This window comes from Paracoccus sp. pheM1, from assembly GCF_018499825.1.
Lineage (GTDB): Bacteria > Pseudomonadota > Alphaproteobacteria > Rhodobacterales > Rhodobacteraceae > Paracoccus > Paracoccus versutus.
In genome coordinates this window covers 52,604-938,214 of the sequence record NZ_JAGXCX010000002.1, presented here as the reverse complement: position 1 = coordinate 938,214, position 885,611 = coordinate 52,604, and the positions used below count along the sequence as shown (strand labels likewise).

The window sequence follows — 885,611 nt, the reverse complement described above, 5'->3', positions numbered from 1 at the left end:
CGCTGCAGCGGCGGATAGCCTCGTCCCCAGCAAACCGATGGAGGACGGATCCGATGACCGACGACATGCTTCATGTCATGGAATGGCACAATGGCGAGAAGGATTATTCCCCCTTCTCGGATGCCGAGATGCAGCGGCGCCAGGACGACATGCGCCGCTGGATGGCCGAGAACGGCGTCGATGCGACGCTGTTCACCTCGTATCATTGCATCAACTATTACTCGGGCTGGCTCTACTGCTATTTCGGCCGCAAATACGGCATGGTCATTACCCAGGATGCGGCGACGACGATCAGCGCCGGCATCGACGGCGGCCAGCCCTGGCGGCGCAGCTTCGGCAACAACGTCACCTATACAGACTGGCGGCGCGACAATTTCTATCGCGCGGTGCGGCAGCTGACCCCCGGCGTCAAGCGGCTGGGGATCGAGTTCGACCACGTCAACCTGGACTTCCGCCGCCAGCTGGAAGCGGCGCTGCCGGGGGTGGAGTTCGTCGATGTCGGCCAGCCCTCGATGTGGATGCGCTCGATCAAGTCGGCAGAGGAACACAAGCTGATCCGCGAGGGCGCCCGCATCTGCGACGTGGGCGGCGCGGCGGTGGCCGCGGCGGTCAAGGCGGGCGTGCCCGAGCACGAGGTCGCCATCGCCTCGACCAATGCCATGATCCGCGAGATCGCCGCCTCCTTTCCCTTCGTCGAGCTGATGGATACCTGGACCTGGTTCCAGTCGGGCCTCAACACCGACGGCGCGCATAACCCGGTGACGAACAAGAAGATCAAGTCCGGCGAGATCCTGTCGCTGAACTGCTTCCCGATGATCTTCGGCTATTACACCGCGCTGGAACGCACGCTGTTTTGCGACAGCGTGGACGATGCGAGCCTGGACATCTGGGAAAAGAACGTGGCCGTGCATCGCCGCGGGCTGGAGCTGATCAAGCCCGGCGCGAAATGCAACGAGATCGCGCTGGAGCTGAACGACATGTATCGGCAATGGGATCTGCTGAAATACCGCAGCTTCGGCTATGGCCACAGCTTCGGCGTGCTTTGCCATTATTACGGCCGCGAGGCAGGGGTCGAGCTGCGCGAGGACATCGAGACCGAGCTGAAGCCGGGCATGGTGGTCAGCATGGAGCCGATGGTCATGCTGCCCGAGGGCACGCCCGGCGCCGGCGGCTATCGCGAGCATGACATCCTGATCGTGACCGAGGACGGGGCCGAGAACATCACCGGATTCCCCTTTGGTCCCGAGCATAACATCATCCGCAATTGACCCGGCTGCGGGCAGGAAAGGGGCGGGCCCGCGATTGCGGGCCCCTTCCGCCTTGGTCAGGTGCCGAACTCGGCCCGCAGCGCGGCGACGATGCCTTTGGTGCAGACCTCGAGCAGCAACTCGCCCTTTTCGGCCGAGGCGTCCTTGGGCGAGGAAAGCGTGCCCGGCGCGGGCGTCCATTCCGGCTTGACCGGGTAGACGTCATAGGGCGGGAAGCTGGCCGGCGCGACATCCACCGCCCGCGACAGGTCCACGAATTGCGGGTAGAGCGCCAGCATCAGCGATGTCTCCAGCACGCCGCCATGCTCCAGATCCCAGCCGGGAAAGCCTTCGGGGTAAAGCCGGGCGATGTCCGCTTCGCCGACGAAATCCCAATAGGACAGCACCACGATCTTCATGTCGCGGATACCGTCCCAGCGCAATTCGCGCAGGGCCAGGTCGATGCCCTCGATGATGAACCAGGAATTCTCGAAATGCCCGTTCACCATGCAGATCCGGCGCACGCCATGGCGGGCGAATTCCTTGATCACGTCGCGCAAGGCCGCGACCAGCGTGGCGCCGTCCAGGCTGGTGGTGCCGGGCAGGTGGTTGCCGCCGCCGGATTTCTGATGCGACTTGTAGCCATAGGTAAAGGGGGGCGCCACCAGCCCGCCGATGTCCAGCGCGGCGCGGCGGGCGAATTCCGTCGGCAACAGCACATCGACATGCAAGGGCATGTGATGACCGTGCTGCTCCATCGAGCCGATGGGGATCAGGATGGGCGTGGCGCCGTCCCTTACCGCGGCGTGGTAGTCGGGCCAGGCAAGCTCGGACGCGAATGCTGTCTTCTTCGGCATGATGCACCTTCTTGGGAAAGGGGGGATGCCGGAATTAGAGTTTCGCCTTGAATATAAATGAAATATATAGTCGCAATCCTTGCATTGCGGGGGCAAATCCATGGCTGGGATCACCAATCTTCCGACCGATCTGTTGCGCAGCTTCATTGCTGTGGTGGAACTGGGCGGCCATTCGCGGGCAGGCGCGGCGCTGGGGCGCAGCCAGCCGGCGATCTCGCTGCAGATCCGCCGGCTGGAGGAACTGGTGCGCGCTCCGCTCTTGACGCAGGAGGGCCGCAACATCCTGCCCACCCCGGCGGGCGAGGCGCTGCTGAGCTATGCCCGCGAGATGCTGCGCATCAACGACGAGGCGGTCAGCTATTTCCACCGCTCGGACAAGACCGGCGTGTTGCGCATCGGCCTGCCGACCGATTATGCGGTGGCGTTCCTGCAAGGCACGCTGACCCGCTATATCCGCGACCATGCCGAGGTCGAGCTGGAGGTGCATTGCGACCTGTCCCGCGAATTGCACCAGCACCTGCGCTCGGACGACCTGGACATCATCGTGGCGGTGATGCCGACGGCGCGCATGCCCTATCTTTCGCGCATGTGGACCGAGCAGCCGATCTGGGCCGCGGCCGAGGACTTCCATCCGGCCGCCCATGCGCCGGTGCCGCTGGGCGCCCATCCAGAGGGCTGCGACTATCGCGCCCGCATGATCCAGGCGCTGGACGCCGTCGAGCGGCGCTGGCGCATCGTCTATACCGGGCCGGGCATCTCGGGCTTGCAGAACGCGGTCAGGAACGGGCTTTGCGTGACCGCCCTGACCCGCGCCACCATGCTGCCCGGCATGCGCATCCTGACCGAGGCCGAGGGATTCCCGGCGCTGGAACCCTTGCGGGTCGGGCTGTTCTACAAGCATCCGCGCCTGTCGGCGGCGGGGTTGCAGCTGGTCAGCGATCTGGTGGCCGACCTGGACAGCGTGGGATCGGGCATCCATGCGGTTTCCGTGTGAAACCGGGGCCATAACGCCTGCAAATGTCAGGATTGGAAGAACCGATTTTGCATGGATGCCGCCTTCTCCTAGCCTGTCCATAGCAAACAATCAGAACAATCAGACAGGGTGATGAGATGACACAGGATGATCGGGGCGCGCGCCCCGCGCTGTCGCGCCGAGGGGTGCTGGCGATGGGTGCGGCGGCGCTGGCCACGCCGATGCTGTCGCGCCGGGCATTCGCCGCGCCGACGCAGCTGACCATGCTGGCCTGGTACGGCCATGCCGAGCCCGACATCGTGGCCGAGTTCGAGGCCGAGAACAACGTCAAGTTCGTGCCGAAATACTATACCGGCGGCGACAACATGCTGGGGCTGATCTCGCAAAGCCCGCCCGGCACCTTCGACGTGATCCTGTCCGATGCGGAATATGTCCAGCAGCTGAACGCGGCCGGCTATATCGAGGCGCTGGACCCGGCCGACTATCCCTTCGACGAGTTCTTCCCGGAATTCCAGAAGTTCCCCGGCCATTGGGACGGCGACACGCTGTATTCCGTCATCACCCGCTTCGGCTTCCTGGGCGTGGCCTACAACACCGACGCACTGACCGAGGCGCAGGCTTCGACCTATGACGTGTTCTGGGATCCGGCGCTGAAGGGCAAGGTCGGGCATTTCGACTGGCACCTGCCGAACCTTGGCCAGGTGAGCCTGCTCAACGGCAATGCCAGCCCCTATGACATCGACGGGGCGGCCTGGGATGCGGTCAAGGAAAAAACCATGACCCTGCGCCCGCAGATCGGCGGTTTCTTCGACTATGGCGGCACCTTCTCGTCACTGAACAACGGCCAGATGCTGGCCTTCGCCGGGATCGGCGACTGGATCACCGGCACGCTGGAGCGAAACGGCGCCAAGGTTCGCTCGATCATCCCCGAGCAGGGCGGCTTGCAGTTCACCGAAAGCTTCTCGATCGGCAAGGGCTCGTCCAAGGCTGAGCTGGCGAAGAAATGGATCCAATACATCACCTCGGCCAAGGGGCAGTCGAAATCGGCGCAGATGGCGGCCTATCCCTGCCTGATTCCCAGCCAGAAGGGCTGGGAGGTGCTGAACGCGGAAAATCCCGACGAGGCCCGGCGCCAGGGCATGGTGCTGGGGGAAAGCAACGTCATGGACCTGATCCGCTCGGGGCGCATCAAGTATCGCCAGCTTCCGGTGCAGCAATCGCTGGAAGAGTGGAACGACTTCTGGTCGGACTACAAGAGCGCCTGAGCCCGAGGTGGCCGGTGCAGCGCGCCGGCCGCGCCGCCCGTCCCCCGCCGGAGCTTGCTAGATGCGACGTCCCGTCTCGCTTTACGGACTGACTTTCTCTCTGCCGCTGCTGATCTGGCAGCTTCTGTTCTTCGTCTTCCCGCTGGTCTTCCTGGTCGCGCTCAGCTTCTGGACCGTGCGCAATTTCCGCCTGGAGGCGGGGTTCGACACGGTGAACTGGGTGACGATGTTCGGCCGCCCCGTCTTCTGGCAGGCTTACGCCACCACGCTGGCCATGGCGGCCGGCGCCGCGGCGCTGACCAGCGCGCTGGCCTTTCCCTGCGCCTATGCCATCACCTTCAAGCTGTCGCCCGCCGCGCGCCGCTGGGCGGTGTTCCTGATGGTGATCCCCTTCTTCACCAGCTATCTGGTGCGGGTCTATTCCTGGCAGGTCTTCCTGTCGGATGTCGGCATCATCAACGTCATGCTGGGCTGGATCGGGCTGGGCCCCTTCCGGCTGCTGAACACCATCGGCGCGACCATGCTGGGCTACATGACGCTTGGCTTTCCGCTGGTCGTGCTGCTGCAGCTGTTCAGCCTGGTCTTTGTCGACCGCACGCTGATCGAGGCGGCGCATAACATGCGCTGCGGCAGGCTGCGCACGGTGTTTGCGGTGGTCATCCCCTCGGCGCGGGTCGGGCTGGTGATCGCGGCGCTGTTCAGCTTCATCCTGTGCTTTGGCGATTTCGTCAGCCCGATCTATCTGGGTGGGGGCGATCCGACCACGCTGTCCATCCTGATCACCGACACCACCAAGTCCGGCCAGCAATGGCCCCGCGCGGCGGTGATCGCGCTGACCATGATCGCGACGCTGATGGTCGTGGCCTTCCTGGCCGTCCGCTTCGCCTACAAGGGGCGCACGAAATGAGGGGTTGCACGAAATGAACGAACAGAACGAACTGAACCGCAATCCGCTGATCGACGCGGCGCTGAAGCTCTACGTGATCCTGGCCTATCTGTTCGTCTTCGCGCCGATCCTTGCCAGCTTCGTGTTTTCCTTCAACTCGGACCGTTTTCCGTCGATCCCGCTGGGGCATTTCTCGACGGAATGGTATCGCGCCGTCGCCGCGGACCCGCTGGTCTGGGAGGGGCTGCGCAACACGCTGGGGGTCGGCGCGGCGGTGGGGGTGATCTCGACCGCGCTGGGGTTCGGGGCGGCCTATACGGATTACCGCTATCGCTTCTTTGGTAAGCAGGTCTACCTGGCGCTCGCGCTGCTGCCGCCCACGATCCCGGTGGTGATCATGGGGCTGGCGATGCTGGCTTACCTGTCGCGCATCGACCTGTCGGGCAATGCGCTGTCGGTCATCATCGCCCATGTGGTGATCTGCGCGCCCTTCGCCATGGCGGTGATCCGGTTGCGGCTGTCGCAGATGGACCCCTCGCTGGAGCCGGCGGCCTGGAACCTCGGCGCCTCGGAATGGGCGACGATGCGCCATGTCATCATCCCCTTCACCCGGCCGGCGATCCTGGGGGCGCTGTTCATCACCATGGCAGTCTCCTTCGACGAATTCGCCATCGCCTGGTTCGTGTCCGGCCTGAACGAGACGCTGCCGGTCAAGGTGCTGGGTTTCCTGCAGGGCCAGGTCAGCCCGCGCATCAACGCCATCGGCACCTTCGTCTTCGTGACTTCGATGACCCTCGTGATCCTGGCGCAGCTGCTGCTGTCGGGGCGCGGCCCCGCAACCGACAAGGAATGAATCCGATGCAAGAACCCCTGGTTTCCTTCGAGGGCGTCGCCAAGCGTTTCGGCAGCTATGTCGCCGTGCAAAAGATGGACCTGCAGATCCACAAGGGCGAATTCCTGGCCATCATGGGCTCGTCGGGCTGCGGCAAGACCACGACGCTGCGCATGCTGGCCGGGCTGGAGGCGCCTAGCGAGGGCGTGATCCGCCTGGCGGGCCAAGCCATCAACGACCTGCCGAGCTGGAGCCGCGACACGCCGATGGTCTGGCAGAGCCTGGCGCTGTTTCCGTTCCTGAACGTGATCGAGAATGTCGAGTTTGCGCTGAAGATGCGCGGCATAGGCCGTGCTGAGCGCCGGCGGCGGGCCGAGCAATGGCTGGAGCGCATGCAGATCGCCGAATTCGCCGACCGCAACATCGCCCAGTTGTCCGGCGGCCAGCGCCAGCGTGTCGCCCTGGCGCGCTCGCTGGTGGTCGAGCCCGAGATCCTGCTGCTGGACGAGCCCTTGTCGGCGCTGGACGCGGCGCTGAAGGTCAGGATGCAATCGGTGCTGAAGAACCTGCAGCGCGAGACCGGCATCACCTTCGTCTATGTCACGCACAGCCAGTCCGAGGCCTTTTCGATGGCCGACCGCGTTGTCATCATGAGCCGCGGCAAGATCGAGCAGATCGGCTCCCCGCAAGAGATCTATCGTACGCCGCGCACGCGCTTCGTCGCCGATTTCCTGGGCTCGTCCAACATCTTCCCCGGCCAGCTGACACGCGACGCGGGCGGCCGCGCAGCCATCGCCACCCCCAGCGGCGATTTCGTCCTTGCCGGGGGCGGGCGGGCGGCAACGCCGGGGCAGGCGGCCAGCCTGATCGTGCTGGATACCAAGATGCAGATCCATTTCCAGCCGCCGCCGGACGCCGTGAACACGATCGAGGCGCGCATGATCGGCGAGGAATTCATCGGCGCCACCGCCACCATCTATTTCGAAACCGGCGCGGGACAGGAAATACGGGTGCAGAAATCGCATGAAGAACTGGCTGATCTTCCGCTGGCCGTGGGCCGCTCCTTCCATCTGTCCTGGTCGCCCGCCGACGGCCATCTCGTGCCGGAATAGCCCGGGACGTGACGCGCCGCCGCCCCTGGCCGGCAGTCCTGACCGCCTTTCCCATGCCGGGGCCTATGGGCTGTTCTATGCCGGGCGGCTTTGTCCCCTTGCGCTTGCGGGAATTTCGGGCACGTCCCATCTGTCGTGTCGCGGGGACGGAAGTCTTCTCGCTGCTTGCCGGTCAGGGCCGGCATCAGGCAGGTGGCCTTGTGGGTGAGACGGGTCCGGCGTTTCCTGCTTCCGCGATCCGAAACCGCGTAGCAGGGCGGCTGGGCCTGCCTGGCGGCAACTCCTCCCTTATTGAGAGATCAGCGCCCTATGCCTCGCGGATCTCTCGTGGCCGTCTGCGAGGATTGCCTTTCTGGGGGGTCAGTTTCCCGACATGCGCTGTTCCGGCTTGCAGCTTGAGCTTCGGGAAGTTTCTACGGCTGGCAACGGAGTGGTTGTCTTCAAGGTCGATGATGACGCGGGAGGTTCTCATCTATGCGGTCGCTTATGGTAGAGCCGACTGGATCAAGCGTATGCATCCGGCGTAGGCCGTTGTTACGCAGCTTTTGCAGCAGGGCCGCCCTTTCAGTTCCAGGGCAGTAATTCTGGCAGGCGGGACAGGGGTGTGTCGGGCAGTCGCGCGAGCACATCGGCGAGCCAGGCCTGGGGATCGACGTCGCTTATTTGGCGGTGCCGATCAGGGAATACATGAAGGCGGCGCGGTCGCTACCGCGGGGCGAACCGGCGAAGAGCCAGGCTTTCCTGCCGAGGGCGATACCGCGCAGGGCCCGTTCGGCAGCATCGTTGGTAAGGCAGATGCGACCATCGTCGAGGAAGCATGTGAAGGCGCCCCAGCGGCCGTCTTCCTCGAGCATGTAGTGATGGCCTTGGCGATGGGGTTGTGCTTCGACATCCGGGCGCGTTTGGATCGCAGCCAGTCATGCAGATCGCCGAACCCAGCGCGACGGCCTGTCCCTCGAAGGCATGACCGGGATTGGTGGGTTGGGAACATATGGCATGCGTCCAATTGTGAAGTATTGACCTAAGTGAAGAAAACGTTTTCTATCGCAACATTGCGATTCAGAATCATCTGTGGTGGTCGCGATCAAGAGGGAGTGTGGAATGATTAAAATAATGAAAAATAAAGAGAAATTTTTTCAGTTTCGTCAAGTTTGCACAGTGCTTGGCATCGCGGCGCTTCCGCTTTTCCTAGTGGGGACCCCGACATTGGCGGACAAGCTGGATGATATCGTTTCCAGCGGCGCGCTGCGCTGTGGTGTGATGCTTGATTTCCCGCCTTTAGGCTATCGTGACGCCTCGGGCAACCCGGCCGGCTTCGATGTCGAGACCTGCAATGACATTGCCGCGCAGCTGGGCGTCAAGCCCGAAATTGTCGAGACCCAGGCGCCGCAGCGGGTGCCGGCCTTGGTTTCGGGAACGGTGGACATCGTCGTTGGTGGCACTACCCCCACCCTGGAGCGCGCCAAGACCGTGACTTTCACCGACCCCTATAACGTCGGCAAGCTGGTTGTCGTGACAGGCAGCGCCAACAGGATCTCTGGCTTTGACGAACTCAAGGGCAAATCCGTCGCATTGGTTCGCGGAACTCTGCCTGAAACCGCCTATCTGGCGGCCTGTAACGGTTGGTCCGAAGGCTGCAAGAACCTGTCGCTGGCGAACAATGCCGAACAGATCACCGCTGTGCGGCAGGGCCGCGCAAATGCAATGATCGAGACAAACTCGTTCATGTCTGCGCTGACGGCTTCGCCCCAAGGCGCGGACCTGGAGATCTGCTGCAACGTGCCCGGCTTTACCGACTGGACCTCGATCGCGGTGCCGAAAGGCGAATATGGTCTGCGCGACTGGTTGAACCTGTTCATCTTCTGGCAAGTAGACAGCGGTCGTTATGCCGAACTCTACCAGAAATACTATGGCACCGAAGCCCCCAGCCTGCAGCCGGGAAACTGAGATCGGGCAATGAGCTACAACTTTCAGTTCGGCATCGTCCTGGACGCTCTGCCCGATCTGATGCAAGGGGCCGCCTTGAGCCTGTCGATTGCCATCGTCACGATGGCGGTAGGCATCGTCTTGGCAATGCCCCTTGCCGTCGGATCATGGGATGGCAAGGGGCTAGTCACCTTCTTGTCGCGATCCTGGATCGAGCTTGCGCGGAATACGCCGTGCCTCGCCCAGATCTATTTTTTCTTCTACGGGCTTGGTGCCTTCGGCATCTTCCTCTCGCCTTGGCTCGCTGTCGGCATCGCGCTGTGCTTCAACAACGCGGGTTATCTGGCCGAGATCTTTCGCGGCGGCCTGAAAGGCGTGAACGCGAACCAGATGAAGGGCGCTCGCTCGCTAGGTTTCGGTCCTGTCGGCGCCTATCGTTATGTCGTCTTTCCGCAGGTTTTCACCAATACGTTCAGTTCGATCGGCAACCAGTTCATCTGGGCGCTTCTGAATACCTCGCTGGGCGCGCTGATCGGACTTTACGATCTCAGCGGCGTTGCTATGGATTACCAGTCCCGGACCTTCAAGACTTTCGAGTTCTTCCTGGCCATTGCGGTGATCTATTTCATCCTGGCCAAATTGGTGCTGTTCCTGGCGAACCGTTTCAAGCCTGGAGGCGCACGCCATGCCGCCTGACATGTTTGCATCGGGGATCGCCCCGCAGGACTATTGGCTGATGGCCGAAGGCGCATGGCGCACGATTCTGATGACGCTATCGGCCGGAGCGCTGGCAACGTTTCTGGGTGTGGCGCTGGGGCTGCTGAAACTCATGCCTTGGCGCGGGCTGCGACATTTGCTTGATACGGTGACCGACAGCCTGCGCTGTGTGCCCCTGCTGGTGCAGGTGACGCTGATCTATTCCGGGCTGGCGGTGCTGGGATTTCGCATCGGTGCGTTTACCGCCGGGACGGTCGCGCTTGGTCTTTTTGCCGCGGGCTATATTTCCGAGGTGGTGCGCGAGGCCGCGCAAGCCGTGCCCGGCAATCTGCGGCGCGCTGCGCGTGGCCTGGGCATGACGCGTTTCCAGGAATATTGGTATGTGGTCCTGCCCTTGGGCATCCGGCAGGGCTTTCCGTCCTGGTTGGGGATCATCCTGGGCATCGTCAAGGACACATCGGTCGTGGCGGTGATCGGCTATGTCGAGCTTCTGCGTGCAACGCAGAACATCATTACCCGGACGCAGGACCCGCTGCCGCTGCTGTCGCTGGCCGCCGTGTTCTATTTCCTGATCTGCTTTCCGCTCTCGATGCTGGGGCGGCGGCTTGAGCACATGATGAACGGAGGTGCCGTGCGATGATCGAGATCAAGCAGGTGCGCAAGAGCTATGGCTCGCTGGAGGTTCTGAAAGAGATCGACCTGACCATCGACAAAGGCGAGGTCGTCGTCATGATCGGGCCTTCGGGGTCAGGCAAGTCCACGCTGCTGCAATGCATCAACGGACTGGAAACCATTTCCTCGGGCGAGATCATCGTGGATGGCGTCAGCGTCTTTGACAAGGCGACGAACCTGAACCATCTGCGCCGTAAGCTGGGCATCGTCTTCCAAAGCTACAATGCCTTCCCGCACATGACCGTGCGCCGGAACGTAACGCTGGCTCTGACCAAGGTGTTGGGCGTGTCTCGCGACCAGGCCAATGCCATCGCCGAGACACAATTGCAGCGGGTCGGTCTTCTGGCCAAGGCCGATGTCTATCCGACCGCGCTGTCGGGCGGACAGCAGCAGCGCCTGGGTATTGCCCGCGCGCTTGCCATGGGCCCGTCATACATGTTGTTCGACGAGGTAACTTCGGCGCTTGATCCCGAACTGGTGGCCGAGGTTTTGGCAACTCTCCGCCAGCTTTCCGCTGAGGGGATGACGATGATCCTCGTGACCCATGAGATGCAGTTCGCCCGCGAGGTCGCAGATCGGGTGGTCTTTTTTCATGAAGGGGTGATCGCAGAATCCGGCCCGCCCGAGCAGATATTCGGCAACCCCAAGTCCGAAAGGCTGCGGGCCTTTGTTTCTCGCGCGGGCTGAGCGCTGCGACATTTACCAGGCGGCCCGATCATGTGCCCGAACGTGGTTCAGGAGGGCCATGCGTTTGCCAGGTATTATCGCCTGCAACTGCGCAGTCTTTGCCAAGCTCTTTGCCCGTGGGATTTCCGGCGGGCGCCCTTTTCAGCGTATAAATATATCTTTATTACATAAGTAACAAATGTTATTTATGTATCAAATATAGCTACCGCGGCAGAAATCATCGGGAAAGGAGACAGTCTGGATATCGATCGTCAGATGGAGCAGCACTTTGGCCCCAAGGCCATAATCTTGCCGGATGATGGGCCGCGCTTCCGTATGAATGGCAAGGGTGTCATCGGGCAGATCAAGCTCGGTCCCGGAGAATACCCACATTACAAGTTTACCGCAGTTCGCTTCGATTTGCAGCCGGGTGCAAAGCTCGATCTTCATGCCTCCCGCTTTGCCGGGCGCATGATTTATTGTCTAGACGGCGCGGGCACCATCATCCTGAACGGCGAACGCAAGCCCTTCGCCGAGGAGCATTTCGCCCATATCGGCGAGGGTCATCACGTCGCGCTTGAAAACACCGGTGACAGTGTGCAGCAAGTGTTCAGCATCGTCTTCGGCAGCAGCCCCGAGGCGCGTATCGATCTAATGCCCATCCAAGACGGCGAGCCGACGCTGGAATTCACCACCGATCTGCGTGCTGCCTTCGGTCTGTTGACGCTGACCGAAACCAAGGATCTGTCGGAAAGACAGAAGGGCGAGCTGGTCTATCAACTGCCGGACACTGGTCCGTCCTTCTGGCAGGCGAAGCCCAGTGTTGGTTGGGTAGAGGTGAAGCTCGCGCCTTTCACCCACAATGTCCATCATTACGGTTTGTTGATGCAGACGCTCTATCCTGGGGCGGCCGTGCGCGAACATGCTCATAACCAGTTGAACGAATTCTTCATCATCACCAAGGGGACCGCCAGAGCCGCGTTGGACGGCGTCGAAGCGATCCGTCCCAAGGGGTCGGTCATCGTCATCGGCCGCAACGTCTGGCACTGGTGGGGCAATGCGGGGGAGGGAGATGCGCAGAACTTTGCCGTCATTGATCCGCCGGGCGTCGAGGGGGCGCTGGCTCTTGCCGGGCGTCTACGTACCAAGGGCGAGAGTTGGCCTGACGATATCGTACGCAGTCCGGAGGCCGGCAAAATCCTGCATGACCGCTATGGCTTCGTGATCAAGGCCGGCGCGGCGGATGCGCAGCGGTAAGTATGGGCCGGATCTGTGGGGTCGGACGCTTGCACGGCCCTTCTAGCCTTGTGGATTGTGGCTGGTGTGCGGGGGAAGCTATAGCTGGGCAAGGCGCCGCGCACGATCCGAAATCATGAAGAGAAATCATCCGATGGCAGAGGCCCAGCCTGACCCCGAACTGCGCTATCGCCCGGTGATTTATCAGCTCCTGCATGTTTCGAGCTTGATGCTGAAGACACGCGAGCATTACGCCGCTACCGTAGGGGTGACCGCGCCGCAGTTCAGTGTGCTGACCGCAATCCGCGAATCCCCTGGCACCAGCGTGGGCGAGGTAGCCAACCCGCTGCTGGTTTCGGGTCTCTTCGTCACCACCGAGGTCGGCAAACTTGTCCGGGCGAGACTGGTGCATGAGCAGGCCTCCGGTCGTGATCGGCGCGTGGCCGGGCTGTTCTTGACCGATGAAGGGGTTGTGCGGCTGGATGCGGTGGAGGCGCTGTGTCGCGCGGCCAATGCATGATTTTTGATGGCATGTCCGACGCAGGGCTGCAGAAGCTTTACGCAAAACTGTGGGGCCTGACTCGTGGGTTGAGCCAGGCGCTGCACATGATGGGGGATCCGGCCAAGCGCGTCGCGGACTGATCTGTTGCTGATGCACGGAGTTCCTGTAATCGTTTAGGCGATTTATCAACCAGATAACCGCGAAATTTCATGGGGTAAGCTCGATACTGCTAATTTATTAAGAAAACGTTTACAAACTTCCGATTTATCCCTACATAGCCCTATCGGCCAGTTGGCAGGAGGGGACTAACATGATTGACAGATTTCCGGTTGCGCCGGCGATGCGTCGGGCGCGGATAGCGACGACCGCCGTCTTCTTCATCAATGGCATGGCGCTGGCGTTGTTCTTTTCCAACATCGCATTGCTCAAGGAGCTGATCGCGCTCAGCGATGCACGTTTGGGCACTGCGCTTGGGTTGCAGGGACTCGGGACCGTGATCTTCGTGGTCATTGGTAGCCTTGTCGCAACCAAGTTTGGCACCCGCGCCACCATGCTGTTTGGCGCGGTGTTGCTGGCACTAGCGCTCCAGGCCGTGGGCTTTGCCTCGCAGTATACCGGGTTCCTACTGGCGATCCTGGCGCTTGGCGCTTCGAACAGCTTCATCGACGTGTCAATGAATGCTCACGCCTCGCTGGTCGAGCGTGAGTACCGGACAGAAATCATGCCCTCCTTCCATGCCGCCTACAACTTCGGTGGTTTCGCGGGCGCCTCGCTTGCGGCACAATTGATTCGCGCCACCGGCGGCGCCTATTCCTCACTGACGTTTGCCGGCATCGCCATGGTTGCCGTGATTGTTGTCGGCTGGATCATCTTGGGCAATCTCAAGCCCATGATCGCGGAGAAATCAGAGGATCGTCGTCACACCGCTGCCGTAGTCCTGCGCTCGCCAGCTGTCCTGATCCTCGGCATTTTTGTCGCTATGGCGCTGTTCGTTGAGAACGCGATGAACGGCTGGAGCGGCGTTTATCTTAAGGATGTGGTCATGGCCGATCCGGCTACCGCCGCCACCGCCTTCGCCGCCTTCCAGTTCGCACTGGCGATCGGCAGGCTGCTCGGTAGCCCCGCCATCCGCCGCTTCGGCGCCGAACGTGTCGTGATTGGCGGCGGACTAATCGCTGCGGCCGGCGTGCTGCTGGCAGTCACTGTGGTTTCGCAGCCTACGGCACTGATCGGCTTTGCAGCCATCGGCCTGGGCTTGGCAAACTGCACGCCGATGTTCTTCACCCGTGCAGCTGCTGCCTTCCCTTCATCGCCGGCGCTTGGCATCGCGTTGGTCAACACCATCGGCTACCTGGGTTATATCGGTGGGCCGCTGGCGCTGGGTCTCGTGTCGGAAAGCTGGGGATTGAAGTCCGCCTTCTTGCTGGTTCTGGTCGCTATGATGGTCATCGCCTTCGGCTGCCGCCTTGTGACGGCGCTGAAATCTTCAGCCGAGATTGCTGCTGGATGATCCTGCTATCCAAGCAGTATAGACGCCCCGGGCCAGCGGACCGGGGCATTTCTTTTCGTCAGGCTGCCGAAACGCGGCGTAGCACGTCGTCAAGCAGCGCGGGATCGCCAAGCGCTACCACCTCGATGCCGGAATCCAGCGTCAGCGGCATGCCTTGCCAGTCGGTAACGCGCCCCCCAGCACCTTCGATGATCGGGACGATGGGCATGAAGTCCCAAGGCTTCATGCCCGAATCCACGATTACATCGGCAAAGCCCGACGACAGCAGGCCATAACTGTAGGAATCCCCGTCCAATAGCCGGTTCACCCCATGCATGCCATTCCAGACTGCCATCGGGTCGTTGCGCCACATGATGCCGCTACAAAAGAAAACCGTCGCATCCTTGACGGCGGTGCAGGATCGGGTGCGGACCTCGCTTCGGCGACCCTGCCGAATATGCGCGGTGGGCCAGCCATGGGCGCCGGACCAGCGCTCGTCCATGGCGGGGATGTCGATCACGCCAAGTATCGGCTTGCGGTGCCGGGCCAGCGCGATCAGGGTGCCGAACTGCGGATGGCCCGCAGCAAAACGATAGGTTCCGTCGATCGGGTCGAGGACCCATTGGTATTCCGCATCCGGGTTGTGAACCGGGAACTCCTCACCCACGATGCCATGGTCCGGGAACCATTCACGGATTGCATCGCGCATCATTGTTTCGACCGAGCGGTCGGCGATGGTCACCAGGGAGGTGTCGGCCTTGACTTCGGCGCCAATCTCGCCGCGGAAGAACTCCAGCGAGCGCGAGCGCGCCATATCGGCCAGATAGTTCGCCGCGAAGACGAACTCTTGGGGGCATTTCATCAGTCTTGTCCTTTATTTGCGGGGTCAGTGCCTACGCCAGGCTTGGCTGCGCGAAAAATATCGGCGCATGAACAGAGTTTTGGCGCCCATCACCAGTGCCGAGGTGGCGAAGATAGACACCGACATGGCGGCGGCCTCGGTCATCCGGCCGCTGTCGTTCCACTGCACGATGGCGATCGAAGCCAGCAGAGTATTAGCGGAGTAAAGAAAGATCACAGCCGAGACGGTCGTCATGGTGTTGACAAAGAGGTAGCCCCAGATGTCGACGATCGCGGGCATGCAGAAGGGTAGGGTGACGCGGCGCAGCATGACGTGGAAAGGCACCTTCAGCGAGGTCGCCACAACGTCCAAATCGCGGTCCAACTGCTTGAGCGCGGCGGTCGCGATGATATGCGGCACGGTGTAGAAGTGAATGATGCTCGACAGCACCAGGATGGCCATGGTGCCATAAGCGAAGTGCAGCGGATTGGCTGGGCTGTTGAAAAAGAAGATATAGGACAGGCCCAGCACCAATCCCGGCACCGCGACAGGCAGGGTCGCCATCAGTTGCAACAATGCCTTCGCTCCGTCCCACCCGCGTGTCCGTTCGATCAACCAAGCCCCGCCGAAGGTCAGTGCCGTCCCGAAGGTCGCGGTCAGAAATGCGAGGGTCAGCGAGTTGACGTAAAGGCTCCAGCCTGCCGTGCTTGCCTCGCCGAAGCGATAATTCTTCAGCGTCAGGCCAAGGTTGTAGGGCCAATAAGTCACCAGAGAGCCGAAGACGGCGAAGCCGATGATGACCAGCAGGCAGGCCGCGATCAGCAGGCAAAAGGCTAGGCAGGCCAAGTCACGGGTTTTCTGCGGCCGGATGTCCAGCGGCACCGATTGCGCGGTCACCGTGGCGACTTCGAACCTTTGCAGGAAGCGCTGGAGAGCAAAGGCTAGCACGGCCGGGATCAACAGGAAGATACCCACCACCGCACCCATGCCGAAATCGAACTGTGCCACGACCTGCTTGTAGATCTCGGTCGCGAGCACAGGATAGCTGCCGCCGATCACTGCCGGAACGCCGAAATCAGTAAAGACCTTGACGAAGATCGCCAATGCGGTCGAGATCAGCCCGTAGCGGATCCCCGGCAGCGTGACCGTGGTGAAGGTCTTGAAGGGCCCGGCGCGCAGGGTCAGGGCCGCATCGTACAGCCTTTGGTCTGCCATGGCGAGCGAAGTAGAGAGGATCAGTACAGCCTGTGGAAAGGAAAAGATCACCTCGCCGATGACGATGCCGATGGGACCATAGACGCTGTTACCCATCAGGATGCCACGTGCCAGTCCCTTTTCCCCAAGCAGAAAGACAAGCGCGATGGCCGGCAGCAGCGAGGGGGCCAGCAGCGGGATCATGGCAAAGCTGCGAAACAGGGGCCGACCCGGCATTCGACTGCGGGTCAGGCCATAGGCAAAACCCAGCGCAAGCAGAATGGTGATCGCGGTTGAGAGGAGGGCGATGAAGAAGCTGTTCCAAGCCGCCAGCGCCAAAGTCGAATCCCCAAGGAAACGCTGGAAATTGGTTAGGCCGATGAAGACGCCGTCGCTGTCGCGGGTGCTGCGGGACAAGAGCGCGTAAAGCGGTGCGATCAGCGCGATGAACAACACCGCCGCGACACACAGCAGCATGGTGCGCATGGCGCGGTCGTCCCCGGTTGCGGGGATGCGGATCGCTTGTGGTGTCTTTCCGCTCATCCCGCGCCTCCGTGAACCGGAAAGACATGCAGCGCGTCGGGTGGCAGATGTGCGCCGATGCTGATGCCTTCTGCAAGTTGTAGTTGTGCGAGCGTGGCAAGCGACAGCCTTGCACGCAGCGGTATGTCGCATAGCGTTGGCGCATGCAGGCGAACGACGGCCGAGGCTCCCGAGAATTCGACGGCATCCACCGTCGCCGTCACGGTGTTCGGGCCGGTTCCACTCTGGGTCAGCACCAGATCCTCCGGGCGGATGCCGATGGCGGTTGCACCTGTCGGCGCTCCTTTCCGCAGTTGGCCAAGCTCCAGCCGCTGCTGGCGGATGCGCACGGCGTCCTGCCCGTCCGACTGCCCGTCGATCAACGTCATGTCGCCGACGAACTCGGCGACGAAGCGGTTCGCGGGGTGGCTGTAGATGCGCTGCGGCGTATCGAATTGCTCGACACGGCCGGCGTTCATCACCACGATGCGGTCGGCCAGGGAAAGCGCTTCCTCTTGGTCATGGGTAACCATGATCGAGGTGACGCCCACGCGACGTTGCAGATCGTGCAATTCTTCGCGCAGGCGGACGCGGACGCGGGCATCCAGCGCCGACAACGGCTCATCCAGCAACAACAGACCGGGGGACATGGCCAGCGCTCGGGCTATGGCGACGCGCTGTTGCTGGCCACCGGACAGTTGTGAAGGATATTTCTGCGCGTGCTCCGCGATGCCGACCATCGCGAGCAATTCCTGAGCCCGTGTGCGGGCGTCCTTGGCCGAAACACCTGTATTGCGTAATCCAAAGGCCACGTTGTCGATCACCGAAAGGTTTGGAAACAAGGCGTAGGACTGAAACACGATGCCGAAGTCGCGCCGCGCGGGTGGCAGGAGCGAGATGTCTCGCCCGTCCTGCCAGATTTGGCCGGAGCTTTGCGGGTCGAGTCCCGCAATCGCGCGCAGGAGCGTGGTCTTGCCGCAGCCCGAGGGGCCGAGAAAGCAGACGAACTCTCCGCGCCGCACGGACAGCGATACGTTACGCAGCGCGTGATAGGGGCCATAGTATTTTTCGAGATTTGAGATCGTCAGATAGCCCTCGTCGGGCGCGGTGCCTGTCTTCTTGATCATGGGAAGGTCCGTGTGATGCGGGTAGCCGGCCTCTTGAGCGGCCACCCGAACTGGAGAAGAGGATCAGTTTTTCGGTGCGCTCTTGCTGCCGAAACGGTTCTTCCACTCGTCCAGCAAGGCCTGTTTGTGATCGGCCAGCCAGGTGTAGTCGATCAGCCGCATCCGGGCCTCTTCCTCGGCCGGATAGTTCGGAATGTCGGCATGCACACCCTTCCGCGCCACCACGGGCAGATATTTCGCGGTGATCTGCTGGGCCTCCTCGCTCATCATGAAGTCGATCAGCTTCTGCGCGTCAGCCACATTCTTGGAGCCTTTGACGATGGCATTGCCTTCGACCTCGGCGCCATTGCCTTCGGGCGGCAGGATGACTTGCAACGGCGCGCCCTGATTGATCTCCTTGACGCCGGGATAGGGATAGGAAAGGCCGATCAGCGTCTCCCCTCGCGCTGCCATCCGGCAGGGCGCAGAGCCGGAATGGACGTATTGCGTGACGTTGTGGTCCAGGGCCGTCATGAACCTCCAACCCTCCTCTTCGCCCATGACTTGCAACCAGTTGGCCACCATGGTCAGCGCCGTGCCCGAAGAGCCGGGGTCCGGCATGACGATCTTGCCGCGATATTTCGGATCGGCGAGATCCTTCCAGCTTTGGGGCGGCGGCAGGTCGCCGGCCTCAGCGGTGTTGAAGCAGATGGCGTTGGTCCATGCGTCCTGCGCCACCCAGGTCGGAACAGGGTTGACCTCGTCCCGCATACCCGGTTTCAGCTCGTCGAAGTCGGCGGGCCTATAGGGCTCCAGCATGCCCTGCTGGTCCAAAAGCACGAGTGCGTTGGCGGGAAGGGTGAAGATTGCATCGGCCCTTGGACTGTCCTTCTCGGCAAGAAGCCGGGCAACGATAGCACCACCGGAATCGCGGATCATCTGCAGGTCGATGTCTGGGTGTTTCGCCCGAAAGACGGGGATCAATTCCGTCACAAGCGCCTCGTCTGCGCCGGAATAGACGGTCAGTGTGCCCGCTTGAGCGCCCGCAGCAGAAAGATAGGCGGCCAGTGCGACAACGGTCGCGGAAAGCCCGCGACGGATTGCGGTGTTCATGATGGTTTCCCTGTCGTTGCAGCCGGTCAGGACGACCCGGCGATAGGTTTTTGCTGATCCCGGTGTCCGGTTTGGCCGGGCATCCCATTATGTTCTAAATCGAACATTTTGGATGATGCGTAGCCCTCTGCCGCTTGTCAATCGGTTTGTTCGTTTTCGATCAAAATGAGTGCAGGTTGATGCCGGCGGCAGAGACGCGGTTCATCAACCCGCGCGAGAGTCGTGCATTGGTAACGAAATCGTTGATTTTACTTATATCCATCAGCCGTTCAGGTGCCATGAATTCCAGCTTGGTGGCATCGACGGCAAGGATCACCCGACTGCTTGCTGCGACGGCGGCGGTGAGGATCGGCACTTCGATCGGGGTATCGATCGAGATGCCCCCGTCTTCGGATACGCCACCTGCGGTCATCACGAGTATGTCGAATCGCTGCTCTTGCAGCCATGGCGCCACCGACTCGCCGACGATGCTGTTGTCGCCGCCGCGCACCGTGCCGGTCGGGACATGCACGATGAAATCCTCGCGCTCGCTCAACTCGACGGCAATACGGGCGCTAGTCGTGGTAACTGTCAACCCGCGCCGCTTGCTGGCAAGTGCCTCGGCGATGATTTCCATGGTTGAGCCAGAGGCCAGGTAAACCGAGGATTCGTCATGCAGCAAATCTGCCACGATGTCGGCGATACGGCGCTTGGCGGCGGTATTCTGGCTGCGCCGCACTCGCCGCGTCATCGCGTCGAAGGGCACGGCGGGGGTCATGCCGCCATGACAACGTCGCACCCGACCAGTGGCCAAAAGATCGGCTAGGTCACGCCGAGCTGTCTGGGGCGTCACGTTGAAACGGCGCGAGATTTCTTCAACCGAGACATAGCCGGTCCTGAGCACCTGTTCGAGCAGCAACTCCTGCCGGCGCAGCTTCTTGTCGGCCCCGGTAAAAAGAATGCTGTCGCCCATCCGCTCGCTCTATGCTGCTATCCGTCGCGGAAATGATGGCCTCCCCTGACAGAATGTGCAAATGCGAAAAATTGTCCCCTGCACGAGGCTCCATCATGACTCATAGTCATGGGTCTACGCGCAGCTCAATCTTGCCGAAGCCCCGCGATTGGGACAACCATCCCGATGAATGATCCCGATCGGAGAATTGGCGTGAGCAGGGTAGGCGCAACGGAATACGATTTCATCGTGGTGGGCGGCGGTTCTGCTGGCTCGATCCTCGGCGCTCGGTTGAGCGAGCGGGGCGCGCGCGTCCTGCTGCTGGAAGCGGGTGCGGACAGGCATGTGCTGCCCTACGACCTGCCTTTCCTTGCGGCCAAGCTGTTTTCGTTCAAGGCCAACAACTGGGCCTTCGAATGCGTGCCGCAGAAGGGCATGAACGGGCGCACTCAGTTCTTTCCGCGCGGAAAGATGCTGGGCGGCTCCTTCATCTTCAATGGCGCGCAGTATATTCGGGGCAACCCCTCGGACTTCAACCACTGGGCGCAGCTGGGTAATCCGGGCTGGAGCTACGAGGACGTGCTGCCCTATTTTTGCAAGTCCGAGGATTACCGCGGCTCTCCAGGCTCTTATCACGGCACCGGCGGACGGCTAGCCGTGGCCAAGCCCCGGATGTGCAACCCGCTGACCGACATCTATCTGAAGGCTTGCGTTGAAGCCGGCCATCCGCTGAACGAGGATTTCAACGGCGCGTCCCAGGAGGGTTTCGGCCTCTATGATTTCAACATCATAGACGGTCGTCGCATGACAACGGCGCGCGCCTTCCTGCGCCCCGCAATGTCGCGCGAGAACCTGAATGTCGTGACCGAAGCATTGGTTCGCCGCGTGATCCTGCACGATGGACAAGCGGTCGGGGTCGAATACGAGCGCGGTGACAGGATCGACACCGCCATGGTCCGGCACGAGATCGTGCTGGCGGCGGGTTCGTTCAATTCGCCCAAGATCCTGATGCTGTCGGGGATCGGTGATCCGCAGGACCTGGCACCGCATGGTATCCCCATTGCCCATGCACTGCGGGGTGTCGGCAAGAACATGCAGGACCATGTGAACGTGTCGGTGGCGCACGCAGCCACACAGCCGATATCGTTCGCGCGTACGCTGCGGGTGCATCGACTGGCGGCGGCGATGCTGCAGGGCGTGCTGCTGAAACGCGGCCAGATTACACAAAGCCCGCTGGAGGCAGGGGGCTTCTTTTCCTCGCGAGATGGCGTGGACGCGCCCGAGTTTCAGGCGGTGTTCATTCCCTGGTATCCGGGCAGCGGGCTGCGCTTGTGGATGCCTTGGGCCGACAGGATGGAGGGGCACAGTTTCGTTGCCCATGTCTGGCCGAACCGGCCCGAGAGCCGAGGGCGAATGTGGCTGGCCTCGAATGATCCCAAGGCGCCGCCGGTATTCGATCCCAACTTCCTGTCGGAGGAATCCGACCTGGCACTGACCCGCGCGGCGATCCGCGAGACGCGCCGCATCTTTGCCCAGCCTGCTTTCGATGCGGTGCGCGGCGAAGAACTGGCACCGGGCGCGGATGTACGCTCGGATGACGAGCTGGACCAGTATATCCGCCAGAGCTCGGGCATCGGGCACCACACCTGCGGCACCGCCAGGATGGGACAGGACGCCATGGCCGTGGTCGATCACCAGCTGCGGGTCCGCGGCATCGGCGGGCTGCGGGTCGCCGATGCCTCGATCATGCCGACCATGGTCAGCGGCAATACCAATGCCGCCACCATCATGATCGCCGAGAAGGCGGCCGACATGATGCTGGCCGCGTCATGAGCCTGGCTCATGCAGCAATGACGGCGCGCCGCTTGAGCGCGCGCCGGGCCCGGCGCTAGCCTTTCCGGGCAACAGGACAAGCGGACGCCGGCACGGCCGGAAAAGACCCGCAACAATGGCCGGAGCCTGCCGCGCCGATCACTCAGCATGCCACATCGACAGGGAACGAAGATGAAGAAACTCCTCACCGCATCGCTCATGCTCGGCGCAAGCTGGCTGGGCGCCATGCCGGCCGCGGCGGCGGACGCGCTGGCCGGCACGATCTACTTGCTGGTGCCGAACGTCACCACCAGCCGGATCGCCAAGTTCGACATTCCGAACATCACCGCCGCGGTCGCCCGGCACGCGCCGGGGGTCGAGCTGAAGGTGCTGAACGCCAATGACGACATGCAGGCGCAGATGGCGCAGGCCGATGCGGCGCTGGCCAGCGGCACCCGCGGCATCATCCTGATCTCGGTCGATCCGCCGCGCTCGGCCAGCATCCTCGCCAAGGCCGAGGCCGACGGCGTGCCGGTCGTCACCTATGCCCATGATCCCGGTCCCGGTCCGGTCAGCTATCACGTCTCGGTGCCCTTCGCCGATATCGGCGAGGCGCAGGGCAAGTATCTGGCCGAGAACCTGCCCGAGAAGCGCCCGGTCAAGCTGGCGCTGATGCTGGGCGATCCGAAATTCGCCTTTTATGCCGAGCAGATGAAGGGTTTCGACAAATATCTCGAGCCGCTGATCGCCTCGGGCGAAGTCGAGATCGTCTGCCGGGCCGATGCGCTGCTTTACCTTGCCGCCAATGCGCAGAAGAACATGGAGCAATGCCTGACCCGGACCAATAACGAGGTCGATGGGGTCGTGGTCATGAACGACGATACCGGCGGCGGGGTGATCGCGGCGCTGGCGGCGCAGGATCTGGTCGGCGAGGTGCCGATCTATGGCGGCTACGATGCCACGCTGGAGGGGATCCAGCGCGTATTGCTGGGCTGGCAAAGGGCCGATATGGCGCCGCCCTATCAAGCGATGGCCGATGCGGCGGTGCAACTCGTGGTGGCCGCCGCCCAGGGTGAAGCTGCGCCGGAGGGGCTGGTCAACGGCACTTGGGAAAACGGCTATGCCGAGGGCGGCGTGCCGGCCCGGATCGAGCCGAATATCTTCATCACCCCCGAGAACGTGCAGGAAACCGTGATCGACGCCGGGCTCTATACCCGCGACGAGCTTTGCCGCGGGATCGGAAAACAGGCCGCGTTTTGCCAATGACGGCCAGGCGCCACAATCGACAGGGAATGGCAATGGCAACCCACACTCCTCCCCCCGTGCTTGAAGTGCGCAATGTCTCGGTTCGTTTCGGCGGGGTCGCGGCGCTGACCGATGTCTCCATGGCCGTCTGGCCCGGCGAGGTCGTGGCGCTGGTCGGCGACAACGGCGCCGGCAAGTCCACGCTGGTCAAGACCATCTCGGGTATCCAGCAGCCGGACTCGGGCGAGATCCTCGTTGCCGGTCGGGCCCATGCTATGAAGGGGCCGCAGGATGCGGCCGCTGCGGGCATCCAGACCGTCTATCAGGATCTTGCGCTCTGCGACAATCTCGACACCGTGCAGAACCTGTTCCTGGGGCGCGAGATCTGCCTGCCCTGGTGGAAGGGTCGCCGCATGGACCGCGCGCGGATGGAAAAGCGCGCCCGAGAGGTGCTGTCCGACCTGGACGTCAAGATCCGCGATACGCGAGTGCCATCCAGCTCGCTTTCGGGCGGGCAGCGGCAATCGGTGGCGATCTGCCGCTCGATCCTGGCCAACCCGCAGGTGGTTCTGCTGGACGAGCCTACCGCCGCGCTTGGCGTGGCGCAGCGCAAGCAGGTGCTGGCGCTGATCGAGCGGCTCAAGGCGCAGGGCAGGGCGGTCGTCATCATCTCGCATGACATCGGCGACGTGCAGCAGATCGCCGACCGCGTCGTCGTGTTGCGCCTTGGCCGCAAGGTGGCAGAGGTGACGCGCGGCGGCTACAGCCGCGACGAATTGATCGCCGCGATGACTGGTGCCCTCGACGCGGCCGAACTTGCCGCCCTGCGCAAGGAGCTGGCCCATGGCTGACCTGAGTTCGGACCCCAAGGCCCTCTCGGGCAGGACAGGATTTCCCCCCATGAACCGCCACGACCTGATGACGGCGCTGGCCACGCGCTGGCGCATGGTGCCGGTGCTGATCGCGCTGGCGCTGATCTGGACCTATTTCAGCTGGGCGAACCCGCTGTTCATCAGCCCCCGCAACCTTTCGAACCTGTCGCTGCAGATCGTGGTGACCGCCATCGTGGCGCTGGGGCTGATGTTCGTGCTGGTCATCGGCGAGATCGACCTGTCGGTCGCTGCCTCGGGGGCGGTCTCGGCCGCGATCTCGGCCGGGCTTGCGGTCAATGCCGGCGTGGATATCGGCATCGCCCTCCTGGTCGGCCTGGGCGTCGGTGCGGGGATCGGCGCCTTGCAGGGGGTGATCGTCACCTGGTTCCGGGCGCCTGCCTTCATCGTGACCCTGGGCATGTCGCTGATCCTGCAAGGCATCCTGCTTGACCTGCTGCCCGAGGGCACCAACCTGATCTCGCTGGTCGGCACGCCCTTGGGCAAGATCGCGACGCTGTATCTGTCGCCCGGCATGGGCATCGCGCTGCTTGGGGCGATGACGGCGCTTTATGGGTTCCTGTCCTGGCAGTCCTGGCGGGCGAGCCACCAGCAGGCGCTTGGCGGTTCGCTGCTGCGCGAGGTCTTGCTGCCCACCGCCGCCATCGCCATCGCGGGGGCAGCCGCCGTCGCGGTCTTCAATGCCTATCGCGGCGTGCCGGGTCTGGTCGCCTTCCTGCTGGTGCTGCTGGCCGCGTTTTCCTATGTCACCACGCAGACGCGTTTCGGCCTTTACCTTTACGCCGTCGGCGCCAATGCCGAGGCGGCGCGACGGGCCGGGATCTCGGTGCCCTTCGTGCGCATCGCCGCCTTCACCCTGACCGGGCTGTTCGCAGCGCTGGGCGGCATGATCGCGGCGGGGCGGGTGCTGGGGGTCTCGCCGGACTCGGCCGATACCACCTTGCTGCTGGAAGCCATCGCGGCGGCGGTGATCGGCGGGGTCAGCCTGTTCGGCGGGCGCGGCTCGGTCTGGGCGGCGCTGATCGGTGCCTTGGTCATCGGCTCGGTCTCGAACGGCATGCTGCTGATCAACGCCTCGACCCAGACCCGGCTCGAGGTGCAGGGCGCGATCCTGACCCTGGCGGTGGTGCTGGATGCGCTGCTGTCCCGCCGCGGCGGCGCGAGATAGCGCCGGAGGGCAGGGCGCGGTCAGCCGATCATCTGCGCGGTCTGTTGCAGGCTGCGCCGCGCCTCGGCCCGGATCCAGCTGCGGAACTTCTGCACGGCCGGCTTGGACCGCTTGGCCTTGGGATAGACCAGGTAATAGCGCCAGGGCGAGGCGACGGGCAGGTTGTGCAGGGCCACGAGCTGCCCGTTCCGGATTTCCTCGGATACCATGAAGGGCGGCATCAGGATCGCGCCAAGGCCGGTCTTGGCCGCCTCGATCCCCATCTGATACTGTTCGAACCGCATGCCGCGCGTCGGGTTGGGATGTTCGATGCCGACCTCGCGGAACCACTCGCGCCAGGCGGTGGGACGATGCAGGTGCTGGATCAGCGGCAGGTCCAGCAGCAGCCGGGCTTGCGGCACCGTGCCCCGCAGCAGCGCCGGCGCGCAGAACGGGACCAGCACCTCGTCCATCAGCATCTCGCTGAGGCAACCCGCCCAGACCTCGTTGCCGTAATGGATCGCGGCGTCGATGGAGCTGCCCTCGAAATCGAAATGCCCGATCTGCGCGGTGATCGAGACCTCGATGGCGGGGTTCTGGGCGATGAACCGGCCGATGCGCGGCGCCAGCCAGCGCCCGCCGAGGCTGGGCAGGGTGGCGATGGTCAATTGGTCCGCCACCTCGGCATAGGTGGACAGCCGCAGCGTTGCGGCGCCCAACTCGCTGAGGATCGAGGTGATCTCGTCGTAATAGATGCTGCCCGGCTCGGTCAGCACCAGCCCGTGGCCGGTGCGCTCGAAAAGCTGGGTGCCGGCCATGTCCTCGATGCTGCGCACGGCGCGGCTGATGCCGCTCTGCGTGATGTCCAGCTCATCCGCCGCGCGCGAGAAGCTGCGGAACTGTGCCGCCATGACGAAGGCGCGCAACGCGCTGACCGAGGGCAGGTCGCCCTCGCGCTCGACCGCGTCGCGGGGGGCGGGATTCGGGGTCTTCATGCCGGCCTCATGATTTTCAGTCATGGGATTACAACTGCCGCCCGATTGTCAATCCATCCCGTCGCGCCGCAGTCTGGCCGCAGAGAAGGAACCATGAAAAGCCCATGAATCCCGCAGAAACTCCGCCAATCATCGATGCGCATCACCATCTTTGGGATATCGATGCGCATGACTATCCCTGGCTGCGGCCGGGCAGGCCCAGCATCGTGGGCGACACCAGCGCGATCCGCCGCAACTATCTGGCCGGGGATTTCCTGGCCGACAGCGTTGGGCTGAACCTGGTCGGCACGGTGCATCTGGATGGCGGATTCGATCCGCGCGACCCGGTGGGCGAGACCCGCTTCGCCGATGCCGCGCATCGGGCGCATGGCTTTCCGAACGCCATCGTCGGCGCGGTCGATCTGGCCGCGCCCGAGGCGCCGGCGCTGATCGAGGCGCATCAGGCGGCCTCGTCCCTGTTCCGCGGCGTGCGGCAGATCCTGGCCTGGCACCAGAACCCGCGTCTCAGCTACGGCGTGCGCCGCGACCTGATGGACGATCCCGCCTGGCGGCGCGGTTTCGCTCGACTGGGGCCGGCGGGCCTGTCCTTCGACCTGCAGGTCTTCCCTGGCCAGATGCACGATGCCGCCCGACTGGCGCACGACTTCCCAGACACGCAGATCATCCTGAACCAGGCGGGCATGCCCGACGGGCTGATCGACGGCGACCTGCGGGCATGGCGCGCGGGCATGACGCGGCTGGCGGAACTGCCCAATGTCAGTGCCAAGGTCTCGGGTCTGGCGATGCTGAAGCCGGACTGGACGCTGGCCGAGTTGCGGCACGTCATGGAGGTGACGGTCGAAGCCTTCGGCGCGGACCGGGTCATGCTGGGTTCTAACTTCCCGGTTGACCGGCTGTTTCGCGGCTATCGCGAGATCTTCGACGGCTACCTGACCGTGACGGGCGGCTATTCGGCCGCCGAGCGCATGGCGATTCTTTCGGGCACGGCGGCGCGGATCTATCGCCCCGCGGCCCTGTCCCCCCTGCATGAACGGAACCTCACGGCATGACCACCACCCTTCTGAAAAACGCCAGCATCCTTGATGTCGATGCCGGCAGCCTGTCCGCGACCTGCGACGTGCTGATCGCCGAGGGGCGCATCGCCGAGATCGGCAGCCGAGCCAGGACGGCCGAGCGGGTGATAGACCTCAAGGGCCGCACGCTGATGCCCGGGCTGTGCGACGCGCATGTCCATGTCATCGTGCCGATGAACAGCTTCGCGCTGCTGACGAAATGGTCGCCCTTCTACACCGCGATCCGGGCCATGCCGATCCTGCGGGACATGCTGATGCGCGGCTTTACCACCGTGCGCGACGCGGGCGGTGCCGATTTCGGCCTGGCCCGCGCGGTCGAGGAAGACCTGATCCCCAGCCCGCGCATCCTGTATTCCGGCAAGGCGCTGTCGCAATCTGGCGGTCATGGCGACATGCGTGGCCCGGGCGAGACCGCCCATGACGACCATTACTATGTCCCCAGCCTCGGCCGCATCTGCAACGGCGTGGCCGAGGTCCGGGCGGCGGTGCGGGACGAGATCCGGCGCGGCGCGCATCAGGTCAAGCTCATGGTCGGCGGCGGCATCGCCTCCTATACCGATCCGATCCATTACGTGCAGTTCTCGCGCGAGGAGATCCGCGCGGCGGTTGAGGAGGCCGGGAACGCCTCGACCTATGTCATGGCGCATGCCTATACCAACCGCTGCATCCGGCATGCGGTGGAATGCGGTGTGCGCTCTATCGAGCACGGCAATTTCCTGGACGACGAGACCGCGGCGCTGATGCGCGAGTCCGGGGCCTATCTGGTGCCGACGCTCTCGGCCTATACCACCATGTGGGAGGAAGGCCTGCAGGTCGGCATGCCGGCCGAGCTTCACGCCAAGATCAGGCCGGTCCTGGACGCCGGGCCGCGGCAGCTGGAAATCGCCGCCCGGCACGGCGTGCCCATGGTCTACGGCACCGACCTGATCGGGCCGCTGCACCGCCACCAGTCGCTGGAGTTCCGCATTCGCGGCGAGGTGCTGCCCGCCGCCGAGGTGATCCGGCAGGCGACCTGCAACGCCGCGGCGCTGTTCAACATGCAGGACCAGATCGGCCGGGTGAAAGAGGGACTGCGCGCCGACCTGATCGCGCTGCGGGGCAATCCGCTGGAGGATCTGGGCCTGCTGCAGGCGCCCGAGAACCTGTCGCTGATCATGAAGGACGGCCGCATCTATCGCGAGGCGGCGTGAATGGCCGCTAGGGCCGCGGCCGGCTGCTGGGCAGCGCCACGGTGACGCCGCCCAGCAGGATCAGCCCGATCCCCAGCAGTGCCGGCGCATCGGGATATTGCCCCAGCACCACCATGCCCAGGAAAGTCGCATAGACCAGGATGCTGTAGCGGAAGGGCGAGACGAAGCCGCTTCCCCCCGTCGCGGTGGCCAGCGCCAGAAAGACATAGCCCACGGCGATGGCCGTCGCCGCCAGCGCCAGCAGGCCGACCTGCGCCGGTTCCGGCGCGGCTGTCCCGCCGGTCGTCAATGCACCCAGCCCGAAAAGACTGGTGCAGGCCGCGCTCAGCAGCGCCAGGCAGATGGGCGAGGGCATCAGGCTGTCCCGCATCAGCAGGTCGCGCGCGACCGAACACAGGACTGCGACGACGACCGCCAGCGCATGCGGGTCGAGCATGGCGCCGTCGGGCCGGATCACCAGCAGCACGCCGGCAAAGCCCAGGGCGGTGCCGATCCAGCCGCTACGCGGGATCGCTTCGCGCAGCAGGGCGGCGCTGGCCAGCATGAATACGATGGGGGTCATTTGGTAGATCGCGGCCGCATTGGCCAGCGACAGGCCGGTGAGCGCGTGGACATAGCCGATGGTGGCGCCGGTATCCAGCAAGGCGCGCAGCAACGCCCGGCCCGTAAGGCTGGCACGGATCTGCCAGATCTCGCGCCGCAGGGCCAATAGCCCCAACAAAAGCAGCACGGCCATGGCCGACCTGATGGCCAGGATCATCGCGGCGGGGAGGTGCGCGGCGACAAGCTTGACCATCAGGTCGTTCAGCCCGTAACCGGCCATTGCCAGCAGCATGAAGCCGGCGCCGCGCCAGTCATCGGACCTTGCAGTCGGCATCAGCGCAGCGGTGAAAATGGCGCCGGTGCCAGGATGCGGACGGTCTGGACCTCGATCATGCCCTTGATCGCGTCCAGATAGGCCGGCCAGTCTGGATCGGCCAGCATGGCTGCCCGCCGCGCGCTACGCTGCGCGTAGTCGTCATGTCGCCACATCGAGACCACATGGTTCAGCTCGCCGATATCGGTGGTGAAGAAGCCCACGGGCTCACCCAGATGCTTGCGCTGCACCGGCAGGCCGAGCGTTTCATAGGCCTTCAGGAAAGGCCCTGTCATGCCTTGCACAAGGCGATAGTCGCGTTCCTCGAGGATCATCGCATCACCAGATCGAGGCGCCGCCGTCCACGGTCAGCATGGTGCCGACAGCGAAGCGGGCGCGGTCAGAGGCCAGCCAGACGATGGCCGAGGCGATGTCGTCGGGCTCCCCCCAGCTGTTCGAGGGGGCGCGAGCGCGCAGCCCAGCCTTGAAAGCCTCGGGGTCGGGAACCTGCGTCAGCATCTTGTTGTAATAGTTCGACCAGATCACGCCCGGCGCCACCGAGTTCACGCGGATGTTGTCCGCCGCGAAGTCCAGCGCCATGGCGCGGGTCAGCGAGGCGACGCCGCCTTTGGCCGCGACATAGGCGGCGCGGTCCTTGATCGCCATCGCCATGGCGATGTTCGAGGCGGTGTTGACGATGGCGCCGCCGCCGCGCTTGCGCAGCGCCGGCACGGCATATTTGCTGCACAGGTAGACGCCTGTCAGGTTGACGTCGATGATGCTGCGCCAGTCGTCCTCGTCCTGGGTCTCGACGGTGCCCAGCGAGCCGCACCCGGCATTGTTCACCAGCACGTCCAGCCCGCCGAACTCGGCCACGGCGAAATCGACCATTGCCTTGCAATCCTCGGCCTTCGAAACGTCTACGGTGAAGGCACGGGCGTTTTCGCCCAGCTCGGCCGCGACCTGTCCGGCGGCATCGCCCAGATAGTCGGCGACCACGACCCTGGCGCCTTCCTCGACGAACAGCTTCGCCGTGGCGGCGCCGATGCCGGCGCCCGCGCCGGTGACGAGGACAACCTTGTCCTTGAGATGCATATCCATGGTTCAAACCTCCAGAGAGCTGAAATGACGCAACACCGCCTGTTCGACGCTGAGCGCGGCAAGCCAGGAGGTTTTCGGGTTTTCGGGCAGCGGCTTGTTGTTCAGCAGGATGTGGAAGCTGCCGAACGCGCCTTTGGCTTCCAGTTCATGCGTGTTGCCGGATGCGGCGGGATCGGCGATCAGTCGCACCCTGGTGTCCTTGAAGCCAAGCCCCGCCAGAGCCACGGCGGCGGTGACGTTGGTATTCTTGGGATAGTCGCGGGCGGCCTCGACGGCATCGCCCTCGTAGAAGACGGTCGCCTCCTTGAGGTTTGGCAGGTCCAGAAGCTGTTCTGCCGGCGTGCCCTTCCATGCTGTTGGAGGTTTTCTGCCGATATAGGCGACGCTGTCGAGCCCGGCGAGCTTGGCCGAGCGCAACACGTCGAGCCCACCAATGGCGCCCGAGACCGCGATGGCGCGCGCACGGCCCGTCTTGGCCGCCGCTTCGATCCGCGCCACGGTTCCGGCATCGCCAAGCGCGCCGATCGAGACGATCACCACGTCGATACCCGCTTCCAGAAGTTGCGGCACGGTTTCGCGCACCGCCTCATGCGTGGCGCATTCGATGACCAGATCGGGCTTGGCAGCGATCAGTTCATCGACGCTGTTCCAGCGCTGCATCCCCGCGGGAGCGTCGTTCGGCAAGTGTTCGGGCACCAGGAAGCCACCCAGGTGCAGGCCGCTGTCGCCCTTTTCCAGCGATGCAGCAAGGCTGCGCGCCATGGCGCCGAATCCGATCGAGACGATGAGCGGAGAGGTCATATGTCGATCTCCTTGAGAAAATCGGCCAGCAGCGCCGCATAGGGCGCCGGATAGGCCTTGGGAAAGAAATGCCCGCCCGGCAGCGAGGCAAGCCGCGCGCCGGAGATCGCCGCCGCCAGCCGCTCGGACGAGGCGAAGGGGATCAGCGCATCGTCGCTGCCGCCGATCACCAGCGTCGGCGCGGTGATCCGGCCCAGCCGGTCGAAGACGTCGTGTTCCATCAGCATGCGGATGCGGGCGGCCTGCACCGCGATGGGTTGCAGGCGCGCCTCGGCCTGCTCCAACTCGGCGTCCAGCGCGGCGCGATTGGCCTCGATCCAGCCGACGTCATAGCCGAGTGCCTGGGTCAGCTTGTGATAGGCCACCGGCCCGGCCTGTTCCAGCAGCGCCAACCGGGCCTGGAACAGCCGGGTGAAACGGGTATCCACCCGTTCCCATGTGCCGCTGAGCACGAGGCCGGCGACGCGCTCCGGCGCCTCGACCGCCAGGGTCTGCGCGATCATGCCGCCGGTCGAATGTCCGACGACATGCGCGCGCCGGATATGCAGGTCGTCCAGCACGCCCAGCACGTCCCGCATGATGCGGGGGATGGAATAACCGCCCGTGGGGCGATCACTGCCGCCGGCGCCGCGATGGTCGATGCGGATCAGGTGGTAATCGTTTTCAATCGTGGATGCGACCCCTTGCCAGAATCCGGCCTCGCCGCCCAGGCCCGGAATCAGCAGGCAAGGCGGGCCGTTGCCGTCCAGCTGGTAATGGATGCGGCAGCCGTCATCGGCGACGTGGACCGGCATCGGCCTTACTCCGGCCGGCGCTGGTCGGCGGGCTGCGGTGCGAAGGCGGTGCGGCGCTCGATCTCCAGTACGTTGTCGGGGCGGGGGAAGGGCGTCGGATCGGGCTCTCCGGGGATCACCGGCCGGCCGACCTCTTCGAAGAACACCTCCAGCCCGTTGGGTTGGATGAACCACAGCCAATGCAACTCGGCATCGGAGTCGTTGATGAACATGTGCCGGCGGTTCCTGCCGACAAAGATCGTCACGCCCGGCTCGATCGGATATTCGACGCCATCCACCACGGCCTTGCCGGTGCCGCGGATGAAATGCAGCGCCTCGTCATGTTCGGGGTGCGAATGCTCGCGCACATAGCCGCCGGGCGGCAGGGTCTGGGTGCCGATGCTGAACGGGCTTTGGATATCCACGAATTCCGGCGCGATACGGACCGAGATATTGCCGTTGGCGGGCACGGGCTGATAGAAATTCTTGCCCTCCTGCGGGCCAAGAACCAGAATCTGGCCCAGGTCGTTTTCAGGATCGGCGGCCCATTCGGGTTTCTTCGGCGGGATCATGCTGCATCTCCTTCGGGGCGGTAATAGGGGGCGTCCGAGCGCGGCAGGGGCTGCTTGTCCAACACGATATCGGACAGTTTCTCGGCCATCATGATGACGGGGGCATTCAGGTTGCCGCTGACAATTTCCGGCATGATCGAGGCATCGACCACGCGCAGGTTGTCAAACCCATGCACCCGTGCCTGGGCATCGACCACGGAATTGTCGTCATTGCCCATGCGGGCCGAGCAGCAGGGGTGATAGTTCGTCCCCGCCTCCTTGCGCAGGAACTCCATGATCTGCTCGTCGGTCTGGAACAGCTTGCCGGGCGTGACCTCTTCGCCGCGATAGGGGCCCCAGGCCGGCTGCGAGACGACATGCCGGATGGCGCGCACGGCGTCGATGGCGTCGCGGCGGTCCTCCTCATGCGCGAAATAGTTGAACACGAAGCGCGGCGCGGACAGCGGGTGGGCGTCGCGCAGCCACACCCTGCCCTCGCTTTTCGGCCGCATCAGGCTGAAGAAATACTGGAACCCGTTCTCCAACTTGACGCTGCCGTGCTGCATCTCGCCCAGCATGGGGACGAATTCGAACTGGACGTTCGGCACGGCGATTTCCGGCCGGGTGCGCATGAAGACGCCGACCTCGAAGAAATTCGTGGCGCCGAGGCCCTTCTTGGCCAGCAGCCATTGCAGGCCCAGCTTGAGCTTGCCGAAATTGTTCAGATGCCGGGCGGCCGAGACGTTCTGCGTGGCGCGATACTGCACCGGCGCGGCGACATGGTCCTTGAGCCCTGCGCCCACGCCCGGCATGTCCGCCAGCACGTCGATGCCGACGCTGCGCAACATGTCCGCCGGGCCGATGCCGGAAAGCTGCAAGAGTTGCGGCGAGTTCAGCGCGCCGGCGCAGAGGATGATCTCGCCGTCGATCTCGACCGCCTGCCGCTCGCCATTGACGAGGATGTCGGCGCGGGTCGCCCGCCTGTTCGAGAAATTGATCTTCAGCAGTCGGCCGCCCACCACCACGTCCAGGTTGGGCCGGTCGCCGCGGGCGTGGATATAGCCTTGCGAACTGCTCCAGCGGATGCCCTTGCCGACATTGCGCTGGGTGATATGCACGCCCTCCTGACGATAGGCGTTGTGATCCTCGACATGCCGCATGCCGGCCTGCTTGGCGGATTGGATGAAGGCGTCGTAGAGCGGGCCTTCGGCCTTGCAGGTCTCGACCAGCATCGGGCCCTTGTCGCCGCGATAGTCGTTGGCGCCCTTGTCGAAGCTTTCGGCGCGGCGGAAATAGGGCAGGATTTCGGCATAGGACCAGCCCTCCAGCCCCATCGCGGCCCAGTTGTCGTAATCCCAGGGATTGCCGCGCACCCAGTTCATGCCGTTGATCGAGGACGAGCCGCCCAAGACCTTGCCGCGCGCTTCAAGGATGGTGCGGCCGTTCAGGCCCGGCTCGGGCTCGGATTCGAAGCGCCAGTTGAAACGATCGCTGCCCAGGGGCAGCCCCAGGGCGGCGGGCATGCGGATGTGGATATGCTGGTCCGAGGGGCCGGCCTCGAGCAGCAGGACGCTGTTCTGGCCGTCCTCGGCCAGGCGCGAGGCCATGACGCTGCCCGCAGAGCCGGAACCGATGACGACGTAATCGTATTTCTTGCGCTTCGGGGCGCGCAGAAGCGTGGCCATGAGGCGGTCCTTTTACCAGGTGTCGTTCAGGCGGTAGCCGGTGGGGAAGGGATCGCCGGGATCCAGCACATGCTGGTGAAATCCGGTGATCCAGGCCGTGCCCGTGATGGCGGGGCGGATCGCGGGCAACGCGCCGACCTTGGTGGTGCCGATGACGGTGCCGGTGAACTCGGTGCCGATGATGCTTTGATGGATGAAGGTCTCGCCCTCGGCGATCTGGCCGCGGGCATGCAGGACCGCCAGTCGGGCGCTGGTTCCGGTGCCGCAGGGCGAGCGGTCCAGCCGCCCAGGCGAGACGATCACACCGTTCTTCGAGACCTTGCCGCGTTCGGTTTCCAGCAGCGGGCCGGCGAAGAGCGTCTGGTTGATGGTGTGGATACCGGGGTTTTCCGGATGGATGGCGGGAAGCTGTTCGGCGGCGGCCGCCTTGATGCGCTCGCCGATCTCGACCATGTGCCGGGCCTCTTCGGGCTTGATCTCGAAGCCGACCGCCGCGGCATCGACCAGCACGTAGATCATGCCGCCATAGGCGACATCCACCGTCAGCCTGCCGAGGTTCGGCACCTCGACGGTCTGGTCGAGGCCGAAGACGAAAGAGGGCACGTTGTCGAAGGTGACGCTTTCGACCTTGCCGTCGCGGCATTTCGCGGTGACGGGGACCAGCCCGGCGGGCGCTTCCAGGACGATGCGGGTCTCGGGCTCGGTCATCGGCACCATGCCGGTTTCGAGCGCGACGGTCACGGTGCAGATCGTGTTCGTGCCCGACATCGGCACATAGTAGTCCGATTCCATGATGACGAAGCCGAAATCCGCCTCGGGATTATTCGAGGGCAGGATCAGGTTCATGCATAGGCTGACCTTGCCGCGCGGATCATTGAGCAGGAACAGGCGCAGGTCGTCGCCCTTGTCCCGCAGCCAGGTCATCTTGTCGAACATGGTCTGGCCGGGCACGTTCAGCACGCCGCCGGTGATGACGTCGTTGGGTTCTCCGGCGGCATGGGCGCTGACGACATTGACCATTCGCCTGAAGCGCATGGCGAACCTCCCGTTCAGATGATTTGTAAACGTTTTCTTTATTTGACGGAGCAACCCCCTTCTGTCAAGCAGAATTATGCCGGGGCGCGGGGGCGGGCGACGGATCGGCGCAAGATCACCTCGGTCTCAAAGCGCCGGCTGTCCAATGGAGCGCCGGTTTCCAGATGCGCAATCATGGCCTTGGCGGCGGCGCGGCCGATCTTTTCCGAAGGAACCGCGACCGTGGTCAGGGACGGGTCGAACAGCGCCGCATAGTCGATATCGTCGAAACCCGTCAGCGACAGATGCTCGGGGACGGCGATACCCAGGCGGCGGGCCTCGACCATGACGCTGAAGGCGATCACGCAACGATTGCAGACCAGCGCCGTGGTCTCGGGGTGGTTTTCCATGATTCGCCGCAGGGCGGCGCCGCCATCCGCCATGTCGAAATCCATGTGGGTGAATTCGATCACCGGTTCCTGCCCCAGCTCGGCATTGATGTCGCGAAAGGCGCGGATGCGGGATTGCTGCCGGTCGTTGCCCTTGTCCGAGCCGGAGATCATGGCGATCCGGCTGTGGCCCAAGGTGTGCAGCATTTCGACCAGCTGCCGGGTGGCAAGGTAGTTGTCGAAGCCGATCGTCGGCACTTCGGACTTTTCGAAATAGGAATAGGCAGACAGCAAGGGCAGTTGATGGGCGCGGCAATAGTCCAGCAGGCGCTGATCGTCGATTCGACCGAAGATGATCAACCCCTCGGTGCCGTGCTCGATCAGCCGTTTCGCGCGGTCGAACAGGTTCGTGTTGTCGAAGCCCGAGGTTTGCACGAATCCCAGGTAACCGTTTTCTTCCAGCGTTTCCTGAATGGCGCTGGCCACGGCCGAGAACAGCGGGTCTGCCAGTCGGGGCAGCATGGTGCTGATGATCTGGGTGCGCTGGCGGCGCAGCGCCTTGCCTACCGAATCGGCCATGTAATCCATTGAATCAGCAGCAGCCACCACACGCTCGCGCAACTCCTTTCGCACCGAATCGGGAGAATTGAGCGCGCGCGACACCGTGGCGATGGAAACCCCTGCCGCCTTGGCGACGTCATGGATCGTCGGGCGGATCCGGCGCGCCTGGATTGCCTGGGATTTGGGCTTAGCCACGGGGTTTTCTCCTGTTTGCTGCAAGTTTTCTGAATCACCTGCCCCTATCTCGGACCCGAAATGACACGGATTGGCAAGTTTTTCTTGACACGGGATGCATGCTGAGGACAGTAAACGTTTACAAATCATGATAAGAAACGCCCACGGCCACGCCCACAGGAGGTTGCACCATGACCCGATTTCAGTCCCGTTCCGACTTTACCCGCCGGCACATGCTCAAGACGCTGACGGCCTTGACGGCTGCCTTTGCCGCCGCGCCGCGCGGCGTCTTTGCGCAATCCGGGGCGGCGCTCAACATTCTCAACAGCAATACCGCATGGGCGGAGGCACTGACCGCATCGGTCGCCGATGCCTATGACGGCGCCCGGATCACCGGCGAGGCCAATCCCTATGAGGCGCATTACGAAAAGCTGCTGATCGAGCTTAGCCAGGGCTCCTCCACCTTCGACCTGTTCACTACCGACAATCTCTGGATCCGCCAGCCCATGCGCAACGGCTGGGCCGCGCCGCTGGACGAGATCCGGGCGGGCAATGCCGAGCTGCCAGAGCTGCAACTGCAGAACTTCGCCCCCGCCTCGCTGACCTATACCGAATACGAGGGGAAACGCTGGGGCCTGCCGCTGGTGATGACTACCCCGGTCTTCGTCTATCGCAAGGATCTGCTGGAAGCGGCCGGCATCGAGGTGCCGAAGAATTGGGACGATTATCGAGAGGCTGCGGCGAAGCTGCATTCCTCGGATGTCGCGGGCAACGTGTTGCTGCTGGGAGGCCAGGACGCGCATATGAGCGGCGACTGGGGGTCACGCCTGATGGGCATGACCCAGATCGCTCCCCATGACGACGGCGTGCTGGATGAGGCCAACAAACCGGTGTTCAACAGCGAAGGGCAGGGCGCCCGTGCCATCGAGCGGCTGCGCGAGGTGCTGCCCTATACCCCGAACGGGGTCGAGGGGCTGGACTATGCCGAGGGCTCGTCGCTGATGCAGCAGGGCCGCGCTGCCATGATGATCACCTGGTCGGACGTGATCGTCGGCATCGAGGACGGACCGATGAAGGGCCGCTTCGGGTATACCGTTGCCCCGACCGAACGATATGAACAGCAGATGGTTGGTGGCTGGTCGATCATGGCCAATGCCGCTTCCGAACAGCTCGAGGATGCCTATCGCTTCCTCGCCTGGATGAGCGAGGGCAGGGCCTATGAACTGTTCCGCGAGGCCGGCGAATCCTCGCTTTGCCTGCAGCGCGACATCGACAACCCCCAGACGGTCGAGGCGATCCCGATGTTGCAGGCCTTCCACGATTTCGAGACCCGCGGCACCGCGCCGATCTCGATCCCGCCCTATCGGTTGCAGAACGCCGTCGAGGTGCAGCGCGTGCTTTACGAAGAGATCCTGGCGGGCGTGAACGGCCGCAAGACCCCCGAACAGGCGATGGCGGATGCCGAATCGCGCCTGGCGCGAGTCATTCGCTGATCTGCCTGGGCGGGGCGCGTCCACCACGGCGCCCCGCCGCTTTTCGCGAAGGGACCAACCATGGCTCGTTCAGACACCAAGACCGCCGACAAGGCGCAGCGCGCGGGAGAGGGTCGGATCGCGATGCTCCTGCTGGCGCCGACGATGATCGTCATGACCGTCGTCGGGCTCTATCCGCTTCTGCATTCGCTCTATATCTCGCTGACGAACTACAACCCGACCTTCGGCGGCGGTTCCAGCTTCGTCTGGTTCGAGAATTACGCCCGCGCCTTTTCGGACCCACAGTTCTGGAACGCGGTCGGGTTGACGCTGATCTTCACCGCCATCAGCGTGGCGGCCTCGCTGGTGCTGGCGGTGGCGCTGTCGGTGCTGTTCAACCAGCGCCATCCGGGCTTCGTCGTGCTGCGCACCATCATCCTGGTGCCGATGCTGATCACCCCCATCGCGGTCGGCATCACGTGGCGCGTGATGATGATGCCGGACCTGGGCGTGCTGAACTATCTGCTGGGGCTGATCGGCATTCCGCCGCAGCTCTGGGCCAGCAATGCCTCGACGGCGCTGCTGTCGGTGATCCTCGTCGATATCTGGCAATGGACGCCCTTCATGTTCCTGATCGTCTTTGCCGGTATCTCCTCGCTGCCGAAAAGCCCGTTCGAGGCGGCGGCCATCGACGGCGCCTCGCCGCTGCGCAGTTTCTTCTCGATCACTCTGCCGATGCTGAAGCCGGTGATCGTGATCGCGACGCTGCTGCGCATCGTCGATGCGTTCCGCACCTATGACACGGTCTACATCATCACCCGCGGCGGCCCGGATTTCTCGACCGACCTGGTCAGCGTCTATCTGCAACGGGTGAACTTCCGCTTCTTCGATCTCGGCTACGGCTCGGCGCTGTCCTGGCTGGTGCTGATCATCGTGTTGCTTGTCGTCCTGATCTTCGTCCGCCTGACCGGCTTCATGAAGCTGGTGGCCGACAAGGAAAACCGCTGAGGAGGGCGGACATGGCATCGCAAAAACCCCTGCTGTCCCGTGCGGTCAAGCTGGCCGCTGCCTATGCGCTGGCGCTGGTCGCCACGGCCTTCTTCGCCTTCCCGGTGTTCTGGATGGCAGGCTCCTCCGTCAAGAGCGAACTCGACATCTCGCAATACCCGCCGGTCTGGAGCTTCACCCCGACATTCGAGAACTATGCCAAGCTGGCCAGCGAGCTCGACGCCTTCGACGCTTTCGTCAACAGCGCCGTGATCGTCGGGCTGGCCACCACGCTCGCCATGGTCTGCGGCACCATGGCCGCCTATGCGCTGGCGCGCTTCGACGTGAAGGGCAAGGAGATCATCGCCTTCGAGGTGCTCTCGATCCGCATGCTCCCGCCTATTGTCAGCGTCATCCCGATGTTCATCATCGCCCGCGCACTGGGAATCTTCGACACCTATTGGCTGCTTGCCGCCGCCTATGGCCTCGCGGGCCTGCCCTTCGTGGTCTGGGTGATGCGCGTCTTCATCCAGGACATCCCGCAATCCATCGAGGAGGCCGCGATGATCGACGGCTGCTCGCGGTTCCAGACCTTCTGGCGGGTCACCCTGCCGTTGCTGCTGCCGGGGCTCGCCGCCACGATGGTCATCGTCTTCATGTTCGCCTGGAACGAGTTCCTGCTGGCCTCGATGCTGACCTCGCAGAACGCCAAGACCCTGCCGGTGATCGCCGCCAATGCGATCAAGCCCAAGGCCATCGCCTGGGGCCTGGCCTCGGCGGCGGGGGTGGTGATGTCGCTGCCGGTCGTCGTGCTGGTCCTGATGATGCAACGCTATCTTGTCCGCGGCCTGACGCTTGGCGCGGTGAAAGGCTGATCCCATGGGTATCGAGATCAAGAACATCTACAAGCGCTTCGGCAGCCTGACCGTCGTCAACGGCGTGTCGGTGGATATCGCGGACGGCGAGTTCTTCGTCATGCTCGGCCCCTCGGGCTGCGGCAAGACCACCACCCTGCGCATGGTCGCGGGGCTTGAGACCGCCAGCGAGGGCCGGATCTTCATCAACGGCCGCGACATGACCCATGCCGAGCCGCGCCACCGCGACATCGCCATGGCCTTTCAGGATTATGGCCTCTATCCCAACATGACGGTGTTCCAGAACATCGAGTTTCCCTTGAAGATCCGCAAGCTTGCCCCCGCCGAGCGGCGCAGGAAGGTCGAGGAGACGGCGGGCCGCCTGGGCATTTCCGACTATCTTGGCCGCAAGCCGGCGCAGATGTCGGGTGGCCAGCGCCAGCGGGTGTCGCTGGCCCGCGCGCTGGTGCGCAATCCCAAGGTGTTCCTGATGGACGAGCCGCTGTCGAACCTCGACGCCAAGCTGCGCGCCGTGATGCGAACCGAGATCAAGAAGCTGGTCACCGACCTGGGCATTACCACCATCTATGTCACCCATGACCAGATCGAGGCCATGTCGATGGCCGACCGCATCGCCGTCATGCGCAAGGGCGACATGGTACAGGTGGCGCCGCCGCTTCAGGTCTATGACCGCCCGGCGACCTGTTTCGTCGCGGATTTCATCGGCTCGCCGCCGATGAACCTGTTCAAGGCCGAGCTGGCCAACAACGGCCGCGTCGTCTGCCAGGTCCAGGGCTTCGGCGACGCGCTGGACGATGCCGAGCGTGAACGCGCCCGCGCCATGGCCGACCGTCACGGCCATTTCGCCGTCGGCATCCGCCCCGAACATCTGCAATGCGTCGCCGCTGGCACGCCCGGCTCGGTCGAGGGCATCGTCGAGCTGGTCGAGCCGCTGGGCCAGACCACCAACATCTACCTGCTGTCGGGCGATACGAAATATGTCGTGGTGACCGACCGCACCACCCTCCGCGCCGGAGACACGATCGGGGTCATCGCCCCGGGCGACAAGGTCCGCGCGGTGGGTCTTGATCGCTGAACGCATAAGGAAGGATTCACGATGACCGTTCGCAGCTATGTCCATTTCATCGACGGGGCCGAGCGTCCCGGCGCCTCTGGCGAGACGATCCGCCGCCATTCGCCCGCCCATGGCGCGGCGCTGGCCGATTTCGCCGCCGGCACTGCCGAGGATCTGGACGCCGCCGTCCGCGCTGCGCGCGAGGCTTTCGAGCATGGTCCCTGGCGACAGATGGCCGCCACGCAGAAATCGGCCATCCTGAACGCCTGGGGCGACCTGATCGCCGCCGACCTGGAGCGGCTGGCGGTCATCGAGGCCGAGGAATCCGGCAAGCCGATCCGTTTCGCCCGCGGTGAGATCGAGCACTCCGTATCCATGCTGCGCTATGCCGCCGCGCTGGGTCTGCAGCTGCATGGCGAGGCGTTCGAGAATGTCGGCCCGCAGGCGCTGGGCCTGGTCAGCCGCGAGCCGCGCGGTGTGGTTGGCATGATCGTGCCCTGGAACTTCCCCATGGTCACGCTGTTCCAGAAGCTGCCCTATGCGCTGGCGGCAGGCTGCTCGGTGGTAGTCAAGCCCTCGGAACTGACCTCGGGCACCGCGCTCGAAGTGGCGAAACTGGCCATCCGCGCCGGGTTGCCGAAGGGTGTCTACAACGTCGTGACGGGAACGGGCGGCGTGGTGGGCGAGGCGATGACCCGCCACCCCGAGGTGGACATGATCTCCTTCACCGGTTCGACGAAGGTGGGCAAGGCCATTGCCCGCACCTGTGCCGACAGCGTCAAGCGCGTCGCGCTGGAACTGGGCGGCAAGGCTGCGAACGTCGTCTTTGCCGATGCCGATCTGGATGCGGCTGTCGATGGCGTGCTGTTCGGCTATGTCCTGAACCAGGGCGAGGAATGCGTCTGCGGTGCCCGCCTGCTGATCGAGGAATCCGTGGCCGATGCGTTCGTCTCGCGCCTTGTCGAGCGCACCCGCAAGATCCGCACCGGCCTGCCGCTGGACGAGGATGCCGACCAGGCCGCGATGATCCATCAGGCGCAGTTCGACCAGGTGATGAACTACCTGGAAATTGGCAAGGCCGAGGGGGCGACCGTTGCCGTCGGCGGCAGCCGTGCAGATCAGGGCGCGCTCGCTAAGGGCTATTTCGTCATGCCGACGATCTTCACCAATGTGACCCCGGACATGCGTATCTTCCGCGAGGAAATCTTTGGACCCGTGTTGACCGTGACCACTTTCAGGACGGTGGACGAGGCGGTGGCGCTGGCCAACGACACGGTCTATGGTCTCGGCAACGGGCTTTGGACCAAGGATCTGGACAAGGCGATCCTGGTCTCGCGCCGGCTGCGCTCGGGCACGGTCTTCGTGAATACCTTCCTGGAAACCTCGGTGCAGATGCCCTTCGGCGGCTTCAAGCAATCGGGCATCGGTCGCGAGAATGGCATCGACGGCCTTCTGGAATATACCGAGGTCAAGTCGACCTTCATCAAGCTGGGCGAGCGCAATGCGGTCTTGCCCCATACGGTATGACCGGGTGAGGGGATGCATCTGGGCCGATTGGCCAAGCGTCCTCGCAGCACCGTTGCGGGGGCACCTTCTACAACATGAGAGGCGGCATAGCCATCGCCATTCCTGATTCCACTTCCATACGTGTCAAGCACGATTCGATCGGGAGCGGGGAAGTTCCCGCACCCGCATACTCGGGTGTCCATACCCTGCGCGCGGTCGAGAACTTGCCGATTGCCGGTAAGACGCCCTCGATCACGTCCGACCTGATCGTCGCGATGGCCGCGATCAAGGAGGCAGCGGCCCATGCGAACTGCGACTTCGGCTTGCCGGACTCGATTTGGCCGATACAATTCTTGCTGCCTGCCGAGCGGCCCCATCTCGGCTACCGCAACATGGGCCGCGGACCCGTCGAAACCGTCATGTCGTTCGGTAGCCAAGAAGGTCAAGAGGACAGCTGAAGAAATGGCCCTGCAAGCCCGCGGCCTTGCGCAATGGCGCGCCACACTATTCATCCGCACAGGCGGAGCGCGTTCGCCAATGCTTATGCTTCCTGTCGGCGGCGCAACGCAGACAGCACTTGATCGGCCCCATCGTCGATCGCCCGCATGATGGCAGCGCTGGCCGCGAGGGAATCGCGTGCGCGAAGGGCCTGGACAAGATGGGTGTAATTCTGGTGATCCTCGCCGGCGGCGCCGATACTGCGGGGCAGATAGGCAAAGCCAGGCCCGGCTCGTAGCCAGAGTGTCTCGATGAGTTGAAGCAGCACTGGCATCCCGGCAGCCGCGTAAAGGGTGAAGCGCAACTCCTTGTTGGCTTTCAGGGCCAGATGCAGATCCGGTGCGTGACGCAAGTCGGTATAGGCGGCGATCTGTGCTTCGAGCCGGGCGATGCCCTCATCGGCGATTCGCTGCGTTGCCATTTCGGCTGCCAGCCCCTCGACACGCTTGCGGATCAGCCTGATTTCCTCGTGCCGCTCCTCGGTCAGTTCTGGAACCCGGAAGGAGGACGCCGGCTCGGCCGCAAGAATGCCCGAAGCCGCGAAACGCACAAGCGCTTCGCGCGCCGGGGTGATCGACGTTCCCAGCCTGTCGGCCAGTTCCTTCGTCACAAGCCGCGTGCCGGGTGCGAGCCTGCCTTCGACCAATGCGTCGCGGATCTGCGCCTCGACATGCGAAACCAGGCTGCGGCGGGGCACCTGTTCAAATGCTTCAAAATCCAATGCCATTCCTCGCGTGACACAATGCACATCCTATCAGCACAAGCGCAGAAGTCGCATGCCGAATGACAATATATGATATATTTTCACTTGCGCAAAGGCGATTCCGCCGGAATGATGGTCAGGCAAGGGGTGGCCCACCAACAGGAGAAAACTGATGCGTCTTCTTTCCGCTCTGACACTCGGGGTCGCGCTCGCGATCCCTGCGATCCCCGCTCTTGCACAGGACACGGAACTGGTCATCGGCCGCGCCGTCTCGACCAATGCGATGGACCCGGGCTTCATGCGCGAGGCCGCGACCATCGTGGACAACATCTTCGACACGCTGGTCATGCGCGACAAGCAGATGAACCTTGTCCCCGGCCTGGCCACCGAATGGCGCGCTGTCGATGATCTGACCTGGGAATTCAAGCTGCGGGAAGGCGTCACCTTCCACAATGGCGAGCCCTTCGATGCCGAGGCGGTCAAGTTCACCCTCGACCGCGTGCTGGACCCTGCGGCGAACTCGCCGGCGATATCCTATATCCGCACCGTCGCGTCGGTCGAGGTGGTGGACCCGCTGACCGTGCGCATCACGACGTCGGCGCCCGATCCCCTGCTGCCGACCCGGATGAGCCGCTATCCCGCCTACATCGTGCCGCCGAAATACGTAGCGGAGATGGGCGATGCCAAGTTCGCCTCGCAGCCGGTGGGAACCGGCGCCTACCGGTTCGTGGAATTCGTGCCCGATGAGCGGGTGGTGCTGGCGGCCAACGAGAACTACTGGCGCGGCAAGCCGGCGCTGGACGAAGTGACCTGGCGCCCGATTCCCGATAGCACCGCCCGCATCACCGCGCTCGTCACCGGCGAGGTGGACCTGATCGAGGACGTGCCGGTGGATCTGGCGCCGATGCTGACCGCTTCTCCCGATGTGGAGCTTGTCCAGGTCAAGGATGGCGGCCTGACGATCTATCTTGGCTTGCGCATGGACAAGGAGCCACTGGATGACGTGAAGGTGCGTCAGGCGCTGAATCACGCGATCGACCGCCAGGGGATCACCGACAACCTGCTGCAAGGCATGGCAACTCCGGTCGGAGGTCAGGTCGGCAAGAGCGATTTCGGCTATCTTGACCTGCCGGTCCCCGCCTACGACCCCGAGCTTTCGCGCAAGCTGCTGGCCGAAGCGGGCCTTCCCGACGGTTTCGAGATCACCATGCAATCCTCAACCCGTTATATGAAGAACAACGAGGTGGCGCAGGCCATTGCCCAGCAGCTTGGCGATGTCGGCGTCAAGGTGAACCAGCAGGTGCTGGAATGGTCGGTCTATACGCAGAAGCAGCCCTTCGACGGCCCGATCTACATGCTGGGCTGGGGCTCGACGCAGACGCTGGATGCCGATGCAGCGATCTATGCCATCATGCGCTCGGGCGAGCCTTATTCCGGCGCGACCTTGCCTGAGCTGGACCGGCTCTTGGACGAAAGCCGGCAGGTCGTCGATCCTGCCGCGCGCGAAAAAGTGCTGCATGAGGTGCAGGAACTTGCCGCGAGGGAAGTGCCGCTGATCTCGCTTTACCGCGAGGACGCACTGCTGGGCCGTGCGTCGGACGTGCATTTCGAGGGCCGCCCGGATGCCCGCATCGTCCTGTTCGACATCACGAAGGACTGACGGGATGTGGACCGGGGCAAGGCTGCGGGGAAACGAGGATGCCGTGTTTGCGGTGCTTTTGATCGTCGCGGTCGTGACGGTCAGCATCCTTGTGCCGCTGTTCTGGCCCCTGGACCCGCTGCGCGGCACCCTGACCGCCACGTTCAAGCCTCCGATGACGATGACCGAGGCGGGGCTGCATCCGCTTGGCTCCGACCAGCTTGGCCGGGATCTGTTGGCCCGGCTGGGCTTGGGCACGCTGATCTCGCTGGGGATCGTGCTGGCCTCGGCCGCGATCTCGGTCGTTCTGGGCACGATCCTGGGCATGGTTGCGGGTTATTTCGGCGGCTGGGTGGACGTGCTGATCATGCGGCTGGTGGACATCCAGCTGGCGATTCCCTTCATCCTTCTGATCCTGCTGTTCGTGGCGATCCTTGGGCCAAGCATCGCCAACCTGGTGGCGATCCTGGGGCTGACGGGTTGGGCGGTGTTCGCGCGCGTCGCGCGGGGGCAGACCCTGGCGGTGCGCGAACTGGAATATGTCGAGGCCGCCCGTGCCATCGGCCAGAGCGACGGCACGATCATCCTCCGCCATGTCCTGCCCAATATCGTTGCCCCGCTGACCGTGCTGCTGACGCTGGACCTGCCACGCCTCATCATCCTTGAGGCCTCGGTCGGCTTTCTGGGCCTCGGCGTGCAGCCGCCCTGGCCGACGCTTGGCAACCTGATCGGCGAGGGGCGATCCTTCATCCTGATTGCCGACTGGCTGGTGCTGTATCCTGGCCTGATGATCGGGGCGGTAGTGGTCGGCTGCAACCTGCTTGGCGACTGGCTGGTCCGCCGGGCCGATATGAAGATGTCGTAACTGCCATGAAGGGTCTGCGCTTTCTGCTTTCGCGTGCGCTTCAGGGGTTGGTGGTGATGCTGGGCGTGTCGGCGCTGGTCTTTTTCGCGCTGTTCCTGACCGGCGATCCCGCCGCGCTGATGATGTCGCCCGACGCCAGCCAAGCCGAGATCGAAGCGTTTCGCCGGGCCATGGGCTTCGACGATCCGATCTGGCTGCAGTATCTGCGTTTTCTCGGCAACCTGCTTCAAGGCGAACTGGGCCTGTCGCTGCGCTATCAGCGGCCGGCGACCGATCTCTTGTGGGAGCGCCTGCCGGCGACCGCGCTTTTGGCCCTTTCGGCGCTCATCTGGTCCTCGGCCATCGGCATGGTGCTGGGGGTCGTCTCGGCCGTGCGCAAGAATTCGGGGCTGGATTTCGTCATTCGCGTCATCGCCCTGCTGGGGCAGGCGGTGCCGGTCTTCTGGCTTGCGCTGCTGATGATCCTGCTCTTCTCGCTGCGCCTGCGGTGGCTGCCCTCGTCGGGGATGGGGGGCTGGCAGCATCTGGTCATGCCGTCCATCGCGCTGGGAGCCTATTATGTGTCGGCCATGACCCGGCTGGTCCGCGCCTCGCTGATCGAGGTGCTGGGCCAGAACTATATCCGAACCGCCCGCGCCAAGGGGCTTGGCCAGTGGCGGATCGTCGTGCGGCACGGGTTGCGCAATGCCATGATCCCGGTGATCACCGTGCAGGGCATGTATTTCGCGGCGCTTCTGGGCGGGGCGCTGGTGACCGAGATCGTCTTTGCCTGGCCGGGCATCGGAAGGCTGGCGGTCGAGGCGATCCAGAACCGCGATTTCCCCGTCGTGCAGGCGGTGGTGCTGTTCACCGCCGCCGTTTTCGTCATAGCCAATTTCCTGGTCGATATTGCCTATACCTGGCTCAACCCCCGGATCCGGCTGTGAGCGCGCTGGATGATGCCCTTGCCCTGACGGCGCGCTGGTGCGCGATCCCATCGCACGCCGGCGATCCCGCCAGCCAGATGCGGCAGGCCCGCGAGTTGCGATCCTGGCTGTCCGGCGAACTGGGCGCGGCGCTGCTGTCCTCTTCTCCGTCCGAAACCGAGCCGGCACCGGTGATCCATGCGCGGATCGACAGCGGCTCGGCCCGCACGGTGCTGCTTTACAACATGTACGACGTCATGCCCGCCACGCCCGAGGGCTGGCTGCACGACCCCTGGGCGGGCGGCATCGCGGATATGCCCGGTATCGGCCGTGCCTTCGTCGCGCGTGGGGCCGAGAACAACAAGGGGCCGCTGGCCGGCATGCTGATCGCGCTGCGCGACCTGAAGCGCTCCGGCCGGCTGCGCGTCAATGTCGAAATCCTGCTGGACGGGCAGGAAGAGCGCGCCTCGCCCGCGTTGCGCCGCTGGCTGGCGGCGCCGGACTGCCCGCTGCGACCTTCGGCAGGGGCGTTGTTCCCGTCCTTCTGCGAATATGGCGGCGGGCCGCCCCGGCTGTACCTGGGGTTTTCCGGCATGGCCAAGGGCAGGCTGGAGGTGGCTGCGGGGGGCTGGGGCGGCCCTGCGCGGGCCATCCATTCCTCGAATGCGCCATGGATCGCCAATCCCGCACGGGTTCTGGTCGATGTGCTGGCAAGGATCGGCGGACCCGAGACCGGAGAGCTTGCGCAGATAGATCTGGATGCCGATGCGGCGCGCGTGGTCGCGGCGCTGGCGCGGGATTTCGATCCTGCGGCCGAACTGCGCTTCCGGCATGCAGCCTGTTTCGCCCGGCCCCGATACGGCTGCCTCGATCCCGAGGCTTTGTTGCGCCATGTCCTGACCACGGCTTCCTTCAACATCGCCACCTTGGCGACCGATCCCGTAGCCGGCGACGCGGTCATCCCCGCGGCGGCCACGGCCGCGTTCGATCTGCGCGCCCCGCCCAGCCTTGCACCGGATGCACTTGTCGCCGGCATCCGCGACCTGCTGGCCGCCGAGCCTGCCTTTGCCGGGGCTGCGCTGTGCGTCGATGACAGCTATCCGGGCGCGCGGGTTCTCGAGTCCGCTGCCGGCGTCCGCGCCCTGCACGATGCCTATGCCGGTGGTCCGGCGCCGCAGGTCTGGCCCTGGGCGATCGGCGCCGCGCCGGCCTATGCCTTCGGCCGCCATACCGAAAGCTTCCTGATCGGTGGCTCGGGGCGGGGCGGCAATGCGCATGGCGTCAACGAGTTCCTGCATATCGAGGGGTTTGGCCGTTTCATCGCCTCGGTCTCGGCATGGATCCAAGGGATGGCGGCATGATCTGGCTGGGACGCAAGGATCTGCTTCGCGTCGGCGCGCTGGACTGGCAGGCCGCGCTGGACGATGTGGCCGAGGCCGTGCGGCTGTTGCGTCGGGGCGATGCGGAGATGGTTGCCGAATCCGTGCTGCCGCTTGGCGATGATCCGCGCGCCAAGGCATACGGGCTTCCGGCCCGGCTTGGGGGCCGCTTTGCCGCCGCCGGGATCAAATGGACCGTGCATCGGCCCGCGGCACCCGAGGACGGCGAGGCCATCACGTCGACCACGCTGATCGAGGATCTGGCCACCGCCCGGCCCTTGGGCATGGTGGAAGCGGCGCTGCTGACGCGGGTGCGGACGGCCGCCGTTTCGGCCCATGTGCTGCGCGCATTGCGGCCCGGTCTGCGGCGGATCGCCTTGCTGGGCGCGGGTGCGCAGGCGCGGGCGCATCTCGCCATGCTGCGCGCCCTGTTCCCGGACCTTGAGCGGATCGCTGTCTGGAGCCGCTCGGGTCGCGAGGTCGAGCGGCTGGGGCCGGGGATCACCGTCCATCCAGATCCCGAGCAGGCCATCGCGAATGCCGAGGCGGTGCTGATGTGCAGTTCCGCGCCTCAGCCCTTCCTTGGTCCCGAAGCGGCGACCGGCGGCCGGCTGGTCCTTCAGATAGGCTTTCACGAGATGAGCTTCGCGGGCATCGCCGCCTTTGACCGGGTGACTTGCGACCTGTGGGGCGAGTTCGCCCGGACCAGTGCCAAGAGCCTGTTCCAGATGTATCGGGCGGGGCTTTTCGATCCCGCACAGGTCGCGGCCGACCTGCCGGCCATCCTTTGCGACGGCTGGCGGCCCGCGCCGGGCGAGTCGGTCTATTTTTCGAGCTTCGGGCTGAACATCTTCGACATCGCGCTGGCGGCGCGGCTGCTGCGCGCCGCGTCGGGGCAGGGGATCGGCACGCGCCTGCCCGGCTGATCCCGCTCAGGCGGCCTGCCATTCCGGGCCGGCAACCTGCACCTGATGGCCGGGCGAGACCTCGCGCCATTCGCGGGCCGGGGGCTGATAACCCACCGGATGCAAGGGGCTTTTCAACTCGCGCAACTCACCGGCGGGTCGGTTGCCGCGAAGGGCGGGGTCGGGTACCGGGATCGCCTGGAGCAGTCGCTGGGTATAGGGATGCGCGGGGGCCCCAAAGATCGCCTCGCGAGGGCCGATCTCGACGATCTCGCCCAGATACATCACGCCGACGCGGTGGCTGATCCGTTCGACCACCGCCATGTCATGGCTGATGAACAGATAGGACAGGCCAAGCTCGGCCTGAAGATCCAGCATCAGGTTCACCACCTGCGCCTTGACGGTCACGTCCAGCGCGGACACCGCCTCGTCCGCGACGATCAGCTTCGGCGCGATGCCAAGGGCGCGGGCGATGCAGATGCGCTGTCGTTGCCCGCCCGAGAACTCGTTCGGGAAACGCCGCGCCATGTCGGGGGAAAGCCCGACCTGCGCCAGCAGGTCCGCGACCCTGTCCTTCAGTTCCGATCCCCGCGCCAGGCCATGCGTCACCATCGGCTCGGCAATGGCATCGCCGACCCGGCGACGGGGATCGAGGCTGGCGAAGGGATCCTGGAAGATCATCTGCATCTGCCGCCGCATTCGGCGCAGGGCCGGGCGGCCAAGCTCCAGCAGCTCGGTCCCGTCCAGTCTTACCGAGCCCGAGAAGGGCTGCGTCAGCCGCAGGATCGAGCGCCCGGTCGAGGATTTGCCGCAACCGGATTCGCCCACCAGGGCCAGCGTCTCTCCCTGTCGGATGTCGAAAGAGACGTTCTCGACCGCATGAACGCGCGCCTGCGTCCGGCCCAGGAGGTCCGTGCCGGCATCATAGCGGGTGGTCAGCCCGCGCACCTCGAGCAGCGGCGCCGTGCCGCGCAGGGTGTCGGGCAGTTCGGTTCCGGGACTGGCCGCGCCGGTTGCAGCATCGACCAGCGGGAATCGCGCGGGCCGGCCGGTTCCGGCCATCGAGCCGAGCCGGGGCACGGCCGCCAGGAGCGCGCGGGTATAAGGCTGCTGCGGATGGGCAAAGATTGCGGCGGTCAGCCCCTGTTCGACCGCATCGCCGCGCAGCATGACCAGCGTGCGATCCGCCACCTCGGCCACGACGCCCATGTCATGGGTGATGAACAGCACCGCCATCTGCTCCTCGGCCTGCAATTCGCGGATCAGCTCCAGGATCTGCGCCTGCACCGTCACGTCCAGCGCGGTGGTCGGCTCGTCCGCGATCAGCAGGCGCGGCCGGCAGGCCAGGGCCATGGCGATCATGAAGCGCTGCCGCATCCCGCCCGAGGACTGGTGCGGATATTCCAGCATTCGCCGCTTGGCCGCCGGGATGCGCACCCGCTCCAGCAGTCGAACGGTTTCCGCCATGGCCTTCTGCCGGTCCATGCTGCGATGGGTCGTCAGAACCTCGGCGATCTGCTCGCCGATCTTCATCGACGGATTCAGCGAGGTCATCGGTTCCTGGAAGATCATCGCGACCCGGTCGCCCCGGATGCGGCGCATCGCGCCTTCGGAAAGGGACAGCAGGTCGCGCCCCTCCAGCCGGACCGAGCCGGTGATCCTGCTGGCGGCCGGGTCCAGCAACCGCATCACCGCCAGCGAGGTCACGCTTTTGCCCGAGCCGCTTTCGCCGACCAGCGCCACCGTTTCGCCGGGGGCGATGTCGAAATCCAGGCCATGCACGACCTCTGTCCAGCCGCGACGGCCGCGAAACGCCACACGCAGGTCGGCGACGGAAAGCACGGGGTCTGTCATCGGCACTCCTCGCGTCTTCTGGCTGTGCTCCGCGGCGATGCGCGCCGAGATGCACGCGATGGCCGGAGCGGCTTGCCAATATCAATATATGATATATCTTCATTCATAACCGAGGCAATGCAAGGTTTTTCCCATCCAGGGCGCATTGCCTTGCCCATGTCCCCGCAAGAGGACGCAATCTGCACAGGAAGATGGCACGATGAAACTTGGAGATGTCCCGAAGATCCCGCTTGCATTCGCACCGACGCCTGTGGAGCGGCTGATGCGGCTGGGCGCGGATCTGGGGATCGAGCTGTTCGTCAAGCGCGACGATTACACCGGCTTCGGCGGCGGCGGGAACAAGGTGCGCAAGCTGGAATACCTGATGGCCGATGCCGTGGCGCGGGGGGTGAAGGTGCTGATCACCACGGGCGGGCACCAGTCGAACCACGCCCGCATGACGGCGGCGGCGGCGCGGCATTTCGGCATGCACCCGGTCCTGGTGCTGCGCGGCAATGAACCGTCCGGCTTTCAGGGGAACCTGTTGCTCGACCGGCTGTTCGGGGCCGAGATCGAGTTTCTGGACCCCGACGCCTATTTCGACCTGATCGGGCCGCGGATGCAGGCCCATGCCGACCGTGCGCGCGAACGGGGGCAGGAACCCTATATCATGCCGGTCGGCGGGGCGACGCCGCTTGGCGCGCTGGGTTATGCCAGCGCGGTGCGCGAGTTGGCCGAGCAATTCGCCGCCCTTGCCCTGCCTGCGCCGGATGTCATCGTCACTGCCGTCGGGTCCGGCGGCACGCTGGCCGGGATCGAGATCGGCCTGACGCAATACTGGCCCGGCACCAAGGCAATCGGCATCGCTGTTTCGGGCTCGGCCGTCCCCTTTCCCGACCGCATCGCGCCGATGGCGACCGAGGGGGCCAGGCTGGTTGGGCTGGACCGGGTGTGGCGGCCCGAGGAGATCCATGTCGAGACCGGCTATTTCGGCGAAGCCTATGCCGTGCCCTCCGAGGCGGGCAATGCCGCGATCAAGCGGCTGGCTATGCAAGAAGGGCTGCTGCTGGACCCGGTCTATACCGGCAAGGGCATGGCGGGCCTTCTGGGGCTGGTCGAGGACGGCACGATTCCGAAGGGGGCGCGGGTGCTGTTCCTGCACACGGGCGGCTCGCCGGCGCTTTATCCCCATGCCGAGCAGCTTGCGAAGCTGTGACCCGGTCATCGTGACCGGGAGGGGGCGCCGCATTTCCGGCGCCCCTCGTGTTTCCACGCCTCAGCGGTGGACGAAGGCGCCGGTTCCTTCGACGGCGGGCAGGTCGGGCTCGCCCGCCCATTCGTGCCAACTGCCGGGATGGATGGCGACATTGTCGAAGCCGGCCGAGCGCAGCCCGTAAAGCGTGGTCGCCGCCCGTGCGCCCCGGTGGCAATAGGTGACGATGCGCTGGCCCGGCCCAAAGCCCGCCGCCGCGGCGATGCGGCGGATCTCGTCGGGGCTGCGATAGCGGCCGTCCTGCAACAGGTCTTCATAGAACAGCAGGTCCGCGCCGGGGATGCGGCCCGCGCGGGCGCAGCAGGCGTGGACATAGCTTCCGTCCCATTCGGCTGGGCGGCGTGCGTCCAGGACATGCAACTCCGGCGCTCCCGGCTCCAGCAATTCCGCGGTGGCTGCGACCAGTTCGCTGCGAAAGGCGCCTGCCTGAGCTGGATCGCCGTCGCCGATCCTGCCGGTCGCACCGGCTCCGGCGGCGGTCCCACCGCCCGCCGCGCGCCAGGCAGCCAGCCCGCCGTCGAGAATGCGGCCGCCGTCGAAGCCGCAAAGCTCATGGAACCATAGCCCGCGCGGCGACCGCATCCCCGTCTGCTCTTCGAAGAAAACGACCAGCGGCGCCCGGTCGAGGCCAAGCTGCCGGAACGCCGCGCGGGCGCCGGCCACCATCGCGGCAATGCCCCTCTCGTCGCTGTGGGCGATGAAATAGTCGTAGACGTTCAGGCAGGTGGCGCCGGGAATCGTCGCCTTTGCCCAATCCTCCCTGGGGCGGGTGTCGACGAAGACGGTTCCTTCCGGCGCCGCCAGCGCCTCGGCGGCAAAGATCAGCGGTGATGATCGCATGGCCATGTTCCTCAATAGCAATCCTCGACCGACCAGTGGACGGGAATGTCGGCGACCGAGGCGGTGGGAGGCAGGCCCAGGACGGTTTCCACGATGGCGGCTATGTCTTCGGGCCGGGTCAGTTCGGACATGTCCTGGACGACGCCTGCCGCCATGTCCGTCGCGACAAAGCTGGGACAGATCGCGGTGGTGCGCACGCGATTGTCGCGCCCGCATTGTCGCAGGCCCTGCGCCAGCCCCATCAGCGCGAATTTGGAAATGCCGTAAAGGCCCGAACCTGCCGATTTCACCCGCTTGCCCGACAGCGAGGACATCAGCACGATCCGGCCAGGATGCGGCTTGCCGTCCGGCAGGGCTTCAAGATGCGGCCATGCAAGCCGGGCCAGCCGCATCGGCGATTTCACGTTCACTGCGATCAACTGATCGAATTCCTCGTCGGCGGCCTCCAGCACGGTGGCGCGGCTGTGGATGCCTGCGCTCAGCACCAGCCCATCCAGCCGGCCGAACCGGGCGATGGTTGCGCGGATCCAGGCGCGCTCCGAATCCGGCTCCAGCGCGTCATAGCGGCAGGTAAGGCGCTGCGGCGTGTCAGGGTCTGCCGTCTCGGGACGGCGCAGGCCGAGGCTGACATTCCAGCCCGCCGCCTGCATCCGTTGCGCAATCGCTGCGCCAATCCCGCGCGAGGCGCCGGAAATCATCACGGTTCGCGTCATGCTTTCTTCCATTCGGGTCATCTGCCAGACATATCGTCGCTGCGGGTCGGGGAACTGGCGTGCCGCTCGGCCGTCGAGATGGCGTCGCGCATGACGGCGATCGCCGCCCGCTCGCCACCGGCGTCAAGGACGTTCAGCGGTGCCAGAAGCGAAATCGCGGTCTCCATCCCGCGCAGGTGGTCATTGTTGATCGGCACGGTCAGCGTCAGGCTTTCGATGCCCGCGCTGCGGCGGATGCCCCGCATGAAGCCCAGGCGCTGAAACTCGGCTATTTCCGCTTCGATTTGCGGCCGGGTCAGATCCCATTGGGCCAGGCGATCCTCCAGCAGGTCCAGGCAGCGGTCGCGGCTGCGTGCGTCCATCATGCCGAGAATGCAGACACCCGAGATGCCGACCCCCATCGGGATCCGCCCGCCGATGCCCGAGACATAGGGTTGCGCGACGATCTGACCCATCTGGTAATCCAGGCAGATCGTATCCAGCCCTGAACGCACCATGAGATAGGTCGAGAATTGGGTGCGCCCGGTGATGTCGATGAGGGCCGGGCGATATGTGGCGACGATCTCGTTCACGCCAAGGCTGCGATGAGCCAGCGCATAGGTGGCCGGACCCAGCATGTAATTGCCGCGATTGCCGTTTTGCACGACCAGCCCGTATTCGGCCAATGCCACCAGTGTCCGGTGGACCGAGGATTTCGCCTCGCCCGTGGCGGCTGCCAGGGCCGCCAGCGCCATGCCCTTGCGGTCGGCCTGTCCCAGCAGGATCAGGATTTCCGCCGCCCGCCCGGCATTCGAAGAGGATTGTCTGGCCAAATGTCGCTCCAGCTGAGGTCTGCCCGCCATCCGGGTTTGGCCGGAACGGCGGGCAAGTCAAGCATTGCGCCTCTATGCAAAGCGTTTTTCCCGCAAGTCCCGCACGCGGGATGTCGCATCACGCAGGGCCGGGTCGCCATAGCCGCCCGCGCCGGGGGTCACGATCTCGAGGATGTCGCCCGGCGCCAGGTCCACGGACGCGCGCTCGAACCCGCTGCGCGCGCCGTTCAGGGTGAAATAGCCGCTGGCGCCTGGCTTGCCCCCGTCCAGCCCCCAGGGCTGCGAGGTCAGGCGTGCGCCCATCACCTGCACGCGGCAGGGCTTTTCGGCGCGATAGACGCGGCGCAGGCCCATGCCGCCGACGAATCGCCCGTTCCCGCCCGAGCCGTCCACCAGTTCATAGCGCCGGAGCGTGATGGGATATTCGTTCTCGAGCGCCTCGACCGGCAGGTTCGAGGTGTTGGTCATGTGCACATGCACGCCGTCCAGTCCGTCCTTGTTGTGGCGCGCGCCGAACCCGCCGCCGATCGTTTCCAGATAGACCCACAGCGAGCCATCCTCGCGCCGCCCGTCGAAGCTGGCGACCGCGACCGAGCCGTTCGAGGCCGCGGTGACACGGTGGGGCACGACCGGGGCCAGTGCGCCGTGGATCAGGTCCACGACCCGCTGGCAGGCGGTGATGCGGCCATCGACAGCCGCCGGATGGGCGCAGCGCAGCAGCGTGCCTTCGCCGGCCGTGACGGTGATCGGCCGGGCCAGGCCCGCATTCGGCAGGACCGTCGGGTCCACGACGGTCTTGACCGCGTAATAGACCGTCGCCAGCAGTGCGGTATAGACGACGTTCAGGCCGGCGCGGACCTGCGGCGGGCTGGTGAAATCCAGTGCGATCTCGTCGCCCCTGACCTCGATGGTCACAGACATTTCCAATGGCGTCTCCAGCGATTCGCTGTCGAAGACGTCCGAGAAGGCATAGCGCCCGTCGGGGATCGCGCTGATGCCGGCGCGCATCTTGCGCTCGGCGTAGTCCATCAATTCGGAACCTGCGGCCAGCACGGTGTCCAGCCCGTATTTGCCGCAAAGCTCGGTCATGCGAATATTGCCCAGCCGGTTTGCGGCCAACTGTGCCCGCAGGTCCGAGATGCGCTCTGCCGGAACCTGGCAGTTCAGCAGGAACAGGCGCTGTATGTCCTCTTGCAGCTCGCCCCGCCGGTACAGTTTCACGGGCGGAATGCGTAGCCCTTCCTGATAGATATGTGCATGGCCGCGATCCGCGAAATCCGAATGATGCGCGGTGTTGATCGCCCAGGCGACCAGCTTGCCCTCGACGAAGACCGGCTCGGCCAGGACGATGTCGGGCAGGTGGGTGCCTCCCCCTTCATAGGCGTCGTTGCCCATGAACACGTCGCCCGGCTGGATCCCGTCTTGCCCGAAATGGCGCAGGACATAGGGGACGAAGCCGATGAAGCTGCCCAGATGCATGGGGATATGCTCGGCCTGGCACAGCATCCGACCCTCGGCGTCGAACAGCGCTGTCGAACAGTCGCGACGCTCCTTGATATTGGTGGAATAAGAGGCGCGCACCAGCGCCTCGCCCATTTCCTCGACCGTCGAGGCGAAGGCCGAACCGATGACCTCGACGGTGATCGGGTTCAGTTTCACTTGGGGGATCATGTTCACTTGGCTGCCTCCAGGATGAGGTTCAGATAGGGATCGACCGTCGCGGCCATGCCGGGGGGAACGACGCTGGTGGAATCCATCTGGTCGATGATCGCCGGGCCGCGGACGACATTGCCCGGCTTCAGCAATGCGCGGTCGTAAAGAGTGGTCTCGACGAAATCGCGCGCCTCGAGCATCCAGACGGGCCGCGAGCCGGTGACGGCCGCGCTGGCATCGTCGCCTTCCAGCGGCTGGGGCACGAAATCGGCCTTTTGCACCAGCCCGCTGGCGGCGGCGCGGAAAGTGACAAGCTGCATCGGCTCGCCCTCGGCCACGAAACCGTAGAGCTGGCGATGCGCGGCCAGGAAACCCTCGCGGATGGTGTCGAAGGTTGCGGCGTCGACGGGGCCGTCGGGAAGAGCCACGGCGATTTCATAGTTCTGTCCGGCATAGCGCACGTCGACGGCAAGATTCAGGACACGGGCGGGATGCGCGATGCCTTCGGCCTCGAACCAGGCGCCGGCGCGGGCGCGCAGGTCGTCGAAGATCGCCTGGACCTGTTCGGGTGTCGCCTGGTCCAGTCGCATCAGGCTGGTTGCCGAGAAGTCGCTGCGCAGGTCGGTCATCAGCAGCCCCAGCGCGCATAGCACGCCCGGCGTGCGCGGGATCAGCACCCGGCTCATGCCCAGTTCGCGCGCCAGGCGCGCGGCCTGGACCGGCCCCGCCCCGCCGAAAGCGACCAGCGTATAGTCGCGCGGATCATGTCCCCGCTGGACCGAGATCACCCGGATCGCCTTGGCCATGTTGGCGACGACGATGTCGAGGATGCCGTTTGCGGTCTCCAGCATCTCCATGCCCAGCCTGTCGGCCAGCTTCTGGATCGCGGCCACGGACAGGGTGCGGTCGATCTTCATCCGCCCGTTCAGCAGATATTCGGGGTTCTGCGTCTGCAAGACCACATTGGCGTCGGTGACGGTGGGTTCGTCATTGCCTAGCCCATAGCAGGCCGGGCCGGGATTGGCGCCCGCGCTTCTCGGCCCGACCTTCAGCAGCCCGCCGTTGTCGACATAGGCGATCGAGCCGCCGCCTGCGCCCACCGTATGGATGTCCAGCATCGGCACCTTCAGGGGATAGCCATGGACCACGGCCTCGTTGACCACGCGGCATTCTCCGCCCGACAGCAGTGCGACGTCGGAACTGGTGCCGCCCATGTCGAAGGTGATCAGGTTGTCGATGCCGGTCATCCGCCCGATGGCCTGCGCGGCGACCACGCCGGTCGAGGGACCGGAAAGCACTGTGCGCACCGGCATTTCCGCCGCCGTGTCGAAGGCGATCACGCCGCCGTTCGACTGCGTCAGTTGCGGCGCGACCTTCAGGCCCAGATCGGTCAGCTTCTTCTTCAGCGCGCGGACATAGCCCTGCATCACCGGGCCCAGATAGGCGTTGACGACCGTGGTGGACAGGCGCTCGTATTCGCGGAACTCGGGCGCGATATCGGAGGAGATCGCGGTGAAGGCGTCAGGGAACTCCTCGGCGATGATCTTGGCCGCACGGCGCTCATGCGCGTCGTTGAGAAAGCTGTAGAGGAAACTGACCGCGACCGATTTGACCCCCTGTGCCTTCAGTTCCCGCACCGCTTCGCGGAAGGCGCCTTCGTCCAGCGCCTCTTCGACCGAGCCGTCGGCGCGCACGCGCTCGGCCACCCCCAGCCTCAGGTCGCGCGTGACCAGGGTTTCGGGCTTGTCGGCTTGCAGGTCATAAAGGTCGGGCCGTTTCTGGCGGCCGATTTCCAGCAAGTCGCGGAAGCCGTCGGTGGTGATGAGGCCGGTCTTGACCCCGCGGCCCTGGATCAGCGCATTGGTGGCAACGGTCGTGCCATGTCCCAGGAAGCTGATGGTCTCGGCGCTGGCAGAAACCTGTTCCAGCCCTTCGGCTACCCCTTGCGTAATGCCGCGCGACGGATCGTCGGGGGTCGATGAGACTTTCCAGATCGTTACCTCGCCGGAGGTGTCATCGAAGAGGCAGACATCCGTGAAGGTGCCGCCCGAATCCACGCCGATACGCCAAGTCATGGGTTTTTTTCCTGCATTCGTTGCTAGGCGTTCAGGCGCGGCAGCCCCTCGGCGCCGGCCCGTCTGCCCTGGTTTGACATGGAGCCATATCAGGACAGAGCGCTCCCATGGTCAATCATATTCTTGAATCAGGTATAAAAACTATAATATATTCTGATTACAAGAATTAAATGGATATGAAGTCCAGGAATCTGCCCAAAAGATGAGCAGTACCATGCATTATATTCTGTTAATAAGAATTTATTACAAATTGTCATCTGATAAATGGAATATACTTGACCGAGGAAAAAATGAATCGCTACCCTTCCATCAGTGAAAGCCCGGCGGCACCTCCCATGCGGACCTGTCGAAGGGGCCTTGGAAAACCGCCCTGGCACAGGGGCGACAGCAGGGAAGCAAGGTCATGCAATTGAACAGACGGAACTTGTTGAAGATCGCCACGATGTCGGGCGCGGTGCTGGCGCTTGGCGGGCGTTTCGCCCAGGCGCAAGGGGGGCAGACCCTGCGGGTCGGGCTTTCGACCTATCCGCCACATCTGCGTCCCTGGGTGAATGTCGGCTATTCGGGGCATCTGCTGTGTTCGCTGATCAATCGCACCCTGATCAACTACGACGAGCAGGGGCAGCTGGTGGGCGAACTGGCCGAAAGCTGGGACAACGAGACGCCCGAGACATGGCGCTTTACCCTGCGCGAATCGCATTTCCACGACGGCAGCCCGGTCACGGCGCAGGATGTGGAATGGACCTTCCAGCAGATCCAGGCAGACGGTTCGGGCGCCTATATGTTCGACGCCCTGCGCCCCGTCACCGGCTTCGAGGTCATAGACGAGCGCAACTTCCGCCTGACCACGGATGAACCGCTGGCCACGCTGCCGGCGCTGATGACGTTTCCGTTCCTCTCGATCCTCAAGGCCGGTTCGACCGATGCCGAGGATCAGGGGATCGGCGCCGGTCCCTATCGCATCGCCTATGCGGAAAAGGGCGTCTCGATCGAGTTGGAGCCGAACGAGCATTACTTCAAGCCCGGCCTGCCCACCCTGGCCGGCATCACCATCACGCCCTATGTCGATGAAAGCGCCCGGGTAGCGGCGCTGAACGCGGGCGATGTGGACATGATCGACTATGTGCCCTGGTCGGCCATGGCCGCGATCGAGGCCGATCCGGCGTTGGCTTTGCACAAGGTCGATGCGGGCGCCTTCATGTATCTTAGCTTCAACGGCGGCGGCGTCTTTGCCGATCCGCGCCTGCGGCAGGCGGTGGCCTTCGGCCTGCGCCGCGACGAGTTCGTCAAGTCGATCTTCTTCGGCTTCGGCGCCGAGATGACGGGCCTGCCGCGCGCCGCCGGCAGCCCCTACCGCCATGACGACCAGGCCGCCTTCTGGGGCTATGACCCCGAACGCGCCAAGGCGTTGCTGAAAGAGGCCGGCCACGAGAACGGCTTGACCGTCTCGCTTCTTTCGACGTCGCAATATTCGATGCATCGCGACACGGCGGTGCTGGTGCAGGCGCAACTGGCCGAGATCGGCATCACCGTCAACCTGACAATGCCCGATTGGGCGACGCGGGTGAACCTTGGCAACCAGGGCGCGGGCGATTTCGCGGTGCAGGGCATCGGGCTGGACAACCTCGACCCCGATGCGGTCACAACGCTGGTCGATCCCTCGCTGTCGCCCACTTACCTGCGCAGCCGCAATTTCGAGGTCGAGGGCCTCGGCGAGGCATTGGCGCAGGGGCGCAGCGAGATGGATGAAGCCAAGCGCGTGGATATCTATCGCCGGGCCGACCAGATGGTGCTGGAGGCGACCACCTTCTGCGGCCTGTGCTATCGCGCGACGGGTTTCGCCGCCAAGGCGAGCGTGCAGGATCTCGCCATGTTGCCCGACCAACTGTCTCCGTTCTCCTCGGTGCTGTTCGACAAGCTGAAGCTGGGCTGAACGGTCCAGCGTCCGATAACCAGACGAAAGGCGACCTGATGGGGTGGTTTGTCCGACGATTGGCCCAAAGCCTCGTCATGCTTTGGGTGGTTGTTTCCTTGGTCTTCCTGTCCATCCATTTCGTGCCGGGCGATCCGGCCGAACTGCTGCTGGCGCAGGACGGCGGTTCGCCCGATCCCCTGATGGTGCAGATGCTGCGCGAGCAACTCGGCCTCGATCGCCCGCTGCCCGAGCAGTATTCCCACAACGTCATGGGGATTCTGAGAGGCGATCTGGGCGCCTCGATGGTCGATGGCAGCTCGGTCGGCCAGGAGGTGATGCGCCGCCTGCCGCGCACGCTGGAACTGATCGCGGCGGCGGGCATCCTCAGCCTCCTGATCGGCATTCCGGCGGGGGTGCTGTCGGCGCTGCGCCCCAGGGGCCGCTTCTCGCGGGGTGCGGCGGTGGTGGCAGGGACGGCGCAGTCGGTGCCGGTCTTCGTGCTGGGCACGCTGCTTGTGGTGCTGTTCGCGCAGGTCCTGGGTTGGCTGCCGGCGGGAGGCTTCGTGCCGTTTTCGCGCGATCCGGGCAAGCATCTGCAATTGCTGGTCCTGCCGGCCGCGACCATCGCCATCGGCCTGTCCGCCATCGTCTTTCGCATCACCAGGGCGTCGATGCTGGACGTGCTGCCGCTGGATTTCATCCGCACGGCGCGGGCCAAGGGGGTTCCCGCCCGCCGGGTGATCATCCGCCATGCCCTGCGCAATGCGCTGATGCCGGTCATCACCGTATTCGCGCTGCAACTGGGCGGCCTCCTGGCCGGCACGGTGCTGGTCGAGACCGTGTTCAACTGGCCCGGCCTGTCGGGAATGCTGGTCGCGGGCGTGAACGCGCGCGACTACCCGGTGGTCACTGGCGTGCTGGTCGTCGTCTCGGCCTTCTATATCGGGCTGAACCTGCTGGTCGACATCATTTACGGCATCACCGACCCGAGGGTGCGCAAATGAAACAGGCTTTCCAAAGTCCATCGGGCATCCTGCTGGCGCTGATCCTGGCCATAGCCTTTATCGGGCCGCTGCTGCCTCTGGCCGATCCTCTGGCCATGGACGTGGCGGCGCGGTTTGGCGGACCCTCGGCAGCGCATCCGCTGGGACAGGACGAGTACGGGCGCGACCTGCTGTCGCGGCTGGTCCACGCGCTGCGCTCGGCCATCCTGATCTCGGGAGGCGCGGCGATGATCTCGGCGGTGATCGGTGTCTCGGTCGGCGTGGTCGCGGGGTATGTCCGCGGCTTTTCCGAGGCGCTGTCGATGCGCGTGATGGATGTGATCCTGTGCTTTCCGCCGCTGCTGCTGGCGATGCTGGCCGCGACGCTTTACGGTGCCGGCCCGTCCACGCTGGTGCCGGTGCTGGCCCTGGTCTTCGTGCCCAGCTTCACCCGCGTGGCCCATGCCAGCGTGATGACCGTGCGCGGGCAGGATTACGTCGACGCCACGCGCCTGATGGGTGCATCGGCGACCCGCATCATCTTTCGCACGATCCTGCCCAATATCGTCGGACCGCTGTTCGTGCAGTTCAGTTTCGTCGTGGTGATGTCGGTGATCCTGGAATCCGGCCTGTCGTTCCTGGGCCTGGGCGTGCTGCCGCCACAGCCGTCCCTGGGCATGATGATCGGCACCGCACGCTCGACCTTCGCGCAGGAACCATGGCTGCTGCTGGCGCCCTGCCTGTCGCTGATCGTGCTGGTGCTGGTCCTGAACGCCTTTTGCGACCACCTGCGGCAGCTCTTCGATCCCAGACGGGAATCGGGCGCATGAGCCGCGATCGGGAGAACATGACGGTGACGCAATCCGCAGAACATCCGCTGCTGCAGGTCCAGGGCCTGACCGTGGGCTTTCGCCGCGGCGGCCAATGGAACGATGTTGTCCGCGATGTCGGCTTCTCGGTCAGCGGGGGCGAGACGCTGGCCATCGTCGGTGAATCCGGCTCGGGCAAAAGCGTGACCTCGATGGCGCTGATGCAGCTGCTGCCGCGCGACAATTCGCGCATCTCGGGGCAGGCGCTGTTCCGGGGCATCGACCTGCTGCAATTGGACGAACGCCAGATGGAGCGCATCCGGGGCGACCGGATCTCGATGATCTTCCAGGAGCCGATGACCTCGTTGAACCCGGTGATGACCATCGGCGCGCAGATCGCGGAATCGATCCTGACGCATCGTCGTATCGGCAAGGCCGAGGCCCGCGCCGAGGCGCTGGCGATGATGGATCGCGTGCGCATTCCCTCGGCCAAAAGCCGCTACGACGATTTCCCGCACCAGTTTTCCGGCGGCATGAGGCAGCGGGTCATGATCGCGGCCGCCCTGGCTTGCCAGCCCGATCTGCTGATCGCCGATGAACCGACGACGGCACTGGACGTGACGATCCAGGCGCAGGTCCTGGACCTGATCAAGGAGTTGCAGGCCGAAAGCGGCATGGGAGTGATCTTCATCACCCATGACATGGGCGTCGTGGCCGAGGTCTCGGACCGCACGTTGGTCATGTATCACGGCGACGTAATCGAATCCGGCACGACCGAGCAGATTTTCCGCCACCCTGCCAAGGCTTATACCAGTGCGCTGCTTTCTGCCGTGCCCCGTCTGGGCTCGATGACCGGCAATGCGGTGCCGACGCCCTATCCGGTCTTCGACATCGCCAGCGGCAAGCTGCGTGAGCCCGAGCGTCGTCCCAACACGCTGCGCGAGGGCCCGCCCTATCTGTTGCAGGTCAGCGACCTTTCCAAGCGCTTTGCCATCCAGAGCAAGCTTCTGAAGCGCACCATCGCCCGCGTTCATGCGGTCGAAGGCGTCAGCTTTACCCTGCGACAGGGAGAGACGCTGTCCATCGTCGGCGAATCCGGTTGCGGGAAATCGACCACCGGCAAGCTGATCACCGGGCTGCACGACCGCGACGAAGGCCGGGTCGTGCTGGCCGGGCGCGAGCTGGGCGCCATCCCGGCGGTCGAACGCGCCCATGACATCCAGATGATCTTCCAGGATCCTTATGCCAGCCTGAACCCCCGCCTGCGCATCGGAGAGGCGATAACCGAGCCGTTGCGCATCCACGGCAAGGCGAGCGCGACCGAGCAACGCGAGATTGCCGCATCGCTGCTGATCCGCGTCGGGTTGCAGCCGGAAATGGCCGGGCGCTATCCGCATGAGTTCTCGGGAGGCCAGCGTCAGCGCATCTGCGTCGCGCGGGCCCTGGTGATGAAGCCCAAGGTCATCGTGGCCGATGAGGCGGTTTCGGCGCTGGATGTGACGATGAAGACGCAGGTCGTCAACCTGATGATGGACCTGCAACAGGAAATGGGCTTGGGCTTCGTGTTCATCAGCCATGACATGGCGGTGGTCGAACGCATCAGCCACCGGATCGCGGTGATGTATCTGGGCGAGATCGTCGAGATCGGCCCGCGCGCGGCCATTTTCGAGAATCCGCGCCATCCCTATACGCGGCGGTTGCTGGGTGCGGTTCCGGTGCCCGATCCGGCCCGGCGTCACCAGCGCGGTGCAGCTGTAGTCACCGAACTGCGCAGCCCCGTCCGCCCGCCGGACTATCGTCGCCCCGTCCGGCGCTATCTTGAAATCTCGGACGATCATTTTGTCCTGGACTCCGGGGAAGACTGGCAATGACGCCAGTCCCCATTCTGACGATGCGAGCCAACATCCATGTCCACGCTTTCCATTCCCGTCGCCCCCTTTCCAGGTGACGATACCCTTCCCGCTGCGGTCGATGTGGTGATCGTCGGCGGGGGCATCATCGGAGTCACCACCGCGTTGGAACTGGCCGAACGCGGGATCTCGGTCGCGCTTTGCGAAAAGGGGGTGATCGCGGGTGAACAGTCCAGCCGCAACTGGGGCTGGACGCGGCAGATGGGCCGGGATGAACGCGAATTGCCCCTGTGTATGCATTCGGTCGAGATGTGGTCGCAGATGAACGAACGCATCGGCCGCGACACCGGCTGGCGCCGCACCGGCATCAGCTACCTGTCCTATAATCGTCGCGACCTGAAAGGCTGGCTGGCCTGGGAAGAGATCGGCCGCCGCCACGGGCTGGACGCGCGGATGCTGTCGCAGGCCGAGATCGCCGAAAAGCTGCCGGGCAACAATGGCGGTATCCTGGGCGTGCTGCACACTGCCTCGGACGGGCGGGCCGAACCGTGGATCGCAGTTCCCGCCATCGCCGAGGCCGCGCGCGAAAAGGGCGCCCATATCCTGACCGGCTGCGCGGTGCGGACGGTCGAGACCTCGGGCGGGCGGGTCAGCGCCGTGGTGACCGAACGCGGCACGATCCGTTGCCAGGCGGCGGTCGTCGCCGGGGGGATCTGGTCGCGGCTGTTCCTTGGCAACATGGGGCTGGATTTTCCGCAACTGAAGGTGATCGGCCCGGTGGCCTGCGTAGACGGGGTCGAAGGGCTGACGGACATGCCGGTCGGGGCAGGGGACTTTGCCTATCGCAAGCGGCTGGATGGCGGGTTCACCGTGGCGGTCAGGAACAAGAACCTTGCCCCCCTGACGCCGGATCATTTCCGGCTGCTGACCGAGTTCTTCCCGACCTTCCTGACCACCTGGCGCGAGTTGAGCCTGCGCCTGAACGGGATCTTCCTGCAGGAAGCGGTGATCCGGCGATCCTGGCGAGCGGATGAGGCTACCCCGTTCGAGGCTTGCCGGGTCATGGATCCGCCTGCCGTGCCCGGCTTTACCCGCAAGGCGCTGAAGAATCTCGGCCGTGCCTTTCCGCGCTTCGCGAGTGCCCGCGTCCGCCGCGAATGGGCGGGCGTCATGGACGCGACGCCGGACGCGATCCCGGTCATCAGCCCCGTCCATACCGTCCCCGGCCTGCACGTCGCCTCGGGCTTTTCGGGACACGGCTTCGGCATCGGCCCCGGTGCGGGCCAGTTGATGGCCGACCTGATCACCGGCGAACCTACCCGCGTCGATGCCAAGGTTTTCGACATCAGCCGTCTGCGCCCGCGCTATGGCGCGACGGCTACCTGACCCGTTTCATGACTTCGGAGGAGGAACCCGATATGACCCGCATTCCCGCCAAGGCTTTCCAGGGTGAGCCGCAGGACTACCGCAACTATATCGACGGCGCGTTCGTGGAGAGCGGCACCGGAGTAATCGAGGTGCTGAACCCCGCCAACGGCAGGCTTCTGGGCCGAATCCCCGACACGGGGCCGGACCAGGTCGATGCTGCCGTGAAGGCCGCCCGCCATGCGCAGGCCGGCTGGGAAAGGCTGCCCGCCATCGAGCGCGCGGGGTATCTGCGCCAGGTCTCGGCCAAGCTGCGCGAGCATCGCCTGGAGTTGGCCGACGTCATCGTCAAGGAGCAGGGCAAAGTGCGCGGCCTGGCCCAGGTCGAGGTCGATTTCACCGCCGATTACATCGACTACATGGCCGAATGGGCCCGCCGGATCGAGGGCGAGGTGCTGACCAGCGATCGCCCGAATGAAACCATGTTGCTGTTGCGCAAGCCCATCGGCGTGGTCGCGGGCATACTGCCGTGGAACTTCCCGTTCTTCCTGATCGCCCGCAAGATGGCGCCGGCACTGGTGACCGGCAATACCATCGTCATCAAACCCAGCGAGGAAACTCCTCTGAACGCTTATCTATTCGCCGAGCTGCTGGCGGAAACGGACTTGCCGAAGGGGGTTTTCAACCTGATCGGCGGCCGTGGCGCGACAACCGGCGAGGCATTGGTGACCCATCCCGGCATCGACCTGATCACCTTTACCGGCAGCGTCGGCACGGGTGCGCATATCATGCAGGCAGCAGGCCGAAACCTGACCAAGGTCAACCTGGAACTGGGCGGCAAGGCTCCGGCCATCGTGCTGAAGGACGCCGATCTCGACCTGGCCGCGCAGGCGATTCATGCCTCGCGCGTGATCAACACCGGGCAAGTCTGCAATTGTGCCGAGCGGGTCTATGTCGAACGGTCCGTCCACGATGCGCTGGTCGAGAAGCTCGCGGCCTTGTTTCAGGAAACGCGCTATGGCGATCCTTCGGTCACGGATGATCTGGACATGGGTCCTCTGATCAATCGGGCCGGTCTGGACAAGGTGGCGGGCGCCGTCGACCGGGCATGCGAGCAGGGGGCGACCGTGGTAACAGGCGGCAAGCTCGCCGACCTGCCCGAGGGGTTCCATTACGAGCCGACGTTGATTACCGGGGTGAATGCCGAAATGGACATCATGCGCCGCGAGACCTTTGGTCCGGTTCTGCCGGTTCAACCGGTCGACAGTCTCGACGAAGCCATCGCATTGGCCAATGACAGCGAATATGGCCTGACCTCGTCCATCTATACCCGCGATCTGAATGCCGCGATGAAAGCGGCGCGCGAGTTGAAGTTTGGCGAGACTTATATCAATCGTGAGAATTTCGAGGCAATGCAGGGCTTCCACGCCGGCCGTCGGAAATCCGGCATCGGCGGGGCGGACGGCAAGCATGGATTGTATGAGTTTACCGTGACCCATACCGTCTATATCAAAGGATAAGCCGGCTCGCTTGCTGCCGTGGCCGAGACGCTCGCCGATGTGCCGGATGTTCATCCGAATATCGGCGGGCAACTGCAGTCATGATATCGTGCGCTTCGCCAAGGCGCTATGCACCCCCATCGGTGGGGTGGACGTAGCGTCCGGCGAGAAATGCGGGGAGGTTTATGCGGAGCTAAGCGGCGAGTTGATCGGCATCCTCGGTGTTGCGATGGAACAGGGGAGAACAGATCTTATGACAGCAGGTGCTGCCAGCCCCCGCAGCCAACACACAACCGAACCCATCCAGCCCGGGGACTATGTGCGGGCCTCGAGGTTACGGCATGGCTTCGGGGAGCAATCGCGTGGGTATTGTCGCCGACTGTCCATGCGACACCGGCGGGCTCCCGCTTTCGCAGTTCAGCAAGGACGCGAGTCCGTCCGCTTCCTGCGCTGTCCGGGGCTCTGCCCAATAGTCGCGGGTGGCGGCGAAGACATAGAGCAGGATGAAGCCAAGGATCGGCAGCACGTCCATCAACCCGGTCAGCCGGCTCGCATGGGTGTGGAACAGCCGCGATCCGACGCCGATCACGAACAGCACCGCCGCCAGCGCCCGACCCATCGCCATCTCTGGCCCGCGCAGCCGCGGCCAGAGAACAAGGGCGGCGATCAGGAAGGCGAGGTTCGTCATCGCGTTGATCGGCTCGGACCAGTCGTCCGGGCCGGTCCGTTCGCAATAAGCCTCCACAGGGCAAGCCAGGTCATCGGAATCCTTCTGGACACAGGTCAGGATCCAGCTGTGCGGGGCGCAGCGCCCAACTGTCCGGCCGAAATGGAGGCCAGTTCACCCTAAAACGGCCCGTGCTTGCCAGAGGCTGACTTGCTTTATTGCGCGGCCAAGGGTTCAATTTCCAGCGCGGCGTAGAAGTTGGCCTCGGCTTCGGCGGGCGGGATGTTCCCGATCGGCTCCAGCAGAAGGCGGTTGTTGAACCAGTCAACCCATTCGAGCGTGGCGTATTCCGCCGCTTCGAAGCCGCGCCATGGTTCGCGCCAATGGATGACCTCGGCCTTGAACAGGCCGTTGATCGTCTCGGCCAGGGCCGCGAGCGGTGCACGCGGCGAGTCGAGGTCCATGCCGGAACTGACAGTCGGATCAACCACCCACGCGGTTACGAACGAGAAGATCCCGGAGAGACCCTCGACATGGACGAACTGTCCGGATTTGCATCGGTCGGCACGCTCAACCTGCAAGCGTCGGCCGAAAAGTGCGCGCCAGCAGCAATGTCCCGTGACAATCTGCCCGACATGGGCAGAATAAACGGGAGATGCCGTCCAAGCCGTGTTCGAGCCGTATCGGCGGGCTGCCCAAAATCTGAAAAGATCCGGCGACATTCATTAAAAGAACCAGCGCGGGGCGTGTCCGCGATGTTGCGGTGCCACGCGGTTTCTTCGTAGGATCGACCCGGAACGAGGGACAGCGCGGGCTGATCAGGGGGCGTCACGCATCGACCCATGCAGCAGGATAGCGACTCATGACCACCGATTTTTCCCTCACACGGGCGATGTTCGACCTGCCCGAAGGGGTGATCTATCTGGACGGCAACTCTTTGGGGCCGCTGCCGCTTGCGGTGAAGGAACGGATGGGCCGCGTCGTCGGCGAGGAATGGGGCGGAATGCTGATCCGGGGTTGGAACGAGGCCGGCTGGATGGAGCAGTCCCGTCGCGTGGGCGACCGCATCGCCGGGCTGATTGGGGCTGAACCCGGCAGCGTGGTGATGGGCGACACGCTGTGGATCAAGGTCTATCAGGCGCTGGCTTCGGCCTTCGAGATGGACCCCTGCCGCCGCGTGGTTCTCTCGGACAACGGCAACTTCCCCTCTGACCTCTATATCGCGCAGGGGCTGGTCAGGACGCTGGGCCAGGGCTACGAGCTGCGCATCGCCGATCCCGAGGCCGTACTGGACGCCCTCGGTGAAACCGTCGCCGCGATCCTGATCACCGAGGTCGATTGCCGCACCGGGCGGCGCCACGACATGAAGGCGCTGACGGCGCGCGCGCATGAAAAGGGCGCGCTGGCGATCTGGAACCTGTCCCATTCGGCGGGCGCACTGCCGCTTCACGTCGCGGCCGAAGGCGCAGATTTCGCCGTCGGCTTCACGCCGCTGTATCTGAGCCATGACGATGTCACCCGCGCGGTCGATATCCTGGCGCGGATCATGGAGGAACGCCGCTGGGACCGGCCCGAATTCGAGGCGCGGGCGCGGGTGACATGATCCGCGCGCGCATCCTTCCCTGCGTCTGCCGCCCCTCGGGGTGGATCGCGCTGTGGCGGCGGATCGGGCAATGTGCCATTCTGGACCAGCGAGTCACTTTTCCCTGAGCATCCATTTCAGCGAAAAGAGAGAGCGAACATGAGTTACGATCCTTCCAGGGACGGCGCGCAGATGGATTTCCGCCAGCGCATGTCCTATGGCGACTATCTGCAAATCGACCAGATCCTGACCGCGCAGAAGCCGCTTTCGACCGCCCATGACGAGATGCTGTTCATCATCCAGCACCAGACCTCCGAATTGTGGATGAAACTGGCGCTGTATGAGGTGAACGGCGCGCGGGACATGATCGCCGCCGACCGCACGCCCGAGGCGCTGAAGATGCTGTCGCGCGTCTCGCGCATCTTCGAGCAGTTGAACAACGCATGGGACGTACTGCGCACCATGACCCCCTCGGAATATACCGAGTTCCGCGACGATCTGGGGCAGTCCTCGGGCTTCCAGTCGTGGCAATACCGGCTGATCGAATATGCTGTCGGCAACCGCAACCTCGCGATGCTGAAACCGCATGAACATCGACCGGACTTGCTGGAAAAGCTTAAGGCCGAACTGGCCCGCCCCTCGCTTTATGACGAGGTGCTGCGGCGTCTGGCGCGTGCCGGGCTACCGATCCCCGAAGAGGTTCTAAACCGGGACCTGCGGCAGGCATGGACATTCAACGAAGGTGTCATGGCGGTCTGGGCTGCCATCTATCGCAATCCGTCAAAATACTGGGAAGCCTATGAAGTCGCCGAAAAATTGGTCGATTTCGAGGATTACTTCCGCCGCTGGCGCTTCAACCACGTCACTACGGTCGAGCGCGTGATCGGCTTCAAGCGCGGCACCGGGGGCACGTCGGGAATCTCTTATCTCAAGCGGATGCTGGAGGTGGAACTGTTTCCCGAACTGTGGCGCGTGCGCACCGAGCTGTGAACCCGGCCCCCGGCCTGCTTTCGCGCCGGGGCCAGCCCCTATCTCAAGCCTGCGTATCGGCGCCGATGCCGGAAGGCGCGGCCAGCTTGCGCACCTCTTTGGGGGGCAGGCCGAAATGGGTCTTGAAGGCGGTGGTGAAGCTGGCCTGGTGGTCGTAGCCCACCATATGCGCGATGGGGGCGATGGGGATGTCGGGATCGGCCAGCATCTTGGTCGAGTTGGTGCCAAGCTCGCCCGCCAGGTCGGCGATGGTTAGCCGCCCGCCGGCATCGTCGGACAGGATCTCTTGCGCGCGGGCGAACATGGCCAGTCCGCGCTCGGTGAAGGCGATCCCGCTGTTGCTGTCCACGAGATCGGCCTCCAGCGCCGCCGTGGTCAGCGACAGCAGTTCGAAGATGCGCGCCACCACCATCATCAGGTCGCGCCGGCTGTTGAATTCCAGCGCGAAGACGTCGCGCAGGGCGGTGACGATCTTGACCGTCGTCGCGGCCTCGACCAGTGCCATCGCGCTCGCCGCCGGGCGCATCAGCCGCTCGGCCCGGCTGCCGGGCTGCCGGGCTGCGCGCCGAAGCCGAAGCTGTCGGCCAACAGTTCGGGCCGGACATAGAGGCTGATCATGCGGAAGCGCCCCGGCAGGCAGCAGACGTCGTAGCTGACCCCCGGCGCCTGGTGGCAGGCCATGATGGTCGAGGCGGTCAGGCTGGGTTCCTCGGGGCGGGGCATGGCCAGTTCGACCGGGCCTTCCAGCAGGAAATGGAACTCGACCAGCCCTTCCGAGGGGACCTTCTCGAAGCGGGTCGAGACATAATCGCAATCGGTGACGATCATGTAGATCTCGTCGCTGATCGAGATCAGCTTCCAGCAGCCGGTGCCCTCGTCGGGGGGCAGATCGACACGGGTGAAGGCGATGTTCCAGCGACTGTCGATCCGGCGCAGATGGTTGCCGGGGCTTTGGGCGATGATCTCGAAGGCCGTGCGTATCGTGCTGCCCGGCCCGACAAGGGCGGCGCGGAACAGCCCCTTGGTATCGGGATGAATCACGATGCTGATCCCCGGAGGGCGGGATGACATGGCGGGGGGTCTCTAGACTGGCGGTGCTTCCAGGCCGCCAGTCTAGGGGATGGGCCGATGGCTGGCGAGTGCGGCCAGAAGCGCCCCTTTCCGTTACACCGCCGCGCCGCGCAACGATGGCCTTCTTGCACAGGAAGCGCAGGAAGCCGCCATGGCCGTAACGGCTGCCGCCAAGGCCCGACGAGCCGAAGGCGGTCTTTTCGGCACGCGCGCCGACGCCGCCCATCGTGTCGAAATCGTTGATCCACATGCCGCCGGCATTGATGCGCTGGCCGACCGCGATGGCGGCATCCTCGTCGCCGATGATCGCCGCCGGCAGGCCGAATTCGGTGTCGTTGGCCAGTTGCACGGCCTCGTCCACGGTATCGAAGCTCATGATCGGCACGATGGGGCCGAAGGTCTCGTCGTGCATCACCGCCATGTCCTGCGTGACGTCGGCCAGCACGGTCGGTTCGCACCACAACCCGCTTTCGTGGTCGATGATGCGGCCCCCGGTCGGGATGCGCGCGCCCTTGGCGACGGCGTTGTCAAGCTGGGCGCGCGGGATCTCGGCCTGGCGGGCGAAGATCACCGGGCCAAGTCTCCCTGCTTGATGTCCTGCATGCTCATGCCAAGCGCCTGCATCCGCGCGACCGTGCGTTTGGTCACCTGGTCGAGGATGCCGTGGTAGCCTCGCTCGATCGCGCAGCAAAGCCGGCCCGAGTTTTCCGTCGCGCCGCGGGTGATGATTTCCGCCGCCATGTCGGGATCGGCGCTGTCCAGCACAACCACCGGGTCGCTGCCGCCCAGTTCCAGGAAGGCGGTCTTGAACTGGCTGGCGGCGCGGGCCTGCACCTTACCTTGCGCCCGGTGGGGGCCGAGCCGGTGAAGACCAGCGTGTCGGTCAGGTCCACGAGCCAGCCGCCGGTCTCGGCCCCGCCCTCGAACACGTCCAGCACGTCGCGCAGGTGTTCGACCTCGGCGATGGCCTTGCGGAAGGGGGCGATGAAGCGCGGCGTCCCCTCGCTGGGCTTGATCGCGACGGCGGAGCCCGCCAGCAGCGCGCAGATCGCGTCGATCATCGCCAGGATCAGCGGATAGTTCCAGGGCGAGATGATGCCGACCAGCTGATAGGGCACATATTGCTGCTGGAAGCGTAGGGCCGGGTCCGAGGAGTTGCCGGTCGCCTCGGCCATTGCCTCGGCGGCGGTGGCGCAACGCATGCGGGTGATGCCCTTCAGCCCCTCGATTTCGTTCACGGACCATTCATGCCGCCCGGTATCGGCGCAAAGCGGGTCCAGGATCGGCTGGTAATGGCGGTCCACCGCGTCGCACAGCGCCTCCATCGCGCGGATGCGGCCGTCAAGGCCGATCTCCAGCCATTTGGCCTGTCCGGCGTGCAGGGCTTCGGTGCGGGTGGTCAGGGCGGGCGGGTCCAGCGGCGTGATCTGGTAATCCATCTTGCCGCTGCGGGGATTGCGGAGTCGATGCTGTGGGTCATGGGAACTCCGGGGTCTCGTCAAGGCTGGTTTTGCCTGAACATGCCCGGGGCGGAGCTTTCGGGGAATGGCCCGGCGGCGCTTGGGGCGGATATCCAAAGGAAAAGGCCGGGCGGGCAAAATCGCCGCGCTGTATCCCGGCCCGGCGGCCGGGTTTACTGGCCGCAACCCTGTAACCCGCGAGGCCCATATGCAGAATGTCCTTCGTGATCTCGAATCCCGTGGCGAGTTGGCACGCGTCTCGCGGCAGGTCGATCCGCGCCACCAGTTCGCCGCCGTGACCCCCGCCGTGCAGCGCGCGGGCGAACATGCGGTGCTGTTCCAGGACGTGGCGGGGTTGGCGATGCCAGTGGTCTCGAACCTCTACGGCAACCATGGCCGGCTATGCCGGATGATCGGCGCCGGCGGCCACCTTCTGCAAGCGCTGGATCGAACTGACCGATGCCCGCCTTGCCGCGCGCGACACCGATGTGATGGTCCCGGCCACGGCCGAACAGGCCGGCGGCTTCGTCTCCGGCCAGCTGTCGGACCTGCCGGCGGTGACCTATCACGGTCGCGATGCCGGGCCTCACTTCACCTCGGCGATCTGCCTGGCGAAGGAGCCCGACAGCGGCGTGCCGAACCTGTCCTTTCGCCGCTCGATGCAGGTCAGCGATACCGAGTTGCGGGTGCGTCTTGGCGGCACCCACGACCTGACGCGCTATCAGAAGAAGGCCGAGGAACGCGGCGAGGCGCTGGAGGCCGCGCTGCTGCTGTGCTGCCCGCCGGAAATCTTCCTGTCGGCCTGCGCCTCCTTGCCCTATGAGGCGTCCGAACTGGTGATGGCGGCGCAGATCAAGGGCGAGAAGATCCCCATGCGGCGCTGCGAGACCATCGACCTCGAAGTGCCCGCCAGCGCCGATATCGTGGACGAGGGCCGCTGCCTGCCCCATATCAAGCGCCCCGAGGGACCCTTCGGCGAGTTCATGGGCAATTACGTCGAGGTCGGTGACAATCACGTCCTTGAGATCACCCATGTCAGCTATCGCCCCGATGCGGTGCTGCATGGGTTGGTCTGCGGCAGCCCCGAGGACCTGCGCCAGCTGGAGGCCGTGACCGCCGCCCGCGTCTATCGCCATGTCGCGGCGCAGGTGCCCGGCGTCATCGACGTGTGCTGCTGCCCGAACAGGATGATTTCCATCGTGAAGATCAGGAAGGCCTATGAGGGCCATGTCCAGCATGTGTTCCTGTCGGCGCTGGAATCCTATCTGGACTACAACAAGGTGGTGATCGTGGTCGATGAGAACGTGCACATCTACGATCTGGACGACGTGATGTGGGTTTACCTGACGCTCGGGCGGGCGGATACGCGGGCGATGATCCTGAACGATATTCCGGGCTTCTACCGCGATCCGAAGAAGGACCATTGGGGCAGGCTCTGCATCGACGCGACGATGCCCTGGAGGCGCGAGGCGGAGTTCGCCCGCAAGTCCATCCCCGGTCAGGACGATATCAACCTGGCCGACTGGTTGACCCAGGAGGGCTGAAACCCAGAAAAGGAGGCGATCGATGCCCCAGCAGCTTTCAGTTATCGTGGTGGGCGCCGGGATTGCCGGACTGATCGCCGCCTGGCACCTGCGCCGTGCGGGATGGGAAGCTACGGTGATCGAGGCCTCGGATCGGCCGGGCGGCCGCGTCGGCGCGCGCGAGACGCGGGGCATCCGCTACAATACCGGGGCGCGGCTTCTCTATGTCTTCAGCAAGGATTTCAACCGCCTGCTGGATATCGGGCTGACCCCGGATCTGGTGCCGGTCCGCCACCTTGCCGCCGAATGCCACGGGCCGGACGAGGCATGGACGGTCGAGTTGATGCCCGGCCCGCGCTCGCTGAGGACGCCGGGGCTGACGATGGGGGACCGGCTACGCTTCATGGCTGCGGGACCCGGATGCCGGCAGCGCGCTTCGCCACCAATCTGGACGACGCGACCTCGGCCCCCGCAGCGGATGGCGAGACGCTGGCTGCCCATGTCACCCGCCACCTCAGCCGCGGCGTGCTGGAGCGGATGGTGAACCCAGTCTTTCGCGGCACGCGGAGTTGGGATGCCGGCGCCACTTCGGCCGCCTTCTTCGCCACCACCAAGCCCCATATGATCGGGCGCAGCACGGTGCATGTGCTGAAGGGCGGCATGAACAGCCTGGCTGCGGCGCTTTCGCGCGACCTGGTGCTGATGCTGAACACCCGCGCCCTACGGATCGAGGCCCCGGCCAGCGGCCCGTGCCGGGTGGAGGTTGAGCGGGACGGCCAGGGCGAGACACTGGAAGCCGACCGGGTCGTCTGCGCGGTCGAGGATGGGCATGTGAATGCGCCGGTTTCCGGTCTCGCCCCTGAGGACCGTGATTTCATGGCGAGGGTGCGCGACAACCTGCCGGGGATGGTGCATGTCCGTCTGAACCGGCAGGTAGCGGCCCGGATGGATTTCTTCACGGATCGGGCAGGCGGCGCCATTGCCACCTACCAGAAAATCCCCGGCAACGAGGCGCAGGGCAGCCATCCGCAGCTTTACGCGCAGCTGATACCCAAGGCCAACCGCCGCGCCCGCGACGAAGGCATGACGGACCGCATCCACGAGATCGTGGCGAAGGATCTTCGTGGGTCGCCCGCATGCTGCCCGAGTTCTATCCCGGCTGCGCGGCCGAGGTCCGCCGCTTCCTGGATCGTCAGGCAGCGAGCCGAGGGCGGCTGCATTTCTGCTGCGACTATCTGGCGCAGGCGCTGGTCACCGGGGCGGCAGCCAGCGGCAAGGCAGCGGCCGGGTGGCTTGTGGCGCAGGGTGCATAGACCATCGTCGAAACCCTTGCGTCCGATCGCGCAAGGATTGCCCAGTGGCGTGCCCCGCGCCCGTGGATAGCTTTCGGGCAGAATATGTCATCATGCCCGGATCGGGCATCAGAAACGGCGCCCCTTCCGAGGATTTCGCAGGCTATGCCAAGGCGGTAATCGACGGGATGACGATCCATGTCTCAGGGACGCTGGGCCAGGGTGAGGACGGGCAACCGCCCGATGACGCAGGCCAGAAGGCCCGCAACGCGCTGGCCAGCATCGACAAGGCGCTGAAACAGGCCGAATCGGGACTAACCGATGCCGTGGCCTGCCGGGTCTATATCACCGATGCCGCCTGGCTGGGCAAGGTGTTCCGCGACATACGCCCGACCAACACGATGCTGATCTGCCAGATCCCCACCCAGGGCGCCAAGGTTGAGATCGAGATCACCGCCTCGCGCGCGGGCTGAGGCGGTGGCCGTCCCCAAGCGTCTGGTTGTCGGCATTTCGGGTGCCTCAGCGTAATCTACGGTATTCGCCTGCTGGAGATCCTGCAAGGCAGCGGGATCGAGACGCATCTGGTCATGACCCGCGCCGCCGAGATCACGCTGGCGCATGAGACCCGCCGCAAGCTGGCCGAGGTCCATGCGTCGGCCGATCACGTCCATTCCGCGACCGACATTGCCGCCCCGGTGTCCAGTGGGTCGTTTCGCACCATGGGGATGGTGGTCGCGCCGTGTTCCATTCGCTCGATGGCGGAAATCGCAGGGGGCGTGACCTCGGGGCTGCTCAGCCGGGCGGCGGATGTCGTGTTGAAGGAACGCCGCCGCCTTTTGCTGATGGTCCGCGAGACGCCGCTGCATACCGGCCATCTGCGGACCATGACCGCCTTGTCCGAGATGGGCCGATCATCGTCCCGCCGGTCCCGGCCTTCTACGCCCGGCCCCGAACGCTGGAGGGCATGATCGACCACACGCTTGGCAGGGTGCTGGACCTGTTCGATATCGAGACCGAAGGCCTGGTCAGGCGCTGGAAGGAATAGCTTTTCGCATAGCCTGTCAATGGCAGGCCACTGAGACACACCCCTGAGCGAACCGGCCCGCACCGGAAAGCCAGTCAGGCAGTCGCGGCCCGATGCAGTAGGGCGATATCCGCGTCCGGGAGCGCGGCGGTCCCGGCGAGGATGCGCAATCCCTGCGCGAAATCGCCGCCCCCTGCCGGAATCCGTGCGGCGAACCATTCCGCGATCATCCCGGCTTGCACTTTTTCCGCCGCCAGTTCGACCTGCTTCAGCCGGCCGCGGAGGGCTTCGCGTTCGGCTTCCGGCAGATGGGCGACGGGCTCGCGCAGATCGACCCGCAGCGCCCGCAGCGGCAGGACGGTGCGGCCGCGCCACTCGGCCATATGGTCGCGCAGGGCGTCCAGTTCGGTCGCGGTCAGCGGCGCGTCCTGCCGGGCAAGGGCATGGCAATGCGCGATCAGTAGCATCACATCCGTCCCGCCCTCGGCCTGCCGGCGCAGACACAGCGGCGCGATGCCAGGTTGCGCGTAGAAGGCCAGCGCGGAGGACCAGAGGTCCGGCCTTCCGGTTTTCTTGGTTTTCCTGTCGTCCATGCCTGTTCAGCCTTCATGGTATTGGCCACATTCTGGCTCGGAACGGAGACTGCGATGACCCTTCCTCTCAACGACCGGCTTGCGGTCCTGTGCGTCGATAAGGCTGTTGTCCGGCATCGTTTTTCCCGGCTGGGCGCGGGAATGCGCCATGCCCATCATGATGGGGCGGATCGGCGTGCACGTCAGCGGCAGGGGGGATATTGTGGACAGAGGCGCGCCCCATGCGAATCTTGGGGATAACCCGCACGGCCAAACAAGGAGGGGCTCCGGGTTGAGGCGATGAGCAAGGTTCACAAAAGGAGAAAATCTGCACACCTCCCTCCTGGAAAGCCGTTGGACCGTTGGACTAGGCTGAGCAACGCAGGGCCGTGCAGGTGAGAGCTGCAGCAGCAACCCGCCGGTCCAATGGTCAACAGGTTCGACGGACCAAGCCCATGGTCGACTTATAAGCCCAAGAGGTTGCAGGTAGGTCGCAAGCGGTGAAGGGCCGTTCACAATCGGCATTGATGCGTCAAGATTGCGTGTGATGGGAGCTCGATCCGATTACGGGCGGAGTCTATACGGCAACGATGACGAGGGCTTTTAACCATTTCGCAGCTGCCGTATCAACGTCGCAAGAACTTCTTGCGGATGGCTTCGCCCGGATCGAACCCAATTCGTTCGGAGGCGATCAGGCAGGGATGATGCGATGAACGACTCTTGGCGGATCGGTTTGCTCTTCTCTCGAAGTGGCCCGACCGGACTGCCCGAAAGCGAACATGCATTGGGCGTTCGACTGGCCGTGAACGAACTCAACCGCGATGGAGGGATCCTCGGCCGCTTGGTCGAGATTGCGGAACATGATCCCGCAGGTGATCCCAATGCCTTCAGGCAGCATGCCGAAAGGATGATGACAGCCGAGGGCATCTCGGTCATCTTCGGCTGCCACACCTCGGATACGCGCAAGATCGTCTCGCGCTCGGTCGAGCGCCGCAACGGATTGTTGTGGTATCCGGCAAGCTATGAGGGCTTCGAATATTCGCCGAACATTCTCTATACAGGCCCCGTTGCCAATCAATGCATCTTTCCTCTGGCCGACTACCTGGTCGCCGAGCATGGCGGAAAGGGTTTCCTGGTCGGATGCGACTATATTTTCCCGCGTGAAACCAATCGCGTCATGCGGGATCTGATCGAGGCGCGGCGGGGACAGGTCGTCGGGGAAAGCTATCTGCCGACAGTGGCCTCGCGCAATGAGATCCAGAAGGTTCTGATCGAGATCCGCAGACTTCAACCGGAATTCGTCTTTTCGACCCTGGTGGGCGAAACCGGCCAGGAATTCGCGCGGCTGTATCAGGATGCCGGGCTGGATCTTGGCGGAACACGCCCGATTGGCGGTATTTCCCTGACCGAGTGCGAGCTTGCGCGCATCGGAGCCGAGCGAGCCGAGGGGATCGTCACGGCCTCGTCCTATTTCTCTTCTCTGAAGAGCGATCAGAATGACCGTTTCCTGGCGAGTCTGCGCAAGAGTTTTGGCGATGATCGTCCTGTCAGCGGCTGGGCGGCTGCCTCATACAGCCAGGCGCGGATGTTTGGTCATGCGCTGGAACTGACCCAATCGATCGACACGGATCACTTGCTTCAGGTTCTGCACGGGATGGCGTTTGACGCACCGGATGGGCCCGTATTGATCGACCCGGACAACAACCATGCCTGGATGACGCCGAGGATCGGGCGGGCCAATGCAAATGGCGCGTTCGATATCGTCTGGTCGGCAAGTGAGCTTGTCCGGCCGGATCCCTATCTTGCCAATTCTCCGGTTGCCCCGGTTCGGACCGATGAAGGTGTTGCGTGAGCCGGGGCGGAAACCATGTGGTCGAGATGCTGCGCGACCTGCGGGTGGCTGTCATTCACGCACCCGATCAGGATCGCGATGCCCTGGTCGGCCAGTTGCGCCGCATCGGCTGTCAGGTTCTGCCGGTCTGGCCCCTGCCCGACATGCCGCCGCGGGGGGTGGACCTGATCTTTCTCAGCCTGGATCATCGCTTTCAGCCCACGAAAAGCTGGGCCGTGGATGAAGATGCCCCCGCTGTCATCGCGATCCTGGAATACGAGAACCCGGTGATCCTGAAAGCCCTTGTGGACACCGGCGTCCATGGCGTGCTGGTCAAGCCCCTGCGGCCCGCGGGCGTCCTGTCCACGCTGACGCTGGGGCGCTGGCTTCATGGATACCATCGGCGGCTGGAGGCAAAGGTCCGCAAGCTGGAAGAGACCATAAAGGCGCAACGCGACATATCGAAGGCCGCCCGTATTCTTGCGGAGGTGAAAGGCGTGCCGGAATCGGATGCATTCGAAACCATTCGCGCGCAAGCGACGCGGCGGCGTATCTCGATGGCCGATGTCGCTGCAAGCATCATCAATGCGCAGGATGTGCTGAAAGACATGTCAAAGGATATCTAGCCTGCTCGCATTCGCGGCAGTTTCCGTCTCGGGCAGGATTATCCGAAGCACCAAATTGACTTTGAGCCGCATGGGGGCGTGATTTGGATCACGGCGCCCGGCAGGCCGCCTTCTCGACATATCTGGCTGGCAAGCCTCTGTTCCATTGCGCACCCCACCGGGGGCGATGGCAGAGGCTTTTTGCGTATTGGATGCCGCTGGGCGGCAGTGGAAGAATGGCTGCAAAACACGAAGAAAAGCTCATGATCGCCTGCCTGCAATTCGAGCCGCGCTTTGGCGAGGTCGCGGACAACCGGGCGCGCAGTATCGCGATGATCGAGCAGGCCGCGGATGCGGGGGCAAGGATCGTGATCCTGCCCGAGCTGGTGATCTCGGGCTATATGTTTCAAAGCAGGGCCGAGGCCTTTGCCCTTGCCGAACCGATCCCCGACGGTCCCAGCACGATCGCCTGGGCCGAGGTCGCCGCCCGCAGAAAGCTGTTCCTGGTGGCAGGAATTGCCGAGCGCGAGGGGGATCGGCTCTATAACAGCGCGGTCGTCATTGGGCCGGACGGGGTGCTGGGGGTCTATCGCAAGCTGCATCTCTGGGCGGACGAGAACCTCTGGTTCGAGGCGGGCAATCTGGGCCTGCCGGTTTTCTCTACTCCCCATGGCCGCATCGGCGTGGCGATCTGCTATGACGGATGGTTCCCCGAGGTGTTCCGGCTGGCCGCCGTCGAAGGAGCGGATCTGGTCTGCGTGCCGACCAACTGGGTGCCGATTCCGGGGCAGGCCGAGGGCCGGGGGCCCATGGCCAACATCCTTCACATGGCCGCCGCGCACAGCAACTCCATGGTGATCGCCTGTGCCGACCGGGTCGGGACCGAACGTGGTCAGCCCTTTGTCGGCCACAGCCTGATCGTCGGCCATACCGGCTGGCCCGTCGCGGGTCCGGCCAGCGGTGACAGCGAGGAAATCGTTCTGGCCGAGGTCGACCTTTCGGCCGCGCGGCGCGCGCGCAACTGGAACAGCTTCAACCACCCGCTCCGCGACAGGCGAACGGACATCTATGCCGAACGACTGGGAGCAAAGCCATCGGACCGGCGCCCGTAATGCGCTGCAACAGGGGAAAACGACATGAAAATCCGTGAACTTCTTCTTGGACTCGGGATGGGCCTTGCCTGTGCCGTTTCCGCACAGGCCGAGGAAACCATCAGGATCGGTATTCCGGTCGGGCTCAGCGGCGCGAACAGCGTTGTCGCGCCATCGGTGGTGCAGGCGTCGGAACTGGCCGTGGACCAGATCAACGCGAAGGGCGGCGTGCTTGGACGTCGGCTGGAACTGGTGATCGCGGATGACGGTTCGGGTGCGCAGGGTGCGCAACGCGCCTATGACAGCCTGGTCTTCCAGCAGAAGGTCGATGCCATCGTCGCAATGGAGACCAGCGCCGCGCGCAATGCCGGCCTGCCCATCGTGAACCGCGGCAAGGTCCCTCTCATCTATACCTCGTTCTACGAGGGCCGGTCCTGCTCGCCCTGGATGCATATCAACGCGTGGGTTCCCGAACAGCAGGTCGCCCCCATCGTCGATCAGTTCATGGACGAGATGGGCGCCAAAAAGTTCTTCCTGATCGGCAGCGACTACGCCTTTGGCCGGGGGATGCTGGAATTCACCCGCGAATATGTCGAATCCAAGGGCGGCACGGTCGTCGGAGAGGAATATCTGCCGATGGACGGCTCGGACTGGACGGCCATCATCTCGCAGATGCGGTCCGCCAGTCCCGATGCGCTGATCACCTCGACCGCGGGCGGTGCGCCCAATGTCACCCTGACCAAGCAGCTTCGCGCCACCGGCGTGGACATTCCCTATGGCAACTACGCCATCGACGAAGGCACCGCCGCCACGATGGGGACGGATGCCGAGGGCATCTATATCGCTGCCTCCTACATCACCGGCATCGATTCCGCCGCGAACAAGGCGTTCCTGGAGGCACTGAACGCCAAGTTCGGAGCCAAGGCCGAAACTCCGAGCGAATTGTCCGTCCCGCAATATGAAGGCATCCTCGCCTATGCCGCCGCGGTCGAGAAAGCCGGCTCGACCGATGCCGAAAAGGTGGTCGAAGCGTTGGGCGAAGTGACCGTGGACGGCCCGCGCGGCTCGATCACCATGAACAAGCAGCGCCACTCGCCGCTGACCATGTATCTGGGTCGTGTCGCGGCCGACGGATCGGTCGAGGTGATCAAGTCCTTCCCCGACGTGGATCCGGGCGAGCAGTGCCCGCAGCTCGCCGGTTGACCCCTGAATGATGCGGGGCGTGCCCCGCATCCCTTTCCGACAAGAGCGCAAGATGGCTATTCTCGTCCTCGACATACTGACGACCGCCGCGATCCTGTTTGCGGTATCGGCTGGCCTGCTGATCATCCTCGGGGTGATGAAGCTGATCAACTTCGCCCATGGCGCCTTTCTGACCGTTGGCGGATACATGGCCTATCTCAACGGTGCTGCCGGTCTTTCGCCGTGGCTTTCGATCCCCCTGGCCGCTGGCGTCGGCTTTCTCGGCGGGCTGGTGATCGAGCGCGTGATCGTGCGCCCGCTCTATGATCGTCCTCTGGACGCGATCCTTGCCACCTGGGGACTTGGCATCGTGATTGGGCAACTGATCACGCTGGGCTTCGGCCGCGGCGTGCAGTTTGCACCGAACCCGATCAGCGGCACGACGGAACTGTTCGGCGTGGACTATTCGGCTTATCGCCTTGCGGTCGCGGTCATCGCCGTGCTTCTGGTCGTGGCATTGAGCGCGCTGCTGAAGTTGACCCGCTTCGGCCTGAACGCCCGCGCGGTCATCATGAACGAAAGACTGGCGCGCGGGCTTGGCATCGACAGCACCCGCGTGCGTGCGCTGACCTTTGGGCTGGGCGCAGCCCTTGCCTGCGCCGCCGGCGCGCTGATCACGCCGCTGATATCGGTCGATCCAAACATGGGGCTGCCCTGGCTGGTCAACAGCTTCATGCTGGTGATGGTCGCGGGCGTATCCTTTCCCAGTCTCCTCGTCGCCTCGCTGATCCTGGGCGGGGCGCAGGTCGTCGTCAGCACTTATGCGAACCCGATTCTGGGCGGCATGACCATCGTGGTCGCAGCCGCGCTGGTTCTGCGCATCAGTCCCAAAGGATTCAGTCGTGCGTGACATTTCCGCCGCCATCACAACCCGGTTCCGCGTGGCGGCGACCGGCTGCATCATCGGCCTGCTGGTCGTGGCCGTCGCGCCCTGGCTGCTGGACACCTACCTGACCAATATCCTCATCCGAACGCTGTTTCTGGCCACGGTCGTCATGACTGTGGACATTCTCTGGGGTTCGGTCGGAATCCTGACCTTCGGCCAGTCCGCCTTCTTCGGCATCGGGGCCTATGCCTGCGGATTGATCTTTACCCATTACGGCTTCGGTCCGGGCTGGGCGCTGGCCGGACTTGCCCTGGGGATCGGCGTTGGGGCGGTCGTCGCCGCCGCGACCGGCTGGCTGGCCTTCTTTCACGGTTCGTCGCCGCTTTACGCCTCGATCATCACGCTGGCCTTGCCGATCGTCCTGACGCAGGTGATCTTTTCTGGCGGCAACTTTACCGGCTCTTCCAGCGGATTGTCGGGCTTTCCCACCTATTATTGGGATCTGAGGATCTGGTTCTGGACCGCGGGGACATTCCTTGTGCTGACGACCACCGCCGCCTGGCTGTTGGTCCGCAGCGACTTTGGACGCGTGATGGTCGCCATCCGCGAGAACGAGGAACGCTGTGCCTATCTTGGTATCCCGGTGTCGCGCATAAAGATCATGCTGATGATCGCTTCGGCGGTGATCGCCTCGGCTGCGGGCTTCGGCTATGCCGCGTTCTCGAACGTCGTTGCGCCCGAACTGGCAAGTTTCCAGCTTGGGACCGAATTCCTGATCTGGACGGCACTGGGCGGGCGCGGAACGCTGCTGGGTCCGATATTCGCGGCGCTTGGCATCGACACCATGTCTTCGTGGCTGTCGGGAACGATGCCCTTTCTGTGGAAGCTGCTGATCGGCGTCGTCTTCGTGGCGGTCATCGTCCTTTTGCCGCGTGGCTTCGCGCCTCTTGTCGGCGGCCTGTTTCGCCGGATCCTGCCGGTCCGCACGGCCGGCGCGCCGGCCCGTGTCCTTGTCCCCGACACGCGCAGCCGCCTGGGGCAGGGGGCGGACGACCAGAAACCTCCGCTGAGGATCGAGCATCTGTCGCGCCGCTATGGCAGCCTCAGCGTGCTGACTGACGTGACCATGACCGGACGGGCCAGTCACCTGCTGGGCATCATCGGGCCGAACGGGGCGGGCAAGACGACGCTGATGCGCTGCATCAGCGACGGCAGCGAACGTAGCGGCGGAAAGGTCGAGATCAACGGTGCCGAGATCGGACGCGGCGCGCCGCAGGACATCGTGGCGTTGGGCGTCGGCCGCAGCTTTCAGAACACCAATCTTTTCGACACGCTGACCGTCGCCGATTGCCTGCTGCTTGCCCGCTACCGGATCGACGGCGCCCGGCTGTTTCGCAGCAGCGTCGGCATCGCCCTGCCGGAACCCGCGCTGGACATCCTGCGCGCCACCGGGCTGGATCAGCGGCTGGCGGATGAGACGGGCAACCTGTCCCACGGCATGAAGCGCGGGCTGGAGCTTGCGATGGTGCTGGCGACCGAGCCGTCGGTGCTTTTGCTGGACGAGCCGACCGCCGGGCTGACCAGGCCCGAGCGCATGGTGATCGGCAAGGTGCTGGGCCGCCTGACGCGCGACTACGGCCTGTGCATCGTCCTGATCGAACATGACCTGGATTTCGTGCGCGAGATCAGCGACCGCGTGGTCGTGCTGCATCAGGGCTCGATCCTGATGGAGGGCACCGTGGACGAGGTCGTTTCCTCGGAGCTGGTCAGGTCCGTCTATGCCGGGCATCATGTGGAGGCCGTGCAATGAGCACGCCCCTTCTGACTGTCGATGCGCTGACCAGCGGCTACGGTTCCGCAGCGGTGTTGCACGATGTTTCCTTGCAGGTGGACAGGGCCCGGATCGTGGCGATCCTCGGCAAGAACGGCATGGGCAAATCGACGCTGCTGAAAACCATCATGGGTTTCGTGCGTCCCATCAGCGGCCGCATCACCCTTGACGGCAGGGACGTGACCGGTGCCGCACCGAACTTCATGGCTCGTGCCGGGATGGCGCACGCACCGCAGGAACATACGCTGTTCCAGGATCTGACGGTCGGGGACAACCTGCGCCTAGGGGTGGCGACGGATCGGCTGTTCCGGCAATGCCTGCCCGAGGTCGAGGCGGTCTTTCCGCGGATGATCGAACGGCTGGGCCAGCGTGCGGGCACCCTGTCGGGCGGCGAACAGAAGATGCTGCTGATGTCGCGGGCGCTGATTGCCCGGCCGAAAATCATGCTGGTCGATGAGATCAGCGAGGGTTTGCAGCCCACGATGGTCGACCGCATCGCCCAGGCGCTGCTTCGCGCCCGCGACGAGCTGGGCATCGCCGTCCTGCTGGTCGAGCAGCATCTGGATTTCGCGCTGTCGGTTGCCGATCGGGTGGCGATGATGAAGCTGGGCGAGATCGTCGAGGAGGGCACGCGGCAGGAACTTGCCGCCAGTGACGGGCTTGCCGCCCATCTTGCGGTGTGACGCCATGCGCCTGACCCCGCGTGAGACCGACCGGCTGCTTTTGTTCCAGGCGGCCCAGCTTGCCCGCCTGCGCCGAGCGAACGGCCTGTCCCTGACCGAACCCGAGGCGCGCGCCCTGATCGCGGATACGATCTGCGAAGGCGCGCGTGCGGGGGGCACGGTCGCGGATATGGTTGCGCTCGGCTCCTCGGCCCTGACCGAGGACGACGTGATGCCCGGCGTGGCCGAGATGGTCCCGGTCGTCATGGTCGAGGCCCTGTTTCCCGACGGCCAGAAGCTTGTCTGCGTGCATGACCCCATCGCGCCGGGCAAGCGGTCCTCGGATGCCCTGCCGCCGCGCTGGCGAACGGGGACCGAGCCGGTAGAGGTCAATAGCGGCCGCGCCACCCTGCGGCTGCGCGTGGTCAGCACCGCCGACCGGCCGATCCAGATCGGGTCGCATTATCACTTTTTCGAAGTCAATCCCGCGCTGCATTTCGACCGGCAGGCGGCCTATGGCTTTCGGCTGGACATCCCCTCGGCGACGACGCTGCGCTTCGAGCCCGGCGACAGCCGCGACGTGGATCTGGTGGCCATCGGCGGCGCGCGCATCGTGCATGGGCTTGCGGGGTTGGTCGATGGTCCGCTGGACGATCCCGGCATCCGCAGCGCCGCCATGGCGCGTCTCGCCACGTTTCTGGAGGGCTGAGCGTGGCTTGCAGCATCGAAAGAAGCCGCTACCTGCAACTCTACGGACCGACGACCGGCGATTGCGTGCGGCTGGGCGACACGGGCCTGTGGGCGAAGGTCGAACGGGATCTGTGCGTGGGTGGCGATGAGCTGGTGTTCGGCGCCGGCAAGACCCTGCGCGCCGGAACCGGCTGCGACGGGGCGCTGACCGCTGCCGAGGGCATGCCCGACCTGATCGTGACGAATGCCCTGGTCATCGACGCCGTGACCGGGATCTTCAAGGCGGATATCGGCATCCGCAAGGGTCGCATCATCGGGATCGGCAAGGCCGGCGATCCCAACATCATGGACGGCGTGACGCCGGGCCTGACCGTGGGCGTGAACACGGACGTTCGCGCGGCCGAGGGGTTGATCGTCACCGCGGGCGGCATCGACTGCCATGTGCATTTCATCGACCCCGGCCAGGTGGACGAGGCGCTTTGCGCGGGCGTCACCACAATGATGGGCGGTGGGTTGGGCCCGACGACGGTGCCCATCGCCTCGACCGGGACCACCAACCTTGGGCTGATGCTGCAGGCGGCCGAGGCGTTCCCGATGAATTTCGGCTTCATCGCCAAGGCCGCCTCGCATCGGGTCGAGCCGCTGCTGGAACAGCTTGCCGCCGGGGCGGCGGGGCTGAAGATCCATGAGGACTGGGGTGCAAGTCCGGCGGTGATCGACGCGGCGCTGAAGGCGGCCGGGATCGGGGGCGGCCAGATCCAGCTGCACAGCGACACGTTGAACGAAGCGGGTTTCGTGGAACACACGATCCGCGCCATCGGCGACCGCGGCATCCACGCCTATCATGTCGAGGGTGCGGGCGGCGGTCATGCGCCCGACATCATCCGCATCTGCGGGCGCGACAATGTCCTGCCTTCCTCGACCAACCCGACGAACCCGTTCACGATCAATACGTTCGACGAACACTTCGACATGGCAATGACCAGCCATCACCTCAATTCCCGCCTGCCCGAGGATGTGGCCTTCGCCGAAAGCCGCATCCGGCGCGAGACGATAGGGGCCGAGGACGTCCTGCACGATCTGGGCGCGATCAGCGCCATCGGCTCGGACAGCCAGGGCATGGGCCGGATCGGCGAGACCATCGCGCGCACCTGGCAACTGGCGGAACATATGCGCGACCTGCGCGGCAGCCTGGACGAGGATCGCGGCACCGGCGCCGACAACTTCCGTATCCGCCGCTATGTGGCGAAATACACGGTCAATCCGGCGCTGATGTTCGGCATCGGCCACGAGGTCGGCTCGATTGCGGTCGGCATGCTGGCCGACCTGGTTTTCTGGCGCCCGGACAGCTTCGGGGTCAAGCCGGAGCTGGTCTTGAAGGCGGGCTTCCCGGTTTGGGCGCCGCTGGGCGAGGCCAACGCCTCGTTGATGGCATGCGAGCCGGTCCGCTATCGCCCGATGTGGGGCTGTTTCGGGCGCGCTCCGCAAAGCCTTGGCCTGCGTTTCGTTGCGCCGGCGGCGGTCGGGAACGGCCTTGCCGAGCGGCTGGACCTGCGCGCAAGGCTTTCAGCCGTCTCGGACACGCGGGCGCTGCGCAAGCGCGACATGGTGCTGAACGACGCGCTGCCCGACATCGCCGTCGATCCCGAAAGCTTCCAGGTCCGCATCAATGGCGAGGTGGCGGACAGCCCCCCGGCAGAACGTGTTTCGCTGGGCCAAGGATACATGCTGAAATGAGACGGAGGATGACATGGCGGCGGTGAGGATCGGAATCGGCGGCCCGGTCGGATGCGGCAAGACCCGGTTGGTCGAACGCTTGCTGCCGATCTGCCAGGACGAGGGCGTATCGGTCGCCGTGATCACGAACGATCTGGTGACTGCCGAGGATGCCGAACGGGTCCGCCGTTCCGGCCTGATCGACCCCGACCGGGTGCTGGGCGTCGAAAGCGGGGCCTGCCCGCACACGGCGATCCGCGAGGATCCTTCGGTGAACATCGAGGCGGCGGAATATCTGGAAAGCCGCTTTTCCCCCGACCTGATCCTGATCGAAAGCGGTGGAGACAACCTGGCCGCGACCTTTTCCAGCGAGTTGGTGGATTGGTGGGCGTTCGTCATCGACGTCTCGGCTGGCGACGACATTCCGCGCAAGCGGGGCCTGGGTGTCCTGCGTGCCGACCTGCTGATCGTGAACAAGATCGACCTGGCCCCGCATGTCGATGCCGATCTGGACCGGATCCGGCAGGACGTTGCCGCCGCGCGGCCGGGTCGCCCCTCGCTCTTCACCGATCTGCGCCGGGATCGGGGCGTGCGCCCGGTTTTCGACGAGATCGCCCGATCCGCGCTGTTCCACAGGGTCGCCGAATGAACGAGGGGCATCTGTTGCTGCATCTGGTCCGGGATGGCGGGGGCCGGACCCGGCTTGCCCGCCGGCGGCAATGCTATCCCCTGACGACGACGGCGGTCCTGCCCCTTGCTGAAGAGGACACGGCGCTGATCTATGTCCAGAATGCCGCGGGATCGGTCTTCGGCGGCGACAGGCTGTCGGTCGATATCCGGCTGGATGAGGGGGCCGAACTCTGCCTCTCGACACCCGCCGCGACGCGGTTGCAGGGGGACGTCCTCTCGGTGCAGACGACCCGTATTTCCGTGGCGCGGAACGGTTTTCTGGAATCCGTGCCGGACATGGTCATCCCCCATGCAGGGGCCTGCCATCACCAGATTACCCGGTTGGCGATGGAAAGGGATGCGAGTGCGATCCTTCTGGACAGCATGGCGCCGGGCCGTGTGGCGCGGGGCGAGCGGCACGACTATGCCCTTGTCCTGCTGCGGCTGGTCGTGATGTGCGAGGGCCGCGACATCCTGATCGACGGTGCGCGCTTCTGCCCCGCAGAGGCCGATCCCGCCCTGGCAGGCGCCTTGGGCGAAGAGGGCTATGTCGGAGCGCTTTTTGCCCTGAGCGCGCAGGTGGATTCCGTGGCTCTGGCCGCCGACATCGCCGCTTCGCTTGACGGCACGCAGGGGGCCTTCGGCGGCGCGGCCCCGCTGGCATCGGGTTACGGCGTCGTCGCGCGCTTTCTTGCCGCGGATGCTCCAGCATTGCGCGCGGCCAGCCACCGGGCCTGGGACGCGGCAAGGCGCCGGATGAGGAACCGTCCGGCGCCTGTCCTTAGAAAATGAAGGAAAGATCATGCTGATCGTTGGTGAAATCCTGGGTCATGCCGATGAAACGCGTTTTCGCCACCGGCGGCGGGACAGGATATGGATCGCCGCCGCCGATGCGGGCCGGCGCCGGCTTCGCAGGACCAGCGAAGCGGGCGCCGATGTCGGCATCGACCTGCAAAAGCCAGGCTGGCTGTCGGATGGCGCGGTTCTGGACGATGACGGAACCCGTATCCTGACCGTGGCCCGCCTGCCGGAAGAGGTGATGATCGTCACCCTGTCCGAAACCGATATTCTGGCGGCGTTCCGGGTCGGGCATGCCCTTGGAAATCGCCACGCCCCCTGTGAGTTGCGGGGCCGCGAAGTCATCGTTCCCGTGACCGAGACCCCCGAACTGACCGCACGCCCGCTGCTGGCGCACAATATCGACCCCGCGCATATCCGTTTCGCGCGCATACCCTTTGCGGCGGATGCCCCGCCTGTCTGCGCGGGGGCCGGGCACGATCATCCGGCGGACCGGCCGCGTCATCATCACCACCACCATCACGCAGAATGACCCATGACACGACGTCTGGCGCGCTGGCGGATGGCCCGGCGCTGCTGGCCCTGATGCAGCTGTCGGACACCGCCCTGCCCATCGGGCGGCACGCCCATGCCCTGGGACTGGAGCGCCTGCTGCGCGACGGCCGGGTGCCCGACGAAAGGCGCCTCCGGCAGATCGTTGTCTCGGCACTGATGCAGGGGGGCGCCCGCTGCGACGGGGCGGCGGCATCCCTTGCGCATCAGGCCCTGACATCCGGGGATGAGGCCCGGTTGTTGGCCATCGACGCCCGGCTCGATTGCCTGAAGCTGACCGATGCAGCACAGGCGGCCTCTCGCCGATGCGGTCGCAGGCTGGCGGTGCTCGCACCCTCGTTGTCGCGCGACGCGGTGCTGGCGGATTATGCGGGTGCCATCGCCACGGGCCGCAGTCCCGGCCATCTGGCGGTGATCTCGGCGGCAACCTCGGCGGCCTGCGGCGTTTCCCGCCCGGCTGCGGTTCTGATGGAACTGCGTGGCATCGCCACGATGATCCTGTCGGCGGCGGTGCGCCTGGACATCGTGCCTGCGGCGGCGTCGCAGGCGGTGCTCGCCGGTTTCGCGCCCGAGATCCTGGCGGCCAGCCGGATCGCGCTGGCGACCGCGCTGGACGAGATGGAATGCAGCGCGGCCGCCGTGATCGAGACGGCCGCCATGCGCCATGCGCGGGACCACGGCCGCTTGTTCGCCACATGAATACCGCAACGAAGCAAGGGCCGGCACGGAGTGATGGGAATGGATGAGAGAGATGTTCTGCGCGTGGCGCTGGACTGGGAGGTGGACGGGATCGACCCGCCCCGGTCCTTTGGCGGCTGGAATACTGGTCGCGTGGTCCAGCAGACCCATGAAAGCCTGATGGAGGACGATTTCGACGCTGCTCCGGCAAGTGCGGGCCAGCCGACCGCAATCGTCCCGCGCCTGGCCCAAAGCTGCGACGTCTCGGACGACGCCCGCCGGTTCCTGTTCCGTCTGCGCCCCGGCATCCGCTTTCACGATGGCGCGCTGCTCGATGCCGAAGCCGTGGTTCTGAACTACGCCCGGTTCTGCGATCCGGAATCGCCCATGTTTTCGCATGAAGCGGCCGATCTGAACCGCGCGGCGGCAGAGCTGATCGCGAAGGTCCGGGCAGTCGATTCCCTGACGGTCGAAATCACGCTCAGAGAGCCGTCGCCGGAATTCCTGCGCTACATGACGCAAGAGGATGCGCCTGGCGCGCAGTCGCTGGTCAGCCCGCTGGCGCTGAAGCGTTTCGGTCCTGACGGATGCGCCGAGCGCGCGCCCGGAACCGGCGCGTTCCGCTTTCATCGGCGCTTTGACACGCCCCATGGTTCGGGGGTCGAACTGGTGCGGAACGACGATTACTGGGGCGGTCGGCCACGGCTCTCGGGGATACGCTTTCTGCCCTTTCCCGATCTGGGCGACCGGCTGCGGGCTCTGGCCGAGGGGCGGGTGGATATGGCCTATAGCCTCGAGGGCGCCGATCTCGAAGAACTGGCTGCGCAGGGCTTCACCATTCCGGAATACCATCCGCCATACATCTGGTATCTGGTCTTCAATCTGCGCGATCCGCAGATGGCCGACATCAGGGTCCGCCGCGCGATTGCCCATGCGATTGACCGTGAAGCCTTGTGCGCAAAACTGTTTCCGGGGGCCGCGGTTCCGGCATTCGGCATGCTGCCTCCCGGCTCGCCGTCCCATGATCCGCAGGCCGGGGATCTGTATCCCTACGATCCGGATCGTGCCCGCGCTCTGCTTGCCGAGGCGGGCGCGGCAGAAAGGCTGACGCTTCATGCCCTGGGGGCGCGCGCAGGCTCGGCCCAGCTCGATCCCGGCGCGATCTACCGGCAGATGGAACAGAGCCTCGCCGCGGTCGGCATCCGGCTGAAGGTTACGCTTCGTCCCGACTGGGTCGGCTATTGCAACGAGTGGCGGCAGGGCGCGGCATCCGGCATCTCTTTCAGCGAGATGAGCTGGGCGATGTCCAGCGATCTTTGGCTGCGGCAGGTATTGCACAGCCGCAACGCCTCGCCTGTCGGATTCAATGCGGGTTATGCGTCCGATCCGCTTCTCGATGAATTGCTTGATCGCGCAGCAGGAACGCTCGCGGGGGCCGAACGCCTGCGGCTTTATCGGGAAGCCGGCCGGCGGGTTATGGAAGAACTGCCGGTTTTGCCGCTTCTGAACACGCGGCGGGGCATGGTCGCGCTTTCGGCCCGGGTGAAGGGATTGGTTTCCATAAACCAATGCTGGCACGATCTGCGTGGAGTCGATCTCGATTAGCAGCTGATTTGTCCAAACCCGACAAACTGTCGTAGGTAATTATTGCACGGAACCGCATGGACGACAAAAGATACATCCGCCATATCGGATGGACGAGACGGCGGTTCGAAGGACGAGGGAAACAGTATTCGGGATGTAGGCGGGGGATGTACAACCCTAGCTGCAGGCCCAAGGACTGCCAGTCCGAGTCATGAGAGTTGTTGCCGCTCAGTGGGCTTCTCATCGTAGTCGGCAGCGGTCTTGGCGCCCGCCTCCTTACCCATCAACTGCTCGGCAGCAAGATTGATTATTTAACAGGCTGCTGAAAAAGGATTTTGAGAGGGCGACGCAGCGGAAATCGTTCTGGATCCAGCTAATATCGGCCCGAAAATGGGGTGTTTTCGGCAAATTTGAGGCGGATTTCCCGGTTCCCCGCCCGCGCTGTCCTGTCGCAAGGACTTTTTCACCAGCCTGCTAATGCAGCAGGTCGGGCCTTGAGCCTTCCATACCCGGTTCAGACCTGATCAGCAGCTCTTCACGGCACGATCCGGTTGCATCTCGCGATCAGCCCCCAGCCGATATCGCGCATCCTCAGCCTCACGTCGCGGCCTTCAGGTTCACCCGCTCTTCCAGCTTTGCGGTCGCTTCCTTGCGCTCGCTGTAGCGGTCGGTCAGGAAGGCCGACAGGTCGCGGGTCAGCAGGGTGAACTGCACCAGTTCCTCCATCACGTCGACGATGCGGTCGTAATAGCTCGACGGCCGCATGCGCCCGGCCTCGTCGAATTCCTGCCATGCCCTGGCGACCGAGGACTGGTTCGGGATCGTCAGCATCCGCATCCAGCGGCCGAGCACGCGCATCTGGTTCACCGCGTTGAAGCTCTGCGAGCCGCCCGAGACCTGCATCACCGCCAGCGTCCGGCCCTGCGTCGGCCGGATCGCCCCCATCGACAGCGGAATCCAGTCGATCTGCGCCTTCATCACCCCGGTCATGGCGCCGTGGCGTTCCGGGCTGGTCCAGACCTGGCCCTCGGACCACAGACAGGCGTCGCGCAGCTCCTGCACCTTGGGATGCGACGGTTCGGCATCCTCGGGCAGCGGCAGGCCGTTGGCGTGGAACACCCGCGTCTCGCAGCCGAAATGCCGCAGCAGGCGTTCGGCCTCCAGCGTGGCGAAGCGGCTGCAGGAGTGTTCGCGCAGCGAGCCGTAGAGCAGCAGGATGCGCGGCGGATGCGTCGCGCGGGGGATGTCCGGGATCGCGGGCGCGCGCAGGCAGTCGGGCGACAGGTTCGGCAGGTCGGGGATCATGCGCGGGCCTCTTGCGGGGTTGCTTCGGGAAACCAACGGCGGCCCAGCCACAGGGCGGCGTTGACCAGAAGGATCAGCACCGGCACCTCGACCAGCGGGCCGATCACGGTGGCGAAGGCCACGGGCGAGGCGAGGCCGTAGGCGGCGATGGCGACGGCAATGGCCAGCTCGAAGTTATTGCCGGCGGCGGTGAAGGCGATGGCGGTGCTGCGCGGATAATCCCTGGCGATCAGCCGGCCCATGGCAAAGCTGACCAGGAACTGGATGGCGAAATACAGCACCAGCGGCACGGCGATCCTGACGGTGTCGAGCGGTAGGCGCACGACATCGCCGCCCTTCAGGCTGAACATCGCGACGATGGTGAACAGCAGCGCGGCCAGCGTGATCGGGCTGATCCTCGGCAGGAAGACGTTTTGATACCACTCCTCGCCCCGGCGCCGGATCAGCACACGCCGGGTCAGGAAACCGGCGGCGAAGGGGATGCCCAGGTAGATCAGCACCGCCTCCGTCACCGTCCAGAAGCCCACGTCGATCACGCTGCCCTCCAGCCCGAACAAGGGCGGCAGCACGGTCAGGAACAGCCAGGCATAGGTCGAGAAGAACAGGATCTGGAAGATCGCGTTGAAGGCCACCAGCCCGGCGACATATTGCCCGTCGCCGCGCGCCAGCTGGTTCCAGACCAGCACCATGGCGATGCAGCGCGCCAGGCCGATCAGGATCAGCCCGGTCATGTATTCGGGGCTGTCGCGCAGGAAGATCACCGCTAAGGCGAACATCAGCACCGGCCCGATCAGCCAGTTCTGCACCAGCGACAGCACCAGCACGCGCCTGTCGGCAAAGACCTGGGGCAGTTCCTCGTAACGCACCTTGGCCAGCGGCGGATACATCATCAGGATCAGCCCGATGGCGATGGGGATGTTGGTCGAGCCGACCGCCATGGCGTTCAGCGCATCCGGCAGGCCGGTGAACACGGTGCCCAGCAGGATGCCGAACGCCATGGCCGCGAAGATCCACACGGTCAGGTAGCGGTCGAGAAAGGAAAGCCGGCGGGCCGGGCGGTCGGGTGTCATCACCTGTTCCTTTCAGGCCGAGCGGATGCGGTTGCCCTGGGCATCCACTACCGGCGCGCCGTCCTCCTTGCTGAAGGCGGCGCGCTGCGGCGGCAGCAGGTCCAGCACCTGCTCCGAGGGCCGGCAGAGCCGCACCCCCCTGGGGCTGACCACGATGGGCCGGTTGATCAGGATCGGATGCACCATCATCGCCTCGATCAGCGCCGCGTCGGGCAGTGCCGGGTCGTCCAAGCCCAACTCCGCATAGGGCGTGCCCTTTTCCCGCAGCAGCGCGCGAGGTGCGATGCCCATGCGGGCGATCAGCCGTTCCAGCATCGCGCGCGAGGGCGGCGTCTTGAGGTATTCCACCACATGCGGCTCGATCCCGGCATTGCGGATCATGGCCAGGACGTTGCGCGAGGTGCCGCAGTCGGGGTTGTGGTAAATGACGACATCCATGCTCAGGTCTCTCGGGTCAAAGTGGGGTCACAGGCACAATCCAGCGCGGCCGCGACCGGCGCGCAGATGTCCGGGTGGCCGTCGCAGCAATCGCGCATCAGGAATTCGATCAGCCCGGCTAATGTGGCAAAGACGGCGCTGTAGATGATGAAGCGCCCTTCGCGCCGGGACCGGATCAGCCCGGCATGTTCGAGGTGGGTCAGGTGAAACGACAGCCGCGAGGTGCTGGCGCCGCCCAGGGCCTCGCCGATGGCCCCGGCCGCCATGCCCTCCGGCCCGGCCTTGACCAGCAGCCGGACGATGCGTAGCCGGGTTTCCTGCGACAGCGCCGCAAAGCCGGCAAGGGCGCGTTGCTCTTCCATCGAATCAACCTCTCAAGATGTGTTGAGACAATGAAGGTGAGACCTGATGCTGTCAAGCCAGCAGGTGTGTCTCGACGATGGCTGCTCGGGGAATCCGCGGGGGTCAGGCGCCGGATCCTGACGAACCCGGCCTGGACCGAATACCTGATCGACCAGGCGACCAACGAGGGCATGCCCGAGAACGGCCGGCCCTCGTATCTGGCCGAGGCCCGGCAGGCGCTGCTGGCGCAGGAGCGCAAGGCGGCGGGGCGGGCCGCTTCCGGCGCGCGGAAGGCGGCATGAGGTGCGGCCATGGACCCGCTCGTCGTGCTTGATTGCCAGAAGGTGCTGCCGGACAGGTTCGCCCTGACGCTGGCCGCAGCAGGGCGCTGCTTCAGGGCGCCGGGGCGATGCTCGACATGCCGGGCGCCAGCCCTGCAGAACTGGCGCTGCACGAGATGGCGGCGGGGCTGCTGACGCGGGATGAGATCGCAGCGATCCCGCCCGAAGCAGGCCGGGCAGCCCTGCCGCCGCCCGGGCCCGCCGCCGCATCCAGCCTTCCCCCGCAAGGGAAGGTCCATTGACGGGATCACCAAGCAACCGACAAGGAGGAGTGAACGATGCTGAAATCCCTGTCTCTCGATCGCCGGACGGCATTCGACATCGCCAATGTCGTTGCCGGTCTCGGTCTTCTGCTGTCGCCCTGGTATCTCGGCTTCGCGGCCGAGACCGCCGCGGCGGGGAACGCCTGGATCATCGGGGCAGCGATGACGCTGATCGCCTTGGCCGCGCACAGGCTTGAGGAATGGGCCAATGCCGCCCTTGGCCTCTGGGCGGCGATCGCGCCCTGGGTTCTGGGCTTCGCGACCCTCGCGGCGGCGATGTGGGTGCATGTGATCGCCGGTCTGATCGTCGCGATCCTGGCAGGCTTCAGCCTGTGGTCGGGCGACGACCGGCCCTATTCGACAGCGTGACGTTCCGAACGGCCCGGCAACCCGCCGGGCCGTTTTCACGTTCCCCGTCTGGTCTCGGGCGAGAAAGGAAATCCACCACCGATCAAACGGAAATTGCCGATGTCGATGAAAATCCTCCGACTGCGCGCGGCTGCCATCACGCTGTGCACGATCCTGGCGCTGGTCGCGCCGTCCCCGGCGGCTGTCGGCCAACCCATGCCCGAGGCGGCGGGCGGTATTCCCACCATTGCCCCGATGCTGTCGCGCGTCACCCCGGCGGTGGTCAATATCGCGGTCGTCTCGGAAACGCCGGCGGTATCGAACCCGCTTTACAACGATCCCTATTTCCGCCGTTTCTTCGATCTTCCCGACCCGCCGATGCGGCGGCAGATGAGCGCCGGCTCCGGCGTGATCGTCGACGCCCAGAACGGCTATGCGCTGACCAATCACCACGTCGTCGCCGAGGCCAGCGCGATCAGCGTCACGCTGAAGGACGGGCGCCAGTTCCGGGCCGAACTCGTCGGCGCCGACCAGGCCACGGAAATCGCCCTGCTGCGAATCGAGGCCGAGGATCTGGTCGCGCTGGAGATCGGCGATTCCGACCGCCTTCAGGTCGGCGATTTCGTCGCCGCCATCGGCAACCCCTTCGGCCTGGGCCAGACGGTGACCTCGGGCATCGTCGGCGCGCTGGGACGCAGCGGCATCAGCCGCGAGGGCTATGAGGATTTCATCCAGACCGACGCCTCGATCAACCCGGGTAATTCGGGCGGCGCGATGGTGACGCTGGACGGCAGGCTGGTCGGTATCAACACCGCCATCCTGACCCCGGCGGGGGGCAATATCGGTATCGGTTTCGCGGTGCCCAGCAACATGGCCGTCGCCGTGATGCAGCAGCTGATCGAGCACGGCGAGGTGCGGCGCGGCAGGCTGGGGATCGGCATGCACGACCTGACGCCCGATCTGGCCGAGGCGCTGGAGCTGGGCGGCATCCACGGCGCGGTCATCGCGAATGTCGAGCCCGGCTCGCCTGCCGAGAAGGCGGGGCTGAAGGCGGGGGACGTGGTGGCCGCTGTCGACGGCGCCCCGGTGCAGGGCGCCACGCATCTGCGCAACCGATTGGGCCTGACGCCCGTCGGCAGCACCATCCGCCTGACGGTCAGGCGCGAGGGGGACGAGCGGGAAGTCGACCTGTCCATCACCGCCGAAGCCACCTCCTCCGGTGATTTCGCTGGCACGCCGCTGGATGGCGCCCGGTTGCGCAACGCCTCGGCGGAGGAGGCGCGCCGGGCGGGCAGTGCCGGGATCACGGTCGACAGCGTCGAGCCGGACAGCCTTGCGGCATGGGTCGGTCTGCGCCGCGGCGACATGATCGTCGCCGTCAACCGGACGCCGGTTTCATCGGTCGCGGATTTGCGTGACATGCTTGCCGGCCGCCGTGCCATCGTGGCGCTGGAACTGATCCGCGACGGCAACCGTCTTTTCATGGTCGCAAGGTGAACGACGGCCGTGGCATGGAGAGGACCGGGAAGACGCAGGGTGTCGTCACCGATGCCTGGGCGTCGCTCATCTGACGGAGCCCCGGACCTTGCCGGCTTCAGAACGCCGGCCCGCAAGCCCTGCGGATGGCGAGTTGGACCGGCGAGGGCGGCAAGGCCAGGTCGAACTCGGCTCTTGGCAGCAAGGGCGGCTGCGCCATGAAGCGGGGTCTTGTCCCCCGGTGCGGTTGCGCCGCATGGACCAGAAACGGATCGCACAGATAGACCGTGCCCGCCGCGCCCGTCGCCAGTGCCTCGGGGCAGGTCTCGGTCGAGGCATAGCCGTTCGCCGACAATTGCCGCAGCGTCGCGCCTGCCGTGCCATAGGGCAGTAACTCGCGCGCAATGGCCATATGCGAGCCCTGCCTGATCCGGGTCGGTGCATCGCCGGGCCCGACATCCGAGAACAGGAACAGCATCAGCAACGCGCGGCCACTGCTTTTGACATTGACCCGCCACTCCATGAAATCCGGGCTGTCGCCGAAGCTCATGTCCACATGCCAGCCATCGTCGCCGGGGGCGATGGGCAAGGGGAAGCGGATCGGGAAGCTGCCGAGGCCCTGCGGCGCAAGCCAGCGCCCCGGCCCGGCAAGCTGGTCATAGGCCCGATGCAGCAGCGGGGTGTTGGCGGCCTGGACGAAGGCGGGCGTGAACATCGATGCGATCCGGATGACGGGTCGCGTCCAGCCCTCGGGCCGGTCGGGCGAGAGGCCCGCAGCTGCCCACAACTCGTCCCGGCATTGCCGGGCGAGGTCGGTGGGGAAGGCGCCGTCGATCCTGACGAAGCCGTCCTCGATGAAGCTCTGGACCTGACGCTCGGCCAGGCCGGTGGGTTCGGGATGGGTCATCACGCATTCTCCGCTTGGCGCCCCAATCGCGGGCGCCGTGTCGATCTGATGGCGCGAAAGCGCCGGCGGCAGGGCCGGTCAGATCAGCGGGAAGAATGTGGACATGAACATCATGGTCGCAATTTAGGGCGGGCAGCCGGGGGCTGCAAGCCGTGTCCCCTGGCCGCTTGCGACCTGTTCCCCTTGCTCGCGGTTATCGAGGGGCATTCTTGCCCGGCCAGCAGGCACCCCAGCCATCGTCAGGACAGATGCCCTGATATCGTCCAGAGCGCCGGATGCTCAGCGCCCGCCCTGATCCTCTGCGCCCGGCTCAGTATTCGTCATGCAGCCTGAGCCAGCTCATGGCGCCGTTTTCATTGCGGCCCTTTGGGGTCAGGTCCAGCCAGTTGAACGCGCCCATCAGCAGTTCCACGCCGCGGTGATAGGTGGAATAGCTGTGGAAGAGGACGCCGTCCTGCCGCACGAAGATGCTGACCCCGAACATGTCCGGGCTCTTCTCGATCACCGTCCCGTAGTTGTAGATCGCCCGGCCGGCCGCGCGATCCTCCTCGGTGAACGAGACGCCGAAATCGTAGTTGAAATCGCCGTCGTCCGACGACAGCCAGGGAAAGCGCCAGCCCATGCGCCGCCGGACCTCCTCGATCCGCTGGACCGGGGCGCGCGAGACGGCGGCGAAGGCCAGGTCGGCCTGCTCGAAATGCTGCCGGGCGGCATCGACATGGTCGACGACGAAGGAACAGCCCGAGCAGAGATGATCGGAACCGGGCGTCAGCATGAAGTGATAGATGGCAAGCTGGCTGCGGGTCCCGAACAGGTCGCCCAGCGTCACCTCGCCGTCGGGCCCCATGAAGCGATAGGGCTTGTCGATGCGGACCCAGGGCATCCGCCGCCGCTCGGCGCGCAGGGCGTCGAGCTGGTGGGTCATGTCGCGTTCGCGGGCCAGCAGCGCCTTGCGGGCTTCCAGCCATTCCTCGCGGGAAACGATGGCTTGGGTCATGGTCAGTCTCCTTTCCGGGTTGGGTCTTGGCCTGCCATCAGCCGCAACCAGGGCGGCAGGTGGAACAGGCTCATCAGCAGATACATCATGGTCATGCCGTACAGCGGCAGCGGACCGGGCCCGGACAGGCAGAGCGCGGGCGAGGCCGCCGTGATCCAGGCCATGACGGCGAAGCAGGGCGCCGCCGCAAGGGCCAGCCAGCCTGCCGCGCCGGGCTTTCCCGTGGGCGTTGTCATTCCGGGCCTCCCGTCCGATGCTTTGCAGCAACGACTCTAGGACGGGGCGGCATCCGGGCGTGAGTAACAAGGATGACGGGATTGCGGCGGCTGCGCAGGCGCTGGCGGCGGGGGATGCGCTGACGGCGCTGAAGCGGGTCGCCCTGCGCGACGATCCGCCCGCGCTGGCGCTGCGCGGCATCGCCATGGCGCAACTCGGCGATCTCGACCGGGCGCGCGATCTGCTGCGCCGCGCCGCGCGAGGGTTGGGTGCCGATCCCCTGGCCCGTGCCCGCTGCCGGCTGGCCGCGGCGGAAATCGCGCTGGTCACGCGCGACCTGGGCGGTCTGGAGCAGGCGCTTGGCACGGCGCGAGGCGCGCTTGCGGCGCAAGGCGACTGGGCGAACGCCGCCCATGCCGGCTACCTGCAGGCCCGGCTGCTGCTGCTGACCGGGCGTCTCGATCAGGCCGAGGCGGTGCTTGAGACGCTGGATGCCGCCGCGCTGCCCCCGGCCTCGCGTCCCGGCTGCTGGCTGGTCGCCGCCGGCATCGCCATGCGGCGCATCCGGGCCGGCGATGCGCGGGCCGCGCTGGACCGGGCCGCCCTTGCCGCGCATCAGACAGGCATCGCCGCATTGGCGGCCGAGGTCGCACAGGCGCGCGCCGCCTTCGACGTCCCGGCCGCGCGGCTGATCGAAAACGGGCGCGAGACCCTGCTGGACCTGGCCGGGGTCGAGGCGCTGATCGGCTCGGACCTGCTGCTGGTCGATGCCTGCCGCAACCTTCTGCGCGGCGGCGCGATGCTGGTGCCACTGGCCGGGCGGCCGGTGCTGATGGCGCTGCTGCGCGCGCTGGCCGAAGCATGGCCCGGCGACGTGCCGCGCGAAACCCTGCTCGCGCGTGCCTTTCGCGCCCGCCATGCCGACGAGTCGCATCGGGCAAGATTGCGGGTGGAGATCGGGCGGCTGCGCGAACACCTCTCCCTGCTGGCCGGGATCAGCGCGACGGGCCGGGGCTTTGTGCTGGAGCCGTGCGTCGTGCGTAGGGTCGCCGTGCTGGCCCCGCCGGTCGAGGGTGATCATGCCGGGCTGCTGGCCCTGCTGGCCGATGGCGAGGCCTGGTCGAGTTCGGCGCTGGCCCTGGCTTTGGATGTCAGCCCGCGCAGCGTGCAGCGCGGGCTCAAGGCGCTGGAGCGGGCCGGCTGGGTCGAATGGCTGGGCCACGGCCGCGCCCGGCGTTGGATCGCGCGGAGCGTGCCGGGCTTCCCGACAAGCTTGTTACTCCCGGCGCCCGTGCCGATGCGCTAGGATGGCCCCATGAAACGCATGGCCGAAATCATCCGCGAATACGGCCCCTTTCCGGGGATCGAGGAGGTGCATGGCGTCAGTTTCGACGGAAGGCAGGTCTGGTTCGCCAGCGGCGAGCGGCTGAACGCGCTGGACCCCGACAGCGGCGAGCTGCTGGGCGCGCTGGAGATTCCCGCCGATGCCGGCACGGCCTTCGACGGCCGGCATCTGTTCCAGATCGCCGGGCCGGTCATCCGCAAGATCGACCCGGAGAGCGGCGAGGTCCTGGCGACCATTCCCGCGCCGGAGGGCGGCAATTCCGGGCTGGCCTGGGCCGAGGGCTCGCTTTGGGTCGGCCAGCATCGCGGGCGGCGCATCCACCAGGTCGATCCCGAGACCGGCAAGGTGCTGCGCAGCATCGACTGCGACCGCTTCGTCACTGGCGTCACCTGGATCGAGGGCGCGCTCTGGCACGGCACCTGGCAGGGCGAGGAAAGCGACATCCGGCGCATCGACCCCGCCACCGGCGCAGTGCTGGAACGGCTGGAGATGCCGCCGGGCACCGGGGTCTCGGGGTTGGAATCGGATGGCGGCGCCCGGTTCTTCTGCGGCGGCGGCAGCAGCGGCAAGTTGAGGGTCGTTCTGCGCAAGGCGGATCAGGACGCGACATAGGGCCTTCGGTTCTTGCTGCGCAAACCGGCCCCTCGCTCGGAACCTGACAGCGGGGCCTCGGCGGGCTATGCTGTCGGGGTCCTTTCCATCAGCCAGCGGGAGGCAGCGATGAGCGACGAACACGCGGACAAGGGCGTTCTGCACCTGCCGCCGGGCGAGGGACGGCGCTACGTCCTCGGCCGGATGACGGCGGTGTTCAAGGCCGATGAGGATGAGACGGCTGCGCGCTACAGCGTCTCGGAATGGTGGCTGGAGCCCGGCGCCGACGGCCCGGGCGCGCATGCGCATGAAGTGAATGACGAGATCTTCTACGTGATCGCCGGCACGGTCGGCTTCCTTGCCGGGGAGGACTGGCTGGACGCGCCGCAAGGGACGTTCCTGCGCATCCCGGCCGGCGTGACGCATGACTTCAGGAACCGCACCGCCGAGCGTGTCGGTGTCCTGAACGTCTTCATCCCTGGCGGGTTCGAGCGCGACATGCCCGCCATCGTCGACTGGTTCAGGGACAATCCGTAGGCCCATGCGCGGCAAGGCCACGATCACGGCGGATCTTCGGCGGCTTGGCTTGCAGCCGGGCGATCTGGTGATGGTCCACGCCTCGCTGAAGGCGCTCGGCCCGGTCGAGGGTGGCGCAGCCGGGGTCGCCCAGGCGCTCATGGATGCCGTGGGGCCGGGCGGCACGGTGATGGGATATGCCTCCTGGGACCGCTCGCCCTATGAGGAAACCCTGAACGGCGCCCGGATGGACGAGGCCCTGCGCCGCGACTGGCCCGCCTTCGATCCCCGGACCGCCGGGACATATCGCGGCTTCGGCTTGTTGAACCAATTCCTTGCGGACTTGCCGGAGGCCCGGCGCAGCGCCCACCCGGATGCCTCGATGGTCGCGGTCGGCCCGCTGGCCGGGACCCTGGACGAGCCGCACCGGCTGGGCCAGGCCCTGCGCGAGGGCTCGCCGCTGGAACGCTTCGTCCGCCTTGGCGGCAAGACCCTGCTGCTGGGGGCGCCGCTCGATGCGGTGACCGTGCTGCATTATGCCGAGGCCGTCGCCGACATCCCCGGCAAGCGCCGCGTCAGCTATGAGATGCCGATGCCGGGCCCGGATGGCCGGACCATCTGGGAGGCTGCCACGGATTTCGACTCGAACGGCATCCTCGATTGCTTCGCGGTCGAGGGCCAGCCGGATGCGGTCGAGACCATCGCCCGCGCTTATGTCGCGACGGGCCGGTACCGGGAGGGCATGGTCGGCGCCGCGCGCTGCCATTTGTTCGACGCGCAGGATATCGTCGCCTTCGGGGTCGACTGGCTTGAGCGGCAGTTCGGATCGGTGCTGCATCCACGGTCACGCCGAGACGGCCGAGACATTTGACCGGGCATGGCCCCAATCTGACAGGAGGAACGCATGATGGAAGCTCCGCGCATCTACCCGACCTTCCGCTTCCGCGACGCGGCGGCGATGATCGACTGGCTGGAAAGGGCCTTCGGCTTCACCACCCATGCGAAATACATGGATGGCGAGAAGGTCGCCCATGCCGAACTGGCCTTCGGCTCGTCCATGATCATGTGCGGCGACGACAGGGACGACGCCTATGGCGGGATGGTGGGCCAGCCGTCGGGGCAGGGCGGCAAGTCGCTCTATATCGCCGTGGATGACGCTGACGCGATGTTCGCCCGTGCCAAGGCCGCCGGCGCGGTGATCGAGGAGGGGCTGACCGACCGCGACTACGGCAGCCGCGAATTCATCTGCCGCGATCCCGAGGGCAATTTGTGGTGCTTCGGCACCTGGTGGCCGAAGGTCACCGACAAGACCTGAGCATCATGGCCCCGCGGATATCGAACCGCATCGCGTGTTTCGTGGACGCCCCGCCGCTGGCGCCGGGCCATCGGGTGCTGGAGATCGGCTGCGGCCCCGGCGTAGCGGCCCGCGAGGTCTGCCGCCGCATCGGCAACGGCTTCGTCCTCGCCATCGACCGCTCGGCCAGGGCGATCGACAGCGCGGTGGCCGGATCGAAACCCGAGATCGCCTCGGGCAGCCTCCGGTTCCGGCAGGTGGCGGTCGAGGATTTCGAACTGCTGGCCGATGAAGCGCCCTTCGACATCGCTTTCGCGATGCGTGTCGGGGCATTGGACGGCCGCCATCCGGAGATCGGGCAACGCGCCCTTGAACGATTGCGGGCCGCATTGAAACCGGCGGGACGGCTGTTCATCGACACGGGGCATCCGGTTCGGGAGATCAGGCTGGACAGGTGACGGGCTATGGATTGAGCGCGGGAATCGCCGCTGAACCCCTGCTGAATTAAACGGATGGCATAACAACAGGGGACGCTTATGGCCGATATCGACCTGCATGCCTTGTCGCTGGCCGAACTGAAGCAGCTGGAAAAGAACGTGGCCAAGGCGATCGCCTCCTTCGAGGATCGCCGCAAGGCCGAGGCCCGCGCGGCGGAAGCGGTGGCAAAGCAGCACGGCTTTTCTTTGAGCGATCTCGCACGATATCGGTTGGTCGCTCTGGGATCCCATCGGCTTGCTGGACCCGGAAAGCCGGCCGGGCAGCTGGGGCGACGAGGCCAACCTGTCCTTCGCGGACGAATACGACAGCTATCTGATCGCGGCGGCATCCCAACTGCGCCGGGGAACGCCGCGTGACGATGTCGTCGCTTTCCTGGTCGACATCGAGACCCAATACAGGGGGATGGGCCACAACCCGAGTGCCCGGCCAAGGGCGGAAGCGGTCGTGGATGCGGTCCTCGCCGACGAGGGTCTCTGGACATGGCCCGATGCGCCGGGGCGGTTCGGTCAGGAGGCGAGATGACCAGGCACAGGATCTTTACCACCAGCTTCGCCAGCGTTTATCCGCACTACCTGGCAAAGGCGGAGAAGAAGGGCCGAACCAGGGCCGAGGTCGACGAGATCATCTGCTGGCTGACCGGCTATAGCCCGGAGGAACTGGCGGCCCGGCTGGACGACCAAACGGATTTCGAGACCTTCTTTGCCGAGGCCCCGCGCATGAACCCGGCGCGCTTCCTGATCAAGGGCACGGTCTGCGGCATCCGGGTGGAGGAGATCGAGGACCCGCTCATGCGGGAGATCCGCTATCTGGACAGGCTGATCGACGAACTGGCCAAGGGCAAGCCGATGGAGAAGATCCTGCGGAAAGGGTGAGCCGCCCACTGGCACGGCTGTTAACATCTTGTCCGGCGACATGCCGCCGGCTGGCGGCCTTTTCCGGTATCTGTCCGCGTCATTCTCTGAGCGTTCCGTCTGTTGGCTTGACCAGCCGCCGGGTCATGAGGATGCTGCCGGCGTAGCGAGCTGCAGTCGCAGGTGGCGTGTATCATCCTCTGGCAGCCTGTCGTGATCGATCTCCGCGCAACGGTTCAGTGTGGCCTTGTGTACTCGCGCCACGGAGCACATCTTAAGTTCTCCGACAGCCCCATCGAGGAACACAAGATGAAATGCCCGATAGACGACGAGACGCTGGTGATTGCCGAGCGCGGGGGCGTAGAAATCGACTATTGTCCCAAATGCCGTGGGGTCTGGCTGGATCGCGGGGAACTCGACAAGATCATCGAGCGCGCGGCACAGGCAACCGCGCCCATGGATTCGGAACGCGACCGTCGGCCGCTTCAGGATCGCGACAGAAGAGATGACCGGCGCGACCTTTCTCGCCATCCCTCTGCGGACGATGACCGTGGGTATGGCAGGAAGCCCAAACGGCGTGAGAGCTTTCTCGGGGATCTCTTCGATTTCTGACGCCTGGCTTCCCCGGCCGCGTCCGCACCTCGGGTTTCATCCACAAAGAATATATCCCGCCATGCGGCTATCTGGGGCGGGGGCCGGGTTGGCGAGCATTTGCCACCTATCCTGAATGTCGGGGGCCTGAATATCGTGGGCAGAACCCGCGGGCCCCGACCCGCGCGGCGTGGGAATGCGGCGCGGATATTCCGCGCCACGTCAGCGTAGCCGGGTCAAGCTCGTCGTAAACGCAAAGTCCGCCGCTCCTGCGAACGGTGGAATTTGGCATGCAGATTGCGTTTCAGGATGCGGCCGGGCCAGCGGCTCGTCTCAGCCCTCGGCCAGCCGATACCCCACGCCCGGTTCGGTGAAGATCCAGCGGGGGTCGGCGGCATCGTCGCCGAGCTTGGCGCGGAGCTGGCGGATATAGACGCGCAGATACTGGCTGTCGCCGGCATGGGCCGGGCCCCAGATGGCGCGCAGGATCATGTCCTGCGTGACCAGCCGGCCGGCATGGGTGGCCAGAAGCCAAAGAAGGTCGAATTCCTTGCGGGTCAGGTGCAGGTCCTCGCCCGCCAGGCTTGCCCGGTGGTCGGCCGCGTCAATCGACAGCGGACCAAGGGTCAGCACCGCTGTCGCCGCCTCGGCCGCGCGGTCGCGCAGAAGGCCGCGCAGGCGGGCGAGCAGCTCGCCCGTCGAGAAGGGCTTGGTGACGTAGTCCTGCGCGCCTGCGTCGAGGGCGGCGATCTTGCCGGCCTCGTCGCTGCGCACGGACAGGACCAGCACCGGCACCGCGGACCATTCGCGCACCCGCTTCAGCACCGTGATCCCGTCGGCATCCGGCAGGCCCAGGTCCAGGATGATCGCCGCCGGCGCCTCCTTGGCGGCAAGGGCCACCCCCTCATGCGCCGTCGCGGCCTCCGAGACCAGATGCCCCTCGGCCTCCAGCGCCACGCGCAGGAAGCGGCGGATCGGGGTTTCGTCCTCGACGATGAGGATGCGGGCGGCGCTCAATGGGTCAGCTCCGGGTTTGTCAGCGGCAGGTCGATCGCGATCCGGGTGCCGCGGCCGTCGGCATGCACCGGCTCGGCCCGGATCGTGCCGCCATGGGCTTCGACGATTCCCTTGCAGATGGCAAGGCCGAGGCCGGTGCCGCCCTGTCCGCCGTCGCCCTGGCCCACGCGCCAGAACATGTCGAAGACATGGCCCGACGCGCCGGGGGGAAGGCCGGGGCCCTCGTCCTCGATCGCCAGGGTGGCACGGGCGCCATGGGTGCTTGCGGAAATGCGGATCGGCGTGCCGGGACCGGCATATTTGCGCGCATTGTCCAGGATATTGACCACGACCTGCTCGATCAGGATCGGATCGACATGGGCGGGCGCCATGTCCTCGGGGATGGTCACCATGACCGGGTTGTCGCGCAGCGGCCCGCGCAGCCGGTGCCGCGCCGTGCCCACCAGCTCGCGCAGGTCGGTCGGCACCGCGTTCGGGCGCAGCGCGCCATGGCCCAGCCGGGTCATGTCGAGCAGGTTCTGGATATAGCGGTCCAGCCGCTCGCCCTCTTCGCGGATGGTCTCGACCAGGATGTCGCGCCCCTGGGGCCCAAGGCCGGGCTGGTCCAGCCCCTCGGCGGCGCCCAGGATCGAGACCAGCGGCGTGCGCAGGTCGTGGCTGACCGAGGACAGCAGCGCGCTGCGCAGCCGCTCGGTTTCGCTGGTGACGCGGCTTTGCGCCAGATCCTCGGACAGGCGGATGCGCTCCAGCGCCAGCGCCACCTGATCGGCCAGCGCCTCGAGCAGGCGGCGGTCGCCGGGGCCGGGCTCGCGCCCGTCCTCATAGGCGATGCCCAGCGTGCCGAGGCGCCGCTCCGCCCCGGACAGCGGCAGAAACAGCCAGCGCGAGGCCGGCAGCGTTCCCGACCCGCGCCCGGCCGGCTCGCCATGGTCGAAGGCGTATTGCGCGGCCGATCGCTCTCGCGGTTCCAGCCGGTCCTCGGGCGGAAAGGCGCCGGCTATGGCAAGCGCGCCGCCTTCGTCGGGGACCAGCAGGATCGATTCGCATTCCAGCACCGTCGCCACATGGCTGACCGCCGCCCAGACCACATCGTCGAAAGAGGCCGCCCCGGCCGCCTTGCGCGAGAAATCGTAAAGCTTGCGGGTCCGGTCCGCGATGGCCCGCTGCGCGATGACGCGGCTGCGCAGCCGCGCGGCCAGGTTGCCGGTCAGGATCGAGGCGGCCAGGAACAGCACCAGCGTCAGGAATTCGCCCCGGCTCCAGATGTGAAGCGTCAGGCGCGGTTCGGTAAAGAGAAGGTTGTAGGTCAGAAAGCTCAAGACCGCCGTCGCGACCGAGGGCCAGAGGCCGAAATATGCGGCAACGGAAACCACCGCCGTCATATAGATCAGCGACAGGCTGAGGACCGGAAACAGCCGGTCGGCAGAGATCGCGACCAGACTGGCGCCGGCCACGACCGCGATGACGATGCCCGCAAGACGCAGGCCGTGCGGCAGGTCGGGCGGGGTCGGAGCGTGCCGTTTCCGGCCGGCGCGGGCCTCGTCGCCGACCAGGGTCAGCTCGAAATCGGTGGCGCGCCTTGTCAGGCCGGCAAGGAAACGTTCCCGCGCATCGGGCAGCAGCCGTGCCAGCCATGGCCGCGCGGGCGGGCGCGGCAGGATGATCCGGCGAATGTTCTGGCGCCGGGCGAAATCCAGCACCTCGGAGACCGCATCCCCCTCGACCTGCAAGGTCGAGATATCGGCGCCCAGCCTTTCCGCCAGCCGCAGCGCAGGCCCGGTCTCGTCCTGGCCATCGGCACGGCGGTTCTGTTCGTCGCGCAGGCTGGTCAGCGCCAGCACGAACCATTCCACCCGCGCCCGGTCGGCCGAACGCTTGCCGATGCGGATGGCGTCGCGGCCGACCGCGCCCTCGGGCAAGAGCACCAGGATGCGCTCCTGCGTCGGCCATGGCCCGGCGATGGCATTGGTGGCCATGTGCTCTTGCAACTGGGCGTCGACCCTGTCGGCGGCCGTGCGCATGGCCAGTTCGCGCAGCGCGGTCAGGTTGCCCTTGGCAAAGAAATTCGCCACCGCGCGCGCGGCCTGGTCCTGGACATAGACCTTGCCCGCGCGCAGCCGGGCGATCAGCTCGTCCGGCGGCAGGTCGATCAGCTCGATCTCATCGGCCATTTCCAGCACGCGGTCGGGGACCGTCTCGCGCACGCGGACGCCGGTGATGCGGGCGACGGTGTCGTTCAGCGTCTCGACATGCTGGACGTTCAGCGTGGTATAGACGTCGATCCCCGCCGCCAGCACGTCCTCGACATCCTGCCAGCGTTTTTCGTGCCGACCGCCGGAAAGGTTGGAATGCGCAAGCTCGTCGATCAGCGCCAGGTCGGGGCGGTAGGCGATCAGGGCATCGGTGTCCATCTCGTGCAGGATGCGGCCGCTGTGGATGACGCGGCGGCGCGGCAGCACCTCCAGCCCGCGCAGCAGCGCCTCGGTCTCGGCGCGGCCATGGGTTTCGACCACGCCGACCAGCACCTTGACGCCTTCGGCCGCACGCAGCCGCGCGGCCTCGAGCATGGCATAGGTCTTGCCCACCCCCGGCGCCGCGCCCAGAAAGACCTTGAGCCGCCCGCGGCCCTCGCGGCGGGCCTCGGACAGCAGGGCCTCGGGTTCGGGGCGGCGGGGCTCAGACATCGGTCTCCTCAGTCCGCCCCAGCAGGCGGCATGGGCGCGGCAAGGTCAAGCGCCAGGTTGGTCCGCAGGACATTCACCCGCGACTGGCCGTAAAGCCCCCAAAGCGGGCGCGTGACATGCTGCCGGATGATCTGCTGCACGATGGCGGCGTCGATCCCGCGCGCCCCGGCGATGCGCGCGGCCTGGGCCAGCGCATTCTCGGGCGAGATGTCGGGGTCGAGGCCCGAGGCGGAAGCCGTCACCGCGTCCGCCGGCGCGCTGGCACCGTTCTGGGCCTCATAGGTGGCGCGGCGCCCCGCGACCTGCTCTTTCAGTTGGGCCGAGATGGGGCCGAGGTTCGAGGCGCCGCCGGGCATGGTCGCATAATCCACCGCCGAGGGGCGCGGGTGCAGATAGCCCGGCCCGGCGAATTGTTGGCCGACCAGCGCCGAACCGACGATCCGGCCGTCGCGCTCGACCAGGCTGCCTTGCGACAGGCCGGGCGCCACGGCGCGGGCCAGCCCGGTCATCGCCAGCGGATAGGCCAGCCCGGTCAGCAGGATCATCGCCACCAGCATGGCCAGAGCCGGGCGGATATGCGTCATCATGGCATGCTCTCCCTATGCCAGCCCCAGCGCGGTCACGCCCATGTTGATCAGCTTGATGCCGACGAAGGGCGCGACGAGGCCGCCGAGGCCATAGATGGTCAGGTTGCGCCGCAGCAGGGCCGCCGCGCTGGCGGGCTGGTATCCGACGCCGCGCAGCGCCAGCGGGATCAGCGCGACGATGATCAGCGCGTTGAAGATCACCGCCGACAGGATGGCGCTTTGCGGGCTTTCCAGCCCCATCACGTTCAGCACGCCCAAGCCCGGATAGGCGGCGACGAAGACCGCCGGCAGGATGGCGAAATACTTGGCCACGTCGTTGGCCAGGCTGAAGGTGGTCAGCGCCCCGCGCGAGATCAGCAGCTGCTTGCCCACCATCACCACCTCGATCAGCTTGGTCGGGTCGCTGTCGAGGTCGATCAGGTTTGCGGCCTCCTTGGCGGCGGGCGTGCCCGAGTTCATCGCCACGCCCACATCGGCCTGCGCCAGCGCCGGCGCGTCGTTCGAGCCGTCGCCGCACATCGCCACCAGCCGGCCGCCGGCCTGTTCGCGGCGGATGTAGTCCAGCTTCATCTCGGGCGTGGCCTCGGCCAGGAAATCGTCCACCCCGGCCTCGGCGGCGATGGCGGCGGCGGTCAGTGGGTTGTCGCCGGTGATCATCACCGTGCGGATGCCCATGGCGCGCAGTTCCGCAAAGCGTTCGCGCACGCCGGGCTTGATCACGTCCTTGAGGTGGATCGCGCCCAGAATGCGCTCGTTCTCGGCCACCAGCAGCGGGGTGCCGCCCGAGCGCGCAATCTCCTCGATCCGGGCGTGCAGGGCGGCGTCGGCCTTCTGCCCGGTGAAACGCTCGATCGCATCGACGGCGCCCTTGCGCAGCCGCGTGCCGGTGAAATCGACGCCGGACAGCCGGGTCTGGGCCGAGAACGGCACCGGCTCGGACCCCGGTTCGGGGATGCGGGTCACGTCCTTCAGCAGCTTCTCGGCCAGTTCGACGATGGACTTGCCCTCGGGCGTTTCGTCTGAAAGCGAGGCCAGGAAAGCCGCCATTGCCAGCTCGCGCTCATCGGTGCCGCGCGCCGGGACGAAGGCGTCGGCCATGCGGTTGCCGAAGGTGATGGTGCCGGTCTTGTCCAGAAGCAGCGTATCCACGTCGCCCGCCGCCTCGACCGCGCGACCCGACTTGGCGATGACGTTGGCGCGCACCAGCCGGTCCATGCCGGCGATGCCGATGGCCGACAACAGCCCGCCGATGGTCGTGGGGATCAGCGTGACGAACAGCGCGGCCAGGGTGATGACGGGAATGACGACGCCCGAATAGCGCGCAAAGGGCTCCAGCGTGACGGTCACGAACAGGAAGATCAGCGTCAGCCCGGCCAGCAGGATGTTCAGCGCGATCTCGTTCGGGGTCTTCTGGCGCTCGGCCCCCTCGACCAGCGAGATCATGCGGTCGAGAAAGCTCTTGCCCGGCTCGGCGGTGATGCGGATGACCAGATGGTCCGAGACGATCCGCGTGCCGCCCGTGACCGAGGAACGGTCGCCGCCGGATTCGCGGATCACCGGGGCGCTTTCGCCGGTGATGGCGCTTTCATCGACCGAGGCGACGCCGCGGATCACCTCGGCATCGGTCGGGATCAGGTCGCCCGCCTCGACCAGCACGATCTGCCCGGCGCGCAGGCCCGAGGAAGGAACCTGGCGCGGTGCCGGATCGTCCGCATGCGCCATCAGCTTGACGACGGTTTCCGCCTTGGTGGCGCGCAGGCTGTCGGCGCGCGCCTTGCCCCGGCCTTCGGCCAGCGCCTCGGCGAAATTGGCGAAGAGCACGCAGAGCCATAGCCAGAAGGCGATCTGCAGGCCGATGCCTGCGCCCTCGGCCCCGAGGGCAAGGTCGCGCAGCGACAGGACGGTGGTCAGCGCGGCGGTGACGGCAGTGACGAAGATCACCGGGTTGCCCATCAGCGCGCGGGGCTGAAGCTTGCGGAAGGATGCCCTGAACGCCGTGCCGTAAAGCCCGGATCGGGCGGTGATGTCGGGGGACATGTCTGTTGTCCTTGCTTGGGAGAGGGCGCGGCCCCGTGCGGGCGAGGCTGCGCTGTCAGAAGGTCTGGCCGGCGCTCAGCGCCGTCTGCTCGGCGACCGGGCCAAGTGCCAGGACCGGGAAGAAGGTCAGCGCACCCAGGATCACCACGGTCAGCACCAGCAGCGTGACGAACAGCGGCCCATGCGTCGGAAAGGTGCCCGCCGTGACCGGGCTTTGCTGCTTGCCGATCATCGAGCCCGCGATGGCCAGCATCGGCACGATGATCGCGAAACGGCCCAGGATCATCAGCAGCCCCAGCGCGGTGGTCTGCCAGGGCAGCGCCGCGCCCCAGCCTGCGAAGGCCGAGCCGTTGTTGCCGACCGCCGAGGCGTAGGCATAAAGCGTCTCGGACAGGCCATGCGGCCCCGCCTCCTGGATGGCCGCGGCCGCCGTCGGGACGGTGACCGAGATCGCGCCGCCGACCAGGATGCCCAGCGGCATCGACAGGAAGGCCAGCATGGCCAGGGTGACCTCGCACCCCTCGATCTTGCGTCCCAGGTATTCCGGCGTGCGGCCGACCATCAGCCCGGCCAGGAACACCGCCAGCACGACATAGAGCAGCATGCCGTAAAGCCCCGAGCCCACGCCGCCGAAGATCACCTCGCCGATGGCCATGTTGATGATCGGCACCATGCCGGCCAGCGGCATGAAGCTGTCATGCATGGCGTTGACCGAACCGTTCGAGGCGGCCGTGGTCGCCTCGGCCCAAAGCGCCGAGAGGCCGGTGCCGAAGCGCATCTCCTTGCCCTCCAGGTTGCTGGCAAGGCCAAGCGCCGGGTTGCCGCCGCTTTCGCCCAGCCAGATCGCCAGCAGCCCGGCGAGGAACAGCACGCCCATGGCGGCATAGATCGCCCAGCCCTGGCGCCGGTCCCGCGCCATGCGCCCGAAAAGGAAGCAGAAGCCGACCGGGATCAGCAGGATCGACAGGCATTGCGCCATGTTCGACAGCACCGTCGGGTTCTCCAGCGGGTGGGCCGAGTTCGCGCCGAAGAAGCCGCCGCCATTGGTGCCGAGTTGCTTGATCGCGATCTGGCTGGCGACGGGGCCGCGCGGGATCACCTGCTGCGCGCCCTCCAGCGTAGTCGCATGCGCCCCGCCCAGAAGCGTTTGCGGCACGCCTTGCAGGATCAGAAGGATCGCCAGGATCACTGACAGCGGCAGCAGCACATAAAGCACCGAACGGGTCATGTCGGCCCAGAAGTTCCCCAAGCCCACCCCCTTGGGTGCGGTGAAGCCGCGGATCACCGCGACGCCGACCGCCATGCCGGTCGCGGCCGAGACGAAGTTCTGCACCGTCAGCCCGGCCATCTGCGACAGATGGCTGAGCTGCGCCTCGCCCGAATAGGCCTGCCAGTTCGTGTTGGTCACGAAGCTGGCGGCGGTATTGAAGGCAAGGTCCGGGCTGATCGCGCCGATGCCCTGGGGGTTCAGGGGCAGGAACTGTTGCAGCCGCAGGATCAGGTAAAGCGCGACGAAGCCCAGAAGGTTGAAGGCGAGCAGCGCCAGCGCATAGCCGCGCCAGCTTTGCCGGACGCCGGGGTCGATGCCGCAAAGGCGATAGAGCCCGCGCTCGACGGGGCCGAGCACGGGGGAAAGAAAGCTACGCTCGCCCGCATAGACGCGGGCCATGAACGGCGCCAGCACCCAGCCGCCCACCGTCAATACGGCGCAGAACAGGACATATCCGATCAGGTCTTGCATCTGCGCGTCTCAGAACCGATCCGGGCGCAAGAGCGCGAGGATGAGGAAGACGAAGATCCCCGCCGAGACGGCGAGGCCCAGGATAAGGTCGACCATATGCGCCCTCACGACCTGTCGATCAGGCGCAGCGCCGCGGCGAAACCGCCGATGCCGATCACGCCGAGCGCAAGATAGACGATGTCTGCCATGGCAGGATTCCCGCAGTTTCGATACGGGCCAATATCTGTCCGCGGCGCGTCAAGGGGCTATGCGGATTTCAGGGCGCAGGCGTAAATCCGGCGTAAAGATCATGTCGCGTGGGACTGCGCTTGGGCGGAACCAGGAAGCGGTAGCCCCAAAGGTGCCTTGTAACTTCCTGCTGGTTGATCTGAGTCAAAGTGACATCGCCGGATTTCCGAAACACTTGGTACAGTTCGCAAGGTCATCGATCGCCGGCCCTGCAGTTTTCGGATGAGTTCGACAGCGGCGATGTCGCGCCGCCCCAGTGGCCAGCACCGGCAGGACGCTGCGCCAGCTGCCATTCCAGCCACCGGAGGCAATCATGGACAAGACGCCCGAAACGCCCGCGAAACGACAGTTCCGTTTCCCAACCGCATTCACCATCCTGTTCGGCCTGATCATCCTGGTCGCCGCGCTGACATGGATCGTGCCCGCCGGACAGTATCAGCGCGAGATGAACGAGGCGCTGGACCGCGAGGTTCCCGTAGCCGGCACCTATGCCGAGACCGAGCCGAACCCGCAGGGCATCACCGATGTGCTGATGGCGCCCATCGCCGGGCTCTACGATCCCGACAGCTATCAGGCCAATGCCATCGACGTGGCCGTATTCGTGCTGGTGATCGGCGGCTTCATCGGCGTGGTCGCCGCCAGCGGCGCGATCAATGCCGGGATCGGCCATGCCATGACCGCGCTGGCGGGACGCGAGAAATGGATGATCCCGGTGCTGATGGGGCTCTTCGCGCTGGGCGGCACCACCTACGGCATGGCCGAGGAGACGCTGGCCTTCTACATGCTGCTGATCCCGATCATGATCGCCGCGCGCTATGATGCGGTGACGGCGGTGGCGATCATCCTGCTGGGGGCGGGCGTGGGCGTCCTGGGCTCGACCGTGAACGCCTTTGCGACGGTGATCGCGTCGGATGCGGCCGGGATCCCCTTCACGCGCGGGCTGGTGCTGCGGCTGGCGATCCTGGTCCTGTGCTGGCTGGCCTGCGTGATCTATGTCATGCGCTACGCCGAGAAGGTCCGCCGCGATCCGTCGAAATCGCTGGTCTACGACATGAAGGCCCGGAACGAGGCGCATTTCCTCAGCGGGCATCAGGGCGACAAGACCGAATTCACCACCATCCACAAGATCGTCCTGTCGATCTTCGGGCTGACCTTCCTGGTCATGGTCTGGGGCGTGCTGATGGGCGGCTGGTGGATGGGCGAGATGAGCGCGCTGTTCCTGGGCTCGGCCATCCTTGTCGGGCTGGTCGTGCGACCGGGCGAGAAGGCCTTCGTCGATTCCTTCGTCGATGGCGCGCGCGACCTGCTGGGCGTGGCCCTGATCATCGGGCTGGCGCGCGGCATCGTCGTCATCATGGATGCCGGGCGCATCACCGACACCATCCTGCACTGGGCCGAGATGTCGGTCGCAGGCCTGGGCGAGGTGGCCTTCATCAACGTGATGTATTGGCTGCAGGTGCTGATGTCCTTCTTCGTGCCGTCCTCGTCGGGGCTGGCGGTGCTGTCGATGCCGATCATGGCGCCGGTCGCGGATTTCGCCGGGGTAGGGCGCGACCTGGTGGTGACGGCCTATCAGTCGGCGAACGGGCTGGTGAACCTGATCAACCCGACCTTCGCCGTGGTCATGGGCGCGCTGGCCATCGGACGCGTGCCCTATGAGCGCTGGCTGCGCTTCATGTGGCCGCTGCTGGTGATCCTGACGGTCATCATCATGGCCTGCCTCAGCATCGGCGCCCTGATCGCCTGAAACCGGAGAGCGAACATGTCCATCCCCTATGGCGTCCATTCGGAAATCGGCAAGCTGCGCCGGGTTCTCGTCCACCGCCCCGGCTCGGCGCTGGCGCGGCTGACGCCCTCGAATTGCCACGAACTGCTGTTCGACGACGTGATCTGGGTCAAGCAGGCGCGGACCGATCACATGGAATTCGTCGATGCCATGCGCTATCGCGGGGCCGAGGTCGTCTTCCTGCGCGAATTGCTGGCCGAGACGATGCGCATCCCCGAGGCCCGCGACTGGCTGCTGGCGCGGCGCGTCAATGAAAACACCGTGGGCGTGGGCCTGGCCGACGAGTTGCGCGCCCATCTGATGGAGATCGACGCCGATCCGCTGTCGCTGATCCTGCTGGGCGGGATGAGCCGGGCCGAACTGCCGCTGGAGGGCGGCGGGCTGTTTCCCGCCACCCTGCGGCCGGGGGATTTCGTGTTGCCGCCGCTGCCGAACCATCTGTTCACCCGCGACACGACCTGCTGGATCTATGGCGGCGTGACGCTGAACCCGATGCGCTGGAACGCGCGCAAGCTGGAGACGGTGAACATCGCCGCGATCTATCGCTTCCATCCCGATTTCCGCGACGCGGGCTTTCCGGTCTGGTGGGGCGACCCGGATCGCGACCACGGCCTGGCCACGCTGGAGGGCGGCGACGTGATGCCCATCGGCAACGGCACCGTGCTGGTCGGCATGGGCGAGCGCACCACCCCGCAGGCGGTGGACCAGCTTGCCCGCGCCCTGTTCGCGCAGGGCGGGGCCGAGCGCGTGATCGCCTGCAAGCTGCCGGCCGAGCGCGCCTCGATGCATCTCGACACGGTGTTCAGCTTCTGCGACCACGACCTGGTCACGGTCTTTGCCGATGTGGCCGAACGGATCGTGCCCTATTCCATCCGGCCCGGCGACAAGGATTGGACGCTGGACATTCGCGAGGAAAACCGCCCGCTGGTCGAGGTCGCGGCCGAGGCGCTCGGCCTGCCGAAGCTGCGGGTGGTCGAGACCGGCGGCGACGCCTATGTGGCCGAGCGCGAGCAATGGGACGACGGCAACAACGTCATCGCGCTGGAGCCGGGCGTGGTCATCGCCTATGACCGCAACACCTTCACCAACACCCAGCTGCGCAAGGCCGGGGTCGAGGTCATCACCATTCCCGGCGGCGAACTGGGCCGCGGCCGCGGCGGCGGCCATTGCATGACCTGCCCGCTGATCCGCGATCCGGCGTAGGGGAGGTCTGAGATGTCCGTCAATCTCCTGGGGCGCAGCGTCCTCAAGCTCATGGATTTCACCCCCGACGAGATCCGCTTCCTGCTGCGGCTGTCGGCCTCGCTCAAGCAGGCCAAATACGGCGGTTATGAGCAGCAGCGGCTGAAGGGCCGCAACATCGCGCTGATCTTCGAAAAGGATTCGACCCGCACCCGCACCGGCTTCGAGGTCGCGGCCTATGACCAGGGCGCGCATGTCACCTATCTGGGCCCGACCGGCACCCAGATCGGCAAGAAGGAATCGATGAAGGACACCGCCCGCGTGCTGGGCCGCGTCTACGACGCCATCGAATATCGCGGCTTCGGCCAGCAGCAGGCCGAGTTGCTGGCGGAATGGTCGGGCGTGCCGGTCTATAACGGGCTGACGGACGAATTCCACCCGACGCAGATCCTCGCCGATTTTCTGACCATGCGCGAATTCACCCGCAAGCACCTGTCGCAGCTTGCCTTCTGCTTCCTGGGCGATGCCGGCAACAACATGGGCAATTCGCTCTTGGAGGGTGCCGCGCTGATCGGCATGGACGTGCGGCTTGGCGCGCCCCGCGACTGCTGGCCCGAGGAGACGCTGGTCGCCCGCTGCCGCGAGATCGCCGCGACCACCGGCGCCAGGATCACCCTGACCGAGGACCCGGCCGAGGCCGCGCGGGGCTGCGATTTCGTCTATACCGATGTCTGGGTCTCGATGGGCGAGCCCGAGGAGGTCTGGGCCGAGCGGATCGAAAGGCTGACCCCCTATCGCGTCACCCGCCAGGTCATGGAGGCGACCGGCAACCCGCATGCCAAGTTCATGCATTGCCTGCCCGCCTTTCACAACCGCGAGACCGGGATCGGCGAAAAGATCTTCCACGAATACGGCATCGATTGCATGGAAGTGACCGAGGAGGTCTTCGAATCCGCCGCCTCGATCGTCTTCGACCAGGCCGAGAACCGCATGCACACGATCAAGGCGGTGCTGGTCGCCACCCTGGCGGGCTAGGGCGATGCGTGTCGTGGTGGCCCTGGGCGGCAATGCGCTGCTGCGCCGGGGAGAGCCGATGACGGCCGAGGCGCAGCGCGCCAATGTGCGCAAGGCGGCGCGGGCGCTGGCCGATCTGGCGCGCGACCACCAGATCGTGGTCGCGCATGGCAACGGCCCGCAGGTGGGCCTGCTGGCGCTGCAGGCGGCGGCCTATGGCAGCGAGACGGTCTGGCCGCTGGACATCCTGGGTGCCGAAAGCGTCGGCATGATCGGCTATCTGGTCGAGCAGGAACTGGCCAACGCCCTACCGCGCGATGCGGTGCTGGCCACGCTGCTGACCCAGATCGAGGTGGCGCCGGACGATACCGCCTTCGCCCGGCCCGAAAAGCCCATCGGGCCGCTCTATGACGCCGGGGAGGCCGGGAAGATGCGCGCCGCCCATGGCTGGCCGATGACCGAGGAGGCTGCCGGAAAGTGGCGCCGCGTGGTGCCCTCGCCCCGCCCCCGGCACATCACCCAGATCCGCGCGGTGCGCCTGCTGGTCGAAGCGGGCGTCACGGTGATCTGCGCGGGCGGCGGCGGCATCCCGGTGATCCGGCTGGCCGACGGTAGCCTGCAGGGGGTCGAGGCCGTGATCGACAAGGACCACGCTGCCGGCCTGCTGGCCACGCAGCTGGAGGCCGACGCCTTCCTGATGCTGACCGATGTGGATGCGGTCTATGACGGCTGGGGCACCCCCGAGCAGCGCGCCATCCGCAGGGCGCGGCCCGACCAGCTGGACCCGGCCCGCTTTGCCGCGGGCTCGATGGCGCCCAAGGTCGAGGCCGCCCGCACCTTCGCGGCATCGCCGGGCAGGATGGCCGGAATCGGGCGACTGGAGGATGCCCGCGCGATCCTGGAAGGACGCGCAGGCACGTTGGTGCGCTCGGGGTCGGGTGAGTGAGGGCATATCGACAGTTCCTCATCTCGGCGATGAACCCATGTCACGAAGACCCTAACTAACCGATCAGACAGCTGTATCCGGTCCCGGAGCGCTCGGTCGGCACCTGCAAATGCTGCGGCGCAACCTCCCGAAAGCTGACGCTCGACTGGCACTGCAGCGAACTCCTCACCATCATGGCAAGGATGCGGGACAAGGCTGCGGGTCGTGGTATGTGACCCGGTGAAGCAAGAGGGGCTAAGGCTGGTCAATTCACATAGGGGGGCGGCGGAGGTCCGTATCGGCGTCACGCAGTCCCCGGAATCTACAGGGACGTTCACAACGCGGAACGTGCGAACCGATGGCGCGAAGCAGGTCTCTGGTTGGCATCTTCCGACGTTACGGGCGAGCGTGGCGACATGGTGTCGTGGGGGCCGGGTGCAGTCATTACGCCTGCCGGTGAAGTCGTCGCCCAACTCGCCCTGAATGGACTTGGGCTGCTTCCGGCCCCGGACGCCATGAGGTGCTGCGCTTCGGGCTGATGGTAGAACGTGGTCTGTGTGAAGCAGCCACAAGCATCAGGGAAGGACGCGCAGCATGAAGCATTATGCCGGATTGGATGCATCGGTAAAAGAGACCTCGATCTGCATCGTTGATGAGGATGGGAGGTTCTGTCGGCTGGGATAGTGGAGGAAATAGCCGTCGAAAATGGGCGGCCAGTCGTCCAGCACCAGCCCGCCGCTTGCCAATGGGCCGGTATGGTGGAGGAACTTTTGCTCAGCTTACATGGAGGTGTTACCGGCTGAAGGGACCGCGCGGCCGAAAACGAACCGCGCGACACCGTCAGCAAACACTTGACCCGGAAAACCAGGAATCATCCATCGCCTTATATGCGCGATCCGCCTGCGGGCCGCTGCAGGGCAGAGCGCGACACGCGGTCGAACAGCAGGGCGATGGCGACGATGGCCAGGCCAGCACGCAGGCCCAAGCCCATCTCCATCCGCGTCAACCCGCGTGTAACCTCGGCGCCAAGGCCGCCCGCGCCGACCAGCCCGGCCAGGACAACCATCGCCAAGGACAGCAGGATGCACTGGTTCAGGCCGACGACGAGCGTCGGCAAGGCGGCGGGGAATTCGATCCGCGTCAGGATGATGCGGGGCGGTGCGCCTATGGCCTGGCCCAGCTCCAGCAGATCCTTTGGCACCTGGCGAAAGGCCAGCGTGGTCAGTCGCAGCATCGGCGGGATGCCGTAGACGACGGTCGCCAGCAGCGCCGGCACCTGACCCAGGCTGAACAGGATCACCGCCGGTATCAGATAGACCCATGGCGGCACGGTCTGCATGATGTCGAGGATCGGGCGCAGCGCCGCCTCAAGACGCGGCCGGCGCGACGCCATGATCCCAAGGGGAACGGCGATCGCCACAGCCGCCACGACCGCGGTGAAGACCAGCGCGATCGTCTGCATCGATTGCGGCCAGAGGTTCATCAGCCAGCAGAAGCCCAGGCACAGGAAGGCCAGCAGCGCCACCCGCAGGCCGGTCAGCAAGGCCACCGTGATCGTGACCAGCAGGATCACCACGATGGCCGGCGGATAGAGCAGCAGCGACTGGAAGGCGCCGAGAACGGCCTCGACCACGCGTCCGATGACATCGAACAGCCCGTGCAGGTTGGCGTTCAACCAGTCCACGAAGGGCGCGAGCCAGGTGCCGATGGAAAACTGGAAGGTCATGCGCCGCTCCCTTTCCGTTGCGCCATGCCTTGGGTCAGGCGGTCGATGACCATGGTCAGGATCACGATGGCGATGGCGGCGTCGATGGACTTGGCGATATCCAGCGTGCGGATCGCGTCATAGATCGTCTGGCCCAGCCCGCCCGAGCCGACGATGCCGGCGATGACCACCATGCCGAATGCCATCATCAGGGTCTGGTTGATCCCCGCCATGATGCTGGGAACGGCGAAAGGCAGGCGGATCTTCAGGAACATCTGGCCGCGCCTCATGCCGAGGGACTTGCCCAGTTCCAAGAACTCGGCCGGGGTGCGGGAGATACCCAGCGCCGTCAGCCGGATTGCCGGCGGCATGGCGACGATCAGCGTCGCGGCCAGCGCCGTCGCCGGGCCGAAGCCCAGAAGCGCGATGGCGGGCAGCAGATAGATATAGGGCGGCATGGTCTGGATCAGGTCCAGCACCGGCTCGACAGCTCGATTGAGCAGCGGATTGAAACCGGCCAGGATGCCGATGGGCAACGCGACCAGCAGGGCGAGGAAGGTCGCGCTGAGCACCAGGGCAAATGTGCTCATGGTTTCGGACCAAAGCCCCATGAATGCGCAGACCGCAAGGCCCGCGGCGATGGCAAGCCCGGCACCGGCGCCGATCAGGCGCCAACCGGCGAGCCCCAGGAGAATCATGGTGACATACCAGGGCGAGCCCCCGAGTGCCCAGAATGCCGCGCCATAGAAACCCTCGAAACCAAGGCGCAGGCCATCGAACAGGAACGCGGCATGGTCAGTGACCCAGAACAGCGCATCATCGACAATGCGGTCGAAATTGCTGGCAATCGTTGCGGGATCCATGCCGGTCAATGCCCCCCGGTCTCGGAGGCTTGCGATCCCTTGACCCCCAGCAGCAGGCTGGTCGGCGTCACCACGCCGGCGATCTGGCCCGCCTCGACCACGGCAAGCCCGGCGCTGCGATGGCCGACCATCAGTTCGATCAGCCCGTCTATGTCGGTATCGGGCGAAGTGAGGGGCAGGCTCTCCAACCCGACGCCCGGATACTCGCGCTGGAACTCGGCGGGCGGGATCATGACCGAATGCGCCTTGATCAGATGCAGTTTCGAAATGCCGGCGACAAATTCGGCGACATAGTCGTCGGCCGGGTTCAGGATCAGTTCTTCGGCGGTTCCGGTCTGGATGATGACGCCGTCCTTCATGATGGCGATGCGGTCGCCGATGCGGATCGCCTCGTCCAGGTCATGGGTAATGAAGATCGCGGACTTGCCGAGTTCCTTGGTCAGCTGCCGGAACTCGTCTTGCAACTGCCGACGGATCAGCGGGTCGAGCGCCGAGAACGGTTCGTCCATCAGGATGATCTCGGGGTCCGAAGTCAACGCGCGGGCCAAGCCCACCCGCTGCTGCATGCCCCCCGAAAGCTCGCCCGGATAACGCTCCATCCAATCGGCCAGCCCGACCTTGGCCAGCGCGGCCTTGGCCGTCTGGTTGCGCTCGGCCTTGGGGAGGCCCCGCACCTCCAGCCCGAAGGCGGCATTTTCCAGCACCGTGCGGTTGGGCAGCAATGCCACGCTCTGGAACACCATGGCCATATGCTTGGCCCGCAACTCGCGCAGGTCAGGCTCGCTCATGGCACCGATGTCGCGGCCCTTGACCTTGATCTGACCGCTGGTCGGCTCGATCAGCCGGTTCAGCATGCGGATCAACGTCGATTTGCCGCTGCCCGACAGGCCCATGATGCAGAAGATCTCGCCGCGCCCGACCTGAAAGCTGGCGTCGGACACGCCGACGACGCAGTCGAATTCCTGCAGGACTTCGCGCTTGCCGAGGTTGCGGCGCTGGACCGCATCCATCGCGGCCGGCGCCCGGGTGCCGAAGATCTTCCATGCCGACTGGCAGTCGAGCAGGATTTCCCCGGCATTCATGCTTCCTGTGGTCACTATCCGTTTCTCCGAGATGACAGATGGTTGGGCCGCCGGAGATCAATCGGCGGCCCGGACGTGGCTCAGTAGCTCTTGGTGTTCGACCAGCGTTCGAGCAGCAGGCCGTGGCTGTCGATCCAGGACTGGATAGCGGCATCCATGGTTTGTCCGCCCGCGACAGCCGAGTTGATGGCCGCAATGTCGGCGATCGGCAGGAAGACACCGGCCAGGATTTCCCGTGCCTCGGGGTTTGCTTCCGAGAAGCCCTTTTGCGCGATCAGGTTATAGGACTGGGGCGGCGCGAATACGCCCTTGGGATCGGCCAGGAACTTCATCTCGAATTGCTCGGCCATCCAGGTCGGCGTCCACAGCGTCACGACGATCGGCTCCTGCCGGTCCACGGCCGATTTCAGCGCGGCCGTCATGCCTGCGGTCGAGCCCTCGACCAACTGCAGCTTCAGGCCGTATTTCTCGACCGCATCGGTCGTCTCGCGCATCAACCCCGAACCGGGCTCGATGCCGACGATCTTGCCGCCCAGCTTGTCGGCACTGTCGTTCAGCTCTTCGATGGAGTTGATCTCGACATAGCTGGGAACCGCCAGGCCCTGGTAAAGGCCATGCGAGGCGATGGAGACCTTCTCAAGCCGGTTCTTGTTCTTTTCCCAATAGTCGTAGGCGACAAAGTCGACCTGCGAGGCCATGACCTGCACATCGCCGCGGGTCAGCGCGGCATAGGCGATGCCCCATTCGGAAAACTCGGTCAGCTCCACCGTATAGCCTTTGTTCTCAAGGACTTTCTTGGCCACGGCCGCGATCGGCACCATGTCTTCCCAGGCCATGGTGCCCAGCTTGATCACCTTGTCCTGGGCGTTTGCGGCAAACGCGCTCACCCCCAGCACGGCTGCCGCGGCAAGAGCTTTCATCAGTCGTTTCATGTGCACTCCCTTGATTGTCCGATCGGGCTTCATTGCCGGCCCAACCTGTGACGGAACACCGCCTGGACGGATCGGCGGTCGGATCAAACCTTCGCTTTGTCTGCGAAGATTATATTGACACGCTATCTTTCGATAGACATTCTGTCTACAAATAATTTGCGCAGGACGGAATCCGACGAATGGCCTACAGATTGTCTACACATGATCATGGAGGTCTTTTCATGGCGATGCAGAAGTCGGATGCAGCCCAACCGCGCTTGGTAAATATTGATAAGAAACAGGTTCTTGCCTTGGAGTTGCGTCGGCGGATCCTGTTGATGGAGATTGCCCCCGGCGCGGTGATCGACGAACAGGAACTGGCCGAGGAATTCGGCCTCTCCCGCCCCCCGGTGCGCGAGCTGATGCGGCAGATGGCGGGCGAAGGCTATATCGAACTGGAGGCGAATCGCCCCGCCCGCGCCACCTCGATGAGCTATCACGCGCTGCGCGACTTCTATCTTGTCGCGCCGATGATCTACATCGCCTCGACCAGGCTGGCGGCCGAAAACGCCCGGCCCGCCGACATCGCCAAGCTGCGCCGGATCCAGGACGAATTCCGCGCGGCGGTCGAAGGGGGCGATGTGGATGCCCGGATCTTCGCCAATGACGCCTTCCACCTGGAAATCGGCAACATCGCCCGGAACGCCTATCTGCTGCCCAGCCTGCGGCGGCTGCTGATCGACCATGCCCGGATCGGGCGGACCTATTACCGCGACGACGTCTCGGACAAGGCCGAACTCGCCACCGCCGCCGCGCAGCACGACCAGATCATCGACGCCATCGAGCGCCGCGACCCCGAGACCGCCGGCCGCATCGTGCAGGCGCATCTCGAGCTCTCGCGGCGCAACATGGCCGCCTACGCCGTCCCGGAGGGGATGGAGATACCTTCAACAAGCTGACTTCGCCACCTGAGAGAAACCATGACCGATCTGCTGAGCACCGAGGATTACAGGGCCATCGCCGCCGGGCTGTCTTTCCCGACGCAGGCCTTCATCGACGGCGCCTTCCGCCCGGCGCTGTCGGGCAGGACCTTCGCCACCACCAACCCGGCGACGGGCGAGGCGCTGGCCGAGATCGCCGCCTGCGACGCGCAGGACGTGGACCTGGCCGTGGCCGCCGCCCGCGCCGCCTTCGAGGACGGGCGCTGGTCGCGCCTGCATCCCGGCGAGCGCAAGGAGGTGCTGTTGCGCCTGGCCGCGCTGATGCAGGAACACGCCCGCGAGCTGGCGGTGCTGGAAAGCCTGGATGCCGGCAAGACCATCTTCGACTGCGAAACCGTCGACGTGCCCGAGATGATCCATGTCATCAAGTGGCACGCGGAACTGATCGACAAGATCTACGACCAGGTCTCGCCGGCCTCGGACAACCATATCGCCATGGTGGTGCGCGAGCCGGTCGGCGTGGTCGGGCTGGTGCTGCCCTGGAACTTCCCGCTGCTGATGCTGGCCTGGAAGATCGGCCCGGCGCTGGCCGCCGGCTGCTCGGTGGTGATGAAGCCCGCGGGCGAGACGACGCTGACCGCGCTGCGGGTGGCGGAACTGGCGGCCGAGGCCGGGCTGCCGGCGGGGGTTTTGAACATCGTCACCGGCTCGGGCCGCGAGGTGGGCGAGCCCTTGGGCCGGCACGCGGACGTGGACATGGTCAGCTTCACCGGCTCGACCGCGACGGGTCGGCGGTTCCTGAACTATTCGGCCGACAGCAACCTCAAGGAGGTGGTGCTGGAGCTGGGCGGCAAGAACCCCTGCATCGTGCTGGACGATGCCGAGGATCTGGACGCGGTGGCGGCGCATGTGGTGAACGGCGCGTTCTGGAACATGGGGCAGAACTGCTCGGCCGCCTCGCGGCTGATCGTGCAGCGCGGCATCAGGGACCGGCTGCTGGAGAAGGTCCGGGCCGAGGCGGCCGGCTGGCTGGTCGGCGATCCGCTGGATCCGGCGAACCGCGTGGGTCCGCTTGTCTCGAAGGCGCATTTCGACAAGGTCAGCAGCTATCTGGATGCGGCGAAATCGGAAACCGTGCTTGTCGGCGGCAATGTCGTCAGCCCCGGCTTCATCGAGCCGACCATCGTGGAAGCCGCGCGCGATTCCCGGCTGGCGGTGGAGGAGATCTTCGGCCCGATCCTGACGGTGATCGTGGTGGACAGTTTCGAGGAGGCGATCGCGGTCGCCAACGACACCGACTACGGGCTTGCGGCCTCGATCTTCTCGGCCAACGGCAAGCGGGCCTTGCGCGGGGCGCGGGCCTTGCGGGCGGGCACGGTGACCGTCAACAGCTTCGGCGAGGGCGACGTGACCACCCCCTTCGGCGGCTACAAGCAATCGGGCTTCGGCGGCCGCGACAACAGCGTCCACGCCCATGACCAGTACACCCAGCTCAAGACAATCTGGATCGACCTGAACTAAGGATCACCCGACATGACCGACTTTGCCTTCCCCGGCCTCAACCTGGCCGTGACCACCCCTTTTGACCCGGACGGCCGCGTCGCCTTCGACCGGCTGGAGGAGCATCTGGAGCGCTATATCGCCGCCGGCATCCCCGGCTTCGTGTTGAGCTCGGGCACCGGGTTGCATGCCTATCTGTCGCGCGAGGAATCCGACGAGCTGGTGGCGCGTGGTGCCAGGATCATCGACGGCCGCGCCAAGGTCATCGTGCAGACCTCGGCCCTGCTGGTCGAGGATGTCGTGGCCCGCACCCGCCACGCCGCCGATTGCGGCGCCGACGGGGTGATGCTGCTGCCGCCGTTCTTCGAGGGTCCGACCAGCGACGACGATGTGGTCGCCTTCTACGAAACCGCGTCGCAGGGCGGGCTGCGCATCATCGGTTACAACGTGCCGCATGTCGTGGGGGTCGCCATCACGCCCGACCTGTTCCGCCGGCTGGCCGAGATTCCGCACTTCGTCACCGTCAAGGACAGCAGCGGCGACCTGGTGCAGCAGACCGACCTGATCCGCACCGGCCTGCCGGTGATGAATGGCGCCGATTCGCTGGTGCCCTATGCGCTTTATGCCGGCGCCGCGGGCCTGATCTGGGGCGGGGCGAATTTCGCGCCGAAGGCCTGCGTCGCCGTGGTCAAGGCCGCCGAGGCGGGCGACTGGAGCAAGGTGCGCGAGTTCTGGCGGGCGCTGGAGCCGGCGATGAACCTGATCTGGCAGGGCGATTACGGACAGTCGGTCTATGCCGCCGCCGAGATGACCGGCTATGGCGCGGGCCAACCCCGCCGCCCGTTCAGCCCGCTTTCGGCTGACAAGCGCGAGGTGCTGCGGGCCGCCCTTGGCGGGCTGATCGAATCCGAGGCGCAATCGTGATCAGCCACCGGATCAAGCCATCCGATCTGCCCCGGCATCCGGGTCTCTCGGGCTGGGTGGCGATGCTGCCGCCCCGCAAGCCCACCCCGGCGCTGAAAGCCGCGATCACCGCCGACATCGCGGTGATCGGCGCCGGTTTCGCCGGGCTTTCGGCGGCAAGGCGGCTGGCACAGATCGACCCCGGCCTGCGCATCGCCGTGCTCGAGGCCGGCGTGGTCGGCGACGGCCCGGCGGGGCGCAATTCTGGTTTCATCATCGACCTGCCGCATGAGGTCTCGTCCGAGGACTATGGCGGCACCGCGCTGCAGAAAAGCCGCGACCACATCACCCTGCAGCGCCGGGCGGTCGATTTCGCCGTGGAACTGGCGCAGGAAAAGGGCTGGCCGCGCGAGGTGCTGGACATGTGCGGGCGCTACAACGTCGCCATGTCGCCCGAGGGCGATCACCACATCCTCGACTACGCCAGGCAGCTCGACCAGCTGGGCGAGGACTACCGCCTGCTGGATCGCGCGGGAATTGCGGATGTGACCGGCTCGCAGGCGTTCAGCTCGGCGATCTTCATGCCGGGCACCGCCATGGTGCAGCCCGCCGCTTATATCCGCGGGCTGGCCGATGCGCTTGCCGGCAAGGTGACGCTTTACGAGCAGTCGCCGGCGATGTCCTTCGAGCCCAAGGGCAACGGCTGGCGGGTCGAGACGCCCGGCGGCTCGGTCCAGGCCGGACGGATCGTCCTGGCCAACAACGGCTATGCCGAGCGCTTCGGCTTCTTCCGGGGTCGGCTGCTGCATGTCTATACCTATGCCTCGATGACCGAGCCTTTCTCGCCGAACCGCCTCGGCGGGCTCAGGGACTGGGCGGCGACGCCGTCCTCGCCCATGGGCACGACGCTGCGCCGGGTCTCGGGCGCGGATGGCGACCGGCTGCTGGTGCGTTCGCGCTATACCTGCAACCCCAGCATGACTGTCGGCGAAGGCACGCTGCGAAGGGCCGGCCATGTGCATGACGGGAAGTTCGCCCACCGCTTCCCCAGGCTGTCCGACGTGAAGATGCAATATCGCTGGGGCGGCGCCATGGCGGTGACGCTCAACAGCGTCCCGGCCTGGGGCGAGGTCGAAAAGGGCGTCTTTGCGGCCTGCGGCTGCAACGGGCTGGGGGCGTCGAACGCCACCGCCTCGGGCCTTGCCGCGGCAGAGGAAATGATGGGCATCCCGACCGACCTGACCCGCATCTATCGCGACTTTCCGGCTCCGAAGAAACTGCCACCGCAGCCCTTCCTGACGATCGGCGCCAAGGCCACCTTGGCGATCCGCGAACGCAGGGCCGGAATCGAATGAACCGGAAAAGAGCTGGACAGCCTTCATCCTTGGACGTCCCGGCCCTTTGACATGACGAACCCCAATCCGCTGACAAGGAATGATCCATGCGCCACCGCTTCTTCTGCATCGACAGCCATACCTGCGGCAACCCGGTCCGGGTCGTAGCCGGGGGCGCGCCGCTCTTGCCGCACCTGCCGATCTTCGAGCGCCGCGACCTGTTCCTGCGCGACCACGACTGGGTGCGCACCGCGCTGATGTTCGAGCCGCGCGGCCATGACATCATGTCGGGCGTCATTATCTACCCGGCCCATCGCGAGGATTGCGACCTCGCGGCGCTGTTCATCGAGGTTTCGGGCTGCCTGCCGATGTGCGGCGCCGGCACCATCGGCCTGGCCACCGTCGCCATCGAGGAAGGGCTGGTCACGCCCAAGATCTCCGGCAGGCTGGCCATCGAGACCCCCGCCGGCCGGGTCGACGTGGAATACACCATGGACGGCGAGCGCGTCGCCTCGGTGCGGCTGTTCAACGTGCCGAGCTTCCTGCACAGCGCCGATGTCCGCGTCGACGTGCCCGGCCTTGGCCCGCTGGTGGTGGACATCGCCTATGGCGGCAATTTCTACGCGGTGATCGAGCCGCAGGAAAACTGGCCCGGCCTGACCGGCATGACCGCGGCGGAGATCGTGACCCACAGCCGGGCGCTGCGCGAGGCGCTGGCCGGGATCGGCGACAAGGTCGTCCACCCCGAGGACGCGCGCATCCGCGGCGTCCATCACGCGGTCTGGTGCGACGGCCCGGACGCGCCGGATTGCGACGGTCGCGACGCGGTCTTCTATGGCGACAAGGCCATCGACCGCTCGCCCGGCGGCACCGGCACCTCGGCGCGCATGGCGCAGCTTCATGGCAAGGGCCGGCTGGCGGTCGGCGAAAGCTTCCGCAACAAGAGCCTGATCGGCACCGTCTTCGAAGGCCGGGCCGAGCAGGCGGTCATGGTCGGCGACCATGCCGGCATCCTGCCCAGCATCGGCGGCTGGGCCCGGATCACCGGCCACAACACCATCCTGGTCGATGACGACGACCCGCTGAAACACGGCTTCCAGATCGCCTAGGCAGAAAAGAGGTAACCGGCCGGTTGGCACCGCCTGCCTGAGTTTGGGCGGATCGGCTATGGGAGGTGCATAACGACGTCGTTAACGACGTCTCTTATGCGGGGTTGAGGATGCGTGGCGATGTCCTTGGGTTGGAACGGCGGCGGCGGCGGTGGGATGACGAGGAGAAGCTCGCGATCGTGCTGTCGGTTGGCGCCGATGGTGCGACGGTCACGCAGGTCGCGCAGAGCCATGAGGTGACGCGTCAGCAGATCTACGCCTGGCGGCACGAGCTGAAGAAGAAAGGGCTGCTGTTCCCGACCGCCGATGCGCTGTTTCTGCCGATCTCGGCGCCTGAGCCGATGGAACCGGCTTTGCCGGAGGCGGCGCTGGCCAGTCCGACCGCACCCGATCCGCAGATTGAGTTGGTTCTGGCCAATGGCCGCTGCCTGCGCTTCGCGCCAGATCTGGAGCCTGCTGTTCTGGTGCGGCTGATCCGGGTGGTCGAGGCGGCATGATCGGCCCCGGAACCGGTGTCAGGGTCTATCTGGCCTGCGGCGTGACCGACATGCGCAAGGGGATCGAGGGGCTGGCGGCTTTGGCCCGGGACGTGCTGCGCCAGAACCCGACCTGCGGCGCGGTCTTCGCCTTCCGCGGCCGTCGCGGCGACAGGCTGAAGCTGCTCTATTGGGACGGCCAGGGCTTCTGCCTCTACTACAAGATCCTGGAGCGGGGCCGCTTCCCTTGGCCCGGCAGTAGCGAAGGATCGATGCGCCTGACTTCGGCGCAGCTTGCCATGCTCTGGGAAGGAATTGATTGGCGCAGGCCGGATTGGGGCGCGCCGCCTGCGCGGGTCGGGTAATTATCTTTCTGAAACCCCTTGTTTTATTGGCCATATCGACCTGCGCGTGGTATCGGTCGGCATGTCTGATGATGCCAACATTCTCTCGGATAATCCCACTGTCCTGAAGGCAATGATTGCCGCGCTTCAGGCGGAGAATGCACGCATGCCGGCCACGCTCCAGGCCCATGAGCAGCTTGTTCAGGCCCTGTGCCTGCGGATCGCAAAACTGCAGAAACAGGCCTTCGGCAAGTCCTCGGAAAAGATCGAGCGCGAGATCGCCCAGTTGGAACTGACGCTGGAAGACCTGCTTGTCGCGGTTGCCGAGCAGAGTGGCGGGCCGATCAAGGAAGACGAGCCTGCCGAGACCGACAACCCTGTCGCGGAGCCCAGGCCTCGCCGCCGTCCGCGCGTCTCGGACGCAACACCCCGCGAACGCCGCGAGCTCGATCCCGGTCCGTGTTGCCCTGATTGCGGCGGCGATCTGCGTGTGGTGGCCGAGGATGTCAGCGAGTTGCTCGACCTGGTCGCAGCCCAGATGAAGGTGATCCAGATCGCGCGGGTGAAGAAGTCCTGCCGCCGCTGCGAGAGAATGGTGCAGCCTGCCGCGCCGAGCCGTCCCATTCCCGGCAGCATGGCCGGGCCGGGGCTGCTGGCCCAGATCCTCGTCTCCAAGTTCGACGACCACCTCCCGCTCTATCGCCAGCACGAGATATTCGCCCGCATGGGGGCCGACATTCCGGACAGCACGCTCTTGGGCTGGTGTGGTCGGGCCATGAAAGTGCTCATCCCAGTGATCGAGCGGATCGAGGCCGAAGTCATGGCGGCACCGATCCTGCATGCGGACGACACGCCCATCCGCGTCCTTGAGCGGTCACGCCGGGATCGTGGCTTCGGCAAAGGCGTCAAGCAGGGTCGGGTCTGGGCCTATGTCTCGGATCAGAGGCCTTGGGCCGGCACTGCGCCGCCCGGCGTCGTCTACCGCTTCTCCCCGGACCGGAAAGGGGAGCATCCCCAGCACCACCCGCAAGACAGCGGTGGCATCCTGCAAGCGGACGCCTATGCCGGCTTCAACCCGCTCTACGCCCCGCGCGCGGATGGCAGCCGCCAATTCCGCGAGGCGGCCTGCTGGGCGCATCTGCGCCGCGACTTCCACGATGTGTGGGAAGGCACGAAATCCGAGATCGCCCGGGGGGCCCTGGAGCGGATCGGCAAGCTCTACGATCAAGCTCTACGATGTCGAACGCGAAATCGCCGGCCAGTCCGCCGAACTGCGAAAGGCCGCGCGCCAGACGCACTCCCGACCTATGGTTGATGCCTTTAACAGGCTGCTGAAAAAGGATTTTGAGAGGGTGACGCAGCGGAAATCGTTCTGGATCCAGCTAATATCGGCCCGAAAATGGGGTGTTTTCGGCAAATTTGAGGCGGATTTCCCGGTTCCCCGCCCGCGCTGTCCTGCCGCAAGGACTTTTTCAGCAGCCTGTTAAGGCATGGACCGAGGCCCAGCTGCTGCGCATTCCCGGCAAGGGCGATCTCGCCAGGGCTTTCCGATATGGTTTCAGCCGCTGGCCATCTTTCGAACTGTTCCTCGAAGATGGCCGCGTCGAGATCGAATCCAATAGGGTCGAAAATCTCTTCCGCCCGATCGCGATTGGTGAGTCATTACGCCCCTCTTCTTCAAGCATCTGGAAACATTGGAAGCTGGTCTCGATTGATGGGCCGACGCTGATGGGCCGACGCGGGCGTCCTTTTTGCCGGAGGGCCTTGATGACGTCATCATTCTCAAGATTCTCGGCCTGGATTTGCCAGGGTGCGCCCGGAACGACCTGCTCGGCGGGCAGGATCCCGTCCTGGATCATGCGTCGCACGACATGGCTGGTCACCCCGAGTTTTGCCGCGGCCTCGCGCATTGTGAGCCATGCTCCGTCCTTCTCGGCCGAGCGAAAGGCGTGGATCCTGCGGACCCTGCGGATGGAGGCCACCCGGTGCGCCGTCCAGGTCTTGTCCTGGCCGGTTCGCACGCCCATCCGGTTCAAGGTGGCCGCGATATCGGCATCGGAAAAGCGCGTCGCCATGCTTTCCATCACGACAAGAGCCTGTTCCGGTGTCTGGCAACCGTGCTCCCCCGTCCGTGGCTTGCGCACCCGCAATTGCGAATGCTGACCGCCTTGCCAGTGAATCGTCAGCACGACCTCCCGTGTCGCGTCATCGACGTCGGCGATGATGTCCGAGAACAGCGCCCGGATCAGTTGCTGGCGGCTTCGGGTCGTGACACCCTGTGCCGACCAGGCTGCGGAAAGATCCGCCGCCAAGCCCTCGAAGTCGGGCATCGGCGTGGTCGGGTCCAAGGTATCCGTCGCGGCAAGGCGCGCCCGGCAAGCCTCGACACGGCGCAGTGCGGCTTCCCAATGCTTCTCGAGCTGGGCTGCGATAAGCCGGTTCTCCGGGTCGCAGGCGGCATAGCGCCGTTCCGCCAGCGAAGCATCGTATTCTGACTGCTGCAGGTCGAGTTCGGCCACCCGCCGGCGCTCGGCCTCTCCTTCCCTGTGCATTCGCTCCGCCTCCAGTGCGGCCTCGATCGCCATCGGCTCGACCACCCGCAGTATCTCCGATGCGATCGCGGCGTCCACACGGGATCCGCCGAAGCTGAGACAGCGCGGCAGGCCGAGCATGAGATTGGGCCGGTCGCAGCGATAGGTCGGACGCCCCGGCGGGGCGCCGGCATAGGCGACGGCCAGGCCGCGGCCACAGCGCCCGCAGGTCAGCATGCCGGCAAGAAGGGCACGACCGCCCCGCCCCGACTTCTGTCCTCCCGCACGTCCATAGGCGTTGGCTGCGAGCAGCATCTGGTTCCGCTCGTATTCCGCCCAATCGATATAGGCGGCATGATGATCGCGGATCAACACGTCCCACGCCTCAGGCGGCTTGCCATGGCCGTAGGTCTTGCGCGCGCGACCGTCGACCAGTTCGATGCGCTTCTCGCTCTTTCCATAGACATAGGCCCCGGCGTAGAAGGGGTTCTTCAGCAGCCCGATGACGTTGCGATAGCGGATCGCCGTCCAGTCGAAGGAGGTCAGGCGCTTGCCGTCCGAGGGGCGCGGAAAGAACACCCCCTCCGCCGCCAGCGACAGATGCGCCTGCCGTGCGCTGCCGAGCTGGCGGAATCGCTCGAAGACCAGCCGGATGACCTGCTGGAGCCGGAAGTCGGGATCGAGGCCGAGGCCGGCCTCGCGATGCCAGATATAGCCATCGGCACGCTGATCCGAAGTTCGCCACGGCGCGCCTTCGCCCGGGCGGCGTCAAGCATGCGCGCCCGGATCACCCCAAGCTCGAACTCGAAGCTCGAACTCGCTGATGCTGTCCTTCATGCCGAGCAGCAGGCGGTCGTTCGGCAGGCAGGGATCGTGAGAGCCCATCGAGGTCGATGGCACGCGCCTCGACAAGCCCGCACAGTTCGAGCAGGTGGTGCCAGTCCCTGCCGTTGCGTGCCAGCCGCGAAGCGTCAAAGCAGAGCACGGCGCCGACTTCCCCGGCGCACAAGGCGGCGACAAGCTTCTCGAAGCCGGGCCGGGCCACCATGCCGCTGGCGGAGCGGCCGAGATCGTCACAGGTCACATCCACGGTCCGGAAACCACGACGACGCGCGATCTCGACCAGTTCACATTGCCGTCGCCGGCTCTCGGTGTTGAGCTCTACCTGGGCCGGGGTCGATTGGCGCACATAGACCACCGCCTTGCGCTGCAGGATGGCCGGCGGAAGGAAATCACCGTCCATCATCGTCTTGCTCCAACTCGCGCGTTCCCGCCGCTTCGGCCAGGAGGATGGCCAGGCATGGCCGCCGTGGCCACGTCGCTGATGATCTGCGAGACGGTGATGCCGGGGTGGATCTTCCAGAAGGCGGTGATCTTGGGGGTCAGCCACAAGGCGCTGACCGCCGTGGTGGTGCGGATGGTCACGTCCACGGCATCGGGCCGGTCGCGCAGCCGGCTGACGGCGTCCGAGATCGTCTCGAAGCCGCGTTGCAGCGCAACCAGCAGGAAGGCGCCCTTCTCGGTCAGCTCGACCCCGCGGTGCCGGCGGATGAACAGCGCGCAGCCCAGGTTCCGCTCCAGCGCCTTGATCTGGTGGCTGATCGCGGCGGGGGTGACGTTCATCTCCTGCGCGGCGGCCTTGAAGCTCATGTTGCGGGCCGCCGCCTCGAAACAGATCAGCGCGGTCATCGAGGCGAAGTCATGGGGATTGGGCATGCCGGGCCGTATTCAGGTTACTTCACCTAATCCAGGATGAATTTTTATGCCGTTGTCAACGGGAAACGAGTCGGCGGAATATTAGGCCAGTTCAACCTCAGCGTGGAAGCCGACAATGACAGCCACCCAACCGAACATCCATGACCTGCTTGCGCGCCGCCGGCCCGGACATGCGCTGGAACAGCCCTTCTACACCTCGGCCGAGATCTATCAGCTCGACCTGGAGAATATCTGGTATCGCGAATGGCTCTATGCCATCCCGGCCTGCCAGCTGGCCAGGGCGGGCAGCTACGTCACCCTGAAGATCGGCGATTACAACGTCATCATCGTCAAGGGCCGAGACGGCGAGATCCGCGCCTTCCACAACTCCTGCCGGCACCGCGGCTCGATCGTCTGCAAGGCCCGCGAGGGCCAGGTGGCCAAGCTGGTCTGCCCCTATCACTCCTGGACCTACGACCTCGACGGCCGGCTGGTCTGGGCCGACAAGATGAATGCCGATTTCGACCCCTCGCAGCACGGGCTGCGCAGCGTCCATCTGCGCGAGGTCGGTGGCCTGGTCTATATCTGCCTGGCCGGGAACCCGCCGAACTTCGAAACATTCGCGCAAAAGGCGGCGCCTTATCTGGACGTGCACGACCTCGGCGACGCCAAGGTGGCCCATACCTCCTCGATCATCGAGAAGGGCAACTGGAAGCTGGTGTGGGAAAACAACCGCGAATGCTATCATTGCAGCGCGAACCATCCGTCGCTGTGCCGATCCTTCCCGCTGGACCCGGAAATGTCCGGCATCATGCCCGACGGCAGCGTCTCGGAAAAACTGCAGGCGCATTTCGACCGCTGCACCGCGGCGGGCGCACCCGCGCAGTTCTACCTGGGCGAGCACGGCCAGTTCCGGCTGACCCGCGCCCCGCTGGAAGGCGATGCGGTCAGCTATACCATGGATGGCAAGGTCGCGGTGCAAAAGAACCTGGGCCGGGTGCCCTTTGCCGACGCCGGCCCGCTGATGGTGTTCCACTACCCGACCACCTGGAACCATTTCCTGCCCGATCACTCGCTGACCTTCCGGGTGATGCCGATCAGCCCGACCGAGACCGAAGTGACCACCACCTGGCTGGTGCACAAGGATGCCGTCGAGGGGGTGGACTACGACCTCAAGCGCCTGACCGAGGTCTGGATCGCCACCAATGACGAGGATCGCGAAGTGGTCGAGACCAACCAGCTTGGCGTCAGCACGCCCGCCTTCGTCCCCGGTCCCTATTCGGACTATTGGGAAAGCGGCGTCATCCAGTTCGTGGACTGGTATGCGGATGCCATGGAGCGTGCGCTCGGCCCCAGCCGCATGGCGGCCGAGTGACGATGAACGCTGCGCTGAAACCGACGCTGGCCTTCTGGACCGACGCCGAGGAGCTGGAATGCGTCTCGTTCCTGCCCGAGGCGCCGGATGTCATGACCTTCTGCTTCCGCAGCCCCTCGGGCGCGCTCTTCAGCCATGAGCCGGGGCAGTTCCTGACGCTGGAGCTGCCCCTGCCCGACGGGGTGCTGCATCGCACCTATACCATCTCGTCCTCGCCCTCGCGGCCGACCTCGCTGACGGTGACGGTCAAGGCGCAAAGGGATTCCATCGGCACGCGCTGGATGTTCGACCACCTGCGGCCGGGGATGCGCATCCGCGCCAGGGGTCCGGCGGGCAAGTTCTCGATGATGCGGGATCCGGCTGCGAAATACCTGTTCATCTCGGCAGGATCGGGCATCACGCCGATGATGTCGATGACGACCTTCCTTTACGATTCCGGGCGGGCGCCGGACATCGTCTTCGTCAACTGCGCCCGCCGCCCCTCCGAGATCATCTTCCGCGAGCGGCTGGAGCACATGGCGACGCGCGTCGCCGGCATCGACCTGAAATGGATCGTCGAGGAACCCGACCCCTATCGGCCCTGGACCGGCTATCGCGGCATGGTCAACCAGCTGGTGCTGGGCCTGGTCGCGCCCGACTACCTGGAGCGCGACGTCTATTGCTGCGGCCCCGAGCCCTTCATGCAGGCGGTGCGCGACATCCTGCACGGGCTGGGCTACGACATGGCCCGCTATCACCAGGAAAGCTTCGGCGCCCCGCCGGCCGAGGCCGAGGCGGTGCCCGAGGACGTGGTGCCGCAAGAGGACGCGCTGGCCGAGGTCAGCTTCGCCGCATCCGGCAAGACCGCCCGCTGCGCGCAAACCGAGACCATCCTGGCCACGGCGCGGGCGGCGGGCATCCCGATCCCCTCGGGCTGCGGCATGGGCATCTGCGGCACCTGCCAGGTGCTCAGGCTCTCGGGCCAGGTCCACATGGTCCACAACGGCGGCATCACCGACGAGGATGTCGAGGCGGGCTATATCCTCGCCTGCTGCTCAAGGCCCATCGGAAACGTTACCATCGATCTGTGAACAACAGCGGAAAGCCTGCCGTTCGCCAACAGACGAAAACAGCTTTCACACGAAGGATGAGGAGGAGAGATCGCATGAGCAGCAACAGAGGCGTGGTCTACATCGGCCCCGGCAAGGTCGAGGTGCAAAACATCGCCGACCCGAAACTGCAATCCCCCGACGGGCGCAAGATCGAGCATGGCGTGATCCTGAAGGTGGTCTCGACCAATATCTGCGGCTCGGACCAGCACATGGTGCGCGGCCGCACCACCGCCGAACCGGGCCTGGTGCTGGGCCATGAGATCACCGGCGAGGTGATCGAGAAGGGCGCCGATGTCGAGATGCTGGAGATCGGCGACATCGTCTCGGTGCCGTTCAACGTCGCCTGCGGCCGCTGCCGCTGCTGCCGCGAAGGCGACACCGGCGTCTGCCTGACGGTGAACCCGGCCCGCGCCGGCGGCGCCTATGGTTATGTCGACATGGGCGGCTGGATCGGCGGCCAGGCGCGCTATGTCATGGTGCCCTATGCCGATTTCAACCTGCTGAAATTCCCGGATCGCGACCGCGCCCTGTCGAAGATCCGCGACCTGACCATGCTGTCGGACATCCTGCCCACCGGCTTCCACGGTGCGGTCAAGGCCGGCGTCGGCGTCGGCTCGGTGGTCTATGTCGCGGGCGCCGGCCCGGTGGGTCTGGCGGCTGCCGCCTCGGCCCGCATCCTGGGCGCGGCCGTGGTGATGATCGGCGACTTCAACAAGGAGCGGCTCGAGCATGCCCGCAAGGTCGGCTTCGAGCCGGTGGACCTGTCGAAATCCGACCGGCTGGGCGACATGATCGCCGAGATCACCGGCACGCCCGAGGTCGATTCGGCCATCGACGCGGTGGGTTTCGAGGCGCGCGGCCATTCCGGCGGCGAGCAGCCGGCCATCGTGCTGAACCAGATGATGGAGATCACCCGCGCCGCCGGCCAGATCGGCATCCCCGGGCTTTACGTCACCGAGGATCCGGGCGCGGTCGACAATGCCGCCAAGCAGGGCAGCCTGTCGATGCGCTTCGGCCTGGGCTGGGCCAAGGCGCAGTCGCTGCACACCGGCCAGACCCCGGTGCTGAAATACAACCGCCAGCTCATGCAGGCGATCCTGCACGATCGGCTGCCCATCGCCGATATCGTCAATGCGACGATCATCCCGCTGGACCAGGCGGTGGCGGGCTATGAAAGCTTCGACGCCGGCGTGGCCAAGAAATACGTGCTGGACCCGCATGGCGGCCTGGCGGCCTGAGACTGCCGACATTTGCATAAAAGAGGCCGGCCACGATCCGTGGCCGGCCTTTCATTTGGTTAAAGCTGAAGTCTCATAGTCAGGCGCCTGATGAAAAGCGCATAAACAGCGTAGCGCCTGTCGATCACCGCATGGATGCTGCCCGAAAGCCGCAAGGACAAGGCCGTGCATGCCGTCCTTGACGCGATCCGGCGGAGCTGAAGCGGCAGGCCGGCCTTCATTCCGCCGCGGTGGCACTCCGGGGCAGTCCGGCGGATGCAAGGCGTTCCAGCGCCTCGACGACCTGGATCCGGCGATAGGTCTCGGTCGCAAGCCCCTCGGCCGAGCGCAGGTTCTGCCGCGCCTCGAACGCCGCCTGCGGTTTTCGGCGGTGACCTCTTCATCTCAGGCGACCAGCCAGCGCGCATAATCGTCGTCATTTTCCTTTGATCGGGATGCCACTGCTGGACAAGGCGCCGGGCGCGCGGCGCAGCGCCACGATTTCCGAAACCGGGCGAAGCGCCTGCGTCGGGTTGAACTCGGTGCGCTTGTCGGTGCCCGCGATCTCGACATCGCCACCCGCCCCGAGGCATCATAGACAAAGGCCGAGGCGATCCGGTCCAACGCTGCCTCGACCTTCTTCGGACGATGCACGACCTGGCGCGGCGGCCGGTCGGGCACCGCAAGCCGGGTGATGCCGCGATCATTGATGGTGTCCAGCACCTTCCGGTGATCGTCGGTGCGCAGGATCACCTCGCGCCGGGCCGGCCAGAAGTCATAGGGCCCATGGGCGCCGTCGCACTTGCCGATATGGAAGGCATAGATCTCGGGATAGACAGCGCGGCTGGTCCGGCGCGGCGGCTTTGCATCGCAATAGGCCATCATCGCGGCTTGCAGCAGGTGGGTGGCCCCCACACCGCCCGGGGGCTCGTCGATGACCAGTCCGAAACGGTCGAGCTCGGTCCAGTCGGGGAACAGGTCGTCCAGCCCTGAGGCGACACCGCCGATGCAGATCGAGAACATATCGGTGCGAAGCAGCGAAACCACATGCATGATTCATTCTTCAGCGGCAGGCATGACCGCTATAAAGGGCGTTGGCGAATTGTCACGGATATGCAGCGGTGACGCGGATTGAACCCAGTCGGTTTTCATGGGTCATCGTTCTTGCCACACCGACCGGTAGCCTTCAACGTAACATGTGTCACGCACTCGTCACGCTTACTGTTACGCGCCAAGGCTATGAATATAAAGTAGAAATATGTTTATGCAACCATGTAACGTATTATATAGTATGAATAAATATTCACACGCACATGACATTCAGTCATACCTATTCCCATAATCATATGTGTTCATTTGCGTCGCAGCATCATCGCTTCTCAGATGATTTATATTAAACAATTTATTTTGATCTTACTGTAACGGCGACGTTTATGCGTCACGGTTTTCACGGTCACCCACCTGCCAGGCGGCGAATTCGCGGATCGAGGATGGGACAATCCTGGATGCTACACAGGTTTTCATGCCGCAGGAGGCGAAAATTCTCCGTTGGTCGCCCGACGGAGCATGCATGCCACCTCGGACGACCGTACTCCGGTCGGATTAGGCTCCAGGAAGCCCCGCAGCAGATGGGTCGATGCCTTTTGGGGTCAGAGTTAATCGAACACCGAACCCATCCGCAGAGAGAACAGGCGCTCGCAGGTTTTCAGCAGGCATGCGACGGCACGCGGCGTAACCGGCCGATTGTTCCCGCGGCGACAGTGCCTTGATGCGGGCGACGAGTTCCGCGTCATCGACAAAGTCGTCGAGGAACGCGTGCCAGGTTTCGGTGGTGATGCGCGCGGCCGTGAGCATGTCTTTCGGTTCATCGATGCCGTCATCGGTCAGGGCGGTGATGGTGTCGTCTGGGCCGGTATGGACGCTGATGCTCGCGCCGTAGCTCAGGTTGTCGTCATTGGAGACGATGGCTTCGAGCAGCTCGGGGTCTTCGCCCAGCATCTTTGCGACGTAGTCGAGGGTGCGGACATGGGTGACGGTTGCCATCAGGCGGTCTCGGACAAGGTTTCGGTCGTCGGCGCCCAATTCCACGGCAGGAGTTCGTCGAGCCGGTTGATCTTGTGGTCGTGGATACGGGTCAGGATGTCGGCCAGATAGGCCTGCGGAGCGAGGCCGTTCATCTTGACGGTCTCGATGATGGTCATGGCGGGAGCCAGCGTCTCGGCACCAGTATCAGCGCCAGCGAAGAGCCAGTTGCGGCGCCCGGCACCGATCGGGCGCAGGGCGCGTTCTGCGGGATTGTTGTCGATCGCCACCCGGCCGTCCTCAAGGAAGAGGCTGAATGAGGCACGACGGCTGAGCCCGTAACGAAAGGCCTAGGCGAGATTCACCCGTGGCTCCGGTCGATGGGGTCGAGCCTCGCCCGGATCGAAGACCAGCGGCACACAGGCGGCGGCCGAAGCTTCCTGTTCTTCCCTGGACCACGAGGCCGCGTAACGCCGGACAGCATCGTAACCACTGTCATAGCCGAAGGACCGGAGTGCCTCGAATATCCTGATCAGGATCAGGCGTTCGTGCTTCGGCTTCCGGGCGCTTGCCGCCAGCATCTCGTCGAGCTTGATTCTCCAAGGGCCGATCTTCGGCAGCGGCTGGATTGTCCGTTCATGGGTCAGTTCCGTCGCGCCGGACCGGATCACCTTCCGCACCGTTCGGCGTGGCCTCGAAGCAATGGCGGCTCACGTCTCACTCCGCGAGACCCGAAACTCCCGGCAGATCTGCTTGATCGTCCTCTACTCCTGGAAATACGCCCGACGGATCTTCGCAATCGTCTCCACAACCAGCATCCCGTACTGTGCCCCCGATGACCACGGGGGCATCATGACCATCAGTGAAAGGGGGGCCGTTTGGGAAGCCGATCACCCCGTTACGGGGGCAGTTGGCCATGCCGGCTTACATTTGACATGCCGACATGCAAATAAGGCCGGTCTCGGCCGGGAGGTTGGATTCCGGCCGTGCCACATGAAATTTCGAACACCGGCTCAAAATCGTCCTTCACGCAGGCGTGATGTGGGAATATGCACTATGCTGACCATGACGAATGATGGATTCTCTGGATAAAGGCCAAGATCTTTGCTGCCGTAGACATCCTTACCAGCGAGGAGACGCTTTCCGAGCGCACGACCAAGCTGCTGGCAATCATTTTCCTGCTTGTTGCCACTGCTTTATGCTTCAAGAACTATTCGATCAAGCCCACCCTGATCTCCGGTGCCGCCGCCTTGGCGATGCTGACGCCTCTTTATGCCCGTGGTATCCTCAGGTGGAGCAAATCGATCTATGGGCTGATCGTTTTTGTTCTGCTCTGGACCGTGTATTCGGGCGATCATATCCATCGCCCTGAATGCCAGTTCGGATATCCCCGAATATCTTGTTGCGGCGGCGACGCTCTTGTCCTGGCTCGGGATTCGTGGTGTGGCGGGTTTTGCTTGGATCCTTGCCTTCGCGGCCTGCATATTTCCGATCGTGAACACGAGTGCAGCGATGAGCGCTTATGGCTATCTCTTTGACGTTTGCGCCTTCCTGGAGTGCATCCTTCACGCAGGGCTGAGTCCGGCGGATTTCGTCAGGGATGTCAGCGACGAATTCCACGCCAGAACAAAACCAGCAAGAGAGCGGATCGGCGAAGATGTCAGCGCCGCCGGTGAGCTGGGGAAACGCTTCCTGTAAGCGGTTGCGTTACGGGCTTGCCAGCCGCGCACCCAGATCCCGCACCATCTGCTGCAGCCGATGGGGGGGCCAGCACCTCGACCTCTCCACCCCAGCGGGCAAGATGCCAGGCTATTTCCTGCAGGCCGTCGGCGCGGAAACGCACGATCAGGCTGCCGTCGTCCTGCGGCTCGTGCCTCTCGGCAGGGTGGAAGCGATAGCTGGCGGCATCGCGGGCAACGCGCGGGGAAAAGCGCCGGACGATGCCCTCGGGTTCCTCCTGCCAGATCCCAGTTGTGGGCATAACTTTTCAGGCTGAAGCCTGGGGCGCCACGAAAGGCGCGTTCGACAGCACCACCTTCGACGCCGACCCAGATGGCCGACGAAGATCGTCTTGCGCAATTGTGCCATGATCGGCGGGTCAAGGTTTTTGTGCGAACCGGGACGCAGGGCAATCGTTGCCCGCCGAGCTCAAGGAACGGGGTGCCCGCCCTTTGCTTTGCTGCTCTCAGTCCAAAGCCTTGCATGCCTGGGCGATTGCGGCGCAGGCCGCTTCGATGATCTCCATCGAGGTTGCGGTCGAGATGCGGAAATAGGGTTCTAGCCCGTAGGCCCCGCCATGCACCGAGGCGACGCCCGCCGCTTCCAGAAGATACAGGCTGAAATCCAGGTCGTTCCTGATCGTCTTTCCGTCCGGCGTCCTCTTGCCGATCATGCCCGCGCAGCTGGGATAGAGATAGAAGGCGCCGTCCGGCAGGCTGCAGCTGAGGCCGGGAATCGCGTTGATCAGCGCATGGGCGCGGTCGCGCCGCTGGCGATAGACCGCCACGGCCTCGTCGACCGAGCGCTGGTCCGAGGTCAGGGCGGCGGCCGCCGCCGCCTGGCTGATCGACGAGGGGCAGGACGACATTTGCGATTGCAGCTTGTTGATCGCATCGATCAGCGCCAGCGGCCCGACGCCGTAGCCGATCCGCCAGCCGGTCATGGCATAGGACTTGGACACGCCGTTGACGACCAGAGCCTGCGGCTTCAGCTCGGGCAGGACGGTCAGGATGCTGCAGGGCTCGAAACCGGCGAACCAGATCCGGTCGTAGATCTCGTCGCAGAGGACCATCACATGCGGATGCCGCAGCAGCACCTGTCCCAGCGCCCGCAGCTCGTCCGCGCTGTAGGCGGCGCCGGTCGGGTTGGAGGGTGAGTTCAGGATCACCCAGCGGGTGTTCGCGGTGATCGCGGCCTCCAGCGCGTCGGGGGTCAGCTTGAAGCCGACCTCCTCGCCGCAGGGAACGATGACCGGCGTGCCGCCGTTGGCGATGACCATGTCGGGATAGGACACCCAATAGGGCGCCGGGACGATGACCTCGTCGCCGGGTTCGACGGTGGCCATCAGCGCCACGAACAGCACCTGCTTGGCGCCGCCGCCGACGCAGATCTCGTTGAGCCCGCAGTCGATGCCCAGCCGCGTCCTGAAGTCGTGCTGGATGGCCTTGCGAAGCTCGACCGTGCCGTTGACCGAAGTGTATTTCGTCTCGCCATTCTCCATCGCCCTGATGGCGGCGGCCTTGATGTGGTCGGGCGTGTCGAAATCGGGCTCGCCCACGGTGAGGTTGAAGATCCTGCGTCCCTCGGCCTGCAGGTCGCGGACCTTCTGCGCGGCGGCGGTGCTGGGCGAGACGCGGATGCTGGTGACGCGCGAGGCGAGTTTGATGTTGCTCAAGGCAATCTCCATCGGTGCGGATTGTTCGGATGCCGGCGGGGCGGCGCGTTACTTGTTGCCGGTCAGGATCACGTCGTCGCCCACGCGCTTGGCGGTGCGCAGGCCGCCGGGGACTTGCAGCGTCGGCAGCAGCTCGATCAGGTTGATGTTGACGTATTGCGGCGTCCCGACCGCATATTCCACGGCATCGGCGATGTCCGAGACCTGCGGCATCTCGAAGCCTTCGTAATATTTGCGCTTCGCCTCGGCAGGGTCGATCTTCTCGACCTTGGCGAAGATGTCGGTCTCGACCCGGCCGGGGCTGATCTCGGTCACCCGGACCCGGCGGCCGAAGGCATCGACGCGCAATTGGCGCGAGACAGTATGCATCGCCGCCTTGGTGGCGTGATAGGCGATATGGCCGCCGAACTCGTAATGCCCGGCCATCGAGGTGATGTTGACGATATGGCCGCGGTCGCGCTCCATCATGCCCGGCAACAGCAGGCGGGCCAGGTGCAGGGCGGCGCGTAGGTTGACGTCGATCTGCTCGTCGATGTCGAAGGCGCTGGAGGTGAGGATGCTGCCCGGCCGCGATACGCCGGCATTGTTCACCAGCACGTCGATTTCCAGATCCTTCACCAGCGCGGACACGGCCTCGGTGTCGGAAACGTCGATCACATGCGGGATCGCGCCGCAATGCGCCGCCAGTTCCTGCAGCTTTTCGGCGTTGCGGGCCAGGGCGTGAACGGCCAGGCCCTTCGCGCGCAACCGCTCGGCGATCGCCCAGCCCATTCCGCCCGAGGCGCCCGTTACCAATGCCGTCTTGTAATCCGCGAATGCCATGGTTCTGTCTTTCTTCTCGTGAATGCGCCGGGGGTCAGATGTGACGGGTCAGCGGGGCGATGGTCGCGCCGCCGGCCGTGATGCCTTTGCGCAGGCGCTGCGCCAGATCGACGGCGCCCGCGGTGTCGGAATGGACCAGGATGGACTGCACCGGCATCGGGATGACCTGGCCGTCCACCGTGTCGACCTGCCGGTCGCGGATGACCCGCATGACGCGGGCCACCACCTGCTCGGCGTCGTGAATGACCGCCCCTGGCTGGCTGCGGGGGGCAAGCTGGCCGCTGGCCAGATAGCCGCGGTCGGCCAGGAACAGGCGGACCACGTTGCCGCCCATCTCCAGCGCGGCCTGTTCCAGGGCGCTGCCCGGCAGGACCAGGAACGCGATCTCGGGGTCGAAGGCCATGGTCGCGCGCGCCACTGCCGCCGCAATGGCGGGATCGGAGCTTGCGAGATTGCCAAGCGCACCATGCGGGTTCATGTGGGTGATGCGATGCCCGGCGCGGCCCGCCAGCCCGGCCAGCGCGCCCAGCTGATAAAGCACATGGCATTCCAGTTCCGGCAGGTCCATGTCCATCCGGCGGCGCCCGAAACCCATGCGGTCGGGAAAGCTGACATGCGCGCCCAGGTCGACGCCATGCTCCCTGGCCAGCCGGATCGTGCGGTCCATGATGACCGGATCGCCGGCATGGTAGCCGCAGGCCACGTTGGCCGAGCTGATCTGCGCCATCAGCGCCTCGTCGTCGGCGATGCGGTAGGGGCCGAAGCCCTCTCCCATGTCCGAGTTGATGTCGATGATCATGGCCTGGTCTCCAATGTCAGGACGGGGTCGCCGTGGCCGAACAGGGTGCCCGGCGCCGGGATCCCGGACGCTATGATGCCATCCGCCGGGGCGGTGACGGCGGCGCGGACGGCGCCCTGCGCGACATAGCCCAGAAGCTCGGCGGCGCGGACGGCGTCGCCGGGTGCGATCGCGGGCAGCCCGTCGTCGCTGCCGCGCGGCAGGAAGGTGCCGATGTCGGGGCTGCACGCGGCGGCGGTGGCGGTCGCGGGCTTGGCCTCGGCCGCGGTGGCCGGTGCGGGCCCGGCCGGCAGGGCCAGGCGCAGGAACATGTCCCCGCCCTCTATTTCCAGCGTGCCGACGCCATGCGCGCGCATCGCGTCCAGAAGCCGGGCGAGGTCTTGCTTGTCGAACATCAGAGCCATCCCCTCTGCCGGGTCAGAAATCCTTCCAACTGCGTGCGAATCCCGGCCAGCCATTCCTGTTGCGTCCTTGCGGCCAGGGCCGCCTCGGCCAGCGTCACCTGGCGAAAGCGCAGGCGGTCGCCCGGCCGGGCCTGCGCGATGCGCCACAGGTCGGGCTCGATGACCGCCGCGATCTTGGGATAGCCGCCCATGGTCGCGGAATCGGCCAGCTGGATGATCGGCTGCCCGCCGCCCGGAACCTGCACGATCCCCGGCGCGATCCCGTGCGAGCGCAATTCGCCGGACGCCTCATAGGCCAGGGTCTCGCCTTCCAGCCGATAGCCCTGGCGGTTGCTTTGCTGGCTGACCGTGTAGGGCGTGGTCCAGAACGCCTCGCGCGAGGCCGGGGCGAAATCCCCATGCTCGGCCGAGGGCAGGGCGCGCAGTTCGATCTCCGCGGCACCCGCGGCGCGCAGCGCGGGCATGGTCAGGCTAAGCCCCACAGGCGGCAGCGGCAGCGTCTCCGACGCGGCACGCAGCACGTCGCCGGCGGCAAGGACGCGGCCTTCGAGCCCGCCGAAGCCTTCGCGCAGTTGCGTGCTGCGCGAGCCCAGCACCGCCGGCACGTCGATTCCGCCGGGCAGCGCCAGATAGCTGCGGGCGCCGGATGTCATCGGGCCAAGCTCCAGCACATCGCCCGCATCGGCCATGCCCGCCCAGACGCGGGGCAGGGGGCGCCCGGCCAGCGTCGCGCCGCAGGCCGCGCCCGCCAGCGCAAAGGCCCCGGCCTGCCGGAACCGGAACCGCGCCGGGGTCAAGGGGATCTCCAGCGTCGCGGCATCGACGTCATTGCCCAGCAGCATGTTCGCGACGCTGTGCGACAGGGCATCCATGACGCCGGCGCGGCCAAGGCCCTGCGACCAGTAGCCGTCGCGCCCCAGGTCCTGCACCGTCGCGGCGGGCGGAATGAACAGAACCTCGATCATGCCTTGACCTCGACGGGGTTGAAGCGGATCCGGTCGCCGGGCCGCAGCAGCGCGGCGGGCGTGCGCTCGGGGTCGAAGAAGGACAGGTCGGTGCTGCCGATGGTGTTCCAGCCGCTGGGGCCCGCCGAGGCCGAGACCCCGGTCTGCAACCCCGCCAGCGACAGCGACCCGCCCGGCAGCCGGGGCAGCGGCACCTTGCGCCGCGGCGTTTCCAGCCGGGGATCGAGACCGCCCAGATAGCAATAGCCGGCATGGCTGCCGACCGCATAGACGGTGTATTCCGGCGCGGCATGCAGGCGCACCACCTGATCCACGGGCAGGCCGGTCATCCCGGCCACCTCGGCCAGATGCGGGCCGTCATAGGCCATGTCGATCGCCAGAAGCCGGCCCTCGACCTGCTTGCGGATGCCGCTTTCCCACAGCGCGGCCAGATCCCTCTCGATCCGGTCCAGCCCGGTCGGGACATGGTCCAGAAGCAGGGTGACATTGGTCATGCCGGGCACGGCCTCGCGGACACCCTTCCAGGTGGCGGCCTCGTCGGCGATGGCCCAGATGCGCTGCTGGTTGGCGAGATCGAACGGGCAGGAGGGCTGGAACAGCACCGCCCGGCTGCCGATCATGGAGAGCTTCGCGTCAGGCATGGCGGGACTTCCGTGCTTCGAGCCAGTGTTCGAGATGGTGGATGCTGACCCCCCCGGCCGAAAAGCCGGGGTCCGCCAGCATCTGCCGGTGCAGCGGGATATTGGTCGAGACGCCTTCCACCCGCGCCTCGTCCAGCGCGGTGCGGGCGCGGGCCAGCGCTTCGTCGCGGTCGGCGCCATGGGCGATGATCTTGCCGATCATCGAATCGTAGCTCGCCGGGATCACCGAGCCGGCGCCGACATGGGTATCCACGCGGATGCCCGGCCCGCCCGGCACATGCATCGCCGTGATCCGGCCGGGGCTGGGGGCGAAGCTGTCCGGGTCTTCGGCATTGATCCGGCATTCGACGGCATGGCCCAGGGTGCGCACCTGTTCCTGGGTGATCGGCAGCGGGTTGCCGCGCGCCACGTCGATCTGCATGGCCAGGATGTCCAGCCCCGTGACCATTTCCGTCACCGGGTGTTCGACCTGGATACGGGTGTTCATCTCGATGAAATAGAACTGCCCGTCCTCGAAGAGGAACTCGAAGGTGCCCGCGCCGACATAGCCGATCCGGCGGCAGGAGGCGGCGCAGCGTTCGCCGATTTCCGCGATCAGCGCGCGGTCGATCCCCGGCGCGGGGGCCTCCTCGATCAGCTTCTGGTGGCGGCGCTGCATCGAGCAGTCGCGGTCGCCCAGCCAGAGCGCATGGCCATGCGCATCGGCAAGCACCTGGATTTCCACATGGCGCGGCTTTTCGAGGAATTTCTCGATATAGATGTCCGCATTGCCGAAAAAGCGGCCCGCCTCCTGCCGCGTGACCATGAAGGCGCCGGCCAGTTCGGCTTCGGCCCGCACGACGCGCATGCCGCGCCCGCCGCCGCCGCCGGCCGCCTTCAGGATGACGGGATAGCCGATCCCGGCGGCGATCCGGCGGATTTCCTCGGGATCGTCCGGCAGCACGCTGTCGGGGCCGGGCACGCAGGGCACGCCGGCGGCGATCATGGCGCGCTTGGCCTCGACCTTGTCGCCCATCATCCGCATGACCGAGGCGCTGGGTCCGACCAGCCGCCGGCCGGCCGCCTCGACGGCCTCGGCGAATTCCGGGCGTTCCGAGAGGAAGCCATAGCCGGGATGGATCAGGCCCGCGCCGCTGGCCTCGGCGGCCGCCAGAAGGGCGGGGATGTTCAGATAGCTCTTGGCGGCGGGCGCGGGACCGATGCAGATCGCCTGGTCGGCCAGCGGCAGCCAGGCCGCGTCGCGATCCGCCTCGGAATGCGCGCAGACGACGCGCAGGCCCAGCCGGCGGCAGGCGCGGATGATGCGCAGGGCGATCTCGCCCCGATTGGCGACCAGCAGGCAGTCCATGTCGATTGCGGCCATCAGCGGATCCTCATCAGCGGCGCGCCGGCCTCGACCGTCGCGCCGTCGCCGACCAGGATGGCCTCGACGGTGCCTGCTTGGGGTGCGGGTATGGGGGTCATCATCTTCATCGCCTCGATGATGCAGATCGTCTGCCCGGCCTCGACGCGGGCGCCCGGCTCGACAAAGGCCGCCCCGCCGGATTCGGGGCGCAGGTGGCACAGGCCGGCCAGCGGGGCGGTGACGGCATCCGCCTCGGGTGCCGGGACCGGCGGCGCTGCCGCCGCGGCGGCGGGTGGCGCGGGCTGGGCGCCGCCGGCCGCGCCGCGGCGGATGGTGATCCGGTGCCCCTCGGCCGAAAAGGCGAACTCGGCGAGATGGTTGTCTGCGGCCCATTCCATCCCCGCGATGATGGAGTCGATGGTGATCGGCATGCGAAGGGCGTCGTCCCTGTGCGAAGTTGCGTTCTTTTGCGATTGGTAGCACCGCCGCTTTGCAATGATGTCAGAGCGGTTTCGCATGACCCGGTGCGGGGCATCGCGAAACCCGATCACATCAGATGCAGACGCTCTTATGCCTGGGGGCTGCGTCCTTCCTATGCTGCCGGCCGATCACCCCCGGCCCCGGCCGCGATATTCCAGCAAGGAGAAGCACGACGTGCCCCATATCATCACCAGGATCGAACGTGCCGCCGCGGCGGATGTGGCCGCGCTGTCGAAATTCGGCAGCGCCACGATTCACGAGGCGCAGGGTCGGCTGGGCGCGCTGAGCTCGCGCCTGAAGCCCGTCGACCGCGCCATGTCGGTCTGCGGCCCCGCCTTCACCGTGCAAAGCGCGCCGCGCGACAACATCATGCTGCAACTGGCGATCCATTATGCCCAGCCCGGCGACGTCGTCATCGTCTCGGCCGGGGAATACGAGGAGGCGGGCTGCTTCGGCGACGTCCTGGCCAATGCCTGCCTGGCCAAGGGCATTGCCGGCGTCGTCACCGATACCGGGGTGCGCGACACGCAGGAGCTGATCCGGCTGGGCCTGCCGGTGTTTTCGCTGAGCGTCTGCATCAAGGGCACGGTCAAGGAAACGCTGGGCCAGATCAACGGCGACATCGTCATCGGCGGCCAGGTCGTGCGGCCGGGCGACGTGATCCGGGGCGATGCGGACGGCCTGGTCGTCGTGCGCCGCGAGGATGCCGCCGAGGTGGCGCGCAAATCCGTCGCCCGCGAAGCGGACGAGGCCGGCTATATCGAGGCCTACAAATCCGGCCGGACGGTGATCGACGTCTGCAATCTCGAGGCGGTGCTGAAGGCCAAGGGCCTGACCACCGATCTTTGACGAGCCCCTTAAGACATGTCCTGCGCCTCGCCGGGGCGCAGGGTCAGGCCGAGGATTCCCGCACGATCAGGTCCGTCTGGATCTCGATCCGGGCGGGCGGCGCGTCGGAATCCTGTCGCAGCAGGGCGACGATCAGATCCGCGGCCTTGCCGCCGATGGTGCCGGCATGGACATCGATCGTGGTCAGGCGTGGCACGCTGATCTTGCCGATCTCGTAGTTGCCGAAGCCGGCCACCGCCAGATCGCGGGGGATGCCGATGCCCCGCCTCTGGCATTCCGAGATCACCCCGAAAGCCACTAGGTCCGAGACGCAGACGACCGCCCGTGTCGTCGGATGGTTGTCCAGCAACGTCCCGAGCGCCTGCGCCCCTTCGGCCATTCCGACCGGAGCGGTGCCCGCGGGAACCAGCCGCGTGTCGTCCAGCCCATGGCGGCGCATCGCCTGGACAAAGCCGCGTCGGCGCTGGCCGCCGCGCGGATCGCGCGGCGATTCACCGCCGATGAAGGCGATGTCGCGATAGCCCGAGGCGACCAGGTGATCCACCAGCCGGCCAATGCAAGCGGTGTTGGAAAAGCCCACCACATGCCGGATCGGCTCGGCGGGCAGGTCCCAGATCTCGATCACGGGAATCCGCGTCGCCCGCAGCATTTGCCGCGTCCTGCGGGTATAGTCGCCCACTGTCAGGACGATCGCCTCGGGCTTGCGGCGCAGCAGCTGGCCGATCAGCCTTTCCTCTTCGTGCGGGTCGTATTCGGTATTGGCCAGCAGGATCTGCAAGCCGTTCCGGGACAGCCCGCGCGAGAGCTGCCGCACGGTTTCCGCGAAGTTTGCATTGTTGATCGAGGGCACGGTGACCGCCACGAAGCCGGTCCGGTTTTGCCTGAGGCTGGCGGCGGTTGCGTCGAAGACATAGCCAAGCTCCTCGGCCTTGGCCAGAATCCGTGCCCGTGTCTGCGAGTTGACGCCCTCGTCGCCGCGAAAGGCCCGCGAGACGGTCATCGCGGAAACCCCGACCGCCTTGGCGATATCCGCCATCTTCACGGTTGCGCTGTGAAATCCGTCCCTGCTCATGCCGCCACATGCCCCTGCCGAAAGGGCAGGCTAGACGCTGCGGGATGCGGTCACAACACCCCGCGGCACGGGCTGGCCTGCCGCGGGAATCGCAGCGGGCCTCGCGCCGGCCGCCCGGCACGAGGGGATGATGCGCGCCTAGAGCGAAACACTGATCGCCCCGTCCACATAGAGCGTGTGCCCGTTCACGAAGCTCGAGGCGTCCGAGGACAGGAAGATGCAGGCCCCCACCAGTTCCTCGACCAGGCCCCAGCGCCCGGCGGGCGTGCGCTTTTCCAGCCAGGCCGAGAAGTCGGGGTCCGCGACCAGCGCGGCGTTCAGCGGTGTGTCGAAATATCCCGGCGCGATGGCATTGCATTGCAGCCCGTGGCGGGCCCAGTCCGTGGCCATGCCCTTGGTCAGGTTGCCGACGGCGCCCTTGGTGGCGGTATAGGGGGCGATGCCCGGCCGTGCCAATGCGGTCTGGACCGAGCAGATATTGACGATCTTGCCGCGGCCGCGCCGGATCATGTGCCGCGCCACCGCTTGGCCGACGTGAAAGACCGAGGCGATGTTGGTCTGCAGCAGGGCCTCGAACCTGTCAGCCGGGAAATCTTCGAGCGGCGTGCGATACTGCATGCCGGCATTGTTGACCAGGATGTCGATGGGCCCGGTCGTGGCCTCGAAACCGTCGATCGCGGCGCGGACTTCGTCATGGCGCGTCACGTCGAAGGGCAGGGCCCGGATCTCGGCCTCGGGCAGTTCCGCCTGCAGCGCGGCGCGCGCCTCCTCCAGCCGTTCCGGGTTCCGGGCGTTCAGCACGACCGCGGCGCCGCTTTTCGCCAGCCCCCGCGCCAGCGCATGACCGATGCCCTGCGACGACCCCGTCACCAGCGCACGGCGGCCCGCCAACCCGAACATGCTTTCCACAAATCCATTCGTTCCGGCCATCCCAGATCCTCCGTTTGGGGCTCGACAAATCCGTCCGACTCGTGTTTGTTATCGATAACAATCCGAGTCAAGGGCCCGCTGAAGGGGCGATCGGAAAATCCCGCACCATGATGGAGAAGACGATGAGCAAGCCGGTAGTCCTGCAGATGGGGGCCTATCCAGAATGGGATGAAGTTCCGCTGAACGCGGATTACGACCTGCGTCGTTATTTCGAGGCCGCGGACAAGGATGCCTTCCTTGCCGAATGCGGGGCGCATGTGCGGGCCATCGCCACCAGGGGCGAGCTGGGGGCCAGCCGCAAGGTCATCGAGGCCTGCCCGAATCTCGAGCTGATCTCGGTCTATGGCGTGGGTTTCGACGCGGTCGATCTGCAGGCCTGCCGCGAGCGGGGGATCCGGGTGACGAACACGCCCGACGTGCTGACCGGGGATGTGGCCGATCTGGGCGTGGCGATGATGCTGGCCGTCGCGCGCGGCATCGTCGGCGCCGAAGCCTGGGTGCGGGGCGGCCACTGGGCGGCCAAGGGCAATTATCCGCTGCAGCGCCGCATCTGGGGCAAGAAGGCCGGCATCCTGGGATTGGGCCGGATCGGCTTCGAGATCGCCCAGCGTCTGCGCGGCTTTGGCATGGACATCGCCTATTCCGATGTCGCGGCCAAGGATTATGCCACCGACCTGACCTTCATCGCCGATCCGGTCGAGCTGGCGCGGCATTCCGAGTTCCTGTTCGTCGCGCTGGCGGCTTCGGCGCAGACCCGGCACATCGTCAATCGCGAGGTGATCGAGGCGCTGGGCCCCGAGGGCGTGCTGGTCAATGTCTCGCGCGCCTCCAATATCGACGAGCAGGCGCTCATCGTTGCCCTGCAAGACGGCCGGCTGGGCGCGGCGGCGCTGGATGTTTTCGATAACGAACCCCGGATCGACCCGCGCTTCCTGGACCTGCCGAACGTGCTTTTGCAGCCGCACCAGGCCTCGGGCACCATCGAGACGCGCAAGGCGATGGGCGAGCTGGTCCGCAACAACCTGGCGGCGCATTTCGCCGGCCAGCCCCTGCTTACCCCGGTTATCTGAGGCCACCATGAAAGCGATCGTCATCCACGCCGCCAGGGATCTGCGCATCGAGGAACGCGAGCCCGAGGCGCTTGGCCCCGGACAGGTGCGCATCCGCCTTGCGGCCGGCGGGGTCTGCGGATCGGACCTGCATTACTACAACCACGGCGGCTTCGGGACGGTGCGGCTGCGCGAGCCGATGATCCTTGGCCATGAGGTTTCCGGCCATGTCGTCGAATGCGCGCCGGACGTGGCGGGGCTCGTTCCCGGCGATCTGGTCGCCGTGTCGCCCTCGCGTCCCTGCGGGGATTGCGGCTATTGCCGCGAGGGGCTGCCCAACCATTGCGAGAACATGCGCTTCTACGGCTCGGCCATGCCGTTCCCGCATATCCAGGGCGCGTTCCGGCAGGAACTGGTGGCGGATGCCACGCAATGCGTGCTGGCCAATGGCCTGACGCCGGGCGAGGCGGCGATGGCCGAGCCCCTGGCGGTCACGCTGCACGCCGCGCGCCGGGCCGGGGAATTGCTGGGCAAGCGCGTGCTCGTCACCGGCTGCGGTCCTATCGGCCTGTTGTCGATCCTGTCGGCGCGGCTGGCGGGCGCGGGCGAGATCGTTGCGACGGACCTGTCGGATTTCACGTTGGCGATGGCGCGCCAATGCGGCGCGGATCTGACGGTCAACACCGGCACGGCGCCGGATGGCCTGTCGCCCTTTGCCGTGGGCAAGGGAAGCTTCGATGTCCTGTTCGAATGCACGGGTGTCGCCGCGGCCATCGCGCCGGCCATCGCGGCCATGCGGCCGCGCGGCGTGGTCGTGCAGTTGGGATTGGGCGGCGACATGCCGCTGCCGATGACGGCGCTTACCGCCAAGGAGTTGGACCTGCGCGGCTCCTTCCGGTTCCACCAGGAGTTCGCGACCGGCGTCCAGGCCATGCTGGCGGGCCGGATCGACGTCAAGCCGCTGATCACCCACGAGGTCGCCCTGGACGAGGCCGAGCAGGCGTTCCGGCTGGCCTCGGACCGCGCGACGGCGGTCAAGGCACAGATCCTTTTCGCCTGAGCGGCGCGCTATCCTTGGGCTGAACCGAAGGCCGCCGGGGATTGCGCCATCTCTGTTGCCAGCCGCACCAGATGATCGCGCACCACGGCGGCCGCTTCCGAAAGGGGCAGCTGCGCCGAGACGCAGATCGCCATGGCGACCTTCATGTTGGGGCGCCTGATGCGATAGCTCCGGGCATCCGGGACGCGACGCAGCACGGCCTGCGCCGCCGATGCGGGCAGGATGGTGCAGCCCAGCCCCTCGGCCAGCGCGTTCGACAGATACGAGATCGACTCGGTCTGGGCGACGACCTGCGCGCTGGTCCCGACGCGCGACAGCGTGGTTTCGATCACCTGGCGGACGGTATGGATCGGGCTCGGCAGGATCAGCGGCTGGGACACGGCCTCGGCGAACGAGATCTCGCCATCCTCCGGCTCGGCGATCTGCGTTCCCACGAAATACAGCTCTTCCGTCGAGATCGGCTCGAAGCTGAGGCTGGGGATCTTGCCGGGATCGAAGATCAGCGCGATGTCCATCTTGCCGGTCATGATCTGTTCGCTGATCACGCCGCCGCCGACCGCCTCATTGGCATAGAGCAGGATCCCCGGATGCTTTTCGCGGATGGTCCGCATCAGCTGCGTCGCCACAAGAGAACCAAGGCCCAGCGGCGCGAAGCCGACGCTGACCGCGCCGGTAATTTCTTCCGATGAGGTGGCGATGTCCTGCTCGGCCTGGTTCATCTGCCGGATGATCATCTGGCAATGGCGATACAGGACCTTGCCCGCCTCGGTCGGGATGACGCCGCGTTTCGAGCGCAGCAGCAGCGGCTTGCCGAAATGGGTTTCCAGTGCGGCGATCTGCTGGCTCAGCGCCGGCTGGGCGATGTGCAGGATCGCGGACGCCCGCGTGATGCTGCCGATGTCCACGATCTTCATGAAGGCGTAAAGCCTGCGTATGTCCATGATAATACACCCCTGAAGCGCGATTCTGCCCGGCCGCGCGGCCATTCTATTGGGTCGGCGCGTGGGGCGCACCGATGTATAAGCATTCGCGATCATGTCAGACCGAACTGTTCTTTTCGCAGCGATGGGCCTGTCGCTAGGGTGACAGGTGCAACGGTCACAAAACTGCAAAACTGTCGCGCCGCAGCCGCGAGATCTTGGTCCCGTTCGTCTGCGGTAAGCGCCAACATTGGGAGAGTTCGATGATCCTGAAGTCAATCGCCTGCGGGGCAGCGACCGCGCTGGTCATGGCAAGCGCCGCCATGGGGCAGACCCGGCTCAGCCTGTCCGAAGTGCTGCCGGACGGCAATTTCATGGCGGAAAACACCAAGAGCTTCGCTGAAGCCGTGAAAGAGGCCACCGATGGCGAGGTCGTCATCACCGTCGCCACCTCGGGGTCGCTGGGCTTCAAGGGGCCCGACCAACTCGGTGCGGTTCGCGACGGGCTGGCCGACATGGCGGACATCAACATCAGCCAGCAGGTCGGGATGAATCCGCTGTTCGGCGCCGAAGGCGTGCCCTTCCTGGTGGAGTCGATGGAGGAGTTGAAAGAATACCACGCCTTCCTTCGCCCCGAATTCGAGAAGCTGGCCGAGCAATACAACCAGAAGATCCTCTACATGGTGCCGTCGCCGGCCCAGTATGTCTATCTGAAGACCGAGATCGACGACATCGGCGATTTCCGCGGCATCACGGTGCGCGGCGCCGACAAGAATACCGTCGATATCGTCAGCAGCCTTGGCATGGACGGCATCGCCATGCCCTGGGGCGAGTTGCTGCCGGCGCTGGCCTCGGGCCGTGTCAGTGGCGTCGCGACCTCTGCCACCTCGGGCGTGGACGGCAAGTTCTGGGAATTCCTGAGCCACATCTATCCGACCAACCACACCTGGGGGTCGAACGCGGTGACGATCAACCTGGATTCCTGGGGCAAGCTTTCGCCGGAACAGCAGGCTGCGATCGAGAAGGTCGCCGCCGAGCTTGAGCCGCAATTCTGGGAAAGCTCGCGCGAGAGCGACCAGAAGAGCCTTGAGATCATGACCGGCCACGGCATGCAGGTGGTCGAGCTGTCGGACGAACTGAAGGCCCAGATCGCCGAAAAGGCCAAGCAGGTTCAGGCAGAGTTCTTTGACAGGGTTCCTGCGGCCAAGCCGATTGCCGATGCCTATCTCGCGTCGAAAGGCGGCAACTGAGATGGCCGGAGAGCAGCACCTCGCCCCCGAAGCCGTCGCTGAACGCGGCGCTGTGGCTGCCCTGCAAAGGGCGGCAGACTTCGCCTCACTTGTCGCGGCCTGGCTTGCCGGTCTTTGCGTCGTGGGCCTGACATTGCTCGTGCTGATCGACACCGCGATGGCGCTGATCAGCCGCTATGTCCCGTCCTTTCCGACGGGCACCGGAATCGGCTGGGAGTACAGTGCCTATCTGATGGGCGCGGCCTTCCTGCTCGGCTCGGGCATGACGCTGCGCGCGGGCCTGCAATTGCGGGTGGAGTTGCTGCTCTCGATGGGCAAGGGTCGCTATGCCAGGATGTTCGAGATCTTCGCCGCCATCCTGGGGACCGCCGTCACGCTGCCGCTGGCGATCTGGCTTGCGCAGTTCACGCATCGCACCTGGAGCTATGGCGAGGTTTCCCAGGACAGCTTCACGCCCTTGTGGATTCCGCAACTGGTGCTGACCATCGGCGCGGCCGTCCTGGCCTTCCAGATGGTCGCCCGTCTCGTCACCGCCATCAGCGGAAACGCCGTCGACAAACCCAGCCTCGGTGCCGCGAGCGCCATCGAGTAAGCCACAGCGCCCCTGCGCGCGAAACAAGGAATATCGGGGAGAAACATGGGCGCTATCGTCGCAAGCCTGTTCGGGCTTCTTTTCGGCACATTGGCCATCGGAGCCTGGATCGGAATCGCCTTGCTGGCCACGGCCATCGGCCTGGCAATGCTGTTCACCGGCCTGCCCGTCGACAGGCTGTTTCCGCAATACCTGTTCAACATCCTGACGACGCCCGACCTGGTCGCGTTGCCGCTGTTCATCCTGATGGGTGAGTTCCTGTTCAGGACGCGCCTGTCGGAAACGCTGTTCAGTGGCCTGGCGCCCTGGGCGGGCCTGCTTCCGGGCCGGTTGCTGCATGTCAATGTCGTCGGCTGCTCGATCTTTGCGGCGATTTCGGGATCCTCGGCCGCGACGACGCAGGTCGTCGGCCGCATGACCCTGAAGGAGCTGCTGGCCAGGGGCTATTCGCCCGACCTGGCCATCGGCAGCCTTGCCGGTGCCGGGACGCTGGGCTTCCTGATCCCGCCGTCGACGGTGATGATCATGTATGGCGTGCTGGCCAATGAATCGATCCTGCGGCTTTTCACCGCCGGCTTCATCCCCGGCGTCCTGCTTGCCCTGGTCTTTGCCGTCTACATCATGATCCGCGCCAGCGCCAAGCCTGACCTGGTGCCCGAAAACGAACGGGCGTTGCGCCACATGCCGTTCCGCCAGCGCCTTGCCGCCCTTCGGGATCTCGGGCCGGTCATGTTCCTGATCCTCTGCGTGCTGGGCTCGATGTATGGCGGCCTGGCGACCCCTTCCGAGGCCGCGGCCCTGGGCGTGGTCGGGGCCTTCCTCGTGTCGCTGTCGCAGGGTGCGCTGAGCCTGCGGGCGCTGCGCGACATTCTGCTGGGGACGGTGCAGACCTGTTCGGTCATGGGCATCATCATCCTTGGGGCATCGGTGCTGGGCAACATCACCTCGACCCTTGGCATTCCTGGCGCGGTCGCAAATGTGGTGACGGACTGGAACCTCTCGCCGATGCTGCTGATCGTTGCGCTGATCGTGCTGTATCTGGTGCTGGGGACGGCGCTTGAAGGCTTCTCCATGATCGCGACCACCCTGCCGGTGGTGCTGCCCTTGGTCGAGGCCGCGGGCTTCGACAAGATCTGGTTCGGCATCTTCATGGTCCTGGTGGTCGAGATGGCGCAGATCACGCCGCCGGTGGCGTTCAACTTTGCCGTCATCCAGAACATCACCGCCCGAAGCACGGCCTATATCGCACGCGTCACCTTCCCCTTCCTGCTGATCATGATCGGCTTTGCGATCATGCTGGCCGTGTTCCCTGGGATCGTCACCTTCCTGCCCAACCTGCTGCTGGGCTGAACCCGCTAAGGCGTGGCGCCCAGGTCTTCTTGCCGGGGGCGCCATGCAGGTCGGCTTTGACTGCCTGTTCCGTTGGCGCTATCAGAGGCTCCATGCCACGGCCTAACGCGCAGCTGCATTTCGATCATCAATCGGCGTCCCTCGGGGATGCGCTGTCCAGAGCAAAGAAGAATAATGAAAACTGAAACTTCGATCGGCCTTATCGGCCTTGGGACGATGGGGGCGGCGCTGGCGCTGAACATCGCCGAGAAGGGCTTTCCCATCGCGGTCTGGAACCGCACTACCGAAGTGACCCGCCGCTTCCACGCCGAGGCCGGCGCGCTGGCGGATCGCGTGATCCCGACCGAGAGCCTGGCCGACCTGGTCGCCGCCATTGCCCCGCCGCGCGCCATCATCCTGATGGTCCCCGCCGGTCCGGCCGTCGACGACCAGATCGCGGCGCTGGCGCCGCTGCTCGGCCCCGATGACCTGGTCATCGACGCCGGCAACGCCAATTTCCACGACACCAACCGCCGCGCGGCGTCCGGCCTGCCGATGCGCTTCCTGGGCATGGGCGTCTCGGGCGGCGAAGAGGGCGCGCGCCACGGCCCCGCCATCATGGGCGGCGGCGCGCGGGCCGACTGGGACCGCGTCGCAGGGGTCATGCAGGCCATCGCCGCCCAGGCCGAGGACGGCACCCCCTGCGCCACCTGGATGGGCGAGGCCGGTGCCGGGCATTTCGTCAAGACCGTACATAACGGCATCGAATATGCCGACATGCAGATGATCGCCGAGGTTTATGGCGTGATGCGCGACGGGCTCGGCCTGTCCGCCGCCGCCATCGGCGAGACCTTCGCCGGCTGGAACGAAGGCGTGCTGAAATCCTATCTGGTCGAGATCTCGGCCGCGGTGGCCCATGCCGCCGATCCGCTGACCGGCCAGCCGATGCTGGACGTGATCCTGGACGCCGCCGGGCAGAAGGGCACCGGCCGCTGGACCGCGATCGAGGCGCAGCACCTGGCGGCGCCGATCCCGGTGATCGAGGCGGCAGTGATGGCGCGCAACGTCTCGGCCCGCATCGACGAGCGCAAGGCGGGCGAGGCGCGTTTCGCTGCCGCCCCGCAGGCGCTGGACCTGGCGCGCGACCAGCTGGAACAGGCGCTGATCGCCGGCAAGATCCTGTGCTATGCGCAGGGTTTCGCGATGATCGAGGCCGCCGGCCGCGCCTTCGGCTGGCAGCTCGACCTGCCGGGGATCGCGCGGGTCTGGCGTGCGGGCTGCATCATCCGCTCGGCGATGCTGAACGACATGGCGACGGCGCTGGCCGAGGATCCGTCGCGCAACCTGGTGCTGGCGCCGTTCTTCGCCGGGAAGCTCGAGACCGCGATGCCGGCGCTGCGCGCGGTGGTGGCGCAGGGCGTGCTGCACGGCCATGCCTTGCCGGCGCTGGCCTCGGGGCTTGGCTGGTTCGACATGATGCGCACCGGCCGCGGCACGGCGAACATGATCCAGGCGCAGCGCGACATTTTCGGCGCGCATGGCTTCGACCGGCTGGACGGGCAGGACAGCCATCACGGACCCTGGGGCGGGAAGAGCTGAGGGGCAAAATATCCCTGGCAGTTCGATGTCCGGCCTTTGTCGGTCTTGTTCGACATCGCGAACCTCAGCGCCTCGGTCCTCGGCCCCGCCTCGTCGACCGGGGTGGAAATCGGCATCGCCCCCGTGTCGCTCAGCACTTGGCGCGCCGTCGCATGCCAGGGGCTCTCGATCGCGAAGGCATCGCCCGGATCGAGGATCAGCCGTGCGCAAAGATCCAGTCCCTGCTGCGGGCCGTGGGCGATGACGATCTGGCCGGGCTCACAGACCAGTGCGCCCGCCAGAGATGGCCCTGCAGCGCGGTGCGCAGCCGCGGCGTGCCGCGGGCCGGCATGGCTCAGGCGCTCGGGCTGCCGGGGCAGGGGAGTGGACATGGCGCGCTTCCAGGGGGAGCGTGGGAAAACCGTCGGCGGCCATGTCGCCATAGCGGACATCGGCCAGCAGCCTGCTTCCGGCATGGCGGGCGGAACCGGCGGATGCGCTCGCTCCAGGCCGACAGCCGGACCGGCGGGGCCTTTGCGCATCGGCGCCAGGTGACGGCGACGGCGCAATGCGCCGGCGAATGCCTGCGCCTGGTCATCTCCACTCCTATGGCAACGGGCAGGATTGCCCTGGGCGCCCTGGTGATGGAGGCCGGGACCGTCCTGTCGATGGTCTGGGCGGCGGGCAATCACGACCCGCTGGCGTTTCCGGCGCCGGAACGGTTCGACCCCGACCGCCAGGGCGCGCGCGCTGATGTTCGGCCTGGGGCAGCCTGCCTGCCTGGGCCATGCGATCATCCGGGCGACCTTGGTGCAGCTGCTCGATGTCCTGGAGGCATTCGCCCCCGAGGCCGGCACCCCGCCAGCACGCTGGTCGCCGTTTACGCAGGACTCTCTGCTCGCCCTCGGCATCCGTTTCGAGGGCTGATCGCCGCGGGCGGATCGGTCCATGAATGCCGCAGCCCACTCATGGCCCTTTCCTGGGGCGATGCAGATCGCGCATCGTTTGCACCGGGTTGCACCTTGCCCGAGTTCACGACTTTCGCTGCGGGGGCTGCGGCCGATGCTGCGATTGGCAGCCCGCATCGGCCGTGCCTCTGCTCGCGAGGAATAGCCTACGAATTTTGGAGGTCGACTTGGATCTAGAGGCCCTGGATTAGGGGCAACTTTGCTTGGCGGCGGCGAAATTCCGGGATTTGGGGGGGTGGATTGGCGCGTGGAGAGCGGGGTTTTCCGAGTGGACCGTAAAGTTGTGGCCGATGCAATCGGTCATTCGTCTCTCGTGAGCGGAATACCTGTTATGCCGGCGTTTGGCGCCGCCACTCTGGAAAACCCGGCAGACGCCCCTGCCAAGATATCTCGAGCCATCATCGGTATAGTGAACCGCACGGTGCTTTCTGGAGGCCGATTTTGGTGAGTTACGCGGCTATGGGATCAGTGTCCAGAACCGCGTAGAAGTTGGCCTCGGCTTCGGCGGACGGGATGTTCCTGATCGGTTCGAGCAGGTGAACGCCATGGGTTCGCGAGAACCTGCGAGGGGGTGTTGAACCAGTCGACCCATTCCAGCGTGGCGCACTCGACGGCCTCGAAGCTGCGTCCCAGCCCGCGGCGGCGGATGACCTCGGCTTTGAGCAGACCATTGATCGTCTCGGCCAAGGGGTCGTCGCAGCTGTCTCCGACGTTCCCCACCGAAGGCTCTATACCCGCTTCTGCCAGCTGCTCGCTGTAGCGAACGGACAGATATTGCGAGCCGTTGTCGCTATGGTGAACCCGCCGATGCCCTTGGGCGGGCGCCGATCATGCACGGTCTGTTCCAGGGCATCGAGCACGAAACCCGCATGAGCTGAAGTGCTGGCGCGCCAGCCGACGAGCGTCCGGGCGGAGGCAGCGATCACGAAGGGTGAGGGCCAGCCCTCGAACCGATCGCGAGGCCCTCACCCTTACGAAAGACCTCCTTCGCCTGGCGCAACTCGCGGTTCTCTCGCTCCAGCGCCTGCATCCTCTGGGCCATCTCGGTCGGGATCCCTGCGCGCTTGCCGCTGTCGACCTCGGCCTTCTGGACCCAACCCTTCGGCATCTGCGCTCCGCAGCCGATCTTCGCCGAGATCGACAGGACCCACGGCAAACGAAAGACGTGCTGATCCCCATTGTCGAGAACCAATCGCACCGCCTGCGCACGCATTTCGCGGGAAAACCTGATCGTCATCTGGCTCATGATGCTCCATCCTATGCAAAAGATGGAGCTGCCGGAAAAACCAGAGAGGGGTCAGTTCATCTCCCTCCTGAAATCGGCACAGAACGCGCGAAACAGCTCGGGCTCCACAGGTGCTTTCCTAGCTCGTTCTGGGCTGAGGCCTCCAGCGCGTCGCGGCGGATGTTCAACTGCCGCTTCCATCTGGCGCTTCGAGGCCGAGGACGAGGCGGTGGCCAATGCCAGAAAATGCAGGTTGGCGGGCTATTTCTATGCCCGCCACCCCTCCCACGTCTGGCGGGTGGTCGGGATGCTGGAGATCGGCATGGTCAGGGTGAACGCCAGCTTGATCTCGTCTGAGGTGATGCCCTTTGGCGGCGTCAAACAGTCCTGCCTTGGCCGCGAGGGCAGCACCATGGCATCGAGAATTGCCTGAATATCAGTATATGCGCATCCTGGTCTAGATGCGGCCGTCACCTCAGCGGAAGCCGGCGCGGGTCCGACAAGCGCCGGGTCCAACCGCACGATATCAGCCTGGCGGGGACAGCGCCGGTCTGCCGGTTTTGCGTTGGGCCTCAGAATAGAAGATCCTTCTTGTGACCGGGATTGCGGACGGCGAAACCGTCGGTGCCGATCTCGGCAAGGTATTTCCTGAAGGTCGCGATGAAGGATTGCAGGAAATAGGGTTTCTCGGCCCCATAGGTATCGGCGACAACGAGCTTGGCAAAAGGCAGGTCGTCGACGATGGGCTTCCTGACGATGGCGCCCTGCTCGGCATAAATCGGGGTCAAGGGCCGCAAGTTCAGGATCGAAAGGCCGAACCCCTCTGATATTGCCGCCAGCGCGGCACCATAGGTCCGGGCGCGAAAGCTGATCTGCGGCGCCTCGGCAATCAGGCGGAAGATGGCCAGCAATTGCGGTGCGATCTCGGGCTGGTCCAGCAACACGAAGGGACGCCGGGCGATGTCCTCGATCCGGATTGCCTCTTGCCGGGCAAGCGGATCGTCGGGGTGCATGGCGACATGCGGCGGCACCAGGCAGATCGGCGTCCGGTCGAAGGGGGCGATGATGTCGCCCTCGTAGAGCACGGCGAACTCGATCTCGCCGGCGGAAAGCCAGTCGCGCAATTCGCTCTGGTCGCTCTCTCTCACCACGATCTCGACATCCGCTTCGTTCGCCGTGAAGCGGCGCAGCACGCTGGGCAGAAGCAGCGTCCCCAGCGGCTCGAAACAGCCGATCCGCAGCGGATCAGGAATGCGCGCCGAGATGTCGCTGGTGGCGCGCGCGAATTCGGTCTCCGCTGCCAGCAGCCGTGCGGCGGCAGTGACGAACCGGCTGCCGGCCGGGGTGATGCGGATGCCCTTGGCTGGGAAGCGGTTGAAGATGCGGGTGCCCGCCTCGTGCTCGGCCGCGTCGATGGCCGCCAGGATGGATGAGGTCGAGATCCCCAACGCCCGCGAGGCCGCAAGGACATTCTGCAACCGCGCCACTTCGCAGACATAGCGCAACTGCCTGAGCGTCAGCCGGGACCGCATGCATCCTCCTTGTTTCATGAAATGAAAGAATAGAACGAAATTAATGTATTTTCCAGATTATCCGGCGACGCCTATTCCGTTGCTCAGACCCCGCGCCGTTCCCGACGAGATCCAGCACGCGGCGCAGACGATGCAGATCACGGGAGGAGAAGGAATGCTCACGTCGTCAGAACTCGACCAGGCCATCGCGGCCAGTTGGGACCGACAGCTCGACTGGCTGAAGACCTTGGTCGGCTTTCCCAGCCAGCGCGGCCTGGAAGGCCCCTGCCAGGACTGGATCGCCGCCGCGTTCCGCACCCGTGGCTGGAGTGTCGACCGCTATGTGCTTTCCGATGTGGACATGGAGCACCTGCCGGGCCATTCGCCGGTGCGCGACACCGATTATGGCCAGGCGGTGCAGGTGGTCGCCGCGATCCGGGCGCCACAGCCGGTTGGCCGCAGCCTGATCCTGCAGGGCCATGTGGACGTGGTGCCGACCGGACCGGAGGCCATGTGGTCCGCGCCGCCCTATGACGCGACGGTCGTCGAGGGCAAGCTGTTCGGGCGCGGGGCTTGCGACATGAAGGCCGGGGTTTGCGCCATGGTCTTCGCGCTCGATGCCCTGCGGCATGCCGGCTATCTGCCGGGCAGCGACGTCTATGTGCAAAGTGTGACCGAAGAGGAATCCACCGGCAACGGCGCGCTTTCGACGCTGGCGCGCGGTTATCGTGCCGATGCCTGCCTGATCCCGGAACCCACCGGGCATTGCATCGGGCGTGGGCAGATCGGCGTGATGTGGTTCCGCCTTTCGGTGCGGGGCAAGCCGGCGCATGTCGCCGAAAGCGAACAGGGCACCAACGCCATTCTCTCGACCTATCGACTGATAGAGGCGCTGCAGGCCTTCACCCGCGACCTGAACGAACGGGTCAAGACGCACCCCCGGTTCTCCGGGCTGACCGCGCCGATCAAGTTCAACGCAGGCAAGATCCGCGGCGGCGACTGGGCGAGCTCGACCCCGGCCTGGTGCGAGCTGGACTGCCGCATCGCGGTCCTGCCGGGCATGTCGCTGGAGGCATTCCGCCAGGAGCTTGCCGATGTGGTCATGCGGGCGGCAGGGGCCGATCCGTTCCTCGCGCCGAACCCGCCCGAGATCATCTGGCACGGTTTTCAGGCGGAGGATTACGTGTTGGAACCCGGCAGCGCCTTCGAGGCGACGATGCGCGAGGCCCACAGGACGGCGACCGGCGCCGAGGCGCGGGAATGGCTGTTCACCGGGGTCACCGACAGCCGCTTCTATGGTCGTTATTACGACATCCCCAGCCTCTGCTACGGCCCCGCCGGCGGGCAGATGCATGGTTTCGACGAATATGTCGAGCTGGAGAGCGTCAGGCACACCACCCGGGTGATCGCCGACTTCATCCAGCGCTGGTGTGGTCTGCGCAGGGCCTGAGGAGGAGACGACAATGCAAGACAGGAAATCCCAATCCCGGCGGGCCGCCTTGGGCTCTTTCGTCGGCACCACTATCGAGTGGTATGACTTCTACATCTACGGCTTCGCCGCCGCGCTGGTGTTCGGGCCGTTGTTCTTTACCGGATCGTCGCCCTATATCGGCACGCTCGCGGCCTTCGGCACCTTTGCGGTCGGCTTCTTTGCCCGTCCGCTGGGCGGGCTGATCTTTGGCCATCTGGGTGACCGGATGGGGCGCAAGAACATCCTTGTGGTGACGCTGGTCATGATGGGCATCGCCACCGCCCTGATCGGCATGCTGCCGACCCATGCGACGATCGGCGTCTGGGCGCCGATCCTGCTGGTGGTGCTTCGCATCTTCCAGGGCATTGCGGTCGGCGGCGAATGGGGCGGCGCGGTGCTGCTGGCGGCGGAACATGCGCCCAAGGGACGGCAGACCTTTTTCGCCTCATTCGCGCAGTTGGGCAGTCCGGCCGGTCTGGTGCTGGCGCTGCTGGCCTTTCGCATCGCCGGGCTGGTCGATCAGGAGGTGTTCCTGAACTGGGGCTGGCGCGTGCCGTTCCTGGTCAGCATCGTGTTGCTGGGCGTCGGCCTGGTCATCCGCCTCAACATCGAGGAGACCCCGGAATTCGAGAAGGTCCGGCAGACCGGGAAACCGGCCAAATTGCCGGCGGTCGAGGTGTTCCGCGACTGGCGCGGTGCCATCTTCCTGGCGATGGGTGCGAATACTTTCGGCATCGCGGCGGTCTATTTCTACAATACCTTCCTGGTCGCCTATGCCACGCAATATGCCGGCCTTCCGCGCGCCACGATCCTGAACGCGCTGTTCTGGACTGCGGTGGCGCAGCTTCTGTGCCAGCCGATCGGCGCCCGCATCGCCGAGAGGATGGGCAATGAGCGCCTGTTCTTGCAAGTCTGCCTGGGCATCTCGGTCCTGACGCCCTATCCGGTGTTCATGGTGGTTGAAACCGGCAATTACGCGCTGATCCAGGTCGGGCTGATCGTCAACATCATCTTCGGCGCCTTCGCTTATGCGGTGATCGCCGGCTATATCTCGCAGATATTCCCGGCTCGCGTTCGCTACAGCGCGATTTCCATCGGCTACCAGTTCTGCGGTGCCATCGCCGGAGGGCTGACGCCGGTGCTGGGAACCATCCTGGCCGAGAAGTTCAGCGGAGAATGGTGGCCGCTCGCCGTCTTTGCCAGCACCCTGGCGGGCATTTCGCTGGTCAGCGTATCGCTGCTGGGCCGCTATCGCCAGGCCAATGCAGAGGCCGTGCCGGCCTAGAAGGGCGGCTGGGGCCGGCGCCGTCGACAGCCGCTCACGGCGATTGCCTTCTTTTCCGCGAGCGGGTGCGCCGGAAGCGCCGCCTGCTCGCCTTTCTCTGCGCCTCCGCCCGAAAAGCGCCGATCCGACAAAAAATAGCTTTACAGCTTAGCATTCTCAATTAATCATCTTCTGAAATATCACAGGATGATCTGATGATTCGCAGGGATGCAGAACTGCAGGAGCAGGGGTTGACCGTCAGCCGCGACGAATTGCTGGACCATGGCTCGGACGACGGTTTCCGCGACATGCTGCATGACATGCTGTCGGTCTTTGCCGGGCTGGAGCATATGCGCGACCGCTTCGGCACCTTTCTGGGCCTGTCGGGGCCGCAATACACGATCCTGGCGGCGATCCGGCAGTTCCAGGGCGAGAAGGGCGTCGGCGTGAAGGAACTGGCCGACCATCTTGGCCTGTCCGGCGCCTTCATCACCATCGAGACCAAGCGGCTGGCGAAGCTCGGGGTGATCCACAAGAAGACCAATCCCGCGGACCAGCGCCGGGTGAACCTGACCCTGACCCCGCGCGGTGTCGCGCTGCTGCTGCAGCTTGCCCCGTTGCAGCGCGAGGTGAACGACACGCTCTTCGAACCGCTCTCGGCCCAGGATTTCCGCCTGCTCTGCAAGATCATGCGCCGGATGCGGGCAAGCGCCGGGCGCGCGGCCACGCTGGCCGATTACCTGCTGGACGATGGAAAGGACGAGAAATGACCGTCACCGACCCGCTCGCCTTGCGCCGGACCCTCGGCCAGTTCCCGACCGGCGTCTGCATCATGACCGCCCGTCTCGGCGACGAGTTGCTGGGCATGACGATGAGCTCGTTCAATTCGCTGTCGCTTGATCCGCCGCTGGTGCTGTTTTCCATCGACCGCAAGGCCCGCGGCCTGCCGGCATGGGAGGCGGTAGAAAGCTATGCCGTCCATGTTCTGGCCGAGAACCAGCAGGCGCTGTCCAACCGCTTTGCCCGGCCGGGCGCGAAATGGCAGGGGGTGGATTACCGGCCCGGCCATGGCGGGGCGCCTCTGCTGCCCGGCGCCGCGGCTGTCTTCGAATGCGATGCCCATGCCCGCTGCGACGGCGGCGACCATGTGCTGTTCCTTGGCCGGGTCCGCCGCTTTGCATCCCATCCCGAGCGGCCGCCGCTGGTGTTTGCGCAGGGCCGCTATGCCTCGCTGCACCAGGGCGAGGCGGCGCCGTCGCTCTGGCCGCTCGACATCCATTACTGACAATCACCAACAGGAGAGCCTGATGTTCAAGACCGGACAGCAACATGTCGAATCCTTGCGCGATGGGCGCAGGGTTTTCATCAACGGCGCCGAGGCCGGGGATGTGACCGAACACCCCTCGTTCCGGCGAACCGTTCAATCGGTGGCGCGGATGTATGATTTCCAGTCGCGCCCGGAAAACCTGGACCTGATGACCTTCGAGACCGATACCGGGTTTCGTGCCAACCGGATCTGGCAGTTGCCGCGCAGCTATGCCGATCTGGTCGAGCGCCGCCGGGCGCTGGAGGCCTGGACAGAACTGCATGGCGGTTTTCTGGGCCGGGCGCCCGATCACGTCGCCTCGTGCATCGCCGGCATGTATATGGGGCTGCCGCTATTCGAGGCGCATGACCCCGCCCGCGCCAAGGCGCTGTCGGATTACTATCACTATGCGCGCGACAACGAACTTTACCTGACCTATGTGATCATCAACCCGCAGGCGGACCGCTCGAAAGCCGCGCATGAGCAGGCCGATCCGTTCCTGACCGCCGGCGTCGTGGATCAGGACGCCGAGGGCATCACCGTGCGCGGCGCCAAGATGCTGGCCACCGGCGGCATCGTCGCCAACGAGGTCTTCGTGACCTGCATCCAGCCGCTGCGCGAGGGCGAGGAACGCTATGCGATCTCTTTCGCCATCCCGATGAACGCCAAGGGGCTGAAGATCCTGTCGCGGAAATCCTACGAGGAGCATGCCGGAAACGTCTTCGACTATCCGCTGGCCTCGCGTTTCGACGAGAACGACGCGGTGCTCTATTTCGACGACGTGAAGGTTCCGTGGGACCGGGTCTTCGTCAACCAGGATCTCAAGCTCACCTCGGGCCAGTTCCACGCCACCCCGGCGCATGTCTATCAGAACTATCAGGCGCAGATCCGGCTGATGGTGAAGATGCGCTTCCTGATGGGCATCGCGCGCAAGATCGCCGAGACCAACGGCATCATCGCCTTCCCGCAGGTGCGCGAGACGCTGGGCCAACTTGCCGCGCAATGCACCATGGTCGAGGCTTTCGTCCATGCGCTGGAGGCCAAGGGCAAGATGGTCAACGGCTATTATGTGCCCGACGGCTCGATGCTGTATTCGGCGCAGGTGCTGACGCAGCAGAACTACAATGCCTTCATCGGCGCGCTGCGCGATCTGGCCGGCGGCGGGCTGATCATGCTGCCCTCGTCGCTGGAGGATTTCGGCAATCCCGAACTGCGCGCCCTGATCGGCAAGACCCAACAATCGCCCACCACCGATTCCGAGGGGCGGGTGAAGTTCTTCAAGCTGGCCTGGGATGCGATCGGCTCGGAATTCGCCTCGCGTCACACCCAATACGAGATGTTCTATGCCGGCGCGACCTTCGTGACCAAGAACCACTCGTTCCGCACCTTCGACTGGGACGGTGCCACCGGCCTCGTGGACCGCATGCTCGACAGTTACTCCCTGGAGGCCGAGCTGGCCCAGGTTTCGCAATAGCCCAATTCCGCAGCAAAGGAGGCATTCATGGCCATCGACAAGGAACACAAGGAATTCCACGCCATCGACATGGAAACCGAGGGCTGGCACACGCCGCCGGGCTATCCCGCCGGCATCCAGCAGAAGATCCTGGCCGGCAGGCTGGACGAAGAGGCCAAGGTAGGCAATCGCACCCGGCTGCTGCGCTTTCAGCCCGGCGTCTTTACCACCGCGCCTTTCGTTCATGACTACTGGGAAGAGGTCTATCTCGTCTCGGGCGACCTGACCGTGGGCAATGACGAGAACGGGGATGGCGGCGAATCCTTCCAGGCCAACACCTATGCCTGTCGTCCGCCGGGGGCCTATCACGGCCCGTTCAAGTCCGAGAACGGCTGCGTGCTGATGGAGATCCACTATTACGATCAGGACAAGTGATGGAGCCCGTCTCCGTTCTGGCCCGCCGCATGGCGGCGGGCGAATTGTCCGGCACGGCGCTGGCATCGGCTTGCCTGGACCGCATCCTTGACGGCGATGGCGAGGGACGCCGCACCTTTACCATGATCGACCCCGACCGCAGCCTTGCCATGGCCGGCCTGGCCGACCGGATGCGGGCCGAGGGGCGGGCTTCGTCGCCGCTGGCCGGGGTGCCCGTCTCGATCAAGGCGCTGTTCGACATCCAGGGCAAGGTGACGACGGCCGGGGCCAGGGTGATGGAGCAGGCGCCGCCTGCCCGTGCCGATGCCGAGGCGGTGCGGCGGCTGCGCATGGCCGGGATGGTGGTGATGGGCCATACCAACATGACCGAATTCGCCTATTCCGGGCTGGGGCTCAATCCGCATTACGGCACGCCCGGCAATCCGGCCGATCGCAGCCGCATTCCGGGCGGGTCGTCCTCGGGGGCGGCGGTTTCGGTCGCGGACGGCATGGCGGCGGTCGGGCTGGGCACCGATACCGGCGGCTCGTGCCGCATCCCGGCGGCGCTCTGCGGCCTTGTCGGTTTCAAGCCCACGGCGCGGCGGGTGCCGCGCAGCGGCGTGTTCCCGCTGTCGCACAGCTTCGATTCCGTAGGGTCCATCGCCCGGACGGTCGAATGCTGCGCCCTCGTGGATGCCGCGCTGGCGGGCGAGCCGATCGCCGCACCGGATGCCGCGCCGCTGTCGGGGCTGCGCTTCGCGGTGCTGGAGAATTACGTCACCGAGGACATGGATGACGCCGTCGCCCGCGCCTTCGAGGCCGCCTTGCGCCGGATCGAGGCCGCAGGGGCACGGCTGACCCGCATCCGCCTGCCCGACCTGGACCGGCTGCCGGAGCTGAACGCCCGCGGCGGCATCGTCGCGGCCGAGGCGCTGGAGCGGCACCGCGAGCGCCTGGCGCGGTGCGAGGCCGGCTATGACCCGCGCGTCGCCATCCGCATCCGCAAGGGCGAGACCCTGCGGCCGGGCGAATATGCGAGCCTGCTGGAAGCCCGCCTTGCCATGATCGGCCGGGCGAACGGGATCACCGCGGATTTCGCGGCGGTGCTGATGCCGACCGTTCCGATCATCGCGCCCGAGACAGCGGCGCTGGAGGCCGACGACGCGCTTTTCGGCGCGACCAACCTGCTGGCGCTGCGCAATCCGACGGTGGCGAATTTCCTGGACCGCTGCGCGATCTCGCTGCCGCTTCCCGTCGACGGCCTGCCGGTGGGGCTGACGCTGATGGGCGAAACCCTGGCCGACCGCGACCTGCTTGCGTTCGCGCGCGGCGTCGAACGGGTGCTGGCCGCCTGAACCGGCGTCCCCGGCGCAGCCAGCCGGGGATCAGCCGCGCAGGTTCTGCTGGGTCAGGTTCTTGTGGAAGGCCGAGATATGCTCGCGCATCGCCTTCTCGGCCGCCTCGGGGTCATGCGCCCGGATGCCCTCGACGATGGCGGCATGCTGCTCGCAGACGCGCAGGTTGTGGTCGGGCGCGCGCAGCGACAGGAACCAGAACCGCAACGAGCGGTCGTGCAGGTTGCCCAGGAACTCGGCAAGGATGGTGTTGCCGGCGATGCCGCTCAGCAGCCGGTGGAAGTCCCGGTCGCATTCGATCATCTGCTCCAGGTCGTGGTCCTGCGCGGCCCGCCATGTCGCGGCGACATTGGCGTCGAGCTGGGCGATTTCCTGCGGCGTGGCCTTTTGCGCCGCCCAGTTCGCTGCCTGGGCCTCGTTCAGAAGCCGCATCTCGATGATCTCGACCAGGCTGTCCATGCTGATCGGCGCGACCACCACGCCCTTGCGCGGCATCACCTCGACCAGGCCGTCGACCGTCAGCCGGTCGATGGCCTGAAAGACCGGGGTGCGGCCGATCTGAAGCTGCTCGGCCAGGTCGGCCACGGTCACCGCCTCGCCGGGACGCAATTCGCAACTCACGATCCGCTTCTTGATTGCCTCATAGGCTTGGTCGCGCAGGGACAGTTTCCTGACCCCGCGTTTCGGTCCTTGCCGCGAATCCTCGATGACGGGATCGGAGTTGCGATCCATTGGGGCCTCGATGCTGTTAGCCGCTGATCGGCAGTTCCTTGATTTCATAGACCAGATGCAGTTTGCGGGAAAGCACCGGGTCCTCCAGCTCGCATTCGAAGACCTCGCCCGGCCGGATTCCCCCGATGGCGGGCGTGGTTCCGCCCAGGATCGCGGTGCCGTCGGGAAGGTCCGCGCCCTGGGTGTAGCGTGCGATGACATCCGCCGGGTCCAGCAGCCCGGCCACCGTGCCCTCTTGATAGAGGCTGCGCTTGCCGTCCGCGGTCAGCCAGCTGCGGATGATCAGCGAATCCCAATGCGGCGCCACCTCGTCGAAGGGCCAGACCTCGGCGCCGACCGGCTTGTCGCACATCTGCTTGGACACGGTGATGCCGTAGGTCTCGACCTCGCGGTCGGTATGGTCCGAGCCGATGCCGACATAAAGCTTGCCGCCCTGCGCGATGATCACCGTCTCGACCTCGCCCGAAGAGGCGCTGCCGTTGCATTCGATCCGCCCCCCGGTCGTCAGCCGATTCGCCGCGACGCGGTAGAAGGTCGGGGTCGTCTCGGGACGTTTCACCCCCAGCGCCTCCAGTTCGCGGATGTGATGCTCCATCGCCTCCTTGTCGCGCCCGGCCCAGCCCGCGATGACCAGGTCGTTGATTTCAAAGCATAGCGGCGTGCTGCCCGACAGGCTTGCGACATTCATGTCGATTTTCAAGGGATGCTCCTTTGCTTGGCAGTTTTCCCAAGATGCGGGTGCCGGCCGGCTGAAAGGGTTTGCGAACGCGCCTGGCCGACATTCCGTCTTGACGGGTCCAGCATTAATGTGCTTGTGATATTTTACAAGATGAAAATATATCGCAACGGACTTGCCAACAGGGAACCTCACCATGCCGAAACCCAAGTTTCGACTTGCCATGACTGCTGCCGCCGCAGCCGCGCTGATGACCGGCGCGGGCTGGGCGCAGGACAAGCCCGCCCGCCTCGACCTGGGGGTATTCACCTTCCTGTCGGGCCCCTCGGCCGCCTATGGCCTGCCGGGCAAGCAGGGCGCCGAACTGATGATCGAAAGGATCAATGCCCAAGGCGGCATTGGCGGCGTGCCCGTCTCGGCCACCTATGTCGATGAGGCGCAGGGCGCCGAAGGCGTGATCGCCGAATATCGCCGCCTTGCCGAAGGCGGCAGGGCACAGGCGATGATCGCGGCGCTGTCCTCGGGCAATTGCCTGGCGCTGTCGCCGCTGGCCGACCAGCTGAAGATGCCGACCATCGGCTGGAACTGCGACACCCACCAGCTTTTCCTCAAGGACCAGCCGGATTATTTCTATCGCCCGAACGGCAACACCATCGCCGAGTTCATGGCCTATACGCTGTATTTCCTGCAGCAGCATCCCGAGGTGAAGCGGGTCGCCATCATCAATCCGGACTATGCCTTCGGCCATGATGCGGCCGAGATCGTGAAGGCCACGCTGAAGGCGGTCAGGCCCGAGGTCGAGATCGTGGCCGAACTCTATCCCAAGCTCGGCGCCTCGACCTACCAGACCGAGATCTCGCGCCTGTCGGCGGCGCGGCCGGATGTCGTGTTCTCGAACCTCTGGGGCGGCGATCTGGAGAATTTCGTGCGCCAGGCCGGCCCGCGCGGCCTGTTCCGGCAAAGCGCGGTGGTGCTGGCGCTGGGCGAGACGGTGATGCAGCGGGTCGACCTGCCCGAAGGCACCATCGTCGGCGTGCTGGGCGACGGCTGGTGGATGTCGCCCGATGCAAGGACCATCGGCGAGGCCGAGCCCTTTGCCGCCGCCTATCGCGAGAAATACGGCAGCGATCCGGTCTTTCCCACCATCAAGATGGCCAACAGCCTGATCGTGCTGAAAGCCGCCTATGAAAAGGCCATCTCGGACAATGACGGCGCCTGGCCCGATCGCGAGCAAGTCGTCGCCGCGCTGGAAGGGCTGTCGGTCCAGACCCTGACCGGCACGACCACCTTCCGCGACGACAATGACGGCGTGGTCGACCAGGTGATCGGCACCGTCGGCAGGGCCGAGGGCGTCGACCGGCCGGTGATGACAGGGATGGTGCGCTATGACGGCGAGGCGCTGCTGGCGCCGGTGGGGCAGGATCCCATCGCCTGGATCGGCACGCTGACGCCCGATTTCCTGGCCGACCTGCCCCGGCCGGGCAGCTATAACTAGCGCCTCGTGCCGGGCCGGCCATGGCCGCCCGGCACGCCTTCCATTCCGATACATCAGCAGGAAGGGTCATGTTCCAGACCATCGTTCCACTTTTCGTGGATGCCCTTGCCAATGCCGCGCTCATCTTTTTCGTGGCGTTCGGGCTGACACTCGTCTTCAGCGTCCTGCGCATCCTGAATGTCGCGCATGGCAGCTTCTATTCCATCGGCGCCTATGTTTCGGCCAGCATCGGCCTGTGGATCGTCAGCGCCGGCCTCAATCCCTGGCTGACCTTTCCGGCGTTGCTGGTTTCGGCGGCGCTGGTGGCGGCGCTTTTCGGCCCGCTGATCGAGCGGACGCTGGTCCAGTGGACCTATGGCCGCGGCGAGGCGGTGCAGATCCTGATGACCTTCGGCCTGTTCCTGATCCTCGAGGATTTGCAGCGGCTGGTCTTCGGCGTCTCGTCCTATTACGAGGACACGCCGGTGGCGCTGCTGGGCAGCATCGAGATCGGCGGCATCATCTACCTGAACTATCAGCTTCTGCTGATCGCGCTGGCCGTCGTGGCGCTGGTCGCGATGCGGGTGTTCATCGGCCATACCCGCATGGGCCGGCTGCTGGCGGTGGTGGTCGCCGACCGCGAGATATCCGAGGCGCTGGGCATCGACACGCGGCGGATGTTCACCATCGCCTTCACGCTGGGGATCTTTCTCGCGGCGCTTGGCGGTGCCTTGGCGACGCCGACCGCCGGGGTCGCGCCGGGCCTTGGCGCCGACACCATGGTCCTGGCTTTTGCGGTCGCGGCCATCGGCGGGCTGGGCCAGGTCGAGGGCGCGGCACTGGCCGCGGTCATCGTCGCGGCGGCCCGCGTGCTGGCGATCTATTTGTTCCCGGCACTCGATGCGGTGGCGCCCTATCTCGTGATGCTGATCGTGCTGCTGGTCCGGCCCTATGGCCTGTTCGGCAAGCCTGCCATCCGGAGGATCTGAGCGATGCGCAAACCCATTCCCCTGCTTGTCGCGGCGCTGGCGCTGCTGCTTCTGGTTCCCGTGGCCTTTCCCCACCTGAAATTCGTCATCACGCTGGCGGTGGCCAAGGGATTCGCCGCCCTCGGCGTCGCGCTTTTGCTGAGGGGCGGGCTGATCTCGCTGGGCCATGCGATGTATTTCGCCATCGGCGCCTATGCGACGGCCTTTCTGGGCAGCAAGGCGGGGGTAAGCGACCTCGTGCTGCTGCTGGTCGCCTCGACGGCGGTCGCGGCGCTGGCGGGGCTGGTCTTCGGCGCCTTTCTGGTGCGCTACCGGGCGATCTTCTTCGCCATGCTGAACCTTGCCGTGTCGATGGTGATCTTTGCCCTGACCTCCAAGCTCTACGGCATCACCGGCGGCACGGACGGGTTGCGCGTCGCGGTTCCGACCGTGCTGGGCTGGGCGCCGGGCAAGGCGGCCTTCGACGGTTTCCTGTTTTATCTCTGCATCCTGCTGATGGTGGTGCTGGGCTGGCTGGTGCATCGCTATCTGCAAAGCCCGCTGGGCCATGCCCTGTCGGCGATCCATACCAACGAGGTCCGGCTGGAATATCTGGGGGTCTCGGCCTGGCAGACCCTGCTGACCTCCTACACCATCTCGGCGGCGCTGGCGGGCCTGGGCGGCGCGCTGGCCGCCATGAGCATCGGCCACGTGCTGCCGGAGTTCGCCTTCTGGACCGAATCCGGCCATCTGGTGCTGACCGCCGTGCTGGGCGGCATCGGCGGGGTCGCCGGGGCCTTCATCGGTTCGGTCTTCCTGGAGATCCTGCATACCGTCGCCGTGGGGGTGGCCGCCGAGGCCTGGAACCTCATCATCGGCCTGGCGCTGATCGGCGTCATCTTCTTCCTTCCCCGCGGCATCTACGGCCTGATCGAGGCTCGCCGCGGCTCGACCAAGGAGACCGGACTGTGACCAGCAATTCCGCATCCGCGCAGCCGCTTCTGCGGGCCGAGGATCTTGCGATCTCCTTCGGTGCGATCAAGGCTGCCGATGGCGTGGACTTCGCCCTGCAAAGGAACGAGTTCGTCGCCATCATCGGGCCGAACGGCGCCGGCAAGACCACCTTCCTGAACCTTGTGACCGGCTATCTGAAACCGCATCGCGGCAATGTCTGGCTGGACGGGCGGCCCATCACCCGGATGGCGCCGCGGCGCATCTCTCGCCAGGGCATCGCCCGCGCCTTCCAAATCCCGCAGCTTTTCACCGATCACAGCCTGATCGACAACCTGATGCTGGCCATCGCTGCGCGCGAAGGCATCTGGCAGGGGCTGACGCCCCTGAACCGCAGGGCCTATCGCGACGAGGCGATGGAGGTGCTGGAGCTGCTGGGCCTTGCCGCCGATGCCGAAACGATGACCGGCACATTGCCCGAGGGCCTGCGCAAGCTTGCCGACATCACGCTGGCCTTTGCGCTGAACCCCAAGCTGCTGGTGCTGGACGAGCCGACTTCGGGCGTGTCCTCGATCGAGCGTTTCCGCATCATGGAGACGCTGATGAACGCCATGCGCCGGCGCGGTCTCTCGGCGCTTTTCGTCGAGCACGACATGGAAGTGGTGCAGAAATACGCCGACCGGGTGGTGGTCTGGAACGCCGGCCATGTCATGGCCGAGGGAACACCCGCCGAGGTGATGAGCAATCCCGAGGTTCTGGAAAGCGTCGTGGGGGTGGTGTGATGCTGACGGTCAGGAATCTGAAGGTCGAGATCGCGGGGGTCGAGGTGCTGCGCGATGTCGGCTTCTCGCTGGCGGCGGGAAAGGCCACGGTGATGGTCGGGCGCAACGGGGCGGGCAAGACCACGACCCTGCGCGCGATCATGGGGCTTTTGCCGTGGAAGGCCGGCTCGGTTCGCATCGACGGAACGGAACTGGGGCCGCTGCCGGGACACGCCCGCGCCGGGCTTGGGATCGGTTATGCCCCCGAGGACCGGCGCCTGATCGCCGATTTCACGGTCGAGGAGAACATCCTTGTCCCCGCCCTGGTGCGGCGGATGTCCGCGGCAGAGCGCACGCACAGGCTGGACGAGGTCTACAGCCTGCTGCCGCAACTGGCGGTTATGCGGGCGCGGCCGGGCGGCGGCGTGTCGGGTGGGCAGGGCAAGATCGTGGCGCTGGGCCGGGCGTTGATGCTGGCCGACAAGGTGCTGCTGCTGGACGAGCCGTTCCAGGGCCTGGCCCCCGCGCTGGCGCTGGAATATGCCCGCACCCTTGCCCATCTGCACAGCAACAAGCGCGATATCGCCATTCTGGTCACGGAATCCAGCCCCAAGCTGCTGAACTCCATCGCCGATGCGACCTTGCATATCGAGCGCGGCGAAATAGAAAGCCTCGCGTCGCCTGGCGATGTCGGAGGATTGCAGCATGCTTGAAGCCATGCGCATCATCCTGGAACACTGGCGACAGGGTAATGCATTTGCGACCTTGCCGGACGAGACAAGGTCGAAAGCCGGCCCGGAAACCCTTGCGGGACCTGAACAGGCAGCTGGGTGCAGCGGGCATCCTGCCGAGCCCCTCCCAGCGCGGTCGTTGCTAGCTGACGATCGTGCGGCTCCGGCGTTCGGTTCAACAGACATCGTTTCAGGACGCGGTCACAGATGCAGAAGCCCGCGTGGAGAAGCTGATGGGGCGGACCGCCGTCCTGCTGCCGACCTGGACCCTGACCCGTGGTTGAGGCGATGAGAGGTGCGGCCTTCATCGTTGCCATGCCGGCGCGGCGACCGAGGTTTGGATCCCCAGCCGAGCATAACGTCGGCCATCTCCCTCGCGCCAAGCTGGAACGGGCCGGCTTCCATCGGCAGCTGGACCCAACCAACAGCCTGAACCCCGACATTGGCCAGGCCTCGGAATCCATGCCTCGGTGCTGAATTCGTGGGTTCAGACCCAGTATTTTCTGCATATCGATCATTTGGAAGAGATCCGTGCCTTCCTGCCGAATGTCGTGGAGGTCTCGGCTTGCAAGACGGCCGGATAGTGGAGCGAGCAGGCGCTCTGCGCATCGCCCAAAGGCCATCGGCTGCGCGACCGGGAAACCCCGCGTTGGGAAGTCATTGCCAGCGAGGTGTTCCTTGTCCCGTCGAGAGGCGCCGAACTCGACGTCTACTTCCAGGGGAAGCTCTCAGGCAGAGGGGGTGATCGTCGCATGTGGATACAGTCCGTCGGCCGGGAAAGCCTTCTCGACATGGTGTCCGACGGCTTCTGCGTGGCATTGCTGCTGTCTTCGGCGGCCCAGCAGAGACGCGAGGGCGTCGGGTCCATCCCCCTGGCGGAACTCCAGGAGCCGGTCAGGTTCAGCGCGGTATGCTCTCAACCCCACGCGAACCCGGTCGCACGGCGGCTCCTTAAAATGGCACGCCGGAAGGCCGGAAATCGCGGACCAGAAAATGGCCTGATAGCCTTGCGATGAGCCGGTCCGCCTGTCTCGCCTCGCCTTTGCATACCCCCGATCCGTGATGACGAGGCGCTCCGGCATCGGTGCGACGACGGGCGTCCTTCCGGATTCACGCCCAAGGATCTGCCCGTAAGCGACAAGATCGAGAAACGGCGCCGCGGACAGTTCGATGGCCAGTTTCATCGGCTTGTCATCGGCAACGGGTCCGAGCTTCAGCTTTACCATGATCAACCTCCCTGTGGTTCCAGGACCAAATCCCGCGTCACCGGAATCCCGACCGGAAAGCCCTGCCGGATGGTCAGGGTCGGCGCGATCTGCAACCGGCGCTCGACGATCTGCTGGCCGGCATCGGTGATGATCCCGTCGGCGCGCTCGCGGGTGGCGCGGACCAGGGGATCGTCGTCCTTGCTGCCGATCTCGGTGCCGATGGCGAGAACGGTCGAGAGACCGGCAGCCTTGGACATTTCCGCACAGCGGTAATCGACGCCGTCCTCGAGCCCGGTAAAGTCCTGCGCATCGGTGCCCGGCGAGCGTTCCAGCACCAGGGAGCGGCCATCGGGAAAGATCAGCCTACAAGACCTCTTGCGAGGCGATGGCGCGGTTCTGGGACCTGGCGCAGGAAGGCGGGCTGCTGAACGAACAGGAATACAAGCCCCCGGGCATCCATGTGCTGTTCGTCTCGTCGCTGCGCCCCTATACGGTGATGACCACCGGAAAGCAGGTGGCCGGGCTCGGCGATGTCGCCGGGCTCAAGCTGCGCGCCAACGGGGCGGCGATGGAGAAGGCGGTGCGCGTGCCCTCGCCCGAGGCCTATGGCGGCGCCGGCCTCGGCATCTCCGAGGCGGCGATCTTCCTGCGGGCCATGACAGAATCGGGCGGTGCGGTGCAGGCGGCCTCGGCCATTCATCTCGACATCCTCTGCCTCGCGCCCATCGTTCTGTTCGGCACCGAGAAGCAACGCCAGCGCATGTTGCTGCCGATGATCCAGGGCAGGGCCATGGCCTGTTTCGGCATCACCGAACCCGATGCCGGGCTGAACATCACCAAGCTGAAGACCCGCGCCATGCGGCAGGTGTTGCGGGAACAGTTCGCCGCCGGCTTCTGCCGCCGCACCGAATGGGCCGCCCTGCGGGTGCGGCCGAGGCCCGCATCACCCCGGTGCTCTCGATCGAGGAGACCGCCGCGCATCTGCATCTGCGCGCCCGCGCCACGCTGGCCGCGCGCGAGGGCGTGTTGCAGTCCGGGGTTGCGCCGCGCTTCAGCCGCACGCCAGGATGGTTCCGCGACCGGCCGGCGCCGCCGGGCGCTGCGGGGTTGGGGCGTGACGAACGACGAACTGGCCGGGCTGCGGCAGGCCGGGCTACTACTGAACAGGATGGAATGAGGAGCGATATGGCGGATCTGGATGGAAAGGTGGCGCTGGTCACCGGCGGAACGGGCGGCATCGGCCGCGGTGTGGCGATGGCACTGGCCGGGCGCGGCGCCCATGTGGTGATCAACGGCCGCAGCGCCGAGAAGGCCGCGGCGGCCATTGCCGAGATCGAAGCGTTGGGGGCCAAGGCGGTCTTCGCGCCCGGCGATGTGCGGGACAAGGCCGACATGGAAGCGGCGGTGGAAACCGCCGTGCAGACCTTCGGCGGACTCGACATCGTGGTGCCGAACGCCGGCGGCAGCGATGACGAGGCACGCTCGCCCGAGGTGCGGGGGCCGTTCCCAGGCATCGACCTCGAGCAGGTGGCGGGCTTCGTCGGCCGCGCCCTGCTGGGCAAGCTGCGGGTGGTGCAGGCCGCGATCCCCGCTCTGCGTCAGCGCGGCGGCGGATCGGTGGTCTTTGTTACTTCCGAGGGTGGCCGGGTGCCGACCCCAGGCCAGACCGGCATCTCGGCCTTCTCGGCCGGGCTGATCCAGGTCAGTAAACTGCTCTCCAGGGAACTCGCGCCCGAGAAGATCCGGGTGAACTGCGTCTGCGTCACGCTGGTGCGCAACTCGCCCTCCTGGGAGGCGGCGTTCGAGCGCGAAGGCGCTGTCTCGGAACATCACCGCAAGCAGTATCAGCGCGTCATCCAACGCAGCCCGCTGGGGGTGGCGGCGCCTGCGGATATCGGCAATGTCGTGGCCTTCCTGGCCTCGAGCGATGCGGATTACCTGACGGGCGCCGTGCTCAGCCCCACCGGCGGGCTGACCCTGCACTGAGACGGTCGCGACAGCAACGAAGAGGGAGGAGCGGATATCGGGGCGGTTTGCCCGGCGCAGGATCGCGGACCGATGGGGTCAATCGCGTGATCGCCTGGGTGAATGCCGCGACTCCTCATGCGATCACCTTCGTTGCGAGGGTGTCTTCCGGTTGCCGCATGCGATCAACGCCGGGCAGCGCTTCGTCGGTCGCGATTGCGCCTTTCCGGCGATCTGGGGCACCTCCTCCGGCCTATGGCGTGCCTCGCCGTATTTCTTCGTCCCGACCTGGGCCGGAGAGCGGTGGGCGCAGGCGCTCTTTGCCAGCACGCTCCTGATCCGGGCATTGCCGGTGCGCGTGATCCTGCCGTCTCCGATGGAGCGTTTCGAAGGCGCCCACGCAAGATAGGCCACAATTGGCGCCGGTTCGCAGACGACACCTATCGCCGATCTCGACCACGAAGGCAGCGGCGCAGATCAGCCTGACGTTCCTCCGGCACCCCTGGCCGCCCCACGGCGGGGAGCCAGCGCCCAATCGTGCAAGGCGTCCCCGTGGCGGCCCTTCCGCGGTGTGGGATTCGTCACATATTCCAGGCATCGATGCAAGCAAGGCCGCAGGACATCGCGGCCGGAAAGGAAGAAACGCCATGACCGATACGAATTCCGGGCTCGACCTGAGCCGCTTTCACCTGCATCTCGAGGACGGACCGCGGATCCGCCCGGTGTCGCTGGCCTCCGGCGACCGGCCGGCGGAGGGCAGGACGCTCGCCGTCTTCCCTGCCGAACGCCCCGAGGACGTTCACCCGGACTCCTGGGAGATGCATCCCGGTGGCGATGAGTTGCTGATCCTCTGCTCCGGCAGGCTGGAGCTGGATATCGAGGATGCCAGCGGCATGCGCACGGTGGAACTGACGCCGAGGACGGGCCAGGTGGTGCCGGCGGGCAGCTGGCATCGGCTGCGGCTCAGGGAACCGTCGGTCCTGCTGGCGATCACCCATCGCAGCGGCACGCAGCGCCGCAAGGATCGCGAGGCGGAGATCGGGGCGCAGCCTGCGCACCTGTGGTCTGGGGGCCGCAGCATCATGGCGCAGGAACTGCAGGCCAGGCCGATCAGGACGGATCGGCCGGATGCCGAGGGGATGGCGCGCCTGCTCCACCTTTCGGGGCATTGCAGGTCGGTCTCGGCGCGCGTCCTGCTAGCAGGCTGCTGAAAAAGTCCTTGCGACAGGACAGCGCGGGCGGGGAACCGGGAAGTCCGCCTCAAATTTGCCGAAAACACCCCATTTCGGGCCGATATTAGCTGGATCCAGAACGATTTCCGCTGCGTCGCCCTCTCAAAATCCTTTTTCAGCAGCCTGCCAGGCGCGCGCAAGGCGGTGCAACTGGGCTTCATCGCCCTGGAAATGCTATTGCAGACCTTCGCACTCACGGTCGCGCCATATCCGGTGGCGGGCTCGGACATCGCATCCGCGCGCGGGCGGCAGGAAATCCGATGCTCGAAACCGCTTCGGGACCGCGGCTGCGGGCGCGGGTCTTCCTGCGACAGGAGATGGGCGGATTGAAGCCTCGTGTCCGCTTTGTCGTCGGTTGCTGTCGATAGGTGCATCCGCAGCGCTGACCTGTCGGTCCGCACGCCGAACTGGGGCGGGATCATCGCGGTCGAGACGACGAGCCGCGCATCGGCGGGCGGCGGTCCTGGATCAGGACGGATTTCCCTAACCCGCCTCGGCCCCAGCCCGTGATGCGTGCGCCCGATGACGTCGAGGCGGTCGCGGGTCAGCCGCGGGGTAGGGGCTTTGCGGCCGTGACCCGGAAGGGCATTCCGGTGCGCAGATCGTCCTCGCGGGACTTGGCGCCCTGCGCGGGCATGGCATCTGCCGAAAGATGGAAAGGCCCACCCGTTGCGGGGCGGGCCGAGGGTCAGGCCAGGTCGCGGACCTTGGGCTCGCGGTCCCAATAGCGGCGGGCAGCCGCCTGGGGCAGGGCGGAAAGATCGGTGACGCCCTCGTCCGGCTCGATCCCCGCGCGGTCCAGCAGCGGCTGCGCGCCCGGCGTATGGCCGATGGCCTTGAGATGGGCAAAGGCGTCCATGACGAAGCCGACCGCCGCGCCGTCCCGCGCCAGCTTTTGCGCCGCCTCCTCGGTCAGGACCAGCGCCACCGCGTCGAACAGCACCGAGGGCGAGCCGGCAAGCTGGCCGTCGGCCTTGGCCTCGCCGCCCGCCAGCGCGATGCCGCCGACCTTGGGAGCGATGGTGAAGGGCGTGCCGCCGGCCTTTTCGACCGCCGCCACCAGCGCGTCGAGCTCCGCCTTGTCCGAGCCTTCGGCGAACAGGATGCCGACCTTGCGCCCCTTGAGCGTCGGCTGCCAGTTCTTCTGGATCGACAGCGCGTCCGAAGGCGCGATATCGATCGGGTCGCGGAACGGCTTTGCCGCCTCGGGCAGCTCGATCGCGAGGCCCGCCGCCACGCGCTTGGCCAGATCCTCGTCGATATTGCGCAGATGGCTGACGACGCGGCTGCGCACATGGCCGAGCCCCACCTTGGAGAGTTCAAAGACGAAGGCCGAGGCGATATGCGCCTGTTCGTTCGCGGTCTGCGAGCGCCAGAACAGGCGCGGCTGGCTGTAGTGATCGCCGAAGCTTTCGGCCCGGATGCGCAGCTTGGGGCCGGAAACCTCTTGCGGCGCGGTGGCGAAACCTTCGGCGCTGGCGCGGGGGCCGGGGTCTTCGCCTGCCTGGTCCAGGCTGTTCGGCTCGTAATTGGCGCGGCCCTTCGGCACCTGGGTCTGCATCATCCCGTCGCGCATCATGTTGGCAAAGGGGCATTTCGGCGCATTCACCGGGATCTGGTGGAAATTGGTCGTGCCCAGCCGCGATTTCTGCGTGTCGAGATAGGAAAACAGCCGCCCCTGCAGCAGCGGGTCGTCGGAAAACTCGATCCCCGGCACGATGTTGGAGGGCAGGAAGGCGACCTGCTCGGTCTCGGCGAAGAAATTGTCGGGATTGCGGTCCAGCACCAGGCGGCCGACCATCCGCAGCGGCACGATCTCCTCGGGGATGATCTTGGTCGCGTCCAGCACGTCCCAGGGCAGGCTGTCGGCCAGTTCCTGGTCGAAGATCTGCAGGCCCAGGTCCCATTCGGGATGGTCGCCCGCCGCAATCGCCTCGTAGAGGTCGCGGCGGTGATAGTCATTGTCCGCGCCCTGCATCTTGGCGCTTTCGTCCCAGACCAGCGATTGCATGCCCAGCCGCGGGCGCCAGTGGAACTTGACGAAACGGGTCTCGCCCTGGTCGTTCACCAGCTTGAAGCTATGGACGCCGAAGCCCTGCATCATGCGATAGCTGCGCGGGATGGCGCGGTCGGACATGGCCCAGATCACCGTATGCAGGCTTTCGGGCATCAGCGAGACGAAATCCCAGAACGTGTCATGGGCCGAGGCGGCCTGGGGATAGCCCCGGTCGGCCTCCATCTTGACCGAATGCACGAGGTCGGGAAACTTGATCGCGTCCTGGATAAAGAAGACCGGGATGTTGTTGCCGACCAGATCCCAGTTCCCGTCGTCGGTATAGAACTTGACCGCGAAACCGCGCACGTCGCGGGGCGTATCGACCGAGCCCGCCCCGCCCGCGACGGTGGAAAAGCGCACGAAGACCGGGGTCTTCTTGCCCTTCTTGGCAAAGAGGCTGGCGCGCGTCAGCTCGGGGATCGGGTCGGTGCATTCGAAATGGCCATGCGCGGCCGAGCCGCGGGCATGGACGATGCGCTCGGGGATGCGCTCATGGTCGAAATGGAAGATCTTCTCGCGCAGAAGGAAATCTTCCAGCAGCGTCGGGCCGCGATGGCCCGCGCGCAGGCTGTTCTGGTTGTCGGAAAACGGGATGCCGTGGTTGGTGGTCAGGGTCTCGCCGCCGCGCTGCTGCGTTTCGCCGGCATTGCCTTGTTCAGTCCTGTCGGGATTCGGTGCCATCGTTCCTCGCCTGCCATGAAGGTGGGTGGGCACTGGCACGCCGACCAGCGCCGCCGGAGATGGTCCAACGTCAGGCAAGAGCAACGGTTCCCCGCAGGGTGCCGTCATGCGTCGAGGCGCGGCCGCTCGGCCCCGGCGACGCGGATCGGTTTCGGGCAGGCGCAGCGATCCATGCCAGCGTAGGGCTTTCCCCGCGGGACCGCAGCAACCGGCGGCCGGCGGTCGCAAGCTGGCTCTGGCGGGCTTCCTGCCGCAGCTTTGTCCTGGCCCTTCCCCATGGCCAGAGCCGTATTTCAAGAAAGGTGGATCGCCGGCGGGCCGCCGCCTCTCGCTCGGCGAATAGCGCATTTCTCCGGCCGGTGCTGGACAGGCGCGCGTGGGTCACGCCTGCGATGAAGCTTTGTCCGGTGCCCGGCTTGCGGAGGCAGGCGGGTGCCATTAGCTAGACCCATCATGCCCCATGCCCCAGGAGGATCCGCCCGGTGGAGGCCCTTATCGAACAGTATCTGGGCAATCCGCTGATATTGGCCGTGCTGCTGTTTCTTGCGAATTTCGTCATGGAGGAAGGGGCGATCGTCGCCGGTGCGGCGCTGGCCGCCGCCGGAGAGATCGGCACCACGCTGGCTCTGGTGGCGCTGGTGACAGGGAATATCGTCAGCGACTGGGCGCTTTACGGGATCGGCGCGCTGGCCGGAAGCAGCCCGCTTGTCCGCCGCTGGATCGACGGGAAGATGCTGGAGCGGGGGCGGCACCTGCTGGATCGCGGGGTCTGGCCGGCGGCGCTGCTGGCGCGGCTGCTGCCGCCGATCTTCATGGCCAGCGGCTTCCTGCGTGTCGATTTTCGCCGGTTCGCCATCGTGAACGGCGTGGTTGCGGCGGTCTACACGGTGGCGCTGTTCTTCGGGGCGTTCGGTCTCAACCTCGTCCTGTTCGACCTGCTGGGCAACTGGGCCTGGCTGGTCGTGGCGGCGCTGGTCATCGCTGCGGTCTGGCTGAGCCATCGGTTCACGGTCTATTATTTCGCATCGAGCAAGGACGAGGGGGACGGCTCGGGCGGCTGAGGCGGCGCCTCTTCGTCGCCGATCACGCAATCCAACGCCGCGCGCAGCAGCTCGGGATGGGTCCAGGGCAGGAAATGGTCGGCCTCTTCGACCAGGATCACCCGCGGGCCGGGGCTCTCGGGCAGATGCGCTTGCAGGAAGGGCACGTTCTCCGGCGGCACCAGGGTATCGGCCAGGCCCTGAACGATGGTGACGGGTGCGGTGATGCGCCCCAGATCGGCGGCCAGATCCTGAAGTCCCGGCTGCAGGTTCATCAGCTCCGCATTGGCATTGGCCAGCTCGGCGGGCAAAAGCCGGGCGAAGAAATCCAGCGCGGCCAGCTGCTGCAGCGGGTGGGTTTCCTCCAGCTGCGGATCGGCGGCGGCGCCGATCAACAAGACGCCCGCCACCCGGTCGGGATAATCGGCGGCAAGCCGCAAGGCGACCGGACCGCCATAGGAATAGCCGACAAGAACCGCAGGCCGCGTGCCGGCGGTCAGCAGCGGGGCTACGGCGGCGGCCTGACCGGCCAGCGCGGTCTCGGGCTCTTCGCCGCTTGCGCCGAAACCGGGGCGGTCGACGGCCATGTGATACTGCCCGGCGGGGACATCCAGCAGGAACCTGTCCCATTCCTCGGCGGTGCCGGGACTGCCATGCAGGAAGATCACCCGCCGCCCGCCGGGCTGGCCGGCCGCCAGATAGCCCAGGTATGCCTGCCCGTCCTTGCGCGCCAGCCGCATTTGCCGGACCGTGCGGCCTTGTTCCTCGGGCCATGCCTCGTCCGGCTCCAGCCCGAGGCCGGTGATGGCCGAGAACTGTTCGCGCAGCGGCTGGAACGGTTCAAGCACGAAGCCAAGCGCCTCTTCGGCCAGCGACTGTTCCGGCGCGGGAACCACGATGGTTTCGCCGGGGGGCTGGCAGAGGGGCAGGTCGGGGATCATGCAGGGCTCCTTTGCGCCGGGCCGGATTGGCCGCGCCGATCAATGGCACTGTCCCGCCCGGCGCGAAGCTGCGCAAGGGGCGTTCACGAGCTTGGGGGATAGATCCGCCGCAGCGCCTCCTGCTGGCGCTGCAGCCGGATCATGCCGCGCAGGCCCACCACCCGCGCCCCGCGCCGCCGCATGGCATCGCCGATGGCGAAAAGCCAGCGATACTGCTGCCACAACGCGCGATATGCCTGTCGCAGCGTGCGGCCGCCGGACCAGATGTGCAGCATCTCGGCCCCGGCGCCGTTCAGCTCCAATATCCTGAAACTGCGGGCCGCGGCCAGTTCCTCGGCGCTGCGAAAGCGGACGTCGAAGCGGCCGAAATGGAAATCCGGGATCTCGCGCGAGATCTCGTCGATCACCGCTTCCAGCTCCGGCGTGACGAAGGACTGCGCGTCGCGATAGACCGCGCCAAGCCGGGCGCTGCGCGCATTGGTCAGGATATGGGCGGCACCCGGCATGGGCACCGTCTCCCAGCTTTCGGGATGCCGGTCGCGATAGATGGCGCTGTTCGGACACAGGATCTTGTCGGCCTGAACCAGCCGGGCCACGCTGCTGCGTCCGTCGCCGACCACATGCGGCGGATAGACGAAGGCCATCGAGACGATGCGGCCCCGCGCCTGGCCGGGGTGGCGCAGGTAGAAGATCCCCGCCTCGCCGGGCAGATCGACCAGTTCCTGCAGCAGGATGGTGGTGCCCGGAGGATGCACCGCCAGGTAATCCGCCAGATCCTCGGCCTGCCGGATCAGCCTGACGCCCCAGCCCTGATAGCCGCGGTCGGGCTTTGCCACGACCGGAAAGTCCAGCCCCGCCCCGGCCATGGCGGTCAGCGCGCGGTCGAGGGGGGCGATGTCCGCCGCCTCACGACGAAGGCGAACGAAACCCGCCAGCCGGGTCCGCCCCTGCGGCCCGAACAGGTCCAGCCCCTGCGACTTGCTTTCCCCCCACAGCCCGCCCGCCTCCATCGCCGGGTTGGCGGCGCTGGGAAGCGTCAGGCTGCGATAGCGGATCGCCAGCGCCAGCCACATCAGCGCGGGCAGCACATAGAACAGCCGCTCGGGGATGTGGCGCTTGAAGGCGGGATAACGCTCTCCCTCCGTCGGACGGAACTGGAGAGAGGCGGCTTGAGGCGTGCAGGTCAATGGTCCGGGTCGTCCTTTGCTGGGTCGCGTGTCGCGCTGCGGGCATGACCGAGCCACCTTGTGCCGGCGATGCGTCCCGGCTTCCGACGCAGCGCCCGGAAGAAGGCGACCATGGCGCAATTCTGCCAAAAGGTCCAGATTTGCGGGCCGCCCGCCGATCTTCCCCATCGTTTCGCGCCAGAGACCATGTCGTCCTGTCCGCCGCTGCCAGGAAGCGAGCGTTCGACCCGGCTATGCGGGCTCTGCCGGCAGGTGCGGCCACTGTCCTATACGCGCGCTGGTCCAACGACCAGCACATCGCAACCCGCCTCCGAAAGCAGCCGCCTGGCGACGCTTCCCAGCAAGACCTCTGCGGTCGCGTTTCGCCCTTGCGTTCCCATGGCGACAAGGTCCACGCGCCCGCCTTGGGACAATTCCACAAGTGCGGTACCGGGAGCCCCCTGTAGAACCAGGACGTTCTCTTCGCGGCCATGGGATCGCGCCAGGTCCAGCAGTTGCCGGCGACAATCGTTCATCCTGGACCGCCGAAAATGTTCGGCATCGTCTGGCAGGGTGCCGGCCCGCAGCATCGCCTGCTCGAAGGGAAGAGGCGCTTCATAGGCGTGAACAAGGGTGATCCGTGCATCCGGCGCCAGCCCCCGGACCGCTTCCAGAGCTGCCTCCGACAAGGGCGAGAAATCCATGGCGGCGGCGACGCTGCCATATCGCCGCGCATGCTCGCCGCGGACAACAAGCACCGGAACTGATGCCGTACGCACAATGCGATCCGCGGTCGAGCCGAACACGCGCTGGAGCAGGGTCGAGGGCTGCCCTGGTCCGATCACGACGATGTCGGCCGACAGCTCATGCGCTGCCTTTGTCACGCAGCGATGCGGTATTCCGAACTCGACCCTCAGGGTCGGCGCCCCCGCAAAGCGCGGGGCGTCGATGAGTGTCTCGAGCGTCGCACGGGCATGCCGCCCTGCCGCGGCACGCATTTCGGGTTCCATGACGCCCATATCGTCGAGCACGTGCATGACGACCACGGCTGCCTTGTGCTGTTCGGACAGCTGGGCGGCGCGGGCAAGCACCCGGTCGGCATCGTGCTGAGGATCAACCGCAACAAGGATCGTCTTCATGGCCTGTCCCTTCGTTCATTGCGAGCTTCGGTTGCCGTCAGCCGCCCAAGCCTGCCTGTCTTTGTCTATGCGCAAACGATTTTAGGTGCTACCGGCGGCAGGCCGGGGCATTCGCAAAGGCGAAGAAATCAGCCATTGCGCTACCTTGCGATCTCGAAGGGCGAGGTCGGGATCGGCAGGCAGACCCTATCGACCGTTCGGCCGGCCTGAAGGCAGAGGTCTTCGCGCTGCTCGCTTTTGCGGGACATGTGCAGCACGCCCACAGCCAGGGTGGCGAGGACCAGGGAAATCGGCGCGAGAAAGCCGACCCCTGCCAGGTCGAGGACAACACCGCCAAGCATTCCCCTGAGGGCGACGCCGAGATAGGTGAAGCTGGTGTTCAGCGCCATCGCCTGCTGCGCGGCCCAAGGCTGATGACGGCGATGTAGCGCCCGGCCTTTCCGACCGGCGCCATCGAGGCGGCGATTGCGAAAAGCGATGGCGTGGTTGCTGCCGCACGAAGCGCCGCCACGACCCGTATCGTCATCGACAGGCCGAAGGACGAGGCGAATGCCGCCAGCAAATTGGCACAGGCGAAGATCAGCATGGCCGCCAGGATCAGGGGCTTGTGCCGGGTGCGGCGATTGCAACCGTCCCCGAAAAGACGGTGACCAATTGGCCGGCCAGGCCCTCGCTGACGGCCAGATCGCGGGCCAGTTCGGGCAGGATGCCGGCGATGACGTATTCGTCGGTGAGCAGCACCAGCGATGCAAGAAACAGGGACGAAAGCCGGATGGCAGGGCAAGCGTCGCGTTCCGTAGGCATGAAGGAAACTCCGCATGAACGAGGATCAGCGGCGTCCTGCCAGCCGGGGACGATCAGACCGGGCGGCACGCCGCGACAGTTTCGCAAGCTGTCGCGGCCTACCTGCCTGCGTCGTTCGAAATTCCCATCGTCTACTCCCTTGCCTGCGGCCGAAACTACCACGCGAAGGCTGCCGGCCCTTAGCAGGCTGCTGAAAAAGGATTTTGAGAGAGTGGCGCCGCAGAAATTGTTCTCTCTTCGGCGAAGATAAGCCTGAAAAATGGGGTGCTCTCGGTCGATTTGAGGCGGATTTCCCAGTTTCCGACCCTCGCCGCCCTGTCGGACGGTCTTTTTCAGCGACCTGTTAGCCCGACCGCATCGGCAAGGACCGCGACGGGGCCGGGACCAGGTTGGTCCCGCGGAGGCCCCGGAAGGATACCGGGAACGATCAGCAGGAACGGTATGGCCCAAGCCCGCGGGGCTTCCGCCCGTCCAGCATGATCCAGCGCATTCTTCGCGCCCGCAGCCACCGTGTAATCGCATTCGGCGGGGCGATGGCGTCCGGGGGCACTTGTGTTCTCCGGCCCTGACCGGCCTGCACCGGGGGCGCCCTGAACGGCTCATGCCTGTCGAAGCTATTGCATTGCCGCATAGGCGGCGAGGTTTTCGACCAGGTGGTCGAACAGCAGCCGCATCCGGCGCGTGTCGCGCAGGTCTTCGTGCATGGCGACCCACATCTCATAGCCGAACTCCACCACGTCCGGCAGCACGCGCACCAGATCCGGCTCATCGGCCGCAAGCCCAAGGTGGCAGGCGCCGATGCCGAAGCCGGCCTTCACGGCCATCAGCTGGGCCACGGCGCTGTCGCAGCGAAAGGCGAAGCTCTCGCGCGTGAGCGGGTGGCCGCCGAAGGATATGCCGGCGACAAGGCCCTCTTCCTGGTCGATGCCGATCAGCGGGTGAGAGAACAGCGCCTCGACCGTCTCGGGCAGGCCGTGGGCGACGACATAGCGGCGATGGGCGAACAGGCCGACCCGGATGAGCCCGACATGGCGCGCGACGATGGCCTGCTGTTCGGGGCGCACCATGCGCACCGCGATGTCGGCCTCGCGGCGCAGAAGGTTCTCGTTGCGGGTCGACAGCGCCAATTCGATGTCGATCCCCGGATGGCGATCGCGGAAGTCGGCCAGCATCGGCGGCAGCACGAAGGTTCCGACGATATCGATCGCCGCCAGCCGGACGGTGCCGCGCGCCTCGTCCCGCTCGCCCGAGGCGGTGCGGACCAGGTCATCCGCGATCACGGCCATGTCCCTGGCCTGCGGCACCAGCGACAGCGCCAGTTGGGTCGGATCGAGGCCGCCGCGCGACCGGGTGAAGAGCCTTGCCCCGATCCCATCCTCGAGCGCGTCGATGTGACGGCCTACCGTCGGCTGGGTCAGCCGCAGGGCCCTGGCCGCCCCCGACAGGCTGCCTTCCTCGACCACGGCAAGAAAGCTGCGCCAATGATCCCAGCTATCGACACGACCAGACATACGATTTTGTATATCTTCCCTACGCCATTCGTCAATTTTCGTTCTGCGCTGCGCGGCCTATGTCTTGTCCACGGACAGCGCCAATGCGGAGGAACGCCATGACCATCCTGCTCGCCGCCGCCTTGGTGGCCGCCCTGCTGGCGGCGGCGTTCCTGTTCGCGCCGCGGCAGGAGGTGATCACGGAGGTCGAGATCAACGCCACGCCCGCGCAGGTCTGGGCGCTGCTGGGCGATCCGGGCAGCCATCGCGACTGGAATCCCTTCATCCTGTCGATGGAAGGCGAGCTGGCCGAGGGCGCAACGCTCGTCAACAGGATGCGCCCGGAAACCGGCAGCGAGATGACCTTCAGGCCGGTCGTGCTGAAGGTCGCGCCGGCAAGGGAGCTGCGCTGGCTTGGCCGCCTGTTCCTGCCGCGCGTCTTCGACGGCGAGCATTACTTCATCCTCGACCGGTGCCAGGGCGGCACCCGGCTGGTCCATGGCGAAAACTTCCACGGCGTGCTGCTGTGGTTCATCGACGTGAAGCGCTTCGCCGGCGATTTCGACAGGATGAACGCGGCACTGAAAGCCAGGGTGGAGCCCGCACCCATCGGCCTGGGAAAGGAGCGGTGATGCGCAACAGGAAAATCGCTATCGGGATCGCGCTGGGCCTGGGGATTGGCGCCGGTGTGGGCAGCGCGATGGACAATATCGGGATTGGCGTCGGCATCGGGCTGGCACTGGGCCTCGCCATCGGCTCGGCCTGGAAGGCCTGGACCGGGAAATCCGGCGGAAAATAGGTATCGAGTCCGGGCATTCCGCCCGTCCCCCATGAAGGCGGCGCAGACGACCGCCATCTTCCCGCCGGCGACGGGCCCGATCCTGTCGAGCGGTCGTTGGACCATTCATCGGCCGGGCGGCGGTTGCCGGCTTTCCAGCCGGGCCGGGGTTTGGTGCGCCACGCCATCGGCCGGCACTCAACCGATCACATCGGAGAAGGAGATCTACTCATGACCAGCTACGCCGTTGCCCGTCTGCATCAGGTCGAGATGGGCCCCGATATCGTTGCCTATCTCGAAGCCATCGACGCCACGCTCGCGCCGTTCGGAGGCAGGTTCCTGATCCATGGCGGCGACAAGGAACAACTGGAGGGCGCCTGGCCGGGGGATCTGATCGTCATCGGCTTTCCCGACCGCGTGGCTGCCCGCGCCTGGTATGCCTCGCCGGCCTATCGGGCGATCCTGCCGCTGCGCACCCGCAATTCCCAAGGGGATGTGATCCTGATCGACGGGGTCGGGGACGATCATCGTGCTACGGACATCCTCTCGCAGCCGGGCGGGGCGGGGGCGCACCCCGTCGCCGGGGGGTAGCCGTGCCGGGACCGTCGGCGCCCGGTCGCGGATTTGAAAGCAAGGGGCGGGAAGCGGCGGGATGCTGGCGGCGCCTATCATCGCGACATATGTGATGGAAGGAGCCGAGCGATGGAACTGGCGATGACGACTGAAACCGAAACCGAACGCGATCCGCGCTGGCAAGGCGTTCTTGCCCGCGATCCGGCCTGCGACGGCGCCTTCGTCTATGCGGTGCGGACCTCGGGCGTCTATTGCCGCCCCTCCTGCCCCTCGCGCAAGGCGAAGCCGCAGAACGTGTCCTTCTTCGACACGCCCGACCAGGCCGAGGCCGCGGGCTTCCGCGCCTGCCTGCGCTGCAATCCCCGCGGCCCGTCGTCTGCGCAGGCGAATGCCGCCATCGTCGCCGAGGCCTGCCGGATCATCGAACGGGCGGACGAGGTGCCGCGGCTGGACGATCTGGCCAAGAAGGTCGGGATGAGCCCGCATCATTTCCACCGCCAGTTCAAGGCGATCACCGGGCTGACGCCGCGGGCCTATGCGGGGGCGCATCGGGCGGGGCGCGTGCGCGCGGAACTGCCCGAGGCCGCCAGCGTCACCGACGCGATCTATGCCGCCGGGTTCAACGCCAGCAGCCGCTTTTACGAACAGTCGCCGCGGATGCTCGGCATGGCCCCCTCGGCCTACCGGCAGGGCGGCCGGGATGCCGATATCCGTTTCGCGGTGGGGCAATGCTCGCTTGGCGCGATCCTGGTGGCGCAAAGCGGCCGGGGCATCTGCGCGATCAGCTTGGGCGACGATCCCGATGCGCTGGTGCGCGAATTGCAGGACCGCTTTCCGCAGGCCCGGCTGACGGGCGACGACGCGGATTTCGCGGCGCTGGTCGCGAAGGTGGTCGGCTTCGTCGAGGCGCCGGGGATCGGCCTGGACCTGCCGCTGGACATTCGCGGGACGGCTTTCCAGACCCGCGTCTGGCAGGCGCTGCGCGATATACCGGCGGGCCGGACCGCCAGCTATGCCGAGATCGCCCGCCGCATCGGCGCGCCGCGGGCGGTGCGCGCGGTGGCCGGGGCCTGCGCCGCGAACCACATCGCCGTCGCCATCCCCTGTCACCGCGTGGTGCGGACCGACGGCGGCCTCTCGGGCTATCGTTGGGGCGTCCCGCGCAAGCGTGCGCTGCTGGAGAAAGAGGCGCAGGCATGAGCGCCCCCGCGACCTTGCAGGACCGGCTGGCGGCACGGGATTGGGCGAGTTTCGGGGCAGAGCTGGATCGGCATGGCAGCGCGGTCCTGCCCGGTCTGCTGACCGCGGCCGAATGCCGCGCGCTGGCGGCGCTCTATCCGCAGGAGGGCCATTTCCGCAGCCATATCCACATGGCCCGGCACGGTTTCGGCCAGGGCGAATACCGCTATTTCGGCTATCCGCTGCCGGATCTGGTGGCGGAGTTGCGCGCGGGGCTTTATCCGCATCTGGCGGCGGTGGCGAATGGCTGGAACGCGCGCATGGGGATCGGCACCCGCTATCCCGGCACGCTGGACACCTTCCTGCAGCAGTGCCATGCGGCCGGCCAGACCCGTCCGACGCCACTCTTGCTGCAATACGGGCCGGGCGATTTCAACTGCCTGCACCAGGATCTTTACGGCGAGCTGGCCTTTCCCCTGCAGGTGGCCTTCCTGCTGTCCGAGCCCGGGGGCGACTTCACCGGCGGCGAATTCGTGCTGACCGAACAGCGCCCCCGGATGCAGAGCCGGGCCGAGGTCGTGCCGCTGCGCCAGGGCGACGCCGTCGCCTTCGCGGTGCATCACCGCCCGGTGCGCGGCAACCGGGGCGATTACCGCGTGAACATGCGCCACGGCGTCAGCACCGTCCGAAGCGGCCGGCGCCACACGCTGGGGATCATCTTCCACGACGCGACATGACCGGGTAAAAGCGCGGGCTTTGGGAAGGGGTGAACGCGATGTCCTGCCTGCTCTGCCGGGTCGCCCGCAACCGGGGGCTGGCGCATGAGGTCTTCCGCGACGAACGGCTGGTCGCCTCGTGGATATCGGGCCGATCCGGCCGGGACATCTGCAGATCATCCCCATTGAGCACTATGAAACCTTCGATGAGCTGCCGCCGGACATTGCCACCGACATCATGAGGCTGGCGCAGAGGCTCGCCAGGATCCTGAAGGCGCTGTTCGATGTCGAGCGGGTCGCTTTCGCCTTCACCGGCGGCGATGTCGTCCATGCCCATGCCCATCTGGTGCCGCTGGTCGAGAAGGACGACATCACCTCCAGGCGATACATCCCGGAGGAGAAAGTGACCTATCGCGAGCTTCCGCATCCGGGTGATGCCGCGCTTCAGCGGATCGCGGCGGACATCGCCCGCAGGCTATGAGCCGCCGCCTTTCGAGGGCAAGGGACGGGAAGCCGCCAGGGCGGCCCCGCGGCTAGACAACCATGGTCCACTATTCAGGAGAACGGATCATGGAACTGACGAGCAAGACGATCATCGTCACCGGCGCCAGCAGCGGGATCGGCGCAGCCGCAGCCACGCTGTTTGCCGCCGAGGGTGCCAACCTGGCGCTGGCCGCGCGCGGGCGGCGGAACTGGAAACCCTTGCGGCCTCGATCAACCGGGACGGCGGCCGAGCCCACGTTCTGGCCGGCGACGTCAGGGATGAAGGCTATGCCGATGTGCTGGCCGGCCTTGCGCTGCAGGAATTCGGTGCGCTGGACGGCGCCTTCAACAATGCGGGCATCGTCGGCCAGATGGGGCTGGTCCCCGAGATGGGGTCATGCCCGACAGCACGGTTGGCTGGAAGAACGTGCCGCCACGCGCATGCCGTGTGCCGCCGGTGGCGATGGTCGCGCCATGGCTGCGGGCGTCGGCGATATGGTCCTCCACCTTGGCCAGCGCCGCGTCGTTGATGAGCGGACCGATCGCGATGCCCTCGGCCCGACCGTCGCCGACCGCCAGGGCCGCGACCTTGGCAGCCAGCTTTTCGACGAAGGAGTCATGCACCCCCGACTGCACATAGATGCGATTGGCGCAGACGCAGGTCTGGCCGGCATTGCGGAACTTGGCGGCCATGGCGCCCTCGACCGCCGCGTCCAGGTCGGCGTCGTCGAAGACAATGAACGGCGCGTTGCCGCCCAGTTCCAGCGACAGCTTCTTGATCGTATCCGCGCCCTGCCGCATCAGGATCTTGCCCACGCGGGTCGAGCCGGTGAAGGTGATCTTCGCGACCTTCGGGCTGGCGCAAAGCTCGGCCCCCATGCCGGCGGCGTCGAGGCCGGGAATGATGTTCAGGACCCCCGCCGGAATGCCGGCGCGTTCGGCCAGCACGCCAAGCACAAGGGCCGACAGCGGCGTCAGTTCCGAGGGCCGGGCGATCATGGTGCAGCCCGCAGCCAAAGCGGGCGCGATCTTGCGCGCCAGCATGGCGTTCGGAAAGTTCCAGGGCGTAATCGCGCCGACGACGCCCACGGCTGCTTCAGCACGATGATGCGCTTGTCCGGCATATGGCCGGGAATGGTGTCGCCATAGACGCGCTTGGCCTCTTCGGCGAACCATTCGACATAGGATGCGCCATAGGCGATCTCGCCCCGTGCCTCGGCCAGGGGCTTGCCCATCTCGGCGGTCAGGATGCGGGCGAGATCCTCCGGGTTGGCCATGATCAGGTCGTGCCAGCGGCGCAGGATCGTGGCGCGGTCCTTGTCGGTGCGCGCGGCCCAGGGCTTTTGCGCGGCATGGGCGGCGTCGATGGCCTGGCGAAGCGCGGCAACGCCCAGATCGGCCACCTGCGCCAGTTCCGTGCCGGTTGCGGGATTCGTCACGGTGAACACCCGGTCGCCCGGCACATATGAGCCGTTGATGAGGGCGCTGCCGGTCAGCAGCGAGGGATCGTTCAGGTCAAGCATCGCGGTTTCCGCTGCGAGCCGGCGCGTGTTGCAAGCCGGCGGGTTGGAGGGAATTCCGATCTCGGGCGTCATTCTTTGCTGAAGGCATGGGCATCCTGCGGTTGCCAGCGCACATGCAGCTTGTCCCCACGCGAGACGCTGCCCATCATCGGATGGCCGAAGTTCAGCCGGATATAAAGCGGGTCGCCCCAGCCGGTGCGGGCGGTGACGGCGCTGTTGTTGCCCAGGAAAGTCACGTCCTCCACCGTGACGGGCAGCGAGGCGCCCGGCGGGCCCATCGTGTCAGACAGGTCGATCCGTTCGGGGTGCAGCATCAGTTCGGCCTTGCCGCCCCGCGCGCCCGTGCCGTGCATCGGCACATCGGCCAGCACCGTGCCATCGGTGAAACGCAGCGTGGCCCGGCCGTCCTTCACCTCGGCCAACTCTCCGGCCAGGAAGGCGCTGTCGCCGATGAAATCGGCCACGAAATGCGTGGCGGGGCTGGCATAAAGCTCGGGTCCGGGGCCGACCCGCTCGATCCTGCCGCGGTTGAAGACGGCGATCCGGTCGGACAGGCGCAGCGCCTCTTCCTGGTCGTGGGTGACGTAGAGGGCGGTCACGCCGGTCTGCTGGTGGATACGGCGGATCTCATACTGGATTTCCTCGCGCAGCTTCTTGTCCAGCGCGGACAAGGGCTCGTCCATCAACGGGACCGGCGGATCGTAGACCAGCGCACGAGCCAGGGCGACGCGCTGCTGCTGGCCGCCGGACATGTTGGCGGGCATGCGGTCCTCGAACCCGTCCAGGCGCACCAGCGACAGGGCGCGTTTCACCTTGGCGGCGATCTCGGCTTGCGGCGCGCGGCGCACGCGCAGGGGAAAGGCCACGTTCTCGCCCACCGAAAGATGCGGGAACAACGTGTAGCGCTGAAAGACCATGCCGATGTTGCGCTTGTGCGAGGGCGTTCGCAGGATGGACTTGCCGCGCAGCCTGATGTCGCCCGCTGTCGGATCCTGGAAACCGGCCAGGATGTAAAGCGTCGTCGACTTGCCCGAGCCCGAGGGGCCGAGGAAGGTCATGAACTCGCCTTCGCCGATTTCCAGCTCGACATGGTCGGTGGCAACGACGTCTCCGAAGGTCTTGCGAATGCCGTTGATGTGCAGGTAGGGGCTGGTCATCGGGATTTGCCTTTGCGGATCAGGGCGGCCGCGATCATCAGGACCACGGTCAGAAGGACGAGGAGGGTCGAGGCGGCGGCGATCACCGGCGTCAGGTCCTGGCACAGCGTGGTCCAGACCTTGACCGGCAGGGTCGGCAGCTTGGGCGAGGCCATGAAGATCGCCAGCACCACCTCGTCCCAGGAGATCAGGAACGAGAAGATGGCGGCCGAGAACAGGCCGTGGCTGATGGCCGGCAGGGTGACGCGGAAGCGCGCCTCCCACGGGCTGGCGCCGCAGAGGATCGCGGCATCCTCGATGGAGGGGGCGAAGGTTTCCAGCGCGCCCGAGATGGTGATGATCGCGAAGGGCAGGGCGACGATCAGATGCGCGATGAAAAAGCCCACCAGCGTGCCGTTCAGCCCCAGCCGCAGGAAGGCGGCGTAAAGCGCGCCGCGATGATGACCACCGGCAGCACCATCGGGGTCAGGAAGAAGCCGCGCAGCACCGCCCGCCCGCGGAACCGGCCGCGCACCAGCGCCAGCGAGGCCAGCAGGCCGATGGCGACGGACAGCACCATGACGATGGCGGCGATTTTGGCCGAGGTGAAGGCGGCCTGCAGCCAGCGCGGATCGGCGCGCGATCTCGTCGGCGCGGGCCAGGACGGCGGCGCGAGCTTCGGGCGAGCGGCGATGGACCGCGTTGAGCAATGCCAGCCGCCGGACCAGGTCGGGACGCTCGACCGCCAGGCCCGCCGCGACCAGCGCGCCTATGGAGTGGCCGGCCAGATTGACCGGACCCAGGTCCAGCGCCTCGACCAGTCGCGCCGCCCAGGCGACGAAATCGGGCAGGCGTGCATCCGCCGGCAGCGGGGTCGAGGCGCCATGCCCCGGCATGTCGACGGCAATGACATGGTGATGCGCCGACAAGGCGGCCATCTGCGGCTCCCAGGCCTCGGCCCGCATGCCGACGCCGTGGATCAGCAGCAGCGGATCGCCGCGCCCGGCCTCGATCAGCCGGACGGAGGCGCCGTCAGACAGCGGCAGGGTTCGAGACATCATGACCCAGATCCTTCAGGTCCTGATGGCGTCTCCGATACGGTGATGCGGGCGCCCGCCGACCGAGGCGCCGAGCACGACGACGATCTCGTCGGCGGCCGGGGCATCCGGGATCGCGAACTGGATCGCCAGATAGTGCGAGCGGCGGCCTTCGTCGTTCTTGTCCATCAGCGGGATCATGATCGGGGCGTGCGCCGGGCCGCGGGTGTTGGTGAAGGCCAGGTAGGACTTCGCACCCACCGCGCTGCGGTATTGGTTGCCGAAGCGCAGGGTATGGATCAGCGCGCTGGCATGCTCGACCTCGCCATCGAGGCTGACCACCGCGGCCTTGCCCTAGGCTTCGACCTTGTCGCCGCCGCCGGCGGCCTCGATCGCCATATTCGTCAGCAATTCGCCCAGGATCGGGGCGACGGCGTGGATTTCCGGCTTGAGGTCGTCGACATAGCCGCGCCCCGCCCAGGGATTCTTCAGCACGGCGGCGGCAGTGATCAGCTTCAAAGGCTGCGGCGCGGTGCGGCCGCCTTCGATCAGCGTGGTCTCGATATTCAGCAAGGTCTTGCGGATTTCCGCTGTCATGGCAGTCCCCCGAGCAATTCGATGACCGGAAGGTGGTATACCAACATGCCATATGTCAATAAGACATTGTCTTGGCATTCCAGCCGCGCTAATCTGGCGCCGTGACAAACGAACAACATGCCAGCCTGCGCATCGAGCACGTTCCCCAGACGCTTCGCGAACTTGCGGTGGAGCGCTTGCGGGCCGCGATCATGTCGGGGCGCTTCTCTTCCGGTTACCGGCTCGTCGAACGGACGCTGGTCGATCAACTGGGCGTGTCGCGATCCGTCATCCGCGAGGCGATCCGCTATCTGGAGGCCGAGGGCCTGGTCGAGATCCAGCCCCGGCAAGGGCCGATCGTCGCGACCCTCGACTGGGACAAGGCCCGGCAGATCTATGACATCCGTCTCCGGCTGGAGGCGGCGGCGGCGGCGGATTGCGCCAGGCTTCTCGACACATCCGCCCGTGCCGATCTGCAGGCCGCGCTTCAGCGCCTCAAGGAGGCCTTTCTATCCGACGATCCCCAGGTGCTCTACGATGCGACGACGCGGTTCTACGAGGTCATTTTCGTCACCGCCGGGCATCACATCGCCTGGGAGATCGTCCAGCGCCTCAACGGGCGCATTTCGCGGCTTCGGGCGCTGACGCTGGCCTCGACCGACCGGCAGGTATCGGGCCAGGCCCGGATGCAGCGCATTGCCGAGGCCATTTTCGCGCAAGACCCGGACCGGGCAGGCGAAGCCGTGCGCGAGCACCTGACCGAAGCCGCGGAAATCGCAAGCAAGCTGCTGCATGCGGCCAACAAGGATGACCAGAGGATGGGGCAATGAGCGCCTATCGGATCGCCCATGTGACCGTTCTCGATCCCGAGGCCTATGCCGGATACCAGGCGCTGGCGCCCGCGGCTTTCGCGAAGTTCGGCGCCGAGTTTCTGGTCCGGGGCGGGGCATCCGAGACCCTGGAAGGCCCGGCTCTCCAGCACCATGTGGTGATCCGGTTTCCCGACCTGACCCGCGCCCGCGCCTGCTTTCATTCCCCGGAATATCGGGAAGCCCGTGCTCGCCGGGACGGCGCATGCGAGGCGCATGTGGTGATCGTGGAAGGCGTTTCGGACCCGTCGTCCTGATGCAGGTCGGCTAGGAGGCCGGCGAATGATCAAGCGAGAAGGGATATCGCGATGGCCGAAGACCAGGAATTGTTCGACAAGGGCCTGCCGATCCGGCGCGAGGTGCTCGGCGCGGACTATGTCGATGGCTCGATGCAGCGGGCGGACGACTTCATGATGTCGTTCCAGCGGGCGACCACGGCTTGGGCCTGGGGCTGGGCTTGGGGCGATCCAACCCTGGACCGCAAGACGCGCAGCCTGCTGAACCTTGCCATGCTGACCGCGCTTGGCCGCACCCCCGAGATCAAGCTGCATGTGCGGGGGGCGCTGAACAACGGCGTCACCGTGGACGAGATCCGCGCTACGTTGCTGCACGCCACCGCCTATTGCGGCATTCCGGCAGGCCTTGACGCTTTCAAGGCCGCGCATGAGGTCCTGGTGGCCGAAGGAGCCGTCCCCAAACCGAATGAGGACAAATAGGGTGAAGTGCCACTTTATCATATCGGCGATTTGGGCGCGCGGATGCCTGCAGTTGACATGAAGCCCGGCCGCTGTTTCGGTAACGATCTCAGGCGAATGTCATTGTGGATAATCGGCGCCTCTCGCCGGAATGTTCGGCGACCTGATTTGCGAAAGCCGCATTGACCTCTCCGCTGCTGAATCAAGTGGAATCCGCTCGACGGCCGCCGTGAACAGGGTGCTGCGCTGGCTGATTCTCGGCGCATCCACTTTTTATGTTGCAGCCATATCCTTCTCGCCGCAATCCGGGAAGGATCCCGGTCAAGCGCATCGCATCATCCTGTCGCGACCAGCCGTTGGACCAGAGCGCGCCGTAACGCCTTTATGATATCGCCGGGCGGCGGCGTATCTGTCACCAGGGGATCAATTCGGGAGCGGTGCAACCCGGCCAAGGCTGCCAGGCTGCAGATGAAGCGCAAGAACTAGGGGAGCGGCTCTGTGGGCAACTTAGCAGGCTGCTGAAAAAGTCCTTGCGACAGGACAGCGTGGGCGGGGAACCGGGAAATCCGCCTCAACTTTGCCGAAAACACCCCATTTTCGGGCCGATATCAGCTGGCTCCAGAACGATTTCCGCTGCGTCGCTCTCTCAAAATCATTTTTCAGCAGCCTGTTAGGGTTATTCCTATCCCGACATCCTGGGACCGGATCAGAGGATGACGCGCAGCAGATGTCGCATTGGTGCTGAAAGAAGATGCCGCGTGCTTTGGCGGCTTTGACCGGCTCGGCCAGCGGGAGGATCACTGGCGCGTCGATCTGCTGGGCGATCAGATCCTCGACGTTGTTGACCTGGGTCTGCACGTTGCCCGTCGTGGCCAGCACGAATTCGAGCTGCGGGAAGGCCGTTTCCATCGCCTTATTGCCTTCTTTGCCGCTGTCGGCGCGATGCTCGGAATCGAAACGACCTTCTGGATGGCTATTATCCCCCCAACCGAGCTTGGTCTGCGGTGAGCATCGCCGTGCTGGGATCTGATTTTCCGGTGAAACGAGGCGATGTTCGTCCAGGCATATGGCGATTCATAGAGTTTTTCGATAATCCTCCTCCTGCTTTCTTGCTGTGGAAGCTGATGGCTGTCCACGGGTTTCCGCTGTCCAGAGGTGTCTCCAACTGGTAGGGAAAGTTCCAGCCGAAAGAGGGAAATGATCATCAGAGGTGATTTGGCAAAAGCCACAGCTATCGCCGTCAGTCTTCCCGGCATCTCGATGGCGAATGAGGTCGCGCCCGGTGTTTTCAAGATTGCCAGCGATGGAAGCGAGAAGATCGATTGCCTTGGGGAATGCGGGACCGTCAGCAACACCTTCTGCAGGTCGATCATGGTGCTTGCCAAGCCACCTCGGCACCGGAGCATGGGGGAAATGCATTCCTGAACAATATTTCCGGCATGCCCGGCGTAAGCGTAACCGGATGCATGGCCCCGAAAACCGTGGATGGGTGCCATGGAAATGGACCCGGCCATTATCATTGTCTTGGCAGTGCACATGACACTTCAAACCCTGCAGTTCACGAGGCGATATTCCACGGTATAGCGGCGCACGGACCCCTGGGAGGCAGTAATTGTATCATTGATATGATCGGAACCTTGTCGGTCTGATATCGCTCGATGAGCGGTAGCATATCCGAGCCATAGACCGGATCCAGATTGCTGCGCCGCCCGCCGATCAGGCCCGGATGCGGACAGCGATGGGCGACGACGATGGTGAGGCCGGGGAAGGGCGCCCTTCCAGCCATGTCCGGTGATCGGCATGGGCAAGCGCCGTGTCGGCGGTAGCCTTAGCTGATGTGATAGCGGCAATCGTCACGCTGCGCCGCCATCATCGCCCAGGCGCAGATCGCCGCGCAGGGCGAAATCTGTCCAGAGCGTGCAGCACAGGAAGCGCAGGTTGCCGAGGACGAGTTCCGCCTTCTGCAGGAATGCTCCCCGGCCCCGGCGCAGATCGCTGCCAGCGAGTCGTCGCCGTCCAGCGCATGGTCGTCATAGTCGCGGTTGCCGGGCCGGAGATGGATCCGGCCTGGCTCGACACAGCGACTCAGGTGCCGGAGCATATGCGGCCAGCGCACCTTGGGCTTGTTCGAAAGATCGCCTGCGACGATCAGTGCATCGAGCGAGGCGAGAAACTCCGCATCAAGGGCCGCGAGCGGATCGCGGCCGGCCTGCAGCCAGAAGGCGAGGTGAAGATCGGCGGTCACGAGAATGCGCATGTCACCACCCTCCCTTGTCGTTCCGGGCCGCCAGGTCGTTCGCATCGAGGGAGCGGACCGCCATCACCTGCGCGGCAAGCAGCTGCTCGAGCCGCACCAGACCGTCCGGCGGGGTGACGCCGGCGCCGCCTATGACGCCGGGGCAGGGCGCGCCGCGTCACGCTCGCGGCCGGCGGAGCCGGCCAGGTCGGCGCGGGTTGCTCCGGCAGCCGGACCGGCGGACAGTGGCAGCCGGCACCCGTCGTTCGAGGTCGGCACCGAGATCACCCAACTCATGTCGAACGCTCGAAATTGGGCAGTTCCAGCTGCGTGCCGGCGCCAGAACTGGAGGAGATCAGTTCGCCCTCTCGCCCGAAACCTCGATCCGGCGTTGACCGGGCGGTCGGCTTTCGAAAGCGGCGTGGCGAGGGCCCCCGGCGCGGCCAAGCGCGATGGTGCTGGCCATGAAGGCATGCGTCCGCCCGTCGTCGCGCATATCCGCCTGGAGAGGTCTGGAGGGTTTCACCATCTGATCGCGGAAGGGGCTGGGGCGATCCAGCCTCCGAATCTGGACAGGGCGAACAAGCCTTGCCCCGTTCAATCGCGGATGAATTCAAGCTCGGGCAGGACGGTTTCCCATTCGTCCCGTTTGATCCATTCCCTGTAGGCTTCCTCGTTGTCGATCTTCCGCCAGCGCACGACGGCACCGACGGAACCTTTCAGGAAGGTCATGCCCTCGGGGGGTTGCCAGGCTTTCGCCATGCGGCCAAGCGGGCGGCCGCGACGGTCGCGCAGGCTCCAGCGACCATCCTCGCGGATCAGGTGAAGCTCGTCGCCGGAGCGGGCGCTGGCAATGGCCGCATGGGCGGGGTGCCCCGGCGCAAGACGACCGGCGAAGGACAGATCGACCGCCTCGAGGCTTGGCAGTTCGTAATGCCTTTCGGGCGGCAGGCCATTTCCGAGATCGACGCGCACCGGGCGGTGCAGGATGCCGTCGCCCCCTGGCTGCAGGACCGCATGCCGGCCGGTGGTGGTCATGGCAAGCGTCTGGCGCGCGCGGGTCATGGAAACGTAGAAGAGCCGGCGGGGGGCGTCCTGATCCTCGCCACGGTTGGCGTTTTCCCATCCGCCGTCCAGGATCACGACGTGGTCGAACTCCAGCCCCTTGGCGCGATGCCCGGTCAGCAGAAGCAATCCGCGCTGTTCGCCCCGGCTGTCCCGCGACCATTCGGCCAGCCATTCGATGGCATCCAGCGCCGGCATCGCGCCTGTTCCCAACTCGCGGGCCAGGGCCGCGATGCCCTCGGCGATGCGGTCGATCCACCGGCTCGGCACCTGCCCGTTCAGCAGATCCAGGATATCAGCGATCGTCATCACCCTGCCGGGTTCGTGGCGCAGGCCCGCAACCAGGGCCTGCATTTCCCGCAGGCGCCAGAGGCCGGGGGGCTTTTCGCTGGCCAGCTCGACCTTGATCCCCAGCGTCTCGGCATAGGCCCGGACGGGGCCAAGCCGCTTCCATTGCCGCGCGATGATCGCGGCCCGGTCCCAACGGAATTCGGGATCGAGGCGGGACAGCCGGATCAATTCGTCCAGCGCGGCCATGGCGTGGGGGATTTCACCGGCAGGACAGTCCAGCAGTTGGACGCGACCCTGGGCGACGGGATCATGCCGGGCCATGACACCCCCCGCAGGCTCCATCACCCTGCCGCTGTCGATGGTGATGTCGCGATCGGCCTTCATGCGGTCCCGCGCCGGCCGGATGACGGCGTTCGCGGTCTCGACGATGTTCCGGGTCGAGCGGTAGTTCTCGACCAGGAATTCCGGGCGGGCGCGGTAGTCCTCCTCGAACTTGCGGATGTAGTCGATCGAGGCCCCCGCGAAGGCATAGATGTTCTGGTCGTCGTCCCCGACCGCAAACAGGCTGAGCTGAAGGTCCGGGTCGTCCAGCGACCGGCCCGCCACCGCCGCGATCAGCGCATATTCCTCGGGGCCGATGTCCTGGTATTCATCGACCAGGATCCAGCGATAGCCCTGGATCAGCGCATCGCGCTGCGCCTCGGCCTCGGCCCGGCCCAGGCCCTCGCCGTTCAGCTGGCGGACCGCCTCCATGACGATGCCGTCGAAATCGCGGTCGTCGGATTTCTGGCCGGTGAAGCTGGCGCCGACCAGGCGCATGGCCAGGGCATGGCAGGTCGAGACGGTGACGCCGTTTGCATCGTCGCCGACCAGATGGCGCAGGCGCGCCCTTATCTCGGTGGCGGCATGGCGGTTGTAGGTCAGCACCAGGATGCCGCGGGCATCTTCGCGGCGCATCCGCAGCAGGAAGGCGATGCGATGCACCAGCACCCGCGTCTTGCCCGAGCCGGGACCGGCCAGCACCAGGACATTGGTCTTTTCCCGCGTATCGGTGACGATCCGCTGCTGGACCGGGTTTCCCAGCGATTCGACGATGGCCTTCCAGGAGGTGCCGGTCGTCTGCCGGCGGATGTCCTGACCCCGACCGGGCAGCCAGCGGTGCAGGAAGCTGTCCTGGTCCAGGGTGAAGTAGTCCGCGGACAGGCGTTCCGCCTCGTTCATGTCGACCAGGCCGCGTTCGGCATAGGCGGCCATCACATGGGTCTGCACGGTCTGCTCGGTGTAATGTTCCTCGAGCGGCAGGAAATGTTCCTTGGTGAAGGGTCCGCCCTTGGAGTTCAGGTGGACGGTCATCGCCGGGCGGAAGATCATGAGCCCCTTGCCCAATGTCACGATGCCCTGTTCGTGCAGCCACAGAAGCGCACGTTCCATGAGCTTGGTCATGTCCCTGACGCCGCTGGCTTTCAGCTCGATATCCGCGGCCATGGCGTTCAGGAGATCGCCGATCTTCGTTTCGACCTGGATGTCCTTGCCCCGGATCCCCTTGCCGACCTTGCCGGCCAGATGTCCAAGCAGAACGGCCGCTGCCTTCCAGCGCAGTTCCGCCGTCTGCTCGATGATCCGCCAGGATCGTTCGAGCGCGACCGCAAGCGTGTTGCGCGACGCCTTCCTCAGCCGGATATTGCCACGGCCGCCATCCTGGTCCCGTCCGTCGCGGGCCATGCCGCGCAGCAGCTTTTCGACGATGTCGGGGCGTGCCTCCTTATACCCCCCGTCGCGCAGGGTCTGGCAGGTCTCCGACAGGTGCAGCGGGACGGGTTCGGACCGCCCGGCATCGGGGGCCGCCTCGCGCATCAGCGCGATCAGGGTTTTCTCCAGATCCGACGCCTCGGCAAGGCGGGCGGCGGAATGCCCTTCGATGCCGATATGGACGAAGACGGTGATCGCCAGATCGTTGCTGGCGATGCCCAGGGTCTCCAGATCGGCCATGGCCTTGTTCAGCTGGCCCGGCGTGAGGCCGCTCGCGCCGCAAAGCTCGTCGCTGGAGATGCCCTGGTCCGGCGGCGCGTTCATCACATGCCGGACGATGGCGACAAGGGCCTTGCGCCGGGCCTCGGTGATCTGGGCCTCGCGCAAGCGGCTCTCGGCCTCGTCGAGCGTGCGGATCTTCAGCGAGGAGGGATAGATCTGGACGCGGTTCTCCTCGCGCCGCAGCAGCACCGCCTCTTCGAGCCAGGACACCGCCGTCTTGACCCGCGTGTCTTCGGTGGCGCTGTCGCGTTGGAATTCGCGGTCCTTTTCCTCGCGGACGATCTCGCCCGAGGTGGCGACGACCGTCCCGGTCTTGCGGGTGCGTTCATCGATCCGGCGGATCGCCCGCAGGATCGCGCCGATCTCGTGCCGGGCCAGGCGCGAGCGTGCCGAAAGCTGGAATTGCCGCTCGATGTCGTCGGCGGCATAAAGCAGCACGCAATTGGCATCGGCCCGGTCCCGCCCGGCCCGCCCGGCTTCTTGCAGATAGTTCTCCAGCGAGCCGGGAATGTCGCAATGCACGACCAGGCGGATGTCGGGCTTGTCGATCCCCATGCCAAAGGCGTTGGTGGCTGCGATGACCCGCAGTTCTCCGGTTCGGAAGCGTTCCTGGATGTCCTTCTTGTCGTCGGCGCCGAGGCCGGCGTGGAAATGCTCGGTCGCCATGCCCTGGTGCTTCAGAAACGCGGCGACCCGCTCGGTCGCGTTCCGGGTCGCGCAATAGACCACGGCGCCCGAGCGGCCTTCGGCGGGCAGCATGTCCGAGATCACTTCGAAGATGTCGGCCAGCTTCCTTTCTTTCCCCGTCGGACGGACCTCGAAACTCAGGTTGTCTCGCGTGGCACCGCCGTCCAGAAGCAACAGCTCGACGCCGACGCGGCTTTCGAAATGCTCGCGAATGTCGCGCACGACCTCGGGCTTCGCGGTGGCGGTCAGGCAAAGGATCGGCGGCGGCGGCCCGTCCCCGGCGGTTTCGCGGATGAAGCGCGCGACATAACGGTAGTCCGGCCGGAAGTCGTGGCCCCATTTCGAGATGCAATGCGCCTCGTCCAGAGCCCAGAGACCGATTTCCCGCTGTTGCAGCACCGAGCGGATCGAGGTGCTGCGCAGTTGCTCGGGCGAGATGATCAGGATCGCGGCATCGCCCATGCGGATCCTGTCGAGCGCGTCCTTGCGCTCGGGCATCGACAGCATCCCGTTGATCGTCACGGCCGAAGAGATCCCGGCCCGCTCCATCCCCTGGACCTGATCGGCCATCAGCGCCACCAGGGGCGAGATGACCACGGTAAGGGCGCCGGTCCTGTCGAAACGCGACAGGGCGGGGATCTGGTAGCAGACGGACTTGCCGGTGCCCGTGGGCAGGATGCCCAGCAGGTTCCGCCCGTCCATCGCCTCGCCGACGATGCGTTCCTGAAGCGAGCGCCCCCTCTCGTCGGCGGGTTGCGGCCGGAAGGCATCGAAGCCGAACCAGCGCCGGAGCGCCTTGACCGGGTCGTTCTGTTCCGCGCACCATCCGCATCCGGGATCCTGGCAGGAGCCGTCCCTCAGCTCTCGCACGATCAGCGAGGCCTCCCTGAACTGGGCCCGGACCCAGGGCGGCATGACCGAATCCCCGCCGGCGACCGAGATCCAGGACAGGGCATAGGCCATCGGCCAGCCGCGGTCGGGGCTGGCCAGCCGGTCCATTTCCTGCTCGAGGCGCTGCTTGCAGGTCTTGCCTTCCGCAAGGCGGCGGATCGCAGCGAAGGCCTGTTCCCGAGAGGGTAGCCCGGCGCCCCGCACATGGCCAAACACCGCGTCGAATCCCCGGCTCAGATCCTTGCGCGTGGTCAGCCAGTGATAGGCGGTCAATGCATCGGGCGTCTGGGCATCCAGGTCGCTGAAGGCATTGAGCTGGTTCTCCAGCACCTGGAAGACCAGCTTCGCATCGAGCTCGGGGTCGTTCACATGGCCGGCCTGCAGGCGCCCGTCCTGATAATGCTTGACCAGATGGTGATAGGGATTGCGCGGAAAGGCGAGGGGGTTCAGCCAGAGCGTGTCGATGGGCGCCTGCATGATCCGCGACAGGCGCGGCCGGGCAGCCACGAGATGCGCCAGATCGTGCCGCAGGAAATTATGCCCGATCGGGTGCGCGATGCCGTCGAGCGCCTCTTCCAGGCAATCGAGCCCCTTCTCAAGCTGCCCCTCTTCGGCGCGGATCGCCTCGTCCATGCCGTGACGGACCGCGGCGAAGGCAAAGATCCGCGCCGTCCTGGGGTTGACCTCCAGGTCGATCGACAGACATTGCCGCAGAAAGCTGTGGCGGTCCGATACGGCGGTCGTGGTGCATTGCTCATCCATCTCGAGCAAAGGGAATACAATTCCTGCGCTTCGTGCAATCGCAACATCGCCGCAGCTTTCGGGTCGCCCCGGCGGGTGCCGGATGCCGCCGCATTCTTCTGGCGACAATGCCGGCGCCTGGCGAAGAGGGGCGGCTTGCATTCCGGCATGTTCGAATGCCCATGCCCAGGGACATGCGCCCGGTGACGACCCGGCCTGCATGGCACGAGCTTCCCCGGCAGACGGATTTCCAGGCATTTGCCGCTCAGGCCCCGCGAAGGAATCCGGCGCGGGGGCTGAGCAAGGGCGCGCTCTGCTGCGGTTTCGATCTGGCGCGCGGTCATATTGCCCCCAAAAGGTCGTGGCTTATTTCGCCACCGTCACGGCGGTGCCCAGCCATGGGGCCAGGGCGCTGAGAGCCGGGACATATTGCGTGGCGACGATCGCGCGGCAGGTCTGGACCAGCAACGGTTTCAACGCCGTCAATTCGCCGCTGCGGGTCACCAGATAGATCCGCCGCGCGAAGGCCGGGCCGGGCAGGGGCAGGATCTGCAGGAACGGCACATGGTGCGCGCATTTGCGGATGCAGCTTGGCGTCAGGATCGTCCAGCCCAGCCCCGCCGCAACGAAGCTGATGATGGAATCGATGGTGTCGCAGGCGAAGGCATGCGGAACCTCCAGCCGGGTGCGGCGGAACTGCTGCTCGACCCGCCGCGCGATGCCGGTGGTGGCGCCCGAGCGGATCATCGGCGAGGTGGTGGCAAAGCGGCGAAACGATTCCTCGTCGCGGAACGGCGGCATCTCCTTGGGCAGCAACGCGATGAACTGCTCGGAGAACAGCTCGTGCCGGTCGAAGCGGTCGAGATCGTCGAAAGGGTCCGCCGAGATGACGGCGTCCAGGTCGCCGCTGATCAGCTTTTGCCGCAGCGGCTCCATGAAGCCGCTGAAGATCGAGACCGCGTCGATGGTGTGGCGCATGGCCTTGATCAGCTGCGGCACCAGCGGATCGGACAGCGAATCGATGATCCCCAGCCGCAGCTGGGTCAGGGTCGTCTGGTTGGCGTCGAGCAATTCGTTTCGCAACGATGCCGCCTGCGACAGCAGCCGCTCGGCGCTTTGCGCCAGCCGCCGGCCGGCGGGCGTCGGCACCATCGGCCGCGACGTGCGGTCGAACAGCGGCACGCCCAGCTCTGCCTCGAGCCGCAGGATCTGCCGGGAGACGGCCGATTGCGTCAGCTGCATGCGCTCGGCGGCGGCGGTCATGCTGCCGGAGCCGAAGACGGCGAGATACAGTTCAAGCGCATGCAGGTCTATCGCCAGGCGCGGCGGGGGGCTGAGGGGGTCGGCAGCGCACATGAAGGGTCAAACCATGATTTTAGGGAATGATGATCAGGAATTTTCGGGATGATGGCAAGCCGGAATCGTGCCGGATATGCGGGTGTTCCGGTGACATCATGCTGTAAAAAATGGAATTAATGGAAACCTATCGGGGGCGGCGAGTTTTCCGGCGCGCGACCGAAGAATGATTTTTGTTTTTGATAAGGGGCGGATTCGCCTTATCCACGGCTCAGATCATCTGACAAGGGAGGAGCCTGACAATGATCACCCGCCGCACCTTTGCCGGCCTGTCGGTCAGCATCGCCATCGCCCTGGCGAGCGCAGTGCCGGCTCTGGCCGAGACCACTTTCGAGAAGATCAGGCGCACCGGCACCATGGTCGTGGGCACCGAGGCCGCCTATCCGCCCTTTGAATTCGTCAAGGACGGGCAGATCACCGGCTTCGGCCGCGACCTGCTGGACGAGATCGCCAAGGCCTGGGGCGTCGAGATCAAGCAGCTCGACCTGCCGTTCCAGGGCATCCTGCCGGGGCTGCTGGCGCAGAAGTTCGACTTCGTGGCGACCTCGGTCGGCATCAACCCGGAACGGGCGGCGCGCTATGCCTATACGCTGCCCATCGCCGACAGCACGGCCTATGCCATCAAGCGCGCCGGCAACGGCGACATCGGGGGCGTCGAGGATCTGGCCGGCAAGGTGGTGGCGACGCAGCTCGCCTCGGCCGTCGATCCGGTCGCCAAGGCGCTGGACGAAAGGCTGAAGGCCGAGGGCCAGGGTTTCGCCGAGCTGAAGCTGTTCCCCACCTTCAACGATTCCTTCCTGGCGGTGGCCAATGGCACGGCGGATGCCGCCATGGCCGGGCTGCCGGTGCTGCAGAACCTGATGAACGAACGGCCGGGCGTGTTCGAGCTGGTCGGGCAGGCGGCCGATACCCAAAGCCTGAACGCCTGGGTGGTGCGCCCCGAGGACAAGGACCTGCGCGACGCCATCAACGCCGTCATCCTGGAGCTGAAGGCCAGCGGCCGCTTTGCCGAGCTGCAGCAGAAATGGCTCGGCATGACCTACGAGCTGCCCGAAACGGGCTATCTGCCCGAAGGGGCGCTCTGACGGCCCCGCGGCCCTTGGCAAGGGGCCGCGGCACAGGCCGCGCAGAAGCAGGAGGAAGCCCGTGGATTTCGACCTTCTGGCGTTTGGTGACGCCTTCCCCCGGCTGCTGCCCGCAGCCCTCACCAACCTGACCATCGCCCTGGGCGCCATGCTGCTGGCGCTGATCGGCGGCACCGTGCTGACCGTGCTGCGCACCACCGGCATCGGCTTGCTGACCGGCGCCATCGGCGTGCTGATCAGCTTCATCCGCGGCACGCCGATCCTGGTGCAGATCTTCCTGTTCTATTACGGGCTGCCGGCGCTGGGGCTGGACCTGACGCCGATCCAGGCCGGGGTGCTGGCCATCGCGCTGAACAGCTCGATCTTCATCACCGAGATCATGCGCGGCGGCCTAGCCGGCATGGATCCCGGCCCGGTCGAGGCGGCCATCGCCCTGGGCGTGCGGGCGCGGACGATCTGGACGCGGGTGATCCTGCCGCAGCTCTACATCCGCATCCTGCCGCCGCTGGTCAACGAGCTGACCACCATCGTCAAGGGCACCGCGCTTTTGTCGGTCATCACCGTGGTCGAGGTGCTGCGCACCGCCCAGCAGATCGCCAACACCACCTTCCGCCCGCTCGAGGCGCTCTTGGCCGCCGCCATCGTGCTGTTTGCGCTGAACTTGGCGATCAGCCAGCTGGGCCGCCGCATCGAAACCCGCTTCGCCGCGCGCAGGGGATAGGTCATGACCCTCGATTTCTCCGTCATTCTCGACAATTGGCCGCTTTTCGCCGCGGGGCTGTGGGTGACGCTGGTCGTCGCCCTGCTGTCCATCGCCGCGGGCTTCCTGCTGGCGATCCCGGTGGCGATCATGGCGCTGTCGCATCGCCGCTGGCTGCGCGCCATCGCCGGGGCCTATGTGGAATGGTTCCGCAACATCCCCTTCATCGTGGTGCTGTATATCTTCTTCTACGGCCTACCCTTCATGGGGCTGCGCCTGCCCGAGCCGGTGGTCGGCGGCATCGCCCTGGCCTTCTATGCCAGCACCTATTTCTCGGAGGTGATCCGCGGCGCGGTGCTGGCGGTGCCCAAGGGCCAGCTGGAGGCCGCGCGCGCCGTCGGCATGTCCTATTTCATGGGCATGCGCGAGGTGGTGGCCCCGCAGACGCTGCGGTTGCTGCTGCCGCCCTCGACCAACACCGCGATCTCGATGATCAAGGAAACCTCGGTGCTGTCCACCATCACCGTGGCCGAGATCACCTATCAGGGCCTGGTGGTCCAGGGCGCCACCTTCGCCCCGTTCGAGGTGTTCCTGACCACGGCGGCGCTTTACTGGCTGATCACCTCGGCCTTCGCCCATGGCATGCACCGGGTCGAGCGCGCCGCCGGCGCCGCGCAGGGCAGCCAGCAGGCCCGCCACAGCCTGGCCGACAAGTATCTCCAGCTCGGAATGCGGAGGAGCAAGTGACCCATCCCCTTCTGAAAGTCTCGAACCTGGCCAAGTCCTTCGGCACCATGACCGCGCTGCGCGACATCAGCTTCGAGGTCGCGGCGGGCGAGGTGGTCTGCATCATCGGCCCCTCGGGCTGCGGCAAGAGCACGCTCCTGCGCTGCATCAACTACCTGACCTTTCCCGACGGCGGCTTCGTCGAGGTGGACGGCACCCATATCGGCCGCGAGCCGGGCCGCGACGGCAAGGTGCGGATGCAGTCGCACAAGCGGATCGACCAGCTGCGGCCGACGATGGGCTTCGTGTTCCAGCAGTTCAACCTGTGGCCGCACATGACCGTGCTGGAGAACATCGCCCGCGGCCCCATCAAGGTGCAGCGCCGCCCGCGCGAGGAAGTCGAGCGCCAGGCCCGCGCGCTTCTGGCCCGCTTCGGCCTTGCCGGCAAGGAGGATGCCTATCCCTCGGCGCTGTCGGGCGGCCAGAAGCAGCGCGTCGCCATCGCCCGCGCCCTGGCCATGGAGCCGCGGCTGATGCTCTTCGACGAGCCGACCTCGGCCTTGGACCCCGAGATCGTCAAGGAGGTGCTGCTGTTCCTGCGCGAGCTGGCCGACAGCGGCATGACCATGGTGATCGTCACGCATGAGATCGGCTTTGCCCGCCATGTCGCCGACCGGGTGATCTTTCTTGACGGCGGCTTGGTCGCCGAACAGGGCCCGGCCCGGCAGGTGCTGGGCGACCCGCAGAACCCCAGGCTGAGGGAGTTCCTCGCCCAGATCCACGAGGTGGCGGCCCCCGCCGACCTTTCCACCCCAAGCCATTGATTCACCCGGAGGACCATTCATGACCCGCAAGCTGACCTCGGCGCCCAAGCATGGCCATACCAGCATGCTCTATTCGACTGTGCATACTGACCTGGACACGCTGGATGCCGACATCGCCTTTCTCGGCATCCCCTACGGCTCGGCCTATACCATGGACGAGGTGACGAACGACCAGAGCCGCGCGCCGACCGCGGTGCGGCAGGCGACGGACCGGGCGGTGCGGCTGCTCGACCGCTATGATTTCGACATCGGCGGCACGCTTTACGACGGCCGCGACGTGCGGGCGGTGGATTGCGGCGACGTGACCGGCGATCCGGCCGATCCCAAGGCGCATTCGCGCAATGCCGAAGCCGCGGTGCGCAGGATCCTGGCCGCCGGGGCGCTGCCGCTGATCATCGGCGGCGACCACGGCATCCCGATCCCGGTGCTGCGCGCCTATGACGACCAGGGGCCGATCACGCTGATCCAGATCGACGCGCATCTGGACTGGCGCGACCAGATCAACGGCGTGCATGATGGTCTGTCGAGCCCGATCCGCCGCGCCTCGGAAATGCCGCATGTGAAGGAGATCTTCCAGATCGGCATCCGCGCCCAGGGCACCGCCCGCCCCGAGGAATACGAGGCGGCGCAGGCCTACGGCTCGAACATCGTCACCGCCTACGAGCTGCACGAAAAGGGCATGCAGGCGATCCTGGACCGCATCCCGAACGGCGGGCGCTATTACCTGACGGTGGATGCGGACGGGGTCGATCCCTCGGTGATGCCGGGCGTGGCCGGGCCGGCCTTTGGCGGCGTGACCTATTGCCAGATGCGCGAGCTGCTGCACGGGCTGGTGCGCAAGGGCCGTGTGGTCGGCATGGACATCGTCGAGATCACCCCCTCGAAGGACGTGAACCAGCTGACCGCCATCGCCGCCGGGCGCTTTTTCGTGAACCTGGTCGGCGCCGCCGTCCGCGCCGGCTATTTCGACGAGCGGATCAGCCGGCGCGCCGCCCGGCCCGCCGCCTGATCGCACCCCGCCCGTTCCGGCAGTCCCGCCGGGGCGGGCCGTCAAGGATGCCAACCCAGGATTCAGGAGGTCCGCCATGTCCAATCCAGACGCCTCGCCCGCCGGGCCGATCATCTCCGTCGCCGGGGTGAACAAATGGTATGGTGCGTTCCAGGTGCTGACCGATGTCAGCCTGTCGGTCGCCAAGGGCGAGAAGGTGGTGATCTGCGGCCCCTCCGGCTCGGGCAAGTCGACGCTGATCCGCTGCCTGAACCAGCTGGAACAGCATCAGCAGGGCTCGATCGTCGTGGACGGGATCGAGCTGGGCAAAAGCGAAAGCGCCGCGCAGGCGGTGCGGCGCGAGGTCGGGATGGTGTTTCAGCATTTCAACCTGTTCCCGCATCTCGACCTGGTGCAGAACTGCGTCCTGGCGCCGATGTCGGTGCGCGGCATGTCCCGGCGCGCGGCCGAGGCGCTGGCGGTCAGGCTGCTGGAGCGGGTGCGGCTGGGCGAACACGCGCATAAATACCCCTCGCAGCTGTCGGGCGGCCAGCAGCAGCGCGCCGCTATCGCCCGCGCGCTCTGCATGGAGCCGCGCGTGATGCTGTTCGACGAGCCGACCTCGGCGCTGGACCCCGAGATGGTGGGCGAGGTGCTGGACACCATGCGCGGGCTGGCGGCCGAGGGCATGACCATGATGATCGTCACGCATGAGATGGGCTTCGCCCGGCAGGTGGCCGACCGGGTGGTGTTCATGGACCAGGGCCAGATCGTGGAACAGGCGCCCCCAGCGGCGTTCTTCGGCGCCCCGGTGCATGAGCGCACCCGGCGCTTCCTCAGCCAGGTCCTGCACTAGGGGGCGGGCATGGCGCCACGGACCATCGCGCTGGTCTCGACCGGCGGCACCATCGCCTCGCGCTTTTCGGCCGACCGCGGCGGGCTCTTCAGCATGGACGGGCCCGAAGCGCTGCTGCCCTCGGGCCCGTCGGAACTGCGGGTCGATCCGTTCTGCAATCTCGGCAGCAACCGCATCGACCTGGCGCAGTCGCTGGAACTGGCGCGGCGGATCGCCGGGCATCTGGCAGATCCCGAGGTGGCCGGATGCGTGGTGACGCATGGCACCGACACGATGGAGGAAAGCGCCTTCCTGGCCAGCCTGGTGATCGGGTCCGAGAAGCCGGTGGCGTTCACCGGGGCGCAATTCGCCGCCGACAGCCCCGTGCCGGACGGGCCGGGCAACCTGGCGGCGGCGCTGCGCCTGGCGGGCTCGCGCAAGGCGCGGGGCCTGGGCGTGGTGGTGGTCTTTGACGGCAGCGCCTATGCCGCCGAGGATGTCACCAAGATCGACGCGCAGGCCCGCGCCGGCTTTGCCGGTCCGCATTTCGGCCCGGTGGCGCGCATCGGCCGCGCCGGCATCCGCCTGCTGGCGCGGCCGCCCCGGCCCGCGCCCCGGCCGGCGACCGGCATCAGCCGGGACGTGGCGCTGTTGCCGGCGGTGATGGGCATGGACGGCCGCGGCATCGACGCATTGGTGGCCGCCGGCATGAGGGGCATCGTGATCGAGGGCTTCGGCTGCGGCAACGGCACGCCCGAACTGGCCTTGGCCGTGGCGCGCGCGCGGGAGCGGGGCGTGACCTGCGTCGTGACGACGCGCTGCCTGCGGGGCGAGACCCGGCCGCTTTACGCCGACGGCGGCGCGCTGGACTTGCAAAGGGCCGGGGCGATCCTGGCAGGCCGGTTGCAGGGCAAGAAGGCGCGCATCCTGCTGGCCCTGCTGCTGGAAAGCCAGCCCGGTCCCGTCACGGCCAGGGATTTCGGGCATTATTGCCGCGATCTTGCTGGGGATGCCGGGGCGCAGATGAACTGATCGCCCGCGGCCGAGGTTGGCCCGGAGCGCGCCGCCCGTTCGACGCGGGCAGGTCAACGTGACGCGCCTGGAACGGTCGGGGGAGGCGGCATGACACGCAGGATCTTCACCACGCGCTTCGCCAGCCTCTCACCGCATTGCGTGGCGAAGGCGGAGAAGAAGGGCCGCACCAAGGCCGAGGTCGATGCGATCATCCCCTGGCTGACGGGCTGCGGGCCAGAGGAACTGGCGGCCCGGCTGGAAGACCGGACGGATTTCGAGACTTTCCTAGCCGAGGCTGTGAACCCGGCGCGCGCGGATCAGGGGCGTGGTCTGCGGGGTCCGGGTCGAGAAGATCCAACCCGGTGATGCGCGAGATCCGCTATCTCGACAAGCTGGTCGACGCACTGGCCAAGGGGAAGCCGATGGAGAAGATCCTGCGGAAAGAGCGAGGCGCGCTGGTGTTGCGGGTGAAAGGCTACGACCTGTCACGCCTGCCGCCGCCCGCGTGAGGCCCCCTGGCATCGTAGGCAAAAGGCCCGGTGGCGTGTTGCCGAAATCGGGCTTTTCCTCGCGGAACGGCATGCTTCCTGGTCTTCGCTCGATCCTTTGCCGGAGGCGATGCCGCTTTTCGTAGCGAGGCGCGCGGCAGCGTTCCCGCATGGCGTGCCCGGACATGGCACCCAGCCCGAGAATGCGGATGGCGGCAAGCAGCTTGCTCTTTGGGATCGCTCTTTCTGCCGAGCTTTCCTGGGCCGTGCCCCCGGCGACGATCCGCCGGGGGCGGCACGCCCTCAATACGACTTCGGCAGGCCGAGCTTCTTCTCGGCGATGTTGGACAGGATCAGCTGCGGGGTGATCGGGGCGATATAAAGGATCATGATCTCGCGCATGAAGCGCTCGACATGGTATTCCTTGGCATAGCCATAGCCGCCATGGGTCAGCATCGCGTTCTTGCAGGTCTCGACCGCCGCCTGCGAGGCCAGAAGCTTGGCCGCATTCGCCTCGGAACCGCAGGGCTTGCCTTCGTCCCACAGCCTTGCGGCATGCAGCATCATCAGGTTCGCCGCCTCCAGGTTCGCCCAGTTCTGCGCCAAGGGGTGCTGGATGCCCTGGTTCTGGCCGATGGGCCGGTCGAAGACCACGCGCTCCTTGGCATATTGCACCGCGCGCTCGTTCGCCGCCCGGCCGATGCCGATGCATTCGGCGGCCACGAAGATGCGCTCGGCGTTCATCCCGTGCAGGATGTAGCGGAAGCCCTGGCCCTCTTCGCCGATCAGATCCTCGGCGGGGATTTCCAGGTTCTCGATGAACAGCTCGTTGGTGTCGATGCCCTTGCGGCCCATCTTGTCGATCTCGCGCACCTCGATGCGGCTGCGGTCGAGCTTGGTGTAGAAGATGCTGAGGCCATCGGTCGGGCGCTTGCATTCCTCGATCGGCGTGGTGCGGGCCAGCAGCATGATGTAATCGGCCACCTGCGCGGTCGAGATGAACACCTTCTTGCCGTTGACCATGTATTTGTCGCCCTGGCGCACGGCGCGGGTCTTGAGCTTGGTGGTGTTCAGCCCGGCATCGGGTTCGGTGATGCCGAAACAGGCCTTGACCTTGCCCTGGATCATCGGCGGCAGCATGCGCTGGCGCTGTTCCTCGGTGCCGAAGAGGACGATGGGCTGCAGGCCGAAGATATTGAGGTGGATGGCCGAGGCGGCCTGCACCGCGCCGCCCGATTCCGCCATGGCCTGCAAGAAGATCGCCGCCTCGGTGATGCCGAGGCCGGCGCCGCCATAGGCCTCTGGCATGGCGATGCCGAGCCAGCCGTCATCGGCGCAGGCGCGATAGAAGGCCTCGGGGAAGCCGCCCTCGCGGTCGCGTTCCAGCCAGTAGTCGGGGCCGAATTTCGACGCGATGCGCAGGGCCGCATCCCGGATCTCCTGCTGGTCGGGGGTCAGGATGTTCTCCATGGGAATCCTCGTGTTGGTCAATTGAAAAGGGGCGCGTGTTTCCCCGCCACGGCCTGGCATTGAAGCGCCATGGGCATGCGGGGGCGATTGGCTTATTCTTTCGGATATTGCATATCCGTGATCGGTTCGAAGACGCAGAAGAAGCGCTTTTCCGCAAGCGTGTCCGATATGGGCATCGCATCGGTATTCACGCGCGCCCGGATCTGGCCGATGATGTCCTGAACGTCGTCGGTATCGCAATTATAGATGGCGAGGTAATTCCATTCGAACGGACCGGGATCGCGCTGGTGTTCGCTGCGCTTGAATCGCTGGGAGCTGACCACGCCCGGAATGCGCATCACGTCCTGAAGATGCTGATGCGTATACCAGTCGTTGAATTCGTCGTCCGTGCCTTCCTTGCAATTCGTGAACACGATAAAGTCGAAACGCGGCATTTCATCCTCCCTGCGCTGCAGCAGTTTCATACGCGGCCCGAAAACGGGTCGATCGTTCCCCTCGGGGCATCCGGTTCGGACCACCCCGTTCGGCGGCGACCTGGGGAAAGCCTTTCCCGCGCGAAGTCCTGCCTGTCCTGCCGGGCCCATGCGCCGCCCCGCACCGCCGGCAAGACCAGCCCCGTTCAGCCTGTGCCGGCCAGCTTGACGACATCCGAGACGTCGTCGGCATCGGCCAGGCCCAGCAGCCTGTCGGCGAGTTGCCGTGCGCGGTCCTCCGCCAGGACGGCTTCGGCATTCACCCGGAACTTCTCGACCAGATCGGCAGTGGTCATGTAGCTGTCGCTGCCCGGCGCGCCGCTGCCCTTGGGGTGGCTGCGCTCGGCGACGAAGACTTGGCCGCGCGCGCGGACCTCGACGCGGGTCGGGCGGCTGGCGCGGTCCTTGGTCAGCGAATCGGCATAATCCGGGTGGATCACATGCTCGACCTTCTCCATCAGCCGCATGACCGAGGGGTCATAGACCCTCTCGGGCTTTTGCCATTCCGGGCCGCGGAGGAATTGATGGGCGCCAAGCGCCAGGCCATGCGCGATGCTGAACTGCGCATCCGTCACGTCGGTGATGTCGCGGTTCATCCACAGCGGGCGTTCGAGGAAACCCTCGACCCAGGCCTTGATGCCTTCGATCTCGTCCGGCGTGATCCGGTTTTGGTCGATGATCTGGTTCAGCGCGTCCAGCGGCGCGTGCAGGACGCGGCAATGCGGATAGGGCTTGAACGAGCTTTCGGACGGAAAGCGCCATTCGCTGCCAAGCTTGTCCAGGATATGCTCGGGTTCCCAGCGGCGGGTGCCGATGAAGCGCGGATAGCCGTATTCCGGCTCGAAGATCTGCCGGTCGCCGCGATGGCCGAAGCCCGCCATATGCGCGGCGGTGATCGCGCCATGGGCCAGCCAGCCGCCCAGCATGTATTTGATCGTCGTCGGCGGGGCGTGCTGGCGCCAGGACGCCGCCGCGTTCACGGGCGAGATCATCGCCGCGATCGACAGCGCATTGCCGACGACCTCGGCGGGCTGGCCCTGAAGCTTGGAAATGGCGGCGGTCGCGCCGAAGATCGTGCTGGCGAAACCCCAGACGGGCGGCGGCTCGACCTTGCCGTCCCGGATGTCGCGCAGGTAATCCATCGCCTTGCCGATGCGCCAGGAAATCTCGTGCGCCAGCGCGGTCGCAAGGATCAGCTCGCGGCCGCTGGCATGCCGGGTTTCGGCCAGGGCAAGCGCGCCGGGCAGGACATAGGGGCAGACATGGCCGGGCGGCAGGACCGCGTCATGGTCCAGCGCATTGATCAGCTCGGCATTGGCGAAGGCGGCGCCAAGGATCGAGGCGCGATGGCCGGTCCCCAGGATCGTCGCCTCCGTCCCGGCCTGCATCCGCCCGTAATCGACGCCGATCTGGCCGCGCTTATGCGTCGTCCCGGCAATGCCGCAGCCGACCGAGTCGAGAATGATCCGAACCGTTTCATCCACGACCGCCGCAGGCAGATCCTCGAAGCGGGTATCGGCCACGAATGCCGACAAATCGTCAAGCACCTGCTCATTCATATCCATAATCCTCCTCCTGCCTCGCGATTTCCTGTCCCTGCCGCCCGGTTTTATACGGAAAGGGGCGCGGATATTGCCGAGGGATTTCCATGTTCCTGGGCATCCTCGCCTTGCGGATTGGCCGCGGTTTCGGAAAGCCGCTGCCAGCCCAATCTTCGTTGACAATCGCAGGGCCCGACCGATCTTTTCGTCGAGGTGGATCCATTCCTGGCAAGCTGGGGGATCATCCGCATCTCCTTTGCTTACTTTCGAGTAAGTAAATCTAATCCCGATTCGCGTCAACATGTTTTGCGAAGCGAAACTGGATGCCGCAATGTATTCGACACAGCCTCCGCTCTGCGCCGCAACAACGGCTTGCGTCACCCCACGGGCCCGCCCGCAAGGCGCAAAGGCGCGGGCCGATGCGCGGCCGCAGGTCAGGCGGCGTTGTCGGCGCGGATCATCTCTGCCGCCTTCTCGGCGATCATGATGGTGGGCGCATTCGTGTTCCCCGAGATGATCGCCGGCATGATCGAGGCATCGACGACGCGCAGCCCCTCGAGCCCATGCACCCGCAGCCTTTCGTCCACGACCGCCATCGGGTCGCTGGCCGGCCCCATGCGGGCCGTGCCGCAATGGTGAAAGGCGGTGCCGCCGAACTGGCGGGCAAAGTCCAGGATCTCGTCGTCGGTCGAGACCTTGTCGCCCGGAAATTCCTCGCGGACGTAATAGGGTGCGAAGCTTTTCGCGCCCAGCAGTTGCCGCGCGTATTTCAGCACCTGGACGATGGCCATGCGGTCGCGTTCCGTCGCCAGGTAGTTGGGCTGGATCTCGGGCTGGACCGCCAGGTCGGTGGACACGGCCCGCACCCAGCCCCGGCTTTCCGGGCGCTGCATGTAGCCGCCGCAGGTCATGCCCGGATAGCGGTCCAGAAGCCCCGCCACCCCTTCGCGATAGCTGGCCGGGGTGAAGGAAAGCTGAAGGTCGGGCGCATCCAGCGCCGGGTCCGAGCGCATGAAGACCCGCATCGGCACCGGCCCCATGCCCAGGATGGTGTCGCGGCTGCCAAGGGCCCATTTCGCGACCTCCGAAACCAGCGCCAGGCCCCGGCCGCGTTCGTTGACGGTGCGGATGTCCTTCAGCCGCACCGCCGCGCGCACCTGGTAGTGGTCGGTCAGGTTCGCGCCCACGCCGGGCAGGGCGGCGACCGGGTCCACCCCCAGCCCGCGCAGATGTCGAGGATCGCCGATGCCCGAGATCTGCAGCAGCCGCGGACTGTTCAGCGCGCCCGCCGACAGGATGACCTCGCGCCGGGCGCGCACCTCGCTGGGCGTGCCATGCGGGCCGCCGGCATGATAGCGCAGGCCGATGGCGCGCTTGCCCTCGAACAGGATGCGCGCCGCATAGGCATGGGTCCGCACCGAGACCCGGCCGGTTCTTTCGGCCGGATGCAGGAAGGCGCGGGCCGTGCTCATGCGGACCGAGCGTCGGCCCGACAGGTCGATGGTGAACTGGAAGCCGCCGACGCCTTCCTGCGCGGCGGCGTTGTAATCCTCGACCTCGGGGATGCCCATTTCCCTGGCCGCCTCGACGAACATCCGGCACAGCGGGTTGTCGAAGGCCGGGTCGGTCACGGTCAGGGGGCCGTCGGTGCCGCGATAGTCCTGATCGGCAGCGCCGCCCCGCTTTTCCGAGCGGCGAAAGGCGGGCAGCACGTCGTCATAGCTCCAGCCCGGATTGCCGCGCTGCGCCCACCCGTCATAGTCGGCCCGCTGGCCGCGATTGTAGACCATGCCGTTGATGGCGCTGGAGCCGCCCAGTGTCTTGCCCTGCGGCAGCCCCACCGAGCGCCCGCCGATGCCGGGGACCGGCTGGCTGACGAAGCCCCAGGTCAGATCCTTGTTCATGACGTTCTTCACATATCCTGCGGGGATATGGATGAAGGGGTTGCGGTCCGGCGGGCCAGCCTCGATCACGCAGACGCTATGGTTGCCCGTCTCGGTCAGCCGATGCGCCAGGACGCAGCCCGCGCTGCCGGCGCCGATGATAACATAGTCGAATTCTTCCAATGCCCTGCCCTTGCGTTGATGCCCCGGCGACAAGAGATCCGCCCCGCCGCAACGGATGTCGCGGCGGGACCGGCCGCTGTCGCGTCAATCGGCGGCGGCTTCCTGATGCGCCCTCAGCACCTCGCTGCCCGGCAGGCCGGCCTTGTCCATGACCCCGGCCCAGTGGACCGCACCCTGCTTCAGCCGTTCGACGAATTCCTCCTGGGCGGGGCCTTCCAGGGTGGTGACGGTATAGCCGTCCCGCGCCGCGACCTGCTCCCGAAGCTCGCTGTTGTTTTCGTCGATATAGGCGCAGAACGACTGCTGCGCGGCCAGCGCCGCCTCGCTCATCACCGCGCGCTGTTCCTCGGTAAGGCGGTCCCAGCTGCGCTGGTTGACGGTTATGAAGAACACGCCCGAGCCGAAGTTGACCCCGTCGACCGCATATTTCAGCACCGGCTCAAGCTCGTACTGGACCAGGCCGGAATAGGGGAACACGGCGCCGTCGACGGTGCCGCGGGTGGCGGAATCGTAAAGCTCGGTCGAGGAGACCTTGATCGGCACGCCGCCCATCTCGGCAATGGCCTTTTCGGCCGCCGGGCCGCTGGACCAGATCTTCAGGCCGCGCACGTCGTCCAGCTTTTCGACCTTGCGGCTGCCGGTGAACAGCACATAGGGGGCCAGCATGTTGGCGTTCAGGACGCGCAGCCCCTTGGGCGCGAACTCCGCCTGGTCCAGGATGCCGCCGGGCTGGGTCAGCGCCCACATCTTGGCCGAGCCCTGGCAGGCACTTCCGGCGCCTTCCGGCAGCTCCCCGACCGAGGACAGCGGGAACTTGGCCGCATAATGCCCGGTGATGACGACGCCCAGGTCCAGCAACCCGCTGCCCATGGTGGCGGGCACGTCCTTGCCAAGCTGCGCGGCGGGATAGCTTTCGAACTTGATCGCGCCGTTCGTCTTTTGCTCGACATCCGCCATGAAGACATCGACCAGGTGCTGGTGGATATAGTGCCCGGCGGGCAGGACGCTGCCCAGCTTGAGCGTCACCTCCTGCGCATATGCGGCCGAACCGGCCGCCATGCCAAGGAACGCCATCGCCGTTCCCGCATGCAATGCTGTCCTTGCCAGCGAGATGGTTTGTTTCATGTCTTTCTCCTCCCCAAGATGAAATGCAAGAAACCTGCCGGCAGGGCAGGGCGCGCCCTTCGCTTTGGCGCGGAAAGCGCGCGGCCGAGGCGCGGCAGGTCGCCTTCCTTAGGTAAATTACTTTTAGGAAATGTGTTTTGCAATACGAAATTTGATGCCGTTTTTGTAAATTTGGCAAGGCGCCGGCAAGGCAGGGTTTTTGGCAATGCTGGCGGGGATCAAGGATGCAGCACATCGCTCGCATGAAGCGGCGGCGATCGTCAGCAAGAAGGTGGGCAAGGTTCCCTGTCAATCCCAGGGAGGGGTTATCGAACAAGGCCATTCGGGTACTTGTCTTCGATATGCGAATACGGCGCGGCTTTCCGCGCCAATGACGCCATAGTTGTCGCGGGAAGCCATCTCGTATTTTTCGGTCTGCGCAACCGAAATGGTCGGGCGCGCATTCATTTTAAGGATACGCCTAGCTTTCCGAATTGCAGAGATCGCCTTCCTGCCGGAAGCGATTTTGCTCACCGTCGCAGAATCCGGCCGGTTTCCCGCCGGGCGCAGCCTATCCCTGCGGGCTCATCCACATCTCCCCCGCGCTTACTTTCTAGTAAGTAAAGCGTGCTTCGATTCGTGTCAAGATCGTTTTGCAGGGCGGAATCTTCGGGCGTGTGCCGCGGAGCCGCCCAGGTCTCATGTTGTGGCGCAAGACTGACCTTCATGAAGTTAGTTTACTGTTTTCACTAGATAGTATTCCGCAGGGGGACCTCTCTCCGTCCGGGCCTCCGATGCTGAAATCCTCGGCGCGACCTTCCGCCCCGCGGCGGCTGGGCGCTTGCCAGTCGCGCCTCGGGCGGTTAGGTTCGGTCTGGTGATCCTTCCTTATAACGGCCCCCTGATCCTCGACGGTTATAAGGTGAACCGAACGAAACGACCCTATTGCTGGCGGTTCAACCAGGACAGCCGTCGTCCGAAAAACGAGATTGAGAACCGATCTGTGCGCAGTTCAAGCGGGGTTGCATGGCTCGGCAGGGAAACTGTCGCCCGAAAGATCAATGGGCGCTGCTCATGGGGCAAATGCCATCATGGCCGCGCGATGAACGAGCAACAATAATTCCTTGATGACGAGAAGCCACGACCATGACGCCGATCTCAAGAACTCCGAATGCGCGACCCAACCTGACCAGGGACGAAATTTTGCGGGTTTCGGCGGATCTGTTCCGAAAGAAGGGGTATCGCGGCACCAGTCTCCAGGAGGTTGCCGACCACTTCGGCGTGCGCAGGCCCGCGATATATTACTGGTTCAAGAGCAAGTCCGACATCCTTCTGGAAATACACCAGAGATTCATGGAGATGTCGACGGCGCAGCTCAATGAAATCCTGGAAATGGATATTGGCCCGCATGAAAAGCTTGTCAGGATCATGAGCGGCCGGATCGACATGTTTTCCTCGAACATGGCCGACCTTGCCGTATATATCGAAAACGAATCCGAGCTTCCGGAAAGCGCGCTGGTCCAGGTCCGGGAAGTCAAGAAATCATACCTGCGCACGGTAGAGCAGATATATCGGGAGGGCGTCGAAAAGGGGGTTTTCGTGGATGTCGATCCTCATATAGCTGCAAGCATAATTCTGGGGATGACGCTCTGGATGTATAAGTGGTATCGTCCCGGCGGGCGGCATTCGGTGGAAGATGTCACCTCGGCCATCATCAATTTTGCTTGCCATGGGTATCTGAAACCGGACAACCTGCCCGCCGGGCTTTCGCTGACACCCGCATCGGCAGAGGCCGGAGGTGAGGAAGGCATCGGGCACGGCTCCGGCCGGCCGCAAAGATAGCCGTTCGGCCCGAGCCCACCGGCCGGATGCGGTCGATACCGTCGGCATAGACCAGCCCGCTGCCCGCATGGGCTGAGAGACGCCGCCCCGGTTCCTTCGCCACGGCATGCCGGCCCCCAAGGCCGGCTTTCAGCCCTTGCGCACCGGACGGCTCGTGGGTGTTCCGGTGCTGCGGCAGGGCTGCAGGACATGGTCGGCGACACCCAGCGCCGCCAGTTCCGCGCCCATCCGCGCCAAGGCCGCCCCGTCGATCAGGGTGGGATCGACCGTCGTGCGCACCTGGTGGGCCGTGCCGCTGGCCAGCAGCAGCCGCAGGCTTTCCCTGGCCCTGTCGCCGCTGCCGGTTGCGCCCGTCACCCGCCGATAGCCGGAAAACGGCGCCTTCACGTCGAAGCCGACCCAGTCGCAAAGCGGCAGCACCGCCGCAAGCCGGGCGGGGTAGGGGCCGGCCGTGTGCAGGCCCGTCCTGAACCCCAGGGCCCGGACCGCCCGCAACGCCTCGGGCAGGCCGCGCTGAAGCGTCGGCTCCCCGCCCGAGAACACCACGCCGTCAAGCAGGCCGCGCCGTCCCGCCAGAAAGCCCAGGACCTCTTGCCAATCCAGCGCCCCCTCGGCCTCGGGTGGGATGAGATGCGGGTTGTGGCAATAGGGGCAGTCCCAGGGACAGCCCTGCAGGAAAAGGGTGGCGACCAGCTCGCCCGGCCAGTCGCAGCTGGACAGGCGCTGCAGGCCGCCGATGCGGATCTCAGCCAAGATCGGCCCGCCGCTCGCTGAAATACAGCCGCTCGCGGAATTCGCCCTTCTTGCCGCGGTTGAACGAGGATACCGGGCGGTGATAGCCCATCACCCGCGTCCAGATCTCGCAGGGCTGGCGTTCCTCATCCGCCAGCAGGATCTCTTCCGGTCCGGTTTTCCGGTCGTCGAACATGGTCTTTTCCTTCCTCAATGCGCGGCCGATTGCCGCTTTTTCGCGATTAGCTCTTCGTCGCAGCGCGGGCAGAACGCGTGTTCGCCCGCGATATGGCCATGCCTGGGGCAGACCGAGAATGTGGGCGTGACGGTGATATAGGGCAGGCCGAAATTCTCCAGCGCCCGGCGCACCAGCTTGCGGCAGGCCTCGGCCGAGGACAGCTGCGTGCCCATGTAGAGATGCAGCACCGTCCCGCCGGTGTATTTGCGCTGCAGCGCCTCTTGCCGTTCCAGCGCCTCGAACGGGTCGTCGGTAAAGCCGACAGGCAGCTGGCTGGAATTGGTGTAATAGGGCTCGTGTTCGGTGCCGGCCTGGAGGATGCCGGGAAAACGCCTGCGGTCCTCCTTGGCGAAGCGATAGGTGGTGCCCTCTGCCGGCGTCGCCTCCAGGTTATAGAGATGTCCGGTCTGTTCCTGGAAGGCGGTGATGCGCGCCCGCAGATGGTCGAGCAGCCGCAGCGCGAAGGCATGGCCCCAGCCCGTGGTGATGTCATGCGCATCGTCGGTGAAGTTGCGGATCATCTCGTTGATGCCGTTGACGCCCAGGGTCGAGAAATGGTTGCGCAGCGTGCCCAGGTAGCGCCGGCTATAGGGAAACAGCCCGTCGTCCATCAGCCGCTGGATCACCCGGCGCTTGATCTCCAGGCTGTCGCGGCCCAGGTCGAGCAATTCGTCCAGGCGCCGCAGCAGCCCGGCCTCGTCGCCCTTGTGCAGATGGCCCAGCCGCGCGCAGTTGACGGTGACGACGCCCAGCGAGCCGGTCTGCTCGGCGCTGCCGAACAGCCCGTTGCCGCGTTTCAGCAGCTCGGTCAGGTCCAGTTGCAGCCGGCAGCACATGGACCGCACCATGTTCGGCTTGAGGTCCGAGTTCAGGAAGTTCTGGAAATAGGGCAGGCCGTATTTCGCCGTCATCGCGAACAGCAGCTTGGCGTTCTCGCTGTCCCAGGGAAAATCCGGCGTGATGTTGTAGGTCGGGATCGGAAAGGTGAAGACCCGGCCCTTTTCGTCGCCGCGCGTCATCACCTCGATATAGGCGCGGTTGATCATGTCCATCTCGGCCTGCAGATCGCCATAGGTGAAACCCATCGGCTGACCGCCGATCACGGGCACCTGGTCGCGCAGATCCTCGGGGCAGACCCAGTCGAAGGTCAGGTTGGTGAACGGGGTCTGCGTGCCCCAGCGCGAGGGGACGTTGAGGTTGAAGATCAGCTCCTGCATGGCCTGCCGCACCTCGGCATAGCCCAGCCCATCCTTGCGGATGAAGGGGGCCATATAGGTGTCGAAGGAACTGAAGGCCTGCGCGCCAGCCCATTCGTTCTGCAGCGTGCCCAGGAAGTTCACGATCTGGCCGATGGCGCTGGACAGGCGCTTCGGCGGCCCGGCCTCGACCTTGCCGGGGACGCCGTTGAACCCCTCGGTCAGCAAGGTGCGCAGCGACCAGCCGGCGCAATAGCCGGCCAGCATGTCGAGGTCGTGGATATGCAGGTCGCCCCGGCGATGCGCCTCGCCCACGGCGGGCGGATAGACATGCGACAGCCAGTAATTGGCCACCACCTTGCCCGAGACGTTCAGGATCAGCCCGCCGAGCGAATAGTCCTGGTTGGCGTTGGCATTCACCCGCCAATCGGCGCGGTCCAGGTATTCGTTGACCGACGAGGCGACATCGATGGCGACATCCCTTGCCGGCGCGATGGGCGGGGACGTAAGCGGCGCCGGCATCAACGCGCCCTCCCTTGCCTGCGGCTTGCTGCCGCCCTTGCGGTGCTGCGGACGGCGGCGCCGGCCTTGGCAGGTCTGGTGGTGAAGGATGGCTGCATCTGTTCCCCGTGCTGCTGGGGGCGGGGCAGGCCAGGACGCATGGAGCCCTGCGGCGACAAGGCCGCATTGCCAGGCGCACCGCCGGGACACCCCGCCCGTGGTTCATCGTCATCATCACGGCAGGTCTCCTGGCTCGCAGGTCGCCGCCCTTGCCGGCCTTCCCAATGCCGTGCGGCACCAGTGGCGTGATCCGGCGCAGGCTCGCTGCTTACAGTTGCGGGGGCAGCGTCGGCCTTGCCCCGAAAGGCGCACCGGCTTCCCTCTTCGCTTTCGGACCGGATCGACCCGAAAGAACCGTGATGCCTACATATGGGGATGATGACGCCGTATCCGTCAAGATGTTGTATTGACCTGCGACATTTTGTGCAGGATAGTCCGGCCGCCTGGGCAGGGACCACGAAGCCCTATCCTGATCCGGGGCACGGCACTGGGCGGGCTGGTTGCGGGATTGCGCTTCGTGGACCTTCGGGTCGTCCCCCGGCCTTTGTGCCCATGGCCAAGCAGGGCCGGCACCGGAATGACCTTGGGCAGGAACCGCCAGCCATGGGCCTTTGCCAGCCTGGCTGACAGGGGCGCTAGATCGTCACCTTGACGAAGCTGTCGCGCAGCGCCGCGGACCAGGCGGCGGACATGGCCATGAAGGCCGGGTCGCCTTCCAGGATGCGGCGCTTGTGGCTGACCCGGCAGTCGTCCTTGCGGATCACCGCCAGGTCCAGCGGCATCCCCACCGACAGGTTCGAGCGCAGCGTCGAATCCATCGACAGCAGCACCGCCTTTTGCGCATCGGCCAGCGAGGTCTGGGGCGTCACCACCCGGTCGAGGATGGGCTTGCCGTATTTGTGCTCGCCGATCTGCAGGAAGGGGGTGTCCTCGGTCGCCTCGATGAAATTGCCCTCGGGATAGATCAGGAACAGCCGCATCTCGCCGCCGGCGCGCTGGCCGCCGACGATCATGCTGGCGCTGGCTTGCTGGTTCAGGTCGCGGCACTGGTCCACGATCTCGCGCCGGGTGCGGTTCAGCGTCCGGCCGATGATCGTCGCCACCTGCAGCATGGTGGACGCGCGCATGATCGAGGTCTCTTCATCGGCCTCGGGCAGTTCGATGGCCTCTTGCAGGCGGGCGATGGTTGTCTGGGTCAGCGACAGGCTGCCGGCGGTCATGATCGCGATCACCCGCTCGCCCGGCTGCTCGAAGAAGAACATCTTGCGATAGGTCGATATGTTGTCCAGCCCGGCATTGGTCCGGGTGTCCGAGAGCAGGACGAGCCCCTCGTTGAGCTTCAAGCCGACGCAATAGGTCATGACCGTTCCATGGCACAAAATCCCCCGAGGGATACGACCGCCCCGCGCCCGGCGCAACAGGCAGGGCTACTGCTCCATCTCCTCGACCTGCACCCGCACGTCCAGGCTTTCCTCGCCCGTGCCGAAGGTGGTGCCGCGCACCGGCGCCGCGTCATCCGCATCCAGACCCGAACCCAGCCGGACATAGCGGTCGTCGGGACAGCAGGCATTGGCCGCATCGAAGCCGACCCAGCCCAAGGCGCCGACATGGACCTCGGCCCAGGCATGGGCGGCGTCATGCGGCTCGCCCCCGGCGTTGGAATGCAGATAGCCCGAGACATAGCGTGCCGGCATACCGCGTTCGCGGGCGCAGGCGATCAGCGCATGGGCATGGTCCTGGCAGACGCCCTGGCCGAGCGCCAGCGCCTCGGCGGCGGTGGTGTGCGACTCGGTCACGCCGGGGACGTAGGCGATGGCGGCCGATACCGCCTCGGCCAGCCGGTGGGCCAGGTCCAGCGCATCCTCGCCCTGCACGGAACGGGCAAGCTCGCATAGCCCCGGATCGGTCCCGGTCACGGCGGTCGGGCGCATGTAGACCAGCGGATGCACGGTCTCGCGATGGTCGCGCAGCACGCCGGCGGTGTCCCGCGTCTCGACCTGGCCGGCGATCGAGACCACGACCTCCTGCACCGGGCCGCGCACGGTCCAGCCCTCGATCCAGTCGCCCGCGCCGTCGCGGAAGCTCGCGCCGCGCTGGCCGCCCGAGACCGAGATGGTCCAGCCCGAGACCCGCTGCCCCTGGTGGACCGAGGGGGTCAGGCGCAGGCTCTGCACCAGCCCCTGCGCCGGCGGATCGTAGAAATAGCTGGTTTCATGGATGATCTTCAGCCGCATGACATCTGCCCCCTACATCCGCCCGCTCAGGTAATCGTCATGCACGGCGTTCGAGATGCTGGCCAGCTCGTTGATGAACCAGGACAGGAACTCGTGCAGCCCTTCGTCGAAGATCGCCTCGATGTCGCGCGCCATCAGCTGCTCCAGCGTCTCATGCGCGCGGCCCGAGGCGCTGGCCGGCACCTCGGCGCCATAGCGGCGCACCAGGCCGTCCAGATGCCAGACCGCCTCGTAAAGCGAGGTCAAAAGCGACCGCGGGCTCTCGCCGTTCAGGATCAGGAAATCCGCCACCTTGCCGGCCGTCACCTCGCCGCCATAGGCCCAGTGGAAGGCCCGATGCGCCGAAAGCGCGCGCAGGATCACCTGCCATTGATAGTTGTCGAGGCCCGAGCCCACGAACTCCACCCGCGGCAGCAGCACGAAATACTTCACGTCCAGCAGCCGCGCGGTCGCGTCGGCGCGTTCCAGCGAATAGCCCAGGTTGACGAAATGCCAGCCGTCGTTGCGCAGCTGGGTCGCATTGATCGCGCCGCGCACGGTCGAGCCGTGCCGGGTGGTGAAATCGGTCAGCATGGCGGTATCCAGCCGGGCGCGCGGCTGCCGCTCCAGCGCCCGCAGCTCCTGATAGGCCATGTTCAGCGCATCCCAGACCTGGCTGGTCAGCGCCGTGCGCACGATCCGCCCGCCCTCGCGCGCCCGCTCGATGCAAGAGGCGACCGAGGACGGGTTGGCATGGTCGAAGAACAGCCAGCTTTCGATGTTCTCCTGGGTGATCTCGTCGCCGTAGCGCTCGGCAAAGGCGGCCTGCGCCCCCGAGGCGCGCAGCAGCGATTCCCATTCGTTGCGATAGCCCTCGGCGGTGTTGGGCAGCAGGGTGATGCGCGCGCCCACGTCCAGCAGGCGGGCGGCGGTTTCGGCGCGTTCCAGGTGGCGGCCCATCCAGAACAGGTTGGCGGCGGTGCGGCTGAGCATGGCTGACCCTCCCATTATTCCGACAGGATCCAGGTGTCCTTGACGCCCCCGCCCTGCGACGAGTTCACCACCAGCGAGCCCTCGCGCAGCGCCACGCGCGTCAGCCCGCCCGGCACCAGCTCGATCCGGTCGCCGCAGAGGCAGAAGGGCCGCAGGTCGACGTGGCGCGGCGCCACCCCCTCGTCGACAAAGGTCGGGCTGGTGGACAGTGCCAGCACCGGCTGGGCGATGTAATTGCCGGGGTCGGCCTGGATGCGCAGGGCAAAGGCCTCGATCTCGGCCTGGGTCGCGCAGGGGCCGATCAGCATGCCGTAGCCGCCCGAGCCATGCACCTCCTTGACCACCAGATCCTTGAGGTTGGCCATGACATAGCGGTAATCCTCGTCCTTCCACAGCGTCCAGGTCTGGACGTTGCGCAGGATCGGCTCTTCGCCCAGGTAGAAGCGGATCATCTCGGGGACGAAGGTATAGACCGCCTTGTCGTCGGCCACGCCCGCGCCCGGCGCCGAGGCGATCGAGACCCCGCCCGAGCGATAGACATCCATCAAGCCCGGCACGCCCAGCATGGAATCGCGGCGGAAGCACAAGGGATCGAGGAACTGGTCGTCGATGCGGCGATAGATCACGTCCACCCGCTTCGGCCCCTGGGTGGTGCGCATGTAGACGAAGCCGCCATCGACGAAGAGGTCGCTGCCCTCGACCAGCTCGACGCCCATCAGGTTCGCAAGGAAGCTGTGTTCGTAATAGGCGCTGTTGTAATGGCCGGGCGTCAGGATCACCACGGTCGGCGGTCCGTCGCATTTCGCCGGCGCGACCGAGGCGAGCGTGCGGCGCAGCAGTTCGGGATACTGGTCCACCGGCTCGATGCAGTTGTTGCGAAACAGCGCCGGGAACATGCGCATCATGATCTCGCGATTCTCCAGCATGTAGCTGACGCCCGAGGGGGTGCGGCAATTGTCCTCGAGCACGTAGAACTCGTCCCGGCCGGTGCGGACGATGTCGATGCCGACGATATGCGAAAACACCCCGCGCGGCGGCACGAAGCCGACCACCGCCTTTTCATAGGCCGCGTTCTGGTAGACCAGCCGGGCGGGGATGCGGCCGGCGCGCACGATCTCGCCCCGGCCATAGACGTCGCGCAGAAAGGCGTTGAGCGCCCGCGCCCGCTGCTTGATGCCGCGTTCCAGCCGGCGCCATTCGCTTTGCAGGAACACCCTGGGCATCATGTCGAAGGGGATCAGCCGGTCCGGGTCGCCGCCCTCGCCATAGACCGCGAAGGTGATGCCGATGCGGCGGAACAGCGCCTCGGCCTCGGCCTGCTTCATCTGGCGGATCTCGGCAGGCATGGCCTCGATCCAGTCCGAGAGCATGGCATAGGGTTCGCGGACCCGGCCGCCATCGACCATTTCATTGTAATACATCGTCATCGCCGCCACCCTTGCCTCTGCCCATGATCTTCGCATCTGGGCGGGCACTGTCCACAGCCGGGCCGCCTGCGGCCAAAGCGAAATCAGGATTTGACGAGCGTCGGGCATTTTCTGGCGGAATAATAGGCAGAAAGCGAACCTCGCCCGCCGAAAGCGCCGGAAAGCCCTGCGATGGGGCCGCATCGTCCCTGCCGGATTTGCGGGCAGCGCGCCCAGGCGGCGCAAATGGCGTGGAAGCCGATGCCCCGCTCTCACCCCCCGGCCGCCCGCATCTGAGTCGGTCGGGCTATCTGGCTGTCAGCGGCAGCGCAAATCCTCGACGGGCGTGCAATCCTTTCACCCGCGGACATACGGCGGGTTCAAAAGGTAAGCCGTCGGCTGCGCCGTGAGCGAGAATGCAACGACGATGGAGGTTTCGGTCTGGCGCGGGTCTGGTGGACCGGGGCGTCGTGGCAAGCAGACCGTGCTCGACGTTGTCAGCGGGATCCAGCGGACCGTTGATCCGTCCCTGACCTGTCGCTCTGCCTGCCGCCTCGGCATGTGCGGGATGGTCGACGGCCGGCCGCACCGGACCTGCCGCACGCATGTCAAGCGCGTGCTGGCGGATGGCGGGCTGCAGATCGGTCCACTGCGGAACCTGCCGGTGATCGAGGATCTGGCGGCGTCCATCAGCCCAGCCGGACGGGCGGGGAACGGATGAGCCCGGCCCCGCTGCCGAGGGCGATCGAATGCGGCGGGCAAGGGGTTCCGGTCCGGGGCCTATGACCGCAAGATCCTCGGCGGGATATTTCGCCCCAGTTCGGCCTGGCGTTGGCGGCCAAGGATCTGGACCTTGCCTTGATCTATGCCGCCAGCCTGAACCTGCCCTTGGGCGTCGGCGCCGCGGCCTTCCCGGTCCATGCGATGTCGCGGGCGGATGGCTTTGGGCAGCGCGGCGGGTCGGCGGTGCCGGAGACGCTCAGGCGCAAGGCCGCCTTGCCGGGCGTGGCGTTCAGCGGGCAGGGAGCCAGCTGAAGCGCCCCCGGCCCGGCCGTCGCAACGTGCTGATGATCGCATGGCCCCTTGGCGGAGCCTTGCGCGGGGCCGTCATTCGATCCGGGACAGCAGCGCCTCGGGCAGGTCGATGCCTTTGGCGGCGGCGGCCTGGCGCAGGGCGATGCGCCATGGTCCGGGGATGCGAGCGTGCGGCTGCGCCTCGATGGCTGCGGCCAGGCGCTCGATATGGGGCAGGGCGTCCGTGCCGCCGATGATCCGGGGATCAAGGGCGATGATGAGAGATCGGGCGGGATGACCGCCCGTCCGCGATGACATTTCCGGCGATGACCCAGCGGGTCGCGATGGTCCTGGCAGTCGCCTGTTCGGTCGGGGTGATCCGGTTGTCGCAACTGTCGGGCGGTCGCGGCGCCGGGGCGGCGCTGGCCGATTTCCGCGCGGTCTTGCTGCCCATGGGCCTGGCGGGGGGCTTGCCGCGCTGTCCTTCCTGCGCCTTGCCGCATCGACCGGAGCGGCGGCGCTGGCCCGCCCGCCGGCCTGCCGATAGGGTTCCCGCCAGCGGCTTCCGCAGCCGGCCGTCACGTCCCGAAGCGGCCGAACCTCAGGACGACGCCGCCGAGCCGGTCGGCCTGCGGCAGCACCAGCGCGTCGTCGATCCAATGCGCCTCCAGGCCGGCCGCTGCCGCCTTCTCTGCAACATCGGCAGGCCGGGCGGTCACCAGGTCGATGGCCGCGACGCTTGGCAGGGTCGCATCGGCCAGCATGTTCGGGATGGTGCCGTGCCGCGCGATGAACCCGGCGCGGTCGGTCACGGTCCAGCCGCCCCTGGCGGTGGCGATCCGCAAGGTCCGGGGGTCCAGCCTTTCCGCCTTTGCGGCATGGATGCGCTCGAACCAGTCGACGACCCCGGCGGTGTCTTCGGGATCGGCGACCACCGTCAGCCCGGCAATTCCGGTGACGCCGTTCGGGTGATCCATCCATTCGGGATATTCGATCAGATCGCGGCGGAACTGCTGGCATGCGAACAGCGAAAGCCGCGGATGCCGGTCGTTTGCCAGGATCTTCAGCTGCGTCCGCGTCCGGTCCGGGGTTCCGTCCGAGCGGGTGACGGCGCGGCCGAAGTCGATGGTGCCGGTGACGGTCACGCCCCGCCGCCCCAGTGCCTCCGCGTCGGCGGCGGCATCGGCGGAGTTGAGCGCGATCAGGCAGACGCCCTCGCGTTCCGCCAGATGGGCCTCGACATGGCGGCCGAAGCGAAAGCCGCCGGCCTCATGGCCATCCAGCAGCGCGGGGTCGCCGATGCCGACGATCTCGAAAAGCTGGTCCCTGAAGATCAGCACCGTCGTGCTGGTGCCCCAGGGATGCTGGCTGAAGCCGCGGCTGAGAAAGCCAAGCCGAAGATAGCTGTCGCGCGCCGCGACGATGTCGTTCACGCAAACGAGCGCGTGATCGATGCCCAGCGAACGGATCATGCAGACTCCCGCAGGAAAATGCCCAGGGGCGGGCCGGAACGCAGCATAGTCGCGGGGAATGGGCGCGGTCAAACCGCGCCGCATGGGTCGGGCGACCACTGCGGGATGCGCGCGGGATCGGCGCGGGTTGCGACCGATCCCCCGTGTCACGGACCGCTTCCCGCGATCAGCCGGGCGCGTAGCCGAAGCTTACCGGCGGTTCGGCCGCGGTCTCGACCCAGATGCTTTTCGTCTGGGTATAGGCCAGCAGCGCCTCTTGCCCCGACGAGCGGCCATAGCCCGAGCGCCCGAAGCCGCCAAAGGGCGAGCAGACGTTGATCGTCTTGTAGCCGTTCACCCAGAAGGTGCCGGCGCGGACCGCCGCGGCCATGCGATGCGCCCGGCCCACGTCCGCGGTCCAGACCGCGCCCGCCAGGCCATAGGGGTTGTCGTTGGCCAGGGCGACGGCCTCTTCCTCGGTCTCGAAACCCAGGACCGAGACGACGGGGCCGAAGATTTCCTCGCGCGCCACGCTCATCTGCGGCGTCAGGTCGTCGAGGATCGTCGGGGCGAAGTAGAAGCCGCCGGTCGCATCGAGCGATGCCGGCCGGCCGCCGCCGGCGGCGATGCGGGCGCCTTCGGCCACGCCGGCGCCGACCATCTCGGCGATCTTCTGCCACTGCCGGCGGTTGTTGATCGGGCCGACATGCGTCGCCTCGTCGAGGGGATGGCCCAAGGCGATCCGTTCCGCCGCCTCGGCATAGGCCGCGACGAAACGGTCCTTGATGCTGCGATGCACCAGCAGGCGCGAGCCCGCGACGCAGCTTTGCCCTGCGCCGGCAAAGATCGCCGCCTGGGCGCCGATGACCGCACGCGGCAGGTCGGCATCGGGAAAGACGATATTGGCCGACTTGCCGCCCAGTTCCAGCACGCAGGGCACGGTGTTCCGCGCCGCCGCCGCGGCGATGGCCGAGCCCGCCTGCGCCGAGCCGACAAAGACCACCAGCCCCGTCCGGGGATGGGTGACGCCGGCCTGTCCCGCCGTCGGCCCGGCCCCGGCGATGACGTTGACCAGCCCGCGCGGCGCGCCGCCCAACTCGCACATCCGGCCCAGGATCAGCGTGGACAGCGGCGTCAGTTCCGAGGGCTTGATCACCACGCCGTTGCCGGCGCAGATGGCGGGCGCGATCTGCCAGCCGCCGGTGAACAGCGGCGCGTTCCAGGGGGTGATCTGCATGACCACGCCGATCGGCTCGTGCCGGGTATAGTTCAGGTGGCTGGAGGGCACCGGGATCACGTCGCCGTAAAGCTTGTCGCACCAGCCGGCGTAATATTCGAACATCTCGGCCACGCGCAGCGCCTCGCCGCGGATGTCGCGGATCGGGCGCCCGGCCGAGCGGCTTTCGATCTCGGCGATCAGCGGGGCGTGGGCGCGGATCCGGTCGGCGATGGCCCACATGATCCGGCCGCGCGCGGCGGCGGGCATCGCCATCCATTCGCGCTGCGCCTGGGCCGCCGCCGCCATGGCGGCGTCGATCTCGGCCGCGCCGGCATCGGCATAGCGCGCGAAGACCTGGCCCGAGGCCGGGTCGGTCAGCTCCAGCTGCGCGCCCGAGCCGGGCAGGATCTCTCCGCCGACCAGGCTGCCGATGTCGGCGCCCGGAAAGATCTCGCGATAGAGCGCCAGGATCCGGTCGGCCTGTTCGGCGGCGTCGATTGTCGTCACGTTCATGTCCCTTACCTCATTTCGCCCGGAAATCGCCCATGCGGGTAAAATCGTCGCTGCCCTGGTAGGGCGCATCGGCCCAAAGCTGCGCGGCCTTTTCGGTCAGCGGCAGCCGGGCGCCGCATTCTTCGGCCAGCTGCCGCGCCAGCCGCACGTCCTTTTGCATCAGCGCCATGGTGAAGCCGCTGTCGAAGGCGCCGTTCATCACCCAGTTGGGGAAATGCACCTCGCTGAGCATGGACCTGCCGGACGCGGCGTTCAGCACCTCCAGCGCCGATTGCGCGGGGATGCCCGCCGCCTCGGCCAGGCGCAGCCCCTCGGCCGTGGTCAGCATATGGGCGGCGCAAAGCAGGTTGTTGACCAGCTTGGCCACATTGCCCGCGCCGCTGTCGCCGACATGGATCGCCTTGGCCGACAGCGCGTCGATGACGGGCCGGGCATCGGCCAGGTCGGCGGCGGAACCGCCGATCATCATGGTCAGCGCCCCCTTGGCCGCACCCGCCGGCCCGCCCGAGACCGGGGCGTCCAGGAAGCCGTGCCCCATGGCGGCCAGCCGTGCCGCCAGCGCCCGCGACACCGCGGGTTCCGAGGTCGAGGTGTCGATGACGACGATCCGCGGCCGGCCCTGCAGCACCCCCGAGACCTGGTCGATGACCCTTTCGATATCGCGCGCCGTGGGCAGGGAAAAGACGACGTGATCGGCGGCAAAGACCTGGGCCAGATCGCCCGCCGGCTCCACGCCCGCGGCGCGGGCCTGTTCGGACCGCTCGGGGGACAGGTCGAACCCCAGGGTGCGGAAACCGGCCCGGACGGCCGAGGCCGCCATGCCAAGGCCCATCGCGCCCAGGCCCACGACGCCGACGGTGGATGTTTCTGTCATGTGATCCTCTCCTGTTGATGCCCGACAATTCCCGCAACCGGGGTGCCGGCGCTAGCGGTCGGATCACGAACGAGGTGTTGCCCTCTGCGCAACATCGGCAAAGCTGGCCATGCTGCGTTCCAGATGTCCGGCCAGTTGCGCCACCGAGGCCGGCAGCCGCCGCCGCGCCCGCACCATCAGATGCGCCGTCGCCCCCAGAAGCGCCAGGTCGGCCAGTTCGCGCACCACCGCCGCGCCCTCGGCCAGGTCCATGGCGACCGAGGCGCGGGGCAGGAAGGCAAGCCCCAGCCCCGCGGTCACGAAGCGGCGCAGCGCGTCGATCGAGGTGGTCATCAGCTGCGGCGCCAGCGCAAGCCCGCTGTCCGAGGCGACCCGCGCCAGCAGGTCGGTGGTGCCGTGCCCCCTGGGCAGCAGCGCCAGGGGAAAGGCCAGGCAATCGGCCAGCCGGACCTGCGGCAGGCCGGCCAGCGCATGGCCGGGCGGCATCACCACGCAAAGCGGGTGGCTGGCCGAAACGATGCTGCGCACCGATCCCGTCACCGGCGGGTTGTAGGCGATGCCGATGTCGCTTTCGCCATTGGCCAGCGCCGCGACCACCGTGTCCGTCGAGCCGATCAGCAGCTCATAGCGCACATGCGGGCTGTGCGACACGAATCCGGCCAGGCCGTTTCGGATGAAATCCGCCAGGAATCCCTCGCCGCAATGGATGCGGATGTTGCGCTGCTGGATGCCGCGCAGGTCGGCCAGCTGTTCCTGAAGGAAGCCCGCCTCCTCGACGACATGGCGGGCATGTTCCAGCACCAGGTTCCCGGCATCGGTCAGGCGCACGCCTTTCGAGCTGCGCTCGAACAGCGTGACGCCCAGCTGCGCCTCGAGGTCGGCGATCTGGCGCGACACGACCGAGGGCGCCAGCCCAAGCTGGTCGCTGGCGGCGCGGATCGAGCCATAGCGATGCACGGCCAGATAGATGCGGATGTCGCGGCGGTCGAGGGTCATCATCGCCTCACGATGATGACCGTCCGTCTCGCGAGTCAAGGCGCGCGCAGCTCTGCCAGCGCCAGGTCCAGCCAGAAGCCGACGGCAGGCGGGATCAGCGCATCGTTGAAATCGAAGCGCGGCGAATGCAGGCCCGGATTGTCGCCGGTCTCGCGGGCGGACCCCATCCAGAAATAGCAGCCCGGCACCTGGTTCAGCATGAAGGCGAAATCCTCGGCCGCCATGCTGGGCGGGGCATCGACGACCGAAAGCCCGCCCGCCGCCGCGACCTTCCGCACCAGGGCGGCGTTCTCGGGCGTGTTGAGGGTCGAGGGATAGCGCCGTTCATAGTCGATCCCGGCCGTGCAGCCGAAACCCTCGGCCACCGATGCGGCCAGCTTGCGCAGCCGCGCCTCGATCAGGTCGCCGACGGCCGGATCGAACCAGCGGGTGGTGCCGCGGATGACGGCCGTCTCGGGCAGCACGTTCCAGGCGTCGCCGCCATGGATCTGCGTCACCGACAGGACCGCGCTGTCCAGCGGGCTGACGTTGCGCGCCGCGATGGATTGCAGCGCCGTCACCAGATGCGCGGCGGCCAGCAGCGTATCCGCCCCCTCATGCGGCATGGCGCCATGCGCGCCCTGGCCCAGAAGGCGGATCTCGAAGGTGCCGAAGGCCGCCATCATCTCGCGGTCGCGCGCCACCAGCGTGCCGAGCGGCAGGCCGGGCCAGTTGTGCAGCGCATAGACCGCATCGACCGGGCAGTCGCGGAACAGCCCGTCCTCGACCATGGCCCGCCCGCCGCCCTCGTTCTCCTCGGCCGGCTGGAAGATGAAGCGGAGCGTGCCCTCGAACGGCATGCCGGCCAGCAGGCGGGCGGCGGCCAGAGCCACCGCCGTATGGCCGTCATGGCCGCAGGCATGCGCCCGGCCGGGATTGCCCGAGGCCCATTCGACGCCGCTGGCCTCGGCGATCGGCAGGGCGTCGATGTCGGCGCGGATGCCGATGGCGCGATTGCCGCTGCCTTTCGCCAGGCTGCCGACCACCCCGGTCCGGCCGATGCCGCGCCGGACCTCATAGCCGAATTCCGCCAGCTTCGCCGCGATGAAACCGGCGGTCTCATGCTCCTGGAACCCCAGCTCGGGGTTGCGATGCAGCTGCCTGCGCCATGCGACCGCATCGGCCACCACCTCTGCCGGCAGCTCGCGCATCAGAAGAGCCTCAGCGTCAGGTCGGCGATCACCACCGAGCCCATATAGGTGCCCAGCATGACGCAGATGGCGACGATGACGATCTTCCAGCCCGAGCTTCTGGCGATGGCGAATTCCTTGGCCGACAGCGCCAGCCCGCCATAGGCCAGGGCGGGCGTGGCCAGCGACAGGAAGTTGATCTTGTCGGCCTGCCGCACCACCCAGTCCGAACCGGGAACGCCGGGGATCGTGGCGACGATGGCGATCAGCGACACCCAGGCGACGGCCGGCAGGTAGAAGGGCACGAAGCGGGCCAGCATCAGCCCGACGACCGAGCAGAGATACAGGAAGGCCATCCCCGGCAGCGCCTCGAACGCGCCGGTGCCGGTCGAGACATGGTTCGCAATCGTGCCGATGACGCAGGCGATCAGCAGCAGGATCGCGGTTTCGCCGATGCGAATCCGGCGCTCGTCCAGTTCCTCGTTGCCCAGGGGCAGGTTTTCAGCGGTCTTGCTCATGATCTCATCCCTGGTTGTAAAGCTCGGGCCGGGCCTTGCGGAACAGCCATTCGGTCAAGGGCAGGGCGACGAACATGCCGACATAAAGCCCGGTGGCATAGGTCAGCACGTTCGAGGCGCCCGCCAGGCCCAGGATCAGATCCTTCTGCTCGGGGATGACATTGACCAGCGCGCCGGTGCAGGCCGCCAGCATGGACCCCGAGCCGACGCCGCAGGACATGGCCAGCGCCCGGACGTCGAAGACGCCAAGCGCATGGATCAGGGGCGGCATGATGGCAAAGACGAAGGTGCCGATCAGCGTGCCGGTGGCATAGACGCCCATGACGCCCGCGCCCTCGGGGCTGTCGAGGCCGTATTTCTCGGCGATCAGGGCCAGGTTCGGCTCGCGGTCGATGGAATAGACCGCGCCGATGGTCTCGCGCCCCATGCGCAGCAGGAAGACGGCGACCGGGAAGGCGATGACGATGGTGCCGAGGTTGCCGATCTCTTGCAGGACCAGGGCGGGGCCGGCGTCGATGATGGCCTGGATCTGGGGGCCGACCGTCGTGCCGAACTTGGCGACGAAGGGGGTGATGGCGATGGTGATCATGCCGCCCGCGAACTTCTGCACGCCGGGGGTCAGCAGCCGTCCGGTCGCGCGCGTGATGTTCGGGTTCAGCACGATGCCCATGGCGAAGGCATAAAGCATCGGCAGCAGGATGATGGCGGCGATGCCGATGGGCAGCCTCAGCACGCCGATCGCCTCGGCGATGCAGACGATGACAAGCACGGTCGCGTGCAGCGCCCAGGTTCCGGGGCTGAAGGCAGGGGTGTCCCGCATGGGATTTCCTCTCTGTTGTGGCGGTTTTTCGACGGACTATGAAATCTTGGTGCGGGATCGACCAGTCCGGGAACTGGAACATCGCGTTGCCCGGACAGCAACGAAAGCCCCCTGGCCGGGACGGGCCAGCGCCGGCGGGCCTTGCCGTCTTGCGCCCTGCGCGGCCTTGGTGCGCGCCCTTCGCGACATTCGCTTGACGCATGGCAATATCTTTACATACGAATGTATGCATCTTCTGTCGTTCCCGAAGGGAGAGCGGGGGCCGCAGGGGCAAGCGGGGCGGGGAGGCCCCGGATCAGGGAGGAACGAATGAACGGAACAGAACCAGGCCGCCTTGCGGCACTGGCCGGAGGCGCGATGCTGACGGCAATCCTTGGCGCAACTGCGGCCGAGGCCACGAACGGCTATTTCGCCAATGGCTATGGCGGCACCTCGAAGGGGATGGCCGGGGCGGGGGTCGCGATACCCACCAGCATTCTGGGCCTGGCCCAGAACCCCGCCACGGGCACCGCGTTGCCGACCCAGGCGGGGATTTGCCTGACCGGCTTTGGGCCCGAGCGCGGCTTCAGCATCGCCCCCGGCGGGCCGCTGGCGCCCGGCAGCCAGACCAGCGGCAACAGCCTTTTCTGGATCCCCTGCGGCGGGTTCAACTACAAGCTGGACGAGCAGAGTTCGGTCGCCGTCTTCATGTTCGGCAATGGCGGCATGAACGTGGAATACGGCGCCAACCCCTTTGCCGCCCTTGACCCGTCTGCGTCCACCGATCCGCTGGGGATCAATCTGGAGCAGGCCTTCATCAGCCTGAACTATTCCCGCAAGCTGACGCCGCGGCTCTCGGTGGGCCTGGGGCCGGTGCTTGCGGTGCAGCGGTTCAGCGCAACGGGGCTGGGGGCCTTTGCCGGCATGTCCGCCGCGCCCGGCGCCGTGACCCATGGCGGCGACGATTGGTCGACCGGCCTGGGGGTGTCGCTGGGCGTGCTTTACCAGGTGGACAGCCAATGGACCCTGGGCGCGTCCTGGCGCAGCCGCATCGACATGCAGCCTTTCGAGGATTATGCGGGCCTTTTCGCCGATGGCGGCGAATTCGACATCCCGGCGATGGCGACGCTGGGCGTCGCCTTCCGCCCGGCCGACCGCCCCGGCCTGACGCTGACCGCCGAATATCAGCGCATCTTCTATGGCTCGGTCCCTTCGCTGGCCAATAGCGGGGCGATGCTGGCCGCGCCCCTTGGCAGCGCCGGCGGCCCCGGTTTCGGCTGGAAGGACATGGACGTCGTCCGCGTCTCCGCCGCCCAAAGGGTGAACGACAGGCTGACGCTTCGCGGCGGCATCAGCCATGCCTCGAGCTTCATCGATCAGGGCGACGAGGTGCTGCTGAACATCATGGCCCCGGCGACGCCGCGCTGGCATGCCTCGATCGGGTATAGCTACAGGCTGGGCGAGCGGGCCACGCTGACCGGCAGCTACACCCATGCCTTCCGCGAATCGAAGTCCGGCGCCAACCGGACGCCGGGCCTGGGCCAGCAGACCACCCTGTTCATGGAGCAGGACGAGGTCTCCATGGGCATCAGCTGGGATTTCTAGCCGCCTTGGGGGGCGCCCCTGCCGGGGGCGCCCCTTGCCTGGTCCGCTTCGGAAAAACCCCATGGCGGCCGCATCGCGCGCGGCGGCGCCGATCCCCTCTCAGGGCTCGGCCGCCTGCATCATTTCGTTGAACACCTGGTATTCATCCGCAAAATGCCGCCGCAGCCGGTCGAGTTCGTCCGCCCCGTAGTGTTTCAGGATGTCCCTGGCCGGGACCGGGTTGACATGCGCATGCCCCAGCTCCACCGGGCCGCCAAGAAGCTTTTGCGCAAAGCTCTCCAGGCTCGCCAGGGTTCCGACGGAACCGAGCCATTTCGATGCGGTGGCGGTGTTCGGGATGTGAAAGCGATAGCCGCGCCGGATATGGGCGATCGACCGGGTGGCGAAGTCGACGGCGGACATTTCGTATTCCCCGCCCGACAATATGGCGTCGAGATAGGCGCGCGCGTCGCGGAAATGCAGGAAGGCGGTGGCTTCCTCGACGGTCCAGGGGCTCTGGTAGGTCGGGCGCCCCTGCCGCAGGCGCGACATGAACCCGCTGACGATGCGCTCCAACGGGTCGCGCAGCACGAAGGATATCCTGATTCCGGGAAACGCCGCCCTGATCCTGGGGACGGTCCAGTCGTGATGAAAGATCAGCGGGACGCGGAACGGCTCGGCCGCAGCCACCCTTTCGGCGGCCGCCCGGAAGGTCGTCCCGCCGGTCTTGCCGATGTGCAGATAGGCCCTCGTGCGGTCGCGCCCTTCGGAAATCTGCCTGAGGATGAGGGGGTCGTCGGTCATGGCGTCCTGGAAAATCCTGCTTCGGGACCATTAATGCATCAGGTCCGGCGCTGCCAGTGCGGGCAAGATCTTGCGCATCCGCCCAGGCGGTTTGGGCAGGAACGGGCCGTGCGATTTGCCCGCGGCTGCCGCCGGCGGGGTCGGCGCGCTAAACTTGCCGGCATGGGAGCGACGCTTTTTCTGTCCATGACCGCGCTTGCCGCGTTCCTTGTCGGCCTCGACCGCAGGGGAGCCGCGCGTCTGCTGGCCTTTGGGTTCGGCGGCATGGCTGCGGCGGTGGCGCTTTGGGTGATGGCGGCGCTGATCGCGGTCTACCGGCCCTTCTGACCTTGCCCAGGCATCGCTGGCTCGGGGTGGCCGACCGGGAAATCCGTCCGGCGGGCGTATTCGCCCGAATCTGAAATTACCAAGCAATATCAAAGGGAAGTGGCGGAGAGGGTGCCCGCCATTAGTCAGGGCATCTCGGTAGCAATCGGAAGCTCATAAGCCAAGGATTCCTAGGAAATATCTGCCGCCCTAGTAGTATGTGGTTGCATTTGGTAGCGGACGGCAGCAACAATGATGGCGGGTATGATGGAGGGCTTTGAGTGCCGCGTCTCGCCAAAGAGCTTTCGCCGCTTGAGGTGAAAAGATTGCAGCACCCCGGCAAAGGGGGCAATGCCACGTTCGCGGTCGGCGGCGTCTCTGGGCTGCTGTTGCAGATCACGCCCGCAGGTGGCCGCACATGGCTGCTTAGGGCGATGGTCGGCGCCAGGCGCCGGGAAATCGGGCTGGGCGGCTTCCCGGAGGTGTCCCTTGCAATGGCCCGAGAGCGCGCGCGCGAGGCAAAGGAAAAGATTCGAAACGGCATTGATCCGGTCGAAGAAAGGAAAGCGGCGAAGGCAGCCCTTGTGGCTGCGCAGCTTCGGGGCCTGACGTTTGCGGATGCCGTCGACCAGTATCTTGCCGCGAAACTGGACGCCTTCAAGAACGAGAAGCACAAGCAGCAATGGGGCAATACGCTCAAGAGCTACGCCATTCCCGGCCTGGGGGCGCTGTTGGTTCAGGATATCACCGTGCAGGACGTGCTGCGCGTGTTGCAGCCGATCTGGTCGACCAAAACTGAAACGGCATCGCGCCTGCGCGGGCGAATCGAGGCGGTTCTTTCATGGGCGACGGTGGCCGGGCACCGTGTGGGCGACAATCCGGCGCGTTGGGCCGGCAATCTGAAAGAGTTGCTGCCTGCGCCCTCCAAGGTCGCGAAGGAGGGAAATCACCCTGCGGTGCAGATCGCGGATGCTCCCCGCTGGTTCGCTGCACTTCGGAAGCGGGAAGGCATGGGAAGCCGCGCGCTCGAATTTGCCGCTCTGACCGCGGCCCGGTCGCAGGAGGTGCGGGGCGCGCGCTGGGAGGAAATCGACTTGGCGGCGGCGATGTGGATCATCCCGGCCGAACGCATGAAGATGGATCGAGAGCATCGGGTGCCGCTGACCAAGGACGCCGTGGATCTGCTCAAGGCGCTCCCCAGGTTCGCGGATAACCCGCTGGTGTTTCCGGCTCCCCGTGGCGGGGAAATGTCCGACATGACGCTGAGCGCCACCATGAAGCGGTTGCATGCTGCTGATCTGGCCGAGGACGGCCCCGGTTTCATCGACAGGGCCAGTAAGCGCCCTGCGGTGCCCCATGGCCTGCGCTCGACCTTCCGGGACTGGATTGCAGAGGAAACCCATTTCCCCGGCGATATGGCCGAGGTCGCGCTTGCCCATAAGGTCGGGAACGCGGTCGAGGCGTCGTATCGGCGCGGAGACATGGTTGAGAAGCGCCGCGCGATGATGGCGGCTTGGGCGGGTTTCCTGACCGGCAATGACCGGGCCGGGGCTAAAGTTGTGAGGTTAGACCGCTGATGGCGAAAGGGAAGAAGCCCCCAAACCAATTCCTTCTATCGGATATAGACCCGCTATCCTTCCTTGAAGTTATCGAAGCATATGCAGCCGGTGCAACAGTCGAACCCGACTCCCCCTTTCAACAAATGACCGCCATGTCCTTTGCGCGGGTTGCCGAGGGGGCTGTATATCAGCATCGCGCGAATTTGCCGAATGGTCGCGTCGGCGAATATACCCTTCGCGCACAAAAGCTGATGGAAAATGCCCTTGCCGAAGCGTGTTTTTCGGGAGGCGTTCACTGGACGCTTGCCCATGTGAAGAGCGTTTCCGCCAACGAGGCGGAAAGCGTGCGAGCAAACCTTGATCTGCACGACGAAGAAGTGAGGCGTAACGCTGCCCGGCAATGCGCCCTCATCCTCAAAGAAATCGCTGAGGCTGCGCGCCGCAAGGGCGTGAAGGGACGCCCGCCCGCTGCGTCGGGTGATGATAAGTTGGCGCTGTGGGACTCCATGCTTTTGCGGGATGCCGTTGCGTTAGTTGCACCGGGCAAGGAAGGCGACCGGGACGCCATATCCGAACAAATCCCTACCGTCGCCCGGACCTATCTGCGGTTAGGCCAATTGCCTTGGCGCGGAGAAACACTGCAAGATTGCGTTGATATTCACTCCGACCGGGTGCGCCGCCGCTTGGACGGGCTGCCCAAGACGACGAAGGACTTCCGAGGTTTCTCGATTAAACGCCGGGAGCAATAAGCGATAAGCGCCATCAGACTGCTCCCAATCGCTACAGATTGGAGAGCATCATGGCCGATACCTACCTTGCAGCTACTCAGATTGCCGCCCGCTACGGGGTTCACCCGAAAACGCCTTGGCGCTGGGCACGAACCGATCCGACCTTTCCGAAACCCGTCACGCTGACGCCCGGATGCACCCGCTGGAAGCTCTCTGAGCTTGAAGGCTGGGAGCGGCGCCGGGCTGAAATTGCGGGCGCCGCATAACGAAACCGCCACCCTCGGGCAGTAGGGCGGCGGCGCATTCGTGTGGCGGTAGGGTAATACCGCCAATATAGCGCCCAGCGCCCTTGCCCGCAAGAGATGAGGCAAGGCTATGTCCTTCAAAGAGCAATGGCCCGCACGGGCATTCACCATTCGCGACGGGGAAGCAGATCCCCGCGTGGTCGTCGTCAAGGGCCGGGACCGCTGGGCCTTGGAGAACCTGATGCAAGCCGGGCCGAGAGGTTGCACGCCCATCGACCATCCCGGCCCGCGCTGGTCGGCCTATGTGTTCAAGCTGAAAAAGGCTGGCATCTGCATCGAGACGATCCACGAAAGCCATGAGGGGCCGTTCCCCGGCCATCATGCGCGCTATGTCCTGCGGTCCAGCGTGACCCCCGGCCGGGAGGCTGCGGCATGACGGACCTGGGCATTGTGCAGAAGAACGCCCGTGAGGAAATCCGCTTCACGGCGGAAACCTTCAAGGGCCACGATATCGTCAATATCCGGGTCTGGTATCGCGACGATGCGGGGGAGATGCGCCCCGGCAAGCAGGGACTGGCCTTTCGGCTCGACCTGCTGCCGGCCGTCCTGGAGGCGCTGGGCAAGGCCAGGAAAGGCGGTGCGGCATGATGGCGCTTCGCATTTCCCGCCTCTGCATCCGCTACGGCATCAGCCACGACCGCGCAGCGATGCTGGCTGCCCTGATCTGGGGGGTTGACCGTGACTGACGCCCGCACCCTGACGCAATCGCTGGGCGGCAAGTGGTATGGCCGCTATGGCCTAGCCTGCTGCCCGGCCCATGGCGACCGCAAGCCCTCGCTTTCGCTGGCCGACGCCCCGGATGGGCGCCTGCTGCTGAACTGCAAGACCGGCTGCGCCTTCACCGACATTCTGGATGCCCTGCGCTCGCGGGGCATGCTGTCGCGGGATTACCGCCCCGAGCCGCTGAGCCCGGCGGAGATGGCCCGCCGCAAGGCCGAGGACGAGGCCGCTGCGGCGATGGCTGAAAAGCGCGCGCTGGCCTGCTGGCGCGAGGCGCAACCGATCAGTGGCACCATCGCGGAAACCTACCTGCGGGGCCGGGGCATCACCTGCGCCTTGCCGGATAGCCTGCGCTTCCATCCCGATTGCTGGCATCCCGGCGCCCAGCGCGCGCCGGCCATGGTGGCCCGGATCGACGGGCTTCCCCGGCTGGCGGTGCATCGCACCTATCTGCGCCCCGATGGCAGCGGCAAGGCCGATCTGGACCCGCCCAAGGCCATGCTGGGCGCGGCGCTCGGTGGCGCCGTGCGGCTGACCGTCGCGCAAGGGCCGCTGGTGGTGGCCGAGGGCATCGAGACGGCGCTGAGCCTCGCCTGCGGCCTGCTCGGGCGGCCTGCGACGATCTGGGCGGCGCTGTCCTGTGCCGGCATTGCCGGTCTGCGCCTGCCTTCCCGACCGGGGCGGCTGACCATCGCCAGCGACGGCGACAGGCCGGGCCATGATGCCGCGCACAAGCTGGCCGAGCGCGCCAGCGCCCTGGGCTGGTCCGTCAGCCTTTTGCCAGCCCCCGAGGGACGGGACTGGAACGATATCCTGAATCAGAAAGGGGCCGCCGCATGAACGCGATGCCCGAACAGTTGCATCCCGCCGCCATGCCCTTCTCGGAAGAATGGCCCGATGCGGATCTGCGCTTGCTTCAAGCTGAAATCCCCGAACCGCCCCCCCTGCCTTTGGATCAGGTTTTTTCGGTGCGTTGGGCAGACTGGATGCGCAAGGCCGCCGAATGCAAGGGGGCGCCGGCCGACTATGTGGTTGCGTCAGTTCTGTCAGTTTGTGGCTCTCTCATTGGGAATACCCGCTGGGCGTCGCCTTGGCAGGGGTGGGCCGAACCGCCCGTTCCGTGGTTCATGGTTATCGGCAATCCCTCCGCGGGCAAAAGCCCCGGCCTTGATGCCGTCCTGATGCCGCTCAAGAAATCCGAACGCCAGATGCGCGAATCCGCGCAGACCGATATCAACGACTGGCGTGCGAAGGCCGAGGTCGCCCGCCTGGCCGAATCCACCTGGAAGGAGGCCGTGAAGGCCGCAATCAAGGCTGGAGAAGATCCGCCTTCGCGCCCGGCATCGGCAAACCCCGGCCCGGAACCCGTGATGCCCCGCCTGGCTGTTTCTGATGCCACGGTCGAGAAGCTGGCGGTCATCATGTCGGGCCAGCCGCGTGGCACCCTGCTGGCTCGCGATGAACTGGCCGGATGGTTGCAGGGCATGAGCCGCTATTCCGGTGGTGGTTCTGATCGTCCGTTCTGGCTGGAAGCCTATGGCGGCCGCGCCTATTCGGTCGAGCGCATGGGCCGCGATCCGGTTTATATCGACAGGCTCACGCTGGGCGTGCTGGGCGGTATCCAGCCCGACCGGCTGCGCAGCCTGCTGATCAAATCCGATGATGACGGCCTGTTGGCCCGTCTGATGCCCGTCTGGCCGCACCCCGCGCCCGTGAAGCGCCCCGAGGTGTTCCATGACGAAACCTTCATCGAGAATGCCATCGCGCGGCTGCTGACGTTGCAGATGCCCGCCGACGAACACGGCGAACGCCGGCCATGGTTCGTGCCGTTCACGAATGATGCGCGCGACCTTCTGGATGGTTTCCGGCAGGCCGTTCGGAGTTGGGAAATCGATACCGAGGGGTTGATGCTTTCCTTTATCGGCAAGTTGCCGGGCGTGGCCGTGCGCCTGGCGCTCGTGCTGGCGCTGATGGAATGGGCATCGGGCGAAGCGCAGGAACCGCAGGAAATCACGGTCAACCACTTCGGACGCGCCGCGCATTTGGTTGAGGCCTATCTGCTGCCGATGGCGAAACGCGCCTATGCAGAGAACGCCGGGAACCCGGCGCAGCGGTCTGCCCGCGCCCTGCTGGCTCTGATCCGTGAAGAAGGCTGGCGGAGCTTCACCGCGCGCGACGTGCGGCGCAAGCAACGAACCCACCTCCAGGACATGGAGAGGATCAACCCTGCCATCAAGGTTCTGGAAACCGCCGACCTGATCCGTAACGTCGAACTGCCGCCGAGCCCAAGGGGCGGTGCGCCGAAGCGGCTTTATTCGGTCAATCCTGCTGTCCGAGGTGAAGCATGACCCGGTGGCTTCAAGCGGCAACTGCAGGTCTTTGCCGAACTGACAGAACTGACAGAACTGACGAAACCCCCGCGGGACAGGCCATTCCGCCCGGGGAAAACGCCAAATCCGAGGTTCCGTCAGTATTGTCAGTCCGTCAGTTCGACGCGGAGCCAGTCCCGGCAGCACATACCGCAGCGCCATGGTCGGGCCACAGCCCTCCGCCTGAGGTGATCAGGACGGGCGTGGCGGATGCCTTCACGGATTGGAAGGCGATGAACGACCCGCAGGATGCGAGGGCATGGGCATGATTCTCGTCACCCTCCGCCCCGGCCCCGTCCTTCACGTCTGGCAGGACGGCCGGCAGGTCGTAGCAATCCCCCTCACGCCCAGCGCAGCCCTTTGCCTCGCGGCCGATCTGCTGCGGGCTGTGCAAGCGCTCAACATCAAGGAATATCCATGAACGCACATGCAACCGCGTCCAAACTGGACATGGACAAGCTGCGCAAGGTCCGGGCGCTGATGGATGGCGGCAAGACCGAGGGCGAGCGACAGGCCGCGAGGCGCAAGGCCGAGGCAATAGCCGCCCGCGCTGGGCTGACCCTGAAAGCCGCGCTGTCCAGATTGGACGCGCAGGTTAAACAAACGGCAGGCAATCCGTTCACGGCCAAGAACCCGTTTCAGGACTTTGGGGACTGGATGGAGGCCAAAGAGCCGGGATGGAAGGCGAAAGAGGCCCGGCGCCGGGCAGCGAAAGAGGCCGCGCGCCTTGCTCGCTGCAAGGAATTGCTGGCCGAGTTTGGCAGCGAGGATGCGGTTTTCGCCCCAACCGATGCCGAGGCTGCCGTGCGCGAGGCGCTGGCCCATCTTGAAGATGAGGGCAACACGCTCTGGGGGTATCGGGACTTCAAGTATTGCGACGGCCCCACCCCGGACATGTGGACGGCCATGCGCAGCGCTGGCGTGGTGCCGGGCACCGTGGCCGAGGCATGGGCGGCATATCAGGCCCATGAGGCGCGATCCGATGCCCGCTGTGCCTTCTGCTGGGATTACACGCCGTGGCAATGGGAAGAAGCGTGGCGTTCCGCGCTGGAATGGCTGCTGGACAATCTGCCCAGTCCGACCGTCGAAGGCATCACCGCGCGGCTGGCGTGGCTGAAACACAGGGCCAATCAAGATATGGCCCCAGATCCAAAGCGGGAAAGGATGCTGGTTGCCGCATTGCAAGCCGACTTCGCGGCCTTCGTCCAATCTGGACATGCTGAATCCCATCCGCCACCCCAGCGCACGGCCCAGCGCCGTGCCGCCGTCCTGGACCTGCTGGCAAAGGCGCCGGGCTTGTCGGATCGGGAAATATCCAGGCGGGCCGGATGCAGCCCCCAGACGGTGGGCAACTGGCGGCGGAAGCTGGAAGGGGCTGTGCAATGAGACGCGCGATACGGGCATATTTCAGGAAGAATGCCGCTGCCCTGGCGGAGCGGTTTGCCGACAAGTCGATTGTCTACGGGAAGGGTGGCGGGCATTTCCGCGCGTCCGATGATGGGGCTGTTCGCATAGTCCGCGCCGCCTTTGAAAAGCACTTCGCGAACATCTCCCGCCCCACGGTGGTCAAGCTGACGATGGAAGATGCCAGATGCTTTCCTGGCTTCCAGGGGCATCCTGACGCCGGTGATGTGGCGTGGCTGGTCGTCGTGTCGGACAGCAGCGGCGAAACAGCCTATGGCGTCGTGCAAGAAGGCTGCCCGACGCTCGACAGGCAGATACGCGAGGGCTTTGCCAAGGCGCGGGCGCAGCAGACTGCCTGCGAGATTCTTCTGGAAATGCGCAGATTGGACAGGCCGACCGCAGGATCGGCCTAGCGTCTCAATGCTGGATAAGCTCGCCCTTATGGGGTAATATAATACCTGCATTCATTGAGGCAGGTAGGATATGCGGGTAGTTCATCAGGGACCAAACGATCAACTGGCGCTGGCGCTGGAACGCGCCTTTGGCATGGCTGAAAGGGCTTCGCCCAATGCCTTGGCGGCCATAGGGACGGGCTCGAATCCGGTGGTTGAGGCGCTGCTTGCGTCTGGATCGCCGCGACCCGTTCCGCGGCCGGCGCAAGGGGTGACGAACGCCCTGATCGCGCCAGGTGTTCGGCCCCAATCGCAGGGGAGTGCTTCTGGTCAGACCCCGGCGCTTCAAGGGCTGTTCAGGGCGAGGTATACCCAACCGCCGCCCAGCGCAGCCGCGCCGAATGGACAGGCGCCTTCGCTGCACAATACGCGCGCGCGTGCGGATCAGCCCTCGGGACGGGCTGCGCAGCCCCAAGCTGCACCGCAAGCCGGCCCGCCCATTGAGGTGGAATTGCCTGACGGCACTATCGTTGAGTTCCCCGCCGGCACGCCCGATTCCGTCATGCGCGATGCGCTACAGCGTGAATATGGGCACGGCCTCACGGCTGGCGCTTCACGAGCCAGCTATTCCGAATTGATGGCGGCCAGTCGCCGCGCCAATGCTTCGGGGGATGCCCAGGCCGCGCGCCGCCTTGGGGAGCTTGCCGTGAAGGCACGGGAGCGGGAGCGGGCCGAGGGAGCGAACGGGGAGCGGTGGAAAGATGCCCCGCTTGCCGATCAGCAGCAGGCCGGACAGTGGACGAAACACGGCGGCCCTGGCGGTGATGCCATGCAGGCCGCGCGGCTTGAGCAGGCCAAGCGCGAACTGGCTTCCAGACAACAAGGGAACGCCCCCGGCGCTGGGCCATGGACCGACTACGGTGGCCCCGGAGGCCAGCAGCAAACCTTCGAGATTCAGGGCCCCGATGGTAAGGTCTACGAAATCCAGGCGCCTGACCAGAAAACGGCGCTGGAAGCATATAAGCGGGTAACGCGCCAAGGTTCGCAGGCGGATCAGTCGGATGATAGCTGGTGGCGGAACGCTCCGCTGGCAGATGCCCCTCCCCAGATCGTCGGCGGGGTGATTATGCCGCCGGCTGTCCCGGCCAGCGGGCAATGGGATGCGCAGCCCGCTCAGATGGGTGCCAAGGACTTCATCCGTCACGGCAGCGATGCGGCGGCGGACATGCTCGCCGCTGGCGCCGCGGGTGTCTCGCGCGGCGTGACCGGTCTTGCGGATCTTCCCGGCATGCTGACGGGGGGCGTCGGCAAGCTGGCATCCTCCGGGCTTGAACGTGCCGGCGTGGTTTCTCCGGGTGTCGCCCAGGGCATGCGCAATGCCTTCGACATGATGCCGGCGGGCAGTGGCGATCTGTTCCGGGGAACGGCCGCCGCCGCGACAGGGGGCGCCAGTGAGTTCCGTGGCAGTACCACCGCCGGGAAATACGCCGGGACCGTGGGCGAGTTTGTTCCGTCCGCCATGGTGATGCCCGGCGCTCCGCTGTCGAATGCCCTGCGATATGGCGTTGTTCCCGGCCTTGCGTCGGAAGCGGCGGGACAACTTGCTGAGGGGCTGCCAGGAGAGCAATTGGCGCGCGCCGCCGCAGGCATGCTGGCTGCCCCGGCCCTCAATGCCGCCGAATATGGAATCAGGCGGGCGATCAGCCCTCATGGCGGCGCAGATCAGGGCCGCCTCGCCCTTGCGCGCGTTCTCGACGATGCAGGTGTTCCTGTCTCTGCCGGCCAGCGTGTCGGCAACGAGGCCCTGCGCCGCAAGGAAGGCATGACCAATGCCGGGCAGGCGCTGAACGATGCCCAGCGCGAGGCGCTGACGCGCGCGGCCCTCAGGACCGCAGGGACGGATGCCGGCCGCGCTACGCCCGAGGTGCTGGCGGATACGGCGAGGCGGATCGGATCGGTATTCGATGATGTGGCGCGCGGCGTGGATGTGACCCCGGATCCTGCCACGCTCAATGCCCTGGCCGCCGCGAATGAAACCTACAAGCAGCTTGCCCCCAAATCATCCCAGGCGCCCATTATCGGGGAGGTCGTCAAGCGCATGACGGGTGCGTTCAGGACGGGCCAGACCATCCCGGCCAGCACGGTCAATTCGTGGCGGTCCAGCCTGTCGAAGCTGACCACCAGCAGCGACGGCGCGACCCGCTCCGCGGCTATCGAGGCGCTGGGCGCACTTGATGATGCCCTTGCATCGACCCTGACCAGCATGGGGCGCACAGATGACGTGGCGCGGCTGGCGACGGCGCGCGAGCAATGGCGCAATTTCCTGGCCATCCAGAAGGCTGCCACCGGAGCCGGCGAAAACGCTGCGGCTGGCATCCTTTCTCCCTCGGCTCTGCGAAGCGCAGTTGTCCAGCAGGGCCGGGCTTCCTACGCTCAGGGGAACCGGGGCGAGCTTGGCAATCTCGCACGGGCTGCGGAGGGTGTTATCAGGCCACTGCCGACCTCCGGCACGGCCGAAAACTTGCGCGCCTTGGGTATCCCGTCTGCCATGTGGTCCGCTGCCGGAGCGACAGGGGGCTATAAACTCGCCGGCCCAATGGGTGGGTTGCTAGGAGCGATGGCCGCAAGCGCCGTGCCTTCCGCAGCAGGAGCCGCGCGAATGTCGCGCCCAGTGCAGAACTGGCTGGTCAATCAGGCGGTTGGACCGGGTGGCGACGTTCTTCCGCGCAACGCCCTCTCGCCGGTCTTGGCGGCGCTCTTGGGGCTGAAAGAGGATTGAGGGCATGTCAATGCAGGAGCCCATCCAGATCTACCATTCCGGCGCCGAGCTTGCCGCCCGGAGGAAGGCCGCTGGGCTCAAGCAGCGTGAGCTTGCCCAGCGCGCTGGCTGCGGTCGTTCCGCTGTCCAATATTGGGAGCGCCGCAGCCGGATCGATCCCACTTCCTGGGCGGTCGCAAGGATGGCGCAGGCCCTGGGTTGGGTTCTCCCGGCTCGCATAATGCACCATAACGCGCACGCGCGGGGAAGGGGTCTTAGGCGCGAAATCGCGGAAGCCGATGCTTTGGCGGCTGCCATGTTCGAGGAATGGAAGGCCCGAGAAGCCCAGCGCGCGGCAACCCGCCGTGTCGTCTGCGGTGCCAAGACCCGGAAGGGAACGCCCTGCCGCTGCAAGTCCGAGCCGGGCAAGCGGCGCTGCAAGTTTCATGGCGGCAAGTCTACCGGGCCGAGGACACCTGAGGGGATCGAGCGCATCAGGGAAGCGCAGCGGCGGCGTTGGAAGGCCGAGGCAGCCCGCGCTCATGCTGATTGCCGCTGCTGATGGCGGCGGGCCGCTGAGCAAGCGCACAGGGCTGGTGCTGCTGGACAAGCGCCGCGCCGGCTGCGGCGATTAAAAAGCCGGACCCGAAGGCCCGGCCGTTTCAACTCGTTCACATGCACTCGTTCACTGCACGCTCAACTACAGCGAGTTTCAGTCGCGGGGAAGTTGCCCCTTTGGACACTTACAGGCGTGTAAGCGCCCATCGGCGGCTCAAATCCTGGGCTCCAGCGCACGAACAAGACCGCCAAGACGGACGGGCTGGAGCAAACCTGCGGGTTTGTTCTGGCGCGCCAGTTGAGGCAACGGAGGCCGACCGGGGTTGATCCGTTCAACCTTGGCCCGTCACGAAGCCCTATCACTGCACTCTGTCACAGAACCCTGTCGGCTATCCAGATGACTTGCCTTATGATGGCAAGGACCGCTACCATCCTTGCCAGCCACAGATCTGTTGTTGCTCGCTTCTTGCCCATGATGTGCTCCTGCTTCGCTGCAGGGCCATCATGGGATGCGATTCGGCGTTGATATATGTTGGCCTTCCCCAGGCCCAGAACGAAGAAGCCCCGCCGGAGCGGGGCGGTGTCGTTACCGCATGTTCAACTGCGTTCCTAGAAGGCCCCCAGAATCGTTGCAATCCATAGTGCCAATCACTATGTTGATGGCAAGGATTGGGCTTTTCCCGGTCGACTAGGGGGCTCCGGCATGTCTGGGGCCTCCTCGTTCATGGGAATGTCTTCCGATTCCTGATTTTCGGGGCGATGATATCGAAAGCCCTGTTGGCTTGCTGAGGGCGCAGCACATTTATCGCTATAGGTCTGGCCGTCAGGTCTGCGAGTTGCAAACCAACTGAGTTCTCTGATTTCTTTGAGAAAATTGGTTGAAAATCAACATCTCCAAAGTTTCGATTGACCCAACCCCAGTCTCGTTCTCCGGCGACAACCCTGCGGAACTCCAGTTCCAGATCCCGATCTTCGGACGGGCCCCTGCACTCGAATACCACGTGCGTTGTCTTGTTGGTCTGCTGAACCTCCCTACAAAACAGCAAGAGCCGCTCAAGGCAGAATTGTAAGGCGAGCCTATATGGGCTCCACGGTCGAGGATACCGCGCCACAAGCCCGTGCTTGTCGATCACCGATGCGATGATCTGGAATGGGGCATCGGCCATGATCTGGGACAGATCAGACATAAAGGCCGCTCTGACGTTTGGATCCGTGCGCAGAAAAGCGAAGTCGCCCTTAGTTTTCCGAATTTCGTGCTCGTGAAGAACGATGGAGTCGTGGCCCCAATACTTGAATTTGAGCCCCTGAACCGCTGGGATGATCTTCTCGCAATAGTCCTTCTTCTTGATTACACAAAATGCCAGCGAGAAGGCCGGGAACTCCGGGTCGATGGAGGTGAGGCTGTGGTCGCCGCTCTCGTCAACAAATACAATGTAATCAGAATATTCCACGACTATGCGCCCCTCACCTTCTCCGCCGCCTCCCTGAACACCTCGGCCACGGCAGGGTGCGCTCGCTCGGCCTGATCCAGCATCGACCGCGCTGCCTCGGCCCGCCCTTCCGGCGTCGTCAGCAGCACCTTTCCCATGTTCACCAGCGTCTCCAGCAGCGCGGCGCGCAGGGCTTCCTCGGCGGTCTGCTCGGCCATCTTGCTCCCCTTCCCTCATTCGCAGTTCTGGATTGGCGGCGCACAGAGTCAAGCGTGATCCAGGGAATCAACCGGAAATCAAATCGCACGGGCTCATAGCACCGGGCTTGATTCCCGGTAAGGGGGGGGGTTAGCTCTCGGGCGATGTGTGGTATCATGATACTAACCCGACTGTGACCCACGGAAAAACGGAGCCATCACCATGCCAGCACCCGACCCTTGGGCCATCAGCATCGAGGAAAGGCCGAACGGCTGGTCTGTCCAATGCGATACCTTCATGTTCTCAGGGCGCACGCAGAGGCTGGCGCGAGCCAAGCGGATCTTGTCGAACCTGCGGAAGAATGGTTGGTGCTGTGCATGGTGCGGCCAACCCGTGCCAGAGTTCCGCAGGGCCGATGCCGTGTTCTGTCGTGAATCATGCCGGAAGCGTGCGGCGCGCTCGCGGAGGGCAGAGAGGTCGCGCGCCGCCAAGCTTGGCTGAGCGGCGCGCAGACGCCGCTAGCTTTCGTCCCCAACTATGGCAATAAGCTTGCGTAATGCGGTCGCATGAATGGCTGTCCTGATGGACAGAAGGCAATAGACCACGACAACCGCCATGAATAGGTCGGAGTAATCGGGGCGAAGCGTCGGAGCAAATACCTCTGCGGCGAAGAATGCGCAGATAAGCGCAGGCGCCGAAAAGTCCCTTTCCCTCCGAGCAGCCCTTAGATCCCGCCTAGCATCGTCCAGAATCTCGCGCTTCGACATTGCTTCCCCTTCCAGCATCACTGTCGTTGAACCTGCCTTTTGTGCATTCGCTTGTGATGGCGTGTCTTGGCGGTATGCGACCCCGACGCCAGAAGAGACGTGCCCGCCTTATCGATTAGTGATGATGCGGCTGTCGCCAATTTCAATGAAGAGCCGTCGCGAGGACTTGTTTTCTGCCCAATTCCACTCTGCTTCTATCAAGGTAAGTGCTTGCCTGACTCGATTAGCGGCTTGCGTTTCCCGACATCGCAGTTGGAGCAAGCTAAGCCGTTTATATTGATTCAGGCTGATTTTATTGCGTTTCGCACTCGTGCGCATGTCTTTGTCGATGGCGACGAGTATGGCATCGTTTGCTATGGCGGCAGATGCTACCAAGTCATCGTTCGAGCCGGTGGCAATGGCCTCATGCAAGAAAATGACTTCATGCCTGGCTTCTTGGAGCATTACCCCCACGCCTCGCGGAACGCCCTCATCCAAGAAAAACCGCAAACGCTCTGTCACGCGGCCTCATCTATGGCGCGCACGGCAGCAATGTCGGCACGGGTCAGACTGGGATATTCAGCAATTATCGCATCGTCATCGTAACCATCTTGGATGAAGGCCAGGATGGATTTCACCATGATACGCGTTCCGGCAATGACCGGCTCGGCGTGAACCACACGCCGCGCCTTGACGATTTGCCCCTCTTGCCCTTGCCCGCGGGAGAACTCTTTCGCGACGGCGCTTTTCATATCGCCCCGAACAACTTCCAGCGGGATGCCAAGAATACCTTGGCCGCTTACCACCTCTTCGCGTGCCGAGGTGTGAGGATTGTCGAACACGACGCGGCGGTTCAGCACATAGAGGGTCACTCCGGCCCAATCTTCATCCGCGATTTCACGCAGCTGTTTGCCGACACTCCGCAGATGCTGCATCGAGACGCCGATATCTCGACGCAACGCACCAATAACACGAAGGTTCAGCAGGTCGCGAAAAGAGTAGATACGGCCTATTGATCGATCATGCCCGATGGAGGGCTTGTAAAAATCCGTCCTATCCCATGCGCGCAGCTGACCTACGGTCACGCCGGTCAGGCGCGCCGTCTGAGCCTCAGTAAACGCTTGAACAACGGATTCTGTCATTTTTTCAAAAGGGCCAACCTCGCAGACACAAGATAGTGCGGCGGGAGTTGGGATGCAAATCACTTCGGAACGGCATAGCATTCGACAAGCCTGGTGACGCCTTCCAGGTTCTTCCCCAGCGTCACTGGATCGAGCGTCGGAGCGTCCTCGTCACCGAGGACGGGCTCAACCCCGTTCTGGAACATGAACAGCTTGGCTATCTCGCCTCGCACCGCGAAGTTCACGTTCTGCGGGATATCCCCTGTCGCATCTGCCACCAGCTTGGCATCGAGCTTCGAGACGACCACACCGACCACCCGTCCTGCGGCATCAACCGCGGGCCCACCGGAGTTGCCGGGCTGCACAGGTGCCGAAATTTGCATCCGTATCGCGTCCCCTCCCAAGCCTTTGAGGCTGCTGACGCTTCCTCGCGTGACATTCAGGCCGGAGAGGAGCCCGGCAAGCGGATAGCCCGCAACGGTGATATCGGCGTTCAGCCCGGCAGGCCGCGGGGCGAACTTCGCCACCACTCCAGCTTCTTGGGGCGCATCCTTGATCAGCGCCAGGTCGAAGCTCTCATCTGCCGCCAGCAGGCCGACAGGGCGGCCATCAATCTTCAGCGTTTCGCAACCCTCAACCACATGGGCATTGGTGATCAAGTGGCCTTGCTCGGAAACGAAGAAGGCCGTTCCACTGCCCTGCAAGGCTTGGTCGCTGGGCTTCGGCATCGCTGGAGATGCTGGTGCGGCTGCCGGCTGCTGAGGCGCTGGCGATGGAACAGGGGTGGCGGGTGGAGCGGTCATCCCTTCGCGCATCGTCTCCAGGCTTGCATATTCGTTGGGCTGGTTCTGCCCTGCTTCCGCGAGGATTGTTGCCATCGACGCAATGCCCTCCATGATTTCTCCGCCTGGAGGCAGTTTGATTCCACTCGACCAACCCTTGGTAATGCTCCCGGAAACGGCATTCAGCAGATTCTGATCTCGCTTTGCAGCCGATAAGACAACGCTCGACCAGCCGTTCCGCCGCAGATCCGAGCGGGCATAGAGTATCGTTCCTCCAGCTTGCTCCACGGAGGTGATCAGCACCTTTTCGCGCCTGAGCGTGTAGGGCGCGGTTCCCGGAAGCGCCGAGGATAGCGCATAGGTATGAATGCCGACCACTTGCGGCAGATCGCCCAAGTTCAGCGAGTATCGAAGCGAACTCGTCGTATGAGCATAGTTCAGGAAAGCATCGGTTGCCGGTTCTTGGCGCATCCGGCCGGCGGGGACGGCAAATGAAATATCCATCGGCTCAAAGTATCGCTGCTCCCAACCGTCGGCTTGCACACGATCTGCGCTTTCCGCTGCGAGCAGCACCACCTCCCAGTTCTCGATGGGTGGATCGAGGCCGGCATTCCGTGCCCAGGCCTCAAGCGCGCGCTGGCTGCCGTTGCCCCATGCTCCATCCATGAGGGCGGAATACTTCCCATTCAGCGCGAGCCCAAATTGCAGGAACCGTTTTTCCTCCACGGTGAGTTTTGATGCGTCGAACTCCGCCCACATCTCTTCCACCGTGTAAGCATATGCTGGAGTGGCAGCTGCCATGGTGGCGCTTAGGATGGCTGAAAGTATGCGCATGTCGGGCTCTGGGGGCTGGCTGAACTGCAATCCCAGATTGAATGCGGTCGGGCTGTGAGTCAAAGCCTCCCTACCTGCCAATTGCGGCAAGTTTTCGGATAGGGTTCAGGGCGTCGAAGGCCTTTCAGTAGAAAGCGCCACCCCAGGTCCTGCCGCGACCTGCCCGCCTTCGAGGAACTGCACGCCCTGGGCCTCAAGGGCCTTGCGGATGGCTTCCTCGTTCTCCCGGCTTAGAGCTTTTGTGCGACCACTCTCGAAGGAGCGCAGCGTGTCATGTGATACGGTAGCAGCATCCGCAAGGTCAGCAGCCTTCCAATCAATGAGCATGCGGGCGGCCTTGCAGACCTTCCTGTCAAGAACGGGCATAAACACTCCTTGTGTATATTAATACACGCCATGTGTTGACATGTCGTGTGTCATGCTATACATACCATGTGCAGCGAGGGTGGTAAATAGATCCGCCGTCCAGAGTGCTGTCGCGAATGCGCGAGAGCGGTCTTTGTTTGGAGAGCAAGCAATGATGATCGACAACGACCTGAAAAGGGCGACTAAGCCCGCATGTCTGAACGGCCGCGCAGGATCAGTCCTGCCGGCAACGGAGCGAGCCTTCATTGCAGAGCGGCTGCGGCTGGCCCTGGATGAGGTCGAGACGGGCGCGGGCGATCTGCGGTCAGTCCGTGAAGCCGTGCGCTTCCAGCGTGACGCCATCCGGGCCTCGCATCGCCGCCTCGCGCGGCTGGGCGGTGAGGCATGAGCGCCGTCGCTGTCCATGACCGGCATCATCGCGCGGCCGCGCTGATCCGCGGTTTCATCACCGTGGCCGAGGCTCAGGCGCACGGCGCGGTGCTGGCCATCCCTCTGCTGCCGCTGGAACTCGCCCTGCGCGAACTGGCGACGGATCAACCTTTGGATAAGGAGAACTGACGATGAAACGTCGTGACCTGATGAGACTGGCGCCTGCGGCCTTGGCGGCGGGCGCTGTGCCGGTGGCTGCGGTCGCGGCCGAGGAAACCCCGGTGATGCGGGTGTTCTCGGAATGGAAACGGGCCAACGACTTTGCCCATAGCCAGGCTGACGACGAAGCGTTTGAGAAGGCTCTGGGCGAGCGATGGGAGGTTGAACAGCGCCTCATGCAAACCCCGAGCCAGAACGAAAGGGACGTTCTGATCAAGATTATCGCCTGGACGAACTTCGGTGACGGCGACCTTGAGTCGGGGAACCCGATCAGCCAGCCGATCTGGGATGAGGCCCGCGCGCTGGTGGCGGCATGAGCGCGCTTATCAAACACATCGCGAAGCAGCAGGACGAGGCAGCAGCTTTGCAGCGCGTGGTCGATGCGCTGATCTACATGATGGATCGCTCGGACGACGACTCCCGTGCGTTGGCTCAAAGCCTGGCAGAAGCGGCCCGCAAGCTGGCCTCGGACCTGAACGAGGGGCTGGATTACATCAACCTGCCGAAGGAGGACGCGGCATGACCACCTATCCCGAAATCGAGCCGGAAGCCCGCCAGCGTCTCGACGCTTTCGCCGCGCAGACGGGCACGACCCCGCCCGAGCATGTCCTAATCGATGAATATGGCGAGGGTGGCACCTTCACCACGGAGTTTCTGACCTACTGCATCGACACCGGCCTGAGCCTCGATTGGGTGTGGTTCGGAAAGGGCAACCAGACCGTCGCGCGGGAGGGCCGGGCATGAAGCCTCTCGCCAGTCTCGAACGGCTCATCAAGGCGGATGAGCCGGAAATCTACGCCGAAAGCCTCTCCTACACCGTCGAGGCGCTGATCGCTACCGCCAGGCTCGCGCTCGACAATGAAACAAGCGGCTCGGAGCTGCGCGACCACGCCAGCTACGTCGTGGAAGAAACGCTGGCCGTCGCCCAGGCGCTCCTGGGCGTTGTGTCAGTGGGCATTGAAGACCTCCAGCGCGAACAACGCAGAAAGGATGCAGCATGAGTCTCGCCCCCTTCAAGTTCACCGAGGTCAGGCTGAACACCCCGCATGACAATCTCTGCGCGGCAATTGGATTGATTCAGACTGAAATCCTGGCGGAGGATAGCGGCCTTGACCCCGAAGTCATGTTCGGGAGCTTCCATTTCCGCCGCGCGGCGCTGGAAGCGGCCGTTGCTATGCTCGTCGCCATGGTAGGGGAAGCCGAAAGCCTGCGCTGGCATCCCGAGACCTGACAACCACCGCGCCCGGCCCCGGTCGGGCGCCTCCATTCCTTCACCCCCATCTTCAACCGGCGCGAGGGCGCATCTGCATGGACACGGCCTATTCGATCAACCGGCACTGGTCGGATCGCTTCATCCCGGAGATCCGCCGCATCGTCGGCGCGCATCTCTTGCAGGTCGCGCCGGATTACCTCGATACCCGCCATGCCACGGATCTGCTGATGTTGGACGGCCGGGACATGCGTATTGCCGCCAGGGTGCGGCGCCATGGCTACGCCGGCCGCTATCCCTACGACTTCACCATCCGCTCGCGCCTGCCCTCGGGCAACCCGACCGATCTGGCCAAGATTGTGAACGGCGAGGGCGACTGGCTGTTCTACGGCCACGCCAATGCGGCCGGGACGGGCTTTGACCTGTGGTGACTCCTGGACCTGCGGGCGTTCCGGGCCGGGCTGATCCGTCATGCCTCGAACGGCTATCCCATCTCGTCGGGCGACCGGGTGAACATGGACGGCACCTGCTTCAAGTGGTTCGACATCCGGTCCTTTCCCAAGGAGCCGCCGCTGGTGCTGGCGACCTCGGGGCCTCGCAGCGCCGGGCCGTCGCCCTGGCATGCCTGACCGCTGATTTCTCGGCCCAACCCGGAAGGGGGTGAACAAGAGCGCATCGGCCGACGCGAGCCCTCGCATCATGCGGGGGCTTTCGCTTGGGCGGGAGGATTCCGGGAGTGTCGCAAAGCGGCATGCGCTCTTAAGGCGAGCCGGGCGGGGTTCTGTCAGTTCTGTCAGTTTGTCAGTTCGACGTGGAACCCCTGATCCAGAGGCCCAGGCGACTGCTCCTGCTTCTTGGCGAATCGGCGGAAAGCCGCTTATCAGGAAAAGGTTAACAAATCGTTAAGAAGTCCGATGCGCCCTTTCCTCATTGCGTTCCTCGTCTGCTTTTCCCTTCCCTCCTTCGCGGATGAGGGTGCCGCACCCGTCCTCGGGGCCCTTACGGCAGAGGACATCCAGGACGCCCGGCAACGCCTGCTGGACCTCAGAGGCCCTGATGCGGCCCTCCTGGTTGCCGCCTGCTGCAAGATGTGCAGCAAGGGCAAAGCCTGCGGTGACAGCTGTATCAGCCGGGATAAGCAATGCCGCAAAGGCGTCGGCTGTGCCTGCGATGGTTGATCGACGGGCCGCGGCCTCCGCCGCAATCCTGGCGGCGGGCCGTTGCGATTATCGCTATTCTCGCGATTTCTCCCCTCCATCCCAGCGCGTGGCGAATCCGCATCACTCACGACCGCAATCGGTAGCAGCCAACCGCAAATATAAAGGCGGGTTTGATGGCGGGTGTATCGCCTGAATGGCAATTTTTCTTATAAATATCAAAGGGAAGTGGCGGAGAGGGTGGGATTCGAACCCACGGAACCCGTGAAGGCTCAACGGTTTTCGAGACCGCCCCGTTCGACCACTCCGGCACCTCTCCGCGCTTTTCGGGTGGTGGCGGCGATTTAGACGGGCGGGGGTTGAAGCGCAAGGGCCTTCGCGTCAAAACCGCGAAAAATTTGTCTCTCGGAGGAATCATGGGCGGAATGCGCAGGGCAGGGCGGATCGCCAGCGCCAAGGGGCCGCAGCCATGCCGCTGCTGATCGGACCGCTGGCCCATCCGCTCATCCGCGCCCGCCTTGCCCCGCAGGCGACCGGGGCCGGGTCGCTGCAAGGCCGGCTGGAGGGCGGCGGGCTGGCCGGGATCGCCGCCGACGCCTGGCCGCGGCTGGCGCCCGGCGATGACGACCTGCCGCTCTGGCAGGCCGACTGGACGCCCGCCCTGCGCCGCTATGCCGAAATCTTCGGGCTGGAGCCGCAGGGCCACCATGGCCGGGAACTGCTGGGCCTGGGCGAGCCGGCAAGCGATGCGCCCGATTGGCAGCCGGAACTCGCCGCCGCCATGGCCGACTGGCTGCTGGCCCTGCCCGAGGACCGTCCGGCCGCGGCGATCCGCAGGCGCTTGCCGATGATCGCGACCTGGGTCGCCTCGCGCCAACGCGCCGGGGCCGAGACCCAGGGCCTGCCCCATGTCGGCCCCGCCGCGGCCGAGCGGGTCAGGATCGATTCGGTCGAGGAACCCTATGCGGAATATTTCTCGGTCGAGGCGATCCGGCTGAGCCAGCACCGCAACGACGGCGGCTGGACCGATCCCTTGGCCCGCGCCGTCTTCGTCTCGGGCGATGCGACGGTGGTCCTGCCCTGGGATCCGCTGCGCGACCGGGTCATGCTGATCGACCAGCTGCGCGCCGGCCCCCTGGCCCGCGGCGATGCGCAGCCCTGGCTTTACGAGACCGTGGCCGGCCGCGTCGATGCCGGCGAGACGCCGCAGCAGGCCGCCCGGCGCGAGGCGGTCGAGGAGACGGGCATCGCGATTTCCCGCCTGTTCGCCGCGCCGCACAACTATCCCAGCCCCGGAGCGGTGGCGGAATACCTGTATCTCTATGTCGGCATCGCCGAGCTGCCAGACGGCAGCGCCGGCCTGGGCGGGCTTGCGACCGAGGACGAGGACATCCGCTCGCACCTGATCCCGCGGGCCGAGCTGACGCGCATGGCGCTGGCCGGCGAGATCCGCAACGGGCCGCTGCTGAACCTGGCGCTGTGGCTGGAATTGCGCCACCAGGACATCCGCCGCGAATTGGCCCAGGAAGCCAAGACCGTCCCGGCGGGGTTGCCGCCGTCATGAAGCGGCGTGTAAACCGGGCGGGAACATCCTGCGAAAGGCCAAGCCCATGCGCATCTGCCCCGACCTCGCCTCTGCCATCGGCAATACTCCCCTGATCCGGCTGCGCCGCGCCTCGGAAGAGACGGGCTGCGAGATCCTGGGCAAGGCCGAGTTCATGAATCCGGGCCAGTCGGTCAAGGATCGCGCCGCGCTCTACATCATCAAGGATGCGGTGGCGCGGGGCGAGCTGAAGCCGGGCGGCACCATCGTCGAGGGCACGGCCGGGAATACCGGCATCGGCCTGGCGCTGGTCGGGGCCTCGATGGGCTTCCGCTCGGTCATCGTCATCCCCGAGACGCAGAGCCAGGAGAAAAAGGACATGCTGCGCCTAGCCGGGGCCGAACTGGTCGAGGTGCCCGCGGCGCCCTACAAGAACCCCAACAACTACGTGCGCTATTCCGGCCGCCTGGCCGAGGAACTGGCCAGGTCCGAGCCGAACGGCGCCATCTGGGCCAACCAGTTCGACAACGTCGCCAACCGCCAGGCGCATCTGGAAACCACCGGCCCCGAGATCTGGGAGCAGACCGCCGGGCGCGTGGACGGGTTCATCTGTGCCGTCGGCTCGGGCGGGACGCTGGCGGGCGTGGCCATGGCGCTGCAACCCAAGGGCGTCAGGATCGGCCTGGCCGACCCCGAGGGCGCGGCGCTTTACAGCTATTATACCGAAGGCGTCTTCGAAAGCCCCGGCTCCTCGATCACCGAGGGCATCGGCCAGGGCCGCATCACCGCCAACCTGGAAGGTTTCACGCCCGACTTCGCCTATCGCATCCCGGATGCCGAGGCGCTGCCGGTGATCTTCGATCTGCTGGAATACGAGGGGCTGTGCCTTGGCGGCTCGTCGGGGGTGAACGTGGCCGGTGCGATCCGCATGGCCAGGGACATGGGCCCCGGTCACACCATCGTGACGGTGCTTTGCGACTATGGCACGCGTTACCAGACCAAGCTCTTCAACCCCGAGTTCCTGCGGGCCAAGGGCCTGCCGGTGCCGGAATGGATGGCCCGCAAGCCCGCCGACCTGCCCGAGGTCTATCAGGACTGAACCGAACCATGCCCCGATTCGCCGTGCTGCCCCGGCTCGCCTTGCTGATCCTTGCGCTGTTCCTGGCGCTCGGCCAGCCCGTCCTGGCCCAGCCAGAGCAGGAGGCGCCGGACCTGGCCGCCTGGAACAAGCTGGCCGACCAGGCCGAGCAGATCCTGGAATCGGGCTCGGCCAACGACGTCCGGCTGCAGACCATCCGCGACGAGGTAGTGAAATGGCGAGAGCGGCTGAAGGCCGCCCAGGGCGTCAACGCCACCCGCATCGCCACGCTCAAGGACCAGATCGCCGCGCTGGGGCCGGCCCCGGCCGAGGGCCAGACCGAGCCCGAGGAGATCGCCGCCCGCCGCAAGGAACTGGGCGAACAGCTTGCCACGCTGCAGGCGCCGGGGTTGCAGGCGGTCGAGGCCTATGGCCGCGCCGACGGCATCGTCGCGCAGATCGACCAGACCCTGCGCGCGCGCCAGACCTTCGCGCTGATCCGCAAGACGCCGACGCCGCTGAACCCGGCGAACTGGGGTCCGGCCGTGGCCGAGGCGGGCCAGGTCGCCAGCCATATCTATGCCGAAGCGCGGGGGCGCTGGGACAGCACCGCCGGCGCGTCGGGCTTTTCCGAGCGGCTGCCGGTCTTTGCCGGGCTGCTGCTGGTCGCGCTGCTGCTGCTCTCGCGTGGCCGGCGCTGGGTCGATTCGCTGCCCTCGCGGCTGTCGGCCCGCGCCAGCGAGCGGTCGCGCGCGGCGCTGGTCTTCGGCGTCTCGCTGGGCCAGATCGCCATCCCGCTGGTCGGGCTGATCCTGTTCGCCTCGGCGCTGATGTTCTCGGGGCTGTTCGCGGAATGGGGGCTGCCGCTGGTGATGTCGCTGGCCGGGGCGGGCGTGTCGTTCTTTTCCGGGCTGTGGCTGGCGCGGCGGCTGTTCCCGGCGCCCGACACCGCCGTCGAGCCGCCCCTGCCCATGGGCGAGGAACGCCGCGCCAAGGCGCGCTTTCGCGCGACGCTGCTGGCCGCCTCCCTGGCGCTGCACCAGCTTTTCGCACGCTCGGTCCTGCCGCTTTCGGGCTTTCACAGCCAGAACGACAGCGACACCGTTCCCCAGCGGCTCAGCGAGGCCTCGGCGGGGGTCTGGCATTTCCTGCTGGTGCTGTTCGGCGCCTTCTGCCTTTTGCGCCTGTGCAACGTGCTGCGCGGCCTGCGCCAGCCCGAGCCCGCCGATACGCCCGACTACCGCATCCGCGTGGTCAGCTTCCTGGCGATGATGGGGCGGCTGGTGGCGGTCATCGCGCCGTTGCTGGTGGCGGCGGGCTATGTCACCGCGGGCAATGCGCTGCTGTGGTCCGCGATCATGACGCTGGCGCTGGTCGGGCTGCTGATCATCCTGCAGGATTTCATCGCCGATCTCTACGCGCTGGCCAAGGGCGGCGACCGCTCGGCGCGCGATGCGCTGATGCCGGTGCTGATCGGCTTTGCGCTGATCCTGTTGTCGCTGCCGGTGTTCGCGCTGATCTGGGGCGCGCGCGCCAGCGACCTGGCCGAGGCCTGGACCAAGGCGCAGCAGGGCTTTTCGCTGGGCGGGGTGCGGCTGTCTCCGATGGCGCTGCTGACCTTCCTGATCGTCTTTGCCATCGGCTATTTCCTGACCAACTTCGTGCAGGGCGCCTTCCGCAGCTCCATCCTGCCCAAGACGAGGCTGGATGCGGGCGGGCAGAACGCCGTCACCTCGATGATCGGCTATGTCGGCGTGGCGCTGGCGGCGGTCTTTGCCGTGACCTCGGCGGGGATCGACCTGACCTCGCTGGCCTTCGTCGCCGGCGCGCTTTCGGTCGGCATCGGCTTCGGCATGCAGCAGGTGGTGTCGAACTTCGTCTCGGGCATCATCCTGCTGGTCGAGCGGCCGATCGCCGTCGGCGACTGGATCGAGGTCGGCGGCCAGCAGGGCATCGTCAGGAAGATGGCGGTGCGCGCCACCCAGATCCAGACCTTCGACCGCACCCAGGTCATCGTGCCGAACTCGAACCTGATCACCCAGCCGGTGACGAACTGGACGCGCGGCAGCCTGGCCGGGCGGATCATCGTGCCGATCACGGTGGGGGTGACGGCCGACAGCCGGCAGGTGGCCGCGCTCCTGCGCGAGATCGCCGAGGACCAGCCGACGGTCCTGGTGAACCCGGCCCCCGCGGTCCTTCTGCGCAGCATCACGCCGACGGGACAGAATTTCGAACTGCGCGCCGTGCTTTCCGACATCAACGGCGGCAGCTCGATCGTGTCCGAGATCAATCACCAGATCCTGGAGCGCTTTGCCGCGGCGGGGATCGTCCTGCCCGGCAGCGCGCGCGGTGCGCAGGACATCTACCTGCACCAGGCCGAGGCCGAGGCGCCCGTCGCCCTTTCCCTCGCCGACGCGCAGGACGAAGAGGGCCGGCCCGGCCGCAGCAGCTAGGCGCCGCGCCTTGCGCGTTCCACGGGCCGCGCCGCGGAGGCCGTCCGGTCCAGGCCGGGCGCCGCACCTTGCGCTTCTTCGTTCCCCAAATACTCCTAGCGGCGCAGGCCGCTGGGCGGTTCCTGTTCCGGCAGGCCCTCTTGCGACAGCATGATCGCCACCGGGCGCAGCCAGGGGATCTGGGCGCAGACGATCATGATCGCCACCATGATCGGCACGGCCAGGAAGGTGCCGGCGATGCCCCAGACCACGCCCCAGAAGGCCAGCGACAGCACGATCCCGAACGAGGACAGCCGCAGCGTCTGGCCCAGCAGCATCGGATCGAACACATTGCCGATGATGAACTGCACCGCCACCGTCAGCCCGCCCACGGTCAGCGTCACCGCCGGATCGCCGGTCTGCGCCAGCACCATGGCGATGGTGATGACCGTGGCCGCGATCGAGCCCAGCGTCGGGATGAAGTTCAGGATGAAGGTCAGCATGGCCACCGCCCCGGCCAGGTCCAGCCCCTGCACCCGGAAGATCGCCCAGATCAGCGCCGCCGTGACCGCGCTGATCGCCGCCTTGACCACCAGGTAGCGGTTCACCCGGCGCATGATCTTGTGGACCGTCTCCAGCACCTGCCGGGCCTGGGCGGGATCGCCGGTCAGGCGCTCGATCTTGACCGGGAACCAGATCCGCTCGCTGAACATGAAGCCGACGAAGGTCAGGATCAGCACCGAGGCCGAGATCAGGTTCGACGCCTGCGCCGCGGCCGAGCGCAGCCAGCCGGCGACGTCGATGCTGCCCATGAAGGTGCCGATGGCCTCCTGCACGTTCGGCCCCCAGCGCTGGCTGAGCCGCGCCAGGGCCGCCTGTGCCCGGTCGGCATAGGCGATCGAGGTCGAGACCACCTCGTTCACCTGCGCCACCACCGCGGTCGCGGCCCAGAGCAGGCCGATGGCGATGGCGATCAGCGCCAGCGTGGTCGCCAGCCAGTTCGGCACCTTCAGCCGGGCAAAGGCGGAAATCGCGTCGCTGGTCAGCGAAAAGATGATGATGGCAAAGACCAGGCAGATCAGGATGAAACGCGCCTGCACCAGCAGGAACAGGATCAGGCCAAAGGCGATCACGCCCAGAAAGCCGGTCTGCAACCGCTCGCTCAGATGCGAGTCCCGCCCGTCCAATCGCGTCCCCTCATTCTTTCCGGCGGCGGGGCGCGGCCTGCGCGCCCTGCCTCGTCTCAGGCTTCGGCCTCATCCTCGCCATTCTCGGCGATGCGGGCAACAGAAACCACCTCTTCGCCCGGCGCCGTGTTGAAGACGCGCACGCCCCCGGCAGAACGCGAGCGGAAGCTGATGCCGTCCACCGGCACCCGGATCGACTGCCCGGTCGAGGTGGCCAGCATGATCTGGTCGTCGCGATCCACCGGGAAGCTGGCGACCAGCGGTCCGCCGCGCATCGCCTTGTCCATGGCCATCACGCCCTGGCCGCCGCGCCCGCGCACCGAATAGTCGTGCGACGAGCTGATCTTGCCGGCGCCGCGGGCGGTGATGGTCAGGATCAGATCCTCGGCCGCCGACATCTCGGCATAGCGCTCCTGGCTGATCGCGGCCTCGGCGACGGCATCCTCGTCCTCATCGGCCTCGGCGCCGTCGTCCAGCGCGCCCTCGACGGCGCGGCGCATCTTCAGATAGGCGGCGCGTTCCGACGGGTCGGCCTCGAAATGCCGGATCACCGACATGCTGACCACGCGATCGCCGGGCGCCAGGCGAATGCCGCGCACGCCGGTCGAATCGCGGCCCTTGAAGACGCGCACGTCGGTGGTCGGGAAGCGGATCGCCCGGCCCGCGGCCGTGACCAGCATCACGTCGTCGTTCTCGGTCGCCATGCGCGCGCCGATCAGCTCCACCCCCTCGGGCAGCTTCATGGCGATCTTGCCGTTGCGCATGACATTGGTGAAATCCGACAGCGCGTTGCGGCGGACGTCGCCTTCCGAGGTGGCGAAGATCACCTGGTAGTCGTCCCAATCCTTTTCCGGGGCATCCACCGGCATCAGCGCGGCGATGGAGACGCCGGACTGGATCGGCAGGATGTTGACGATGGCCTTGCCCTTGGCCGTGCGCCCGCCCAGCGGCAGCCGCCAGGTCTTGAGCCGATAGACCATGCCGTCGGTGGTGAAGAACAGAAGCTCGGTATGGGTATTGGCGACGAACAGGGTGGTGACGACGTCGTCCTCTTTCGTGGCCATGCCGGACAGGCCCTTGCCGCCGCGGCGTTGCGACCGGAACTCGGCCAGGGCCGTGCGCTTGATATAGCCGCCCGAGGTGATGGTGACGACCATGTCCTCGCGCTCGATCAGGTCTTCGTCGTCCAGGTCGCCCGCCCAGTCGGTGATCTCGGTCCGGCGCGGCACGGCGAAATGCTGCTTCACCTCGCGCAGCTCGTCCGAGATGATGCCCATGATCCGTTCGCGCGAGGCGAGGATGGCCAGGTATTCGCGGATCGCATCGGCCAGCGTCTTCAGCTCGTCGGTGACTTCCTGCACGCCCAGCTGGGTCAGGCGCTGCAGGCGCAGCTCCAGGATGGCGCGGGCCTGGGTCTCGGACAGGTTGTAGGTGCCGTCCTCGTTCACCGGATGCAGCGGGTCGTCGATCAGCTTCAGGTAGACCACGATCTCATGCGCCGGCCAGCGCCGGGTCATCAGCCGCTCGCGCGCCTCGGCGGCATCGGCCGAGCTGCGGATCGTCGCCACCACCTCGTCGACGTTCGAGACCGCCACGGCGAGGCCGCAAAGCACATGCGCGCGCTCGCGCGCCTTGCGCAATTCATAGGCGGTGCGGCGCGCCACCACTTCCTCGCGGAAGGTCAGGAAATGGGTCAGGAAGTCGCGCAGCGTCAATTGCTCGGGGCGGCCGCCGTTCAGCGCCAGCATGTTGGCGCCGAAGCTGGTCTGCATCGGGGTAAAGCGGAACAGCTGGTTCAGCACAACCTCGGCGGTGGCGTCGCGCTTCAGCTCGATCACCACGCGCACGCCGACGCGGTCGGATTCGTCCTGGACGTGGGCGATGCCCTCGATGCGCTTTTCCTTGGCAAGCTCGGCGATCTTCTCGATCAGGCTGGCCTTGTTCACCTGGAAGGGGATCTCGTCCAGGATGATCGCCTGCCGGCCGGCGCGGGTTTCCTCGATCCGGGTCTTGGCGCGCAGGATGATGCTGCCGCGCCCCTCGAGGTAAGCCTTGCGCGCGCCCGAACGGCCCAGGATGATGCCGCCGGTGGGGAAATCCGGGCCGGGTACGATCTCCAGCAGCCGCTCGGTCGGCAGGTCGGGGTTTTCGATCAACGCCAGGGTGGCGTCCACCACCTCGCCCAGGTTGTGTGGCGGGATGTTCGTGGCCATGCCGACGGCGATGCCGCCCGCACCGTTGACCAGCATGTTCGGAAAGCGCGCCGGCAGGACGGTCGGCTCGCGGTCCTTGCCGTCGTAGTTGTCCTGGAAATCGACGGTGTCCTTGTCGATGTCCATCAGCAGATAGGCCGAGGGCTTGTCCATCCGCACCTCGGTATAGCGCATGGCCGCCGGACTGTCGCCGTCCATGCTGCCGAAGTTGCCCTGGCCGTCGAGAAGCGGCAGGGACATGGAAAAGTCCTGCGCCATGCGCACCAGCGCATCATAGATCGAGGCGTCGCCATGCGGGTGATACTTACCCATGGTGTCGCCGACCGGGCGGGCCGACTTGCGATAGGGCTTGTCATGGGTGTTGCCGGTCTCGTGCATGGCGAAGAGGACGCGGCGATGCACCGGCTTCAGCCCGTCGCGCAGGTCGGGAATCGCCCGGCTGACGATGACCGACATGGCATAGTCGAGATAGGACGAGCGCATCTCGTGCGCGATGTCGATCACCGGGCCGTCGTGATGCATCACGGCGCGCTCCGATCCGCCGTTCTCGGGGGTATCGTCGTCGTTTTCAGGGATGTCAGCCACGGGGTAAACCTCAAGATCTTGTTGGGCACGGGTCTATCCCATACCCGCCTTGGGTGCAATCTTGACGGGCCGCCCCGGTGCGGGAATTGCGGCTCAGGCCAGCCCGGCCTCGCGCCTGCGGCCGCGGACCGAGGCCAGCCACAGCGCCGACAGCCCGGCCGAGAGGATCGCGTTCCAGCCGGCCATGGAAATGCCGAACAGGCTCCAGGCCACCTCGTCGCAGCGCACGACCGGCGCCTTTTCCAGCGCCGCCATCAGATCCTGCGTGGACATGCTGGCCAGGCCCGAGACCCCGCCCGAGCAATGCTGCGGCCCCTGCCAGACCTGCAATTCGACGCCCGCGTGATAGATGGCAAGGCCGGTGGCGCAAAGCGCGGCCAGCAGCCCCAGCGCCGCCAGCCAGCGCTTCCAGCCGAAGAACCAGATCAGCCCGCCGATGATCGCGGCGACCAGATGCGGCCAGCGCTGCAGGATGCACAGTTCGCAGGGCGCATAGCCCAGGGCCTGGAAGGTCAGCGCGGCGGCCAGCAGCGCGGCGGAACCGGCGCCGGCGGTGACGGCGACATGCTTGCTTGAAAATCCGTTCATGGCTTCCGGTTAGGACCGCGCCTCGCGGCCGGCAAGTGCCAATCGCGTGAACTCAATGCGGCTTCCAGGTGACGACGCGGTAAAGATAGATCGCCACCACCGCCACCACCACCAGCTTGGACAGCGGATCGACCCAATCCGCGACCAGCGCATAGTTTTCATGCAGCATCAGCCCGGCAAAGGTCAGCACCCCGGTCCAGAGCGCGCTGCCGATCACGGTATAGAGCAGGAATTTCCACATCGGCATCCGCGCGAGCCCCGCCGGGACCGAGATCAGCGTGCGGATCGCCGGGATCATGCGGCCGAAGAACACCGCCATGGCGCCGTGGCGCTGGAACCATTCATGCGCGGCGTCGATGTCCGAGGGCGAAAGCGTGAGCAGCCGGCCGTGCCGGGCGGCAAAGCGCTTCAGCCGCTCCTCGCCGAACCACAGGCCGATGTAATACCACATCAGCGTGCCCAGGACCGAGCCGATGGTGCCGACCAGGATGGTCAGCGTCAGCGACATCCGCCCGCTGCCGGCCAGGAAGCCGGCCAGAGGCATGATCACCTCGGAGGGGATGGGCGGAAAGACGTTCTCGGCCACCATGAGCATCAGCACGCCCAGATAGCCCCAGCTCTCGATCGTCGAAACCACCCAGTCGAACATGCCTGCCCCTTTCGTTTGGGAACGTGCTGCGGGCTGGGGCCGGAACTGTCAAGCCTGCGCGCGTGTTGCGCCGTGGCGGGGTTGCGATAAGCTCGGCAGGCGGGATCACGGCGGGGAGGACGGCGCGATGGAATGGCGGGGCAGGCGCGGCAGCAGGAATGTCGAGGATCGGCGCGGCATGGGCCGGGCCGCCGGCGCGGGCGGCATGGGCGTCGTCGGCGTGCTGGTGGTGCTGGCGGTGGGGTATTTCTTCGGCATCGACATCTCGCCCATCGTCGGCGCCCTGGACGAGGGCGGCGCGCCCGGCGAGTCGCGCGAGCTGACGCAGGAAGAGCGCGAGATCGGCCAGTTCGTCTCGGTCGTGCTGGCCGATACCGAGGAGGTCTGGGCCGGCGTGCTGCCCGACCAGGCCGGCATGCGCTACCAGGATCCGGGGCTGGTGCTGTTTTCGGGCGCGGTGCAATCGGCCTGCGGCGGCGCCTCGGCGGCGATGGGGCCGTTCTATTGCCCCGGCGACCGCAAGGTCTACCTGGACACGGATTTCTTTCGGGTCATGGCCGGCAAGATGGGGGCGGGGGGCGATTTCGCCTATGCCTATGTCATCGCGCATGAGGTCGGCCATCACGTACAGAACCTGACCGGGACGCTTTCCGAGGTGAACGGGCTGCGCGCCCGGTTGGGCGAGCGCGATGCGAACCGGCTGTCGGTCGCCACCGAATTGCAGGCGGATTGCTATGCCGGGATCTGGGCGCGGCAGGCCAGCGAGCAGTTCGGCACCATCGAGGAGGGGGACATCGACGAGGCGATCAATGCCGCTGCCGCGGTGGGCGACGACACGCTGATGGAAAGCGCCGGCCGGGCGGTGGTGCCCGACGCCTTCACCCATGGCTCGGCCGCCGAGCGCCAGGCCTGGTTCAAGCGCGGCTTTGCCTCGGGGCAGATGGCGCAATGCGACAGTTTCGCGGCATTGGGGAATTAGGGGCGGCGGCGCGGGTGGCACGGCCGCGGGGAGTATTTGCAGAACAGAGAAGGGCAGGGGCGGTGCCCTCCGGCGGGCCGGCCGCTGTCCGTGGCGCGGTCGCAGGAGTATTTGGGAAACGGTGAAAGGCGGTGCCGCGGCGGGGTGCGCCAACCTGTCGCGGCGGCGGTCAGGGGCGCTGCAACTGGATGCCGCGCGGGCGTTCGGTGGTGGCCCAATCGGGCCAGAGGCCGAAATGTTCGAGCCCGGCAAGCAGCAGGCCGGCCGCGATGACGCCGAGGACCAGCGCGACGGTTCGGGCGCTGGGCGGGTTTCGCGCCCAGCGGGCGGCCCGGATCAGCCAGATGAGGTTGTTCATGCGCCCGTTCCTTTGCTAGTGCTGCCCCCGGAAACCGAAAATGCGCCGGGACGACCTCTTGCCTCAGCATAGCGACAGCCGAATCCTGCCCTATAGCGCCGACCAGATGTATGCGCTGGTGGCCGATATAGAAAGATACCCCGAGTTCCTGCCCTGGAACACTGCCGCGCGTATTCGCGCGCGCCGGCCCGGCGCCTCGGGCAGCGAGGTGGTCGAGGCCGACCTGGTCATCAGCTTCAAGGTGTTCCGCGAGCGCTTCGGCTCGCGCGTGACGCTGTGGCCCGAGACGAAGCGCATCGACACCGAATACCTGGACGGGCCCTTCAAGTACCTGCGCAGCGGCTGGAGCTTCGCCGACCTGCCGGAGGGCGGCTGCAAGGTCGAGTTCTTCGTCGATTTCGAGTTCCGCAACGCCATCCTGGGCAAGGTGATCGGCGTGGTTTTCGGCGAGGCGATGATGCGCATCGTGCGCGCCTTCGAGGACCGGGCGAAGGCGCTTTACGGCGCCTGACGTGCATCCTGCCAGATGGCGTGGTCGGCGGCCAGGGCGGCGCGCAGCCGCGCCTCGGCCTCGGGCGCCAGGTCGGTGACGGCGGGGGGCGAGACATTGCTGCGCCGCAGCGCGACCGGCTTGCCGAGGCGCTGCGCCAGGAATTGCGTCAGCGCCGGCATCGCCTCGTAGCGGAAGAGGTGATCGACCGCGATCCGGCCGTCATTGTCGACGAGGAAATCGGATTGCCGGCCCAGCCGGGCATGGGCCGGGCGATCGCCGGGGCGCAGGTAGTCGTCCGCGAAACGCTCGAAGCTGACATGGGCGGTGCTGTTGGCATGGCCGATCAGTTCGTCGCGGGCGCGAAAGCGATACCAGCTGCGCAGCCAGTCCAGCGGTTCGCGGATCACCGCCACGGTTTCGAACGCGGGCTCGCCCAGCGGCTCGAGCAGCGGCCGGATGCGGCTGCGATATTGCCGCAGCTTCAGGTGCTTGATCTCGGGCCGGCTGCGAAAGACGATCTCGGCCCTGGGCGCCAGCGCCTGTTCCAGCGCCGTCGTCCCGGTCTTGGGCACCGACAGCAGCACGATGCGGGGCTGGAGAAAGATCAGCATGAGGGGGCGATGGGCAGGGGCATGGTGCCGCTTAGCGGTCCCGGCCCGTGCTGGCAAGGCGGGCCGGGATGCGGCCCGCCTGCTGCGGCATCAGATCACGCCGAAGGCGCGCATCGGTTCGGCCACGCGGATGAAGCCGGCGATGTTGGCGCCGATGACGTAATCGCCCGGTGCGCCGAATTCCTCGGCCGTGCTGTAGCAGCTGTCATGGATGTCGCGCATGATCTCGGCAAGCTTGGCCTCGGTCTTTTCGAAGCTCCAGCGGTCGCGCGAGGCGTTCTGCTGCATCTCCAGCGCCGAGGTGGCGACGCCGCCGGCGTTCGCCGCCTTGCCGGGGCCGAACTTGACGCCGGCCTGCTGGAAGGTGCGGATCGCCTCGGGGGTGCAGGGCATGTTCGCGCCCTCGCCGACCGCGGTCACGCCGTTCTTGACCAGCTTGGCGGCGTCCTTGCCGGTCAGCTCGTTCTGCGTGGCCGAGGGCATGGCGACCTCGCAGGCCACGTCCCAGATCGAGCCCTCGCCGGATTTCACGAAATAGGCGCCGTTGCCTTCGCCCTTCATCCGCACGTATTGCGAGATGCGGCCGCGGCGCACTTCCTTGATTTCCTTGAGGAGGCCGAGGTCGATGCCGCCCTCGTCCACGATATAGCCCGAGCTGTCCGAGCAGGCGATGACCTTGCCGCCGAATTCCTGCACCTTCTCGATGGTGTAGATGGCGACGTTGCCCGAGCCCGAGACCACGACCGTCTTGCCGTCGAAATCGGTGCCGCCGGTCTTCAGCATGGCCTGGGTGAAATAGGTGTTGCCGTAGCCGGTCGCCTCTTTGCGCGCCAGCGAGCCGCCGTAGAACAGGCCCTTGCCGGTCAGTACGCCCGCCTCGTAGCGGTTGGTCAGGCGCTTGTATTGGCCGAACATGTAGCCGATCTCGCGCGCGCCCACGCCGATGTCGCCCGCCGGCACGTCGGTATATTCGCCCAGGTGGCGGTAAAGCTCGGTCATGAAGCTTTGGCAGAAGCGCATGATCTCGCCGTCCGTGCGGCCCTTGGGATCGAAGTCCGAGCCGCCCTTGCCGCCGCCGATGGGCAGGCCGGTCAGCGCGTTCTTGAAGATCTGCTCGAAGCCCAGGAACTTGATGATGCCCACGTTCACCGAGGGGTGGAAGCGCAAGCCGCCCTTGTAGGGGCCCATGGCCGAGCTGAACTGCACCCGGAAGCCGCGGTTGATCTGCACCCGGCCCTTGTCATCGGTCCACGGCACGCGGAAGATGATCTGGCGCTCGGGTTCGCAGATGCGCTCGATCAGGGCGTCCTCCAGGTAGTCGGGGCGCTTGGCGACGACGCGGCCAAGGCTTTCCAGAACCTCGCGCACCGCCTGGTGGAATTCGGGCTCGCCTGCGTTGCGGCGGACCACCTCCTCATAGATGGGGGCAAGCTTGTCGTCGATCTGCGGCATGTCGCGGAATCCTTTCCCTTGGGGTCGGAGGGCTCCTTAGCCCAAGGTGCGGGCAGTTTGAATGGGGCAAGAGCAATATTCGGGCAAAATGCCCGAGTTTTTGGCGTAATGCCAAGTTATCCCAGGGATAAATCACGTAATATCAATGGCTAGAGGGTTTTCGTTCTGCCCGTTCTGCGGGCAGCGGCTTTTTGCCACGCTTCTTGCCATGACATGTCGCTTGCAATGACACCTGCCTTGCAAAGCAAAAGACCGCCCGGCGCCTCCTCGCGCCGGACGGTCCAGTTGCGCCGGGGTCGGGGTCAGCGGCGCCCCGCCTCCAGCGCGTCCTCGAAGGTGCGCAGGCCGGTGACGGGGGCCTGCACCAGCACCGCCATGTTGCCGGGCTTGTGTTCGTTGCGCAGCATCTTCAGATGCGCGGCCGGGATTTCGGCCCAGGGAAAGACCTCGGACATGCAGGGGTCGATGCGGCGCTCGAGCATCAGCTTGTTGGCCGCAGACGCCTGTTTCAGATGCGCGAAATGGCTGCCCTGCAGGCGCTTCTGGTGCATCCACATGTAGCGCACGTCGAAGGTGCAGTTGAAGCCCGAGGTGCCGGCGCAGATCACCACCATGCCGCCCTTCTTGCAGACGAAGGTCGAGACCGGGAAGGTCGCCTCGCCCGGATGTTCGAAGACGATGTCGACGTTGTTGCCCTTGCCGGTGATGTCCCAGATCGCCTTGCCGAACTTGCGCACCTCGTTGAACCACTCCTTGTATTCGGGGGTGTTCACCTTGGGCAATTGGCCCCAGCACTTGAAGTCCTTGCGGTTGATGACGCCCTTGGCGCCAAGGCTCATGACGAACTCGCGCTTGTCCTCGTCGCTGATGACGCCGACCGCATTGGCCCCGGCGGCGTTGATCAGCTGGATGGCGAAGCTGCCGAGCCCGCCCGAGGCGCCCCAGACCAGCACGTTCATGCCCGGCTTCAGCTCATGCGGCTCGTGGCCGAAGAGCATGCGGTAGGCGGTGGCCAGCGTCAGCGTGTAGCAGGCCGATTCCTCCCAGGTCAGGTGCTGGGGGCGGCGCATCAGCTGCTGGGCCTGGACGCGGGTGAATTGCGCGAAGCTGCCGTCCGGCGTCTCATAGCCCCAGATGCGCTGGCTGGGCGAATACATCGGGTCGCCGCCGTTGCATTCCTCGTCGTTGCCGTCGTCCTGGTTGCAATGGATGACGACTTCGTCCCCGACCTTCCAGTTCTTGACCTTGTCGCCCACCGCCCAGACGATGCCCGAGGCGTCCGAGCCCGCGATGTGATAGGGCGCGCCATGGCCGTCGAAGGGGCTGATCGGCACGCCGAGGCCGGCCCAGATGCCGTTGTAGTTGACGCCCGCCGCCATCACCAGGACCAGCACCTCGTTGCTGTCGATCGGCGGCGTCTCGACCACCTCGACCTGCATGGCCTTGTCGGGCTCGCCATGGCGTTCGCGGCGGATGGCCCAGGCGTACATCTGCTGGGGCACATAGCCCAGAGGCGGCATCTCGCCGATCTCGTAGAGATCCTTTTCCGGTGCGTCATAGGGCGCGATCGGGGTGGGTTGGTCCAGGGCCATCTCAGAGTCCTCTTTTGCCGCTTTCGGCGCCGGGCTTCCGCCGCGGCGCAGAATCAGCGCGGGTTGCAGCGCCCGTTGTAAGGATGGCTGCGCAACATTGCAATATTACTGATGTAGAAATTGTAATAATCTGTCGTAACGAATGCGCGAACCGCCGCAGTGCAGCGGAACCCGGCGCCCCGGTGACTGGGTCGGAGCAGGGCCTGCCGGGCTCAAGGCGGCGCTTGCCCGCCGAATCGGTGGCGCAGCGGGCGGGGTTGGGCCGTCGGATGCGCCCAGCCCGCATTTCCTGCCCCCCTGCCTAGGCGCGGCCGCGGTTCTTCGCCTTCCGGCCCCTAGGCCAGCCCTTGCTGCGATCCGCGCTGCACCTGCATTGCCGGGCGCAAATGCCGCATTTTCCCGGCATTTCCGGGGGAAAGGCCTGAAACAACAGGCGATTGAAGCCCGGAAAACCTCTTGTTTTCCGCCATCCCAAGCGTGGTTGGACGGTGACTTTGCCCATTTGCCAAGGCCATTGGCGCTCATCGAAACTTCCCGAAAAAAAAGCCGCCCCGAGGGACGACCTGGCCGATGAAATGCTGCGATTGCCAACTAAAGATCCGCGAGCCGATAGATTCCGCAATCGCGATTCGAGCCGTGGAGGATCGGGTGCGCAGGGCGCGACGGGTCGCGATCCATTCCTGTGCGTGCAGCCCGTCGAACAGGCGGCCCTTGCTCGTCTCGCCATGCACGGTCCCGACCTTGACCCAGTTCCCGTCGAGGCAGACTTCGATGGCGCCGATGCCGGCATGGTTCCAGCGGATGTCCACGGTCTGCCCACCGGAACCAGATCGCGAGATCCTCCGAATGATACCGGATGCCGAGAATGGTGATCCCGTCCTTGAACACACGCATTTGCGATCACATCCCGATGGACTTCGCGGGCGGGCCATCCTACCCATATGGCATGATGCGCCTGCTTGCCCTGCTGTTCACCTTTGCCGTGATGAACGCCGCCCTGATCCTGTCGGTGGCGCATGACGGCGTGGTAGCGTCGCAGCAATTGGCGATGGAAGCCGCAGCCGGGCAGGAGGCCGAGCCTTCTTCCGCCCCAGGCAATGCGTCCTGCATGCTGAGCGGCAGTTGCAGCAGCGATGGAACAGCCTGCGACTGGACCTGTGCCTCGCATGCCGCCGTCGAGACGGCGTCCTTGCAAGATGGGGCCGCACAGGACGCCAGCAGGCTCGAGCGGCTGTTTGCCGTCTCGTCCTGGCGAACGACGGGACCGCTGCGGCAAGAGCGGCCTCCGAGAACTCTCTTCGTCTGATCCTGCGCCTCGGGCGCAATTCGCCATCAGCCTGGCAAAATCCCGCCGGGTGCGGTCGTCATGGCCCACCCCGACGCGGTTTCCGGGCTGATGTGATCACAGACAGAACGGATTGAGTCATCAACATGGATAAGGGATTCAAAGGCTCCGGCCTTGATCGCAGGGCATTTGTCGGCGGGCTGGTATGTGCCGGTAGCGGCGCCATGGGCGCGTTTGCGCAGCAGTTCGACCCGAGCACGGGGAACATGGTCTATGGCGGTGCAGGCCAGGGGCAGGCACCCGATATCGGCGCCTGGCAGGTAAATCCGAACGCCGATCGGCGTCGGAACCTGTCCGCCTTCCGCATGTGGCATTGGAGCGATCATTTCAGCGACCTGGGGGTCGGGGTGATTCTGGCCGATGTTTCGTCGCGGGCGCTGCACTACTGGTCCGCCGGCGAGGCCACCTATCGGGTCTATCCCTGCTCGGTGCCGGTGACCGAGGAGCTGACCAAGCGCGGCAAGACCGAGGTGGTCCGCAAGGCGAAGAACCCGCCATGGACCCCCACGCCCGACATGCGCAAAAAGGATCCGAGCCTGCCCTTGCGCGTCGAAGGCGGCGCGCCGGAAAATCCCCTTGGCGCTTATGGGCTCTATCTGTCCTGGCCCGCCTATCTCATCCACGGCACGCATGACACCCGAAAGATCGGGCGCCTGTCATCGAACGGCTGCTACGGCCTCTATAACGAGCATGTCACCGAGCTTTACGACCTCGCCGAGATCGGCACGCAGGTCGCCGTGTTCTAGAAGCCTCGCCGCAGGCGCGAGCCCGCGGCGATATGTGAAACCAGGAGGCTCTCGGATGATCAGCCCGGCCCATGTCTCGATGGCGGTGCGAAACCGCGCCTATGGGGGATCCGTGTCGCCATGATCGCCATGCAGGCAAAGATCATGGTTGCCCAGCACCTCGATCACCCGGCAGTCGGCGATGGTGCCGCAGGCGCATTGCGCCAGCATGCGCTGCAATTCGTCGCGCAACACCGTCAGCCGGGCGATGCGGGCATTGACCGCCGCAAGCTGGCGGCCGGCGATCTCGTCGGCGGCGGCGCAGGGGATGTCCGGCCGGTCCGACAGGCTCAGCAACTCGCGGATCGCCTCGAGCGGGAAGCCCAGGTCGCGGGCATGGCGGATGAAGGCCAGCCGCTCTTGCACCTTCGGCGTGTAAAGCCGCTGGTTGCCCGCCGTCCGCTCGGGCTGGGGCAAAAGGCCGATCTGTTCGTAATAGCGGATCGTCGGCACCTTCACCCCGGTCGCCCGGCTGAGTTTTCCGATGGAGAGCATGAGAAACCCCTTGAAGCTCTAGTTGCTGGAGCACCTAGGTTCCCGAATCATCGAGGACAAGGCCCGCGGTCTGCGCGGGCAGGAGATGAACGATGCGTGACGAAAATGCCGAACGGGTCGAATGGACGGTGACGGGCATGGACTGCGCCGCCTGCACCCGCAAGATCACCGCGGCGGTCGAGCGGATGCCGGGGGTGGGCGAGGTCTCGGTCGGGCTGATGGCCGAGAAGCTGTCGCTGACGCTGCACCCGGAGGGGGCGAGCCGCGACCAGATCGAGGACACGGTTCGGCGCCTGGGCTTTGGCATCGCGCCGCGCGGGCAGGAGGCACCGCGCAAGAAGGCCTTCGTGCTGCCCGATGCCGCGCCTGCGGCGGCCGTGGCACCGGCAGCCGCCCCGGCCACGCATGGCCACGACCATGGCGCTGCCCGCGGCCAGAGATGGCATCGCACCGCCAAGGGCCGGCTGGTCGTCACGACCGGCGTGCTGCTGGCCGCGGCCTGGGCCTTCGAGCTGTTGACCACGGCCGAATGGGGCTATTGGGCCTTCCTGCTGGCCTGCGTGATCGGCGTCGCCCCGGTGGCGAAGCGCGCCTTCGCGGCGCTGCGCATGGGCCAGCCCTTCACCATCGAAAGCCTGATGACCATCGCCGCCGTCGGCGCCCTCTTCATCGGTGCGGCCGAGGAGGCGGCGCTGGTCGTGTTCCTGTTCGCCCTGGGCGAGGTGCTGGAGGGCGTCGCCGCCGGCCGGGCGCGCGACGGCATCCGGGCGCTGGCCGATCTGGTGCCCAAGACCGCGCTGCTGGAGGTGAACGGCAAGACGCGGGAGGTTCCCGCCGACAGCCTGGGGATCGGCCAGGTCGTGCTGGTCCGTCCCGGCGACCGCATCCCCGCCGATGGCGCGATCGCCGAGGGCACGAGCGGCATCGACGACAGCCCGGTGACCGGCGAGAGCGTGCCGGTGACCAAGGGACCGGGGGACGGGGTTTTCGCCGGCTCGATCAATACCGAGGCGGCGCTGCGCGTGCGCGTCATGCGCGAGCCTGCGGACAACACCATCGCCCGCATCATCCGGCTGGTCGAGGAGGCCGAGGAAGCCCGCGCGCCCACCGAGCGCTTCATCGACCGCTTCAGTCGCTGGTACATGCCCGCCGTGGTGGCGGTCTCGGCGCTGGTGGTGCTGGTGCCGCCGCTGGCATTCGGCGCGGACTGGGGGAGCTGGATCTATCGCGGCCTGGCGCTGCTGCTGATCGGCTGCCCTTGCGCGCTGGTGATCTCGGTCCCGGCCTCGATCGCCTCCTCGCTCTCGGCCGGGGCGAAGCGCGGGCTGTTGATGAAGGGCGGCGCGGTGATCGAGGCCGCGGCCAAGGTCAACCAAGTCGCCTTCGACAAGACCGGCACGCTGACGCATGGCCGGCCGGTGGTCACCGACCTGGTGCCGGCCGCCGGCGTGGACGAGGCCGGGCTGCTGGCGGTGGCGGGCGGGGTCGAGGCCGGCTCCAGCCATCCGCTGGCGCGGGCCATCCTGGCGCGTGCCGCCGAGGCGGGCGTGGCCCCGCTGCCCGCGCGCGAGGCGCGGGCGCTGGTGGGCCGGGGGGTCGAGGCGGTCGTCGCGGACGAGCCCGCATGGGTCTCCTCGCCCCGCCATGCCGCCGAGCAGGGCGGAATCGAAACCGATGCGATCCGCCGCGCCATCGCGCTGGAAAGCGAGGGCAAGACCGTGGTCGCGGTCTTTCGCGCGCGCCGCCCCCTGGGGTTGATCGCCATGCGCGACGAGCCGCGCGCCGATGCCGCCGAGGCGATGGCCCAGCTTCGCGCGCTGGATGTCGGCGCGGTCATGCTGACCGGCGACAACCCGCGCACCGCCGAGGCCATCGCGGGCGCCCTTGGCATGGACCATCGCGCCGGGATGCTGCCCGAAGGCAAGCTGGCCGCGATCCGCGACATGGCCGCGCAGGGGGGCGTGATGATGATCGGCGACGGCATCAACGACGCCCCGGCGCTGAAGCAGGCGAGCGTGGGGGTGGCGATGGGCTCGGGCACCGACGTGGCGCTGGAGACGGCGGATGCGGCGATCCTGCGCGACCGGGTGGCGGACGTTCCGGCGCTGATCCGGCTGGCGCGGGCGACGATGGGCAACATCCGCCAGAACGTCGCCATCGCGCTGGGGCTGAAGGCGGTGTTCCTGGTGACCTCGGTCCTCGGCATCACCGGGCTGTGGATCGCCATCCTGGCCGATACCGGCGCGACCGTGCTGGTCACGCTCAATGCCCTGCGCATGCTGGGCTTCCGCCCGGAGCAGAGCTGATGCCGCTCGCCCTGGCCGCGTGGCTGATCCTGATCTGCTATCTGGCCCTGTTCTTCTGGGGCTCGGCCGAGGCGCGGCGCGCGGCAGGCCAGCCGGTCTGGCTGTTCGCCTATGCGCGGGGCCGCGACCGCCTGGCGGCCATCGGCTTTCGTCTGGGCTTCCTGCTGGCGCTGGTCGGCCCGGTCGTGGCCGGTTCCACAGCCCTGCCCACGGGACTGCAGGTTGCAGGCGTCGCGTTGGCCGCCCTCGGCATGGCGGTGGCCTTCGGCGCGCAGATGGCGATGGGGGCGTCGTGGCGCGTCGGGCTGCGCGCTGGCGAGGAAGGGCCGCTGGTCACCACCGGACCGTTCAGGATCAGCCGCAACCCGACCTTCCTGGGCCAGTTCCTGCTTCTGGCCGGTGTCCTGCTGGCCAGCCCGTCGGCGCCGACGCTGGCCGGGCTGGCGCTGTTCGCCGCCTCCGCATCCGTCCAGATCCGCAGCGAGGAGCGCCTGCTGCGCGCCCGTCATGGCGGGGCCTATGACCGATGGGCGCGGCAGGTGCCGCGCTGGATCGGCCTTCGCCGGGAGGAACGGACTTGAGACCGCACAGCCTTCTTCTGGTCGTCCTGCTGGTTCTGCTGCTGGACCAGGCGAGCAAGTCCGCCGCGCTGTCCTTGCTGGAGCAGGGACGGCCCGTCGTGGTCTTTGCCGGTTTCAACCTCGCTCTTGGCTTCAATACCGGCGCAAGCTTCGGGTTGCTTGCCGAAATCATGGCGACACGGCCGCTGGCCATGGCCGCGCTGACGGCGGCGCTGACCGTCTTCTTCGCCCTCATGGCCTTGCGTGCCCGCCATCCGTTCGAGGCGGTGGGTCATGCGTTGATCGTGGGCGGGGCGGCAGGGAATGTCCTGGACCGGCTCCGGCAAGGCAGGGTGACGGATTTCCTGGACCTCTATTGGGGCGACCAGCATTGGCCGGCCTTCAATGGCGCGGACATCGCGATCTTTCTGGGCGCGGTGCTGTTCCTGCTCCCCATGGCGAAAAGGACCTAGCGCCATGAAGGAAACTCTTATCGCCGCCGCGCTCATACTCGTTGCCTATCTTGGGCTGTATATCTGGGGAAACCGTGCTGCGCTCAAGTCTCGCAATTGCCCGGTTCCCACGCCATTGGCCGGACGAACAAAGGTTTCCGCGATCCAGGGGCCTGAGCGCATGATGCAGGGTAACCGCGCTGTCACCTCCGCCGCCGAAATGCTGCTGCTTGCTGCTTTTCTGACTGCTCTGGCGGCAACTCTGGGTGCGCTGTTCATCGGCGAGGTGCTGGGCCAGATGCCCTGCACCCTGTGCTGGTATCAGCGGATCGCGATGTTCCCGCTGGTGCCGGTGTTGGCCATCGGCTTGTGGCGCGGGGACGCGGGCGCATGGTTCTATGCCCTGCCGTTGGTGTCGGCCGGTCTGGCCATCGCGCTCTGGCATTCCGGCCTTTACGCCGGGCTGATCCCCGAGACCGCCAGCCCCTGCACCCGGGACGGCCCCTCCTGCTCGAACCGGGCGCAGATGACCATCATCGGCCTGCCGATCCCCTATCTCTCGCTTGGCGCCTTCGCCGGGATCGCGCTGTGCCTTGGCCTCAGGAAAGGAAAACCAACGTGAACCGCAGAACCATCGTCATCGGCAGCCTCGTCCTCGGCGCGGCCGCCTTCGCAGGTGGGGCCTGGCAGGTCGCCCGGCGGCGCGAGGCCGCGCAGACCGCCGCTGTCGCCGAGACCCTGCAAGCCCAGCCCGATGCGCTGGTCCGACCGCATTCCCCGATCCTTGGATCCGCGGATGCGCCGGTGACGCTGGTCGAGTTCTTCGATCCCTCCTGCGAGGCCTGCCGCGCTTTCCATCCCGCGGTCAGCCGGCTGCTGCGGGACCATCCCGAACAGCTGCGCGTCGTGCTGCGCTATGCCCCCTTCCACCAGGGATCGGACGAGGGCGTGCGCATCCTGGAAGCCGCAAGGATGCAGGACAGGTTTGTGCCCGTGCTCGACGCCCTGCTTGATCAGCAGCCCCGCTGGGCGGCACACGGTGCTCCGCGGCTGGACTGGGCCTGGCAGGTCGCTGGCGAAGCGGGGCTGGATCTTGCCAAGGCCGGGTCGGACCGGCTGCACCCGGCGATAACCGCCGTCCTGAACCAGGACATGGCGGATGTGGAGGTGCTGCAAATCCGGGGCACGCCGACCTTCTTCCTCAATGGCGAAAGGCTGACGGATCTGAGCATCGAAAAACTGCGCGCGGCCGTCACCGACGCCGTGAACGCGCAGTAAGGGGGCCGCCGATGAACCTGCGACGGATCAGGCTGGTCCTCTGGGCGCTGGTGGCCGCGGCGCTGGCGGGTGTTCTTGCCTTGCACTGGGCCGGAAGGCGGCCTAAGCCATCCCAAGCCGCCTTCCGTCCCGATTTCGTATTGCAGGACGCGGCCGGGCGGACCTATGGCATGGAGGATTTCCGTGGCAGGTTCGCGCTGGTCTTCTTCGGCTTCACCAACTGCCCCGACGTCTGCCCGACGACCATGTCCGAGGTGGCGCTGGTGATGAACGACCTGGGATCGGAAGCGGACAAGGTGCAGCCGCTGTTCATTTCCATCGACCCCCAACGGGACCGCGGGCAGGGGCTGTCCGAATATCTGGCGGCCTTCCATCCGGCGATCCTCGGCCTTGCCGGCGACGGGGCCGCGACGCAGGCGGCCGCCGAGAGCTTCAGGATCCATTTCGAGCGCGAGGAATCCCCGGCCGCACCCGATGGCTACACCATGTCGCATAGTCCGGGGCTGTTTTTGATCGGCCCGAATGGCGAATGGCTGCGCCAATTCCCCCATGAGACCCCCGCAGCCGAGATTCTGGCGGATATCCAGGAAAGGATCTGAACCGATGAAACGCTTCGCAATTGTGCTTGGGCTTGCCGTCATGCTGCCCCTGGCCGCCGCGGCCGAATGCGCCAGCGTCTCGGCGGGCGACCTGACCGTCACCGGCGCCTGGTCGCGCGCCACCATCGGCACCGCCCGCCCGGCGGTCTTCTATGTCGAGATCCGCAACGATGGCGAGACCGGCGACCGGCTGACGGGGATCGACACCCCGGTCGCCGCCATGCCGATGCTGCACCGGACCGTGGTCAAGGACGGCGTCGCCTCGATGCCGCATGCCGAGGCGATCGACATTCCGGCTGGCGAGACCGTCAGTCTGGCTCCCGGCGGCTATCATGGCATGCTGATGGAGCTGACCGCGCCGCTTGCCGAAGGCGAAACCTTTCCGGTGGCGTTGCGGTTCGAACGGGCCGGCTCGGTCGAGATCGACGCCCGGGTCCTGTCGATACGCGCACAGGGGGCGGGATGCGACGCCGCGGGCTGATCCTGGGTGCGGCGGGCCTGGCGGGAGCCTTCGGCTTCATGATGGGGCTGGGTGCCTGGCGCGGCGGTGATCCGCCCCCGCCGAGAGGGGGCGAGGGCGCCCGCGATGGCGAGAGGATGGATCTGTCCCGCATGGCTTGGGAACTGACCGACGATCACGGCACTCGCGTCGCGCCGCGCGATTGGCTCGGGCAGGCCAGCATGGTCTTCTTCGGTTTCACCTGGTGTCCCGATGTCTGTCCCACGACGCTGATGGACATCTCCGGTTGGCTGGACGACCTGGGACCGGATGCCGACCGCATCCGCGTCAGCCTGATCACCGTCGATCCCGAACGCGACAGTCCGCAGGTCCTTGGCGAATACCTGTCGAACTTCGATCCCCGCATCCGGGGTCTGACCGGATCGCCCGAGGACATCGCCCTGGCGGCCGCCGGCTTTGCCGTCAAATACGAACGTGTTCCGCGTGACGATGGCGATTACACGATGAATCATACATCCGGCGTCTATGTCTTTCGGCCGTCGGGCGCATTGTCGAGCATCATCGATTTCCACGAGGATCGCCAGTTCGCGGTCCCGAAGATCCGAAGGGCCATCGAATGAGAACCATGTCTACCGCGAGCCGCAGCGCGTTGATCGCCGTTGCCTTGCTGGCCGTCCCCCTTGCCGCCACGGCGCAGAACCCGCACCCGGCCCTCCATGTCGTCGAAGGGCAGGGTTGCGAATGCTGCGTCGAATGGACGAACCATCTGCGCCAGCAAGGCTTCGAGGTGACCTCGGAAAAGCGCTTCGGCACCCTGCTGATGAAGCACAAGATCGACAGGGGTGTGCCGGTCGAGCACGCCTCCTGCCATACCGGCGAGATCGACGGGTATTTCCTGGAGGGGCATGTTCCGGTCGAGGATATTCGCCGGCTGTTGCAGGATCGACCCGACGCCGCCGGGCTGGCGGTTCCGGGCATGCCCTACGGCAGCCCCGGCATGGGACCGGAATCTGAACGCGAGGCCTATGATGTCCTGCTGATCCGCAAGGACGGCAGCACCGAGGTCTTCAGCAGCTATCCCGCTTCTGATGGCCGCTGACCCGTTTCAGGAGCAATACCGCATGATTTCCTTGAACCGGCGCCATTTTTCCCTGGCAGGTCTTTCCGCCCTCGCAGCCTGTGGTGCGCCCCAGCCGAAGCGACCGCAGTTCAAGTCTTATTCCGGTCCTCCGGTCACCCAGGTCGTGGTCTACAAGGGCCAGCGCCGCTTGCACCTGGTGAGCGGCCAGACGGTGCTGAAATCCTACGATTTCGGCCTGGGCTTCCAGCCCATCGGCCACAAGCAGTTCGAGGGCGACGGCAAGACGCCGGAAGGGCTCTATTTCATTGACCGTTTCAACCCCCGCAGCCGCTATCATCTCTCCGTTGGCATTTCCTATCCGAACGACCGGGACCGTGCCTTCGCTGAACGACTGGGACGCGATCCGGGCGGGGACATCATGTTCCACGGCCGCGGGCCCGAAGGCAATGAACGGGTCCGCAAGAATCGGGACTGGACAGCCGGCTGCATCACCGTCACCGACGAAGAGATCGAGGACATCTACGCCATGCTGCAACCCGGCGCGCCGGTCGTGATCTATTCGTGAGATGGAGGTGGAGGGATGCGGTTTTTGATGTTGGACATCTTTGTGCTCTCATGTGATTTGCGCAGCCCTCGGTTGGACGCAGGAATTGCCGGTCGACCTCTGTTCACTAAACGGGCTGCATAAAAACAGGGGACTTTTGTGATCGATAGATGGTCTGTGCCATCGTCCGTGGAATAGCGGACAGCGAAGGCATCGTTAGCCCTCATCCATTCCCCGGCTTCCCCGACCTCGCCTTATATAGTATAGTCCCCCATACCATATGAAGCCGAGGATCGCCGCCGCCATGTCCCACACCATCCGCGACAAGCAGAAGCTGATCGCCCGGGTCCGCCGCCTCAGGGGCCAGATCGAGGGGATCGAGCGCGCGCTGGAGGCCGAGAGGCCCTGCGGCGAGATCCTGCGCCAGCTGGCCTCGGCCCGCGGCGCAATGAGCGGGCTGACGGCGGAGGTGATGGAGGACCATCTGCGCGAGCACGTGCTTCACGCCGAGACCGAGGCCGAGCGCCGGCAGGGCGGCGAGGAACTGATCGACGTCATCCGAACCTACATGAAATAGCCGCGCGGCGGCGGGAGCAACGGCCATGTCCGCAATCGACATCTCCGCCCATACCCACGGGCACGACTTCCTGGGTCAGCACCACCGGCGCAATGAGCGCCGGGTCTGGCTGGTCATCGCCCTGACGGCTTCGATGATGGTGGCCGAGATCGCCGCCGGCACGCTCTACGGCTCGATGGCGCTGGTGGCCGATGGCTGGCACATGTCCACCCATGCCGGGGCGATGCTAATCACCGCGCTGGCCTATCTCTATGCCCGCCGCCATGTCGGCGATGCCCGCTTCAGCTTCGGCACCGGCAAGCTGGGCGATCTCGGCGGCTTCGCCAGTGCGGTCGTGCTGGCCCTGATCGCCCTGCTGATCGGCTGGGAAAGCCTGATGCGGCTGGCCAATCCGGTCGAGATCCGCTTTGGGCAGGCCATCGGTGTCGCGGTGGTCGGGCTGGTGGTCAACCTTGCCTGTGCCTGGCTGCTCCGGGACGACCATTCCCATCACCACGGGCATGGGCATCATCACCACGATCATGACCACCATGGCCATGCGCGGGACAACAACCTGCGCGCCGCCTATCTGCATGTGCTGGCGGATGCGCTGACCTCGATCCTGGCCATCGTGGCGTTGCTGGCCGGACGTAGCTATGGCTGGCTCTGGGCCGATCCGCTGATGGGCGTCGTGGGCGCGCTGGTGATCGCGCGCTGGTCCTGGGGGCTGATCCGCGATTCCGGCGCCGTGCTGCTGGACCGGACCCCGCAGGACGAGGACCTGCCTGGCGAAATCCGCGCGGCGATCGAGACCGAGACCGACCGGATCGCCGACCTGCATGTCTGGCAGGTCGGGCCGGGCCATCACGCCGCCATCGTCTCGCTGGTGTCGAGCGATCCGCAGGCGCCCTCGCATTACAAGTCGCGCCTCGCGCGGATCCACGCGCTTTCCCACGTCACCGTCGAGATCGAGCGGGTGGGCGCCGCCTGAGAGGAGGCCATGGTGGGTCGGCCGCGGATTCCGGAACCCGTTGCGGCCATTCGCCGGGCTGTGCGAAGCTGGCCCATCCTCCAGCCCTTGCCCCGGCGGACCCATGACCGAGATCGCACCGCAACCCCGGATCAAGCTGTCGAAGCTGCGCGATATCGGCTGGTCGCTCTGGGATCCCATCGGGCTGCTGGACCCGGAAAGCCAGCCGGGCAGGTGGGACGAAGAGGCCAACTTTGCGGACGAATACGACAGCTATCTGATCTCGGCAGCCTCGCAACTGCGCCGGGGAACGCCCCGCGATGAGGTTGTCGCGTTCCTGGTCGAGATCGAGACCGAGCATATGGGGATGGGCGACAACCCGAGTGCCCGACCGAGGGCGGAAGCGGTCGTCGAGGCGATCCTCGCCGACGACCGCATCTGGACATGGCCGGACGCGCAGGGGCGGTTCGGTTATCCGGGCTGACCGGGGACGGCGAGAAAGCCGTGTTGGCGCAGGATCAGCCTGCAATCCGCGCCTTGCAATGCCTCGAAGAAACGGTGTGCCGGCTTGGGGCCGTCGCATCGCACGCAGGCGCAGATCTCGGTCAGGGGCGCCAGTTCCAGCGGCAGCGGCAGGACCCGTGTTCCGGGAAGGGCCTGCGCGATCCGGTCGGCCGTGGTCGCATAGACGATCAGCATGTCGGCCTGGCCCTCGATCAAGGCCGCGAGTGTCGGGCTGTGGAGCGGCTTATGCGGGTCCGGCAGCACGGCGCCGTAAAGGCTGACGCAACGCGGGCCGAGATCCTGCCAGCGTCGGGGATCTTCGGTCTTGAGCCTCTCCAGGAAGGCTGCGGCATAGTCGCCGCCGGGATCCGCACGGGGCGTTGACATGCCGATGCGCCAGCGTGGATCGGCCAGCAGGGCCAGAGGATCCTCAGCGGACGATTCCAGCGCCGGACGGGCCACCAGCACCATGCGGTTCCGGGCGATGGTGCGGGGCGGGCCGAACAGGCCCGACCGGTGCAGCGCCTCCGGCCCGTGCGGGCTGGCCGAGACGAAGACATCGACGGGCATGCCGTTCCGGATCGCCTCGGCCAGGAGTCCGGCCGGGCCGCGATGGACCTGGACCTCATGCCCCGTCCTTGCGGTGAACGCGCGGGCGAAATCCGTCAGCGCCGCGGCCAGGCTGCCCGCCACGGCGAAAGTGATTTGCGGCATTCCCATCCTGTCCTGCGTCACGCGATATGCTTAACTAGATATATCGAATCGCCTGTGCATGACAGGCCGGAGGGACATCGATGACATGTTTTGATCGCCGAATGGCATCGCGGCCTGCGCTTGCCCTGGGCCTGTCGCTCGCGCTTATCTCGCCCGCGCTTGCCGACCGCACCGTCACGGACCAGATCGGGCGCGAGGTGACCATTCCCGACACCGTCGAGCGTGCCGTCGTCCTGCAGCACCAGACGTTGAACATCGCCGTGCAGCTTGATGCGCAGGGCCAGGTCGCCGGCGTGCTGGACGAATGGAAAAAGCAGCTCGGTCCCGGTTTCGCGCGGCTGGCGCCGGGGATCGAGGATCTCGGCACGCCCGGCGGCCTGACCAGCGTGAACATCGAGGAATTGCTGGCGCTGAAGCCCGATGTCGTCTTCGTCACCAATTACGCCCCGGCCGAGATGCGCGAGCAGATCGAATCCGTCGGCCTGCCGGTGGTGGCGATCTCGCTTCTTGACGTGCCGCCCGAGGAGGCGGTCAAGCAAAGCCCCGTGGTTAGCGGCGACGAGGCCGCGGCCTATGACACCGGCTTCCGCGAAGGCGTGCGGCTGATCGCCGAAGTATTCGGCAAGGCCGAGGCCGGCGAGGACCTGATCGCGGCGGCGACCGAGTCGCGGGCGCTGGTGGCCGAACGGCTGGCCGACGTGCCCGAGGGCGATCGCGTCCGCGCCTATATGGCGAACCCGGACCTGACCACCTATGGCACCGGCAAGTATACCGGGCTGATGATGGCCTATGCCGGGGCAAAGAACGTCGCGGCGGACTCGATCCAGGGCTACAAGCAGGTCACGATGGAAGAGATCCTGGGCTGGAACCCGCAGGTCATCTTCGTCCAGGACCGCTATCCGCAGGTGGTGGACGAGATCAAGTCCGGCGCGGCCTGGCAGCCCATCGACGCGGTCACGGCAGGTCGGGTCTGGCTGATGCCGGAATATGCCAAGGCCTGGGGCTATCCGATGCCCGAGGCCATGGCCCTGGGCGAGCTGTGGATGGCCAAGACGCTTTATCCCGAACGCTTCGAGGACATCGACATGGAAGCCCATGCCGACGACTATTACCGCCGCTTCTACCGCGTGCCCTATCAGCCGTGACCGCCGCGCTGTCCGTCGCCGCCGCACGACGCGAGACCCGGATCCTGTGGGCGCTGGCGGCGGTGCTGGTCGCCACAGCCATCGCTTCACTCGGTGTCGGCCGCATCGACATTCCGCCGGGGCGCGTGCTGCGGATCCTGCTTTCGCCCTGGCTCGCGCCGGCCGAGCCGGTCACGCCGCTGGAATGGAGCGTGATCGTCGTGGTCCGCCTGCCGCGCGTCACCATGGCCGTCCTGGCCGGGGCGGGGCTGGCGCTGGCGGGGGCCTCGCTGCAAGGGCTGTTCCGCAATCCGCTGGTCGGCCCGCAGGTGGTGGGCGTCTCGTCGGGCGCGGCCTTCGGCGGGACGCTGGCGATCCTGCTGGGCTGGCAGCATCTGGGGCTGGTGGGCGCGGCCTTCGCCTTCGGGTTGTCGGCGCTGGCGCTGGTCTGGCTTTTTGCCTCGGTCGTGTCGCGCAGCAATATCCTCGTTCTGGTGCTGGCGGGGGTCGTGGTCTCGGGCTTCTTCGGGGCGTTGGTCAGCCTGGTGCAGTTCACCGCCGACAGCCAGGACAAGCTGCCGGTGATCGTGTTCTGGCTGCTGGGCAGCTTTGCCACCGCCGATGCGGGCAAGGCGGCGCTGCTGGCGGGGCCGGTCCTGCCCTGCGCGGCGGGGCTTCTGGCGCTGCGCTGGCGGATCAACATCCTGTCGATGGGTGACGAGGATGCCCGTGCCTTGGGGCTGCCGGTCACGGGGCTGCGCTGGCTGCTGCTGGCGCTGACGGCGATGATCGTCTCGGCGCAGGTGGCGGTGTCCGGCATGGTCGGCTGGGTCGGGCTGGTGGTGCCGCATCTGGCGCGAATGCTGGTCGGTGCCGATCACCGGGTGCTGCTGCCGGCCTCGGCGCTGCTTGGCGGATCGTTCCTGCTGCTGGTGGACGATGCCGCGCGCAGCATGAGCGCCTCGGAAATACCCCTCGGCATCCTGACCGCGCTGATCGGCACGCCGATGTTCGCGGTCCTGCTGTGGCGGACGCGGGAAAGGCGGATGGATGGCTGAGCCGCTGATCCGCGCCGAAGGGGCCGCGCATTCCTGGGACGGCACCCGCTGGCAGTTCCGCGACCTGGATTTTGCGATCGCGGCGGGTCAGGTTGCGGCCGTTCTGGGCGCCAATGGCTGCGGCAAGTCCACGCTGCTGCGGGTCGCTACCGGGCTGCGCGCCCCGACCCGGGGGCGGATCACGGTGGCCGGCACCGCGGCGCTGGTGCCGCAGGATTTCGCCCGCGCCTTCCCCTATCGCGTGATCGACATGGTGCTGATGGGCCGCGCGCGCCATATCGGATTGCTGCGCATGCCGGGCAGCCGCGACCGCGAGATTGCGCTGGAGGCACTGGCGGTGATCGGCCTTGCCGACAAGGCGGCCGAGCGTTTCGACGCCTTGTCGGGCGGCCAGCGTCAGATGGTGCTGATCGCGCGTGCCATCGCGGCCGAACCTGCGGCGCTGTTTCTGGACGAGCCCGCCTCGGCGCTGGACCTTGGCAACCAGGACCGGGTGCTGCGCCTCGTGCGCAGGCTGGCCGACCGCGGGCTGGCGGTGGTCATGACCACGCATCAGCCCAACCACGCGCTGGCCGTTGCTGACACGGCGCTGCTGATGTTGCCGGAGGGCGCGGTCTTTGGACCCTGCCATGAGGCTTTGACCGAGACCCGGATCGAGATGCTTTACGGTTTGCCGGTGAAGATCCTGGATGTGCAGGCGGAGGAGCGCGGGTTCCGCTCCGTCGTGCCGCTCTACGGCGCATAGGAAAGAGACGCTTGCCGGTAATGAGTTAAGGCAGCGGCGTAGCGCAGATTGCTTTTTACTCGGGTAAGATGGCCGCCGCTCTCGCCACTGGCCTACATTGCTTCGTCCTTGAGCCGTTCCGGGGGTTTTCGGCCTGTCGCCCACTCTGGGCTGGGGCTGCGCCGATACCAGTCGGCGGCGGCGGATAATCGCGAGCGGGCGACCGCGATGTCCGGTCAACATTCTACGCGGCGGCGAATTTTCTGCTCATGCGGACCATTGCCGGATCCCAGATCAAATCCGGGGAATGCGGTTGATGCAAACGAAGGGCCGACGTGGCGCTGGTCGCTGTCGCCAGGAAACTGGCTGTCGCCGCACCGCCTCAATCGCGGCTGACCACCTCCCGTTGCTTCATGCACCGGTAGCCCCCGCGCCGGATGTCGTCGCGCGAACTCCTTCCCCCGCTCAAACAGGATGTCGATCCGGTCGCCCGAGAGGAGGTCGCTCTCCGCGGTACTCGGCTTGCGCTCCACGTCCAGGCTTGGTGTCCTGCAGGTGCTGCCCTTGGTCTTGCCCATCGGTGTCCGCGGCCGGCACAATGATCGTAAAGCCCCCCTTGCGGACATGCTTGCCGGCGGAGGCCTATTGCTTGGCCGAGAAAGGCACCTTGGAAAAACCAGCCCATTCCACCCGTTGGGAGGACCATGCCTGCGCTGTGGGATGAGACCGCGTGAGCAGTGAAGGCAGGGGGCCATCATTGCCTCGCCCAGCAGCGTGGCGGCGAAGAGCTGACAGTTCGTGTTCTGGGGCAATATTTCCAGGACTGCCGCCAGTGTGTTCGGCTTCCCCTGTCCTATGCTACAGCAAATGAAATCTCCGGCTTGCCATGATCGAGCCCGCGCCTGACCCGAGCCTCGACCTTGAACACGTCTCGCAACAGGTCTTCGGTCAATACCGCTTCGGGACGGCCCGAAGCCACGATGCGGCCCGCCTCCAGCACCACGATCCGGTCGCAAAACAGCGACGCGAGATTGAGATCGTGCAAGGCGACGATGCTGGTGATTTTCAGATCGCGCACCAGCCGCAGGATTTCGATCTGATGGTGAATATCCAGGTGGTTGGTCGGCTCATCGAGGAACATGATCGACGGTTCCTGCGCCAGGGCGCGCCCGATATGCGCGCGCTGGCGCTCGCCGCCCGACAGGGTTTGCCACCTCTGGCCGCGCCGCGTGAACATGTCGACCTGCTCGAGTGCTCGCCGCACCGCATCCCCATCCAAAGGCGTCCAGGCTCCCAGCGCCGAGCGGTGTGGCGTTCGTCCCAGGCGAACCACGTCCTCGACCGCAACATTCGTATCGGTCGAGGCGCTTTGCTGCACGAAGGCCACGATACGCGCCAGTTCCTTGCGCCCATAGCCGGCAATCGGCTTGCCATTGATTGCGACCGTGCCGCGTGCCGGACGGCGCAACCCTGCCAACAGCCGCAGAAGCGACGATTTTCCCGACCCGTTCGGCCCGATCAGCCCCAGCGTTTCATTCGGCTCAACCACCAGCGACACGTCGTCCACGATGACGCGCCGCTTGACGCCCCAGACCAGATTCTCGGCACGAACGCTCATTTCTGCGGCCTCGCGCGGTAAAGCAGAATGGCAAAGAACGGGACGCCGATCAGAGCGGTGACGACGCCGATGGGCACGGTCTGCTGCGGCACCACGACACGCGAGAAGATATCAGCGAGCACCATGAAGATTGCCCCGACAACAGCCGAGGCGGGCAGCAGCCGCATATGTATCGGGCCGACGATGAACCGTGCCGCATGGGGCACGACCAGCCCGACGAAGCCGACCGCGCCCACGATGCTGACGATCGTCGCGGTCATCATTGCCGTGACCGCGAACAGGACCAGCCGGATCCGTGTCACAGGAATGCCGAGCGAGGCTGCATCCTCATCCCCGAAGGTAAAGGCATCAAGGGCGCGCGCGGTCCAGATGCAGATCGCCAGACCGGCCAGCACCACCACGAGCAAGAGGTGAAAATCCGGCCAGCGCGCGCCGCCGAAGCTGCCCAGAAGCCAGAACATGACATCGCGCGCCTGCTGGGCGTTCCCCGAGGTCGACACGATATAGGATGTCAGCGCATTGAAGAGCTGCGAGGCCGCGACCCCGGCGAGAATGGTGTGATTGGGCCCGCTGGTTGCCCCGTTCGACAGAAGCGCAACAAAGGCGAAGGCCGCGAATGCCCCGGCGAAAGCCCCGAGCGAGAGTGAAATGGCTCCGGCGCCAATCCCCAGCACGATGACGCAGACCGCGCCGGTCGAGGCACCGGCCGACACGCCCAGAACGAAGGGCTCGGCCAGCGGATTGCGCAGGAGCGCCTGCAGGATCGCACCGCAGAGCGCCAGTCCCGCGCCACAAAGCGCCGCAACCAGCGCACGGCTGAGGCGCAGGCTCCAGACCACGCTTTCCGCGATCCTGGGGAGTTCCGCATCGGTCAGGCCCAGCCCGTTGGTCACGGCCAGGCCGACGGTGCGCAGCGAAATCGTATAGTCGCCAATCGCTGCGGAAACCGCGATCGCCAGCAGCAGGACCGCTGGCGACAGAAGAAGGAAAAGAGCAAAACCTGCGGTCTCGCCCCGAAAGAGGCGGGTCATCATTCCTTGGCCGGGCGCAGTTTTTCAAGCTCGCGCCCAACCTCTTCCGCACCATAGAGCGTCTGGATGCCCGGATTCATCGCCGCCCCACGCATTTCGATGATGCGGCCCTCGCGCACGGCGTCCAGTTGGCTGACCGTCGGGTCGGTGGTCAGGAAGTCACGCTTGTTCGCGGCCGTGTCCAGATCCCAACGGTTGCGATCGACCTGCGCGACGACAAAGACGGTCGGATCGGCAGCGATGATGCCCTCCCACCCGACGGTCGGCCATTCGGTTTCGGTCTCGATGGCGTTACGGCCCCCCAGAATGTTCGCGATATAGCCCGAGGGACCGTTGCCGCCGCCCAGATAGGCGTCGTCCGAAGGGGAGGGACTGGAGAACCAGAACAGGAATGTCAGGTCGTCGTTCCGACCGAAGGTTTCGCGAAGCGCCGCTTCACGGGCACGGAAATCTGCGATCAACGCTTGTCCACGATCTGCGACGTCGAAGATGCGCGAAAGCTCGTCGATCTCTTGATACATCAGCTCCATGTTCCAAAGGCTCTCGCGGCTGCCATAGGCATCCCCGGTGTTCTGCAAGGTTGAGCAGGCACTGGGCGACAGATAGCTCGGGATCCCCAGGTCGTGGAAATCCGACCGCTTCGCCACCTTGCTGTCGTTGCCGAGCAGGGTCGGCAGTTGAGCCGCGACGAAATCCGGCTCGGTCGCGAGCACGCTTTCGAGCGTCGGAAACTCGACCGTCAGAAGCTCGACCTTTTCATTGGCCTCGGCGAGTTCCGGCAGCACCTTGTTCGGCCAGAAGGCGGTCGCCGCCATGCGGTCCTCAAGACCCAGCAGCAGCATGATCTCGGCGCTGTTCTGGCCAAGGGCGACAGCCTTTTGCGGGGCGCTTTCGAAGGTCAGGCTCTCACCGCAATTCTCGATCGTCAGGGGGTAGCTGGTCGGTGCCGCAACAGCCGCCGGAGCGGCGAAGATACAGGCGACGGCGGCGATATGGAGCGATCGGGTCGCTTGGGTCGAAGTCATGGAAGGGCGCTCTCGGTTTTGTCCAGCTTGCAGTGCCCTTCCCTATAACGGCTCCCCTTAACTGTCGATTGTTTTTGTCGGCTATTTGTCAGAGAGTGGCAGCATCGGCGACGTTCGACAAGCTGCGGCAGGTCCGGAAGGGCTGATGCCGCTGCGTATCACGCGGATGGTCGCGAGAGCCATGAAAGTTCAGCTGGCGCGGCGACGGCTACTCGCAGGTGATGCAAGATTCGCCATGATGCGGATGGCGCAAGATCCACATCGGGAATCGACGAGGAAACCCTGGAAATCTGCGCCGCCGAGTTCACCACCAGCGATGTCGGCGACGCACCAAGGTTGCCACCCTCGATTGCCAACCGCATCATGGTGGGCGAGGGCGGGTGCATCGTCGAACAGGGCAGCCACGATGAGCTGCTGGCACGAGAAGAAGGCAGGTATCGCAGGATGGCTACCGCGGTCGCTATCAGGCAGGGATCCTGCGACTCAGACGTTCTGGTGTCGGTCCCCAACGGTTTCTATTGCGAGCCGGAAGGCTGAGTGATCGACGCTGGCCGTGAGGGCGGTCCTTCCGGCTGAGTTTGCAACAGACGCTGCGGCAACCTCGCGAACTGTTCTGCGAGTTTCCTCACTCTCCAGGGGCGAGCGCGGCAAAGTGCCGAGCGGGATCATCAGCCTCGAGCGGTATGGGCTGCGGTAGCAGATTGGTGAGGGTTGAGTTCGCCACCGAATTCAAGGGCCGGTCAGAACGCGTTCCATGGTCCCTGCAAGACCCTGCATAGCCGGCTCGTTCGCTGTTCCCAGAGAGGCGTCTTGGCCCGGATTTCTAAGGAATTGGCGCAGCCGCGGGGCAGGCGGTCAGTGGACCGGGTGCGATGTCCGGCCGCGGGTCATGCGCGGCGGCGCCTGTCAACACCCTTGCCCGCTCGGGCAAGAACGAACCGAAGCCTCGACAAGCCTTGCAATTCAAAACGGTCTTCGCGCAGAACTAGCGCGCCCGGCGCAGCATTTGGATGCCACGAAAAGAGGGCAGCAAAAACAGCGGAGAATGCAGGTGAGGCAGGCATTGCCGACCGATGGCCAGGGACTGATCGCGCGCAAGGTGGGCTCCGGGTCGGTCGGCCCCTTGGATCTGTCCATCGGCCATGGCGCGTGTCTGTGCGTGGCCGGGCGGTCCGGGGCGGGCAAAAGCACGCTCCTGCGCATTCTGGCCGATCTCGTGCCTCACACCGGAGAGGTCTGGCTGGATGGCCAGGCGCAGAGTGATATGGCGGCGCCGCTCTGGCGACGAAGCGTCACCTATGTTGCCCCGGACAGCGCCTGGTGGGCGCCAAGGGTGCGAGATCATTTCCAGGGCGATGCCACGCATTTCTCGGACAGGTTGAGGCTGCCGCGCGATCTGTTGGATGCCGCCCCCGACCGGCTTTCCACGGGCGAACGGCAACGCCTTGCGTTGATCCGCGCGCTGCTGGGCAAGCCTGCGGTGCTGCTGCTCGACGAACCCAGCGCGGCGCTGGATTCCGATGCGGTTCTGCGTGTCGAGAACCTGCTGGGGGAGTTTCTGTCCGAGGGCGGTATCCTGGTTCTGGTCAGCCATGACGACGCGCAGATCCAGCGGATGGCGACCGATACCCTGGTGCTGGAAAGGGTTCCGGCATGAGCGTCCTGACTCTTGGCAGCGGTGAGATCGCGATCGCTGGCGGCCTCATATCCTGTTCGGCCGGCCTGTCATTGGCCCTGCACATGGGAATCGGACGCCGGCTTGCTTGGGCGGCGCTGCGCATGTCGCTGCAGCTGCTTGCGGTGGGCTATCTGTTGCGCCTGCTGTTTCGGTCCGAAAACGGCCTGCTGGTCGGACTGGTCATGGTCGTCATGCTGGCCGCGGCTGCCCATGAGATCGGCGCGCGCCAGTCTGGGCCGCGGCGCTGGTCGGAATTCCTGCGCAACCTGCTGATTCTGTGCATATCGGCCGCCGGCGTGGCGCTGCTTGGGTTGACCGGCCTTTCAAGATCGGGCCCGGCCTTCGACGCGCAGCATGTGATCCCGGTTTTCGGCATCATTCTCGGGACGGCGATGAACTCGGCCGCACTGACCCTGCATGCGCTCAAGAGCCAGATCGCCGGTGCCCGAAACCGGATCGAGGCGCAGCTTGCCCTGGGCCGGGACATGGGCGAGGCAACCCGCGATCTGTCGCGCAGCGCGATCGTCAGCGGCACGATACCGATCATCAACCAGATGGCGGGTGCCGGGATCATCACCTTGCCGGGCATCATGAGCGGTCAGGTCCTGGCGGGCCAGGATCCGACACAGGCGGCGATCTACCAGATCTTCCTCATGGCGCTGCTTGCCCTGGCTTCGGTCGTTTGCGTGGCACTGACGGGGTGGCTGTTCATCCGCAGCATCACCGATGATCGCCAGCGCCTGAGGCTTGATCGGCTCGGCAGCTGATCGCCATCGCTCAACCATCGGAGAGGATCACCTATGCTTTCAGCGTGTAGCGTTTACTTTCTTGCGCTTTCCAAGTAGTGATCACTACGAAAGCAGCAGGACAGTCTACCTCCCCGATGGTGCAAGCAAGGCGCAAACCGACCGGCAAGGCACGCGATCTGTTCAGCGACCGCTATGAGCGTCGCCGCGACCGGCTGTCTCCGGCGTTTCAGCGGGTGGCCGGCTATATCGATGCCAACCGGCTGGCGGTCCTGACCTCATCGGCCATCGAAATCGCGCGGGCGGTGGGCACATCTGATGCAACCGTTATCCGCACCGTGCAGGCGCTGGGGTTCGCGGGCTTGCAGGAACTGCGCCGGGAGCTTGCCGCCGGTCTTGGACAGCGGACCACCCCGGCAGACAATCTCAAGCGGACCCTCGACGATGCGGAAGAGCAGATCGATGCCGCGGTTGAGGATCTGCTCGACGTCTATGCCGCGGGACTTGAAGTGCTCCGCTCGCCCGAATTTCGGGAAAACCTTATGAAGGCGCTGTCTGTGCTGCACGATGCACGACGGATATTCGTTTTCGGGATTGGCCCCACCGCACATATCGCCGCATATTTCGCCGCGAGACTCCGGCGTAAGGGAAGGCAGCAGCGGCTCATTAACCGAACGGGACCGGGGCTGGCGGATCAGCTGCTCGAACTCGAGTCCGGCGATGCGGTCGTCATGCTGGCCTATGGTTCTCTTTACAAGGAAGCCAACGTGACCCTTGCCGAAGCGAGGCGACTCCGCCTGCCGGTGGTCCTGATCAGCGATTCAGCGCAAAGTGAGCTTTCCAGCCGGGCCCGTGTTGTCCTTGCCGTTCCGAGGGGCAAGAACGAGAGGGTTGCCCTGCACGGTGTGACTGTCTTCTGTCTCGAAATGCTTCTGCTCGGACTCGCCTCCGGCGACTCGGGGAAAGCCCTTGCAGCGCTGGCGGATCTGGAGCGGCTGAGACAGATGCTGAGGTCGGGCCGCCAGGTTATGTCCACAGATAGCGAAAATGAGTAACATTTGCCGGAGCCGCAACCCGAACTGCTACACCGCTGGCACCACGGGACTCCGTCCGCAACCCGAGCTCTGTGTGAACGGATAATATTCTCAGGTGCTTGCCAGAGATTCTGCCGCCTATGGGTTCTCATCAACGCCAGATGAGTTGGGAGAGATACGGCAGGTCACGCAGCTTTACTGCTACATTTTTTCATGCTGCTGATGAAGTCAGGCAGCGGTCAGGGGTGCGTTTCTTGGGAGATTGGGCTGGCCTGTGGAGAAAACCGATACAAATATCAAGCTTATCCGCGAATAGCGAAAAAATATGGATACCCTACGACCTGCTGCGCAGGAAAAAAGCCGTGAATTGACAGATCCCCCGGATTTCTGGTTTCGAAGGTTTGGCAGGTTTTTCTCGCCATGCGCTTCTGGATGGCGGAAGGCGCTGATGGGAAAATACCCTCATTCCGATCCGGCGCGAGAAGTCAGGGCCAGGCTTGGCGGTTCCGAACCGGCGCGATTCCTGATTTGTGAATCCTTCGCCAAAGCTTGGGCGCCGGTGCGCCCCGAAGCTGAACTCCCCCATCATGTCTCTATTCAGCCGACGAGTGCCAGAAAGCGTTGGGATTGGATCATTGACGTGATCCTTGATCCCCCTGATACTCCCTTCCTGGCGGCCTCGATAGGGCTGTCGAGTGCTGATGCCGATTATTGGAGAATAACGACTTCAGCGGAACTTATTGTTTTCGGTGGTGCCGCTGCGCTTTTCGAAGGCGAGCATATCGTTCCAGTCGAACGCCAACGGTTTCTCGAGGCCATCGAATGGTTTTCCTCAACAGGCGTTACTGCCGGCGATGTATTGCGCAGCCGCGAGATAAAGCGACAATTTCAGATCGGATTAATTTCCGGAGCTCAGGCTCGGCTTGCCCTGGGGCAGCTAAAGGCCGATGCAGCATTGCTGCACGGCTTTCCCGGCTGTGCCAACAGGTTTCTTGCCCGGCTCGCTGCATATGCGGCGGAAACCCGGCACGCCGGCAGAATTGCCGCATGAGGGATTACATTCTCCGCGTTCCGGCCGACATGGACCTGTCGCAAAGGACCCCGCTGAAGAACGCAGTCGCGGCCCTATTCGGGGACAGGTATGAAGCAGGCCGCCCGCGCTATCTGTTCTCCCCCGATCCGCTGGTCATGGATGGTCCATGGGTCCGTGTGCGGGCCTGCATCGGCGCGGCTCCTGAAGTTGCGCGCGGGTTTGTTGCCGAAGCCGCCACGCCGATGCTCGATGCAGGGCGGAAGATCGAGGCGGCGGCATGGGTCGCCATGAAGGCCAGGGTTTTCCGCAAGGAATCCGATCTGAAGGACAGGGTGCTTGCAGGGCTTGCACGTTATCGCGACGTTTTTGCTCCCGCCGTCGATCTGGCCGATTATTCCGTTGATCCCGACATTGGGATCGCACGCATGGAGCGCGGGCGCGAGCGCTTTGGTCGGGCTTACGGGCGGATTTCCTTCTCGGGCACAATTACGAATGAACCGGTGCTGATGGCGCTCCTGACTGCCGGAATAGGTGCCGCCAAAGCCTATGGCTTCGGCCTGGTCAGCATCATGAACAGGGAAGACGATCTTGACTGATCTCTGGGATATCCGGCTGGTCGGCAGCCTGGAAACCTTGTCGCCCTTTTGCGTGATCCCTCCCAGCGCGGACGAGGTGACGAGGGCGGACGGCAGCAAATTTCGCCGGATCAGCCGCAGGACGATCTACCAGGACGGCTTGCGCGAAAGCAGGCCGGTTGTTCCGGGTTCGACCCTGCGTGGCCGGCTGCGTCGTTCGGCGGTCGAGGTGGTGCGGGGCATGACGGGCGACCGGGTGCCGCTTGCCCAGTGGCATCAGAATGCGATCGGCGGCATCAAGGGCAGCGAATCCGAGGCATCTTTCGACGTCCAGCTTCGAATAACCCTGCGTGAAAAGAACCCGGTTCTCGCGCTGTTTGGCGCAGGATCGCCCTGGATGATCAGCAGGGCCTCGATCAGCGACGCGATACCCGAGGGTCCGGTCGAGACGGACCTGATTGGTGGGGCTCGGTCCGATGACGGACGTCGCGACGGATCGTTTTTCGAAAAGCTGGATGCCGATGCGCTTGAACAATGGCACGCGATGGCCAACGCAAACTCCGCTCGGACCCGATACAAGAAGGCCATGCGGGAATTGAATGCGACCCTGCGCGCCGCCCGCAAGAACGGCAGTGCCGAGGAGGTGGCCAGGCTGGAGGCCGAGTTAGGCGAACTTGCCAAACGCGAGGAGACGGTAGGGTTGCTGAGCACAAATCCTGTATCCATGCCGCTTCAGCATGAGGCGATGCCGGCCGGCGTCAGGATGCAGCATAGGATTACACTCAGCGCCGTCACCGCTGCCGAGGCCGGCCTGTTCATTGCCGCGATGAATCACTGGATGAAAAGCAAACCGGCCTTGGGTCAGCATGAGAGCCTTGGCTATGGCCTGCTGCGCGGGGAATATGACGCCTACCTGTCTCTCGCCCGCTCTGACGATCCCTTTGCCATAGGGCAGGCGAATGCCGTCTCGCTTGGCACGATGATTGCCGAGCCAGTTTCCGGGCTTTCATGCGTGCCGGAACGGTTCGTCGAATTCATGTCCGCGTTCCGGGAAGCGTTCCAGCAAGGGGCGTTCGATTTCCGCCTGGCATCGGAAATTGGAACACAGGCGAAATAATGGTTCCGCCGGACAGGATAGGCTTTGGTCCTGACGGCCCGCTTGCGGATGCTCTGCGTGCGAGGGGGCTGGACCCGGCGCCGCGGCCCGCGCAATTGGCCTATGCCGGTCATTTTGCAGCCTGCCTTGACGCTCGGCGCCCGGCCTTCATCGATGCCGAAACCGGGGTGGGAAAGACGCTCGGCTATCTGGTGCCGATGCTGGATCGTGCCCGGCGGGCCGCAGGGCCCCGGCCCATCGTCGTGATCTCGACCGCGAATGTCGCCCTGCAAAGGCAGATCATCGAGACCGATCTGCCGATCGTAATCGAAGCCTTTGCCCGGATAACCGGAAAACAATTGCGCGCGGCGATGCGCGTAGGCAAGCAGCAGGTGATCGATCCGGGGGCGCTGGACGCCGCTGTCGAGGAGCTGGGCACGGACAGCGACAGGCTCCTGGCAGACGATATGATCGACTGGTGCGAAATGGCGCTGGCGCGGGGCGAACTGCCAATGCGCCATGCGCTTCTGTCGGCCTTCTCGGATCGGATAACCGCCTCGCATCCCTGGCTTTCGGCGGAACTCATCGGCCTGAACACTGAAGGCACGGATCATGTGACCGGCGCGCTTTTCCAGACATTGCTGGAGGAATGCGCCGAGGCCGATTTCCTCGTTGTAAACCATCATCTTCTGGCACGGCATCTTATTCGCCCCTTCCTCTGGGCTGAAGATCGCCACGCCTATGTTGTCGTGGACGAGGCTGATCGCCTGCCGCGGATCGTCGAGGACATGACCCGCTCGGCAGTGCCGCTGCAACGGTTGCGCAGCCTTGCCAGCGGGCTTGCGCATGGGGGGCAAGCCTCGGCAATCGCGGAGACGATTGCCTGCTTCAGTGCGGTTCTTGAAAACCACCGGCTTCTGGCCAAGGGAAGCAACAGGGACGTCGTTCCCCTCACCAGCTTGACCGGCCCGGAGCGGGATCTGGTCCTGGGGGCGATCAAGGATCTTCGGGACCAGATCGCACATATGACGCGCGAATACCGCATCGAACATCCGCGTCCTCCGGCTGCGATGCGCGATGATATTGCTGCGCTCGATACCTATGGGATCGCACTGGAGCGGATTCTGAGGCAGGCCGAATATGGTGATCTGGCCAGGACCGTGATCTATCATTCTCCGGTCCGGCGCTATCCGGGCATTGCCAATATCTCGGACGGATCGGCACGGATCATCGCCAAGAGGCTTTGGAACCAACCGGCCTCACCGATTGAAGGCTTGCTTTTCACCTCGGCCACTCTTTCGACGCTGGCGCAGGGCGAGGGCACGGATGCGCGGCGCGCCATGGCGGGGTTCATTGCGACTTGCGGTTTCGAGGCCGAAAGGATCGACGCATCCTGCTGTGCCCTGATCGCGCCTCAGCAGTTCGGGACAATGCGCTTCGCGCGGCCTTCCCTTGATGCGCCCGCTGCCTTTACATCATTTGCGGCCGCTGATCCTGACGACGGGTTCGCGCAACTCGACGATGCCGCTCTGGCTTATTGGAAGGCAATGATCGACGCGGCAAGCCGTGAGGGTGGGCGTAGCCTTGTCCTTTTGCCCGCGATACGGGATGTCGTTGCCCTTTCGCAGCTCTTCGGCCCAGACGATCCGCGGCTCATGGCGCAACGCTCCGGCGTGCCCATGACCATGGCTGTCACAAAGTTCCTGTCGAGATCCGATTCGATATGGCTCTCCGCCTCGGCGTGGGAGGGGGTAAGCCTGCCTCATGCGATCGCGCATGTGATCATTCCGCGTTTCCCGATTCGTCCGCAAACCTTTGAGGACAGTGTCTTGCAACGGTATCTGGTGGATGTGACGGGTGGGGACAGGGTGGGAAGAGCGATGGTTTTCGGCAGGCAACTGGCCGAGGCGCGCAGGCGATTGCGGCAGGGAATCGGACGTGGCATCCGGGCGCATGATGATAGCGTCAAGATCTGGATCGGTGATCCGCGCTGGCCGCTCAATCAGGAAGAAGCCGATATGCTTTTTCTTGACCAGCCGAGGCCGTGGTCAGGTGCCATGCTGAATGCGGTGCCGGGGCGTTTCAGAAAGATCGCCAGTTCAGCGCCCCGCTTTGAGATGGGTCAGAACACGCATGATGCTTGAAACAGTTTCCAACAGGAGGAATAAAGGGGGCGCGCTCCGCCCTCGGCAGAGCGGAGTGACGCGCGACGTGGCGTGCAGGATGGTCTCTTAGCCCCGACCACGGGTCGGGGTCGAAAACGGCGGTGTGATGAACATGATCACCAAGCAGAACAGCCCCGCATTTCAGCAGGGGTCGACGAGGCCCAGGGATCGATCACCATTCTGATCCATTTCTTGCCGGGACGTCGTTCAGAGCGGTCCTGCCCATGAAGCTGCGGCCCTGCCTTGACGGTGGGGCCGTAGCCCTCTCAAGATCAGGCGGGGCGGGGAATATGGCATTCCTCTGCGTTAGACGCATCCCAATAAGGTGGTCGCCAGGTATCCACGGCGGTAAGGGAGGCAGTTGCCGGTGCCGAATGCGCCGAAAATCGCACCGGGATCGGCCGTCGGGCTTCGCCCTTTTCGTCGAGAAGGGGAGAAAGCCCATCAGCTGATTCAAGCTCGATCCGCCGCAGGACGCCGTAACCCTCCTTCCGGCGTGCGCCGATACCATCAGCGGACTCGAGCAGCCGTTGCACTTTGGCCGCGTCCCCCTCTGCGATCCATGAAACCGATTGTGCAGCAATGCATTGGTAGCGGGTCAGATGAGCTTTCAGGGGTCCATTCGTCGTGTTGACCTTGTAATAACGATCACGCGATGGTTGCAAGAACAGCGGCGTATCTGCCAGATCCTTCGCCAGCCTGACTCCGCCGGTTTTTATCTCACCATGATGGACCGGGTTATTGAAGTAGGCACGGCTTGAGAGAAACAAGCCATCGACTTGCCTCAGCGGGATATCCTTAATCGGATCGGTATCGACCCTTCGCACCTCCCGCATTTCTGCCAATATCCCGTAAAGAATCGCATCAAGCGTGAGATAGGTTTTCCCCAGGCAGACAGGGGTGCCGAGATATGCCGTGATTCGAAACAAGGCCACGTCTCTCTCCGATATGCGTCTGGGGGAACCGCTATATTGCTTCTCTGGGTGAGGAAGTGCAACAAGCAACGCCTCGATCCTGCTCTTGGAAGGGACCGGAACCTGGGTCGCAGGGCAGGACGAACCACCGCCGAACCGGGCTTACGCGCAGCCAATACTACTTTCTTGCTACAGGCGCCGAATGTGCCGCCGCGCCACCAGATGATCATCGCAAGCGGAGTCAGCAGGTGATTTGGCGCCTCCGGTCGTCAACGGCGTAGCGGTCACGCTGCCGGTGGGCGCGTCACCTCGATCATCGGACCGAATGGCGAGGGAAAAACCAGCCTGCCATGGATCATCAAACGGTAGTCTTTGCCCGATGCGGGCAGAGTCAGCGTGGACTGGCTGCATGTCGCCACTGTCCACCTTCAGCGCCCGGCGACGTGCTGGCGCGGCGGCTGTCGATCCTGCGCCAGGACAATCACATGACCGCTCGCCTTACCGTGCCGGACCTTGACACCTTCGGGCGCCACCCGCACCGCAAGGGCAGCCTCATCGTCGGAGGACAAGGCCCATATTGCTCGGCAAGGGCATGGCAGCCTCCGATACGAACCAGGATAAACCTGATAAAGTCAGACAGGTATATATGGACTGATCGGGTTATCATTCCACAGCCAGTTGACATCCGGTCAACGAAATCCGCATTGGGCGCACTGGATGGAAAGAGTAAAGGCGCCGCAACTGGAGGAGCTTTACCGGGCAGAACGGAGCCGTCTGGAGCGTATTGCCACCGCAGGGTAGGACCGGCTAGCGCCGCCGACGTGGTCCAGGATGTCTTGCTTCTGCGGCGCAAGCGTCGACAGGAGATCGGGACATGATCAAACTGGAAAACGCCGGTTTCCGACGCAAAAAGCGATGGATCTTCCGCAATGTCGACTTTCAGGTCAAAAATGGAAGATGTCTGGCCATTCTGGGGCCTAACGGCCGGGGAGAGACAAGCCTCATCAAGACGGTTGCGGGTTACTATCCGTCGCGAAAGGCTCGCTGCGGGCGCCTCGGATCGTCGGTTATGTTCCCCCGCCCTTCCCAGTTTCGCTGTCATATCGCTGCCTGGATATTGTGGTGATGGGACGCGCTGCTGCATTGGGAGTGTTCGGCTCCCCTTGCAGGGAGGACTATCGCGCAGCAGAAGAGGCACTGGAGCGCGTCGACGCAGCGGCCTATGCCCAGCCTTTTCGATCGGCTTTCGGGGGGCGAGCGCCAACTCGTCATGCTGGCACGCGCCTTGGCGACAGGATCGGAATTGCTGGTTCTGGACGAGCCGGCCTTGGTGCTTGATCTCGCCAACCAGTCCCTGCGGCTGTCAGTGCTCAGCCGTTTGAAGGAGGACGGGCGACATGCAATTCTCTTTTCCACGCATTCCCCACAACATGCCTCTTATGTGCCGACGATGTCCTGTTGATGCTCGATGGCTTGCAAACGATCTGCGGACCAGCGGATGCGGTGCTGTCGGCCTCCAATCTCGAGCAGCTATATGGGATTCCGGTGAAATGTCTTCCGATTGATATCGGGGGGATCGGCAAGCAGGTTCTGTTCCTTCCTGTTTTCGGAAGGTGAGGCATCGGAAGTGTTCTTCCCACGACAGGCCATCCCGGCGGCATTCTGGTGGTGATAGCGCAGATACCAGTCGACGAAATCCTGCACGCCCTTGCGGATCTCCGTGCTGGGCGACAGGCCGGTCAACCGGCGCAGAGCCGAGGTATCGGCCCAGGTCGCGGGCACGTCCCCCGGCTGCATGGGCAGCAGGTTGCGGATCGCATATCGCCCCGTCGCCTGTTCGACCGCTGCGATCAGTTCGCCAAGCATCACCGGATGGGAGTTGCCGATATTGACGACCCGCCATGGCGCCACCGGGGAAACGCCCTCGTCTCGCTCTTTCCCTTCGGGCGGGGGCGGCGCGTCGATCAGGGCACGGATGGCCGCGACCAGGTCGTCGACATGGGTGAAGTCGCGCCGCATCTCGCCGCGATTGTAGACGTCGATCGGCTCGGCCCGCAGGATGGCACGGGTGAACCTGAACAGCGCCATGTCGGGTCGGCCCCAGGGGCCGTAGACGGTGAAGAAGCGGAACATGGTCACCGGCAGCCCGTAGAGATGGGCATAGGCATGCGCCATCGCCTCGGTGGCCTTCTTGGTCGCCGCATAGAAGGACATCGGATGGTCGGTCGGGTCGGTTTCGCGCCAGGGCATCCGGTCGTTGGGGCCGTAGACCGAGGAGGTCGAGGCCAGCAGCATGTGCCGGGGCGGCACCGCCCGCGCGGCCTCCAGCAACTCGAAGGTTCCGGCAATATTGCTGGAAAGATAGGCGCGCGGATGGTCGATCGAATGGCGCACCCCCGCTTGCGCGGCCAGGTGGACGACGATTTCGGGCCGGTGGTCGCGGAACATGCGTTCCAGCAGGCCGGGGGTCTCGATGCTGTCGTTGACGACCGAGAAGGTCGGGTCGGCCTGAAGGATCGCCTGGCGCTGCCGCTTCAGGGCGGGGTCGTAATAGTCCGACAGGTTGTCGATGCCGGCCACGCCGAACCCGTCCGCCAGCAGGCGGCGGCAAAGGTGAAAGCCGATGAAGCCGGAACAGCCGGTGACGAGGGTGCGGCGCATCAATCGGCTCCGAAAAGGTCACGGGTGAAGACCTTGTCCTGCACGTCGTCCAGCGCCGGGCTGTGGCGGTTGGCCAGGATCAGGTCGCATTCCGCCTTGAAGCTTTGCAGGTCGGGCTGCACTTTCGAGCCGAAGAAGCGATCCTCGTGCAATTCGGGCTCGTGGACGATCACCTCGATCCCCTTGGCCTTGATGCGCTTCATGATCCCCTGCACGGCGCTTTGGCGGAAATTGTCCGAGCCCGCCTTGGTCACCAGCCGGTAGATGCCCACGGTGGCGGGCGCGGCGGCGATGATCTGCTCGGCCAGGAAATCCTTGCGCGTGCGGTTGGCATCCACGATGGCGGTGATCAGGTTCTGCGGCACCTGCCCGTAATTGGCCAGCAACTGCTTGCTGTCCTTGGGCAGGCAATAGCCGCCATAGCCGAAGGAGGGGTTGTTGTAATGCGCGCCGATGCGCGGATCGAGACAGACGCCGCGGATGATCTGGCGGCTGTCGAGACCGCGGGCCAGCGCATAGCTGTCCAACTCGTTGAAGAAGGCCACGCGCATGGCGAGGCAGGTGTTCGAGAAGAGCTTGATCGCCTCGGCCTCGCTCGGGTCGGTCAGCAGCACCTCGACATCGTTGCGCAGCGCGCCTTCCAGAAACAGGGCGGCGATGCGGCGCCCGCGGTCCGAACGCTCGCCGACGACGATGCGGCTGGGATGCAGGCTGTCGTGCAGCGCCATGCCCTCGCGCAGGAATTCGGGGGCGAAGACGATCCGAGCGCCGCCCGAAGCCTCTGCCTGCGCGGCGGTGAACCCGACCGACACTGTGGATCTGACCACGATGGCGGCCTGCGGGTTCACGGCGGCCACCTGCGCGATCACCGAACGGACGCTGGATGTGTCAAAGGAATGGGCGAGGGGGTCGTAATCCGTGGGCGTGGCGATGATCACGACATCCGCGCCCCGATAGGCGGCATCGCCGTCCAGCGTCGCCCGCAGTCGCGGATTGCGGCGGCGCAGCCAGTCCGTCAATTCGTCATCCACGACCGGGCTTTTCCCGGCATTGACCTGCGCCACCCGTTCGGGCGACAGATCCACGCCCGTCACCTCGTGGTTCTGCGCCAGCAGCACCGCATTCGCCAGTCCCACATAGCCAAGCCCCGCCACGGCGATCCTCATGGCCGTGCCACGTCTTCGCAGCCGAGGGCGGCAGGGCGGGGCTGCGGCGGTTCGGGTGCGGCCAGCCCTTGGCGGCCCGAGCGGCGGATCAGCCATGCCGCGCCCAGAAGGTCGGGGATGCCCACCAGCCCGCGCGCAAGGTTCGAATATTTCGAGCGGCCACCCCGGCGCGGGCGATGGGTGACATTGACCGTTTCTACCCGCCAGCCCTCGCGCAGCATCATCGCCGGCATGAAGCGGTGGATGTGGTCGAAGAAGGGCAGGTCCAGATAGGCCTCGCGCAGGAACGCCTTCAGCCCGCAGCCGGAATCGCGCACCCCGTCGTGCAGCAGCGCGGCCCGGATGCCATTGGCCAAGCGCGAGGCCAACCGTTTCGCCGCGCTGTCGCGCCGCACCGCCCGCTGACCCTGCACCAGCCCAAGGCCCGGCAGGTCGGTCGCGAAGGGGGCAAGCAGCAGCGGGATCTGGTCGGGGGGGTTCTGCCCGTCGCCGTCCAGCGTCACGACCAGTGATGCCCGCGCCAGCCGCACGCCGCTGCGGATTGCCGTGGATTGCCCGCGCGAACGGGGATGGTGGTGCAGGCGCAGCCGCGGCATCCGCGCCGCCAGCGCTTGCAGGATGCGGTGGGTGCCGTCCTCCGATCCGTCATCGACCACGATGATCTCGTAGTCGCGGTCGGCCATCGCGGTGGCGATTTCGTGGATCAGCGGCTCGATGGCCGCCACTTCGTCGCGGACGGGGACGACCACCGAGACCGAGGGGTGCATGTTGTTCATTGGGGGTTCCTTTCAGCCAGGGGAGCATCGGCGACGGACCAGATCCCGTAATCGCGATTGCGGAACAGGATCGTCTCGCGCGGAGGCCAGGGCGGGGCGAAGCGATCGGTCCGGCCGGCGATCAGCCCTTGCGGATGCAATGCGGCCCAGGACCGCAACGCGGCCGGGTCGGGCAGTTCGGCGACCGGTTCGGTCAACCGGGCGGCAAAGTTGAACTCGGCATGATAGGGGGCGCCGGTGAAGGCCAGTCCTTCGGCGCGATGCGCGGACAGTCGGGCGGCGATGGGGGCGGCGTCATAGATCTGCGCCGTGCGGGTCGTGCCGATCAGCAGGTTCGTGGCCAGCAGCAGGCCCAGCGACAGGATCATCGCGCCGGCTGCGCCCCGCTGCCGCGCCGCCAGCCAGCACAGCGTCGCTGCCAGCAGCGCCCAGGCCAGAAAGGTGCTGGCAGGATCGAAAAGCATCCGCACCCGCAGGGGCAACGGGCCGAACCCAGCCACCGCCGCCGCCAGCGCGACCAGGCCGATTGCGATGATCGCCGGTTGCAGGCCGAAGCCGGGCGCGTTCCGCCCGAGCCGGGCAGCGACCAGCGCCAGTGCGGGCAGGTCCGGCACCAGGTAATGCACTTGCTTGCCACTGGTCAGACTGAACAGTGCCAGCGCCGCGCCTGCCCAGATCAGGCAGAGCCTCAGCCCGCGGTCTTGCCGCCACGAGGTCTGCCGGGCTTCGTGCCATAGGGCTGGGCTCCACAACAGCGGAAAGCCTAAGACCGGCAGCAGGGCCAGATACCACCACCAGGGCCGGGCCTGGGCGAAGGATTCGGCCAGCCGCCCGGCGCTTTGATGCCACAGGACGGCCTCGCGCCAGGTCGGACCGCCGGCGATGGCCGCCGGGACCAGCCACAGCGCGACCAGTCCCAGTGCCACCGCGACCGCGAAGCCGAGGCGCGCCGGAAGGACGCGCCAGCGGATCCCGTTCCGGCTCCATAACGGCAAAAACAGCGCGGCGGGCAGCAAGTGAAACAGGATCACCGGCCCCTTGATCAGCACGCCCAGTGCGATGGCGGCGCCGAAGCCGGCCCATGCCCGCCAGCCGTCCGGCCCCGCGGCGTCCAGCGCGATCAGCCCGGCCAGGACCGCGGTCGCCAGCGGCACGTCGAACATGGTCAGGCTGCCCGACAGGGCAAAGACCGTGAGCCCGGCAAGGGCCATGGCCGCCCGGCCGCCCGCGTCCCGATCCTCGGGCCAGAGGCGATGCGCCAGCCGCGCCGTCAGCCAGATGGCCAGGCAGGCGAAACCCGGCCCCACCAGCCGGGCGGCGAAACCGCTGACGCCGGTCGCCAGCCAGAAGAGGTTGATCGCCCAGAACAAGAGCGGCGGCTTGTCGCTATAGAGCGCGAAGTTCTTGCTGGGCACCAGCCAGTTGCCGGTCGTGTGCATCTCCCATGCGACGGCGAGGTAGCGGGTCTCGTCGATAGGGGTCAGCGGGCGCAGCAGCAGCCCCAGCAGCGCTGCCAGCAGCATGCATAGCATGGCCAGGACGACCGGATGACGACGGATCATGCCGGTTTTCCCTGGCGCGCTCCGCGTCCGATCAGCATCAGGTTGCGGGTATAGATCACCAGGCCACTTGCCTGCCCGACGGCAAAGACCGGGTCGTGCCGCCAGATCGCGTAGGCGAGCAGCGTCGCACCGCCGGCAAGGCTGAACCACCAGAAAGCCAGGGGCACGATGCTGCGGCGGGCGCGTTCGCTGGCGATCCATTGCACCAGGAAGCGCGAGGTGAACAGGAGCTGGCCGAGAAAGCCGATCCCGAGCCAGATGGTATTTGCCGTCATCGTGCGTCATCCTTGTGCCGCCCGGCCGATGCTGTGGCGCGGGGGCTTCCGGCGTGCTTCCTGGGATGCCAACATTACGGTTCGCTTACGAAGGAAGAGAGGTCGCCGATGAGGTTGCTTGTCGTCGAGGACGAGCCGGATCTGGCCGAGGCCGTCGGCGCCTACCTGCGCGCCGCGGGTCATGCCGTCGACCTTGCCGGGCACGCCGAGGACGCAGCGGCGGCGCTGACCGTGACCGATTACGATCTGGTGCTCTTGGACCTGGGGCTGCCAGATGGAGACGGGCTGGCGCTCTTGCGGGATCTGCGTGGGCGCGGCGCGCGGGTGCCGGTGCTGATCGTCACCGCCCGCGACCGCATCACCGAAAGGATCGCCGGGCTCGAGGCCGGTGCGGACGATTATCTGGTCAAGCCCTATGACCTGGACGAGATGCATGCCCGCATTCTGGCGATTCACCGCCGAGCCGCCGGAGCGGCCGAGGTCGAGCGGCGCTTCGGACGGCTGCTGATCCTGCCCGAGCGGCGGCAGGTGCTGCTGGATGGCCAGCCCGTCCACCTGACGCTACGCGAATGGGCGCTGATCGAGCGGCTGAGCCGACGCCCCGACGTGACCACCAGCCGCGCACAGATGGAGGACGCGCTCTATGGCTTCGGTGACGAGGTGGAAAGCAATGCCATCGAGGCCCATGTCAGCCGGCTGCGCGCCAAGCTGGGCCGGGACGCCATCGTGACCGAACGTGGCTTCGGCTATCGCATGGGGCGGGCCTGATGCGGCGCGCGAGCCTGTCGCGGCGGGTGGCGCTGTTCACGACGCTGGGGCTGGCGGCGGTCTGGGCCGGGGCGGTGGTGTTGATGGCGGCGGTGCTCTGGTCCGAACAGGACGAGCTTTTCGACCAGCAACTCGTGGAAACGGCCCATGCGTTGCTGCCGCTGGTCTCGCACATGGAGATGCAGGGCATTGCGGTCGAGGTGCCCCAGCCCGCGGTGCCGATGGACGAGGCGCTGCTCTATCGGCTGGTCGCGCGGGACGGCAGGGTGCTGCGGCAATCGGAATTGGCCGGTCGGGCGGTCCTGCCCGACGCCGCCGACCTCTTCCCCGGTCGGGTCGCTTCCGCGCCGGGCTACCGGCTCTATGCCACGCCCTTCAACGCCGCCGGCCAGGCCTTGCAGATCGCCGCGCCGCTGGCCGAGCGCCGCGAGGCGTTTCGCGAAGGGATGACAGGTTTCCTGCTGCCGATGGTCGCGCTCCTGCCGCTGACCTGGTTGATCGTCGGCTGGGTGTCGCGACGTTCGCTGGCGCCGTTGCGTGAACTTGGGGCCGAGATCGCGGCCCGCGACGGCAGCCGGCTGGATATGATCGACGCCGGCGACTGGCCCGAGGACCTGATGCAGATCGCCAGCGTGGTCAATGGCTTCATCGCCCGTCTGGCGCAGGCGCTGGAGGCCGAGCGTGCCTTTGCCACCAATGCCGCGCATGAATTGCGCACCCCTGTCGCCATAGCCCTGGCCCAGACCCAGCAAATGCGGGAGAACGCGACCACGCCGGCTCAGATCGCCCGCCTGGATGCGCTTGAACGTGCCTTGCAGCGAATGCGGCGGCTGGTCGCGCGGCTGTTGCAACTGGCCCGTGCCGATGCGGGGATCGGCGATTCCACGCAAGCGCATGATCTTGCGGCCCTGACCCGGCTGGTCGTCGCCGAGCGCGCACCGTCGGAAGCCGCCCGGCTGGCGGCCGAGCTGCCGCCCGCGCCGGTCATGGCGCGCATCGACCCGGACGCCTTTGCCATCGTGCTGTCCAACCTGATCGACAATGCCCTGCAGCATAGCCCGCCCGGCAGCCCGGTTCGGCTTCGTCTGCGGCAGGGCGCCGTGCTCGAGGTCGCGAACGAGGGCAGGGCCGTCGCAGCCGCCGACCTGGCCGGGCTGACGCGGCGCTTTGCCCGGCACCGTGGCGATGGGTTCGGCCTGGGCCTGCATATTTGCCAGCAGATCGTGTCGGCGGCCGGCGGAAGGCTTGAAATCATCTCGCCCGCGCCTGCCAGTCAGGAAGGTTTTGTCGCGCGCGTCACCTTGACGCCGCCGGTCCGGGATCACTGACCGCAGGCCGGATGCGGATCAGGTCTCGACCCGCCCCAGCCGCGACAGCACGACGACCGGCAGGATGCCGATCAGCACGATCAGCAGGGCGGCAATCGCGGCTTCCTCATAGGTGCCTCTGGCGGCCTCGCCATAAAGATGGGTCGCCAGGGTTTCAAAGTTCAGCGGCCGCAGCAGCAGCGTTGCCGGCAGCTCTTTCATGCAATCCACGAAAACCAACAGGCCTGCCGAAGCGATGGCGGTTTTTGACAGAGGCAGATGCACGCTGCGGAAGACGCCCAAAGAGGACCGGCCCAGCATCCGTCCCGCATGGTCCAACGAGGGCGGGATGCGGCTGAACCCTGCCTCGATCCCGCCGGTGGAGATTGCCATGAATCGAACGGAATAGGCCAGCACCAGCGCCGCCCCCGATCCCAGCAGCAGAAGGCCGGGCGCGGCACCGATCAGCCATTCGACCCCGCCGGCCCAGAAGCGATCGAATAGGCCGACCGGATAGAGCAGGCCGATGGCCAGGACGGTTCCCGGCACGGCATAGCCCAGCGTCGAAGCACGTGCGGCCAGCGATGTGGATCGGCCGGGATAGGTCCTGGCGGCATAGGCAAGAACCAGGCCGGACAGGAGCACGAGCAGGGTAGCGACGGCCGATACCGTGACGGTGTTGACGATTTCGCCCCAGATGCGCGGGGAGATCCCGGCGAAACTGACGCGCTTCCAAGCCTCCCGACAAAGGTAAGCCGCCGGTGCGATGAAGCCGAGCGCGACCGGAAAGAGGCACAGGCAGAACGCGCCGGCGGCGCGCCACCCTCGCAGCCGGGCGGGAGACATCGCGCGGGGTCTTTGCGCCGCAGCCGCGTAACGCTGGTTGCGGCGCGCATAGCGCTCGACCAGCACCAGCAGGACCACGATCACCAGCATGGCCAGCGCGATCTGCGCGGCGCCCGGCATGTCCGAACGGTTGACCCAGGTCGAATAGATCGACGGCGTCAGTGTCCTGACTCCCAGGAACTGCGAGGCGCCGATGTCGTTCAGCGCTTCCATCAGCGCCAGGCTGGCGCCGACCGCGATCGCTGGCCGCGCCAGGGGAAGCGCCACCCGGCGGAAGACGCTGCCCCTACGTGTTCCGAGCGTGCGGGAGACCTCGACCAGATTTGCCGCCTGCGTCAGGAACATCGCTCGGGTGGTCAAGTAAACGTAAGGATAGAGCACCAGCCCCAGCAGCAGGATACAGCCTCCCATCGAGCGGATGTCGGGCAGGCGGAACTCGCGCGGGCTGGAATAGCCCAGAAGGCTTCGCAATGCACCCTGCACCGCACCTACCGGATGCAGGATATCGAGATAGGCATAGGCGATAATATACGTCGGCACCGCCAGTGGCAGCAGCAGTGCCCATTCGAAAACGCGCCGGCCGGGGAAGTCGTAGGCCGTCACCATCCAGGCGGTTGTGGTGCCGATCAACGTCACCAGCATGCCCACGCCGGCCAGCAGAATGACCGTGTTCTTCAGTGCTGCCGGCAAAACATTGGCGAGCATGTGGGGCCAAAGCCCGGCACTGCCCTGGAACGCGATCAAGAGCAGGGCAAGCACGGGAAGGCAGACCAGCGCCGCGATAAGCACCGCGCCAAACCGCCATCCGGCCCCTGAACGGCGCCACGGTATCTGATTCATCAAGGTCGGTTCGGCAGGCTTCATAAGTTGGGGAAGGAGCGACGGTCCCCGCAGGAGGCCGTCGCCGAGAGCTTCTTGATCAGTTGTCGAATCCGATCCGCTCAGCCATCTGGCTGGCAGCCGCGCGGAACCTTACCCCTTCGACGATGTCGATCGTGTCCGGCGTCAACGCACCGTATTCGGCGATCAGCGGATCGACGGTGGCATTCGCATTGACCGGATACTCGAAATTTGCCTTTGCGTAGATCGCCTGCGCTTCGTCCGAGACGAGATATTCCAGGAACTGGACCGCCTGGTCCTTGTTGGGTGCGTGACGGGCGACGGCAGCGCCGGTGATGTTGACCTGCGTGCCACCGTTCTCGAAGGTCGGCAGGATCATCCGTATCGCTTTGGCCCACTCCTCTTGCTCGGGACCACCGGCACCGCTGCGCATCAGGCCGACATAATAGGAATTCGCAACGCCGATGTCGCAAAGGCCGCCCATGATATCGCGCGCGACATCGCGATCGCCGCCCGCCGCAGGGCGGGCGAGGTTGGCCTTGAGGCCGGTCAGCCATTTCTCGGCCGCTTCCTCACCATGATGTGCAATGAACGAGCCGGACAGCGCGACGTTATAAGGATGCAGGCCGGAGCGAATGCAGACTTTACCCTTCCAGGCGGGATCGGCAAGCTGCTCGTAGGTGATCCCGGTCAGGTCGAGGTCCTTGGTCACATACACCGCGCGGGCACGCATCGAAAGAGCGAACCAGTGGCCATCGTCATCCCGCAGCGTCTCGGGAATCGTGGTGCTGAGGACCTCCGACTCGACGCTCTGCGTAAGGCCCTTCTCGACAAGATCGACGAGAACGCCGGCATCGACAGTCATCAGAACATCTGCCGGCGACTTGTCACCTTCCGCGATGACGCGCTCGGCGACCCCGTCCTGCAAGAAGATGGTGTTGACCGTGACCCCGGTCGACTGCGTGAAGGCATCGATCAGCGGCTGGATCAGCCCAGGTTCGCGGGTGGTATAGAGGTTGAGCTCCTCTGCGAGGACACCTTGCGTGCCTGCAAGGACAGACAGCACCGACCCGAGCATGACCCCGCCAAATTTCGTGGATCCCATCGCCATGACGCTCCTTGGATTGTGAGTAAAATAGTAGGCTTTTGTCCACCAGCGAGGGACAAACATAGTTGACTGTAGCAGTAAAGTATTTCGGGCGTTGCTTCTGCTGCCGCAACGAGGGACGTCGATCCGACGCGACACCATTGGCAGTCAAAGTTATGGCGGCGAAGAGAAAGCGCTATGATTTCAAAAGACAAAAACCTGCTCAGGTGTCACGGAAATACGCGCAACATCCCCGGACCGGAGGCGTGATCGCTTTGTCGAACGAATTTTCAACGGCCCCGGAAGCGCTGCTACGGATACCTGGATCTGTTCGATTTCGCCCATCAGGGCGCAATCGACCACCGTGCAGTCTACCCCTTCGGCACCACAATTTACGCGTAGGCATTGCGGGCGCACATAGAGGGTGGCGGTATGTCCATCGGCAAAGCCGGGGGCCGCAAACCTGCCGAGAGGCGTCTCGAGAAAGCCATTCCAGCATGCGCCCTGGACCTTGTTGAAGGTAGAGAAGAACTCGGCCGTATAAGCGTTTGCCGGCCTGTCATAGAGGTCGCTGCCAGAACCCTCCTGCACGATCTCCCCCGCCCGCATCAGCACCACCCGATCACCCGCGGACAGGGCTTCCTCGGGGTCATGCGTTACCATGATGACGGTGGTGCCCAACTCGCGCAAAAGGGAAATCGTTTCAGTGCGGATGCCATCCCGCAAACCGCGGTCGAGATTGGAGAAAGGCTCGTCCATCAGCAGAATCTGCGGCTGCGGTGCCAGCGCACGGGCCAACGCCACCCGCTGCTGCTCGCCACCCGAAAGCATGTGCGGAAACCTGCGCGAAAGGTGTTCGAGCCCCAGATGCTCGACGATTTCCAGGCATCGTGCTTGCGCGGCGGGTCGTGTCAGGCGCTTCAGGCCAAACAGGATGTTGTCCAGCACGTTGAGATGGGGAAAAAGCGCATAGTCCTGAAACATGAATCCGATATTGCGCTCTTCGGGTTCCACATAATTGTTCGGCCCGGATATTTCGCACCCATCCAGCAGAACGCGGCCCTGATCCGGCATCTCGATGCCTGCAATGACACGCAAGAGCGTGGATTTGCCGCAACCGGAGTGGCCGGCCAGACAGATGAGCTCTCCATGCGCCACGGAAAGAGAAATATCATTCAGTGCGGGAACTCCGCCAAAACTACGGGAGACGCCATTAATTTCGAGATGACGGGGCGGATGAAGATTTTCCATGTTCATGTGCCTTCTCCAGCGTTGACGGCGCTTGTTTCTATAGGCTTGGATTCTTCCCGTCGCCGATTCCGTGCACTTGCAGACCGACAGGGCCCATATTCTAGCCTGTCATAACCTACATCCGCTTCTTCGCCATCCTATTCCTCAACCTGCCAAGATACGTGTCCAGCCGACCCCTGTTCTGGAACATGCGGCGGGTATGACCGGGCAGTTCCTCACGGATTTGGTCCAAATTCGAAGCCCCAACTGGATCACGCCGACCATGCTCATCATCAAGTGCGGTGGACAGGAATCGACATGGAGACCTTCCTCGGCCAGTGTCACGGTATAGGCCTCATCCAACTTGCATGCCAGAAACTTGGTGCCCTCGGGCTGGATCGGATCCTTGATCCAATGATCGGAATTGGTGGGCAGGAAAGTGACGATATCGCCCGGCTCGACCATGAGGAACCCCGGCTCGATGACCATGCTGCCTTCCTCGCCAAACTTCGGCATCCGGGCATCGTTGTCGGCGCCATGATCCGAGGCGACAGTCAGCGCCAGAGCGTTGGACAGCGGCGGCTTTTACATGAGTTCACGGTCCAGCTGGTCGGAATGATTGGCGCGCCGCCGGGCGTAAATGAGGGCGGGCCATGGAAAATTGAAGAGATGATCATCGGTGGGGTTCATTTCATCTGTGACGGATATTTTTAGCTTCCCCAAAGCACGGTTTCGTCGATCCCGGCCAGGTCGCGACGTCCGGTCAGGGCCATGGCGACCTCCAGCTCGGCGCGCAGGATGGTCAGCATATGCGCGACCCCCGCCGCGCCGCCCACCGCCAGGGCGTGGATCTGCGGCCGCCCGACCAGCACCGCCGATGCCCCCAGCGCCAGGGCCTTCAGCGCATCGGTGCCGCGGCGGATGCCGCCGTCGCACAGCACCGGGATGCGCCCGGCGACCTGGCGGGCGACGACCGGCAGCGCCTCGGCCGTCGCCGGCAGCGTGTCGAGCGCCCGGCCGCCGTGGTTCGAGACGATCACCCCGTCCACCCCCACCGCCACGGCGCGCTCGGCATCATGCGCCGACATGATGCCCTTCAGGATCACCGGCAGCCGGGTCTGCGACTTCAGCCAGGCGATGTCCTCCCAGCGCGGGGCGGCATCCATCAGGCCCAGGAAGGTCGCCGCCCGCCCCGGTTCGCTGCGGATCTGCGGCGGGCGCATGCCGTCCAGGTTGACGGCGCGGATGCCCTCGGGCAGGCGGAAGCCGGCGCGCTGCTCCATGTTGCGCAATCCGTTCACCGGCGCATCCACCGTGACGACCAGCGCGCGACAGCCCGTCGCCTCGGCCCGGCGGACCAGCGACAGCGTATCGCCACGCTCGGGCTGCATGTAGAGCTGGAACCACAAGGGCCCCTGCGCGCGGGCCGCGATCTCTTCCAGCGGCAGGCCGGACTGGGTCGAGACCACCATCAGGCTGCCGGTCGCCGCCGCGCCAAGGGCGGTCGCGTGTTCGGCCTCGGCATGGGTGAGGCCGTGAAAGGCCACCGGCGCAAGGATCAGCGGATGCGGCAGGTCCAGCCCCAGCAGGCGCAGGCCGGTATCGGCGCCGCGCAGGTCCGCCAGCACCCGGCCCTGCAGCCGGATCGCCTGCCATGCGGCCAGATTGGCCTGCGCCGTCAGCCCGTCCGCACCGGCGCCGTCGACATAGGCCCGCAGGGGCGCGGGCATCCGCTTGGCCGCGTGCCGCTCGTAGTCGCACAGGGCCACGACATCGGCGGGGATCTCAGCCTGGCCAGCCACCCGTCAGGTCTCGGCCCAGTGGCGGATCATGTTGTGGTAATGCGCGGTGATCCCCGTCACCGCCGGATCGTCGTCGGGCAGCATCGCGCGGATGCGCATGATCGACATGTCCAGGTCATAGAGCATGTGCCGCCGCCAGTCGTCGCGCACCATCGACTGCGCCCAGAAGAACGAGGCCCAGCGCGAGCCGCGCGTCACCGGCGTCACCGAGTGCAGCGAGGTCGCGGGATAGACCACGGCATGGCCCGCCGGCAGCTTGACGCTGTGCTGGCCATAGGTGTCGTGCACGACCAGTTCGCCGCCCTCGTAATCCTCGGGTGGGGTCAGGAAGACGGTGGTCGAGACATCGGTGCGGATGCGCTGGCCGGTGCCAGGTATGACGCGGATCGAGCCGTCGACATGGGCGCCGAAGGTCATGCCCTCGTCATAGCGGTTGAACATCGGCGGCAGGATATGCGCGGGCAGCGCGGCCGAGGAATAGACCGGGCTGCGGCCCAAGGCCCGCAACACGATATTGCCCAGCTCGCGCGCCTCGGGGCTGTCCACCGGCACCTGGAGGTTATGCTTGACCTTGGCCGCCTGGTCGCCGGCGGTGCTGCGGCCGTCGACCCAGTCGGTGCCTTCGAGGATCTGCCGCATATAGGCGACCTCCTCGGGCGTCAGCAGGTCCGGGATGGTGATCAGCATGGCGGTCCTCCAGCGGTGGCATGCGGGCGCAGGATAGGACCGGCGCCAAGGAAGGTTAAGGGTTTTTGTCGGACATTCGGGACGCCCGCACTGCAAGAAAGGGGGGCGGGCGATTGGACCCGCCCCCGATGCTTCCGATCCGGGGATCAGAAGCGATAGTTCAGCTTTGCGGTCACGCTGCGACCGGGCGCGCGGTTGGCAAAGATGCCGACATGCGAGGCGTCGTAAAGCCGCTCGTCAAAGGCGTTATTGACGTTGACCTGCAACTCGGCCGTCTCATTGATCTTGTAGGCGGCCATCAGGTCCACCCGCCATTGCGAGGGCAGGGCGGCCGTATTCTCGCCGTTCAGGTAACGCTTGCCGGTATAGGTCGCACCGCCGCCGACGGTCCACCTGTCGGAGACCTCATAGGTCGTCCACAGGCTGAACGAGTGCCGGGCAACGAATTGCAGGTAGTTGCCGTTATCCGCACTGGGTTCGCCGTCGTCGAAGCCGCCGTCTATCGTCTTGGCGTCGACAAAGGCATAGCCCGCCGACAAGCCCCAGCGTTCGTTGATCTGGCCGGCTGCGCCAAGCTCGAAGCCGCGGGCGCGGTTGTGACCCAGAAGTGCGACATTGCCCAGATCGTCCTCGACCCGGGCGTTCTTCTTCTCGGTCTGGAAGATGGCGGCGGTCAGCAGGAGTTGGTCGTTCAACACCTCCCACTTGGTGCCCAGCTCGATGCTCTTGCTTTCTTCGGGCTCCAGGTTGACGCTGTTGCTGGTCAGCGTGCAGGCCCCCGCGCCATCGGCGCCGCCGGCCATGCCCGCGCATTCGCCCGACGGGTTCGAGGAGGTGCCGAAGGCCAGATAGACCGACCCGTTCGGCGCCGGCTTGTAGACCACGCCGGCCGAGTAGTTCAGCAGGTTGTCCTTGCGCGAGATGGTCCCGTCGCTGACCTCGTATTTGTCATAGCGCAGGCCCAGGGTCAGCGACCACTGTTCGTTGAAGGTCAGCGTGTCGAAGATGTAAAGCGCCTTGGACGTGGTCTCGATCGGCGTGCCCCAGTCGCCCCAGACCAGCGAGCCGGTGACCGGATCCCACGGGTTGGGGTTGGCCAGGTCGGTGACCGGCACCGACGGGCTGCCCTCGGCCGAAGCCGAGCGAACCTTCTCGCGCGACATTTCCAGGCCGACTGCCAAGTCATGCTTGACGGTCCCGGTGTGGAAACCGCCGGTCAGCGCAGTGTGGAAGGCCACTGCCGAGTTGTCCTTCTTGCCCGAGCGCAGGTCGCGGTTGGCGAGGTTGCGGGTGGGGTCCCAGTTCGGGTTGGGGCTGACGCTGCCGTCGCGGCCGGTGATGAACTGCGACACCACGCTTGGCCGGGACATGACGTATTCCTGTTCGGAGCCGATCCAGGCCAGCGTCGAGTGCAGCTTGAAACTGTTGCTGAATTCATGCTCGAAGCGCAGCATCGCGCTCTGGTTCTCGACCTCGCGATAGTCGCGCAGCGCCGAACCGTAGAAGGCGTCCTTGTCGGCCAGTTCGATCGGCAGCCAGGGATCGGACTTGGTGCCGCTGCCGAAACGCCGCCCGCCGCTGAGGTCCGGACGATAGTCGCCGTTGCTCATCGGCACGCCCAGGTCCGGCGTCGCATCGGTCTTGCTGTGATAGAGGTTCAGCGACAGCTTGGACGCGCCGAAGCTTTTCGACAAAGCCGCGGCGATGCCCTTGCGGTCGTCCTGAAGCACGTCGCGGCCCGGAACGTCGGAATCCTGCCACATCAGGTTCAGTCGCGCAGCCAGCCCGTCGCCAAGGTCGACATTGCCGTCATAGGTCAGCCGCTTCTGGCTGGCATTGCCGACAAGGCCGGAAAATTCGTGGAAGGTCTCGCCTTCGCGGGCCTGTTTCGACACCAGGTTGATGGAACCACCCGTTGCACCGCGGCCGGAATAGGCGCCGCCCGGTCCCTTGGCGATCTCGACCGATTCGGTGGCGAAGGCTTCCTGCGTGGTGCGGCCCAGGTTGCGGATGCCGTCGACCATGATGTCGGTTGCCGCCTGATAGCCGCGCACGAAGGGCCGGTCGCCCATCGGCGTGCCGCCTTCGCCCGAACCCAAGGTGATGCCGGGCGTGGTGCGCAGCACCTCCAGGACCGAGGTCGCGTTCCGCTCTTCCATCTGGCGCTGGGTGACGACCGAGATGGTCTTGGGCGTATCGACCAGCGGTGCGGTCAGCTTGGGGGACGAGCCCTCGGTGACGCGATAATCGGTGGATGCCTGGGCGCCGGTCTGACGCTCGATCACGATGGTGTCCAGAACAACCGTGCCTTCCGCATCCTGCGCCACCGCAGGAGCGCCCACTGCGGCCGCGATGATCACGGCTGGCAGCAGGCCAAGGCTAGGCAACAGTGAGCCGGTCGTTTCCTGTGCTGCAAGGGATAAATTAGGTGGCGTCATAGGCTTTCGTTTCCTTCGCTGGAACAGATGTAAAATACCCCCGATACGGGGATCGGAGGATGAAGGGCACCTGGCTGGCGAGTTGCTGGCGAATGGTGGTGTCGCATATTCCGTTCCGTCGCCGGCGGCTTAATCGGACAACAGGATCGATGCGACCGCTGACCAACACCATCATCAAATGTAGCAGTAAAGGGGCGGAAAGCGACAATTCGCGAGCGATGCAGAAAAACCGCCTGGACTGTGAATCAAACCATCCGGCTTGCCTTGAGAACCATTAATAAATTGATTTCAAATCATTTTACGAAAGATCGGGGTCGGGCTTCCCCGTGCTTCAAGTTGGCCGAGGTAGGATGCGGGCAATGAATGAGCGCTACACAAGGCTACATTGGCTCCGTGGGTGATGCTCAAGATTCGAAACGGCTCAGTTCGAGTGATGTCTACGGCTAGGCTGAATGGCCCGTGCATCACTGCTGCCGCTAACGATGCGTGGAACTCTTTACCTCCCACTGAGCCTTCTTCCAGCCGCGACCGAATAATTGATGGCGGTCCATATAAGGTGACGGAGCTTGGGGCGCGGCGCGGCTTCAGGCATTTGATACGCCAAAACCAAGATACCGGCACACGAAAGCCGTGTCGGATTTGCGCTGGCATGGGGACGAAAACCATCTCGACAAGGAGAGAGGCCCGGCATGGCGACTCCGATCACTGGCGTTCGGATTCGTCTGGCAATATCGGCCACGCTGGCGATCATAGGGGCTGCGGCAGGGCTCGGCCCCTTTCTTGCGATCTGGTGGCTCGCGGGCAAGGCGCTGGCGGGGCCGGTGACTGCGGCGCAGGTCTTGCAGGCTACGCTGGCGGCGATCACGGCGCTGGCTGCGAAGTCGCTGCTTCTGTCGGCTTCCACCACCATTTCCCACAGCGCGGCTTTCACCTTGCTGTTCCGCCTGCGCAACGAGATGGTGGACGGGATCGCGGTCTTGCCGCGGGCGGTCGCGGACCGCCGGGGCACGCCGATCTGCGCCGTCTCGTGATCGAGGATATCGACCAGATCGAGGATTCGATCGCCCCTGCCATTCCCGATCCGGCTCAGGGCATTGCGCTGCCCTGTCTGACCTTCGCAGCCCTTGCGCTGATCGATTGGCGGCTTGTGCTGGCGGCAGTGACGCTGTTTCCGCTGTTGCTGTGGCTCTATCCACTGACGATATGCGCCCCACGAGAGGATTACGGTCGCTGGTATGCCGCCTTGGCCCGGCTGCGCGAAGCTACGCGCCATCTGGTCGGCGGAATCGCGGTAATCCGCGCCTTTGTCGGTGCCGAGCGCGGCTTTGATGCCCATGAGCAGGCGGTCGCGGCAGTGCGCGAGACGGGGTATCACGCCGGAACCGCGTCGCTCTGGCAGATGAGCCTGCCCTATACCGGGCTGCGCGGCAACGGGCAGGTGCTGATTCCGGTCGGTGCGGCGCTTTTCCTTGGCGGCGATGCCTCCGCGCAGGATCTGGTGCTGATCCTGCTGCTTGGCCTGAACGCCTCGGCCCTGCGGCTGATCTTTACCGCCGGGAACTTCACCTGGCGGATGAAGGCCGCGATGGCGCGGATGGCCAAGATCCGCGGCATTCCCCTTTTGGAGCAACTCGAGCCCGCCGGAGTCCCGCGCGGAAACGGTCTTGCCCTGGAACGGGTGGCCCTGTCGTTGGGCGAAAGGGCGATCCTGCGGGATATCAGCCTTTCGGTCCCCCGACGGGGGCACGCTCGCCATCGTCGGCCCATCGGGGGCGGGCAAGACGACGCTTTTGCGGGTGATGGACCCGGATGCAGGCCGGATCACCCTGGGCGGCGCCGATCTGCGGCGAATTCCGGCCGCCATGCTGTCTGCGCGGTTCTCGGCCGTGCTGCAACGGGCATGGCTGACCGATGCGACCATCCGCGAGAATATCCGCGCGGGCCGGCCCTCGGCCTCGGATGCCGAGGTGGATGAGGCGGCCCGGCGCGCGCAGGTCACGGGATTTGCCAGGGTGCTGCCCCAGGGCCTCGACAGCCGGTCGGCGAGGGCGGGCGCAACCTTTCGGGCGGCGAGCGCCAGCGGGTCGCCATCGCCCGTGCCATGCTGCGCGATGTGCCCGCGCTGCATCTGGACGAGGCGACCGCCGCCCTCGATCCCGAGAACGGGGCCGAGGTTTTGGCGGTGCTCGATGCGTTGAAACGGGCCGCACCGTGGTCGTGGTGGCGCATCGGCTGCACACCATCCGGCGCGCCGACCGGATCGCGGTGATCGAGGCTGGCCGCCTCATCGACAGCGGCCGCCATGAGGAGCTTATCGCTCGCTGTGCGCTCTACATGCGCCTTGGCGTCTCGGTCGCCCGTGCCATCCACGACATGTCGGCATGGATTTCGGCAGCGATCTTATCGGCACGGTGCTTGCTGGGGATCCGGATCAGCCTTTGCCCCTTCACGGAATACCTCAAGCCTCTCGCGGTCTTTCCGGGCGAGGTGCTGGAGGCCGGAGATGGCCTCTGATCGCGCTGCCAGACAGGCGGCGCGGCGCTGGAGGCGTTGCCTCGCGGACCAGGGGATATCAATGTCATCCAGACGGTCCAGCCAGCCTGTTTCATCGACCGTCCATCCGCCCTCATCGGCGGGTCGATCCCGTCGCGCCTGGCACGCAGGCGCTGGTAGTGCCGCCGCAAGCGCGACTGGATCTCGGCCTGGGACCGGCCTTCCGGAGGAAACCGCAGTTCGGCGAAGGGAATGCGGGTCATGGGCAAGGCTGTATCGACAGGCATGACGGCGCACCTTCAAAGACAAGCCGTTCCCGTTCGGGAGAGCGGCGCTTTCCCGGCGGAGAGGGGCGGAACGGGTGGGGCCCGGAGCGAGTGGCGGTCTTCTGCATCTGCATTGCCGCCAGCCCGGGCGGCATGCCGCGACCATCTTCGGCAGGGGCTGCTTCGTCAACGGGAAGAGCTGAAGGGCGGTCACCAGGCAGAGCGATGAGCGATCCGAACTGCCGGTTTCGATAAGATCAGATAACATATTGTAATAAAATAAAATAAAATAATTGATCGAGCCGATCGGATGGGCGCTAATGACCTGGGAAATGGGCGGCGAAATCCCAAAAATGGGCCTTGATCGCCTGCCGATTCAGCCCGCGCCAAGGCGGAGCGCGGCAAAAAATCCTTTCTGCGTTGCGGCGAATTGACTGGGCATGATTATTACGTTATCGCTTCACCAGTCGTAATATTGTTGCGAGGGCAGATCGTGGCCGAGAAAGACAAACCCTGGCTTTTCCGCACCTATGCGGGCCATTCGACCGCCGAGAAATCCAACGCACTCTATCGGGGCAACCTCGCCAAGGGGCAGACCGGCCTGTCGGTGGCCTTCGACCTGCCGACCCAGACCGGCTACGACAGCGACCACGTCCTGGCGCGCGGCGAGGTCGGCAAGGTCGGCGTGCCCGTCTGCCACCTGGGCGACATGCGCATGCTCTTCGACCAGATCCCGCTGGAACAGATGAACACCTCGATGACGATCAACGCGACGGCGCCCTGGCTCTTGTCGCTCTATATCGCCGTGGCCGAGGAACAGGGCGCCGACATCGCCAGGCTGCAAGGCACGGTGCAAAACGACATCATCAAGGAATACCTGTCGCGCGGCACCTATATCTGCCCGCCCAGGCCCTCGCTCAGGATGATCACCGACGTCGCGGCCTATACGGCGAAGCACCTGCCGAAATGGAACCCGATGAACGTCTGCTCGTATCACCTGCAGGAGGCGGGGGCGACGCCCGAGCAGGAGCTGGCCTATGCGCTCGCGACCGGCATCGCCGTGCTGGACGACCTGAAGACCAAGGTCGAGCCGCAGGATTTCCCCGCCATGGTCGGGCGGATCTCGTTCTTCGTGAACGCCGGCATCCGCTTCGTGACCGAGCTGTGCAAGATGCGCGCCTTCACCGAGCTCTGGGACGAGATCTGTCGCGACCGCTATGGCATCGAGGAAGAGAAATATCGCCGCTTCCGCTATGGCGTGCAGGTGAACAGCCTGGGCCTGACCGAGCAGCAGCCGGAAAACAACGTCTATCGCATCCTCCTGGAGATGCTGGCCGTCACGCTGTCGAAGAACGCCCGCGCCCGCGCCGTGCAGCTGCCGGCCTGGAACGAGGCGCTGGGCCTGCCGCGGCCCTGGGACCAGCAATGGTCGCTGCGCATGCAGCAGATCGTCGCCTACGAGACGGACCTGCTGGAATACGGCGACCTTTTCGACGGCAACCCGGTGATCGCCGCCAAGGTCGAGGAGCTGAAATCCGGCGCCCGCGCGGAACTGGCGACGCTGGACGAGATGGGAGGCGCCATTGCCGCCATCGAATACATGAAGTCGCGGTTGGTCGAATCCAATGCCGAGCGGCTGAACCGCATCGAGGCGAACGAGACGGTGGTCGTCGGCGTGAACCGCTGGCAGCAGGGCGAGTCCTCGCCGCTGACCGCGGGCGATGGCGGCATCATGGTGGTGGACCCGGCGGTCGAGCAGGACCAGATCGCCCGGCTGCGCGCCTGGCGCGAAGCGCGCGACGAGACGGCCGTCGAGGCCGCCCTCGCCGCGCTGCGCGATGCCGCGCAGAGGGGGCAGAATGTGATGCCGTTTTCCATCGCCGCCGCCAGGGCAGGCGCCACGACCGGCGAATGGGCGGCGGTGATGCGTCAGGTGCATGGCGAATATCGCGGCCCGACGGGGGTCTCGGCCAGCCCCTCGAACCGCACCGAGGGGCTGGAGCCGATTCGCGAGGCCGTGGATGCGGTCAGCCGCCGCCTTGGCCGGCGGCTGAAGTTCCTGGTCGGCAAGCCCGGCCTCGACGGCCATTCCAACGGCGCCGAGCAGATCGCCTTCCGCGCCCGCGATTGCGGCATGGACATCACCTATGAAGGCATCCGCCTGACCCCCGAGCAGATCGTGACCCGCGCCGCCGAGGACAATGCCCATGTCGTCGGCCTGTCGATCCTGTCGGGCAGCCACCTGCCGCTGATCGAGGATCTGATGGAGCGGATGCGCGCCGCCGGCCTGGCGCATGTCCCGGTCGTGGTCGGCGGCATCATTCCCGACGAGGATGCCGCCAGGCTGCTGAAGATGGGCGTGGCGCGGGTCTATACGCCCAAGGATTTCGAGCTCAACCGGATCATGATGGACATCGTGGCCCTGGTCGAGCCCGAGGAGGCCGCCGCCTGAGCCGGTGGCACGGCCGCATGGGTATTTGAGCAACGAAGAAGTCCGGCGCCGCGCCCTCGGCTTCTTCGTTGTCCAAATACCCATATTGCAACCGCGCCGTCAGTCCTTCAGCAGCAAAAGCAGCGCGGCGACAGTCGCCAGCACCCCGGGCAGCACGGCGAGCGGCGGCAGGCCGCGGGTCAATGCGGCCTCGAGCCCGATGACCCAGACCGGCGTCAGGTAGGTATAGGCCATCACCTTGGACGAGGGCAGCCGCATGGTGGCGAATTGCACCAGCGCCGTGGTCAGCGCGCTGGCGAAGATCGCGACATAGAGCAGCGTCACCCAGACGATGGCCGGCAGATGCGCCCAATCCGTGTCGAGGATCGCCCGGCCGCCCCAGACAAGCAGGATCAGTCCGCCGGCGCAGAGCGTGGCGAAGGTCGAGACGATCGGCGTCTCGCCCCGGTTCAGCCGGCGCACCATCGGGGTATAGAGCGCATGGGCCGCGCAGCCGACCAGGTAGATCGCCTCGCCGCGGCCGAACTCGAGCCGCATCAGCGCCGCCGCGTCGCCGCCGAAGATCACCCAGAGCGAGCCCGCCGCCCCCAGCGCCAGCGCCAATGCGATGCGCCCGGTCATGCGCTGCCGCATCAAAAGCCAGCCGAAGCCCGCCGACATCAGCGGCGTCAGCGTGAACACCGCCGCCGCCGAGACCGGCAACGCGGTTTTCAGCCCCTCGAACATCAGCACGAAATAGGCGGCGAAGAGCCCGCCCAGCACCAGGTAACGCCAGGGCGCGCGGAAGGTTTCCCGCGGGATGCCCGGCCCGGCCATGGCCACGCCGCCGACCACGCCCGCGGCGATGGCGAAGCGCGCGGCCGAGATCGCCGCCGGGTCGATCAGGTTCGCCGCCCGTGCGCCCAGCGAGAAGGAGCCCGCGATCGCGGCCGAGAACAGCAGCATCGCCGCATGGCCCTGCAACGCCTCGCGCCGCATCTGCGGCACCGCCGAAAGCTCGGCCATCAGCCGCGCCCGAGCATGTAGAATTCGTCGTTCGGCCGGATGTCGCCCGCGTTCACCAGCCGGTTCGACATGCCGAAGAAGGCGGCGATGGCGCCGATGTCCCAGATCTCGTCCTGGTCGAAGCCGGCCTCGCGCAGCGCGACATGATCCGCCTCGTCGATCCCTTGCGCGTTCAGCGCCACCTTTTCGGCATAGGCCAGCATGGCGCGTTCGCGTGGCGTGAGGTCGGCCTTGCGCCAGTTCACCGCCACCTGGTCGGCGATGAAGGCGTTCTTTGCCCGGATGCGCAGGATGGCGCCGTGCGCGACCACGCAATACTGGCACTGGTTCAGCCCCGAGGTCGCGACCACGATCAATTCGCGCTCGGCCTTGGTGAGGCCGCTCTCGCGTTCCATCAGCGCGTCGTGGTAGGCGAAGAAGGCGCGGAACTCGTCCGGGCGATGCGCCAGCGCCAGGAAGACGTTCGGGACGAAGCCCGATTTCTCGGCCACCTTGCGGATGCGCAGGGCGATGTCTTCGGGCATCTCGTCCAGCGAGGGCACGGGAAAGCGGCTGATGGGATGGGTCATGGCTCGGTCCTCCGGGGCGCGAGGTTTTCACCAAAGCCGGGGCAGGGTCAACCGGGGCGCGCTTGACTTTGGCGGGCATTGGCCCTATCCACGCCGGGATTCCCGGAAGGTCTGTCCTTCCGGTCCCCGCGCCTTGTCCGGGGATCGCCCCCCGTCAGCGCGTTGCGCCCACGGGGGCGCACCTGTTTATTCGCGCCCGTGTTCCTCGGGCAAACGGCAACCATTGGAGGGCCGCCGATGTTTGAAAACCTGTCCGACCGCCTTGGCGGCGTCTTTGACCGGCTGACCAAGCAGGGCGCGCTGTCCGAGGATGACGTGGCCGCCGCCATGCGCGAGGTGCGGGTCGCGCTGCTGGAGGCCGACGTTTCGCTGCCCGTGGCGCGCAGCTTCGTCAAGGCGGTGACGCAGAAGGCCACCGGCGCGGCCGTCACCAAGTCGATCACCCCCGGCCAGCAGGTCGTCAAGATCGTCCATGACGAGCTGATCAAGGTCTTGCAGGGCGAGGGCGCGCCCGATGCGCTGCGCATCGACAATCCCCCGGCGCCGATCCTGATGGTCGGCCTGCAGGGCTCGGGCAAGACCACCACCACGGCCAAGCTGGCCAAGCGCCTGAAGGACCGCGAGAAGAAGCGGGTGCTGATGGCCTCGCTGGACACCAACCGTCCGGCCGCCATGGAGCAGCTGGCGATCCTGGGCCAGCAGATCGGCGTCGATACCCTGCCCATCGTGCCGGGCGAGAATGCGGTGCAGATCGCCAGGCGCGCCAAGCAGCAGGCGACGCTGGGCGGCTATGACGTCTACATGCTCGACACCGCCGGCCGGCTGCATATCGACGAAGTGCTGATGGACGAGGTGCAGGCGGTCCGCGACGTGGCCAGCCCGCGCGAGACGCTGCTGGTCGTCGACGGGTTGACCGGCCAGGACGCGGTGAACGTCGCCAGCGAATTCGACGGCAAGGTCGGCATCTCGGGCGTCGTGCTGACCCGGATGGACGGCGACGGCCGTGGTGGCGCGGCGCTGTCGATGCGCGCCGTGACAGGCAAGCCGATCCGCTTCGTCGGCCTGGGCGAAAAGATGGATGCGCTGGAGGTCTTTGACGCGCAGCGCATCGCCGGCCGCATCCTCGGCATGGGCGACATCGTCGCCCTGGTCGAGAAGGCGCAGGAGGTGCTGGAGGTCGAGCAGGCCGAGCGCATGATGAAGCGCTTCCAGAAGGGCATGTTCAACATGAACGACCTGCGCAACCAGCTTGAGCAGATGCTCAAGATGGGCGGGATGCAGTCGATCATGGGCATGATGCCCGGCATGGGCAAGATGGCCAAGCAGGCCGAGGCGGCTGGTTTCGACGACAAGGCGATCAAGCGCCAGATCGCGCTGATCAACTCGATGACGAAAAAGGAACGCGCCAATCCCGACCTGCTGCAGGCCAGCCGCAAGAAGCGCATCGCCGCGGGCGCGGGCATGGAAGTGTCGGAACTCAACAAGCTTCTGAAGATGCAGAAGCAGATGGCCGACACGATGAAGAAGCTGGGCAAGATGGGCAAGGGCGGCATGCTCAAGCAGGCCATGCGCGCCATGACCGGCAAGGGCGGCGGACTGCCCGACATGGCCAATGTCGATCCCGAGAAGATGGCCGAGGCCACGCGGATGCTGCAAGACCCCAAGGGGCTGGGCGGCCAGCTGGGCGGCATGGGCCTGCCGGGCGGGCTTTCCGGCCTGTTCGGGAAGAAGTGAACGCATGATCCGGCTTGCCGACACGCCCGTGCTGACGACCGAGCGGCTGGTCCTGCGCGCCCCGCAGGCCGGCGACTGGCCGGCATGGCGCGACTTCTTCGAAAGCGACCGCGCCGGCTTTGTCGGCGGGCCGATGGTGCAGCCCGGCCAGTCCTGGCGCGCCTTTGGCCATTTTATCGGCCATTGGGTGCTGCGCGGCTATGGCATGTTCGTGCTGACCGAGCGTGGATCGGACCGGGCGCTGGGGGCGGTCGGGCCGTGGTTTCCCGACGGCTGGCCCGAGCATGAGATCGGCTGGACGCTGTGGTCCGCCGGGCTGGAGGGCCGGGGCTATGCGCAGGAAGCGGCCCTGGCGGCGCGCGATTTTGCCATCCGCACGCTCGGCTGGTCGCGGCCGGTCAGCTATATCGACCAGGCCAATGCGCGCTCGATCTCGCTTGCCCGGCGGCTGGGCGCCCTGCGCGATCCCAAGGCCGAGGCGCCGCATTTCGGGGATGACCGCGCCCCGCCGCATGTCTTTCGCCATCCCGCCGGAGCCGCGGCATGAATGGCGCGTCCCGTGTAGATGCGGTGCTGCGCATTTCAATCCCTGGAGACCCGAATGAGTGATCCGACCGCCCGCGCCGCGACCCTGCTCAAGGAGCATCGTGCCAGCATCGACCGGCTGGACGCGATCCTGGTCTATACGCTGGCCGAGCGGTTCAAGCACACCCAATCCGTCGGCCGCCTGAAGGCCGAACACGATCTTCCTCCGTCCGATCCCGTCCGCGAGGCGAGACAGATCGAGCGGCTGGAACGCCTCGCGCGCGAGGCCGACCTGGACCCGGAATTCGCGCGCAAATTCCTGAACTTCGTGATCGCCGAAGTGATCCGGCATCACGAGAAACTCCTCCCCTGAGGCGGGGTTTTCCCCCGCCGACCCCGCCATTCCAAAGGAGAAAACGCAATGGCAATGAAAATCCGCCTGGCCCGTGGTGGCTCGAAGAAACGCCCCCATTACGCCATCGTCGCGTCCGATTCGCGCATGCCGCGCGACGGCCGCTTCCTCGAGAAGCTGGGCACCTACAACCCGCTCTTGCCGAAGGATTCGGAAGAGCGCATCAAGATGAACCTCGAGCGCGTGCAATACTGGCTCTCGCAGGGTGCGCAGCCGACCGACCGCGTCGCCCGCTTCCTGGAAGCCGCCGGCGTCAAGGAAAAGACCGAGCGCAAGAACCTGAAGAAGGGCGAGCCCGGCAAGGCCGCCAAGGAACGCGCCGAAAAGCGCGCCGCGCGTGAAGCCGCCGCCAACGCCCCGGCCGAAGAAGCCGCTTCGGAATAATGACCGAGCGGGTCTGCGTCGGTGCGATCGCGGGCGCCTTTGGCGTCCGGGGCGAGGTGAGGCTGAAGAGCTTTACCTCGCAACCGAACGATATTGCCGCATATGCCCCGCTTTATACCGAAGACGGCAGCCGCTCGTTCACCGTCCGCCTGACGCGGCCGGTGACGGGCGGACTTGGCGCCCGGCTGTCGGGCGTCGAGACGCGCGAACAGGCCGAGGCGCTGAAGGGCGTGACGCTCTGGACCGACCGCGACAAGCTTCCGGCCCTGCCGGACGACGAATTCTATCATGCCGACCTGATCGGCCTGTCGGTCCATGACACCGGCGGGGCGCTGATCGGCAAGGTCCGCGCGATCTACGACCACGGCGCGGGCGACATCCTGGAGATCCACGGGCCCGGACGGCGGCAGGTGCTGCTTCTGCCCTTCACCCGCGCCTTCGTGCCCACGGTGGACCTGGCCGCGGGCCGCATCGTCGCCGACCCGCCGGACGAGCAGGAATGACCGGCGGGGCGATGAAATCCCACGGCCGGCTGTCGATCCGCGCCAGCCTGCAGCCGCGCGACCTGATGGCCGAGCCGCAGGTCAGGGGCGCCTGGACCGCGCAGGTCGTCACGCTTTTCCCCGAGGCTTTTCCAGGGGTTCTGGGGCTTTCCCTGACCGGCAGGGCGCTGACCGAGGGGCTGTGGAACCTGCGCAGCATCGACCTGCGCCCCTTTGGCATCGGCAAGCACCGCAACGTGGACGACACGCCCGCCGGCGGCGGCGCCGGCATGGTGATCCGCGCCGACGTGATGGATGCGGCGCTGCGCGAGGCGGGGGCCGACCTGCCGGTGATCTATCTGTCGCCGCGCGGCAGGCCCTTTACCCAGGCCCGCGCCCGCGAACTGGCGCAGGGCCCCGGCATGACCCTGATCTGCGGCCGGTTCGAGGGCGTGGACCAGCGCGTGCTGGACGCCCATGGCGTCGAAGAGATCAGCATCGGCGACTATGTCCTGACCGGCGGGGAACTGGCGGCTCAGGTCTTGATCGACGCGACGGTTCGCCTTATACCGCGCGTGCTGGGGAATCAGGACTCTCTGGCCGAGGAATCCTTTTCCCCGGACCATGGCGGCCTGCTGGAACATCCGCAGTACACGAAGCCCGCCCTTTGGGAAGGCCGCGCGATCCCGGACGTGCTTTTGTCCGGCAATCACGCGGCTATTGCCAATTGGCGTCACGACATGGCCGAAAGGCTGACCAAGGAACGCCGCCCCGACCTGTGGCGGGCATATGAGCAGGCTCATGTGGACCCGGCAAAGGACCGACAGCTCTCGGGCGCATCAGACCAATCGCGGGACTACCGCGAGCAACCGAAGGAACCAAAGCGATGAACCTGATCGCCCAACTGGAAGCCGAGCAGATCGCCGCGCTCGGCAAGGACATCCCCGATTTCAAGGCCGGCGACACCGTTCGCGTCGGCTACAAGGTGACCGAGGGCACCCGCACCCGCGTGCAGATGTACGAAGGCGTGGTCATCTCGCGCAAGGGCGGCGGCATCGGCGCCTCGTTCACCGTGCGCAAGATCTCGTTCGGCGAGGGTGTCGAGCGCGTCTTCCCGCTCTACTCGACCAACATCGACTCGATCACCGTCGTGCGCCGTGGCCGCGTCCGCCGCGCCAAGCTGTATTACCTGCGCGATCGCCGCGGCAAGTCCGCCCGCATCGCCGAGGTCAGCAACTACAAGCCCAAAGCCGAAGCCAAGGCCTGAGGAGACGCGCCATGAAAGCAGACATCCATCCCGACTACCACCTGATCGAGGTCAAGATGACCGACGGCACCACCTATCAGGTGCGCTCGACCTGGGGCAAGGAAGGCGACACCATGTCGCTGGACATCGACCCGAACTCGCACCCGGCCTGGACCGGCGGCTCGGCCAAGCTGATGGACACCGGCGGCCGCGTGTCGAAGTTCAAGAACAAATACGCCGGCCTGGGCTTCTGATCCCGCTGCCGACCGGACTTGCAAACGCCGCCCCGAAAGGGGCGGCGTTTTTCGTTCGTGGGCGGTGGGCGGCCCAGGGGAGGGGACGCGGCCGGGCCAGGCAGGCCGCGCCGGATCGGCGGCTCAATAGGCCAGGCCGAAGATCGGCATCCAGGCGGGCATGCTGGGCGTGCGGTTCAGCGCCAAGCCGGTCAATTCGCCCCGGCCGGTGTCGATCACCACGCGGCCGTCGCGATATTCGCGCAGCACCGGGCCTTGCGCGCTTTGATAGGGCGACAGCGCGATGGTGGCATAGCCGCGGTTCGGCTTGGAGAAAACGGCGTGGATCATTGGATCGCTCCTTTCCGGTCGAGGCGATGGATGGCGGTGTCCCAGCGCGCCGGATCACGGTCGCGCATCAGGTCGCGCGCGGTCTCGAAGGGGTCGCAGGTGATCAGCCGCAGCGGAATGTCGGAAATGCGATGCGGCTTGCCCGTGCGCCGGTCGATCAGGCTGACGGCATAGCGAGGCGAGACAGGCATGGCGGCCTGCAGCGCGCGATCGGCAAAAGCCGACAGATGGTTCAGCATGGTCATCTTTGGCTCCTTCCCTTGACTGACCCGGCCGGAGATCCCGGCATGGCTATATAACGACATAGCTGATCGTGTTTTGCAAGATAAATATCGACCGGCTTTGTCGTGATGAAAGAATGAAGCTGGAACAGATGGTTGAACGGCCGGTGGGGCAGGGCTGTCCCGCCGCGAAAAGCGCGCGCCGAGCCGCGATTCGGCCGGTCTCGGCGCTTTTCATCGTGCCGGGCGCGGCCTATTGTCCGGCGCGACGCGGGCCGGCATCGCAGGGGGATTCGTGGCGCATATCATCGTGGTCGGGAACGAAAAGGGCGGTTCGGGCAAGTCCACGACCTCGATGCATGTGGCGACCGCGCTGGCCCGCATGGGCCACCGGGTCGGCGCGCTGGACCTGGACGTGCGCCAGCGCAGCTTCGGCCGCTACCTGGAGAATCGCGCCGCCTTCGCCCAACGCGAGGGGCTGGACCTGCCCACCCCCCTGCTCGGGCGCCTTGAGCCCGAGACCCAGGGCGGCCCGGACCCTTTGTCGCAGGCGGTGGCCGCGCTCGAGGCGGAATGCGACTTCATCCTGCTGGACTGCCCCGGTTCGCACACGCGGCTCAGCCAGATGGCGCATACGCTGGCCGATACGCTGATCACGCCGATGAACGACAGTTTCGTCGATTTCGACCTTCTGGCGCGGATGTCGCCCGAGGGCAGGATCCTCGGCCCCTCGATCTATGCCGAGATGGTCTGGTCCGCCCGCCAGCTGCGCGGCGAGGCGGGGGCCGGGCCGATCGACTGGCTGGTGCTGCGCAACCGGCTGGGCACGCAGGCCATGCACAACAAGCGCAAGGTCGGCGGCGCGCTCGCCACCCTGTCCAGGCGCATCGGCTTTCGCGTGGCGCCGGGCTTTTCCGAGCGGGTGATCTTTCGCGAGCTGTTTCCGCGCGGATTGACGCTGCTGGATCTCAAGGACATCGGCACGGAACAGCTCAGCATGTCCAACATCGCCGCCCGGCAGGAACTGCGCGACCTGATCGGCGAGTTGAACCTACCCGGCGTCAGCGTTTCGTTCTGAAACCCGGCCGGCATTGTTGCCGATGGCCGGCGCCATTATGTTGCGCCGCAGATTGGTTTGGAGGGGACGATGACGGCAACCTGCCGGATCACCGGGATCGCGATGCTGGCGCTTGCCCTGTCCCTGGGACCGGCCGCGCCGGTCATGGCCGAGACGGCGGGCGCGGTCGAGCAGTCCGAATTGCCCGTGGTCACGCTGGCCACGGCCCAGCAGGACTGGATCGAGGCGCGGGTGCCGGTCTCGGGCTCGCTGGTCGCCCGGCAGGAGGTGCAGGTCCATGCCCTCGTCTCGGGGCACGAGATCACCAGCATCGAGGCCGAGGTCGGCGACCGCGTCGAGGCGGGGCAGGTGCTGGCGCGGCTGTCCGAGGATGTGCTGTCGGCGCAGCTGGCGCAGGCCGAGGCCGAATATCAGCGCGCCGAGGCCGGTGTCAGCCAGGCCGAAAGCCAGATCGCCAGCACCCAGGCCAGCCTGACCCAGGCGGTCTCGGCGCTGGAGCGCACCCGCAGCCTGCGGCAAAGCGGCAATGCCAGCCAGGCGGTGCTGGACCAGGCCGTCGCCACCGAGGCTTCGGCGCGCGCGGCGGCGGCCTCGGCCTCGGACGGGCTGGGCGTGGCGCGGGCGGCCGTGGCGCAGGCGGATGCGGCGCGGCGCATCGCGCGGCTGAACCTGGACCATGCCCGCATCACCGCCCCGGTCGGTGGGCTGGTGGTGGCGCGGACCGCCCGGCTGGGCGCCATTCCCGGCGGCGGCGGCGAGCCGCTGTTCACCCTGATCGCCGGCGGCGAGGTCGAGCTTGAGGCGGATGTGATCGAGACCGCGCTGAGCCAGCTCAAGCCCGGCGATGCCGCCGAGATCGAGGTCGCGGGCCTTGGCCACGTCGAGGGCAAGCTGCGGCTGGCGCCGGCGGCGGTCGATCCGGTGACGCGGCTGGGGCCGGCGCGCATCGCGCTGGACCCCGATCCGCGGCTGCGCACCGGGCTGTTCGCCAGCGGCTGGATCATCACCGACCGGCGGCAGGCGGTGACGGTGCCCGCATCGGCCGTGCTGGCCGATGCCACGGGCGAGCGGGTGCAGGTGGTCAAGGACGGCCGGATCGAGACGCGCGAGGTCCGCAGCGGGCTGATCTGGCAGGGCCGGCGCGAGATCCTGGAGGGCGTCGCATCGGGCGAGACGGTGGTGGCCCGCGCCGGCGCCTTCTTCCGCAGCGGCGACCAGGTGCGGGCGGCGCCATGAACTTCTCGGCCTGGTCCATACGCCATCCGGTGCCGCCTATCGCGATCTTCCTCGTGCTGGTGATGATGGGGTTCTACAGCTTCAGCCGGCTGGCGGTGACGGCCATGCCGAACATCGACCTGCCGCTGGTCAGCGTGGTGGTCAACCAGCCGGGCGCGGCGCCCAGCGAGTTGACCCGGCAGGTGATCCAGCCGATCGAGGATTCCATCGCCTCGATCACCGGGGTGCGGCATATCACCTCGGCCGCGACCGACAGTTCGGCGCGGATCTATGTCGAGTTCGAGCTGGAGACCGACACCGACCGCGCCGTGAACGACGTCAAGGACGCGGTGGCCAATGTCCGCGCCGACCTGCCCGAATCCATCGTCGAGCCGCTGGTCCATCGCGTCGATGTCAGCGGCATGGCGATCCTGACCTATGCCGTCAGCAATCCCGGCATGAGCATCGAGGAACTGTCGGATTTCGTCGACGACGTGGTGTCGCGCGACCTGTCCACGGTGCCGGGCGTGGCAAGCATCACCCGCATCGGCGGCGCCGACCGGCAGATCAACGTGGACCTGGACCCGGACCGCATCATGGCCTTCGGGCTGACGGCGGCCGAGATCTCGGAGCAGCTGCGCGCCAAGAACATCGACATGGGCGGCGGGCGCGGCGACCTGGCCGGCACGGAATATTCCATCCGCGCGCTGGGATCGGCGGGCGACGTGGCCCGGCTGGCGGCGACGCCGATCCTGATCGGCTCGGGCGAGGGGGGCGGGCGCACGGTGCGGCTCGACCAGCTGGGCAGCGTCACCGACGGCGCCAGCGAGGAACGCAAGTTCGCCCTGCTCGACGGCCAGCCCGTCGTGGCCTTCGGCGTCTTTCGCGCCTCGGGCGAATCCGACCTGGAGGCGGGCGACGGCACCAAGGCCCGCATCGCCGAGATCGAGGCGCGCAACCCCGGCACCCGGATCACCCTGATCGACGATGCGACCACCTATACCTCGGGCAGCTATCACTCGACCATGGAGACGCTCTACGAGGGCGCGGCGCTGGCGGTGGTGGTGGTGTTCCTGTTCCTGCGCAACTGGCGCGCGACGCTGATCGCCGCGGTGGCGCTGCCCTTGTCGATCATCCCGACCTTCTTCGTCATGCATTGGCTGGGCTTCACGCTGAACGGCATCAGCCTTTTGGCGATCACCCTGGTCACCGGCATCCTGGTCGACGACGCCATCGTCGAGATCGAGAATATCGTGCGGCACATCAACATGGGCGTTCCCGCCTATGAGGCCAGCATGGAGGCCGCGAACGAGATCGGCCTGACCGTCATCGCCATCAGCTTCTCGATCGTCGCGGTCTTTGCCCCGGTCAGCTTCATGGGCGGGATTCCGGGGCAGTATTTCAAGCAGTTCGGGCTGACCGTCGCGGTCTCGGTGCTGTTCTCGCTTCTGGTGGCGCGGCTGATCACGCCGATGCTGGCGGCCTATTTCCTGCGCGACAACACCCGCCTGGCCGAGGAACGCGACGGGCCGGTGCTGCGCGGGCTGATGGCGGTGCTGGCCTGGACGCTGCGCCATCGCGGGCTGACGCTGCTGATGGGGCTGGGGGTCTTCGCCGGCTCGATCTATTCCGCCACGCTGCTGCCGACCGAGTTCATCCCGGCCTCGGATGTCGGCCGCAGCCAGATCAGCATCGAGCTGCCGCCCGGCGCCACGGTATCGGAAACCGAAGCCGCGGCGCGGATGATCTCGCAGCGCATCGAGGCGGTGCCCGAAGTGCGCTCGGTCTTCGTCAACGGCGGCGAGGACGACGTGGCCAAGGCCAAGCTGATGGTCAATTACGGCCCCAAGGAAGAGCGCGAGCGGTCGAGCTTCGTGATCGAGGACGAATTGAAGCGCGACCTGTCGCAGATCCCCGACCTGCGGATCAATTTCCAGAACGAAGAGGGCAATGCCGACCTGTCGATCTCGGTCCTGGGCGACAGCGAGGCGGGCGCGGCCCAGGCGGCCGAGCGGCTGATGGCGGCGATGAAGACCCTGCCGGTGCTGGAGGGGGTGACATCCTCGGCCAGCCTGCAGCGGCCCGAGATCCAGGTCCATCCCCGCCCCGAGGTCGCGGCCCAGCTGGGCGTGACCGCCAGCGCGCTGGCGACGACGCTGCGGGTGGCGACGCTGGGCGACACGGAATCGAACCTTGCCAAGTTCAACACCGGCGACAAGCAGATCCCGATCATGGTGCGGCTGGACCAGGAGGCGCGGCGCGACCTGATGACGGTGCGCAACCTGCGGGTGCCCAGCTCGGCCGGGCAGGTGCCGCTGGAGGTGGTGGCGGATGTCTCGATCTCGGCCGGGGCGACCGAGATCGGCCGCTACGACCGGCGCTATCGCACCACGGTATCGGCGAACCTGGCGGGCGGCGCGCTGCTGGGGCCGGTGAACGCGCAGGTCACGGCCTTGCAGCAGCAGGTCGAGCTGCCGGCCGGGACCGAGATCCAGCCCTCGGGCGATGCCGAGATCATGGGCGAGGTGTTCCAGGCCTTCACCGTGGCGATGGTCTCGGGCGTGGTGCTGACCTATGTCGTGCTGGTGCTGCTGTTTCATAATTTCGTCACCCCGGTCTCGATCCTGATGTCGCTGCCCCTGGCCATCGGCGGCGCGATCCTGGCGCTGTTCCTGACCGGCAATTCCATCAGCATGGCGGTGGTGATCGGCTTCCTGATGCTGATGGGGATCGTGACCAAGAACGCCATCATGCTGGTGGAATTCGCGGTCAGCGCCATAGACCGCGGGGTCGAGAAGCGCGAGGCGATCCTGGACGCGGTCCACAAGCGCGCCCGGCCGATCGTGATGACCACCATCGCCATGACGGCGGGCATGGTGCCCTCGGCCATCGGCACCGGCGAGGGGGCCGAGTTCAGCGCGCCCATGGCCATCGCGGTGATCGGGGGCTTGCTGCTGTCGACGCTGCTGTCGCTGCTGTTCGTGCCCTCGCTGTTTTCCGTCGTGCATGGCGGGCAGGTGCGCATCGGCGGCTGGCTGCGGCGGCGGATTGGGCTGAACGCGGCACCCGAGGCGGCCGGGGAGTGAGGTCGCGCCGGGGGCTTCGCGCCCCCGGACCCCCGCGGGATATTTGGACACGAAAGAATAAAGGGGGCCGGCGAGGGCCCCCTTTCCTTCGTTCCTGGCAGCCGGGTTCAGGCCAGCATGCCCATCGGGTTTTCCAGGTGCCCGACGATGGCTTCCAGCAGCTGGGCGCCGAGCGCGCCGTCGATCACCCGGTGGTCGACCGAAAGCGTCATCGACATGACGTTGCGGATCACCACCTCGCCATTCTCGACCACCGGGGTCTGGATGCCGGCGCCGACGGCGAGGATCGCGCCATGCGGCGGGTTGATCACCGCGTCGAAATTCTCGATCCCGAACATGCCGAGGTTCGAGATGGCGAAGCTGCCGCCCTGGTATTCGTGGGGCGCGAGCTTCTTGGTCTTGGCGCGGTTGGCCAGGTCCTTCATCTCGGCCGAGAGCGCCGAGAGCGTCTTTTGCTGCGCGTCCTTGAGGACCGGGGTGAAGAGCCCGCCCTCGACCGCGACGGCGACGGCCACGTCGGACGGTTTCAGCTTGAGGATGCGGTCGCCGGCCCAGACGGCATTGGCATCCGGCACCTCTTGCAGCGCCAGGGCGCAGGCCTTGATGATGAAGTCGTTGACCGACAGTTTCACGCCCCGCGAGTCCAGCTGCTTGTTCAGCATGGCGCGGAACTTCATCAGCTCGTCGAGCTTGGCGGACCGGCGCAGGTAGAAATGCGGGATGGTCTGCTTGGCCTCGGAAAGCCGCGCGGCGATGGTGCGGCGCATGCCGTCGAGCGCCACTTCCTCGGTCTCGCGGTCGGCGTAGATCTTGAGGATGGTTTCGGCCGAGGGGCCGGCCGGGGCTGCGGCCGCGGCGGGTGCCGGGGCGGCTTTCGGCGCCTCGGCGGCGGCCGGCTTGGCCGCGCCGGGCTTCGCGCCCTCGACATCCGCCTTGACGATGCGGCCATGCGGACCGGAACCCGTCACGCCGGCAAGGTCGATGCCCTTTTCCGCCGCGATGCGCCGGGCGAGCGGCGAGGCGAAGATGCGCCCGCCATCGGCCGATTTCGGCGCGGCCGGGGCAGGGGCGGCGGTGGCCGTCGCTGCCGGGGCGGCTTCGGCTTTCGCCGCCTCGGGCTGGGCTTCCGCCTTGGGCGCCGGGGCGGCGGCGATGTCATCGGCGGATTCGCCCTCTTCCAGCAGCACGGCGATGGGGGTGTTTACCTTGACCCCCGCCGTGCCCTCGGCCACCAGGATCTTGCCCATCCGGCCCTCGTCGACGGCCTCGAACTCCATCGTGGCCTTGTCGGTTTCGATCTCGGCGATGATGTCGCCGGATTTGACCTCGTCGCCCTCTTTCACCAGCCATTTGGCCAGCGTGCCTTCCTCCATGGTCGGCGACAGGGCGGGCATCAGGATTTCAGTCGGCATCTTCTGCCCTCCCCTTAGCGATAGGTGACTTTTTTCACTGCCTCGACGACCTCGGCGGCGGTGATCAGCGCGTGTTTCTCAAGGTTCGCGGCATAGGGCATGGGCACGTCCTTGCCGGTGCAGTTGATCACCGGCGCGTCGAGCCAGTCGAAGGCGTTTTCCATGATATGGGCCGAGAGGTGGTTGCCGATCGAGGCGACCGGGAAGCCCTCTTCCACCGTCACGCAGCGGTTGGTGCGCTTGACCGATTCGATTACCGTGCCGTAGTCGAGCGGGCGCAGGGTGCGCAGGTCGATCACCTCGGCCTCGATGCCGTCGGCGGCCAGCTTCTCGGCCGCCTCCAGCGCATGGACCATGCCGATGCCGAAGCTGACCAGCGTCACGTCGCGGCCGGGGCGCACGATCTTGGCCTTGCCGAAGGGGATGGTGAAATCCTGCAGGTCCGGCACCTCGAAGCTGCGGCCATAGAGGATCTCGTTTTCCAGGAAGATCACCGGGTTCGGGTCGCGGATCGCGGTCTTGAGCAGGCCCTTGGCGTCGGCGGCCGAATAGGGCATCACCACTTTGAGGCCGGGGATCTGCGCATACCAGGCGGCGTAGTCCTGGCTGTGCTGGGCCGCCACGCGGGCGGCGGCGCCGTTCGGGCCGCGGAAGACGATCGGGCAGCCCATCTGGCCGCCGGACATGTAAAGCGTCTTGGCGGCCGAGTTGATGATATGGTCGATCGCCTGCATGGCGAAGTTGAAGGTCATGAACTCGACGATGGGACGCAGCCCGGCCAGCGCCGCGCCGGTGCCGATGCCGGCGAAGCCGATTTCCGAGATCGGCGTATCGACCACGCGGCGGGGCCCGAACTTGTCCAGCAGGCCCTGGCTGATCTTGTAGGCGCCCTGGTATTCGCCGACTTCCTCGCCCATCAGGAAGACGGTCTCGTCGCCGGACATTTCCTCTTCCATGGCCTCGCGCAGGGCTTCGCGCACGGTCATGGTCTTCATCGGCGTGCCTTCCGGCCAGTCGGGCGACTGGTCCGCGACCGGGGCCGGCGCGGGGGCCGCGGCCTGCGCGGGGGCGGCCGGAGCCTCGGCCCTGGCCTCGGCGGGCGCGGGCTCGGCCTTGGGCGCGGGGGCGGCATCGACGGATTCGCCTTCCTCGACCAGGACGGCGATGGGGGTGTTCACCTTGACCCCCTGGGTGCCCTCGGCGATCAGCAGCTTGCCGAGGATGCCTTCGTCGACCGCCTCGAATTCCATCGTGGCCTTGTCGGTCTCGATCTCGGCGATGATGTCGCCGGATTTCACGCTATCGCCTTCCTTGACCAGCCATTTGGCCAGCGTGCCTTCCTCCATGGTCGGCGACAGGGCGGGCATCAGGATTTCGGTTGCCATGGTTCCCTCCCCTCAGGCGTTCTGTTCCGCGCCGCCCTGCGGCACGTCCTGGGCGTAGATGTCGGTCCAGAGCTCCTCCAGCGGCGGCTCGGGGCTTTCCTTGGCGAACTCGGCGGAATCGTTCACGATGTCCTTGATCTCCTTGTCGATGGCCTTGAGGTCGTCCTCGGAGGCATGCTGGCCTTGCAGCAGCAGTTCGCGCACATGTTCGATGGCGTCGCGTTCGTCGCGCATCTTCTGCACTTCCTCGCGGGTGCGGTATTTCGCCGGGTCGGACATCGAATGGCCGCGATAGCGATAGGTCATGACTTCCAGGATGTAGGGCCCCTTGCCGGCGCGGCAATGCGCCACCGCCTTTTCGCCCGCGGCCCGGACCGCCAGCACGTCCATGCCGTCCACCTGTTCGCCCTTGATGCCGAAGGCTTCGCCGCGGCCGTAGAGCGTGGTCGACTTGGTCGAGCGCTTCATCGAGGTGCCCATGGCATATTGGTTGTTCTCGATGACGAAGACGACGGGCAGGCTCCACAGCTCGGCCATGTTGTAGGTCTCGTAGACCTGGCCCTGGTTCGAGGCGCCGTCGCCGAAATAGACGAAGGTGACGTTGTCGTTGCCCAGATACTTGTCGGCGAAGGCCAGGCCCGCGCCCAGCGGCACCTGCGCCGCGACGATGCCATGGCCGCCGTAGAAATGCTTATCGCGGCTGAACATGTGCATCGAGCCGCCCTTGCCCTTGGAATAGCCGCCGATGCGGCCGGTCAGCTCGGCCATCACGCCGCGGGCTTCCATGCCGCAGGCCAGCATGTGGCCGTGGTCGCGGTAGGAGGTGATGCGCTTGTCGCCTTCCTTCGCCGCGGCCTCGAGGCCGACGACGACGGCTTCCTGGCCGATGTAGAGGTGGCAGAAGCCGCCGATCAGGCCCATGCCGTAAAGCTGGCCGGCCTTTTCCTCGAATCGCCGGATCAGCAGCATGTCGCGGTAGTATTTGAGCAGCTCATCCTTGGACACGTTGGGCGTGCTTTGCTTGGCTGCGGGCTTTCTGACCATGGGCCTCCTCCTCGGGGCGGGGATAGTTCAGCGTTAAACTAATTCTAGGCGAAGCTTTCGGGGGAAGTAAACCGGCGTTGTGCATCCGTCCAGAGGGCAGATGCGGAAAGCCGCTTGCCCCAGCCGTCGCCGGTCGCGCCGGTGGCGCGGCCGCAGGGGTATTTGGACAACGGAGAAACCGGAGGTCGGGGCCCTGGGGGGCCGTCAGCGGATGATGATCTCGTCGGCGCGCACCAGGCCCAGCACGTCGCGGGCGCGTTCGTCCAGCAGGTCGATGTCGAGGTATTCGTCCGACAGCCGCCGCGCCAGGTTGCGCATCCGGTCCACCTCGGCCTGCAGCTTGTCGCGCTGCTGGACCAGTTCCTGCGTCTCGGCCTGCAGCTGCACCCGGCGCAGGATGCCCGAGGGGCCCTGCACCGCCGCATAGGCGAAATAGACGCCCAGGAGGATCATCACGACGAAGAAGATGATGGCGCTGATCGACAGGCGCTGGGTCATGCTTGGGCCATGGGGCTGCTCGTTGGGCTGCTCGTTCTTTTGGCCGGATCATGCCACAGGCGGCCCGTCGGGGGAATCCCCTAAGCGCCGCGCAGGATGTCGTCCAGCACCAGCGCCATGACGCGGGCGGAATCCTGCATGTCCTGCACGCCCACCCATTCGTCGGGCTGATGCGCCAGGTCCAGCACGCCCGGCCCGTAGGCGATGCAATTCTGCAGCTTGCCGATGCGGTCGATATGCTTCTGGTCGTAGGTGCCGGGGCTGACGACATAGCCCGCCTCGCGGCCCAGCACCCGCCGGATGGCGGCGGCGGTCGAGCGCACCACCGGCGCCTCGCGGTCGGTCATGCTGGGGACCACCTCGAAGAGGTCGCGGATCTCGTAGGTGAAACCGGGACGCGCCGCCTTGACCTTTTCCAGCAGCGCCGTGACCTCGCGCTTGACCTCGGACAGTTCCTCTTCGATCAGGAAGCGGCGGTCGATGGTGATGCGGCAGCGGTCGGCGACGCAGGGCGCGGGCAGGCCGGTGAAATCCGGGCCGAGATCCGGCTCGCCGCCATGGATCGAGTTGATGTTCAGCGTCGAGTTCCGCGCGCCCTCGGGGATCACCGGCATCTCGGTGCGCTTGGTCATCAGCAGCGGGAACAGCGTGCGCTCCATTTCCTCCAGCACCGCGCCCATGTGGCGAATGGCGCTGTCGCCCAGGAAGGGCATCGAGCCGTGGGCGATGCGGCCATGCGTCTCGATCTCGGCCCACCAGACGCCGCGATGGCCCAGGCAGATGCGGTCCTTGTGCAGCGGCTCGGGGATGATGACATGGCCGACATGGGCGAAGGCGCCCTGTTCTGCCAGGTAGGCCACGCCGCCGAAGCCGCCCGATTCCTCGTCCGCGGTGGCGCTGATCTCGATCTGGCCGGGATGGTCGGGGTAGAGCGCCACGAAGGCCTCCGCGGCGATGATGCTGGAGGCCAAGCCCCCCTTCATGTCGCAGGCGCCGCGGCCGTAGATGCGGCCGCCGTCCAGTTCCGCGGCGAAGGGATCGCGGCTCCAGCCGTGGCCGACCTCGACCACGTCGTGATGGCTGTTGAAATGCACGCATTCGCCGGGCGGGCCGCCGCGGTGGCGGGCGACCAGGTTCCAGCGCGGAAAGGCCTCGCTGTCGCCGGGCGCGCCATGGGCGCGGACCAGTTCGCAGGCCCAGCCCTGCGGCGCCAGCCGCGCCTGCAGGTATTCGCAGATCTCGCGATAGTTGCGGCCCGGCGGGTTCAGCGTCGGGATGCGGATCAGATCCTGGGTCAGGCGGACCAGGTCGTCGCGGCGGTTTTCGATCTCGAGGGCAAGGGCGTCCATGGCGCAAGGCTAGGCCGGGCGCGGCGGCGCGGCAATGGGGTCATTGACAGTCGCGGCGCGCCGGCCTTCCATGGGGCTGGCTTTTCGCAACCAGGGTCTGCCCGATGATCGCCTTTCTTCGCCTGATCGGCATGGTCCTGCTTGTCGAGCTGGTCTTTTACCTGCTCATCGGAACCTATATCCGCAGCCTGCGCCGCGAGGAGCTTGAAAAGGAATGGGATCGCCGCCATCCCGAGCGCGCGGGCCCGTCCCCGGAACGCGCCGAGTTCGTGCGGCGTTCGATGGTGGGCTTCAGCAAGACCCTGCGGGGGCGGCTTGCCCTGCTGGTGCTGGTCCTGCCGGTGGTCGCGATCATCGTGATCATCGTGATCGTGAACTACTATTGAGGGGGCGCCGATGCGCTGGTTCCTGACCGTCCTTGGGGTGATCTTCGGGATCGTGGTCTTTCTGTTTCTGGACTACACGCTGCCCTCGAAGCAGACGGTCCGCATCACCAACACCTACAACCGGCTGACCGACATCGGCGCCAATGCGTTCTTCTATGCCTCGCCCGATACCGGCACGGTGCAGAACGCCCAAGGCCAGCGCGACGTGCGCTTCATCGACACGGTGCGCCCGAACGGCAAGCCCCATGTCTATCGCAACGAGGATACCGGCTGGATCTGGCCGCCCTATTTCAAATACGACAGCTCGAACCTGCATGCGCAGGCGACCGACCTGCGCTCGACCGCGGCGAGCCCGGAATGGGTCAGCGTGACCTCATACGGCTGGCGCATCGCCTGGCTCTCGGTCTATCCCAACGCCATCTCGATCAAGCCGGTGGCGGGGCCCGAGGTGAAGCCCTTCAACTGGGCGGCGCAGATCATCCTGCTGATCCTGGGGGCGCTGCTGTTCCTGCTTTGGCGGATGTGGAACCAGTTCCGCGAGCGCACCATCGACCCGGCCGTGCGTTCGGCGGACGAGGCATGGGACCGGCTCGACGCCCGCGCCGACGCGGCGCGCGACCGGGCGCGCGGGCGGATGCGGCGCTGGTGGGACGGGCTGCGGGGGCGCTGAGCGATGGAGCGCAAGAACCCCGGCACCGATTTTCGCCTCGACTGGTTCGAGAACATCCAGGTCAACACCCCGGCGGCCGAGCGCCGTGCCGCGAGCCTGACCGCGCGCCGCAGCCTGAAAAAGGAATGGCAGGCGGCCTGGCTTCTGAACGCGGTGCGCTGCATCGACCTGACCACGCTGGCGGGCGACGATACGCCCGACCGCGTGGCGCGGCTTTGCGCCAAGGCGCGCCAGCCGGTCGATGCCGGCCAGTTGGCGGCGCTGGGGGTCGATCACCTGACCACCGGCGCGGTCTGCGTCTATCCGACCATGGTGGCGGCGGCGAAACGGGCGCTGCGGGGCAGCGCGATCCCCGTCGCCTCGGTCGCGACCGGCTTTCCTGCCGGGCTGATGCCGCTCGACCTGCGGCTGGCCGAGATCCGCTATGCGCTGGACCAGGGCGCGGACGAGATCGACATCGTGATTTCCCGCGCGCTGGTGCTGCGCGGCGAATGGGCGGCGCTTTACGACGAGATCTGCGAGATGCGCGAGGCTTGCGGCGCGGCCCGGATGAAGGCGATCCTGGCGACGGGCGAGCTGAAGACCCTGACCAATGTCGCCAGGGCCAGCCATGTCGCCATGCAGGCCGGCGCCGATTTCATCAAGACCTCGACCGGGAAGGAGCCGGTGAACGCCACGCTGCCGGTGTCGCTGGTCATGCTGCGGGCGATCCGCGACTATCGCGACCGGACCGGCTTCGCCGTCGGCTTCAAGCCGGCAGGCGGGCTGAAAACGGCCAAGGACGCGCTGAACTGGCAGGTGCTGATGGCCGAGGAGCTGGGCCGCGACTGGCTGGACCCGAGCCTTTTCCGCATCGGTGCCAGTTCGCTGCTCTCCGACATCGAGCGGCAGGTTTCCCATCACGTCACCGGGCGCTATGCAGCCGCCCATCGTCTGGCCGCGGGGTGATGATGCCGAAGGTAAGCGAGATCATGGAAAGCATGGAATACGGTCCCGCGCCCGAGGACGCCTCGGCCGTCCGCGGCTGGCTGCGCGAACGCGGCAGCTTCGGCCATTTCATCGCCGGGCGTTTCACCAGGCCGGGCGAGACCTTCGCCAGCCGCGATCCCTCGAGTGGCGAGGAACTGGCGCAGGTCACGCAGGGCACCGCCCGCGATGTGCAAAAGGCGGTGCGCGCCGCCCGCCGGGCGCAGCGCAGCTGGGGCGCCATGCCGGGGCACGACCGGGCGCGCTTTCTCTATGCCATCGCCCGCACCATCCAGAAGCGCGAGCGTTTCCTTGCGGTGCTGGAGAGCCTGGACAACGGCAAGCCGATCCGCGAAAGCCGCGACATCGACGTGCCGCTGGTGGTGCGGCATTTCTACCACCATGCCGGCTGGGCCGAACTGGCCGAGACCGAGTTTCCCGGCCATGCCGCCTTGGGCGTCTGCGGCCAGATCATCCCCTGGAACTTTCCGCTGCTGATGCTGGCCTGGAAGGTGGCGCCGGCCCTGGCCGCCGGCAATTGCGTGGTGCTGAAGCCTGCCGAATACACGCCGCTGACCGCGCTGGCATTCGCCGAGATCTGCGCCCATGTCGGCCTGCCCGCCGGGGTGGTGAACATCGTCACCGGCGATGGCGAAACCGGCGCGGCGCTGGTTCAGGCCCCGGTAGACAAGATCGCCTTCACCGGCTCGACCGAGGTCGGGCGCGGCATCGCCCGCGCCACCGCCGGCTCGGGCAAGCGGCTGACGCTGGAACTGGGCGGCAAGTCGCCTTTCGTGGTCATGGAGGACGCCGACCTGGACGCCGCGGTCGAGGGCGTGGTCGAAGGGGTCTGGTTCAACCAGGGCGAGGTCTGCTGCGCCGGCTCGCGCATCCTGGTCGCCGAATCGGTCGCCGCGCGGTTCGAGGCGCTGTTGCGGGCGCGGATGGGCAAGCTGCGGCTGGGCGCGCCGCTCGACAAGTCCACCGATGTCGGCGCCATCGTCGATCCGGTGCAAAAGGACCGCATCCTGCGCATCCTGGACCGCGCGACCGCCGCCGGGGCGGAACTGGTCGGCGGCGCCGCGGCGCCGGGCTGCTTCATCGCGCCGGGCTATCTGCGCAACATCGCCCCCGCCAATCCCGGCATGGTCGAGGAGATCTTCGGCCCCATCGCCACGTTCTCGACCTTCCGCACCCCGGACGAGGCGGCGGACCTGGCCAACAACACCCGCTATGGGCTGGCGGCCTCGGTCTGGTCGGAAAGCGCGACTGTGGCCACCGACATGGCGGCGCGGATCAAGGCGGGCGTGGTCTGGGTGAATTGCGCCAACCTCTTCGACGCCGCCGCGCCCTTTGGCGGCCTGCGCGATTCGGGCTATGGCCGCGAGGGCGGGCGCGAGGGGATGCTGGACTATCTGGCCGCCCCGGTCGCCGCGCAGCGCGACCCGGCGCCGTCGGAAATCGCCCCGGCCGAGGCGCCCGAGATCGACCGCACGGTCAAGCTTTACATCGGCGGCGCGCAGAAGCGCCCCGACGGCGGCGCCAGCTATGCGGCGCAGGACGAACTGGTGCCCCTGGGCAACCGCAAGGACATCCGCAATGCGGTCGAGTCGGCGCAAGGGGCCTTGGCGAAATGGCAGGGCCTGGGTGGCCACGGCCGCGCGCAGGTGCTGTATTTCCTGGCCGAGAACCTGGCACAGCGCCGCGCCGAGTTCGCCGGCTACGCCAGCCCGGCCGAAGTCGATGCGGCGATCCGCCGCTGCTTCTTCTATGCCGGTTTCGCCGACAAATACGACGGCGCCACGGTCTCGGCCAAGCCCGGCCACCTGTGCCACGTCCAGCCCGAGCCGCATGGCGTCATGGGACTGGTCGCGCCTACGGCCGCGCCGCTGGCGGGCTTCATGGCGCTGGTGCTGCCGGCCATCGCCATGGGCAATGCGGTGGTGGCGATCCCGTCGCAGGACCGACCGATGGCGGCGCTGACGCTGGCGCAGGTGCTGGCCTGTTCGGACGTGCCGGGCGGCGTGGTCAATATCGTCACCGGCCCGCGCGACGAACTGGCGCGGGCGCTGGCCGGCCATGACGGCGTCTCGGCGATCTGGCATGCCGGCCAGGGCGAGGGGCTGGCCGAGGTGCAGCGCGCCGCGGCCGAGACCCTGATCCCGGTCTGGACCCCGGCGCCGCGCGACTGGAGCGATCCGCAGGCGCAGGGCCGCGAGTTCCTGCGCGCCGCCAGCCGGACCAAGACCGTCTGGCTGCCCTATGGCGCGCTTCCCGCCGGCACCGGCAGCGCGGCCTATTAGCAGGCTGCTGAAAAAGGATTTTGAGAGGGCGGCGAAGCGGAAATCGTTCTGGATCCAGCTAATATCGGCCCGAAAATGGGGTGTTTTCGGCAAATTTGAGGCGGATTTCCTGGTTCCCCGCCAGCGCTGTCCTGTCGCAAGGACTTTTTCGGCAGCCTGTTAGTTCATCGACTGCGGTGGGCGGATGGCGTTGTCATCCGCGCGCCCAGCGGACAAACTCGGGCGGTCCCAGCATCGGAATCGCCCATGTATATCCCGCCGCATTTCCACGAGATCGACCCGCAGGAGATCGCCGCGCTCATCGAGGCGGCGCCCCTGGCCTGCATCGTGGCGCAGACCGCCGAGGGGCTGGTCGCCAACCACGTCCCGCTGCTGGCCGGTCCCGACGGCACGCTGATCGGCCATGTGGCGCTGGCCAACGCCATGCACCGGCTGATCGCCGAGGGCCAGGAGGTGCTGGCGATCTTTCGCGGCGAGGACGGTTATGTCTCGCCCAATTTCTACCCGACCAAGCCCGAGCACCACCGCCACGTCCCGACCTGGAACTACCAGGTGGTCCATATCCATGGCGGCATCGTCTTCCAGCATGACGAGCGCGCCAAGCGCGCGGCGGTTGGCCTGCTGACCCGCAGCCACGAGCGGCGGCTGAACGGCGCCGATGCTTGGCGCATGGCCGATGCGCCGGCCGATTACATGCAGCAGATGCTGGCCGGCATCGTCGCCTTTCGCATCGAGATCCGCCGGACGCTGGCAAAGTCCAAGCTGAGCCAGAACCGCGAGGCGCGCGATTACCAGGGCGCCATCGCAGGGCTGAGGGCCAGCGGGCACGCGGCGATGGCCGAAACGATGGCAAGGCGGCGGCCGGGGGATGCCTAGCCGCTGAGCCTCGACAACGGCGGCCGGGACAGGCGCGACAAGGGGTTGGACGGCGGGATTCGAACGGCGCGGCACGCCGGTCCGCGCCTGCGCCATTGCCGGAGAACGAGGGCTTCGATCCGGCGGCGGGTCGATCGGTTGCGTTGCAACGGCTATCCCCGGCCTTCCGTGGCATCCTGCGCCGGCGAAGCACAAAGATCACGGCATTCGCCGACGAACACCACGCGCTTTGCGGCGGCGTTCTTTCCCTGCCACGGGCCGCCCTCATGGTCCTGGCGCCGAAACCTCGGCTCGCCGCAGGGCTGCGACTCCGGTTCGGAGGCGGCGTGCTGCGGATCGGTTCCACCGAACCTGCCTTTGGTTCGAGGGCTGGCAAACCTTGCGAGGGGATCGCAAAGGATATTCGCCCGCCGACCGGAAAATCCCACCATGGGATCGCGGAGGCCATTTGCTCGCAGGCCGGCAAGCCTTGCCGGGGGTGGCAAAGGACATTCATCCGAAGGCCGACAAGCCCCGCCATGGGATCGCAAGGAACAGTCGCCAGCAGGCTGGCAAATCTCATGAGGGGAACGCAAAGGACAGCGCCCCGCCGCGGCAAGCCCGGCTTCTGTCGCGGTGCCGGGCGGTTTGGCCGTGCCCCAGGGCTGCAAGCCCGCGATCCGCCGACGCATCGTCCGGGTCGAGGGGACGCGGTCCGTGCGGCGCACGCGGTCGAAAACCGCAGGCAGAGGCGCTCCGCCGCCCGGTCGGGCCAAGCGCAGCCAGTGTAGCTTGGCCTCGGTCGCGGTGCCGGGTGGCTTGGCCGGTGCCAAGGGCTGCAAGCCCGCGATCCGCCGAACGCCGGCCGTCCAGACCAAGGGGGCGCGGTCCGGGCGGGTCGCACGCGGTCGAAAACCGCAGGCAGAGATGCCCCGCCGCCCGGTCGCGCCGGGCGCAGTCAGCGCAGCTTGGCCCCGGTCGCGGTGCCGGATGGCTTGGCCGTGCCAAGGGTTGCAAGCCTCCGATCCGCCGAACGCCTGCCGTCCAGACCAAGGGGGCGCGGTCCGGGCGGGTCGCACGCGGTCGAAAACCGCAGGCAGAGATGCCCCGCCGCCCGGTCGCGCCGGGCGCAGTCAGTGCAGCTTGGCCCCGGTCGCGGTGCCGGTGGCTTGGCCGGTGCCGAGGGCTGCAAGCCCGCGATCCGCCGAACGCCTGCCGTCCAGGCCGAGGGGACGCGGTCCGTGCGGCGCACGCGGCCGAAAACCGCGGGCAGAGGTGCCCCGCCGCCCGGTCAGGCCAGGCGCAGCCAGCGCAGCCCGGCCTCGGTCGAGGTGCGGGGGGTGTATTCGGCGCTCACCCAGCCGCCATAGCCCGAGGCGTCGATGGCGCGGAACAGTTCGGCGAAGTCGATGTCGCCCTGCCGCGGCTCGTGCCGGCTGGGCCAGTCCGAGATCTGGATATGCCGCACCCGGCGGGCATGGCGCTGCCAGACGGTCAGCGCATCGCGATGGATCATCTGCGCATGATAGACGTCGAATTGCAGGCCCAGGTTCGGGGCCCCGACCTCGTCCAGGATCTCGGCCGCCAGTTCGAAACTGTCGAGGAAATAGCCCGGCATGTCGTTGCGGTTCATCGGCTCGATGGTCAGGCTGGCGCGGGCGTCGCGGGCGCAGGCCCATTTCAGGTTCTCGACGAAGGTGCGCCGCGCCAGCCCGCCCTGGGCCTTGCCGGCCATCACATGCAGGTGCTTGACCCCCAGCGCCCGGCCGAAGCGCAGGGCACGGTCGAAATCGCCGCGAAAGCGCGATTCGTTGCCCGGCTCGGCGGCAAAGCCGCGCGGGCCGCCGGCCCAGTTCGGCGGCGGCGTGTTCATCAGCACGAACTCCACCCCCGCCGCCTGCGCGGCCTGGGCCAGTTCCTTGACCGCGAGGTCATAGGGAAACAGGATTTCCACCCCGCGAAAGCCCGCGCGCTTTGCGGCGGCGAAGCGCTGCAGCATGGGCATTTCGGTGAACAGATAGGTCAGGTTGGCGGCGAATCGCGCCATGGTCAGGGCTCCAGGGGAAAGACCGTCCCTCCCGAGTGCAATTCCATACGCCCGTTTTCGCCGGGCATAGCCGCATCGGCCAGTCGGTAGAATGTCTTGCGGTCGATCAGTGCCCAAAGACCGCGGCGGATATGGACATAGGGCCGCGGCTCCTCTGGCGTCCCGCGCATTTCTATCGCATGCTCGGGGCCGGCGCTGACCCGGTCGCCCACATTGGTGGTGAAGACGATGTCTTCGCCGATTTCGGCATCGACGGCGATGAAGGGCGCGTCGACCACGCGGATGCCGACCTTTTCGACCGGGGTGACGAGGAAATAGCCATCCCCCTCGCGCTTCAGGATCGAGGCGAAAAGCCGCACCATTTCCGGCCGGCCGATGGGCGTGCCGTTGTAGAACCAGCTGCCGTCGGCGCGGATCTCCATGTCCAGGTCGCCGCAGAAGGGCGGGTTCCACAGATGCACCGGCGGCGGCCCCTTTTTCGAGGCGCGGCTGGCCGCGGCGGCGATTCCGGCCGCATCGCTCACGGCATTGTCAGTCTTTTCCTCCATTCCCTGTGGACCCCGTCACACCTGCCTTTATGTTGTCCTAGAACAGAAACGGGGCATTGTCATGGCCGAGAATGAGAAACTGGTTTCCGAAGTCCTGACGCTGACCGACCGCCTGGCCCAGGCCCGCGCCAGCGTCGAGCATCGCTTCGTCGGCCAGCATGCCGTGGTCGAGCAGGTTCTGGCGGCGATCCTGTCGGGCGGCCATGCCCTGCTGGTCGGCCAGCCGGGGTTGGGCAAGACCATGCTGGTCGATACGCTGGCCACCGTGCTGGGGCTCGACTCGGCGCGCATCCAGTTCACCCCCGACCTGATGCCGGCCGACATCCTGGGCTCCGAGGTGCTGGACATCCGGCCCGACGGCACCCGCGCCTTCCGCTTCATCGAGGGGCCGGTCTTCACCCGGCTGCTGATGGCCGACGAGATCAACCGCGCCAGCCCGCGCACGCAATCGGCGCTGTTGCAGGCCATGCAGGAGGGCGAGGTCACCATCGGCGGCGAGCATCGCCCGCTGGGCCGGCCCTTCCACGTGCTGGCCACCCAGAACCCGATCGAGCAGGAGGGCACCTATCCGCTGCCCGAGGCGCAGCTCGACCGTTTCCTGTTGCAGATCGACGTGGACTATCCCGACCGCGACACGGAGCGCGCCATCCTGCTGGCGACGACCGGGGTCGAGCAGGGCCGAGCCCATGCCGTCTTCGACGCCGAGGGGCTGGTCGCGGCGCAGGCGCTGATCCGGCGCATGCCGGTGGGCGAGACGGTGCTGGACGCGATCCTGGACCTGGTGCGCGCGGCGCGTCCCGGCGCGCCCGAGGCGCCGGGCTGGATCGCCGACACGCTGGTCTGGGGGCCGGGGCCGCGCGCGGCGCAGGCGCTGACGCTGGTCACGCGGGCGCGGGCGGCGCTGAACGGGCGCTTTGCCCCGACGCTCGACGATGTCGAGGCCATGGCCGCCCCGGTCCTGCGCCACCGCATGGCGCTGAGCTTTGCCGCCCGCGCCCGCGGCGACACCATCGAGGGCGTGATCGCGCGCCTGCTCGGCGACCGGATGCGGGCGGCGGCGTGAAACCCCAGGCCGATCAGCTGCGCGCCGGCGCCGAGGCTGCCTCGGCCGCCTTGCCTGCGCTGATGCTGTCGGCCGAGCGGCTGGCGGCGGCGCTGGTGCCCGGCGCGCATGGCCAGCGCCGCGCCGGCATGGGCGAGGATTTCTGGCAATACCGCCCGGCCACGGCGGGCGATACGGCGCGCAGCATCGACTGGCGCCGCTCGGCCCGGTCGGATGCGCAGTTCGTCCGTGACCGCGAGGCGCAGGTGGCGCAATCGGCGGCGATCTGGGTCTCGGCCGCGGCGGGCATGGATTACACCGGCAGCGCCGAGCGGCCCAGCAAGCGCGACCGCGCCGACCTGCTGGCGCTGGCGCTGGCCATGGCGCTGCTGGCGGGTGGCGAGCGGGTGGCGCTGGCCGGCCAGCCGCCGCGCCCCGGCCGCCTGCAGGCCGAGCGCATGGCCGAGGCGCTGGTCGCGCGCGCGCCCCTGCCGGGCGACGAGGACGCGCCCCCGGCCGAGGCCCTGCGTCCCGGCCAGCGGGTCATCCTGTTCGACGATTTCCTGGGCGATCCGCAGCCGGTGCTGGACTATCTGGCCCGTGCCGCCGGCCTGGGCGTGCAGGGCGCGCTGATGCAGGTGCTGGACCCGGATGAAGAGGGCTTTCCCTGGCGGGGGGCGGTGCTGTTCCGCTCGGCCTCGGGGACCTTGCGCCACGACACGCGCGACGCGGCCGGGCTGCGCGCGGCCTATCTGGCGCGGCTGGCCGAGCGCCGGGCGCAACTGACGGGCGCCGCACGCATGGCGGGCTGGCATTTCGGCACGCATGACACCGGGGCGGCGCCATCGCAGGCGCTGCTGTGGCTCTGGTCGGTGCTGGAGGGCTGATGCTGCTGATCGGTCCCATCGGCTTCCTGACGCCCTGGATCCTGGCGGCGCTGGCGGCGCTGCCGGTGCTGTGGCTGATCCTGCGCGCCATGCCGCCTTCGCCGAAGCTGGTGCGCTTTCCCGGCACGCGGCTGCTGCTGGGGCTCAAGGATCCGCATCCGGTGGCGCGGCACACGCCCTGGTGGCTGCTTCTGCTGCGGGTGCTGGCGATCGCGGCCCTGATCCTGGGCTTTGCCGGCCCGGTGTGGAAGCCCTCGCCGGATCAGGCCGGGCAGGGGCCCTTGCTGGTGGTGATGGATGCCGGCTGGGCGGCGGCGCCAGACTGGCCGCAGCGCCAGGCCCGCGCCCTGCGCGCGCTGGACCGCGCGGCGGCGGCGGGGCAGCCGGCGGCGCTGCTGGTCGCCGACGGCACCGCGACGGGCGCGCTGCCTTTCCTGCCCGCGACCGAGCTTGCGGCGCAGCTGCGCGCCCTGCGTCCCGCGGCATGGGAGACGCGCTATCCCCCCGACCCGCAGGCGGCCTTGGCCGAGGCGCCCGCGGGCCTGTCGGTGCTGTGGCTCAGCGACGGGCTGGACCATCCCGGCCGGGCGGAGTGGCTGGCGGCGCTTGCCGGGCGCGGCGGCGTGACCGTGGTGCCGCCCGACGGCCCGCGGCAGTCGCTGGAACTGGTGGCGGGCGACCAGCCGGCGCTGCGGCTGCGCTCGACCGGGGCGGCCGCTGCCGATGTGCTGGCCATCGGCCTCGACCCGCAGGGCACGCCGCGCGAGCTGGCGCGGCTGCGCCCCGGCGAGGGCGGCGGGGCTTCGGCGGATGCGGGCGTGACCAGCTGGCTGGTGCCCATCGACCTGCCCTCGGAATTGCGCAACCGCATCACCCGCTTCGAGGTCGAGGTCGAGGGCCATGGCTCGGCCGGGGCGGTGCTGCTGGCCGACGATTCCCTGCGCCGGCGCAAGGTCGCGCTGGCCGGCGACGACCGCGCCGGCGAGGGCCAGCGGCTGCTTTCGCCGCTGCACTACCTGCGCCGGGCCCTGGCGCCGACCACCGACCTGATCGAGGGGGGGCTGGGCGACGTGCTGCAAGCCTCGCCCGACGTGATCGTGCTGGCCGACCAGTTCGGCCTGGCCGAAGAGCCGGGCTTGCGCGAATGGGTCGAGGGCGGCGGGCTGCTGATCCGCTTTGCCGGGCCGCGCATGGCCGCCTCGGAACGGCTGGCCGAAGAGCCGCTGCTGCCCGTGCGGCTGCGCGCCGGCGGGCGCGACATCGGCGGCGCCCTGGCCTGGGGCGAGCCGCGCAGCGTCGCGCCCTTTGCCGCCGACGGACCCTTTGCCGGGCTTTCGCTGCCCCAGGACGCCACCGTGCGCGCCCAGCTTCTGGCCGAGCCCGCGCCCGACCTGGGCGACCGCACCATCGCCCAGCTTTCCGACGGCACGCCCCTGGTCACGCGGGCGGCGCTGGGGCAGGGGCAGCTGGTGCTGTTCCACACCACGGCCAATGCGGAATGGTCGAACCTGGCGATCTCGGGCCTGTTCGTCGAGATGCTGGACCGGCTGGTGCGCAGCGCGCGGGTCGGCAGCGCGGCGCCCGAGGCGGATCGCGCCGAACAGCCCTTCTGGCTGCCCGAACTGGTGCTGGACGGTTTCGGCCGCACGACCGAGCCGCAGGATGCCACGCCGGTCGCCGCGGCCGATTTCGCGCGCGGCCCGGCGCCGGGCGCCCCGGCCGGGCTTTATCGCGGCGGCGAGCGGGTGGCGGCGCTGAACGCGGGCGGGCCGATGGCGCCCGCCGACTGGCCCGGCGCCCGCATCGAGCGTGCGGCCGAGGCGCCGGGCCTCGACCTGCGCGGCTGGCTGGTCGCGCTGGCGGCGGTCCTTTTCGCGCTGGATGCGCTTGGCAGCGCCTGGCTGGCGCGCGGCAGGCAGGGGGCGACGGCATGAGGTGGCTTCTGACCCTGGCCGCGCTGATCTGGGCCGGCGCGCTTTGGGCGCAGGACGATCCCGCGGCCCCGCCCGACCCCCATCTGATGCACGCCGCCGACGAGGTGGCGCTGGCCTATGTGATCACCGGCGATGCCGAGGTCGATGCCGCCTCGGAAGCGGGGCTGCGCGGCCTGTCCCATGTCCTGACCGCCCGCACCACGGTCGAGCCGGGCACGCCCATCGGCATCGACCCCGAACGGGACGACCTGTCGCTGCTGACCTTCCTTTACTGGCCGGTGACCGAGGCGCAGGCCCCGCCCTCGCCCCAGGCCTATGTCCGGCTGAACCATTTCCTGCGCTCGGGCGGGATGATCCTCTTCGACACCCGCGACGGCGACATCGCCGGGCTGGGCGGGCCGGACGGCGGCGCCGCGCTTCAGGGGCTGGCGGCGCCGCTGGACATCCCGCCGCTGGCGCCGATCCCCGCCGATCACGTCATCACCCGCAGCTTCTACCTGCTCAGGGATTTTCCCGGCCGCTACCAGGGCCGCGAGGTCTGGGCCGAGGCGCCCCCCGCCGATGCCCAGGCGGCCGAGGGCGTGCCCTTCCGCAATCTCAACGACGGCGTCTCGCCGGTCATCATCGGCGGCAATGCCTGGGCCGAGGCCTGGGCGATGGATGAGAACGGCCTGCCCATGTTCAGCATCGGCTCGGGCTTCGAGGGCGAGCGGCAGCGCGAGATGGCCTATCGCTTCGGCGTCAACCTGATCATGTATGTGCTGACCGGGAACTACAAATCCGACCAGGTGCATGTGCCCGCCCTGCTGGAGCGGCTGCGGCAGGAGGAGGTCGTGCAATGAGTGGCCTTGCCTTCGATCCGCTGCTGCCCTGGCCCTTGGTCGGCGGGCTTGCGGCGCTGGCGCTGCTGGTGGCGCTGTGGTCGTTGTGGCGCGGCCTGCGCGGCTGGGCCTGGCGCGGCATCGCCGGGCTGGCGGCGGCGGCGGCGCTGGCCGGGCCGGCGCTGGAATCGGGCATCCGCCACAAGCTGTCGGACATCGTGATCCTGCTCGACGACCGCAGCGCCAGCCAGTCGCTGCCGGGCCGGGCCGAACAGACCGACGCCGCCGTCGAGGAACTGACCCGCCAGCTTTCCGCCCTGCCCGATACGGAAATCCGTCGCGTGACCGTGGGCGACGACCCGGACGGCACCCAGGCCGGCACCGCGCTGACCCGTGCGCTGGCGGCCGAGCCGCAGGCCCGGCTGGCCGGGGTGATCGCCGTCACCGACGGGCTGGCCCATGATGCGCCGATGGTCCCGGCCTCGGCCCCGGCGCCGGTGCATGTGCTGCTGACCGGGCAGGCCCAGGACTGGGATCGCCGGCTGGTGATCGAGGAAGCGCCGGCCTACGGGCTGATCGGCAAGCCCGTCACCATCCGCCTGCGCGTCGAGGACCAGGGCGCCGTTCCCGTCGAGGTGGCGCAGACCCCCGCCCGGCTGCGCATCCTGCTGGACGGAGAAGAGATGCGCAGCCTCGACCTGCCGCCGGGGGTGACGCTGGACCTGCCGGTGGTGCCGGAACATGCCGGGCAGAACGTGGTCTCGATCGCATTCGACCCGCCCGAGGCGGCGGTGCCGGAACTGACCGACCGCAACAATGCGGCCGCCGTGCAGATCCAGGGCGTGCGCGACCGGCTGCGGGTGCTGCTGGTCTCGGGCGCGCCGCACGCGGGGGAACGGACCTGGCGCAACCTGCTGAAATCGGATGCGAACGTGGACCTGATCCACTTCACCATCCTGCGGCCGCCGGACAAGATGGACGCGGTCCCCGTCGAGGAGATGTCGCTGATCGCCTTTCCGACCCAGGAGCTGTTCATGGAGCGGATCCGGGATTTCGACCTGATCATCTTCGACCGCTACCGGGTGCGCGGCATCCTGCTGCCGCAATATTACGACAACATCCGGCGCTATGTCGAAGAGGGCGGTGCGATCCTGGTTTCGGCCGGGCCCGAGATGTCCTCGGTCGAAAGCCTGAACCTGTCGCCGCTGGGCGCGATCCTGCCTGCGCGCCCGACCGGCCGGGTCTATGACGAGCCGTTCCTGCCGCGCCTGACCGACGAGGGCGAGCGCCACCCGGTGACCGCCGGCCTGCAGGGCGCCCCGGTCGAAGGTTCGCAAAGCCATTGGGGCCGCTGGCTGCGCATGTCCCAGGTCATCCCCGATCCGCGCACCCAGGTGGTGCTGAGCGGGGCGCGGGACGAGCCGCTGCTGCTGCTCAGCCGGGTGGGCGAGGGGCGGGTGGCGATGCTGACCTCGGACCAGGTCTGGCTCTGGGGCCGCGGCTTCGAGGGCGGCGGGCCGCAGCTCGAACTGCTGCGCCGCATCGCGCATTGGTCGATGCAGGAGCCGGAATTGGAAGAAGAGGCGCTGCTGGCCGATGTCGGCGGCGAGCTGACGGTGACGATCACCCGCCGCACCATGAACCCGACCGCCGGCCCGGTGACGATCACCCGCCCCGATGGCCGGACCGAAGAGGTGGCGCTGGCCGAGGCCGGCCCCGGCCGCTTCACCGCGCGCTGGACCGCGCCGGGGCCTGGGCTCTACCGGCTGGCGGATGGCGAGATCAGCCGGGTGCTGGCGCTCGGCCCCGCCGCGCCGCGGGAGTTCGAGGAAACCGTCGCCTCGGGCGCCGTGCTGGGCCCCTTGGCCCAGGCCACGCAGGGCGCGGTGCTGCCGCTTTCCGACGGCATGCCCGGCCTGCGCACGGTGCGCGAGGGGCGGCCGGCGCATGGCCAGGGCGTGGGCGGGCCGTGGATCGCCATCACCCCGCGCAATGCGGCCTCGGTCAGCGGCATGACCCATCGCCCGCTGCTGCCAGGCTGGGCCTGGCTTGCGCTGATCGCCGGGCTGGCGCTGGCCGGCTGGCTGGCCGAGGGCCGCGGCCGGCTGCGCGCCCAGGCGGCGGCAGGGGGCTGACGCGCGAAACTTGCCAAGATCGCGCGCCGTTGCTAGGCAAATGAAAACATTCCAAGAGGACCGCATGGCCGCCGCCCCGAACGATGACCAGACCGCCTATATCCCGCCGACCGAAGTCGATCTGGCGATGGTCAAGCGCATCCTGCCGCATCGCTATCCCTTCCTGCTGGTGGACAGGGTGCGCGATATCGTGCCGGGCGAAAGCTGCGTCGGCGTCAAGAACGTGACCTCGAACGAGCCGCATTTCGAAGGGCATTTCCCGCAGGAGCCGGTGATGCCCGGCGTGCTGATCATCGAGGCCATGGCGCAATCGGCCGCGGTGCTGGTCGGGGTGACGCTGGATCTCGCCGACAAGGGCATGGGCACCTATTTCATGTCCATCGACAAGTGCCGCTTCCGCCAGAAGGTGGTGCCGGGCGACGTGCTGGAACTGCACATGAAGACCCTGCGCGGCGGCGGCAAGATCTGGAAGTTCGAGGGCCGCGCCCTGGTGAACGGCCAGCTCGCCGCCGAGGCCGAGGTCATGGCCATGCTGAACCGTGGCGAGAATGGCTGAGACCCGCATCCATCCCTCGGCCGTCGTGGACCCTGCCGCGAAGATCGGCGCGGGATGCGAGATCGGCCCCTTCTGCGTCCTCGGCCCCGAGGTCAGCCTCGGCCGGGGCGTGGTGCTGAAATCGCATGTCGTGGTGGCGGGCGAGACCGCGATCGGCGACGAAACCATCGTCTTCCCCTTCGCCTCTCTGGGCGAGGTGCCGCAGGACCTGAAGTTCCGGGGCGAGCGCACGCGGCTGGAAATCGGCGCCCGCAACCGCATCCGCGAATATGTGACGATGAACCCCGGCACCGAGGGCGGCGGCGGCGTGACCCGCATCGGCGACGACGGGCTCTTCATGGCCGGCAGCCATGTCGCGCATGATTGCCGGATCGGCGACCGGGTGATCCTGGTCAACAACGCCTCGGTCGCCGGCCATTGCGTGCTGGAGGACGACGTGATCGTGGGCGGGCTGTCGGGCGTGCATCAATGGGTGCGCATCGGCCGCGGCGCGATGATCGGCGCGGTGACGATGGTGACGGCGGACGTGATCCCCTTTGGCCTGGTGCAGGGGCCGCGCGGCCATCTGGACGGGCTGAACCTGGTGGGGCTGAAGCGCCGCGGCGCCTCGCGCGAGGACATCCACGCGCTGCGCGACATGTTGGCGCAGCTGGGCCGGGGCAGCTTCCGCGACACCGCCCGGCACCTGGCCGAGGCCGAGAACGGGCCGATGGTGCGCGAGGTGCTCGACTTCATCCTCGGCCCCTCGGACCGCAGCTTCCTGGCCCCCCATCCGTGAGAGCGCATCCATGAGCCGCATCGCCCTGATCGCCGGCGAGGGCAGCCTCGCCCCCGCCATCGCCGCGGCGCTGGACCAACCGCTGGTCTATGCGCTGGACAACCTCAGGCCCGAGGTCGAGGCGAAGCCCTTTCGCCTCGAACGGCTGGTGCCCTTCCTGGACGAGCTGGCCGACCAGGGCGTGACGCAGGCGGTCTTCGCCGGCGCCATCCGCCGCCCCAAGATCGAGCCCGAGCTTTTCGACCCCCGCACCCTGACCATCGTGCCGCGCATCCTGATGGGGATGCAATCGGGCGACGACGCGGCGCTGCGCGCGGTCCTCGACGTCTTCGAGGAAGCGGGAATATCCATCTGTTCCGTCGACCAGATCCTGCCGGACCTGGTGCCCGGCGAAGGCGTCCTGGTGGGCGAGCCCGGCCCGCGCGACCAGAAGGACGCGGCCCGCGCCGCCGAGATCGTCGCCGGGCTCGGCGCGTTGGACATCGGCCAGGGCGCGGTGGTGGCGCAGGGGCTCTGCCTTGCCGTCGAGGCGCTGCCGGGCACCCAGGCCATGCTGGAATTCGCAAGGCTGCATGCCGGGCTGAAACCCGATCCCAAGGGGGCTGGCGGCGTGCTCTACAAGGCGCCGAAACCCGGCCAGGACCGGCGCATCGACCTGCCGACCATCGGCCCCGACACCGTGACCCAGGCCGCCGAGGCCGGGCTGGCCGGGATCGCCTGGGAGGCGGGCAGCGTCATCCTGCTGGACCGGGCCGAGGCAATGCGCCGCGCCCAGGCGGCGGGGCTGTTTCTCTGGGCGCGCGGGTGACATGAGTATTCGGGAAACGGTGAAAGAGGCTTGCTTCACCGTTTCGCAAATACTCAAGTGACAGGGCCGCGAGAGCGGCGGGAGGGTATTTGGAGAACGAAGAAGTCCAGGTCGCTTCTCTGTTCTTCAAATACCCATGTCGGGGCATGGCAAGCGGAGCGGCGCGATGAAATTCTTCCTGATCGCGGGCGAGCCTTCGGGCGACAACCTGGGCGGTGCCCTGATGGCCGGGCTGAAGAGCCTTGATCCCGGCGCCGAATTCCTGGGCGTCGGCGGTCCTGCCATGGCGGCGCAGGGGCTGGAGAGCCGCTTTCCCATGGAAGAGCTGAGCCTGATGGGCATCTGGGAGGTGCTGCCGAAATATCGCGCGCTCAAGGCGCGGATCGCCGAGACCGCCCGCGCCGTCGCCGAGGCCCGGCCCGATGCGCTGATCACCATCGACAGCCCGGATTTCTGCCTGCGCGTCGCGCGCCAGGCGCGGGCGCTGCACCCCGGCCTGCGCACCATCCATTATGTCGCGCCCTCGGTCTGGGCCTGGCGGGCGGGGCGGGCCGGGAAGATGGCCGAGGTGATCGACCATGTGCTGGCCATCCTGCCCTTCGAGCCGCCGCTGATGCGGGCGGCCGGCATGAGCTGCGATTTCGTCGGCCATCCCATCGCCGCCGAGCCGGTGGCGGGCGCGGCCGAGGCGGCGGCCTTTCGCGCCGCGAACGGCATTGCGCCGGATGCGCCGCTGGTCCTGTGCCTGCCGGGCTCGCGCCGGACCGAGGTGGGCCGGCTTGGCCCGCGCTTCGACGAGGCGCTGATCCGGCTGCGCGACCGGGTGCCGGAGATCCGCGTGGTGATCCCGACCGTGCGCGGCGTCTCGGTCCTGGTGCGCGACATGGCGCGGCGCTGGCCCACCGCGCCCGTCGTGGTCGAGAACCCCGAGGAGAAGCGCGCCGCCTTTGCCGCCGCCGACCTGGCGCTGGCGGCCTCGGGCACGGTCAGCCTGGACCTGGCCGCGAACGACGTGCCCATGGTGATCGGCTATGACGTGGCGCCGCTGAGCCGGCTGGTCATCGGGCTGTTGCTGCGGACCGATACGGTGACGCTGGTCAACCTGGTCAGCGAGACCCGCGCCGTGCCGGAATTCCTGGGCCGCAACTGCCAGCCGGGGCCGATGTCGCAGGCGCTGTTCCGGCTGATCGAGAACGGCGATGAGCGGGCCGAGCAACTGGCGGCGATGGCGCTGACCATGGAGCGGCTGGGGCGCGGCGGCGAGGCTCCGGGCCTGCGCGCCGCGCGGTCGGTGATGGCGGCGATCAGTTCTGCGCCGCGACCACGATGATCTCGACCTTGTAGTCGGGCGTCGCCAGCGCCGATTCGCCCGTGGCGCGGGCAGGCGCGTGGCCGGGGGCGACCCAGGCGTCCCACACCGCGTTCATCTCGGCGAAATCGCCCATGTCGGCCAGCCAGACCTGCGCCGACAGGATGCGGGTCTTGTCCGAGCCGCATTCCGCCAGCAGCCGGTCGATCTGGGCCAGCACCTCGCGGGTCTGCTCGGCCACGGGTTCGCCCGGCTTGCCGACCTGGCCGGCCAGGTAGACGGTGCCGTTGTGGACGACCGCCTGGCTCATGCGGGGGCCGGTCTCGATGCGCTTGATCTCGGACATGGAAAATCCTTTCGGGTTGGGCTGGCGTCAGAAGAGCCGCCAGAAGAACAGTGCCGTCATGCCAAAGCCGATGGCCGCGATCAATGCCCGTAGCGCCGGGACCGGGATGCGCCGCGCCACCGGCGCGCCCAGGTAGCCGCCCAGGATGGTGCCGAGGCTCATCACCGCCGCGGGCCACCAGGCGACCTGCCCGCCCGCCGCGAAGATCGCCAGCGAGATCACCGACAGCGCGAAGGACAGCCAGTTCTTCAGCCCGTTCATCTGGTTCAGCTGCGTCATGCCCCAAAGCGCGAACAGCGCCAGCAGCACGATGCCCAGCCCGCCGTTGAAATAGCCGCCGTAGATCGCCACCGGCACCATGGTCCCGGCGCCGAAGGGCGCGGCCGCGTTGCGGTGCTGCGCCGCCCATTCCCGCACCTGCGCGCCCCAGATGAAGACCGAGGTCGCCGCCAGCAGCAGGAAGGGCACCAGCACCGCGAAGGCCTGGTTCGAGGAGACCAGCAGCAGGCACGAGCCGACGATGCCGCCGGCCAGCGTCCAGAGGGTCAGCCGCAGCACCAGCGCGCGTTCGATCTGCGCGATCTCGCGCCGGAACCCCAGCGCGGCGGACAGATAGCCGGGCAGGGCGGCGACCGTGCTGGTGGCATTGGCCGAGACCACCGGCACGCCGCTGGCGACCAGCGCAGGGAAGGTGATGAAGGTGCCGCCCCCGGCGACGGCGTTCAGCATTCCGCCAAGGAAGCCGGCGGCAAGCATCAGCAGGGTATCGGTCATGCCGGGCGGCTCCTCTTCGTGGCGGGCGCCCATGCTTAGCCCTGCGGCCCTCGGGCGTCCAGCCGCCGTGGGCCGGACAGGAAAGCGCCCGGAGGGGGGCTCCGGGCGCTGTCGGCTAGAAGATGCCGGTCAGGTAAAGCAGGATGATGACGAAGATCGGAACGCCCAGAAGCCAGGCGATGATGCCTTTCATTATTCTCTCCCTTGCTGGTCGAAAGCGGAACGCGACCCGAGGGCGATGGTTCCCGCGCCGCCTTGCCTGAAAAAATCGCCATCCGCCGGGAATGGATCGCGCCGTGCCGCGTAATCCCCCTGCAACCTTCGGATCAAAGGATGAAGCGCATGGCACATTTTCGCATGATTCTGACGGCGGCCGCATTCGCGGCGACCCTTCCGGCAGCGGCCCTGGCGGATGACGACGACTTTCCCCGCCGTTTCCACCGGGATGGGGTCGAGCGGCTGTTGCTGCGCGTCCCGGACGGCTGGGCCTATCGCGGCTGGTGGCAGGGCGACGACGACCGCCGCGCCTTCCGCCATCGCGGATGGGGTGATGACGACGACGATGATCGCCCGAGGCGGCGGCGGAGGCGGGATCGCGACGACGACGATGACGACGACGATTGAGAAGGGGGCGAACTCGCCCGATCCGCTAGCAAGGCCGGCCCCGAACGGGCCGGCCTTGTCCCGTCAGCGCCCCTGCCGCATGAACGGCGATTGCGGAAAATTTCCCATACACAATGTAAGGAATTGATATTTAATTATAATAAAAACGATGGGGGAACGCGTCTTTATCTTGCAATAAACGATAAACTCTGTCGTAATTATGGTCATGAAGCTCCCGTAAGCAGAGCAAGGAGGACAAGCATCATGACCCGCATCGTTCCCGCAACCGATAATCCGACGGCCGATGGCCGGTCGATTCGCTCTCGCGGCGCGGAGGAGTCTAGGTGCAGGGGTGCCGGTCCGGCGGCACCGGGATTGCGGCGCATCGCGGCGATCGTGGCCAGCGTGGTCGGGCTGGGATTGGCCGGCCCGGTCCATGCCGACAACAGCCTGCTGAACGTCAGCTACGACCCCACGCGCGAGCTTTACCGCGAGGTGAACGCCGCCTTCGCCGCGAAATGGCAGGCCGAAGGGCATGCGGCGCCGACCATCGAGACCTCGCATGGCGGCTCGGGCGCGCAGGCGCGCTCGGTGATCGACGGGCTCAAGGCGCAGGTGGTGACGCTGGCGCTGGCCTCGGACATCGACCAGATCGCGACGCGGGGCCTCTTGCCCGAGGACTGGCAGTCGCGCCTGCCGCACAACAGCGCGCCCTATACCTCGACCATCGTCTTCCTGGTGCGCGAGGGCAATCCCAAGGGCATCCAGGACTGGGGCGACCTAGTCAAGGAAGGCGTCGAGGTCATCACCCCGAACCCCAAGACCAGCGGCGGGGCGCGCTGGAACTATCTTGCCGCCTGGGCCTGGGCGCAGAAGAACGGCCAGGACCCCAAGGGCTTCGTGACCGAGCTGTTCAAGCATGTCCCGGTGCTTGACAGCGGCGCGCGCGGCTCGACCACCACCTTCACCCAGCGCGAGATCGGCGATGTGCTGCTGGCCTGGGAGAACGAGGCCTACCTGGCGCTGAACGAGCTGGGCGAGGACAGGTTCGACATCGTCGTGCCCTCGGTCTCGATCCTGGCCGAGCCGCCGGTCGCCATCGTGGACAAGAACATCGCCGATGACGAGCAGAAGGCGTTGGCCGATGCCTATCTGGCCTTCCTCTATTCGCCCGAGGGGCAGGCGCTGGCCTACAAGCACTACTATCGCGCCTGGGACGACAGCGCCGCCGATCCCGAGGACGTGGCGCGGTTCCCGCAGCTCGATCTGGTGAGCATCGCCGATTTCGGCGGCTGGAAACAGGCCCAGCCCGAGCATTTCGGCGACGGCGGCACCTTCGACCAGATCTATTCGGGGCAATGACCGATGGCGCTGGCGTTCCGCTTGCAGAAATCCCCCATGCCGGGCTTTGGCCTCGGCATGGGCATCACCCTGGCCATGCTGTCGCTGATCGTCATCCTGCCGGTCGGCGCGCTGCTGGCACGCGGCATCAGCTATGGCCCCGAGGCGGTCTGGGCCACGATCAACACGCCGCGGGTCTGGGCGGCGCTTTACCTGTCCTTCCGCCTGGCCTTTCTGGCCGCGCTGGTCAACCTGGTCTTCGGCACGCTGCTGGCCTGGGTGCTGGCGCGCTATGACTTTCCGGGCCGGCGGCTGGTCGACGCGCTGGTCGACCTGCCCTTTGCCCTGCCGACGGCGGTGGCGGGCATCGCGCTGACCGCGCTTTACGCGCCGAACGGCGTCTTCGGCAGCATCGTCCGGGATCTGGGCGGCAAGATCGCCTATACGCAATGGGGCATCCTGATCGCGCTGATCTTCGTCGGCCTGCCATTCGTCACCCGCACCGTGCAGCCGGTGATCGCCGAGATCGAGCAGGAGGTCGAGGAAGCCTCGGCCACGCTGGGGGCGGGGCGGTTCCATACCCTGCGCCGGGTGATCCTGCCCATGCTGCTGCCCGCGGCGCTGACCGGCTTTGCGCTGTCGCTGGCGCGCGCGGTCGGCGAATACGGCTCGGTCATCTTCATCGCCGGCAACCTGCCCATGAAGACCGAGATCGCGCCGCTCTTGATCGTCATCAAGCTCGAGGAGTTCGACTATGACGGCGCGGCGGCTATCGGCATCGCCATGCTGCTGATCTCGTTCGCCATGCTGCTGGCGATCAACCTGATCCAGATCTGGAGCCGGCGGAGGATCGGCCATGTTTGACAGCACGCTGCACGCTGCCGCCAGCGAAAAACCCGCGAAATGGCGTCCGGTGGCCGAGGAAAGCCGGCCGGTCCGCGTCCTGCTGATCGCCCTGGCGCTGGGCGGGCTGGCCGTCCTGGTGGTGGCGCCGCTGGCCGTGGTCTTTGCCGAGGCCCTTGCACGCGGCGCGGGCCAGGCGCTTGCCTCGCTCACCCGGCCCGAGGCGACCTCGGCCATCCGGCTGACGCTGATCGTCGCGGCGATCTCGGTGCCGGTGAACGCGGTCTTCGGCATCGCCGCCGCCTGGACGATCACCAAGTTCGACTTTCGCGGCAAGGCCTTCCTGATCACGCTGATCGACCTGCCGTTTTCCATCTCGCCGGTGGTGGCGGGGCTGGCGCTGGTGCTCTTGTTCGGCACCAACAGCCTGATCGGCGGCTGGCTGGTCGCCAGCGGCTTCCCGATCATCTTCGCCCTGCCGGGGATCGTGCTGGCCTCGATCTTCGTCACTTTCCCCTTCGTCGCGCGCGAACTGATCCCGGTGATGATCGAGCAGGGCCGGGCCGAGGAAGAGGCGGCGCTGACGCTGGGCGCCTCGGGCTGGCGCACCTTCCTGACCGTGACCCTGCCCAACATCAAATGGGCGCTGCTTTACGGCGTGCTGCTGTGCAATGCCCGCGCCATGGGCGAGTTCGGCGCCGTCGCGGTGGTCTCGGGCAAGATCCGCGGCCAGACCGCGACCATGCCGATCACCATCGAGATGCTCTACAACGAATATCTTTCGGTCGCCGCCTTCAGCCTGGCCGCGGTGCTGGCGGCACTGGGCCTGCTGACGCTGGCGCTCAAGACCGTGCTGGAATGGCGCCACGCCGACCAGCTTGCCGCAACGCGCCGCCATTGAGGTGTCCCATGCATATCGAGATCGACGAAATCGCCAAGAGTTTCGGTTCCACCACCGCGCTGCACCCGGTCAGCCTGGCCATCCCCTCGGGGGCGCTGGTGGCGCTGCTGGGGCCTTCCGGCTCGGGCAAGACCACGCTTCTGCGCATCCTGGGCGGGCTGGAGTTCCCGACGTCCGGCCGGGTGCTTTTCGACGGGCAGGACGCGACGGGGCTGACGGTGCAAGAGCGCCGCGCCGGCTTCGTCTTCCAAAGCTATGCGCTGTTTCGGCACATGACCGTGTTCGAGAACATCGCCTATGGGTTGCGCGCCCGTCCGCGCCGCTCGCGCCCCAACCGGGCCGAGATCGGGCGCCGCGTGACCCGGCTTCTGGACCTGATCCAGCTGCCGCAGATCGGCGGGCGCTTTCCCAGCCAGCTGTCGGGCGGCCAGCGCCAGCGCGTCGCCCTGGCCCGCGCGCTGGCGATCGAGCCGCGCATGCTGCTGCTGGACGAGCCCTTCGGCGCGCTGGATGCCCGCGTGCGCAAGGAATTGCGCCAGGGCCTGCGCGAGATCCACGACAGCACCGGCCTGACCACGGTCTTCGTCACCCATGACCAGGACGAGGCGATGGAACTGGCCGACCTGGTGGTGGTGATGTCCATGGGCCGGATCGAGCAGGTCGGCCGCCCGCAGGACATCCGCGCCCGCCCGGCGACGCCCTTCGTGCGCGAGTTCATCGACGCCTGACGCGGCGGCGGCGGGCGCGCATCCCGCGCGCGCCCTCAGTCGATCGGATAGTCGTATTGGCGCAGGAAGCGCCAGATGTTGCGGTTCAGCTGGGACAGCATCTCCAGGTCCTGGTCCAGCCGCAGCATCTCGTCGCTGCCCAGGGTCTGCTTGCGGCCCATGTGGATGCGGTCGCGCCGGTCGGCGATCCGCATCAGGATGGTCGAGACCGAGCCGTCCTCCTGGAAGGACCAGATGCTGTGGTTGTAGCGGTGGCGGACGGCGGACAGCCGGGCGAAGCGCGCCGTCAGCTCCAGCAGTTCCTGCTGCTCCTGCCCGGCGGGCAGGCGCAGCTTCGCAAGACGCTCGACCATCTCGATGCGGCCGCGCGTCGACGTGACCGACAGAAAGACCACCACCGCGGCGCTCTTGTCCATCCCGGTCAGCCCGGCGAGCATGTGGATGAGCAGGCTTTCGGTATTGCTCCAGGCATAGTTCAGCCGCCCGACCCGCAGCAACACGGCATCCAGGTCGGGTTCGACCGCGCTGGCCCCGGCTGTCGGCGGCGGCGCCGTCACGATCGTAATGCGCGATAGCGCATGGCGGCCTCGGTGCGGTTGTGGGCGCCCAGGCGCAGGCTGGCATTGCGCAGGTGCAGCTTGACCGTATGGACCGACAGGCCCAGGCTCAGCGCGATGCGCTTGTTGGACTGGCCGTCGGCGACCAGGCGCAGCACGTCCTGCTGGCGCTGGGTCAGGCCAAGCTCGTCCGGGACCGCGGCCGGCATCGCGACGCCGGCCGAGGACATGATCTCGGGAAAGATGTAGTTGCCGCCATGCGCCACCAGCTTGATGACGGAAAGCCAGACATCGAGCCGGATGTTCAGCGGCAGGATGCTGGCAGCGCGCCGCCGCAGCTCGGCATCCTCGTAGCAGGCCCGGCCGAAGGCGCCGGTGCAAAAGGCGATGGCCAGCGCCACGTCGTTCAAGGCCAGCAGATAGGTGCGATCCTCCTCGGTCAATCCGCGCATGGTCGGTTCGTCCAGAACCAGCAGCGTCGGCCTTTCGCCGGTCAGTTCGGACAGGCTGCGGAAGTCGTCGAAGGACAGCGCGGCCGCCACGGTGATATGTCCCAGCTCCTGACTGGTCACTGAAATCAGGCTGTGGGAAAAGTTGCATTGCGTTCCGACAAAGAGAACCTCTGCCGTTCCACGCGCAGGCCGGCCAGACAGCGTACGAATTTCACTGGATACGCCATCGCAAGATGCCATGTTCATGTCATTCCTACCTTCTTGCGTATGGTTTTACTCCCCCGTCCCGGTCGGCCCTCCCAAGCCGACCGGACGGTTCAGCCTAGCAAGTTTTCGCCCGGCCTTAAAGGAAAGAGCGAAAGATAAGTTCAAGAATCACCACAACTTAGTTGTAATATGACCGGGCCACTCCCTCCAAGGTAGAGGCCCCGCTTCGGCGCTTGTCCTTTTGGCGAGGTCGGCCGGGGCCGGGCCCGGTGCCCTGGCGAAAGGGATTAATCCTTTCGGGCGATGCGGGGGATGTCCGGGGCCGGTCGGCTATAGGTCCAATAGGGGTTCTTCGGGTATTCGGGCAGTCCCCCTCTAGCCTTTTCGAGCAGCTAGGCCGAATCGGTGGGCGGGGCGTAGCCTTCCTTCAGGTCGGCGAACCGGGTTTCCTCCGGGCCGGCCGCAGGGGGCCGCGCAGGGTGGTATGCGGATCCCCCTTATCAGCAGCAGGACGGGGACGGTCGTGCCGTCGTGACGGTGGGCATTTGCCCGGCGACCGCAACCGGCTTGCCTTCATCCACCGAAACCGGGCGGGCAGGCGTGCTTGTGAAGGATCTGGCCGCATCTCCCCCGCCTCTAGAGGAGGAAATGACGATGGTTGGCAGCCGCAACATGAATCTCTTCGCCTGGCCGATCAACAACCAGAACCAGGATCAGGACCAGGATCAAGACCAGGATCAGGGCCAGGGTCAAGGTCAGGGCCAGGGACAGGGCCAGCTGAACAAGCAGGGCCAGGATCAGGACCAGGACCAGGGTCAAGGCCAGGATCAGGGCCAGGGCCAGGACCAGGGCCAATCCCAGACCCAGAGCAACGCGAACGACAACGCGAACTCCAATGCCAATGCGAACAGCAGCGCTTCCGAGACGCTTGCCTATAACGCTGCGGGCAACGTGGCGGGCAACCTTGCCGGCAATGCGGCCAAGAACAAGGCCGACAACGACGCCAGCAACGATGCGCATAACGACGCCAACAACGACGCGCGCAACGATGCGACGAACGACGCCTACAACAAGGCGGTGAACACGGCCTATAACAACACCGACGTCGAGACCAACGTCTCGACCAATGTCAGCGTGGGCCTCGATCTGGAGGGATGGCAGCCGACCGACAATGACTATGCCGACATCGACCTGAACAACGCGCATGGCAGCATGGGCGATTTCCTGGTCAACCGCGACGGCAACATCAGCATCGGCACCGACGACATCAATATCGAGAACGTGCTGAACAATGCCCTGAACGGCGGCGGCGCCGACGTGGGCATCATCATCCCGCAATCCGGGACGATGAACGACCAGGACGACCTGAGCGACGCCCATGTCTCGAACAATGCCGACTTCAACCAGAACGGCAGCGTCAACGGCGGCACGGCCACGGCCGAGCGCGGCATCGATGCCGGCAGCGAAGGCGGCCGGGGCGGCAGCGGCGGCAGCGCCGACGGCGGCTCGGGCGATGCGGATGCCGATGGCGGCAAGGCACTGGCCTCGGGCAGCCATTCCGATGGCGGCAACGGCGGCGACGCCGCGGCCTGGGGCGGCGACGGCGACGGCGGCGGGGCCCTTGGGCTTGGCCTGGGCGCCGGCCAGGGCGGCTCGGCCGATGGCGGCGATGCGGCGGGCCTTGGCGCCGGCATCGGTGCCGGGCTGAGCGGTGACGCAAGCGGCGGCGACGCCGGGGCCGGCAGCCTGGCAGGCGCGCTTGGCGCCGGGGCCGGTGGTCCGGGTGGGGCTGGCGGGGCCGGTGGCTCGGGCGGCGGCACCGGCTCGGCCGATGCCGGTCCGACCGGTGCGCTTGGCCTGGGCCTGGTCGGCGTGGGCGTCAACAGCGACAGCGGCAATGGCGGCACCTCCGGCGACGGCGGCGACGGCGGCGCGGGTGACGCGGGCGGCGCCGGCGGCATCGGTGCCGGGATCGGCGCGGCGCTTTCCGCCGCGGCGGCCATGGCGGGCGATGCGACCTCGGGCGATGCCGGCGGCGCGGGCTTCGGCGCTGCCCTGTCGGCGGCCGGCAACGGCGGCCGTGCGGACGGCACCGGCGAAGGCTACGGCGATGCCGTGGGCGGCAACGGCCTGGGCGGTGCGGCCAATGGCACCACCGGCGGCGCCGGCGGCGCGGCCAGCTCGACCGGCGGCTATGCCCTGGGCGGTAGCGGCATGAACACCAGCAGCGGCAATGGCGGCGACGGCGGCCAGGTGATGTCGGGCGACGGTGGCTATGCTCATGCCGGCACCTGGGGGTCGAACAATGGCGATGATGGCTATGTCAACGGTTATTCGACCGCCTCGGCCGACTCGATCCTGGATACCTCGGCGTTCAACCAGAGCATCGTGATGGGTGCGAACGTGCTGGGCAACACCGTCGACATGACCGTGGTCGGCGGCGATCTCAGCTCGTCGGTGATCGGCCAGGACGATCTGGGCTGACAGGCCCCCACGCGAACGTCCTGCGCAGGGTCTTCCTGCGCAGGTTTCCGTTTAATTGATTTCCCTCGGCCTTGCCGGAATTGTTTTATCGAGGAAGGTGGCAGACATGCTGGTGATCGACGCGACAGAAGAAGCGATCTGGCACTTCATCGGAATTTTCCACCTTGCGGAAGAACATGGGCGGATGCGGATCGAATACGATCGCCTGACCGCCCGGAAGGCCGGCCCCGACCTGGGCCCGGTCGAACCGACCCACCAGGCGGCCGACCATTCCTATCAGCCGCTCGATTACCAGCCCGAGATCCGCTACGCACCGCCCTATCGCCCCGGCGAGGGGCTTTCGGCCGATCCGGCCCCGCCCGTGCTGGTGCTGGACCACCATTTCCCGCGCGCCTCGGTTTCGCCCGAGGTGATGTCCGCCAGCATGCCCAATGCCGGCGTGCCCTGGTCCGCCAAGCCGCCGGGCGGCGTGGTGACGCCGGTGCCGGAATGGGTTCTGCCGGTGCCGGGCTCGGTCGCCGTCATCGTGGTCCAAAAGACCCGGCTGGCCGATGACGACCAGGTGAATGCCGACGCCATGCGCGAGGGGGTGGTCGATCTGCAGCTGTTGACGGACCGGCTGGAATCGCTGGCCGCGCAGGCCGAGCAGCTGGGCATCGCCCTGCCGGTGGCGATGCCGGCGGACGAGCCCGCCTTTCGCCTGATCGCCGAGACCTTCCGCCAGACCGACCTGCCCGAGACCGAAGCCCCCGGCGCCGAGGTCCATGCGCGCCAGGGCGCCGATGCCGAGGGCCTGTACCAGAACGGCCTCAAGGTCGATGCCCGTCCCGACATCGACGCGCTCATGCCCGCATACCGCCAGGAGGTGGCCGCCGAGCAGGCGCGCGAGGCGCAGGAGGGCGCCCCGGTCACCAGCCGCGACGGCCCGACCTCGGCCGGTCCCACCAGCGTTGCCGGCCCCGGCGAGATCGGGCAGGGCCATGACCTGATCCTGGGCAACAATACGCTGATCAACCAGGTCACGATCCATTCCGCCGCGGTGACGGCGCCGGTCGTCGCCGTGGCGGGGGGCGTCTACAGCTACAACATCATCAGCCAGACCAATGTCTGGAGCGATACGGATGCGCTGGGCGGCCTTGCCGCCGCCGCGCAGGGCCAGGCCAGCCCGACGCAGGGGCTGAACTTCGCCAGCTACACCAGCTTCTCGAACCCGATGCCGGTGCCGCAGGGCGATGACGATGCGCCGCAATACTGGGTGACGGCGACGCTGGAGGGCAGTCTCATCAGCATGAACTGGATCGAACAGTTCAACCTGATGTCCGACAACGACATCGCCTCGATCACGCTTCAGGCCAACCAGACCCTGCTGCTGATGGGCGAGAACGGCGCGCTGAACCACGTCTCGCTGCTGGAGCTGGGGATGAGCTACGATCTCATCATCGTCGATGGCCAGGTCATCAACCTGAACGCGATCCTGCAAACCAACGTGCTGCTGGACGACGACCGCATCATGGTCAGCGACGGCCATGGCGGCAGGATCAGTTCGGGCGACAACCTGCTGATCAACGATGCGACCATCCATCAGGTCGGCCTGTCCGGCGTGGTCGCGACCGGCGCGGACCATGCGGCGATGCTGGCGGGGGCGGCGGCGGGCGATGTCAGCCTGCCGCAATCGGTGCTGAACGATCCCGCCTTCCAGGGCCTGGACCTGGTGCGGGTGCTGCATATCAAGGGCGACATGGTTTCGGTCAACCTGGTGCGGCAGACGAACGTGCTGGGCGATGCCGACCAGATCGAGGTCTATCGCGACGACCTTCTGCAGGCGGGGGGCGAGATCAACGTCGTCACCGGCTCGAACCTGCTGGTGAACGCGGCGGTGATCGCCGAGTTCGGCGTCGATGCGACGATCTATGCCGGTGGCGAGGTCTATTCCGACGCGCTGCTGCACCAGGCCGAACTGGTCATGACCCACGATCCGCTGATGCCCACCCCGCCGCCCGGCCTGGCCAGCGAGGCGGTGCTTTTCCTGGCCGAGGGGATGCTCGGCGACGATGCCGGCGACGGCGATTTCGTGCCGATCGGCACGAATGCCGATGTGCCCGCCGACATCATGCAAACGGTGCTGGCATGACCCGATCCGACAAGACCAGCGAGCGGCTGGTGCTCGAACCCGAGATGTGCGTCGATTGGCAGGGCGAGAAACCCCGCCCGCCGGCCTCGAAGCCCATGGGCACCGGCCCTACCATCGAGCGGCAGGCCGGGCGCATTCCCCCGGCGCCCGCCACGGTGCAGGCAAAGGACGGCGCCGCCTTCCACAAGCGGGTGTCCGAGCCCGACATCGCCGGGGCGCTGGGCGCGACGATCCGCCGGATCTGGGCCAATATCCTGGGGGTTCTGCTGTTCAGCGGCGTCTCGAACATGCTGGTGCTGGCGATCCCGATCTACCTGTTCCAGATCTCGGACCGGGTGCTGACCAGCCGCTCGATCGACACGCTGGTCATGCTGACGGTGGTGATCGTCGGCGCCGTGCTGCTGCAGGTGGTGTTCGACGCCATCCGGCGCGGCATGCTGCTGCGCAGCTCGGTCGACATCTCGGCCCGGCTGGGCGCGCCCATCCTGTCGGCGGCGGCGCGCGCCTCGCTGCAAAGCGCCGGCCAGGAATACCAGACGCTGGGCGATCTGCAGCAGGTGCGCAGCTTCCTGGTCTCGGGCACGCTGCTGTCGCTGCTGGACCTGCCCTTTGCGCCGCTGTTCATCCTGGCGATCTTCCTGGTCCATCCGCACCTGGGCCTGATGGTGCTGACCACGGCGGTCCTGCTGATGGCCATCGCGATGATGAACCAGCGCGCCACCGCGAAATCCTTTGCCGAGGCGAACCGGCACCTCAGCCGCGCCAACCTGCACCTGGATTCGATGATGCGCAATTCGCAGATCATCAACGCGCTGGCGATGATCCCCGAGGCCGTGACCATCTGGGGCCGCGACGCCGCCAGCTCGATGACGGCGCAGGTGCGCGCCCAGGACCGCAACATCGCCTTTGCCGGCGCCTCGCGCGCGGTGCGGCTGCTGACGCAGGTGGGGCTGCTGGGCTGGGGCGCCTACCTGGCGCTGCACGGCGAGATCACCGGCGGCATGGTCATCGCCGCCTCGATCATCGCCGGCCGCGCGCTGGCCCCCATCGAGGGCGCCATCGAGGGCTGGAACCACGTGCTCTTGTCGCGCGCCGCCTATGGCCGCATCTCGGCGCTGCTGAAATCCTCGCCGCTGAACCAGCAGCGGCTGAAGCTGCCCCATCCCGAGGGGCGGCTGGATGTCGAGCGGCTGCTCTACGTCCCGAACGGGACCAAGCGGGTGGTGCTGAACGCGATCACATTCTCGCTGAACCCCGGCGCATCGCTGGCCATCGTCGGCAATTCCGGCGCCGGCAAGACGACGCTGGGCAAGATGCTGGTCGGCTCGATCCTGCCCACCTCGGGCAGCGTGCGGCTGGACCTGATGGACCTGCGCAACTGGGACCAGCGCCAGCTGGGCCAGTGCATCGGCTATCTGCCGCAGGACGTGCAGCTGTTCCCCGGCACCATCAAGGACAACATCGCCCGGATGCGGCCCGACGCCCGCGACGAAGAGATCTACCAGGCCGCGGTGCTGGCCGATGTCCACGACATGATCGCCAAGCTGCCCGAAGGCTACGAGACCATCGTGGCCGCCGACGGATCGCCGCTGTCGGGCGGGCAGAAGCAGCGCATCGGCCTGGCGCGGGCCTTTTTCGGCGGCCCCCGCCTGGTGGTGCTGGACGAGCCGAACTCGAACCTCGACACGGCGGGGGACCGCGCGCTGTCCAGGGCGATGGCGCTGGCCAAGAAGGACGGCATCACCATGATCGTCGTGACGCAGAAATACCAGCTGCTCCAGGACGTGGACAACATCATGCTGCTGGCCGACGGGCAGATCGCCGCCTTCGGCGCGCGCGACCAGATGCTGGAGCGGCTGGCGAGCCGCAAGCCGCCGCCGGGCAACCAGCCCTCCGCCATGGCCCGCCCGCCGCAAGCCCCGCAGGCCCAGGCCCCGCAGGCTCATGTTCAGCCCCAGGCCCAGCAGCCGCAAGCCGCCCCGCCCCAGGCCGGGCCGGGCCGGCAGCCCGCGACACCCCCCGCACCGGAGGCAGGCCGATGACCAGCAGATCCGACCCCGACGGCCTCTATGACCGGGTTCCGCGCTCGGTGACGCGGCACCTGGTCTTTGGCATCGCCCTGCTGGTGCTGTCCCTGGGCGGGTTCGGCACCTGGGCCTTCCGGGCGCCGCTTGCCGCGGCGGTGATGGCGCCGGGCAGCTTCGTCGCCACCGGCCGCAACAAGATCGTCCAGCACCTGGAAGGCGGCATCATCCGCGAGATCCTGGTCGACGAGGGCGAGGAAGTGACGGAAGGCCAGGTGCTGATCCAGCTGGACCGCACCGCCGCCATCGCCAACCGGCGCGAGCTGGAATTGCGCCGCGCCCGGCTCGAGGCGATCAGCGCCCGGCTGCGGGCGGAATATGCCGGCGCCGAGACGCTGGTCTTCGACGGCTTCCTGCAGGAATATGAGGACGAGCCGAGCTTTGCCGCCATCATGGCCGAACAGCAGGCGGCCTTTCGCGCCGCCCGCGCCCGGCTGGATGGCGAGGTCATCCTGCTGCAAAGCAATATCGCCGCCAGCCGGTCGCGCATCGAGGGCTACCAGGGCCAGTTGGCCGCCATCGAGACCCAGCTTGCCCTGCTGCGCGAGGATCACGGCGCCCGCGACACGCTGCTGCAGCGCGGGCTGGTGCGGCGCAGCGACGTCAACGTCCTGGCGCGGGCCATCGCCGATGCCGTGGGCGAGGCGGGCCGCATCAGGGCGCTGATCGCCGAGACGGAAGAGGCCGTGCGCAAGGCCGAAAGCGAGATCGAGCAGGCGCTGACCCAGCACAAGCAGGCCGCGCTGAACGAAAGCCAGGGCATCGAGGCCGAGCTGGACAGCGTCCGCGAGCAATCGCTGAAGGCGCAGGACGTGCTGGAGAGGGCCTATATCACCTCGCCCGTGTCGGGGACCATCGTGCGCATGCATTACCACACGCCCGGCGGGGTGATCGAGGCGGGCAAGCCGATCCTCGAGATCCTGCCGCAGGATGCGCCGCTGATCATCGAGACCCATGTCGCGCGCACCGACATCGACGAGATCGAGGTCGGGCAGAAGGCGGCGGTGCGGCTGACCTCGCTGAACCAGCGCACCACCCCGGTGCTTCAGGGCCACCTGGTCTATGTCTCGGCCGATGCGCTGGCCACGCAGACCGACGGCATCCAGCGCGAGGTCTATGTGGTGCGCATCGACCTGCCGCCCTCGGAGCTTGGGCGGGTGCATGGCTTCCGGCCGACGCCGGGGATGCCGGCGGAGGTCATGATCGAGACCTCGGCCCGGACCTTCGCGCAATACCTGGTCAAGCCGATCGAGGACAGCCTGTCGCGGGCCTTCCGCGAGAATTAGGCTGGGCGGCGGCGGGCCGGCCCGGCAGTGCCGGTTGGCGTGGCTTTCGGCGCGGAACCGGCCTTGGCGTTGAAGGAAAAGGATAATTTCCCGCGCAGCGGCCGGTTTTTCCGCGGCATCCCTACGGGCCGGCCCGGCGACGGGCCGGGCTGGGGATTGCCCCTTGCCCGGCCTGCGGCTATCGCAGGCAAAAAGGGGTCCGGCAATCATGAGCTTCAACACCTTCGGTCGCGTCTTCACCTTCACCACCTGGGGCGAAAGCCACGGCCCGGCGCTGGGCGCCACGGTGGACGGCTGCCCGCCGGGCGTGGCGCTGGACGAGGGCTGGATCCAGCAATTCCTGGACCGCCGCCGCCCCGGCAGTTCGAAATTCACCACGCAGCGGCAGGAGCCGGACCGGGTGCGCATCCTCTCGGGCGTCTTCGAGGGGAAAACCACCGGCACGCCGATCCAGCTGATGATCGAGAACACCGACCAGCGCAGCAAGGATTACGGCGAGATCGCCCAGGCCTTCCGCCCTGGCCATGCCGACATCGCCTATCATCTGAAATACGGCATCCGCGACTATCGCGGCGGCGGCCGTTCCAGCGCGCGCGAGACGGCGGCGCGGGTCGCGGCGGGCGGCGTCGCCCAGGCGGTGCTGCGCGAGCTGGCACCGGGGCTGAAGATCACCGGCTACATGGTGCAGATGGGCGAATTGCACCTGGACCGGGCGAATTTCGACGCGGCCGAGATCGGCAACAACCCGTTCTTTCTGCCCGACGCCTCGGCCGTGCCGGCCTGGGAGGATTACCTCAACGCCATCCGCAAGGCGCAGGACAGCGTCGGCGCCGCCGTCGAGGTGCTGGTCCAGGGCTGCCCGCCGGGGCTGGGCGCGCCGGTCTATGCCAAGCTGGACACCGACCTGGCCGCCGCGATGATGTCGATCAACGCGGTCAAGGGCGTCGAGATCGGCGAGGGCATGGCCGCCGCCGCCCTGACCGGGACCGCGAATGCCGACGAGATCCGCATGGGCAACGAAGGCCCGCGTTTCCTTTCGAACCATGCCGGCGGCATCCTGGGCGGCATCTCGACCGGGCAGGACATCCTGGTGCGATTCGCCGTCAAGCCGACCAGCTCTATCCTGACCCCGCGCCGCACCATCGACCGGCGGGGCGAGGAGATCGAGCTGATCACCAAGGGCCGCCACGATCCCTGCGTCGGCATCCGCGCCGTGCCCATCGCCGAGGCCATGGCGGCCTGCGTGATCCTGGACCACCTGCTGCTCGACCGGGCGCAGACCGGCGGGCAGCGCGGCCGGATCGGCTAGGCAAGGCGCGCGACGGGCGGGGAAGGGGAGGGGAACGCCGTTCCCCTCTTGGCCCGTTCCGGGCCAATTCACCCCATGGGGTATTTGGAAAACGGAGAAGGCCCTGGCGCGGCGGGTTTCAGCCGTTCACCGTTTTGCAGATACCCCTGCATTGTTGCGGAACTGTTACATTGCTTTCGCATAACCGTCGCATCGGCGTTCTAGAGAACGCACAGGCCGAGTCCGGCCCCATGGAAATGTCAGGAGTGATCCTATGAAATCCGCGAAATTCACCGTGTCGGCGCTGGCCGTGATCGCCGCTTCGGCCACGGCTGCCGCCGCCCGCGACCAGATCCAGGTCTCGGGCTCGTCCACGGTGCTGCCCTATTCGACCATCGTCGCCGAGGCCTTTGGCGAGAATACCGATTTCCCGACCCCGGTGGTGGAATCGGGCGGCTCCTCGGCCGGGCTGAAGAAATTCTGCGAGGGCGTGGGCGAGAACACCATCGACATCGCCAACGCCAGCCGTCCGATCAAGGCCAGCGAGATCGAGGCCTGCAAGGCCGCCGGCGTGACCGAGATCATGGAAGTCCGCATCGGCTATGACGGCATCGTCTTTGCCAGCGACATCGAAGGCAACGACTTTGCCTTCACCCCGGCCGACTGGTTCAACGCGCTGGCGGCCGAAGTCGTGGTCGACGGCAAGGTCGTTGCGAACCCCCATGCCAAGTGGAGCGACATCCGCGCCGAGCTGCCCGACCAGGAGATCCTGGCCTTCGTGCCCGGCACCAAGCACGGCACTCGCGAGGTCTTCGAGGAAAAGGTGATCGCCGCGGGCTGCGAGGAATCGGGCGCCGCCGAGGTGCTGAAGGCCGAGAAGGGCGAGGACGAGGGCGCATCGGCCTGCATGGCGCTGCGCACCGACGGCAAGTCCATCGACATCGACGGCGACTATACCGAGACCCTGGCCCGCATCCAGTCGGCCAAGAACGGCATCGGCGTCTTCGGCCTGTCCTTCTATGAGAACAACACCGACAAGCTGAAGGTCGCGACCATGGCCGGGGTCAACCCCTCGACCGAGACCATCGCCTCGGGCGAATACCCGGTTTCGCGCCCGCTGTTCTTCTATGTCAAGAAGCAGCATATCGGCACCGTGCCGGGGCTGAAGGAATTCGCGGAATTCTTCGTCTCGGACGAGCTGGCCGGGCCGGAAGGGCCGCTGGCCGCCTATGGGCTGGTGGCCGACCCGGAGCTGGCCGCGACCCAGGCCGCCGTTGCCGACGAGGCGATCCTTTCCGAATGACCTGCCGGGCGCGGGGGGGCCGCCCCCCGCGCCCGTTCCGTTTCCCTGGCTCGAGGGCTCACATGCCTGTCTCATGGACCTTGCTCGTCGTCCTTGCCCTTGCCGGCGCGGGCTATCTTGTCGCCCGCGCGCGCGTCGTCGCGATGGCCGGGGGCGATGTGCGGCGGCTGCATTCGCGGCCCAGCTATCACGGCTGGAACGCCGCCCTGCTGACGGCGCTGCCGGCGCTGTTCCTGATCGCGATCTGGCGCTTCGTGCAGCCGGCCGCGAACCCGACGCCCGTCGCCATCCTGGCGCTGGTGCTGGCCGCGGCCGGGCTGGGCCTTGCGCTTTTCCGCGCCGCGCCGGGCTTTCGCGCCCGCAACGCGGTCGAAGCCATGGTCAAGGGCCTGCTGATCCTGTGTTCCAGCATCGCCATCCTGACCACCGCCGGGATCGTCTTTTCGATGCTGTTCGAAACCGGGCATTTCTTCCAGAAATATTCCTGGCACGAGTTCTTCTTTGGCACCACCTGGTCGCCGCGTTTCGGCGGCGGCTCGCAGCTGGGCATCCTGCCGCTGCTGTGGGGCACGATCTACATCTCGCTGATCGCGTTGGCGGTCTCGGTGCCGATCGGGCTGTTCGCGGCGATCTACATGTCCGAATACGCCTCGGCCAGGCTGCGCGGCGTGGCCAAGCCCATGATCGAGGTGCTGGCCGGCATCCCGACCATCGTCTACGGCCTTTTCGCGCTGATCACCGTGGGCCCCATGCTGCGCGACTATTTCGCCCAGCCGTTGGGCCTGGGCAATTCCGGCTCGTCGGTGATGACGGCGGGGCTGGTCATGGGCATCATGCTGATCCCCTTCGTCAGCTCGCTGTCGGACGACATCATCAACGCCGTGCCGCAATCCTTGCGCGACGGCGCGCTGGGCCTGGGCTCGACGCAATCGGAAACCGTGCGCAAGGTGGTGCTGCCCGCCGCGCTGCCGGGCATCGTCGGCGCCGTCCTGCTGGCCGCGTCCCGCGCCATCGGCGAGACGATGATCGTCGTGCTGGGCGCGGGGGCCGCCGCCCGCATGGACCTGAACCCGTTCGAGGCCATGACCACGATCACCGTCAAGATCGTCAGCCAGCTGACCGGCGACAACGATTTCGCCGCGCCCGAGACGCTGGTCGCCTTTGCGCTGGGGCTGACCCTTTTCGTCATCACGCTGGGGCTGAACATCGTCGCCCTCTACGTCGTGCGCAAATACCGGGAGCAATACGAATGAGCGACGCAACCCTGCAAGGCGCGCAGCCCCGCCCGTCGCTGCTGGCCGCCGACCCGCGCACCCGCAAGCGCAACGCCGCCGAGGCGCGGTTCCGCGCCTATGGGCTGGGCGCCATCCTGGTCTCCATGGTGATGCTGGTGATCCTGCTCTTCACCATCCTGACCGGCGGCATCGGCGCCTTTCGCCAGACCTACCTGGAAATCCCGGTCGCGCTGGACGCGGCGCAGCTGGACAAGAACGGCAACCGCGACCCCGCCGACCTGCGCAAGGTCCTGACCCTGACCTATGGCAAGATCCTGCAGCAATCGCTGGAACAGTCCATCGCCGACAAGGGCATCGCCATCGCCGAGCTGTCCGACAAGGACGTCTCGGGCCTGATCTCGAAAGAGGCCTCGGCGCAGCTGCGCAACCGCGTGCTGGCGGACCCCGAGCTGATCGGCCAGACCGTCGAGGCCCGCGTGCTGGTGAACGGCCGGGTCGACGGCTATTACAAGGGCCGCGTCAGCATGGAAAGCGCGGCGCGCGACGCCAATACCTCGCCGGCGCAGCTGCAACTGGCCGATGCGCTGAAGGCGCAGGGCATGCTGGCGACCCAGTGGAACTGGTCCTTCCTGACCAGCCCCGACGCCTCGGACCAGCGCCCCGAGGCCGCCGGCGTCGGCATCGCCATCCTCGGCTCGCTCTACATGATGCTGGTGGTGCTGGTGCTGTCGGTGCCGATCGGCGTCGCCGCCTCGATCTACCTGGAAGAGTTCGCGCCCAAGAACCGCTGGACCGACATCATCGAGGTGAATATCTCGAACCTGGCCGCGGTGCCCTCGATCGTCTTCGGCATCCTGGGCCTTGCCGCCTTCATCAACTTTGCCGGGCTGCCGCAATCGGCGCCCATCGTTGGCGGCCTGGTGCTGACCCTGATGACGCTGCCCACCATCATCATCGCCACCCGCGCGGCGCTGAAGGCGGTGCCGCCCTCGATCCGCGACGCGGCGCTGGGGGTGGGGGCGTCCAAGATGCAGTCGGTGTTCCACCACGTCCTGCCGCTGGCCATGCCGGGCATCCTGACCGGCACCATCATCGGCCTGGCCCAGGCCCTGGGTGAGACCGCGCCGCTCTTGCTGATCGGCATGGTGGCCTTCGTCAAGAACTTCCCCTCGGCCCCGCCGGACGGGCTGTTCGAACCCGCCTCGGCCCTGCCGGTCCAGGTCTACAACTGGACCCAGCGCGCCGACCCCGCCTTCATCGAGCGCGCCTCGGGGGCGATCATCGTGCTGCTGGTGTTCCTGCTCTGCATGAACCTGCTTGCCATTCTCCTGCGCCGCAAGTTCGAGCGCCGGTGGTAATCTCGGGAAGGAGACCCGATATGAACGACATGAGACTTCTGGAGCGCAGCGTGGACCAGTCGGAAATCAAGATCGCCGCCCGCGACGTGCAGGTCTGGTATGGCGAAAAACACGCGATCAAGGACGTGAACGTCGATCTGCTGGACAAGACCGTGACCGCCTTCATCGGTCCCTCGGGCTGCGGCAAGTCCACCTTCCTGCGTTGCCTGAACCGCATGAACGACACCATCGACATCAGCCGGGTCGAGGGTAAGATCACGCTCGACGGCGAGGACATCTACGACAAGCGCGTGGACCCGGTGCAGCTGCGCGCCCGCGTCGGCATGGTATTCCAGAAGCCGAACCCCTTTCCCAAGTCGATCTATGACAACGTGGCCTATGGCCCGCGCATCCACGGCCTGGCCCGCAACCGTGCCGAGCTGGACGAGATCGTCGAGAAATCGCTGCGCGGCGCGGCGCTGTGGAACGAGGTCAAGGACCGCCTGCAGGATCCCGGCACCGGCCTGTCGGGCGGACAGCAGCAGCGGCTTTGCATCGCCCGCGCCGTGGCGACCCAGCCCGAGGTGCTGCTGATGGACGAGCCCTGCTCGGCGCTGGACCCCATCGCCACCAGCCAGGTCGAGGAGCTGATCGACCAGTTGCGCGCCCAGTTCTCGGTGGTGATCGTGACCCATTCCATGCAGCAGGCGGCCCGCGTCAGCCAGAAGACCGCCTTCTTCCACCTGGGCAACCTGGTGGAATACGGCAACACCGACGACATCTTCACCAATCCGCGCGATCCGCGCACCGAAAGCTATATCTCGGGCCGCATCGGCTAGGCCGGAAAGGGATCTGACATGAACAACGAACGCCACATCCTGTCCGCCTTCGACCGTGACCTGGAAACCGTGCAGGCCCTGGTCGTCAAGATGGGCGGCATGGTCGAAAGCGCCATCCACGACGCCGCCATCGCGCTGGAGACCCGCGACGGCGAGCTGGCCGACGACATCCGCCGCCGCGACAAGGCCATCGACGCGCTGGAGCATCAGATCAACGAGGAGGCGGCGCGCCTGATCGCGCTGCGGGCGCCGCGGGCGACCGACCTGCGCATGGTGCTGTCGGTCATCAAGATCTCGCATATCCTCGAGCGGGTGGGCGATTACGCCAAGAACATCGCCAAGCGCAGCAACGTGCTGGCCGACATGCCAGCCATCGACGGCGCCGGCATGGCGCTGCGCCGCATGTCCGCCACGGTCGAGGCGATGATGAAGGACGCGCTGGACAGCTATATCCAGCGCGACGCCGCGCTGGCCGGCGACGTGCGCAAGCGCGACCTCGAGGTGGACCAGATGTATAACGCGCTGTTTCGCGAGTTCCTGACCCATATGATGGAAGACCCGCGCAACATCACCGCCTGCATGCACCTGCATTTCATCGCCAAGAACATCGAGCGCATGGGCGACCACGCCACCGGCATCGCCGAGCAGGTGATCTACCTGGCCACGGGCGAGTTGCCCGAGGATCCGCGCCCCAAGGGCGAAAGCGTGCCGCGCATGGAGGGGGCCTGATCCATGGCGCAGACCCAACCCTGTGTCCTGGTCGTCGAGGACGAAGGCGCACAGCGCGAGGTGCTGAAATACAACCTCGAGGCCGAGGGCTTCGACGTCGTGCTGGCCGAGAACGGCGACGAGGCCATGCTGCTGGTGGCCGAGGAGCAGCCCGACCTGATCGTGCTGGACTGGATGCTGCCCAATGTCAGCGGCATCGAGGTCTGCCGCCGGGTCAAGGCCGACCCCTCGACGCGGCAGATCCCGATCATCATGCTGTCGGCGCGTTCCGAAGAGGTGGACCGGGTGCGCGGGCTGGAGACCGGCGCCGACGACTATGTGGTCAAGCCCTATTCCGTGGTCGAGCTGATGGCGCGGCTGCGCACCCAGCTGCGCCGCACCCGGCCGGCCTCGATGGGCGAAAGGCTCAGCTTCGGCGACATCATCCTGGATGCGGGCGAGCATCGGGTGTTCCGCGCCGGCCAGCCGCTGCACCTGGGGCCGACCGAATTCCGCCTGCTCTCGACGCTGATGGAAAAGCCCGGCCGCGTCTGGACGCGCGAGCAATTGCTGGACCGGGTCTGGGGCCGCGACATCTATGTCGACACCCGCACCATCGACGTCCATGTCGGCCGGCTGCGCAAGGCGCTGATGGCCCATGGCGGCGACAACCCGGTGCGCACGGTGCGCGGCACCGGCTATTCGCTGGGCTGAGGATCCGGCCCCCGCCGTTTTCCTGCCCCCCGCTACCGTGGCTGGCGGCCCCCGCCTGCATGCGGGGCCGGTGCGGCCAAGGGGCGCAGAGCGTTCCAGGCTCACCCCTCCCACCAGGGAGCCTCGAGCCGCGAAATCCTGCGGCCGAAGCTCCGACCCGTTCCTGGGCTGGCGGACACCCGGCCGACCGCAGCGCGCCACGCCTTCGCAGAGGAGCGCCGGCGGTTCGGAAGCGCCGTGTGGCTTCCAGGTTCTGCACTCGCAAGCGGGCTTTCGTTTGGGAGCAGTTCGTGCTTCGAGCGTCTTGCGGAGCTTGAATGGCACCTCTCGCGCTGAGGGATCGGGAATGGGCGCGGATTGCACCGCTTCTTCCCGACAAGCCTCGTGGCCTTGCGCGGACGGACGACCGGCGCGTCCTGAACGGGTTTTCTCCGTCCTGCGGACAGCGCCGCCTTGGCGCGACCTTCCCAAGCGTTACGGTCCATATGCGACCGCTTCCAACCGATGGGCCAGTGTGGGCGTTTGGCTTCGGGTTTTCTAGGCCTTGGCGGCCGCTTCGCTCCAGTCGATGCCGTTGATCGACAGTTCCATCATCCGGGCTCACCAGCATGCCGCCGGCGAAAAGGGGCCCCGGATCATGCCATCGACCGCTCTCGTGGAGGACTGACCAGCAAAATCCATGTTGTGCTCGACGAAAGCGGACTGCCGGTTCGCCTCGCTCCTGCGGCGGGCCAGGCTTCCGACAAGGTGCGGCGCCCGCGCTGCTTGAACAGCCGCCCGCCGCCTGCATCGTCGCTGCCGGTCGCGGCTATCACGGGCAGCACCTGGTCGATCTGGTTGCCCGACGGGACGGGCAAGCCCAGATCCCCACCCAGCGCAACCGCAAGGTCCAGCGATCGCTCGACCCAGCAGCCATCTGCCGCCAGGGTCTACGGGTCTACGGGTCTACGGGTCTACGGGTTTTGCCGATCCGGGGAACTTCCCTTCCGATTGCCGGGTCGTGCAGACGGCAACCGCCAGCCGCGGGAACTGGTCCCGCGGCTGGCTTTCGGTCTTGCGGCTGGGGGCTTGAACTCCCGCACCCCGCGCCCCGCAGTCAGTTCTGCGCCAGCAGGTCGGTGATGCGGCGCACGGCGACGCGGCGGTTCTGCCGCTCGGGCCCGTCGGTCGGCACCAGCAGGAACTGCTCGCCATAGCCCTGCACCACCATGTTCTCGGGCGGCACCTGGAAATATTCCGCCAGCGCCAGCGCCACCGATTCCGCCCGGCGGTCGGACAGCGCCAGATTGGCGGCATCCGAGCCGACGGCATCGGTATAGCCCTCGATCATGTAGATCTCGCGCGGGTTCTGGTCGATGCTGTCGCGGATCACCTTGCCCAGCGTCGCCAGTTGCTGCGCCTGGTCGGGGGTGATCGCCGAGGAGCCGGTGTCGAAGGTGATCTCGGGCACGTTCACCGGCGCGACCAGGGCGCGGACCTCGGGGATGTTTCGGACCTGGCCCAGGCTGAAGCGGCGGTCCACCGCCGCCTCGCGGTTCAGCGACTCGCGCAGCGCGGCCTCGTCCAGCCGCTCGCGGTTGATGCGGACCGGCGGCGGCGCCGGCAGGGTCGAGATCTGCACCGGCTGCGCCTGGGTATCGTCGATCAGCCGGGTTTCGGTGCCATCGGCACGCAGCAGGGTGCGGCGCAGGATGTTCATGTTCGCGTCGCGGATGGTGACGACCCGGCTGCCGTCGGCACGCACCACCGTGGTCCGGGTCGAGCCGTCGTCGAAGGTTTCCGTCTGCACGTTCGAGCCCGGCCGGTACAGCAGGGTATTGTCGTCCTTGATCACCTGCTGGCTGCCGTCGGGCAGGGTGACGACCACCCGGTCGCCGGTGTTCAGCGCCACCTGGCGGTCGTCGGACAGCATCTTGCCGACCGCCATCCCGGCCGCACCGGCAAGCAGCAGCTTGGCGATGTCCTTGACCGTGTCGTCGTCATCGTCGTCCTGGGGCGCCTCCTGCGCTTGCGGGTCGGCGGCGGGCTGCTGCTGTTGCTGTTGCATGCCCTGCATGACCGAGGTGGCGAATTCCTCGGCCGAACTGCGGGCGTTTTCCTCGGTGATCTGCATCTCGTCCAGCTGGCCCTGCGCCGGTTCGGCATCGCCGGCGGCCAGGGCGGCGGCTGCCGCGGGGGCCGCTTCCTCGGCCGCGCGCTGCGCGACGGCGTTCGGCTGCGCCTGGGCCTCGGGTGCCTGCACCTCGGCGGCCTGTTCCGGCTGGCCTTGCTCGGGTTGGGGCTGCTCCGGCTGGGCCTGCCCGGTTTGGGCCTGCCCGGCCTGGCCTTGCTCGGGCGCGGTCTCTTCGGGTTGCGCGGACTGGCCGTCGGCCTGTTCCTGCAAGCGGCGCTCCAGCTCTTGTGCATCGGGGCGCGGTTCTTCGCCCGTGGCCTGTTCGCCGGGCAGAGCCTGCTCCGAGGGCTGGTCCGATTCGGGCCCGCTCTCTTGCGCCTGCTCTTGCAGGCGGCGTTCCAGTTCCTGCGCATCGGGGGTCTGGGAAGGCTGGGCCTCATCCGCGCGGGCCGGGTCGGCCTGCGGTTCCGCCTGTCCGGCCGATTGCGGCTGTTCGGCCGAGGTCTCGGCCTCGAGCGCCTTCTTCAGCGCCTCTGCGTCCTGGGCCGGTTCCGCCTGCCCGGCCTGGCCGGCATCCTGCGGCGTGACCGCATCCGGCTTTTGCGCGGGGGCGGGATCGGTCGTGGTCACGGCTTCGGGGGTGTCCGGCTTGGGCGCAGGCTCGCCTTGCGGGGCCGCCTGCTCGGGTTGCGCGGCCTGGGGCTTGGCCGGCGGCTCGGCCGCCTCGACCACCGGGGGCTTGGGTTGCGGCTCCTCGGCCTGGGTCACTTCGGGCTTGGGTGCGGGGGAAGGGGCCGGCTGCTCTTGCTGTGCGGCCTCGCTCTGGGCTTGCGGCTCTGCGGCCGGTTCGGCGCCGGGCTCTGCGGCAGGTTCCGCGGGGGCTTCGGTTTCGGCGCCCTGCGCCTGCGGCTCGGCGGGGGCCTCGCCCTCGGCCTGCGGCTGTTCGGCCGGTTCCGGGGCAGGCTCTGCCGCGGGTTCGGGCGGCTCTTGCGGCTGCCCGGCCTCGGCCCCAGCTTGCTGGTCCGGCGGCAGGATGACCTGTTCGTCAGCGCCTTGGCCCTGCTGGTCCTGCGCCACCGCCAGTTGCGGGGCGATCAGGGACAGGCAGGTCACCATCGCGGTCGTGGTCTTGTAGATGCGGCGCATGTCGGTCCTCTTTTTCCGATGGTCGCTTGATCCCGGATCAACCTTCGGCCATCGGTGCAGTTCCCCAACAAGCGCGTGACCGCCGCGTGATCGGAGAGGCGAGGGGCCTCAGCCGCCGCTCAGCGCCAGCCTGCCACCAGCCATGCGCTGGACCCGGCCCGACAGTTCCAGCGCCAGGATCGCGGGGGCGAGGACCGCGGCGGGCACCCCCAGGTCGCGGATCAGCATGTTCTCTTCGGTCGGGCTGGGGCCAAGCCGCGCCAGGATCCGCCCCTCCAGGTTCACCGGGCCGCCGGCGTCGCGCGGCCGGTGCGTCGCCACCGGGCGGGGGGTGTCGTGGCCCAGTTCCGCAAGCCGGCGGGCGACGGCGGCCGGCTGCCTGACCCGCCCGGAGACCGGAGCGGTCGGGGTAGGGGCCGGCGCGGGCTGTTCCGCCGCGGCCGCCGGGGCGTTCGATTGCAAGGCCGCCAGCACATCGGCGGAATTGCGCACCAGCAAGGCGCCGTCGCGGATCAGCGCATTGCAGCCGGCGGCCCGCGCATCCATCGGATGGCCCGGCACCGCCATCACCTCGCGCCCCTGGTCCAGCGCGCAGCGCGCGGTGATCAGGCTGCCCGAGCGATGCGCAGCCTCGACCACGACCACGGCGCGCGACAGGCCCGAGATGATGCGGTTGCGGGCCGGGAAATGCCGCGCCACGGGTTCCGTCCCCGGCGGCTGTTCGGTGACGAGCAGGCCGGTTTCGCAGATCGCCTCGGCCAGGGCCGCGTTTTCGCTGGGATAGATCATGTCGATGCCGCCGGCCATGACCGCGATGGTGCCGCCGTGCAGCGCGGCCTCATGCGCGACGGTGTCGATGCCGCGCGCCAGCCCGGCGACGACCGCCGCGCCCGATTGCGACAGGCCCGCGGCCATGCCCCGCGCCATGCGCAGGCCCAGCGACGAGGCGTTGCGCGCGCCGATCACCGCCACGGGCATGCGCTCCAGCACCGCCATGTCGCCGCGCAGCCACAGCACCGGCGGCGCCTCGGCCACCGTGCGCAGCAGGGCGGGGTAATCCGGGTCGCCCCAGGTCACCAGCCGGGCGCCGGCGCGGCGGCCGGACGCGATCTCGGCCTCGGCGACCGAAAGGGGGCAGGGGGTGTAGTCCTGGATCCCCGCGGCCTGGGCCATCGCGGGCAAGGCGGCCAGCGCCGCCTGGGCGCTGCCATGTTCGCCCAGCAGCCGGTGGAAGGTCGCCGGCCCCACCTTGCGAGAGCGGATGAGGCGCAAGGCCGCAAGCCCCTCCCCTTTTGGGCGGGGTCCGTGGTGGGGGTCCAAGGAAAGCTGCCTTGCCATCATGATCCATGCCTCTGCCTGATCCGCAGGCCGAAACATCGCATGGCAAAGGTTAAGAATGGGTTAGCCGGCGAAGAATTTCTTCAACCCCTTGGAATCGCGGCCGTTCAGGTCGCCGAGCCGCCGATGGTCAGCCCGCCGATGCGCAGCGTGGGCAGGCCGACGCCGACCGGGACCCATTGCCCCTGCTTGCCGCAATTGCCGATTCCCGGATCCAGCGACAGGTCGTTGCCGATGGCGCGGATCTGCCCCAGCGCGGTCGCGCCGTCGCCGATCAGCGTCGCGCCGCGGATCGGGTCGCCGACCTGGCCGTTCTTCACCCGATAGGCCTCGGTGCAGGAGAACACGAACTTGCCGTTGGTGATGTCCACCTGCCCGCCGCCGAAGCCGACCGCATAGATGCCGTCCTCGAGCCCGGCAAGGATCGAGGCCGGATCCTCGGACCCCGCCAGCATGAAGGTATTGGTCATGCGCGGCATGGGCGCATGGGCATGGCTTTGCCGGCGCCCGTTGCCGGTCGGCGCCACCCCCATCAGCCGGGCGTTCTGCCGGTCCTGCATGTAGCCGACCAGAATCCCGTCCTCGATCAGGACGTTGCGGCCGGGGGGCGTGCCCTCGTCATCGACCGAGATCGAGCCGCGCCGGTCGGGAATGGTGCCGTCGTCGACCACGGTCACGCCGGGCGCGGCGACGCGCCGGCCCATCAGCCCGGCAAAGGCGGAGTGCCCCTTGCGGTTGAAATCCCCCTCGAGCCCGTGGCCCACGGCTTCGTGCAGCAGGATGCCGGGCCAGCCCGGCCCCAGCACCACGTCCATCACGCCTGCAGGCGCCGGGACCGAGCGCAGGTTGACCAGCGCGATGCGCAGCGCCTCGCGCACTAGCCCCTGCCAATGCTCGGGCGCGACCAGGCCCGTAAGGCCGATGCGCCCGCCGCCGCCGGCGGTTCCCGATTCGCGCCGCGCGTTGGATTCCACGATGACCGAGACGTTCAGCCGCGCCATCGGGCGGATGTCGGTGGCCAGCCCGCCCTCGGGGCGCAGGATCGCCACTTCCTGCACCGAAGTCGCGATGCTGGCCGAGACCTGGACCACCCGCGGGTCCAGTCCGCGCGCGAATGCGTCGATTTGCCGCAGAAGCGCCACGCGGGCGGCAAAGGGCACCTCTTCGGCCGGGTCGATGGCGGCGTAAAGCGGGCGGATTTCGCCTTGCGGTGGCAAGGCCAGCGTGCCGCCGCCGGCGCCGACCGCCAGCCGCACCGTCTGGGCCGCCTTCTTCAGCGCGGCCTCGTCGATCTCGGTCGAATGGGCATAGCCCGTCACCTCGCCGCGCACGGCGCGCAGGCCAAAGCCCTGTTCGGCGTCATAACTGGCGGTGCGCAGCCGGCCGTCGTCGAAGACCAGCGCCTCGGAACGCGCGCGTTCCAGGAAAAGTTCGCCGTCATCCGCGCCCGCCAAGGCGTCGCGCAGGATGCGCAGCGCGCGGTCCTGATCGAGATGCGTCCGAAAGGGCGAAAACGAAGCGTCTGTCATGGAACCGGTCCTTGTCATGTCGCCCGGCCTAGGGGTTTTTTGACAAGAAGTCGATAGGTATGGCTTGCCCGCCGGGGTAAGATATGGTTCTGGTGCAGGACCGAATGCTGGGGGCTCTGGGACAGGGGTCTGCCGGTGGCATGATAGGCAACGGGATGGGATGATGGCAATTGCGACCAAGCGCCGCGGGGTGGCGGCGGTGATGAGCCTGGGAGTTGCGACGATGACGGCCGTGCCGGCCTGGGCGCAGGACGTGCTGGGCGATCTGCCGGTGATCGGCAAGCCGGTGAACGGCGGGATGAACTTCCAGCCGGCGTCGAGCCCGCTGGCGCATGACCAGCAATGGCTGGATCATTTCGTGCTCTACATCATCACGGCCGTGACGATCTTCGTCTGCCTGCTGCTGCTGATCTGCATCGTGCGCTTCAACCGCCGGGCGAATCCGGTGCCGGCGCGCTTTACCCACAACACCCCGATCGAGGTGATCTGGACCCTGGTCCCGGTGCTGATCCTGGTCGCCATCGGCGCCTTCTCGCTGCCGATCCTGTTCCGCAGCCAGGAGATGCCGAACGATCCCGACCTGGTGATCAAGGCCATCGGCCACCAGTGGTATTGGTCCTATGAATATCCCAACGACGCCATCGCCTTCGATGCGCTGATGCTGGAGAAGGAAGCCCTGGCCGACGCCGGCTATTCCGAGGACGAATACCTGCTGGCCACCGACAATGCCGTCGTGGTTCCGGTCGGCAAGAAGGTGCTGGTGCAGGTGACGGCGACCGACGTGATCCACGCCTGGACCGTGCCCGCCTTTGCCGTCAAGCAGGACGCCGTGCCGGGCCGCATCGCGCAGCTGTGGTTCTCGGTCGACCAGGAAGGCGTCTATTTCGGCCAGTGTTCCGAGCTTTGCGGCATCAACCACGCCTATATGCCCATCGTCGTCAAGGCGGTCAGCCAGGAGAAATACGACGCCTGGCTTGCCGGCGCGAAAGAGGAATTCGCCGCCGACGCCTCGGACTACCTGCCCGCCGGCCCCATCAAGCTGGCCTCGGCAGAGTAAGGTCGGGCCGTGGCCGATATCAACGCATACGAGGGGCCCGCCGAGGCGGGCTTCGGCGACTATGTCGCGCTGCTGAAGCCGCGCGTCATGTCGCTGGTGGTGTTCACGGCCTTCGTCGGCCTGTGGATCGCGCCGCAGCCGGTCAACCCCTTCGTCGCCTTCTGCGCGGTGCTGTTCATCGCGCTGGGAGGCGGCGCCTCGGGCGCCCTCAACATGTGGTATGACGCCGACATCGACGCGGTGATGCGCCGCACGGCGGGCCGTCCGGTGCCCTCGGGCCGCGTGACCTCGGGCGAGGCGCTGGCGGTCGGCATCGCGCTGTCGGGCCTGTCGGTGATGATGCTGGGGCTGGCGGCGAACTGGTTCGCGGCCGGGTTCCTGGCCTTCACCATCTTCTTCTATGCCGTGGTCTACACGATCTGGCTGAAGCGCTCGACGCCGCAGAACATCGTCATCGGCGGCGCGGCGGGGGCGTTTCCGCCGATGATCGGCTGGGCCTGCGCCACCGGCGGCATCGGCATCGAGTCGCTCTTGATGTTCGCGCTGATCTTCTTCTGGACGCCGCCGCATTTCTGGGCGCTGGCGCTGTTCATGAAGGACGACTATTCCAAGGCCGGCGTCCCCATGCTGACCGTGACGCATGGCCGCAGGGTGACGCGCTGCCACATCTTCGCCTATACGCTGGTGCTGGCGCCCTTTGCGATCTGGCTGGGCTTCACCTCGGTCGGCGGGCCGCTCTACCTGGCGGTCTCGGCGGTGCTGAACGTGCTGTTCATCGCCGGCGGCTGGCAGATCCTGCGCCGCGACGAGGACCAGGCCCAGGCCGACGGCTACCGGGTCGAGAAGCGCTATTTCCGCCTGTCGCTTTACTACACCTTCCTGCATTTCCTGGCGCTTCTGGTCCAGCATTGGATCGGGGGGTGGTGATGCTGCCCCAGGTCGAACACGAGCTGCACAAGCGCCGCCGCAGCCGCAACATCGGGCTGCTGGTCGTGCTGCTGGCCTTCGTGGCGCTGGTCTTCGGGCTCTCGGTGGTCAAGATCACCCAGGGCGACATGATGCAGGGCTATGACCACCGCCCGCGCGCCTCGATGCTGCCGCAGGATCCCGATCCGCCGGCGGCCAATGCCGCGCCGGTCGCGGCGCCGGGCACGCCGGCGGCCAACCAGGAGGCAGGCGAATGAGCGGACAACCGAGGTCGAACGGCCGCACCGTGGCCATGCTGGCCGGCGTCGTCGTGCTGATGGGCGCGCTTTCCTGGGCGGCGGTGCCGTTCTATTCCTGGTTCTGCAAGGTGACGGGCTTTGCCGGCACGACCAACGTGGCCGAGGCCGCCTCGGATACCGTGCTGGAGGAAAAGATCCGCGTGCGCTTCGACGCCAATGCCGACAGCAACCTCGGCTGGACCTTCCGCCCCATGCAGCGCGAGATGGAGCTGAAGATCGGCGAGAACGCCATCGCCTTCTACGAGGCGATCAACAATACCGACCAGCCCGTCACCGGCACCGCCAGCTATAACGTGGCGCCCGATGCGGCCGGCTATTTCTTCAACAAGATCGAGTGCTTCTGCTTTACCGAGCAGACGCTGGCACCGGGCGAGCGGGTCGAGATGCCGGTCAGCTTCTTCGTCGATGCCGATCTGGTGAACGACCGCGACGCGGGCCGCATCCGCGACATCACCCTGTCCTATACCTTCCACCGGACCGATCCTCCCGCGCCCAAGCAGGCGGCGCTGGACGCGAAAACGGAACCGACCGTAAACTGAGCAACAAGAACCAGCAACAGCCGGGAACGCAGCCATGGCCCATGTAAAGAACCACGATTATCAGATCCTGCCGCCATCGATCTGGCCCTTCCTCGGCGCGATCGGCGCCTTCGTGATGCTGACTGGCGCGGTCGCCTGGATGAAGGGAATCACGGTCTTCGGGCTGCCGGTCGAGGGGCCGTGGATGTTCCTGATCGGCCTGGCCGCCGTTCTCTACACCATGTTCGGCTGGTGGGTCGATGTCGTGAACGAGGGCGAGTCGGGCGAACATACCCCGGTGGTGCGGATCGGCCTGCAATACGGCTTCATCCTGTTCATCATGTCCGAGGTGATGTTCTTCGTCGCCTGGTTCTGGGCCTTCATCAAGAACGCCATGTATCCGATGGGGCCGGACAGCCCGATCAAGGACGGCGTCTGGCCGCCGGAAGGCATCGTCACCTTCGACCCCTGGCACCTGCCGCTGATCAACACGCTGATCCTGCTGCTGTCGGGCGTCGCCGTGACCTGGGCCCACCACGCCTTCGTGCATGAGGGCGACCGCAGGACGACGATCAACGGGCTGATCGTCGCCGTGATCCTGGGCGTCTGCTTCACCGCGCTGCAGGCCTATGAATACAGCCACGCCGCCTTCGGCATGGCCGACACGGTCTATGCCGGCACCTTCTTCATGGCCACGGGCTTCCACGGCTTCCACGTCATCATCGGCACGATCTTCCTGTTCGTCTGCCTGATCCGCCTGATCAAGGGCCAGATGACCCAGCAGCAGCATGTCGGCTTCGAGGCCGCCGCCTGGTACTGGCACTTCGTCGATGTGGTCTGGCTGTTCCTCTTTGTCGTGATCTATATCTGGGGCCGCTGATCCCGACAGACATTTCCACGGCGCGGGGCAGATGTTCCCGCGCCGTTTGCTTTGGAGGCCCGCCCATGCGCCGTTACCTGTTCCCGCTGATCGTCGGCGTGCTGGGCTGTGCCATCCTGATCTCTCTGGGCGTCTGGCAACTTCAGCGGCTGGACTGGAAAGAGGGGATGATCGCGCAGATCCAGCAAAGGATCGAGGGCGCGCCCGTGGCCCTGCCGGCCGCGGTGGACCCGTCGATGAAATACATGCCGGTGCTGGTCTCGGGCCAGACCACGGGCGAGGAAATCAACGTGCTGTCCGGCACGCGCGAGCTGGGCGGCGGCTACCAGGTGGTCTCGGCCTTCCTGACCGACGACGGGCGCCGGATCCTGCTGGACCGGGGCTTCGTCGACCAGGACCACAAGCGCGACCCGCGCCCCCCGGTGCGGCTGCAGGTCGCGGGCAACCTGCATTGGCCCGACGAGAAGGGCAGCGCCACGCCCGAGCCCAACCTGGCCGAGAACGTCTGGTTCGCCCGCGACGTGCCCGCCATGGCCGCGCAGCTGGGGACAGAGCCGATCCTGGTCGTCGCGGCCGAGGTTCGCGGCGATGCCCAGGGCGTGCAGCCGATCCCGGTCGCGGTCGAGGGCATTCCGAACAACCACCTGAGCTATGCCGTGCAATGGTTCATGATCGCTGCGGTTTGGGCAGGGATGACAGTGGCGCTGATCTGGCGTATCAGGCAGCGGCAATACTAGGGGAGACGCGATGCGTTACGTTTCGACTCGGGGGCGGGCTCCGGTCCTGGACTTCGAACAGGCGATGATGACCGGGCTGGCGCGCGACGGCGGGCTCTACCTGCCCGAGGCGATCCCGATGTTCTCGGCCGACGAGATCGCCCGCTTCGAGGGCCTGCCCTATGAAGAGGTCGCGCGCCGCGTCATCAGCCCCTTCGTCGGCGAAAGCTTCAGCGATGCCGAGCTGCGCGGCGCCATCGCCCGCGCCTATCAGGGCTTCGACCATATCGCCCGCGCGCCCTTGGTCCAGCTTGCGCCGGGCCATCACCTGCTGGAGCTGTTCCACGGGCCGACGCTGGCCTTCAAGGACTTCGCCATGCAGCTGATCGGCCAGCTGTTCCAGCTGGCGCTGGCGCGTTCGGGGCAGCGGGTCACGATCCTGGGCGCGACCTCGGGCGATACCGGCTCGGCCGCGATCGAGGCGTTCCGGGGCCTGTCGAACGTCGATGTGTTCATCATGTATCCGCATGGCCGCGTCAGCGAGGTGCAGCGCCGGCAGATGTCGACGCCCGCCGACGCCAATGTCCATGCGCTGGCGGTGGACGGCACCTTCGACGATTGCCAGGCGCGGCTGAAGGATCTGTTCAACGACCACGATTTCCGCGACGCGGTCGGGCTTGCCGGCGTCAACTCGATCAACTGGGCGCGGGTGCTGGCGCAGATCGTCTATTACTTCACCGCCGCCGTCAGCCTGGGCGCGCCGCGGCGCGAGGTGGATTTCACCGTGCCGACCGGCAATTTCGGCGACGTCTTCGCCGGCTCCATCGCCAAGGCCATGGGCCTGCCCATCGGCCGGCTGGTGGTGGCCACCAACCAGAACGACATCCTGCACCGGGCGCTGACCGGCGGCGAATACCGGGTGGGCACGGTCGAGCCCTCGATCAGCCCGTCGATGGACATCCAGGTCAGCTCGAATTTCGAGCGGGCGCTGTGGCTGGCCTATGACCATGACGGCAATGCGGTGTCGCGGCTGATGGACGAGCTGAAATCCGGCGGCTTCGCCATCAGCCAGGGCGCATTGCAGGCGCTGCGCGAGACCTATATCTCGGGCCGCGCCTCGGAGGCGGAGACCACGGCGATGATCGCCACCATCCGCGCCGAGACCGGCGAGGTGATCTGCCCGCATACCGCCGTCGCCGTGAAGGTGGCGCGCGAGCAACTGCGGCCGGGCGTGCCGATGATCTCGCTCTCGACCGCGCATCCGGCGAAATTCCCCGACGCGGTCGAGGCCGCGACCGCCATCCGCCCGCCCCTGCCGCCGCATATGGCGGACCTGTTCGAGCGCGACGAGCGCATCACCCGCATTGAAAACGACGCCGAGGCCATTAAATCGCTGATCCTTGAACGGAGAACAGTGTGAGCCAGATCCGCAACAGCATCCTTCCCAACGGGCTGCGCGTCGTCAGCCGCGACATGCCCGGCCTGCATTCCGCCGCCATCGGCATCTGGGTCAATGCCGGCTGCCGCGACGAGCGCGCCGAGCAGAACGGCATCGCCCATTTCCTGGAACACATGGCCTTCAAGGGCACCGCCCGGCGCAGCGCGCTGGAGATCGTCGAGTCGATCGAGAATGTCGGCGGCTATATCAACGCCTATACCTCGCGCGACGTGACCTCGTATTATGCGCGGGTGCTGGCGGGGGATGTGGAGCTGGCGCTGGACGTGATCTCGGACATCGTGATGAATCCGGTCTTCGACCAGCGCGAGATCGAGGTCGAGCGCGGCGTGATCCTGCAAGAGATCGGCCAGGCGCTGGACACGCCCGACGACGTGATCTTCGACTGGCTGCAAGAGGCGGCCTATCCCGACCAGCCCATGGGCCGCACCATCCTGGGCCCGGCCGAGCGGGTCAGCCGCTTCGACCGCGCCGACCTGTCGGGCTTCATTACCGAGCATTACGGCCCCGAGCGCATGATCGTCGCCGCCGCCGGTGCCGTCGATCACGACCGCATCCTGCGCCAGGTCGAGGCGATCTTCGGCGGCCTGCCGGCGCGCGCCCTGACCACGCGCGAGCCCGCCCGCTGGCAGGGCGCCGAGGCGCGCCGCGTCAAGGGGCTGGAGCAGGCGCATTTCGCGCTGGCCTTCGAGGGGCCGGGCTATCAGGCGCCCGATTTCTATGCCGCGCAGATCTGGACCTCGGCGCTGGGGGGCGGCATGTCCTCGCGCCTGTTCCAGAAGCTGCGCGAGGAAAAGGGCCTGTGCTATTCGATCTTCGCGCAGTCCGGTTTCCACGACGATACCGGCATGGTGACGATCTATGCCGGCACCTCGGGCGAGCAGATCGCCGATCTGGCCAACCTGACCGTGGACGAGCTGAAGCGCTCGGCCGAGGACATGACCGAGGCCGAGGTGGCCCGTGCGCGCGCCCAGCTCAAGGCCGGGCTGCTGATGGGGCTGGAAAGCCCGACCGGCCAGGCCGAACGCATGGCGCGGTCGCTGGCGATCTGGGGCCGGGTGCCGGACCCGGCCGAGGTGGCGGAACGCATCGACGCCGTGACCGTGGCCGACATCCGCGCCCATGCCGAGCATCTGATCGCCCATGCCCGCCCGGCGCTGGCGCTTTACGGGCCGGTCGCCGGCGCGCCTTCGCGCGAGGTGCTGGCCGAAAGGCTTGCCGCCTGATGTTCTCGCGCCGCCGTCCGCCGCGCCTGGAAACCGAGCGGATGGTGCTGCGCCTGCCGGCGCATGCGGATTTCGCCCTCTGGGCGGGGCTGCGGGCCGAAAGCCGCGCCTTCCTGACCCCATGGGAGCCGGTCTGGGCGCCCGATCACCTGACCAAGCGCGGCTTTACCAACCGGGTCTATTGGGCGCAGCGTGCCAGCCGCAACGGCACGGCGCTGCCCCTGTTCCTGATCCGGCGCGACGGCGCGCTGCTGGGCGCGATCACGCTGGACAACATCCGCCGCGGCCCGGCGCAATCGGCGACCATCGGCTATTGGATCGGCCAGCCCTTTGCCCGGCAGGGCTATATGCGCGAGGCGATCGGCGCGCTGGTGCAGCACGCCTTCGGCGAGATGGACCTGAGCCGGATCGAGGCCGCCTGCCTGCCGGAAAATACCCCTTCGCGCGGTGTGCTTGAGCGTTCCGGCTTCAAATACGAGGGCGTGGCGCAGAGCTATCTCCAGATCAACGGGCGCTGGCGCAACCATGTGCTTTACGCCAACCTGCGCCACGACCGGCGCGGCAAGACCGAGGTGCGCTGATGCTGAACCAGGCCGACGACGCCCTGGCCGCGATGCTGCCCGCAGGCGTGTTGCGCGAGGTGACACCCGCCTACCTGGAAGAGCCGCGCGGCCGCTACCTGGGCCGGGCCGGGCTGGTTGCCGCCCCGCGCAGCACGGATGAGGTCGCCGCCGTGGTCCGCGCCTGCGCCGCGGCGCGTGTGGGCATCGTGCCCCGCGGTGGCGGCACCGGCCTGGTCGCGGGCCAGGTCATGCCCGACGGCCCGGCGCCGCTGATCCTGTCGCTGGAACGGATGACGGCGCTGCGCGGCATCTGGCCCGAAGAGAACGTGCTGGTGGCCGAGGCCGGCATGACCCTGCAAGCCGTGCGCGACGCGGCCGAAACCGCCGGCCGGCTGTTCCCGCTGTCGCTGGCCAGCCAGGGCACCGCCGCCATCGGCGGCTGCCTTGCGACCAATGCCGGCGGCGTCACCGCGCTGCGCTATGGCACGGCGCGGGCGCTCTGCCTGGGGATCGAGGCGGTGCTGCCCGACGGCTCCGTGGTTCACGACCTCAAGCGGCTGCGCAAGGACAATACCGGCTATGACCTGCGCGACCTCTTGATCGGGGCCGAGGGCAGCCTGGGAATCATCACCGCCGCCAGCCTGAAGCTGGTGGTGCCGCCGCCGAACATCGGCACCGCCATGCTGCAGGTGCCCGGCCCCGAGGCGGCGCTGACGCTGCTGTCTCTGGCCGAGGGGCGCATGGCCGGCGGCGTCACCGCCTTCGAGCTGATCGGCGGGCAGGGGCTGGCCTTCCTGGCCGAGGTTCTGCCCGAGATCCGCCAGCCCTTGCCCGGCGCCGAATGGTCGGTGCTGGTCGAGGTCGGCCTGCCTGAGGGGCTGCCCCCCGAGGCGGCGCTGGAGGGGCTGCTGGTGGACGCGATGGAGCGCGGCCTCGTCACCGACGGGGTGATCGCGCAATCGGGTGCGCATGCGGCGGGCTTTTGGCACCTGCGCGAACATATCCCCGAGGCGAACCGCCGCATCGGCGCCGTCGCCAGCCACGACATCAGCCTGCCCCTGTCCGAGATCGCCGGCTTCATCCGCGACGCCGGCGAGCGGCTTGCGGGCGAGGGGCTGCGGATCAACTGCTTCGGCCATCTAGGCGACGGCAACCTGCATTACAACCTGTTCCCGGCGCCAGGTCGCAGCCGTGCCGAATATGACGACCGGCGCAAGACGCTGTCCGAGCTGGTGCATGGCATGGTGGTCGCGCGCGGCGGCTCGTTCTCGGCCGAGCATGGCGTCGGGCGGCTGAAGGTCGGCGACCTGGAGCGCTGGGGCGATCCGGCGCGACTGACGGCGATGCGGGCGATCAAGGCGGCGCTTGATCCGCTGGGGATCATGAATCCGGGCGCGGTGCTTTCAGCAGCGGGCTGAGCGCCATGCGCAGGTGGTCCAGATAGGCCGTCAGCCGCGGCGGCATGAAGGGCTGCGGCAGATACAGCGCCTGGATGTCCAGCTGCGGCCGCAGGAAATCGGGCAGCAGCCGTTCCAGCCGGCCCTCGGCCAGGTCGCGGGCGACGACGAAGCTGGGGATCATCGCGATTCCCTCGCCCTCCAGCACCAGGTGCCGCACCGCCTGGGCGCTGTTCACGGTGATGCGGCCGGGCAGGGGGACGCTGACCGCCTTGCCATCCACCAGGAAGACGGCGCGTCCGGGGTTCTGTGCATTGCTGTCGCGGATATTCGCATGGTCGCGCAGATCCTCGGGCCGGGCGGGGCGGGGATGCGCGGCCAGATAGGCGGGGCTGGCGACGGCCCAGGCCTCGGTCTGGCCGATGCGGCGGGCGATCAGGCTGGAATCGGGCAGCTGGCCGATGCGCAGCGCCAGGTCGAAGCCCTCGGCCGCCAGGTCGACATAGCGGTCCGACAGGTTCAGGTCGATCTCGACCCCCGGATGCGCGCGGGTGAAATCGCGGGTCAGGGTGGTCGCGAACATCTCGCCGAAGGTCACGGGCGCGGTCACGCGCAGCCGGCCGGCCAGCGCGCCTTCCTCGGCATGGGCCTGGGCGTCCAGTTCCTCGACCGCGGCCAGCACGCGGCGCGCGGCGGCCAGGTAACGCTCGCCCGAGGGGGTCAGCGACAGGGCGCGGGTGGTGCGGTTCAGAAGCGTGACCCCCTGCTGCCCCTCCAGCGCGGCGACATATTTGCTGACCAGCTTGTTCGAGATTCCCAGCCGCTCGCCCGCCCGCGTGAACGAGCCGGCATCGACCACGGCGACAAAGGCGCGGATGCCGTCGATCCTGTCCATCGCAATCTCCATGGCGGCGATAATATTTCCATGAATATGGCCGTTTTCGCGACAATCGCCAAGGGCTATCTGAGGGCCAGCGAACAGTTCAAGGAAACGCATCATGACCGACCTCAGCCATGGCGGCACGACCGCCGCCACGCGCAATGCCGACATTGCCGCCTTCATCCTGCGGGTCTCGACCGGCCTGTGGTTCCTGGTCCACGGGCTGACGAAGCTGCTGGTCTTCACGCCCGCCGGCACGGCCGGCTATTTCCAGTCCATCGGCCTGCCGGGCGCGCTCGGCTACCTGACCATGCTGGCCGAGATCCTGGGCGGGCTGGTGCTGGTCGCCGGCCTGTTCACCCGCCAGGTCGCGCTGGTCCTGGCCGCCGTCCTGCTGGGCGCGGCCTGGTTCGGCCATGGCGGCAACGGCTTTGCCTTCGGCAATCCCGGCGGCGGCTGGGAATATCCGGTGCTTTGGGCCGTCACCATGGTCGCGCTGGCGCTGCTGGGCGACGGGGCTTGGTCGCTGGGCAAGCGCCGCTGATCCGGGCGCGAAACGATCTTGCGGCGGCCGGCCTTCGGGCCGGCCTTTCCTTGCGCGCATGGCTGGGTTGATTTGTCAGTCCTGCGCGATGGCTCTAATCATCGCCCGAGTTCCAGGGAGGCCGCCATGACCGAGGATTACCTTCACCGCATCCGCCACAAGGCCCTGCGCCAGCGCGTGGTCGGCGCCGATCAGGCCGCCAGCCTGATCCGCGACGGCATGGTGCTGGGCATGTCGGGCTTTACCCGTGCCGGCGAGGCCAAGGCCGTGCCCCTGGCGCTGGCCGAACGCGCCCGGCGCGAGCCGCTGAAGGTGACGCTGATGACCGGGGCGTCGCTTGGCAACGACCTCGACAAGACCCTGGCCGAGGCGCATGTGCTGTCGCGCCGCATCCCCTTCATGTCCGACCCGGCCCTGCGGCGGGCGATCAATGCGGGCGAGGTGATGTATATCGACCAGCACCTGTCCGAGACGGTCGAGCAGCTGCGCACCGGGCAACTGCCGCCGGTGGACATCGCCATCGTCGAGGCGGTGGCGATCACCGAGACCGGCGGCATCGTCCCCACCACCTCGGTCGGCAATTCGGCCAGCTTCGCGCTGCTGGCCGAGAAGGTGATCGTCGAGATCAACCTGAGCCAGCCCGAGGCGCTGGAGGGGCTGCACGACATCTATATCCCCACCTATCGCCCGACGCGCACGCCGATCCCGGTGGTGACGCCGGAAAGCCGGGTCGGCTTCCCCTTCATCCCGGTCCCGCCCGAGCGTATCGCGGCCATCGTGATCTCGACCAAGCTGGACAGTTCCTCGACCATCCACGACCCGGACGCCGAGACCCGCGCCATCGCCGGCCACCTGACCGAGTTCCTCAAGCACGAGGTGGCGCGCTCGCGCCTGCCCAGCCACCTGCATCCCCTGCAGGCCGGCATCGGTACCATCGCCAATGCGGTGCTGCACGGCTTCATCGACAGCCCGTTCCACGACCTGACCATGTATTCGGAAGTGCTGCAGGATTCGACCTTCGATCTGATGGATGCGGGCAAGATGGTCTTTGCCTCGGGCTCGTCGATCACGCTTTCGGCGGCGAAATACCGCGACGTGATGGCGCGGTTCCACGAGTTCAAGCCCCGGCTGGTGCTGCGCCCGCAGGAGATCTCGAACCACCCCGAGGTGGTGCGGCGGCTGGGGCTGATCTGCATCAACACGGCGCTGGAATTCGATCTTTACGGCAACGTCAACTCGACCCATGTCATGGGCACGCAGATGATGAACGGCATCGGCGGCTCGGGCGATTTCGCGAGGAATGCCTATCTGTCGGTCTTTGTCACCAAGTCCATGGCCAAGGGCGGGGCGGTGTCGTCGGTGGTGCCGATGGTCAGCCATGTCGACCATAGCGAGCATGACGTGGACATCCTGGTGACCGAGCAGGGGCTGGCGGACCTGCGCGGGCTGGCGCCGCGCGAGCGGGCGCGGGTGGTCCTGAAGAATTGCGTGGCGCCGGAATGGCGCGACGGGCTGGAGGATTACCATGCCCGCGCGCTGACGCGGGGCGGGCATACGCCGCATCTGGTCGAGGAGGCGCTGAGCTGGCACGACCGGCTGCGCCGGACCGGCAGCATGAGGCCGGAATGAGGCAAACGCGTCCGGCCGATCCTGCGCGGGCGCGTTGCGTGTCAGGCGGTGGCGGGGGCTCTGCCCCCCGCCGATCCGACCCCTCGACGGGGTCGGATCGGCGTCCCCCGGGGTATTTTCACAACAAAGAAGATCACCAGGCCGGGATGACGGCGCCCTGGTATTTCTCTTCGATGAACTGCTTCACCGCCGGGTCGTGATAGGCCTCGACCAGTTGCTTGGCCCAGGGTGCGTCCTCGTTCCCCTTGCGCACGACGATGATGTTGGCATAGGGGCTGTCGGGTTTTTCCATGGCGATGGCGTCTTCGTTCGGGTTCAGCCCGGCATCCAGCGCATAATTGGTGTTGATGATGGCGATGTCCGCATCGGCGAGGGCGCGCGGCAGCTGGGCGGCGTCGAGTTCCAGGAACTTCAGGTTCTTCGGGTTCCCGGTCACGTCGAGCGGCGAGGGGGTGAGGCCGGTGTCCTCGGCCAGGGTGATCGCGCCCTTGTCCTGCAGCAGCAGCAGCGCGCGGCCGCCGTTGGTCGGGTCGTTCGGGATCGCGACCTTGGCGCCCTCGGGCAGTTCGTCCAGCGATTTCAGCTTGTCGGAATAGACCCCCATCGGCGTGGTGATGGTCTTGGCGATGCTGACCAGATCGAAGCCGCGGTCCTTGATCTGGTTGTCCAGATAGGGCTGGTGCTGGAAGCTGTTGGCTTGCAGGTCGCCATCGGCCAGCGCCTGGTTCGGCACCACGTAATCGGTGAATTCGACGATGTCGATGGTCAGGCCCTTGTCCTTGGCGACCTTGGCGACCTCTTCCATGATCTCGCCATGCTCGCCCGGCGAGACGCCGACCTTGATTTCCTCGGCCGCGGCCAGGGTCGCGGAGAGGGCCAGCGCCGAGGTCAGGGCGGCAAGGCTGAATTTGCGCATGGGTCTTGGTCCTTTCAGGTTATCGGCCCCGGTTGCGGGGCGCGCGCTTGTCGAAACGGGCGGCGATCCATTCGCCGGCCGATTGCACCAGTTGCACCAGCACGATCAGGATCACCACGACGGCCAGCATCACCTCGGGCATGAAGCGCTGGTAGCCGTAGCGGATGCCGAGATCGCCCAGGCCCTCGCCGCCGACGGCGCCGACCATGGCCGAATAGCCGATCAGGCTGACCACGGCGAGGGTCAGGCCCAGGATGATGCCGGGCATGGCCTCGGGGATCAGCACCTTGCGCACGATCTGGCCGGGCGTCGCGCCCATGGCGCGGGCGGCCTCGATCAGCCCGGCATCGACCTCGCGGATGGCGGTTTCAATGAGCCGGGCGATGAAGGGGGCGCTCGCGATGGTCAGCGGCACGATGGCCGCGGTGGTGCCGATCGACGTGCCGGCGATCAGCCGCGTGAAGGGGATGATCGCCACCACCAGGATGATGAAGGGGGTCGAGCGCGCGGCGTTCACCACCAGTCCGAGGACGGTGTTCAGCCAGGGCGTCGACAGCAGCTCGCCCCGGCGCGAGGTGGCCAGGAACACGCCCAGCGGCCCGCCGATCAGCGTGCCGAGCAGGGTGGAGAGGGCGACCATGTAGAGCGTCTGCAGCGTCGCCTGCCACAGGATCGGGATCAGGTTAGCCGACATAGCCAAGCACCTCGGTCAGAAGCCCGTGTTCCTCGAGGAAGCGACGCGATTCCTCGAGCCGCGGGGCGGGCAGGGCGACGATCAGGCTGCCGAAGGGCCTGGTGCCGATCTCTTCGATGGCGCCGGCCAGGATGTTCACGCTGACCCCGCGTTCCGAGGTCAGACGCGCCAGCATCGGGTCGGTGGCATGGCTGCCGATGAAGGTGATCTGCACCACCGCCTCGGCCTCGGGGGCCTGGGGCGCGTCCCGCATCTGGCCGGCGACGAATTGCGGCACGGCGACGCCGGTCACGCCGGTCAGGAACGAGCGCGTGGTGGGATGGGCGGGTTTCGAGAAGACCGCGTAGGTCTCGCCCGCCTCGACGATGCGGCCGCCCTCGATCACCGCCACGTGGCTGCAGATGTCGCGCACCACCGCCATTTCATGGGTGATCAGCAGGATGGTCAGGCCCAGGTCGCGGTTGATGGTCTGCAGCAGGTCCAGCACCTGCCGCGTGGTGTCGGGGTCGAGCGCCGAGGTCGCCTCGTCCGACAGAAGCACGCGCGGCCCGGTCGCCAGCGCGCGGGCGATGCCGACGCGCTGCTTCTGCCCGCCGGACAGCTCGGCCGGGTAGCGGCCGGCCTGCGCGGTCAGGCCGACGCGCTCGATCAGCTCGGTGACGCGGGGGGCGATCCTGGCGCGCTCCTCGCCGGCGATCTCCAGCGGCAGGGCGATGTTCTCGGCCACGGTGCGGCTGGCCAGCAGGTTGAAATGCTGGAAGATCATGCCGACCTCGCGCCGGATCCGGCGCAGGCTGGCATCCGAGGCGGCGCCCACGTCGCGCTCGTTCACGATCACCTTGCCGGCGCTGGGGCGTTCCAGCCCGTTCACCATGCGCAACAGCGTCGACTTGCCGGCGCCGGACCGGCCGATGATGCCGGTGATCGCGCCCTGCGGCACGTCCAGCCAGATGTCGTGCAGCGCCACCACGTCGCTGCCGCCCTTCTGCGGATAGCGGCGCGTCACGCCCTGGAATGAGATTGCCGGCCCTGTCATCGCCCCTGCCTTGAATGTCAGGCGAGACCTATGCCCGCCGGGCCGGGCTTGGCAAGGGGCAGGTGCCCGGCAAAAGGGCAATGCCATTCCAAACCGGAGGGTTCGGATGGAATGGCGTTCCTTTCGCCGGCGTTACGCTGCGGAAAGCGCGGCGATGATCGGGCCGAAATCCTCGGCCTTGAGGCTGGCGCCGCCGACCAGCGCCCCGTTCACATGCGGGATGGCAAAGATCTCGGCCGCATTGCCGGGCTTGACCGAGCCGCCATAGAGCAGGGCGACGTCGGCGCCCTCGGCTAGGCGCGCGGACAGGCGGTCGCGCATCAGGGCGTGGACCTCTGCGATCTGGTCGTTCGTGGGGGTGCGGCCGGTGCCGATGGCCCAGACCGGCTCATAGGCGATCACCGTGTTCGCGGCCGTCGCGCCATCGGGGACGGAACCGGCAAGCTGGGCCGAGATCACGTCGAGCGTCTGGCCGGCGTCGCGCTGCGCCTCGGTCTCGCCGACGCAGATCACCGCGACCAGGCCCGCCTGATGCGCGGCGACGGCCTTGGCGGCGACCTGGGCGTCGGTTTCGGCATGGTCGGTGCGGCGCTCGGAATGGCCCAGGATCACATGGCTCGCGCCCGCGTCTTTCAGTTGCGCGGCGGCGATGTCGCCGGTATGGGCGCCCGAGGTCCTGGCGTGGCAATCCTGGCCGCCGGTAGCGATGCGGCCCTGCGCGCGGACGGCCATGGCATGGACCAGGGTGGCGGGGGGGCAGATCAGCACGTCGCAGCCCGGCGCCGGGTGATCGGCCAGCAGCCGGTCGATCTCGGCCAGCGAGGCCAGGGTTCCGTTCATCTTCCAGTTGCCGGCGGCGAGTTTGCGCGGGGCCATCTGCCTCTCTCCCTTTTCATGGACTGACAGGGGATTAGGCCGGGGATTTCGCGCGATCAAGACGGCTGGGCGATGTGGGCGCTAACTTGCGGCAAAAAGGCTCAGGCTTTGGCGGCCGAACCCTCCAGCGGGGTGAAGCTGACCGATTCGCCACAGCCGCAGCTGTCGGTGACATTCGGGTTGCGGAACTTGAAGCCGGATTCCAGCAGGCCGGATTCATAGTCGATCTCGGTCCCGAACAGGAACATCTGCGCGGTGGGGGCGATCAGCACCCGCGCCGCGCCCTGCTCGACCACCTCGTCGCCGGGGGCGGCGGTCTCGGCCAGCTCCATGGTGTATTCCATGCCGGCGCAGCCGCCCTTCTTCAGGCCGATGCGCAGCCCGCTGGCGGATTTCTGGGCCATCAGCCGGGCGATCTGCCGCTCGGCCGCCTGGGTGATGGTCACGGGGGATTTGCCGGGGATCGAAAACATCTCGGGCCCTTTTCTGTTCGCTGTCTCTCATTTAGGAGCATCGGGGCTGCCGCTCAAGGGGTGCTTGACTCCGGGCACGGGGCGGCTATAAGCGCCGCTTCATTGGTGTTGGTGGACCCCGCAAGGGGAATCCTGTCGGGCAATATGCCAAAGGACAACGCCCTTCGAGAACATAACATAAAGAAGGAGATCAGCGATGACCAAACGCACCGCTGCCAAGTACAAGATCGACCGCCGCATGGGCGAGAACATCTGGGGCCGCGCCAAGTCGCCGCTCAACCGCCGCGAATACGGCCCCGGCCAGCACGGCCAGCGCCGCAAGGGCAAGCTGTCGGACTTCGGCACCCAGCTGCGCGCCAAGCAGAAGCTCAAGGGCTATTACGGCGACCTGACCGAAAAGCAGTTCCGCCGCATCTACGCCGAGGCCGAGCGCGTCAAGGGCGACACCGGCGAGAACCTGATCGGCCTCTTGGAGCGCCGCCTGGACGCGGTGGTCTATCGCGCGAAATTCGTGCCGACCATCTTCGCCGCCCGCCAGTTCGTGAACCATGGCCATGTCGAGGTGAACGGCAAGCGCGTGAACATCGCCTCGTATCGCGTCAAGGAAGGCGACGTGATCTCGATCCGCGAGCGGTCGCGCCAGCTGGCCATCGTGCTGGAATCGGTCGGCCTGGCCGAGCGCGACGTGCCGGACTACCTGGAAGTGGACCACAACAAGATGACCGCGAGCTTCGTGCGCACCCCGGCCCTGGGCGACGTGCCCTATGCCGTGCAGATGGAGCCGAACCTGGTCGTCGAATTCTACGCGAAGAACTGATCCCTTCAGGATCGCAGGAATGCCGGGCCGTCCCTTCGGGGGGCGGCCTTCGCTTTTCCGGCGCCGTCGCAGGGAGTATTTGAGGAACGAAGAAGCCTGGGCCTGCCGGTGTGGCCGGCGGAGTATTTGGATAACGGTGCAGCGCCGCGCCGTTCACAATCGGGCAAGCGCGGGGCGAGCGGCTTGCATGGCGACGAAACATTCTGGCAAATCGGCACGCAGGGCAGATATGGGGAAGGCGATGCGCGGGCTGGTGGTGGCTTTGATCGGGGCGATGGGATTGCCTGCGCCGGCGGGCGCGCAGGAGAATCCGGCCAGGGACGAGCGGCTCTGGACCTGCGAGACCTCGATCGCCGGCGAGCGGACAGCGATCAATTATCTCCGCGATGACGAGTTCCGCGCGAATGTCGGCCGGTTGGAGAAGAATTTCTCCGGTTGGGGACGGATCTCCTGTCCCGGCTACGTCACCCTGCGCGAGATCCTGCGGCGCAACCAGATGGCGGACGACGGCAGCTATTGCCTGCTCTGGGACAAGCAGCACGACACCTATATCGGCGCGCAGAAGGGGCCGCGCAAAGGGAATGCGTTATGCCGCAAGACCTTTTGCGAACGGGTGAACACGGCGCGCCAGGCGACCTTCCGCAATGCCAATGCGCTGGCGGTTGCCGGCTATGACGCGGTGACCCAACGGCCCGGCGCCACGATCCTGGCCGCGACCTCGGGGCAGATGGTCGGCACGCTCGAGGCGGCGGGGGCAGCGGCGATGGGCATGGCGGCCTCGCCGGTAGCGGTGGGTTCGCTGGTGATCGGTTCGGCCGCCGTGGGCGGAAGCCTGTGGTATTGCACCGAGGAATAGGCTCGCCGCCGCCGGGCGCGGCATCCGCCTTCACCGTCTTGCAAATACTCCGCCGGCCATCCCGGCAGGCCCAGGCTTCTTCGTTCCTCAAATACTCCCTGCGACGGCGCCGGAAAAGCGAAGGCCGCCCCCGAAGGGACGGCCCGTCATTCCTGGCCTCCGGCATTCCTGGCCGATGGCCCTGGATCAGGCTTTCGCCAGGTTGCGCAGCACGTAATGCAGCACGCCGCCGTTCTCCAGGTATTCGATCTCGACCTCGGTATCGACGCGGGCCTTGAGCTGGATCACCTTCTCGCTGCCATCGGCATAGCGGATGGTGCAGGCGACCTGCGACAGCGGCTTGAACTCGCCCGCCAGCCCGTCGATCGAGATCACCTCGTCGCCCTTAAGGTTCAGCGTCTTGCGGTTCTCGCCGCCGGTGAACTCGAAGGGGATCACGCCCATGCCGACCAGGTTCGAGCGGTGGATGCGCTCGAAGCTTTCGGCGATGACCGCCTTGACGCCCAAGAGGTTGGTGCCCTTGGCCGCCCAGTCGCGCGACGAGCCGGCGCCGTATTCGACCCCGCCGAAGATCACCAGCGGCGTGCCCTGCGCCTGATAGGCCATCGAGGCGTCGAAGATCGAGGTCTGCTGCCCGTCCGGGCCCAGGGTATAGCCGCCCTCGACCCCGTCCAGCATCTCGTTGCGGATGCGGATGTTGGCGAAGGTGCCGCGCATCATCACTTCGTGGTTGCCGCGGCGCGAGCCGTAGCTGTTGAAGTCCTTGGGCGCGACCTGGCGCTCGGTCAGGTATTTGCCGGCCGGGGTGGTCGGCTTGAACGAACCGGCGGGCGAGATGTGGTCGGTGGTGATCATGTCGCCCAGGATCGCCAGGATGCGGGCGCCGTCGATATTGCTGATCTGGCCCGGATCCTTGGACATGCCGCGGAAATAGGGCGGGTTCTGGATATAGGTCGAGGTCGGCGGCCAGTCATAGGTCTCGCTGTCGGTGATCTCGACCGCCTGCCAGCGCTCGTCGCCCTTGAACACGTCGGCATATTTCTTCTGGAAGGCCTCGCGCGTCACGGTGGCCTCGACCAGTTCCGCGACCTCCTGCGAGGTCGGCCAGATGTCCTTGAGGTAGACGTCCTTGCCCTCGGGCGTCTGGCCGATCGGATCCTTGGTCAGGTTGATGTTCACGTCGCCGGCGATGGCATAGGCCACGACCAGCGGCGGCGAGGCCAGGTAGTTCGCGCGCACGTCCGGCGAAATCCGGCCCTCGAAGTTGCGGTTGCCCGACAGCACGGCGGTGGCGACCAGGTCGTTGTCGTTGATCGCCTTGGAGATCGCCGCATCGCCCAGCGGCCCCGAGTTGCCGATGCAGGTGGTGCAGCCATAGCCGACCAGGTTGAAGCCGATGGCGTCCAGGTCTTCCTGCAGGCCGGCGGCCTCCAGGTATTCGCCCACCACCTGCGAGCCGGGGGCCAGCGAGGTCTTGACCCAGGGCTTGCGGGTCAGGCCGAGCGCGCGGGCCTTGCGCGCCACCAGGCCGGCGCCGATCATCACATAGGGGTTCGAGGTGTTGGTGCAGGAGGTGATCGCCGCGATCACCACCGAACCGTCGCGGATGGCATAGTCCTTGCCCTCGACCGCCACGCTCTTGCGCACGTCGGTGCCCGAGGTGGCGACCACGCCGCCGCCTTCCTCGACCATCTCTTCGGCCGCGGCCGACATGTCCACGCCGCGATATTCGGCCACGGTCTTGTAGAAGGCGCGGGCGGCAAGGTTCAGCGGCGTATAATCCTGCGGACGCTTCGGACCCGAGATCGCGGGGACGATGTCGCTCATGTCCAGGTGCAGCGTGTCGGTATAGACCGGCTCGTAATCCGCGCCGCGCCAGAAGCCGTTCTCTTTGGCATAGGCCTCGACCAGGGCGATGCGGTCCTCGTCGCGGCCGGTGTTGCGCAGGTAGCGGAGCGTCTCGGCGTCGATGGGGAAGAAGCCGCAGGTCGCGCCGTATTCGGGCGCCATGTTGGCGATGGTGGCGCGGTCGGCCAGCGGCAGGTGGTCGAGCCCCTCGCCGTAGAACTCGACGAACTTGCCGACGACGCCCTTCTTGCGCAGCATGGCCACGACCTTCAGCACCAGGTCGGTCGCGGTGGTGCCTTCCATCATCTTGCCGGTCAGCTTGAAGCCCACGACCTCGGGGATCAGCATCGAGACGGGCTGGCCCAGCATCGCCGCCTCGGCCTCGATCCCGCCGACGCCCCAGCCCAGCACGGCCAGGCCGTTGACCATGGTGGTGTGGCTGTCGGTGCCCACCAGCGTGTCGGGATAGGCGACGGTCTCGCCCGCCTGGTCGGTGTCGGTCCAGACGGTCTGGGCCAGGTATTCCAGGTTCACCTGGTGGCAGATGCCGGTGCCGGGCGGCACCACGCGGAAGTTGTTGAACGCCTTCTGCCCCCATTTCAGGAAGGTGTAGCGTTCCAGGTTGCGTTCATATTCCAGCTCGACGTTGCGCTGGAAGGCGCGGGGGTTGCCGAAATCGTCGATCATGACCGAGTGGTCGATGACCAGGTCCACCGGGTTCAGCGGGTTGATCTTTTGCGCATCGCCGCCAAGCGCCTTGATGCCGTCGCGCATCGCGGCCAGGTCCACCACCGCCGGGACGCCGGTGAAGTCCTGCATCAGCACGCGGGCCGGGCGATAGGCGATCTCGCGCGGGTTCTGGCCGCCTTGCCGCGCCCATTCGGCGAAGGCCCTGATGTCCTCGACGCTGACCGTGCGGCCGCCGTCCTCGAAGCGCAGCAGGTTTTCCAGCACCACCTTGAGCGAGGCCGGCAGCTTCGAGAAATCGCCCAGGCCGGCCTGGGTGGCGGCGTCGATCGAGTAATAGGCATAGCTCCGAGAGCCCACCTGAAGCTGGCGGCGCGTCTTGGCGGTATCGGTTCCGGTTTCGATGGGCATGGACTCGGCTCCCTATCCTTGAAAAAGGTGGCTGAATGGCGGTGCTGCCTGCCATTTGCCCCTTTTCGGGATGGGGTTCAAGAGGGCGGGGCAGGCTTTGTATGCCATTGTATGCCAAATTTTCGCTGCGGCGGCAAGATGTGGGTTTTCCATCACGGTCACGCTGCGGGAACGGGGCACTAACAAAGCATTGATTTGTCGTTCCCCGGCGCGGCGGTTTAGCTGTTGCGGATCGAAGGGGCCGGGAAAACGGGCGACATGACGGCAAGGCGCATCAAGACGACGGCTTGGGGACAGGGGCGGAAGGCGGCGATCCTGCCGGGGCTGGCCTGCGCCCTGTGGGTGCTGCTGGGCGGATTTGCCGCGCCGGCCTTGGCGCAGGACGCAGGCGGGGCGGCGGCCCCCGATCCTGCGCCGGCGAGTGCCGCGGCGCCGCAATCGCCGCAGGGGCCATCCTCCGGGACCGGCGGCGATGGGACCGCCTTCGCGCCCCTGGCCCCGCCCGCCGCCCTGTCCGAATCCGCCCTGTCCGAGGATGAGGACGACGGCATCATCGGCCTGATCGAGGCGCCCGAGGGCGCGCCGGGCGTTCCCGCCGAGGGCATGCCGCCGGTCATCGACCCCGGTGCGCTGGCCGCCTCGGCCATGGTTTCCTTTGCCGAGGTGCAGCCGCGCGCCGGCATGATGGGCCCCATCGGCCACCCGCCGGTGGTGGTCGAGCTTTTCACCTCGCAGGGCTGCTCGTCCTGCCCGCCGGCGGACGAGCTGCTGGCCGACCTGGCCGACCGCGAGGATGTCCTGGCGCTGTCCTGGCATGTCGATTACTGGGACTATCTGGGCTGGGCCGATGAATTCGCCCGCCCCGAATTCACCCGCCGCCAGCAGGTCTATGCCCACCAGGCCGGCGAGCGCGCGATCTATACGCCGCAGATCGTCGTCGGCGGCACCGATACGCTGATCGCGCTGCGCCCGGCCGAGCTGATGGGCCTGCTGCAGACCCAGATGGCGCGGCCTGCGCCGGTCATGGTTTCGTCCAGCCAGGGCAAGGATGGCTTTCGCATCGAGTTGACGCCGCGCGGCGCCATCGCCGACCGGGTGGCGATCATCCTGGTGCGCTATGCGCCGCAGCGGCGGGTGGCGATCAAGGCCGGCGAGAACCGCGGCATCGCGCTGGAATACCGCAACGTGGTGCTGGCGGCCGAGCGCATCGCCGAATGGGACGGCCGCACGCCGCTGCGCATGACCATCCGCCGCGACAGCCAGAACAGCGCCGATTTCCCGGCCGATACTCGCCATGCCATCCTGGCGCAGGAACTGGGGCGGGGCGATGCGCGCTCGGCCAGCGGGCCGATCCTGGCCGCGATCCGGCTGGACTGAACCGCGCCTGCGCCGCCCCGGCTTGCGCCGGCGCAGGCTCCGGGGCAAAACCCGGCCCGTGCCGCAGACGACCATCCCAGACAGGAGCCTCCCTTGACCGAATCGCGCAAGATCGCCCCCTGGCTCAAGGCCGCATTGGAATTCGGCCCGCTGATCCTGTTCTTCCTGGTCTTCATGCGCTTTCGCGACCAGACCGTCAGCCTGGCGGGGCGGGACTATTCCGGCTTCATCCTGGCCACGCTGGTCTTCGTGCCGGTGCTGGCGCTCAGCACGCTGGCGCTGTGGCGGCTGACGGGCAGGCTGTCGCCGATGCAGATCGCGACGCTGGTGCTGGTCGTGGTCTTCGGCGGGCTGTCGGTCTGGCTCAACGACCCGAAATTCTTCAAGATGAAGCCGACGATCATCTACCTGATCTTTGCGGGCCTTCTGGGCGCCAGCCTGGTCCTGCGCCGCAACTGGCTGGAGCTGGTCCTGTCCGAGGCGCTGCCGATGAACGCCGAGGGCTGGCGCATCCTGACCCTGCGCATGGCGCTGCTGTTCCTGACCCTTGCCGCGGCGAACGAGGCGGTCTGGCGGCTGATGTCGGAAACCGCCTGGGTGAACTTCAAGACCTTCGGCTTGCCGGCGATCATGGTGGTCTTTTTCGTCGCCAACGCCCGCCTGTTCGAGCGCCACGCCCAGCCCCGCGACGGCGAATAGCGCCGGCTGCACCCTTGCATGGCTGGCCGGGCGGGTTTAACCCGAATCCCTGAGCATCAGGAGCGAGCCATGTCCCCGGAGTCGAAGTCCCAGGAGCCGAACCAGCCTCTGCATCCGCGCACCCGCGCGGTCCATCACGGCATCCGCCGCAGCCAGTATGGCGAGATGGCCGAGGCGCTGTTCATGACCCAGGGCTTTTCCTATGACAGCGCCGAACAGGCCGAGGCGCGCTTTCTGGGGGCCGGCCCGGACGAGTTCATCTATGCCCGCTACGGCAACCCGACCTCGCGCATGTTCGAGGACCGGATCGCCGACCTCGAGGGCACCGAGGACGCCTTTGCCACCGCCAGCGGCATGGCGGCGGTCAACGGCGCGCTGATGTGCTTTCTCAAGCCCGGCGATCATATCGTCTCGTCGCGGGCGCTGTTCGGTTCCTGCCTCTACGTGCTGGACCTGCTGGCCCGGTTCGGGGTCGAGGTGTCCTATGTCGACGGCACCGACATCGACCAATGGCGCGCGGCGCTGCGGCCCGACACGCGGGCGGTTTTCTTCGAATCGGTGTCGAACCCCACGCTCGAGGTGGTGGACATCGCCGCCGTCGCGGAACTGGCCCATGCGGTGGGCGCGCTGGTGGTGGTGGACAATGTCTTCGCCACCCCGGTCTATTCCCGCGCCGCCCGGCAGGGCGCCGACGTGGTGGTCTATTCCGCGACCAAGCATATCGACGGCTCGGGCCGCTGCCTGGGCGGGGTGATCTGCGGCACGCGGGCCTTCGTGCGCGAGGTGGCCGAGCCCTATCTGAAACACACCGGCGGCGCGATCAGCCCCTTCAACGCCTGGCTGATGCTGAACGGGCTGGCCACGATGGAGCTGCGCGTGCGGGCCCAGACCGACAGCGCCCTGCAGCTTGCCGCCGCGATGAAGGACCAGGCCGGGATCGCCCGCGTGATCTATCCGGGCCTGCCCGAGCATCCGCAGCACGACCTGGTCATGCGGCAGATGGGCGCGGGCGGCACCATGGTCGCCCTCGACCTCGGCTCCAAGGAGGCGGCCTTCGCGGCGATGAACCGGATGCGCATCTTCCAGATCTCGAACAACCTGGGCGATGCGAAATCCATCGTCACCCACCCCTCGACCACCACGCATCAGCGCCTGTCCGAAGAGACGCGCCTTGCGCTTGGCATCACGCCCGGCCTGCTGCGCCTGTCGATCGGGCTGGAGGATGCCGGCGACCTGATCGCCGACATCCGCCGGTCGCTGGGCTGAGCACCGCGCGGAAGTGCCGGAGACCCCTTTCTTTTCCGGCACCGAGCCCCCAGATAGGAGCCGTCCTGACAGGGAGACGACCATGACCGACGCCCGCCCCGTCGCCACCGAGCGCGCCTATCCGGCGCTGAGCCGCGAATACCCGGCCGATTTCCGCGTGGACGACAGCTACAAGGCCAGCCTGCCGGACCTGCAGAACGGCCCGGCCAGCCTGATCGTCGGCGCCCGCGCGCCGATCCAGCATGTCGGCATCTCGAACTTCCGCCTGCCGATCCGCTACCTGACGCAAGAGGGCGGCGAGATCGCGCTGGAAACCAGCGTCACCGGCACCGTCAGCCTGGAAGCCGACCGCAAGGGCATCAACATGAGCCGCATCATGCGCTCGTTCTACGCCCATGCGGAAAAGCAGTTCTCGATGGGCGTGCTCGAGGCGGCGCTGGAGGATTACAAATCCGACCTGGGCAGCTTTGACGCCCGCATCATGATGCGGCTCAGCTATCCGATGCGGGTCGAATCGCTGCGCTCGGGCCTGTCGGGCTGGCAATATTACGACATCGCGCTGGAACTGGCCGAACGGGCCGGGCAGCGGCTGCGGATCATGCATTTCGACTATGTGTATTCCTCGACCTGCCCCTGCTCGCTGGAACTCAGCGAACATGCGCGCCAGATGCGCGGCCAGCTGGCGACGCCGCATTCGCAGCGGTCGGTGGCGCGCATCTCGGTGGTGATGCAGGGCGATACGCTGTGGTTCGAGGACATGGTGGCGCTGTGCCGCCGCGCCGTCGCCACCGAAACCCAGGTCATGGTCAAGCGCGAGGACGAGCAGGCCTTTGCCGAGCTGAACGCCGCCAACCCGATCTTCGTCGAGGATGCGGTGCGCGCCTTTGCCGCCGAGCTGATGGCCGAGCCGCGCATCGGCGATTTCCGCGTCGTCGCCAGCCACCAGGAATCGCTGCATTCCCATGACGCGGTCTCGGTGCTGACCCGGGGCGAGACCTTCGCCCATGCCAGCCTGGACCCTGCGATCTTCGCCGGCCTCAGGGCGTAATGCTGTGGTTGTCCAGCGGAATGGCCTGTCTCCTGGCGGCCCGGCTGGCGGCAATCTGGCTTTGTCTGGGCCATCGCTATCCTGAATGGCACCGGCAACGGCTGGCCGAGGGGCGGGCGTCCGGTCCCCTCGCGTTCGGGATGCTCCACGCCAATCCACTGTTCGACGGCCGGGGGTTTCTGGACTGGCACCACCCGCGCAACCGCCGCGAACGCATCCGGTGCTGCGTGGTCGGTGCGGTTTTTCTCGCCCTGGCCTTTCTGGTTTTCTGGGGACTCACCGCCGCGGTAGGCGGCCTGTGAACGAAATGAGAACGACGGGCTTTCCCGAGCGCGGCTGCGGGGCTATGGTGCGGGCATGAGCAATTTCGACGACTCGGACGCCTTCGAGGCCGCAGCCGCCCCGGTTCCGCTTTCCCAGCGTGCCATGGGCGTGCGGCCCGCGCCCTATCTGGACGGGCTGAACCCGGCGCAGCGCGCCGCGGTCGAGGCGCTGGACGGCCCCGTGCTGCTGCTGGCCGGCGCCGGCACCGGCAAGACCCGCGCCCTGACCACCCGCATCGCGCATCTGCTGAACCTTGGCCGCGCGCGTCCGGGGCAGATCCTGGCCGTGACCTTCACCAACAAGGCCGCGCGCGAGATGAAGAACCGCATCGGCCGTCTTCTGGGCGAGATGGTCGAAGGCATGCCCTGGCTCGGCACCTTCCATTCGATCAGCGTCAAGATCCTGCGCCGCCACGCGGAACTGATCGGCGATGGCGCGCTGCACCTGAAGCCCAGCTTCACCATCCTGGACACCGACGACCAGGTCCGGCTGCTCAAGCAGCTGATCCAGGCCGAGAATATCGACGAGAAGCGCTGGCCGGCGCGCCAGCTCGCGCATCTGATCGACGGCTGGAAGAACCGCTGCCTGTCCCCCGCCAAGCTGCCCCAGGGCGAGGAACGCGCCTTCGACGGCCGCGGCGGCCGGCTTTACGCCGCCTATCAGCGCCGGCTGCTGGAGCTGAACGCGGTCGATTTCGGCGACCTGCTGATGCATTGCGTGAACCTGTTCCAGGCGCATCCCGACGTGCTGCGCGGCTGGCAGGACCGCTTCCGCTATATCCTGGTGGACGAATACCAGGACACCAACACCGCGCAATACATGTGGCTGCGGCTCTTGGCGCAGGCGCATCGCAACATCTGCTGCGTCGGCGACGACGACCAGTCGATCTATGGCTGGCGCGGCGCCGAGGTCGGCAACATCCTGCGCTTCGAAAGCGATTTCCCCGGCGCCCAGGTGATCCGGCTGGAACAGAACTATCGTTCGACCCCGCATATCCTCGCCGCCGCCTCGGGGCTGATCGCGGCGAACAAGGGGCGCTTGGGCAAGACGCTCTGGACCGAGGCCGAAGAGGGCGAGCGCGTCCGCCTGATCGGCCATTGGGACAGCGAGGCCGAGGCGCGCTGGATCGGCGAGGAGATCGAGGCCTTCCACGGCGGCCATCGTCACAGCGTCGGCCGGCGCAGCCTGAACGACATCGCCATCCTGGTGCGGGCCAGCCACCAGATGCGGGCCTTCGAGGACCGTTTCATGACCATCGGCCTGCCCTACCGGGTGATCGGCGGCCCGCGCTTCTACGAGCGGCAGGAAATCCGCGACGCCATGGCCTATTTCCGCCTGGCGGTCAGCCCCACCGACGACCTGGCCTTCGAGCGCATCGTGAACGTCCCCAAGCGCGGGCTGGGCGACAAGGCGGTGCAGAAGATCCAGGTCGAGGCGCGCGAACGCGGGTTGTCGCTCTTGGAGGGCGCGGCCTCGGCCGTCGCCACCGGCGCGATTGGCGGCAAGGGCGCGGGGGCGCTGCGCCAGTTCACCGAGGCGATGGGCCGCTGGCACGCCGATGCGCTGGACAGCCGCGTAAACCATGTCGAGCTGGCCGAGCGCATCCTGGACGAATCCGGCTATACCGCCATGTGGCAGAACGACAAGAACCCCGACGCGCCGGGCCGGCTCGACAACCTCAAGGAACTGGTCAAGGCGCTGGAGGAATTCGAGAACCTTCAGGGCTTCCTGGAACATGTCGCGCTGGTCATGGACAATGACAAGGGCGAGCAGTCCGAGGAGGTCAGCATCATGACCCTTCACGCCGCCAAGGGGCTGGAATATCCCGTCGTCTTCCTGCCGGGGTGGGAGGACGGGCTGTTCCCCAGCCAGCGCAGCATGGACGAAAGCGGCATGAAGGGGCTCGAGGAGGAACGGCGCCTGGCCTATGTCGGCATCACCCGCGGCGAGGAACTGGTGACGATCAGCTTCGCCGGCAACCGCCGCATGTATGGGCAATGGCAGTCCAGCCTGCCCTCGCGCTTCATCGACGAACTGCCCGAGGATCATGTCGAGGTGCTGACGCCGCCGGGCCTCTATGGCGGCGGCTATGGCGCGGCGGCCCAGCCCTTTGCGCAATCGGTGATGCACGAACGCGCGGCGCGGGCGGATGTCTACAACTCGCCGGGCTGGAAGCGGATGCAGGAACGCTCCGCCCAGCGGGCCCAGCCCGTGCATCGCACCCCGGTCGTCATCGACGCCGAGCCCGCGGCGCGGTTTTCGGTCGGCGACCGGGTATTCCACCAGAAATTCGGCAATGGCACCATCATGGGCATCGCCGAGGACACGCTGACCATCCAGTTCCCCACCGGCTTCAAGACGGTGAAGGCGGGCTACGTGCAGCCCTCGTCCGGCAGCGGCGCGCTGGACGACGTGCCGTTCTGAAGCGCCTGCGCCGCGCACCCCGCCATCCCGACCGCGCGCCTTGATTGCACCCGCTGAACCGGCGGATCCTCTACAACCGCGCCTCCGGCCATCCCGCGCGGTTGCACCGCCGCAGCCGTCTTCTTCGTTCTTCAAATACTCATCCGGCGGCGCAACCGGCGCGGCGCTTGACCCCGAAGGCGCCGCGCCCTATCTGAGCCTTGCGCGGATGGCCGGATGACCGCGGCGGCAACGTCGAGGAAAGTCCGGACTCCATGAAGGCACGGTGCCGGGTAACGCCCGGCGGGGGCAACCCCAGGGAAAGCGCCACAGAGATGAGACCGCCGGCGGCACGCCGCAGGCAAGGGTGAAACGGTGGGGTAAGAGCCCACCGCGGGGCTGGCAACAGTCCTGGCACGGCAAGCCCCACCGGGAGCAATGCCGAATAGGGACCGCGCGTCGCAAGACAGGGCCGCCTTCGCCCCAGCAGGTCCGGGTTGGCAGCTAGACCCCGTCAGCAATGGCGGGGCCAGAGGAATGGTCATCGAAGGGGGCGACCCCGGAACAAAATCCGGCTTACAGGCCATCCGCGCAAATCTTTCCTGATCGCTCCGCCAAGCGGCCCGCGGGCCTTTGGCGGGCACGGTTCGGGGGCGGTCGATTTTCGCCGCAAGGCCGTCGATTTCCGGCCGATTCCCGGTTGACTTCGCCCGTTCTGCCGCTAAAAGGCGGGCTTCAAGAGAATTCCACGGGGTTGGCGAGACGCATTTTGCCCCGCAGCAGGAGCGAAAGAGATGGCGAAGCCGACGACGATCAAGATCCGTCTGAACTCGACGGCCGGGACCGGGCATTTCTATGTCACCAAGAAGAACGCCCGCACGATGACCGAAAAGATGACGGTCAACAAATACGACCCGGTTGCGCGCAAGCATGTCGAATACAAGGAAGGCAAGATCAAGTAGGATCTGCCCCTTCGACGGGACCATGCAAGGCCGCGCCCCGCAACGGGCGCGGCTTTTCCTTTGGGCCGCCGCCCCGCCAGCCCCTCAGGCGGCCGTGGCGACCAGGAAGCTGCGCGGAAAGGGCAGCAGCACCCGGCCCGCGGCTTCGGGGTGATGGGGCGCGATCCCGCGGCGATAGGCGGCAAGGAACTCGGGCCGCTCGGCCTTGTCCAGCCGGTCCAGATAGGGCCGCAGCGCCGAGCCGAGGAACCATTCCACGATCCCTTCCAGCCCGCCCAGCTCGACATGATAGACCGTGCGCCAGACATCGACGCGGGCGCAGGACGGGCGCAGCAGGGCATGCAGCTCTGCCGGCGACAGCAGCGGCCGGCGTTGCCCCGCCGCCCCGGCCAGCCGGGCCGACCAGCGCGGATCGCCGGCGGCGCGGTGCATGGCCACATGGCTCGGCTCGTCCAGATTGTCGGGCATCTGCACCGCCAGCACGCCGCCGGGGCGCAGCAACCCGACCAGATGCGGCAGCAGCGCCCGGTGATCGGGCACCCATTGCAGCGAGGCATTGGCAAAGATCAGCTCGGGCGGCGCCTCGGGACGCCAGCTTTCGACATCCCCCTGCACGAAGCGGCAGCCGGGCAGGGCGGCCTGGGCGGTGCGGATCATGTCGGCGTCGGGATCAAGGCCGACGATCTGCGCGCCGGGAAAACGCTCGGCCAGCAGCGCGGTGGAATTGCCCGGCCCGCAGCCGATGTCCGCCACCAGGCCCGGCGTCTCCAGCGGCACCGCCGCCAGCAGGTCGCGCGCCGGGCGGGTGCGGTCGCCCAGGAATTTTGCATATTGTGCGGCCGACCATTGCACGGCGTTTCCTCCGCCCCCGATTCGTCCGCAGCCTAGCGGATGGGCCGCGGCGGAAACAAGGCGCGGGCTGGTCGCGGCCCTAGTGGAAATCGCGCGATTTCGGCAGCACCCTGACCTGGCGCGGATGGCCGGCGCGCGGGGCCGGCAGGGCCGGGGAGGTCTCTCCGGCCAGGCGCAGCAGCGCGTCGGAGCGGTCGCCCAGCCAATGCGCGACGATATGGGTCACGCCCGCGGCGCGCTGCAGCTGGCCATGCACTTCCAGCAGGCGGGCGGTCATCACCACCTTGCGGAAACGCGCGAAAGTCTTCTCCCAGATCACCAGGTTTGCCACCCCGGTCTCGTCCTCCAGCGTGACAAAGCAGGTGCCATTGGCGCTGCCGGGACGCTGGCGCACCAGCACGATGCCGGCCATGCGCAGGCTGGCGCGGTTCGGCAATCGCGCCAGGCCCGCCGCCGGGACATAGCCCTGCGCCGTCAGGCTGCGGCGCAGGAAGGCCATGGGATGGGCCTTCAGCGACAGGCGCAGCGTCTGGTAATCGGCGGCGACATGTTCGCACAGGGCCATGGCGGGCAGGGCGACGGCGGGCTCGGCCCCCTCGTCCCGGCGCCCGAACAGCGGCAGTTCCGGCGCGTCGCGCAAGCCGCGCGCCTGCCACAGCCCCGCCCGCCGGTCGAGCCCCATCGAGCGCAGCCCGTCCGCCGCCGCGATCAGCCGGATGGCGCGGGCATCGAGCCCCGCGCGCGCCTTCAGGTCGGCCAGGTCGGCATAGGGTTCGTCCCGTGCCGCGGTGATCCTGCCGGCCAGCGCCTCGGACAGCCCGTCGATCTGGCGCAGGCCCAGGCGCAGGGCGAAGGCGCCGTCGCAGGGCTCCAGCGTGTTGTCCCATGCGCTGATGTTCACATCGGCCGGCAGCACGGTGACGCCGTGGTCGCGCGCGTCGCGCACGATCTGGGCGGGCGCGTAGAAGCCCATCGGCTGGCTGTTCAAGAGCGCCGCGGCGAAGGCGGCCGGGTGATGGCATTTCAGCCAGGCCGAGACATAGGCCAGGTGCGCAAAGGCCGCCGCATGGCTTTCGGGAAAGCCGTAATCGCCGAAACCCTTGATCTGGTTGAAGCATCGCTCGGCGAAATCGCGGGTGTAGCCGCGTTCGACCATGCGGCCGACCATGCGGACCTCCAGCCGGCCGATGGTCCCGCGCGAGCGGAAGGTGGCCATGGCCTTGCGCAGCTCGTCCACCTCGTCGGGGGTGAATTCGGCGGCGACCATGGCGATCTTCATCGCCTGTTCCTGGAAGATCGGCACGCCTTCGGTGCGGAACAGGATATTTTTCAGCTCGTCCGGGTCGCCATCCTTGGGGCCGGGGTAATCGACCGTCTCCAACTTCGCCCGGCGGCGCAGGTAAGGGTGGACCATGTTGCCCTGGATCGGGCCGGGACGGACGATGGCGACCTGGATCACCAGGTCGTAGAACTCCTTGGGCTTCAGCCGCGGCAGCATGGCCATCTGCGCCCGGCTTTCGACCTGGAAGGTGCCGATGCTGTCGCCCCTTTTCAGCATCTCATAGGTCGGCTGGTCGTCATGGTCGAAGTCCGAAAGCGCCAGCGCCTTGCCGTAATGCACCCGGACCAGCTCGAAGCATTTGCGGATGCAGGTCAGCATCCCCAGCGCCAACACGTCGACCTTGAGGATGCGCAATTCGTCGATGTCGTCCTTGTCCCATTCGATGAAGCTGCGCTCGGGCATGGCGGCATTGCCGATGGGCACGGTTTCCGACAGCGGCCCCTCGGTCAGCACGAAGCCGCCGACATGCTGCGACAGGTGGCGCGGCATGCCGATCATCTCGTCGGCCAGCCTGACCGCGCGCCGCAGCAGCGGGTCGTCCAGGTCGAGCCCCGCCTGGTCGGTCGAGGCGGCGGAGATGTCCTTGCCCCAGCTGCCCCAGACCGTGTCGGCAAGCGCCGAGGTCACGTCCTCGGACAGGCCCATGACCTTGCCGACCTCGCGGATGGCGCTGCGCGGGCGGTAGTGGATCACCGTGGCGCAGAGGCCGGCACGGTCGCGGCCGTATTCGTCATAGATGTGCTGGATGACCTCCTCGCGCCGCTCATGTTCGAAATCCACGTCGATGTCGGGCGGCTCCTTGCGGTTTTCGCTGATGAAGCGCTCGAACAGCAGCTGATGCTTGGCGGGGTCGACCGGGGTGATGCCAAGGACGTAGCAGACCGCCGAATTGGCCGCCGAGCCGCGGCCCTGGTGCAGGATCGCCGCATCATGGGCAAAGCGCACGATCTCGTGGATGGTCAGGAAATATTGCGCATATTCCTTGCGTGCGATCAGATCCAGTTCCTTGCGAATGGTGGCTTGGACCTGCGGCGGGATGCCGTCGGGATAGCGCCGGCGGGCACAGCGCCAGGTCAGATCCTCGAGATGCTGTTGCGGGGTCAGGCCGGCGGGCACGGTCTCCTTGGGATATTCGTATTGCAATTCGTCCAGCGAAAAGCGGCAGCTGTCGGCGATCTCGCGCGTGGCGCGGATGGCATGGGGCCAGTCGGCGAACAGGCGCACCATCTCGGCCGGGGGCTTCAGGTAACGCTCGGCATTCTGCGCCAACAGCAGGCCGGCCTCTACGATGGTGGTGCCCTCGCGGATACAGGTCATCACGTCCTGCAGCGGGCGGCGGTCGGGCGCGTGGTAATGCACGTCGTTCACCGCGACGATGGAGAGCCCCGAGGCCCGCGCCGCCCGGTCCAGCCGGTTGATCCGCGCCCGGTCGTCGCCGCGATAAAGCCAGCTTGCCGCGACATGGGACAGCTGCGGCAGGCGCGCGGCCAGTCCGGGCAGGGGCGACGGATCCTCGCCCGGCAGCCAGACCAGCCGCATCCCCTGCGCATGGGCGGCCAGGTCGTCAAGGCTCAGGTCGCAGCGCCCCTTCTGCTGCCATTTCCCGTCCAGGTCGTGCCGCCGCCCCTTGGTGATGAGCGCGGCGAGCCGGCCATAGGCGGCGCGGTCGGTGGGATAGGCCAGGAAGGCGGTGCCGTCCGCCAGCACGATCCGCGCCCCGATCACCGGGCGCAGCTGCAGCTTCTTCGCCGCGGCATGCAGCCGCACCACGCCGGCCAGGCTGTTCAGGTCGGCGATCCCCAGCGCGTCATAGCCCATCAGATGCGCCGCCAGCGCCAGTTCGCGCGGATGCGAGGCGCCGTGCAGGAAGCTGAAGGCGCTGGTCACGGCCAGTTCGACGTAATCCGCGGGCGGGTTCGGGGCCTCGACCTTGGGCAGCAGGATCTCGGGGCGGGAATGATGGTCGGGCATCAGGCGAATATCCCGTGCAGGAACCAGCGCGGCGTGCCGCCGCGGCCGTCATGGACCAGCCCCTCGCGATAGATCCACAGCCGCAGGCCGCTGTCGTCCTCGATGCGGAAATAGTCGCGCAGCCGCGTGCCGGGGCGGTCGTGCCACCATTCCGGGGCGATGCGCTCGGGCCCGGCATGGCGGGCGACGCGCAGGGTCTGCCGACGCCAGACGAACTGCGCCGGCGGCCCCTCGGGGATGACGTAGAGGACGCGGATCTCCTCGGGCGGGTTGAGCAGGCGGATGGGCCGGTCGGGGCGCGCGGGCGGGGCCGGGTCGGCGGCCAGCGGCGGGCCGGGGGTTTCGGCGCGTTCGGGGACATGGCTTTCGCGCGGCAGCGGGCGGCTGATCGCAGCCGTGCCGAAGCGCGCCGCCAGCCGGTCCACCAGCCGCGCCAGCGCCAGTCCCTGGGGCGCGGCGCCGTCCAGGCCGGGCTGGGCCTGGGCCAGCGGCTCGACCGCCTCGGCCGCCAGCCGGATCAGGTCGAAGCCATAGCCGGGGTCCAGCCGCTCCAGCCGGCCGTCGAACAGGCGCAGCAGGTGGCCGGGATCGCGCGTGGGCGCAGCCATGGCGACGCGGATGTCGCGCCGCTCGCCATCGACGCGAAAGACCGACAGGCACAGCCGCCGGCAGCCGCGATCCGCCGCCGCCATCTGCGCGCAAAGCGCCTCCAGCAGGCCGGGCAGCCAGTCGGATGGGTCCATCACCGGCTCGGCCAGCCGGGCCTCGGCGCTGTATTCGGGCGCGGGCTCGGGCGCGTCCAGCGGTTCGGCCGCCCGCCCCAGCGCCTGGTCGAGCCGGACCAGCGGGTTGTCCTGCGGCAGGGCGCGGGCAAAGCGGCGCATCAGCGACAGGCGCGGAATGGCGGCCAGGTCGCCGATGGTCCTGAGCCCCAGCCGGCGCAAGAGCAGCAGGGTCTCGTCCGACAGCCGCAGCCCCGCGACCGGCAGCGGCGCCAGCGCCGGCAGCGGATCGGTGCAGATCGCGCGCTCGGGGCCAAGGCGGGCCAGCGCCCAGGCCGCGCCGCGCGTCGGCGCCAGCGCCAGCCCGGCCGTCAGCCCGGCGCGGGCGAAGCCGGCCTGGATCTGGGCCAGCATCGCCGCCTCGCCGCCGAACAGATGCGCGGCGCCGGTGGTGTCGAGGACGATGCCGTCATCGCCGTCGGACGTGCTCCAGGGCCCCCAGCGTCGCGCCCAGAAGGCCAGCCGCGCCAGCCTGGCCGCGTCGCGGTCGGGCTCGGCCGGCTCAATGCGCAATGCGGGGCAGATGGCGCGGCAATCCACGGCGCGGGCGCCGATCCGGGCGCCCGCCCGTTCGGCAGCGCGGTTCGCGGCATGGATCACGGGCCCATGCGGGCCGGGCGCGGCCAGGGCCAGCGGGATCTCGTCAGGCCAGGCGTCGCCCCGGCGCGCGGCGCGGCTCTGCCAACTCTCGATCGCGAGGCGGGGCAGAGAAATCGAGACGATCCGCCGCCCGGTCATGGCGCGCCACCCAGGTCGAGGGCGGCCGGCCGCGCGCCCGGAACAGTTCCGCCAGCCAGCGCGGCTCGCCCGGCGCCTGCGGGTCGTCCGGGTCGGGGACCGAGGGCAGCGGCGCCAGCCGCCAGCGCATCCGCGCCGCGCTGGGTTCGGGCCGGGCGGCATGGCGGATCAGCCAGCAGGGCAGGCCCGCCGCCTCGGCCCGCAGCGCAAGGCGGCGGCTGGCGGTAAAGCTCAGCGCCGGGGCGGGGCCATGGATCTCGCCCACCACGGCGGCAAGGGCGCGGCCTTGCAGCCCGTCCTCCAGCGCGGCCAGCACATCGGCGGGGCGCGTCAGGTCCAGCCGCAGCAGATCGCGGCCCATGCCGGGCAGGAAGGGGGCGCCGAACTCGGCCCGGCTCAGCCGGTCCTGCGCCCAAAGCACCAGCCCCGGCGGCAGGGCGGCCAGGACGAATCCGGGCGCCGCCCCCGCCAGGGGACGGGTGCCGAAGGCTTCGGACAGGGTCGGCGCGGTCGGCTGCGGCGCCGCGGGGACTGGCGCCCGTCCGAAAGGCGCCACCCCGGATGGGAAAGGGCGAGCGGACATGGTTTCAGTCAATGTGTTCCTGATTTGTTCCTATCCCTTGTCCAGGGATTCGTCAATCCGGCCGCGCCAGGGAACATTGCACCGCCAGCGCGGTTGAGACCCCTGACGCCAGAGATGCAGGAGGAAAGCGCCATGGCCCATGCAAGCCGCAAGAAATTCGGGGCAGGGCAGCAGGATCAGGGCAAGGGCGACGCCTCGGGCGGCATGACCCCCGGCACGGCCGAGAACCTGCCCGAGAACGAGGTTCTGTCCAACCGCGACACCGCGCGGCATTCGCAGCAGCGCGGGCTAGACAGCCGGCATGTGCAGAACCAGCAGCACCACGACCACGCCGGCAACCGCGAGCGCGCGGAGGGGGACGACCTGCCCGACCGCCGCCCGGATGACGGGCCCATCCGCGACGAACCCTGATGGCGCCGCGTTCCTTCTGGAAGGGCTATCTGAAGCTGTCGCTGGTCACTTGCCCGGTGTCGATGATGCCGGCCACCGGCGAGGGCGAGAAGCTGCGCTTCCACACGCTCAACGCCCGCACCGGCAACCGCGTCGTCAGCCGCTATGTCGATGCCGAGACCGGCAAGCCCGTGGCCGAGGAGGACGAGGTCAAGGGCTATCCCCGCGGCGAGGACGACCACGTGCTGCTGGAGGATGACGAGATCGCCTCGGTGGCGCTGGAAAGCGCCCGCACCATCGACATCGACATGTTCGTGCCGGCCGATTCGATCGGCTGGATCTGGTATGACAAGCCGCATTACCTGGTGCCGGACGATCCCATCGGCGAGGAAGCCTATGGCGTGATCCGCGACGCCATGGGCGCGACCGGGACGGTGGGCATCTCGCGGCTGGTGCTTTACCGCCGCGAGCGCGCGGTGATGCTGGAGCCGCGCGACAAGGGCATCGTGCTGTGGACGCTGCGCTATGGCGACGAGATGCGGCCCGAGGCGGATTACTTCGACCGGATCGGCGACGAAAAGGTCGATGCCGGGCTGCTGAAGCTGGTCACGCGGCTGATCGAGGAGCGCAGCGTGCCCTGGGAACCCTCGCTGGTGGCCGATCCGGTGCAGGAGAAGCTTCTGGACATCATCGCGGCCAAGACCAAGGGACGCAAGCGCGCGGCCAGGGCGAAGCCCGAGGCGCCGGCCACGGCGGGCAATGTCATCAACATCATGGAGGCGCTGAAGAAAAGCATCGCCTCGGAAAGCAAGCCCAGGCGGCGCTAGCCGGCCTTCCGGCGGCGGCTGCGGGGCGCCTCGAGCGGTGCGGCGGCGGCGCGAAAGCCGTCCCAGGGATCCGAGCCCAGCGTGGCCAGCCGCGTCGGCATGTTCTGCAGGGTGAACCAGGCCGGGCCGATGCCGGCGTCGAGCTCGTCCCAGAGCAGCGGGGCCGAGACGGCGGCGCCGGGCCGGGCGCGGGTGGAATAGGCGGCGACGGCCGTCGCGCCGCGCTGGTTGCGCAGATAGTCGATCAGGATCCTGCCCCGCCGCCGCGCCTTGCTGATGGTCGAGACATAGCGGCTGGGATCGTCGGCGGCCATGGCATCGGCCAGCGCCTTGGTGAAGGCCTTGACCGCCGGCCATTCCGCCTGCGGGCGCAGGGGCGCGACCACATGCAGCCCCTTGCCGCCCGAGGTCTTGACGAAACCGGCAAGGCCGTGATCCTCGAGCCGCCGGCGCAACTCCCGCGCCGCCTCGACCACCAGCGGCCAGGCGACGCCTTCGCCGGGGTCGAGGTCCATGGTGATCATGTCCGGCCGTTCCCAATCGGCGGCGGTCGCGCCCCAGGGGTGGATCTCCAGCGCGGCCGATTGCACCAGCCCCATCAGCCCGTCCAGATCCTCGATGCCGATCAGCGGCTCGCCCTGCGGCTCCTTGGGATCGCGCAGCAGCGAGATATGCGGGTTCAGCCCCTTCCAGGCGTGCTTCTGGAAGAACCGCTCGCCGTCGATGCCGTTCGGGCAGCGCAGCAGCGCCAGCGGCCGGCCGGTGATCCAGGGCGCGATCCAGCGCCAGACCTCGGCATGGTAATCGGCCAGCCCTTCCTTGGTCACGCCTTCCTCGGGCCAATAGAGCCGGTCGGGATGGGTCAGCCGCACCCGCCGCCGCTGCGGCGCCGGGGGTTTCGCGGCAGGCTTCGCGGTTTCGCGCACGATCTCGGCCGCGGGCTTGTCCTCGCGCAGGCCGCGGAAGGCGGCGTGGCGCAGGTGGCCGTCGGCGGTCCAGGCGCGGAACTCGACCTCGGCCACCAGTTCGGGGCGGACATAGCGGGCCTGCCGCGCCTCGTCGGCGGTCAGGCGGGCGGCAAAGGGGCTGTCGGGGATGCGCATCCGCTCCAGCCGGCGGAACAGATCCTCGGCCACGGCGGCGGAAAAGCCGGTGCCGACGCGGCCGACATGCTGCAAGCCGCCCTGTTCGTAAACGCCCAGGATCAGCGAGCCGATGGCGCGGCGCGACACCGAGGAGGGGACATAGCCCGCGACCACGAATTCCTGCCGGGCCGAGCATTTCGACTTGATCCAGGCCCGGCCGCGCCCGGCGCGATAGGGGCCGTCGCGCAGCTTCGACACGATCCCCTCGAGGCTCAGCCGGCAGGCATGGCGCAGGACCAGCGCGCCGCCTTCGTCGAAATGGCTGCTGAACCGCAGGATGCCGCCTTCCTGGCCCAGAAGCCGGGCGAGCAGCGCCTTGCGCTCGACCAGCGGCACCCTGCACAGGTCGTATCCGTCCAGATAAAGCAGGTCGAAGGCGTAGAAGGCGAAGCGGTCGGATCGCCCGGCGCTGAGATCGGCCTGCAGGGCCGAGAAATCCGAGGCGCCGGTATCGGTCTCGACCACCAATTCGCCATCCAGGATGGCCGCGCCCACCGGCAGGTCGCGCAGGGCGGCGGGCACGGCCTTGCCGAAGCGCGTCGTCCAGTCCAGCCCGCTGCGGGTCAGAAGCTTGACCCGCCCCGCCTCGATCCGGGCTTGCAGGCGGTAGCCGTCGAACTTGATCTCGTGCAGCCAGCGTTCGCCCTGCGGGGCGGCCGAGGCCAGCGTGGCCAGCATCGGCTCGACGAAACCCGGCATCGCCGCCTTGCGCGCGCCCTTGACCGCCGCCGGTTCGGGCGGCTCGGGGTCCGGCTCCGGCGCGGCCCTGGGCTTTTTCGCCCGCCCGGCCGGCTTGCGGATGCGCCCGGTTTTCGAGGACCAGCCCGGCGCCTCGCCCGCGACATCGGCGATCTGCCGGCCGGTCTTGACCGATTCCGGCCGCTCTTCCAGGATGTCGGGCGCGTCCTCGGTCCGGGCGAATTCGTCCTCGCCCTTGATCAGCAGCCAGTTCTCGCGCTTTTCGCGCGGCTTGCCGCGCATGCGGACCAGATGCCAGCGGCCATGCAGCTTTTCGCCATGAAGGGTGAATTCCAGATGGCCCTTGGCATAGCCCTGATGCGGATCGCCGACCGGCGTCCAGGTGCCGCGGTCCCACAGGATGACGGTGCCGCCGCCATATTCGCCCTTGGGGATGGTGCCCTCGAAATCGCCATATTCCAGCGGGTGGTCCTCGACATGCACCGCCAGGCGCTTTTCGCCGGGCACCAGGCTGGGCCCCTTGGCGACGGCCCAGCTTTTCAGCACCCCGTCCAACTCCAGCCGGAAATCGTAATGCAGCCGCGTCGCCGCATGTTTCTGGACCACGAAGGCGTCGCCGCCCTTGCGGATGCGCCCGCCCTTGGGTTCCGGCGTCGCGGCGAAATCGCGTTTCTTGCGATAGGTCTCCAGCGCCATGGCTCAGCCGCCGCGTTGCTGAAAGCGGCCGGACCACGGGACGCGCAGGCCCGCTGCCGGCCGGTCCTGCCGCCCGATTGGCGGGTTGGTTCGGGCCTTTGCGGCAAGCGGTGGTCTCATGCTGGGGCCTCATTCCGGTTGAGGGGGCGTTCCGGCAGGGGGATTTTCCAAACCCCCTGCGCCGGCCTTGGTTCCCGTGCAAGGCGGAGGACCAAGCGAAATCGAGGCGGCCCGTTCGGCAGCCGTCCAGCCCCCGCCGTGTCCGGCAGCAGGGCCGCGACCGCCAGGGGCAGGGCCGCCTCGACCCCGGAAACCGCCGGCCGCGACCGGGACCGCCACCGCTTTTGCGATTGCGTCCCGACTTGTCGGGGCACGAGAGGGACATCGCTTGCGCCGGCCTGTGCTTCCAGGGTGAATGTGAACCTGCCAAGCGCGCGAATGTTCCCGCAAACGCGCGGTCAGCCGCCCACCAGCCCCCAGCCCCGCTTCAGATCGGCCAGGAACCGCCTGCGCTCGGTCTCCCGCTCGGCCGCATCGCGGATGCGCAGCAGCCAGGAGGGATGGATGGTCACGATCATCGGCATGCCGCCCTCCAGCCGGCGGATCCCGCCACGCAGGGACGAGATCGTCGCCGGTCGCCCCAGCAGGCTGCGCACCGCCGTCGCGCCCATCGCCACCAGGACGGCGGGGGCCACCAGCTTGAGTTCCTGCCCCAGCCACCATTTGCAGCGGTCGATCTCGCCGGCATTGGGGCGGCGGTGCAGGCGGCGCTTGCCGCGGGGCGCGAACTTGAAATGCTTGACGGCATTGGTGACGAAGACCTGCCCGCGCGGGATGCCCGCCTCGGCCAGGATCTGGTCGAAAAGCTGTCCGGCCGGACCGACGAAGGGGCGGCCGGCAAGGTCTTCCTTGTCGCCGGGCTGTTCGCCCACCACCATCATCCGCGCCTGCCGGTGCCCTTCGCCCGGAACGACCTGCGTGGCGTGGAGATAAAGCGGGCAGCGCGTGCAGGCCGCCTCGGCCTGGGCCAGTTCGGCCAGCGAGCCGGCCTCAATTTCCGCGCTGGACATGCGCCGCCTCCTTCTGCGTCCCGCGGCCCGGCGGCCTGGACGCACGCAGCTGGGCGGCGTGGAAAAATCCCATGGCTTTCATCCCGTCCATGTCGGGGCCAACCTTCCGGCCGCGGCTTTGTTCCACCGCCCGCGCGACCCTTGCGAGCCGCGCGCCAAGCGCCTAGAAGGCGGGGCAGCCTTGCCAGGGGAAATGCCATGCTTGACCATCTGACCTATACCGCCCCCGAACCGAAAACCATCCAGGGTGCGAAACAGGACTGGGAACTGGTCATCGGGCTGGAGGTCCATGCCCAGGTCGCCTCGAACGCCAAGCTGTTTTCCGGCGCCTCGACCGGCTTCGGGGCCGAGCCGAACAGCCATGTCGCCTTCGTCGACGCCGCCATGCCGGGGATGCTGCCGGTCATCAACGAATTCTGCGTGGCGCAGGCGGTCAAGACCGGGCTGGGCCTGAAGGCGGCGATCAACCTGGTCTCGGCCTTCGACCGCAAGAACTATTTCTATCCCGACCTGCCGCAGGGCTACCAGATCAGCCAGCTCTATCACCCCATCGTGGGCGAGGGCGAGGTGATCGTGGACATGGCCCCCGGCGTCGCCCGCCGCGTCAGGATCGAGCGTATCCACCTGGAACAGGATGCCGGCAAGTCGATCCACGACATGGACCCGAACATGTCCTTCGTCGACCTGAACCGCACCGGCGTCGCGCTGATGGAGATCGTCAGCCGCCCCGATATCCGCGGCCCCGAGGAAGCGGCCGCCTATGTCGCGAAACTTCGCCAGATCATGCGCTACCTGGGCACCTGCGACGGCAACATGCAGAACGGCAACCTGCGCGCCGACGTGAACGTCTCGGTCTGCGCGCCCGGCGCCTATGAGCGCTACCAGGAGACCGGCGATTTCAGCCATCTCGGCACCCGCTGCGAGATCAAGAACATGAACTCGCTGCGCTTCATCCAGGCCGCCATCGACTACGAGGCCCGCCGCCAGATCGCCATCATCGAGGACGGCGGCAAGGTGGTGCAGGAAACCCGGCTCTACGACCCCGACCGGGGCGAGACCCGCTCGATGCGCTCCAAGGAAGAGGCGCATGACTACCGCTATTTCCCCGATCCCGACCTGCTGCCGCTGGAGATCGAGCAGGGCTGGGTGGACGAGATCGCCGGCGCGATGCCGGAACTGCCGGACGAGAAGAAGGCGCGTTTCGTCACCGAACTGGGCCTGTCCGAATACGATGCCGGCGTGCTGACCGCCGAGGTCGAAAGCGCCGACTATTTCGAGCAGGTCGCCGCCGGGCGCGACGGCAAGCAGGCGGCGAACTGGGTCATCAACGAGCTGTTCGGCCGGCTGAACAAGGAAGGGCTGAGCGTCGAGACCTCGCCCGTCTCGGCCGCCCAGCTGGGCGGCGTGATCGACCTGATCGGCTCGGGCGCGATCTCGGGCAAGATCGCCAAGGAACTGTTCGAGATCCTGTGGACCGAAGGCGGCGATCCGGCCCAGATCGTCGAGGCGCGCGGCATGAAGCAGGTCACCGACCTGGGCGCCATCGAGGCGGCGGTGGACGAGATCATCGCCGCCAATCCGGCGCAGGTCGAAAAGGCGCGGGCCAATCCCAAGCTGGCCGGCTGGTTCGTGGGCCAGGTGCTGAAGGCCACCGGCGGCAAGGCCAACCCGGCCGCGGTGAACGAACTGGTGGCCAAGAAGCTCGCCCTGGCCTGATCCGCCGCGGACAGCCGGCCCACGCCGCGGCGCGGCTTGGGCGGGGCAGGGCAAAGGGCCTTTCCGGCCACGCCCAGCCGCGCAAGGGCAAGCCCTTCGGCCGTTTTCCGCCACGCGGTCCGGCCTGTCGGCAAGCCTCCGCCATTCCCGCCCGGCATGAAAAGCCCGCACCTTTCCGCCATGTCTGCGGTCTGCAGCAGCCTTCACTATGGGCCAGCGGGAGATTGCCCATCCTGGGCGATATGCTCGTGCTGCGGGGGCGAGTTTGGGTATCAAGATCAGACCCCTGAGGGCGCCCTCAGCCATCGTTCAGGATGGCTGGCACGAGGTCTGGCCCGAGATAGACAAGCCGTCTGGCTGGCATCCGGGCCGGCAGCTGCTGATACCGGAGCCGTTTCGCGACTGGCCGCCTCGTCCTGCATCGCAGGCGGGTCATCCTCGGATGACCTTGGCGGACACCCCCCATGGAAAAGGCCCCGCGCCGGAACGCGGGGCCGTGGTCAGGCGGGGCCGGGGATCACTCCTCGACCGTCACCTTGACCATGTAGTCGGGCTCGACCACCGCGCCATTGGCGGCCGGGTCGCCCTTCTTGATCGCGTTCAGCACGTCCCAGCCGTCGACCAGCTGGCCGACCACGGTATATTGCCCGTCCAGGAAGGTCGCCGGCGCCAGGTCGATGAAGAACTGGCTGTTGGCGCTGTTGGGATCCTGCGCCCGCGCCATGCCCACCGTGCCGGCCTGGAAGCTGACATCGTTGAACTCGGCCGCCAGGTCCGGCATGTTCGAGCCGCCCATGCCCGCCCGCGCGGTATCGCTGCCGTGCTTGCCGAATTCGACATCGCCGGTCTGGGCCATGAAGCCGTCGATCACGCGATGGAACACCACCCCGTCATAGGCGCCCGATTTCGCCAGCGTCACCAGGCGCTCGACATGGTTCGGCGCCTTGTCGTTGTAAAGGTCCAGCACGATCCGGCCCTTGGCGGCGCCCTTGGAATCGGCCACCTCGATCACCAGGTTCGGGCCCGGCCCGTCGGTGACGCCCGGCAGGCCCTCGGCCAGGGCTGGATGGGCGGCGGCGCCGGCGGCCAGCACCAGGGCGGGAACCGGCAGCTTATTCCACATCGGCCGCAACCTTCACCGAGATCATCCGGTCGGGATTCGCCGGCGGCTCGCCGCGGGCGATCTTGTCGACATGCTCCATGCCCTCGATGACCCGGCCATAGACGGTATACTGGCCGTTCAGGAAATGGTTGTCCTTGAAATTGATGAAGAACTGGCTGTTGGCCGAGTTCGGGTTCATCGAGCGCGCCGCGCCCAGCGTGCCGCGGTCATGCGGCAGGCGCGAGAACTCGGCCGGCAGGTCGGGCAGGTCCGAGCCGCCGGTGCCGGCGCGGCCCGGATTGTAGTTGTTCTCCATGTTGGCATGTTCCACGTCGCCGGTCTGGGCCATGAAGCCCTCGATCACGCGGTGGAAGGCCACGTTGTCGTATTTCCCGGCGCGGGCCAGTTCCTTCATGCGCTCGGCATGTTTCGGCGCCACGTCGGGCAGCAGCTCGATCACCACCGGGCCGTCCTTCAGCTCGATGATGACCGTGTTCTCGGGATCCTTGATCTCGGCCATGGGGGTCTCCTTCTGATGGCTTGGGCAAAGGCATAAGCGTTTCGCCCCGCCCAGACAACGCCCGCCGGCGCCGCGCGTTTCGCCGCATGCCCGGCTTCTGCCGCCGGTTGACGAAAATGTCATGATGCGGGAAAACCCCGGCGGGGGACGGTCAGCCCAACATGAAAGGGACATGAGCATGGCGGATTTCAACACGATCGACGACCTGGAGCTTGACGGCAAGGTGGTGCTTGTCCGCGTGGACGTGAACGTCCCGGTCGAAAACGGCCAGGTCAGCGATGCCACGCGGATCGAAAAGATCGTGCCCACCGTCAAGGACATCCAGGCCAAGGGCGGCATCCCGGTGCTGCTGGCGCATTTCGACCGCCCCAAGGGCAAGCGCGTGGACAGCATGAGCCTGAAGGTGGTGGTGCCCTCGCTCGAGCGCGCCCTGGGCCAGGAGGTCAAGTTCGCGGACGAGGCCATCGGCGGGCCGGCCAAGCGCGCCGTGGCCGACCTGAAGCCGGGCGATGTCCTGCTCTTGGAAAACACCCGCTTCTATCCGGGCGAGGAAACCAACGACGCGACCTGCGCCGCCTCGCTGGCCGCCCTGGGCCAGGTCTATGTCAACGACGCCTTCTCGGCCGCGCATCGGGCGCATGCCTCGACCGAAGGGATCGCGCGGCTCCTGCCCGCCGCGGCCGGCCGGCTGATGGAGGCGGAACTCAAGGCGCTGGACGCCGCGCTCGGCAATCCGCAGCGCCCGGTCGCGGCCGTGGTCGGCGGCGCCAAGGTCTCGACCAAGCTCGACCTGCTCGGCAACCTGATCGAGAAGGTGGACCACCTGGTGATCGGCGGCGGCATGGCCAACACCTTCCTGGTCGCCCAGGGCATCGAGGTCGGCAAGTCGCTGGCCGAGCGCGACATGGCCGATACCGCGCGCGAGATCATGGCCAAGGCGGAAAAGACCGGCTGCACCATCCACCTGCCGGTGGACGTGGTGGTGGCGCGCGAATTCAAGGCCGGTGCCGACAGCGAGACGGTGGCGGCGGACGCCTGCCCGGCGGACGCGATGATCCTGGACGCCGGCCCCGCCACGGTGGCGAAGATCCGCGAGGTCTTCGAGGCCAGCCGCACGCTGATCTGGAACGGCCCGCTCGGCGCCTTCGAGATCCCGCCCTTCGATGCCGCGACCAATGCCGCGGCGCAAGAGGCGGCGCGGCTGACCCGCGAGGGCAAGCTGATCTCGGTCGCCGGCGGCGGCGATACGGTGGCGGCGCTGAACAAGGCCGGGGTCTCGGGCGATTTCACCTTCATCTCGACCGCGGGCGGCGCCTTCCTGGAATGGATGGAGGGCAAGGAACTGCCCGGCGTGGCGGCCCTGCAAAAGCGCTGAGCCCTGCGTGACGGGATGCGAAAGGGCCCTTTGCGGGGCCTTTCGCAGCCCGGAAATCTTGGGCCTTAAATCCTGGGCCTTGCCGGATAGGCGCATTCGCGTCGGCGGCAGGGGGCACGGATGCGTCCCCTGCCGGCTGCGGTCAGTTCCCCTCGGCCGGCGCGGCTTCGCCGGCCGGCACGACCGGCGCGGTCGCGGCGGGCGGCGCATTGCGCGAGACGTCGCGCGAGTCGGTGTCGAGGAACAGGATGTAGAGAAAGGCCCCGATCGAGACCACGAAGGCCAGTCCCAGCACCAGGAAGAAGGGCCGGTTCTGGCGGATCTGTTCGGGAATGCCGTCGGGATCTTCGTTCGCCATTGGAAATTCCCCCCAATTGCCCCTCCGTTCCAGCGCAAGAGCAACGCCCGGCGCCGGCAGGGGGTTCCGTTAGCGCAATCGCGATTGCCCTTGCCGGCTGGTCTGTTAATCAGCCCGCATTCAGACATGGAGTTCCCGATGCAGATGACCGATACCGTCCGCAAGATCCTCGCCAATTACGAGGGCGAAGCGCCGGGTGTGAAGGCACAGCTGGCCCGCATGCTGATGACCGGCAAGCTGGCCGGCACCGGCAAGATGATCATCCTGCCCGTGGACCAGGGGTTCGAACATGGCCCCGCGCGCAGCTTTGCGCCGAACCCGGCCGGCTATGACCCGCATTACCATTACCAGCTGGCGATCGACGCCGGGCTCAACGCCTATGCCGCGCCCCTGGGCATGATCGAGGCGGGCGCCGACACCTTCGCCGGCCAGATCCCCACGATCCTGAAAGTGAACTCGGCCAATTCGCTGATGTCGGACACGGCCGGCAAGAACCAGGCGATCACCGCCTCGGTCGACGATGCGCTGCGGCTGGGTTGCTCGGCCATCGGCTTCACCATCTATCCGGGCTCGGACATGGCGCTCGACATGATCGAGGAGATCGTCGAGATGCGCAAGGAAGCCGCCGCCAAGGGCGTGGCGACCGTGGTCTGGTCCTATCCGCGCGGCGAGGCGATCAGCAAGGACGGCGAGACGGCGATCGACATTGCCGCCTATGCCGCGCAGATCGCGGCGCTGATCGGCGCCCATGTCATCAAGATCAAGCTTTCGACCGACCACCTGGAACTGGGCGAGGCGAAAAAGGTCTACGAGGCCAAGGGCATCGACATCTCGACCCAGGCCAAGCGCGTGGCGCATTGCATGCAGTCGGCCTTCAACGGCCGCCGCATCGTGGTGTTCTCGGGCGGGGCGGCCAAGGGCGCGGATGCGGTCTTCGACGATGCCCGCGCCATCCGCGACGGTGGCGGCAACGGCTCGATCATCGGCCGCAACAGCTTCCAGCGCTCGCGCGAGGATGCGCTGGAGATGCTGGGCAAGCTGGTGGACATCTACCTGGGCAAGGCCTGATTGCCGTGGGGCTCTGCCCCACACCCCGGAGTATTTTCAGAACGAAGAAGGGGCGTCCGGTTCGGGGCGCCCTTTTCCTTTGGCCTCGGAAGCCCTAGGTTCTGCGCCACAAGCAGAAGGATGGGTGCATGTCGTTTTTCTCGAAGCTGCGCGACCGGCTGACGCGGTCCTCGTCGAAGATCGGCGCGGGGCTGGACGAGATCGTCTCGGACGGCGCCGGCGAGGAAAAGCCGGCATCGGCACCCGAACGGCCCGCCGGGCTGGCGCCGGCGCCCGCCCCGGCGGCGCAGCCCATGCCGGCCCCGGTCGCGGAGCCCCAACCCACCGCCGATCCTGCCGCATCGCCCGACGCGCGTCCGGGGATGCTGGGCCGCATCTTCGGCCGCACGCCCGCCATGGCCGAGCCGCGTCGCGAACTGGACGACGAGATGCTGGAGCAGCTCGAGGAGATGCTGATCCAGGCCGACATGGGGGTCGAGACGGCGCTGCGCGTCACCGCCAATATCGCCGAGGGCCGCATGGGGCGCCGCATTTCCGCCACCGAGCTGAAGGAGCTTCTGGCCGGCGAGATCGCCCGCATCATGACGCCGGTGGCCAAGCCGCTGCCGCTTTATCCCAAGCGGCCGCAGGTGGTGCTGGTGGTGGGCGTGAACGGCTCGGGCAAGACCACGACCATCGGCAAGCTCGCCAGCCAGTTCAAGGCGGCGGGCAAGAAGGTGGTGATCGCCGCGGGCGACACCTTCCGCGCCGCCGCCGTCGAGCAATTGCAGGTCTGGGGCCAGCGTGCCGGCGTGCCGGTGATGACCGCGCCCGAGGGCACCGACCCAGCAAGCCTTGCCTTCGACGCCATGACCAGGGCCGAGGCCGAGGGCGCCGACCTTCTGATGATCGACACCGCCGGCCGCTTGCAGAACCGCCAGGACCTGATGGAGGAACTGGCCAAGATCGTGCGCGTCATCCGCAAGAAGGATCCCAGTGCACCGCACAACACCCTGCTGGTGCTGGACGCCACCACCGGCCAGAACGCGCTGAGCCAGGTCGAGACCTTCCAGAAGCTGGCCGATGTCTCGGGCCTGGTCATGACCAAGCTGGACGGCACCGCGCGCGGCGGCGTGCTGGTGGCCCTGGCCGACCGTTTCGGCCTGCCGATCCATGCCATCGGCGTGGGCGAGCAGATCGACGATCTCGACGCTTTCGACGCCCGCGAATTCGCCCGCGCGCTGGTCGGGCTCGGGGACTGACCCCGGCTTCTTCGTTCTTCAAATACCCATGCGACCGCACAACCGGCGCGGGCGTCACGGCTTGACGAGATGCGCGTCCGTCCTGGTGTCCTCGACCGGCGCCACATTGCCCGCCGGGTCGGCCATGGGCTCGACCACGTCCTGCGGCGGCGTAAAGGGCGCGGTCAGCTCGGCGGTTCCCGCCTGCTTGTCATAGATGCAGACATAGCGGTCCACCCCGCCATCGGCGAGCGTGGTGATCAAGAGCGCCGCGCCATAGCTCTCCGAGCCGAAGGGGTTGACCTCGATCGCCGTCTCGCCCGCCTCGGGCGCCAGCGCCGTGCAGGCGCTCTCGACATCCTTGCGGAACTGCTCCCAGGCCTCTTCGGACGAGGCCAGCGCGGGGCTTGCGGACAGGATCAGCATCAGGGCGGCCAGGCGCATCATCTTTCTCCCTTGGCGGTGCGGGACATCAACGCTTCCGCCCGGCCGCGGGTTTCTAAAGCCCGAGCCGCGCCGCGAAATCGCGCACCTCGGCCTCGTCCCCCGCCGCGCGCGAGCGCAGAAGCGTCGCCTGCGAGCGCAGGATCGGTTCCTCGCCGATGATCTTCAGGTGATTGGCCCGCAGCGTCTCCCCGGACGAGGTGATGTCGGCGATGGCCTCGGCGGTCAGGTTGGCCACCGTGCCCTCGGTCGCGCCCTGGCTGTCCACCAGCTGGTAATCCGCGACCTCCTCGGCCGAGAGCCAGGCGCGCACCAGCCGGTGATACTTGGTGGCGATGCGCAGGCGAAAGCCGTGCTCGGCGCGGAAATCGCGGGCGATGGTGGCGAAATCGTCCAGCGTTTCGCAATCAGACCAGCAGGCCGGCACGGCGAGGATCAGGTCGGCATGGCCGAAGCCCATCGGCGCCAGTTCCTCGACATGGCTGCGCCAGCCCGCCAGCTTCTCGCGGATCAGGTCGGTGCCTGTCACGCCCAGGTGGATGCGGCCGGCCATGAGTTCGCGCGGGATCTCGCCCGCCGACAGCAGCACCAGCGCCACGTTGTCCGCCCCATCGACCCGGCCGGCATATTCGCGGTCCGAGCCGGCGCGCGACAGGGTTACGCCGCGGGCGGCGAACCAGTCGAAACATTGCTCCATCAGCCGCCCCTTGGACGGCACGCCCAGCCGGATCATCCGATGCCTCCCAGTTCATGGACCAGACCCGGCCGGATGATGCCGCCGACCGCGGGGATCGAGCGGCCCTGCGCCTGTCCCAGCACCGCCGCCAGCGCGTCGTAGCGCCCGCCCGAGGCGACCGGCGGCCAGTCCGCGCGCCCCGCCGCGGCAAAGCTGAAGGTCATGCCGTCGTAATATTCCATCGTGTGCCGGCCGTGGCTGGCGTCGAAATGGATGGCGCCCACGTCGATGCCGCGTGCCGACAGCGCCGCCAGGTTGCGCTCCAGCCGGTCCACGGCCTCGGCGATGTCGGGGATCTCGGCGGCGAGGGCGCGGAGCTGCCGCAGCGCCTCGGGCGCCGGGGCCTCGATGGCGAAAAGCCGCTCCAGCCGCTCGACCCATTGTGGCGGCAGCGGGGCCTCGGCGGCGTCGCTGCGCAGCCGGTCGATGCGGGCCTGCATCTCGGCCGGCGAACGCAGCCCGGTCCAGGGCGCGGCGCTTTCGGAAAACTCCCGCGGCTCGGCCGGGGCGGCAAAGCGCGCGAGCGCCTTGGCAAAGCGGTGCGGCCGCCAGATGTGATGCAGAAGCGCGGCGCGGCGGGCGCCGGACAGCGGCAGGGCGCGCACCGCATCCATCAGCAGGTCCATGTCGCCCATGCTGGCCTGCAGCCGCAAGGGCGCGAGGATGTGGTGGAAGAGGGCGAAGACCTCGGCATCGGCCTCGGGGTCGCGGGCGAAAAGCTCGAAGCCGGCCTGCAGGTATTCGTTGTCGCGCGGATGCTCGGGCCGGGTCTCGCCATGGTCCTGCTTGCGAAACACCTCGCCCAGGTAGCAATAGCGGGCGGGCTCGGCGCCGTTCGCCATGTGCATCTGCACCACCGGCACGGTAAAGTCGGGGCGCAGCATCATCTCGCCCCGGATCGGGTCTTGCGTCACATAGGCGCGGGCGCGGATGTCCTCGCCGTAAAGGTCCAGCAGCGTCTCGGCCGGCAGCAGCAGGTCGGGCGCCACTTCCTCGGCGCCCGCGGCGCGAAAGGCGGCCAGGATCTGCTGGCCGATGGCCTGTTTCTCGCGCTTGCTCATCCCAGGATACGCCGGACTTCCGCGACCAGGTCGGCGCGGGCGACCTCGGTCTGGGCGGGCTGGGCCTTCCATTCCTCGTGGCTGGCCTCGGCGGCGATCCTGGCGCCGAGGACCAGGTCCTTGACCTGCACCACGCCGCGCGCCGCCTCGTCCCCGCCCTGGATGACGGCGACGGGGGCATTGCGCTTGTCGGCATATTTCAACTGGTTGCCGAAGTTCTTGGGGTTGCCCAGATAGACCTCGGCCCGGATGCCGGCCTGGCGCAGCTCGGCGGCCATGGCCTGGTAATCGGCCATGCGCTCGCGGTCCATGACGGTGACGACGACCGGGCCCTGCGCGGTCCCGCCCATCAGCCCCTTGGCGCGCAGGGCGGCGAGCAGGCGGTCCACGCCGATGGAAACCCCGGTTGCCGGCACCTTCTGGCCGGTGAAGCGTTCCACCAGCCCGTCGTAGCGCCCGCCGCCGGCGACCGAGCCGAACTGGCGCTTGCGGCCCTTGTCGTCCAGGATCTCGAAGGTCAGCTCGGCTTCGAAGACCGGGCCGGTGTAATAGCCCAGGCCCCGCACGATCGAGGGGTCGATGACGGCGCGATCCTCGCCCACGCCCATGGCGGAAAGCATCTCGGCGATCTGGGCCAGTTCCTCGACCCCCTCGGCGCCGGTGGCCGAGGCGCCGACGGCGGCGCGCAGGTTCGAAAGCGTCTCGGCGTTGTCCGCGCCCTTGGAGGTCAGGAAGGCGAGGACCGGCCCGGCCTGTTCGGGGGCCAGCCCCACGCCTTCGATGAAGGCGCCGGAATCGTCCTTGCGGCCGGTGGTCAGCAGTTGGCGCACGCCGTCCTCGCCGACCTTGTCGAACTTGTCGATGGTGCGCAGCACGTCGTCGGCGGGCTTGCCCTGCGCGACGCCCATGGCCTCCAGGATGCCGTTCAGCACCTTGCGGTTGTTGATGCGGATCAGGTAGTCGCCGCGAGCGATGCCGGCATGTTCCAGCGCCGCCGCCAGCATGGCGCAGATCTCGGCATCCGCCGCGACCGAGGCCGAGCCCACGGTATCTGCGTCGCATTGGTAGAACTGGCGGAAGCGGCCGGGACCGGGCTTTTCGTTGCGCCAGACCGGGCCCATGGCATAGCGGCGATAGGGCGAGGGCAGGTCGTTGCGGAACTGCGCGGCGACGCGGGCCAAGGGCGCCGTCAGGTCATAGCGCAGCGCCAGCCAGTCGCCGGAGCCGCCGCCGGGGACGTCCGATTCCTGCCAGGCGAAGACGCCGGCATTGGGCCGGTCCACGTCGGGCAGGAACTTTCCCAGCGCCTCGACGGTTTCCACGGCACTGGTTTCCAGGGGCTCGAAGCCGTGGCGATGATAGATCTCGGCGATGCGGTCGAGCATCTGCTTGCGTTCGGTCACGTCCGCGCCGAAATAGTCGCGGAACCCCTTGGGCGTCTCGGCCTTGGGACGGGGCTGTTTCTTCTGATCTTTCGCCATGGTTTGCCTCGGGCTTTTCCATGCGGCGGTCTAGCGGATGGAGGATGGATGGACAAGCAGACGCAGGAACGGATCGAACGGCTGGAGGAGGCCGTGGCCTATCTGGCGCGCAGCGTCGAGGATCTGTCGGGCATCGTCGCCCGGCAGGAAGGCGAGATCGGGCGGCTGGCGCGCCATGTCGGCATGCTGATGGAGCGCGAGGCGGAACGCGAGGCCGAGGCGGGGACCGTGCCCTTGGCCGACCAGCGGCCGCCGCATTGGTGAGGGGGTAAGGGGCTCTGCCCCTCGCCCCCGTTCCGGGGGCTCACCCCGGAGTATTTGGAGAACAGAGAAATCAGCGGCTGGCCGGGCCCAGGCGCGGGCCCGCGGGGGCCGGGGCTTGCGGTGCGGTCAGCGGCGGTTCCGCCATGCGCGGGCGCAGGTTCGGCGCGGCCGGGGCCGCGGGTTTCGGCGCCGCCCGCATCGGCTGGCTGAACGGGCCGCGGGCGGGGGGCTCGGGTTCCGGCTGGGACTCGGCTGGGGCCGGCTGCGGCTGCGGTTGCTGATGCGCTGCGGCGGTGGGCCGCTCTTCGGCCTGGGCGAGCGGGCGGCGGAAGACCAGCAGGTTGTGATAGACCGTGGTGCGGCTGGTCAGGCCCGAGCGTTCCTCGGCCGGCAGGGTTTCGGCGCGGACATAGTCCCAGCCGTCGCGGGCCATCTCGTTCAGGACATCGGCGAGGGTGGCGGCGAAACGCTCGATGCCGCTGCGCGCGCCCCTGGTCTTTTCGCCGCGCGCGGGGGCGGGGATGACGGTGTATTCATAGCTGCTCATGCATGGGCCTTTCCTTTGCGCCGCAGGTTAGGCGAGATGCGCAGGCAAGGGAAGCGCCGGGCCGCGCGTTGCACGCGGCCGTGAGGGGCGGGCCGGGGAGGGGCCCGGCCAGCCTGCGCCTATCCCAGCTGCACCATGCGGTGCTTTTTCTTGCCGACCGAGACCTTCAGCCCGTCGCCGATCAGCGCCGCGTCGACCGCCAGCTGCGGGTCGCTGACGGCTTCGTTGTTGAGCCGCAGCCCCCCTTCGGCGATCAGGCGCTTGGCCTCCTTGCCCGAGGCGGTGATGCCGGTCTGCGCCAGCAGCTGCACCACGGTAAGGCCCGAGGCCAGCGCGTCGGCGCTGACCGTCACCACCTCGAGATCGCCGCCGGCGCCGCCCTGCTCGAAGACTTCGCGTGCGGTCGCCTCGGCCGAGGCTGCCGCTTCGGCGCCGTGCAGCAGCGTCGTCACCTCATTGGCCAGGATGATCTTGGCCGCGTTGATCTCGGAGCCCGAAAGCGCGCCGAGGCGGTCGCATTCCTTGACCGGCAGCTCGGTGTAGAGTTTCAGGAACCGGCCGACATCGGCGTCGGTGGTGTTGCGCCAGAACTGCCAGAATTCGTAGGGCGACAGCATCGCCCCGTTGAGCCAGACCGCGCCGCCGGCCGACTTGCCCATCTTGCGCCCGTCCGAGGTGGTCAGCAAGGGCGAGGTCAGGCCCCAGATCTCGGCATCCAGCACCCGGCGGGTCAGGTCGATGCCGTTGACGATATTGCCCCATTGGTCCGAGCCGCCCATCTGCAGCCGGCAGCCGTAGCGCCGGTAAAGCTCGAGGAAGTCATAGGCCTGCAGGATCATGTAGTTGAATTCGAGGAAGCTCAGCGATTGCTCGCGGTCGAGCCGCGACTTGACCGATTCGAAGCTGAGCATGCGGTTGACGCTGAAATGCCGGCCGATGTCGCGCAGGAAGTCGAGGTAGTTCAGGCTGTCCAGCCATTCGGCATTGTTGAGCATCATCGCATGGCCGTCGCCATAGTCGAGGTAGCGGGCGAAGACCTGCTGCATGCCGTCGATGTTGGACTGGATCGCATCCGGGGTCAGCAGCGGGCGTTCCTCGCTGCGGAAGCTGGGATCGCCGACCTTGGTGGTGCCGCCGCCCATCAGCGTGATCGGGCGGTTGCCGGTCTTCTGGAACCAGCGCAGCATCATGATGTTCAGAAGGTGCCCGACATGCAGGCTGGCCGCCGTCGCGTCATAGCCGATATATGCCGTCACCGGGCCTTCGATCAGGGCCTCGTCCAGCGCCTGCATGTCGGTGCAGTCCGCCAGGTAGCCACGCTCGATCATCACGTTCAGGAAATCGGATTTGGCACGGTAGGTCATGGGCTTTTCCTTTCGACTGGCGCGGATATACCGGGGGAAGGGCCGAAGGGAAAGCAGGATGATCCAAGCGCTGGGGATGATGTCGGGCACCTCGCTGGACGGGGTGGACGCGGCGATGATCGAGACCGACGGGACGCGGATCGCCGGTTTCGGCCGCAGCGCCTATCGCGCCTATTCCGGCAACGAATCCGGCCTGCTGCACGCGGCGCTGGGGCAATGGCCGGGCGGGCCGGACGTGGCGGATGCCGCCGCGCTGTCGGTCGCCGCCCATGCCGCGCTGGCCGAAGGGTTCCCCGATGCGGAACTGGTCGGCTATCACGGCCAGACGCTGGCGCATGATCCGGGGGGGCGCGGCACGCATCAGGCCGGCGATGGCGCCGCGCTGGCGCGCAAGCTGGGCCGGCCGGTGGTCTGGGATTTCCGCAGCGAGGACGTGCGGCAAGGCGGCGAGGGGGCGCCGCTTGCGCCCTTCTTCCACTGGGCCTGCGCGGAATGGGCGATGGGGCGGGGGCTTTTGCCGCGCGCGCCGGTGGCCTTCCTGAACCTGGGCGGCGTGGGCAACCTGACCTGGGTCGATCCCGCCGCCGGGGCGCCCGAGGCGCCGGGGGCCTGCATCGCCTTCGACACCGGCCCGGCCAATGCGCCCGTGAACGACCTGATGCGCGCCCGGCGCGGGCTGGCGCGGGACGAGGGCGGGCGGCTCGCCTTGCAGGGCAGGCCGGACGAGGGCGTCGTCGCCCGCTTCCTGGAACATCCGCATTTCGCCCGGCCGGTGCCGAAATCGCTGGACCGCGACGCTTTCCCCACGCTTGCGGCCGAGGTGGCGGGGCTTTCGGACGCCGATGCGGCGGCGACGCTGACCCATGCCGCGGCCGCGGCGGTGGCGGCGGGGGTGGCGGCCCTGGAGCGGGCGCCGGGGCTGGTCCTGGTCTGCGGCGGCGGGCGGCACAATGCCGCGATGATGGCGGCGCTGGCGGCGCGGCTGCCGGCCCGCGTCGCGCCGGTCGAGGAGGTCGGGCTCGATGGCGACATGCTCGAGGCGCAGGCCTTCGGTTGGCTGGCGGTGCGGGTGTTGCGCGGGCTGCCGACCTCGGGGCCGGGAACCACCGGGGCGCCGGGGCCGGTCTGCGGCGGGCGCATCAGCCATCCGCCGCGGCGCTGAGGCGGCCTGCGGCCGGGGCGCGATCACAGGCGGATTTCCGCCTTGTGATTGTTTCGGCGCCATTTCGCGGGAACGATGCGGCGGATGGTGACGTTGGACGGGCATATGACGGCACCCGCCGTCCGTGACAACGACAACCGGAAAGGACATCGTCCATGAAACCTCTTGTCATCGCCGCCACCACCCTGGCCCTTGCCGGTTCTGCCTTTGCGCAGACCGAGACCACGCCGCCGGCCGAGATGCCCGCCGAGCAGGTCGAAGACGCCGCGACCGCGACCGAGCAGGCGGCCGACCAGGCCGAGCAGGCCGCCGATCAGGCGGAACAGGCTGCCGACCAGGCGGCCGAGGAAACCGGCGACGCCGCGGCCGAGGCCGCCCAGGACGCCGCCGAGGCCGCCGATGCGGCCAGCGATGCCGCCAATGATGCGACCGGCGCCGCCGCCGGCATGGGCGCCGCCCCCGGCGCGCCTGCGGGCGACGCCGTGCCCGAAGCGGCCGAGGATGCCGCGACCGATGCCGCCGGCGCCGCCGAGGAAGCCGCCGATGCCGCGGGCGACGCGGCCGATGCCGCCGCGGATGCCTCGGCCGAGGCGCCGGTGACGCCGCCCGACGTCAACCCGCCGGCGATCTCGGAGGCCGAGCCGGGCGTGCTGTCGAGCTGGCTGACCAGCCGCCGCATCTGGACCACCAACCAGCCCTCGACCACCGAATGGACCGAGCCCGCGCTCGAGGAGCGACCGGCCGAATGGCAGGACATCGCCAAGGTGAACGACATCGTGCTGGATGATTCGGCCCAGGTCGTCGGCTATGTCGCCGATATCGGCGGCTTCCTGGGCATCGGCGCCAAGAAGGTGCTGCTGGGCGTGGATGCGATCCACCTGGTGACCATCGGCAACGACACCTTCTTCGCCACCAACTACACCAAGGCCGAGTTGGAGGCCCTGCCGGATTTCGACGAGAAGACCGTGCGGAAATAAGGCTTGCGGCCGTTTTCGGACCAAAGCGGGGCGCCTTTCGGGGCGCCCTTGCATTTTTTGCACAAGATCGGCCTTGACGGCATCCGCCGCCATGCGTAAACCCCCTCGCACCCCGGACGGCGATCCGGGGGAAGTGGTCTGCGCGGTTGTAGCTCAGTTGGTTAGAGTACCGGCCTGTCACGCCGGGGGTCGCGGGTTCGAGCCCCGTCAACCGCGCCACCACCACCATATATCGCCGAAAAGATGCGCGGTTGTAGCTCAGTTGGTTAGAGTACCGGCCTGTCACGCCGGGGGTCGCGGGTTCGAGCCCCGTCAACCGCGCCATCTTTCCCCTTCATCCTCCATGGCTTCGCGGCCGCGCTTCCGGCGCGGTTTTTCGGGTATTTGGGGAACGAAGAAGCCGGCCGGCGGTCGCGCCCGGCAGCGGCGCAAGGGGCTTTTCAAGCCGCCTCAATTCCCTATGCTGGCCCCCAATCACGACGGAGGACGCCATGGCACGCGGAATAGATTACGGCGGAATGATGCACCGGGCCATGCAGCGGCTGATCGCGGATGTGCTGCAAACGGTAGCCACCGAGGGGCTGCCGGGCGAGCATCATTTCTTCATCACCTTCGACACCCGCGATTCGCAGGTGCAGATGGCCGACTGGCTGCGCGAGCGCTATCCCGACGAGATGACCATCGTCATCCAGCATTGGTTCGAGGATCTCTCGGTCACGCCCGAGGGTTTTCACATCACGCTGAATTTCGGCAATTCGCCCGAGCCGCTCTATATCCCCTTCGACGCGCTGCGCACCTTCGTGGACCCTTCGGTCGAGTTCGGCCTGCGTTTCGAGAACCACGAAGAGGAAGAGGACGAGCCCGAAGAGGAAGAACCGCCCGTGGCCGAGGCGCCGGGCGAGGAGGGCGCGAAGGGCGGCGCCGAGGTGGTCAGCCTGGACAAATGGCGCAAGTGAGGCGCTGTTAGCGCATGGCATACCACGGCATGCCGATTGCCAATCCGCGCCATCGGGCCTAGAACCCTCGCAACACCGTGAGGGAGCATGCCATGACCAAGACCACCCGCACCGAGACCGACAGCTTCGGCCCGCTGGAGGTGCCCGCCGACAAGTATTGGGGCGCCCAGACCCAGCGCTCGATCCAGAACTTCCCGATCGGCTGGGAACGCCAGCCGGTGCCGATCATCCGCGCGCTGGGTGCGATCAAGCAGGCCGCGGCCGAGGTGAACATGGCCAGCGGCAAGCTGGACCCGGCCATCGGCAAGGCCATGGTGCAGGCGGCCGCGGAAGTGGTGGCGGGCAAGTTCGACGACAACTTCCCGCTGGTGGTCTGGCAGACCGGCTCGGGCACGCAGTCGAACATGAACGCCAACGAGGTGATCTCGAACCGCGCCATCGAGATCCTGGGCGGCGAGATGGGCTCGAAGAAGCCGGTCCATCCGAACGACCACGTGAACATGGGCCAGTCGTCGAACGACACCTTCCCGACCGCCATGCATGTCGCCATCGCCATGCAGGCGCGCGACGTGCTGCTGCCGGGGCTGGAAAAGCTGCACAAGGCGCTGGTCGCGAAGTCCGGGGAATTCAAGGACATCATCAAGATCGGCCGCACCCATACCCAGGATGCGACGCCCCTGACCCTGGGCCAGGAATTCGGCGGCTATGCGCATCAGGTCCAGAAGGGCATCGAGCGGGTGAAGCTGGCCCTGGGCGACATCTACGAGCTGGCGCAGGGCGGCACTGCCGTCGGCACCGGGCTGAACACGAAAAAGGGCTGGGACACGGCCATCGCCGCCAAGATCGCCGAGATCACCGGCCTGCCCTTTGTCACCGCGCCGAACAAGTTCGAGGCGCTGGCCGCGCATGACGCGATGGTGTTCTTCTCGGGCGCGCTGAAGACCGTGGCCGCCTCTCTGTTCAAGATCGCCAACGACATGCGGCTGCTGGGCTCGGGTCCGCGCTCGGGCCTGGGCGAGCTGATCCTGCCCGAGAACGAGCCGGGCTCGTCGATCATGCCCGGCAAGGTCAACCCGACCCAGGCCGAGGCGCTGACCATGGTCTGCGCCCATGTCATGGGCAATGACGCCGCCATCGGCTTCGCCGGCTCGCAGGGCCATTTCGAGCTGAACGTCTACAACCCGATGATGAGCTACAACGTGCTGCAATCCATGCAGCTTCTGGGCGATGCGGCGGGTTCGTTCACCGACAACATGGTCGTGGGCACCGAGGCGAACATCCCCCGCATCGAGAAGCTGATGAAGGAATCGCTGATGCTGGTGACGGCCCTGGCGCCGACCATCGGCTATGACAATGCGACCAAGGTGGCCAAGACCGCGCACAAGAACGGCACCACGTTGCGCGAGGAGGCCATCGCGCTCGGCTTCGTCGACGGCGAGACCTTCGACCGCATCGTGCGGCCCGAGCAGATGATCGGCCCGGAAGACTGATCTTGGCCGGGTCCGGTTCAGGCAAGGTCGTGAACCTGCGGGCGGCGCGCAAATCCGCCGCCCGCGATTCCGCCCGCAGGCAGGGCGACGAGAATGCGGCGAAGTTCGGCCGCAGCAAGGTCCAGAAGCTGGCCGAGCAGGACGCCGCCGCGCGCGCCGCCCGGCACCTGGACCAGCATCGCAAGGGGCCGGAGCAAGGCGATGAGTGACCTGCCGCCGCTGCCGCCGATGTCCGCGCCGGTGAAGCGCTCGATCACCATCGGCGGGCATCGCACCTCGGTCAGCCTGGAGGATGCCTTCTGGCGCGAGCTGCGCGGCATGGCCCGCGCCGGCGGCCGCACCACCGCCGCGCTGATCGCCCAGATCGACGCCGCCCGCCCGCCCGAGGTGGGGCTGGCCACCGCCCTGCGGCTTTACGTGCTGGCCGAGATCGTCAAGAATCGGGCGTAATGCTTGCGGCCTGCGCCCTGGCTGACTAAAAGCCGCAGCACATATCCAAATTTCCGGGAAATACCATGGCAGGCCATTCCAAATGGGCCAATATCCAGCATCGCAAGGGCAAGCAGGACAAGCTGCGCTCGAAGCTGTTTTCGAAACTGGCCAAAGAAATCACCGTCGCCGCCAAGATGGGCGACCCTGACCCCGACAAGAACCCTCGGCTGCGCCTTGCGGTGAAGGAAGCCAAGTCGAACTCGATGCCGAAGGACGTGATCGACCGCGCCATCAAGAAGTCGCAGGGCGGCGATGCCGAGAGCTATGACGAGATCCGCTACGAGGGCTATGGCCCCAACGGCATCGCCATCATCGTCGAGGCGATGACCGACAACCGCAACCGCACCGCGTCGAACGTGCGCAGCTATTTCACCAAATATGGCGGCGACCTGGGCCAGACCGGCTCGGTCAGCTTCATGTTCGACCGCAAGGGCGAGATCCTGTATCCGGCCGGCGCGGGCGATGCCGACACGGTGATGCTGGCCGCGATCGAGGCCGGGGCCGAGGATGTCGAAAGCGACGAGGACGGGCACTGGATCTATACCTCGGACACCGACCTGGCCGAGGTCTCGAATGCGCTGGAGGCTTCCCTGGGCGAATCCGAGCATGCCAAGCTGATCTGGAAGCCGCAGGCGCCGACCGAGATCGACCTGGAGACGGCGCAGAAGCTGATGAAGCTGATCGACGCGCTGGAAGAGGACGACGACGTGCAGAACGTCACCGGGAATTTCGACATTCCCGAGGATGTGGCGGCGCAGCTTTGAATTTCCGCCTCCGGCGGGGGTATTTGGGGAACAGAGAAATCAGGGTCGCAGTTCTGCTGCGGCCCTTTTCCTTATGGCGGCGGTCAGCGGGGCGAGGGCGGGCGCCATGGCGCGCTGCACATGCCAGTAGAGCGCCACGTCCAGGGCCAGGTCGGGGAGCAGCGGTTGCAGCCGGCCGTCGCGCAGCGCCGGGGCGGCCATGGCTTCGGGGACCATGCCCCAGCCGAGACCGAGTTCGATGGCGCGGGCAAAGGGTTCCGAGGCCGGGATCAGGTGGCCCGCCAGGTGCAGCGGCCGGCCTATGGCCCTGTGCGCCCAGCGCGATTGCAGCGCGTCCTTGGCGTTGAAGATGACGGCGGGGGCGGCGCGCAGCGCGGCCTCGGTCACGCCGTCGGGGAAGTGCCGGGCGCGGAAATCGGGGGTGGCCAGCGCCAGGTAGCGCATGGCGCCCAAGGGCAGCGCGTCGCAGCCCGGCACCGGGTCGGGGTCGGAGCTGATCGCCGCCGAGACCTGGCCCTGGCGCAGCCAGTCGCCGGCATGGTCCTGGTCGTCCAGCACCAGGTCGTAGAGCGCCGGCAGCGCCGCCATCACCGGCAGGAACCAGGTCGCCAGGCTGTCGGCATTGACCGCGAGCCGCAGCACCGCCGGTCCGGGCGGGCGCAGGCTGGCGGCGAGCGTGGTTTCCAGCAGCCGCACCTGGTCGAGATGCTGCATCAGCCGCAGCCCGGTTTCGGTGCCGCGGGCCGGCGGGCCGCGATGGACCAGCACCTGGCCCAGCCGCTCTTCCAGCCCCTTGATGCGCTGCGACACTGCCGAGGGGGTGACGCCGAGCGCTGCCGCCGCCGCCTCGAAGCTGCCGCGGCGGATGATCTCGGCCAGCACAGCCAGGGCGGCATAGTCGAGCATTAAGGTAACCTTAACCAGCGTAACGATTTTGAATTTGCCTGAAGTGACGGGCCAGGGCAAGACGGCGGGCGAAGGAGAGCCGCATGCATGCCTATTTCGCCGGCCTTGGCACCGCCCTGTCGCTGATCGTCGCCATCGGGGCGCAGAATGCCTTCGTGCTGAAGCAGGGGCTGATGCGCCGGCACGTGCTGGCCACCTGCGCCTTTTGCGCGGTCTCGGATGCGGTGCTGATCACCGCCGGGGTTCTGGGCGCGGGCGCCATTGCCGCGCAGGCGCCCTGGTTCCTGGCGGCGATGCGCTGGGGCGGGGCGGCCTTCCTGCTGGCCTATGGCGCGCGCGCCTTTCGCGCCGCCTGGCGCGGCGGCGAGGCGCTGCGGGCCGGGCAGGGCCCTGCCGCGGGGCTGGGCGCCACGCTTCTGGTGCTGGCGGGGCTGACCTGGCTCAACCCGCATGTCTGGCTGGATACGGTGGTGCTGATCGGCTCGGTCTCGGCGGGGTGGGAGAACAAGCCGGGCTTCGTCGCCGGCGCGGTCTCGGGCTCGGTGCTGTTCTTCTTTGCGCTGGGTTACGGCGCGCGCTGGCTGTCGCCGCTGTTCGCGCGGCCGGCGGCCTGGCGGGTGCTGGACGGGCTGGTCGGGCTGGTGATGTGGTCGATCGCCCTGGGCCTGCTGCTGGGCGGCTGAGCCTTGCGCCGGCCGTGCCGGCAGGGCATGGCTGTGGGGATGAGCAGGACAACCCATTCCCTTGCGCGCAACGACCTGCCGGGCATCCTGTGGATGCTGGCGGCGGGTCTGTGCTTCGTCGCGGTCAACGGCACGGTGCGCTGGCTGGGGCAGGCGCTGCCGGCGGCCGAGGGCGCCTTCATCCGCTTCGCCTTCGGGCTGCTGTTCCTGGTCCCGGCGCTGGCGCCGGCGCTGCGGCAGGGCTTTGCCCCGCGCATCTGGGCGCTTTTCGCGCTGCGCGGCGGGCTGCATGTGCTGGCGGTGATCCTGTGGTTCTATGCCATGGCCCGCATCACCGTGGCCGAGGTCACCGCCATCGGCTTTCTCAATCCGGTCGTGGTCACGCTGGGCGCGGCGCTGCTGATGGGCGAGCGGATCTCGTGGCGGCGCGGGCTGGCCATCGCCGTGGCGCTGGCGGGGGCGATGATCGTGCTGCGGCCCGGCATCCGCGCGCTGGAGCCCGGCCACCTGGCGCAGCTGGGCGCCGCGGTGATCTTTGGCGGCTCCTACCTGGTGGCGAAGCGGCTGTCGGAACTGGTGCCGGCCTCGGTCGTGGTGGCGATGATGTCGCTGACGGTCTGCATCGGCCTGGCGCCGGTCGCGGCGCTGGTCTGGGTGCCGCCGACGCTGGTGCAATGCGCGGTGCTGGCCTGCACCGCCTTTTTCGCCACCGCCGGGCATTACGCGATGACGCGGGCCTTTGCCGCCGCGCCCCTGACGGTGACGCAGCCCGTCACCCTGCTGCAGCTGATCTGGGCCAGCCTTCTGGGCGCGCTGGCCTTTGCCGAGCCGGTCGACCTGTGGGTGCTGGTCGGCGGCGCGATCATGATCGGCGCCATCAGCTACATCACCTGGCGCGAGGCGCGGCTGCGGCGCCCCACGATCACCCCGCCGGCCGAGGCGACGCGGGAAAGCTAGGCCGGGTGTTCCAGCGCGCCGCCGGCCTGGCCGCGCTGCACCACCAGGCGCGACATGATGCCCTGCCGCGTCACCCGGCCGCCGCCCTGCAAGGGCAGCATCTCGGCGCCGGTCTCGGTCATGGCCTGGATGACCTCGCGCACCGGGGTCTGGCGGTCGATGGGGGTGCCGGTGGCCTCGCCCGGCTCGGCCATGTCCTCGGCCCTCAGTACCGCCAAGGGGTTCATGTGGGCGACGAAATCCTCGACATAGGCGTTCGCCGGATGGGCGATGATCTCGCGCGCGGTGCCGACCTGGACGATGCGGCCGCCCTCCATCAGCGCGATGCGGTTGCCGATGCGGAACGCCTCGTCGAGGTCGTGGCTGACGAAGACGATGGTGCGGCGGAATCGCTTCTGCAATTCCAGCAATTCGTCCTGCAGCCGGTTGCGGATCAGCGGGTCCAGCGCCGAGAAGGGCTCGTCCATCAACAGGATCGGCGCCTCGGTGGCGAAGGCGCGCGCCAGGCCCACGCGCTGCTGCATGCCGCCCGACAGGTCGCCCACCTTGCGCTCGGCCCAGTCGGCCAGGCCGACGGTGGCCAGCTGCGCATCGACGCGGCGGCGGCGTTCGGCGGCGGGGATGCCGGCCAGCTCCAGCCCCAGTCCGACGTTCTCGCGCACCGAGCGCCAGGGCAGCAGGCCGAATTGCTGGAAGACCATGGCGATGCATTCGCGGCGCAGCCGGCGCAGCTCGGCGCCCGAGGCCTTGGTCACCGAGGCCATGCGGTCGCCGTCCCAGACCCGCACCTCGCCGCGGCAGACCGGGTTGAGCCCGTTCACCGCCCGCAAGAGCGTGGACTTGCCCGAGCCGGAAAGGCCCATCAGCACCAGGATCTCGCCCTCGCGCACGGTCAGCGAGCAGTTGTGGACGCCCAGCACCTGCCCGGTCTCGGCCTTGATCGGGCCGCGGTCCAGGCCCTGGTCCATCAGCGGCAGCGCGGCCTGGGGCGCGTCGCCGAAGACGATGTTCACATTGTCGAACTCGACCGCGTTATGCGCGGCTTGCCTGGCCTCAGTCATGGCGCCCCCTTACCCGCAGCATCCGGTCCAGCATGATCGCGACCACCACGATGATGAAGCCGCTTTCGAAACCCAGCGCCGTGTTCACGCTGTTCAGCGCCCGGACCACCGGCACGCCCAGCCCCGAGGCGCCGACCAGCGCCGCGATGACGACCATGGACAGCGACAGCATGATGGTCTGGTTCAGCCCGGCCATGATTTGCGGCGTGGCGCTTGGCAGTTCGACCTTCCATAGCAGCTGGCGCGGGGTGGCGCCGAAGGCGGTGGCGGCCTCGACCAGCGCCCTGGGCGTCGAGGAGATGCCCAGATGCGTCAGCCGGATCGGCGCCGGCAGCACGAAGATCACCGTGGCGATCAGGCCGGGCACCATGCCGATGCCGAAGAAGACGATGGCCGGGATCAGGTAGACGAAGGTCGGCAGCGTCTGCATCAGGTCCAGCACCGGCCGCATCCAGGCGTAAAGCCGCGGCCGGTGCGCGGCGGCGATGCCCATGGGCACGCCGATCGCCATGCAGACGACGCAGGCGGCAAGCACCAGGGTCAGCGACTGCATCGTCTCTTTCCAATAGCCCTGGTTGAGGATGAACAGGAAGCCCAGGGCGACCAGCAGGCAGGTCTTCCAGCTGCGCTGCAAGGCCCAGGTCAGGGCCACGGCCAGCAGGGTGAAGACCAGCGGATGCGGGAATTCCAGCATCCTCAGGATGCCGCCGATCAGCCCCTCCATCAGCCGCGAGACGGCATTGAAGACCACGGCGGCATGGGCGTTGAGCCAGTCGAAGATCGCCTTGGCGGTCCGGCCCACCGGGATCTTGGTCTCGGTCAGGAATGCGGTCAGTTGGTCCATGCGTCCCTTTCTTTCTGCCGTGCGGGATCGTCGGGGCTCCGGGGGTTGCGCCGCAGGGTCGCGGCGGCACGGCCCGGACGCGCCATCCCGGCCAGGGTAGAGAAAACCGTCCCATGAGCAAGGCGGAGCAGGCGGCGGCGCCCCCGCCTGCCCGGCCCTTATTCGGAAAGCACCTTGTCCAGCGCCGCCTGCGCATCGCCGCCGTTGGCGGCGGTGACGCCCGCGATCCAGGGCTGCGCCGCTTCCGGGTTGGTGCGGAGCCATTTCAGCGCCGCCTCGGCCGGCTGCATGCCGTCGTTCAGGATCAGGCCCATGACCTCGTTCTCCATGGGCAGGGTGAATTCCAGGTTCTGCAGGAACTTGCCGACGTTCGGGCAGGTCTCGGCATAGCCGGCGCGGGTATTGGTATCGACGCGCGCGCCGCCGAAATCGGGGCCGAAGACCTCGTCCCCGCCGGCCAGGTAGGTCATCTGGAACTGGCTGTTCATCGGATGCGGCTCCCAGCCCAGGAAGACGACCGGCTTGCCGGCGGCCTCGGCGCGCGCGACCTGCGCCAGCATCCCCTGTTCGCTGCTTTCGACGACCTCGAAGGTGCCCAGGTCGAACTTGTTCTCGGCCACCATCTCCAGCAGCAGGCGGTTGCCGTCGTTGCCCGGCTCGATGCCGTAGATCTTGCCCTCCAGCGCGTCCTTGTGCGCGGCGATCCCGGCGAAATCGGCGATGCCCAGGTCGGCCGCGGCCTTGTTCGTCGCCAGCGTGTATTTCGCCCCGGTCAGGTTGGTGCGCAGGATGTCCACGGTGCCCGCCTCGCGATAGGGGGCGATGTCGGCCTCCATCGTCGGCATCCAGTTGCCCAGGAACACGTCCACGTCGTCGGTGGACAGCGCCGTATAGGTCACGGGCACCGACAGGATCTTGGTTTCGGTCTGATACCCCAGCGCCCCCAGCACGGTCGAGGCCAGCGCGGTGGTGGCGCTGATGTCGGACCAGCCCACGTCCGAGAAGACGACCTTGCGGCACTCCATCGGCTCTTGCGCCGCAGCGATGCCGGCCGTGGCGAGCGAGGCGACCAGCCCGGCGGCAAGAGCTGCGGAAGTGCGGCGAAATGTCATCTTTATCTCCTAGGTTCGTTGACGGGTGATGTGATTAAGGCTTTCATTGATTGACGAGTCAATCAATGATCGGCCAGATACGGGTCTCTTGCACGAATTTTCCAACGGAATTGCACCATGGTGTCCTGTCATGCCCAAGCTTGGCGCTGAACCTATCCGAAAAGCGGCGCTGATCAACGCCGCGATTGCCACGGTGGGCCGGGCGGGCTCGCTGGACGTCACCGTAGCGCAGATCGCGCGCGCGGCGGGCATGTCCTCGGCGCTCGCGCATCACTATTTCGGCTCGAAGGAGCGGATCTTCCTGGCGGCGATGCGGCATATCCTGGCGCAATACGGCGACTCGACCCGTGCTGCGCTGCGCGGGGCCGAAACGCCGCAGGAGCGGCTGCGCGCCATCATCGCCGCCAGTTTCGACGGCGCCAATTTCGAACATGACACCATCGCGGCCTGGCTGAACTTCTATGCGCTGGCGCTGGTCGAGCCCGAGGCGGCGCGGCTGTTGCGGGTCTATCACCGCCGGCTCGCCTCGAACCTGCTGACGGCCTTGCGCCCGCTGGCCGGGGCGGGGGCCGAGCCCATCGCCCGCACGCTGGGGGCGCTGATCGACGGGCTTTACCTGCGCGCGGCGCTGTCCAACGAGGCCGATGCCGCCGCCGCCGAACGAACCACGCTGGACTATCTGGAAAAGGTGCTGCCATGAGCCATGACGCGCAACCGCCGGCAAGCCTTTACATCGACGGCGCCCATGTCGAGGGCGAGGGCGCGGCGCTGCCGGTGCATTACCCCTATGACGGCGCGGTGATCGCGCGGCTGCGCGAGGCGTCCCCGGCGCAGGTGGCGCAGGCGACCGCCGCCGCTGCCGCCGCGCAGCCGGCCTGGGCGGCGCTGCGCCCGGTCGAGCGCGGCCGGGTGCTGGTCCGGGCGGCGCAGATCATCCGCGAACGGGGCGAGGAACTGGCGCGGCTGGAGACGCTGGACACCGGCAAGCCGATCCAGGAGACGCGGGTGGCCGACTGGCCCTCGGGCGCCGATGCGCTGGAATATTTCGGCGGGCTGGCGCCGACCGTCACCGGGCAGATGATCCCGCTGGGCGGCGATTTCGTCTATACGATACGCGAACCGCTGGGGGTCTGCGCCGGCATCGGCGCCTGGAACTATCCCAGCCAGATCGCCTGCTGGAAGGCGGCGCCTGCCTTGGCCATGGGCAATGCCATGGTCTTCAAGCCCAGCGAGGAAACCCCGCTGGGCGCCCTGAAGCTGGCCGAGATCCTGGCCGAGGCCGGCTTGCCGGCCGGCATCTTCAACGTGGTGCAGGGCCGTGGTGCGGTCGGTGCGGCGCTGGTGACGGATCCGCGCGTGGCCAAGGTGTCGCTGACCGGCTCGGTCGCGACCGGGCAAAGGGTCTATGCCGCGGCGGCCGAGGGCATGCGGCATGTGACGATGGAACTGGGGGGCAAGTCGCCGCTGGTCGTCTTCGACGACGCCTCGCTGGAGGATGCGGTCGGCGCGGCGATGCTGGCGAATTTCTATTCCTCGGGCCAGATCTGCTCGAACGGGACGCGGGTCTTCGTGCAGCAGGGCATCCTGCCCGCCTTCCTGGACCGGCTGGCCGAGCGGGTGGCCAGGATCAGGATCGGCGATCCGCTGGACGAGGCGACCCAGCACGGCCCCATCGTCAGCCCAGGCCAGGCGGCGAAGATCCGTGCCGCCATCCAACGCGGATGCGACGAGGGCGCGCGGCTGGTCTGCGGCGGACCGGGCGAGGGCGCCTTCGTGCCGCCGACCGTCTTTGCCGATGCCTCGGATGACATGTGGATCGTGCGCGAGGAGATCTTCGGCCCGGTCATGTCGGTGCTGGGTTTCGCGACCGAGGAGGAGGCCGTCGCCCGCGCCAATGCCTCGCCCTATGGGCTGGCGGCGGGGGTGTTCACCCGCGACCTGGCGCGCGGCCACAGGGTCGCGGCGGCCTTGCAGGCCGGGACCACCTGGATCAACGCCTATAACCTGACCCCGGTCGAGGCGCCCTTTGGCGGCGTCAAGCTGTCGGGGATCGGGCGCGAGAACTCGGCCGCGGCCATCGAGCATTATTCGCAGCTGAAATCGGTCTATGTCGGCATGGGAGGCGTCGATGCGCCCTATTGATCGGCGCCGCGCCGGCAGCACGGTCGGCATGGGTATTTGGACAACGAAGAAGCCCGCCAGGGCGATGCAGGGGAGGCAGGCGTGATCCCGGATTATGTGATCGTCGGTGCCGGCTCGGCCGGCTGCGCGCTGGCTTACCGGCTGGTGATGGCCGGCAAGCGCGTGGACATCGTCGAATATGGCGGCAGCGATGTCGGGCCCTTCATCCAGATGCCGGCGGCGCTGTCTTATCCGATGAACATGCGCCGCTATGACTGGGGGTTTTCGTCCGAGCCCGAGCCGCATCTGGGCGGGCGGCGGCTGGTCACGCCGCGCGGCAAGGTGGTCGGGGGGTCGAGTTCGATCAACGGCATGGTCTTCGTGCGCGGCCATGCCAGGGATTTCGACTTCTGGGCCGAGAGCGGCGCCAGCGGCTGGGCCTATGCCGACGTGCTGCCCTATTTCAAGCGCATGGAGACCTCGCATGGCGCGGTCAGCGACTATCGCGGCAGCGAGGGGCCGCTGCATGTGACGCGCGGCTCGCGCAAGAACCCGCTGTTCGACGCCTTCATCCGCGCCGGGCGCGAGGCCGGCTATCCGACGACCGAGGATTACAACGGCGCCCGCCAGGAAGGCTTCGGCGCCATGGAGGCGACGATCTGGGAGGGGCGGCGCTGGTCGGCCGCCAATGCCTATCTGCGCCCGGCGCAGGAGACCGGGCTGCTGCGGCTGCGGCGCGGGCTGGCGCGGCGGGTGGTCTTCGAGGACGGCCGCGCCGTGGGCGTCGAGGTCGGCAACACCCGCGGCATCACCGTGTTCCGCGCGCGGCAGGAGGTGATTCTTTCGGCCAGCTCGATCAATACGCCGAAGCTTCTGATGCTGTCGGGCATCGGCCCGGCCGGGCATCTGCGCGCGCATGGCATCGAGATCCTGGCGGACCGGCCGGGCGTGGGCGCGAATCTCCAGGACCACCTGGAGGTCTACATGCAATATACCGCGACCCAGCCGGTCACGCTCTACAAGCACTGGAACCTGTGGGGGAAGGGCTCGATCGGGGCGCAATGGCTGGCGACGGGGACGGGCCTCGGGGCCTCGAACCAGTTCGAGAGCTGCGGCTTCATCCGTTCGGCCGCCGGGGTGGAATACCCGGATATCCAGTATCACTTCCTGCCCTTGGCCGTGCGCTACGACGGCCGGGCGGCGGCCGAGGGGCACGGCTTCCAGGTCCATGTCGGGCCGATGCGGTCGAAGTCGCGCGGCACGGTGCGGCTGAAATCCGCCGATCCCAAGCAGGCGCCCGAGATCCGCTTCAACTACATGTCGCATCCCGACGACTGGGCCGAGTTCCGCGCCTGCGTGCGGCTGACGCGCGAGATCTTTGCCCAGCCCGCCTTCGCCGCCTACAAGGGCCACGAGATCCAGCCCGGCGAGGGCGTGGTGAGCGACGACCAGATCGACGCCTTCATCCGCGACCATGCCGAGTCGGCATTCCACCCCTGCGGCACGGCGCGGATGGGCGCGGCCGACGACCCCTTGGCGGTGGTCGACCCGGAACTGCGGGTGATCGGGGTCGAGGGGCTGCGCGTCGCCGACAGCTCGGTCTTTCCGCGCATCACCAACGGCAACCTGAACGCGCCCTCGATCATGACCGGCGAGAAGGCCGCCGATCACATCCTGGGCGCGGGGATGCTGGCGCCGCTGAACCTGGGGCCGGAAATGGCGCCGGATTGGCAGATCGCCCAGCGTTCCGCCTAGTTCAGGAATCCTTGGGGTTTTTCAGCAGGTCGGCAAGCCCGGCGAAGGGCTTGCGCGCCTCTTCCTCGGGCGGGGGTTCGGGGGCGTCGAGCGCCGCGCCCTCGGCCCGCGGGTAAAGCGGCAGCGCCAGCGCCAGCGCCTCGGTCATGATCGCCTCGATGTCGATGAACTGGCCCAGGGGCTCCAGATCCTCGTCCGGCATCTCGACCTCGTCGCCTTCGGGCGTGCCGGCATGGGGCGAAAAGACGCGGTGCAGGGATTCGCGCAATTCGGTCTCGACCGGGGCCAGCGTCACCACGCAGGGCTGCACGACGCGGGCCGAAAGCGTCCCCGTCACCTCCCAGGCGTCGCTGGCCACGGCGCGGATGCGGCCGGAAAAATCCAGCCGGGGCAGGGCGATCAGCCCCAGCTCCGCCGCCAGCGCCCGGCGGGCGGGTGCGGCGGGGGCCAGCGCGAAATCGGTCGGCTGGCGCGGGTTCAGATGGGCCACCCGGAACCGGGTCTGCGGGGCTTTGGAATCGGTCATCGGTGGCCTTTCGCGGGCAAAACCGCCCTTGGTCTGGATATTCTTGAGCGTGGGGCATGAGTTTGCTAAGCCGGTCGCGCGGCGTCAACAGGCGCGTAAGAGGGCAGAGAAAAGATGAAGATTTCCCGGCGGCAGCTCATGGCTTTTGCACTGGCCGCACCTCTGGGCCTTTCCGCCTGCCAGGCCACCTATCGCAACCACGGCTATATCCCGCCCGAGGAGCAGCTGGCCCAGGTCGTCGTCGGCCAGACCCCCCAGGCCGAGCTGGAAGGGCTGATCGGCCGGCCTTCGGCGCAGGGGCTGCTGACCGGCTCGGCCTGGTATTACGTGGGCTCGCGCTGGCAGTTCTACGGCCCGCGCGAACCGCGCGAGATCGACCGCCAGGTGGTCGCCATCAGCTTCGCCGAAAGCGGCGTGGTCAGCAATGTCGAGCGTTTCGGGCTGGAGCGCGGGCAGGTCGTGGTGCTGTCGCGCCGCGTCACCGATACCGGCGTGACCAGCCTTGGCCTGATCCGCCAGCTTCTGGGCAATGTCGGCCGCGTCCAGGCCGGGGATTTCCTGGGCGATTGATCGGGGTGGGGCGGGGCGCCTTGTCGGGCGTCCCCTTTCGCGGCTTGGCCGCCCTTCAGCCCGGCTCCGGCACGAAGCGCAGCGCCACGCCGTTGATGCAATAGCGCAGGCCCGTCGGCGGCGGGCCGTCGGGGAAGACATGGCCCAGATGCGCGTCGCAGCGGTGGCAGCGCACCTCGGTGCGGATCATGCCGTGGCTGGTGTCGCGATGCTCGTCGATGTCGCCCGCCGGGCTGGGGCGGGAAAAGCTGGGCCAGCCGCAATGGCTTTCGAACTTGGCGTCGCCCTCGAACAGCCGGGCCCCGCAACAGGCGCATTCGTAATGCCCCGGCCCCTTGGGAAAGCCCGGATGCGAGAACGGCCGCTCGGTCCCCGCCTGCCGCGTCACGCGATAGGTTTCGGCGTCCAGCGCTGCCCGCCATTCCGCGTCGCTCTTGATGATCCGTTCCGACATCTTGGCCCTTCAATCCTGCCATGCTGCTGTTACAAGATAGGCGCAGTATGGATGTTAACAAGTCGGAGCGGGCCGGTTTACGGGCCGGGCGGGAACGCCATGATTTCACTCAGCAAGGGCCGTTACCAGGTCGGCTTTGCCGAAGGCCCCGCAGAGATCCGCGAGGCGCAGCGGCTGCGCTGGCTTTGCTTTCTGGGCCGGCGCGGTGCGGGCGCGGGGGATGGAGCGCCGCCGCTGGATGCCGACGATTACGACGACCGATGCAGCCATGTGCTGATTCGCGACAAGGCCGGCGGCAGGCTGGTCGCGTGCTTTCGCATGCTGACGCTGACCTGCGGCGCCCAGATCGGCGACAGCTATTCCGCGCGCCATTACAACCTGTCGCGGCTGCGCGACTTTCGCGGCCCCATGGTCGAGATCGGCCGCTTCTGCATCCACCCGGAATGGCATGACCCGGACATCCTGCGCCTGGCCTGGGGCGCGCTGGCGCGGCATGTCGACGACGCGCGCATCGAGATGCTGTTCGGCTGCTCCAGCTTTGCCGGCACCGACATCCACGGCTACGAGGACGCGTTCGCCATGCTGCGCGAGCGGCATCTGGCGCCGAAGCGCTGGCTGCCGCGGGTCAAGGCGCCGCAGGTGTTTCGCTTTGCCCGCGCGCTGCGGCTGCGCAAGGCGGACCCGCGCCGGGCGATGGCGGCGATGCCGCCGCTTCTGCGCTCATACCTCGCCATGGGGGGCTGGGTCAGCGACCATGCGGTGGTGGATCGGCAGATGGATACGCTGCATGTCTTCACCGGGCTGGAGATCCGGGCCATTCCCCCGGAACGGGCGAAACTGTTGCGCGCGGCCGGGGCGTAAGGGCGGCTTTGCATCCGCCGGCGAAACCCCCTATCTGCGCAGGCATGAGCGACAGATTCCAATTCACCGTCCACGCCACCGACGGCCGCGCCCGCAGCGGCGTGATCCAGACCCCGCGGGGCGAGATCCGCACCCCCGCCTTCATGCCCGTGGGCACCGCCGCCACGGTCAAGGCGATGCTGCCCGAATCGGTCCGCGCCACCGGCGCCGACATCCTGCTGGGCAACACCTATCACCTGATGCTGCGCCCCGGCGCCGAACGCATCGCCCGGCTGGGCGGGCTGCACAAGTTCATGAACTGGCCGCGCCCGATCCTGACCGATTCGGGCGGCTTCCAGGTCATGTCGCTGGCGGGCCTGCGCAAGCTGACGGAAGAGGGCGTGACCTTCTCCAGCCATGTCGACGGCTCCAAGCACCACCTTTCGCCCGAGACCAGCATGGAGATCCAGCGCCTGCTGGGCTCGGACATCGTCATGGCCTTCGACGAATGCCCGGCGCTGCCCGCGACCCAGGAGGAGGTGGCGAAATCCATGCGCATGTCGATGCGTTGGGCCGAGCGTAGCCGCGACGCCTTCGGCGACCGGCCGGGACATGCGCTGTTCGGCATCATGCAGGGCGGCGTCACCCGCGAATTGCGCGAGGAATCGGCCGAGGCGCTGAAGGCGATCGGCTTCGACGGCTATGCCATCGGCGGTCTCGCCGTGGGCGAGGGGCAGGAGGCGATGTTCGGCGTGCTGGACTATGCGCCGGGCTTCTTGCCGCAGGACAAGCCGCGCTACCTGATGGGCGTGGGCAAGCCCGACGACATCGTCGGCGCGGTGATTCGCGGGGTGGACATGATGGATTGCGTGCTGCCCTCGCGCTCGGGGCGCACGGGGCAGGCCTGGACCCGGCGCGGGCAGGTCAACATCAAGAACGCCCGCCATGCCGACGACTCGCGCCCGCTGGATGCCGATTGCAGCTGCCCGGCCTGCACCGGCTACAGCCGCGCCTATCTGCATCACGTCTTCCGCGCCGGCGAGATGATCTCGGGGATGCTGCTGACCTGGCACAACCTGCATTACTTCCAGGAGCTGATGGCCGGGCTGCGCGACGCCATCGCGGGCGGAACCCTGGCCGAGTTCGTTGCCCGATTCGAGGCAATGCGGGCACAGGGCGACATCGAACCGCGTTGAAACGCCGGGTCGTGCCTTGAATTTCGGCGAACCTTCGATAATCCCGAAGGGAATCGCCGGCGGAAGGACCGCCCCCTGAAGGAACCCTATGCCCGCAAAAGCAACGAACGATCAAAAGCCCGAGATCCGCACCCTGACCACCACGGCCGAACTGGCCGAGTTCTGCGCCCTGGCCAAGACCCAGCCCTATGTCACGCTCGACACCGAATTCCTGCGCGAGCGGACCTATTATTCCCGGCTTTGCCTGATCCAGGCCGCGCTGCCCCCGGCCTCGGCCGCGAAGGCGGCGGGGGGCTCGGCCGTGCTGATCGACCCGCTGGTCGAGGGGCTGTCGCTCGAGCCGCTCTACGACCTTTTCCGCCACAAGGCGACGGTCAAGGTGTTCCATGCCGCGCGGCAGGATCTGGAGATCTTCTTCCACGACGCGGGCGTGATGCCCGATCCGCTGTTCGACACCCAGATCGCCGCCATGGTCTGCGGCTTCGGCGAGCAGGTCGGCTACGAGACGCTGGTCAAGAAGATCGCGCGCCAGCCGCTGGACAAGTCGTCGCGCTTTACCGACTGGTCGCACCGGCCGCTGTCGGATGCGCAGGCGGCCTATGCGCTGGCCGACGTGACGCATTTGCGGGCGATCTACGAGTTCCTCTCGACGCAGCTCGACAAGACCGGGCGCGCGCCCTGGCTGGCCGAAGAGGTCGCGGTGCTTCTGAACCCCGAAACCTACATCACCCGCCCGGAAGAGGCGTGGGAGCGGGTGCGCACCCGCTCCGGCTCGCCCCGCTTCCTGGCCGTGGTGCGCGAGTTGGCGCGTTTCCGCGAGACCTATGCGCAGGAACGCGACATTCCGCGCGCCCGCGTGTTCAAGGACGACGCGCTGATCGAGCTGGCCTCGACCAAGCCGCTGTCCGAGGCCGACCTGGCCAAGTCGCGGCTGCTTCTGCGCGACGCACGCCGTGGCGAGATCGCCAATGGCATCCTTTCGGCCGTCAAGGCCGGGGTCGAGGCCAAGGATCTGCCCAAGCCCGCCCCCGACGAGCCGGGCCGGCCGGGCAATGCCGCGCTGGCGGAGCTGCTGCGGGTGCTGCTGAAGGCCAAGGCCGATGCGGCCGGGGTGGCGCCGCGGCTGATCGCCTCGGCCTCGGATCTGGACGCCATCGCCTCGGGCATGCGCGACCTGCCGGCGCTGTCGGGCTGGCGTGCCGAGGTCTTCGGCCGCGACGCGCTGCGGCTGGCGGCCGGCGAGATCGCGCTTTCGGCGCAGGGCGGCGCGGTCAAGGTGGTGCCGGTCGCGCCCTAGTCCTCTTCCCCCTCCGCCACGTCGCGGGCGGCGGGGCTGACCAGGACGCGAATCAGATACAGCACCACCATGGCCATGGCGGTGGCCATCAGCGCCAGGCGCAGGTCGCCGGTGCCGCAGCACAGGCCGATGGCGCCGCAAAGCCACATCGAGGCGCCGGTGGTGATGCCGCGCACATTGCCCTTGTTGATGACGATGGACCCTGCGGCCAGGAAGGCCACGCCCGCCGTCACCGCCTCGATCAGCCGCAGGGGGTCGGTGCGCTGCTGCTGCTCGTTCACCGGGCTGAAATCGACCAGTTCCATCGCCACCAGCGTGAAGCAGGCCGCGGCCAGCGCGATCAGCATATGGGTGCGCAGCCCGGCGGCGCGGGATTTCACCTCGCGCTCCCAGCCGATCACCCCGCCCAGCAGAACCGCCATGGTCAGCCGCAAGGCGACCACGCCGGCGGGCAGGCTCATGGGGCGCGAGAACTCGCCCGCCAGCATGTCCAGCATATTGTCACTTTCGAGACGCTTTTTCCTCGATCCCCGAACGCCCCTCGCGGCGGTCGAGTTCATTTTCCACGTCGGAAAGCGTCACGTCGCGTGCCGCCAGCATGACCAGCAGGTGATAAAGCGTGTCGGCGGCCTCGGAAATCAGCCGCTCGCGGTCGCCCTTGACCGCCTCGATGATCGCCTCGACGGCCTCTTCGCCGAATTTCTCGGCGCATTTCTCGGGGCCCTTGGCCAGCAGCTTGGCGGTCCAGCTGCTTTCGGGCTCGGCGCCCTTGCGCGCGGCGATGGTCCCGGCCAGGCGGTGCAGGCCGGTGGGCAGGGGATCGCTCATGTCAGCCGCACCGGGATGCCGGCGGCGGCCAGATGCTCCTTGGCCTCGCGGATGGTGAAGGTGCCGAAATGGAAGATCGAGGCGGCCAGGACCGCCGAGGCATGGCCCTCCAGCACGCCCTCGGCCAGATGCTCCAGCATGCCGACCCCGCCCGAAGCGATCACCGGGATGCCGACCGCATCGGCCACGGCGCGGGTCAGCGGGATGTTGAAGCCCGACTTGGTGCCGTCGCGGTCCATGCTGGTCAGCAGGATCTCGCCCGCGCCCCTGGCGGCGACGGTGCGGGCGAACTCCACCGCGTCGATGCCGGTGGGCTTGCGGCCGCCATGGGTGAAGATCTCCCACTTGCCCGGCGCCACGGTCTTGGCGTCGATGGCGCAGACGATGCACTGGCTGCCGAAGCGGTCGGCGGCCTCGGCGATCACGTTCGGGTCGGCGACGGCGGCCGAGTTGAAGCTGACCTTGTCCGCGCCCGCCAGCAGCAGGTCGCGCACGTCCTTGTGGCTGCGCACGCCGCCGCCCACGGTCAGCGGCACGAAGCAGGCCTCGGCGGTGCGCGTCACCAGGTCGTACATGGTGCCGCGATTCTCATGCGTGGCATGGATGTCGAGAAAACAGATCTCGTCCGCGCCGGCGGCGTCATAGGCGCGCGCCGCCTCGACCGGGTCGCCGGCATCGACGAGATCGACGAAGTTCACGCCCTTGACCACGCGGCCATCGGCGACATCCAGGCAGGGGATCACACGGGTCTTCAGCATGATGCCTTGTTACCTCGCCCCGCGCGCTCAGGCCAGCGCCTTCAGCGCCGCATGAAGGTCGATGGCGCCGTCGTAGAGCGCCCGGCCCGAGATCGCCCCGGCGATGACCCCGGTCGCGCGCAGCGCCAGCAGGTCCTGCATCGAGGAAACCCCGCCCGAGGCGATGACCGGAATGTTGACCGCCCGCGCCAGGGCCTCGGTCGCGGCGATGTTGGGGCCGGCCATGGCGCCGTCGCGGTCGATGTCGGTATAGATGATCGCGGCCACGCCCGCGTCCTGGAAGCGATGCGCCAGGTCGACGGCCATCACGTCGGTCTCCTCGGCCCAGCCGCGGGTCGCGACCCGGCCGTTGCGGGCGTCGATGCCGACGGCGATCTTGCCGGGGAAAGCCATCGCCGCCTCGCGCACCAGGTCGGGCTGCTCGACCGCCACCGTGCCCAGGATCACCCGCGCCAGCCCGCGTTCCAGCCAGGCCTCGATGGTCGCCATGTCGCGGATGCCGCCGCCCAGCTGGGCGGGCACGTCGATGGCGGCCAGGATCGCCTCGACCGCGGCGGCGTTGACCGGCTTGCCGGCGAAGGCGCCGTTCAGGTCGACCAGATGCAGCCATTCCGCCCCGGCATCCTGGAAGGCGCGGGCCTGCGCGGCGGGGTCCGAGCCGAAGACGGTCGCCGCCTCCATGTCGCCGCGCAGCAGGCGTACGCAATTGCCGTCCTTGAGGTCGATCGCGGGATAAAGGATCATCGCATCTCTCCTGATAGCGTGGCGCCCCTTTGCCACAGCCGGCGGCGGACCGAAAGGCCCCGGATCCGCCGGCCGCGACCTCACGTCAGGCTTGATCGGCGGCCCGGGGCGCGCCCATCCTGCGCCCCGGACCATAACCCTGGGGAGGGGGGAATCACCATGAGGACATTGGCTCTTGCCACGCTGCTCGCGCTTGCGGGCGCCACCGCGCAGGCCCAGGGCATCGGCGGCATCTTCCAGACCCAGGCCAATGACGACGGCAATGTCGGCATGGTCGAGTTCTACGACTGCGGCGGCAAGTATTGCGGCCGGCTGGTCAGAAGCTTCGACAAGGCGGGCAAGCAGATCAAGTCGCCCCATGACGGCAAGAACATCGTCGCCGGCATGGCCGACGAGGGCGGCGGCAAGTTCTCGGGCGGCACGATCTGGGATCCCGGCGCCGACAAGACCTACAAGTCGAAGATGCAGCTCGACGGCAAGACGCTGAACGTCTCTGGCTGCGTCGCGGTCTTCTGCAAGACGCAGCAATGGGTGCGGGTCAAATAGCCGCCCGGCTTCCGCTGCGGCTTTCTCCGTTTTCCAAATACTCCGGGGGACGCCTTTCAGGCCCCGTCGAGGGGCCTGAAAGGCGGGGGGCGGAGCCCCCGCCACCGCCCGTCACGGGCGCCAGCGCAGGAAGTTGCCGATGATGCGCAGCCCCACGGCCTGCGACTTCTCGGGGTGGAACTGGGTGCCGACGATGTTGTCCCGCCCGACCACCGCCGTCACCGGCCCGCCGTAATCGGCGGTCGCCAGCAGATGCGCGGGATCGGCGACCCGGAACTGCCAGCCATGCACGAAATAGGCATGGTCGCCCGTCGCGATCCCGTCGAGCAGCGGGTGCTGGCGCAGCACCCTGAGGTCGTTCCAGCCCATATGCGGCACCTTCAGGCCGGGCGCCCGGATCGCCTCGATCTCGCCGCCGATCCAGCCCAGTCCCGCGGTGTCGCGATATTCGTGCCCGATCTCGGCCAGCATCTGCATGCCGACGCAGATGCCCATGAAGGGCACGGCGCGGGCGATCACCGCCTCGTGCAGCGCCTCGACCATGCCCGGCACGGCGTCGAGCGCCGCCCGGCAGGCCGGAAAGGCGCCGTCGCCCGGCAGCACGATGCGATCGGCGCGCGCGACCTCGGCCGGGTCGGATGTCACCACCACCTCGGCCCCCGCCTCGCGCCCCATCAGCGCAAAGGCCTTTTCGGCCGAATGCAGGTTGCCGCTGTCGTAATCGACCAGCGCCACCCGCATCACAGCGCGCCCTTGGTCGAGGGCAGCACGCCCGCCATGCGCGGGTCGGGCTCGACCGCCTCGCGCAGGGCGCGGGCGACGGCCTTGAAGGCCGCCTCGGCGATGTGATGGGCGTTGAGCCCGTGCAGCCGGTCGACATGCAGCGTGATCCCGCCATGGGTCGCAAGCGCCTGGAAGAATTCGCGCACCAGCTCGGTGTCGAAGCCGCCGATCTTCTGCGCCGGGAAATCCACGTTCCAGACCAGATAGGGCCGCGCCGACAGATCCAGCGCCGCGCGCACCAGCGCATCGTCCATCGCCAGGTGGAAGGCGCCATAGCGGCGGATGCCCCGCTTGTCGCCCAGCGCCTGCGTCAGCGCCTGGCCGATGGCGATGCCGGTATCCTCGACCGTGTGGTGGTCGTCGATATGCAGGTCGCCCCTGGCCCGCACGGTCAGGTCGATCAGCGAATGCCGGGCCAGCTGGTCCAGCATGTGGTCGAAGAACCCGACGCCGGTCCGGTTGTCGTAGCGGCCGCTGCCGTCGAGGTCCAGTTCGACCTCGATCTGCGTCTCGGCCGTCTCGCGGGTGATCTTTGCGCGGCGCATCGCGTCTCTCTCCATCATGCAGGCTTGCCGCCTTATAGGGTCCGATCCGGCGGCTGAAAAGCCGATGCGGCGCCGCAGGCCCGGCGGGAAAACCCCGCCGCGTCCCGCCCGTCCTTGTCATATGGCCGGTGCAATGCGAAAAGTGGTGGGCGAGCCCCGAAGGACAAGCGACCCGAAAGGATCCTGGCCGATGAGAGATGATCTGAACGTCAGTGAAAAACGGCTGATCGCGGCCCTGGACCGCATCGACCAGTTCCTGGACCGTACCGCCGCGTCGCGGCATGCCCCGCAGCCCGTCCCGGCGGATGCGGAGGCCGCCTCGCAGCTGCACGAGCTTCAGGCCGAAAACCGCCGCCTTTCGCAAGAGCTTGCCGCCCTGCACGAGCGCCAGTCCGTCACGCTTTCGGACTGCGAGCAGAGGCTGGCAGAGGCGCATCGGCGCCTGGTCGAGGCCGGGGAGGAGGCCGCGCGGCTTTCGGCCGCCAACGAGGCGCTGGCCGAGGCCAACCGCGCCCTGATCGCGGCGCAGCAGGGGGACGGCGCGCAGGACGAGGCCCGCCGCGCGCTGGAGGCCGAGGTCGAATCGCTGCGCGCCGCCCGCGCGGCCGAGGTCGCGCAGATGGGCGAGATCGTCGATGCGCTGGACCGCATGATCGAGGCCCCCGCCCCCGCGGCGGGCGTTTCGGAGACGGCGCCGGCGCCGGACACGGCCGAGCATGCCGATGCGGCGCTGGACGAGGGAAGGGGTTGAACCATGGCGGAAGTGGATTTCTCGATCGGGCACAAGTCCTATACCCTGGCCTGCCAGGAGGGCGAGGAGCGGCTGCTCAAGCGCGCCGCCGGCCTGCTGGATGCCGAGGCGCGGGTGATTCTGGAACAGGCCGGCCGGATGCCCGAGCCGCGGCTTTTGCTGCTGTCGGGGCTGATGCTGGCCGACCGGACTTCGGCGCTGGAGGATCGCCTGGCCTCGCTGGAGCGCGAGCTGGCGCGGCTGAAGGCCAACCCGCAGCGCGTCGAGGTGCCGGTGGTGCCCGAGAGCCTGGGCGAGGCCATGGCGGAACTGGCCGCGCGGGCCGAGGCCCTGGCGCAGAAGGCCGAGGACCAGCTGGCGGACTGAGCGCCGGCGCCGCCGATCCCGGAGTATTTGCAAAACCGTGAAGGGGCGGGCTGCGGGGTGCGCGCCCGTGCCCCCTTTTGGCCGGTGCGGTCCTGGCTGTATAGCGCGGGCCGACCATCCATTCAGGAGCATTCATGGAACGCCTTCTCGAACGCAGCCTTTTCGCCAGCCGCTGGATGATGGCGCCGATCTATGTCGGTCTGGCGCTGTCTCTGCTCATCCTGCTTTGGGTCTTTGCGCTGGAGCTTTGGCATCTGATCGGCATCCTGCCGGTGATGACGGTCAACGATGCGGTGCTGGGGGTGCTGGCGCTGATCGACCTGAGCCTGGCGGCGAACCTCCTGCTGATCGTGATATTCTCGGGCTACGAGAATTTCGTCAGCCGCATGGACCTGAGCGAACACGAGGACCGGCCGGAGTGGCAGGGCGAGGTGGATTTCTCGGCGCTGAAGCTGAAGCTGGTGGCCTCGATCGTGGCGATCTCGGGCATCCACCTGCTGAAGGTGTTCATGGATGTCGGCAAATACGCCCCCGAGCAGATCCGCTGGATGGTGGTGATCCACCTGGTCTTCGTGATCTCGGGCGTGCTGCTGGCGGCGATGGACTGGATCGCGAGCCACGGCAAGACGCTGAAGAAGGCCAAGGCGTCCCAGGCCTGAGCCCTTGTGCCGGCTGCGCGGTCGCATGAGTATTTGGGGAACGAAGAAGGGCAGGGGCGGCGCATGATCGGCGGCGCCCCTTTTCGCTTTGGCGGATTTTTGGCCGGGCGGGCGGCGCGGACCCTTGCGACTTTGCCCGCCATGGCTATAACCCCGGACGATTTATCAGCCGCCAGCCCGAGGGACCGTCATGCCGAAGAGAACCGATATCAAATCCATCCTGATCATCGGTGCCGGTCCCATCGTCATCGGCCAGGCCTGCGAATTCGACTATTCCGGCGCCCAGGCCTGCAAGGCGCTGCGGGAGGAAGGCTACCGGGTCATCCTGGTCAACTCGAACCCCGCCACGATCATGACCGATCCCGAGATGGCGGATGCGACCTATATCGAGCCGATCACCCCCGAGGTGGTGGAAAAGATCATCGCCAAGGAGCGGCCGGACGCGCTGCTGCCGACCATGGGCGGGCAGACCGGGCTGAACACCGCCCTGGCGCTGGCCGACATGGGCGTGCTGAACCGCTACGGCGTCGAGCTGATCGGCGCGCAGCGCGCCGCCATCGAGATGGCCGAGGACCGCAAGCTGTTCCGCGAGGCCATGGACCGCATCGGGCTGGAGAACCCGCGCGCCACCATCGTCGCCGCGCCCAAGCATCCGAACGGCAAATACGACATCGCGGCCGGGGTCTCGATGGCCATGGAGGCGCTGGAGGAGATCGGCCTGCCCGCCATCATCCGCCCCGCCTTCACCCTGGGCGGCACCGGCGGCGGCGTCGCCTATAACCGCGACGATTACGAGCGCATCGTGCGCTCGGGGCTGGAAGCCTCTCCGGTGGCGCAGGTGCTGGTGGACGAGAGCCTGCTGGGCTGGAAGGAATACGAGATGGAGGTCGTGCGTGACCGCGCCGACAATGCCATCATCGTCTGTTCCATCGAGAACGTCGATCCGATGGGCGTGCATACCGGCGATTCGATCACCGTCGCCCCGGCGCTGACCCTGACCGACCGCGAATACCAGCGCATGCGCAACGGCTCGATCGCCGTGCTGCGCGAGATCGGGGTCGAGACCGGCGGCTCGAACGTGCAATGGGCGATCAACCCGCGCGACGGTCGCATGGTGGTGATCGAGATGAACCCGCGGGTTTCGCGCTCCTCGGCGCTGGCGTCCAAGGCCACGGGCTTCCCCATCGCCAAGATCGCCGCCAAGCTGGCCGTCGGCTATACGCTGGACGAGCTGGACAACGACATCACCCGCGTGACGCCGGCCAGCTTCGAGCCCTCGATCGACTATGTCGTGACCAAGATCCCGCGCTTCGCCTTCGAGAAGTTCCCCGGTTCCAAGCCCGAGCTGACCACGGCGATGAAATCCGTGGGCGAGGTCATGGCCGTCGGCCGCACCTTCCACGAATCGCTGCAAAAGGCGCTGACCTCGATGGAGAACGGGCTGACCGGGCTTGACGACATCGAGATCCCCGGCGCGCCCGACAAGGCGGCCATCGTCAAGGCGATCAGCCAGCAGACCCCCGACCGGCTGCGCCTGATCGCCCAGGCCATGCGCCACGGGCTTTCCGATGACGAGATCCAGCACGCGACCAGCTTCGACCCCTGGTTCCTGGCCCGGCTGCGCGAGATCGTCGATGCCGAGGCCGAGCTGTGCGCCCAGGGCCTGCCCGAGGATGCCGAGGGCCTGCGGCGGCTGAAGATGATGGGCTTTACCGATGCGCGGCTGGCGAAGCTTGCCGGCAAGGCCGAGGCCGAGGTTCGCCAGGCCCGCCGCGCCCATGACCTGCACCCGGTCTTCAAGCGCATCGACACCTGCGCGGCCGAGTTCGAGGCCCAGACCCCCTATATGTATTCGACCTACGAGGCCCCGGCGATGGGCGATGTCGAGAACGAGGCCCGGCCCAGCGACCGCAAGAAGGTGGTGATCCTGGGCGGCGGCCCGAACCGCATCGGCCAGGGCATCGAGTTCGACTATTGCTGCTGCCATGCCTGTTTCGCGCTGACCAAGGCCGGCTACGAGACGATCATGGTCAACTGCAACCCCGAGACGGTCTCGACCGATTACGACACCTCGGACCGGCTGTATTTCGAGCCGCTGACCCTGGAGCATGTGCTGGAGATCCTGGCGGTCGAGCAGGAGAACGGCACGCTGCACGGCGTCATCGTCCAGTTCGGCGGCCAGACGCCGCTGAAGCTGGCCAATGCGCTGGAGGAGGAGGGCATCCCGATCCTCGGCACCACGCCCGACGCCATCGACCTGGCCGAGGACCGCGAGCGCTTCCAGAAGCTGCTCAACGACCTGGGGCTGAAGCAGCCGATCAACGGCATCGCGCATTCCGACGCCGAGGCCATCGAGATCGCGCAGCGCATCGGCTTCCCGCTGGTCATCCGTCCGTCCTATGTGTTGGGCGGCCGCGCCATGGAGATCGTGCGCGACATGGACCAGCTCAACCGCTATATCCGCGAGGCGGTGCAGGTTTCCGGCGACAGCCCGGTGCTTCTGGACAGCTATCTCTCGGGCGCCATCGAGGTCGATGTCGATGCGCTGTCCGACGGCAAGACCGTCCATGTCGCCGGCATCATGGAGCATATCGAGGAAGCGGGCGTCCATTCCGGCGACTCGGCCTGCTCGCTGCCGCCGCATACGCTGGACGCCGCCACCATCGCCGAGCTGAAGGTCCAGACCGAGGCGATGGCCCGCGCGCTGAACGTCGTCGGGCTGATGAACGTGCAATTCGCGCTGAAGGACGGCGCGATCTATGTGCTGGAAGTGAACCCGCGCGCCTCGCGCACCGTGCCCTTCGTCGCCAAGGCCACCGACAGCGCGATTGCGTCCATCGCCGCGCGGTTGATGGCGGGCGAGCCGATGTCGAACTTCCCCGCCCGCGCGGCCTATCCCGAGGGCGTCGGCCCCGACGATCCGCTGCCCTTTGCCGATCCGCTGACGCTGGCCGATCCCAACACGCCCTGGTTCTCGGTCAAGGAGGCGGTGCTGCCCTTCGCCCGCTTCCCCGGCGTCGATACGCTGCTTGGCCCGGAAATGCGCTCGACCGGCGAGGTCATGGGCTGGGACCGCAGCTTCCCGCGCGCCTTCCTCAAGGCGCAGATGGGGGCGGGGACGCAGCTGCCCGAAGGCGGGCTGGTCTTCGTCTCGGTCCGCGACGCCGACAAGACCGCCGATCTGGCCGAGGCTGCGCGCGAGCTGACCGCCATGGGCTTCAAGCTGGTCGCGACCCGCGGCACGGCCGAGTTCCTGCGCGGTGCGGGGGTCGAGACCGAATTGGTGAACAAGGTCTATGAGGGCCGCCCGAACATCGTGGACCGGCTGAAGAACGGCGAGATCGCCATGGTGCTGAACACCACCGAGGGCGCCCAGGCCATCGCCGATTCGCGCGAGATCCGTGCGGTCGCGCTGAACGACAAGATCCCCTATTACACCACCGCCGCCGGCAGCATCGCCGCCGTCGCGGCGATCAAGTCGCGCGGCGAAGGCGAAGTCGGGGTAAGGTCGCTTCAGGCCTAGGACCGCTCTGGCCGGTTGGAGGAGGTCGGGGTGATTCCGCGCCCCGGTCCCGGCCGTCAGCCGGCACGGCATGGAAGGCTGGCGACCCGCCGGGCAAATGCGACGGCTGAACGGGGGGACCGATCCGGTTCCGCAACGCCACGATCCGCAAGGGCGAACCGGCCGGCGCTTTCATCGGCGCCGCCGAGGGCGATCCGCTGAAACCGGGCAGCCGCCCCGCCTGCGATCATGCAATGGCGACAGGTGATTGCCTGGCCGCTTCCCGGCGCGGCTTCATCTGTCGGGGTGGCGACATTCGTCCGGCAGGATGATTAAACCCGGCGACGGCTTTACGATTTGCGCAAGGCGGGGGCGACCCGCTTGGTCCATGCCGGGGCGACGGAATACGAAATCATCGCGTTCCTCGCGCAAAAGACGCCATCTGTCCCTAGGCGGCAGGGCGCGCGCGGCTGGCCGATTGCGGCATGAGTAAATTGCCCTCATCCCACGAATTGCAGGACAATCGCAGCTTTCAAGCCATCGAAAATAAGTGATGAAGTGGCAGCCCGTAGGGGAGTCGAACCCCTCTTTTCAGGTTGAAAACCTGACGTCCTAACCGATAGACGAACGGGCCACTTTTTCGTATCCGCCGGGTCTTGCCCTGCGGCGTGGGGCGGTATTTAGGTTCTCTGCCGCGGGGCTGCAAGCGGAAAAATCACCTTGCGCCAAAGTTTTTTCCCGGCCGGCGGCGGGGGCTCAGCCCACCGGCGCGGCGTCGTCCAGGCGCAGCCGCACCCGCTCGCGCCCGCCCCATTGCGTGAGCTCCAGCTTGCCCGCCAGGTGGAAGCGGCGGCCCCTTGCGCCCAGCAGCGCGGGGCCCAGCGGGCCGTTCATCGCGCCCCAGGCCACCGCCTCCAGGGCCGGGCTGCCGGGGCTGCGGAAGCGCAGGCGCAGGTGGCTGTCGCCCATGGCCCCGGCGCTGTCGATCAGCTGCTCGGCAAAGGCGAAACGCGGCGCCGGCGCGGCCTGGCCGAAGGGGCCGGCGCGCTCCAGCATCTGCATCAGCTCGACCGTGGCGCCCGAGGGGTCCAGAAGCCCCGAGATGCGCAGCTCGCCCGCGCCGGGACGCTCGGCCATCTCGCGCGAAAGCAGCTGCGACAGGCGCTCCATGGCCGCGGGGATCCTGGCCTCCTCGATGGTCAGGCCGGCCGCCATCGCATGCCCGCCGCCCTTCAAGAGCAGCCCCTCGGCCGAAAGGCGCTGGATGGCGCGGCCCAGGTCCACGCCGGGCACCGAGCGGGCCGAGCCCTTGCCGATGCCGCGCTCGACCCCGATCACCACCGCGGGCAGGCCGGTCGCCTCTTTCACCCGCGCGGCGACGATGCCGACGACGCCGGGATGCCAACCGTCGCCCGCCGCCCAGGCGACCAGGCTGTCGCCGGCCTGGGCGCGCGCCTCGACCTGGGCCAGGGCCTCGTCGCGCACGGCGGCCTCGATGGCGCGGCGGTCGCGATTCAGCGCGTCCAGCTCGGCCGCCAGCCGCTCGGCCTGGCGGCCGTCGGTGCAGGACAGGCACAGCGCCCCCAGGTCGGCACGGCCGACGCGGCCGCCGGCATTGATCCGCGGTCCCAGCAGGAAGCCCAGGTGAAAGGCGTTCGGCGCCGAATCGAGCCGCGCCACGTCGGACAGCGCTACCAGGCCGGGACGCTCGCGCCGGGCCATGACCAGCAGCCCCTGCCGCACGAAGGCGCGGTTCACCCCCACCAGCGGCGCCACGTCGGCCACCGTCGCCAGCGCCACCAGGTCCAGCAGCGGGATCAGGTCGGGCTGCGGATGACCGCCCCGGCGCAGCAGGCTGTTGCAGCGCACCAGGGTCAGGAACACCACGCCGGCGGCGCAGAGATGGCCAAGGCTGCCGTCCTCGTCGGCGCGATTCGGGTTCACCACGGCCGCGACCTGCGGCAGGGTCTCGCCGCCCTGGTGGTGGTCCAGCACGATCACGTCGCAGGTCGAGGCCGCCAAAGCCTCGTGGCTGAGCGTGCCGCAATCGACGCAGACGATCAGGTCGTGATCCCGCGACAGCGCCGCGATGGCGGGGGCGTTGGGCCCATAGCCCTCGTCGATTCGGTCGGGGATGTAGAGCGTGGCGTCGCGCCCCTGCCGGCGCAGCCAGTCCAGCAGCAGCGCGGCCGAGGCGCCGCCATCCACGTCGTAATCGGCGAAGATGGCGATGCGCTGGCCGGCGAGAAGGGCGGCGACCAGCCGCTCGGCGGCCTTGTCCATGTCGCGCAGGCTCAGGGGGTCGGGCAGCAGGTCGCGCAGCTTGGGATCGAGGTAAAGCGGCGCCTCATGCGGGGGCACGCCGCGCGCGGCCAGAACCCGGCTGACGGGCAGGGGCAGGCGGCTGTCCTGGGCCAGCGCCTCGGCGGCGCGTTCCAGCATGGCGTCGGGACCGCGCCAGAGGCGGCCGGTCAGCGAGGAGGTAACGGAAAGAAAGGCGGTCATGCGGGCTTCATCCCCCATGACCGCCTGCTGTTCAAGCCCGTCCGGCAGGGCTTACCTGATCGGGTTGCGATAGATCATGCGCCGGACCGAGCCGGTCTTGGAGCGCATCAGGATGGTTTCGGTCTGCAGGTAATGCGGCTCGCGCTTGACGCCGGCCACGATCGAGCCGTTCGTCACCCCGGTCGCGGCAAAGATCACGTCGGCCGTCACCATCTCGTCGCGCGAATAGATGCGGTCCAGGTCGGTGATGCCGGCCTTGGCGGCGCGGCCGCGCTCGTCGTCGTTGCGAAACAGCAGCTTGCCCCACATCTGCCCGCCCATGCATTTCAGCGCCGAGGCGGCCAGCACCCCCTCGGGCGCGCCGCCCGAACCCATGTACATGTCGATGCCGGTCAGCTCGGCCTCGGCGCAATGGATGACGCCGGCCACGTCGCCATCGGTGATCAGCCGGATCGCCGCGCCGGTCGAGCGGACCTCGGCCACCAGATCCTCGTGCCGCGGCCGCTCCAGGATGCAGACGGTGATGTCGCTGTCCTTGACGCCGCCGGCCTTGGCCAGGGCGCGCACCCGCTCGGACGGGGTCATGTCCAGGCTGACCACGTCCTTGGGATAGCCGGGGCCGATGGCCAGCTTTTCCATGTAGACATCGGGCGCGTGCAGCAGCGTGCCGCGCGGCGCCATGGCGATCACGGTCAGCGCGTTGGGCATGTCCTTGGCGGTCAGCGTGGTGCCCTCCAGCGGGTCCAGCGCGATGTCGACCGCGGGGCCCTGGCCGGTGCCGACCTCCTCGCCGATGAACAGCATCGGCGCCTCGTCCCGCTCGCCCTCGCCGATGACGACGACGCCCTTGATGTCGAGCATGTTCAGCTGGTCGCGCATCGCGTTGACGGCGGCCTGGTCGGCGGCCTTCTCGTCGCCGCGGCCGATCAGCCGCGCCGAGGCATGGGCGGCCGCCTCGCTCACGCGGGCAAGGCCGAGCGACAACATGCGATCGTTGAAATCCTTGGGCGAGGTCATGCGGAAATTCCTTGTGCTTTCTGGCTTTCCGGGCTTCTACGCCCGGTGCCCCGGCCCGGCAAGCCTGCGTGCGCTAACGGGTCAGTTTTCCGCCAGTTCCAGCGCCAGCGCATGGATGCGCGGCACGATGTCGCCCAAGCTGGCATGCACCAGCCGGTGGCGCGCCACATGGCCCAGCCCGGCAAAGCGGGCGCTGGCCATGCGGATGCGGAAATGCGTCTCGCCGCCCTCGCGCCAGCCGCCATGGCCGCGATGGCTCTCGCTTTCGTCGATGATTTCCAGCCGCGACGGCTGAAGCTCGGCCAGTCTTTTCCGCATCTCGTCGGCAATCATGCGCTTGCCCCCTTTCATGTCCCGCGAAATAGCCTAAACTGCCTGTCCCGTTCAGGACAAGGCAGGCAGATGAGCAACAGCGACCCGTTCGGATTCGACATTTCCGCGGCCTCGGACAAGAAACGCCGGGCCAAGGGCCGGCGCGGCATGTCCGGCGCCTTCGAAACCTCGACGCGGCGATGCGACAAGGAGGGCTGCGACCAGCCTGGCCAGTACCGCGCGCCGAAATCGCCCCGCGCGCTGGACGAATACTATTGGTTCTGCAAGGAACATGTGCGCGAATACAACCTGAACTGGAACTATTTCCAGGGCCAGTCCGAGGCCGAGTTCCAGGAGTTCCTGGACAATGCCACGGTCTGGGAGCGCCCGACCAAGCCCTTCGGCCGCGCCGCGCAGGAACAGAAATGGGCGCGCCACGGCATCGACGATCCGCTGGAGATCCTGGGCGCGAACGGCACCAACCCCGAGATGCGCACCCGCACCGCGCGCAAGCTCCCGCCGACCGAGCGCCGGGCGCTGGAGATCCTCGAGGCCAAGGAGACCTGGACCCGCGCCGAGATCCGCAAGCAATACAAGTCCCTGGTCAAGGATCTGCATCCCGACATGAACGGCGGCGACCGCTCGGACGAGGACCGCCTCCAGGAGGTGGTCTGGGCCTGGGACCAGATCAAGGACAGCCGCAGCTTCAAGGATTGAAGGATGGGGGCTTTGCGCCCCCACGCCCGCCGGGCAAGCCCGACGGGCTTCCCCCGCAGGATATTTTTCCACGAAAGAAAGGGAAGTAGGCGCCCTGGCTTCTTTCGTGTCCAAATATCCTGGGGGAGCGCGGAACGCGCGGGGGCAAAGCCCCCTGCGGCCTTACAGCTCGCGCTTGATCGCCTCGACGAGGTCGGTCCGTTCCCAGGAGAAGCCGCCATCGGCATCGGGCGCGCGGCCGAAATGGCCATAGGCGGCGGTGCGGCGATAGATCGGACGGCAAAGCGCCAGATGCTCGCGGATGCCGCGCGGCGTCAGGTCCATGGCGCGCGAGACGGCGCGCTCGATCTCGGTCTCGGGAATCTCGCTGGTGCCGAAGGTGTCGGCATAGATCGACAGCGGCTTGGCCACGCCGATGGCATAGGACAGCTGGATCACGCAGCGTTTTGCCAGGCCCGCGGCGACCACGTTCTTGGCCAGGTAGCGCGCGGCATAGGCGGCCGAGCGGTCCACCTTGGTCGGATCCTTGCCCGAGAAGGCGCCGCCGCCATGCGGCGCTGCGCCGCCATAGGTGTCGACGATGATCTTGCGCCCGGTCAGGCCGGCGTCGCCGTCCGGCCCGCCGATGACGAAGGTGCCCGTCGGGTTCACCCACCATTCCGTATTCTCGGTCAGCCATTCCGCGGGCAGCACCTCGCGGATATAGGGCTCGACGATGGCGCGGATGTCGTCCGAGCCCTGGCTTTCGTCCTTGTGCTGGTGCGACAGCACCAGGCTGGTGATCTCGACCGGCTTGCCGTTCTCGTAGCGCAGGCTCAGCTGGGACTTCGCATCCGGGCCCAGCGTCGGCTCGGCGCCGGATTTGCGCGCCTCGGCCAGGCGGCGCAGGATCGCATGCGCATATTGGATCGGCGCGGGCATCAGTTCCGGCGTCTCGTCCACGGCATAGCCGAACATGATGCCCTGGTCGCCGGCGCCGTCGCGGTCCACGCCCTGGCTGATATGGGCGGATTGCTCGTGCAGGTAGTTGTGGACGTGGCAGGTGTTCCAGTGGAACTTTTCCTGCTCATAGCCGATGTCGCGGATCGTCTCGCGGGCGATCTCGCTGATGCGGCCCATGTATTCGCCCAGCTTCTTCTGGTCGGTCAGGCCGATCTCGCCCCCGATCACCACGGTGCCGGTCGTCGCGAAGGTTTCGCAGGCGACGCGGGCGGCCGGATCCTCGGCCAGCAGCGCGTCCAGCACGGCGTCCGAGATCTGGTCGCACAATTTGTCGGGGTGGCCCTCGGAGACGGATTCCGAGGTGAACACATAGTTCTGTCTGGCCATGAAGATGCTCCGTTGAAATGACGCCGCCACGCCAGGAAGCCGTTGTGACGGTCAGGCGAAGCGTTAGTGGACGCGCCCGCCGCCGTCAACTGCGCAACTTGCGCCGCGGCCCCAGGGCGGCCAGCAGAAAGGCCGCCAGCGCCATCGCCACGGCCGGCCAGTCGCCGAGCCGCGACCAGGGCGTGGGCGGCAGCGCCGCGGGCAGGGCGGTGTCGATGCGGCCGGCGCGGTTCAGGCCCAGCGTGGCGCGCAAGGCCCCCCGCGCGTCGATCACCGCCGAGACGCCGGTATTGGCCGCCCGCATCAGCGGCAGGCCCGATTCGATGGCGCGCAGCCGGGCCTGGGCCAGGTGCTGCCACGGGCCGGAAAGCTGGCCGAACCAGGCGTCGTTGGTGACTTGCAGAAGCCAGCCCGGCCGGTTTTCCCCCGCGATCAGGTGGTGCGAGAACACGGCCTCGTAGCAGATCAGCGGCTGCATCGGAGGCAGGCCGGGCAGGCGCATGACCTGCGGGCCGGGGCCGGCGGAATATCCGAAACCGTGCTGGGCGGCAAAGGCGCGGATGCCGAACTGCGCCATCATGTCGCCCCAGGGCGTGTATTCGCCAAAGGGAACCAGGTGGAACTTGTCGTAGACGGGACCGATTCCTTCGGCCGAGAACTCGGTCAGGCTGTTGAAGTAGCGGCTGCCCTCGACCCGCTGGATGCCCAGCACGACCGGGGCGCCGACATAGGCGGCGATGTCCTGCGGCGCGGTGCCGGATTGTTCGAGCAGGAAGTTCACCGCCGTCTCGGGCCAGATCACCGCGTCCGGCGGCGGCAGGTCGGGATCGCGGATGGCCGACAGGTCGAGCAGGCGGCGGAAGAACACCTCGGACCACCAGGGATCCCATTTCAGCGCCTGGGTGGCGTCCGGCTGGATCAGGCGCAGGCGCAGGCCGGTATCGGGCGGCAGGGGCTGGGCCAGGCGCGCCAGCCCCGCGCTCCAGGCGGTGGCGACGACCAGAGCGGCCAGCACCGTGCCGGGCAGGGCCGGGAACCGGCCGGGGCGGCGAAAGCACAGGGGCAGGGCGGCGGCCAGCATGGTCAGGCCGGACAGCCCGATCGCGCCCAGGGTGGCCGCGACCTGCCCGGCGGGGGTGTCGATCCAGACATGGCCAGCCAGCGCCCAGGGCAGGCCGGTGAAGATCCAGCCTCGCATCCAGTCCGACAGCACCATCAGCGCGGCGAAGCCCAGCCCCTGGCGAGGAAAGCCCGGCGCGAGGCGCACGGCGAGCCAGGCGGGCACGGTCCAGAACAACGCCCCGCCCGCTGCGGTCAGCACCAGCGCGAAGGGGGCCATCCAGCCGTAGGTTTCAGGCTCGACCAGGAAGGGCTCGACGATCCAGGCCATCGCCAGCGCGAAATGGCCCAGCCCGGCGGCAAAGGCGTGCCAGGCGGCGGCGCGGGGCGTTTCCGCCCGCGCGACCTGCCGGCACAGCAGGGCCAGCGCCAGCAGCGTCAGCGGCCAGAGATCCCAGGGCGCCTGACCCAGCGCGGCCATGGCCCCCAGCCCCACGCCAAGGGCGAGCATCGCCCAGGACGGGCGCCCGCGTCGCGAGGATGGCGTGAAGGCCGAAAGGGCCGCCATGGAACCGGCTCAGGCCCCGGCGGTGGTGTCGTCCGGGCTCGGCGCGGCATCGGCGCCGGGTGCGTCGGGGGCGGCCGCTTCGGACTCGGCCGCCTTGGCCTTGGTCTTGCGCGGCGCGCGAGGCTTGGCCGGCTTTTTCGCCGCCTTGCGGGCGGGCTTGGCGGCGGGTTCGGCCTCGGCCGCGGCGTCCGGCTGTGCGGGCGCGGGCAGGTCCGCCTCTGCCGGAACCTCCGCGGCGGCGGGCTCGGCCTTGGCCTTGGGGGTGCGCGGCTTGCGCTTGCGGACGGGCTTTTCCTTGGCCTCGGGCTCGGCTACCGGCTCGGCGGCGGCTTCCACGGGCGCGGGTTCGGGGGCCGTTTCCGGTTCGGGGGTCGATTCCGCTGCCGGTTCCGCGGGCTGGATCACCGGCTCGGCCAGGGCTTCGGCCGGGGCCGGAGTCGGGGCCTCGGCGGGCGTGGGTGCGGGCTCGACGGTCGGCTCGGCGGTCGGCTCGGCGGCGGCGGTCTCGGCAGGCTGCGCGGCCGCCTTGGTCCGGGCGGATTCCCCCCGGCGGCGTTTGCCGGGCCTGCGTTCGGCGGACGGCTGTTCGGCAGGCTGGCGCTCGGCGGCGCCTTCGGCCGGCTCGGGTGCGACCTCGTCACGCAGGGGCTCGGCCGTGGCCTTTTCGACCGGGGATTCCTCGATCGGGTCGCGGAAGCCGGGGCGGAAGCTGCGGGTCAGGAATTCGGGCATATGCTCGCCCATGCCCATGACCGGATGGCGGTCGGTGCGGCGATCCTCGCGCCGGTCGTGACGCTCGCCATGGCGTTCGCGACGTTCGTCCCGGCGCTCGTCCCGGCGTTCCTCGCGGGGGGCGCGGTCGTGCCGGCGCTCGGCCTGTTCGACGGGCTTGGCCTCGGCGCGGGGCTCGTGGGCCTGGACGGGCGCCTGGGCGCGCTGTTCGCTGTCGTCGCGCCGGCCCCGGCGGTCGCGGTCGCGCCCGCGTTCCTTGCGGCCGGATTCGCGCGCCGGGCGCGGCGCGCCCTGGGCGGCGGTGGAAATGGCAAAGCCCTCGGGCACCGGCGCGCGGGGCAGGGTCTGCTTGACCAGCGATTCGATGGCGCCCAGGTATTTCTCGTCCGCGGGGGTCGCGATGGAAATCGCGGTGCCCAGCCGCCCGGCGCGGCCGGTGCGGCCGATGCGGTGGACATAGTCCTCGGCGTGGCTGGGCAGGTCGAAGTTGAACACATGGCTGACCGCCGGGATGTCGAGCCCGCGCGCCGCCACGTCCGAGGCGATCAGGAAGCGCAGCGTCCCTTCGCGGAACCCGTCCAGCGTCGCCATGCGGTGGCGCTGGTCCAGGTCGCCGTGGATCGGCGCGGCGTCGAAGCCATGCGCCTTGAGCGACTTGGCGACGATGTCCACCTCGGTCTTGCGGTTGCAGAAGATGATGGCGTTCTTGAGCCCCTCGCCCTCGGCGCGGATCAGCGCGCGCAGCAATTCGCGCTTCTGCTTGGCGGTCTGGTCGCGGCGGGTGGGGGTGATCTCGATCAGCTTCTGGGTGATCGTCTCGCTGGTGGTGGCCTGGCGGGCGACCTCGATGCGTTCTGGCGCATGCAGGAAGGTGTCGGTGATGCGCTCGATCTCGGGCGCCATGGTGGCGCTGAAGAACAGCGTCTGCCGGGTGAAGGGCGTCAGCTGGAAGATGCGCTCGATGTCGGGGATGAAGCCCATGTCGAGCATGCGGTCGGCCTCGTCCACCACCATGATCTGCACGCCGGTCAGCAAGAGCTTGCCGCGCTCGAAATGATCCAGCAGCCGGCCGGGCGTCGCGATCAGCACGTCGACGCCGCGGTCGATCAGCTTGTCCTGTTCCCCGAACGACACGCCGCCGATCAGCAGCGCCTTGGTCAGCCGGGTGTGCTTGGCGTAGATGTCGAAGTTCTCGGCCACCTGGGCGGCCAGTTCGCGCGTCGGGCACAGCACCAGCGACCGCGGCATCCGGGCGCGGGCGCGGCCGCGGCCCAGCAGGGTGATCATCGGCAGGGTGAAGCTGGCGGTCTTGCCGGTGCCGGTCTGGGCGATGCCCAGCACGTCGCGCCCTTCCAGCGCCGGGGGAATCGCCCCGGCCTGGATCGGCGTGGGCGTTTCATACCCCGCCTCGGAGATGGCTTTCAGAACCTTGGGGTCCAGCTTCAGATCGGAAAACTTGGTCATTCAGGGCTTTCGTATCAATGCGCGGAACCAGCCCGCGCCGTTCATGCGTCCATCGCCGCCATCCGGGAAACCGGATTTTCGCGGCGGGTCGGGACGCAATTTCCGCACGCCCCTCGCCTTGCCTGCCGGATGCAGACAGGGCGGGCCTAGCGGAAAACCCGCTCTTCGTCAATCTGATGCGCGATTGCCGTTCGGCGGGCCGGTTGACGGCCCCCTTGGGCAGGCGCTATCCCCGGACGATCTTACGGATGGAAGCCATGAACCTTTTCTCGGATATCCGCGCGCTGGTCCTTGATGCGCTGGCGCAGATGGAACAGGCGGGCGCGCTGCCCGCGGGCCTCGACACCGCCAATGTGACGGTCGAGCCGCCGCGGGACGCCGCGCATGGCGACATGGCCACCAATGCCGCCATGGTGCTGGCCAAGCCCGCCGGCCTGAAGCCGCGCGACATCGCCGAGGCGCTGGCCGCCCGCCTGGCCGCCGATCCGCGCATCGCCTCGGCCGAGGTGGCGGGGCCGGGCTTCCTGAACCTGCGCCTGGCGCCGGGCGAATGGCAGGGCGTCGTGCGCGCCGCGCTGGCCGAGGGGGCCGATTACGGCCGCTCGGACATGGGCAAGGGCCAGCGGATCAACGTGGAATTCGTCAGCGCCAACCCGACCGGACCGATGCATGTCGGCCACACCCGCGGCGCGGTCTTTGGCGACGCTCTGGCGGCGCTTCTGGATTTCTCGGGGCATGCGGTCACGCGCGAATACTATATCAACGACGGCGGCGCCCAGGTCGATGTGCTGGCGCGTTCCGCCTATGAACGCTATCGCGAGGCCAACGGTCTGGAGCCCGAGATCCGCGAGGGGCTTTATCCCGGCGACTACCTGATCCCGGTGGGCGAGGCGCTGAAGGCGAAATACGGCACCAGCCTGCTGGAGCGGCCGGAATCGGAATGGCTGGCCGAGGTGCGCGATTTCGCCACCCAGGCGATGATGGACATGATCCGCGAGGATCTGGCGCTGCTCAACGTCCACATGGACGTGTTTTCCAGCGAGAAGGCGCTTTACGGCACCGGCCGGATCGAGGCCGCGATCGAGCGGCTGCGCCAGGCTGGGCTGATCTACGAAGGCGTGCTGGAGCCGCCCAAGGGCAAGACCCCCGAGGATTGGGAGCCGCGCGAGCAGACGCTGTTCCGCTCGACCGCGCATGGCGACGACGTGGACCGGCCGGTCAAGAAATCCGACGGCTCCTGGACCTATTTCGCGCCCGACATCGCCTATCACTGGGACAAGATCGAGCGCGGCTTCGACGCGCTGATCGACGTGTTCGGCGCCGACCATGGCGGCTATGTCAAGCGCATGACCGCGGCGGTCAAGGCGCTGTCGAACGGCCGGGTGCCGCTGGACGTCAAGCTGATCCAGCTGGTCAAGCTGTTCAAGAACGGCGAGCCCTTCAAGATGTCCAAGCGCGCCGGCACCTTCGTCACCCTGCGCGACGTGGTCGAGCAGGCGGGCGCGGACGTGACCCGCTTCCACATGCTGACGCGCAAGAACGACGCGGCGCTGGACTTCGACTTCGACAAGGTGCTGGAGCAGTCCAAGGACAACCCGGTCTGGTATGTGCAATATGCCAGCGCGCGGGTGAACTCGGTCCTGACCAAGGCGGCGGCGATGGGCGTCGATACCTCGGACGCGGCGCTGGCGCAGGCGGATCTGGCGCAATTGTCGCATCCGGCCGAGCTGGAACTGGCCCGCAAAGTTGCAGAATGGCCACGCACGGTCGAAATCGCCGCCCGCGCGCATGAGCCGCACCGGATCGCGTTTTTCCTTTACGACATCGCATCCGAGCTGCATTCGCTGTGGAACCGCGGCAATGACGAGCCCGCCCTGCGCTTCCTGCAAGAGGGCGATCCGGTGGCCATGGCGGCGAAAATCGCGCTGGCACGGTCCGTTGGCGTTGTCATTTCGGCCGGTCTTGGTATCTTGGGGGTGACTCCGGCCAAAGAAATGCGCTGAATAACGGCGCCCTGCCGGGGACGAGCAGATAAACGAGCAGCGTCGGAACAACCGGCAGGCAGGCAGGAATGACGGTAGTAGATTTCCGCTCTTCGGGCGGGTTTGACGGGTCGCAGCCCCACAGGCTGTCGCAGGGCTATCCCCATGCCGACGGGCAGCAGGGCTATGCCGAGGATTGGCAGGACCAGGACTGGCAGGACGGCGGCTGGGACGAACAGCACCCCTACGCCCATGCCGAATCGCTGGCCGAATCGCCTTCGCTCCTGGGGCGGATCACGCGGCTGACGCATTACCTGGGGGCGCTGGTCTCGGTCGGGCTGATCGTGATCCTGGCGGTCTGGGGCTACAAGCTGGTGGTGCGCGACGTCTCGGGCGTGCCGGTGATCCGCGCCATCGAGGGCGAGGCCCGCACCGCGCCCGACAATCCGGGCGGCGAGCTGACCCAGCGCACCGGCCTGGCGGTGAACACGGTCGCCGCAGGCGCCGAAACCGCGGCGGTGGACCGCGTGGCCATCGCGCCCGCCGCGACGCCGCTTGACAGCCAGGACGTGCCCATGGGCGAGCTGGGCGCGACGGCGCAAGAGCCCTCGCACCCGATCGAGGCGCCGCTGATCGACGAAACCGCCCGCGTCATCGCCCGCCCCGACGGCGAGACCCTGGCCCAGCCCGATGCGGCCGCGGAAAGCGTCGCCAGCGCAGTGATCTCGGACGCGCCCGCCGCCGATGCGCCGGTGAACGAGGCCGTGACCGACCTGGCCGGCAACGAGACGCGCGACATGGCCATCACCACAGCGCTGGCCGAGGCCGGGGCCCAGCCGGTGCCGGGCGCCATCGCGCAATCGCCGCGTCCCGCGCCCCGTCCGCGCCGCGTGGCCGCCGCCGCCCCGGCGGTCGCCAGCGATGCTGCGCCCGCGCGTGCCGCGGCCGAAAGCCGCCCCGCCGCCGCCCCCGAAACCCCTGCGCCGGCACCGGCACCGGCACCTGCGCAGGTCGCCTCGGGCGCGCCGCTGGTGCAGATCGGCGCCTTCGACAGCGATGCGCTGGCACGGGGCGAATGGAACCGCGTCTCGGGCAAGTTCGGCGCGCTTTTCGCCGGCAAGGGCATGGTGGTCCAGGAACACAAGGCCAATGGCCGCAGCTTCTGGCGCCTGCGCGCCGCCGGCTTCGAATCGCGCGACGAGGCGCGGCGCTTCTGCGCGGCGCTGATCGCCGAGGGCGTGGACTGCATCCCCGCCATGGCGAAATGAGCCGCTGAGATGGCCGGCGCCACCATCCTCGGCGGCATCGCCGGCCCGGACCTGAGCCGGGCCGAGCGCGACTTCTTTCGCGCCGCCGATCCCTGGGGCTTCATCCTGTTTGCGCGCAACGTCGATACGCCGGACCGCCTGCGCCGGCTGACGGCCGAGCTGCGCGAGGCGGTGGGACGCGACGCCCCGGTGCTGGTGGACCAGGAGGGCGGGCGGGTCCAGCGCATGCGCGCGCCGCATTGGACCGACTGGCCGGCGCCCCTGGACCAGGCGGGCCGGGGCGAGCGCGCCGTCTGGCTGCACCATCACCTGCTGGCGCAGGAATTGCGCGCCGTCGGCATCGACGCCGATTGCGCCCCGGTCCTGGACATGGCCCGCGACGAGACCCATCCCTTCCTGAAGAACCGCTGCCTCGGCTCGGATGCCGAAACGGTGATCCGCCTGGGCCGGGCCGCGGCGCAGGCCATGCTGGCCGCCGGGGTGCTGCCGGTCGTCAAGCACATGCCGGGCCATGGCCGGGCGCGGGTGGACAGCCACAAGGACCTGCCGGTGGTCGAGGCTTCGCTGGACGAGCTGCGCGCCACCGATTTCGCCCCGTTCCGCGCGCTTGCCGACCTGCCCATGGCGATGACCGCGCATATCCGCTTTGCCGCCATCGACGATGCGCCCGCCACCGCTTCGGCCGCCGTGATCGACCTGATCCGGCGCGAGATCGGCTTCGACGGGCTGCTCATGTCCGACGACATCGGCATGCAGGCGCTGTCCGGCAGCCCGGCCGAGCGCGCCGCCGCCACCATCGCCGCCGGCTGCGACCTGGTGCTGTCCTGCAACGAGACCCCGGCGCAGATGGAAGAGATCGTCGCCGCCGCCGGCGCCATGGCGCCCCGCGCCGTCGCGCGGGCCGAGGCGGCGCTGGCACTGCGCCGAGCGCCGGTGCAGCAGGATATTGCTTCGCTGCGGGCGGAACTGGCGGCGCTTGGCGGGCTGGCGGCCTGATCGGTTGACTAGGCCCGGTCTATCGCGGATTCTGCGCAGGTTCCCTAGCCTGGACGCGACATGACCAAGGTGCCCTACCTAACCCCCGTGCCCGACCCCGCGCCGGACCCGGCGCCGCATCTGCCGGGGCTTGGGCCGCAGGCCGTGGCCGAGCGCCGCGCCGAGGAGGTGCTGGTCGTCGATGTCTCGGGCTTCGAGGGGCCGCTGGACCTGCTGCTCACGCTGTCGCGCACGCAGAAGGTCGACCTGATGCAGGTCTCGGTGCTGGAGCTTGCCGACCAGTATCTGGCCTTCGTCGACGAGGCCCGCGCGCTGCGCATCGAGCTGGCCGCCGATTACCTGGTCATGGCCGCCTGGCTGGCCTATCTGAAATCCCGCCTGCTTCTGCCGCCCGACCCCGAGGCCGAGGGACCGTCGGCCGAGGAGATGGCGGCGCATCTGGCCTTCCAGCTGGAACGGCTGAACGCCATGCGCGAGGCTGCGGCGCGGCTGATGGCGCGCGACCGGCTGGGGCAGGACCGTTTCGCCCGCGGAGCGCCCGAAACCGTCGCCCGCCAGCGCCAGGTCGCCTGGCAGGCCGGGCTGATCGACCTGATGCGCGCCTATGCCAGGCTGCGCACCCGCGACGAGTTCCGGCCCTATGCCTTCGACCGCCGCGACGTGCTGACCATGGAGCAGGCGCTGGACCGGGTGCGCGGTCTGATCGGCTATGCCGGCGACTGGACCGCGCTTTCCGCCTTCCTGCCCGAGGGCTGGGAGGCCGACCCGCAGCGCCGCCGCTCGGCCACCGCGGCGACCTTTGCCGCGACGCTGGAACTGGCCCGGCAGGGCGCGGTCGAAATCAGCCAGGCCGGTACCTTCGCCCCGATCACCATCCGCAGGCGCCCAGAATGAGCCAGGACGACATCGCCCCCGACCCGCAGCGCTTTCCGCCGCCGCCCCTGCCCGAGCAGGAGCGCATGGTCGAGGCGATCCTGTTCGCCTCGGCCGAGCCGATGAGCCAGCGCGAGATCGCCGCCCGCCTGCCGGCCGGCTGCGACCCGGCCGAGGCGCTGCGCGCCTTGCGCGCCCGCTACGAGGGGCGGGGGGTGCAGCTGGCGCGGGTGGGCGATGCCTGGGCCTTTCGCACCGCCGCCGACCTGGGCTTCCTGATGCAGGAAAGCGTGGTCGAAAGCCGCCGCCTGTCGCGCGCCGCGACCGAGACCCTGGCGATCATCGCCTATCACCAGCCCGTCACCCGCGCCGAGATCGAGGAGATCCGCGGCGTCGCCGTCAGCCGCGGCACGCTGGACCAGCTGATCGAGTTGGACTGGGTCCGCATCGGCCGCCGCCGCCAGACCCCCGGCCGGCCGGTGACGTTCGTCGTGACCGAGGCCTTCCTGGATCATTTCGGCCTGGAGAGCGCCCGCGACCTGCCGGGATTGGCCGAGCTGCGCGCGGCGGGCCTGCTGGAATCGCGCCCGCCGGGCGAGGGGCTGGCGCCCGGCCTGTTCGGCGAGGCGAACGGCGAGGACGCCGGGGCCATGGCCGAGGATCTGTTCGAGGATGAATGAAGAATTGGCTGTAACGCCATGAATGTTAATCGGTTAATTTCCGTTCTGACGCGTAAGGTCGCGAACCGGCTGCTGAACTGGGGCATCCGGCGGATGAATGCGCCCAAGCCGGGCGCGCGTCGGACCCCTCAGCAGCGAGGCCGCGAAAAGACCATGCGCGAGGCGGTCAAGCGCCCCCGTCAGGCGGCGCGCATCACCCGGCGGATGTGATAGGGGGCTCTGCCCCCGTCGCGCTGGCGCGCGACTCCCCCGGGATATTGGGACACGGAAGAATGCAGGGCGGGCGGCTGTTCAGGCGAATTGCTTGGCGAGCTTGAGGCCCTGGCCCTGGTAGTTCGAGGCGATGCCGCTGCCGTAGAGCCGTTCGGGGCGCGCGGCCATGCGCTCGTAGACCAGGCGGCCGACGACCTGGCCGTGTTCCAGCGCGAAGGGGGCCTCGTGGCAGCGCACCTCGAGCACGCCGCGCGCGCCCTGGCCGGCGGCGCCATGGCCGAAGCCCGGATCGAAGAAGCCGGCGTAATGCACGCGGAACTCGCCCACCATCGCCAGGTAGGGTGCCATTTCCGCGGCGTAATCGGGCGGGATCGCCACCGCCTCGCGGCTGACCAGGATATAGAAGGCGCCGGGGTCGAGGATCAGCTGGCCGTCGGTGCTGCGCAGCTCGTCCCAGAAGTCGCGGGCCCGGTAGGCGCCGATCCGGTCGAGGTCGATGACCCCGCTATGCGGCCGGGCGCGGTAGCCGACCAGGTCGCCCGCCCCGGGGCGCAGGTCGACCGAGAAGCCCAGGCCGTCGTCGATCAGCGCCTCGCCCGTCACCAGCGGCTCCTGCGCGTGCAGCTTGTGCAGCTCGGCATCCGACAGCACCGCCTGGCCCTGGCGCAGCCGCAGCTGGTTCAGCCGCATGCCGGGCCGCACCAGGACCGAGAAGCTGCGCGGGCAGATCTCGGCATAGATCGGGCCGTCGTAGCCCTGGGGCAGGCGGTCGAATTCGGTGCCCTCGTCGGTGACGAGCCGCGTCAGCAGGTCGAGCCGTCCGGTCGAGCTTTTGGCATTGGCGACCGCGTCGAGGCCCTGGGGCAGGGACAGCCGCTCCATCAGCGGCACCAGGTAGACGCAGCCCTTTTCCAGCACGGCGCCGCCGGCAAGGTCCATGCGATGCATCTCGAAATCCTTGAGCCGGTCGCCGACCCGGCGCCCGCGTCCGGCCAGGAACGAGGCGCGCAGCCGCCATGCCGTCGCGCCCAGGCGCAGGTCGAGGCTGGCGGGCTGGACCTGTTCGGGCAGGATCGGCTGGTCGGCCGAGATCGCACCGCTTGCGATCAGCTGGCGCAGGGACGTATCGGGAAGCACACCGTTCACGCGAAACCCTTTCGGCAAAAGGAAACGCCCACCCCCGGACGGGGATGGGCGTTTTCGGAATGGTCGGGCCGGCGAGATTCGAACTCGCGGCCTTCCGCCCCCCAGACGGACGCGCTAACCAGGCTGCGCCACGGCCCGACGAGGGGCATATAGAGCGAAGCGGGCCGCCAGCACAAGGGGCCTGGGGCGGAAATTTCGGCAAGAATCTCGATTGCTGTGGATAGTCCGCCGGCGCGGGCCGGAAAGCGGGCGGCCATGCGCGTCAGCGCGCGCCGGCCAGCGCGTCGCGCAGGGTTTTCGCCTGCGCGGGCAGGGGCTTGCCTTGCAATTCGTGCTGGCGCAGCGCCAAGGCGGTGGTCACCAGCCGGCCGAGCCAGTCGGCTGCGGGCTCCCGGCCCGGATCGAGCGCGGCGAAGAGCGGCAGCGATTCGGCCTGCCGGGCCGGAGGGTTCGGCCGGGCCGGCCGGGGTGCGGCCTTTGCCGCCGTCGGCGCGGCCTCCCGCTCGGGCAGGGCCAGGCGCACGGCGGGGCCGGGGTGGTCCGCCGCGCCGGCCTCGCCCAGGGTCTCGCCCAGGCGGGCGGCGCCGATCTCGCGCAGGGCGGCGCCGCGGTCGGCGGCGATCAGCCGCTTGGCGCCGCGGATGCTGAGCCCTTCCTCGCGCATGACCTGGCAGAGGCCGGCGGCCAGCCGCACGTCCTCGGGCCGGTAATAGCGGCGGCCGTCGGCGCGTTTCACCGGCGCAAGCTGCGTGAATTGCGATTCCCAGTAGCGCAGCACATGCGGCGCGACGCCCACGAGGCGCGAGACCTCGCCGATGGATCTGAAGGCGTCGGGGGACTTGCTCATCAGCCCTTGCGCCTGTTCCCCGCCGCCACCCGATCCTTCATCAGATGCGACGGCCGGAAGGACAGCACCCGGCGCGGCGTGATCGGCACCTCTTCCCCGGTCTTGGGGTTGCGGCCGATGCGTTCGTTCTTGTCGCGGACCGAAAACGTGCCGAAGGACGAGATCTTGACCTGCTCGCCGCGCACCAGCGCATCGGAGATATGGCCAAGCACGCTTTCGACAAGCTGGGCCGATTCGTGGCGGGACAGACCCACCTCACGGAACACGGCCTCGGCCAGGTCCATGCGGGTCAGGGTAGAGTCGCTCATCTCGGAAACCTCTTGAATGGTGCGAAGGATGATTTCTTTACGGCGCCGAGTCAACAACCCCGGCCCGATTCCGTTCCCTCATCGGCCGATTTTGTTCCGCATTATTCGCGCCTTACCCGCAAGACCCCGCGCATGGCCGCCTGCGGACTGCTTGGAATGGCGGCAATCCGCGCCTATCTTGGAAGGGAAAGGGCAAGCGGGACGGAGCTGACATGGCCGGCGGTTGGGCGCGCGACGATGCGGTGAACGAGCAGATCGAGGTTTCCACGCAGGAGGCGATCGAGCGGATGCGGCTGCGCAATGCGCAGCGCGTGGCGCAGGAAAGCGCCCTCATCTGCGAGGAATGCGACGAGCCGATCCCCGAGGCACGGCGGCAGGCGATTCCGGGCGTCCGGCTGTGCGTGGACTGTCAATCCGGCCGCGACAAGGCCTGGCGGCCGGCGGCCGGCATCAACCGGCGCGGATCGAAGGATTCGCAGCTGAAATAACAGCTTACCAGCGCAGCACGACCGAGCCCCAGGCGAGGCCGCCGCCGATGGCCTCGGCCACCAGCACGTCGCCGGGCTTGAAGCGGCCCTCGGCATTGGCCACCGACAGCGCCAGCGGGATCGAGGCGGCCGAGGTATTGCCATGGTCGGCCACCGTCAGCACCACCTTTTCCATCGGCAGGCGCATGCGCTTGGCCGTGGCCTCGATGATGCGCAGGTTGGCCTGGTGCGGCACCAGCCAGTCCACCTGCTCGGGCGTCAGCCCGGCGCGGTCCAGCGCGCGATGGGCGGTGTCGGCCAGCTTTTCGACGGCGTGGCGGAAGACCAGGTTGCCCTGCATGCGCAGATGCCCGGCGGTGCCGGTGCTGGCCACGCCGCCGTCCACATAAAGCAGGTCGCGATATTGCCCGTCGCTGTTCAGGTCGGTCGCGAGGATTCCGCGGTCGGCGGAGGTGCCCTGGCCCTCGGCCGCCTCCAGCACCACGGCGCCGGCGCCGTCGCCGAACAGCACGCAAGTGCCGCGGTCGGTCCAGTCCATGATCCGGCTGAAGGTCTCGGCCCCGATCAGCAGCACGCGATCGGCAAGCCCGGCGCGGATCATCGCATCGGCATTGGCCAGCGCATAGACGAAGCCGGCGCAGACCGCCTGCAGGTCATAGGCGAAGCCCCGGCGCATGCCCAGCCCGGCCTGCACCATGGTCGCGACCGAGGGAAAGGTCAGGTCGGGGGTCGAGGTGGCCACGATCACCGCGTCGATCTGTCCGGCCTCGAGCCCGGCATCGGCCAGCGCCGCCTGCGCGGCCAGGATGCCCAGGTCGCTGGTGCGCTGGTCCTCGGCGGCGAAATGGCGCCGCTCGATGCCGGTGCGGGCGCGGATCCATTCGTCGCTGGTGTCCAGCTTGTCCTCGAACCAGCTGTTCTCGACCACGCGCTCGGGCAGGTAATGGCCGGTTCCCCGGACGATCGCACGCCGCATCAGGACGCCTCGCTTTCCTTGCTGCCGTTGATTTGGCCGGCCGCCGCGACGGATTGCGCCACGCGCGCCGCCAGCCGGTCCTGAAAGCCGGATTGCGCCAGCCGGAAGGCCAGCTTGATCGCCGCCGAGACGCCGGTGGCATCGGCCGAGCCGTGCGATTTCACCACCGTCCCGTTCAGGCCCAGGAAGACGCCGCCGTTGACGCGGCGCGGGTCGATGCGCTTTTGCAGCCGCCGGAGCGAGCCCATGGCCAGCAGCGCCGCGAATTTCGACAGCACGGACTTGCCGAAGGCTTCCTTGAGCAGCTCGCCCACCAGCTTCGCCGTGCCCTCGCCGGTCTTCAGCGCGACATTGCCGGTGAAGCCGTCGGTCACGATCACGTCGATGCGGGCCGAGGGCAGGTCGCCGCCCTCGACGAAACCGACATAGTCGAAATTCGCCGCCTGCGCCGTGGTGGGGATCAGCTCATGCGCCTGTTTCAGCTCGGGCCGGCCCTTGTGGTCCTCGGTCCCGACGTTCAGCAGGCCGACGCGCGGCCGCTCGAGCCCGAAGCCGTTGCGGGCATAGGAGGCGCCCATCAGCGCATAGGTCAGCAAGTCCTGCGCATCGGCGCGGATGTCGGCGCCGACGTCGAGCATGACGTTGAAGCCCTGCGGGTTGCGCGAGGGCCAGAGGCAGGCGATGGCGGGGCGGTTCACGCCGGGCAGCTTGCGCAGCCGCAGCATCGAAAGCGCCATCAGCGCGCCGGTATTGCCGCAGGAGACGGCGGCCGTCGCCTCGCCCCGGCGCACCGATTCGAGGGCGGACCACATCGAGGTGCCCTCGCCCTTGCGCAGCACCTGGCTGGGCTTGTCGCCCATGGTGACGACGCCGGCGGCGTCGCGGATGTCGCAACGCCGGGCCAGATCGCCGCGGCGGGCGATCAGCCGTTCCAGCTCGGCCCGCGGGCCGTGGACGATGAAGCGGATGTCGGGATTCTTGCCGGCGCTTTCGGCCATGCCGGCGACCACCGTCGCCGGGCCGCGGTCGCCGCCCATCGCGTCAACGGAGATCACCACGCCGCCCCCGTCGCCAGGGACGCGAGGCAGAGTGCTGGAATCTGCCGAAGCCATATCCGCGGTCGGTCCGCTCAGGCCGCGTCTTCGTCCAGGTCGACCTCATTGGCCTGCGCCACGACCTCGCGGTCGGCATAATGGCCGCAGGAGGGGCAGACGTGATGCGGGCGCTTCAGCTCGCCGCAGTTGGGGCATTCGTTCGGGTTGCCGGCGACGAGCGCATCATGCGAACGGCGCATGTTGCGGCGGGAGCGGGTAACTCGGTTCTGAGGGACGGCCATGTCTCAACCTCAAGGGGTTCGGGGGGCAACCAGCCTGGGCGGCCCCGGATTCGGTGTTCTTGTCTGGGGCGGCATAGGCCACTGGAGCGTTGGCCGCAAGTCGCGAAAACTGCTCGCAAAGCGGGGGCCGCGGTCCGGGATTCCCCCGCCGGTCGAATGAAGGCGGCAAAATAGCGGGATTTTCGCATTGCGCAAGGGAAAACTGCAAGGGAAGCGGCGCATGCGCGCCGCTGCCTCCGGCGGGGATATTTAAGCAGGAAGAAGCCGGGCGCCAGCGGGGCGGGCCGGGTTCAGCGGCCGAGCTTGGCGTGGACTTCCTCGAGGTCGATCTCGTTTCTGGGCAGCTTGTTGTCCGGGTCGTCGAAGTCGTATTTGAAGAGCTGGAAGTCCTTCTTGTAGATTTCCCAGACCAGGTGGCGCGACAGGTCGTCGAAATAGGCGCTGACCTTGTGGGCGCGCTTGGGGCCGTGGCCTTCGGATTCGTTGAATCTGGGCACGTCCTTCACCTTCAGCCGCACCGGGGTCGGCGCGGCGTCCAGCACCTTCTGCATGCCCTCGTCGAATTTCTCGGTGAAGAGGATCTGGTCGTAGCGCCCGCCGTTGACGATGAAGGTGGCGACATGGCCCGAGACGGCCGACCAGTGGATGTCCGGCTCCATCGGCCGGCGCCAGCGGATGGTGTCGCGCGCAAACAGCAGGAAGCGGCGGAAGCTGGCGACCTGGTCGAATTCGAAGCCGTTCTCGGGGCTGCCGACGTCGACGCCGTAGCGTTGCATCAGTTCCGGCACCAGGTTGCCGCGGTAGCGCTTGCCGTTGCGCTGGATGCCCGCGATCTTGTCGAAGAACGAGGACAGGATGCGCGCATAGGGGTTGCGCACGCAGGTGAAGGTCAGCGCCTTGTGCGCCGCCACGTTCGCCTCGATCAGCGGCTGGCTTTCGGGCTGGTTCCACTTGTGCAACCCGCTGGTGGCGTCGTGGATGTCGCCGTCGAAATAGCGGCCGTGGTCGGAATAGAACATGATCTGCCCGATCGAGGAGCAGGCGCATTTCGGGACGACGCGATAGACCATGCTTTCGCTTTCCGTCATCCACGTTCCTGGAAAACCCATAACTCTCATTCCCTTTACAAAGACTGCGCCGGCCGCGGCGGATGTGCCGGCGGGTTGCCCCTTCGGCCAAAATCGGTAAGGACACAATGCAAATCACCGGCAGAGTTTCAACCAGTGTGAGCATTGCCCGCGTGAAGCGGACAAGATGGGTAACGAGATGGCGCGTATTGCCTTTATTCTGCTGTGCCACAAGGATCCCGAGGGCGTGGTCGCGCAGGCTCGCCGGCTGACCGCCTCGGGCGATTACGTGGCGATCCATTTCGACGGCCGGGCCAATCCGCGCGACTACGAGCTGATCCGGGCGGCGCTGGCCGACAACGCCTCGGTGGTCTTTGCGCAGCGGCGCTGGAAATGCGGCTGGGGCGAATGGTCGCTGGTCGGCGCCACGCTGGAGGCGGTGCGCGCCGCCGTCGCCGCCTTTCCGCGGGCCACGCATTTCTACATGCTCTCGGGCGATTGCATGCCGATCAAGTCGGCCGAATATGCCCATGGCCTGCTGGACGGCGAGGATTGCGACTATATCGAGAGCTTCGATTTCTTCGAATCGGACTGGATCAAGACCGGCTTCAAGGAAGAGCGGCTGGTCTACCGGCACTGGTTCAATGAGCGCACGCAGAAATGGCTGTTCTATGCCAGCTACGACCTGCAGAAGCGATTCGGCCTGCGGCGCGGGGTGCCGGCCGACATCCAGGTCATGATCGGGTCGCAATGGTGGTGCCTGCGCCGCCTGACCGTCGAGAAGGTGCTGGATTTCTGCGCCAGCCGGCCGGACGTGATGCGCTTCTTCTCGACCACCTGGATCCCGGACGAGACCTTCTTCCAGACCGTCGTGCCCCATGTCGTGCCGCGGCGCGAGATCCGCATCCGCACGCTGACCTATCTGATCTTCACCGACTACGGCATGCCGGTGACTTTCTACAACGATCATTACGACCTGCTGATGGGGCAGAACTACCTGTTCGCCCGCAAGATCAGCCCCGAGGCGATCCGCCTGCGCGAGCGGCTGGGCGCGCTTTGGGCGGCCAGCGGCGTGCATTTCCCGATCTCGAACGAGGCGACGGGGCTGTTTCGCTTCCTGACCGGGCGGGGCCGGGTCGGGCGGCGCTTCGGCCAGCGGTTCTGGGAGGCCGAGGGCAGCCTGGGCCGCGACAACACGCTGCTGCTGGTGGTGGCCAAGAAATGGCATGTCGCCAAGCGGCTGACCGCGGCGATCCGGGCGCATACGCCGATTCCGGCGGTGGATTACCTGTTCAACGAGCCCGAGGCGCATCTGCCCGACCTGGGCGGGGTCGAGACCACGGTCGAGAAGCGCGACCGGCACCGGCGCGCGCTGATCCGGCTGCTGTTCCAGCATTTCGAATCGAACCGGCTGGTCTTGTGCCTGGACCCCTCGGCGCTGTATCTGATCCAGGATCTGACCTCGGACAAGGCCGATACCCGCGTCCTGCTGGTGGATTCCGAATTCGACGACGATTACCTGCGCGGCCATATCGCCCGCGTGGGGCTGGCCGGGAGCGAGACCGCCCCCGAGGTGATCGAACGGCTGCTGCCCATGGTGCGCGCCGACCTGGAACACGAGGCCGAGCGGCTGCGCGACATGGATTTCCCCGGCTTCCATTCCATCGCGCCCTGGCGGCCGGTCGCCGAGAATACCGCGCAACTGGCGCGCTTCCTGGATCTGCCGGCCGAGACCGCGCTGGCGCTTGCCCGGACCGACCACCTGTTCAGCGACTGAGGAGAGAGCCATGCCCGCCTATGACGACAGCAATATCTTCGCCCGCATCCTGCGCGGCGAGATCCCCAACGACACCGTGCTGGAGACCGAGCATACGCTGGTCTTCCGCGACATCCGGCCGCAGGCGCCGGTGCATGTGCTGGCGATCCCCAAGGGGGCCTATGTCAGCTACGACGATTTCGCCGCCAATGCCTCGGATGCCGAGATCGTGGATTTCCACCGCGCCCTGGCCAGGGTGGCGCGCGAGCTGGGCGTGGCGCTGGATGGCGGGCAGGGCTTCCGCGCCATCACCAATGCCGGCGAGCATGGCGTGCAGGAGGTGCCGCATTTCCACATGCACATCCTGGGCGGCCGGCCGATGGGCCGCATGGTTCAGCCGGGCTGAGGTGCCGGGCGCGAGGTCAGCTGGACGAAGACGTCCTCGAGGTCCGGCGCCTCGACCGCGAGGTCGCGGATCGGCAGGCCCGCGGCGCGCAGCGCGTCGATCAGCCCGTCCGTCGGAATGCGCGAGGGCGCATAGCTGAGCGCGAGCCGGCCGTCCCCGCGCCGTTCGGCCCGCACGCCCTCGGGCAGGGCGGGCAGGGCGCGGGCCTCGCCGGTATCGACGACCAGCGTCTTGGAATCGGCGCGGCCGAGCAGGGCGGCGGTATCCTCGCACAGGATCAGCTCGCCATGGTCGATGATGGCGATGCGGTCGCACATCTCCTCGGCCTCTTCCAGGTAATGCGTGGTCAGGATGATGGTCATGCCCTGGTCGTTCAGCCGGCGCACGTTGCGCCACAGCATCTCGCGCAGCTGGATGTCGACGCCGGCGGTGGGTTCGTCGAGGACCAGGATCTGCGGCCGATGCACCAGCGCCTTGGCCAGGAGCAGCCGCCGCTTCATGCCGCCCGAGAGATGGCGCGAATAGCTTTCCGCCTGTTCGGTCAGCCCGACGAGTTCCAGCAGTTCGTCGGTCCAGCGCTCGCGCTTTGGGACGCCGTAGAGTCCGGCCTGCACCTCGAGGCTGGCGCGGGGGGTCAGGAAGGGGTCGATGTTGAGTTCCTGCGGCATGACGCCGATGGCGGCGCGGGACTGGCGCGGGTTCACGTCCTGGTCGAAGCCCCAGATCATCACCTTGCCGGCGGACTTGCGCACCAGCCCGGCCAGGATGTTGATCGTGGTCGACTTGCCGGCGCCGTTGGGCCCGAGCAGGCCGAAGATCGAGCCGGCGGGGATCGCGAGGTCCAGCCCCTTGAGCGCCTGTTTCGCCGGCGCCTGGCCGGCGGCGGCATAGGTCTTGGTCAGGCCGCTGATTTCGATGGCGTTCGGGCTTTGCTGGGGGGCTGGCATCGGCTCTTCGCGTTCATTATGATCGCCGCCGGTTTAACCCCGTTTGTCGTCAGAGCTCAAGGAACCGCCATGACCATTCCGGCCCCCGAGATCCAGACCGTCACCTCCTGGAAGGTCGCCTGCGACGGCGACGAGAAGCGGGGCCTCGGTCATCCGCGCGTCTGGCTGGCCATTCCGCGCGATACCGGCTGGGTCGAATGCGGCTATTGCGACAAGCGCTTCGTCATCGACCGCGAACACGCGCACGACGACCACTGAAGCTCGGCTGCCGCCTGGGCCCGCCCGCCGCGGCGGCTTTCCCAGGTGGCCCCAGGCGGCCCCAGGCGGCAATGCCCGGCCGGCCGGGGCGTTGCGACGCCTCCGGCGGGGGTATTTTCAAACGGAGAAAGCCGGGCCGCGCGGCCTTGGCCCCAGGGCCGCTTCGTGGCATCAAGGCGGGCGAATGCAAGAGCAGGGGGCGCGCACATATGACGGACGGATTCGGCAAGGGCCATCACCTCCACCTGATCGACGGCTCGGCCTTCATCTTTCGCGCCTATCACGCGCTGCCGCCGCTGACCCGGCGCACGGACGGGCTTCCCATCGGGGCGGTGGCGGGTTTTTGCAACATGGTGTGGAAATACCTGCAGGACGGCAAGGGCTCGGACCAGCCGACCCATGCCGCGGTGATCTTCGACCATTCGGCGCGCACCTTTCGCAACGACATCTATCCGCTCTACAAGGCCAACCGGCCCGAGCCGCCCGAAGACCTGCGGCCGCAGTTCCCGCTGACCCGCGAGGCGACGCGGGCCTTCAACATCGCCTGCATCGAGACCGAGGGCTTCGAGGCCGACGACATCATCGCGAGCCTTGCCTGCCAGGCGCGGGACGCGGGCGGTCGGGTGACGATCATCAGCAGCGACAAGGACCTGATGCAGCTGGTCGGCGGCGGGGTCGAGATGATGGACCCGATCAAGGGCAAGCCCATCGGCCCCGACGAGGTGCGCGAGAAATTCGGCGTCGGCCCCGAGCGGGTGGTGGATGTGCAGGCCCTGGCCGGCGATTCCATCGACAACGTGCCGGGCGCACCGGGAATCGGCATCAAGACCGCCGCGCAACTGATCGACGAATACGGCGACCTGGAGAGCCTGCTGGCGCGGGCGGAGGAGATCAGGCAGCCCAAGCGGCGGCAGACGCTGATCGACCATGCCGAGCAGATCCGCATCTCGAAGCGGCTGGTCGAGCTGGATTGCCGCATGGCGCTGGACTTCACCCTGGAGAGCCTGGAGATCCGCGAGCCCGATCCCGAGGCGCTGCTGGATTTCCTGGTTCGGATGGAGCTGCGCACCCTGACCAAGCGCGTGGCCGAGCGGTTCGGCGCCGAGCCGCCGAGCATGGCCGAGGCGGCGCCGGTGCCGGCCGCCGTGGCCGGGAGCGGGGCGGGGAGCGGGGCCGGGACGGGGGCCGCGCCGGCGGCCGAACTGCCGGCGATCGACCGCAGCCTTTACGTCACCATCCGCGACGAGGCGGTGCTGGCCGAATGGCTGGCCGAGATCGCCGAAAAGGGCGTGGTCGCCATCGACACCGAGACCACCGGGCTCGACGAGATGCAGGCCGAGCTGGTCGGGGTCTCGCTTTGCACCGGGCCGGGGCGGGCGGCCTATCTGCCGCTGGGCCATGTCGACGGCGCGGCGGACCTGTTCGGCTCGGGCGCGCGGGTCGAGGGGCAGATGGACCGGGAGCGGGCGCTGGCCATGCTCAAGCCGGTGCTTGAGGACCCCTCGGTGCTGAAGATCGGCCAGAACGTCAAGTATGACTGGAAGCTGCTCGCCCGCCACGGCATCCGCATGGCGCCGCTGGACGACACCATGCTGCTGTCCTATGCGCTGAATGCCGGGGCGCACAACCACGGCATGGACGAGCTGGCGGACCTGTACCTGGGCCATCGCTGCCTGCCGATCAAGGATCTGATCGGCTCGGGCAAGGCGCAGATCAATTTCTCGCAGGTGACGATCGACAAGGCCAGCGAATATGCCGCCGAGGATGCCGAAGTGACCTGGCGGCTCTGGCATCACCTGCGCCCGAAGCTGGCGCCGAACCATGTCACCACCGCCTATGAGCGGCTGGAGCGGCCGATGATCGCGGTGCTGGCCGATATGGAGATGGCGGGCATCCGCATCGATTCCGAGCATCTCAAGCGCATGTCCAACGCCTTTGCCCAGAAGATGGCGGGGCTGGAGGCCGAGATCCACGAGCTGGCCGGCGCGCCCTTCAACGTCGGCAGCCCCAAGCAGCTGGGCGAGATCCTGTTCCAGCGCATGGGCCTGGCCGGGGGCAAGCAGGGCAAGACCGGCGCCTTTTCCACCGGGGCCGAGGTGCTGGAGGACCTGGCCGCCGAGGGGCACGAGTTGCCGGCGCGGGTGCTGGACTGGCGGGCGATCTCGAAGCTGAAATCGACCTATACCGATGCGCTGCCCCTGCATGTGAACCCCGAGACCGGGCGGGTCCATACCTGCTATTCCATCGCCGGGGCGCAGACCGGCCGGCTGGCCTCGACCGATCCGAACCTGCAGAACATCCCGGTCAGGACCGACGAGGGGCGGCGCATCCGCGAAGCCTTCGTCGCCGGGCCGGGGATGCGGATCGTCAGCCTGGACTACAGCCAGATCGAGCTGCGGATTCTTGCGCATGTGGCGCAGATCCCGGCGTTGAAGCAGGCGTTCCGCGACGGCATCGACATCCATGCCATGACCGCGAGCCAGATGTTCGGCGTGCCGGTCGAGGGCATGGACCCGATGATCCGCCGCCGCGCCAAGGCGATCAACTTCGGGGTGATCTATGGCATCTCGGGCTTTGGCCTGGCGCGCAACCTGCGCATTCCGCGGGCCGAGGCGCAGGCCTTCATCGACACCTATTTCGAGCGTTTCCCCGAGATCCGCGCCTATATGGACCGCACCGTCGCCGGGGCCAAGCAGGACGGTTTCGTGCGCACCCTGTTCGGGCGGCGGATCATGACGCCGGGCATCAACCAGTCCGGGCCGGCGGCCGGCGGGGCGCGGCGGGCGGCGATCAACGCGCCGATCCAGGGCGCGGCCGCCGACATCATCCGCCGCGCCATGATCCGCATGCCGGAGGCGATCGGCCACCTGCCGGCGCGGATGCTGCTTCAGGTGCATGACGAACTGGTCTTCGAGGTCGAGGAATCTGCCGTGCCCGAGCTGGTCGCGGCGGCCCGCGGCGTCATGCAGGGCGCGGCCGATCCCGCGGTCCGGCTGGACGTGCCGCTGATCGTCGATGCCGGGCAGGGGGCGAACTGGGCCGAGGCGCATTGAGCGGCGGCGGTCGCGCGGGTGGCGCGGCCGCAGGGGTATTTGGGGAACGAAGAAGCCGGCGAAGGAGGGCGGGATGGGCCATTCGCATTCGCATGACGGCGGGCACGGGCATTCGCACCTGCCGGGCGGGGTGGGCGACGGCGCCATCCTGATTGCGGTGGTGGTCAATCTGGCGCTGACGGGGGCACAGATCCTGGGCGGCTATGTCGCCGATTCCACGGCGCTGATCGCGGATGGGGTGCATAATCTCTCGGATGCGCTGGCGCTGGTGCTGGCCTTTGGCGCCCGGCGGCTGGCGCGGCGGCCCGCCAGTCCCGAGATGAGCTATGGCTGGGGCCGGGCCGAGATCGTCGCGGCCTTCGTCAATTACATCGCGCTGATCGCCATCTCGGTCTGGCTGGGGATCGAGGCGCTGGGGCGGCTCGCCCATCCGCCGCAGGTCGCGGGCGGGCTGGTCATGGCGCTGGCGGGTTTCGCGCTGGTGGTGGATGCGCTGACCGCGGCGCTGGTCTGGCGGGCGTCGCGCGAGAGCGTGAACATCCGCGCGGCCTTCCTGCACAACCTGGCCGATGCGGCGGTCTCGGTCGCGGTACTCCTGGGCGGGGCGCTGATCTGGGCCTTCGGCTGGCAGATCGCCGATCCGATCCTGACGCTGCTGATCTCGGCGGTGATCCTGTGGCATATCGGGCGGGAGATCGGGCCGGTGATGCGCATGCTGATGCTGGCCGCGCCCGCCGGGGTCGATCACGCGGCGCTGGCCCGCGCCATGGCTGGAGTCGAGGGCGTGGCGGGCGCCCATCACCTGCACCTGTGGCAGATCGACGAGCGGCGCAACGCGCTATCGGCGCATCTGGTGCTGCGCGCGGGGGCCGATCCGGCGCAGGCGGTGCGCCGGGTCAAGGCCTTGCTGCGGCGCGACTTCGGCATCGGCCATGCCACCATCGAGACCGAGCGCGAGGGCGAGCCCTGCGGCGACCGGGATGACGGCCACGGCCATCATCCGCATTAGATCGCGGCGGAATGGCCCGATGCCGCCATGTCGTAGCCGTCGAACATGCGGGCGATCATCCGGGTCAGCGGCCGCCCCTTGGGCGTGATGCGCAGGCCTGCGGCATCGGCCTCGACCATCTCGCCGAAATGCGCGGCGACGGGGGCGAAGACCTGGGCCAGGCGGTCGGCGTCGAAGCCGTGGTCGCTGATGAATTCCTCGGCCCGGATCTCGAAATCGCACATCAGCGCCTCGATCATGCGCGAGCGCCAGCGGTCCTCGGGCGTGAAGGCATGGCCGCGCGTGGTCGAGAAGCGCCCGTCGCGGATCCTGGCCAGATGGGCGCCGGTGGCCGGGGCGTTCTGCGCATAGCCCTGCGGGAAGCGCGAGATCGACGAGGCGCCCAGCCCCACCAGCACCTCGGCCCGGTCGTCGGTATAGCCCTGGAAGTTGCGCCGCAGCAGCCCGGCCTTTTGCGCGCGGGCCAGCCCGTCGCCGGGGCGGGCGAAATGGTCGATGCCGATCTCGTCATAGCCGTCGGCCAGGAAAAGCTCGCGCGCGGTTTCGAACAGCCGCAGCCGGCCATAGGGGTCGGGCAGGGCCTCGGAGGGGATCATCACCTGCCGCTTGGCCATCCAGGGCACATGGGCATAGCCGTAAAGCGCCACCCGGTCGGGCGAGAGCGCCAGGAGCTTCTGCACCGATTCGGCGATCTTGCGCGGGTTCTGGTTGGGCAGGCCATAGAGGATGTCGGCGTTCAGGCTGGCGATACCGCGGTCGCGGATCATGTCCACGGCGCGTTTCGTCACCTCGAAGCTTTGTTCGCGGCCGATGATCTTCTGGATCTCGGGGTCGAAATCCTGCACCCCGATCGAGGCGCGGGTCAGCCCGGCCTCGGCCAGCGCGTCCATGCGGGCCTCGTCGATCTCGTTCGGGTCGATCTCGACCGAGAACTCGGCGCCCTCGGCCAGCGGGAAGGCACCGAGGACCGCGCCGGCGACCAGCCGCATCATCTCGGCCGGCATCAGCGTGGGGGTGCCGCCGCCCCAATGCAGGCGCGACAGCCTGACGCCGGGGGCGAGCGCGGATTTCAGCATGTCGAGTTCCGCCAGCAGCGCCTTGGCATAGGCGCGCACCGGCTCGTCGGATTGCGTGCCCTGGGTGCGGCAGGCGCAGAACCAGCACAGCCGCCGGCAGAACGGCACGTGCATGTAGAGCGAGATCGCCGCGCCGGCGGGGATTGCCGCGACCCAGTCGCGGAAGACCGGCTCGCCCACGGCGGGGGTGAAATGCGGCGCGGTGGGGTAGCTGGTATAGCGCGGCACGCGCGCGTCAAACAGTCCGAGCCGCTCAAGTTGCGATTGTTGTTCCATGTTGCTATATCTAGCGTTGAACACGCGCCGGAACCTTGACCCAAATCAAATGCCACATGACGCCGCCCTCTGCGCGACGCAGCAGCCCTGCGAAATCTGCCCCATTCGGTATCGGGCCGTCTGCGCGCATTGCGAAGGCGACGAACTGGCCGAACTGGAGGGCATGAAGTTCTATCGCCGCTACGAGGCGGGGCAGGTCGTGGTCTGGGCCGGCGACCGGATGGACTTCGTGGCCTCGGTGGTCGCCGGCATGGCCGGGCTGACCCAGCAGCTCGAGGACGGGCGCACGCAGATGGTCGGCCTGCTTCTGCCCAGCGACTTCCTGGGCCGGCCGGGGCGCGAGATGGCGACCTATACCGTCACCGCGACCAGCAACCTGGTGCTGTGCTGTTTCCGCCGCAAACCCTTTGAAAAGCTGCTGATCGACAATCCCCGCATCGCCAGCCGGCTTCTGGAGATGACGCTGGACGAGCTGGACGCCGCCCGCGACTGGCTGCTGCTGCTGGGCCGCAAATCCGCGCGCGAGAAGATCGCCTCGCTTCTGGTGATCCTGGCCCGGCGCGAGGCGGCGCTGATCAAGCGCCGGCCCGAAGGCCGCATCGCCATCGAACTGCCGCTGACGCGCGAGGCGATGGCGGATTACCTGGGCCTGACGCTGGAGACGGTGAGCCGGCAGATGAGCGCGCTGAAGCGCGAAGGGGTGATCGAACTGGACGGCAAGCGGCGGGTGATCGTGCCCTCCTTCGTCCGGCTGGTCACGGAAAGCGGCGATGATTCGGACGGCGGGCCGCTGAGCTAGCGCGCCGCCCGCCAAGGTGCCCCGGACGGCGTGTCCGGGGCGTTGGGCCGCCAGTTGGCGGGGACTGGCCGATCAGCGCGCCATCAGCACCGGCACCTGCGCCTTTTCCAGCATGTTGCGCGTCGCGCCGCCCAGGATCGCCTCGCGGAAGCGGGAATGGCCATAGGCGCCCATCACCAGCATGTCGGCGCCGATCTCGGTCGCGCGGCGGTTCAGGATGTCGCTGACCAGCGGCTGGGTGCGGGCCAGCACCGCGATCTCGGCCCGGACGCCGTGGCGCGTCAGCATCTGGCACAGCGCCCCGCCGGGATCCGAGCGTTCGGGACCGCTGGGCGAGGGGTCGATCACCGTGATCTCGACGCTGTCGGCGGCGATCAGCAACGGCAGGGCGCGGCGCACGGCGGCCAGCGCCTCGTTCGACTGGTTCCAGGCGATCATGACCTTCCTGCCGAAGGGCTCCTTCAGCGCGTCGGGCACGATCAGCACCGGGGCCGAGCCCTCGAACAGCGCCGCCTCGGTCACGGCCTCGGCATCGGTGGGCGCGCCCTCGCCATAGGGGCGGCTCAGCACCACGAGGTCGGAATAGCGCGCGCGCATGCCCACCAGCGTCGAAAGCCCGCCGACCTGCGCCACCGCGGAATCGACGGACCAGCGGATGTCCTCGGGGTCGAGCCGGTCGCGGACCCGCTCCTCCAGCTCGCCTGCCGCCGCCACGGCCTTGTCGATGGATTCCTGGAACACATAGGCCGAGGCGCCTGCATAGTAGTAGCCGCTTTGGGTGTGATCCACGCCCATGCAGAACACGTCGAGATGCGCATCCTCGCGCCGGGTCATGGCAATGGCCGAATCCAGCTGCTTTTGCTGGTCGGCATCGGTCAGAACGGTCAGGATGGTCTTGTAGCCCATGGGCCCTCTCCTTTCGGGGTTCAGAGGCGAGTTTCACCTGCATCCGGCAGGATCGCAATCGCCGTTGGCGGCCGGCTGCGACATCCTGTCCGGATATTTGGGAATTTTACGCCTATCCAGAACGGACGGATTGACGCAGATCAAAGTCTCACGAAACCGTGTGACGTTAGAAGAAGCTGTCGAAGCCGCGAACCCGCCGCATCCAATGCGAATCGGCCGCCTTCGGCGCAGGATGAAGGACAGGAACTTAATGTTGGATACCATCAAGCTGATCGCGCTTGGCACGATTGCGGTCCTGGCCGCGATCGCCGCCAATTACGCGCGACCCGATGATCCCGCCTATCTCGTGAATGCCCTGATCGTCATGCTGGCGGCGGGCGTCATGTTTCTGCGGGTGCTGCGCCAGATGGGCAACGAGCAACCTTCGCTCGAGCCGCATCCCGAGACGCAATACATGGACGACGTGGTCCGGGCCGGCGTGATCGCCACCGCCCTGTGGGGCGTGGTCGGCTTCCTGGTCGGGGTGATCATCGCCTTTCAGCTGGCCTTCCCGGCGCTGAACCTCAGCGACGTCACCATGGGCTATACCAACTTCGGCAAGCTCAGGCCGCTGCACACCTCGGCGGTGATCTTCGCCTTCGGCGGCAACGCGCTGATCGCGACCTCGTTCTACGTGGTGCAGCGCACCTCGGCGGCGCGGCTCTGGGGCGGCAACGCGGCCTGGTTCGTGTTCTGGGGCTACCAGCTCTTCATCCTGCTGGCGGCGACCGGCTATATCCTGGGCGCCACCCAGTCCAAGGAATACGCCGAGCCCGAATGGTATGCCGACTGGTGGCTGACCATCGTCTGGGTCGTCTACCTGGCGGTGTTCCTGGGCACGATCCTGAAGCGGAAAGAGCCGCATATCTACGTGGCGAACTGGTTCTACCTGTCCTTCATCGTCACCATCGCCATGCTGCATATCGTCAACAACCTGACGATCCCGGTCAGCCCCTTCGGCTCGAAGTCGGTGCAGCTCTTCTCGGGCGTGCAGGACGCGATGACGCAATGGTGGTATGGCCACAATGCGGTGGGCTTCTTCCTGACGGCGGGCTTCCTGGGCATGATGTATTACTTCATCCCCAAGCAGGCCGAGCGCCCGGTCTACAGCTACAAGCTGTCGATCATCCACTTCTGGGCGCTGATCTTCCTGTATATCTGGGCCGGTCCGCACCACCTGCACTATACCGCGCTGCCCGACTGGGCCTCGACGCTGGGCATGGTGTTCTCGATCATCCTGTGGATGCCCAGCTGGGGCGGCATGATCAACGGCCTGATGACGCTTTCGGGCGCCTGGGACAAGCTGCGCACCGATCCGGTGATCCGCATGATGGTGGTGGCCGTCGGCTTCTACGGCATGGCGACCTTCGAGGGGCCGATGATGTCGATCAAGGCGGTGAACTCGCTGAGCCACTACACCGACTGGACCATCGGCCACGTGCATTCCGGCGCGCTCGGCTGGAACGGCATGATCACCTTTGGCGCGCTCTACTACCTGGTGCCGCGTCTTTGGGGGCGTGAGCGGCTTTACTCGACGGGCCTGGTCAGCTGGCACTTCTGGCTCGCCACCATCGGGCTGGTGCTCTACGCGGCCTCGATGTGGGTCTCGGGCATCATGGAGGGGCTGATGTGGCGCGAGGTCGACGCCCAGGGCTTCCTGGTCAACGCCTTTGCCGACACGGTGGCCGCGAAATTCCCGATGAACGTGGTGCGGGGAATGGGCGGCGTGCTTTACCTGACCGGCGCGCTGATCATGTGCTACAACCTGTGGGCCACCGTCGCCAAGCAACCCAAGACCCATGCGACCACGGTCGCGGTCCCGGCAGAATGAGGACGGATCATGGCCATTCTTGAAAAGCACAAGGTCCTGGAAAAGAACGCCACGTTGCTGCTGGTCTTTTCCTTCCTCGTCGTGACCATCGGCGGCATCGTCGAGATCGCGCCGCTGTTCTACCTGCAGAACACCATCGAGAAGGTGCAGGGCATGCGGCCCTATACGCCGCTGGAGCTGAAGGGCCGCGACATCTACGTCCGCGAGGGCTGCTATGTCTGCCACAGCCAGATGATCCGCCCGATGCGCGACGAGGTCGAGCGCTATGGCCATTACAGCCTGGCGGCCGAGTCGATGTACGACCATCCGTTCCAGTGGGGCTCCAAGCGGACCGGGCCGGACCTGGCCCGCGTGGGCGGCCGCTATTCGGACGAATGGCATATCGACCACCTGGTCAATCCCCAGGCGGTGGTGCCGGAATCGATCATGCCCAAATACGGCTTCCTGCTGGACCGTCCCATCGACTCCTCGAACATGGCGCAGCGGCTGCGGACCGATGCGATGGTCGGCGTGCCCTATGACGACCAGATGATCGCCGCGGCGGTCGGCGACTTTGCCGCCCAGGCCGATCCCGATGCCGATGCCTCGGGGCTGGAGGAACGCTATCCGGGGGCGCAGCAGCGCAATTTCGACCGCCGTCCCGGCGTGTCCGAGATGGACGCCCTGATCGCCTATCTCCAGGTCCTGGGCACGATGGTCGATTTCTCGACCTTCGAACCCGATCCGAACCGCTGAGGCCCGCCATGGACAGGTATTCCTTCCTGCGCGAACTGGCCGACAGCTGGGTGCTGCTGCTGCTGGTGCTGTTCTTCCTGGGGGCGATCGTCTTCGCCCTCAGGCCGGGCTCGCGGCCGCTGCATCGCGACGCGGCCGAAAGCATCTTCCGCAACGAGACGAAACCCGCACCGGCGGGCGAGAAGGAGGTCGAGTGATGGCCGATAGCGACGACGAGCACACCAGCCCGCAAAATCCCGACAACCGGATCGAGCTGGAACGCCAGGCCGCCGACGAGGCCCACAAGGCCAAGATCCTGGCCCATCCGCCCGAGGGGCCCGAGGGGCCGCTGCATCCCCCGGTCACGCCGCGGCCGGGTGCCACCCGCGTCGTGCGCGACCGCAAGGGCGGGCGCAGGGTGGTCGAGGTGCCCTCGACCGGGCACAGCTGGGACGGGATCGAGGAATATGATAACCCGCTGCCGCGCTGGTGGCTGTGGACCTTCTATGCCACCATCGTCTGGGGGGTGTTCTACTTCATCGCCTATCCGGCCATCCCGCTGGTGAACGGGGCGACGCGCGGCCTTCTGGGCCAAAGCTACCGCTCCGACGTGGCGGCCGAGATCCAGCGATTCAACGACGCCAACGCCCCGATCCAGGCCAAGCTGGTCGAGACCCCGCTGGAAGAGATCGCCGCCGACCCGGAACTGGCGAACTATACCGCCAATGCCGGCGCCGCGATCTTCCGCACCTGGTGCGCGCAGTGCCACGGCTCGGGCGCGGGCGGGGCCACGGGCTATCCCTCGCTGCTGGACAACGACTGGCTTTGGGGTGGCACGCTGGAAGAGATCCACACCACGGTCATGCATGGCATCCGCGATCCCAAGGACGGCGACACCCGCTATTCCGAGATGCCGCGCTTCGGCACCGACGAATTGCTGGACAACACCCAGATCCGCCAGGTCGTGAACCATGTGCTGGAACTGGGCGGCCTGCCGCATGACGCGGCGCTGGCGGCCGAGGGCGTGGAGTTGTTCGCCGACAACTGCTCGTCCTGCCATGCCGAGGACGGCACCGGCGACCGCGCCCAGGGTGCGCCGGACTTGACCGATGCCGTGTGGCTTTACGGTTCGGACCCGGAGACGATCACCCGCATCGTGCGCGACGGTCCCTTCGGCGTCATGCCGGCCTGGACCGGGCGCCTGTCCGACGCCGACATCGTCGCCGTCGCCGCCTATGTCCACAGCCTTGGCGGCGGCGAATAACTGATCCTGGATCCGTGGCCGGGAAACCGGCCACGGTGGCACCGGCCCCCCGTCCTGTTCGCGCGTTTCCAAGGGGGGCCGGTGTTCTTATCAAACGCAGGGCCTGGTCCTGGCGCAAGCCGGCCGGGCCGGTTTCTTATGCGGATGCGACAATTCGGCCTATGTTCCCCGCATCCCGCCTCGCTATGCTCGGCCAGCCCGCGCTTGACGCAGATCAATGCGTCACCGCTGCCAGGCTCTATATATCCGAGCCACGCGCTACAGGAGCCAATCATGTCGAATTCCGACATCGACCCGCCACGCCTTTATGCTGCCCGAGAGCCGATCTTTCCCCGCCGGGTCCATGGCTGGTTTCGCAACCTGAAATGGATCATCATGGCGGTGACGCTGGCGATCTATTACGTCACCCCCTGGATCCGCTGGGACCGCGGTCCCGCCATGCCCGACCAGGCGGTGCTGATCGACCTGGCCAACCGCCGCTTCTATTTCTTCTGGATCGAGATCTGGCCGCATGAATTCTATTTCGTCGCCGGGCTGCTGGTCATGGCGGGCTTGGGGCTTTTCCTCTTCACCTCGGCTCTGGGGCGGGTCTGGTGCGGCTATGCTTGCCCGCAGACGGTCTGGACCGACCTTTTCCTGCTGACCGAGCGCTGGGTCGAGGGCGACCGCAACGCCCGGCTGCGGCTGTGGAACGCCTCCTGGGACTTGCGCAAGCTGCGGCTGCGGCTGACGAAATGGACGATCTGGCTGCTCATCGCGCTGGCGACCGGCGGCGCCTGGATCTTCTATTTCACCGATGCGCCGACGCTGCTGGGCAATCTGCTGATAGGCCAGGCCCATCCCGTCGCCTATATCACCATGGGCATCCTGACCGCGACCACCTTCGTCTTCGGCGGCTTCGCGCGCGAGCAGATCTGCGTCTATGCCTGCCCCTGGCCGCGCATCCAGGCCGCGATGATGGACGAGGACACGCTGACCGTCGCCTATCGCGAATGGCGCGGCGAGCCGCGCGGCAAGCTGCACAAGGGCGAGCCCACGAAATCCGACGGCGGCGCCAAGGGCGATTGCATCGACTGCATGGCCTGCGTCAACGTCTGCCCCATGGGCATCGACATCCGCGACGGCCAGCAGCTGGAATGCATCACCTGCGCGCTGTGCATCGACGCCTGCGACGAGGTGATGGACAAGATCGGCAAGCCGCGCGGGCTGATCGACTACATGGCGCTGAAGGACGAGGCCGCCGAGCGCGCGGGCGAGACGCCGAAGCCGGTGCTCAAGCATATCCTGCGCCCGCGCACGATGCTGTATTTCACGCTCTGGGCGGGGATCGGCGTTGCGCTGGTGGTGGCGCTGTTCCTGCGCTCGCCCTTCGACCTGAACGTGACGCCGGTCAGGAACCCGCTTTACGTCACCATGGCCGATGGCGCGATCCGCAACACCTATGCGCTGCGGCTGCGCAACAAGCAGGGGTCCGAGCGCGACTTTACCGTCTCGGTCGCCGGGCCCGACGGCACCGCGCCGGCCGGCGTCGGCCTGACGCTGGAGGGGCTGCCGGCCGCCGATCTCCATGTCGCGGCGGACAGCACCCATACCCAGCGCGTCTATATCACCGCCGAAAAGGGCTCGGCGCTGGCCGAGGGGGCACAGAGCGAGTTGACGCTTTGGGTCGAGGATGCCACCGATGGGAGGAAGTCCCGTATCGACACCGTCTTCCACGGAAGGAGCGAATAGATGCCCCGCGAACTGACCGGCCGCCATGTGCTGATCATCACCCTGGGCGCCTTTGGCACCATCATCGCCGTCAACCTGTTCATGGCCTTCAAGGCCGTGGGCACCTTCCCAGGGCTCGAGGTCAAGAACAGCTATGTCGCCTCGCAGAGCTTCGACCGCGACCGCGACGCGCAGGCGGCGCTGAACTGGACGGTGACGCCGGAGTATGACGGCCGCGAGCTGGTGCTGGCGATCCGGGACGGGCAGGGCCTTCCGGCGCCGGTGCAGGGGCTCGAGGTGACGGTGGGCCGGCCGACCCATGTGCGCGACGACCAGCGCCCCGAGTTCACCTATTCCGGCGGGCTGTTCCGCGCGCCCCTGGTGCTGGCGCCGGGGACGTGGAACATCCATCTGGCCGCGACCGCCCCCGACGGCACGGTGTTCCGCCAGCGCATCGACCATTACCACGGCAACCGGGTGAACTGAGATGTCCGACGCCACGCTGCACGACCACGACGCCCGGCTCTCGGCCTGTCCGGCCTGCGATGCGGCGCCGCTGGCGCAGCGTATCGCCGCGGGCGGGGGCGGGCAGGAGGACATCGTCCTGTCCCTGCCGACGATCCATTGCGCGACCTGCATCACCGATGTCGAGCGGGTGCTGAACCGCCATCCCGGCGTCAGGGACGCGCGGGTCAACCTGACGCTGCGCCGCGTCACCGTGGACGCGCCCGGCATGAGTGCCGAGGAACTGATCCCGGTGGTCGAGGGCATCGGCTACGAGGCGCATGAGTTGGACCCCGCCGCGCTTTCCGCCAGCGCCGCCGACCGGCAGGGCCGCGACATCCTGATGCGCATCGGCGTCGCGGGCTTCGCGATGATGAACATCATGATCCTGTCGGTCGCGGTCTGGTCGGGGGCCGAGGACGCGACGCGCGACATGTTCCACTGGATTTCCGGCGCCATCGCCCTGCCGACGGTCGCCTTTGCCGGCCAACCCTTCTTCGCCAGCGCCTGGCGGGCTCTGCGGCACGGGCGGCTGGGCATGGACGTGCCGATCTCGCTGGCGCTGGTCCTGGCCAGCGCGATTTCGGTCTATGAGACGGTGCAATCCGGCCATCACGCCTATTTCGACGCGGCGGTGATGCTGTGCTTCTTCCTGCTGATCGGGCGCTACCTGGATTATCGCACCCGCGCCGTCGCACGCTCGGCCGCCGAGGAGCTGACCGCGCTGGAGGTGCCGCGCGCCTTCCGCGTCACCGCCGCGGGCGACGAGCCGGTGCCGGTGGCCGAGCTGGTTCCGGGCGACCTGATCCGCATCCGTCCCGGCGCCCGCATCCCCGCCGATGGCGAGATCGCCGAGGGCAGCAGCGAGATCGACCGCTCGCTGCTGACCGGCGAAAGCATCCCGGTTCCCGCCCGTCCGGGCGTCGCGCTTTCGGCGGGCGAGGTGAACCTGACCGGCCCGCTGGTCATGCGGGTGACGGCAGCCGGGCGCGACAGCTCGCTGGCGCGGCTGACGGCGCTGGTCGCGGCGGCGGAATCGGCGCGCGGCCATTACACCGGGCTCGCCGACCGCGCCTCGCGGCTTTATTCGCCGCTGGTGCATCTTCTGGCCTTCTGCAGCTTCCTCGGCTGGTATTTCGCGACGCATGACCTGCGGCTGGCGGTGAACGTGGCCGCTGCGGTGCTGATCATCACCTGCCCCTGCGCCCTGGGCCTGGCGGTGCCGGCGGTGGTCACGGCCGCCTCGGGGCGGCTGTTCCGGCGCGGCATGCTGATCAAGGACGGCACCGCGCTGGAGCGCCTGGCCGAGGTCGATGCCGTGGTCTTCGACAAGACCGGCACCCTGACCATGGGCGTGCCGCAGCTGGTCTCGCTGGACCCCATCCCTGCCGAGGCGCGGCCGGTGGCGCTGGCCCTGTCGCAGGGATCGGGCCATCCGCTGTCGCAGGCACTCGCCCAGGCGCTGCGCGAGGCCGGCACCGAACCCGCCCCGCTGAGCGATCTGCGCGAGGTGCCGGGCTATGGCATCGCCGGGATCTGGCAGGGGCGCGAGGTGCGGCTGGGCCGCGCCGACTGGCTGGGCGCCCGGCATGGCGAGGCGACGCTTTCGGCAAGCTGGCTGTCGCTGGGTGATGAGGGGGGGCAGGACGCACCGATCCGGCTGGAGTTCTCGGACCGGCTGCGGCCGGGGGCCGAGGCCTGCGTGGCGCGCATCCTTGGCTCGGGCCGGCGGGTGATGCTGCTGTCGGGCGATGCGGCGCCGGTGGTCCAGGATCTGGCGCAGCGGCTCGGCATCGCGGAATGGCGCGCCGGTGTCACCCCGGTCGAAAAGGCCGAGGCCCTGCGCGATCTGCGCCAGCAGGGGCTGCATCCGCTGATGGTCGGCGACGGGCTGAACGACACCGCCGCCCTGACCGAGGCGCATGTCTCGATCTCGCCCGCCTCGGCGCTGGATGCGGCGCGCACCGCCTCGGACATGGTGCTGATGGGCAGCGACCTTGCCCCGGTGGCCGAGGGGCTGGAGCTGGCGCGCAGCGCCCGCGCCCGGATCAAGGAGAATTTCGCCATCTCGCTGGTCTACAACATCGTCGCGGTGCCCATCGCCATCGCCGGATTCGCGACGCCGCTGATGGCGGCGCTGGCCATGTCGCTGAGTTCGATCAGCGTGACGCTGAACGCGCTGCGGCTGCGGTAAGGAGGAAAGCATGGAAATCCTGGGCCTTCTGATTCCGGTTTCCCTGGGCCTTGGCGGGCTTGGCCTGGTGGCCTTCATCTGGTCGCTGCGCGGCCGGCAATACGAGGATCCGAAAGGCGATGCCGAGCGCATCCTCAGCTCGGAATGGGACGACCGCCCCAAGCCGTGACGGCCGCGCCGCGGTCACGGCCTTGTTGGCTTGCATTGCCGGCGGCGAAAGGCCAATCAGGCGCCACCCAACAGACAGGTGAGCGATGGCCAGCCCCGCCCCGTTTTCGCGTTTCGAATTCATGATCGCCTGGCGCTACCTGCGCGCCCGCCGGGCCGAGGGCGGGGTCAGCGTGATGACCTGGATCAGCCTGCTTGGCATCACCCTGGGGGTGATGGCGCTGATCGCCACCCTGGCGGTGCGCGCGGGCTTCCGGGCCGAGTTCGTCGATACGATCCTGGGCGCCAACGCCCATAGCACGGTCTATTACGCCCCCACCCAGATCTATAACGAGCTGACCGAGGAAACCTATGTCACCCCCGGCCGGGTCGAGGATTACGATGCGGTCGCTGCCCGGATCGCGCAGATCCCCGGCGTGATCCGCACCGTCCCGGCCGTGCGCGCGCAGGTCATGGCGCGGCAGGGCGATGCGGCCTCGCTGGGCGATGTCCATGGCATCACGCTCGATGCGCTCAAGGAAATGTCGGGCATCGCCGATCCGCAGAGCGCGCTGGGGAATCTCGACGATTTCGACCGCGGCATCGCCATCGGCATCGGCATGGCGCGCGACCTGGGCCTGGGCGTGGGCGACCGGCTGCAACTGGTCGCGCCCGAGGGCGCCAAGACCCCCTTCGGCACCACGCCCAGGGTCGAATCCTTCGAGGTGGTCTATATCTTTTCGGCCGGGCGCTACGACGTGGACAAGGCGCGCATCTACATGCCCATGGCCGAGGCGCAGAGTTTCTTCAACCGCGAGGGGCAGGTCGACGAGATCGGGGTCTATGTCGCCGACCCCGAGCGGATCGACGACTGGACCATGCCGCTCTTGCAGGCGGCGGGCGAGCGGGCGCAGGTCTGGACCTGGCGCGACGCCTCGGGTTCGTTCCTGGCCGCGCTCGACATGGAGGACGACGTGATGTTCATCATCCTGTCGATCCTGGTGCTGATCGCCTCGATGAACATCACCTCGGGGCTGATCATGCTGGTCAAGAACAAGGGCCGCGACATCGGCATCCTGCGCACCATGGGCCTGACCGAGGGCTCGGTCCTGCGGGTCTTCTTCCTCTGCGGCGCCTTTACCGGGGTGATCGGCACCATCGCCGGCGTGGCTCTGGGGGTGGCGCTGTCGCTGAACGTCGATCACATCATGGCGGCGCTGAACGCGCTGACCGGCGGCAATGCCTGGCAGCCCGAGGTGCGCGGCATCTATCACCTGACGGCGGAGCTGCGGGCCTGGGACATCTTCCGCGCGGCGGCGCTGTCGCTGGCGCTGTCCTTCGTCGTTACCATCTTTCCCGCGCGCCGCGCCGCGCGCATGAACCCGGTCGAGGCGCTGCGCTATGAATGACATCCTGGTTCTGGAAGGGATCTCCAAGACTTACGGCATCGGCGGACCCGCCCCGGTGCCGGTTCTGGACGGGCTGTCCCTGCGCATCGCCCGCGGCGAGGTGGTGGCGCTGGTTGCCCCCTCGGGCGCCGGGAAATCGACGCTGCTGCATATCGCCGGGCTTCTCGACAGTGCCGATTCGGGGCGGGTGCTGCTGAACGGGCGCGACATGGCCGGGCAAAGCGACCGTGCCCGGACCGAGGCGCGGCGCGAGGAGCTGGGCTTCGTCTATCAATTCCACCACCTGCTGCCCGAGTTCTCGGCGGCCGAGAACATCGTCCTGCCGCAGCTTGCCAATGGGGTTTCGCAGGCGGCGGCGCGGGCGCGGGCGCTGGACCTGCTGGGCCGCGTGGGGCTGTCGCACCGCGCCGACCACCGCCCGGCGCAGCTGTCGGGGGGTGAGCAGCAGCGTGTCGCCTTCTGCCGGGCGCTGGCGAACCAGCCCTCGCTGCTGCTGGCGGACGAGCCGACGGGGAACCTGGACCCGGCGACTTCGGACAAGGTCTTCGACGTGCTGATGGCGCTGGTGCGCGAGACCGGGCTCGCGGCGCTGATCGCCACCCATAACATGGATCTGGCGGCACGGATGGACCGGGTGATCCGGCTGGGCGAGGGCGGTGCGGCATGAGCGCGGATGCCGGCCGGCGGTGCATGGCCGGTGGATGCGCGGTGCATGGCCGCAGCACGGCGACCACGGCGCCAGGCCCGGCTGGGCCTGCGAGCCCCAAGTTCTCGCGCCGCGCGCGCAGGCGTAGCGCAGCCCTGCTCGGGCTGCTCTGCCTGCTGCCCGCCCAGGCTGATGCCGACCCGTTCGAGCAGTTCGGCACGGCGATGAAATACGGCCTGCCGCTGGCGGCGGCGGTCTGCGCCGCCGACCAGGACCGGCTGGAGGATTTCGCGGTGCGCGGCGTTTTGCAGGCGGCGCTGGCCTGGGGAATGAAGGAGTTCTTCGACGGCGCCCCGATCTCGCGCCGCCCCTCGGGCGAGGGCAAGGGCTTCCCCTCGGGCCATACGGCGGCGGCCTTCTTCGGCGCCTCGGACCTGGCCGGAAAATGCTTCGACGACCGCCCCGAGGCCGGCGCCCTGGCCTATGGCGCGGCCGGGCTGACGGGCTGGAGCCGGGTCCATGCCGGTGAACACACCCCGGCGCAGGTGTTCAGCGGCGCGCTGCTGGGGGTTTCGTTCGGCGCCGCGAGCTTTGGCATTGGCAGCGAGGGGGTAAGCTTTTCGCTGGGGATGCGGTTTTGATTAACCAATTGTGAAAGCTTGTATTTTAGGAACATCGCGATTGATGTTCGGGAAATGTTCTGCATACTCCGAACGACGGTTCATCCAAGCGAGGTTCCCGGATGCGTATTCCTGCCCTGCCAGCGGCGCTGGCGCTTTTGCCGGTCCTTGCGGCCTGCGCCCAGACCCAGATCCAGCCCATGACCAGGGACACGTTCAAGGTCGCGACCCATGCGGCACCGGCCTGCGGCCCGTCGGGCGCCCGCAACGTGGCCTTCAAATCGGCGGCGATCGAGGTGATCCGCAAGGGCGGCGACCGATTCGTGATCCTGGGCGATCACAGCGACAGCGGGCTGCAGGGCGATTTTCTCCGCGGCTTCCAGCAGAACTACTCGCAGGGCATGGTGGTGAAGATGGTTCCCGAAGGCTCGCCGGAGGCGAGGAATGCGCTGTCGGCGCGCGAAACGCTGGGCGCCGACTGGCACGCGATCGTCGCGAAGGGCACACCCACGACCTGCGGCTAGGAAGGTCGCGACGCCGCGTGCGCGGCGGGGGCTATCCCGTGCGCGACCCGGCCAGGATCACCATCGCCCCCAGCACGCAAAGCCCGCCGCCGAGCAGATCCCAGCGCGTCGGCACCTGGCCTTCGGTCAGCCAAAGCCAGCCCAGCGAGGCCGTGACATAGATCCCGCCATAGGCCGCATAGGCGCGGCCGGCGAAATCGGCATCCACCCGCGTCAGGAGCCAGGCGAAAACCGCCAGGGACAGCATCCCCGGAACCAGCCAGAGCGGCGATTTGCCAAGCCGCAGCCAGGCCCAGAAGGCAAAGCAGCCGGCAATCTCGGCCAGCGCCGCCAGGACATAGATCGCAAGCGGAGCGGCCAGGATCACACGTCCAGTTCCTCGGCATCGGCGAATTGGGCATTCTCCTGGATGAACTGGAAGCGCAGTTCGGGCTTCTTGCCCATCAGCCGCTCGACCAGGTCTCCGGTCTCGCCGCCCTCTTCCTCGTCGATCGAGACGCGGATCAGCTTGCGCGTCCGGGGGTTCATCGTGGTGTCCTTCAAGTCCTTGGCGTCCATCTCGCCCAGGCCCTTGAAGCGCTGCACGTCGATCTTGCCCTTGCCGCCCAGGCCCTTGCCCAGCCACGCCTCTTTCTCGGCGTCGTCGGCGACATAGATGCGATGCGGCCCTTGCGTCAGCCGGTAAAGCGGCGGGCAGGCCAGGTAGAGATGCCCCTTGTCGATCAGCGGCCGCATCTGGGTGAAGAAGAAGGTCATCAGCAGGCTGGCGATATGGGCGCCGTCCACATCGGCATCCGTCATGATGATGACCTTGTCATAGCGCAGGTCGTCGACGTTGAAGCGCGAGCCCATGCCGACCCCCAGCGCCTGGCAGAGATCGGCGATCTCCTGGTTCGAGCCCAGCTTGGACGAGGCCGCGCCCAGCACGTTCAGGATCTTGCCGCGCAAGGGCAGCAGCGCCTGGGTGGTGCGTTCGCGCGCCATCTTGGCGCTGCCGCCCGCCGAATCGCCCTCGACGATGAAAAGCTCGGTGCCCTCGCGGTTGGTGGCCGAGCAATCGACCAGCTTGCCGGGCAGGCGCAGCTTTTTCGTGGCCGACTTGCGGGCGGTTTCCTTTTCCTGCCGGCGCCGCAGCCGCTCCTCGGCGCGCAGCACCAGGAAGTCCAGGATGGCGCCGGCCGATTTGGTATCCGCCGCCAGCCAGTTGTCGAAATGGTCGCGCACCGCGCCCTCGACCAGGCGCTGCGCCTCGGTGGTGGCCAGCCGGTCCTTGGTCTGGCCGACGAATTCCGGCTCGCGGATGAAGCAGGAGACCAGCGCGCAGCCGCCCGCCAGCAGGTCGTCGCGGGTGATCTGCGCCGCCTTCTTGTTGCTCACCCGCTCGCCATAGGCGCGGATGCCGCGCAGGATCGCCGACCAGAAGCCGGCCTCATGGGTGCCGCCCTCGGGCGTGGGCACGGTGTTGCAATAGGACTGGATGAAGCCGTCGCGCGACGGCGTCCAGTTGATCGCCCAGTCCACCTTGCCCGGCGTGTTGAACTTTTCCTTGAAATCGACGCTGCCGGCAAAGGGGCGGTCGGCATAGGTCGAGGCATTGCCCAGCACCTCGCCCAGGTAATCGGCAAGCCCGCCCGGAAAGTGGAACGTGGCTTCCAGCGGCGTTTCGCCGTCGTCGATTTCGGACTTCCAGCGGATCTCGACGCCCGAGAACAGATAGGCCTTGGACTTGACCATGCGCAGCAGCCGCGCCGGCTTGAAGCGGTGATGGCCGAAGATCTGCTCGTCGGCGTGGAAGGTGACGGTGGTGCCGCGCCGGTTCGGGGCGGCGCCGACCTTCTCGACCGGGCCCAGCGGCAGGCCGCGCGAGAAGCGCTGCTCGTAAAGCTCGCGGTTGCGGGCGACCTGCACCACCATGCTGTCGGAAAGCGCATTGACCACCGAGGCGCCGACGCCGTGCAGCCCGCCCGAGGTCTGGTAGGCGTCGCCCGAGAACTTGCCGCCGGCGTGCAGCGTGCAGAGGATCACCTCCAGCGCCGACTTGCCGGGGAATTTCGGATGCGGGTCGATGGGGATGCCGCGGCCGTTGTCGCGGATCACCACGCTGAAATCGGCCAGCAGCTCGACCTCGATGCGGCTGGCATGGCCCGCCACCGCCTCGTCCATCGAGTTGTCGAGGATCTCGGCGACCAGGTGATGCAGCGCGCGCTCGTCGGTGCCGCCGATATACATGCCGGGTCGCTTGCGCACCGGCTCCAGCCCCTCCAGCACCTCGATCGAGGATGCCGAATAGCTTTCGGAAGCCTTATCCGCGGCGGGGAAGAGATCGTCGGCCATGGCACCTGCTCGTCTTGTTCTTCTGGGGCGGGGTTATCTCATGCCCGGCGGGCCGGGGGCAAGGGAAAGTGGATCGCCCGCCGCCGACCGCAAGGGATGGGAGGGGGATCATGACGGATTTGCGTCGCTTTCATGACCCGGACCGGGTTTTGTTGACCAGGATCAAAGTGCGCCGCCGCGCGCCGTGCCATATCCTGCGCAGTATCGAGTTGCAGTATGGTCAGGGCATATGGAAAGTCATCCGGTTTCGAGTGAGTCCCTGGTCATGCCGCCGGTTAGCGAGTGCGCCGGGACCGGGGCGGGGACGGCAGAGCCATCGGCCACCCCCGCCATCGTGCCTTCGGCCGATGCGGAGCCCAGGGGGCCGAAAAGCTTTCCCAGCCTCGACCCGGATGCGATCCGGCTGGCCTTCGAAACCGGACGCTATCCCTATCCGCGCCGCATGGGGCGCGTCGCCTATGAGCGGGAAAAGGCCCGGCTGCAGGCAGAGTTGCTGAAGGCGCAGATCTGGGCGCAGGAGACGGGGCAGAAATTCGTCATCCTGTTCGAGGGCCGCGACGCCGCCGGCAAGGGCGGCACGATCAAGCGCTTCATGGAACACCTGAACCCGCGTTTTGCGCGGGTGGTGGCGCTGAACAAGCCCTCCGAGATCGAGCGCGGGCAATGGTTCTTCCAACGCTACATCCGCCACCTGCCGACCGCGGGCGAGATGGTGTTCTACGACCGCAGCTGGTACAACCGCGCCGGGGTCGAGCGGGTCATGGGTTTCTGCTCGCCGGTGGAATACCTGGAATTCATGCGCCAGGCCCCGGAGTTCGAGCGCATGCTGGTCCGCTCGGGCATCCGGCTTTACAAATACTGGTTCTCGGTCACCCGCGACGAGCAGCGGGCGCGTTTCGAGGCGCGCGAGACCGATCCGCTGAAGCGCTGGAAGCTCTCGCCCATCGACCTCGCCAGCCTCGACAAATGGGAGGATTACACCGAGGCGAAGGAGGCGATGTTCTTCTATACCGACACCGCCGATGCGCCCTGGACCATCGTCAAGTCGAACGACAAGAAGCGGGCGCGGCTGAACTGCATGCGGCATTTCCTGTCGACGCTGGACTATCCCGACAAGGATGCGGCCATCGCGGCGCCGCCCGATCCGCTGATCGTCGGCCATGCCAGCCATGTGATCCATTCGGCCGAGCATATCCTGGGCGCATCGCTGCACCCCGACCAACGGCGGACGGCGCCGGTGGCGGGTCCGCCCCTGGGATGATCGCCCGCGCGGCCGTGCCGGCCGCGGGCATTTCCTGAAACCGGCATGGCTGCGAGCGGGCGAGATCCTCCGCTTCGCCGGCCCTCGTGTTGAACAGGCAGGCGAGGGAACCCGGCGGGCGGTTCTCTTGCGAGAATCAAGCGCCGGAACCCGACCGGTTCCGGCCTTCTGGCTGTCATGGACCCAGGCCGCAGGCCGGGAAAACCCCGGCGGCTGGTGCGGTGTCGCAGCACGCCAGTCGCAAGCTGGGGTGGACGAGACGGCGGCCCAGAGGGTTTCGCGCCAATCCTCCGCAGCACGCCAGTCGCAAGCTGGGGTGGACGAGACGGCCGTTCCGCCTAACAGGCCGCTGAAAAAGGATTTTGAGAGGGCGACGCAGCGGAAATCGTTCTGGATCCAGCTAATATCGGCCCGAAAACGGGGTGTTTTCGGCAAATTTGAAGCGGATTTTCCGGTGCCCTGCCCGCGCTGTCCTGTCGCAAGGACTTTTTCAGCAGCCTGCTAAAGGCCAAGGAGCGCAGGGGCTTGCGATGCCCAAGGGGGCCGTTCTTTGCCAGACGGGACAGGCGCGGGGCCGAGGTCAGAACTGGCCCGCCGGCCCTGTCCCAAGGTAGTCGCCGAAAGCCCGCGCCTGCCGGATCGCGCCCCGCCTACTCTGGTTCCGCCAGCCGTTCCTGCCACATCTTGCGAAAGGCAGGACGGGCCTGGCAATCGTCAAGCCAGGCGGTGACGGCCGGGAATTGCTCCATCAGCTCGCCATAGCCCTGGGCATAGCGCAGGATCTCGGCCAGGTTCAGGTCGGCCACGGTGAAGCGGCCGCCGACCAGGTGGCCATGCCGGGCAAGGTGATCCTCCAGCACGCGCAGGGGGCGGACCAGCCGCTCGGCGGCATGGGCCACGGTGGCCTGGGCCGCGCCGGGCTGGGCCTGGCCCTTGCCGTGGTTGAACAGGATGACCAGCGCGTCCTGTTCGATGGCGGTGGCGGCGTAGAAGCTCCATTGCAGCATCAGCGCATCCTCGATCGCATCGGCGGGGCCGAAGGGCTGGCCGTATTTGCGCGCCAGGTGCAGCGTGCAGGCCAGCGATTCCGACAGCACCAGGTCGCCGTCCTGGATCACCGGGATGGCGCCTGCGGGCGAGAGCTTCAGGAAATCCGGCGAATGCGTGTTCAGCGGCGCGTCGGATGCATCGGGATCGGGCAGGCGATAGGCCTGGATCACCGGCACCTGCTTGAAGGGCAGGCCCAGTTCATGACACAGCCAGATGATGCGCGATGCGCGCGAGCGGGTGACGCCATAGACGGTCAGCATGGGCCTCTCCTTGATGCGGTGGCAGCTTAGGCGGGTTCAGAGCATCTGGGCAAGATAGCGCATCATGTTGCCGCCCATGACCTTGGCGATCTGCTGGTCGCTCAGCCCGGCATCCAGCAGCGCCTGGGTCAGCGCGGCCAGATGCGAGGCATCGAAGGATGCATCGACCGAACCGTCGTAATCCGAGCCGAGCGAGACGTGATCCTCGCCCACCAGCGCGATGGCGGCCTGGATGCTGGCGGCGATGTCGGCCGGGGTCTTGCCGCAGACGACATCGGCCCAATAGCCGATGCCGATCAGCCCGCCCTTGCCGGCGATGGCCTGCAGCAGCGCGTCGTCGAGGTTGCGCGGACTGGGGCAATGGCCGTGGATGCCGGTATGGGACAGGATCGGCCGGGTGCCGGGAATGGCCAGAACGTCGCGCACCATCTGCGGGCTGGCATGGGCCAGGTCGATGATCATGCGCTTGGCCATCATCTCCTCGACCACCTGCCGGCCGAAGGGGCTGAGCCCGGCGCCGCTGCCGCCTTCGCCATGCAGGCTGCCGCCAAGCTCGTTGTCGAAGAAATGCGTCAGGCCCAGCAGGCGGAAACCGGCGCCGTAAAGCACCTGGAGGTTGCCGATCTGCCCCTCCAGCGGATGCGCCCCTTCCGAGCCCAGGATGGCGCCGACCGTCTTCGCGCCGTTCTGCCGCGCCTCCAGCAGGGTCTGCAGATCCTCGGCCGAGCGGATCAGCATGAGCTGGTCGGGCGCGCGCTCGGCGGCGCGGCGCAGGGCGGCGGCCTGGACCAGCGCGCGCTCCTTGAGGCTGAACCAGCTCGGCAGCGGGCGCAGCTGGCCGATGAAGAGCGGGGTGATGTTGTCCGGCGCCTCGGCCGAGTTGCGACCATAGTTCTGGCCGCGCGGGCTCTTGGTGACGGTGGTGAAGACCTGCACCGCGACATTGCCCTCGGCCAGCCGGGGGATGTCGGTATGGCCGCGCTCGGCACGCCCCAGCAGGTCGCGGTCCCAGAGCAGCGCATCCGAATGCCAGTCGCCGATCACCAGCCGTTGGTGCAGCGCCTCGGCCTGGGGCGAGACCGGCCAGCCCTCGGCGGGCCCGGAAACCGGGTTCAGGCGGCGCTCGACGAATCCCGGCCCCCAGATCGCCACCACGACGGCGGCCAGGGCCGCCAGGCCCAGAAGCCAAAGGATGGTGCGTCGGATCATGCGGATCATGCCGTCCCCTTTTTCGGTTTCCCGGCAGCATAGGACGGGCCCATGCCGCAGGCGACGAAAAACTGCCCCGGCAACGGCTGGAGGGAAGAGGGGGCTCTGCCCCCATCCCTTCGGGATTCCCCCGGGATATTTCGACACGGAAGAACGGCGGAAGAGGCCCTGCCGTTCTTTCGTGTCCAAATATCCTCTGGGGGTCCGGGGGGCGAAGCGCCCCCGGCGGCGTGGGTTCAGTCCTCCATGGCCTCGAGTTCCTCGATGAAGCCCTCGATCATCGACAGGCCCTTGTCCCAGAAGGCCGGGTCTGAGGCGTCGAGGCCGAAAGGCGCCAGCAATTCCTTGTGATGGCGCGAGCCGCCCGCCGCCAGCATGTCGAAATATTTCGCCTGGAACTCGGGCAGCCCGTCCTCGTAGGCGGCGTAAAGCGCGTTCACCAGCCCGTCGCCGAAGGCATAGGCATAGACGTAGAAGGGCGAATGCACGAAATGCGGCACATAGGTCCAGAAGGTCTCGTAGCCCGGCATGAATTCGAAGGCATCGCCCAGGCTTTCCGCCTGCACCGACATCCACAGCGCGTTGATGTCGTCCGGCGTCAGCTCGCCCCGCGCGCGTGCGGCGTGCAGCTTGCATTCGAAGTCGTAGAAGGCGATCTGGCGCACCACCGTGTTGATCATGTCCTCGACCTTGCCGGCCAGCAGCGCCTTGCGCTGCGCCTTGTCCCCGGTCCGGGCCAGGAGCGCGCGGAAGGTCAGCATTTCGCCGAAGACGCTGGCCGTTTCGGCCAGGGTCAGCGGGGTCGCGGCCAGCAGTTCCCCCTGCGCCGCCGCCAGCCGCTGGTGGACGCCGTGGCCCAGCTCATGCGCCAGGGTCATCACGTCGCGCGGCTTGCCCAGATAGTTCAGCAGCACATAGGGATGGACGGTGGTCACGGTCGGATGGGCGAAGGCGCCCGGCGCCTTGCCGGGCTTCACCGCCGCGTCGATCCAGCCCTGCTCGAAGAAGGGCTGCGCCAGTTCCGCCAGCCTCGGCGAGAAGCCGGCATAGGCGTCCAGCACCGTCGCCTGCGCCTCGGCCCAGGGGATCAGGCGCGGGCTTTCGCTGGGCAGCGGCGCGTTGCGGTCCCAGACCTGGAGCTTGCCGAGCCCCAGCCAGCGCGCCTTGAGCCGGTAGTAGCGATGCGACAGGCGCGGATAGGCGGCGGTGACGGCGTTCTTCAGCGCCTCGACCACCTCGGGCTCGACATGGTTCGACAGGTGCCGCGCCGTCTGCGGCGTCGGCATCTTGCGCCACTTGTCCTCGATGGCCTTTTCCTTGGCGAGCGTGTTGTGGATGCGGGCGAAGAGCTTGACGTTCCTGCCGAAGACCTCGGCCAGGGCGCGGGCGCCGGCCTCGCGCCGGGCGCGGTCGTGGTCGGTCAGCAGGTTCAGCGTCGCCTCCAGCCCCAGTTCCTCGTCCTCGCCCTCGACGGCGAAGGTCAGGCCGGCCGTGGTCTCGTCGAAGAGCCGGTTCCAGGCGGCGGCGCCGACCACCGAATTGTCGTGCAGGAAGCGTTCCAGCTCGTTCGAGAGCTGATAGGGGCGCATCGCGCGCATGCGGTCGAAGACCGGCTTGTAGCGGGCGGGACCGTTCGGCGCGGCGAAGATTTCCTCGTAGCGCGCATCGGGGATGCGGTTGAACTCCAGGCTGAAGAACACGAGCTTGGTCGTCGCCGCGGTGATGCGGTCCTGAAGGTCGCCCATCTGCTTGGCGCGGGCCGAATCGGTGGTGTTCTGGTAATAGCGCAGCCCGGCATAGGACATGACCCGCCCGGCCAGGATGTCGATCTCCTGGTAGCGCTCGATGCATTCCAGCATCTTGCCGGCGTCGAGCGAGACCAGCTTGCCGTCGTAGTCGCGGGCGAAGATGCAGCAGGCCCGCTCGACCGCCTCGACGTCGCGAGCCAGTTCCGGCGAATCGGGCGCGGGATAGAGATCGCCCAGGTCCCATTCCGGCAGCGCGCCCAGATCGGGGGTTTTGGCCGGGACAGGCAAGGCATTCTCGTCTCGCGGCAGGACGCGGTCCAGGGGGCTGCGGGCAGAAATCGTCATGATCGCTCCTTTCGTATGGTCAACATGTGACCTCTGAACCGCCGGGCTGCAAGCCATGCGATGTGCAGGGCGGGGGCGCAGGATGCGGTTCAGGATGCGGCGGCGGCGCCGAAATGGGCGATGGCGGCGTCCAGGAAGCGGCTGCGGACGGGGTCGCGTTCCATCATCGGCTCGTGCCGGCAATCGGCCAGGTCCAGCAGCCGGGCGCCGGGCCAGGCGGCGGCGCGGCTGCGGATGGCCTGGGGCGAGACGACCCGCTCGCGATCCCCCAGCGCGATCAGCGCCGGCAGCGCGGGCGGGGGCAGGGCGGCCAGGCGCCGGCATTCCAGAAGCGCCGCGCGCAGCCAGTCGTTGCTGGCGCCGCCGACCGAGATGTCGGGCCAGGCCGCGGCCTCGGCCACCAGCCGGCCCCAGCGCCGGCCGTCATGGGTCAGCAGGTTGTCGTGGAACGGGTCCATCAGCACGAAGCTGTTCTCGCCCCCCGTGCGCGGCGCGGGGTGGCCGCCGCGGCCCAGCCGGCCCAGCGTGGTGGCAAACGCCAGCGCCAGCGCCTCGGGCACGCCGCGCAGGTTGATGCCCCACATCGGCGCCGAGAACGCCGCGCTTTGCACCGGCAGGCCCGAGTCGAGCGCGGCAAGGCCGATGGTGCCGCCCATGGAATGCGCCAGCAGGTGCCAGGGCCGCGGCAGGTCCAGTTCCTGCGCCGCGACCACCAGTTCGACCACGTCGCGCTGGTAATCGGCGAAATCGCCGATATGGCCGGGCCGGACATTGTCCTGCAGGCGGTCGGACATGCCCTGTCCGCGCCAGTCCAGCGCCAGCACGTCCAGCCCGGCGGCGTTCAGGTCGGCCGCGACCTCGGCGTATTTCTCCAGGTATTCGGTGCGGCCCGGAAACAGCAGCACCGTTCCCGAGGCGCCGCCCGCGGCCCAATGCGCCGCCCGCAGGCGCACCCCGTCCTCGGCCCGCAGCCAGAAGGCGCGGGCCAGGGGCAGGGGGTCGCCGGGCAGCGTGTTGAAGGGCGCGGGCTTCATCGCTTCAGGACAGCAGCGCGCCCAGCTTCATCGCCGTGCCCATCGAGCCGTCGACCCGCAGCTTGCCGGTCATGAAGGCGGTGGTCGGGTTCACGTCGCCCGACAGCAGGCCCTCGAAGGTCTCGCGGCTGGCGGTCAGCGTCACCTCGGCCTCGTCGTCGGCGGCACGGGCGCCGTCGGCGTCGATATAGACCGCCCCCTCGCCCTCGATGACGAATTTGGCGGTGCCGTCGAAGCCCTTGGCCTTTTCGTCCAGCGCGGCCACGGCTGCCTCGATGACTTTGCTCATTCTGGGATCTCCTGTTCTCGTGTCTGGAATTAGACGATGGGGAAAGTTACATGGGGAATATGCTTTTGCCAGTCCCCCATTTCCATCTTGCCGTTGCGGCAGCGCTTTTCCTGGGGCTGGCGGCGGCCGGCCCCGGCCATGCGCGGCAGGACGGGGGCCCCTTGCCCCATGCGATGCCGGTGCAGGACGCACCGCCGCAGGACGATATTCCCGAGGAGGAGGGGGTTCCGCCCGAAGACGAAGGCGAGGCGCTGCCCGAAAGCCCGCTTTCCGAACCCGCGGCCCCCTCCGAGCCGACCGCCGAGGCGCGGCTGCGCGAGCGCGAGGACCTGGACCTGCTGTTTGCCGAACTGGCCCAGCCGGGCGGCGAGACCTGGGCGCGGGCCGAGACCGACATCCTGCGCATCTGGTCGCGCTCCGGCTCGGCGGCGATGGACCTGCTCTACAAGCGGGGCGAGGCGGCGCTGGACACGGGCGACACCGTCACCGCCATCGGCCACCTGACCGCGCTGACCGACCATGCGCCGGATTTCGCGGCGGGCTGGTACCTGCGCTCGGTCGCCTTCTATCTGGACGGGGATTTCGGCCCGGCCATCGCCGATCTGGGGCAGGTGCTGCGGCTCGAGCCGCGCCATTTCGGCGCCCTGACCCAGCTGGGCACCATCCTCGAGGAACTGGGCGACGACCGGGACGCGCTGGAGGCCTTTCGCCAGAGCCTGAAGATCCACCCCCATCAACAGGAGGCGCAGGATGCCGTCCAGCGCCTCGAACGCAAATTGCAGGGCACCGACGCCTGATGAGTGACAGATCGCGGGTCACGGCCGTCCTTGGCCCGACCAATACCGGCAAGACGCATTATGCCATCGACCGGATGCTGGCGCATCGCACCGGGGTCATCGGCCTGCCGCTGCGCCTGCTGGCGCGCGAGGTCTATGACCGCATCGTCAAGGCGCGCGGCCCCTCGGTCGTGGCGCTGGTCACGGGCGAGGAGCGGATCGTGCCCGAGCGCGTGCAATACTGGGTCGCCACCACCGAGGCCATGCCCGAGGTCGGCGCCGATTTCGTCGCCATCGACGAGATCCAGCTTTGCGCCGACCCCGAGCGTGGCCATGTCTTCACCGACCGGCTGCTCAACATGCGCGGGCTGCATGAAACCCTGCTGCTGGGCAGCGACACCATGCGCCCGGCCATCGCCGCGCTGGTGCCGCAGGCGCAGTTCATGCGGCGCGAGCGGTTCTCGACGCTCAGCTGGGCGGGCTCGAAAAAGATCAGCCGGATGCCGGCGCGCTCGGCCATCGTCTGCTTCTCGGTCGAGGAGGTCTATGCCACGGCCGAGTTGATCCGCCGCCAGAAGGGCGGCTGCGCCGTGGTCATGGGGGCGCTCAGCCCGCGCACCCGCAACGCGCAGGTCGCCATGTATCAGGCGGGCGAGGTCGATTACCTGGTCGCCACCGATGCCATCGGCATGGGGCTGAACCTCGACATCCGCCACATCGCCTTTTCCGCCACCGAGAAATTCGACGGCCGCCGCTATCGCCCGCTGTTCCCGCATGAGCTGGGCCAGATCGCCGGCCGGGCGGGGCGGCATACCGAGCCAGGCAGCTTCGGCGTCACCGGCGATGCCGCGCCGCTGGACGAGGGGCTGATCGAGGCGATCGAGAACCACCGCTTCCAGCCGATCGGCCGGCTGATGTGGCGCAATGCCGCGCTGGAATTCGGCACGGTCGAGCGGCTCTTGCAAAGCCTCGAGACGCAGCCGCAATCGGAATGGCTGGTGCGCGGGCGCGAGGCGGACGACATCCGCGCGCTCAAGGCGCTGTCGGCGATGCCCGAGATCCGCGACCAGGTGACGCATCCGCGCGAGGTGCGGCTGCTCTGGGACGTCTGCCGGATCCCGGATTTCCGCTCGATCTCGGCGGCCGAGCATTCGACGCTGCTGGCGCGGATCTTCGGCTTTCTGCGCGACGGCAAGGTGCCCGGCGACTGGCTGGAGGGGCAGATCCGCCGCATTGACCGGATTCAGGGCGACATCGACACATTGTCGAAACGATTGGCATATATACGCACCTGGACCTATGTTGCCCAACGATCCGGCTGGGTGTCGGACGAAAGTCATTGGCGTGCCGAGACGCGCGCGGTAGAAGATCGGTTGTCGGACGCGTTGCACGCGGCTCTGACGCAAAGATTCGTGGACCGGCGCACTTCCGTGCTGCTGCGCCGGCTCAAACAGAAGGAGAGCCTTTTGGCCGAGGTGAATGACAAGGGCGAAGTGACGGTCGAGGGCGAATTCGCCGGCCGTCTGGAAGGCTTCCGCTTCCACGCCGATCCGAGCGCAACCGGGGACGAGGCGCGGATGCTGCAACGCGCCGCCTATGAGGCGCTGCGCCCCGAGTTCCATCTGCGCGCCGACCGCTTCTACAACGCGCCGGATACCGAGCTGGACTTCACCGAGCAGGGCGGCCTGATGTGGGGCAGCTCGGCGGTGGGCAAGCTGGTCAAGGGCGCCGAGGCGCTGAAACCCGGCGTCGAGGCCTTCGTCGACGAGGAGGCCGGCCCCGAGATCGCCGAGAAGGTGCGCCGTCGCCTGCAGCATTTCATCGACCGCAAGATCGCCACCCTGTTCGAGCCGCTGCTGGCGCTGAAGAACGACGAGACGCTGGCCGGGCTGGCCCGCGGCTTCGCGTTCCGCCTGGTCGAGGCGCTGGGTGTGCTGCCGCGTGACGGCGTGGCGACCGAGGTCAAGGAACTTGACCAGGACGCGCGCGGCCTTCTGCGCAAGCATGGCGTGCGCTTCGGCCAGTTCACCATCTTCCAGCCGGCGCTGCTGAAGCCGGCGCCGACCCGGTTGCGGCTGGTGCTTTGGGGGCTGGACCAGGGCCTGTCGGAGTTTCCCGAAAGCCCGCCGCCCGGCCTGGTGACGATCCCCAACCTGCCCGACGTGCCCAAGGGCTATTACACGCTGTCGGGCTATCACCCGGCGGGCGAGCGGGCGATTCGCATCGACATGCTCGAGCGGCTGGCCGACATGCTGCGCGGCCAGGACAGCCGTGGCGGCTTCGAGGCGACGCCCGACATGCTGTCGATCACCGGCATGACGCTGGAGCAGTTCGCCGGGCTGATGCAGGGCCTGGGCTATCGCGCCGAGCGGGGCGAGCGCCCCAAGGCCCGCGCCGAGGCGGCGCCCGCCGCCGAGCCCGCGCCGCAAGAGGCCGACCACGAGCATCCGCTGACCGAGGAGGAAAGCGTGCTTGCCGCCGAGACCCGCGCCAAATGGGAGGCCGAGCAGGCCGCCCGCAAGGCCGCCGAGGCGGAGGCCGAGGTCGTTGCGGCCGAAGCCGGCGCCGAACCTGGCGAAGCCGCGCCCGAGACCGAGGTGTTCTACAGCTTTACCTGGGCTCCGCGTCCCCGCGGCGGCCATCGCCGGCCCGAGCGCCAGGGTCAGGGCCAAGGCCAAGGGCAGGGTCAGGGCCGCCCGCAGGGCGAGCGCGGCCCGCGCCGCGAACGCGAGGCGGGGCAGGAGAATCGGCGCGACGGCAAGCCCTTCGAAGGCAAGCCGCGCGGCGAACGCGGCGACAGGCCCGACCGCGGCCCGAAGGGCAAGCCCAAGGGCAAGCCGCGCCATGACGGTCCCAAGAGCTTCGAGGCCCGCCCGCCGCGCGCCGAGAAACAGGCCGACCCGGACAGCCCCTTCGCCGTTCTCGCCGCGCTCAAGAACAAGACGTGAGAGGGGAAGGCGGCGAAAGCATCAGGCTCGACCGCTGGCTGCACCACGCGCGGCTGTTCAAGACCCGCACCCTGGCCGCCGATGCGATCGGCGCCGGGGGCATCCGGCTGAACGGCCAGCCCTGCAGCAAGCCGGCGCAGGCGGTGCGGGGCGGCGATACCGTCACCGTTTCGGCCCATGGCCGGGTCAGGGTGCTGCGGATCGTGCTTCTGGGCGAACGCCGCGGCCCGGCCACCGAGGCGGCCACGCTTTACGAGGAACTCTAGGCTGGCGAAGGACTCCGGTCAGCCGGACAAGGAACCGGGTTCCTGCCCGCGCCCCTGCGACAGAACGCCATCCCATCCCGGCCGGGGCTCGGCCCTATCCTCGTCTTTTCGCCGGCGGTGGCCTTGATTGATGGCTGCGGCGGGCGTAACTAGCCGATCAGGAAACAGGAATATCTCGCCATGACCTATGTCGTCACCGAAAACTGCATCATGTGCAAATACACCGACTGCGTCGAGGTGTGCCCCGTGGACTGTTTTTATGAAGGCGAGAACACGCTGGTCATCCATCCCGACGAATGCATCGACTGCGGCGTCTGCGAACCGGAATGCCCGGCCGACGCGATTCGCCCCGATACCGAGCCCGACATGGAGACATGGGTCGAGTTCAATCGCAAATATGCCGAATCCTGGCCGGTGATCACCCGCAAGAAGGATCCGATGCCCGGCTATCAGGAGATGGACGGCATGCCCGGCAAGCTGGAGAAATATTTCTCGGAAGCGCCCGGCGAGGGAGATTGAGACCTCCGGTCCCGTTCGCGGGGTCGATTTCGTTTGAAATGCTAACGACTGTGCCGATCCTGCATCATATGTCGGATTTGACTGTCGTATCGCTTGGCGGGACGGGGCCGCAACCGCTAGATCGCATCCGTGGCGAGGGCGTCGATTCGCCCTGGCCATGCATCGGCTCTGTTCGGTGAAGCGTTTTCTGGTGTTGAGTCTGAACGATTTTCTCTCGTCAAACGGGGCCGGTGCCGCTTTTCAGGGAACCTTTGAACCGGCGCGATTTTTGTGCTATGGTGCAGCCATCTCGCGCCGGTCGGGCTGCTTTTGTGGCCTGGCCGGCGCTGCTGCCTGTCCTGATCGACTGCCCGGTCAGAAGTGCAAGAACAACAATGTTGGCCCGTAAGGGGGGATTGTCCCGCCTTGGGGGTTTTTGTGCCGCGTGGCGGTGCAACTGCGAAGGATGCCCAATGTCGAAAGCCAAGAAGACCGAATTCCGCCCCGATGACTTTGTCGTCTATCCCACCCATGGCGTGGGCCGCATCGTTTCGATCGAAGAGCAGGAGGTGGCGGGACTGCGCCTCGAAATGTTCGTGATCTCGTTCGAAAAGGACAAGATGACCCTGCGCGTGCCCACCGCCCGCGCGACCGAGATCGGCATGCGCGGCCTCTCGACCCCGGACCTGGTCGAGCGGGCGCTGGACACGCTGAAGGGCAAGGCCCGCGTCAAGCGCGCGATGTGGTCGCGCCGCGCCCAGGAATATGAGCAAAAGATCAACTCGGGCGACCTGATGTCGATCGCCGAGGTGGTGCGCGACCTGCATCGCAACGACGACCAGCGCGAGCAATCCTATTCCGAGCGCCAGCTCTACGAGGCCGCGCTGGACCGCCTGACCCGCGAGGTCGCCGCCGTGTCCGGCATGGACGAGGCCGGCGCGCAGAAGAAGGTCGAAACCGTGCTGACCGCCCGCGCCGCCTGAAGGCAGGCCGTCGGGATGATCGGGGCGCCCGCAGGGGCGCCCTTTTTCATGGCGAGAGGCGGGAAAGCCGCGCTCGAGGGGGCAAAACCCCCGTCGGAAAAGTTGCCCGCGTCGGGCGCGCATCAGGCCGGTCGGGTAAAGTTGCCGGCGTCAGGCGCGCATCAGGCCGAAGACCAGCGAGATCGAAACCAGTGCCAGCCAGACCGAGGCGAGCCGCTGGACGCCTTGCAGCCGCTTTCCGCCGCCGTTTCCCGCCTGCGTCAAGGCCCCGGCGCAGCCCCAGGCCAGGGCCGCGCCCATCACCATCAGGCAGAACATCCCCAGCCGTGTCGCGAAGGCCGGATCCTGCGGCGCGGGAAGCAGGACCAGGCCGAAGATCAGCGCCTTGGGGTTCAGGACGGTGGTCACGTAGATCCGCCGCGCGCCGACCCCGCGGCTTTCGCCTTCATCGCCGGGCGCGCGCCACAGCGCCGTCGCCAGGACCATGATCCAGGCGGCCGCCGCCAGTTTCAGCCCGACGGCCAGGGCCGGCACCTGTTCCAGCAGCCCCGCGCCCAGGAAGGCCAGCGGCAGGACGGTCGTCAGATAGCCCGCCAGTTCCGCGGGCAGCAGGCGCGCGACGCTGGCCAGCCCGCGCCGCGCCCCGGCGATCCCCATCAGCGTATTCGTCGGCCCCGGCGCCAGCAGCAGCGCCAGAACCGCCGAAACGAATGCCGTCATGGTCATCGGTCGCGTCCCTTCTCAATCCTGCCTGCGCGCTATCATGGGCTTCGCCTGGATGAATTGATCTGGATCAGGGGCGCAAGGCAAGGGCCCGGTCACGGCCGCTTTTCGCCGCTGCCGCTACGTGCGAAAGGGGGCGACCCGGCCGGGCCGCCCCCCGCGGCTTTCAGCCCAGGGCGGCCAGGATGCGCGCCCAGCTGCGCGCGCCCCTGGCAAAGCTGTCGAGATCGTATTTCTCGTTCGGGGAATGGATGCGGTCGTCGTCGCGGGCAAAGCCGATCAGCATGGAATCCATGCCCAGGATCTCCTTGAAATCCCCGGCGATGGGGATCGAGCCGCCGGCGCCGATATAGGCCGCCTCGCGCCCCCATTCCTGCGTCAGCGCCGCCTTGGCCGCGGCGAAGGCCGGGTCCGAGATGTCCATGCGGCTGGCCGGGCTGGCGCCATGGCCGTGGAACTCGACCGTGCAATCCTCGGGGACATGGGCGCGGACATGGGCGCGGAAGGTCTCGCGGATGCGGTCGGGATCCTGGGTGCCGGTCAGGCGGAAGCTGACCTTGGCGCGGGCCTCGGCCGGCAGGACGGTCTTGAAGCCCTCGCCGGTATAGCCGCCGGTGATGCCGTTGATCTCGAAGGTGGGGCGGTTCCAGACCATCTCCAGCCCGGTGCGGCCCGTCTCGCCCACCGGATGCTTCAGCCCGACGCGCCCCAGGAACTCGGCCGGGTCGAAGCCGAGCGCGGCCCAGTCGGCGCGCAGTTCCGGGGACAGCTCCTCGACGCCGTCGTAAAAGCCGGGCAGGGCGACGCGGCCGCCGGCGTCCTTGACCGTCGCCAGCGCGTTGACGAGGATCTGGACCGGGTTCGCCGCCAGCCCGCCGAAGCTGCCCGAATGCAGGTCGCGGTCGGCGGCGCGGATCACGATCTCCTCGCCGCAAAGCCCGCGCAGCTGGGTGGTGATGGCCGGGCGGCCGTCGGCATAAAGCCCGGTGTCGCAGATCATGGCGATGCCGGCGCGCAGTTCCTCGGCATTCTCGCGCAGGAAGGGCCGCAGGCTGGGCGAGCCGGATTCCTCCTCGCCCTCGAACAGCAGCATCAGGTCCGAGGGCAGGCTGCCATGCACCGCCTTCCAGGCGCGGAACGCCTCGACGAAGGTCATCAACTGGCCCTTGTCGTCCGAGGCGCCGCGGCCGCGGATCACCTTGCCCTGCGGCGTGTCCTCGATATGCGGCTCGAAGGGCGGGCGTTCCCACAGCTCCAGCGGATCGACGGGCTGCACGTCGTAATGGCCATAGAACAGCAGCGGCCGCCGCGTCCCCTTCGGCGAATGCGCGACCACCATCGGATGGCCGGGCGTGTCGCGCAGCTCGGCCCGGAAGCCCAGCGAGACCAGCTCGGCGCAAAGCCATTCCGCGGCACGCCGCACCTCGGCCGCATAGGCCGGGTCGGTCGAGACCGAGGGAATGCGAAGAAATTCCATCAGCCGGTCGAGCGCCTGGGGCAGCCCCGCGTCCAGCGTTGAAAGTACTTCGCCGATTCTGGAATTGTCCGTCATCCTTCGCCTTTCCTGATTGATTTTATCAGAGAAAATGCCTGTCCCCTTGGCATGGGTGCGACATTTTAACGCTGTATTTCCTCTGGCTTGATGCGTATCAAGGTATGACCCGCGGGATCGCAGCATGATCCCCCAAGCAAGCAAGTTCAAGCAAGGCAAGGGATCCGTGATGGACTATTCAGCCGCCCTCGATCAGGCCATCGGCAAGCTGCACGAAGAGGGTCGTTACCGCACCTTCATCGACATCGAGCGTCGCAAGGGGGCCTATCCGCAGGCGGTCTGGACCCGTCCCGACGGGACCGAGACCGAGATCACCGTATGGTGCGGCAACGACTACCTGGGCATGGGCCAGCACCCGGTGGTGCTGGCGGCGATGCACGAGGCGCTGGATGCCACCGGGGCGGGTTCCGGCGGCACGCGCAACATCTCGGGCACCACGGTCTATCACAAGCGGCTGGAGGCGGAGCTGGCCGACCTGCACGGGAAAGAGGCTGCGCTGGTCTTTTCCAGCGCCTACACCGCCAATGACGCCACGCTCTCGACCCTGCGCAAGCTGTTTCCCGGCCTCATCATCTATTCCGACGAGCTGAACCATGCCTCGATGATCGAGGGGATCAAGCGGTTCGACGGCGCCAAGCGCATCTTCCGCCACAACGACGTCGCGCATCTGCGCGAGCTGCTGGAGGCCGACGATCCCGAGGCGCCCAAGCTGATCGCCTTCGAATCGATCTATTCCATGGATGGCGATTTCGGCCCCCTCGCGGGGCTCTGCGACCTGGCCGAGGAATTCAACGCCCTGACCTATCTGGACGAGGTCCATGCCGTCGGCATGTATGGCCCCCGCGGCGGCGGCGTGGCCGAGCGCGACGGGCTGAGCCACCGCATCGACATCTTCAACGGCACGCTGGGCAAGGCGTTCGGCGTCTTCGGCGGCTATATTGCCGCCTCGGCCAAGATGGTGGACGCGATCCGCTCCTATGCGCCGGGCTTCATCTTCACCACCTCGCTGCCGCCGGCGGTGGCGGCCGGGGCCGCGGCCTCCATCGCCTTCCTCAAGACGGCGGAAGGGCAGTTGCTGCGCGACCAGCAACAACTGAACGCCCGCATCCTGAAGATGCGGCTGCGCGGGCTCGGCATGCCGATCATGGACCATGGCAGCCATATCGTGCCGGTGCATGTCGGCAACCCGGTGCATTGCAAGGCGCTGTCGGACATGCTGCTGGCCGATTTCGGCATCTATGTGCAGCCGATCAACTTCCCGACCGTGCCGCGCGGCACCGAACGGCTGCGCTTCACGCCCTCGCCGGTGCATGATCCCAAGCAGATCGACCAGCTGGTGAAGGCCATGGACAACCTCTGGTCGCAGTGCAAACTGAACCGTTCAACTTCAGCTGCCTGAGACGGTTTCGGGGTGAAGACCTCTCGCGCCCGTGATAACCTTGCTTTAATCAAGTTGTGAGAGTCTTCCGATTCGCGGGGACGAGCAGCAAAGAATGGGGCAGGCGCAATGATCGGGCTAAGGGGTAATCCCCCGTCCAATGGCCATGAGGAGCCGGCGGCCTTGCCGCCCGGTTTCGACGATCCTGACATTCGTCTCGGTGATCTGATGCGGGGCGAACGGGCCACGCTGGGCAAGTCGCTGCTGGATGTCCAGCGCGAATTGCGCATTCGCGCCTCCTATGTCGCCGCCATCGAGAATTGCGACATTTCCGCCTTCGACACGCCCAGCTTCATCGCGGGCTATGTCCGCTCCTATGCCCGCTATCTCGGCATGGATGCCGACTGGACCTTCCGCCGCTTCTGCCAGGAATCGGGCTTCCAGCCGACGCATGGCATGGCCCCCGCCGCCGCCGGGCCAAAGCCGCAGCGCCGGCCCTCGGACCCGGCCGAGGCGCTGGCCAATCCGCATCCGATCTTCCTGCCTCGGCAGGAAAGCATCTGGAGCTCGATCGAGCCGCGGGCCATCGGCTCGCTGCTGGTCATGGTCGTGCTGGCCTGCGGGCTGGGCTATGGCGGCTGGGCCGTGCTGCAAGAGGTGCAGAAGGTCAACCTGACCCCCGGCGAGCAGGCCCCCGGCGTCATCGCCGCGCTGGACCCGGTGCAGGAGGCGGCCGAGCCCGAGACCGTGGAATCGGCCCAGGTCAATTTGCCGCGCCCCGAGGGGCTGGACCGCACCTATCGCCCGCAGGCGCTGGAGCTGCCGGTGCTGGTCGCCCGCGACGGGCCCATCGCCGCCATCGACCCGCGGCTGGACGTGCCGGCGGCCAAGCCGGAAGGCGCCGCGCCCGCAACCCGCACCGCCGCGGTCCAGGACCGGGTCTATGGCCCGCAGATGCCGCCCGAACAGGCGGCGGTGCGCACCGTCGCCCCCGATGCGCCCGAGATCGAGATCCTGACCGCCCGTCCCGCCTGGGTGCGCGTCACTTCGGCCGACGGCACGGTGTTGCTGGAAAAGACCATGGACGCGGGCGAGCGTTTCGCCCTGCCCAAGCTGGAAGCGCCGCCGGTGCTGCGCGCAGGCAATTCCGGCGCGGTCTATTTCGCGGTCAACGGCCGCACCTATGGCCCGGCGGCGCCCGGCGCCAGGGTGGTCAAGAATGTCGAGCTGTCGCCCACGGCGCTGACGGCGCAATATGCCTTTGCCGATCTCAGCAAGGATCCGCAGCTGGCCGAGATGGTCGCGCTGGCATCGGCCGAGCAGCCGGACCAGGCCCCCGCGCAGGATTGACCGGCCGCGGGGTCACGGATGCGGCATCGCGCGCCCGACCGGGGTCGGATGGCTTGCCCGTCCGGCCGCATCGGCCTATTTCTGACGGGTGAATCCGCCTCTGGCGCAGGAAAAGGCCCCAGCCATGTCGCATAATCCGATCCGCCCCTGGCGCAATATCGACCGGCGCAAGTCGCGCCGGATCATGGTCGGCAACGTGCCGGTCGGGGGCGATGCGCCGATCAGCGTGCAGACCATGACCAATACCGACACTTCGGACGTGCGCGCGACGCTGGACCAGATCATCCGCGCCGCCGACGTGGGCGCCGACATCGTCCGCGTCTCGACCCCCGACGAGGCCTCGACCCGCGCCCTGCGCGAGATCTGTCGCGAAAGCCCGGTGCCGATCGTGGCCGACATCCATTTCCACTACCGCCGCGCCATCGAGGCCGCCGAGGCCGGCGCCGCCTGCCTGCGCATCAACCCCGGCAATATCGGCGACGCCGCCCGCGTGCGCGAGGTGATCAAGGCCGCCCGCGACCACGGCTGCTCGATCCGCATCGGCGTGAATGCCGGCAGCCTGGAAAAGCACCTGCTGGAGAAATACGGCGAGCCATGCCCGGATGCGATGGTGGAATCCGGCCTCGACCATATCCGCATCCTGCAGGACAATGATTTCCACGAATTCAAGATCAGCGTGAAGGCATCGGACGTCTTCCTTGCCGCCGCCGCCTATCAGCAGCTGGCCGAGGCGACGGATGCGCCGATCCACCTGGGCATCACCGAGGCCGGCGGGCTGGTCTCCGGCACGGTGAAATCCGCCATCGGCCTGGGCAACCTGTTGTGGATGGGCATCGGCGACACGATCCGGGTCAGCCTGTCCGCCGATCCGGTCGAGGAGGTCAAGGTCGGCTTCGAGGTCCTGAAATCGCTGGGCCTGCGCACCCGCGGCGTGCAGATCATCTCCTGCCCCAGCTGCGCGCGCCAGGGCTTCGACGTCATCAAGACGGTCGAGACCCTGGAAAAGCGCCTCGAACACATCAAGACCCCGATGAGCCTGTCGATCATCGGCTGCGTAGTGAACGGGCCGGGCGAGGCGCTGATGACCGACATCGGCTTCACCGGCGGCGGCGCCGGCTCGGGCATGGTCTATCTGGCCGGCAAGCAGAACCACAAGATGACCAACGCCCAGATGGTCGACCATATCGTCGAGCTGGTCGAGAAACGCGCCGCCGAGATCGAGGCCGCGCAATCCGCCGCCGCCGAATAGCCAAAGGGCGGCCCCATGCGCCGCCCCATGCTTCTTCGTTCCAGAAATACCCATGCCGCCCGCGCAACCCGCCCAGGCGGCGCAGCCTCAGCCCTCGGCCTTGGCCTCGCGCGCACGGGCAATCGCGCCCTCCAGCCCTTCGGTGGGCATGCCGCGCAGCATCTCGCCGCCGATGATGAAGGTGGGGGTGCCCATGATCCGCATCTGCTCGGCCAGCTGGTGGTTCTTGCGCAGCACGGCCGAGACCTCTTCGGTGTTCATCCGGTTCAGCACCGCCTGGCTGTCCAGCTCCAGGTCTCCGGCCAGCTTGGCCAGGCTTTCCAGGTTCACCGGCCCGCGCGATTCCATCAGCGCGTCATGCGCCTTCTTGTAGGCGTCGGGCCCGGCTTCCTGCTGCACCGCGACGGCAAAGCGCGCGGCCATGTCGCTTTCCTGGGTCAGGATCGGGAATTCCTTGACGATCCAGCGGATATTGCCATCGGCCGAGATCAGCTTCTCCACGTCCGGGCTGACCCGCTTGCAGACGCCGCAGCGGTAGTCGACGAACTCGACCAGGGTCACGTCGCCCTCGGGATTGCCGCCGACCCAGCTGTGGCCGTCCTGGAAGATCGCCTCGCGGTTGTTCTCGACCAGCAGCTCGTCGTTGCGGGCCTCGTCGGCAAGCCGGCGTTCCTCCAGCACGTTGATCGATTCGATCAGCACGTCGGGATTGGCCATCAGGTAGTCGCGCACCGCCTCGCCGAAGGCGGCCTTCTCGGCCTCGGTCATGTTCGCGGGGTCGAAGGCCGCGGCGGGCAGGGCGGTGGCAGCCAGCAGCGCTGCGGTCACAAGGGCTTTCATCGGGCAATCCTCTCCAGTTCCCGGCAACTTGACCGCTTGCGCGGGGCGTTGCAAGCGCCCGGCCGGGGCATCACGCGGGCTTGACCGGGCCGGCCGCAGGGCGGATACCCGGCCAAAACCATGAGGCAGGCTGACATGAGACAATCCCGCCGCGGGCAGGTCGATCCCTTCATCGTCATGGATGTGATGGAGGCCGCCCGCAAGGCCGAGGCCCAGGGCCGCCGCATCATCCACATGGAGGTCGGCCAGCCCTCGACCCCGGCGCCCCAAGGCGCGCGCCGGGCGCTGGCGGCGGCCCTGGACCGGCCCTTGGGCTATACGGTCGCGCTTGGCCTGCCGGAACTGCGCCAGGGCATCGCCGGGCTTTACAAGCGCTGGTATGGGCTCGACCTCGACCCGGCGCGGGTGGTGGTGACGCCGGGTTCCTCGGGCGCCTTCATCCTGGCCTTCTCGGCGCTTTTCGACGCGGGCGCGCGGGTGGCGCTCGGCGAGCCGGGCTATCCCAGCTATCGCCAGATCCTGCGCGCCATGTCGCTGCAGCCGGTGGGCATCCCGACGCGGGCCGAGGATCGCTATCAGCCGCGCCCGGGCGACCTGCCGGCGGATGCGCAGGGGCTGATCCTGGCCTCGCCCGGCAACCCCTCGGGCACGGTGCTGCGGCGCGAGGAGCTGGCGGGGCTGACCGCGCGCGCGGCAGAGCTGGGCATGAACGTGATCTCGGACGAGATCTATCACGGGCTGGACTATGGCGCGGGCTTCCATTCCGCGCTGGAGGTGACGGACGAGGTCTTCGTCATCAACAGCTTCTCGAAATATTTCAGCATGACCGGCTGGCGCGTGGGCTGGATGGTGGTGCCCGACGGCATGATCCGCACCGTCGAGCGGATCGCGCAGAACATGTTCATCTGCCCGCCCCATGCCAGCCAGGTCGCGGCGCTGGCGGCGCTGGATTGCGTCGATGAGGCCGAGGCGAACCTGGCCGTCTATGCCGAGAACCGCCGGCTGATGCTGGAGCGGCTGCCCAAGATCGGATTTTCGCGCATCGCGCCGCCCGAGGGCGCCTTCTACATCTATGCCGACGTGTCGGAGCTGACGACGGACAGCCTGGCCTTCGCCGCGGAAATCCTGGAAAAGGCCGGGGTGGCGGTGACGCCGGGCCTGGACTTCGACCCCCATCGCGGCGCGCAGACCCTGCGCTTCAGCTATGCCGCAGGGGCAGCCGAGATCGCCGAGGGGCTCGACCGTCTGGCGGCCTTCATGGCGGCGCGATGAGATGGCTTTGCGCCATCCTGCTGGTCTGGCTTGCCTGGCCCGCGCTGGCCGATGACGGCGCGCGCCCGGCCGTGGCGACGGTCGATCTGGCGCAATCCTCGCTGGTGGCCGAGGGGCGCGACCGCGGCAAGCCGCGGCCGATGGAGCTGCGGCTGACGATCAGCCGGCCGGTGCCCTATCGGGTCTATTTCCTGGACGGGCCGCCGCGGCTGGTGGTGGATTTCCGCGAGATCGACTTTTCCGGCGCCGATGCCGAGGCGCTGCCGGGGCGCGAACTGGTGCCGGCGCTGCGCTGGGGGCGCTTTCGCCCCGGCTGGTCGCGGCTGGTGATGGAACTGCCCGGCCCCTATGCGCTGCGGCTGGCGGTGCAAGGCCCGGCCGAGGGCGGCGCCCAGGGGGCGCTGGTCAAGCTGCGCATGGAGCCGGTGAAGCCCGAGGATTTCGTCACCCGCGGCAATGCGCTTTCGGCGCTGTGGGACTTGCCGCAGCCGGCGGCCGTGGCGCCGCTGCCGCCGCGCCGCGCCGGCACCCGGCCCCTGCGCGTGGCGCTGGACCCCGGCCATGGCGGCCACGACCCCGGCGCCCAGGTCGGCGCGATCAGCGAGGCGGCGCTGATGCTGGGCTTTGCCCGCGAACTGACCGAGATCCTGAACCGCGCCGGTTTCGAGGTCATCGCCACCCGCAAGGACGACAGCTTCATCCCGCTGGAGCGGCGCATGACCATCGCCCGCGCCGAGCAGGCGGACCTGTTCATCTCGCTCCATGCCGATGCGCTGCCGGCGGGCGAGGCGGCGGGGCTGTCGATCTATGTCTGGAACCCGCAGGCCGACGACCGCGCCACGCGCGAGCTGGCCATGCGCCACGACCGCGCCGACCTGCTGGCCGGGCTGGACCTGTCGGGGACCGACGACCAGCTGGCCGACGTGCTGATGGACCTGGCGCGGACCGAAACGCATCCGCGCTCGGAAGCCTTCGCCAAGTTCGCGGTGTCCGAGCTGAACCGGGCGGGCATCGCCATGCACCGCAGGCCGGTGCGCGGCGCGGCGTTTTCGGTGCTGAAATCGCCCGACATCCCCTCGGTCCTGGTCGAGCTGGGCTTCCTGACCGATCCGGGCGACCGCGCCAACCTGTTCGACCCCGAGTGGCGCGCGCAGACGGCGCAGGCGCTGGCCCAGGCCATCGGGCTTTGGGCGCAGGACGATGCCGCCCGCGCCGCCCTGCTGCGCAAGTAGCGCAAGGTTGCTTTGACGGGCGCGGCCTCGCTGTCTATAGAGGCGCAGGTTATCCCCAGAGGCTTGCCCATTGCTGCGCTTCCTGCTGTCCTTCATCGGTGCGATCTTTTCCTGGCTCGTGACCGCGGTCTTCTTCATCGCCCTGACCGTGGGCGCGGTGTTCTGGATGTATTCGCGCGACCTGCCCAGCCATGAGCAGCTGGCGCAATACGCGCCCAAGACCATCAGCCGGATCTATTCTGCAGAAGGGCGGCTGATCGACGAATTCGCCGAGGAACGCCGCATCTTCGTGCCCATCGACGAGATCCCGCCCCTGGTGAAGCAGGCCTTCATCAGCGCCGAGGACAAGCATTTCTACAGCCATCACGGCTTCGACCCGATGGGCATGGGCAAGGCGGCGCTGGATGCGATCAGCTCGGGCGGGCGCAACCTGCGCGGCGCCTCGACCATCACCCAGCAGGTGATGAAGAACTTCCTGCTGTCCAGCGACCGCAGCGTCGAGCGCAAGATCAAGGAGCTGATCCTGGCCACCCGGCTGGAATCGACCCTCAGCAAGGACCAGATCCTCGAGCTTTACCTGAACGAGATCTTCCTGGGCCAGAACAGCTTCGGCGTGGCCGCGGCGGCGCAAAGCTATTTCAACAAGCCGCTGACCGAGCTTGCGCCGCATGAGGCGGCGACCCTGGCCGCCATGCCCAAGGCGCCGGGCCGCTATCACCCCGTCCGCGCCCGCGAGGCGCTGACCGAACGGCGCGACTATGTCCTGCGCGAGATGTGGCAGAACGGCTATATCGACCAGGCCACCTACGAGGCCGAGGCCAGGCAGCCGCTGCGCTCGGTCCAGAACGGCGATTTCCCCGCTTTCCAGCAGCAATTGCCGCCGCGCGACTATTTCACCGACGAGATCCGCCGCCAGCTTTCGGCGCAATTCGGCGCCGAGGAGTTCTTTGGCGGCGGGCTGGCGATCCGGGCGACCATCGACCCCAAGCTGCAACAGGTCGCCGCCCATGCGCTGCAGCAGGCGCTCGAGAAATACGACCGCGGCCGCGGCGTCTGGCGCGGCACCCGCGTCAGGATCCCGGCCGAGCAGCTGGGCGACGAGCAGGCATGGCGCGCGGCGCTGTCCGATGCCGATGTGCCGCGCGACATCGAGGGCTGGTTTCCGGCCGTGGTGCTGGCGCTGGGGGACAGCGAGGCCACCATCGGCATCGAGGGGATCGAGGGCACCGCCCAGATCCCGGCCAAGGACGTGCAATGGGCAAGGAAGCGGCTGGCCGACGGCACGCTGGCGCCCAAGGCCAAGGTGGCTTCGGACCTGCTGGAACTGGGCGACGTGGTGCTGGTGCGGCGCATGACCAGCGACAGCGACGGCAGCTTCATCCGCTGGACCCTGCGCCAGGTGCCCGAGGTGCAGGGCGGCTTCATGGCCATGGACGTGAACACCGGCCGCGTCATCGCCATGCAGGGCGGCTTTTCCTATCAAAGCTCGGTCTTCAACCGCGCCACCCAGGCGCAGCGCCAGCCGGGCTCCAGCTTCAAGCCCTTCGTCTATGCGGCGGCGCTGGATTCGGGCTTCAACCCCGCGACCATCGTCGTGGACGAGCCGATCACCGTGAACACGCCGCAGGGGCTGTGGACGCCCAAGAACGCCAGCGGCAAGTTCTATGGCCCGACGCCGATGCGCACCGGGATCGAGCAGTCCAGGAACCTGATGACCATCCGCATCGCCCAGGGCATCGGCATGGACACGGTGGCGAAATATGCCGAGAAATTCGGGGTCTACGACCATCTCGGCCATTTCCTCGCCAATTCGCTGGGCGCGCAGGAAACGACGCTGTTCAAGATGGTCGCCGCCTATGCCATGTTCGCCAATGGCGGCGAGCGGGTGGAACCCACGCTGGTCGACCGCGTGCAGGACCGCCGCGGCCGCACCATCTATCGCCACGACCGCCGCGACTGCGTGACCTGCGGCCAGCCGACCCTGCCCGCCGGCGCCGCGCCCGAGATCCGCTCGAACCGCGAACGGGTGATGGACGCGATCACCGCCTACCAGCTGACCTCGATGCTCGAGGGCGTGGTCAAGCGCGGCTCGGGGCGCGGGGTCAGCCTGCCGGTGCCCGTGGCCGGCAAGACCGGCACCACCAACGATGCCAAGGACGTGTGGTTCATCGGCTTCACCTCGAACATCGTCGCCGGCTGCTATCTGGGCTACGACCAGCCGCGCACGCTGGGCGCCAACGCCTATGGCGGGACGCTTTGCGTGCCGGTCTTCAACGAATTCATGCAAGAGGCGGTCAAGGAATTCGGCGGCACCGCCTTCAAGGTTCCGCCGGGCGGGCATTTCGTCAACATCGACCGCTTCAGCGGCGCGATCCTGGGCCCGGATGCCAAGGGCGACAACGTCATCGCCGAATATTTCCGCGACGGCCAGGATCTGACCGGGCTGATGCTGGTCGACGGCGGCTTCGGCCGTGCCGATCCGGGCACCTTGCCCTTGTTCACCGAGGCGCGCGACGGCGGGCAGGCGGTGACGACCTCGACCGGCAAGAAGAAGGTGATCCCGAAGAAGGCCGATTTCGGCACCCTGTCCTCGGGCGGGCTGTATTGAGGGCTGGCGCTTGCCGCCGCCCGCCGCCCGCGTTATTTGTCCTGCCCTGACCGAAATCCGAACCCAGAGAGTGCCCATGCGCGCCGAAACCCAAGCCACCATCGAGGCGATTCGCAAATCGCTGAAACTGCTCGGCCAGCGCATGGACTGGGAAACCGCGCCGCACCGGCTGGAAGAGCTGAACGCCATGATCGAGGCCGGCGACATCTGGTCCGACCCGGCCCGTGCCCAGAAGCTGATGCGCGACCGGCAGATGCTGTCGGATGCGGTCGAGACCTATCGCCGCATCGACACCGAGCTCAAGGACAATGCCGAGCTGATCGAGCTGGGCGAGGCCGAGGGCGATGCCGAGATCGTCGCCGATGCCGAGGGCGCGCTGAAATCCCTGGCGGAACTGGCCGCGCAGAAGGAGCTGGAGGCGCTTCTGAACGGCGAGGCCGACGGCAACGACACCTTCCTCGAGATCAATGCCGGCGCCGGCGGCACGGAAAGCGCCGACTGGGCCAGCATGCTCGCGCGGATGTATGTCCGCTGGGCCGAGAAGAAAGGCTACAATGTCGAGCTTCTGTCCGAGACGCCGGGCGAAGAGGCGGGGATCCGTTCCGCCGCCTACAAGATTTCCGGGCCGAACGCCTATGGCTGGCTGAAGTCGGAATCGGGCGTGCATCGACTGGTGCGCATCTCGCCCTATGATTCGGCGGCGCGGCGGCATACTTCGTTTTCCTCGGTCTGGGTCTATCCGGTGGTGGATGACAATATCGAGATCACCATCCCCGACAACGAGATCAGGATCGACACCTACCGCTCGTCGGGGGCGGGCGGGCAGCATGTCAACACCACCGATTCGGCGGTGCGCATCACCCACCTGCCGACGGGCATCGTCGTGACCAGCTCGGAGAAATCGCAGCACCAGAACCGCGCCAACGCCATGGCGGCGCTGAAGGCGCGGCTTTATCAGCTGGAGCTGGACAAGCGCAACGCCGCGATCAACGCCCAGCACGAGGCCAAGGGCGATGCCGGCTGGGGCAACCAGATCCGCTCATACGTGCTGCATCCCTACCAGATGGTGAAGGATCTGCGCACCGGGCACGAGACCTCGGATACGCAAGGGGTGCTGGACGGGGCGCTAGATGCATTCATGGCCGCGACGCTGGCACTGGATGTGGCCGGCAAGTCGCGGGCCGAGGCCCAGGCCGAGGACTGATCCGCCGCGCCCGTGGCGCGGTCGCGTGGGTATTCGGGAAACGGTGAAGCAGGTGCGGGGCATTGCGCGAGCGTCTTCTCTGTTCCTCAAATACCCATGCATGGGCGACGTTGGCACGGCGGCATGGGTATTTGAGGAACGAAGAAGCGCGCAGGCCGGGCGTGGGTTCCGGGGTTTTGTGTCGCGCGGTACCGGGTTAGCCTGTGACGCGGATGGCAGCGGACGGGGGCGGCATGGCGGTCAAGCGGATCAACCTGGCCTTGCAGGGCGGCGGCGCGCATGGCGCCTTTGCCTGGGGGGTGCTGGACCGGCTGCTGGACGAGCCGGACATCGAGATTCGCGGCATCAGCGGCACCTCGGCCGGGGCGCTCAACGGGGCGGCGCTGGCGGCCGGCCTGTCCTGCGGGCCGGGCCGGCGCGGGCGCGAGGCGGCGCGACAGAACCTGGCGCATATCTGGTCGCAGGTCGGGCAGGTCAGCGACAATTCCGTGGTGCGCTGGCTGCATTCCATGTTCCCGGTGCCGCGCGCCTGGCAGCGGCTGACCGAACTGTTTTCCCCCGTGGCCTGGCTGGGATCGCTGACGCGGGTGTTCAGCCCCTATGATTCGGGGCCGTTCTATACCAACCCGCTGGCCGCCATCCTGCGCGAGATGCCGCATCCCCGGCTGGGCCGCGAGGAGGGGCCGGTGCTTTTCGTCACCGCGACCAATGTGCGCACCGGGCTGGTGCGGATCTTTGGCGGGGCCGAGGTGACGGTCGATACGGTGCTGGCCTCGGCCTGCCTGCCCGAGCTGTTCCGCGCCGTCGAGATCGACGATCCGCTGACCGGCCGGCGCGAGGCCTATTGGGACGGCGGCTATTCCGGCAATCCGGCGCTGTTCCCGCTGTATCGCCCGGACCTGCCCCGCGACATCGTCATCGTCAACATCAACCCGATGCTGCGCGAGGCGATCCCCAAGACCCCGGCCGCGATCCAGGACCGGGTGAACGAGATCAGCTTCAACGCGGCGCTCTTGGCCGAACTGCGCGCGATCAATTTCGTCAAGCGGCTGCATGCCGAGGAGCGGCTGACCGGCCGGCCGATGAAGAACGTGCTGCTGCATGCGATCATGGACGAGGATCTGATGAACTCGCTGAGCGCGCGGACCAAGCTGCTGCCGAATCCCGGCCTGTTGCAGCGCATGCATGATGCCGGGGTCGAGGCGGCCGAGCGATTCCTGGAGAAGGATGCCGGCAATATCGGCGAGCGCGATTCCTACGACCTGTCCCGGCTTTTCGGCCGCAGATAGCTTGGGCCCTGTTCGGCCGCATCCGGCAGGGGGCCTTGGCGATCCGGGGGGAGCTGGGTGAGAGGCTGGACAGCGACCCAAGCGGGGCTCGTTACGGCTGCTTCCTTCCGGACCTGACCGGGTTGGCGAGGCGCCTGCCCGCGCCAACCTCTCGCCGCCTAGATAGGCGCGCGCGCGGCGGGATGCAAGCGGCTTGGCCGCTTACAGATGCAGGCGCAGGCGCAGGAAGCCGTCGGGGGCGATTCCGGCCGGCTCGACCGGCGTGGAAAGCCCGTCCAGGTGCCCTGCCGCCGCCGGCCCGGTCTTGAACAGGACCGAGGTGCCGGGCAGGGGGCGAAAGCTCCAGCCCGCGCGGGGATTGGGGGCCAGCACCCGGCGCTGCGCCACATAGCGGCGCAGCACCTCGCGGGTGGGGGAGGAGCCGTCCAGCAGCACCGGTCGCCCCGCCGCCACCGAGGCGAAGAGCCCGCTGTCCGACAGCCGGTAGCTGTTCGTCACCAGGATGAAGGGCTGGTCCGGCGCGACCGGGCGCATGCGGTGGGTCAGCGCGCAGATGCGGTGCGAATCGGGATGGGCCAGCCGTCCGTCGGGCGCGTAGCGCGGCGGGCGGCTCAGGTCGATCTGCCAGCCCAGCCCGTCGATGATGTCGAAATTGTAGCTGGGAAACTCGGGGTCGATCAGCGGCTGGTCCGGCTTGCCCGGCTCGATGCGCAGGAACATGCTGGCCGAGCGCTCCAGCCATTCGCGCAACTCGGCCCCGGTCAGGCGGATGGCGCAGATCCGGTTCGGGAACAGGTAGAGATCGGCGATGTTGCGCAGCGTCAGCCGCCCGGCCGGGACGTCGGTGTAATGCTGCGGCCCGCCGCGGCCGCCGGCGCGAAACGGCGCGACCGCCGACAGGATCGGCAGGTCCTGCCAGCGCGTGCCGCGCAGGGCGCGCCGCACGTGCCAGCGCTGCGCCATGGCCACCAACCGCAGGCCGGGATCCTCGCCGATCAGCGAGAAATAGCTGCTCAGCGGCCGTTCGGTGCGGCCGATGCGGCGGCTGAAATGCCGCAGGGTCTGGCGATGGGCGGAAAGGGCGGGGCCGGTGACGGCGGGATGGTCCTCTTCGGCGCCGACCGGCTCGGCGCGGCAGGTGAAGTCGGCGATGCGCCAGCCCTGGGCCAGGGGTTCCAGCCGCAGGTCGATCACCCCCAGGTGCGAGCCCCAGAAGCCGGGCATGACCGCGGGCTTGCCGGCCAGCGTGCCGCGGCGGGCGTCGATTCCCGGCCCCTGCGGATGGTCGGCCGAGGGGAACACCCGATGCGTATGGCCCGCGATCACCACGTCGATGCCGGGCAGGGCGGCCAGCGCGGTGGCCGCGTTCTCCATCATCGGCGCCGGGGCGAGCGCGCCGATGCCGCTATGGGCCAGCGCCACGATCAGGTCCGCGCCCTGTTCGCGCAGGGCCGCGATGCCGGTGCGGGCGGCCAGCAGGATGTCCTGGACCGCGATCTCGGCTTTCAGCCCGCGTTCCCATTCCACGGTCTGCGGCGGCAGAAAGCCCAGAACGCCGATGCGCAGCGCATGCGGCCGGCCCTGGTCGTCGCGGAACTGCCGCGTCAGCAGCACATGGGTCTGCACCGGCAGCGGGCGCAGCGGGCGCAGGTTGGTCGAGACCACGGGAAACTCGGCGCCTTCGAGCGTGCGGCGCAGAAAGCCCAGGCCGAAGCTGAAGTCATGGTTGCCGATGGTCGCCGCGTCATAGCCAAGCGCGTTCATTGCCGCGATGGCCGGATGCGGCTGGCGGGTGCCGATGTCGTCCATCTCGGCCAGGTAGTCGCCCATCGGGCTGCCCTGCAGCCCGTCGCCATTGTCGAACAGCAGGCAATTGCGCGCCGTCTGGCGTGCGCGGGCGATCAGCGCCGCCGCCCGCGACAGTCCCAGCCGCCCCGAGGGGCGGTCGGCGAAATAGTCATAACCCAGCATATGCATGTGCAGGTCGGTCGTCGCCAAGACGCGAACTGCCATGGACTTGGCGCCAAAATGCGGCTTGGTGATGGGGCCTATGCAAGTCATGCCGCATGAATGCAGACTATTCGCGCATAATGCAACTGCAGATTGCATTTCACGCCTGCGGCTGATCAGCGCTCGCAGGCTGCGGCTTGCATGCCCCGGCGCAACATGGGATGAACCGCGGCGGCGCGTTGTTTCTTTGATTTGACTGGATCAGCCATGAAGTTTTCGACCCGAAGGGACGTCGATCTGGCCGCGGAGGCCTTGTTCCGTGCGGCCAGCAATTTTCACGCCATCGAGCGGATGCTGGTGCGGCGCGGCGCCACGGTGCGCCGTCTGGACGACCTGGCCGCCCCTGGGGTCGGGATGCGCTGGCTGATCGGCTTCGACTGGCGCGGGCGCCATCGCGAAGTGACGGCCGAGGTGGCGCGGCTGGACGCGCCCGAGGCGATGGTCATCAACGCCACCTCCGACCAGCTCGACCTGGTCATCCGCATGACCGTGGTCGCGCTGACCCGGACGAAATCGCGGCTGATCTTCGAGACCGAGGCGCGCCCGCGCAGCATGAAGGCGCGGCTGATGCTGCAGACCGCCAAGCTGGGCAAGGCGCAGCTGGACCGCAAGTTCGCCCGGCGGATCGGCGAGTTCATCGCCGACCTGGCCGCGGGCGCGCAGGCTGCCTGACGGCCGGCCCGCCTATCGGGCGGCGGCCGCCGCCTGCGATTGCGCGGCGCGCAGCGGATCGGCGGGATAGACGCCCAGGATGTTCAGGCTGGAGGTGAAATAGTCCAGCTCTTCCAGCGCGCGGGCGACATGCGGATCCTCGGGGTGGCCCTCGATGTCGGCATAGAATTGCGTGGCGGTGAAGACGCCGTCCACCATGTAGCTTTCCAGCTTGGTCATGTTGACGCCGTTGGTGGCAAAGCCGCCAAGCGCCTTGTAGAGCGCGGCCGGGATGTTGCGCACCCGGAACACGAAGCTGGTCATCATCGTCGTGCCGCCCTGGGCATTGGTGCGGCGGCTGAAATCGGGCTGGCGCGCCATGACCAGGAAGCGGGTGGTGTTGTTCTGCCGGTCCTCGATCCCCGAGGCGAGTTCCTCGAGCCCGTAGATCTCGCCCGCCAAGGGCGCGGCCAGCGCGGCAAGCGACGGCTCGCCCCGCCGCGCGACCTCGAGCGCCGAGCCGGCGGTGTCGGCGCCGACCATGCCGCGGATGGCGTGGCGGCGCAGGAAGCCGCGGCACTGGCCCAGCAGCACCGGGTGGCTCATCGCGTCGCTGACCTGCGACAGCTTGGTGCCGGGCACGGCCAGCAGGCTGATGCGCACCCGCACGAAGCCCTCGTCGATGATGTGCAGCCCGGTTTCGGGCAGCAGGTGGTGGATGTCGGCGACCCGGCCATAGGTCGAGTTCTCGACCGGCAGCATCGCCAGTTCGGCCTTGCCGCCGCGCACCGCCTCGATCGTGTCCTCGAAGGTGCGGCAGGGCAGCGCCTCCATCTGCGGGCGATAGAAGCGGCAGGCCTGATGGCTGTAGGCGCCGGGCTCGCCCTGGAATGCGATCACGTTCTGGGTGGGGGCGTCGGTCATGGATCACACCTTGGCTTGGGGTGGCGGCCTGGGCCATGCCCCCGTGGCGGGCCGGCCTCGTGGTCGGTTTTGTGCTTTGCCAGCGACAACTACACCTTGAACCGGTGGAACAAAAGCGGGTAGATACGGCCAAATCCACGGACAGCCCAGGGGATCCGCAGACATGTTCGATACCATGACCGTCACCAAGGCAGCCGGTGCGCTGATCGGCTCGCTTCTGTTCCTGCTGTTGATGAGCTGGGCGGCATCGGGCATCTTTCATGTCGGCGTCTCGGGCCACGGCGCCGAGGGCGAGGAACATGCCCAGGCCTATACCATCCCGGTCGAGGATGCCGGCGGCGCCGATGACGAGGCTGCCGAGGAGGGGCCTGATTTCGCCACCGTGCTGGCCTCGGCCGATGCCGCCGCGGGCGAAAAAGTGTTTGGCAAGTGCAAGGCCTGCCACAAGCTGGACGGCAACGACGGCGTCGGCCCGCATCTGAACGGCGTCATGGGCCGCGCGGTGGCCAGCGTCGGCGGCTTCAACTATTCCGAGCCGATGAAGGCGCATGGCGGCGACTGGACGCCCGAGGCGCTGCAAGAGTTCCTCGCCAACCCCAAGGCCGTGGTCAAGGGCACCAAGATGTCCTTCGCCGGCCTGCCCAAGGTCGAGGATCGCGCCAACCTGATCGCCTATCTGCAAGGCCAGCAGTAAGCCGCCCGGCCCGCGCGGCAGGCATGGGGCGTCCCTTGGGGCGCCCTTTTTCGTTGCCGCGGCAAGGCCCCCGCGCGGTGGATCACGCATTTGCATGTTGAACCGGGCCCGCGGGCTGCTAGCCTTGCCGCCGGCGGCCCGCCGCCGCCCGAGCAAGACCAGAACAAGGATCGACAAGACCCGATGACGATGCGTTTCCTGCGACATGCCCCGATGGTTGCATTCATGGCGCTTCTGCCCGGCTGGGCCCTGGCGCAGGAGCAGCAGGAACCCCGGACCATCGTGTCCCATGGCATCTCGGTCTTCGGCGAGCCCGAGCTGCCCGCGGATTTCCCGCATCTGCGCTATGTGAACCCCGATGCGCCCAAGGGCGGCGAGATTTCGGAATGGTTCAGCGGCGGGTTCGACAGCTACAACCCCTATACCCACCGCGGCCGCGCGGCCCTGCTTTCCAACGCCATGCTGGAGCCGCTGATGGAAAGCGTCGCCGACGAGATCGGCACCGCCTATTGCCTGCTCTGCGAGACCATCGAATATCCCGAAAGCCGCGACTGGGTGATCTTCCACCTGCGCCCCGAGGCGAAATTCTCGGACGGCACGCCGCTGACCGCGCATGACGTGCTGTTTTCCTTTGAACTCCTGCGCGACAAGGGCCTGTCCTCGTACCGCACGATCATTTCCAAGATCGTCGCCAAGGCCGAGGTGATCGACGACCGCACCATCAAGTTCATCTTCCGGCCGGATTATCCGCGCCGCGACGTGATCCAGTCGGTGGGCGGCCAGATCGTCTTCTCGCGCGAGGATTTCCGCAAGAACAAGCGCGACATCGAGCAGTCGAGCAACATCCCCTTCGTCGGCTCGGGGCCTTACATGTTCGATCGGGCCGATGCGGGCCGCTCGATCACCCTGCGGCGCAATCCCGACTATTGGGGCAAGGATCTGCCGATCAACATCGGCCGGCACAATTTCGACCGCATCCGCGTCGAGTATTTCGGCGATTACGACAGCGCCTTCGAGGCGTTCAAGGCCGGCGTCTATACCTTCCGCAACGAGGCCAGCTCGATCCACTGGGCGACGCGCTATGATTTCCCCGCCGTGCAATCCGGCGCGGTGAAAAAGGAGGCGCTGCCCGACGGCAGCATCGCCTCGGGGCAGGGCTGGGTCTTCAACCTGCGCCGGCCCAAGTTCCAGGACATCCGCGTGCGCGAGGCCATCGGGCTGATGTTCAACTTCGAATGGTCGAACGAGACGCTGTTCTATGGGCTTTACGCGCGGGTGAACTCGCCCTGGGAAAACAGCCCGCTGATGGCCGAGGGCAAGCCCACGCCGGCCGAGTTGGCGCTGCTGGAGCCCCTGGCCAAGGATCTGCCGCCGGGCGTGCTGACCGAGGATGCGGTGCTGCAGCCCGTCTCGGGCAAGACCCAGCTCGACCGGCGCAACATGCGCCGCGCGGCGCAGCTTCTGGACGAGGCGGGCTGGAAGCCGGGCGCCGACGGCATGCGCCGCAACGCCAAGGGCGAGGTGCTGCGGGTCGAGTTCCTGAACGACAGCGCCACCTTCGACCGCGTCATCAACCCCTTCGTGCAGAACCTGCGCGCGGTGGGCATCGACGCGGTGAACCTGCGGGTGGACGATGCGCAGCTGACCGCGCGGACTCGCAGCCACGACTTCGACATCGTGACCGATCAGCTGCTCCAGGGCTATTTCCTGACCGGCGATACCGAGCAGACCTTCGGCTCGGAAAACGTGGGCGACGTGTTCAACGCCATGGGCATGGCCAATCCGGCCGTGGACCGGCTGATCCAGCTGGGCATCGAGGCCAAGAGCGAGGATGAGATGATCACCGTGGCCCATGCGCTGGACCGCAGCCTGCGCGCGCAGCACTTCTGGGTGCCACAATGGTTCAAGGCCGAGCATACCGTCGCCTATTACGACATCTTCGCCCATCCCGAGACCTTGCCGCCCTATGCGCTGGGTGAGCTTGATTTCTGGTGGTATGACGCGGATAAGGCGGCAAAGCTGAAACAATCCGGCGCGCTGCGCTAGGGCCCAGGGGGCCGGCGCGGATCAAGGCGGAGCAAGGGGACGGATGGCAGCCTATATCCTGCGGCGCTTGCTGCTGATCATACCCACGCTGATCGGCATCATGCTGGTCAACTTCACGCTGACGCAATTCGTCCCCGGCGGCCCGATCGAGCAGATCATCGCCCGCGTCCAGGGCGAGGGCGATGCGCTGCGCAACATCACCGGCGGGGCGGGCGAGTCGCCGCAGAACACCGAATATGCCGGCGCCCGCGGCATCCCGCCCGAACTGCTGGACCAGCTCGAGGTGCAGATGGGCTTTGCCCGCATCGCCTGCACGCCCGACCACCAGGGTGAGCCGGACCTGAAATCCCCCGATTGCAGCAAGGAAAAGATCGGTGCGGCCGAGCGTTTCCTGGTCATGCTGGGCAATTACGTCCGCTTCGATTTCGGCACCAGCTTCTTCCGCTCGATCTCGGTCATCGACCTGGTGCTGGAAAAGATGCCGGTCTCGATCACGCTGGGGCTGTGGTCCACGCTGATCGCCTATCTGATCTCGATCCCGCTGGGCATCCGCAAGGCGGTCAGGAACGGCACGCCCTTCGACACCTGGACCTCGGGCGCGATCATCGTGGGCTATGCCATCCCGGCCTTCCTGTTCGCGGTCCTGCTGATGGTGCTGTTCGCGGGCGGCAGCTATTGGCAGATCTTTCCCTTGCGCGGGCTGACCTCGGACAATTGGGCCGACCTGAGCCTTTGGGGCAAGGTCAAGGACTACCTGTGGCACATCACCCTGCCGGTCCTGGCCACCACCATCTCCAGCTTCGCCACGTTGACGCTGCTGACCAAGAACAGTTTCCTGGACGAGATCAACAAGCAATATGTCATCACCGCCCGCGCCAAGGGCCTGACCGAGCGCCGGGTGCTTTACGCCCATGTCTTCCGCAACGCCATGCTGATCGTGATCGCCGGGTTCCCGTCCATGTTCCTGGGCGTGTTCTTCGGCTCGTCGATCCTGATCGAGACCATCTTCTCGCTCGACGGGCTGGGCCGGCTGGGCTTCGAGGCGGCGGTGCAGCGCGACTATCCGGTGATCTTCGGCACGCTTTACGTCTTTGGCCTGCTGGGCCTGCTGGTCGGCATCCTGTCGGACCTGATGTATGTGCTGGTCGATCCCCGCATCGACTTCGAGCGGAGGGCCGGCTGATGGCGATGACCGAGCTGAACCGCCGCCGGCTGCGCAATTTCCGCCGCAACAAGCGCGCCTTCTGGTCACTGGTGGTCTTTACCATCCTGTTCGTGGCCTCGCTGTTTGCGGAACTGATCGCCAATGACAAGCCGATCCTGGTCAGCTATCGGGGCGAGCTGCATTTCCCGGTCTATCGCTTCTACCCCGAGACCGCCTTCGGCGGCGATTTCGGCACCGAGGCGATCTATACCGATCCGGGCGTGCAATGCCTGATCCGCACCGGCGGGCGGCCCGAATGCTGGGACGACCCCGAGGCGACCGAGCGCGAGGCGCGCGAGACCGGCCAGGTCGCGGGCGAGGCGGTCGAGCGCGGCTGGATGCTGTGGCCGCCGATCCCCTATCACTACCGCAGCATCAACAATGTCGGCACCGCCCCCAGCCCGCCCGATGCGGCGCATTGGCTGGGCACCGACGACACCGCGCGCGACGTGCTGGCGCGGGTGATCTACGGCTTTCGCCTGTCGATCCTGTTCACGCTGATCGTGACCGTGGTCGCCTCGGTTCTGGGCATCGCGGCGGGGGCGGTGCAGGGCTATTTCGGCGGCCGCACCGACCTGGTGTTCCAGAGATTGCTTGAGATATGGGGCTCAACCCCTTCGCTTTACGTGATTATCATCCTGTTCGCGATCCTGGGGCGAAGTTTCTGGCTGCTGGTTTTCGTCTCGATCCTGTTCGGCTGGCCGGCGCTGGTCGGCGTGGTGCGGGCCGAGTTCCTGCGCGCGCGCAACTTCGAATATGTCCGCGCCGCCCGCGCGCTTGGGGTCAGTGACCGTGTCATCATGTTCCGCCATATCCTGCCCAACGCCATGGTGGCGACGCTGACCATGCTGCCCTTTGTCGTGACCGGCACCATCTCGTCGCTGGCCGCGCTGGATTATCTGGGCTACGGCCTGCCCAGTTCGGCCCCCTCGCTGGGCGAGCTGGCCTTGCAGGCCAAGCAGAACCTGCAGGCGCCCTGGCTGGGCTTCACCGCCTTCTTCAGCTTCGCCATCATGCTGTCCTTGCTGGTGTTCATCTTCGAGGGCGTGCGCGACGCCTTCGACCCAAGAAAGACCTTCCGATGACCCCGGTTCTGGAAGTCAGCGACCTGCGGGTGGGGTTCCGGCAGGACGGGCAACTGGTGCCCGCCGTCAAGGGCGTCAGCTTCACCGTGGGCAAGGGCGAGACGGTGGCGCTGGTCGGCGAATCCGGCTCGGGCAAGTCGGTCACGGCGCTGTCGACCGTGCGGCTTCTGGGCGAGGCGGCCGAGGTCGCGGGCTCGGTCCGCTACGGCGGGCGCGAATTGCTGGGCGCCTCCGAGGCGGAGTTGCGCCGGGTGCGCGGCAACGACATCAGCTTCATCTTCCAGGAGCCGATGACCTCGCTGAACCCCCTGCACACGCTGGAGCGGCAACTGGCCGAAAGCCTGGCGCTGCACCAGGGGCTGCGCGGCGCGGCGGCGCGGGCGCGGATCATCGAGCTTTTGACCCGCGTCGGCATCCGCGACCCGGAAACGCGGCTGGCCGATTACCCGCACCAGCTGTCGGGCGGCCAGCGCCAGCGGGTGATGATCGCCATGGCGCTGGCGAACGGGCCGGAGCTGCTGATCGCCGACGAGCCGACGACGGCGCTGGACGTGACCATCCAGGCGCAGATCATGGAGCTGCTGGCGGAGCTGAAGGCGGCCGAGGGGCTGTCGATGCTGTTCATCAGCCACGACCTGGGCCTGGTGCGCCGCATCGCCGACCGGGTCTGCGTGATGAAGGGCGGCGAGATCGTCGAGCAGGGGCCAGTCGAGCAGATCTTCGCCCATCCGCAGCACGAATATACCCGGATGCTGCTGGCGGCCGAGCCCAAGGGCAGGGCCGATCCCATCCCCGCCGATGCGCCGCAGGTCGTGGCGACGCAGGATCTGCGGGTCTGGTTCCCGATCCAGCGCGGCTTCCTGCGCCGCACCGTCGGCCATGTGAAGGCGGTGAACGGCGCCACCATCTCGGTCCGTGCCGGCGAGACGCTGGGCATCGTCGGCGAATCCGGTTCCGGCAAGACCACGCTGGCGCTGGCGATCATGCGGCTGATCGACAGCGACGGGCCGATCCTCTACATGGGCCGCGACATCTCCCGCGTGCCGGGCCGGGCGCTGCGCGGCTTGCGCCGCGACATGCAGATCGTGTTCCAGGATCCCTATGGCAGCCTGTCCCCGCGCATGACGGTAGAGCAGATCATCGCCGAGGGCCTGGGCGTGCATGGCATCGAGCCGGGCCGCAACCGCCGCGAGATGGTCGATGCGATCATGCGCGAGGTCGGGCTGGACCCCGCCACCATGCACCGTTACCCGCACGAGTTCAGCGGCGGCCAGCGCCAGCGCATCGCCATCGCCCGCGCCATGATCCTGAACCCCAAGCTGGTGGTGCTGGACGAGCCGACCAGCGCGCTGGACATGACCGTTCAGGTGCAGATCGTCGAGCTTTTGCGGCGCTTGCAGCGCAAGCACGGCCTGGCCTTCCTGTTCATCAGCCACGACCTGCGCGTCGTGCGCGCCATGTCGCACCAGATCATGGTCATGCGCGCCGGCGAGGTGGTCGAGCAGGGCTCGACCGACGCCGTTTTCGAACGGCCCGAAAGCGATTACACCCGCCAGCTGATCGCGGCGGCATTTCTTGCGGTAACAAGTGAAGACCTTAAGGTAACAAGTTGAAGATCCTGTTCGTTCACCAGAATTTTCCCGGCCAGTTCCTGCATCTGGCGCCGGCGCTGGCCGCGCGCGGCCATCACGTGACGGCGCTGACGGATGAAAAGAACCAGCGTGCCTCGCCGGTCCGCGTGCTGCGCTACAAGACGCCGGACGAGCTGAAGCTGCCGCCCTCGCTGGGCCGGACCTACAGCGAGATGGCCGAGCGGGGCTGGGTCGCGGCCCGCGGCTGCCGCGCCCTGCGCGACCGGCACGGCTATGCGCCCGACCTGATCTTCGGCCATAGCGGATGGGGCGAGACGCTGTTTCTGCGCGAAATCTGGCCCGAGGCGAAGCTGCTGGTCTATGCCGAGCTGATGTATCGCACCCGCGGCCATGACGTCGGCTTCGACCCCGAGATCACCCCCGGCAGCGACGAGGGGCGCATCGGCACCGTCGCGCGCTCGGCGCATCTGATCCAGGGGCTGGTGCAGGCCGATGCCGGGCTGTCGCCGACGCAATACCAGGCGAACTCCTTTTCGCCGGAATTGCGCCGGAAGCTGACGGTGATCCACGACGGCATCGACACGCAGAAGGTCCGTCCCGACCCGGCGGCCGAGCTTGCGCTGCCCGACGGCCGCACGCTGCGGGCGGGGGACGAGGTGCTGACCTATGTCTCGCGCTCGCTGGAGCCCTATCGCGGCTTTCACCGCTTCATGCGCGCGCTGCCCGAGGTGCTGCGGGCGCGGCCCGAGGCGCAGGTGGTGCTGGTGGGCGCCGACGGGGCCAGCTATGGCGGCCTGCCCAAGGACGCGCCGAACTGGCGGGAAAAGCTGCTGGCCGAACTCGACGGCCGGCTGGACCTTGGGCGCATCCATTTCCTGGGCCGGGTGCCCTATCCGCAATATCTGGCGCTGTTGCAGGTCAGCCGGGTGCATTGCTACCTGACCTATCCCTTCGTCCTCAGCTGGTCGCTGACCGAGGCGATGGCGGCCGGCTGCTATGTCGTCGGTTCCGACACCGAGCCGGTGCGCGAACTGGTCCGCGACGGCGAGAACGGACGGCTGGTGCCCTTTTTCGACCAGCCCGCGCTGGAATCGGCGCTGATCCGCGGCCTTGCCGGCGACCCCGAGGCACCGCGCCTGCAGGCGGCGGCGCGCCAGACCATCCTGCAGGGCTATGACCTGCACGGGCATTGCCTGCCGCGGCTGATCGACTGGGTGGAAAGCTTCGCGCCCTAAAGCTCGATCTCGCTTTCGGGGTCGCGTTCGGGCAGCGGCGGCGTCGCTTCCGGCGGCGGGGCCAGGCGCGGGTCGTCCTCGGGCGCGGGGCGCAGCATGTCGCGCAGCGCATCGCCCACCGGCGGGGGCGGCGGCGCGTCCGCGCGGCGGCGGATCAGGATGTCGCCGTTCTCCAGCCGCTCGGGCGCCTGATAGTTGCGCACGTCGTCCATCAACTGGCCGATGTCCTGCAGCACCGGCGCGACCGCGCCCAGCGTATCGCCCAGGTCGCGGCCCAGCCGGTCCAGATGCGGCTCGGCCTGTTGCAGCAGGTTGCGCATGAAGTTTTCCAGCCCGCGCTCCAGCGGGTCGGGCTCTTCCGGCGCGGGCAGGCCCTCCGAGGGCGGCGGCTCGTCGGCCAGCGGGGGCTCGTAATCCTGGGCCATGGCTGCGGGGGGCATCAGCGCGGCGCAGAGGATCAGGGAAAGAAGCGGGTTGCGCATGGGCCGGTCCTTCGGCTGTTCGCAGGGGAAACATGCGCGGGGCCGGCCGGGTTCCCTTGCGCCGCGGCCGCCCCGCGGTCAATCGGCAGGGCCGGCACCTTCCGGGTCGCGATATTCGTGCAGCCGCCCGCGCCAGTCGCGGATCGCATAGCGGCCGGGCGCGGTCGGCTGGACATGGTCCGGCCCCAGCGGCACCTTGCCATGCCCGCCCGGCAGGTCCAGCACATAGGTCGGAAGGCATGTCCCCGACAGCCGCCCGCGCAGGGCCGCCATGATCGCCTGCCCCTCGGCGATGGAGGTGCGGAAATGGCCGGTGCCGCGCGCCAGGTCGCAATGATGCAGGTAATAGGGCTTGACCCGGTTGCGGATCAGCGCCCGGAACAGCTCGGCCAGGATGTCGGGATCGGCATTCACCCCCCGGAGCAGCACGGTCTGCGACAACAGCGGAACGCCCGCATCGGCCAGCCGCGCCAGCGCGGCGCTGGCGGCCTCGGTCAGTTCCTGCGCGTGATTGGTGTGGATCACCACCCAGACCGCCAGCCGCGCCGGCCGCAGCGCCGCCAGCATGGCCGCGTCGATGCGGCCGGGGGCGACCACCGGCACGCGGGTATGGAAGCGGACGACGTCGACATGGGCGATCGCCTCCAGCCGCGCCATCAGCGCCGAGATGCGGCGCGCCGACAGCACCATCGGGTCGCCGCCGGTCAGGATCACCTCGCGGATCGCGGGGGTGCGGGCGACATAGTCCAGCGCGGCGGCCAGGTCGAGCTCGGGCAGGCTGCCTTCCTCGCCCACCACCTCGCGGCGAAAGCAGAAGCGGCAATAGACCTCGCAGGTCTTGGTGACATGCAGGATCACCCGGTCGGGATAGCGATGGGTCAGGCCGGGGGTCGGGCTGAAACAGGCGTCGCCGATGGGGTCGGCCAGTTCCTCGGGGCGGATCTGCAATTCGCGCGCATCGGGCAGGAATTGCGCGGCGACGCCGTCGCCGGGCGCGCGCATGGCCTGGCGCATGGCGGCGGGGATGCGGATGCGGAACTCGGCCGCGACCGCGTCCAGCGTCTCGGCCTGCGCAGCATCGGCCAGGCCGGCCTCGACCAGGGCGGGAACGGTGGTGATCGGGCGCTGGGACAAGGCGGCCTCTTGCGGCGAAAGGGAAGGGCGGTTTATCGACCCGCCGGCCGGTCTTGGCAAGGGCTCAGCCCCGTGCCGCCGCCTCCAGCGCGGCGATGTCGAGCTTGACCATCGTCAGCATGGCCGAGGTGACGCGGCGGCCGACCTGGGGGTCGGGGTCCGCCATCAACTCGCCCAGCCGTTTCGGGACGACCTGCCAGCACAGGCCCCAGCGGTCGCGCAGCCAGCCGCATTGCTCGGCCGTGCCGCCTTCCGGCAGCGCGTCCCACAGCCGGTCGATCCCAGCCTGGTCGTCGCATTCGACCATGATCGAGAAGCTGTGGTTGAACGGGTCGAGCGGCCCGGCCTCGATCGCCATGGAGCGCTGGTCGCCCAGGGTAAAGCCCGCCAGCCCGACGCTGCCCTCGGGCCCCGAGGGCGTGTCGCCCGGAACGGTCGAGAGCCAGTCCAGCGACGAGCCGGGGATCAGCGCACAGTAAAAGCGCACCGCCGCCTCCATGTCGCGTTCGAACCAGAGATGCTGGGTGACTTTCATCGCGGTTCCCCCTTATTTCAGGGCAGCACCAGGCTGCGGTCGTCCTTGAGCGTCTTCAGCACGATCTCGGAACGCACCTGGGCCACCTGCGGTTGCGGCAGCAGGTGGCGGTGGATGAAATCCGAGAATGCCTCCAGATCGCGCAGCCGCACGTCCAGGATGTAATCGGCATCGCCCGAAACCGAAAAGGCCGAGCGGATCTGCGGATGCGCGGCGACGAAACGGGCGAAATCGTCCTCCTTCCCCTGGCCGTGGCTGCGCAGGTTCACGCGGATGATGGCGCGCAGCCCGAAGCCCAGCTTCTGCGGGTTCAGCCGGGCGGCATAGCCCTCGATCACCCCGGCCTCTTCCAGCGCCGCACGCCTGCGCGAGCATTGCGAGGGCGACAGATTCACCAGCTCGGCCAGCGCCGCATTGGTCATCGCCCCGTCGCGCTGCAGGGCGTCGAGAATGGCGATGTCGAATCCATCCATGCGCATTTCTTGCATCGATCCGCCCCATCATGCGCGTTTCATGCCTTTGCGCCCCGATCATGGCACAGTTTGCGCCCGGCTTGCATCGCATTCGCGCGATCATGGTTTCAGGACACGCGAACAGAGGAGGAGACGCCATGGGACCGTTCCCGCATGACGCCCCGAAAGCCACCATCAGCGCCGAAAACCCCGCCGGCACCGACGGGTTCGAGTTCGTCGAATTCGCCCATCCGCAGCCCGAGACCCTGGACCGCATCTTTCGCCAGATGGGCTTCGTCCCGGTGGCGCGGCACAGGCGCAAGGACATCACGCTGTATCGCCAGGGCGACATCAACTACCTGCTGAACGCCGAGCCCGACAGCCATGCCGCGGGATTCGTGCGCCAGCACGGCCCCTGCGCCCCGGCCATGGCCTGGCGCGTGGTCGATGCGCAGCACGCGCTGCGGCGCGCGCTGGAGCTGGGCGCCAGGGAATATGCCGGTGGCGGCAAATCCATCGACGCGCCGGCGGTCCATGGCATCGGCGGCTCGCTGCTGTATTTCATCGACCGCTACGGCGATGCCGGCAGCGCCTATGCCGCCGAATACGACTGGCTGGCCGAACCCGATCCGCGCCCGGAGGGCTTCGGCTTCTACTACCTCGACCACCTGACGCATAACGTGGTGCGCGGGAACATGGACAGCTGGTACAAGTTCTATCACAACACGTTCAATTTTCGCGAAATCCGGTTCTTCGACATCAAGGGCAAGCAGACCGGGCTGGTCAGCCGGGCGCTGACCTCGCCCGACGGCAAGATCCGCATCCCGATCAACGAATCGACCGATGATCGCAGCCAGATCGAGGAATACCTGCGCGCCTACAAGGGCGAGGGCATCCAGCACATCGCCATCGCCACCGAGGACATCTATGCCGCCACCGACCGCATCGCCGAGGCCGGGATGAAGTTCATGCCCGGCCCGCCCGACACCTATTACGAAATGTCGCACAACCGGGTGAAGGGCCACCGGGAGCCGGTCGAGCGCATGAAGCGGCACGGCATCCTGATCGACGGCGAAGGCGTCGTCGGCGGCGGCATGACGCGGGTGCTGCTGCAGGTCTTCTCGAGAACCGTGATCGGGCCGATCTTCTTCGAGTTCATCCAGCGCAAGGGCGATGACGGCTTCGGCGAGGGCAATTTCCGCGCCCTGTTCGAATCGATCGAAGAGGATCAGATCCGGCGCGGCGTGCTGAAGATCGACGCGGCCGAGTGACGGGTCGGCGCGCCGCCCTGCATGGCGGGGTTGTCGCCGGTGCCGCAGATTGCTGGTGCGGGACCAGGACGCCGCCGCCAGCGGATGCGGCGGCGTCCTGCCGGATTGCGCCCCGGCCGATCGGGAAGTGCTGGCCGACCGGAAGGGGCTGGCCGATCAGAAGGTGAAGTCGCCCAGGTCGAGCGGCGCCTTCTGCATGTCCTGGATGGTGACGATGGTATCGGCGGACAGCCGCAGCACCAGGTCGTCGCCGACCTGCTGGGCGTTCTTGATGACCGCCTGCACCTGCGCCCGGCTGAAATCGTCGAAGTCGAGCCGGTCCATGCCGTTCTGGAAATCGGTGATGGTGTCGCGGCCGTCGCCGCGCTCGAACTCGAAGACATCGGCGCCGGCGCCGCCGGTCAGGATGTCGTTGCCGCGCCCGCCCTCCAGCCGGTCGCGGCCCTCGCCGCCGTCCAGCCGGTCGTTGCCCGAACCGCCGTCCAACTCGTCATTGCCCAGCCCGCCGAACAGCAGGTCGTTGCCGGCCCCGCCCTCGACCTCGTCATGGCCTGAGCCGGCATAAAGCGTATCGGCACCGGCGCCGCCTTCCAACTCGTCGTTGCCGCTGCCGCCATGCAGGACGTCGTTGCCGTTGCCGCCCTCCAACTCGTCGTTGCCGTTGCCGCCGTGCAGGACGTCATTGCCATTGCCGCCCTCCAGCTCGTCATGGCCCTCGCCGCCGTTCAGCGTGTCGTTGCCGTCGCCGCCATGCAGCTTGTCGTTGCCGCCAAAGCCGAACAGCCGGTCATGGCCGCCCATTCCCGACAGCCAGTCTCCGAATGGCGTGCCGTTCAGCGTTTCGGCGAAGCTCGTCCCGTTCTTGCGCAGCATCTCTTGGTCCTTTCATGGTAAGGCGGCGGTTGCCCGTCCGCGGGATAACGCGCCCGCAATGCCACAGGCTTGCTGACAGCCCTCTGATCCCGCCTGTCAGGCTGTTGTCAGAAAACCCCCGCCTGGGCGGAAAGCCGCCGGGCCGGGCTGTTGCCGTTTCGGCACGCCGCGCACGGCGGCAGGGCCCGCGCCGATTTTGTCAGCCGCCTGTCAGTTCCCGGACGCTAATAGGGGCGGCATGAGACTGCTTGCCCTTCTTGTCCTTCTGTCGCTGCTGCCGCCGTTGCTCGCCGCGGGTCAGGACATTGCCGAGCCGGATTTCGAACAGGCGCGCGAGGCCGTCGAACGCGGCCGGATCCTGCCCCTTGCCGAGGTGCTGGCGCGGCTGCACGAATCCCAGCCCGGACGGGTGATCGAGGTGGACCTGGACGAGGAGGACGGCATGATGATCTATGAGGTCGAGCTGGCGACCCCGGACGGCCGCCTGATCGAGGTCGAGATCGACGCGGCCTCGGGACGGATCCTGGCCCTGGACGAGGATGACGAGGACTGATGCGCGCCCTGATCGTCGAGGATGAGCCCCGGATCGCCGCCGATCTGGAACGGGCGCTGAAGGCGGCGGGCTTTCTGGTCGAGACGGTCGGCGACGGCGAGACCGCCTGGTTTCGCGGCGGCACCGAGCAATACGACCTGATCGTGCTGGACCTGAACCTGCCGCGGCTGGACGGGCTGACCGTGCTGAAGCGCTGGCGCGCCGAGGGCTGCGAAAGCCCGGTGCTGATCCTGACCGCGCGCGGCGCCTGGACCGAGCGGGTCGAGGGCATCGACGCCGGCGCCGACGACTACCTGCCCAAGCCCTTTCGCATGGAGGAACTGATCGCCCGCGCCCGCGCGCTGGTGCGCCGTGCCGGCGGACGCGGCAATGCGACGCAGCAGGTCGGACGGCTGACCGTGGACCTCAATCGCATGACCGCCGCCATCGATGGCATCCCGATGCCGCTCACGCCGCTGGAGTTCCGCCTGGTCGCCTATCTGGCGCTGAACCGCGACCGCATCGTGGCGCCGACAGAATTGCTGGAGCATCTTTATGGCGACGACGATTCGCGCGAGCTGAACGCCGTCGAGGCCATCGTCACCCGCCTGCGCCGCAAGCTGGGGCCGGGCGTGATCGGCACCCGCCGCGGCTTCGGCTATCACCTGGAGGCCGGCCCGGCGGCCGGCCCGGCCCAGGTCGGGGCGTGATCCGCTCGATCCGCTGGCGGCTGGTGCTGGCCGGGGGGCTGGCCATCGCGCTGGCGCTGGCGCTGTCGGGCATGGGGCTGGCGGTGCTGTTCGAACGCCATGTCGAGCGCGTCGCCGTGGCCGATCTGCAGGCCCGCGCCCTGGCGCTGGCCGCCATGGTGCAGCCCGAGGCCGAGACCGGCGCCCGCCTGCGCGCGCCTCCCGACGACCCGCTTTATGACCAGCCCTTTTCCGGCCATTACTGGCAGGTGATGCTGGGCAGCGAACTGCGCCGCTCGCGCTCGCTCTGGGACTACACCCTGCCCAGCGACCAGCCGGCGCCGGCGCCGGGCGAAACCGCGGTGCGCACGCTTCCCGGCCCCCGCGGCGAGCCGCTGCTGGCGGTCGAGCAAAGCCTGGTGGCCGGCCGGGAAGCGGTGCCGCTGCGCATCATCCTGGCCTCGGATCGCGACGAGCTGGCCCTGGCGCGGCGCGGCTTCCTGGGTGATCTCCTGCCCTATCTGGGCCTGCTGGGCGCCATGCTGCTGCTGGCCAGCTGGGTGCAGATCACCGTCGGCCTGCGTCCGCTGCGCCAGGTCGGCGCCAGGGTGGCGGCGCTGGTCTCGGGCGGCAGGCCGCGCATCGGCCAGGATCTGCCGACCGAGGTGATCCCGCTGGCCACCCAGATCGACGAGCTGCTGGACGCGCGCGACCGGGAACTCGGCCGGGCCCGCCATCGCGCGGCCAACCTGGCGCATGGGCTCAAGACCCCGCTCCAGGCGCTGCTGGGCGATGCCGCCGAGCTTGAAGCCAGGGGCGAGGTCGAGATCGCCCGCAATATCGAAGCCGTCGCCCAGCAGATGCGCCGCCATGTCGATCGCGAACTGGCCCGCGCCCGCCTGCAATCCGGCCGCGATGCGCAAAGCGCCGAGCCCGGCCGGGTCGCCACCCGGCTGATCGGCGTGCTGCGTCGCACGCCGCTGGGCGCCGGCATCGACTGGCGGCTTTCGGCGCCCCCCGGCCTCGCGGCCCGCATCGGTCCCGACGAACTGACCGAGGCCCTTGGCGCGCTACTGGAAAACGCCATGCGCCATGCGCGGGGCATGGTTCGCATCTCGGCCCGCCGCAAGGACGGCCGCATCCTCATCGCCATCCTGGACGACGGTCCCGGCGTTCCCGAGGCCGAGCTGGAGCGGCTTACCCAGCGCGGCCTCAGCCTCGATCCCAGCGGCGAGGGGCAGGGCATCGGCCTGGCCGTGGTCGCCGACATCGTCGATGCGGCGCAGGGGGAATTGCGGCTGCGCAACGCCCATCCCGGCTTCCTGGCCGAATTGCATCTCGAGGCAGCGCCGCCCGCTTTCCAGGGCGCGGCACCTTCACCGTTTCCAAAATCCCCATGAGGTAAGCGCGCCCGCGGCGCTTGCCGGGTGGATGCGTTCAGGGCAGCGTGATCGCCAGGTTGTCGATCAGCCGCACCCCGTCGAGCCAGGCCGCGACCAGCAGCCGCGCCGGCCGGCCCGGCTGCGGCTCGCCCAGGGTCTCGCCGTCGCGCAGCGCCAGATATTCCACGGGCGCGAAACCCGCCGCCTCCAGCCCGGCCTGCGCCGCGGCCAGCGCGGCCTCCGCAGGCTCCCCGGCCTCGATCCGGGCGACCGCCTCGAACAGCGCCTGCGGCAGGGCCGCGGCACGCGCCCGACCCTCGGCCGTCAGGCGCTGGTTGCGCGAGGACAACGCCAGCCCGTCCCCGGCCCGCACGCAGGGGCAGGGCACGATCTCGACCGGCAGTTTCAGGTCCTGCACCAGCCGGCGCACCAGCTGCAGCTGCTGCCAGTCCTTTTCCCCGAAAAACGCCCGGTCGGCCTGGGTCATGTTGAGCAGAAGCGTCACCACCGTGGCCACGCCGTCGAAATGGCCCGGACGATGCGCCCCTTCCAGCGGCGCCGTCACCCCCGAGACCGAGATCACCGTTGCATGGTCCGGCGGATAGACCTCGTCGCCATCGGGCACGAAAAGCGCATCCACCCCCAGGGGGCCCAGCAGCTCGGCATCGGCATGTTCGGTGCGGGGATAGCGGGCGAAATCCTCGGCATTGTTGAACTGGCGCGGGTTGACGAACAGGGTCACGATCACCCGGTCGCAACTGGCCTTGGCGGCGCGGACCAGGCTCAGGTGCCCCTCGTGCAGCGCGCCCATGGTCGGCACCACGCCGATGCTTTCGCCGCGGGATTTCCAGCCGCGCACCAGCGCGCGCAATTCGGCCAGCGGCCGGACGATGGGCGCGCTCATGCGGGCTTGCCCTCGGCAAAGCCATGTTCGGGGCCGGGAAAGCGGCGCGCGCGGACCTCGGCCGCATAGGCCGCGATGGCGGCATCGGCATCGCGGCCCAGCTCGGCATAGCGCTTGACGAATTTCGGCCGGAAATCGGAAAACAGCCCCAGCATGTCGTCGACCACCAGCACCTGCCCGTCGCAATCCAGGCCCGCGCCGATGCCGATGGTGGGCACGGCGATCTCTTGCGTGATGCGCGCCCCCAGCGCCGCGGGCAGCTTTTCCAGCACCACGGCAAAGGCGCCGGCGTCCGTCAGCGCCGCGGCATCCAGGGCGATGCGGTCGGCCTCGTCCCGACCGCGGCCCTGCACCTTGTAGCCGCCCAGCACATTGACCGATTGCGGCGTCAGCCCGACATGGCCCATCACCGGGATGCCGCGCGCGACCAGGAAGGCCACCGTCTCGGCCATGTGGCGCCCGCCTTCCAGCTTGACCGCCTGGCAGCCGGTCTCGGCCATCAGCCGCGCGGCGTTGCGGAAGGCCTGCTCGGGCCCTTCCTCATAGCTGCCGAAGGGCATGTCCACCACCAGGCAGGCGCGCGCGCAACCCCGCGCCACCGCCTTGCCGTGCAGGATCATCATCTCCATGCTGACGCCGATGGTCGAGGGCAGGCCGTGCAGCACCATGCCCAGGCTGTCGCCGACCAGGGCGATGTCGCAATGCGCATCGACCAGCCGGGCCATCGGCGTGGTATAGGCGGTCAGGCAGACCACCGGCTCGCCGCCCTTGCGGGCGCGGATGTCTCCGGGGCCAAGCTGGCTCTTGCGATCGGGGGTCGCGCTCATCTCTCTCTCCCTTATCCAGGGCCTTGGCGGCCGCTGCCCGAATATTGGATTCGCGCCGCCATGTCTCGCAATAAAATGATGCAGATGCAGCATTCCCGCGCAGGAAAAGAAGCCGGCCGGTGGCGGCGACAGACCGCCCCTGGAATTTCAAAAGCAAATACAACATGTTGAAATTCACCCCGCCCCAAGGGCCGCCCCGCGGCCGACAAGGCCGTGGCCGCCCCCTGCGCGCGTCCGGCGCCTTCCAGGCCCTGCCTGACTAATGCCGGGCGGCTGCCGCCCCCGCGCGCGCGGGCTTCTCCGCTAGACCGCACATTCCGCGCGCACACGATGCCTGCCTCCCCCGCGCGCGCGGGCTTCCCGAAGGCCCGCCGTCGTAAGCGCCGCCCAGAGCGCTGCCGCGCGCGCGGGCTTCCCGTCGCGCTCGAGCATGAAATGCACCGACACCCTCCACCCCCGCGCGCGCCTCGGCTTCTTCGTTCCCCAAATACTCATGCGGCCGCGCCACCCTCGGCAAGGCCCGCCCGCATGGGCCCGGCCGGCCCGATCCGCCCCGGCCTGCGGCTTGACATGCCGGGGGCCGGGGCCTAGTGCCGGACTTGGCTCCCTGCGGGGCCTGACCAACCAGCGCCGCGCCGAATGCGGCCGTTTCCTCGGGATCGAGACATGACGCTGAACGCTGCCATCCTTGGGGCCTCGGGCTATACGGGTGCCGAACTCGTCCGCATCCTCGCCACCCATCCCCGGATCGAGGTCGCCGCGCTGTCTGCCGACCGCAAGGCAGGGCAGGGCTATGACGAGGTCTTCCCGCACCTGCGCCACCTCAAGCTGCCGGCGCTGGTCAGGATGGAAGAGATCGACTTCTCGGCCATCGACCTGGTGTTCTGCGCGCTGCCACATGGCCTCAGCCAGCCGCTGGTCGCAGCATTGCCGCAGAACGTGAAGATCGTCGACCTGGGCGCCGATTTCCGGCTGCGCGACCCGGCGGATTACAAGAAATGGTATGGGCTCGACCATGCCGCGCCCGAGATCCAGCCCGAGGCGGTCTATGGGCTGACCGAGTTCTATCGCGACCAGATCCGCGACGCGCGGCTGGTCGCCGGCACCGGCTGCAACGCCGCCACCGTGCAATTCGCGCTGCGGCCGCTGATCGGCTCGGGGCTGATCGACCTCGACGACATCATCTGCGACCTCAAGAACGGGATTTCCGGGGCGGGCCGCTCGCTCAAGGAAAACATGCTCTTCGCCGAACGCTCCGAGGATGTGGCGGGCTATTCCCAGGGCGGCAAGCATCGTCACCTGGGCGAGTTCGACCAGGAGTTCTCGGCCCTGGCCGGTCGTCCGGTGCGCATTCAGTTCACCCCGCACCTGGTGCCGGTGAACCGCGGCATCCTGGCCTCCTGCTATCTCAAGGGCGAGCCGCAGGCGGTCCATGCCGCGCTGGCCGAGGCCTATGCCGACGAGCCCTTCATCGTCGTGCTGCCCTATGGGCAATTGCCGGCGATGGCGCATGTGCAGGGCTCGAACTTCTGCCATATCGGGGTGACGGGCGACCGGATCTCGGGGCGGACGCTGGTCGTCTCGACGCTGGACAACCTGTGCAAGGGCTCCTCGGGGCAGGCGGTGCAGAACGCCAACCTGATGCTGGGCCTGCCGGAAACCGAAGGGCTGATGCTGGCGCCGATCTTCCCCTGACCGGAACCACAAGGCGGGGCTGCGCGTCTTGTCTGGGATAGGGGCGGCGTTTCGCCGTCCTGAAGGAGGAAAGCAAGATGCGTAGCCTGATTGCGACCGCCGTTTCCGCCATGCTGCTTGCGCTGGCCGGCTGCGGCGACAATCCCACCGAACGCGCCGCCACGGGCGGGCTGGGCGGGGCGGTCATCGCCGGTCCCGCCGGGGCGGTGGTGGGCGGAACCATCGGGGCCGCGACTGCCGATTGACCCGCGGCAGCGCCCGGTGAAATGCCCGATGAAATGCCTTTTGAAAGGCCCTGTGAAAGGCAAGGTGCGGGGCGGCGGAACGCGCGCCCCGCACCGGATCAGGAATCAGCTCTTGGCGCGCTCGACATAGGTCAGGTCGGCGGTGTTGATGACGACCTTGGTGCCCACGCCGATATGCGGCGGCACCATGATGCGCACGCCGTTATGCGCCATCGCCGGCTTGTAGCTGGACGAGGCGGTCTGGCCCTTGACCACCGGCTCGGTCTCGACCACCTCGACCGTCACCTTCTGCGGCAGCTCGATGGCGATGGCGACGCCGTTATGGACCTGCAGGAAGACGCTGATGCCGTCTTCCAGGAACACCTTGTCGTCGCCGACCACGTCGGGCGAGACCACGACCTGCTCATAGCTTTCCGGCTCCATGAAGTGGAAGCCCTCGCCGTCCTCGTAGAGGAAGTTATAGGCGCGTTCGTCGACATGGGCGCGCTCGACCTGTTCGGTGGTCTTCCAGCGCTCCGAGACCTTGTTGCCGTCCGAGATACGGCGCAGTTCGACCTGGGTGGTCGGCGTGCCCTTGCCGGGGTGGAAGTTGGTCGCGGTCAGGACGACATGGAGCTTGCCGTCGATCTCGACGACATTGCCTTTGCGAAGGCTGGAGGCGATGACTTTCAAGGCGGTTCCCTTGCCTGCTTTTCAAATTCCGGGATGCCGGATACCAAGTCCGGCAGATGACATCCCATAGCGTTTTTCCCAGCTTTGCGCCAGCCGCAAGCGGAAAACGACACAGATGCAAGAGGTGCGCGCATGAAACCCGCCGACGAAAGCCCCTGGTGGGACCAGGGCCGCCATGCCGGGCGCCGGCCGCTGCTGCTGGCGCGAAACCGCATCCAGGCCGCGATCCGCGACTGGCTGGGCGCGCAGGATTTCGTCGAGGTCGATCCGCTGGCCCTGGCCGTCAGTCCGGGCAACGAGGCGCATCTGCATGCCTTCGCCACCGACCAGATCGGCAATGACGGCGTGCCGCGGCGGATGTATCTGCACACCAGTCCCGAATTCGCGATGAAAAAGCTTCTGGCAGCGGGCGAGGCGCGCATCTTCGCCTTCAGCCATGTCTGGCGCAACCGCGAGCGCGGGCCGCTGCACAGCCCCGAGTTCTGCATGCTGGAATGGTATCGCGCGGGCGAGGATTATCGCGTGCTTTTCGACGATTGCGCGCAATACCTGCGCCATGCCGCCGAGGTCGCGGGCGCCGAGATGCTGCGCTTTCGCGGCGCCGAATGCGATCCCTATGCCACGCCCGAGGTGATGACGGTGGCGCAGGCCTTCCGCGAATTTGCCGGCATCGACCTGCTGGCGACCTGCGACGGGGCCGAGACCGACGTGGCCGCCCTGCGCGCCCAGGCCGAGGTGCAGGGGGTGCGCCTGGCTGCGGACGACGGCTGGTCCGACATCCTGTCGCGCGTGCTGGTGGAACGGGTCGAGCCGCATCTGGGCCATGGCCGGCCGCTGATCCTCGACCGCTACCCGGCGGCCGAGGCGGCGCTGGCGCGACCTGCCGCGGACGAGCCGCGCGAGGCCGAGCGGTTCGAGCTTTACGCCTGCGGCGTCGAGCTGGCCAACGGCTTCGGCGAGTTGACCGACCCCGCCGAACAGCGCCGCCGCTTCCAGCTGGAGATGGCGGAGAAGGTCCGCATCTATGGCGAGCGTTACCCGCTGGACGAGGATTTCCTGGCCGCGCTGGCCTTCATGCCGCCGGCCGCGGGCTGCGCGCTGGGGTTCGACCGGCTGGTGATGCTGGCCACCGGCGCGCCGCGGATCGACGAGGTGATCTGGACCCCGCTGCAAGCCGAATAAGGCCCTGGTGCCGCCCGAGCCTGCCGAAAGGCGGCCTCTTGCCGCCGCGGGTTTTCCGGCTTTCGGCGCGGGAAAACGGACGCTAGGCTAGGACAAAAGGCTCGACCAAGGGGACAGGAATGCGGCTTTCATTGCGACTTTCGGCAACGCTTACGGCCATGGCTCTGCTGCTTGGCGGCTGCGCCGGCCAATATCCCGGCGCGGGCGTTCCCCAGCAAAGCCAGGAGATCAAATGGGGCCGCTACCAGAGCCCGCCGGCCGAAAAGGTCGCCGGGCTGCGCAACTGGGTCGAAGGCTTCAAGGCCAGCGCCCGCGGCCAGGGCATCAGCGACAGCACGCTGGAGTTCGCCTTCCGCGACGTGACCTACAACCCCGAGGCGCTGCGCCGTTCGCAGAACCAGGCCGAGTTCAAGAAATCCCTGTGGGAATATCTGGAGAACGCGGTTTCGGAAAAGCGCCAGACCAACGGCCGGGCGGCGCTGGCGCAATATGGCGGCGTGCTGAGCCGGATCGAGGCGACCTATGGCGTCGACAAGGAGGTCGTCGCAGCGGTCTGGGGCATGGAATCGACCTATGGCGAGCGGCGCGGCGACCTGCCCCTGATCGAAAGCCTGGCCACCCTGGGCTATGAGGGCTATCGCGGCGCCTTCTTCCGCAGCCAGCTGATGGCGGCGCTGAAGATCCTGCAATCGGGCGACATCGACCCCGGCCACATGACCGGCAGCTGGGCCGGCGCCATGGGCCACACCCAGTTCATCCCGACCACCTATCTCAGCTTCGCGGTCGATTTCACCGGCGACGGCCGGCGCGACATCTGGTCGAACGACCCGTCCGACGCGCTGGCCTCGGCCGCGAACTACCTGGCGAAATCGGGCTGGCAGCGCGGCCTGCCGGCGGCGGTCGAGGTCACTCTGCCGCCCGGCTTCAACACCGCGCTGGCCGGCAAGGGCAAGCGGCGCAGCGTCGCGGAATGGCAGTCTCTGGGCGTGCGCCAGGCCAACCAGCGGCCGCTGCCGCCCGCAGGCACCTCGACCGAGCTGATCGTTCCCGGCGGTGCCTCGGGTGCGGCCTTCCTGATCACCCGCAACTTCCACGCCATCCTGCGCTACAACAATGCCGACAGCTATGCGCTGGCGGTGTCGCATCTGGCGGACCGGCTCAAGGGCTATCCGGGGTTGGCCAATCCCTGGCCGGCCGACCATCCCGGCCTGCGCATCGAGCAGCGCAAGGAGATGCAGCGCCTGCTGACGGCCCGCGGCTTCGACACGCAGGGGGTGGACGGCAACGTCGGCTCGAACACGACCAGCGCCATCCGGGCCTATCAGGCCTCGCGCGGGCTGCCGGTGACGGGCGAGCCCTCGGCCGCATTGCTCGAGCAGTTGCGCCGCGGCTGACGAATGCCGGAAACGGCCGGGCCGGCGCCACCCTGCGCCTGCCCGGAACGGCTCCCGCTTGCCGCCGAGCTCCTAGGAAAGCGGTCGGCGCCCCTGTTCGCAGGTCTCGGCCGGGACTTCCCCTCCGCCGGCGTGGTCCCCAGGTCGGGGTCTGCGATGTCAGGTTGGGGGCCGGCGCCAGGCTCGTGCGGCCTCGGGGCCAGCGTCGGATCGCCGAGTTTATCGGCCGTCCCGATTACCTTGCATGACGCGCTGCACGGCCGTTCAGGACGGCTTCTGCTGGTGTCACGCGGCCTTGTTGGGTCTATCCGCCCTCTTCCGCGTCCTGCAGATCTTCGTGTCAAACGACAGCAGATGAGGGGCTTTGTGTCACTCTTGTGCCACGAAAGCGCCAAGAAACGCCTTGAAATTATCGCTATTCTTTCAAGAAGTTAAATGGTGCCCGGAGGCGGATTCGAACCACCGACACGCGGATTTTCAATCCGCTGCTCTACCAACTGAGCTATCCGGGCGCCGAGCGTCTTGCTTCGGACTGGCGCGTTGTTATGGCAGGGCCGCTCCGCTGTCCAGAGCCAAAAAACAAAATTTTCACTCTTCCCTGTCATTATCCGGCACCCGCTCGCCGGGAATGCGGTAGTCGCCGCGCAGCCAATGCGCCAGGTCCACATCCGCGCAACGGCGCGAGCAGAAGGGGCGATAACGCTCGGCGGCGGGCTTGCCGCAGATCGGGCATTTCATGCCATGTCCTCCGGCCGGGCAAGGCGCGCCAGCGGCACGCGGTCGCGCTTGCGGCTGATCTCGTAAAGCCCCATCGCGGTCCAGCCGATCAGCACCGTCTCGGCCGGGTCGGGGCGGAAGGCGGCGCGCAGCACCTGGTCCAGCGTGCCGCGGTCGCGCTTGGGCATGGGCGCGAAATCCACCACGATCTGGCCGCCAAGACCGCGCAGCCGCAATTGCCGCGACAGGTCGCGGGCCAGGGCGATATTCGCCTTGAGCCCCGCCGCCGGCGAATGGTCGCTGCCGGTGTTGACGTCGATGGCGACCAGCGCGCGCAGCGCCTCGATCTCGGCCCAGGCGCCGCCGCCCAGGTCCAGCCGCGGGCGCATCAGTTGCAGCGCCGCCGCCTCGGCCCCGGTCACCGCGAAGGCATCGGGCCCGTCCTCGACGGCGTCGGGCGCCGGGTCGGCCCAATCCTGCCAGGCCTGTTCGGCGGGCTCGGGCGCGTCGAGCAGCAGCTCGGGTGCCCCTTCGCAATCGGCCGTGACGGCTTGCGCAAGCTCAAGCAGTTGCCCAAGCTCGGCCGCGATCTCGTCCTCCTGGGCCGTGGCCGCGACGGAGCGAAAGACGATGCCGGGCGCATCCTCATGGCCGTCCAGGGCGGACGAGCCAAGGCGCACCAGCCCCTCGCGCAGCGCGGCGTCGCGAATCCGGCGCGAGACGTTCACGCCGGGCGCGCCGGGCGTCACGATGACGTGCCGGCCGCGGAAATTCAGCCGGGCCGAGACCGGGACCGCCTTGCCGTCCTCGGCGCAGCCGCTGACCTGGACCAGCAGCGACTGGCCCTCGCGCAGCCCCGAGCGGTCGCGCAGGAAGCCGCGGGCGCCGTTCGGCAGGCGCAGGAAGACGCCGCCCTGGCCCTTGACCAGCCGGTCCACCCTGGCGCGGCAGATCGCGCCGGGGGCAAGCGGGGTCGCGCCCGCCGGATCGACGATCAGATCCTCCAGCCGGCCGTCCTGCATCAGCGCTGCCGCATCGCGGCCGAAGATCCGTCCCAGGACGATCTGGCGTCCCTTCATGTCGTTTTTCCTTGGATTCCGATGGCGGCCAGAAGGGCCGCGGTTTCGGCCAGCGGCAGCCCGACGACGCCGCTGTAGGAGCCCTGCATCCAGATGGCAAAGGCCGAGGCGTGGCCCTGGATGGCATAGGCGCCGGCCTTGCCCTGCCATTCGCCGGTGGCGAGATAGGCTTCGATCTGCGTGGCGGTAAGGGGGCGGAAGCGGATCGCGGTGTCCACCAGCCGTTCGCGCAGCCGGCCGCCATGGGTCAGCGCGACCGAGGTCAGCACCCGGTGCCGGCGACCCGAGAGCAGCTGCAGGAAGCGCCGCGCCTCGGCGGCATCGGCGGGCTTGCCCAGGATCCGGCGCCCCGCCACGACGGCGGTGTCGGCGCAAAGGACGGCGTCCTCGGCCCGGCCGGCAAGCGCCGCGGCCTTTTCGCGCGCCATGCGCCGGACATAGTCGCGCGGGTTTTCGCCGCGATGCGGGGATTCGTCGATTTCCGCCGGCAGGATCCTGTCCGGCACGATGCCGATCTGGGCCAGCAGTTCCAGCCGGCGCGGACTGGCCGAGCCGAGGATCAGCGCCGGCGCGGCGGCGCTTTGCGGCGGGGACTGGGCAGCGCCCCGCAGGTCTTGCGGCGCCGTCATCCTAGGCTCCCGGACGGTCGGCGGGCTTACTTGAAGCGGTAATTGATCCGCCCCTTGGTCAGGTCGTAGGTGTTCATTTCCACCTGGACCTTGTCGCCGGCGAGGACGCGGATGCGGTTCTTGCGCATCTTTCCTGCCATATGCGCGATGATCTCATGGCCGTTCTCTAGCTCGACCCGGAATGTCGCGTTGGGCAGGAGTTCCTTCACGACACCGGGAAATTCGAGCATTTCTTCCTTGGCCATGTTCTCTCCTGTAGGATGACCCGCGCCTTGGGCGGGCGCAAGCTACATGCGTCCAGACGGGCGGTTTTTCAAGGGGAATCTGGACCTGGGCGGGCTTTCCTGGGCCGGATGGCCTGTCAGCGTGGCTATTTCGCAGAAAAGTTGCGCGATTGCGGCTATAGGGGCGAGGCTGCGCCGGATGGGTTGGCCGGCCTTGACCATGGCCGACATCGGCTTGGCGGTGCGAAGGGGGGATTGGGTGGCCAGGATCCGTGAGCGGTAGTCGCCGGGGCTGCGCGCCAGGGTTATCCCCCTGAGCAACAGCGGCTCCGGCTCGGCAGCGTGGAAGGCGCCGGGCGGCCAAGATCCGCGAGCGGCCATGGGGCAGGGCTGTGCGACGACAGGTCATCCAGGCTTGACCATGGTGGGCAGCGGCTGGGCGGTGCGGGGGTTATCATGTGGTCAAGATCCGCGAGTGGCAATCTGCCGGGGTCGTGCGCCAGGGTCATCTCCCTGACCAATGGCGGTTCTGGCTCGGGGGTGTGGAATGCGCCGGATGGCCAAGATCCCTGAACGGCAATTGAGCAGGGTTATGTGTCGGTGGTTCATCCGGTGCTGACCATGGGCGGCAGCGGCTCGGCGGGGCGGAAGGCATCGGGGTGGTCGAGATCCGCGAGCGGCAATTCGGCCTGGTCGGCGGGCGTCATCCCCTCGGGCGGCGGGCCGAAGCCTTCCGCCCGCCAGCCGTCCTGCGCGGGCGAAGGGGTAGCGGGCGCCGCGTCCTGGCTGATGTCGCGCAGGCGGATGGCGTGGAACCCGTCCTTTTCGCCCAGCCGTCCGCGGGCCAGCAGCTGGCCGCGCGCGGTTTCCACCCTGGCTTCGTCCAGCACGTTCTGCGGCAGGGGCAACAGCGATCCGGGTGTCAGGCCGCGCAGTTGGTGCAGGCTCAGCCTGCGGCGGCAGAGAATGCCGGCCAGCCGCACCGGCGCCTGCTGCACCGGCCCGGCCAGCGTTGCCGGCACGGGCGGGGTCCCGGCCGGGGCGGGCAGTTGCGCCTGGTTCCCGGCGCCGGGCGAAGGCGGATCGGCAAGCGTCCCCGGCTCGACCGGCAGGGCGATCATCAGCCGGCCGTCGCGCTGCCCGCCGCTGCCCAGGCGGAAGCGGAAGTCCAGCCGCGCCATCTCGCCCTCTTCCAGCATCAGCAACAGCGGGCGGGGATCGTCCAGATAGGTCGCATAGCGGAAGGCGCCGAAATCCGGGCAGCCCGGCTGCGCCGCGCATTCCCGGCCCAGTTCGGCCAGCAGCGCGTTCACGAAATCGGCCGAGATCGCGGCATCCGTTCGCGTCGGCTTGCGTGGCGGGGCGGGGCGCGAGGTCACGCGGCCGATCGCCTGCATCTCGATCAGCGCGGCCAGCAGGTCGGGGCAGACCGCGACCACGCCAAGCGCGTCGCGCCGCCCCCCGATCACGGCCAGCAAGGCGCGCTCGGGCAGGAGTTCGGGCAGTTCGGCCGGCACCATGCCCGAGCGTTCCACCTTTTCGACGAAGACCGGCAGGCGCAGCTGCTTCTCGGCCGCGCGGGCCAGGGCGGTGGCGGCGGCACGCTCCAGCCGGAATTCGGCGACCTGCCGGGCCGAGGGGCCGGCCGCCGCGCGGGCCCGGTCGCGTTCGGCGATCAGGCGGCGCAGCACCTGGCCGGGGGCCGGGGCGGCGGACCCGTCCCGATCCGACCCGGCCTGTCCGGGGTCGTCCGACTGTTGCCTTGCTGCGCTTTCCATTGCGGCCCGAATCGATGCTGCCTTTGGCGCAAGATGGCACGGACAGGTTGCCGAAAGGTTTAACCCGTCGCATTTTCGGCATTTTCCGCCCGGCGCGGCGGGCGGGGCGGCAGCGCGATGCGAAAGCAGGCGCCGCCCTGGCCCGGCAGATAGCTGATCGAGCCGCCAAGGAAGCCCATGATTTCCTTGCAGATGGCCAGTCCCAGCCCGGCGCCGCCGGCGCGCGAGGGATCGTCCAGCCGGGCGAATTTCTCGAAGATCAGCGCGCGGTTCTCGGGGCCGATGCCCGAGCCGTTGTCGTGGATGTCGATCTCGGTCCCGCCCTGGGGGCTGCGGCGGGTGTCGATGCGGATCGCCGGCTCGCCGGCGTCGCAATATTTCCGCGCGTTCGAGATCACGTTGATGAGCACCTGCAACAGCCGGTCGGGGTCGGTGATGACAGGCAGATGCTCGGCCAGGGGGTTGCGGCGGATGGCGAAGTCGCGTCCCGCGGCGCTTGCCCCGCCCGCGGCCAGCGCACGCTCGATCAGGTCGTGCAGGTTGACGACGCCGGGCTTCAGCTGCGCCCGGCCCGATTCCAGCACCGAGATGTCCAGCAGGTCGTCCAGCAGCCGGGTCATGCGGGCGGCCTCGTCCTGGATGATCCCGGCAAAGCGGCTGCGGTCGGCGGCGGGCAGGTCCGGCTCCATCAGGATCTCGGAAAAGGCGCGGATCGAGGTCATGGGCGTGCGCAATTCATGGCTGATCTGGCCCAGGAAGGCGTCCTTCTGCGCCGAAAGCACGGTCAGTTTCTCGTTGCTTTCCCGCAGCATGGCGGCGGTCCTGGCCAGTTCGGCCGAGGTCAGCTCCAGCCGGCGGTTGTCCTCGCGCGCGCGGCTGGCCTCGCCCGCGACCTCCATCAGCTCGGCCACGGTGACGGAGCCGCGCCCGCCGACCCGCGCCATCAGCGCCGAGGCGGTGGCCGCGCCCACCGTCCCGGCCAGGTGGCGTTCGAAATCCGCCAGGAAGCGCGGAGTCAGGTCGGGAAGATAGCCGGATTTTCCCTGGCCCTCGGCAGCCTTGCGGAACACCTCGAGCGCGTGGTCGTTGCCCCAGATCCGCCCGGCCAGCGTCAGCAGCGCCTCGGCCTGCACCGCGGGGGCGGTTTCGCTGGCGGCGGCATCGGGGGCGATGGCATGGACGAAGGACAGCGCCTGCAGCCGCTCGGTCGGGTCGGGGAAATCGACCAGCGAGATCAGCACCAGAAGCAGCAGGTTCACCGACAGCGCCAGCAGCACCGCGCCGGCGAAGGCGTCGATCCCCGCCGGAAAGGCCGGCGGCGCAGCGAGGCCCAGCGAGGGCAGGAAGATCGCCCCGCCCCAGATCAGCGCGCCGGCGACGATGCCGGCAATGGCGCCGCGCCGGGTCGCGCCGCGCCAGACCAGCCCGGCGACCATGGCCGGCAGCACCTGCGCCATGCCGGAAAAGGCGACCGTGCCCATGGCGGCCAGCGCCGTGGTGCCGCCGGTGGTGCGGTGGTAAAGCCAGCCCGCGCCGATCACCGCGACGATGGCCAGCCGCCGCGCATTCAGCATCAGCGTGCCCAGATCCTCGCGCGCCTGCGCCGGTTCGGACAGCGCGGTCTGGCGCAGCCAGAGCCACAAGGGCACCAGCCAATGGTTCGCCATCATCGTCGACAGCGCGATGGCGCTGACCACCACCATCGACATGGCCGAGGAAAAGCCGCCCAGGAACACCAGCGCCGCCAGCGTGTCGCGGCCCTGCGACAAGGGCAGCGCCAGGACGTAGAGGTCGGGGTTCGAGCCCCTGGGCAGCAGGTCCATGCCGACCACGGCGATGGGCAGGACCAGGAAGGACATGGCGGCCAGATAGGCGGGAAAGGCCCAGCCGGCCTGGCGCAGGCGGTTCTCGTCGCTGGCCTCGACCACCAGGACGTGGAACATGCGCGGCAGCACCATGACCGCGGCGCCCGACAGCGCGATCAGCGTGAACCAGCGCTCGGGCCGGATCTGCCAGCCCTCGCCCCCGGCCGAGACGGCCATGCGGTCGATGCGCGCCAGCACGTCGGCCGGCCCGTCGGCGATGCCCCACAGCACGAAGGCGCCGACGGCGAGAAAGGCGGCGAGCTTGACCACCGCCTCGACCGCGATGGCGATGACGACGCCGTGGTGACGCTCGTTCGCGGCCAGGTTGCGGGTGCCGAACAGGATGGCAAAGGCGGCCAGCCCGACCGCCACCCACAGCGCGATATTGCCGGGCAGCGGATGGCCGCTGGTGGCGAAGGCCGACAGCGCCATCGAGACCGATTGCAATTGCAGCGCGATATAGGGGGTCGAGGCCAGCACGCCGATCAGCGTCACCAGCGCGGCCAGCGCGGCGGATTTGCCGAATCGGCTGGAGATCAGGTCGGCGATCGAGGTCACGCGATGCAGCCGCGCCACCCGCACCAGCCGCCTGAGCCCCCACCAGGCGCCGGCAAAGACGATGCCGGGGCCAAGATAGATGGTCAGGAACTCCAGCCCCGAGCGGGTGGCGTAGCCGACGGCGCCGTAGAAGGTCCAGGCCGAGCAATAGACCGACAGCGACAGGGTATAGATCACCGGCCGGTCCATCCAGCGCCAGCGGCCGGCCGCGGCGGCGCGGTCGGCGGCATGGGCCAGCAGGAACATCAGCGCGACATAGACCACCGAGGCGGCGCCCAGGGTTTCAGGCGTCATCCTCGTCCTCCGGCTTTGCGCGGCCGATGGCGCGATGCAGGACGGCGGTGGCGGCGATGGTCAGCGCCCAGCTTGCCGCCAGCCAGACCGCGCCGCGCGCATAGCTGAAATATTGCGGCAGCCAGACCGGCGGCAGCACCGCCAGCACCGCAAACAGCACCGGCAGGACGCGGATCGCGTCGCCCAGCCGGCGCTGGCGATAGGCGTCGCGGCCAAGGAACAGGCGGCGCATGCGCGACCTCAGCCCGCGTCCAGAAGCTCGCGCACCATGGCGCGCAGGTCGGCATTGGCAAAGGGCTTGGCCAGCGTCCGGTCGGCGCCCTGCGGCAGGTTGGCCATGCCGCGGGCGCTGAGCAGCAGCACCGGCAGCGCCTGCAGATCGGGATCGGCGCGCAGGTCGGCCAGCACCTCGGCGCCGCTGCGGCCGGGCAGCATCACGTCGAGGATGACCAGCCGCGGCGCCAGCGCGCGGATGCGCTGAAGCGCGTCGCTGCCCTCGGGCCATTGCTCGCATTGCCAGCCCTCGCGCGACAGGATGAAGCGCACCGCCTCGGCGATGCTCGGCTCGTCCTCGATCAGCAGCACATCGACACCTGTGGTCACGGGCGGCCCTCCTGGGGTTTTGCGGCGATCATGCGGGCGGGCGGGGGCGTTGTCAAAATCACGGGGCGCCCCAGATCACACGGGGCCCAGGATCGAGGGCTCGTGCCGCGCGGTGCAGGCGGGGCGCGGGCAGATGCGGCAGGCCGGTCCCACCCCCAGCACCGGCCGGGCGTCGCGGCCGGCGGCGGGGTGGATCAGCATCTGCGCCCGGCTGAGCGCGGGGCCGTCGAAGCCCATGGGCAGCAGCCGCTCGGCCACGGCCCAGGCGGCGAAGCGGTTGCCGTTCGCGGTCTCGATCAGCCGCGCCACCGGCAGCTGCGGCTGGGCCAGCGCCTCGAACAGCGGCCAGAGCGCGCAGCCCTCGCCGGGGCGCGGCAGCTCGAAGCCGGGCGCGGCCAGGCGGAACAGCGTCGCGCCCGAGCCGTCGCAGACCACCAGCCCGGCCTGCGCCCAGGGGCCGGGGCGCAGCATGCCCAGCCGGCGCAGCACCAGGTCCAGCGGCCGTCCCAGCCGCGCGGCGATCAGCGCCGGGTCGTCGGCCGCCTCGCCCGCCCCGTCTACCGCCGCCGCCAGCGCCGCGTCGGGCAGGGCGGCGCGGTCGCGCGCCTGCGCCGCCAGCAGATCCTGCGCCATGGCCCGCGCCGCGTCCGAGGCGAGTTCCGCCGCCTCGGAGGGCTCGAGCTGGCCGGCGGCGATCCAGGCCTCGACCTCTTCCTGCGGCGACATCGGCACCGCCTCGTCCTCGAAACTGTCCAGATAGGCCACCAGCGACTGCGCCGTGCGCGACAGGCGCTGGCTGTCGCTGTCCAGGTTGGCATGGAAGCGGTCGCGCCATTCCGGCTCGATCTCGGGCGTTTCGGCCAGGATCGAGGCGGTCGAGCGCAATGCCGTCACGGCCGACTGCACCTCGTGCAGCGTGGCCAGCAGATAGGGGTCGCGGGTCATGCGGTCCGACAGCGCGACCAGCCGCCGCTCCAGCGCATCGGCGCGGCGCGCCGCCCCGGCCAGCGCCGAGGCCCAGCCGGGAAAGCGGGCGGCGAATTCGGCGATCTGGTCCAGCTCGACCGGGGCGCCGGGCTGGTCGGCGGCGCGGGCCGCCGCCTCGCGCAGGGCGCCGACCAGCGCCTCCTCGCGGTCCGAGGCCAGTTCGGTCGCGTCGATCTCCAGCGCCTGGGCCAGTCGCGACAGCAGCTCCTCGCCCACCGGGCGGCGGTTATGCTCGATCAGGTTCAGATAGGCGGCCGAGATCTCGGCCCGCCGCGCCACCTCGGTCTGGCGCCGGCCAAGCGACAGGCGGCGCTCGCGGATGCGGGTGCCGATCAGGGGGCGGGCGACGGGATGGCGGGGCAAGGAACGTGGCATGATGGCTCAGATCCCGTCGCGGGTCTCCTCCAGGTGGCGGATCGCCTTGACGACCAGGTCGGCAAAGCTTTGCGCCGACAGCTTGTCCTTGAGCGTCTGGCTGACGTTCGAGACGGTCTTGTAGCTGATGTTGGCCCGCTCGGCGATCTCGCGATAGCTCAGCCCCTCGGCGATGGCGCGCAGGATGTCCAGCTCGCGCGGGGTCAGGCGCGGGCGGGGCGGGGTGGCGCCGGGCCGTTCCAGCAGGGCGATGCGGCGCGCCAGGTCGGCCGGCACGTAATCACCGCCGCCCGCCACCGCGCGCAGCGCCTCGCAGATCTCGTCCGAGGGCGAATCCTTCATGATGATGCCGTTGCAGCCGGCCTGCAGCGCGCGCCGGGCGACCAGCGGGCTGCGATGCATGGTGAAGACCAGGATCGGCTGGGTCGCGCCCGCGGCGCGCAGCCGCTCGATCAGCCGGGCGCCGGCCAGCTTGGCCTCGCCCATGGTCAGGTCCACGACGATCACGTCCGGCGCCTGCCGACGCCAGGCCCGCCAGCCCTGCGAGGGGGTGGCGGCGGCGATCACCTGGCAATCCAGGCGGCCGCGGGTGATCCATTCCCAGCCCTCGGCCACGACCGGGTGGTCGTCCACGATCAGCACGCGCAGGGGCTTGGGCGGGGCAAGGGCGGTTGCGGTCATCGGGCTGGTCCTTGGTCGGTCGGGCAGGGCAGGTGGCATTCGGTCAGGGTCCAGCCGCCCTCGCGCCGGGGCGGCCGGTAGCGCCCGCCAAGCGCGCCGGCGCGGTCGCGCATCCCGGTCTGGCCCAGCCCTGCCTGGCCCAGCCGGGCGCGGTCCTGCGCCGGCGGGCCGCCGCCGTCGTCGGCGACCTGGGCGGTGATCCCCCGGCCCTCGCGCGCCAGCCGGACCCGCACCCTGGCCGGCGCGGCATGGCGCAGCGCGTTCAGCACGCTTTCGCGCACGAAGCGGTAAAGCGCGATCCGCCCGGCCTCGCCCGGTTCGGGCAGGTCAGGCGGGCAGTCGAGCGTGATTGCGGTATCGGGCGCGATCTCGGAAAATTCGATCAGCAGCTCTTGCAGCATCTCGGCCAGGCTCGCGCCCTCGGCCGGGGCCAAGCGCAGGTCGTCGATGGCGGCGCGGGCGCTTTGCCGGATCGCCTGGGCGTGGCGCGAGACGGCGGCCAGCGCCTCGGCCAGCGCCGGGTCGCGGGCGGTTTCGGCGGCGCGGCCGGCCTGGCCCACGGCCGCCTGCAGCGCGAAGAGCTGCGGGCCGATGCCGTCGTGCAGGTCGCTGGCGATGCGGGCGCGCTCGGCCTCGGCCAGGGTCAGCATCCGGCCTTGCAGGCGGCGGTTCTCGGCACGCTCGGCGGCCAGGTGGGCGGCCAGCGCGTTGACCCCCTCGGTCAGCGTCGCCAGTTCCGCCAGCCCGGTCTGCGGCGCGGGATGGTCCAGGTCGCCCGCCCGCATCCGGCCAAGCGCCGCACCCAGCAGCCCCAGCCGCCGCAGCACCAGCCCGGTGATCGCCATGGTCACGCCGATCGCCGCCAGCGCCATGGCGGCCAGCAGCGGCAGGATCAGCCGGAAATCGGCCCAGGCCTCGGCGATCTCGTCGCGGGGATCGCTGCGGATCTCCAGCACGCCCAGCACATTGGGATATTGCGCGATGGCGATCAGCTCGCGCTGCGGCTCGGGGCGGATCAGCGCGGCGAACCATTCCGGCACCCGCTCGGGCGGCAGGCGCGGCGGCAAGGCCAGCGCGACCGGCTGGCCGGACGCATCGCGCAGCTCGGCCGACAGGTGGCGCTGCGCCTCGATCTCGGCGGCGATGCGGGCGGCCTGCTCCATCATGTCGCGCCGCTCGAACGAGGTGGGCAGGTGCAGCGTGGCAAAGGCATTGGCGAGGCGAAAGGCCGAGCCGGTCTCGTCGCTGACCGAGCCGCGGGCATTGAGGATCAGCACCGAGGCGACGATGGCGCACATCGCGAGCCAAGCCAAGGCCGAGCCGCCAAGCGCCAGAAGCCGCAACGCCACGCCATGCGGCCGCCCGCGCCGGGCAGGCGCGTCATCGGCAGCCGCGATGTGGCTGGTTGCGTCCATCTTTCTCCCTGCCGCCGGCGGCGGCTCCTCGGGGAAAGACTAGGATGCGGATCGGGGCGGGGCAAGCGGGCTGCGGGGGCAAAGCGAAAGGGCCGGGGCGCACGCGTGCTGGCCCCGGCCCCCCTGTCGTTTCCCGCGACCCCGGCTCAGGCGCGCGAGCCGGCGGGCTCGGTCGGTTCGGGGCGGCCGAGCGCGCGGCGCACCAGCACGAAGAACAGCGGCACGAACAGCACCCCCAGCACCGTGGCCGAGACGGTGCCGCCCAGCACCGTGGCGCCGATGGTGTTGCGGCCGTTCGCGCCGGCGCCGGCGGAGAGCACCAGCGGCAGCACGCCCAGCGAGAAGGCGACCGAGGTCATGATGATCGGCCGGAAACGCTGGCGCGCCGCCTCGACCACTGCCTCATAGAGCGGCTTGCCCTGCTCGGCCTGCTCGCGGGCGAACTCGACGATCAGGATGGCGTTCTTGCCGGTCAGGCCGATCACCGTCAGCAGGCCGACCTGGAAGAACACGCCGTTGTCGAAGCCGCCCAGCCAGGCCCCGACCAGCGCGCCCAACACGCCGATGGGCATGGCCAGCATCACCGCGAAGGGGATCGACCAGCTTTCGTAAAGCGCGGCCAGGCACAGGAACACCACCGCCAGCGACAGGCCGTAAAGCAGCATGGTCTGGTTGCCGGCCTGCTGCTCTTCCAGCGAAAGCCCGGTCCAGGCCACGTCGAATCCGGCCGGAAGCTGCCCGGCCAGTTCCTCGATCGCGGCCATGGCCTGGCCGCTGGATACGCCGGGCGCCGGGCTGCCCTGGATCTGCATGGCGGGCACGCCGTTATAGCGGTCCAGGCCCTGCGGCCCATAGCTCCAGCGCCCCTCGGCGAAGTTGGAAAACGGCACCAGCCCGCCCGAGTTGTTTCTGACCCGCCACTTGTCGATGTCGGTCGGCAGCGCGCGCGATTCGGATTCGCCCTGCACATAGACCCGCTTGATGCGGCCGCGGTCGATGAAGTCGTTCACATAGCGCCCCGCCCAGGCCACCGAGAGCAGGCTGCCCACGTCGGTCGCCGTGACCCCCATGGCGCCCGCCTTGCGCCAGTCGATGTCGAGGTTGTATTGCGCCGCGTCCTCCAGCCCGTTCGGCCGGGCCGAGGCGATGCGGCCGTCCTGCGCCGACATGCCCAGCAGCTGGTTGCGCGCGTCCAGCAATTGCTCATGCGCCTGTCCGGCGCGGGCCTGCAGGTAGAAGTCGAAGCCCGAGACGTTGCCAAGCTCGATCACCGAGGGCGGCACGATGGGAAAGACCATGGCGTCGCGGATGCCCATCAGCGCCGGGAAGGCGCGCCCGGCGATGGCCTGCACCGATTGCCCGGCGCCCGGCCGCTCGTCCCAGTCCTTCAGCCGCAGGAAGGCGATGCCCATGTTCTGCCCCGAGCCGGCAAAGCTGAAGCCCGAGACGCCGAAGAAGGATTCGACATTGTCGGATTCGTTTTCCGCGAAGTAGCGCTGGATCTGGTCGATCACCGCATCGGTGCGCTCGGAGGTGGCGCCGGTCGGGCCCTGGACCAGGACGAACATGATGCCCTGGTCCTCGTCGGGCAGAAAGCCGGTGGGGGTGCGCAGGAACAGGAACACCATGGCCGCGCCGATGCACAGATAGATCAGCATCATCCGCAGCGGCCGGCGGACCAGCCAGTTCACCGAATTGCCATAGCCTTGCATGGTGCGGTCGAAGCCGCGGTTGAACAGGCCGAAGAAGCCGCGGGTCTTGTGGCCGTGTTCATTGCGCAGCAGCGTGGCGCAAAGCGCCGGGGTCAGCGTCAGCGCCACCAGCACCGACAGGCCCATGGCCGAGGCGATGGTGATGGCGAACTGCTTGTAGATCACCCCGGTCGAGCCGCCAAAGAAGGCCATGGGCACGAAGACCGCCGACAGAACCAGCGCGATGCCGATCAGCGCCCCGGTGATCTGGCCCATGGACTTGCGGGTGGCCTCGCGCGGCTCGAGCCCTTCCTCTTCCAGGATGCGCTCGACGTTCTCGACCACAACGATGGCGTCGTCCACCAGAAGGCCGATGGCCAGCACCATGGCCAGCATGGTCAGCGTGTTGATGGTAAAGCCAAGCGCCGCCAGCACGCCGAAGGTGCCCAAGAGCACCACCGGCACCGCCAGCGTCGGGATCAGCGTCGCGCGCCAGTTCTGCAGGAACAGCAGCATGACGAAGAACACCAGCACGATGGCCTCGACCAGCGTCTTGACCACCTCTTCGATCGAGATCAGCACGAAGGGCGTGGTGTCGAAGGGGATCACGTAATCCATGCCCTCGGGGAAGAAGCGGGCGAATTCCTCCATCCGCGCCTTGACCCGCTCGGCCGTGTCCAGCGCGTTCGCGCCCGAGGCCAGGCTGATCGCCATGCCCGAGGCCGGCTGGCCGTTGTAGCGGGCATTGGTCATGTAGTCCTGGGCGCCGATCTCGACGCGGGCCACGTCCTTCAGCAGGATCAGGCCGCCGTCCTGTTCCGCGCGCAGCACGATCTGCTCGAAATCCCCAGGGGTGGAGAGCAGCGATTGCGCGGTGATGGTGGCGTTCAGCATCTGCCCCTGGGGCGCCGGCTGGCTGCCGAAGGAGCCGGCCGAGATCTGCGCGTTTTCCGACGAGACCGCCGCCACCACGTCCGAGGGCGTCAGCTCATAGGCGGCCAGCTTGGACGGGTCCAACCAGATCCGCATGGCATATTGCGCGCCGAAGACCTGGACCGAGCCCACGCCCTCGACCCGGCTGAGGTCGTTGACCAGGTTCGAGATCAGGTAGTCGGCCAGGTCCACCTGTTCATAGCGGTCGTCCGACGAGGTCAGGCCGACGACCATCAGGAAGCCCGAGGCGGATTTCTCGACCGTGATGCCCTGGCGCTGCACCGGCTCGGGCAGGAGCGCGGTGGCCTGCGCCAGCTTGTTCTGCACCTGCACCTGGGCGATGTCGGGATCGGTGCCGGTCTCGAAGGTCAGCGTCGTCGTCGAGGTTCCGGCCGAGGTCGAGCTGGACGAGAAATAGCGCAGCCCGTCCAGCCCGGTCATCTGCTGCTCGATGATCTGGGTGACGGTATTGGCGACCGTATCGGCCGAGGCGCCGGGATAGGTGGCGCGGATCGTCACCGAGGGCGGCGCGATCTGCGGATATTGCGCCACCGGCAGCGAGACGATCGACAAGAGCCCCAGACCCATGATCAGGATCGAGATCACCCAGGCGAAGACCGGACGGTCGATGAAAAAGCGGGCCATGTGCGGTTCCTGTGCTGTTCCCTCGCGGCGTCCGGGTCAGTTCGCCGGCTGTCCGGCGCCGGTCTCGGTTGCGGTCTCTGCACCCGCGCCTTCGGCGGCGGGCTGGTCTGCGGGTTGCTCTGCGGATTCCTCTGCGGGCTGTTCCGCGTTCCCGGCTTCGGGCGCAGGCTGTTCGCCGGCGCTTGCCGGGGCATCGGCGCCCGTCCCGGCTTCGGGCGCAGCGCCCTCGGCGGCCCCGCCTTGCGCGGCTTCGGCTGCGGCGGCCTGGCGTTCCTCGGGGGTCACGGTCATGCCGGGGCCGATCTTCTGCAGGCCCTCGACCACGATGCGGTCGCCGTCATGCAGCCCCTCGCTGACGATCCAGCTGTTGCCCATGTCCTGCAGGATGGTCAGCTGGCGCTGCTCGACGGCGTTGTCGGCATTGACCACCAGCGCGATGGGCTGGCCGCGGCGGTCGCGGCTGACGCCTTCCTGCGGGGCAAGGATCACGTTCTGCGCCGTGGCCTGCTGCACGACCGCCTGGACATACATGCCGGGCAGCAGGGTGCGGTCGGGATTGGCGAAGGCCAGGCGCAGCGTCACCACGCCCGTCGTCTCGTTCACATAGGGCTCGGCGGCGGTCAGCCGGCCTTCCTGGTCGTATTCGGTGCCGTCGGCCAGGCGCAGCGTCACCTTGCGGTCCGACTGGCTCTCGGCGGATTGCGCTGCCATCTCGCGGCGAAAGCGGATCAGCTCGGCCGCCGATTGCGTCACGTCCACATGCACCGGGTCGAGCTTGCGGATCACGGCCAGCGGCGTCGGCTGGCTGGCCGTCACCAGCACGCCCTGGCTGGTCTGGGCCAGGCCGATCTCGCCGTCCAGCTCGGCGCGGATGGTGGTGCGCTCCAGCTCGATCCGGGCGGTCTGCAGTTGCGCCTCGGCGACCTTGACCGCGGCCTCGGCGGAATCGCGGGCGGCGATGGCATTGTCGGTCGTGCTTTCGCTGGCGACGCGGCGGTCGCGCAGGGCGCCCACGCGCTCGGCCTCGCGGCGCGCCGCCTCGGCCTGGGCGCGGGCCTGGGCCACGGCGGCCTCGGCCTGGGCGACGGCGGCCTGGTAGGTGGTGGCGTCGATGCGAAACAGCGGATCGCCGACCTTCACATGGCTGCCCTCGTCGAACAGCCGTTCGGTGACGATGCCGTTGACCTGCGGCCGCACCTCGGCCTCGGCCGAGGCGGTGACGCGGCCGGGCAGTGTGGTGGTCAGGGCTACGTCCTGGGCGTGAAGCGTCACCACGGTGACGGGCGGCGGCGGCATCTGCGAGGGATCCTGCGCCAGGGCGGCCATGGGGGAAAGCCCCGCCGCAAGCGGAAGGATCACGGAAATCGCCATGCGGCGCGATAGCGCGAACATCGTTTTGCTCCGGCTATTTGCTGACGGTTGCATAACGAACAGTTTCGCACGGGATGATCAATCCCAAAACCGTTTCGGACCGCGACGTTGCGCCACCGGCGAAACCCGGCCGCAGGCTTGGGGGGCAGGGGGCCTGCCCGCCGCCCGGCTGCGCTGCCGATGGAGTATTTGGGGAACGAAGAAGCGCCGGGCGCAGATTGGTCTTGCGGCGGCCTGCGCGAGACAGTAAGCAATCCGGGCCTCGCGGGTGTAGCTCAATGGTAGAGCCGCAGCTTCCCAAGCTGAAGACGAGGGTTCGATTCCCTTCACCCGCTCCACGGCTTCCCCAGAAATTGCTAGAAATCCCTTGTTTTGCTGGGGTTGGGACGTTCTACTGTCACAAATTCTGTTACAAAGTGGGTCTGTGATGGCTGGCGCGCAACGATACCTTTTGAACCGTGACGGCAGATTCTTCGCCCGGCTGGTGGTGCCCAAAGAACTGCGCGCCATCGTCGGCAAGACTGAACTGCGGGCACCCATCGGGCCGGATCGCAGGGCCGCTATGAAGCTGCTGCCGACCGCTGTTGCGGCGATGCAGGCCGAGATTGCCAAGGCCAAGCGGCTGGCGCACCCTGACCGGATCGACCATAGAGACCCGATTACAACGCAAGACTTTGGGCGGGCGGTCTGGCAACGCTACACGGCTGCGCTGGCCGAGGATGATGCCGCCCGCGCTGCTTATCCGCTGCAAGAGGTAATCGACGCCGAGCGGGCAAAGCTGATGGCGCGTCTAAACAGCGGTGCGGTGCCGGCCGATCCGCTGGCCGTGCTTGATGCATCGCTTGACCTCATGCACCTGCGGGAAGCCGCCGCGCTGGCCCAGTCCGCGCGGCGGGCTAGGCTGGATGCCCTGCGCGCCGACCTGACCGCGAACCGGACGCATCTGGTTGAGCATGAGATAGATGCTTACCTTGACCAGCATAGCCTAACTGCCCGGCCCGGATCAGGTGAGCGCATCGCTCTGGCAAAGCAGATCATGCGGGCCGAGATAGAGGCGCTACAGCGCACACTAGAGCGCGACCAAGGCGACTATGGCGGCAAGCCTGCCGACCCCATCGTGAAGCCGCCAGCGGGCGGCACAGAGGCGCTAAAGCCCGTCAAAATCACTGCGCTCTGGTCTGATTACGTCAAGAGCCGCGTTTCCGCCGGCTTCATGAAGGATGGCGGTATCAGGCAACGCCCGGTGATTGAGAACCTGCGGAAGTTTCTCGGGCACAATGACGCGCGGCAGATCACCCGCCGCAATCTGCTGGACTGGCGCGACGAACTTATTAAGACGTTGAGCGCCAAGACGACAAATGACGTTTACCTTTCAACTGTTCGTTCCATGCTGAAATGGGCGCATGACGAGGAACGGTTGCCCGAGAACATCGCGGCGACCGTTCGTCAGCCGAAACCGAAAAAGCAACGTGCCCGCGATCCCGGCTATTCCGACAAGGAAGCGCTGGCGATCTTGAAGGCGTCCCGAGCCTATGAAGCAAAGCCCGATGCTTTCGGGGTGGTCCGCGAGAAAGAGCAATCCGTGGCGGCGAAAAGATGGGTTCCGCTCTTGTGCGCGTTCACGGGCGCGCGTGTTGGTGAGATGCTGCAACTTCGTAAGCAGGACGTTCTACAAGAGGATGGCCGCTGGTTTGTCAGGGTTTCCCCCGAGGCTGGCACGATGAAGGCCGGGCATTTCCGCGATGTTCCGCTGCACCGGCAGGTGATCGAGATGGGCTTTCTTGACTATGTGCGATCTGCCAAGGCTGGTCCGCTGTTTCATGGTTCCGCCGACCCGGCAAAGGCTGTTTCTGCGGCGCGGGCGCAGTCGAACAAGATTGCGGCATGGTTGCATGAGGTGGAACTGGTCCCGGATGGGCTGCAACCAAGTCACGCATGGCGGCATCGTCTTAAAGGCCAAGCCCGCAACCTTGGGCTTGATATGCGGATAATTGACGCGATCCAAGGTCATGCCGGAAAGTCCGCAGCCGACGATTACGGCGATGTTTCCCTGATCGCCAAGGCCCGCGTGATCGACGCGCTGCCCGATTACAAACTTGAATGAAATTCATAACAACATGAGCACTTGTAATAACTAACCATTGCGTTACATTGAAGCGCAGGAACTTTTGCGAGTGTTCACGTTGTCGAGTATCACCAAACGCCTTGCCCGGTTGTTCGGGCAAGGCGTCACCGAACAAAAAGCCTTCACCCTGACCAGCCCCGAGGCGTTCGGCCTATTCGGTGGCCTGCCTGTCCGGTCTGGCGTCACCGTCACCAGCGCAACCGCCCTGCGCGTCCCTGCTGTTGCTGCTGCTGTGGGCTTCATTGCCGAAAGCTGTGCAAAAATGCCCTTTAAGCCTCATGATGAGGTTACGAAGGAGGTTTTGCGAAAACATCCCGCCTTTAAGATTGTTCGGAAAAGAGCGAACGACTGGACCAGCGCCGGGGAATTGCGCGAACAGCTTACCCGTGATGCGCTGCTAACCGGCCATGGCTTCGCCCAGGTGGTGCGCAACGGTATCGGCCAGCCCCTCGAACTGCACCGGATCGAACCCGGCGCGGTATCGGTCAAAACCGACGATTACGGTGAACCGTCCTATCGTATCCGCCTGAAAGGTGGCGGTGATACCGTGCTGCCCTATACCGAGGTGCTGCACATCAGCACCTTGGACGGCGTTTCCCCGATCACCCATGCCAAGGAAGCCATTGGCCTTGCGCTGGCAGCGGAACAGCACCTTGCGAATTGGTTTGGTCGCGATGGCCGACCTTCCGGTTATCTTTCAAACGAGGATACTATCGACGCGAAAGAGGCGGAAAAGATCACGACCGGATGGGCTAGAGTTAAATCTGGCGGCACCGCTATTCTGGACAAGGGAACGAAATACAACGGAATTTCAACCAGCAACACGGATGCGGAATTTTACAATAACCGCATTGAGCAAATCCGCGAGATCGCCCGCGCCTTCCGTATTCCCGTTACTATGCTTTGGGAATTGAGCCATGGCACCATGGCGAACACCGAGCAGCTTGCACTTCAATTCATGCAACTTACGATTATGCCGTGGCTAGATAGGTGGAAAGATGCTTATGCGCGGGTTCTATTGTCGCCAGAAGAGGCCGACGACATAGAAATTGAGTATGAGCCAAAGGCGATGCTTGCTGTTGATTTTGCTACACAAGCCACCGCGTTTAGCCAATTCGTCGCCATGCGCGCCATGACCCCGAACGAGGTCCGGGCTGCGCTGAATAAGCCGCCCATGGAAGGCGGCGATGAGCTTGCGAATCCCTTCACCACCTCGGGCGGCACGACCGCACCGGCACCGAAACCCCAAGAGGAAAACCCCGATGAATGACACCACGCAAAGCCCGCTGGAAATGCTGGCGGCGCTGGAAATCGCCCTGGCATTGGTCAATGCCGGCATCCTGACCGCCGACGAACTGCGCGCCATGATGGGCCTGCCGGTTAAGGCCGACGCATGATCGCGCCCCTACAGCCGTGGCAAGAGACCACCGTTCGCGCGATCCTCGGCCCGTGCGCGAAACTGCGCCCCGTCAGCTTCACTATTCCGCGCGGTGATCGCGTGGCGCTATCGGCGAAGCTGGCTGCCTTTCATGAAGGCGCGCGGGCATGATCGGCATCAACGCCTTTTTCGGCGACAAGGAACGCCCTTTCACCCTGTCCGACGACATGGTGACGGAACTGGAAGCCAAGACCGAAACCGGCATCGGCGTCCTGTATCAGCGCCTCTTGGGTCAAGCGTTCAAGCTGGCCGATCTGGCCGAGGTTATCCGCCTTGGCCTGATCGGCGGCGGCACCAGCCCCGAGGAAGCCGATCGGCTGGTCAGCACCTACGCTCGCAATCGTCCCATTGCCGAGGTGCTGCCGCTGGCAACCGCCATCCTTGCCGCCCGCTGGCTAGGTGCTGATGAGGTGCAGGCCGATGGATAATCTCGAAACCCTCGAACGGATCGAAACCAAGGCCGAACTTTCCGTTTCGGAAGCGGGTGAAATTACCGGGCTGGCATGGCCTTTCTCTGGACCCGATAGCATTGGCGATACGATTGAGCCGGGCGCTTTCATTGTCCCGTCGCAACTGCCGATCTGCCTTGAACATGACAAATCCAAGGCAATCGGCGTTTGGGAAACCATCGTCGAAACCGACAAGGGTTTAGAAGTGAAAGGCCGGCTGTTCCTTGAAGGTATCAGCGCCGCGAAATCAGCGCACCGCTATTTGAAAGCTGGCGCAATTAAGGGACTGTCCATCAGTTTCAGCAATGCAATGTATCGCCCCCTTGCCAATGGCGGGCGGCATTTTGTTGAAGTCCCCTTAAATGAAATCTCTATCTGCAAAGACCCAAAACACCCCGAGGCGCGGATTAGCGCCGTCAAATCGCAATCCACGAACGCGGAGTATCAAGTGGAAAACGAAGAACTGAACCAAGACGAAAACAAAGCCAAGACCCCGGCCAACGATGCCGCCCAGATCGACACCAAGGCCCTGAATGCCGTTCTGTCGCGGCTGGACAAGCTGGAAGCCAAGGCGAACCGCCCTGGTGCGCCGGCCATCGTCCAGGGCGAGACTGCCGAGAAAAAGGCGTTCGTCAGCTACCTGCGCGGCGGTGAGGCCCGCATGGAAGCAACCGAGGTGAAGGCGCTGGCCGTCGCCAATAACGCCAATGGCGGCTATCTGGTCCCGCCCGAGTTTGGTTCGGAAATCCTGAAGCTGCTGACCGAAATGTCGCCGCTGCGGCAGTATGCCAATGTGCAGACCGTCACCGGCTCGGAAATCACTTTCCCGACCCTGCTATCGGGCGTGAATGCATTCTGGACCGAGGAAGGCGGCGACATGACCGCCAGCGAACCGACCTTTGGTCAGGTCAAGATCGCGAACCATGAGCTTTCCAGCTTCTATGTCGCCAGCAACAAGGTGCTGGAAGATAATGCCTATGATCTGGAATCGGTGATGAACCGCGAACTGGCCGAGGGCTTCGCCAAGGTGGAAGGGCTGGCCTTTGTCAAAGGCACCGGCACCGGCCAGCCGCGCGGCCTGATGACCGCACCCGGCATTGCCGAGGTCAAGACCGGCGTTGCCGCGAACTTCCCGGCAGCGAACCCGATGGATGTGCTGATCACCATGCAGCACGCCATTCCGTCCTTCCACGCCCGCAGCGCGGTCTGGCTGATGAACCGCAACACGCTGGCGACCATCCGCAAGTTCAAGGATGCGCAAGGGCAGTATCTTGTCACCGATCCGAAAGACGGTGGCGTGCTGCGCCTGCTGGGCAATCCCATCGTGGAGATGCCCGATATGGACAACGTGGCGGCTGGCACCGCGCCTATCATGTTCGGCGATATGTCGGGCTATCGCATCTTTGACCGGGTGGAGATGTCGATTCTGCGCGACCCCTACACGCTGGGAACCAAAGGCCAGGTGCGGTTTATCGCCCGCAAGCGCGTGGGTGCTGATCTGACCCATGCCGACCGCTTTGTGAAGCTGCGCGTGGGTGCCTAATGGCCCTAGCGCCCGCATATGAAACGACTCTGCGCCACGGCGACCATGCTGTGACGCTGAGGGCGTCTTTGCGGGCCGCAGTCGCCCTGGACAACCTTCCGGGCGGCATCCCCGGCGCATGGGATAGTCTCATGCGCCAGACCTATACCGGAATCCGTGCGGTGATCCTCGCCACCGCCACGGATAGGGCCGCAGCCGGTTTCCTTTTGACGGCTGCGGCCCAAGAGCCGCTTGCGCCCTTCCTCGGTCATGCGCAAGCGGCTTGCCTCAACCTGCTGGGCAACCTGCTGCCCCAGCCCCAGGAAGCGCCCAAGGCCACCACCGCCAAGCCCATCACCCTGCACGAGTATCTGACCGAGCTTTTCAAATTCGGGACTACGATTCTCGAATGGCCCCCGTCCGAGGTCTGGCAGGCATCCCCGGCCGAGATTGACGCGATCCTGCGCGCCCGCCTCGAACGGCTAGAGGCCATGGAAGCCGCCAGCAATGGCGACCACCAGCCCAAGCACCAGATGAGCCAAGACCAGCGCCAAGCGAACATAGAGGCCGGCCTTGATCCTGACTTTGACCGCCACGCCCTGCGCGCCCTGAAAGCCCGTCACGGTGCCTAAGCCCCCAAGGTTGTGCAGTTGCGGTGCTATCGTGCCCCATGGCGTCCTCTGCGCCTGCCAGCAAGCCCGCCAGCTTGAACGCAAGCGCCGGTATGACCGCACCCGGCCAACGGCATCGCAACGGGGCTACAACGGCGAATGGCGCAAGCTGCGGGCCGAATTTCTGCGCCTTCATCCGACCTGCGCTTTCTGCGGTGCCGATGCTGAACACGTTGACCACAAGGTCAGGCATCGGGGAAACAAGGCCCTGCTGCTAAATTGGAATAATCTCCAATCCCTCTGCGCCCATTGCCACGTTTCTACCAAACAACGAATGGAGAGAGCCGCAGATAACGCGGCTTGTGAAAAATGCTAACCCAATCCCGATTGAAAGAACTGCTGGCATACGATCCCGCAACCGGCTCATTCCACTGGCGGGTTAACCTGCGCGGCCCAGTAAAAGCCGGAGATGTCGCAGGTGTTTCAAATCCGCGCGGTTATCGCGTTATCCATATCTCTGGCAAGAACTATCTCGCCCATCGCCTTGCGTTCCTCTACATGACCGGCAGTTTCCCGCCTAACATGGCGGATCATATTAACGGCGACCCTTCGGATAACCGCTGGTCGAACCTACGACCTGCAACCGGATCGCAGAATAACGCAAACGCAAGGGCAAGGTCAGGAAGTAGGCTTGGGGTGAAGGGAGTGTATAAACGCGGATCACGTTACGTTTCGCAGATATGCCACAATGGCGATCACAAATACCTTGGAACCTTCGACACAATAAGCGATGCGAAAGCCGCATATGATAAAGCTGCAAATTATGCCTTTGGTGTCTTTGCCCGGTCTGCATAATGTTTGAGCGCGAACCGGCATTCAATCCCGAAAAGCACCTTTGGCAAGAGGTTCTGTTACTGGCGATCCAAGATGCCCTGCATGGCGTTCCGGGCGGATTTGGGAATAGGGCCACGCGCCTGCGCATGACCGAGGACGCCCGCAACTACCTTACGACACCAAGCGCCGATCTAGCCGAGGTCTGCGCCCTTGTCGGTCTGGATATGCATTCTGTTATCGAGCGGATGCGGAAGCAGATTGCCGCCGCACCCATACCCGAGGAACTGATAGGCATACCCGAGCCTAAAACACCTGGACCGCGACGTGTTGCCCCCAACAAGAACGGCAGAAAACCTAGGCTTATCACGTTCAACGGCGAAACCCTCACTATCAACGAATGGGCCGAACGCCTCAATATTCCCCCTGACACCATTCGCTCCAGGCTTAAGAATGGCTCATCTATCGAAGAAGTCCTTTCACCCGATAAGTTATATACTGGACAGAAAAGCAGGCAGCCCCGGTGGATTACCCATAACGGCGAAACTAGAACCGTAAGGGACTGGTCGCAGCGCCTCGGGTTAAAATCCGTCACTATTCATTATCGCCTTCGCAAAGGTGCGACGGCTGCCGAGGCGCTTCAACCTGTGGCATAGGTGCTGCTAAAGCCATGAGGTGATGAACTGAACCAAGATCGGCAAGGCGGCATATCGCAGGAAGTCTCTCACAAGTTTTTTCATAGTCGTTCTCTTAGCTGATTCGTCCATAGGATAAGACCAGCTGCACCCCTGATATATGTTGGGTGCAGGTAGGTCATGCAGCGATCTATCAGCCGGTTGAGAGTGACGCCGAGGAACTGCGTGAACTGATAGGCGACTTCGCGAACCAAAAGTAGGTAAGTAGTTACTTATCCGGGGGGGTAGGTCTGAACTTTCGCCCTATCTCGGGAACCGGCGGATGGAGGCGCGCGCAAGATAGGCCAAATATAACTTTTTGTTATGGTTGCAACGTGATATCATCACACCCACTTATGAACCGTGTATGTTTGCGAGTGACCCGTTATGCCCATGCCCGTTGCCCTGGTGAAGGCGCACCTGAACTTTCTGCCGGATGAGACTGCCGACGACGCGATCTTGACCCACTACGGCAACGTGGCCGAGGCGTGGGTGGCGTCCTATACCGGCCTGCCTTTCGACGCAGACAATCCGCTGATGCTGCAAGCCGCCCTGATGCTGATCGCGCATCAGTATGAGGCCCGCGAGGCCGTCACTTTCGCCAGCGCCTATCAGCTTCCTTTCGGCGTTCGCGACTTGCTGGCAGGCGTGAAACGCCAGGTTATCAGCATTGCTGACGTTGAACCGGAAGCTACCGCCAATGGCTAAGCTGGTGACGGGTTCCAAGGAACTGGCGCGGAAGCTGGCTGCGATCAAGGATCACGTTGCCGCCGAACTGCGCGCCGAACTGGCCCGCATCAAGGCACTGTCGCCGCGGTAACAATCGGGCGGTTACTGACTTTGCGTGAAATGCTGAGAAGAGAAGGCGAAACCGACCTGCATTTTGAGCATGGTGCCAACGAGCGCCGCCTGCCACTCCCCCGAGAACCCCGGAAGGCGGCGCTTGGCTGTCAGGAGGTCTTGCATCGCACCCTGCTTGATAAGCCGCTTCTTCGCGATCAGCCGCTCCAGCCCCTCAATCAACGCATCCGCATCCGAAAGCGCCTCGGCAATGGCAAGTTGTTCCTTCGGATCGTCGGGAAGCGGCAGCAGAACCCTAGATAGGATGCGCCCGTTCGTGAGTGCTCTCGTGGTGTAAGTTGCCGACGAGATAATCTGGCTGCGGACTGTTGATCATGAAAAACAGTATCTGGCGTAGTTTGAGGTCAGGCGATGAGAAACGGGTCGGCCCCTTAAGACAAATCCACTGAATACCGCATTTTCAATGTCGTCCAACAGAACGGCAGACACTCCGACTTCTTCTGGCGTTTCCGATGTTCGCGTAAAAAGAACATCTCCCTTCCGAGCGGAGAATGCTTTCCTTTCTGCGTTGCTGACATCTACCAGCCCTTTCACATCTGAGGCACGAATCCCGGTGTGACGGAAAACATCCATGTAGTTAACAATGGGCGTGCCGTATCCGAAAAATACCTTGCCCTTGTTCAGCCCGTTCTTGAATGTGAGTAAATCTCCAACCGGGGTCAGCGACCAACCCGAAGGCAGGGAAGTGAGTGGACCGGCCGTCATGCCGCATATCCCATAGCACGAAGGTGGCCATCCACTTTTGAAGAAAGGGCTTGCAGCTTTTCGGCCATCTTCGGCAGTGTATACCCATAACGTTCGGTTAGCACCCGAACCCGAGCGGTGAGCTGCTCTGTCCGTGCTTCAATCTCCGTCTCGATCAGTTCGGCGATATCGGTCAGCCATTTGTCATCCACGACCAAAGCGCGAATCTCGTCCTCTGTCAGGGCGGGATATTTCTTCAAGGTCGCGGCGGTCAGCGCGTCCTCGGCATCCTTGGCCGCCTTCTTCGCTGCCGCTTCAGCAGTCATCAACTTGGCCGCCTGCTTCAGAAGCTTCATCTCCTCAGGCTCTGCTTCGCCCGATTTCGTGCGCGCTTTGATAGATGCCGCTGTCAACTTGCCCGCATCGGTCAGGGCGTCGGCCAACAGCGCACCCTCGGCGCCGTGTTCTTCGACCAGTTCCTCGATCTCACGGCCCAGTTCCTCGGCTTTGGCATGCGCATCGTCCAGCGCCTCCCGAAGTTCAGGGAAGAAGCGGGCAACAATCAGGGGAGGCTTGATGACATCAGCCACAAGGCGAACCTTGTTCACCGTGAGGTCGGCCTCTTCCAGCCATTTGACCTTCTTGTCCTTGTCGACCTCCTTGCGCGCTTCGCGAAGCTCCTTGGCGGCATCCCATCCGTCATGGGCGATGATGAATACGTCATCCTGCATCACGCCCGACCAATAGGACATCAGGCGTTGATACGCCTCATACTGGTCGATCAGCGGCGCGTCGGCGAAACGCTCCAGCATATCCTCGGCGATGGTATGGATCAGTGCCTTGGGATTGTCGCCGGGCCGGATGCCATCCAGCAGCGGGGCATTCGCGCCAGCCCACCCGTCCAGGATCGCGTGGACACGGTCACGGAAGGCGCCGAATTCGGGATGGTTGCGGATCGTGGTGCGCACATCCTCGGGTTCGACCAGCGGGTCCGAGTATCCGGGGCGGGAGTTCGGCCCAAACAGGGCACTGCGCACGCCCGGCATGACCTTCCAGAAATCGTCCAGCAGATCCAGATCACGATCCGGCACACCGCCCTTCAGATGCGCCTCGATGTCTTGCAGGTCTTCGGGATCGGAGCCGTCGATATAGCGCGGGATATTCAGGTTGAAATCGTTGCGCGTGATGTCGGCATAGGGGACGAGGCGCGAATAGCCCGCGATCTCTAGCTCGCGGGTATAGGCATCGGTGATCTTGTGGATGTCGCGTTCCCGCAGACGGTTCTTGTTGCCGTCCTTGATGAACCCGCGCGAGGCGTCGATCATGAAGACCGGGCGGTTCTCGCAAGCGCCAGATTTGTCCAGCACGATGATCGATGCCGGAATTCCGGTGCCGTAGAACAGGTTCGCAGGCAAACCGATGATGGCTTTGACATAGCCGCGTTTCAGAATCTTTTCGCGCAGTTCGGCTTCTTTGTTGCCGCGGAACAGCACGCCATGCGGCAAAATGACCGCGCCCGAGCCGGTGGCCTTCATCGAGGCGAGGATGTGCAGCAGGAATGCGAAGTCGCCGTTCTTCTCGGGCGGCATGCCAATGTCGAACCGGCCAAAACGGTTGTTGGCGGACAGCCCCGAACCCCAAGCCTTGGTTGAGAACGGCGGGTTCGCCACGACGAAGTCAAAGGTCTGAATGGCTGTTTCGGACGCCTTGAACTGAGGCTCGGCGATGACGTCACCCTGGGCGATTTCGGCGTCCTCACGGCCATGCATGATCATGTTCATCTTGGCGAGGCCGCGCGTGGTGATGTCGAATTCCTGGCCATAAATGGTCAGTTGGACACCAGCGGCGTCCGCGGCCTTCAGCAGCAATGATCCCGATCCACAGGTCGGGTCATAGACCGTCTGTCTGGGGCTGGTGGCCCGATTGACGCCGGCGACGGCCGCCACGACGCGCGACACCTCGGCCGGAGTGTAGAACTGGCCTTTGCTCTTGCCGGACTCGGTCGCGAAGTTCCGCATCAGGTATTCGTAGGCATCGCCCAAGATGTCGTCGCCGTCGGCGCGGTTGCGGCTGAAGTTCAGCTCCTCACGGCTGAAGATGTTGATCAGAGCGGTAAGGGTCTTGGTCTTCTTGTCGCCGTTGCCGAACTTTTCCGGGTCGTTGAAGAAGGCCCGGTCAATCACGCCCTTGAGATCGTTGGCCTCCGCAAGCTTGGCGATTGCAACATCAATCCCTTCGCCGATGTCCTTGGTGCCGCGCAGCTTACGGATATCGTCGAACGAGCAGCCTTCCGGCACGTCGATCAAGGCATCCTTCTGGCCAGCCCGATCGGATACGTATTTTACGAACAGCAGCGTGAGAATGTAATCCTTGTAAAGCGAGGCATCCATGCCGCCGCGAAGCTGGTCGCAGCTGTCCCACAGGGATCGGTAAATGTCGCTTTTCTTGATTGCCATGCTGCCCTCGTCATTTGGGCAATCGAATAATGTCGCCCTTGTTGTCGTGCTTACCACAACCCTGTGCGAGAAGAAAATTCAAGGCGATACGTGGCACCATGTCGGGACTGACGGCCGCCATGCTGTTCGGTCTCGCACCGAGCGGTGCTGTGGTTCTTCGGCAACCGGCGATCATCCGTGACAGTTTGGCTCGATGTATCGCCTGAATGCAGCGAGGATTGCCGTGTCATCATGGCCAAACCGTTGCGCCGGCGCTTCGCCGAAATCGACATGGGCGCGGGTCAGCCAGTAGCAGAGCCTCAGGTTGCTGATGCGAGCCGTCCTGCGCTTCAGGATGGTGCTGACGACATCGAAAACCCGGCCCTTTCCCACGTCGAACTGGCAGCGTGGGAACACGGTCCTGCCGTCGTGAACCAGTGCAATGATGGCATCATCGCGGACAATGGCCTGCATGGCGCCTTCCGGGTCATCCGTTTCGATGCGCAACAATGCGCAGGCTTGCGCCGCACCGACCAGCTCGATGCTAGCGAGGAGGCGGTCCTCGACGTCGGATTGGTCAGTGGGTTTTTCCGGCGGCATCCTATGTCTCCTTGGGAACGGCCCGGTTCCGCGTCTCATCGAAGGTAAATCCGGCGGGCAGCGTGACCTCGCTGACGGAAAGGTAGCCGCCGATGCATTCCGGGCAGACATGCCGGCCCTCCGGCAGCCATTTGCGCATGGCCTCTCCTAATAGCACGATCGTCTCACCCGTCGCGGCCACGACGATCTGCCCTTTGCGCACCACGGCGTGGCCGGAGACCAGGGCCGGATCGAGGATCCGGCCGCAGCCCACACAAAGAACCGTGGGCCAGGCGCGGCCCGGTTCGACCTGATCCCAATGCGCGTTGACCGGCAGGCCGGCTGCGCGGCGCTCGATTTCGGGCAGCGTGACCGGCTGGAAATCCCAGACATCCACACCGACGTTGACGGAGTTGCGGCTGCCCCGCCAGTTCTGATGGACATGGCCGAACAGTTGCAACCCCTGGTGCCGTGCGCCGGGCCAGGTGATCATTGGATAATGACACATAAACAGTCGTCGCTTGTCCACGACGATGTCGGCAGTTTCCGAAACGCTGTCCCAAGGCAGCGCGCAAACCCAATCTTGATCATGGTTGCCCCTGATCAGGTGCTTGCGCCCGCGCAAGGCGTAGAAAATGCGCTGCACCTCATCTCTTTGGGCATTTGTGGTCTTTCCGGCCGTGAAATCCCCCAAGATCCAGAGGTCATCATCAGGCCCGACGCGACTGCAGCACTCGGCGAGCAGGAAGGCGTTCATCGCGTCCGTGCCGGGAAACGGACGATCACAGAATCGGATGACATTGGCATGCGAATAGTGCGGATCGGCGGTGAACCAGTGCATTCAGCCCTCCCGTCCGGCAGCTGCTCGGTCAGCCGCATCGAATTCACGCACCCAAGCAATGTAATTGGCCAGAAGCTCAGGCAGCTGATCCGGGCTTTCCAGAGGAAGATACCCAGGCAGCGCAAACTGGATGAAGTCGGTCGCCGGCCTTTCGACACCCATGCTTTTGGCAAGCTCGGCTTCCAGCGCCGCAAAGGGCCGTCCGAGGGCATACCATCGCGACTTCGTCCTTGCCCATCTTGCCTCTACGTCGATCGCCAGGAGGGGGCTTGTCGTCGTGGTGTCGCGACCGAGCAGGGGGTGCCCGGAGACATTACCCCAGAGCACGACTGTGTGGGAACCTGATCGCAGTGGGCGCCAATGATCGATAGTCGGGGCACCGGTCAGATCCGCCACGGTCGGACCTGCTTCGGCTTCAGCGATGGCTTCGAGCGCCCGATCCAGTCCGGCGCGGTTTTCAGGAGAAAGTGCCATGTTATCATCCGTGCTGGCGGGTTTCGCGGGGTCGCTGCCTCAGTGCAGCGTGGGGCGGTTTTCGAGGTCCTCTGCAAGATCGAGCATGCGCAGCACCACGCGGAGATCGGGCTGATGACCTTTCTTCATGGCCCAGGTCAGCGCTTCGCCGATTGCCTCGATCGAGATATCTGACAGTTCCCTGCGCCGCCCTTCACGACTGGCGAAGCGGACAAAGTGCTCACGGGTGGGATACGAGACAAGGACAGGTGGGCATCGGCTCAGAAGCGGGGCGGACAAGGATCTATGGTCGTTGACGGTTATGATCCAGTTGATCCAGCTCAGATTGAACGGCAACTTGAAATACGGGCAAGTCCAGCGCTGCGCGCTCATCGGTTCGAGGAGGGGCAGCAGCGAGGCAGCGAGATCGAACACATGGCCTTTGCTCGACATGACCGAGCCAGCTTTTTCCAACTCGTCGACGACCACAACCAGATTAGCCACGCGCTCCGTCAGCAACATGTCGATCAGCTGACCTGGTTCTGCGTTGGACCAGCCTTTTTGGGATCCGACTAGGCCAAATGAAGCGCCTTGGCTGGTGGATTCATAAATCAGGCTGGGCACGCCGATCTTTTCTCCGAGCGTGCTGCCCAGATGGGTTTTCGCGATCCCGGGCGGGCCGGAGAGCACCATGGGCGGCATCCGGAAGGCGGGATCACCGTGCCGCACAGATCGCCGCATAGCATGCCATATTTTGTCATTGGCCTGGCTCATCCAAGGATACTCGTCTTGTAGGGCTGCCGCGATTTCATCCGCCCGGTGCTCACTGGGGATGTTGACACCCCGGACCCCCGCTTTGATCGGAGTGAGCCGTTTCTGGTCCTCTGGTCTCAGTCTGGAAACGGGCGAGCGATTGGCATGGCAGGCCGCAATATCGGCGGCGCGTTGACGAATGCGGCGGGTTTTGGCCAGAGGCAAATCGAGTTCTGACCACTCCTCGGGTGGCTGACCGGGAGGGCTGAAGCGGTCGTCTTTCTCTTTTGCCATGAGGATCTGCAGCAGATATCTACGCAAACGTTCCTCGATGGGCCCTGCTGTGAATGCCGGATCGGGGAAGGAAAAGCAGGCGATGGGAATGAGCGGCATGACGCATCCTCGATGAGTGGGGGATTAGTTACAGGCCATAGGGATCTTGCATTCGCGCTGGCCTGGCATTCCCGGAGGCACCGAACGGGGTTGTGTGCCGCCAGAACACCGCGAGTCATTGCTTTCGAATTCGAGCTAGGAGCGCGCGAAGCATGCCAGCCTCCGCAGCCAGAACGGCGCGAATTTCATCTGGGCCGGATAGAGTGTGGAGTGTTGGGAGCCTAAACGCGTCTTTTCCGCGTCCTGGATAGGGTGTGCCCAGCACATACCAGCGGTTATATGTGCGTGCCCATTCCCCGGCGGCATCCAACCCAAAGACTTGGGAGGTGTGGATGTCGCGGTTACCGAGGCGCGGGTGATCTATGACACTTCCGAAAAGGATCACACGCCCGACGCGGTCCTGCATCGCGACCCAGCGATCGAGCATGGGCGCCTGCGCAAGATCGGCAGCGGTGGGCCCGGCATCGACAAGGTCGTAGAGTGCGGCCTGGGCAAAAAGGTCTTCAAGTCGATGATCTGGCGGCATTGCGGTTACTCCGTTCTAGCAAGCAGCGTTCGACATGGCCGGGGCATCACAAGCCTCGGCGGACTGGATGGATGACAAGGGATCGACTACCGGCTTCAGGTCAGCCGGAGGTGCTCGATGACATCTGGATGAAGCTGAGCAACTGCAACCAACTCAATATGGATCCTGCCACACTGAGCGGGGCCGTCAACGATTCTTTTCAATTATAACATATACTTACGTTGAATTCTCGCATTCGAGCCAGGAATTGACTCACACGAATTCATGCAATGGAAATCCGTCGTGGAGGCTATTGGAGTCGCCTTTTCGTGCTGGTGGGCACCGAAAGTGGCCCCTGCATGCCAATTTCGGGTCGAACCTTATGCGAAAAACGATCGCCGGGTTGACGGCCGTTCCACCCGGCGTCTCAGGCCGTCTCCTCACCAATGCGCTGCTTCCAGAACAGCCTGTCCTTCGGGAATGCCGAAACGTAGTGCTTGTTGAGAAACGGCGATGCCACGGGGACCATTCCGGTCTTGCTCGACCATCCCTGCACGAAATGATCCACCGAAAGGACATCGCTGCCGGCAAGGTGACACGCTTCGATGGCGCGGCTGGTGATCATGATCGCGAGGCCCCAGCGGAACCCCGCGCCGGTGGCCAGGCGGTGGTAGAAATCCTCGGTCGCAAGTGCCGGCGCAGGGTTGAGCCGGGCGTCCAGCGCCATGTTCGACACAAGCTCATGCAGGATGTCGAAGTCTTCCGGAAGCTCGATGTCTTTCAGTTCCACCTCGGTCAGAAGGCGGAACAGCTGCTCTTCCTGGTAAAGGTAGCCATGGAGTTCAGGAACGCCGGAAAAGATCAGGATCAGCGGCCATTCCTCCGACTTCATCAGGGTTTTCAGCGAATCCAGAATGGCAAGCTGTTCGCGCTCGGATTTACTGCGGAAAATGTGCTGGGCCTCGTCGTAGTAGATTCCGACGACGCCTTGCCCCTTGGCCTGTTGAGTGACCTTGCGCCAGATCTGAATCTGGGTGTTTCGGGCGGTGTCGGCAAGAGGGTAGCCCAAGGCTGCGAGCGTCATGGTTCCGAGGCCCTTCCAGCCACCCTTGGCATCTAACATGCAGGAAACGATCCGTGCCCTACTGCCGTCGGGGAGCATGGGCCCGCTCTCGTTGAAGCTTTTGATAATGTGGTTGACCTCGCTGGTTTTCCCAGCGCCGGACTTGCCGGTCACCAGAAGACCTTCGGTTTCGAACCTGCTGCCGCTGCGCAAACCGCCCAAATGACGACTGAAGATCTGTGCCACCGATTGCTGAATCCTGGCACCCCGTTCAAAAGGGTAGTGCCACACGGCATGTTTGCTGGCGGTTTCGGCAATTTCCTCGATGACGAAGGGATTGGTCACGATTGATCTCTTTCGATTTTACGGAACACCCGCTGCTTGGGAGCTTCCTGGGCTGCAGATTTGGGCTCGACGGATTGTGCCGACGGAGCGAGGGGAAGGGCGGTGCTCGACGGGCCGCGATCCATCAGGTTCGGCCTCGGCGAAAGTGGGCCCGGCGGGACGATTTCGACCGATAGCAGCTGCTCGGATTGGCGCTCCAGGCGTTCGAGCAGGGTCCAGCTTTCAGGCAGATTTGCCGGTGCGAAGAAGCCTGACTCCATGGTCCTGCGTGCCCGGGCATCTTTCAGGTGCTGGTTCTCGATCCGGCACTGGTCCGGTCGACGCTGAATGGCATCCGTGGTTACCTCAACCATTTCGCTTAGTGTCAGATCGAACAGGGCCGTCATCGTCAGCTGCGCATCAATCACCTCGGTGCTGCCTTCGATCGTAATACTGACCTGTCGGGGGAAGTCCGGGTCGATGTGAACATTGACCTTTTTTTCGGGCGATCTGTCGGCCCAACGCTGAAGCGCGGTCGAGTTGTAGGGAAAGCCAAATGGCCTCACCCCTTCGGACGTGACGGTGAGCTGCTTTTTCAGCCCCAGATGCAGTCGGCGCTCGGACGGGCTGGGCGGAGTGAGGGTCGGATAGTCGCGCAAAACCTCTTCGAGCTTTTGCTTTGGGGAGGCTCCGAACATTCCGGTGCCATTATGCGGCCGCAATGGATATTCATCGATCAAGTAGCGGGTGATGATGCCGTAGACCATGTCGGGTGTGAGAGCGGCCGCTTTCTTCGGATCGTAGCCTGGCAGTTCACCGGGGCGACTCCCGACATAGCCCGGTAGGAAGTTAAGGACATCCCACTGCAGCGGACCGAAAAAGCTTTCGACATATGGCTTGTCGGTAGCGTGGTAGGTCCTGCCGTCGGAGACTCTGGAGCCGGTGCCAAGTTGCGCCGCACGAACGGTGCCATTCCGCAGGGCAGGGCCATTGTCTGCGTTGGCCGTCATGATGCGGACGGCCGGAGCGGGCGTCTGTGAACAACCATACTTGGCGGCTTCACGGGTTTTGTCGCGCATCGCCATGCGCAAAAGCTCGAGAGTATTGTCGGCGTTCGGGGTCTCCGACATCACCCACGCGAGGGGCATGCGCGTCGCGATATCAAGCATAACCGAAAGCCAGCAGCGGAACATTTCCCCCTTGTCCGGTTCATCCTTGGCGTTTTTCTTCGCGATCGTCTTCACAGTCACGCCGCCATTCGCGTTGGTCATGAGAGACAAGAGCACTTCGTCGCTCTCGACGCGCTCACCGAACATGACGGCGCGAATGTCCGTCGACCCGGCACCCATAAGATTGGTTGCCTGTCGGATGCCTTCGCGCCCGATGCACTTCTGGGTGGCAGACATTGCTTTGATGCGGGTGCGAATGGTCGTAATCGACGGATAGCAGCTCAGCTGTTGCCAACCTTCGGCGGTTTTCTCGTATGCTTCCTTCGCCATGCGGAGAAGCGACGCGACCTTGACCTGGACGGGTTTCAACCAGTGCTCGAGGACATACCGGATGAAACGTTCCTGGAAGGGATCGAGCTTCTTCCGTGCCTCTCCTTGAGGGCCTTTCATATGATGACGGTCCATCAGCGCGACCGGGTTGCCATCAAAGCGCTGATAGAGCCGGAAGTCTTCCTGCAGGGTGCGACCGCGCATGATCTTCAGATCCGCCACCTGCCGCCGTGCCCGCTCAGCGCTATAGCCGTGCTCATCCTCCAGAATGCGGTGGGCCAGACGGCGAATTTCGGAGACCGTATCCCGGTGATCGAGATGGCGTTGCGTCAGTTTCTGACCGCTTGCCTCGAGATGCGTCAGGGCGCGCATCAACAATTGGCGGTCGCGCACAAGCGCCTGCTGCTCCGTGGTCAATTGATCAAGCCGTTCGAAGCCGCCGGTATAATCCAGCAGCGCCTTGCGGTTTTCGGCATCGGCGGGCGTCACCACCTCACAGCGCGAGGCGAGGATTGCCTCCTCGACACGGTCGCGGGTCAAACTGCTCTGCGTGCCGTCCTCGGCCTCCACGTCGATATCATCACGCGCGACGCCCACCACTTTCCAGCGGTGGCCGTCGAGGATCAACTCGGATCCGCGCGGAATGTTATAGACAGGCCGGGCAGTCATTTTGTTGGCCAGACCCGCGAGTATTTATTGATCGTTGCATCCCAGTTGGCAGTCAGAAGATTCTGACCAATCAGGCGATAGATGGAGTGCATCGCGACGGATCTGGGAAGGTCATGGCATGCGCTCACCAGCTCCTTTGCCAAGCTGTAGGGGCGGGTTCTCGCCGCCTCGAGCACATACAGATCCGCATCGGGGTCGATATCCTGGCTTAAATCCCAGATCTTGCGGAGGTTATCTCGACGGGCGCGACTGTAATGCTCACCGCTGGCGACCACGAAGCTGTCCCCGAGGTGAGCCGGAATCGCGGCATAGATGGCGGCGATTTCGTCCGTGGTGTTCTGGTGCCGCAAGCTCTCGGCATTGCGGACGAAAAACAGACGCCGATGGCCGTCCCGGAAGGTCACCCGAAGGTCGAAGTGATGCCGGGGAGGCTTTTCCAGATGCGTGTTGTAAAAGATCGGAGGAAGCTGAACCTCAAGGTGATAAAAGTCAGGCGACAGCATCACCTCGAGCGCGACGGCGCTCTCGAGCTCGCTTTCGAACAGGAAGACCTGCTGCGCCCCATTCAGATGCGGCGTGGAAAACGTCATCGAGACACGGCGGGCGGTGTTGCTGCGGGTCAAAGGGTTGCGGCTGCCCGCAAAGGGCAGCACCCCATGGATCGGGTGGATTTCCAGCGGTGGCTGCTTCTCCAGCCTGGGGGGCGTCGGATCCCAGTGTTCGCGATTAAACATGACTTCTCCTGTCCCGGACAGACAGATGCTGACCGGGTGTAATTTCGATTTCAGGACCGAAAGCCGTTCTTGCCAGAGCCATTCTTGGCTTCTACGGTGGCAATACACATCGGGCGGCTTTCGCCCCAACTCTGGGCGCACCTTCGGGTGCGCTTTCTCTTTTCGGGCGTGGATCCTCTGCTGGTTCTCTTCTGAGGAGGAGACTCCGCTGAACCCGTGAAAATCCAAAGCAGAAAATGATCCCTCATCTTTGATGCAGTGGTCGATTCGAGTCAACCACCTGACAACAAACATGAATTTGCGAAAAATGAAGTTGCAGATGCAGGTCGAAAACCTGTTTGAGCCGGCGGTTTCTTATGGTTATCGAAGGACAGCAGCAGAATTTATGGACCGGGATGACCGCCTTATCCTTAACCGTTGAGCATCGCACAGGTGAGCCCGCCTTCAGTCTTCTGTCGAGGCTGGCCGCGCGCAACTTTTGCGCGACCGACGATTTCTGCAACGATATGGGCATCGACTGGGCCGCGGTCCTTGCAGGCGATCCGGAGAGCGTCGCACAGGTTGCCGATCTATCCGGAGCGTCTATAAAGATCCTGATGGCGACGACGCCATGCCATCTCGACGCGCGAAGAACGATGCTGCACAGGATGGTCATCAACCGTGCGCGCCTGTCCGGGCATGACATGCGTTGCTGCCTCTCCTGCCTCGCTGAAGATGCCGCAGAACAGGGCAACCATGCGACGAACCTTCCATCAATCCGTGTGGAGTGGTTGCACGACCTGGTCTTTGTCTGCCCGCGGCATGGAAAATGGCTGACAACCTTATGGACGGAGGGTGACCAGCGCCGCCGATTGGATACCGCCTCCCGGTTTGCTGAAGCTGATTGGCGTCATGTGACCGGGGTGGAGTATCGGGTTGCGCCCTATGATCTGTGGCTAGCGGCCCGATTGCGGGGACAGCTGGGGTCGACCTGGCTGGATCAGTTCGACTTCCAGGCCGCGACCGATGTCTGTGATCTGCTGGGCCGCAGCCTTATGCGAGATACCTTCCCGCAACTACGCGATATGAAGGGCGGCGAACGGCACGCCGCCATCAGCACCGCCTTCGACATATTGTCCAATGGGGAGGAGGCTTTCCGCGCGGTTCTATCTGAGATGCAGCACGGCGGTGGTTCGCCAAACGACGGTCCGGCGCGTCGGTTCGGCGTCCTCTACGGGAATCTGGACCGTTATCTGACAAGTCCGGCCTACGAGCCGTTTCGCGCCATCCTGCGCGACCATATCTTCCAGACCTGGCCGATCGCGTCGGGGCAAGCCGTCCTTGGGGAAATCCTTCCGGCGCGGCGTCTCCATTCGGTGGTGACCGCATCCAAGGAGACGGGAGTGCCGCGTGACAGGTTGCGCGCGATGCTGGCAGCGAATGGTTACGTGACGCCGCGTGGTCAGGGCACCTTTGCGGCTTGGGAGCTGTTCGACGCGAACGAGGCCAAGGACTTCTTGGCACGCGCCGCAAAGGCGGTCACGCTGAAGGATATTCTGACGCTCTTGAACATGTCCAAATCCCAGGTCGACACCTTGCGCGCCGCGAGATTCCTGAAACCGAGTTTCGAGGGAGAGGGCTTGGCACCGCTCTGGGATCCCGACGAGGCTCAAGCGTTCTTATCCGGCTTTCTGAATGATGCGGTTCAGGTATCGGAGGGCGACGCGGAATGGGAGCAGGTGAGCGCCGCGGGATTGCGGCTTCGTGTGCCTCCTGGCGAAATCCTTCAGATGCGCCTTGATGGGCGCCTTTCGCGTTTTAGCAGGCTACAGGGCGCATACGGGTATCGAAGCCTTATGGTGAATACCAACGAACTGATTGCCGCGCGCAGCAGCACCGATGATCTTCTGAATATGGAAACGTTCGCGAAAGCCATCGGACTGCGCTGGCCAGCAGCCCGTCGGCTGGTCATGTCGGGGTTGACCCCGTCTACGGAGACGCGTAACCCAGCCTCAGGGGCAATGCAAAGATACATCACACCTGCGGACCTTCGTGGTTTCCACCAGCGATACGCGACGTTGCTCACCCTCTCCGACGAACTTGGCCGAGCTTGGCAGGGCGTTAGCCATTTGTTGAAGGTCAGGCGGGTGCCCCGGGTTCAGGTTGATGGGATGGATTTCGGCCAGCTGTATGCCCGCGAGGACTTGAGGGATGTGTTGCAAGCGATAACGTTGTCTTCACCGCCGTAGACGCGAAAGCCCCATCTGGCCAAGAGATCCGATCCTGCACGGTTGTCAGATCGGGCACGCCGGGACGCGGCATTGCAGCCAGAGATCCGGCGTGTGTTCGAGGCCAACTATCAGGTCTATGGTGTGCGCAAGGTTTGGCGGCAACTGTGCCGTGAGGGGGTCGACGTCGCCCGCTGCACCGTTGGCCGGTTGATGAAGATCATGGGCATTCAGGGCGTTATCAGGGGCAAGCCGCATCGGACGACGATCCAAGACAAGAAGCAGCCTTGCCCACTGGATAAGGTGAACCGCCAGTTCCGGGTGCCCGCCCCGAGTATGTTGTGGGTCAGCGACTTCACTTATGTCGCGACCTGGAGGGGCTTTGCCTACGTTGCCTTCGTCATCGATGCCTATGCTCGCAAGATCGTCGGCTGGCGCGTCAGCACCACGGCTCATGCCGGCTTCGTTCTCGACGCCTTGGAACAGGCTGTCCATGACAGACGTCCGGCAAAAGGGATGGGGCTGGTTCATCACAGCGACAGGGGATCGCAATACCTGTCCATTCGCTACAGTGAACGGCTGGCAGAGGCCGGGATAGAGCCCTCGGTCGGCAGTGTCGGTGACAGCTACGACAACGCCTTGGCCGAGACGATCAACGGTCTGTTCAAGGCCGAGGTCATTCACAGGCGCGGGCCATGGCGCAGCTTCGAAGCGGTGGAATATGCCACACTCGAATGGGTGGACTGGTTCAATAACCGCCGCCTGCTGGAGCCGATCGGGAACATCCCGCCCGCCGAAGCAGAGGCCAACTTCCATGTGGCTATGGAAACTGAAGTTATGGCCGCGTAACTAAACGAAATCAGCCTCCGGCAAACCCGGTGCGGTTCACCTCGACATGCTGGCGGATCCCGATGATCCGCGGGATCTTTTCGGCATGGTGGAGAGAGCGCGGGCCTAACAAGCGGCTTCGCACCTCCAGTAAGTCGGGACCACGGTCGGAGTTTCCGTGCTACTGTGTTCATTGCGTTGCCGCAGCGCCAGCACGAAAAATCTCACCTACCCTCTGCATGAGGGGTTTACAGATTGACCTTACAACGTCCATCATTGTGCTGCTCATGCCATGATTTCCTGAAATATTTCCGCGTCAGGTAGTCATTGATGTGAGTATCCATTTTTTACTGCGAATGATAAATGTGGTCTGATACCGAGAGCAATACTGACTACCTGAATTACTCCGAAGTCTCCGAAATGTTGGTAGACATCATTTCGGACGATGACATGCTTCCTACCTCAATTGGGGTATACGGGTCATGGGGCGTCGGAAAATCCAGCCTCCTGAAACTCACCGGAGCAGGACTTCAAGACGAGAGATATCTAGTCGTCGAGTTTGACGCCTGGCTCTATCAGGATTTCGACGAGGCAAAATCTGCCTTGATGACCGTCATTGCCAAGCATCTTTACGACGCGACGCCAGACGGCATGAAAGAACAGGCGGCCAGTTTCGTCCGGCGGGTGAACAAGGTGAAAGCGCTCGGCGTCGCGCTTGATCTCGGTGCATTGGCAATGGGAATTCCGACTTTCGGAGCTTTGGCAAAAGGCGCCGGAGCTCTGCAGAACCTTGTCCAGGGTGAAGGTGACGCGGAGGATATAGCGGATGTTCGCGAAGGAGCCGAAGACGGCAAGAAGCGATTCGGTGGTTTGCTATCCGAGAAGGAAAAACGCAGCCCGCCGGCTGAAATTGCGGCCTTCCGCCTCGAGTTCGCGGCCCTTCTGGAGGCTTTGGACCGGCGACTCATCGTCTTCGTCGACAACTTGGACCGTTGCCTGCCCGCCAACACCATCGCCACGATGGAGGCTATGCGCCTCTTCCTGTTCTTGCCAAAGACGGCCTTTGTCGTAGCTGCCGACGAGGATATGATCCGTCATGCGGTATCTAAGCATTTCGATGAGCCTGGGAGCCGACACGTCACCGACTACCTCGACAAGCTCATTAACATACCTGTGCGGGTGCCGAAGTTGGGCCTGCAGGAGGTCCGAGCTTATCTATTCATGCTGGCGGCCGTGAGGGAAAAAATCGATGCTGACAAGGTGGAGGCCCTTCGTCTTCATCTGATCGAGAAGCTTCGCCGAAGCTGGTCTAATGAACCTGCGGTAAAGGTCGAAGACATCAGCCGGATTTTGGGCCTCGGTGCCGCGCATCCGCTCAGAAGCACGCTAGACACCATGGACACCATCGCGCGTCAGCTCGCGTATGCTGAGCGTGTTCAAGGAAACCCGCGGATCATCAAGCGGTTGCTGAACGTCATTCGGATGCGTTCGACCGTTGCCAGACGCCGGGGAATGCCATTCGACGATTCCCTCATCGCGAAACTCGCGCTCTTTGAAAGATGCACCGACGGCGAAGCCATCAAGGCCTTCAGCCAGCTCGTCAATTCTTCGCCCGATGGGGCAGTCGCGAAGTTCGCGGAACTGGAGGCCGTTGCCGAAGAAGACGCGCTCGAAACCCTCCTCCCTAAGGAGTGGGCAAAGCACCGGACTTTCCTTTCCGACTGGCTGAAGCTCGAACCTGCGCTCGCAGGCGTCGACTTGCGCGCTGCCGTCTACCTATCCCGTGAGACCCTCCCTGTAAAAGCCACGATGCGCGGGCTCAGTGCCGACACGCTCGAGGCGATCGACATTCTGCGAAAGACGGTGTCGGTGCGGTCGAAGGCGTCGCAGGCAGCTTTGGAGAAAATCGATTTCCGCGAAGCCGACGAAGCAATGGAGGAGATGTGCGCGTCCATGTCCCGCAATGCGGACTGGACAACGATCCGACCGGATTTCCGCGGGGCGGGCCTGCTCGCGAAATTATCTCCGGACGCTCATCTTCGGCTCGTTCGGTTCGTAGAGGGCCTGCCGGAACGACCACCATGGATGGTGGCTATGATGAAGGGTCTCGAGGAGAGCTAACATGGGAACCTCCGCATCTTCCAAGGGATCCGGAACCGATCAGTCGCTGGTGCCACCATGGGCAGACGACAGTCCGGGAGAACCGCTGCCCGATCTCGAACCTAAGAGGTTCCGGGCCTTCCGGAGAGCCTTCGGGACTTACCTCAAGTCTGGGAAGCAGGCCGATCTCGACAAGGCCCTCGGTCACTATGCCCGAAGTGCGACGGGCGGACGTGGTGTCGGCCCCCGCAGGTTCGGCGCTGTCTACACGTCGGGCAGCGATCTCTACTCTGTGCTTTCTTCGATCGCCGGAGACGGGGGGCTCGCTGACACGCGCGGCATTACGAAGGATCAACTCGCAGGGCAACCCATCGATGTCGTGTGCCAACGCCTGACAGATGCCCTGGTGCCGCCGAATGGCGATGCCGACAAGATCCGCGGGGCGATGAACGAGGCGATGATCGAGGTTCTTGGCACCGCAGACTTCGATCCCGATCGCCTCGACGAAGACGCCGTCCAGAGGATCCTAGGAGAGTATCTGAGCCAAGCCGTCTTTCAGGAGATCGTCGAAGAAGTAGGTGGGACATGGTCACAGGCCGCGGCGAACGCCACTCCGGGTGCTGAAAGCCGTTTGCTCGAAACGATCCGCGCGATCATCGAGGTAACCCTTGGCCCCCAGCTCGACGGTCGGACGAACGTCCCGCGCGCGGAAATACACAGCTTCATGCGAAAAACGCTCGACGATGTCTGGGCCATCTGGGAGGCACACGGTGATTAGGCTCGTATTCCACGTCGATGAAGCCAGCCTGCCCAATGCTCAGCAGGATGGCCGGCTCGACATCATCCTATACGGTGCAAAACCCGGTCGCCCTTTCACCGGCTCCGTGGGAAACCGATTGCCTGCCGCGGTGGCTGCGCTTGGAGTTCAGGTTGACGTCAAAGCCTTCGACTTCCTGACGATTGCTCTGGCGGTGATCGCAGCGGATACATTCATTGACCGGCGGTCGAAATGGGCGAGCAGCGGATGGACGAGGAGCTTCCAGCTCGAGATCCCCTTGGCTCAGCCTACGACCTGGACCCCTGTCGTCGAGAAACTTGAACGCGCACTGAGCTTCCTGAGCGGGGACCAGTGGAAGCTCTCGCTGAGAGCGGACGGAGCCGGGCCCCCGTCGAGGGCCGTGATCGCCCGTCGTCGATCCTATACTGACATCGGCGCAGCCGACTGCGTCTCGCTCTTCTCCGGCGGATTGGACAGCTTCATCGGGGTCGGAAAACTCGTGGCTGAGGGTCGAACGCCACTGCTGGTCAGCCATGCCTATCGCGGCGACAAGAGATACCAGGAACTTTCGGCACCGCATCTCGGCAAGATGCTTCCTCGATTTGCGGCGAACGCTCATCCTGCGAAAACCGATGGCACGCCGAACGACACGACGATGAGGACACGCAGCCTCGGCTTTCTGGCCTATGCCGCCGTGGCTGCCTCGGCACTGCACGTAAGAGGCGGCGGCCATGGTAGGGTCGAGGCTTTCGTCCCCGAAAACGGGTTCATCGCGCTGAACGCGCCCTTGACGCGCAGGCGGATAGGATCGCACAGCACCCGCACGACACACCCGCACTTCCTTGCCCTCATCCAGGAGATTCTCGATCAGATCGGACTGCGCGTCGACCTGAAGAACGAATTTCGTCACAAGACCAAAGGCGAAATGGTGGCGGAGGCAGTTGCGGCGGGCCGGCAAAGAGGGCTCACCGGAACGATGTCGTGCGGCAAGTGGAAGCGAAAGAACATGCATTGCGGATATTGCGTGCCGTGCCTGATCCGGCGCGCATCCTTCGCTTCGGCGGGTGTCGACGATGATACGCCATATCGCTATGATCTGCAGGAAGCCTGGTCCGAGACTGACCTTCGGGACGATCTCCTCGCCATGGTGCTCGCGTCGTCCTACGGGGTCGGGGATGTCAGGATGCGCGCCGCCGCCAGCGGCCCATTGCCTCTGGTCCGGAGAGAGCGGGATGGCTGGTTCGGTGTTTACAGCCGCGGATTGCAGGAGGTGGGCGACTATCTCCGACGGGAAGGGATAAGAGCTTGATAGATTTCCACTGCCATCTGGATCTTTTTGCGAAGCCTACGGCGGCGGTGAAGGAGGTCGAGGCAGCAGGGATCTACACGCTTTCTGTGACGACAACACCCAAGGCATATGCGGGGACAAAAGCGCTCTCCGCATCATCGAAAAGGATCAGGACTGCCTTGGGTCTGCACCCTCAGCTTGTTCGGGATCGCCATGGCGAGACCGATCTTTTCTGCAAGCTGGTGCCGACCACCTCCTACGTCGGCGAGATCGGACTGGATGGCGGCTCCGACCATGCTGGCAGCCTGCCTCTCCAGCGCGAGGTTCTGGCGCGCATCCTGCGGTCCTGTGCGGCGACAGGCGGGAAGATCCTGTCGCTCCACAGCCGGCACGCCAGTGGTGAGGTGCTCGAACTTCTTGCCCGTGAGCCCGGCTGCGGCATTCCGATCTTCCATTGGTTCAGCGGGTCTATCCGGGATCTCGATCGCGCAGTGGAGATGGGGGCCTGGTTTTCGGTTGGCCTTCCCATGATGCGGAGCAAAAGGGCCGCAGCAATGATCGACCGGATTCCTAGAAACCGGGTTCTCACTGAGACGGACGCCCCCTTCGCATCCACGCCAGACGGGATCTATCCGAAGAAGGCACTTCTATCGACGATGGATGAGATCGCCAAACACTGGAAATGCGATGTGCATGAGGTGCGCCGCACATTGCTTGGAAATCTTACTCGGCTTGCAGAGGAAAAGCGTAAGGGGGCCGCGCTCGGCCGATCAATCAGCTTGCGCCATAAGGCTGCGGCCATATCTTGAGAGGCTAGCGGCATGGGCTGTGAAACGACGTGCAGAGCCCAAAGCAAACTTCAGAACAAACTGCAGCGGACGGCTGCTTCACATTGTTTTCCCTATCAACCGCTCCGGTGACCAGATCAGGGAAGCGAGAGAGCAGTAGACATCGGAGCGTTGTTCGATGTCGTCCCCGTCGAATTTATCATGGGCTTCAAATGCCAGGTCGTGTGTTTTGATCGCTTTCAGCACACCGGGATTGTTCTTGTAGAAATCCGGATGCAGCGATTGGCTGAGCGCATTTGCCTTCAGGTAATGCGGCAGCTTTTTCTTGTAAGTGGCACTTCCCAAGCTGGCATTCACCTTTTTGGGCAACAAGAGCAGCCCGCCGATATAGTTGCGCCATTCCTCAAAGGCGGCAGCGTCCTCGAATTCTTCGGCAAACATGTCGAATTTGTCGGCAAGGATGTGCTCGACCTCATAGGCGTTCTTGCCCGAGCGCACGATGTAATGCTCATATCGTCCCGGCTCTCCGGCTTGTTGTTCCAGCCAATCGGTGAAGCGAGCCAATTGCCGATGGATCGCCTTAGAAGTGAACTGATTGAGTCGCACGGGGTTCTCGAAGTCGTTTTCGTCGAACTCTTCTTTCAGCCGTTTTTGCAGTATCTTCCGCACCTCAGCTAATGTCTTGCCTCTGATGCTACGGATTACGGTAAAGGCCGCGTATTGCATCTGAGAATAGCTATTGGATTTGTAGTTCCAGAATCGGACATTCAGCCAACTATCGATAAAGTCGGCAACAACGCCCATCTTGGCCTTGGCGGTGTCTTTGTCATCATCCGCATTTACGGCCGAGAGGATGATATGGTGCTGGAGCGTGAAGCCCGCATCGGCGTTGTATTTGACACTCTCCAGCCCCTTTTGGCGAGTGGCGGACGCCTTGAGGAGCCGCAGGTATAGGTCCGCGAAGATGCGCATGTTCTTGACGATGAACTCGTAAAAATCATTGCTGGCTTTCAGCCCCACCTCTTTGGCGTTGTTGCGCACCCACCGGTGATACTCCGTGCCGATCAGTTCGAAGTCTTCGTTCTTGGCCTCCTTCTTCCGCTCCCTTATTCGCTTGGCATATTGCGACCGCAGCCAGGCTTTGAAGAAATCTGCCTCGGTGTTGTCTCCAAACTCGGCTAACTTGGTCAGGTAGGATTTGATCAGTTTGTCCGCTTCAAGCCGTTTGTCTGAATCCTCGATATTGGCTAGCAGATAGCCCTTGAGCATGTCTGTAGGAGTGAGGGAGAGGCCCCTGTCGTTCATAGTCTCGAAGATCGTGTAAGCGTCGCCATCATCGTTCGCTGTGATCTCGATAAGTTTCACGTTTCGAATGATCCACCATATGAACATGTTGAGTTCGTCAGGCGACATGGATTTTGGGAAGATGTCATCCAAGTCGTCGTAACGATCTACCAGATTACGAACAGAGTCGGATTTACCCTCAGGGTTGTAGTCTTCGCCATTAAGTAAGGCTGACATGCAGTCGTTGCGTTCTGGGATGTCGAGCTTGAACTTGGGGCCGCCTGGGTCCTCGTCAAAAACCAACTGCTCGACCTTGTTGACCTTCTTCGCGTGGCCTTGTTGCAGATGGTTCAAATAGATCAGAAGCAGCGTCAATGTCGTTATGCGTTGTTGGCCGTCAACGATGTTGCGCACATCGCCGGCCTTACTGATGACGATGGAGCCGAGGAAGTATTTCGACTGCTTTTCTAGTGGTGTGCCGGGGTTCCACGTCTGCGAAAACTGCCCGTAGAGATCATCCACAAGTTCCTGAAGCTGCTTTCTCTTCCACCGGTATTCACGCTGGTAGTAATCGATCCCGAATGCTGACCCGGAAAGCAACACTTCGAGTGTCTTGTCGTCACCTTGGATATCCTGCAACTCACCGCCTCATCTGCTGAACTGACTGACCGCCCTGCTGCTCCGTCGGCTCCATGCTCGACAGCAGACAGATGAGGCAAGAGGTTAACCATTACTGCGGTGCAAGACCATAGCTTCAGTTACAGAAGACTTGTGAGTTTAGATATCTCCAGGGCGCTTCGTCCCAGAAGTGTGACGGGCGGCTACTGCGGCGGCTTCCCCCAGGAGCGGCAGCTTCGTCCCCAAAGCCCCCGCCACGGCACGCTCTCGGCACCGACTGGTGGCCAAAGTGTGGTGCCGCGCCTACCGACTGCAAATACCATCTGAGAGGTGGCGGGAGCCAGGAGGAATGGTTATCCGGGCTGCATGTCGAAGCTTCCTCTTTCCGTTTTTCCCATCCCTGGTGAGACCGCGATGTCCTTGGCGTCGCGTCTGGCGCGGGCAAACCTTGTGTCCTTGCGCGAATTCCTTCGTGACATGGGCATCAATCCGCACGATCTGATCGCGGGACAACCGCACATCCTTGAGAGGCTGGCCGAGCTTTCCGGTGTTTCGATAGCTGAGCTACAACGAGGAACGCTGAAGATCCGCGACGGCGAGGCTTGGTTCGCTGGCATTCGCTTTCCGGCCGCCAGCGTCGGAGGCAAGGAGGTGCGCGGCTGCCTTGACTGCGTCACAACCCGACCGGGACTGCGTGGTATCTGGTCCTTGCCTTTCGTCACAATCTGCCCCGACCATAGGCGACCACTGGTTGCGTTGTGGACTGTTCAGGACAAGCTTGAGCGATACGATGTCGCCAAACGATTGCCGGAACTTGAACTGTCTGCTCAGTTGCGTCCTGAGACGCGGGATCCTTCTCAGTTCGAGCTATGGTTCTTGGGTAGGATCGAGGGGGACGCTGCTTGCGACCATTGGCTTGACCGGTTCGATCTCCATGCTTCGGCGCAATTCTGCTTCGAGTTGGGCCGGGCGTTGATCGCGACGAAGCTGCGGAAATGGCGTTCCCTTCCAGAGGATCAGCAATGGTGGCCCGCCGATGTCGGATTTCGGCTTTGCGTGGGCGGCGAGGAAGGCCTGCGCGCTGCGTTGAGCGAATTGCAGCATCTGATGGGCCAGCCCGAGCAAGGACCGCGCAAGATCTTCGGTGGTCTTCATGATCTTCTTGCCGTGGATCCATGCCCGGAGGAATTGCGGCCATTTCGTGAAATCCTCCGGCGACACATGCTGGAGACTTGGCCGCTCGCACCGGGCGACGAGGTGTTGGCCGAACCAGTTTTGCAACGCGGGCGCATGTCGCAACAAGCCGTGGTGCGGCTGATGCAGGTGTCCGATTCCGACGTTCTGGCCGCTGCTGCGGGCGATGGGCGCTGCCCGCCGGAATGGAGGCTGATCGACACTGCCGAAGCGAGAACGGTGTTCCCGCACGGTCTGGCCGAACCTCAATTCCGAAAGGCCCTGTCGCTTCCGCCGCACCAATTTGCACAGGCGCGGGATGCGGGGCTGTTTCAGACCACCGCAGGTGGGTTTTGGAACGCATGGGCTGCGCAGGATCTGATCGACGAATTGCTGCTTGGCGCCGAGCCGATCTACGTCGCGATGCATGATTGGTGCAGTCTGGACGAAGCGTCCGACAGATTGCAGAGAACTTTTCCCGAAATCATCGAAGACATCCGTTCGGGGCGCTTGGCGCGGGTCGGGAAGTATCTGCAGCGGTCGGGCTTTGCCTCTGTTCTGGTGAATCTCGGGCATGTCGGCCAGGAGGGCGAGGCGATTTCGATGGACGCCTTTGCCTATTCGCAAGGGCTGCGGCCCAGCGACCTAATGACATTCGCTCGCCGAAACGGACTGTCATATCAGCAGGTGCGCGGACCTCGGGGCGGAGCGCAACTGCGGATGAGCGCGGCCGACCGTGAGGCATTCCACGATCAGTTCATCAGTTTTCGCACTCTAGGCGTTACAGCACGCCTAGCATGGAGCGAGCTTCAGGCGCGGCTTGATACCAACAGGATACGGCCGGCAGGAGGCAGCGCGAGGATCTATTCCCGCGCTGAGGTCAGCCATCTGCTGCCCTGAATCCACGATCCGCGCAGATTTCGCTTGACGCCCTTGCGCATGCTATTGCTTTCGTTTGCGCAGACTTCCCCTTTTTTTGGCAGTTGCGCCGGGTCAGCCGAGCATGGGTTTTCCCGCGACATAGGTCTGGGCGATGGCGCGGTCGTCGCCGAGGATCTGCAGGATGAACAGCTCTTCGGCCAGGGTCTCGGCCCGTTCCATGCGCAGCGCCATCGCCGGCGTCGCGCGGCTGTCCAGCACCACCAGGTCGGCGTCAGAGCCGGGCTCCAGCGTGCCGATGCGGTCGGCCATGCCGAGCGCCAGCGCATTGCCGCGGGTAATCCAGTGGAAGGCGGCGAGGGGATGCAGCTTCTGGCCGCGCAGTTGGAGGATCTTGTAGCCCTCGGCCAGGGTTTGCAGCATGGAATAGCTGGTGCCGCCGCCGACATCGGTGGCGATGCCGCTGGTCACGCCGGCCTTGCGCAGGCCCGCCTCGTCGAAAAGCCCCGAGCCGAGGAACAGGTTCGAGGTCGGGCAGAACACCGCCCGGCTGCCGGTCTCGGCCATGCGGGCGATCTCGCGCGGCTCGAGATGGATGGAATGGCCGAGCAGCAGCTTGTCCGAGAGCAGCCCGTAGCTTTCGTAGATGTCGAGATAGTCGCGCGCCTGGGGATAGAGCTGCAGGGTGAAGGCGATCTCGTCGCGGTTTTCCGACAGATGCGTCTGGATGTGGCAGTCGGGATGTTCGCGCACCAATTGCCCGGCCATCGCCATCTGCTCGGGCGTCGAGGTGATGGCGAAGCGCGGGGTGATGGCATAGCGCTGGCGGCCGCGGCCGTGCCATTTTTCGATCAGCCGCTTGCTGTCGTCATAGCCCTGCTGCGGCGTATCGAGCACCGCCTCGGGGGCGTTGCGGTCCATCATCACCTTGCCGGCGATCATCGCCATCTCGCGCGCCTCGGCGGCCGCGAACAGCGCCTCGGCCGATTGCGGATGCACCGAGCAGAAGGCGACGGCGGTGGTGGTGCCGTGCGAAAGCAGCAGGTCCAGGAACTTCCCGGCCATGAGCGGGGCATGGCCTTGCTGGGCAAAGCGCGATTCCTCGGGGAAGGTATAGGTGTTGAGCCAGTCGAGCAGTTGCGCCCCCCAGCTGGCGATCACCTGCACCTGCGGGAAATGGATATGCGGGTCGATGAAGCCCGGCAGGATCAGGTTCGGGCGGTGGTCGATTTCCGGCAGGCCGGGTTCGCGCAGGGCGGCGTAATCGCCCATGGCGACGATCTTGCCGGCTTCGGTGACGATGGCGCCGTCCTCGTGATAGGCGAAGGCGTCCTCGGTTTCGGCGGGGTCGGCGTGGAAGGAGAGCGTGCGCCCCCGGATCAGCTGTCGCATGGGTATTTTTTCAACGAAGAAGCGGTTTCGGTGAGGCGGCCGATGATCTCGGCGGCGGTGAAGGCGGCGATGATCTCGGGGCGCTTGTCGCGCGAATATCCCGCGCCGATGGGGCAGGTCAGCCGGTCGGTGTCCAGCCCCTGGGCACGGGCGAAGCGGCGGAACTGCGCCAGTTTCGTCCGGCTGCCGATCATGCCGATATAGGGCGCGTCCATGCGGCGCAGCGCCTCGGCCGCGAGCAGGAAGTCCAGCGCGTGGTCATGGGTGACGATGACATGGCTGGTGCCGAAGGGGGCGTTGCGGATCTCGGCCTCGGGCAGGGGGGTCAGGCGGGTTTCGCCCGTGGCCTGCCCGAGTTCGCCCATGCGCTGGTCGATCAGGATCGGGCGCAGCGGCAGCAGCGCCAGGGCCTTGGCGAGCGCGCGGCCGACATGGCCGGCGCCGAAGATCAGCACCTGCGGATGTTCGGGCCCGGCCGGGGCCTCGGTCACGCGGGTCAGCGAGATTTCGACCCGGCCGCCACAGCATTGGCCGATCTCGGGGCCCAGCGGCACGTCCATCACGGCCTGCGCCTCGTCGCGCGCCAGCATTTGCCGGGCGCGGTCGATGGCCATGTATTCCAGCTGGCCGCCGCCGATGGTGCCGCTGAGGTCCTGGGGGGTGACGAACATCGCCGCCCCCTTCTCGCGCGGGGACGAGCCGCGGGTGCGGGTGATCTCGACCCGGATCATGGCCGCAGCCGCTCGATGGCCATCAGCACGCGCTCGGGCGTGGCGGGCGCGTCGATGCGCGGGTTCTCGGCATAGCCGTTGAACGAGGCCACCGCCATGTTCAGCGCCTGAAAGACCGAGATGCCCAGCATGAAGGGCGGCTCGCCCACCGCCTTCGAGCGCTTGATCGTCGCCTCGCGGTTCACCGACCAGTCGGCCAGCTGCACGTTGAAGACCTTGGGCCGGTCCGAGGCCAGCGGGATCTTGTAGGTCGAGGGCGCATGGGTGCGCAGCCGGCCCTTCTGGTCCCACCACAGTTCCTCGCTGGTCAGCCAGCCGGTGCCCTGCACGAAGGCGCCCTCGACCTGGCCCTTGTCGAGCGCCGGGTTCAGGCTGCGGCCCACGTCATGGAGCACATCGGCGCGCTCGATCACGTATTCGCCGGTCAGCGTGTCGACCGAGACCTCGGAGCAGGCGGCGCCATAGGCGAAGTAGTAGAACGGGCGGCCCTGCCCGGTGTCGCGGTTCCAGTGGATCTTGGGCGTCTTGTAGAAGCCCGCGGCCGACAGCTGGACCCGCGCCAGATAGGCGGTGTTGACGAAATCCTGGAAGGGCATTTCCTCGGTGCCGATCTGCACCGTCTCGCCAATGCTGACCAGTTCCGGCGGCACGCCCTTGGCCTCGGCGGCGAAGGCGGTCAGCCGCTCGATCAGCTGGCGGCAGGCGTCCAGCGCCGCCATGCCGTTCAGGTCCGAGCCCGAGGACGCCGCGGTGGCCGAGGTGTTCGGCACCTTCTCGGTCGTGGTCTTGGTGATGCGGATGCGGTCGATGCTGACCCCCAGCGCCTCGGCCACCACCTGCGCGACCTTGGTGTTCAGGCCCTGGCCCATCTCGGTGCCGCCGTGGTTCAGGTGGATCGAGCCGTCCGAGTAGATGTGGATCAGCGCGCCGGCCTGGTTGTACCAGGTCGCGGTGAAGCTGATGCCGAACTTGACCGGGGTCAGGGCGATGCCCTTGCGGATCGCGCCGCCCTGTTCCTGGGCGCGGGCGTTCCAGTCCAGCACCGCCTGGCGGCGGGCGTGGTAGTCGCTGCTGGCCTCGAGTTCCTCGAAGATGCGCGGCAGGATCTGGTCCTCGACCTCCTGGTGATAGGGGGTGAGCTGGCCGTTTTCGTAGAGGTTCAGCTTGCGGATCTCCAGGGGGTCGCGGCCGAGGGCATAGGCGATGTCCTCGACGATGCGCTCGGCCATGACCACGCCCTGCGGGCCGCCGAAGCCGCGAAAGGCGGTGTTCGAGCAGGTGTTGGTCTTCATCGGATGGCTGCGCAGTTCCACCGCCGGGTAGTAATAGGCGTTGTCGGCGTGGAACAGCGCCCGGTCCGTCACCGGGCCCGACAGGTCCGAGGACCAGCCGCAGCGGGCGTAGAAATCGGCGTCCACCGCGTGGATCCTGCCGGTCTCGTCATAGCCCACCTGATAGTCGATGACGAAATCGTGCCGCTTGCCGGTGATCGAGAAATCGTCGTCGCGGTCGGGGCGCAGCTTGACCGCGCGCCCGAGCTTCTTGGCCGCCAGCGCCGAGATGCAGGCAAAGGGGTTCATCTGCGATTCCTTACCGCCGAAGCCGCCGCCCATGCGGCGCACGTTCACCACCACGGCGTTCGAGGGCACGCCCAGCACATGGGCGACCATGTGCTGCACCTCGCTGGGATGCTGGGTCGAGACGTTGACCACGACCTCGTCGTCCTCGCCGGGGATCGAGAAGGCGATCTGGCTTTCCAGGTAGAAATGCTCCTGCCCGCCGACGGTCAGCCGGCCTTCGATGCGCCGGGGCGCGCGGTCCATTTCGGCCATGTCGCCGCGCTTGAGCTTCAGGGGCTTGGTCACATAGCCCAGCCCGGCGTCGCGGGCGCTGATCGCGTCGATGGCAAAGGGCAGTTCCTCGTATTCCACGCGGGCCAGCTGGCAGGCGCGGCGGGCCTGGTCGCGGGTCTCGGCCACCACGGCGAAGATCGGCTGGCCGTGGAACTGCACCTCGTCCCCGGCCAGCAGCGGCTCGTCGTGCAGGCCGGTGGGCGAGATGTCGTTATGGCCGGGAATGTCCGCGGCGGTCAGCACCAGATGCACGCCGGGGGCCTTGCGCACCGCATCGAGGTCCATCGAGACGATGCGGCCATGCGCCACGGTCGAAAGCCCCAGATAGGCGTGCAGCGTGCCCACCGGCTCCATCAGGTCGTCGGTATAGTCGGCCCGGCCGGTGACGTGCTTTTCGGCGGAATCGTGGATGATGGGCGTATGGGCGGCGCCCTTGACGAAGACGTCCTGTTTCATTCGACCCTCCTCAGGCGGTGGTCTGCGCCCTGCTGTTCAAGCCAGAAGCGGCGGAAGAAGTTGGCGGCGAGTTGCTGGCGATATTCCTTGCTGGCCCGCCAGTCGCTGAGCGGCTGGAAGTCATTGGCGACCGCGCGCGCCGCGGCCTCGAAGGTCTCGGCGGTGAAGGGCTGGCCCTTCAGCGCCGCCTCGGCCTGGGTGGCGCGCTTGGGCGTGCCGGCCATGCCGCCGAAGGCCACGCGCGCATCGATGATCGTCGCCCCGTCGGTTTCCACCCGGAAGGCGGCGGCCGAGGCGGTGATGTCGGCGTGGTGGCGCTTGGAGACCTTGTAGGCGGCGATCCTGGCCTCGCCCTTCAGGGGCACGGTGATCGCCTCGACGAATTCGCCGGGGCGGCGGTCCTGCTTGCCGTATTCGATGAAGTAATCCTCGACGGGCAATTCGCGGGTGCCCTCGGCGCTGCGCAGCCGCAGGGTCGCGCCAAGCGCGATCAGCAGGGGCGGCGTCTCGCCGATGGGCGAGCCGTTGGCGACATTGCCGCCGATGGTGCCGGCATTGCGGACCTGCCAGCCGCCGATGCGCAGCCAGTAATCCACCGCCTCGGGGAAATGCTGGCGCAGGAAGGGCTCGAACTCGGAATAGGTCACACCGGCGCCGATGGTGACATGGCCGGGGGCGATCTCGATCCGCTTGAGATCCTGAAGATGGCCGATGAACACCGCCGGAGAGATGTCGCGCAGGAATTTCGTCACCCACAGGCCGACGTCGGTGGCGCCGGCGACGATGGTGGCCTTGGGGTTCTGGGCCAGCACCTGCGCCAGGTCGGCGGCGTCGGCCGGCAGGATGGCGCGATCCTCGCCGCGCGCCACCTCGACGCGGTCGCGCGGGATCGCGGCCAGCGCGGCGGTGATGCGGTCGCGCTCGACATTCAGCGCGTCCATGTGCTGCCCGCCGGCCTCGGAAGCCGCGAAGGCCGCCTTCACGATCGGCTCGTAGCCGGTGCAGCGGCACAGGTTGCCTTGCAGCGCGGTCTCGATCGCCAGCATGTCGGGGCGCGGCTTGGACATCCACAGCCCGTAAAGCGCCATGACGAAGCCCGGCGTGCAAAAGCCGCATTGGCTGCCGTGATGCTCGACCATGGCGGCCTGGACCGGGTGCAAGCCCCCGTCCGCGCCGCGCAGATGCTCGACGGTGACGACATGGCAGCCGTGGCACGAGGCAAGGAAGCGGATGCAGGCATTGATCGGTTCGTAATGCAGCCGGCCCTCATGCAGCCGGCCGATCAGGACGGTGCAGGCGCCGCAATCGCCTTCGGCGCAGCCCTCCTTGGTGCCGGTCAGGCGGCGGTTGAGCCGCAGGAAGTCCAGAAGTGTGTCGCGCGATCCGGCCTCGGTCAGGCGGATCTCGGCGTCGTTCAGAAAAAAGCGCAATTCGTGGCCCATTCGGTCCTCGCTCGCATGGCTGGGTATGGGAAAAGCCTAGATGCGAATTGCTCTTTGCGAAATCTCGGATTGAGCATAAGACTTTCAGCGATTCCTTGAAAGAGGCGGGTTGAGACCATGCCATATCTTGAAAGTCTGCGGGTCTTCGTCCGCGTGGTCGAACTGGGCTCGATCACCGCGGGCGGGCGCGACCTGCGCATGTCGCCGGCCGTCGCCTCGAACCGGATCAAGGATCTGGAAACGCGCTACGGGGTGCGGCTTCTGAACCGCACAACCCGCAAGCTGGTGCCGACCGAGGTGGGGCGGGCCTTCTACGACAATGCCCGCCGGGTGATCGAGACGCTGGACGAGGCCGAGGCGGTGGTCTCGGGCTTTTCCGGCATGCCGCATGGCGCCTTGCGGGTGACGGCGCCGCTGGGCCTGGGGCGGCGGCTGATCGCGCCGCTGGTGCCGAAATTCTGCGACGAGTATCCCGGCGTCGAGGTGCGGTTGCGGCTGTCGGACCGCAACGTCGACATCATCGCCGACGGGATCGACCTGGCCTTCTTCCTGGGCGAGCCGCAGGATTCGGCGCTGAAATGGCGGCGGATCGCGGAATGCCGGCGCGCGCTGGTGGCGACCCCCGACTATCTGGAGCAGCATGGCCATCCCCAGCGCCCCGAGGATCTGGCCGCGCATAATTGCCTGCTGCTGCGCTATCCGAGGAGCCCGGAATACTACTGGGTGCTGGAAAGCCCCGAGGGGCCGCAGAAGCTGCTGGTGAACGGCAAGTTCGACGCCGACGACGGCGACGTGCTGAGCGGCTGGGCGCTGGCGGGCAGGGGCATCGTCAACCGTCCCCGCTACGAGGTGGCCGAGCATCTGACCGCCGGGCGGCTGGTCGAGGTGCTGCCGGACCATCCGCCGACCCCCTCGCAATTCGGCGTGCTGACGCCGCATCGCCGCCTGCAGGATCCCAAGGTGCGGCTGTTCGCCGATTTCATCGCGCGCGAGGTGCGGGGGGTGTTTGCCTGAGCCCTAGTCCCGCACCCATTCCATGAGGTGCAGATAGGGCGCGCGGCGATAGCGCGCGACGCGCTCGGGATCGCCGCCCTGCGGGGCGGGCTCGTCGAAATGCACCAGCCGCAGCCCCTGCGCCAGCAGCGCCTGCATGTAGGCATGGAAGGGGCGATGCCAGTTGCGGATCAGGATGCCGCGCCAGCTGACCCATTCCGCGCGCTCGTCCAGGTAGTTGTCGATCAGGTAGCCCGTGCCGGGATCGCCGTTCCAGCCGCCCGCCGTGCTGAATGAGTTCAGGTTGGCGACAAGCAGGCTGCCGCCGGGACGCAGGACGCGCCCCATCTCGGCGATGGCGGCGCGGATGTCGTCGATGTCGATGAGCGTCAGGTAGCTGACCACCAGGTCGAAGCCGGAATCGGGCAAGGGCAGGGCCTCGGCGCGGGCCTGCACGTAGCGGCCCTTGTCGTCGCGGCTGCGCGCGGCCTCGATCAGCTTCGGCGTGGGATCGATGCCGGTCGCGGCGATGCCTTCGGCGGCAAGCATCCGGCAGAAACGCCCCTCGCCGCAGCCGACATCCAGGGCGTTGCGAAAGCCGCGGCCGCGGATGCGGGCCAGCATCGGGGCGTCGAGCACGTGGCGGCGCGAGAAATCGCCTTCCTCGCCCATGTCGGCGATCCAGGCCTCGGCGGAATCGTCCCAGCCATTCCCGCGGTCCATGCCTGCCTCCCTCGATGCTGCCGAACGGTGCAGCTAGCCGATCCGGCGGGCAGAGGCAAACAGGTCAGTTCCAGGCGAAGGTCTTGGGCAGGCCGCGATACCAGTCGATGATCGCCTGGCGTTCCTGCGGCTCCATGAAGCTGACATTGGCGGGCGGCATGGCATCGGTCACGCCGGCCTGGATGAAGATCTCGCGCGCGGCGCGGGTGATGTCGTCGGGGGTTTCCAGCAGCACGCCCTTGGGCGCGGTGTGGATGCCCTCGTACGAGGGCTCCCTGGCATGGCACATCGAGCAGCGGCCCATGACCGCGTTATAGGCGTCGTCCCAACCCGGCGCGTCGAGCATCGCCTGTTGCGAGGGGGTCAGGACGCGGGCCTCGGCCTCCTCGAGCGTCTGGCGGAACATGGGCGCGGTCGAGAGCCACATGACGATGATGAACAGGATCGTGGTCGCGGCCCAGGTCCACCACTTCATGCCGCCGCCGGCGTGCATGGTGTTGAAGAAATGCCGGATGGTCACGCCCATCAGGAAGATCAGCCCGGCGATCACCCAGTTGTATTCGGTGGCGAAGGCCAGCGGATAGTGGTTCGACAGCATCAGGAAGACGACCGGCAGCGTCAGGTAGTTGTTATGCGTCGAGCGCAGCTTGGCGATCTTGCCGTATTTCGGATCGGCGGGACGCCCGGCCTTGAGGTCGGCGACGACGATGCGCTGGTTCGGCATGATGATGAAGAACACGTTCGCCGTCATGATCGTGGCGGTGAAGGCGCCCAGGTGCAGCATGACCGCGCGGCCGGTGAAGACCTGGTTGTAGGCCCAGCCCATGACCATCAGCAGCGCGAAGAGGATCAGCATCAGCAGGGTCGGGGTCTCGCCCAGCCTGGACTTGCACAGGTTGGTATAGATCAGCCAGCCGATCGAGAGCGAGCCGGCCGAGATCAGGATCGCCTGCCAGGGCGCCAGTTCCATCTTGGCGGGGTCGATCAGGAACAGCTCGGAGCCGACCCAATAGGTGACCATCAGGAGCGCCGCCCCCGAGATCCAGGTCATGTAGCTTTCCCATTTGAACCAGATCAGATGCTCGGGCATGCGCTCGGGCGCGACCAGGTATTTCTGGATGTGGTAGAAGCCGCCGCCATGGACCTGCCATTCCTCGCCATGCGCGCCGGGGGGCAGGCCCGGCACCTTGCGCAGCCCGAGGTCGAGGGCGACGAAATAGAAGGACGAGCCGATCCAGCAGATGGCGGTGACGACATGCGTCCAGCGGATGGCAAAGGCGAGCCAATCCCAGATGACGGCGAAATCGGACATACTTTGTCTCCTGTCTAGCTGGGGAAAGACTAGCCGCTTCGCGGGGTTGCGAGTATTCACGCATTTCCCCTTGCTGTCTTAACGATGCGTTGAAAATCTTTCGCGGGGTGCTGCGGAAATGAAAAAGAGGGGGCTTTGCCCCCTCAGGCCCGTGCCGGGCCTTTCACCCCCAGGGTATTTGGAAAACGGAGAAAGCCTGGGGGCTCAGCTGCCGCGATAGGTCGAAAAGCCGTAGGGCGAGATCAGCAGCGGCACGTGGTAATGGTCCTGTTCGGACATGCCGAAGCGCAGGGGCACCTGGTCGAGGAAGCGGGGCTTGGCCGCCTGGTGTCCCTGGGCGTCGAGCCAGGCGCCGACATGGAAGACCAGTTCGTATTCGCCGGTCTGGAACTCCGCCTCGGGCAGGATGTGCTTGTCGGTGCGGCCGTCGTGGTTGGTGACGGTCTGGGCGATCAGCCGGCGCTCGGGGTCGAGGCGGTAAAGCTCGATCCGCATGCCTTGCGCGGGCGTGCCGTTGGCGGTGTCGAGCACATGGGTGGTCAGATAGCCGGGCATTGTGGTCCTTTCCTTAGTCAATCGGCGAGCCGGGCGATGGCGGCGCGGGCCTGTTCGTTCAGGCGATTCGTGTCTGCGGTCAGCAGGTGGTGATCCTGCACCACGGCGCGGCCTTCCACATAGACCGCGCGCGGGCGGATCGGCGCGCAGAAGACCAGCGCCGCCACCGGATCCCATTGGCCGGCGGCGGGCAGTTCCGAGACGTCCCAGAGCACCAGGTCGGCGCGCTTGCCGGGTTCCAGCGCGCCGATGTCGCTGCGGCCCAGCACGCGCGCGCCGCCGAGCGTGGCGATCTCCAGTGCCTCGTGCGCGCCCATGGCGGCCGGGCCGTCCTTGAGGCGGGCGACCAGCATGGCCTGGCGCGCCTCGAGGCCCAGATGGCTGCAATCGTTGCTGGCCGAGCCGTCGACGCCCAGGCCCACCGGCACGCCGGCGTCGCGCATCCGCCGCACCGGGGCGATGCCCGAGGCGAGGCGTGCGTTCGAGCAGGGGCAATGCGCGACCCCGGTGCCGCTGCGGGCGAAGAGGTCGATTTCCTTGTCCGACAGTTTCACGCAATGCGCGTGCCAGACATCCTCGCCGGTCCAGCCCAGGCTTTCGGCGTAATCGCCGGGCAGCATGCCGAAGTTTTCCAGAGAATAGGCGATATCCTCGTCGTTTTCGGCCAGGTGGGTGTGCAGCCGCACGCCCTTGTCGCGGGCGAGGATCGCCGCGTCGCGCATCAGTTCCCGGCTGACCGAGAAGGGCGAGCAGGGGGCGAGGCCGACCTGCACCATGGCGCCGGGCCTGGGGTCGTGGAAGGCGGCGACCAGGCGCTCGCTGTCCTTGAGGATCGCGGCCTCGTCCTCGACCAGGGCGTCGGGGGGCAGGCCGCCCTTGGACTCGCCGATCGACATGGCGCCGCGGGTGGCGGTGAAGCGGATGCCGATCTCGGCCGCCGCCTCGATGCTGTCGTCGAGCCGGGCGCCGTTCGGGAACAGGTAGAGATGGTCCGAGGAACAGGTGCAGCCCGAGAGCGCCAGTTCGGCAAGGCCGATCCGGGTCGACAGGCGGATGTCCTTGGGGCCCATGCGGCCCCAGATCGGATAAAGCGTCCTGAGCCAGCCGAACAGCGCCGCGTCCTGGGCCGCGGGCACGGCGCGGGTCAGGGTCTGGAACAAGTGGTGATGGGTGTTGACGAGGCCGGGGGTGACGACGCAGCCCCGCGCCTCGACCACCTCGGCGCCTTCGGCCGAGAGGCCGGGGCCGACGGCGGAGATCACCCCGCCCTCGACCAGCACGTCCCCGCCGGCGATCTCGCGCCGGGCGCCGTCCATGGTCACGACCACTTCGGCGCCCCTGATGAGCAGGCGTTTCGTCATCAATGCGCCTCGGCTGCGTGGGCGGCGGCGGCGATTTCCTCGTCGCTGGTGTGCGGCGCGCCGTTGAAGAACCAGTTCAGCAGCACCGCGGCCACGGCGGCCAGAAGGATGCCGGAGTGGATCAGCGTGTGCATGGAATGCGGCAGCCACTGGTTGAAGTCGGGCGCGATCATCGGCACCATGCCCAGCCCCAGCGAGACGGCGACGATGAACAGGTTGTGCTTGTTGCCCTTGAAATCCACCGTCGAGAGGATGCGGATGCCGGTCGCGGCGACCATGCCGAACATCACCAGCCCCGCGCCGCCCAGCACCGTGGTCGGCAGCGATTCGACCAGCGCGCCCATCTTGGGGATCAGGCCCAGCACGATCATGATCGCGCCGCCCGCCACGCAGACGAAGCGCGAGCGCACGCCGGTCACGCCCACCAGCCCGACGTTCTGGCTGAAGGAGGTATAGGGGAAGGTGTTGAAGAGCCCGCCGATCGCGGTGCCGAGCCCGTCCACGCGCAGCCCGGCCGAAAGCGCCTTGGGCGTCATGCGGCGGCCGCAGATGTCGGAAAGCGCCAGGAACATGCCGGTCGATTCGATCATGGTCACGAACATGACCAGCAGCATGGTCAGGATCATCACCGGGTCGAAGATCGGCATGCCGAAATGCAGGGGCTTGATCGGGGCGAACCAGGCGGCCTCGGCGATGCCCTCGAAATGCATCATGCCGAGCGCGGCGGCCAGCAGCCCGCCGATGACGATGCCCAGGAGCACCGCGATATTGGCGACGAAGCCGCGGGCGTAGCGGGCGATCAGCAGGATCGCGGCCAGCACGGTGATGCCGATCAGGATGCGCGGCAGCGAGGCATATTCGGGATTGGCGACGGTCGGCATCAGCTTGACGCTGTCGGGGACGTCGCCGGCGGCGCGGGCGGCCTCCAGCCAGGCCTGGGCGGCGGGATCGACCAGTTGCGGCGCGGTCGGGCCGACCGGCAGGCCGAAGATCCAGTTGATGCCCACCGGCATCAGGCTGACGCCGATCACCAGGATCACCGTGCCGGTGACGACGCTGGGGAAAAAGCGCAACAGCCGGCTGACCAGCGGCGCGAAGAAGATCGAGATGAGCCCGGCGGCCATGATGGCGCCGAACATCATCCGCGCCCCCTCCTGCCCCGGATTGGACGAGGCGATGGCGACCATCGGCCCGACGGCGGCGAAGGTCACGCCCATCATCACCGGCAGGCGGATGCCGAACCATTGCGTGGCGCCGAAGGACTGGATGATGGTGACGATGCCGCAGACGAAGAGGTCGGCGGAAATCAGGAAGGCCACGTCCTGCGGCGAAAGCTGCAGGGCGCGGCCGACGATCAGCGGCACCGCGATGGCGCCGGCATACATGACCAGAACATGCTGGAAGCCCAGGGCGAGCAGCCGAGGCGCGACGATGCGCTCCTCGACCGGATCAAAGCCGGGGCTGGTATCGATTGCTTGCATTCGTCCTATACCTCCCTAGTTTCAGGACGTTATGTCTCTTTAGATCTCGACTTCTTGCGCCAGTCCCTTTTCCTTTGCGATTTCAAGGACTTTCTGCGCAACCGCCAGATCCTGCAGCCCGACGCCGGTGCCGTCGAACAGCGTCACCTCGGCGTCGCCGCGTCCCGGATGGTCGCCCGCGACGACGGCGCCGAGTTCGCCGATCTGATCCTCGCGGATCAGGCCCGATGCGATGGCATGCTGGCATTCGCCGATGCTGACCGACTGCGCGACCTCGTCGGTGAAGATCCGGGCGCGCGCGACCAGCGCCGGGTCCAGCTCCTGCTTGCCTTTCGTATCGGTGCCCATGGCGGCGATATGCGTCGGGCCCTTTACATGCTGGTCCATCAGCAGGGGCGAGAAGGACGAGGTGATCGAGATGATCACGTCGGCCTCGGTGCCCAGCCGGTCCAGCTCGACCGCCTCGAAGGGCAGGCCCAGTTCCGCCGCGGTATCGGCAAGGCGCGACAGCATCTCGGGATGCGGGTTCCAGCCGATGACCTTCTCGAACGGATGCACATTGGCCGCCGCCCGCATCTGGAAGGCGGACTGGTGGCCGGCGCCGATCATGCCCAGCACCTTGGCCCCCTTGGGCGCCAGATACTTGATCGACACCGCCGAGGCTGCCGCGGTGCGCAGCGCCGTCAGCAGGTTGCCGCCCACCGCGGCAGTCACCCGGCCGGTGTCCGGGTCGAACAGGAAGACGGTGGACTGGTGGTTGATCAGGTTGTGCTTCTGGTTCAACGGCCAGTAGCCGCCGGCCTTCAGCCCCAGCACCAGCGCCGAGGCGTCGAAGCCGCCCTTGAAGCCGTAAAGCGCGTCCTCGTGGCCGATGGCCTCGCGCACCACCGGGAAGTTATAGGCCTTGCGACGGGCCATCGAGGCGAAGATCGCCTCGATGGCCTCGAAGGCCGCCTCGGGGGTCATCAGACCCGCGATTTCCTTTTCGGCGACGACGAGCATCAGTAGCCCTTTCCGCGCGCCGAAACCGGCCAGACCGTCTCGACCTTGCCGTTCCGAACGCCGACATACCAGTCGTGGACGTTGCAGGTCGGGTCGCAATGGCCGGGCACCAGCCGCAGCTTGTCGTTGACTTTCAGCACGCCGTCCTTGTCCTCGACCACGCCATGCTCGTCGCTGCACTTGATGTATTTCACGTCGTCGCGACCATAGACGAAGGGCAGGCCGCTATCGACCGACTGCGCCTTGAGCCCGGCATCGACCACCGCCAGGTGCGGCTTGGCATGGCTCATGACCGAGGTCAGGATGAACAGCGCGTTCTCCCATTCGCCCTGGTCGATGCGCTTGCCCTCGGCATCGTGGATGCGGCCGTAATCGGCATCCATGAAGGCGTAGCTGCCGCATTGCAATTCGTTGTAAACGCCCGAATTGCTTTCGAAGTAATACGACCCCGTGCCGCCGCCCGAGACGAATTCGGGGGGCAAACCCTCGGCTTCCAGCGCGGCGACGGCTTCCTTGACCTGGGCGATGGCGGCGTCCAGCTTGGCCTTGCGGTCCTCGTAGCTGTCCATGTGCTGCATGGCGCCCTGATAGGCCTGGATGCCCCTGAAGACCAGGTTCGGGGCGGCGTCGGCGGCCTTGGCGATCTCGACCACGGCTTCCTTGGTGGTCACGCCGCAGCGCCCGGCGCCGCAGTCAATTTCCACGAAGATGCCCAGTTCGGTGCCGTGCTTTTGCGCCGCCGCCGACAGGTCGGCGATGTTGGACACGTCGTCGACGCAGACCGTCACCGTCGCGCCGGTCTTGGGCAGCCGGGCCAGCCGGTCGATCTTGGCCGGCTCGCGCACCTCGTTCGTGACCAGCACGTCCCCGATGCCGCCGCGGGCAAAGACCTCGGCCTCGCTGACCTTCTGGCAGCAGACGCCGACCGAGCCGCCCAGCGACTCCTGCAGCTTCTGCACGTCCACCGACTTGTGCATCTTGCCGTGGCTGCGGTGGCGCATGCCATGCGCCTTGGCATAGTCGCCCATCTTCCTGATGTTGCGCTCCAGCGCGTCCAGGTCGAGGATCAGGCAGGGCGTCTGGATCTCGGCCTCGTCCATGCCCGGCAGGGCGGGGATGTCATAGCCGACCTCGTAGCCGGCGAAATCCGTTTTCGCGTTCATGGGGCTCTCCTCAATTCGGGTTCAGTTCCAGGGCAGCTTGTCGAGATCGACATTGCCGCCGGTGACGATGACGCCGACGCGCTTGCCGGCAAAGGCATCCGGGTTCTTCAGGATGGTGGCCAGCGGCACGGCGCTGGAGGGCTCCATCACGATGCGCAGGTGCTTCCAGATCAGCTTCATCGCGTCCACGATCTCGGCGTCCGAGGCGGTATAGATCTCGTGGACGTGGTTCTTGACGAAATGCCAGGTCAGATCCTTGAGCGGCACCAGCAGGCCGTCGGCAACGGTCTTGGGCGCGTCGTCGGCGATGATGTAGCCGGCCTTGAAGCTGCGATAGGCGTCGTCGGCCTGCTCGGGCTCGGCCGCGATCACCTTCACCTCGGGCGCCAGCGTCGACAGCGTCAGGCAGGTGCCCGAGATCATGCCGCCGCCGCCGATGGGGGCCACCACGGCGTCGAGCCCGTCGGTCTGCTCCATGAATTCCTTGGCGCAGGTGCCCTGGCCCGCGATCACCCGCGGGTCGTTATAGGGGTGGACGAAATCGCCGCCGGTCTCGGCCTGCACCTTGGCGAAGGTCTCCTCGCGCGAGCTGGTCGAGGGCTCGCATTCGGTGATCTTGCCGCCATAGCGGCGCACCGTGTCCTTCTTGGCCTGCGGCGCGGTGCGCGGCATGACCACGTTGCAGGGGATGCCCCGCAGCATGGCCGCGTAGCTCAGGCACGAGGCATGGTTGCCCGAGCTATGCGTGGCGACGCCCTTGGCCGCCTGCGCCTCGTCAAGGCCAAAGACCGCATTGGTGGCGCCGCGGACCTTGAAGGCCCCCGGCTCCTGGAAGTTTTCGCATTTGAAGAACAGCTGCGCGCCGGCAAGCTCGTTCAGATAGTCCGACGTGCGGATCGGCGTGCGGCGGATATGCGGCTTGATCCGCTCATGCGCGGCCAGCATGTCCTCGTAGGTCGGGATATACATCTCGCTGTCCTTCATCACGCGGCTTTCTTCTGCGCGGCGGCGGTGGTCTGGCGGTAATGTTCCTGCGCGGCGGCGACGCCCGAGCCCAGCTTGATCGGCAGGCCCAGATCGGCCATCACCATCTCGGCCGTGGCGATGCCGGACAGCGCCATGGCGTCGGTCAGGCTGCCCAGGTGGCCGATGCGGAACACCTTGCCCGCGACCTGGCCCAGGCCGGTGCCGAAGGCCATGTCATAGGTCTCCAGCGCATGGCTGACGATCAGGTTGGCGTCGAAGCCCTCGGGGACGCGGATGGCGCTGACGCTGTCGGAATAAAGCTCGGGGCGGGCGGCGCAGAGCTTCAGCCCCCAGGCCTCGACCGCGGCGCGCACGCCGCCGGCGATGCGGTGGTGGCGGGCAAAGACGTTCTCCAGCCCCTCGGCCAGGATGCGCTCGCAGCTGGCGTTCAGCCCGTTGATCAGGCCGACCGGCGGCGTATAGGGATAGCCGTTGCGGGCATAGCCGGTCGCCATGTCGCGGATGTCGAAGAAGGTGCGCGGCAGGCGCGCGCTTTCGACCGCCGCCATGGCCTTGGGCGAGAAGCCGACGATGGCCAGCCCCGGCGGCAGCATGAAGCCTTTTTGCGAGCCGGTGACGGCGATGTCGACGCCCCATTCGTCCATGCGGAAATCCATCGAGCCGATCGAGGAAACGCCGTCGACGAACAGCATGGCCGGGTGCTTGGCGGCGTCCAGCGCGCGGCGGACGGCGGCGATGTCGGATTTCACCCCGGTCGCGGTCTCGTTATGCGTGGCCAGCACGACGCGGATCTCGTGGCCCTTGTCGGCGGCCAGGATCTCTTCGAAACGGTCGGCGGGGATGCCCTCGCCCCAGGGGGTCTCGACGAAGGTCACGTCCAGCCCGTGGCGCTGGCACATGTCGATCCAGCGGTGGCTGAACATGCCGTTGCGGGCCGCCAGCACCTTGTCGCCGGGCGACAGCGTGTTGGTGATCGCGGTTTCCCAGCCGCCGGTGCCGGTCGAGGGGAACAGGAACACCTGCGCCTGCGTGGTCTTGAGGACTTTCTTCACCCCCTCCAGCGCCGGATGCAGCATCCGGCCGAACACCGGCGAGCGGTGGTCGATGGTGGGCATGTCCACGGCCTTGCGCATCTCCTCGGGGATGTTGGTGGGGCCGGGGATGAAGATCGGGTTCTGACTGGTCATGGCAATTCCTCCTGCGCTTGTGGACCAAGCTACGTTTTGCTGTCCATTGATGCAATTTTTCTGAAAAATATTTCGCAATCGCGGAAAAATGGCCTAAAGTGACGTGGAATCAGCTGGTTGGTCTTTTCCAAAGCCAAGTCGTGATTTTCAAGAAAATGAAAAAGTTGTCGAAAGGAAAAGTTGAATGTCGGTTCAGATCCGCAAAAGGGGCCGTCCCAGGGGCCGCGCCGGCGGCCTTGGCGCCGAGGATTCGGGCGGCATCCGGGCGCTGGACCGGGCGCTCGACATCCTCGACCTGATCGCGGTCTCCAGCGGGCTGACGCTGACCGAGATCGCGCAGCGCCTGGAGATGGCGCCCTCGACCGTGCATCGGGTGCTGGTGACGCTGGCGGCGCGCGGCGTGGCGGAAAGCGACAGCCAGACCCAGGCCTGGCATGTCGGGCCGACGGCCTTTCGCCACGGCTCGGCCTTCATGCGCCGCTCGGGCCTGGTCGAGCGGGCGCGGCCGCTGCTGCGCCGGCTGATGGAGGTGACGGGCGAGACGGCGAACCTGGGCATCCTGAACGGCGATGCCGTGCTGTTCCTGAGCCAGGCCGAGACGCATGAGACGATCCGCGCCTTCTTTCCGCCCGGTACGCGCTCGGCGCTGCATGCCTCGGGGATCGGCAAGGCGCTTTTGGCCCATGCCCGGCCGGCGGACCTGAAGCGGATGATCCGCGAGATGCGGCTGGAGCGGTTCACCGAGATGACGCTGACCGACCCCCAAGCGCTCCTGGACGATCTGGCCCGCATCCGCGCCCGCGGCTATGCCCTGGACAACGAAGAGCGCACGCCCGGCATGCGTTGCATCGCCGCGCCGATCTTCGACCTGGCCGGCGAGGCGGCGGCGGGGATCTCGGTCTCGGGGCCGAGCCTGCGCATGTCGGACGCGCGGCTCGAGGCCATGTCCGAGGCGGTGATCGAGGCCGCGCGCGAGCTTTCCCTGGGCATGGCGCCGCATGCGGGGGCGGGCGAGGGGCGCTGATTCGTCTAATTGCGCCCGGACCGGACCTTTGCTTTCCGGGCTGATGCGGGGATTTCCCGGCCATTTGTGCATTAAGCGTCGATTCACGTTCAGTTCACGCCGCCCGGCCTAGCTTCGACGCAACCTGTGACCGCGTCCGCCTGCCGGGTCCGAAGGATCCGGCGCGTGTCCTGCAAGGAGCTTCGGCATGGAAGATTTCGTTTCCCGATCCGGTCCCGGATTCGATGGGATGCAGCAATTGCACCCCCGGCCGGGTTGGGAAACGGAGGCGGCGGCGGATCCTGCGGAAGCCGCGGACATGCCCGGCCCCGCCAGCCGGCTTTACGGCGCCTGCAGCGTCGAGACCTATCGCGCCGCCGGTGCGCTGCATGCCGCCCATCGCGATGCGGGCGGGTTTCTGGATGCGGTGGACCGGTTCGCCACGCCGGATTTCTGGCGCCGGGACGCGGCGGTGAAGTCCTGGATCTACGACCGGCAGGCGATGGAACATGCGCCGGGCCGGGACATGGATTCGGTGCGGGTGTTCTATCACGCCGGCCATGGCCGGATGGGCGACGACGGGGTGTTCCACCTGCCGATGGGGGCGCTCTGGACCGGGACGGACGCCTGCCTGACCGCCGAACGGATGCGGCTTGGCACCGACGGCCTGCGCTATCTGTTCTGGTCCACCAGCCAGTCGCTGCGCGTCGGGCGGGGCTTCAGCCCGCTTTACAGCTGGGCGCGGGCCAATGCCGGGCTGCGGATGCTGTTCGGCTTCGATTCGATCTGCTGGGATTCCGGCCGCTATGGCGCGAATTTCTGGCGCCACTGGCAGATGGGCAAGCCCTTTGCCCAGGCCTGGCTGGACGGGGCCTGGGACGTGGCCCCCGACCAAAGCCCGGTCGCCTGTGCCTGCGCGCCCGACCGCGATGCGGCGCTGGCCATGCTGTTCGGCGAGCGGCGCTTTGCGGCGCAGCGCGGCGCGGCGCAATGCTGGGCCTGGCGCTGGCACGCGCCCCAGGCGCTTTACCAGCGCGAGGCGGCGCTGACCGAGCCCCCGGCCGAGTTCGGCGCCGTGCGGCTGGTCCCGGTGTCCGAGGATCGCGCCCTGGCCCGCTCGGTGCTGTCGCGGCTGGGGCTGGACCCGGCCCTGGCTGCCCTCGATGCGCAGGGCGCGCTTTCGGTGGGCCAGGGGGCGCTGCGCTTTCAGCGCCGGCCGGACGGGCACATCCTGCTGGAGCTGGAGCCCGCCGCGCCGGGGCGCGGCCTGCGCGAGATGCCGCCGCGCCGCGCCCTGGTCAGCCGCGCCCGGTCCGTGCTGCGGTCATACGGCTTTCTGCCGGCGGGGATCGAGCTGGTCTTCGACCGCGTCTCGCTGGCGCTTTCGGCGACGGCCAGCCTGCGCCGGCTGGACGAGCCCCCGGCGGAAAGCCTGGACGAGATCATCGTGCAATTCCGCCAGGCGATCGACGGCATCCCGGTGCTGACCCCGGATGCCGGGACGCTGCGGCTGGCGATGCGGCCGGACGGCACCGTGCTGCGCATCGAATCGACCCTGCGCCGGGTGGCCGAGCGGATGCCGGTGCGCGCCCATCGCCACGGCCTGCCCGACGATCCGCCGCCGCCCGTGCGGCCCGAGGGCCTGCCCGAGCCCGAGCCGCAGTCGATCACCCGCATCCTGGCGCAGCATTCGGCGCGGCTGATGCGCGACCTGGCCGCGCGCGGCGCGGCGCCGCTGAGCCTGCGCACCCTGCCGGGCACCACGGAAATCGGATACGGAATCCGCAGCAACACCGCCCGTCTCGTCGCCCGCCAGGGCATCGAGATCGAATGCGTGCGCGGCTTTCGCAAGCGTTACTGGATCCAGTCTGACCTGGGTGACTGACGATCCGGTAGCCCGGAGGCGGAGGCAGCCGCCTCCGGGCACTTGACTGGCCGCACACTCTTGGCGAGGACTGTCCGAGAGAGGGAGCATGGCGGAATACACCCGCGCCGAGATCGTCCGGCGCATCGCGACGATGGGCCGTCTGCACCTGGCCGGGTCCGACCTGGCCGGGCTGGACCTGTCGGGCATGACGCTGGTGGGTGCCGACCTGTCCTATGCCGACCTGACCGAGGCCGACCTGACCGACGCGCAGCTGTCGGATGCAAGCCTGTGGTCGGCCCGCGCGCCGCGGGCGCGGTTTCGCAACGCCAACCTGTCGCGGGCCAGCCTGGGTCTGGCGGACCTGTCCGATGCCGACCTGCGCGGCGCGGTGCTGGAGCGCGCCGACCTGACCGGCGCGCGGCTGGACCGGGCGGACCTGACGGCCGCGCGGCTGCGCGGCGCCTGGCTCGACAGCATGCAGCGGGCGATGGCGACGGGCGCGCCGCCGCTGCGCTATCCGCCGCGGCACCGGCCCATGACCTGCGTGCTGCACGAGGACCACATCTCGGGCCCCGTGGCCCTGCGCTGCGGCGACCGGCTGGAGGTGCATCTGAACAGCCTGTCCGAGGCCGCGGCCCGCGACCCCCGCCTGGCCCGGCTGCAGGGCGCACCGATCCTTGCCGGCCCCGAACTGCCCCGGCTGGATGCCGGCCCGCCCCTTGTCCTGGCCTTTGTCGCCGTCGCCCCCGGCCGCGCCCGGCTGGTGCTGGAGCCGGGCCGGGGCGGGGCGCCCATCGTGCTGGAGGTGCTGGTCTCGCCCTGACCGCCGCGGCCTCAAAGCCCCGAGCGGGTGATCCCCATCAGCCGGGCCATGCGCAGCGGCGCGACCGGATAATCCGGCTCGGCCATCAGCTCGAGCGAGAAATCCGGCTCGATCCGGCGCAGGTGGCGCAGGGCGTCGGCGGCGCCGGCCACGTCGCCGCGATGATAGCGCAGCGCCGCCAGGAAACGCAGCGAGGGCCGGTTGTCCGGGGCGAAGGCAAAGGCGGCCGCGGCCGAGTTCTCGGCATCGCCCAGCCGGCCCAGCCGCAGCTGCACCACGGCGCGGCGCATCAGCCACGAGGCCGGGCCCAGCTCGGCCAGGGCGCCGCGGGCGCCGCGCTCGGTCGCCTCCAGCGCCTCTAGGTCGCGGCCGACATCGGTCAGCGCCTGGGACAGCGCATGGCAGGCCAACTCGTTGTCGGGATCGTTGCGGCAGGCGGCCTGCGCCAGCTCCAGCGCCCCTACCGCATCCCGCCGCCACGAGGCGGAAAGCGAGGCCACCGCCAGCACCGAGGGGTTGGCGGGCGCCAGGTCGCGCGCCTGCCGCGCAAAGGCCTCGGCCTCGTCCGAGCAGCGCGCCGGATCCTCGGTCAGCCGCTCGCTGATCAGCGTGTTGCGCAGATAGGAACGCAGCGCCAGCGCCACGCCGCTCTGCCGTTCCCGCGGCATCGCGGCAAGGATGCGGTCGGCCGATTCCAGCCGGTCGCGGGAATAGCTGAACACGTCCCAGACCGGGAAGGTCAGCCCCTGCGCCGGCGGGGCGGTCCGCCGCGCCCGGTCAAGCAGCGCCACCGCGATCTGCGCCACCGCATGGCGCATGGTCGCGGTCTCGTCGGCGGCGCGGATGGTGAAGCGCCGCGTCCAGCCGCGCGCGCCGGTGGCCAGGTCGCGCATCACCACCATCAGCGAGCAGTCGGTCCCCGCCGCATAGCAGATGGCGCCGATCTGGATGCCGGCCTGCGGCGCCCCGGCCGAGTGCCGGTCGGCCAGCACCGCCGGGATCATCTCGCAGGCGCGGGCGGCGGCCTCGTTCAGGATCATCTCGCCGATGACATGGGCGCGGGCGTCGTTGCTTTCGACCGGCTGCAAGGCCACGACGTAATCGCCGGGGGCGGGCTCGCCCGCGCACCAGGGCTCGGGCAGGGGCGGGGGCGGCAGGGGCCGTTGCAGGATGCTGGGACCGTCGCAATCCGGCGTCAGCCGCAGGCGCATGTCGCGCAACCAGGTCTCGAACTCGGGGTCGGGCACGTCGATGTCGGCGGCGAACTCGATCGGCGCGCCGCCGGCGTCATAGACCGGGGTCAGGTCGATGCGCAGCCGCTCGGCGTCCAGCCCCACCCAGCCCACGCCGGTCAGCAGGATGCCCTTTTCGGCACCCAGCGCGGCGCGCAGCTCGCGCAGCATCTGCCGCAGGCTGTCGGAACCGCGCTGCCGGCCCCGCTCGCTCCACAGCAGGTCTTGCAGCCGGGCGCGGCTGAGCCGCAGGTCCGGCGCCGTGCCCAGCAATGCCAGCGCGCCACGAGCCTTCTGGCTGCGGGGGGTGAGATCCGCCCCGCCGGCGCCGCGCAGGCGCACGGATCCCATCAGACTCAGCGTGGCAGGCATTTGATTCGCCGCATGGCTTCGTTATGGTCGCATATTGATCTTAATGCCCGGCGGCGGGGGCCGACAACAGCCGCCGCGCCGGATCGCGGCAGGGGCGCCGGGGCCAAATCCGCGCCCGGTCGCAGCGGGCACATTGCCTGCGCGGCCCGCCTGCGCTATCGGGGCGTCAAAGCAAAGGGGATCCCGAAGATGACCGAGCAGCGCAAGAGCGGCCTGTCCTATGCCGAGGCCGGAGTGGATATCGACGCGGGCAATGCGCTGGTCGAGCGGATCAAGCCCGCCGCCGCTGCCACCCGCCGCCCCGGCGTGATGGAAGGGCTGGGCGGCTTCGGCGCGCTCTTCGACCCGCGCGCGGCCGGCTACGACGACCCGGTTCTGGTGGCCGCGACCGACGGCGTCGGCACCAAGCTGCGCATCGGCATCGACACGGGCGAGCTTGACGGGCTGGGCATCGACCTGGTGGCGATGTGCGTGAACGACCTGGTCTGCCAGGGTGCCGAGCCCCTGTTCTTCCTGGATTATTTCGCCACCGGCAAGTTGTCGGTCGATGAGGCTGCGCGGGTCATCAACGGCATCGCCGAGGGCTGCCGCCGGTCCGGCTGCGCGCTGATCGGCGGCGAGACGGCCGAGATGCCGGGCATGTATGCGCGCGGCGATTTCGACCTCGCGGGCTTCGCCGTCGGCGCGATGGAGCGGGGCACGGCCCTGCCGGCGGGCGTCGCGGATGGCGACGTGCTGCTGGGCCTTGCCTCGGACGGGGTGCATTCCAACGGCTTCTCGCTGGTGCGCCGGGTGGCCGACCACGCCGGGCTCGACTGGTCGGCGCCCGCGCCCTTTGCCGCGGGCACGCTGGGCCAGGCGCTGCTGGTGCCGACGCGGCTCTACGTGCGCCCGCTCCTGGCGGCGATCCGCGCCGGTGGCGTGCATGCGGCGGCCCATATCACCGGCGGCGGCATCACCGAGAACCTGCCGCGCGTCCTGCCCCAGGGCCTCGGGGCCGAGGTGGACCTCGACAGCTTCAGCCTGCCGCCGGTCTTCGACTGGCTGGCCGGGGCCGGCGACATCGCTGATGCCGAGATGCTCAAGACCTTCAACTGCGGCATCGGCATGATCCTGGCCGTGGCCGCCGACCGCGCCGCCGAACTCGAGGCGCTGCTGAAGGCGCAGGGCGAAACGGTGGTCCGCCTGGGCCATGTTCGCCCCGGCGCGGGCGTGCGCTACTCCGGCCGCTTGCGGTGAAACGCGTCGCCATCCTGATCTCGGGCGGCGGCTCGAACATGGTCCAGCTGGTCGAATCGATGACCGGCAGCCACCCGGCCCGCCCGGTGATCGTCGGCTCGAACGACCCGCAGGCGGCGGGGCTGGCCAGGGCGCAGGCCCTGGGCGTGCCGAGCTTCGCGGTGGACCACCGCGCCTATCCCGGCGACCGCGCCGGTTTCGAGGCGGCTCTGCTGGAACCGCTGCTGGCGGCGGAACCGGACATCCTCTGCCTGGCCGGCTTCATGCGCATCCTGACCCCGGATTTCGTGCAGCGCTTCCAGGGCCGGATGTTGAACATCCACCCCTCGCTCCTGCCGAAATATCCCGGCCTGCACACCCATGGCCGCGCCATCGAGGCCGGCGATGCCGAGGCCGGGGCCACCGTCCACCTGGTCACGCCCGAACTCGACGCCGGCCCGATCCTCGGCCAGGCGCGGGTGCCGGTCCTGCCCGGCGACACGGCCGAGACGCTGGCCGCCCGCGTCCTGGTCCAGGAACACCGGCTCTACCCCGCGGTGCTGCGTCGCTTCGCCCAGGGCGACCGGACGCCGATCACCCTCACCGCAGCGTGAGAAAAGGCGCAGACCCGCACCTTTCTCCGTTTTCCAAATACCCTGGGGGTGCGGGGGCAAAGCCCCCGTGACGTCCTCCCATCACTTCTCCGGCACCAGCCCCCGTGGCGCAAAGCGCAGCACCAGCAGCAGCACCACCCCCAGCGCGATGAAGCGCATATGCGGCGCGCTGCCCAGCAGGTGGTCGCGCAATGCGCCCGCGGGCAGCGGCCCGGTGACAAGCCGCATCAGCTCGGGCCCCCAGACCTCGGCCTTGATCCACAGGAACCAGACCAGGATCGCCCCCAGCGCCGCGCCCCAGTTGTTGCCCGAGCCGCCGACGATCACCATCACCCAGATCAGGAAGGTATAGCGCAGCGGGTTGAAGCTGTTGGGCGACAAAAGCCCGTCCAGCGTGACCATCATCGCGCCGGCCAGGCCGATCACCGCGCTGCCGATGACGAAGATCTGCAGATGCCGGCGGGTCACGTCCTTGCCCATGGCCTCTGCGGCGGTCTCGTTGTCGCGGATCGCGCGCATCATCCGGCCCCAGGGCGATTTCAGCGCCAGTTCCGCCAGCAGGATCAGCGCCAGCAGCACCGCCCCGAACAGGCCCGCGTAAAGCAGCTTGACCCAGACGCCCGAGGCGACGGCCGGGCTCATCCCCCATTCGGCGGCGCGGGCCACGAAATCGGCATTGCCCTGCAGGTCCAGCTCATAGGGCACCGGGCGCGGGATGCCCGAGACGTTCTTGACCCCGCGCGACAGCCATTCCTCGTTGCGCATCACCGCGACGATGATCTCGCCGATGCCCAGCGTGGCGATGGCCAGGTAGTCCGAGCGCAGCCCCAGCGCCACCTTGCCGACGCCCCAGGCGGCCGCGGCGGCGAACAGCGCCCCCACCGGCCAGGACAGCAGCACCGGCCAGCCCAGCCCGCCGATATTGCCGGCGCGGGCGGAATTGTTCGCCTCGATCGCCATCACCGCCGGATCGAACAGCCAGCGATAGGCCACGAAGCCCGCCACCAGCACCGCGACTAGCGCCGGGACGCGCCAGGCTCCGGACATGCGCCGCCAAACCTGCGCCGCCAGCACCAGCGTGCCGAGCCCCACCAGAAGCGCCAGGATCAGCCGCGGCCCGCCGGCGGCCCAGGCGCCCTGCACCGGCGCGGTCGAGACCAGCACCGGCGCCAGCCCGCCAAGCGCCAGGAAGCCCACGACGCCGGCGTTGAACAGCCCGGCATAGCCCCATTGCATGTTGACGCCCAGGGCCATGACGGCCGAGATCAGCCCCATGTTCAGGATGGCCAGCGCCGTGTTCCAGCTGCCCGAGAACAGCGCGTTGCGAAAGCTGCCCTCGGCCAGGAACAGCGCGGCCAGGATCAGGAACAGCACCGGCGCGCGCCAGGGGCTGACCGCTTCGGCTTGACGTGTATTCGACATGGATAAACGCCCTCCTCAGACGGATTTGCCGCGGAACAGGCCGGTCGGCCGGAACAGCAGGACCACGATCAGGATCACGAAGCTGACCGCGAACTTGTATTCGGTGGACAGAAGCTGCAGCAGCCCCTGGGGCTCAAAGCCCAGGTAGGTCGCGATCTTGCGCCAGGGATAGGTCACGGCCACCTCGGAGAAGGCGACGATGAAGCCGCCCGCCACCGCGCCCAGCGGATTGCCGAGGCCGCCGACGATGGCGGCGGCAAAGATCGGCAGCAGGATCTGGAAATAGTTGAAGACCTTGAAGGACTTGTCCAGCCCGTAAAGCGTGCCCGCCGTCACCGCCAGCGCGGTGGCGATCAGCCAGGTCAGGCGCACCACCCGCTCGGGGTCGATGCCCGACAGCAGCGCCAGGTCCTCGTTGTCGGAATAGGCGCGCATCGCCTTGCCGGCGCGCGAGCGGTTCAGGAAGCGGAACAGCGCCCAGCAGGCCAGCGCCGTCACCACCAGCGTCAGCGCCTGGCTGACGCGCAGCGACAGCCCCTCGGACAGCCCGGTCCAGGCGCGGAACTGCTGCACGCTGACCAGGAAGCGCGCGCCGTCGTCGAAGCGGATCTCGTCGACGCCGATGATCAGCCGCGTCAGCCCGTTCATGATGAACATGACCCCGACCGAGGCCATGACCAGGATGATCGGGGCCGAGCGCTTGCTGCGATAGAAGCGATAGACCACGCGGTCGGTGCCCAGGATGAAGACCGCGGTCAGCGCGATGCCGAAGGGCAGGGCCAGCAGCGCCGTGGGCAGCGGGCCCAGGCCGATGCCGATGGCCTGCAGCCCCCAGGTGATCAGGATCACCAGCGCGGCGCCGAAGGCCATGGTGTCGCCATGGGCGAAGTTGGAAAAGCGCAGGATGCCGTAGATCAGCGTCACCCCCAGCGCCCCAAGCGCCAGTTGCGCGCCATAGGAGGCGGCGGGGATCACCACGAAGTTCAGGATGGCCACGAGGGCGTTCAGCATGTCCATCTTCAGCCCCCCAGGAAGGTGCGGCGGACCTCGGGATCGGCCAGCAACGCCTGCCCGCTGTCGGTGTAACGGTTGGCGCCCTGCACCAGCACATAGCCGATGTCGGCGATCTCCAGCGCCTGGCGGGCGTTCTGTTCCACCATCAGGATCGAGATGCCGGTGCGGGCGACCTCGATGATGCGGTCGAACAGCTCGTCCATGACGATGGGGCTGACGCCAGCGGTCGGCTCGTCCAGCATCAGCAGGCTGGGCCGGGTCATCAGCGCCCGGCCGACGGCGACCTGCTGGCGCTGGCCGCCCGACAATTCGCCGGCGTTCTGCCTGCGCTTGTCGGCCACGGCCGGGAACAGCTCATAGACCTGGGCCATGGTGTCGCGGTAATCGTCCTCGCGGATGAAGGCGCCCATCTCCAGGTTTTCCTCGACCGTCATGGTCGGGAAGATGTTGTGGGTCTGCGGCACGAAGCCCATGCCCTTGCGCACCCGCTCCTGCGGGGTCAGCCGGGTGATGTCCTCGCCGGCCAGCGCGACCTTGCCCTCGCGCAGGGCCAGCATGCCGAAGACGGCCTTCATCGCCGTCGACTTGCCGGCGCCGTTCGGGCCGACGATCACGGCGATCTGGCCGCGTTCGACCGTCAGGGTGCAGCCGTTCAGGATGTCGGCCTTGCCATAGCCGCCGCGCATGTCGGTGGCGGAAAGATAGGGCTCTGCCATCACAGCTCTCCCGCTGGCTTGCCGTCGCCGCCGCGGCCCGCCTCGGCCCCCAGGCCGGGCTGGGCGCCGTGGCTTTCGCCGAAGGCGGCCTCCTCGGCCACCTCGGCCGCGACCTTGTTCTTCAGGCCGGTGCCCAGATAGGCCTCGATCACCGCCTCGTTCTTCATGATGCTGTCGGCGGAGCCCTGGGCCAGAACCTTGCCCGCCGCCATGACGATCACCGGGTCGCAAAGCCGGCCGATGAAATCCATGTCATGCTCGATCACGCAGAAGGTATAGCCGCGCTCCTTGTTCAGCCGCACGATGGCATCGCCGATGGTGCCCAGCAGCGTGCGGTTCACCCCGGCGCCGACCTCGTCCAGAAAGACGATCTTCGCATCCACCATCATGGTGCGGCCCAGTTCCAGCAGCTTCTTCTGCCCGCCGGACAGGTTGCCGGCCTTTTCGTCGGCGACATGGGAAATGGTCAGGAACTCAAGCACTTCGTCGGCCTTCTTGCGAAGCGCGCGCTCCTCCTCGCGGATGCGGCCGCGGCGGAGCCAGGTGTTCAGCAGCGTCTCGCCGCATTGACCGCCGGGCACCATCATCAGGTTCTCGCGCACCGTCATCGAGGAAAACTCGTGCGCCAGCTGGAAGGTGCGCAACAGCCCCTTGTGGAACAGCTCGTGCGGCGGCAGGCCGGTGATGTCCTCGCCGGCCATGGTCACTCGGCCGGCCGTCGGTTTCAGAACGCCGGCGATGACGTTGAAAAGCGTGGATTTCCCGGCGCCGTTCGGGCCGATCAATCCGGTGATCGAGCCCGTCTCGATCGTCAGGCTGGCGCCATCGACGGCGCGGAAGCCTCCGAAATGCTTGTGCAGGTCGTGGACCTGGATCATAGTGCTCCCCAGCTTCATGCGTTGCATGAAGAATTTCCCTTACGGGATTGTTCTTGATTGTGAAAAGGGCCCGGAGACCGGACCCTTTCCGCGACCTGCGGGCCTTAGCGGTAGCCTATGACGTTCAGCTTGCCGCCCTTGAAATCGACCTCGCGATAGACGCCGGCGCTTTCGCCCGGCTCGATCAGCTCGACCGAGGTGGCGCCGACATAGTCGATGTCCTGGCCCGCCGCGAGCAGCTCCAGCCCCTTGGCCAGCTCGCCCGGATAGATCTTTTCGCCCGGCTCGTTGGCAACTTCCATCACCTTGTCCTTGTAGACCGTGGGGTCCGAGGACTTGGCGGCCTGCATGGCCAGCAGCATCAGCGCGGCGGCGTCGTAGGATTCGCCGGCATAGGCCGAGGTGCCGTCGAAGCCGGCCTCCTTGGCGAGCGCGTCGAACTTGTCATGCCCCTCGCCCTCGGCCGAGGGGTTCTGGCCGAACGAGTTTTCCAGCTGGGTGCCGAACTTCTCGACCAGCACGTTGTTGACCATGCCGTCGGGCAGCACGAAGACCTCGAAGGCGCCGGTGTCGAGCGAGCCCTGGATGACGCCCGAGCCGCCCTGGTCGGCATAGCCCGCCACGACCAGCGCATCGCCGCCCGCGGCCGCAAGCGCCGCGACCTCGGCCGAATAGTCGGCCTTGCCGTCGTCATGGGCCGAAACCACGGTGACGGTGCCGCCCTTGGCCTTGTAGGCGTCGGCGAAGCTGTCGGCCAGGCCCTTGCCGTAGTCGTTGTTGGTATAGGTCACCGCGACGCTGTTGATGCCGCGTTCCAGCACGATGTCGGCCATGACTTCGCCCTGGCGCGCGTCCGAGGGCGAGGTGCGGAAGAAGAAGCCCTTGTCGTCGATGGTCGAAAGCGCGGGCGAGGTCGCCGAGGGCGAGATCATCACCACGCCCTGCGGCACGCCAACCTGTTCGAGCGAGGCGATGGTTTCGCCCGAACACATGCCGCCCATGACGCCCTTGACGCCTTCGGCGGTCACCAGCCGGGTGACGGCGGCAACCGAGGCGGCCGCGTCGATGCAGGTGTTGTCCGCGACCACCGGGGTCACGGTCGAGCCGTCCAGCAGCTTGCCGCTGTCCGAGACCTCCTTCATCGCCAGTTCCGCGCCTTTCTGCATTGCCGGCGAGATCGATTCCAAGGGGCCGGTCAGGCCCAGCGAAATGCCCATCTTGATTTCCTCGGCGCCGGCGGCACCGGCAAGCAAGGCTCCGGCGGCGCTGGCCAGAAGAAGCTTTTTCATCAGTCGTCTCCCTGAGTGGAACATTGTCCTGTCTGACAGGTTATAAGCGCGCGAATGAAAAGAAAAGCGTGTTGGCGACCGCGGAAGGCGCGCGATCGGGCACTTGCCGCAGCGGAAGTTCCGCTAATGCGCCCCGGCCGCGCCGCGTTCGCGATAGGGCGTGCAACCATAGGTCGCGCGATAGCATTTCGAAAAATGCACGGCCGAGGCGAAGCCGCAGGCCAGGGCGATCTCCATCACGCTCATCGGGGTCTGCAGCAGCAGGTGGCGCGCCCGTTCCAGCCGCAGCTCCATGTAATAGCGCTTGGGCGAGCGGCCCAGGTGGCGGGCGAACAGCCGTTCCAGCTGGCGCGGCGACAGGCCCGCCTCGGCGGCCAGCCGCGCCGGGCTGACCGGATCCTCGATATTGGCCTCCATCCGGGCCAGAACCTGCGCCAGCCGGGGATGGTGCGCGCCGATCCGGCCGGGGCTGGACAGGCGCTGCTGGTCCTCTTCCGAGCGGATGGCGGTGTGGATCATCTGGTCGGCCACGCGGCTGGCCAGTTCCGCGCCGTGGTCGCGGGCGATCTGGCGCAGCATCAGGTCGATGGCGGCGGTCCCGCCGGCGGCGGTCAGCCGGTTGCCGTCCTCGACGAATACGGTGCGGATCAGGGTGACATCGGGGAATTTCTCGGCAAAGCCGTCCTGGTTTTCCCAGTGGATGGTGGCGCGGCGGCCGTCCAGCAGCCCGGCCTCGGCCAGCACCCAGGCGCCGGTGCAAAGCGCGCCGATGCGGGTGCCGCGCCGCGCCTCGCGCCGCAGCCAGGCCAGCACCGGCCGCGTCGCGGCCCGCGCCACGTCCAGCCCGCCGCAGACCAGCACCGTGTCGCCGCGCCGGGTCTCGGCCAGCGGGCCGTCCAGCAGGATGCGCGCCCCGTTCGAGCAAAGCGCGGTCTCGCCCTGTTCGCCGATCAGCCGCCATTCGTAAAGCTCGCGCCCGGAAAGCCGGTTGGCCAGCCGCAGGGGCTCGATCGCGGCGGCGAATGAGACCATGGTGAAGCGGTCCAGCAACATAAACACATAGCGCAGCGCGGGGGCCGGATTCGGCCCCGGAGCGGGGGAGACTGCTGGATCGTGGTCTGGCATGTCGGTCGCGCGTCAGGAATTCGCGGCAGATCAGCAGGCAATCGCGGCGCGCGCAAGGCTTTTCCTTTGGTCCTGCACCCTCTATATGGCAGGCACCGCTTGCATGAAGGATAGGATCATGGCACCGACGAATTCCAGTTCCGCGACCCCGGCACAGGCATGGGACAAGCGTGGCTGGCGCGCCTATCCGCGCGTCCAGATGCCCGACTATCCCGACCAGGACGCCGTCGCCGCCGTCGAGGCGCTTCTGGCCAAATACCCGCCGCTGGTCTTTGCCGGCGAGGCGCGCCGGCTGAGAGCCTCGCTGGGCGAGGTCGCGGCGGGCCGCGCCTTCCTGCTGCAGGGCGGCGACTGCGCCGAAAGCTTTGCCGAATTCTCGGCCGACAACATCCGCGACACCTTCAAGGTCATGCTGCAGATGGCCGTCGTGCTGACCTGGGGCGCGCAGCTGCCGGTGGTCAAGGTCGGCCGCATGGCGGGCCAGTTCGCCAAGCCGCGCTCGGCCCCGATGGAGAAGATCGGCGAGCAGGAGCTGCCCAGCTATCGCGGCGACATCATCAACGGTTTCGACTTCACCGCCGAGGCGCGCATCCCCGACCCGCAGCGCATGCTGGCGGCCTATACCCAGGCCGCGGCCTCGCTGAACCTGCTGCGCGCCTTCTCGACCGGCGGCTATGCCGACATCCACCGGGTGCAAAGCTGGATCAGCGACTTCACCGGCGGCGAGGAGGCGGCGCGCTATCGCGACATAGCCGACCGGATCAGCGACGCCATGGCCTTCATGGCGGCGGCGGGCGTGACCTCGGAAACCGCGCATGGGCTGGGGACGGTGGATTTCTACACCAGCCACGAGGCCCTGCTGCTGGAATACGAAGAGGCGCTGGCGCGGATCGATTCGACCACCGGCCTGCCCGTCGCGGGTTCGGGGCACATGATCTGGATCGGCGACCGCACCCGCCAGGTCGACGGCGCGCATGTCGAGTTCTGCCGCGGCGTGCAGAACCCGATCGGGCTGAAATGCGGCCCCTCGATCAGCGAGGGCGACCTCAAGGCGCTGATCGCCCGGCTGAACCCGGAAAACGAGCCGGGCCGGCTGACGCTGATCGCCCGCTTCGGCGCCGGCTCGGTCGGCGACCACCTGCCGCGGCTGATCAAGGCGGTGCGCGAAGAGGGGGCGAATGTCGTCTGGTCCTGCGACCCGATGCACGGCAACACCATCAAGTCGGCCTCGGGCTACAAGACCCGTCCCTTCGATTCGGTGCTGCGCGAGGTGCGCGAGTTCTTCGCCGTCCATCGCGCCGAAGGCACCATCCCCGGCGGCGTGCATTTCGAGATGACCGGGCAGGACGTCACCGAATGCATCGGCGGCGTGCGCGCGGTCACGGACGAGGATCTGTCGAACCGCTATCACACCGCCTGCGATCCGCGGCTGAACGCCAGCCAGTCGCTGGAACTGGCCTTCCTGGTGGCCGAAGAGCTGCGCAGCCGCCGCGTCAACGGCGCAAGCCGGCAGGCCAAGGCCGGCTGAACCCGGCGCGACGGGAAATGACAAGGGCGGCGGGCCTTGGCCCTGCCGCCCTTTTTCGTGCGCGCCAGTCCATGCGCGCCGGCAGAGGCCGGTTCCGAGATCAGGGGCGAGTGCCGGGCGGCTTTGGCGACCTGTCGTTGCGGATCAGGTGGAAATGTGCGCGGCGCTCCTCGGGGCTGGCGTCGCGGGGCAGGGGCGCGGCGGCATCGGCCGGCGGCGCGCCCTTCCAGCGCTGCGGCGGCTCGGCAAAGCCCTGCCGCGAGGGCGAGGGCTCCAGCACCCTGGCGCCGGGAATGACCGGCGAGACAATGTCCGAAAGCAGGTCGAAGCGGCGCGGCGCCTCGCCGATCCGGCCCTCGGCGACCAGGCAGCCAAGCGCCCGCGTCACGTCCCCCAGGTCCGAGCGCAGCGGCAGGAGCAGCATCCGCCCCTCCAGCGCCGGACGGCCGTAGCCGGCGGGAGAGGCCAGCGCGATCTCGGCGATCTGGGGCGCGCGGAACACGCTTTCCAGCACGTCCGACAGCCGGCCGCGCGAACTGGTGTTCAGAAGGGCGCAAAGCGGCATGCCCCGCACCTCCATCCCCATCAGGTCGATGAGATGGCGCCCGGCCAGGCGAAACCGGGCTGCGCCCGGCGCGATGCGTTCCAGGATGAAGGCATAGTCCAGCGACCGGCGGATGCCGCGCGGCTCGACATCGGCGCGGTCGGGAATGGCGCGGCCATGGCGCAGCCCTTCCCAATAGCCGCGCAATTCGCCCAGGGTGCGCTCGACCTGCACGGGTTCGTAATCGGCCAGGTGCAGCAGCTTGCCGGGCCGGCCCCGAGGCGAATCGGCCCCGTGCGGGGAATCCCCGTCCTGTCCGTGGTCGTTCGACATTCGTCCGGCCTTACCCTGCCACCCGTGAAACCATCCCCTGCCGCAAATCTAGCCCCTTCGCCCCCGGCTGCCGAGCGATTTCTTTGCCGGTGGTTAAAAACCTGCGCCCCCGCGCGGGGCTTGACCCCGCTGGCGGGCGGGGTCATTCAGGCGGCGCTGGAACGCGGGGAACAAGGCAGAGAAGCATGGAGCGCAGCGGACTTCTGGTGATCCTGTCGTCGCCCTCGGGGGCGGGGAAATCGACGCTGGCGCGGCGGCTGATGGACTGGGATCCGGGCCTGCGCTTTTCGGTCTCGGCCACGACCCGCAAGCCGCGCCCCGGCGAGGTCGAGGGCGAGCACTACTATTTCCGCAGCCCCGAGCAGTTCCGCGCCATGGTCGGCGCCGGCGAGATGCTGGAACATGCCGAGGTCTTCGGTAATTTCTACGGCACCCCCCGCGGCCCGGTCGAAGAGGCGATGCGCGCCGGGCGCGACACGCTGTTCGACGTGGATTGGCAGGGCGGCCAGCAGATCCGCGCCTCGTCGCTGGGCGGGCATGTCATCTCGATCTTCGTGCTGCCGCCCAGCCTGCGCGAACTGGAACGGCGGCTGGTCGGGCGCCAGCAGGACGCGCCCGAGGTCATCGCCGCCCGCATGCGCAAGAGCCGCGACGAGATCAGCCATTGGGCGGAATACGACTATGTCGTAGTCAACGACGATCTGGATCGCAGCGCCGAGGCGCTGAAGACCATCCTGCGGGCCGAACGGATGCGCCGCGCCCGGCAGGTGGGGCTGGGCCCCTTCGTCCGCGCGCTCATGGAGGAGGAAAGGGCATGATCTGGGAACTGGACGGCATCGCGCCGCAAATCGCCGACGACGCCTGGGTGGCGCCGGATGCGCAGCTGATGGGCCGGATCGTGCTGGAGCCGGGCGCCAGCGTCTGGTTCGGCGCCGTGCTGCGCGGCGACAACGAGGAGATCCGCGTCGGCCGCAACTCGAACGTGCAGGATCTGACGGTCTGCCATACCGACATCGGCTATCCGCTGAGCATCGGCGCGAATTGCACCATCGGCCACCGCGCCATCCTGCACGGCTGCACCATCGAGGACGGGGCGCTGATCGGCATGGGCGCGATCATCCTGAACGGGGCGCGGATCGGCGCCGGTTCGCTGATCGGCGCCGGGGCGCTCATCGCCGAGAACAAGGTGATCCCGCCCGGCTCTCTGGTCATGGGCGCGCCGGGCAAGGTGGTGCGCGAGCTGGACGAGGCGGCGCGCGAGCGGCTGCTGAAATCGGCCGAGGGCTATCACCGCAACGCCGCCCGCTTCCGCCAGGGGCTGGCGCAGGTCGCCCGCGGATGATCGAAGAGCGGCTGCACGCGCTGCTGCGCGGCGTGCCGGTGGCCATGCTGGCGGTGGACGGCCATGCGCGCATCATCGGCGCGAACGAGGCGGCCGAGGCGCTTTTGGGCGCGGTGCCGGGCGGGCGGCCCTTTGTCACCGTGCTGCGCCACCCCGAGGTGAATGCCGCGCTGGACGCCGTGCTGGCCGGGCAGGAGCGGGCGCGGCTGGCCGTCACCCTGGGCGCGGCCGACCGGCGGGTGTTCTGCGAGGTGACGGTCACGGCCCTGCGGGCGCCGGGGCTGGTCGGCGCGGCGGTGGCGATCGAGGACCGCTCGCGCGACGAGGAGACCGAGCAGATGCGCCGCGATTTCGTCGCCAATGTCAGCCACGAGCTGCGCACGCCCCTGACGGCGCTTATGGGCTTCATCGAGACCTTGCGCGGCCCGGCCCGCAACGATCCGGCCGCGCGCGACCGTTTCCTCGACATCATGGAGCGCGAGGCGGGGCGGATGAACCGGCTGGTCGCCGACCTTCTGTCGCTGAGCCGGGTCGAGCAGGACGAGCGCCGCCGCCCGGCGCAGAACCTGGACCTGGCCGGGCTCTTGCGCAGCGTGGTGGCGACGCTGGCGCCCGCGGCCATGGCTGCCGGGGTGCGGCTGGAGTTGCAGGCGCCGGCCGGCAAGGTGCCGGTGCCGGGCGACGCCGACCAGCTGGTGCAGGTGTTTCACAACCTGATCGAGAATGCGGTGAAATACGGCGGCGCCGGCGGGGTGGCCACGGTGACGCTGGAGCGGCTGGCGCATGAGCCGGTGCTGCGCGGCCCGGCCTGGTCGGTCTGCGTCGCCGACCAGGGCGAGGGGATCGATCCCCAGCACCTGCCGCGCCTGACCGAGCGCTTCTATCGCGTCGATACCCATCGCTCGCGCGAGCAGGGCGGCACCGGGCTGGGCCTGGCCATCGTCAAGCATATCGTGAACCGGCATCGCGGCCGGCTGCGCATCGAAAGCGAACGCGGGCAGGGCAGCCGCTTCACCGTCATCCTGCCCGAGCAGATCGGCCGCATCTGAAGCCGGCGCGGCCCTGCCGGCCCCCGGATCAGATCGCGTTCAGATCGCGTTCAGCATCGACTTTATCACATCGGCCGGCAGCGAGGGATGCACCGCCAGCTTGAGCGTGCGCTTGCCCTTGCGCGGGATCAGCAGCGCGCAGCGCGTGGCCAGGGCCTGCGAGCGCTTGGTCGAACAGGCGGCGATCACCCCCGCACACCAGCGGGAATGCGGGCCGAAGCGCATGACGCTTTCGATGGCGCCGGGCACATAGCCCTCGGTCTCGGCTGAATCGATCAGCGCGTCATGGATGATGGGGGGCAGGTACATGGAGGGATGGAACTTGGAGTTAACATTTTAATGTAAATTGTTAATCCTTGCCGCCGCCGATGAGTATATGCCCTTTTGAACAGGTCTGCCATACAAGCTCTGCGCGTATGGCGGCCACCCCGCTCGACCCCCGGCCGAAAGAGGCCGGATTACGCGGCGAAACGCCCATCCCGAGAAACCGGCGCAACCGTCCCGATAGGCAGAATCGCCCCCTGCGGCGGCCGGTCAGGGCGCAGCCAGGATCTGCGTTCCGTCACGTCACGATAGACGTCCTCGACCTTGGCATCGGTGACGGCGATGCAGCGGGCGGTCCGGTCCAGCTTTTGCCTGTAAAGGGGACAACCTTCGGGCCCTGGCCGAGATCAGGCAGCGAGGCCACGGTCCCCAGGAACCGGCACGGCCGTCTTGATGGGCCGAATCGCCGCCCCGCAGCGGCCGGTCAGGGCGCAGCCAGGATCGGCGTTGCGTCACGTCATGATAGACGTCCTCGACCTTGGCATCGGTGACGGCAATGCAGCGGGCAGGCCAGTCCAGCTTTGCCTGTAAAGGGGACAACCCTCGGGGCCCTGGCCGAGATCAGGCAGCGAGGCCACGGTCCCCAGGAACCGGCATGGCCGCCCCGATGGGGCGAATCGCCCCCGCGGCGGCCGGTCAGGGCGTGATCAGGATCGGCGTACCGTCGCGGACCATGGCATAGACGTCCTCGACCTCGGCATCGGTGACGGCGATGCAGCCGGCGGTCCAGTCCAGCTTCTGCCGGGAAAGAACGCGGCCCTCGGGGCCCTGGCCGTGAATGAAGATGTCGCTGCCCGCGCTGCGGCCCAGTTCGGCGGCCTGCACCGAGTCGTGCGGGTTGGGATAGGAGATGCCGATGGACAGGTGATAGCGGCTGTCGGGGTTGCGGCGGTCGATGTAGTAAAGCCCCTCGGGCGTGCGGCCGTCGCCCTCGAACTGCTTGTGGCCAAGGGGCTCGTTGCCCAGCCCGATGCGATAGGCCTTCAGCACCGTGTTGCCGTTCAAAAGCAGCATCTGCCGCGCGCCCTTGTTGACCACGACCTGGGTCACGGGCGGGCCGGAATAGGTCTTGAACTTGCTGGGGCCGCAGGCCGCCAGCCCAAGCACAAGCACCAATGCGACGATACGTCCCAGCCAGCCCGTCATCATGTCCCGCCCCCGGATCCGGTGTTTTGCCCCATTTTGCCCCGCTGCGGCCTGCCCGGCAATGCGGCGGGGCTTCACGAAATCCTGATGCGGCGCGGCTTGCCGTGGCAGATTTGCCAGCGCCGCGGAATCGCTGGGTTTTCCTGTTGCGGGAAATGCGCCTGCGGCTAATCATGCGGCCATGAACGACGAAGACGAACACCCCCAGCGCTATGCCCTGGTGAACGAATTGCATGCCCGGCCCTCGCCGCGGCTCAGGGCGCCCTGCACGGCGGTCTATCTGGCGATCAAGGAGCCGCGCGACGCCGCCAACCGCGACCGGGGCAGGGATGTCGCTCATCTGGCGCAGCTTTGCGCCCGCCACGGCGCGCCGCGACCCGACACCAGCGCGGGCCATTACACGGCGCAGCTTGGCCGCCACCAGCTGCGCTGGGAAAGCCATACCGAGTTCGTCACCTATGCCGCCTTTGCGCCGGGGCTGCCGCCGCGGCCCTTCGATCCTTCGGCCGGGGCGATCTTTCCCGAGGACTGGCAGCACCAGGCGCCGGGCAAGCGAATCGCCGCAGCGATGATCCAGGTCGATTTCCTGCCCGACGACCCGGCCGAGATCCTGCCGCGGCTGTCGGAATGGTTCGCGGCCGACAGCATGGCCTCGGTCTGGGTGCTGGAGGAGGCGGCGGTGGTCGCCGGCGATTTCCGTATCGACCCGGCCGGCTGGATGCGCTTTGCGCTTTTCGTCCGGCCCGACACGCAGCCCGGCCGGATCGGCCGCATCGTCCAGCGGCTTCTGGACCTCGAGACCTATCGCGCCATGTCCATGCTGGGCCTGGGCCGCGCCCGCGACCTGACCCGGCAGCTGAATGCGCTGGACCCGCAGCTCAGCGACATCGTCCAGGGCATGAGCGACGACGACCGCCCCGCCGATGCGGTGCTGCAGGACCTGCTGTCGGTCTCGACCCGGCTGGAAAGCGCCGCGACCCAGCATGCCTTCCGCTTCGGCGCCAATGCGGCCTATGAGGCCATCGTCATGGACCGCGTCGCCTCGCTGCGCGAGACCCGCTTCATGGGCGGGCAGATGCTGACCGAGTTCATGGCCCGCCGCTATCTGCCCGCCATGCGCACCGCGAAATCGGCCGAGAAGCGGCTTTCGGCGATGCTGAACCGCAGCGAACGCGCGGGCGAATTGCTGCGCACCCGCGTCGATGTCCAGCGCAGCGCCCAGAACCAGGAGCTGATGCAACGCATGGATCGGCGCGCCGACCTGCAATTGCGGCTCCAGCACACGGTCGAGGGGCTGTCGGTGGTCGCGATCAGCTATTACGCGGTGGGCCTGCTGGGCTATGCGCTTTACCCGCTGGCCCAGGCGCTGCATATCGACAAGGCGGTGCTGGTCGCGGCCCTGACCCCCGTCGCCGTGCTGGGCGTCTGGCTGGGGATGCGGCGCATCCGCGCCCGGCTGCATGACGCCGGCCACTAGCCCGTCCAACCCCCAAGAAGGAGCGAAGAACGCATGACCCAGGCACCTTTCCTTTCCCACCCGCTTGCCCAGGGCCGTTCGTGATGGCGGGGCAGCTTCAGATGTATGGCCTCGCCCATTGCTCGACCTGCCAGAAAGCGCAGGCCGAGTTGCAGGCGGCGGGCTGGCAGGTGGAGTTCCGCGACGTCTCCAAGGCACCGCTGGATGGCGACGAATGGCAGCGCATGATCGCCGATTTCGGCGAGAAGCTGGTCAACCGGGCCAGCCTGACCTGGCGTGGCATGTCCGATGAGGAACGCGCGGGCACGCCCCTGCAGATGCTTTCGGCCAAGCCCTCGCTGATGAAGCGGCCGGCGATCGTGCAGGGCGACCAGCGGTTGCTGGGCTGGACCGCGAATGTCAAGCGCGCGCTGGGGGTGGCGGCCTGAGCCGCCCCCTTACCTAGACGACATAGCGGTCGCGGCGGTGGTTGATCGCGATCACCAGGTTCAGCACCAGCGCGCCCAGGAATGACCAGGCGACCAGCTGCCAGCCGCGCAGCATCAGCGCGCAGGCAAAGAGGCAGGCGTCGAAGATCAGCTGCGTCCAGCCGGCGCGAAAGCCGGTGGCATCCTGCAGATACAGCGCGACGATGCCCACCCCGCCCAGCGAGGCGCCGTGCCGGAACAGCGCCAGCAGCGCCGAGCCGGTCAGGAACCCCACCAGCAGCGCCCCGACCGCCGGGTGGACATGGCCGAATTGCAGCCCCGCTGGCAGGATGGCGACCAGCGTCGACATCGCCGCCACGGCGATGAAGGATTTCAGCATGAAGCCCAGCCCCAGCCGGCGATAGCCCAGCCAGTAGAACGGCAGGTTCACCACGAAGAAGACCGGCGCGAAACCCCAGCCCGTCGCATAGGAGATCAGGATCGCCAGCCCCGCCGTCTGGCCGGTGACGAAGCCCAGATGCGTCAGCAGCAGCACGCCGACCGCGGCCATGAAACTGCCATAGGCCAGGCCCTGGGCATCTTCGATGGGGCTGTGGCGTGGGGAAGGGGTGTCGTCGCTCATGCGCCCCCTCTTGCCCGCGCCCGGCGGGACCGGCAAGGGGGCATCGCGATCAGCGCAGCGGCGCGGCGTCGCGGTCTGGGGCGGCGGCTGCGGGTGGCGCGGCGCGGTCGCTGACGGCGGCGGTGAAGGCGCCCTGCGGGTCGCGGCGCAGCACCGCGCGGTCGCCGCCGCTGCGCAGGGTCTGGACCGTGCGGCGATAGTCGGCCTCGTCCAGCGCGCCGGTGGCTGACAGCAGCCCGGCGATGCCGCGCAGCATTCCCGCCTGCCGCTGCAAGGCGCCCGGATCGGGGTCGGGGCCAAGGATCAGCCGGGCGCTGTCCTCGGGTGCGGCGACCGCCTCGCGCCAGCCTTTCATGCTGGCGCGCAGGAACCGGGCCAGCCGCGCCTCGGCCTCGGGCCCGGCGAGGGTGCCGGGCAGGACATAGAGCCCGTCCTCCAGCACCGCGGCGCCTTGCTCCTGCGGGTCGAGTTCGACCAGCCCCTCGCCCGTCGCCGGGTCGTGGCTGAGCGTGCTGATGCAGGCGGCCTGTTTCTGGCGCAGCATCTCGGCCCCCGGCCATTGCGCCAGCAGGGTGACGCCGGACAGGCTGCCATCGGCCACCAGCCCCAGCCGGTTCAGCCAGGCTTGCAGCGGATATTCCGTGCCGCCGAACCAGCTGCCGATGGTCTTGCCGCGCAGATCGGCGGCACCCGTCACCCCCGTCTCGCGCAGGCAGGTCAGGCGCAGCGCCGGGCGGGCAAAGACCTGGGCGATATTGACCACGGGCAGGCCGTTTTCGCGGGCGACCAGCGCAATGGGCATCCAGGCCACCGCCAGGTCGGCCTCGCCCCGCGCCAGCGTCTCGAAGGGCGGGGCCGCCTCGTCCGCGGGCAGCAGCCGCACGGTCAGCCCTTCCTCGGCGTAATAGCCGCGCGCCTGGGCGACCAGGAAGCCGGCGGATTCGGCCGGGGTCCGGCCGCGCAACTGCACCGCCAGTTCCTCGGCCCGCGCGGTCGGCGCGGCAAGGACCAGGGCCGAGATCAAGGCCAGGACCAGGGCCAGGGCCGGAAACAGGGGTTTCGTCATCCGTCTCATCGCCGGCCATGGTTAGACGGCCGGCCCCGGCCCTGCAAGCCGGCGCGCCCCACGATGCCGCGAGCGGGGTCAGCCGCGGGAATAGACATCCTCGTAGCGCACGATGTCGTCCTCGCCCAGATAGGCGCCGGTCTGCACCTCGATCAGCACCATCGCCACCTTGCCGGGGTTTTCCAGGCGGTGGACGGCGCCCAGCGGCACATAGATCGACTGGTTTTCCGTCAGCAGCGTCACGGTTTCGTCCACCGTCACCCGCGCGGTGCCGGAAACCACGATCCAATGTTCCGAGCGGTGGAAATGCGATTGCAGCGACAGCGCCGCGCCGGGATTGACCACGATGCGCTTGACCTGGAAGCGGTCGGCCAGCGCCAGCGTCTCGAACCAGCCCCAGGGGCGGTGGTCGCGCAGGAAATGCTCGGCCTGGCGCGCGCCCTTGGCCTTGAGCGCGCCGACCGCCTCGCGCACCTCTTGCGCGCGGTCCATGCCGGCGACCAGAACGGCATCGTCGGTGGCCACGACCATCACGTCGCGCAACCCGATGCCCACCACCTCGATCCCCTCGTCCTGCGAGCGCAGCAGCACGTTGTCGCAGTCGATCGCGGTCGAGCGGGTGTCGGTGACGGCGCCGCGCTCGGCCGGCTCGCCATCCTGGATCTCGCGCCAGACCGCGTCCCAGCCGCCAAGGTCCGACCAATGGCCGGAATAGCGCACCACCGACAGGTTCCGGGCCTTTTCCAGCACCGCATAATCCACCGACAGGTCGGGCAGCCGGTCCCAGGGCTCGGGCGCAAGCCGCAGGAAGCCCAGGTCCAGCCGCGCCTCGGTCAGCGCCGCCTGGACGGGGGCAAGGTAGTCGGGCGCATGGGTCTTGAAAGCGTCGATCATGGTGCGGGCGGCGAAAAGGAAGATGCCGGCGTTCCACAGGAAATTGCCCTGCGCGATCATGCGCGCCGCGTTCTCCGCGTCGGGCTTTTCGACGAAGCGCTTCAGCACCAGCGGGCCTTCGCCCTCGCCCTCGGCCTCCATGTAGCCATAGCCGGTCTCGGGCCGGCTGGGGGTGATGCCGAAGGTGACGATGCGGCCGGCCTGCGCAGCCGCGAGGCCCAGGTCCACGGCGCGGCCGAAAGCCTCGGTATCGGGGACGACGTGATCCGAGGGCGCGACCAGCAGCAGCGCATCGGCATCCTTTTCGGCGGCGGCCAGCGCGGCGGCCAGGATCGCCGGGGCGGTGTTGCGGCCGGCGGGCTCGATCAGGATGGCCGCGGGGGCAATGCCGATCTGGTCCAGCTGTTCGGCGACGATGAAGCGGAAATCCGCGTTCGTCATCACCAGCGGCGCGGCGTAGCGCGGTCCCGACAGGCGGCGGGCCGAGGCCTGGAACAGGCTTTCCTCGCCCACCAGCGGGGCGAATTGCTTGGGGAAGCTCTTGCGCGAGACGGGCCAGAGACGGGTGCCGGAGCCGCCGGCCAGCAGAACAGGGGTGATCGTCATGAAAATCGCTCCATCGGCCTGGGGCCGTTACCATCCGTCCCGTTATCCGCCGGGTTCCTTTCGCGTGCAAGTTGCGCAAAACGGCAGGATTCCGGGGCCTGATGCCCGGAAGCGGCCGGTCAATAGCCGCGCGCCCGGTCCACCAGATGCAAAAGCGGCGCACCCCGCATGGCGCGGCGCAGGTTCTCGGCCACGACATGGGCGGCGCTCTCGGGCCGGGTCTCGGCCGAGACATGCGGCGTCACCGTCACCTGCGGATGCGTCCAGAACGGGTGTTCGGGCGGCAGCGGCTCCTGCCGGAATACGTCCAGCACCGCATGGCCCAGGCCCTGATCCAGCGCCGCCAGCAAGGCCGCCTCGTCGATCAGGCTGCCGCGGCCGGCGTTGATGATCGTGGCGCCCGGCGGCAGCAGGGACAGCCGCGCGGCGTCCAGCAGATTGCGCGTCCCGGCCGTGTCGGGCAGCAGGCAGACCAGGATCTCGGCCCGGTTCAGGGCCTGGGGCAGGGCGTCGCCCGCCAGCACCTCGATCCCCGGCACCGGGCGGCCCGATTGCGACCAGCCGGCGACGCGAAAGCCCAGGCCCGCCAGCGCCAAGGCCACCGCCCGGCCCAGCTCGCCCATGCCCAGCACGGTCACGCCGCGCCGCTGCGCCAGGGGTGGGGTCAACTGGTTGCGCCAGACGCCGTCCTGGGCAAAGCGGTCCATGCCCAGATGCGCCCGCAGCGCCCAGCCGGCGCAATATTCCACCATGCCCTGCGCCAGTCCCGGATCGACCATGCGGCAGAGCGGCTGGGTCAGCGTGGGGTTGGTCACGATGCGCTCGACCCCGGCCCAGAGGCTTTGGATCACGCGGGCGCGCGTGAAGGGGGTGAAGTCCAGCACCCTGCCGTCCTCGGGGTAGCCGGGCGCATAGATCAGCGCGTCGAAGCCCGCGGGATCGCCCTGCCGGCACAGCTCCATCTCGGGGCAGGCCGCGCGCAGGGCGGGGGACCAGGCATCCCACAGCCGCGCGGGGGCGGCGAACAGCACCCGCATCCCGTCAGCCCCTAGGCCGATGGACATGGGCCGATTGCACGATGCCGAAGGCCATCAGCAGGATCATCAGCGAGGTCCCTCCGTAACTGACCAGCGGCAGGGGCGAGCCCTTGGCCGGCAACATGCCCATCACCGTCGCCATGTTGATGGAAAAGTAAAGGAAGAACGTCCCGGCGATGCCGATGGTCAGCAGGCTGGCGAAGCGGTCGCGGTTGGTCAGCGCCGAATACATGCAAAACCCCAGGATCAGCACATAGAGGATCAGCAGCGAGCCCGCGCCGACGAAGCCGAATTCCTCGGCCAGCGAGGTGAAGATGAAGTCGGTGTGCTTCTCGGGCAGGAAGTTCAGCCGCGACTGCGTGCCCTGCATGAAGCCGCGCCCCGACCAGCCGCCCGATCCCAGCGCGATCTGCGCCTGGGCGATGTTGTAGCCCGCGCCCAAGGGGTCCGAGCCGGGGTCGAGGAAGGTGTCGATGCGGCGGAACTGGTAGTCGTGCAGCAATTGCCAGTCGGTGCCGCGGCTTTCCATGACCGCGGTGATGCCGGCGACGACGATGGCGATGACGGCGGCGAAATACCACAGGCTGACGCCGGCCGCGAACATCACGATGCCGCCCCCCGCGATCAGCATGATCGAGGTGCCCAGGTCGGGCTGCATCAGCACCAGCGCCGTCGGCAGCAGGATCAGCACCACCGGCACCAGCACCCAGAACGGGCGCGAGACCTTTTCCACCGGCAGCCAGTCGTAATAGGCCGCCAGCGTCAGCACGAAGGCGACCTTGGTCAGCTCGGACGGCTGGATGCGGATCGGTCCCAGCACCAGCCAGCGCTGCGCGCCCATGCCGACATGGCCCATCACCTCGACCAGCACCAGAAGGCCGACGCAGATCACGTAGGATGCGACCGAGATCGAGCGCCAGAACCAGATCGGCACGAAGGCCAGCGCGAACATCAGCACCATGCCGACGGCGAAGCGCTCCATCTGCGGGCCGGCCCATTTGTCGATGTCGCCGCCCGAGACGGAATAGAGCATCAGGAAGCCGATGCAGCTGACCGCCGTGACCAGGAAGACCAGCGGCCAGTTCAGATACAGGATCTTGCGCCAGCCCGTCGGCACCTGCGCGACGTGATAGTCGAGATAGCTCATGGCTCAGGCCCTTGCGCGGCCCTCGCCCTTGCGGGCCGAGGGGGTCAGGTTCATGCGCGACCACATCTCCTGCACCTTGGCGCGCTCGGCCTCGGGATAGGCCGAAAGCGGCGGCAGGCCGTCCGCCAGCGCATAAAGCAGGATGTCGCGGGCGATGGGGGCCGCGACCGCGCCGCCGCCGCCGCCATGCTCGACCACGACCGAGACCGCATAGCGCGGCATGTCATAGGGCGCGAAGCAGACGAACAGCGCATGGTCGCGCCGGTTCCAGGGCAGCTGCTCGTTCGAGATCACGCCGCGGGCGCGTTCGGCGGCGGTGATGTTGCGCACCTGGCTGGTGCCGGTCTTGCCGGCCATCTGCCATTCCGGCGCCAGGATGCGCGAGCGGCGCGCGGTGCCGCGGGGCGCGTTCATCACCGCATCCATCCCCGCCCGCGCCGTGCGCAGGTTCAGCGGGTTGATGTCCAGTTCCGGCCATTCCGGCACCGGCTCGGCCTGGCCGTCGATGGCGCGCACCAGGCGCGGCGCGACCGCGCGCCCCGTCGCCACCCGCGCCGTCATCACCGCCAGCTGCAGCGGCGAGGCCAGCACATAGCCCTGGCCGATCGAGGCGTTGAGCGAATCGCCCACCTGCCATTCCTGGTCGTAGCGCGCCTTCTTCCAGGCGCGATCCGGGGCGATGCCCTCGGCGATGGCGGACATGGGCAGTTCGTGGCGCACGCCGATGCCCAGCTTGCGCGCCATGGCGGCGATGCGGTCGATGCCGACGCGCTGCGCCAGCTCGTAGTAATAGACGTCGCAGGAATGCTCGAGGCTGCGCAGCGCATCGACCATGCCGTGGCCGCCCCGGCTCCAGCAATGGAAGCGGCGCCCGGCGACCTGGGTATAGCCGGGGCAATAGAAGCGCGAGCCGGCGTTGATGACCCCGGCCTCGAGCCCTGCCAGCAGCGTCACCATCTTGAAGGTCGAGCCGGGCGGATAGACGCCCTGCACCGTCTTGTCGGCCAGCGGGCGGTGGTCGTGTTCCATCAGCGCGCGGTAATCCGGCCCCGAGATGCCGCGCACGAACTTGTTCGGGTCGAACACCGGCGAGGAGGAGATCGCCAGGATGTCGCCGTTGGTCACGTCGATCACCACCGCGGCGGCGCTTTCGCTGCCCAGCCGCTGGGTGGAGAAATTCTGCAATCCGGCGTCCAGCGTGGTCTGCACCGTAGCGCCCTGCTGCCCCTCTTGCCGCGACAGCTCGCGCATCTCGCGCCCGGCGCTGTTCACCTCGACCCGGCGCGAGCCGGCCTTGCCGCGCAGCGCCTCTTCCAGCTTGGACTCCATGCCGACCTTGCCCAGCTGGAACTCGGGCAGGCGCAGCACCGGGTCGGGATCCTCGATCTTGGACAGGTCGTAGTCCGAGACCGGGCCGACATAGCCCAGCACATGCGCGAAATCGCCCGCCCGCGGATAGCTGCGCGACAGCCCCGCCTCGGGCGTCACGCCGGGCAGGGCGGGGGCGTTGAGCGCGATCGAGGAAAACTCGTCCCAGGTCAGGCGGTCGGCGACCAGCACCGGGGTCACGGCGCTGCGCTTGTGGATCTCTGCCAGGATCTCGGCGGCCTGGCGGTCGCTCATCGGGATGATGTGGCGCAGCCGCGCGATCACGGCCGAGACATCGCCCGCCTCCTCTCGGGTCAGGGTGACGCGGTAGTTTTGTTCGTTGCCGGCGATGATGGTGCCGTTGCGGTCCAGGATCAGCCCGCGCGCCGGCGGCAGCAGGCGGATCTTGATCGAGTTGCCGTCCGACAGCATGCGGTATTCGTCGGCATGTTCGACCTGCATCGAGCGCAGCTTCAGCCCCAAGACCGACACCACTGCCGCCTGGATCACCCCCAGCATCAGCACCCGGCGGGTGATGAGCCGGCTGCTTTCGACGATTTCGCGTTCCGACTTGCGCATGGCTCAGCGATGCCTCGTGTCTCGTTCGGCGCGGCCGCGCGGCAGGCCGAGCGCCCAGCCGGCAAGGCCCGCGACCAGCGGATAGGCGGCGACCGTGGCGATGAATTGCAAGATCACCTGCCCGAACGGAGGAAGGGGCAGGAAGAACACCGCCAGCAATATGCGGTTCGCCACCATCATCAGCGCCAGAAGCGTCGCGACCCGCAGCCATTCAACCATGAAAGGCAGTTCGCGCCAATGCGGCTCGCGCTTTCTTGCGGCCTCGGTCACGATGACGGCCAGGGCGGCGCCCAGGCCGATGGGGCGCATCAGCAGGATGTCCTCGATCAGGAACAGGGCGGCGATGGTCGCGACCGGCACCTGTTCGGGGCGGCGCAGCACCCAGACCAGCACCAGGCACAGCGCCAGGTCCGGCCCCGGCCAGCCGATGCGGCCCGGCGCCAGCGGCAGAAGCCGCCAGAACAGGATCGCCAGGAACAGCGCCACGAACAGCGCCTGCCCCAGGAACCGGCGCCGGCGGGCGGGATCAATCATCCCCGGCCCCGGCTTGGGCCCCTGAATCCTCGCCGGCCGCCTGCATGTCGGCCAGCGGCGGCAGGGGCGGGCCGATGAAATCCGCCGCCGGCGGCGGGATCAGCAGCCCGGTATCGGAAAGCTGCTCGGCCGGGTGGCTGCGCAGCACGCGCAGGAACTCCAGCCGGCCGTAATCCGCGGCCAACCGCACCCGCAGCCGGCCGTCGCTGGCCAGCGCCACCTGGCCCACCGGCAGGCCCGGCGGGAACACGCCCCCATCGCCCGAGCTGACCACCCGGTCGCCGGGGCGCAGGTTTTCCGGGCTTTCGATGAAATCCAGCGCCGGCAGGGCGGTATTGTCCCCGGTCAGCAGCGCGTGCTGGCCCGAAGGCAGGATCGTCACCGGGATGCGGCTGGAGGGATCGGTCAGCAGCATGACCCGGCTGGTGGTCTGCCCCACGCCCGAGATGCGCCCGACCAGCCCCAATCCGTCCATCGTCGCCCAGCCGTCCAGGATGCCGTCGCGCGCGCCCACGTTCAGCAGCACCGACTGGCGAAAGGCCGTGCCGCTGTCGGTCAGCACCACGCCCGAGACCGAGGTCAGGGCCGGATCGATCCTGACGTTGTTCTGCGCCAGCAGCTTGGCGTTTTCCTGTTCCAGCTGCACCGCCGCCTCTTTCCAGGCCGCCATCTTCTGCAATTCGCGGCGCAATTCCTGGTTCTGCTCGTAGAGCCGGGCATAGGACTGGAAACCCGAGACCATGCGCGACAGCTTCGTCACCGGCGCCATCACCCAGTCGAAGCTGGGCACGAAGCGGTCGATGAAGGCCGCCCGCATCCGCTCGGCGCGCGGGCTGTCGATCTGCCAGAACAGGAACACCGCCAGCAGCACCAGCACCAGCAGCGAAACCAGGATGCGGCGGACCGGAGCCGCGTAATCAGGGCCCTTGCGCGCCATGGGCCGAACCCGCTCAGCTGTCGTAGTCGATCACGTGGCGCAGCTGCTTTTCGAACTCCAGCGCCTTGCCGGTGCCCAGCGCCACGCAGCTCATCGGCTGGTCGGCCAGGCTGATCATCAGCCCGGTCTGCTCGCGCAGCGCCAGGTCCAGCTCGCCCAGCATGGCACCGCCGCCGGTCAGCATGACGCCGCGGTCCACGATGTCGGCGGCCAGGTCCGGCGGCGTCGCCTCCAGCGCCACCATCACCGATTCGCAGATCTGCTGCACCGGCTCGGACAGCGCCTCGGCGACCATGGCCTGGGTGATCTCCATCTCTTTCGGGATGCCGTTCAGCAGGTCGCGGCCGCGCACCATGATCGCGGCGCCGCGCCCGTCGTCGGGCATGCGCGCGGTGCCGATCTGGGTCTTGATGCGCTCGGCTGTCGATTCGCCGATCAGAAGGTTGTGGTTGCGGCGCAGATAATTGATCAGCGCATCGTCCATCCGGTCGCCGCCGATGCGGACCGAGCGCGCATAGACCACGTCGCCCAGGGACAGAACCGCGACCTCGGTGGTGCCGCCGCCGATGTCGACGACCATGCTGCCGGTCGGCTCGGTGATGGGCATGCCGGCGCCGATGGCGGCCGCGATCGGCTCGGCGATCAGCCCGGCGCGGCGTGCGCCGGCCGAAAGCACCGACTGGCGGATGGCGCGTTTCTCGACCGGGGTGGCGCCATGGGGCACGCAGATGATGACCTTGGGCTTCGAGAAGGTGGTGCGCCGGAACACCTTCTTGATGAAATGCTTGATCATTTCCTCGGCGCTGTCGAAGTCGGCGATGACGCCCTCGCGCATCGGCCGGATCGCCTCGATGCTGCCCGGCGTGCGGCCCAGCATCAGCTTGGCGTCCTCGCCCACCGCCAGCACCTGCTTCTTGCCGTCCTTGACGTGATAGGCGACGACCGAAGGCTCGTTCAGGATGATGCCCTTGCCCTTGACGTAGATCAGCGTATTCGCGGTCCCCAGGTCGATCGCGATATCGGTGGAAAACAACCCGCCAAAGGCCATGTGAACTACCCCTTCCGCCGTCCCTGCCAAGACGGCATTCCTGCCGCCCTTTTTCGCGCGGCCATTGCCCGATTGCCCCGGCGAGTCGCCCCGCCGAAGGTGCTGGACATATAGGCCGAGCCTCGGCTCGGGGAAACCGGAAAATGATGCGCCGCCCGGTCGCGCCGATGTTTCGCGGGCAGGCGCCGCGCACGCTTGACCGGGCGGCGCGGGCTGCTAGGCTGCCGCCGGTTCGGGTCACGAGGAAAGGGCAGGGTTTGCAGGATGTTATCGTGGGGATCTGCCGCTTTTCCTTCCTGGGCCGGTGCGACTGGGCCGGGACCGCGGGGCAGGGGGCCGGCGCGCCCGAGCTTCTGGCGCAGCGCGGCGCCCTGCTTTATGCGCCCGAGCGCCTGGAGCGCCGCTTCGCCGCCTTCGAGACGCTGTGCCTGCCCTCGGTCAAGGCCCAGACCGACGGGGATTTCCGCTTCTGGCTGCTGACCTCGCCCGAGATGCCGCGCCCCTGGCTGGAGCGGCTGCGCGACCTGTGCGCCGGCGTGCCGCAGATCCGGCTGATCGTCTCGGACAAGCGCGAGACGGTGAACGCGCTGCGCGAGCCCCTGCGCGAGGCGGCCGAGGCGGCGGGCCGGCCGGTGATCCAGTTCCGCGTCGATGACGACGACGCCTTCAGCCGCCATCACGTCGCCCGCATCCACCGCCACGCCCGGCGCTTTGCCGACCTGCCGGCCTTTGCCATCAGCTATCCGCAGGGGCTGGTCATGGGCAGCTACCAGGGCGAGCCGATCAGCTACTGGCGGGCGCACCAGCCCTTCCTGGGCGCGGGGGCGGCGGTGCGCATGCGCGGGCCGGGGCGCTGCATCTATGCCTACAACCATTTCCAGCTGCCCAAGCATTTCCCGGCCTTCACCGACGTCGGGGGCCTGGGCTACGTCCAGACCCGCTGGGACGAGGGCGATTCCGTCGCCACCATCGTCGCCAGGTTCCCGAAATGGTTCCAGCAGCTCGACCCGGCCGAGTTCCAGCGCGAACTGGCCGAGGATTTTCCCTTCCTGCAAGGCATCGACCTGGGTTTCGTCGAACGCAAGGGGGCGGCCTGACCGCCCCCCGCCTTGCCGCGGCGGTCAGTGCGAATACATGCTGACCTGCTTGGCGTCGGCGCCTTCGCCGACCATGTCGCGACGCACCTTCAGCCGGTTCAGCGCGCCCACATAGGCCTTGACGCTGGCCAGGATGGTGTCGGTGTCCGAGGCCTGGCCGGTGGCGATGCGCCCCTCTTCCTCCATGCGCACGCTGACGGTGGCCTGGGCATCGGTGCCCTCGGTCACGGCATGGACCTGGTAGAGCTGCAGATGCGCCCGGTGCGGCCAGATCGACTTGACGGCGTTGAAGCAGGCATCGACCGGGCCGTCGCCGGTGGCATGGACGGCCTTTTCCTCGCCGCCGACCAGCAGGACCAGGTCGGCCGATTGCCCGTCGCTGCCGCAGACCACGCGCAGGTGCTTGACTTGCAGGTGGTCGTCCTCGGTATTGGCCGCCGCATCCTGGACCAGCGCGACCAGGTCGTCGTCGTAGACCTCCTTCTTGCGGTCGGCCAAGGCCTTGAAGCGGACGAAGACGTCCTTCAGCTGGTTGTCGCCCAGCTCATAGCCCAGGTCCTTCAGCTTGGCGCGCAGCGCGGCGCGGCCGGAATGCTTGCCCATGGCGATATTGGCCTCGTTCAGGCCGATGTCGGCGGGCTTCATGATCTCGAAGGTCTCGACGTTCTTCAGCACCCCGTCCTGATGGATGCCGGATTCGTGCAGGAAGGCGTTCTTGCCGACCACCGCCTTGTTCGGCTGCACCAGGAAGCCCGAGGCCTGCGACACCCGACGCGACAGGCCCATGATCCGGGTGGTGTCGATGCCGGTGGTATAGGGCATGATGTCGTGGCGCACCTTCAGCGCCATCACCACCTCTTCCAGCGCGGTGTTGCCGGCACGCTCGCCCAAACCGTTGATGGTGCATTCGACCTGGCGCGCGCCCGCCTCGACCGCGGCCAGCGAGTTCGCGGTCGCCATGCCCAGGTCGTTGTGGCAATGGGTGGCGAAGACGACGCCGTCCGCGCCCGGCACCCGCTCCAGCAGCATGCGGATCAGCGCGGCGGATTCGCGCGGCGCGGTATAGCCGACGGTATCGGGGATGTTGATGGTGGTGGCGCCGCATCTGATGGCGATCTCGACCACCCGGCACAGGTAGTCGTGCTCGGTCCGGGTCGCGTCCATGGCCGACCATTGCACGTTGTCGCACAGGTTGCGGGCATGGGTCACGGTGTCGTGGATGCGCTCGGCCATCTGGTCCATGTCCAGGTTGGGGATGGCGCGATGCAGGGGCGAAGTGCCGATGAAGGTGTGGATGCGCGGGTGCTTCGCGTGCTTCACCGCCTCCCAGCAGCGGTCGATGTCGGGGATCTGCGCCCGCGCCAGGCCGCAGATCACCGCGTTCTTCGCGCGCTTGGCGATTTCGGAAACGGCGGCGAAATCGCCCTCCGAGGCGATGGGGAAACCGGCCTCGATGATGTCGACGCCCATCTCGTCCAGCATCTCGGCGATGTCCAGCTTTTCGGTATGGCTCATGGTTGCGCCGGGCGATTGCTCGCCGTCGCGCAGGGTGGTGTCAAAGATCAATACGCGGTTCGGATCGGTCATTTCGGGAATCCTTCTTCATGTGCTCACGGGAGACCGGGCACGAACCTGACTGAGCGGCGGCCCGGAAGACCCGCTCAGCGCAGCGTAAGAAGAAGGAGACCGCGGCGGTTCACGGCGATGCGCGCGCGGTCATGCGCGTGCGGGGCCGTGGCAATGATCTGCTGCATCCGAGTCATGGCGCGGACTATAAGACCCGCCCCGCCGGCTTGGAAAGGCAAAAAACACGCCCCCGGCATTTTCCCGACTCGAAACCCTCGGGGGGCGCTGCCGCCCCGCACCGCCCCCGAACTTCTTCGTTCTTCAAATACCCATGCACCCCGTGCCGCTGGCGCGGCGGCTCAAAGCGCGCGCCAGCCGATGTCGCGCCGGCAAAAGCCCTCTGGCCAGTCGATGCCGTCGACAAGCGCATAGGCGCGGGCGTGCGCATCGGCCAGCGCCGCGCCGCGCCCGGTCGCGGCCAGCACCCGGCCGCCGGTGGCGACGATCTGCCCGTCACTCCGCGCGGTCCCGGCATGGAAGACCATGCGGAAGCTGTCCTCGGCCAGCGCATCCAGCCCGCGGATCACGCTGCCCTTCTCATAGCTGCCGGGATAGCCCCTGGCGGCCAGCACCACGGTCAGGGCGTGGTCGTCGGCCCAGCTGACCGTCATCCTGCCGAGCCGGCCCTCGGCGCAGGCCAGGATCAGGTCCAGCGCCTGCGCGCCCAGCCGCATCATCAGCACCTGGCATTCCGGGTCGCCGAAGCGGACATTGTATTCCACCAGCCGCGCCCGGCCGTCCTCGATCATCAGCCCGGCGTAAAGCACGCCCTGGAAGGGCGTGCCGCGCCGCGCCATCTCGGCCACGGTCGGGCGCACGATCTCGGCCATCACCTGGTCCTGGATGTCTTGGGTCAGCACCGGGGCGGGGGAATAGGCGCCCATGCCGCCGGTGTTCGGCCCGGCATCGCCGTCGAAGGCGCGCTTGTGGTCCTGGGCGGTGCCGATGGGCAGGCAGTCCGTCCCGTCGCAGAGGACGAAGAAGCTCGCCTCCTCGCCGGCCATGAACTCCTCGATCACCACCTCGGCCCCGGCCGCGCCGAAGGCGCCGCCGAAGGCGTCGTCGACGGCGGCGACGGCCTCTTCCTCGGTCATGGCCACGGTCACGCCCTTGCCGGCGGCCAGCCCGTCGGCCTTGACGACGATGGGCGCGCCTTTCTCGCGGATATAGGCGCGCGCCGGCTCGGCCGCGTCGAAGCGCGCCCAGGCGGCGGTCGGCGCGCCGCAGGCGTCGCAGACCTCCTTGGTGAAGCTTTTCGAGGCCTCCAGCATCGCCGCCGCCCTGGAAGGGCCAAAGACCAGGATGCCGGCCGCGCGCAATTCGTCGGCGACACCGGCCGCCAGCGGCGCCTCGGGGCCGATCACCACCAGGTCGATGGCGTTTTCCTCGCAAAAGCCGATCACGGCGGGGCCGGACAGGATGTCCAGCTCGGCCAGCCGCGCCAGCGGCTCCATCCCGGCATTGCCCGGCGCCACGAACAGCCGGTCGCATTTCGGATTCTGCCGGATCGCCCAGGCCAGCGCATGTTCGCGCCCGCCGCTGCCGAGGATCAGGATGTTCATGCGGAAAGGCCCCTTTGCGAATGGTCCCGCGCCTTCTAGGAACTGGCCCGCGCCGGATCAATACCCCAAGCCCCTTGATCCTGCCCGCGGCCCGCGCCACAACCGGGGACATGGAACTCTTCGAAGACGCAGCCCCCAGCAATATCCACGAATTCACCGTCTCCGAGATCTCGGGCGCGGTGAAGCGCGTGCTCGAGGGCGAGTTCGGCCGCGTCCGCGTGCGCGGCGAGATCGGCCGCGTCTCGCGCCCCTCGTCGGGGCATGTCTATTTCGACCTCAAGGACGACCGCGCGGTGATCGCCGCCGTGACCTGGAAGGGGCAGGCCGCGCGGCTCTCCACCCGCCCCGAGGAGGGGATCGAGGTCATCGCCACTGGCCGGCTGACGACGTTCCCCGGCCAGTCGAAATACCAGCTCATCGTCGAGGAGATCGAGCCTGCCGGCGCCGGCGCGCTGATGATGATGCTGGAGAAGCGCCGCAAGGCGCTGGCGGCCGAGGGGCTGTTCGACGAATCGCGCAAGCGCCCGCTGCCCTATCTGCCGCGGGTGATCGGCGTCGTCACCTCGCCCTCGGGCGCAGTGATCCGCGACATCCTGCACCGGCTCCGCGACCGCTTCCCGACACGGGTGCTGATCTGGCCGGTGGCGGTGCAGGGCGAGGGCTGCGCGCCGCAGGTCACGGCCGCGATCCAGGGCTTCAACGCGCTGCCCCAGGGCGGGGCGATCCCGCGCCCCGACCTGATCATCGTCGCGCGCGGCGGCGGCAGCCTGGAAGACCTGTGGGGCTTCAACGAGGAGGCGGTGGTCCGTGCCGCCGCCGCCAGCGAGATCCCGCTGATCTCGGCCGTGGGGCACGAGACCGACACCACGCTGATCGACTTCGCCTCGGACCGCCGGGCGCCGACGCCCACCGCCGCGGCCGAGATGGCGGTGCCGGTGCGCGCCGAACTGGCCGCCCGGCTGGCCGAGATCCGGGCCCGGATGATGCGCGCGGCCCAGGCCCGCAACCAGCGCCAGCGCCAGCGGCTGACCGACCTGGGCCGCGCGCTTGGCCGACCACAGGCGCTGACCGATCCGGCCCGGCAACGCTTCGACCTGTTCGCCGAGCGGCTGGAGCCGGCGCTGCGCGGTTTCGTGCGTGCCCGCCGCGACCGGCTGAACGCCCTGCCGCTGTCGCTGTCGGCGCTGCGCACCATGCTGCGCAGCCGGCGCGAGGCGTTGCAGGCGCAGGGGCAGCGGCTGCCACTTTGCCTTGCGCGGCTTGGCCGGAGCCGGGCCGAGCGCCTGGCCGAGCTGGGCAGCCGGCTGGAGCGTGCCCGCGCGCGGATGCTGGCCGATGCCGCGCGCCAGACCCGGCGCGACCGCGACATGCTGGACCGGCTGGCCGCAAGGCTTGCCGCCGCCGCCGCGCGCATGCTGCCGCCCCGCCGCGAGGCGCTGGAGCGGCTGGATCGCCTGCGCCAGACGCTGGGCTATCGCGAGACCCTGCGCCGCGGATTCGCCGTCGTGCATGGCCCCTCGGGCCTGCTGACCCAGGCGGCCGAGGCGGCGCAGACCCCGCGCTTCGAGATCGAGTTCCTGGACGGCCGGCTGGCGGCGCGCCCCGACGCGCCCCCGGCAAAGCCCGCCCGCAAGCCGCCCCAACCCAAGGGGCAGAAATCGCTTTTCTAGGCGGCCCGGTCCGAGGACAGGCGCTGGCGGGTGCGGGTGGGTGCGGGAAACCGCCGCGCGGGCGGGGCTTTTCTCTGGCGGCGCGATGACCTATCTGCGGCATGAAGCGCAAGGAAGGCACCCATGGCCAAGATCACTTACATCGAGCACAACGGCACCGTCCACGAAATCGACGTCAAACCCGGCATGACCGTGATGGAGGGCGCGCGCGACAACGGCGTGCCCGGCATCGACGCGGATTGCGGCGGCGCCTGCGCCTGTTCGACCTGCCATGTCTATGTGGCGCCGGAATGGGTGGACCGGCTGCCGCCCAGGGATCCGATGGAAGAGGACATGCTGGACTTCGCCTGGCAGCCCGATCCGGTGCGCTCGCGCCTGACCTGCCAGATCAAGGTGACGCCGGAACTCGACGGTCTGGTGGTGAACCTGCCCGAACGCCAGATCTGAGCGGACCGGCCCGCCGCTCAGGCCTTTTCGCTGGCGGCGGGTGCGGATGCGGGCGCATTGGCCCGGACCAGATTACCCATGAACTCGGTGAAGATCCGTTCGGCAAGTTCGCGCGTCGAGCGGCCGTCGCCGTCGAACCAGGGATCGGTGCTGCGGGTCACGAACATCATGTTGCCGCCCTTGACCAGGCAATGCAGCATCATGGTCGAGATCTCGATGTCGGTATCGGGGGACAGGATGCCCAGCCGCTGCGCCTCGGACAGCTTGCGGTGATAGAGGTCGCGCATCGAGCTGGTGTAGCGATGCAAGGCGCTGTCGGGCTTGATCGGGCCGCAAAGCCCATCGACCAGAAGCCGGAACAGCGTCGGATTGGCCTCGGCCCAGCCCAGATAGCTGTGGGCGATCGAATGCATCTGTTCGATCGGGTCGCTGGTATTGGCCTGGATCACGCCCTCGCGCAGCGCATCGTTGAGCAGGGTGACGGCGTGATAGATCAGCCCCTCATGCAGTTCCTCGGTCGAACTGAACATGCTGCGGATCTCGTCCTCGCTCGCCTCGGTGCGCGGGGCAAGCTCGGCGAGATCCACGGGAAGCTGACCGGTTTCCTCCAGATGCTGCTGGGCGGCGAAGATCAAGCTTTGATAGATATTGCCCCGGCCTTCCATCAGCCGCTCCTGAAACAATTCGTCTCAAATCTAGCAGAGTTTTTCCGCCGCGAAAGCCTGTAATCCCAAGCGGCGGAAAGAAGCTCAACCCTCGGCGCGGGACTGGCGCTTGCGTTCGTGCGGGTCCAGGTGACGCTTGCGCAGGCGGATGCTTTTCGGCGTGACCTCGACCAGCTCGTCGTTGTCGATATAGGCGATGGCCTCTTCCAGCGACATGCGCACCGGGGGCGTCAGCCGCACCGCCTCGTCCGTGCCCGAGGCGCGCACGTTGGTCAGCTTCTTGCCCTTGAGCGGGTTCACTTCCAGGTCGTTGTCGCGCGAATGCTCGCCGATGATCATGCCCTGGTAGACCTGTTCCTGCGCGCCGATGAACATCTTGCCGCGCTCTTCCAGGTTCCACAGCGCATAGGCGACGGAAACCCCGTCCTCCATGGAAATCAGCACGCCCTGCCGGCGGCCCTGGATCGGGCCCTTGTAGGGCGCCCAGCTGTGGAAGATACGGTTCAGCACGCCGTTGCCGCGGGTGTCGGTCATGAACTCGCCCTGATAGCCGATCAGCCCGCGCGAGGGCACATGCGCGACGATGCGGGTCTTGCCATGGCCTGCGGGCTTCATCTCGACCAGGTCGCCCTTGCGGGCGCCGGTCAGCTTGTCGATCACCGCGCCGGTGTATTCGTCGTCGACGTCGATGATGGCTTCCTCGATCGGCTCCAGCCGGACGCCGTCCTCGTCGCGGAAGATCACGCGCGGGCGCGAGATCGACAGCTCGAACCCCTCGCGGCGCATGTTCTCGATCAGCACGCCCATCTGCAATTCGCCGCGGCCCGAGACGACGAAGGCGTCGCCGCCCGGCGTGTCCTCGACCTTGATGGCGACATTGGTCTCGGCCTCTTTCATCAGCCGTTCGCGAATCACCCGCGACTGCACCTTGTTGCCGTCGCGGCCCGCCAGCGGGCTGTCGTTGATGCCGAAGGTGACGCTGATCGTCGGCGGGTCGATGGGCTGGGCGGGCAGGGGGGTCTCCACCTCGGGCGCGCAGAGCGTATCGGCCACGGTCGCCTTGGACATGCCGGCGATGGTGACGATGTCGCCCGCCACCGCCTCTTCGATGGGCTGCTGGTTCAGGCCGCGGAAGGCCAGCACCTTCGAGATGCGGAACTGCTCGATGCGCTCGCCGTCGCGCGACAGCGCCTTGATCGTGTCGCCGGCCTTGGCGCGGCCGGCCTCGACCCGGCCGGTCAGGATGCGGCCGATGAACGGGTCGGCGCCCAGCGTGGTCGCCAGCATCTGGAAGGGCTCGTCCTGGCGCGCGATCTGCTTGGGCGCCTCGACATGGCGCAGCACCAGGTCGAACAGCGCCGACATGTCCTTGCGCGGCCCTTCCAGCGTCTCGTCGGCCCAGCCGCCGATGCCCGAGGCGTAAAGATGGGGGAAATCAAGCTGTTCGTCGCTGGCGCCCAGGTTCGCGAACAGGTCGAACACCTCGTCCAGCGCCTTGTCCGGGTCGGCGGCGGGCTTGTCCACCTTGTTCAGCACCACGATGGGCCGCAGCCCCAGGGCGAGCGCCTTGGAGGTCACGAACTTGGTCTGCGGCATCGGGCCCTCGGCGGCATCGACCAGCAGGCAGACGCCATCGACCATCGACAGGATGCGCTCGACCTCGCCGCCGAAATCGGCGTGGCCGGGCGTGTCCACGATATTGATGCGGGTGCCCTTCCACTCGACCGAGGTCGCCTTGGCCAGGATGGTGATGCCGCGCTCGCGCTCGATGTCGTTGCTGTCCATCACGCGCTCGGCCACGGCCTGGTTTTCGCGGAAACTGCCCGATTGCTTCAGAAGCTGATCGACCAGGGTCGTCTTGCCATGGTCGACATGGGCGATGATCGCGATATTGCGGATGTCCATAGGGGGCCTTTTTCAGAATTTGCGCCCCCGGTAACGCAGAGGGGCGCGAAAGGCCAGCGCCAATCGCAGGCCCGATGTCAGCGCAGGCCCAGGAGCCCGAGGATGAACAGCACCACGACGACAAGGCCGACGAGATAGATGATCGAGTTCATGACGGATTCCTCCCCTGGGCCGGCCGGGCGGGAGATCCGCCCGATCGCTGGCTGTCGCATGGGAAACCCGCCGCGGCGGCCAAGGTTCCAGCCCGACGGCAATCAGGCATCCGGCGGGGCCAGTGATTCGATGAGCGGCCGGATGCCCGAAAGGTCGTAGCCGGCTCGAGCCGCGGTATCGAGCAGGTCGGCAACCGGCTCCTGCCCGGCGCGGGCCAGCGCCCAGAGCACGGTCGAGCGGTTGCCGGACCGGCAATAGGCCAGCTTGGGTCCGGGCGTGGCCAGGGCCTCGGCCTGGGCCGAGATCATCTGCGGCGTGATCTGGCCGGGGGTGAAGGGGTTGAAGTGATATTCCATCCCCGCCGCCTCGGCCGCCGCGCGCATCGCCTCGTGATCCTCGTCCGGGCCGACCTCTTCGTCGGGGCGGTTGTTGATCAGCACGCGAAAGCCGGCCTCGGCCAGGGCCGGCAGATCCTCGGGGCGGATCTGGGCCGCGACGGCCAGGTCGGGGGTCAGTTGTCGAAGGTCCATGCAGGGTTCCCTTGGCTGCGGTCGGGCCGCGACGGCGGCATGTGGCGACGGTTCCTTGCGTTTTGCCGTTCTGTCAAGCGCCATGGCGCCGGACGGGCCTAGCCGACCGCGCCTAGCCGACCGCGGACGTCTCTTCGACCAGCAGCGGCAGGTGGGCGAAATCGTCGAAGGTGCCGTGATGCGTCATCTGCTCGACCGGGGTCTTGCGATAGCCGCGGGTGAACAGCAGGAAGGGCACGCCGGTGTTGCTGGCGCATTCCTCGTCGAATTCGCTGTCGCCGACATAGACCCCGCGCAGCCTGTCGGGGTCGGCGCCCAGCCCGGCGAAGGCCGCGCGCAGGGGCGCCGGATCGGGCTTGCGCTGGGGCAGGGAATCGCCGCCCACCACGGCGCCGAACAGCTGCGCGATGCCGAAATGGTCCAGGATCGCCCGCGTCGGCCCCAGCGGCTTGTTGGTGCAAAGCCCCAGGGGATAGCCGCGATCGGCCAGGATCCCCAGCGCCTCGGCGACATTGGGATAAAGCCGGGTCAGGCCGGTCGCGTCGTGATAGCGGGTCATGAACGAGGCGACCAGGTCGCGATGCGCCTCGACCGGCAGCGCGGTGGTGCCGATGACGCGCCGCCACAGCAGGTCGACGCCGCCGCCGACGAAGCCGCGCACCTGGTCCAGCGTCAGGGGCGCCACGCCATGCAGGCGCAAGACCGCGTTCACGCAGGCATGGATGTCGGGCACGCTGTCGATCAGCGTGCCGTCAAGGTCGAAAACCACGGGGCAGGGGGCAAAGCAGATGTTCATTCAAGCCTTCCATTTGATCGAGCAACCCATCGAGGCCACCTGTTCGCGCGGCCCCTGCCCGGTTTCGGCGATCTGCGCCATGGCCGCGAACAGTTCGCGCGGGACGTCCGGCGGTGCCGGATTGCGGCCCGAGGCGTCCAGCCTGCCGCGATACTGCAATTCGCCCGCGGCATTGTAGCCGAAGAAATCCGGCGTGCATTCGGCGCCATAGGCGCGCGCGACATCCTGGCTTTCGTCATAGAGATAAGGAAAGGTGAAGCCGTGTTTCCGGGCCTCGGCCTTCATCTGCTCGGGCCCGTCCTGGGGATATTCGCCGACGTCGTTGGCCGAGATCGCCACGACGCCCACGCCCAGCTGCTGCAATTCGGCGGCGTCGCGCCGGATGCGGTCGATGACGGCCTGCACATAGGGGCAATGGTTGCAGATGAACATGACCAGCGTGCCGCGCGGCCCGGCGATGTCGCCGAACGAGAACATGCGCCCATCGGGATCAGGCAGGGTGAAGTCCGGCGCCCTGGCACCGAAATCGCAAACCGGAGGACGAACGGCCATGGGCTCTCCTTGCTCGTGACCGCCGCTGGGTCTTGCGGGCGGTGGCTGTGGAAATTTGCGGTGGATTCGTCTGGCAGACTATGATGCGGAAAAGCGGAAAGGAAGTGCCTGCGCCGGACCTGGCCAATAGGTCGCAGGTCGCATGGGGCTTGTGCGGTTGGGTTTGGGGTTGATTTTACTTACATAAGACGGATTATCAGGGAAATTCAATCTTAAGGGGTGGATTCTATTTTGAATCGCGACAAGCCATGGTTTTCAGGCAGTTGCAATTCAAGGAGAAGCCCTCTTGGCCTCGCATCTCAGCTTCGATGAACGGGCACGGTCGGCCGGACCCCCGTGGTCAATGTCTCGCTTGGCTATCCAGAGGACATCCGGTGGGGTGTCCATGGAAGCAGACCTTACCGTGCACCAGGTGTAACCGCCCGATTGTTACCGCGGCGACAGTGCCTTGATGCGGGCGACGAGTTCCGCGTCATCGACAAAGTCGTCGAGGAACGCGTGCCAGGTTTCGGTGGTGATGCGCGCGTCCCTGAGCATGTCTTTCAGTTCATCGATACCGTCATCGGTCAGGGCGGTGACGGTGTCATCCGGGCCGGTATAGACGCTGATGATCGAGCCATAGGTCAGGTTGTCGTCGTTGTAGACGATGGCTTTGAGAAGCTCGGGGTCTTCGCCCAGCATCTTTGCGACGTAGTCGAGGGTGCAGACGTGGGTGACGGTTGCCATCAGGCGGCCTCGTGCAGGGCGGAGGGCAGCGGCGACCAGTTCCAGGGCAACAGATCGTCGAGCCGATTGATCTTGTGATCGTGGATGCGGGCCAGGATGTCGGCCAGATAGGCTTGGGGATCCAGGCCGTTCATCTTGGCAGTTTCAATGAGCGTCATGGCGCGGGCCAGCGTTTCGGCTCCGGTATCCGCACCGGCGAAGAGCCAGTTGCGGCGCCCGACACCGATCGGGCGCAGCGCGCGCTCGGCAGGATTGTTGTCGATCGCCACCCGGCCGTCCTCAAAAAACAGGCTGAAGGCGTCCCGACGGCTCAGCCCATAGCGGAAGGCCTTGGCCAGATCCCCCTTGCCGCGGATCCGCGGGAGCTGCTGCTCCGACCAGGCGAAGAAGGCCTCGACCTTCGGGGCACTGTGTTTCCGGCGCGCGGCAAGGCGGATATCAGCGGGATGGCCGGTGATCTCTCGCTCGATGTCGTAGAGTGCGCCGATGCGGTCGAGCGCCTCGCGGGCGATCGCGGATTTGGTCTTGTCCCATTCGTCATGGAAGTCCCGCCGCAGGTGGGCCCAACATGCGGCCTCCCGCAGGCGCGGCGTCCCGTCTGGGTCCGGGTCGTAGAGCTTGGCATAGCCCTTGTAGCCATCGGCCTGGAGAATGCCGCGGGTCCGGGCCAGATGGCGATGAACGTGCTCTTCCTTCCAGTCGGGCGCGAAGGCATAGACCGCGCCGGGCGGTGAGGCGCCTGCCCAAGGGCGCTGATCGCGGACATAGGCCCAGATCCGGCCCTTCTTCACCCCCTTGCCCAACCCCTTGTCGCGGCCCGCGCGATCCAGCACCCGGATCGGTGTGTCATCGGCATGCAGCAGGTCGCTGGCCATCACATCCACCTCGATCCGTTCGATCAATGGGGCCAGCACCCTCATTGCCCGACCGCACCAGTCGACCAGTGTGCTGTCGGGGATGTCGGCGCCCATCCGGGTGAAGATCTCATGCTGGCGATAAAGCGGAAGGTGGTCGTCGAACTTGGAGACGAGGATATGCGCCAGCAGGCCCGGGCCTGCCATGCTGCCGGGGATCGGGCGGCTGGGGGCCGGAACCTGCACCATGCGCTCACAGCGGCGGCAGGATTTCTTGAGCCGGGCGATCTGCACGACCTGCAACTGCGCCGCGATCAGATCCAGCATCTCGCTGACATCCTCGCCCACCAGGCGCAGATCACCACCGCAATCGGGGCAGCAACTGCCGGGATCCAGCTCTTGCCGCTCGCGCGGCGTGCTGTCCGAGACTCGGGGGCGTCGGCGGGATGGGCGGTCACCGCCTTCATCGGTGGCTGACGTTTCCAGCACATCATCGCCCTGACTGTCATCCGGAACTGAGGTCTCACTTTCGGCCGTTGCGATCAGCAGATCCTCCAGCGCCAGTTCCAGTTGCTCGATCTCGCGTTCGATCTTTTCCGAGGACTGGCCGAAGACCTGCTTCTTCAGCTTGGCGATGCGCAGTCGCAGGGTCTGGATCAACTGGTCATGGGCGCGCAGCGTGGCCGAGATCTTCGCGTTTTCCGCCTGCAACGCCACGATCAGCGCCTTCAGAAGCGCCGGGTCATCGGGAAGGGTCTGGGCCGCATTCGACATGCGTCCGACTACCACAGGGCAGCGATCCTGACCATAAAAACGAGGTGTTTCAGCAGGATAAATCAGCCCACCCGGGCCGGCGGCGCGCCCCAATCCGGCCTACGCCAATCAATGCCCTCCCACAGCATCGCCAACTGCGCCGAGGTCAGGCGAACCGCACCATCACCACGTGTAGGCCAGGGAAAGCGGCCCTTTTCCAGCACCTTGTAATACAGGCAGAAGCCTTGCCCGTCCCAATGAAGCAATTTCAACCTGTCGCCGCGACGCCCACGGAATGCAAAGACCGCACCGCCGGTCGGCTTCTGGCGCAGAACATCCTGGGCAAGTGCAGCCAGCCCGGTGATCCCCTTCCTCATATCTGTCACGCCGCAGGCCAGATAGACACGAACGCCGGTTCCCGGCCCGATCATGCCCCTTCCACCGCACGGATCACATGTGTCAGCGTCACGGTATCCAGAGCCGGATCGAAGCGCAGGCAGCGACCATTCGCCAACTGCAACTCGATCTGGGCAGGCCGAGGCGTTCCTGCGCAGATGGCCGCTGACTGCATCACCAATTCCGTGGGCCGGTCCAGTTCAACCGGCAGAAACAGCGCCTCCGGAGACGCCGAAACCACGCCCTTCTTCTTCAGTTGGTGCCGCCAGGCATAGATTTGCTGCCGTGTTACATCGTGCCGCTGTGCAACCTGCGTCACTGTCGCCCCGTCCACGCCGACCGACAAAACGATCTCGAGCTTCTCCTCGTCGCTCCACCGCCGCCGCCGCTCCAGTCCAAGAATATCGCCCCGCATCCCCACACCCGCATAAGACACGTCATTAACGACGTCACTATGCATGTGCCTTAATCCATCAGCCCAAACTCAGGCAGGCGGTAACAATCGGGCCGTTACCACCAGGTTCGCGTCTAGTCGGTTCTTTTCGTCGCATTGGGAAGCACAGGCGCGGTCGTGGTTCTCGCTGGGATCAGTCTCGACGCATCCTGGCGGCTAATATGGCGGCCAAGCGCAGGGCTTCGAGCGGGTTTTCCAGCGTCCGGAGCACATTGTGTAGGCTGACCGATATGTCCTGGGCGGTACCTACGGTCACAACCAGGTCGAGGCCTGTTACAAGCCCTTTGTCGCAAAGACCGGCATCACCATCGCCTCGCTGGACAGCGACGACCCGGCGACCCGACGCCGTCCCGCTGCCTCGTGTTGACGATGCCGGAAGGCCGGATTCCGCCGACCGTCTGCCGATGAATCTTGTGTTGGCGCGGGGGCCTGGGCCTTAATCCCTGCATGACGGAAACGCGGCGGACCTCTCTGTTTCGGCGTCTGAGGCTACGACTGGCCGCCTCGATCGGGGTTGCGGCTGCGGTGCTCGTCGGTCTCTGGCTCCAGGTCGAGGAGGCAAGGGCGCCACGGGATCCGCCCGAGGTCGCGGCCGGCGAGCCGGTCGATCTGGGCCGGGTCGAGATCACGCCGCTGGCCTTGACGCTGGCACCGCCCAGGCGCGAGGGCGAGCCCGAGCGGCTGCTGCTGCGCGCCCGGCTGCTGAACCTGACCGGAGAGAGCCAGGTCGCCGTCTTCGGCTTTCCGCCGCACCCGCCCGAGCTTGCCGCCGGCGGCGTCGCCTGGCCCGAGCCGGAGATCACGCTGGACCGCGATGGCGAGTTGCTGGTGCAGCTGCATCCGCGCCTGGCCGAGCGGGTGACGCTGGCCTGGCAGGTGCCGCCGGACTGGCAGCCCGGCCCGGTCTCGCTGACCTTCCACCGGCAGACCTTCAAGCTCAGGGACAATCTCTATGGCAAGGCGAGCTGGCTGCTGTTCCAGCCTGTCGCCCGCATGTCCATGGTCCCGGAGGGGGCGCCATGATCCGCGCCGGCAGCATTGCCCTCGTGCTGGCCGGGGCCGCGCTGCTGGGCGCGATGATGCAGACCGCGCCCGACTACAACAGCGTCGTGCAGCCGTTCCCCAGTGCCGTCGCGGCGGGCGCGACGGGCGAGGCGCGCAGCTTCCGCGCCCGCTTCACCGGCCTGCGCCTGGCCGATCGCATCGCCTTTCGCCGCTATGGCCGCGACCTGGTCCGCGACAGCGACGGCGTGTTCCTGATCGCCGAGATCGAGGCCGAGGCCATTGGGACCTCGCAACGCCTCGACGCCGTCTGGCAGGGCGCGAGCGGGCGGCGCTATGCGCTGTCCCGTCGCGCCGAGGACATTCCGCGGGGGCTGGAAAGCCGCTGGTTCCAGCCCGGCCTGGGCAACCACGCCGTTGCGGTCTTCGAGCTGCCCGAGGACGAGGTGGCGGGGGGCGCGCTGGTGCTGACGGGCAGCTTCACCGCGGTTTTCGACAGCGCCCTGCACCTGGCCCCGCCGGCCCTGCCCGAGCGCCAGCCGATCATCCGGTTCGAGCCATGAGACCTCTCATGAGACATCTGCTGTGGATCCTCCTTGCCGCGGTCCTGCTGCTCGCCAACGTGGTGGTCGGGGGCTGGACCGAGATCACCGACCTGCGCCGCGCCCGCGAATGGCGGGTGGTGCAGGCCGGCGAGGCGGGGGCCGAACTGCGGGGCGTGCATGTCCGGGTCGATCAGGTCTGGGCGGGAAGCGCGCCCAACCTGTCCGAGCGGGCGCTGGTGCTGGTCCGTCTGGCGCTGCGCGGTCCCGAGGCGGCGCGGCAGGGCTGGGCCGGTTGCGACATCAGCCTGCGCGACGCGGCGGATCGGGTCTGGCTGCCGCTGATCAGCGCCGATTCCGAGGGTGCCGTCCGGGTGCTTTCCCCTGACGGCGAGAACAAGGGGCGCTGCAACCCCATTCCCTATGACGCGCCGCCGGACGGGCAGGAGTTCCTGTCGGACCAGCTTTTCCTGGTGCCCTCCGAATTGCTGAAGGGTGCGCGGCTGCGCGTCTCGGCCTGGGGGACGCGGCCCGAGGCGCTGGAATTCGCGGTCAAGCCGGTTCTGCGCGATCTGCAGTAGCGGCGCGGGCCGCCTGCGCCCGTCCGGCCAGCTCCAGCCCGGCGGCAAGGATGCAGAACTGCAGGACGCAGACCACCACGCCCTGCTGCGGCTGGCCCGGCGCGCCGAACAGCAGGCCCAGCGGATATTGCGCCACCTGCCAGACCGACAGGTCCTGCGGCCCGATCAGCCCGGCCAGCCCGACCCAGGCCCAGCGGCCCGCCCAATCGGCCAGCCGCCACAGCACCAGCACCGAGACGGTCAGCGCGAAGCCCGCCGACCCGGCCAGCAGTACGCCGTTCGCCACCGCATGCCAGCGCTTGACCAGCCCGGCCCAGAAATGCCCGAGGAAGTCGGTCAGCGGCTTTGGCAGCCCCTGCCAGCGGTCCAGCACCTTGCCGGCTGATCGCCGCGTTTCCTCGGCCATCATGTTCAGGTCGTGGCCATAGACGATGGCGCCGAGGTTGAACCAGATCAGCGGCAGCAGCGCATACCAGAACAGCCGCTCCAGCCAGGGCCACGGCTGGAAGACGGGCGGCCAGTCCACCGGGCGGCGCGCGGCATCGACCACCTCGGCCGCGGCCGGCGGAAACAGGTTCTGCCAGAATTCGCCCGGCGAGGGCAGCTGGGCCAGCCATGCGACGAAGCCCTCCTGCCAGCCCGAGATGACGTAAAGGCCCAGCACCGCCCAGCTCGCCTCGCAGGCGACGACCAGCAGCGGCCAGATCCCGGCCTCGCTGCGCTTGTGCATGGCCTTGGCGCCACGCCGGACAGCCCAGATCAGCAGCACGGCCACCACCACCCAGAGCGTGCTCTGCACCTCGAGCGCGGTGGGCGCCCGCTCGGGCGAGACGTCCGAGAAGTCGATGCGCTCCATCGAGGTGGAAAGGAACGCCTTGGAATAGTCGCGCAGCGTGTTCCCAAGCAGGCCCCAGCCGGCATAATAGCCGTAGAACGGGATCAGCACCGCCAGAAGCGCCCCGGCCAGCATGCCGATGCCCGGAGCTTCGGCAGCGTCTTCCCCGGCGCCCGGCGCCTCGCGGCGGCGCCTTGCGCGAAAGCGCAGCACCGGCAGCCCGTCGCGCAGGATGACGAACATGGCGACGAACAGCACCAGCTGCAGCAGGATCACCGGCACCAGCGCGATCAGCCCAGCCAGCCGGTCGGCGAAGCCGATCTCGACCGCCAGCATCATCAGCACGGTGCCCAGCAGCCCGCCCGCCAGCCAGGTGGCGGCCAGCACCGCGCCGTAGTTCCGAAACAGCCGCGCCGCCAGCAGGACATGCTGGCGCAGGATATGCAGATCCCCGGTCATGGCCGCAGGATTGCAGGATCGCCCGCGCATCGCAAGCCGGGTTCAGGACTCGGCGTCGTCGGCGTGGGCGGCCAAGGCCACTCGGCTCCGCCCCCCACATTGATCAGGATCGCGACCAGGATCATTGCAGGCATCCATCACCCAGCCTAAAATAGATGTTCGACCTCCGGCGCCGGGACGAAGCGCCAGTTCCTGCGCGACCCGGCCATGACGTTGAGGTAGTAGAGCTCGAAGCCGTATGGGGCGCCGCAGGGGTGGTGGCCGCGGGGGACCAGGGTGACGTCGCCGTCGCGCACCGCCATAACCTCGTCGAGGCTGCCGTCGTCGGTATAGACCCGCTGCACCGCCCAGCCGGTGGCCGGGTTCAGGCGGTGGTAATAGGTCTCCTCCAGGTAGGTGATGCGGGGGAAGTCGTCCTCGTCATGGCGATGGCTGGGATAGCTCGACCAGTGGCCGGCGGGGGTGAAGACCTCGGTGACCAGCAGGCTGTCGCAATAGTCCTCGGCCTCCATCGCGATGTTGTTGATGAAGCGGGTATTGCTGCCTTCGCCGCGCTGGGTCAGGACGATTCCCGCGGGGCCGATGCGGCGCGCCGCGTGCCCGCCTTTCCCCGGCGCCGAGCAGACGGCGATGGTGCAGTCGGTCTCGGCCTCGGCAGTCCAGTCCCGGCCGTTCGGGACATAGAGGCAATGCGGTGGCGTCTTCTCGAAGACATCCATCCGGTCCCCCAGCACGCCCCAGTCCTGCCCGGCGGCCCGAAACCTGGCCTTGCCCTCGACCATGACCAGGATGACCTCACGGTCCCCAGTGGCCTCGGCGGCGGTTTCTCCGGCGCGCAGGCGGTAGAGCGAAAAGCCGACGTAACGCCAGCCGGCGGATTGCGGGGTGATCTCATGCACCTTGCCATGGCTGCCGAAGGGGCGGCGCAGAAGTGGGCTCATGTCTTGTCCTCCTCGTCGGGGGCGAATGTCACGAAGAAGCGCCAGCCTGCGTAAAGCCCGATGGCGACAAAGATCGCGCCGAAGAAGGGCGCGCCCGAAAGAAATTCGAACAGCCCCCAGCCCAGGGCCAGTGCGACCAGCAGCAGCCGGATCCAGAACGGGCGATAGAACATGTCGTCAAGATCGAACATTGTCAGACCTTTGGGTTCAGATCAGGTCAGCGCGCCTTTTCGCGCGCCTCGTCCCAGATCTTGCACAGGTTTTGATAGCGTTCGGCCATCTCCTCGACCGCCGCTGTATCATCCATATCACCCTTCAGCCATTGCCGCGCCACCGCGCCGAAGATCGTGCGGCCGACGGCAAAGCCCCTGACCAGTTCGAAGCCGGCCGCGACCTGGAAGCTGGCGCGCAGTTCCGCCTCGGGCGCGTCGAGCCCCAGCACCACGATGCCGCGGGTGTGGCGGTCGTGCTCCTCGATCGCGGCGATGGCGTTGGCCCAGGCCGCGCGGGTCTGCATCGGCTCGAGCTTCCACCAGTCGGGATAGACGCCGATGGCGTAGAACTGCCGGATCAGCGTCGCCGTGGTGTCGTCATCGACCGGGCCGACCTTGGAGGGGATGATCTCCAGCAGGAATTCCAGCCCGTTGCGCCGCGCGGCCGTGAACAGGCGCTTGACCGTGGCCTCCTGCGCGGCGCGGGTTTCCGCGTCATCATCGGGATGGCAGAAGCACAGCACCTTGACCACCTGCTCGCGCGCCCAGGCGCCCAGCCCGCCGCAATCGGGGCCCAGTTCCGGCTCCAGCTGCAGCGGCCGCGAGCCCGGCCATTCGCAGGGCCGCCCGATCCAAAGCCCCGTCCCCGAGGCCGCATGCAGCGCCCGCCGCCCGATGCGGTCGTCGCAGAGGATGCCATGGCCCGGGCGCCCGTCGGCGACCTTCAGGGCGGCTTGCAGGCACAGCTCCTTGAACGCGCCGCCCTTTGCCGGCGCATAGCCCGGCATCTCTTCCAGCTGGACACGATGGTCGAAGGCGAAGACCCGCATGGTCGACCAGTCGCCGCCCATCCGGCCCTGGCGGTTGGTTGACCAGTGGATCTGCTCCAGATCGGCATCGTTGCGCAGATCCGGCCGCAGCACCCCGCGCCTGAGGAAGAATTCCAGCTCCGCCAGCGACGGATAGGCCGGCGTGCAGCCGTGGCGCGAGACCGCGAAGGCCCCGCAGGCATTGGCGTATTCCAGCGTGCGCGGCCAGGGCTCGCCGTCGAGCCAGCCCTTCATCAGCCCCGAGAAGAAGCCGTCGCCCGCCCCCAGCACGTTGAAGACCTCGATGGGGAAGCCGGGGCCGGCCTGGCCTTCGTCGAGGCTGTCCGGGATCGCGCCCTCGAAGGCCACCGCGCCCGCTGCGCCGCGCTTGCAGACCAGCGTGGCGGTGCTGACGGCGCGGACCGCGCGCAGCGCCGCGATGGTGTCGGTCGAGCCGCCGGCGATGTGGAACTCCTCCTCGGTGCCGACGATCAGGTCGAAAAGGTGCAGCGTGGATTGCAGCTTTTCCGTCACCGCGGCGCTTTCCACGAAGCGGCTCTCGCCCGCGCCATGCCCGGCCACGCCCCAGAGGTTCGGGCGGTAGTCGATGTCGAGCGCCGTCCGCGCGCCGTGCTTGCGGGCCAGCGCCAGCGCCTTCAGCACCGCCGCCTCGGTGCGCGGATGGCTCAGATGCGTCCCGGTCGCCAGCACCGAGCGCGCCTCGGCGATGAAGCCCTCGTCGATGTCGTCCTCGCTCAGCGCCATGTCGGCGCAGTTCTCGCGGTAGAAGATCAGCGGGAAGCTGTCCTCGTCGCGGATGCCCAAGAGCACCAGCGCCGTCAGCCGCTCGGGGTCGGTGGCGACGCCGCGGGTGTCGACGCCCTCGCGCGAAAGCTGCTCGCGGATGAACCGGCCCATGTGCTCGTCGCCCACCCTTGTGATCACCGCCGAGCGCAACCCCAGCCGCGCCGTGCCGCAGGCGATGTTCGTCGGAGAACCGCCGATATACTTCGCAAACGACCCCATGTCCTCCAAACGGCCGCCGACCTGCTGGCCATACAAATCGACCGACGAACGGCCGAGCGTGATTAAGTCTAGCGTCTTCATGGTTCCCCCTCCCCTGACCGCTTTGGCGCGATGTGCGGCCCCCACGCAGGGGCCGCTGCCGTCAGACCGCCACGGGCGTCAGCCAGGGCTGGCCCTCGGCCTCGTGGCTGTCCACGACCGCCTCGACGAAGGCCACGCCCTTCAGCCCGTCATAGGCCAGCGGCAGGTTCTGCCCCAGCAGGCTGGGCTCGCGCCCTTCTTGCCGGGCGCGGATCGCCTCGGCGAAACCGGCATAAAGGTTGGCAAAGGCCTCCAGATAGCCCTCGGGATGGCCGGGGGGCGTGCGGATGCGCAGCTTGGCGTCCTCGGACAGGTCGTCCGCGCCGCGCTTGATGATCTGCACCCGGCCGTCCAGCGGCGTGAAGACCAGCTCGTTCGGCTGCTCCTGGAACCATTGCAGCGAGCCTTTTTCGCCGAACACCCGCAGCCGCACGCCGTTGGAATTGCCGATGGCCACCTGCGAGGACCACAGCAAGCCCCGCGCCCCGCCCTGATAGCGCATCATCACATGGGCGTTGTCGTCCAGCGCCCGGCCGCCGACGAAGGTCGCCAGGTCGGCGGTCAGGCTTTCCAGCGTCAAGCCGGTGACGAAGCCCGCCAGGTGATAGGCATGGGTGCCGATATCGCCGATGGAGCCGCCGCGGCCGTTCTTTTTGGGATCGGTGCGCCAGGCGGCCTGGGCATTGCCCGACTGCTCGATGGCGGTCGCCATCCATTCCAGCGGATATTCGACCTGCACCGTGCGGATCGCGCCCAACTCGCCGCGGGCGACGCGGACGCGGGCCTCATGCACCATCGGATAGCCGGAATAGGTATAGGTCACGCCGACGAAGCGGCCGCTCTCGCGCGCCAGCTTTTCCAGCGCCACGGCATCCTCCAGCGTCGCGGTCAGGGGCTTTTCGCAGATCACGTCGAAACCCGCCTCGATCAGCGCCTTGGCGATCGGGTAATGGGTGAAGTTCGGCGTGCAGATCGCCACGGCATCGACGCGATCCTCGCGCCCGGCCTCGCCCGCGATCAGTTCCGCATAGGTGCCATAGCTGCGTGCGGGGTCCAGCCCCTGCGAGATCGCGAAGGCGCGGCCACGCTCGGGATCGACGTCAAAGGCCCCGGCCACCAGCTGCCATTGCCCGTCCAGCCGCGAGGCGAGGCGATGGATATTGCCGATATAGGCGCCCTGCCCGCCGCCCACCATTCCAAGACGCAACATGGTCATTCCTCCAGTCCGAGCATGGCCCGGTTGGCGCTGCGATTGGCGCCGGATTTCACGAAATCGTCGAAGGCGCGGTCCGACACCCGGAGGATGTGATCCGCGATGAACTGCGCGCCTTCGCGGGCGCCGTCCTCGGGGTTTTTGACGAAGCATTCCCATTCCAGCACCGCCCAGCCGTCGAAGCCATGGGTCGTCAGCTTGGTGAAGATCGCCCCGAAATCGACCTGCCCGTCGCCGGGCGAGCGGAAGCGGCCCGCGCGCTTGCTCCACGGCTGATAGCCGCCATAGGCGCCGGACTTGCCGTCCGGGCGGAACTCGGCATCCTTGACGTGAAAGGTCTTGATACGCTCGTGGTAGTGGTCGATGAAGGCCAGGTAATCCAGCGCCTGCAACACGAAATGGCTGGGGTCATACATCAGGTTGGCGCGGGGATGGTTCCCGACCTTCTCCAGGAAATATTCCCAGCTATGGCCGTCATGCAGATCCTCGCAGGGGTGGATCTCGTAGCAGACATCCACGCCATGCGCGTCGAAATCATCGAGGATCGGCATCCAACGCCTTGCTAGTTCGTCGAAACCTTCCTCGACCAACCCCTCGGGCCATTGCGGATAGGGGTAAAGGTAGGGCCACAGCAGCGCGCCCGAGAAGGTCACGTGCCGGTCGATCCCCAGCCGCTGCGAGGCGCGGGCGGCGAAACGCAGCTGCTCCTCGGCCCAGGCGCGGCGCGCGGTCGGGTTGCCGCGCACATGTTCAGGCGCGAAGCTGTCCATGATGACGTCATGCGCCGGATGCACCGCCACCAGCTGGCCGGTGATATGCGAGGCGAATTCGGTGATCTGGAGCCCGTTGTCGGCCAGCATCCCCTTGATCTCGTCGCAATAGGCATCGCTTTCGGCGGCCTTCGCCATGTCGATCAGGCGCGTGTCCCAGGTCGGGATCTGGACGCCCTTGAAGCCCTTGTCGGCCGCCCATGTCGCCAGGCTGGGCAGCGAGTTGTAGGGCGCGTCATCGGCCGCGAACTGGGCCAGGAAGACGCCCGGCCCCTTGATGGTCTGCATCGTCATGCCTCCAGTTTGGCCGCCGGGACCGGCGCGTCGTCATAGCCGCCATGGACGGACTGGTCGAAGGGGATCACCGCCCCGGTCATCATGCCGCTGTCGTCGGACGCCATCCACAGGACGGCGCGCGCGACTTCCTTCGGGTCGAGGATGCGGCCAAAGGGCTTCTGCGCCGCCGCGCGGTCGATGAAATCGGGATCGCCCGTCTCCGACAGCACCAGCGCGCGTTCGTGGTCCGAGTTCATCCAGCCGATGTCCAGCTGGTTGACGTGGATGCGATGGCGCATCAGCGCGAAACCGGCATGACGGGTCAGCGTCGCCAGCGCCCCCTTGGAACCCGCATAGGGTGCGAGAAAGGGTTGCCCGACAAGCGCGGACATCGAGCCGATATTGACGATGCGACCCTCGATCCCCTCGCGGGTCATCACCTTGGCCGCGTCCTGCATCAGGAAGAACGGCGCGCGGGTGTTGACCGCAAACATGCGGTCGAAGAGTTCCGGCGTGGTGTTCAGCATATTGCCCCGGTCGGTCAGGCCGGCGGCGTTGACCAGAATGTCCACGCGGCCGAAGCGCTTGTCGGCGGCGGGGATGATGGCCTGCACATCCTCGATCCTGCCCAGGTCGGCGGCGACCATCTCGACCGGAACGCCGGTCGCAGCCGTGATTTCGGTCGCGACCTTTCGGCCCTTGTCGACGCCTCGGCCGACGATCACGATGCCTGCCGCGCCCGCTTCGGCAAAGAGCCGCGCGATGGCCGCGCCAAGCCCCTGCGTGCCGCCGGTGACGACGGCGATCTTTCCATCGATGCGGTTCATTTCACCACCTCATAGCCTGCCGCCGCCATCACGCGCAGCAGCTCCTTGTGCCCCTTTTTCGCCATCTCCAGCGGGGGATTGGCGACGGGATCCTGCTCGGCCTCGACCACGAACCAGCCCTCGTAGCCCTTGGCCGCCAATGCCTTGACGATGGCCTCGAAATCCAGCGAGCCATCGCCCGGAACGGTGAAGGCGCCCTTGATGACGGCATCGAGGAAGCTTTCGCGCGTCCGGTCCAGCCCGTCCACGACCGTGCGGCGGATGTCCTTGGTATGGACATGGCTGATGCGGGCATGGTGGTTCTCGATCACCCGCATCACGTCGCCGCCGGCAAAGGCCATGTGGCCCGCATCGAACAGCAGGGGCACCGAGGAATGCTTCATCAGCAGGTCGAGCTCTGCCTCGGTCTCGACCGCAGCCGCCATGTGGTGGTGGTAGGAAATCGGCATCCCCTGCCCCGCGCACCAATCAGCGAAATCGCTGATCCTGCGACCATAGGCGGCCATCTCGGCCTCGGTCAGCTTCGGCTTGGTAGCCAGCGGCGCGGAACGCACACCCTGGATGGAGCGTGCGGTTTCGCCATAGACGATGCAGGGCGCGCCGGCGGCGATGAAGAACGCCATCTGCTGCGCGATGCGGTCCTTTTCCACCTCGATATCGCCGTCCAGCAGCAGGCCCGAGAACCAGCCGCCGCAGACCGAGATGCCGAAACGGTCGAGGATCGGCCCCAGTTCGGCCATGTCCATCGGAAAGCGCCGGCCGGTCTCCATGCCGGTGAAGCCGGCCTCTGACGCCTGCCGCAGGCATTCCTCCAGGCTGACGTCATCGGACAGTTCGGCCAGGTCGTCGTTCCACCACGCGATCGGCGCGATGCCAAGTTTCGCTTTCATTTACACACCCAGGCGCTGCGCTTCGCGGATCTTTTCCTGCGCCGCACGGGCGGCGCGGACGGTTTCGAAATTCGAGATCTCGGGCACGCCGACGTCCCAATCCGCATCCCCCGGCACCCATTTCCAGGCATCCGAGACGATCGAGACCACCGTCACCCCGTCATGGGCCAGCGCATCCCGCATCGCGCCCTCCAGATCGGCCAGGCTTTCGGCCTTGACGGCGCGGGCGCCCATCGCCTCGGCATGTTTCACGAAATCGACATGCAGCGGGTTGTCGCGGTTCCGGATCCGGCAATCGGCCAGCAGGTTGTTGAAGCCCGGCACGCCCTTGGCCTGCTGCAGCCGGTTGATGACCGCGAAGCCGCCGTTGTCGCAGACCACCACGACCATCTTGTGCCCGGTCAGCGCCGCCGAATAGATGTCCGAGTTCATCATCATGTAGGTGCCATCGCCCAGCATGACGATGGGCGTGCCGCCGATCGCGCCCGGCCCCTCCTGCGCCATGGCGCAGCCCCAGCCGGCCGCGATCTCGTAGCCCATGCAGGAAAAGCCGAATTCGCAGTCGAAGGTGTTCGGGTTCTTGACCCGCCAGCCCTTGGTCACTTCGCCCGGCGTGCCGCCCGCCGCGGCGATCAGCGTGTCGTTCGGCCCGGCGACCTTGTTCAGCACGCCCACGACCTGCGCATAGGACGGCACCAGTTCGTTGGTCGGCGCCTGATGGTCGTCCAGCAGCTTGTTCCATTCGGCGAACAGGGTCTTGGCGCGCTTCATCAGCCCGGCATCGGCCGCGTAATCGCCAAGCGCCGCATCCAGCTCGCCGATGGTTTCCAGCGCATCGCCGACCACCGCCAGCGACCGATGCTTGACGGCATCGAAGCGCGCCGCGTTGACCGAGATGAACCGCGCATCCTCGGCGAAGGCTGTCCAGGAGCCGGTGGTGAAATCCTGCAGCCGGGTGCCGATGGCCAGGATCACGTCGGCCTCTTTCGCCAGCGCATTGGCCGAGGTCGAGCCGACGATGCCGATGGGCCCGGCATGGACCGGATGGTCATGGGTCAGCGCGCCCTTGCCGGCGATGGTCTCGACCACCGGGATGCCGCGCTTGGCGGCGAAATCCGCCAAGGCGTCCTCGGCCAGCGAATAGCGCACACCGCCGCCCGAGATGATCAGCGGCCTCGATGCCGTTTTCAGCAGTTCGGCCGCCGCCGCGACCGCGTCGCGGTCGGGACGCGGGCGCGGAATCGACCAGACGCGCGGTTCAAAGAAAACCTCGGGGTAATCATAGGCCAGTTCCTGCGTGTCCTGCGCCAGCCCGATGAAGGCCGGGCCGCAATCGGCGGGGTCCAGCATGGTCGCCACCGCCTGCGGCAGCGACTGGATCAGCTGTTCGGGCAGCGTGATGCGGTCCCAGTAGCGCACGACCGATTTGAAGGCATCGTTCGCGGTGATGGTCGGGTCGCCGAAATGCTCGACCTGCTGCAGCACAGGATCGGGCAGGCGATTCGCGAAGGTGTCGCCGGCGATCAGCAGCACCGGCAGCCGGTTCGCCATGGCGACGCCCGCCGCCGTCACCATGTTCAGCGCCCCCGGCCCGATCGAGGTCGCGGCCACCATCAGTTGCCGGCGACGCTTGGCCTTGGCGAAGCCGATGGCGGCCAGCGCCATGGACTGTTCGTTCTGGCCGCGCCAGGTCGGCAGTTGGTCCTGCACCTGCTCCAGGGCCTCGGAGAGGCAGGTCACGTTGCCATGGCCGAAGATGCCGAAGACGCCCGCGAACAGCGGGACCCGCGCGCCCTCGATCTCGGTGAACTGGTTGCAAAGGTAACGAACAAGGGCCTGGGCCATGGTCAGGCGCACGGTCTTGCGTGGCATCTCGCCTCCTCCTGCGGATGGTGTTTTCCGAACGATACGGAATGATGATTGACAATGCAATAGTTCTGCAATGATTATTGCGAAACGAATTTCGGGAGGAACCCATGACAGGAATCGCCGTCCTCGGCACCGGCCGCATCGGCCGCATGCATGCCGAAAACATCGCCGCCCATCCGCGCGCCCGGCTGGCAGGCGTCTATGACATCCATGCCCCCGCAGCCGCCGAAGTCGCAGCCCACCTGGGCGTGCCGCAATTCGATTCGGTCGAGGCGGCGCTGGCCTCGGCCGAGGTGGATGCGGTGCTGATCGCCAGCTCGACCGCCACCCATGCCGATCTGATCGAGCAGTCGGTCGCGGCGGGCAAGGCGATCCTGTGCGAAAAGCCCATCGACCTGTCGCTGGACCGGGTAAATGCCTGCGCAACGAAAATTGCCGGCACCGGCCTGCCGATCATGCTGGGCTTCGTGCGCCGCTTCGACAGTGGCCATGCCGGGGTCCGGCACGCCATCGAATCGGGCCGGATCGGCGAGTTGCATCAAGTCACGATCACCTCGCGCGATCCGGGCATGGCGCCCGACGCCTATATCGAGGCCTCGGGCGGCATCTTCCGCGACATGACCATCCATGATTTCGACATGGCCCGCTTCATCCTGGGCGAGGAAGTGACCGAGGTCAGCGCCACCGGCTCGCGCCTGGTCGACCCGGCCCTGATGCAGCGCTGCGACGATTACGACACCGTCACCGTTGTCCTGAAGACCGAATCGGGCAAGCAGGCAATCATCACCAACTCGCGCCGTGCCGTCTATGGCTACGACCAGCGCGTCGAGGCCTTCGGCAGCGCCGGCATGGCGATTTCGGAAAACCGGACGCTGGATCAGGTGCGGCTCTATGGCGCGGAATTCACCGACCGGGCCGCACCGCTGAAGAATTTCTTCATCGACCGCTATGCGGATGCCTTCGCGGCCGAGATCGGCGCCTTCGTCGATGCCATCGAACAAGGCAAGCCGGTGCCTGTCGGGTTCGAGGACGGCAGGCAGGCGCTGCTGCTGGCCGAGGCCGCGATCCGTTCCGCCGCCGAGGGCCGCACGGTCGCAACCAGGGAAATCGCATAAGCCATGTATTCGCAATTCGGACTGTTCATCGACGGTCGCTGGTCCCCCGGCACCGTCAGCGGAGAGGTCATGTCTCCGGTCACGGAAAAACCGCTGGGTCGGGTGGCCCTTGCCACCGCCGAGGACACGCAGGCGGCACTGGATGCTGCCGCACGCGCCCTGCCCAAGCTGCGCGAGATGGGTGGCTTCGGCCGCGCGGGAGCCCTGCACAAGGCCGCGGACGAGATGATCCGCCGCGCGGATGAGGCCGCGCGGATGATCTCGGCCGAGACCGGCAAGCCCATCGCCCAGGCCGGCCGGGAATGGACCCTTGCCTGCGACCAGTTCCGCTGGTTCGCCGAGGAGGCGCGCCGCATCTATGGCCGCATCGTCGACAGCCGCGTCCCCGGCGGCCGGTTCGAGGTGACGCGCGAGCCGGTGGGCGTCGTCGGGGCCTTTACCGCCTGGAACTTCCCCGCCGCCCTGCCCGCCCGCAAGCTGGCCCCGGCGCTGGCCGCCGGCTGCCCGGTGGTGCTGCGCCCGTCCTCGCAGACGCCGGGCGTGGCGATGGTGATGGTGGATTGCCTGCGTGCGGCGGGACTGCCCGACGGCGCGGTGAACCTTGTCGTCGGCTCGACCGCTAATACCTATGCGCCGATCATGGCGGACAGCCGGGTGCGCAAGGTCAGCCTGACCGGCTCGACCCGCGTCGGCCAGCAGATGATCCGAGACGCTGCCGATACGGTGAAGAAGGTCTCGATGGAGCTTGGCGGCAACGCGCCGCTGATCATCCATGACGACGCCGATCTGGAAGCCGCGCTGGACCTGACCGTGCCGACCAAGTTCGCCAATTGCGGGCAGGTCTGCGTGACCCCGGACCGGATCTTCGTCCATGACGGCCTGCACGACGCCTTCGTCGAGGGCTTCGTTTCGCGCACGGCGCAGATCAAGCTGGGCGACGGGCTGGACCCCGAAACCGGCATGGGTCCGCTGATCAATGGCGGACGACTGGCCGAGATTGAATCCATCGTCGCCGACGCCCTTCGCAACGGCGCGACGCTTGCCCATGGCGGCAAGCGCCCGGCGCATCTGAACAGCGGCTTCTTCTTCGAGCCAACCGTGCTGACCGATGTCGCCGACGACATGAAGGTCTTTGCCGAGGAGAACTTCGGCCCCATCGCCGCCATCACCCGCTTCTCGACCGAGGACGAGGTGATCGCCCGCGCCAACGCGTCGGACATGGGCCTGTCCGCCTACGCCTTCACCCGCTCGCCCGACCGGGCGCGGCGCATGGCGGCGGGGCTGAAGGCCGGCATGGTCGGCATCAACAGCTTTGCGCTGGCCGCATCCGAGGCGCCCTTCGGCGGCACCAACCACTCCGGCATGGGCCGCGAAGGCGGCATCGAAGGGATCGAGGACTACCTCGACACCAAGCTGGCGCAGATCGTGTTCTGAGGGGAGGAAACGCGATGTTCACCAACAAGCTGAAACAACACTGGGCCGAGGGCCGCCCCGCGATCAACGGCTGGCTGTCCATCGGCAACCCGCTGACCGCCGAGATCATGGCGGCGCAGGGCTATGACAGCATCACCATCGACGCCCAGCACGGCGCGCTGGACTACAGCGCCGTGCTGCCCATGCTGCAGGCGATGCGGGCATCCGGCGTGACGCCGATGGTCCGCGTGCCCTGGCGCGAGCCGGGCGCGATCATGAAGGCGCTGGACGCCGGCGCGCAGGGCATCATCTGCCCGATGGTCAACTCGGCCCAGGAGGCGGCGGAATTCGTCAGCTACATGCGCTATCCGCCGCATGGCCAGCGCAGCTTCGGCCCGACCCGCGCCACCTTCGCCTATGGCGGCTATGGCGTGGCGGCGAACGAGCAGGTGCTCGCGCTGGCGATGGTCGAGACGCAGCAGGGCATGGACAACCTGGACGCCATCGCGGCGACCCCCGGTCTCGACGGCATCTATGTCGGCCCCGCGGACCTGACGCTGGGCACCCAGGAAGGCCGCCTGCCCCCCGGCTTCGACCGCGAAGAGCCCGAGATGATCGCGCTGCTTCAACGCATCAAGGACGCCTGCAAGGCGAATGGCATCCGTGCCTGCCTGCATTGCGGCACGCCGGAATATGCCGCGAAAGCCATCGGCTGGGGGTTCGACCTGACCACGGTCGGCGGCGACACCCGCCTGCTGGCCGGCGCGGCCAGTGCCTCGGTCGCGACCTGGCGCGACCTGACCGGCTCCGCCCCCGCCTCCGCCCCCGCCTCCGCCACGAAAGGAGCCTATTGATGCCGCATCTTCTTGTTGCCGGAAAGCTGCATCCCGCGGGAGAGGCGCTGCTGCGCGAACTCCCCGCCCGCGGCATCACCGTGGATTATGTCGAGGAAATCTCGGAACCCTCCTACGCGCCGCTGATCCACAAGGCCGATGCGCTTGTGATCCGCACCCAGCCGCTGTCCGCCGCCACCGTGGCGCTGGCCGAGAGGCTGAAGGTCGTCTCGCGCCACGGCGTCGGCTACGATGCCGTCGATCTCGCCGCGCTGAACGAACGCGGCATTGCCCTGACCATCGTCGGCGACGTGAATTCGATCTCGGTCGCCGAACATGCGATGATGCAATTGCTGGCCGGGGCCAAGCGCGTGCTGCTGGCCGACCGCGCGGTGCGCGAGCCCGGCCAATGGGGCTGGCGCAACCGGCTGGAACAGCAGGAAATCTCGGGCAAGAACCTGCTGATCATCGGCTATGGCCGCACCGGGCAGCGCCTTGCGCGCATGGCCGCCGGGTTCGAGATGACGGTCCGCGCCCACGACCCCTGTCTCTCGCGCAAGGGCTGGCCCGAAGGTCCGGTGGCAGAGATCGCCGACCTGGACGAGGGGCTGGCCTGGGCCGATTGCATCTCGATCCATGTGCCCAGGGCCGACAAGCCGGTGCTGGGGGCAAGGGAGATCGCGCTGATGAAGCCGGGTGTCGTCCTTGCCAATACGGCGCGCGGCGGCGTGGTGGACGAGGCGGCGCTGGCCGAGGCGCTGGCCTCGGGCCAGGTCGGCGCTGCCGGGGTCGATGTCTTCGACGACGAGCCGCCCTGCGGTTCGCCCTTGTTCGACCAGCCGACCGCGGTGCTGTCGCCCCATATCGCCGGGCTGACCGCCGAATGCGGCGAACGCATGGCCATCGCCTCGATCCAGAACGCGATCGACTATCTGGACGGCACGCTCGACCGCGGCCTCATCGTCAATGCGGCTTTCGCCCATGCTTGAGACGATGCACCGCCGACTTGCGACTTTCGGAGCCGTCGTCGGGCAGGCGACGGTTCTCCGCTACGGCGGTGCCGCATTCATATCGGACCTGCCACGGCGCCTGGAGCAGTATCTTCCAGCACCGCCGCGCAATGGGACACCACCGCACAGCCGTGCCGAAATCCCGTCAATCAACCGTCTCGTCCGCCATCTGGATGGCGGCTGAGTGCAACGTCATTTCAAACCGGATCCTGTCCATGTCTGACAAACCCGTCCTGCGTATCGGCCTGATCGGCACCGGATTCATGGGCAAGGCCCATGTCTTCGGCTTCGCCAGCGCGCAGAAGGTCTTCGACCTGCCTTACCTTCTGGAACTGCACACGGTCGCCGACGTCACCGAGGACGCCGCCGCCCGTGCCGCCGCCGATTTCGGCTTCGCCCATGCCACCGCCGACTGGCGCAGCATGGTCGAAAACCCCCAGATCGACGTGATCGACATCACCGCGCCGAATGCGCTGCACAAGGAAATGGCCCTGGCCGCCATTTCCGCCGGCAAGCACGTCTATTGCGAAAAACCGCTGGCGCCGATGGCCTCGGATGCGCGCCAGATGGCGGATGCGGCGGCGGCCAAAGGCGTCAAGACCCAGGTCGGCTTCAACTATCTCTGCAACCCGATGCTGCGGCTTGCGCGCGAGATGATCGCGGCGGGCGAACTGGGCGAGATCCGCGGCTATCGCGGGCTGCATGCCGAGGATTACATGGCCGATGCCGACGGCCCCTGGACCTTCCGCCACGATCCGGCAGGTGGCGGCGCGCTGGCCGATATCGGCAGCCATGCGCTGGCCACGGCCGAATTCCTGCTGGGTCCGATCACCCAGGTGATGGGCGATTGCATCACGATGATCGACCAGCGCCCCGACGGCCAGGGCGGCATGCGTGCCGTGACCGTGGACGATGTCGGCCGCGCCTTCCTGCGCTTCGCGAATGGCGCGCAAGGCTCGGTCGAGGGCAACTGGATCGCCACCGGCCGCAAGATGCAGCATGATTTCGAGGTCCATGGCACCAAGGGCGCGCTGGCCTTCAGCCAGGAACGCTTCAACGAGCTGCATTTCTACTCGACCGCCGATGCACCCGGCCGGCGCGGCTTCCGCCGCATCGAGGCGAGCCCCGACCACCCGCCCTATGGCCGCTTCTGCGTCGCCCCCGGCCATCAGATCGGCTTCAACGACCTGAAGGCCATCGAGATCGAGGGCTATCTGCGCGCCATCGCCGGCGAGATCCCCGAGCCTTTCGGCTTCGCGGCCGGTCTGCGTATCCAGCGGCTGGTCGAGACGATCCAGCGCTCCTCCGCAACGCGGCAGTGGATGGCCGTCACGGCCTGAGAATCCGCTGCCGCCTCCCTCCCGCGGCATCGGCTGGGGCGCTCCTCGCCCCTTCCCCCCGGGTGCCCGGCTGCGCGCCGGGCACCCACCTTTCGAAAGGGCTCTGCATGTTCCGAAAGATTCTTATTGCGAACCGTGGTGAGATAGCGATCCGCGTGATGCGGGCTGCGAACGAGTTGGGCAAGAAGACGGTCGCGGTCTATGCCGAGGAAGACAAGCTGAGCCTGCACCGCTTCAAGGCGGACGAGGCCTACCGCATCGGCGGCGGGCTGGGGCCGGTGGCGGCCTATCTCAGCATCGCCGAGATCATCCGGGTGGCCAGGGAATCCGGCGCCGATGCGATCCATCCGGGCTATGGGCTGCTCAGCGAGAACCCCGATTTCGTCGATGCCTGCCAGGCCGCCGGCATCGCCTTCATCGGGCCTTCCTCGGACACCATGCGCGCGCTCGGCGACAAGGCCAGCGCCCGGCGCGTGGCCATCGCGGCCGGGGTGCCGGTGATCCCGGCGACCGCGGTGCTGGGCGAGGATTTCGACGCGATCAGGCGCGAGGCGGCCGGGATCGGCTATCCCCTGATGCTGAAAGCCAGCTGGGGCGGCGGCGGGCGCGGCATGCGCCCGATCATGACCCCCGAGGAGCTGCCCGAGAAGGTGCGCGAGGGACGGCGCGAGGCCGAGGCCGCCTTCGGCAACGGCGAGGGCTACCTGGAAAAGATGATCCTGCGCGCCCGCCATGTCGAGGTGCAGCTCTTGGGCGACAGCCATGGCGGGCTCTACCATCTCTATGAGCGCGACTGCACCGTGCAGCGGCGCAACCAGAAGGTGGTCGAGCGCGCCCCGGCGCCCTACCTGACCGAGGCACAGCGCCAGGAAGTCTGCGGCCTGGCGCTGAAGATCGGCCGCGCCGTCGGCTACCGGAACGCCGGCACCGTCGAGTTCCTGATGGATATGGACAGCCAGGCCTTCTACTTCATCGAGGTGAACCCGCGCGTCCAGGTCGAGCATACCGTGACCGAGGAGGTCACCGGCATCGACATCGCGCAGTCCCAGATCTTGGTCGCCGAGGGCGCGACGCTGGCGCAGGCCACCGGCGTCGCCCGGCAGGAGGACGTGCACCTGAACGGCCACGCCCTGCAATGCCGGGTCACGACCGAGGATCCGCTGAACAGCTTCATCCCCGACTACGGCCGCATCACCGCCTATCGCTCGGCCACCGGCAACGGCATTCGCCTGGACGGCGGCACCGCCTATTCCGGCGGCGTCATCACCCGCTATTACGACAGCCTGCTGGTCAAGGTCACGGCCCATGCCCAGACCCCGGAAAAGGCCATCGCGCGCATGGACCGGGCGCTGCGCGAGTTCCGGGTGCGCGGCGTGGCGACGAACATCGAATTCGTCATCAACCTCTTGAAGCACCCGACCTTCCTCGACGACACCTATACCACCAAGTTCATCGACACCACGCCGGACCTGTTCGCGTTCCGCAAGCGCCGCGACCGGGCGACGAAGCTCTTGGTCTACCTGGCCGACATCACCGTGAACGGCCATCCCGAGACCGCCGGCCGCCCCCGCCCGCCGGCCGAGGCCCGCATCCCGGTGCCGCCCCGGCCCCAGGCCGATCCGGCGGCCGAGCCCGCCCCCGGCACCCGCCAGCTGCTGGAGCAAAAGGGCGCCAAGGCCGTCGCCGACTGGATGCTGGGCGAGAGGCGGCTCTTGATCACCGACACCTCGATGCGCGACGGGCACCAGTCGCTGCTGGCCACGCGCATGCGCTCGATCGACATGATCCGGGTGGCGCCCTCTTACGCCGCGAACCTGCCCGGCCTGTTCTCGGTCGAATGCTGGGGCGGGGCGACCTTCGACGTCGCCTATCGCTTCCTGCAGGAATGCCCCTGGCAGCGGCTGCGCGACATCCGCGCCCGCATGCCGAACCTGATGACGCAGATGCTGCTGCGGGCCAGCAACGGCGTCGGCTACACCAACTATCCCGACAACGTGGTGCAAAGCTTCGTCGCCCAGGCGGCCAGGACCGGGGTCGACGTGTTCCGGGTCTTCGACAGCCTGAACTGGACCCCGAACATGCGCGTCGCCATGGATGCGGTGATCGAGAGCGGCAAGATCTGCGAGGGCACGATCTGCTATACCGGCGACCTGCTCGATCCCGCGCGCGCGAAATACGACCTGCAATATTACCTCAGGATGGCGCGCGAGCTCAGCGATGCCGGCGCGCATATCCTTGGCCTCAAGGACATGGCCGGGCTCTTGAAGCCCGCCTCGGCCGCCATCCTGGTCCGCGCGCTGAAGCAAGAGATCGGCCTGCCGGTGCATTTCCACACCCATGACACCGGCGGGCTCAGCGGTGCCTCGATCCTGGCCGCGGCCGAGGCCGGGGTGGATGCGGTGGATTGCGCCATGGATGCGCTCTCGGGCAATACCTCGCAGCCCTGCCTGGGCTCGGTGGTCGAGGCGCTGCGCCACACCGACCGCGACACCGGGCTGGACATCGAGGCGATCCGCCGGATCTCGAACTACTGGGAGGCGGTGCGCGAGCATTACGCCGCCTTCGAGAGCGGCTTGCAGGCCCCGGCCTCGGAGGTCTGGCTGCACGAGATGCCCGGCGGCCAGTTCACCAACCTCAAGGCGCAGGCGCGCTCGCTCGGGCTCGAGGAGCGCTGGCACGAGGTCGCCCAGGCCTATGCCGAGGTGAACCGGATGTTCGGCGACATCGTCAAGGTCACGCCCAGTTCCAAGGTGGTGGGCGACATGGCGCTGGTGATGGTGGCGCAGGGGCTTTCGCGGGCGCAGGTCGAGGACCCGGCGGTCGAGGTCGCCTTCCCCGATTCGGTGGTCGACATGATGCGCGGCAACCTGGGCCAGCCCCCCGGCGGCTGGCCCGAGGCCTTGCAAGGGAAGGTGCTGAAGGGCGAGGCGCCGCTGACCGCCCGCCCCGGCGCGGCCATGCCGCCGGTCGACATCGCGGCCGCCCGCGCCGAGCTGGTCCGCCAGCTGGAAGGCAAGGCGGTCGACGACGAGGACCTGAACGGCTACCTGATGTATCCCAAGGTGTTTTTGGACTACATGGGCCGGCACCGGCAATACGGCCCGGTGCGGGTTCTGCCGACGCGGGCCTTCTTCTACGGCATGGAGCCGGGCGAGGAGATCGAGGCCGAGATCGACCCCGGCAAGACGCTGGAGATCCGGCTGCAGACCGTGGGCGAGACCGACGAGAAGGGCGAGGTCAAGGTCTTCTTCGAGCTGAACGGCCAGCCCCGGGTGATCCGGGTGCCGAACCGGCTGGTGAAGGCGCAGACCGCCGCCCGTCCCAAGGCCGATCCGACGAACGAGGGCCATCTCGGCGCCCCCATGCCCGGCGTCGTCGCCTCGGTCGCGGTGACGCAGGGGCAGAAGGTCAACCCCGGCGACCTGCTGCTGACCATCGAGGCGATGAAGATGGAAACCGCCATCCACGCCGACAGAGCCGGCCTGATCAAGACCCTCCACGTCAGGCCAGGTGAACAGATCGACGCAAAAGACCTCATGATAGAGATCGAATAGGAAGAAAGAGGGCTTGGCACCCTGCAATAATTATTGCAGACTTGGCGGCAGAGGAACGCCATGCCAACAAGCCACCCGCCGCAGGATTACGAAGAGCTGATCCGCATCATCCATGATCGCCACGATCAGATGAGCAAGACCTATCAGCGCATCGCCGTCTACCTGACCCAGAACCCCAACGAGGTGGCCGTCCATTCGGTGAATGCCATCGCCGAGCGCTGCGGCATTCACGCCTCGAGCTTCGTGCGCTTCGCGCAATCCCTGGGCTACAAGGGCTTCAAGGAATTGCAGGCGCTGTTCCAGAAGCGCCTGGCCACCGCCGCGCCGGGTTTCGAGGCCCGCGTCAAGGCGCTGGAAACCGAGCTGAAGGGCGCGGGCGACCCGACCGAGATCGGCTTCCTGCGCGACCTGGTGGTGCGCGACATCGCCTCGCTTCAGCAATTGCTGGACGAGGTGAATCCCGAGGACCTGGCGCTGGCCGCCGACCTGCTGGACCGTGCGGACATCATCTACCTGATCGGCCAGCTGCGCTCGTCGCCGGTGGTGGAGCTTCTGCGCTATGTGCTGACCATGCTGGGCAAGCGCTGCGTGCTCTTGGACCCCGGTGGCGGGCTGGCCACGCATATCGGCCGCACCATTCGCAAGACCGACGTTCTGCTGGCGGTCTCGTTCCGCTTTTATGCCAACGAGGTGGTGAACGTGGTCGAGGAAGCGGGGCAGAAGGGGATCGATATCATCGCCATCTCGGACAGCACGCTGTCGCCCCTGGCGCGTTGGGCGCGGGTGCTGTTCCCGGTGCCCGAGCACGATTACACCTTCTCGCGCTCGCTGGCCGCGCCGATGTGCCTGGCGCAGGCGCTGGTGGTGGCCGTCGCTGCCCGCGTGCAGCACAATGACGAGGATCCGCGCATCCCGACCGTGACCGGGACCTAGAGCCCGGCCAGCCCGTCCCAGGCCAGCTTGACCCCGACCAGCGCCACCGAGGCATAGGTGAAGGGATAGAAGATGCTGGCGCGCATGTGGCGAACCACCCAGCCCCCGAGCCAGGTCGCCCCTATCGCCAGCGGCAGCATGGCTGCGGCGCGGGCCAGGTTATCGGAACCGAACTCCCCCAGCGCGGCATAGGGGACCAGCTTCAGCGCATTGGTCACGGCAAAGAACATCACCGTGGTGCCGGTGAAGAGCTTCGGATCCAGCCGCAGCGGCATCATGTAGATCTGAAGGGGTGGCGCTCCGGCATGGGCGACGAAGCTGGTATAGCCGGCCAGCCCGCCCCAGAAGCGGGCGGCAGCCGGACGCGCGCCGGCAAGCGCGGCGCCCTGCCCCGCTCCGACAAGCGCACGTGCCACGAAGGCCAGCGAAACCAGTCCCACGACCAGGCGAACCGCCGAGTCCGAGACCAGTTCGGCGCTGGCCCAGCCGATCCCGATGCCTGCGACCGCTCCGGGCATGATCCGACGCATGATCTGCCAATCGACCCAAGCCCGCCAGCTTGCCACGCTGACCACATCCATCACCACCAGCACCGGCAGCAGGATCTCCGCCGCCGTGACCGGGGGCATGACCAGGGCCATGAGCGGCACGCCGAGCAGGCTCATGCCGCCAAGGCCGCCTTTGGAAAGACCGACCAGGACGACGGCCAGCGCGGTCACGGCCAGTTCGGTCGGCGATGCGAAGATGGTCCAATGCATGGCGGTATCCATGAAAAAGGCCCGGAGCGAGATGCTCCGGGCCCAAAGCCTGGGGGAAGGTCAGGCTTTCTTGCTGCGGGCGTTCTGGCGGAAGGTATCGGCCACGACGGCGGCGACGATGATCACGCCCTTGACGATTTCCTGGTAGAAGGCATCGACCCGCAGGAAGGTGAAGCCCGACATCATCAGCCCCAGGATCAGCGTGCCGATCACCGTGCCGAAGATCCGCCCGCGCCCCCCGCTGAGCGAGGTGCCCCCGATCACGGCCGCGGCGATGGCGTCAAGCTCATACATCATGCCCATGCCGGCCTGCGCGGTCTCGGCGCGGGCGGCCGTGACGATGCCGGCCAGCCCCGCCAGCAGCCCGGCGATGGCATAGACCTTGATCAGATGGCGCTGCACGTTGATGCCCGAGACGCGCGCCGCCTGCGGGTTGGCGCCGATGGCATAGGTGAACTTGCCATAGCGCGTATAGCGCAGGGCGATATGGAAGATCAGCGCCACCGCCAGGAAGATGAAGACCGGCCAGGCGCCCGATCCGATCGCGGCGAAGCTGTCGGTGGGGAAGCTGATCGGCTGGCCCTTGGTATACCATTTGGCGATGCCGCGCGCCGTCACCATCATGCCCAGCGTGGCGATGAAGGGCGGAATCCCGGTCAGCGCGATCAGCGCGCCGTTGATCATGCCTGCGATCAGCCCAAGCCCAAGCCCGACGGCCAGCGGCACGATGACCGGCAGGTCCGTCAGCGCCGGATACATGGCCCGCGCGTAATCGCCCGACTGCGCCACGCTCATGGTGATCATCGCCGTCATGGCGACGACCGAGCCGGACGACAGGTCGATGCCGCCGGTGATGATGACCTGCGTGACGCCGATGGCGATGATGCCCACGACCGAAACCTGCAGGATCATGATCGTCAGGCGACGGGTGTTCATCAGGAAGCTCTGGCCCTGGAAGATCCAGCCCAGGATCTCGAAGACCAGCGCGACGGCGACCAGCACCAGCAGGATGTTCAGCTCCTGCGGCAGCCCTCGGCGCTGTCGCTTGACGGGTTCGATCTGCACATTGTCCATGATAATGTTCCTCCTCGGGCGCCGGGCGCCGCGCGGGCCTCAGCGGGCCGCCAGTTCCATGATTTTCACCTGGGTCGCCTCGGCCCGGTCCAGGATGCCGGTCATATGGCCCTCGTGCATGACCATGATCCGGTCGGACATGCCCAGAACCTCGGGCAATTCGGACGAGATCATGATGACCGCGACCCCCTGCCGCGCCAGGCCCGAGATCAGCCGGTGGATCTCGGCCTTGGCGCCGACGTCGATGCCGCGGGTCGGCTCGTCCAGGATCAGGATCTGCGGCTTGGTCAGCAGCCAGCGCGCGATCAGGACCTTCTGCTGGTTGCCGCCCGACAGGTTCTCGATCCGCTCATCGAGGTTCGGGGTCTTGATCCGCAGCTTGTCCTTCATCCCGAGGCAGAGATTGGTCATCCCCCGCTCGTCGACGCAGCCCAGCTTGACATGGCCTTCATGCAAGGCTGCGATCTGCATGTTTTCTAGGATCGTCAGCGGCAGGAAGCAGCCCGTCGCCTTGCGGTCCTCGGTCAGCAGCGCCATTCCCTCGCGCATGGCGTCGGCGGGTGATGCGATGGGGACATCGCGGCCGGCGATGCGGATCTTGCCCTCGGTGGCCGGCGTCACACCGAAGAGCGCCTCTGCCACGTTCGAGCGGCCCGAGCCCACCAGGCCGGCCAGCCCGAGGATCTCGCCGCGGCGCAGATCGAAGGTGATGCCGTGGAAGGTGCCCGGCAGCGAGAGGTTCTCGACCGACAGGATCACCTCGCCGATTTCAGCCTCTTCCTTGGGGAACATCTCGGTGATCTCGCGGCCGACCATCATGCGGATGATGTCGTCGCGGGTCACGTCGGTGCTGGCATGGGTGCCGACATACTTGCCGTCGCGGAAAACCGAGAACTCGTCGGCGATCTCGAACAGCTCGTTCATCTTGTGGGTGATGTAGACGATGGCCACGCCGCGCGCCTTCAGGTCGCGGATGATCTCGAACAGGTGGTCGACCTCGGTTTCGGTGATCGCCGAGGTCGGTTCGTCCATGATCAGCACCTGGGAACGATGGCTGACCGCCTTGGCGATCTCGACCATCTGCCGCTGCGCGACGGTCAGGGTGCTGATCTGCGCGGTCGGATCGATCTTGAGCCGAAGTTGCGCGAACAATTCCCGGGTCATCTCGGTCATCTTGCGGTGGTCGATCAGGCCGAGCGCATTTTTCGGCTCGCGCCGGATCCAGATGTTTTCGGCGACCGTCATCCAGTCCATCAGCGCCAGTTCCTGATGGATCATCGCGATGCCCTGTTCCAGCGCATCGAGCGGGCTGGCCAGAACGACCTCCTCGCCGCGCAGGCGGATGGTGCCGCGGTCGGGCGTATAGATGCCGGCGATGATCTTCATCAGCGTGGACTTGCCTGCGCCGTTCTCGCCCATCAGCGCGTGAACCGAGCCCGGCCGCAGCCGGAACTGCACGTCATCCAGCGCCACCACGCCGGGAAACTCCTTCCGAATACCCTCGATTTCAAGGATATAGGGCAGGCTCTTTTCCTTGTAGCGTTCGATCGCCTCCAGTGTGGTCTTCGAAACCATCTTCCCCCCGAAAGACTGTCAGGGGACGCGGCCCCCGGATTGAGGTCCGGGCATCCGGTGCGCGACCGAATGCCCGCCCGGATCAGTTCTGGGTCTTGTATTCCGCGACGTTCTCGGGCGTGACCAGCTCGAAGGGAACGGCCACGCGCGGCTCGAACGCCTCGCCGCGGGCGATCTTCAGGACGGTGTCCAGCGCACCCTCGCCCTGGCCCTTGGCGGATTGATAGACGGTGACGTCCAGATCCCCCGCCTCCAGCGCCGCCAGCGCGTCCTGCGTGGCATCGACGCCGCCGACGATCACATCGTCCATCGAGATCCCCGATGCCTTGAGCGCCTGAACCGCACCAAGCGCCATCTCGTCATTGTTCGAGAACACGGCGTCGGGCTGCATCCCCGAGGTCAGCCAGTTGGTCATCAGGTCCAGCGCCGGGGTTCGCATCCAGTTCGCGGATTGCGAGTCGAGTACGTTGATGCCCTTGCATTCATCCGACTGCAGCACGCGTTCGACCGCCGCGGTGCGCCCGCGCTGCCCGGTGGTGCCAAGCTGGCCCATCAGGATGACGGCATCCCCCTCGCCGCCCATCAGCTTGCACATCTCGGTCGCCTGCAACTCGCCCGCCTGCTCTTCGTCCGAGCCGACCCAGGCCTGCTTTTCCGGGAACTCGTCCATGTTGGCCGGCAGCATGTTGACGAAGACCAGCGGCACGCCCGCCCGGTCGGCGATGCGCGACATGGCCTGGCCGGAATCGGCGTCGACCAGCATCACGATGATGCCGTCCACGCCCGAGGCGACGAAATTCTCGATCTGGGACTGCTGGCGGGCGATGTCGCCCTGGGCATCCTCCATCTGCACGGTGACGCCCAGATCGCCGGCGTGGCGCTGGATGTTCTGACGCAGCACGGTCAGGTAGTTGTCGTCGAAGAGCGACATCGCAACGCCGATGGTCTCGGCCTGAACCGTGCCTGCCATCAGCGCACAGAATGCGGTGGCCGTCGCGAGTTTCTTGATCATGTGGGTCTTTCCTCCTCCTGTTACCTCCGTCCGATCTTCTCGCGTCGGACGAAGCCAAAACCTCGATGCGACAAGGCAATATCAAGCCGTTGGCGGAACCGCTGTTCCGCCGCATCCATTCCGACTTGATGACGACCTCCCGCCATGCCCGAGAACCGTGAGCGATGCGCGTCCCGCATCTTGCCCCTGGCCTCCGCGAGGCAGGGATTCCCTGCCTCGACATTGACCATAGCCCCTCTGCAACGCGATTGCAATAAAAATTGCAGATACGGAATACGGCAACAAACGCTCTCTTGCGCATGTTTACATGCGAGGCGCCAGCGGCCCCCCGCCTGCTGGCAGATGCTCGACCAACTGCTGGCAATAGCCGGTCGCCAGAAGACCGTCGCAGGCCGTCGCCATGTCCTCGCAGGGCCGGCCGGAACGGCATGCCCGCACCCAGGCCTGATCCTGCAAGCGATAGCTGTCGGCAAAGCGCCCGATCCAGTCGGGCGAATATCCGACCTGCATCGCACCGCCGCGCCGCAATCGCACCTGCGCCGGTTCGGCCATGGCCACCGTCCCCTCGCGACCGACGATCTCGGCATGGACGTGGTAGCCATAGGCGGCGTTCATGAACATCTCGACCGAGACGACCGCCCCGCGATCCGTGTGCAATTCGGCCAGCAGCATGTCGCCGGCATCGCCAACCTGCGTCAGGCTTGCCGACGTATATTCGGTGTCCAGCAACCAGCGGCAGATGTCGATCTCATGCACCATGGCGTTGGTAACGATCATCGAGCCGTCGAACCAACGCGGCGCCTCGCGATTGCGATGCAGGCAATGTATCAGCAAGGGCGCGCCGATCCGGCCCGCGTCCAAGGCGGCTTTCATTTCGCGATAGGCGGGATCGAAGCGGCGCATGAAGCCGACGCTGACCAGATTGCGGCCCGCATCGGCCTCGACGATCTCGCGGCATTGCGCGACCGTCGATGCCAGAGGCTTCTCGCAGAGCACGGGTTTGCCCAGGCGTATCGCCGCCATGACCAGGTCATGGTGGGCGGTATCCGGGGCGGCAACCAACACCGCCTCGACCACGTCGCTTTCGATCAGCGGCAGTCCTTCGGCAAAGACCTGCGCGCCATATGCAGATGCGCCTGCCCGGCCCGGATCGGGGTCGGAAACCGCAACCAGCCGCGCCCCCGAAATCTCATCGGCGAACAGGCGGGCATGAAACCCGCCCATGACACCGGCGCCGATCACGCCAACGGCCAGGCTCATCTGCAATCCCTCCGCATGGCGAGATGGCCGGTTTCAGCGCGCCAGGTAGTCATCGACATTCTCGGGAGTCACGAGTTCGAACGGGATATAGACGGCGCGCTCTGCCAGTTCCTCACCCCGCGCCATGGCGGCGGCGACCTCCAGCCCCTTGCGCCCCTGCCCCGCCGCGTCCTGGAATACGGTCAGGTCGATGTCGCCAGCCTTCAGCGCCATCAGCGCGTCCGGCGTCGCGTCGATGCCGGCCACGACGACATCCTCGGGGTCGACCATAGCGGCCTTCAACGCCTGCGCAGCACCGATGGCCATTTCGTCGTTGTTGGCAAAGATCACGTCCGGCGTCAGCCCGGCGGTCAGCCAATTCGAGACCAGATCCGACGCCTTGCTGCGCGACCAGTCGGCGACCTGCATGTCCTCGATCTTCACGAAATCGCAGCCGGGCGTCTTGACGAAGTCCTGCACCGTCTCGGTCCGCACGCGGCCGGCCTGGATGAACAGGTCGCCCGCCAGGATGACGCCGTTTGCCGCGCCGTCCCCGATCTTTTCCTTGACGAGGCGGCAAGCCTCGGTCGCCTGGATCGTGCCTGCATCGACCTCACGCGAGCCGACGAAGGCTTCCAGCGGCCCGAGGCTCTCTACATTCGGCGGCTCGCGATTGATATTGACGATGGGAATGCCGGCATCGTTCGCCATCTTGTCCATCTGGGTGATCGCATCGGAATCCACCGCGACCACGATGATCGCATCGACCCCGGACGAGATGAAATTCTGGATCTGGCTCAACTGCCGAGGCACGTCGTTTTGCGCATCCTCGAATTGCAGGGTAACGCCCTCGGCGTGGCCCGCTTCTTCGATGCCCTGACGCAGGATGGTCAGGAAATTGTTGTCGAATTGCGCCATCGCGACGCCGATTTCCTGCGCCTGCGCACCGAATGCGGTCATCGCGAAAGCGGTGGTGATCATCAGTCGTTTCATGTGGTTCCTCCTGCTTGTGTTCTTCCGTCAGGCGTCGAAGGCGCAGGATATCCACGCCCCGCCTTCGGCATTCGAGCGGATCGCGGCCTGGATGAAGGCAACGCCCGCAGCGCCCTCCTCCAGCCCCGGATAGGCCAGCAGCCCGTCCGGCAGATCGCGCCCTTCGCGGCGGGCCTCGATGGCGATGGCGAATTCCTCGTAGAGATTGCCCCAGGCGTCCGAAAGCGCTTCGGGATGGCCGCGCGGCATGTGGACGAAGCGCGCGGCATCCGACAGCATCCCGGCGCCATGCCCGCGCGAAATGCGGATATGCGGTGCATTGAAGGGGCGGTGCTGCAGGTATTCCGGGTTCTCCTGATCCCATTCCAGCGTGCCCTCGGTCCCCGAGATGCGGATGCGCAGCCCGCAACTGGCCCCCGCCGCCGCCTGCGAGACCAGCAGGGTGCCGGGCACGCCGCCCTGGAAGCGGCAGGTCATGAAGGCGGTATCCTCCAGCGGCTGATCGGCCCCCAGCCGGTGAAACTCGGCCCGCAGATCGGTCATGCGCAGGCCGGATACGAACTCGGCCAGATGATGGGCGTGGGTGCCGATGTCCGCCGTAGTCGCGGCACCCCCCACCTTGGCGGGATCCTGCCGCCAGGGCGTGCCGGACCAGGCGGCATCGGCGGGCAGCAGCGCCATTTCCTGGAAATACTCGGCATGGATCTGCGTGACCCTGCCGATGGCACCTTCCCGCACCATCTGCCGGGCCTGCCGCACCATCGCATGGGCCGCGAAGGAATAGGTCACGCCGAAGATCAACCCGGTTTCGCGCTGCCTGCCGATCAGCGCCCGCGCCTCGTCCAGCGTATTGACCAGCGGCTTGTCGCAGATCACGTCGATGCCCGCATCCATGAAAGCCATGGCAACCGGGAAATGCAGATGGTTCGGGACGGTGATCGCCACAGCGTCGATACCGTCCGGCCGCGCCGCCTCGGCCCGCGCCATCTCGCGCCAGTCAGTATAGCTTCGATCTGGATCGAGCCCCCAGTCGCGGCCCGATGCCAGCGCGACCTCGGGGCGCGAGGACAGCGCCCCGGCGACGATCTGCCAGCGATCCGACAGCCGCGCACCCCGCGCATGGACCTGCCCGATGAACGCACCCGCGCCGCCGCCCACGACCCCAAGGCGCAGCTTCCGGCCCATGGCGGGAAAGGCCCCCGCAAGGTTGGCATTCTTTGACATCGACTTCCTCCTCGAGGTGATTCCCTGCCCTCTGCGGCAATAGAAAACGCGGATCGACCTTGATCGCAACAACTATTGCAATATCTCATGGATCGGCGTTTCTGTTGCGGTGGAGGATTTCACATGCAGCCGAACCCGCTTCGGCTGGATAGAATTGCACATGCCTATGGCCCGAACAGGGTGCTGAAAGGCATCAACCTGACGCTCGGCGCGGGCAAGGCGTCGAAGACCTTTATGTCGGCGGCAACAACCCGCAATCCGGCGTGGTCGCCGCGGAATATTTCAAGTCGAAACTCGCTGACGGCGGCAAGATCGTGGTGATGCGCGGCATCCCGACCGCCATCGACACTATCCGCATCGAAGCCTTCCAGAAGACGCTGGAGAGTTCGGGGATCGAGATCCTCGACATGCAATATGCCAACTGGAACCCGGCAAGCCCTTCGAGGTCATGCAGGACTACCTGACCCGCTTTGCCGCAAATCGACGGCGTCTGGGCCGGCGACGACGATGCAGCACTCGGGGGCCCGTGCAGCGATAGAACAGGCCGGGCGCGAGGAGGGTATGGTGCTGCTGGGCGGTTCGGGCATGAACCGGGTGATCAAGATGATCATGGACGGCGACAAGCTGATCGACGCCAATATCTTCTATCCGCCGACCCTGATCGCCCCGGCCATCGAGATCACCGCGATGCGCTATGCCACGCAGTCGCCGATCCGCGGCCGCCATGTCCTGGACAGCCCGCTGATCACCAAAGCCAATGCCGAGGGGTTCTATTTCCCCGACAGCCCCTGTTGAGCGCAATGGGCGGGCGCGAACGCACCCGCCCCGGGTCTTGCCCGACGCCGGCCAGGCCCAGCAGCCTTGCTCAGAACCGGCAATCCAGGCTCAGCGTGGCATTGCGCGGGGCGCCGTAATTGCCGGTCGCATAGGTCTCGTCGATCGAGGCGAGGTATTTGCGGTCGAACAGGTTCTCGATGTTCAGGCTGGCGCTCATGCCGTTCTGGAAGTCATAGCGCCCCATCAGTCCGACGACCGCATAGGAGCCCTGCCGCGCGGTGCCGGTGACGGGCCAGACCCAGGTATTCTCGATGGCGCTTTGCCAGCGCAGGCTGGCGCCCAGGGTCAGGGGCATCGTCTCGAAGGCATAGACCCCCGACAGCTTGATCGAATGGCGCGGCGTGACGGTCGAGATGCGCTGGCCGTCGCCGTCCTCGGCATCGGTCCAGGCATAGCTTGCCGCAAGCTGGATATTCGGCCGGACCTCGCCCGCCAGTTCCATCTCGAAGCCCTTGCTGCGGGTGCCGTCGATGGACTTGTAGGGGTTCGAGCCGTCAGGCAGCTGATAGGTCACGCTGCGGTCGCGGACCGGCAGGTTGTCCTGTTCCAGCAGATAGATCGCCGCCGCAAGGTTCAGCCGGTCGCCGGCAAAGCTGGCCTTGGTGCCCAGCTCGTAGTTCGAGCCCGTGGTCGGCGCGACGATCCGGTTGTCCTTGTCGTGATAGCTGGCCTGCTTGAAGACCCGCGTATAGCTGGCATAGACCGACCAGGCGTCGTTCAGGTCATAGGTCAGCCCGGCATAGGGGATCCATTCGCCGTTGCGGCTGATCTGCTGATGCGTGACCGTGCCGCTGCTGCGGCTGTCGGTGGCATAGTCGTAGTCATACCAGACCACCCGCGCGCCGGCGATCAGGTCCAGCCGGTCGGCCAGGCCGAAGCGGCCCGAGCCGTATGCCGCGACCTGGTCGATCTTGGTATCGCTGACATAGCTGACATAGCCGGCTTGCTGGACCAGGTTCGGCACATGCCCGTTCCAGTCGAAGATCGAGCCGGTGATCGGCTGATAGTCGATCTCGGTCCCGTCGAAGGCCGAATAGGCCTTGTGGTTGTCCTTGCCCCAGCTGCCGGTGATGCCGAAGCGCAGGTCGTGGCTGCGACCCCACAGCTCGACCGGGCCCGAGGCGGTCAGCGACAGCGCGGCCTGGTCGGTATCGGTATCGGCATAGCCGCCCACGGTCTGCACGCCATAGCCCTGCGGATCGGGCGAGCCCCAGCTGGCCGAGGCCAGGTAGCCCTCGCGCTCGGCCCTGTAGAAGGACAACTCGCCCACCGCCTGCCAGCCGGTGCCGAAGTCCTGGGCATAGCGCAGGAACAGGGTCTGCGTGGTCTGGGTCAGCGGCAGGTTGCCGCCGCCGGCATTCGTGCTGGTATCGTAATCCAGCTGCGAGCCGTCATCGGCGATCAACGGCAGCCCGCCGAACTGGTGGTTGCGGGTGCGGTTGCGCTGGAAGTCGTAACCGGCGCTCAGCGTGCCGGCATCGCCGACGTCGGCCTCGACCACGCCGTAAAGCACGGTCTTGCGCCGCTCATAGCGGTCCAGCCAGAAATCGCCCTGCTCATGACCGATCAGCCGCCATTACCAGGCCAACAGCCACGCCCTGCAAAGCCAGATCCGCAGACAGGGGCGCTTGCGGGTTCCCATGCGTCCGCTCGGCCGGACCCGGAAACGATCCCGGCCACCATGGTCCGGGCCGGGCTGTCGCCCCTGGCCTTCTGTTCGGGGCCGCAAGGGACGACGGTTCGGAAAAGCCTGGCGGAGGCGGCCGGCAAGGGCCGCATCCGCCGCCGCCGGATCAGGGGTCAGAAGGTGATCTTCCCCGTCAGCAGCACATTGCGTGGCTCGCCGACAAAATTCCCGCCCGAGAAACTGTCCACCACCTCGTAATAGCGCCGGTCGAAGACGTTGTTCACGTTCAGCTGGATGTCGAAATTCTCGTTCAGGCGATAGCCCGCGACCAGATCGACCAGCCCCAGGCCGCCCTGCCGGACCGGGGTCTCGGCCAGGCGCGGATCATAGACGGCGTTGGATTCCGAGGTGATCTCGCTTTGCAGCCGGAACGCGCCCCCCCAAGGCGCCACCTGTCGCCCGGCAGATGATACATGGTGGCGATCTTCAGCAGGTGCTTGGGCAGGAAGGTGTTGTAGGGGCTGCCCGCCACGCCGTCGACGGTGTCGCTGATGATCTCGGCCTCGTTCCAGGTATGGCCCGGCATCAGGTTCCCGCGCGGCAGCACCTCGCCCGAGATCTCGAAGTCCAGGCCCTTGCTTTCCATCTTGCCCACGGCGCGATAGCAGTCGTAAAGCCCCGGCATGCAATCCGCGACCGGCAGCGGCGTCGGCCGGTTCTTGTGCCGGGTGCGGAACAGCGACAGGCCCAGGTTGACGCGCTGGTCCAGGTAGGTGCCCTTGAGCCCGACCTCGATGTTCTCGCCCGTCACCGGCCGCAGATAGGAGCCGTCCGCCGCCACGTAGTCCTGGGGTTTGTAGATCCTGGTATCGCTGGCATAGACGGAATAATTGTCACCCAGCCGCTGCACGATCCCGGCATAGGGGGTGAACTGGGCATCGTCGCTGTAGCTTTGCGACGCGCTCCAGTCGCCCGAGTTGGCATGCGCCTTCTGCTCGTACCAGTCCAGCCGCGCGCCCGCGATCAGCTGGGTCGCGTCGGCCAGCGCGAAGCGGCCGGTGGCCCAGGCGCCGGTCTGGCGCACCTCGGATTGCCGCGCCCAGAGGCCGTAGAACCCGAAGGTCGCAGGCACCGGCACCGCGGCCGGATCCCAGTCACAGGGGTCCAGCACGGCGATGTCCCAGCCGCCGTCCGGCGTGGTGTAGGAGCCGCCGGTATCGTCCGCCTTGCTGCGGCGGTGGTTGATGCCGAAGGCCAGCTCATGCTCGCGCCCGAACAGCGCGACCGGGCCCGAGAGCGTGGCACTGATGCCTTGCTGGCTGTGATGGTAGTCATAGGCGCCGCCGCGCAGGCCAAAGCCGAAGCTGCCCTCGTCGGCGACGTTCGGGCCGCTCAGGAAGGTGCCGCGCATCTGCATGAAGGTATTGACCGCGCGGACGCTGGCCGCGGCCTTCCAGCCGCTGCCGAATTCATGCTCGACCTGGGCGAAGACGCCATGCGACTGCTTGTCCCAATAGCTGAAGCTGGGCGACATGCGGAAAGCGCGCGGCACCTTCAGGACGCTGCCGTCCGGCGCGTGCCCGGCCGTTCCAGTCCGCGCCGGGATTGTCCTCGCGCGTGGCATAGGCGCCGAAGGTCAGCACGGTCGCCGGGCCGATGTCGGCGGCAGTGGTGCCGAACAGCAGGCCGCGCCGGCTCTTGCGATAGTCGATGAAGCTGCCGGCCTTCTCGCCCGCCGCTACAATGCGGCCGCGGATCGTCCCGGCATCGTTCAGCGGCCCGCCACAGTCGATCTCCGAACGGATCATGTCCCAGCTGCCGGCGCTGGTCGCCGCGCGGAACTGCGTGGCCTCGGGCGGGCGCTTCATGACGAAGTTCAGCACCCCCGAGGGATCGCCCGCCCCGGCCATCAGCCCGGTCGCACCGCGCCCCACCTCGACATGGTCATACATCGCCAGGGTCGAGCTGGTGAAGGTGTCGGGGTGGAACTCGGTCGGCTGGCCGGATCCTCGGGGCCATCGCGCAGCGGCAGGAACCATTCCTCCGCCGCATCCGCAATCGGATCATCATGCTGCACTCCGGCCTCCTTCCCTTCGCCTTGCCCGAACCCATGACGCATCGGCATGGCCCCCTCGGCAATTGGTCCGCTGCGATCCCCTGGAAAGGCGGATGTCATGGCCAGCCGCTCCGGGCAAGGGCGCCGCGGCCATGGGTCGCCCTGCCCTGCCGGCATATTGACAACGGCCGCCCTGCTGGCGCTATGGGGCATCCGCGGCAGCAGCCGGAAAACGATGCTTCGCTTCTTGACCCATGGGCTATGGCTGGCGCCGCATCGCCCGCTGTTCTTCCTGGCCGGCCTGTGGGCGGTCCTCATCCCCTCGGCCTGGCTGCTCCCCTTGGGGATGGGCGTCGATGCGCTGTCTTGGCACCGGCATGAGCTGCTGTTCGGCATGGGCGGCGCGGCGGTGGGCGGCTATCTGCTGACCGCGCTGCCGGCATGGACCGGGCGGGTCCGGGTCGCGCCGGCCACGACCGGGATCATGGTGGCGTTGTGGCTGGCCGGCCGGCTGGGCTTTGCCCTGGGCCTGCCCGCGCCCTTCGCCCTTCCCGCTGCGACGGCCTATTTCCTCGTGCTGGGCGGCCTGCTGTCGTGGCAGGTCGCCAGCGCCAGGGCCTGGCGCAAGATGCCGCTGGCGCTGGCGCCCCTGGTCCTTGGCGGCATCGAGGCGCTGGCGATCGCCGGGCCGGGGCCCGCCGCCGAAAGCCTTGCGCAGGACATGGCGCCGCTGTTCTTTGCGCTGCTCATCAGCCTGGTCGGAGGCCGCGCCCTTGCCGCATTCACCCGGCATTGGGCCGCGGCATCCGGCCAGCCGCCCTTGACCGAGCCGCGCTGGCTGCCGGGCGCCGGCGTGCTGGCATTGCTTCTGGCCATCGCGGCGCTGCTGCTGGATCGCTCGGGGCTAGCCGGGCCGCTCCTGATCGTCTCGGGCATCCTGCACCTGGCCCGCATGGGCCTGTGGCGCAGCTGGCGCGCCGGCCGCTATCCGGCGCTGCTGCTGTTGCACCTGGCCTGGCTTTGGCTGCCGCTGGCCCTGATCCTGGCGGGGCTGGCGCAGGCGCCCTGGGCCGGGCTCGACATGGCCACGGCCCTGCATGCGGTCACGATGGGCGCCATGGGCACGATGATGCTGGCGATCATGGGCCGGGCGGCCATGCCGCGCAGGGAAGGCCGGCTGGCCGTATCGCGCCCACTGGCCCTTGCCTTCTGCCTGGTCAGCCTTGCCACGCTCCTGCGACTGCTGATGGGCTGCGTGTCGATGGCCGGGCCGGCGACGCTGCTGCATCTTGCCGCATCAGGCTGGATGGCCGGATGGGCGCTTTTCCTGTGGGACTTTCGCCATGCGCTGCAAGGGCCGGTCCCCCGCCCCGTGCTAAGCGCGTCCAGCCGGGCGTGACGGGCGGGCCGGGGGCCGCTGCGGATCAATGCGTCCAGGGCGCGCGGCGGTCGGGGGCGAAATTCTCGCCATAGCCGCGGGGGCGGATGTTCGGGGCGCGGGTGTGCGGCTCGATCACCTCGTAATCCAGCCCACGCTCGCGCGCGTAATCCTCGGCCTGCTTGCGGGTCTCGAAGCGCAGGCGCACCTGGCTCTGGGTGTCGTCGCTGCTGGTCCAGCCCATCAGCGGGTCGATCTCGCGCGGATCGGCGGGCGGAAAGTCCAGCACCCAGTTCTTGGTGCGGGCGGTGCCCGATTGCATGGCGTTGCGGGCGGGCTTGTAGATGCGGACGCGCATGGCGGGAACCCTCTGTTCTTGCTTCCCGCCTTATCCCCGAAGCCGGCCGGGCGATCAAGATGCACCTGGCGTGATTTCCCGCCATCGCGGCCGGATTGCCGCCCCGGCATGGCGCATATTCCCCGGCCGGGCTTGTATTGGGGCGCGAATGCGCCAGATTGACCCAGGCAGGAACAAAGGTGAAACCATGGGCCACAACAACACCAACGCCCCCGTCGCGCGCTTTCCCGAGGTCAGCCGGCCCAAGCTGGAAGGCGGCAAGCGTTTCGTCATGCGGTCCGAGTTCCAGCCGGCGGGCGACCAGCCCACCGCCATCGCCGAACTGGCCAAGGGCGTCATGGCGGGCGAACGCGACCAGGTGCTGCTGGGCGCCACCGGCACCGGCAAGACCTTCACCATGGCCAAGGTGATCGAGGCGACGCAGCGCCCGGCGATCATCCTGGCCCCGAACAAGACGCTGGCGGCCCAGCTTTACGGCGAGTTCAAGGGCTTCTTCCCGGAAAACGCCGTGGAATATTTCGTCAGCTATTACGACTACTACCAGCCCGAGGCCTATGTCCCACGCAGCGATACCTATATCGAGAAGGAATCGCAGATCAACGAGGCCATCGACCGGATGCGCCACTCGGCCACCCGCGCGCTCTTGGAGCGCGACGACGTGATCATCGTCGCCTCGGTTTCCTGCATCTACGGCATCGGTTCGGTCGAGACCTATTCGGCGATGACCCAGGACATGGTGGTCGGCGAAAGCTACGACCAGCGCGAATTCCTGGCCGAGCTGGTGGCGCAGCAATATCGCCGGCTCGACGCCGCCTTCCAGCGCGGCGGCTTTCGCGTGCGCGGCGACGTGATCGAGGTCTGGCCGGCGCACCTCGAGGATCGGGCCTGGCGCTTCGACTTCTTCGGCAACGAGCTTGAATCGATTACCGAATTCGACCCGCTGACCGGGGCCAAGACCGACAGCTTCAAGCAGATCCGCATCTATGCCAACAGCCACTACGTCACCCCGCGCCCGACTTTGCAGCAGGCAATCAAGGGGATACGTGCGGAACTTCAGACGCGGCTGAAGCAACTGGCCGACGAGGGCAAGCTGCTGGAGGCCCAGCGGCTTGAGCAGCGCACGAACTTCGACCTGGAAATGCTTGAAGCGACTGGCGTTTGCAACGGGATCGAGAACTATTCCCGCTACCTGACCGGCCGCGCGCCGGGCGAGCCGCCGCCGACGCTCTTCGAGTTCATCCCGGACAACGCCATCGTCTTCGCCGACGAATCCCACGTCTCGGTGCCGCAGATCGGCGGCATGTATCGCGGCGACTTCCGGCGCAAGTTCACCCTGGCCGAGCATGGCTTCCGCCTGCCCAGCTGCATGGACAACCGGCCGCTGAAATTCGAGGAATGGGACGCGATGCGCCCGCAATCGGTCTTTGTCAGCGCCACCCCGGCGCAATGGGAGCTGGACCAGACCGGCGGCGTCTTTACCGAGCAGGTCATCCGCCCCACCGGCCTTCTGGACCCGCAGGTCGAGATCCGCCCGGTCGAGATGCAGGTGGACGACCTGCTGGACGAGGTGCGCAAGGTCTCGGCCGCCGGGATGCGCACCCTGGTCACGACGCTGACCAAGCGCATGGCCGAAGACCTGACCGAATACCTGCACGAACAGGGCATCCGCGTGCGCTACATGCACAGCGACATCGACACCATCGAGCGGATCGAGATCCTGCGCGACCTGCGGCTGGGGGCCTTCGACGTGCTGGTGGGCATCAACCTGCTGCGCGAGGGGCTGGACATCCCGGAATGCGGGCTGGTGGCGATCCTGGACGCCGACAAGGAAGGCTTCCTGCGCTCGGAAACCTCGCTGATCCAGACCATCGGCCGGGCGGCGCGCAACGCCGACGGCCGGGTCATCATGTATGCCGACCGCATCACCGGCAGCATGGAGCGCGCCATGGCCGAGACCGAGCGCCGGCGCCAGAAGCAGGTCGCCTATAACGAGGAACACGGCATCACGCCCCAGACCGTGCGCAAGAACGTCGAGGACGTGCTGGCCGGGCTGTGGCAGGGCGATACCGACCAGGCGCGCATCACGACCAGGGTGGACAAGCCCCTGGTCGGCGCCAACCTGGCGGCGCATCTGGACGCGCTGCGCGCGCAGATGCGCAAGGCGGCCGAGAACCTGGAGTTCGAGGAGGCCGCGCGGCTGCGCGACGAGGTCAAGCGGCTGGAGGCGGTGGAACTGGCGGTGGCCGACGACCCGCTGGCCCGGCAATCCGCCATCGAAGAGGCGGCCGAGGCGGCGGTCAAGTCCTCGGGGCGCTCGACCGCGGGGCGGGCGGGGCAGCGCGGCGGCAACAAGCGGTCGCGGCGGCGCAGCTGACGCGCGGGAACGGGGCCTGGGAGGGATGCCCCGTTCCCGGCGTTCGGATCAGCTGCAACTGACCGAAAGCAGCTTGCCGCGGCTGTCCACGATGAAGGTCAGACGCTCCTGGATCATCTCCATCGTCATCGGCCGGTCTTCGCGGGCGATGCGATACATCTGGCCCTCGGGGACCGAGATGGTGGGCGAGGTCTGCCCGATCAGATAGGTATAGCGCGCCGCGCCGCAGGGATCGACGGCGACGGTTTCCGGCTCGGGCGGGGGCGGGGCTTCCGGGGTGCAGGCGGCCAGCGCAAGGGGGGTTGCCAGAACGGCAAGGGAAAGCGGGAGTTTCATCTTGACCTCATGAGTCTGGACTTGCTGCCCACTCAACCCATGGAACGGCGGCCGGTTTCCAAAGCCCCGGCGGATCGGCGGATTTCCGCGGATGCGCCAAGGCGGCGCCGCCGTGAGGGCGGCGCGGTTGCGGGGGGTATTTGGGCAACGAAGAAGCGCGGGGGGCCATCATTCCCACGGATCGCCACATTGCAGGGCCGGTGCCTGCGAGGCGCCCGTCATGGGCAAAGGTCGGCGCCCGAGCCTAGCGCAGCGCGGCCAGCACCTCTTCGGCCAGGGCATCGACCTCGGCGCGGGCGGTGGCGTGGCGCGCGGTCTCGCCCGCGCCCAGGCCCTGCCCCAGCGCCTCGGCATAGGCGACGCGGTTGGCAAGCTGTGCCGCCGCCACCTCGGCCCCCAGCGCGGCGGCGCCCTCGGCCACCTCGCCGGTCAGGCGCGCATGCGAGCGGGTGCGGTTCAGCACGATCAGCGTGTCGCATTTCTCGCGCCGGGCCAGGTCCAGCACGCCCTCGGTCGCCCACAGGTCGACATGGCTGGTCGCCACCGGCACCAGCACCAGGTCGGCCACGCGCAGCGCCGGGCGCAGGTCGCTGTCGATCTTGGGCGGCGTGTCGATGATGACGAAATCGAAGCGCTTCTTCAGCTTGTCGGATTCGTAGCTGGCGCCCCAGGCCGAGGAGGTGGTGAATTCCAGCGCCTCGTCCTCTCCCCGCCGCTCCAGCCGTTCCAGGAACCAGCGCCCCATGCTGCCCTGCGGGTCGGTGTCCAGCAGCGCGACCGAATGGCCGCGTCCGCGCAGGGCCACCGCCAGGTTGACCGCGATGGTGGTCTTGCCCGAGCCGCCCTTCTGCTGGGCAATCGTGATGATGCGTCCTGCCATGAGCCCCTCCGTTCCGGCGATCGCCTGCCTGTTTCCTGCCAGACTAGGGGCTAAGCTTGCGCAATGCACGGCTTTTCGCAGCCGCAGCATCGGCATTCCGCATCAGGTCTTCCAGGTATCGACCACCTCGTACATCACCGGCTCGAAATGGCGGCACATGCCATGGATGGCGCGGTTGCGGGTGCGCATCTCGGGGCTGCGCAGCATGGCCTGGTAGTCGCGCCGGTCGCGCCATTGCGAATAGGTGCAGATGCGGGTCTGCGCATCGTTCAGGTGGATCGCGCCCGAGACATAGCCGGGCTGGTGCCGGATGACCTGGTCATAGGCGTCGTTCAGCGCGTCCAGCACGTCATGCGCGGTTCCGGGCGTCACCTCGAAGGTGCAGATCACGGTCTGGCCGGTGAATTCCTTGTCGATGCGGGTCATGGCTGGGCTCTCCTCCCTCGCTGCTGACCCAAGCTTAGCGCAGCGGCGGCGCGGGGGAAGAGGGTTTTCGATCCCGAGCCGGGCGCAGAAAGCCCAAGGCCGGATAAAGCCGGTCCGTCACCGCCAGGCGCATCTGCCGGGCCAGGGGGTCGTGAAAGACCTCCAGCGCCCCTCCGGCCTCGGCCCCCGACAGCCAGCCGCCGTCGAGCCGCCAGCGCCGGAAAAAGATCCGGTCCAGATCCTGCGCCGCGCGGAACTCCAGACCGCGGCGCGCCTGTTCGGCGCCTCGCGCGGGCGCGATCCGGGCATCGGGGCCGGATGTCCGCCGCGCTTCGGCGATCCTGGCCTGCTGCGCGGCCATGGCCTGGGCCACATCCTCGTCGGTGATCGTGACCAGCCGGTCCATCTCGGCCCGGACCCCGGCCGGCAGCGTCGCGACTGCCGCCTCGACCGCCCGGCGGAAACGCGGGTCGGCTTCGATCCTCATGCCCCAGGCGCCGGGCTGGACGCGCCACAGCACGGGTTCGGCCGCCGGGGTCCAGGCGCCGTCCGCGACCAGCCCCAGGCGATCCAGCAGCGCCAGCAGCTCGGGCCGGGCCAGCGCCGGGCCCAGCCCATGCGCCGTCGCGATATTCGGCGGCGGCGGGGGCGGCGCGCCGATGCGGCGGATGATGAAATCCCCGGCCCGTTCCGGCTGCGGGCTGCCATCGGGCAGGCGATAGGCCAGCTGCCCCTGCTGGCGCGCCAGCCACAGCACCGCGACGCAAAGATCGTCCCAGCGCGGCGGCATCGCCGGCCGCCGGGGCGCGGCGCGGCGGCTTGCGCCCCAGCCCGTCGCATCCGCGCGGCCCAGGGCCACCAGGGCCTCGCAGCCGATCTGGCAGGCGGTCACGGCCATGTCCTGCCAGCCGCTTCCGTCGTCCAGCGCCGGCAGGTTCCGTTCCAGGAAATCCGCGACCGCCCCCGGCCAATCCCCCGTCGCATGCATCCCGGATCCCTTTCCCGCTTTGGCCGGCCGCACCCCGCCGGCACGCTTGCGACCTGCGCATAACGGGCGCATGTTGCGCCGCGCAATGCGAAAGGACATGAGCATGATTCCGGTCTTCGACGGTCACAACGATTTCTTGCAGCGCATGGTGGCTGCGGGGCCCGGCCGCGACCGGCTTTGGCTGGAGGGCGACGGCAGCGGGCATCTGGACCTGCCGCGGATGAAGGCGGGCGGGTTTGCCGGCGGCTTCTTCGCGATCTGGACCCCCTCGCCGCCCGGCCCCGACGATGCGCTGGCGGCGATGCTCAAGAAGAACCCGCCCTTCGCCCTGCCCCTGCCGCCCGAGGTGGAGCCGGCCCAGGCCCTGCCCCATGCGCTGGCCCAGGCCGGGCAGCTGATGGCGATGGAGCGGACCGGCACGCTGGCGATCTGCCGGACCGCGGCCGAGATCCGCGCGGCCATGGCCCAGGGCCGCATCGCCGCCATCCTGCACATCGAGGGCGCCGAGCCGATCCCGGACCTGGATGCGCTGCATGTCTGGCACGCGATGGGGCTGCGCTCGCTGGGGCCGGTCTGGTCGCGGCCGACGCGCTATGCCCATGGCGTGCCCTTCGCCTTTCCCGCCTCGCCCGACACCGGGCCGGGGCTGACGGATGCGGGCAAGGATCTGGTGCGCGCATGCAACCGGCTGCGCATCATGCTGGACCTGTCGCATCTGAACGAAAAGGGCTTCGATGACGTGGCCCGGCTGTCGGATGCACCGCTGGTCGCCAGCCACAGCTGCGCCCATGCCGTCGCGCCCAGCTCGCGCAACCTGACCGACCGGCAATTGCGGGTGATCGCCGAATCGCGCGGCCTCGTCGGGCTGAACTTTGCCGTGGGCTTCCTGCATCCCGAAGGGCGGCGCGACCCGATGCAGGGGTTCGCGGTCATGCTGCGCCACCTGGACCACCTGCTGGAGGTGCTGGGCGAGGACGGCGTGGCGCTGGGTTCGGATTTCGACGGCGCCGACATGCCCGAGGATCTGGCCGATGCCGCCGCCCTGCCGAAGCTGGTGCAGGCGATGCTGGCGCATGGCTATGGCCGCGAGCTGGTCGAAAAGATCGCCTGGCGCAACTGGCTGGACCTGCTGGAGCGGAGCTGGGGCGGCTGAACGCGCGCGCCAGCCTGGCGGGACGCGGGGGCGCCGATCCGAAACCGGACACTCGGCAAAGGCACACAAGGATCGTCGCCCCCATGCGCGGGGAAATGCCACAGCCGCCCCGCACGGTAAAGTTGTCCATTCGGACAGGATTCCCGCTATGCGGGAATCTCCCTCAGCCTCCGGTGACGACCGGCGTGACCTCCAGCGCATCGGCAAGCGAGCGGAAGCGGGCTTCCGCCACTTCGCCCATCAGCGCGCGCCCGGTCCGGGTCAGCTTCAGCTCCAGAAGCTTCTTCTTGCGCTGCAGCTTCAGCGTGCCCGCTTCGGCCGGATCCTTGACCGAGAACATGGCGCCGAAGCGCAGCGCCTTGCCCAGAACCTCGGCCTCGCGGATCTCCTTTTCCGAGAGCAGCGCGAACAGCGGCGCCATGGGCGAATTGGCGCGGCTGTTCTTGTAGCGGTGCAGCAGCGACAGGCCCAGGAACACCCGTTCGGGATGCGACAGCGCCGCCATGTTGGCCCGCGTGACATTGTCGAAACAGGCATCGGCGCGATAATCGGGATGGGTGCGCCAGGTGGTGTCGTGCAAAAGGCAGGCCGCCCGGACCAGCCGGTCGCGCTCGGGCGGCAGGTCGCCGAACAGCGGCTCCAGGAACTGGTAGAGCTTCTTGCCGAAACCCGGCATCCGCGCCATCTGCCGCTCGGCAAAGCGCGCCGCCTCGATCAGCGGATCGCGCGAGCGCAGCCCGGCCGGCATCTGTTCGTAAAGCAGCCCCTCGCGGATGCCGTAGGAAGAGACGGCCAGCGATTTCGGCTTGAGGCTTTGCACCAGTTGGCGCAGCACCTGGCTGGCCAGCGGCACCAGCTCCATCCGGCTTTGCGAGATGCCGGTCATCGCCCGCATCTCGGCCACGCTGCGCTCGCCGATCCATTTCACCGTGTCGGCGACGGCCTGCGGCGACATGCGATATTCGTGCAGCACGGTCATCGGGTATTTCGCCCGCTCCATGTCCAGCCGCGCGATGGCCCGCCACGAGCCGCCGACCAGGTAGATCTGTTCGTGCCCGCGGCCCAGCCGCTCGGCCGCCCGCTCGATCGCATCGCGGATATGGTCGCGCAGGCCCGCGGCGCCGCCCTTGACCTGTTGCAGCCGGAACGGGCCCAGGGGCGTCGAGATGCGGCCGCCGACCTTGCCGTTCGCCACCTCGGCCAGTTCCATCGAGTTGCCGCCGATGTCGCAGACCAGCCCCTTGGCATCCGGCCAGCCCAGCAGCACGCCCTGCGCGGAAAGCCGCGCCTCTTCCTCGCCGTCGATGACCCAGAGCTTCAGCCCGGTCTCCTTCTCGACCGCCTTGTGGAAGGCGGGGCCGTCCTCGGCCTCGCGTACGGCGGCGGTCGCGACGCAGGTCAGCGGCTTGATGCCCATGCTGTCGGCCAGCACCGCAAAGCGGCGCAGGGCGGCCATGCCGCGGCGCACGCCTTCGGGGTTCAGCCGGCCGGTGGCGGCCAGGCCCGAGCCCAGCCCGGCCATGACCTTTTCGTTGTAGAAATAGGCCGGCGAGCGCGCCGCCCCGTCGAACACCACCATGCGGATCGAGTTCGAGCCCACGTCGACCACGCCGACCCGGCTGAGCGCGCGTTCCGAGGCGCGTTCGAACAGCGAGCGTCCGAAGGGTTCGATGGTTTCTCCGCTTGCGGTCACGATGCCGTTCATCGGGTTCCTCTCGATTCCGTTACCAAGCCGGTCGCGCGCTTTGGATGGGGCAATTGCCTCCTTGCGTCAATCCGTCGAGTGCATCAGCGCCGGAACGTCACGCGCGCCCGCGCTGCCGCGCCCCGACAATGAGGGGTTTTCCATGAAGAACTTGTGACAGGAAAACAGGTCGTCGCGCCCGGCCGGCAGATAGCGCAGATAGCGCCCGTCGGGTTGCAGAAGCCAGCTTTGCGCCTCGTCGGCCATGTTGGCGGCCATGACCTGGCTGGTGATCTGCGCCTTCACCGTCTCGTTGAAGCATTCCACCAGCGCCTCGACCCGGCGGTTCAGGTTGCGCCCCATCCAGTCGGCCGAGCTGATGAAGACCCGCGCGCGCTTGGAGGGCAGGCCGAAGCCGTTGCCGAAGCAGACGATGCGGGAATGTTCCAGGAAGCGGCCGACGATGGATTTCACCCGGATGTTGTCCGACAGGCCCGCGATGCCCGGCCGCAGCCCGCAGATGCCGCGGATCACCAGGTTGATCCTGACCCCCGCCTGGCTTGCGGCATAAAGCGCCTCGATCACGTCCTTGTCGATCAGGCTGTTCATCTTGGCCCAGATCTCGGCCGGGCGGCCGCGGCTGGCGAAATCGGCCTCGCGCGCGATCAGCTCCAGCAGCCGCTCCTTGAGGTCGATGGGCGAGATGGCGATGTTCTCCAGCCCCTCGGGCTGGACATAGCCGGACAGGAAGTTGAACACCTTGGAGGCATCGCGCCCCAGCGCCGGGTCGCAGGTGAACAGCGACAGGTCGGTATAGATGCGCGCGGTGATCGGGTGATAGTTGCCGGTGCCGAAATGGGTATAGGTCACAAGCTGGTCGCCCTCGCGCCGCACCACGGCGCTGATCTTGGCATGGGTCTTGTATTGCATGAAGCCATAGACGACATGCGCGCCCGAGCGTTCCAGCCGCCGCGACTGGCGGATGTTCGCGGCCTCGTCGAAGCGGGCCTTCAGCTCGACCAGCGCCGTCACCGACTTGCCCGATTCGGCCGCCTCGCAGAGCGCGTCCACGATGGGGCTGTCGCGCGAGGTGCGGTAAAGCGTCTGCTTGATCGCCAGCACGTCCGGGTCGCGCGCCGCCTGCGCCAGGAAGCGCACCACCATGTCGAAGGTCTCGTAGGGGTGGTGCAGCAGCATGTCCTTTTGCCGGATCGCGGCGAACATGTCGCCGTCGTGGTCCTGCACCCGTTCCGGCACCCGCGGGGTGAAGCCCGGCCATTGCAGGTCGCGCCGCCCGTCCAGCACCAGTTCGCGCAGGTCGGCCATGCCCAGAAGGCCCTCGACCTCGACCACCTCCTCGGGATCGACCTCCAGCTCCTGCATGATGACTCGGCGCAGCCGGTCGGGCGCGCCGGCGGTGATCTTCAGCCGGATGACCGAGCCGCGGCGGCGGCGCTTCAGCGCCGTCTCGAACTCGCGCACCAGGTCTTCGGCCTCTTCCTCGACCTCCAGGTCGCTGTCGCGCAGCACGCGGAAGGCGCAATGGCCGATGTCGCGATAGCCGGGGAACAGGCTCGGCAGATGCATCAGCAGCAGGTCTTCCAGCCGCAGGAAGCGCTTGCCGCCCGGCAGCGGGATGAAGCGGGCGATCTGCTGGGGAATGGGCACCAGCGCCTGCATCTGCCGCCCGTCGCTTTCCCGCGCCAGTTCCAGCGCCAGTGAAAAGCCGGTGTTGGGGATGAAGGGAAAGGGATGCGCCGGGTCTATGGCCAGGGGCGAGACCACCGGGAACACCTGCTCCATGAAATGCCGGCGCAGGAACTCTTCCTCGGCGCGGGTGACGCGGCCGCGCGACAGGATGGCGATGTCGGCCTGTTCCATCTCGCGGCGCAGGCCGTTCCAGACCGCCTGCTGCGCGCCCATCAGCCGGCGCGCATCGGCATTGACCAGCGCCAGCTGCTCGGCCGCGGTCAGCCCGTCGTCGGACAGGGTGGTGTTGCCTTCGCGGACCAGTTCGCGCAGGCCGGCCACGCGCACGGTGTAGAACTCGTCGAGATTGGTGGCCGAGATCGACAGGAAGCGCAGCCGCTCGAGCAGCGGCACGCGCGGGTTGCGCGCCTCGTCCAGCACACGCCAGTTGAAGGCGAGCCAGCTGATCTCGCGGTTGAAGAAGCGCGCGGCGCCCTCGGGCGGGCCGTCGGGCAGGTCGCGCGGGGCGGGAAAGGGGGATTTCAGGAAATCGGCCTGGGTCATGTCACGGAACTTCGGGGAAAATGCGGGGCGATCATGCGTCGGCGGGGGCCAGCTTGTCCAGAAGCTCGGCCGCCAGCCGCCGGGTGATGGCGCGGCGGTCGGCCAGCGATTCGCGGTCGATGGCGGCGACCAGGCGGCGGGCCAGGTCCAGGTCGCGCTCCATGCGCAGCGAAAGCCAGTCCACCACCTCGGGCGCCACCTGGATCTGGCGGTCGGCGAACAGCTTGACCAGCACCGCCGGCAGCAGCGCGTCGTCGGGCGGGCCCAGGATCGCCTGCGCCGCCGTCTCCAGCCGCGAGCGCAGGTCGGGCAGCGCCACGCCCCAGTCGCGCGGCGGCGCCTGCGCGGTGATGAGAAGCAGCGCCCCCCGCGCGCCGGCCAGGTTCCACAGGTGGAACAGGCCCTGTTCGGCCGTGGCGTTGCCGCCGATCTCATGCGCGTCCTCGATGACCAGCGCGGCGCCGGGGCGGACCAGATCGTCCACGCTTTCGGGGGTCAGCGTCCAGCCGTGGCTGACATGGGCGCCATGCTCGGCCGCCCAGAAGCCGACCAGATGCGTCTTGCCCGATCCCGGACCGCCGATCAGCAGCAAACGGCCCTGCGGCCAGCGGCCCGGCGCGTCCAGCATCGCAAGCGCGTCGCGATTGGCAGCGGTGATCAGGAAATCGTCGCGCGACGAGGCCGGCGGCATCGTCAGGTCCAGGGTCAATTGTCTGGCCACCGTTCAGCGGTCCTTGCCGCGCAGGTGGTCGCGCGTCTCGGCCCACAGATCGGAGGGCGAAGGCGGGCCCTCGGCATCGGGAACCTCGCCGGCCTGCTGGCGGTGCTGGTGTTCCTCCAGCAGATGCGCCAGATGCTCGTCGCGCTGGATCTGCGCCACGGCCACGTCGCGCGACATCTGCGCCAGCTGGCGCGCACGCTCGGTCGTGCCGCGCGGCACCAGCTCGACCATGGTCGGCGGCGCGGGGGGCGAGGGCACCTCGCGCCCGGTATAGAGCGCGCTTTCCTTGTAGCGGGCGACGGCAAAGCGGACCAGCACCCCCAGCGCCGCCGCCGCCGGCACGGCGATGAGCAGGCCGACGAAGCCGAAGAGCGTGCCGAAGACGGTCAGGGCCAGCATCAGCCAGACCGGATGCAGCCCGACATGGCCGCCGACGATCTTGGGTTGCAGGTAGTTGCCCTCGACGATCTGGCCCAGGACGAAGACCGCGATCACCGCGCCGATCCAGACCGGCTCGCCCCAGAAGGAGAACAGTGCGACGCCGATGGCGGTAGCGCCGCCGACCAGCACGCCGACATAGGGGATGAAGGACAACGAGGCGGCGATCACCCCGATCGCGATGCCGAAGGGCAGGCCGATCAGCGCCAGGCAGACCGAATAGAAGGTGCCCAGGATCAGGATCACCATGCCCTGCCCGCGCACGAATCCCGACAGCGCCGCGTCGATCTCGTGTCCCAGCCGGCGGATGGTGCCGGCATGCTGGCGCGGCAGAAGCTCGTCCAGCCGGTCGACCATGTTGTCCCAGTCGAGCAGCAGGTAGAAGGCGACGACCGGCACGATCACGATCAGCATGACCATGCTGACCACCCCCATGACCGAGCCCAGAACGGTGCTGACCAGTTGCCCGCCCCGCTCGCTGATCTGCTGGCCCATGTTGGCAAGCGCGCTGTTGACCGGGCTGCCCTCGGTGAAGATCTCGGGGAACCGGGTCATCAGGAACTGCTGGAGGCGCTGGAACATCTCGGGCGCGGTCTCGATCAGCGCGGTGGTCTGGCGCACCAGCACCGGCACCAGCAGCAGAAACAGCGCCACCACCAGCAAGAGCCCGCAAAGCGTGATGATGACCACCGAGGCGGTGCGCGACAGGCCCAGCCGCTCGAGCCGGTCGGCCAGGGGATCGAAGAGATAGGCCACGGCCGCGCCCATGATGAAGGGCGTGACGGCATTGCCCACCCCCCAAAGCGCCAACAGCAGCACGGCCAGCGCGCCGCCCCAATACAGGATCTGTTTCTGCACCGGCAATTGCATGGGTCTCGTCGCTCCCGTCCCCGCGTTCGGCTTCCTATGTGGACGGTCGCGGCGCGGCTTGCAAGGAAGGGCGTTGCCCCGCTATCCGCGATCCGCTAACCCGTGCCGGCCATCATGAGGATTTCGCCATGCGTCTGTCGCGCTATTTCATGCCCGTCCTGAAGGAAGACCCCAAAGAGGCCCAGATCGTCAGCCACCGGCTGATGCTGCGCGCCGGCATGATCAAGCAGCAGGCGGCCGGCATCTATTCCTGGCTGCCGCTGGGCTTCAAGGTGCTGCGCCGCATCGAGCAGATCGTGCATGAGGAACAGGCCCGCGCCGGCCATATCGCCATGCTGATGCCGACGCTGCAGCCCGCCGACCTGTGGCGCGAAAGCGGCCGCTACGACGATTACGGCGAAGAGATGCTGCGCATCCGCGACCGCCACAAGCGCGACCTGCTTTACGGGCCCACGAACGAGGAGATGATCACCGACATCTTCCGCAGCCATGTGAACAGCTACAAGGACCTGCCGCTGACGCTGTATCACATCCAGTGGAAGTTCCGCGACGAGATCCGCCCCCGCTTCGGCGTCATGCGCGGGCGCGAGTTCCTGATGAAGGACGGCTACAATTTCGACCTGACCAAGGAAGACGCGCTGCACGCCTATAACCGGCACCTGGTCAGCTATCTGCGCACCTACGAGCGCATGGGCCTGCAGGCGATCCCGATGCGCGCCGACGGCGGGCCGATCGGCGGCGATTATACGCATGAGTTCCTGGTGCTGGCCGAGACCGGCGAGTCGGAGGTGTTCTACGACAGCGAGATCACCGACCTGAAATTCGGCGACCGCGCCATCGACTACGACGATGTCGCGCAATGCCAGGCCGTGCTGGAGGAATTCACCAGCCGCTATGCCCGCACCGACGAGACCCATGACGCGGCGCTGTTCGAGCAGGTCCCCGAGGCGCGGCGGCGCCAGGCCCGCGGCATCGAGGTCGGGCAGATCTTCTATTTCGGCACCAAGTATTCCGAGCCGATGGGCGCCACCGTGGTCGGCCCCGACGGCGCCCGCGTGCCGGTTCACATGGGCTCGCACGGGATCGGCGTCAGCCGCCTTCTGGGCGCGATCATCGAGGCCAGCCATGACGACAAGGGCATCGTCTGGCCCGAGGGGGTGACGCCCTTCCATGCCGGGATCGTCAACCTCAAACAGGGCGACGCCTCGACCGACGGCGCCTGCGAGGCGCTTTACGCCGAGCTGAAGGCGCAGGGGCTGGACCCGCTCTACGACGACCGCGACGAGCGGGCGGGGGCGAAATTCGCCACCATGGACCTGATCGGCCTGCCCTGGCGCATCACCGTCGGGCCGCGCGGGCTGGCGGCGAACAAGGTCGAGCTGACCTCGGGCCGCAGCGGCGAATCGGTCGAGGTCTCGCCGCAGGAGGCGGTGGCGCGGCTGAAGGAGATCTACCAGCCGGTCTTCGACGCCGCGAAATAGGGCCGCGAAATAGGCGCGGCCGCGCCCGGCGGGACGGTTGCCTGGGTATTTGGGCAACGGAGAAACATGGCGGGCGGCGCCCAGTCGGCGCCCTTCGCCCAGGCGGCTTGGCCGCATGTGTGTCTGGTGAACGGAACGCCCCCTGCCCTGCGCGCGGTGCCGGCGGGGCCGGGCGGCGCGGGTCTTGTCGTGGTTGTTGTTGTCGTGGTTCAAGAGTGGGCGGTTCATGGTGAAGAAGGCGCTGATTACCGGGGTCACGGGTCAGGACGGATCCTACCTGGCCGAGTTCCTGCTGGAAAAGGGCTATGAGGTGCATGGCATCAAGCGCCGCGCCTCGAGCTTCAACACCCGGCGCGTCGATCACATCTTCCAGGATCCGCACGAGGTCGCGCCGCGCTTCCTGCTGCATTACGGCGACCTGGGCGATGCCTCGAACCTGACCCGGATCATGGCCGAGGTGCGGCCGGACGAGGTCTATAACCTGGGCGCGCAATCCCATGTCGCGGTCAGCTTCGAGGCGCCGGAATATACCGCCGATGTCGATGCGCTGGGGACGCTGCGGCTGCTGGAGGCGATCCGCTTCCTGGGGCTGGAGCGGGCGACGCGGTTCTACCAGGCGTCGAGTTCCGAGCTTTACGGGCTGGTGCGCGAGACGCCGCAGACCGAACGCACGCCCTTTCACCCGCGCAGCCCCTATGCCGTGGCCAAGCTCTATGCCTATTGGATCACGGTGAACTATCGCGAGGCCTATGGGCTTTTCGCCTGCAACGGCATCCTGTTCAACCACGAGAGCCCGCGCCGCGGCGAGACCTTCGTCACCCGCAAGATCACCCGCGGGCTGGCCAACCTGGCCCAGGGGATCGGCGGCTGCCTTTATCTGGGCAACCTGGACGCGCTGCGCGACTGGGGCCATGCCCGCGACTACGTGCGCATGCAATGGCTGATGCTGCAAAGCGATGCGCCCGACGATTACGTCATCGCCACCGGCGAGCAGCATTCCGTGCGCCAGTTCCTGACCTGGGCCGCCGCGGAGCTGGGCATCGCGCTGGAATTCCGCGGCTCGGGCGTGGATGAGTTCGCCCTGGTCGCCTCGGTCGCCGGCGAGCGGGCGCCGGCCTTGCGTCCCGGCGACGTGGTGATGCGGGTCGATCCGCGGTATTTCCGCCCGGCCGAGGTGGCCAGCCTGCTGGGCGATGCCGGCAAGGCGCATCGCCGGCTGGGCTGGCGCCCCCGGACCGGGCTGCGCGAGATGATCGCCGAGATGGTCGCCGCCGACCTGCGGGCGGCGCGGCAGCATGCGCTGCTCCGGCGGCACGGGCTGGGTCCGGCCGTCGCGGGAGAGGTGGGATAGATGGCGCGGCTTTTCGTCACCGGCGGCCATGGCATGGTGGGGTCGAACCTGCGCGCCCATCCCGGCATCGCCGCCTGGCAGGTGCTGGCGCCTGCCCGCACCGAGCTGGACCTGTGCGACGCGGTCGCGCTGCGGGACTGGCTGGCGCGGCATCGTCCCGACGCCGTGGTCCATGCCGCGGGCGTCGTCGGCGGCATCCAGGCCAACATGGCCGAGCCGCTGCGGTATCTGGCCGAGAACGCCCGCATCGGGCTGAACCTGATCACCGCCTGCCGCGAGATCGGCGTTCCGGTGCTGCTGAACCTGAGTTCGAGCTGCGTCTATCCGCGCGACCTGCACCGCGACCTGGTCGAGGAACAGATCCTGACCGGCCCGCTCGAGCCCAGCAACGAGGGCTATGCCCTGGCCAAGATCATGGCGATGCGGCTGGTGGACCATGCCTGCCGCGAGAACCCCGCCTTGCAATGGCGCACGCTGATCCCCTGCAACCTCTACGGCCCCTTCGACACGTTCGACCCAGGGCGGTCGCATCTGCTGCCGGCGATCATCCACAAGATCCACCGCGCCGGGATCGAGGGCCGCGACCGGGTCGAGATCTGGGGCGACGGCCAGGCCCGGCGCGAGTTCATGCATGCGGGCGACCTGGCGGATGCGATCCTGCGCGCGCTGGCCGATCCCTCGGCCGTGCCGGCGGTGATGAACGTCGGGCCGGGGGTGGATCACGCGATCAAGGATTATTACCGCCTCGTGGCCGGGGTGGTGGGCTGGCAGGGCCGCTTTGTCCACGACCTCGGCAAGCCCGTGGGCATGCGGCGCAAGCTTCTGTCCGTGGCGCGGCAGGCGGCCTGGGGCTGGGCGCCGCGGATCGGCCTGGCCGAGGGCGTCGCCGCCACCTATGCCTGGTATCTGGAGCAGCAGCCATGAACCGCTTTCCCCTGGCAAGCTCCAGCTGGGACGAGGCCGAGCGGGACGCCCTGCAGCGGGTGATCGCCTCGGACCGCTTTACCATGGGCCCCGAGGTCGCGGCCTTCGAGGCCGAGTTCGCCCGCTTCGCCGGCAGCCGCCATGCGGTGATGGTCAATTCGGGCTCGTCGGCCAATCTCGCCATGGTGGCCGCGCTGCGCTACCGGCAAGACCCGGCCTCGCGGCTGATGCCGGGCGACCAGGTGATCGTGCCGGCGGTGTCCTGGTCCACCAGCTTCTTTCCGCTGCACCAATACGGGCTGCACCTGAAATTCGTGGACATCGACCGCGAGACGCTGAACTACGACCTTGCCGCGCTGGCCGCGGCCATCGACGACCGGACCCGCGCCGTCATGGCGGTGAACCTGCTGGGCAATCCCAACGATTTCGACGCGATCCGTTCGCTGATCGGCACCCGCCGCATCCTGCTGATCGAGGATAATTGCGAATCCATGGGCGCGACCTTCGCCGGGCGCCAGGCCGGCACCTTCGGGGTGATGGGGACGTTCTCGACTTTCTTCTCGCACCACATCTCGACCATGGAGGGCGGGCTGGTCGTCACCGACGACGAAGAGCTTTACCACATCCTGCTGGCGCTGCGGGCGCATGGCTGGACGCGCGACCTGCCCAGGCGGAACCGCGTGACCGGCGAGAAGGGCGAGGATCCCTTCGAGGAAAGCTTTCGCTTCGTCCTGCCCGGCTACAACCTGCGCCCGCTGGAGATGTCGGGCGCCCTGGGCCGGGCGCAGCTGGAAAAGCTGCCGCGGCTGGTCGCGGCACGGCGCGCGATGGGTCGAGGCGATGGCCGATCACCCGCTGTTCCGCATCCAGCGCGAGATCGGCGAAAGCAGCTGGTTCGGCTTTGCGCTGGTGCTGCGCCCCGAATGCAGGCTCGGCCGGCGCGAGGTTCTGGCGCGGCTCGGCGCGCTGGGATTCGAGACCCGGCCCATCGTCAGCGGCAATTTCACCGGCAATCCCGTGCTGCGGCTGATGGACCACAGCCTGCACGGGCCGATGACCCATGCGGACGAGATCGACCGCAACGGCTTTTTCATCGGCAACCACCCCCATGACATGCGGGACGCGATCCGAATCCTGGCCCGATTCCGCGGCTGAGCGGCTGGCCGCTGGACTTGCCGGCCCGGGTTGGTCAGGATCGGCGCCGGGGTTTCGGGTGGGCGGTCATGGGTGCAGTCTGGACAAGGCGGATCGGCGCGGCGGTCCTGGTCGTCGCCCTGGGCGCGGGGGCCGCTTTCCTGGCCTGGCCCGAACCGCCGCGCCCGGCGACGCCGGTGCCGGCGCTGAGCCTGGCCGGGGACGCGGGATTCCTGGCGGAGCTCGGCCCACAGCGGCCCGGATGGAGCGCCCTGCCCGCCCAGGCGACGGGGCGCGCGGCCGCTGATCCCTCGGGCCTGGGCTATCGCCATGAATGGCCGGGCTTTCACGCCTCGGCGCGGTTTCAGGGCACCGGGATCGTGCTGCGATTCGACGATGCGCTCAATCGCTGGCGCGTGACGCTGGACGGCAAGGCGGTCGAGGTCTCGCGCCCCGGCCGGCAGGATCTGCATATCCGCGGCCTTGCGCCCGGCCCGCATCAGATCCGCGCCGAGAAGATCAGCGAATCAAGCGGCCCGGCGCTTTTCGGCGGCTTCTTCCTGGACGATTCGGCCCAGGCGCTGCCGCCGCCCGATCCGGCGCCGCGGCTGATCGAGTTCATCGGCGATTCCGACACCGTCGGCTTTGCCAATACCGCCAGCCGCCGCGATTGCGAGGCTGAGGAGATCTATGCCGCGACCGACACCAGCCGCAGCTTCGGCCCGCAGGTCGCGGCGGCGCTGGGTGCGGATTACCGCATCGTCGCGCGCTCGGGCATCGGGCTTTTGCGCAACTACGGCGGCGCCGAGCCCGACCGCACCATGGACCGGCTTTATCCCCTGGCCCTGCCGGGACAGCCGGATGCGCCGGCCCTGCCGGAGCGCAAGGCGGACATCGTCGTCATCGGGCTGGGCTCGAACGTGTTCGGCTCGGAACTCGCCCCCGGCGAACGCTGGAGCGACAAGGGCCAGCTGCGCCACGAGTTCGGCCCGGCGCTGGCCGATTTCGCCACCGCCCGCGCGCAGGAAAACCCCGGCGCGACCCTGGTGCTGCTGGCCTTCGGCGAATACGGGGCCGAACTGGTCGAGGCGCATCGGACCGCATCGGCTCTGCTGGACGGCCGGGGCCTGGCCAACCGCCTGGTCGTCCTGGGCGATCCGCAGCGCAACGCCTGCCTGTGGCACCCCTCGGCCGAGGATCACGCGATGATCGCGCAGGCGCTGGTCGCGGCGCTGAAAGGGCCGGGTCCGAACTGAACGGCGCATTCTGTCTCTTGCGCCCGCCGCCGCGCGACCGCACACTCCACCCGACCCTGCCAGCCGAGCCGCCATGCATTCCCTCAGACCGACCCATAACCGCCTGCGCCGCCTTGCCGGCCTGGGCCCCGCGGATTTCTTTGCCACCGCCGTCGAGCGATGGGAGATCTGCCCGGCCGAGGTGGGCGAGGTCATGCCGGGCATCTGGCTGCCCGACCAGGTCGAGCATATCTCGCGCACCGAGTTCGGTTCCCTGCCCAACATCCTTGAACAGATGCAGGGCAATCCGGCCGAGCAGATTCCGCCCACCCTGGGCTATCGCTTCCGCGACGTGGATTTCGTCGATGGCGTGCTGCATGCGCGCGGGGCCGAACGCCACCTGCGCCAGCACAAGCGCTCGGGCCTGGGCTATACCCGGCCGCGCGAAAGCCTGACGGGGGCGCTTTACGAAAGCTGGATCGGCAATCGCTGGTTCGGCAACTGGCTGCTGAACGACTGCCTTGCCTATCGCCTGGCCGAAGAGGCGGGGGCGCCGGTGACCTCCGCCCCGCTGCGCGGCGGCCATATCGCGCGCTACGAGGAATTGCTGGGCATGGCGCCCCGGCGCATCGGCGACGTGCATTTCGACGAGTTGGTCCTGTTCGACGACCTGCAAAGCAACAGCCACCGCCGCGGCCGCGCGCAGCGCAACCGCGCGCTGGTCCTTCAGGGGCGGGCGCTGGAGCCCCTGCCCGGCGTCTTCATCTTCCGCGGCGCCAGCGGCGATGCCCGCATCCTGGAGAACGAGGCCGAGATCGCCGAGCGGCTCGAGGTCGAATACGGCTTTCGCACGCTCTACATCGACCGCCACGACGCCGACGAACTGGCCCAGGCTGCCGGCGCGGCGCGGATCGTGGCGGGGGTCGAGGGCAGCCAGCTTGCCCATGGCGTCATCGCCATGGCGCCGGGCGGCACGGTGCTGACCCTGCAGCCGGCGGACCGGGTGACGACCTCGCTCAAGCTGCTGACGGATTGCTGGCAGCAGCATTACGCCATGGTGGTGGGGTCGGGCACCGCCCGCGGCTACCGGGTGGAATGGGACCAGATCCGGCGCACGCTCGACCTGATCGCGGCGCAAACCGCCTGAAACCCGTCCTAACAGTCAGGTTGAGTTTGCCGCGAGACATCGGAATATGGGGGCGGGCGAGCTTTATTTCCCGCCGAAGTGATTAAGCAAGTGCATGGTGATGTTCGAAACTCTCCGGGATGACTACAAAAGACACGGCCGTTCGCTGACCGAGCCCGCCTTCGTCTCGCTAGCCGTCTATCGCTATGGCCGCTGGGCCATCGGGCTGAAGAACCCGCTGCTGCGCTGGCTGGCCGGCAAGCCCTATGCGCTGATGCGGATCCTGATCCTGAACGTGACCAAGGTCTGGATCCCGCCGCAGGTGCGGCTGGGGCGCGACTTCCACATCATCCATGCCGAGGGCTCGCTGTCGATCCATCCCGACGTGGTGATCGGCGACCGCTGCGGGGTGATGCACAACGTCACCATCGGCACCAACATGGGCCCCGGCGCGCCGGTGATCGGCGATGATGTGTTCATCGGGGTGAATTCCTGCGTGCTGGGGCCGATCACCATCGGCGACCGGGTGCGGATCGGCGCCAATACCGCGGTGACGACCAACGTGCCGCCGGATTCGGTGGTCATCGGCTCGCCCGCCAAGATCTATCCCAGCCTGCCGATCTTTGCCGCCAAGAAGAAGGCCCCCGAGCATGAGTGACGATTTCGACCGCAGCATGTGGCGCCTTCTGGCCGACAACCTGCCCGCCCGCGCCGACAAGATCGCCGCGGTGGACCAGGGCCGCTCGGTCAGCTACGGCGAACTCGCGGCCGAGGCGGGGCGCGTGGCCGATTGGCTGGTCGGGCGCGGCATCCTCCCCGGCGACCGGGTGATCGTGCATCTGCGCAAGGGCATCGACGAGGTCGCGGCCATGTTCGGCGCCTGGAAGATGGGCGCCGTGGTCATCAACGTGAACATCCGCTGGACGCCCGCGCAGCTGGCCTATGTCGCCCGCGACAGCCGGGCGCGCGCGGCGATCCTGCCCCGCAACGCGCTGGAGGCGCTGGTGGGCGAACATGCCTTGCCCGAGGGCACGGCCTATCTTGTTCAGGGCAAGGCCGAGGGCCTTGTCCAGGGCGCGGACCCCTGGGGGGCGCTTGGCGCCGACCGGGCTTCCGCGCCCGACGAATCCGACCCGCGCGGGTTGGCGATGATCATCTACACCTCGGGCTCGACCGGCGCGCCCAAGGGGGTGATGCTCAGCCATCGCAATATCCGCGTGGGCGCCATCTCGGTCGCGCACTACCTGGGGCTGGACGAAAGCGACCGTCTGCTTTCGGTGCTGCCCTACAGCTTCGACGCCGGGCTGAACCAGCTGACCACCATGCTGCTGACCGGCGGGACGGTGGTCCATCAGCCGCTGACCATGCCGGCCGAGATCATCCGCATGGCCAAGGCCGAATCGGTGACGGGGATCGCCGGGGTGCCGCCGCTCTGGAACCAGATCGTGCGGCTGCTGGTGGACCGGCCGACCGAACTGCCGGCGCTGCGGCGCATCACCAATACCGGCGGCAAGATCCCCCCGAACATCCTGGAACTGCTGCCGCAGGTGTTTCCGGGCGTCGACATCTACCTGATGTATGGGCTGACCGAGGCGTTCCGCTCGACCTATCTGCCGCCGGCGAAATTCGCGGCCAAGATGGGCTCGATCGGCCGGCAGATCCCGAACGCGCAGGTCTTCGCCATCAAGCATGGCGAGGGCATCGCCGGCCCCGGCGAACAGGGCGAGCTGGTCCATGCCGGGCCGCTGGTCAGCATGGGCTATTGGGAAAAGCCCGAGGTGACGGCGCAGAAGATCCGCCCCTGCCCCGAGCTTGCGCACCTGCTGGGCGACGAGCCGGTGGTCTGGTCGGGCGACCTGGTGCGCGTGGACGAGGACGGCGACCTGTGGTTCGTCAGCCGCATGGACGAGATGATCAAGACCCTGGGCTTCCGCCTGTCGCCGACCGAGGTCGAGGATGCGATCTCGCAAAGCGGGCTGGTGACCGACGTGGTGGCCTTCGGGGTCGAGGATGCCGACCTGGGCCAGGCGGTTCACGCGGTCGTGACCTATCTGCCGCAGGGCGACGAGGCCGCGCTGGCCGCGCATTGCGCCCGCGCCATGCCCCATTACATGCGTCCCCAGCGCTATCATTCCTGGCAAGGCGCCATGCCGCGGACCGCCAGCGGCAAGCTGGACCGCCCCGCCATCATCTCGGCCGCCAGGGCCGCATCGCAGAACTGACCAGAAAGGCATTGAATCCATGAGCCTGAGCAAGGACGAACTGTTCCGCTATATCCGCGCCGAACTGAACATCGACACGCCGCTGGACGGCGATACCGAGCTTTTCTCGACCGGGATGCTGGATTCGGTGGCGATGGTCGGGCTGATCTCCTTCGTCGAGCAGCATGCCGGGGTGCGGGTGCAGCCGGGCGACGTGACGCTGGAGAATTTCGACACGGTGGACGCCATCCTAGCCTATGTGCAGACCCTTGACTGACCTCGACCGCCACCTGTCCGAGGCCGCGGCGCGCTTCGGCACGCCCTGCTATGTCTATGCCACCGACCTGGTCGAGGAACGGCTGGCGCATCTGCGCGCGCATCTGGGGCGCTGGTTCGCCGTCAGCTTCGCGGTCAAGAGCAATCCGAACCCGGCGCTGCTGGGCTGGATGCGGGACCGGCTGGACTGCCTCGACATCTCCTCGGGGGGCGAGCTGGCGCTGGCGCGCGAGGCGGGCTGGGATGCGGGCCGGATCAGCTTCACCGGCCCGGCCAAGCGCGAGGCGGAGCTGCGCGCCGCCACCCAGGCGGGCCTGGGCGAGCTGGTGCTGGAAAGCCTGCGCGAGGCGCGGCTGGCCGATGCCGTCGCGGCCGAGCTGGGCCTCGTCCAGCCGGTGCTGGTCCGCCTGGCGCCCTCGCGCGTGCCCAAGGGTTTCGGCGACCAGATGGCCGGCCGGCCCAGCCCCTTCGGCGTCGATGTCGAGGACGCGGCCGAGATCCTGCCGCAGATCGCCGCCCTGCCCAACCTGCGCATCATCGGGCTGCACATCTATTCCGGCACGCAATGCCTCAAGCCCGAGGCGATCTGCGAGAACTGGCGCATCTTCATGCAGGTCTTTTCCGAGACCTGCGCCGCGCTGGACCTGCGCCCGGAAAAGCTGATCTTCGGCGCCGGGCTCGGCATCCCCTATCACCCCGGCGACAGCGCGCTGGACCTTGCCGCTATCGCCGCCGAGATCGGCCCCGAACTGGACGCCTTCGCCGCGCGCTTTCCCGCGACGCGGCTGGTGCTGGAGCTGGGCCGCTACCTGGTCGGGCCGGCGGGCTGGTTCGTGACCCGCGTCGTCTCGGTCAAGCAGTCGCGCGGCAGCCGAATCGCCATCTGCGACGGCGGGCTGAACGCCAACCTGGCGGCCTCGGGCAATTTCGGCATGGTGCTGCGGCGCAATTACGTCATGCACCGCGTCGGCGGCGACGAGGGCGGCACCCGCCCCGAGGAAAGGCAGGACATATCCGGCCCGCTCTGCACCTCGATCGACAAGCTGGGCGGCGGCGTCGCCCTGCCCAGGCTGGAGGAAGGCGACCTGATCGCCATCCATGCCTGCGGCGCCTATGGGCCGACCGCCAGCCCGCTGCATTTCATCAGCCATCCCATGCCGGCCGAGGTGCTGCTGACCGGCGGGCAGATGCGCGACGCGACCCGGATCCGCGGCGGCTGAGGCCCGGCCGCCGCCCCATTTCCGGGCAAGCGATAAAATATTCCTGATCTTGGATTTTTGCGTCGTTTTTATCGACCGGGTCGGTTGTGTTTTCCGCGGCTGCGCGTCTATTATCTGCGCACAGCCCGAACCGGAAAAGGAACACGATGGTCGAACAGAACCTGTTGCTCTTGCTTGTTCTGACGCCATTCGTGTCGGCCGCCCTGGCGGCCACACTTCCCATCCGGGCGCGCAACGCCGAAGCCTGGCTCGCCGGGCTGACGATGATCGTCGCACTGGTGATCCTGGGCGTGCTCTACCCCGCCGTGACCGAGGGGCGAAGCATCACGGGCACCTTCCGCTGGGTCAGCTCCATCGGGCTTGACCTGACCTTCCGCATCGACGGGTTTTCCTGGCTGTTCATGGTGCTGGTGGCGGGAATCGGCTTCCTCGTCATCCTTTATGCGCGCTACTACATGTCGCCCGACGACCCGGTGCCGCGGCTCTATTCCAGCCTGCTGGCCTTTTGCGGCGCCATGTCGGGGCTGCTGCTGTCGGGCAACATCATCATGCTGGTGGTGTTCTGGGAACTGACCAGCATCGTGTCGTTCCTGCTGATCGGCTATTGGTTCCAACGGCAGGACGCACGCGACGGCGCGCGGATGTCGCTGATCGTGACCGCCTCGGGCGGGCTGTGCCTGATGGTGGCGATGATCATCCTGGGCCAGATCGCCGGCAGCTACGAACTGGACGCCGTGCTCAAGGCCGGGCCGCAGATCACCAGCCACCGGCTTTATCCGGTGGTGCTGATCCTGTTCGTGCTGGGCGCCTTTACCAAATCGGCGCAATTCCCGTTCCATTTCTGGCTGCCCAATGCCATGGCGGCGCCGACGCCGGTCTCGGCCTATCTGCATTCGGCGACCATGGTGAAGGCCGGGGTCTTCGTGCTGCTGCGCTTCCACCCGGCGCTGGGGGGCACGGACGCCTGGTTCCAGATCGTGACCGGCATCGGCATGACCACGCTGCTGCTGGGGGCGGTGGTGGCGCTGTTCCGCCACGACCTGAAGGGGCTCTTGGCCTATTCCACCATCAGCCACCTGGGGCTGATCACGGCGCTGGCCGGGATCGGCAGCCCCTTTGCGCTGATCGCCGCCGTGTTCCACATCGTCAACCATGCCGTCTTCAAGGCCTCGCTGTTCATGGCCGCCGGCATCATCGACCACGAGACCGGCACCCGCGACATGCGCCGCCTGTCGGGCCTGGCGCGGGTCATGCCGGTGACGGCGATGCTGGCGATCATCGCCTCGGGGGCGATGGCGGGGGTGCCGCTGCTGAACGGGTTCCTGTCCAAGGAGATGTTCTTCGAGGCGACCTATGTCTGGAACAACGGCGGCTCGCTGGACAATTTCGCGCCCTATGTCGCGGTGCTGGCCGGGGCGTTCAGCGCCGCCTATTCGCTGCGCTTCATCGTCACCGTGTTCTTCGGCCCGCCCGCCACCGACCTACCGCAGGAACCGCATGAGCCGCCCTTGCTGATGCGCCTGCCGGTGGCGATCCTGGTGGCGATCTGCCTGGCGGTCGGCATGTTCCCGCAGCAGGTGCTGGGCACCTGGCTGCAGACCGCCAGCATGGCCGTGGTCGGCCCGGAACTGCCGCATTTCAGCCTCAAGATCTGGCACGGCGTCAACCCGCCCCTGATCATGAGCCTGATCGCCATGTCGCTGGGCGCGCTGATCTACCTGCTGCCGCGCCGGCTGATCGATTCGGGCGAGGACGGCACGCGGCTGATGCGGCGGCTGGACTTTGCCCGCGGCTTCGACTGGCTACTGCAGGTCTTTACCATCCGGCTGCCGCGCTTTGCGCTGCGGGTGCTGTCGGCGAACGGGCTTCAGTCGCAATTGCGCGCCATGGTGCTTTTGTCGCTGGCCGGGGCCTGGTTCGTGCTGCGCCGGCTGGACTGGAACGTGCCCATGCCGGAACTGGGCGCAAGCGAGCTGGTCTTTGCCCTGCTGTGGCTGGTCGGCGGCACCTGCGCCGTCGGCGCCGCCTGGCAGGCCAAGTATCACCGTTTCGCGGCACTGGTGCTGATGGGCGGGGCCGGGCTGGTGACTTGCGCCACCTTCGTCTGGCTGTCGGCGCCCGACCTGGCCGTGACCCAGCTGCTGGTCGAGATCGCCACCACCGCGCTTCTGCTCTTGGGCCTGCGCTGGCTGCCCAAGCGCGACCAGGAGATCCCCGGCGACAACAACCTGACCGCCCGTTCGCGCCGGGCGCGCGACCTGCTGATCGCACTGGCCTGCGGCACGGGCATGACCGCGCTGGCGCTGGCGGTGCTGCTGACCCCGCCCGGCACCTCGCTGGGCGACTGGTTCCTGCGCAACGCCTATGTCGAGGGCGGCGGCACCAATGTCGTCAACGTCATCCTGGTGGATTTCCGCGCCTTCGACACCTTCGGCGAGATCACCGTCCTCGCCGTCGTCGGGCTGACCGTCTATGCGCTGCTGCGCCGCTTCCGCCCCGCGCCCGAAAGCGTCGAGCGCCCGCGCCCGCAGCTCGATGCCGAGGAACAGGCGCTGGAGGCCTATCTCTTCGTGCCCTCGGTGCTGATGCAATGGATGTTCGCGCCGATCATCGCGCTGGCGGCCTATCTGTTCTTCCGCGGCCACGACCTGCCGGGCGGGGGCTTCGCCGCCGGCGTCACCCTGGCCGTGGGCCTGCTCTTGCAATATGTCGCCGCCAATGTGCGCTGGGTCGAGGCGCGGATCACCGTGCTGCCGATGCGCTGGATGGCGGCGGGGCTGACCACCTCGGCGGCGGTCGGGGCGGGATCGTGGATCTTCGGCTATCCCTTCCTCAGCGCGCATGCGCAATATCTCGAGTTCCCGGTCATCGGCAAGGTGCCCTTCTCGACCGCGATGCTGTTCGATTTCGGCGTGTTCTCGACCGTGCTGGGCGCCATCGTGCTGATGCTGATCGCCATTGCCCACCAATCGCTGCGCGTCGCCCCGCGCGCCCGCGCGCCCGAAACCGACGAGGAGACGCGCTGATGGAACTGATCCTTGCCCTGGCCATCGGCATCCTGGTCGGCTCCGGCGTCTGGCTGCTGCTGCGGCCGCGGTCCTACCAGGTCATCATCGGCCTTTGCCTGCTGGCCTATGGCGTCAACCTGTTCATCTTTGCCATGGGCCGGCTTTACGTCGGCGCCGCGCCGATCATGCCCAAGGGCGGCTTCGTCGATCCGACCGCCTATGCCGACCCGGTGCCGCAGGCGCTGGTGCTGACCGCCATCGTCATCAGCTTCGCCACCACGGCGCTGTTCCTGGTGCTGATGATCGCCTCGCGCGGGGCCACCGGCACCGACCACGTGGACGGCAGGGAGCGTCATCCATGATGAACGATGCGGCCATGCCCGACCATTTGATGATCGCGCCGATCCTGATCCCGCTGGTGGCCGGCGCGCTCATGCTGTTTTACAGCGACCGCAACCGGCAGACCAAGCTGATCATGGGGCTGGTGGCGGTGGGGCTGACCTTCCTGGCCTCGGTCGAGCTGATGGCCGACGTCAAATCCGCGACCGAACAGGGCGGCACGGTCGTCGGGCTTTACCGGCTGGGCGACTGGCCGGTGCCGATCGGCATCGTGCTGGTGCTGGACCGGCTTTCGGCGATGATGGTGATGCTGACGGCGCTTCTGGCCGCGCCCTCGCTGATCTATGCCGCCGCCGGCTGGCACGGCAAGGGCCAGCATTACCACAGCATGTTCCAGTTCCTGCTGGCGGGGGTGAACGGCTCGTTCCTGACCGGCGACCTGTTCAACCTGTTCGTGTTCTTCGAGGTGATGCTCGCGGCCTCATACGGGCTGATGCTGCACGGCTCGGGGCCCGAGCGGATCAAGGCCGGGCTGCATTACCTGGCGGTGAACCTGGCGGCCTCGCTGTTCTTCCTGATCGGGGTGGCGCTGGTCTATGGCACCACCGGCACGCTGAACATGGCCGACATCGGCCGCGCGCTCTATTGGCTCGACGATGCCGAGCGGCTGCTGTTCCACGCCGCGGCGACCTTCCTGGGGCTGGCCTTCCTGATCAAGGCGGCGGCCTGGCCCCTGTGCTTCTGGCTGCCGCCGACCTATGGCGCCGCCTCGCCGCCCGCCGCCGCGATCATGGCGATCATGACCAAGGTCGGCATCTATGTCATCCTGCGGCTGTCGCTTCTGGTGCTGGGGCCGGATGCCGGGCCCTCGGCGGGCTTCGGTGCCTCGGTGCTGATGATCGGCGGGGTGGTGACGATGGCATTCGGCATGATCGGCATCCTCGGCACGCCGGAGCTGGTGCGCAAGGGCGGCTATCTGGCGATCATCTCGTCGGGGACGGTGCTGGCCGCGATCGGCTTTGCCCAGGCGGGGGGCGGCAGCTCGATGCTGGGCGGAGCGCTTTACTACATGGTGGGCTCGACCGCGGCCATCTCGGCCTTCTTCCTGATCGCCGAGCCGGTCAGCCGCAACGACGAGGGCGACGACGACGCCCCGGCCGAGGACGACGGCTTCGACCCGCTGTCGGAACGCTGGGCGCCGATGGGGCTGGGCACGGTCGAGGACACCACCGCCCCCGCCAGCCAGCGCACCGTCAGCTGGCTGACCATGGCGATCTGCTTCGGCCTGGTCGCGGCGATGATCGCCGGCCTGCCGCCGATGCCCGGCTTCATCGGCAAGTTCGCCATCCTGCGCGGCGCGGTGCAGGACAACCTGCCCGCCTCGGGCCATCTGCCGGTGATCCTGTGGGCCTATGCCGCCATGCTGATCCTGTCGGGGCTGGGGGCGCTGATCGCGCTGATGCGCTTCGGCATCCGCCGCTTCTGGGCCGAGGAAGGCCCGACCCCGCGCATCCTGGCGCTGGAGGTGGTGCCGGTGGTCATGCTGCTGGGCATGATCGGCCTGCAGACCGTGCGCTCGGACGCGCTTCTGGGCTATACCAGCGCCACGGCCGACGCGCTGCTGGAGCCGCGCGTCTATCGCAGCGCGGTGCTGGCCGAGGCGCAGGACGTGCGCGCCGCGCCGGTGCAGAGCCTGAGCCCCGATCCGCTGCCCGAGCCTGAGGCCGAAGCCGAGCCCGAAAACGGGCCAGAGGAGGGCGCGCAATGAGCCGCTTCGTCCCCCATCCCGTGCTTTCGGCCGTGCTGGTGCTGATGTGGCTGTTCCTGACCGCCTTCACCCCCGGCCACCTGCTGCTCGGCACGCTGATCGCGCTGGGGGCGGGCTGGTCGGTCGAGCATCTGCATCCGCCCAAGCCGGTCTTCCGGCGCTGGCTGGCGATCCCCAAGCTGATGGCGGTGGTGGCGCTGGACATCCTGCGCTCCAACATCGCCGTGGCGCGGGTGCTGATCCTGGGCCCCGACCATCCGAAATACCATTCGGGCTTCGTCGAGCTGACGCTGCGCTTGCGCGATCCCAATGCGCTGGCGGTGCTGGCGATCATCCTGACCGGCACCCCCGGCACCGCCTGGATCGAATTCGACCAGGAGGAAGGCCGGCTGCTGCTGCATGTCCTCGACCTGCGCAGCGACGACGACTGGCAAAGCCTGATCCGCGACCGCTACGAGGCGCTGCTCATGGAGATATTCGAATGACGGCCGAGATCCTGCGATTCGCCCTGGGCTATGCCCAGATCGCCCTGATCCTGGCCCTGGGGCTGGCCTGCTGGCGGATGCTGCGCGGGCCGCGGGCGCAGGACCGCGTCCTGGCGCTCGACACGATGTACAGCATCGCCATGCTGCTGTTTCTGGTCATCGGCATGGGCAACGGCAATGTCTTCTTCTTCGAGGGCGCGCTGGTCATCGCCGTGCTGGGCTTTGTCACCACGGTCTGCGCCGCCAAGTTCCTGATGCGGGGCGAGGTGATCGAATGATGCATCTGGAGCAACTGCCGCCCTGGGCCGCCGTCATCATCGCGCTGTTCGTGGTGGTCGGCGCCTCGCTGACGCTGCTGGGCGGGGTCGGCCTGGTGCGGCTGAAAAGCTTCTACCAGCGGCTGCACGCGCCGACGCTGGGCTACAGCTATGGCACGCTGCTGATCATCCTGGCCTCGATGCTGATGTTCTCGCTGGCCGAGGGGCGCGTGGTGGTGCATGAGCTGATGATCGGCATCTTCATCATGGTCACGACGCCGATCACGCTGTTGATGCTGGGCCGGGCGGCGCTGCGCCGCGACCGCGACCGCAAGCTGGGCCATGACGAGGTGGTGCCGCCCCGCATCCGCAGCACCGAGCCCCCCGCCGAGACCGAATCCGAAACCGGCGATCCGCAGCCCTAGCGCGATTGCGCCAGCACCTGCCGCAGCAGGGCGGGGTCGACCGCATCGGTGACGAAGGCCTGGCCGATGCCGCGCGCCAGAACGAAGCGCAGCTTGCCGTCCTGCACCTTCTTGTCCTGCGCCATCAGCCCGATCAGCGCCTCGTCGTCGGGCAGCTCGCCCGGAATGTCGGCGATGCGCGCCGGCATGCCCATGGCGGCGAAATGCGCCGCCACCCGCGACGGCGCCTCCTGGCTGCACAGGCCCAGCTTGGCCGAAAGCTCGAAGGCCAGCGCGCAGCCGATCGCCACCCCCTCGCCATGCAGCAGCCGGTCGGAATAGCCGGTGGCCGCTTCCAGCGCATGGCCGAAGGTATGGCCCAGGTTCAGCAGCGCGCGCTCGCCCTGCTCGGTCTCGTCGCGCTGCACGATGCCGGCCTTCATCGCCACCGAATGGCGCACGGCGCGCAGCCGCCGCGCCGGGTCGGCCGCCAGCCCGCCGGCATTGGCTTCCAGCCATTCGAAGAAGCCCTCGTCGCCCAGCAGCCCGTATTTCGCCACCTCGCCATAGCCGGCGCGGAAATCGCGCGGCGTCAGGGTGGTCAGCACGTCGATGTCGGCCAGCACCAGCGCCGGCTGGTGGAAGGCGCCGATCAGGTTCTTGCCCTGCGGGCTGTTGATCCCGGTCTTGCCGCCGACCGAACTGTCCACCTGCGCCAGAAGCGTCGTCGGGATCTGCACGAAGCGCACGCCGCGGCGCAGGATCGCGGCGGCAAAGCCCGCCAGGTCGCCGATCACCCCGCCGCCAAGGGCGATCACCAGGTCGTTGCGCTCGATCCGCTGGGCCAGCAGCCATTCCACGGCACGGCCCAGCTCGGCCCAGCATTTCGTCGCCTCGCCGGCGGGCAGGGCCAGCGCCGGAGCCTCGATCCCCTGCCGGGCCAGCGCCTCGCGCAGCGCCGGCAGGTGCAGCGCCGCCACCGTCTCGTCGGTCAGGACGGCGACGCGGCGGCGGCCGGCCAGCGCGACGATCTCTTCGCCCGCGCGTGCCAGCAGGCCCTGGCCGATGCGCACGTCATAGGAACGCGCGCCCAGGTCGACATGGACGGTTTCGATGCTCATTTGCCCTCCAGGATCGCCGGATCATGCGCGCGGATCGCGTCCAGCACGCGGTCCGCCGTCTGTTCGATGCTGTCGCCGCGCTGCGCGGGGACGCGGATGTCGGCCAGCGCATAGACCGGGCTGCGCTCGGCCAGCAGCCGCTCCAGCGTACCGCGCGGGTCGGGGGTCTGCAGCAGCGGCCGCGTCGGCCGGTGCCGGACCCGGTGCCAGAGCGTCTCCAGGTCGCAGTCGAGCCAGACCGAGACCCCCTCTTCGCCGATGCGGGCGCGGTTCTCGGGGCGCAGCCAGGCGCCGCCGCCGGTCGAGACCACGCCCGGCCCCGAGGCCAGCACCCGGCCCAGCACCTCTGATTCGCGAGCGCGAAAGAAGTCCTCGCCGTCGCGGGCAAAGATTTCCGGGATGGTCATGGCGGCCGCGCGCTCGATCTCGGCATCGGTATCCGAGAACGGCCTGCGCAACCGGCGCGCAAGTTCGCCCCCGATCGCGGTCTTGCCCGCCCCCATCATTCCGATCAGCACGATGTTACGCCGCATCACCACCCGGATCCCGCCTCTTGCAACCGGACAGACTGATGGCGTGATCTTTCGGGAAATGCCATATATATTTCGCAAGAACCGGCGACAGACCGGCAAGCATATCGAGGCGGAAGGGGCAATTCATGCGGCTTTTGAAGGTGGTGGTGGTTCTGGTCATCCTGATTCTGGCGGGCCTGGCCGGCTATGCCTATTTCGGCGACATGAGTTCCGACCCGCGCGAGATGCGGATGCCGGTCGAACTGGACCTGGGCGCGCAAAGGACCGCCGTCCCGGCATCGACCCCGGCCGCGACCCAAACGCCGGCCCCTTCGACGGCCACGGCCCCCGACGACGGCGATTCCGCCCAGTCCGCCCCGGCGGCCGAGGATGCGGGGGCGGGGCAGAATGACCTCGACTGACGGCCTTGGCCTGGCCTGCGCCCTGGTGGGCGGGCTGGCGCTTGCCCTGCCCGCCGGGGCCAAGCCGCCGCTTTCGGCCAGCGACTGGCTGTCGGGCAGCGTGCGCGAGCCCGACAACATCTCGTCCTGGCGGCCCGGCGACGCGCGCCCGCCCGAGCTGAGGCAGCGCGCCCGGCGCGAGCTTGCCCCCACCGGCGCGGTCGAGCCGGTCGGCGTGACCCGGCTGGGCGAGGGCAATCCCGACGGCAAGGGCACCGTCTCGCCGCGGGCGGCGGGGCTTCCGGCCGATCTTTGGGGCGACAGCGAGGCGGCGGTGCTGGTGCGGCTGATCCGCAGCCCGAACCCGCGCCTGCCGGCGCTGCGGCGGCTGGAGCGGCGGCTGCTGGCCGCGCAACTGCGCCCGGCCCGGACCGAGGCCGGGCAGGAAGGCACGCTGTTCCTGGCCCGCGTCGACAAGCTGCTGGACATGGGTGCCACCGGCGCCGCCAAGGAGCTGCTGAAGGCCGCCGGCCCCGGCGACCTGCAGCGGTTCCGGCGGCTGTTCGACATCGCGCTTCTGTCCGGCGACGAGGCCCAGGCCTGCGAGACCATGGACCGCACCCCCGGCGTCGCCCCCAGCTTCCCGGCGCGCATCTTCTGCCTGGCCTTCGGCGGCGACTGGGCGGCGGCGGCGCTGGTGTTTCACGGCGCCCAGGCCATGGGGCGGATCGACCCGCAGATGGCGACGCTCCTGGCGCATTACCTGGACGACGGCTATTCCGACAGCGCCGAGGAGCTGGTGCCGCCCGCCGTGGTCACGCCGCTGGAGCTGCGCCTGCACGAGGCCATCGGCCAGCCCCTGCCCTCGTCCAGCCTGCCCCTGGCCTTCGCCCTGGCGGACCTGGACCAGAACGAGGGCTGGAAGGCGCGGCTGGACGCGGCCGAGCGGCTGGCGCGGGCGGGGGCGATCCCGGCCTCGCAGCTGCGCATGATCTATCTGGAGCAGAAGCCCGCCGCCTCGGGCGGAGTCTGGGACCGCGCGGGCGCGGTGCAGGCGCTGGCCGATGCGCTGCTGATGCGCGACGTGGCGGGCGTGGGCCACGCCCTGCCCCGCGCCTTCGACGCCATGGTCGCGGCGGGGCTTGGCCCGGCACTGGCCGACATGGTCGGGGCCGAGGTCGGCGCGCTGGGGCTGGACGGCCGCGCCGGCCGCATCGCGCTGTGGCTGGCGCTGCAGGCCGCACAGCCGCAGGTGGTGCAGGCCCCGCCCGCCGATGCCGCGCCTTTCGAGCTGTGGCTTTTGCGCTTTGCCGAGGGCGAGCCGCAATCCGCCCCGCCGCAGGGCGAGGGCGAGCCGCGGGCGGCCGCGCTTTTCCCCGCCTTCCTTGGCCCGTCGGAGCAGAACCTGCCGGACAGCGCCGCGCAGCTGATCCTGGCCAGTCGGCGGGGCGAGGCGCTGCTGGCCGCCATCGCCGATGTCGATGCCGGGCTCGACGGCGACCTGCCGCGGGCGGCGCAGGGCCTGCGCGTCCTGCGCGTGCTGGGCCAGCAGGAAATCGCGCGCCAGGCGGCGATCGAGCTGATCCTGGCCCCGGTGATGGCGCCCCCGCCGGGCGCCGGCGCACCGTGAGCGGCGGCGGCCTGAACGACCGGGGCCGGATCTCGGCCTTTCTCGACGCGCAGGCGGCCGAGGCGGGGGCGGCGCGCAACACGCTGCTGGCCTATGGCCGCGACCTGCGGGATTTCGCCGACTGGCTGGCGGCGCGCGACGACACCCTGCTGGCCGTCCCGCGCGAGGGGATCGAGGATTACCTGTCCCATTGCGACGCCCAGGGCCTGTCGCGGGCGACGCGGGCGCGGCGGCTGTCGGCGATCCGCCAGCTCATGCGCTTCGCGCTGGACGAAGGCTGGCGCGAGGACGACCCGGCCTGCCGCATCAGCGGGCCGGGCCGGATGCAGCGCCTGCCCAAGGTGCTGGACCGGGCCGAGGTGCAAGCCATGCTGGACGCCCTGCCCCGCATCGGCCGCAACGAGGCCGAGCGCGCCCGCAACCTGGCGCTGGTCGAGCTGATCTATGCCACCGGCATGCGGGTGAGCGAGCTGGTCTCGCTGCCGGTGGGCGCCTGCCGCGGCGATCCGGCGCTGCTGCTGATCCGCGGCAAGGGCGGCAAGGAGCGCATGGTGCCGCTGAGCGATCCCGCCCGCCGGGCACTGGCCGCCTGGCTGAAGCGGCGCGACAATGCCCCCGCCGAAAGCCCGCTGGGCCGGCTGGTCGCGGGCAAGGGCGCGCGCTGGCTGTTTCCCGCCGCCAGCCGCGAGGGGCACATGACGCGCCAGGCGATGAACACCCTGCTGGGCCAGCTGGCGCTGGCGGCCGGCATCGACCCGGCCCGCGTCTCGCCGCATGTGATCCGCCACGCCTTCGCCACGCATCTGCTGGAGGGCGGCGCCGACCTGCGCGCGATCCAGACGCTGCTGGGCCATGCCGACCTGGGCACGACCGAGATCTATACCCATGTCCTGGACACGCGGATGCGCGACCTGGTGCTGAACCACCATCCGCTGGCCCATGCCGACGCCAGCGGAAAGAAGCCATGACCGTCCCAGCCCAAGCCGCGGATGCGGCCGCCGCCGCCCTGCCGGTCCCCGATTCGATCCTTGCCGATCCGGTGGTCTGGCTGACTTGCGCCGCCATCCTGCTGCTATTGGCGCTTTCGGCGTTCTTCTCGGGCTCGGAAACGGCGCTGACCGCCTCTAGCCAGGCCAAGCTGCGGTCCAGGGCCGACAAGGGGGATGCAGGCGCCGCGCGGGCGCTTGACGTGACCCGCGACAGCGAAAGATTGCTCGGCTCGCTGCTGCTGGGCAACAACGTGGTCAACATCCTGTCGGCCAGCCTGGCCACGGCGCTGTTCACCCGCATCCTGGGCGCCGGCGGCGTGGCGGTTGCGACGCTGGTGATGACCGCGCTGGTGTTGATCTTTTCCGAGGTGCTGCCCAAGACCTATGCCATCCTTGCCCCCGAGGAGCTGTCCAGCCGCGTCGCCCGCCCGATCGGCGTCTTCACCCGGATCATGGCCCCGATCGTCGCGGTGGTCCGGCTGATCGTGCGCGGCATCCTGGCGCTGCTGGGCTTTCGACCCGACCGGGCAAGCCATGTCTTTTCCGTCCAGGAGGAAATCGCCGGCGCCCTGGCCATCGCGCAATCCAGCGGCTCGGTCGAAAAAGAGGAACGCGACCGCCTGCTGGGCGCGCTGGACCTGGGCGAACGCGCCGTCGAAGAGGTGATGCTGCACCGCTCGCGCATCGAGATGATCGACGCCGGCCTTCCCGCCGATCAGGTGCTGGACCTGGTGCTGAAAAGCCCCCACACCCGCCTGCCCGTCTATCGCGGCGAGCGCGAGAACGTCATCGGCGTGATCCATGCCAAGGATCTACTGCGCGGCGTGCGCCGGGCGCTTCAGGACCAGGGGCCGGACGCCTTGCGCAGCTTTGACGTGCTGGACACCGCCATGCCGCCCTATTTCGTGCCCGAGACCACGCCGCTGGACGAGCAGATGCGCGAATTCCTCAAACGCCACACGCATTTCGCGCTGGTGGTGGACGAATATGGCAGCCTGCGCGGACTGATCACGCTCGAGGACATCCTGGAGGAAATCGTCGGCGAGATCACCGACGAACATGACATGGACGCCGCGCAATCGCTGCTGCCCGGACCGCAGGGCGACTACATGGTCGATGGCGCGATGACCATCCGCGACCTGAACCGGGCGCTGGACTGGTCCCTGCCCGACGACGAGGCCAATACCGTCGCCGGGCTGGTGATCCACATGGCCCAGTCGATCCCGGCGGCGGGCCAGGTGTTTTCCTTTCACGGCTACCGCTTCGAGGTGCTGGCGCGGCGGGAAAACCGCATCACCCGGCTGCGCATCCGCCCGCTGGAGACGCCGCCGCCGGGCGAGGCCGCCGCCGATCAGTGATCGGCCATGCCGGCGGCGCGCTTGGCCTCCTCGACGCTGCCGCCGGCGCCGTTGAAGAAGGCGTTCAGCGCCACCGCCGCGATGGTCGCCAGCAGGATGCCCGATTCGACCAGCGGGTGGATGGCATGCGGCATCCATTGCTTGAAATCGGGGGCGATCAGCGGGATCATCCCGAAGCCGAGCGCCACCGCCACCACGAACAGGTTGTTGCGGTTGCCGGCGAAATCCACCGTCGAGAGGATGCGGATGCCGGTCGCGGCGACCATGCCGAACATGACGAGGCCGGCGCCGCCCAGCACCGGGGTCGGCAGCGATTCCACCGCCGCGCCCATCTTGGGCACCAGCCCGAACAGGATCAGGATCAGCCCGCCGGCGACGCAGATGAAGCGGCTCTTGATGCCGGTGACGCCGACAAGGCCGACGTTCTGGCTGAAAGAGGTATAGGGGAAGGTGTTGAAGATGCCGCCGATCAGCGTGCCCAGGCCATCGGTGCGCAGACCGGCGGTCAGGCGCTGCGGGGTGATCTCGCGCCCCGTCATCTCACCCAGCGCCAGGAACATGCCGGTCGATTCGATCATCACCACGATCATCACCAGCACCATGGTCACGATCAGCACCGGGTCAAAGATCGGCATGCCGAAATGGAAGGGCGCGACGATGCCGAACCAATGCGCCTCGGCCACCTTGTCGAAGGTCATCTGGCCCAGCACGATGGTCAGCCCCGCGCCGATCAGCATGCCCAGCAGCACCGCGATATTGGCGACGAAGCCGCGGCCGAAGCGGGCGATCAGCAGGATCGCCACCAGCACCACGCCGGAAATGGCGATGTTGACCGGCTGGGCGTAAAGCGGGTTCTGCACGCTGGGCGCGGGGGCAAAGCCCTCGGGCAGCGCGGGCACGGCGCCGGTCCCGGCCAGGTCGCGCAGCTGGTTCAGCCAACCCGCCGCGACCGGGTCCACCACCTTGGGCGCGGTCGGCCCGACCGGGTTGCCGAAGATCCAGTTGATCCCCACCCGCATCAGCGTGACGCCGATCACCAGGATGATGGTGCCGGTCACGAGGGGCGGAAAGAACTTCAGCATCCGCCCGACGAAGGGCGCGATCAGCATGGCGACGATCCCCGCGCCGATGATGGCGCCAAAGATCATCCGCGCGCCCTCGGGGCCCGGATAGGCATTGGCCATGGCCACCATCGGCCCGACCGAGGCGAAGGTCACGCCCATCATCACCGGCAGCTGGATGCCGAACCAGCGCGTCACGCCCAGCGACTGGATGATCGTGGCCACGCCGCAGCAGAACAGGTCGGCCGAGATCAGGAAGGCCACGTCCTCGGGCGAGAGCTTCAGCGCGCGGCCGACGATCAGCGGCACCGCCACCGCGCCGGCATACATGACCAGCACATGCTGCAAGCCCAGGGTCGTCATGCGCAGCGGCGGCAGGATCTCGTCGACCGGATCGACTGCGGATGTCGCGGCTCTTGCCATGAGGCCCCCCATTGTTGCCCGTTATCCTTGCGTTTTCGCAAGACTGCGCTGGCGGCCGGGCTTTGGCAAATGCTTTATGACGATCGCGTGATCAGCCGGCCTGCGCCGCGCAGGATGCGGCATCCGCAAGCGCGCCGGCCTGCATCTGCCGGCGCATCGTGCGGCGCAGGGTCTGGGTCAGGCCCAGTTCAGGCCAGGCCGCCTGGGCGGCGCGCAGATGCGCCTCGGCCCGCGGGACGTCCTGGGCCTCGGCGGCGCGCAGGGCGGCCGATAGGCGCAGCAGCGGCTGGTCCGGCGCCAGCGCCAGCGCCGCATCCAGCCAGCGCTGCCCGGCCTTGCGATTGCCGGCGGCAAAGCAGACATCGGCCAGCCGCTTGCAGGTCAGCATCCGGCCCGGCCGCGCCGCATCCAGCCAGTGCAGCAGCGCCAGCGCCCGGTTCAGCCGGCCATGCAGCCGCAGCACCGAGGCGCAAAAGCCCAGCCAGGCCGCGTCCCCCTCGGCAAGCGGCGGCTGCTCGCCCCTGGCCAGCGCCGCCTCGACCGGGGCCAGCGCCTCGGCGCCGGGGCCCAGCTTGCGCCACAGGTCGGGCCAGACCAGCAACTCGCGCTGCGGGCCCGGATCGCGGATGAACTCCGACCAGTCGATTCGCAACAGCCAAAGCGGCAGGATCCGGCCCTTGCCGCGTTCCGGGTCGGGCTGGGCATAGGTCGCCAGCAGCTCGGGGGCGAAGCCGAGCGCCCGGCTGGCCGTGCCGCCCTCGCGCATCAGCCGATGCGCCAGGGCGGGCATGATCGGCCCCTCGGCCGAGCGCCCGGCAAGGATCATGTCCACGAAGGCCGCGTCCGGTGCCGGCGCGGCGCCATCCGCATTCCCGCCCTGCCCGCCCGTGACCAGCAGCACCTGCCGGCATTGCGGCTTGTCGCGGTTGCGCATCAGCGGCGCCTTCAGCCCCTGCAAGGCCAGCTGCCGCGCCTTCTGCGCCCGGCCCGCCGACCAGGCCGCCACCGCAAGCTCGCGATAAAGAAAGGGGAAACGCTCCAGCAGCGCGCGGTTCCCGGCCAAGGCATCGACCAGCTCCGCGCCTCGGCCGCGGCGCCGGGCATGGCCGGCGGCATAGCTAATGCTTTGCGCCAGATCGCCCGGCGCAAGGAAACTCTCCGGCCGCGACAGCACCCGCTCCAGCAGCGCATCATGGGCCGAAGCCTGCAGATCGGCGGGAAGCGCCCCCGGCAGGGTTACGACCTGGCATTCCCCCACCATCGCCGCGGCGCGCGAAAAGGCGCTGTGGCTGGGCGCGCCCACCTGGGCGCAACCGGCCATCAGCAGCAGTTCCAGCAGATCGCGCTCGGCCGGGGTCAGCGCGCCGGGGTCCAGCAATTCCTGCACCGAGAGGATGCGGGGATCGCCCTGCCGCAGATGCTCGACCGCGGCCGGCGTGTCGGAAAAGGCGATGACCGGCCCCTCCACCGCGGCGACGAAGGCGCGGAAGAACTCGTCGGGCACATATTTCGACGCCCAGGAGGAATAGGACCAGGGATCGCCGTCCAGGATGTCGCCGCGCCGGACATGGATCGCCAGCGGCCGGCCGCCGCCCGCCCGCTCCAGGATGCGCCGCGCATCCTCCAGCGCCCGCGCCAGCCGCGGGGACAGGGCCAGATCGGCGGCCACGGCGCGCAGGCCGGCGGCCGCCTCGGCCTCGGGTTCGTCCATGAAGCGCAGGATCTCGGCCATGCTGTCGCATTCGTAGCGCCTCCCCTCGGCCAGGGTCCGGGCAAAGCCGGCGCGGCTCATGCCCGGCGCGACCGCGGGCAGGTTGCGCAGGCCCGCGCGGTCGGGCGCGCGCCCGACCACGTCGATATGCGCGGCCACGAAGGCGGGGTCCAGGAAATCGCGCGGATCGGCCAGCTCGGGATAGGGGCCGCCGGGCTGGGACAGCCACAGATAGCGCCCCGAGACCCCGAACTTGCGCGCGATCCGCATGACGTTGAGCAGGCAGATCAGCCGCGCGCCGATCCGGTCCTGCCGGAAACCGATGATGGCGTGATGCTTTGTCATGCGAAACCGCCCCTCCGTCCCCCTTGCGGCTTGCAACCGCGCGCCCTCCTGCCTATCAGGACGTGCCGCCATACAACAGCACGGAATCCCGATATGGACATCGCCGCCCGCCGCAAGGCCGATCCCGCCCACTGGCGCCTCGCCACCGCGATCCGCGCCCTTTCCATGGACGCCGTCGAGGCGGCGAACTCGGGCCACCCCGGCATGCCGATGGGCATGGCCGACGTGGCCACGGTCCTGTTCCGCGACCACCTGAAATTCGACGCCGCCGCGCCGAACTGGTTCGACCGCGACCGCTTCGTGCTGTCGGCGGGCCATGGCTCGATGCTGATCTATTCGCTGCTCCACCTGACCGGCTACGAGCAGATGTCGATCGACCAGATCCGCAACTTCCGCCAATGGGGCGCGATCACCGCCGGCCATCCCGAATACGGCCATGCCGAGGGGATCGAGACGACGACCGGCCCGCTGGGCCAGGGCATCGCCACCGCCGTCGGCTTCGCCATCGCCGAAGAGGCGATGCGCGCCCAGTTCGGCGAGGGCCTGTGCAACCACAAGACCTGGGTCATCGCCGGCGACGGCTGCCTGATGGAGGGCATCAGCCAGGAGGCGATCGGCCTGGCCGGCCACCAGAAGCTGAAGAACCTGATCGTCCTTTGGGACAACAACGACATCACCATCGACGGCCGCGTGTCGCTGTCGGATTCGACCGACCAGCTGAAGCGCTTCGAGGCTTCGGGCTGGCGCACGCTCAGCTGCGACGGCCACGACCCGGCCGACATCGCCCGCGCCCTGGCCGATGCGGCCAGCGGCAAGGACGACCGCCCGGTCCTGGTCGCCTGCAAGACCATCATCGGCTTCGGTGCGCCCAACAAGCAGGACAGCTCGGGCGTGCATGGCTCGGCGCTCGGCGCGGCCGAGATCGCCGCCGCGCGCGAGGCGCTCGGCTGGGATGCCGCCGCCTTCACCGTGCCCGATGACATCCTGGCCGACTGGCGCGCCATCGGCGCCAAGGGCCGGGCGGAACGCGAAGCCTGGGCCGCCCGCGTCGATGCGGCGGAAAACCGCGACGAATTCGCCCGCCGCATCTCGGGCGGCACCAGCGAGCGGCTTGCGCCCACCATCGCCGCGCTCAAGCAGCAGGCGCTGGCCAGCAAGCCCAAGGTCGCGACCCGCAAGGCCAGCGAGATGGTGCTGGAGGTGGTGAACCCCGAACTGCCCGAGACGCTGGGCGGCTCGGCCGACCTGACCGGCTCGAACAACACCAAGACCAAGGATATGGGCATCTTCACGCCGGAAAACCGCCAGGGCCGCTATATCCACTACGGCATCCGCGAACATGGCATGGCGGCGGCGATGAACGGCATCTGGCTGCACGGCGGCTTCCGCCCCTATGGCGGCACCTTCATGTGCTTCACCGATTACGCGCGCGGGGCCATGCGGCTTTCGGCGCTGATGGGCCTGCCGGTGACCTATGTCATGACCCATGACAGCATCGGCCTGGGCGAGGACGGCCCGACCCACCAGCCGGTCGAGCACCTGGCGATCTGCCGCGCCACGCCCAACACGCTGACCCTGCGCCCCTGCGACCTGATCGAGACCGCCGAGGCCTGGGAAATCGCGCTGTCGAGCGAATCGACGCCCACGGTCATGGCGCTGTCGCGCCAGAACCTGCCGCTGCTGCGCGAGGATGCGGGGTCCGAGAACCTCTCGGCCAGGGGCGCCTATGTCCTGCGCGAGGCCAGCGCCGAGCCCAGGGTGATCCTGATGGCCTCGGGCTCCGAGGTGGAAATCGCCGTTGCCGCCCGCGACGCGCTCGAGGCCGAGGGCGTGCCGACCCGCGTGGTCTCGGTCCCGTCGATGGAGCTTTTCCGCGACCAGGACGCCGAATACCGCCGGCAGGTCCTGCCCGCCGGCACCGTGCGCATCGCCATCGAGGCCGCCGTGCGCCAGCCCTGGGACTGGCTCCTGCTGGGCGAGCGCGGGCGCGAGGAAACCTCGGGCTTCATCGGCATGACCGGCTTCGGCGCCTCGGCCCCGGCGCCGACGCTCTACAAGGAATTCGGCATCACCGCCGAGGCGACCATCGCCGAGGCCCGCCGCCTGCTCGGCTGACCCATCCGGGCCGCGCCCTTTCCGGCGCGGCCTGCCCAATCCCGGCCCCGAAGCCTGGTCCCCTCGAATCCCCGCCCGGCTTCTTCGTTCCCCAAATACCCATGCGACGGCGCGGGCAGGCACCCGCTCCGCCCCCATGGACCCCGCCGCCGCCCACGGGCATAAGCGGGAACAAGAGGGACATGCCATGACACCGCCCGAACCCAGCCCCGGCGCCTTGCCGCCGATCCTCGCGCCCGCGGGCGATCCGGCGCGCTCGGCGCAATTGCGCGGCATTCTGCTCCTACTGCTGGCGATCTTCCTGTTCACGCTGATGGATGCCACCGGCAAGCATCTCTCGACGCTCTACCATCCGGTGCAGGTGGTCTGGGTGCGCTTCGTCACCAACCTGGCCATCGTCGCGGTCATCTTCGCGCCGCGGCTGCGCCATGCCCTCGCCACCCGGCGCCCGGCGGTGCAGTTCTTCCGCGGCGTGACGCAATTCGGCTCGGGCCTGCTGTTCTTCAGCGCGCTGCAATTCATCGGCCTGGCCGAGGCAACCGCGATCATGGACCTCAACCCGGTGCTGATCACGCTGGGCGCGGCCGTCTTTTTGGGCGAATCCATCGGCATCCGCCGCATCCTCGGCATCCTCGCCGCCTTCTGCGGCGCCATGCTCATCATCCGCCCCGGCGCCGGCGTCTTCCATCCCGCGGCGCTGCTGGCGCTCACCGCGGCCTTCACCTATGCCGCCGGCGCCATCCTGACCCGCATGGCGAGAAGCGATTCCACCGCGACCTCGATCCTGTGGTCGGCGCTGGTCGGCACGGTCCTCTCCTCGCTCGCCGTGCCCTTCGTCTGGCAGCCCATCGCGGCCGGCGACCTCTGGGCCTTCCTGCTGCTCGGCGGGCTCGGCACGGCGGCGCAGGCGCTGCTGATCCGCGCCTTCTCGCTGGCCGAGGCGGCGGCCATCGCCCCCTTCGGCTATACCGGGCTGCTCTGGGCCGGGCTCTGGGGCTGGCTGTTCTGGGGCACCCTGCCCGACCTCTGGACCCTCATCGGCGCGTTGATCATCGTGGCCGCGGGCCTATATGTCTGGATGCGCGAGGCCCGCGCGATGAACCGGGCCGCCGGAACGGGGCCGCAATGACCGAGACCGACACCGAGACCCAGGAGCCCGCCCCGCTGCGCGACCGCATCGCCAATGGCGCCTTCCTGGCCGTCATGGGGCTGGCGCGCATCCTGCCCTATCGGCGGCGCGTGCCCGCGATGGGCTGGTTCTTTGCCCATCTGCTTGGCCCGCTGGCGGGCTGGCGCCGGCGCATCCGCGCCAACCTGGCCATGGCGCGTCCCGACCTTTCCGCGGCCGAGGTCCGCCGCCTGACCCGCGCGGTGCCCGACAACGCCGGCCGCTCGCTGGCCGAGATCTATTCCGGCACCGAGTTCACCGACCGCATCCATGCCGCCGACCCGCTGGCCGGCCCCGGCCTGCCGGCGCTGGAACAGGCCGCGCAGGCGGGCCGGCCGGTGATCCTGGCCGTGGCGCATTTCGGCAATTACGACGCCATGCGCGCGGCGCTTGCCGGGCGCGGCTGGCCGGTCGGCGCGCTTTACCGGCCGATGAACAACGAGGCGTTCAACCGCCATTACATCCCCGCCATGCGCGCCATCGCCGAGCCGATGTTCCCGCGCGGCCGCGCCGGGCTTGCGGCGATGCTGCGCTTTCTCAAGGGTGGGGGCTGGCTGTCGCTGGGCTTCGACCAGTTCGACGTCCACGGCGCCGAGCTGCGCTTTTTCGGCCTGCCGACCAGGACGGTGCTGACCCCGGCGGAACTGGCGCTGCGCTATGATGCGCTGATCCTGCCCATCGCCGGGGTGCGCCAGCCCGATGGGCTGAGCTTTCGCGTCGAGGTCGGCGCGCCCATCCCCCACAGCGACGCCCCGACCATGATGCAGGCGCTGAACGACGATCTGGAGCGGCTGGTCCGCGACCATATGGAGCAGTGGTTCTGGGTCCATCGGCGCTGGAAACGCAGGGGCTAGGCGGCGAATCCCTTTCCCTTGGGTTGCCCGACGGTCTATAAGGACGCCCAAATCCGCCGCGCAATCAGAACGCGGGCCCCGACAACGACATCCAGAGGACGGCATGAGCGACGATTCCAAACACGCTGGTCAAGACAAGCGCCATCACGAGGGCGATGTCGCCTTCATCCAGGCGCTGGCCGAACTGCTCGATCGCAACGAATTGACCGAACTGACCGTCAAGCGCGAATATGACGAAAACGACCGGCTGACCGTCAGCCTGTCCAAGCACCAGAAACAGGCCGCGCCGCAAGCCATGCCGGCCGCCTTCGCCGCCCCCGCGGCGATGGCCCCCGCCGCCGCCCCGGCCGCGGCCGCGGCCCCCGCCAGCGAGGATCCGGCCAGCCTGCCCGGCGTCGTGACCTCGCCCATGGTCGGCACCGCCTACCTGGCGCCCGAGCCCGGCGCCACGCCCTTCGTCGCCATCGGCCAGCAGGTCAAGGAAGGCGAGACGCTGATGATCGTCGAGGCGATGAAGACGATGAACCACATCCCCTCGCCCCGCTCGGGCACGGTCAAGCGCATCCTCGTCGACGACGGCAGCCCGGTCGAGTTCGGCGCGCCCCTGATGGTCGTCGAGTGAGGCGCGGATGTTCGACAAGATCCTGATCGCCAACCGCGGCGAGATCGCGCTGCGCGTGATCCGCGCCTGCCGCGAAATGGGCATCGCCTCGGTCGCCGTGCATTCCACCGCCGATACCGATGCGATGCATGTGCGCATGGCCGACGAATCCGTCTGCATCGGCCCGCCGCCCTCGACCGACAGCTACCTGTCGCAGCCCGCCATCATCTCGGCCTGCGAGATCACCGGCGCGCAGGCGGTCCATCCCGGCTATGGCTTCCTGTCGGAAAACGCCGCCTTCGTGCAGATGGTCGAGGATCACGGCATCACCTTCATCGGCCCTTCGGCCGAGCATATCCGCATCATGGGCGACAAGATCACCGCCAAGGAGACGGCGAAGTCGCTGGGCATCCCGGTGGTGCCCGGCTCGGACGGTGGCGTGGCGGACGTGGCCGCGGCCAAGCAGGTGGCGGCGCAGATCGGCTATCCGGTCATCATCAAGGCCACCGCCGGTGGCGGCGGGCGCGGCATGAAGGTCGCCAATGACGAAGCCGGGCTGGAGACCGCCTTCCGCACCGCCCGCGCCGAGGCCAAGGCCGCCTTCGGCAACGACGAGGTCTATATCGAGAAATACCTGCAGCGCCCGCGCCATATCGAGGTGCAGGTCTTTGGCGACGGCCGCGGCCGCGCCGTGCATCTGGGCGAGCGCGACTGTTCGCTGCAGCGCCGCCACCAAAAGGTCTTCGAGGAAGCGCCCGGCCCGGTCATCACCGCCGAGCAGCGCGCCCGCATCGGCGGCATCTGCGCCAATGCCATGGCCAAGATCGGCTATCGCGGCGCAGGCACCATCGAGTTCCTGTTCGAGGACGGCGAGTTCTACTTCATCGAGATGAACACCCGCCTCCAGGTCGAGCATCCTGTGACCGAGGCGATCTTCGGCGTCGACCTGGTGCGCCAGCAGATCCTGGTCGCCGCCGGCGAAGAGATGGAGTTCCGCCAGGAAGACCTGCAGATCCGCGGCCATGCCATCGAGGTGCGGATCAATGCCGAGAAGCTGCCGAACTTCACCCCTTCGCCCGGCACCATCTCGCAATATCACGCGCCGGGGGGGCTGGGCGTGCGGATGGATTCGGCGATCTATGACGGCTACCGCATCCCGCCCTATTACGACAGCCTGATCGGCAAGCTGATCGTGCATGGCCGCGACCGCCCCGAGGCGCTGGCGCGGCTGAACCGCGCCCTGGGCGAACTGATCGTGGACGGGATCGACACCACCGTGCCGCTGTTCCGGGCGCTGATCGAGAATCCCGACATCCAGCGCGGCGATTACTCGATCCACTGGCTGGAACGCTGGCTGGCCGAGATGGCCGTCAGCGCCTGAGCGATGCGGCAGGCGGCACGACCGGCGGTTCCTGCATGAGCAGCAGGGGCCTGACTGCCGAACGGATGCTGGCCGCCTATGCCCAGGGAGTGTTTCCGATGGCGCAATCCGCCTCGGATCCCCAGCTTTACTGGTTCGAGCCGGGGCTGCGCGGCATCCTGCCGGTGGGCGGGGTGCATGTCTCGCGCTCGATGCGGCGCGTGCTGCGCCATTGCGGCTGGCATGCGACCCTCGACTGCGATTTCGTCGGCGTGGTCCAGGGTTGCGCCGATCGCGCGGAAACCTGGATCAACGCCCCGCTGATGGCGCTTTACCGCGATCTGTTCCGCATGGGCCACGCCCATTCGCTGGAGATCCGCGCCGGCGACGCGCTGATCGGCGGCATGTTCGGCCTGACGCTGGGCGGGGCCTTCTTTGCCGAAAGCATGTTCTCGCGCCGGCCCAATGCCTCCAAGGCGGCGCTGATCTGGATGTCCTCGCATCTGGCGCGCTGCGGCTTCACGCTGTGGGACACGCAATATCCGAACCCGCATCTCGCCTCGATGGGTGGCCAGGCCATCCCGCGCCTTGAATATCGCCGGCGGCTGGCGGTCGCGCTAAAGGTCCGCGCCGACCTGACTACCCATGCCCTGCCCGGCGTTCAGACCCTGTTGCAGGAAATCACCCAGACGTCATAGCGCGGATCGTCCAGCGCCGAGAGCGCCGGGGACGAGGCGATCATCCAGCCCGCAAACAGCCGGGCATTGGCCTGATGGTCGGTGATCGTCAGCTCGGCATAGGCGTCCGAGGTCGGGTCCGCCGCCGGATAGCGGCATTCCGCCAGGCTCAGCTGAAGCCGGCCAAAGGCGACCGACTCGCCCACGGCCAAGGTGAAATCCTGCGTCCGGCCGGTGATCTTGTCGAGGCCGCGCAGCTGCGCGCCGGTGCCGCGCGCCGTCTCGGGGCCGCGGGCGGCTTCGGCGGCGCGCTGCCGCTCCGCCGCCGAGGGTTCGACGGGGACCACCGCATCGGGATCGTCGCTGAAGGCCGGGTCGATCATCAGCTGCTGATCCTCGGCCGGCTCCTCGTCCTGGGCGAGGACGGGGCTGGCTGCCAGCAGCAGGCACAGGCAGGCGCGGGTCAGAAGATCGGTCATGGGCTGTCGTCCGTGCTTTGCGCATCCACGAATTTCATCATCAGCGAGATCAGGCTGACCGCGCCCTGCACATCCTCGATCTCGTCGCCCGGCGCCAGGTTGTCGGGCGCGCCGCCCGGCTGCAATTCGATATAGGCGCCGCCCAGCAGCCCGTCCGACTGGATCAGCGCCGCGCTGTCGCTGGGCAGGCGAATGCCGTCGGGCAGGCGCAGCCGCGCCTCGGCGAAATAGGTCTGCGGGTTCAGGTCGACCGCCGAGACCCGCCCCACCCTGACGCCGGCGACGCGGACATCGGTGCCGACCTCGATGCCGTCCACGTTGGGAAAGGCCGCGCGCAACTCATAGCCGCCCGCCAACTGCGCCCCCAGCCTGCCGCCGGCGGTGGACCAGGCCAGGAAGCCGGCCGCCACGGCCAGGACCGCCGCGCCAACCCAAAGCTCGGCCCGTTCGGCGGCGGTGTTCATGCGCCTACTCGGGCTGCCAGGCGTCGTAGTCGCGCCGCTCGACCGGCTGCGCGCGATAGAGCGAGCCCGCCGGGTGATAGGCGCCAGGCGTCCCGGTCAGGTTCGGCTCATGCGGCTTTTCCCAGGGCTTGTGCGGCAGCGGGGCCGCGGTCGGCGGCTCCTTGTAGGTGTGATGCAGCCAGCCGTGCCATTCGGGCGAGATGCGGCTTGCCTCGGCCTCGCCGTTATAGATCACCCAGCGCCGCTTGCCGCCGCCGGACTGGTAATAGACATTGCCCTGATCGTCCTCGCCGACCTTTTCGCCGTAAAGCTTGGTCCAGACCTGGGTGTTCAGGGTCTGGCTGTTCCACCAGGTCAGAAAGCGCAGCAGAAACGACATGGGTGCGAACCTCATCAATCGGGTGTGGCCGAGATATGCCGCAAGTTGCGGCGAAGGTCCAGAGACGCTTGGCCGCAGCCGTGCCCGGACAAGGCAAATCGACGCGGCCGGGGGGCCGGCTCATCGCGGCGGGATCAGGGCTCTGAAGGAGGCCAATGCCCGGCTCTCCATCGCTCCCCTGCTGAATGCTGGCGAGTTCTCGACCATTTCCGAGAACCTGACCGAGGCCGATGTGGCGATCCGGGAAACCCCCTACGGACAGCGCACCCCAGTTTTCCCAAGATCCAGATCGGGATGAGATCCCCCTCCCGAGTTGCTCTCGGGAGGGTTTTTTCATTGCTCCTGGTCGGGGGGCTTGTCTGGATGGTCTCGGTTCTTGACTGGGGCCTGGAGAGCAAGCCCAGAAGCGTCAGTCGGCCCAGATTGACGACCTGCTGCACCAACAGAACTGCCATCCCCGGGATGACTGAAAGCATTCCCAGGAACAGCAGCCCGAAGGCGATCAGGCAGATGATGCGCCGCAGCCGCGCGATAGCGTTGGGCCGGAAACCCGGCGGAGCCCGCGCAGGGACAAGCCGTAGTCGCAGGCCAGCAGGTGGATGCGGTTCACCCCGGCGGAGCCCGCGGGGACAAGCCGATCCGAGCGCGGCCGGAAACCTTACGCACCGACAAACCATTGCGGCCCGCCGGACGGAGACGTTCTCCGTGCGGATGGACGCGCGCGGAGAGGTAAACGAAAAAGGCGGCGCCCATGGCCCCGCCTGCACCACGCCGACCGACCCGCCGCGGCGCGGGATCGGCAGCCGCCAAGGCGGCCGGCCGAGCCCCTATGCGATGCGGGCCTAGCCCGCGGTCGCGGTTTCCTTTTTCGAATCGGTGTGGATCAGCAAAGGCTTGGCTGCGGGATAGTCCACCGCCTCCTCGTTGACCACCACCTCCTCGACGCTGCTCATGCCGGGCAGGTCGAACATGGTGTCCAGCAGGATGTCCTCCATGATCGAGCGCAGACCCCGCGCGCCGGTCTTGCGCTTGATGGCGCGGCGGGCGATGGCGACCAGCGCGTCCTCGGTGAAGGTCAGCTTCACGCCCTCGAGGTCGAAGAGCCGCTGATACTGCTTGACCAGCGCGTTCTTGGGCTGGGTCAGGATGGTGATCAGCGCCTGTTCGTCCAGGTCGCCCAGCGTGGCGATGACCGGCAGGCGGCCGACGAATTCCGGGATCAGGCCGAATTTCAGCAGGTCCTCGGGCTCGAGCTGCTTGAACAACTCGCCCACGCCCTTGTCGTCGTCCTCCTTGACGTTGGCGCCGAAGCCCATCGCCGTGCCCTTGTTGCGCTGCGCGATGATCCGGTCCAGCCCGGCAAAGGCACCGCCGCAGATGAAGAGGATATTGGTCGTGTCCACCTGCAGGAATTCCTGCTGCGGATGCTTGCGCCCGCCTTGCGGCGGCACCGAGGCGACCGTGCCCTCCATGATCTTCAGCAGCGCCTGCTGCACCCCCTCGCCCGAGACGTCGCGGGTGATCGAGGGATTGTCGGACTTGCGGGTGATCTTGTCGACCTCGTCGATATAGACGATGCCGCGCTGCGCCCGCTCGACGTTGTATTCGCTGGCCTGCAGGAGCTTGAGGATGATGTTCTCGACATCCTCGCCGACATAGCCGGCCTCGGTCAGCGTGGTGGCGTCGGCCATGGTGAAGGGCACGTCCAGGATGCGCGCCAGCGTCTGCGCCAGCAGCGTCTTGCCGCAGCCGGTCGGGCCGATCAGCAGGATGTTCGACTTGGCCAGCTCGATGTCGGTCTTGGAGCTGTGGTTCAGCCGCTTGTAGTGGTTGTGGACGGCCACCGACAGCACGCGCTTGGCATGTTCCTGGCCGATCACGTAATCGTCCAGCACGTTGCAGATCTCGCGCGGGGTCGGCACGCCGTCGCCGGATTTCAGCGCCGAGGACTTGGTCTCCTCGCGGATGATGTCCATGCAGAGTTCGACGCATTCATCGCAGATGAACACGGTCGGACCGGCAATCAGCTTGCGCACCTCATGCTGGCTCTTGCCGCAGAAGCTGCAATAGAGCGTGTTCTTGCTGTCGCCGCCGGTCGGATTGGCCATCAGTTCATCCTCGTATAGCACCGGAGGCCCGGCAAAAGCGCCGGACGACCGCCTGTTCCGGACGTGGCCAGGCCACGCCATGCGTTGCCCATCATGTTACGAGCCCCCCCGGCCCGTCACAATCCCCAAAACGCCTGCCCCGCCAGCTTCCCGCAGCCGTGATCACTGGCCCGGCTCGGCCTTGCCGCGCGCCGTCAGGATCTCGTCGATGAGGCCCCAATCCTTCGCCTCCTGCGGCGACATGAAGCGGTCGCGCTCCAGCGCCTCCTCGACCTCTTCCAGCGTGCGGCCGGTGTGCTGGACATAGATCTCGTTCAGGCGCCGCTTGAGCTTTTCGGTCTCGCGCGCATGGATCAGGATGTCGGTCGCCTGGCCCTGGAAGCCGCCCGAGGGCTGGTGGACCATGATGCGGCTGTTCGGAAGCGAGAAGCGCTGCCCCGGCTGGCCTGCGCACAGCAGCAGCGAGCCCATCGAGGCCGCCTGCCCCACCACCAGCGTCGAGACGCGCGGCTTGATGTATTGCATCGTGTCATAGATCGACAGGCCCGCCGTCACCAGCCCGCCGGGGCTGTTGATATACATGCTGATGTCCTTGGTCGGGTTTTCCGCCTCGAGGAACAGCAGCTGCGCCGAGATCAGCGTCGCCATGCCGTCATGCACCGGGCCGGACAGGAAGATGATCCTTTCCTTCAGCAGGCGCGAGAAGATGTCATAGGCACGTTCGCCCCGGCTGGTCTGTTCGACGACCATGGGGACGAGGGTGTTCATGTAGAATTCTGCCGGATCGTGCATGTCTGTCCTTGCTTTTGTCCCTGCCTGGCCTGTCCGTTTCGCGATTCGTCCCAAGGCCCCTGTCCCGTTCGACCGCTCTTAGACGCGAAAGGTTGACAGAGTCTTAGTAACGCCGGGCCCCGAGGACAAGAGAGCGATAAAATTTGCCCCTGCCCGGCCGGGCCGGTAATCTGGCGCCCGAGCGACGGAGAAACGCATGAAACTGATCGTCGGCCTGGGCAATCCGGGCGCGAAATACGCCGCGAACCGGCACAATGTGGGCTTCATGGCGGTCGATCGCATCGCCGCCGACCACGGCTTTGCCCCCTGGCGCGTGCGTTTCCAGGGCGAGATCGCCGAGGGGCGGCTGGGGGGCACGCGCGTCACCCTGCTCAAGCCCGGAACCTTCATGAACCTGTCGGGCCAGTCGGTCGGCGAGGCGATGCGCTACCTGAAGCTCGGGCCCGAGGACGTGACCGTGCTGCATGACGAGCTGGACCTCGCCCCCGGCAAGCTGCGGCTGAAGACCGGCGGCGGCCATGCCGGGCACAACGGGCTGCGCTCGCTGCACCAGCATATCGGCGAGGGCTATCGCCGGCTGCGCATCGGCATCGGCCATCCCGGCGACAAGAACCGCGTGTCGGGCTATGTGCTGTCGGATTTCGCCAAGGCCGAAGAGGCCGGGCTGGACGACCTCTTGCGCGGCATCTCGGAGGGGGCGGAGGCGCTGGCGGCGGGGGACGATGCGCGGTTCATGAACGCGGTCGCGGCGCGGGTGGCGCCGGCGCGCAACAGCGGCACCCACGCCGAGAACCCCGGCAAGGGATCGCCGGAAAGGCCCGCGGCGAAACCCGCCAACGACCTCGCCGCCGAGCCGCCCAGCCTCTCCGACCGGCTCAGGGCGCTGACCGAGCGGTTCCGGTGACGGCCTGGCGCGAGGCCTTCGCCTTGCAGGCGGGGGCCTGCCGCGCGCTCGGCTCGCCGCTCACGGCCCGTATCTGCGAACAGCTGGCGCTGGTCCTGGCCGAGGGCGACGGCGCGCTGGCGCGGCGGGTGCGAACCTGGCCCGGCGATCCCAGCCACCGCGGCGATTCGCTGCCGCTGCGGCTTTGCGGGGCGCTGCATGCGCTGGTGCTGAGCGGGCGCGACCCGGAACTGGCGCGGGCCTATGCCGGGGGCGATGATGCATGGCTTCGCCAGAAGATTTCCGAAGCAATTCATCAGTATCAGCCGCATATGCTGGAATGGGTCGAGCTTGTGCCGCAGACCAATGAGGTCGCCCGCGCCGCGGTGCTGATCGCTGCGGGCCGGCACTTGGCCGGCGAGCTTCCCGGATGCCGCTTTGACTTGCTGGAGCTGGGGGCGAGTGCTGGACTGAACCTGAACTTTCCTCTCTATCATCTTGATATAGATTATGAAGATCAGACCGCCGGAGACGACGCGACGCTTGTCCGGCTTGCCCCGGAATGGCGCGGCGCGATCCCGGACCATGCCCTGCTGGCGACCGGCGCGGCGCGGGGGGTGGACCTGAACCCGCTCGATCCGGTGCGCGACGGGCTGCGGCTTCTGTCCTATATCTGGGCGGACCAGCACGCGCGGCTGGAGCGGATGCAGGCGGCGCTGGCCCTGGCCCGGAGCCATCCGCCGCGGGTGGATCGCGGCGATGCGGGCGACTGGCTGCCGGCCCGGCTGGCCGAACCTTGCAACCATGGCAGGCTTGTCTATCATACCGTTGCGGCGCAATATTTTCCCGCCGCCACCCGCGCGCGGATCGAGGCCGCGCTGCAGGCGGCCGGCGCGCAGGCCAGCCCCGAGCGCCCCCTGGCGCATCTGTCCATGGAGGCCGACGGCGGCGAGGGCGCGGCGCTGGCCTTGCGGCTCTGGGCCGGCGGCGGGATGCGGCAATGGAGCCTCGGCCGGGCGGATTTCCATGCCCGCTGGATCGACTGGCAGCCGAAGGAGACCTGACATGGACCCCGCGCTCAACGTCCTTGGCGGCAAGCTCGCGCCCTGCTCGACCGCGCCGCTGACCGGATTTTTCCGCGACGGCTGCTGCAATACCGGCCCCGAGGATCGCGGCCGGCATACGGTCTGCGTCGTGGTGACGGCCGAGTTCCTGGCGCTGTCGAAATACCTGGGCAACGACCTCAGCACGCCGCGGCCCGAGTTCCGCTTTCCGGGGCTGAAGCCGGGCGACCGCTGGTGCCTTTGCGCCGCGCGCTTCCTGCAGGCCGCGCAGGAATTCGCCGCGCCCGAGGTGGTGCTGGAGGCCACCCATGCCCGCACGCTGGAGATCGTGCCGCTGGAACTGCTGCAAGCCCACGCCGTGAAGGGCGAGGATTAGCGCCCCACCTGCGCCAGATAGTGCCGCACCGCATCGACGACATGGCGAAAGCGGTCGCCGCCCAGGTGCTTGCCGCCATACCAGCGCGTCACGATCACCACATGGTCGGTCAGCCCGGCCCGCTCCAGCATCTGCAGGATGATCTGGCCGGCGCCGCTTTCGCCGTCGTCGTCGCGCACCGCCTCGCCCGACAGGATCGCGGCCCAGCTGTTGTGCGTCGCCTTGGCGAAACGCTTGTTGCGGCGCAGCTCGGCCAGCAGCGCCTCGGCCTCGGCGCGCGTCCGTGCCGGCCCGCCCGACACCGCATAGCGCGAGCCGCGGTCCGAGATGATCTTGTCGAAGACCGCCAGGTTCATCTCCGCCGCCGGACGTAAAGCTCCAGCCGGTGGCGGACGATCTCATAGCCCATCTCGGCGGCGATCTCGGCCTGCAGGCGCTCGATGCGCTCGTTGACGAACTCCATGACCTCGCCTGTCTCGACGTCGATCATGTGGTCGTGGTGGCTGCCGTCGGCGGGCTCGAACCGCGCCGGTTCGCCCTCGAACTCCAGCTTCTGGATCACGCCCTGCGCCTCGAGCGCCGAGAGCGTGCGATAGACCGTCGCCAGCGACACCCCCGCCCCCGCCGCCATGGCGCGCTGGTGCAGCTGCGTCGCGTCGGGGTGGTCCTCGGCCCCGGCCAGCACGCGCAACAGCGCCGCCCGCTGGCGGGTGATGCGCACGCCGGCACGGCGCAGCGCGGCCTCGAAGGCTTCGGCGCGGGTTTCGATCTCCATGCGGTTTTCTGGCCCAGATGCGAAGAAATTGCAACTGGCTTGACAGTTGAGAATCGTTCGCAGATAAACGGCAACAGAACCAGGCCCACGGGAACAAGAATCGGACCATGAAGCGCAGAACATTCCTGACCACGGCCCTTGCCGGGCTGGCCGCCCCCGCCATCCTTTCCGCCCCGGCGCTGGCGCAGGGCGGCAAGTTCAAGGTGGCGACCACCTTCACCATCATCGCCGACATGGCGCGCAACGTGGCCGGGGACCGGGCCGAGGTGGTCTCGATCACCAAGCCGGGGGCCGAGATCCACAATTACGAACCCACCCCCAGCGACCTGATCGGCGCCCGCGACGCCAGCCTGGTCCTGCGCAACGGGATGAACCTGGAACTGTGGTTCGAACAGTTCCTGCGCAACCTGGGCGACCTGCCCTCGGCCACGCTGACCGAGGGGATCGAGCCGATGCCGATCTCGGGCGGGCATTACGACGGCAAGCCCAACCCGCATGCCTGGATGGCGCTGGACACGGCGCTGGTCTATGTCGACAACATCGCCGCCGCCCTGTCCCAGGTCGACCCCGAGGGCGAGGGCAGCTATCGCGCCAATGCCGGCCGCTACAAGGGCGAGATCGCCCGCACCATCGGCCCGCTGCGCGACGCCGCCCGCGCCCTGCCCGAGGAGCGGCGCTGGCTGGTGACGTCGGAGGGGGCGTTTTCCTATCTGGCGCGGGATTTCGGCCTGCGCGAGCTGTTCCTGTGGCCGATCAACGCCGATGCGCAGGGCACGCCCCAGCAGGTGCGCCGCGTGGTCGATGCGATCAGGCAGCACAAGATCCCGGTGGTGTTTTCGGAAAGCACCGTCTCGGACCGCCCGGCCAGGCAGATCGCGGCCGAGACCGGGGCCCGCTATGGCGGCGTGCTTTACGTCGACAGCCTGTCCGAGGCCGGCGGGCCGGTGCCGACCTACCTGGACCTGCTGCGCGTGACCTCGGAAACCATCGTCGAGGCGCTGAGCGATGCGTGACGCCCTGGGCATCGAGGTATCCGGCCTGACCGTGGCCTATCGTAACGGCTTCACCGCCCTGCGCGACGCGAACTTCACCGTGCCGCAGGGCTCGGTCACGGCGCTGGTGGGGGTGAACGGCTCGGGCAAGTCCACGCTGTTCAAGGCGCTGATGGGCTTTGTTCCGGCCGCCGCCGGCAAGGTGCGGGTGCTGGGCCTGACCGTGCCGCAGGCGCTGCGCCGCAACCTGATCGCCTATGTGCCCCAGGCCGAGGAGGTGGACTGGTCCTTTCCGGTGCTGGTCGAGGACGTGGTGATGATGGGCCGCTACGGCCATATGGGCTTTCTGCGCCGGGCGCGGCCCGAGGATCGCCGCGCCGTGGACGAGGCGCTGGCGCGGGTGAACATGCAGGACTTCCGCCACCGCCAGATCGGCGAGCTTTCGGGCGGCCAGAAGAAGCGCGTCTTCCTGGCCCGCGCCCTGGCGCAGGGCGCCTGGGTGATCCTGCTCGACGAGCCCTTTACCGGCGTGGACGTCAAGACCGAATCCGCCATCATCGCGCTGTTGCAGGAAATGCGGGACGAGGGGCGGGTCATGCTGGTCTCGACCCACGACCTCGGCTCGGTGCCGGAATATTGCGACCGGGTGGTGCTGATGAAGAACACGGTGCTGGCCCATGGCCCCACGGCCGAGGTCTTCACCCCCGACAACCTGCGGCTGGCCTTCGGCGGCGTGCTGCGCCATTTCGTGCTGGGGCCGCGGCACCTGCACGACGACGACGACCCGCGCGGCCTGACCGTGCTGTCGGACGACGAGCGCCCGCTGGTGTTTTACGACGACAAGCAGCGCAGCGCCCGCGAAGAGGCGGCGCCGAAATGATCCGCACGCTGCTGGTGCCCTTCGAATACAGCTACATGACCGACGCGATCTGGGTCTCGGCCCTGGTCGGCGGGGTCTGCGCCTTCCTGTCGGCCTATCTGATGCTCAAGGGCTGGTCGCTGATCGGCGACGCGCTGTCCCATTCCATCGTGCCGGGCGTCGCCGGGGCCTACATGCTGGGCCTGCCCTTCGCGCTGGGGGCGTTCCTGTCGGGTGGGCTCGCGGCGCTGACCATGCTGTTTCTGAACAAGCGCACGGGCCTGCGCGAGGATGCGATCATCGGCCTGATCTTCACCGGCTTCTTCGGGCTGGGGCTGTTCATGGTCTCGCTCAACCCGATGGCGGTTTCCGTGCAGACCATCACCATGGGCAACATCCTGGCGATCACGCCCGGCGACACGCTGCAGCTGGCGCTGATCGGCGGCATCTCGGCGCTGGTGCTGGCGGCGAAATGGCGCGACCTGATGGTGGTGTTCTTCGACGAGAGCCACGCCCGCACCATCGGGCTGAACCCGCAGGCGCTGAAGGTGCTGTTCTTCACCCTGCTCTCGGCCTCGACCGTGGCGGCGATGCAGACCGTCGGCGCCTTCCTGGTCGTGGCGCTGGTGGTGACGCCCGGCGCCACCGCCTATCTGCTGACCGACCGCTTTCCGCGGCTGATCCTGCTGTCGGTGGCGATCGGCGCGCTCACCTCGGCCATTGGCGCCTATGTCTCGTTCTTCCTCGACGGCGCGACCGGGGGGGTGATCGTCTGCCTGCAGACGCTGATCTTCCTGGCCGCCTTCCTGCTGGCGCCGAAGCACGGGCTTCTGGCCGCCCGCCGCCGCGCCCGCGACGCGCTGAAGGAGGCCGCGTGATGGACTGGCTGCTGATGCCCTTTTCCTTCCCCTTCATGCGCGATGCGGCGCTGATCGGGCTGATGATCGCGCTGCCGGCGGGGCTTTTGTCCTGCTTTCTGGTGCTCAAGGGCTGGTCGCTGATGGGCGATGCGGTCAGCCATGCCGTGCTGCCCGGCGTGGTGCTGGCCTATGTCGCGGGCCTGCCGCTGATCCTTGGCGCCTTCCTGGCGGGCCTGGGCTGCGCGGCCCTGACCGGCTGGATCCAGGACAACAGCCGCGTCAAGGCCGACACCGTGCTGGGCGTGGTCATGTCGGGCATGTTCGGGCTGGGGGTGGTGCTTTACACCGCGATCCAGACCGACCTGCACCTGGACCATATCCTGTTTGGCAACATGCTGGGCGTCGGCCCCGAGGATCTGCGCCTTGCCGGCGGCATCTCGGCCATGGTCGGGCTGGTGCTGGTGCTGAAATGGCGCGATTTCGCGCTCCTGGCCTTCGACCCGGTGCAGGCGCGGGTGTCGGGGCTGGCGTTCAACCTGCTGAACTACGGGCTGCTCGCCATGATCTCGGCCACGGTGGTCGCCATGCTCAGCTCGGTCGGCATCATCCTGGCCGTGGCGCTGCTGATCGCGCCGGGGGCGGTGGCCTTCCTGCTGACGCGCCGGCTGTCCGCCATGCTGGCCACCTCGGTCGGCGTCGCGGCATTCGGGGCGGCCAGCGGGGTCTGGGCCAGCTTCTGGCTGAACAGCGCCCCGGCACCGACCATCGTGCTGGTGTTGACGGCGCTGTTCGTGCTGGCCTTCCTGTGGCGCAGCGTGGCCACGCGGCGGGCGCAGGGCGTGACGGGCTAGACCGTCCGCCCGCCATCGACCTCGAGGATGACGCCGGTGATGAAATCGGCCTCGTCCGAGGCCAGGTAAAGCGCCGCATTGGCGATGTCGCGCGGCTTCGACAGCCGGCCCAGCGGGATGGTCGAAAGGAAGCGGGCGCGGTTCTCGGGCGTGTCCTCGCAGCCCATGAAGCGCTCCAGCATCCCGGTCTCGCCCATGACCGGGGCGATGGCGTTCACGCGGATGCCCTCGGGCGCGAGTTCCGCCGCCAGGCTGCGGGTCAGGGTGTTCACCGCGCCCTTGGAGGAATTATACCAGCTCAGCCCCGGCCGCGGCCGGATGCCGGCGGTCGAGCTGACGTTGATCATCACCCCCTGCCCGCGCGTCCGCCAATGCGGCAGCACCGCATGGGTCATGTGAAAGATCGACAGCACGTTGATGTCGTAGATCTTGCGGAACGCCGCCTCGTCGGTGTCCAGAAGCGGGCCGTTCGGCGTGGTCCAGCCGGCGTTGTTGACCACGATATCGAGGGCGCCGAAGGCTTCGCGCGCCTTGTCCACCGCCGCGCGGACCTGGTCGCCCCGGCTCACGTCGCAGGCCAGCGCAAGCCCGTCGATCCCTTCGGCCACCACCGCCGCGCCTTCGCCGTCGATGTCCAGCACCGCCACCCGCGCGCCCTCGCGCGCGAAGGTTTCGGCGATGCCGCGCCCGAAGCCCGAGGCGCCGCCCGTCACCAATGCCGTCTTGCCTTGCAGCCGCATGATCTTTCCCTCCCTTTATGCGAAACGATGAACCACGGTCTTCAGCCGCGAGAATTCGTAAAGCGCGGCGAAGCCCTTTTCGCGCCCGTGGCCGGATCTGCGCAGCCCGCCGAAGGGCAGCTCGATCCCGCCCCCGGCGCCATAGGCATTGATGAAGACCTGCCCGCAGCGCATGGCGCGGGCCATGCGCGCCTGGCGGTCGCCGTCGCGGGTCCAGATGCCGGCGACCAGCCCGTATTCGGTGCCGTTGGCGATGGCCACGGCCTCGGCCTCGGTGTCGAAGGGGATGGCGGCCAGCACCGGGCCGAAGATTTCCTCCTGCGCGAGCGGGCTTGCCGGATCGACCGGGCCGAAGAGCGCCGGCGCGACGTAGAAGCCCGCCGCCGGCGCGGCCCCGGCAATGGCGCCGCGGGCGATCAGCGGCGCCGCGGCCCCGGCGATGTAGCCTTCGACCCGCGCCTTCTGCCGGGCCGAGATCAGCGGGCCCAGCAGCGCGCCTTCTGCCGGGCCCGCCTCGACCGAGCGGAAGCGTTCGGCCAGCATGGCGGTCAGCCGGTCCCAGATGCCGCGCTGGATCAGCACGCGCGATCCGGCCGAGCAGGTCTGGCCGCCGTTCTGCACGATGGCACCCACGATCACCGGCGCGGCCGCCTCGAGGTCGGCGTCGTCGAAGACGATCTGCGGCGACTTGCCGCCCAGTTCCAGCGTGCAGGGAATGTGATTGCGCGCCGCAGCGATCCCGATGGCCTGGCCGACCTGGGGCGAGCCGGTGAAGCTGATGAAATCGACGCCGGGATGTTCGGACAGCGCCCGCCCGGCGACCTCGCCGCGCCCGGTGACGATATTGATCGCGCCGGGTGGAAAGCCGGTCTCGGCCGCAAGCGCGCCCAGGCGCAGGATGGTCAGGCAGGCATCCTCGGCCGGCTTGGTCACGGTGGCATTGCCCATGGCCAGCGCCGCGCCGACCGAGCGGCCGAAGATCTGCACCGGATAGTTCCAGGGGATGATATGGCCGGTGACGCCATGCGGCTCGCGCAGGCTGATGGCGTCATGGCCGTTCAGGAAGGGGATCACCTCGCCATGCAGCTTGTCGGCCGCGCCGCCGTAATATTCGAAATAGCGCGCCAGCGCCGCCATGTCGGCGCGGGACTGGGCGATGGGCTTGCCGTTGTCGCGGGTTTCCAGCTGCGCCAGCACCTCTGCCTCGGCCTCGATGCGCAGGGCAAGGCGCAGCATCAGCCGGCCGCGTTCGGCCGCGGTCAGGCGGCCCCAGTCGCCCTCGAAGGCGGTGCGGGCGGCGCGGATCGCGGCATCCACGTCCTCGGGGCCGGAATCGGCGATGGCGGCGAAGGGCCGGCCATCGAGGGGCGAGATCATCGGCATCTCGCGCCCCGAGGCGGCCGGGCGCCAGGCGCCGCCGATCAGGTTGCGCGGCGGCGGCAGGATCGGGTCGTGGAGCATGTCACCTCCGTCCGGCGGGATTCGCCTGGCCGCAGCGTGACGGCGCCGGGCGCGGGACGCAAGGCTGGCAAATCCGGCGGGGCCGGTTAATCTGCCCGCGATGCAGCAGCCGAGGCCAGCCATGAGCAAGCAACCCAGCGCCCATCCCGACGATCCGCATTACGTCAGCCGCCTGGGCTGGCTGCGCGCCTCGGTGCTGGGGGCGAACGACGGCATCGTCTCGACCGGCGCGCTGATCACCGGGGTCGCCGCGGCCGATCCGGGACGCGAGGCGATCCTGATCGCCGGGCTTGCCGGGCTGGTCGCGGGGGCGATGTCCATGGCCATGGGCGAATATGTCTCGGTCAGTTCGCAATCGGATACCGAGCGCGCCGACATCGCCCGCGAACGCACGGCCCTGCGCGAGATGCCCGAGGCGGAGCTGCACGAGCTGGCCGCCATCTACGAAACGCGCGGCATGAGCCCCGGCACCGCCCTGCAGGCCGCGCGCGAAGTGACCGAGCATGATGCGCTGGCCGCCCATGTCCGCGACGAGCTGGGGCTCAGCGAGGCGTCGAACGCGAACCCGCTGCAAGCGGCGGTGGCCTCGGCCGCGACCTTCAGCACCGCGGCGTCGGTGCCGCTCTTGGCGGCGGTGTTCGCGCCCGGCGGCCAGGTCGTCGCCAGCGTGCTGGTCGCGGTGCTGGTCGCACTGGGGACGCTGGGCGCGCTGGGGGCCTGGGCCGGCGGCGCCCCGCCCGGCCGGGCGGTGCTGCGGGTGACGGCGGGCGGAACCCTGGCGCTGGCGGCCACCGCCGGCATCGGCAAGATCTTCGGCGTGGCGGTCTAGGCTTCGCGGACATAGCCGGCGCTGGCGGCGATCAGCGCGCGGGCGTAATCGCCCTGCGCCGCGCCCGCGCGCAGGCTGGCGGCGTCCATGTCCTCGACGATCCGGCCCGCGCGCATCACCGCCAGCCGGTCGCACATATGCGCCACCACCGCCAGGTCGTGGCTGACCAGGACATAGCTCAGCCGCCGCTCGGCCCGGATGTCGGTAAGCAGGTTCAGGATCTCGGCCTGCACGCTGACATCGAGCGCCGAGGTCGGCTCGTCGAGCAAGAGGAGCCTGGGCTCGGCCGCGAGCGCGCGGGCGATGGCGACGCGCTGGCGCTGGCCGCCCGACAGCTGGTGCGGATAGCGGAAGCGGAAGCCCTGCCCCAGCCCGACCTGGTCCAGAAGCCGGGCGATGCGGGCGTCGATCCGGTCCATGCCCTGCAGGCGCAGGGTTTCCGACAGCACCCGGTCCACGGAATGGCGCGGATGCAGGCTGGCATAGGGATCCTGGAACACCATCTGCACGGTCTTGTGGAAGCCGCGCGAGCGGCGGCGGCCGGCGACGGCTTCGCCCGCGACCTCGATGCGGCCCGACCAGCTGTCGACAAGCCCGGCGATGGCGCGCAGGATCGTGGACTTGCCCGAGCCGCTTTCGCCGACAAGGCCGAAGCTTTCGCCCGGCCGGACGGCGAAGCTGGCGGATTTCACCGCATCGACGCGCTCGGGCGGATGGCCGAACCAGACATCCAGATCCTCGACCGTCAGCATGGGTTGCACCGGGGCGGATGGGTATTTGGGGAACAAAGAAGCCGCATCATGCCGCGCCCTCGGGCGGGGCGTCGCGCCAGCCCGCCTGCCTTTGCAGGACCGCGAGCCGTTCCACCGGGCGGTCGAGGCGCGGCAGGCTGTTCAGCAGGCCCTGGGTATAGGGGTGGCGGGCGGCGTGCAGATCGCGCGCGGGCAGTTCCTCGACCACGCGGCCGGCATACATGATCAGGACGCGGTCGCAGAATTGCGCCACCAGGTTCAGGTCGTGGCTGATGAAGATCAGCCCCATGCCGCGTTCGCGCACCAGCCGGTCCAGGATGCGCAGCACCTCGTTCCTGACCGAGACGTCCAGCGCCGAGGTGGGTTCGTCCGCGATCAGGATCTCGGGGTCGGGGGCCAGCATCATCGCGATCATGATGCGCTGGCCCATGCCGCCCGAAACCTCGTGCGGATAGGCGTGAAACACCCGTTCGGGGTCGCGGATCTGCACGGCGGCGAGCATTTCCAGCGCCTTGTCGCGGGCCTGGGCGTGGCTGACGCCCGTGTGCAGCCGGTAGCCCTCGACGATCTGGCGGCCGACGGTCATCACCGGGTTCAGGCTGAACTTGGGATCCTGCATCACCATGCTGATGCGCGCGCCGCGCAGGCGGCGCATCCGCCGCTCGGGCAGGTTCAGGATCGATTCGCCGCCAAGCGCCATGCGGTCGGCGTCGACCCGCCCCGGCGGACGCACGAGGCCGAGGATGGCGCGGCCGGTCATGGTCTTGCCCGAGCCGCTTTCGCCGACCACGCCCAGCCGCTCGCGGCCAAGCTCGAAGCTGACGCCGCGCACCGCCTCGAACAGGCCCGAGCGGGTCGGGAAGGCGACGCGCAGGTTCCGGACCGAAAGCAGCGGCGTCATTCCCGGCCTCCCCTGGGATCCAGCACGTCGCGCAGCCCGTCGCCGAGCAGGTTGAAGGCCAGGGACACCACGAAGATCGCCAGGCCGGGCATGGCCGCGACCCACCAGAAATCCAGGATATAGCTGCGCCCGTCCGAGATCATCGCCCCCCATTCCGGCATCGGAGGCTGCGCGCCGAGGCCCAGGAAGCCCAGCCCCGCTGCCGAGAGGATGATCCCCGCCATGTCGAGCGCCACCCGCACGATCAGCGAGCTGACGCAGAGCGGCCAGACATGGCCGATCAGCAGCCGCAAGGGCCCCGCGCCCTGCAGCCGGGCGGCGGCGATATAGTCGGCGCGGCGGATGGTCAGCGTCTCGGCCCGCGCGAGCCGCGCATAGGGCGGCCATGAGGTGATGGCCAGCGCCAGCACCGCATTGCCGATGCCGGGGCCGAGGGCGGCGACGAAGGCCAGGGCCAGGATCAGCTTGGGGAAGGCCAGGAAGATGTCGGTGACGCGCATCAGCACCTGGTCGACCCAGCCGCCGGCGAAGCCCGCCACCGTGCCGACGAAAAGCCCGATCACCGGCGCGATCAGCGCCACGGTGCCGACGATGAACAGCGTGACCCGCGAGCCGAAGATCAGCCGCGACAGGATGTCCCGCCCCAGCGCATCCGTGCCCAGCCAATGCTGCGCGGAGGGCGGCTGCAACCGCTGGGCCAGGTTCTGCGCATAGGGGTTTTGCGGCGCGATCCAGGGCGCGAAACCCGCGACCAGCACCAGCAGGACCAGGATCGCGAGCCCGACCATCGCCAGCCGGTTGGCGCGAAAGGTCAGCCAGCCCTGGTAGAGCGCCCCGAGCCGGGCCTGCCGCCTTGTCTGCGGCGCGTCCGAAAGCAGCCATGCGCGGGTGGTCCGGGTCATGTCGCCCTCGGGTCCAGCAGGCGGTAGAGGATGTCGGAAAGCAGGTTCAGCGCCACGAAGCAGGTGCCGACCACCACGGTCCCGCCCAGCACCGCGTTCATGTCGCCGGCCAGCAGCGCCTTGGTGATATACTGGCCGATGCCGGGCCAAGAGAACACGATCTCGGTCAGCACCGAGCCTTCCAGCAGCGAGCCGAAGCTCAGCGCGATCACCGTGACCAGCGGCACCAGGATGTTGCGGAAGGCATGGCCCCAGATCACCCGGCGCTCGGACAGGCCCTTGACGCGGGCGGTGACGACATATTCCGCCGAAAGCTGCTCCAGCATGAAGCTGCGGGTCATGCGGCTGATATAGGCAAGGCTGAAATAGCCCAGAAGGCCGGCCGGCAGCACGATATGGCTGAAGGCGTCGCGGAAGGCGGCCCAGTCGCCGGCGACCAGGCTGTCGACCAGGATCAGCCCGGTGACGGTGGGCACCATGCCGTCGTAGACGATGCCCTGCCGTCCCGGCCCGCCGACCCAGCCGAGGATGCCGTAGAACAGCAGAAGGCCCATCAGCCCCAGCCAGAAGATCGGCATGGAATAGCCGACCAGCGCCACCACGCGGGCGACCTGGTCGATCCAGCCGCCCCGGCGCGCGGCGGCGACCACGCCCAGCGGCACGCCGACCAGCACGCCGATCAGCGTGCCCAGCGTCGCCAGCTCCAGCGTGGCCGGGAACACCCGCCGCAAGTCCTGCGCCACCGCATGGCCGGTCGAGATCGAGCGGCCGAAATCGCCGCGCAGCACCTCGGCCATGTAGCGCAGGAACTGCTGCCAGATCGGCTTGTCCAGCCCCATGGCCTGGTAGGCCGCGTCATATTGCGCCTGGGTCGCGCGCTCGCCCACCACCTTCAGCACCGGGTCGATCGGCATGATGCGGCCGATGACGAAGGTGACGAGCAAAAGGCCCAGCAGCGTCAGCACCAGCGACAGGGCCACGCCGGCGAAGCGACGGCCCAGCCGCATGGCGCGCCCCGACGGCGCGCCGGCGGCGGGGGGCGGCCCGTCCCGCCCCGGCTGGTCCAGCATGTCGGGCTGGACCACGCCCTATTCCTTCGTCACCTGGCGATAGAGGACCGAGCTGACCGAGCCGCCCGAGGTCCAGTTCTGGACGTTCTGCTGCATCGCCACCTGCTCGATCTTCTGGAACATCGGGATGATCGGCGCGATCTCGCGATACTGGCTCTGGATGTCCAGATACATCTGCACCCGCTTGTCGGTGTCGCCCTCCAGCGTGGCGGCCTCGACGGCGCGGTTCATCTCGTCGGGCACCGCCCAGCTGTTGCGCCATGCCAGCTGCGACAGGCCGGCATCGTCGGCATTGTTCGGGTTATGGGCGAAGGTCGAGGCATTGGTATGCGGATCGGCGTAATCCGGCCCCCATTCGCCGATGAAGATCGGCACCTGGCGCGCGCGATAGGCGTCCAGCACCTGCGCCCCGGTCATCTGCTGGATCTCCAGCGTCAGCCCGACCTGCGCCATGGCGGCCTGCAGGGTCTGGGCGGCGTCGACATATTCGCGGATGTCGCGCACGATGGTCCTGACCGTGCCCGAGGTGATGCCGGCATCGGTCAGGATCTGGCGGGCCTTCTCGATGTCATGGGTCCAGGGGTTCTCGTCCGAGGCGCCCAGGTAGCCCTCGGGCAGGAAGTTCTGATGCACCTTCCACTGGCCCTTGAGGAAGCTCGATTCCATGCCCGCATAGTCGATCAGGTATTTCATCGCCTCGACCATCTCGGGGCGGGACAGCAGGGGATCCTTCTGGCTCAGCCCCATGTAGAGGATGCGGCCGCGCAGCTCGTCCATCACCTTCAGCCTGTCGTTGCCGGCGATGCCCTCGACATCGGTCGGCGTCAGGTTGCGGGCCACGTCCACGTCGCCCTGCTCCAGCAGCAGCCGTTGCGCGCTGCTTTCCTGGACATGGCGCACGATCACCCGCGCCAATGCCGGGGCGCCCTGCCAGTAATCGGGATTGGCGGTCAGCTGCACCGCCTCGTTCGGCCGCCATGTGGCCAGGGTGAAGGGCCCCGAGCCCGCATCGTTGGTGGACAGCCAGGCATTGCCGAAATCCTCGCCCTCGGCATGGGCCATCACGGTTTCCTTGTCCACGACCGAGCCGACCTCCGAGGCCAGGCAGTTCAGCACGTAGCTTTGCGCATAGGGCTGGTCGAGTTGCAGCACCAGCCTGTTGCCGTCGAAGGTCACGCGCTCGTCCACGTTCTCGGCGGTGAAGCCGAACTGGTTCAGGATGAAGGCGGGCGACTTGTTCAGCTTGACGGCGCGTTGCAGCGACCATGCGGCATCCTCGGCCCGGACCGGGTTGCCGGAATGGAACTTCACCCCCTCGCGCATGGTCAGCGTGATGGTCTTGCCGTCCTCGCTGACCTCCCAGCTTTCGGCCAGGCTGGGCTTGATGCCCGCCGCCAGGTCCAGCGGGTCGATATCGACCAGCCTGTCGTAAAGGTTCCTGACCACGTCCTGGCCCGAGAACTCGAAGCTCTGGCCGGGATCCAGGCTGATGATGTCGTCGATCTGATGGGCGATCACCAGCGTGTCGGCGGGGGTCTCGGCCCAGGCGGCACCGGCCGGCGCCAAGGCCACGGCCGAGGCCAGCATGAGCGCGCGAAGCGGGAAACGGTTCTGCATGACGGATCATCCCTGTTGTCGCGCCCCGTCGCTTGCGGGGCTGGAATGGTAGCAGCTTGGCGCGAAGCCGGCCCTGCCGCAAGCCCCGCGTGAAACCCGGCCTGCCGGGGGGCGAAGGGCGGCCGATGCACCGACCCGCCCGGCCAGAAAATCGCGGCGCAGGCTTGCGCCGGGGCGCCGCCCCGTCCTATCTCGGGCGGAAGGAGAGACCATGGAAAAACGCACCCTTCCCGAGCGACCCGGCTGGCGCGACGAGGCCGAGAAGCTGGGCTTCAGCTTCGCCGACATGGGCGGCGAGCCCTATTGGGACGAAACCAGCGCCTATCGCTTCACCCTGCGCCAGGTCGAGGAGGACATCGAGGCCCCCGCGACGGAACTGCACGCGCTCTGCCGCGAGGCGGTGGACCGCGCCGTCCGCGACGAATCCTGGCTGACCCGGCTCGACATCCCGCGCGAGCATTGGGATCTGGTCGCCGCCAGCTGGGCGCGGGGCGAGCCCGAGCTTTACGGCCGCATGGACCTGGCCTATGACGGCCATGGCCCGGCGAAGCTGCTGGAATACAATGCCGACACCCCGACATCGCTCTACGAATCCGCCAGCTTCCAATGGCTCTGGTTCGAACAGCAGCGGGCGGCGGGGGTGCTGGATGCCGATGCCGACCAGTTCAACAGCATCCACGAGGCGATCGTGGCGCGCTGGACGCAGATCTGCACCGACGGCGAAGAGGTGCATTTCACCGCCGATCCCGACAACCCCGAGGATTACGCCACCGTCGAGACCCTGGCCTGGGCCGCGCGCGAGGCGGGCCTGGGCGCGCATTTCACCGCGCTTTCCCAGATCGGCCTGACCGAGGAGGGGCAATTCGCCGACGACCAGTCCCGCGTCATCGGCACGCTCTTCAAGCTCTACCCCTGGGAGGACATGCTGCGCGACGACTTCGCCCGGCACCTGCAAGGCTCGGGCACCCGCTTCATCGAACCGCCCTGGAAGGCGGTGCTGTCGAACAAGGGAATCCTGCCGCTTCTGTGGCAGATGTTCCCCGGCCACCCGAACCTGCTGCCCGCCTTCTTCCTGGCCGACGTCGAGGAGGCGATGGCGGGCGGCAGCCCCGCCCCCGAACTGGCCCCGGCCTTCGAGGCCGCGCGCGAAACCCTGGCCCAGGGCCATGTGACCAAGCCGATCTTCTCGCGCGAGGGCGCGGGCGTGGTGATCCGCGAGGCGGGCCGCGAGGTGGCGCGCACCGGCGACGACAGCTATTCGCATCACCCGATGATCGTGCAGGGCCTGGCCCGGCTGCCGGATTTCGGCGGCTTCCACCCGGTGCTGGGCGCCTGGATCGTGGGCGAGACCTGCTGCGGGCTCGGCCTGCGCGAGGACCGCTCGCCCATCACCCACAACCTGTCGCGCTTCAAGCCGCATTTCATCGAGGGCTGACCATGACCGACCGCCTCCCCCGCAAACGCTCGCGCCATGTCGCGCTGGTGCTGGCCGGAACCGCGACCCTGGCGCTGGCCGCCTGCGAGGACGACCGCATGGACGCGCAAAGCTTTCCCGACCTGGAAAGCTGCATCGCCGCCAGCAAGCAGGAAACCCTGTGGTTCACCGAGGAGGACTGCCGCCAGAACTTCGCCGCCGCCCAGCAGGAATTCCTGGAAACCGCGCCGCGCTACGAATCCAAGGAGCTGTGCGAACAGGAACATGGCGTGGGCAATTGCGGCGGCGACCCGGCCCAGGAACAGCAGGCGCAGGGCTCGGGCGGCGGGTTTTCCTTCATGCCGCTGCTGGTGGGCTACATGATGGGCTCGATGCTGTCGCGCGGCGGCGGCATCTTCTCGCAGCCGATGGTGAATACGGCCGACGGGCGCTATTCCACGCCCAAGGGCGACCAGAGCTTCGCCAGCAACCGCGGCGCGGGCAAGGTGCCGGCCGCGGCCTTTCAGCGTGCGCCCTCGACCATCGGCAAGCCGCCGATGAGCGCGGCCCAGGTCAGCCAGCGCGGCGGCTTCGGCGCCTCGGCCACCGCCCGCTCGGGCGGGCGCAGCAGTTTCGGCGGCTGAAGCCTTTCTCCGTTGCCGAAATACCCTCGGGGGTGAATTGCGGCCTTGGGCCGCAAGAGGGGGCGGACAGCCCCCTGTCCTGCCCCGGCCCACCCCGCCCGCGGCAAGTTAACGCTAACACGAACCCTTGCGCAGCGGCGCGGAAAAGCGCAACCTGCCGCGAGATTTCCGCAAGAGCGAGGCCCGCCATGACCCCCGAACAGCAATCCCGGAACACCCGCGCGCTTTGCGAACTCGCCCCGGTGATCCCTGTCCTGGTCGTCGGCGATGCGACCCGCGCCGAGGGGCTGGCGACGGCGCTGGTCGCCGGCGGCCTGCCGGTGCTCGAGGTGACGCTGCGCACCCCCGCCGCGCTCGATGTGATCCGCGCGATGGCCAAGGTGCCCGGCGGCCATGTCGGCGCCGGCACCGTGCTGACCCCGGACGATGCGAAGCGGGCCAGGGACGCCGGCGCCAGCTTCGCCGTCTCGCCCGGCCTGACCGAGCGGCTGGCGCGGGCCTGCGAGGAGATCGGCCTGCCGCTCCTGCCCGGCGCCGTCACCGCATCCGAGGTGATGCGGGCGATGGAACTGGGCTATTCCATGCTGAAGTTCTTCCCGGCCGAGGCGGCGGGCGGGGCGAAATCGCTGAAATCCCTGGCCGGTCCGCTGCCGCAGGTCAGCTTCTGCCCGACCGGCGGCGTGACCTTGCAGAACGCCCCCGACTACCTGGCCCTGCCGAACGTGGTCTGCGTCGGCGGCAGCTGGATCGCGCCCGACGCCGATGTCGCCGCCAGCGACTGGGCGGCGATCGAGACCCGCGCCCGCGACGCGCGCACGCTGCGCTAGACCCGCCATGGCGATGACCCTGGCCGAGGCTGACCCGATGCGCCGCGCCTGGCGCAATGTCATCGTGCTGTTGCTGGCGCAGGCGCTGCTCGGGGCGCAGATGTCGATGATCTTCATCGTCGGCGGGCTGGCCGGCCAGATGCTGAGCCCGAACCCCTGCATCGCCACCCTGCCGCTGTCGATGATGATCCTGGGCTCGGCGCTGTCGGCCCGGCCGCTTTCGGGCTTCATGCGCCGGCACGGGCGGCGGGCGGGGTTCCTTCTGTCCTGCGGCTCGGCGGCGCTTGGCGCGGCCATCGCCGCCTATGCCCTGGCCAGCGGCAATTTCTGGCTGTTCACCGCCAGCGCGCTCTTTACCGGGGTCTACATGGCGGCGCAGGGCTTCTTCCGCTTCGCCGCCACCGATTGCGCCCCGCCCGAGTTCCAGTCGCGCGCCATCTCCTGGGTGCTGGCGGGCGGACTGGCCGCCGCCTTCACCGGCCCGCTGCTGGTGCGCTGGACGGCGGAAGTGACCGCCATCCCCTTCCTGGCCACCTATGCCGCGATCATCGGGCTGAACCTGCTGGGCCCGGTGCTTTTCGCCTTTCTCGACATTCCGCGCCCGCCCGCCCCTGCCCAGGGTCATTCCCAGGGCCGGCCGCTGGGCGAGCTTCTGCGCGTGCCGCAGATCGCCGTGGCGATGATCTGCGGCATGGTCTCCTATGCGCTGATGAACCTGGTGATGACCTCGGCGCCGCTGGCGGTGGTGGGCTGCGGCTTTGCCACCGCGGATGCGGCCAACATCGTCTCGGGCCATGTGCTGGCGATGTTCGCGCCCTCGTTCTTCACCGGCCACCTGATCGCCCGCTTCGGCGCCACCCGCATCGTCATGGTCGGCCTGGCGATCCTGGCGGGCGCCGGGGCGGTGGCGCTGTCGGGGGTGGACCTGGCGCATTTCTACATCGCCATGATCCTGCTCGGGCTGGGCTGGAACTTCGGCTATATCGGCGCCACCGCCATGCTGACCCGCGCCTATCGCCCCGAGGAGCGCGAGCGGGTGCAGGGCCTGAACGACGCCATCGTCTTCGGCGGGGTGTTCCTGGCCTCGCTGTCCTCGGGCGGGCTGATGAACTGCATGGGCGGCTCGGCCCAGGCGGGGTGGAGCGCGGTCAACCTGGCCATGCTGCCCTTCCTGGTGCTGGCGGGCGGTGCGCTCTTGTGGCTGATGCTGCGCCCGCGCGAAGTGGCACGCTAGGGCGGCCTGACCCGCCCGCCCCACCTGCGGCGGGCGGCACCCGACCCTAGGCCTTGCGCAGCGCGATCACCGCGTTCAGCCCGCCGAAGGCGAAGGCGTTGGACAGCACCGCCTCGACCCTGGCCTCGCGCGCCTCGTTCGGCACCACGTCCAGCGCGCATTCCGGGTCCGGCTCCTCATAGCCGATGGTGGGCGCGATGACGCCGTCGCGCAGCGCCATGATGCAGGCCAGCAGTTCGACCGCGCCGGTGCCGCCGATCAGGTGGCCGTGCATGGACTTGGTGGACGAGATCATCAGCCGGTCGGCGTGATGGCCGAAGGCATGGGCCACCGCAGCGCATTCCGTCTTGTCGTTCGCCGCCGTGCCGGTGCCATGGGCGTTGATATAGCCGACCTCCTCGGGACGCATATGCGCGTCCAGCATGGCGCCGGTGATGGTGCGCTCGGCGCCGATGGCCGAGGGCATGACGATGTCCTGCGCATCGGCCGACATGGAAAAGCCCACCACCTCGGCCAGGATGTCGGCCCCGCGGGCAATCGCGTGTTCCCAATCCTCGAAGACAAAGACGCCGGCCCCCTCGCCCTGCACCATGCCGTTGCGGGTGGCAGAAAAGGGCCGGCAGGCGTCCTTGGACATGACGCGCAACCCTTCCCAGGCCTTGACGCCGCCGAAGCACAGCATCGCCTCGGACCCGCCGGTCAGCATGACGGTCGCGGCGCCCGAGCGCACCATGTTGAAGGCCAGGCCCATGGCGTGGTTGGAACTGGCGCAGGCGGTGGCCACGGTGAAGCTGGGGCCCAGCAGCCCGTATTCCATGCTCAGATGCGAACAGGCCGCATTGTTCATCAGCCGGGGCACCACGAAGGGATGGACGCGGTTCTTCCCCTCTTCATAGACGGTGCGGTAATTCTCGTCCCAGGTGTTCATGCCGCCGGCGGCGGTGCCCAGCACCACGCCCGAGCGCAGGCCCAGCTCGCCCTCGAAGACCAGCCCGGATTGCGCCACCGCCTCGCGCGCGGCCAGCAGGGTGAACTGGGTGAACTTGTCGTAGAGGACGATCTGCTGGCGGTTGAAATAGGTCTCGGCCTCCCAGTCGCGCACCTGGCCGCCGATGCGGATCGCCAGCCGCTCGACGTCGCGGAACTCCAGCGGGCCGATGCCGCAGCGCCCCTCGCGCATGGCCTCCAGCGTCGAGGGCACGTCGCGGCCAAGCGCGTTGACCGTGCCCATGCCGGTGATGGCGACGCGGCGCATGCCGTTGGCGTGCCGGCCCATGATGACGCGGCCCAGCATGGTGCGGGCGATCTTGGTCGCGTTCTTGACCTTGCCCTTGACCTTGCCGGGCTTGCGTTCGGATTTGGGCGTTTTCTCGCCCTTGGTCCTCTTGGCGTTCATGCCTTTTCAGCGACCAGCTTTTCCACGGCGGCGACGATGGCGCCGAGGGTCGAGATGTCGAAGTCGGATTTCTCGGGCTCGTTGGCGTTGAAGGGCACCGAAATGTCGAAGGCTTCCTCGATGGCAAAGATGGATTCGACCAGGCCCAGGCTGTCGATGCCGATGTCTTGCGGCGACATCTCGAGCTTCAGTTCGGACGGGTCCAGCATCGCCTGTTCTGCGACGATCTGGATGATGCGATCGCGGATTTCTGTCATCTCGGCCTCCGTTCTGTCCCGGTCAGGGGCGATTACATGCGGGAATGCTATTCCACGCCGCCCTTGTCGAGCAGTTTCTTAACAGTTTCGCGAAGCTCGGCCACTTGCGCGTAAAGCCGTGGCAGCCGGCGGATGTTCTTCTGCGCCTCGACATGGGCCTCCATCTTGACCGCCGGGCTGCCCAGCAGCACCCGGCCGGCGGGGGCGTTGGTGAAGATCTTGGTCGCGCCGCCGGCGATCACGTCGTCGCCGACGAAGATATTGTCCGAGACCCCGACCTGCCCGCCCAGCACCACGCGGTTGCCGATCCGGGCCGAGCCGGCGATGCCGACCAGGCCGCAAAGCAGGCAATCCTCGCCCACCAGGCAATTATGGCCGACCTGCACCAGGTTGTCGATCTTGGTGCCGCGGCCGATGCGGGTGGCGCGGATGGTGCCGCGGTCCACGGTGGAATTGGCGCCGATCTCGACATCGTCGCCGATCTCGACCCCGCCCAGCGAATGGATGCGGGTCCAGTGCTGCTGGCGGATCTCGGCCCGCTCGCCCAGGGATTGCCGGATCTCCTCGACCCCCGATTTCTCGGGGGTGACGAAGGAAAACCCGTCCGCACCCAGCGAGACGCCGGGGTTCAGGATCACCCGGTCGCCGATGGTCACGCCATGGGCGATGCGCACGCCGGGATGGATCAGCGCATCGCGGCCGATCACCGTATCCGCGCCGATCGAGACATGCGAGGCGATGCGCGCCCCCGCCCCGATCCGCACCCGCGGCCCGATCACCACGAAGGGGCCGATGGCGGCATCCTCGGGCAGTTCGGCCGTCGGGTCGATCACCGCGCTGGGATGGATGCCGGGGGCGATGCCGGGGCCGGGATCGAAGGCGCGGGTCAGCCCGGCCATGGCCAGCCGCGGCCGGCCGACCAGGATGGCGGCGCGCAGCCCCAGCGCCTCGGGGTCGGCCCCCTCGGCCAGCAGCGCCATGCCGCCCGGCGCCAGCTTCTCGGCATAGGCGGGCGAGGTGGCGAGCGCGATCTGGTCCTCGCGCGCCTGGCCGGCCTCGGCCGCACCGTTGACGAGCAGGCTGCCGTCGCCCCAGAGGCGGGCATCGAGTGCGCGGGCCAGTTCAGCGATGGTCAATGTCATGCGACTCCCCTTTGCTTGGGGTTCATCTATTCATCCGGGCCGGCGGAATCCAGCCCGGCCTTGGCCAGGGCGGCATGGACCAGCGCGTCGCGGCCATAGATGTCGGGAAAGCGGCGGATCTGGCCGGTCTCGTCGGGGAAGGCGGTGAAATAGACCAGATGCACCGGCACCGGCGGGCGCAGGTTCAAATAGGTCTCGCGCCCGGATTTCAGCGCCTTGGCGAACACCGCCTCGGGGCTTTCGACCTGGCCCTTCAGCAGCTCATGCGCCAGGTCGACGGGGCGGCCGACGCGGATGCAGCCATGCGAATAGGCGCGGCTCGACTGGTTGAACAGGTGCTTGGTCGGGGTGTCGTGCAGATAGATGTTCCAGGGGTTGGGGAACATGAACTTGACCTGCCCCAGCGCATTGTCGTCGCTGGGTTTCTGCCGCATGCGATAGGGAAAGGTCTTGGCGCTGTATTTGCGAAAGTCGATGCGGTCGCGCGGGATGACGTTGCCGGCCCCGTCCACCACGTCCAGATGGGAAACCGCGTGGCGGTTGGCCTGCAGCCGCGGCAGGTATTCCTTGACGGTGATCGAGCGCGGCACGTTCCAGCGCGGGTTGACCACCATGTATTTCATCGTCTCGCTGAACTCGGGCGTCTCGAATTCCTGGTTGGCCTTGCCGATGACGACGCGGGTCTCGAAGACCTCGCGGCCGTTCTCGTAGATGCGGGCGTTGAACTCGGGCAGGTTCACCCAGACGTGGCGGGCGTTCAGGTCGTGGCCGGCCATCCAGCGCATCCGCTCCAGCGCGACCAGGATCGCCTCGGCCTCGGGGCCGGTGCCGCGGTTGAGCCGCGCGACCGTGCGCGGCCCGGCCACCCCGTCGGCCGGCAGCCCCGCCGCCTGCTGATAGGCGGCGACCGCCTGCGCCAGCGCGCCGTCATAGGTCAGCGGGCTGCCCATGGGCGCCGCGGCAAAGCCGACCGAGGCCAGCCGCACGCGCAAGGCCGCGACGGCGGCGTCGCTGGTCCCCTCGCGCCACAGCCCCTCGGGCACCGGCGGCGCATCGGCGGGCGCCACCAGCTGCGACTGCCGGGCAAGCGCCTGGCGCAGCGCCTCGTAGCGCGGATCCTGCGGCGGCAGGGCGGCCAGCATCGCCGCCGGATCGTCGGCGGCGGCAAAGGCGCGCAGCAGGTCGCCGGTGCGCGGGCGTTGCACCTCGCGCTTGATCCCCGGCTCGACCTTGCGCGGATCGAGGATCCCGCCCGACACGTCCCGGCTCCAGTCGGCAAAGGCGCGGGCAAAGCGGATCTCGTCCTCGACCGTATCGGCGCCGGCGCCGTCCAGCCTGCGCAGCGCGGCCTGGCGATAGCGCGCGGGCGGCAGGCCGTGCGAGGCCGCCTGCCCCAGCGCCTCGATCAGCGCGGCCCGGCGCAGGGCGCCCTCGGCACCGGCGAAGATCGGCTTCAGCCCGTTCGTGCCATAGAAATCCGCAAGGCCCGGATGGTCGGCGACCTGCTCGGCCAGCCGCATTTCCCTTTCGGAAAAGCTCAGCCGCGGCGCCGGAAGCGCGGCCACGGGCGCGGCATCCAGCGCCTGGGCCGCGGCAGCCCCCGGCATGGCCAGAACGGCCGCAACAACCATCACGCGAATCAGCCCGAAAGAGCGCACCTGACATTCCCTTCAACACCTGCGGCAAATCTTCGCATCCGGGCGGATTCCGGTCCAGCGAGGCGGGTTTTTTGTTGCATCACTGATGCAGCGTGAACACGGCCGCGCAGAAACATTGGATTTGGTTCCGAATCGCGCGGATTTCGGCGGATTCTCGCCGAGAATGGCAGAACTTCGCCGCCCCTGGAACGAAAAGCTTCCCACCGCTCGCGCGCTGGTGACATAGTCTTAACCGGTTCCGGCTAAACCGGACCGCGCCGTTTCAACGGACGGCAAGAACAACGAAAGCAGGACAGGCGATCTGACATGACGTTCGAAACTCTCTCGCGTCGGGGCATCCTTGGCGTCTTCGCGGCGACCACGGTGGCAGCAGCGCCGGTTATGGCCAATGCCTTCGGTCTGCTGCGGGGTGCCGGCGACATCCGCCGCATTCGCATGTATTCGGGGCGCACGGGCGAAAGCATCGACACGGTTTACTGGGTCGAAGGCAAGTATATCCGGGATGCCTTGAATGAAATCAACATCTTCATGCGCGACTGGCGGACGGGCCAGGCCATCGGAATCGATCCGCGCACGGTTGACATCGCCGCAGCCTCGCACAGGCTGCTGCAAACCAACGAACCCTACATGATGCTGTCGGGCTATCGCTCGCCCAAGACCAATGCGATGCTGCGCTCGCAATCCTCGGGCGTGGCGCGCAACTCGCTGCACATGGTGGGCAAGGCTGCGGACCTGCGCCTCAAGTCGCGCTCGGTCTCGCAGATGTACAAGGCCGCGGCCGCCTGCAATGCGGGCGGGGTCGGCAAATATTCGCGCTCGAACTTCGTCCATATGGACTGCGGCCCGATCCGCCACTGGGGCGCCTGACTCGCGACCGATCAACTTCCGGTGATCACGCAAAGACCCGCCCGCTTGGGCGGGTTTTCGTTTGCCTGCTAGCGCAGCCGCGGCGGGGCCGAGGGGTCGCGCCGCACCGGTTCGGGCGCCGGCGGCGGGGGCGGCGGCTCCAGGATCAGCGCGCCGGCGGGCAGGTCCGGCTCGGCAAAGCCGATGTCCACGCCGCCGGGCAGTTCGGGCAGGAAGGCCAGCAGCTCCGCCAGGGCCTTGGCCACCGCGGCCTGGTGCGCCGGCTCGACGCCCGACAGGATCAGCGCATGGCCCTGACGCCCGTCGCGCCATTCGGCGGCGACCAGGGCCAGGCGGCCGACCAGCCCGGCCATGTCGCCCAGCCGCTGCGCCAGGGGCTCGGCCAAGAGCGCCACCGCCTGGGGCGAGGGCGCACCCAGGTGCCGCGCGGCCTCGTCCGGCGCCATGCTGGGCCGCGCCTCGAGCGCCCGCACCAGCCAGGCCAGCACCCCGGCATCCAGCATCAGCTGCGAGCCATGGCCGGGATTGACCAGCAGGCCCCGCCCCTCCTCGGCCAGGGCGGCGGCAAGCACGCGGCCCGGCAGGGCAAGATAGGCGACGGGACCGCCGACGAAACCGGCCAGCCGCTCCTCGCGGTCGCAGGCCAGGGCAAAGCGGCCCTCGGGCAGGTCGAACAGCCGCAATTCGGCGCGGTCGTCGGCCGGCTCGGCCAGCAGCGCGACGAAAAGCTCGGTATCGGCCAGGCGCGACAGGATGCGCGACCGGGCGGGCGCATCGGCCTCGTGAAAGGGAACCTGGCAAAGCTCATCCAGCGGGGTCATCGGCTTCTCTCAACAGGGCGGCAACGGCGGCGCGCAATTCCGGCAGCAGCTCGGCCTGGAACCAGGGATTGCGCCGCAGCCAGCCGGTATTGCGCCAGGACGGATGAGGCAAGGGGAAGATGTGCGGCGCATGATCGCGCCAGCCGGCGACGGTCGCCGTCACCCCGCCGCGCGCCGCGGCCCCCAGGTGCCAGCGCTGCGCATGGCCGCCGACCAGCAGCGTCAGGTCGGGCCGCAGCTCGGCCATGACGCGCGCGCGCCAGGTCTGCGCACAGATCGGCGGCGGCGGCAGGTCGGCACCCTTGGCGTCATAGCCGGGAAAGCAGAAGGCCATCGGCACGATGGCGATGCGCGCGCGGTCATAGAACTCGGCCTCGGACACCCCCATCCAGTCGCGCAGCCGGTCGCCCGAACGGTCGGCAAAGGGCCGCCCGGCCAGATGCACGCGCATGCCCGGCGCCTGGCCGACGACCAGGATGCGCGCGCCGGGCCGGAACCAGGCGACGGGGCGCGGGCTGTGCCGGGTCGCCGTCGCGGCAAAGCGCGGCGCACAGAGACGGCAGTCGGAAATCTCGCGAAGAAGGCTGGGCATGCCTGGCAGATAGCCACCCCGCCCACGGCAGAAAAGGGCCGGCATTCACGATATATCAAGCATTGATCGCCATGGTGGACAGCGCGACCCGCCCGGCATATGGTCCGGCCTGCCACGGCCGGGGGTGTTTACGGTCGGCGGCGGGAACTGTGTATGTCGTAACCATTACCATTCCGCGCCCGCGCGCGGACCAGGACGGCCAGATGATCGAATTCGACAACGTCTCCAAATCGTTCTGGACCGGCACACAACGCAAGGTGATCCTCGACCGCGCCTCGTTCCGGATCGAGCTGGGGCGGTCGATGGGCATCCTGGCCCCCAACGGCACCGGCAAGACCACGATCATCAACATGATGTGCGGGCTGGAAAAGCCCGACGAGGGCACGATCCGCACCGAATGCCGGGTGTCCTTTCCGCTGGGCTTCATGGGCGGCATCACCTCGTCGCTCAGCGCCAACGAGAATGCGCGCTTCATCGCCCGCATCTACGGGCTGGACCCGGATTACGTCGAGGCGTTCTGCCGCTGGCTGACCGACATCGACGAATATTTCGACATGCCGGTCGGCACCTACAGCGCCGGGATGCGGTCGCGCTTCACCTTTTCGCTGATGCTGGCGCTGGAGTTCGACGTCTACCTGATCGACGAGGGCATGCCCAGCACCACCGACCCGGATTTCAACCGCAAGGCCGGGACGGTGCTTTACGAACGCCTCAGGTCGGCGACGGTGGTCGTCGTGTCGCACCAGGCGCAAACCATTGAAAAATTCTGCAATTCCGCTGCCGTCCTGCGCGACGGCAAGCTATACCAGTTTGAAACCCTCGAAGAGGCGAAGCAATATTATGACTACACCGCCTAAGGCGCGCGCCTATCGCACCCGCCGCGAGGAATCGGTGCTGGCCGTCGGCCAGGAACCCACGGAGACCGCAAAGAAACCCAAGGTGAAGGTCGAGGTCAGGAAAGGCGCCGAGACCCCGGCCCAGGATGCGGAACAGCTTTTCGCCACGGCCGACGACGGCTTCGGCGACATGCGCTTTCCCGGCGCGGCGCCGCGGCCGGCCGATCCGCCCCAGGATGCGGCAGCCCCGGACCAGCCCCCGATGGCCGAGCGCATCGCCGCGGTGCGGGCGGAAAACCTGACCGATCGCCAGCTGCGCATGGCGCGCCGCATCGCCGCCATGCACGAGATCGAAGCCGCCTCGGATCACGAGGCGGTGGTCCTGCTGCGCGACCGCGGCATCGACCCGTTCCACCGCGCCTCCGTCAGCAGGATCCTGTCGGAAGAGGGCGCGCGGGCCCAGGCGGCGGCCGAGGCGGCCGGCACCACCATGCCGGTGCCGATGCGCGGGGATCGCACGCCCCCCCGCCGGCGCGGGACCGAGATCGCGCCGCTGCCCCCCGGCACGACCAACCTGCCCTCGCGCGAGGAACTGACCGAGGACCGCCGCGCCGCCGAGATCATCCGCATCCAGCAGGACATCGCCCGCCGCCGCCGCCGCAAGCTCCTGATGCTGTTCGCGCGCCTGGCGGCCTTTGTCGGGCTGCCGACGCTGGTCGCGGGCTGGTATTACTTCTTCGTCGCGACGCCGCTTTACGCCACCGTCTCGCAATTCCAGATCCAGCAGGCCGATCAGTCAAGCTCGAGCGGGCTGGGGGGCCTGTTCGGCGGCACGCAGCTGGCGACCAATACCGATTCGGTGTCGGTGCAAAGCTACCTGACCTCGCGCGATGCGATGCTGCGGCTCGACCGGGATCTGGGCTTCAAGCGCGCCTTCCAGGATCCAGCCATGGACCCGATCCTGCGCCTGGCGCCGGATACGACGAACGAACAGGCCTACAAGCTCTATCGGAACTCGGTCAAGATCGGCTACGATCCGACCGAGGGCGTCATCAACATGGAGGTGATCGCCCCCGATCCCGAGCTCAGCCAGGAATTCTCGCTGGCGCTGATCAAATATGCCGAGGGCCAGGTGGACCAGATGACCGCGCGGCTGCGCGAGGACCAGATGAAGGGCTCGGTCGAGAGCTACCAGGAGGCCGAGGAAAAGGTGCTGCTGGCGCAGCGCCGCGTCCAGGAGCTGCAGCAAAGGCTGGGCGTGCTGGACCCCGCGGCCGAGGGCGGCGTGATCATGAGCCATATCGCCGAACTCGAGCGCCAGCTGGCGGAAAAGAAGCTGGAGCTGGGCCAGTTGCTCTCCAACCAGAGCCCCAATGCCAGCCGCGTCGCCGGGGTCAAGGGCGACATCGGCCGGCTGGAGGAGATGCTGGCCGAGACCCGCAGCCAGCTGACCGAGGGCAGCACCGCCCGCGGCTCGCTGGCCACCATCTCGGGCGAGATCCGCATCGCCGAATCCGACCTGCTGACCCGGCAGGAACTGCTGGCCGCCGCCGCCGCGCAGATGGAAACCGCGCGGATCGAGGCCAACAAGCAGGTGCGCTATCTCTCGCTCTCGGTCGCGCCGGTCCCGCCGGACGAGGCGACCTATCCCAAGGCTTTCCAGAACACGATCGTGGCTTTCCTGGTGTTTTCCGGCATCTACCTGATGCTTTCGCTGACCGCCTCGATCCTGCGCGAACAGGTATCCTCATGAATCATGTCCAGATCGGCAACGTCACCTTCGGCAACGACCGCCCCCTTGCGGTGATCGCAGGCCCCTGCCAGCTTGAAACCCTCGATCATGCGCTGATGATCGCCGAAACCGTGGCCGAGGCCTGCGCCAAGGCCGGCGCAGGCTTCGTCTTCAAGGCCAGCTACGACAAGGCCAACCGCACCTCGCTGACGGGCCGGCGCGGCATCGGCATCGACGAGGGGCTGCGCATGCTCGACGAGGTGCGCCGCCGCATCGGCTGCCCGGTGCTGACCGACGTGCATGACATCGAGCAGGCGCGCCTGGCCGGTTCGGTAGTGGACGTGATCCAGATCCCCGCCTTCCTGTCGCGCCAGACCGACCTGCTGCTGGCGGCGGGCGAGACACCGGCGGCGGTGAACATCAAGAAGGGCCAGTTCCTTGCCCCCTGGGACATGCCCAATGTCGCCGAAAAGGTCGCCTCGACCGGCAACAAGCGCATCCTGCTGACCGAACGCGGCGTCAGCTTCGGCTACAACACGCTGGTCGCCGACATGCGCAGCCTGCCGATCATGGCGCGGACCGGCTGGCCGGTGATCATGGATGCGACCCATTCCGTGCAGCAGCCGGGCGGACAGGGCGGTTCCTCCGGCGGGCAGCGCGAATTCGCGCCGGTCATGGCGCGGGCGGCGGTGGCGCTGGGCGTGGCCGGCGTCTTCATCGAGACGCATCAGGATCCCGACAACGCCCCCTCCGACGGGCCGAACATGATCCATCTGGAGCGGATGCCGGCGCTGATCGCCTCGCTGATGCGCTTCGACGCGCTGGCCAAATCCGACCCGGTGATGGGCTGATCAGCCGGCCGCAATGGCCCTGGCCGCGGCATGGGCCGAGGCCCAGGCCCATTGGAAATTATAGCCGCCAAGCCAGCCGGTGACATCCACCACCTCGCCTATGAAATAGAGGCCGGGCACGGATTTCACCTGCATGCTCCGCGAATCGAGCGCCCGCGTATCGACCCCGCCCACCGTGACCTCGGCCGTGCGCCAGCCTTCGGTGCCGACCGGGCGCAGGGCCCAGCGATTCACCCGCGCGCCCAGCCGGTCGAGCGTCGCATTGCCCTGATCGGCCAGCCGCGCGCCGGCCAGCCCCGCCTCGGCGGCGATGGCCTCGGCCAGTCGCGCGGGCAGCCAGCGCGTCAGGGCCGAGGCCACGGCCATGCGCCCGCCCTGCCCGCGGATCTCGCGCAGCGCCGCGGCGACATCCGCATCGGGGGCCAGGTCGACGGCGATCTCCTCTCCCGGCCGCCAGAAGCTCGAGATCTGCAGGATCGCCGGTCCCGACAGGCCGCGATGGGTAAAGAGCAGCCCGTCGCGAAAGCGGGTGCGCCGCCGCCCGGCACCATGGCTGACCTCGGCCGCGACCGACAGCCCGGCCAGCGGCCGGCAAAGGTCCAGGTCCTGCTGGGCGAAGGTCAGCGGCACCAGCCCGGCCCTTGGCTCGGCCAGCGCCAGTCCGAAGCGGGCGGCGATGTCATAGCCGATCCCCGTGGCGCCCATCTTGGGGATCGACTTGCCGCCCGTCGCCACGACCACGCGCCGCGCCGCCAGCGGCCCTCCTGGGGTGGCGACCACGAAGCCGTCGCCTGCCCGCTCCACCCCCGCGACGGCGGTCCCGAGCCGCAATTCGGCCCCGCGCATCCGGTGCAGCAGCATGTCGATGACCTGCCGGGCGCTGCCGTCGCAGAACAGTTGCCCCAGCGTCTTTTCATGCCAGGCGATGCCCGCCCGATCCACCAGGGCGACGAAATCCCCCGGCGTGAAGCCCGCCAGGGCCGAGGCGGCAAAACGCGGGTTGCCCGAAACGAAGCGATCGAGCCCCGTCGCCAGATTGGTGAAGTTGCAGCGCCCGCCGCCCGAGATGCGGATCTTTTCGCCCGGCGCGCGGGCGTGATCCAGCACGACGATCCGCCCCGCCCGCTCGCCTGCCTGCCGCAGGATCGAGCCGGCGCAGAAAAGCCCGGCGGCGCCGGCACCAAGAATGACTGTATCGACCTGTTCCATGCCGGGCGCATAGAACTCCGGCGCGGAAGCCACAAGATTTTTCCGTTTTGCCTCTTGCACCCCCCCGTTGGCTTGGCTAGATACGCCTCCACAAGTTGGGGCGTGGCCAAGTGGTAAGGCAACGGTTTTTGGTACCGTGTACCGTAGGTTCGAATCCTACCGCCCCAGCCAAATCATCACAGTGATTGTTGACAGACCAAGAGAGTTCGCGGACCAGGATTTCTTCTAGCGCGATCATCAGCCTAACGGGTCGCAAGGTCGCTGAACGCAGTCACCGACCGGTGAGGCTGACCTGCCCCCCGGAAGTTCCCTCGCCGTGATGTAGCGTCTGCCCAATCTGAAGGAGCAGACGAGATGAGGAAGAGCCGTTTTACCGATGAAGAGGGGACCGTGGCCCCAGTGGGGCCGCGTAAGCCCCGATGAACAGATTATCGGGATGATCAAGGAACAGGCGGCTGGTTTGCCCACGTCCGAGCTTTGTCGGAAGCATGGGCTGAGCCCCGCGACATTCTACAAGCTGAAGGCGAAATATGGCGGCATGGACCTGTCCGACGCCAAGCGGCTGAAGCAGCTTGAGGACGAGAATGCGAAGCTCAAGCGCCTGCTGGCCGATGCCATGCTTGACAACGTGGTGCTGAAGGATCTGCTGGGAAAGCCTTGACGACGCTGGTGCAACGGCGGGACGCGGTGCTGCGGGCGCTGAGGGATCATCCGATCTCTCAACGTCGCGCCTGCGTTCTGATCGGTGTCGATCCGAAGACGGTGCGGCGCAAGCGGCCGCCCGACAACCCGGAGATCCGTGAGGAGATGCACAAGATCGCCGAGCAGCGCCGCCGCTTCGGCTATCAGCGCGTGGGCATCATGCTGGAGCGCAAGGGCATGGTCATGAACGAGATCGGAGCCCGTAAAGCAAACGATCCGGGGGATCGTTTGTAGGGCGAAGGGCTCTACCGGATTTACCGGGAGGAAGGTCTGTCGGTGCGGCGCAGGCGCGGTCGCAAGCGGGCGCGTGGCAGTCGGACCCCCATGCCAGTGCCGTTGCTGCCGAACCAGCGGTGGTCGCTGGACTTCCTGGCCGACACGTTCGGGGCCTGCCGCAGGTTCCGCATTCTGGCCGTGAACGACGATTGCTGCCGCGAAAACCTCGCCTTGATCGCCGACACCAGCATCTCGGGGGCCAGGGTGGCGCGGGAACTGGATGCGCTGGTCAGGATCTACGGCAAGCCGGCCTGTGTCGTCAGTGATCGACGAGGATCAGAAAACGATCCGGGGGGGGCTGTTGAAAAAGTTGTTTCAGGCTGCCGCCGGGTTTGGTCGGACTGCGCGCATTTCGATGATCGAACAGAGCAACAGCATCATTGCGGCTGCCAGTTTCTTGAGGTTCATGGCGATGGCCGTCAGGAGGGCCTGTATCCTCATGTTCTCGAGCCCCCTGCGGATGGCTCTGGCAAGTCCGTGGAGCGTCTTGGCGGTGCCGTGGGTGCCTTCGACGCGCCAGCGATGCCGGGTGTATATCGCATGGCCGTCCTTTCCCCATGCCAGCCGTTTGCGTCGAGCGCGCAAGATGGCCGCGTGGTTTGTCACGATATGCACCCTGCGGGATGGCGCGCCCCGGGGCAGGCATTGCGCCTTGAGAGGACAGCGCGCGCAGTCATGCCGGTCGGCGCGATACCATTGCCCGGATTTTGTGACGTTTCTCGGGGTCAGCCGCCTCCTCGCCGGACACCGGACCACATCATGATGGGGATCGAACTTGAACCGCTCGGTCGGAAAGCCCTGCGCCCCCTTGCGACGGGGGGCACGAAGAGGCGGGATGACGGCTGCTATCCTGCGGTCTTCAAGGGCGGCGTAAATCCGGCCAATGCCATAGAGCCTGTCCGCCGTGATCCGGCCCGGGGTAACTCCAAGGGTCGCTTCGATCGCTTCCAGGCGCTCGTCGAACCGGCCCGTGTCATGTTCTTCGCCGGTCACAATCTCCACATCGACGACGACGCCCGCAAAATCGTCAACGGCCGTGTGCTGCTTGTAGGCCGGGCGCAGCGGCGCCTTGGAGGATGTAGCCATGGTCGCGTCCGGGTCTGTGCGGCAGAGCTTCTTGAACTTGCCGCTCGTGCGCGCGTCCCGCTCGGCGCCATTGGCGTCGTCGTGGGCGGCCTCGACCGCATCCAGATGGCGCGAAACCAGTGCGTCCATGCTGACATTCGCCCGGATCAGGCTGGCGTCAATGTGGACGGTTTCAGTCGAAATCAGGCCCGCCGCCTGGCACTGTCGCACGACATGTATGAAGATCTGGCGGAAAACATCTGCGCCCCAACGCTGCCGGATGCGCGTCAGCGAGGAGTGATCCGGCAAGGCCTCGTGCAAGGCGTAACCGACGAACCAGCGGATCGCGAGATTGACCTGCGCTTCACGCATCAGCCGCCGGTCTTGAACGATCCCAAGCAGGAAACCCGCCAGCATCAGCCGCATGGCTACCTCGGGATCGATACCGGAACGGCCATTGTCGGCACAATAGAGATCGGCCACTTCAGCGCGCAGCCATCCAAGATCAAGAACCTGATCGACCCTCACCAGCACATGGTCATCAGGGATCAGCCCCCGCAGCGACCCCGTGATGAAAAGCTCCTGTTGCCCGCGTTCTTTCCGACCCAGCATCGCTGCCCCAATATCTCTGTTCAGCCAAGTGAATCAGAGACATCGGACTTCTTCAACAGCCCCCAGTGAATCGATTGCCCGAGGAGCGGCACCGAGTTCACCAGCAAGGCGATCCTGAAGTGGGCCAACGAGGCCGGCGTCGAATGGCATTATATCGATCCGGGCAAGCCCCGGCAAAATGGCTACATCGAGTCATTCAATGGCAGCCTGCGCGACGAATGCCTCAACGAGGAGATCTTCGAAAGCCTGGCCGATGCCCGCCGAAAGCTGGCCCTCTGGCGCTACGACTACAACCACGTCAGGCCGCATTCCTCGCTCGGCAACCAGACCCCGGCAGAAGCGCGCAGGGCGCTTGAGCAAACTGGGGGCTCCGCGCCCGACCCGCTTGCCCAACCCGAAACCGACCAATATCAACCCAAAGGACTCTCGTTGTGAACGAGGGACGACCGGGGGGCAGGTCAAGGTCGATGAAGGTTCGTGTCAGAAGATCGTTATAGGCCGTGACCTTCCAACCTCATGCGACGAGTGTCATCGGTGTCCTCGTACTCGATAGCCTTGCTGCTTTTCCCGATATCGTTTTCAGGATGATGCATTCTGCTGGGACTGTGCAGATCGCTTTCTGATTGACGATCAGCTCCTCGAATCGCTTTTGCAGTACCGTGCTGGCCTGGATTCTGCTCGTCCTGTTTCCCTTGGCTCCGGGGGCGGCATAGCTTCCAGTCGATACTCGTACCAATCCAGCAGCATTCAACCGCTTCACCAGCACCACCACATGCTTGGTCAACGCCAAAAGATTATACCGGGATTTGCTGCTCCAGGCTCCTTCCGAGAAAGGCATACCCAAACAGAGAAGGGGGTCCTCCCGCCACACCAGATAAAGCGCCGTCACCAGCACCCGGAGCTGTTCGATATAGGGCCGCGCGGGTTTCTTGCCACCTTTCTGCTTTCCTGCCTCATCAGCAGCAAGGTGTTCGTCCCAGATCTCCTGCACCAGACCAATCAAGGCGGGGTCTTCCGTCCAGACGGCGGTGTCCAAAGGCCGGGAATGCTGCGAGTCAAAGATGATCTCCTGCGGTGCTGCTTCTAGTGCTGGTTCGTTCGGTGGCTCTTCCTGCATCCCGTCCCGTCTCCGTCGTGGGCGTCATAGATAAGGTGGCGATAAAAAAAGAAAAGTGGTGCTCCCCGGCGACCAAAGCCGCCGAGGAAATTTTTTACATGCTGTCGATGGCATCCATGACCAGTTGAATTGCCTGCTTCTGCCACGGGGCAAGGACAGCACGGGCAAGGGGTAGCCAGCCCTCATCGTCAAGCCTGACCACCTCCTCCCCCTCGTCCGTCACGTCATAGGCGAGGCTGCCACCACCCGGCCCAAGGAAGACCACCGAGCAATCGCTGCCAAACACGCGCGACAGGGATTCAGCATCAGCCTCGTGGCCATAGGGCAGCCACCACCGCCCCCCGGAAAACACCAGAGGATAGACTTCAAGGGGTTCAGTCATCCCAACCTCCCAGACGTCCGGTGTGCAGGTAATAGGCGAGGGCTTCACGGAACTGGGCGGCATCCCGGAAACCCTGCTCCTGCGCTGCCCGATCCTCGGCCATGGAACGAGAAAGACCGCCATCATATTCCATGATAGCGGCCCGCTCCTCGAACTCGTCAATGTCGGGAACTAGAGGCATGGCAACCCCACCTTCTCGACGATCTCGCGCTTCTGTTCGTCGCTGATCTCGGCGGAATAGATGCCATAGGTCATCCTGTTTTCCGACCGCGCCGATTGGTGGCCAACGATGGATGCCGTGAAATGCTCCGGCACCCCTGCCCACTCGCACTGCGTCACGAACCATTTCCGGGTGGAATGGAACACGATACCGGGACGATCCAGCCCCAGCGCCTCCCTCATCGTGGCAAACCGCTTGGTGACGATCGAGACCGTCAGGGCAGGAAACAACCGCCCCTGCCTTGGCAGCCTTTCCAATAGCGGTGTGCACGTCGCACCGACCCGCAGGCGTGACGCTGAGCAGGCAATATTGCCCCTGATCCCGACCCATCTGGCGCATCAGCCTGCGCAGCGCGCCACACTCTTCGGGATTGGCCGACTGCAATGCCCAGCCATGCAGCCATGCCGCCGACAATCGGATCTGGAACTTGCCAAGCGCCTTGTCGACGGCAGACTGGATGGCGTCGTGGCCCGCCAGGGTAATGGCAAAGCCCTCGTCGATCAGCTGGCCCTGCGTCTCGGTATCCAGTTCGACCGGGGATTGCCCGCCGAGCTGCGTCATCGTCCCGAGACCAAGGCACCAGCGCTCGAGAACGTCGATCTGCAGATCGGGCAGCCACGGGCAGGCGCTCTGCCCATTAAGCTGTCACAGAACGGCCCGCTCGAAATGGGACAGCCGCTGCTCGACGATCATGTCCTCCAACCTGTGAAGCCAGTTCGGATCAGCGCGGCAACGGGCCGGCGGATCGTAGCAGGTCGTGTAGTCGCGATAGGGCAAGGACAGCAACGCAACGCCATGTCTCGCGCAACTCGACAGCATGCGGGGCAGCCAATTCGCGTGGATTGCCAGTTCTGCAGCATCCATCCGGCTGCCCCGCCCCTGGTCGATCCAGCAGGCGGGACAGATGGCAAGATCGTCCTTTCGGATGGATCTGTCAGAAACCGCTGCCCGAGAAGATCGGTGTATTTCCGGTCGATCTGGCGTGGCGATTGCGCCAGCAGCTCGGCACAGTCGGAGCCGGTCAGAGCGGCAAGCTGCGCAACCTGCCCGGGATCGCCGGCGCAGAGCGGATTCTTCTCCATGCCCACAGCGGTGCAGAATTCGGCCAGGGTGCGGCGGCCATTCGCCTCGGTATTCCGCGCCAGCAACGAAAATCCAGGCTCTCCCGGTTTCGCGGAAAGGGAGATTGGCAGACGGGACAGGAAGGTCATAATGCCCTCCGCCGCTTCTTGGCGGGCGTCTGGCTGGGAACCGAGCGCGGTGCGGACACAGCAAGATAATTATCTGACAGGAACGGGTTCAGGGCCGGAACGCAGTCATAGCGCAAGCGATACGCCTCGGCGAAATGGCTGATCTGCAGGACCGAAGCGCCTTCCGTCAGTGCCTGCTTGATGGCCCGCAGGATGATCGCACACATCTCCCCGAAGGCATATTGTGCCGCGCAGAGCGGCTTTGTTGCACTTCCCCTGGGTTGATGGATTCATGTTTTTGAGTCAGCGGGTTAGGTTGTCCATTAGCAAACCCATCCCTGGTTTCCGAACGACGAATTGGTCCAGCTATAGTCGGTCCCTGAAGCGCCGTGGCTCCCTGATGGTTTGGTTTGACCCGGAGATGGCTTGGTTCGCGGTCCCGAGCGGCAAGGCGGGTCATCCTGGGAGGTTTTCGGTGGCGGCCATACAATTCTGCCTCTCAATCAAGGTGCTGTTCGGGTTGCCGCTCCGGCAAACGACGGGGTTCCTGGAGAGCCTTCTGAACCTGTCCGGGCTCGACTGGCCGGTGCCGGATTACACGACGCTCTGCCGCAGGCAGAAGCACCTCAAGGTGCAGATCCCGTATCGCGCGGCGTCCGGGTCGCTGCATTTTCTGGTGGACAGCACTGGCATCAAGTTCTCTGGAGAAGGCGAGTGGCAGGTCCGCAAGCACGGGGCCAGCCGCCGTCGCCAGTGGCGCAAGATCCACATCGGTATTGATGCCGATACGTTGGAAGTGCGGGCGGTCGAGATGACCAGCAACCGCATCGGAGATGCATCGGTTCTGCCCGACCTGCCGGTGCAGATACCGCCGGAGGAGCAGATCGGCAGCGTCACCGCCGATGGAATCTACGACACCAAAGGCTGCCACGCCGCCATCGCGGCCCGAGGCGCTGAAGCCATCATACCGCCGCGCCGAAATGCCCGCACCTGGAAGGGGGATGATCTAGGCCTACAGGCGCGAAACGAAGCGCTACTTGCCTGCAAACGCTTCGGACGGGCCAACTGGAAGAAATGGTCAGGCTATCACCGACGAAGTTGCGTAGAGGTCAAGATGCGTTGTCTCAAGCTCCTGGGTGAGCGCATCATGGCGAGAGACTTCGACCGGCAGGATGCAGAGGTTCAGATCCGAATAGCACTCATGAACCGCTTCGCGTCACTCGGCTCGCCGGAGACCGTTCGCATGCGCTGACGAGAGAAAGGAAAGGGATAAGTTCGACCTAAACCCGAATAACGCAACAAAGCCACGCTAGCCGAATCTTAGGGCAATGAAGCTCGTGTCTGATACTCGGAGACGGGCATTACTCGTTAGCGTCCGCAAGCATGGTGTAATTTCATCGACGTAACCGGTGTCATCCTGGGCGGCCAGCGAGATGCATGATCCAGATGGAGTTTCGACGCTTCAACCGCCGGAAAACCCTGATCGCCATCCACCCTATCCAAGCTTCTGGCAAAGCATGACCGGGGCATTTTCCTGCGCGGTCTCGTCGAGGGCATTTTGTCCCGCACGCATCAAGACACATGCATCGCCTCTCCACCGCATGTAAGCCCTGTCCCTCGCAGCCGCGCGACGCAGGCACCGCGGTCCTTCATCGTACCATGAGGCCAGCTTGCCGCTGCGATCCGGGTCGGACAGATGCGACGGGAAGCGATCCTTGGGGGTCGGAAAACCTCATCGACCTTCAATTCGAGCCAAAGGCGTTCTCGATGATCTCGACGCGCCCGAACTGATCGACAAGGGCGGCATCGAAACGCATCGCGGTCAGCAACCCGGAAGGCAAGCGGCCGCAATACTCCAGCGCCGCATTGCAGATCCGCGCGATCTGCCGCGCACCGATCCGCTCCGCCGCCCCGGCGTGAAAGCGCGACTTCTTGACCTCGACGAAGGCATATTCGTCATCCTTGCGCAGGATCAGGTCGATTTCGCCGCCCCGCCCGCGCCAGCGCTCCGCCATGACCTCGTAACCGCGCCGGCGATATTCCCGCGCCACCGATTCCTCGGCGAAACGGCCGGCGGAATGGGCAACGGCGCCTTGCCGGGCCTTCATGTCCAAGGCCGGAACCGGCGTCCCGCCGGAAATCCTTTCGAACCTCATTCCTGCTCCTTCTTCATCTCGAGCGCCAGCGCGTAGATTTCACGCCGGGGACGTCCGAACCGCGCCGCCACGTCCGCCGCCGCCTCCTTCACCGGCAGCCTGTCCAGCAGACCCGCCAGGGCCTCGCGCAAGCTGTTCTCGTCGGCGGCGACCGGCTCGGGGTGCCCGAACAGCACCACGATTTCGCCGCGCAACCCTTCGGGCGGGATCCGTTCCAGCAGTCCCGCCGCCGTGCCGCGCATCACCTCTTCGAATTTCTTCGTCAGTTCCCTGCAGATCACCGTAAGCCGATTCGCCTCAGCTTCGCACAAATTTTCCAACAGTTGCTTAACGCGCCTGGGGCTTTCGAAGACGATCACCGTCGCATCGACCTTGCGCCAGCTTTCGATCCAGCTGCGCCGCGCCCCGCCGGCGGTCGGGGGAAAGCCCACGAACAGGAACCGGTCGCTGGGCAGGCCCGAGACCGACAGCGCCGCCAGGGCCGCCGAGGGGCCGGGCAACGCCCGGACCGCAAAGCCCGCCTCGGCGGCATCCCGCGCAAGCCGGTAGCCGGGATCGGCGACCAGCGGCGTGCCCGCGTCCGAGGCATAGGCCACCGACCGCCCCTCGGCCAGGGCGGCAAGGATCGCCGGGCGTTGCCGGTCGGCGTTGTGGTCGTGATAGGCGAGGATGCGGCGGCCGCGCACCGGGATGCCGTGAATATCCATAAGATGCCGCAGGTTGCGGGTATCCTCGGCGGCCAGGACATCGGCGGTGTTGAGCACGTCGAGCGCGCGCAGCGTGATGTCCCTGGCCGAGCCGATCGGGGTCGCGACCAGGTAGAGCCCCGGTTCGGGCGACGCGGCCGAGACGGTCAGGGAAAGCGGCCGCGCGCCCGTCCCGGTTGTGCTGGCGCCATCCTCCATCGCGGTCCCTTTCGTTCTGCCGGGGCAAGTTGCCATGTCCCGAATATGCCAATAACCTGCCCCCATCAAACCCCCAGCCTCGATCCAACAGGGAATCACGCCATGACCGTCCTGAAAACGATCCGCGGCGCCTTCGACCTGCGCCGCCCGCTTGCGCGCGTCGGAGCTGTCCTTTCCGCCCTGGCGCTTGCCGCCTGCCAGCCGATCGAGATGGGGGCCTCGGGCCCGCAGACCGGCCAGAGCATCGACCCCTCGCAGCCGGTGCAGGTGGCGCTGCTGGTGCCGGGCGGCACGGGAAGCGCGGACCTGGACTGGCTGGCGCGTTCGCTCGGCAATTCCGCGAAGATGGCGGCGGCCGATGCGCGCGGCGCCACCATCGACCTGCGCATCTATGATGCGGGCTCCGAGCCGGGCACCGCGGTCGCCATGGCCAACCGCGCCGTGGCCGAGGGCGCCAAGATCATCCTGGGCCCGCTTTTCGCCGACAGCGCCAATGCGGTCGGCAACGCCATGGCGCCCCAGGGCGTGAACGTGCTGTCCTTCTCGAACAATACCGACATCGCCGGCGGCAATGTCTTCGTGCTGGGCAATACCTTCGACAACGTCGCCGACCGGCTGGTGAAATACGGCGTCAGGAACGGCAAGCGCCGCATCCTGATGGTGGCCGAGGACGACACCGCCGGCCAGGTCGGCGCCCGCGCCATCGAGCGGGCGATCCGCAGCAACGGCGCCACCCTGGCCGGGACGGCAGTGCATCCGCTGTCCCAGTCCGGCATCGACGCCATCGTGCCGAACGTCACCCAGGCGGCGCTGTCGGGCAATGTCGATGCGGTCTTCCTGACCGCGAACCAGGGCGCGGTGCTGCCCTATCTGACCGACAGGCTGGCCGATGCCGGCGTCACCTCGGCCACGGTGCAGATGATGGGGCTGACGCGCTGGGACCAGCCCTCGGCCCGGTTGCAGCTGCGCGGCGTGCAGGGCGGCTGGTTCGCCATTCCCGACACCACGATGAAGGCGCAGTTCGACCAGCGCTATCGCGCCGCCTATGGCGAGACGCCGCATGAGCTGGGCTCGCTGGCCTATGACGGCGTGGCCGCGATCGCAGCGCTGGTGCGGGCGGGCAACCGCAATGCGCTGACCACCTCGGGGCTGACGCAGAGCGCGGGCTTCGCCGGGGTCTCGGGCGCCTTCCGGCTGAAGCGCGACGGCACCAACGAGCGCGCGCTGTCGGTCGCCACCGTGCGCGGCGGCCAGGTGGTGGTGCTGGATCCCGCACCGCGCAGCTTCGGCGGCTTCGGGTTCTGATCTTGAGCGCCAAGGACACCGACAGCCTGCCGCAAAGCGCCCCGGCCCTGCCTGGGGCGCATTCCCTGTTCAGCCCCGAAAGCTTCCTGCCCGCGCTGACCGAGGCGCTGAGCGGCATCGCCGAGCCGCGCGAGATCCGCGCGCGCACCGTCGCCATCCTCGCCCAGGCCCGCAGCGCCGCCATGGGCGACATCGCGGCGGGCTTCATGTCCCATCCCCGCGCCGCGCGCGAGACGGTGCGCGCCATCGCCAGCCTGACCGACGCCACCGTCGCGGCGATCCACCATGTCGCCACCACGATCCTGCATCCGCTGCTCAACCCGACCGATGCCGAGCGGCTGGCGGTGCTGGCCATCGGCGGCTACGGCCGGGCCGAGATGGCGCCGCAATCCGACGTGGACCTGCTGTTCCTGACGCCCTGGAAGGTCAGCGGCTGGGCCGAGAGCGTCGTGGAATCGATGCTCTACATGCTTTGGGATCTGAAGCTGAAGATCGGCCAGTCCACCCGCTCGATCGACGATTGCCTGCGGCTGGGCGCCGGCGACATCACCATCCGCACCAGCCTGCTGGAGCATCGGCTGATCTGCGGCCATGCCGCCGCCGCCGAAATCCTGCGCGACCGGCTGTGGTCCGAGCTTTTCGACAAGACCGTGCCCGAGTTCATCGAGGCCAAGCTGGCCGAGCGCGCCGAACGCCACCGCCGCCAGGGCGGCCAGCGCTACGTGCTGGAGCCGAACGTCAAGGAGGGCAAGGGCGGGCTGCGCGACCTGCAGACCCTCTACTGGATCGCGAAATACATCCACCGGGTCGACCGCGCCGTCGAACTGGTCGACCTGGGCTTCTTCACCCGCGAGGAGCATCTGACCTTCTGGCAGGCCGAGGACTTCCTCTGGGCCGTGCGCTGCCACCTGCACCTGATCGCCGGTCGGCCGCAGGACCAGCTGACCTTCGATATGCAGGTCGAGGTCGCCCGCCGCATGGGCTATCGCGACCTGGGCGGCCGGCGCGCGGTCGAGATCTTCATGCAGGACTATTTCCTGCACGCCACCCGCGTGGGCGAGCTGACGCGGGTCTTCCTAGTCGCGCTGGAGGCCCGCCACCTCTATCGCGCGCCGATCATGAACATCCTGTTCCAGCGCCGGCGCCGCGTCCGCGCCGGTTTCCGGATGGACCGGGGGCGGCTGACCTATGCCGACGAGCGGCAGTTCCTGTCCGACCCGCTGAATATCCTGCGGCTTTTCGAAGAGGCGCTCAGGACCGGCATCCTGATCCATCCCGACGCCATGCGCGCCGTCGCGGCCAACCTGGACAGCATCGACGACCGCATGCGCTCGGACCCCGAGGCGGTCAGGATCTTCCTCGACCTGCTGCTCAAGCACGGCAACCCCGAACGCTCGCTGCGGCGGATGAACGAACTGGGGGTGCTGGCCGCCTTCATCCCCGAATTCGCGCCGGTGGTGGCGATGATGCAGTTCAACGTCTATCACCACTACACGGTGGACGAGCACCTGATCCAATGCGTCGCCGCCCTGGCCGCCATCGAGCGCGGCGAGGATGCCGAGGATCTGCCCGTGGTCAGCAAGATCATGAAGGGCAAGGTGAACCGGCGGGTGATCTACCTGGCGGTGCTGCTCCATGACATCGGCAAGGGCCGGGCCGAGGATCACTCGATCCTGGGCGCGCGGCTGGCGCGGCGCATCTGCACCCGCTTCGGCCTGCCGGCGGACGAGATCGAGACCATCGAATGGCTGATCCGCAACCACCTGCTGATGTCGGACGTGGCGCAGAAGCGCGACATCGCCGATCCGCGCACGCTGCGCGACTTCGCCAAGGCGGTCAAGACCACCAAGCGGCTGGACATGCTGCTGGTGCTGACCGTCTGCGACATCCGCGGCGTCGGCCCCGGCACCTGGAACAACTGGAAGGCGATGCTGCTGCGCAAGCTGCACCAGGAAACCAAGCTGGCGCTGGAAAACGGCCTCGAGGAGCTGAACCGCGACAAGCGCATCGGCGAGGCCAAGCGGTCGCTGCGCCACCTGCTGACCGCCAAGGGCTGGGAGCCCAGGGCGATCAAGGCCGAGCTGGGCCGGCATTACGACAACTATTGGCCGGGCCTGCCGACCGAGACGCAATATGTCTTTGCCGAGATGCTCAAGGATCTGGGCGAGGACGAGATCCGCACCGACCTGCATCCCGACACCGACCGCGACGCGACGCGGGCGGCCTTCGTGCTGGCCGACCATCCCGGCATCTTCTCGCGCATGGCGGGGGCGCTGGCGCTGGTGGGCGCCAATATCGTCGATGCGCGCACCTATACCACCAAGGACGGTTTCGCGACCGCGGTGTTCTGGCTGCAGGATGCGGACGGCCATCCCTATGCCGCCGACCGGCTGCCGCGGCTGCGCACCATGATCCAGCGCACCCTGGGCGGCGAGATCGTCGCGCGCGAGGCCCTGGCCGGCCGCGACAAGCCCAAGAAGCGCGAGGCCGCCTTCCGCTTCCCGACCCATGTCACCTTCGACAACGAGGCCTCCGACGTCTATACGGTGATCGAGGTCGATACCCGCGACCGGCCCGGCCTGCTCTACGACCTGACCCGGACCCTGGCCGACAACCACATCCAGATCGCCAGCGCCGTGATCGCCACCTTCGGCGCGCAGGTGGTCGACACCTTCTATGTCAAGGACATGTTCGGGCTGAAGCTGCACCAGCCGGGCCGCCGCGAGGCGCTGGAAAAGAAGCTGCGCCAGGCGATCAAGGACGGGGCCGAGCGCGCCGAACGCGCCGAGCGCCCGCTGGGCGGATCGTTCTGAGGGACAGGGGATGCAACCGATCAGACTAATCCGGGGCTTTCTCTCGGTGGGGGCATGGACTCTGGCCAGCCGCGTCGTGGGCTTCGTGCGCGACGTGATGATCGCGGCCTACCTGGGCACCGGCCCGGTGGCGCAGGCCTATATCGTCGCCTTCACCCTGCCCAACATGTTCCGCCGCTTCTTTGCCGAGGGCGCCTTCAACACCGCCTTCGTGCCGATGTTCGCCAAGCGGCTGGAAAGCGGCGAGAACCCGCGCGGCTTTGCCGAGGAAGCCTTCGCCGGGCTGGCCACGGTGGTCCTGGCGGTCTCGCTGATCGCGCATCTCGCCATGCCCTGGCTGGTGCTGATGCAGGCGGCGGGCTTTCAGGGCGACGAGCGTTTCGACCTGGCGGTGATCTATGGCCGGATCTGCTTTCCCTATATCCTGTTCATCTCGCTGACGGCGCTGCTCTCGGGGCTGCTGAACGCGGGCGGGCGTTTCATGGCGGCGGCGGCCGCGCCGGTGCTGATGAACTTCATCCTGATCGCGGCCATGCTGCTGGCGGACCGCCATGGCTGGGACATGGGGCTGGCCATGGCCTGGTCCACGCCGGTTTCCGGGCTGGCGCAGCTTTTCACCGTCTGGTGGGCGGCCAAGCGCATGGGCTTTGCGCTGCGCCTGCGCCGGCCGCGGCTGTCGCCGGACATGCGCCGGCTGCTGGCCGTGGCGGCGCCCGCGGTGCTGGCGGGCGGCGTGGTGCAGGTCAACCTGCTGGTCGGCCGCCAGGTCGGCTCGTTCTTCGACCGCGGCATCGCCTGGCTGACCAATGCCGACCGGCTGTATCAGCTGCCGCTGGGCGTCGTCGGCATCGCCATCGGCATCGTGCTGCTGCCCGACATCTCGCGCCGGCTGAAAAACGGCGATACGGGCGGCGGCCGCCACGCTTATAACCGCGCCGCGGAATTTGCGCTGTTCCTGACCGTTCCGGCGGCCGTGGCGCTGGTGATCGCGGCCTATCCGCTGATCTCGGTGCTGTTCCGGCGCGGCGCCTTTCTGACCGCCGATGTCGGCCCGACCGCGCTGGCGCTGGCGATCTATGGCCTGGGGCTGCCGGCCTTTGTCCTGCAAAAGGTGCTGCAACCCTTGTATTTCGCGCGCGAGGACACCCGCACCCCGTTCCGCTTCGCGGTCTGGTCCATGGTGATCAATGCGGTGGTGGCGCTGGGGCTTGCGCCCTTCATCGGCTTTTCCGCCGCCGCCTGGGGCACCACCATCGCCGGCTGGACCATGGCGGCGCAGCTGTGGCGCGGCACCCGCGCCTTTGGCGAGGCGGCCGCGCTTGACGACCGCTTCCGCCACCGCCTGCCCCGCATCTGCGCCGCCTCCGCCGTCATGGGCGCGGTGATCTGGGGGCTGATGCTGGCCTTGGGCGATGCGCTGGAGCAGCCCGGCACCCGCTATCTGGCGCTGTCCGCGCTGGTCTTCGGCGGGCTGGCCGCCTATGGCGCGGCGGCGCTGGTCCTTGGCGCCTTCCGCCCCTCGGACCTGCGCGCGGGCCTGCGCCGTCAGCGCTGACGGATCTGGCGCATCACCCGCGCGATCCCGCCCGGCACCAGCACGAAGGACAAAAGGAAGCCGCAGCAGAAACCGGCGATCTCGGCGATCCAGGTCAGGCTGCCGTCCTGGAACAGGATGGCGAAGACCAGCTGGAAGGCCAGCAGCATGCCGATCAGCACGAAGGCGCGCAGCCGGTTCGCGTTCTCCTGCCCCAGCCGGGTCCAGAGCAGGAAGGTAAAGGCGCCGACGAAACCATAGACCGCCGGATAGCCGCCGATCAGCGCCTGGAAGCGGAATTGCGGCAAAAGCCCCGCGGCCAGCGTATAGACCAGCGCGCCGCCGATGGCCGAGCCGAAGAACAGCGCGGCCACCGCCCAGGCGCGGAACTGATGCGCGATCAGGTTCCCCAGGGCCAGGGTAAAGACGATGACGAACAGTGCATGCGTCAGCGACAGATGCACGAAGGAATAGGTCAGGATGCGCCAGCTCTGGTCCAGCACCACCATGCGCATCTGCCACAGCCGCAGCACCAGCTCGGGGATATAGGCGGTGCGCTCGACCGCGATCTGGCGCATGGCAAGGCCGGCGCCCGGCCCGCCGCCGCCAAGAAAGCCCATCTGGGCCAGGCCGAACACCGCCTCGCAGGCGATCATCGGCAGGGCGATCATCCACACCACGGCGGGCACGGGGTTCAGGGGCGATTCGTCGTAACCGGGTCGCATCATGGCTCCTTTCCAGTGGGCTGTTGCGCCCGGACGGGGCAAGGGGTAAGCCAGCCACCGGGATTTTCCAAGCAGGTAGTGCCATGACCACGAGCTTCGCCAAGCGCATCTTTTCCGGCATCCAGCCCTCGGGCGGGCTGACGCTGGGCAATTACCTGGGCGCGCTGAAACGCTTTGCGGACTATCAGGGCAAGGGGGCCGAAACGATCTATTGCGTCGTGGACCTGCATGCGATCACCGTCTGGCAGGATCCCGAAAAGCTGCGCCACAACACCCGCGAGGTCGCGGCGGCCTTCATGGCCTCGGGCGTGGACCCCGAGGTCTCGATCCTGTTCAACCAGAGCCAGGTCAGCCAGCACGCCGAACTTGCCTGGCTTTTCAACACCGTGGCGCGGGTGGGCTGGATGTATCGCATGACCCAGTTCAAGGACAAGGCCGGCAAGAACAGCGAAAATTCCAGCCTGGGCCTGCTGGCCTATCCGTCGCTGATGGCCGCCGACATCCTGGCCTATCACGCCACCGCCGTCCCGGTGGGCGAGGACCAGAAGCAGCACCTTGAACTGACCCGCGACATCGCCGCCAAGTTCAACCACGACTACGGCGTCGATTTCTTCCCGATCACCGAGCCGCTGATCGAGGGCACGGCGACCCGCGTCATGTCCCTGCGCGACGGCAGCAAGAAGATGTCGAAATCCGACCCTTCGGACGCCAGCCGCATCAACCTGACCGACGATGCCGACGCCATCGCGCAGAAGATCCGCAAGGCGCGCACCGATGCCGACCCGCTGCCGGGGTCGATGGAGGGGCTGAAGGACCGGCCCGAGGCGAAGAACCTGGTCAACATCTACGCCGCGCTGACTGGCGAGAGCGGCGACCAGGTGCTGGCACGGTTCGAGGGCCAGGGCTTCGGCGCCTTCAAGCCGGCCTTGGCCGAGGTCGCGGTCGAGGCGCTGGCGCCGATCACCCGGCGCATGACCGATTTCATGGCCGACCCGGCCGAGATCGACCGCATCCTGGGCCGCGGCGCCGGCCAGGCCGAGGCCATCGCCCACCCGATCGTCGAGCGCACCAAGGACATCATGGGCATGATCCGCTCGCGCTGAGCGCCGGGCAGTCCCACCGAATGTTTCAATGACTTCCCCGCAGGATGGGCTATGATTCCCCATCCTGCCGCAAAACGGGAAAAACCATGCCTGATCAATTGTCGAGGATGCTCGGCGAACGCCCATGGTTGCTGGCCGATGGGGCGACCGGGACCAATCTTTACAACATGGGGCTGGCATCGGGCCAGGCGCCGGACCTGTGGTGCGAGACCCATCCCGACAAGGTGCGCGCGCTGCATCGGCAGATGATCGCCTCGGGCGCGGACATCATCCTGACCAACAGTTTCGGCGCCAATGCCAGCCGGCTGCGGCTGGCCAAGGCGCAGGACCGCGTGGCCGCGCTGAACCGCGCCGCCGCCCGCCTGGCGCGCGAGGCCGCGGCCGAGGTCGGCCGCGCCGTCGTCGTCGCCGGCTCGGTCGGCCCCATCGGCGAGATCATGGCCCCCATGGGCCGGCTGACCGAGGCCGATGCCACCGCCATGTTCACCCAGCAGGCGCAGGCGCTGAAAGAGGGCGGCGCCGACGTGCTGTGGATCGAGACGATCAGCGCCGCCGAGGAAATGCGCGCCGCCGCCAAGGCCGCGCAAAGCGTCGGCATGCCCTGGTGCGGCATGATGAGCTTTGAGCCGGGCGGGCGCAGCATGATGGGGGTGACGCCGCCGCAGCTTGCCTCGCTGATCGACCGGCTGCCGCATCCGCCCCTGGCCTATGGCGCGAATTGCGGCACCGGCCCGGCCGAGTTGCTGCTGGCCGTGGCCGGATTCGCCGCCTCGGGCAACGAGCGCCCCCTGATCGCCAAGCCCAATGCCGGGGTGCCGCGCTATCAGGACGGCGGGCTGATCTATGACGCGACGCCCGAGGTCATGGCCGAATTCGCCGTGCTGGCGCGCGACATGGGCGTGCGCATCATCGGCGGCTGCTGCGGCACCACGCCCGCGCATCTGGCCGCCATGCGCGATGCGCTGGTCGCCGCGCCGCGCGGCCCGCGCCCCTCGCCCGAACGCATCTCGGCCCGCATCGCCCAGGCCATGGGGCCGGGCGAATAGTCAGAACAGCGACAGCTGGTCCCCCGCCCTGGGCGGCGGGCCGAAGCGACTGCAATCCAGCACCTCGGATTCGCGCTGCAATCCCAGCCGCTTGCGGGCCAGGCGGAAACGCTGCAGCAGCAGGCCGGCCTCGGGCCCCTCGCCGCGCATGCGGCTGCCGAAACGCGGGTCGTTGTCGCGCCCGCCGCGCATCGCCTGCACCCGCGCCATGACATGCGCGGCCTTGCCGGGATGATGGCGCTCCAGCCAGTCGCGGAACAGGGGCGCCACCTCCAGCGGCAGGCGGATCGGGATCATGCTGGCAGCGGTCGCCCCGGCGTCGCGGGCGGCCTGCATGATGCGCTCGACCTCATGCTCGGTCAGCACCGGGATCACCGGCGCCACCATGACGCGGACCGGAACCCCTGCCCCGGCCAGCGCCCGGATCATGCGCAGCCGGGTCGCCGGCGCCGGCGCGCGCGGCTCCATCTGCCGCGCCAGTTCCGCGTCCAGCGTGGTGATCGAGACCCCGGCCAGCACCTGCCCCCTGGCCGCCATCGCCCCCAGCAGGTCCACGTCGCGCATGACGGTCGCACCTCGCGTCACCAGGCTCAGCGGGTGGTTCCAATCGTGCAGAACCTGCAGGCAGCCGCGCATGATGCCCAGCTTGGCCTCGATGGGCTGGTAGGGATCGGTATTGGTGCCGAAGGCGATGGGCGCGACGGCATAGCCGCGCCGGCCGATCTCGGCCTCCAGCAATTCGGGGGCATTGGGCTTGGCGACGATCCGCGTCTCGAAATCCAGCCCCGGCGACAGGCCCAGATAGGCGTGGCTGGGCCGGGCGAAGCAATAGATGCAGCCATGCTCGCAGCCGCGATAGGGGTTGATCGAGCGGTCGAAGGAAATGTCGGGCGACGTGTTGCGGGCGATGATCGAGCGCGCCCGCTCCTGCGTGACCTCGGTGCGCAGCAGGTCCTGCTCTTCGGGGATGTCCCAGCCGTCGTGCTCGCGCTCGGTCCGGTAGGGCTCGAAGCGCGCGGCGGGGCGCGAGTCGGCACCGCGGGCGCGCAGGATCTCGTCGGGATTGCGGGGTGGCAGGCTCATGCCGCCAGACTAGAACATTACGTGAACATTTTCCAGATCGCGCCGCGAAAGCGCAGCCGGAATCGGCAGCGGAACGCGCAAAGCCGGATCGGGGGCTTTTCGGCGCGCCCCGGCGGGGCCATATTGAAGGCAACGGAGGATGCCATGCCGCTGCCGCATTTCCTGATCCTGATCCTTGCCGTGATCCTGGCCGCCGGGCTGACGATCTGGGCAGCAAGCGCCATCGGCATTCCGCTGTTCGCGCTGGGGTTCCTGGCGCTGCTGGCGGCGGCGATCGCGCATCTGACGACGCGCGATCACCGAAGCTAGTCACCCCGCCACAACAGGCGGGCGGGTTGGAGAAAGGGCGCTGCTGGCGCCGTTTTCCGTTTTTTCTGCGGCGTCACGCCGCGGCATTGCCCGGCTTCTCGGCGCTTTCCTTGACGGCCGAAAGCGCCGCCTCTTCCGTCCAAGCCCGCCCATTCGCATTCGGATCGTTCAGGACCGTCCAGGCCCAGGCGGCGACGCCGGGCTGTTTCGGATCGTGACAGATGCGCCCGACCGGCTCCTCATTGCGGCAAATGGTCCAGTCGCCCGAAACGGGTTTGCCGTCCACCACGGTCTGAATACGTGTCCACATACGAGATCCTTTCTTGTCTTTTCGTTGATCGCCCTGCATGGCCGCAACTTGCGGGCAGCCATGCGCGCGGACGATGGTCGCAGCGCCGGACGAATCCGAATCGGCGCGTCATCAGGCTTGATGTCATCACGCAAACCTGACGGTTTCTTTAACCGGCATTGCGCGGCGCTGCAATAAATCCGCTGCGTCCGGCGCGGCCGTGCCTAGTCCGACAGCAGTTCCGTATCCCAGTAGAGGAAATCCATCCAGCTTTCATGCAGATGATTCGGCGGGAAGCGCCGGCCTATGGCATGCATCTCGTCGGGGGTGGGCCGGCGCGGCGGGCGGCGCAGCCGCAGCCCCGAATTCTTCAGCGATTTGTTGGCCTTCCTCAGGTTGCAGGGCGAACAGGCGGCGACGACATTCTCCCAGCTGGTCACGCCGCCGCGCGATCGCGGCACCACGTGGTCGAAGGTCAGCTCGCCCTTGGCGCCGCAATACTGGCAGCAGAATTCGTCCCGCAGAAAAAGATTGAAGCGCGTGAAGGCCACGCGCTTCTGGGGTTTGACGTAATCTTTCAGCACGACGACCGAGGGGATGCGTATCGCGTGATGCTGGCTTCGCACCACCTCGTCATATTCGGCGATGATCTGGACCCGGTCCAGGAACACCGCCTTCACCGCCTCCTGCCAGGGCCAGAGCGACAGCGGATAGTAGCTGAGCGGTCTGAAATCGGCGTTTAGAACCAGTGCGGGATGGTGGCGCGAGAAGGATGGCTCGCGCACGAATTGGGTTCGAAATTCGCCATGGTCGTCCAGCATCGGCCCTCGCTTCGCCTTGTCCGGGACGGGTCAGAACATGGCACCGACTATATATCGCGGCTCCGGGCTGACAAGTCCCTGAATATATGCCTGGCGCACAAATAGCCGGGGGGCGTGACAGGCGCGTGACAAGGACTGACTGCGGCTTGCCGCGCCTTATTGCGACGAGGCGATCTTCATCAGCACCAGCCCCGCCACGATCAGCACGGCGGCGACAAGGCGCAGCGCGTCGGCCGATTCGCCCAGCAGCAACACGCCCAGGACGAAGGTGCCGACCGCGCCGATGCCGGTCCAGATGACATAGGCGGTCCCCAGCGGCAGCACCTTCATCGACAGCGACAGGAACCAGACGCTGGCCACCATGGCGACCAGGGTGATCGCGGTGGGCCAGGGCCGGGTGAAGCCCTCGGACTGCTTCATGGCAAAGGCCCAGATCACCTCGAGCAATCCCGCCACGCCCAGATAGATCCATGCCATGCCGCGCCTCCGGTCCTTTCGGGCAAGCTGTCGCGCGGCGCGGCCAAGGTCAAGCCGGGCTGGCCTGCCCGGCGGATTGCTGGCAAGATCGGGCCATGACCAAGCCCCCGACAACCCCGCCCCGGCTGACCGGCACGCTGGAATCCGCGCTTTACGCCGAGGATCTGGACGAGGCCGCCCGTTTCTGGACCAAGATCATCGGCCTGCCCGAGATCGCCCGCGTGCCCGGCCGGCACGTGTTCTTTCGCTGCGGGGCGCAGGTGCTGCTGGTGTTCCGCGCCAGTGCGACGCGCGTGCCGCCCAAGCCCGACGCCCGCCTGCCCGTGCCGCCGCATGGCAGCGAGGGGCCGGGGCATTTCTGCATGGGCGCCGAGCCGGGCATGTTGGACGCCTGGCGCGCGCATCTGGAAGCGTCGGGGGTAGAGATCGAGGCCGATTTCTTCTGGCCCCAAGGCGGCCGGTCGCTGTATTTCCGCGACCCGGCCGGAAACTCCATCGAGATCGCCGATCCCGCCATCTGGGCGTGACCCGGCACCGGCGGCTCGGCCGCAGGGATCAGCGTCGGGCGCGCACCGCCACGGGCTGCGGCGCCAGAAGACGCAGGGAAACCAAGCCGGCCGGAATCAGGGCGATTGCGGTCATCCAGATCAGGGTCATGTGCGTTCTCCTCGTCTCATCCTCTTATCAGGAAGGTAGGGACTGCTGTTCCTTTCGCAAGTGCGAAATCGCTCAAAGCGTCACGACCTCGCGGCAAACCGCTCTTTCAGGAAGGCCAGCGCCACCGACAGCCCGTCGGGCGAGATGCCGTGGCCGGTGCCCTTCATCACATGGCCGTAGACGGTGAAGCCGGCCTTTTGCAGCGCCTCGCCGGCGATGCCCATGCTTTCGAAGGGCACGACCGGATCCTGATCGCCATGGATCAGCAGGACCGGCGGCTTGACCCGCGCCTGCCCCGCGCCCTCGGGGTCCAGCAACCGGCCCGAGAAGCCGACCACCCCGGCGATCTCTTCGTCGCGCTGCGGCGCCACGGCCAGGGCCATCATCGTGCCCTGGGAAAAGCCGACCAGCGCCAGCCGGTCCGCCGCCAGCCCCTCATCCGCCAGGATCTTGTCCAGGAAGGCGTTGATATCCTCGAAGGATTGCGCGGCCGATGCCTGGGCCTGCGCCTCGGACGAGCCGTCCATCCAGGGGATCGGGAACCACTGGTAGCCCATCGGATTGTTGAGGCAGGGCTCGGGCGCGTTCGGGGCATGGAAGGCGGTGCCGGGCAGATGCGGCGCCAGCGGATCGGCCAGGCCCAGCAGGTCGGCCCCGTCGGCGCCATAGCCGTGCAGGAAGACCACCACCGAATCGGCCTTGCGCGGGCCCTTGCGTTCGGATTTCAACTCGCGCGGCATCTCGTCCCCCTTCAGCGGACGCCTTCGCGCCCTTTCGCGACCCGGTAATAGGCCCAGAGCGCCCGGCCCGCAACCGCCCGCCAGGGCCGCCAGGGCTCGGCCAGTTCGGCCAGCGCCGCCGGGCGGGGCCGCTCGGCCAGGCCGTAGAGCAGCCGCGCCGCCTCGGCCAGCGCCAGGTCGCCCGAGGCGAAGGCATCGGCGCGGCCAAGCGCGAATTTCAGATAGATGTCGGCCGTCCAGCGCCCGATGCCGGGCAGCGCGGTCAGCCGGGCGATCACCTCGTCGTCGGGCAAGGCGCGCAGCCCCGCCCAATCAAGCTGCGCCGTGGCGATGCCGCGCAGATAGCGGATCTTCGGCCGCGACAGGCCGGCGGCGCGCAGCGCCTCGTCATCGGCGGCAGCGATCCCCGCCTCGTCGGCGAGGCCGGCCGCAGCCATGCGCGCGCCGATGGCATTCGCCGCCTGGACCGAGATCTGCTGCGAGACGACGGCATCGCGAATCGCCGGAAAGCCTTCGGGCCAGCGCCGCAGCGGCAGGGGCAGCAGCGCCGGCAATTCGCGCGCCCAGACCGGGCAGACCCGCATCAGATGCGCCGCGCCTTCCTCTAGGTCGGCGGCGGCGCGGATCTCGCGCATCAGCCCTCGTCCTCGTCGGCCAGCCGCGCCTCTTCCTTCAGCCGGGTCTCGAAGGCCATCGAGATGTGGTGGCGCAGCGCCTGTTCGGCAGCCGGCCCATCATGGGCGGCAATGGCTTCGACGATGGCCTGGTGCTCGTCCAGCGTGACCACGTCGCGGCCCTGCGCCGCCAGGCTGGTGCGCGCCATCAAGGCCATGCTGCGATGCACCAGGTCCAGCTGCTGGACCAGATAGCGGTTGTGCGAGGCCAGGTGGATCTGATGGTGAAAGCGGCGATTGGCCCGCGCCAGCGCCTGCGGGTCGCCCAGGATGGCGCGGTCGTCCTCGACCATGCCGGCCAGGACGCGCACCTCTTCGGGCGTGGCGTGGCGCGCGGCCAGCCGCGCCGCCAGCGCCTCCAGTTCGGCGCGCACGGTGTAAAGCTCGGCCAGCTGGTTGTGGTCCAGCGTGGCGACGATCAGGCTGCGCCCGTCGCGCTTGAGCATGGACTGGGTCTCCAGCCGCTGCAAAGCCTCGCGGACCGGGGTGCGCGAGACGCCGAAGCGTTCGGCCAGCTCGGATTCGACCAGCCGGTCGCCGGGGCGGTAAATGCCATTGTCGATGGCCGAGAGGATCAGGGAATAGGCGTCTTTCATGGGACGCACGATCCGCGCTTGCAACGGCGATTGCAAGCGCCATGCCGCAGGTTTAGGCAGGGATCATGGATTTTCGGCATGTCACCACCTGGATCTTCGATCTGGACAACACCCTTTATGCGCCCGAGGTCAGGCTTTTCGCCCAGATCGAGCGGCGCATGACCGCCTTTGTCATGCGCGAGCTGCGCGTGACCGAGGCCGAGGCCAACCGGCTGCGCAACCATTACTGGCGCCAACACGGCACCACACTGGCGGGGCTGATGGCCGAGCATGGCGTCGATCCCCTGCCCTATCTGCGCGAGGTCCATGACATCGACTTCACCGTGCTGACGCCCGACCCGGCGCTGGCCGGGCTGATCTCGGCCCTGCCCGGCCGCAAGATCGTGCATACCAACGGCGACAGCGCCTATGCGGCGCGGGTGCTGGAACATCGCGGGCTGATGGTCTTCGACGCCATCCACGGCGTCGAGGAGGCGGATTTCCACCCCAAGCCCGACCCGCGCGCTTATGCCGCAGTCCAGGCCGCCGAGGGGTTCGACCCCGCCCAGGCCGCCATGTTCGAGGACGACCCCAGGAACCTCGCCATCCCGCATTCGCTTGGAATGCGGACGATTCTGGTCGGTGCGGGCCGCCACGGCCCGGACGAGCTGGCCCAGGATCACGACCACGGCCCGCATGTGCATTACCGCACCGGGGATCTGGGCGCCTTCCTGCACGGGCTTGCCGCAAGCCTAAGCTTGGGTAAGATCTGAAATTCGCCGACAGGAAACCGAAAAAAGAACAGGGAACGCGCATGTCCGAACCGCTTACTCCCGCCGAGGCCCAGGCCGAGGCGCGCACCGCCACCGCCCTTTACATCTTCGCGCTGCTGGTCGTCGTGCTGGCGGTTGTCGGCGTTCTGATCTGGGGCCTGCCGGCGCTCGGCATACTCGGCCTTGCGGCGACGCTGCTGATGTTCCTCATGCTCGGCGCCTATGCGGCCGGGTTCTAGGCCGACCCGCACCGACCCCCTCACCAGACCCGGCGCCAGACCATGCAGATCGACGATACCGAGATCCTCGTTTCCGGCGGCGGCATCGCCGGGCTGATCGCCGCGGCCGCCTTCGGCAGCGCCGGGCATTCCGTGACCTGCGTGGACCCCGCCCCGCCCGTGACCGAGGAAGGCGCCCAGGACTCGGACCTGCGCAGCACCGCCTTCCTGCACCCCTCGATCGCGGTGCTGCAGGCGGCCGGGCTCTGGGACCGGCTCGCGCCGCATGCCACCGCGCTCCAGGTCATGCGCATCATCGACGCCGGCGGGAAACTGTCGCAGGCGCGGCTGACGCGCGATTTCGACGCATCCGAGATCTCGGACCAGCCCTTCGGCTGGAACCTGCCGAACTGGCTCCTGAAGCGGGAAATCTCGGCCCGGCTCGCCAGCCTGCAAAACGTCCGCTTCCTGCCCGGCACCGGCACCGCGGGCCTGCTGGTCCGCGACAGCGAGGCGCTGGCCACCTTGACCGACGGCAGCCGCATCCGGGCCCGGCTGGTGATCGGCGCCGACGGGCGCAACTCGCCCACCCGCGAGGCGCTCGGCATCGGCACCCGCACGCTGCGCTATGGGCAAAAGGCGCTGGCCTTCGCCGTGACCCACGAACGCCCGCACGACAACGTCTCGACCGAGATCCATCGCTCGGGCGGCCCCTTCACCCTGGTCCCCCTGCCCGACCGCGACGGCAAGCCCTCCTCGGCCGTGGTCTGGATGGAGCGCGGGCCGGAAACCGCCCGGCTGCGCGCCCTGCCGCGCGAGGCCTTCGAGGCGGAACTGAACCGCCGCTCGGCCGGCGTGCTGGGCCAGCTGACCCAGGCGACGCGGCTGACGGAATGGCCGATCATCAGCCAGATCGCCGATCGCTTCACCGGCCCCCGCACGGCACTGATCGCCGAGGCCGCGCATGTCGTCCCGCCCATCGGCGCGCAGGGGCTGAACATGAGCCTCGCCGATCTCGCCTCGCTCATCGACCTCTCGGCCGGCGATCCCGGCAGCGCCGCATCGCTTGCCGTCTACGAACGCCGCCGCCGCCCCGAGGCGCTGGCCCGGCTGCTCGGCATCGACATGCTGAACCGCGCCAGCATGATCTCGGCCCGCCCGCTGCGCGACCTGCGCGCCGCCGCCCTGGGCGGGCTCTACGCTGTCGCCCCGGTGCGCCGCATCATGATGCGCGCGGGCCTGGGCGTGACCTGAGCCCCCTTTCACCGTTTCCCAAATACTCATCCGGCCGGCCCAGCCAGCACCGCCCCGGACTTCTTCGTTCCCCAAATACCCAAGGGACCGCGCCGCCGGGCGCGCCCTTCCCGGCTGGCGCGCGCCGGCGCAATCTGCCAGATAACGGCCATGGCCAAACCGATCACCGCCTTCACCTGCACCGCCTGCGGCGCCAGCCATCGCAAATGGGCCGGCCGCTGCGATGCCTGCGGCGCCTGGAACACCATCATCGAGGAAGCGCCGCTTTCCCAGGGCCCCGGCCGCGGCCTGGGCACGCTCAAGGGCAAGCCGATCCCGCTCTCGGGCCTTGCCACGCAGGACGCGCCGCCCCGGCGCGCCACCTCCGGCATCGCCGAGCTTGACCGGGTGCTGGGCGGCGGGCTGGTCCCCGGCTCGGCCATCCTCGTCGGCGGCGATCCGGGCATCGGCAAGTCCACCCTGCTGCTGCAGGCCGCCGCCGCCTTCGCCCGCGCCGGCCAGCAGGCGATCTATGTCTCGGGCGAGGAAGCCAGCGCCCAGGTCCGGCTGCGCGCGCAGCGCCTGGGCCTCGGCAACGCGCCCGTCCGCCTGGGCGCCGAGACCGCGTTGCGCGACATCCTGACCACGCTCGACGCCGAGCGGCCCGATGTGGCGGTGATCGACTCGATCCAGACGCTCTGGTCCGACCGGATCGAGGCCGCGCCCGGCTCGGTGGCGCAGGTCCGCGCCAGCGCCCATGAGCTTGTCACCTTCGCCAAGCGGCGCGGCACCTCGGTCATCCTCGTCGGCCATGTCACCAAGGAGGGCCAGATCGCCGGCCCGCGCGTGGTCGAGCACATGGTCGACACCGTGCTTTATTTCGAGGGCGAGCGCGGACACCAGTTTCGCATCCTGCGCGCCCACAAGAACCGCTTCGGCCCGGCGGACGAGATCGGCGTCTTCGAGATGACCGGCGGCGGGCTGGCCGAGGTCGCCAACCCCTCGGCGCTGTTTTTGTCCGAACGCGGCGAGGCCAGCGCCGGCTCTGCGGTCTTTGCCGGGATCGAGGGCACCCGCCCGGTGCTGACCGAAGTGCAGGCGCTGGTCGCCCCCTCGACATTGGCAAGTCCCCGCCGAACCGTGGTCGGCCTCGACTCCGGCCGGGTCTCGACCATCCTCGCCGTGCTCGAGGCGCGCTGCGCCGTCCCCTTCGCCGGCCTCGACGTTTTCCTCAATGTTGCCGGGGGGATGCGGGTCAGCGAACCCGCCGCCGACCTGGCCATCGCCGCCGCGCTCCTCAGCGCGCGCGAGGACGTGGCGCTGCCGCCCGAGGCGGTGCTTTTCGGCGAAATCAGCCTGTCGGGCGCCCTGCGCCCCGTCGCCCAGGCGGAAAACAGGTTGAAAGAGGCGCAGAAACTTGGTTTTTCACGGGCGATCCTGCCTTCGGCGACCAAGGTCGAGGGCGTGGCCGGGATGCGGATCGACCGCATCGCGGATCTGACAAGTTTCGTGGGCGAGACATTCGGCGCCGGATGAACTCGTCCCAAAGACGCGGGCAATCCCGCGAAAGGGCGTGAAAATGGACGGATTCACCATCATCGACGGCATCGTCGCAGCCGTGATCATCCTCTCGGCGATCCTGGCCTATGCGCGGGGATTCGTGCGCGAATCGCTGGCGATCCTGGGCTGGATCGGCGCGGCCGTGCTGGCCTTCATCTTCGCGCCGACGGTGCGGCCGATGGTGGCGCAGGTGCCGGGGCTCAACAAGTTCCTGGCCGACAGCTGCGAGCTTGCCACCATCGCCGGCTTCGCTGCGGTCTTCGCGCTGGCGCTGGTGCTGTTTTCCATCATCACGCCGCTGTTCTCCTCGGTCGTGCAGCGCTCGGCGCTTGGCGGCGTCGACCAGGGCATGGGGTTCCTCTTCGGCGTGGCGCGCGGCATCCTGCTCGTCGCCATCGCCTTCATCGTCTATGACCGGGTGATGGCCAGCCAGCCCGTGGCGGTGGTGGACAACTCCCGCTCGGCCCAGGTGTTCGAGCGCATGCGCGGCCAGATGGACCAGCAGATCCCGCAGGACGCGCCGGGCTGGGTGGTCAGCCGCTATGAACAGCTGGTGCGCAGCTGCGCCCCCACGGGCCAGCCGGTCGATGCGCAGACGCCGGCCCCCACCCCCGCCGCACCGGCGAATTGAGCCGATATGGCCAATTTGTGACATAAAATGCGCCCCGCGACGGCCGTGGGGCGTGACTTCGCCCGCATGACACCCTAGATTGGCGTCAAGCGTCCCCTTACCCAGCCCCCGGAATAGCCCCAAGAGTCGGTGATGATGCAGCCATTCCTTGCCCATCCCTTCGATTCCGACCGCCTGCACGAAGAATGCGGCGTGTTCGGCGTGATCGGAGTGACGGATGCCGCCAATTTCGTCGCCCTGGGGCTGCACGCCTTGCAGCACCGCGGGCAGGAGGCCGGCGGCATCGTCAGCCACGATGCCGAGCAGGGCTTCAACAGCGCCCATCGCTTCGGCTATGTGCGCGACAACTTCACCAAGCAAAGCCTGATGGAAACGCTGCCCGGCTCGCTCGCCATCGGCCATGTGCGCTATTCCACCGCCGGCACCAAGGCGGCGACGGCGATCCGCGACGTGCAGCCCTTCTTCGGCGAATTCGCCATGGGCGGCTGCGCCGTGGCGCATAACGGCAACATCACCAATGCCATGGCCCTGCGCCGCGAGCTGATCGAGCGCGGCTCGATCTTCCAGTCCTCCTCGGACACCGAATGCATCATCCACCTGATGGCGCGCTCCATCCAGCGCAACATCCCCGAGCGGATGAAGGACGCGCTGCGCCGGGTCGAGGGCGCCTTCGCGGTGATCGCCATGACCCGCACCAAGCTGATCGGCGTGCGCGACCCCCTGGGCGTGCGGCCGCTGGTGCTGGGCCGCATCGGCGACGACGGCTTCGTGCTGGCCTCGGAAACCTGCGCGCTCGACATCATCGGCGCCGAGTTCCTGCGCGAGATCGAGCCGGGCGAGATGGTGGTGATCTCCAAGGGCGAGGTCGAAAGCTCGCGCCCCTTCGGCCCTTCGACGGGGCGCTTCTGCATCTTCGAGCATGTCTATTTCTCGCGCCCCGATTCGATCATCGGCGGCCGTTCCGTCTATGAGACCCGGCGCCAGATCGGCGTGGAGCTGGCCCGCGAAGCCCCGGTCGAGGCCGACCTGGTCTGCCCGGTGCCCGACAGCGGCACCCCGGCCGCCATCGGCTATGCCCATGAAAGCGGCATTCCCTTCGGCATGGGCATCATCCGCAACCAGTACATGGGCCGGACCTTCATCGAGCCGACCGAGCAGATCCGCAACATGGGCGTGCGGCTCAAGCTCAACGTCAACCGCGCGCTGGTCAAGGGCAAGCGGGTGGTGCTGGTGGACGATTCGGTGGTGCGCGGCACCACGTCGCGCAAGATCAAGGACATGATCCTGGACGCGGGCGCGGCCGAGGTGCATTTCCGCATCGCCAGCCCGCCCACCGCCTGGCCCTGCTTCTACGGCGTGGACACGCCCGACCGCGAAAAGCTGCTGGCCGCGCAGATGTCCGAAGAAGAGATGCGCGAATGGATCGGCGTCGATTCGCTGGCCTTCGTGTCGCTGGACGGGCTCTATCGCGCCGTGGGCGAGGCCAAGGGCCGCAACAATGCCTGCCCGCAGTATTGCGACGCCTGTTTCTCGGGCGAATATCCCGTGGCGCCCTTCGACCAGCTCGAGCGCGGCTTTCGCATGAAATCCTCCGGCGTCCCCAGCCCCGTCACCGGCCACGCCGCGGAATGACGGCCCCGGCGATGCCGGGCCCTGCCGAGAGCTGAGGGCCGGTATCACCACGGGCACTCCCTCTTTCTGAGCGATGGTTGCCCGCGTGGGCGAATGGTTCCGCCCTCGCAGGCGCCTGCTTTTTGGTTGCCAGACTGGGCGCTTTCGGACAGATGTGCAGGCCCCGGCCATGTGCCGGTCAGGCCCGACAGCCGCAGGGACAGCAAGGCCCCCACGATACCGGACCATGCCGAGCGGAGGCCGCATCGCGACGGGGCCCTCCATCCTTCTTGAACGATTGGTTTGCCGTGGCGAGCGGGGCGAATGCTTCCGCCCTCGCAGGCGCCGGCTTTCCAGCCGCCGGACTGGACGCTTTTGGACAGATGCGCATAGGCCGGCCATACGCCCGGCCTTCGGCAGGTCAGGCCAGACAACCGTAGGAGTTGACAAGGCCCCCGACGATGCCGAGCCATGCCGAACTAAGGGCCGATATCGCCACGGGCACTCTTTCATTCTGAACGCTTGTTCGCCCGCGCGGGCGAATGCCTCCGCCTTCGCAGGCGCCGGCTTTCCGGTCGCCAGGCTAGGCGCTTTGGGACAGATGCGCAGGGGCTCTGGCCTTCGGCAGTTCGAGCCCGGCAACTGCGCGGGCGGCAAGGCGGCGCATCGCATCTCCTTGCCGGCATCGGAAACGGGCGATACCGCTTACCCATTCCCGAAAAATGAAAAGAGCCGCATTGCGCGGCTCTTCCCGATATATCGCGGGGGCGGACCAGGTGAGCCCGCCGCGGCCGCTCACTCGATCATGGGCAGGAGCTGGTCGATGGATTTCTTGGCGTCGCCGTAGAACATGCGGGTGTTTTCCTTGTAGAACAGCGGGTTCTCGATGCCCGAATAGCCGGTGCCCTGGCCGCGCTTGGAGACGAACACCTGCTTGGCCTTCCACACCTCCAGCACCGGCATGCCCGCGATCGGCGAGTTCGGATCCTCCTGCGCCGCCGGGTTCACGATGTCGTTCGAGCCGATCACGATCGCCACGTCGGTCGAGGGGAAATCCTCGTTGATCTCGTCCATCTCCAGCACGATGTCGTAGGGCACCTTGGCCTCGGCCAGAAGCACGTTCATGTGCCCCGGCAGGCGCCCCGCCACCGGGTGGATGGCAAAGCGCACGTTCTTGCCGCGCGCCCGCAGCTTGCGCGTCAGCTCGCTGACCGATTGCTGCGCCTGCGCCACCGCCATGCCGTAGCCCGGCACGATGACGATCTCGTCCGCCTCGTTCAGCGCCGCCGCCACGCCGTCGGCGTCGATCGCCACCTGCTCGCCCTCGATCTCCATCGCCGGGCCCGCCTCGCCGCCGAAGCCGCCCAGGATCACGCTGACGAAGTTGCGGTTCATCGCCTTGCACATGATGTAGCTCAGGATCGCACCCGAGGAGCCGACCAGCGCGCCCACCACGATCAGGAGGTCGTTGCCCAGGGTGAAGCCGATCGCCGCCGCCGCCCAGCCGGAATAGCTGTTCAGCATCGACACCACCACCGGCATGTCGGCGCCGCCGATGCCCATGATCAGGTGATAGCCGATGAAGAAGGCCAGAAGCGTGATCAGCACCAGCCACAGCACCGGCGCCCCGGCAGTGCAGTAAAGGATCACCGACAAGAGCGACAGCGCCGCCGCAGCCGCGTTCAGCATGTGCCCGCCCGGCAGCTTGCGGGGCTTGCCGTCGATCTTGCCGGCGAGCTTGCCGAAGGCCACGATCGAGCCGGTGAAGGTCACCGCGCCGATGAAGATCCCCAGCGCCACCTCGACCTTGAGCATGGCGATCTCGGCCGGGGTCTTGTGCGCCAGCACGGCGGCGAAGCCGTGGAACTCGGCCGCCGCGTCGGCGGCGCGGGCGCGCAGCACCCGCGAGAGCTCGAACTGGGCGTTGAAGCCGATCAGCACCGCGGCCAGGCCGACCAGGCTGTGCATGGCCGCGACCAGCTGCGGCATCTCGGTCATCTGCACCCGCTTGGCCACGACCCAGCCGATGGCGCCGCCGATGGCCAGCATGACCAGCGTCAGCCCCCAGTTGCCGTAGCCCGGCCCGATCAGCGTCGCGACCACCGCCAGCGCCATGGCCGCGATGCCGTACCAGACCGCGCGCTTGGCGCTTTCCTGGCCGGAAAGCCCGCCCAGGGACAGGATGAACAGCACGGCCGCGACCACATAGGCGGCGGTGGTGAATCCGTATTCCATGCGCCCTCTCCCCTTACGACTTCTGGAACATGGCGAGCATCCGGCGCGTGACCAGGAAGCCGCCGAAGATGTTGACGCCCGCCATCAGCACCGACAGCGCCGCCAGGAACACCACCAGCCAGCCGCCCGAGCCGATCTGCAGGAGCGCGCCGACGATGATGATCGACGAGATCGCGTTGGTGATCGCCATCAGGGGCGTGTGCAGCGAATGGCTGACGTTCCAGATCACCTGGAAACCGACGAAGACCGCCAGCACGAAGACGATGAAATGCGACAGGAAGCTCGCGGGCGCGAACAGCCCCACCAGCAGCATCGCCGCCGCGCCCGCGCCGAGCAGCGTGACCTGGCTGCGGGTCTGGGCGCGGAAGGCGGCGATCTCCTGCGCGCGCCGCTCCTCGGGGGTCGGCTCCCTGGGCTTCTCGCGCGGCTTCTGGGCGGCGATGGCCGCGACCCTGGGCGGCGGCGGCGGCCAGGTCACGTCGCCGTCATGGGCGACGGTCGAGCCGCGGATCACGTCGTCCTCCATGTTCTGCACGATGACGCCGTCCTTGCCCGGCGTCAGGTCCGAGAGCATGTGGCGGATGTTGTTGCCGTAAAGCTCCGAGGCTTGCGCGCCCATCCTCGACGGGAAGTCGGTATAGCCGATGATCACCACGCCGTTTTCCGTGACGATGCGCTCGTCCGGCACGGTCAGCTCGCAATTGCCGCCGCGCTCGGCCGCCAGGTCGACGATGACCGAGCCGGTCTTCATCGCCGCGACCATGTCGCGGGTCCAGAGCTTCGGCGCATCGCGGCCGGGGATCAGCGCCGTGGTGATGACGATGTCCATCCCGGGCGCCAGTTCGCGGAACTTCTCGAGCTGCTTTTCCCGGAACTCGGGGCTCGAGGGCGCGGCATAGCCGCCGGTCGCGGCCCCGTCCTGCACCTGGTCCTGGAAGTCCAGGTAGACGAATTCCGCGCCCATCGATTCGATCTGCTCGGCCACCTCGGGGCGCACGTCGAAGGCATGGACCTGCGCGCCCAGGCTGACCGCCGCGCCGATGGCGGCAAGCCCGGCGACGCCCGCGCCCACCACCAGCACCTTGGCCGGCGGCACCTTGCCCGCCGCCGTCACCTGGCCGGTGAAGAAGCGGCCGAAGTTGTTCGCCGCCTCGATCACCGCCCGGTAGCCGGCGATATTGGCCATCGAGGACAGCGCGTCCATCTTCTGCGCGCGGCTGATGCGCGGCACCATGTCCATGGCGATGGCGGTGACGCCCTGCTCGCGCGCCAGCTCCAGGAGGTCGGGGTTCTGCGCCGGCCAGAAATGCGAGATCAGGGTCTGCCCGCGCCGCATCTGCCGCAGCTCGGCCTCGCTCGGCGGCCGGACCTTGACCACCACCTCCACCGCCCCGACCAGCGCCGCGGCATTGGGATGCACGGTGACGCCCGCCGCCTCGTAGGCCGCATCCGAAAACCCCGCACGAACCCCCGCGCCCGTCTCGACATGCACGTCATGCCCCAGCTTGCGCAGATGCCCCGCAGAGGACGGAGTGATGGCGACCCGAGCCTCCCCCTCAAAAATCTCCTTCAATCCGCCGATCTTCACCAGGCCACCTCCCCTGTTAGCGACTTTCAGCGTCCCCCATAGCAGAGCGCAACAATCTTTCACAAGAGAGTGAGGCGCCGCACATTCCACGAATGTGACCCTGCGTCAGAAACACCATCGCGGAGTTCAGTAGTCGCTGACCAGCAGGTGAACCGGGGGCTCGTCCTCGTGGACGGTGGCGAAACGCCCGATGGGCGCGGCGAAGATATTGTCGGTCAGGTCGTCGTTCACCGTCGAGACCTCGCCGATCAGCACCGGCCCGCCCTCGGCCCAGAACTCGTGCCAGTCGCCCGGACGCAGCGTCACGGATTCGCCCGGCGCCAGCCGCAGCACGCCGCCCGGCGCGATCTCGCGCGCGATGCCGTCGCAATCGACCCGGCAGGGCGCATTGCGGTCCATGCGGCCCTGCGCGTCCGACCCGCAAAGCCGGATGGCCAGCGTCGCGCCCCAGCGGTTGATGATGTCCTCGGTCTTGATGGCATGGGTATGCATCGGGCTGATCTGGTTTTCCTGCGAGATCAGCAGCTTTTCGGCATAGACCATGCCCCTGCCCGCCTGCAGCTCGGCAAGCCGGCCGTTCCTGAGCGTGAACAGGAACAGGCCCAGCCGATCGAAATCGCCCTGGCCGTAATCGGTGATGTCCCAGCCCAGCCGGCCGCCGCGAATCGCCGGCGTGGCGCGGACGCGAAACTCCTCGGGGCTCCAATGGGCGAATGGCGGCAGGTGGAAGCCTGCCTTGCCGATCAGCTCGGCCGCCTCGGCCATGATGCGGTTGATGCGCGAGCGTTCCACGATGCCCTCCCTAGATCCAGCGCCTGACCTGCATCCTATAGCGGTCATAGGCGGGACCGAAAGCGGCGGCGATGACGGCTTCCTCGCGCAGGATGAAGCGGCGCTGCAGGAACAGGGCGAAGGCCGGCACCGTGACCAGCCCCGCCGGCGCGGCCAGCGCCAGCATCAGCCCGGCCAGCAGAATCAGGTCGGCCAGATAGATCGGATTGCGCGAAAAGCGGAACGGGCCGCCCGTCACCAGCGCCTCGGGCCGGCGGCCGGGCATGACGGTGGTGCGCGCCCGCCACATGGTCAGCGCCGCCCAGAGCATCAGCCCCAGCCCCGCCGCGACCAGCAACAGGCCCAGCCCGCGCAGCGCCGGCGGCAGGCCCAGCGGCACCAGCCGACCCAGCGCCGCCCCGGCCGATGCGAACAGCACCAGCCAGACCGGCGGCAGGCCGGCCAGCCGCGCGATCATGCCGCGCGGCTCGTCTGTTCGGCCTTGGCCTGCAGGCGGCGGGCGTGCAGCACCGGCTCGGTATAGCCCGAGGGCTGCATGCGGCCCAGGAAGACCAGGTCGCAGGCCGCCTGGAAGGCCACGCCGTCAAAGCCCGGCGCCATCGGCGCATAGGCCGGGTCGTCCGCGTTCTGGCGGTCCACCACCGCGGCCATCTTGCGGAAGGCGTCCATGACCTGCCGGTCGGTGACGATGCCGTGATGCAGCCAGTTCGCCAGCGACTGGGCCGAGATGCGCAGCGTGGCGCGGTCCTCCATCAGGCCGACGTCGTTGATGTCGGGCACCTTCGAGCAGCCGACGCCCTGGTCGATCCAGCGCACGACATAGCCCAGGATGCCCTGGCAGTTGTTCTCCAGCTCGCGGGCGATCTCGGCCTCGCTGTAGTTGCGGCCGCCGGCCAGCGGGATGGTCAGCAGGTCGTCGAGCCGCAGGGGCCGGCGCGCCGCAGCGATCTGGGCCTGGCGGGCAAAGACGTCGACCTTGTGGTAATGCGTCGCATGCAGGGTCGCGGCGGTCGGGCTGGGCACCCAGGCGGTGTTGGCACCGGCCATGGGATGGGCGATCTTCTGCTCCAGCATCTCGGCCATGCGGTCGGGGATCGCCCACATGCCCTTGCCGATCTGCGCCTTGCCGGCCAGCCCGCAGGCCAGGCCGATGTCGACGTTGCGATCCTCGTAGGCCGAGATCCAGGGCTGCGCCTTCATCTCGCCCTTGGCCAGCATCGCGCCCGCCTCCATCGAGGTGTGGATCTCGTCCCCGGTGCGGTCGAGGAAGCCGGTATTGATGAAGGCCACGCGATGCTTCGCGGCGCGGATGCATTCCTTGAGGTTGGCCGAGGTGCGGCGCTCCTCGTCCATGATGCCCAGCTTGACGGTATGGCGCGGCAGGCCCAGCACATCCTCGACGAAATCGAAGATCTCGCAGGCGAAGGCGACCTCCTCGGGGCCGTGCATCTTGGGCTTGACCACATAGATCGACTGCGTGACCGAGTTCTTCGGCCCCTCGCGGTCCAGGTCGCGCTTGGCGCAAAGCGTCGTGACCATGGCGTCCAGCAGGCCCTCGTAGACCTCGCCGCCGTCGCGGTCCAGCACGGCGGGGGTGGTCATCAGGTGGCCGACATTCCTGACCAGCATCAGGGCGCGGCCCTTGGCGGTGACTTCCGAGCCGTCGGGCGCGGTGAAGGTCACGTCGGGGTTGAGGCGGCGGGTAAAGGTCTTGCCGCCCTTCTCGACCTCTTCGGCCAGGGTGCCGTCCATCAGGCCCAGCCAGTTGGCATAGGCCAGCGCCTTGTCCTCGCCATCGACGCAGGCGACGGAATCCTCGCAATCCATGATCGCCGACAGCGCCGATTCGATCACGATGTCCGAGATGCCCGCCTTGTCCTGCGCGCCGACCGGGGTCGAGGCGTCGATGACGATGCGGATCAAGAGCCCGTGGTTCTTCAGGAAGATGTCGGTCGGGTTGGCGCCGTCGCCGCGATGGCCGGCGAACTTGGCCGGCTCGCGCAGCGCCGGGACCAGCGCGCCGTCCGTGACCGACAGCGCCTCGATCCCCGCCCAGGAGCCCTCGGCCAAGGGCGCGGCGGTGTCGAGGAAATCGCGGCCCCAGGCGATGACGCGGGCGCCGCGGGCGGCGTCATAGCCCTTGCCCTGCGGCAGGTCGCCCAGGGCATCGGTGCCGTAAAGCGCATCATAGAGGCTGCCCCAGCGGGCATTGGCGGCGTTCAGCGCATAGCGCGCATTGGTGATCGGCACCACCAGCTGCGGCCCGGCCACGCTGGAGAATTCCGGGTCGGTCTCGGGCGTCTCGATCTGGAAATCCTCGCCCTCGGGGACCAGGTAGCCGATCTCGGCCAGGAAATCGCGATAGGCGCCGGCGTCCTTGGGTTCGGCGCGATGGGCGATATGCCAGGCGTCGATGGCCGATTGCAGCTCCTCGCGCCGCTCCAGCAGCGCCCGGTTGCGCGGCCCGAAATCGTGGAGCAGGGCCGAAAGCCCCTCCCAGAACCGGCGCGGCTCGACGCCGCTGCCGGGTAGCGCACGCTCGTTGATGAAGGCGGCAAGCGTCTCGTCCACCCGCAATCCTGCCTTTTCCACGCGACCCATCGCACTTCCCCTTGCTTCAATTGTCCGGCTGGCTTTGGTGTGCCGTGGTATGCCAAACGGCGCAGGGTTTCAACCGGCCCGACCTTCAATGATCCCGCAATTCTGCCTTGCGTAAAAATTGAAAACCGCCGTCCGAGTGACCGGACGGCGGCACGCACCCGCATGGGACGATCAGTTCGCCGGCGGCGTGGTGGTGGTTTCGCCGGCCGGCGGCGTCACCGGGGCCGCCGGCTCTTCCACGGTGATGGCGTCGTCCAGCGCCTCGCCGGCATCCTGCATCGCCTCGCCCGCGGCCTCGGCGGCATTGTCGGCGGCTTCCTGCGCGGCGGTCGCGGCCTCGCCCGCGGCTTCCGCGGCGTCCTGGGCGGCGTCGCCGGCGGCGGCAGCGGCATCATCGGCCGCCTCGCCCATCGCCTCGCCCGCGGCTTCGGCACCGCTTTCGACGGCGGTGGCAGCGTCGCTCGCGGCCTCGCCGGCGGCATCGGCGGCGTCCTCGGCAGCGGCGGCCGCATCGTCAGCCGCATCCGAGGCGGCTTCGGCCGGGGTTTCGGTCGTGGTGGCATCCGTCGCGGCCGGCGCGGTCGTGGTTCCCGGCACGTCCGCGGTGGTGTCCGCGGGCTCGGTCGTGGTCACGGCGGCATCCTCGCCGGTGGTTGCGCCCTCGTCGCGGCCCATGAAATACTGCAGCACGAAATAGGCGATGGCCAGGGCCAGCAGGATGCCGATGATCAGCGGCAGCGGCGAGGCGCGCCGCTCGACCGGCTCGACATAGGTCTCGGGCGCCGCGGCCGGGCGCTGGGGATCGGTGCCCTCGGTCCGCTTCGGATCGTTCGGGTCGTAATGGGCCATTCTTGTTCCTCGCTCTTCTGGTTGGCGCTTGCGGCTGGTCGGCCGGGGACGGACCCCGGCTTGCGACCCGGCTATCCTGCGTCTAACACTTGGGTTTCGCACAAGTTCCGCCGTGCCGCCGATTTTTTTCGCCTGCCATGAGGTGCCCCATGACCGTCACGCAATATCTCGCCGATTGGCGCCCCTATCCCTTCGAGATCGCCGAGACGCGGCTGGAATTCGACCTCGCCCCCCGCGCGACGCGGGTGCGCTCGCAGATCGACTTCCGCCGCAAGGGCGCGGGCGACCTGGTGCTGGACGGCGCGGGGCTGAAAACGCTGTCTTTGGCGATCGACGGCAAGCCGCTCGACCCCGCGGGCGCGACGGGCGGGCGGCTGGTGATCCCCGCCGCCGACCTGCCCGACGCCTTCACCTTCGCCGCCGAGGTCGAGATCGACCCCGAGGCCAATACCGCGCTGGAGGGGCTGTATCTGTCCGGCGGCATGTTCTGCACCCAATGCGAGGCCGAGGGCTTTCGCCATATCACCTGGTATCCCGACCGCCCCGACGTGATGGCGCCTTTCCGCGTCACCATCCGCTCGGACAAGCCGGTGCTGCTGTCGAACGGCAACCCGGTCTCGCAGGGGGCGGGTCAGGCCGTCTGGCACGACCCCTGGCCGAAGCCCGCCTATCTCTTCGCGCTGGTCGCGGGCGATCTGGTGGCGGTGCCCGACAGCTTCACCACCATGTCGGGCCGCCAGGTGGCACTGAACGTCTGGGTGCGGCCGGGCGACCAGGACCGCGCCGGCTATGCCATGGAATCGCTGATCCGCTCGATGAAATGGGACGAAGAGGCTTACGGCCGCGAATACGACCTCGACGTGTTCAACATCGTCGCCGTGGATGATTTCAACATGGGCGCGATGGAGAACAAGGGGCTGAACATCTTCAACTCCAAGCTGGTGCTGGCCAGCGCCGAAACCGCGACCGACGGCGATTACGAGCGCATCGAGGGCGTGATCGGCCATGAATATTTCCACAACTGGACCGGCAACCGCATCACCTGCCGCGACTGGTTCCAGCTGTGCCTGAAAGAGGGGCTGACGGTGTTCCGCGACCAGCAGTTCACCTCGGACATGCGCTCGGCCGCGGTCAAGCGCATCCATGACGTCCAGACCCTGCGCGCGCGCCAGTTCCGCGAGGATGCCGGGCCGCTGGCGCATCCGCCGCGCCCGGACCACTATCAGGAGATCAACAATTTCTACACCGCCACGGTCTATGAAAAGGGCGCCGAGGTCATCGGCATGCTCAAGCGGCTGGTGGGCGATCAGGGCTATCGCCGCGCGCTCGACCTCTATTTCGACCGCCACGACGGCCAGGCCTGTACCATCGAGGACTGGATCAAGGTCTTTCAGGACGCCACCGGCCGCGACCTGGCCCAGTTCAAGCGCTGGTATACCGATGCCGGCACGCCGCGGCTGACGCTTTCCGAGAACTGGCGCGACGGCACGCTCACGCTGGATTTCCGCCAGGAAACCGCGCCGACCCCCGGCCAGCCGGACAAGCCGCCACGGGTGATTCCCATCGCGCTCGGCCTGATCGGCCCGAATGGCGACGAGGTGCTGCCGACCACGGTGCTGGAGATGACCGAGGCCCGGCAGAGCTTCCGCTTCGGGGACCTGGGCGCGCGGCCGGTGGTTTCGCTCCTGCGCGGCTTTTCGGCGCCGGTGACGGTCTCGCGCGAGATCGCGGCGGACGAACAGGCGCTGCTGCTTGCGCATGACACCGACCCCTATGCCCGCTGGCAGGCCGGCCACGACCTGGCGCTGGACGCGCTGATCGCGCGGTCCACCGGGGCCGAGGGCGGCGCCGAGTTCAGCCGCGCCATCGGTGGGCTGCTCGACGATGCCGAGGCCGACCCGGCCTTTGCCGCGCTCTGCCTGTCCCTGCCCGGCGAGGAAGAGATCGCGACCACCATCGCCGCCCGCGGCGAGATCCCGGACCCGGACGCGATCCATGCCGCGCGCGAGGCACTGGCCCGCGACATCGCCTCGGCGCATGAACCGGCGCTGGCCCGGCTCTACGAGGCGATGACGACCCCCGGCCCCTATCGCCCCGATGCCGAGGGCGCGGGGCGGCGCAGCCTGCGGCTCGCCTGCCTGGGCCTTCTGTCGCGCATCGACGGGGCCGCGCGGGCCGAGGCGCTGTTCGCCGCCGCCTCGAACATGACCGAGCGGCAGGGCGCGCTGGAATGGCTGATCGCGGCCGGCAGGGACGCCGAGGCGCTGGCGGCCTTTGCGCGGGAATTCGCCGGGAACCGCCTGGTCATGGACAAGTGGTTCATGGTCCAGCCGCTGCGCGCCGCGCCCGGCCAGGCGGTGGCCCGCGCCCACGACCTTGCGGCGCGGCCGGATTTCGACTGGAAGAACCCCAACCGCTTCCGCGCCCTGATCGGCGGGCTCGGCGCGAACCACGCCGCCTTCCACGCCGCCGACGGCTCGGGCTACGATTTCACCGTGGACTGGCTGATGCGGCTCGACCCGGTGAACCCGCAGACCACCGCGCGCATGTGTTCGGCCTTCGAGACCTGGACCCGCTACGACGCCACCCGCCAGGCCCATGCCCGCGCCGCGCTTGGCCGGCTGGCGGCGATGCCGGGCCTGTCGCGCAACACCTCCGAGATGGTTACGCGCATCCTTGCCGGTGGCGCCTGACCATGATCGAACCACTCTTGCGGGCATCTTGCGGGCACGGCAATACTGCCCCCATGGATGCCCGCGAGGACATGAAACGCCGTCTCGATCCGCTGATTGCCGAGCGGGCGCCCTGGCTTTTTTCGGGCCGCCGGCACCATGCGCTGGCGCGGCAGCTGCTGATGCGGCTCCTGCGCTATCCGCGCACCTTGGAGCTGGCGGCGGAATATCGCGACCTGCCCACGGACGAGGTCATGCGCCGCATCGCCGGGCTGATCCTGCGCGACCTGCGGGTCGAGGGGATCGAGCATATCCCGGCCACCGGCCCGGCGCTGATCGTGTCGAACCACCCGACCGGGATCGCCGACGGGATCGTGCTGAACGCGGTGATCGCTGCGGTGCGGGATGATCTTTTCGTCTATGCCAATCACGACATCCTGCGCATCCTGCCGCAATTCGACAGCCTGATCGCCCCGGTGGAATGGCGCGCCGAAAAGCGCAGCCATGCCAAGACCCGCGCCACGATGGACTATACGCGCGAGGCGCTGGAGCGCGGGCGGATCGGTCTGATCTTCCCCTCGGGCCGGCTGGCCAAGCGCCGGGGCCTGAGCCTGCACGAACGGCCCTGGATGGCCAGCGCAGCGATGATCGCACGCAAGTTCGATGCGCCCATCATCCCGCTGCGGATCCGGGCGCGCAATTCGGCGCTGTTCTACCTGCTTGACGCGATCCACCCGACGCTGCGCGACGTGACGCTGTTCAACGAGGTGCTGAACAAGGCGGGCCAGCCCTTCCGCGTGACCATCGGCGCCCCGATCCCGGCCGCGTCGCTGCCCGGCCGCAGCGAGGACGGCATCGCGCTCTTGCGCGATACGGTGCTGGGACTGCCCGCGCCGGGCCAGAACGCGGTGCGCATGTCGCAGATCCGCGGGCTGTTCCAGCGCCGCCACGCGCTTGCCAAGCCGCGCCCGATCGAGTGAACTGCGACGCCGGCCTCATGATCGGTGTCGCAGATGGGTATTTATGGAACGAAGAAGCCCGGTGCCGCTTTCCGAAATTCAGCGCGGCACCGGGCTTCTTCGTTCTTCAAATACCCATGCGACCGCGACGCAGAAGCTACGGCCCAAGAAGATCACACCACCATGTCGTCGCGATGGACCAGCGCGGCCCGGCCGGGATAGCCGAGGATGCCCTCGATCTCGTCGCTGCGATGGCCGGCGATGGCGCGCGCCTCGGTCGAGGAATAGCGCACGAGGCCGCAGGCCAGCCGTGCGCCCTTGCCGTCCTGCACCACCACCGGATCGCCCCGGCCGAAGCGGCCCGAGACGGCGGTGACGCCGGCCGGCAGCAGCGACTTGCCCTGCCCCAGCGCCAGCGCGGCGCCGGCATCGACGGTGATCTCGCCCTTGGGCTTCATCGCCGCGATCCAGCGCTTGCGCGCGGCCTGCGGGTCGGTGTCTGGCAGGAACCATGTCACCCGCGCGCCACTCGCCACGGCGGAAAGCGGGTTCAGCACCGAGCCCTCGGCGATGGCCATGGCGCAGCCGCCCGCCACCGCCGTACGCGCCGCCATCAGCTTGGTCTTCATGCCGCCCTTGCTGACGCCCGAGATCGGGTCGCCGCCCATGGCCTCGATCTCGGGCGTGATCTGCTGGACCACTGGCAGGTGACGCGCAGCGGGGTCGGTCTTGGGATTGGCGGTATAGAGCCCATCGACGTCGGACAGCAGCAGGAGTTGGTCGGCCCCGCAGGTCACGGCGATCTGCGCCGCCAGCCGGTCGTTGTCCCCGAAGCGGATCTCGTCGGTCGCCACGGTGTCGTTCTCGTTCACGATCGGCACCACGCCGAGGCCCAGGAGCGTCTGCATGGTCGCGCGGCTGTTGAGATAGCGGCGCCGGTCGGTGGTGTCGTCCAGCGTCACCAGCAGCTGCGCGGTCTTGACGCCATGCGGCGCCAGCGCCTCTTCATAGGCGCGGGCGAGCTTGATCTGGCCCACCGCCGCCGCCGCCTGCGACTGCTCGACCCGCAGGGGACCGGCGGGCAGGCCCAGCACCTGCCGCCCCAGCGCGATGGCGCCCGAGGAAACCAGCACCACGTCCGTCCCCCGCCCCCGCGCCCGCGCCACGTCGTCGCAAAGCGCGCGCAGCCATTCGGCGCGCAGCCCCGCGCCGTTCACCAGCAGCGCCGAGCCGATCTTGACCACCAGCCGCTGCGCGCGGCCCAGTTCCGGCGTCACGGCTGCCACGGCTTGTCTTCCTTGTCGGCGGCGGGCTTGCGCGAGGGCGCGATCCGCGACCAGAGTGCGCGCAAGACCTCGGTCACGCCTTCGCGCGAGACGCCGGACATCAAGAGCACCGGGCCGCCGATCTCGGCCTCGAGCGCCGCCTTGCGCTCGGCCAGCGTCTCGGGGTCGAGCGCATCGATCTTGTTCAGCGCCGTCACCCGCGGCTTTTCGGCCAGAGCCGGGGAATAGGCCTGAAGCTCGGTCAGGATGGTGCGGGCGTCCTGCGCCACGTCCTCGGCCGTGCCGTCGACCAGGTGCAGAAGCACGCGCGAGCGCTCGACATGGCCCAGGAACTGGTCGCCCAGGCCCCGACCCTCGGAAGCGCCCTCGATCAGGCCGGGGATGTCGGCCATGACGAATTCATGCCCGTCCACCCCCACGACGCCCAGGTTCGGGTGCAACGTGGTAAAGGGATAGTCCGCGATCTTGGGCCGCGCGTTCGACACCGCGGCAAGGAAGGTCGATTTCCCGGCATTCGGCAGGCCCACCAGCCCGGCATCGGCGATCAGCTTCAGCCGCAGCCACAGCGTGCGCTCGACCCCCGGCTGGCCGGGGTTGGCGTGGCGCGGCGCGCGGTTGGTCGAGCTTTTGAAATGCAGGTTGCCGAAGCCGCCGTTGCCGCCCCTGGCCAGCAGCACCCGCTGGCCCGGCTCGGTCAGGTCGGCGACCACGGTTTCCTGGTCCTCTTCCAGGATCTCGGTGCCGACCGGCACGCGCAACACGATGTCGTCTCCCGAGGCGCCGGTGCGCTGCGCGCCCATGCCATGCCCGCCCGACTTGGCGAAGAAATGCTGCTGGAAGCGAAAGTCGATCAGCGTGTTCAGCCCCTCGACCGCCTCGGCCCAGACATCGCCGCCATTGCCGCCGTCGCCGCCGTCCGGCCCGCCATATTCGATGAACTTCTCGCGGCGGAAGGATACGCAGCCCGCGCCCCCGCCGCCCGAGCGGACATAGACCTTGGCGAGATCGAGGAATTTCACGGGCGCAATCCTGTCAGCTATGGCAAAGCCGTGGGATACGCGCTTGGCCGTTTTCGTGCAAGTGGCGTGACTTTCCCCCGTCCCGCGAATTAGATGGGCCGGCGACGAACGAGTGGAGACGCCATGCCGGTCCTGACCTATGCCACGCTTTTCACCGCCATCACGCTTGAAGTGGTCGGCACCACCTTCCTGCAGCGCAGCGAGCAGTTCACCCGGCTTGTCCCCACCCTGCTGATGGGCCTGTGCTATGCGGGCTCGTTCTATTTCCTGTCGCTGGCCTTGCGGGCCATGCCGCTGGGCATCGCCTATGCGATCTGGAGCGGTCTGGGGATCGTGCTGGTCTCGCTGATCGGGCTTGTCGTCTTTGGCCAGAGGCTGGATTTCGCGGCGGTGGTCGGGCTTTCCATGATCGTCGCGGGTGTCGTCATCGTGAACCTGTTCTCGGGCAGCGTGACGCATTGAATCGCCTCCACCCTTAACATTCCGGCAATCGGGTCTAGATTAATGTCCGAAGGGAGGGCCGCGATGATCCACTTCGACAACAGCTATGCCCGACTGCCGGAAGGTTTCTTCACCCGCACCCGCCCGACCCCGGTGCGCGACCCGCAGCTTGTGGCGCTGAACCGGCCCCTGGCCGAGCGGCTGGGCTTCGACGCCGACTGGCTTGCCAGCCCCGAAGGCGTGGCCATGCTGGCCGGCAACGCCCTGCCCGAGGGGGCCGAACCCATCGCCCAGGCCTATGCCGGCCACCAGTTCGGCGGCTTCGTGCCGCAGCTGGGCGACGGGCGCGCGGTCCTGCTGGGCGAGGTGGTGGCGCCGGATGGGGCGCGCTTCGACATCCAGCTGAAGGGTGCCGGGCCGACGCCCTTCTCGCGCCGGGGCGACGGCCGGGCCTGGCTGGGCCCGGTGCTGCGCGAATACCTGGTCAGCGAATTCATGGCCGCATTCGGCATCCCGACCACGCGCGCCCTTGCGGCCGTCACCACCGGCGAGACGGTGATCCGCGAGACGCTGCTGCCCGGCGCGGTGCTGACCCGCGTCGCCGCCAGCCATATCCGCGTCGGCACCTTCGAATTCTACGCCGCCCGCGGCGACCGGCAGCGGCTGCAACTGCTGGCCGACCACGTCATCGCCCGCCACTATCCCGATGCCTCGGGCGCGGCCGACCTGCTGCAGCGCGTGGTCGAGCGGCAGGCCGCGACCATCGCCGGCTGGATGGCGCTCGGCTTCATCCACGGGGTGATGAACACCGACAACATGTCGGTCTCGGGCGAGACCATCGACTACGGCCCCTGCGCCTTCATGGACGGCTACCGCCCCGACAAGGTGTTCAGCTCGATCGACGCCCAGGGCCGCTACGCCTGGAACGAACAGCCCAACATCGCGGTCTGGAACCTGGCGCAATTCGCCAGTTGCCTGGTGCCCCTGATGGGCAACGACGACGCGGCAGTGGCCGAGGCCACGCGCATCGTCCACAGCTTCCCTGGGCTCTACCAGGCGGAATGGCTGAAGCGCTTTGCCGCCAAGCTGGGCATCGCCGACCCTCGCCCCGAGGACCGGGCGCTGATCGAGCGGCTCTTGACGCTGATGGCGGCCGAGGAGGCGGATTTCACCCGCACCTTCGCCGGGCTGGCCGACGGCCGCGCCCGCGACGAATTCGCGGCGCCCCAGCAGTTCGACGCCTGGGCCGAGGGCTGGCGGTCGCGCATCCGCGACCTTGCGGACGCAAGCCAGGTCATGGCGCGCGCCAACCCGCGCCGCATCCCGCGCAACCACCGCATCGAGGAGGTCATCGCCGCCGGGCGCGAGGGCGATTACGCGCCCTTCCACGCGCTCGACGCGGCGCTGCGCGCGCCCTTCCAGGACCGGCCGGAATGGGACGGCTTCGCGCAGGCCCCTGCCCCCGATGAGATCGTCCGTCGCACCTTCTGCGGCACCTGAGCAGCAGCGAAAGGCCCAATGCCGAAAAGCCCCGACCATCCGAGCCCCGACCACCTTCGCCTGGCCAGCTACAACCTGCACAAGTGCCGCGGCATGACCGGCCCGCACGCGCCCGAGCGCAACCTGCGCGTCATCGCCGAACTGGATGCCGACGTGATCGCCCTGCAAGAGGTCGATTTCCGCTTCGGCGCCCGCCCCGAGGCGCTGCCGCGCGCGCTGATCGAAAAGACCACCGGCATGGTCCCCGCCCCCTTCCTGGGCACCGGCGAGAATTCGCTGGGCTGGCACGGCCAGACCATCCTGCTGCGCCCCGAACTGCGCGAGAGGGCCGAGATCCGCCGCCTGCCCCTGCCGGGGATCGAGCCCAGGGGCGCGCTGGTGCTGCGCCTGCCGGGGCTGACGGTGGTGGCGGTGCATCTGGGGCTGATGCGCTCGTCGCGCCGCGCCCAGCTGTCGCGCATCATCGCCCAGGCGCGGCGCATCGGCCACGACCGCATGGCGCTGACCGGCGATTTCAACGAATGGCACGATTCGCGCGGGCTGGAGGCGCTGGAGGCGCTACGCGTCGTCACCCCCGGCCCCAGCTGGCCCGCGCCCTTCCCGCGCCTGCGCTACGACCGCTTCGCCGTCTCGCGCAGCATCGAGGTGCTGGATTGCGGCGTGCTGGACAACGAGATGGCGCGGGCGGCCTCGGACCACCTGCCGATCTGGGCCGACCTCGCCGTAGATGCGCATGAAGAGGTGCCGCGCGGCTACCAGCCGGCGCGCGTCACCTCGCGCATTCCCGGCGAGGATGGGGTGGCCGGGGCGGATTGACGCTTTTCTGCAATTGCGAAGGCGGTTAAACAGCGCCAAAGCTCGTCAGCCAAGGGGGACGCAGACATGACCGCCATCATCGACATATTCGCGCGCGAGATTCTGGACAGCCGGGGCAACCCGACGGTCGAGGTCGATGTGACGCTGGAAGACGGCACCATGGGCCGGGCGGCGGTGCCCTCGGGCGCCTCGACCGGCGCGCATGAGGCGGTCGAGAAGCGCGACGGCGACAAGGCCCGCTACATGGGCAAGGGCGTGCTGGAAGCCGTCGCCGCCGTCAACGGCGAGATCGCCGAGAACCTGATCGGCGAGGACGCGACCGAACAGGTCGCCATCGACCGGATGATGATCGAGCTGGACGGCACCCCGAACAAGGGCCGCCTGGGCGCCAATGCCATCCTGGGCGTCTCGCTGGCGGTGGCCAAGGCCGCGGCCGAGGCCTGCACCCAGCCGCTCTACCGCTATGTCGGCGGCGCCGGCGCCCGCGTGCTGCCGGTGCCGATGATGAACATCATCAACGGCGGCGAACATGCCGACAACCCCATCGACATCCAGGAATTCATGATCATGCCGGTTTCGGCGGAGAACATCCGCGAAGCCGTGCGCATGGGCTCGGAAGTCTTCCACACGCTGAAGAAGGAACTCTCGGCGGCGGGCCTCGCCACCGGCGTCGGCGACGAGGGCGGCTTCGCGCCGAACCTCAGCAGCACCCGCGACGCGCTGGACTTCATCCTCAAGGCCATCGAGAAGGCCGGCTACACCCCCGGCGACGACATCATGCTGGCGCTGGACTGCGCCTCGACCGAGTATTTCAAGGGCGGCAAGTATGAAATGGCCGGCGAGGGCAAGTCGCTGACCCCGGCCGAGAACGTCGCCTATCTCGAGGCGCTGTGCAACGACTACCCGATCCTGTCGATCGAGGACGGCTGTTCCGAGGACGACTGGGAAGGCTGGAAGCTCCTGACCGACACGCTGGGCGGCCGGGTGCAGCTGGTCGGCGACGACCTCTTCGTGACCAACCCGGCGCGCCTGGCCGAGGGCATCGCGCGGGGCTGCGGCAACTCGCTGCTGGTGAAGGTGAACCAGATCGGCACGCTGACCGAGACGTTGGATGCGGTGCGCATGGCCGACCGCGCGCGCTACACCTCGGTCATGTCGCACCGCTCGGGCGAGACCGAGGACGCGACCATCGCCGACCTGGCGGTGGCGACGAATTGCGGCCAGATCAAGACCGGCAGCCTCGCGCGCTCGGACCGGCTGGCGAAATACAACCAACTGATCCGCATCGAGGAAATGCTGGGCGCCGCAGCGGAATATGCCGGCAAGTCCATCCTGCGCGGCTGATCCGCAGGGCATCGCAACGAAGCAGGGCGGCCCGACGAGGCCGCCCTTTTTCATATCCACCAGCGATGCGTCAGCGCAAAGGCGCCAAGCGCAAGGCGGCGGCGGAACTCCGAGGGCGCGGCGCCGGCCAGCGCCTCGATCCCCCGCGGCGCCGCCTGCAATGCGGCCGGCACGCCCGCGCCGGCAAACAGCACCGGCGCCAGCCGGCGCGGCACAAGCCGACGCTGCGCCCTGGCCTCGGCAAGCTTCGTGCGGGCCCTGTCCGCGATCCGGGCCAGCGCCTCGGGCGAGGCGTCCCAAAGGCCCAGCCCCAGCCCCTGCAAGGCCGGCAGCGCGGCCAGCCAATGCGCCAACCCCGCCCCCTCGGCCTGGACGTCGACGATCTCGGCAACCTCCGGCTTTCTCCGTTTTCCAAATACCCCGCGGGGGTCCGGGGGCGCGAAGCCCCCGGCAGCCTCCCAGCCCAGGGCCTCGGCGGCGAAGCGCGCCAGCGGCACCGCCGTATCCCGCACATAGGCCGCGACGGCTTCGGGCCCGTCCAGCGGCTCGCGCGCCGCATCGCGGCGCCGCGCCTCGGCCAGCACGGCGAAGCCGGCGGCGCGCGGCCCCCAGGCCTCGGCCAGCGGCGTCAGCAGCTCATGCGACTGCGCCTTGCCGGCGCCGATGTCCTCCAACCGCTCGATCCACCATTGCAGCCGCATCTCGGCGATCAGCGGCTCGGTCGAGGCCAAGGGCGCACGCGCCAGCTCCAGGTTCAGCGCATAAAGCGTCAGCAGCCGCGGCCGCGCCTCGGCGGGGGCCAGCAGGCAGATGCCGAAGCGATCGGGATCGTGCTCGCGCAGCGCCTCGGCGCAATCGTCCAGGCTCATGCCGGCACCACCCGGTCGCGGACCAGCTTCCAGCGGATCGCATCGACCAGCGCCTCGAAACTGGCATCGACGATATTGGGCGAGACGCCCACGGTGGACCAGCGATGGCCCTGCCCGTCGGCGCTGTCGATGATGACCCGCGTCGCCGCCTCGGTGCCGCCGCCGGTGATGCGGACGCGGAAATCGACCAGGTGCATGTCGTCGATGGCCGCCTGATAGGGGCCCAGATCCTTGGCCAGCGCCCGCCACAGCGCGTTGACCGGGCCGCGGTCATGCCCCTCGGCATCCATGCTTTCGCTGACCGACAGCATGCGCTCGCCGCCGATCTGCACCACCACCACGGCTTCCGAGACGGAAATCCGTTTCCCCAGCGCATTCTTGCGCCGCTCGACGGTGACGCGGTAGCGCTCGACGGTGAAGTAATGCTGCATCCGGCCCAGTTCGGCGAGCGCCAGCAGCTCGAAGCTGGCCTGCGCGCCGTCATAGGCATAGCCGGCATCCTCGCGCGCCTTGACCAGGTCCAGGATGCGCGCCAGCGCCGGATCGTCGCGGCCGACCTCGATCCCCGCCTCGGCAAGGCGCGCGCGCAGGTTCGACTGCCCGGCCTGGTTCGACATCGGGATGATGCGCTCGTTGCCGACCGTGGCGGGGTCCACATGCTCGTAGGTCGCCGGGTTCTTCAGGATGGCGCTCGCATGCAACCCGGCCTTGTGGGCAAAGGCCGAAGCGCCGACATAGGGCGCGGGCCGGGCGGGCGGGCGGTTCAGGATCTCGTCCAGCCGGCGCGAGATGCGCGTGAGCCCGGCCAGCCCCTCGGCGGTGACGCCGGTTTCCAGCGCCGAGCGATAGGGCTCCTTCAGCAGCAGGGTCGGGATCAGGCTGGTCAGGCTCGCGTTGCCGCAACGCTCGCCCAGCCCGTTCAGCGTGCCCTGCACCTGCCGCGCCCCGGCATCGACCGCGGCAAGCGTGCAGGCCACGGCATTGCCGGTATCGTCATGGCAATGGATGCCCAGCCGGTCGCCGGGGATGCCGGCCGCGATCACCGCGCGCGTGACCTGCCCCACCCGTTCGGGCAGGGTGCCGCCGTTGGTGTCGCACAGCACGATCCAGCGCGCGCCCGCCTCCAGCGCCGCGCGCAGGCAGGCCAGGGCATAATCCGCGTCCTCGTCATGGCCGTCGAAGAAATGCTCGGCATCGAACAGCGCCTCGCGCCCCTGGGCCACCAGATGCGCAACCGAGACGCGGATATTGTCGAGGTTCTCCTCGAGCGGGATCCCCAGCGCCTCGCGGACATGGAAGGGATGGGTCTTGCCGACCAGGCAGACGGCCGGGGTGCCGGCATTCATCACCGCCGCCAGCACGTCGTCGTTGTCGGCCGAGCGACCGGCGCGCTTGGTCATGCCAAAGGCGGTCATGGTGGCGCGGGTCGCCGGGGCCTGGGCGAAGAAATCGCTGTCGGTCGGGTTGGCGCCAGGCCAGCCGCCCTCGATGTAATCGACGCCCAGCCGGTCCAGCATCTGCGCGATCTCGGCCTTTTCGGCGGCAGAGAACTGCACGCCCTGGGTCTGCTGCCCGTCGCGCAGCGTGGTGTCGTAAAGGTAAAGGCGCTGGCGCGTCATCGGGGCGGCCCCTTCGGCTGGCTGGTGTGCGGTTATTCGGGCAGTCCGGCGGCGTCGAAATCCGGGCCGGGCAGAAGCTCGACCCCGGCCGGGCCCATGCGCACCTCGACCCCGGCGGCCAGCAGGCGCTGCTTGAAGCCGTCCACCGCCGAGAAATCCTTGCTGGCCTTGGCCTCGGCACGCAGCGCCGCCATGCGCTCGGCCCAGGGCGACAGGTCGGGGCCCTCGGCGATCCAGCCGCCCAGATCCTCGGTCAGCAGGCCAAGCATGCGGGCGCCGGCCAGCAGGCCCGCGCCGTCGCCCTGCCCCGCCATCTCGTGCAAGGCCGCGATCGCACCCGCGGTATTGAGGTCGTCGGCAAGCGCGGCCAGGACGGCGGGTGCCGGGCTTGGCGCGGGGTCGATCCCCGCGACAAGGCCGCGCCAGCGGCGCAGCACGGCCTCGGCCTCGCGCGCCTTCTCGGCCGTCCAGTCCATCGGCTTGCGGTAATGCGTCGACAGCAGCACGAAGCGGATCACCTCGCCCGGAATGCCCTGGTCCAAGAGGTCGCGGACGGTGAAGAAATTGCCCAGGCTCTTGGACATCTTGCGCCCCTCGACCTGCAGCATCTCGTTATGCAGCCAGACGCGGGCGAAATCGCCATGCGGATGGGCGCAGCAGCTTTGCGCGATCTCGTTCTCGTGATGAGGGAATTGCAGGTCGATGCCGCCGGCATGGATGTCGAAGCTTTCGCCCAGCAATTCGTAGGACATGGCCGAGCATTCGATATGCCAGCCCGGACGGCCGCGGCCCCAGGGGCTGTCCCAGCCCGGCAGTTCCGCATCCGAGGGCTTCCACAGCACGAAATCCATCGGGTCTTCCTTGAAGGGCGCGACCTCGACGCGGGCGCCGGCGATCATGTCGTCGACCGAACGCCCCGAAAGCTTGCCGTAACCGGCAAAGCTGCGCACGCGGAACAGCACATGCCCGTCCTTGGCATAGGCATGGCCGCCCTGGACCAGCGTCTCGATCATGGCGATCATCTCGCCGATGTAATCGGTGGCGCGCGGCTCGTAATCGGGCCGCGCCGCCCCCAGCGCATCCATGTCGGCGTGATACCAGCCGATGGTTTCATGCGTGCGCTCGCGGATCAGCTCCTCGAGGCTGCCTTCGGCACCGGCCTCCTTGCGGGCCAGGGCGGCGGCGTTGATCTTGTCGTCCACGTCGGTGAAGTTGCGCACATAGGTGACATGGTCCGCGCCATGGACGTGGCGCAGCAGCCGCACCAGCACGTCGATCACCACCACGGGGCGCGCATTGCCCAGATGCGCCCGGTCATAGACCGTCGGCCCGCAGAGATAGAGCCGCACGTTCTGCGGGTCGATGGGCCGGAAAACCTCTTTCCGGCGCGTCCTGGTATTCGTCAGCCTGATCTCGACCATGACTTCCCCTTTGCGGGCGTCGTCAGGTCACCATGAACCGCCCGCCTGAATTTTCAGCCGGTAATGATGCAGCGGGTGGTGGCGGTTCCTGCCTTCATGCGCCCGCCTTAACGCATTGTCTTGCCTATGCCAAGAGAGGCTGCAAAACTTGGGCCATGAGCCGCGAACTGGTCAATGAAATCTGCGCCGCGCAGCCTGGGGCCGAATGGTCGGATCCCTGGGGCGGCGGCCATGATTGCTGGAAGATCGGCGGCAAGACCTTTGCCGTCACCGGCGCCATCGGCACCCATGTCTCGGTCAAGACCGACAGCGCCGAGACGGCCGAATTCCTGATCGAGACCGGCGTGGCCGAGCGCGCGGCCTATCTGCACCGCAGCTGGGTCGCGCTGCCGCTCGATTCGGCGCCCGACGAGCTGGCGCATCGCATCCGCCATTCCTATCGTCTGGTGCGCGGCGCCCTGCCCAGGAAGGTGCAGGCGGCCCTGCCGCCCCTGTAACCCGCCCCTGCGACGAAAATGGCCGGCCCCGAGAGGGAGCCGGCCAGAGGCGAAGGGCCGAGCGACTGGCCCCGCGCCAAGAACGATCGGCAAGGCGTCAGGCCGGAACCTGCGAGGCGAGCTGTTGCAGCAAGCCTTCCATCTGCTTGCAGAGCGCCTCTTCGGTGGTGTTTTGCTCGGTCGCGGCATCGGCCAGCGTCCGCTCGACGCCCATGGCCGAGACGGTGCCTTCCTTGCCCTTGGCCTCGGCGGCATCGCCCTTGGCGCTGTCGCCCGCCGGGATCATCGCCAGCAGCTTGGTCTGGATCTCGACCGCCTTGCCGTCGATATGGCCCTGCTCCTGGCAATAGGCCAGGACGCCCAGCTGGTTGCGCGCGCTTTCATAGGCGGCGGCGCTGTCCTGGGCCGGCACGGCGGCAGGCGCCTCGGTCGTGGCCGGGGCCTCGGGGGCGGCGGGCGCGGCCGGGGCCGTCTCTTGCGCCAGGGTCACGCCTGCGGTCAGGCCAAGGGCCAGGGCGGGCAGGATTGCGAAACGTGCGATCATCTCGATCTCCGTCTGTTGCGTGTGGGCGGACTGTGGCATGGGGTGGCCGGGGCCGCAAACCGGCTCGGCGGAATGCCGCGGCCGCTTACGCGCCGATCAGCGGAAAAGCACCAGCGAGCCCGGCGACCAGCTCACATTCGCGCGGGTGCCGACATCCTGCACCTCGCGGCCGAAGACGTTGCGCATGGCGATGCGCACCGGCCGCGCCTGGCCGTCGAAACCGGCCGAGCCGTCCAGCCGCACGTCGTAATAGGTCATGTCGCCGTAATAGACGACCTCGTCGATCACCCCCTCGGCCACCCGGTTCGCGCCCTGCGCGCCGGGCGCGACCAGCGACACCGCCTCGGGCCGGAAGCCGATCGAGGGGCCGTCGTCGCCCGGATCGGCCTGGCTGACATTGGCCAGGGGAATGTCGACGCGGCCCAGCCCCGGCGCCTCGATCTGCGCCGCATCGGCGGTCTCGCCCAGCACGCGGGCGGGCAGGAAGTTCATCACCCCGATGAAATTCGCCACCCGGCGGCTGGTCGGGCGGGCATAAAGCGCCTCGGGCCCGTCGAGCTGGGCGATCTGGCCCTCGAACATCACCGCGATGCGGTCGGACATGACCAGCGCCTCTTCCTGGTCGTGGGTGACAAGGACGAAGGTGATGCCGACCTGGCGTTGCAGCTTGATCAGCTCGACCTGCATCTGCTCGCGCATCTTGCGGTCCAGCGCCGAAAGCGGCTCGTCCAGCAGCAGCACCTTGGGCTTCAGGATCAGCGCGCGGGCCAGCGCCACCCGCTGCCGCTGCCCGCCCGACAGCGCATGGCTGGCGCGGCTGCCATAGCCTTTCAGCCCCACCATCTCCAGCGCCTGTTCGACCGCCGCCGCCTTTTCGGCGCGCGAGCGCGGGTCGCGGCGCAGGCCGAAGCCCACGTTCTCGGCCACGGTCAGGTGCGGGAAGATGGCATAGGACTGGAACACCATGTTGGTCGGCCGCCGGTTCGCCGGCACGTCCTGCATGTCCTGCCCGTCGATCAGCACCACGCCCGAGGAAATATCCTCGAACCCGGCGATGGTGCGCAGAAGCGTGGTCTTGCCGCAGCCCGAGGGCCCCAGCAGCGAAAAGAACTCGCCCGAGCGGATGGTCAGGTCGATGCCGCGCAGCGCGTGATAATCGCCGTAATGCTTTTGCACCCCGCGGATCTCGATCATCGGGCGCGCGCCGGCCATGGCGGCGCGATGGGCGGCGGTGCTTTTCGGGCCGGGGTTTTGGGTCGTCACAGGAAGCCTCCGGTATCCTTGGCGCCGGTCTTGGCGATGCCGCGGCGGCGGAAATATTCGGCGATGGTCAAAAGGGCGATCGACAGCAGCACCAGCACCGTCCCCAGCGCCATGATCATCGGGATCTGCTTGGGGAAACGCAGCTGGCTGAAGATATAGGTGGGCAGCGTCGGCTCGTTCCCGGCCAGGAAGAAGGCGATGATGAATTCGTCCAGGCTGATGGTGAAACTCATCAAGAGCGACGAGATGATGCCCGGCATGACCAGCGGCAGGATCACGAGCCGGAAGGCGCTGATCCGCGTCTCGCCCAGGTCATAGGCCGCCTCCTCCAGCGAACGGTCGAGCGAGTTGAAGGCGGTGGACAGGATCACCGTGGCATAGGGCATGCAGATCAGCGTATGGCCCAGGATCACCGTCAGGATGCTCAGCTGCACGCCCAGCGACAAGAGCACCACCAGAAGCGAGATCGAGACGATGATCTCTGGCAGCACCAGCGGCAGCATGATCAGCCCCATGATCGGCCCCTTGCCCGGAAAGGCGAAGCGGGTCGAGGCGCGGGCGGCGAAGACGCCAAGGCAGGTCGCCAGGATCGAGGAACTGACGGCGATGGTCAGCGAATTGGTCAGCGCCCGGCGCAGCGAGGCATTGCCCCACATCTGCGCGAACCATTCCGTGGTGAAGCCCCGCAGCGGAAAGGCGATGATCGTGCCCGAATTGAAGGCGAAGATCGGCAGAAGCAGGATCGGCGCGTAAAGGAACAGCAGGTAGATCAGCGCATAGGCCCGCAGGCCCCCGCCCTTCATTGCCGCACCCTGAGGAAGCGGCGGTTCACGGCGATGAAGGCCAGGCTGATGACCGCGACGATCAGCATCGCCGTCACCGCCAGCGCCGAGCCCATCGGCCGGTTGTCCAGGTCCAGCATCTGCGCCTGGATCATGTTGGCGATCATCGGGATCTTGCCGCCGCCGATCAGCGCCGGGGTGACATAGTCGCCGATGGTCGGGATGAAGACGATCAGCGCCGCCGCCACCACCCCCGGCATGGCCAAGGGCAGGGTGACGCGCCAGAAGGTCATGGCGCGGCTTTCGCCCAGGTCGCGCCCGGCCTCCAGAAGCGAGCGGTCGATCTTTTCCAGCGCGATGAAGATCGGCAGGATGGCGAAGGGCGCATAGGCATGGGCCAGCGTGATGACCATGGCGTTGACGTTGTAGAGGATGAAGGTCAGCGGCTGCTCGATCAGCCCCAGCGTCTTCAGCCCCGAGTTGATGACGCCGTTATAGCCCAGGATCACCTTCCACAGGAAAACCCGGATCAGGTAGCTGGTCCAGAACGGGATGGTGATCAGGAACAGCCACATGGCCTTTTTCTGCGGCGAGACGGCGAAGGACAGGAAATAGGCCACCGGAAAGGCCAGCACCACGGTGGCCAGCGTCACCAGCGCCGCCACCCCCAGCGAACGCAGCATGATGCGGTGAAAGATCGGGTCGGCCCAGACGGTGCGATAGTTCTCCAGCGTGAATTCGCGGATCACCGTCAGGTAGCCGTCCTTGAAGAAGGAATAGGCCAGGATGGTCAGCAAGGGCGCCGCCAGCACCAGCACGGCATAGCCCAGCGGCGGCGCGATCAGGGTCAGCCCCTGAGCCGTCTGAGATCGGTTTCCTGACGCCATGCCCTGCCCTGTGAATCCCTGTCGCTTGGGGTGGCAGGTTTCCATATCCGTGCCGCGAGGAAAAGGGTTTTCCTGCGCTGCGGCAGGCCGGCTTCACGAGCCCTGGAAATGCGCCGCCACCTCGCGCCGATGCGGCTGGGCGCGATGCTCGACCAGGTAGATGCCCTGCCAGGTGCCCAGTTCCATCCGGCCGCGCGCGACGGGGATCTGCAGGCTGACGGGCAGGATCGCGGCCTTGAGATGCGCGGGCATGTCGTCCGGCCCCTCGGCGCGATGCGTCAGGTAGCGCATCGACGGATGATCGGCCGACGGCGCGATGCGGTCGAGCCAGGCCAGCAGGTCGCGCTGCACGTCCGGGTCGGCGTTCTCCTGCACCAGGAGCGAGCAGGAGGTATGGCGCACGAACAGCGTCACCACGCCCTCCTGCGCGCCGATGCCGCGCAGCCAGGCCGCCACCTCGGCGGTGAAATCATGACAGGCCGGCCCGCGAGTCGGGATGGTGAAGGTGGTGTTCAAAACAGGCGCTCCGGGGCCGACATGCCCAGAACCACAACCCCGCTGAAGGCCAGCACGACCAAAACCTGCCCGGCAAAGCGGCTCAGCAGGTGCCACCGCCACCAAGCTGCCGAATGCAGGCTGCGATCAGCGCGTTTCAGCCCGTGGTTGAACCCGCTCGCCTCAACGAGCAAAACGAGGCAGGCGGCCAAGAAAACGCTGGTGCCGATCCACATGCAGGCCTCGACCTGCGCGCGATCTGCGCTGCCCGCGGGCATGGCCAGCGACCTTGCATGCAAGGCAATCGCCAGGGTCGCCAAGACCTGCATGACCTTGCCGACAGGCGCCTTGACCAGCAATCGCCAGAACTCGCGATTGTTCAGGTCGACGCGCTCAACCCTGCAGAGCCTCGGCGGCTTGCGCCAAGGCGCCCAATCACTCCCCGCCATGGGTTTCTCCGTTGCACAAATACCCAATGAGCTACTCCGCCGCCTCGCCCGGCGCTTCCAGCGACTCGACGCCGTCATGGTCCAGCACGATCCGCTTTTGCGTGCGCGCGCCCAGGTCGCGCAGCATCTCGGCCTGGCGGATGACGTTGCCCGGCCCGCGGGTCAGCCGGTCCATGGCGGTGGCGTGGCTTTTCTGCGCCCGCTCCAGCGCGCTGCCCACATCCTCGACCGCCGAGACGAAGCCGTGCAGCTTGTCGTAAAGCTGGCCGGCGCGGGCGGCGATGGCCATGGCGTTCGACTCGCGCCGCTCGACCGTCCAGATGTGATCCACCGTGCGCAGGGTCAGCATCAGCGTGGTCGGCGTCGCCAGCCCCACCCGGCTCTCCATCGCGTGCCGCGCCAGGTCGGGATCGACGCGCAGCGCCTCGGAAAAGGCGCCCTCGACGGGGATGAACATCAGCACGTAATCGACCGAGCCCTCGTCCAGCGCCTGGTAGCCCTTGGCGGCAAGCCCGGCGACATGGGCGCGGACCGAGGCGACGTGCCGGCGCAGCGCGGCGTCGCGGGTCGGCATGTCCTCGGCATTCACCGCCTCTTCATAGGCGTTCAGCGAGACCTTGCTGTCGATCACCAGCAGCTTCTTCTGCGGCATCTTCACGATCACGTCCGGCCGCCACAGCTTGCCGTCGGTGTCGCGATGGCTCGACTGCGTGTCGTAATGCGTGCCGGCGATCAGGCCGGAATCCTCGAGGATGCGCTCCAGGATCATCTCGCCCCAGGCGCCGCGCTTCTGGCTGTCGCCTTTCAGCGCGCGGGTCAGCGCCACCGCCTCGCGCGAGATGTCCTCGGAGCGCTTGTGCAGGTATTCGATCTGCTCGCGCAGCCTTGCGCGTTCCTCGTCCGTGGCCTTGTTGCGGGCCTGAAGCTCGGTCTGGAAGCGGTGGACCTGGTCGCGAAACGGGGTCAGCAGGGCCGAAAGCTGCTCGCCATGCGCCTTTTGCATCTCGCTGCCCTGGGATTTCAGCGTCTCGTTGGCCAGCAGGCGGAACTGGCCGGTCATCTCCTCGCGCAATTCGCGCAGGGTGGCGATGTCGCGCTCGGCCGCCTCGCGGTCCTTCTGCGCCGCCAGCCGGGTTTCCGCCAGGTCGCGCTCCAGCCGCGAGACCGCCTGCCTTTCGCGATGCAGCGCATCGCTCAGCCCGTCGCGCTCCTCGACCAGCTCCTGCAGGCGCTGGGTCAGCGATTCCGCCCGCGTCTCCAGCCGGCTGACGGCCAGAAGCTGGTCGCGCAGCCCGGCCGATTCGGCATCGCAGCGCGCCTGCAACTCGGCCTCGCGCCGCCGGGCCAGCACGGCATCCGCCGCTGCCGAACGCCGCGTTCGCCACAGCGCAACAAGGCAAAGCGCCAGCACCGCCAGCGCCGCGACCAACAGCAGCCGCAGATTGCCCGCATCCGCCAGCCATGCCTGCATTTTTCCCGCCTCGCCCATCGGCCCCTGCGCCTTGTCCCAACCGCGGTTTCGCGTCGCTTGCCGGGGACTGTTCACCTTTTCCCCCCAGAATGCAAGCGCAAGGCCCCCTTCCCTCGCGCCGGTTGCATCCCTAGCTTGCCCCTGAAAACCGCAAGAGGAGATCAGGCATGGTCAAGTCCGTCGCCGTCATGGTGGGGTCGCTGCGCAAGGATTCGCTCAACCACAAGCTGATGAAGGCATTGCAGAAACTGGCCGAGGGCCGGTTGCAGTTCCACCTGCTGCATATCGGCGATCTGCCGCATTACAACGACGACCTTTGGGCCGATCCGCCCGAATCGGTGCTGCGGCTCAAGGACCGGATCGAGCATTCCGACGCGGTGCTGGCGATCACGCCGGAATACAATCGCAGCTATCCGGGCGTCATCAAGAACGCGATCGACTGGGCGACGCGCCCCTATGGCCAGAACTCGTGGAAGGGCAAGCCCGCGGCCGTCACCGGCACCTCGCCCGGCGTGATCGGCGCGGCGCTGGCGCAGGCGCGGCTGAAAAACGACCTGGTCCATGTCGGCACGGTGATGATGAGCATGCCCGAGGCCTATATCCAGTGGCACGCCGAGGCCTATGCCGCCGACGGCAGCGTCACCGACGAAAAGACCGCGAAGTTCCTGCAAGCCTATGTCGATGCCTTCGTGGACTGGATCGAAAAGCACGGCTGAGCCCGGAACGACCAAGGCCGCGCCCTGGGGCGCGGCCTTTTTCATTGATCCGGGCGGTTACTGGTCCAGGAAGGACCGCAGCTTGCGCGACCGGCTGGGATGTTTCAGCTTGCGCAGCGCCTTGGCCTCGATCTGGCGGATGCGTTCGCGGGTGACGCTGAACTGCTGGCCGACCTCTTCCAGCGTATGGTCGGTGTTCATGCCGATGCCGAAGCGCATGCGCAAAACCCGCTCCTCGCGCGGGGTCAGGCTGGCCAGCACCCGCGTCGTCGTCTCCTTCAGGTTTTCCTGAATGGCCGAGTCGAGCGGCAGGACGGCGTTCTTGTCCTCGATGAAATCGCCAAGCTGGCTGTCCTCCTCGTCCCCGATCGGGGTTTCGAGGCTGATCGGCTCCTTGGCGATCTTCATCACCTTGCGGACCTTTTCCAGCGGCATCTGCAGCTTTTCGGCCAGTTCCTCGGGCGTGGGCTCGCGGCCGATCTCGTGCAGCATCTGCCGCCCCGTGCGCACCAGCTTGTTGATCGTCTCGATCATGTGGACCGGGATGCGGATGGTCCGGGCCTGGTCGGCGATGCTTCGCGTGATTGCCTGGCGGATCCACCAGGTCGCATAGGTCGAGAACTTGTAGCCGCGGCGATACTCGAACTTGTCCACGGCCTTCATCAGGCCGATATTGCCTTCCTGAATTAGATCAAGGAATTGCAGGCCCCTGTTCGTGTATTTCTTGGCGATCGAGATCACCAGCCGCAGGTTCGCCTCGACCATTTCCTTCTTGGCCTGGCGCGATTCCTTTTCGCCGCGCTGGACTTGGCTGACGATGCGGCGGAACTCCTCGATGTCCACGCCGACATGCTGGCCGACCATGGCCATCTCGGCGCGCAGGCTTTCCACCTGGGTGCGGGATTTCTCGAACAGCGCCTGCCAGCCGCGGCCCTTGTGCTGCATCATGCGCTCGACCCAGGTCGGGTCCAGCTCGCTGCCGCGATAGGCGTCGATGAATTCGCGCCGGTTGATGCGCGCGGCATCGGCCAGCTTCACCACGTTGGAATCGATGGTGACGATGCGGCGGTTGATGCCATAGATCTGGTCGACCAGCGCCTCGATGCGGTTGTTGTGCAGGTGCAGCTCGTTCACCAGCGCGACGATGCGCGAACGCAGCTCCTGATAGGCGCTTTCCTGCGCGGCCGAGAAGGTGCCGTCCTCGTTCAGCGTCGCCGACATGCGGTTGTCCTGCATGTGCGACAGCTCTTCGTAGCCGCGGGCGATGGCCTCCAGCGTCTCCAGCACCTTGGGCTTCAGCGAGGCTTCCATCGCGGCCAGCGACAGGTTCTGGCCGTCGTCCTCGTCCTCGTCCTCCTCGCGGCCCATGGGGTTGCCGTCGGCGTCGAACTCTTCCTCCTCGCGCGCGGCACCGTTGCCTGCGGCGGGACGGGTCTCGGTCGGCAGAACCTCTTCTTCCTCGCCGTCCTCGTCCATCGAGCGGCCGAAGGTGGTCTCGAGGTCGATCACGTCGCGCAGCAGGATGTCCTCGTCCAGAAGCTCCTGGCGCCACATGGTGATGGCCTTGAAGGTCAGCGGGCTTTCGCAAAGCCCGGCGATCATGGTGTTGCGGCCGGCCTCGATGCGCTTGGCGATGGCGATCTCGCCCTCGCGCGACAGCAGCTCGACCGAGCCCATCTCGCGCAGATACATGCGCACCGGGTCGTCGGTGCGGTCCAGCTTTTCCGTCTCGGCGGTGGCGACGGTCAGCTCGCGCGAGCCCGAGCCGGTGGTGGTCAGCTCGCCGCCCGGTTCGGCCTCCTCGGCCTCCTCGTCGTTCTCGACCACGCGGATGTCCATTTCCGACAGCATGGACATGACATCCTCGATCTGGTCGGAACTGACCTGTTCGGGCGGCAGGACGGCATTGAGCTGGTCATAGGTGATGAAGCCGCGCTCGCGCCCTTCGGCGATCATGCGCTTGACCGCGGCCTGCGACATGTCCAGCGAAGGATCGTCGTCCTTGGCCTCGGGCTTCTGGTCTTCGTCGTTGGCTGCCATGCTGGCTCCCTTGAAGCGGTGATTCGCGAATCGGCGAATCGGGATCGGCTATCGGCCGGTTCTAGCGCGAATCGCCGGCGATTCAAAGCCTGCGACCCGGCGCCGGCCGGGGTGATTCGGCGCAGGCGATTCGCGCGTCGTTCAGCCGCGCGGCTTGCGCCAGATCTCGTTCTTCAGCGCCGCATCGAGGATGGCCCGATAGGCGTCGCTGTCCTCGCCCAGGTCCGACAGGTCGGCCAGCGAGGGGTGGTCGGCCTGCTGGCGGGCACGGGCGGATTGCGCCATGCGCCAGGTCAGGCCCTCGTCGGCCAGGCCCTCGATCTCGGCCTCGGCGCGGGCGATTTCCTCGCGCGCGGCGCGGCGGGCCTCGATCCGGTCCAGGGCATTGGCAAGGATGCCGGCGGCGGCATCGCCGTCATGCGGGCGCAGGATCGCCGGGGCCGCCCTCACATGGGGGTCGGCCATGATGCTTTCAAGGGCGCGCTGCCCGGCCTGGGATTGCGTGCCCGACAGCAGGTCGTGGATCAGCGCGGCGCGGTCCGCATCCTGCGGCTCCAGCCGCTCCAGCCGCGATTCGACCGGGGCGATCAGCCCCGGATGGGTGGCGCAGATCGCCAGCACCATGGCCTCGACCAGCGCCTCGGCCTGCTGCCCGTCCATGTCGGGCGAGGACAGCCGCGAGGCGCGCGTGGGCGCCGCGGGCGCGACCGGCTGGAAGCGGGCATTGCGCCCCTGCCCCTGCCAGTCGCGGGGCCAGTCGCGGGCCGGGCGCGCGGCCGCGGGCGCATCGGCGCGGCGGCGGTTGCCGAACAGCTCCCATTTCAGGTTGCGCAGCACGGCCTGGTAATGGTCGCGGGTGTCCTTGTCGGGGATCTTGGCCACCGCCTCGGCAAGCGCCTTGTCCAGCGCCGCCCGGCGCTCGGGGCTGTCGAAGATCCGCCCCTCGGTCTCGCGCCGCCACAGCAGGTCGACCAGCGGCCGCGCCTCGTCCAGCACGGCGCCCATCGCCCCTGCCCCGCGGGCGCGGATCAGGTCGTCCGGGTCCAGCCCCTGCGGCAGGAAGGCAAAGCGCAGCGCCTGCCCCGGCCCGGTCATCGGCAGGGCCAGGTCGATCAGCCGCATCGCCGCGCGCAACCCCGCCTGGTCGCCGTCGAGCGCGATCACCGGCTCGGGCGAGATGCGCCACATCAGCCGCAGCTGGTCCTCGGTGATCGCGGTGCCCAGCGGGGCCACCGCGCCCTCGAAACCCGCCCGGACCAGGGCGATCACGTCCATGTAGCCCTCGGCCACCACCAGCGGCCGGCCCTTGGCCACCGCCGCCCGCGCCGGGCCGATATTGTAGAGGTTGCGCCCCTTGTCGAAGAGCGGCGTCTCGGGACTGTTGAGGTATTTCGCCCGCGCGTTCGGGTCCATCGCCCGGCCGCCGAAGGCGATGCAGCGCCCGCGCCCGTCGCGGATCGGAAAGATGATGCGGCCGCGAAAGCGGTCGAAGGAGGCGCCGCCATCCTCGGGCTTGGCCGCCAGCCCGGCCTCGACGATCAGCGCCTCGGCGATGCCCTTGGCGCGCAGGGCGTTGTAGAGGCCCTGCCGCTGGTCGGGGGCGAAACCGATGCCGAAGGCTTCGCAGGCGGCCTCGTCCAACCCGCGCCGGGCCAGATAGGCCCGCGCCGCCTCGGCCGGGCCCATGCCCAGCTGCATGCGAAACCAGCGCACCGCCTGTTCCATGACCTCGACCAGCTCGGTGCGGCGGTCGGCGCGCTGCACCTGGCGGGGGTCGCGCTCGGGCATCGGCAGGCCGGCCTCGGCGGCCAGCAGCTCGACCGCCTCGATGAAACCCAGCCCCTCGGCCTCGCGCAGGAAGGTCAGCGCATCGCCCTTGGCGTGGCAACCGAAGCAGTAATAGAAGCCCTTCTGGTCGTCGACATGGAAGGAGGCGGTCTTTTCGCCGTGGAAGGGACAGGGCGCCCACCAGTCGCCCTTGGCCTGATTCGAGCGGCGCAGATCCCAGACCACCTTGCGCCCGATCACGCGCGACAAAGGCACGCGGGCGCGGATCTCGTCAAGGAATTGCGGCGGCAGGCTCATGCCGTCTTATATCGGATCACGCCGCCCGGTTGCAAAGGGTCATGCACCCACCGCGCCGCGCACCAATTCGCGATAGACCGCGACCACCCGCTCCTGGTCCAGCCGGCCGCCCTCGCGATACCAGTTGGTGACGCCGGTCAGCATGGCGATCAGCGCCATGGTGGCCAGCCGCGTGTCGGGCACCGCCATCGCGCCCTCGGCCTCGCCGGCGATCAGGATCGCCTCCAGCGCATCCTCGTAGCGGCGGCGCAGGGCGGCGATCTCGGCGCGGTTCTCGGGCGTCAGGTTGCGCAGCTCCATATAGGACAGGAACACCGCCTCGGGACGCTCCAGGCTGGTCTGGATGTGAAAGCGCAGGAACGCCTCGAGCCGGTCGAGCGCGGGCCGGGCCGGATCGTCGCGCCAGGCGGCCAGCAGCTCTTCCATATGCACCCGCAGCAGGTCGGCCAGCAGCGCCTGCTTGTCGGCGGTATAGCTGTAGAGCGTGCCGACCTGCACGCCGACCTCGGCCGCGATCTGGCGCATCGAGACCGCGGCATAGCCGTGGCGCGCAAACAGCCTGCGCGCGGCGCCGCGGACCAGCGGTCCGGTGATCTCTGCCTTCGAGCCCTGGGTTCTTGCCATGCCGCCTTCTAGGCGGCCAGCCGCGCCAAGAAAAGAGCACATCTTGCCCTCGCCGCCCCGGCAGGCCTATGGTCCGGCACATGAATTTTCAGGGGAACGGCATGGGGCGGATCTGGGGCGCGCTGGCGCTGGCAAGCCTTGCCGCATGCGGCGACATGGTAGGCGACTATCCCGAGCTGATGCCGACCGACCGGCTGCTGGCCGAGCCGGCCCTGCCCGGCCATGCCACCGATGCCGGCCGCGACCCCGCGGCGGCGGGCAACGCGCTGGATGCGCGCGGCCGCTCCCTTGCCGCCCGCGCCGGCGCCGCGCCCGCCGCGGGCGACGCCGCATTGCAGCGCCGCGCCGAGGCCCTGCGCGCCCGCGCCAAGGCGCTGTCGCAGCAATCCCCGGCCGAGGACTGCCCCGAGGGCAGCCCCGATTGCCCGCCGAACTGAGGAGAAGCCCATGCCGGTCATCACCTGCATCGACGACCTGAAGGCGATCTATCGCCGACGCGTGCCGCGCATGTTCTACGACTATTGCGAAAGCGGCAGCTATACCGAGGGCACCTTCCGCGACAATTGCAGCGATTTCCAGCGCATCAAGCTGCGCCAGCGCGTCGCGGTGGACATGACCGGGCGCACCACCGAAAGCACGATGGCCGGGCAAAGGGTCGCCATGCCGGTGGCGCTGGCCCCGGTCGGCATGACCGGCATGCAATGCGCCGATGGCGAGATCAAGGCGGCGCGGGCGGCGAAAGCCTTTGGCGTGCCCTTCACGCTTTCGACCATGTCGATCTGCTCGATCGAGGACGTGGCCCAGGCGACCCAGGCGCCGTTCTGGTTCCAGCTTTACGTCATGCGCGACCAGGAATTCCTGGAGGCGATCATCGAGCGGGCCCGGCGCGCCAATTGCTCGGCGCTGGTGCTGACGCTGGACCTGCAGATCCTGGGCCAGCGCCACAAGGATCTGAAGAACGGGCTGTCCGCCCCGCCGCGGCTGACCCTGCCGGTGCTGCTGGACCTGGCGACGAAATGGCGCTGGGGCATCGAGATGCTGCAGACCAGGCGCCGCTTCTTCGGCAATATCGTCGGCCATGCCAAGGGGGTGGGCGATCCCTCGTCGCTGGTCGCCTGGACGGCCGAGCAGTTCGACCCGCAGCTCGACTGGGGCAAGATCGCCCGCATCCGCGACCTCTGGGGCGGCAAGCTGATCCTCAAGGGCATCAACGACCCCGAGGACGCCCGCATGGCGGCGGATTTCGGCGCCGATGCGATCATCGTCAGCAACCACGGCGGCCGGCAGCTGGACGGCGCGGTCAGTTCCATCCGCATGCTGCCCGAGATCGTCAAGGCGGTGGGCGACCGGGTCGAGATCCATCTCGACAGCGGCATCCGCTCGGGCCAGGACGTGCTGAAGGCGTTGGCCATGGGAGCGCATGCCACCCATATCGGCCGCGCCTTCATCTATGGGCTGGGCGCCATGGGCGAGGCTGGCGTGACCCGCGCGCTGGAGGTGATCCAGAAGGAGCTGGACATCACCATGGCACTCTGCGGCGAGCGGGACGTCAAGAACCTCGGCCGCCACAACCTGCTGGTGCCGCAGGACTTCCTGCAGCCCTGGGGCTAGGGTGCCGGGTTAGAATGTCGGGCTAGAATGTCAGGCTAGGGCGCGGGATCGGGCCGGGGCCGTTCGCCCCGCCCACGCTTCCTGTCCTTGCCGAAGCCGGGGATCGGCAGCCGGCCCAGCAGCAGCGCGGCCAGCGTCGGCAGGCCGAGCGCGAACAGCATCAGCTCGCCCAGATGCTCGAAACCCAGCGAGCGGGCCAGATGCAGCGCCATCACATGCATGAAATAGATCATGGCCGAGATCGGATCGAGCCGGATCGGCGGCTGCGGCATGGCCGTGCCCAGCACCGCCACGAACAGGGCCGGCGCCGCGACGTAAGAGCTGATCGGGATGTCCAGCATCACCTGGTCGCTGCGCCAGGCCTGCACCAGCCAGGCCTCGGCCATCAGCAGCCCGGCCCCGGCGGCGGTGGCGGCCAGCACCAGCCAGCGCGGCGGCAGCCCCGCCATCCCCAGCCGCGCCATGCGCCGGCCGCAGAGATAGCCGATGGCCACGAAGGGAAAGCACATGAAGAGGCCGTTCGAGAATTTCTTGACGCCGATAGGCGCGATCCCCGACAGGGCGACATATTGCAGCACCAGCCCGGTCGCGGCGCAGACCGCCGCGGCCGCCAGCAGGATGCGGTATTCGTAGGCCGGCGCCAGCGCGCGGGCGATGCCGCGCAGCAGCAGGATCACCGCCCCGGCGACCAGGATGCCGGCCATGAACCACAGGTGGAAATAGCCCCAGGCCAGGGTCTTGAGCAGCGAGACCAGCCCATGCACCTCGTTCAGCCAGAAGGGCAGATAGACCGCCATCCAGAACAGGTAGAGCGCCGCCACGCGGGCCAGCCATTTGTTGCCCTTGTCGCGCGCCACCGCAGAATAGAGGAAATAGCCCGCCACGATGCAGAAGGCCGGCACCATGACCCGCATCAGACCGTTGCCGATCATGAACAGCCTGGGCGTCATGTGCGACTGCAGCCAGTAGGTATGGGCAAAGGCAACCAGGACCGCCAATCCCAGCTTGAGATAGTCCAGCGAATGAATACGATGCAACGCGAAAACCCCGGCCCCGTGTGCTGCAATGCTCTGCAACCGCGAGGGCCATCTGACAAGCTTTTTTCCCCTCGCATGCAAGTGTTTTTTCGCTTCACATCCATCTGACGTCGCGCTATAGGCCCGCATTCGGCCATGCACCCTTGGAGGATGGCCGCGAACCGTCAACAAAGGAATACCATCATGGCCAAAGAGATCCCGGATCTGGTGGCCGAGGCACGCGCGGGGACAGGCAAGGGGGCCGCCCGCCAAGCTCGCCGCGAAGGCAAGGTGCCCGGCATCGTTTATGGCGACGGCAAGGAGCCGCAGCCGATCCAAATCGAGTTCAACTCGCTGCTGACCAAGCTGCGCGCCGGTCGCTTCATGTCCACGCTGTGGAACCTGAAGATCGACGGCCAGGACGACGTGCGCGTCGTCTGCCGCGGCGTCCAGCGCGACGTGGTCAAGGATCTGCCGACGCATATCGACTTCATGCGCCTGCACCGCAACACCCGCGTGAACCTGTTCATCCACGTGAACTTCGAAAACCAGGAAGCCGCCCCCGGCCTCAAGCGCGGCGGCACGCTGGTCGTGGTGCGCCCCGAGGTCGAACTGGTCGTGACCGCCTCGGACATCCCCGAGCAGATCACCGTGGACCTGACCGGCAAGCAGATCGGCGACACCATCCACATCAACGACGTGGTGCTGCCCGCCGGCGTGAAGCCGACCATCGACCGCAACTTCGTCATCGCCAACATCGCGGCGCCCTCGGGCCTGCGTTCGGCCGACAACGAGGAAGCCGCCGCTGCCGAAGGCGAGGCCACCGAGGCCTGATCGCAGGCCCAGGCAAGGCGAATCACATCGGGCGGCACCCCTGCGGGCGCCGCCCTTTCTCTTGCCGTCATGGCCCGCGGTTGCTAGGAGATCGCGCCTGACGCGAAGGGGAAAACCATGGAACCGATCCATATCATCGGCGCCGGCCTTGCCGGGTCCGAGGCCGCCTGGCAGATCGCCCGCGCCGGCGTGCCGGTGGTGCTGCACGAGATGCGGCCCCAGGTCGCGACCTTCGCCCACCGCACCGGCGATTGCGCCGAGATGGTCTGCTCGAACAGCTTCCGCTCGGACGACGACCGCATGAACGCCGTGGGCCAGCTGCATTGGGAGATGCGGGCGGCGGGCGGGCTGATCATGGCCATGGCCGACCGCCACCGCCTGCCGGCCGGCGGCGCGCTGGCCGTGGACCGCGACGCCTTCTCGCAGGCGGTGACGCAGGCGCTGCAGGCCGAGCCGCTGGTCAGCTTCCAGCCCGGCGAGATCCGCAGCCTGCCCTCCAAGGGGCGCTGGATCGTCGCCACCGGCCCGCTGACCTCGGACGCGCTCGGCCAGTCGATCCGCGACCTGACCGGCGAGGGCTCGCTGGCCTTCTTCGACGCCATCGCCCCCATCGTCCATGCCGAGAGCATCGACATGTCGATCTGCTGGCGCCAAAGCCGCTACGACAAGGGCGAGACCGAAGAAGAGCGCACCGCCTATATCAACTGCCCGATGACGCGCGCGGATTACGAGGATTTCATCGACGCCCTGCTGGCGGCCGACAAGACCGAGTTCCACGAGGGGGAAACGGCCGGCTATTTCGACGGCTGCCTGCCGATCGAGGTCATGGCCGAGCGCGGCCGCGAGACCCTGCGCCACGGCCCGATGAAGCCGGTCGGCCTGACCAATGCGCATAACCCGGCGGAAAAGCCCCATGCCGTGGTGCAGCTGCGCCGCGACAACGCGCTGGGGACGCTCTACAATATCGTCGGCTTCCAGACCAAGATGAAATATGGCGCGCAAGTGGATGTTTTCCGGCGTATTCCCGGATTGCAGAACGCGAGTTTCGCCCGTCTGGGCGGCATCCATCGCAACAGTTTCCTGAATTCGCCGCGGCTGATCGACGACCGGCTGCGGCTGCGCGCGCATCCGAACCTGCGCTTTGCCGGCCAGGTGACGGGGGTCGAGGGCTATGTCGAAAGCGCCGCCATGGGCCTGCTCGCCGGGCGCATGGCCGCGGCCGAGGCGCTGGGGCGCGACCTGCCGCCGCCGCCCGCGACCAGTTCCATGGGCGCGCTGGTCAACCACATCACCGGCGGCGCGGATGCCAGGACCTTCCAGCCAATGAACGTCAATTTCGGCCTCTACCCGCCGCTCGACGCCATGCGCGGCGGCCGCAAGGGGGCGCAAGGACCGCTACCCGGCCTATACCGACCGGGCAAAAGCCGATTTCAATGAATGGCTTGCGGGGCAGAGTTGAACCGGACGCGGTTCGCCCCCTCGCCGACCGGCCCCCTGCATCTGGGCCATGCCTTCGCGGCGCTGACCGCCGCGCGGCTGGCCGATCCCGGCCAGTTCCTGCTGCGGATCGAGGATCGACCAATCCCGCTGCCGCCCGGAATACGAGGCGCTGATCGCGCAGGATCTGCACTGGCTGGGCCTCGACTGGCCGCAGCCGGTCATGCGCCAGTCCGAACGCCTGCCCGCCTATCAGGCGGCGCTCGACCGGCTGGCGGCGCTTGGCCTGACCTATCCCTGCCGCTGCCGCCGCGCCGACATCCGCGCGGCGCTTTCCGCCCCGCAAGAGGGCGCGGCGCAGGCCATCGGCCCGGACGGCCCGGTCTATCCCGGCACCTGCCGCCACCGCCCCATGGCGGATGCCGGGCCGGACGACGCCATCCGCCTGGACGCCGCCCGCGCGTTCCGGCACCTCGGCCTCGACGAGATCGCCTTCCTGGACGAGAATGTCGCCCCCGACCTGCCGCACCGGCTGTCGGCGCAGGATTTCATCGCCGGCATCGGCGATGTGGTTCTGGCGCGGCGCGGCATGGGCACCAGCTATCACCTTTCGGTGGTGGTGGACGATGCCGCCCAAGGCATCACCCTGGTCACGCGCGGGAAAGATCTTCTGGATTCAACATGGATCCATGTGCTTCTTCAGAATCTGCTGGAGCTTCCGACGCCGCGCTATCACCACCACCGGCTGATCCGCGACGACCAGGGCAAGCGGCTGGCCAAGCGCGACGACGCCCGCGCGCTGAAGCTGTTCCGCGACGAAGGCACCAGCGCCGACGAGATCCGCCGCCGGCTAGGCTTCTGACGGCTCCATGATGACGACCTCCGCCCCCTCGCGGATGGCGGTGTAAAAGCAGCTGCGCCGGTTGGTGTGGCAGGCCGGCCCATGCTGGTCCACCAGCAGCAGCAGGCAGTCGCGGTCGCAATCCACCCGCAACTCCACCAGCTTCTGCACATGGCCCGAACTCTCGCCCTTGACCCAGAAGCCCTGGCGCGAGCGCGACCAATAGGTGACGCGTCCCGTCTCCAGCGTCCGCTGCACGGCCTCGGCATTCATCCAGGCCATCATCAGCACCTCGCCGCTCCGATGATCCTGCGCGATGGCGGGAATCAGGCCCTTCGCGTCATATTTCAGGCTGGCGGGGTCGAACATCGGCTTTCCTTTCGGCTGCACCGTCCCTATCTAGACCGGGCGGCAGCAAGGGAAAAGACCATGTCCGACAGCGACCTGATGCAGCTCTATTCCCGGCGCATCCTGGCGCTGGCCTCGGACATCCCGCATCTGGGCAAGCTTGACCATGCGACAGGCAGCGCCCATCGCCGTTCGCCGCAATGCGGCTCGTCGGTGACGGCACATGTGACGATGCAGGACGGCCGCATCGCCGATTTCGCGCAAGAGGTGCGGGCCTGCGCCCTGGGCCAGGCCTCGGCCGGGGTGCTGGGCCGCACCGCGCTCGGCCGCACGCGGGCCGAGATCGCGCAGGCCCGCGACGAATTGCAGGCCATGCTGAAATCCGGCGGCCCCGCCCCCGCCGCCCCCTTCGAGGAACTCGAGGCGCTGCTGCCCGCCCGCGAATTCCCGAACCGCCACGCCTCGATCCTGCTGGCCTGGGAGGCGCTCCTGGGCGCCATCGACGCCTCGGCCTGACCGGCTTCTTCGTTCCCCAAATACCCCCGCCGGAGGCGCGCCACGCCCGGCTTCTTCGTTCCCCCAATACTCCCGCCGGAGGCGATAAAAAAGAAAGCCGGCCCGCAGGGGACCGGCAGTTGCGCGCAGGATCGTCCGGGGAAAGGGACCGGCCCCAGGCGAAGGGCCGTCGATTGCGCGGGGCAGTAGGGATCAGGCTGCCAGGATCGAAGGCAGCGAAAACAGGATGATCGCCGTCACCGAGATCGCGACGGTGCCGAGCAGGTCAGAGAGGGATTCGCGGGTCATGAGGTCTCTCCACGGTTCGTTTATGGTTTGTTCTCACGAGTCGGGAACAAAGTAAAGAACTTTTTAAGAACATCCTGCGAACATCTATCCGGCGGTGATCAGGCGGATGGCGCGGTCCTGTTCCATCAGCCACAGAAGCAGCCGCACGGCCTGGCCGCGCTCGCTCTCCATCGCAGGGTCGCGCTCCAGGAAGCTCTGCGCATCCTTGCGCGCCAGGGCCATCAGCCCGGCCTGGCGTTCCAGGTCGGCGATGCGGAATCGCGGCAAGCCGGATTGCGCCGTGCCGATCACGTCGCCGGCGCCGCGCATGGCCAGGTCTTCCTCGGCGATGCGGAAACCGTCCTCGGTCTCGCGCAGGATCGTCAGCCGCCGCCGCCCGGTTTCCGACAGCGGCTCGTGATACATCAGCAGGCAGCTCGACGCGCCCGAACCGCGCCCGACCCGGCCGCGCAGCTGGTGCAATTGCGCCAGGCCGAAGCTTTCGGCGCGCTCGATCACCATGATCGTCGCCTCGGGCACGTCCACGCCGACCTCGATCACCGTGGTCGCGACCAGGATGCGCGCCCGCCCGGCGGCGAAATCGGCCATGGCGGCATCGCGTTCCTCGGCCGGCATCTGGCCATGCACCATCCGCACCTGCGCGCCGAATCGCGCCCGCAGCTCCTGGAAGCGCGCCTCGGCCGCGGTCAGGTCCACCGCCTCGCTTTCCTCGACCAGCGGGCAGACCCAATAGGCCCGCGCCCCACCCTCGAGCGCGCGGGCCAGATGCGCCACCACCTCGGCCATGCGGGCGTCCGAGATCACCGTGGTGCGGATCGGCTGCCGCCCCGCGGGCTTTTCGTCCAGCACCGACAGGTCCATGTCGCCGAATTGCGCCAGCGCCAGCGAACGCGGGATCGGCGTCGCCGTCATCACCAGCATGTCGGGCGGCTGGTGCCCGCCCTTGGCGCCCAGTTCCATGCGCTGGTTGACGCCGAAGCGATGCTGCTCGTCGACGATGGCCAGCCGCAGGTCGTGGAACTCGACCGATTTCTGGATCACCGCATGGGTGCCGACCAGGATGTCGATGCGGCCCTCGGCCAGGTCGGCCAGGATATTGGCGCGCGCATCGCCCTTGTCGCGGCCGGTCAGCGCCTCGAGCCGGATGCCGGCCAGCCGCGCGAGCGGCTCCAGCGCGCGGAAATGCTGGCGCGCCAGGATCTCGGTCGGGGCCATCAGCACGCCCTGCCCGCCCGCCTCGACCGCGACCAGCAGCGCAAGGAAGGCGACCAGCGTCTTGCCGGCGCCGACATCGCCTTGCAGCAGCCGGTTCATCCGCCGCGGCGCGGCCATGTCACCGGCGATCTCCTCGACCGCGCGGGCCTGCGCCCCGGTCGGCGGCCAGGGCAGCCCGGCCAGCACCTTGGCGCGCAGATGGCCGTCGCCCTGCGTGGACAGCCCCGCCTGCCGCCGCCGGTCGCGCCGCAACAGCGCCAGCGTCATCTGATGCGCGAACAGCTCGTCATAGGCCAGCCGCGCGCGCGCCGGATCGGTCGACGACAGGCCCGCCGGCCCCTGGGGCGCATGGGCGCGGGCCAGCGCCTCGGCCCAGGCCGGCCAGCCCTCGCGCGCCAGGACCGAGGCGTCGATCCACTCGCCCGCCTGCGGCAGCCGCGCCATCGCGGCCCCCACCGCCTTTTGCACCACCCCCTGGGTCAGCCGGCCCGAGAGCGGATAGACCGGCTCGAATTCCGGCGGCGGGGCCACACCCTCGGCGCCGATATGGTCGGGATGCACCATCTGCGCCACGCCGTCGAACAGCTCGACCTTGCCGGACACCAGCCGCCGCGCGCCCAGGGGCAGCTGGCTTTCGATCCAGTCCTTGCGCGGATGGAAGAAGACCAGCAGCAGGTCGGCGCTGCCGTCCGAGCAAAGCACCCGCCAGGGCCGGCCCTTGGCCGTGGGCGGGCTGTGGCGCTGCACGGTGACGGCCACGGTGACGATCTCGGGCGGGCGGGCCTCGACCAGCCGGGCGATCGGGCGGCGGCGGATGCCGGAATGCGGCAGGGTCAGGACCAGGTCGCGCAGCCGGGTCACGCCCATCTGGGCAAAGGATTCGGCCGCGCGCGGGCCGACGCCGGGCAGGGTCTCGACGCCCGCGAACAGCGGGAACAGCGCCGGGGGCCGGCCCGTCACCCCTGGGCGATCGCCAGCCATTCGTCCTCGTCGATGACCTTGATGCCAAGCTCGGCCGCCTTCTTCGCCTTCGACCCCGCGCCCGGCCCGGCGATCAGCAGGTCGGTCTTGGCCGAGACCGAGCCCGCGACATGGGCGCCAAGCGCCTCGGCCCGCGCCTTGGCCTCGGCTCGCGTCATCTTTTCCAGCGTGCCGGTAAAGACCAGCGTCTTGCCGGTGATGGCGCTGTCGGTGGCGCGCGCCTCGGGCGGCAGCACGGTCAGATGCGCGACCAGCCGGTCGATCGCCGCCCGCTCGCGCTCATTGGCAAAGGCGTCCGAAAGCGACATGGCCAGCACCGGGCCGATGCCGTCGGCGGCGATCAGCCCGGCCCAGGCATTCGCCGCATCGGCCGGCAGGTCGGCCTGCGCCAAGGCGGCGGCGCGCGCCTCCGCGGGGCGGGCGCGACGGCCCTCGGCCTGCGCCGCCTCGCGTTCGGCCTGGACCGCCTCCTCGGCGGCGCGATGGGCGATGGCGGCCGGGCGCGCGGTGTCGAGCGCCGCCTCCAGCGCCTGCCAGTTGCCGTAATGGCGGGCCAGATCCTGCGCCGCGACCTCGCCGACATGGCGGATGCCGAGCGCGAACAAGAGCCGCGCCAGCGGGATCTCGCGGCGCTTCTGGATGGCCTGGAACAGGCTCGCGGCGCTTTTCTCGCCCCAGCCCTCGCGATTCTTCAGCTGCCGGGGCTGGCCGGGGCCATAGCGGTCCTCCAGGGTAAAGATGTCGGCCGGCTCGGCGATCCAGCCGTCGCGGAACAGCTCCTCGACCAGCTTGGCGCCCAGCCCCTCGATGTCGAAGGCGGCACGCGAGACGAAATGGCGCAGCTTCTCCACCGCCTGGGCCGGGCAGATCAGCCCGCCGGTGCAGCGGCGGACCGAATCGCCCTCTTCCCGGATCGCGGGCGAGCCGCATTCCGGGCAGGTGGCCGGAAAGGCATAGGGCGCGGCCTCGGGCGGGCGCTTGGCCAGGTCCACGTCCGCGACCTTGGGGATCACGTCGCCGGCGCGATAGACCTCGACCCAGTCGCCGATGCGGATGTCCTTGCCGCCGCGGATCTCGCTGCCGTCGGCGCCGCGGCCGGCGATGTAATCCTCGTTATGCAGGGTGGCGTTCGAGACGACGACCCCGCCCACCGTCACCGGATGCAGCCGCGCCACCGGGCTCAGCGCGCCGGTGCGGCCGACCTGGATGTCGATGGCTTCCAGCCGGGTCCAGGCGCGCTCGGCCGGGAACTTGTGCGCGAGCGCCCATCGCGGCGTGGTCGAGCGCATGCCCAGCCGCGCCTGATAGCCAAGGTCGTTCACCTTGTAGACCACGCCGTCGATGTCATAGCCCAAGGTCGCGCGCATCTGCTCGATCTCGGCCCAGGCGGCCAGCATGTCCTGGACCGAGGCGCAGATCCGGGTCAGCGGATTGGTCTGGAAGCCGAAATCCTGCATCCGCCGCACCGCCTCCATCTGCGTGCGGGCAAAGGGCGCGCTGACCTCGCCCCAGGCATAGGCAAAGAAGCGCAGGGGCCGCGATGCCGTCACCGCAGGGTCGAGCTGGCGCAGCGAGCCCGCCGCCGCATTGCGCGGGTTGGCAAAGACCCGGCCGCTGTCGGACTGGTTCAGCTTTTCGAAATCCGCATGCGACATGTAGACTTCGCCGCGGATCTCCAGCACGTCGGGCCAGTCGTCGCCGGCAAGCTGGCCGGGAATGTCGGCGATGGTGCGGGCGTTGGCGGTCACGTTCTCGCCCACCGCCCCGTCGCCGCGGGTCGCGGCCTGGACCAGCCGCCCGCCTTCGTAGCGCAGCGACAGCGACAGCCCGTCGATCTTGGGCTCGGCGGTGATCTCCAGCGCCGCGCCGGGGGCGAGGTTCAGGAATGAGCGCACCCGCTGCACGAAGGCTTCGACATCGCCCTGGGTGAAGCCGTTCTCCAGCGACAGCATCGGCAGGCGATGCGGGATCTTGGCAAAGCGCGTATCGGGCGCGGCGCCGACCTGCTCGGTCGGGCTGCCGGGATGGGCCAGCTGGGGAAAGCGCGCCTCGATCTCTTCCAGCCGGCGCTTGCAGGCGTCGTATTCGGCATCGCTGATGAAGGGCGCATCTTCCTGGTAATAGGCCAGGTTCGCCCGCGCCACCTCGTCGCTCAGCCGGGCGTGCTCGGCCTCGGCGGCCTCGGCGTCCAGGCTGGAGACGGGCGGCAGGGCCGCAGCCGGCGCTGCCGGCTCCCCCGCCGGAACCGCCCGATCCTCGTCATCTCCGGCCATCTGCCCTCCGCCTTCTGTCGGCCTTGCGGGCCGTGATCTGCGCAGCAGGTGATACCGGGGCGAAGGCCGGGTTGTCCAGCGCCCGGCCCCGCGGTCTTCCGCGACCCCGAAGCCCCGCCGGGCTCAGGCGCGCAGGGCCATGCGTTCGGGGTTCTGCGTCTCGGAGGCCGGGTCGCGCAGGACATAGCCCCTGCCCCAGACCGTCTCGATATGGCTTTCGCCGTTCATCGCCGCCGCCAGCTTCTTGCGCAGCTTGCAGACGAAGACGTCGATGATCTTCAGCTCGGGCTCGTCCATGCCGCCGTAAAGATGGTTCAGGAACGTATGGAAAGCCCAACGGAATCAATGCCAACGGCTGAAATATCGGGCGGGACAAACCGGGACCGAATCGGGAATCTTGAAACGCCCCACCACAGAGGAAAGACCCCATGAGCACCTGCGCGAGATGCAACGAGCCGCTGCGCGATTGCCGGTGCCCCGAGCCGGGCAGCGAGGCAGATCACTATGGCCGCGTCTGGCGGCACTGCGAGGAAGGCTTGACCATGACCAAGGCCAGCATGGCGAGGTTCATGATGTTCTGCCTCGCGAACCGTATCGAGATTGGCGCCGTCTATGCGTTCGACCCGAGGTTTCGCGGATCGCAGGTTATCGCGGCGATTCGCATCAACCCCGACCAGATCGAGGCATTCGAGCGGGAGACAGGCGGCAAGCTGCGCCGGCCCCCTCGGCTCGTGCTGAACTGACCCCCGGGAGAGGACCGAATGACCAGATCCGCCGCCAACAGGGACGCTGATCGGATGGCCCGAGCCAAGAAGGTGAGAGGCGAAGAGCATTGGCAGCCCGCAAAGGCTTCACCGGTCGGGCTGCTGGTCTTGGACGGCGAGAAGTTCGAGACGCGCTGGGGCGCGATCAAGGCGGCTCGCAACATCCTTCGGAAGGAGAGGACATGAGCGACGAACTGAAACCCTGCCCGTTCTGCGGCTCGGGTGACATTCGCCCGGCTGGCGCAAAGCCACACCATTACCACCGATGCCACGGCTGCGGTTGTGAGGGTCCGGTGTTTTTCACGACACCAGAAGCCGCCGCAGAGGCATGGAACACTCGCCCCCAGCCCCCGGAGGACGCACGATGAGTGAGATTGACTGGCACGCCATCTACCCCAACCCACTCGATGCCGAATGCTGCCACGGGTATTACGATGGCAGACGGCCTGACAGCCCTGAGCCGTCCAGCAACCGCCACCCTGCCTATATCCATGGCTTCCGCAATGGCCGGGACGATGCGGGGATCACACGGCGACACGAAACCGCGCAGCAAAGGCGTGAAGCATGGGCAATGATCGTGGCTATGTGTTCGGAGGATGCGCGATGAGTGACGATCTGATTGCCGAGGCCCTGACAGAGCACTGGGGGCCACGTTGTAAGACAAAAGACACGGACGATTTCCCTGATCTTGCCGGAGCAACACAAGGCCGATGCGCGTGCTGCTTGGCTTGGGAACAGTATGACCGCCTCCGCGCCGAGGTGGAGAGGCTGACCGCCGCCCTAGCCGACGAGCGGGCGCATGCGGACGCGATGGCAGAGGCGTTGAAAGAGATAGCAGACTTGCCGGCCGGCAATGCACATGCTGTAGGCACAGCAAAGCGGGCGCGCCACATTGCCATCTGCGCCCGGCGTCAGGGGTGACAGCCGGCCTCAAGCTGGTCCAGCAGCCGCAGCCCGGCCCGCTGGCTGTTGGCCCCGCCGTCCTCGATCAGCGCCTCTGCCAGCGCCGTCCTCGACGCCTCGGTGCCGTCACAGATCGCGGTCTGGCTTACCGGCGTGCCGGCGCAGGCGGTCAGCCACAGCAGCGTCGTCCAGATCATCAGTCGATACATCGTCCATCCTCCTGCGCGTCTCACGATAAGCCGCATCCTCTCGCGCCTGTGCGTCCGCCCTACCCCGCGCCCGGCCGCGCAGGAACGCAGCCACGGCGGCGGCGATGGCCCCGAGGATGGTGATGAGCCACGCGGTCACTTCTTCCCCCAGCGCCAGAACACCAGCGCATTCAGCACCCCTGCCCCGGCAAGCGCGATTGCAGCCTGTTCCAGGTCTATGGTGAACGTGCCGGCCTCGGGATCGAACGTGCCGATTCCGAGCGAGGACAGGGCGATTGCCAGCGTGTAGAGCGCCATGCGCAGATAGACGGGGTTCATGCTTTTCCTCCGAACATGGACTTGAAAAGCGCCAGAAGCGCGGCGATGAAACCGGACGGCGCCGCAGGCTCGGTGGCGTTCGGCGTCGTCGCCTTCGACATGGCGATTGCCTTCTCTCGCACGCTTTCCACGCGCCGCGTCCAGCCCTTGCCGTAGCGGCTCCACGTCTTGAGCGTCCGCAGCCACGCCAGCCGCGCACCTGTGGCCCGGTCAATCACCGCCTCGGGATGCGCCGCTTTTGCCGCCGCCAAGGTCTGCGGGCCGATCTTGCCGTCAGCGGGGGCACCAAGGGCCGATTGGAGCCACTTCGCCCCGCGTGAGACGCCGCTGTTGACCGCCGCGTCAAAGGCAACCAGATCCAGCCCGGCTGGGAGGTCGTCGCCGCGCACCGGGTTCCAGTAATCGCGTCGGTAGATTTCGGCGGCGCGGGCGCGGGTCATGCCCTTGATGTTCTCGTTCGGGTATGAGCGCTTGCTGATGCCCATGTTCGTTTCCCCGCCGGGGTCGTGGGGGTCGTTCACATATCCGCCTTCATGGCGCAGCACTTCCGCTAAGCAGCGGTCGAAATTGCTTTTCATGTCGTCCTCGCGGGTTGCAGCGCCTTCCAGCGGCGATGGATTTTTTCGCAATGGCTCGGCTCGCCGAATGCGATATCCGCGCAGAACATGAACACCGCGCGCCACCGGCTGGGCGGCTGGCGGTAGACGCGGCTGCACAGCGGTTCAGACGCACTGCCGCACAGGGCGCGGTTGATCAGGAGAGAGGCGGCCCACCAGCGGGTCATGGCGCGCTCCGTTCAAGCTTGGCCTCGATCTTCCGCACGCTGTCGAGGATCAGCAGCAGCCGCTCATCAGCGCGGCCGGCGTTGATTTCCAAGGTTCTGACACGCTCGCTGATCTGCGCGATGTTCGCGGAGTTCTCGCTGATCCGTGTCTCATGGGTGGCGATCTTCTGGTCCTGACCACCGAACCAGAACGCAGCGCCGCCGAACGTGACCATGGGGCTTACGAATGCGAGCGCCGCCGCGATCATGGACCCCTTAGTTATCCTATTGTCGAACTGAGCCATCACACCGGCACCCCCTCAAACCAGGTCACGTCTATGGAGCCGCTGACCGTCTTGTCGCCAGAACCCGGAAACTCGGCATGGAGCGTGAACGTGTCGGTCCCGTTTGCCGTCACCACGCCGGAAATCATCAGGGTGTTGTTGCCAGAGGCAGTCCGCGAGAATGCGCGCCGGATGGTCGTGCCGGCCCGTTTCAGCAGCAGGACGTTGGTCTGATCTGCCGTCGCCCCGCTGAACGTGACCGATGCCTGGATCAGGTAGCGCCCGGCCGGCGGGGTCCAGCCGTCAGCGCTGAAATGCCCACCCGCGTCCAGAACCTCGTTGGAGAAGGTGATCTGCGTTTCCGTGGCGGCCGGGACGGTCTGGGCCGATCCGGCCTTGTTCGCCGAAAATGCAGCCTTCGACGCGCCGGCCTCGGCATAATACTGCCCCGTGCTGTCCCGCTTCCTGAACCGCACCAGCCTGTCGTTGCTCTGGCCGAATCCGATTGCCACCTCTGCCGGCGACATGCCTGCGGCCTGCACCACGATCCCGGCGTTGACATTCGTGGACAGCACGGCGAGATAGAACTCGTCCGCAGCGCCGTCCAGAATGGTCAGGTTGGTGACGGAACTGCCGGTGACGTAATAGACCGCGCCGGGGTTCGGCACGATGGTCCGGCTCCCCGAGAGCAATTCGTTCCATTGCTCATTGGTCTCGATCCCATCGCCGGCTGCCGTGGCGGCAAATCGCTCGAACACGGCGGCGGCGGCGGGATCTTCAAACCCGAGGTTCAGCGGCGTGCCGTGGCGGATGCCGCGAGTGCTGCGCAGATAGGTCGGCGCCACCGAGCCCCAGCCGGCCGGCGTGGTGCCGCCCCGATAGACCATCATCCGCTGCGCGGATATCCAGTCGGGGATGGTGTTGTGGCCCTCGCAGTAAAGATCCCAGGCGACATTCCCGCTGGCGAGCCTGCGCGGGACGATGGATGAGCCTTCAATGGCATAGGTCGTGTTCTCGACCTCTTCCTGGAACGCCCACGGCCCGATGATGCTGGGGCCGTTGTAGACCCGGATCGTCTGCTGGCTGCTATCCTTGACGTTCAGCAGCCAGTCGCCCGGCGTGCGGGTCACGGATGCGTCGATCATGGACGGCGGTGTATAGGTCCAGTTGCCGACGGCATTGCTCTGGCCCGCGATGACGATGATCCGCTTTACCTGCGATCCGCCCGAGCCGACCGAGCCGCGCAGCGTCCTGAAAGCATCCCAATAGCGCGTGCCCAGGCGTCGATAGCTGGGGGCGTTGAAGTGCAGCGCGTCGCCGCGATCCGTCAGACCCTCGCTGGACACGACGGCGGTATTGGCCACGGTGCCGGCGATGGTGTGCATGATGGCGTTGACGTCCACCGATCCGGCCGAAACGAACCGGCCGATTTCGCCCATGATGAACGGCTTGCCGGCCAGCGCAGGAACGTCCGACCGCAAGCGGGTGATCAGGGACGTGAGGTCCGCCTCGTAGTTGGTATTGGCGCCCCGGTCGCGCTCGCCCTGGTGCCACAGCACCCCCTCGACCACGGCGTCGGGATGGGCCGCGATAACGGACTGAATGCGTCCTACAGCGCCAGTATATGCCGCGCCGCCGGCTGTCCATTCGCCGTCGATGAAGCCCGTGCCGCCCTTGCCGCACGGCACGATGATCAGATCGTCCAGTTCGAAGCCGGCGCAGAACCGCTCGGCAAAGCCCATCTCCAGGCCTGCATCACCGGCCTGCCTGATGGTCTGATGGTTCAGCGGGAAGGTCGGCGCCAGCAGGGGGCCGCTGGTGGACTGATACAGCCGCGACGGGTGGCCGCTGGGGATATCCTCCAGCACCGGGGCCGAGAAGGTCAGCGCCTCAAGATCGGTGCAGACCACCCGGTAGATACGGCGGTTGCCGATGGTCCGGCCACGCACATCGGGGATATCAGCCGCGAACGGCAGGGCGGCACGGACATGCAATTCGCCCGCAGGGGTGAAGGACATATCCACCCCCCAGACCTCGTTGCAGGGCACGCTGGCGCCGGGGGCGGGGTTGGTGTTGCTGCTGACCGGCGTCGGGCCGAGATTGCAATTGAACGGGCCGAGCCAGTTCGAGAAGTCGCGCGTCTTGTAGATGCGGAAATCGTAGTTCCCCACGCTGGTGAAACTGACCAGCAGCCAGAACCAGCCGTCGCGATAGCACAGCACGGGGTTTCCGCCGTTGATCACCCCGCTGTCATGCTCCAGCGGCAGGCTGTTCAGCAGCCGCCAGGCCAGCCCATCGGTAGACGAATAGAGCCGGATGATGCGCGGGCTGTTGTGATCGTGGAAGGCAGCGACATAGGCATTCAGGGGCCGATCCGGGGCGCGCACACCGTCAATGCCGATATCCCACATCGCCGAGGACATGCCGACTGCGGCGCTGTCGATGATATAGCGCACGCCGGCAATGGTGACTTCCCTGCCATCGGCGAACTGCGGCAGGGCCGGTTCAGCAACAGCACGGCTGGTGAAGTTGGGAGGCACGGACGCCGCTGCGGCCTGCGCATCATCCGCCGCCTCACGCGCCTGGTCGGCATAGCGCGGCGCCGCCAGAGCGGCGGCCATGGCAGTCTCGCCATCAATCTCGGATGATACCGACAGCGTCAGCGCCCTGCCCTGCGTCTCGCGCAGGTCCTGGATCTGCATGATCGTCAGGTCCAGGTCGCTCTCGACCTGTTCCGTCCTGACACGGCCCTGCGCGTTGTAATCGCTGCGCTGGAGGTTTGGCACGGCGCGCAGCAGATAGATCTGGTCGCCGCTCTGGATACCGGTCGAGATGACGACCGTTCCGTCCGCTGTTCCGATCCCGGTGTGCCCGATCCCCGAGGTCAGGTCGGTTTCCTCTCCGTCCCGAACGCGGATCACCCGCAGGTGATCCTCATCAAGCAGCAGGAAGTCGCGGGGGAACGTCCCGCTCGTCCCGGTGACGTTGAACGGGCCTGCCTTGTTCTTCGCGGATTCGACGGTCATGGGTCGCCTGTCCTGTGTCGGTCAGGCGAAGGGTAGGAACCGAGAGGCGGGCGATATATGTTGGCGGGGGGATCAGTCGATCAGAGGATTGCGGCCCATCAGGGCCTCGATCAGTGATCGCTCGTCGCTATCCTCCATCAGCTCCTCGATGGGGCGCATGGCTGCGGTCGGGCGTCAGGGTGACATGCGATCGAATGGCCGCTATCTTGTGCGCGGGAGCGGAACCCACGGCAGGCTTGGCCCCTACCTGCTCCTGATCGGAGACTTCCGCCTTCGTGTCTCTCCAGGCAACCGGGGTGGCGCCCCCGAAAGGGGGCGCTTCTGGTTCAGCCGATCAGATCACGGACCCCCGCCCAAAGGCCGGGGCAGTCTTCTTCGCGCGGCAGGTCCATCTTGCCGCCAGTTGACCTCGCGAACATCTTCGCGGCGAAGTCCCGCAGGTTTTGCGGCGGAATCCGGGCGATTTCGTCCTCGATGTCGGTCTGCCGCTGCGAGAGTTCTTCGAACTCATCCTCCGGCATGTCGTGATCGTCGCAGGCCGAAATGACGATCCGAGTATGGGCCTCCCACTCCCGGAACAACCGCATCACCGGCGTCTCGGCCGGGTCGATGATACACAGCGCCGAGGCCGGGGCAGCAACCAGAGCGGCCGGGCCGGCGGCGAGAAGGGCGCGGCGGTTCATTGGATGCTCCCATTCTCACGGGCCATCATCATGGCGGCCTGGCGCAGGCCCTTCTGGGTCATACGTGCCTCGTGACCGCGAACTTCGCGACCATTCGGGTAGCAGAAGATAACCGGCGCATTCACCATGAACCCGTCCTTAACGGCCTGGCGGGTGGCGGTGAAAAGCTCTGAACCGTCCAGGGGCCTGCCGCTGTCGTCCACCATGATCTTGCGAACCTCGGTCATGCCCGGTCCCCCATCAGCTTGGCCAGCTTCGAAAGGCCCTTCGCCGTGATGCGGCATTGCGTGACCGCCTTCTCGGTCCCGTCGCTGCGATCAACGGTCGTGACCTTATGCTCAAGGTATCCGGCCGTGATCTTGTCTTGGTAAGCGAGCCAAGGCCCGTTCTGCGATTGGCGATAGATCCAGCGATTCCGCGCCATGTAGTTGGTCAGCTCGATGGGGCGAACCTGCATCGACTTCGCGCTGTCCCGGAAGCACATCGAACCATCCGCCTTGGTGAGGCGTTCGTGAGCGGCCACGTCCTTGGCCATGGCTTCGATCCGCTTGGCCTGATCGGCCGCTAGTTGCAGGGCCTCGGCGAAGTTGCGCGGCAGGGCATGCCCGCCCTGCCCTTCCAGCTGCTCCAGCCGCTTCACCACCTTGTAGCGCAGGTCCGCGCGGTAGCCGGTGATGAGGGTGACGGTCAGGTCTTTCGGAAGGCGGTATTCCTTGAGCGTCCGCCCGGTGCTGTCCTTGTAAGTGCTGGCAAAATCACTCGGCCCAAATTTGGGCTCAGCGATTTGTTCCAACATCGTCTCGATGTCGCGCAGGACGTGCTTGTGCTGTTTCTCGCACAGTTCCGCGATCTCGCGGGACGACATGGTGACGGGGCCATTGAAATTCCCGCCGTTTGTCAGCATATTCATGGACGAATTCCTTCTTCACACTTGGGGTTCATCTGGCCGGTGTCAGGGTTGCCGCCCTGCCCGGCCGCTCTCGTTTCAGGATGCGCTCTCAAGCTGCACCCCCTTGATCCGCATGGCGGTCTCGATGGCGGCGAGAATCTCGCTGTTCATCGGGCGATGGTTGCGGGCCGCCTCTTCCTTGATCTTGTCGCGCCAGCCGTTCGGCAAGCGGATCATGAAGCGGTCAGCCATTTGGCTGGGGTATTGGCTCATATCTTCCTCTATGGTTGCGACTTGCACCCAGATAGCACCGATTAGGAATAGGTGCAAGTCGCACTCATTGTTTTTTTAGGTGCAACTTGGCACCACACCGACATGACCGATGATGATTCCAAATTCCCAAGCGAACTTGCGGACCGATTTCAGGTCAGGATGCCTCCTGGGATGCGCGACCGGATCAAGGCTGCCGCCGAGGCCAACAACCGCAGCATGAACGCCGAAATCGTCGCCACGCTGGAGAAGGAATACCCGGAGCCGAAGCCCGAAGCCCCCGAGTTCGACCGGATCTATGCGCTGATGTCGCACATCCATGCGGCAGAGACCGAGGAAGAGCAGGATATTCGCATGCGCGAGGCAAACATGGTTCTGGACGCGGCAAACGCGCCGATCAGGCTGCAGTTTTCAGCGGAACGGGACTATCAGGGCAAGCGCCAGATTTTCATGGCTATGGGACCTCTTGGCGCGATCCGCAGGAGGTAGCCATGCCCCAGATCCGAAACGGAGAAGCTAATGACTGACGACCTCCCAGCCGCACCCCCGGCAAAGGTGATCGATGACGGCACAGTGCGTCCGACATATGTCGACTGGTTCCTGTCGGCGGGGCAGGCCGAGGGTATCGTCAACCTCTCGCTTGGAACCTACGACCCCACCCTGACGCTTGAGGATGGAGTGCCTCATGCCAAGGCATATGCGGGCGTTAAGCTGCGTATGTCGCTCCCGTTCGCGCGAAGGTTCCACGATGTGCTTGGAGCAATCTTGGAGCAGGCAGAGAAAGAGTCTGACGACGCGCAGAACGCGGAGCAACCAGCCAGCCCCGACCAGAATCCGGGGTCATCTAATGCTTAAATCGTTGTTTTGCGATCTGTTCTACGCCAACTCAGATCATGCTCACAACGAACAGATGAAGCACATATCTACGAATTTGGCGAACTTGGGCATCGCCGTTTTCGCCGCGGGGGTCATCACCAACCTGATGGAGAACGGCAGAAGCGTTGACTACAAGTCGGTAGGATTTTACTTTGTTCTCTGGCTGGTTTTGTTCGTGATCTCTGCTTACATCATGGCAAACAGTCTGATCTTCCCCGAGGAGGAGGACCCCGACCATGACGATACTTGATGCCATCTTACTGGCGACCACCGCCGTTGCTGGCGCTGGCGGGCTGATTCTGACAAAGTGGCTTACAAAGATGCGACGCGCTGAGCGGGCCTCGCGCCGCAAGGTGCCTGCGAACCCCCTTCGCTCTAAGGTTTCGCATGATCAAGCGGCATCATCCACCGAAGATATGAAAGCTCTGGCGGGCTCCATGCCTCTTGCCGCAAGCATATCGGAAGCCCCGTCCACCAAAGTGCACGCGCCCCAAAAGGGGGTGCAGGTGAAAAATGTTTGGTCAGGCGTGCAAGAAGCCCTTGCGCGTCATCCATCTTTGGTGAGGCAAGTCTTGAAAGCCCCTCTCCATACTTCCCGTCATGTGGTTAAAACCAACCTTTTCATCGTCCAGAAGGTCGATGAAGAAGCCGCGGCATCTTGGAGTAAGATGGCGGTCCATCTGACGCAACGCGGGGAGGCAACAAAAATGGAAG

Annotated in this window: 854 protein-coding genes, 8 tRNA genes, 2 other RNA genes, 24 pseudogenes and 2 riboswitches (1 of these 890 cut by a window edge); of the genes and pseudogenes, 479 read left to right on the top strand and 409 right to left on the bottom strand. The window is 67.2% G+C overall.

The genetic code is table 11. The features are described from left to right. Positions 1 to 53 precede the first annotated feature (53 nt). Positions 54 to 1,268: a M24 family metallopeptidase gene (locus KF941_RS18735; RefSeq protein ID WP_214274194.1), complete on the top strand. Its 1,215-nt coding sequence runs from the start codon at positions 54 to 56 to the stop codon at positions 1,266 to 1,268. A 56-nt stretch (positions 1,269 to 1,324) separates the two neighbouring features. Here KF941_RS18735 and KF941_RS18730 read toward each other — a convergent pair whose 3' ends face one another. Then, positions 1,325 to 2,104, bottom strand: coding sequence for a creatininase (locus tag KF941_RS18730; protein ID WP_214274193.1), 780 nt, complete (start codon positions 2,102 to 2,104; stop codon positions 1,325 to 1,327). A 100-nt stretch (positions 2,105 to 2,204) separates the two neighbouring features. Between KF941_RS18730 and KF941_RS18725 the strand changes: the two genes are divergently transcribed. The 5 genes from KF941_RS18725 (at position 2,205) to KF941_RS18705 (ending at position 7,172) form a co-directional block, all read left to right on the top strand. Beyond that, positions 2,205 to 3,098 (top strand): LysR substrate-binding domain-containing protein, encoded by an 894-nt coding sequence (locus KF941_RS18725; RefSeq protein ID WP_036752790.1) that lies wholly within the window; start codon positions 2,205 to 2,207, stop codon positions 3,096 to 3,098. Positions 3,099 to 3,214: 116 nt separating this feature from the next. Continuing rightward, positions 3,215 to 4,342 (top strand): spermidine/putrescine ABC transporter substrate-binding protein, encoded by a 1,128-nt coding sequence (locus KF941_RS18720; protein WP_214274192.1) that lies wholly within the window; start codon positions 3,215 to 3,217, stop codon positions 4,340 to 4,342. Positions 4,343 to 4,403: 61 nt separating this feature from the next. After that, a complete protein-coding gene (locus tag KF941_RS18715; RefSeq protein ID WP_214274191.1) occupies positions 4,404 to 5,249 on the top strand; it encodes an ABC transporter permease in 846 nt (281 codons plus the stop codon). Between the two features lie 13 nt (positions 5,250 to 5,262). Continuing rightward, the gene (locus tag KF941_RS18710) at positions 5,263 to 6,081 is read left to right on the top strand and encodes an ABC transporter permease (RefSeq protein ID WP_214274190.1); all 819 of its coding nucleotides are present in this window, start codon (positions 5,263 to 5,265) and stop codon (positions 6,079 to 6,081) included. Then, positions 6,078 to 7,172: an ABC transporter ATP-binding protein gene (locus KF941_RS18705; RefSeq protein ID WP_214274189.1), complete on the top strand. Its 1,095-nt coding sequence runs from the start codon at positions 6,078 to 6,080 to the stop codon at positions 7,170 to 7,172. Before KF941_RS18710 ends, KF941_RS18705 begins: the two co-directional genes overlap by 4 nt. A gap of 564 nt (positions 7,173 to 7,736) precedes the next feature. Here the strand turns inward: KF941_RS18705 and KF941_RS18700 are convergent. Beyond that, positions 7,737 to 8,100: pseudogene (locus tag KF941_RS18700) on the bottom strand (transposase); the annotation flags it as partial. A 185-nt stretch (positions 8,101 to 8,285) separates the two neighbouring features. On the opposite strand from KF941_RS18700, the gene KF941_RS18695 reads away from it, so the two are divergent. The 7 genes from KF941_RS18695 to KF941_RS18665 all read left to right on the top strand — a co-directional run bounded on the left by KF941_RS18695 (position 8,286) and on the right by KF941_RS18665 (position 14,401). After that, entirely contained in the window at positions 8,286 to 9,119 is an 834-nt protein-coding gene (locus KF941_RS18695; protein ID WP_214274188.1) for a transporter substrate-binding domain-containing protein, read from the top strand. 9 nt (positions 9,120 to 9,128) lie between these two features. Next, complete coding sequence (locus tag KF941_RS18690; protein ID WP_214274187.1) at positions 9,129 to 9,794, top strand: amino acid ABC transporter permease; 666 nt, start codon at positions 9,129 to 9,131, stop codon at positions 9,792 to 9,794. Positions 9,795 to 9,834: 40 nt separating this feature from the next. Then, positions 9,835 to 10,455: an amino acid ABC transporter permease gene (locus KF941_RS18685; protein WP_214274186.1), complete on the top strand. Its 621-nt coding sequence runs from the start codon at positions 9,835 to 9,837 to the stop codon at positions 10,453 to 10,455. After that, positions 10,452 to 11,174 carry an amino acid ABC transporter ATP-binding protein gene (locus KF941_RS18680; RefSeq protein ID WP_072463590.1) on the top strand — a complete coding sequence of 241 codons (723 nt, stop codon included), beginning with the start codon at positions 10,452 to 10,454 and terminating at the stop codon, positions 11,172 to 11,174. Before KF941_RS18685 ends, KF941_RS18680 begins: the two co-directional genes overlap by 4 nt. A 255-nt stretch (positions 11,175 to 11,429) precedes the next feature. Continuing rightward, complete coding sequence (locus KF941_RS18675; RefSeq protein WP_214274185.1) at positions 11,430 to 12,410, top strand: cupin domain-containing protein; 981 nt, start codon at positions 11,430 to 11,432, stop codon at positions 12,408 to 12,410. A 133-nt stretch (positions 12,411 to 12,543) separates the two neighbouring features. Then, the gene (locus KF941_RS18670) at positions 12,544 to 12,909 is read left to right on the top strand and encodes a MarR family transcriptional regulator (RefSeq protein WP_214274184.1); all 366 of its coding nucleotides are present in this window, start codon (positions 12,544 to 12,546) and stop codon (positions 12,907 to 12,909) included. Between the two features lie 292 nt (positions 12,910 to 13,201). Beyond that, positions 13,202 to 14,401 carry an MFS transporter gene (locus tag KF941_RS18665; RefSeq protein ID WP_214274183.1) on the top strand — a complete coding sequence of 400 codons (1,200 nt, stop codon included), beginning with the start codon at positions 13,202 to 13,204 and terminating at the stop codon, positions 14,399 to 14,401. A gap of 58 nt (positions 14,402 to 14,459) precedes the next feature. Here KF941_RS18665 and KF941_RS18660 read toward each other — a convergent pair whose 3' ends face one another. The 5 genes from KF941_RS18660 to KF941_RS18640 form a co-directional block, all read right to left on the bottom strand. Further along, on the bottom strand, positions 14,460 to 15,242 hold the full coding sequence (locus KF941_RS18660) for an inositol monophosphatase family protein (RefSeq protein ID WP_214274182.1): 783 nt from the start codon (positions 15,240 to 15,242) through the stop codon (positions 14,460 to 14,462). A gap of 24 nt (positions 15,243 to 15,266) precedes the next feature. Next, on the bottom strand, positions 15,267 to 16,958 hold the full coding sequence (locus KF941_RS18655) for a putative 2-aminoethylphosphonate ABC transporter permease subunit (RefSeq protein ID WP_214274181.1): 1,692 nt from the start codon (positions 16,956 to 16,958) through the stop codon (positions 15,267 to 15,269). Then, positions 16,955 to 18,064, bottom strand: coding sequence for a putative 2-aminoethylphosphonate ABC transporter ATP-binding protein (locus KF941_RS18650; RefSeq protein ID WP_214274180.1), 1,110 nt, complete (start codon positions 18,062 to 18,064; stop codon positions 16,955 to 16,957). The genes KF941_RS18655 and KF941_RS18650 overlap by 4 nt, the downstream gene beginning before the upstream one ends. 63 nt (positions 18,065 to 18,127) lie before the next feature. Continuing rightward, positions 18,128 to 19,156 (bottom strand): extracellular solute-binding protein, encoded by a 1,029-nt coding sequence (locus KF941_RS18645; RefSeq protein ID WP_214274179.1) that lies wholly within the window; start codon positions 19,154 to 19,156, stop codon positions 18,128 to 18,130. A gap of 160 nt (positions 19,157 to 19,316) precedes the next feature. Then, entirely contained in the window at positions 19,317 to 20,108 is a 792-nt protein-coding gene (locus KF941_RS18640; RefSeq protein ID WP_214274178.1) for a DeoR/GlpR family DNA-binding transcription regulator, read from the bottom strand. A 108-nt stretch (positions 20,109 to 20,216) separates the two neighbouring features. On the opposite strand from KF941_RS18640, the gene KF941_RS18635 reads away from it, so the two are divergent. From KF941_RS18635 to KF941_RS18620, 4 genes are all read left to right on the top strand, one after another. Then, positions 20,217 to 21,920: a GMC family oxidoreductase N-terminal domain-containing protein gene (locus tag KF941_RS18635; protein ID WP_214274177.1), complete on the top strand. Its 1,704-nt coding sequence runs from the start codon at positions 20,217 to 20,219 to the stop codon at positions 21,918 to 21,920. Positions 21,921 to 22,091: 171 nt separating this feature from the next. Continuing rightward, complete coding sequence (locus KF941_RS18630) at positions 22,092 to 23,165, top strand: substrate-binding domain-containing protein (protein ID WP_166435432.1); 1,074 nt, start codon at positions 22,092 to 22,094, stop codon at positions 23,163 to 23,165. Positions 23,166 to 23,197: 32 nt separating this feature from the next. Further along, complete coding sequence (locus KF941_RS18625; protein ID WP_214274176.1) at positions 23,198 to 23,995, top strand: ATP-binding cassette domain-containing protein; 798 nt, start codon at positions 23,198 to 23,200, stop codon at positions 23,993 to 23,995. A 49-nt stretch (positions 23,996 to 24,044) separates the two neighbouring features. Further along, the gene (locus KF941_RS18620) at positions 24,045 to 25,202 is read left to right on the top strand and encodes an inner-membrane translocator (protein ID WP_240540488.1); all 1,158 of its coding nucleotides are present in this window, start codon (positions 24,045 to 24,047) and stop codon (positions 25,200 to 25,202) included. A 20-nt stretch (positions 25,203 to 25,222) separates the two neighbouring features. On the opposite strand, the gene KF941_RS18615 is transcribed toward KF941_RS18620, so the two are convergent. Beyond that, positions 25,223 to 26,176: a LysR family transcriptional regulator gene (locus tag KF941_RS18615; RefSeq protein ID WP_166436100.1), complete on the bottom strand. Its 954-nt coding sequence runs from the start codon at positions 26,174 to 26,176 to the stop codon at positions 25,223 to 25,225. A 104-nt stretch (positions 26,177 to 26,280) separates the two neighbouring features. Here KF941_RS18615 and KF941_RS18610 point away from each other — a divergent pair, with 104 nt between their 5' ends. Both KF941_RS18610 and KF941_RS18605 read left to right on the top strand, forming a co-directional pair. Further along, entirely contained in the window at positions 26,281 to 27,225 is a 945-nt protein-coding gene (locus KF941_RS18610) for an amidohydrolase family protein (protein ID WP_214274174.1), read from the top strand. After that, complete coding sequence (locus tag KF941_RS18605) at positions 27,222 to 28,439, top strand: amidohydrolase family protein (protein ID WP_214274173.1); 1,218 nt, start codon at positions 27,222 to 27,224, stop codon at positions 28,437 to 28,439. Before KF941_RS18610 ends, KF941_RS18605 begins: the two co-directional genes overlap by 4 nt. Before the next feature lie 7 nt (positions 28,440 to 28,446). Here the strand turns inward: KF941_RS18605 and KF941_RS18600 are convergent, their stop codons facing one another. The 9 genes from KF941_RS18600 to KF941_RS18560 form a co-directional block, all read right to left on the bottom strand. Continuing rightward, the gene (locus KF941_RS18600; RefSeq protein ID WP_214274172.1) at positions 28,447 to 29,316 is read right to left on the bottom strand and encodes a DMT family transporter; all 870 of its coding nucleotides are present in this window, start codon (positions 29,314 to 29,316) and stop codon (positions 28,447 to 28,449) included. Next, positions 29,316 to 29,630: an NIPSNAP family protein gene (locus KF941_RS18595; protein ID WP_036752838.1), complete on the bottom strand. Its 315-nt coding sequence runs from the start codon at positions 29,628 to 29,630 to the stop codon at positions 29,316 to 29,318. The genes KF941_RS18600 and KF941_RS18595 overlap by 1 nt, the downstream gene beginning before the upstream one ends. 4 nt (positions 29,631 to 29,634) lie before the next feature. Continuing rightward, positions 29,635 to 30,396, bottom strand: a complete 762-nt coding sequence (locus KF941_RS18590; protein WP_214274171.1) for an SDR family oxidoreductase — start codon at positions 30,394 to 30,396, stop codon at positions 29,635 to 29,637. A 3-nt stretch (positions 30,397 to 30,399) separates the two neighbouring features. Continuing rightward, complete coding sequence (locus KF941_RS18585) at positions 30,400 to 31,197, bottom strand: aspartate dehydrogenase (protein WP_036752840.1); 798 nt, start codon at positions 31,195 to 31,197, stop codon at positions 30,400 to 30,402. Then, on the bottom strand, positions 31,194 to 31,991 hold the full coding sequence (locus KF941_RS18580; protein WP_214274170.1) for an alpha/beta hydrolase: 798 nt from the start codon (positions 31,989 to 31,991) through the stop codon (positions 31,194 to 31,196). The genes KF941_RS18585 and KF941_RS18580 overlap by 4 nt, the downstream gene beginning before the upstream one ends. Positions 31,992 to 31,996: 5 nt before the next feature. Continuing rightward, positions 31,997 to 32,542 (bottom strand): cupin domain-containing protein, encoded by a 546-nt coding sequence (locus KF941_RS18575; RefSeq protein ID WP_072463606.1) that lies wholly within the window; start codon positions 32,540 to 32,542, stop codon positions 31,997 to 31,999. After that, positions 32,539 to 34,206 (bottom strand): choline dehydrogenase, encoded by a 1,668-nt coding sequence (locus tag KF941_RS18570; protein WP_214274169.1) that lies wholly within the window; start codon positions 34,204 to 34,206, stop codon positions 32,539 to 32,541. The genes KF941_RS18575 and KF941_RS18570 overlap by 4 nt, the downstream gene beginning before the upstream one ends. A gap of 12 nt (positions 34,207 to 34,218) precedes the next feature. Further along, positions 34,219 to 35,241, bottom strand: a complete 1,023-nt coding sequence (locus tag KF941_RS18565; protein WP_036752848.1) for a proline racemase family protein — start codon at positions 35,239 to 35,241, stop codon at positions 34,219 to 34,221. A gap of 74 nt (positions 35,242 to 35,315) precedes the next feature. Next, entirely contained in the window at positions 35,316 to 36,494 is a 1,179-nt protein-coding gene (locus KF941_RS18560) for a substrate-binding domain-containing protein (protein WP_214274168.1), read from the bottom strand. Between the two features lie 41 nt (positions 36,495 to 36,535). Here KF941_RS18560 and KF941_RS18555 point away from each other — a divergent pair, with 41 nt between their 5' ends. The 6 genes from KF941_RS18555 (at position 36,536) to KF941_RS18530 (ending at position 42,696) form a co-directional block, all read left to right on the top strand. Then, a complete protein-coding gene (locus KF941_RS18555; RefSeq protein WP_181820621.1) occupies positions 36,536 to 37,837 on the top strand; it encodes an extracellular solute-binding protein in 1,302 nt (433 codons plus the stop codon). Positions 37,838 to 37,897: 60 nt separating this feature from the next. Then, positions 37,898 to 38,824 carry a sugar ABC transporter permease gene (locus KF941_RS18550; protein WP_052095805.1) on the top strand — a complete coding sequence of 309 codons (927 nt, stop codon included), beginning with the start codon at positions 37,898 to 37,900 and terminating at the stop codon, positions 38,822 to 38,824. A gap of 11 nt (positions 38,825 to 38,835) precedes the next feature. Continuing rightward, the gene (locus KF941_RS18545; RefSeq protein ID WP_036752857.1) at positions 38,836 to 39,678 is read left to right on the top strand and encodes a carbohydrate ABC transporter permease; all 843 of its coding nucleotides are present in this window, start codon (positions 38,836 to 38,838) and stop codon (positions 39,676 to 39,678) included. 4 nt (positions 39,679 to 39,682) lie between these two features. Further along, positions 39,683 to 40,753, top strand: a complete 1,071-nt coding sequence (locus KF941_RS18540) for an ABC transporter ATP-binding protein (protein ID WP_214274167.1) — start codon at positions 39,683 to 39,685, stop codon at positions 40,751 to 40,753. A gap of 21 nt (positions 40,754 to 40,774) precedes the next feature. Then, a complete protein-coding gene (locus tag KF941_RS18535; RefSeq protein ID WP_114537783.1) occupies positions 40,775 to 42,259 on the top strand; it encodes an aldehyde dehydrogenase family protein in 1,485 nt (494 codons plus the stop codon). Positions 42,260 to 42,333: 74 nt separating this feature from the next. After that, positions 42,334 to 42,696, top strand: coding sequence for a hypothetical protein (locus KF941_RS18530; protein WP_214274643.1), 363 nt, complete (start codon positions 42,334 to 42,336; stop codon positions 42,694 to 42,696). Between the two features lie 83 nt (positions 42,697 to 42,779). Here KF941_RS18530 and KF941_RS18525 read toward each other — a convergent pair whose 3' ends face one another. Beyond that, a complete protein-coding gene (locus tag KF941_RS18525; RefSeq protein ID WP_208861539.1) occupies positions 42,780 to 43,457 on the bottom strand; it encodes an FCD domain-containing protein in 678 nt (225 codons plus the stop codon). Positions 43,458 to 43,611: 154 nt separating this feature from the next. Here KF941_RS18525 and KF941_RS18520 point away from each other — a divergent pair, with 154 nt between their 5' ends. From KF941_RS18520 to KF941_RS18500, 5 genes are read left to right on the top strand one after another with little or no spacing between them, the layout of a single operon-like run. Then, positions 43,612 to 45,099: an ABC transporter substrate-binding protein gene (locus KF941_RS18520; protein ID WP_214274166.1), complete on the top strand. Its 1,488-nt coding sequence runs from the start codon at positions 43,612 to 43,614 to the stop codon at positions 45,097 to 45,099. Positions 45,100 to 45,103: 4 nt separating this feature from the next. After that, positions 45,104 to 45,943: an ABC transporter permease gene (locus KF941_RS18515; protein ID WP_214274165.1), complete on the top strand. Its 840-nt coding sequence runs from the start codon at positions 45,104 to 45,106 to the stop codon at positions 45,941 to 45,943. Between the two features lie 5 nt (positions 45,944 to 45,948). Then, on the top strand, positions 45,949 to 46,869 hold the full coding sequence (locus KF941_RS18510; RefSeq protein WP_214274164.1) for an ABC transporter permease: 921 nt from the start codon (positions 45,949 to 45,951) through the stop codon (positions 46,867 to 46,869). Beyond that, a complete protein-coding gene (locus tag KF941_RS18505; RefSeq protein WP_072463437.1) occupies positions 46,866 to 48,209 on the top strand; it encodes a M20/M25/M40 family metallo-hydrolase in 1,344 nt (447 codons plus the stop codon). Before KF941_RS18510 ends, KF941_RS18505 begins: the two co-directional genes overlap by 4 nt. Further along, on the top strand, positions 48,206 to 49,153 hold the full coding sequence (locus tag KF941_RS18500) for a hypothetical protein (RefSeq protein WP_214274163.1): 948 nt from the start codon (positions 48,206 to 48,208) through the stop codon (positions 49,151 to 49,153). The genes KF941_RS18505 and KF941_RS18500 overlap by 4 nt, the downstream gene beginning before the upstream one ends. 6 nt (positions 49,154 to 49,159) lie before the next feature. Here KF941_RS18500 and KF941_RS18495 read toward each other — a convergent pair whose 3' ends face one another. After that, positions 49,160 to 50,986 carry an ABC transporter ATP-binding protein gene (locus tag KF941_RS18495; protein WP_214274162.1) on the bottom strand — a complete coding sequence of 609 codons (1,827 nt, stop codon included), beginning with the start codon at positions 50,984 to 50,986 and terminating at the stop codon, positions 49,160 to 49,162. A gap of 199 nt (positions 50,987 to 51,185) precedes the next feature. Here KF941_RS18495 and KF941_RS18490 point away from each other — a divergent pair, with 199 nt between their 5' ends. Continuing rightward, complete coding sequence (locus KF941_RS18490) at positions 51,186 to 52,181, top strand: D-cysteine desulfhydrase family protein (RefSeq protein ID WP_072463434.1); 996 nt, start codon at positions 51,186 to 51,188, stop codon at positions 52,179 to 52,181. A 60-nt stretch (positions 52,182 to 52,241) separates the two neighbouring features. Here KF941_RS18490 and KF941_RS18485 read toward each other — a convergent pair whose 3' ends face one another. From KF941_RS18485 to KF941_RS18465, 5 genes are all read right to left on the bottom strand, one after another. Then, positions 52,242 to 53,078, bottom strand: coding sequence for a rhodanese-like domain-containing protein (locus KF941_RS18485; protein WP_214274161.1), 837 nt, complete (start codon positions 53,076 to 53,078; stop codon positions 52,242 to 52,244). Positions 53,079 to 53,089: 11 nt separating this feature from the next. Beyond that, a complete protein-coding gene (locus tag KF941_RS18480) occupies positions 53,090 to 53,791 on the bottom strand; it encodes an SDR family NAD(P)-dependent oxidoreductase (RefSeq protein WP_214274160.1) in 702 nt (233 codons plus the stop codon). A 17-nt stretch (positions 53,792 to 53,808) separates the two neighbouring features. Beyond that, positions 53,809 to 54,603, bottom strand: a complete 795-nt coding sequence (locus tag KF941_RS18475; RefSeq protein WP_214274159.1) for a helix-turn-helix domain-containing protein — start codon at positions 54,601 to 54,603, stop codon at positions 53,809 to 53,811. Positions 54,604 to 54,675: 72 nt separating this feature from the next. Continuing rightward, complete coding sequence (locus KF941_RS18470; protein ID WP_214274619.1) at positions 54,676 to 56,274, bottom strand: hydantoinase B/oxoprolinase family protein; 1,599 nt, start codon at positions 56,272 to 56,274, stop codon at positions 54,676 to 54,678. A gap of 2 nt (positions 56,275 to 56,276) precedes the next feature. After that, positions 56,277 to 58,331 (bottom strand): hydantoinase/oxoprolinase family protein, encoded by a 2,055-nt coding sequence (locus KF941_RS18465; protein WP_214274158.1) that lies wholly within the window; start codon positions 58,329 to 58,331, stop codon positions 56,277 to 56,279. Positions 58,332 to 58,740: 409 nt separating this feature from the next. Between KF941_RS18465 and KF941_RS18460 the strand changes: the two genes are divergently transcribed. Genes KF941_RS18460 through aldA form a run of 6 tightly spaced genes read left to right on the top strand, consistent with a single transcriptional unit; the run spans position 58,741 to position 66,773 of the window. Then, positions 58,741 to 60,264: an ABC transporter substrate-binding protein gene (locus tag KF941_RS18460; protein WP_208861537.1), complete on the top strand. Its 1,524-nt coding sequence runs from the start codon at positions 58,741 to 58,743 to the stop codon at positions 60,262 to 60,264. Positions 60,265 to 60,302: 38 nt separating this feature from the next. Further along, positions 60,303 to 61,250 carry an ABC transporter permease gene (locus KF941_RS18455; protein ID WP_036752900.1) on the top strand — a complete coding sequence of 316 codons (948 nt, stop codon included), beginning with the start codon at positions 60,303 to 60,305 and terminating at the stop codon, positions 61,248 to 61,250. Further along, positions 61,247 to 62,059: an ABC transporter permease gene (locus KF941_RS18450; protein WP_036752903.1), complete on the top strand. Its 813-nt coding sequence runs from the start codon at positions 61,247 to 61,249 to the stop codon at positions 62,057 to 62,059. Before KF941_RS18455 ends, KF941_RS18450 begins: the two co-directional genes overlap by 4 nt. Then, complete coding sequence (locus KF941_RS18445) at positions 62,056 to 63,909, top strand: ABC transporter ATP-binding protein (RefSeq protein ID WP_240540486.1); 1,854 nt, start codon at positions 62,056 to 62,058, stop codon at positions 63,907 to 63,909. The genes KF941_RS18450 and KF941_RS18445 overlap by 4 nt, the downstream gene beginning before the upstream one ends. Positions 63,910 to 63,945: 36 nt before the next feature. Further along, positions 63,946 to 65,274 carry an FAD-binding oxidoreductase gene (locus KF941_RS18440; protein ID WP_214274157.1) on the top strand — a complete coding sequence of 443 codons (1,329 nt, stop codon included), beginning with the start codon at positions 63,946 to 63,948 and terminating at the stop codon, positions 65,272 to 65,274. A gap of 32 nt (positions 65,275 to 65,306) precedes the next feature. Next, positions 65,307 to 66,773, top strand: coding sequence for an aldehyde dehydrogenase (gene aldA / locus KF941_RS18435; protein WP_214274156.1), 1,467 nt, complete (start codon positions 65,307 to 65,309; stop codon positions 66,771 to 66,773). A 451-nt stretch (positions 66,774 to 67,224) separates the two neighbouring features. Here aldA and KF941_RS28120 read toward each other — a convergent pair. Together KF941_RS28120 and KF941_RS18425 are read right to left on the bottom strand one after the other, a co-directional pair. Further along, positions 67,225 to 67,509 (bottom strand): annotated as a pseudogene (locus KF941_RS28120) (hypothetical protein); the annotation flags it as partial. A 125-nt stretch (positions 67,510 to 67,634) separates the two neighbouring features. Continuing rightward, positions 67,635 to 67,850, bottom strand: a pseudogene (locus KF941_RS18425) (IS3 family transposase); the annotation flags it as partial. Positions 67,851 to 68,281: 431 nt separating this feature from the next. On the opposite strand from KF941_RS18425, the pseudogene KF941_RS18420 reads away from it, so the two are divergent. After that, a pseudogene (locus tag KF941_RS18420) lies at positions 68,282 to 68,923 on the top strand (kynureninase); the annotation flags it as partial. A gap of 237 nt (positions 68,924 to 69,160) precedes the next feature. Further along, positions 69,161 to 69,991 (top strand): tryptophan 2,3-dioxygenase, encoded by an 831-nt coding sequence (gene kynA / locus KF941_RS18415; RefSeq protein WP_214274153.1) that lies wholly within the window; start codon positions 69,161 to 69,163, stop codon positions 69,989 to 69,991. Between the two features lie 43 nt (positions 69,992 to 70,034). On the opposite strand, the gene KF941_RS28115 is transcribed toward kynA, so the two are convergent. Both KF941_RS28115 and KF941_RS28110 read right to left on the bottom strand, forming a co-directional pair. Then, a complete protein-coding gene (locus KF941_RS28115; RefSeq protein WP_240540485.1) occupies positions 70,035 to 70,496 on the bottom strand; it encodes an AraC family transcriptional regulator in 462 nt (153 codons plus the stop codon). A 20-nt stretch (positions 70,497 to 70,516) separates the two neighbouring features. Next, positions 70,517 to 71,032, bottom strand: coding sequence for a hypothetical protein (locus KF941_RS28110; protein WP_240540484.1), 516 nt, complete (start codon positions 71,030 to 71,032; stop codon positions 70,517 to 70,519). Positions 71,033 to 71,213: 181 nt separating this feature from the next. Between KF941_RS28110 and KF941_RS28105 the strand changes: the two genes are divergently transcribed. Further along, positions 71,214 to 71,732 carry a hypothetical protein gene (locus KF941_RS28105; RefSeq protein ID WP_240540483.1) on the top strand — a complete coding sequence of 173 codons (519 nt, stop codon included), beginning with the start codon at positions 71,214 to 71,216 and terminating at the stop codon, positions 71,730 to 71,732. On the opposite strand, the gene KF941_RS18405 is transcribed toward KF941_RS28105, so the two are convergent. Continuing rightward, the gene (locus tag KF941_RS18405) at positions 71,707 to 72,564 is read right to left on the bottom strand and encodes an aldehyde dehydrogenase family protein (protein WP_276315876.1); all 858 of its coding nucleotides are present in this window, start codon (positions 72,562 to 72,564) and stop codon (positions 71,707 to 71,709) included. The genes KF941_RS28105 and KF941_RS18405 overlap by 26 nt on opposite strands. Next, positions 72,539 to 72,850, bottom strand: coding sequence for a hypothetical protein (locus tag KF941_RS18400; RefSeq protein WP_214274642.1), 312 nt, complete (start codon positions 72,848 to 72,850; stop codon positions 72,539 to 72,541). Before KF941_RS18400 ends, KF941_RS18405 begins: the two co-directional genes overlap by 26 nt. Before the next feature lie 163 nt (positions 72,851 to 73,013). Here KF941_RS18400 and KF941_RS18395 point away from each other — a divergent pair, with 163 nt between their 5' ends. From KF941_RS18395 to KF941_RS18380, 5 genes are read left to right on the top strand one after another with little or no spacing between them, the layout of a single operon-like run. Further along, positions 73,014 to 74,066, top strand: a complete 1,053-nt coding sequence (locus KF941_RS18395) for a UbiD family decarboxylase domain-containing protein (protein WP_276315875.1) — start codon at positions 73,014 to 73,016, stop codon at positions 74,064 to 74,066. A gap of 22 nt (positions 74,067 to 74,088) precedes the next feature. Further along, positions 74,089 to 74,589 carry an FAD-dependent oxidoreductase gene (locus KF941_RS28100; protein ID WP_240540482.1) on the top strand — a complete coding sequence of 167 codons (501 nt, stop codon included), beginning with the start codon at positions 74,089 to 74,091 and terminating at the stop codon, positions 74,587 to 74,589. Continuing rightward, the gene (locus KF941_RS18390; protein ID WP_240540554.1) at positions 74,493 to 75,428 is read left to right on the top strand and encodes an FAD-dependent oxidoreductase; all 936 of its coding nucleotides are present in this window, start codon (positions 74,493 to 74,495) and stop codon (positions 75,426 to 75,428) included. The genes KF941_RS28100 and KF941_RS18390 overlap by 97 nt, the downstream gene beginning before the upstream one ends. 22 nt (positions 75,429 to 75,450) lie before the next feature. Next, a complete protein-coding gene (locus KF941_RS18385) occupies positions 75,451 to 75,810 on the top strand; it encodes a Rid family hydrolase (RefSeq protein ID WP_214274148.1) in 360 nt (119 codons plus the stop codon). Between the two features lie 54 nt (positions 75,811 to 75,864). Beyond that, positions 75,865 to 76,305, top strand: a complete 441-nt coding sequence (locus KF941_RS18380; protein ID WP_346429021.1) for a UbiX family flavin prenyltransferase — start codon at positions 75,865 to 75,867, stop codon at positions 76,303 to 76,305. A gap of 151 nt (positions 76,306 to 76,456) precedes the next feature. Here the strand turns inward: KF941_RS18380 and KF941_RS18375 are convergent, their stop codons facing one another. Beyond that, positions 76,457 to 76,954: a TIGR02444 family protein gene (locus KF941_RS18375; RefSeq protein ID WP_214274147.1), complete on the bottom strand. Its 498-nt coding sequence runs from the start codon at positions 76,952 to 76,954 to the stop codon at positions 76,457 to 76,459. 688 nt (positions 76,955 to 77,642) lie between these two features. Here KF941_RS18375 and KF941_RS18370 point away from each other — a divergent pair. The 11 genes from KF941_RS18370 (at position 77,643) to KF941_RS18320 (ending at position 88,888) form a co-directional block, all read left to right on the top strand. Further along, entirely contained in the window at positions 77,643 to 78,785 is a 1,143-nt protein-coding gene (locus tag KF941_RS18370; protein ID WP_072463417.1) for a transporter substrate-binding domain-containing protein, read from the top strand. A gap of 26 nt (positions 78,786 to 78,811) precedes the next feature. Then, the gene (locus tag KF941_RS18365) at positions 78,812 to 79,390 is read left to right on the top strand and encodes an ANTAR domain-containing protein (RefSeq protein ID WP_062564128.1); all 579 of its coding nucleotides are present in this window, start codon (positions 78,812 to 78,814) and stop codon (positions 79,388 to 79,390) included. 242 nt (positions 79,391 to 79,632) lie between these two features. Further along, positions 79,633 to 80,481 carry a nitrilase family protein gene (locus KF941_RS18360; protein ID WP_214274145.1) on the top strand — a complete coding sequence of 283 codons (849 nt, stop codon included), beginning with the start codon at positions 79,633 to 79,635 and terminating at the stop codon, positions 80,479 to 80,481. 24 nt (positions 80,482 to 80,505) lie between these two features. Further along, positions 80,506 to 81,663 (top strand): substrate-binding protein, encoded by a 1,158-nt coding sequence (locus tag KF941_RS18355; RefSeq protein ID WP_062564120.1) that lies wholly within the window; start codon positions 80,506 to 80,508, stop codon positions 81,661 to 81,663. Between the two features lie 52 nt (positions 81,664 to 81,715). Then, positions 81,716 to 82,552 carry a branched-chain amino acid ABC transporter permease gene (locus KF941_RS18350; RefSeq protein ID WP_036752926.1) on the top strand — a complete coding sequence of 279 codons (837 nt, stop codon included), beginning with the start codon at positions 81,716 to 81,718 and terminating at the stop codon, positions 82,550 to 82,552. Beyond that, a complete protein-coding gene (locus KF941_RS18345; RefSeq protein WP_214274144.1) occupies positions 82,545 to 84,338 on the top strand; it encodes a branched-chain amino acid ABC transporter ATP-binding protein/permease in 1,794 nt (597 codons plus the stop codon). Before KF941_RS18350 ends, KF941_RS18345 begins: the two co-directional genes overlap by 8 nt. Then, the gene (locus tag KF941_RS18340) at positions 84,335 to 85,042 is read left to right on the top strand and encodes an ABC transporter ATP-binding protein (protein WP_062564121.1); all 708 of its coding nucleotides are present in this window, start codon (positions 84,335 to 84,337) and stop codon (positions 85,040 to 85,042) included. The genes KF941_RS18345 and KF941_RS18340 overlap by 4 nt, the downstream gene beginning before the upstream one ends. A 4-nt stretch (positions 85,043 to 85,046) precedes the next feature. After that, positions 85,047 to 85,730 carry an urease subunit beta gene (locus KF941_RS18335; protein ID WP_214274143.1) on the top strand — a complete coding sequence of 228 codons (684 nt, stop codon included), beginning with the start codon at positions 85,047 to 85,049 and terminating at the stop codon, positions 85,728 to 85,730. Positions 85,731 to 85,732: 2 nt separating this feature from the next. After that, the gene (gene ureC / locus KF941_RS18330; protein ID WP_214274142.1) at positions 85,733 to 87,448 is read left to right on the top strand and encodes an urease subunit alpha; all 1,716 of its coding nucleotides are present in this window, start codon (positions 85,733 to 85,735) and stop codon (positions 87,446 to 87,448) included. Positions 87,449 to 87,461: 13 nt separating this feature from the next. Next, positions 87,462 to 88,076 carry an urease accessory protein UreG gene (gene ureG, locus KF941_RS18325; RefSeq protein ID WP_114537762.1) on the top strand — a complete coding sequence of 205 codons (615 nt, stop codon included), beginning with the start codon at positions 87,462 to 87,464 and terminating at the stop codon, positions 88,074 to 88,076. Further along, positions 88,073 to 88,888: an urease accessory protein UreD gene (locus tag KF941_RS18320; protein ID WP_214274141.1), complete on the top strand. Its 816-nt coding sequence runs from the start codon at positions 88,073 to 88,075 to the stop codon at positions 88,886 to 88,888. Before ureG ends, KF941_RS18320 begins: the two co-directional genes overlap by 4 nt. On the opposite strand, the gene KF941_RS28095 is transcribed toward KF941_RS18320, so the two are convergent. Continuing rightward, positions 88,878 to 89,417, bottom strand: coding sequence for a hypothetical protein (locus tag KF941_RS28095; RefSeq protein WP_240540595.1), 540 nt, complete (start codon positions 89,415 to 89,417; stop codon positions 88,878 to 88,880). The two genes, KF941_RS18320 and KF941_RS28095, sit on opposite strands and share 11 nt — an antisense overlap. Before the next feature lie 5 nt (positions 89,418 to 89,422). On the opposite strand from KF941_RS28095, the gene KF941_RS28405 reads away from it, so the two are divergent. Both KF941_RS28405 and KF941_RS18305 read left to right on the top strand, forming a co-directional pair. After that, positions 89,423 to 90,145, top strand: coding sequence for an urease accessory UreF family protein (locus KF941_RS28405; RefSeq protein ID WP_072463412.1), 723 nt, complete (start codon positions 89,423 to 89,425; stop codon positions 90,143 to 90,145). Positions 90,146 to 90,184: 39 nt separating this feature from the next. Then, on the top strand, positions 90,185 to 91,729 hold the full coding sequence (locus tag KF941_RS18305) for an ABC transporter substrate-binding protein (protein ID WP_214274140.1): 1,545 nt from the start codon (positions 90,185 to 90,187) through the stop codon (positions 91,727 to 91,729). 576 nt (positions 91,730 to 92,305) lie between these two features. On the opposite strand, the gene arsH is transcribed toward KF941_RS18305, so the two are convergent. The 4 genes from arsH to KF941_RS18285 are packed head-to-tail and all read right to left on the bottom strand — an operon-like array spanning position 92,306 to position 94,883. Beyond that, positions 92,306 to 93,013 (bottom strand): arsenical resistance protein ArsH, encoded by a 708-nt coding sequence (arsH, locus tag KF941_RS18300; RefSeq protein WP_214274139.1) that lies wholly within the window; start codon positions 93,011 to 93,013, stop codon positions 92,306 to 92,308. Further along, complete coding sequence (gene arsB / locus KF941_RS18295) at positions 93,010 to 94,083, bottom strand: ACR3 family arsenite efflux transporter (protein ID WP_214274138.1); 1,074 nt, start codon at positions 94,081 to 94,083, stop codon at positions 93,010 to 93,012. The genes arsH and arsB overlap by 4 nt, the downstream gene beginning before the upstream one ends. 12 nt (positions 94,084 to 94,095) lie before the next feature. Beyond that, complete coding sequence (arsC, locus tag KF941_RS18290) at positions 94,096 to 94,521, bottom strand: arsenate reductase (glutaredoxin) (RefSeq protein WP_072463888.1); 426 nt, start codon at positions 94,519 to 94,521, stop codon at positions 94,096 to 94,098. 2 nt (positions 94,522 to 94,523) lie between these two features. Further along, the gene (locus KF941_RS18285; protein WP_072463889.1) at positions 94,524 to 94,883 is read right to left on the bottom strand and encodes a metalloregulator ArsR/SmtB family transcription factor; all 360 of its coding nucleotides are present in this window, start codon (positions 94,881 to 94,883) and stop codon (positions 94,524 to 94,526) included. Between the two features lie 66 nt (positions 94,884 to 94,949). Here KF941_RS18285 and KF941_RS18280 point away from each other — a divergent pair, with 66 nt between their 5' ends. The 4 genes from KF941_RS18280 (at position 94,950) to KF941_RS18265 (ending at position 97,312) form a co-directional block, all read left to right on the top strand. Then, the gene (locus KF941_RS18280; RefSeq protein ID WP_214274137.1) at positions 94,950 to 95,165 is read left to right on the top strand and encodes a hypothetical protein; all 216 of its coding nucleotides are present in this window, start codon (positions 94,950 to 94,952) and stop codon (positions 95,163 to 95,165) included. Between the two features lie 107 nt (positions 95,166 to 95,272). Next, positions 95,273 to 95,446 carry a hypothetical protein gene (locus tag KF941_RS18275; RefSeq protein WP_214274136.1) on the top strand — a complete coding sequence of 58 codons (174 nt, stop codon included), beginning with the start codon at positions 95,273 to 95,275 and terminating at the stop codon, positions 95,444 to 95,446. 36 nt (positions 95,447 to 95,482) lie between these two features. Then, positions 95,483 to 95,836 carry an SPW repeat protein gene (locus KF941_RS18270; RefSeq protein WP_214274135.1) on the top strand — a complete coding sequence of 118 codons (354 nt, stop codon included), beginning with the start codon at positions 95,483 to 95,485 and terminating at the stop codon, positions 95,834 to 95,836. Positions 95,837 to 95,935: 99 nt separating this feature from the next. Beyond that, the gene (locus KF941_RS18265; protein WP_214274134.1) at positions 95,936 to 97,312 is read left to right on the top strand and encodes a DegQ family serine endoprotease; all 1,377 of its coding nucleotides are present in this window, start codon (positions 95,936 to 95,938) and stop codon (positions 97,310 to 97,312) included. A 97-nt stretch (positions 97,313 to 97,409) separates the two neighbouring features. On the opposite strand, the gene KF941_RS18260 is transcribed toward KF941_RS18265, so the two are convergent. The 3 genes from KF941_RS18260 to KF941_RS18250 all read right to left on the bottom strand — a co-directional run bounded on the left by KF941_RS18260 (position 97,410) and on the right by KF941_RS18250 (position 99,431). Continuing rightward, entirely contained in the window at positions 97,410 to 98,198 is a 789-nt protein-coding gene (locus KF941_RS18260; RefSeq protein ID WP_214274133.1) for a phytanoyl-CoA dioxygenase, read from the bottom strand. A gap of 310 nt (positions 98,199 to 98,508) precedes the next feature. Next, complete coding sequence (locus tag KF941_RS18255; protein WP_214274132.1) at positions 98,509 to 99,195, bottom strand: thioredoxin family protein; 687 nt, start codon at positions 99,193 to 99,195, stop codon at positions 98,509 to 98,511. A 2-nt stretch (positions 99,196 to 99,197) separates the two neighbouring features. Further along, positions 99,198 to 99,431 (bottom strand): hypothetical protein, encoded by a 234-nt coding sequence (locus KF941_RS18250; RefSeq protein ID WP_214273065.1) that lies wholly within the window; start codon positions 99,429 to 99,431, stop codon positions 99,198 to 99,200. 59 nt (positions 99,432 to 99,490) lie between these two features. Here KF941_RS18250 and KF941_RS18245 point away from each other — a divergent pair, with 59 nt between their 5' ends. From KF941_RS18245 to KF941_RS18205, 9 genes are all read left to right on the top strand, one after another. Next, positions 99,491 to 100,717 (top strand): helix-turn-helix domain-containing protein, encoded by a 1,227-nt coding sequence (locus KF941_RS18245; RefSeq protein ID WP_214274131.1) that lies wholly within the window; start codon positions 99,491 to 99,493, stop codon positions 100,715 to 100,717. 9 nt (positions 100,718 to 100,726) lie between these two features. Then, positions 100,727 to 101,368 (top strand): glutamine cyclotransferase, encoded by a 642-nt coding sequence (locus KF941_RS18240; protein ID WP_214274130.1) that lies wholly within the window; start codon positions 100,727 to 100,729, stop codon positions 101,366 to 101,368. A gap of 108 nt (positions 101,369 to 101,476) precedes the next feature. After that, positions 101,477 to 101,884, top strand: coding sequence for a cupin domain-containing protein (locus KF941_RS18235; RefSeq protein WP_214274129.1), 408 nt, complete (start codon positions 101,477 to 101,479; stop codon positions 101,882 to 101,884). A 4-nt stretch (positions 101,885 to 101,888) separates the two neighbouring features. After that, positions 101,889 to 102,734 carry an aminoglycoside 3-N-acetyltransferase gene (gene aac(3), locus KF941_RS18230; RefSeq protein WP_214274128.1) on the top strand — a complete coding sequence of 282 codons (846 nt, stop codon included), beginning with the start codon at positions 101,889 to 101,891 and terminating at the stop codon, positions 102,732 to 102,734. A 33-nt stretch (positions 102,735 to 102,767) separates the two neighbouring features. Then, entirely contained in the window at positions 102,768 to 103,178 is a 411-nt protein-coding gene (locus KF941_RS18225) for a VOC family protein (RefSeq protein ID WP_214274127.1), read from the top strand. Between the two features lie 5 nt (positions 103,179 to 103,183). Continuing rightward, entirely contained in the window at positions 103,184 to 103,615 is a 432-nt protein-coding gene (locus KF941_RS18220) for a class I SAM-dependent methyltransferase (RefSeq protein WP_214274126.1), read from the top strand. Between the two features lie 78 nt (positions 103,616 to 103,693). Beyond that, the gene (locus KF941_RS28085) at positions 103,694 to 104,011 is read left to right on the top strand and encodes a hypothetical protein (protein WP_240540480.1); all 318 of its coding nucleotides are present in this window, start codon (positions 103,694 to 103,696) and stop codon (positions 104,009 to 104,011) included. Positions 104,012 to 104,173: 162 nt separating this feature from the next. Next, positions 104,174 to 104,527, top strand: a complete 354-nt coding sequence (locus tag KF941_RS18210; protein WP_214274125.1) for a DUF2200 domain-containing protein — start codon at positions 104,174 to 104,176, stop codon at positions 104,525 to 104,527. 288 nt (positions 104,528 to 104,815) lie between these two features. Continuing rightward, positions 104,816 to 105,118 (top strand): zf-TFIIB domain-containing protein, encoded by a 303-nt coding sequence (locus KF941_RS18205; protein ID WP_072463914.1) that lies wholly within the window; start codon positions 104,816 to 104,818, stop codon positions 105,116 to 105,118. A gap of 312 nt (positions 105,119 to 105,430) precedes the next feature. Here the strand turns inward: KF941_RS18205 and KF941_RS18200 are convergent, their stop codons facing one another. From KF941_RS18200 to kdpA, 5 genes are read right to left on the bottom strand one after another with little or no spacing between them, the layout of a single operon-like run. Next, on the bottom strand, positions 105,431 to 106,114 hold the full coding sequence (locus KF941_RS18200; protein ID WP_036759496.1) for a response regulator: 684 nt from the start codon (positions 106,112 to 106,114) through the stop codon (positions 105,431 to 105,433). Then, positions 106,111 to 108,798, bottom strand: a complete 2,688-nt coding sequence (locus KF941_RS18195) for a sensor histidine kinase KdpD (protein WP_214274124.1) — start codon at positions 108,796 to 108,798, stop codon at positions 106,111 to 106,113. Before KF941_RS18195 ends, KF941_RS18200 begins: the two co-directional genes overlap by 4 nt. A gap of 8 nt (positions 108,799 to 108,806) precedes the next feature. Beyond that, positions 108,807 to 109,385 (bottom strand): potassium-transporting ATPase subunit KdpC, encoded by a 579-nt coding sequence (gene kdpC / locus KF941_RS18190; RefSeq protein WP_214274123.1) that lies wholly within the window; start codon positions 109,383 to 109,385, stop codon positions 108,807 to 108,809. A 12-nt stretch (positions 109,386 to 109,397) separates the two neighbouring features. Beyond that, positions 109,398 to 111,422, bottom strand: coding sequence for a potassium-transporting ATPase subunit KdpB (gene kdpB, locus KF941_RS18185; protein WP_214274122.1), 2,025 nt, complete (start codon positions 111,420 to 111,422; stop codon positions 109,398 to 109,400). A 55-nt stretch (positions 111,423 to 111,477) separates the two neighbouring features. Beyond that, positions 111,478 to 113,163: a potassium-transporting ATPase subunit KdpA gene (kdpA, locus tag KF941_RS18180; protein WP_214274121.1), complete on the bottom strand. Its 1,686-nt coding sequence runs from the start codon at positions 113,161 to 113,163 to the stop codon at positions 111,478 to 111,480. Between the two features lie 541 nt (positions 113,164 to 113,704). Here kdpA and KF941_RS18170 point away from each other — a divergent pair. The 4 genes from KF941_RS18170 to arcC are packed head-to-tail and all read left to right on the top strand — an operon-like array spanning position 113,705 to position 118,319. Beyond that, a complete protein-coding gene (locus KF941_RS18170; RefSeq protein WP_036759507.1) occupies positions 113,705 to 115,138 on the top strand; it encodes a YfcC family protein in 1,434 nt (477 codons plus the stop codon). A gap of 15 nt (positions 115,139 to 115,153) precedes the next feature. Continuing rightward, entirely contained in the window at positions 115,154 to 116,380 is a 1,227-nt protein-coding gene (gene arcA, locus KF941_RS18165; RefSeq protein WP_036759509.1) for an arginine deiminase, read from the top strand. Between the two features lie 12 nt (positions 116,381 to 116,392). Next, positions 116,393 to 117,394 carry an ornithine carbamoyltransferase gene (argF, locus tag KF941_RS18160; RefSeq protein ID WP_214274120.1) on the top strand — a complete coding sequence of 334 codons (1,002 nt, stop codon included), beginning with the start codon at positions 116,393 to 116,395 and terminating at the stop codon, positions 117,392 to 117,394. Positions 117,395 to 117,398: 4 nt separating this feature from the next. Next, positions 117,399 to 118,319 carry a carbamate kinase gene (gene arcC, locus KF941_RS18155; RefSeq protein ID WP_214274119.1) on the top strand — a complete coding sequence of 307 codons (921 nt, stop codon included), beginning with the start codon at positions 117,399 to 117,401 and terminating at the stop codon, positions 118,317 to 118,319. Positions 118,320 to 119,181: 862 nt separating this feature from the next. Here arcC and KF941_RS18150 read toward each other — a convergent pair. The 4 genes from KF941_RS18150 to KF941_RS18135 form a co-directional block, all read right to left on the bottom strand. Continuing rightward, the gene (locus tag KF941_RS18150; RefSeq protein WP_116221264.1) at positions 119,182 to 120,024 is read right to left on the bottom strand and encodes an ABC transporter permease subunit; all 843 of its coding nucleotides are present in this window, start codon (positions 120,022 to 120,024) and stop codon (positions 119,182 to 119,184) included. Then, positions 120,021 to 120,866: an ABC transporter permease subunit gene (locus KF941_RS18145; RefSeq protein ID WP_214274118.1), complete on the bottom strand. Its 846-nt coding sequence runs from the start codon at positions 120,864 to 120,866 to the stop codon at positions 120,021 to 120,023. Before KF941_RS18145 ends, KF941_RS18150 begins: the two co-directional genes overlap by 4 nt. Before the next feature lie 5 nt (positions 120,867 to 120,871). Further along, positions 120,872 to 121,948, bottom strand: a complete 1,077-nt coding sequence (locus tag KF941_RS18140; RefSeq protein ID WP_214274617.1) for a glycine betaine/L-proline ABC transporter ATP-binding protein — start codon at positions 121,946 to 121,948, stop codon at positions 120,872 to 120,874. An 80-nt stretch (positions 121,949 to 122,028) separates the two neighbouring features. Then, positions 122,029 to 122,868: a glycine betaine ABC transporter substrate-binding protein gene (locus KF941_RS18135; RefSeq protein ID WP_240540479.1), complete on the bottom strand. Its 840-nt coding sequence runs from the start codon at positions 122,866 to 122,868 to the stop codon at positions 122,029 to 122,031. Between the two features lie 191 nt (positions 122,869 to 123,059). On the opposite strand from KF941_RS18135, the gene KF941_RS18130 reads away from it, so the two are divergent. The 9 genes and pseudogenes from KF941_RS18130 to KF941_RS18090 form a co-directional block, all read left to right on the top strand. Then, on the top strand, positions 123,060 to 123,818 hold the full coding sequence (locus tag KF941_RS18130) for a GntR family transcriptional regulator (RefSeq protein ID WP_338117745.1): 759 nt from the start codon (positions 123,060 to 123,062) through the stop codon (positions 123,816 to 123,818). A 21-nt stretch (positions 123,819 to 123,839) separates the two neighbouring features. After that, positions 123,840 to 125,321 (top strand): aldehyde dehydrogenase, encoded by a 1,482-nt coding sequence (locus KF941_RS18125; protein WP_214274116.1) that lies wholly within the window; start codon positions 123,840 to 123,842, stop codon positions 125,319 to 125,321. A 12-nt stretch (positions 125,322 to 125,333) separates the two neighbouring features. Beyond that, positions 125,334 to 126,224 carry a dihydrodipicolinate synthase family protein gene (locus KF941_RS18120; protein ID WP_214274115.1) on the top strand — a complete coding sequence of 297 codons (891 nt, stop codon included), beginning with the start codon at positions 125,334 to 125,336 and terminating at the stop codon, positions 126,222 to 126,224. Further along, the gene (locus KF941_RS18115; protein ID WP_214274114.1) at positions 126,221 to 127,558 is read left to right on the top strand and encodes an FAD-binding oxidoreductase; all 1,338 of its coding nucleotides are present in this window, start codon (positions 126,221 to 126,223) and stop codon (positions 127,556 to 127,558) included. Before KF941_RS18120 ends, KF941_RS18115 begins: the two co-directional genes overlap by 4 nt. An 86-nt stretch (positions 127,559 to 127,644) precedes the next feature. After that, a complete protein-coding gene (locus KF941_RS18110) occupies positions 127,645 to 128,646 on the top strand; it encodes a 4-hydroxyproline epimerase (RefSeq protein ID WP_214274113.1) in 1,002 nt (333 codons plus the stop codon). A gap of 110 nt (positions 128,647 to 128,756) precedes the next feature. Next, positions 128,757 to 129,143: a transposase gene (locus tag KF941_RS18105; RefSeq protein WP_214274112.1), complete on the top strand. Its 387-nt coding sequence runs from the start codon at positions 128,757 to 128,759 to the stop codon at positions 129,141 to 129,143. After that, positions 129,140 to 129,487: an IS66 family insertion sequence element accessory protein TnpB gene (gene tnpB, locus KF941_RS18100; RefSeq protein WP_036756641.1), complete on the top strand. Its 348-nt coding sequence runs from the start codon at positions 129,140 to 129,142 to the stop codon at positions 129,485 to 129,487. Before KF941_RS18105 ends, tnpB (KF941_RS18100) begins: the two co-directional genes overlap by 4 nt. Before the next feature lie 61 nt (positions 129,488 to 129,548). Next, positions 129,549 to 130,788: pseudogene (locus KF941_RS18095) on the top strand (IS66 family transposase); the annotation flags it as partial. A gap of 166 nt (positions 130,789 to 130,954) precedes the next feature. Next, positions 130,955 to 131,122, top strand: a pseudogene (locus KF941_RS18090) (transposase); the annotation flags it as partial. A gap of 1,013 nt (positions 131,123 to 132,135) precedes the next feature. Here the strand turns inward: KF941_RS18090 and KF941_RS28575 are convergent. The 3 genes and pseudogenes from KF941_RS28575 to KF941_RS18080 form a co-directional block, all read right to left on the bottom strand. Beyond that, positions 132,136 to 132,645 (bottom strand): annotated as a pseudogene (locus tag KF941_RS28575) (recombinase family protein); the annotation flags it as partial. 139 nt (positions 132,646 to 132,784) lie between these two features. After that, positions 132,785 to 133,243 carry a recombinase family protein gene (locus KF941_RS28075; protein WP_240540478.1) on the bottom strand — a complete coding sequence of 153 codons (459 nt, stop codon included), beginning with the start codon at positions 133,241 to 133,243 and terminating at the stop codon, positions 132,785 to 132,787. 68 nt (positions 133,244 to 133,311) lie between these two features. Next, positions 133,312 to 133,713 (bottom strand): annotated as a pseudogene (locus tag KF941_RS18080) (LysR family transcriptional regulator); the annotation flags it as partial. A 115-nt stretch (positions 133,714 to 133,828) separates the two neighbouring features. On the opposite strand from KF941_RS18080, the gene KF941_RS18075 reads away from it, so the two are divergent. From KF941_RS18075 to fdhA, 3 genes are all read left to right on the top strand, one after another. Next, complete coding sequence (locus KF941_RS18075; RefSeq protein WP_214272740.1) at positions 133,829 to 135,067, top strand: aromatic ring-hydroxylating dioxygenase subunit alpha; 1,239 nt, start codon at positions 133,829 to 133,831, stop codon at positions 135,065 to 135,067. A gap of 2 nt (positions 135,068 to 135,069) precedes the next feature. Then, on the top strand, positions 135,070 to 136,137 hold the full coding sequence (locus tag KF941_RS18070; protein ID WP_214273651.1) for a hybrid-cluster NAD(P)-dependent oxidoreductase: 1,068 nt from the start codon (positions 135,070 to 135,072) through the stop codon (positions 136,135 to 136,137). A gap of 74 nt (positions 136,138 to 136,211) precedes the next feature. Further along, positions 136,212 to 137,396 (top strand): formaldehyde dehydrogenase, glutathione-independent, encoded by a 1,185-nt coding sequence (gene fdhA / locus KF941_RS18065; protein ID WP_036758238.1) that lies wholly within the window; start codon positions 136,212 to 136,214, stop codon positions 137,394 to 137,396. A 384-nt stretch (positions 137,397 to 137,780) separates the two neighbouring features. Here the strand turns inward: fdhA and KF941_RS18060 are convergent, their stop codons facing one another. The 4 genes and pseudogenes from KF941_RS18060 to KF941_RS18045 form a co-directional block, all read right to left on the bottom strand. Beyond that, positions 137,781 to 138,428, bottom strand: a complete 648-nt coding sequence (locus KF941_RS18060) for a hypothetical protein (protein WP_214274111.1) — start codon at positions 138,426 to 138,428, stop codon at positions 137,781 to 137,783. Between the two features lie 549 nt (positions 138,429 to 138,977). Then, a complete protein-coding gene (locus tag KF941_RS18055; protein ID WP_240540477.1) occupies positions 138,978 to 139,418 on the bottom strand; it encodes a hypothetical protein in 441 nt (146 codons plus the stop codon). Then, positions 139,418 to 139,759, bottom strand: a pseudogene (locus KF941_RS18050) (transposase domain-containing protein); the annotation flags it as partial. The gene KF941_RS18055 and the pseudogene KF941_RS18050, both read right to left, overlap by 1 nt. Positions 139,760 to 139,789: 30 nt before the next feature. Next, positions 139,790 to 140,155, bottom strand: a pseudogene (locus tag KF941_RS18045) (IS21 family transposase); the annotation flags it as partial. Positions 140,156 to 140,720: 565 nt separating this feature from the next. Here KF941_RS18045 and KF941_RS18040 point away from each other — a divergent pair. Continuing rightward, positions 140,721 to 141,095 (top strand): hypothetical protein, encoded by a 375-nt coding sequence (locus KF941_RS18040; RefSeq protein ID WP_214274110.1) that lies wholly within the window; start codon positions 140,721 to 140,723, stop codon positions 141,093 to 141,095. A gap of 487 nt (positions 141,096 to 141,582) precedes the next feature. Here KF941_RS18040 and KF941_RS18030 read toward each other — a convergent pair whose 3' ends face one another. From KF941_RS18030 to KF941_RS17995, 8 genes are read right to left on the bottom strand one after another with little or no spacing between them, the layout of a single operon-like run. After that, entirely contained in the window at positions 141,583 to 142,803 is a 1,221-nt protein-coding gene (locus tag KF941_RS18030; protein WP_114537911.1) for an aspartate transaminase, read from the bottom strand. Positions 142,804 to 142,839: 36 nt separating this feature from the next. Then, a complete protein-coding gene (locus tag KF941_RS18025) occupies positions 142,840 to 143,613 on the bottom strand; it encodes an SDR family oxidoreductase (protein ID WP_072463280.1) in 774 nt (257 codons plus the stop codon). Between the two features lie 34 nt (positions 143,614 to 143,647). Further along, complete coding sequence (locus KF941_RS18020) at positions 143,648 to 144,412, bottom strand: 5-oxoprolinase subunit PxpA (RefSeq protein WP_214274108.1); 765 nt, start codon at positions 144,410 to 144,412, stop codon at positions 143,648 to 143,650. Beyond that, positions 144,409 to 144,807, bottom strand: a complete 399-nt coding sequence (locus KF941_RS18015) for a hypothetical protein (RefSeq protein ID WP_036758253.1) — start codon at positions 144,805 to 144,807, stop codon at positions 144,409 to 144,411. The genes KF941_RS18020 and KF941_RS18015 overlap by 4 nt, the downstream gene beginning before the upstream one ends. Next, on the bottom strand, positions 144,807 to 145,781 hold the full coding sequence (locus KF941_RS18010) for a biotin-dependent carboxyltransferase family protein (protein WP_036758254.1): 975 nt from the start codon (positions 145,779 to 145,781) through the stop codon (positions 144,807 to 144,809). Before KF941_RS18010 ends, KF941_RS18015 begins: the two co-directional genes overlap by 1 nt. Beyond that, entirely contained in the window at positions 145,778 to 146,422 is a 645-nt protein-coding gene (gene pxpB, locus KF941_RS18005) for a 5-oxoprolinase subunit PxpB (protein ID WP_036758255.1), read from the bottom strand. Before pxpB ends, KF941_RS18010 begins: the two co-directional genes overlap by 4 nt. Then, on the bottom strand, positions 146,415 to 147,785 hold the full coding sequence (accC, locus tag KF941_RS18000) for an acetyl-CoA carboxylase biotin carboxylase subunit (protein WP_240540476.1): 1,371 nt from the start codon (positions 147,783 to 147,785) through the stop codon (positions 146,415 to 146,417). The genes pxpB and accC (KF941_RS18000) overlap by 8 nt, the downstream gene beginning before the upstream one ends. After that, complete coding sequence (locus tag KF941_RS17995) at positions 147,785 to 148,198, bottom strand: acetyl-CoA carboxylase biotin carboxyl carrier protein subunit (RefSeq protein WP_036758257.1); 414 nt, start codon at positions 148,196 to 148,198, stop codon at positions 147,785 to 147,787. Before KF941_RS17995 ends, accC (KF941_RS18000) begins: the two co-directional genes overlap by 1 nt. Before the next feature lie 223 nt (positions 148,199 to 148,421). On the opposite strand from KF941_RS17995, the gene KF941_RS17990 reads away from it, so the two are divergent. Further along, a complete protein-coding gene (locus tag KF941_RS17990) occupies positions 148,422 to 149,096 on the top strand; it encodes a 4-carboxy-4-hydroxy-2-oxoadipate aldolase/oxaloacetate decarboxylase (RefSeq protein WP_346429012.1) in 675 nt (224 codons plus the stop codon). Positions 149,097 to 149,139: 43 nt separating this feature from the next. On the opposite strand, the gene KF941_RS17985 is transcribed toward KF941_RS17990, so the two are convergent. Continuing rightward, positions 149,140 to 150,168, bottom strand: coding sequence for a LacI family DNA-binding transcriptional regulator (locus tag KF941_RS17985; protein ID WP_240540475.1), 1,029 nt, complete (start codon positions 150,166 to 150,168; stop codon positions 149,140 to 149,142). A 138-nt stretch (positions 150,169 to 150,306) separates the two neighbouring features. Beyond that, positions 150,307 to 151,098 (bottom strand): SDR family oxidoreductase, encoded by a 792-nt coding sequence (locus KF941_RS17980; RefSeq protein WP_036758260.1) that lies wholly within the window; start codon positions 151,096 to 151,098, stop codon positions 150,307 to 150,309. A gap of 122 nt (positions 151,099 to 151,220) precedes the next feature. Here KF941_RS17980 and KF941_RS17975 point away from each other — a divergent pair, with 122 nt between their 5' ends. Both KF941_RS17975 and KF941_RS17970 read left to right on the top strand, forming a co-directional pair. After that, positions 151,221 to 152,168, top strand: coding sequence for a 2-hydroxyacid dehydrogenase (locus KF941_RS17975; protein ID WP_214274106.1), 948 nt, complete (start codon positions 151,221 to 151,223; stop codon positions 152,166 to 152,168). A 7-nt stretch (positions 152,169 to 152,175) separates the two neighbouring features. Beyond that, a complete protein-coding gene (locus KF941_RS17970; RefSeq protein WP_036758262.1) occupies positions 152,176 to 153,207 on the top strand; it encodes an L-idonate 5-dehydrogenase in 1,032 nt (343 codons plus the stop codon). Between the two features lie 8 nt (positions 153,208 to 153,215). On the opposite strand, the gene KF941_RS17965 is transcribed toward KF941_RS17970, so the two are convergent. Continuing rightward, the gene (locus tag KF941_RS17965; protein ID WP_114537919.1) at positions 153,216 to 154,148 is read right to left on the bottom strand and encodes a LysR substrate-binding domain-containing protein; all 933 of its coding nucleotides are present in this window, start codon (positions 154,146 to 154,148) and stop codon (positions 153,216 to 153,218) included. 242 nt (positions 154,149 to 154,390) lie between these two features. Between KF941_RS17965 and KF941_RS17960 the strand changes: the two genes are divergently transcribed. The 4 genes from KF941_RS17960 to gndA all read left to right on the top strand — a co-directional run bounded on the left by KF941_RS17960 (position 154,391) and on the right by gndA (position 158,897). Next, a complete protein-coding gene (locus KF941_RS17960) occupies positions 154,391 to 155,377 on the top strand; it encodes a TRAP transporter substrate-binding protein (RefSeq protein ID WP_214274105.1) in 987 nt (328 codons plus the stop codon). A gap of 1 nt (position 155,378) precedes the next feature. Continuing rightward, complete coding sequence (locus KF941_RS17955) at positions 155,379 to 155,969, top strand: TRAP transporter small permease (protein ID WP_072463289.1); 591 nt, start codon at positions 155,379 to 155,381, stop codon at positions 155,967 to 155,969. Positions 155,970 to 156,014: 45 nt separating this feature from the next. Continuing rightward, a complete protein-coding gene (locus KF941_RS17950; RefSeq protein ID WP_036758267.1) occupies positions 156,015 to 157,319 on the top strand; it encodes a TRAP transporter large permease subunit in 1,305 nt (434 codons plus the stop codon). A 174-nt stretch (positions 157,320 to 157,493) separates the two neighbouring features. Next, positions 157,494 to 158,897 carry an NADP-dependent phosphogluconate dehydrogenase gene (gene gndA / locus KF941_RS17945; RefSeq protein WP_214274104.1) on the top strand — a complete coding sequence of 468 codons (1,404 nt, stop codon included), beginning with the start codon at positions 157,494 to 157,496 and terminating at the stop codon, positions 158,895 to 158,897. On the opposite strand, the gene KF941_RS17940 is transcribed toward gndA, so the two are convergent. Further along, positions 158,870 to 159,268, bottom strand: coding sequence for a hypothetical protein (locus tag KF941_RS17940; RefSeq protein WP_214274103.1), 399 nt, complete (start codon positions 159,266 to 159,268; stop codon positions 158,870 to 158,872). The two genes, gndA and KF941_RS17940, sit on opposite strands and share 28 nt — an antisense overlap. A gap of 361 nt (positions 159,269 to 159,629) precedes the next feature. On the opposite strand from KF941_RS17940, the gene KF941_RS17935 reads away from it, so the two are divergent. Further along, a complete protein-coding gene (locus tag KF941_RS17935; RefSeq protein ID WP_214274102.1) occupies positions 159,630 to 159,803 on the top strand; it encodes a hypothetical protein in 174 nt (57 codons plus the stop codon). Positions 159,804 to 160,293: 490 nt separating this feature from the next. On the opposite strand, the pseudogene KF941_RS17930 reads toward KF941_RS17935, so the two are convergent. Next, positions 160,294 to 161,090, bottom strand: a pseudogene (locus tag KF941_RS17930) (DDE-type integrase/transposase/recombinase). A 13-nt stretch (positions 161,091 to 161,103) separates the two neighbouring features. Here KF941_RS17930 and KF941_RS17925 point away from each other — a divergent pair. Next, complete coding sequence (locus KF941_RS17925; protein WP_240540474.1) at positions 161,104 to 161,502, top strand: aldehyde dehydrogenase family protein; 399 nt, start codon at positions 161,104 to 161,106, stop codon at positions 161,500 to 161,502. A gap of 139 nt (positions 161,503 to 161,641) precedes the next feature. Here KF941_RS17925 and KF941_RS17920 read toward each other — a convergent pair whose 3' ends face one another. After that, positions 161,642 to 162,601 (bottom strand): LysR family transcriptional regulator, encoded by a 960-nt coding sequence (locus tag KF941_RS17920; RefSeq protein WP_214274101.1) that lies wholly within the window; start codon positions 162,599 to 162,601, stop codon positions 161,642 to 161,644. A gap of 154 nt (positions 162,602 to 162,755) precedes the next feature. Between KF941_RS17920 and KF941_RS17915 the strand changes: the two genes are divergently transcribed. The 7 genes from KF941_RS17915 (at position 162,756) to KF941_RS17885 (ending at position 169,843) form a co-directional block, all read left to right on the top strand. Then, positions 162,756 to 164,030 (top strand): ArgE/DapE family deacylase, encoded by a 1,275-nt coding sequence (locus KF941_RS17915; protein WP_214274100.1) that lies wholly within the window; start codon positions 162,756 to 162,758, stop codon positions 164,028 to 164,030. Positions 164,031 to 164,043: 13 nt separating this feature from the next. Next, the gene (locus tag KF941_RS17910) at positions 164,044 to 165,336 is read left to right on the top strand and encodes an MFS transporter (protein WP_214274099.1); all 1,293 of its coding nucleotides are present in this window, start codon (positions 164,044 to 164,046) and stop codon (positions 165,334 to 165,336) included. 194 nt (positions 165,337 to 165,530) lie between these two features. Next, the gene (locus KF941_RS17905) at positions 165,531 to 166,085 is read left to right on the top strand and encodes a MarR family winged helix-turn-helix transcriptional regulator (protein WP_114537925.1); all 555 of its coding nucleotides are present in this window, start codon (positions 165,531 to 165,533) and stop codon (positions 166,083 to 166,085) included. Then, positions 166,082 to 166,600 carry a flavin reductase family protein gene (locus KF941_RS17900; protein WP_036758286.1) on the top strand — a complete coding sequence of 173 codons (519 nt, stop codon included), beginning with the start codon at positions 166,082 to 166,084 and terminating at the stop codon, positions 166,598 to 166,600. Before KF941_RS17905 ends, KF941_RS17900 begins: the two co-directional genes overlap by 4 nt. A 22-nt stretch (positions 166,601 to 166,622) precedes the next feature. Further along, positions 166,623 to 168,095 carry a 4-hydroxyphenylacetate 3-hydroxylase N-terminal domain-containing protein gene (locus KF941_RS17895; RefSeq protein ID WP_036758288.1) on the top strand — a complete coding sequence of 491 codons (1,473 nt, stop codon included), beginning with the start codon at positions 166,623 to 166,625 and terminating at the stop codon, positions 168,093 to 168,095. Positions 168,096 to 168,122: 27 nt separating this feature from the next. Then, a complete protein-coding gene (locus tag KF941_RS17890; RefSeq protein ID WP_214274098.1) occupies positions 168,123 to 168,509 on the top strand; it encodes a cupin domain-containing protein in 387 nt (128 codons plus the stop codon). Continuing rightward, on the top strand, positions 168,509 to 169,843 hold the full coding sequence (locus tag KF941_RS17885) for an amidase (RefSeq protein WP_214274097.1): 1,335 nt from the start codon (positions 168,509 to 168,511) through the stop codon (positions 169,841 to 169,843). Before KF941_RS17890 ends, KF941_RS17885 begins: the two co-directional genes overlap by 1 nt. 30 nt (positions 169,844 to 169,873) lie before the next feature. Here KF941_RS17885 and KF941_RS17880 read toward each other — a convergent pair whose 3' ends face one another. Beyond that, positions 169,874 to 170,575: a GntR family transcriptional regulator gene (locus KF941_RS17880; protein ID WP_166435422.1), complete on the bottom strand. Its 702-nt coding sequence runs from the start codon at positions 170,573 to 170,575 to the stop codon at positions 169,874 to 169,876. A gap of 16 nt (positions 170,576 to 170,591) precedes the next feature. Then, complete coding sequence (locus KF941_RS17875; RefSeq protein ID WP_214274096.1) at positions 170,592 to 171,275, bottom strand: DUF2848 domain-containing protein; 684 nt, start codon at positions 171,273 to 171,275, stop codon at positions 170,592 to 170,594. 172 nt (positions 171,276 to 171,447) lie between these two features. On the opposite strand from KF941_RS17875, the gene KF941_RS17870 reads away from it, so the two are divergent. From KF941_RS17870 to KF941_RS28400, 6 genes are all read left to right on the top strand, one after another. After that, positions 171,448 to 172,746 carry an ABC transporter substrate-binding protein gene (locus KF941_RS17870; RefSeq protein WP_036758296.1) on the top strand — a complete coding sequence of 433 codons (1,299 nt, stop codon included), beginning with the start codon at positions 171,448 to 171,450 and terminating at the stop codon, positions 172,744 to 172,746. A gap of 68 nt (positions 172,747 to 172,814) precedes the next feature. Continuing rightward, entirely contained in the window at positions 172,815 to 173,714 is a 900-nt protein-coding gene (locus KF941_RS17865; protein WP_036758298.1) for a branched-chain amino acid ABC transporter permease, read from the top strand. Positions 173,715 to 173,717: 3 nt separating this feature from the next. Next, positions 173,718 to 174,665, top strand: a complete 948-nt coding sequence (locus KF941_RS17860; protein WP_072463299.1) for a branched-chain amino acid ABC transporter permease — start codon at positions 173,718 to 173,720, stop codon at positions 174,663 to 174,665. Beyond that, on the top strand, positions 174,662 to 175,426 hold the full coding sequence (locus KF941_RS17855) for an ABC transporter ATP-binding protein (RefSeq protein ID WP_036758301.1): 765 nt from the start codon (positions 174,662 to 174,664) through the stop codon (positions 175,424 to 175,426). The genes KF941_RS17860 and KF941_RS17855 overlap by 4 nt, the downstream gene beginning before the upstream one ends. Continuing rightward, positions 175,426 to 176,118 (top strand): ATP-binding cassette domain-containing protein, encoded by a 693-nt coding sequence (locus KF941_RS17850; protein WP_214274095.1) that lies wholly within the window; start codon positions 175,426 to 175,428, stop codon positions 176,116 to 176,118. Before KF941_RS17855 ends, KF941_RS17850 begins: the two co-directional genes overlap by 1 nt. A gap of 306 nt (positions 176,119 to 176,424) precedes the next feature. Then, positions 176,425 to 176,613: a hypothetical protein gene (locus tag KF941_RS28400; RefSeq protein ID WP_214274094.1), complete on the top strand. Its 189-nt coding sequence runs from the start codon at positions 176,425 to 176,427 to the stop codon at positions 176,611 to 176,613. Positions 176,614 to 176,864: 251 nt separating this feature from the next. On the opposite strand, the gene KF941_RS28570 is transcribed toward KF941_RS28400, so the two are convergent. Continuing rightward, positions 176,865 to 177,362, bottom strand: coding sequence for a DUF2274 domain-containing protein (locus tag KF941_RS28570; protein ID WP_346429011.1), 498 nt, complete (start codon positions 177,360 to 177,362; stop codon positions 176,865 to 176,867). 2 nt (positions 177,363 to 177,364) lie between these two features. Next, positions 177,365 to 177,709 (bottom strand): annotated as a pseudogene (locus tag KF941_RS17830) (TrbI/VirB10 family protein); the annotation flags it as partial. Between the two features lie 20 nt (positions 177,710 to 177,729). On the opposite strand from KF941_RS17830, the gene KF941_RS17825 reads away from it, so the two are divergent. The 4 genes from KF941_RS17825 (at position 177,730) to KF941_RS17810 (ending at position 180,520) form a co-directional block, all read left to right on the top strand. Further along, on the top strand, positions 177,730 to 178,521 hold the full coding sequence (locus KF941_RS17825) for an acyl-CoA dehydrogenase family protein (RefSeq protein ID WP_214274093.1): 792 nt from the start codon (positions 177,730 to 177,732) through the stop codon (positions 178,519 to 178,521). A gap of 8 nt (positions 178,522 to 178,529) precedes the next feature. Next, complete coding sequence (locus KF941_RS17820) at positions 178,530 to 179,330, top strand: SDR family NAD(P)-dependent oxidoreductase (RefSeq protein WP_036758309.1); 801 nt, start codon at positions 178,530 to 178,532, stop codon at positions 179,328 to 179,330. A gap of 151 nt (positions 179,331 to 179,481) precedes the next feature. Continuing rightward, the gene (locus KF941_RS17815; protein WP_072463305.1) at positions 179,482 to 179,718 is read left to right on the top strand and encodes a hypothetical protein; all 237 of its coding nucleotides are present in this window, start codon (positions 179,482 to 179,484) and stop codon (positions 179,716 to 179,718) included. 238 nt (positions 179,719 to 179,956) lie between these two features. Then, positions 179,957 to 180,520, top strand: coding sequence for a cupin domain-containing protein (locus KF941_RS17810; RefSeq protein WP_214274092.1), 564 nt, complete (start codon positions 179,957 to 179,959; stop codon positions 180,518 to 180,520). A gap of 709 nt (positions 180,521 to 181,229) precedes the next feature. Here the strand turns inward: KF941_RS17810 and KF941_RS17805 are convergent. Next, on the bottom strand, positions 181,230 to 183,278 hold the full coding sequence (locus KF941_RS17805; RefSeq protein WP_214274091.1) for a catalase: 2,049 nt from the start codon (positions 183,276 to 183,278) through the stop codon (positions 181,230 to 181,232). A 482-nt stretch (positions 183,279 to 183,760) separates the two neighbouring features. On the opposite strand from KF941_RS17805, the gene KF941_RS17800 reads away from it, so the two are divergent. Next, positions 183,761 to 184,339, top strand: coding sequence for a VTT domain-containing protein (locus tag KF941_RS17800; RefSeq protein ID WP_036752694.1), 579 nt, complete (start codon positions 183,761 to 183,763; stop codon positions 184,337 to 184,339). Here the strand turns inward: KF941_RS17800 and KF941_RS17795 are convergent. The 7 genes from KF941_RS17795 to KF941_RS17765 all read right to left on the bottom strand — a co-directional run bounded on the left by KF941_RS17795 (position 184,294) and on the right by KF941_RS17765 (position 189,879). Beyond that, positions 184,294 to 185,259 carry an alpha/beta hydrolase gene (locus KF941_RS17795; protein WP_214274090.1) on the bottom strand — a complete coding sequence of 322 codons (966 nt, stop codon included), beginning with the start codon at positions 185,257 to 185,259 and terminating at the stop codon, positions 184,294 to 184,296. The genes KF941_RS17800 and KF941_RS17795 overlap by 46 nt on opposite strands. A gap of 83 nt (positions 185,260 to 185,342) precedes the next feature. Continuing rightward, positions 185,343 to 186,446: an ATP-grasp domain-containing protein gene (locus KF941_RS17790; RefSeq protein ID WP_214274089.1), complete on the bottom strand. Its 1,104-nt coding sequence runs from the start codon at positions 186,444 to 186,446 to the stop codon at positions 185,343 to 185,345. 266 nt (positions 186,447 to 186,712) lie between these two features. Then, entirely contained in the window at positions 186,713 to 187,564 is an 852-nt protein-coding gene (locus KF941_RS17785; RefSeq protein ID WP_214274088.1) for a universal stress protein, read from the bottom strand. A 140-nt stretch (positions 187,565 to 187,704) separates the two neighbouring features. Next, a complete protein-coding gene (locus KF941_RS17780; protein WP_214274087.1) occupies positions 187,705 to 187,953 on the bottom strand; it encodes a hypothetical protein in 249 nt (82 codons plus the stop codon). Continuing rightward, positions 187,944 to 188,150, bottom strand: coding sequence for a hypothetical protein (locus KF941_RS17775; RefSeq protein ID WP_214274086.1), 207 nt, complete (start codon positions 188,148 to 188,150; stop codon positions 187,944 to 187,946). Before KF941_RS17775 ends, KF941_RS17780 begins: the two co-directional genes overlap by 10 nt. An 11-nt stretch (positions 188,151 to 188,161) precedes the next feature. After that, entirely contained in the window at positions 188,162 to 188,368 is a 207-nt protein-coding gene (locus tag KF941_RS17770; RefSeq protein WP_072463314.1) for an MFS transporter, read from the bottom strand. A gap of 614 nt (positions 188,369 to 188,982) precedes the next feature. Then, on the bottom strand, positions 188,983 to 189,879 hold the full coding sequence (locus KF941_RS17765) for a LysR family transcriptional regulator (protein ID WP_116221226.1): 897 nt from the start codon (positions 189,877 to 189,879) through the stop codon (positions 188,983 to 188,985). A 98-nt stretch (positions 189,880 to 189,977) separates the two neighbouring features. On the opposite strand from KF941_RS17765, the gene KF941_RS17760 reads away from it, so the two are divergent. The 7 genes and pseudogenes from KF941_RS17760 to KF941_RS28565 form a co-directional block, all read left to right on the top strand. Further along, positions 189,978 to 190,490 carry an SRPBCC domain-containing protein gene (locus KF941_RS17760; RefSeq protein ID WP_214274085.1) on the top strand — a complete coding sequence of 171 codons (513 nt, stop codon included), beginning with the start codon at positions 189,978 to 189,980 and terminating at the stop codon, positions 190,488 to 190,490. After that, positions 190,490 to 190,657: a hypothetical protein gene (locus tag KF941_RS17755; protein WP_166436105.1), complete on the top strand. Its 168-nt coding sequence runs from the start codon at positions 190,490 to 190,492 to the stop codon at positions 190,655 to 190,657. Before KF941_RS17760 ends, KF941_RS17755 begins: the two co-directional genes overlap by 1 nt. 210 nt (positions 190,658 to 190,867) lie before the next feature. Further along, positions 190,868 to 191,227: a DUF1330 domain-containing protein gene (locus tag KF941_RS17750; protein ID WP_114536566.1), complete on the top strand. Its 360-nt coding sequence runs from the start codon at positions 190,868 to 190,870 to the stop codon at positions 191,225 to 191,227. A gap of 123 nt (positions 191,228 to 191,350) precedes the next feature. Further along, on the top strand, positions 191,351 to 192,409 hold the full coding sequence (ada, locus tag KF941_RS17745; protein ID WP_214274084.1) for a bifunctional DNA-binding transcriptional regulator/O6-methylguanine-DNA methyltransferase Ada: 1,059 nt from the start codon (positions 191,351 to 191,353) through the stop codon (positions 192,407 to 192,409). Then, positions 192,406 to 193,125, top strand: a complete 720-nt coding sequence (locus KF941_RS17740; protein ID WP_214274083.1) for a 2OG-Fe(II) oxygenase — start codon at positions 192,406 to 192,408, stop codon at positions 193,123 to 193,125. The genes ada and KF941_RS17740 overlap by 4 nt, the downstream gene beginning before the upstream one ends. Before the next feature lie 118 nt (positions 193,126 to 193,243). Beyond that, the gene (locus KF941_RS17735; RefSeq protein WP_214274082.1) at positions 193,244 to 193,585 is read left to right on the top strand and encodes an HIT family protein; all 342 of its coding nucleotides are present in this window, start codon (positions 193,244 to 193,246) and stop codon (positions 193,583 to 193,585) included. Beyond that, positions 193,539 to 193,898 (top strand): annotated as a pseudogene (locus KF941_RS28565) (hypothetical protein); the annotation flags it as partial. The gene KF941_RS17735 and the pseudogene KF941_RS28565, both read left to right, overlap by 47 nt. Positions 193,899 to 193,980: 82 nt before the next feature. On the opposite strand, the pseudogene KF941_RS17725 reads toward KF941_RS28565, so the two are convergent. The 4 genes and pseudogenes from KF941_RS17725 to KF941_RS17710 all read right to left on the bottom strand — a co-directional run. Then, positions 193,981 to 195,110: pseudogene (locus KF941_RS17725) on the bottom strand (NAD-dependent succinate-semialdehyde dehydrogenase); the annotation flags it as partial. Between the two features lie 68 nt (positions 195,111 to 195,178). Continuing rightward, entirely contained in the window at positions 195,179 to 196,267 is a 1,089-nt protein-coding gene (locus KF941_RS17720) for an ABC transporter ATP-binding protein (RefSeq protein WP_214274081.1), read from the bottom strand. Further along, positions 196,264 to 197,307 (bottom strand): alpha/beta fold hydrolase, encoded by a 1,044-nt coding sequence (locus KF941_RS17715; protein WP_214274080.1) that lies wholly within the window; start codon positions 197,305 to 197,307, stop codon positions 196,264 to 196,266. The genes KF941_RS17720 and KF941_RS17715 overlap by 4 nt, the downstream gene beginning before the upstream one ends. Continuing rightward, positions 197,279 to 197,880: pseudogene (locus KF941_RS17710) on the bottom strand (amino acid synthesis family protein). The gene KF941_RS17715 and the pseudogene KF941_RS17710 overlap by 29 nt, the downstream one beginning before the upstream one ends. Positions 197,881 to 197,981: 101 nt before the next feature. On the opposite strand from KF941_RS17710, the gene KF941_RS17705 reads away from it, so the two are divergent. From KF941_RS17705 to KF941_RS17680, 6 genes are all read left to right on the top strand, one after another. Further along, positions 197,982 to 198,689: a GntR family transcriptional regulator gene (locus KF941_RS17705; RefSeq protein WP_346429010.1), complete on the top strand. Its 708-nt coding sequence runs from the start codon at positions 197,982 to 197,984 to the stop codon at positions 198,687 to 198,689. Next, positions 198,686 to 198,985, top strand: coding sequence for a DUF1330 domain-containing protein (locus KF941_RS17700; RefSeq protein WP_214274079.1), 300 nt, complete (start codon positions 198,686 to 198,688; stop codon positions 198,983 to 198,985). Before KF941_RS17705 ends, KF941_RS17700 begins: the two co-directional genes overlap by 4 nt. A gap of 51 nt (positions 198,986 to 199,036) precedes the next feature. Continuing rightward, complete coding sequence (locus KF941_RS17695; protein WP_214274078.1) at positions 199,037 to 199,444, top strand: carboxymuconolactone decarboxylase family protein; 408 nt, start codon at positions 199,037 to 199,039, stop codon at positions 199,442 to 199,444. Positions 199,445 to 199,574: 130 nt separating this feature from the next. Further along, the gene (locus tag KF941_RS17690) at positions 199,575 to 199,811 is read left to right on the top strand and encodes a hypothetical protein (protein WP_214274077.1); all 237 of its coding nucleotides are present in this window, start codon (positions 199,575 to 199,577) and stop codon (positions 199,809 to 199,811) included. Positions 199,812 to 200,158: 347 nt separating this feature from the next. Further along, a complete protein-coding gene (locus tag KF941_RS17685) occupies positions 200,159 to 200,431 on the top strand; it encodes a hypothetical protein (protein WP_036752670.1) in 273 nt (90 codons plus the stop codon). Between the two features lie 189 nt (positions 200,432 to 200,620). Then, positions 200,621 to 200,848: a hypothetical protein gene (locus tag KF941_RS17680; protein WP_214274076.1), complete on the top strand. Its 228-nt coding sequence runs from the start codon at positions 200,621 to 200,623 to the stop codon at positions 200,846 to 200,848. 403 nt (positions 200,849 to 201,251) lie between these two features. Here the strand turns inward: KF941_RS17680 and KF941_RS17675 are convergent, their stop codons facing one another. The 3 genes from KF941_RS17675 to KF941_RS17665 form a co-directional block, all read right to left on the bottom strand. Beyond that, complete coding sequence (locus KF941_RS17675) at positions 201,252 to 201,680, bottom strand: metallophosphoesterase (protein ID WP_214274075.1); 429 nt, start codon at positions 201,678 to 201,680, stop codon at positions 201,252 to 201,254. A 576-nt stretch (positions 201,681 to 202,256) separates the two neighbouring features. Continuing rightward, positions 202,257 to 207,386 carry a RecQ family ATP-dependent DNA helicase gene (locus tag KF941_RS17670; RefSeq protein ID WP_214274612.1) on the bottom strand — a complete coding sequence of 1,710 codons (5,130 nt, stop codon included), beginning with the start codon at positions 207,384 to 207,386 and terminating at the stop codon, positions 202,257 to 202,259. Positions 207,387 to 207,731: 345 nt separating this feature from the next. Beyond that, on the bottom strand, positions 207,732 to 208,721 hold the full coding sequence (locus tag KF941_RS17665) for a LysR family transcriptional regulator (RefSeq protein ID WP_214274074.1): 990 nt from the start codon (positions 208,719 to 208,721) through the stop codon (positions 207,732 to 207,734). A 242-nt stretch (positions 208,722 to 208,963) separates the two neighbouring features. Here KF941_RS17665 and KF941_RS17660 point away from each other — a divergent pair, with 242 nt between their 5' ends. The 9 genes from KF941_RS17660 (at position 208,964) to KF941_RS28390 (ending at position 215,402) form a co-directional block, all read left to right on the top strand. After that, the gene (locus tag KF941_RS17660) at positions 208,964 to 209,806 is read left to right on the top strand and encodes a transporter substrate-binding domain-containing protein (protein WP_036752665.1); all 843 of its coding nucleotides are present in this window, start codon (positions 208,964 to 208,966) and stop codon (positions 209,804 to 209,806) included. A gap of 61 nt (positions 209,807 to 209,867) precedes the next feature. After that, the gene (locus KF941_RS17655) at positions 209,868 to 210,527 is read left to right on the top strand and encodes an amino acid ABC transporter permease (protein ID WP_036752662.1); all 660 of its coding nucleotides are present in this window, start codon (positions 209,868 to 209,870) and stop codon (positions 210,525 to 210,527) included. Positions 210,528 to 210,530: 3 nt separating this feature from the next. After that, on the top strand, positions 210,531 to 211,253 hold the full coding sequence (locus tag KF941_RS17650) for an amino acid ABC transporter permease (RefSeq protein ID WP_214274073.1): 723 nt from the start codon (positions 210,531 to 210,533) through the stop codon (positions 211,251 to 211,253). 47 nt (positions 211,254 to 211,300) lie between these two features. After that, positions 211,301 to 212,056, top strand: a complete 756-nt coding sequence (locus KF941_RS17645; RefSeq protein WP_214274611.1) for an amino acid ABC transporter ATP-binding protein — start codon at positions 211,301 to 211,303, stop codon at positions 212,054 to 212,056. Positions 212,057 to 212,075: 19 nt separating this feature from the next. Further along, complete coding sequence (locus KF941_RS17640) at positions 212,076 to 213,065, top strand: agmatinase (RefSeq protein WP_214274072.1); 990 nt, start codon at positions 212,076 to 212,078, stop codon at positions 213,063 to 213,065. 76 nt (positions 213,066 to 213,141) lie between these two features. Next, complete coding sequence (locus KF941_RS17635) at positions 213,142 to 213,900, top strand: amino acid ABC transporter ATP-binding protein (RefSeq protein ID WP_240540473.1); 759 nt, start codon at positions 213,142 to 213,144, stop codon at positions 213,898 to 213,900. Between the two features lie 9 nt (positions 213,901 to 213,909). After that, entirely contained in the window at positions 213,910 to 214,911 is a 1,002-nt protein-coding gene (locus KF941_RS17630; protein WP_214274071.1) for an asparaginase, read from the top strand. A 90-nt stretch (positions 214,912 to 215,001) separates the two neighbouring features. Further along, the gene (locus tag KF941_RS28395; protein ID WP_276315874.1) at positions 215,002 to 215,259 is read left to right on the top strand and encodes a DUF2200 family protein; all 258 of its coding nucleotides are present in this window, start codon (positions 215,002 to 215,004) and stop codon (positions 215,257 to 215,259) included. Next, positions 215,259 to 215,402 carry a DUF2200 family protein gene (locus KF941_RS28390; protein WP_276315873.1) on the top strand — a complete coding sequence of 48 codons (144 nt, stop codon included), beginning with the start codon at positions 215,259 to 215,261 and terminating at the stop codon, positions 215,400 to 215,402. The genes KF941_RS28395 and KF941_RS28390 overlap by 1 nt, the downstream gene beginning before the upstream one ends. Positions 215,403 to 215,684: 282 nt before the next feature. Here the strand turns inward: KF941_RS28390 and KF941_RS17620 are convergent, their stop codons facing one another. From KF941_RS17620 to dctP, 5 genes are all read right to left on the bottom strand, one after another. After that, complete coding sequence (locus KF941_RS17620; protein WP_214274070.1) at positions 215,685 to 216,851, bottom strand: acyl-CoA dehydrogenase family protein; 1,167 nt, start codon at positions 216,849 to 216,851, stop codon at positions 215,685 to 215,687. 92 nt (positions 216,852 to 216,943) lie between these two features. Further along, positions 216,944 to 217,315, bottom strand: coding sequence for a DUF4286 family protein (locus KF941_RS17615; protein ID WP_214274069.1), 372 nt, complete (start codon positions 217,313 to 217,315; stop codon positions 216,944 to 216,946). A 155-nt stretch (positions 217,316 to 217,470) separates the two neighbouring features. Then, a complete protein-coding gene (locus KF941_RS17610; RefSeq protein WP_214274068.1) occupies positions 217,471 to 218,889 on the bottom strand; it encodes an MmgE/PrpD family protein in 1,419 nt (472 codons plus the stop codon). A gap of 410 nt (positions 218,890 to 219,299) precedes the next feature. Then, positions 219,300 to 220,931, bottom strand: a complete 1,632-nt coding sequence (locus tag KF941_RS17605) for a GMC family oxidoreductase N-terminal domain-containing protein (protein ID WP_036752638.1) — start codon at positions 220,929 to 220,931, stop codon at positions 219,300 to 219,302. An 84-nt stretch (positions 220,932 to 221,015) separates the two neighbouring features. Continuing rightward, a complete protein-coding gene (dctP, locus tag KF941_RS17600) occupies positions 221,016 to 222,056 on the bottom strand; it encodes a TRAP transporter substrate-binding protein DctP (RefSeq protein ID WP_214274067.1) in 1,041 nt (346 codons plus the stop codon). A gap of 1,125 nt (positions 222,057 to 223,181) precedes the next feature. Between dctP and KF941_RS17595 the strand changes: the two genes are divergently transcribed. Next, positions 223,182 to 223,877: a TetR/AcrR family transcriptional regulator gene (locus KF941_RS17595; RefSeq protein WP_116221205.1), complete on the top strand. Its 696-nt coding sequence runs from the start codon at positions 223,182 to 223,184 to the stop codon at positions 223,875 to 223,877. Between the two features lie 129 nt (positions 223,878 to 224,006). On the opposite strand, the gene KF941_RS17590 is transcribed toward KF941_RS17595, so the two are convergent. From KF941_RS17590 to KF941_RS17560, 7 genes are all read right to left on the bottom strand, one after another. Further along, entirely contained in the window at positions 224,007 to 224,630 is a 624-nt protein-coding gene (locus KF941_RS17590) for an anaerobic ribonucleoside-triphosphate reductase activating protein (protein ID WP_116221204.1), read from the bottom strand. Further along, entirely contained in the window at positions 224,623 to 224,805 is a 183-nt protein-coding gene (nrdD, locus tag KF941_RS28385) for an anaerobic ribonucleoside-triphosphate reductase (protein WP_011749260.1), read from the bottom strand. The genes KF941_RS17590 and nrdD overlap by 8 nt, the downstream gene beginning before the upstream one ends. A gap of 14 nt (positions 224,806 to 224,819) precedes the next feature. Further along, positions 224,820 to 226,565: a ribonucleoside triphosphate reductase gene (locus KF941_RS17580; protein WP_214274066.1), complete on the bottom strand. Its 1,746-nt coding sequence runs from the start codon at positions 226,563 to 226,565 to the stop codon at positions 224,820 to 224,822. 199 nt (positions 226,566 to 226,764) lie between these two features. Continuing rightward, positions 226,765 to 226,978, bottom strand: a riboswitch (cobalamin riboswitch). 261 nt (positions 226,979 to 227,239) lie between these two features. Further along, positions 227,240 to 227,965, bottom strand: coding sequence for a proteasome-type protease (locus tag KF941_RS17575; protein WP_036752624.1), 726 nt, complete (start codon positions 227,963 to 227,965; stop codon positions 227,240 to 227,242). A gap of 66 nt (positions 227,966 to 228,031) precedes the next feature. After that, positions 228,032 to 228,838: a transglutaminase family protein gene (locus KF941_RS17570; RefSeq protein WP_036752622.1), complete on the bottom strand. Its 807-nt coding sequence runs from the start codon at positions 228,836 to 228,838 to the stop codon at positions 228,032 to 228,034. Positions 228,839 to 228,850: 12 nt separating this feature from the next. Further along, the gene (locus KF941_RS17565; protein WP_114536544.1) at positions 228,851 to 229,810 is read right to left on the bottom strand and encodes an alpha-E domain-containing protein; all 960 of its coding nucleotides are present in this window, start codon (positions 229,808 to 229,810) and stop codon (positions 228,851 to 228,853) included. Positions 229,811 to 229,824: 14 nt separating this feature from the next. Next, the gene (locus KF941_RS17560; RefSeq protein WP_116221202.1) at positions 229,825 to 231,237 is read right to left on the bottom strand and encodes a circularly permuted type 2 ATP-grasp protein; all 1,413 of its coding nucleotides are present in this window, start codon (positions 231,235 to 231,237) and stop codon (positions 229,825 to 229,827) included. Between the two features lie 385 nt (positions 231,238 to 231,622). Here KF941_RS17560 and KF941_RS17555 point away from each other — a divergent pair, with 385 nt between their 5' ends. Together KF941_RS17555 and KF941_RS17550 are read left to right on the top strand one after the other, a co-directional pair. After that, positions 231,623 to 231,937 (top strand): 2Fe-2S iron-sulfur cluster-binding protein, encoded by a 315-nt coding sequence (locus tag KF941_RS17555; RefSeq protein ID WP_346429009.1) that lies wholly within the window; start codon positions 231,623 to 231,625, stop codon positions 231,935 to 231,937. A gap of 137 nt (positions 231,938 to 232,074) precedes the next feature. Then, positions 232,075 to 232,251 (top strand): hypothetical protein, encoded by a 177-nt coding sequence (locus KF941_RS17550; RefSeq protein WP_214274065.1) that lies wholly within the window; start codon positions 232,075 to 232,077, stop codon positions 232,249 to 232,251. Between the two features lie 72 nt (positions 232,252 to 232,323). On the opposite strand, the gene KF941_RS17545 is transcribed toward KF941_RS17550, so the two are convergent. The 8 genes from KF941_RS17545 to KF941_RS17510 all read right to left on the bottom strand — a co-directional run bounded on the left by KF941_RS17545 (position 232,324) and on the right by KF941_RS17510 (position 239,790). Further along, positions 232,324 to 232,548: a hypothetical protein gene (locus tag KF941_RS17545; protein ID WP_214274064.1), complete on the bottom strand. Its 225-nt coding sequence runs from the start codon at positions 232,546 to 232,548 to the stop codon at positions 232,324 to 232,326. 260 nt (positions 232,549 to 232,808) lie between these two features. Then, entirely contained in the window at positions 232,809 to 233,702 is an 894-nt protein-coding gene (locus tag KF941_RS17540) for a VOC family protein (RefSeq protein WP_240540472.1), read from the bottom strand. A 166-nt stretch (positions 233,703 to 233,868) separates the two neighbouring features. Beyond that, complete coding sequence (locus tag KF941_RS17535) at positions 233,869 to 235,413, bottom strand: aldehyde dehydrogenase family protein (protein ID WP_214274063.1); 1,545 nt, start codon at positions 235,411 to 235,413, stop codon at positions 233,869 to 233,871. A 10-nt stretch (positions 235,414 to 235,423) separates the two neighbouring features. Next, complete coding sequence (locus KF941_RS17530) at positions 235,424 to 236,287, bottom strand: NAD(P)-dependent oxidoreductase (RefSeq protein WP_214274062.1); 864 nt, start codon at positions 236,285 to 236,287, stop codon at positions 235,424 to 235,426. Between the two features lie 63 nt (positions 236,288 to 236,350). After that, positions 236,351 to 237,286: a LysR family transcriptional regulator gene (locus KF941_RS17525; RefSeq protein WP_214274061.1), complete on the bottom strand. Its 936-nt coding sequence runs from the start codon at positions 237,284 to 237,286 to the stop codon at positions 236,351 to 236,353. A 32-nt stretch (positions 237,287 to 237,318) separates the two neighbouring features. After that, a complete protein-coding gene (locus KF941_RS17520) occupies positions 237,319 to 238,473 on the bottom strand; it encodes a M20 aminoacylase family protein (RefSeq protein WP_214274060.1) in 1,155 nt (384 codons plus the stop codon). Continuing rightward, positions 238,473 to 238,970, bottom strand: coding sequence for a hypothetical protein (locus KF941_RS17515; protein WP_214274059.1), 498 nt, complete (start codon positions 238,968 to 238,970; stop codon positions 238,473 to 238,475). The genes KF941_RS17520 and KF941_RS17515 overlap by 1 nt, the downstream gene beginning before the upstream one ends. Positions 238,971 to 238,974: 4 nt before the next feature. Then, positions 238,975 to 239,790 carry a DUF3100 domain-containing protein gene (locus KF941_RS17510; protein ID WP_036752587.1) on the bottom strand — a complete coding sequence of 272 codons (816 nt, stop codon included), beginning with the start codon at positions 239,788 to 239,790 and terminating at the stop codon, positions 238,975 to 238,977. Between the two features lie 357 nt (positions 239,791 to 240,147). On the opposite strand from KF941_RS17510, the gene KF941_RS17505 reads away from it, so the two are divergent. Next, positions 240,148 to 241,374: an outer membrane protein transport protein gene (locus KF941_RS17505; RefSeq protein ID WP_214274058.1), complete on the top strand. Its 1,227-nt coding sequence runs from the start codon at positions 240,148 to 240,150 to the stop codon at positions 241,372 to 241,374. A gap of 99 nt (positions 241,375 to 241,473) precedes the next feature. Here KF941_RS17505 and KF941_RS17500 read toward each other — a convergent pair whose 3' ends face one another. Then, complete coding sequence (locus KF941_RS17500; RefSeq protein WP_214274057.1) at positions 241,474 to 242,157, bottom strand: hypothetical protein; 684 nt, start codon at positions 242,155 to 242,157, stop codon at positions 241,474 to 241,476. A gap of 186 nt (positions 242,158 to 242,343) precedes the next feature. Here KF941_RS17500 and KF941_RS17495 point away from each other — a divergent pair, with 186 nt between their 5' ends. The 12 genes from KF941_RS17495 to KF941_RS17440 all read left to right on the top strand — a co-directional run bounded on the left by KF941_RS17495 (position 242,344) and on the right by KF941_RS17440 (position 252,719). Then, the gene (locus KF941_RS17495; RefSeq protein WP_157034065.1) at positions 242,344 to 242,484 is read left to right on the top strand and encodes a hypothetical protein; all 141 of its coding nucleotides are present in this window, start codon (positions 242,344 to 242,346) and stop codon (positions 242,482 to 242,484) included. A gap of 260 nt (positions 242,485 to 242,744) precedes the next feature. Further along, positions 242,745 to 244,040, top strand: coding sequence for an integrase arm-type DNA-binding domain-containing protein (locus tag KF941_RS17490; RefSeq protein ID WP_214274056.1), 1,296 nt, complete (start codon positions 242,745 to 242,747; stop codon positions 244,038 to 244,040). After that, the gene (locus KF941_RS17485; RefSeq protein WP_214274055.1) at positions 244,040 to 244,771 is read left to right on the top strand and encodes a hypothetical protein; all 732 of its coding nucleotides are present in this window, start codon (positions 244,040 to 244,042) and stop codon (positions 244,769 to 244,771) included. The genes KF941_RS17490 and KF941_RS17485 overlap by 1 nt, the downstream gene beginning before the upstream one ends. A gap of 50 nt (positions 244,772 to 244,821) precedes the next feature. Continuing rightward, positions 244,822 to 245,016: an AlpA family phage regulatory protein gene (locus KF941_RS17480; protein WP_214274054.1), complete on the top strand. Its 195-nt coding sequence runs from the start codon at positions 244,822 to 244,824 to the stop codon at positions 245,014 to 245,016. Between the two features lie 109 nt (positions 245,017 to 245,125). Then, positions 245,126 to 245,431, top strand: coding sequence for a hypothetical protein (locus KF941_RS17475; RefSeq protein WP_074991228.1), 306 nt, complete (start codon positions 245,126 to 245,128; stop codon positions 245,429 to 245,431). After that, positions 245,428 to 245,643: a transcriptional coactivator p15/PC4 family protein gene (locus KF941_RS17470; protein WP_214274053.1), complete on the top strand. Its 216-nt coding sequence runs from the start codon at positions 245,428 to 245,430 to the stop codon at positions 245,641 to 245,643. The genes KF941_RS17475 and KF941_RS17470 overlap by 4 nt, the downstream gene beginning before the upstream one ends. Before the next feature lie 90 nt (positions 245,644 to 245,733). Continuing rightward, positions 245,734 to 246,615, top strand: a complete 882-nt coding sequence (locus KF941_RS17465; RefSeq protein ID WP_346429008.1) for a toprim domain-containing protein — start codon at positions 245,734 to 245,736, stop codon at positions 246,613 to 246,615. Continuing rightward, positions 246,612 to 248,123, top strand: coding sequence for a YfjI family protein (locus tag KF941_RS17460; protein ID WP_214274051.1), 1,512 nt, complete (start codon positions 246,612 to 246,614; stop codon positions 248,121 to 248,123). Before KF941_RS17465 ends, KF941_RS17460 begins: the two co-directional genes overlap by 4 nt. Positions 248,124 to 248,403: 280 nt before the next feature. Further along, a complete protein-coding gene (locus KF941_RS17455; RefSeq protein WP_214274050.1) occupies positions 248,404 to 248,565 on the top strand; it encodes a hypothetical protein in 162 nt (53 codons plus the stop codon). After that, positions 248,562 to 249,530, top strand: a complete 969-nt coding sequence (locus KF941_RS17450) for a helix-turn-helix domain-containing protein (protein WP_214274049.1) — start codon at positions 248,562 to 248,564, stop codon at positions 249,528 to 249,530. Before KF941_RS17455 ends, KF941_RS17450 begins: the two co-directional genes overlap by 4 nt. After that, a complete protein-coding gene (locus KF941_RS17445; protein WP_214274048.1) occupies positions 249,527 to 249,961 on the top strand; it encodes a hypothetical protein in 435 nt (144 codons plus the stop codon). The genes KF941_RS17450 and KF941_RS17445 overlap by 4 nt, the downstream gene beginning before the upstream one ends. Before the next feature lie 490 nt (positions 249,962 to 250,451). After that, positions 250,452 to 252,719 (top strand): hypothetical protein, encoded by a 2,268-nt coding sequence (locus KF941_RS17440; protein ID WP_214274047.1) that lies wholly within the window; start codon positions 250,452 to 250,454, stop codon positions 252,717 to 252,719. Between the two features lie 7 nt (positions 252,720 to 252,726). On the opposite strand, the gene KF941_RS28070 is transcribed toward KF941_RS17440, so the two are convergent. From KF941_RS28070 to KF941_RS17410, 7 genes are all read right to left on the bottom strand, one after another. After that, complete coding sequence (locus tag KF941_RS28070; RefSeq protein WP_240540471.1) at positions 252,727 to 253,146, bottom strand: hypothetical protein; 420 nt, start codon at positions 253,144 to 253,146, stop codon at positions 252,727 to 252,729. Between the two features lie 832 nt (positions 253,147 to 253,978). Continuing rightward, the gene (locus tag KF941_RS17430) at positions 253,979 to 254,707 is read right to left on the bottom strand and encodes a DUF3800 domain-containing protein (RefSeq protein WP_271179329.1); all 729 of its coding nucleotides are present in this window, start codon (positions 254,705 to 254,707) and stop codon (positions 253,979 to 253,981) included. A 2-nt stretch (positions 254,708 to 254,709) separates the two neighbouring features. Then, positions 254,710 to 254,904 (bottom strand): hypothetical protein, encoded by a 195-nt coding sequence (locus KF941_RS28065; RefSeq protein WP_240540470.1) that lies wholly within the window; start codon positions 254,902 to 254,904, stop codon positions 254,710 to 254,712. An 855-nt stretch (positions 254,905 to 255,759) separates the two neighbouring features. After that, positions 255,760 to 256,152 (bottom strand): DUF5615 family PIN-like protein, encoded by a 393-nt coding sequence (locus KF941_RS17425; RefSeq protein WP_147307291.1) that lies wholly within the window; start codon positions 256,150 to 256,152, stop codon positions 255,760 to 255,762. After that, on the bottom strand, positions 256,149 to 256,772 hold the full coding sequence (locus KF941_RS17420) for a DUF433 domain-containing protein (protein WP_214274044.1): 624 nt from the start codon (positions 256,770 to 256,772) through the stop codon (positions 256,149 to 256,151). Before KF941_RS17420 ends, KF941_RS17425 begins: the two co-directional genes overlap by 4 nt. A gap of 59 nt (positions 256,773 to 256,831) precedes the next feature. Beyond that, positions 256,832 to 258,367, bottom strand: coding sequence for a serine protease (locus tag KF941_RS17415; RefSeq protein WP_214274043.1), 1,536 nt, complete (start codon positions 258,365 to 258,367; stop codon positions 256,832 to 256,834). A 105-nt stretch (positions 258,368 to 258,472) separates the two neighbouring features. Continuing rightward, entirely contained in the window at positions 258,473 to 258,733 is a 261-nt protein-coding gene (locus KF941_RS17410) for a hypothetical protein (RefSeq protein ID WP_036752557.1), read from the bottom strand. Positions 258,734 to 258,884: 151 nt separating this feature from the next. Between KF941_RS17410 and KF941_RS17405 the strand changes: the two genes are divergently transcribed. The 8 genes from KF941_RS17405 to KF941_RS28060 all read left to right on the top strand — a co-directional run bounded on the left by KF941_RS17405 (position 258,885) and on the right by KF941_RS28060 (position 260,962). Further along, positions 258,885 to 259,121, top strand: coding sequence for a hypothetical protein (locus tag KF941_RS17405; RefSeq protein ID WP_214274042.1), 237 nt, complete (start codon positions 258,885 to 258,887; stop codon positions 259,119 to 259,121). After that, positions 259,118 to 259,291, top strand: coding sequence for a hypothetical protein (locus tag KF941_RS17400; protein ID WP_214274041.1), 174 nt, complete (start codon positions 259,118 to 259,120; stop codon positions 259,289 to 259,291). The genes KF941_RS17405 and KF941_RS17400 overlap by 4 nt, the downstream gene beginning before the upstream one ends. 2 nt (positions 259,292 to 259,293) lie before the next feature. Further along, positions 259,294 to 259,638 carry a hypothetical protein gene (locus KF941_RS17395; protein ID WP_214274040.1) on the top strand — a complete coding sequence of 115 codons (345 nt, stop codon included), beginning with the start codon at positions 259,294 to 259,296 and terminating at the stop codon, positions 259,636 to 259,638. Next, positions 259,635 to 259,844 (top strand): hypothetical protein, encoded by a 210-nt coding sequence (locus KF941_RS17390; RefSeq protein ID WP_214274039.1) that lies wholly within the window; start codon positions 259,635 to 259,637, stop codon positions 259,842 to 259,844. The genes KF941_RS17395 and KF941_RS17390 overlap by 4 nt, the downstream gene beginning before the upstream one ends. Then, the gene (locus KF941_RS17385) at positions 259,841 to 260,065 is read left to right on the top strand and encodes a hypothetical protein (protein ID WP_214274038.1); all 225 of its coding nucleotides are present in this window, start codon (positions 259,841 to 259,843) and stop codon (positions 260,063 to 260,065) included. The genes KF941_RS17390 and KF941_RS17385 overlap by 4 nt, the downstream gene beginning before the upstream one ends. Next, positions 260,062 to 260,322, top strand: a complete 261-nt coding sequence (locus KF941_RS17380) for a hypothetical protein (protein WP_214274037.1) — start codon at positions 260,062 to 260,064, stop codon at positions 260,320 to 260,322. The genes KF941_RS17385 and KF941_RS17380 overlap by 4 nt, the downstream gene beginning before the upstream one ends. Beyond that, entirely contained in the window at positions 260,319 to 260,552 is a 234-nt protein-coding gene (locus KF941_RS17375; RefSeq protein ID WP_214274036.1) for a hypothetical protein, read from the top strand. The genes KF941_RS17380 and KF941_RS17375 overlap by 4 nt, the downstream gene beginning before the upstream one ends. Positions 260,553 to 260,629: 77 nt before the next feature. Next, positions 260,630 to 260,962 carry a hypothetical protein gene (locus tag KF941_RS28060; RefSeq protein ID WP_240540469.1) on the top strand — a complete coding sequence of 111 codons (333 nt, stop codon included), beginning with the start codon at positions 260,630 to 260,632 and terminating at the stop codon, positions 260,960 to 260,962. A gap of 955 nt (positions 260,963 to 261,917) precedes the next feature. Here the strand turns inward: KF941_RS28060 and KF941_RS17365 are convergent. After that, a tRNA-Ser gene (locus KF941_RS17365) sits at positions 261,918 to 262,007 on the bottom strand. Positions 262,008 to 262,157: 150 nt separating this feature from the next. On the opposite strand from KF941_RS17365, the gene KF941_RS17360 reads away from it, so the two are divergent. From KF941_RS17360 to KF941_RS17350, 3 genes are read left to right on the top strand one after another with little or no spacing between them, the layout of a single operon-like run. After that, complete coding sequence (locus KF941_RS17360; RefSeq protein ID WP_214274035.1) at positions 262,158 to 263,252, top strand: NUDIX domain-containing protein; 1,095 nt, start codon at positions 262,158 to 262,160, stop codon at positions 263,250 to 263,252. A gap of 46 nt (positions 263,253 to 263,298) precedes the next feature. Continuing rightward, positions 263,299 to 264,330, top strand: a complete 1,032-nt coding sequence (locus KF941_RS17355; protein ID WP_072462673.1) for a cysteine synthase A — start codon at positions 263,299 to 263,301, stop codon at positions 264,328 to 264,330. An 8-nt stretch (positions 264,331 to 264,338) separates the two neighbouring features. Next, entirely contained in the window at positions 264,339 to 266,762 is a 2,424-nt protein-coding gene (locus KF941_RS17350) for a DUF3772 domain-containing protein (protein ID WP_214274034.1), read from the top strand. A gap of 95 nt (positions 266,763 to 266,857) precedes the next feature. Here KF941_RS17350 and KF941_RS17345 read toward each other — a convergent pair whose 3' ends face one another. The 4 genes from KF941_RS17345 to KF941_RS17330 form a co-directional block, all read right to left on the bottom strand. Next, entirely contained in the window at positions 266,858 to 267,928 is a 1,071-nt protein-coding gene (locus KF941_RS17345) for an AI-2E family transporter (RefSeq protein ID WP_072462671.1), read from the bottom strand. A gap of 56 nt (positions 267,929 to 267,984) precedes the next feature. Further along, positions 267,985 to 270,663, bottom strand: coding sequence for a DNA gyrase subunit A (gene gyrA / locus KF941_RS17340; RefSeq protein WP_072462709.1), 2,679 nt, complete (start codon positions 270,661 to 270,663; stop codon positions 267,985 to 267,987). A gap of 156 nt (positions 270,664 to 270,819) precedes the next feature. Further along, positions 270,820 to 271,314: a disulfide bond formation protein B gene (locus KF941_RS17335; protein WP_036752529.1), complete on the bottom strand. Its 495-nt coding sequence runs from the start codon at positions 271,312 to 271,314 to the stop codon at positions 270,820 to 270,822. Between the two features lie 52 nt (positions 271,315 to 271,366). After that, positions 271,367 to 271,963, bottom strand: coding sequence for a DedA family protein (locus KF941_RS17330; protein ID WP_036752519.1), 597 nt, complete (start codon positions 271,961 to 271,963; stop codon positions 271,367 to 271,369). Between the two features lie 127 nt (positions 271,964 to 272,090). On the opposite strand from KF941_RS17330, the gene KF941_RS17325 reads away from it, so the two are divergent. Beyond that, complete coding sequence (locus KF941_RS17325) at positions 272,091 to 272,942, top strand: neutral zinc metallopeptidase (protein ID WP_036752517.1); 852 nt, start codon at positions 272,091 to 272,093, stop codon at positions 272,940 to 272,942. Positions 272,943 to 273,111: 169 nt separating this feature from the next. Here the strand turns inward: KF941_RS17325 and KF941_RS17320 are convergent, their stop codons facing one another. Beyond that, positions 273,112 to 273,300 carry a hypothetical protein gene (locus KF941_RS17320; RefSeq protein ID WP_036752516.1) on the bottom strand — a complete coding sequence of 63 codons (189 nt, stop codon included), beginning with the start codon at positions 273,298 to 273,300 and terminating at the stop codon, positions 273,112 to 273,114. A gap of 58 nt (positions 273,301 to 273,358) precedes the next feature. On the opposite strand from KF941_RS17320, the gene KF941_RS17315 reads away from it, so the two are divergent. Then, a complete protein-coding gene (locus KF941_RS17315) occupies positions 273,359 to 273,811 on the top strand; it encodes a type II toxin-antitoxin system RatA family toxin (protein WP_036752698.1) in 453 nt (150 codons plus the stop codon). Here the strand turns inward: KF941_RS17315 and KF941_RS17310 are convergent. The 4 genes from KF941_RS17310 to KF941_RS17295 all read right to left on the bottom strand — a co-directional run bounded on the left by KF941_RS17310 (position 273,799) and on the right by KF941_RS17295 (position 278,257). Next, positions 273,799 to 274,404 (bottom strand): gamma-glutamyl kinase, encoded by a 606-nt coding sequence (locus KF941_RS17310; protein WP_214274033.1) that lies wholly within the window; start codon positions 274,402 to 274,404, stop codon positions 273,799 to 273,801. The genes KF941_RS17315 and KF941_RS17310 overlap by 13 nt on opposite strands. 90 nt (positions 274,405 to 274,494) lie before the next feature. After that, entirely contained in the window at positions 274,495 to 275,856 is a 1,362-nt protein-coding gene (gene gdhA / locus KF941_RS17305) for an NADP-specific glutamate dehydrogenase (protein ID WP_036752510.1), read from the bottom strand. Between the two features lie 302 nt (positions 275,857 to 276,158). Beyond that, a complete protein-coding gene (gene ccrA, locus KF941_RS17300) occupies positions 276,159 to 277,448 on the bottom strand; it encodes a crotonyl-CoA carboxylase/reductase (RefSeq protein ID WP_036752507.1) in 1,290 nt (429 codons plus the stop codon). Between the two features lie 521 nt (positions 277,449 to 277,969). Continuing rightward, on the bottom strand, positions 277,970 to 278,257 hold the full coding sequence (locus tag KF941_RS17295) for a hypothetical protein (protein WP_214274032.1): 288 nt from the start codon (positions 278,255 to 278,257) through the stop codon (positions 277,970 to 277,972). Between the two features lie 56 nt (positions 278,258 to 278,313). On the opposite strand from KF941_RS17295, the gene KF941_RS17290 reads away from it, so the two are divergent. Both KF941_RS17290 and KF941_RS17285 read left to right on the top strand, forming a co-directional pair. Next, positions 278,314 to 278,754, top strand: coding sequence for a hypothetical protein (locus KF941_RS17290; RefSeq protein ID WP_214274031.1), 441 nt, complete (start codon positions 278,314 to 278,316; stop codon positions 278,752 to 278,754). 203 nt (positions 278,755 to 278,957) lie between these two features. Then, positions 278,958 to 279,539 carry a L,D-transpeptidase gene (locus tag KF941_RS17285; RefSeq protein WP_346429007.1) on the top strand — a complete coding sequence of 194 codons (582 nt, stop codon included), beginning with the start codon at positions 278,958 to 278,960 and terminating at the stop codon, positions 279,537 to 279,539. Positions 279,540 to 279,638: 99 nt separating this feature from the next. Here the strand turns inward: KF941_RS17285 and KF941_RS17280 are convergent, their stop codons facing one another. Beyond that, positions 279,639 to 280,073, bottom strand: a complete 435-nt coding sequence (locus tag KF941_RS17280) for a helix-turn-helix domain-containing protein (protein ID WP_214274029.1) — start codon at positions 280,071 to 280,073, stop codon at positions 279,639 to 279,641. 92 nt (positions 280,074 to 280,165) lie between these two features. On the opposite strand from KF941_RS17280, the gene KF941_RS17275 reads away from it, so the two are divergent. The 13 genes from KF941_RS17275 to KF941_RS17215 all read left to right on the top strand — a co-directional run bounded on the left by KF941_RS17275 (position 280,166) and on the right by KF941_RS17215 (position 289,363). Continuing rightward, positions 280,166 to 282,379: a heavy metal translocating P-type ATPase gene (locus tag KF941_RS17275; protein WP_214274028.1), complete on the top strand. Its 2,214-nt coding sequence runs from the start codon at positions 280,166 to 280,168 to the stop codon at positions 282,377 to 282,379. Further along, a complete protein-coding gene (locus tag KF941_RS17270) occupies positions 282,379 to 282,960 on the top strand; it encodes an isoprenylcysteine carboxylmethyltransferase family protein (RefSeq protein WP_214274027.1) in 582 nt (193 codons plus the stop codon). Before KF941_RS17275 ends, KF941_RS17270 begins: the two co-directional genes overlap by 1 nt. Next, on the top strand, positions 282,957 to 283,412 hold the full coding sequence (gene lspA, locus KF941_RS17265; protein WP_240540468.1) for a signal peptidase II: 456 nt from the start codon (positions 282,957 to 282,959) through the stop codon (positions 283,410 to 283,412). The genes KF941_RS17270 and lspA overlap by 4 nt, the downstream gene beginning before the upstream one ends. Positions 283,413 to 283,572: 160 nt before the next feature. Continuing rightward, positions 283,573 to 284,013, top strand: coding sequence for a disulfide bond formation protein B (locus KF941_RS17260; RefSeq protein WP_240540543.1), 441 nt, complete (start codon positions 283,573 to 283,575; stop codon positions 284,011 to 284,013). Then, positions 284,010 to 284,669 carry a thioredoxin domain-containing protein gene (locus tag KF941_RS17255; protein ID WP_214274025.1) on the top strand — a complete coding sequence of 220 codons (660 nt, stop codon included), beginning with the start codon at positions 284,010 to 284,012 and terminating at the stop codon, positions 284,667 to 284,669. Before KF941_RS17260 ends, KF941_RS17255 begins: the two co-directional genes overlap by 4 nt. Before the next feature lie 11 nt (positions 284,670 to 284,680). Next, positions 284,681 to 285,268 carry an SCO family protein gene (locus tag KF941_RS17250; RefSeq protein ID WP_214274024.1) on the top strand — a complete coding sequence of 196 codons (588 nt, stop codon included), beginning with the start codon at positions 284,681 to 284,683 and terminating at the stop codon, positions 285,266 to 285,268. Positions 285,269 to 285,272: 4 nt separating this feature from the next. Further along, positions 285,273 to 285,749, top strand: a complete 477-nt coding sequence (locus KF941_RS17245; RefSeq protein ID WP_214274023.1) for a copper chaperone PCu(A)C — start codon at positions 285,273 to 285,275, stop codon at positions 285,747 to 285,749. Beyond that, entirely contained in the window at positions 285,731 to 286,348 is a 618-nt protein-coding gene (locus tag KF941_RS17240) for an SCO family protein (protein WP_214274022.1), read from the top strand. The genes KF941_RS17245 and KF941_RS17240 overlap by 19 nt, the downstream gene beginning before the upstream one ends. A 5-nt stretch (positions 286,349 to 286,353) precedes the next feature. Beyond that, positions 286,354 to 286,827, top strand: a complete 474-nt coding sequence (locus KF941_RS17235; RefSeq protein WP_214274021.1) for a DUF411 domain-containing protein — start codon at positions 286,354 to 286,356, stop codon at positions 286,825 to 286,827. Between the two features lie 22 nt (positions 286,828 to 286,849). Further along, positions 286,850 to 287,374, top strand: coding sequence for a L,D-transpeptidase family protein (locus tag KF941_RS17230; RefSeq protein WP_116221712.1), 525 nt, complete (start codon positions 286,850 to 286,852; stop codon positions 287,372 to 287,374). Positions 287,375 to 287,657: 283 nt separating this feature from the next. Further along, positions 287,658 to 287,930, top strand: coding sequence for a metal/formaldehyde-sensitive transcriptional repressor (locus KF941_RS17225; RefSeq protein WP_214274020.1), 273 nt, complete (start codon positions 287,658 to 287,660; stop codon positions 287,928 to 287,930). Between the two features lie 25 nt (positions 287,931 to 287,955). Next, positions 287,956 to 288,900 (top strand): CDF family Co(II)/Ni(II) efflux transporter DmeF, encoded by a 945-nt coding sequence (dmeF, locus tag KF941_RS17220; RefSeq protein ID WP_214274019.1) that lies wholly within the window; start codon positions 287,956 to 287,958, stop codon positions 288,898 to 288,900. A gap of 103 nt (positions 288,901 to 289,003) precedes the next feature. Then, positions 289,004 to 289,363 (top strand): hypothetical protein, encoded by a 360-nt coding sequence (locus KF941_RS17215; protein ID WP_214274018.1) that lies wholly within the window; start codon positions 289,004 to 289,006, stop codon positions 289,361 to 289,363. Here KF941_RS17215 and KF941_RS17210 read toward each other — a convergent pair. Further along, positions 289,351 to 290,097, bottom strand: a complete 747-nt coding sequence (locus KF941_RS17210) for a substrate-binding domain-containing protein (RefSeq protein WP_214274017.1) — start codon at positions 290,095 to 290,097, stop codon at positions 289,351 to 289,353. The two genes, KF941_RS17215 and KF941_RS17210, sit on opposite strands and share 13 nt — an antisense overlap. 101 nt (positions 290,098 to 290,198) lie before the next feature. Here KF941_RS17210 and KF941_RS17205 point away from each other — a divergent pair, with 101 nt between their 5' ends. The 3 genes from KF941_RS17205 to KF941_RS17195 are packed head-to-tail and all read left to right on the top strand — an operon-like array spanning position 290,199 to position 293,024. Beyond that, positions 290,199 to 291,242, top strand: a complete 1,044-nt coding sequence (locus KF941_RS17205; protein WP_214274016.1) for an ABC transporter substrate-binding protein — start codon at positions 290,199 to 290,201, stop codon at positions 291,240 to 291,242. Beyond that, the gene (locus KF941_RS17200) at positions 291,239 to 292,279 is read left to right on the top strand and encodes an iron ABC transporter permease (protein WP_244294969.1); all 1,041 of its coding nucleotides are present in this window, start codon (positions 291,239 to 291,241) and stop codon (positions 292,277 to 292,279) included. Before KF941_RS17205 ends, KF941_RS17200 begins: the two co-directional genes overlap by 4 nt. Beyond that, positions 292,272 to 293,024, top strand: coding sequence for an ABC transporter ATP-binding protein (locus tag KF941_RS17195; RefSeq protein ID WP_114537256.1), 753 nt, complete (start codon positions 292,272 to 292,274; stop codon positions 293,022 to 293,024). Before KF941_RS17200 ends, KF941_RS17195 begins: the two co-directional genes overlap by 8 nt. Positions 293,025 to 293,239: 215 nt before the next feature. On the opposite strand, the gene KF941_RS17190 is transcribed toward KF941_RS17195, so the two are convergent. The 4 genes from KF941_RS17190 to KF941_RS17175 all read right to left on the bottom strand — a co-directional run bounded on the left by KF941_RS17190 (position 293,240) and on the right by KF941_RS17175 (position 296,677). Then, positions 293,240 to 293,581, bottom strand: coding sequence for a hypothetical protein (locus KF941_RS17190; RefSeq protein ID WP_214274015.1), 342 nt, complete (start codon positions 293,579 to 293,581; stop codon positions 293,240 to 293,242). A 275-nt stretch (positions 293,582 to 293,856) separates the two neighbouring features. Further along, the gene (locus KF941_RS17185) at positions 293,857 to 294,621 is read right to left on the bottom strand and encodes an ABC transporter ATP-binding protein (protein ID WP_116221169.1); all 765 of its coding nucleotides are present in this window, start codon (positions 294,619 to 294,621) and stop codon (positions 293,857 to 293,859) included. Beyond that, positions 294,618 to 295,655: an iron ABC transporter permease gene (locus tag KF941_RS17180; protein ID WP_240540467.1), complete on the bottom strand. Its 1,038-nt coding sequence runs from the start codon at positions 295,653 to 295,655 to the stop codon at positions 294,618 to 294,620. The genes KF941_RS17185 and KF941_RS17180 overlap by 4 nt, the downstream gene beginning before the upstream one ends. After that, entirely contained in the window at positions 295,652 to 296,677 is a 1,026-nt protein-coding gene (locus KF941_RS17175; RefSeq protein WP_214274014.1) for an ABC transporter substrate-binding protein, read from the bottom strand. The genes KF941_RS17180 and KF941_RS17175 overlap by 4 nt, the downstream gene beginning before the upstream one ends. A 245-nt stretch (positions 296,678 to 296,922) precedes the next feature. Here KF941_RS17175 and KF941_RS17170 point away from each other — a divergent pair. From KF941_RS17170 to KF941_RS17135, 8 genes and pseudogenes are all read left to right on the top strand, one after another. Continuing rightward, positions 296,923 to 297,031 (top strand): annotated as a pseudogene (locus KF941_RS17170) (IS5/IS1182 family transposase); the annotation flags it as partial. 697 nt (positions 297,032 to 297,728) lie between these two features. Continuing rightward, complete coding sequence (locus tag KF941_RS17165) at positions 297,729 to 298,334, top strand: ABC transporter ATP-binding protein (RefSeq protein ID WP_214274013.1); 606 nt, start codon at positions 297,729 to 297,731, stop codon at positions 298,332 to 298,334. Next, entirely contained in the window at positions 298,331 to 299,122 is a 792-nt protein-coding gene (locus tag KF941_RS17160; protein ID WP_036755798.1) for an ABC transporter permease, read from the top strand. The genes KF941_RS17165 and KF941_RS17160 overlap by 4 nt, the downstream gene beginning before the upstream one ends. A gap of 116 nt (positions 299,123 to 299,238) precedes the next feature. After that, the gene (locus KF941_RS17155) at positions 299,239 to 300,156 is read left to right on the top strand and encodes a MurR/RpiR family transcriptional regulator (protein WP_240540464.1); all 918 of its coding nucleotides are present in this window, start codon (positions 299,239 to 299,241) and stop codon (positions 300,154 to 300,156) included. Between the two features lie 427 nt (positions 300,157 to 300,583). Next, positions 300,584 to 301,186, top strand: a complete 603-nt coding sequence (locus KF941_RS17150) for a hypothetical protein (protein ID WP_214274012.1) — start codon at positions 300,584 to 300,586, stop codon at positions 301,184 to 301,186. Further along, the gene (locus KF941_RS17145; protein WP_116221166.1) at positions 301,183 to 301,764 is read left to right on the top strand and encodes a type I-E CRISPR-associated protein Cas6/Cse3/CasE; all 582 of its coding nucleotides are present in this window, start codon (positions 301,183 to 301,185) and stop codon (positions 301,762 to 301,764) included. The genes KF941_RS17150 and KF941_RS17145 overlap by 4 nt, the downstream gene beginning before the upstream one ends. Next, positions 301,757 to 302,860 (top strand): hypothetical protein, encoded by a 1,104-nt coding sequence (locus tag KF941_RS17140; RefSeq protein WP_214274011.1) that lies wholly within the window; start codon positions 301,757 to 301,759, stop codon positions 302,858 to 302,860. Before KF941_RS17145 ends, KF941_RS17140 begins: the two co-directional genes overlap by 8 nt. Continuing rightward, positions 302,860 to 304,983 carry a helicase C-terminal domain-containing protein gene (locus KF941_RS17135; RefSeq protein ID WP_214274010.1) on the top strand — a complete coding sequence of 708 codons (2,124 nt, stop codon included), beginning with the start codon at positions 302,860 to 302,862 and terminating at the stop codon, positions 304,981 to 304,983. Before KF941_RS17140 ends, KF941_RS17135 begins: the two co-directional genes overlap by 1 nt. Positions 304,984 to 305,276: 293 nt before the next feature. Here the strand turns inward: KF941_RS17135 and KF941_RS17130 are convergent, their stop codons facing one another. Further along, entirely contained in the window at positions 305,277 to 305,939 is a 663-nt protein-coding gene (locus KF941_RS17130; protein WP_208861523.1) for a hypothetical protein, read from the bottom strand. 853 nt (positions 305,940 to 306,792) lie between these two features. Here KF941_RS17130 and KF941_RS17125 point away from each other — a divergent pair. Further along, positions 306,793 to 307,044: an ATP-binding cassette domain-containing protein gene (locus KF941_RS17125; protein WP_214274009.1), complete on the top strand. Its 252-nt coding sequence runs from the start codon at positions 306,793 to 306,795 to the stop codon at positions 307,042 to 307,044. A gap of 9 nt (positions 307,045 to 307,053) precedes the next feature. Beyond that, the gene (locus KF941_RS17120; protein WP_346429020.1) at positions 307,054 to 307,380 is read left to right on the top strand and encodes an ABC transporter ATP-binding protein; all 327 of its coding nucleotides are present in this window, start codon (positions 307,054 to 307,056) and stop codon (positions 307,378 to 307,380) included. Between the two features lie 68 nt (positions 307,381 to 307,448). Here KF941_RS17120 and KF941_RS17115 read toward each other — a convergent pair whose 3' ends face one another. From KF941_RS17115 to KF941_RS17095, 5 genes are read right to left on the bottom strand one after another with little or no spacing between them, the layout of a single operon-like run. Beyond that, positions 307,449 to 308,579, bottom strand: coding sequence for an NAD-dependent epimerase/dehydratase family protein (locus KF941_RS17115; RefSeq protein ID WP_214274007.1), 1,131 nt, complete (start codon positions 308,577 to 308,579; stop codon positions 307,449 to 307,451). After that, a complete protein-coding gene (locus KF941_RS17110) occupies positions 308,579 to 309,745 on the bottom strand; it encodes a nucleotide sugar dehydrogenase (RefSeq protein ID WP_214274006.1) in 1,167 nt (388 codons plus the stop codon). Before KF941_RS17110 ends, KF941_RS17115 begins: the two co-directional genes overlap by 1 nt. Continuing rightward, the gene (locus KF941_RS17105; protein WP_214274005.1) at positions 309,742 to 310,521 is read right to left on the bottom strand and encodes a glycosyltransferase family 2 protein; all 780 of its coding nucleotides are present in this window, start codon (positions 310,519 to 310,521) and stop codon (positions 309,742 to 309,744) included. The genes KF941_RS17110 and KF941_RS17105 overlap by 4 nt, the downstream gene beginning before the upstream one ends. Further along, complete coding sequence (locus KF941_RS17100) at positions 310,518 to 312,083, bottom strand: glycosyltransferase family 39 protein (RefSeq protein WP_214274004.1); 1,566 nt, start codon at positions 312,081 to 312,083, stop codon at positions 310,518 to 310,520. Before KF941_RS17100 ends, KF941_RS17105 begins: the two co-directional genes overlap by 4 nt. Beyond that, the gene (locus tag KF941_RS17095) at positions 312,080 to 312,358 is read right to left on the bottom strand and encodes a lipid-A-disaccharide synthase N-terminal domain-containing protein (protein ID WP_116221158.1); all 279 of its coding nucleotides are present in this window, start codon (positions 312,356 to 312,358) and stop codon (positions 312,080 to 312,082) included. The genes KF941_RS17100 and KF941_RS17095 overlap by 4 nt, the downstream gene beginning before the upstream one ends. A 108-nt stretch (positions 312,359 to 312,466) precedes the next feature. On the opposite strand from KF941_RS17095, the gene KF941_RS17090 reads away from it, so the two are divergent. Then, positions 312,467 to 313,126 (top strand): response regulator transcription factor, encoded by a 660-nt coding sequence (locus tag KF941_RS17090; RefSeq protein ID WP_036755782.1) that lies wholly within the window; start codon positions 312,467 to 312,469, stop codon positions 313,124 to 313,126. Then, positions 313,126 to 314,454, top strand: coding sequence for an ATP-binding protein (locus KF941_RS17085; RefSeq protein ID WP_214274003.1), 1,329 nt, complete (start codon positions 313,126 to 313,128; stop codon positions 314,452 to 314,454). Before KF941_RS17090 ends, KF941_RS17085 begins: the two co-directional genes overlap by 1 nt. Before the next feature lie 18 nt (positions 314,455 to 314,472). Here KF941_RS17085 and KF941_RS17080 read toward each other — a convergent pair whose 3' ends face one another. The 3 genes from KF941_RS17080 to KF941_RS17070 form a co-directional block, all read right to left on the bottom strand. Continuing rightward, positions 314,473 to 316,119 (bottom strand): iron ABC transporter permease, encoded by a 1,647-nt coding sequence (locus KF941_RS17080; protein ID WP_240540540.1) that lies wholly within the window; start codon positions 316,117 to 316,119, stop codon positions 314,473 to 314,475. Positions 316,120 to 316,198: 79 nt separating this feature from the next. Next, the gene (locus tag KF941_RS17075; protein ID WP_240540463.1) at positions 316,199 to 317,230 is read right to left on the bottom strand and encodes an extracellular solute-binding protein; all 1,032 of its coding nucleotides are present in this window, start codon (positions 317,228 to 317,230) and stop codon (positions 316,199 to 316,201) included. Positions 317,231 to 317,410: 180 nt separating this feature from the next. Next, the gene (locus tag KF941_RS17070) at positions 317,411 to 318,463 is read right to left on the bottom strand and encodes an ABC transporter ATP-binding protein (RefSeq protein WP_240540462.1); all 1,053 of its coding nucleotides are present in this window, start codon (positions 318,461 to 318,463) and stop codon (positions 317,411 to 317,413) included. Positions 318,464 to 318,754: 291 nt separating this feature from the next. Between KF941_RS17070 and KF941_RS17065 the strand changes: the two genes are divergently transcribed. Beyond that, positions 318,755 to 319,150: a hypothetical protein gene (locus KF941_RS17065; RefSeq protein ID WP_214274001.1), complete on the top strand. Its 396-nt coding sequence runs from the start codon at positions 318,755 to 318,757 to the stop codon at positions 319,148 to 319,150. On the opposite strand, the gene KF941_RS17060 is transcribed toward KF941_RS17065, so the two are convergent. From KF941_RS17060 to KF941_RS17050, 3 genes are all read right to left on the bottom strand, one after another. Beyond that, the gene (locus tag KF941_RS17060; protein ID WP_214274000.1) at positions 319,147 to 320,238 is read right to left on the bottom strand and encodes an alpha-hydroxy acid oxidase; all 1,092 of its coding nucleotides are present in this window, start codon (positions 320,236 to 320,238) and stop codon (positions 319,147 to 319,149) included. The genes KF941_RS17065 and KF941_RS17060 overlap by 4 nt on opposite strands. Before the next feature lie 3 nt (positions 320,239 to 320,241). Next, the gene (locus tag KF941_RS17055; RefSeq protein ID WP_072460856.1) at positions 320,242 to 320,925 is read right to left on the bottom strand and encodes a Fe2+-dependent dioxygenase; all 684 of its coding nucleotides are present in this window, start codon (positions 320,923 to 320,925) and stop codon (positions 320,242 to 320,244) included. Positions 320,926 to 321,071: 146 nt separating this feature from the next. Beyond that, positions 321,072 to 323,285, bottom strand: a complete 2,214-nt coding sequence (locus KF941_RS17050) for a TonB-dependent siderophore receptor (RefSeq protein WP_214273999.1) — start codon at positions 323,283 to 323,285, stop codon at positions 321,072 to 321,074. A gap of 767 nt (positions 323,286 to 324,052) precedes the next feature. Here KF941_RS17050 and KF941_RS17045 point away from each other — a divergent pair. The 4 genes from KF941_RS17045 (at position 324,053) to KF941_RS17025 (ending at position 328,574) form a co-directional block, all read left to right on the top strand. Beyond that, positions 324,053 to 324,394 carry a hypothetical protein gene (locus KF941_RS17045; RefSeq protein WP_214274641.1) on the top strand — a complete coding sequence of 114 codons (342 nt, stop codon included), beginning with the start codon at positions 324,053 to 324,055 and terminating at the stop codon, positions 324,392 to 324,394. Then, positions 324,391 to 325,338, top strand: coding sequence for a hypothetical protein (locus KF941_RS17040; protein WP_214274640.1), 948 nt, complete (start codon positions 324,391 to 324,393; stop codon positions 325,336 to 325,338). Before KF941_RS17045 ends, KF941_RS17040 begins: the two co-directional genes overlap by 4 nt. A 236-nt stretch (positions 325,339 to 325,574) precedes the next feature. Continuing rightward, entirely contained in the window at positions 325,575 to 325,877 is a 303-nt protein-coding gene (locus KF941_RS17030) for a hypothetical protein (RefSeq protein WP_214273998.1), read from the top strand. 738 nt (positions 325,878 to 326,615) lie between these two features. Further along, positions 326,616 to 328,574: a protein meaA gene (locus KF941_RS17025; protein ID WP_214273997.1), complete on the top strand. Its 1,959-nt coding sequence runs from the start codon at positions 326,616 to 326,618 to the stop codon at positions 328,572 to 328,574. Positions 328,575 to 328,673: 99 nt separating this feature from the next. Here KF941_RS17025 and KF941_RS17020 read toward each other — a convergent pair whose 3' ends face one another. Both KF941_RS17020 and KF941_RS17015 read right to left on the bottom strand, forming a co-directional pair. Continuing rightward, the gene (locus KF941_RS17020; protein WP_214273996.1) at positions 328,674 to 329,579 is read right to left on the bottom strand and encodes a DMT family transporter; all 906 of its coding nucleotides are present in this window, start codon (positions 329,577 to 329,579) and stop codon (positions 328,674 to 328,676) included. Next, the gene (locus tag KF941_RS17015) at positions 329,579 to 330,148 is read right to left on the bottom strand and encodes a peroxidase-related enzyme (RefSeq protein ID WP_214273995.1); all 570 of its coding nucleotides are present in this window, start codon (positions 330,146 to 330,148) and stop codon (positions 329,579 to 329,581) included. The genes KF941_RS17020 and KF941_RS17015 overlap by 1 nt, the downstream gene beginning before the upstream one ends. 237 nt (positions 330,149 to 330,385) lie before the next feature. On the opposite strand from KF941_RS17015, the gene ffh reads away from it, so the two are divergent. The 8 genes from ffh to rpmE are packed head-to-tail and all read left to right on the top strand — an operon-like array spanning position 330,386 to position 335,185. After that, the gene (gene ffh / locus KF941_RS17010) at positions 330,386 to 331,882 is read left to right on the top strand and encodes a signal recognition particle protein (RefSeq protein WP_036755754.1); all 1,497 of its coding nucleotides are present in this window, start codon (positions 330,386 to 330,388) and stop codon (positions 331,880 to 331,882) included. Between the two features lie 4 nt (positions 331,883 to 331,886). Next, the gene (locus KF941_RS17005; RefSeq protein WP_214273994.1) at positions 331,887 to 332,429 is read left to right on the top strand and encodes a GNAT family N-acetyltransferase; all 543 of its coding nucleotides are present in this window, start codon (positions 331,887 to 331,889) and stop codon (positions 332,427 to 332,429) included. A 54-nt stretch (positions 332,430 to 332,483) separates the two neighbouring features. Continuing rightward, the gene (locus KF941_RS17000) at positions 332,484 to 332,780 is read left to right on the top strand and encodes a chorismate mutase (RefSeq protein ID WP_036755750.1); all 297 of its coding nucleotides are present in this window, start codon (positions 332,484 to 332,486) and stop codon (positions 332,778 to 332,780) included. A 48-nt stretch (positions 332,781 to 332,828) separates the two neighbouring features. Beyond that, positions 332,829 to 333,203 (top strand): 30S ribosomal protein S16, encoded by a 375-nt coding sequence (rpsP, locus tag KF941_RS16995; protein WP_036755747.1) that lies wholly within the window; start codon positions 332,829 to 332,831, stop codon positions 333,201 to 333,203. After that, the gene (gene rimM / locus KF941_RS16990) at positions 333,203 to 333,706 is read left to right on the top strand and encodes a ribosome maturation factor RimM (protein WP_214273993.1); all 504 of its coding nucleotides are present in this window, start codon (positions 333,203 to 333,205) and stop codon (positions 333,704 to 333,706) included. The genes rpsP and rimM overlap by 1 nt, the downstream gene beginning before the upstream one ends. Further along, on the top strand, positions 333,703 to 334,575 hold the full coding sequence (gene trmD, locus KF941_RS16985; protein ID WP_036755741.1) for a tRNA (guanosine(37)-N1)-methyltransferase TrmD: 873 nt from the start codon (positions 333,703 to 333,705) through the stop codon (positions 334,573 to 334,575). Before rimM ends, trmD begins: the two co-directional genes overlap by 4 nt. Then, positions 334,572 to 334,952, top strand: a complete 381-nt coding sequence (gene rplS / locus KF941_RS16980) for a 50S ribosomal protein L19 (protein ID WP_024844932.1) — start codon at positions 334,572 to 334,574, stop codon at positions 334,950 to 334,952. Before trmD ends, rplS begins: the two co-directional genes overlap by 4 nt. Before the next feature lie 11 nt (positions 334,953 to 334,963). Beyond that, positions 334,964 to 335,185, top strand: a complete 222-nt coding sequence (gene rpmE, locus KF941_RS16975) for a 50S ribosomal protein L31 (RefSeq protein WP_011750118.1) — start codon at positions 334,964 to 334,966, stop codon at positions 335,183 to 335,185. A gap of 123 nt (positions 335,186 to 335,308) precedes the next feature. Here the strand turns inward: rpmE and KF941_RS16970 are convergent, their stop codons facing one another. Both KF941_RS16970 and KF941_RS16965 read right to left on the bottom strand, forming a co-directional pair. Then, positions 335,309 to 335,515 carry a hypothetical protein gene (locus tag KF941_RS16970; protein WP_036755739.1) on the bottom strand — a complete coding sequence of 69 codons (207 nt, stop codon included), beginning with the start codon at positions 335,513 to 335,515 and terminating at the stop codon, positions 335,309 to 335,311. Continuing rightward, the gene (locus KF941_RS16965; protein ID WP_036755737.1) at positions 335,512 to 335,760 is read right to left on the bottom strand and encodes a hypothetical protein; all 249 of its coding nucleotides are present in this window, start codon (positions 335,758 to 335,760) and stop codon (positions 335,512 to 335,514) included. The genes KF941_RS16970 and KF941_RS16965 overlap by 4 nt, the downstream gene beginning before the upstream one ends. Positions 335,761 to 336,031: 271 nt before the next feature. On the opposite strand from KF941_RS16965, the gene KF941_RS16960 reads away from it, so the two are divergent. The 3 genes from KF941_RS16960 (at position 336,032) to KF941_RS16950 (ending at position 341,115) form a co-directional block, all read left to right on the top strand. Then, entirely contained in the window at positions 336,032 to 336,814 is a 783-nt protein-coding gene (locus tag KF941_RS16960; protein ID WP_036755844.1) for a division plane positioning ATPase MipZ, read from the top strand. 69 nt (positions 336,815 to 336,883) lie between these two features. Next, positions 336,884 to 338,050, top strand: a complete 1,167-nt coding sequence (locus KF941_RS16955) for an efflux RND transporter periplasmic adaptor subunit (RefSeq protein WP_036755733.1) — start codon at positions 336,884 to 336,886, stop codon at positions 338,048 to 338,050. Then, a complete protein-coding gene (locus KF941_RS16950) occupies positions 338,047 to 341,115 on the top strand; it encodes an efflux RND transporter permease subunit (protein WP_114537230.1) in 3,069 nt (1,022 codons plus the stop codon). The genes KF941_RS16955 and KF941_RS16950 overlap by 4 nt, the downstream gene beginning before the upstream one ends. Before the next feature lie 107 nt (positions 341,116 to 341,222). On the opposite strand, the gene KF941_RS16945 is transcribed toward KF941_RS16950, so the two are convergent. From KF941_RS16945 to KF941_RS16925, 5 genes are all read right to left on the bottom strand, one after another. Further along, the gene (locus KF941_RS16945) at positions 341,223 to 342,527 is read right to left on the bottom strand and encodes a pyruvate dehydrogenase complex dihydrolipoamide acetyltransferase (RefSeq protein ID WP_214273992.1); all 1,305 of its coding nucleotides are present in this window, start codon (positions 342,525 to 342,527) and stop codon (positions 341,223 to 341,225) included. A gap of 14 nt (positions 342,528 to 342,541) precedes the next feature. Next, positions 342,542 to 343,912, bottom strand: coding sequence for a pyruvate dehydrogenase complex E1 component subunit beta (locus KF941_RS16940; protein ID WP_214273991.1), 1,371 nt, complete (start codon positions 343,910 to 343,912; stop codon positions 342,542 to 342,544). A gap of 12 nt (positions 343,913 to 343,924) precedes the next feature. After that, positions 343,925 to 344,956, bottom strand: a complete 1,032-nt coding sequence (gene pdhA / locus KF941_RS16935; RefSeq protein ID WP_214273990.1) for a pyruvate dehydrogenase (acetyl-transferring) E1 component subunit alpha — start codon at positions 344,954 to 344,956, stop codon at positions 343,925 to 343,927. Positions 344,957 to 345,160: 204 nt separating this feature from the next. Further along, positions 345,161 to 345,454, bottom strand: a complete 294-nt coding sequence (locus KF941_RS16930) for a septum formation initiator family protein (RefSeq protein WP_036755717.1) — start codon at positions 345,452 to 345,454, stop codon at positions 345,161 to 345,163. 80 nt (positions 345,455 to 345,534) lie between these two features. After that, a complete protein-coding gene (locus KF941_RS16925) occupies positions 345,535 to 346,803 on the bottom strand; it encodes an acetylornithine deacetylase/succinyl-diaminopimelate desuccinylase family protein (protein ID WP_072460843.1) in 1,269 nt (422 codons plus the stop codon). Positions 346,804 to 346,907: 104 nt separating this feature from the next. On the opposite strand from KF941_RS16925, the gene KF941_RS16920 reads away from it, so the two are divergent. From KF941_RS16920 to KF941_RS16900, 5 genes are all read left to right on the top strand, one after another. Then, the gene (locus tag KF941_RS16920) at positions 346,908 to 347,189 is read left to right on the top strand and encodes a hypothetical protein (RefSeq protein WP_072460842.1); all 282 of its coding nucleotides are present in this window, start codon (positions 346,908 to 346,910) and stop codon (positions 347,187 to 347,189) included. A 10-nt stretch (positions 347,190 to 347,199) separates the two neighbouring features. After that, positions 347,200 to 347,859, top strand: coding sequence for a DUF1523 family protein (locus KF941_RS16915; RefSeq protein WP_036755708.1), 660 nt, complete (start codon positions 347,200 to 347,202; stop codon positions 347,857 to 347,859). A gap of 3 nt (positions 347,860 to 347,862) precedes the next feature. Next, the gene (gene deoC, locus KF941_RS16910; RefSeq protein WP_116221142.1) at positions 347,863 to 348,807 is read left to right on the top strand and encodes a deoxyribose-phosphate aldolase; all 945 of its coding nucleotides are present in this window, start codon (positions 347,863 to 347,865) and stop codon (positions 348,805 to 348,807) included. A 2-nt stretch (positions 348,808 to 348,809) separates the two neighbouring features. Then, positions 348,810 to 351,128, top strand: a complete 2,319-nt coding sequence (locus KF941_RS16905) for an aldehyde dehydrogenase family protein (RefSeq protein ID WP_214274603.1) — start codon at positions 348,810 to 348,812, stop codon at positions 351,126 to 351,128. A 246-nt stretch (positions 351,129 to 351,374) separates the two neighbouring features. Continuing rightward, positions 351,375 to 352,004, top strand: a complete 630-nt coding sequence (locus KF941_RS16900; RefSeq protein ID WP_214273989.1) for an FMN-binding negative transcriptional regulator — start codon at positions 351,375 to 351,377, stop codon at positions 352,002 to 352,004. 1,270 nt (positions 352,005 to 353,274) lie between these two features. On the opposite strand, the gene KF941_RS16895 is transcribed toward KF941_RS16900, so the two are convergent. Both KF941_RS16895 and KF941_RS16890 read right to left on the bottom strand, forming a co-directional pair. Then, positions 353,275 to 354,030 carry a TIM barrel protein gene (locus tag KF941_RS16895; RefSeq protein WP_036755700.1) on the bottom strand — a complete coding sequence of 252 codons (756 nt, stop codon included), beginning with the start codon at positions 354,028 to 354,030 and terminating at the stop codon, positions 353,275 to 353,277. A gap of 2 nt (positions 354,031 to 354,032) precedes the next feature. After that, positions 354,033 to 354,578: a DUF1285 domain-containing protein gene (locus KF941_RS16890; protein WP_072460837.1), complete on the bottom strand. Its 546-nt coding sequence runs from the start codon at positions 354,576 to 354,578 to the stop codon at positions 354,033 to 354,035. A gap of 61 nt (positions 354,579 to 354,639) precedes the next feature. On the opposite strand from KF941_RS16890, the gene KF941_RS16885 reads away from it, so the two are divergent. The 9 genes from KF941_RS16885 (at position 354,640) to lpxB (ending at position 364,869) form a co-directional block, all read left to right on the top strand. Then, a complete protein-coding gene (locus KF941_RS16885) occupies positions 354,640 to 355,641 on the top strand; it encodes a MoxR family ATPase (protein WP_214273988.1) in 1,002 nt (333 codons plus the stop codon). Beyond that, positions 355,638 to 356,507, top strand: coding sequence for a DUF58 domain-containing protein (locus tag KF941_RS16880; protein WP_214273987.1), 870 nt, complete (start codon positions 355,638 to 355,640; stop codon positions 356,505 to 356,507). Before KF941_RS16885 ends, KF941_RS16880 begins: the two co-directional genes overlap by 4 nt. Then, positions 356,507 to 358,441, top strand: a complete 1,935-nt coding sequence (locus KF941_RS16875) for a BatA domain-containing protein (protein ID WP_346429005.1) — start codon at positions 356,507 to 356,509, stop codon at positions 358,439 to 358,441. Before KF941_RS16880 ends, KF941_RS16875 begins: the two co-directional genes overlap by 1 nt. Further along, positions 358,438 to 359,283 carry a DUF4159 domain-containing protein gene (locus KF941_RS28560; protein WP_346429004.1) on the top strand — a complete coding sequence of 282 codons (846 nt, stop codon included), beginning with the start codon at positions 358,438 to 358,440 and terminating at the stop codon, positions 359,281 to 359,283. The genes KF941_RS16875 and KF941_RS28560 overlap by 4 nt, the downstream gene beginning before the upstream one ends. Then, on the top strand, positions 359,280 to 361,397 hold the full coding sequence (locus KF941_RS16870; protein ID WP_072460835.1) for a hypothetical protein: 2,118 nt from the start codon (positions 359,280 to 359,282) through the stop codon (positions 361,395 to 361,397). Before KF941_RS28560 ends, KF941_RS16870 begins: the two co-directional genes overlap by 4 nt. Before the next feature lie 64 nt (positions 361,398 to 361,461). Beyond that, complete coding sequence (fabZ, locus tag KF941_RS16865; protein WP_052095991.1) at positions 361,462 to 361,953, top strand: 3-hydroxyacyl-ACP dehydratase FabZ; 492 nt, start codon at positions 361,462 to 361,464, stop codon at positions 361,951 to 361,953. Further along, the gene (lpxA, locus tag KF941_RS16860) at positions 361,946 to 362,731 is read left to right on the top strand and encodes an acyl-ACP--UDP-N-acetylglucosamine O-acyltransferase (RefSeq protein WP_036756798.1); all 786 of its coding nucleotides are present in this window, start codon (positions 361,946 to 361,948) and stop codon (positions 362,729 to 362,731) included. The genes fabZ and lpxA overlap by 8 nt, the downstream gene beginning before the upstream one ends. A gap of 10 nt (positions 362,732 to 362,741) precedes the next feature. Next, complete coding sequence (gene lpxI, locus KF941_RS16855) at positions 362,742 to 363,539, top strand: UDP-2,3-diacylglucosamine diphosphatase LpxI (RefSeq protein ID WP_214273986.1); 798 nt, start codon at positions 362,742 to 362,744, stop codon at positions 363,537 to 363,539. A gap of 166 nt (positions 363,540 to 363,705) precedes the next feature. Then, the gene (gene lpxB / locus KF941_RS16850; RefSeq protein ID WP_214273985.1) at positions 363,706 to 364,869 is read left to right on the top strand and encodes a lipid-A-disaccharide synthase; all 1,164 of its coding nucleotides are present in this window, start codon (positions 363,706 to 363,708) and stop codon (positions 364,867 to 364,869) included. Here lpxB and KF941_RS16845 read toward each other — a convergent pair. Beyond that, positions 364,844 to 365,194 (bottom strand): RidA family protein, encoded by a 351-nt coding sequence (locus KF941_RS16845; protein WP_036756808.1) that lies wholly within the window; start codon positions 365,192 to 365,194, stop codon positions 364,844 to 364,846. The genes lpxB and KF941_RS16845 overlap by 26 nt on opposite strands. Positions 365,195 to 365,221: 27 nt before the next feature. Then, positions 365,222 to 365,968 (bottom strand): sulfite exporter TauE/SafE family protein, encoded by a 747-nt coding sequence (locus tag KF941_RS16840; protein ID WP_214273984.1) that lies wholly within the window; start codon positions 365,966 to 365,968, stop codon positions 365,222 to 365,224. A 333-nt stretch (positions 365,969 to 366,301) separates the two neighbouring features. On the opposite strand from KF941_RS16840, the gene KF941_RS16835 reads away from it, so the two are divergent. From KF941_RS16835 to cysA, 5 genes are all read left to right on the top strand, one after another. Further along, a complete protein-coding gene (locus KF941_RS16835; protein WP_036756813.1) occupies positions 366,302 to 366,592 on the top strand; it encodes a hypothetical protein in 291 nt (96 codons plus the stop codon). Positions 366,593 to 366,946: 354 nt separating this feature from the next. Continuing rightward, positions 366,947 to 367,933: a sulfate ABC transporter substrate-binding protein gene (locus tag KF941_RS16830; protein WP_083538955.1), complete on the top strand. Its 987-nt coding sequence runs from the start codon at positions 366,947 to 366,949 to the stop codon at positions 367,931 to 367,933. A 3-nt stretch (positions 367,934 to 367,936) separates the two neighbouring features. Continuing rightward, on the top strand, positions 367,937 to 368,776 hold the full coding sequence (gene cysT, locus KF941_RS16825) for a sulfate ABC transporter permease subunit CysT (RefSeq protein WP_214273983.1): 840 nt from the start codon (positions 367,937 to 367,939) through the stop codon (positions 368,774 to 368,776). After that, positions 368,769 to 369,656: a sulfate ABC transporter permease subunit CysW gene (cysW, locus tag KF941_RS16820; RefSeq protein ID WP_181180931.1), complete on the top strand. Its 888-nt coding sequence runs from the start codon at positions 368,769 to 368,771 to the stop codon at positions 369,654 to 369,656. The genes cysT and cysW overlap by 8 nt, the downstream gene beginning before the upstream one ends. A gap of 8 nt (positions 369,657 to 369,664) precedes the next feature. Next, positions 369,665 to 370,384, top strand: a complete 720-nt coding sequence (gene cysA, locus KF941_RS16815) for a sulfate ABC transporter ATP-binding protein (protein WP_036756950.1) — start codon at positions 369,665 to 369,667, stop codon at positions 370,382 to 370,384. Between the two features lie 35 nt (positions 370,385 to 370,419). Here cysA and KF941_RS16810 read toward each other — a convergent pair whose 3' ends face one another. Next, positions 370,420 to 370,941 carry a hypothetical protein gene (locus KF941_RS16810; RefSeq protein WP_052095984.1) on the bottom strand — a complete coding sequence of 174 codons (522 nt, stop codon included), beginning with the start codon at positions 370,939 to 370,941 and terminating at the stop codon, positions 370,420 to 370,422. After that, a complete protein-coding gene (locus tag KF941_RS28555) occupies positions 370,938 to 371,513 on the bottom strand; it encodes a response regulator transcription factor (protein WP_052095986.1) in 576 nt (191 codons plus the stop codon). Before KF941_RS28555 ends, KF941_RS16810 begins: the two co-directional genes overlap by 4 nt. Before the next feature lie 741 nt (positions 371,514 to 372,254). Between KF941_RS28555 and KF941_RS28380 the strand changes: the two genes are divergently transcribed. From KF941_RS28380 to phoB, 11 genes are all read left to right on the top strand, one after another. After that, positions 372,255 to 374,084, top strand: a complete 1,830-nt coding sequence (locus KF941_RS28380) for a hypothetical protein (protein ID WP_072460831.1) — start codon at positions 372,255 to 372,257, stop codon at positions 374,082 to 374,084. A 106-nt stretch (positions 374,085 to 374,190) separates the two neighbouring features. After that, on the top strand, positions 374,191 to 376,215 hold the full coding sequence (locus KF941_RS16795; RefSeq protein ID WP_214273982.1) for a hypothetical protein: 2,025 nt from the start codon (positions 374,191 to 374,193) through the stop codon (positions 376,213 to 376,215). Then, the gene (locus tag KF941_RS16790; RefSeq protein WP_214273981.1) at positions 376,212 to 378,257 is read left to right on the top strand and encodes a type I secretion system permease/ATPase; all 2,046 of its coding nucleotides are present in this window, start codon (positions 376,212 to 376,214) and stop codon (positions 378,255 to 378,257) included. Before KF941_RS16795 ends, KF941_RS16790 begins: the two co-directional genes overlap by 4 nt. Further along, a complete protein-coding gene (locus KF941_RS16785) occupies positions 378,254 to 379,585 on the top strand; it encodes an HlyD family type I secretion periplasmic adaptor subunit (RefSeq protein WP_214273980.1) in 1,332 nt (443 codons plus the stop codon). Before KF941_RS16790 ends, KF941_RS16785 begins: the two co-directional genes overlap by 4 nt. A gap of 208 nt (positions 379,586 to 379,793) precedes the next feature. Further along, the gene (gene aroC / locus KF941_RS16780) at positions 379,794 to 380,894 is read left to right on the top strand and encodes a chorismate synthase (protein ID WP_072460827.1); all 1,101 of its coding nucleotides are present in this window, start codon (positions 379,794 to 379,796) and stop codon (positions 380,892 to 380,894) included. A gap of 253 nt (positions 380,895 to 381,147) precedes the next feature. Beyond that, entirely contained in the window at positions 381,148 to 382,176 is a 1,029-nt protein-coding gene (locus tag KF941_RS16775) for a substrate-binding domain-containing protein (protein ID WP_036756839.1), read from the top strand. A gap of 62 nt (positions 382,177 to 382,238) precedes the next feature. Next, complete coding sequence (gene pstC, locus KF941_RS16770) at positions 382,239 to 383,429, top strand: phosphate ABC transporter permease subunit PstC (RefSeq protein ID WP_214273979.1); 1,191 nt, start codon at positions 382,239 to 382,241, stop codon at positions 383,427 to 383,429. Next, positions 383,426 to 384,769, top strand: coding sequence for a phosphate ABC transporter permease PstA (gene pstA / locus KF941_RS16765; RefSeq protein ID WP_036756844.1), 1,344 nt, complete (start codon positions 383,426 to 383,428; stop codon positions 384,767 to 384,769). Before pstC ends, pstA begins: the two co-directional genes overlap by 4 nt. A 20-nt stretch (positions 384,770 to 384,789) precedes the next feature. After that, positions 384,790 to 385,587, top strand: coding sequence for a phosphate ABC transporter ATP-binding protein PstB (pstB, locus tag KF941_RS16760; RefSeq protein WP_114534900.1), 798 nt, complete (start codon positions 384,790 to 384,792; stop codon positions 385,585 to 385,587). Positions 385,588 to 385,605: 18 nt separating this feature from the next. Continuing rightward, a complete protein-coding gene (gene phoU / locus KF941_RS16755) occupies positions 385,606 to 386,316 on the top strand; it encodes a phosphate signaling complex protein PhoU (protein WP_114534901.1) in 711 nt (236 codons plus the stop codon). A 3-nt stretch (positions 386,317 to 386,319) separates the two neighbouring features. Further along, on the top strand, positions 386,320 to 387,009 hold the full coding sequence (gene phoB, locus KF941_RS16750) for a phosphate regulon transcriptional regulator PhoB (RefSeq protein WP_036756851.1): 690 nt from the start codon (positions 386,320 to 386,322) through the stop codon (positions 387,007 to 387,009). A gap of 1,096 nt (positions 387,010 to 388,105) precedes the next feature. Here phoB and KF941_RS16745 read toward each other — a convergent pair. From KF941_RS16745 to tldD, 3 genes are all read right to left on the bottom strand, one after another. Beyond that, positions 388,106 to 390,268, bottom strand: coding sequence for an OmpA family protein (locus KF941_RS16745; RefSeq protein WP_214273978.1), 2,163 nt, complete (start codon positions 390,266 to 390,268; stop codon positions 388,106 to 388,108). Positions 390,269 to 390,376: 108 nt separating this feature from the next. Beyond that, positions 390,377 to 391,609 carry a DNA-processing protein DprA gene (gene dprA, locus KF941_RS16740; RefSeq protein WP_240540460.1) on the bottom strand — a complete coding sequence of 411 codons (1,233 nt, stop codon included), beginning with the start codon at positions 391,607 to 391,609 and terminating at the stop codon, positions 390,377 to 390,379. Positions 391,610 to 391,713: 104 nt separating this feature from the next. Continuing rightward, complete coding sequence (tldD, locus tag KF941_RS16735; protein ID WP_036756863.1) at positions 391,714 to 393,135, bottom strand: metalloprotease TldD; 1,422 nt, start codon at positions 393,133 to 393,135, stop codon at positions 391,714 to 391,716. Positions 393,136 to 393,295: 160 nt separating this feature from the next. Here tldD and coxB point away from each other — a divergent pair, with 160 nt between their 5' ends. The 10 genes from coxB (at position 393,296) to KF941_RS16685 (ending at position 402,195) form a co-directional block, all read left to right on the top strand. After that, the gene (coxB, locus tag KF941_RS16730) at positions 393,296 to 394,192 is read left to right on the top strand and encodes a cytochrome c oxidase subunit II (protein ID WP_214273977.1); all 897 of its coding nucleotides are present in this window, start codon (positions 393,296 to 393,298) and stop codon (positions 394,190 to 394,192) included. A 9-nt stretch (positions 394,193 to 394,201) separates the two neighbouring features. After that, positions 394,202 to 395,119 carry a heme o synthase gene (cyoE, locus tag KF941_RS16725; RefSeq protein ID WP_036756869.1) on the top strand — a complete coding sequence of 306 codons (918 nt, stop codon included), beginning with the start codon at positions 394,202 to 394,204 and terminating at the stop codon, positions 395,117 to 395,119. Then, positions 395,119 to 395,376 (top strand): hypothetical protein, encoded by a 258-nt coding sequence (locus KF941_RS16720; protein ID WP_036756965.1) that lies wholly within the window; start codon positions 395,119 to 395,121, stop codon positions 395,374 to 395,376. Before cyoE ends, KF941_RS16720 begins: the two co-directional genes overlap by 1 nt. Further along, a complete protein-coding gene (locus KF941_RS16715) occupies positions 395,373 to 395,957 on the top strand; it encodes a cytochrome c oxidase assembly protein (protein ID WP_072460818.1) in 585 nt (194 codons plus the stop codon). Before KF941_RS16720 ends, KF941_RS16715 begins: the two co-directional genes overlap by 4 nt. Positions 395,958 to 395,991: 34 nt before the next feature. Continuing rightward, on the top strand, positions 395,992 to 396,816 hold the full coding sequence (locus KF941_RS16710) for a cytochrome c oxidase subunit 3 (RefSeq protein ID WP_072460817.1): 825 nt from the start codon (positions 395,992 to 395,994) through the stop codon (positions 396,814 to 396,816). A gap of 65 nt (positions 396,817 to 396,881) precedes the next feature. After that, the gene (locus KF941_RS16705) at positions 396,882 to 397,553 is read left to right on the top strand and encodes an SURF1 family protein (RefSeq protein WP_072460816.1); all 672 of its coding nucleotides are present in this window, start codon (positions 396,882 to 396,884) and stop codon (positions 397,551 to 397,553) included. Between the two features lie 10 nt (positions 397,554 to 397,563). Then, positions 397,564 to 398,952, top strand: coding sequence for a threonine synthase (thrC, locus tag KF941_RS16700; RefSeq protein ID WP_214273976.1), 1,389 nt, complete (start codon positions 397,564 to 397,566; stop codon positions 398,950 to 398,952). Next, positions 398,949 to 400,214 carry a pitrilysin family protein gene (locus KF941_RS16695; RefSeq protein ID WP_072460814.1) on the top strand — a complete coding sequence of 422 codons (1,266 nt, stop codon included), beginning with the start codon at positions 398,949 to 398,951 and terminating at the stop codon, positions 400,212 to 400,214. The genes thrC and KF941_RS16695 overlap by 4 nt, the downstream gene beginning before the upstream one ends. After that, entirely contained in the window at positions 400,214 to 400,795 is a 582-nt protein-coding gene (locus tag KF941_RS16690) for a GNAT family protein (RefSeq protein ID WP_036756879.1), read from the top strand. Before KF941_RS16695 ends, KF941_RS16690 begins: the two co-directional genes overlap by 1 nt. Continuing rightward, positions 400,795 to 402,195: an FAD-binding oxidoreductase gene (locus KF941_RS16685; protein WP_214273975.1), complete on the top strand. Its 1,401-nt coding sequence runs from the start codon at positions 400,795 to 400,797 to the stop codon at positions 402,193 to 402,195. The genes KF941_RS16690 and KF941_RS16685 overlap by 1 nt, the downstream gene beginning before the upstream one ends. Here KF941_RS16685 and KF941_RS16680 read toward each other — a convergent pair. Continuing rightward, positions 402,158 to 403,069, bottom strand: a complete 912-nt coding sequence (locus KF941_RS16680; protein WP_214273974.1) for a LysR family transcriptional regulator — start codon at positions 403,067 to 403,069, stop codon at positions 402,158 to 402,160. The genes KF941_RS16685 and KF941_RS16680 overlap by 38 nt on opposite strands. Before the next feature lie 103 nt (positions 403,070 to 403,172). Here KF941_RS16680 and KF941_RS16675 point away from each other — a divergent pair, with 103 nt between their 5' ends. Further along, positions 403,173 to 403,598, top strand: a complete 426-nt coding sequence (locus KF941_RS16675) for a DoxX family protein (RefSeq protein ID WP_036756881.1) — start codon at positions 403,173 to 403,175, stop codon at positions 403,596 to 403,598. Positions 403,599 to 403,724: 126 nt separating this feature from the next. After that, positions 403,725 to 405,227, top strand: a complete 1,503-nt coding sequence (locus tag KF941_RS16670; protein WP_214273973.1) for an acetyl-CoA hydrolase/transferase family protein — start codon at positions 403,725 to 403,727, stop codon at positions 405,225 to 405,227. Between the two features lie 133 nt (positions 405,228 to 405,360). On the opposite strand, the gene KF941_RS16665 is transcribed toward KF941_RS16670, so the two are convergent. From KF941_RS16665 to KF941_RS16645, 5 genes are all read right to left on the bottom strand, one after another. Continuing rightward, entirely contained in the window at positions 405,361 to 406,143 is a 783-nt protein-coding gene (locus KF941_RS16665) for a MetQ/NlpA family ABC transporter substrate-binding protein (RefSeq protein WP_214273972.1), read from the bottom strand. A gap of 19 nt (positions 406,144 to 406,162) precedes the next feature. Then, on the bottom strand, positions 406,163 to 406,837 hold the full coding sequence (locus KF941_RS16660) for a methionine ABC transporter permease (RefSeq protein ID WP_072460810.1): 675 nt from the start codon (positions 406,835 to 406,837) through the stop codon (positions 406,163 to 406,165). Further along, positions 406,827 to 407,873, bottom strand: a complete 1,047-nt coding sequence (locus KF941_RS16655) for an ATP-binding cassette domain-containing protein (protein ID WP_214273971.1) — start codon at positions 407,871 to 407,873, stop codon at positions 406,827 to 406,829. Before KF941_RS16655 ends, KF941_RS16660 begins: the two co-directional genes overlap by 11 nt. 132 nt (positions 407,874 to 408,005) lie before the next feature. After that, a complete protein-coding gene (gene tpiA, locus KF941_RS16650; protein WP_214273970.1) occupies positions 408,006 to 408,749 on the bottom strand; it encodes a triose-phosphate isomerase in 744 nt (247 codons plus the stop codon). A 101-nt stretch (positions 408,750 to 408,850) separates the two neighbouring features. Then, positions 408,851 to 409,222 carry an iron-sulfur cluster assembly accessory protein gene (locus KF941_RS16645; RefSeq protein WP_036756906.1) on the bottom strand — a complete coding sequence of 124 codons (372 nt, stop codon included), beginning with the start codon at positions 409,220 to 409,222 and terminating at the stop codon, positions 408,851 to 408,853. A 196-nt stretch (positions 409,223 to 409,418) separates the two neighbouring features. On the opposite strand from KF941_RS16645, the gene rpsD reads away from it, so the two are divergent. Next, positions 409,419 to 410,039, top strand: a complete 621-nt coding sequence (gene rpsD / locus KF941_RS16640) for a 30S ribosomal protein S4 (protein WP_036756914.1) — start codon at positions 409,419 to 409,421, stop codon at positions 410,037 to 410,039. Positions 410,040 to 410,280: 241 nt separating this feature from the next. Continuing rightward, the gene (locus KF941_RS16635) at positions 410,281 to 410,895 is read left to right on the top strand and encodes a hypothetical protein (RefSeq protein ID WP_072460905.1); all 615 of its coding nucleotides are present in this window, start codon (positions 410,281 to 410,283) and stop codon (positions 410,893 to 410,895) included. Positions 410,896 to 411,081: 186 nt separating this feature from the next. Here KF941_RS16635 and acnA read toward each other — a convergent pair whose 3' ends face one another. Then, positions 411,082 to 413,841, bottom strand: a complete 2,760-nt coding sequence (acnA, locus tag KF941_RS16630; RefSeq protein ID WP_036756917.1) for an aconitate hydratase AcnA — start codon at positions 413,839 to 413,841, stop codon at positions 411,082 to 411,084. 258 nt (positions 413,842 to 414,099) lie between these two features. On the opposite strand from acnA, the gene KF941_RS16625 reads away from it, so the two are divergent. The 8 genes and pseudogenes from KF941_RS16625 to rpmG all read left to right on the top strand — a co-directional run bounded on the left by KF941_RS16625 (position 414,100) and on the right by rpmG (position 421,920). Continuing rightward, positions 414,100 to 415,218 (top strand): DUF1223 domain-containing protein, encoded by a 1,119-nt coding sequence (locus tag KF941_RS16625; RefSeq protein WP_214273969.1) that lies wholly within the window; start codon positions 414,100 to 414,102, stop codon positions 415,216 to 415,218. A 93-nt stretch (positions 415,219 to 415,311) separates the two neighbouring features. Next, entirely contained in the window at positions 415,312 to 415,917 is a 606-nt protein-coding gene (locus tag KF941_RS16620; protein ID WP_036756925.1) for an inner membrane-spanning protein YciB, read from the top strand. A gap of 69 nt (positions 415,918 to 415,986) precedes the next feature. Then, entirely contained in the window at positions 415,987 to 417,183 is a 1,197-nt protein-coding gene (metZ, locus tag KF941_RS16615) for an O-succinylhomoserine sulfhydrylase (RefSeq protein WP_072460804.1), read from the top strand. Between the two features lie 118 nt (positions 417,184 to 417,301). After that, positions 417,302 to 418,231 (top strand): annotated as a pseudogene (gene folE2 / locus KF941_RS16610) (GTP cyclohydrolase FolE2); the annotation flags it as partial. After that, positions 418,231 to 418,533 carry a hypothetical protein gene (locus tag KF941_RS16605; protein ID WP_214273968.1) on the top strand — a complete coding sequence of 101 codons (303 nt, stop codon included), beginning with the start codon at positions 418,231 to 418,233 and terminating at the stop codon, positions 418,531 to 418,533. The pseudogene folE2 and the gene KF941_RS16605, both read left to right, overlap by 1 nt. A gap of 55 nt (positions 418,534 to 418,588) precedes the next feature. Further along, a complete protein-coding gene (locus tag KF941_RS16600; protein ID WP_214273967.1) occupies positions 418,589 to 420,979 on the top strand; it encodes a UvrD-helicase domain-containing protein in 2,391 nt (796 codons plus the stop codon). Positions 420,980 to 421,183: 204 nt separating this feature from the next. Next, positions 421,184 to 421,553: RNase P RNA component class A (gene rnpB, locus KF941_RS16595), an RNA gene on the top strand. Between the two features lie 199 nt (positions 421,554 to 421,752). After that, on the top strand, positions 421,753 to 421,920 hold the full coding sequence (gene rpmG, locus KF941_RS16590) for a 50S ribosomal protein L33 (protein WP_036638206.1): 168 nt from the start codon (positions 421,753 to 421,755) through the stop codon (positions 421,918 to 421,920). 84 nt (positions 421,921 to 422,004) lie between these two features. Here the strand turns inward: rpmG and tam are convergent, their stop codons facing one another. The 4 genes from tam to KF941_RS16570 form a co-directional block, all read right to left on the bottom strand. Beyond that, complete coding sequence (gene tam / locus KF941_RS16585; RefSeq protein ID WP_346429002.1) at positions 422,005 to 422,772, bottom strand: trans-aconitate 2-methyltransferase; 768 nt, start codon at positions 422,770 to 422,772, stop codon at positions 422,005 to 422,007. Between the two features lie 79 nt (positions 422,773 to 422,851). Then, complete coding sequence (locus KF941_RS16580) at positions 422,852 to 426,085, bottom strand: error-prone DNA polymerase (protein WP_214273966.1); 3,234 nt, start codon at positions 426,083 to 426,085, stop codon at positions 422,852 to 422,854. After that, positions 426,085 to 427,605 carry a DNA polymerase Y family protein gene (locus tag KF941_RS16575; RefSeq protein ID WP_214273965.1) on the bottom strand — a complete coding sequence of 507 codons (1,521 nt, stop codon included), beginning with the start codon at positions 427,603 to 427,605 and terminating at the stop codon, positions 426,085 to 426,087. Before KF941_RS16575 ends, KF941_RS16580 begins: the two co-directional genes overlap by 1 nt. Then, positions 427,511 to 428,188, bottom strand: a complete 678-nt coding sequence (locus KF941_RS16570; protein ID WP_214273964.1) for a hypothetical protein — start codon at positions 428,186 to 428,188, stop codon at positions 427,511 to 427,513. The genes KF941_RS16575 and KF941_RS16570 overlap by 95 nt, the downstream gene beginning before the upstream one ends. 132 nt (positions 428,189 to 428,320) lie before the next feature. On the opposite strand from KF941_RS16570, the gene KF941_RS16565 reads away from it, so the two are divergent. Together KF941_RS16565 and KF941_RS16560 are read left to right on the top strand one after the other, a co-directional pair. Further along, positions 428,321 to 428,599, top strand: a complete 279-nt coding sequence (locus KF941_RS16565) for a hypothetical protein (RefSeq protein ID WP_214273963.1) — start codon at positions 428,321 to 428,323, stop codon at positions 428,597 to 428,599. Beyond that, positions 428,599 to 429,405, top strand: coding sequence for a Ku protein (locus KF941_RS16560; RefSeq protein ID WP_214273962.1), 807 nt, complete (start codon positions 428,599 to 428,601; stop codon positions 429,403 to 429,405). The genes KF941_RS16565 and KF941_RS16560 overlap by 1 nt, the downstream gene beginning before the upstream one ends. Here KF941_RS16560 and ligD read toward each other — a convergent pair. Together ligD and KF941_RS16550 are read right to left on the bottom strand one after the other, a co-directional pair. Continuing rightward, entirely contained in the window at positions 429,402 to 431,945 is a 2,544-nt protein-coding gene (gene ligD / locus KF941_RS16555; RefSeq protein ID WP_214273961.1) for a DNA ligase D, read from the bottom strand. The two genes, KF941_RS16560 and ligD, sit on opposite strands and share 4 nt — an antisense overlap. A 458-nt stretch (positions 431,946 to 432,403) precedes the next feature. Beyond that, on the bottom strand, positions 432,404 to 433,060 hold the full coding sequence (locus KF941_RS16550) for a UdgX family uracil-DNA binding protein (RefSeq protein ID WP_346429000.1): 657 nt from the start codon (positions 433,058 to 433,060) through the stop codon (positions 432,404 to 432,406). 153 nt (positions 433,061 to 433,213) lie between these two features. On the opposite strand from KF941_RS16550, the gene gatB reads away from it, so the two are divergent. Continuing rightward, positions 433,214 to 434,731, top strand: coding sequence for an Asp-tRNA(Asn)/Glu-tRNA(Gln) amidotransferase subunit GatB (gene gatB, locus KF941_RS16545; RefSeq protein ID WP_036749405.1), 1,518 nt, complete (start codon positions 433,214 to 433,216; stop codon positions 434,729 to 434,731). 517 nt (positions 434,732 to 435,248) lie between these two features. Here gatB and KF941_RS16540 read toward each other — a convergent pair. Continuing rightward, positions 435,249 to 435,854 carry a peptidylprolyl isomerase gene (locus KF941_RS16540; RefSeq protein ID WP_214273959.1) on the bottom strand — a complete coding sequence of 202 codons (606 nt, stop codon included), beginning with the start codon at positions 435,852 to 435,854 and terminating at the stop codon, positions 435,249 to 435,251. Beyond that, the gene (locus tag KF941_RS16535) at positions 435,844 to 436,353 is read right to left on the bottom strand and encodes a peptidylprolyl isomerase (protein WP_011748208.1); all 510 of its coding nucleotides are present in this window, start codon (positions 436,351 to 436,353) and stop codon (positions 435,844 to 435,846) included. Before KF941_RS16535 ends, KF941_RS16540 begins: the two co-directional genes overlap by 11 nt. Before the next feature lie 178 nt (positions 436,354 to 436,531). On the opposite strand from KF941_RS16535, the gene KF941_RS16530 reads away from it, so the two are divergent. After that, complete coding sequence (locus KF941_RS16530) at positions 436,532 to 437,728, top strand: phosphoglycerate kinase (protein ID WP_114534933.1); 1,197 nt, start codon at positions 436,532 to 436,534, stop codon at positions 437,726 to 437,728. Positions 437,729 to 437,870: 142 nt separating this feature from the next. Here KF941_RS16530 and KF941_RS16525 read toward each other — a convergent pair whose 3' ends face one another. Beyond that, positions 437,871 to 438,086 carry a hypothetical protein gene (locus KF941_RS16525; protein WP_072460793.1) on the bottom strand — a complete coding sequence of 72 codons (216 nt, stop codon included), beginning with the start codon at positions 438,084 to 438,086 and terminating at the stop codon, positions 437,871 to 437,873. A gap of 138 nt (positions 438,087 to 438,224) precedes the next feature. Here KF941_RS16525 and KF941_RS16520 point away from each other — a divergent pair, with 138 nt between their 5' ends. Further along, on the top strand, positions 438,225 to 439,154 hold the full coding sequence (locus KF941_RS16520) for a class I fructose-bisphosphate aldolase (protein ID WP_072460903.1): 930 nt from the start codon (positions 438,225 to 438,227) through the stop codon (positions 439,152 to 439,154). Between the two features lie 128 nt (positions 439,155 to 439,282). Then, positions 439,283 to 440,395 (top strand): signal recognition particle-docking protein FtsY, encoded by a 1,113-nt coding sequence (gene ftsY, locus KF941_RS16515; protein WP_214273958.1) that lies wholly within the window; start codon positions 439,283 to 439,285, stop codon positions 440,393 to 440,395. A gap of 54 nt (positions 440,396 to 440,449) precedes the next feature. Here the strand turns inward: ftsY and KF941_RS16510 are convergent, their stop codons facing one another. From KF941_RS16510 to hisS, 4 genes are read right to left on the bottom strand one after another with little or no spacing between them, the layout of a single operon-like run. Next, the gene (locus KF941_RS16510; protein ID WP_240540459.1) at positions 440,450 to 440,821 is read right to left on the bottom strand and encodes a hypothetical protein; all 372 of its coding nucleotides are present in this window, start codon (positions 440,819 to 440,821) and stop codon (positions 440,450 to 440,452) included. Between the two features lie 52 nt (positions 440,822 to 440,873). Beyond that, positions 440,874 to 441,551 (bottom strand): ATP phosphoribosyltransferase, encoded by a 678-nt coding sequence (hisG, locus tag KF941_RS16505; protein ID WP_036749418.1) that lies wholly within the window; start codon positions 441,549 to 441,551, stop codon positions 440,874 to 440,876. Continuing rightward, the gene (locus tag KF941_RS16500; RefSeq protein WP_214273957.1) at positions 441,548 to 442,615 is read right to left on the bottom strand and encodes an ATP phosphoribosyltransferase regulatory subunit; all 1,068 of its coding nucleotides are present in this window, start codon (positions 442,613 to 442,615) and stop codon (positions 441,548 to 441,550) included. Before KF941_RS16500 ends, hisG begins: the two co-directional genes overlap by 4 nt. Then, positions 442,612 to 444,096, bottom strand: a complete 1,485-nt coding sequence (gene hisS, locus KF941_RS16495; protein WP_036749426.1) for a histidine--tRNA ligase — start codon at positions 444,094 to 444,096, stop codon at positions 442,612 to 442,614. Before hisS ends, KF941_RS16500 begins: the two co-directional genes overlap by 4 nt. Before the next feature lie 48 nt (positions 444,097 to 444,144). Between hisS and KF941_RS16490 the strand changes: the two genes are divergently transcribed. Next, positions 444,145 to 444,360, top strand: coding sequence for a SlyX family protein (locus KF941_RS16490; RefSeq protein ID WP_072460790.1), 216 nt, complete (start codon positions 444,145 to 444,147; stop codon positions 444,358 to 444,360). Positions 444,361 to 444,430: 70 nt separating this feature from the next. On the opposite strand, the gene KF941_RS16485 is transcribed toward KF941_RS16490, so the two are convergent. Beyond that, positions 444,431 to 444,907: a DUF4177 domain-containing protein gene (locus KF941_RS16485; protein ID WP_214273956.1), complete on the bottom strand. Its 477-nt coding sequence runs from the start codon at positions 444,905 to 444,907 to the stop codon at positions 444,431 to 444,433. Positions 444,908 to 445,026: 119 nt separating this feature from the next. Continuing rightward, the gene (tyrS, locus tag KF941_RS16480) at positions 445,027 to 446,271 is read right to left on the bottom strand and encodes a tyrosine--tRNA ligase (protein WP_072460788.1); all 1,245 of its coding nucleotides are present in this window, start codon (positions 446,269 to 446,271) and stop codon (positions 445,027 to 445,029) included. 58 nt (positions 446,272 to 446,329) lie between these two features. Here tyrS and KF941_RS16475 point away from each other — a divergent pair, with 58 nt between their 5' ends. From KF941_RS16475 to KF941_RS16435, 9 genes are all read left to right on the top strand, one after another. Next, positions 446,330 to 447,433: an anhydro-N-acetylmuramic acid kinase gene (locus tag KF941_RS16475; protein ID WP_214273955.1), complete on the top strand. Its 1,104-nt coding sequence runs from the start codon at positions 446,330 to 446,332 to the stop codon at positions 447,431 to 447,433. 155 nt (positions 447,434 to 447,588) lie between these two features. Next, entirely contained in the window at positions 447,589 to 448,410 is an 822-nt protein-coding gene (locus KF941_RS16470; RefSeq protein ID WP_072460786.1) for a PRC-barrel domain-containing protein, read from the top strand. A 142-nt stretch (positions 448,411 to 448,552) separates the two neighbouring features. After that, positions 448,553 to 448,629 (top strand) — tRNA-Asp (locus tag KF941_RS16465). Between the two features lie 28 nt (positions 448,630 to 448,657). Then, positions 448,658 to 448,734 (top strand) — tRNA-Asp (locus KF941_RS16460). A 167-nt stretch (positions 448,735 to 448,901) separates the two neighbouring features. Next, a complete protein-coding gene (locus tag KF941_RS16455) occupies positions 448,902 to 449,366 on the top strand; it encodes a ClpXP protease specificity-enhancing factor SspB (protein WP_084196773.1) in 465 nt (154 codons plus the stop codon). A gap of 92 nt (positions 449,367 to 449,458) precedes the next feature. Then, positions 449,459 to 450,856, top strand: coding sequence for a class II fumarate hydratase (gene fumC / locus KF941_RS16450; RefSeq protein ID WP_214273954.1), 1,398 nt, complete (start codon positions 449,459 to 449,461; stop codon positions 450,854 to 450,856). 2 nt (positions 450,857 to 450,858) lie between these two features. After that, the gene (locus tag KF941_RS16445) at positions 450,859 to 451,065 is read left to right on the top strand and encodes a DUF4169 family protein (protein ID WP_072460783.1); all 207 of its coding nucleotides are present in this window, start codon (positions 450,859 to 450,861) and stop codon (positions 451,063 to 451,065) included. Then, a complete protein-coding gene (locus KF941_RS16440) occupies positions 451,058 to 451,306 on the top strand; it encodes a ribbon-helix-helix domain-containing protein (protein WP_052095667.1) in 249 nt (82 codons plus the stop codon). Before KF941_RS16445 ends, KF941_RS16440 begins: the two co-directional genes overlap by 8 nt. A gap of 65 nt (positions 451,307 to 451,371) precedes the next feature. Then, complete coding sequence (locus KF941_RS16435; RefSeq protein WP_036749451.1) at positions 451,372 to 452,112, top strand: YebC/PmpR family DNA-binding transcriptional regulator; 741 nt, start codon at positions 451,372 to 451,374, stop codon at positions 452,110 to 452,112. A gap of 39 nt (positions 452,113 to 452,151) precedes the next feature. On the opposite strand, the gene KF941_RS16430 is transcribed toward KF941_RS16435, so the two are convergent. Beyond that, positions 452,152 to 453,018, bottom strand: coding sequence for a LysR family transcriptional regulator ArgP (locus KF941_RS16430; protein WP_072460782.1), 867 nt, complete (start codon positions 453,016 to 453,018; stop codon positions 452,152 to 452,154). An 83-nt stretch (positions 453,019 to 453,101) separates the two neighbouring features. Here KF941_RS16430 and KF941_RS16425 point away from each other — a divergent pair, with 83 nt between their 5' ends. Both KF941_RS16425 and KF941_RS16420 read left to right on the top strand, forming a co-directional pair. Next, the gene (locus KF941_RS16425) at positions 453,102 to 453,701 is read left to right on the top strand and encodes a LysE/ArgO family amino acid transporter (RefSeq protein ID WP_114536122.1); all 600 of its coding nucleotides are present in this window, start codon (positions 453,102 to 453,104) and stop codon (positions 453,699 to 453,701) included. Positions 453,702 to 453,740: 39 nt separating this feature from the next. Then, a complete protein-coding gene (locus tag KF941_RS16420) occupies positions 453,741 to 454,658 on the top strand; it encodes a DMT family transporter (RefSeq protein ID WP_240540458.1) in 918 nt (305 codons plus the stop codon). Here KF941_RS16420 and choV read toward each other — a convergent pair. The 3 genes from choV to choX all read right to left on the bottom strand — a co-directional run bounded on the left by choV (position 454,655) and on the right by choX (position 457,675). Further along, the gene (choV, locus tag KF941_RS16415; RefSeq protein WP_214273953.1) at positions 454,655 to 455,719 is read right to left on the bottom strand and encodes a choline ABC transporter ATP-binding protein; all 1,065 of its coding nucleotides are present in this window, start codon (positions 455,717 to 455,719) and stop codon (positions 454,655 to 454,657) included. The two genes, KF941_RS16420 and choV, sit on opposite strands and share 4 nt — an antisense overlap. Continuing rightward, entirely contained in the window at positions 455,712 to 456,563 is an 852-nt protein-coding gene (choW, locus tag KF941_RS16410) for a choline ABC transporter permease subunit (RefSeq protein WP_116221096.1), read from the bottom strand. The genes choV and choW overlap by 8 nt, the downstream gene beginning before the upstream one ends. Positions 456,564 to 456,721: 158 nt before the next feature. After that, a complete protein-coding gene (gene choX / locus KF941_RS16405; protein WP_214273952.1) occupies positions 456,722 to 457,675 on the bottom strand; it encodes a choline ABC transporter substrate-binding protein in 954 nt (317 codons plus the stop codon). A 130-nt stretch (positions 457,676 to 457,805) separates the two neighbouring features. Between choX and betI the strand changes: the two genes are divergently transcribed. The 3 genes from betI (at position 457,806) to betA (ending at position 461,551) form a co-directional block, all read left to right on the top strand. Then, complete coding sequence (gene betI / locus KF941_RS16400) at positions 457,806 to 458,375, top strand: transcriptional regulator BetI (protein WP_116221094.1); 570 nt, start codon at positions 457,806 to 457,808, stop codon at positions 458,373 to 458,375. Next, positions 458,372 to 459,817: a betaine-aldehyde dehydrogenase gene (gene betB, locus KF941_RS16395; RefSeq protein ID WP_214273951.1), complete on the top strand. Its 1,446-nt coding sequence runs from the start codon at positions 458,372 to 458,374 to the stop codon at positions 459,815 to 459,817. Before betI ends, betB begins: the two co-directional genes overlap by 4 nt. A gap of 81 nt (positions 459,818 to 459,898) precedes the next feature. Further along, positions 459,899 to 461,551, top strand: a complete 1,653-nt coding sequence (betA, locus tag KF941_RS16390; protein ID WP_214273950.1) for a choline dehydrogenase — start codon at positions 459,899 to 459,901, stop codon at positions 461,549 to 461,551. Between the two features lies 1 nt (position 461,552). Here betA and KF941_RS16385 read toward each other — a convergent pair whose 3' ends face one another. Then, positions 461,553 to 462,077 (bottom strand): DUF177 domain-containing protein, encoded by a 525-nt coding sequence (locus KF941_RS16385; protein WP_214273949.1) that lies wholly within the window; start codon positions 462,075 to 462,077, stop codon positions 461,553 to 461,555. A 138-nt stretch (positions 462,078 to 462,215) separates the two neighbouring features. On the opposite strand from KF941_RS16385, the gene bamE reads away from it, so the two are divergent. Continuing rightward, entirely contained in the window at positions 462,216 to 462,647 is a 432-nt protein-coding gene (gene bamE / locus KF941_RS16380; RefSeq protein WP_240540457.1) for an outer membrane protein assembly factor BamE, read from the top strand. A 55-nt stretch (positions 462,648 to 462,702) separates the two neighbouring features. Here the strand turns inward: bamE and msrB are convergent, their stop codons facing one another. Beyond that, positions 462,703 to 463,101 carry a peptide-methionine (R)-S-oxide reductase MsrB gene (msrB, locus tag KF941_RS16375; protein WP_036749485.1) on the bottom strand — a complete coding sequence of 133 codons (399 nt, stop codon included), beginning with the start codon at positions 463,099 to 463,101 and terminating at the stop codon, positions 462,703 to 462,705. A gap of 99 nt (positions 463,102 to 463,200) precedes the next feature. Between msrB and KF941_RS16370 the strand changes: the two genes are divergently transcribed. The 3 genes from KF941_RS16370 to rnd all read left to right on the top strand — a co-directional run bounded on the left by KF941_RS16370 (position 463,201) and on the right by rnd (position 466,434). Further along, positions 463,201 to 463,962, top strand: a complete 762-nt coding sequence (locus tag KF941_RS16370) for a GNAT family N-acyltransferase (RefSeq protein ID WP_214273948.1) — start codon at positions 463,201 to 463,203, stop codon at positions 463,960 to 463,962. A gap of 44 nt (positions 463,963 to 464,006) precedes the next feature. Then, entirely contained in the window at positions 464,007 to 465,137 is a 1,131-nt protein-coding gene (tgt, locus tag KF941_RS16365; RefSeq protein ID WP_214273947.1) for a tRNA guanosine(34) transglycosylase Tgt, read from the top strand. Positions 465,138 to 465,261: 124 nt separating this feature from the next. After that, positions 465,262 to 466,434: a ribonuclease D gene (rnd, locus tag KF941_RS16360; protein ID WP_036749739.1), complete on the top strand. Its 1,173-nt coding sequence runs from the start codon at positions 465,262 to 465,264 to the stop codon at positions 466,432 to 466,434. Here rnd and KF941_RS16355 read toward each other — a convergent pair. From KF941_RS16355 to hisA, 4 genes are read right to left on the bottom strand one after another with little or no spacing between them, the layout of a single operon-like run. Then, a complete protein-coding gene (locus KF941_RS16355) occupies positions 466,431 to 466,931 on the bottom strand; it encodes an MgtC/SapB family protein (protein WP_036749493.1) in 501 nt (166 codons plus the stop codon). The two genes, rnd and KF941_RS16355, sit on opposite strands and share 4 nt — an antisense overlap. Before the next feature lie 4 nt (positions 466,932 to 466,935). Beyond that, complete coding sequence (locus tag KF941_RS16350; protein ID WP_214273946.1) at positions 466,936 to 467,262, bottom strand: phosphoribosyl-ATP diphosphatase; 327 nt, start codon at positions 467,260 to 467,262, stop codon at positions 466,936 to 466,938. Further along, complete coding sequence (gene hisF, locus KF941_RS16345; RefSeq protein WP_036749499.1) at positions 467,259 to 468,020, bottom strand: imidazole glycerol phosphate synthase subunit HisF; 762 nt, start codon at positions 468,018 to 468,020, stop codon at positions 467,259 to 467,261. The genes KF941_RS16350 and hisF overlap by 4 nt, the downstream gene beginning before the upstream one ends. Positions 468,021 to 468,047: 27 nt before the next feature. Next, positions 468,048 to 468,764, bottom strand: a complete 717-nt coding sequence (hisA, locus tag KF941_RS16340) for a 1-(5-phosphoribosyl)-5-[(5-phosphoribosylamino)methylideneamino]imidazole-4-carboxamide isomerase (protein ID WP_072460773.1) — start codon at positions 468,762 to 468,764, stop codon at positions 468,048 to 468,050. Between the two features lie 159 nt (positions 468,765 to 468,923). Between hisA and KF941_RS16335 the strand changes: the two genes are divergently transcribed. Continuing rightward, positions 468,924 to 469,310 carry a DUF2147 domain-containing protein gene (locus KF941_RS16335; RefSeq protein WP_036749504.1) on the top strand — a complete coding sequence of 129 codons (387 nt, stop codon included), beginning with the start codon at positions 468,924 to 468,926 and terminating at the stop codon, positions 469,308 to 469,310. A gap of 111 nt (positions 469,311 to 469,421) precedes the next feature. Here the strand turns inward: KF941_RS16335 and hisH are convergent, their stop codons facing one another. After that, positions 469,422 to 470,051, bottom strand: coding sequence for an imidazole glycerol phosphate synthase subunit HisH (gene hisH, locus KF941_RS16330; RefSeq protein ID WP_214273945.1), 630 nt, complete (start codon positions 470,049 to 470,051; stop codon positions 469,422 to 469,424). Continuing rightward, positions 470,051 to 470,638: an imidazoleglycerol-phosphate dehydratase HisB gene (gene hisB, locus KF941_RS16325; RefSeq protein ID WP_116221087.1), complete on the bottom strand. Its 588-nt coding sequence runs from the start codon at positions 470,636 to 470,638 to the stop codon at positions 470,051 to 470,053. Before hisB ends, hisH begins: the two co-directional genes overlap by 1 nt. A 190-nt stretch (positions 470,639 to 470,828) precedes the next feature. On the opposite strand from hisB, the gene KF941_RS16320 reads away from it, so the two are divergent. From KF941_RS16320 to carB, 4 genes are all read left to right on the top strand, one after another. Beyond that, positions 470,829 to 471,389 carry a hypothetical protein gene (locus KF941_RS16320; protein WP_240540456.1) on the top strand — a complete coding sequence of 187 codons (561 nt, stop codon included), beginning with the start codon at positions 470,829 to 470,831 and terminating at the stop codon, positions 471,387 to 471,389. Between the two features lie 3 nt (positions 471,390 to 471,392). Next, positions 471,393 to 471,755: a cell division protein ZapA gene (locus tag KF941_RS16315; RefSeq protein WP_024843277.1), complete on the top strand. Its 363-nt coding sequence runs from the start codon at positions 471,393 to 471,395 to the stop codon at positions 471,753 to 471,755. Between the two features lie 134 nt (positions 471,756 to 471,889). Then, positions 471,890 to 472,414 carry a TIGR00645 family protein gene (locus tag KF941_RS16310; RefSeq protein ID WP_036749511.1) on the top strand — a complete coding sequence of 175 codons (525 nt, stop codon included), beginning with the start codon at positions 471,890 to 471,892 and terminating at the stop codon, positions 472,412 to 472,414. Positions 472,415 to 472,604: 190 nt separating this feature from the next. Beyond that, positions 472,605 to 475,937, top strand: coding sequence for a carbamoyl-phosphate synthase large subunit (carB, locus tag KF941_RS16305; RefSeq protein WP_214273944.1), 3,333 nt, complete (start codon positions 472,605 to 472,607; stop codon positions 475,935 to 475,937). Positions 475,938 to 476,475: 538 nt separating this feature from the next. Here the strand turns inward: carB and KF941_RS16300 are convergent. The 4 genes from KF941_RS16300 to KF941_RS16285 all read right to left on the bottom strand — a co-directional run bounded on the left by KF941_RS16300 (position 476,476) and on the right by KF941_RS16285 (position 479,771). Further along, a tRNA-Glu gene (locus KF941_RS16300) sits at positions 476,476 to 476,550 on the bottom strand. 122 nt (positions 476,551 to 476,672) lie between these two features. Further along, positions 476,673 to 478,421: a single-stranded-DNA-specific exonuclease RecJ gene (recJ, locus tag KF941_RS16295; RefSeq protein WP_114536135.1), complete on the bottom strand. Its 1,749-nt coding sequence runs from the start codon at positions 478,419 to 478,421 to the stop codon at positions 476,673 to 476,675. A gap of 51 nt (positions 478,422 to 478,472) precedes the next feature. Then, positions 478,473 to 479,438 (bottom strand): class II fructose-bisphosphatase, encoded by a 966-nt coding sequence (gene glpX, locus KF941_RS16290; protein WP_036749520.1) that lies wholly within the window; start codon positions 479,436 to 479,438, stop codon positions 478,473 to 478,475. Positions 479,439 to 479,519: 81 nt separating this feature from the next. Further along, positions 479,520 to 479,771 carry a BolA family protein gene (locus KF941_RS16285; protein ID WP_036749743.1) on the bottom strand — a complete coding sequence of 84 codons (252 nt, stop codon included), beginning with the start codon at positions 479,769 to 479,771 and terminating at the stop codon, positions 479,520 to 479,522. Between the two features lie 69 nt (positions 479,772 to 479,840). On the opposite strand from KF941_RS16285, the gene KF941_RS16280 reads away from it, so the two are divergent. Then, positions 479,841 to 480,467: a J domain-containing protein gene (locus KF941_RS16280; RefSeq protein WP_036749523.1), complete on the top strand. Its 627-nt coding sequence runs from the start codon at positions 479,841 to 479,843 to the stop codon at positions 480,465 to 480,467. Positions 480,468 to 480,629: 162 nt separating this feature from the next. On the opposite strand, the gene metK is transcribed toward KF941_RS16280, so the two are convergent. From metK to KF941_RS16265, 3 genes and pseudogenes are all read right to left on the bottom strand, one after another. Further along, positions 480,630 to 481,796: a methionine adenosyltransferase gene (gene metK / locus KF941_RS16275; protein ID WP_036749526.1), complete on the bottom strand. Its 1,167-nt coding sequence runs from the start codon at positions 481,794 to 481,796 to the stop codon at positions 480,630 to 480,632. 5 nt (positions 481,797 to 481,801) lie between these two features. Next, positions 481,802 to 481,850, bottom strand: a riboswitch (SAM-SAH riboswitch). Positions 481,851 to 481,881: 31 nt separating this feature from the next. Continuing rightward, on the bottom strand, positions 481,882 to 483,423 hold the full coding sequence (lnt, locus tag KF941_RS16270) for an apolipoprotein N-acyltransferase (RefSeq protein ID WP_240540455.1): 1,542 nt from the start codon (positions 483,421 to 483,423) through the stop codon (positions 481,882 to 481,884). 702 nt (positions 483,424 to 484,125) lie between these two features. Continuing rightward, a pseudogene (locus KF941_RS16265) lies at positions 484,126 to 485,619 on the bottom strand (DEAD/DEAH box helicase); the annotation flags it as partial. Between the two features lie 257 nt (positions 485,620 to 485,876). Between KF941_RS16265 and argS the strand changes: the two are divergent. The 5 genes from argS (at position 485,877) to scpB (ending at position 491,418) form a co-directional block, all read left to right on the top strand. Continuing rightward, entirely contained in the window at positions 485,877 to 487,622 is a 1,746-nt protein-coding gene (gene argS / locus KF941_RS16260) for an arginine--tRNA ligase (RefSeq protein WP_116221699.1), read from the top strand. 68 nt (positions 487,623 to 487,690) lie between these two features. Then, positions 487,691 to 488,869 (top strand): SPOR domain-containing protein, encoded by a 1,179-nt coding sequence (locus tag KF941_RS16255; RefSeq protein WP_214273942.1) that lies wholly within the window; start codon positions 487,691 to 487,693, stop codon positions 488,867 to 488,869. 9 nt (positions 488,870 to 488,878) lie between these two features. Beyond that, complete coding sequence (nagZ, locus tag KF941_RS16250) at positions 488,879 to 489,865, top strand: beta-N-acetylhexosaminidase (protein WP_214273941.1); 987 nt, start codon at positions 488,879 to 488,881, stop codon at positions 489,863 to 489,865. A 60-nt stretch (positions 489,866 to 489,925) separates the two neighbouring features. Further along, positions 489,926 to 490,759, top strand: a complete 834-nt coding sequence (locus tag KF941_RS16245; RefSeq protein WP_181820386.1) for a ScpA family protein — start codon at positions 489,926 to 489,928, stop codon at positions 490,757 to 490,759. After that, positions 490,756 to 491,418 (top strand): SMC-Scp complex subunit ScpB, encoded by a 663-nt coding sequence (scpB, locus tag KF941_RS16240; protein WP_214273940.1) that lies wholly within the window; start codon positions 490,756 to 490,758, stop codon positions 491,416 to 491,418. The genes KF941_RS16245 and scpB overlap by 4 nt, the downstream gene beginning before the upstream one ends. Positions 491,419 to 491,709: 291 nt before the next feature. On the opposite strand, the gene KF941_RS16235 is transcribed toward scpB, so the two are convergent. From KF941_RS16235 to ihfA, 4 genes are all read right to left on the bottom strand, one after another. After that, positions 491,710 to 492,777, bottom strand: coding sequence for a 2'-deoxycytidine 5'-triphosphate deaminase (locus KF941_RS16235; protein WP_214273939.1), 1,068 nt, complete (start codon positions 492,775 to 492,777; stop codon positions 491,710 to 491,712). A gap of 60 nt (positions 492,778 to 492,837) precedes the next feature. Next, a tRNA-Pro gene (locus tag KF941_RS16230) sits at positions 492,838 to 492,915 on the bottom strand. Positions 492,916 to 493,039: 124 nt separating this feature from the next. Further along, positions 493,040 to 493,624, bottom strand: a complete 585-nt coding sequence (locus KF941_RS16225; protein WP_114534978.1) for a MerR family transcriptional regulator — start codon at positions 493,622 to 493,624, stop codon at positions 493,040 to 493,042. Then, entirely contained in the window at positions 493,624 to 493,932 is a 309-nt protein-coding gene (gene ihfA, locus KF941_RS16220) for an integration host factor subunit alpha (protein WP_011748157.1), read from the bottom strand. The genes KF941_RS16225 and ihfA overlap by 1 nt, the downstream gene beginning before the upstream one ends. 212 nt (positions 493,933 to 494,144) lie before the next feature. On the opposite strand from ihfA, the gene KF941_RS16215 reads away from it, so the two are divergent. Further along, the gene (locus tag KF941_RS16215; protein ID WP_072460761.1) at positions 494,145 to 494,420 is read left to right on the top strand and encodes a DksA/TraR family C4-type zinc finger protein; all 276 of its coding nucleotides are present in this window, start codon (positions 494,145 to 494,147) and stop codon (positions 494,418 to 494,420) included. A 4-nt stretch (positions 494,421 to 494,424) separates the two neighbouring features. Here the strand turns inward: KF941_RS16215 and KF941_RS16210 are convergent, their stop codons facing one another. From KF941_RS16210 to KF941_RS16195, 4 genes are all read right to left on the bottom strand, one after another. Beyond that, positions 494,425 to 495,396 (bottom strand): beta-ketoacyl-ACP synthase III, encoded by a 972-nt coding sequence (locus KF941_RS16210; RefSeq protein WP_072460760.1) that lies wholly within the window; start codon positions 495,394 to 495,396, stop codon positions 494,425 to 494,427. Next, positions 495,396 to 496,508, bottom strand: a complete 1,113-nt coding sequence (gene plsX / locus KF941_RS16205) for a phosphate acyltransferase PlsX (protein WP_214273938.1) — start codon at positions 496,506 to 496,508, stop codon at positions 495,396 to 495,398. The genes KF941_RS16210 and plsX overlap by 1 nt, the downstream gene beginning before the upstream one ends. Positions 496,509 to 496,525: 17 nt before the next feature. Next, positions 496,526 to 496,732, bottom strand: coding sequence for a 50S ribosomal protein L32 (rpmF, locus tag KF941_RS16200; RefSeq protein ID WP_010392407.1), 207 nt, complete (start codon positions 496,730 to 496,732; stop codon positions 496,526 to 496,528). Between the two features lie 290 nt (positions 496,733 to 497,022). Then, positions 497,023 to 497,841 carry a sulfotransferase family protein gene (locus tag KF941_RS16195; protein WP_214273937.1) on the bottom strand — a complete coding sequence of 273 codons (819 nt, stop codon included), beginning with the start codon at positions 497,839 to 497,841 and terminating at the stop codon, positions 497,023 to 497,025. A gap of 157 nt (positions 497,842 to 497,998) precedes the next feature. Between KF941_RS16195 and KF941_RS16190 the strand changes: the two genes are divergently transcribed. Together KF941_RS16190 and KF941_RS16185 are read left to right on the top strand one after the other, a co-directional pair. Beyond that, positions 497,999 to 499,576 carry a DUF5928 domain-containing protein gene (locus tag KF941_RS16190; RefSeq protein WP_214273936.1) on the top strand — a complete coding sequence of 526 codons (1,578 nt, stop codon included), beginning with the start codon at positions 497,999 to 498,001 and terminating at the stop codon, positions 499,574 to 499,576. Positions 499,577 to 499,586: 10 nt separating this feature from the next. After that, positions 499,587 to 499,961 carry an HIT domain-containing protein gene (locus tag KF941_RS16185; protein WP_036749563.1) on the top strand — a complete coding sequence of 125 codons (375 nt, stop codon included), beginning with the start codon at positions 499,587 to 499,589 and terminating at the stop codon, positions 499,959 to 499,961. Here the strand turns inward: KF941_RS16185 and KF941_RS16180 are convergent. Further along, on the bottom strand, positions 499,949 to 500,908 hold the full coding sequence (locus KF941_RS16180) for an ABC transporter ATP-binding protein (protein WP_214273935.1): 960 nt from the start codon (positions 500,906 to 500,908) through the stop codon (positions 499,949 to 499,951). The two genes, KF941_RS16185 and KF941_RS16180, sit on opposite strands and share 13 nt — an antisense overlap. Before the next feature lie 69 nt (positions 500,909 to 500,977). Here KF941_RS16180 and KF941_RS16175 point away from each other — a divergent pair, with 69 nt between their 5' ends. From KF941_RS16175 to KF941_RS16165, 3 genes are all read left to right on the top strand, one after another. Next, complete coding sequence (locus KF941_RS16175; RefSeq protein ID WP_036749567.1) at positions 500,978 to 501,166, top strand: zinc-finger domain-containing protein; 189 nt, start codon at positions 500,978 to 500,980, stop codon at positions 501,164 to 501,166. 209 nt (positions 501,167 to 501,375) lie between these two features. Next, on the top strand, positions 501,376 to 504,219 hold the full coding sequence (gene polA / locus KF941_RS16170; protein WP_214273934.1) for a DNA polymerase I: 2,844 nt from the start codon (positions 501,376 to 501,378) through the stop codon (positions 504,217 to 504,219). A 73-nt stretch (positions 504,220 to 504,292) separates the two neighbouring features. Then, a complete protein-coding gene (locus KF941_RS16165; protein ID WP_214273933.1) occupies positions 504,293 to 505,228 on the top strand; it encodes a cation diffusion facilitator family transporter in 936 nt (311 codons plus the stop codon). Here the strand turns inward: KF941_RS16165 and hemN are convergent. Beyond that, entirely contained in the window at positions 505,225 to 506,580 is a 1,356-nt protein-coding gene (gene hemN / locus KF941_RS16160; protein WP_072460755.1) for an oxygen-independent coproporphyrinogen III oxidase, read from the bottom strand. The two genes, KF941_RS16165 and hemN, sit on opposite strands and share 4 nt — an antisense overlap. Positions 506,581 to 506,629: 49 nt before the next feature. On the opposite strand from hemN, the gene KF941_RS16155 reads away from it, so the two are divergent. Further along, entirely contained in the window at positions 506,630 to 507,379 is a 750-nt protein-coding gene (locus KF941_RS16155; protein WP_036749576.1) for a Crp/Fnr family transcriptional regulator, read from the top strand. Between the two features lie 72 nt (positions 507,380 to 507,451). Here the strand turns inward: KF941_RS16155 and KF941_RS16150 are convergent, their stop codons facing one another. Beyond that, positions 507,452 to 508,285 (bottom strand): universal stress protein, encoded by an 834-nt coding sequence (locus KF941_RS16150; protein WP_036749579.1) that lies wholly within the window; start codon positions 508,283 to 508,285, stop codon positions 507,452 to 507,454. Positions 508,286 to 508,535: 250 nt separating this feature from the next. Between KF941_RS16150 and ccoN the strand changes: the two genes are divergently transcribed. The 12 genes from ccoN (at position 508,536) to KF941_RS16090 (ending at position 519,887) form a co-directional block, all read left to right on the top strand. Next, a complete protein-coding gene (gene ccoN / locus KF941_RS16145; protein WP_214273932.1) occupies positions 508,536 to 510,155 on the top strand; it encodes a cytochrome-c oxidase, cbb3-type subunit I in 1,620 nt (539 codons plus the stop codon). A 9-nt stretch (positions 510,156 to 510,164) separates the two neighbouring features. After that, positions 510,165 to 510,890 (top strand): cytochrome-c oxidase, cbb3-type subunit II, encoded by a 726-nt coding sequence (ccoO, locus tag KF941_RS16140; protein WP_036749584.1) that lies wholly within the window; start codon positions 510,165 to 510,167, stop codon positions 510,888 to 510,890. Between the two features lie 8 nt (positions 510,891 to 510,898). Beyond that, a complete protein-coding gene (locus tag KF941_RS16135) occupies positions 510,899 to 511,087 on the top strand; it encodes a CcoQ/FixQ family Cbb3-type cytochrome c oxidase assembly chaperone (RefSeq protein WP_036749587.1) in 189 nt (62 codons plus the stop codon). Beyond that, entirely contained in the window at positions 511,087 to 512,133 is a 1,047-nt protein-coding gene (gene ccoP / locus KF941_RS16130) for a cytochrome-c oxidase, cbb3-type subunit III (protein ID WP_175562291.1), read from the top strand. Before KF941_RS16135 ends, ccoP begins: the two co-directional genes overlap by 1 nt. Before the next feature lie 273 nt (positions 512,134 to 512,406). Next, the gene (ccoG, locus tag KF941_RS16125; RefSeq protein WP_036749590.1) at positions 512,407 to 513,864 is read left to right on the top strand and encodes a cytochrome c oxidase accessory protein CcoG; all 1,458 of its coding nucleotides are present in this window, start codon (positions 512,407 to 512,409) and stop codon (positions 513,862 to 513,864) included. After that, a complete protein-coding gene (locus KF941_RS16120) occupies positions 513,865 to 514,329 on the top strand; it encodes a FixH family protein (RefSeq protein ID WP_036749592.1) in 465 nt (154 codons plus the stop codon). It abuts the gene before it with no gap. 1 nt (position 514,330) lies between these two features. Continuing rightward, a complete protein-coding gene (locus tag KF941_RS16115; RefSeq protein WP_214273931.1) occupies positions 514,331 to 516,541 on the top strand; it encodes a heavy metal translocating P-type ATPase in 2,211 nt (736 codons plus the stop codon). Between the two features lie 10 nt (positions 516,542 to 516,551). Further along, the gene (gene ccoS, locus KF941_RS16110) at positions 516,552 to 516,710 is read left to right on the top strand and encodes a cbb3-type cytochrome oxidase assembly protein CcoS (RefSeq protein ID WP_036749596.1); all 159 of its coding nucleotides are present in this window, start codon (positions 516,552 to 516,554) and stop codon (positions 516,708 to 516,710) included. Positions 516,711 to 516,795: 85 nt separating this feature from the next. After that, a complete protein-coding gene (locus tag KF941_RS16105) occupies positions 516,796 to 518,097 on the top strand; it encodes a lipoprotein-releasing ABC transporter permease subunit (protein WP_214273930.1) in 1,302 nt (433 codons plus the stop codon). Then, entirely contained in the window at positions 518,090 to 518,764 is a 675-nt protein-coding gene (locus KF941_RS16100) for an ABC transporter ATP-binding protein (protein WP_072460749.1), read from the top strand. Before KF941_RS16105 ends, KF941_RS16100 begins: the two co-directional genes overlap by 8 nt. Then, a complete protein-coding gene (locus tag KF941_RS16095) occupies positions 518,761 to 519,384 on the top strand; it encodes a phosphatase PAP2 family protein (protein WP_240540453.1) in 624 nt (207 codons plus the stop codon). The genes KF941_RS16100 and KF941_RS16095 overlap by 4 nt, the downstream gene beginning before the upstream one ends. Positions 519,385 to 519,563: 179 nt before the next feature. Next, positions 519,564 to 519,887, top strand: a complete 324-nt coding sequence (locus KF941_RS16090; protein ID WP_036749762.1) for a hypothetical protein — start codon at positions 519,564 to 519,566, stop codon at positions 519,885 to 519,887. Between the two features lie 31 nt (positions 519,888 to 519,918). On the opposite strand, the gene KF941_RS16085 is transcribed toward KF941_RS16090, so the two are convergent. Then, positions 519,919 to 520,254, bottom strand: coding sequence for a YnfA family protein (locus KF941_RS16085; protein ID WP_114534968.1), 336 nt, complete (start codon positions 520,252 to 520,254; stop codon positions 519,919 to 519,921). Then, complete coding sequence (gene parE, locus KF941_RS16080; protein ID WP_214273929.1) at positions 520,251 to 522,221, bottom strand: DNA topoisomerase IV subunit B; 1,971 nt, start codon at positions 522,219 to 522,221, stop codon at positions 520,251 to 520,253. The genes KF941_RS16085 and parE overlap by 4 nt, the downstream gene beginning before the upstream one ends. Before the next feature lie 265 nt (positions 522,222 to 522,486). On the opposite strand from parE, the gene ppk2 reads away from it, so the two are divergent. Further along, a complete protein-coding gene (ppk2, locus tag KF941_RS16075) occupies positions 522,487 to 523,482 on the top strand; it encodes a polyphosphate kinase 2 (RefSeq protein ID WP_116171009.1) in 996 nt (331 codons plus the stop codon). Positions 523,483 to 524,132: 650 nt separating this feature from the next. On the opposite strand, the gene KF941_RS16070 is transcribed toward ppk2, so the two are convergent. The 5 genes from KF941_RS16070 to KF941_RS16050 form a co-directional block, all read right to left on the bottom strand. After that, positions 524,133 to 524,792, bottom strand: coding sequence for a glutathione S-transferase family protein (locus KF941_RS16070; RefSeq protein WP_036749614.1), 660 nt, complete (start codon positions 524,790 to 524,792; stop codon positions 524,133 to 524,135). A gap of 36 nt (positions 524,793 to 524,828) precedes the next feature. Further along, on the bottom strand, positions 524,829 to 526,010 hold the full coding sequence (locus tag KF941_RS16065; protein ID WP_214273927.1) for a membrane dipeptidase: 1,182 nt from the start codon (positions 526,008 to 526,010) through the stop codon (positions 524,829 to 524,831). A gap of 227 nt (positions 526,011 to 526,237) precedes the next feature. After that, positions 526,238 to 528,094, bottom strand: a complete 1,857-nt coding sequence (locus KF941_RS16060) for a M3 family oligoendopeptidase (RefSeq protein ID WP_240540452.1) — start codon at positions 528,092 to 528,094, stop codon at positions 526,238 to 526,240. A gap of 89 nt (positions 528,095 to 528,183) precedes the next feature. Further along, on the bottom strand, positions 528,184 to 529,128 hold the full coding sequence (locus KF941_RS16055; protein ID WP_072460744.1) for an alpha/beta hydrolase: 945 nt from the start codon (positions 529,126 to 529,128) through the stop codon (positions 528,184 to 528,186). A 4-nt stretch (positions 529,129 to 529,132) separates the two neighbouring features. Beyond that, positions 529,133 to 529,417: an SCP2 sterol-binding domain-containing protein gene (locus tag KF941_RS16050; RefSeq protein ID WP_036749621.1), complete on the bottom strand. Its 285-nt coding sequence runs from the start codon at positions 529,415 to 529,417 to the stop codon at positions 529,133 to 529,135. A gap of 50 nt (positions 529,418 to 529,467) precedes the next feature. Here KF941_RS16050 and KF941_RS16045 point away from each other — a divergent pair, with 50 nt between their 5' ends. From KF941_RS16045 to KF941_RS16025, 5 genes are all read left to right on the top strand, one after another. Next, positions 529,468 to 530,214: a tetratricopeptide repeat protein gene (locus KF941_RS16045; RefSeq protein WP_214273926.1), complete on the top strand. Its 747-nt coding sequence runs from the start codon at positions 529,468 to 529,470 to the stop codon at positions 530,212 to 530,214. Next, on the top strand, positions 530,214 to 533,141 hold the full coding sequence (locus tag KF941_RS16040; RefSeq protein WP_214273925.1) for a helicase-related protein: 2,928 nt from the start codon (positions 530,214 to 530,216) through the stop codon (positions 533,139 to 533,141). The genes KF941_RS16045 and KF941_RS16040 overlap by 1 nt, the downstream gene beginning before the upstream one ends. Next, positions 533,138 to 533,407, top strand: coding sequence for an RNA-binding S4 domain-containing protein (locus KF941_RS16035; protein ID WP_036749632.1), 270 nt, complete (start codon positions 533,138 to 533,140; stop codon positions 533,405 to 533,407). The genes KF941_RS16040 and KF941_RS16035 overlap by 4 nt, the downstream gene beginning before the upstream one ends. A gap of 180 nt (positions 533,408 to 533,587) precedes the next feature. Continuing rightward, positions 533,588 to 533,926 (top strand): ferredoxin FdxA, encoded by a 339-nt coding sequence (gene fdxA, locus KF941_RS16030; protein ID WP_024845187.1) that lies wholly within the window; start codon positions 533,588 to 533,590, stop codon positions 533,924 to 533,926. Between the two features lie 452 nt (positions 533,927 to 534,378). Then, on the top strand, positions 534,379 to 534,888 hold the full coding sequence (locus KF941_RS16025) for a CarD family transcriptional regulator (RefSeq protein WP_036749634.1): 510 nt from the start codon (positions 534,379 to 534,381) through the stop codon (positions 534,886 to 534,888). 150 nt (positions 534,889 to 535,038) lie between these two features. Here the strand turns inward: KF941_RS16025 and KF941_RS16020 are convergent, their stop codons facing one another. Further along, the gene (locus KF941_RS16020) at positions 535,039 to 535,614 is read right to left on the bottom strand and encodes a hypothetical protein (RefSeq protein ID WP_072460741.1); all 576 of its coding nucleotides are present in this window, start codon (positions 535,612 to 535,614) and stop codon (positions 535,039 to 535,041) included. A 163-nt stretch (positions 535,615 to 535,777) separates the two neighbouring features. Next, a complete protein-coding gene (locus tag KF941_RS16015; RefSeq protein WP_214273924.1) occupies positions 535,778 to 537,163 on the bottom strand; it encodes a dipeptidase in 1,386 nt (461 codons plus the stop codon). A gap of 169 nt (positions 537,164 to 537,332) precedes the next feature. On the opposite strand from KF941_RS16015, the gene hemA reads away from it, so the two are divergent. From hemA to ispG, 3 genes are all read left to right on the top strand, one after another. Continuing rightward, complete coding sequence (gene hemA, locus KF941_RS16010; RefSeq protein ID WP_214273923.1) at positions 537,333 to 538,562, top strand: 5-aminolevulinate synthase; 1,230 nt, start codon at positions 537,333 to 537,335, stop codon at positions 538,560 to 538,562. 108 nt (positions 538,563 to 538,670) lie between these two features. Next, on the top strand, positions 538,671 to 539,891 hold the full coding sequence (locus KF941_RS16005) for a helix-turn-helix domain-containing protein (RefSeq protein WP_036749643.1): 1,221 nt from the start codon (positions 538,671 to 538,673) through the stop codon (positions 539,889 to 539,891). Between the two features lie 124 nt (positions 539,892 to 540,015). Then, a complete protein-coding gene (ispG, locus tag KF941_RS16000; RefSeq protein WP_036749646.1) occupies positions 540,016 to 541,140 on the top strand; it encodes a flavodoxin-dependent (E)-4-hydroxy-3-methylbut-2-enyl-diphosphate synthase in 1,125 nt (374 codons plus the stop codon). 87 nt (positions 541,141 to 541,227) lie between these two features. On the opposite strand, the gene KF941_RS15995 is transcribed toward ispG, so the two are convergent. Beyond that, on the bottom strand, positions 541,228 to 541,980 hold the full coding sequence (locus KF941_RS15995) for a DsbA family protein (protein ID WP_072460739.1): 753 nt from the start codon (positions 541,978 to 541,980) through the stop codon (positions 541,228 to 541,230). A 135-nt stretch (positions 541,981 to 542,115) separates the two neighbouring features. Here KF941_RS15995 and KF941_RS15990 point away from each other — a divergent pair, with 135 nt between their 5' ends. The 5 genes from KF941_RS15990 to KF941_RS15970 all read left to right on the top strand — a co-directional run bounded on the left by KF941_RS15990 (position 542,116) and on the right by KF941_RS15970 (position 549,585). After that, positions 542,116 to 543,252, top strand: coding sequence for an aminotransferase class I/II-fold pyridoxal phosphate-dependent enzyme (locus KF941_RS15990; protein ID WP_214273922.1), 1,137 nt, complete (start codon positions 542,116 to 542,118; stop codon positions 543,250 to 543,252). Next, positions 543,249 to 544,484: an N-acetylmuramoyl-L-alanine amidase gene (locus KF941_RS15985; protein ID WP_214273921.1), complete on the top strand. Its 1,236-nt coding sequence runs from the start codon at positions 543,249 to 543,251 to the stop codon at positions 544,482 to 544,484. Before KF941_RS15990 ends, KF941_RS15985 begins: the two co-directional genes overlap by 4 nt. Positions 544,485 to 544,554: 70 nt before the next feature. Next, positions 544,555 to 547,092 (top strand): penicillin-binding protein 1A, encoded by a 2,538-nt coding sequence (locus KF941_RS15980; RefSeq protein ID WP_116221051.1) that lies wholly within the window; start codon positions 544,555 to 544,557, stop codon positions 547,090 to 547,092. 76 nt (positions 547,093 to 547,168) lie between these two features. Beyond that, positions 547,169 to 548,296 carry a peptide chain release factor 2 gene (gene prfB / locus KF941_RS15975; protein ID WP_036749659.1) on the top strand — a complete coding sequence of 376 codons (1,128 nt, stop codon included), beginning with the start codon at positions 547,169 to 547,171 and terminating at the stop codon, positions 548,294 to 548,296. Between the two features lie 233 nt (positions 548,297 to 548,529). Beyond that, entirely contained in the window at positions 548,530 to 549,585 is a 1,056-nt protein-coding gene (locus KF941_RS15970) for a patatin-like phospholipase family protein (RefSeq protein WP_214274598.1), read from the top strand. A 56-nt stretch (positions 549,586 to 549,641) separates the two neighbouring features. Here the strand turns inward: KF941_RS15970 and ffs are convergent. Both ffs and KF941_RS15960 read right to left on the bottom strand, forming a co-directional pair. Further along, an RNA gene (gene ffs / locus KF941_RS15965) (signal recognition particle sRNA small type) lies at positions 549,642 to 549,738 on the bottom strand. A 48-nt stretch (positions 549,739 to 549,786) separates the two neighbouring features. Beyond that, positions 549,787 to 551,598, bottom strand: a complete 1,812-nt coding sequence (locus KF941_RS15960) for a bifunctional 2',3'-cyclic-nucleotide 2'-phosphodiesterase/3'-nucleotidase (RefSeq protein WP_240540451.1) — start codon at positions 551,596 to 551,598, stop codon at positions 549,787 to 549,789. Positions 551,599 to 551,802: 204 nt separating this feature from the next. Here KF941_RS15960 and KF941_RS15955 point away from each other — a divergent pair, with 204 nt between their 5' ends. Continuing rightward, the gene (locus tag KF941_RS15955) at positions 551,803 to 552,267 is read left to right on the top strand and encodes a hypothetical protein (RefSeq protein WP_114534955.1); all 465 of its coding nucleotides are present in this window, start codon (positions 551,803 to 551,805) and stop codon (positions 552,265 to 552,267) included. Positions 552,268 to 552,279: 12 nt separating this feature from the next. Here KF941_RS15955 and KF941_RS15950 read toward each other — a convergent pair whose 3' ends face one another. After that, a complete protein-coding gene (locus tag KF941_RS15950; RefSeq protein WP_036749667.1) occupies positions 552,280 to 553,170 on the bottom strand; it encodes a prephenate dehydratase in 891 nt (296 codons plus the stop codon). Positions 553,171 to 553,333: 163 nt separating this feature from the next. Here KF941_RS15950 and KF941_RS15945 point away from each other — a divergent pair, with 163 nt between their 5' ends. From KF941_RS15945 to KF941_RS15920, 6 genes are all read left to right on the top strand, one after another. Beyond that, positions 553,334 to 553,864, top strand: a complete 531-nt coding sequence (locus KF941_RS15945) for a cytochrome c family protein (RefSeq protein WP_072460733.1) — start codon at positions 553,334 to 553,336, stop codon at positions 553,862 to 553,864. Between the two features lie 225 nt (positions 553,865 to 554,089). Then, positions 554,090 to 555,910: an extracellular solute-binding protein gene (locus tag KF941_RS15940; protein ID WP_240540450.1), complete on the top strand. Its 1,821-nt coding sequence runs from the start codon at positions 554,090 to 554,092 to the stop codon at positions 555,908 to 555,910. Positions 555,911 to 555,953: 43 nt separating this feature from the next. Beyond that, positions 555,954 to 557,093, top strand: coding sequence for an ABC transporter permease subunit (locus KF941_RS15935; protein WP_036749676.1), 1,140 nt, complete (start codon positions 555,954 to 555,956; stop codon positions 557,091 to 557,093). After that, a complete protein-coding gene (locus KF941_RS15930; protein ID WP_114534953.1) occupies positions 557,093 to 558,199 on the top strand; it encodes an ABC transporter permease in 1,107 nt (368 codons plus the stop codon). Before KF941_RS15935 ends, KF941_RS15930 begins: the two co-directional genes overlap by 1 nt. Beyond that, positions 558,196 to 559,812, top strand: coding sequence for an ABC transporter ATP-binding protein (locus KF941_RS15925; RefSeq protein ID WP_036749682.1), 1,617 nt, complete (start codon positions 558,196 to 558,198; stop codon positions 559,810 to 559,812). Before KF941_RS15930 ends, KF941_RS15925 begins: the two co-directional genes overlap by 4 nt. After that, positions 559,809 to 561,026: a glycosyltransferase gene (locus KF941_RS15920; RefSeq protein WP_114534951.1), complete on the top strand. Its 1,218-nt coding sequence runs from the start codon at positions 559,809 to 559,811 to the stop codon at positions 561,024 to 561,026. The genes KF941_RS15925 and KF941_RS15920 overlap by 4 nt, the downstream gene beginning before the upstream one ends. On the opposite strand, the gene KF941_RS15915 is transcribed toward KF941_RS15920, so the two are convergent. The 4 genes from KF941_RS15915 to KF941_RS15900 all read right to left on the bottom strand — a co-directional run bounded on the left by KF941_RS15915 (position 561,023) and on the right by KF941_RS15900 (position 563,650). After that, positions 561,023 to 561,508: a hypothetical protein gene (locus KF941_RS15915; RefSeq protein WP_214273919.1), complete on the bottom strand. Its 486-nt coding sequence runs from the start codon at positions 561,506 to 561,508 to the stop codon at positions 561,023 to 561,025. The two genes, KF941_RS15920 and KF941_RS15915, sit on opposite strands and share 4 nt — an antisense overlap. A 78-nt stretch (positions 561,509 to 561,586) precedes the next feature. Next, positions 561,587 to 562,642 carry a lysine-2,3-aminomutase-like protein gene (locus tag KF941_RS15910; RefSeq protein WP_214273918.1) on the bottom strand — a complete coding sequence of 352 codons (1,056 nt, stop codon included), beginning with the start codon at positions 562,640 to 562,642 and terminating at the stop codon, positions 561,587 to 561,589. Positions 562,643 to 562,706: 64 nt separating this feature from the next. Continuing rightward, positions 562,707 to 563,177 carry a VOC family protein gene (locus KF941_RS15905; RefSeq protein WP_214273917.1) on the bottom strand — a complete coding sequence of 157 codons (471 nt, stop codon included), beginning with the start codon at positions 563,175 to 563,177 and terminating at the stop codon, positions 562,707 to 562,709. Between the two features lie 17 nt (positions 563,178 to 563,194). Beyond that, positions 563,195 to 563,650: an Lrp/AsnC family transcriptional regulator gene (locus tag KF941_RS15900; RefSeq protein WP_240540449.1), complete on the bottom strand. Its 456-nt coding sequence runs from the start codon at positions 563,648 to 563,650 to the stop codon at positions 563,195 to 563,197. Between the two features lie 137 nt (positions 563,651 to 563,787). Between KF941_RS15900 and hppD the strand changes: the two genes are divergently transcribed. Then, positions 563,788 to 564,900 (top strand): 4-hydroxyphenylpyruvate dioxygenase, encoded by a 1,113-nt coding sequence (gene hppD, locus KF941_RS15895; protein ID WP_214273916.1) that lies wholly within the window; start codon positions 563,788 to 563,790, stop codon positions 564,898 to 564,900. 156 nt (positions 564,901 to 565,056) lie between these two features. On the opposite strand, the gene KF941_RS15890 is transcribed toward hppD, so the two are convergent. Further along, positions 565,057 to 565,773, bottom strand: a complete 717-nt coding sequence (locus KF941_RS15890; RefSeq protein ID WP_214273915.1) for a calcium-binding protein — start codon at positions 565,771 to 565,773, stop codon at positions 565,057 to 565,059. Positions 565,774 to 566,011: 238 nt separating this feature from the next. On the opposite strand from KF941_RS15890, the gene KF941_RS15885 reads away from it, so the two are divergent. From KF941_RS15885 to KF941_RS15875, 3 genes are read left to right on the top strand one after another with little or no spacing between them, the layout of a single operon-like run. Then, a complete protein-coding gene (locus tag KF941_RS15885; protein ID WP_116221043.1) occupies positions 566,012 to 566,326 on the top strand; it encodes a PepSY domain-containing protein in 315 nt (104 codons plus the stop codon). Further along, the gene (locus KF941_RS15880) at positions 566,326 to 567,015 is read left to right on the top strand and encodes a response regulator transcription factor (RefSeq protein WP_072460724.1); all 690 of its coding nucleotides are present in this window, start codon (positions 566,326 to 566,328) and stop codon (positions 567,013 to 567,015) included. Before KF941_RS15885 ends, KF941_RS15880 begins: the two co-directional genes overlap by 1 nt. Further along, positions 567,012 to 568,394 carry a HAMP domain-containing sensor histidine kinase gene (locus KF941_RS15875; protein WP_214273914.1) on the top strand — a complete coding sequence of 461 codons (1,383 nt, stop codon included), beginning with the start codon at positions 567,012 to 567,014 and terminating at the stop codon, positions 568,392 to 568,394. Before KF941_RS15880 ends, KF941_RS15875 begins: the two co-directional genes overlap by 4 nt. A gap of 37 nt (positions 568,395 to 568,431) precedes the next feature. Here KF941_RS15875 and panC read toward each other — a convergent pair whose 3' ends face one another. Continuing rightward, positions 568,432 to 569,280, bottom strand: a complete 849-nt coding sequence (gene panC, locus KF941_RS15870) for a pantoate--beta-alanine ligase (RefSeq protein WP_214273913.1) — start codon at positions 569,278 to 569,280, stop codon at positions 568,432 to 568,434. Continuing rightward, positions 569,277 to 570,107, bottom strand: coding sequence for a 3-methyl-2-oxobutanoate hydroxymethyltransferase (gene panB / locus KF941_RS15865; protein WP_214273912.1), 831 nt, complete (start codon positions 570,105 to 570,107; stop codon positions 569,277 to 569,279). Before panB ends, panC begins: the two co-directional genes overlap by 4 nt. A gap of 666 nt (positions 570,108 to 570,773) precedes the next feature. On the opposite strand from panB, the gene argC reads away from it, so the two are divergent. Beyond that, the gene (gene argC, locus KF941_RS15860; protein ID WP_036749714.1) at positions 570,774 to 571,802 is read left to right on the top strand and encodes an N-acetyl-gamma-glutamyl-phosphate reductase; all 1,029 of its coding nucleotides are present in this window, start codon (positions 570,774 to 570,776) and stop codon (positions 571,800 to 571,802) included. A 77-nt stretch (positions 571,803 to 571,879) separates the two neighbouring features. Beyond that, the gene (locus KF941_RS15855) at positions 571,880 to 572,047 is read left to right on the top strand and encodes a hypothetical protein (protein ID WP_166435403.1); all 168 of its coding nucleotides are present in this window, start codon (positions 571,880 to 571,882) and stop codon (positions 572,045 to 572,047) included. Between the two features lie 105 nt (positions 572,048 to 572,152). Here the strand turns inward: KF941_RS15855 and efp are convergent, their stop codons facing one another. Continuing rightward, positions 572,153 to 572,719 (bottom strand): elongation factor P, encoded by a 567-nt coding sequence (gene efp, locus KF941_RS15850; RefSeq protein ID WP_036753836.1) that lies wholly within the window; start codon positions 572,717 to 572,719, stop codon positions 572,153 to 572,155. 132 nt (positions 572,720 to 572,851) lie between these two features. Between efp and epmA the strand changes: the two genes are divergently transcribed. Both epmA and KF941_RS15840 read left to right on the top strand, forming a co-directional pair. After that, a complete protein-coding gene (gene epmA / locus KF941_RS15845; protein WP_214273911.1) occupies positions 572,852 to 573,901 on the top strand; it encodes an EF-P lysine aminoacylase EpmA in 1,050 nt (349 codons plus the stop codon). A gap of 119 nt (positions 573,902 to 574,020) precedes the next feature. Then, on the top strand, positions 574,021 to 575,295 hold the full coding sequence (locus KF941_RS15840) for a lytic murein transglycosylase (RefSeq protein ID WP_036753843.1): 1,275 nt from the start codon (positions 574,021 to 574,023) through the stop codon (positions 575,293 to 575,295). Between the two features lie 436 nt (positions 575,296 to 575,731). On the opposite strand, the gene KF941_RS15835 is transcribed toward KF941_RS15840, so the two are convergent. The 14 genes from KF941_RS15835 to KF941_RS15770 all read right to left on the bottom strand — a co-directional run bounded on the left by KF941_RS15835 (position 575,732) and on the right by KF941_RS15770 (position 591,161). Continuing rightward, a tRNA-Phe gene (locus KF941_RS15835) sits at positions 575,732 to 575,807 on the bottom strand. A gap of 76 nt (positions 575,808 to 575,883) precedes the next feature. Further along, the gene (gene yacG / locus KF941_RS15830) at positions 575,884 to 576,033 is read right to left on the bottom strand and encodes a DNA gyrase inhibitor YacG (protein WP_036753846.1); all 150 of its coding nucleotides are present in this window, start codon (positions 576,031 to 576,033) and stop codon (positions 575,884 to 575,886) included. Then, on the bottom strand, positions 576,030 to 577,091 hold the full coding sequence (locus KF941_RS15825) for a ribonuclease E/G (protein ID WP_214273910.1): 1,062 nt from the start codon (positions 577,089 to 577,091) through the stop codon (positions 576,030 to 576,032). Before KF941_RS15825 ends, yacG begins: the two co-directional genes overlap by 4 nt. Beyond that, entirely contained in the window at positions 577,088 to 577,720 is a 633-nt protein-coding gene (locus tag KF941_RS15820; RefSeq protein ID WP_083538944.1) for a Maf family protein, read from the bottom strand. Before KF941_RS15820 ends, KF941_RS15825 begins: the two co-directional genes overlap by 4 nt. A 26-nt stretch (positions 577,721 to 577,746) precedes the next feature. Next, positions 577,747 to 577,965 (bottom strand): translation initiation factor IF-1, encoded by a 219-nt coding sequence (infA, locus tag KF941_RS15815; protein WP_010397442.1) that lies wholly within the window; start codon positions 577,963 to 577,965, stop codon positions 577,747 to 577,749. A 584-nt stretch (positions 577,966 to 578,549) separates the two neighbouring features. Further along, entirely contained in the window at positions 578,550 to 579,722 is a 1,173-nt protein-coding gene (locus tag KF941_RS15810) for a FliM/FliN family flagellar motor C-terminal domain-containing protein (protein WP_214273909.1), read from the bottom strand. 59 nt (positions 579,723 to 579,781) lie between these two features. Further along, positions 579,782 to 582,439, bottom strand: coding sequence for an ATP-binding protein (locus KF941_RS15805; protein ID WP_214273908.1), 2,658 nt, complete (start codon positions 582,437 to 582,439; stop codon positions 579,782 to 579,784). Continuing rightward, positions 582,429 to 582,671, bottom strand: a complete 243-nt coding sequence (locus KF941_RS15800; protein ID WP_036753854.1) for a hypothetical protein — start codon at positions 582,669 to 582,671, stop codon at positions 582,429 to 582,431. Before KF941_RS15800 ends, KF941_RS15805 begins: the two co-directional genes overlap by 11 nt. A gap of 8 nt (positions 582,672 to 582,679) precedes the next feature. Beyond that, on the bottom strand, positions 582,680 to 583,042 hold the full coding sequence (locus KF941_RS15795) for a response regulator (RefSeq protein ID WP_036753857.1): 363 nt from the start codon (positions 583,040 to 583,042) through the stop codon (positions 582,680 to 582,682). Between the two features lie 75 nt (positions 583,043 to 583,117). Further along, the gene (locus KF941_RS15790) at positions 583,118 to 584,404 is read right to left on the bottom strand and encodes a helix-turn-helix transcriptional regulator (protein ID WP_214273907.1); all 1,287 of its coding nucleotides are present in this window, start codon (positions 584,402 to 584,404) and stop codon (positions 583,118 to 583,120) included. A 6-nt stretch (positions 584,405 to 584,410) separates the two neighbouring features. Next, the gene (locus KF941_RS15785) at positions 584,411 to 585,085 is read right to left on the bottom strand and encodes a response regulator transcription factor (protein ID WP_214273906.1); all 675 of its coding nucleotides are present in this window, start codon (positions 585,083 to 585,085) and stop codon (positions 584,411 to 584,413) included. After that, a complete protein-coding gene (locus tag KF941_RS15780; protein ID WP_214273905.1) occupies positions 585,082 to 586,500 on the bottom strand; it encodes a LapD/MoxY N-terminal periplasmic domain-containing protein in 1,419 nt (472 codons plus the stop codon). The genes KF941_RS15785 and KF941_RS15780 overlap by 4 nt, the downstream gene beginning before the upstream one ends. Positions 586,501 to 586,646: 146 nt before the next feature. Next, a complete protein-coding gene (locus KF941_RS15775; protein WP_214273904.1) occupies positions 586,647 to 589,769 on the bottom strand; it encodes an efflux RND transporter permease subunit in 3,123 nt (1,040 codons plus the stop codon). A 36-nt stretch (positions 589,770 to 589,805) separates the two neighbouring features. Further along, the gene (locus KF941_RS15770) at positions 589,806 to 591,161 is read right to left on the bottom strand and encodes an efflux RND transporter periplasmic adaptor subunit (RefSeq protein WP_214273903.1); all 1,356 of its coding nucleotides are present in this window, start codon (positions 591,159 to 591,161) and stop codon (positions 589,806 to 589,808) included. A gap of 243 nt (positions 591,162 to 591,404) precedes the next feature. On the opposite strand from KF941_RS15770, the gene KF941_RS15765 reads away from it, so the two are divergent. The 11 genes from KF941_RS15765 (at position 591,405) to KF941_RS15720 (ending at position 599,498) form a co-directional block, all read left to right on the top strand. Then, positions 591,405 to 591,478, top strand: a tRNA-Gly gene (locus KF941_RS15765). 89 nt (positions 591,479 to 591,567) lie between these two features. Beyond that, the gene (locus KF941_RS15760; RefSeq protein WP_240540448.1) at positions 591,568 to 593,244 is read left to right on the top strand and encodes a tyrosine-type recombinase/integrase; all 1,677 of its coding nucleotides are present in this window, start codon (positions 591,568 to 591,570) and stop codon (positions 593,242 to 593,244) included. 37 nt (positions 593,245 to 593,281) lie between these two features. Next, the gene (locus tag KF941_RS15755) at positions 593,282 to 594,535 is read left to right on the top strand and encodes a phage portal protein (RefSeq protein WP_214273902.1); all 1,254 of its coding nucleotides are present in this window, start codon (positions 593,282 to 593,284) and stop codon (positions 594,533 to 594,535) included. Next, on the top strand, positions 594,528 to 594,662 hold the full coding sequence (locus tag KF941_RS28375) for a hypothetical protein (RefSeq protein WP_276315871.1): 135 nt from the start codon (positions 594,528 to 594,530) through the stop codon (positions 594,660 to 594,662). Before KF941_RS15755 ends, KF941_RS28375 begins: the two co-directional genes overlap by 8 nt. A gap of 148 nt (positions 594,663 to 594,810) precedes the next feature. Continuing rightward, a complete protein-coding gene (locus tag KF941_RS15750) occupies positions 594,811 to 595,131 on the top strand; it encodes a gene transfer agent family protein (protein ID WP_214273901.1) in 321 nt (106 codons plus the stop codon). Beyond that, on the top strand, positions 595,124 to 596,695 hold the full coding sequence (locus tag KF941_RS15745) for a phage major capsid protein (protein WP_214273900.1): 1,572 nt from the start codon (positions 595,124 to 595,126) through the stop codon (positions 596,693 to 596,695). Before KF941_RS15750 ends, KF941_RS15745 begins: the two co-directional genes overlap by 8 nt. A 131-nt stretch (positions 596,696 to 596,826) precedes the next feature. Further along, entirely contained in the window at positions 596,827 to 597,306 is a 480-nt protein-coding gene (locus KF941_RS15740; protein ID WP_214273899.1) for a phage tail assembly chaperone, read from the top strand. Further along, a complete protein-coding gene (locus KF941_RS15735; protein ID WP_214273898.1) occupies positions 597,299 to 597,661 on the top strand; it encodes an HNH endonuclease in 363 nt (120 codons plus the stop codon). Before KF941_RS15740 ends, KF941_RS15735 begins: the two co-directional genes overlap by 8 nt. Positions 597,662 to 597,672: 11 nt before the next feature. Continuing rightward, positions 597,673 to 598,140, top strand: coding sequence for an HNH endonuclease signature motif containing protein (locus tag KF941_RS15730; RefSeq protein WP_214273897.1), 468 nt, complete (start codon positions 597,673 to 597,675; stop codon positions 598,138 to 598,140). Further along, the gene (locus tag KF941_RS15725) at positions 598,140 to 598,772 is read left to right on the top strand and encodes a hypothetical protein (RefSeq protein ID WP_214273896.1); all 633 of its coding nucleotides are present in this window, start codon (positions 598,140 to 598,142) and stop codon (positions 598,770 to 598,772) included. Before KF941_RS15730 ends, KF941_RS15725 begins: the two co-directional genes overlap by 1 nt. Positions 598,773 to 599,183: 411 nt before the next feature. Beyond that, complete coding sequence (locus KF941_RS15720; RefSeq protein WP_240540447.1) at positions 599,184 to 599,498, top strand: head-tail connector protein; 315 nt, start codon at positions 599,184 to 599,186, stop codon at positions 599,496 to 599,498. Positions 599,499 to 599,621: 123 nt separating this feature from the next. Here KF941_RS15720 and KF941_RS15715 read toward each other — a convergent pair whose 3' ends face one another. From KF941_RS15715 to KF941_RS15685, 7 genes are all read right to left on the bottom strand, one after another. Then, positions 599,622 to 599,813, bottom strand: a complete 192-nt coding sequence (locus KF941_RS15715) for a hypothetical protein (protein WP_214273894.1) — start codon at positions 599,811 to 599,813, stop codon at positions 599,622 to 599,624. Positions 599,814 to 599,963: 150 nt separating this feature from the next. Continuing rightward, positions 599,964 to 600,356 (bottom strand): hypothetical protein, encoded by a 393-nt coding sequence (locus KF941_RS15710; RefSeq protein WP_214273893.1) that lies wholly within the window; start codon positions 600,354 to 600,356, stop codon positions 599,964 to 599,966. Beyond that, a complete protein-coding gene (locus tag KF941_RS15705; RefSeq protein ID WP_214273892.1) occupies positions 600,353 to 602,791 on the bottom strand; it encodes a class I SAM-dependent DNA methyltransferase in 2,439 nt (812 codons plus the stop codon). Before KF941_RS15705 ends, KF941_RS15710 begins: the two co-directional genes overlap by 4 nt. A gap of 171 nt (positions 602,792 to 602,962) precedes the next feature. Continuing rightward, entirely contained in the window at positions 602,963 to 603,370 is a 408-nt protein-coding gene (locus KF941_RS15700) for a hypothetical protein (RefSeq protein WP_214273891.1), read from the bottom strand. A gap of 1 nt (position 603,371) precedes the next feature. Beyond that, the gene (locus KF941_RS15695; protein ID WP_214273890.1) at positions 603,372 to 604,190 is read right to left on the bottom strand and encodes a metallophosphoesterase; all 819 of its coding nucleotides are present in this window, start codon (positions 604,188 to 604,190) and stop codon (positions 603,372 to 603,374) included. Further along, positions 604,191 to 604,664 carry a DUF6634 family protein gene (locus KF941_RS15690; RefSeq protein ID WP_214273889.1) on the bottom strand — a complete coding sequence of 158 codons (474 nt, stop codon included), beginning with the start codon at positions 604,662 to 604,664 and terminating at the stop codon, positions 604,191 to 604,193. A gap of 39 nt (positions 604,665 to 604,703) precedes the next feature. Continuing rightward, the gene (locus KF941_RS15685; protein ID WP_214273888.1) at positions 604,704 to 605,789 is read right to left on the bottom strand and encodes an AAA family ATPase; all 1,086 of its coding nucleotides are present in this window, start codon (positions 605,787 to 605,789) and stop codon (positions 604,704 to 604,706) included. Between the two features lie 355 nt (positions 605,790 to 606,144). Here KF941_RS15685 and KF941_RS15680 point away from each other — a divergent pair, with 355 nt between their 5' ends. Then, entirely contained in the window at positions 606,145 to 606,390 is a 246-nt protein-coding gene (locus KF941_RS15680; protein WP_214273887.1) for a hypothetical protein, read from the top strand. 331 nt (positions 606,391 to 606,721) lie between these two features. On the opposite strand, the gene KF941_RS15675 is transcribed toward KF941_RS15680, so the two are convergent. Genes KF941_RS15675 through KF941_RS15665 form a run of 3 tightly spaced genes read right to left on the bottom strand, consistent with a single transcriptional unit; the run spans position 606,722 to position 610,583 of the window. Next, positions 606,722 to 607,702: an ATP-binding protein gene (locus KF941_RS15675; protein ID WP_214273886.1), complete on the bottom strand. Its 981-nt coding sequence runs from the start codon at positions 607,700 to 607,702 to the stop codon at positions 606,722 to 606,724. Continuing rightward, entirely contained in the window at positions 607,699 to 609,807 is a 2,109-nt protein-coding gene (locus KF941_RS15670) for a DDE-type integrase/transposase/recombinase (RefSeq protein ID WP_214273885.1), read from the bottom strand. Before KF941_RS15670 ends, KF941_RS15675 begins: the two co-directional genes overlap by 4 nt. 38 nt (positions 609,808 to 609,845) lie before the next feature. Then, positions 609,846 to 610,583, bottom strand: coding sequence for a hypothetical protein (locus KF941_RS15665; RefSeq protein ID WP_214273884.1), 738 nt, complete (start codon positions 610,581 to 610,583; stop codon positions 609,846 to 609,848). A 356-nt stretch (positions 610,584 to 610,939) separates the two neighbouring features. Here KF941_RS15665 and KF941_RS15660 point away from each other — a divergent pair, with 356 nt between their 5' ends. From KF941_RS15660 to qatD, 6 genes and pseudogenes are all read left to right on the top strand, one after another. Continuing rightward, complete coding sequence (locus KF941_RS15660) at positions 610,940 to 612,811, top strand: TniQ family protein (protein ID WP_214273883.1); 1,872 nt, start codon at positions 610,940 to 610,942, stop codon at positions 612,809 to 612,811. 15 nt (positions 612,812 to 612,826) lie between these two features. Then, positions 612,827 to 613,639: pseudogene (locus KF941_RS15655) on the top strand (IS3 family transposase); the annotation flags it as partial. A 342-nt stretch (positions 613,640 to 613,981) separates the two neighbouring features. Then, the gene (locus tag KF941_RS15650) at positions 613,982 to 615,739 is read left to right on the top strand and encodes a P-loop NTPase fold protein (RefSeq protein WP_214273882.1); all 1,758 of its coding nucleotides are present in this window, start codon (positions 613,982 to 613,984) and stop codon (positions 615,737 to 615,739) included. Position 615,740: 1 nt separating this feature from the next. After that, positions 615,741 to 616,496, top strand: a complete 756-nt coding sequence (locus KF941_RS15645) for a hypothetical protein (protein WP_214273881.1) — start codon at positions 615,741 to 615,743, stop codon at positions 616,494 to 616,496. Further along, positions 616,489 to 617,805 carry a Qat anti-phage system QueC-like protein QatC gene (qatC, locus tag KF941_RS15640; RefSeq protein ID WP_214273880.1) on the top strand — a complete coding sequence of 439 codons (1,317 nt, stop codon included), beginning with the start codon at positions 616,489 to 616,491 and terminating at the stop codon, positions 617,803 to 617,805. Before KF941_RS15645 ends, qatC begins: the two co-directional genes overlap by 8 nt. Next, positions 617,802 to 618,593 carry a Qat anti-phage system TatD family nuclease QatD gene (gene qatD / locus KF941_RS15635; protein WP_214273879.1) on the top strand — a complete coding sequence of 264 codons (792 nt, stop codon included), beginning with the start codon at positions 617,802 to 617,804 and terminating at the stop codon, positions 618,591 to 618,593. The genes qatC and qatD overlap by 4 nt, the downstream gene beginning before the upstream one ends. A gap of 78 nt (positions 618,594 to 618,671) precedes the next feature. Here qatD and KF941_RS15630 read toward each other — a convergent pair whose 3' ends face one another. Beyond that, on the bottom strand, positions 618,672 to 620,495 hold the full coding sequence (locus tag KF941_RS15630; protein ID WP_214273878.1) for a DUF262 domain-containing protein: 1,824 nt from the start codon (positions 620,493 to 620,495) through the stop codon (positions 618,672 to 618,674). A gap of 345 nt (positions 620,496 to 620,840) precedes the next feature. Between KF941_RS15630 and KF941_RS15625 the strand changes: the two genes are divergently transcribed. Next, positions 620,841 to 622,547 (top strand): TniQ family protein, encoded by a 1,707-nt coding sequence (locus KF941_RS15625; protein WP_214273877.1) that lies wholly within the window; start codon positions 620,841 to 620,843, stop codon positions 622,545 to 622,547. Between the two features lie 93 nt (positions 622,548 to 622,640). On the opposite strand, the gene guaD is transcribed toward KF941_RS15625, so the two are convergent. Genes guaD through xdhA form a run of 4 tightly spaced genes read right to left on the bottom strand, consistent with a single transcriptional unit; the run spans position 622,641 to position 628,400 of the window. Continuing rightward, entirely contained in the window at positions 622,641 to 623,918 is a 1,278-nt protein-coding gene (gene guaD, locus KF941_RS15620) for a guanine deaminase (RefSeq protein WP_214273876.1), read from the bottom strand. Then, positions 623,906 to 624,649: a xanthine dehydrogenase accessory protein XdhC gene (gene xdhC / locus KF941_RS15615; protein WP_214273875.1), complete on the bottom strand. Its 744-nt coding sequence runs from the start codon at positions 624,647 to 624,649 to the stop codon at positions 623,906 to 623,908. The genes guaD and xdhC overlap by 13 nt, the downstream gene beginning before the upstream one ends. Then, on the bottom strand, positions 624,646 to 626,958 hold the full coding sequence (xdhB, locus tag KF941_RS15610; protein ID WP_036753880.1) for a xanthine dehydrogenase molybdopterin binding subunit: 2,313 nt from the start codon (positions 626,956 to 626,958) through the stop codon (positions 624,646 to 624,648). Before xdhB ends, xdhC begins: the two co-directional genes overlap by 4 nt. Then, positions 626,955 to 628,400, bottom strand: coding sequence for a xanthine dehydrogenase small subunit (gene xdhA, locus KF941_RS15605; protein WP_214273874.1), 1,446 nt, complete (start codon positions 628,398 to 628,400; stop codon positions 626,955 to 626,957). The genes xdhB and xdhA overlap by 4 nt, the downstream gene beginning before the upstream one ends. Positions 628,401 to 628,517: 117 nt before the next feature. Between xdhA and KF941_RS15600 the strand changes: the two genes are divergently transcribed. Continuing rightward, positions 628,518 to 629,414: a LysR family transcriptional regulator gene (locus KF941_RS15600; protein WP_214273873.1), complete on the top strand. Its 897-nt coding sequence runs from the start codon at positions 628,518 to 628,520 to the stop codon at positions 629,412 to 629,414. Between the two features lie 3 nt (positions 629,415 to 629,417). On the opposite strand, the gene KF941_RS15595 is transcribed toward KF941_RS15600, so the two are convergent. From KF941_RS15595 to bhcA, 9 genes are all read right to left on the bottom strand, one after another. Further along, complete coding sequence (locus KF941_RS15595) at positions 629,418 to 630,116, bottom strand: class I SAM-dependent methyltransferase (RefSeq protein WP_214273872.1); 699 nt, start codon at positions 630,114 to 630,116, stop codon at positions 629,418 to 629,420. A 64-nt stretch (positions 630,117 to 630,180) separates the two neighbouring features. Then, positions 630,181 to 631,428, bottom strand: a complete 1,248-nt coding sequence (locus KF941_RS15590) for a urate hydroxylase PuuD (RefSeq protein ID WP_036753889.1) — start codon at positions 631,426 to 631,428, stop codon at positions 630,181 to 630,183. Positions 631,429 to 631,632: 204 nt separating this feature from the next. Beyond that, positions 631,633 to 631,983 carry a hydroxyisourate hydrolase gene (gene uraH, locus KF941_RS15585; RefSeq protein ID WP_036753894.1) on the bottom strand — a complete coding sequence of 117 codons (351 nt, stop codon included), beginning with the start codon at positions 631,981 to 631,983 and terminating at the stop codon, positions 631,633 to 631,635. A gap of 17 nt (positions 631,984 to 632,000) precedes the next feature. After that, the gene (locus KF941_RS15580; protein ID WP_214273871.1) at positions 632,001 to 633,344 is read right to left on the bottom strand and encodes an 8-oxoguanine deaminase; all 1,344 of its coding nucleotides are present in this window, start codon (positions 633,342 to 633,344) and stop codon (positions 632,001 to 632,003) included. Beyond that, a complete protein-coding gene (locus tag KF941_RS15575) occupies positions 633,344 to 634,825 on the bottom strand; it encodes a nucleobase:cation symporter-2 family protein (protein WP_036753900.1) in 1,482 nt (493 codons plus the stop codon). The genes KF941_RS15580 and KF941_RS15575 overlap by 1 nt, the downstream gene beginning before the upstream one ends. Positions 634,826 to 634,864: 39 nt before the next feature. Further along, positions 634,865 to 635,827 (bottom strand): iminosuccinate reductase BhcD, encoded by a 963-nt coding sequence (bhcD, locus tag KF941_RS15570; RefSeq protein ID WP_214273870.1) that lies wholly within the window; start codon positions 635,825 to 635,827, stop codon positions 634,865 to 634,867. After that, positions 635,827 to 636,990, bottom strand: a complete 1,164-nt coding sequence (bhcC, locus tag KF941_RS15565; protein ID WP_036753904.1) for a 3-hydroxy-D-aspartate aldolase BhcC — start codon at positions 636,988 to 636,990, stop codon at positions 635,827 to 635,829. The genes bhcD and bhcC overlap by 1 nt, the downstream gene beginning before the upstream one ends. A gap of 21 nt (positions 636,991 to 637,011) precedes the next feature. Continuing rightward, a complete protein-coding gene (gene bhcB, locus KF941_RS15560; RefSeq protein WP_214273869.1) occupies positions 637,012 to 637,974 on the bottom strand; it encodes a beta-hydroxyaspartate dehydratase BhcB in 963 nt (320 codons plus the stop codon). Continuing rightward, positions 637,974 to 639,164 (bottom strand): L-aspartate--glyoxylate aminotransferase BhcA, encoded by a 1,191-nt coding sequence (bhcA, locus tag KF941_RS15555; protein ID WP_036753911.1) that lies wholly within the window; start codon positions 639,162 to 639,164, stop codon positions 637,974 to 637,976. The genes bhcB and bhcA overlap by 1 nt, the downstream gene beginning before the upstream one ends. 184 nt (positions 639,165 to 639,348) lie before the next feature. Here bhcA and bhcR point away from each other — a divergent pair, with 184 nt between their 5' ends. The 3 genes from bhcR (at position 639,349) to KF941_RS15540 (ending at position 642,857) form a co-directional block, all read left to right on the top strand. After that, positions 639,349 to 640,188 (top strand): HTH-type transcriptional regulator BhcR, encoded by an 840-nt coding sequence (bhcR, locus tag KF941_RS15550; RefSeq protein WP_072460708.1) that lies wholly within the window; start codon positions 639,349 to 639,351, stop codon positions 640,186 to 640,188. A 298-nt stretch (positions 640,189 to 640,486) separates the two neighbouring features. After that, positions 640,487 to 642,052 carry a DUF6345 domain-containing protein gene (locus KF941_RS15545; RefSeq protein WP_175562290.1) on the top strand — a complete coding sequence of 522 codons (1,566 nt, stop codon included), beginning with the start codon at positions 640,487 to 640,489 and terminating at the stop codon, positions 642,050 to 642,052. An 88-nt stretch (positions 642,053 to 642,140) separates the two neighbouring features. Next, positions 642,141 to 642,857 (top strand): pentapeptide repeat-containing protein, encoded by a 717-nt coding sequence (locus KF941_RS15540; protein WP_036753920.1) that lies wholly within the window; start codon positions 642,141 to 642,143, stop codon positions 642,855 to 642,857. An 11-nt stretch (positions 642,858 to 642,868) separates the two neighbouring features. On the opposite strand, the gene KF941_RS15535 is transcribed toward KF941_RS15540, so the two are convergent. Then, complete coding sequence (locus tag KF941_RS15535; RefSeq protein WP_240540446.1) at positions 642,869 to 644,440, bottom strand: SARP family transcriptional regulator; 1,572 nt, start codon at positions 644,438 to 644,440, stop codon at positions 642,869 to 642,871. Positions 644,441 to 644,650: 210 nt separating this feature from the next. On the opposite strand from KF941_RS15535, the gene purM reads away from it, so the two are divergent. Next, positions 644,651 to 645,700, top strand: coding sequence for a phosphoribosylformylglycinamidine cyclo-ligase (gene purM / locus KF941_RS15530; protein ID WP_072460705.1), 1,050 nt, complete (start codon positions 644,651 to 644,653; stop codon positions 645,698 to 645,700). Further along, positions 645,697 to 646,293 carry a phosphoribosylglycinamide formyltransferase gene (gene purN / locus KF941_RS15525; RefSeq protein WP_036753929.1) on the top strand — a complete coding sequence of 199 codons (597 nt, stop codon included), beginning with the start codon at positions 645,697 to 645,699 and terminating at the stop codon, positions 646,291 to 646,293. The genes purM and purN overlap by 4 nt, the downstream gene beginning before the upstream one ends. Before the next feature lie 81 nt (positions 646,294 to 646,374). Here purN and KF941_RS15520 read toward each other — a convergent pair whose 3' ends face one another. From KF941_RS15520 to KF941_RS15495, 6 genes are all read right to left on the bottom strand, one after another. After that, entirely contained in the window at positions 646,375 to 647,715 is a 1,341-nt protein-coding gene (locus tag KF941_RS15520) for a branched-chain amino acid ABC transporter permease (protein WP_114535433.1), read from the bottom strand. Positions 647,716 to 647,730: 15 nt separating this feature from the next. Beyond that, entirely contained in the window at positions 647,731 to 648,732 is a 1,002-nt protein-coding gene (locus KF941_RS15515) for a branched-chain amino acid ABC transporter permease (RefSeq protein WP_036753934.1), read from the bottom strand. 2 nt (positions 648,733 to 648,734) lie between these two features. After that, entirely contained in the window at positions 648,735 to 649,445 is a 711-nt protein-coding gene (locus KF941_RS15510) for an ABC transporter ATP-binding protein (protein ID WP_036753937.1), read from the bottom strand. Then, the gene (locus tag KF941_RS15505; RefSeq protein WP_036753939.1) at positions 649,445 to 650,323 is read right to left on the bottom strand and encodes an ABC transporter ATP-binding protein; all 879 of its coding nucleotides are present in this window, start codon (positions 650,321 to 650,323) and stop codon (positions 649,445 to 649,447) included. Before KF941_RS15505 ends, KF941_RS15510 begins: the two co-directional genes overlap by 1 nt. Before the next feature lie 104 nt (positions 650,324 to 650,427). After that, on the bottom strand, positions 650,428 to 651,612 hold the full coding sequence (locus KF941_RS15500) for an ABC transporter substrate-binding protein (RefSeq protein WP_036753941.1): 1,185 nt from the start codon (positions 651,610 to 651,612) through the stop codon (positions 650,428 to 650,430). A gap of 123 nt (positions 651,613 to 651,735) precedes the next feature. Continuing rightward, positions 651,736 to 652,737: a GlxA family transcriptional regulator gene (locus KF941_RS15495; protein WP_214273868.1), complete on the bottom strand. Its 1,002-nt coding sequence runs from the start codon at positions 652,735 to 652,737 to the stop codon at positions 651,736 to 651,738. 118 nt (positions 652,738 to 652,855) lie between these two features. Between KF941_RS15495 and KF941_RS15490 the strand changes: the two genes are divergently transcribed. Continuing rightward, positions 652,856 to 654,265 carry a 3-deoxy-7-phosphoheptulonate synthase class II gene (locus KF941_RS15490; protein WP_036754062.1) on the top strand — a complete coding sequence of 470 codons (1,410 nt, stop codon included), beginning with the start codon at positions 652,856 to 652,858 and terminating at the stop codon, positions 654,263 to 654,265. A gap of 100 nt (positions 654,266 to 654,365) precedes the next feature. Here the strand turns inward: KF941_RS15490 and KF941_RS15485 are convergent, their stop codons facing one another. After that, positions 654,366 to 655,142 (bottom strand): PAS domain-containing protein, encoded by a 777-nt coding sequence (locus KF941_RS15485; protein WP_214273867.1) that lies wholly within the window; start codon positions 655,140 to 655,142, stop codon positions 654,366 to 654,368. Between the two features lie 185 nt (positions 655,143 to 655,327). Between KF941_RS15485 and gmk the strand changes: the two genes are divergently transcribed. The 3 genes from gmk to KF941_RS15470 are packed head-to-tail and all read left to right on the top strand — an operon-like array spanning position 655,328 to position 657,533. Beyond that, positions 655,328 to 655,960: a guanylate kinase gene (gene gmk, locus KF941_RS15480; RefSeq protein ID WP_214273866.1), complete on the top strand. Its 633-nt coding sequence runs from the start codon at positions 655,328 to 655,330 to the stop codon at positions 655,958 to 655,960. Then, complete coding sequence (locus tag KF941_RS15475) at positions 655,957 to 656,484, top strand: gamma carbonic anhydrase family protein (protein ID WP_114535430.1); 528 nt, start codon at positions 655,957 to 655,959, stop codon at positions 656,482 to 656,484. The genes gmk and KF941_RS15475 overlap by 4 nt, the downstream gene beginning before the upstream one ends. Then, entirely contained in the window at positions 656,481 to 657,533 is a 1,053-nt protein-coding gene (locus KF941_RS15470) for an ATP-binding protein (protein ID WP_214273865.1), read from the top strand. Before KF941_RS15475 ends, KF941_RS15470 begins: the two co-directional genes overlap by 4 nt. Before the next feature lie 39 nt (positions 657,534 to 657,572). Here the strand turns inward: KF941_RS15470 and KF941_RS15465 are convergent, their stop codons facing one another. Together KF941_RS15465 and KF941_RS15460 are read right to left on the bottom strand one after the other, a co-directional pair. Beyond that, complete coding sequence (locus tag KF941_RS15465) at positions 657,573 to 657,842, bottom strand: hypothetical protein (RefSeq protein WP_036753958.1); 270 nt, start codon at positions 657,840 to 657,842, stop codon at positions 657,573 to 657,575. Between the two features lie 651 nt (positions 657,843 to 658,493). Continuing rightward, positions 658,494 to 659,003: a L,D-transpeptidase family protein gene (locus KF941_RS15460; RefSeq protein WP_036754065.1), complete on the bottom strand. Its 510-nt coding sequence runs from the start codon at positions 659,001 to 659,003 to the stop codon at positions 658,494 to 658,496. Between the two features lie 181 nt (positions 659,004 to 659,184). On the opposite strand from KF941_RS15460, the gene KF941_RS15455 reads away from it, so the two are divergent. Both KF941_RS15455 and KF941_RS15450 read left to right on the top strand, forming a co-directional pair. Beyond that, entirely contained in the window at positions 659,185 to 660,480 is a 1,296-nt protein-coding gene (locus KF941_RS15455) for a DUF3422 domain-containing protein (protein ID WP_214273864.1), read from the top strand. An 83-nt stretch (positions 660,481 to 660,563) separates the two neighbouring features. Further along, complete coding sequence (locus KF941_RS15450) at positions 660,564 to 660,908, top strand: ArsC/Spx/MgsR family protein (protein ID WP_240540445.1); 345 nt, start codon at positions 660,564 to 660,566, stop codon at positions 660,906 to 660,908. 13 nt (positions 660,909 to 660,921) lie between these two features. Here KF941_RS15450 and KF941_RS15445 read toward each other — a convergent pair whose 3' ends face one another. From KF941_RS15445 to KF941_RS15405, 9 genes are all read right to left on the bottom strand, one after another. Next, positions 660,922 to 661,530 (bottom strand): YitT family protein, encoded by a 609-nt coding sequence (locus tag KF941_RS15445; RefSeq protein ID WP_214273863.1) that lies wholly within the window; start codon positions 661,528 to 661,530, stop codon positions 660,922 to 660,924. A gap of 49 nt (positions 661,531 to 661,579) precedes the next feature. Then, positions 661,580 to 662,596: an ABC transporter substrate-binding protein gene (locus KF941_RS15440; protein WP_240540444.1), complete on the bottom strand. Its 1,017-nt coding sequence runs from the start codon at positions 662,594 to 662,596 to the stop codon at positions 661,580 to 661,582. 78 nt (positions 662,597 to 662,674) lie between these two features. After that, positions 662,675 to 664,096: a mannose-1-phosphate guanylyltransferase/mannose-6-phosphate isomerase gene (locus KF941_RS15435; RefSeq protein ID WP_036753967.1), complete on the bottom strand. Its 1,422-nt coding sequence runs from the start codon at positions 664,094 to 664,096 to the stop codon at positions 662,675 to 662,677. A 119-nt stretch (positions 664,097 to 664,215) separates the two neighbouring features. Continuing rightward, positions 664,216 to 665,133 carry a glyoxylate/hydroxypyruvate reductase A gene (locus KF941_RS15430; protein ID WP_214273861.1) on the bottom strand — a complete coding sequence of 306 codons (918 nt, stop codon included), beginning with the start codon at positions 665,131 to 665,133 and terminating at the stop codon, positions 664,216 to 664,218. 4 nt (positions 665,134 to 665,137) lie between these two features. Then, complete coding sequence (gene rodA / locus KF941_RS15425; protein ID WP_036753972.1) at positions 665,138 to 666,280, bottom strand: rod shape-determining protein RodA; 1,143 nt, start codon at positions 666,278 to 666,280, stop codon at positions 665,138 to 665,140. Positions 666,281 to 666,283: 3 nt separating this feature from the next. Then, entirely contained in the window at positions 666,284 to 668,227 is a 1,944-nt protein-coding gene (gene mrdA / locus KF941_RS15420; protein ID WP_036753974.1) for a penicillin-binding protein 2, read from the bottom strand. A 3-nt stretch (positions 668,228 to 668,230) separates the two neighbouring features. After that, a complete protein-coding gene (locus KF941_RS15415; protein ID WP_114535424.1) occupies positions 668,231 to 668,761 on the bottom strand; it encodes a rod shape-determining protein MreD in 531 nt (176 codons plus the stop codon). Continuing rightward, positions 668,754 to 669,698 carry a rod shape-determining protein MreC gene (mreC, locus tag KF941_RS15410; RefSeq protein ID WP_036753980.1) on the bottom strand — a complete coding sequence of 315 codons (945 nt, stop codon included), beginning with the start codon at positions 669,696 to 669,698 and terminating at the stop codon, positions 668,754 to 668,756. The genes KF941_RS15415 and mreC overlap by 8 nt, the downstream gene beginning before the upstream one ends. Before the next feature lie 13 nt (positions 669,699 to 669,711). Beyond that, positions 669,712 to 670,746, bottom strand: coding sequence for a rod shape-determining protein (locus tag KF941_RS15405; RefSeq protein ID WP_036753983.1), 1,035 nt, complete (start codon positions 670,744 to 670,746; stop codon positions 669,712 to 669,714). Between the two features lie 272 nt (positions 670,747 to 671,018). Between KF941_RS15405 and KF941_RS15400 the strand changes: the two genes are divergently transcribed. Further along, positions 671,019 to 671,843 carry a putative rhamnosyl transferase gene (locus tag KF941_RS15400; protein ID WP_276241747.1) on the top strand — a complete coding sequence of 275 codons (825 nt, stop codon included), beginning with the start codon at positions 671,019 to 671,021 and terminating at the stop codon, positions 671,841 to 671,843. Between the two features lie 24 nt (positions 671,844 to 671,867). Here KF941_RS15400 and KF941_RS15395 read toward each other — a convergent pair whose 3' ends face one another. Next, positions 671,868 to 673,430, bottom strand: coding sequence for a 2-isopropylmalate synthase (locus KF941_RS15395; RefSeq protein WP_036753989.1), 1,563 nt, complete (start codon positions 673,428 to 673,430; stop codon positions 671,868 to 671,870). A gap of 338 nt (positions 673,431 to 673,768) precedes the next feature. Continuing rightward, complete coding sequence (gene purD / locus KF941_RS15390) at positions 673,769 to 675,031, bottom strand: phosphoribosylamine--glycine ligase (RefSeq protein ID WP_214273859.1); 1,263 nt, start codon at positions 675,029 to 675,031, stop codon at positions 673,769 to 673,771. Positions 675,032 to 675,141: 110 nt separating this feature from the next. On the opposite strand from purD, the gene xseA reads away from it, so the two are divergent. Together xseA and KF941_RS15380 are read left to right on the top strand one after the other, a co-directional pair. Continuing rightward, positions 675,142 to 676,701, top strand: a complete 1,560-nt coding sequence (gene xseA, locus KF941_RS15385) for an exodeoxyribonuclease VII large subunit (RefSeq protein ID WP_214273858.1) — start codon at positions 675,142 to 675,144, stop codon at positions 676,699 to 676,701. Between the two features lie 123 nt (positions 676,702 to 676,824). Further along, a complete protein-coding gene (locus KF941_RS15380) occupies positions 676,825 to 677,148 on the top strand; it encodes a 2Fe-2S iron-sulfur cluster-binding protein (RefSeq protein WP_024844753.1) in 324 nt (107 codons plus the stop codon). 17 nt (positions 677,149 to 677,165) lie between these two features. On the opposite strand, the gene KF941_RS15375 is transcribed toward KF941_RS15380, so the two are convergent. From KF941_RS15375 to KF941_RS15335, 10 genes are all read right to left on the bottom strand, one after another. Continuing rightward, positions 677,166 to 677,813 (bottom strand): hypothetical protein, encoded by a 648-nt coding sequence (locus KF941_RS15375; RefSeq protein WP_036754071.1) that lies wholly within the window; start codon positions 677,811 to 677,813, stop codon positions 677,166 to 677,168. An 84-nt stretch (positions 677,814 to 677,897) separates the two neighbouring features. Further along, positions 677,898 to 679,718 (bottom strand): translational GTPase TypA, encoded by a 1,821-nt coding sequence (gene typA / locus KF941_RS15370; RefSeq protein WP_214273857.1) that lies wholly within the window; start codon positions 679,716 to 679,718, stop codon positions 677,898 to 677,900. Positions 679,719 to 679,795: 77 nt separating this feature from the next. Continuing rightward, positions 679,796 to 679,930, bottom strand: a complete 135-nt coding sequence (locus KF941_RS28370; RefSeq protein ID WP_255469680.1) for a hypothetical protein — start codon at positions 679,928 to 679,930, stop codon at positions 679,796 to 679,798. Between the two features lie 42 nt (positions 679,931 to 679,972). Next, on the bottom strand, positions 679,973 to 680,401 hold the full coding sequence (locus KF941_RS15365; protein ID WP_036754001.1) for a TIGR01244 family sulfur transferase: 429 nt from the start codon (positions 680,399 to 680,401) through the stop codon (positions 679,973 to 679,975). Between the two features lie 112 nt (positions 680,402 to 680,513). Continuing rightward, positions 680,514 to 681,197 carry a phosphoglycolate phosphatase gene (gene gph, locus KF941_RS15360; RefSeq protein WP_036754003.1) on the bottom strand — a complete coding sequence of 228 codons (684 nt, stop codon included), beginning with the start codon at positions 681,195 to 681,197 and terminating at the stop codon, positions 680,514 to 680,516. Further along, positions 681,198 to 681,749 (bottom strand): thioredoxin family protein, encoded by a 552-nt coding sequence (locus tag KF941_RS15355; RefSeq protein WP_214273856.1) that lies wholly within the window; start codon positions 681,747 to 681,749, stop codon positions 681,198 to 681,200. It abuts the gene before it with no gap. Positions 681,750 to 682,178: 429 nt separating this feature from the next. Continuing rightward, positions 682,179 to 682,475, bottom strand: a complete 297-nt coding sequence (locus KF941_RS15350; RefSeq protein WP_214272532.1) for a hypothetical protein — start codon at positions 682,473 to 682,475, stop codon at positions 682,179 to 682,181. Then, a complete protein-coding gene (locus KF941_RS15345) occupies positions 682,475 to 684,103 on the bottom strand; it encodes an IS66 family transposase (protein WP_214273635.1) in 1,629 nt (542 codons plus the stop codon). The genes KF941_RS15350 and KF941_RS15345 overlap by 1 nt, the downstream gene beginning before the upstream one ends. A 62-nt stretch (positions 684,104 to 684,165) precedes the next feature. After that, positions 684,166 to 684,513: an IS66 family insertion sequence element accessory protein TnpB gene (gene tnpB / locus KF941_RS15340; protein WP_214272531.1), complete on the bottom strand. Its 348-nt coding sequence runs from the start codon at positions 684,511 to 684,513 to the stop codon at positions 684,166 to 684,168. Then, complete coding sequence (locus tag KF941_RS15335; RefSeq protein ID WP_214272530.1) at positions 684,510 to 684,938, bottom strand: transposase; 429 nt, start codon at positions 684,936 to 684,938, stop codon at positions 684,510 to 684,512. The genes tnpB (KF941_RS15340) and KF941_RS15335 overlap by 4 nt, the downstream gene beginning before the upstream one ends. 519 nt (positions 684,939 to 685,457) lie before the next feature. Here KF941_RS15335 and KF941_RS15330 point away from each other — a divergent pair. From KF941_RS15330 to KF941_RS15320, 3 genes are read left to right on the top strand one after another with little or no spacing between them, the layout of a single operon-like run. Next, positions 685,458 to 685,955, top strand: coding sequence for a hypothetical protein (locus KF941_RS15330; protein WP_214273855.1), 498 nt, complete (start codon positions 685,458 to 685,460; stop codon positions 685,953 to 685,955). Continuing rightward, on the top strand, positions 685,952 to 686,497 hold the full coding sequence (locus KF941_RS15325; protein WP_072464197.1) for a hypothetical protein: 546 nt from the start codon (positions 685,952 to 685,954) through the stop codon (positions 686,495 to 686,497). Before KF941_RS15330 ends, KF941_RS15325 begins: the two co-directional genes overlap by 4 nt. Before the next feature lie 8 nt (positions 686,498 to 686,505). After that, complete coding sequence (locus KF941_RS15320; protein WP_214273854.1) at positions 686,506 to 687,057, top strand: hypothetical protein; 552 nt, start codon at positions 686,506 to 686,508, stop codon at positions 687,055 to 687,057. Here KF941_RS15320 and KF941_RS15315 read toward each other — a convergent pair. The 9 genes from KF941_RS15315 to iolD all read right to left on the bottom strand — a co-directional run bounded on the left by KF941_RS15315 (position 687,029) and on the right by iolD (position 697,268). Continuing rightward, a complete protein-coding gene (locus tag KF941_RS15315) occupies positions 687,029 to 688,351 on the bottom strand; it encodes a hypothetical protein (protein WP_240540443.1) in 1,323 nt (440 codons plus the stop codon). The two genes, KF941_RS15320 and KF941_RS15315, sit on opposite strands and share 29 nt — an antisense overlap. Positions 688,352 to 688,497: 146 nt before the next feature. After that, positions 688,498 to 689,292, bottom strand: coding sequence for a 5-deoxy-glucuronate isomerase (gene iolB / locus KF941_RS15310; protein WP_214273852.1), 795 nt, complete (start codon positions 689,290 to 689,292; stop codon positions 688,498 to 688,500). Then, the gene (locus KF941_RS15305) at positions 689,289 to 689,483 is read right to left on the bottom strand and encodes a hypothetical protein (protein WP_072464193.1); all 195 of its coding nucleotides are present in this window, start codon (positions 689,481 to 689,483) and stop codon (positions 689,289 to 689,291) included. Before KF941_RS15305 ends, iolB begins: the two co-directional genes overlap by 4 nt. A gap of 26 nt (positions 689,484 to 689,509) precedes the next feature. Further along, complete coding sequence (gene iolC / locus KF941_RS15300; RefSeq protein ID WP_214273851.1) at positions 689,510 to 691,420, bottom strand: 5-dehydro-2-deoxygluconokinase; 1,911 nt, start codon at positions 691,418 to 691,420, stop codon at positions 689,510 to 689,512. A gap of 61 nt (positions 691,421 to 691,481) precedes the next feature. Continuing rightward, positions 691,482 to 692,615 (bottom strand): Gfo/Idh/MocA family oxidoreductase, encoded by a 1,134-nt coding sequence (locus KF941_RS15295; protein WP_214274595.1) that lies wholly within the window; start codon positions 692,613 to 692,615, stop codon positions 691,482 to 691,484. 17 nt (positions 692,616 to 692,632) lie between these two features. After that, complete coding sequence (locus tag KF941_RS15290; RefSeq protein ID WP_214273850.1) at positions 692,633 to 693,691, bottom strand: sugar phosphate isomerase/epimerase; 1,059 nt, start codon at positions 693,689 to 693,691, stop codon at positions 692,633 to 692,635. A 2-nt stretch (positions 693,692 to 693,693) separates the two neighbouring features. Continuing rightward, positions 693,694 to 694,506 (bottom strand): SDR family oxidoreductase, encoded by an 813-nt coding sequence (locus KF941_RS15285; protein ID WP_214273849.1) that lies wholly within the window; start codon positions 694,504 to 694,506, stop codon positions 693,694 to 693,696. After that, entirely contained in the window at positions 694,503 to 695,396 is an 894-nt protein-coding gene (iolE, locus tag KF941_RS15280; protein WP_214273848.1) for a myo-inosose-2 dehydratase, read from the bottom strand. The genes KF941_RS15285 and iolE overlap by 4 nt, the downstream gene beginning before the upstream one ends. Beyond that, positions 695,397 to 697,268, bottom strand: a complete 1,872-nt coding sequence (gene iolD / locus KF941_RS15275; protein ID WP_214273847.1) for a 3D-(3,5/4)-trihydroxycyclohexane-1,2-dione acylhydrolase (decyclizing) — start codon at positions 697,266 to 697,268, stop codon at positions 695,397 to 695,399. A gap of 104 nt (positions 697,269 to 697,372) precedes the next feature. Between iolD and iolG the strand changes: the two genes are divergently transcribed. The 7 genes from iolG (at position 697,373) to KF941_RS15240 (ending at position 707,463) form a co-directional block, all read left to right on the top strand. Continuing rightward, on the top strand, positions 697,373 to 698,380 hold the full coding sequence (iolG, locus tag KF941_RS15270; RefSeq protein WP_214273846.1) for an inositol 2-dehydrogenase: 1,008 nt from the start codon (positions 697,373 to 697,375) through the stop codon (positions 698,378 to 698,380). Positions 698,381 to 698,383: 3 nt separating this feature from the next. After that, positions 698,384 to 699,814, top strand: coding sequence for an NAD-dependent succinate-semialdehyde dehydrogenase (locus KF941_RS15265; protein WP_214273845.1), 1,431 nt, complete (start codon positions 698,384 to 698,386; stop codon positions 699,812 to 699,814). Between the two features lie 14 nt (positions 699,815 to 699,828). Further along, the gene (locus KF941_RS15260; protein WP_214273844.1) at positions 699,829 to 700,647 is read left to right on the top strand and encodes an aldolase/citrate lyase family protein; all 819 of its coding nucleotides are present in this window, start codon (positions 699,829 to 699,831) and stop codon (positions 700,645 to 700,647) included. Next, the gene (locus KF941_RS15255) at positions 700,647 to 701,615 is read left to right on the top strand and encodes a hydroxyacid dehydrogenase (protein ID WP_214273843.1); all 969 of its coding nucleotides are present in this window, start codon (positions 700,647 to 700,649) and stop codon (positions 701,613 to 701,615) included. The genes KF941_RS15260 and KF941_RS15255 overlap by 1 nt, the downstream gene beginning before the upstream one ends. A 236-nt stretch (positions 701,616 to 701,851) precedes the next feature. Next, entirely contained in the window at positions 701,852 to 702,976 is a 1,125-nt protein-coding gene (locus KF941_RS15250; protein ID WP_214273842.1) for a Gfo/Idh/MocA family oxidoreductase, read from the top strand. Between the two features lie 107 nt (positions 702,977 to 703,083). Next, a complete protein-coding gene (locus KF941_RS15245; protein ID WP_214273841.1) occupies positions 703,084 to 706,530 on the top strand; it encodes a pyruvate carboxylase in 3,447 nt (1,148 codons plus the stop codon). Between the two features lie 60 nt (positions 706,531 to 706,590). Continuing rightward, entirely contained in the window at positions 706,591 to 707,463 is an 873-nt protein-coding gene (locus KF941_RS15240) for a MurR/RpiR family transcriptional regulator (protein WP_036757890.1), read from the top strand. Here KF941_RS15240 and KF941_RS15235 read toward each other — a convergent pair. The 7 genes from KF941_RS15235 to KF941_RS15205 all read right to left on the bottom strand — a co-directional run bounded on the left by KF941_RS15235 (position 707,460) and on the right by KF941_RS15205 (position 715,338). Then, positions 707,460 to 708,221, bottom strand: coding sequence for a sulfite exporter TauE/SafE family protein (locus tag KF941_RS15235; protein WP_240540442.1), 762 nt, complete (start codon positions 708,219 to 708,221; stop codon positions 707,460 to 707,462). The two genes, KF941_RS15240 and KF941_RS15235, sit on opposite strands and share 4 nt — an antisense overlap. Positions 708,222 to 708,281: 60 nt before the next feature. Then, positions 708,282 to 709,295 carry an ABC transporter permease gene (locus KF941_RS15230; protein ID WP_116220966.1) on the bottom strand — a complete coding sequence of 338 codons (1,014 nt, stop codon included), beginning with the start codon at positions 709,293 to 709,295 and terminating at the stop codon, positions 708,282 to 708,284. A gap of 39 nt (positions 709,296 to 709,334) precedes the next feature. Next, positions 709,335 to 710,870, bottom strand: a complete 1,536-nt coding sequence (locus tag KF941_RS15225) for a sugar ABC transporter ATP-binding protein (RefSeq protein ID WP_214273839.1) — start codon at positions 710,868 to 710,870, stop codon at positions 709,335 to 709,337. An 82-nt stretch (positions 710,871 to 710,952) separates the two neighbouring features. Continuing rightward, the gene (locus KF941_RS15220; protein ID WP_114535936.1) at positions 710,953 to 711,882 is read right to left on the bottom strand and encodes a sugar ABC transporter substrate-binding protein; all 930 of its coding nucleotides are present in this window, start codon (positions 711,880 to 711,882) and stop codon (positions 710,953 to 710,955) included. Positions 711,883 to 712,185: 303 nt separating this feature from the next. Next, positions 712,186 to 713,142: a Gfo/Idh/MocA family oxidoreductase gene (locus KF941_RS15215; RefSeq protein ID WP_214273838.1), complete on the bottom strand. Its 957-nt coding sequence runs from the start codon at positions 713,140 to 713,142 to the stop codon at positions 712,186 to 712,188. 33 nt (positions 713,143 to 713,175) lie between these two features. Continuing rightward, on the bottom strand, positions 713,176 to 714,114 hold the full coding sequence (locus tag KF941_RS15210; protein WP_214273837.1) for a sugar ABC transporter substrate-binding protein: 939 nt from the start codon (positions 714,112 to 714,114) through the stop codon (positions 713,176 to 713,178). A 27-nt stretch (positions 714,115 to 714,141) separates the two neighbouring features. Then, positions 714,142 to 715,338, bottom strand: a complete 1,197-nt coding sequence (locus KF941_RS15205; protein WP_214273836.1) for a Gfo/Idh/MocA family oxidoreductase — start codon at positions 715,336 to 715,338, stop codon at positions 714,142 to 714,144. 263 nt (positions 715,339 to 715,601) lie between these two features. Here KF941_RS15205 and KF941_RS15200 point away from each other — a divergent pair, with 263 nt between their 5' ends. Beyond that, positions 715,602 to 715,802: a hypothetical protein gene (locus tag KF941_RS15200; RefSeq protein ID WP_214273835.1), complete on the top strand. Its 201-nt coding sequence runs from the start codon at positions 715,602 to 715,604 to the stop codon at positions 715,800 to 715,802. A gap of 43 nt (positions 715,803 to 715,845) precedes the next feature. After that, positions 715,846 to 716,133: a hypothetical protein gene (locus tag KF941_RS15195; RefSeq protein WP_214273834.1), complete on the top strand. Its 288-nt coding sequence runs from the start codon at positions 715,846 to 715,848 to the stop codon at positions 716,131 to 716,133. A gap of 70 nt (positions 716,134 to 716,203) precedes the next feature. Here KF941_RS15195 and KF941_RS15190 read toward each other — a convergent pair whose 3' ends face one another. The 3 genes from KF941_RS15190 to KF941_RS15180 all read right to left on the bottom strand — a co-directional run bounded on the left by KF941_RS15190 (position 716,204) and on the right by KF941_RS15180 (position 719,841). Then, positions 716,204 to 717,688: a TonB-dependent receptor gene (locus KF941_RS15190; RefSeq protein WP_346428998.1), complete on the bottom strand. Its 1,485-nt coding sequence runs from the start codon at positions 717,686 to 717,688 to the stop codon at positions 716,204 to 716,206. A 424-nt stretch (positions 717,689 to 718,112) separates the two neighbouring features. Beyond that, positions 718,113 to 719,336: a TonB-dependent receptor gene (locus tag KF941_RS15185; RefSeq protein ID WP_214273833.1), complete on the bottom strand. Its 1,224-nt coding sequence runs from the start codon at positions 719,334 to 719,336 to the stop codon at positions 718,113 to 718,115. Then, a complete protein-coding gene (locus KF941_RS15180) occupies positions 719,272 to 719,841 on the bottom strand; it encodes a hypothetical protein (RefSeq protein ID WP_214273832.1) in 570 nt (189 codons plus the stop codon). The genes KF941_RS15185 and KF941_RS15180 overlap by 65 nt, the downstream gene beginning before the upstream one ends. Positions 719,842 to 720,093: 252 nt before the next feature. Between KF941_RS15180 and KF941_RS15175 the strand changes: the two genes are divergently transcribed. Further along, complete coding sequence (locus KF941_RS15175) at positions 720,094 to 721,257, top strand: NnrS family protein (protein WP_214273831.1); 1,164 nt, start codon at positions 720,094 to 720,096, stop codon at positions 721,255 to 721,257. 25 nt (positions 721,258 to 721,282) lie between these two features. Here KF941_RS15175 and KF941_RS15170 read toward each other — a convergent pair whose 3' ends face one another. Then, a complete protein-coding gene (locus KF941_RS15170) occupies positions 721,283 to 721,594 on the bottom strand; it encodes an ETC complex I subunit (RefSeq protein ID WP_072462415.1) in 312 nt (103 codons plus the stop codon). Positions 721,595 to 721,781: 187 nt separating this feature from the next. Between KF941_RS15170 and uvrB the strand changes: the two genes are divergently transcribed. Then, on the top strand, positions 721,782 to 723,968 hold the full coding sequence (uvrB, locus tag KF941_RS15165; RefSeq protein ID WP_214273830.1) for an excinuclease ABC subunit UvrB: 2,187 nt from the start codon (positions 721,782 to 721,784) through the stop codon (positions 723,966 to 723,968). 48 nt (positions 723,969 to 724,016) lie between these two features. Here uvrB and KF941_RS15160 read toward each other — a convergent pair whose 3' ends face one another. From KF941_RS15160 to KF941_RS15145, 4 genes are all read right to left on the bottom strand, one after another. Beyond that, complete coding sequence (locus KF941_RS15160) at positions 724,017 to 724,304, bottom strand: hypothetical protein (protein WP_036757909.1); 288 nt, start codon at positions 724,302 to 724,304, stop codon at positions 724,017 to 724,019. A 244-nt stretch (positions 724,305 to 724,548) separates the two neighbouring features. Then, positions 724,549 to 725,184 (bottom strand): ParA family partition ATPase, encoded by a 636-nt coding sequence (parA, locus tag KF941_RS15155; protein ID WP_036757911.1) that lies wholly within the window; start codon positions 725,182 to 725,184, stop codon positions 724,549 to 724,551. Positions 725,185 to 725,286: 102 nt separating this feature from the next. Next, complete coding sequence (locus KF941_RS15150) at positions 725,287 to 725,610, bottom strand: antibiotic biosynthesis monooxygenase family protein (RefSeq protein ID WP_036757913.1); 324 nt, start codon at positions 725,608 to 725,610, stop codon at positions 725,287 to 725,289. Positions 725,611 to 725,644: 34 nt separating this feature from the next. After that, entirely contained in the window at positions 725,645 to 726,598 is a 954-nt protein-coding gene (locus KF941_RS15145; RefSeq protein WP_214273829.1) for a hypothetical protein, read from the bottom strand. A gap of 103 nt (positions 726,599 to 726,701) precedes the next feature. Between KF941_RS15145 and KF941_RS15140 the strand changes: the two genes are divergently transcribed. Beyond that, a complete protein-coding gene (locus tag KF941_RS15140; protein WP_214274594.1) occupies positions 726,702 to 727,751 on the top strand; it encodes a dipeptidase in 1,050 nt (349 codons plus the stop codon). A 163-nt stretch (positions 727,752 to 727,914) separates the two neighbouring features. On the opposite strand, the gene KF941_RS15135 is transcribed toward KF941_RS15140, so the two are convergent. The 4 genes from KF941_RS15135 to KF941_RS15120 all read right to left on the bottom strand — a co-directional run bounded on the left by KF941_RS15135 (position 727,915) and on the right by KF941_RS15120 (position 733,705). Next, positions 727,915 to 729,456: a Ppx/GppA family phosphatase gene (locus KF941_RS15135; RefSeq protein WP_214273828.1), complete on the bottom strand. Its 1,542-nt coding sequence runs from the start codon at positions 729,454 to 729,456 to the stop codon at positions 727,915 to 727,917. A 66-nt stretch (positions 729,457 to 729,522) separates the two neighbouring features. Continuing rightward, the gene (locus KF941_RS15130; RefSeq protein ID WP_036757916.1) at positions 729,523 to 731,688 is read right to left on the bottom strand and encodes an RNA degradosome polyphosphate kinase; all 2,166 of its coding nucleotides are present in this window, start codon (positions 731,686 to 731,688) and stop codon (positions 729,523 to 729,525) included. Positions 731,689 to 731,719: 31 nt separating this feature from the next. Next, complete coding sequence (locus tag KF941_RS15125) at positions 731,720 to 732,409, bottom strand: DnaA/Hda family protein (protein ID WP_214273827.1); 690 nt, start codon at positions 732,407 to 732,409, stop codon at positions 731,720 to 731,722. Positions 732,410 to 732,412: 3 nt separating this feature from the next. Further along, positions 732,413 to 733,705 (bottom strand): AI-2E family transporter, encoded by a 1,293-nt coding sequence (locus KF941_RS15120; protein WP_243700203.1) that lies wholly within the window; start codon positions 733,703 to 733,705, stop codon positions 732,413 to 732,415. 140 nt (positions 733,706 to 733,845) lie between these two features. On the opposite strand from KF941_RS15120, the gene proS reads away from it, so the two are divergent. The 16 genes from proS to mnhG all read left to right on the top strand — a co-directional run bounded on the left by proS (position 733,846) and on the right by mnhG (position 750,947). Continuing rightward, on the top strand, positions 733,846 to 735,198 hold the full coding sequence (gene proS / locus KF941_RS15115; protein ID WP_214273826.1) for a proline--tRNA ligase: 1,353 nt from the start codon (positions 733,846 to 733,848) through the stop codon (positions 735,196 to 735,198). Between the two features lie 226 nt (positions 735,199 to 735,424). Beyond that, complete coding sequence (gene gmd, locus KF941_RS15110; protein WP_214273825.1) at positions 735,425 to 736,549, top strand: GDP-mannose 4,6-dehydratase; 1,125 nt, start codon at positions 735,425 to 735,427, stop codon at positions 736,547 to 736,549. After that, positions 736,550 to 737,473 carry a GDP-L-fucose synthase gene (locus tag KF941_RS15105; RefSeq protein ID WP_214273824.1) on the top strand — a complete coding sequence of 308 codons (924 nt, stop codon included), beginning with the start codon at positions 736,550 to 736,552 and terminating at the stop codon, positions 737,471 to 737,473. After that, positions 737,470 to 738,585, top strand: coding sequence for an aminotransferase class I/II-fold pyridoxal phosphate-dependent enzyme (locus tag KF941_RS15100; RefSeq protein ID WP_240540441.1), 1,116 nt, complete (start codon positions 737,470 to 737,472; stop codon positions 738,583 to 738,585). Before KF941_RS15105 ends, KF941_RS15100 begins: the two co-directional genes overlap by 4 nt. 111 nt (positions 738,586 to 738,696) lie before the next feature. Continuing rightward, positions 738,697 to 739,863 carry an SGNH/GDSL hydrolase family protein gene (locus KF941_RS15095; RefSeq protein ID WP_214273823.1) on the top strand — a complete coding sequence of 389 codons (1,167 nt, stop codon included), beginning with the start codon at positions 738,697 to 738,699 and terminating at the stop codon, positions 739,861 to 739,863. A 73-nt stretch (positions 739,864 to 739,936) separates the two neighbouring features. Continuing rightward, positions 739,937 to 740,989 carry a glycosyltransferase family 61 protein gene (locus KF941_RS15090; RefSeq protein WP_214273822.1) on the top strand — a complete coding sequence of 351 codons (1,053 nt, stop codon included), beginning with the start codon at positions 739,937 to 739,939 and terminating at the stop codon, positions 740,987 to 740,989. Positions 740,990 to 741,089: 100 nt separating this feature from the next. Continuing rightward, positions 741,090 to 741,626 carry a serine acetyltransferase gene (locus KF941_RS15085; protein ID WP_240540440.1) on the top strand — a complete coding sequence of 179 codons (537 nt, stop codon included), beginning with the start codon at positions 741,090 to 741,092 and terminating at the stop codon, positions 741,624 to 741,626. After that, positions 741,619 to 743,190 (top strand): AMP-binding protein, encoded by a 1,572-nt coding sequence (locus tag KF941_RS15080; RefSeq protein ID WP_214273821.1) that lies wholly within the window; start codon positions 741,619 to 741,621, stop codon positions 743,188 to 743,190. Before KF941_RS15085 ends, KF941_RS15080 begins: the two co-directional genes overlap by 8 nt. Positions 743,191 to 743,209: 19 nt before the next feature. Beyond that, the gene (locus KF941_RS15075) at positions 743,210 to 743,446 is read left to right on the top strand and encodes an acyl carrier protein (protein ID WP_036757930.1); all 237 of its coding nucleotides are present in this window, start codon (positions 743,210 to 743,212) and stop codon (positions 743,444 to 743,446) included. Beyond that, a complete protein-coding gene (locus KF941_RS15070; RefSeq protein ID WP_240540439.1) occupies positions 743,439 to 744,665 on the top strand; it encodes a type III PLP-dependent enzyme in 1,227 nt (408 codons plus the stop codon). The genes KF941_RS15075 and KF941_RS15070 overlap by 8 nt, the downstream gene beginning before the upstream one ends. A 146-nt stretch (positions 744,666 to 744,811) precedes the next feature. Beyond that, a complete protein-coding gene (locus KF941_RS15065) occupies positions 744,812 to 747,691 on the top strand; it encodes a monovalent cation/H+ antiporter subunit A (protein WP_116220952.1) in 2,880 nt (959 codons plus the stop codon). Continuing rightward, entirely contained in the window at positions 747,691 to 748,035 is a 345-nt protein-coding gene (locus KF941_RS15060) for a Na+/H+ antiporter subunit C (RefSeq protein ID WP_036757935.1), read from the top strand. The genes KF941_RS15065 and KF941_RS15060 overlap by 1 nt, the downstream gene beginning before the upstream one ends. Next, on the top strand, positions 748,035 to 749,780 hold the full coding sequence (locus tag KF941_RS15055; RefSeq protein WP_052096111.1) for a monovalent cation/H+ antiporter subunit D: 1,746 nt from the start codon (positions 748,035 to 748,037) through the stop codon (positions 749,778 to 749,780). The genes KF941_RS15060 and KF941_RS15055 overlap by 1 nt, the downstream gene beginning before the upstream one ends. Continuing rightward, a complete protein-coding gene (locus KF941_RS15050; RefSeq protein ID WP_036757937.1) occupies positions 749,777 to 750,265 on the top strand; it encodes a Na+/H+ antiporter subunit E in 489 nt (162 codons plus the stop codon). Before KF941_RS15055 ends, KF941_RS15050 begins: the two co-directional genes overlap by 4 nt. Continuing rightward, complete coding sequence (locus tag KF941_RS15045; RefSeq protein WP_036757939.1) at positions 750,262 to 750,543, top strand: K+/H+ antiporter subunit F; 282 nt, start codon at positions 750,262 to 750,264, stop codon at positions 750,541 to 750,543. Before KF941_RS15050 ends, KF941_RS15045 begins: the two co-directional genes overlap by 4 nt. Beyond that, positions 750,540 to 750,947: a monovalent cation/H(+) antiporter subunit G gene (mnhG, locus tag KF941_RS15040; RefSeq protein ID WP_072462428.1), complete on the top strand. Its 408-nt coding sequence runs from the start codon at positions 750,540 to 750,542 to the stop codon at positions 750,945 to 750,947. Before KF941_RS15045 ends, mnhG begins: the two co-directional genes overlap by 4 nt. Here the strand turns inward: mnhG and aroB are convergent. Both aroB and KF941_RS15030 read right to left on the bottom strand, forming a co-directional pair. Continuing rightward, a complete protein-coding gene (aroB, locus tag KF941_RS15035; protein WP_214273820.1) occupies positions 750,944 to 752,047 on the bottom strand; it encodes a 3-dehydroquinate synthase in 1,104 nt (367 codons plus the stop codon). The two genes, mnhG and aroB, sit on opposite strands and share 4 nt — an antisense overlap. After that, a complete protein-coding gene (locus KF941_RS15030) occupies positions 752,044 to 752,580 on the bottom strand; it encodes a shikimate kinase (RefSeq protein WP_072462430.1) in 537 nt (178 codons plus the stop codon). The genes aroB and KF941_RS15030 overlap by 4 nt, the downstream gene beginning before the upstream one ends. Positions 752,581 to 752,705: 125 nt before the next feature. Here KF941_RS15030 and KF941_RS15025 point away from each other — a divergent pair, with 125 nt between their 5' ends. The 4 genes from KF941_RS15025 to KF941_RS15010 are packed head-to-tail and all read left to right on the top strand — an operon-like array spanning position 752,706 to position 756,937. Further along, the gene (locus KF941_RS15025; protein ID WP_214273819.1) at positions 752,706 to 752,981 is read left to right on the top strand and encodes a hypothetical protein; all 276 of its coding nucleotides are present in this window, start codon (positions 752,706 to 752,708) and stop codon (positions 752,979 to 752,981) included. Continuing rightward, positions 752,968 to 754,590 (top strand): hypothetical protein, encoded by a 1,623-nt coding sequence (locus tag KF941_RS15020; RefSeq protein WP_214273818.1) that lies wholly within the window; start codon positions 752,968 to 752,970, stop codon positions 754,588 to 754,590. The genes KF941_RS15025 and KF941_RS15020 overlap by 14 nt, the downstream gene beginning before the upstream one ends. Continuing rightward, positions 754,587 to 755,558, top strand: coding sequence for a tyrosine recombinase (locus tag KF941_RS15015; protein ID WP_214273817.1), 972 nt, complete (start codon positions 754,587 to 754,589; stop codon positions 755,556 to 755,558). The genes KF941_RS15020 and KF941_RS15015 overlap by 4 nt, the downstream gene beginning before the upstream one ends. Next, positions 755,555 to 756,937, top strand: coding sequence for an HlyC/CorC family transporter (locus KF941_RS15010; protein ID WP_214273816.1), 1,383 nt, complete (start codon positions 755,555 to 755,557; stop codon positions 756,935 to 756,937). Before KF941_RS15015 ends, KF941_RS15010 begins: the two co-directional genes overlap by 4 nt. Here KF941_RS15010 and KF941_RS15005 read toward each other — a convergent pair. After that, positions 756,931 to 758,421 (bottom strand): nucleobase:cation symporter-2 family protein, encoded by a 1,491-nt coding sequence (locus tag KF941_RS15005; protein ID WP_072462435.1) that lies wholly within the window; start codon positions 758,419 to 758,421, stop codon positions 756,931 to 756,933. The two genes, KF941_RS15010 and KF941_RS15005, sit on opposite strands and share 7 nt — an antisense overlap. Positions 758,422 to 758,512: 91 nt before the next feature. After that, a complete protein-coding gene (locus KF941_RS15000) occupies positions 758,513 to 760,477 on the bottom strand; it encodes a hypothetical protein (RefSeq protein WP_214273815.1) in 1,965 nt (654 codons plus the stop codon). A 93-nt stretch (positions 760,478 to 760,570) separates the two neighbouring features. Here KF941_RS15000 and tkt point away from each other — a divergent pair, with 93 nt between their 5' ends. From tkt to aat, 6 genes are all read left to right on the top strand, one after another. Continuing rightward, positions 760,571 to 762,592 (top strand): transketolase, encoded by a 2,022-nt coding sequence (tkt, locus tag KF941_RS14995; protein ID WP_214273814.1) that lies wholly within the window; start codon positions 760,571 to 760,573, stop codon positions 762,590 to 762,592. A 187-nt stretch (positions 762,593 to 762,779) separates the two neighbouring features. Then, complete coding sequence (locus tag KF941_RS14990) at positions 762,780 to 763,721, top strand: DMT family transporter (protein ID WP_214273813.1); 942 nt, start codon at positions 762,780 to 762,782, stop codon at positions 763,719 to 763,721. Further along, entirely contained in the window at positions 763,718 to 764,614 is an 897-nt protein-coding gene (locus KF941_RS14985; RefSeq protein ID WP_072462437.1) for a lysophospholipid acyltransferase family protein, read from the top strand. Before KF941_RS14990 ends, KF941_RS14985 begins: the two co-directional genes overlap by 4 nt. Before the next feature lie 103 nt (positions 764,615 to 764,717). After that, complete coding sequence (gene accB, locus KF941_RS14980; protein WP_072462438.1) at positions 764,718 to 765,236, top strand: acetyl-CoA carboxylase biotin carboxyl carrier protein; 519 nt, start codon at positions 764,718 to 764,720, stop codon at positions 765,234 to 765,236. Between the two features lie 7 nt (positions 765,237 to 765,243). Beyond that, positions 765,244 to 766,596 (top strand): acetyl-CoA carboxylase biotin carboxylase subunit, encoded by a 1,353-nt coding sequence (gene accC / locus KF941_RS14975; RefSeq protein WP_036759858.1) that lies wholly within the window; start codon positions 765,244 to 765,246, stop codon positions 766,594 to 766,596. A 35-nt stretch (positions 766,597 to 766,631) separates the two neighbouring features. Further along, positions 766,632 to 767,273: a leucyl/phenylalanyl-tRNA--protein transferase gene (gene aat / locus KF941_RS14970; RefSeq protein ID WP_214273812.1), complete on the top strand. Its 642-nt coding sequence runs from the start codon at positions 766,632 to 766,634 to the stop codon at positions 767,271 to 767,273. Here aat and KF941_RS14965 read toward each other — a convergent pair. From KF941_RS14965 to KF941_RS14955, 3 genes are read right to left on the bottom strand one after another with little or no spacing between them, the layout of a single operon-like run. Further along, positions 767,237 to 767,731: a DUF2155 domain-containing protein gene (locus KF941_RS14965; RefSeq protein ID WP_214273811.1), complete on the bottom strand. Its 495-nt coding sequence runs from the start codon at positions 767,729 to 767,731 to the stop codon at positions 767,237 to 767,239. The two genes, aat and KF941_RS14965, sit on opposite strands and share 37 nt — an antisense overlap. Then, complete coding sequence (gene mlaD, locus KF941_RS14960) at positions 767,728 to 768,195, bottom strand: outer membrane lipid asymmetry maintenance protein MlaD (RefSeq protein WP_072462441.1); 468 nt, start codon at positions 768,193 to 768,195, stop codon at positions 767,728 to 767,730. Before mlaD ends, KF941_RS14965 begins: the two co-directional genes overlap by 4 nt. Before the next feature lie 4 nt (positions 768,196 to 768,199). Next, entirely contained in the window at positions 768,200 to 768,574 is a 375-nt protein-coding gene (locus tag KF941_RS14955) for an NADH:ubiquinone oxidoreductase subunit NDUFA12 (protein WP_072462442.1), read from the bottom strand. Between KF941_RS14955 and KF941_RS14950 the strand changes: the two genes are divergently transcribed. Next, the gene (locus tag KF941_RS14950; RefSeq protein WP_214273810.1) at positions 768,573 to 768,872 is read left to right on the top strand and encodes a hypothetical protein; all 300 of its coding nucleotides are present in this window, start codon (positions 768,573 to 768,575) and stop codon (positions 768,870 to 768,872) included. The genes KF941_RS14955 and KF941_RS14950 overlap by 2 nt on opposite strands. 544 nt (positions 768,873 to 769,416) lie before the next feature. On the opposite strand, the gene clpX is transcribed toward KF941_RS14950, so the two are convergent. Both clpX and KF941_RS14940 read right to left on the bottom strand, forming a co-directional pair. Beyond that, positions 769,417 to 770,682 (bottom strand): ATP-dependent Clp protease ATP-binding subunit ClpX, encoded by a 1,266-nt coding sequence (clpX, locus tag KF941_RS14945; RefSeq protein WP_214273809.1) that lies wholly within the window; start codon positions 770,680 to 770,682, stop codon positions 769,417 to 769,419. A gap of 162 nt (positions 770,683 to 770,844) precedes the next feature. Then, a complete protein-coding gene (locus KF941_RS14940; protein ID WP_036759845.1) occupies positions 770,845 to 771,474 on the bottom strand; it encodes an ATP-dependent Clp protease proteolytic subunit in 630 nt (209 codons plus the stop codon). Positions 771,475 to 771,670: 196 nt separating this feature from the next. Here KF941_RS14940 and pth point away from each other — a divergent pair, with 196 nt between their 5' ends. Genes pth through KF941_RS14925 form a run of 3 tightly spaced genes read left to right on the top strand, consistent with a single transcriptional unit; the run spans position 771,671 to position 773,797 of the window. Continuing rightward, a complete protein-coding gene (gene pth / locus KF941_RS14935) occupies positions 771,671 to 772,378 on the top strand; it encodes an aminoacyl-tRNA hydrolase (protein WP_214273808.1) in 708 nt (235 codons plus the stop codon). Beyond that, positions 772,375 to 773,421 (top strand): DUF2332 domain-containing protein, encoded by a 1,047-nt coding sequence (locus tag KF941_RS14930; RefSeq protein WP_214273807.1) that lies wholly within the window; start codon positions 772,375 to 772,377, stop codon positions 773,419 to 773,421. The genes pth and KF941_RS14930 overlap by 4 nt, the downstream gene beginning before the upstream one ends. A gap of 1 nt (position 773,422) precedes the next feature. Next, a complete protein-coding gene (locus KF941_RS14925; protein ID WP_072462444.1) occupies positions 773,423 to 773,797 on the top strand; it encodes a DUF2237 domain-containing protein in 375 nt (124 codons plus the stop codon). Here the strand turns inward: KF941_RS14925 and KF941_RS14920 are convergent. After that, a complete protein-coding gene (locus KF941_RS14920; RefSeq protein ID WP_214273806.1) occupies positions 773,794 to 774,153 on the bottom strand; it encodes a YigZ family protein in 360 nt (119 codons plus the stop codon). The genes KF941_RS14925 and KF941_RS14920 overlap by 4 nt on opposite strands. After that, complete coding sequence (locus KF941_RS14915) at positions 774,150 to 774,572, bottom strand: Fur family transcriptional regulator (RefSeq protein ID WP_072462445.1); 423 nt, start codon at positions 774,570 to 774,572, stop codon at positions 774,150 to 774,152. The genes KF941_RS14920 and KF941_RS14915 overlap by 4 nt, the downstream gene beginning before the upstream one ends. 107 nt (positions 774,573 to 774,679) lie before the next feature. Here KF941_RS14915 and KF941_RS14910 point away from each other — a divergent pair, with 107 nt between their 5' ends. From KF941_RS14910 to KF941_RS14895, 4 genes are read left to right on the top strand one after another with little or no spacing between them, the layout of a single operon-like run. Next, positions 774,680 to 775,585, top strand: coding sequence for a metal ABC transporter substrate-binding protein (locus KF941_RS14910; RefSeq protein WP_072462446.1), 906 nt, complete (start codon positions 774,680 to 774,682; stop codon positions 775,583 to 775,585). Next, positions 775,578 to 776,444 (top strand): manganese/iron ABC transporter ATP-binding protein, encoded by an 867-nt coding sequence (locus KF941_RS14905; protein WP_036759835.1) that lies wholly within the window; start codon positions 775,578 to 775,580, stop codon positions 776,442 to 776,444. Before KF941_RS14910 ends, KF941_RS14905 begins: the two co-directional genes overlap by 8 nt. Further along, complete coding sequence (locus tag KF941_RS14900) at positions 776,441 to 777,301, top strand: metal ABC transporter permease (protein ID WP_240540438.1); 861 nt, start codon at positions 776,441 to 776,443, stop codon at positions 777,299 to 777,301. The genes KF941_RS14905 and KF941_RS14900 overlap by 4 nt, the downstream gene beginning before the upstream one ends. Then, the gene (locus KF941_RS14895; RefSeq protein ID WP_072462448.1) at positions 777,301 to 778,134 is read left to right on the top strand and encodes a metal ABC transporter permease; all 834 of its coding nucleotides are present in this window, start codon (positions 777,301 to 777,303) and stop codon (positions 778,132 to 778,134) included. The genes KF941_RS14900 and KF941_RS14895 overlap by 1 nt, the downstream gene beginning before the upstream one ends. Here the strand turns inward: KF941_RS14895 and KF941_RS14890 are convergent. Then, positions 778,131 to 778,874, bottom strand: coding sequence for an SDR family oxidoreductase (locus KF941_RS14890; RefSeq protein ID WP_214273805.1), 744 nt, complete (start codon positions 778,872 to 778,874; stop codon positions 778,131 to 778,133). The two genes, KF941_RS14895 and KF941_RS14890, sit on opposite strands and share 4 nt — an antisense overlap. Positions 778,875 to 778,889: 15 nt before the next feature. Then, positions 778,890 to 780,335, bottom strand: a complete 1,446-nt coding sequence (locus tag KF941_RS14885) for an aldehyde dehydrogenase family protein (RefSeq protein ID WP_214273804.1) — start codon at positions 780,333 to 780,335, stop codon at positions 778,890 to 778,892. Between the two features lie 121 nt (positions 780,336 to 780,456). Between KF941_RS14885 and KF941_RS14880 the strand changes: the two genes are divergently transcribed. Continuing rightward, on the top strand, positions 780,457 to 781,164 hold the full coding sequence (locus tag KF941_RS14880) for a VIT family protein (RefSeq protein WP_072462450.1): 708 nt from the start codon (positions 780,457 to 780,459) through the stop codon (positions 781,162 to 781,164). Here KF941_RS14880 and KF941_RS14875 read toward each other — a convergent pair. The 5 genes from KF941_RS14875 to KF941_RS14855 all read right to left on the bottom strand — a co-directional run bounded on the left by KF941_RS14875 (position 781,161) and on the right by KF941_RS14855 (position 786,406). After that, the gene (locus KF941_RS14875) at positions 781,161 to 781,916 is read right to left on the bottom strand and encodes an ABC transporter ATP-binding protein (protein ID WP_214273803.1); all 756 of its coding nucleotides are present in this window, start codon (positions 781,914 to 781,916) and stop codon (positions 781,161 to 781,163) included. The two genes, KF941_RS14880 and KF941_RS14875, sit on opposite strands and share 4 nt — an antisense overlap. 46 nt (positions 781,917 to 781,962) lie before the next feature. Next, entirely contained in the window at positions 781,963 to 782,817 is an 855-nt protein-coding gene (locus KF941_RS14870; RefSeq protein WP_214273802.1) for an ABC transporter ATP-binding protein, read from the bottom strand. Further along, the gene (nikC, locus tag KF941_RS14865) at positions 782,814 to 783,719 is read right to left on the bottom strand and encodes a nickel transporter permease (protein WP_116220934.1); all 906 of its coding nucleotides are present in this window, start codon (positions 783,717 to 783,719) and stop codon (positions 782,814 to 782,816) included. Before nikC ends, KF941_RS14870 begins: the two co-directional genes overlap by 4 nt. After that, positions 783,716 to 784,726 (bottom strand): ABC transporter permease, encoded by a 1,011-nt coding sequence (locus KF941_RS14860; protein ID WP_072462472.1) that lies wholly within the window; start codon positions 784,724 to 784,726, stop codon positions 783,716 to 783,718. Before KF941_RS14860 ends, nikC begins: the two co-directional genes overlap by 4 nt. Before the next feature lie 81 nt (positions 784,727 to 784,807). Continuing rightward, positions 784,808 to 786,406, bottom strand: a complete 1,599-nt coding sequence (locus tag KF941_RS14855) for an ABC transporter substrate-binding protein (protein ID WP_114535976.1) — start codon at positions 786,404 to 786,406, stop codon at positions 784,808 to 784,810. 211 nt (positions 786,407 to 786,617) lie between these two features. On the opposite strand from KF941_RS14855, the gene KF941_RS14850 reads away from it, so the two are divergent. The 4 genes from KF941_RS14850 to KF941_RS14835 all read left to right on the top strand — a co-directional run bounded on the left by KF941_RS14850 (position 786,618) and on the right by KF941_RS14835 (position 790,525). Continuing rightward, positions 786,618 to 787,841: a glutathionylspermidine synthase family protein gene (locus KF941_RS14850; RefSeq protein WP_116220933.1), complete on the top strand. Its 1,224-nt coding sequence runs from the start codon at positions 786,618 to 786,620 to the stop codon at positions 787,839 to 787,841. A 2-nt stretch (positions 787,842 to 787,843) separates the two neighbouring features. Continuing rightward, positions 787,844 to 788,464: a DUF1190 domain-containing protein gene (locus KF941_RS14845; RefSeq protein ID WP_116220932.1), complete on the top strand. Its 621-nt coding sequence runs from the start codon at positions 787,844 to 787,846 to the stop codon at positions 788,462 to 788,464. Positions 788,465 to 788,652: 188 nt separating this feature from the next. Continuing rightward, positions 788,653 to 789,291 (top strand): bifunctional 4-hydroxy-2-oxoglutarate aldolase/2-dehydro-3-deoxy-phosphogluconate aldolase, encoded by a 639-nt coding sequence (gene eda, locus KF941_RS14840; RefSeq protein ID WP_114535978.1) that lies wholly within the window; start codon positions 788,653 to 788,655, stop codon positions 789,289 to 789,291. 13 nt (positions 789,292 to 789,304) lie between these two features. Continuing rightward, complete coding sequence (locus KF941_RS14835; protein WP_036760638.1) at positions 789,305 to 790,525, top strand: MFS transporter; 1,221 nt, start codon at positions 789,305 to 789,307, stop codon at positions 790,523 to 790,525. 46 nt (positions 790,526 to 790,571) lie between these two features. Here the strand turns inward: KF941_RS14835 and KF941_RS14830 are convergent, their stop codons facing one another. The 4 genes from KF941_RS14830 to KF941_RS14815 all read right to left on the bottom strand — a co-directional run bounded on the left by KF941_RS14830 (position 790,572) and on the right by KF941_RS14815 (position 794,951). Then, positions 790,572 to 791,780: a beta-ketoacyl-[acyl-carrier-protein] synthase family protein gene (locus KF941_RS14830; protein ID WP_036760643.1), complete on the bottom strand. Its 1,209-nt coding sequence runs from the start codon at positions 791,778 to 791,780 to the stop codon at positions 790,572 to 790,574. A 137-nt stretch (positions 791,781 to 791,917) separates the two neighbouring features. Next, positions 791,918 to 792,178: a phosphopantetheine-binding protein gene (locus KF941_RS14825; RefSeq protein ID WP_036760635.1), complete on the bottom strand. Its 261-nt coding sequence runs from the start codon at positions 792,176 to 792,178 to the stop codon at positions 791,918 to 791,920. A gap of 47 nt (positions 792,179 to 792,225) precedes the next feature. Beyond that, positions 792,226 to 793,320 (bottom strand): UDP-3-O-(3-hydroxymyristoyl)glucosamine N-acyltransferase, encoded by a 1,095-nt coding sequence (locus KF941_RS14820; protein WP_214273801.1) that lies wholly within the window; start codon positions 793,318 to 793,320, stop codon positions 792,226 to 792,228. Positions 793,321 to 793,346: 26 nt separating this feature from the next. Then, complete coding sequence (locus KF941_RS14815; RefSeq protein ID WP_214273800.1) at positions 793,347 to 794,951, bottom strand: L,D-transpeptidase family protein; 1,605 nt, start codon at positions 794,949 to 794,951, stop codon at positions 793,347 to 793,349. 333 nt (positions 794,952 to 795,284) lie between these two features. On the opposite strand from KF941_RS14815, the gene KF941_RS14810 reads away from it, so the two are divergent. After that, a complete protein-coding gene (locus KF941_RS14810) occupies positions 795,285 to 795,845 on the top strand; it encodes a DUF882 domain-containing protein (RefSeq protein ID WP_036760631.1) in 561 nt (186 codons plus the stop codon). A 68-nt stretch (positions 795,846 to 795,913) separates the two neighbouring features. On the opposite strand, the gene KF941_RS14805 is transcribed toward KF941_RS14810, so the two are convergent. Both KF941_RS14805 and KF941_RS14800 read right to left on the bottom strand, forming a co-directional pair. After that, complete coding sequence (locus KF941_RS14805) at positions 795,914 to 796,666, bottom strand: SseB family protein (RefSeq protein WP_214273799.1); 753 nt, start codon at positions 796,664 to 796,666, stop codon at positions 795,914 to 795,916. Further along, the gene (locus tag KF941_RS14800) at positions 796,650 to 797,258 is read right to left on the bottom strand and encodes a uracil-DNA glycosylase family protein (RefSeq protein WP_036760628.1); all 609 of its coding nucleotides are present in this window, start codon (positions 797,256 to 797,258) and stop codon (positions 796,650 to 796,652) included. The genes KF941_RS14805 and KF941_RS14800 overlap by 17 nt, the downstream gene beginning before the upstream one ends. A gap of 203 nt (positions 797,259 to 797,461) precedes the next feature. On the opposite strand from KF941_RS14800, the gene KF941_RS14795 reads away from it, so the two are divergent. Genes KF941_RS14795 through kdsA form a run of 3 tightly spaced genes read left to right on the top strand, consistent with a single transcriptional unit; the run spans position 797,462 to position 800,677 of the window. Further along, positions 797,462 to 798,115 carry an ATP-binding cassette domain-containing protein gene (locus KF941_RS14795; protein ID WP_036760626.1) on the top strand — a complete coding sequence of 218 codons (654 nt, stop codon included), beginning with the start codon at positions 797,462 to 797,464 and terminating at the stop codon, positions 798,113 to 798,115. Continuing rightward, positions 798,099 to 799,847 (top strand): capsule biosynthesis protein, encoded by a 1,749-nt coding sequence (locus KF941_RS14790; RefSeq protein WP_214273798.1) that lies wholly within the window; start codon positions 798,099 to 798,101, stop codon positions 799,845 to 799,847. The genes KF941_RS14795 and KF941_RS14790 overlap by 17 nt, the downstream gene beginning before the upstream one ends. Next, positions 799,844 to 800,677: a 3-deoxy-8-phosphooctulonate synthase gene (gene kdsA, locus KF941_RS14785; protein ID WP_036760622.1), complete on the top strand. Its 834-nt coding sequence runs from the start codon at positions 799,844 to 799,846 to the stop codon at positions 800,675 to 800,677. The genes KF941_RS14790 and kdsA overlap by 4 nt, the downstream gene beginning before the upstream one ends. Here the strand turns inward: kdsA and KF941_RS14780 are convergent, their stop codons facing one another. Then, the gene (locus tag KF941_RS14780) at positions 800,678 to 801,886 is read right to left on the bottom strand and encodes an NAD(P)/FAD-dependent oxidoreductase (RefSeq protein WP_214274592.1); all 1,209 of its coding nucleotides are present in this window, start codon (positions 801,884 to 801,886) and stop codon (positions 800,678 to 800,680) included. It lies immediately after the preceding gene. Between the two features lie 96 nt (positions 801,887 to 801,982). Here KF941_RS14780 and KF941_RS14775 point away from each other — a divergent pair. Beyond that, a tRNA-Gln gene (locus KF941_RS14775) sits at positions 801,983 to 802,057 on the top strand. Positions 802,058 to 802,262: 205 nt separating this feature from the next. Next, positions 802,263 to 803,146, top strand: a pseudogene (locus KF941_RS14770) (transposase); the annotation flags it as partial. A gap of 33 nt (positions 803,147 to 803,179) precedes the next feature. On the opposite strand, the gene KF941_RS14765 reads toward KF941_RS14770, so the two are convergent. Then, entirely contained in the window at positions 803,180 to 804,541 is a 1,362-nt protein-coding gene (locus KF941_RS14765) for a transposase (RefSeq protein WP_214272908.1), read from the bottom strand. A gap of 84 nt (positions 804,542 to 804,625) precedes the next feature. On the opposite strand from KF941_RS14765, the pseudogene KF941_RS14760 reads away from it, so the two are divergent. Further along, positions 804,626 to 804,976 (top strand): annotated as a pseudogene (locus KF941_RS14760) (integrase core domain-containing protein); the annotation flags it as partial. A 79-nt stretch (positions 804,977 to 805,055) separates the two neighbouring features. Here KF941_RS14760 and KF941_RS14755 read toward each other — a convergent pair. The 5 genes from KF941_RS14755 to KF941_RS14735 all read right to left on the bottom strand — a co-directional run bounded on the left by KF941_RS14755 (position 805,056) and on the right by KF941_RS14735 (position 807,677). Further along, positions 805,056 to 805,658: a hypothetical protein gene (locus tag KF941_RS14755; protein WP_140849383.1), complete on the bottom strand. Its 603-nt coding sequence runs from the start codon at positions 805,656 to 805,658 to the stop codon at positions 805,056 to 805,058. 94 nt (positions 805,659 to 805,752) lie between these two features. Continuing rightward, positions 805,753 to 806,040, bottom strand: coding sequence for a hypothetical protein (locus KF941_RS14750; protein ID WP_036759651.1), 288 nt, complete (start codon positions 806,038 to 806,040; stop codon positions 805,753 to 805,755). Then, complete coding sequence (locus KF941_RS28045) at positions 806,033 to 806,821, bottom strand: hypothetical protein (protein WP_240540437.1); 789 nt, start codon at positions 806,819 to 806,821, stop codon at positions 806,033 to 806,035. Before KF941_RS28045 ends, KF941_RS14750 begins: the two co-directional genes overlap by 8 nt. Before the next feature lie 84 nt (positions 806,822 to 806,905). Next, positions 806,906 to 807,124, bottom strand: a complete 219-nt coding sequence (locus tag KF941_RS14740; protein WP_214273797.1) for a hypothetical protein — start codon at positions 807,122 to 807,124, stop codon at positions 806,906 to 806,908. Between the two features lie 343 nt (positions 807,125 to 807,467). Then, positions 807,468 to 807,677 carry a hypothetical protein gene (locus KF941_RS14735; RefSeq protein WP_139294125.1) on the bottom strand — a complete coding sequence of 70 codons (210 nt, stop codon included), beginning with the start codon at positions 807,675 to 807,677 and terminating at the stop codon, positions 807,468 to 807,470. Positions 807,678 to 807,772: 95 nt separating this feature from the next. Here KF941_RS14735 and KF941_RS14730 point away from each other — a divergent pair, with 95 nt between their 5' ends. Continuing rightward, complete coding sequence (locus KF941_RS14730) at positions 807,773 to 808,702, top strand: IS5 family transposase (RefSeq protein WP_214274591.1); 930 nt, start codon at positions 807,773 to 807,775, stop codon at positions 808,700 to 808,702. 490 nt (positions 808,703 to 809,192) lie between these two features. Here the strand turns inward: KF941_RS14730 and KF941_RS14725 are convergent, their stop codons facing one another. Together KF941_RS14725 and rsmI are read right to left on the bottom strand one after the other, a co-directional pair. Further along, the gene (locus tag KF941_RS14725; protein WP_116220918.1) at positions 809,193 to 809,606 is read right to left on the bottom strand and encodes a YraN family protein; all 414 of its coding nucleotides are present in this window, start codon (positions 809,604 to 809,606) and stop codon (positions 809,193 to 809,195) included. Continuing rightward, positions 809,603 to 810,511 carry a 16S rRNA (cytidine(1402)-2'-O)-methyltransferase gene (gene rsmI / locus KF941_RS14720; RefSeq protein WP_214273796.1) on the bottom strand — a complete coding sequence of 303 codons (909 nt, stop codon included), beginning with the start codon at positions 810,509 to 810,511 and terminating at the stop codon, positions 809,603 to 809,605. The genes KF941_RS14725 and rsmI overlap by 4 nt, the downstream gene beginning before the upstream one ends. A gap of 102 nt (positions 810,512 to 810,613) precedes the next feature. On the opposite strand from rsmI, the gene KF941_RS14715 reads away from it, so the two are divergent. Genes KF941_RS14715 through murJ form a run of 3 tightly spaced genes read left to right on the top strand, consistent with a single transcriptional unit; the run spans position 810,614 to position 816,184 of the window. Then, positions 810,614 to 811,816: a penicillin-binding protein activator gene (locus KF941_RS14715; RefSeq protein ID WP_036759656.1), complete on the top strand. Its 1,203-nt coding sequence runs from the start codon at positions 810,614 to 810,616 to the stop codon at positions 811,814 to 811,816. A gap of 2 nt (positions 811,817 to 811,818) precedes the next feature. After that, positions 811,819 to 814,629 carry a [protein-PII] uridylyltransferase gene (locus tag KF941_RS14710; protein ID WP_036759657.1) on the top strand — a complete coding sequence of 937 codons (2,811 nt, stop codon included), beginning with the start codon at positions 811,819 to 811,821 and terminating at the stop codon, positions 814,627 to 814,629. A 10-nt stretch (positions 814,630 to 814,639) separates the two neighbouring features. Next, a complete protein-coding gene (gene murJ / locus KF941_RS14705; RefSeq protein ID WP_214273795.1) occupies positions 814,640 to 816,184 on the top strand; it encodes a murein biosynthesis integral membrane protein MurJ in 1,545 nt (514 codons plus the stop codon). Here the strand turns inward: murJ and KF941_RS14700 are convergent. Beyond that, the gene (locus KF941_RS14700; protein WP_240540435.1) at positions 816,175 to 816,891 is read right to left on the bottom strand and encodes a rhomboid family intramembrane serine protease; all 717 of its coding nucleotides are present in this window, start codon (positions 816,889 to 816,891) and stop codon (positions 816,175 to 816,177) included. The two genes, murJ and KF941_RS14700, sit on opposite strands and share 10 nt — an antisense overlap. Positions 816,892 to 816,971: 80 nt before the next feature. Here KF941_RS14700 and trpS point away from each other — a divergent pair, with 80 nt between their 5' ends. Then, entirely contained in the window at positions 816,972 to 817,991 is a 1,020-nt protein-coding gene (trpS, locus tag KF941_RS14695; protein ID WP_036759659.1) for a tryptophan--tRNA ligase, read from the top strand. A gap of 86 nt (positions 817,992 to 818,077) precedes the next feature. After that, positions 818,078 to 819,037 (top strand): betaine--homocysteine S-methyltransferase, encoded by a 960-nt coding sequence (gene bmt, locus KF941_RS14690; RefSeq protein ID WP_072464084.1) that lies wholly within the window; start codon positions 818,078 to 818,080, stop codon positions 819,035 to 819,037. On the opposite strand, the gene KF941_RS14685 is transcribed toward bmt, so the two are convergent. Further along, on the bottom strand, positions 819,038 to 820,120 hold the full coding sequence (locus KF941_RS14685; RefSeq protein WP_036759661.1) for a PA0069 family radical SAM protein: 1,083 nt from the start codon (positions 820,118 to 820,120) through the stop codon (positions 819,038 to 819,040). 144 nt (positions 820,121 to 820,264) lie between these two features. On the opposite strand from KF941_RS14685, the gene KF941_RS14680 reads away from it, so the two are divergent. Further along, entirely contained in the window at positions 820,265 to 820,429 is a 165-nt protein-coding gene (locus KF941_RS14680; RefSeq protein WP_166435398.1) for a hypothetical protein, read from the top strand. Between the two features lie 73 nt (positions 820,430 to 820,502). Here the strand turns inward: KF941_RS14680 and KF941_RS14675 are convergent, their stop codons facing one another. From KF941_RS14675 to KF941_RS14665, 3 genes are all read right to left on the bottom strand, one after another. Next, positions 820,503 to 820,778 carry a hypothetical protein gene (locus KF941_RS14675; RefSeq protein WP_240540434.1) on the bottom strand — a complete coding sequence of 92 codons (276 nt, stop codon included), beginning with the start codon at positions 820,776 to 820,778 and terminating at the stop codon, positions 820,503 to 820,505. A gap of 164 nt (positions 820,779 to 820,942) precedes the next feature. After that, positions 820,943 to 821,539 (bottom strand): HNH endonuclease, encoded by a 597-nt coding sequence (locus KF941_RS14670; RefSeq protein WP_114536421.1) that lies wholly within the window; start codon positions 821,537 to 821,539, stop codon positions 820,943 to 820,945. 156 nt (positions 821,540 to 821,695) lie between these two features. Next, complete coding sequence (locus KF941_RS14665) at positions 821,696 to 822,016, bottom strand: multidrug efflux SMR transporter (protein ID WP_072464083.1); 321 nt, start codon at positions 822,014 to 822,016, stop codon at positions 821,696 to 821,698. A 95-nt stretch (positions 822,017 to 822,111) separates the two neighbouring features. Here KF941_RS14665 and KF941_RS14660 point away from each other — a divergent pair, with 95 nt between their 5' ends. Next, a complete protein-coding gene (locus KF941_RS14660; RefSeq protein ID WP_214273794.1) occupies positions 822,112 to 822,543 on the top strand; it encodes a VOC family protein in 432 nt (143 codons plus the stop codon). 210 nt (positions 822,544 to 822,753) lie between these two features. On the opposite strand, the gene KF941_RS14655 is transcribed toward KF941_RS14660, so the two are convergent. Genes KF941_RS14655 through KF941_RS14645 form a run of 3 tightly spaced genes read right to left on the bottom strand, consistent with a single transcriptional unit; the run spans position 822,754 to position 824,683 of the window. Beyond that, positions 822,754 to 823,413: an alpha/beta fold hydrolase gene (locus KF941_RS14655; protein ID WP_072464081.1), complete on the bottom strand. Its 660-nt coding sequence runs from the start codon at positions 823,411 to 823,413 to the stop codon at positions 822,754 to 822,756. A gap of 11 nt (positions 823,414 to 823,424) precedes the next feature. Continuing rightward, positions 823,425 to 824,048 carry a DNA-3-methyladenine glycosylase gene (locus KF941_RS14650; protein WP_072464080.1) on the bottom strand — a complete coding sequence of 208 codons (624 nt, stop codon included), beginning with the start codon at positions 824,046 to 824,048 and terminating at the stop codon, positions 823,425 to 823,427. After that, positions 824,048 to 824,683, bottom strand: coding sequence for a GntR family transcriptional regulator (locus KF941_RS14645; RefSeq protein WP_036759669.1), 636 nt, complete (start codon positions 824,681 to 824,683; stop codon positions 824,048 to 824,050). The genes KF941_RS14650 and KF941_RS14645 overlap by 1 nt, the downstream gene beginning before the upstream one ends. A gap of 65 nt (positions 824,684 to 824,748) precedes the next feature. On the opposite strand from KF941_RS14645, the gene KF941_RS14640 reads away from it, so the two are divergent. The 6 genes from KF941_RS14640 (at position 824,749) to purF (ending at position 830,709) form a co-directional block, all read left to right on the top strand. After that, positions 824,749 to 825,435 (top strand): pyrimidine 5'-nucleotidase, encoded by a 687-nt coding sequence (locus KF941_RS14640; RefSeq protein WP_114536419.1) that lies wholly within the window; start codon positions 824,749 to 824,751, stop codon positions 825,433 to 825,435. 41 nt (positions 825,436 to 825,476) lie between these two features. Next, positions 825,477 to 825,674: a hypothetical protein gene (locus tag KF941_RS14635; protein ID WP_036759671.1), complete on the top strand. Its 198-nt coding sequence runs from the start codon at positions 825,477 to 825,479 to the stop codon at positions 825,672 to 825,674. 42 nt (positions 825,675 to 825,716) lie between these two features. Then, complete coding sequence (locus KF941_RS14630) at positions 825,717 to 826,907, top strand: UbiH/UbiF family hydroxylase (RefSeq protein ID WP_214273793.1); 1,191 nt, start codon at positions 825,717 to 825,719, stop codon at positions 826,905 to 826,907. A 150-nt stretch (positions 826,908 to 827,057) separates the two neighbouring features. Continuing rightward, complete coding sequence (gene radA, locus KF941_RS14625) at positions 827,058 to 828,422, top strand: DNA repair protein RadA (protein ID WP_214273792.1); 1,365 nt, start codon at positions 827,058 to 827,060, stop codon at positions 828,420 to 828,422. Positions 828,423 to 828,465: 43 nt separating this feature from the next. Continuing rightward, entirely contained in the window at positions 828,466 to 829,077 is a 612-nt protein-coding gene (locus tag KF941_RS14620) for a CvpA family protein (RefSeq protein ID WP_036759674.1), read from the top strand. A 135-nt stretch (positions 829,078 to 829,212) separates the two neighbouring features. Then, a complete protein-coding gene (purF, locus tag KF941_RS14615; protein WP_116171294.1) occupies positions 829,213 to 830,709 on the top strand; it encodes an amidophosphoribosyltransferase in 1,497 nt (498 codons plus the stop codon). A 774-nt stretch (positions 830,710 to 831,483) separates the two neighbouring features. Here the strand turns inward: purF and KF941_RS14610 are convergent. The 6 genes from KF941_RS14610 to KF941_RS14585 all read right to left on the bottom strand — a co-directional run bounded on the left by KF941_RS14610 (position 831,484) and on the right by KF941_RS14585 (position 838,753). Beyond that, positions 831,484 to 832,923, bottom strand: coding sequence for an NAD(P)(+) transhydrogenase (Re/Si-specific) subunit beta (locus KF941_RS14610; protein ID WP_114536335.1), 1,440 nt, complete (start codon positions 832,921 to 832,923; stop codon positions 831,484 to 831,486). Between the two features lie 13 nt (positions 832,924 to 832,936). Next, positions 832,937 to 834,511: a Re/Si-specific NAD(P)(+) transhydrogenase subunit alpha gene (locus KF941_RS14605; protein ID WP_214272460.1), complete on the bottom strand. Its 1,575-nt coding sequence runs from the start codon at positions 834,509 to 834,511 to the stop codon at positions 832,937 to 832,939. Positions 834,512 to 834,637: 126 nt separating this feature from the next. After that, the gene (locus KF941_RS14600; RefSeq protein ID WP_214273791.1) at positions 834,638 to 835,303 is read right to left on the bottom strand and encodes a D-lyxose/D-mannose family sugar isomerase; all 666 of its coding nucleotides are present in this window, start codon (positions 835,301 to 835,303) and stop codon (positions 834,638 to 834,640) included. Positions 835,304 to 835,313: 10 nt separating this feature from the next. Further along, positions 835,314 to 835,760, bottom strand: a complete 447-nt coding sequence (locus KF941_RS14595) for a methyltransferase (protein WP_072463517.1) — start codon at positions 835,758 to 835,760, stop codon at positions 835,314 to 835,316. Next, complete coding sequence (locus tag KF941_RS14590; protein ID WP_214273790.1) at positions 835,757 to 837,904, bottom strand: malate synthase G; 2,148 nt, start codon at positions 837,902 to 837,904, stop codon at positions 835,757 to 835,759. The genes KF941_RS14595 and KF941_RS14590 overlap by 4 nt, the downstream gene beginning before the upstream one ends. Before the next feature lie 171 nt (positions 837,905 to 838,075). Continuing rightward, positions 838,076 to 838,753 (bottom strand): hypothetical protein, encoded by a 678-nt coding sequence (locus KF941_RS14585; RefSeq protein WP_214273789.1) that lies wholly within the window; start codon positions 838,751 to 838,753, stop codon positions 838,076 to 838,078. A gap of 149 nt (positions 838,754 to 838,902) precedes the next feature. Here KF941_RS14585 and pepN point away from each other — a divergent pair, with 149 nt between their 5' ends. Together pepN and KF941_RS14575 are read left to right on the top strand one after the other, a co-directional pair. After that, the gene (gene pepN, locus KF941_RS14580; RefSeq protein ID WP_214273788.1) at positions 838,903 to 841,446 is read left to right on the top strand and encodes an aminopeptidase N; all 2,544 of its coding nucleotides are present in this window, start codon (positions 838,903 to 838,905) and stop codon (positions 841,444 to 841,446) included. 53 nt (positions 841,447 to 841,499) lie between these two features. Further along, the gene (locus KF941_RS14575) at positions 841,500 to 842,405 is read left to right on the top strand and encodes a lysophospholipid acyltransferase family protein (protein ID WP_214274590.1); all 906 of its coding nucleotides are present in this window, start codon (positions 841,500 to 841,502) and stop codon (positions 842,403 to 842,405) included. 152 nt (positions 842,406 to 842,557) lie between these two features. Here the strand turns inward: KF941_RS14575 and proB are convergent, their stop codons facing one another. Together proB and obgE are read right to left on the bottom strand one after the other, a co-directional pair. After that, positions 842,558 to 843,670 (bottom strand): glutamate 5-kinase, encoded by a 1,113-nt coding sequence (gene proB / locus KF941_RS14570; protein WP_036754570.1) that lies wholly within the window; start codon positions 843,668 to 843,670, stop codon positions 842,558 to 842,560. Continuing rightward, positions 843,658 to 844,689, bottom strand: coding sequence for a GTPase ObgE (obgE, locus tag KF941_RS14565; RefSeq protein ID WP_072463523.1), 1,032 nt, complete (start codon positions 844,687 to 844,689; stop codon positions 843,658 to 843,660). The genes proB and obgE overlap by 13 nt, the downstream gene beginning before the upstream one ends. 123 nt (positions 844,690 to 844,812) lie before the next feature. Between obgE and KF941_RS14560 the strand changes: the two genes are divergently transcribed. The 4 genes from KF941_RS14560 (at position 844,813) to eno (ending at position 848,790) form a co-directional block, all read left to right on the top strand. Further along, positions 844,813 to 845,151, top strand: a complete 339-nt coding sequence (locus tag KF941_RS14560; protein WP_072463524.1) for a multidrug efflux SMR transporter — start codon at positions 844,813 to 844,815, stop codon at positions 845,149 to 845,151. Positions 845,152 to 845,214: 63 nt separating this feature from the next. Continuing rightward, positions 845,215 to 846,630 (top strand): protein adenylyltransferase SelO, encoded by a 1,416-nt coding sequence (locus KF941_RS14555; protein WP_214273787.1) that lies wholly within the window; start codon positions 845,215 to 845,217, stop codon positions 846,628 to 846,630. Positions 846,631 to 846,648: 18 nt separating this feature from the next. Beyond that, positions 846,649 to 847,446: an endonuclease/exonuclease/phosphatase family protein gene (locus tag KF941_RS14550; RefSeq protein WP_036754585.1), complete on the top strand. Its 798-nt coding sequence runs from the start codon at positions 846,649 to 846,651 to the stop codon at positions 847,444 to 847,446. Positions 847,447 to 847,512: 66 nt separating this feature from the next. Then, positions 847,513 to 848,790: a phosphopyruvate hydratase gene (gene eno, locus KF941_RS14545; protein ID WP_036754596.1), complete on the top strand. Its 1,278-nt coding sequence runs from the start codon at positions 847,513 to 847,515 to the stop codon at positions 848,788 to 848,790. Positions 848,791 to 848,840: 50 nt separating this feature from the next. Here the strand turns inward: eno and KF941_RS14540 are convergent, their stop codons facing one another. The 3 genes from KF941_RS14540 to cysS are packed head-to-tail and all read right to left on the bottom strand — an operon-like array spanning position 848,841 to position 852,699. Further along, on the bottom strand, positions 848,841 to 849,659 hold the full coding sequence (locus tag KF941_RS14540) for a squalene/phytoene synthase family protein (RefSeq protein WP_214273786.1): 819 nt from the start codon (positions 849,657 to 849,659) through the stop codon (positions 848,841 to 848,843). Further along, positions 849,656 to 851,278 (bottom strand): citramalate synthase, encoded by a 1,623-nt coding sequence (gene cimA / locus KF941_RS14535; RefSeq protein ID WP_214273785.1) that lies wholly within the window; start codon positions 851,276 to 851,278, stop codon positions 849,656 to 849,658. Before cimA ends, KF941_RS14540 begins: the two co-directional genes overlap by 4 nt. Before the next feature lie 32 nt (positions 851,279 to 851,310). Then, the gene (cysS, locus tag KF941_RS14530) at positions 851,311 to 852,699 is read right to left on the bottom strand and encodes a cysteine--tRNA ligase (protein WP_214273784.1); all 1,389 of its coding nucleotides are present in this window, start codon (positions 852,697 to 852,699) and stop codon (positions 851,311 to 851,313) included. 155 nt (positions 852,700 to 852,854) lie between these two features. Here cysS and KF941_RS14525 point away from each other — a divergent pair, with 155 nt between their 5' ends. Next, positions 852,855 to 853,196, top strand: a complete 342-nt coding sequence (locus tag KF941_RS14525; RefSeq protein WP_036754610.1) for an MmcQ/YjbR family DNA-binding protein — start codon at positions 852,855 to 852,857, stop codon at positions 853,194 to 853,196. A 97-nt stretch (positions 853,197 to 853,293) separates the two neighbouring features. On the opposite strand, the gene KF941_RS14520 is transcribed toward KF941_RS14525, so the two are convergent. The 7 genes from KF941_RS14520 to rmuC all read right to left on the bottom strand — a co-directional run bounded on the left by KF941_RS14520 (position 853,294) and on the right by rmuC (position 859,087). Beyond that, positions 853,294 to 853,740 carry a pore-forming ESAT-6 family protein gene (locus KF941_RS14520; RefSeq protein ID WP_036754774.1) on the bottom strand — a complete coding sequence of 149 codons (447 nt, stop codon included), beginning with the start codon at positions 853,738 to 853,740 and terminating at the stop codon, positions 853,294 to 853,296. 96 nt (positions 853,741 to 853,836) lie between these two features. Beyond that, entirely contained in the window at positions 853,837 to 854,934 is a 1,098-nt protein-coding gene (locus KF941_RS14515; protein ID WP_214274589.1) for an ABC transporter ATP-binding protein, read from the bottom strand. A gap of 65 nt (positions 854,935 to 854,999) precedes the next feature. Further along, positions 855,000 to 855,806, bottom strand: a complete 807-nt coding sequence (locus KF941_RS14510) for an ABC transporter permease (RefSeq protein ID WP_036754613.1) — start codon at positions 855,804 to 855,806, stop codon at positions 855,000 to 855,002. Continuing rightward, a complete protein-coding gene (locus KF941_RS14505) occupies positions 855,803 to 856,672 on the bottom strand; it encodes an ABC transporter permease (RefSeq protein ID WP_036754616.1) in 870 nt (289 codons plus the stop codon). The genes KF941_RS14510 and KF941_RS14505 overlap by 4 nt, the downstream gene beginning before the upstream one ends. Positions 856,673 to 856,765: 93 nt before the next feature. Next, positions 856,766 to 857,188 carry a secondary thiamine-phosphate synthase enzyme YjbQ gene (locus KF941_RS14500; RefSeq protein WP_072463531.1) on the bottom strand — a complete coding sequence of 141 codons (423 nt, stop codon included), beginning with the start codon at positions 857,186 to 857,188 and terminating at the stop codon, positions 856,766 to 856,768. Then, a complete protein-coding gene (locus tag KF941_RS14495) occupies positions 857,185 to 857,616 on the bottom strand; it encodes a hypothetical protein (protein ID WP_214273783.1) in 432 nt (143 codons plus the stop codon). Before KF941_RS14495 ends, KF941_RS14500 begins: the two co-directional genes overlap by 4 nt. Positions 857,617 to 857,647: 31 nt before the next feature. Then, the gene (gene rmuC / locus KF941_RS14490; RefSeq protein ID WP_240540432.1) at positions 857,648 to 859,087 is read right to left on the bottom strand and encodes a DNA recombination protein RmuC; all 1,440 of its coding nucleotides are present in this window, start codon (positions 859,085 to 859,087) and stop codon (positions 857,648 to 857,650) included. A gap of 167 nt (positions 859,088 to 859,254) precedes the next feature. Between rmuC and KF941_RS14485 the strand changes: the two genes are divergently transcribed. Beyond that, complete coding sequence (locus KF941_RS14485; RefSeq protein WP_036754628.1) at positions 859,255 to 859,803, top strand: NAD(P)H-dependent oxidoreductase; 549 nt, start codon at positions 859,255 to 859,257, stop codon at positions 859,801 to 859,803. A 57-nt stretch (positions 859,804 to 859,860) separates the two neighbouring features. On the opposite strand, the gene rpoD is transcribed toward KF941_RS14485, so the two are convergent. The 3 genes from rpoD to KF941_RS14470 all read right to left on the bottom strand — a co-directional run bounded on the left by rpoD (position 859,861) and on the right by KF941_RS14470 (position 864,552). Next, on the bottom strand, positions 859,861 to 861,843 hold the full coding sequence (rpoD, locus tag KF941_RS14480; RefSeq protein WP_036754631.1) for an RNA polymerase sigma factor RpoD: 1,983 nt from the start codon (positions 861,841 to 861,843) through the stop codon (positions 859,861 to 859,863). A gap of 141 nt (positions 861,844 to 861,984) precedes the next feature. Continuing rightward, the gene (gene dnaG, locus KF941_RS14475) at positions 861,985 to 863,928 is read right to left on the bottom strand and encodes a DNA primase (RefSeq protein ID WP_214273782.1); all 1,944 of its coding nucleotides are present in this window, start codon (positions 863,926 to 863,928) and stop codon (positions 861,985 to 861,987) included. 39 nt (positions 863,929 to 863,967) lie between these two features. Continuing rightward, entirely contained in the window at positions 863,968 to 864,552 is a 585-nt protein-coding gene (locus KF941_RS14470) for a TetR/AcrR family transcriptional regulator (protein WP_072463537.1), read from the bottom strand. Between the two features lie 101 nt (positions 864,553 to 864,653). Here KF941_RS14470 and KF941_RS14465 point away from each other — a divergent pair, with 101 nt between their 5' ends. Together KF941_RS14465 and KF941_RS14460 are read left to right on the top strand one after the other, a co-directional pair. Continuing rightward, the gene (locus KF941_RS14465; RefSeq protein ID WP_214273781.1) at positions 864,654 to 864,989 is read left to right on the top strand and encodes a hypothetical protein; all 336 of its coding nucleotides are present in this window, start codon (positions 864,654 to 864,656) and stop codon (positions 864,987 to 864,989) included. 10 nt (positions 864,990 to 864,999) lie between these two features. Beyond that, positions 865,000 to 866,163, top strand: coding sequence for an alpha-hydroxy acid oxidase (locus tag KF941_RS14460; protein ID WP_214273780.1), 1,164 nt, complete (start codon positions 865,000 to 865,002; stop codon positions 866,161 to 866,163). Between the two features lie 35 nt (positions 866,164 to 866,198). Here the strand turns inward: KF941_RS14460 and KF941_RS14455 are convergent, their stop codons facing one another. After that, positions 866,199 to 867,200 carry an acyltransferase family protein gene (locus KF941_RS14455; RefSeq protein ID WP_240540431.1) on the bottom strand — a complete coding sequence of 334 codons (1,002 nt, stop codon included), beginning with the start codon at positions 867,198 to 867,200 and terminating at the stop codon, positions 866,199 to 866,201. A gap of 183 nt (positions 867,201 to 867,383) precedes the next feature. On the opposite strand from KF941_RS14455, the gene KF941_RS14450 reads away from it, so the two are divergent. The 3 genes and pseudogenes from KF941_RS14450 to gluQRS all read left to right on the top strand — a co-directional run bounded on the left by KF941_RS14450 (position 867,384) and on the right by gluQRS (position 870,312). Then, positions 867,384 to 868,013, top strand: a complete 630-nt coding sequence (locus KF941_RS14450; protein ID WP_036754782.1) for a 50S ribosomal protein L25/general stress protein Ctc — start codon at positions 867,384 to 867,386, stop codon at positions 868,011 to 868,013. Positions 868,014 to 868,130: 117 nt separating this feature from the next. Beyond that, positions 868,131 to 869,472 (top strand): annotated as a pseudogene (gene trmFO / locus KF941_RS14445) (methylenetetrahydrofolate--tRNA-(uracil(54)-C(5))-methyltransferase (FADH(2)-oxidizing) TrmFO). Then, positions 869,451 to 870,312: pseudogene (gluQRS, locus tag KF941_RS14440) on the top strand (tRNA glutamyl-Q(34) synthetase GluQRS). Before trmFO ends, gluQRS begins: the two co-directional pseudogenes overlap by 22 nt. On the opposite strand, the gene hisI reads toward gluQRS, so the two are convergent. Next, positions 870,301 to 870,660, bottom strand: coding sequence for a phosphoribosyl-AMP cyclohydrolase (gene hisI / locus KF941_RS14435; protein WP_072463542.1), 360 nt, complete (start codon positions 870,658 to 870,660; stop codon positions 870,301 to 870,303). The pseudogene gluQRS and the gene hisI sit on opposite strands and share 12 nt — an antisense overlap. 60 nt (positions 870,661 to 870,720) lie before the next feature. Here hisI and KF941_RS14430 point away from each other — a divergent pair, with 60 nt between their 5' ends. Beyond that, positions 870,721 to 871,155, top strand: coding sequence for an iron-sulfur cluster assembly scaffold protein (locus KF941_RS14430; protein ID WP_214273779.1), 435 nt, complete (start codon positions 870,721 to 870,723; stop codon positions 871,153 to 871,155). A 372-nt stretch (positions 871,156 to 871,527) separates the two neighbouring features. Here the strand turns inward: KF941_RS14430 and recG are convergent, their stop codons facing one another. From recG to KF941_RS14415, 3 genes and pseudogenes are all read right to left on the bottom strand, one after another. Further along, on the bottom strand, positions 871,528 to 873,639 hold the full coding sequence (gene recG / locus KF941_RS14425; RefSeq protein WP_214273778.1) for an ATP-dependent DNA helicase RecG: 2,112 nt from the start codon (positions 873,637 to 873,639) through the stop codon (positions 871,528 to 871,530). Then, entirely contained in the window at positions 873,615 to 875,912 is a 2,298-nt protein-coding gene (gene ligA, locus KF941_RS14420; protein WP_214273777.1) for an NAD-dependent DNA ligase LigA, read from the bottom strand. Before ligA ends, recG begins: the two co-directional genes overlap by 25 nt. A gap of 123 nt (positions 875,913 to 876,035) precedes the next feature. After that, positions 876,036 to 876,233 (bottom strand): annotated as a pseudogene (locus KF941_RS14415) (helix-turn-helix domain-containing protein); the annotation flags it as partial. A gap of 107 nt (positions 876,234 to 876,340) precedes the next feature. Here KF941_RS14415 and KF941_RS14410 point away from each other — a divergent pair. The 4 genes from KF941_RS14410 to KF941_RS14390 all read left to right on the top strand — a co-directional run bounded on the left by KF941_RS14410 (position 876,341) and on the right by KF941_RS14390 (position 877,597). Next, a complete protein-coding gene (locus KF941_RS14410; protein ID WP_214273776.1) occupies positions 876,341 to 876,655 on the top strand; it encodes a hypothetical protein in 315 nt (104 codons plus the stop codon). Positions 876,656 to 876,673: 18 nt separating this feature from the next. Further along, on the top strand, positions 876,674 to 876,862 hold the full coding sequence (locus KF941_RS14405; RefSeq protein WP_214273775.1) for a hypothetical protein: 189 nt from the start codon (positions 876,674 to 876,676) through the stop codon (positions 876,860 to 876,862). Between the two features lie 178 nt (positions 876,863 to 877,040). Further along, complete coding sequence (locus KF941_RS14395; protein ID WP_214273773.1) at positions 877,041 to 877,283, top strand: hypothetical protein; 243 nt, start codon at positions 877,041 to 877,043, stop codon at positions 877,281 to 877,283. Beyond that, positions 877,280 to 877,597: a hypothetical protein gene (locus tag KF941_RS14390; RefSeq protein WP_214273772.1), complete on the top strand. Its 318-nt coding sequence runs from the start codon at positions 877,280 to 877,282 to the stop codon at positions 877,595 to 877,597. Before KF941_RS14395 ends, KF941_RS14390 begins: the two co-directional genes overlap by 4 nt. Here the strand turns inward: KF941_RS14390 and KF941_RS14385 are convergent. The 10 genes from KF941_RS14385 to KF941_RS14340 all read right to left on the bottom strand — a co-directional run bounded on the left by KF941_RS14385 (position 877,588) and on the right by KF941_RS14340 (position 884,024). Next, positions 877,588 to 877,788, bottom strand: a complete 201-nt coding sequence (locus KF941_RS14385; RefSeq protein ID WP_214273771.1) for a hypothetical protein — start codon at positions 877,786 to 877,788, stop codon at positions 877,588 to 877,590. The genes KF941_RS14390 and KF941_RS14385 overlap by 10 nt on opposite strands. A 135-nt stretch (positions 877,789 to 877,923) precedes the next feature. Then, positions 877,924 to 878,106: a hypothetical protein gene (locus tag KF941_RS14380; protein ID WP_024844647.1), complete on the bottom strand. Its 183-nt coding sequence runs from the start codon at positions 878,104 to 878,106 to the stop codon at positions 877,924 to 877,926. Then, the gene (locus KF941_RS14375) at positions 878,103 to 878,684 is read right to left on the bottom strand and encodes a glycosyl hydrolase 108 family protein (RefSeq protein WP_214273770.1); all 582 of its coding nucleotides are present in this window, start codon (positions 878,682 to 878,684) and stop codon (positions 878,103 to 878,105) included. The genes KF941_RS14380 and KF941_RS14375 overlap by 4 nt, the downstream gene beginning before the upstream one ends. Continuing rightward, positions 878,681 to 878,890: a hypothetical protein gene (locus KF941_RS14370; RefSeq protein ID WP_214273769.1), complete on the bottom strand. Its 210-nt coding sequence runs from the start codon at positions 878,888 to 878,890 to the stop codon at positions 878,681 to 878,683. The genes KF941_RS14375 and KF941_RS14370 overlap by 4 nt, the downstream gene beginning before the upstream one ends. Next, a complete protein-coding gene (locus KF941_RS14365; RefSeq protein WP_147304468.1) occupies positions 878,887 to 879,138 on the bottom strand; it encodes a hypothetical protein in 252 nt (83 codons plus the stop codon). Before KF941_RS14365 ends, KF941_RS14370 begins: the two co-directional genes overlap by 4 nt. A gap of 35 nt (positions 879,139 to 879,173) precedes the next feature. Further along, the gene (locus tag KF941_RS14360; protein ID WP_214273768.1) at positions 879,174 to 882,179 is read right to left on the bottom strand and encodes a sialate O-acetylesterase; all 3,006 of its coding nucleotides are present in this window, start codon (positions 882,177 to 882,179) and stop codon (positions 879,174 to 879,176) included. 326 nt (positions 882,180 to 882,505) lie between these two features. After that, positions 882,506 to 882,862, bottom strand: coding sequence for a hypothetical protein (locus KF941_RS14355; RefSeq protein ID WP_214273767.1), 357 nt, complete (start codon positions 882,860 to 882,862; stop codon positions 882,506 to 882,508). Further along, the gene (locus tag KF941_RS14350) at positions 882,859 to 883,089 is read right to left on the bottom strand and encodes a hypothetical protein (protein ID WP_214273766.1); all 231 of its coding nucleotides are present in this window, start codon (positions 883,087 to 883,089) and stop codon (positions 882,859 to 882,861) included. Before KF941_RS14350 ends, KF941_RS14355 begins: the two co-directional genes overlap by 4 nt. Continuing rightward, positions 883,086 to 883,772, bottom strand: coding sequence for a phage regulatory protein/antirepressor Ant (locus KF941_RS14345; RefSeq protein ID WP_214273765.1), 687 nt, complete (start codon positions 883,770 to 883,772; stop codon positions 883,086 to 883,088). The genes KF941_RS14350 and KF941_RS14345 overlap by 4 nt, the downstream gene beginning before the upstream one ends. 75 nt (positions 883,773 to 883,847) lie before the next feature. Continuing rightward, entirely contained in the window at positions 883,848 to 884,024 is a 177-nt protein-coding gene (locus tag KF941_RS14340) for an Arc family DNA-binding protein (protein ID WP_214273764.1), read from the bottom strand. Between the two features lie 102 nt (positions 884,025 to 884,126). Here KF941_RS14340 and KF941_RS14335 point away from each other — a divergent pair, with 102 nt between their 5' ends. The 4 genes in view from KF941_RS14335 to KF941_RS14320 are tightly spaced (at most 30 nt apart) and all read left to right on the top strand, a layout consistent with a single transcriptional unit that may run on beyond the window. Then, positions 884,127 to 884,510, top strand: coding sequence for an Arc family DNA-binding protein (locus KF941_RS14335; protein WP_276315870.1), 384 nt, complete (start codon positions 884,127 to 884,129; stop codon positions 884,508 to 884,510). Positions 884,511 to 884,540: 30 nt separating this feature from the next. Then, positions 884,541 to 884,876 carry a hypothetical protein gene (locus KF941_RS14330; protein ID WP_214273762.1) on the top strand — a complete coding sequence of 112 codons (336 nt, stop codon included), beginning with the start codon at positions 884,541 to 884,543 and terminating at the stop codon, positions 884,874 to 884,876. Then, positions 884,869 to 885,147 (top strand): hypothetical protein, encoded by a 279-nt coding sequence (locus KF941_RS14325; protein ID WP_214273761.1) that lies wholly within the window; start codon positions 884,869 to 884,871, stop codon positions 885,145 to 885,147. Before KF941_RS14330 ends, KF941_RS14325 begins: the two co-directional genes overlap by 8 nt. After that, a protein-coding gene (locus KF941_RS14320) for a hypothetical protein (protein ID WP_214273760.1) crosses the window boundary here: on the top strand, positions 885,134 to 885,611 show its 5' portion. The gene runs 68 nt beyond the window's last position; 478 of the gene's 546 nt are visible here — the first part of the coding sequence; it begins with the start codon at positions 885,134 to 885,136; its stop codon lies off the right edge, out of view. The genes KF941_RS14325 and KF941_RS14320 overlap by 14 nt, the downstream gene beginning before the upstream one ends.

What these genes read in the sequence shown, in the direction of transcription:
- choX (WP_214273952.1), bottom strand. Translation starts at nt 457,675, where the DNA reads ATGACATTTCGCCGCACTTCCGCAGCTCTTGCCGCCGGGCTGGTCGCC.
- KF941_RS17390 (WP_214274039.1), top strand. Translation starts at nt 259,635, where the DNA reads ATGAGCGCGCTTATCAAACACATCGCGAAGCAGCAGGACGAGGCAGCA.
- KF941_RS17330 (WP_036752519.1), bottom strand. Translation starts at nt 271,963, where the DNA reads ATGTTCGACTGGGTGGTTTCGACGATCGAGAGCTGGGGCTATCTGGGC.
- KF941_RS14350 (WP_214273766.1), bottom strand. Translation starts at nt 883,089, where the DNA reads ATGACCGAGGTTCGCAAGATCATGGTGGACGACAGCGGCAGGCCCCTG.
- KF941_RS15465 (WP_036753958.1), bottom strand. Translation starts at nt 657,842, where the DNA reads ATGTACCTGCCCCCCATCATCCATGACGCGCTGATCGATTCAGCCGAG.
- dctP (WP_214274067.1), bottom strand. Translation starts at nt 222,056, where the DNA reads ATGAAACAAACCATCTCGCTGGCAAGGACAGCATTGCATGCGGGAACG.
- KF941_RS14750 (WP_036759651.1), bottom strand. Translation starts at nt 806,040, where the DNA reads ATGACTGAACCCCTTGAAGTCTATCCTCTGGTGTTTTCCGGGGGGCGG.
- KF941_RS17410 (WP_036752557.1), bottom strand. Translation starts at nt 258,733, where the DNA reads ATGCCCGTTCTTGACAGGAAGGTCTGCAAGGCCGCCCGCATGCTCATT.
- KF941_RS16970 (WP_036755739.1), bottom strand. Translation starts at nt 335,515, where the DNA reads ATGATCCACGCCGTTTTCTCCAAGCCGAACCGCGGCTATGCCACCATC.
- KF941_RS17355 (WP_072462673.1), top strand. Translation starts at nt 263,299, where the DNA reads ATGCGCATCTGCCCCGACCTCGCCTCTGCCATCGGCAATACTCCCCTG.
- trpS (WP_036759659.1), top strand. Translation starts at nt 816,972, where the DNA reads ATGACCACGAGCTTCGCCAAGCGCATCTTTTCCGGCATCCAGCCCTCG.
- KF941_RS18585 (WP_036752840.1), bottom strand. Translation starts at nt 31,197, where the DNA reads ATGACCTCTCCGCTCATCGTCTCGATCGGATTCGGCGCCATGGCGCGC.
- KF941_RS16600 (WP_214273967.1), top strand. Translation starts at nt 418,589, where the DNA reads ATGAGCAATTTCGACGACTCGGACGCCTTCGAGGCCGCAGCCGCCCCG.
- KF941_RS16835 (WP_036756813.1), top strand. Translation starts at nt 366,302, where the DNA reads ATGAAGCGCATGGCACATTTTCGCATGATTCTGACGGCGGCCGCATTC.
- eno (WP_036754596.1), top strand. Translation starts at nt 847,513, where the DNA reads ATGACCGCCATCATCGACATATTCGCGCGCGAGATTCTGGACAGCCGG.
- KF941_RS16625 (WP_214273969.1), top strand. Translation starts at nt 414,100, where the DNA reads ATGACGGCAAGGCGCATCAAGACGACGGCTTGGGGACAGGGGCGGAAG.
- ligD (WP_214273961.1), bottom strand. Translation starts at nt 431,945, where the DNA reads ATGGCGCTGGAGACCTATCGCAAGAAACGCGATTTCGCCGCGACGCCG.
- KF941_RS17910 (WP_214274099.1), top strand. Translation starts at nt 164,044, where the DNA reads ATGCAAGACAGGAAATCCCAATCCCGGCGGGCCGCCTTGGGCTCTTTC.
- KF941_RS16065 (WP_214273927.1), bottom strand. Translation starts at nt 526,010, where the DNA reads ATGATCCGCATGATCCGACGCACCATCCTTTGGCTTCTGGGCCTGGCG.
- KF941_RS18575 (WP_072463606.1), bottom strand. Translation starts at nt 32,542, where the DNA reads ATGATCCCGCCGAAGAAACCCGAATGGGCCGCCGATCCTGAAAACGAC.
- KF941_RS17580 (WP_214274066.1), bottom strand. Translation starts at nt 226,565, where the DNA reads ATGCCGGCGCCGCTTACGTCCCCGCCCATCGCGCCGGCAAGGGATGTC.
- KF941_RS14700 (WP_240540435.1), bottom strand. Translation starts at nt 816,891, where the DNA reads ATGATGCGACCCGGTTACGACGAATCGCCCCTGAACCCCGTGCCCGCC.
- KF941_RS16155 (WP_036749576.1), top strand. Translation starts at nt 506,630, where the DNA reads ATGCCACATGACGCCGCCCTCTGCGCGACGCAGCAGCCCTGCGAAATC.
- KF941_RS14870 (WP_214273802.1), bottom strand. Translation starts at nt 782,817, where the DNA reads ATGACGCCGCTGCTTTCGGTCCGGAACCTGCGCGTCGCCTTCCCGACC.
- KF941_RS17325 (WP_036752517.1), top strand. Translation starts at nt 272,091, where the DNA reads ATGGAATGGCGGGGCAGGCGCGGCAGCAGGAATGTCGAGGATCGGCGC.
- KF941_RS16685 (WP_214273975.1), top strand. Translation starts at nt 400,795, where the DNA reads ATGCTGAACCAGGCCGACGACGCCCTGGCCGCGATGCTGCCCGCAGGC.
- KF941_RS28070 (WP_240540471.1), bottom strand. Translation starts at nt 253,146, where the DNA reads ATGAAACTTGCAGCGCCGCTTGCCCGGCTCGGACTTGCAGCGGCAGGG.
- KF941_RS14560 (WP_072463524.1), top strand. Translation starts at nt 844,813, where the DNA reads ATGCCGGTCCTGACCTATGCCACGCTTTTCACCGCCATCACGCTTGAA.
- KF941_RS18335 (WP_214274143.1), top strand. Translation starts at nt 85,047, where the DNA reads ATGCGCCTGACCCCGCGTGAGACCGACCGGCTGCTTTTGTTCCAGGCG.
- dnaG (WP_214273782.1), bottom strand. Translation starts at nt 863,928, where the DNA reads ATGAGCCTGCCGCCGCAATTCCTTGACGAGATCCGCGCCCGCGTGCCT.
- bhcA (WP_036753911.1), bottom strand. Translation starts at nt 639,164, where the DNA reads ATGACCAGTCAGAACCCGATCTTCATCCCCGGCCCCACCAACATCCCC.
- KF941_RS15955 (WP_114534955.1), top strand. Translation starts at nt 551,803, where the DNA reads ATGAAGTTTTCGACCCGAAGGGACGTCGATCTGGCCGCGGAGGCCTTG.
- KF941_RS16720 (WP_036756965.1), top strand. Translation starts at nt 395,119, where the DNA reads ATGCTGCCCCAGGTCGAACACGAGCTGCACAAGCGCCGCCGCAGCCGC.
- KF941_RS14985 (WP_072462437.1), top strand. Translation starts at nt 763,718, where the DNA reads ATGACCGAGACCGACACCGAGACCCAGGAGCCCGCCCCGCTGCGCGAC.
- KF941_RS17250 (WP_214274024.1), top strand. Translation starts at nt 284,681, where the DNA reads ATGAACCTGCGACGGATCAGGCTGGTCCTCTGGGCGCTGGTGGCCGCG.
- KF941_RS15905 (WP_214273917.1), bottom strand. Translation starts at nt 563,177, where the DNA reads ATGAAAGTCACCCAGCATCTCTGGTTCGAACGCGACATGGAGGCGGCG.
- KF941_RS18225 (WP_214274127.1), top strand. Translation starts at nt 102,768, where the DNA reads ATGATGGAAGCTCCGCGCATCTACCCGACCTTCCGCTTCCGCGACGCG.
- KF941_RS18605 (WP_214274173.1), top strand. Translation starts at nt 27,222, where the DNA reads ATGACCACCACCCTTCTGAAAAACGCCAGCATCCTTGATGTCGATGCC.
- KF941_RS14830 (WP_036760643.1), bottom strand. Translation starts at nt 791,780, where the DNA reads ATGCGCCGCGTCGCCATCACCGGCATGGGCACGGTCAACGCGCTTGGC.
- KF941_RS18540 (WP_214274167.1), top strand. Translation starts at nt 39,683, where the DNA reads ATGGGTATCGAGATCAAGAACATCTACAAGCGCTTCGGCAGCCTGACC.
- scpB (WP_214273940.1), top strand. Translation starts at nt 490,756, where the DNA reads ATGAGCCAGGACGACATCGCCCCCGACCCGCAGCGCTTTCCGCCGCCG.
- KF941_RS18265 (WP_214274134.1), top strand. Translation starts at nt 95,936, where the DNA reads ATGTCGATGAAAATCCTCCGACTGCGCGCGGCTGCCATCACGCTGTGC.
- KF941_RS18735 (WP_214274194.1), top strand. Translation starts at nt 54, where the DNA reads ATGACCGACGACATGCTTCATGTCATGGAATGGCACAATGGCGAGAAG.
- KF941_RS18270 (WP_214274135.1), top strand. Translation starts at nt 95,483, where the DNA reads ATGCTGAAATCCCTGTCTCTCGATCGCCGGACGGCATTCGACATCGCC.
- KF941_RS16255 (WP_214273942.1), top strand. Translation starts at nt 487,691, where the DNA reads ATGACGGTAGTAGATTTCCGCTCTTCGGGCGGGTTTGACGGGTCGCAG.
- KF941_RS14725 (WP_116220918.1), bottom strand. Translation starts at nt 809,606, where the DNA reads ATGAGGTTCGAAAGGATTTCCGGCGGGACGCCGGTTCCGGCCTTGGAC.
- KF941_RS17505 (WP_214274058.1), top strand. Translation starts at nt 240,148, where the DNA reads ATGCTGACGGCAATCCTTGGCGCAACTGCGGCCGAGGCCACGAACGGC.
- KF941_RS14855 (WP_114535976.1), bottom strand. Translation starts at nt 786,406, where the DNA reads ATGCAGAACCGTTTCCCGCTTCGCGCGCTCATGCTGGCCTCGGCCGTG.
- KF941_RS15365 (WP_036754001.1), bottom strand. Translation starts at nt 680,401, where the DNA reads ATGGACCTTCGACAACTGACCCCCGACCTGGCCGTCGCGGCCCAGATC.
- KF941_RS28405 (WP_072463412.1), top strand. Translation starts at nt 89,423, where the DNA reads ATGACCCATGACACGACGTCTGGCGCGCTGGCGGATGGCCCGGCGCTG.
- KF941_RS14585 (WP_214273789.1), bottom strand. Translation starts at nt 838,753, where the DNA reads ATGGCCCATTACGACCCGAACGATCCGAAGCGGACCGAGGGCACCGAT.
- KF941_RS17785 (WP_214274088.1), bottom strand. Translation starts at nt 187,564, where the DNA reads ATGAAGACGATCCTTGTTGCGGTTGATCCTCAGCACGATGCCGACCGG.
- KF941_RS14555 (WP_214273787.1), top strand. Translation starts at nt 845,215, where the DNA reads ATGATCCACTTCGACAACAGCTATGCCCGACTGCCGGAAGGTTTCTTC.
- ftsY (WP_214273958.1), top strand. Translation starts at nt 439,283, where the DNA reads ATGTCGTTTTTCTCGAAGCTGCGCGACCGGCTGACGCGGTCCTCGTCG.
- KF941_RS17665 (WP_214274074.1), bottom strand. Translation starts at nt 208,721, where the DNA reads ATGTGCGCTGCCGACCCCCTCAGCCCCCCGCCGCGCCTGGCGATAGAC.
- KF941_RS16215 (WP_072460761.1), top strand. Translation starts at nt 494,145, where the DNA reads ATGGCCGGCGGTTGGGCGCGCGACGATGCGGTGAACGAGCAGATCGAG.
- infA (WP_010397442.1), bottom strand. Translation starts at nt 577,965, where the DNA reads ATGGCCAAGGAAGAAATGCTCGAATTTCCCGGTGTCGTGAAGGAACTC.
- KF941_RS16535 (WP_011748208.1), bottom strand. Translation starts at nt 436,353, where the DNA reads ATGGCCGAGATCAAGGATCCCGAGAACACGGTCATCATCGAGCTGAAG.
- pepN (WP_214273788.1), top strand. Translation starts at nt 838,903, where the DNA reads ATGACCGTCACGCAATATCTCGCCGATTGGCGCCCCTATCCCTTCGAG.
- KF941_RS15495 (WP_214273868.1), bottom strand. Translation starts at nt 652,737, where the DNA reads ATGCCAGACCACGATCCAGCAGTCTCCCCCGCTCCGGGGCCGAATCCG.
- KF941_RS17395 (WP_214274040.1), top strand. Translation starts at nt 259,294, where the DNA reads ATGAAACGTCGTGACCTGATGAGACTGGCGCCTGCGGCCTTGGCGGCG.
- KF941_RS14800 (WP_036760628.1), bottom strand. Translation starts at nt 797,258, where the DNA reads ATGCCCAGCCTTCTTCGCGAGATTTCCGACTGCCGTCTCTGTGCGCCG.
- KF941_RS17175 (WP_214274014.1), bottom strand. Translation starts at nt 296,677, where the DNA reads ATGACTTCGACCCAAGCGACCCGATCGCTCCATATCGCCGCCGTCGCC.
- fdxA (WP_024845187.1), top strand. Translation starts at nt 533,588, where the DNA reads ATGACCTATGTCGTCACCGAAAACTGCATCATGTGCAAATACACCGAC.
- KF941_RS18645 (WP_214274179.1), bottom strand. Translation starts at nt 19,156, where the DNA reads ATGAACACCGCAATCCGTCGCGGGCTTTCCGCGACCGTTGTCGCACTG.
- KF941_RS14430 (WP_214273779.1), top strand. Translation starts at nt 870,721, where the DNA reads ATGTCCGACAGCGACCTGATGCAGCTCTATTCCCGGCGCATCCTGGCG.
- pth (WP_214273808.1), top strand. Translation starts at nt 771,671, where the DNA reads ATGAAACTGATCGTCGGCCTGGGCAATCCGGGCGCGAAATACGCCGCG.
- nikC (WP_116220934.1), bottom strand. Translation starts at nt 783,719, where the DNA reads ATGACCCGGACCACCCGCGCATGGCTGCTTTCGGACGCGCCGCAGACA.
- KF941_RS14795 (WP_036760626.1), top strand. Translation starts at nt 797,462, where the DNA reads ATGATCGAATTCGACAACGTCTCCAAATCGTTCTGGACCGGCACACAA.
- KF941_RS28395 (WP_276315874.1), top strand. Translation starts at nt 215,002, where the DNA reads ATGACACGCAGGATCTTCACCACGCGCTTCGCCAGCCTCTCACCGCAT.
- KF941_RS15645 (WP_214273881.1), top strand. Translation starts at nt 615,741, where the DNA reads ATGGGAACCTCCGCATCTTCCAAGGGATCCGGAACCGATCAGTCGCTG.
- KF941_RS18130 (WP_338117745.1), top strand. Translation starts at nt 123,060, where the DNA reads ATGGCCTACAGATTGTCTACACATGATCATGGAGGTCTTTTCATGGCG.
- parE (WP_214273929.1), bottom strand. Translation starts at nt 522,221, where the DNA reads ATGGCCGACGATCTCTTCCCCGCCGCGGATAAGGCTTCCGAAAGCTAT.
- KF941_RS18640 (WP_214274178.1), bottom strand. Translation starts at nt 20,108, where the DNA reads ATGGGCGACAGCATTCTTTTTACCGGGGCCGACAAGAAGCTGCGCCGG.
- pdhA (WP_214273990.1), bottom strand. Translation starts at nt 344,956, where the DNA reads ATGGTCAGAAAGCCCGCAGCCAAGCAAAGCACGCCCAACGTGTCCAAG.
- KF941_RS14465 (WP_214273781.1), top strand. Translation starts at nt 864,654, where the DNA reads ATGGGGCGGATCTGGGGCGCGCTGGCGCTGGCAAGCCTTGCCGCATGC.
- KF941_RS18135 (WP_240540479.1), bottom strand. Translation starts at nt 122,868, where the DNA reads ATGAAAGCTCTTGCCGCGGCAGCCGTGCTGGGGGTGAGCGCGTTTGCC.
- KF941_RS14805 (WP_214273799.1), bottom strand. Translation starts at nt 796,666, where the DNA reads ATGACCCCGCTGGATGAGCTTTGCCAGGTTCCCTTTCACGAGGCCGAT.
- KF941_RS17510 (WP_036752587.1), bottom strand. Translation starts at nt 239,790, where the DNA reads ATGCGGGACACCCCTGCCTTCAGCCCCGGAACCTGGGCGCTGCACGCG.
- uraH (WP_036753894.1), bottom strand. Translation starts at nt 631,983, where the DNA reads ATGCCCGGCTATCTGACCACCCATGTGCTCGACACCGCCAACGGCACG.
- KF941_RS15380 (WP_024844753.1), top strand. Translation starts at nt 676,825, where the DNA reads ATGGCCAAGATCACTTACATCGAGCACAACGGCACCGTCCACGAAATC.
- KF941_RS16100 (WP_072460749.1), top strand. Translation starts at nt 518,090, where the DNA reads ATGAATGACATCCTGGTTCTGGAAGGGATCTCCAAGACTTACGGCATC.
- KF941_RS14470 (WP_072463537.1), bottom strand. Translation starts at nt 864,552, where the DNA reads ATGGCAAGAACCCAGGGCTCGAAGGCAGAGATCACCGGACCGCTGGTC.
- KF941_RS16605 (WP_214273968.1), top strand. Translation starts at nt 418,231, where the DNA reads ATGCTGTGGTTGTCCAGCGGAATGGCCTGTCTCCTGGCGGCCCGGCTG.
- KF941_RS15935 (WP_036749676.1), top strand. Translation starts at nt 555,954, where the DNA reads ATGGCAGCCTATATCCTGCGGCGCTTGCTGCTGATCATACCCACGCTG.
- KF941_RS15725 (WP_214273896.1), top strand. Translation starts at nt 598,140, where the DNA reads ATGTTTGAGCGCGAACCGGCATTCAATCCCGAAAAGCACCTTTGGCAA.
- xdhB (WP_036753880.1), bottom strand. Translation starts at nt 626,958, where the DNA reads ATGAAACAGGACGTCTTCGTCAAGGGCGCCGCCCATACGCCCATCATC.
- recG (WP_214273778.1), bottom strand. Translation starts at nt 873,639, where the DNA reads ATGGCTGGCGATCGCCCAGGGGTGACGGGCCGGCCCCCGGCGCTGTTC.
- aroB (WP_214273820.1), bottom strand. Translation starts at nt 752,047, where the DNA reads ATGAGCATCGAAACCGTCCATGTCGACCTGGGCGCGCGTTCCTATGAC.
- KF941_RS17495 (WP_157034065.1), top strand. Translation starts at nt 242,344, where the DNA reads ATGACCGCGCTTGCCGCGTTCCTTGTCGGCCTCGACCGCAGGGGAGCC.
- KF941_RS15450 (WP_240540445.1), top strand. Translation starts at nt 660,564, where the DNA reads ATGGCGGGGCAGCTTCAGATGTATGGCCTCGCCCATTGCTCGACCTGC.
- KF941_RS16095 (WP_240540453.1), top strand. Translation starts at nt 518,761, where the DNA reads ATGAGCGCGGATGCCGGCCGGCGGTGCATGGCCGGTGGATGCGCGGTG.
- KF941_RS18260 (WP_214274133.1), bottom strand. Translation starts at nt 98,198, where the DNA reads ATGACCCATCCCGAACCCACCGGCCTGGCCGAGCGTCAGGTCCAGAGC.
- KF941_RS15130 (WP_036757916.1), bottom strand. Translation starts at nt 731,688, where the DNA reads ATGACCCAGGCCGATTTCCTGAAATCCCCCTTTCCCGCCCCGCGCGAC.
- KF941_RS15960 (WP_240540451.1), bottom strand. Translation starts at nt 551,598, where the DNA reads ATGGCAGTTCGCGTCTTGGCGACGACCGACCTGCACATGCATATGCTG.
- KF941_RS16175 (WP_036749567.1), top strand. Translation starts at nt 500,978, where the DNA reads ATGACCATTCCGGCCCCCGAGATCCAGACCGTCACCTCCTGGAAGGTC.
- KF941_RS16940 (WP_214273991.1), bottom strand. Translation starts at nt 343,912, where the DNA reads ATGGCAACCGAAATCCTGATGCCCGCCCTGTCGCCGACCATGGAGGAA.
- KF941_RS15940 (WP_240540450.1), top strand. Translation starts at nt 554,090, where the DNA reads ATGGCGCTTCTGCCCGGCTGGGCCCTGGCGCAGGAGCAGCAGGAACCC.
- KF941_RS16285 (WP_036749743.1), bottom strand. Translation starts at nt 479,771, where the DNA reads ATGATTGCCGACGAGATGCGGAAAAGACTGGCCGAGCTTCAGCCGTCG.
- KF941_RS17885 (WP_214274097.1), top strand. Translation starts at nt 168,509, where the DNA reads ATGGAGCCCGTCTCCGTTCTGGCCCGCCGCATGGCGGCGGGCGAATTG.
- KF941_RS18320 (WP_214274141.1), top strand. Translation starts at nt 88,073, where the DNA reads ATGAACGAGGGGCATCTGTTGCTGCATCTGGTCCGGGATGGCGGGGGC.
- KF941_RS18055 (WP_240540477.1), bottom strand. Translation starts at nt 139,418, where the DNA reads ATGGCAACCGTCACCCATGTCCGCACCCTCGACTACGTCGCAAAGATG.
- KF941_RS15000 (WP_214273815.1), bottom strand. Translation starts at nt 760,477, where the DNA reads ATGACAAAGCATCACGCCATCATCGGTTTCCGGCAGGACCGGATCGGC.
- KF941_RS28100 (WP_240540482.1), top strand. Translation starts at nt 74,089, where the DNA reads ATGCCCCAGCAGCTTTCAGTTATCGTGGTGGGCGCCGGGATTGCCGGA.
- arsH (WP_214274139.1), bottom strand. Translation starts at nt 93,013, where the DNA reads ATGATCCCCGACCTGCCGAACCTGTCGCCCGACTGCCTGCGCGCGCCC.
- KF941_RS18615 (WP_166436100.1), bottom strand. Translation starts at nt 26,176, where the DNA reads ATGAAGACCCCGAATCCCGCCCCCCGCGACGCGGTCGAGCGCGAGGGC.
- KF941_RS15515 (WP_036753934.1), bottom strand. Translation starts at nt 648,732, where the DNA reads ATGGACATGCTGAACGCCCTCGTGGCCATCCTGAACTTCGTGGTGATC.
- KF941_RS18250 (WP_214273065.1), bottom strand. Translation starts at nt 99,431, where the DNA reads ATGACAACGCCCACGGGAAAGCCCGGCGCGGCAGGCTGGCTGGCCCTT.
- KF941_RS15315 (WP_240540443.1), bottom strand. Translation starts at nt 688,351, where the DNA reads ATGACCGGGGATCTGCATATCCTGCGCCAGCATGTCCTGCTGGCGGCG.
- pstB (WP_114534900.1), top strand. Translation starts at nt 384,790, where the DNA reads ATGAACGACATGAGACTTCTGGAGCGCAGCGTGGACCAGTCGGAAATC.
- KF941_RS14670 (WP_114536421.1), bottom strand. Translation starts at nt 821,539, where the DNA reads ATGCTGGACGACCATGGCGAATTTCGAACCCAATTCGTGCGCGAGCCA.
- KF941_RS15880 (WP_072460724.1), top strand. Translation starts at nt 566,326, where the DNA reads ATGCGCGCCCTGATCGTCGAGGATGAGCCCCGGATCGCCGCCGATCTG.
- KF941_RS15435 (WP_036753967.1), bottom strand. Translation starts at nt 664,096, where the DNA reads ATGACGATCACCCCTGTTCTGCTGGCCGGCGGCTCCGGCACCCGTCTC.
- KF941_RS15750 (WP_214273901.1), top strand. Translation starts at nt 594,811, where the DNA reads ATGATCGGCATCAACGCCTTTTTCGGCGACAAGGAACGCCCTTTCACC.
- KF941_RS14825 (WP_036760635.1), bottom strand. Translation starts at nt 792,178, where the DNA reads ATGACAGAAATCCGCGATCGCATCATCCAGATCGTCGCAGAACAGGCG.
- proS (WP_214273826.1), top strand. Translation starts at nt 733,846, where the DNA reads ATGCGTCTGTCGCGCTATTTCATGCCCGTCCTGAAGGAAGACCCCAAA.
- KF941_RS18170 (WP_036759507.1), top strand. Translation starts at nt 113,705, where the DNA reads ATGGACAAGACGCCCGAAACGCCCGCGAAACGACAGTTCCGTTTCCCA.
- KF941_RS28115 (WP_240540485.1), bottom strand. Translation starts at nt 70,496, where the DNA reads ATGGCACTGGTCGAGGCCGCGACGACGGTCAAGATCGTCACCGCCCTG.
- bamE (WP_240540457.1), top strand. Translation starts at nt 462,216, where the DNA reads ATGGCTTTTGCACTGGCCGCACCTCTGGGCCTTTCCGCCTGCCAGGCC.
- KF941_RS28375 (WP_276315871.1), top strand. Translation starts at nt 594,528, where the DNA reads ATGAATGACACCACGCAAAGCCCGCTGGAAATGCTGGCGGCGCTGGAA.
- KF941_RS17380 (WP_214274037.1), top strand. Translation starts at nt 260,062, where the DNA reads ATGAAGCCTCTCGCCAGTCTCGAACGGCTCATCAAGGCGGATGAGCCG.
- KF941_RS15220 (WP_114535936.1), bottom strand. Translation starts at nt 711,882, where the DNA reads ATGATCAAGAAACTCGCGACGGCCACCGCATTCTGTGCGCTGATGGCA.
- KF941_RS18110 (WP_214274113.1), top strand. Translation starts at nt 127,645, where the DNA reads ATGCGCCACCGCTTCTTCTGCATCGACAGCCATACCTGCGGCAACCCG.
- KF941_RS16655 (WP_214273971.1), bottom strand. Translation starts at nt 407,873, where the DNA reads ATGACAGGGCCGGCAATCTCATTCCAGGGCGTGACGCGCCGCTATCCG.
- KF941_RS18240 (WP_214274130.1), top strand. Translation starts at nt 100,727, where the DNA reads ATGAAACGCATGGCCGAAATCATCCGCGAATACGGCCCCTTTCCGGGG.
- KF941_RS14880 (WP_072462450.1), top strand. Translation starts at nt 780,457, where the DNA reads ATGAGCAAGCAACCCAGCGCCCATCCCGACGATCCGCATTACGTCAGC.
- KF941_RS16635 (WP_072460905.1), top strand. Translation starts at nt 410,281, where the DNA reads ATGCGCGGGCTGGTGGTGGCTTTGATCGGGGCGATGGGATTGCCTGCG.
- KF941_RS16875 (WP_346429005.1), top strand. Translation starts at nt 356,507, where the DNA reads ATGCTGCTGATCGGTCCCATCGGCTTCCTGACGCCCTGGATCCTGGCG.
- rpmF (WP_010392407.1), bottom strand. Translation starts at nt 496,732, where the DNA reads ATGGCCGTCCCTCAGAACCGAGTTACCCGCTCCCGCCGCAACATGCGC.
- KF941_RS17645 (WP_214274611.1), top strand. Translation starts at nt 211,301, where the DNA reads ATGACCGCGCTGCGCGACATCAGCTTCGAGGTCGCGGCGGGCGAGGTG.
- KF941_RS14575 (WP_214274590.1), top strand. Translation starts at nt 841,500, where the DNA reads ATGGATGCCCGCGAGGACATGAAACGCCGTCTCGATCCGCTGATTGCC.
- KF941_RS17445 (WP_214274048.1), top strand. Translation starts at nt 249,527, where the DNA reads ATGAGACGCGCGATACGGGCATATTTCAGGAAGAATGCCGCTGCCCTG.
- ccoN (WP_214273932.1), top strand. Translation starts at nt 508,536, where the DNA reads ATGTTGGATACCATCAAGCTGATCGCGCTTGGCACGATTGCGGTCCTG.
- KF941_RS18720 (WP_214274192.1), top strand. Translation starts at nt 3,215, where the DNA reads ATGACACAGGATGATCGGGGCGCGCGCCCCGCGCTGTCGCGCCGAGGG.
- KF941_RS15415 (WP_114535424.1), bottom strand. Translation starts at nt 668,761, where the DNA reads ATGATTGATCCCGCCCGCCGGCGCCGGTTCCTGGGGCAGGCGCTGTTC.
- recJ (WP_114536135.1), bottom strand. Translation starts at nt 478,421, where the DNA reads ATGACCGCCTTTCTTTCCGTTACCTCCTCGCTGACCGGCCGCCTCTGG.
- KF941_RS18650 (WP_214274180.1), bottom strand. Translation starts at nt 18,064, where the DNA reads ATGATCAAGAAGACAGGCACCGCGCCCGACGAGGGCTATCTGACGATC.
- KF941_RS17695 (WP_214274078.1), top strand. Translation starts at nt 199,037, where the DNA reads ATGGCCGAAGACCAGGAATTGTTCGACAAGGGCCTGCCGATCCGGCGC.
- KF941_RS16675 (WP_036756881.1), top strand. Translation starts at nt 403,173, where the DNA reads ATGACCGACCTCAGCCATGGCGGCACGACCGCCGCCACGCGCAATGCC.
- gmk (WP_214273866.1), top strand. Translation starts at nt 655,328, where the DNA reads ATGGAGCGCAGCGGACTTCTGGTGATCCTGTCGTCGCCCTCGGGGGCG.
- KF941_RS17940 (WP_214274103.1), bottom strand. Translation starts at nt 159,268, where the DNA reads ATGTCCACTCCCCTGCCCCGGCAGCCCGAGCGCCTGAGCCATGCCGGC.
- KF941_RS17700 (WP_214274079.1), top strand. Translation starts at nt 198,686, where the DNA reads ATGAGCGCCTATCGGATCGCCCATGTGACCGTTCTCGATCCCGAGGCC.
- KF941_RS15445 (WP_214273863.1), bottom strand. Translation starts at nt 661,530, where the DNA reads ATGAGCGACGACACCCCTTCCCCACGCCACAGCCCCATCGAAGATGCC.
- nagZ (WP_214273941.1), top strand. Translation starts at nt 488,879, where the DNA reads ATGGCCGGCGCCACCATCCTCGGCGGCATCGCCGGCCCGGACCTGAGC.
- KF941_RS18675 (WP_214274185.1), top strand. Translation starts at nt 11,430, where the DNA reads ATGGAGCAGCACTTTGGCCCCAAGGCCATAATCTTGCCGGATGATGGG.
- KF941_RS15440 (WP_240540444.1), bottom strand. Translation starts at nt 662,596, where the DNA reads ATGACGAAACCCCTGTTTCCGGCCCTGGCCCTGGTCCTGGCCTTGATC.
- radA (WP_214273792.1), top strand. Translation starts at nt 827,058, where the DNA reads ATGGCCAAACCGATCACCGCCTTCACCTGCACCGCCTGCGGCGCCAGC.
- pxpB (WP_036758255.1), bottom strand. Translation starts at nt 146,422, where the DNA reads ATGCCTGACGCGAAGCTCTCCATGATCGGCAGCCGGGCGGTGCTGTTC.
- KF941_RS15350 (WP_214272532.1), bottom strand. Translation starts at nt 682,475, where the DNA reads ATGGCAACCGTCACCCACGTCTGCACCCTCGACTACGTCGCAAAGATG.
- KF941_RS15065 (WP_116220952.1), top strand. Translation starts at nt 744,812, where the DNA reads ATGGTCGAACAGAACCTGTTGCTCTTGCTTGTTCTGACGCCATTCGTG.
- KF941_RS17240 (WP_214274022.1), top strand. Translation starts at nt 285,731, where the DNA reads ATGCGACGCCGCGGGCTGATCCTGGGTGCGGCGGGCCTGGCGGGAGCC.
- KF941_RS15505 (WP_036753939.1), bottom strand. Translation starts at nt 650,323, where the DNA reads ATGATCCAGGTCCACGACCTGCACAAGCATTTCGGAGGCTTCCGCGCC.
- KF941_RS16965 (WP_036755737.1), bottom strand. Translation starts at nt 335,760, where the DNA reads ATGACCATGCTGAACCATCTGTCGGCTTTTGCCGATCGCGCGCTGCAG.
- KF941_RS15540 (WP_036753920.1), top strand. Translation starts at nt 642,141, where the DNA reads ATGGCGGAATACACCCGCGCCGAGATCGTCCGGCGCATCGCGACGATG.
- KF941_RS17080 (WP_240540540.1), bottom strand. Translation starts at nt 316,119, where the DNA reads ATGAATCAGATACCGTGGCGCCGTTCAGGGGCCGGATGGCGGTTTGGC.
- ccrA (WP_036752507.1), bottom strand. Translation starts at nt 277,448, where the DNA reads ATGGCCCTGGACCAACCCACCCCGATCGCGCCCTATGACGCACCGGAA.
- KF941_RS15915 (WP_214273919.1), bottom strand. Translation starts at nt 561,508, where the DNA reads ATGCGCAACCCGCTTCTTTCCCTGATCCTCTGCGCCGCGCTGATGCCC.
- KF941_RS14860 (WP_072462472.1), bottom strand. Translation starts at nt 784,726, where the DNA reads ATGCGGCTGGGCCGTCGCTTCGCCGGCGTGGCCCTGTCGCTGGTGCTG.
- KF941_RS18440 (WP_214274157.1), top strand. Translation starts at nt 63,946, where the DNA reads ATGTCCACGCTTTCCATTCCCGTCGCCCCCTTTCCAGGTGACGATACC.
- KF941_RS15030 (WP_072462430.1), bottom strand. Translation starts at nt 752,580, where the DNA reads ATGCGGCGTAACATCGTGCTGATCGGAATGATGGGGGCGGGCAAGACC.
- KF941_RS16665 (WP_214273972.1), bottom strand. Translation starts at nt 406,143, where the DNA reads ATGCGCAAATTCAGCCTTGCCGCCCTGACCTCGGCGCTGGCCCTCTCC.
- tyrS (WP_072460788.1), bottom strand. Translation starts at nt 446,271, where the DNA reads ATGACCTACCGTGCCAAATCCGATTTCCTGAACGTGATGATCGAGCGT.
- KF941_RS15490 (WP_036754062.1), top strand. Translation starts at nt 652,856, where the DNA reads ATGGCACCGACGAATTCCAGTTCCGCGACCCCGGCACAGGCATGGGAC.
- rpmE (WP_011750118.1), top strand. Translation starts at nt 334,964, where the DNA reads ATGAAAGCAGACATCCATCCCGACTACCACCTGATCGAGGTCAAGATG.
- mnhG (WP_072462428.1), top strand. Translation starts at nt 750,540, where the DNA reads ATGATGCATCTGGAGCAACTGCCGCCCTGGGCCGCCGTCATCATCGCG.
- KF941_RS14410 (WP_214273776.1), top strand. Translation starts at nt 876,341, where the DNA reads ATGAGCACCTGCGCGAGATGCAACGAGCCGCTGCGCGATTGCCGGTGC.
- KF941_RS16895 (WP_036755700.1), bottom strand. Translation starts at nt 354,030, where the DNA reads ATGGCGCGATTCGCCGCCAACCTGACCTATCTGTTCACCGAAATGCCC.
- KF941_RS14370 (WP_214273769.1), bottom strand. Translation starts at nt 878,890, where the DNA reads ATGACCCGCTGGTGGGCCGCCTCTCTCCTGATCAACCGCGCCCTGTGC.
- phoB (WP_036756851.1), top strand. Translation starts at nt 386,320, where the DNA reads ATGGCGCAGACCCAACCCTGTGTCCTGGTCGTCGAGGACGAAGGCGCA.
- KF941_RS17235 (WP_214274021.1), top strand. Translation starts at nt 286,354, where the DNA reads ATGTCTACCGCGAGCCGCAGCGCGTTGATCGCCGTTGCCTTGCTGGCC.
- KF941_RS14390 (WP_214273772.1), top strand. Translation starts at nt 877,280, where the DNA reads ATGAGTGACGATCTGATTGCCGAGGCCCTGACAGAGCACTGGGGGCCA.
- pstA (WP_036756844.1), top strand. Translation starts at nt 383,426, where the DNA reads ATGAGCGACGCAACCCTGCAAGGCGCGCAGCCCCGCCCGTCGCTGCTG.
- KF941_RS17450 (WP_214274049.1), top strand. Translation starts at nt 248,562, where the DNA reads ATGAACGCACATGCAACCGCGTCCAAACTGGACATGGACAAGCTGCGC.
- KF941_RS17820 (WP_036758309.1), top strand. Translation starts at nt 178,530, where the DNA reads ATGGCGGATCTGGATGGAAAGGTGGCGCTGGTCACCGGCGGAACGGGC.
- KF941_RS28065 (WP_240540470.1), bottom strand. Translation starts at nt 254,904, where the DNA reads ATGGCCGAGCAGACCGCCGAGGAAGCCCTGCGCGCCGCGCTGCTGGAG.
- KF941_RS16795 (WP_214273982.1), top strand. Translation starts at nt 374,191, where the DNA reads ATGCTGGTGATCGACGCGACAGAAGAAGCGATCTGGCACTTCATCGGA.
- accB (WP_072462438.1), top strand. Translation starts at nt 764,718, where the DNA reads ATGAGCGACGATTCCAAACACGCTGGTCAAGACAAGCGCCATCACGAG.
- KF941_RS15825 (WP_214273910.1), bottom strand. Translation starts at nt 577,091, where the DNA reads ATGAAGGGACGCCAGATCGTCCTGGGACGGATCTTCGGCCGCGATGCG.
- KF941_RS28370 (WP_255469680.1), bottom strand. Translation starts at nt 679,930, where the DNA reads ATGCGACAGCCAGCGATCGGGCGGATCTCCCGCCCGGCCGGCCCAGGG.
- KF941_RS18235 (WP_214274129.1), top strand. Translation starts at nt 101,477, where the DNA reads ATGAGCGACGAACACGCGGACAAGGGCGTTCTGCACCTGCCGCCGGGC.
- KF941_RS17870 (WP_036758296.1), top strand. Translation starts at nt 171,448, where the DNA reads ATGCCGAAACCCAAGTTTCGACTTGCCATGACTGCTGCCGCCGCAGCC.
- KF941_RS18710 (WP_214274190.1), top strand. Translation starts at nt 5,263, where the DNA reads ATGAACGAACAGAACGAACTGAACCGCAATCCGCTGATCGACGCGGCG.
- KF941_RS18610 (WP_214274174.1), top strand. Translation starts at nt 26,281, where the DNA reads ATGAATCCCGCAGAAACTCCGCCAATCATCGATGCGCATCACCATCTT.
- KF941_RS14340 (WP_214273764.1), bottom strand. Translation starts at nt 884,024, where the DNA reads ATGAGCCAATACCCCAGCCAAATGGCTGACCGCTTCATGATCCGCTTG.
- KF941_RS14900 (WP_240540438.1), top strand. Translation starts at nt 776,441, where the DNA reads ATGATCCGCACGCTGCTGGTGCCCTTCGAATACAGCTACATGACCGAC.
- KF941_RS18255 (WP_214274132.1), bottom strand. Translation starts at nt 99,195, where the DNA reads ATGACCCAAGCCATCGTTTCCCGCGAGGAATGGCTGGAAGCCCGCAAG.
- KF941_RS18690 (WP_214274187.1), top strand. Translation starts at nt 9,129, where the DNA reads ATGAGCTACAACTTTCAGTTCGGCATCGTCCTGGACGCTCTGCCCGAT.
- KF941_RS17850 (WP_214274095.1), top strand. Translation starts at nt 175,426, where the DNA reads ATGCTGACGGTCAGGAATCTGAAGGTCGAGATCGCGGGGGTCGAGGTG.
- KF941_RS16105 (WP_214273930.1), top strand. Translation starts at nt 516,796, where the DNA reads ATGGCCAGCCCCGCCCCGTTTTCGCGTTTCGAATTCATGATCGCCTGG.
- KF941_RS14355 (WP_214273767.1), bottom strand. Translation starts at nt 882,862, where the DNA reads ATGAACCGCCGCGCCCTTCTCGCCGCCGGCCCGGCCGCTCTGGTTGCT.
- KF941_RS17865 (WP_036758298.1), top strand. Translation starts at nt 172,815, where the DNA reads ATGTTCCAGACCATCGTTCCACTTTTCGTGGATGCCCTTGCCAATGCC.
- KF941_RS17810 (WP_214274092.1), top strand. Translation starts at nt 179,957, where the DNA reads ATGACCGATACGAATTCCGGGCTCGACCTGAGCCGCTTTCACCTGCAT.
- KF941_RS16710 (WP_072460817.1), top strand. Translation starts at nt 395,992, where the DNA reads ATGGCCCATGTAAAGAACCACGATTATCAGATCCTGCCGCCATCGATC.
- betI (WP_116221094.1), top strand. Translation starts at nt 457,806, where the DNA reads ATGCCCAAGCTTGGCGCTGAACCTATCCGAAAAGCGGCGCTGATCAAC.
- KF941_RS14815 (WP_214273800.1), bottom strand. Translation starts at nt 794,951, where the DNA reads ATGGTTGTTGCGGCCGTTCTGGCCATGCCGGGGGCTGCCGCGGCCCAG.
- mrdA (WP_036753974.1), bottom strand. Translation starts at nt 668,227, where the DNA reads ATGCGCAAGTCGGAACGCGAAATCGTCGAAAGCAGCCGGCTCATCACC.
- KF941_RS14660 (WP_214273794.1), top strand. Translation starts at nt 822,112, where the DNA reads ATGACCAAGCCCCCGACAACCCCGCCCCGGCTGACCGGCACGCTGGAA.
- tnpB (WP_036756641.1), top strand. Translation starts at nt 129,140, where the DNA reads ATGATCGGCCCCGGAACCGGTGTCAGGGTCTATCTGGCCTGCGGCGTG.
- KF941_RS17260 (WP_240540543.1), top strand. Translation starts at nt 283,573, where the DNA reads ATGATGCAGGGTAACCGCGCTGTCACCTCCGCCGCCGAAATGCTGCTG.
- KF941_RS17690 (WP_214274077.1), top strand. Translation starts at nt 199,575, where the DNA reads ATGTTCGGCGACCTGATTTGCGAAAGCCGCATTGACCTCTCCGCTGCT.
- trmD (WP_036755741.1), top strand. Translation starts at nt 333,703, where the DNA reads ATGACCGGCGGGGCGATGAAATCCCACGGCCGGCTGTCGATCCGCGCC.
- aat (WP_214273812.1), top strand. Translation starts at nt 766,632, where the DNA reads ATGAGCAGCAGGGGCCTGACTGCCGAACGGATGCTGGCCGCCTATGCC.
- KF941_RS14485 (WP_036754628.1), top strand. Translation starts at nt 859,255, where the DNA reads ATGGTCAAGTCCGTCGCCGTCATGGTGGGGTCGCTGCGCAAGGATTCG.
- KF941_RS17540 (WP_240540472.1), bottom strand. Translation starts at nt 233,702, where the DNA reads ATGATCCGTTCGCTGGGCATCGATCACGCGCTCGTTTGCGTGAACGAC.
- KF941_RS14845 (WP_116220932.1), top strand. Translation starts at nt 787,844, where the DNA reads ATGACCGACCGCCTCCCCCGCAAACGCTCGCGCCATGTCGCGCTGGTG.
- KF941_RS17615 (WP_214274069.1), bottom strand. Translation starts at nt 217,315, where the DNA reads ATGAAACTGCTGCAGCGCAGGGAGGATGAAATGCCGCGTTTCGACTTT.
- KF941_RS14525 (WP_036754610.1), top strand. Translation starts at nt 852,855, where the DNA reads ATGAGCCGCGAACTGGTCAATGAAATCTGCGCCGCGCAGCCTGGGGCC.
- kdpA (WP_214274121.1), bottom strand. Translation starts at nt 113,163, where the DNA reads ATGCAAGACCTGATCGGATATGTCCTGTTCTGCGCCGTATTGACGGTG.
- argF (WP_214274120.1), top strand. Translation starts at nt 116,393, where the DNA reads ATGTCCGTCAATCTCCTGGGGCGCAGCGTCCTCAAGCTCATGGATTTC.
- KF941_RS14715 (WP_036759656.1), top strand. Translation starts at nt 810,614, where the DNA reads ATGACCGTCCTGAAAACGATCCGCGGCGCCTTCGACCTGCGCCGCCCG.
- KF941_RS17110 (WP_214274006.1), bottom strand. Translation starts at nt 309,745, where the DNA reads ATGAGGATCGCCGTGGCGGGGCTTGGCTATGTGGGACTGGCGAATGCG.
- KF941_RS28085 (WP_240540480.1), top strand. Translation starts at nt 103,694, where the DNA reads ATGGCCGATATCGACCTGCATGCCTTGTCGCTGGCCGAACTGAAGCAG.
- KF941_RS17360 (WP_214274035.1), top strand. Translation starts at nt 262,158, where the DNA reads ATGCCGCTGCTGATCGGACCGCTGGCCCATCCGCTCATCCGCGCCCGC.
- KF941_RS18455 (WP_036752900.1), top strand. Translation starts at nt 60,303, where the DNA reads ATGGGGTGGTTTGTCCGACGATTGGCCCAAAGCCTCGTCATGCTTTGG.
- KF941_RS14650 (WP_072464080.1), bottom strand. Translation starts at nt 824,048, where the DNA reads ATGCGCGAGATCCGCGCCGCCGCCGACCTAGAGGAAGGCGCGGCGCAT.
- KF941_RS18075 (WP_214272740.1), top strand. Translation starts at nt 133,829, where the DNA reads ATGACAGCCACCCAACCGAACATCCATGACCTGCTTGCGCGCCGCCGG.
- KF941_RS16580 (WP_214273966.1), bottom strand. Translation starts at nt 426,085, where the DNA reads ATGCCCGACCATCATTCCCGCCCCGAGATCCTGCTGCCCAAGGTCGAG.
- KF941_RS16715 (WP_072460818.1), top strand. Translation starts at nt 395,373, where the DNA reads ATGAGCGGACAACCGAGGTCGAACGGCCGCACCGTGGCCATGCTGGCC.
- KF941_RS14510 (WP_036754613.1), bottom strand. Translation starts at nt 855,806, where the DNA reads ATGAAGGGCGGGGGCCTGCGGGCCTATGCGCTGATCTACCTGCTGTTC.
- KF941_RS15760 (WP_240540448.1), top strand. Translation starts at nt 591,568, where the DNA reads ATGGCTGGCGCGCAACGATACCTTTTGAACCGTGACGGCAGATTCTTC.
- KF941_RS15145 (WP_214273829.1), bottom strand. Translation starts at nt 726,598, where the DNA reads ATGCATGCGACGGGGGATTGGCCGGGGGCGGTCGCGGATTTCCTGGAA.
- KF941_RS15810 (WP_214273909.1), bottom strand. Translation starts at nt 579,722, where the DNA reads ATGGAAAGCGCAGCAAGGCAACAGTCGGACGACCCCGGACAGGCCGGG.
- KF941_RS18680 (WP_072463590.1), top strand. Translation starts at nt 10,452, where the DNA reads ATGATCGAGATCAAGCAGGTGCGCAAGAGCTATGGCTCGCTGGAGGTT.
- KF941_RS28380 (WP_072460831.1), top strand. Translation starts at nt 372,255, where the DNA reads ATGGTTGGCAGCCGCAACATGAATCTCTTCGCCTGGCCGATCAACAAC.
- KF941_RS15160 (WP_036757909.1), bottom strand. Translation starts at nt 724,304, where the DNA reads ATGAAACTCCCGCTTTCCCTTGCCGTTCTGGCAACCCCCCTTGCGCTG.
- lpxA (WP_036756798.1), top strand. Translation starts at nt 361,946, where the DNA reads ATGGCTGAGACCCGCATCCATCCCTCGGCCGTCGTGGACCCTGCCGCG.
- purM (WP_072460705.1), top strand. Translation starts at nt 644,651, where the DNA reads ATGACCGAGCAGCGCAAGAGCGGCCTGTCCTATGCCGAGGCCGGAGTG.
- KF941_RS16870 (WP_072460835.1), top strand. Translation starts at nt 359,280, where the DNA reads ATGAGTGGCCTTGCCTTCGATCCGCTGCTGCCCTGGCCCTTGGTCGGC.
- KF941_RS16790 (WP_214273981.1), top strand. Translation starts at nt 376,212, where the DNA reads ATGACCCGATCCGACAAGACCAGCGAGCGGCTGGTGCTCGAACCCGAG.
- KF941_RS17180 (WP_240540467.1), bottom strand. Translation starts at nt 295,655, where the DNA reads ATGATGACCCGCCTCTTTCGGGGCGAGACCGCAGGTTTTGCTCTTTTC.
- KF941_RS17245 (WP_214274023.1), top strand. Translation starts at nt 285,273, where the DNA reads ATGAAACGCTTCGCAATTGTGCTTGGGCTTGCCGTCATGCTGCCCCTG.
- KF941_RS16520 (WP_072460903.1), top strand. Translation starts at nt 438,225, where the DNA reads ATGCAGATGACCGATACCGTCCGCAAGATCCTCGCCAATTACGAGGGC.
- KF941_RS16225 (WP_114534978.1), bottom strand. Translation starts at nt 493,624, where the DNA reads ATGAGCAAGTCCCCCGACGCCTTCAGATCCATCGGCGAGGTCTCGCGC.
- KF941_RS17925 (WP_240540474.1), top strand. Translation starts at nt 161,104, where the DNA reads ATGCAAAAGATGGAGCTGCCGGAAAAACCAGAGAGGGGTCAGTTCATC.
- KF941_RS17620 (WP_214274070.1), bottom strand. Translation starts at nt 216,851, where the DNA reads ATGGAGAACATCCTGACCCCCGACCAGCAGGAGATCCGGGATGCGGCC.
- KF941_RS17480 (WP_214274054.1), top strand. Translation starts at nt 244,822, where the DNA reads ATGGCCGATACCTACCTTGCAGCTACTCAGATTGCCGCCCGCTACGGG.
- KF941_RS14590 (WP_214273790.1), bottom strand. Translation starts at nt 837,904, where the DNA reads ATGGGTCGCGTGGAAAAGGCAGGATTGCGGGTGGACGAGACGCTTGCC.
- hisF (WP_036749499.1), bottom strand. Translation starts at nt 468,020, where the DNA reads ATGCTGAAGACCCGTGTGATCCCCTGCCTGGATGTCGCCGATGGCCGC.
- KF941_RS15260 (WP_214273844.1), top strand. Translation starts at nt 699,829, where the DNA reads ATGTTCACCAACAAGCTGAAACAACACTGGGCCGAGGGCCGCCCCGCG.
- aroC (WP_072460827.1), top strand. Translation starts at nt 379,794, where the DNA reads ATGAGCTTCAACACCTTCGGTCGCGTCTTCACCTTCACCACCTGGGGC.
- KF941_RS17740 (WP_214274083.1), top strand. Translation starts at nt 192,406, where the DNA reads ATGAGCGCCCCCGCGACCTTGCAGGACCGGCTGGCGGCACGGGATTGG.
- coxB (WP_214273977.1), top strand. Translation starts at nt 393,296, where the DNA reads ATGATGGCAATTGCGACCAAGCGCCGCGGGGTGGCGGCGGTGATGAGC.
- KF941_RS18140 (WP_214274617.1), bottom strand. Translation starts at nt 121,948, where the DNA reads ATGAATGCCGGGGAAATCCTGCTCGACTGCCAGTCGGCATGGAAGATC.
- KF941_RS15240 (WP_036757890.1), top strand. Translation starts at nt 706,591, where the DNA reads ATGCCAACAAGCCACCCGCCGCAGGATTACGAAGAGCTGATCCGCATC.
- KF941_RS15510 (WP_036753937.1), bottom strand. Translation starts at nt 649,445, where the DNA reads ATGGCAGAGCCCTATCTTTCCGCCACCGACATGCGCGGCGGCTATGGC.
- KF941_RS17105 (WP_214274005.1), bottom strand. Translation starts at nt 310,521, where the DNA reads ATGAACAACATGCACCCCTCGGTCTCGGTGGTCGTCCCCGTCCGCGAC.
- KF941_RS14505 (WP_036754616.1), bottom strand. Translation starts at nt 856,672, where the DNA reads ATGGCGTCAGGAAACCGATCTCAGACGGCTCAGGGGCTGACCCTGATC.
- KF941_RS18150 (WP_116221264.1), bottom strand. Translation starts at nt 120,024, where the DNA reads ATGACCTTCCAGTTTTCCATCGGCACCTGGCTCGCGCCCTTCGTGGAC.
- KF941_RS15470 (WP_214273865.1), top strand. Translation starts at nt 656,481, where the DNA reads ATGATCGAAGAGCGGCTGCACGCGCTGCTGCGCGGCGTGCCGGTGGCC.
- KF941_RS16540 (WP_214273959.1), bottom strand. Translation starts at nt 435,854, where the DNA reads ATGTGGAATAAGCTGCCGGTTCCCGCCCTGGTGCTGGCCGCCGGCGCC.
- ccoS (WP_036749596.1), top strand. Translation starts at nt 516,552, where the DNA reads ATGGAAATCCTGGGCCTTCTGATTCCGGTTTCCCTGGGCCTTGGCGGG.
- KF941_RS16885 (WP_214273988.1), top strand. Translation starts at nt 354,640, where the DNA reads ATGGCCGAGAATGAGAAACTGGTTTCCGAAGTCCTGACGCTGACCGAC.
- clpX (WP_214273809.1), bottom strand. Translation starts at nt 770,682, where the DNA reads ATGGCCAATCCGACCGGCGGCGACAGCAAGAACACGCTCTATTGCAGC.
- choW (WP_116221096.1), bottom strand. Translation starts at nt 456,563, where the DNA reads ATGGACCAACTGACCGCATTCCTGACCGAGACCAAGATCCCGGTGGGC.
- KF941_RS17125 (WP_214274009.1), top strand. Translation starts at nt 306,793, where the DNA reads ATGATCAAACTGGAAAACGCCGGTTTCCGACGCAAAAAGCGATGGATC.
- KF941_RS18395 (WP_276315875.1), top strand. Translation starts at nt 73,014, where the DNA reads ATGGTCCCGGCCACGGCCGAACAGGCCGGCGGCTTCGTCTCCGGCCAG.
- KF941_RS15775 (WP_214273904.1), bottom strand. Translation starts at nt 589,769, where the DNA reads ATGGCCCGCTTTTTCATCGACCGTCCGGTCTTCGCCTGGGTGATCTCG.
- gph (WP_036754003.1), bottom strand. Translation starts at nt 681,197, where the DNA reads ATGAACATCTGCTTTGCCCCCTGCCCCGTGGTTTTCGACCTTGACGGC.
- KF941_RS18725 (WP_036752790.1), top strand. Translation starts at nt 2,205, where the DNA reads ATGGCTGGGATCACCAATCTTCCGACCGATCTGTTGCGCAGCTTCATT.
- accC (WP_240540476.1), bottom strand. Translation starts at nt 147,785, where the DNA reads ATGGCCGCAATCGACATGGACTGCCTGCTGGTCGCCAATCGGGGCGAG.
- KF941_RS17160 (WP_036755798.1), top strand. Translation starts at nt 298,331, where the DNA reads ATGAGCGTCCTGACTCTTGGCAGCGGTGAGATCGCGATCGCTGGCGGC.
- KF941_RS15695 (WP_214273890.1), bottom strand. Translation starts at nt 604,190, where the DNA reads ATGCACTGGTTCACCGCCGATCCGCACTATTCGCATGCCAATGTCATC.
- arsC (WP_072463888.1), bottom strand. Translation starts at nt 94,521, where the DNA reads ATGGATGTCGTCATTTACCACAACCCCGACTGCGGCACCTCGCGCAAC.
- KF941_RS17135 (WP_214274010.1), top strand. Translation starts at nt 302,860, where the DNA reads ATGGTTCCGCCGGACAGGATAGGCTTTGGTCCTGACGGCCCGCTTGCG.
- prfB (WP_036749659.1), top strand. Translation starts at nt 547,169, where the DNA reads ATGCGCGCCGAAACCCAAGCCACCATCGAGGCGATTCGCAAATCGCTG.
- KF941_RS17525 (WP_214274061.1), bottom strand. Translation starts at nt 237,286, where the DNA reads ATGATGACCCTCGACCGCCGCGACATCCGCATCTATCTGGCCGTGCAT.
- KF941_RS15320 (WP_214273854.1), top strand. Translation starts at nt 686,506, where the DNA reads ATGAGACATCTGCTGTGGATCCTCCTTGCCGCGGTCCTGCTGCTCGCC.
- cimA (WP_214273785.1), bottom strand. Translation starts at nt 851,278, where the DNA reads ATGACGCGCCAGCGCCTTTACCTTTACGACACCACGCTGCGCGACGGG.
- ada (WP_214274084.1), top strand. Translation starts at nt 191,351, where the DNA reads ATGACGACTGAAACCGAAACCGAACGCGATCCGCGCTGGCAAGGCGTT.
- KF941_RS15305 (WP_072464193.1), bottom strand. Translation starts at nt 689,483, where the DNA reads ATGTTCGATCTTGACGACATGTTCTATCGCCCGTTCTGGATCCGGCTG.
- iolC (WP_214273851.1), bottom strand. Translation starts at nt 691,420, where the DNA reads ATGAAGACGCTAGACTTAATCACGCTCGGCCGTTCGTCGGTCGATTTG.
- KF941_RS18360 (WP_214274145.1), top strand. Translation starts at nt 79,633, where the DNA reads ATGATCGCCTGCCTGCAATTCGAGCCGCGCTTTGGCGAGGTCGCGGAC.
- KF941_RS15175 (WP_214273831.1), top strand. Translation starts at nt 720,094, where the DNA reads ATGCTTCGCTTCTTGACCCATGGGCTATGGCTGGCGCCGCATCGCCCG.
- KF941_RS14620 (WP_036759674.1), top strand. Translation starts at nt 828,466, where the DNA reads ATGGACGGATTCACCATCATCGACGGCATCGTCGCAGCCGTGATCATC.
- KF941_RS14610 (WP_114536335.1), bottom strand. Translation starts at nt 832,923, where the DNA reads ATGGAATACGGATTCACCACCGCCGCCTATGTGGTCGCGGCCGTGCTG.
- KF941_RS16785 (WP_214273980.1), top strand. Translation starts at nt 378,254, where the DNA reads ATGACCAGCAGATCCGACCCCGACGGCCTCTATGACCGGGTTCCGCGC.
- KF941_RS28045 (WP_240540437.1), bottom strand. Translation starts at nt 806,821, where the DNA reads ATGACGCAGCTCGGCGGGCAATCCCCGGTCGAACTGGATACCGAGACG.
- KF941_RS17560 (WP_116221202.1), bottom strand. Translation starts at nt 231,237, where the DNA reads ATGACGATGTATTACAATGAAATGGTCGATGGCGGCCGGGTCCGCGAA.
- hisI (WP_072463542.1), bottom strand. Translation starts at nt 870,660, where the DNA reads ATGTTCGACCCCGCCAGCCTGAAATATGACGCGAAGGGCCTGATTCCC.
- KF941_RS16180 (WP_214273935.1), bottom strand. Translation starts at nt 500,908, where the DNA reads ATGCCAGCCCCCCAGCAAAGCCCGAACGCCATCGAAATCAGCGGCCTG.
- KF941_RS16920 (WP_072460842.1), top strand. Translation starts at nt 346,908, where the DNA reads ATGATCGCCTTTCTTCGCCTGATCGGCATGGTCCTGCTTGTCGAGCTG.
- purD (WP_214273859.1), bottom strand. Translation starts at nt 675,031, where the DNA reads ATGAACATCCTGATCCTCGGCAGCGGCGGGCGCGAACATGCGCTGGCC.
- KF941_RS14965 (WP_214273811.1), bottom strand. Translation starts at nt 767,731, where the DNA reads ATGACCGATCTTCTGACCCGCGCCTGCCTGTGCCTGCTGCTGGCAGCC.
- rpmG (WP_036638206.1), top strand. Translation starts at nt 421,753, where the DNA reads ATGGCGAAGCCGACGACGATCAAGATCCGTCTGAACTCGACGGCCGGG.
- KF941_RS16575 (WP_214273965.1), bottom strand. Translation starts at nt 427,605, where the DNA reads ATGACCGGGCGGCGGATCGTCTCGATTTCTCTGCCCCGCCTCGCGATC.
- KF941_RS14950 (WP_214273810.1), top strand. Translation starts at nt 768,573, where the DNA reads ATGGGTGCGAACCTCATCAATCGGGTGTGGCCGAGATATGCCGCAAGT.
- tldD (WP_036756863.1), bottom strand. Translation starts at nt 393,135, where the DNA reads ATGACAGACGCTTCGTTTTCGCCCTTTCGGACGCATCTCGATCAGGAC.
- KF941_RS15020 (WP_214273818.1), top strand. Translation starts at nt 752,968, where the DNA reads ATGACCTCGACTGACGGCCTTGGCCTGGCCTGCGCCCTGGTGGGCGGG.
- deoC (WP_116221142.1), top strand. Translation starts at nt 347,863, where the DNA reads ATGGAGCGCAAGAACCCCGGCACCGATTTTCGCCTCGACTGGTTCGAG.
- gmd (WP_214273825.1), top strand. Translation starts at nt 735,425, where the DNA reads ATGGTGAAGAAGGCGCTGATTACCGGGGTCACGGGTCAGGACGGATCC.
- KF941_RS14685 (WP_036759661.1), bottom strand. Translation starts at nt 820,120, where the DNA reads ATGAGCCTGCCACCCCGCAATCCCGACGAGATCCTGCGCGCCCGCGGT.
- KF941_RS18020 (WP_214274108.1), bottom strand. Translation starts at nt 144,412, where the DNA reads ATGATCATCGACATCAACTCGGACATGGGAGAGGGCTTCGGCCCCTAC.
- KF941_RS17955 (WP_072463289.1), top strand. Translation starts at nt 155,379, where the DNA reads ATGGCCGGAGAGCAGCACCTCGCCCCCGAAGCCGTCGCTGAACGCGGC.
- lpxB (WP_214273985.1), top strand. Translation starts at nt 363,706, where the DNA reads ATGAAATTCTTCCTGATCGCGGGCGAGCCTTCGGGCGACAACCTGGGC.
- KF941_RS15245 (WP_214273841.1), top strand. Translation starts at nt 703,084, where the DNA reads ATGTTCCGAAAGATTCTTATTGCGAACCGTGGTGAGATAGCGATCCGC.
- KF941_RS14740 (WP_214273797.1), bottom strand. Translation starts at nt 807,124, where the DNA reads ATGGATGCTGCAGAACTGGCAATCCACGCGAATTGGCTGCCCCGCATG.
- KF941_RS16350 (WP_214273946.1), bottom strand. Translation starts at nt 467,262, where the DNA reads ATGAGCGATCCCCTGCCCACCGGCCTGCACCGCCTGGCCGGGACCATC.
- KF941_RS17460 (WP_214274051.1), top strand. Translation starts at nt 246,612, where the DNA reads ATGAACGCGATGCCCGAACAGTTGCATCCCGCCGCCATGCCCTTCTCG.
- hisH (WP_214273945.1), bottom strand. Translation starts at nt 470,051, where the DNA reads ATGCGGGTGGCGCTGGTCGATTACGACAGCGGCAACCTGCATTCGGCC.
- KF941_RS15930 (WP_114534953.1), top strand. Translation starts at nt 557,093, where the DNA reads ATGGCGATGACCGAGCTGAACCGCCGCCGGCTGCGCAATTTCCGCCGC.
- KF941_RS14990 (WP_214273813.1), top strand. Translation starts at nt 762,780, where the DNA reads ATGACACCGCCCGAACCCAGCCCCGGCGCCTTGCCGCCGATCCTCGCG.
- KF941_RS17205 (WP_214274016.1), top strand. Translation starts at nt 290,199, where the DNA reads ATGGCATCGCGGCCTGCGCTTGCCCTGGGCCTGTCGCTCGCGCTTATC.
- KF941_RS15705 (WP_214273892.1), bottom strand. Translation starts at nt 602,791, where the DNA reads ATGGCAATCAAGAAAAGCGACATTTACCGATCCCTGTGGGACAGCTGC.
- KF941_RS15790 (WP_214273907.1), bottom strand. Translation starts at nt 584,404, where the DNA reads ATGCCACGTTCCTTGCCCCGCCATCCCGTCGCCCGCCCCCTGATCGGC.
- KF941_RS15150 (WP_036757913.1), bottom strand. Translation starts at nt 725,610, where the DNA reads ATGACCCGCATCGACAAGGAATTCACCGGCCAGACCGTGATCTGCACC.
- iolB (WP_214273852.1), bottom strand. Translation starts at nt 689,292, where the DNA reads ATGAGCCCACTTCTGCGCCGCCCCTTCGGCAGCCATGGCAAGGTGCAT.
- KF941_RS17485 (WP_214274055.1), top strand. Translation starts at nt 244,040, where the DNA reads ATGGCGAAAGGGAAGAAGCCCCCAAACCAATTCCTTCTATCGGATATA.
- KF941_RS15105 (WP_214273824.1), top strand. Translation starts at nt 736,550, where the DNA reads ATGGCGCGGCTTTTCGTCACCGGCGGCCATGGCATGGTGGGGTCGAAC.
- KF941_RS15595 (WP_214273872.1), bottom strand. Translation starts at nt 630,116, where the DNA reads ATGGACCGCGGGAATGGCTGGGACGATTCCGCCGAGGCCTGGATCGCC.
- KF941_RS15805 (WP_214273908.1), bottom strand. Translation starts at nt 582,439, where the DNA reads ATGACGCCTGAAACCCTGGGCGCCGCCTCGGTGGTCTATGTCGCGCTG.
- KF941_RS18555 (WP_181820621.1), top strand. Translation starts at nt 36,536, where the DNA reads ATGACCCGATTTCAGTCCCGTTCCGACTTTACCCGCCGGCACATGCTC.
- mreC (WP_036753980.1), bottom strand. Translation starts at nt 669,698, where the DNA reads ATGGCGCGCAAGGGCCCTGATTACGCGGCTCCGGTCCGCCGCATCCTG.
- eda (WP_114535978.1), top strand. Translation starts at nt 788,653, where the DNA reads ATGACCCCCGAACAGCAATCCCGGAACACCCGCGCGCTTTGCGAACTC.
- KF941_RS14450 (WP_036754782.1), top strand. Translation starts at nt 867,384, where the DNA reads ATGGCCAAAGAGATCCCGGATCTGGTGGCCGAGGCACGCGCGGGGACA.
- KF941_RS16355 (WP_036749493.1), bottom strand. Translation starts at nt 466,931, where the DNA reads ATGCTGGACATGCTGGCGGGCGAGTTCTCGCGCCCCATGAGCCTGCCC.
- KF941_RS18210 (WP_214274125.1), top strand. Translation starts at nt 104,174, where the DNA reads ATGACCAGGCACAGGATCTTTACCACCAGCTTCGCCAGCGTTTATCCG.
- KF941_RS14495 (WP_214273783.1), bottom strand. Translation starts at nt 857,616, where the DNA reads ATGGCGGGGAGTGATTGGGCGCCTTGGCGCAAGCCGCCGAGGCTCTGC.
- KF941_RS17400 (WP_214274041.1), top strand. Translation starts at nt 259,118, where the DNA reads ATGAGCGCCGTCGCTGTCCATGACCGGCATCATCGCGCGGCCGCGCTG.
- KF941_RS18495 (WP_214274162.1), bottom strand. Translation starts at nt 50,986, where the DNA reads ATGACAGACCCCGTGCTTTCCGTCGCCGACCTGCGTGTGGCGTTTCGC.
- KF941_RS18450 (WP_036752903.1), top strand. Translation starts at nt 61,247, where the DNA reads ATGAAACAGGCTTTCCAAAGTCCATCGGGCATCCTGCTGGCGCTGATC.
- parA (WP_036757911.1), bottom strand. Translation starts at nt 725,184, where the DNA reads ATGGCAGGACGCATCATCACGATTGCCCAGCAGAAGGGCGGCTCGGGC.
- KF941_RS18445 (WP_240540486.1), top strand. Translation starts at nt 62,056, where the DNA reads ATGAGCCGCGATCGGGAGAACATGACGGTGACGCAATCCGCAGAACAT.
- KF941_RS17900 (WP_036758286.1), top strand. Translation starts at nt 166,082, where the DNA reads ATGACCGTCACCGACCCGCTCGCCTTGCGCCGGACCCTCGGCCAGTTC.
- KF941_RS18530 (WP_214274643.1), top strand. Translation starts at nt 42,334, where the DNA reads ATGAGAGGCGGCATAGCCATCGCCATTCCTGATTCCACTTCCATACGT.
- KF941_RS17155 (WP_240540464.1), top strand. Translation starts at nt 299,239, where the DNA reads ATGGTGCAAGCAAGGCGCAAACCGACCGGCAAGGCACGCGATCTGTTC.
- ihfA (WP_011748157.1), bottom strand. Translation starts at nt 493,932, where the DNA reads ATGAGCGACTCTACCCTGACCCGCATGGACCTGGCCGAGGCCGTGTTC.
- cysS (WP_214273784.1), bottom strand. Translation starts at nt 852,699, where the DNA reads ATGGTCGAGATCAGGCTGACGAATACCAGGACGCGCCGGAAAGAGGTT.
- KF941_RS15840 (WP_036753843.1), top strand. Translation starts at nt 574,021, where the DNA reads ATGCGGCTTTCATTGCGACTTTCGGCAACGCTTACGGCCATGGCTCTG.
- KF941_RS18070 (WP_214273651.1), top strand. Translation starts at nt 135,070, where the DNA reads ATGAACGCTGCGCTGAAACCGACGCTGGCCTTCTGGACCGACGCCGAG.
- KF941_RS15885 (WP_116221043.1), top strand. Translation starts at nt 566,012, where the DNA reads ATGAGACTGCTTGCCCTTCTTGTCCTTCTGTCGCTGCTGCCGCCGTTG.
- KF941_RS17005 (WP_214273994.1), top strand. Translation starts at nt 331,887, where the DNA reads ATGATCCGGCTTGCCGACACGCCCGTGCTGACGACCGAGCGGCTGGTC.
- hppD (WP_214273916.1), top strand. Translation starts at nt 563,788, where the DNA reads ATGGGACCGTTCCCGCATGACGCCCCGAAAGCCACCATCAGCGCCGAA.
- KF941_RS28560 (WP_346429004.1), top strand. Translation starts at nt 358,438, where the DNA reads ATGAGGTGGCTTCTGACCCTGGCCGCGCTGATCTGGGCCGGCGCGCTT.
- KF941_RS15820 (WP_083538944.1), bottom strand. Translation starts at nt 577,720, where the DNA reads ATGACGGCGCCGCAAGACCTGCGGGGCGCTGCCCAGTCCCCGCCGCAA.
- ccoP (WP_175562291.1), top strand. Translation starts at nt 511,087, where the DNA reads ATGGCCGATAGCGACGACGAGCACACCAGCCCGCAAAATCCCGACAAC.
- KF941_RS14335 (WP_276315870.1), top strand. Translation starts at nt 884,127, where the DNA reads ATGACCGATGATGATTCCAAATTCCCAAGCGAACTTGCGGACCGATTT.
- rmuC (WP_240540432.1), bottom strand. Translation starts at nt 859,087, where the DNA reads ATGCAGGCATGGCTGGCGGATGCGGGCAATCTGCGGCTGCTGTTGGTC.
- KF941_RS16500 (WP_214273957.1), bottom strand. Translation starts at nt 442,615, where the DNA reads ATGAGCAAGCGCGAGAAACAGGCCATCGGCCAGCAGATCCTGGCCGCC.
- purF (WP_116171294.1), top strand. Translation starts at nt 829,213, where the DNA reads ATGCAGCCATTCCTTGCCCATCCCTTCGATTCCGACCGCCTGCACGAA.
- KF941_RS15995 (WP_072460739.1), bottom strand. Translation starts at nt 541,980, where the DNA reads ATGAAAGCCCTTGTGACCGCAGCGCTGCTGGCTGCCACCGCCCTGCCC.
- KF941_RS16510 (WP_240540459.1), bottom strand. Translation starts at nt 440,821, where the DNA reads ATGATGCGCCTGGCCGCCCTGATGCTGATCCTGTCCGCAAGCCCCGCG.
- KF941_RS16560 (WP_214273962.1), top strand. Translation starts at nt 428,599, where the DNA reads ATGGCGCCGCGTTCCTTCTGGAAGGGCTATCTGAAGCTGTCGCTGGTC.
- KF941_RS15945 (WP_072460733.1), top strand. Translation starts at nt 553,334, where the DNA reads ATGTTCGATACCATGACCGTCACCAAGGCAGCCGGTGCGCTGATCGGC.
- KF941_RS15855 (WP_166435403.1), top strand. Translation starts at nt 571,880, where the DNA reads ATGCGTAGCCTGATTGCGACCGCCGTTTCCGCCATGCTGCTTGCGCTG.
- KF941_RS16050 (WP_036749621.1), bottom strand. Translation starts at nt 529,417, where the DNA reads ATGAGCAAAGTCATCGAGGCAGCCGTGGCCGCGCTGGACGAAAAGGCC.
- KF941_RS15690 (WP_214273889.1), bottom strand. Translation starts at nt 604,664, where the DNA reads ATGGCACTTTCTCCTGAAAACCGCGCCGGACTGGATCGGGCGCTCGAA.
- KF941_RS15455 (WP_214273864.1), top strand. Translation starts at nt 659,185, where the DNA reads ATGAACGACGAAGACGAACACCCCCAGCGCTATGCCCTGGTGAACGAA.
- KF941_RS14325 (WP_214273761.1), top strand. Translation starts at nt 884,869, where the DNA reads ATGCTTAAATCGTTGTTTTGCGATCTGTTCTACGCCAACTCAGATCAT.
- KF941_RS14890 (WP_214273805.1), bottom strand. Translation starts at nt 778,874, where the DNA reads ATGCGGCTGCAAGGCAAGACGGCATTGGTGACGGGCGGCGCCTCGGGC.
- KF941_RS15545 (WP_175562290.1), top strand. Translation starts at nt 640,487, where the DNA reads ATGCCCGGCCCCGCCAGCCGGCTTTACGGCGCCTGCAGCGTCGAGACC.
- kdsA (WP_036760622.1), top strand. Translation starts at nt 799,844, where the DNA reads ATGAATCATGTCCAGATCGGCAACGTCACCTTCGGCAACGACCGCCCC.
- KF941_RS16185 (WP_036749563.1), top strand. Translation starts at nt 499,587, where the DNA reads ATGCCCGCCTATGACGACAGCAATATCTTCGCCCGCATCCTGCGCGGC.
- KF941_RS15205 (WP_214273836.1), bottom strand. Translation starts at nt 715,338, where the DNA reads ATGTCAAAGAATGCCAACCTTGCGGGGGCCTTTCCCGCCATGGGCCGG.
- KF941_RS14630 (WP_214273793.1), top strand. Translation starts at nt 825,717, where the DNA reads ATGCAGATCGACGATACCGAGATCCTCGTTTCCGGCGGCGGCATCGCC.
- KF941_RS18470 (WP_214274619.1), bottom strand. Translation starts at nt 56,274, where the DNA reads ATGATCCCCCAAGTGAAACTGAACCCGATCACCGTCGAGGTCATCGGT.
- KF941_RS14675 (WP_240540434.1), bottom strand. Translation starts at nt 820,778, where the DNA reads ATGCAGGGCGATCAACGAAAAGACAAGAAAGGATCTCGTATGTGGACA.
- KF941_RS18275 (WP_214274136.1), top strand. Translation starts at nt 95,273, where the DNA reads ATGCTCGACATGCCGGGCGCCAGCCCTGCAGAACTGGCGCTGCACGAG.
- argS (WP_116221699.1), top strand. Translation starts at nt 485,877, where the DNA reads ATGAACCTTTTCTCGGATATCCGCGCGCTGGTCCTTGATGCGCTGGCG.
- KF941_RS17280 (WP_214274029.1), bottom strand. Translation starts at nt 280,073, where the DNA reads ATGCTCTCCATCGGAAAACTCAGCCGGGCGACCGGGGTGAAGGTGCCG.
- KF941_RS15660 (WP_214273883.1), top strand. Translation starts at nt 610,940, where the DNA reads ATGGTTATCGAAGGACAGCAGCAGAATTTATGGACCGGGATGACCGCC.
- KF941_RS17055 (WP_072460856.1), bottom strand. Translation starts at nt 320,925, where the DNA reads ATGCTGATCACCATCCCGGACCTGCTGACGCCCGAGGAGGTCGCCTAT.
- KF941_RS17195 (WP_114537256.1), top strand. Translation starts at nt 292,272, where the DNA reads ATGGCTGAGCCGCTGATCCGCGCCGAAGGGGCCGCGCATTCCTGGGAC.
- KF941_RS17720 (WP_214274081.1), bottom strand. Translation starts at nt 196,267, where the DNA reads ATGACCAGCCCCTACCTGCACATCAACGGCATTCGCAAGACCTTCGGA.
- KF941_RS18520 (WP_214274166.1), top strand. Translation starts at nt 43,612, where the DNA reads ATGCGTCTTCTTTCCGCTCTGACACTCGGGGTCGCGCTCGCGATCCCT.
- gyrA (WP_072462709.1), bottom strand. Translation starts at nt 270,663, where the DNA reads ATGCATCACGACGGCCCGGTGATCGACATCGCGCACGAGATGCGCTCG.
- KF941_RS16490 (WP_072460790.1), top strand. Translation starts at nt 444,145, where the DNA reads ATGGACAAGCAGACGCAGGAACGGATCGAACGGCTGGAGGAGGCCGTG.
- yacG (WP_036753846.1), bottom strand. Translation starts at nt 576,033, where the DNA reads ATGAAATGCCCGATCTGCGGCAAGCCCGCCGCCGAGCGTTATCGCCCC.
- KF941_RS14460 (WP_214273780.1), top strand. Translation starts at nt 865,000, where the DNA reads ATGCCGGTCATCACCTGCATCGACGACCTGAAGGCGATCTATCGCCGA.
- KF941_RS18105 (WP_214274112.1), top strand. Translation starts at nt 128,757, where the DNA reads ATGCGTGGCGATGTCCTTGGGTTGGAACGGCGGCGGCGGCGGTGGGAT.
- KF941_RS17980 (WP_036758260.1), bottom strand. Translation starts at nt 151,098, where the DNA reads ATGGCCGGAACGAATGGATTTGTGGAAAGCATGTTCGGGTTGGCGGGC.
- aldA (WP_214274156.1), top strand. Translation starts at nt 65,307, where the DNA reads ATGACCCGCATTCCCGCCAAGGCTTTCCAGGGTGAGCCGCAGGACTAC.
- KF941_RS16440 (WP_052095667.1), top strand. Translation starts at nt 451,058, where the DNA reads ATGAGTGACCTGCCGCCGCTGCCGCCGATGTCCGCGCCGGTGAAGCGC.
- KF941_RS15325 (WP_072464197.1), top strand. Translation starts at nt 685,952, where the DNA reads ATGATCCGCGCCGGCAGCATTGCCCTCGTGCTGGCCGGGGCCGCGCTG.
- KF941_RS17805 (WP_214274091.1), bottom strand. Translation starts at nt 183,278, where the DNA reads ATGGCACCGAATCCCGACAGGACTGAACAAGGCAATGCCGGCGAAACG.
- KF941_RS18465 (WP_214274158.1), bottom strand. Translation starts at nt 58,331, where the DNA reads ATGACTTGGCGTATCGGCGTGGATTCGGGCGGCACCTTCACGGATGTC.
- KF941_RS15010 (WP_214273816.1), top strand. Translation starts at nt 755,555, where the DNA reads ATGACCGTCCCAGCCCAAGCCGCGGATGCGGCCGCCGCCGCCCTGCCG.
- KF941_RS15055 (WP_052096111.1), top strand. Translation starts at nt 748,035, where the DNA reads ATGAACGATGCGGCCATGCCCGACCATTTGATGATCGCGCCGATCCTG.
- KF941_RS15210 (WP_214273837.1), bottom strand. Translation starts at nt 714,114, where the DNA reads ATGAAACGACTGATGATCACCACCGCTTTCGCGATGACCGCATTCGGT.
- KF941_RS18665 (WP_214274183.1), top strand. Translation starts at nt 13,202, where the DNA reads ATGATTGACAGATTTCCGGTTGCGCCGGCGATGCGTCGGGCGCGGATA.
- KF941_RS18545 (WP_036752857.1), top strand. Translation starts at nt 38,836, where the DNA reads ATGGCATCGCAAAAACCCCTGCTGTCCCGTGCGGTCAAGCTGGCCGCT.
- KF941_RS16745 (WP_214273978.1), bottom strand. Translation starts at nt 390,268, where the DNA reads ATGCGCCGCATCTACAAGACCACGACCGCGATGGTGACCTGCCTGTCC.
- KF941_RS18670 (WP_214274184.1), top strand. Translation starts at nt 12,544, where the DNA reads ATGGCAGAGGCCCAGCCTGACCCCGAACTGCGCTATCGCCCGGTGATT.
- KF941_RS14595 (WP_072463517.1), bottom strand. Translation starts at nt 835,760, where the DNA reads ATGATCGCGCGGCTGGCCGGCCTGCCGCCGGTCTGGCTGGTGCTGTTC.
- KF941_RS15950 (WP_036749667.1), bottom strand. Translation starts at nt 553,170, where the DNA reads ATGACCGACGCCCCCACCCAGAACGTGATCGCATTCCAGGGCGAGCCC.
- KF941_RS15290 (WP_214273850.1), bottom strand. Translation starts at nt 693,691, where the DNA reads ATGCAGACCATCAAGGGGCCGGGCGTCTTCCTGGCCCAGTTCGCGGCC.
- KF941_RS15050 (WP_036757937.1), top strand. Translation starts at nt 749,777, where the DNA reads ATGAGCCGCTTCGTCCCCCATCCCGTGCTTTCGGCCGTGCTGGTGCTG.
- KF941_RS16900 (WP_214273989.1), top strand. Translation starts at nt 351,375, where the DNA reads ATGTATATCCCGCCGCATTTCCACGAGATCGACCCGCAGGAGATCGCC.
- KF941_RS15185 (WP_214273833.1), bottom strand. Translation starts at nt 719,336, where the DNA reads ATGTCGCCCAGCTTCAGCTATTGGGACAAGCAGTCGCATGGCGTCTTC.
- KF941_RS16090 (WP_036749762.1), top strand. Translation starts at nt 519,564, where the DNA reads ATGACCAGGGACACGTTCAAGGTCGCGACCCATGCGGCACCGGCCTGC.
- KF941_RS18305 (WP_214274140.1), top strand. Translation starts at nt 90,185, where the DNA reads ATGGATGAGAGAGATGTTCTGCGCGTGGCGCTGGACTGGGAGGTGGAC.
- KF941_RS14765 (WP_214272908.1), bottom strand. Translation starts at nt 804,541, where the DNA reads ATGCTGGGTCGGAAAGAACGCGGGCAACAGGAGCTTTTCATCACGGGG.
- KF941_RS18600 (WP_214274172.1), bottom strand. Translation starts at nt 29,316, where the DNA reads ATGCCGACTGCAAGGTCCGATGACTGGCGCGGCGCCGGCTTCATGCTG.
- KF941_RS18635 (WP_214274177.1), top strand. Translation starts at nt 20,217, where the DNA reads ATGGGTCTACGCGCAGCTCAATCTTGCCGAAGCCCCGCGATTGGGACA.
- KF941_RS16370 (WP_214273948.1), top strand. Translation starts at nt 463,201, where the DNA reads ATGATTTCACTCAGCAAGGGCCGTTACCAGGTCGGCTTTGCCGAAGGC.
- KF941_RS15345 (WP_214273635.1), bottom strand. Translation starts at nt 684,103, where the DNA reads ATGTCGAATGCGGCCCAGACCCTTCCCGATGACCCGGCGCTTCTGAAG.
- rsmI (WP_214273796.1), bottom strand. Translation starts at nt 810,511, where the DNA reads ATGGAGGATGGCGCCAGCACAACCGGGACGGGCGCGCGGCCGCTTTCC.
- nrdD (WP_011749260.1), bottom strand. Translation starts at nt 224,805, where the DNA reads ATGTTCGACGACCGGAAAACCGGACCGGAAGAGATCCTGCTGGCGGAT.
- KF941_RS14915 (WP_072462445.1), bottom strand. Translation starts at nt 774,572, where the DNA reads ATGGAGATCGAAACCCGCGCCGAAGCCTTCGAGGCCGCGCTGCGCCGT.
- KF941_RS16950 (WP_114537230.1), top strand. Translation starts at nt 338,047, where the DNA reads ATGAACTTCTCGGCCTGGTCCATACGCCATCCGGTGCCGCCTATCGCG.
- lnt (WP_240540455.1), bottom strand. Translation starts at nt 483,423, where the DNA reads ATGGCGGCCCTTTCGGCCTTCACGCCATCCTCGCGACGCGGGCGCCCG.
- KF941_RS17275 (WP_214274028.1), top strand. Translation starts at nt 280,166, where the DNA reads ATGCGTGACGAAAATGCCGAACGGGTCGAATGGACGGTGACGGGCATG.
- xdhA (WP_214273874.1), bottom strand. Translation starts at nt 628,400, where the DNA reads ATGGGCCACGAATTGCGCTTTTTTCTGAACGACGCCGAGATCCGCCTG.
- KF941_RS16915 (WP_036755708.1), top strand. Translation starts at nt 347,200, where the DNA reads ATGCGCTGGTTCCTGACCGTCCTTGGGGTGATCTTCGGGATCGTGGTC.
- KF941_RS18620 (WP_240540488.1), top strand. Translation starts at nt 24,045, where the DNA reads ATGAACCGCCACGACCTGATGACGGCGCTGGCCACGCGCTGGCGCATG.
- KF941_RS17415 (WP_214274043.1), bottom strand. Translation starts at nt 258,367, where the DNA reads ATGCGCATACTTTCAGCCATCCTAAGCGCCACCATGGCAGCTGCCACT.
- KF941_RS16310 (WP_036749511.1), top strand. Translation starts at nt 471,890, where the DNA reads ATGGAACGCCTTCTCGAACGCAGCCTTTTCGCCAGCCGCTGGATGATG.
- KF941_RS14790 (WP_214273798.1), top strand. Translation starts at nt 798,099, where the DNA reads ATGACTACACCGCCTAAGGCGCGCGCCTATCGCACCCGCCGCGAGGAA.
- KF941_RS15405 (WP_036753983.1), bottom strand. Translation starts at nt 670,746, where the DNA reads ATGGCCTTTGGCGGGTTGTTTTCCACCGATATCGCGATCGACCTGGGG.
- KF941_RS17215 (WP_214274018.1), top strand. Translation starts at nt 289,004, where the DNA reads ATGACCGAGATCGCACCGCAACCCCGGATCAAGCTGTCGAAGCTGCGC.
- KF941_RS17115 (WP_214274007.1), bottom strand. Translation starts at nt 308,579, where the DNA reads ATGCGCCGCACCCTCGTCACCGGCTGTTCCGGCTTCATCGGCTTTCAC.
- KF941_RS14940 (WP_036759845.1), bottom strand. Translation starts at nt 771,474, where the DNA reads ATGCACGATCCGGCAGAATTCTACATGAACACCCTCGTCCCCATGGTC.
- KF941_RS14905 (WP_036759835.1), top strand. Translation starts at nt 775,578, where the DNA reads ATGCGTGACGCCCTGGGCATCGAGGTATCCGGCCTGACCGTGGCCTAT.
- KF941_RS16190 (WP_214273936.1), top strand. Translation starts at nt 497,999, where the DNA reads ATGGCGCGTATTGCCTTTATTCTGCTGTGCCACAAGGATCCCGAGGGC.
- KF941_RS14380 (WP_024844647.1), bottom strand. Translation starts at nt 878,106, where the DNA reads ATGAACCCCGTCTATCTGCGCATGGCGCTCTACACGCTGGCAATCGCC.
- KF941_RS16385 (WP_214273949.1), bottom strand. Translation starts at nt 462,077, where the DNA reads ATGACCGATTCCAAAGCCCCGCAGACCCGGTTCCGGGTGGCCCATCTG.
- KF941_RS18350 (WP_036752926.1), top strand. Translation starts at nt 81,716, where the DNA reads ATGGCTATTCTCGTCCTCGACATACTGACGACCGCCGCGATCCTGTTT.
- KF941_RS17610 (WP_214274068.1), bottom strand. Translation starts at nt 218,889, where the DNA reads ATGGATATGAATGAGCAGGTGCTTGACGATTTGTCGGCATTCGTGGCC.
- KF941_RS18015 (WP_036758253.1), bottom strand. Translation starts at nt 144,807, where the DNA reads ATGTTCGACAAGCAAGACCTCGCCCGGCTTCTGGACGCGATGCGCGCG.
- KF941_RS16320 (WP_240540456.1), top strand. Translation starts at nt 470,829, where the DNA reads ATGAGAGATGATCTGAACGTCAGTGAAAAACGGCTGATCGCGGCCCTG.
- KF941_RS14665 (WP_072464083.1), bottom strand. Translation starts at nt 822,016, where the DNA reads ATGGCATGGATCTATCTGGGCGTGGCGGGATTGCTCGAGGTGATCTGG.
- KF941_RS16025 (WP_036749634.1), top strand. Translation starts at nt 534,379, where the DNA reads ATGTCGAAAGCCAAGAAGACCGAATTCCGCCCCGATGACTTTGTCGTC.
- KF941_RS18025 (WP_072463280.1), bottom strand. Translation starts at nt 143,613, where the DNA reads ATGGCATTCGCGGATTACAAGACGGCATTGGTAACGGGCGCCTCGGGC.
- KF941_RS17905 (WP_114537925.1), top strand. Translation starts at nt 165,531, where the DNA reads ATGATTCGCAGGGATGCAGAACTGCAGGAGCAGGGGTTGACCGTCAGC.
- KF941_RS14330 (WP_214273762.1), top strand. Translation starts at nt 884,541, where the DNA reads ATGACTGACGACCTCCCAGCCGCACCCCCGGCAAAGGTGATCGATGAC.
- KF941_RS18590 (WP_214274171.1), bottom strand. Translation starts at nt 30,396, where the DNA reads ATGGATATGCATCTCAAGGACAAGGTTGTCCTCGTCACCGGCGCGGGC.
- KF941_RS14640 (WP_114536419.1), top strand. Translation starts at nt 824,749, where the DNA reads ATGGATTTTCGGCATGTCACCACCTGGATCTTCGATCTGGACAACACC.
- KF941_RS14820 (WP_214273801.1), bottom strand. Translation starts at nt 793,320, where the DNA reads ATGACATTGACCATCGCTGAACTGGCCCGCGCACTCGATGCCCGCCTC.
- KF941_RS18715 (WP_214274191.1), top strand. Translation starts at nt 4,404, where the DNA reads ATGCGACGTCCCGTCTCGCTTTACGGACTGACTTTCTCTCTGCCGCTG.
- KF941_RS14540 (WP_214273786.1), bottom strand. Translation starts at nt 849,659, where the DNA reads ATGAGCCTGGACGATTGCGCCGAGGCGCTGCGCGAGCACGATCCCGAT.
- KF941_RS17950 (WP_036758267.1), top strand. Translation starts at nt 156,015, where the DNA reads ATGGGCGCTATCGTCGCAAGCCTGTTCGGGCTTCTTTTCGGCACATTG.
- KF941_RS14515 (WP_214274589.1), bottom strand. Translation starts at nt 854,934, where the DNA reads ATGATCGAGATCCGCGGGGTGCAAAAGCATTACGGCGATTATCACGCG.
- KF941_RS18480 (WP_214274160.1), bottom strand. Translation starts at nt 53,791, where the DNA reads ATGACGCGAACCGTGATGATTTCCGGCGCCTCGCGCGGGATTGGCGCA.
- KF941_RS15250 (WP_214273842.1), top strand. Translation starts at nt 701,852, where the DNA reads ATGTCTGACAAACCCGTCCTGCGTATCGGCCTGATCGGCACCGGATTC.
- KF941_RS17190 (WP_214274015.1), bottom strand. Translation starts at nt 293,581, where the DNA reads ATGGGCAAGACCAAGGGCAGCACCTGCAGGACACCAAGCCTGGACGTG.
- KF941_RS15235 (WP_240540442.1), bottom strand. Translation starts at nt 708,221, where the DNA reads ATGCATTGGACCATCTTCGCATCGCCGACCGAACTGGCCGTGACCGCG.
- KF941_RS18730 (WP_214274193.1), bottom strand. Translation starts at nt 2,104, where the DNA reads ATGCCGAAGAAGACAGCATTCGCGTCCGAGCTTGCCTGGCCCGACTAC.
- KF941_RS15745 (WP_214273900.1), top strand. Translation starts at nt 595,124, where the DNA reads ATGGATAATCTCGAAACCCTCGAACGGATCGAAACCAAGGCCGAACTT.
- KF941_RS15580 (WP_214273871.1), bottom strand. Translation starts at nt 633,344, where the DNA reads ATGACGAAACGCCTGCTCATCAGGGGCGCCGAAGTGGTCGTGACCATG.
- KF941_RS16420 (WP_240540458.1), top strand. Translation starts at nt 453,741, where the DNA reads ATGAGCAGGACAACCCATTCCCTTGCGCGCAACGACCTGCCGGGCATC.
- KF941_RS14645 (WP_036759669.1), bottom strand. Translation starts at nt 824,683, where the DNA reads ATGAAAGACGCCTATTCCCTGATCCTCTCGGCCATCGACAATGGCATT.
- KF941_RS14755 (WP_140849383.1), bottom strand. Translation starts at nt 805,658, where the DNA reads ATGCAGGAAGAGCCACCGAACGAACCAGCACTAGAAGCAGCACCGCAG.
- KF941_RS18595 (WP_036752838.1), bottom strand. Translation starts at nt 29,630, where the DNA reads ATGATCCTCGAGGAACGCGACTATCGCCTTGTGCAAGGCATGACAGGG.
- KF941_RS17065 (WP_214274001.1), top strand. Translation starts at nt 318,755, where the DNA reads ATGGAGACCTTCCTCGGCCAGTGTCACGGTATAGGCCTCATCCAACTT.
- iolE (WP_214273848.1), bottom strand. Translation starts at nt 695,396, where the DNA reads ATGAAAGCGAAACTTGGCATCGCGCCGATCGCGTGGTGGAACGACGAC.
- KF941_RS17455 (WP_214274050.1), top strand. Translation starts at nt 248,404, where the DNA reads ATGGGCATGATTCTCGTCACCCTCCGCCCCGGCCCCGTCCTTCACGTC.
- KF941_RS28570 (WP_346429011.1), bottom strand. Translation starts at nt 177,362, where the DNA reads ATGGTAAAGCTGAAGCTCGGACCCGTTGCCGATGACAAGCCGATGAAA.
- fabZ (WP_052095991.1), top strand. Translation starts at nt 361,462, where the DNA reads ATGGCCGCCGCCCCGAACGATGACCAGACCGCCTATATCCCGCCGACC.
- KF941_RS18510 (WP_214274164.1), top strand. Translation starts at nt 45,949, where the DNA reads ATGAAGGGTCTGCGCTTTCTGCTTTCGCGTGCGCTTCAGGGGTTGGTG.
- KF941_RS15900 (WP_240540449.1), bottom strand. Translation starts at nt 563,650, where the DNA reads ATGGATGGATTCGACATCGCCATTCTCGACGCCCTGCAGCGCGACGGG.
- KF941_RS17570 (WP_036752622.1), bottom strand. Translation starts at nt 228,838, where the DNA reads ATGCGGCTGAAGATCATCCATGAAACCAGCTATTTCTACGATCCGCCG.
- KF941_RS15500 (WP_036753941.1), bottom strand. Translation starts at nt 651,612, where the DNA reads ATGAAAAAGCTTCTTCTGGCCAGCGCCGCCGGAGCCTTGCTTGCCGGT.
- KF941_RS16475 (WP_214273955.1), top strand. Translation starts at nt 446,330, where the DNA reads ATGATCCAAGCGCTGGGGATGATGTCGGGCACCTCGCTGGACGGGGTG.
- KF941_RS18580 (WP_214274170.1), bottom strand. Translation starts at nt 31,991, where the DNA reads ATGCCGGTCCACGTCGCCGATGACGGCTGCCGCATCCATTACCAGCTG.
- KF941_RS16315 (WP_024843277.1), top strand. Translation starts at nt 471,393, where the DNA reads ATGGCGGAAGTGGATTTCTCGATCGGGCACAAGTCCTATACCCTGGCC.
- accC (WP_036759858.1), top strand. Translation starts at nt 765,244, where the DNA reads ATGTTCGACAAGATCCTGATCGCCAACCGCGGCGAGATCGCGCTGCGC.
- KF941_RS15780 (WP_214273905.1), bottom strand. Translation starts at nt 586,500, where the DNA reads ATGGACGCAACCAGCCACATCGCGGCTGCCGATGACGCGCCTGCCCGG.
- KF941_RS14875 (WP_214273803.1), bottom strand. Translation starts at nt 781,916, where the DNA reads ATGCTGACGGTCGAGGATCTGGATGTCTGGTTCGGCCATCCGCCCGAG.
- KF941_RS17210 (WP_214274017.1), bottom strand. Translation starts at nt 290,097, where the DNA reads ATGCCGCAAATCACTTTCGCCGTGGCGGGCAGCCTGGCCGCGGCGCTG.
- KF941_RS15925 (WP_036749682.1), top strand. Translation starts at nt 558,196, where the DNA reads ATGACCCCGGTTCTGGAAGTCAGCGACCTGCGGGTGGGGTTCCGGCAG.
- KF941_RS16150 (WP_036749579.1), bottom strand. Translation starts at nt 508,285, where the DNA reads ATGGGCTACAAGACCATCCTGACCGTTCTGACCGATGCCGACCAGCAA.
- KF941_RS15195 (WP_214273834.1), top strand. Translation starts at nt 715,846, where the DNA reads ATGCAGCACTCGGGGGCCCGTGCAGCGATAGAACAGGCCGGGCGCGAG.
- KF941_RS15770 (WP_214273903.1), bottom strand. Translation starts at nt 591,161, where the DNA reads ATGTTCGCGCTATCGCGCCGCATGGCGATTTCCGTGATCCTTCCGCTT.
- KF941_RS14910 (WP_072462446.1), top strand. Translation starts at nt 774,680, where the DNA reads ATGAAGCGCAGAACATTCCTGACCACGGCCCTTGCCGGGCTGGCCGCC.
- KF941_RS15100 (WP_240540441.1), top strand. Translation starts at nt 737,470, where the DNA reads ATGAACCGCTTTCCCCTGGCAAGCTCCAGCTGGGACGAGGCCGAGCGG.
- bmt (WP_072464084.1), top strand. Translation starts at nt 818,078, where the DNA reads ATGCCTGATCAATTGTCGAGGATGCTCGGCGAACGCCCATGGTTGCTG.
- KF941_RS14920 (WP_214273806.1), bottom strand. Translation starts at nt 774,153, where the DNA reads ATGAACCTGGCGGTCTTCGACAAGATCATCTCGGACCGCGGCTCGCGC.
- KF941_RS17935 (WP_214274102.1), top strand. Translation starts at nt 159,630, where the DNA reads ATGTTCGGCCTGGGGCAGCCTGCCTGCCTGGGCCATGCGATCATCCGG.
- KF941_RS14925 (WP_072462444.1), top strand. Translation starts at nt 773,423, where the DNA reads ATGGACCCCGCGCTCAACGTCCTTGGCGGCAAGCTCGCGCCCTGCTCG.
- phoU (WP_114534901.1), top strand. Translation starts at nt 385,606, where the DNA reads ATGAACAACGAACGCCACATCCTGTCCGCCTTCGACCGTGACCTGGAA.
- KF941_RS15665 (WP_214273884.1), bottom strand. Translation starts at nt 610,583, where the DNA reads ATGTTTAATCGCGAACACTGGGATCCGACGCCCCCCAGGCTGGAGAAG.
- KF941_RS17045 (WP_214274641.1), top strand. Translation starts at nt 324,053, where the DNA reads ATGGCGACTCCGATCACTGGCGTTCGGATTCGTCTGGCAATATCGGCC.
- KF941_RS28075 (WP_240540478.1), bottom strand. Translation starts at nt 133,243, where the DNA reads ATGATGGACGGTGATTTCCTTCCGCCGGCCATCCTGCAGCGCAAGGCG.
- KF941_RS17640 (WP_214274072.1), top strand. Translation starts at nt 212,076, where the DNA reads ATGACCCGCAAGCTGACCTCGGCGCCCAAGCATGGCCATACCAGCATG.
- KF941_RS17000 (WP_036755750.1), top strand. Translation starts at nt 332,484, where the DNA reads ATGAGTGATCCGACCGCCCGCGCCGCGACCCTGCTCAAGGAGCATCGT.
- KF941_RS15135 (WP_214273828.1), bottom strand. Translation starts at nt 729,456, where the DNA reads ATGAACGGCATCGTGACCGCAAGCGGAGAAACCATCGAACCCTTCGGA.
- KF941_RS18125 (WP_214274116.1), top strand. Translation starts at nt 123,840, where the DNA reads ATGACCGATCTGCTGAGCACCGAGGATTACAGGGCCATCGCCGCCGGG.
- KF941_RS16530 (WP_114534933.1), top strand. Translation starts at nt 436,532, where the DNA reads ATGGCGGATTTCAACACGATCGACGACCTGGAGCTTGACGGCAAGGTG.
- KF941_RS14365 (WP_147304468.1), bottom strand. Translation starts at nt 879,138, where the DNA reads ATGATCGCGGCGGCGCTCGCATTCGTAAGCCCCATGGTCACGTTCGGC.
- murJ (WP_214273795.1), top strand. Translation starts at nt 814,640, where the DNA reads ATGCAACCGATCAGACTAATCCGGGGCTTTCTCTCGGTGGGGGCATGG.
- KF941_RS16165 (WP_214273933.1), top strand. Translation starts at nt 504,293, where the DNA reads ATGGGCCATTCGCATTCGCATGACGGCGGGCACGGGCATTCGCACCTG.
- KF941_RS17100 (WP_214274004.1), bottom strand. Translation starts at nt 312,083, where the DNA reads ATGATCCGTCGTCATCCGGTCGTCCTGGCCATGCTATGCATGCTGCTG.
- hisS (WP_036749426.1), bottom strand. Translation starts at nt 444,096, where the DNA reads ATGGCGAAAGATCAGAAGAAACAGCCCCGTCCCAAGGCCGAGACGCCC.
- KF941_RS18565 (WP_036752848.1), bottom strand. Translation starts at nt 35,241, where the DNA reads ATGCGCTTCAGGCGAATGGTCAATGTCGTCAGCGCCCATGCCGCCGGA.
- KF941_RS17285 (WP_346429007.1), top strand. Translation starts at nt 278,958, where the DNA reads ATGGGCGCGTTTGCGCAGCAGTTCGACCCGAGCACGGGGAACATGGTC.
- hemN (WP_072460755.1), bottom strand. Translation starts at nt 506,580, where the DNA reads ATGGAACAACAATCGCAACTTGAGCGGCTCGGACTGTTTGACGCGCGC.
- KF941_RS16905 (WP_214274603.1), top strand. Translation starts at nt 348,810, where the DNA reads ATGCCGAAGGTAAGCGAGATCATGGAAAGCATGGAATACGGTCCCGCG.
- ccoG (WP_036749590.1), top strand. Translation starts at nt 512,407, where the DNA reads ATGTCGAATTCCGACATCGACCCGCCACGCCTTTATGCTGCCCGAGAG.
- KF941_RS18205 (WP_072463914.1), top strand. Translation starts at nt 104,816, where the DNA reads ATGAAATGCCCGATAGACGACGAGACGCTGGTGATTGCCGAGCGCGGG.
- KF941_RS17880 (WP_166435422.1), bottom strand. Translation starts at nt 170,575, where the DNA reads ATGGATCGCAACTCCGATCCCGTCATCGAGGATTCGCGGCAAGGACCG.
- KF941_RS18010 (WP_036758254.1), bottom strand. Translation starts at nt 145,781, where the DNA reads ATGATCGAGGTTCTGTTCATTCCGCCCGCCGCGACGGTGCAGGACCTG.
- KF941_RS15335 (WP_214272530.1), bottom strand. Translation starts at nt 684,938, where the DNA reads ATGCATAGTGACGTCGTTAATGACGTGTCTTATGCGGGTGTGGGGATG.
- KF941_RS17680 (WP_214274076.1), top strand. Translation starts at nt 200,621, where the DNA reads ATGATCATCAGAGGTGATTTGGCAAAAGCCACAGCTATCGCCGTCAGT.
- fumC (WP_214273954.1), top strand. Translation starts at nt 449,459, where the DNA reads ATGACCAAGACCACCCGCACCGAGACCGACAGCTTCGGCCCGCTGGAG.
- KF941_RS17755 (WP_166436105.1), top strand. Translation starts at nt 190,490, where the DNA reads ATGCGCAACAGGAAAATCGCTATCGGGATCGCGCTGGGCCTGGGGATT.
- KF941_RS15025 (WP_214273819.1), top strand. Translation starts at nt 752,706, where the DNA reads ATGCGGCTTTTGAAGGTGGTGGTGGTTCTGGTCATCCTGATTCTGGCG.
- KF941_RS15375 (WP_036754071.1), bottom strand. Translation starts at nt 677,813, where the DNA reads ATGGAAGGCCGGGGCAATATCTATCAAAGCTTGATCTTCGCCGCCCAG.
- KF941_RS17920 (WP_214274101.1), bottom strand. Translation starts at nt 162,601, where the DNA reads ATGCGGTCCCGGCTGACGCTCAGGCAGTTGCGCTATGTCTGCGAAGTG.
- arcA (WP_036759509.1), top strand. Translation starts at nt 115,154, where the DNA reads ATGTCCATCCCCTATGGCGTCCATTCGGAAATCGGCAAGCTGCGCCGG.
- KF941_RS18550 (WP_052095805.1), top strand. Translation starts at nt 37,898, where the DNA reads ATGGCTCGTTCAGACACCAAGACCGCCGACAAGGCGCAGCGCGCGGGA.
- KF941_RS17975 (WP_214274106.1), top strand. Translation starts at nt 151,221, where the DNA reads ATGAGCAAGCCGGTAGTCCTGCAGATGGGGGCCTATCCAGAATGGGAT.
- argC (WP_036749714.1), top strand. Translation starts at nt 570,774, where the DNA reads ATGACGCTGAACGCTGCCATCCTTGGGGCCTCGGGCTATACGGGTGCC.
- KF941_RS18060 (WP_214274111.1), bottom strand. Translation starts at nt 138,428, where the DNA reads ATGCATGTGGTTTCGCTGCTTCGCACCGATATGTTCTCGATCTGCATC.
- KF941_RS16245 (WP_181820386.1), top strand. Translation starts at nt 489,926, where the DNA reads ATGACCAAGGTGCCCTACCTAACCCCCGTGCCCGACCCCGCGCCGGAC.
- KF941_RS15430 (WP_214273861.1), bottom strand. Translation starts at nt 665,133, where the DNA reads ATGCGGGTGCTGTTCGCCGCCCCCGCGCGGCTGTGGGATGCCTGGTCC.
- KF941_RS16470 (WP_072460786.1), top strand. Translation starts at nt 447,589, where the DNA reads ATGAAACCTCTTGTCATCGCCGCCACCACCCTGGCCCTTGCCGGTTCT.
- KF941_RS14895 (WP_072462448.1), top strand. Translation starts at nt 777,301, where the DNA reads ATGGACTGGCTGCTGATGCCCTTTTCCTTCCCCTTCATGCGCGATGCG.
- panB (WP_214273912.1), bottom strand. Translation starts at nt 570,107, where the DNA reads ATGAGCGCGACCCCCGATCGCAAGAGCCAGCTTGGCCCCGGAGACATC.
- KF941_RS18660 (WP_214274182.1), bottom strand. Translation starts at nt 15,242, where the DNA reads ATGAAATGCCCCCAAGAGTTCGTCTTCGCGGCGAACTATCTGGCCGAT.
- KF941_RS18685 (WP_214274186.1), top strand. Translation starts at nt 9,835, where the DNA reads ATGGCCGAAGGCGCATGGCGCACGATTCTGATGACGCTATCGGCCGGA.
- KF941_RS28400 (WP_214274094.1), top strand. Translation starts at nt 176,425, where the DNA reads ATGAGAGGTGCGGCCTTCATCGTTGCCATGCCGGCGCGGCGACCGAGG.
- KF941_RS14885 (WP_214273804.1), bottom strand. Translation starts at nt 780,335, where the DNA reads ATGCTCCACGACCCGATCCTGCCGCCGCCGCGCAACCTGATCGGCGGC.
- KF941_RS17760 (WP_214274085.1), top strand. Translation starts at nt 189,978, where the DNA reads ATGACCATCCTGCTCGCCGCCGCCTTGGTGGCCGCCCTGCTGGCGGCG.
- hisB (WP_116221087.1), bottom strand. Translation starts at nt 470,638, where the DNA reads ATGCGCCGCGCAAAGATCACCCGCGAGACGGCCGAGACGCAGATCGAG.
- KF941_RS17475 (WP_074991228.1), top strand. Translation starts at nt 245,126, where the DNA reads ATGTCCTTCAAAGAGCAATGGCCCGCACGGGCATTCACCATTCGCGAC.
- KF941_RS17420 (WP_214274044.1), bottom strand. Translation starts at nt 256,772, where the DNA reads ATGACAGAATCCGTTGTTCAAGCGTTTACTGAGGCTCAGACGGCGCGC.
- KF941_RS17765 (WP_116221226.1), bottom strand. Translation starts at nt 189,879, where the DNA reads ATGTCTGGTCGTGTCGATAGCTGGGATCATTGGCGCAGCTTTCTTGCC.
- KF941_RS17895 (WP_036758288.1), top strand. Translation starts at nt 166,623, where the DNA reads ATGTTCAAGACCGGACAGCAACATGTCGAATCCTTGCGCGATGGGCGC.
- KF941_RS18485 (WP_214274161.1), bottom strand. Translation starts at nt 53,078, where the DNA reads ATGCGATCATCACCGCTGATCTTTGCCGCCGAGGCGCTGGCGGCGCCG.
- KF941_RS14375 (WP_214273770.1), bottom strand. Translation starts at nt 878,684, where the DNA reads ATGAAAAGCAATTTCGACCGCTGCTTAGCGGAAGTGCTGCGCCATGAA.
- kdpB (WP_214274122.1), bottom strand. Translation starts at nt 111,422, where the DNA reads ATGTCCCCCGACATCACCGCCCGATCCGGGCTTTACGGCACGGCGTTC.
- KF941_RS15485 (WP_214273867.1), bottom strand. Translation starts at nt 655,142, where the DNA reads ATGTCGAACGACCACGGACAGGACGGGGATTCCCCGCACGGGGCCGAT.
- KF941_RS16045 (WP_214273926.1), top strand. Translation starts at nt 529,468, where the DNA reads ATGGGGAATATGCTTTTGCCAGTCCCCCATTTCCATCTTGCCGTTGCG.
- KF941_RS17960 (WP_214274105.1), top strand. Translation starts at nt 154,391, where the DNA reads ATGATCCTGAAGTCAATCGCCTGCGGGGCAGCGACCGCGCTGGTCATG.
- KF941_RS18120 (WP_214274115.1), top strand. Translation starts at nt 125,334, where the DNA reads ATGACCGACTTTGCCTTCCCCGGCCTCAACCTGGCCGTGACCACCCCT.
- KF941_RS17970 (WP_036758262.1), top strand. Translation starts at nt 152,176, where the DNA reads ATGAAAGCGATCGTCATCCACGCCGCCAGGGATCTGCGCATCGAGGAA.
- KF941_RS15265 (WP_214273845.1), top strand. Translation starts at nt 698,384, where the DNA reads ATGTATTCGCAATTCGGACTGTTCATCGACGGTCGCTGGTCCCCCGGC.
- KF941_RS17915 (WP_214274100.1), top strand. Translation starts at nt 162,756, where the DNA reads ATGCTCACGTCGTCAGAACTCGACCAGGCCATCGCGGCCAGTTGGGAC.
- KF941_RS17225 (WP_214274020.1), top strand. Translation starts at nt 287,658, where the DNA reads ATGTCCCACACCATCCGCGACAAGCAGAAGCTGATCGCCCGGGTCCGC.
- mlaD (WP_072462441.1), bottom strand. Translation starts at nt 768,195, where the DNA reads ATGAACACCGCCGCCGAACGGGCCGAGCTTTGGGTTGGCGCGGCGGTC.
- KF941_RS15520 (WP_114535433.1), bottom strand. Translation starts at nt 647,715, where the DNA reads ATGTCGAATACACGTCAAGCCGAAGCGGTCAGCCCCTGGCGCGCGCCG.
- KF941_RS16120 (WP_036749592.1), top strand. Translation starts at nt 513,865, where the DNA reads ATGCCCCGCGAACTGACCGGCCGCCATGTGCTGATCATCACCCTGGGC.
- KF941_RS17750 (WP_114536566.1), top strand. Translation starts at nt 190,868, where the DNA reads ATGACCAGCTACGCCGTTGCCCGTCTGCATCAGGTCGAGATGGGCCCC.
- KF941_RS15460 (WP_036754065.1), bottom strand. Translation starts at nt 659,003, where the DNA reads ATGACGGGCTGGCTGGGACGTATCGTCGCATTGGTGCTTGTGCTTGGG.
- ligA (WP_214273777.1), bottom strand. Translation starts at nt 875,912, where the DNA reads ATGGCCGGAGATGACGAGGATCGGGCGGTTCCGGCGGGGGAGCCGGCA.
- cysT (WP_214273983.1), top strand. Translation starts at nt 367,937, where the DNA reads ATGGCGCTGGCGTTCCGCTTGCAGAAATCCCCCATGCCGGGCTTTGGC.
- KF941_RS16040 (WP_214273925.1), top strand. Translation starts at nt 530,214, where the DNA reads ATGAGTGACAGATCGCGGGTCACGGCCGTCCTTGGCCCGACCAATACC.
- KF941_RS18630 (WP_166435432.1), top strand. Translation starts at nt 22,092, where the DNA reads ATGAAGAAACTCCTCACCGCATCGCTCATGCTCGGCGCAAGCTGGCTG.
- bhcD (WP_214273870.1), bottom strand. Translation starts at nt 635,827, where the DNA reads ATGCTCGTCGTCGCCGAAAAGGAAATCGCGGGTCTGATGACCCCCGAG.
- metK (WP_036749526.1), bottom strand. Translation starts at nt 481,796, where the DNA reads ATGGCCAGACAGAACTATGTGTTCACCTCGGAATCCGTCTCCGAGGGC.
- bhcB (WP_214273869.1), bottom strand. Translation starts at nt 637,974, where the DNA reads ATGAAGGACAGCGAGATGTATATCCCGACCTACGAGGACATGCTGGCC.
- KF941_RS18145 (WP_214274118.1), bottom strand. Translation starts at nt 120,866, where the DNA reads ATGGATCCCGCAACGATTGCCAGCAATTTCGACCGCATTGTCGATGAT.
- KF941_RS16055 (WP_072460744.1), bottom strand. Translation starts at nt 529,128, where the DNA reads ATGAAGCCCGCGCCCTTCAACACGCTGCCCGGCGACCCCCTGCCCCTG.
- KF941_RS15970 (WP_214274598.1), top strand. Translation starts at nt 548,530, where the DNA reads ATGGCGGTCAAGCGGATCAACCTGGCCTTGCAGGGCGGCGGCGCGCAT.
- guaD (WP_214273876.1), bottom strand. Translation starts at nt 623,918, where the DNA reads ATGCGACAGCTGATCCGGGGGCGCACGCTCTCCTTCCACGCCGACCCC.
- gdhA (WP_036752510.1), bottom strand. Translation starts at nt 275,856, where the DNA reads ATGCCGCAGATCGACGACAAGCTTGCCCCCATCTATGAGGAGGTGGTC.
- dmeF (WP_214274019.1), top strand. Translation starts at nt 287,956, where the DNA reads ATGTCCGCAATCGACATCTCCGCCCATACCCACGGGCACGACTTCCTG.
- KF941_RS17535 (WP_214274063.1), bottom strand. Translation starts at nt 235,413, where the DNA reads ATGAACGTGACGACAATCGACGCCGCCGAACAGGCCGACCGGATCCTG.
- KF941_RS17635 (WP_240540473.1), top strand. Translation starts at nt 213,142, where the DNA reads ATGTCCAATCCAGACGCCTCGCCCGCCGGGCCGATCATCTCCGTCGCC.
- KF941_RS18340 (WP_062564121.1), top strand. Translation starts at nt 84,335, where the DNA reads ATGAGCACGCCCCTTCTGACTGTCGATGCGCTGACCAGCGGCTACGGT.
- KF941_RS17715 (WP_214274080.1), bottom strand. Translation starts at nt 197,307, where the DNA reads ATGATGTCTCGAACCCTGCCGCTGTCTGACGGCGCCTCCGTCCGGCTG.
- KF941_RS15085 (WP_240540440.1), top strand. Translation starts at nt 741,090, where the DNA reads ATGTTCGAAACTCTCCGGGATGACTACAAAAGACACGGCCGTTCGCTG.
- KF941_RS14780 (WP_214274592.1), bottom strand. Translation starts at nt 801,886, where the DNA reads ATGGAACAGGTCGATACAGTCATTCTTGGTGCCGGCGCCGCCGGGCTT.
- KF941_RS15075 (WP_036757930.1), top strand. Translation starts at nt 743,210, where the DNA reads ATGAGCCTGAGCAAGGACGAACTGTTCCGCTATATCCGCGCCGAACTG.
- hemA (WP_214273923.1), top strand. Translation starts at nt 537,333, where the DNA reads ATGGACTATTCAGCCGCCCTCGATCAGGCCATCGGCAAGCTGCACGAA.
- KF941_RS16060 (WP_240540452.1), bottom strand. Translation starts at nt 528,094, where the DNA reads ATGACGATTTCTGCCCGCAGCCCCCTGGACCGCGTCCTGCCGCGAGAC.
- metZ (WP_072460804.1), top strand. Translation starts at nt 415,987, where the DNA reads ATGTCCCCGGAGTCGAAGTCCCAGGAGCCGAACCAGCCTCTGCATCCG.
- KF941_RS17090 (WP_036755782.1), top strand. Translation starts at nt 312,467, where the DNA reads ATGAGGTTGCTTGTCGTCGAGGACGAGCCGGATCTGGCCGAGGCCGTC.
- KF941_RS14955 (WP_072462442.1), bottom strand. Translation starts at nt 768,574, where the DNA reads ATGTCGTTTCTGCTGCGCTTTCTGACCTGGTGGAACAGCCAGACCCTG.
- KF941_RS17375 (WP_214274036.1), top strand. Translation starts at nt 260,319, where the DNA reads ATGAGTCTCGCCCCCTTCAAGTTCACCGAGGTCAGGCTGAACACCCCG.
- KF941_RS15590 (WP_036753889.1), bottom strand. Translation starts at nt 631,428, where the DNA reads ATGTCCGATTTCGCCGTCATCTGGGATTGGCTCGCCTTTGCCATCCGC.
- KF941_RS15535 (WP_240540446.1), bottom strand. Translation starts at nt 644,440, where the DNA reads ATGGGATCCGTGCGCCTGCGCGGCGCCGGCGGGGCGGATCTCACCCCC.
- KF941_RS15355 (WP_214273856.1), bottom strand. Translation starts at nt 681,749, where the DNA reads ATGGCCGTTCGTCCTCCGGTTTGCGATTTCGGTGCCAGGGCGCCGGAC.
- KF941_RS17565 (WP_114536544.1), bottom strand. Translation starts at nt 229,810, where the DNA reads ATGCTCAGCCGCACCGCCGCCAACCTGTTCTGGATGGGCCGCCACCTG.
- KF941_RS17145 (WP_116221166.1), top strand. Translation starts at nt 301,183, where the DNA reads ATGAGGGATTACATTCTCCGCGTTCCGGCCGACATGGACCTGTCGCAA.
- KF941_RS15295 (WP_214274595.1), bottom strand. Translation starts at nt 692,615, where the DNA reads ATGGTGGGCGGCGGGCAGGGCGCCTATATCGGCAATATCCATCGCCTC.
- KF941_RS16070 (WP_036749614.1), bottom strand. Translation starts at nt 524,792, where the DNA reads ATGCTGACCGTCTATGGCGTCACCCGCTCGCGCGCATCGCGCATCATC.
- KF941_RS18655 (WP_214274181.1), bottom strand. Translation starts at nt 16,958, where the DNA reads ATGAGCGGAAAGACACCACAAGCGATCCGCATCCCCGCAACCGGGGAC.
- thrC (WP_214273976.1), top strand. Translation starts at nt 397,564, where the DNA reads ATGCGTTACGTTTCGACTCGGGGGCGGGCTCCGGTCCTGGACTTCGAA.
- KF941_RS16570 (WP_214273964.1), bottom strand. Translation starts at nt 428,188, where the DNA reads ATGTCCGCTCGCCCTTTCCCATCCGGGGTGGCGCCTTTCGGACGGGCG.
- arsB (WP_214274138.1), bottom strand. Translation starts at nt 94,083, where the DNA reads ATGACACCCGACCGCCCGGCCCGCCGGCTTTCCTTTCTCGACCGCTAC.
- gatB (WP_036749405.1), top strand. Translation starts at nt 433,214, where the DNA reads ATGCTTGACCATCTGACCTATACCGCCCCCGAACCGAAAACCATCCAG.
- KF941_RS17965 (WP_114537919.1), bottom strand. Translation starts at nt 154,148, where the DNA reads ATGGACATACGCAGGCTTTACGCCTTCATGAAGATCGTGGACATCGGC.
- ffh (WP_036755754.1), top strand. Translation starts at nt 330,386, where the DNA reads ATGTTTGAAAACCTGTCCGACCGCCTTGGCGGCGTCTTTGACCGGCTG.
- tnpB (WP_214272531.1), bottom strand. Translation starts at nt 684,513, where the DNA reads ATGATCGGGCCGGGAACCGGCGTTCGTGTCTATCTGGCCTGCGGCGTG.
- epmA (WP_214273911.1), top strand. Translation starts at nt 572,852, where the DNA reads ATGAAACCCGCCGACGAAAGCCCCTGGTGGGACCAGGGCCGCCATGCC.
- KF941_RS17290 (WP_214274031.1), top strand. Translation starts at nt 278,314, where the DNA reads ATGGTGATCCCGTCCTTGAACACACGCATTTGCGATCACATCCCGATG.
- KF941_RS16210 (WP_072460760.1), bottom strand. Translation starts at nt 495,396, where the DNA reads ATGCGGCGTGCGATCGTCCGGGGAACCGGCCATTACCTGCCCGAGCGC.
- KF941_RS17470 (WP_214274053.1), top strand. Translation starts at nt 245,428, where the DNA reads ATGACGGACCTGGGCATTGTGCAGAAGAACGCCCGTGAGGAAATCCGC.
- KF941_RS17405 (WP_214274042.1), top strand. Translation starts at nt 258,885, where the DNA reads ATGATGATCGACAACGACCTGAAAAGGGCGACTAAGCCCGCATGTCTG.
- hisA (WP_072460773.1), bottom strand. Translation starts at nt 468,764, where the DNA reads ATGATCCTTTATCCCGCGATCGACCTCAAGGACGGCAATTGCGTACGC.
- KF941_RS28105 (WP_240540483.1), top strand. Translation starts at nt 71,214, where the DNA reads ATGGCCGTAACGGCTGCCGCCAAGGCCCGACGAGCCGAAGGCGGTCTT.
- bhcR (WP_072460708.1), top strand. Translation starts at nt 639,349, where the DNA reads ATGTCGGTTCAGATCCGCAAAAGGGGCCGTCCCAGGGGCCGCGCCGGC.
- KF941_RS17075 (WP_240540463.1), bottom strand. Translation starts at nt 317,230, where the DNA reads ATGGCGATGGGATCCACGAAATTTGGCGGGGTCATGCTCGGGTCGGTG.
- KF941_RS15475 (WP_114535430.1), top strand. Translation starts at nt 655,957, where the DNA reads ATGATCTGGGAACTGGACGGCATCGCGCCGCAAATCGCCGACGACGCC.
- KF941_RS15740 (WP_214273899.1), top strand. Translation starts at nt 596,827, where the DNA reads ATGCGCCAGACCTATACCGGAATCCGTGCGGTGATCCTCGCCACCGCC.
- KF941_RS17545 (WP_214274064.1), bottom strand. Translation starts at nt 232,548, where the DNA reads ATGTCATCGCGGACGGGCGGTCATCCCGCCCGATCTCTCATCATCGCC.
- bhcC (WP_036753904.1), bottom strand. Translation starts at nt 636,990, where the DNA reads ATGAACGCGAAAACGGATTTCGCCGGCTACGAGGTCGGCTATGACATC.
- KF941_RS15285 (WP_214273849.1), bottom strand. Translation starts at nt 694,506, where the DNA reads ATGAACCGCATCGATGGAAAGATCGCCGTCGTCACCGGCGGCACGCAG.
- pstC (WP_214273979.1), top strand. Translation starts at nt 382,239, where the DNA reads ATGCCTGTCTCATGGACCTTGCTCGTCGTCCTTGCCCTTGCCGGCGCG.
- KF941_RS16280 (WP_036749523.1), top strand. Translation starts at nt 479,841, where the DNA reads ATGAGCAACAGCGACCCGTTCGGATTCGACATTTCCGCGGCCTCGGAC.
- hisG (WP_036749418.1), bottom strand. Translation starts at nt 441,551, where the DNA reads ATGATCCGGCTGGGCGTGCCGTCCAAGGGGCGGCTGATGGAGCAATGT.
- KF941_RS18695 (WP_214274188.1), top strand. Translation starts at nt 8,286, where the DNA reads ATGAAAAATAAAGAGAAATTTTTTCAGTTTCGTCAAGTTTGCACAGTG.
- KF941_RS18195 (WP_214274124.1), bottom strand. Translation starts at nt 108,798, where the DNA reads ATGTCTGAGCCCCGCCGCCCCGAACCCGAGGCCCTGCTGTCCGAGGCC.
- KF941_RS15785 (WP_214273906.1), bottom strand. Translation starts at nt 585,085, where the DNA reads ATGACCGCAACCGCCCTTGCCCCGCCCAAGCCCCTGCGCGTGCTGATC.
- KF941_RS16955 (WP_036755733.1), top strand. Translation starts at nt 336,884, where the DNA reads ATGACGGCAACCTGCCGGATCACCGGGATCGCGATGCTGGCGCTTGCC.
- panC (WP_214273913.1), bottom strand. Translation starts at nt 569,280, where the DNA reads ATGAGCGCGCCCATCGTCCGGCCGCTGGCCGAATTGCGCGCGCTGGTG.
- KF941_RS28390 (WP_276315873.1), top strand. Translation starts at nt 215,259, where the DNA reads ATGCGCGAGATCCGCTATCTCGACAAGCTGGTCGACGCACTGGCCAAG.
- rimM (WP_214273993.1), top strand. Translation starts at nt 333,203, where the DNA reads ATGACCGAGCGGGTCTGCGTCGGTGCGATCGCGGGCGCCTTTGGCGTC.
- KF941_RS16455 (WP_084196773.1), top strand. Translation starts at nt 448,902, where the DNA reads ATGGCACGCGGAATAGATTACGGCGGAATGATGCACCGGGCCATGCAG.
- KF941_RS15090 (WP_214273822.1), top strand. Translation starts at nt 739,937, where the DNA reads ATGCATTCCCTCAGACCGACCCATAACCGCCTGCGCCGCCTTGCCGGC.
- KF941_RS16660 (WP_072460810.1), bottom strand. Translation starts at nt 406,837, where the DNA reads ATGTCGGCTAACCTGATCCCGATCCTGTGGCAGGCGACGCTGCAGACG.
- ureG (WP_114537762.1), top strand. Translation starts at nt 87,462, where the DNA reads ATGGCGGCGGTGAGGATCGGAATCGGCGGCCCGGTCGGATGCGGCAAG.
- KF941_RS16890 (WP_072460837.1), bottom strand. Translation starts at nt 354,578, where the DNA reads ATGGAGGAAAAGACTGACAATGCCGTGAGCGATGCGGCCGGAATCGCC.
- KF941_RS15575 (WP_036753900.1), bottom strand. Translation starts at nt 634,825, where the DNA reads ATGCAAGCAATCGATACCAGCCCCGGCTTTGATCCGGTCGAGGAGCGC.
- KF941_RS15890 (WP_214273915.1), bottom strand. Translation starts at nt 565,773, where the DNA reads ATGCTGCGCAAGAACGGGACGAGCTTCGCCGAAACGCTGAACGGCACG.
- KF941_RS17770 (WP_072463314.1), bottom strand. Translation starts at nt 188,368, where the DNA reads ATGCCTACGGAACGCGACGCTTGCCCTGCCATCCGGCTTTCGTCCCTG.
- KF941_RS17320 (WP_036752516.1), bottom strand. Translation starts at nt 273,300, where the DNA reads ATGAACAACCTCATCTGGCTGATCCGGGCCGCCCGCTGGGCGCGAAAC.
- KF941_RS17310 (WP_214274033.1), bottom strand. Translation starts at nt 274,404, where the DNA reads ATGCTGATCTTTCTCCAGCCCCGCATCGTGCTGCTGTCGGTGCCCAAG.
- KF941_RS14550 (WP_036754585.1), top strand. Translation starts at nt 846,649, where the DNA reads ATGCCGAAAAGCCCCGACCATCCGAGCCCCGACCACCTTCGCCTGGCC.
- fdhA (WP_036758238.1), top strand. Translation starts at nt 136,212, where the DNA reads ATGAGCAGCAACAGAGGCGTGGTCTACATCGGCCCCGGCAAGGTCGAG.
- KF941_RS18030 (WP_114537911.1), bottom strand. Translation starts at nt 142,803, where the DNA reads ATGGAGATTGCCTTGAGCAACATCAAACTCGCCTCGCGCGTCACCAGC.
- KF941_RS15720 (WP_240540447.1), top strand. Translation starts at nt 599,184, where the DNA reads ATGCCCGTTGCCCTGGTGAAGGCGCACCTGAACTTTCTGCCGGATGAG.
- KF941_RS16525 (WP_072460793.1), bottom strand. Translation starts at nt 438,086, where the DNA reads ATGGCGAACGAAGATCCCGACGGCATTCCCGAACAGATCCGCCAGAAC.
- KF941_RS18375 (WP_214274147.1), bottom strand. Translation starts at nt 76,954, where the DNA reads ATGGACGACAGGAAAACCAAGAAAACCGGAAGGCCGGACCTCTGGTCC.
- KF941_RS16430 (WP_072460782.1), bottom strand. Translation starts at nt 453,018, where the DNA reads ATGCTCGACTATGCCGCCCTGGCTGTGCTGGCCGAGATCATCCGCCGC.
- KF941_RS17335 (WP_036752529.1), bottom strand. Translation starts at nt 271,314, where the DNA reads ATGAACGGATTTTCAAGCAAGCATGTCGCCGTCACCGCCGGCGCCGGT.
- KF941_RS18370 (WP_072463417.1), top strand. Translation starts at nt 77,643, where the DNA reads ATGAACGACTCTTGGCGGATCGGTTTGCTCTTCTCTCGAAGTGGCCCG.
- KF941_RS15230 (WP_116220966.1), bottom strand. Translation starts at nt 709,295, where the DNA reads ATGGACAATGTGCAGATCGAACCCGTCAAGCGACAGCGCCGAGGGCTG.
- KF941_RS14360 (WP_214273768.1), bottom strand. Translation starts at nt 882,179, where the DNA reads ATGACCGTCGAATCCGCGAAGAACAAGGCAGGCCCGTTCAACGTCACC.
- KF941_RS17660 (WP_036752665.1), top strand. Translation starts at nt 208,964, where the DNA reads ATGATCACCCGCCGCACCTTTGCCGGCCTGTCGGTCAGCATCGCCATC.
- KF941_RS16690 (WP_036756879.1), top strand. Translation starts at nt 400,214, where the DNA reads ATGTTCTCGCGCCGCCGTCCGCCGCGCCTGGAAACCGAGCGGATGGTG.
- carB (WP_214273944.1), top strand. Translation starts at nt 472,605, where the DNA reads ATGCCGAAGAGAACCGATATCAAATCCATCCTGATCATCGGTGCCGGT.
- iolG (WP_214273846.1), top strand. Translation starts at nt 697,373, where the DNA reads ATGACAGGAATCGCCGTCCTCGGCACCGGCCGCATCGGCCGCATGCAT.
- polA (WP_214273934.1), top strand. Translation starts at nt 501,376, where the DNA reads ATGACGGACGGATTCGGCAAGGGCCATCACCTCCACCTGATCGACGGC.
- ccoO (WP_036749584.1), top strand. Translation starts at nt 510,165, where the DNA reads ATGGCCATTCTTGAAAAGCACAAGGTCCTGGAAAAGAACGCCACGTTG.
- tpiA (WP_214273970.1), bottom strand. Translation starts at nt 408,749, where the DNA reads ATGGCCCCGCGCAAACTCGCCGCCGGCAACTGGAAGATGAACGGAACC.
- KF941_RS17595 (WP_116221205.1), top strand. Translation starts at nt 223,182, where the DNA reads ATGACGCCGATCTCAAGAACTCCGAATGCGCGACCCAACCTGACCAGG.
- KF941_RS17825 (WP_214274093.1), top strand. Translation starts at nt 177,730, where the DNA reads ATGGCGCGGTTCTGGGACCTGGCGCAGGAAGGCGGGCTGCTGAACGAA.
- xdhC (WP_214273875.1), bottom strand. Translation starts at nt 624,649, where the DNA reads ATGATCCGGGTCGAGATCACCCGCACCCGCGGCTCGTCCCCGCGCGAG.
- KF941_RS18400 (WP_214274642.1), bottom strand. Translation starts at nt 72,850, where the DNA reads ATGTTCGCCCGCGCGCTGCACGGCGGGGGTCACGGCGGCGAACTGGTG.
- KF941_RS15225 (WP_214273839.1), bottom strand. Translation starts at nt 710,870, where the DNA reads ATGGTTTCGAAGACCACACTGGAGGCGATCGAACGCTACAAGGAAAAG.
- KF941_RS14810 (WP_036760631.1), top strand. Translation starts at nt 795,285, where the DNA reads ATGACGTTCGAAACTCTCTCGCGTCGGGGCATCCTTGGCGTCTTCGCG.
- lpxI (WP_214273986.1), top strand. Translation starts at nt 362,742, where the DNA reads ATGAGCCGCATCGCCCTGATCGCCGGCGAGGGCAGCCTCGCCCCCGCC.
- KF941_RS18355 (WP_062564120.1), top strand. Translation starts at nt 80,506, where the DNA reads ATGAAAATCCGTGAACTTCTTCTTGGACTCGGGATGGGCCTTGCCTGT.
- KF941_RS16335 (WP_036749504.1), top strand. Translation starts at nt 468,924, where the DNA reads ATGAGGACATTGGCTCTTGCCACGCTGCTCGCGCTTGCGGGCGCCACC.
- rpsD (WP_036756914.1), top strand. Translation starts at nt 409,419, where the DNA reads ATGACCAAACGCACCGCTGCCAAGTACAAGATCGACCGCCGCATGGGC.
- msrB (WP_036749485.1), bottom strand. Translation starts at nt 463,101, where the DNA reads ATGTCGGAACGGATCATCAAGAGCGACGCGGAATGGCGGGCAGCGCTG.
- KF941_RS18535 (WP_114537783.1), top strand. Translation starts at nt 40,775, where the DNA reads ATGACCGTTCGCAGCTATGTCCATTTCATCGACGGGGCCGAGCGTCCC.
- KF941_RS17185 (WP_116221169.1), bottom strand. Translation starts at nt 294,621, where the DNA reads ATGAGCGTTCGTGCCGAGAATCTGGTCTGGGGCGTCAAGCGGCGCGTC.
- KF941_RS15180 (WP_214273832.1), bottom strand. Translation starts at nt 719,841, where the DNA reads ATGGTTCCTGCCGCTGCGCGATGGCCCCGAGGATCCGGCCAGCCGACC.
- typA (WP_214273857.1), bottom strand. Translation starts at nt 679,718, where the DNA reads ATGGACATCCGCAATATCGCGATCATCGCCCATGTCGACCATGGCAAG.
- KF941_RS17070 (WP_240540462.1), bottom strand. Translation starts at nt 318,463, where the DNA reads ATGAACATGGAAAATCTTCATCCGCCCCGTCATCTCGAAATTAATGGC.
- KF941_RS16195 (WP_214273937.1), bottom strand. Translation starts at nt 497,841, where the DNA reads ATGGGTTTTCCAGGAACGTGGATGACGGAAAGCGAAAGCATGGTCTAT.
- KF941_RS16425 (WP_114536122.1), top strand. Translation starts at nt 453,102, where the DNA reads ATGCATGCCTATTTCGCCGGCCTTGGCACCGCCCTGTCGCTGATCGTC.
- KF941_RS18365 (WP_062564128.1), top strand. Translation starts at nt 78,812, where the DNA reads ATGCTGCGCGACCTGCGGGTGGCTGTCATTCACGCACCCGATCAGGAT.
- KF941_RS18705 (WP_214274189.1), top strand. Translation starts at nt 6,078, where the DNA reads ATGAATCCGATGCAAGAACCCCTGGTTTCCTTCGAGGGCGTCGCCAAG.
- KF941_RS15800 (WP_036753854.1), bottom strand. Translation starts at nt 582,671, where the DNA reads ATGCGCCGCCTGTTCCTTGGCCGCGACGCCTATCGCCAGCGCCGGCTG.
- KF941_RS14680 (WP_166435398.1), top strand. Translation starts at nt 820,265, where the DNA reads ATGCCGCTGCCGCATTTCCTGATCCTGATCCTTGCCGTGATCCTGGCC.
- xseA (WP_214273858.1), top strand. Translation starts at nt 675,142, where the DNA reads ATGGAACTCTTCGAAGACGCAGCCCCCAGCAATATCCACGAATTCACC.
- KF941_RS16435 (WP_036749451.1), top strand. Translation starts at nt 451,372, where the DNA reads ATGGCAGGCCATTCCAAATGGGCCAATATCCAGCATCGCAAGGGCAAG.
- KF941_RS15005 (WP_072462435.1), bottom strand. Translation starts at nt 758,421, where the DNA reads ATGGCAAGAGCCGCGACATCCGCAGTCGATCCGGTCGACGAGATCCTG.
- KF941_RS17530 (WP_214274062.1), bottom strand. Translation starts at nt 236,287, where the DNA reads ATGACAGAAACATCCACCGTCGGCGTCGTGGGCCTGGGCGCGATGGGC.
- tkt (WP_214273814.1), top strand. Translation starts at nt 760,571, where the DNA reads ATGGACATCGCCGCCCGCCGCAAGGCCGATCCCGCCCACTGGCGCCTC.
- KF941_RS16565 (WP_214273963.1), top strand. Translation starts at nt 428,321, where the DNA reads ATGGCCCATGCAAGCCGCAAGAAATTCGGGGCAGGGCAGCAGGATCAG.
- KF941_RS16135 (WP_036749587.1), top strand. Translation starts at nt 510,899, where the DNA reads ATGGACAGGTATTCCTTCCTGCGCGAACTGGCCGACAGCTGGGTGCTG.
- acnA (WP_036756917.1), bottom strand. Translation starts at nt 413,841, where the DNA reads ATGCCCATCGAAACCGGAACCGATACCGCCAAGACGCGCCGCCAGCTT.
- iolD (WP_214273847.1), bottom strand. Translation starts at nt 697,268, where the DNA reads ATGCCACGCAAGACCGTGCGCCTGACCATGGCCCAGGCCCTTGTTCGT.
- KF941_RS18570 (WP_214274169.1), bottom strand. Translation starts at nt 34,206, where the DNA reads ATGGCCACGCTTCTGCGCGCCCCGAAGCGCAAGAAATACGATTACGTC.
- glpX (WP_036749520.1), bottom strand. Translation starts at nt 479,438, where the DNA reads ATGACCTCGCCCAAGGATTTCAACGATCGCATGTTGTCGCTCGGCCTT.
- KF941_RS15625 (WP_214273877.1), top strand. Translation starts at nt 620,841, where the DNA reads ATGTCGAAGCTTCCTCTTTCCGTTTTTCCCATCCCTGGTGAGACCGCG.
- KF941_RS18490 (WP_072463434.1), top strand. Translation starts at nt 51,186, where the DNA reads ATGAAACTTGGAGATGTCCCGAAGATCCCGCTTGCATTCGCACCGACG.
- KF941_RS17020 (WP_214273996.1), bottom strand. Translation starts at nt 329,579, where the DNA reads ATGGCCGAGCTTTCGGCGGTGCCGCAGATGCGGCGCGAGGCGTTGCAG.
- KF941_RS14520 (WP_036754774.1), bottom strand. Translation starts at nt 853,740, where the DNA reads ATGATCGCACGTTTCGCAATCCTGCCCGCCCTGGCCCTTGGCCTGACC.
- tgt (WP_214273947.1), top strand. Translation starts at nt 464,007, where the DNA reads ATGAGCGACAGATTCCAATTCACCGTCCACGCCACCGACGGCCGCGCC.
- KF941_RS17230 (WP_116221712.1), top strand. Translation starts at nt 286,850, where the DNA reads ATGATTTCCTTGAACCGGCGCCATTTTTCCCTGGCAGGTCTTTCCGCC.
- ppk2 (WP_116171009.1), top strand. Translation starts at nt 522,487, where the DNA reads ATGCCGCCGGTTAGCGAGTGCGCCGGGACCGGGGCGGGGACGGCAGAG.
- KF941_RS18560 (WP_214274168.1), bottom strand. Translation starts at nt 36,494, where the DNA reads ATGATTTGTAAACGTTTACTGTCCTCAGCATGCATCCCGTGTCAAGAA.
- KF941_RS16005 (WP_036749643.1), top strand. Translation starts at nt 538,671, where the DNA reads ATGATCGGGCTAAGGGGTAATCCCCCGTCCAATGGCCATGAGGAGCCG.
- rodA (WP_036753972.1), bottom strand. Translation starts at nt 666,280, where the DNA reads ATGAGCTATCTCGACTATCACGTCGCGCAGGTGCCGACGGGCTGGCGC.
- KF941_RS16775 (WP_036756839.1), top strand. Translation starts at nt 381,148, where the DNA reads ATGAAATCCGCGAAATTCACCGTGTCGGCGCTGGCCGTGATCGCCGCT.
- cysW (WP_181180931.1), top strand. Translation starts at nt 368,769, where the DNA reads ATGTTTGACAGCACGCTGCACGCTGCCGCCAGCGAAAAACCCGCGAAA.
- KF941_RS17095 (WP_116221158.1), bottom strand. Translation starts at nt 312,358, where the DNA reads ATGACGGCAAATACCATCTGGCTCGGGATCGGCTTTCTCGGCCAGCTC.
- dprA (WP_240540460.1), bottom strand. Translation starts at nt 391,609, where the DNA reads ATGATGGCAAGGCAGCTTTCCTTGGACCCCCACCACGGACCCCGCCCA.
- KF941_RS15710 (WP_214273893.1), bottom strand. Translation starts at nt 600,356, where the DNA reads ATGACGGCCGGTCCACTCACTTCCCTGCCTTCGGGTTGGTCGCTGACC.
- arcC (WP_214274119.1), top strand. Translation starts at nt 117,399, where the DNA reads ATGCGTGTCGTGGTGGCCCTGGGCGGCAATGCGCTGCTGCGCCGGGGA.
- KF941_RS15700 (WP_214273891.1), bottom strand. Translation starts at nt 603,370, where the DNA reads ATGCCGCCGGAAAAACCCACTGACCAATCCGACGTCGAGGACCGCCTC.
- KF941_RS14405 (WP_214273775.1), top strand. Translation starts at nt 876,674, where the DNA reads ATGACCAGATCCGCCGCCAACAGGGACGCTGATCGGATGGCCCGAGCC.
- plsX (WP_214273938.1), bottom strand. Translation starts at nt 496,508, where the DNA reads ATGGCTTCGGCAGATTCCAGCACTCTGCCTCGCGTCCCTGGCGACGGG.
- rplS (WP_024844932.1), top strand. Translation starts at nt 334,572, where the DNA reads ATGAACCTGATCGCCCAACTGGAAGCCGAGCAGATCGCCGCGCTCGGC.
- uvrB (WP_214273830.1), top strand. Translation starts at nt 721,782, where the DNA reads ATGGGCCACAACAACACCAACGCCCCCGTCGCGCGCTTTCCCGAGGTC.
- KF941_RS17985 (WP_240540475.1), bottom strand. Translation starts at nt 150,168, where the DNA reads ATGAGCAGGGACGGATTTCACAGCGCAACCGTGAAGATGGCGGATATC.
- KF941_RS15170 (WP_072462415.1), bottom strand. Translation starts at nt 721,594, where the DNA reads ATGCGCGTCCGCATCTACAAGCCCGCCCGCAACGCCATGCAATCGGGC.
- KF941_RS15985 (WP_214273921.1), top strand. Translation starts at nt 543,249, where the DNA reads ATGAGATGGCTTTGCGCCATCCTGCTGGTCTGGCTTGCCTGGCCCGCG.
- KF941_RS16925 (WP_072460843.1), bottom strand. Translation starts at nt 346,803, where the DNA reads ATGGACGCCCTTGCCCTCGAGATCGAAAACCGCCGCGACGACCTGGTC.
- KF941_RS17515 (WP_214274059.1), bottom strand. Translation starts at nt 238,970, where the DNA reads ATGAGCAAGACCGCTGAAAACCTGCCCCTGGGCAACGAGGAACTGGAC.
- kdpC (WP_214274123.1), bottom strand. Translation starts at nt 109,385, where the DNA reads ATGATGACGCATATCCGCCCGGCTCTGGCCATGCTGGTGGCGATGATC.
- KF941_RS16840 (WP_214273984.1), bottom strand. Translation starts at nt 365,968, where the DNA reads ATGACCGATACCCTGCTGATGCTTGCCGCCGGCTTCCTTGGCGGAATG.
- KF941_RS15215 (WP_214273838.1), bottom strand. Translation starts at nt 713,142, where the DNA reads ATGAGCCTGGCCGTTGGCGTGATCGGCGCCGGTGTCATGGGCGGGTTT.
- KF941_RS17780 (WP_214274087.1), bottom strand. Translation starts at nt 187,953, where the DNA reads ATGGCGCTGAACACCAGCTTCACCTATCTCGGCGTCGCCCTCAGGGGA.
- KF941_RS18515 (WP_214274165.1), top strand. Translation starts at nt 45,104, where the DNA reads ATGTGGACCGGGGCAAGGCTGCGGGGAAACGAGGATGCCGTGTTTGCG.
- KF941_RS16670 (WP_214273973.1), top strand. Translation starts at nt 403,725, where the DNA reads ATGACCGAGGATTACCTTCACCGCATCCGCCACAAGGCCCTGCGCCAG.
- KF941_RS18220 (WP_214274126.1), top strand. Translation starts at nt 103,184, where the DNA reads ATGGCCCCGCGGATATCGAACCGCATCGCGTGTTTCGTGGACGCCCCG.
- ispG (WP_036749646.1), top strand. Translation starts at nt 540,016, where the DNA reads ATGTCGCATAATCCGATCCGCCCCTGGCGCAATATCGACCGGCGCAAG.
- KF941_RS16680 (WP_214273974.1), bottom strand. Translation starts at nt 403,069, where the DNA reads ATGGACAGGATCGACGGCATCCGCGCCTTTGTCGCCGTGGTCGATGCC.
- KF941_RS17015 (WP_214273995.1), bottom strand. Translation starts at nt 330,148, where the DNA reads ATGACCCATCCCATCAGCCGCTTTCCCGTGCCCTCGCTGGACGAGATG.
- KF941_RS18385 (WP_214274148.1), top strand. Translation starts at nt 75,451, where the DNA reads ATGCCCGGATCGGGCATCAGAAACGGCGCCCCTTCCGAGGATTTCGCA.
- KF941_RS17775 (WP_214274086.1), bottom strand. Translation starts at nt 188,150, where the DNA reads ATGCTGATCTTCGCCTGTGCCAATTTGCTGGCGGCATTCGCCTCGTCC.
- KF941_RS15080 (WP_214273821.1), top strand. Translation starts at nt 741,619, where the DNA reads ATGAGTGACGATTTCGACCGCAGCATGTGGCGCCTTCTGGCCGACAAC.
- KF941_RS17670 (WP_214274612.1), bottom strand. Translation starts at nt 207,386, where the DNA reads ATGGATGAGCAATGCACCACGACCGCCGTATCGGACCGCCACAGCTTT.
- KF941_RS16115 (WP_214273931.1), top strand. Translation starts at nt 514,331, where the DNA reads ATGTCCGACGCCACGCTGCACGACCACGACGCCCGGCTCTCGGCCTGT.
- KF941_RS14395 (WP_214273773.1), top strand. Translation starts at nt 877,041, where the DNA reads ATGAGTGAGATTGACTGGCACGCCATCTACCCCAACCCACTCGATGCC.
- KF941_RS15685 (WP_214273888.1), bottom strand. Translation starts at nt 605,789, where the DNA reads ATGCCGCTCATTCCCATCGCCTGCTTTTCCTTCCCCGATCCGGCATTC.
- KF941_RS15395 (WP_036753989.1), bottom strand. Translation starts at nt 673,430, where the DNA reads ATGACCGATCCGAACCGCGTATTGATCTTTGACACCACCCTGCGCGAC.
- KF941_RS15650 (WP_214273882.1), top strand. Translation starts at nt 613,982, where the DNA reads ATGTGGTCTGATACCGAGAGCAATACTGACTACCTGAATTACTCCGAA.
- KF941_RS18500 (WP_214274163.1), top strand. Translation starts at nt 48,206, where the DNA reads ATGATCTGGCTGGGACGCAAGGATCTGCTTCGCGTCGGCGCGCTGGAC.
- KF941_RS15060 (WP_036757935.1), top strand. Translation starts at nt 747,691, where the DNA reads ATGGAACTGATCCTTGCCCTGGCCATCGGCATCCTGGTCGGCTCCGGC.
- cysA (WP_036756950.1), top strand. Translation starts at nt 369,665, where the DNA reads ATGCATATCGAGATCGACGAAATCGCCAAGAGTTTCGGTTCCACCACC.
- KF941_RS15255 (WP_214273843.1), top strand. Translation starts at nt 700,647, where the DNA reads ATGCCGCATCTTCTTGTTGCCGGAAAGCTGCATCCCGCGGGAGAGGCG.
- gndA (WP_214274104.1), top strand. Translation starts at nt 157,494, where the DNA reads ATGAAAACTGAAACTTCGATCGGCCTTATCGGCCTTGGGACGATGGGG.
- KF941_RS15600 (WP_214273873.1), top strand. Translation starts at nt 628,518, where the DNA reads ATGCCATATCTTGAAAGTCTGCGGGTCTTCGTCCGCGTGGTCGAACTG.
- KF941_RS17795 (WP_214274090.1), bottom strand. Translation starts at nt 185,259, where the DNA reads ATGATCCCCGACCTGCCCCTCTGCCAGCCCCCCGGCGAAACCATCGTG.
- kynA (WP_214274153.1), top strand. Translation starts at nt 69,161, where the DNA reads ATGAGTTACGATCCTTCCAGGGACGGCGCGCAGATGGATTTCCGCCAG.
- rpoD (WP_036754631.1), bottom strand. Translation starts at nt 861,843, where the DNA reads ATGGCAGCCAACGACGAAGACCAGAAGCCCGAGGCCAAGGACGACGAT.
- KF941_RS15990 (WP_214273922.1), top strand. Translation starts at nt 542,116, where the DNA reads ATGAGACAATCCCGCCGCGGGCAGGTCGATCCCTTCATCGTCATGGAT.
- KF941_RS16705 (WP_072460816.1), top strand. Translation starts at nt 396,882, where the DNA reads ATGCGCCGTTACCTGTTCCCGCTGATCGTCGGCGTGCTGGGCTGTGCC.
- KF941_RS28060 (WP_240540469.1), top strand. Translation starts at nt 260,630, where the DNA reads ATGGACACGGCCTATTCGATCAACCGGCACTGGTCGGATCGCTTCATC.
- KF941_RS17630 (WP_214274071.1), top strand. Translation starts at nt 213,910, where the DNA reads ATGGCGCCACGGACCATCGCGCTGGTCTCGACCGGCGGCACCATCGCC.
- KF941_RS15045 (WP_036757939.1), top strand. Translation starts at nt 750,262, where the DNA reads ATGACGGCCGAGATCCTGCGATTCGCCCTGGGCTATGCCCAGATCGCC.
- rpsP (WP_036755747.1), top strand. Translation starts at nt 332,829, where the DNA reads ATGGCAATGAAAATCCGCCTGGCCCGTGGTGGCTCGAAGAAACGCCCC.
- KF941_RS18625 (WP_214274176.1), top strand. Translation starts at nt 23,198, where the DNA reads ATGGCAACCCACACTCCTCCCCCCGTGCTTGAAGTGCGCAATGTCTCG.
- KF941_RS14735 (WP_139294125.1), bottom strand. Translation starts at nt 807,677, where the DNA reads ATGTGTGCGATCATCCTGCGGGCCATCAAGCAGGCACTGACGGAAGGC.
- KF941_RS14635 (WP_036759671.1), top strand. Translation starts at nt 825,477, where the DNA reads ATGTCCGAACCGCTTACTCCCGCCGAGGCCCAGGCCGAGGCGCGCACC.
- KF941_RS17500 (WP_214274057.1), bottom strand. Translation starts at nt 242,157, where the DNA reads ATGACCGACGACCCCCTCATCCTCAGGCAGATTTCCGAAGGGCGCGAC.
- KF941_RS14850 (WP_116220933.1), top strand. Translation starts at nt 786,618, where the DNA reads ATGGAAAAACGCACCCTTCCCGAGCGACCCGGCTGGCGCGACGAGGCC.
- KF941_RS17650 (WP_214274073.1), top strand. Translation starts at nt 210,531, where the DNA reads ATGACCCTCGATTTCTCCGTCATTCTCGACAATTGGCCGCTTTTCGCC.
- KF941_RS16945 (WP_214273992.1), bottom strand. Translation starts at nt 342,527, where the DNA reads ATGCCGACTGAAATCCTGATGCCCGCCCTGTCGCCGACCATGGAGGAA.
- KF941_RS17575 (WP_036752624.1), bottom strand. Translation starts at nt 227,965, where the DNA reads ATGACCTATTGCGTCGGCTTGAAGCTCAACGAGGGGCTCGTCCTGCTC.
- betB (WP_214273951.1), top strand. Translation starts at nt 458,372, where the DNA reads ATGAGCCATGACGCGCAACCGCCGGCAAGCCTTTACATCGACGGCGCC.
- KF941_RS16930 (WP_036755717.1), bottom strand. Translation starts at nt 345,454, where the DNA reads ATGACCCAGCGCCTGTCGATCAGCGCCATCATCTTCTTCGTCGTGATG.
- KF941_RS14655 (WP_072464081.1), bottom strand. Translation starts at nt 823,413, where the DNA reads ATGCCGCGCGAGTTGAAATCCGAACGCAAGGGCCCGCGCAAGGCCGAT.
- KF941_RS17085 (WP_214274003.1), top strand. Translation starts at nt 313,126, where the DNA reads ATGCGGCGCGCGAGCCTGTCGCGGCGGGTGGCGCTGTTCACGACGCTG.
- KF941_RS17675 (WP_214274075.1), bottom strand. Translation starts at nt 201,680, where the DNA reads ATGCGCATTCTCGTGACCGCCGATCTTCACCTCGCCTTCTGGCTGCAG.
- KF941_RS17150 (WP_214274012.1), top strand. Translation starts at nt 300,584, where the DNA reads ATGGGAAAATACCCTCATTCCGATCCGGCGCGAGAAGTCAGGGCCAGG.
- KF941_RS15095 (WP_214273823.1), top strand. Translation starts at nt 738,697, where the DNA reads ATGGGTGCAGTCTGGACAAGGCGGATCGGCGCGGCGGTCCTGGTCGTC.
- KF941_RS17520 (WP_214274060.1), bottom strand. Translation starts at nt 238,473, where the DNA reads ATGCGCGAGCTGCCGGCAGAGGTGGTGGCCGATGCGGTCGCATGGCGC.
- KF941_RS17350 (WP_214274034.1), top strand. Translation starts at nt 264,339, where the DNA reads ATGCCCCGATTCGCCGTGCTGCCCCGGCTCGCCTTGCTGATCCTTGCG.
- KF941_RS17270 (WP_214274027.1), top strand. Translation starts at nt 282,379, where the DNA reads ATGCCGCTCGCCCTGGCCGCGTGGCTGATCCTGATCTGCTATCTGGCC.
- KF941_RS16845 (WP_036756808.1), bottom strand. Translation starts at nt 365,194, where the DNA reads ATGTCCGAGATCAAGCGCATCGAGACCGGCCCCCGCATGAGCCAGGCG.
- KF941_RS14345 (WP_214273765.1), bottom strand. Translation starts at nt 883,772, where the DNA reads ATGAATATGCTGACAAACGGCGGGAATTTCAATGGCCCCGTCACCATG.
- KF941_RS14835 (WP_036760638.1), top strand. Translation starts at nt 789,305, where the DNA reads ATGACCCTGGCCGAGGCTGACCCGATGCGCCGCGCCTGGCGCAATGTC.
- KF941_RS16020 (WP_072460741.1), bottom strand. Translation starts at nt 535,614, where the DNA reads ATGACCATGACGGCATTCGTTTCGGCGGTTCTGGCGCTGCTGCTGGCG.
- KF941_RS16015 (WP_214273924.1), bottom strand. Translation starts at nt 537,163, where the DNA reads ATGACGGACAATTCCAGAATCGGCGAAGTACTTTCAACGCTGGACGCG.
- KF941_RS18285 (WP_072463889.1), bottom strand. Translation starts at nt 94,883, where the DNA reads ATGGAAGAGCAACGCGCCCTTGCCGGCTTTGCGGCGCTGTCGCAGGAA.
- KF941_RS16645 (WP_036756906.1), bottom strand. Translation starts at nt 409,222, where the DNA reads ATGTTTTCGATCCCCGGCAAATCCCCCGTGACCATCACCCAGGCGGCC.
- KF941_RS17995 (WP_036758257.1), bottom strand. Translation starts at nt 148,198, where the DNA reads ATGCCGATCACCATCGACTCCATCATCGCGGGGATGGAATGGGCCGCA.
- KF941_RS17385 (WP_214274038.1), top strand. Translation starts at nt 259,841, where the DNA reads ATGACCACCTATCCCGAAATCGAGCCGGAAGCCCGCCAGCGTCTCGAC.
- KF941_RS14385 (WP_214273771.1), bottom strand. Translation starts at nt 877,788, where the DNA reads ATGTATCGACTGATGATCTGGACGACGCTGCTGTGGCTGACCGCCTGC.
- choV (WP_214273953.1), bottom strand. Translation starts at nt 455,719, where the DNA reads ATGACTGAGGCCAGGCAAGCCGCGCATAACGCGGTCGAGTTCGACAAT.
- KF941_RS17890 (WP_214274098.1), top strand. Translation starts at nt 168,123, where the DNA reads ATGGCCATCGACAAGGAACACAAGGAATTCCACGCCATCGACATGGAA.
- KF941_RS17860 (WP_072463299.1), top strand. Translation starts at nt 173,718, where the DNA reads ATGCGCAAACCCATTCCCCTGCTTGTCGCGGCGCTGGCGCTGCTGCTT.
- KF941_RS15140 (WP_214274594.1), top strand. Translation starts at nt 726,702, where the DNA reads ATGATTCCGGTCTTCGACGGTCACAACGATTTCTTGCAGCGCATGGTG.
- KF941_RS16485 (WP_214273956.1), bottom strand. Translation starts at nt 444,907, where the DNA reads ATGAGCAGCTATGAATACACCGTCATCCCCGCCCCCGCGCGCGGCGAA.